Here is a 922746-nt window from a genome sequence, read left to right as displayed (position 1 = left end):
GGCGGTGGCGGCGTGGGGTTCGGGGGTCTTTGCGGTGAGGAGGGGGACAGCAGTGAGGGTGGGGTCGGTTTCGGTGGCGAGGGCGGTGAGGGTGCCGTTGGGGCCGAGTTCGAGGAGGGTGTGGTGGGTGAGGGTGGTGATGCCGTGGTGGAAGCGGACGGGTTGGCGGATGTGCTGGACCCAGTAGGTGGGGGTCTGGGCTTCCTCGTGGGTGAGGCGGGTGCCGGTGAGGTTGGAGATGATCGGCAGGTTGGTGGGGTGGTAGGTGATGGCTTCCGCGACGGTTTTGAAGTCGTCGAGGATGGGGTCCATGTGGTGGGAGTGGAAGGCGTGGCTGACGGGGAGGCGCTTGGTCTTGCGTCCCCAGGCGGCGACGGTGGTGGCCACTGCCTCCACGGCTTCGGCGTCGCCGGATATGACGATCGATGACGGGCCGTTGATGGCTGCCAGGCCGACGCGTTCGTTGAGGAGGGGGGTGATTTCGTCTTCGGTGGCCTGGAGGGCGGTCATCGCACCTCCGCCCGGCAGGCTTTGCATGAGGCGTCCGCGTGCGGCGACGAGTGTGGCGGCGTCCTTCAGGGTCCAGAGTCCTGCCACGTGTGCTGCGCTGAGTTCGCCGATGGAGTGGCCGATGAGTGCGTCGGGGCGCAGGCCCCAGCTCTCGGCGAGCCGGTAGAGAGCGACCTCAAGGGCGAAGAGTGCGGTCTGGGTGTAGGCGGTCTGGTCGAGGAGCCCGGTGCCGTCCTCGTGCCACATCACCTGCTTCAGCGGCCGCTCCAAGTGGGCGTCCAGCTCCGCGCACACCGCGTCGAAGGCGTCCGCGAATGCCGGGTAGGCGGCGTGCAGTTCACGCCCCATCCCCACACGCTGCGCACCCTGCCCCGTGAACAGGAACGCCAGCCTGCTGGTGTGCTGCCTGCCGCGGATCACCGAGACCGTGGCCGGGTCCAGGGCGTCGAGGAGTTCCTCCCGGGTGCCGCCCACCACTGCGGCCCGGTGCTCGAAGTGGCTGCGGGTGGTGGCGAGTGCGTACGCCACGTCGGCCGGCCGGAGCCCGGGATCGTCCTCGGCCAGGCGCCGTAGCCGCTCCAGCTGCTCGTCCAGTGCCCCCGGCGACTTGGCCGAGACGATCCAGGGCACGACGACGTCCTTGTCGTGCACGGGCGTCGGCGGAGCCTGGGGGTCGTCCGGCGATTCCTCCAGAACGAGGTGGGCGTTGGTGCCGCTGATTCCGAAGGAGGAGACGGCGGCGCGCCGGGGCCGGTCCTCGGTACGGGGCCAGGCGCGGGCCTCGGTGAGCAGTTCCACGGCGCCCGCCGACCAGTCGACCTCGGGTGTGGGCTCGTCGACGTGGAGGGTGCGGGGGAGGATGCCGTGGCGCATGGCCTCGACCATCTTGATGACACCGCCCACACCCGCGGCGGCCAGGGAGTGGCCGATGTTGGATTTGAACGAGCCCAGCAGCAGCGGCTGCTCGGCGGGCCTGTTCCTGCCGTACGTGGCCAGGAGGGCCTGGGCCTCGATCGGGTCGCCGAGCCTGGTGCCGGTGCCGTGCGCCTCGACGGCGTCGACGTCCGCGGGGGACAGGCGGGCGTTGGCCAGTGCCGCGTGGATCACGCGTTGCTGGGAGGGGCCGTTGGGGGCGGTGAGGCCGTTGCTGGCCCCGTCCTGGTTGACGGCGGAGCCCCGTACGACCGCGAGGACGCGGTGGCCGTTGCGGCGGGCGTCGGAGAGGCGCTCCAGGAGGACCATGCCCGCGCCCTCGGCCCAGTTGGTGCCGTCGGCGGCCGCGGCGAAGGACTTGCAGCGACCGTCGGAGGCGAGGCCGCGCTGGGCGCTGAAGTCGACGAAGGCGCCCGGGGTGGCCATCACCGTCACCCCGCCCGCGAGCGCGAGCCGGCATTCCCCGCTGCGCAGGGACTGCGCCGCGAGGTGCATGGCCACGAGCGAGGACGAGCACGCCGTGTCCACGGTGACCGCGGGCCCCTCCAGACCCAGGGTGTATGCGATCCGGCCGGAGGCCACGCTGCCCGCGCTGCCGTTGGCCAGGTAGGGGGCGACGTCCTCGGGGACGGAGGGCAGGTGGACGGCGTAGTCGTGGCCCACCAGCCCGGCGTAGACGCCGACGGACTCGCCGCGCACGGAGGTGGGGTCGATCCCGGCGCGCTCGAACGCCTCCCAGGAGGTCTCCAGCAGCAGGCGGTGCTGGGGGTCCATGGCCAGGGCCTCGCGCGGGCTGATGCCGAAGAAGGCCGCGTCGAAGCCTGCCGGGTCACGCAGGAAGCCGCCTTCGCGGACGTACGTCCTGCCGGGGGCGTCCGGGTCGGTGTCGAAGAGGGCGTCGAGGTCCCAGCCGCGGTCGGCGGGGAAGCCGGAGACCGCGTCCACGCCGTCGGCCACCAGCCGCCACAGCTCTTCCGGCGACTCGACGCCGCCCGGGAAGCGGCAGCTCATGCCGACGATCGCGATCGGCTCGTCGGCCGCGGCGACGGTCGGGCCCGCCGTCCCGGTGGGGTGGACACCGGAGTCGCCGAGCAGTTCCGCACGCAGGTGGGCGGCCAGAGCCGCGGGGCTCGGGTGGTCGAAGACGAGTGACGCGGGCAGGGGCAGCTCGGTCGCCTGCTGGAGGACGCGGCGCAGCTCGACCGCCGTGAGGGAGTCGAAGCCGAGGTCGCGGAACGAGCGGTCCGCATCGAGGACGTAGTCCGGGGAGTGGCCCAGCACGGCGACGGCGTGGGAGCCGACCAGGTCCACCAGGAACCGGTCCCACTCGCGCTCGGGCAGCTCGGTGAGCCGGCGGACGATGCTGGAGACCGGACGGGGGGCTTCGCCCTGCGGGCCCGGCTCGGTCCCCCGGCCTTCGGCGCCGATCCAGTAATGGCGGCGCTGGAAGGGGTAGGTGGGGAGGTCGAGGACGGCCGGGGCGGGAGAGAGGACCGAGGGCCAGTCGAGGGCGGTGCCCGTGGTGTGGAGGCGGGCCAGGGCCGTGACCGCCGCGCCGGGCTCGGGTTGCCCGTCCCGGAGCAGGGAGACGGCGGTTGCGGTGCCGTGGACCTGGCTCGCGAGGGCGGTGAGGGTGGCGTCGGGGCCGAGTTCGAGGAAGGTGTGGCCCGTGAGGGTGGTGATGCCGTGGTGGAAGCGGACGGGTTGGCGGATGTGCTGGACCCAGTAGTCGGGGGTCTGGATCTCTGCGTCGGTGTGGGGGCGGCCGGTGACGTTGGAGATCACCGGCAGGTCGGGGGCTTGGTAAGCGATGGACTCCGCGACGGTTTTGAAGTCGTCGAGGATGGGGTCCATGTGGTGGGAGTGGAAGGCGTGGCTGACGGGGAGGCGCTTGGTCTTGCGTCCCCAGCCGGTGACGATGGCGGCCACTGCCTCCACGGCTTCGGCGTCGCCGGATATGACGATCGATGACGGGCCGTTGATGGCTGCCAGGCCGACGAGTTCGTTGAGGAGGGGGGTGATTTCGTCCTCGGTGGCCTGGAGTGCGGTCATCGCACCCCCGCCCGGCAGGCTTTGCATGAGGCGTCCGCGTGCGGCGACGAGTGTGGCGGCGTCCTTGAGCGTCCAGAGTCCTGCCACGTGTGCTGCGCTGAGTTCGCCGATGGAGTGGCCGATGAGTGCGTCGGGGCGCAGGCCCCAGCTCTCGGCGAGCCGGTAGAGAGCGACCTCAAGGGCGAAGAGTGCGGTCTGGGTGTAGGCGGTCTGGTCGAGGAGCCCGGTGCCGTCCTCGTGCCACATCACCTGCTTCAGGGGCTGGTCCAGGTGCGCATCCAGCTCCGCGCACACCGCATCGAAGGCGTCCGCGAACACCGGGAACGCGGCGTGCAGTTCACGCCCCATCCCCAGCCGCTGCGCACCCTGCCCCGTGAAGAGCACAGCCAGGCTGCCGCCCTGCCGCTCGCCGCGGATGACCGAGGCCGGGGCGCCGAGCGACTCCAGCAGCTCGTCGCGCGTACCGCCGACGACGGCCGCCCGGTGCTCGAAGTGCGTACGCGTCGTGGCCAAGGCATGCGCGACGTCCGCCGGTCGCAGGCCGGGCCGCTCCTCGGCCCAGCTCCGCAGCCGCTCCAGCTGCTCGTCCAGCGCTGCCGCCGTACGGCCCGAGACCACCCACGGCACGGTGCCGTCCGGACGGTCCCCGGACTCGGGCGTCTCCGGCTCCGGTGCCTCCTCCAGGATCACATGGGCGTTGGTCCCGCTGATCCCGAACGAGGACACGCCCGCCCGGCGCGTGCGGCCGGTCCCGGCGGGCCAGTCCTGCTGTTCGGTGAGCAGCTCCACGGCGCCCGCCGACCAGTCGATCTCCGTGCTCGGCTCGTCCACGTGCAGGGTGCGCGGCAGGATGCCGTGCTGCATGGCCTGCACCATCTTGATGATGCCGCCGACACCTGCCGCCGCCTGTGCGTGACCGATGTTGGACTTCAACGAGCCCAGCCACAGGGGACGTTCATCGGGGCGGCTCTTGCCGTAGGTGGCGAGCAGGGCCTGTGCCTCGATGGGGTCGCCGAGCTTCGTGCCCGTTCCATGAGCCTCCACCGTGTCCACGTCGGCGGGCGCCAGCCGCGCGTTGGCCAGAGCGGCGCGTATGACGCGTTCCTGCGAGGGGCCGTTGGGGGCGGTCAGCCCGTTCGAGGCACCGTCCTGATTGACGGCCGATCCCCGTACCACCGCCAGGATCCTGCGGCCCTTGCGCTGCGCGTCCGAGAGCCGCTCCAGCAGCAGCACTCCCACGCCCTCGGCCACCCCGAAGCCGTCCGCCGCCTCCGAGAACGCCTTGCACCGGCCGTCGGACGCCAGTCCGCCCTGGCGGGCGAAGGACACCAGGCCCTCGCCGGTGCACAGGACGGTGGCGCCGCCTGCCAGGGCCAGCTCGCACTCGCCGTTGCGCAGCGCCTGCACCGCGAGGTGGATGGCGACCAGCGACGACGAGCATGCCGTGTCCACCGTGACCGCGGGGCCCTCCAGCCCCAGGGTGTAGGAGATCCGGCCCGACAGGACGCTCGCCGAGTTGCCCGTGACCACATAGCCCGGGTCGCCCTGCGCCGCGAGCAGCGTGTGGTCCTGGCCGCTGGTGCCGGTGTAGACGCCCACGGGCCTGCCGCGCATCGCGGCCGGGTCGATCCCGGCCCGCTCGAACGCCTCCCAGGTGGTCTCCAGCAGCAGCCGCTGCTGGGGGTCCATGGACAGCGCCTCGCGCGGGTTGATGCCGAAGAACTCCGCGTCGAAGCCGCCGACGTCCGCCAGGAAGCCGCCCTCACCGATCGGCCCCTGTGCGTCCTCGGCCTCCGGCTCGTCCAGGGCCCGGAGGTCCCAGCCCCGGTCCGCCGGGAACGCCGCCACCGCGTCGATCCCGTCGGCCACCAGCCGCCACAGCTCCTCCGGGGACTGCACGCCGCCCGGGAAGCGGCAGCTCATCCCGGTGATCGCGATCGGCTCGCTGCGCCGGCCCTCGACCTCGTGCAGCCGCTGATTGGCCTTCTGTGCATCGGCGATGGCGCGCTTGAGGTAGCTCCGGAGCTTCTCCTCGTTTGCCACGTGGTCCTCGTTCTCCTCGGTTCTTCCGTGATCTCGCTGCCGTACGTGCCCGTACGTGCCCGTACGTGCCCGTGGGTCAGCCGAACTGCTTGTCGACCATCTCGAAGAGTTCGTCGTCGGTGGCGGAGTCGAGTTCGTCCTCGGTGGCGACCCCCGTCCCGTCCGCCGTCGCGTTCCACTTCGCGGTGAGGGACTCCAGGCGGCCGGTGATGGCGCCGCGGGCGTCGTCGTCCTCGGCGAAGGCGTCCAGCTCCGCGGCCAGCCGGTCGAGTTCCGCCAGCATCTGCTCGACGCCCGACGGCTCCTCCGGCGCGAGCCGGTCCCGCAGATAGGCCGCGAGCGCGGTCGGGGACGGGTGGTCGAAGACCAGCGTCGCGGGCATCCGCACGCCGGCCGCGGCCGCGAGGCGGTTGCGCAGCTCGACCGCGGTGAGCGAGTCGAAGCCCTGCTCCTTGAACGACCGGTCCGCGGGCACCGTGTCCGGCGAGCCGTGGCCCAGTACGGCCGCCACGTGCCGGAGCACCAGCTGGAGCAGCAGCGCGTGCTGTTTGGCCGGGGGCAGGCCGGTCAGGCTGTCGGCGAGCGTGCCGCCCGTGTCCGTTGCCACCGTGGCCGCCGCCGTCCGCATCCGGCCCCGCACCAGGCCGCGCAGCACCGGCGGCACCGACTCCAGGGGCTGCTCCCGCAGCGGCGCCAGCTCGAGCCGGGCCGCCAGCAGCACCGCGTCGGCGCGGTCGACGCCCGCGTCGAACAGGGCCAGGCCCTCGTCGGTCGGCAGCGGCGCCATGCCGCCCCGGCCGATCCGGGTGAGGTCCGTGTCGTCCAGCGCCGCCGTGCCCGCGCTGCGTTCCGCCCACAGGCCCCAGGCCAGCGAGGCCGCCGGCAGTCCCTCGGCCCGGCGCTGCTGGGCCAGTGCGTCCACGTAGGCGTTGGCCGCCGCGTAGTTGCCCTGGCCCGGTCCGCCGAAGGTGCCCGCGGCGGACGAGAAGAGGACGAAGGCCGAGAGGTCGCTGTCGCGGGTCAGCTCGTGGAGGTGGGCCGCCGCGGCCGCCTTCGGCCGCCACACGCGGTCGAGGCGCTCGGGGGTCAGCGTGCCGATCACCCCGTCGTCGAGGGCCGCGGCCGCGTGGACGACCGCGGTCAGCGGCTCCCCGGCCGGGATGTCCGCCAGCAGCTTCGCCAGCTCGGCGCGGTCGCTCACGTCACAGGCGGCGACGGTGAGCCGGGCGCCGTGCCCGGCCAGTTCGGCCGTCAGCTCGGCCATGCCCGGGGCGTCCGGCCCCCGCCTGCCCGCGAGCACCAGGTGCCGGGCGCCGTGCTCCGTCACCAGGTGCCGGGCGACGAGCCCGCCCAGGGTGCCCGTGCCACCGGTGATCAGCACCGTGCCGCTCGGGTCGAAGCGCTTCGGCACGGTGAACACCATCTTGCCGATGTGCCGCGCCTGGCTGAGGAAGCGGAACGCGTCCCTGGAGTGCCGGATGTCCCAGGCCCGTACCGGAAGGTGGCTGAGCACGCCGCGCTCCAGCAGGTCCACGACGTCCGTCAGCATCTCCTGGATGCGGTCCATGCCCGCTTCGCTCAGGTCGTAGGCCTGGTAGCGGACGCCGTCGTGGGCGGCGGACACGGCCTCGGCGTCCCGGAGGTCGGCCCGGCCCATCTCCAGGAACCGGCCGCCCGGACCGAGCAGCCGCAGCGACGCGTCGATCAGCTCGCCCGTCAGGGAGTTGAGGACCACGTCGACACCGCGGCCCCCGGTGGCCGTGCGCACCCGTGCCTCGAAGCCGGTGTCGCGCGACGAGCCGAGGTGGTCGTCGTCGAAGCCCAGGCCGCGCAGCGCGTCCCACTTGCCCGCGCTCGCCGTGCCGTACACCTCGGCGCCCAGGTGCCGGGCCAGCTGAGTGGCGGCCATGCCGACGCCGCCGGCCGCGGCGTGCACGAGCACGGACTCGCCCGCGCGCAGCCCGGCCAGGTCCACCAGGCCGTAGTAGGCCGTCAGGAACACCAGTGGCACCGAGGCGGCCGTCGTGTACGACCAGCCGTCGGGGATGCGGACGAGCGTCCGCCGGTCGGCGATCGCGGAGGAGGCGAACGAGCCGGGGAGCAGACCCATGACCCGGTCGCCGGGCCGCAGGTCCGTCACCCCGGGGCCGGTCTCCAGCACGACGCCCGCGCCCTCGCTGCCGAGCCGGGCGTCGCCGCCCGGGTACATGCCGAGCGCGATGAGCGCGTCGCGGAAGTTCAGCCCGGCCGCCCGGACCGCGAGGCGCACCTCGCCCTCGCCGAGGGCCCGGCCGATGCCCGGGTCGTCCCCGAACGCCAGGTTCTCCAGGGTGCCGTCGGTGGACGGCGCCAGCCGCCAGGAGCCCTCCGCGGGCAGCGGCAGGGCCGGGTCCGAGGCGGCGCGGGCCAGCCGGAAGACCGCCGGTCCGCCGTCGCGCAGCGCCAGCTGCGGCTCCCCGGACGCCACCGCGGCCGGCAGCGCACGCCGGGAGGACTCGAGGCCGTCCAGGTCGGCCAGGACGATCCGGCCGGGGTTCTCCGACTGGGCGGACCGCACCAGACCCCACACCGCGGCGAGGGCCGGTACGGGGGCCGGTGCGCCCGGACCCGTGGCGACCGCGCCCTCGGTGGCGATCACCAGCCGCGCGGCGGCGAACCGCTCGTCGGCCAGCCACTCCTGGACGACGGCCAGGGCCTGCCCGGCCGGTTCGGCGCCGAGGCCGTCGGCACCGGCCGCGAACGGCACCAGCACCACGTCCGGCACGGCCTCGCCCCGCGACACCGCGTCGCCGAGCGCCCGCCCGTCCGCGTACGTGTCAACTGCCGTGCCCGTGGCCCGCAGCGCCTCCGCGAGGCCCGCGGGGTCCGGCCCCGCCACGGCCCAGCGGGCCGCACCCGCGTCCGCGGGCAGGGCGACGGGCGTCCAGTCCGTGCGGAACAGCGAGTCGTGCATGCTCCCGCCCTCGGGGCGGAGCAGTTCGGCGGAGGCCGGGCGCAGCACCAGCGACTCCACGGACAGCACCGCGCCGCCCGCCTCGTCGGCCGCGTGCACCGAGACGCCGCCCTCGCCGTCCGGGGCGATCCGCACCCGCAGCCCGGCCGCGCCTGCGGCGTGCAGGGCGATGCCGCGCCAGGCGAACGGCAGCATCGTGCGGCCCTCGCCCGCCCCCGGCACCGGCGCGCCCACCCCCAGCGTGTGCAGGGCGGCGTCGAACAGCGCCGGGTGCAGCCCGTACGCGGCGGCCGAGTCGCGCTCCTCCTGCTCCAGCCGGACCTCGGCGAACATCTCGTCCCCGCGCCGCCACAGCGCCCGCAGCCCGCGGAACGACGGCCCGTACACGATGCCGCCTTCGGCGAACCGCTCGTACAGCCCCTCGATGTCGACCGGCCGGGCGCCCGCCGGGGGCCAGGCCGTCAGGTCGGCGGTGTCGTGCGCGTCCTCGTCGGGGCCGAGGACGCCCTCGGCGTGCCTCGTCCACGGCAGGTCCTCCGGGGCGCCCTCGACGCGCGAGTACACGCCCAGGGAGCGCCGGCCCGCGTCGTCCGGGCCGCCGACCACCAGCTGGAGCCGCACCGCGTCCTGCTCGGGCAGCAACAGCGGCTGATGCAGCGTCAGTTCGGGGACGCCCGCGCAGCCCGTCCGCTCCGCGGCGCGCAGCGCCAGCTCGGCGAATGCGGTGCCCGCCAGCAGCGCCACCTCCGGGCTGCCGTGGTCGGCCAGCCACGGGTGGCTGCGCAGCGACAGGCGGCCGCTGAAGAGGAAGCCGCCGTTGTCGGGCAGCTCGGTCCCCGCGCCCAGCAGCGGGTGCCCGGCCGGGTCCAGGCCCGCCGAGGTCACGTCACCGGACGCCGTGCCGTCGTGCAGCCACAGGTGCTGCCGCTCGAACGCATACGTCGGCAGGTCCGCCCGCCGGGCGTCCCGGCCCTCGAACACCGCTGCCCAGTCCACCCGGACGCCGTGCGCGTGCGCCTCCGCGACCGAGCCCAGGAACCGGCCCAGGCTCCCCTCGTTCCGCTTCAGCGAGCCCACCACGGTGAGGTCGGCGTCCTCGGCCGACTCCTGGAGCGGCGTGCTGAGCAGCGGGTGCGGGCTCGCCTCCACGAACGTGCGGAACCCGTCGGCGACCAGGGCGCGCGCGGTCCGCTCGAACTCCACGGGGCAGCGGGCGTTGCGGAACCAGTACTCCGCGTCCAGCTCCGTGGTGTCCAGCAGCCCGCCCTCCACGGTCGAGTAGAAGGGGACGGCCGAGGGCCGGGGCGAGACGGGCGCGAGGACCTCCAGCAGGTGTTCGCGGAGCGCGTCCACCTGGGCGGAGTGGCCCGCGCCGTCCGCGCCGGGGATCCGGCGGGCCCGGATGTCCTCGGCGGCCAGCTCGGCCAGCAGCTCCTCCAGCGCGTCCGAGTCCCCGGTGACCGTCGCCGAGCGGGGCGAGTTGACCGCCGCAATGGTCACCTTGCCGCCCCACCGCTCCAGCCGGGCCTCCAGGTCCTCGCGCAGCTCCGACACCGCGGCCATCCCGCCGTGTCCCACCAGGCTCAGCTGTGCCTGGCTGCGCAGGGCCACCACCCGGGCGGCGTCCTCCAGCGACAGGGCACCGGCGACGTACGCCGCCGCGGCCTCGCCCTGGGAGTGGCCCACCACGGCGGACGGCTCCACGCCGTACGACCGCCACAGGGCGGCGAGCGACACGGTGACCGCGAACAGCAGTGGCTGGATCATGTCGGGCCGGTCCGTCGGCGCGGCCTCCGCGGCGCCGGACAGGACGTCGAGCACGGACCAGTCCAGGTGCGGCTCCAGCGCGGCGGCGCACTCCCGGGCCTTCTCGGCGAACACCGGGGAGGACACGAGCAGTTCGGCCGCCATCTCGGCCCAGTAGGCGCCCTGGCCGGGGAACACGAAGACGGGCCTGCCGTCCTTGCCGCCGTCCGCCTTCGCGCGCAGCAGACCCGGGAACTCGCCGTCCGTCGCCAGCGCCTCCAGCGCCTGGGCGGCCGTCTCGCGGCCGTCGGCCGGGAGCACGGCCCGGTGCTCGAAGTGGGTGCGCGTGGTGGCCAGGGAGAGGGCCAGGTCGGCGAGGCGGGCGCCGGGGTGCTCGTCGAGGTGGGTGTGCAGGCGCGCGGCCTGGTCCCGCAGGCCCGTCGCGGTGCGGGAGGAGAGGACGAGCGGCGTGGCCGTGCCGTCGGGGTCGTCCTGGTGGTCCTGGGGCTCCGCCTCGGGTTCCGGGGTGTGTTCGAGGACGATGTGGGCGTTGGTGCCGCTGACGCCGAAGGAGGAGACGGCGGCGCGCCGGGGCCGGTCGCCCGTGGCGGGCCACGGCCGGGACTCCGTGAGCACTTCCACGGCTCCCGCGGACCAGTCCACCTGCGTCGTCGGCTCGTCGACATGGAGCGTCTCGGGCAGGGTGCCGTGGCGCATGGCCTCGACCATCTTGATGACGCCGCCGATGCCCGCGGCCGCCTGGGTGTGGCCGAGGTTGGACTTCAGCGAGCCGAGCCACAGGGGCTGTTCGGCGGGGCGGCCCTGTCCGTAGGTGGCCAGGAGTGCCTGGGCCTCGATGGGGTCGCCGAGTTTCGTGCCGGTGCCGTGTGCCTCGACGGCGTCGATGTCGGCTGTCGTGAGGCGGGCGTTGGCGAGGGCGGCGTGGATGACGCGTTCCTGCGAGGGGCCGTTGGGGGCGGTGAGGCCATTGCTGGCGCCGTCCTGGTTGACGGCCGATCCTCGTACGACCGCCAGGACGCGGTGGCCGTTGCGGCGGGCGTCCGACAGGCGCTCCAGCAGCACCATGCCCACGCCCTCGCCGAACGCCGCGCCGTCCGCCGCATCGGCGAAGGCCTTGCAGCGGCTCGACGGGGACAGCGCCTGCTGCCGCCGGTACTCGGCGAACAGGTCCACCGTCGCCATGACCGCGACGCCTCCGGCCAGGGCCAGTTCGCAGTCGCCGTTGCGCAGCGCCTGCGCGGCCAGGTGCATGGCCACCAGCGACGAGGAGCACGCCGTGTCCACCGTGACCGCCGGGCCCTCCAGGCCCAGCGTGTAGGAGATCCGCCCGGAGATCACACTGCCCGAGCCGCCCGTGCCCAGATAGCCCTCGGCCTCCTCGGGCACGTTCCGCAGCCGCAGCAGGTAGTCCTGGTACATGGCGCCGACGAACACACCGGTGCGGCTGCCCCGCAGCGCGGCCGGCAGGATGCCCGCCCGCTCCACCGCCTCCCAGGACGTCTCCAGCAGCAGCCGCTGCTGCGGGTCCATCGACAGGGCCTCGCGCGGGCTGATGCCGAAGAAGCCCGGGTCGAACTCGGCGGCGTCGAGCAGGAAGCCGCCCTCGACGGCCCGGCCGTCCTCGTCCGGGCCGCCCAGCAGGGACAGGTCCCAGCCCCGGTCCTCCGGGAAGGCGGACATCGCGTCGCCGCCCGAGGCGACCAGCTGCCACAGGTCCTCCGGGGAGCGCACCCCGCCCGGGAAGCGGCAGGACATCGCCACGATCGCGATCGGCTCCCCGTCCGCCGCGGCCGGGGCGGCCACGGGCGCGGCCGCGCGGGGCGACGAGCCCAGCACCCGCTCGGCCAGGAAGCCCGCCAGGACGGTGGGGCTGGGGTAGTCGAACACCAGGGTCGCGGGGAGCCGGATGCCGGTCGCGGTGTGCAGCCGGTTGCGCAGCTCGACGGCGGTGAGCGAATCGAAGCCCAGGTCCTTGAAGGCCCGTTCCGCCGGTACGGAGTCCGGCTCGGCGTGGCCGAGGACGGTGGCCGCGTGCGCCCGCACCAGCTCCACCAGGTGCGCCTCCCGCTCGGCGGCGGGCAGCGCGCGCAGCCGCTCCACCAGCTCGGAACCCCCGGCCTCCGCGGTGCCGGAGGCGGCGGAGCGGCGGGCGGGCGCGGGCAGCAGCGCGCGCAGCAGCGGGTGCGCGGTGGCGGGGGAGCGGCGCAGGGCACGCAGGTCGATGCGGGCGGGCACCAGCAGCGTCTCGTCCAGGGACAGCGCGGCGTCGAAGAGCGCCAGGCCGTCCTCCGTGCCGAGGAGCAGCGCCCCCGAGCGGCCCATGCGCGCCAGGTCGGCCCCGGCCACGTGGGAGGACATCTCGCTGCGTTGCTCCCACAGGCCCCAGGCCAGGGACTGCGCGGGCAGCCCGGCCGCCCGGCGGTGCTGGGCGAGGGCGTCCAGGAAGGCGTTGGCCGCCGCGTAGTTGGCCTGCCCCTGGCCGCCGAAGGTGGAGGCCGCGGAGGAGAACAGGACGAAGGCGGAGAGGTCCGCCTCGCGTGTCAGCTCGTGCAGGGCGAGGGCCGCGTCCACCTTGGGGCGCAGCACCGGGTCGAGGCGCTCGGGGGTGAGCGAGGTGAGGACGCCGTCGTCGAGGACGCCGGCCGCGTGCACCACGGCGGTGAGCGGGCGGTCGGCGGGAATCCGCGCCAGCAGCTCGCCGAGCGCGGCCCGGTCGGTCACGTCGCAGGCGGCGGCGGTCACCTGCGCGCCCAGCTCCCGCAGTTCGGAGACCAGCTCTGCCGCGCCGGGCGCGTCCTCGCCGCGCCGGCCGACGAGCAGCAGGTGGCGGATGCCGTGGACGGACGCCAGGTGCCGGGCGACGAGCCCGCCGAGCAGGCCGGTACCGCCGGTGATCAGCACCGTGCCGTCCGGGTTCAGGACGCCGGGCCGTCCGGCGGGAGCGGGCGCGGGGGCCCGGCGCAGCCGCGCCGCGTGCACCGTGCCCGCACGGATCGCCGTCTGCGGTTCGCCGGACAGGGCCGCACCCACCAGGGCACGCGCGGAGTCCGGGTCGTCGTCGAGGTCCACGAGCGCGAAACGGCCGGGGTGTTCGGCCTGGGCCGAGCGGACGAGCCCGTGCACGGGCGCCGCGGCCAGGCCGGTCACGCCCTCGCCGTCGCGCACCCCGGTCGCGTGCCGGGTGACGACCGCGAGCCGGGTCGCGGCGAACCGCTCGTCGGCCAGCCAGGACCGCAGCAGGTCCAGCGCCCGCGCGGTGAGCGTGCGCGCCGCCTCGGCGAGGTCCCCGTCGTCGGCGGCGACCGGGACGAGCACCAGGTCCGGTGCCGCACCGTCCGCTTCGACCGCGGCGGCGAGCGCCGCCAGGTCGCCGTGGACCGGCAGGCCCAGCACCCCGGCCAGCCTGAGCCGGTCCTCGCCCAGGACCACCGCAGTGTGCTCGCCCGGGCCGGGCATGCCGACCGGCTCCGTCCAGTCGGGCCGGAACAGCGCGTCGCGCGGCCCGTCGTGCGCCCGCAGCTGCTCGTGCGGCACGGGCCGCAGGACGAGCGAGTCCACCGAGGCGACCGGCAGCCCCGTGCCGTCGGCCACCGTCAGCCGGACCGCGTCCGTGCCCGCCGGGGCCAGCCGGACGCGCAGCACCGCGGCCCCGGCCGCGTGCAGGGACACCCCGCTCCACAGGAAGGGCAGCAGCCCGTCCCCGGCGTCGCGCACGGCGCCGAGCCCGACCGCGTGCAGCGCGGCGTCCAGCAGCGCGGGGTGCAGCCCGAACCGGGCCGCCGCCGGCCGCTCCGCGTCCGGCAGGCGTACCTCGGCGAACACCTCGTCACCGCGCCGCCAGGCCGCTTGCAGACCGCGGAACACCGGGCCGTACTCGATGCCCGTCGCCGCGATCCGCTCGTACAGCCCGTCGAGGGCGACCGGCTCCGCACCGGCCGGGGGCCATGCGGACGGATCGGACAGGCCGGACGGGTCGTCGGACCGCTCCTCCGCGGCCGGGGCGAGCACGCCGGTCGCGTGCCGGGTCCACTCCTGCTCGTCCCCGGCCGCCTCGCTCCGCGCGTACACCGCGAGCGAGCGGCGGCCGGTGTCGTCCGGACCGCCGACCACCAGCTGGAGGCGGGCCGCGCCGTCCTCGTCCAGCACGAGCGGGGTGGCGAGGGTCAGTTCCTCGAGCCGCCCGCAGCCGGCCTCGTCGCCGGCCCGCACCGCGAGTTCCACGAAGGCCGTGCCGGGCAGCAGCACCTGCCCGGCCACCACGTGGTCGGCCAGCCACGGCTGGGTGCGGACCGAGAGCCTGCCGGTGAGCAGCACCCCGCCGCTCTCCGGCAGCGGCACGGCCGCGCCCAGCAGCGGGTGCCCGGCGGACTCCAGCCCCGCCGCCGACACGTCGCCCGCCGTCTCCCCGGCCTCGGCCCAGAAGCGCCGCCGCTCGAAGGGGTACGTGGGCAGGTCCGCGCGGCGCCCGCCGGAACCGGCGAACGCCTTGGCCCGGTCCAGCTCCACGCCCTGCACGTGCGCCTCCGCGACGGAGGTCAGGAACCGGTCCAGGCCCCCCTCGTCCCGCCGCAGCGAGCCCACCACGGCGAGCGCCGCACCGGGCGTCTCGTCGGAAGCCTCCTGCACGGCCTGCTGGAGCACCGGGTGCGGGCTCGCCTCGACGAAGACGTCCTGGCCCCGGTCGGCCAGCGCCAGCACCGCGTCGCCGAAGCGCACGGTCTCCCGCAGGTTGCGGTACCAGTAGTCGGCGTCCAGCCCCGCCGTGTCGACGACCTCCCCGGTCACCGTGGAGAAGAACGACACCGAGCCCGAGCGCGGCGCGACCGGCGCCAGCAGCTCCAGCAGCTCGTCGCGGATCAGCTCGACCTGGGCCGAGTGCGAGGCGTAGTCGACCGGGATCCGGCGCGAACGCACCTCCGCCGCCCGGCACTCGGCCTGCAGCTCGTCCAGCGCGTCCGGAGTGCCCGCGACCACGGTCGCGCGCGGCCCGTTGACCGCCGCCACCGACAGCCGGTCGCCCCACGGCCCGATCCGCCGCCGCACCTCCTCCTCGCCGAGGGCCACCGACAGCATGCCGCCCTCGCCGGACAGCGCCCGCAGCGCCTTGCTGCGCAGCGCCACCACCAGCGCCCCGTCCTCCAGGGACAGACCGCCCGCCACACAGGCCGCGGCGATCTCGCCCTGCGAGTGGCCCACCACCGCGGCCGGTTCGACGCCGTACGAGCGCCAGAGCGCGGCCAGGGACACCATCACCGCCCACAGCGCGGGCTGGACCACGTCGACGCGCTCCAGGGCGGCCGCGTCGCCGAGCACCTCGGTCAGCGACCAGTCCACGAACGGCGCCAGGGCCCGCTCGCACTCCGCCATGCGCTCCGCGAACACGGGCGCGGACTCCAGGAGTCCGGTGGCCATGCCCACCCACTGGGAGCCCTGGCCGGGGAAGACGAACACCGGGCGCCGGTCGCTGTCGGCCGAGCCCCGGACGACGTTCGGCAGCGGCCGGTCCTCCGCCAGCGCCGCCAGCCCCGCCAGCAGCTCCTCGCGGCCGCCGGCCAGCACCACCGCGCGCTGCTCGAAGACCGTGCGGCCGCCGGCCAGCGAGCGGGCCACGGCCGGGGCGTCCAGGCCCGGCTCCGCCAGCAGCGCCTCCCGCAGCCGGCGCGCCTGCTCCCGCAGGGCCGTGTCGGTACGGGCGGACAGGGGGCTCAGGACGGGGGAGTCCGACGGCTCCTCCGCCGCGGCGTCCTCTTCCGCGGGCGCTTCCTCGATGATGACGTGGGCGTTGGTGCCGCTGATGCCGAAGGACGACACGCCCGCCCTGCGCGGCCGTTCCCCCGCCTCCCACGGCACGGCCCCGGTCAGCAGCCTGACCGACCCGGCGGACCAGTCCACGTGCGGGGTCGGCTCGTCGACGTGCAGGGTGCGCGGCAACTGCCCGTTCCGCAGCGCCAGGACCATCTTGATGATGCCCGCGACGCCCGCGGCGGCCTGCGAGTGCCCGATGTTGGACTTGACGGAGCCGAGCCACAGCGGCCGGTCCTCCGGCCGCCCCTGTCCGTAGGTGGCGAGCAGCGCCTGGGCCTCGATCGGGTCGCCGAGCCTGGTGCCGGTGCCGTGCGCCTCCACCGCGTCCACGTCCTGCGCGGACAGCCCGGCGCTCGCCAGGGCCTGCCGGATCACGCGCTGCTGGGCGGGGCCGTTGGGCGCGGTCAGGCCGCTGCTGGCGCCGTCCTGGTTCACCGCCGAGCCCCGCACGACCGCGAGCACCCGGTGGCCCAGCCTGCGCGCGTCGGAGAGCCGCTCCACCAGCAGCATGCCGGCGCCCTCGGCCCACCCGGTGCCGTCCGCGGCGGCCGCGAACGCCCTGCACCGGCCGTCGGGCGACAGCGCGCCCTGCTTGCTCATCTCGACGAACGGAGCCGGGGTGGCGAGCACCCGCACCCCGCCGGCCAGGGCCAGGTCGCACTCGCCGCCGCGCAGCGCCTGCACCGCCAGGTGGAGCGCCACGAGCGACGACGAGCACGCCGTGTCGACCGTGATCGCGGGCCCCTCCAGGCCGAAGCTGTAGGCGATCCGGCCGGAGGCCACGCTGGCCGCGCTGCCGGTGCCCACGTGCCCCTCGAGCCCGTCGCCGGACGCGCTCTCGGCGAGCTGCCCGTACTCCTGGCCGTTGCTGCCGACGAACACGCCCGTGCGGCTGCCGCGCAGCGCGGCCGGGTCGATGCCGGCCCGCTCGAACGCCTCCCAGGAGGTCTCCAGCAGCAGCCGCTGCTGGGGGTCCATCGCCGTCGCCTCGCGCGGGCTGATCCCGAAGAAGCCCGCGTCGAACCCGGCGACGTCGTCCAGGAAGGCACCGTGCCGCACAGGGCTCGTGCCGGGCCGCTCCGGGTCGTCGTCGAACAGGGCGTCCAGGTCCCAGCCGCGGTCGGCGGGAAGGCCCGACACCGCGTCCTCGCCCGCGGCGAGCATCCGCCACAGCTCCTCGGGGGTGCCCGCACCGCCGGGGAAGCGGCAGCTCATCGCGACGATCGCGATCGGCTCCCGCGCCGCGGCCAGCTGCTCGTTCTGCTTGCGCAGCCGGGCTATCTCCTTGAGGGAGTCCCGCAGCGCCTCGACGACCGCCTCACCGGATGTGCCGGTCATGCTCTTCCCACCCTTGTCCGCCGCCATCACGACTCCACCTGCTCCCGTGCCATGCGGACGAGCGCCTCGGCGTCCAGCTCGTCGATCCGCTCCATGTCCTCCGCCGTGGCGTCCGGGCCTGCGGCGTCGCTCTCGCTCGTGCGCAATTCGTTCTCCAGGTGCCCGGCCAGCTTGGCGGGCGACGGGTAGTCGAAGATCACTGTCGTCGGGAGGCGGAGCCCCGTCGCGGCGTTGAGCCCGTTGCGCAGGCGCACCGCCATCAGCGAGTCCAGCCCCAGTTCCAGGAAGCCCCGCGTCGGCCGGACGGCCGCCGGGGAGTCGTGCCCCAGCACGTCGGCCGTGCCCGCGCGGACCAGGTGCAGCAGCAGCTGCTCGCGCTCCGCCCGGGAGGACCGGGCCAGCCGCTCGCGCAGCAGCGCCGGTTCGTCCCGCTCCTCGGCCTCCTCCGCGGCGGAGTCCACGCCCGCGGGCGCCAGCTCCTCCAGCAGCGAACTGCGGCGCCCCAGCGTGAACTCCCGCGCGAACCGGTCCCAGGCGATGTCGGCCACCACCGGGCAGGGGTCCTCCCCGCCGACCGCGCCGAGCAGCGCGGCCAGCGCCGGCTCGGGGGCCATCGGGGCCACGCCGCCGCGGGCCAGCCGGCGGCGCACGGCCTCGCTGGTGGCCATGCCGCCGCTGCCCCAGGCGCCCCAGGCGACCGACACCGCGGGCAGCCCGAGCGAGCGCCGGTGTGCGGCGAGCGCGTCCAAGTAGGCGTTGGCCGCCGCGTAGTTGCCCTGTCCCGCCGAGCCCAGCGCACCGGACACGGAGGAGAACAGCACGAACGACTCCAGCTCCAGGCCCGCCGTCAGCTCGTGCAGGTGCCACGCCGACCCGGCCTTGGCCCGCAGCACCCCGGCGAACCGCTCGGGGGTCAGCGTGCCGAGGACACCGTCGTCGAGCGTGCCCGCCGTGTGCACCACCGAGGTCAGCGGGTACTCGGCGGGCACGCCCGCCAGCAGCCGCTGCAGCGCCTCGCGGTCCGCGACGTCGCAGGCCTCGACGGACACCCGGGCGCCCAGCCCGGTCAGCTCCGCCACCAGTCCGTCCGCGCCCGGCGCCTGTGCGCCCCGCCTGCTCACCAGCAGCAGGTGTCCGGCGCCCGCCCGGGCCGCCGCGCGGGCGACGTGCGCACCGAGCGCACCCGTGCCGCCCGTGATCAGGACCGTGCCCCTGGGCTTCCAGTCCCCGCCCGCGGGGGCCGGGGCCCGCACCAGGCGCCGCGCCAGCGTGCCGGTCTCCCGGACCGCCAGCTGGTCCTCCTCGTGACGGCCCGTCAGCACGTCGGTCAGCCGGTCCATGGCCGCCTCGTCGACGGCCTCCGGCAGGTCCACGAGCCCGCCCCAGCGCTCCGGGTGCTCGGCGGCCACCGTCTGGGCCAGACCCCAGGTCTGCCCCTGCGCGGGCGAGCCCACCGCGTCGGAGTCCGCCGCCGGGACGGCACCGCGGGTGACGCACCACAGCGGTGCCCCGATCCCGGCGTCGCCCAGGGCCTGGGCCAGGGCCAGCGTCGCGGCCGTACCGCGCGGCAGGCTCCCGTGCCGCTCGTGCGGCCGCTCGTCCAGGGCCAGCAGGGACAGCACCCCGGCGACCGCCGGCCCGTCCCCGCAGGCCGCGCGCAGCCGCTCGGCGAGGACCTCCCGGTCCCCGGCGGCCTCGACGCGCACGGTCCGCAGACCCCGCCCGTCCAGGCCGCGCAGGCACGCCTGCACCGTCTCTCCGGCCGCCGGGTCGTCCGGCACCGCGACCAGCCAGGTGCCCTCGGGCGCCGCGGCCCGCTTCACCTCGACCGGCCGCCACGTGAACCGGTAGCGCCAGGCGTCCACTCCGCGCGCCCCCGTAGTCCCGGTGCCGACGGCCGGCTCGGGCCAGAACCGCCGGTGCCGGAACGGATACGTGGGCAGCTGGACCCGGCGCGCACCCGTGCCCGCGAAGAACGCGGCCCAGTCCACGAGCACCCCGCGGGCGTGCACCCGGCCCAGCGCGCCCAGCAGGGCCGCCGGCTCCCGCTCGCCGTCCAGGGCGGCCACACAGCCCGCCCCGTCGTGGTCGGCGCACTCGGCCGCCATCGCGGTGAGCACCGCCGCCGGGCCCAGCTCCAGGAAGGTGCCGACGCCGCGCTCCAGCAGGCCGGTCACCCCGTCCGCGAAGCGCACGGCCTCGCGCACCTGGTCCACCCAGTAGCCGGGCGCCGTCAGCTCCGTCCCGGCCAGGGCACCGGTCGTACCCGACACCACGGGAATCCGCGGGGCGGCGAACGAGACGCCCTCCAGCACCCGCCGGAAGTCCGCCAGCATGGGCTCCATCAGGGGCGAGTGGAAGGCGTGCGACACCGCCAGCCGCTTGGTGCGCACCCCGCGCGAGGCGAACTCCGCCCGCAGCGCCTCCACCGCCGCGCCCTCACCGGAAATCACGGTCGACGACGGGCCGTTCACCGCCGCGACGCCCACCCGGTCCTCGTATCCGGCCAGCTCCGCCGCCACTGCCGCGTACGGCGCACCGACCGCCAGCATCGCCCCGCCCTTCGGCAGGGCCTGCATCAGCCTGCCGCGCGCGGCCACCACGGCACACGCGTCCGCGAGCGACCACACCCCGGCCACATGGGCCGCGGCGAGTTCGCCGATCGAGTGGCCCGCGAGGTAGTCCGCCCGCACGCCCCACGACTCCAGCAGCCGGAACAGCGCCACCTCGACCGCGAACAGGCCCGGCTGCGCGAACTCCGTGCGCTCCAGCGCGGCGGCATCGGCACCGAACACCACGTCCCGCAGCGGCCGGCTGAGCAGCCCGTCGAACTCCGCGCAGACCGCGTCGAACGCCTCGGCGAACACCGGGAACGCGGCGTGCAGTTCACGCCCCATCCCCGGCCGCTGCGAGCCCTGGCCCGAGAACAGCAGCGCCAGGCCGCCCTCGCAGCGGCTGTCGGTGACGAACCCGGGGGCGGAACCGCCCTCGCGCACCGCGTCCAGGACCCGCACCAGCTCCTCCCGGTCCGCCGCCACGACAACGCCGCCGAACTCGTGCGCGGAGCGGCCCGTGACCAGGGAGTGGGCGACGTCCGGCAGCGCCGCCTCCGGACGCTCCGCGAGGTACGCACCCAGCCGCGCGGCCTGCTCGCGCAGCGCCTGCGGGGTCGCCGCCGACAGCAGCACCGGGACGGCGGGCAGCACACGGTCCGCAGCGGCCGGGGCGTCCGCGGCGGCGGGAGCCTCCTCCAGGATCACGTGGGCGTTGGTGCCGCTGATCCCGAAGGACGACACCCCGGCCCGGCGGGGACGGCCGGCTCCGGGCCAGCTCCGGTTGTCCGTGATCAGCTCCACCGCACCCGCCGACCAGTCCACCTGCGGGGTCGGCTCGTCGACGTGCAGGGTGCGCGGCAGCATGCCGTGCCGCATCGCCTCCACCATCTTGATGACGCCTGCGACGCCTGCGGCGGCCTGGGTGTGCCCGAAGTTGGACTTGACCGAGCCGAGCCACAGGGGCTGTCCGGCGGCGCGTCCCTGTCCGTAGGTGGCGAGGAGCGCCTGGGCCTCGATGGGGTCGCCGAGCTTCGTGCCCGTGCCGTGCGCCTCCACCGCGTCCACGTCCTGCGCGGACAGGCCCGCGTTGGCCAGGGCCTGCCGGATCACGCGTTCCTGGGAGGGGCCGTTGGGCGCGGTCAGCCCGTTCGACGCACCGTCCTGGTTCACGGCGGAGCCCCGGACGACGGCCAGCACCTCGTGCCCGTTGCGCAGGGCGTCCGAGAGCCGCTCCACCAGGAGCACGCCCACGCCCTCGCCCCAGGCCGTGCCGTCCGCGGCGGCCGCGAACGCCTTGCACCGGCCGTCCTCGGCCAGCCCGCGCTGCCGGCTGAACTCCACGAACGCGTCGGGAGCGGACATCACCGTGACACCGCCCGCCAGGGCCAGCTCGCAGTCCCCGCCGCGCAGCGCCTGCGCGGCCAGGTGCAGGGCCACCAGCGAGGACGAACACGCCGTGTCCACGGTCACCGCCGGACCCTCCAGGCCCAGCGCGTAGGAGATCCGGCCGGAGGCCACGCTCGCCGCGTTGCCCGTGCCGAGGTGCCCCTCCAGCCCGTCCACGGCGGGTGCCGCGCGCAGCAGACCGCCGTAGTCGTTGCCGTTGGTGCCCACGAACACGCCGACCGGCCTGCCGCGCACCGCGGACGGGGCGATCCCGGCCCGCTCGAAGACCTCCCAGGAGGTCTCCAGCAGCAGCCGCTGCTGCGGGTCCATCGCCAGGGCCTCGCGCGGGCTGATCCCGAAGAAGTCCGCGTCGAACCCGGCCACGTCCTCGACGAACGAGCCCTCGCGCACATACGTCCTGCCGGGCCGGTCCGGGTCCGGGTCGTAGAGCGCCTCGACGTCCCAACCGCGGTCGGCGGGGAAGCCCGAGACCGCGTCCACGCCGTCGGCCACCAGCCGCCACAGCTCCTCGGGCGACCGCACACCGCCGGGGAAGCGGCAGCTCATGCCGATCACGGCGATCGGGTCGTCGTCCGGCCTCGCCGCCACGACGGCGGCAGCGGACTCCGGATCCGCCGCATCCGCCGCATCCGCCGCCTCCGTCAGCTCCGCCAGCAAGTGGTCGGCGAGGGCCGCGGAGGTGGGGTAGTTGAACGTCAGCGTCGCGGGCAGCCCCAGACCCGTGGCGGCCCCGAGCCGGTTGCGCAGCTCGACGGCGGTCAGCGAGTCGAAGCCCAGCGCACTGAACGCCCGGTCCGGCCCGATCGCGTCCGGCGCCGAGTGCCCCAGCACGGCCGCCACTTCGGCCCGCACCGCATCCAGCAGGATCCGGCGGCGCTCCGGCGCCGGGGCGCCGGCCAGCCTGCCCAGCAGCGGCGTCGTCCCCGTGCCCGCGCCCGCCGCCTCCGCGGCCGGTGCGGCCAGCTCGGCGAGGACCGGGTTCGGCCGGGACGCCGGCCAGGAGCCGGGGAACACCTCCCAGTCGAGCGCGGCCACGGCCAGACACGGCTCCGCGCCGCCGACCGCACGCTCCAGGACCGTGACCGCGACCTCCGGGTCCATGGGCAGCAGGCCCGTGCGCCGCAGCCGCTCCGCGACCCCCTCGCCCGTCGCCATGCCGCCCTCGGCCCAGGCGCCCCAGGCGAGGGACAGCGCAGGGAACCCGAGCGAGCGGCGATGGCGGGCGAGCGCGTCCAAGGAGGCGTTCGCGGCCGCGTAGTTGCCCTGACCGGGGGCGCCCAGCACACCGGCCAGCGACGAGAAGAGCACGAAGGCGTCCAGCGGCAGATCCGCGGTCAGCTCGTGCAGATTCCACGCGCCGGTCACCTTGGAGCGGAACGCGTTCGCGAACCGCTCCGCGTCCAGCGAGTCGACGACCCCGTCGTCCAGCGCCCCGGCCACGTGCACCACCGCCGACAGCGGCCGCTCGGCGGGCACACCGGCAAGCAACTGCTCCAGCGCCGCACGGTCCGCGACGTCGCACGCCGCGACCGTCACCCCGGCACCGGTCTCGCGCAGCCGCGCAGCCAGTTCATCCGCCCCGGCGGCCTCCGGGCCGCTGCGGCTGACGAGCAGCAGGTGCTCGGCCCCGCGCTCCGCCAGCCACCGGGCGACCCGCCCGCCGGCGGCACCCGTGCCGCCCGTGACCAGGACCGTGCCCCGCGGCCGCCACCCGGCGCCGTCCGCCGCCCCGAGCGGGGCGCGCACGAGGCGCCGTACGTACGCACCGGACGACCGGAGCGCGACCTCGGGCTCGGTGCCGGGGGACACGAGGGCGGCGGCGAACCGGGCCCGCGAACCGGCGTCCAGGGCGGCGGGCAGATCGAGCAAGCCGCCCCAGCGGTCCGGGTGTTCGATCTGTACGACCCTGCCGAGCCCCCAGACCTGCGCTGCGGAGAGCGGGCCGGAGCCGTCGCTCCCCTCCACGGATACGGCACCCGTGGTCACGAGGTGGAGCGGCGCCCCGATGCCGCAGTCGCCCAGCGCCTGGACGAGGGCGGCCGTGGCGGCCGGTGCGGCCGGGACGGACGGCTGGTCCGGATGCGGCCGCTCGTCCAGGGCCAGCAGGGACAGCACGCCCGCGACGTTCCCGTGCCCGGCGACGGCCGACCGGACGAGTCCGGCGAACTCGGGGCGCCCGGGAGCCGCCGAGGCCGGTGCGATGCGCACGACGTCGGCGTGGTGGTCGGCGAGGGCCGCGATGCAGTCGGCGACCAGGCCGTGCTCCTGCTGCTCGTCGTGCCGGTACGGGGTCACCACCAGCCAAGTGCCGGACAGGACGGGCACGGCGGGAGCGGTGGCCGACAGGCGGCGCCACGTCTCGCGGTACCGCCAGGAGTCCAGGGTGGACCGGTCGCGGTTGCCGCGACGCCAGGCGGAGAGGGCGGGGACAACGGCGGTCAACGGCGCGTCGGGAGCCAGCTCCAGGACCTTGCTCAGCGACTCGAGGTCCTCGCGCTCGACGACGTCCCAGAACGACTCCGTTGCGGGGTCCGGGGCGGTGGCGGGGGAGGAGGCGCTGGGCGTGAGCCAGTAGGGCTGGTGCTGGAAGGGGTAGGTGGGGAGGTCGGTGACGGCACGGGGGGCGGGGAGCAGGGCGGCCCAGTCGGGGCTCGTGCCGGCGGTGTGGAGGCGGGCGAGCGCGGTGACCGCGGACCGGTCCTCGGGGTGGTTCTTGCGGAGGAGGGAGACGGCGGCCGGGGTGTCGTGGGCCTCGGCGGCGAGGGCGGTGAGGGTGGCGTCGGGGCCGAGTTCGAGGAAGGTGTGGCCCGTGAGGGTGGAGATGCCGTGGTGGAAGCGGACGGGCCGGCGGATGTGCTGGGCCCAGTAGTCGGGGGTCTGGATCTCTTCAGGAGTGGCTGGTTGGCCGGTGAGGTTGGAGATGATCGGCAGGTTGGTGGGGTGGTAGGTGATGGCTTCCGCGACGGTTTTGAAGTCGTCGAGGATGGGGTCCATGTGGTGGGAGTGGAAGGCGTGGCTGACGGGGAGGCGCTTGGTCTTGCGTCCCCAGGCGGCGACGGTGGTGGCCACTGCCTCCACGGCTTCGGCGTCGCCGGATATGACGATCGATGACGGGCCGTTGATTGCCGCCAGGCCGACATGTTCGTTGAGGAGGGGGGTGATCTCGTCCTCGGTGGCCTGGAGGGCGGTCATCGCACCTCCGCCCGGCAGGCTTTGCATGAGCCGACCGCGTGCGGCGACGAGCGTGGCGGCGTCCTTGAGCGTCCAGAGTCCTGCCACGTGTGCTGCGCTGAGTTCGCCGATGGAGTGGCCGATGAGTGCGTCGGGGCGCAGGCCCCAGCTCTCGGCGAGCCGGTAGAGACCGACTTCGAGGGCGAAGAGCGCGGTCTGGGTGTAGACGGTCTGGTCAAGCAGGCCGGTGCTGTCGTCCCACATCACCTGCTTCAGCGGCCGCTCCAAATGGGCGTCCAGCTCCGCGCACACCGCATCGAGGGCATCCGCGAACACCGGGAACGCGGCGTGCAGTTCACGCCCCATCCCCACACGCTGCGCACCCTGCCCCGTGAACAGAAACGCCAGCCCGCCGCCCTGCCGCCGGCCCCGTACGACCGAGGCCGGGGCGCCGAGCGCCTCCAGCAGCTCGTCACGGGTACGGCCGACCACGGCCGCCCGGTGCTCGAAGTGCGTACGCGTCGTGGCCAAGGCATGCGCGACATCCATCGGCCGAAGCCCGGGCCTGGCCTGTGCCCAGTCCCGCAGCCGCTCCAGCTGCTGCTCCAGCGCCTGCTCCGTCCTGGCCGACACGACCCACGGCAGCACGCCGCCATCGCCATCGCCACCGTCGCCGTCGTCGCCCGGCGAGGCGCCCGTCTCCGGAGCCTGCTCGAGGATCACGTGGGCGTTGGTGCCGCTGATCCCGAAGGACGACACCCCGGCCCGGCGCGGGCGCGTGACCTCCGGCCACGGCCGGGCGGCAGTCAGCAGTTCCACCCCGCCGGCCGACCAGTCCACCTCGCTGTTCGGCTCGTCGACGTGCAGTGTGGGCGGCAGGATGCCGTGCTGCATGGCCTGCACCATTTTGATGATGCCGCCGACGCCTGCTGCCGCCTGTGCGTGGCCGATGTTGGACTTCAACGAGCCCAGCCACAGCGGCCGGTCCGCGTCCCGACCGTCGCCATAGGTGGCGAGCAGCGCCTGCGCCTCGATCGGGTCGCCGAGCCGCGTACCCGTGCCGTGAGCCTCCACTGTGTCCACGTCGACGGGAGCCAGCCGTGCATTGGCCAGAGCCGCGCGTATGACGCGTTCTTGCGAGGGGCCGTTGGGCGCGGTCAGGCCATTGCTGGCACCGTCCTGGTTGATGGCCGAGCCACGCACCACCGCCAGGATCCTGCGGCCCTTGCGCTGTGCGTCCGAGAGCCGCTCCAGCAGCAGCACCCCCACGCCCTCCGCGAAGCCGAAGCCGTCCGCCGCCTCCGAGAACGCCTTGCAGCGGCCGTCCGTGGCGAGCCCGCGCCGGCGGCTGAAGGCGATCAGGCCGTCCAGCGTGGACACCACCGCGACGCCGCCCGCCAGGGCCAGCTCGCACTCGCCGTTGCGCAGCGCCTGTGCAGCCAGGTGAAGGGCGACCAGCGACGACGAGCATGCCGTGTCCACCGTGACCGCGGGGCCCTCCAGCCCCAGCGTGTAGGAGATCCGGCCCGACACCACGCTGGCCGCGTTCCCGGTGTCCCGGTAGCCCTCAAGGGTCTCGTCGGCGTGGGCCAGCAGGCCCGCGTAGTCCTGCCCGTGGGTGCCCGCGTACACGCCGACGGGCTTACCCCGCATCGCGGCCGGGTCGATGCCCGCCCGCTCGAACGCCTCCCAGGAGCTCTCCAGCAGCAGCCGCTGCTGGGGGTCCATGGCCAGGGCCTCGCGCGGGCTGACGCCGAAGAACTCCGCGTCGAAGCCCTGCACGTTCCGCAGGAAGCCGCCCTCGCGGACGTACGTCCGGCCCGGGACGTCGGGGTCCGGGTCGTAGGCCGCGGCCACGTCCCAGCCCCGGTCCGCCGGGAACTCCGTGACGGCGTCGACCCCGTCGGCCACCAGCCGCCACAGGTCCTCGGGCGACTCGACGCCGCCCGGGAAGCGGCAGCTCATGCCGACGATCGCGATCGGCTCGTCCGGCGCCGCCGACGACCGTGCGGCCGCCGCCCCGCCGGAGGGGGCCGCGGCGCCGCCGTCCACCTCGGTCCGCAGGTACGCCGCCAGCGCGGCGGGCGTGGGGTGGTTGAAGACCAGCGTGGCGGGCAGGCGCAGCCCGGTCGCGACGCCGAGCCTGTTGCGGAACTCGACGGCCGTCAGCGAGTCGAAGCCGAGTTCGCGGAACGTGCGGTCCTCCGCGATCTCCTCGGCCGACGCGTGCCCCAGCACGGCCGCGGCGTTGCCGCGCACCACGTCGAGGAGGGCGTCCAGCCGCTGCCCCTCCGTCATACCGGCCAGGCGTCGGGCGAACGAGGACGAGCCGTCGGCCGCCCGCGCGGCCGCCGCCCGGCGGCGGTTGCCCGTCAGCAGGCCCCGGAACAGCTCCGGCACCGCCTCGGAGTCCTGTGTGCGCAGCGCGCGCAGGTCGACGCGCATCGGTACGAGGCCCGGCATCCCGGCGCCGCAGGCGCGGTCGAACAGGGCCAGGCCCTGCTCCGCCGTCATGGCCGCCGCCCCGGCGCGGGCGAGCCGGCGCAGGTCGGCGTCGGCCAGCCGGCCCGCCATGCCGCTCTCCTCGGCCCACACGCCCCAGGCGAGCGAGGTGAGGACCGCCGTGGGCCGCGTGGCCCGCACCCGGTGGGCGAGCGCGTCCAGGAAGGCGTTGGCCGCCGCGTAGTTGCCCTGGCCCGGGCTGCCGGCGATCGCCGCGGCCGAGGAGAACACCACGAAGGCCGCGAGATCGTGATCCTGCGTCAGCTCCAGCAGGTTGAGGGCACCGTCGACCTTCGGGCGGAAGACGGCGTCGACCTGCTCGTCGGTGAGCGAGGCGATGGTTCCGTCGTCGACGACTCCGGCGGTGTGGACGACGGCGGTGAGCGGGTGCTCCGCCGGTACGAGGGCGAGCGCGGCGGCGAGGCCGTCGTGGTCGGCGACGTCGCACGCGGCCATGTCCACCGTGGCGCCCAGCCCGGCGAGTTCGGCCGTCAGGGCGGCCGCGCCCGGTGCGTCGCCGCCCCGGCGGCCGACCAGCAGCAGCCTGCGGACGCCGTGCGCGGTCACCAGGTGCCGGGCGATCAGCGCGCCCAGGCCGCCGGTCCCGCCGGTGACGAGCACCGTGCCCTCGGACGCCCGGCCGCCGAAGGTGTCGGCCGTGTCCGCGGCAGCGCCTGCGCGGGCCAGCCGCGGGACGAACAACTCCCCGTCCCGCACGGCGAGCTGCGAGGCCCCGGACGCCACGGCCGCCGTCAGCGCCGCGCCGTCCGCCGGAGTGGAGGCGTCGATGTCCACGAGCACGAACCGGTCCGGGTGCTCCGACTGGGCCGAGCGCACCAGGCCCCAGACCGGGGCGTGCGCCAGGTCGGCGACGGACCCGGTGGCACCGGCCGCCACCGCCTGCCGGGTGACCAGCACCAGCCGGGAGGAGCCGGGCAGGTCCGCGTCGAGCCAGGCGCGCAGCAGGGCCAGGGTGCGGCGGGCCGCGTCGCGCGCCGCCGAGCCGAGCCCGGGAGCGACGGGTTCGCCGTCGGCCGGGGGCTCCCCGGCGGCCAGCGGGGCGAGCACGGCCGCGGGCGCCGGCTTCCCGGATGTCAGGGCCTCCAGCAGCCCGTCCAGGCCGTCGAAGCCCACGGCCTCCCGGCCCGCGGCGCGCGCCGCGGCCGCCAGCCCCGGCGTGTCGGGCCCGATCACGGCCCACCAGCCGTCGGCGGCCACGCCCTCCGGGGCCGACCGGGTCCAGTCGACGTGGAACAGGTCCGTGCCGCCGCCGGTCCGTGCGGCGGGAAGGCGGTCCTCCTCCGCGGCGCGAAGCACCAGGGAGGCGACCGAGGCCACCGGGGCACCCGTGGCGTCGGCGACGGTCACCGACAGCTCGTCCGGCCCCGCGGGGACCAGCCGGACCCGGACCGCCGCTGCACCCACCGCGTGCAGGGCCGTGCCGCTCCACGAGAAGGCCAGCCGCCCCCCGGCGGCTCCGCCCGTGCCCCCGCCCGCCTCCATGGCGTGCAGGGCCGAGTCCAGGAGCGCCGGGTGCAGGCCGTACGCGCCCGCCTCCTCGGTGAGTTCCCCGCCCAGCTCCGCCTCCGCGAACACCTCCTCGCCGCGCCGCCACACGGCCCGCAGGCCCTGGAAGGCCGGGCCGTAGGCGAAGCCGCGCTCCGCGAGGCGCGCGTAGGCGCCCTCCACGTCCACGGGGTCGGCACCCGGCGGCGGCCACTCGGTCAGCGGCTCGGCGGCGGGGACGTCGCCCTCCGCGGCGAGGAAGCCGGTGGCGTGGCGCGTCCACGGCGCGTCCGGGTCCTCGGGCTCGTCGTCACGGGAGTGCACGCTCACCGGGCGCCGGCCCGTGGGATCCGCGGGGCCGACCTCCACCCGGACCGCGAGCCCGCCATGCTCGGGGAGCAGCATCGGTGCCGCGAGGGCCAGTTCGGCCACGCCCGGGCAGCCGGTCCGGTCGGCAGCGTGCAGGGCCAGTTCCATGAAGGCCGAGCCCGGCAGCAGCGCCGTGCCCTGCACCGCGTGGTCGGCCAGCCACGGGTGGCTGTGCCGGGACAGGCGGCCGGTCAGCACCAGTCCGTCCGACTCCGGCAGGGCCACGCTCGCCCCGAGCAGCGGGTGGCCGGTGTCCTCCAGGCCGGCGGACCGCACGTCGCCGCGGGACCCGGCGGCCGGGGCCGACCAGTAGTGCCGGTGCTCGAACGGGTAGGTCGGCAGCTCGGCGGGGGCGCCCACGGCGCCCTCGGTCAGGGTCTGCCACGGCACGCGGACCCCCGCGGCCCAGGCCTGCCCGAGGGCGGCGTGGAAGCGGCTCGGACCGCCCTGTTCGCGCTGGAGCGTGCCGAAGGTCGTCGCGGGGATCCCCACGGCGTCGACCGTCTCGTGAATGCCCTGGCCGAGCACCGGGTGCGCGCTCACCTCGACGAACACCGAGTGGCCCGAGCGCAGCAGCTCCGCGGTCGCGGTCTCGAAGCGCACGGTCTCGCGCAGGTTGCGGAACCAGTACGCGCCGTCGAGTTCGGGCCCCTCGGCCCAGCGGCAGTCCACCGTGGAGAAGAACGGCAGCCGCACGGGCTTCGGCCCGACGGGCGCGAGCACCTCGCGCAGCCCGTCGGCGATGTCGTCGATCTGCGGCGAGTGCGCGGCGAAGTCCACGCCCGGCACCCGCCAGCGCCACACCTTGGCCCGGGCCAGCTTGCGCTCGAACTCGTCCAGCGCCGCCGCCTCGCCGGAAACCACCACCGACGAGGGCCCGTTGACCGCCGCGACCGAGAGCCGGCCCTCCCACGGGGCCAGCATCGCAGTGGCCTCCTCCAGCGGCGCGGACAGCCACAGCATGCCGCCCCGGCCGGCGAGCGTCAGCAGTTCCCGGCTGCGCAGGGCGACCACGCGGCAGGCGTCGGCGAGGTCCAGCGCACCGGCCACGCAGGCGGCGGCGATCTCGCCCTGGGAGTGGCCGATCACCGCGTCCGGCTCGACCCCGCAGGACCGCCACAGCTCCGCCAGGGACACCATGACGGCGAACGACACGGGCTGGACGACGTCCACCCGCTCCAGGGGCGGGGCGCCGGGCGCGTCGCGCAGGACGTCCAGCAGGTCCCAGTCGACGTACTCCGCCAGCGCCTCACCGCAGGCGCGCACCGACTCGGCGAACACCGGCGAGGACTCCAGCAGTTCCTTGGCCATGCCCCGCCACTGGGTGCCCTGGCCCGGGAAGACGAACACCACGCGGGGCTCCGCCGTCGCGCTGCCCGTGACGACGCCCTGGGCCGGCTCGCCGCTCGCGAGCGCCGCCAGGCCCGCCAGGAGCTGCTCCCGGTCGCTGCCCGTGACCACGGCACGGTGGGTGAACTCGGTGCGCAGGGCCAGCGACCGCCCGACCCCGTCGGGTGCGAGCAGCGGGCGCTCGTCGAGGTGGGCGTGCAGGCGCCCGGCCTGGGCTCGCAGGGCGCTCTCCGTACGGGCCGACAGCACCCACGGCGTGCTTGCCGCCGACGGCGCCGGGTCGTCCTGGGGCTCCGCCTCGGGTTCCGGGGTGTGTTCGAGGACGATGTGGGCGTTGGTGCCGCTGACGCCGAAGGAGGAGACGGCGGCGCGCCGCGGGCGGTCGCCCGTGGCGGGCCAGGGCCGGGCCTCCGTGAGCAGTTCCACTGCGCCCGCCGACCAGTCGACTTCCGGGGTGGGCTCGTCGACGTGGAGGGTGCGGGGGAGCGTGCCGTGGCGCATGGCCTCGACCATCTTGATGACGCCGCCGATGCCTGCGGCGGACTGCGCATGACCGAGGTTGGACTTCAGCGAGCCAAGCCACAGGGGCTGTTCGGCGGGGCGGCCCTGTCCGTAGGTGGCCAGGAGTGCCTGGGCCTCGATGGGGTCGCCGAGTTTCGTGCCGGTGCCGTGTGCCTCGACGGCGTCGATGTCGGCTGTCGTGAGGCGGGCGTTGGCGAGGGCGGCGTGGATGACGCGTTCCTGCGAGGGCCCGTTGGGGGCGGTGAGGCCATTGCTGGCGCCGTCCTGGTTGACGGCCGATCCCCGTACGACCGCCAGGACGCGGTGGCCGTTGCGGCGGGCGTCCGAGAGCCGCTCCAGCAGCACCATGCCCACGCCCTCGGACCAGCTCGTGCCGTCCGCGGCCGCCGCGAAGGACTTGGCGCGGGCGTCGGGGGCCAGGCCCCGCTGCTTGCTGAAGTCGACGAAGACGCCCGGCGTCGCCATGACCGCGACGCCGCCGGCCAGGGCCAGCCGGCACTCGCCGCCGCGCAGCGCCTGCGCCGCGAAGTGCATGGCCACCAGCGACGAGGAGCACGCCGTGTCCACCGTGACCGCCGGGCCCTCCAGGCCCAGCGCGTAGGACACGCGGCCCGAGATGACGCTGCCCGCGCTGCCGGTGCCGATATAGCCCTCCAGGCCCTCGGCGCCCTGCTCGCCGTGCGTCGCCGCGTAGTCGTGGAACATTGCGCCCGCGTAGACGCCGACGGACTCGCCGCGCACGGAGGCGGGGTCGATCCCGGCCCGCTCGAACGCCTCCCAGGAGGTCTCCAGCAGCAGCCGCTGCTGGGGGTCCATGGCCAGGGCCTCGCGCGGGCTGATGCCGAAGAAGGCCGCATCGAAGCCCGCCGCGTCGTGCAGGAAGCCGCCCTCGCGGACGTACGTCCGGCCCGGGGCGTCCGGATCGGGGTCGTAGAGCGCGTCCACGTCCCAGCCCCGGTCGGCGGGGAACTCCCCGATCGCGTCGACCCCGTCGGCCACTAGCCGCCACAGGTCCTCCGGCGACTCGACGCCGCCCGGGAAACGGCAGCTCATGCCGACGATCGCGATGGGCTCGCCCGGCGCGGCCGGCCGGGAGTGCGGGCGGGCGGACGCCGCGCGCGGGGCGCCGTACAGCGCCGCGTGGAGGTGGTCCGCGACCGCGGCCGGGGTCGGCCGGTCGAAGACGAGCGTCGACGGCAGCCGCAGCCCCGTGGCCTCGGCCAGCCGGCCGCGCAGCCGCACCGCCCGCGCCGAGTCGAAGCCGAACTCCTTGAACGCCCGCTCCGGGTGGATCTCCCCGGGGGCGAGGCCGCCCAGCACGGCCGCGGCCTCGTCGCGCACCAGGTCCAGCAGGGCCCGGCGGCGGTCGTCCTCCGGCAGGCCGGACAGGCGCGCCCGGAATGCCTCGGCTGCCTCGGCGTCGTGGTCCTGCCGTGCGTCAGGAGCCTCGGCGGGCGTCTCCCGCACGGCCAGCAGCGTGCCCGGCCGGTCGCGCAGCGCATGGCGGGTGATCTTGCCGGAGGCGGTGCGCGGAATCAGGTCGGTGACGTACAGCTCCTCGGGGATCTTGAACCAGGCCAGGTGCTCGGCGCACACCGCGAAGACGTGCGCGGGGTCGACCTCCGCTCCGTCGGCGGGCACCAGGCAGGCCACGGGCACCTCGCCCAGCACCTCGTGCGGCCGGCCCACCACGGCGGCGTCCGCGACGCCGTCGATGCCCAGCAGCACGTCCTCGATCTCGGCCGGGTGGATGTTCTCGCCGCCCCGGATGACGAGTTCCTTGAGGCGGCCGGTGATCCGGAGGTAGCCGAGTCCGTCCCGCCGGCCCAGGTCGCCCGTGTGGTACCAGCCGTCCGTGACGGCGGCGGCCGTCTCCTCCGGCCGCCCGTGGTAGCCCGACATCAGGCTGGGGCCGCTGACCCAGATCTCGCCCTCCTCGCCCGGGGCGACGTCCCGGCCGCTGTCGGGGTCGACCAGGCGGAGGGAGAGCCCGGGCACCGGGAGGCCGCACGAGCCCGCGGGCTGGGAGCCGGTCGGCCAGTTCACGGTGATCGCACCACAGGTCTCGGTGCTGCCGTAGCTGTCGACGAGCGGGACGCCGAACCGCGCCTCGAAGTCGGCGCGCAGCGACTCGCTCGCGCCCGAACCGGTGGTGAGGCAGATCCGCAGGGCGGGCAGCGGCAGCCCGTCGGCCCCGGCCTCGTCGAGCAGATAGCGGTACATCGTCGGCACCCCGACGAGGAACGTGTGGTCGCCGCCGCGGACCTCGTCGAGGACGTCCTCCGCCGAGACGCCCGGCAGGATGTGCGCGGTCGCGCCCGTGGCGGTGACGCCCAGCACGCAGAGGATGTGCGCCAGGCTGTGGAAGAGCGGCAGCGGCCAGAGCACCCGGTCGTCGGGGGAGAGGCCGAGGATCGGCGCGTAGCAGGAGGCCACCGACCACAGGCAGCTGCGCTGGGTGGAGACCACGCCCTTCGGCTCGCCCGTGGTGCCCGAGGTGTACAGGATCCACGCCGGGTCGTCGAGCCCCAGGGCGTCGTGGGCCGCCGCCGTCGGCTCGGTGGCCGCCAACTCCTCGAAGAACGGGCCTGTATGAGGGTCCGCCAGGCCGTCGTCCCCGGGCTCGTCCTCGACGACCACGACCACCGCGTCGGCGCCGTCGCCGGGCAGGCACCTGTGCACCTGCTCCAGCCGGAACCGGTCGGTGAACACCACCCGCGCGCCGCTGTCGGCGAGCAGGTAGCGCAACTCGGCTTCGGAGGACTGGGGGTGCAGCGGCACGCCGACCGCGCCCGCGCGGGCGGCGGCCAGGTAGGACTCGATCGTCTCGACGCGGTTGCCGAGGAGGATGGCGGCCCGCTCGCCCGGCGCCAGCCCGAGGGCCGCCAGATGCCCGGCGATCCGCCGGGTGCGCTCCTCGAGCCCGGCGTAGCTCACCGCACGCCGCGCGTCACGGAAAGCGGTCTTGTCCCCGAAGCGAGCGGCCTGCGCCACCAGCAATTGGGGCAGCGGCCGCGTCAGCTCGGTACGCAACATGCAAGCTCCTGATACATCCGCGAGCACGGGCTCGGGCAATTATGTTTACGACGGGCGCAGCTGACTTATCAATATCGTGCCGGGGCGCGGGGACCAAGCCCCTACCGTTCCCCTGGCAACCCCTAGTGGACTTTGCCGGGGCTTTTCGAACCCTTAGCCGGGGCAGGGGCGGTGGGTTTACTGCGGTACGGTCGGCGTCGGCTACCAGAGGATGGGGCGCGCTACCGGAGCAGACAGCGCCATTTCTATCAAGACGAAGGTGACTTATGGCACCGCCCGTTGGGCCGGCGGACGTAGCGCCGCCGGTCGGCCGTTTGCCGGAGTATATGAGCGAGGAATCGATCCTGCGGCCGCGGATCGTCGGCGTGGGTACCGCGGTTCCGCCGTTCTCGTACTCCCAGTCCGAAATCCTCGAATTCTTCAAGGTCACGGACCCCAGGATTCGTTCGGTCTTTCTGAACAGCGCGATCGAGCGCCGGCATTTGACGCTCCCGCCGGTGGACGCCAACGGCGACCGCCGGGACGAGGCACAGGGCGAGCTGCTGCGCAAGCACCGCACCACGGGCATCGACATGGGCATGCGGGCGCTCCAGGCCTGCCTCAAGCGCGCCGACGCCGAACTCGACGACGTGCGCTACCTGTGCTGCGTCTCGACCACCGGGTTCATGACCCCGGGCTTCAGCGCGCTGCTCATCAAGGAGTTGGGCCTGCGGCACGACTGCGGACGCCTGGACGTCGTCGGCATGGGCTGCAATGCGGGCCTCAACGGCCTCGGCGCGGTATCGGGCTGGTCCAGCACGCACCCCGGCGAGCTGGCGGTCCTGCTGTGCGTGGAGGCGTGCTCGGCGGCCTACGTCTTCGACGGCACCATGCGCAGCTCGGTGGTCAACAGCCTCTTCGGCGACGGCTCCGGGGCGCTGGCCCTGGTCTCCGGGCCCGACGGCGAAACGGGCGACGGCGCCGGGGAACCGGGCGCGTACGGGCTCACCGGCCGCGGCCCGACCGTGCTCAAGTTCGCCAGCTGCATCATTCCCGAGGCCGTGGACGCGATGCGCTACGACTGGGACGACGACGCCGGGAAATTCAATTTCTTCCTGGACCGCGACGTGCCCTATGTGGTGGGCGCGCACGCCGAGGGCGTCGTCGGCAGGCTGCTGGAGGGCACCGGGGTGCGCCGGAGCGACATCGCGCACTGGATCATTCACTCCGGCGGCAAGAAAGTCGTCGACTCCGTCACCGTCAACCTCGGTCTCACCCGTCACGACGTGCGCCACACGACCGGAGTGCTGCGCGACTACGGGAATCTGTCGAGCGGTTCCTTCCTGTTCTCCTTTGCGCGGCTCCTCGACGAAGGGGTGGTGGCCGAGGGCGACTACGGAGTCTTCATGACCATGGGGCCGGGGTCACAGATAGAAACGGCGCTCGTGCGCTATTGAGACGGGCGCCGTTCGGAATTGCCCGCGCCATTCGGGTCGTACGCACTGGGAATCGCTGACGGAGGGCTGGTCGGACCATGCAGAAGAATTCATCGGAAACACGGGCCGGGACCGGTGAGGTGCACCGGCTCGGCCTCGACATCGACACCGCGCAGCCGCTGTGCGCGGAACTGATCGGCGCCCTCGACGCCCTGTGCGACGAGATCGAGGACGCCGACGGCAGTGCGGTGGCCGTGCTGCACCTGGCCGACGCCACGGCCGCCGGGCCGGACGCCGCCTGGCCCGGCGAGGTCGGCATCCACCTGGTCAACAAGTGGGAGCGGGCGCTGCGCAGGCTGGAGCGGGCCCAGGCCGTCACCATCGCCGTCGTCACCGGACAGGCGGGCGGACCCGCGCTCGAGACCCTGCTCGCCTGCGACTACCGCATCGGCGGCAGCGACCTGCGGCTCGCCCTGCCGGGCCGGTCCGGCGAGCCGTGGCCGGGCATGCTCGTGCACCGGCTGGCCAACCAGCTGGGCCCCACCCGCGCCCGCCACCTGGTGCTGTTCGGCGGCGAGATCTCCGCGACCCAGGCGCTCCAACTCGGCGTGCTGGACGACGCCGTCGACGACCCCGCGGCCGCGGTGGCCGCCCGGACCGCCTCGCTCTCCCACCTCACCGGCACCGAACTCGCCGTCCGGCGCAGGCTGCTGCTCGACGCCACCACCACCAGCTTCGAGGAGGCGCTGGGCGCCCACCTGGCGGCCTGCGACCGGGCGCTGCGGCGCGCCCGCGCCGCCGCCCCCGCCGAGCCCACCGCCCCCTGAGAGAGCGAGGAACAGCGCAATGACCAGCAGCGACGAAGCGGCGCAGGGAGCGGTCGCCGCATTCTGCGAGGCCGACTGGGCGCCTGCCGGCGACCTGACGGCCGACGCGGCCGCCCTCGACGACCGGGCCCGGCAGGGCCGTGACCTGCTCGCCGGACTCCCGGCGAAGGCCGACCGCGACCCCGCACAGCTGCACACCGCCGAGCGGATCCAGGACGCCACCCGGCTGGTGCGCACCCGCTTCCTGGAGGCGCACACCGAGGCCGTCCACGCGAGACTGACCGACGGCGGCTCGGCCCACCCCCGCCTCGGCGAACTCGCCTACGCCGCCGCCGAGGCGTTCCCCGGCCTGGTGCCCTCCCGCAAGGAGGTGGAGGCCGAGGACGGACTCGTCCAGGCCCACAAGGAGGGCCACGAGATCGACCAGGGCATGTTCTTCCGCGCCCTGCTGCAGACGCCCTCGACCGGCCGGCACCTCGTCGACAGCATGCTGCGGCCCACGCCCCGGGCCGAGGAGCTGCTGTCCGAGTTCCGGTCCACCGGCGACCTCGACCTCGGCACTGTCCACGTGGAACGCCGCGGCCCCGCCGCCCACCTGACGATCCACAACCAGCTCTTCCTCAACGCCGAGGACAACGAACTCATCGCGGACATGGAGACCGCCGTCGACCTCGCCCTGCTCGACGACCAGGTGACGGTCGGAGTGCTGCGCGGCGCGCCCATGACCCACCCGCGCTACCTGGGCAGGCGCGTCTTCAGCGCCGGCATCAACCTGACCTACCTGCACGAGGGCCGCATCTCCTACACCGACTTCCTGCTCGGCCGCGAGATGGGCTACATCAGCAAGTTCGTCCGCGGCCTCCGGGTCCCGGACGGCCACCGCCCGGCGCGGACCATCGAGAAGCCGTGGCTCGCCGCGGTCGACACCTTCGCCATCGGCGGCGGCATGCAGCTGATGCTGGCCATGGACCGGGTCGTCGCCGGCGCGGACGCCTACTTCAGCCTCCCCGCCGCCCAGGAAGGCATCGTCCCGGGCGTGGCGAACCTCCGGCTCTCCCGGCTGATGGGCGGCAGGGCGGCCCGCAAGGTCATCCTCGGCGGCCGGAAGGTCTGGGCGCACGAGCCCGAGGCGCGGCTGCTGTGCGACGAGATCGTGGACCCGCGCGAGCTGGACGCCGCCGTCGACAACGGCGTGGACAAGCTCGACAGCCCGGCCGTGATCGCCAACCGCCGCATGCTCAACCTCGCCGAGGAGCCCGTCGACGTCTTCCGCGCGTACATGGCGGAGTTCGCCATGGCCCAGGCGCTCCGGCTGTACAGCAAGGACGTCCTGAGCAAGGTCGACCGGTTCCGCAGCCGGCAGTCGGACCGGACCGCCGAGCGATGAGCGGCACGGTGGGCGCGTCGCGGGCGACGCCGATCGAGGCCATGCTGGGCATCCTCCGCGAGGAGGGCGTCGACCGGGTCTTCGGCAACCCGGGCACCACCGAACTCCCCTTCCTGGACGCGCTCACCGGCGCCGAGGACATCCAGTACGTCCTCGGCGTGCAGGAGGCATCCGTCGTGGCCATGGCCGACGGCTACGCCCGCGCCACCGGCCGGCCCGCGTTCGTCAGCCTGCACGTGGCCGCGGGCCTGGCCAACGGGCTCGTCGGGCTGCTCAACGCCCGCCGCTCGCGCACCCCGCTGGTGGTCACCGCGGGCCAGCAGGACCGGCGTCACCTGGTGCAGGACCCGATGCTCTCCGGCGACCTCGTCGGCCTCGCCCGCCCCGCGGTCAAGGAGGTCTTCGACGTCCAGCACGCCCACGACCTGCCGGTGCTGCTGCGGCGGGCGTTCGCGCTGGCCGTCCGGCCCCCGGCGGGCCCGGTGTTCCTCTCCATCCCCATGGACCTGCTCGACGAGGACACCCCCGTCGACGTACCGGCCCGCTCGGTCCTCGCGCCGCAGGGCCCCGCGACCGAACGGGCCGCGGCCGCCCGCCTGCTGGCCGCCGCCGAGCGGCCCGCGATCGTCGCGGGCGACGGCGTCGGGCGCGAGGGCGCCGTGGCCGAGCTGGTCGCGCTCGCCGAGGCCCTCGGCGCCGCCGTGTACCACCAGCCGATGCACGACGGGATCGACTTCCCGCTCACCCACCCGCTGTACAGCGGTGCGCTCACCCCGGTCAACGCCCGCATCCGCGAGACCCTCGAACCGCACGACGTGGTCTTCGTGATCGGCGCCCACGCCTTCACCCCGCACCACTACTCGCCCGGATCGCCGGTGCCGGACTCCGCCACCGTCCTCCAGCTGGACTCCGACCCGGCCGAGCCCGGCCGCAACTTCCCCGTCGCGCTCGGTATGACCGGCGCGATCCGGCCGACGCTGGCCGCACTGGCCGAAGAGCTGGCCGGGCGGGTCCCCGACGCGGCGCGCCGCGCCGACGCCACGGGCCGGGCCAACGAGCGCCGCCGCGCGAGCGTGGAGGCCGAGGCCCTGACCGGGTACGGACCGGCGCCCCTGAACCCGCTGAGCGCGGCCCACGCAGTGGCCTCGGCCCTGCCCGCCGACGCGGTCGTCCTGGAGGAGGCCATCACCACCGGAGTGTTGCTGCGCGAGGTGCTCCGGCTGGAGCGGCCCGGCTCCCTCGTGCACACGGTGGGCGGCGGGCTCGGCTGGGGCATCGGGGGCGCGGTCGGCCACCGGCTCGGCGACCCCGGGCGCCCGGTGGTCGCCGTCCTGGGCGACGGCTGCGCGATGTTCGGCCTCCAGGGGCTGTGGAGCGCGGCCCGGTACGGCGTCCCGGTGACGCTCGTGGTGATGAACAACGGCGAGTACCGCACGCTCAAGCACACGCTGGACGACCGGGGCAGCCGTGCGACCCGCGCCGGGTACTACCCCGGCCTCGACCTCGGGCCGCCGCAGCTCGACTTCACCGAGGCCGCCCGCTTCTTCGGGATCGACACGGTCCGGGTGACCGGCGCCCGGGAGCTGTCCGAGACCGTCGCGAAGGCAGTGCGGGGCGACAGGCCGTTCCTGATCGACGTGCCGGTCACCGCCCACGGCGGCGCGTGAGCCGCAGCGTCCGGGACCCGTTGCGTCCCGTTGCGTCCGAGACCGTTCCCGAGAGGAAGCGCATGACACGACTGGTGGACCCCACCGCCCTGCACGGCAAGGTGTTCCGCGACGGCTGGCGGACGGCCGGCCACGGCACCGCCGCCACCGTGGAGCCGGCCACCGGCACCGCCCTGGCCACCGTCGGCCTCGCCGGGGCCGGGGACGTCCGCACGGCCGCCGCCTCGGCGAAGCGCGCGCAGCCCGCCTGGGCGGCGGCCCCGCCCGCCGAGCGGGGCGCGCTGCTGCGCCGGGCGGCACTGCTGCTCGAGGAGCACCGCGCCGAGGTGGTGGAGTGGCTGGTGCGCGAGGGCGGCGCCGTCGTCGCCAAGGCCGAGGCCGAAGTGCACGCGACGCTCGACGAGTTGTGGACTGCTGCCGGGCTGTACACCCACCCGCACGGCCACCTGCTGCCGTCCGTACCGGGACGGCAGAGCGTCGCACGGCGGGTCCCGCTGGGCGTGGTGGGCGTGATCAGCCCCTGGAACTTCCCCCTCCTGCTGGGCATGCGCGCGGTCGCGCCCGCCCTGGCGCTGGGCAACTCCGTCGTCCTCAAGCCCGATCTGCGCACCGCGGTCTCCGGCGGCCTGCTTGTTGCCCGCCTCTTCGAGGAGGCGGGGCTGCCCGCCGGGGTGCTCCATGTGCTGCCGGGCGGCGTCGAAGCGGGCAGTGCGCTGACGGAGAGCCCGGACACGGCGATGATCGCGTTCACCGGGTCCACGGCCGTCGGCCGGAGCATCGGCGAGACGGCGGGCCGGGCGCTCAAGCGCGTCTCCCTGGAGCTGGGCGGGAACAACGCCCTGATCGTGCTGGACGACGCCGACCTGGACGCGGCCGCCTCCGCCGGAGCCTTCGGGGCCTTCTTCCACCAGGGCCAGGTCTGCATGACCGCCGGCCGGCACATCGTGCTGGAATCGGTTGCCGACGCCTACCTGGAGCGGCTCACCGAGCGTGCCGAGCGGCTCAAGGTGGGCGACCCCTGGACCAGTGGGGCCGAACTGGGCCCGCTCGTCGACGCCGCACAGCGCGACCGGGTGGACCGCATCGTCCGCGAGTCGGCCGCCGCAGGTGCCCGGATCTGCACGGGCGGCACCGCCGACGGGCTGTTCTACCGCCCCACGGTGCTCGCCGGGGTGACGCCGGGGATGCCCGCGTTCACGGAGGAGATCTTCGGGCCGGTCGCCCCGGTCGTCGTGGTGTCCGACGCGGACGAGGCCGTCGCGGTGGCCAACGACACCGAGTACGGGCTGGTCGCCGCGGTCCTCACCGGCTCGGCGGAGCGCGGCCTGGCGGTCGCGGACCGGCTTGCCACCGGGATCGTGCACGTCAACGACCAGACCATCGGCGACGACGCCATCGTGCCGTTCGGCGGCCGGGGCGCCTCCGGCAACGGCAGCCGGCACGGAGTGCTGCACAGCTGGGACGAGTTCACGCAGTGGCAGTGGGTGACGGTCGGGGCCGAGGCGCCGGCCTATCCCTTCTGACGACTTTTGAAGCAACAGCGCGGCGCCGCTCGGCGAACCCCAGGATTCCCCGGGGCCCACCGAGCGGCGCCGCTCGGTCGTTCCTGCTTGAGCTTTCCTACTTGCGCTTTTCCGAAACGACACCGTGGATGAGCGGAAGCCAGCCCCACAGCTTGTACAGCAGCTTCCAGCCCTGCACCGAGAAACCCGCGTCGCGCAGCATGCGGTTGAGTTCCCGGGGGGTGTGGCAGCGGTCGCGGCAGCGCGCGGCGACGAACAGCGTGCGCAGCCAGCCGATCGCGAAGTGGTCGGCGATGTAGAAGCGCCCGCCGGGCTTCAGGACACGGTGCACCTCGGCAATTCCCTCGACCCGGCTCCGCCAGTGGTGGAAGCAGATCGTGGTGACCACGAGGTCGAAGCTGTTGTCCTCGAAGGGGATTTTCTCGGCGGGCCCCTCGATGAAGTGGACGTTCAGCCCGGCCGGCAGCCTGCGGCGCGCCTCCTCGACCATGTTCGGCGAAATGTCCACGCCGTTCAGCTCGGCCTCCGGGAAGGCCGTTCCGACCCGCCGCATCAGGGCACCCGTGCCGCAGCCGACGTCCAGGACGCGCTTCGGCTGAATGCCCGAGGACTTGGCCCAGTCGACCAGGCTCTGGTGGATGTCGTTGCGGATCCGCTGAACCTTGTGGTCCTCGTATGTGGGCGCCCAGTCGTTGTAATGGACCACATCCCGCTCTTGTTTGAACGAGCTGTCGATCACGGAGCCTCCAGCGGATATCCGGCGTGCGTGCGAGGGACATTGAGATTGCGCCGCCGAGCCTACTGAGCGGTTCGGTCCGGTGTCAGCCCCTACCACTCCCTACCCAACGCGCGCAATCGAATAGGGGGTTGCACTGGCGGCGGCCGTGCGGAAAGGCTGGTTCCCCATCGTGCGCACTGACGAGAACAGGTGGGGTCATGGAAACCGCAACCCAGCGTAATGATCACGGCTGGCCGGACATCGATCTGATACCGCATCCGCCGTACCGCATCCCTTTTCTCGGGGACATGCTGGGTGCCCATCCGTCCACGCCCGTCCAGGACACCATGGAGATCGCCCGGAAACTCGGCCCGATCTTCCGGCGCAAGGTCTTCGACTACGAATTCGTCTTCGTCTCGGACTCCGGCATGGCCGCCGAACTCGTCGACGAGTCCCGCTTCCGGAAGTACGTCGCCGAGTCGATGACGGACCTGCGGTCCATCTCCGGCGACGGGCTGGCCACGGCCTATCCGCACGAGCCCAACTGGCAGCTCGCGCACGACATCCTGGTGCCCGCCTTCACCCGTGAGGCGCTGAAGAGCTACCACCCGACGATGCTGGCCGCGACCCGCCGCCTGCTCACCGCCTGGGACCGCCGTGTCGGCGGCGCACCGGTCGACGTCAGCGGCGACATGACCAAGGTGACGCTGGAGACCATCGCCCGGGCCGGGTTCGGCTACGACTTCGGCTCGTTCGAGCGCGCCGAGCCGCACCCCTTCGTCCGCGCCATGGTCCGCGCGCTCCAGTTCTCGCAGCAGAACGCCGTCGAGGTGCCCTACGTCGGCAAGATGCTGACCAAGCGGGCCCGGGAGCGCAACGACCGCGACACCCGCTTCATGGCCGAGATCGTCGACGAGGTCGTCGAGAAGCGCATCGCGAACAACGACGGCGGCATGCACGACATGCTCGGCCTCATGCTGAACACCGTGCACCCGGAGACGGGGGAGCGGCTGTCGCCGGCCAATATCCGCAACCAGGTCATCACCTTCCTCGTCGCGGGCCACGAGACCACCGCGGGCGCGCTCTCCTTCGCGCTCTACTACCTCGTCAAGAACCCCGAGGCGCTGGAGAAGGCGTGCGCCGAGGTGGCCCGGGTCTGGGGCGACGTCGCCGACCCCGACCCCTCGTACGAGGAGGTCGTCAAGCTCCGCTATGTGCGGCGCTGCATCGAGGAGGCGCTGCGGCTGTGGCCGACGGCCCCCGGCTTCGCCCGGGAGGCGCTGGAGGACACCGAGATCGGCGGCCGCTACCGCATGCGGAAGGGGGCCTGGGCCGTGGTCTTCACGCCGATGCTGCACCGTGACCCGGTCTGGGGCGAGGACGCGCACGCGTTCAACCCCGACCGCTTCGCCCCCGAGCACGTGCGGTCGCGGCCCGCGCACGTCTACAAGCCCTTCGGCACGGGGGCCCGGGTCTGCCTGGGCCGCCAGTTCGCGCTGCACGAGGCGACCCTGGTGCTGGCCATGCTGGTGCACCGGTACCACCTGGGCGACCACGCCGGGTACCAGCTCAAGGTGCACGAGCGGCTGACCCTCATGCCCAGCGGCTTCACGCTCGCCCTGAGCCGCCGCTCCCACCGCCCCGTCGCCCTGCCGGACCGGGCCGCGGCGGCGGAGGCCGCGCCGGAGGCCGGTGCGGACGCGGCGACGGAACCGGCACCGGAGCCGGAAGCGGGCCCGGCACCCGAAGCAGGCCCGGCCGGGTGCCCGGTGCACGGCCAGGCCGCGGAGTCCGCGGGCGCCTGAGCCCCGGCCCCGCTCCCGGCACCCTTGGCCGAAGGTACGGACGCGGGCAGCGGCACCTGGGCAAAAGGCACAGAATCCGTCTTCGGTTCGCCGTAAAGCGGAGACATCATGGATGATGGGTCCAGGAGCCGCAGCCCGATCCGGTGCGGTTCGGCGCTGACTCCCACCCGCTTTTGTTGTTTAAAACCGCAGGTGAGAGAGCCAGGATGCGTTTCCTCAACGATCAGAAGCCGTCGTACGACCTGACGTACGACGATGTGTTCATGGTGCCGAATCGCTCGGCCGTCGGTTCCCGCCAGGGCGTGGATCTCAGCACGCCGGACGGGACCGGAACCACCATTCCCCTCGTCGTTGCCAACATGACCGCGATCGCCGGCCGCCGCATGGCGGAGACGGTCGCCCGTCGCGGTGGCCTCGTCGTCATCCCGCAGGACATCCCGATCGAGGTCGTCACCGACGTCATCTCCTGGGTCAAGAGCCGCCACCACGTGCTCGACACCCCGATCGTCCTCGCCCCGACCCAGACCGTCGCCGACGCGCTGTCCCTGCTGCACAAGCGGGCGCACGGCGCGGGCGTCGTCGTCGACGCGGACCACCGCCCCGTCGGCGTCGTCACCGAGCACGACCTGACCGGTGTGGACCGCTTCACCCAGCTGTCCGAGGTCATGTCCAAGGAGCTGCTGCTCCTCGACGCCGACATCGACCCGCGCGAGGCGTTCAACCAGCTCGACGCCGCCCACCGCAAGCTGGCGCCCGCCGTCGACAAGGACGGCAAGCTGGCCGGCATCCTCACGCGCAAGGGCGCCCTGCGCGCGACCCTCTACACCCCCGCCACCGACGCCGACGGCAAGCTGCGCATCGCCGCCGCCGTGGGCATCAACGGCGACGTGGCCGGCCGGGCGAAGGCCCTGCTGGAGGCCGGTGCCGACACCATCGTCGTGGACACCGCCCACGGCCACCAGGAAGGCATGATCGCCGCGATCAAGGCCGTCCGCGGCCTCGACCCGCAGGTCCCGATCGTCGCGGGCAACATCGTCGCCGCCGAGGGCGTCCGCGACCTCATCGAGGCCGGCGCCGACATCATCAAGGTCGGCGTGGGCCCGGGCGCCATGTGCACCACCCGCATGATGACCGGCGTGGGCCGCCCGCAGTTCTCCGCGGTGCTCGAGTGCGCCGCCGAGGCCAAGAAGTACGGCAAGCACGTCTGGGCCGACGGTGGCGTCCGTCACCCGCGCGACGTCGCCATGGCCCTGGCCGCCGGTGCGTCCAACGTCATGATCGGCTCCTGGTTCGCCGGCACGTACGAGTCCCCGGGCGACCTCCAGCAGACCGCCGACGGGCGTCTGTACAAGGAGAGCTTCGGCATGGCCTCGGCCCGCGCCGTGCGCAACCGCACCAGCGAGGAGTCGGCCTACGACCGCGCCCGCAAGGGTCTCTTCGAGGAGGGCATCTCCACCTCCCGCATGTTCCTCGACCCGGCCCGCCCGGGCGTCGAGGACCTGATCGACTCGATCATCGCGGGTGTCCGCTCCTCCTGCACCTACGCCGGTGCGGGCTCGCTGGAGGAGTTCGCCGAGCGCGCCGTCGTGGGCGTGCAGAGCGCCGCGGGCTACGCCGAGGGCAAGCCGCTGCACGCCAGCTGGCAGTAATCCCGAGGGTCCCCTGAGGGGCGTGATCCGGTTCGCCGGGTCGCGCCCCTTTTTTGCTCCCCCTGTACCGATTCATAACACCATGCGCAATGATCAGCTGCTAAGGGCCCCCCGACGCAATGATCGAACGGGCATACGCAAGAATGGTGCATTACGAGCGCAGGCCCTCACCTCGTAAGGTCTGCGCAGAACGTGGAGTGGCGGGTACCGCTAGCTCGGCGGTACCCCCTCGCTACGGGATTGCTCTGTCATGCCTGCGCGCCCCGGGAACCGCCGTCGGCCGTCGCTCCCGACCGGCACCCCCCGACCGGGAATCATGAACGGAGCGACCCCTGTGGGATCGACCCCAGTGTTGGACAAAGGCGTAAAGCCGGCCGTCACCGCGGCCGGCAAGCGTCCCCCGCTGCCGACCACCGGCTTCGGCGCGCGTCTGATGCGCCGCAAGCCCGTCGAGCGCCTTGTCGCCGAGGGCGGCCAGGGCGAGGGCGGCACCCTGCGCCGCTCGCTCGGCATGTGGCAGCTGACCATGATCAGCATCGGCGCCACGCTGGGCACCGGCATCTTCGTGGTGCTGGGCGAGGCCGTGCCCAAGGCCGGCCCCGCCGTGGTGATCTCCTTTGTCATCGCCGGCATCACCGCCCTGTTCTCGGCCCTGTCCTACGCCGAGCTGGCGGGCACCATCCCGGTCTCCGGCTCCTCGTACTCCTACGCCTACGCCACCATGGGCGAGGTCGTCGCCTGGGTCTGCGGCTGGTGCCTGATCCTGGAGTACGGCGTCTCCGTCGCGGCCGTCGCCGTCGGCTGGGGCCAGTACCTCAACGAGCTGCTCGACGGCACGATCGGCGTCAAGATCCCGGACTGGCTGGCCAACCCGCCCGGTGACAACGGCGGCGTCTTCAACCTGCCCGCCCTGCTCGTCGTGCTCCTGTGCATGGCCTTCCTGCTGGGCGGCGCCAAGGAGAGCGCCCGCGCCAACACCATCATGGTCGGCGTGAAGATCGCGGCCCTGCTGCTCTTCTGCGCCGTCGCCTTCACCGGCATCCGCGCCGGCAACTACGGCCCCTTCATGCCGCTCGGCCTCGGTGGCGTCAGCGCCGCGGGCGCCAGCCTGTTCTTCTCGTACATCGGCTTCGACGCCGCGTCGACGGCCGGTGAAGAGGCCAAGGACCCCAAGAAGGACCTGCCCAAGGCGATCATGCTCTCGCTGCTGATCGTCACCGCCCTGTACGTCCTGGTCGCGGCCATCGCCGTGGGCGCCCTGCCCTGGCAGAAGTTCGAGGGCTCCGAGGCCGCGCTGGCCGGGATCATGAAGGACGTCACGGGCCAGAGCTTCTGGTCGGTGCTCCTCGCCGCCGGTGCCGTCATCGCGATCGCGAGCGTCGTCCTGACCGTGCTCTACGGCCAGACCCGCATCCTCTTCGCGATGTCCCGCGACGGCCTGGTCCCCAAGACCTTCGCCAAGGTCAGCCCGCGCAGCGGCGTCCCGATCGCCAACACCGTGATCGTCTCGCTCTTCTGCGGCATCCTCGCCGCCGCGATCCCGCTCGGCCAGCTCGCCGACGCGACGAGCATCGGCACCCTCTTCGCCTTCGCCCTCGTCAACATCGCCGTCATCGTGCTGCGGTTCACCCGCCCCACCATGAGCCGCACCTTCCGGGTCCCTCTTTCGGGTGTCCGTGTGCCCTTCGGTGACACCACGGTGCCGCTGGCCCCGATCTTCCCCGCCATCGGCTTCGCGCTGTGCGTCTACATGATGACCAGCCTGGACGTCGTGACCTGGGAGGTCTTCGGCGGCTGGATGGTCGTCGGCCTGGTGATCTACTTCGCCTACGGCATGCGCAGCTCGCGTCTCGCCACGGAGGCGAGCGGTGAGCTGGTGACCGATGTGACGGAGGTGGCTCAGGAGGCGCCCGAGGCGGCTCCGAAGGCTGCGGCGCAGACCGCCAAGACCTCCGCCAAGGCCCCCGCGAAGGCCGCAAAGCCGGCCACGAGGCCCTCGGCCAAGTCCCGCAAGCCGCGCGCAAAGAAGTGATCTTCTCCCGCACCGCCCTATGATCCCTGGCTGCCGGGTCCGCTCCGCGCGGGCCCGGCAGTCGTGTTCGTGTTCGGGCATTCGACGGCCCCGGCCCGGCCGTCCGGGGCGCGGAAGGGATCACATCCGAATGAGCAGCCCCCACCTCCTGCTGACCGGCGACCGCCTCGCCCTGGGCATGCCCCGCGACGAGATGCTCACCGAGTACCACCGATGGGAGACGGACCCCGGCACCGTCCTCGGCCTCGGCAGCCGCTTCCCCCAGATGTGGGAGGCCCGGGCCGAGGAGTGGGACCGGCAGCTCGACGACCGCGACCACCCGCGCTTCGAGATCCTCCGCCTCAAGGACAAACAGCCCGTCGGCCTGACCTCGCTGCGCCTCGACCCCCGCGAACGCCGCGCCGAGTACGCGATCGTCATGGCCCCGCACCAGCGCGGCAAGCGCTTCTCCGAGGAGGCCACCCGCCTCACCCTCGACTGGGCGTTCCACCTGGGCGGGCTGTACACGGTGTGGCTCCGGGTCCTGGCGCCCAACCGGGCCGCCTGCACCGCCTTCGAAAAGGCCGGCTTCCGCCCCGCGGGCCGCTTCCGCAAGTCGGGCCACTGGCTCGGGCAGCCCGTCGACGAGGTCCTGATGGACGCCCTGATCGAGGACTTCCCGGGCCCGTCGGTCATGTGCACGGCACTGGGGAGCTGATCGTGTCGGGGGCGGCGCTTGTCACGTGATCTACTGGTAGCAGCATCGGATACCCCGGGTATCCGTCGTTTCCCGTAGAAAAGTGATCCACCCGCCGTGCGATTGAACGAGCTCGACGAACGCATCGTGCATGCCCTGGCCGAGGACGCCAGGCGCTCCTACGCCGACATCGGCGCAGAAATCGGCCTGTCGGCCCCTGCCGTCAAGCGCCGCGTCGACAGACTGCGCGCCGAGGGAGCCATCACCGGCTTCACCGTCCGCGTCGACCCCGCGGCGCTCGGCTGGGAGACAGAGGGCTTCATCGAGCTGTACTGCCGCCGCAACACCTCCCCGGAGTCGATCCACCGCGGCCTGTCCCGCTACCCCGAGGTGGCCTCCGCCTCCACGGTCACGGGCGAGGCCGACGCGATCGTCCAGATCTTCGCCTCCGACATGCGCCACTTCGAGCGCGTCCTCGAGCGCATCGCGGGCGAGCCGTTCGTCGAGCGCACGAAGTCGGTGCTGGTGCTGTCGCCACTGCTGCGGAGGTTCAGCTCGGGGGCGCCGTCCTGATCCGACGGGTGGCTCAGGCGGCAGCCGCATAGGCGGGGTGCCCGCTGCGCAGCTCGGCGAGCCGACCGAAGCGGGCGGCATGCAGCGCGGTGCGCACGGTACGGGCCTGGTACGGGCTGCAGCGCTCGTCAAGCTCGTCGGCGCCGAGCCACTTGTAGGAGGCGAGGGCGGGCCCACGACCGGTGGCGGGGTGGGGGAGATGGACCTCGGCGTCGTCGGGGAGGGTCCCGACGCGGTAGACGAAGTCGATGCGCCCTGCCTCGCCGTGCGGCATGAAGTCGGTCAGCACCAGGTGCAGGGGCGTCGGGCTCAGCCCGGTCTCGCGCTCGACCTCGCGGATCATGGCTTCCCAGGCGGGCTCGTGGATGCGCGCGAACCCGCCGGGGAGGCGGAAGTTACGGGCGGCGGGTGTGCGGGTGGCGGTGCCGTGATGGTGGGCGACGGGGGAGACCATCAGGGCTTTGCAGTCCTCGTTGAGGACGAGGGCGAACGCGCCGATGCGGGGGGTGAGGGGGTGGGGGTAGTCGTGCACGGGGGTCCTTCCGATGGGGTGAGGGGTTCCAGCGCCTCGACGGGCACCTGCCAGCCGGGTCCGCTGAGTGAGCCGGGGGTGCTGCCCGGCCGGCGTACGTAGGCGTTCTTGCCGTAGGTGCCGGGTGGGGTGACGACGACCGCTACGCGGTTGCGTCGGCGGTCGCGGACGAGGTCTCCCTCGCGCAGCACACGGGTCTCCTAATGCATGTTCGGGTCGTCACCAGGAGTAGTGATGTGGTGGCTGAATCAGCTTGGCGGGTGGGAGAGTTGGCGTGCAAGCCACAGAGACACTGTCGTGGAAAGTGGCATATTCGACGCACAGGGCACGGGTTTTTGCGCGGTGGGCACGGGGTACTGGCCAGCGGGCACGGGTACCTCCGAGCCAGACACGAGCGTTGCCGAGCCCGTCACAGGAGGGTTCGCGGATGGCAGTCAAAACTGGGCCAACGCTTCGAAGGGTCCAGCTGGGCAAGGAGCTGAGGCGGCTCCGGGATCGGGCCAGGATGACACCGGCTCAGGCAGTCGAGGGGCTCGGCTTCAGCGAGACGAAGCTGTGGCGCGTGGAGCGGGGGCTGACGAGCCTCGACAAGGTCGCGGACCTCCGCAACCTGTGCGAGCGGTACGGCCTCACCGACGATGAGGACATTGAATTTCTGGTCGAGATCCAGCGAGATTCGCTGAGCCGTGACTGGTGGATCCCGTACCGGAACGTCATGCCGTCGGGGATGGCCACGTTCGTCGGCCTGGAGCGAGATGTCCGGCGTATGAGGGGTTGGCAACCGAACGTGGTCTATGGCTTGTTGCAGTCGGAAGGGTACGCGCGAGCGATGTTCGAGAGCGCGAAGCCCGTTGAGGAAACCACGACCGAGTTCGTGGAACACCACGTCAGGCTCCGCATGGAGCGCAAGGAGATCATCACCAGGTCGGAGAGCCCTGCGGAGCTATGGGTCATCATGGGCGAAGGAGCACTCAGGCAGGTCTTCGGCAGTGCCGAGGTGATGCGTGAGCAGTACGCACTCATCACCGAGTTGACCAAGCTCGACAACGTAACGGTGCAGATCATTCCCTGGGCTTCGGCCACCTACCGTGCAACCAGAAACTTCACGCTGATGGAATTCGATTCCCCACTCCCAACGGTCGTGCACACCGACGACACCAAGTCGGTGAACATGGTCGACAAGGAGTCGGAAGTGTGGAAGCACACTCGCAGGTTCGACGCGATGAGCGCGGGCGCGCTGGGGCCGGGCGAGACACCCAGGTTCCTGGAACGGCTGGCAAGAGAACAGGTATAGCCATGAACGAAGCGACTTGGTTTAAATCCTCCTACAGCACATCTGAGGGGCAGGCCTGCGTCGAGGTCGCGGCGCTGCCCGGACGCATAGGGATACGCGACTCCAAAGACAAGGCAGGACCAGCCCTTCTGGTCTCGGCAACGGCCTGGGCCTCGTTCACCACCATGATCCGCAAGTAGTTGTCGGCGTGGCGCGCAGGCGCCGTATGTCAGACCGCCGCGTCGGCAACAAGCTTGAGAGCCAGCCGCTTCGTGGCCTCGTCCGCCTTCTCGGGGCTGCCGGTGTCGTACGGCGGCTTGGGGTCGTACTCGATGGCGAGCTGCATGGCCTGGCCGACCTTGTCGTCGGAGAGGCGGGCGGCCAGGTGCAGGCCCATGTCGATGCCTGCCGAGACCCCGGCCGCGGTGATGATTTTGCCCGATTCGACGAAGCGGCCCGGCGTGATGACAGCGCCGAACGTCTCCGCGAGGTAGGGCCGCGCGGCCCAGTACGTGGTGGCCGGGACGCCGCGCAGGAGGCCGGCGGCGCCGAGGACGACGGCACCGGTGCAGACGGACGTGGTCCATGTCGAGTGCTGGTGGATGCGGCGCACCCAGTTCAGCACGGCGGAGTCGTTCATCGTCGCGATCGTGCCGTGGTTGCCGCCGCCGGGTATGAGGAGGACGTCCGCGCGGGGCACGTCCGCCAAGGCCCGCTCGGCACTGAGAGTCAACTGCCCGGTGTCCGTGTGTACGGGACCGGCCTTGCGGCCGACCGTCACCACGCGGACACCCGGCACTCTGCACAGCGCTTCGTACGGGCCGACGGCGTCCAGCGCGGTGAAGCCGTCGTAGAGCAGGATGGCCACGCGGACCCGTTCGCACTGCCGGTTCATGGCGGCGGCCGGGACGCCGGCCAGTCCCACGCCGAGGGCTCCTGCTGCCGCAGTGCCGAGCACCTTGCGGCGGGTGGGGCCTGAGTTCGAAGTCATCGTCAAACCAACTCCCTTGGTGAAGGATCACCGAGGTAGTCGGACCGGCAACCGGGCCAGTTCCCGGAAGGCGTGGTTCAGCGGCACAGGCCCGCTTCTACGACTACGGCGACGAAAACCGCTTCCGAGAGCTCTTCCCCGCCCTGCACCGCGCTGGCCTGCGCTCCCGCTACCTGGTCGGGGTGCCCCTGCCGCCGGCCCTGCTATGGGCCTACTGGGCCGTCCATATCGACGACATTCGCTTCTCCACCGCCCCCAACCCCCTCTACCAGCGCCTGCACGCACTGGTCGGCGACAAGGACCACTGGGTGATGACGTCCAACGTGGATGGTCTCTTCGCCCGGGCCGGCTTCGCCTCCGACCGGATCTTCACCCCGCAGGGCGACTACGGCCGCTACCAGTGCAGCACCCCCTGCACCCCCACCACCTGGGACAGCCGCCCTCTCGTCAGACAGCTCCTCGCCGCCTACGACCGGGCCACCGGCGCCGTCACCGACCCCGACGCCCTGCCCCGATGCCCGAACTGCGGAGGCGAGGTCGAGATCAACGTCCGCATCGGCCCCCAGTTCGTCGACGCCCCCTACCTCCCCGCGGGCCGCCGCCTCCAGGACTGGCTGGGCACGGCCCCCGCCGACACCCGCCTGCTGATCCTGGAGTTCGGCGCCGGGTTCAACACCCCCGGCGTGATCCGATGGCCTGGCGAACACCTCACCCGCCACTTCCCCGCCGCACGCCTCGTCCGCATCAACCCCGACCGTCCCGAAACCCCCACCGACCTCGCCGGCCGGGCCCTCCCCGTCCCCGCCGGCGCCGACCACCTGCTCGACGTACTCACCGCGCCGCACCCGGCGCTCGACCCTACGGTGGCACCATGAGCGACCCGGAGAAGAACAAGGCCACCGCTAAAGCGTTCTACCACCTGATGTTCAACCAGTGCCGCCCGGCCGAGGCCATCGACCAGTTCGTCGGTGACACCTACATCCAGCACAACCCGCACGTCGCCGACGGCAAGCAGGCGTTCATCGACTACTTCGAACGCATGGCCGCCGAGTATCCCGGCAAGCGCGTCGAATTCAAGCGCGCCTTTGCCGAAGGCGACCACGTCATCCTGCACTGCCACCAGATCTGGCCCGACGAGGAGTACGCGGGCATCGACATCTTTCGCTTCGATGCGGGCGGCAAGATCGTCGAACACTGGGACGTTCTCCAGGTCATCCCGTCCACCTCCAAGAACGACAACACGATGTTCTAAGCGGTGCCTTGGACTCACCGACTCGTGACGGCACGGCGCGGCCCGCTCGATCGCGAGCACGTTCGCCGGCTGCCGTCAGAGGGCTGCGGGGCAGCCGGTGACCTGTCTCCAAGGCCTGATCCTCGATGCAGTGATCACCCGTGCCGGCGTGCGCAATGATGCGGGGATGGCTTTGACATCGATGTGCTTGTGCCTCGTGACCCGCACAGTCGCCGACGGCTGCCGGGAAGTCCTGCTCGGGCGGAAGAAGCGGGGCTTCGGTTCCGGCAACGTCGTGGGCCTCGGCGGGCACGTGGAAGCGGGGGAGAGCCCGGCGCAGGCCGCGATCCGTGAACTGGAGGAGGAATCCTCGCTGGTGGTGACGGAAGCGAATCTGCGGCACGCCGCACGACTCGTCTTCCGGTTCCCGGCCCGGCCGGACTACGACCAGGAGGTCGCGGTGTTCGTCACCGGCAAGGCCGAAGGCACTCCCAGGGAGTGCGACGAGATCGCTCCGGCCTGGTATCCGGTGGGCGAACTGCCGCTCCAGGCGATGTGGGACGACGCGAAGCACTGGATGCCGGACGTGCTCGACGGTCGGTTCGTGGAGGCGGAGTTCACCTTTGCCGGCGACAATGTGACGGTAGCTCAGGCAATCGTCCGTGCCGTGTAGGGGACGGCGCCGCTCACCCCTCGCCCGCGAGGTCCGTGTGCGACGCTCGCGACCCCCTTTGCTGGTCGGCCAGTTGCGCGGCGAACACCGGCTCGTCGGACGGCTTGTAGCCGCCGTGCTCGCCCGTGGGGGCCGCCGGGATCAGGCCCGTGATCGCGCCGATGCCGGTGGCGGGCATGTCTCCGTAGAGGCACTGGTAGGAGCTGGCGCGCACGGAATACATCTCGTGCCAGATGCCCACCGCGCCGTTTCCGGTGAAGAAGTGGCGCCAGAAGTCCTCCTGGGCCGGCCGGTGCCCGCGATCCGGGTCGTGCGCGAAGGCGCGTATGTCGCCTGCTCGGCGCCAGTACTGGACGACCATGACCTCGCCCCAGCGCGGCCCCAGGAGCATCCGGTAGCCGAGCAGGCCGCTGTCGGGGTCGTCGGCGAGTTCCTTGAGCATGCCCGGCATCCCCATCAGCACGGGGAGCCAGCGCCGCACCGAGTGCCAGCGGTTGATCCGCGCTCCGATCAGGAGGACCGCGATGGGCTCGGTGTTGTCGGCGAGGAACCGGCCGCGCAGCGCCCGGCGGCGCTCGGCGCGGCTCTTCGGAGCGCTGCGGGTCCAGTCGGGAGCGGTCAGCAGCCGCGCCCCGTGCTTGAAGTCGAATCGTGCTGCCATGCGGAAATCGCCCTTCGCGTCCGGGAGTCGGGGTGGGTCGGGGTAGGGAGACGCATGGATAGCGGGACTATCCTTAACGGGAGGGTAGGACCGCTCGCGTTGATTCGTCGAGATGTCGGAACGGAGAGAGTCGCGTGCGACTTGCCGAGTTGAGCCGCCGCAGCGGGGTGTCCGTGGCGAGCATCAAGTACTACCTGCGCGAAGGGCTTCTGGAGCCGGGCGCCCCGGTCGCCGCACGGCAGGCCGAGTACGAGGAGTCGCACCTGCGCCGACTGCGGCTGATCCGGGCGATGCTCAGGGTCGGCGGAATGTCGGTGAGCCAGGCCCGTGACGTTCTCGCCGTGGCGGACGACCCGGCCTTCGGGCGGCACGAGCGGCTGGGCATCGCCCAGTACATGCTTGCGCCGCAGGTCGCCCCGCCCGGGGAGGGCGACCCGCAGCGCGATCAGTGGGACGAGGTCCATGCCGAACTCCGCGAACTGCTGGGCGGCCTGGGATGGAGTTTCATGGAGTGTTCGCCCGCGCTGAACACCCTCACCCGCGCGGTCATCACCCTGCGCTCGCTGGGATACCGCTGCACGCCGGAGGTGCTCGCGCAGTACGCCTCCGCCATGCACCCGATCGCCGAGGCGGAGTACGCGACGATCGAGGAGGAGCTGGTGCTCGAAGAGGCCATCGAGTCTGTCGTGGCCTACACGATGCTCTACGAACCGGTTCTCCTGTCCCTCCGCCGGCTGGCCCACGAAGACGTGTCCCAGCGCCTGCATCCGCCGACGGCTTGACGGGCGCCGGAGGGGGGGACCGGATCGCCCGGGTCATCCATTCGGGTGGTGACCGGTCAGGACTCTTCCCCCGTCGCCCGGGAAAGGTGGACTCTCTCGATCCAGGAACTCTTGTCCGAGGGGACGGGGACATGGCCGCCAACGAGCCCGCCGACGCTTTCTCCGGCACCGACAACGACAACGGTGCCGACCAGGACGAGTTCGACATCGACATCCGCCTGGGCGGGCAGGGGGGCCATGCGGCCCCGGAGATTCCGCCGACATCAGGCGGCGGCGCCACCTGCAACTGCCCCACCGAGGGGCCCACATGCAGTGACACCTGCGGCTTCACCTGCATCGACACCTGTGGCGAGACCTGCGGGGACAGCTGTGGCCCGACGTGCGGCGGGGCCACCTGCGTCGCCACCTGTGAGCAGGACACCTGCGGTACCGCCACATGCAGCCAGACCTGCGGCAGCGCCCGCACCTGTGACACCTGCGGCGGCACGTGCGCCGAGGCCACCTGCGGCGGCACCTGCAACACCTGCCCGGCCACGTGCGCGGCGACGTGCAGCACCTGCCAGACCGACTGCGGTCAGGCGACCTGCCACACGTGCCAGACGGACTGCGGTGGCGCGACTTGCCGCACCTGCGACACGTGCAACCCGCACGCGTGCACGGACTGAAACCATGACAGAGCCACGGGTGGACGGCGCAGAGGCCACCGGCAGTCGAGGGTGGACGGCGGCGCTGTCCGGACCTGTGGCCGCCTCGGCGGCCGCGGTGGCCGGGGAAGTGGCGGGCCGGCTGCGCGACCCGGAGCTGGTCGGGAAGTGCGCCGAGGCGGCAGTGCGCCAGACCGCCTATCCGGCGTCGGTGCGCTGGCGACCGTACGACATCGCCCAGGGCGATGCCGGACTGGCGCTGCTGTGCGGCCATCTGGACGCCTGCTCGCCGGGGCGGGGCTGGGACCGCGAAGCGCACACGTACCTGTCGTCCGCCGCTCGCGACGCCGAGCGGGTCGGACACCTTCGGGCCGGCCTGTTCGGCGGGCTCGGCGGGCTGGCCTTCGTGGCCCGGGCGCTGTCCGGGGACGGCACCCGGTACCGGCGGCTGCTCGCCGAACTGGACCGCCGGGTGACGGCCGACGCGGCGCACAGCGCTCGCGCACTGGCCCGCGCCGAGCCCGGCTGCCCGGTGGGGGCCTTCGACGTGATCTCCGGACTGGCCGGTACCGGCGCCTATCTGCTGTGCCGCCGCCGGGAGAACCCGGCGGCGGCCGAGGCGCTGCACGCCGTGCTCGCCGGGCTGGTGGCGCTGTGCGGCGAGCACGACGGGCTGCCCCCCTGGCACACGCCGGTGCGCGCGATGGCCGCCGATCAGGTGATGGCGCGTCAGTTCCCGTACGGGAACCTCAACTGCGGGCTGGCCCACGGAATCCCCGGGCCGCTCGCCCTGATGGCGCTTGCGCTCCGCGAGGGTGCGGCCGTCGACGGCCAGCGGGACGCGGTGGAGCGCACCGCCCACTGGCTCGCCCGGAACCGCTGCGACGACGCGTGGGGTGTGAACTGGCCGACCGCCTTCCCCCTCCCCGACGGTTCGGGTGCGGCACCGGAACCGTCCCCAGGCCGCAGCGCCTGGTGCTACGGCAGCCCCGGGGTGGCGCGTGCACTGTGGCTGGCCGGCTCGGCGCTGGCCGATGACCGGCTGTGCGCGCTGGCGGTGGACGCCATGGCCGCCACCTACCGGCGCCCGGTCCCGCGAAGGGGCATCGACTCGCCCGCTTTCTGCCACGGCGTCGCGGGCCTGCTGCAGATCACGCTGCGTTTCGCCCACGACACCCGGGATCCCGTGTTCGCCCGAGCCGCAGGTCAACTCACCGGACAGCTCCTGGAGTTGTACGCGCCGGAGCGCCCGCTGGGCTACTACAGCCTCGAACCGGGAGGCAACCGCGTGGATCAGCCGGGACTGCTCGACGGCGCCCCGGGAGTCGCGCTGACGCTGCTCGCCGCCGCCACCGACGTCCCCCCGGTGTGGGACCGGCTGTTCCTCCTGTCATGAGCAAACGGGGCAGAAGACCGCTCTACCGCCCGCTGGACTGGCTGATGGTGCGTACCCCGCTGCTGCCGGTCGAGGCATACCTGGCCCTCGCGGCGCGCGATGAGGGAGCCGCCGCGGTACCGGCAGACACCGTGCCCGGCACCCTGCTGCCGGCCGATCCCCGGGTACGCCGTGCGCTGGCGGTCGGCGGCGGTGACCTGGCGCGCGCCCTGGGGCAGCCGCCCGCCGACGACCGCGCACGGCGGCGCCTCGCCGGAAAGCTGCTGCGCTACCTGATCCGGATGACGACGCGGCCGACTCCCTACGGATTGTTCGCCGGGGCCGGACTCGGCACCTGGGGTGAGCGAACCGACCTCGCGCTCGCCGCCGGGGAGCCGCGCACGCGCACCCGGCCGGACATGGGCTGGCTGCTGGCCATGGTCGCCGCCCTGGAAGCCCGGCCGGACGTACACACGGGTCTGCACTGGTATGCCAACCCGGCCGTGCTCGTCCGTTCCGGCCGTGTCTTCCTGGCCGAACCCGCGCCGGGCGGAACGGTCTCCGCGGCCACCCCGGTCTCGCTCCGCGCCACCGGGGCCGTCCGCCGGGCCCTGACGATCGCCCGCACGCCGGTGCCGTACGAGCGGCTGCTCGAGGAGCTGACGACCAGGCCCGGCGCGAGCAGGGCCAAGGCCGAGCGGCTGCTGGAGCAGCTCCGAGAGCACACGGTGCTGCTGACCGACCTGCGGCCACCGCTGACCGGCGGCAACCCGGCCCTGCACGTGACACGACGGCTGGCCGGCATTCCCGCGGCCCGCGCCGAGGCTGCGAAGCTCGACGGCCTGCTGGCGGCGATGAGCGCGTGGGACCGGCTGGACGCCGGGGCGGGGGCCGCCGGATACCCGGAGCTGATCAGCGACGCCCGGTCCGTGCACCCCGACGGCACCGCATGCCCGGTACAGGTCGACATGGCCGTACCCCTCGCGGGCCGGCAGGTCAGCCGGGCCGTGGCGCTCGAGGCGGCCCGGGCCGGGGAACTGCTCCTGCGCCTGTCCCCGGCGCCCACCGGCCCCGGCACGCTGGACGCCTACCGGCGTGCCTTCCGCGCCCGCTATGGGGACGACCGTGAGGTGCCCCTGCTGGAACTGCTCGATCCGGAGACCGGCCTCGGCCCTCCGGCCCATGCCCACGGCGGTGGATACGGCGGCGGTCATGGCGGGAGCCCGCGGCAGATCCGGCAGCGGACCCTGCGCGACCTCGCGCTGGGGGCCATCAGGGACCGCCGGCTGGCCGTCGAGCTGGACGAGGCCACCCTGGCTCTGCTGGAGACCTGGCCGCTGGACCCGGGGACGGCACCCACCTCGCTGGACATCTCCGTGTTCGTGGCGGCCGCCTCCGCCGAGGCGCTGGACTCCGGCGCCTTTCACGTGGTGGTCGGGCCCAACCTCGGCGGCTCGGCCGCCGGGCGCAACCTGGGCCGCTTCGCCGACCTGCTCGGCCCGGATGCCGAGGCGGCCCTGCGCGCCGCTGCCGCGGCCGAGTCGGAGGCGTGCCCCGGGCGGCTGTGGGCCGAGATCGTCTACCAGCCGCGACGGACACGGTCGGCCAACGTGACCATCCGGCCGCCGGTCCGCGACCGCCAGGTGGTCCTCGACACGGTGCCGGGTGCCGCGGCCGATCGGAACATCCCGGCCGACGAGCTGGTCGTGGGCCTCCGCGACGACAGGTTCGTCGTGCGCTGGCCCGCACTCGACATCGAGGTGATGCCCTGCGCCGGGCACATGCTCAACCCGCGGCAGGCACCCGCGATCGCCCGGTTCCTGGACGACGTCGGCCGCGACGGCCGGGTCCAGCTCGGTTCCTTCGACTGGGGTCCGGCCACCGGATTCCCCTTCCTGCCCCGGGTGCAGTCCGGCCGGGTCGTGCTCGCCCCGGCGGCCTGGCGCGTCGACGCCCGCACCCTGCCCGCCGACCCCGCCGAGGCCTTCGCCGAGTCGCTCCGCACCTGGCGGGAGCAGTGGCAGGCACCCCGGTACGTCTACCTGGCCGCCGGTGACAACCGGCTGCTCCTGGACCTCGACGCCCCGGCCCAGGCCGATCAGCTCCGGGACGAGATCCGCCGGCTGCCCACCGGCGCACAACTGCTGCTCCAGGAAGCCCTGCCCGGACCGGAACACGCCTGGCTGCCGGGGCCGGAAGGCCGCTACATCAGCGAGTTCATCGTGCCCATGGTCCTCACCGACGCGCAGCCTGCCCCCGTGCGGCCCGCGCCGGCACGCACGCCGGAAACCACCCGGCCGGCCCCAGCGGTGCCCCGGCGCCTCCGGGCACCGGGCAGCGACTGGCTGTTCGCGAAGCTGTACTGCCCGCCGGCCGTCGAGGAGGAACTGATCGCCGGCCCCGTACGGACCTTCTGCACCGAGGCCGTCGCCACCGGTCTCGCCTCGGACTGGTTCTTCCTGCGCTACACCGACCCGGAGCCGCATCTGCGGGTCCGTCTGCACGGAGACCCGCGAACCCTCACCGCCGCGCTCATGCCGGAGCTGTTCCGCCTGACGTCCGCGCTGATCGAGGACGGACGCTGCCACCGGCTGTGCGTCGACACCTACGAACGAGAGGTGGAGCGCTACGGCGGCCCGGCGGCCATGGCGATCTCGGAGGCCCTGTTCGGCGTCGACAGCGAAGCCGTGGCCGACCTGCTCCGCCTCGCCCGGAGCGGAGGCCCGCGCGAGCCCGGCCCGGACCGCATGCTGATCGCCGCCCGCACCGTGGACGACCTGCTGGCCGCCCTCGGACTCGACGCGGCGGAGCGCCTCGGCTGGTACCGCGAGCAGGTTCCCGACCGCCATTCCTCCGGCAAGGAATACCGACGCAGACAGGCCGACCTGCGATCCCTCCTCGGCGATCCGGACTGGCCGGCGAGGCGGCCGGGCGGCGACGAGACAGCACGCATCCTGGCCCGTCGGCGTGCCGGCATCGAACCCCTCGCCGGCCGCCTCGAAGAGCTCCGGGGGCTCGGTCAGCTGTGGCGCCCCCGGCACCTGATCGCGCGCAGCCATGTGCACCTGCACTGCAATCGGCTGTTCGGGGCCGGCCACCCGGCCGAGCGGCAGATTCTGGGACTGCTGCTGCGGACCCGCGAAAGCCTGCTCCGGGCGCCTCTGGAGCCCGGGACGTAAGGCCCGCGGGACGGGAATCCGGCCCCGTACGCCACGGCCCACCGGCCTCCGCGCAACGAATCGCCGGGATCCCCGGTAAAGGCGCAACGAATCCGCCGTCCTCGCGCAACATCGATGCCTTGTCCGGGTGAGAGCCCGGACCGTACCGTCATGGCGTTTACCGATTGTGTGTTTGCTCCACCCCGCCCGGACCCGTTCCACCAGCTGAATGAGGCACGCATGACGCCGCTGAGTATCGCGCTGTACCAAGGCCCCAGCGGCGTTCCCTCGTCCACGGCCGTCACCCTCGACGCCCTGGACCGTGCCGCCCGCCGGGCCGCCGACGCGGGTGCCCGGCTGCTGCTGGCCAATGAGCTGTACCTCACCGGCTACGCCCTCGGGCCCGCCGTCCGTGATCTCGCCGAGCCCGCGGACGGGCCCGGCGCGGAGGCCGTCGCGCGGATCGCCGCCGAGCACGGGCTGGCCATCGGCTACGGCTACCCGGAGCGCGACAGCGGAGAGAGCGGCGCGGACGGCGAGTTCGCCGTCTACAACTCGCTCCAGGTCATCGGACCGGACGGCAACCGCCTCGCCAACTACCGCAAGACCCACCTCTTCGGTGCGTACGAGACCAGCTGCTTCACCCCGGGCCGGGACCTCGTCGTCCAGGCCGACTTCGACGGCCTCCGCCTCGGCCTGCTGATCTGCTACGACGTCGAGTTCCCCGAGGCCGTGCGGGCCCATGCGCTGGCGGGCACCGATGTGCTGCTCGCGCCGACCGCGCTGATGCGCCCGTACGAGATCGTCCCGCAGACGATCGTCCCCGCCCGCGCCTGGGAGAGCCAGCTCTACATCGCCTACGCCAACCGCTGCGGCCTCGAAGGGGACTTCACCTTCGCAGGGCTCTCCTGCCTCGCCGCCCCCGACGGCACCGTACGGGCCCGGGCGGGCGCGGGTGAGGACCTGATCATCGCCGACGCCGACCCGGCGCTGCTCAAGGCGTCCCGCGCGGAGAACACCTATCTGAGCGACCGCCGCCCCGGGCTCTACAGCTCGCTCATCTGACCACGGGCCACCCCCGCCCGCACACCGACACCCCCTGCCAGTAGGAGAGTCCAGCCGATGACGTCCACGGTGCCCACCGCCGTCCACGAGGACGAGCAGGTCCAGCAGACCCAGCCGCCGATCACCATGTTCGGGCCGGACTTCCCCTTCGCCTACGACGACTTCCTCGCCCACCCGGCGGGCCTCGGTCAGATACCGGCCACGGAGCACGGCACCGAGGTCGCCGTCATCGGCGGCGGTCTGTCCGGCATCGTGGCCGCCTACGAGCTGATGAAGATGGGCCTCAAGCCCGTCGTCTACGAGGCCGACCAGATCGGCGGGCGGCTGCGGACCGTGGGCTTCGAGGGTTGCGATGACGAGCTGACGGCCGAGATGGGCGCCATGCGCTTCCCGCCGTCCTCCACCGCCTTCCAGCACTACATCGACCTGGTGGGCCTGGAGACCAAGCCGTTCCCCAACCCGCTGGCGCCCGACACCCCCTCGACGGTCGTCGACCTCAAGGGCGAGTCGCACTACGCCGAGTCGATCGAGGACCTGCCGCAGGTCTACCGCGACGTCGCGCACGCGTGGAACGCCTGCCTGGAGGAGGGCGCCGACTTCTCCGACATGAACCGCGCCATGCGCGAGCGCGATGTGCCGCGCATCCGCGAGATCTGGGCGAAGCTGGTCGAGAAGCTCGACAACCAGACCTTCTACGGCTTCCTGTGCGAGTCGGAGGCCTTCAAGTCCTTCCGGCACCGCGAGATCTTCGGCCAGGTCGGCTTCGGCACCGGCGGCTGGGACACCGACTTCCCCAACTCCATCCTGGAGATCCTCCGCGTCGTCTACACCGAGGCCGACGACCACCACCGGGGCATCGTCGGCGGCAGCCAGCAGCTCCCGCTGCGGCTCTGGGAGCGCGAGCCGGCGAAGATCGTCCACTGGCCGATGGGCACCTCGCTGTCCTCGCTGCACGGCGGCGCCCCCCGTCCGGCGGTGACCCGGCTGAACCGCACGGCGGGCAACCGCATCACGGTCACCGACGCGACCGGCGACATCCGCACCTACCGGGCGGCGATCTTCACGGCGCAGTCCTGGATGCTGCTCTCCAAGATCGAGTGCGATGACGCGCTCTTCCCCATCGACCACTGGACGGCGATGGAGCGCACCCACTACATGGAGTCGTCCAAGCTCTTCGTGCCGGTGGACCGGCCGTTCTGGCTCGACAAGGACGAGGAGACCGGGCGGGACGTCATGTCGATGACGCTCACCGACCGGATGACGCGCGGCACCTACCTCCTGGACAACGGGCCGGACAAGCCCGCGGTCATCTGCCTCTCCTACACCTGGTGCGACGACAGCCTCAAGTGGCTCCCGCTCTCGGCGAACGAGCGGCTGGAGGTCATGCTCAAGTCGCTCGGCGAGATCTACCCCAAGGTCGACATCCGCAAGCACATCATCGGCAACCCGGTGACGATCTCCTGGGAGAACGAGCCCTACTTCATGGGCGCGTTCAAGGCCAACCTGCCCGGGCACTACCGCTACCAGCGGCGCCTCTTCACCCACTTCATGCAGGACCGGCTGCCCGAGGACAAGCGGGGCATCTTCCTCGCGGGTGACGACATCTCCTGGACCGCGGGCTGGGCCGAGGGTGCCGTCCAGACCGCGCTCAACGCGGTGTGGGGCGTCATGAGCCAGTTCGGCGGTGCGACGGACCCGACCAACCCCGGTCCGGGCGACGTCTACGACGAGATCGCCCCCGTCGAGCTGCCCGAGGACTGACCGCTCGGACGGTTCCGGCGGCCGCAGGCCCCGTAACCGCGGCAGTCGCAGCAATTGCAGTAACCGCCGCCGTGCCCGCCCGAGGGTGCGGCGGCGGTGCCCGTTCACCCCAGGGGCGTCAGCAGGCATCGGCTCACCATCCCCACGCTCGCGTCGATGCGGTCCGTGAACTCCTCCGCCAGCTCGGGCAGGTCCTGCATCGCCCAGAGCGTGCGGAACGACGCCCAGGCGGTGCTCCGCGCGGCCTCCAGCGTCCAGGAGCCCACCAGGTGGGTCAGCGGATCGGCCACGTCGAGCAGATCCGGCCCCGGCATCAGCTCCTCGCGGATCCGCTCCTCCACGGCCACCAGCAGCTCGCCGACCCGGTCGAAGTCGCCCTCCAGGGTCCGGGGTCCGGCGTCGATGGCCAGGCACGTCTCCAGGAGGGCCAGGGGCAGGTCGTGGCCGATGTGGGCGTTGATGCCCGCCAGGGCGAACTGCAGCGGCCGCACGGCCGGGTGGCCCCGCAACTGGAACAGCGGACGCCAGCAGGACGGCGGTCTGCGCCCGGCGCACGCCTCGTCGACGGCGTGCAGGAACCGCTTGGCGAACCGCACGTCCAGCTCCGCGGCGGCCTGCCGGTCCGGGAAGCCGCCCGCCGCCATCCGGCGCGCGACCTCCTCGGTGACCGACAGATACACCTTGTTGAAGACGGCCACGCCGTCCCTCGGCGGCAGCGCGGCCTCCAGCCCCCGCATCCGCGCCAGTACCCCGTCGATGCCGACGGCTGCCGTCGGCTGCGCTCGCGTCATCGTCATACACGCAGAGTGACAGATGGATACGGAGCGTGGTCGAGTCCGTAGGGTATTTACTCCGAACGGGTGAACGGTTCGGGTGTCACGCCTCGCGCGGTGCCGGGTCGGCCCCGCCCGCAGCGCCCGCCGCCGTGTCGTCGTAGCCGCTCGTGCCCGAGTCCAGCAGCGGCTCCTGAGCCTTGAGATGGGCCGGGGCCAGGGCGCGCAGCGTGTGATAGCCGGTGATCACCACGATCGTGCCGAGGGCGATGCCGCTCAGCTCGAAGTTCTCGCTGATCTTCAGGCTGACGCCGCCGATGCCGATGATGATGCCCGCCGCGACCGGCACCAGGTTCAGCGGATTGCGCAGGTCGACCTTGTTGTGCACCCAGATCTGCGCGCCGAGCAGGCCGATCATGCCGTACAGGATGACCGTGATGCCGCCCAGCACCCCGCCCGGGATGGCCGCCACGATCGCGCCGAACTTCGGGCAGAGGCCGAAGAGCAGCGCGAAGCCGGCCGCGGCCCAGTAGGCGGCGGTGGAGTAGACGCGCGTGGCCGCCATGACGCCGATGTTCTCGGAGTACGTGGTGTTGGCCGGGCCGCCGACCGCCGTGGAGAGGATCGTGGCCGCGCCGTCCGCCGCGATCGCGGTGCCCAGCTGGTCGTCCAGCGGGTCGCCGGTCATCTCGCCGACGGCCTTGACGTGCCCGGCGTTCTCCGCGATCAGCGCGATGACCACCGGCAGCGCCACCAGCGCCGCCGACCAGCCGAAGCTCGGCGCGTGCAGCGAGGGCAGGCCGATCCAGTCCGCCTTGCCCACCCCGGACAGGTCCAGGCGCCAGTGGTCGACCGCCTGCGTGCCGCCGTGCACCGAGTGGATCTTGCCGAAGAGACGGTCGAAGACCCAGGAGATCGCATAGCCGAAGACAAGGCCGAGGAAGATCGCGACGCGGGACCAGAAACCCCGCAGGCACACCACCGCGAGCCCGGTGAAGAGCATGGTCAGCAGCGCCGTCCACTGGTCCTGCGGCCAGTACGTGCTCGCCGTGACCGGGGCCAGGTTGAAGCCGATCAGCATGACCACGGCGCCCGTCACCACCGGCGGCATCGCCGCGTGGATGATCCGCGCACCGAACTTCCGTACCGCGAGGCCGCTCAGCAGCAGCGCCGCGCCGACCACGAGGATCGCGCCGGTGACGGCCGCGCTGTCGCCGCCCTGGGCCCGGATGATCGCGGCGACCCCGACGAAGGACAGGCTGCAGCCGAGGTAGCTGGGCACCCGGCCGCGCGTCGCGAGCAGGAAGAGGATCGTGGCGACGCCCGACATCATGATCGCGAGGTTCGGGTCGAGGCCCATCAGAACGGGCGCGACAAATGCGGCTCCGAGATTACATCACTAGCTGCGAGAGGCAACCATTCCCCAGTGGAGACATCGCCAAGGCGCTCTTCCGAGTCGTTCGCGAGGGCGTCGAGCAGGCGCATCGCGGCGGGGCTGGCATCCTCAGCCAGGAGCCGGAGGACCAGCTCAAGCTCCTTCGGGGTGTAGCGCACGGCAACCTCGCCGGAGGCGCCCTCGGAGGGCTTGGAGGCCCCTTCTGCTGCCCGCCAGGCCGCGATGTTGGCCAGCGTGTTGGCGAGGAACTTCGTGGCGCTGTCGGTCTCAGGCACAGGGCGTACGGGGCTGCGGTCGCCGACGGTCTTGTACTCACCAAGTTCCATGATCGGGATGTTAACGATCATGTTCGCAAATGGGAACCAGTGTGCGAATCGCTCTGTTGGGTGGAGCCTCAATTCATTCATTCGAGACGTGTCGCCAAGAGCCGGACCACGAGCGCCACCGGAACGCCGCTCGGTCGGTTTGTCCTCCACTGAAGCAATCGACTATGAATCCCCTTGGCCTCTGCGACGTGCGGGGCAGTGCGAGGGAGAGTGAACATGGCGGGCTTCGGGTGGAAGCTGCATGGAGATGGCAAGCACCTGAAGCCCGGGGAGGTGGTCAAGCCTGACGAGCGGCTGTCGTGGGGACGCACAGCCGGTCTCGGTGCGCAGCATGTTGTCTCGATGATCGGGGCGTGTTTTGTCGCCCCGGTGCTTATGGGTCTGGACCCCAACCTGGCGCTGATGGCGTCCGGCGTCGCGACGATTCTTTTCCTGCTCATGACGCGGGGGCGCATTCCCAGCTACCTGGGGTCTTCGCTCTCGTTTGTTGGGGTTGCGGCCGTTATCGCGAGCCAGGGTGGGGACGCCGGCACTTTGACCGGGGCCCTGCTAATCGTCGGTGCCGTCCTGGCGGCCTGCGGCGTCGTTATCCAGGTACTCGGTGCCCGAGTGATCCACGCTGTGCTGCCGCCTGCCGTTACGGGCGCCGTCGTCATGCTGATCGGCTTCAACCTCGCTCCGGTCACAGCGAAGACGTACTGGCCGCAGGATCAGTGGACGGCGCTGCTGACGATGCTGTTCACGGGGCTTGCCCTGGTCGTCCTGCGCGGGTTCTGGTCGCGTATCGCGATCTTCCTCGGTCTCCTCTTCGGCTACGTGCTGTCCTGGGTCCTCGACCTGACCACCGGCAAGATCCACTCGGCCGACGGGTCCGGCAAGCTCACGGACCACTGGCGGCTCGACCTCTCTGGCGTCGCCAAGGCCGACTGGATCGGGTTGCCGACTTTTCACGCGCCGAACTTCTCTGCTTCGGCGATCCTCGTCGCACTGCCAGTGCTGGTGGCTCTGATCGCGGAGAACGCGGGGCACGTCAAAGCGGTCGGCGAGATGACCGGTGACCCGCTGGATGACGAGATGGGCATGGCCATCGTCGCGGACGGCACGGCGACCATGCTGTCGACGGCAGTGGGCGGTCCTGCGACCACGACCTACGCCGAGAACATCGGCGTCATGGCGGCCACCCGGGTCTACTCCACGGCCGCCTACTGGGCTGCGGCCGGCTTCGCGCTGCTCTTCGGGTTCTGCCCGAAGATCGGAGCAGTGGTCGCAGCCATCCCTGGCGGTGTGCTGGGCGGCATCACCGTCATCCTCTACGGCATGATCGGCCTGCTCGGCGCGCAGATCTGGGTGCGGAACAAGGTGGACTTCGGGCAGCCGCTCAACCTTGTACCGGTCGCGGCGGGCGTCATCGTCGGTATCGGTGGCGTCAGCCTGAAGATCAGCAGCAACTTCGAGCTGAGTGGCATCGCGCTGGGGACTCTCATCGTGCTCACCGGCTACCACTGCCTGCGCTGGCTCTCACAGGCCGCAAGCCGACGGGAGGCCCCCCTTCTGGACGGCGGCACCACGGGGTACGACGAAGGCACGGGCGGTTCTGCGTGAGGGATGCCATGGAAGGTCGCGCGGAGCCGACGTTCGCACAGCTTCTGGATCATTTGTTCAAGACCGCCCACCCGGCCGGGCGTGGCCCCTACACCAATGCCGAGGTCGCCGAGGGCATCACGAAGGCGGCTGGTGTCGGCGGTAAGGGCATCTCGGCCAGTGCGCTTGCGCAACTGCGGTCGGGACAGAAGAAGAACCCGTCACGCTCCACGATCCAAGCCCTTGCAAACTTCTTCGGCGTGGAGCCCAGCTACTTTTTCGATCAGGCCCCCGCAGCGCAGCCCCGGGCCGACATCGCCGTAGCGGCTGTGAGGAGAGACCCCGCGATCATGTACATCGCGCTGGGTGCACGTGGGCTGTCTCCGGCCAGTCTCCAGATGTTGACGGCGGTGATCGAGCAGACCCGAGCCCTGGAGGGGCTTCCCGCGGTCGCACACGATCCGCAATAGATTCGTTCAACCGTCTGCTGGTGGCCCCCGGGTTTGCTTGCCCCGGGGGCTTCATTGCTACTGGATGTCGTCTGGGCAGTCGAGCCAGATGCTGTGGCCGCTGGGGGACACAGTCAGGCCGAAGCGTTCCGGGCCGGGATTGCCATTTGCGGTGTACCAGTGCCAAGCGGACTCGATCTCGTCCCACAGGCGCCGTTGGCCGTGCTGCCACACCGTGAACTCTTCTTCGGTGTTGCCGTCGTAGTCGATGGCGGCCCACGACGCCTTGTCGGCGGTCGCTACCCACAGGCGGGTTTCCACGCCCTCGACTTCCGGGTCGTGGTGCCAGATGTGCCACAGGTCCGGCAGGCGTAGCCCGATGGCGAACTGGGCGCTGTAGTCGTCGCCGGCGACATCCCAGGGTGCGAGGCGAGTCCTGGACTCCGTGGGCTGATGCTCGTCAGCCACGATGTCGCGGTAAAGGCGGAGGCCGAGGCGGTGGCCCCGGGCCCGCATGAACGCTGCGTAGGGGGCGAAGTGACCTCGGCCGCCACCGTGGTCGTCAACGGTGAGGTGCAAGAGTCCGAAGTCGCACCACGGGCGTGACCATGGGGTGAGGATGGTGCCGCCCGGCTTCGTCTGTGCCAGCAGCGCCGTGGGGATGCCGTTGAGCGAGCAGGTCGCCTCGACATGGTCGTAGGGGGCACCGTCGGGGTGGCCGAGGGTGCCGTCACCGCACACGACCCGTACTCCCGGTGCGGTCATGTCCAGGACGGTGGCGGCTTGCGCTGCCAGTGCCGGGTCCACCTCGACTGTGGTCACGTTCTCGGCCCCGACGACGTGGGCGAGGAGGGCGGCGTTCCAGCCGGTTCCGGTGCCGACTTCGAGGACGCGCTGACCGGGCTTGGGGTCAAGCATGGTGAGCATGCGGGCCACGATGGACGGAGCCGACGCGGACGACGACGGAAACACGGAGTCGTCTTCGTTCGCTGGTTCGCCGTCGTTGACCTGGGTCACGATCGAGTCGTCGGCGTAAGCGGCAGCGAACCACCGGTCCGGCTCCGCGTCAGCATCGACCGTGGCGTACCCGCCTTGCTCGTCGTGCTGCCAGATCACCCGGGGCAGGAAAAGATGCCGGGGTACGGATGTGATTGCGGATGCCCAAGGCTTGGGCAGCGGGCCGCCGTTGTCTTCCTCGATGGCGTCGAGCAGGCCGCCTACGGCGGCCTGCTCTCGGGAGGTGACGCTGTGGGACATCTACTTGTCCTTCTTGTCTTCCTTCTTATGCTTCCCACCTGAACGCGGATCTTTGGTGTCGTCCGTGGTTTTGCTGTCGTTAAAGTCTTTTTTGCCTGAGTGCCTGCCGTCGCCGCCGGAACCGCCCTTGCCGGTGCCCCACCCCATGGTGTTCGTCCCTTCTCTCGACGATGACGGGACACGCTAGAGCCTGGGCGGGGTGGCCGGAAGGCGGCGTGCAGCATTCAGGACATGCGGCGGTCGAACTCCGTGTGGAGACGCTGCGCAGGTGATGCCAGCGGCCTATGCCGATGGCTGCACGATGCTGGGAACCGGCGGTCCACGCCCCTAGACTGGCCCGGTCCGGACAACTCCATGGGCCATCCATGGCGATGTCCCTCCTCCTCACCTGACTTGAGGAGGAGGGACACCAGCCCGAGGTCAGCCCGTGATGTTGTCGAGGTGCCTCGTACGGACTTCGTCAATGAAGGCGCTCCACGCCGGCACCGACAGCACCAAGGCGGCGCCGGACTTGTTCTTGGAATCACGAACGCCGACCTCCAGGGGGAGGCGTGCGATCTCGACACAACTGTTACCGGTGCCCTCGCTGTGCGAGGACTTGACCCATGCGTCTTCCGGGGCCACGTCAGAGGCCCTGATGTGAGTGTTAATGGCTCTGCAACTCTCGTTCTAGTCGGTGCATGAAATCGGTTGTTTCCTCGGGCGGAAGCGCGGATGCCGCCATGGCCTCGAACTTCCGACCGAAGCGCTCGACCACCTCCGGTGTGTCTGACGTCGAGACGGCACCCCCGGCGGTGTCGGTCTGCACCATCGACGGCAACCCTTCCCCCAGGTCGAGGATGGCGAAGTCATTGCTGGACCGATACCCCCGGTGCGCGGTAGGGAGCACCTGGACGCGGATGTGCTCCCGCTCGGACAACGCAGCGATGTGCCGGTACTGCCCGATCATCACCTCGTCGCCGCCGATGACGTACTGGAGCGAGACCTCGCAGAGGATCACCCACAGCTTGAGGGGGTCATCCTCCCGGTGCAGAGGCTCCTGGCGCTGCATGCGGATTGCAACGCTGTCACGGATGAACTGCGTCGTGGTTTCTTCTATGGGCTTCGACCGCTCGAAGATCGCCTGCGCGTAGTCCCGTGTCTGGAGCAGTCCATGAACCACCGTCGGGTGGAAGGCCCGCATGCCGCGGGCCTCTGACTCGGCCCCGACGAACTTGGTCATGCCGGGCGGCATCTTCTGCCGGACCTGAGTCACCCAGTGCCGACTGTGCGCGTCCTTGTTCAGCTCGACCAACGACTCGATGAGCTCGCGGTCCTCGATACCGTACCGATCCAGCAGATCTCTCAGGTACCCAACTTTCCGGAAGGCCAACTCGCCGGTCTCCACCCGCTGTAGAAGCGCCTCGCTGAACGGCAGCCCTTCGGCGGCCTGCCTCATCGTCAGGCCGGCGTTCTCGCGCAACTGGCGCAGTCGGATGCCCAACTCGATCTTGTGACCGGTCGGTCCGCGTCGTGCCGCCACCTGTGTCCTCTCGTCGTGCCCGTCCGCATGATCCAAAGAGTCCTGTGCGCGCCGTGAGGCATCCTGTGGCCCGAGTCTGGCAGCCAGTGCAGCCATCACAGCTTCCTGTGCTGAAAAGTCATATACCAATGTGCCTGACGGTGAGTATTTATTTCAGATTCTCTTGCAGATGAACCTTGCGCTGAGCGACGGTAGTTGAGCCGCTGATGGACCGGACAGCCGACTCGGCGGCACCTCCCCGGCTGGCCGCTCGTGGCCCTGATCCGGCGGCCAGCCACCCCACCTCAGCTTCGGAGTCGTCCTCATGATGTTCCCGATGCCCCTTCCGCACTTCTCGCCGGCCATCGACACCGACTGGCGAGACGACGCGCACCACGCCCGCACCCTGGCGGCGACGGACGGCGAGGTGCGGACGGACGAGGAGCCCGCCCCGGAGGTGCACCCGCTCTCCCACCCCTAGATCTGCCGTGTCCGCCGGAGAGGACGCCGACCTCTTCGACCGCGTGACGCGGCTCGGCCGGCCTGACCAGTGCGCTCGGCCAGGCTGCCGTCGCTGTACGGGGGTACGCGACGACATCCTGCTGGGACTGGAACCCCCTGGCAGCCCGGGTCGGCGAAAGCGCCGACCAGCCCCCGGGATGCCCGCCGGTCGACTGGGGCCGCCCCGCTTCCCCCGTGAAGGCGGCCCCCACCAGCTGGTCATGCGCGGAGGGAAGGACCCGCGCATGACCTGACACGTCCTGGTCCTCTGGAGGAGAAGGGCCAGGACGGAGCGCCCGCAGTGCGACGCGGACGCATCCCCCAATGTCGTGGGCGCGGCCGGCCTGTGCCGCGCCCACGACACCCCTTTCCGGAAGGACCACCTCTCGTGGAAGGCAACGCGCTGCTCACCGACACCCTCACGGACGAGTGCGACAGCTGGATGCACCCGCTGTCCGCCACCCGCACGGTCGCGCCGAAGACCAACTGGCTGGCCGCTCGACGCCGGACCATCTTCGAGAGCGCGATAAAGACGTGCGGCACCAGAGGCGTGAAGGTCGTGGCCTACGAGCTGACGACGATCTACGAGAGCCCGGAGCCCGCCCTCGACGCCATCCGTGCCTACGTCCACGAGCAGGAGTGGACGCTGGTCGACACGTGCACGGATCGCGAAGGGATGACGGCCCCAGCCGTACGCCGCGGCTGGCTCGAGGCCCGAAGGCTGGTGGCCGGCGGATTCGTGACCGGCATCGTCACCGTCTCGCGCAGCGCGATCAGCACGGCCGACAAGGAGTACGAGAACGAGCTGGCGTGGTTGGAGACGCACCATGCGTTCCTCGCCCACCTGCCACAGCTCCGTACTCCCTCCCGGTGAGCCCAGATCAGCGCTGGACGGCAGCCGCGCTCGTGCTGCTCGTCCTGTCTGTCGTCGCGCTCGCCGCGGCCACGTTCGTCAGCACTTACTGACCCCGACAGGAGGTCCCCGTGACGGAGGACCAAACGCACACGCGTGACCACCCCATCGACGCCTTGACGTTGGAGGGGCTGAGGTACGTGGAGGTGGAGACCTCGCGATTCTGCAACCGGCGCTGCCCGTGGTGCCCCAACGGCCACACACGAGCCCGGCGCGAGCAGCAGCTAATGGACTGGGAGGTCTTCACGAAGATCACAGCTGAACTCGGCGCCTTCGGGTACGACGGCTTCTTCGCCTTCCACAACTACAACGAGCCGTTGGCGAACGCCAGGCTATTCGACGAGATCGCCAGGTTGCGCAAAGACGCCCTCGGCGCGAAACCGGCGATCTACACGAACGGCGATCTGCTCACCCGGGATCTCCTGGACCGGATGGTCGACGCAGGCGTGGCGTACCTGCGGATCACCCGCTACCCCCGCCGCGCGGACGAACAGCCCACCTTCGAGGATCTGCATACCTGGCTGAGCAAGAGGAAACTGCTCAGCGGCGGCATCGATTGGCAGTACACCCCCGTCCGGCAGGGGCTCGCCGCGACCTGGCAAGACGCAGTGAGCGGAATGAAGGTCGAAGTCATCCGCCCGCAGATCTCCAGCTATAACGACCGGGGCGGAACAGCCACCGTGCCCAGGCTCCTGCCGATGCGTACGGAGCCGTGCCGGATGACCGAGACGTCGATCAGCGTGGACTACCGCGGCCAGATGAAAATGTGCTGCAACGTGGCGCCCGAGCCTGGCCAGCACCAGCAGTACATCGTCGGGTACGTCGCTGACTTCACGCTCGCCGAGCTGTGGAACAGCCCCAGCATGGTCGACTGGCGCAACCGTCACGCCAAGGCCGACTGGACCCGGTCGCCAGCGTGCCGGACGTGCGTGCAGGCCCTGCCGGAGACCCGCCGATGAGGGCCGCAGCGACGGCCACCGCGCCCGGTCGGCTCTGCCTCGCGGGGGAGAGCCTGGACTGGATGACCGGAGGCTCCTCCGTCGTTGCGACCATCCCCCTGCGCACAAAGGTGACCGCTTGGCGCACCACAGGCAACGACGGACTGACCTTGATCTCTGGCAGCCCGCTGTTCCTCAACCGCCTCGTCTCCGCCGAACACGTGGCCGAAGGGAAGTACAGCGGCGACCAGCTGGACTACATGCAGGCCGCCGCCCGCGTCACCCTGAAGACCGCCGAACAGATCGCAGGCACCGTGCTGACCGCCACGACGGACCTCCCAGTCGCCGCGGGCCTCTCGTCCAGTGCCGCTGTCACCGTCGCTGCCGTCACCGCACTCTCCACCATGAACGGCACCTCCCCGGACCTGGCGACAATCTGCCGCCTCTCCCGAGCAGCCGAAACCGGGGAACTGAGCTCCGGAGCGGGCTGGATGGACTACGTAGCCGTTGCCTTCGGCGGCGTCAGCCACGTGAGCGCCGGCGACCGCCCCGGAGCGCACGGGCTCGCGCGCACCCTGGGCGTCCCCGTCGTCATCGTCGACACCCTCCAGCCCCGCACCACCCTGCGGGCCCTGAGTTCGAAACGGCAGCGGTACGCCTCTGGTGACACGAGCATGCACACGTACGCCCGGCAGGCCGCCGACCTGGTCGAATCAGTCACCGCAGCCTTGGTCCAGCAGGACGTGGACTACCGGCTGATCGGCAGACTGCTCACCACCGGCCACGGTCTACTTCGTGACCTGGTGCGCTGCTCGACCCCGCTGATCGACGAGTGCGTGGACCGGATGAACAACGCGGGCGCGCTCGGGGCGAAGCTCTCCGGCTCCGGGTACGGCGGATGCCTCTTCGCGCTGGTGCCGGACGAAGCGATCAACTCCGTCCTCCGCGCCCTCTCCGGCCTGCCCGTGCACACGCACGTCCTCCCCGCTTCCGAACCTGAAGGCGTGACCGTCACCCCTGTGGCCGCCCCCGTCCCGCAGGGCGCAGACTCGGCCTGACCAACCGTGCCCGCGTGCCGACCCTCGGTAATCTCAGACAAGCCCATCAACCTCTGGAAGAAGGCACAGCATATGGACTACTCCCGGCTGGTGAAGGCGTACGACATCCGGGGCGAAGTCCCCGAACAGCTGAACACGGACATCACCCGACGCATCGGTGCCCTGTTCGTCCGGCTGACCGACGCACCGAAGATCGTCGTCGCACGCGACATGCGCTCGACCAGCCCCGAGCTCGCCGACGCCTTCGCGGACGGAGCCGCCAGCGCCGGGGCCGACGTCGTCATGGCCGGCCTGGGGTCCACCGACTACCTCTACTACGCCAGCGGCACGCTGAACGTCCCTGGCGCGATGATCACCGCCAGTCACAACCCCGCCAAGGACAACGGCATCAAGCTCTGCCGGGCAGGCGCTGCACCCATCGGTGAGGACTCCGGCCTCGCGCAGATCCGGCACTGGCTGGAGGTCGGCGACATCCCCGTGCCCGCCAGCACCCGCGGCCTCGTCACCAGCCGTGCCCTGCTTGGCGACTACGCGGACCACCTGAAGAACCTGGTGGACCTCACCGGCATCCGCCAGCTCAAGGTCGTCGCCGACGCAGGCAACGGCATGGCCGGCCACACCGTCCCCGCAGTCCTCGCGGGCCTGCCGGTCGAACTCGACGCGATGTACTTCGAGCTGGACGGCACCTTCCCCAACCATGAGGCCAATCCCCTGGAGCCCAAGAATCTCGTAGACCTCCAGGAGCGGGTACGTGCCACCGGAGCCGACATCGGCCTGGCCTTCGACGGCGACGCCGACCGGTGCTTCGTCGTGGACGAGCGCGGCCAAGCTGTGCCCCCCTCGGCGATCGTCGGGCTGGTCGCCACCCGCGAGCTGGCCAAGCATCCCGGCTCGGTGATCGTCCACAACGCGATCACCTCCTCCGCGGCGGTCGAGATCATCCGCGAGCACGGCGGCACCCCCGTTCGCTCCCGCGTCGGCCACTCCTTCATGAAGGCCCTCATGGCCGCGCACGGCGCGGTCTTCGGCGGCGAACACTCCGGCCACTACTACTTCCGCGACTTCTGGAACGCCGACACGGGCATGCTCGCAGCCCTCCACGTCCTCGCCGCCCTCGGCGAACAAGATCTCCCGCTGTCCGAACTCGTCGCTGGATACACCCGGTACGCCGCCTCCGGAGAGGTCAACTCCGAAGTCGCCGACGTGCCCGCCAAGCTCAACGAAATCGAGAACATCTACCAGCAGCTCGACGGCGTCACCACAGACCGCCTGGACGGACTGACCGTCACCCTGGGCGCCGGCCGCTGGTTCAACCTCCGCCCCTCCAACACCGAACCGCTGCTCCGCCTCAACGTCGAGGCCCCCACCGACGACGCCGTGGAAGCCCTGCGGGACGAAGTCCTGGCCCTGGTGCGCGCCTGAACCCGCTCGGACAACTCCCCCTCCCAAGGAGGGGGAGTAAGCCTTTGCCGGAAATGTCAATTGAGGCCGCCCAGATGGCCCTATAATCCCCGCATGGCACAGAAGATCATCACGATTACCACCGACGACCTCACCGGTGAGGAGAACTCGGAAGCATCGACGCACAGTCTCTCTCTGGACGGGGTTTCCTACGAAATCGACCTGGGTCCGGACAGCTACGAAAGTCTGCTTGAAGCCCTCGCCCCATTCATGAAGGCGGGACGCAAGCAAGGGAAGGGCCGAAAGTCGCTGCGCAGGCCGGCGAGTCGACCCAGCGAAGACACGGCCACTATTCGGCAGTGGGCCAAGGATAATGGATACGACGTAAATGACCGTGGCCGTGTGCCCGCCGAAATTCGAGAGGCTTATGCTAAGGCGCATTAGTGGCTAACGCTCGGAGGAAGTGAGCTACGAAGCCACAGTGAGATCAATCGGGGCCCCCTTCGTTGAGGAGGGGGCCCTCTGGTTCATATAGAACCCCCTGCACAGTAGATGTCGGTGTCCTTCCGGGCGCTCCAGGACGCTGAACGCAGTAAGAGTGGGGCGGATCACTCGCATCAGCGCCATTAATTCATTCATCCGCCCCCTCGGGCAGCCCCAAGGCCCTCTGGAGGAGGCAGCGCAGGGGCCTGGGGTCGCCTTCTCGGGTCCGGGGCCGGCGCTGAGGGTCGCGCGGGAGCGCAGTTGGGCCGGCTGCACTGATGTTTCATACCCGTACACGCCCAGAGGACGGGCCCCGCGGCGGGTCCTGAACGAAAGAATGTGGGTATTACCCCCGGGCTTGCGCGTTGAATGAATTAATAAAGGAGTGAGCGGGGTCGCGCTTTCTGTGTGAATTGGGAATTGATTCATTCATTCGTCGTTAATTCCTGAGGTGAGATGTGGATCACTCGGTTTGATCTTGACTCGACGCGTCTTTCAGGTCTATTTCGCGGGTGCAGGCGCACTTCCTCTTGAGAGTCAATGCGATATGTTGATTGTGACCCAGGTCACGGCTTTCAAAGTTGACCGGTAACCTCAATCTGCGTAATGTTCTGGGTGTCGGAAAGAGCGAGACGCCGACAGGGCCAGGAACCACGGCCCAGATAGACCGCAGTGGTTCAGCCGCACAGACCGCGTAGGACTAGCTCCTAAAGGGTCACGCCGCTAGGTGGGCTACCTTCCGGGCCATTTCATCGGAGGTGAAGAGTCAGGGAATCTGGTCTCTTTAGTGGTCACCACGGGATAGCAACCGTGGGGGCCGCTATGGAGGACAGAGACAATGGCCAAGGGCTATCGAGTGAGCGGCAAGCCGAAAGGGCTGACGCCGACCATGCACCGCACCACACGGCGAGCCACCCCTAAGGGGTCGGGCTACGCGATGAGTGACGCCAGGGCAGAGAAGCTGCTAGCCAAGCGGGCAGCCTGGGAGCTCAAAAACCAGGACCGGGTGCTAGTGGCTGCCTGAGAAAGGCGCCATTTTTTATACCTCAAACTTGACCGGTAACCTACCCTAGGGGGGTAATCATGGGAACCGTAACCACAACCCTTGTCGCAGAGATCAGGAAGAACGGCGGAGCGACCTACGCACCGGGCCGCTCGCTTCCTTCCTCAGGGTTCATGGTGTCGCTGAACGGGAGTGAGCGAACCTTTCCACTCTCCGAGTTCGGAAATGCCGAACTGGCCAACTACATGCGGGAGTACGCCTACCGCATCGAGTCTGACCCGCGCCTCTACTACGGAGCGTGGGTTGACGGCGGCACGGTCTACCTCGACATCTCTATGAACGTCGCGGACCGCGTTGAAGCCCTGCTAGTGGGCGAGTTCGAGTCCCAGAAGGCCATTTACGACGTCGCTACCGGCGACGTGATCAACCTGTAAGGACGCAGCACATGAGGAAGCACCTATTGGCCCTGCTCTCCGCGTGGTCGCTCGGAATCGGTGGAGGAATGCTCCTAGATTCCACGATCCGTCACATCGGGGAAGAGCAAAGCTCAGTTGCCACGTTCAATGACGGCTTTGAAGATGGGGCACGCGACATCCGGGAACAGCTCGCGCCGGTAATCGCGAACAACCCTGACGAATGCTGGATACGGGAAAAAATCCCCAACATCCCCAACTCCCCTAAGTGGTGTGACGACTGAGTGACCCGCTTTGGTGACGCACGCTGCGGCGTGCGTTCGCCATGGCTAGTCACCCGGCTACGCCAGAACGACAAGCGAGGAATACCTATGACGCTCCTAAATCACGCCCTGAGCATCCTTCTGCTAGCAGTCGCCATGCGTGCACTGTTCCGCGCTTGGGATCAAACTGCCCGCGACTGACGCGCTTTGCTCAAGGCCCGGTCTTGATGGTCGGGCCTTTTGCATGGCCTGTCAGCCCTGGCAGTCCGGCAGTAGGGGATTTGAAAGGTAGCGAGATGAGCATTTACGACGACGGCGCCGCAGGGGCCAATGAAGAGCGCGCACGCTGGGCATTGGTGGCTATGGAGGCCATGGGGCATGAGACCGGGCAGAAGGGAGAGGCGTACTTCCCCGGGACGCTTGAGGTAGGGGAAGAGGTGATCCGAGAGGTGGCCGGGGATCTTATGGCCAACCTCTTTCACCTCGCCCGACTCAACGGAGTCGACCCCGCAAAGATAGTCGCCGCTGGCGCGCTGCACTACTTCGAGGAAGTCGAGGAAGAGTGGCAGGAGTTGGAACAGAACGCCATCGAGGCTGCGGCTGACGAACTTACCGAGGACTTCCGTAATCGCGGCCTCCGCGAGCTTGAGACCTTCCTGAAGAACCAGGAGGAGAAGTGATCTTCAACGGCAACGCGAATTGCGGCTCGTGCGGAATGGACCTCGGATACCTGCCTGAGGACGACGAAGCCACCTTCTGTGGCCACTGCCAGTGGGACGAGCACGAGTGCCCAGATGACGAGTTCGAGCGCATCGTACTGGACGTACTCACACGAATCCGGGATCACGAGGCGGAATGGCTGTCCACGCTCCGAGAGGTGGTGCCCTCGTACGACCCCGTCGCCAACGAGGCCAGCGACGGCGAGACAAGCCGGATGGACGAGGTCCAGACGGATCAGGCATTCGCCGCTCAGCAGCTATTGCGTGAGCTCATGAAGGAATTTGAGGTAGCGACGGCATGACGACGAATTACATCCTTGAGGACTACCCGGAGGACGGATCAGTTCGTGAGTTCTGGGTGACCGAGGACAGCGGAATGCGGCACACCCTGGAACTCGGCTCGGACTCAGTCGGAAATCCGATAGCGGTGTGGTCCTCTGACGTCGTCACCGGCTCCAACGAATGGGAAACGCAAGGGTTCATGGGCCTGAGTCGAACCAACGCGCGCCAGATGATCGCCACTCTCGAACGAATCCTTGCAGAGACCGAATAGCTCTGACGAGCTTTGTCTAAGGCCGCTCGGCACAGTCGAGCGGCCTTTTACATGGCCTGTCAGCTACGGCAGTGCCCAACCGGACTTCGATAGAGGCGTCATGAAGTACAAGTGCCACAGATTCGCCAAGGCGGAAGCCGAATACTTGCAGGAAATCGAGCGGGCACAGACAAAGGCGACGAGCCATGAGATCGACTACATCGCTCGCGGTGCTGTAACCCGCGTTGCTGGAATTCGGCAGAGTATGGCGCGCCAGCTTCAGAATCACGTTCAGCGGTGCGGGGTGTGCGCGTGACTGTCCCCTTGCCCCATCTGCGCTGCGAATTCGACCCGAGTCATGGGGCCTCGCGACACGTCATCTCGGCCCGTTCGGGTGGCGTCGCCATCACCGCCCACGTCTGCGCAGACGACCTTGACCCCTGGATAGCCCAGCTGGAGCGGTGGGACGGCCACCAGCTCGAAATCGACCGCCCTATTGACGGCTGGTGCAGGCCCTACGGGCTGTGCGCCATTCACTGAGGAATAACACATGGCAGAGATCATAATCCGCGCCGGGGAGTGGGAAGAAGACCGCAGCCGCACCCGAGTCCGTATCTGGCGCGGCGATGAACAACAACCCTTCGTAGACATCGTGTTGGGGGCCTGGCGTCAGCGTCTCTACCGCGAGATGCCCGCCCTGACCCTCAATCACATCGCAGAGGAGAGCGGCGTCACCAACCCGCCGAAGATTTACCGCAAGGACTACCACGACGACTACAACCCGTTCCTTTACGACTGGGTCGGGGTGTCCGAGGAATGAGCCCCTGGATCTACGTCGCCAGCCTCTCCGACTATGTGTCCGGACGGCTGCACGGCGAGTGGATCGCCGCCGACCAGAGCCCTGAGGACATCGGCGCGGAAGTCACCGCGATGCTGGCTGCATCGCCCGAACCCCACGCCGAGGAGTGGGCGATCCACGATCACGAAGGCTTCGACGGCATTGAGATCCACGAGTACGACTCGTTGGAGACGGTGGCCGCGCTCGCGCAGCTGGTGACCCAGCATCCAGCCGAGGTCGTGGGCTACTTGCGCGGCGAGGGCCTGGAGCCCGAGGACATCGCCGAGGCGATCGACGACAGGTTCCGTGGCGTGCACGACTCCCTCGCCGACTACGCCTGCGAGTGGATCGATGACCTCGGCGACCTGCCCGAGCCGTACCGCAATTACCGCTGGTCGATTGCCCAGGCCATGGCACACGACTGGGAGGCGGGCGGGGAGTACGTCACCGTCCGTACTTCCGAGGGACTGGCCGTTCTCGCCAACGCCTGACCGCCCGTCGTCGCTCTTGGCCCCGAGTCGGCCGAGGGCGGCCACGGCCGGTCAGACGACCGCCCGAGACCCAGCAATCAAGGAACCAAAGAAGTGTCGGTTACACCTGACCCTCGAATGTGCGGCGTGTGCTTCACCCCGCTCAACGCCTACTACGCCGACCAGTTGAGGCTCAGCCCTCCAGAGTTCATCCACCCTGACCGGGACGAGGAGGCGTGGGACCACGAGCCCCAGCCCATCCCCGTCGACTCTCGCGTGATCTACATGTGCGACTTCTGCTCACAGCCCGGAGGCACAGCCCACTTCCGCACACGGAAGACCGTGTTCGAGGACCAACCCGACGGCACTCGCCTGGACATGGGAGACGACTGGTCCGCCTGTGAGACATGCGCGAAGCACATCCGGTCCCGATCCCCGCATCTGCTGATCGACCGGGCGGTCGCCGTCACACCCGGCCCTCTTCCCGGGATTCCCCTCAACCGCCCCATGCGGCGGCTCTTGCGCCGGGAGTACAAGGCCCGGCACATGAAGTTCTTCGAAGCCGACCCGATCGAGATCAGCGAGGGCGAGGAATGACCGCCCCCACCGTTTGGATGATGGCCCTCGGCGACAAGACGAGACCCGACGTCCCCGACTACGCGGAGGACACCCACCCCCGGCAGGCCCGCGCCTGCGTCGAGGCGGACGACTTCGCCGACCTCTTCCCGATCTTCGACGCGTGGCGCGAGCACTTCGCCGAGGAGATCACCGCCTACGCCATGCCCGTCCCCCTAACCCCGCAGGGGCGGCCGGCCTCGGGCTGGGAGGAGGAGTGGGCCGAGACCGGCCCACCGATCCGGCTCGACGCCATGCCCGGCGGCTTCATCAAGATCCGCCCGGACGGCGACTTCCCCGCACGCGGACGCCCCCCGTTCGACCTCACCTTGGCCCGCCCTGCCGCTGCCGAACTTCCCCTGGAGACCCAATGCTGATCATTGATGCCCTCGCCCGACTGTTGATCGCGGCTGCCGATGCCGTCGCCGTCCGGTCCCGCGTCCCCAACCCCATGCACCTGACCCGTGTCGTCCTGGAGGAGCTGGCCGACAACGGCGGCGGCGACTTCTACGAGGCCGTCCAGTGGCGAGCCCGCGGGGCTGGCTTCTCCTGGCCCGTCCGGGACTGAACAGCGCCTCCCACCCACCAACAGACGCACGAGCACAAGGACACCAGTGACGAACCCCTACTGGCGCTGGCCGAGCAGCTTCCTCGGAACCAAATACGCATGCCAGCCGTGCGGCAACGACCACGAGTGGGACGAGTGGGCCAAGGACCTCTACGGACCGTCCCTCTGCATCCCCTGGTCCAACCCGGAAGAGCGCGGGATGGCGTTGCTCTGCCAGTTCTGCGCAACGGTGGTCGACCACGCATGAGAACACGACGCGTCTTCAAGCCCACCCGCCTGCCGAACGGCGACGTCAAGTGCCAGATGTGCGACGAGCCCGCCACCTGGTGGGAGGACTGGGAGCACCACGGCGACAAGCGGTTCTGCTCCTGGCCGCGCTGCGACGACCACGCGGCCCCCGAGGAAACCTGTCCGGGCACAACCTGGCGCCCCGTGCGGCGCCGCAATCGCTGAGGGAGAGCAGCAGTGATACCGAAGCAGTACCGGCACGGCCAATACGTCAAGGGCAAGTGCTGGCAGGGCCGCAAGGTCGACGGCCACATCGTCGGAGGCGTCCACAGCGGGGCACCCATGAACCGGACCACGCTCATAGGCGTGACGGTGAAGACCAAGGAACTCATCAGCGTCATCGATGGCCGCGTGATCGCGCCTGCTGAATACCGGGCGTGCCGCCTCGCCGACGTCGAGCCTGCGAAGGAGCGGCAGTGGGCCTGATGAAGCGCTTCCTCGAAGACCGTGACACCATCCGCGAACTTGCCCGCCATGCAGCTCAACACGTGAGCGCGCGGGACCGGATGAAGGAGCTCGACCAGGTCTTCGCGACCTGCGGCGACGCAGCGAAGAAGTACGCCCAGCCCGAAGCAGTGACAAGACGCCTCGTCGGCGAGGCCGTGGACGAGTACCGGGTCACGCGACGCCAACTGCGCGGAACCGCGTGGGACGTGCAGCTCACGACCGCCGCATAGCGGCGCGCAACAACCACTGACACCACACCAAACATCAGCAGGCACCGAGAAGGGGCCAGGGTCACGAACCCTGGCCCCTTTCGCATGGCCGCCTGCGGAAAGCAGAGACATGAATGCCTTCAAGGGCATGAGCTACGGACCGATCGGCGAGGCCGTGCAGGCCGCCATGCCGTACACCGAGGCCGACCCGATCGGCGTCTACGCCGCCGTCCTCAGCCAGTTCTCCTCGGCTATCAGCCGTACCACCACCACCGACAAGGGCAGGCCGGTCGTGGTGTGGACCGTGCTGGCCGGCCTGTCCGCCTACGGACGCAAGGGCTACGCGCTCGGGACGTCCCAGCAGATCCTCGCCAGCGGCGTCGGCAAGTACCTGAAGGCCCGGACGAAGTCCGGCATCGCGAGCGGGCCCGCCCTGGTCGACCACCTCTTCGCCCTGGAGCTGGAGACGATGGGCACGGAGACCGGCGTCGACGGCCGGGCGATGATCATCGAGGAGGAATGGGCCACGGTCCTCAAGCGCGCCAAGAAGTGCGCCACCTTCTCCCCGCTCCTGCGCACCGCCTGGGACGGCAAGGCGGTCAGCAACCACACCAAGGAAGGCGTCCAGGAGGTCACCCGCCCGCTGGTCGGGTTCCACGCGCACATCACGCCGGGGGAGTGGGCGAAGTACGTCTCCGCCTCCGAGGCCCTGGGCGGCAGCTTCAACCGCATCCTGCCGGTGAAGACCGAGAAGTCCCAGCGGCTGCCGTACACGGCCAACACCACCGCGCCCATCGCGTGGCGGCTCGGCGAGGCGTACCGGTGGGCGTGCGCCGAGCAGCGGGTGATGGAGCTGACCAAGGGCGCTGCGGACCGCTTCGACGAACTCCGGGACGAGATCGAGGGGCGCCTGCTCCGGCTCCCCGAGTCCATCTCCTGCTTCATGGAGCGCTCCGAGGAACAGGTGATCCGCGTCGCCTCCGTGCTCACCGCTGCGGAGATGAAGACCAAGGTGAGCAAACGCGCCTTGGAAGCCGCATGGGCCTTCGTGCAGTACAGCATGGCTTCCACCGAGCAACTGGTGCGCGAGGCCGCCACGGCCACCGGAGCCCGCGTCGTCAAGACGCTGGAGGAGTCGATCATCGACGTGCTCACCCGCCTCGGTGGCACGGCCACGTCCACGCAGATCCTGCGGGCGCTGGGGAGCCGCGCCAACGCGGCCGGCCTCAAGACGGCCGTCGAACGAATGGACCGTGTGGAGTCCTGGACCGAGAAGACCGGCGGCCGGGGAGCCCCGACGACCCACTACCTCCTCCTGGACGAGGAGCAGGCCGAGAAGAAGGCCGCCGCGCAGCAGAGGGCCGGGGAAGAGAAGGCGGACCTGCACGTCGTCGCGGCGAAGCCGAAGCGGCGGACTTCCGCACGCAAGAAGCCCGTGGCTGAGCGCGAGCAGCCTCAGCTGGAGCTGGAGGTGGTGGCGTGAGCAGCCCCACCGTACGCAGCCGCGCAGGGAACGACGACGGAAACAAGGACATGACGAAGAAGAGCACCCTCGACAAGCTGACTGTCGGCGACTACGTGACCGCCTGCGGAGCCGACTCACGGGGCCACACGGTGACCCGCACGGGAACCCTGCTGGCACCGCCGAAGGCCGTCACCGCGCAGCGCAGCGGAACGCGGGTGAAGGGCGTACGGCTGTGCGTGGGGCTCGAAGGCACGAACCCGAAGGAGCGATCCACCTGGACCACCCTCTTCCCGGACTCCGGGTCGGTAGAGCTTGCCCGGAGGCCCACACCGGACGACTGGACCAACGGCCCGGTCGGATTCGTTCCCGGTGTCCGCATCACCGGCGCCAGTGTCCTCGTGCGGTTCGGTGGGAAGGGCGGGAAGCGGTCCGCCGAGCCGTCGAATCCCGTGGTCGCCAGGATCTCCTACGGCGTTGGGTGCTACGAGATCCGCGACGCAGCCTCGGGCGAGTTGCTGCTGTCGACCGCCCACCAGTCCGCGATCTGGTGGGCCCCGGCCCCTGACGACGCCGGCACCCCGGAACCGGCAGCAGCCGAGCAGGACGTGCCCCCGCAAGAGGCGGAGCCGGCCACCCCCGCCCGGCCCCAGCGCGGAGTGCTCTACGAAGGCTGGCTGTCGACCGACGACGGGCCAGGGTTCGGCCGGGCCGTCCTGCACCTGACCTCGGGGCGGGTGATCGGGTGGCTGACTCCGGAGCAGCAGTTCCGCCCCGCCGCGTGAGCGTTGACAGACCGACCCCGGCTACCCCGCTCGCGATGCCCAGACGGCGGCCCGCGCAGCTGGTGCGGGGCCGCTTCACTGTGCTCGTGAGCAAGTGGAGGGACGGAGTGTGGAAGGCGGAGTAGGACCCGCCGCCACCTTGGCCGCAGGCAACGCAAAAAAAGCGCTCTCCCCACCCCCACCGGGGGACAGGGAGGGCGCTCGTCGTGTTGCCTGCGACCATGGAGGCGGTAGACCGCCTCCTGCCAATATTTGATCTTGGAGTACGTATGAGTGAGCTGGAGCGCAACGCCATCGAATGGGCGCGCAACTGGGCTGACCAGGTGGACGTGGAACTTTCCACGGTCATGGTGGTCGTCGGCGAAAAGCACTCTCTGATCACCAGCCGGTTCGGTCGGGAAGACCGGTTCGAGGCGATCAAGGTCGCCATGCGCTATGTGGATCACGGCTACGAGGCGAGTCTGGTTCGAAACGACGAGCGCGGGCTGGACGTGCGAGTCAAGCTGGACAACCGGCTGTTCACGCACCCGGACAGTCGGATCGACGACGAGGGGGAAATCCTCGTGCCGACGACGACCGTGGTCACGCCGGACCATTGGGACCGCATGGTCGCGGGTCTTGAAGCGACGGAGCGGCAGGCGAAGGCCCGACGCCGCAAGGCTCAGGAAGGGTAACTGGCGGCCCCCAGCCGTGAGGCTGGGGGCCGTGTTTCCTCTGGGTCTTCATTCACGGGTGCAGGCAAATAATCTTTCACCCAAGGCGCCAAGAATTGAACACAAGATTGATGAATTCTTGTGCAATCGGCCTTCCCGCCCGAACCAGTGGTGGCGCGATGCATCATCGCCCGCACCTCGAACATCCCGTACTGTGCACTGTGTTGAGATTCGGTATAGACGAGCCGGGGTAGGTGGAGCGGCCTGCCGGTCCGCTCTACACTCGACGAGTGGGGGTCATCTGGGGGGACGAAGAGTCGGAGTTAATGTCTGCCCTCGGCGAAATCCTTTTTGGCGGATTCCTGGAGAGGGGTCAGGATCGGCAGGTGGTGTTCGATCTAGAAATTCCGGCGCGAGATCGCGAGTTGCTTGGAAAACGCCGAGATTGTCTGACTCCGGCGAGTCTCGCACCGCCTAAAGCGCCCAAGGTCCCCTTGCCTCCTGCGTCAACTTTTGGTAACTCTCTGCTTGTCACACTGGCTTTGGGGGTGGTTCTTTCCGGAATTGTTGTGCCGAAGATTGTGGAGCACGCGACCTTCGAAGAGGGGTGGCATCCCGATGCTGGTACGTATCTCCTTATCGCTGTCCCTGGTTTTGTCATGGGGGTGGCACTGGGGGTATTCGGGACTGCTTGCGCGACGATCGTTTTTGTCTGGAATACTCGTAAAGCCAATCGGGTTGCCCGACTTCACCATGGGCGCTATGTGCTACCCAAGGAAGACCTTGATTTGGCGACTGCTGCATTGTTCGACCGCGCAGAACGAGATCTGGAGAAGATTCGAGAAGCTTCGGTTCTTAAATCGGGCGCCTTTAAGGAGATCCTTTCCCGTGGTGACATCGATCGGTGGGAATGGGAAATCGCTCACCGGCTGTACAAGCTGACTCAGCAGCAATCGGAGCCGCAGGGCGCGTCGAGTGAGATTCCCCAGAGCGCGATGGATCTTCTTGCCGCATTGACACATCTGGCCGCAGCCGTAATCACTGCCGATTCCGCCGGAAAAGGTAAATCGGCAGTGCCGCCCCAGCTATTGCGTACTCAACTTCGAAATGTCAGCAGAGCTGCTCAAAGGCTCCATAAACTGATGTGATTGGCCTAGGGTGCACTCCCCGACACATGACTCATCGCTGTCATCCGGGCAACATTTAAGCGCTGGCACCTGAGGCGTCTACCGCTTCCTTCGCGGTGAGCCTGCGCTGACGGTCCGCAGCCTCATCCCACGGAGACGACGCCAGCTGCGCTGCGGAGGTCTTCGCGTCTTCGAGCCTCTGCGCGCCCTCGCCGGCGACCACGATCCCCAGGACCAGGCCCGCGAGGGTGTACCAGTCCACGCCCGGCCACCTGGCGACGAGCAATGGGACGGCAGCGCCTACGTACGACGTGAGCCGTACGGGATGGTTACGCAGCACTCTTTACCTCCGGGGTGGGGATGACCTGCTGGGGGACGACGGGAATGTCGGTCGGCCTCGACACATCGGGCGAGACCGGCACCGGAGGCTCGGGCTTCGTCGGCTTGACCGGCACCGGGGGCTCGACGGGCTTGGTCGGCTCCGGCTTCGGCGGCTGCGGCTTGTCCTTCATCTGCTCCTTGATGCGGCCCAGCTCGTCCTTGACCTCCCGCAGCTCCCGGTCGATCCGGTCGAAGCGATCAGTCCAGTCCGGGCGCTTCGAAGGCTCCGGCGTAGGCCGGGGCTTCGGCGCAGGCGTCTTCGAACCCTCGTTGCCTCCCGTCGACGGGGCAGGGCGGGGCGAGCCCGTGACCTTCAGCACCTGCCCGGCCGCGATCACGTCGGGGTCGGTGACGACGGGGTTCAGGGCCAGGAGCCGGGAGAGCGACATGCCGTGCGCGCGGGCGATAGCGCTGAGCGAGTCGCCGGAGCGCACGGTGTACGTCCCCGTGGCGGAGCCGGTGTCCGGGACCGTCGGCGTGGGCTTGTCGTTGTCGTCCGTCGACGGCTTCGGCTTCTCAGCGGGCTTCGCCGGGACGCTGATCTCCTGGTCCTCGTGGACGTCGTCGGGGTCGGAGATCTGGGGGTTCGCGGCGAGCAGCGAGGCCAGGGTGACGCCGAGCACCGCGGCGATGCCGCTGAGGGTCTGCCCGGCCTTGATCTTGTACTTCCCCGACGATCCGCCCCGGTCGTTGATGACGCCGGCTCCCGAGTAGGCGGGGTGGCCGAAGCCGTGGATGCGGGTCGTCGAGGCCCAGTTGTTGTACCGCTTGCGGTAGACGCCGTCGCCGTTCGGCGCCGGGTAGTCCTTGGTGTTGCCGCCCACCACCTCGATGTCGGCGCCGCCGTTGTAGACGGCGATGACCAGCTCGACGTGCGTGCCGCCGTCGGAGCCGAACATCGCGAGCGAGCCGACGCGCGGGGTGCGGCTGAAGGCGCCGCGCTCCTTGTAGTAGTCGGTGCACACCGAGCAGCTCGCGGTGGTCGGGATGACGTCGCGGTTGCCGGTCTTCCACGCGAGCCAGCTGATGAAGGACTGGCACCAGGGGCCGTAAATCGCCCAGTCGACCTGAAGACCCGGGGTCTGCTCGGCGTACTTGTTGTAGTTGTTGGCGCCTTCCTTGTAGCCGACCTGGGTCAGGGCCAGGTTGGCCATGGAGGCTGCTGTGCCTGCCAAGGGCTCTCCTTCAGTCTCGGTTGAATGAAAAAAGCCCGCCGAAGCGGGCTGTCCATCGGGATTAATTCGTTCATCGGGGGATGCGGAGGGCTGCGACGCGGGCCGGATCGAGTGCGGTCAGCAGCTCGACGAGCCGCTGGTTCTCCGTCTCGATGCGGGTCAGCCGTAGCTTGATCTCCGACAGGTCGTCCTGGAGCCGGTCAGCGCGCGCTTTCTGCGCTGCCGCTTCCTCGCGCCAGACGTCCGCCGTGCGGACCTCCTTGGAGGCGCGGACGACGACGTAGCCGCCGATGATGATGCTGGTGATCCCGAGGAGATTGAGGATCACGGATGTGCTTATGGAATGTCACCTATCCAGCGAAGTTCCTGGAAGCAGGCTGTGGTGTGGAAGCGAGCGTCCGCCCAGCCGATGCCGTTGAGGTCAGGGGTGCGGGCCACGCAGCTGATGAAGTTCCCGGTACGCATGGGCACTTCGACGGTGAACGTGCCGCAGTTGCTGTACGTCGTCCACGACGACAAGGTCCCTGTAGTGAAGGCAGTGGTGCCCACAGAGGTGGTGTTGAAGTCGACGGTCGGCAGCACCGCGACGTCGAGCCACAGCATGTGGACCGCGTCGGCGCCCCCGGACTGCCCACTCGGGGAGATGTTCCCGCCGACGGTGTACCGATAGCGTCCGTCGACCGGCGCCACGAGCCCGACCACGTTGCCCGCCGAATTCGTCGGTGCCATGCCCGCCCGGGTCTCGTACGCGATCCCCGCGGGCTGCTTGCCCACGGGGTAGCAGGGCAGGTGGGTGTAGCTGCCCTTGCGGGCCGTCCACTCCACCCCGATGACCCGCACGGCCGGCGGGCGCAACAGGTGAGCGTGGACGTCCCGCACGCGCCGGTTCATCATGGCCGGGTCCACGAGATCCCGCTCAACCCAGTCTTCGATCACGGGTGTGTTCATCAGTACCTCCCCACCCATCGCATCGAGAAGAAGGACCTGCCCGGCAGCTCCTTGTTGCCGAGGAGGAACGACTGGTCGCAAATACCGCCCGCGCTCACGGACTCGCCCTTCTTAAGGCGGACCGTCGCGGCGAGGGAGCCGAAGCCCCGGGTGATGTTGGAACGGCCGGGCGAGGACGACGCGAACACGCGGGCGTCGTCGGACCACATGGACTCGTTCGCCATGTTCTTGCCGAGCTTGACGTGCATGTTCAGCGGCTTCGTGCCCGGGGCGTCGATGACGCCGCCGAACGCCACGTCGTACCGGCCGTCCTCCGGCGCGTACAGGCGCAGTGCGTACGGCACGCCCGTAGCGGTCGCATCGGGCCGTGCCAGCGCCGCGGTGTCGAACTCGTTTGGGGGCTGGATGCCCTGGCCCGGCAGGTACCAGGCGAACGTGAACCACCGGCCCGAGAGCTTTCCTCCGGGATCGAGGGCATCAGCTGGTACCCAGTTCACCGAGCTGTCCCTGTACGTGCCGCGCTGCCGGGCGGTGACCCGGCAGGAAGGCGACTGGTACAGGAACCGGTGCGGGTCTCGGACGCGAGTGTTCATCGTGCGCGCGGTGACGATCTCGCGCTGTGTCCACGTGGGGTTCTCAGGTGTCGGCATTACGGGTACTCACCCACCCACTGCATCGCGAGATAGGTGGCGGCTCCGGCGTTCTCCTTGTCGTCGGAGAACATCCAGGCGGCGCCTTCGGCGAAGCCCGCGAGCGCGATCCACTCGCCAGCCCGTAGGGGGATCGTCGCCGTGCCGGTGCCGGAACGGTGCGAGTCCCAGATTCGGTGACAGCCGAACTTCAAGAACGCGTTGGGCTCGAACTGTGCGCCTTCGGTGATGCCCTTGGCGATGGCGACGCGTGCGTAGCCGATCTTGCCACCCGTCTGGTAGGAGCCGATGACCGCGCCCGCGGTGACCTCGTAGAGGCCGTCACGGGGGGCAGTGATGCGGATGAGCGAGTTGGACATGGCCGTGCCGGTCGAGTCGTAGGAATGCTCCCGGCCGGTACCTTGTCCGGGGGGTTCGAATGTCAACACAGCCCAGCTGCCCGCGTCCTTGCCGAGGGACGTCTTCCCGGCCCGGCGGCAGCCGGGCGGGTCCATCAGCAGGTTGAGCACATCCCGAACCTGCGTGTTCATGTCCTGTACGGACACCGGGCCCTGGGCCCAGGTCTTGATCTCGATTGCACATCACCCCAGGTAGGTACTGACGCCGAGCACCGACGCAACGTCGTCGCCCAAAATCCAGGTCGGTCGACCGTCACTGCGGCCGGGAATCGTCACGAGGTAGAGGCTGGCGGCGTCCACGGCGGTGTTCAGGCCGAGGGTGCCGGCGGATGCTCCGGCGCCAGGCGTGTCCGCGGTCAAGACGCTGATCTCGTAGGAGCCGAACCGCCCCAGGGCCGACTCTCGGGGCACCAGCCCCTCCGGCCACCGGTAGCTCGTGACTTGGCGCGAGACCGTCAGAGCGACGAAGACGCCCGTGAAGTCCTTGCTGGCCATGAGCGGGATCTGGTCCACGAACTTGTACACCTGCATGTCGCTGACCGGCGTGAGGGACTGCTGGGCGACGTCGCCGTTGCGGTACACCAGGTTCACGAGTTTGGCCTGCGGTGAGGCGCCGAGGTCCCACAGGACCTGGTGTTCGGCACCGGTGTACGGCCAGCAGGCGACGGCCAGGGAGATCTCGTCCTGATTGCTGCCGAGGACCTGCGGCATCTGCCCGGCAGGGGACAGCAGCCGCGGCAGGCCGCTCATGCTCGCACAGATGCTGACGACGAAGTCGTTGACCCGCGTGCCCGGAGGAACCGGCAGCGCGGCGTACCGCTTGTTCGAGGACGAGCCGGAATTGCTTCCGACATACGTGGCGAACTCCTGGGGCGCCGGGGGCCGGGGTGTCCACTCCTGGCCGTCCCAGTACCGCACTGAGGGACGGCTCACCCAGGCTGACCCGTTCCAGACCTTCTTCTCCGTCTCCACCCAGCCCTTGTCCGTCCAGACCAGCACGGGGTGGTAATCAAGCGCCATACTTCACCCACACGTCACCCGGCTGCGGATTCGCGGGCGGGTTCGGCCCGCTGAAGACCCGCGCTGCACCGATGTTCGGCGCGGTCACGGGCCCGCCGGCCTCGATCGGACCGGCGGCCTTGACCAGTCCGTTCTTGTAGACGCGGAATGCGGCGTCGGGGCCGTCCGTGGTGACGGAGATGGCGGGTCGACTGTCCGTCAAGGGCTTCGTGTTGATGACCAGGGGCGTACTGTCGCCGAAGGGGTTCAGGTACCAGCAGCCGTTCGCCTTCAAGTTGGTGCCCAGCGTGCCGGAGCGCGTCATGCGCACCACGTCGCCGGAGCCGTCAGGCGCCTCGACGGTGACCCACGGGTCCGTCGTCCCGGCGGCGGCCTGGTTCGGACCGGTCAGCTTCACGGTCTGGGCGAACCGGCCGTCCGCGTACTCGCGCGCCCTGTGCGGGTCGGGGTCCAGCTCGGTGTGCCGCTTGAGGCGGACACCGAGATTGACGGGGATCAGCTCGACCCGGCGGACGCCGGAGTCGGCCCACAGGCGTTCGACGCCGGGCGGGCCGTAGAACGGGGGCAGGTAGCCGTGCTGATCGGCAACGACGGTGCCGCTGTCGAGCATGGCGCCGTCGGTGTCTTGGACGTCCATCACACGGTTCGCGGTCTCGGACGGGCCGTCCCAGATCGTCACCGGGGCTCCGGATACCCGTCGACCGTCGACGTCCTCGGCGACGTCGGAGGCGGAGCCGCCGAACATGTTGCGCTCCATGCGCCTCCTTATTCGTTGAACTGGTTGGCTTCGTAGACGCCGGAGAAGACGATCGACGCGCGGGGCGGGAACACCAGGAGGTAGTCCAAGCCGTCGCGGAGCGAGGTCGCGGACTGGTTGGTGATCTTCACTGTCTGGCCGCGATGCCCGGCCCACGCCATGCCCGTCAAGGCGGCCATGTTGGGCAGGCCGCTCCGCTCGTCGAAGTTGAGCAGGTAGCCGGTGAACGCCTGGCCGGTGCTGCCGTTGAGCGGGACGGGGAGCTGGAAGGACAAGGCGTCCTGCTTGGTGCGGATCTCCGCGTCGGAGTCGTTGCGGTAGTCCACGGAGAACCAGCAGGTGTTCGGCGCGATCCAGCGCCAGCGGCCCCGGCAGACCAGGCCCTTCGGGTCGCTGGCCGCGTTGATGAGCTGCGGCGTGTACGTCGACGACTTGCCGAGCGTCATCGACGGCACGAGACCATCACGGCCCCGGAAGAGCTCCTGCTGCACGTGGCGAGCATCCGAATCGAGGTCGTACACGAAGGTGCCCACGGGCATGAACGCGGCAGAGTCCCCGGCGTTCCACGGGAAGGCCACCGGGTTCGGCATGTCGAAGGGCGCCCGGTTGAAGGGCTCGACGCGACCGTTGGCCCGGGGCACCTTGAGCTCGTGGATCACCAGCTCCCACTCCTGGCCGGCCTTCCGCCTGGGCTGTACCGCGATGGGATTCGCTGAGGGCTGGCCCTGGACGACGGTCATGTTGACCGAGCCGCGGGGGATGTCGGCCCGCAGCACAACGGTGTCCCGCCGGTCTTTCGCGGGGTCGAAGTTGGCGCCGATGTCGAAGGCGATCGGGGCGTCCAGCCGGTAGTAGAACCCGCCGACCCACGCCTCGCCCGGCGAGATCTCCACGGTGCGGTCGCCGACGACCTTGATGGCGAAGGGGAGCGCGGCGCCGGTGTAGGAGCTGCTGGTGAGCCTGGTCGCAACGCGATCCCCGCCCCACATCTGCGCCATGGACTGCCAGTCGGTCTGGCCAACGGCCTGTCGGCCACCCCCGGCATTGTCCTTCGTGAAAGGAAAGCTGATCTCTGCCAATTACATCCTTGCTTCGAGCTTGCGCAGTTTTTCCCGCATTTCGAATACGGTCTTGTAGAGATTCAAGGGGTCGCCCATGCCCTGCTGACCGACCTTCGGGGCGACCGACACGGTCCGGCCCCCGTCATCGACGGTGATGGTCACCTCGCGCACGATGTCGCTGTATTCCTCGCCATCGATAGCGATCGTGACTTTGTCGCCCACGAAGTAATCGACCCCGAAACGTGTTTGCGGGGTATCGATGGGATAGACCTGGAAATTGCCAGCCTTCTCGCCCTCCTTGAGAGCGGCGGCAGCAGCATCCTGGACGGCCTTCACGTAGTGGGCGAGCATGGCCTTCTTGGCCCCTTCGACGGCAAGCGCGAGACCCGCCTTGGCCCTTGTGGCTGCTGCTGTAGTTGCGGCCAGCTGCGCCGAGGCTTTCGACTTCTCCGCTTCGGTCTTTGCCTCTCGCGCTGCGGTCTCCGCGTCGGCCACGCGTTTCTGCGCCTCGGCGTCGGCCTTCTTCGCATCGGCCAGGGCCGGCGTCCACTCGGCGCCGTCCGGGCCGGTGCCCAGCTCCTCGGTGCCGTCGCTGTTCTTGCGCAGAACCAACTCCGGTTCGCCGCGGGCGTCTGTCCTCAGCGGGATGTCACGTCGGTCGACGAACTGCTCGGCGACCAGGCCCCACTGCTGCTCGCCCTCGGTGTCGACCTGCTGGTGGAGGTAGCGATCCGCACCCTGTCCCTGGCAGGCGACGATGGCGCGGGTGACACGTGGGGCGGTCAGGGTCCAGACGGCCTCACGGAGGTTGCCGAGCTCCTTGGAGAAGCGGACGTGCCGCGAGAGGTCCCGGGGCTCGAAGATGTCCAGCTCGATCTTCTTGCGCGCCGGGTTCCACAGGAGGCGATAGCCGATGCCCTTGTCCTGGCACCACTTCTCGGCGGCGGTGCCGAGGTTGTCGTACCGGAGGGTGCCGCTGACGTCGCCGCCGATCTTCGGGTTCGTGCCGACATCGACGCCTTCGATCCTCCGGTCCGGCAAAGCCCGGTTACCGAAGGCCAGGTCGCATTCGACCCACAGGGCCTGCCCGGCCGGGCCACCCACAGGCCGGGAGTCCTGGCCCTTCCACTGCTCTGCCACCGGCAGCGGGCCCATCTGATCGGTACCAGCCCGCGTGACACCGGGGAACGCGAGGTAGCCGTACACGATTTTGTTGTCGCACTTGCCACCGACGTACAGGCTGCCCGGACCGGTGTGCTGGGCGTTGGTCCAGTACCGCTGGAACATGTCGATCTGGCCCGTGAAAACGGGAGTGGAGACGCCATCTTGATAGATGGCAATTCCGCCGCCGCGTTGCAGCAGTTCGGCCTGCTCGGTGCCGGCCTTTACGAGAAGCTGCCAGGAGCCTTGCTGGCAGAAGCGGACAGTAAATCCAGCTTGATCCAGGTGTCCAGCTCTCCGACGAGATTCAGGTTCCGGTCACGGACAAATATTCGGTACGCCAAATAATTAGTAGCTTTCGTAACGGGGCTTGATGGTCATGGTCAGCGAGGCGGAACCACTGCCGGGCACCAGCTGCACGCCGATACGCGAAGAGCCAGAGGGCAGCGCCCACAGGCCCGGGTTCGGGTCGAGTGCCGGCCAGAAATTGCGGCCGAGGTCGTCACGGACCGTCTTGGCGCCCGGCCGGGTGTCGATGCGCAGCGTCCGGCCCCCGGGGACGACTTCCCCGGAGCCGGGGCCGGGCCCGGTGATGCCGAACGACTGGTCGCCGTGCGACAGGGTGAAGGAGCGCACGGGGCCCTTGATCTCCCACACCGGCCACGCCTGGGTGTCTCCCGGGTTCAGCACCGGGAGGGCCGTGTCGGAGACCACGCCCGCGTTGAGCTTGAGCGGGAAGAGCGGTCCGGTGTCGCTGAGGAGCGGCTGGCCGCCCCCGAAGGTCCACTGGACCACATGGAAGTTGTCACCGTAGAAATAAGGGTCGGGGGCCGTGAGCTGGATGCCGTAGCGCGCCCAGCGAAACCCTGCGCTGTCCTCGCCTTCGTTGCCCTCCATGCCGCCCTTGTAGAAGCAGGTCAGGTAGCGGGGCGGTTGGCCGGACTCCTGGATGCGCAGGGTGCACGGACCATGGTCGGGATTGAGGGTGCGGACCAGCTTCCGCTTCAGCTGCCGGACGGTGTACCGGTCGATGCCGTAGAGGAAGACCGGGATCATGATCTCCCGGGCCGCGACCCGGGAGGACCTGACCGTCGACCCGGCCAAATTGGGGCTGACGTCGAAGTACGTCTCGACCGGGGGCATGTCGAGGCCAGTGGCGCCGGCCTGCATGAAGATCCCCGGCCAATGACGGCCGGAGAAACCGGTGAGAGGGATCTCCCCCTCACCGGCCCCACCAGTGATCGACACGTAGGTGTGCCCCCAGGACATCGGCTGGGGAGGACTTGGCGGAAGCAGCGGGGGCTGCTCCGTCTTGAAGTCCCAACTTGCCGGAATTGGCAGGGGATCACCTTCTTTCGATCAGTGTGCGGACATTGCCTCCGCGTAGCGCATCGCGCGCAGCACGGCCTGCGTGGTGTCCTCGGCCTTGGCCTCATGGATGTGGATCTCGTAGCGAGGCCCAAGTAGGTCCCGCGTCTCCCCGTGGGGGTAGACACGCTCGCCCCCGCGGAAATTGACCAGCTCCGGCCCGCGCTCGCCCACCAGGGCAAGACCCGAGGCGGCCGAACGAGTCCCCGTCCAGTAGCCCTTGGGCGGGAGGTCGGGATTCGCCTGCTGCACGTTGGAGATGTCGCCGTAGCGGTCGCGGATGTAGTTGATCGCCGCAGCCACGTTCGCGATCGGATCGAGGATGTCCCAGCTCGTACCGGGCTGGTGGTAGGCCCGGAAAGTGGAGCCGATCACCTGGGCGAGGCCCTTGGACGGATCACCGGAGGCAGCGTTGCTGTCCCAGTTGTTCACAGCCCTCGGGTTACCACCCGACTCCCGCATGACGAGCGTCACCAGGCCCCGCAGCCACGCACCACCAGAGACTCCGGTGGCACGCATCGCGGCCTGAATCCACTCGGTGAGCTGCCCGGACCCGACGCCCCCGCCCCCGTCGAAGAGGGACTGCGGGATGCTGCCCGGCCATGGGTTGAACGAGGGCCCGGAGTCGGCAACCCCGCCCTTCGGCCGCAGTGCCGCTGTCGCGGACCGGTTGTACCCGCGGCTGTGCTTGAGCTGGTTGGACTCGTTGCCGCCGATCGTTTCGTCCGGCCCCACCAGGACGTTGATGTGGGCGTCACCGCCGTAGGTGAGCAGGTCACCCGGGCGAGCAGACGCGACGGGCACATGCTGCATGGCCGCGTTCCACTGCGCCACCGCCGGCCACCGGTTCCCCGGAGCGCCATGCGGCGAATTGCCATAGGCGGCATTGGCGCCCGCCCGGTCCACCACGTACGACACGAAGTCCGCGCACCACGCCTCGACCGTGCCGTTCGTGTACTTCGCGCCGCCGGTCGCAGGGGCCTCGGTGGCGAACTCCCGCCGGGCGACCTCGGCGACCTTTCCCCCGCCGCCCTGGTGGTCGTCGAGGTACTTGCCCCACGCCTTGGCCCAGGGCTGAGCCTTACGGAGGTCGTCGGCCGACAAGCGGCCGACCGTCGCGAACGAGGAAGCGATGTGCTTCAACTCCGGCTCAACGACCTCGGACCAGCCACGTCCGACGGCCTCTTCGTAGCCCGCGTACGGCTCGTCCTTGTGCTTGTCGACCCACGCGCCGCCGTTGACGACGCCGCCATTGGCAAAGACGTTTCTGCCCTTGCGAGCAGCGGCGTTCCACTCGTAGATCGTCTCCACGCCCAGAGCGCGCACGACCTCCGGACGGAGAACGCCCTCACCGGGGCTCAGCACAGCCGGCACCCGGTCGATGCCCGGGGCGTACCCCGGAACGACACCACCGGTTGAGTAGTGCAACGCCCTCAACGGCGCGTCGGCCCCGGCGAGCTTGGCCATGGCGCCGAGCATCGGCACCGCACCGGAGTTGTACGGACCCTGGATCGTGGAGCGGGTGGACGCGTCCACCGCGGCCATGGACGACGACCAGGAGGTGCGGATCGCCGACGAGGAGGAGTCGAAGGTGCTCCGCAGGGTCCCCAGCCCCGACTGGAGCCGGGCGAACTGTCCCAGGCTGCTCGAGGTCGCCGTCGATACGCGACCCTGCACGGTGGACCAGACGCCGTCATGGGTTGTCTGGAAGGCGCGCTCTGCGGAGCTGAGCGGGCCAGCGAGGTGCTGTGCCCACCGCTGCTGCGCCGGTCGGATCTCTCCATCGACGGCGGAGCGGATGCTGGAGGAGATGGCGCTCCACGACGCGTCGGCCGCGGCCTGGTGCTCGCCGACGGCCTTGGTCATGCCCTCCAAGGCAGCGCGGATGCGCTGGGCGGCGGACTCGACGGCTTCGGCATCCGGAACCGGCGTGATGGCCGCAGTCGTGTCTTCGCCGGACCTCGTATCAGGAGTGTTGGACCTGGCGAGGGTGCCGTACTTTGCGCCACGGTTGAGACCGAGCACGGCCCGGTGACCGAGTGCCCGTACGGCCTCCGGCCGCAGCACCGCTTCCCCCGGGCTCAGACGAGCGTGGACGACGTCGCGCCCAGGGCTGTAGCCGGGGACGATGCCGCCGTCCGCGAAATCGAACAAGCCCTTCGTGTTGGGCATGGCCTCGCGGGCCCTCTCCCAGAAGGACTGGAAGACCTCCTCGGCGAACTCGGAGGGGTTGTTCACGATGTCCTGGACGGCCTGGATGCTGTCTTCGACACCGTCGATCATTTCGGTGAACATCACCTTGAGGGCATCGATGCCCTCGCTGAGTACCTTGGCGGGCCCATCCGTGGCGATCTTCTTGGCCAGGGAGCCGATTTCTTTCGCGGTCTCCCAGAGGCCGCCGAAGAGGTCCTGGATCATCTTCCAGATCGACGCGGGATTGAGCATGTGGCCCATGAACCGCTGGCCGCGCTGGGCGATGTTTCCCTCGCCCTTCCAGATGTCGTCCCACGCGTACTGCGAGGCGGTCGGCGCCACAGCACCGGCCACCAGGCCGATGATGTTGCCGATGCCGGTGGGCGCGGCCCTGAGGAGGTTCGGCACGCGGTCGACGACGAAGGTCCGCATGTTGTCGAACCTGTTGAGCGCGGATCTGCCTGCTGCGTCGCCACCCTGCCGGGCGCCCCACGCGCGCAGGTTCTGCCCCGTGTCACCGCCGACCCCCGCACCGGCCCGAGCCATCAACAGGCCGCCGTCGAAGGCTCCGAGGGCAGGGCCCATGTTGATCGACGACCACAGCTCATCCAGGATGCTCAGCGGCCACGGCCCGCCCTTGCGGGTGCCCTTGCCCGCCGTGCCCTTGGCATGCCGGGAAAGGTGTCCCCTGGCCGCGGCGGCGTTCCACGCGTTGATCGTGGTCGCACCGAGATGGTGCGCGACCTCCGGTCTGAGGATCGCTTCACCTGGGCTGAGGATCGCGGGGATGCTGTCCACCCCGGGGGCGTAGCCGGGGAGCACGCCGCCCATGGCGTGGCCCTTCGGCTTGCGCCTCTTGCCCTCCCCGCCACCGCCGCCACCGGTTCCGCCGTTGGCGACGTTGACCGCGATGATCTTGGTCTCGAGTCCGCCGGCCTTCTTCTCCGCGTTCTCCAGAGCGTCGCGCAGAGTGCGCACCCTGTTCGTGACCTGTCCCAGGCCGCGCCCGTTGACGTCCTTGATCTTGGAGTTGAGGTCCTTCGCCTGGCTGGACGAGCCCTCGATGGCCGGGGTCAGGGAGCCCGCGAACTTCTTGCGGAGGGAGGCGAGGCTGCGGTCGTTGAGGTCGTTGACCTCGGACTTGACGGCAGCGACGCGGCTCCTGGCCGTGTCGGCCTTGTCCTTGAGGTATTCGACCTGCTGACGGACCATTCCGAGCTTGCCGTCGTTGAGGTCACGCACAGCGGCGTGTACCTGCTTCACCTGCCGCTCGGACTCGTCCGCACGCCCGGACAGCGCCTGGAACTTCGCGGCGATCTCGCCGAGCCCGGCCTGGTTGAGCTGCTGGACGCTGCGCTGCGCGGATTCGATCTTCTGGTTGGCGTCGCGGGCGCCGGCCTTGACCGACGTGCCGACCTCGCCGCCCAGCTCGGTCGACAGGCGCGTCAGCGGCAGGTCGTTCAGCGCGCGGACGGCCGCCTTGACCGTCTCGATCTTCCGGTCCACCTCGCGCAGAGCGGCTTCGGCCTGCTCGGTGTTCAGCCGCAGGGCCTCGGCACGGCTGTCCTGGCCGCGGGCCCGGTCCAGGCCCCGGCGGGCCAGGGAGCGGTTGTCGCCGTCGTGGTAGTCGGCTCGGCGCTCGCGGTAGGTGGACAGGTAGTTGCCCCGGCCGGCGCGTACGCCTGCGAGGGCCTGATTCGCTGTACGGGCGACGCCACGCGTGCCCTTCGCCAGGCCACCGACCATCCTGAACAGCGGCGAGAACGCCTTCCCGACCTTGCCGAAGGTCTTCGTCGCCATACCGATGGCGATCGACAGCGGCCCCAGCACGGCGGCCACCTTCGCCGCCTTGACGACGACGGACTTGATCTCCGGGTTGTCGTTCAGGAATTCAGCGGTCCACTCGACCCCGGTCAGGAGGATGTGGAGCGCCCGGACGAAGTTGCGGATCAGGCCGCCGGACAGCTCCTGGAAGCCTTCGTCGGCGAGCAGACCGTCGAAGCGGTCGATGAGCTTGTGGACGCTCTCGCCCAGCTCGGTCCACTCGAACCGGCCGGTCTCCGGGTTGAAGTCGCCGAACATCTTGCCGAAGTTCAGCTGCGCCTGTTCCTTGACGGACTGGAGATGTCCGCCGATGGAACCGGTGCCCAGCGTCTCGGCGGTGCCCTGAACGCCTTCCCGGGTGTCGTAAGCCTTCAGGAAGTTGTTGAAGAAGCTCTTCGACGAGATGCCGGCGCCGCGCTCCTGGACCTTGGCCAGGAACTCCTTCGCTTCGGTGTCCTCGTCGTCATCGGCCTCTACTTTGAAGCCCGCCATCTTGGCGAGTTCGTTGATGGGAATGCCGGTGCCGCGCGAAAACTGCTTCAGGCTTCGCGTGTTCAGCTTCGACATGTCCATCATCATGTCCGCCGAATACATGGCGCTCTTGACGCGCTCCGGGTCCATGACGCCGTACGAGGCAGCGAAGTCCGCGATGGCCCGGATCAGCTTCTCGGACTTCTTCAGAGAATCCGAGGTCGTGTTGCCGTAAGACTGGAAATTCCGCGTCAGCTGCTGGAATTTATCCGTCATGTCCTCAAGCGAGAACGGCGTCTTAACAGCGAAGTCCTGGATGGACTTGATGGATTCGGCGACATCCTTGTTGTCGAACCCCGCACGTTCCAGTCCCCGGGAGGCGAGGAACTGCATATCGGCGCTTTGGCTACCGATCTTCGTCATGTAGCCCGCCGCCGCAGCGAGCGGCATGACCAAGTTCTGGGTGAGCGTCCGGCCGATCTGCTCGACGTTGGTGCCGAATGTCTCGGTGTTCTGGCTCAGCGTCTTCCAGTGCTGGCTGGCCGTCTTCGTGCTCGTACCGGACTCCCGGACGAATGCCCGGAGCTGCGCCTGGTTGCTGGTGATCGTGTTGGCGTACTCGCGACGCTGAAGGGCCAGCTGGCGCAGCTCATCTTGGAGCGCGGCTTTGCGGCTCTGGATCGCCGAGCGCTCCTCGGCAACACGCTGCCGTGCAGCAGCGGCCAGGTCCCGCTCCGCCTGCCGCTGCTCGGCGGCGGATTGTCGCGCGGCCTGCGCGACCTCCCGTTTGACCTGGCGAACTTCGGCGGCCAGGGCGCGTTCCTCGGCCTTCTCGGCCGCGATACGTCGCTGCGTTTCGAGTGTCGCCTGGCGCTCTGCGGCAGCCTGCTCACGGGCCCGGTTCTGCTCAGCGCGTATCCGCTCCTTGACCGCCTGCTGGTCGAAGCGCACCACGTCGGCGACGGCCTGCTTGGTGGCCCGGCTGGTGCCCTCCAGCATCTGCTCGCGGAGCAGGTGAAGGTTGCGGAACATCCGCAGCTGCTTGCCGGCCTCCTCGCCGTGCACCTTGGTCAGGTGCCGCTCCATTTGCCGGAGCTTCGCGCGGGAGTCCACCGCCTCTTTCTCGACGGCCTGTCGGGCCTGCTTGGCATTGCGGGAGACGGTGGCAGCGGCCTGCTGACCGAGCTGTGACAGCTGCCGGGTCAGGTCGGTGCGCATCTTCGTGACAGCCTCACGGCTGATCAGCGGAAGAATCTCGATGTAGCCGGAGCCCACCCGAATTGGGGCCCTATTCATAGCCACAGGGCCTCCTACAGGTTGCTCATGTCCGCCAGGAACGCGGACAGTTCCTCACCCGATGCGAAGCGGGGGGCGGGTTTTTCAGGCTCGGCTTGGCCGGGACGCCGAATCGGCTCCGGCGGGGTGAGGCCATCACTCTCTGAGGAGTTGGCCTTGAGGAAGTAGAAGTTGGCCAGCTCCAGCGCATCGGAAACACGGGCCGTCAGGTGCTCTTGCGCGGACCATGTGGCCGATTCGTCGAATGCGGTCAGCAGGGCGGAACGTCCGGGCCTGCCCATTAGCGCCTTGATCAAGACGCTGACGCGGCGGAGGGAAAGCCCTCCGCGCCACACGTCGAGGAGATCGATGCCGAAGTGCTCCAGCAAATCGGATTCAAGCTCGTCGGGGTACTGCTGTATGACGCGGAGGGTCTGAATTAGTTTCCCGAGTCAGCCTGGCCGGCCGCCACGGCCACCTTGTCAGCGAAGACGGCGAAGTCCTCGAAGGTGCTGTCCTTGTGGGTCTTGTACATCTCCCACTGGACCGCGCCGAGGATCAGGCGAACGGCCTCGATCTCGTCCTGGGCCTCCAGGAGCGCGATGGGCATGCGACGCGGCGCCGGGACGGTGAACTTGAGGCCGTTGTGCTTGAAGGTGGTGGGCTTGTCCAGCGCCTCCTTCTTGGCGGTCGGCTCGGCGGTGGCGGGGGTCTTGCTGGTGGTGATGGTGGTGCTCCAGGAGTACGTGCTGAGGGGGAGGGGGCCGGGGACAGGGCCCTCCCCGGCGGGGGCGTTGAGGGCTTTAGGCCGTCTTCGGCTTGGCGTCGACGACGAGGGCACCGGCGGCGGCCTCGGTCGTGCCGTCGCTGGCCTTGATCTCGTAGCGGCCTGCCGGGCAATCGCTCGCTACGGCGAGCGGGATGCGTGCGTCGCCGCGCTGATCGGTCTGGCTACCGGTGGCCGTGATCTTGTCCGTGCCCGTGGTCACGGTGATCGAGGAGCCGGGCTTGAATCCGGTCACGCTGACGTGCGTGGTGTCGCCCGGGGCTGCGGTGTCCGACTCGAGGTCGGCCGAGGCCACCCGCGACGGCGGAGTGCTGGTCTCCCTGAGGTCGTCCGTGGTGAGGACGTAGCCGAGACGGCCGGAGGAGTCCAGGGCCTCGATCGTGAGCTCGTACTTGCCGCTTTCCTGGCGCTGGAGCTGGATGGCGCCGCGGTCGGCCACCATTGCGCGTTCGATGACGGCTCGGTTCTGCACGCCGGCCTGGCCCCAGTCGACCACCAGCGAGATTTCCTCAAGCTGAGGTGTCGAGGACAGGTTCAGGCGCCAGGTGCCGGGGATTTCCTTCCAGCCTCCGTTGCCGTCCTTTTCGGTGGCCTTCTCCCACTTTGCGCCGTAGAAAAGTTCGGTCGTGGCGAGGTTCGTTTCGACGAAATTCGCCTTGATTTTGAAGCTGGCTTCCTTAATGTTGTAAAGGACTGGCACGGCTGCCTGCCATACCTTGACGGGATCGCTGGAAATTTCGGGCGTGATGGTCACCCCGCCCTCGTCTACATACCCGAGAGGGGTATATCCATCAGGGGTTACGCCCTTGACGCCGCACGAGGTAGGCGGGTTCGGCTTTGGGCCGGTCTTTGGGATCGCCGCGAAATAGACCGCACCCTCGGGAGCGAATCGGATGCGTCCAGCGTCGTTGCCATGCTTGTCGGCGGCTATGGGAACTCCAGGTTCTAGAGAAATAAAAAAGCCCCCGGGAAGGGGGCTGTGAGAGAGGTCGTCAGACCTCTATGAAGAAGAGGGCGATCTCGCCGCCGTAGACGTGCTCCCGGGACACCGCGTCGGGCAGATAGCGGGGTGAGCTGATCTCGGCCACGTCGAGGAACTGGGCATCGGCGACGACGACGCCGGGGGCGCGTTCGAGCAGTTGCTCACGCAGCGCGTAGGCCAGCGCGACAGCTTCGCTGCGGTCTGGGTGGATGACGCTGTACTCGATGTCGGCCCTGTCAGCCCGGTCGCGGACGCGCCGGAACCCTCCACTGTGCTCCAGATAGATCGCGATCTCGCCAGGTTCGCGGCCGACCAGGTCCCCGGTCACGTACTTGCCGATGCCCGGGGCCCCGCGAAGGTGGGTGGCCAGAAGGCCAACCGGGTCTTGATTCACTCGTCCCTCGCTCGTTCCAGGGCGCGCTTCAAGAACCGGTTGCCGCGGTGTCGACCGCCCTTGCGGTCCTTCCAGCCGCCGTCCAGGTCCTGCCACAGAGCGTGGAAGACCCGCCGGTCCTCTTCGACCACGACGTTGCCGCGCCATCCGGTGGCATCCATCGCGACGGCCGCCGAGATGTTGTTCTTGATCGCGGTCCAGTCGTTCTTCGTCATGCTGGCGCGCGGTGTCAGTCCCACGGCCACGGTCCTGATCGTCTCCGTGTGCACGGTGACCAGGCTCCGTACGCCGTGGGAACGGAGCACGTCCCGCTCCCAGGTCTTGTTCAGCTCAAGACGCACGCGGGCAGCAGCCATCAGTGCTCCACCTCCCACGCGTTGACGCGGACGTGCCGAAGGCCGCCCGAGCCCCACACCATGGGGAACCCATCCACCTCGTACCAGCGGTCGCCAATCAAGAGCCGGTCCGCGGAGTCCACCACCACACCGTGGGACAGGTAGACGCGAAGACGACGTTGCGCGGTCTCCCGGGCTGGACTACGGACTTCGAAGCTGCGGTCCGGCTGGACCGAGGCCGGTCCGGACCAGACGCGTGTCCGATCCGGTGGCAGGGACCAGTCCCGTTTGCGCGTGTAGCCGGAGGCAACCAGAGGGGCCCGGTGCACCTCGACGTGGTCGGGGAGTATTACGGGCCCCACCTCGCCAGCGAGATCGAGCCGAGCTTCGGCCGGTACCGCTTCAGCGCGGCCCGGGACGCCGGAGACAGAGACTGGGCGGACGCCGCCGCGCCATACGTCACCTCAACGTCGCCGGTCCGCTCACTCAGGACACCGGGCTGCATGGCCAGCCACCGGATCACCTCCGAGCAGATCACCGCCTGGATCGCCGGCGCGTCGTCCCGGTATCCCGAACCGCAGTAGTCCTGCACCAGCGCAGTGGCATCGCGGATGAACGCCTCGACGCGAGGCTGCTCGCCGGGGTCGAGGTCCCGGCCGAGCCGCACCACGATGTCGGGGGGAGTGACGGCCAATGGCTACGCGGCCAGAGTGAAGTCGGCCTGCGTGAGGCGCCGCTTCTGGTCGGCCTTCACGTTGTGGTCGGCCACGGCCTTCTCGACACCCGTGGCGACGAGCAGCTGCTCGGGCCGCACAACCTTGGCGTCGTAGATGACGCGCGACTTGATCGCGTCGGTGAAGGACTTCTCCGGCTTGTATGCAGCCATCTCCGCGAACGGAATGACGAGGCTCGTCGCCGCGGTGCTGCCCATGAACATGTCCACGCCGCCGAACGCGTCGTGACGGCGCCCCTTGACCAACTTGGTGTCGGCCGGCCGGGCCTTGCCCAGGGTGTTGGAGACACGCACGGGGATGCCGAGGATGGTGCCGATGACGCCGGACGGCATGACGGCGCTGCCGAAGTGCGAGGCGTCGATGAACTTGGGGTCACGCAGCAGCAGCGAGCGCAGGCGCGGAGAGATGAAGAGATACCTCGAGTCGGGCGCGTTCTTCAGATCCAGGTTCTCCAGCATCGCCACGACGTAGTCGTACGGGCCGATGTACTCGGACTCGCGGGCGCCGAGGTCGCCGTAGCCGATGGTGTCGATCTTGCCGTGGAGCTGGCCCGGGGCCTGGCCCTCGACGGGCGTGCCGTCCACCTTGAGCTCGACGCCGTTGAGGTCCTTGCCGTCCACGGCTGCGGTAATGGTCTGCGCGAGAACGCGGTCGATGACCACGGCGGCCTGTCGGCCGCGCTGGCGCACCAGCTCGGACATCAGGTCCACACCGGTCTTGGTCTGGAGCTGGTGGATCTTGTCGATTTCGATGTGGAAGCTGGAGCCCTTGGCGACGGTCATCTTGATGTACTCAAGCGCGGCATGATCCTTGCTGCCGATCTCGCCGTACGCCTTGACCATGCCCTTGTCTTCGACGCTGTCCACGAAGTGTGGGATACGGACGACGTCGCCCTCGCGCCGGAACTCACCCTCGAAGTTGCGATTCGTGATCTCGGCGGACCCAAGGACCAGGGAGTCTTCGAGGTCCTGGAGCAGCTGTGCTGTCCAGATTTCCGGGATGAAGTGCCCGCTCGTGCTCTGAAGCTTGCCCGCTCCGGGGTTGTTCCCAGCCTGTGTCTCAAAAGCCATAAATCTCCATGAAAAAGGCCGCCCACGGGCGGCTGGTCAGGGGTAAAGGGGGAGGGAGGGCTACGCGTTGTAGAGGAGGGCGTTCAACTTGCCCGCCTGGCGTGCCTCGGTGATCTCGCGAGGCGACATCCGCGAGAGGTCGTCCCGGCTGAGCTGGTCGGCAGCGGGTCCTCCCTGACGGCCGAGCCCCAGTCCCTGGGCGAAGGCCGGCGTGCGCGCGGCGGCCGGGAGCGAGGAGACGAAGTCAGAAATCCGACCGGAGTCCGGGGCGCCCCCCTCGCCCACGAAGGCGTCCAGGCGGAGGAAGTCCTGGGCGGGCAGCTCGACGCCGGCCACCGCGGCGTGCGCCCGGAGCTCGGCGTGCACGAGCTGGTGGGAGATCTCCACCATCGCCGAGGTCCGCCCCTCCTGGCGGGCCGCCTCGACAGCAGCCTCCGCCTCTGCCGTGCCGGTCTTCCGAACGGCCTCCAGCTCCTCGGACAGCGCCTGGTACCGCGACCGCAGAGTGCCGATCTCCGCCTCCATCGAGGCGGCGTCAGCGGCCCCGGTCGGCTGGGCCGCAGCGGAATCGGCGGGGTCGTGGGTATCGGTCATCGGATCGTTCCTCCGGAGTGGTCGAACATGCTAGGCCGCCTTCGCGTAGGCGGACTGGCTCTTACGGGCGGAGTTTCCAGAATTCCCCTGCGGCGCCTTTCGAGCGGCCTTCTCGACCTCTCCAGGCTTACCTGCGGGGGCTTGGAGCGCGGCCTTCTCCGCCTGCGTCTGGTACTTGTCCGCGCGCTCCATATCGGCCTTGGCCTCCTCCTCCAGCATCGCATCGAAACGCTCAATCTGCTGGGGCGTGTATCCGGCATCTGCCCAGAGCTGCCGCTTCGGCACATCGAGCATCTTGAGCTTCAACAGCGCATCAATATGCTGCGCCTCCGTGCGGTTCTCCGGGTCACGCCACATGACTTCGGCGTCCCAGGCTTCGGCCCTCTCCTTGTCGTGCTTGACGAGGAATGCCAGCCGCATGACCTTTTCCCACGACTCGCCGAAGTGGAGCATTCGCTCTCTGGTTTTGGAGATGAGGCCGGCCTCCGCCGAGGTGATGGCCTCGCCGCTTGGCGCCTGGCCTCCGTTGAGGAGGAAGTAGTGGAAGGGGATTCGGCTGATGCTCGCCATGTGCTGGACGAGCATGTTGATCAGGTCGACATAGTTCGAGAGGTCGGCAGCATCGAATTGACCCCACTTCGTGTTCGGGTCCTCGGCTTGCAGCAACTTGTCAACTGCGACCCGGAAGGGCTCTATCGGGACGCCGTTGGAGTCCTCGATGATCTCAAGGCCACTGACCCAACGCTGAGGCCATGCTGCATACTCGGACGCCACGAGCGCGTCGCTGGTGACCTTATTGATTGCGTCAGCTATAGGGATGATGGTGGCCAGGTCCGATACAGGCTCGCCAACCAACCGACTCCGGTTGGCGATCGGCACCACCGGCACGACGCCCAAAGGATTGGGCTGCGACTCAGTGAGAGTGAAAGTCAGCCCGTCCGGACTTCCCGTGTGGACTCCGTCAGCCAGCCACAGTGTGCAGTGGGACCTGCCCCAGTCATCGAAGAAGAACTTGGCCGCAGCCTCAAGATCCCGGCGGCTGCCGGGCTTGTACTGCACGACGGTGGTCTCGGCCGACTCGATACTGATGACTGGCTCGCCGTCCTCGTCGGCCCACACCACCGCGTATGCCGTGCCCTGGATCATCGCGTCCAGGTGTGCCGAGTTCGACTCGGCATCGAGGAAGTTCCGCTGCCAGATCTCGCGGGCTGCCTTATCAGCGACCGGTTCGTCTGTCAGGCGAAAACCATCGATAGCCAAGCGCTCGTTGACGGAATCCGCGATCAGACCGCAAAAGTTGTCGTTCCACTGCTCGAAGACGCCAGCGAACTCGTTCTTGTACTTCGCCTGCGCGAAAAGCATCCGCTGGTGGTCGCCGTCGTAATAGGCGCCGTACTTCTTGTAGAGGCCGATACGAGAACTGAGCTTGGAATAGAGGAAGTCCATCCACTGCTGCGGCGTTTCTGGACGACCGCCGACATTGGCGGTGCCACCGTCCGTAACAGCAGTCATGAGGCCCCTTTCTGCGCAAGGGGCCTTACTCAGAACCCGACAACTCGCCTGCGCTGGCTGTGTAGTCGACCGTCGGCAATGGCATCCGCCCGTCCCTCAAAAGCCAGGATGGCGCACACCGCGAGGTCGATCTTACGTTTTGATCTTGGACTGTCTTTTTGAATGAGAGTCCCCTGGGGCACCTCTCTGGTCACTGCGTTCAGAACATGCCGGGTGAGACGCGGATCTCCGTCATGCTTCAAATCGCCGACGGCCGCTGCCGAGTGGAATCGCTCGATGGCCTCGCACATACGGGTTGGCCGGTTGGTCCAATATTCGAAGACGCGATCGTCGCCGAACTTCAGGGCCCACCTTCCGACGGCTTCTTGAAAGAACGGGGGGTCGCAGTACGCCCACGCCACGTCGTAGGTGTCGAAGGCCCGGTTGATGGCAGCCTCGACGGCGAGGACGTCGACCTCCCACTCTGGAGGGGCCTTCTCGGGCTTTTCCCACACGTCGATGACGAACAGCCGACCGTCACGCAGCCTGCAACCGACCACCCCTGTCGCATCGTTGAAGAGGCTCCCGTCGAAACCGATGCTGATCTTGTCGCCGGGCTTGATGGGGTCGGAATGGTCGACGCACGCGTCCCAGACGACCTTGTCCATCCACGAGCCATCGGAGGAGAAGATCTCGTCCAGGTAGAACCTCCTGGCGTTCGCCTCAGAGGTTCGGGGGTCCTGGATGGCCTCCACCAGGCCGTCGATGTCGACCCACGATGAGTCGCCGTACGCCTCGACCAGACCGGCCCGCAGGGCCTCGGCATCCTTGAGGTCGATGCCGGGCGGCGCTTCGAGACAGTCGTACAACAGCCCCTTCGACCCGGCGAGATGCGCTTCATGGGTCCGCTGGGCGACGCTGCCCTCGCTCGGCGAGTACGCGTTCGTCGACTCCAACAACCTGCTGCCAGCGCCGGAGGTCTTGCGGACGTTGCGGTCCAGGACGTCGTATACGTGAATGCCCTGATTTGACTCGACGAGGTGGTGGGATTCGTCCAGACATACGAACGTCTGACGGGCGCCTTCCAACCCTCGGGAGGAAGCGGTCACCGGCCGGATCGAACCGGGCCGGCCGCTCTTGAACTGCACGAGCGTCTTGCCGATGTCCAGCCGGAACTCCCGCTCCGCCGGACTCTCGGCCAGCATGCCGCGGATCGCGTCGTAGACATTGGCTGTCTGGTCGATCGACGTCGCCGCCAGGTTCACCAACGGCAGCGGCACGGGCTTCCCGATGGGGTGCAGCTCCTGGCCGACGTGCGGCACGCCGCCGCAGGAAGCACAGATTTCACCCTCGGCCGCCCAGTGCGAGAAACGGCACGGGCCGATGAACTCAATGATGCACAAAGCCGCCAGGAGCGGACTTTTGCCCCATTAACCACCCCTTGGAGCGCCGCAGGCACCCCGAGGAGTAGGCCCACCTCCCCCGCTCATCGACTGCGAACCAGTGGGCGAGAAAACGTATCTGCTCGTTGCTGAACCGCCAGGGAGCGCCCGCGTTCGCACCGTCGGGCTGGACGATGAAGCGCTCGGCCCACGCCAGGATTTCCCAGGCCAGGGTCCGCTCGGGCAGCCACCGGGGGATGTTGCCGGTCTGCGGCACACAGCCCCCTCACTGACCTACGGGGCGGTGAATGCCTGCCTGTACCGGTCGATGCTCGTGACCCCGCGCGGGGGTTCGCTGGTCTCTTCGCGCTCTTCGCGCGCCTGCTGGTCGAAGCTCATGCGCAGCCGTGCCCTGTCCTCGGTCGTTGCGCCCCACCGGCCAACCCGCTGCCGGATCTCGCCGGCCAGCTTCGCGTCGCCGAGGTAGAAGGCGTCCACGAGCTTCACGGTGATCTCCAGCTCCGCCCAGTCCGTCTCGGCCCAGCGCTGGGTCTGCGGGGCCGTCGCCCAGGTCTTCCAGAAGCGACGGGCGCCAGTGGTCTGGATGCCGAGTGACTTCGGCAACGCCCGGCCTTCGACGGGTTCTTCGGACAAGGTGTGCGTGCCGAGCGCATGCGTGGTGTTCCTACGGACAGCATTCGGCTTCGGGGCCGGTCCGCGGCGTGCAACCACTACAGCCTCACCTCCGCGTCGATCCCGTAGACGTCGGCCAGGTCCTCAAGATCGAGCCGTGCGTCCCGGTGCCACTGCCGGGCCTGCGCTGCTCGCGGCGTCCGCTGCGGGATCGCCGGGGGGAAGGGACAGGTGCAGCGGCGGCAGAGGCCGTCGCAGTCGGCGGACATGGTGGGCCTCCTCCGGCTGAATGAATTAATGAATGCGTCGGCTCAGTGGCCGGTGCGGTCTTCGTGGGTCTTGAGGCGATGGCACGACCGGCACAGGGTGCGGAGGTTCCGGAGGTCCCACGTGCCGCCGCGGGCGACAGGGACGATGTGGTCGACCTCAAGCTGCTGGCGACTCCCGCACTGCTGGCAGGTGAACCGGTCGCGGGCCAGGGCACGGGATCGCCGCGTGGCCGCGTCACCGGGGCGGTTCCGGTTCCGGGCGGAGACGTTGCTCCAGTTGTGGGGGCGCCGGTGGCTCACGCAGCGGCCCGCGCGCTGGGTCACGGAGGTGCAGCCGGCCACCAGACAGATCTGCTTGGCTCTGGGTATGGGGTGCACCTCCGCGACACGTATTCGAGGATCACCGTGCCGGTGATCTCTGGAGCCCCGGAGGTTGCGTATCTGGCTCCGGGGCTCCCTTTCTCTCTGGATCTCTGACTGGAGAGACTGGCTCGATCAAACAGGAGATCAACAGAGAGAAGACTTGAAGTCTTCTAGCTCATTCTTAAAAGTCATGCCTTTGTGTTCGACCTCGTTTCACTCGGTCTCACTATTAATGTCGGTGTCCGAGCATGCGGCGCCGGACACCAAAAGTTGAAAGTGAGAGGCAGGTCACAGGTAGGGGTCGGGGTAAGGGTGCAAAGTTGACCGGTACCCCACAGCGCGAGTAGCGTGGTTGGAGATCACGTAGCAACCGGGGCACCCGGCAACCGACCACCGGAGGACCCGTGCCTTTCGACATCCTGCCCTCAGTAGAGGTGCTGCTAGAGCTCTACTACAGGGAAAACCTGGATCAGGTGCAGATCGCCGAGAAGTTCGGCGTCAGCAAGCAGGCGGTGTCGGCGGCCATGTCCGGCTACATGACGAAGACCCCGGCAGAGAAGGTCGCGTCCCTGATCCCCTGGGAGATGGCGGACGGCGCGCACCACCGCAAGTATGAGTCCAAGAGGGTCAAGGCACTCATGCGCCGCCGCATGATGGATACCACGCTCTCCGTGCAGCAGAGGAAGTGGGCCGCTGGCATCGCCCAGAAGCTCCAGGACCATGTCCTCCTCTACGACGGGAAGTCGCCCGACGGCTTCAAGTGGGACGACCGAGCGGCCAGCGATGGCCAGTTCTTCTTCCGGTGGCCACAGGGCGTGGAATTGCCGACCGCCGAGAATGATCTCAGTTTGATCATGATCAAGCTTCCGGCGGAGGAGAAGAAGGAACGGCTGGTACTGGAATTGGCCATCACCAAGGTTGACGAGGGGATGGACGAGGAGGCTGCGGTGAAAGCGGCCATCGCCGAGGTCGCAGAGCAAAGCTGATTCATTCAGAACGAGCCGCTACCCAAAATGGGTAGCGGCTCGTTGCTGTATGCCTGGTCAGGTTGCGGTCACAGCCCGCCCCAGCCGATCGAGACCGACGGAGCGGCCGGACGGGTCTCGTAGGCGACGCCGGGGCTGCTCGGGTCGGGCCTGGTGGGGTCAAGCATGATCTTGCCTGTGGCCTGACAGACGCGGCCTTCATTCACGGCCACGTGGGCCCAGATCGCAGTCGACAGGTCGTGCACAGCCCCAACGAGGGGCTTGAGCTGACCCGACTGCACCAGCTCGCAGAGCGCTTCCATGGAATCCATGAGGTGGACGGGGTAGTCGGGGTCCGCAAAGAGGGTGCGGAGCCAGAAGCCCCTGATCGTCTTCGACTCGGCGACCAGCGGGTCCAGGAGCATGGGGTCGTACTTGCCGGAGGCGCAGCCGAACACGGCCATCCTGCCGCGGGGGGTGAGCGCCTTCAGGCTCGGCGCGAGGGCGGGGCTGCCTGCCACGGCCAGGGCGGCATCGAGACGCCCGCCAGCGGCTTCCATGATGCGCTCGTCCAGCTCGTCGGCAGTCGAGGAGTCCACCACGGCGTCCGCGCCGAGGTCACGGGCAAGCTGCTGCCGGGACTCGCCGGCCTCCATGGCGATGACGCGGATGCCTTCGGTCTTGGCGAGCTGGACCGCCAGCGAACCGAGTCCGCCGGCTGCTGCCGGGACGAGGACGGTCTCTCCCCGCTGGAGGTCGAGCGTCGTAAAGAGGAGGTGGTACGCAGACTGGCCCTGGAGCGTCAGCACGCACGCCTGCTCGTCGCTGACGTCATCAGGGATGCCCCAGGTCAAGTCCTTCGGTGCGAGCACCTTTTCCGCGTACGCGCCGTGGGGCACCAGGGCGGCCACTCTCCGGCCGTCCGACGCGACGCCTACCACCTCGCAGCCGGGAATGAGCGGGTACCCCACGGGGTCGAGGTAGCCGTTCTCGCGCATGTGGAGGTCCCGGAAATTGACGCCGGCTCGCGTGACGCGCACCAGCTCGAAGCCGGGCGTTGGCTGAGGATCGGGTACCTCGGCCAGCTTTAGGGCCCCAGGGTCACCCGGCTTCTCCACCAAGATCGCACGCACTCAAACTCCAGCTGTAGTTGTTCTCAGCCGAGAATCCTATCTGGGATTCTTTCAGGACGTAAACGGATCTTCATGAAAGCGTAAAAAGATCTTCAAGTCAAGATCCATTGCGTCATGCATGCAAGATCAATATGAGGCCGCCTCAGATCGCTTTTTGTGATCTTCCTCGGGAAATCTGGTACGGCGTCACGTCAGGGGGCCTGGTGATCGGTTCATCGGTGGCGTGTGTAAGATCGTGCTTGACCGGTAACCCCAAATCGGGGGGTTGATCATTTCTTCCTCCCTCTGCCCGGAGAGGCACTTCATGCTGAAAGGCGCCGTGATGGAGCGCCGTCGTGTGGTCCTGGATGACAGCCTCATTTCGATGGCTGACATGCCGTTCGGGAACTACACCCTTGCCCTGCTGACGACGGGCATCATGATCACCAAAGCACGGTCGGGCGACATCACCTGTTACCGGGTTTTCACCTCGGACCTCACCGATGAGGACGACATGGCAGAACTGGCTGAGTTCGAGCACCGGCATAACGTCTCGCTCGCCCGGAATGCCATCACCTTTGAGTATGTCGCCTGCCCTCATCCTCACCTGCCAGGAAGCACCTGGCACACCCACCGCCTGATAGTCCGCACCACGGATGGAGCCGCTTGAGCATCGAAACTCAGCCCCGAAGCGTCTCGCAGACGCAGCAGTGGGAGCAGTGCGGCCACAGGTTCTATCTGCAACGGATTGAGCGCGTCCCCACCCTGAAGGCGTCGTGGAGCCACCACGGAACCGCCTTCCATGCCGCGGTCGAAGCTTATGAACTCTCGCAGCGCACCATGAGCGCCGACGAGGCCGTGGACCTCTTCAGCGACCGCTACAGCACGCTGGTGAACACAGACCTGGAACAAGAGCCCGACACGGACAAGTGGCTGGCCGCCGGCCTGCCTGGCGGTGACGACATCGAACGCCGCTACCGCCTGGGGCAGGAACAGGTGCGCAGCTACGTCGAGTGGGCCGAAGCGCACCCGACGAAGACCTGGAAGGCCCCCGGCGAGGACAAGCCGGCCGTCGAGCTGTACTTCCATGTCAACTTCGGCGGCGTGAATGTCAGGGGCTTCATCGACCAAGTCATCGAAGAGCCAGACGGCACACTGCGCGCCCGTGACTGGAAGACAGGCACGACCAAGAGTCGTTTCCAGTTGGAGACTTACTCCGTGGCCCTTCGCAAGGCGTATGGCGTCGAAGTGAACCGGGCCGACTGGTATCTGGCGAAGAGCGGGGGCCTGAGCCGCCCGCTGAAGATGGACTCCGTGACGGAAGAGCAGGTTGCCGCACGCTTTGTCGCGATGGATGAAGGCGTCAAGGCTGGCAACTTCCCTGCCAAGCCCGGCTTCCAGTGCCGATTCTGTGACGTATCACACGCGTGTTTTTTTAAGCCAAAGTTGACCGGTAACCTAAGATAGGTAGTCGTGAGAGAGTCCGCTCAGGCGGGCTATTTTTCGGCCCTAAACTTGACCGGTAACCGAGTGGGAGATAGAAATGTACTCGCTTTCGCAGGCCGTGAGGGAGAAGGGTGCTGCTGGCGAGCCGCTTCCGAGCCCCTTCAAGGGCTTGACCCGCCTGGAGGCTGAATTCCGCCGTGGCGAGCTGTCGGTCGTGGCCGCAGCCGGCGGCACCGGCAAGTCTGTCCTGGCCATCAACCTGGCCGTGCAGTCCAATGTGCCCTGCCTGTACTTCAGTGCGGACAGTACGGCCGCCACGCAGCTCAGCCGAGCTACCGCCATCATCACGGGTGACGACAGCAAGGTCATCAAGCGCAAGCTGCACGACGGCGATTTCGCCGAGTACGCGCCAGCACTCGCCCAGCGCTGGTGGATTCGCTTCAACTTCGAAGCGCGCCCCACTCCGGCCACCTTGGAGCTGATGCTCGAATGCTTCCGGGAGGTATTCGGCATCTACCCGCACCTCGTGGTGCTCGACAATCTGAGCAACGTCGATGCCGGCGCGGTGGACTCCGCGGAGTCATACACCTTTGGTCTTGAGGGGTTGTGTGACTACCTGGCGGAAATGGCGCGCGAGACGCACGCCCACGTGATGGGCATGCACCACGTCGTCGGCGAATACTCGGACGGTCTCAAGCCCATCCCGCAGAGCGGACTTAGGGGAAAAATCAGCCGCGTCCCCTCTCTCATCCTGACCATGCACAAGGAGGGTGACGGAATGTCCGGCAGGACCCTGAATGTCAGCGTGGTCAAAAACCGGGAGGGCCGGGAGGACAGTTCGGGGGAGACGTATACCGCCCTCGAGTTCAACCAGTCGAACATCCGCATCCGCGATGTCGAGCACGCCTTTTAATTTTCCCTCAAACTTGACCGGTAACCTAGATGGTGGTTAGTATGGGAAGCGTAGGATCAAGGAACAAGGCAAAGGGTTACCGCTTCGAGCGGGAATTCGTCGATAATCTCCTCGTCGAGTTCGCCGAATACCCGGAAGTCGCTGCACACATCGAACGGCATGGCGCTGTCTACGGCGTCAACGACCGAGGCGACATCCGCATGGGCCCGATTGCCTGGGTGTGGGAGCTGAAAAACGTTCAGCGGTTCGACCTCGCAGGCTTCATGAAAGAGCTCGAACGCGAGATCCAGAACCACCCCAACGCCGAAAACGGCGCAGTCGTCATCAAAGCCCGCATGAAACAGGCGAAGTACGCCTACTCAGTCCTCCCCGCTTGGCGGCTCGTCAAGCTCCTGAAAGAGAACTACGACCTGAAACGCCAACTTCAGGTCGAACGAGACATACGGAAGAACCGTCAGTGATCGAGAGTAATGGCCACGTCAAGGCGACAGTCCTCCGGTCCCGCGAGTGGCGCGGGAACCACGAAAGCTGGGTCTCCTCGCACCGCCGCTACGAGTTCCCCGTCGCTGTCCGCAAGGCCGACGAGGGTGCACGCGAAGCCCCCAATAGCTGACGTCTTCCGGCACTACTACCCACATATCCCACTCCGAGCCGCCGAAGGCTGGCAGAAGATCCTCTGCCCCCTCCACTCGGAGACCAACCCCAGCGCTGCCGTCAACACGAGCAAGAACAAATGGCATTGCTTCGCCTGCGCCCTCACCGAGGACTCGTGGGACGTCGTGCAGCGAGAAGAAGGACTGAGCTTTCGTGAGTCAGCTGACCTCGCGGCAGAACGATTTGGTCGAAGCAGCGAAGCGGTACGCGGAAGCGTTCCCCGGGAGCCCCGCCCAGGCGTACATCGACCACCGCGGTTTGGGGGAGGTAGCCGAACGCTTCAAACTGGGATACGTCGCTTCGGCAGTCACTGGTCATGAGCGCTACACCGGCCGCCTGGCAATCCCATACCTCCGCCCAGCCGGCGGACTCCACGCTGTGGCCACCATCCGATTCCGGTGCATCGCTGACGCGTGCACCAAGGACCCCGACGGCCAGTGGCGAGAGAAAGAAGAACACGAAGGCCACGGCAAGTATTTGGGCCTTCCCGGAGACCCGCCACGACTTTTCAACACCCTCGCACTCATCAACCCCAGCCCCCATGTGGGCTTGACCGAAGGCGAACTCGACGCCATGTCGAGCGAGCTGGCCGGAGTCCCGGCAGTCGGAGTCCCAGGCGTAAGCGCTTGGAAAGAGCACTTCACCCCAGCATTCAAGGGCTTCGATAAAACCCTCGTCCTCGGCGACGGGGACGACGCAGGCCGCAACTTCGCCGACAAGATGTCCGCGGTCCTGGAAAGCGGAATCCCATGCGCGATGCCTGACGGCCTCGATGTCAACAAGTTCGTCACCAAGCACGGAGCAGCAGCATTTCGAGAGAGAGTCGGCGTTTGACGTTCAAGGTAGGCGACTGGGTTCGAGTCCTGCCCCCCGAAGCCACCCATCCGCCCAACCCGATAGCCGAATTGAGCAAGAACCGAATCGGGCAGGTCATCGCGACCCACACCCCCGAAAGCCAGCCCTACCCGTACGACGTCCAGCTCGAAGACGCAGGCGCGCAGCTCTGCTTCGCCGAAGGCGAGCTGGAGCTGATCGACCGCACCCCAGCCAGCACAGCACCGCCCCCGCACCAGACCGAGTACCCCAACAGCGCGTCGGCCACCGAACTCCCCCCAGACGAACGCCTGCTGCACCGGATATCCGGATCGCCCCACGCCGTCGACTCCACGAAGGACCAGGCCCCCATGCAGGCAGCCACCAGCCCGACCCCCACGGCTGTGTCGACCGACGACGTCAACCACCCCGGCCACTACACCTCGCACCCCTCGGGCATCGAGTGCATCGACGTGACACAGCACCTGGACTTCCTGCTGGGCAACGTCTTCAAGTACCTCTGGCGCAACGGCCTCAAGCCCGACACCCCCAGCCTCCAGGACCTCAAGAAGGCCCGCTGGTACCTGGACCGAAAGATCGACCTGGAGGAGCGCCGTGGATAAGACCGTCGTCGTGGTGCCGGACATACAGGCGCCCAAACACGACCAGGAAGCCCTCGACGCCATCATCGCCTTCATCGGGGACATCCAGCCCGACGAGGTCATCCAGATCGGCGACGCCAACGACTTCGAAGCCCCCGGCCGCTGGTCCACCGGCACCCGGGCCGAATACGAAGGCAACGTCGAGAAGGAAGCCGACGACCTCCGGCGCTCCTTCATCGTCCCCGTCCGCGAGGTCTTCGACGGCCCCTTCGGTTTCCACGAGGGCAACCACGACCTCCGGCCCCGAAAGTACCTGGAGAGCCGCGCCCCCGGGCTCGGACCCTCCGACCACTTCCGGATGGAGAACCTGCTCCGCTTCGCCGACCACGGCGTGACGCGCCTCCCCGACTTCTACGAAGTCGGCCCCGGCGTCATCACCACGCACGGACACCTCGGACGCATCGGCCTCCGCCAGGACGCCGGCGCCACCGCCCTCGGTGCCGCGAAGCGGTGGGGCAAGTCGGTCGTGATGGGCCACACCCACCGCGCCGCGGCCATCCCCTGGACCACCGGCATCGGAACCCCTCAGACCGTGTGGGGCGTGGAAGTCGGCACCGTCATGCGCGAAGACTGCGCCGACTACCTGAAGGGCGCTCCGGGCAACTGGCAGCGGGCCTTCGCGGTGCTGCACTTCTCCGGTGACCACTTCAAGCCCGAGGTGGTCTACCTGGACGCCGGCAACGAGTTCACCTACGGCGGCTACCGCTACCTGCCGGAGGTCGCGGATGCAGCCTGACGGAGAACTCGACTGGGGCTACCTGGCGGACCTGGCGGGGCAGATAGCCCACCGGATCGCCGAGAAGTGGTGCGTCGTCGAAGCCGACGACGTCAAGCAGGAAATCCTCGCCCACGCCCTCGACGAACGCAGACACATCGAAGCGGCCTACGGCGACGAAGCCCTCCTCCGCAAGATCTTCTGGACAGCAGGAGTGAGATATGCGGCGAAGGAACGCGCCCACTACGACCTGATGGACGACACCTACTTCTACACCCCGGACGAGGCCCGCGCCGCGCTCCGCAGCTTCCTGTACACCGACGAGGAACTGGGAGCGCTGCTGGGCAAGCGGGACGACCTCCTCCGGTGCACGGTCTCCGACAACCTCGTCAGCGCCCGCATCGATGCCGCAGCCGGCCTCAAGAAGCTCACCCTCCGATACCAGGACCTCGCCATGCGGGTCTACGTCTACGGACTGCCGCCCAAGGACGAAGCCGAACGCAAGGCCGCCAACCGGGCCGTCGACGCCCTCACCCAGGCCATGAACCGCCACATCCGCACACGAAAGCAGGACATCGCATGACCGACCCGTTCGCCGACGTCAGCCCCTGGGACAAGCCCGCGGAGTCCGCCCCCGAGACCCCGGTCGTCAACACCACCATGGCCCCACGAGTACCGGGAGCCACGCACATGAACCCCTTCAAGATCGGCCTCACCTTCAAGGCCAGCGCCAGCTTCGACGGAGAGTGGATCACGCCCACGATCTACGGCAGCACCGCCGACGAGACAGCCCGGCGCGCGGTCGAGCTGATGCACGCGCTCCGGCAGCACGGCGTCATCGATCTGGCGACCAACGCGGCCGAGTACACCCGACAGCAGTTCAAGGGCTCGACCACGAAGCCCGGCGCAGCAGCCCCGAAGCGGTTCGCGGGCGGCAAGGTGCAGACCACGACCGACACGGAGCACCAGGGCGAGACCGACTGTCCGCACGGGCGCACCCACGTGGCCAAGGGCACCTGGGAAGCGTACTTCTGCAACGCGGACGAGCGCGCTGGCGAGAAGAAGTGCCCGGCTGCCTTCCTCAACAAGAAGAGCGGTCGCTTCGAGATCAAGGGTTAATTTTTTTACCCCAAACTTGACCGGTAACTCGGAGGGGGTGGCCTCGCCCACCCCCTCCCGCCCCGCAGGGCCGAGCAAGAACCGAAGGAAGGCCAAGCCTTGCGGCTCATCGAGCACAAGATCAAAAACGAACCCGTCCGCATACACATAGCGGAGACCCAAGACGACCTTCCGGCCTTCCATGAGTTCATCGAAGCCCACCACGAACTCCTCGCCTGGGACACCGAGACCACCGGCCTCGACTGGTGGAACGCCAATGGCCGCGGTTTCGACCTCCGACTTGCCCAGTTCGGCACCACGCACGAGGCGTACGTCCTGCCCGTCGAGAAGGACACCTGCTTCGCCGACGCAGCCCGATGGGCACTTCGCGCAGCCGACCGCCTCATCGCCCACAACGGAAGCTACGACCTCCACGTGGCCGAACAGTGCCTCGCCATCCCCATGGAAGAGTTGGCCCCCCGAAGCTGGGACACCAAGCTGATCGCCCACCTGGTCGATCCGCGACCCGTCGCGGACGGCGGCCCCGGCCACAAGCTCGAAGAACTGACCAGGCACTACATCTGCCCGACCGTGGCCGACGAGGTCAAGGCGTCGATGACTGCCATCGCCCGCGAGCTGAAGGTCAAGAAGGACGAGGTCTGGCGGACAGTCCCACTTGACCACCACGGCTACAACCTCTACGCAGGCGCGGACCCCCTGCTCGCGGCCCGGCTTTTCAAGATCCTCATGCCGAAGGTGCCGGAGCGGTCCCGGCGCAGGGGGCTGATCTCGTGGGAGCACCGCACGGCGCATGTCGCCGCGAAGTACGAACGCAACGGCCTACCGGTCAACGTCGCCTACGCCGAAAACCGGGCTGCCGAGCTGACCGAGACCCAGCGTCAATGCGAGGCAGCGGCGCGAGGCTTCGGGGTCGAGAACGTGAACTCCACCAGGCAGCTCGTGGAGGCGTTCACTGCCCTCGGAGTGAAGCTGACCAAGAAGACCGCCAAGGGCAACGTGGCCATGGACGACGCCGTCCTCACCGCCATCGATCACCCTCTGGCCGACGCGGTCAAGGAGGCCAAGAAAGCCGCGAAGTGGCGGGCGACCTGGTTCGACCGAGCGTTGGCCGGCATCGGCCCCGACGGCAAGGTGCGCGCCAGCGTCAACACCGTCGGAGCCAGAACCGCCCGCATGTCGGTCTCCGGCAGCATTCCCGCCCAGACCTTCCCCAAGGGGTCAGGGTACGTGCGGGGAGCCTTCGAGGCGGAAGAGGGCTACGTGATCGTTTCGACGGATTACAGCAACATGGAGTTGAGGTTCCTCGCCGCCGACAGCGGTGACGAGACCATGCTCAAGGCGTTCCACGACGATCTCGACTTGCACCAGATGACCGCTGACGCGTCCGGGGTCTCTCGTAGTGTCGGCAAGACGGTCAACTTCGCCTATATCTACGGATCCGGCCCCAGGAACATCGCTGAGACCTGCGGAATCACCATCGCTCAAGCCAAGGAAGTCATCCGGGGCTTCGAGGAGACCTACCCCGCGGTAAAGCGGTTCTCCGAGCAACTGCAACGCCACGCCCGCCGCCACGGCTACATCTGGACAGCAACCGGCCGACGGCTTCCAGTCGACCGCACGAGGCCGTACTCGGCCCTCAACTACCGCATCCAGTCGAGCTGTCGGGACATCACGGCGCGAGCCATGATCGAACTCGACCGGCACGGCTACTCAAAGTGGGTCAAGCTCCCCATCCACGACGAAATCCTCTTCGCCTTCCCCGAAGACCGAGCCGACGAACTGGCCCACGAGACCGCTCGGCTCATGGAGTTCACCTACCGAGGACTCCGCATCCCCGCAGAACCCGAGATCGCCGGAAGGTCCTGGGGCGACCTCTACAACGGCGACACCAAGCACTAAGGAACCACGTGTACGCGACCTACCTGGGCGACGACCTTGTCCAGATCACCCTCGAATCCGACGACCTCGAAGCCGTCATTGCCGCCGTCAAGGCCGGCCTGTGCCACGAGCCCTGCGGCCCCATCCACCGCACCGTGCTCGCAGAGTTCCTGGACACGGTCGAGCCCGTACGTCCCGGAAGCGAGGGCTGACCATGGCCGAGCAGGACCCTTTCCAGCAAATCGTCGACGGCCTCACCTACGACCTCCAGCGCGACCACCTCGAACAGCGCGGCGCGCTCGCCGTCATGACGGCACGCCTGACCGGCGTCGTCTACCAGGAGGCCATCGGCCACGGAGTGCCGCACGACCTCGCGCAGGAGATGGCCAGTGACTTCTGGGCAGTCGAGATGACCCTGGCTCCCGACGGGCTCGGCGTCGCCGACGAAGGCACCGCCCCTCTCGAATGAATTAATCCGCCGCCCCGTACGTGAAAGGGCCCCCTCCGATGGAGGGGGCCCGTCACAGCCCAAGGAAGCACCACATGGACCGTGACATGCTCGTCCGCACACAGGAAGACTGCCTGGACGACTTCTGGCAGACCATCGCCGAACTGACGATCAAGTACGCAGACCAGCTCGGCGACGACTAAGCAGCCACCTCAAGATCCTTCGCCGCCAGCCCCGGCTTCAGCGGAGGCGCCACCCACAGTGGCCAGACGTTGCACTTCGTCTCAGGGTTACGACCCCGGTTGACCCGGACCTCACGGATCAGAGCCCGCAGGATCAACCGCTGGTCACCCGGCTCGGCCACTTCGTACACCTCCATCGCCGAGGCAACCGCAGCAGCCTCCGGCATGGCGATGATCTTCGGCCTCTCCTTGAACTTCTTCTCCAGCTCAGCGCTCTCCTCGCGGAGAGCGCTTTTCTGCGTCTCGTACTCCGCACGCTTCCGCCGAGCGGACTCCTTGCTGATCAGCTCCTCCAGTACGGCGTCAGTGAGCCTGTCCTCCTTCTGACGGATCGCAGCGAGCTCAACCTTGATCTCGTCCAGCCGCTTCAGCTCCACCACGACCTCGGTACTCCCCTTGGCCTGTACCTCCGCTGTCCGCACGGGCAGGCTTTCAGCCCCTGCCTGGTCGCCAGCGATCACCCGGTCAAGGAACGCCAAGACCGTCTGCTGCGCGGTCTCGAGGGTTACGTACACCCCTCCGCCAGGGCAGTCCTTGAACTTCATGTGCCTCGTGCACCGAAACAGCACATCGCTGGGGTGCGGCTTCCCGTCCACCCACGGCTTCTGCACCTTCTTCGCGCGCAGCATCGAGTGCATCGAGAACCCGCACCCCGAGCACGTGAGCAGCCCGGACACCTCGTACTTAGCCGCGTGGCTGTGGCCCTTGTCGTCGCTGCTCTTGCCCTTGAGGCGCCGCTCGACATACGCGTCCCAGATCCGCTCGCACTCGACCTCGTCCTCGAAGACGGCCTGGTGCTTGCCCCGGTAGTACAGGTACGCGGTGATGTCCCGGTGCGCGCTCTTCCGCTTGATCCTGGTGGTCCCGTCTTCCCGGGTGATGACCGTGTACAGCTCCTCTGGCAGCGTGTACCGGACGAAGCCGAGCCCAAAGCCGCTGTCCAAGATCGAATAGAGGTCCCCGGCGTCGATCTCGCGGCCCGTCCAGTTGACGATCTTCTTCCTCCGGAGCCACAGGACCATGCTCCGAACGGAGACGCCGGCCACATAGTCCAAGTAGAGCTTGGCCAGGATCGGACCCGTCAGAGGATCGATCTTGAGAATGCCCTCCTTGCACTTCGGGCACTTGTCCATCGGCTTGCCCGCCTCGGGCGGAGGGCAGCTGTCGCAGCGGTAATACCCGAACTTTCCGCGCGTCGCCGCGCCGTGCGGAAGGCCCCGGTTCTTCCGGCGCTCGATGGTCGCCTTCCACATGTCCGACTTCTGGTTGGATTCCAGTTCGGCGATGTTGAGCATCTGGGCGATGGCGAAGCGGCCAATGGTCGTCTTGCCGTCGAAGTCCTCGTGGGCGGCCCGCACCTCGATGCCATAGGCAAGGAGGTCGTCCAGGTGCTGAAGGGACTCCTTGAGATTCCGGCCGAATCGGCTCCAGATCCACAGGATCAGCACGTCGAACTCTTTGTTCCGGGCCATCTCCTTGATGCGCCCGATTTCTCGATCTTCGAAGCCGCGGCCGGATTCACCGAGGTCCATGATCGGGTCCATGGCGAGCTCGATGTCGTTTGCGTCCGCAAGCTTGCGTCCGCTGTCGACCTGGAGCTCGGGGCTGATCATGTCGGGCCTCGCGGTGGAGACGCGGACGTAGATGACGCCGCGCTTCTTACGCTTGAACGTCTCCGGGATGCCCTCGTCCTGCGTGGGGCGCAGGCGTATGGGGGTCGGGGCAGGGGCCATGATGTGCACATCCTCGAACGTAGGTGCTGTATGCACCCGTCACGTCGGGACGAAAGTCCTCTGCGGCAGTGCCAGAAGTCAGTGATGTACTCCCGGAGCGACGAAACTCGCGCCGAACATGGCGACCACGTGCTGTGCGCCCAGCCCCGCGGTCCGCGGCCAGGTGAGCCGTTCGTCCGGTCTGACGACGGCCCCGGGGGCGGGAGTGCGCCCGTCACCGTGCAAGGTCCAGCGCACGCCGAGGCCCATGGCTGCTCCTGAATGTTCTCGTTGTGATGATCCGGACAATGCTAAGCGGCCCCGGCCCGTGCTCTGCCGGTCCCGAGCAGGTACCCCGCCGGGCCGGGCGGGTGCCCGTCACTGCCAGGAGACCGGCCCCTCCGCCTCCCCGCATTGCTGCGATCGGCCCAATAAACAGCTCGTAGGGCTGTATGGCTACGGATCTCAGCTGTTTATCAGCTCATGCGAGGTATGCGTTTGGTGTCCGATTTCCTGCAATTCAGGAGACACACATGGGTAAGCTCGTCGGCCGCACCGCGGCCGCCGCGATCATCGCCGGCGTGACGATTGTGCCGCTCGCCGGGGTGGCTCAGGCCGCGCCGCAGGTCGCGTCCGTGAACCAGGCGTGGAGTGGGGACGACGACCATGGCCGCGGCGGCAAGGGCCGCGACCACGACAAGGGCGACAAGGGCGAGAAGGGCCGTGACCGGGACCGCGACTGCGACCGGGGCCGTGACCGCGACCGAGGCCGCGACCACGACCGAGGCCGCGACTGCGACCGGTGGCGCCACGAGAGCTGGACCTGGAGCCGCAGCGGTTGGAACAACAACTGGGGCAACAACTGGGGCAACAACTGGGGCGGCTGGAACTGGGGTGGCATCTCCATCGGAAAGCATCACCGCCACCACAACTTCTGGGGCCACGGCGGTGACTGCGACCGCTGGGGCGGTGGCAGCTGGGGCAAGTGGGGCCGCGGCGGCGACTGTGACCGCTGGGGCGGAGGCGGTGGCGGTTGGTGGGGCGGCGGCCACGGCCGGGGCCACGACCGGGACGAGGACTGCGACCGCGGCCACGGCCGGGGCCACGACCGGGACGACGACTGCGACCGCGGTCGCGGACGTGACCACGACCGAGGCCACGACCGGGACCGCGACTGCGACCACCACCGGCACGGCGGCGGCCACAACTGGAACAACTGGGGCGGCCTGCTGAACATCGTCCTCTGACGTTCCGCGCGCTGCGATTCCCCTCCACCGCGGGCCGTGACCCAACCCTTCGGGGCCGGGTACACGGCCCGCGGCGGCGCGTCCGGCCCGCTCAGCGCCGGGCCGGGGCGGAGGCGGCGCGGGCCGCACCCGCCTCCCGGGCCGAGGTCCCCAGCGCGCCCGCCCCCGCCACCAGGCCCGCCGCCACCACCGTCACCAGCCCGAACGAGACGGTCAGGGAAGTGGCATGCGCCAGCTGCCCGATCACGGCCGGCGCCACCAGCCACGAGGTGTACATGATCGTCGCCACACCGGCGATCGCCTGGCTGGGCTCCCGACCGCTGCGCCCCGCCGCCGCGAACGCGAGCGGCACGACGACGGCGATCCCCAGCCCCAGCAGCCCGAACCCCGCGATGACCGGCACGGGCGCGCCCGCCGTGACCACCAGCACACCGCCCGCCGTCGCCAGCATGCCCCCGGCCCGTACCGTCCGTACGGGCCCGAAGCGCCGGACGACGAGGTCGCCGGCCAGCCGGGCGGCGGCCATCGTGCAGGACAGGGCCGTGGTGCACACCGCGGCCACACCCGGGTCGGCGCCGACGACGTCCCGGAGGTAGACCGCCGACCAGTCCAGGCCCGCGCCCTCGGCGAAGACCGCGCAGAAGCCGACCGCCCCGATGACCAGGGCCGCACGCGGCGGAACGGCGAAGCGCGGCGGCGCCTCCCGCTCGCCGTCGGTGCGGACGTCCAGGACCCGGCGGCAGACGAGTGCGCCCGACAGCGCGAGCGCCGCGGCCGCCGACGCCAGGTGGACCCGGGCGTCGGCACCCGTGTGCGCGGCCACCGCACCCGCCCCCGAGCCGACGAGCCCGCCCACGCTCCACATCCCGTGCAGCCCCGACATGAGCGGGCGGCCGAGCCGCTCCTCGGTCTGCACGCCGAGCGCGTTCATGGCGACGTCCGTCATCCCGGACAGCGATCCGTACAGGGCCATCGCCCCGCAGAGGGCCACGATCCCGGGGGAGAGCGCGGGCAGTGCGAGTGACGCGCAGAGCAGGACGAGGAGCATCCGCAGCCCGGAGCGGGAGCCGCGGCGGTGGGTGACCCTGCCCGCGAGCGGCATGGTGAGCGCCGCGCCGATCGCGGGACAGGCCAGCGCGAGGCCGAGGCCGCCGGGGCCGGTGCCCGTGTGCTCCTGGATCCAGGGGATCCGGGTGGCGAGGCTGCCGCTTACCGCGCCGTGCACGGCGAAGACCGCCGCGATCGCGATCCGTGCCCGGCGCACCGGGGAGTCCGCCCTGCTGCCCATGCCGCTCCTCCCCGGTGTGCCGTCGCCATCCGGTCGGGAAAACCGTCGGCGGTCAGTCCATCAGCAGGCGCCCAGGTCCTGCCAGACCCCCCAGTCGCCGGTGGTGCCGGGCTCCTCGCCCTGGGTCCACCACTTGGCCTTCCAGGAGTGCGCCTTCCAGGAGACGGTGGCGCCGCCGTTGTACACCGCCGCCTTGTCCCAGGACGGCGCGGTGCAGGTGCCGCCAGTGGGAGTGCTTGTGGGAGTGCTCGTGGGCGTGCCCGTCGGGGTTCCGGTCGGAGTCGTGGTCGGCGTGGGCGTGGAGCCGCCGGGGTCGACCACGGTGGTGCCCCGGGCGAGGTCGCCCGCGAGGGCGTAGGTCCTGCTGCCGAAGCTCACGGTCCAGTTGGAGGGCGTGGCGGTCGGCAGGTAGTAGACGTAGTCGAGATCCGCCGAGGCCCCCGGTGCTAGCGGTTGGCTGCTCGGCAGCTTCACCGACACCCGGTTGTAGTCGCCCTTGAGACCGCCGATGTTGTTCGGCGCGGTGTGGTCGCTGCGGATGACCCGCAGCCCCCAGCCCGACTGGTCCTTGGCGTTTCCGGGCGCGGAATTGCCGTAGTCGAACTGGAATTCCGCGCCGCCCGGGATGGTGGTGCGGGTCCGGTTGGTGATGCGGAGCCTGGGGTTGATCGGGTAGTTGGAATCGCCGAGCGGGAAGTTCGTGAGGCTCACGTCGAGGTCGAGGGCCTCGCTCGGCAGGTCGGTGGTCGCGCGCCGGGCGCCGTAGGCGGGGGCGGACTTGAAGGCGTCGTACATCGTGCCGGTCAGGGTGGAGCCGGGCCCGTACTGGCCCTTGGCCGCGTTCCAGGCGTAGTCGCCCGCCAGTTCCCAGACCATGGTGCCCCCGAGGCCCTTGTCGACGACGTACTGGGCCTTCGCCTGCACCGACTGCTCGTCCTCGGTGGAGAGGAAGACCTTCTTGTCGGCGTTCCAGAGCCAGGGGGCGGTCAGCGTGGCGTCGTAATTGCGGACGTACGAGCCGGTGGGCCTGGTGCCCGCGGGGAATCCGTACGCGCCCAGGTAGTCGCCGGCGATTCCCTTCTCCAGGTTCTTCGCGTGCCACATCGGATTCGAGCCGGCCGGCGACTCCTTGCCGTTGTCGTCGTTGTCGTGCCAGAGATTGTCGATGCCGACCGCGCCGTCACCGCAGGTGGTCAGGCCCGAACCGGCCGGACAGGAAGTGGTCTTGGCCGTGCCCCACAGGCCGTTGTCGCCGCCGGTGACGTTCTTCCAGCCGCGCGTGTAGTACGGCAGGCCGAGGTTGATGCGTCCGGCGGGAAGCGCGCCGCGGAAGTAGTGGTAGGCCCAGTCGCCGTTGAGGTAGCCGATGCCGCCGTACTGGGGGGTGGTGTAGACGCCCCACTTGGCGAGTTCGGCGTCCTTTCCGTCGTCGTACAGTGCGGCGTTGGGGCCGACGAATTCGTTCCAGGCGCCGTGGAGGTCGTAGGACATGACGTTGACGTAATCCAGGTACTTGGTGCTCTGGTACGTCTCCATGCCGCGCAGCAGATAGCCGGAGGAGGGGGCCGCGACGGAGAGCAGGTAGTGCCTGCCGTCGGCGGCGCCGGCCCGGTCGAGCTTTTCGCGGAGCGTCTTCAGCAGCGCCGCGTAGCCCTGGTTGAGGCCGCCCCGCCGGGCGTTGGCGAGCGTCCAGTCCTTGGGGTTCCCGGCGTCCTTCATCGAGGTCGGGTACTCGTAGTCGATGTCGACGCCGTTGAACCCGTATTTCTTGACGAACGCGACGGCGGAATCGGCGAAGGTGTCGATTCCGGGCTGATTGACCGAGCCGTCGGCGTTGGTCGCCATGGTGTAGAAGCCGCCGGAGTCGACGCGCTTGCCGTTCTCGTCGATGTAGCCGCCGGTCTCGGCCCAGCCGCCGACGGAGATGAGGGTCTTGACGTCCGGGTGCTGCTTCTTGAACTTCGTGAGCAGGTTGAAGTGGCCCTGATAGGGCAGCGCCGGGTCCATTTCGTCGCCCGGGACGCCGGGCCAGGTCATTCCGGTCGCGGGATTGCCCGGGCCGTCCGCACCGACGGAGATCTTGTTGTCGGGACCGACGTGCGCGAAGGCGTAGTTGAGGTGGGTGACCTTGTCCCAGGGGATGTCGGAGGCCAGATAGGCGGGCGTGCCGTCCTTTCCGGTGCGCCAGCCGGTGAAGTAGCCGATGACGCGGCGCTGGTGGTCGGCGCCCATCTTCTCCCGGCCGGCCGAGTCGTAGACGGAACAGTAGGGGACGTCGACGCCGGGGGTGGTGTAGAGGCCGTCGGGGCGGCAGGCGGACTGGTCCTCGGCGTGCGAGGCGGTGGCGGAGAGGGTGCCGACGAGCAGTCCGGCGAGCGCGGTCCCGGCCGCTGCGAGGACGGTGCTCCTGCGGGTGGTGCGGGGGCCGGGGGATCTCCTGCCGGTGGGGTTCTTGCGGAACAACACGATCGGGTACCTCCAGTGGGGGGCTCGGAAGAGCAAGTGCTCAGGGGAGCGATGTGGGGGGTGCGACGTGCTGTGGCCCGTGGTGTGCGCCCACCGGCGGGCCGTACTCCGCGGAGGTGTGGCAGAGGTTAAGAGGACTAGACCAGTGCGTCAATAGGTCCGGACCAACTGAAGGCGGCCGGTCCGCGAGCAGGGCGTGCGGCCGATGTGAGGCGGCGCACTTTGTCAAGCCCCCGTGGACACCGTGCCGCCGCCCGGCGTACGCTCGACCCGTCGGATCCGCAACTCTTCCCTGTCGGAAGAAGAGGCAGGTCAGGCACTCATTACTCGTAATTGATCCACATTACGCAGCGCACTCCGGGGTCGGTGAAAGTCCGAACCGGCGGTTACAGTCCGCGACCCGTCCGCAGCCAGCGGCCGGTTGACCAGGTGAAATTCCTGGACCGACGGTTAAAGTCCGGATGGGAGGCAGTGCGCGGCGGGCAGGCATCGGCACACCGCCGCAGGCGATGCGCGAGGCACCCTTCGAGGTCCCTCCGCACCCCTCTCGGTGCAACCCCCGTTGTCGTGTATCCGCTCATCGTCGTCCCGTACGACAGCCCCGGAGTCCGTGCCCGAAGAGGCAGGAGGACCCCGGTGGCCACCGCGACCGAAGCCGACGCGATGCGACGCGCCATCGCGCTCGCCGCCCGTGCCCTCGGTTCCACCAGTCCCAACCCCGTCGTCGGCTGCGTCGTCCTCGACGCCCGGGGCCGCACGGCCGGTGAGGGCCGGCACCACTACGCCGGGGGCCCGCACGCCGAGGTGAACGCCCTGCGCGCCGCGGCCGACGCCGGCCACGACGTCCGCGGCGGTACCGCGGTCGTCACCCTGGAGCCCTGCAACCACACCGGCCGCACGGGCCCCTGCGCCCAGGCCCTCATCGAGGCCGGCATCGCCCGCGTCGTCTACGCCGTCGCCGACCCGAACCCCACCGCCACCGGAGGCGCCGCCACCCTGGTCGCCGCCGGAGTGGACACCGAGGGCGGGCTGCTCGCCGACGAGGCCGCCGCGGGCAACGCCGCCTGGCTCACCTCGGTGCTGCGCGGCCGGCCGTTCGTGATCTGGAAGTACGCCGCCACCCTCGACGGCCGCAGCGCCGCCGCCGACGGCAGCAGCCGCTGGATCTCCTCCCCGGAGTCCCGCGCCGACGTGCACCGGCTGCGCGCCGAGGCCGACGCCGTCGTGGTCGGCTCCGGCACCCTGCGCGCCGACGACCCCCACCTGGCCGTGCGCGGGATCGCGGACGTCACCCAGCCGCTGCGCGTCGTCGTCGACACCCACGCCACGATCACCCCCGACGCCCGGGTCCTGGACGACGCCGCGCCGACCCTCGTCGCCGTCGGCAGGGACGCCGACACCGGCCACCTGCCCGGCGTCGACACCGTCCGGCTGCCGCACGACAGGACCGGCCTCGACGTCCACACCCTGCTCGCCGAACTCCACGACCGCGGCGTCCGGTCCGTCCTGCTCGAAGGCGGCGCCACGCTCGCCGGGGCCTTCCTGGCCGCCGGAGCCGTCGACCGCGTCGTCGGCTACCTGGCCCCCGCGCTGCTCGGCGCCGGCCCGGCCGCCCTCGGCGACGCCGGAATCGGCACCATCGCCCAGGCGTTGCGGCTGGACGTCACCGACGTCGCCCGGCTGGGCCCCGATCTGCGGATCACCGCCACCCCCACCACTCCCGCCACCGCTCCCGTCACCGAGGAGAACTGAAGTGTTCACCGGAATCGTCGAAGAACTGGGTGAAGTCGTCGCCGTCGAGAACCTCGGCGACGCCTCCCGGTTCCGGCTGCGCGGCCCCGTCGTCACCGAGGACGCCAAGCACGGCGACTCGATCGCCGTCAACGGCGTCTGCCTGACCGTCGTCGAGACCGCCGACGGCACCTTCACGGCCGACGTCATGGCCGAGACCCTGAACCGCTCCAGCCTCGGTGCCCTCGCCCCCGGCTCCCGCGTCAACCTCGAGCGCCCCATGGCCCTCGGCGGGCGCCTCGGCGGCCACCTCGTGCAGGGCCACGTGGACGGCACCGGCACCATCGTCGAGCGCGTGCCCGGCGAGCACTGGGAGATCGTGAAGATCGCCCTCCCGGCGTCCCTGAGCCGCTACGTCGTGGAGAAGGGCTCCATCACCGTCGACGGAGTGAGCCTGACCGTCGTCGACGCGGGCGACGACCACTTCACCGTCAGCCTCATCCCCACCACTCTCGCCCTCACCACCCTCGGCCTCAAGCAGGCCGGCGACCCGGTCAACCTGGAGGTCGACGTCCTCGCCAAGTACGTCGAGCGCCTCCTGGGACAGCGCGGCACCGAGGAGGAACGCGTCGCATGAGCGCCCTCGACTGGCTCAACGGCGAGGCCTTCGCGGCCTTCGGCCAGCACGTCATCTGGTCCGACATGATCGGCAACTCCATCGGCCTCGCCGCCCTCGCCCTCGGCTGGCGGCGCTCCCTGTGGACGTGGCCCGCCCAGTTCCTCTCCGGCGTCATCCTCGTCGCCGCCTACGCCTCGGCCCACCTCAGCGGCGGCATCGGCAAGCAGCTCCTGGTCATCGCCGTCGCCCTGTGGGGCTGGAGGCAGTGGGCCACGGGCAAGCAGACCGCCCAGGACGGCTCCATAGCCGTCCGCTTCGCCACCTGGCGCGAGCGCGCCCTGCTGCTGGGCGGCACCGCCGCCGGCACCCTCGCCGTCGGCTCCCTGTTCACCGCCGTCCCGGAACTGTCCTGGAACCCCTGGCCGGACGCGTACATCTTCGTCGGCACGCTCGCCGCGATGGTCGCCCAGGCCCGGGGGCTCGTGGAGTTCTGGTTCGCCTGGCTGCTCGTCGACGTGGTCGGCGTCCCGCTCGCCTTCGACAGCGGGCTCGCCTTCTCCGGCCTCGTCTACGTCGTCTACCTCGTCCTCGTCCTGTGGGGCATGCGCGACTGGTGGCTCCGCTCCCGTACGAGCCTGGAGCGCGCCACCGTTACGGAAGGAGCAGCGGCATGACCGCCGTGCAGAGCTGGTACACCGACAGCGGTGAGGCCGACGTCCTGGCCCTCGACTCCGTCGAGCGCGCCATCGCCGACATCGCGGCCGGCCGGCCCGTCGTCGTGGTCGACGACGCGGACCGGGAGAACGAGGGCGATCTGATCGTCGCCGCCGAGAAGGTCACCACCGAGATCGTGGCCTTCATGATGAGCGAGTGCCGCGGGCTGATCTGCGTGCCCATGGAGGAGCCCGACATCGAGCGGCTCGACCTGCCGCAGATGGTGGACCGCAACACCGAGTCGATGCGCACCGCCTTCACCGTCTCCGTCGACGCCACCCGCGCCCACGGCACCGACACCGGCATCTCCGCCGCCGACCGGGCCACCACCATCCGGCTGCTCGCCGACCCGGCCGCCGTGCCCGGTGACTTCGTCCGCCCCGGCCACGTCTTCCCGCTGCGCGCCAAGCCCGGCGGCGTCCTCGTCCGCAACGGCCACACCGAGGCCGGCGTCGACCTCGCCCGGCTCGCCGGGCTGCGCCCCGCCGCCGCCATCGTGGAGATCGCGGGCGAGGACGGCGCGATGCTGCGCCTGCCCGAGCTGGTCCCCTTCGCCCGCAAGCACGGCCTGTCGATCATCTCCATCGAGGACCTGATCGCCTACCGCGAGTCCTCCGAGCCCACGGTCCGGCGCGAGGCCGAGACCCGGCTGCCCACCGCCTTCGGCGAGTTCCGCGCGTACGGCTACCGTTCCACCGTGGACGGCGTCGAGCACATCGCGCTCGTCGCCGGTGACCTCGGCGACGGCGAGGACGTGCTGGTGCGCGTCCACTCCGAGTGCCTGACCGGCGACGTCTTCGGCTCGCTGCGCTGCGACTGCGGCCCCCAGCTGCACGCCTCCCTCGAACGAGTGAGTGACGAGGGTCGCGGCGTCGTCCTCTACCTCCGGGGCCACGAAGGACGCGGCATCGGCCTGCTCCCCAAGCTGCGCGCGTACGAACTCCAGGAGGAGGGGCGCGACACGCTCGACGCCAACCTCGAGCTGGGCCTGCCCGCCGACGCCCGCGACTACGCCGCCGGCGCGCAGATCCTCACCGACCTCGGGGTGCGCTCGCTGCGGCTGATGACCAACAACCCCGACAAGACCGCCGCCCTCGTCCGGCACGGCCTGCGGGTCACGGGCCGCGAGCCCATGCCCGTACAGGCCGGCGAGCACAATCTGCGCTACCTGCGGACGAAGCGCGACCGCATGGGCCACGATCTGCCCTGGCTGGACACCGATCGCGTGTCCCCGTGCGGCAACCAGTGATCAGAACACCGACAGAGGAGACAGTCACGTGAGCGGCAAGGGCGCGCCCCAGCTGAGTGTGAAGAACTGCCAGGACCTGCGGGTGGCCGTGATCGCGGCGCAGTGGCACGAGAAGGTGATGGACGGCCTCGTCGACGGCGCCCTGCGCGCCCTGCACGAGCTGGGCATCGACGAGCCGACGCTGCTGCGCGTCCCCGGCAGCTGGGAGCTGCCCGTCGTCGCCAAGGTCCTGGCCGGCCGCGGCTACGACGCCATCGTCGCCCTCGGCGTCGTCATCCGCGGCGGCACCCCGCACTTCGACTATGTGTGCCAGGGAGTGACCCAGGGACTCGCCCAGGTCTCCGTCGACACCGGCGTCCCGGTCGGCTTCGGCCTCCTCACCTGCGACACCGAGGAGCAGGCGCTGGACCGCGCCGGGCTCGACGGCTCGACGGAGGACAAGGGCCACGAGGCGGTCACCGCGGCCGTCTCCACGGCGGTCACCCTGCGCTCGGTGTCCGAGCCCTGGCACTGAGCGGGCGGGGGAGCGGCGTAGGGTAGGACCACCATGTCCAAGAAGACGTTCGAGGAGCTCTTCGCCGAGCTCCAGCAGAAGGCCTCCGGCGACCCCGCCACCTCCCGCACCGCCGAGCTGGTGGGCAAGGGCGTCCATGCCATCGGCAAGAAGGTCGTCGAGGAGGCCGCCGAGGTGTGGATGGCCGCCGAGTACGAGGGCGCCGAGGCCACCGCCGAGGAGATCTCCCAGCTGCTGTACCACCTTCAGGTGATGATGGTGGCCCGTGGGATCTCCCTCGACGACGTATACGCTCATCTCTGACCGGCAGTAGCTCTTCAACGCCTCCTTCCGGTTCATCCGACTCGTTCGACATCTCCGAACACAACAAACCCACGCACGAAGGAAAACGACCTCATGCTGCGCATCGCCGTTCCCAACAAGGGTTCTCTCTCCGAGCCTGCGTCGGCGATGCTCCATGAGGCCGGCTACCGCCAGCGCAAGGACCGCAGGGAACTCGTCCTCGTCGACGCCGCCAACGAGGTCGAGTTCTTCTTCCTGCGCCCGCGCGACATCGCGGTCTACGTGGGCTCCGGCAAGCTCGACATCGGCATCACCGGCCGCGACCTGCTGCTCGACTCCGGCTCCACGGCCGAGGAGATCATGCAGCTCGGCTTCGCGGGCTCGACCTTCCGCTACGCCACCCGCCCGGGCACGGCCAAGGACGTCAGCGAGTTCGGCGGCATGACGATCGCCACCTCCTTTGCCGGACTGGTCACCAAGCACCTTGCCGACAACGGCGTCGACGCCTCCGTCGTCCACCTGGACGGCGCCGTCGAGACGGCCATCCAGCTCGGCGTCGCCGAGATCATCGCCGATGTCGTCGAGACCGGCACCACCCTGCGCAACGCCGGGCTGGAGATCATCGGCGAGCCGATCCTGAAGTCCGAGGCCGTGGTCATCCGCCGCGTGGGCGCCCCGGCCGACGACCCCAAGGTCCAGCAGTTCCTCCGCCGGATGCAGGGCGTCCTCGTCGCCCGGCGCTACGTGATGATGGACTACGACATCCGCGTCGAGCACGTGGAGCGCGCGGTCGCCCTCACCCCCGGCCTGGAGTCGCCGACCGTCTCCCCGCTGCACCACGAGGGCTGGGTCGCGGTCCGCTCCATGGTTCCGGCCCAGGACGCCCAGCGCATCATGGACGAGCTGTACGACCTGGGCGCCCGCGCCATCCTCACCACGGGCATCCACGCCTGCCGCCTCTGACCGAACAGCGCCGTCCGCCCAGGCCGTCCGCCCAGGAAGAAACGTACGAGTGTCCACCCCCGCGTCCCCGAACGCCCTGCCCGAGCTGCCCGTCACCTTCCGCCCGACCCGCACCCGGGTCGTGCTGCTGACCATCGGCGTCGCCCTGCTCGTCGTGCTCACGGCGGTCTCGCTCCTGCTGAAGACGTTCACCGCGGGGGACCGGGCCTCGTTCATCGGGACCGGGGCGCTGGTCCTCGCCGTCCTCACGCTGCTCAGCCGCCCCAAGGTGGTCGCCACCGAGAGCGGCGTCACCGTGGTCAACCTGACCACGACCCGGCGGCTGGCCTGGGCCCAGATCGTGCGCGTCAACCTGCGCCGCGGCGACCCGTGGGTGCACCTCGACCTCGCCGACGGCACCAGCATGCCCGCCATGGGCATCCAGCCGGGCATGGCCCGCGAGCAGGCCGTCGCCGACGCCCGCGCGCTGCGCGCCCTGGTCGAGGCGCACGGCAGCGGAGCGTCCGATACCTGACGGCACCCGAACCTCACAGGGCGCCTGCCCGCCCCGCAGACCGGTTCCTTGATTACTCTGGTGCCACGGGCACACACGTGCCCCGCCCCGCACCGGGGCACCTGCGAACCGAGGAGTGACTGACTCCGGCAATGGACGGACCGTCCTGTAGTACCTGCGCCGCCCCCCACAGCGAGGCGGCGTCATGAGTATCACCGTGTCTCTGCTGCTGCTCGCGGCAGCCCTTCTCCTCATCCTGGCGAACGGCTTCTTCGTCGCCGCCGAGTTCGGCCTGGTGACCGTCGAGAAGCCGGAGGCCGAACGTGCCGCCGCCGACGGCGACCACCGGGCCCGCACCGTGGTCGAGTCCCTGCGCGAACTCTCCTTCCAGCTCTCGGGCACCCAACTGGGCATCACCATCACCTCCTTGGTGGTCGGCATGCTCGCCGAGCCCGCGCTCGGCCGGCTGCTCACCGGGCCCTTCACCGCCGCCGGCCTGCCGGACGGCGCCGCGCCGGGCGCCGCGGTGGTCACCGGCATGCTGCTGGCCTCCGCCGTGCAGATGGTCGTCGGCGAGCTGGTCCCCAAGAACTGGGCGGTCTCCCGGCCGCTTCAGGTCGCGCGCTTCGTGGCCGGCCCGCAGAGCGTCTTCGCGCACTTCTTCCGGCCCGTGATCACCCTGCTCAACGCGGTCGCCAACCGGCTCGTACGGGCCCTGGGCGTGGAGCCCGCCGAGGAGCTGGCCTCCGCCCGCACGCCCGGCGAACTCGTCTCGCTCGCCCGGCACTCGGCCCGGGCCGGCGCCCTGGAACAGGACACCGCGGACCTCTTCGTCCGGACCCTCTCGCTCGGCGGCCTGACCGCCCAGCATGTGATGACCCCCCGGGTGAAGGTCAGCGCCCTGCAGTCCACCGCGACCGCAGAGGACGTCCTCAACCTCACCCGTGCCACCGGCCTCTCGCGCTTTCCGGTCTACCGGGAGCGGCTGGACGAGGTCGTCGGCATGGTCCATCTCAAGGACGCGCTCGCCGTGGCGGGCCACGACCGGCTGCGCACGCCCGTCGGGCGGATCGCCATCGCGCCCATGCTCGTCCCCGGCACGCTGCCCGTGCAGCCGCTCCTGGAGCGGCTGCGCAGCGAGCAGCCGATAGCCGTGGTCGTCGACGAGTACGGCGGCACGGCCGGCGTGGTCACGCTGGAGGACATCGTCGAGGAACTCGTCGGCGAGGTCCGCGACGAGCACGACGACGCGGACGCGGCCCGGCCCGAGCTGGCCCCCGCCCCCGGCGAGGACGGCCGCCCCGCCTGGGAGGCCGACGGCGGCTGCCGGGTCGACGCCCTGCGGCGCATCGGCCTGGAGGCGCCCGACGGCCCGTACGAGACCGTCGCCGGACTCGTCGCCGACCTGCTGGGGCGCATTCCGGCCCCCGGGGACACCGCGGAGCTGCCCGGCTGGCGGCTGTCGGTCCGCCGGGTCGGCCACCACCGGGCCGAACGGGTCCGGATCGTCCGTACGAGCAGCACGGCCGCCGCGGCCGCTGCCGGCGGTTCGGCGGGGGAGCGCCGATGAGCGTGCTGCAACTCCTCTTCGCCGCGCTGCTGGTGCTGGCCAACGGGTTCTTCGTGGGCGCCGAGTTCGCCCTGGTCTCCGTGCGCCGCAGCCAGATCGAGCCCAAGGCCGCGGAGGGCTCGGCACGGGCCCGCACCGTTCTGACCGGGCTCGAGAACCTGCCGCAGATGATGGCGGCGGCCCAGTTCGGCATCACCGTCTGCTCGCTGACGCTCGGCGCGGTCGCCGAGCCGACCGTGGCGGAGCTGCTGGAGCCCGCCTTCCACGCGGTGGGGCTGCCCGCGGGGCTGATCCACCCGCTGGGCTATGTGATCGCCCTGGCCCTCGTGGTCTTCCTGCACCTGGTCATCGGCGAGATGGTGCCGAAGAACCTGGCCATGTCCGCCCCCGACCGGGCCGCGCTGTGGCTCGGCCCGGGCCTGGTGACCTTCGCCCGGCTGTGCCGGCCCGTCACCCGGCTGCTCGGCGCCTGCGCGCACGGCGTGCTGCGGCTGTTCCGGGTCGAGCCCAAGGACGAGGTGGAGGCCGTGTTCACCAGCGAGCAGCTGAACCGCCTGGTCGAGGACTCCCGCCAGGCCGGGCTGCTGGAGCCGGAGCAGCAGGAGCGCCTCGAGGACGCCCTGGGGCTGGGCAGCCGGCCGGTGACGGACGTGCTGCTGGACCCGGCGACGCTCGTGACCGTCGACCCGTCGGTCACGCCCCGGCAGGTCGAGGAGCTGACGGTACGGACCGGCTACTCCCGCTTCCCGATATGCGCCTCTCCGGGCGGGACCTTCATGGGGTACCTCCACGTCAAGGACGTCCTCGACCTGGAGGACCGGGAGCGCGCGGTGCCGCAGCGCGTCTGGCGGCGCGTCGAGAGGCTGCGGGCCGAGCTGCCGCTCGACGATGCGCTGACGGTCATGCGGCGGGCGGCCGCGCACCTCGCCGCCGTCGTGGACGCGTCCGGGCGGGTGCTGGGGCTGGTGGCCCTGGAGGACGTGCTGGAGATGCTGGTGGGTGAGGTGCGGGATCCTGCGCACCGGGAGGTGCCGGAGGCACGAATGCCGCAGGGGGAGGGGGCACTGGCGGGCTGAGGCGGTTCCGGCACCGCCGGGTGCGTTCGCGGGGGCTGAGCGCCGCTGCGGCGGAGGGATTTTTCCCCAATCCCGCCCCTTCCCGAAACCGGGGCTCCGCCCCGGACCCCGGGGGTCTGGGGGCCTGCCCCCGGTTTCGGGAAGGGGCGGGATCGGGGAACGCAACTCCGCCGCAACGGCGAGCAACCCCCGCCAACGCACCCGGCGGTGCCGAACCCACCCGAGGCGTCGGCGCGTCACGGCGCCGGATCCTGCGGATCGCGCGCATCCCCCTGGCGGCGCCGGGGTGAGCCCCACCCCGGCCCCGACAGCACCTCCCCGTACGCCTGCATGAGATCCGGCAGCCGCAGCGTCGCCAGATCGTCCCGCGTCGGCGTCCCCGCATACGCCGACAGCCGGAGGTCCCGGTACGCGCAGCTCTTCTCGTACAGGGTGCGGAGGAACCGCCCGTTGCCCAGCTCGTCGATCCAGCCCTGCTCGACCACATGGCCGCTGATGCTGCGCAGCTCCTCCAGGGACTCCTCGTCCCAGCAGTCGCCGTTCTCCGCGGCCAGCACCTCGCCGATGCTGGTGAGTTCGGCGGGACGGTAGCTGGGGAAGTCCACTCGTGTGGTGAAGCGGGAGTGCAGCCCGGGGTTGGCGGCCAGGAGGCGGTCCATGCCCTCGGGGTAGCCGGCCAGGATGACCACGAGGCGGTCGCGGTTGTCCTCCGCGCGCTTGAGCAGCACCTGGAGGGCCTCGTCGCCGTAGGCGTCGCCCTTGCTGTAGCCGGAGTTGGAGAGGCTGTACGCCTCGTCGACGAACAGGACCCCGCCCAGCGCGGAATCGATCAGCTCGTTCGCCTTGACGGCCGTCTGCCCCAGGAACTCGCCGACCAGATCGGCCCGCTGGGCCTCGACCAGATGGTCGCCGCCGAGCAGCCCCAGCGCGTAGAAGACCCGGCCGAGGATCCGGGCGACGGTGGTCTTCCCGGTGCCGGAGGGACCGGAGAAGACGAAGTGGCGCTTGGGAGGCTGGACGGGCAGCCCCTGGCCGGCCCGCAGCCGGGCCATGTGCAGCTGTGCGGACAGCGCCCGCACCTGCCGCTTGACGGGCTCCAGGCCGACCATGCGCTCCAGCTCGGCCAGCGCCTTGGCGAGCAGGACGGGGTCGGAGCGGCCCGGCAGCGGCGCCGCGCCCGGCTGCGCCGGCAGCCGGAACTTCTCGCGCACGCCGTCCGCCTCGACCGGGGCGCTTCCGGCCGTCTCCGGGTCGGTGCCGGTGAGCACGTCGAGGGGGTCGGGGGAGGACAGAGGGGCCGGGTCGGTGGCCGGATCGGGAGGCTCCGGGACGGCGCCGCCCACGGGCACCGTGGTCAGGTCCACGGGGTCGTCCAGGCCGTCGCCGTCCCCGTCGGCGATGGCGGTCAGCCGGGCCGAGGTGTCCATGAAGGTGGGGTCCACGCGGTGCACCGCGCGGTAGAGGGGGAGCGCGGCGGCGCTGCGGCCGGTGCCCTCGTGGGCGCGCGCCAGCCAGTAGCGCAGCTCCTTGCGCTGCGGCTGCTCGCTGCGGCAGCGCATCAGCGCGGCGGCGAGCAGCGGTTCCGCCTGCCCGTACATCTCCAGGCGGACCCGGGCCATGCCGCCGAAGAGCCCGGCCTCGATGCCCAGCAGCGGATCGTTCAGCAGCGGCTCGGTGTGGCGCACGAGCTGCTCCCAGTCCTTGACGAGATAGGCGCGGCAGGCGTGGAGGAAACGGACGTGCGGGTCCGTCTCCACCGGCGGGCAGCCGGCGAGCGCCCGGTCCAGCTCGGGGACGTGCCGCCCGTCCAGCCAGTGGGACGCGTGTGCGAGCAGCAGGTCACGGCCGGTCTCCAGGACCGGCTGGACCCACCAGCCCAGCCAGTACCACGAGTTGAGCGGGCGCCGGTGGCGGGCGCGCTGCTCGCCGAAGCGGTCCCGGTGCCGGTACATGCGCAGCAGCGCGGTGGTGGTCTCGGCGCGCAGCGCGTGCAGGCCGAGCCAGGCGTCCGCCATTCCCGGGTCGACGCGCACGGCTGCCCGGAACTCCTCCTCGGCCTGGGTGTACGCGCCCATGGTGTAGGCGTCGACGGCGCGCAGCCAGGCGAGATCGGCCGGGGCGGGTGGGCCCTGCATGCCGAGATCCATCACGTCCCCCACAAACCTGCCCCCGTAGCGTGCCTGCCGCCGGGCGAGTGCCTTGGCCGTGCCGTTCCGAACCGCTGTGCTGTGGACGGGAGTTGACCAGTGTGTGCCGGTGCACCCTGCCGCGGCGGCCCGCGACGGTGGTGCCGTTCGCATCGTACCTGCGCGATCGGCGTCGCTCGAAGGGTGCGGGGGCGCAGTTCATGGGCACGAACGTGATCCGGGGGCGCACGATGGAGCGATCCGGAGAGCGGTCACCGAGGGTTACCCGGTACGGCCGCGCGAGGGGGCAAAGGGGGCGGATCGTTGTGCCGGGGGCAGTACGAAGCCCCCGATCACGGGGGAACAACCGGGGGCTTCGCGTCTGTAAGCGGCCTCGACGGACCGCACATTGAGAACGTAAGTCCTGTACGCCCCCCGGGTCAAGCCGAGTTGGCGCACCGGTCGGGGATCGTCCGACGGCGGGGTGTGCAGGGGCGGCACTCCTTCACGGAACGTGAGGGAGGCGGCCGTTCAGTCGGTTTTCTGAGGTCCCTTCTGCAACATGTATCCCTCTGGCCTCTGGAGTACCAGGAGTTGCGCGTAGGGACGGGTGGGGTCGGTAGTGAAATGCGCTCGCTCCGCCTGCTTCCAGCCGTCCCAGAATTCGGTCAGTTCGGGACCGTCGCGGAGTTGACCCCTTTCCCAGGAGCCCTCGTGCGTCAACTCCATCCACAACAGGCACGCCAGATAAGGCCGTAGGGCGCGGCGGCCCGCGCCGACGCCCTCCACCAGGACCACCGGTTCGGGCTGCAGTTCGTGCTCGGCCCCGAAGCGGCGGGCCACCCAGTCGTAGGCCCGGTACCGGGCCGTCTCGCCGCGCGCGAGCGGCTCCAGGACCCACTCGCGCAGGCGCCCGGTCCACTCGAACAGCTCCTCGTGCGTCGCCAGGTCGTCCAGATGGAGGACGGGGGCACCCCCCAGGGCGGCGGACAGCCGTCCCGCGAAGGTGGTCTTCCCGGAACCGGCGTGGCCGTCGACGGCGACGAGACGGACCGGCCCGAGGGAGGGGGGCAGGGTGCGCAGGTGACGGGCGAGAGCGGTGAGGTTCACCGGTCCACGGTAGGCGGTCACGGGGAAAGAACCGCCGTGGGCTCCGCGTCACTGGCCCCGGCCCGTCCCGAGCCGCAATAGTGGTCCGGCCGGGCGGGCGGACCGCGCCCGCCGCCCCATCCACCCACGACTGGGGGAGCACGCGTCATGTCCAGCAGACCCACGCCCCGCCGCACCGTCCTCAGCGCCGCCCTCGCCCTCACCGCGACCGCCACACCGCTCGCCTCGGCCGCCGCCGCGTCCGCCGCGACACCCGGCCGGGGCCCGGGCCGACCGGGGGGCTCCGTCGACTACCGGGCCTGGACGACCTTCCCCCAGTGGTCCGGCGGCAGGGGAGCCGGCACCCGGGTGCTGGGCGGCTCCCGCCCCGGCCTGGTGATCGACCGGCCCATCGGCACCCGGGAGTACACCGACCCGCACACCCGCACCACGGCCGACTGGGAGTACGCCACGTGGCTCGCGCCCGTGGCCGAGCCGCCCGTGCCCGCGAGCGAGATCGTCGTCTCCTGGAACGCCCACACCCCGGCCGGCACCTGGATCCAGGCCGAGCTGCGCGCCGCCTACACCGACGGCACCGCCAGCCCCTGGTACGTGATGGGCCGCTGGGCGTCCGGCGACGGGCACGACGACATCCGGCGCACCTCCGTCGACGGCCAGGGCGACAAGAAGAGCAGCGTCTCCACCGACACCCTCGCCGTCGCCGACACCGCGAGCGGCCTGCGCCTGGCCTCGTACGAACTGCGGCTCACCCTCCACCGCAAGCCCGGCAGCGGGCGCACGCCCATCGTGTGGCGCCTCGGCGCGATGGCCTCGGACATCCCGGACCGCTTCGAGGTGCCCGCCTCCCGGCCGGGGGAGGGGGCCGGCCGCAAGCTGGCCGTGCCGCGCTACTCGCAGGAGATCCACAAGGGCCAGTACCCCGAGTACGACAACGGCGGCGAGGCCTGGTGCAGCCCCACCTCCTCGCAGATGGTCGTCGAGTACTGGGGACGCAGGCCCACCGCCGCGGACCTCGCCTGGGTCGACGCCTCGTACGACGACCCCCAGGTGTGCCACGCGGCCCGGTTCACCTACGACTACCAGTACCAGGGCTGCGGCAACTGGCCCTTCAACGCCGCCTACGCGGCCACGTACCACGACATGCAGGGCGTGATCACGAGACTGCGCTCCCTCAACGAGGCGGAGCGGCTGATCCGGGCGGGGATCCCGGTCATCACCTCGCAGTCCTTCCTCGCCTCCGAGCTGGACGGCGCGGGCTACGGCACGGCCGGCCACCTGATGTGCGTCGTGGGCTTCACCGAGGACGGCGACGTCATCGCGCACGATCCGGCCAGCCGCTCGGACGCGGTCGTCGAACGGGTCTACAAGCGGCGACAGTTCGAGAACATCTGGCTGCGCACCAAGCGCCACAACGCACAAGGGGAGATCAGAAGCGGCTCCGGAGGTGTGTGTTACCTCTACTTCCCGGTGCGCCCAACGGTCGGTCAGGCGCGGGCGCTGGCCTCCGTCGGCGTGCGCTGAGGACGCCGCGCCCCTGCCTGCACCCGGCCGCCGGCACCGTGGCACCGGGCGGCTCGACGGTGCGGCGGAGCTTCCCGGCCGCCGCACCGTACCGCCGCACCGTCTGAAAGAGAGCCATATCACTCCTGCGGGTGGTTTCAGGTGCGCTGGAATGGATGCCGTAGAAGCGCGGAGATGAACACTGGCCGAATGCGGATGGCCCGTGTCCGCTTGGCGCTTCCCATCGAACGAACGATCAGTAGCCTCTGGACAGCTGGTCAGCATTCCCGAGCCGAGCTGGAGACAGAGGTCTGATGGAGCGTCCCGTCCGGTCCCCCCAAGGCGTCGACTTGTCTGCACCCCGGCGCCTCCCCGTCCGGCCCGGCGGCGCATCCGGAACCGTCCCCGGAATCACCTCCGACGCCGCGCACGGCACCGCGGGGCGCACCGGGCACAGCACCGCTTCCGCAGCTCGGCGACGTGAGGATCCGGCTCCCAGCCACCATCCCGGGGTGGGGCGGAAACCGTGACCGGAATTCCGAGTGGCAGAATGCTGCCCGTGAATCAAACCGCCGCCCCGGTTTCGTACGCGACTGTGGAAGTCCTCGGCTCCGGTTCCAGGGACGACCGGTTGCGTCGGTTCGCCGCGATCTGGAGCCGGGCCGTCTACCCGGGCACGGCGGCCGCCATGCCGCGCGTCGAGTTCGAGCGCCACCTCGTGCCCCTGGCGGCCGTCCTCCGGGACGCCCTCTACGCCCGCCCCTTCGACCCCAGGCCCGCCGCCGACGTCGGCGCCGCACTCGTCCGGGCGCAGTGCACCGACCCCGAGGTCCTGCCGCTGATCCTCAGCGTCGTCGACGCCTACCTCGTGCTGTACTGCCCGCCCGACGTGCCCATGCCCGCTGAGGAGAGCCGCGCCCGCTGCTCCCGGCTCCAGCACGCGATCGCCGCGGGCTTCGCCCGCGCCCTGCGCGACCGGACCGTCGCCGAGCAGGAGGCCGTCTCCGCGGCCGCGCTCGCCTCCCAGGCCGAGACCGAACAGGCCCTGCAGCACAGCGAGGCGCGCTTCCGGGCCGTCTTCGAAGGGGCCGCGATAGGCATCGGCATCGCGGACGTCGACGGCCGCATCACCGACGTCAACGACGCGCTCATGCGGATGTTCGGCAGCACCGGCCGCAAGGTGACCGGCCGCAACGTGGGCGAGATGGTCCACCCCGACGACTCCCCCGAGTTCTGGGGCCTCTACCGCGAACTCGTCCGCGGCGACCGCGACCGCTACCGCGTCGAGAAGCCCTACTACCGCAGCGACGGCACCGTCCTGTGGACCGACCTCTCGGTCTCCTTGCTGCGCGACGCCTCCGGCGAGCCCCGCTACCAGCTCGCCATCATGGAGGACATCACCGAGCGCCGGCTGCTGCACGAGCGGCTGCGCTACGAGGCCACCCACGACGCCCTCACCAGCCTGCCCAACCGGACCCTGTTCTTCGAGCGCCTCGACCGCGCGCTCGCGGCCGACGGGGCCGACGGGGCGGGCGAGACCGGTGACGGAGACGGGAAAGGCGCCCGCTTCGGCCTCTGCTACCTCGACATCGACGGCTTCAAGGCCGTCAACGACAGCCTCGGCCACGCCGTCGGCGACCAGCTGCTCGTCGCCGTCGCCGAGCGGCTGCGCTCCTGCGTCAACGCACCCCACGAACTCGTGGCGCGCCTGGGCGGCGACGAGTTCGTCGCCCTGATCACCGGACCCTCCGCACCCGGGGACGCCACCGCCCTCGCCCGCCGCATGCTCGCCGCCCTCGCCGAGCCCGTCCACCTCGACGGCCGCGACCTGTCCGTACGGGCCAGCATCGGCATCGTCGACGGCGCCGCCGGCGAGCTGGGCGCCGCCGAGGTGCTGCGCAGCGCCGACATCACCATGTACCGCGCCAAGGCCGCCGGGGGAAACCGGTACGTGCACGCCGACGCCGACTCCGACGCGCGCGCCATCGCCCGGCACAGCCTCACCAACTGCCTGCCCGCCGCCTTCGACCACGGCGAGTTCTTCATCGAGTACCAGCCGCTCGTACGGCTCTCCGACGGCAGCGTGCGGGGCGCGGAGGCGCTCGTCCGGTGGCTGCACCCGGTGCACGGCGTCCTGGGACCGGACCAGTTCATCCCGCTCGCCGAGAGCACCGGACTGATCGTGCCGCTGGGCCGCTGGGTCCTGGAGGAGGCCGCCCGCCAGGCCCGTTCCTGGCGTGCCGACGGCGACCGCAGCGCCCCGATGCGGGTCAACGTCAACCTCTCGCCCTCCCAGCTCCGCTACCCCGGCCTGGTCGCCGACACCGTCGCCGTCCTCGGCAACGCCGGACTCGACCCCTCCGCCCTGTGCCTGGAGGTCACCGAGAACGCCCTGATCGGCGCGGACGAGGAGGAGCTGCGGCCGCTGCGCCAGCTCGCCGACCTGGGCGTGGAGATCGCCCTCGACGACTTCGGCACCGGCTACTCCAACCTGTCGTACCTGCGCCGGCTGCCGGTCGGCACGCTGAAGCTCGACCGCTCCTTCACCCGCGGCATGCAGCACGCCCCGGCCGACCCGGTCGACGTCAAGATCGTCGAGGGCATCGTCTCCCTCGCCCACACCCTCGACCTGTCGGTCACGGTCGAGGGCGTGGAGACGGGTAATCAGGCCGATCACCTGCGGCTGCTGGGCTGCGACACGGCCCAGGGCTGGTACTACGCGCGCCCGGGCCCGCCCGAGCGCCTGCACGCGCTCTCGCTGGCGGACGCCTCGTAGCCCTGACGGGCGGACGGCCGGCCCTTTCGGCCCTCCCGGCCGTCCAGGAGGCCGGCCTCCCGGTCCGTCAGCAGCCGGGAACGGATCAGGAAGCGCACCCCTTCGGGGGCCTCGAGCGAGAAGCCGCTGCCGCGGCCCGGCACCACATCCACCGTCAGGTGGGTGTGGCGCCACCGCTCGAACTGGTCGGCCGCCATCCAGAACCCGACCGGTTCCGCCACTCCGTCGACGGTGAGGTCGGCGAGCAGAACATCGGAACCACCCGTACGAAACTCGCCGCGCGGGTAGCACATCGGCGAACTGCCGTCACAGCAGCCGCCGGACTGGTGGAACATCAACGGCCCGTGCTTCTCGCGCAGCCGGCGGATGAGGTCGGCCGCGCCCGGGGTGAGCGCGATGCGGGACACTTCTGCGGGCCGTCTCATCGGCGGTGCCCTGGCTTCCGGCGTAAGTGCGGATTCATGGGATTTCCTCCTCACTGTCCTGAGAGGTGACAGCCTGCCCCGAAGGGCGAACTGATCGCCAGGGTGGTGAGGTGGGGAAATTCGCCGGTGGGGTCAGCGGCGGGCCGGCACGGCTGCCTTGCCGTCGTCGCCCGAGGTGTTCGCTTCGCCCGAACCGCTCGAGTCGCCGGAATCACCGGAGTCGCTGGAATTATCGCTGCCGCTGGAGTTGCCCGGCTCGGTCCTGCCCGGAGCCGGAGCCTGGTCCGGGGACTTGGACGGCTTCGCCAGGATGCCGGGGTCGGAGGGCAGCCCGCTGGCCGCCGTCAGATAGGCGGTGACGACGAGGTTGGCCTTGTACTCGTGATGGGCGCGGTCGTAGTCGCCGCCGCAGGTGATCAGGCGCAGCTCGGGGCGCCTGGTGTCGGCGGCGCCGTAGACCTTGTCGACGTCGAAGTGGTTGTTGTCGACGACGGCGATGTTCTCGACGGTGAACTCCGCGGTGGAGCCGTCCGCCCGGGTGACGTCGACCTTCGTCCCGCGCTTGATGTTGCTCAGTTCGTAGAAGACGGCGGGCGAGGTCTTGGTGTCCACATGGCCCACGAGCACGGCTGCACCCGCAGTGCCGGGTGCGGGGCCGTCGCGGTACCAGGAGACCGAGTTGGGCCGCTCGTACGGGGGCGGCTCGACACCGCCCAGGGCGTCCAGTCCGTGGCCCTCGATGGGGGCCCGCAGGCCCATGGCCTTGATGACCAGCCCTTGGGGGCCTGCCCCCGGCAACGATTCGTGTACCGGGGGCAGGTCGCGCGCATGGGGGAAGCCCGTGGCGGCGACGTCACCGGTCTTCGGAGCCGTGGTTATCGGCTCGTCGACGGTGATGTCGTGGCCCCACAGCCAGAGGGCCAGCAGCAGTGCCACCCAGGTGACCCCTGTCAGCAGACGGCGCGAGCCGCCCGTGCGCGCTTCTGACATGACGCCGGTTCGCTTCCCGTCACCGCTTGGCGGCGCTGGCGCGGCGGCGGTACCAGATCAGCCCACCGGCCATGCCCAGCGTGGCGCCCGCGAGAGCGAGTGCCGGAGCGTCCGGAGTCGAGGACTCCGAAGCGGCGACGGACGCGGTGGCGCCGCCGCCCGCGTGGGCGTGGTGGTGCGGCCGCTCGTGCTCTCGGCCGTGGTCGTCGCCCTTGTCGTGGTCGCGGCCGTGTTCGCCTCGGCCTTCGTGGTCGCGGCCGTGTTCGCCGCGGCCCTCGTGGTCGCGGCCGTGGTCACCCCGGCCGTGTTCGCCCCGGCCCTCGTGGTCGCGGCCGTGGTCGTCGCCCTTGTCGTGGTCGCGGCCGTGTTCGCCTCGGCCTTCGTGGTCGCGGCCGTGTTCGCCGCGGCCCTCGTGGTCCCGGCCGTGTTCGCCCCGGCCCTCGTGGTCGCGGCCGTGGTCGTCGTCGCAGTCGTCACGGTCGTGGTCGCGGCCGTGTTCGCCTCGGCCTTCGTGGTCGCGGCCGTGTTCGCCCCGGCCCTCGTGGTCGCGGCCATGCTCCCGGCCGTGCTCGTGTTCGTCGCAGTCGTCGCAGTTGTCGCGGTTGTCGTACTTGACGACCTGACGGCTTTCGACGGTCTTGACGGGGGCTGCGGAGGAGCTCAGGGCGTAGGCGGCGGGCGCCGCCGAGACGGCGACTGCCGTCAGTGTGCCGCACAGAGCGGTACGGATTGACTTCATTGGGTGTACCTCCTTCGTTTCCGAGGTTCACCCGGCAACCCGGCCGGAGCATCCGCAGGGTAGTCCTATTGCTCCATCCGGTAACCGAATGGGGCCAGACGGACGAGATGGGCCCTGGATTTCGGCTGAAAACGGTGCAAAACGGCGTGTGGGGAAGCTTGATCGGCAGGGTGTCTGCTCCGGCCCGGTACGCCTCGGGCGCAAGCGGGGCGCCGGTCGTACGCGCGCTTGTCCCGCTGCACCAGGGGGCACGACACTGGAAGACATCCGGGTCGCAGCGGGAACCCACGGGTTGATCGCCTGGGCTCACCCCGGAGGAGAAGCTCGGCTGAGGAGAGGCTCGGCGGATGTCCGGAGCAGGCGACATGCGTGTGGTGCCGATGGACCGGCGCGACAGACGCGGAGCGGTCCTGTGCATTCTCGATGCGCGTTCCCACGCTCCGGTGGAGATCCAACCGGGATTCCGGCACCCCCTGCGCGTCATCGCCCAGGGCCCGGGAGATGCTGCAGCAACCGAACCGGCCGGCCTGAGGGTACGTCTGGTGGCCGACGTCCTCGTACGCACCGTGGAGCTGCACGGCGGGCAGGCCCTCCTCGGGATCACCCGGCCCGACCGGCCCGGTGGCGCGCAAGGGGCGTTCGAGGTGAGGGCCGCCGCGCTCGGCATCCGCCCACCGGCGGCCTCCGGCACTCCGGAGGAGGTCACCGAGGCGCTGGGCGGTCCGCCCGACGTGCACGTCACCGCCCAGCGGGAAGACCAGCGGGAAGCCGCGGCCCAAGGGATCGTCATCGGGGTCGGTGCGGTGCACCCGTACGACCAGCCGGGTCCCGCAGGCCTCGAAGCGCTCGCCCTGCGGCTGGCCCTGCTGAACCACCGCCACCACGAAACCGTGCACCTCACATCCGACGCACTCGCATGGGCACAGCGAACCCTGGCGAGGTGGCGGCGCTCGGTGGCGAACTGGGCGCAGGCGCCGTCGAAGCCGATGTGCGCCGAGGTTCTGGGCCAGGCCCTGGCCGGTCTCGAGGACAGCCTCGACACCCGGGCCGTCCTCGACGCCCTCGGCCGGCTGGAAGGGGACGGCGAGGTGCCCGACGGCGCCAAGTTCGAGACCTTCACCTACCTGGACCGGGTACTCGCCCTGGAACTCACCCGCGAAATCGGCCACGCGGCCGTCCGTGCGCACAGGCCGGCGACATGACGGAGCCGCCCTTCCGCCGACTGGTCGTGCTGCGGCACGCCAAGTCCGCCTGGCCGCCGGACACCGACGACCACGAGCGCCCCCTCGCACCACGCGGTCGCCGGGACGCCCCGGCTGCCGGGCGCTGGCTGCGCGAGGCGCACTGCGTGCCGGATCTCGTCCTGTGCTCCACTGCGCGCCGGGCCCGCGAAACATGGACCCTGGCGGCAGAGCAGCTGGGTGCCCCGCCACCGCCCGTACGCCACGAACCCCGCCTCTATCGGGCATCTTTCCCGGGACTGCTGGAAATCATTCACGAAATCCCGCCCGCCGTCGGCACGTTGCTGCTCGTGGGACACAATCCGGATCTCCAGGAGCTGATCCTGACACTCCCCGGCGAAGCGCTCGGGGATACCGCGCAGCGGGCCGAGGCCAAGTTTCCGACTGCTGCCATTGCCGTGCTGGCCTGGCCCGGAAACTGGGTGGACCTCGGGCCCGGCGCGGCATTGCTGAGCGATCTGGCCGTGCCGCGGGGGAAGAAGGCCTGAAGCCGGAAGCCGGGAAATCGGCAACATACCTGTCTCCTCATGAACGTGACATCTCACCATCGGAGAAGGCCCGCGCCCTGAAAGATCAGGACCGATTGGCAACTTCCTGTCAACGATATTGCGTCACTGCATGAGTTTCCCGTCAATATGCATGACGCATCGACTGACCAGGGGGATCGGGGATGGCAGGAACCGTCACGAGTGCGCTGCCCACGAGGCGGTTACGGCACGACAGCGGCGTTCTCGCGACGCCTACGGCGCCACGGGTGCGCGTCCCGGCGCTCGGAGACATTCTCCGGCTGCGGTCGAACCTGCTGAACGCCATTCAATACGCCGCTTCGGACGGCGGCGAAGTGTCGTATTTCCACGTCGGCCCCAAGACCATGATCTTCGTCAATCGAAGTGCTGTGGCGGATGTTGTCCTCTCCGATATCCACACCTTCGGCAAGCCGGACGCCGACAATCCCCTGAGAATGGTGCTCGGGGACGGGCTGATCAGCAATCCTTATCACGACAACTGGATGCAGCGGCGCAGGGCCCTCCAGCCCATGTACGGTCGCTCCGCCCTGGCCGGCATGCAGCAGAAGATGGCCGATGTGATCGCCGAGCACACGGGGCGGTGGGAACAGCACGGCCGGACAGATCTGAAGGTTCACGAGGAAATGCTGGCGTTCGCCCTCGACATCGTGTCGAGGTGCATGTTCAGCCGATCCGGCGACACGGTCTCCGGCACCATCACGCCGCGGACGGTCTCGTTCCTCCTCGACTTCGTCGAGCGCCGACTCCGGATGCCGCTCGCCTTGCCGGTCGGCGTGCCGACCCGGCGGAACCGCAATTTCACCTCGACCATGCAGGGCCTCGACGATCTCGTCTACCGGATCGTCAAAGAGCGGCGCAGGACCGACGAACAGCACGGCGACCTTCTGGATCTCCTGCTGGCGGCCAGAGTCGGCGACACCGCAGATCCACTGACCGATCGCGAGGTCCGGGACGAAGTTCTGACCGCATTCGTGGCCGCATACGAGACCACGGCCAGTGCGCTGACGTGGATCCTCTACCTCCTCGCGTGCTATCCGGACGTTCAGCAGCGCGCTCGGCAGGAGGCGCGTTCGTCCGTGTCGCCTGCCCAGAAGGAGCCGAAGGGCAGCAAGTTCCTGGAATGCGTCATCAATGAGGGCATGCGGCTCTTTCCGCCGTCCCCGACCATTCCGCGGCAAGTCAAGAAGGATGCGCTCATCGGCTCGGCCAAGGCCCCCAAGGGGTCGTTCGTGATGCTCAACGTCGCGGCCATCCACAGGGATCCGGACGTCTGGGAGCGGCCCGACGAGTTCGTTCCGGAGCGCTTCATGGACGGAACTCCCGGAAGGGGAAAGTACCTGCCCTTCGGTGCCGGTGCCCATATGTGCATCGGCAAGGGGTTCGCCATGATGGAGATGAGCATGCTGCTGGCGAGCGTTCTCGACAAGTTCGAGATATCGCTGCGGGACTCCGCGGGTCCCGACCCCAGGGCTCTCCTCACCCTGCGTCCTCGTGACGACTTCGGGCTGATTCTCACCAGGATCTGACACCCGCTCCGGACGCGTATCCGCCGGCAGCTCACGACACCACGAGAGAGGTTGACCTATGCGCCACCTGGCGCGTTTCAACGCGGTAGTCAAAAACGTGCGTCCGCGCACGCTTCTCGTCAGCCCCCTCTCCTACTGCGTGGGTGTGGCCGTGGCCGATCACCGCTTCGACCTTGCGGTGGTGCTCGGCATCCTCTTCCACGTTCTCGCCCCTCTGGCGGCCAATGCCCGTAATGCCGTGACCGATCTCGTGGAGGACGGAAAGAACGTACCGGGCCGCTTGAAGCTGGTCGAAGCGGCAGGCGAGGGACTCCTCCAGAAGGTGGTGTCCGCGAGCTTGGGCATCATGCTTCTGCTGTCGCTGCTGATATCGCTCGCCCAGACTCTCCTCTGGGTGTTCAGCATCTTCCTGGTGCTCGGCTACTCCTCGCCGAGGTTCCGTCTGAAGGGCCGCCCGATCATCGGTATGGCGGTGTTCTCGATGGCGGTCACGGAACCGTACATCGCGGGTGCGCTGCTCGCGGACTCGTGGTGGGAGATCCCTCACTACGACTCCTACCAGCCGGTCCTCCTCGGGGCGTTCCTGTTCTGCTGGTATTTCGCGAAGGGAATCATGAAGAATGTTCCCGACTACGCGGGGGACAAGGCGGCCGGACTCAGAACGATCCCGGCACTCCTGCCGTCGCAGCAAGCGGGCGCCTGGGTCGCCGCGATAGCGACAACGCTGGTCTACGCCGCGTTCCCGGTGCTCGTCCTCGTCACCGACCTGCCCGATCGTCTGGCTTATGCGGGCGTCATGGTGCTGCCGGCTGTGGCTAACATGATCACCATGGTCCGGGCCCGAACGCCGGTCGAGTACAACCTGGTTGGCCAGCGTGACATGTATGTGTCCGTGGTGTTCCTCGGCCTTCTGCTCTTCGGGGTGCATCCGTCGGTGGGATCCGCACTGACTGGGCTCCTCGCTGTTGCGGTCATGGCCGGGTCGGATGTGTCCGGAATGGACTCCAGGGTGAGTCACCATGTCGCCCGGGCCGAGCCGACAGTGAGCATTCCAGGTGGAGGAGGTCGGAGAGGTGACGAGTGACTGCACGCCTCGTGACAAAGGCTCCGAAGTGCACGGGATCTTCCAGAAGATCGCCGGGTACTACGACCGGATGAACTTCGTCATGACGCTCGGCCGTCATGAGAAATGGTGCCGCGAAGTGGCCGCACGTGTGGCACCGGCTGTACCGGCCGAGGGCGGGCACCTGCTGGACTTGGCCACGGGGACAGGGGTGATCGCCCTGGCGGCGGCACGAAGGTACCCTGCCGCCACCGTGACGGGCGCCGACTTCTCGGAGGAGATGCTGCGTCGCGCAAAGACCAAGCCCGGGGCGGACGCGATTCGCTGGCAGCATGCCGACGCAGCCCGTCTGCCGTTCGAGAACGAGTCCTTCGACGGGATCACCGAAGGCTATCTCCTCAGGAACGTCCAGGACCTGGACGGAGTGCTTCGCGAGCAGCGCCGGGTCCTCAAGCCCGGCGGCCGTGTGGTGATTCTCGAAACGTGCCCCCCGAGCGGCCCGGTGAAGCTGGTCGTGAAGTGGGGCATGCGCATCGTCGTTCCGCTGCTGGGGCAGATCGTGGCCCGCGACCGGTCGTCCTACACCTATCTTGAATCCAGCACACGCGCCTTCGAGTCCCCGCGGCAGATCGCCGAAGCTCTGAGGGGACTCGGCTTCAAGGACATCGGGTGGCACAAGAAGTTCTTCGGCACGAACTTCATTCTGTGGGCCACCAAGTCGAGCTGATGGCCGACGCCATCGGTATCTCGACGCGCCAAGAACTTTCTTGGTGAACCGAGGGGGAGATCCTGTGAGTAAACCTGTTCTGGCCGACGCTCCGGCCGTTCCTTGCACATCACGCGCCGAGAAGGCGCTGGAACGCTGGGCCCGCGAGTACCCCGACCGGGTCGGGTCGATCGGAATCGACGGCAGCGGGCTGGCCTGGAGAGAGATCGCCACGTCAACGCGGGCCCTGGCCGACCGACTTGAGCGGGCCGGGGTCGGGGCGGGTGATCGCGTCGCCGTCATGGCCGGCCGCTCACGGTACGCACTCAGCAGCCTGCTTGCGATCTGGGCAAACGGTTCTTCGGCGGTGCTGCTCGACGAGCGGCACCCGATCGAGCGTCTGCGCTGGATAACGCAGGATGCCGGATGCTCGGTGCTCGTGTCGCCGGAACCGGATGCCGCGGATCTGGGCCTGACGGTGATCGAGCCGCACAACTCCGAGATCGAGTCCACCGGTCTCCCCCTCACCGAGCTTTTCTGCGACGAATGGACCCGCCGTGAGGGCGGGGCGGAGGCGTACGTCGTCTACACGTCGGGCACCACCGGCCGTCCGAAGGGCGTTCGCGTCGCCTCTGCGAGCCTGGAGAATTTCCTGGCCAATGCCGAATCGCTGGGATACCGGCCCGGCAGCCGAGCCGTCTCGGTGGTCTCTCCGGGTTTCGACGGCTGGCTGTGGTCGATACTCACTCCCTTCGTCAATGGCGTCACGTGCGTCGCGGTCGACACCACCCTCGGGGGCGTGGAACAGGCCCTGGTCGCGCAGAAAATCGACAACCTTTGCATGACCCCGTCGCTCTACGCCGCGATCGAGAAGCTGCCCGATGTCGAGGTTGCCGTGGTGGCGGGGGAGCGCTGCCCGGACTCGCTCGTCGCCCGACTCCAGAAGATCGCCGACCGAGTGATCAATGTGTACGGGCCGACCGAAACCACCATCGCCGCAACCATGGCCGATACCGCCCGCCAGGAAGACCCCCGCACGATCGGCCGTCCGCTGTCCGGCTACACGGTCACCGTCGTCGATGCCGATCTGAACGAAGTTCCTCCTGGCGTTACCGGCGAGGTTCTGATCGGTGGCAGCGGAGTCGCTCTCGGGTACGTCAGCACGAGCGGGCCGGGCGCCGACCGGTTCATCGACCGGGACGGCACCAGATACTTCCGGACCGGGGACCTGGGGACGCTCCGTGTCGACGGACAGCTGAGCATCCTCGGCCGAGCCGACAACCAGGTCAAAATAGGCGGCTTCCGCATAGAACTCGAGGAGATCGAGAACATCGCCTGCGAGGTGCAGGGCGTCGAGGGTGCGGTGGCGTACACGCGCGGTGATCCGCCCACGCTCGCCATCGGTCTGCAAACAGCATCCGGCACCCTCCTGGACGACGACCTGCGCAAGCGGATCACCTCCGAATTCGCCGCACGACTGCCGCGGCAGCTGTGCCCGGCCTTCATGCATCGAATCGTCGACGTTCCGCTCGATCCGACCGGAAAGGTCTCGCGACGCGAGGTCGCTGCCCTCGGCGATACCGAATTCTCCGGCAACCGCGACGACGCGGTGGGAGACAGCGCCCGGTCCATGAGCGATGACCGGCTCCTCGACGGCATCCTTGCGGCCTGGAGCGACGTGTTCGGGCACAGCGTCGCCGAAGACGCCGACTTCTTCGCTGTCGGCGGGCACTCACTGCTTGCGGCCCAACTGACCTCTCGAATAGAGACGCAGCTCGAGGTCACAGTGTCGATCACCGACGTCCTCACGACCCGGACTCCTCGAGCGCTGGCACAACGGATCGAAGAAACGAGGTCGGCATGACCTATCTGCGATCCTTCACGGCGACCGCTCCCGGCGAGAGCGCCTCCACAACAGTGGTGGCTTTCCCGCAGGCGGGCGCAGGCTGCCTGCGCCTGCACTCGATCGCAGCGGCGCTGCCCTCCGGGCTGAATCTGCTGGGGGTGCAGTTGCCGGGGCGGGAGGACCGGTTGCAGGACTCCCCGGCGAACAGCCTGGCCGAGGTGGTCGACTGCATCAGCACCGAATTGCGCGACCAGGCACTTCGCCGACCGCTGGTCCTCCTCGGCGTCAGCCTCGGTGCGCTCATCGCCTATGAGGTTGCCAGGAAGCTCGAATCCGAGGGCGCGGCGCCTCGTTCGCTGGTGGTGGCCGCAGCCCGATCGCCGGAGCACTGGGAGACCTTTCCGGCGGCGAACCCGCCATTGGCGGAGTTGACGGCTCTCCTGCATCCATCGATCCGCGAATCCGACTTCGCCCGCTACGCCATCGCGGCACTGCGCTCGGACCTGCGGCTCATGGCCGGCTATCAGGTCCCGTCCACGCCGCTGACGAGCACATCGCTCTGCACGGTATCGGGGAGCCGCGACAGCGTCGTCACCACCGTGCAGATGGCCGGGTGGCGTGACAGGTCGGCCGATTTCCGAGGACATCAGGTGATCGAGGCAGATCATCACGAGTTCATGGACCAGGACGTCCTCGTCGGGATTCTCTCCGGCGTCGCGTTCGAGACCGCCCCTCGTCAGGTGGTGCACGGGTGAAGCAGCAGACGGCGCCGGACCTGTTCGAGCCGGGTCTCTTCGACGGAACCGGGTTCTACGATGTCTTCGCGTGGTACCGGGCCAATGATCCGGTGTCCTGGCAGCAATCCCCCGGGGAGCCGGAGGGGTTCTGGAGCGTCACCAAGTACCACGACGTGGTGTCCGTTCACCGGGACAGCACGAGGCTGAGTTCGACGAAAGGCATGCGGCTCGGCTCGACAGAGCGCGCCGTCGAGGCCGTCGCGAACAAGATGCTGATCGTTTCCGACCCGCCGGATCACACGCGCATGAAGCGCGTACTCATCCAGCCGTTCTCGAACGAGGTCCTCGCCAGGGCCGAAGAATACGTGGAGAAGGTTGTCGCCGACGTCGTCACCGACGCCATCCGGAACCCGGAACCGGATCTGATCAAGCATCTCGAGCGCATCCCGACCGATGTCATCTGCGCGATCATGGGGTTGCCTCGCTCGGACTGGGAATGGATCGGCAAGAAGACCACCGAGGCGTTTGAATCGCCCTCGGAGATTCGCCGCATCACGGCGAACAGTGAGATTTTCAAGTACTTCAGCGACATGGTGAGCGAGAACCGCCGAACTGCTGCGAACGACTTCATCAGCGGGCTCACCGATCTCGACGACGGCAGTTCGCAGTTGACCGACGAGGAACTGGTCTTCAACTTCAGCGGGATCCTCGCCGGTGGCAACGAAACGACCCGGTACACGCTGGCTTCGCTCACGCAGCAACTGGTGGAGCACCCGGATCAATGGCGTCGAATCGTCCAGGGGGAGGTCGACCCGGCCGTCGCAACCGAGGAAGGGCTGCGCTGGTCAGTGCCCGGGATGCACGTGCTGCGGACCACGACCGAGCCGGTCGAGGTCGGCGGGGTCGAGATCGGGCCCGGACAACGCGTCGTGACCTGGATCGGCTCGGCCAACCGGGACGAAGAGATATTCGACGACCCGGACACGTTCGATGCCGGACGGACCGGCAACCGGCATCTCAGCTTCGGCGCGGGCCGCCACATGTGCCTGGGGAGCCGGCTCGCGCGCCTGGAAATCACGGCGTATCTCCGGACGCTGCGCAGCATGGTGGGATCGATGACGCTCGAGGGCGAGCCGCGCTACAACGGGTCGAATTTCACCTGGGGTCTGAACGAGCTTCCGGTGGTGCTCCACGCATGACAGAGACGATCCCCGCATCTCAGGTGCGTGCCGTCACGCTCTGCCTTCCTGACGACGTGTTCCAGGGCGGACGAGCCAGTGGCATCGGCATCGGCATCGGCATCAGCGAATACGGCGAGAAGGCGCTGGAGACCGCCGAAAAGATCACGCGCGCCGGGTTCGAAGTACAGACGGTCCGCCTTTCCAGCCCGGCACTCGACGGACCGCTGAACCACGACCAGCTCCGCACGCGAGCCGCTGATCTGGTGGAAGGCTGCCGGCAGGCGGGCGTGGGCAGCGCCTCTCTGGGTGCGCTGCGGCCTGCCGCGCTCGCGGGTCTCACGCCTTCCGAAGTCGCGGAAGTGCTGGTCGAAAACCCGTCGCTGTTCCTGGCTGTTGTCGTCGCCGATGGTGCCGACGTGGACCACTCCGCTGTCGATTTCAGCGGGGCCGTGATCCGCGAGCTGGCGAGCCGTGACATCGACGCCAACTTCCGTTTCGCGGCCGTAGCCAACCTGGGCGCCAATGCTCCGCTGTTTCCGGGCTCCTACAGCGACGGCGGCAGCGCAGGGGTGAGCGTGGGACTGCAATCGGCCGGCGCGCTGCTCGCCGGCGTACGGGCGAACCGCCCCCGTGACCTCACGGAGGCGACACAGCTGACCAGGGCGTGTCTGCAGGAACAGCTGGACTTGTTCGAAGACTTGCTGAGACCGTCATGCGAGCGACACGGCCTGCGGTTCCACGGTTTCGATCCGTCGCCGGCCTGTGCGCCCGATGTCAGCATCGGAGAGTTCCTGGAGAACGTCGGCGGAATCCGGTTCGGTTCCTCCGGCACGATCGCAACCTGCGCCGCAGTCACTGCCGGCATTCGGTCGGTGAGCCAGCCCATTGTCGGATATGCGGGTCTGATGCTCCCGGTACTCGAGGACAGGGTGCTCGCCCTCGCCTGGCAGGAGGGCCGCATCAATACCGACTCGGTGCTCGCGTATTCGTCGGTCTGCGGTGCCGGACTGGACACGATCCCGTTGCCCGGATCGACGCCGGAGCATGAGGTTGTCGCCATGATCAGGGACATGGCGGCACTGTCGGCACGGTGGGCGAAGCCGCTGTCCGCCCGTCTCATGCTCGCGCCGGTGGACTCGGATCCGCATCGGACGGAGTTCCGGGCAGAGCAGGTTGTCAACATCGACTATCCCACCGCTTAGGGACATTGCGAAGGGGGGGGCGGTCAATGCCGCTCGCACCGTCCATCACCGATTTCTCGTTTCACCACGGCGAACACTGGATCGGCGGTCTATGGGTTCCCTCAAGGGGTCCGGAGACCGATCGGGTGACGAATCCGGCCGACGGCAGCCTCATCGGGAGCGTCCCCCGGGGCGCAGCCGCGGACGCGGAGGCCGCGCTCACGGCCGCGGCCGCGGCGCTGCCCGGCTGGAGCGAGACACCACGCGATGACCGACTCAAGTCGGTGCAGAGCTGGCTGCGACTGATCGAGGCCGATGCCGAATTCCTCAGCACGCTGATCTCCCGCGAGGTGGGCACGCCGATCACCCTGAGCCGCAATGTCCAGGTGGGTCTTGCGATCGACATCGCCCGGGCGTGCATGGACGCGGTGTCTGTATTGGACGAGGAACGGCGTGGCAACTCCGTCATCCGCAGGGTGCCGGCCGGGGTGGTGGCGGCGATCACCCCGTGGAATGTGCCGCTGATCCTCACCCTGCAAAAGGTCGTACCGGCTCTGCTCGCCGGGTGCACGGTCGTGCTCAAGCCCAGCGAACTGACGCCACTGCATGCGGCATACCTTGCACGCTTGGCCGAGCGCAGCGAATTGCCGCCCGGCGTGCTCAACATCGTGTTCGGCGACGGCCCGGGGGTCGGATCAGCGCTGGCATCTTCCCCCACCACCGACCTGATCTCGTTCACCGGCTCGGTGCGCGCGGGCCGCTCGGTGGCCGCGGCAGCCGCAACGAACCTCAGCCGCGTGCATCTGGAACTGGGAGGCAAGAGCGCGTCACTGATCCTCGATGACGCGGATATGGCTGAGGCAGTCGCAGCCTCCATCGACCAGGCCATGTTCAACAGCGGCCAGGCGTGTCTGCAATGGAGCCGGCTGATAGTGCCGCGACGGCTGGCTGGCGAGGTGGAGGAACTCGCCCGGACGATCACAGCCACGTACGTCGTCGGCGATCCCGCCGACCCCGACACCAACCTGGGCCCGCTGATCAGCGCAGACGCCAAGGCGCGGGTCACTCGCGCATGTGAACTCGGACTGGCCCGAGGCGCTCGCGCGGTGGTTCCCCCGCGGGATATGGACGGTCTGTACTTCGCGCCGACAGTATTCAGCGACGTGACCGAGGACATGGATCTGGCGCAGGAGGAGATCTTCGGCCCGGTCATTTCCATCATGACCCATGACGGGGACGACGACGCCGTCCGCCTGGCGAACTCCACGCGCTACGGCCTCCACGGTTCGGTGTGGTCCGGCAGCGACGAGCGGGCCATTGCGGTCGCGCGACGGGTCCGGGCAGGCCAACTCGAGGTCAACGGTGCCCCGTTCAACCCGGCGGCGCCCTTCGGCGGGTTCAAGCACTCCGGCATCGGGCGGGAGTGCGGAGCAGAAGGGATCGCCTCCTTCTGCGAGCTGCAGGCGCTGCACTACCCGGTGGCGGGCGGACGGGCTGTGCGGGCCAAGGCGTAGCTCAATGCAGGGGAGCCCCTCTCCCGGCGGCAGGAGAGGGGCGCGAGATCACTTCTTCCGGCGCTTGCGGGGCGCGGGTACGGTCGGTGCCTCGGATTCACGGGCGGCCGCGTAGAAGGGCGCCATTACTTCCTCGTACTGCTTCAGGGATTCGGGCCCCAGGTCGATTTCGAGCCACTTGGGCACCTGGATTTCCTTGATTTCGGTCATAGGCGAACCGTCCTCGTCCACCTCCCCCGTCAGGTCTTCCATCTCCTCGGTCACCGTGACGGCGAACTTGACCGTGGTCAGATCATCGGTGACCTCGGGGGCGAGGTCGTCGAAATCGATCCGCTGGACGAAAATCGTCGTCGAGATCGTCTGGCCGCCGACCTCGATCGTCTTTACCCCTTCTTCCACGTTGGGCTGACCCTTGTGGGATTCGTCTACCTCAATGAATTTGGTGCCCATGGACGGCGCCTCTCCTCTTTCGGCTGGTGCGTTACCCAAAGTCTAGTGGAGCAGGGGCAGTTGACGCCAATTCAGGGGAAGCTATTCCTGGGTGGAAACTCAATAGGGCTCGGGGTGGCTGAACCCCGATGTTCAGTGACCGGCCGGATCGGCCGGATCGGCCGGATCGGCCGGATGGTGGGTGCCCGGGTGGGGCAACGGGCTGTCGAGCAGGCCGAGATCGCGGGCCATGTATCCGATCTGGACCCGGTTTCTGGCTCCGATGCGTTTCATGAGGTCGGCGATGTGCCGTTGTGCCGTGCGTACGGACATGCCCATCCGCCGGGCGATCACCTTGTCGTCGTCGCCCTCGACGAGGAGCTGAAGGATGTCCTTCTTCAGCTCCTCCGATACGGCGAGGGCCTGCTTCCGCCCGCGTTCGGCCGGGAAACGGGTCGCGCGCACCCAGGCCCACTCGAAGGCGGTGACGGCGAAGTCCACGGCGCTCCGGTCCCGTACGATCACGGAGCCCCGGGGTTCCCCGTGCAGCGCCAGCACGGCGACGGCGCGGTCGAACACGATCAGCTGCGGGAATGCGTCGCCCAGCGATCGGACTTCCGCGCCCAGCTCCCCGATCCGCTCGACGTACGCGGCGGTCGGCTGGGAGAACTGGGCGGTGTGCTGGTACAGCGTCCGTATGCGCACTCCTCGCTCCAGCAACTCCTGGGTGCGGTCCATATCTTCGCCGAGGACGTCCTCCGGCCGGCCTCCGCCGGGTTGGGAGGTGAGCACTTCCCTCCGCGCCTCCGCCGCCAGCTCGGTCAGCCGCTGTCGCACCAGTGCAAGGTCCGTCACGACCTCGACCGACTCCGGGCGCCGCGGGTGCGCTAAACCGCCCTCGTAAATGGCGAAGAGATCCGCCATTTCCCCGCGGGCCCGCTCCGCGGCCCGCTCCAGCTCCGCCATCTCCCGCCTCAGCGACCTGGTGAGGTGGCCGAAGGCGGTTTCAGGGGACACGGAACTCAGGCCCTCGGCCGTTCCCTCCGTGCGCCGGAGCAGCCCCAGTTGGAGCAGGAGGCGGACGGCGGTCTCGATCTCCTGCCCGGTGCGCCCCATCGCATCGGCGAGTTCTTCCGGCCGGATGGATATCCGGCCGACGGAGAGCTCGTACGCCTCCCGCGCCACGTTGTCGAGCCGGGAGAGCTTGGCCAGCGTCTGATCTGCGGTCTCTGACATGGGTGACCTCGTTGAACCGAACCGTGCTTATACAGAAATACCGCATGGTACATAGCCGTTCACTTTGCGTCGCGAGACCGGGAGTGATCCCTTGGTCAAGCTTTGGATCAGGCTTGAGGTGGTTTTGGGTTGCCCGTGAGCCACCCGGATCCCCGAGGTGGCCTGACATGTCCGTAACAAGCAATTCGGGCGTTCTGTCCATCCATCCGAAACCGTCAGCGACCGATCCGTCACCCGTCGATCGTTGTCGCGCCGGGGAATTCGGAGAGACTGATGAAGATCGTTTTTGTGGATACGGGGGGTACAACGGCACATGAACGTGCTCGATTCTGTCGGCGGAACGCCTGTCATACGGTTAAACCGACTGACGCCGCCGGGCTCAGCGGCCGTCTTCGCGAAGTGGGAAGGCGTCAACCCGGGAGGCAGCGTCAAGGACCGGCCCGCACGGTTCCTGGTCCGGGAAGCGGAACGCCGTGGGCTGCTGAAGCCCGGCGGTGTCATCGTCGAGTCCACCAGCGGCAACTTCGGCATCGCCCTGGCGATGATCGGAGCGGTCAAGGGCTACCGGGTCATCATCGTCATCGACCCCAAGTTGCCGCCGGCTCACCGGCGCGCCCTCACGGCCTACGGGGCCGAACTCGTCGAGGTCACCGAGCCGGACGAGTCGGGCGGATTCTTCAAGCCCCGTCTGGAGACCGCCAACCGGCTGGCCCGTGAGATCGAGGGCGCCTTCCGGCCCGACCAGCACTTCAGCCTGATGAACGCCGCGGCGCACTACCGGGAGACCGGTCCCGAGATCTTTTCCCAGATGCAGGACCGCGTCGACTACCTGGTCGTCGCGGTGAGTACCGCGGGTCAGCTGCGGGGCCTGTCGGAATACGTCCGCCGGCACTCGCCCGGCACCCAGGTCGTCGGCGTGGACGCCGAGGGCTCCGGCGCCTTCGGCGGGGCGCGCCACGCCTATCTGCAGTCGGGGATCGGCCTGGCGTGGCCGCCTTCGAACCTGGACCTTTCCCTGGTGGACGTGCTCTACAAGGTCTCCGACAGCGACGCCTTCGCCACCTGCCGGCGACTGGCGACCGACGAAGGGCTGCTGACCGGCTCCTCCAGCGGCTCGGTCGCCTTCGTGGGGCTCCACCTGGCCCAGCACGTCAAGGCGGACGCGCGCATCGTCTGCATCCTCAGCGACACCGGGCTCCGGTACCTGGAGACCGTCTACGACGACGCGTGGGTCGCCGACCACGGCCTGGACGTGCGGCGTTCGCTCCCCGAACTGCAGGACCGGGCCCACCGCCTGGAGCCGCTGCCGGTCGAGTCCGTCCGTGGCGCGCTCCGCGACACCGATCCGTTCGTCCCGCCCTACAGCCCGGACACCACCGCACTCCTGAACTCGGCAGCCGAGCAGGAAATGGCCGGCGACATGCAGCCCTTGGCCGCGCTCTGATCCGGTACCCGGACCCCGCCGACCACGTCCCGCCCCGTCCCGGGCCCGTTCCCGCCCCGTTCCTGCCGTATCCCGGCCCGTCCACGTCCCGGCCTGACTTCGTGCCGGCCCGGCTTCACTCCGGCATCTCCGCCGGCCCGATCCAGCCCTCGGAGACCCCATGTACACCTATCAGTGGCTCGACAGCGCACACGACGTGCCGGAGGACGTTCCCCGGCTCATCGCGGACGTGTCCGTCACCGACCCGTTCATCGGCCTGCCGCCCGACGCCGGCGAGTCCGACACCGCGAAGCTCACGGCCCGTCTGGCCGCGGGTCTGCGCTCCGGGCTGACGGACGTACTGACCGTCCGGGACGCGTCGGGAACCGCGGTCGGCTGCGTGGCGATGACACGCGCCTCCACGGCCAACCAGCGGCACATCGCCGAACTCACCACCGGGGCCGTCAGCCCTGCCCACCGAGGCCAGGGCATCGTCCCGCACTCGTTCGCGGCCGTCGTCCGGCGCTGCGAGGAGAAGGGCATCGAGCTGCTGCGCCTGGATGTCCGCGAGGGTATCGCCGCGGAGAAGATCTGGCGGAAGTTCGGCTTCGCCGAATACGGGCGTCTGGAGGACTACGGGCGCGTCAACGGCGAGCGTTACGCCGGTGTGTACCTGGCCCAGCCGGTCTCAGGACTGAAATCACTGCTTATCTCGGAAAGGTAGAAGAGACATGCTCAACAGGACCGAATTCAAGGACAAGCTCTACCAGATCCTGGAGGAGAACACCTCCGTCGACCACCCGCTCGTCGCGGAACTGGTGAAGCCCCAGGCGAACTGGGACCTCCTGCACGCCCTGACCCTCCAGGGCTACCAGCTCACCAAGAACTTCCTCACGTACATCGAGCACCTCTTCTTCTACTGCCCGCTTCCCAAGCACAAGAAGCCGCTCCTGGTCAACATGTACGAGGAGGAGACCGGCAGGATCTCCGGCACCAAGAACCACGTGCGGCTGATGGAGGACTTCATCCGCGCCATCAAGATCGACGACGCGAAGCGGGACGCCGCCGTGGCCTACCCGCAGACCCAGGAACTCATCGACTACCGGATGGAGCTGGTGAAGGACCCGTCCCGCTACCACCTGGGTGCCGCTGCCGTCATGGTGGCCAGCGAGGGCCAGAACCTGGAGGACAAGGCGGGCCAGAACCGTCACTCGCTGCTGGGCAAGGTGTACGGCGTCTCGGAGCAGGACACCCTGTTCTTCTCCGTGCACGCCAAGGAGGACGTCGGCCACGTCCGCGAGGGCGTCTCCCTCGTCGTCGACCTCTGCACCACCGCACAGATGCAGCAGGACGCCCTCGACGTGGTCGAGCACACCTGCAAGCTGTTCCAGGGCATGTACGAAGGCGTCGCCGAGCGTCACCTGGCGGCCGGGGCATGACCCCGCCACCACACGGCACGCGGAACCAGATCCCCCGGGGTCTGGTTCTCGCCGTAGTACTCGGCTTCGTGGTGTGTCTCCTCGGCTCCGCCATGAAGAACACCGTTCAGGTCTTCTTCGAGCCCATGGCCGACTCCTTCGGACAGCCACGCGGGACGTTCACCATCTCCACCACGGTGTTCGCGGTGACATACGCGTTCGCCGCCCCGCTGACCGGCATGCTCGCCGACCGCTTCGGTCCCACCCGCGTGCTGACCACGGGAACGGCGCTGGGGGGCGTGGCCCTGCTGCTGTGCGCCGAGTCGTCGTCCTTCCCGCTGCTGGTCGCGGTGTACGGGATCGTGGCGGCGTTCGCCTACGCCATGCTCTCCTACGTCCCGATCGGCGTGCTGGTCGACCGTCTCTTCGGTGACGGCCGGAAGGGCTTCTTCTACGCACTCCTCACCAACGGGACAGCAGCCGGTTTCATGCTCCTGGTCCCCTTGTGGACCTGGCTCGGCCACCACACCAGCTGGCAGCGGGTCTTCGACGGCGTGGGACTCTTCATGCTCGTCGTCATCACGCCGCTCACCCTCCTGCTGCCGCGCAAGTCCGCCGCCGGCGGCAATGCCGCGGCAGCGTCGGCGGCCGTGTGGTCCACCGGGGACCGCTGGCGGATGGTGCTGCGCTCCGGCACCCTGTGGCGGCTCGCCGGGGCCTTCTCCGCCTGCGGAGCGACGATGGCCTTCATCGACGTCCACCTGATCCCCTACCTGGACGACATGGACATCGGCTCGGGCATCTCGTCGGCGAGCCTTGTCGTCCTCGGGGCCTTCGAGATCGTCGGCTCGCTGGCCGCGGGACGGCTGTGCGACCGCGGGGCCGTCAAGCGCGTCCTGCTCGGCGGGTACCTCCTGCGCGCGGGGTCGATGCTCCTCATCGCCGTGCACCCGAACCCGGGGCTCGTCATGGCGTTCGGTGTCCTCTTCGGCCTCAGCTACCTGGTGACCGTCGTCGCCACCTCCATGTGGGTGCTGCGCGTCTTCCCGGTCGAGGTCAAGGGCGTGGCGATGGGCCTGATCTGGACGGCGCACCAGATCGGCGCGGCGCTCACCAGCCAGGTCGGCGGTGCCGTCTTCGATCAGCAGCACTCGTACGTACCGGTGATCCTCAGCGCGGCCGCCGTCGCCGTCATCGCGGTGTTCGTCATCACCACGATCCCGGACCCCGACGGGCCCACCGCGGTTGCCGCACCCAAGGAAACGACGGAGGCCTCCGCGTGAGTCGCGACACGAGCGGTGACGTGAGCAGCGAGACGAACAGCGAGACGAACAGCGGCCTCGAGGACTACGTCGTCCGGGTGCGCCGGGACCTGCACGCCATTCCGGAGACCGGACTGCGCAACCCTCTCACCCAGCAGTACATCCTCTCCGAACTGGCCGGTCTGGAAGGGCTCGAGGTCCGCAGCGGCGTCCGCAGCACGGCCGTCGTCGCCAGGCTCGGCACAGGGCGCCCGGGCGGCACGGCCCTGCTCCGGGCCGACACCGACGCCCTTCCGGTCGCCGAGGGCACCGGGGAACCGTTCGCCAGCCGGCACGAGGGGATTTCGCACAGCTGCGGCCACGACGCCCACATCGCCATGCTGCTGGGCGCGGCCCGGCTGCTCACGGCCCGGCGGGACGAACTGAGCGGCGCGGTGCTCTTCGTCTTCCAGCCGGGCGAGGAAGGGCACGACGGTGCCCGCGCGGTGCTCGCCGACGAGGCATTCGAGGACCTCCTCGGGCCCGGCGACGTCGACCAGGCCTTCGCCCTCCACGTCACGCCCAACCTCCCCGCCGGTGCGGTCGCCTCCCGGCCCGGCACCCTGATGGCGTCCACCGACGGACTGGCGGTGACGGTGCACGGCCGCGGAGGCCACGCCGCCCTCCCGCAGCTCAGCGCGAACCCCATCCCGCCCCTCCTGGACATCGCGAGACGCCTGTCGGCGCACCTGGCCGGACGCGAGGACGCGCTGCTCACCCTCACGTCACTCCGAGCAGGCACCACGCACAACGTCATTCCGGATACGGCGAAGCTGCTGCTGACCCTGCGGTGCCTGGACGAGCAGGCCCGCCTGGACGCCCTGGAATGGGTGGGCAAGGAGGGCGTCGCCGCGGGGGACGGGTTCACGACGGACATCGCCTCACTCGTCAGCTACCCGTGCACCGTCAACGCCCCGGAGGCCCACGACAGCGTGCGCACGGCCGTAGCCGACCTCCCGGGAGCAGCCTGGCTCGATCTCCCGGAGCCCGTGATGGCCTCCGAGGACTTCTCCTTCATGCTGCAACGCTGGTCCGGCTCCATGGCGCTGCTCGGCGCCTGCCCGCCCGGCATCACCGACCCCGCCACGGCGCCGCCCTGCCACGCTCCGCAGATGCGGATCGACGAGTCCGTCCTCGCCCTGGGCGCGCGGCTGCACACCACCGTGGCGGAAAGGATCTGTCACCGCCCGCGCCGGTGACACAGACCGCGTCAGCGGTACGTTCGGCCCTGTTGATACCGGGACACCCGGGCGCGGGAGCGTGGCCACGTACCGCTGACGAGCTGTCCCGTAATCCAGGTGCCCCTTCCGACCGCCCGGGGTAGCCTGCGCCGACATGGCATCGGAACTGGAACGCCCCCCGCTCCAAGCGGACGAACGCACCGCGCTCATCGGCTGGCTGGACCTGCAGCGGCAGATCCTGCGCTGGAAATGCCAGGGGCTGAACGACGAGGACGCGCACCGCTCGGTCGTCCCGACCTCACCGGCCATGACGATGGCCGGCCTCATCTCCCATATGCGCTGGACCGAACACATGTGGCTGGAGGTGCTGTTCCTCGGCGGCGACGAGAAGCAGAACCCGTCCTTCGACGAGTCGAGCGAGAATGCCGACTGGCACACCGACGGCCGCCCCCTCACCGAACTCCTCGCGGAGTACGAGGCCCAGTGCGCCCGCAGCAATGAGATCGTCGCCGCAGCTTCCCTGGACGACGTCGGCCGCCACCCCGGCTTCCGCTCCGGCGGTGCCAACCTCCGCTGGATGCTGATCCACCTCGTTGAGGAGACGGGGCGGCACGCGGGGCACGCGGACATCGTCCGGGAGCTTCTCGACGGAACGAAGGGCTATTACTGAAGGTTGCCCCGTACAGGGCGGGAGTTACTCAGTGAGGGCCATCTTGTGCAGGCTTCTCTGAACTACGAGGTGAGGGCGACAGCCGAGATTCGGTCGTCGGCCGGCTTTGAGCACGGGTGGCGACAGCGGATGCGCACCGGTTCGGGAGGGACTCGCCCCGGGGCTGAGGTCGATGTGTGCGAGAACGGGAGGTACCCCACGTCGGCCTCGGGGTGGTGCACCGGGCTCGCGGCAACGCGTTCGCGTGGCATTTACCCGGCCGCGTACGGTCTGCGCATGACGAGGACCACGCCGGCCAGACCGGTGTCCGTGGAGGCCGTGTTCCCGGAGCTGGCCCCCTACCGGGCCCGGACGACCCGGTTACACCCCAGACCGGGGCGGCCCGGCATGCACGACAGTCACGTCGGCGGGCCGATGCTGTGGCCGGACGGCGAACCATGGCCGCTCTGCCACGAGCCGCACCAGCGCGAGACCGAGGGGTACGCTCCGGAGGAGATCCGCAGCGCCCGGGCCGCAGGCGTCCGGCCGCCGAGCCGGCCATGGCCCCGCGCAGAAACTCCCGGAAAGGACGGTCCGGTGCCCTTCGTGGGGCTGGCCCAGTTCTTCCGCCGTGACATCCCGGGCCTTGCCTGCGGGCCCGGCGACGCGGACCTGCTGCAGCTCTTCCGCTGCCCCTTCACCCACGGCCCGTACCTGGAGCGCCGCTACCGCCTGCGGTGGCGACAGGCCGGGCAGACCGAGCATGCGGAATGCTTCCTCGCCGATCCGCCCCACGTGCCCCTGCTTCGATGGGAGGACGAACTCCCCGAGCCATGTGTCCTGCACCCGGAAGAGGTGGACACCTATCCCTGGGCCGAGGACGACACGCTGCCCGCCTCGCTGATCGCGCGCATCGACGCGTGGGACGACGCCCAGGTAGCGGAACACGGCCCCGACGCCCCCAGCTACCAGTACGATCTGTCGATCCCTCCCGGCTGGCGCGTCGGAGGCTTTCCCAGCTGGGCGTCGACGGGCCCTATGGCCATCGACTGCGCGTCCTGCGCAACCCCCATGCGGCTGCTGCTGACGGCCGAGGGCTGCGAGACGGACGCCGGCTCGCACAGCTGGGTGCCACTGGAGGACCGTGACCCGACCCTGAGGGGAAAGGCATCGATCCGGGGTGGCCAATCCGTTGCCCAGCCCACTCGGCTCCGCTTCGGCCGGGACCGGGACCTGCACGTTTTCACCTGCCCGACCGATCCCGGACACCCGCCCCAATGGGTGCTCGCCTAAAGATCTTCTCGTAACCCGGTAACTGTGCTGTGGCGACAAGGCTGTTGCGACAAGGCTGTTGCGATTTCTGGTGCAGATCAGTCGGCGAGGGCGAGGTTGTGCATGTGGGCAACGCCGCTGGTGGCCCAGTGGACGCCGTCGCCCTTGAGCCTGCAGTCGCGGAGGATCTTCCAGTTCTTCATGCGGGCGAAGACGTGCTCGACGCGGGCCCGCACCCGGCGGTGGGATGCGTTGTGCTCTTCTTTCCACTGCTCCAGCCGTTCCTGTCCCGCCTTGCGGCGGTGCGGGATGAGTAGTCCGGTCCCCTGGTAGCCGCCGTCGGCGATGACGGTTGCGTCCCCGCAGGCGGCGTCGATGCCAGAGCCGGAAAAGGCAGTGCAGTCGTTGTGGTTGCCGGGCATCGGTCGGCCGACTGCGAGCACGAGCTTGGTCTCCGCCTTGATGAGGACCTGCATGTTCGCTGTCGCGCTCGACGCGGGACCCGGGTGGGGGCAAATGCTGAGGGGCAGCCCGGGCCACCCATCGATCGGCGATTCTCCCCTGATCCCGGCTTGGTCGCCCAAGGGCGTGCGTCGGCGCACGGCGTGCAGAGCGATAGCGGAGCCGGGTGCCTTGATGAAGCAGGGAAAACCTCAACTTGTCCCGCAGCCCTCGGTCCGTGGCTGGTCCGGAAGTGCTGGTCAGCGCTGGGATCTGAGCGAGACAGAACGAGATATATGCCGCGAAGCCAGCCTGCGGTAGCGGGCCGCTTGCGCGTACAGCGAAGGGCCTCCGGCCTGTGTAACTGCAGGTCGGAGGCCCCTCTTTGGGATCTAGAAGAACCCCAGCTTCTTCGCCGAGTACGACACCAGCAGGTTCTTCGTCTGCTGGTAATGCGCCAGCATCATCTTGTGCCCCTCCCTCCCGATCCCCGACTGCTTGTAGCCGCCGAAGGCCGCGTGGGCGGGGTTTGACGGAACTCCGTAACCATGGAGGGAGGCTGACCTGGCGTGACGACGGAAACAGAGTGGCTTGATCACTGGCTGCGACGGGCTCCGGCGCTCTCCCAGGCGGTCCTGGAGCACCGACAGGGGTGTGGTGTCGAGTCAGTCGGACAAGAGCTGCCCGGCCTCCGTTCCGGCGGAGAGGCCGGGGGGAAGCAGGATTTCCTCAGACTACGGAGAGCAGGTCCACCACGAAGACGAGCGTGGAACCCGCCGGGATCAACGACGAGGGGGACTGCTTGCCGTAGCCGAGGCGCGGAGGGACGGTGATCTCCCGCCGACCGCCGACCTTCATCCCCCTGAGTCCTCGGTCCAGGCCCTTGATGGCCCTGCCGCCACCCACGGCGAACTTGAACGGCTCGCCCCGGTCCCAGGAGGCGTCGAACTCCTTTCCGGACTCGAAGGTGACCCCGACGTAGTGAATCCGGACGACCCTGCCCGGCTTCGCCTCAGGCCCGTCCCCGACGACGAGGTCCCGGATCGTCAGCTCCTGGGGAGCATCACCCCCCGGAAGTCCGATCTCGGGCTTCGTCAGTTCACTCATCGCAGCCTCACTACTCTCCGCCGTAATCCTTCGTACAGACCAGCCGGGCGCAGGTCACTCCATGCAGTAGATGATCACGCTACCGAGAACGCTGATCGGCTTGGGTACATCAAACCCCACGGAGCACGGCGCGGCGTGACTGGGCGCGCTTCGTTCACGAGCCAGAGCACCCGTGCCGCTTGCGAATCGGGCGGTGTCCTCGCCGATCACCCGCGCCACGCTGTCTTGGCCCGGGCGGGACAACCACACCGTCCTTCCGTTGATGCGGACTCCCCGCACCACCACACCACCTCACCTGCCCCGTTGACGACAGCGTGGCGGGTCTCCGACACGCGGAGCGAATGGGCTTGGCGATCGGAGCGAAGGGTAAAGGAAGTTGATGTGGCTTCCGCAGACGCTCAGAAGAAGCCGAGCTTCTTCGGGGAGTACGAGACGAGGAGGTTCTTCGTCTGCTGGTAATGCCCCAGCATCATCTTGTGCCCCTCCCGCCCGATCCCCGACTGCTTGTAGCCGCCGAAGGCCGCGTGCGCCGGGTAGGCGTGGTAGCAGTTGGTCCAGACGCGGCCTGCCTGGATGGCGCGGCCGGCGCGGTAGGCGGTGGTGCCGTTGCGGGTCCAGACGCCGGCGCCCAGGCCGTAGAGGGTGTCGTTCGCCAGGGAGATCGCGTCGTCGAAGTCCGTGAACGACGTCACGGCGACCACCGGGCCGAAGATCTCCTCCTGGAAGATCCGCATGCGGTTGTCGCCCTCGAAGATGGTGGGCTGGACGTAGTAGCCGCCCGCGAGTTCGCCGCCCAGGTCGGCTCGGGTGCCGCCCGTCAGGATGCGGGCGCCTTCCTGCTTGCCGATGTCGAAGTAGGAGAGGATCTTCTCCAGCTGGTCGTTGGAGGCCTGGGCGCCGATCATCGTGTCGGTGTCCAGGGGGTGGCCGGGGACGATCGCCTCGGTGCGGGACCTGGCCGCTTCCAGGAAGGCGGCGTAGTGGCCGCGCTGGATCAGGGCCCGGGACGGGCAGGTGCAGACCTCGCCCTGGTTCAGGGCGAACATGGTGAAGCCCTCGAGGGCCTTGTCGAGGAAGTCGTCGGCGGCGGCCGAGACGTCGTCGAAGAAGATGTTGGGGCTCTTGCCGCCGAGTTCGAGGGTGACCGGCTTCAGGTTCTCCGAGGCGTACTGCATGATCAGGCGGCCCGTCGTCGTCTCGCCGGTGAAGGCGATCTTGGCGACGCGGGGGCTGGACGCCAGTGGCTTTCCCGCTTCGGCGCCGAAGCCGTTGACGATGTTGACCACCCCGGGCGGGAGCAGGTCCGCGACCAGGTCCAGCCATACGTGGACGGAGGCCGGGGTCTGCTCGGCGGGCTTGAGGACCACCGCGTTGCCCGCCGCGAGCGCCGGGGCCAGCTTCCAGGCCGCCATCAGGATGGGGAAGTTCCAGGGGATGATCTGGGCGACCACGCCCAGCGGCTCGTGGAAGTGGTAGGCGACGGTGTCCTCGTCGAGTTCGGAGAGGCTGCCCTCCTGGGCGCGTACGGCGCCCGCGAAGTAGCGGAAGTGGTCGATGGCGAGCGGGATGTCCGCGGCCAGGGTCTCGCGGACGGGCTTGCCGTTCTCCCAGGACTCCGCGACGGCCAGGATCTCGAGATTCTGCTCCATCCGGTCGGCGATGCGGTTCAGGACCAGGGCGCGCTCCGCGGGGGAGGTGCGGCCCCATGCCGGGGCCGCGGCGTGGGCCGCGTCCAGGGCGCGCTCGACGTCCTCGGCCGTGCCGCGCGCGATCTCGGTGAAGGCGCGGCCGTTCACCGGGGTCGGGTTCTCGAAGTACCCGCCCTGCTTGGGCGGCACGTACTCGCCGCCTATCCAGTGGTCGTACCGCGAGCGGTAGTTGACGATCGCCTCGGGGGAGCCCGGGTCGGCGTAGCGGGTCATGGGGAGCCTCCAGACGGCAGGAACGGGGGTGGCGCACGGCGCCGTCGGGCCGTGCCGCAGCACGCTAGCCGTGGGCCCGTTGCGCGAACGTTGCCCGCAGCCGCCGGGCCCGCGCCGCCACCGTGCCGCGGTGGGCCGCGCTCTCGGGCAGTGCGGCCAGCAGCCGCTCCCACGCCTCCAGATCGCCCTCGCCCCACGGGCTGTCCGCCCACAGCTGCAGGGCCGTCGCATCGCCGCCGCCCAGCACCGCGCGCCGCAGCCGGTCCTCCAGCAGGCGCCGCAGCCGGCACACGCCCGGCGCCTCCGAGAGGGGGAGGAGGGGACCCTCGTACGAGCGGAGGGCCGATCGTAAGTCGCCGTCCGCCAGCTTCCGTTCCACCGCCGCCGCATCCGTCTCGACATGCGTGCGCAGGCGGTACGGGCGGGAGTCCAGCAGCCCGCCCACCAGCCGCCGCAGCCGTGACAGCTCCGCGCGCAGCGTCACGGGCGGCACCGGCCGCTCCCCGTACAGGGCCGTGACAAGCTGATCACCCGTCAGGCCGTCGGGGTGGGCCGCCAGCAGGACGAGGATCTCGCTGTGCCGGCGCCCCAGCCGTAATCGGCGGCCGTCCGCCACCAGCAGCGCCTCGTCGCGGCCCAGCGCCGAGAGCGACCGGGCCGGCCCCGGGACGCCGGCCGCCAGCTGTGCCTCCGCCGCCCGTGCGGTCGCCCGCACCAGGGCCAGGCTGTGCGGGCCCGCCAGGTGGTCGCCGCCCGTGATGTCCACCGCGCCCAGCAGCCGGCCGGTGTGCGGGTCGTGCACGGGCGCGGCGGCGCAGGTCCACGGCTGCACCAGGCGGTTGTAGTGCTCGGTGGCGAAGATCTGCACGGCCTCGCCCAGGGCGAGGGCCGTGCCCGGCGCGTTGGTGCCGGCGTGCCGCTCGTCCCAGCGGGCCCCGGCGACGAAGTTCATCCGCTCGGCACGGGCCCGTACGCCAGTGTGCCCCTCCACCCACAGCATCCGGCCCGCCGCGTCGCACACGGCCAGCAGATGGGCCCCGTCCTCGGCGATCGACCCCAGCAGCTCGCGGAAGAGCGGCATCGCGCAGGCCAGCGGGTGTGTGCGGCGGTAGTCCTCCAGCTCGGCGCCGGTCAGCTCGACCGGTGCCACGAACTCGGGCGCGGGCAGCGCCGCCGCGGAGCGCTGCCACGAGTCGGCCACCACCCGCCGCACGCGCGGACCCACCGCGCCCCCGGACACGAACGCCGCGTGCGCCCTGCGGACCGCGCGGCAGCGCTCGGCGGGATCGCCGCCGGACGCCATCGCCAGCCATGGGTTGACCATCTGGACCCCTCCCCGGAGGTCGGCCGTCCACGACGATACCGCCGGGGGCGGCGGCGAGGTCAGGGGTGGCGCGGCGGACCGCACCGGGTACACCCGGGACAGGCGGAGGGTTGCGGTGCACACGTCACAGCGGCGAATCTGCCACTCATGCACCACCCGTAACCCATGACCGTGACCCGCAGCTCCAGCTCCCGGAACGGAATCAGACAACCATGCGCCAGGTGCTCCTCGACATAGCCGAACGTACCCTCGCCGCCTATGTGACGACCTTCCTCGGCATCCTCATCGCCGACGGGTTCGACCTCACCAGCATTTCCGCGATCAAGGCGGCCGCCATCGCCGCCCTGCCCGCCGCGCTCTCCGTGATCAAGGGCGCGATCGGCAGCCGCTTCGGCGACAAGGACAGCGCGGCCTGGCTGCCGCGCCGCAGCCGACGCGCATAGCCCGGCCCGGCCCGACCCGGCCCGGTGGAAGCCGGGCTTCCACACGGGGTGTGCCCCGTGCACCCGCACCCGGCCCCGCACACACTCTGCCGCCCGGCCCCGGCACGCGGTTGACTCGGTTCCGCGAGTCCCACTGGCACGACGGGACCGGGTTGCCGGTCATTCCCCCCGAGCCGGCGGCCCGCCGCCCCGTACCGCCGGGCGGACGGTACGGGGCGGAACCGTGCGCCCGAGCGGGCGGTCGTCCGGACGTCTTCGCGCCCCCCGGCGTCGAGCCGCGCGGGGCGGGTGCAACGATGTCCACGTCATGAGAGCAGGGCAGCAGACCGGACAGGTCCCGCGCGCGCTGCGAGCCGGAGTGTTCGCAGCGGTCTGCGTGCTGCTCGCCGCCCTCGGCCACGCCGTCATGTCCGGGACCACGGTCCCGTGGTGGGCCATCGCCGCCGCGCTCTCCGGCACGGGCGGCTGCGCCTGGTTCCTGGCCGGGCGCGAGCGCGGCCCGCTGCTGATCACACTCGCGACGGTCGGCGCCCAGACGGCGCTGCACTTCTTCTTCACCCTGGCCCAGAACGTGGGCCGGGGTGCCGCCGAGGCCCTCTCCCCGAACGGCTTCGGGACCGCCCTCACCTGCGGCGGGGGCCATGCCATGGCCATGGATCCCACCGCCATGGACCACACCCTGGGCGGCATGGGCATGTCCGGAGCGGGCATGTCCATGGGCGACATGGGATCCATGGGACCCATGGGGACGATGGACTCCATGGGTGGCATGCCGATGCACGCCGGCCACGGCGCCCTCGGCATGTGGTCCGCCCACGTCCTCGTCGCCGTCGTCTGCGGCATCTGGCTCTCCGGCGGCGAGCAGGCGGCCTTCCGGCTCGGCCGGGCCATCGGCGCCCGGCTCTTCGCCCCGCTCGTCCTCCTCTTCTGCGACGTACCCGCGCCCGCCGGCCCGCCACGCGTCCGCGCCGGGCTCGACCGCGCCGCCCAGCGGCTGCGGCGGCTGCTGTACGCCCACGTCCTCGCCACGCGTGGTCCGCCCGCCCGCGTCGCCGCCTGCTGACTCCTTCCGAGTCCGCCGCGGCGACCTTCCGGGCCGCATCACGTCACCGGGCCCGCCCGCCTCCGCGCCGGGCGCCCGGATTCCAGGAAGGACCCAGGGCGATGACCCCTGCCCTCAAACCTTCGGCTCCGCCCTGCTGTCGTGCAGCCGCGCAGCCGAAGGCCGAACAGCACCGTTCAGCCGAGATCCAGACCCGCCGCGAGCGCCTTGAGCCGACGCACCCGCTCACCCCAGCCGCGGCACTCGGCACACCCCAGAAGATGCGCGTCGAGCGCCGCCCCGGACACACCCGGGGGCGGCTCCTCGCCGTCGATGCGGGCGGATATAGCGGTACGAACCTCACTGCAGCGCACCCCGCCATCGTCCCCGGTGCCGCCGCCTCCTCCCGCACCGGGGGGCGCCGTGCGTGACGACGAGACGGTGACCGCCTGGGCGCTGGCGGCCCGCGGCGGCGACGCCGACGCAGTGGAACGATTCATCCGCGCCCTGCAGAGCGACGTGCGGCGGTACGTGGCCCGGCTGAGCAACGACCCGCAGGGTGCCGACGACCTCGTGCAGGAGACGTTCCTGCGGGCCCTGCGCTCGCTGCCGCGCTTCGAGGGCCGGTCGTCGGCCCGCACCTGGCTGCTGTCCATCGCCCGCCGCACGGTCGTGGACCGGCTGCGCTTCCAGGCGGCGCGACCGCGGCTGTCGGACACCGACGACTGGCAGTCGGCGGCCGAGCGGACGCAGTCCGCGGAGCTGCCCGGCTTCGACGAGGGAGTGGCGCTCTCCCAGCTGCTCGACCGGCTGCCGTACGAGCGCCGTGAGGCGTTCGTCCTCACCCAGATGCTGGGCCTGCCGTACGCGGAGGCCGCGGTCGTCGCGGGCTGTCCCGTCGGCACGGTGCGGTCCCGCGTGGCACGGGCCCGCGAGACGCTGATCGTGCAGCTGGACGCGGCCGAGCGCGAGGCGTCCGCGCGAGTGGTGGCCGCCTGCGTCTCCGCCCGGGCGGAGCGGGTGCCGGCGCTGGCCGGCTAGCCGGTACGGGCCCGCCTGCTGCGCGGACGCCGAGGGGCCGTGGTGTGTACGCACACCACGGCCCCTCTTCTTGTCCGGCGGGTGGCTCAGCCCGGCGGCCGGGTTCCGGCCGGTACGACCACGGCCTCCGCCCGCACCACACCGCTCTTGCGGAAGCGCAGCACGAACGGCAGCCGGTCGCCGACGCGCACCTTGGGCGGCCGGTAGACCATCACGTCCAGGCCGTGCGGGGACATCTCCAGCGTGCCGTGCGCGGGGACGGTCGCCGAGGCGACCATCTGCATGCGGCCCGCGCCGTTCCGCACGACCGTACGGCTGAGCATCGCGCCGCCCGCCGACGGCACGTCGACGCCGATCAGCTCGTCGTCCGCGTCGCCGTCGTTGCGCAGTTGGAACGTCGCCGCGGTGTCGTCCAGGCCGAACGGGAGCAGGACGCGGCCGTCCTCGACCCGTACGGAGGCGGGCCGGCCCGCCGCGCCGGACGCCGTCCAGGCCGTCAGGCCGCCGAGAGCCACCGCGCACGCGGCGACCGGGACGAGGGCCGCGCGGAGGGCTTGGACCAGGGGAGTGGGGGAGTCCGTCATCAGAGTCCACCCCGGGAGTTCCTGTTGCCGTTCCCGGCCGGACGCGCCGGACGTGCCGACCGTGCGGGCCGCGGCTGCCAGCCGCGCAGCCGCAGGCTGTTGCCCACGACCAGCAGGGAGCTGACGGACATCGCCGCGGCCGCGACCATCGGGCTCAGCAGCCCGACGGCCGCCAGCGGCACGGTGACCAGGTTGTAGCCGAACGCCCAGGCGAGGTTGGACCGCACGGTCACCGAGGTGCGCCGGGCCAGCCGGACGGCGTCGGCCAGTGCGCCCATGTCCTCGCGGACGAGCGTCACGTCGGCCGCGCCGATGGCCGCGTCCGTGCCGCTGCCCATCGCGATGCCCAGGTCCGCGCCCGCGAGGGCGGCGGTGTCGTTGACGCCGTCGCCGATGACCGCGACCCGGTGGCCGCGCTCGCGGAGCGTGCGGACGAGCGCCGCCTTGTCCTCGGGCGTCGCCCGGGAGTGCACCTCGGTGATGCCCAGTTCCGCTGCGACGGACCGGGCGGCGGCCTCGCCGTCGCCGGTGGCGAGCACGGGGCGCAGGCCGAGCCGCTTCAGGTGGTCGACCGCGCGGTAGCTGCCGGCGCGGACGGTGTCGCCGAGGGCGACGACGGCTTCCGGGGTGCCGTCGATGTGGACGAGGACGGCGGTGTGGCCGTGTTCCTCGGCGCGGTGGAGGGCGGCGGAGAGGGGTTCGGGGAGATCGGGCGCCGCGTCCGGTCTCGTCACCTCCACCCGGTGGCCGTCGACGACCGCCCGTACGCCCACGCCCGCCGTCGCCGTGAAGTCCGTCGCCGGGGGGAGGGGTCCGGCCTCGCGGCCGCGGGCGTGGATCGCCCGGCCCACCGGGTGCTCCGAGCCCGCTTCCGCCGCCGCGGCCAGGCACAGGGCCCGGTCGGTGCCCGTCACTTCCGTGACCGTCATCGAACCCGTCGTCAGCGTGCCCGTCTTGTCCAGCACCACCGTGTCCACCCGGCGCAGGCCCTCCAGCGCCTGGGGGCCGCTCACCAGGATGCCGAGGCCCGCGCCGCGGCCCGTGGCAGCCAGCAGGGCGGTCGGTGTGGCCAGGCCCAGGGCGCACGGGCAGGCGACCACGAGCACGGCGACGGCCGCCGTGATCGCCGCCTGCGGGGCGGCCCCGGCGCCGAGCCAGAAGCCCAGGACGCTGACGGCGACCGCGAGGACGGCCGGGACGAAGACGCCCGCGACCGCGTCCGCGAGGCGCTGCACCCGGGCCTTGCCCGTCTGGGCCTCCTCCACCAGCCGGGCGATCCGCGCCAGCTGGGTGTCCGCGCCGACGGCCGTGGCCCGCACCTCCAGCAGCCCGCCGGAGTTGACGGCGCCGCCGACCACGGCCGAGCCGGGCCCGGCCTCGACCGGGGCGCTCTCGCCCGTCACCAGGGACAGGTCCAGGGCCGAGCTGCCCCCGACCACCTCGCCGTCGGTGGCGACCCGCTCGCCGGGGCGGACCACGAAGACGTCGCCCACCGACAGTCCGGTGATCGGAATCCGGCGTTCGGTGCCGTCCTCGGCGCGTACCAGCACGTCCTTCGCGGCGAGCGAGGCCAGCGCCCGCAGCGCCGAGCCCGTGCCCCGCCGGGCCCGGGCCTCCAGCAGACGGCCGGTCAGGACGAACAGCGGTACGCCGACCACTGCTTCCAGGTAGACGTCCGCCGTACCGCCCATGGCCGACGGCACCAGCGTGAAGGGCATCCGCATCCCCGGCTCCCCGGCGCCGCCGAGGAAGAGGGCGTACGCCGACCAGGTGTAGGAGGCGAGCACGCCCAGTGAGACCAGGGTGTCCATGGTGGCGGCGGAGTGCCGCAGCCCCCGCAGGGCCCGCTCGTGGAACGGCCACGATCCCCAGGCCGCGACCGGGGTGGCCAGGACGAAGCACAGCCACTGCCAGTTGCGGAACTGCAGGGCGGGGACCATGGAGAGGACCAGCACCGGCACCGACAGCAGGGCGATGATCAGCAGCCGGGTAAGAGCCGGCGCGTCCGGCCGCTCGCCGGACTCCTCCGCCGGATCCGGACGCTCCGGCTCCGGCAGCGCGGCCGTGAAGCCGGCGCCCTCCACCACGGCGATCAGCTCGGCGGCGGTCACATCGGCGGGGTGGGTGACCCGCGCCCGGCCCGTGGCCAGGTTGACGGTCGCGCTCACCCCCTCCAGGCGGCCGAGCTTCTTCTCGATGCGGGCCACGCACGCCGCGCAGGTCATCCCGCCGACGATCAGTTCGGTGACGAGCGGGGAGTCCGTCGTGGTCGTGCTCATCAGTGGCCCATCCCGGGCATGCCGCCCATCTTCCCGCCCATGCCCCCGCCGGAGCCCTGTCCGGAGCCCGGCTCCCCGCCGCCGGTCCGGTGCATCCCGGGCGCGACGGGACCGACGGCCAGACCGGCCGTGTAGGAGAGGCCGAAGAGAACGGCCAGCAGCAGGACGAAGTCGGCCAGGGCGATGTACGGACTGAGCGGGGGGCGTGCTCGACGTGCGGTCATCGCCGCATCGTGACACGGCACGGAGCGGCGCCCGGGCGCTTCACCCGCTTTCCGGCGCGTGAGGATTGTCCCTTTCCCGGCCGGGAACCAGCGGGCCCCCGCGGCCGACTACCCGGAGATCGGGGGACGTTCTCCGGGGCCGGCCCCCCGTCCCCGTACGACCCGTACGCCTCGTACACCTCGTATGAAAAGCCGGGAACTCGCTTCCCCGGCCGTACGACTCCTCAAGGGTCCATTGAACTCGCGAGGAGAACCCCATCGTGTCGCTGCCCGAGCCCGTGCCCCTCTACGGCACCGAGTACAAGCGCGATCCCTATCCGCTGTACGCCCGGATGCGGGAGGCCGGCCCCGTTCACCGGGTGCTCTTCCCCAGCGGGGTCACCGCCTGGCTGGTCACCGGTCATGCCGCCGCGCAGCGGACCCTCGCCGACCCGCGGCTGGGCAAGAACCACGCGCTCGGCAACGACCGCTGGCGCGAACGGGCCTCGATCATGCCCGAGCCGCAGCACTCCCAGCTCCAGGTCCACCTCCTGCACCAGGACCCGCCGAAGCACACCGCCATGCGCCGCATGGTCACCGACGCCTTCGCGCCCCGCCGCGTCGAGGAACTGCTGCCACGCTTCCAGGAGATGGCGGACGCGCTCGTCGACGCCATGCCCGCCGACGCCGGGACCGCCGACCTCGTGCGCTGCTTCGCCGCCCGCTTCCCCTTCCAGGTCCTCGCCGAGGTCATCGGCCTGCCGCCGCACCTGGCCGCCCGCTTCCGGCGCGAGTGGGGCAGGGTCGTGGCGCCCGTGGGCCCCGGGGATCCGGGACGCCCGGCGTACGAGGCGCTGCTGCGCGAACTCCAGGAGTACATCGCCGAGGTCGTCGCCGACCGGCGCGGGCACCCGGACGACGGGCTGCTGTCCCGCCTGGTCACCGCCCGCGACCGGGGCGAACTGACGCAGGAGGAGCTGGACTCCATGGTCTTCCAGCTGCTGGTGGCCGGCCAGGAGCCGGTCACCAACCAGATCACCACCGCGCTGGTGGCCCTGATGCGGCAACCCCGTCGAGAAGCTGTGATGGAGCGGCTGCGCGCCGAGCCCGGCCTGCTGCCGAACGCGGTCGAGGAACTGCTGCGGCTCGACAGCGCCTTTGAGCTGACCACCTGGCGCTTCCTCGCCGAGGACGCCGAACTGCACGGCACCCGCATCCCGGCCGGCGACTCCGTGATCGTCTCGCTCTGCGCCGCCAACCGCGACCCCGAGCGCTTCCCCGACCCCGACACCCTGGACCTCGACCGGAACCAGGGCACCCACCTGGCCTTCGGCCACGGCATCCACTTCTGCCCCGGCGCCGCGCTGGCCCGCGCCGAACTCCGGATCGCGCTGGGCACCCTGCTCACCCGGCTGCCCGGGCTGCGGCTCGCCGTCCCCGACGAGGACCTCGCCTGGATCCCGGCCGTCCTCGGCCGCGGCGTCGGCGAGCTGCCCGTCGCCTTCGACACGCCCGTCTGCCCCCGCTCCCGTGGATGACCGCCTCATGACGCACGACACCCTCACCCGCCCCGCACCCCGGACGTCCGTCGAGGCCCGCGTCCTGGGCCTGCTCCTGCCCTATCACCGCACCGCCGGACCGGGCTCGCCGGACCCCGCCGACCACCCGGAACAGCTGCGCCAGATACGGCGGTTCACGGACGCGGGGGAGCCGGTCCTGTTCACCCTCCCCGGCTTCCCCTGCAAGTCCCCCAACCCCGCCAAGGTCCTCGGCCACCTCCCCGACGAGGGCGAGCGGCTCTCGCTCGCCTTCCTCGACCGGCTGTGCGCCCGCATCGGCGGGATATACGAGCCCGGGGCCCGCATCGTCATCTGCTCGGACGGCCACATCTTCGGCGACGTCATCCGCGTCCCCGACGAGCACATCGACGCCTACGGGGACGAGCTGCGAGCCCTGATCGAGCGCGCGGGCCTGCACCACCTCGACACCTTCGACCTGCGCCACGTCCACGGGGACGCCGGCTACGACACCAAGCGCGCCCTGGTCACCGCGGCCCACGCGCCCTCCCTGGAGGCCCTGCGTGCCCAGGTGCGCGGCGACGAGGAGACCGCCGCCCTCTACCGCGGCATCACCCGCTTCCTGGTCGAGGACACCGCGGACTTCACCGGCACCCGCTCCGCCCTCCAGCGCGAGTGCCGCGCCCGCGCCTACGACGTCATCGCCCGCAGCCGGGCCTGGGGCGACCTCGTCGCCGCCCACCACCCCGCGTCCGTACGGCTGTCCATCCACCCCCAGCGGCCCGGCGCCGGGAAGTTCGGCATCCGCCTCCTCGACTCGGCCGACGCCTGGGCCACGCCCTGGCACACGGCCGTGCTCCGCCGGCCCGACGGCACGGCGCGCCTGCTGCCCCGCGCACACGCAGAAAGGCTGGGGCGCCTCGTCCTGAAGGACGGGCGCCCCAGCCACTACGAAGCGGTCAGCTGACCGGCACCGGATCCGCATCCGACCCGGCCGGCGACCGGTGGTCGAAGGCGATCAGCGGGTCGCCGGTCAGCGGGTGCTCGACCACGGCGGCCCGCACCCCGAACACCTCCGCCAGCAGCCCGGGCGTCAGCACCTCGCGCGGCGCCCCCGACGCCACGACCGCCCCGCCGTGCAGCACGTGCAGCCGGTCGCACACGGACGCCGCGGCGTTGAGGTCGTGCAGCGCGAGCAGCGTCGTGCGGCGCTGCTCGCGCAACAGCGCCAGCAGCTCCACCTGATGGCGCACGTCCAGGTGGTTGGTCGGCTCGTCCAGCACCAGCACCTTCGGGTCCTGGGCCAGCGCCCGGGCCAGCAGCACCCGCTGCCGTTCGCCGCCGGACAGCGCGGAGAACCGGCGCCGCGCCGCGTGGGCCATGCCCACCCGGTCCAGCGCGTCGGCCACCGTGTCCCGGTCGGCCGCGTCCTCGCCCGCGAAGGCCCGCTTGTAGGGCGTGCGGCCCATGGCGACGACCTCGCGGACCGACAGCTCGAAGTCGGCGCCCCGCTCCTGCGGGAGCGCCGCGACCCGCCGCGCGGACTGCACGGCCGTCAGCTCCCGGAGATCCGTGCCGCCGACGAGCACCCGGCCCGCGTGCGGCGCCAGATGACGGTAGACGGTCCGCAGCACGGTGGACTTGCCGCTTCCGTTGGGCCCCACGAGCCCGGCGATCTCGCCGTCCTCCGCGAGCAGGTCGACCCCGGAGACCACTGCCCGCCCGGACAGCCGCACCTCCAGGGCCTCGATGGTGATCCTCACAGCCGCTCCAGGCGTCGGTCCAGCAGATACAGCAGCGCGGGCGCGCCGATCAGCGCGGTGACCACGCCCACCGGCAGCTCCTGGTCCGGCAGGGCCGTACGGGCCACCAGGTCGACGACGACCAGCAGCAGGGCGCCGAACAGCGCGGCCACCGGCAGCAGCCGGCGGTGGTCGCCGCCCACCACCATCCGGCATGCGTGCGGCACCATCAGCCCCACGAAGCCGATCGCCCCGGACACCGCCACCAGCACCCCGGTGAGCATGCTGGTGACCACGAACAGCTCACGCCGCAGCCGGCCCACGTCCACCCCGAGCCCGGCAGCCGTCTCGTCGCCCATCAGCATCGCGTTGAGCGCCCGGGACCGGGCCAGCAGCGCCACCGTGCCCAGCAGCACCGCGCCCGCGGGCAGGGCGAGGGTGTCCCACTGGGCTCCGCCGAGCGAGCCCATCATCCAGAACAGCGCCCCGTGCGTCTGCTGTTCGTCCCCCGCCTGGAGCACCAGGTAGTGGGTGAAGCCCGACAGGAACTGCCCGATGCCCACCCCCGCCAGCACCAGCCGCAGCGGCCGGAAGCCGCCCGCCCGCCGGGCGAACGCCCACACCAGCGTGAAGGACAGCAGCGCACCGGCGAACGCCGCCGCCGACAGCCCCAGCCCGAGCGCCCCGCCCGCGCTCGCGCCGAGCACGATCGCGGCCACCGCGCCCAGCGAGGCCCCGCTGGAGATGCCCAGCAGATAGGGGTCCGCGAGCGGATTGCGGACCAGGGCCTGGGCGGCCGTGCCGACCAGGCCCAGCCCCGCGCCCACCACGGCCGCCAGCAGGGCGCGCGGCACCCGCAGCTGCCAGACGATCAGATCCGGGGTCCCCGGCACCGGCCCCCGGCCGCCGAGGCCGTGCAGCACCGCCGACCACACCCGGCCCGGCGGCACCGAGGTCGAGCCAAGGCACACGGAGGCGACCAGCGCGGCCAGCAGGGCGGCGCCCAGCACGGCGCAGGCCAGGCCGGCCCGCACCGTGCGGACGCCCGGCTCCCGGCCCTCCGCCGTCCGGCCCCCGGTGAGCGTCGCCATCTACTTGACCCGGTCCGGGTACAGCGCGTGCGCGATCTCCCGCACGGTGTCCGCGCTGCGCACCCCGCCGATGGTGGTGCGCTCGGAGCCGATGCGCAGGAAGTGCCCCTTCTGCACGGCCTTCAGCTCGGCGGTCGCGGGGAAGGTGCGCAGGAACTCGGCCGCCTCGTCGAATGCCTTGGCGTTGGCCTCCTCGCTGCCCCGGTTGCGCACGGCGAGCTGGATCCAGTCCGGGTTCCTGGCGACGACGTCCTCCCAGCCCACGGGCTTGAAGTCGCCGTCGCAGCCGGCGAAGACGTTCCGCCCGCCGCCCTGGGTGATCACCGCGTTGGCCACCTGACGGTTGCAGACGGCCATCGGCTGCTTGGTGCCGGCGTCGTAGTCGAAGAGGAAGTACGTGGGCCGCTGGTCCTCCGGCACGTCCTTCAGCGCCTCCTGCACCTCGCCGGTCTTCCTGCGCATGTCCCCGGTCAGCTCGGCCGCGCGCTGCGCGGTGCCGGTGACCTTGCCCAGCTCCTCGATGTCGGCCTCGATGCCGGAGAGGTCCGTGCGCGGGCCCTTGGCCATCGCCGCACAGGCCGTCGACTTGAGGAAGACGTGCTTGATGCCCGCCGCCTTGAACTCCTCGGCGGTCGGGGCGTCGCCCATCTTGCCCATGTTCTTCATGGAGGAGAACGAGTCGACGTACAGGTCGGCGCCCGAGGCGAGCAGCTTCTCCTTGGGGATGACGGTCTTCCCCAGCACCGGCACCTTCGCGCCCTGCTCGGCGTACTGCTGCGGCAGCGCGCCGTTGCCGGGCGGGAAGCCCGTGCCGGCGGCCTTGTCGCCCGCGCCCAGCCACATCAGCAGCTCCAGGCCGGCGGCGTTGCTGGTGACGATCCGCCGGGGCGCGGACTCGAAGGTGGTCTTCGCGCCCATGCAGTCGGCGACGGTCACCGGGAAACCGGCCCGGGCGCCGGACGCCGCCCCCGCGTCGTCGGCCTTCCCGGCCTCACCGCCACCGCCGCCGACACCGCAGGCCGTCGCCGACAGGGCCACCGCGGCCAGCACACCGCACCACGCACGAGGGCGCATCACTCACTCCAGAAAAGCTCGACGTCCACACGGGCCCGCCGCGTCCTCGGCAGGGGGCCCGGACCAGATAGTCGGACCGCGCGTCCACCGAGTTCCCGCGTGTCGCGAAGAAGAGTGAAGAAGCAGAGCGCCGCCTCCGCGCATACGCTGCCCGGGAGGCACCCGGTGCGAAGGAGGCAGCGGCCATGACGGACCAGCTCGCGGAGATGCCCACCGACTGGCGGCGCGCCCTCGCGATCGTCGCCCACCCCGACGACCTCGAGTACGGCGCATCCGCGGCCGTCGCCACCTGGACCGACGCCGGCCACGAGTGCGCCTATCTGCTGGCCACGTTCGGGGAGGCGGGCATCGGCTCCCTCACCCCCGAGGAGGCCGCGCCGCTGCGCGAGGCGGAGCAGCGGGCGAGCGCCGCCGAGGTGGGGGTGCGGACCGTGGAGTTCCTCGGCCACACCGACGGGATCGTGGAGTACGGGCTCGCGCTGCGCCGCGAGTTCGCCGCGGCCGTCCGCCGCCACCGGCCCGAGCTGGTGCTCACCCTCAACCACCACGACACCTGGCCCGGCGGCACGCAGTGGAACACCCCCGACCACCGGGCCGTCGGCCGCGCCGCCCTCGACGCCGTCGCGGACGCGGGCAACCGCTGGATCTTCCCCGAGCTGGCCGAGGACGGCCTCATGCCCTGGAACGGGGTCCGGTACACGGCCGTCTCCGGCTCCCCGCGCCCCACCCACGCGGTCGACGTGAGCGCGGGCCTGGAGCGGGCCGTGCGGTCCCTGCTCTGCCACCGCACCTACCTGGAGGCGCTCACCGAGGAGGACCCGGAGACCTACTGCCGGACCTTCCTGGAGGGGAACATGCGGGCCGTGGCCGAGCGGTTCGGCGGGCGGCCGGGCGTCGCCTTCGAACTCATCCGCTGCTGACCGGACTTTTCAGCCGCCGACCGGACTCATCCGCCGCCGATGCCGTCGCCCGCCCGGGGGGCCGGCGCGCGCTCTATCACCAGCACCGCCACGTCGTCCTGGAGCCGGCCGCCGGTGTGCGCGGCGAGGTCCTCGCGCAGCCGCCCCAGCAGCTCGGGCGTGGGCAGGCGGGCCCAGGCGTCCAGCCGCTCGGCGAGCGGATAGAAGCCGCCGTCCGGCGCCCGTGCCTCGGTCACCCCGTCCGTGCAGGCCAGCACCCGGCAGTCCGGGGGCAGCGCGAAGCGGCGCGCGGACCGCGGCACGGGGGCCAGGTCGCCCAGCCCCAGCGGCAGGCCCGGCTCCGGCGCCCGCAGCTCGCGCACGCCGCCGTCCGCGCCGATCAGGAACGGCGCCGGGTGGCCGCAGTCGACGAACACGACGGGCACCTGGCCGGGTACCGTCGCCGCCGGGTCGTCCTCGGTCCCGAAGACCAGCGCCGTCACGAACTCCTCGGCGGCGTGCGCGCTCCGCGTGCACTCCTGGTACTCCGCGGACCGGTGGTAGCGGTACAGGCCCTGCTCCATCGCCACCACCCCGCTGTCCAGGTCCCGCCGGTGGTAGGCCGCCTCCCGGAATGCCGTCAGCACCGCCGCCCCCGCCCCCAGCGTGCCCAGCCCCTTGCCCCGTACGTCGCCGATCAGCACGCGGGTGCCGTACGGGGTGTCGACCACCTCGTAGATGTCGCCCCCGATCAGCGCCTCCCGCTGCGAGGACACGTAGAAGCCGTCCACGACCACGCTGTGGGTGCGCAGCGGGAGCGGCCTCAGCAGCGCCCGCTGCGCGGCCTCGCCGGTGGCCCGCACCCGCTCCAGCAGCACGTCGCCGTTCCGCCGCAGCCGGGCGACCGCGATGCTGGCGCCCACGATGAGGATGTTGCCCAGCACCGAGCCGATGCGGTTGACGGACGACATCTCGCCGGTCAGCACCCCGTGGTGGGCCACCATCAGGCAGAAGTCGAGGAGCCCCACGAACACCGTCTGCCGGTAGGTGCAGACCGCCGCGGCGGTCACGGGTGCGAGGGCCGCGTACACGTCGAGCCGCAGATAGGCCGGGGTCATCAGGTCGATGGTCACGACGGCCACGAGATAGGCCAGGACGAGCGCAAAGGGCAGCAGTCTGCGCGACACCGCGGCTGTACCTCCGCGCGGGGAAGGGGAGATGGACACGTAGACATTTCCAGACTTTCCCTGCAAATGCGCGGCGTCCGCCTCCGTGTCGGCCACGTCTGCCCGGTCGTGGGTCCGGTCGTGCCGCCGTGTTCACACGCCCCGGGTCACACCTTGCGGTACGTCCGCGCGTCGTCCGTCGCGGCGAGGACGGCCGCCAGGTCGCCGCCCGCCGAGGCGGTCACCAGCGCGGCCACCGCGCCCTCGACGAAGGGCGCGTCCGCGATGTGCACCTGTGCGAACTCCTTCTCGGGCAGCAGGGCCTTGACGGTGAGGACCGCGCTGCCCATGTCGCAGAGCACGACCACGCCCGCGCCCCCGTCCGCCTCCCCGACGGCCCGGCGGACCAGCTCGGCGCTGGTGCCGACCGCCCCGTCGGGCAGCCCGCCGGCGGGCGCGACCGGCGCCGGGTCGCCCGAGCCGACCAGGGCGCGGGCGAGGGCCGCGGTGGACTCGGCCACCTCGCGGCTGTGCGAGACCAGCACGACGCCGACCCGGCCCGCCGGGCGCTCCGGCGCGGCCTCCCGCTGCCCGGCGCCCGCGGTGCCCGTGCCGGTCCCCGTCTCCGGGGCGGCAGCGCACAGTTCCGGGTCCGTGGCCTCGTACAGCGCGGTGATCAGCAGGGCGCTGGAGGTCGCCCCGGGGTCCTGGTGGCCGATGCTGCGCTCGCCCAGGTAGCTGGCGCGCCCGCGCCGCGCGAGCATCGGGACCGTCGCCTCTGCCCCTTCGCGGGCCGCCCGTGCCGCGGCGGCCAGCGCGGCCGTCACCTCGCCCTGTGCCAGGGCCTCGGCGTAGGCCTCGGCGGCCGGCTGGAGGGCGTCGACCATGGTCTTGTCGCCGGGCGCCGAGTCGCCGAGCCGCCGCACGCTCGCCACGGCCGCGCCCAGCGCCCGGCCCAGCGTCTCCGGTTCGACGACCGGGTCCTCGCCGAGCAGCTTGCCCATGCGGCGCAGGACGGTTCCGTACAGCGGGCCGGAGGCGCCGCCGACGGTGTTGGTCAAGTGCGCGCCGACGGCCGTCAGCAGGGCGCCCGGGGTCGCGGGCGGCTCGGCGGCCACAGCCTGTGCGGCCGAGGTGAAGCCGCGCTTGAGGTTGGCCCCGTGGTCGGCGTCGCCGATGGCGGCGTCCAGCTCGGTCAGGTACGCGGCCTCCGCGCTGATCACGCGCGTGGCGCGGTCGAGGAAGCGGCGGAAGAAGGGCAGATCGAGCGTGACGGTCATGTGCGGTGCTCCTCGTCGCGGGGTGCGCGCGGTGTCGCTGGTACGCGTGTACGGGCTCGGCGCGGCCCAGCGTAATGGGCCAGGACACCGGGCCCGATCCCGGCCGTGCGCACCGCCGTTCCGGCCGGATCCGTGGACCGGCCGGTCAGTTGACGGCTCCCGGTCAGTTGATGGCCTTGATCAGCTCACCGTTCGCGGTGTCGCCGCTCAGCTCCCAGAAGAACGTGCCGCCCAGCCCCTGGCGGTTCTTGTAGGCCATCTTCCCGGCGATGGTCGACGGGGTGTCGTAGCTCCACCAGTCGCTGCCGCACGTGGCGTACGCCGTTCCCGCCACCGTGCCGTTGGCGGGGCACTTGGCCTTGAGGATCCGGTAGTCCTCGAAGCCGTCCTCGTACGTGCCCTTCGCCGGGCCGGTGGCGGTGCCGCCGGGGGCGGACTGGGTGACGCCCGTCCAGCCGCGGCCGTAGAAGCCGATGCCCAGCAGGAGTTTGGCGGGCGGGATGCCCAGGGACGTGAGCTTCCGGATGGTGGCGTCGGTGTTGAAGCCGTCTCTGGGGATGCCGTTGTACGAGGTGAGCGGGGAGTGCGGGGCGGTGGGGCCCTTGGCGTCCCAGGCGCCGAAGAAGTCGTAGGTCATGGGGTTGTACCAGTCGACGTAGCGGGCGGCGCCCGCGTAGTCGGCCGCGTCGATCTTGCCGCCGCCCGAGGCGTCGGCCGTGATGGCCGCGGTGACCAGGCTCTTGCCCCCGAACTTCGCCCGCAGCGCCGCCATCACCTCGCGGAAGGCGTCGCGGCCGCTGGTGTCGCAGGTGAGGCCGCAGGCGTTGGGGTACTCCCAGTCGATGTCGATGCCGTCGAAGACGTCGGCCCAGCGGGGGTCCTTGACCAGGCCGTAACAGGACTCGGCGAAGGCGGCGGGGTCCTTGGCGGCCTCGCCGAATCCGCCGGACCAGGTCCAGCCGCCGAAGGACCAGACCACTTTGAGACCCGGGTGGAGCTTCTTGAGCTTGCGCAGCTGGTTGAAGTTGCCGCGCAGGGCGCCGTCGTCCCAGGAGTCGGCCCGGCCGTCGACGCTGCCGGCGGCGTCGTAGAACCTGTCGTAGTCGGCGTAGGCGTCGCCGATCGCGCACTTGCCGCCGGAGACGTTGCCGAAGGCGTAGTTGACGTGGGTGAGCCGGTCGGCGGAGCCGGAGGTCTCGATGTTCTTGACCTGGTAATTGCGGTCGTACACGCCCCAGTTGGTGAAATATCCGACCACGCGGTGGCCGGCGGCCGTATTGGAGTCGGCAGGGGTGCCGTCCGCGGTCGCCGGGCCTGCGGCCAGGCCGGCTGCCAGGAGTGCGGAGCAGGCCGCGGCGGCCGTGAGCAGGGTGCGGGGGCGTCGTCCGTGAGTTCCGGGCATGGTGCTTCTCCTCGGTGGGTGGGGAGAGTTGGGGGGTGGCCGGGGCGCCCATGGCTTGGCATGGACGCGCTCAAAGGAAACGGTGGGGAAACCGTAGAAGGACTAGACCAATACGGTCAATGGTTCGGACCAAACGAGCGAGAGCGGATTTCCAAGATCCGTCAAGTGGTGACGCGCGCCCGCCGATCGGGCATACTCCAACCGCCACAGCCGCAGGTCACCGCGGACCGAGACCCGGCACCGGACCATCGGCTGGGCCACCCACCGGTGGCGGCGCCGACACCCTTGCGCGCCTGTCGCCGTAGCGCCCGACAGGGAGGAGAGCGCCGCCATGACCGAACACGGCCCGCAGCCGGTGGAGCGTCAGCTGCCCACCGAGGAAGCCCGCGATCTCATCGCGCTCGTGCGCGACCTGGTCCAGCGGGAGATCGCGCCCCGTGCGGCCGAGGAGGAGGACGCCGGCCACTTCCCCCGTGAGGTCTTCCGGCTGCTCTCCGCCTCCGGCCTGCTGGCCCTGCCGTACGCCGAGGAGTACGGCGGCGGCGACCAGCCCTACGAGGTCTACCTCCAGGTGCTGGAGGAGCTGGCCGCCGCCCGGCTCACCGTGGGCCTGGGCGTCAGCGTGCACACGCTCGCCTGCCACGCACTCGCCGGGTACGGCACCGGGAAGCAGAAGAAGGAGCACCTCTCCGCCATGCTCGGCGGCGGGCTCCTGGGCGCCTACTGCCTCTCCGAGCCCGCCGCGGGCTCCGACGCCGCCTCGCTGCGCACCCGGGCCACCCGCAGCGGGGACACCTGGACCATCGAGGGCACCAAGGCGTGGATCACCCATGGCGGCATCGCCGACTTCTACACCGTGCTCGCCCGGACCGGCGGCGAGGGCGCCCGCGGGATCACCGCCTTCCTGGTGCCCGGCGACGCCCCCGGCCTCTCCGCCGCGCCGCCCGAGCGCAAGATGGGCATGAAGGGTTCGCCCACGGCACAGCTGCACTTCGACGGGGTGCAGGTGCCCGACGCGCGCCGCATCGGGGAGGAGGGCCAGGGCTTCGCCATCGCCCTCTCCGCCCTCGACTCCGGCCGGCTCGGCATCGCCGCCTGCGCCATCGGCATCGCCCAGGCCGCACTGGACGAGGCCCTGGCCTTCGTCACCGAGCGGCGGCAGTTCGGGCACCCGCTCGCCGACTTCCAGGGCCTGCGCTTCATGCTCGCGGACATGGCCACCCAGATCGAGGCCGGCCGCGCGCTCTACCTTGCCGCGGCCCGGCTGCGGGACCAGGGCGAGCCGTTCGGCAAGCAGGCCGCCATGGCCAAGCTCTTCTGCACCGACACCGCGATGCGGGTGACCACGGACGCCGTGCAGCTGATGGGCGGCTACGGCTACACGGCCGACTTCCCCGCCGAGCGCTACATGCGGGAGGCCAAGGTGCTGCAGATCGTCGAGGGCACCAACCAGATCCAGCGGATCGTGGTCGCCCGGCACGTAGCGGGACCCGAGTCCCACTGACCCGCGACTCCCCTGGCCGGGATCCGTACGGCGCCGCCGCTTCTGCCCGGCGGCGCCGGAACATCCCCGTACGGGACCTAGGGCCGGCGGGTGGCGGGCTCCGGCACGCGCAGCGGCCGCGAGCCCGGACCGCCGATGTGCGAGAACGGCTGGCGCCGCCAGTCGAGGCTCTCCGGGAGCGTCAGCAGCAGCGCCGCGTCCAGCCCGGCGCCCGGGGGCTCGTCCGCCGGGGTCGCCTCCTCCACGCCGCGCCCCGAGCCGGCGCAGACCGTGAGCCCGAACGGGTTCCACGGCGACGGGCACAGCGCGTGCTCCGGCAGGACGTCCTCGCCGTCGAGCAGCGCGATCGGGCGGGCGCAGTCCGGGCACGTCACGCGGAACATGTCGTACGCCTCGGGCTCGTACGGACCGTCGCCGTCGCCCTCGTGCTCCAGGCGCTCGCTGTCCGGGCGTTCCAGGCGTTCGAGACTGGGCATCGTGATTCTTCCCCCTTGAATGGACCGGCCGAGGCACCTCGGGCCCGGCCACAGCAAGCACTTCCCTCGGGGGGAGCCGGATAATCGCAGCTCGCGGGAGGACACGGGTGCACACCTGTGGCGTTTGTCACACAGGTTGTGCGCCTGTGGTGACGCCGACTGTGCCGGGCCCGCCGCGACCCAGTAGGTTGATGCGCGTGGAGGAGCTGGACAAAGAGATCGTGGAACTGCTCGTCAAGGACGGGCGGATGAGCTACACCGACCTGGGCAAGGCCACCGGCCTGTCCACCTCGGCGGTGCACCAGCGGGTGCGCCGGCTCGAACAGCGCGGGGTCATCCGCGGCTACGCGGCGGTGGTGGACCCCGAGGCGGTCGGGCTGCCGCTGACCGCGTTCATTTCGGTGAAGCCCTTCGATCCCAGCGCTCCCGACGACATCGCGGACCGGCTCGCGGAGATTCCCGAGATCGAGGCGTGCCACAGCGTGGCCGGGGACGAGAACTACATCCTCAAGGTGCGGGTGGCGACGCCGCTGGAGCTGGAGCATCTGCTGGCGCGGATCCGCTCGCTGGCGGGTGTGTCGACGCGCACGACGATCGTCCTCTCCACGCCGTACGAGGCGCGACCGCCGCGGGTGGGGTGACCGGGGGTTTCTTTCCCCTGTCCCGCCCCTTCCCGGCTGTATCTATTCGCGGCTCCGCCGCGTGGGGGGCTGCGCCCCAGTCCCCGGGACCGCGCTGCGCGCGGTGTCCTCAATCGCCGGACGGGCTGAATCGGCCCCCGCCGCCCGCCCCCGCCTCCGCAGGGGACAGACTTGGCTCATGACCGAGCGTCCCGATGCAGAGCCCCGAACCACCCGCACCGTCCTGCTGCGCGGCGGCACCGTGCACAGCCCCGCCGATCCCTTTGCCACCGCAATGGTCGTCGAGGGCGGGAGCATCGCCTGGGTCGGGTCCGAAGGGGCCGCGGACTCCTTCGCCGACGGGGTCGACGAGGTCGTGCACCTCGACGGCGCGCTCGTCACCCCCGCGTTCACCGACGCACACGTGCACACCACCGCCACCGGCCTCGCGCTCACCGGCCTCGACCTCACCGGCGTCCCCACGCTCGCCGAGGCGCTGGACCGCGTGCGCGCGTACGCCGCCGCCCGCCCCGCGGACCGCGTGCTGCTCGGGCACGGCTGGGACGCCAGCGCCTGGCCGGAGCGGCGGCCCCCGTCCCGCCGGGAGCTGGACGAGGCCACCGGCGGCCGGGCGCTCTACCTCACCCGCGCCGACGTCCACTCCGCCGTCGTCGGCACGGCGCTCCTCGACCTCGTCCCGCACGTCCGCGAGCTGCCCGGCTTCGCCCCGGACGCGCCCCTGACGGGCGCCGCCCACCACGCCGTGCGCGCCGCCGCGTACGACAGCGTCACCCCGGCGCAGCGCGTGGAGGCCCAGCGCGCGGCGCTCGCGCGCGCCGCCGCGCTCGGCATCGGCTCCGTGCACGAGTGCGCGGGACCCGAGATCTCGAGCGAGGACGACCTCACCGGGCTGCTGCGGCTCGCCGCCGAGGAGCCCGGCCCTCGGGTGACGGGCTACTGGGCCGAGGCGCTCACCTCCGCCGAAGGGGCCGGCCGCATCCGCGAACTGGGCGCGATCGGCGCGGCCGGCGACCTCTTCGTGGACGGCTCCCTCGGCTCCCACACGGCCTGCCTGCACGAGCCGTACGCCGACGAGCCCGGCGGCACGGGCACCGCCCACCTCGACGCCGCCGCCGTCGCCGCCCATGTGGCCGCCTGCACCGAGGCCGGCATCCAGGCCGGGTTCCACGCCATCGGCGACGCCGCGCTCACCACCGTCGTCGAGGGCGTCCGAACCGCCGCCGACAAGCTGGGCCTGGCCCGCATCCGCGCCGCCCGGCACCGGGTCGAGCACGCCGAGATGCTCACCCCCGAACTGATCGCGGGCTTCGCCGAACTCGCCCTCACCGCCTCCGTCCAGCCCGCCTTCGACGCCGCCTGGGGCGGGGACGAGGCCATGTACGCCCGGCGCCTGGGCCGCGAGCGGGCCCGCACGCTCAACCCGTACGCGGCCATGATGCGCGCCGGGGTCCCGCTCGCCCTCGGCTCCGACAGCCCCGTCACCCCCCTCGACCCGTGGGGCACGGTCCGCGCGGCGGCCTTCCACCGCACGCCCGGGCACCGCGTGTCCGTGCGGGCCGCCTTCACCGCCCACACGCGCGGCGGCTGGCGGGCCGTCGGCCGGGACGACGCGGGCGTCCTGGTGCCGGGCGCGCCCGCCGACTACGCGGTCTGGGCCACCGGCGACCTCGTGGTGCAGGTGCCCGACAACCGGGTGGCCAACTGGTCCACCGACCCCCGCTCGGGCACGCCCGGCCTGCCCGACCTCACGCCGGGCACCCCACTGCCGGTCTGCCTGCGGACGGTCGTGGCCGGACGCACGGTGTACCGCAGGGAGGCGTGAGCGCGTCCGAACGGGTGACGGTTCATGATCCGCGTACCGCCGAACGACGTGCCGTCCGGCTGCCGCGGCACGCCGTCGGCTGCCGTACTGACCTGCTGATTCGGCCGAGGCACGCAGGTCGTGCGGGTGTTGACACGGTGCGGGCGGCGGCCGGTAGGTTCTCGCTGTCCACCACAGGACGTCCGGCCGGTGCATCTCCACACAGTCGTCGAACGCAGCTGGGCCATGGGGCGGGGTGCCGGAGCGGCGCGCCGCCACTGGGAGCCAGGTCCAGCGCACGGGGGCGAGGGAGGGTTCCGCCAGGCCGGCAGGTGCGACCCGGGTGGGGCCCGGACGTTCAGTAGACAACGGCCCTAGGGAGACCGCAGCCAGCGGATCCCAGGCCGGCCCGAAGGACGCCGGGCCCTCATTCCGACCGCTTCCGGGCGGTCTCCGCGCACCCGACGGACCGGGCTGCCCGCCGGTCGGGGTACGGTCGACTGATACTCCCGAAAGCTCCAGGAAGAAGCGACCGTGCCCTCGGGTCCCGAAACCACACCGGAGGCCGTCGCGGCCCCGCCGCCGACCGCCGATGCTCCCGCCGACACGGCGCCTCGCCCCGGCCGGGCGGCGCGCCTGGTCCGGCTCGTCCGCCGCGAGGCCGCCCGCACCGGCCTCGCCGCCGCCGCGGGCCTCGCGCTCGCCGCGGCCTTCCCGCCGTACGGGGTGTGGCCGCTGTCGGTGGCCGCCGTCGCCGCGCTGGCCCTGCTGACCCGGGGCCGCAGCGCCCGGCAGGGCGCCTGGACTGGCTTCGCGTTCGGGCTGCCGTTCTTCTTCGTCCTGCTGCGCTGGCTGCATGTGGTCGGCTACGACGCGGTGTTCGGGCTCTCCGTGGTCGAGGCGCTGTTCGTGGCCCTGCTCGGCGCCGGGCTCGCGGTGACCTCGCGGCTGCCCTGGTGGCCGCTGTGGGGGGCGTGCCTGTGGATCGCCCAGGAGTGGGCGCGCGACCGGGTGCCCTTCGGCGGCTTCCCGTGGGGGCGGCTCGCGTTCGCCAACACCTCCTCGCCCTTCACCCCGCTGGCCGCGCTCGGCGGCGCCCCGCTGGTCACCTTCGCCGTGGCCCTGACGGGCGGGCTGCTGGCGTACGCGGCGGTGGGCGCGGCCCGGCTGCGGACCGTCGGCCCCCGCACGGCACGGGCCGCGCTGCCCGCCGTGGAGGCCGTGGCGCTGGCGGCGGCCGTCGCCCTCGCCGGGTACGCCGTGCCGGTGCCCACCAAGGCGGACGACACCGTGGACATCGCGATCGTCCAGGGCAACGTCGAGAAGCCCGGCATGGACTTCCTCGGCCGGCCGCTGATGGTCCTCGACAACCACGTCGACGCGACGCTTCAGCTGGCCCGGGACATCGAGGCGGGCAAGGTCCGCAGGCCCGACCTGGTGATCTGGCCGGAGAACTCCTCCGACCTCGACCCCTTCCAGTACCCGCAGGCCTACGACCGGATCGAGAAGGCCGTGCAGGCCGTGGGCGTCCCGGTCCTGGTCGGCGTCCTGGTGGACCACCCGGGCAAGCAGGGCTACATCGACAACAAGGGCATCGTCTGGGACCCGAAGACCGGGCCCGGCGCCTCCTACGCCAAGCAGCACCCGGTGCCCTTCGGCGAGTACGTGCCCTTCCGGGAGCAGCTGAGCAAGGTCATCTCCCGCCTCCAGCGCGTGCCCCGGGACTTCTACCCCGGCGACCGGACCGGGGTGCTCCAGGTCGGCCCCGCCCGGCTGGGCGACGTCATCTGCTTCGAGGTGGCCTACGACGAGATCGTCCGCGACACCGTGCGGGCGGGCGCCCGCGCCCTCGTCGTCCAGACCAACAACGCCACCTACGGCCGCACCGGCCAGCCCGAGCAGCAGCTGGCCATGTCCTCCCTGCGGGCCGTCGAGCACGGCCGGGCCGTGGTGACCGCCGCGACGAGCGGCATCAGCGCAGTGGTCGCCCCCGACGGCAGGGTGCTCCAGCGGAGCGAGGAATTCACCCGTGATGTGATCTCCGCGCGCATCCCGCTCCGCGACGGGACGACGGTGGCGGACCGCGTCGGTGCGGCGCCCGAATGGGCGCTCGCTATGGTGGGCCTTCTGTCCTGCGCGGCCGCAGTCCTGATCGGCCGTCGGGTACGGCCGGAGAGTACCGAAGAGAACATGGACAAGAAGGGCCAGCAGTGAACGACGGTGGTCAGCGGAGATACGGTCCGCTCGGCACGACTTTGGTGATCATCCCGACCTACAACGAGGCGGAGAACATCAAGTCCATCGTCGCCCGGGTGCGGCAGTCCGTGCCCGAGGCGCACGTCCTCGTGGCCGACGACAACAGCCCCGACGGCACCGGCAAGCTCGCCGACGAGCTGGCGGCCGAGGACGACCACGTCAAGGTGCTGCACCGCAAGGGCAAGGAGGGGCTCGGCGCGGCCTACCTGGCCGGCTTCCGCTGGGGCTTGGACAACGGCTACGGCGTGCTGGTGGAGATGGACGCCGACGGCTCCCACCAGCCGGAGGAGCTGCCCCGGCTGCTCACCGCGCTCAAGGGCGCCGACCTCGTGCTCGGCTCCCGCTGGGTGCCCGGCGGCCGGGTGGTGAACTGGCCCAAGTACCGCGAGTTCCTCTCCCGGGGCGGCTCCACCTACTCCCGGCTCATGCTCGACGTGCCGGTCCGCGACGTCACCGGCGGCTACCGGGCCTTCCGCAGGGAGACCCTGGAGGGACTGGGCATGGAGGAGGTGGCCTCGCAGGGCTACTGCTTCCAGGTCGACCTGGCCTGGCGCGCGGTGAAGGCGGGCTTCCATGTCGTCGAGGTCCCCATCACCTTCGTCGAGCGCGAGCTGGGCGACAGCAAGATGAGCCGCGACATCGTGGCGGAGGCCCTGTGGCGCGTGACGTCCTGGGGGCTCGGCTCCCGGGTCGGCAAGGTGACCAAGGCCCTCGGCAAGGAGCAGTGAGCACCCGCAGTACCCGCAGGGTCCGGTAAAGGCCCGATAAGCCCGCTCCGGTCGTCCGCCCGCCGTCCAGGCACACTTGAGGCATGACGTTCGGAGCGCAGCAGCAGACGGTGAACAACAGGCCGCCGAAGCGCGGCCGGGCCCGCAGGCTCGTCCCGCTCGGCGTGGCGGTGTGGGCGGTCCTGGAGATCTGGCTGCTGACGCTGGTGGCGGACGCCGCGGGCGGGCTCACGGTCCTGGCGCTGCTGGCCGGGGGAGTGGTCGCCGGCTCGTACGTGATCAAGCGGGCGGGCCGGCGGGCCTGGCAGCGGCTGGCGGGGTCCCTCCAGACCGTGCCGGGCGCGGCGCCCGCGGCGGCGCCCGAGGAGGGCGGCGGCAACGCACTGACGATGCTGGGCGGGCTGCTGCTGATCCTGCCGGGTCTGCTCTCCGACGCGGCCGGGCTGCTCTGCCTCTTCCCGCCGAGCCGGGCGCTGCTGCGCAGGTCCGCGGAGCGGTGGCTGAACCGGCCGGGCACGCTCGGCGGGGCCTACCAGCAGGCACGGATGCACCAGCCCGACGGGAAGGTGGTCCAGGGCGAGGTGATCCGCGAGGACGAGCCGCCCGCCCCGCGTACGGGCGGGTCGCAGCTGCCGCGATAGAGCCCACGGGCTCACGGGAAATGTACGGAAAAGGGCCAGGGCCACTGCTGAAGCGCAGTGGCCCTGGCCCTTGGCGTATCCGGTCCGCCCGCCGTCCGCGGGTCAGGCGGACTTGCGGGTGTCCCGCGGATGCACGGCGATGTTCATGGCGCCGGAGCGCAGGACCGCCAGCCGCTCGGCCAGCACCTCCTCCAGCTCCTCGCGGGTGCGCCGCTCCATGAGCATGTCCCAGTGCGTACGCGCGGGCTTGCCCTTCTTCTCCTCGGGACCATCGCCGTCCACCAGGAGTGCCACGGCGCCGCACGCCTTGCACTCCCACTCCGGCGGAATCTCCGCCTCTACCGAGAACGGCATCTCAAATCGATGGCCGTTCGGGCATGCGTACTCCACCGCCTGGCGCGGTGCCAGATCGATGCCGCGGTCGGTCTCGTAGCTGGTAACCACAAGTCGCGTGCCGCGGAGAGCTCGCTCACTCATGAATCGTGCCTCCCGGGCTTGTCGCCCACAGGACAGGTGTCGCTGTCGTCGTCATCCGGTCAACGTCCGGTCGGCGGTGAAGATTCCCCGTTGAGGGACATGCGTCGCCCGTCGTGCCGCCCCTTGTTGTACCCACCGGCGCCCGTTTTGTCACATCTGGCAATAGATGTCACCCTGTGTTTGCGCTACTTCAGCGCGCAGTAACGGTTCGTTCGGTGGGTCGAAGGCGTACACTACCGGGCCGCACGTTTATGGCCTAAACCGGGTCCGGAACATCGTGCGCGGGCAAGGCCGGAGAAAAAGGTTCCGGTTCAGTGGGCCGCTGCTTTCCGGGCAGATTTCCGGCCGGATTTCCGGGGCGCTCGCCGGGCAGCGCGAAGATCCGCAGGAAGAATTGCGCCAGCGGTCCGATGCTCACCGCGAAGAGCGCCGTGCCCACTCCCACCGAGCCGCCCAGTGCGAATCCCGTCGTCAGCACGGCCAGCTCGATGCACGTCCGCACCAGCCGCACCGAGCGCCCGGTCCGCCGGTGCAGCCCCGTCATCAGCCCGTCGCGCGGGCCCGGCCCGAAGTGCGGCGCGATATAGAGACCGGTCGCCGCCCCGCACAGCACGATCGCGAACAGCAGCAGCGGAATCCGCACCCACAGTGAATCCGGCGCCGGCGCCAGGTCCAGGGTCGCGTTCATCGCCAGGCCGATCACCAGCACATTGGAGATCGTGCCCAGGCCCGGTCGCTGCCGCAGCGGTATCCACAGCAGCAGTATCACCGCGCCGATGCCGATCGCCGCCGTGCCGATCGACAGGCCCAGGTGCCGGGCGACGCCCTGGTTCAGCACGTCCCACGGCGCCAGCCCGAGCCCGGCCCGCAGCTGCAGCCCCGCACTCACCCCGTACAGCACCAGCCCGCCGTACAGCTGGACAAGACGGCGGGCGAGGTGCGACCCCCCTGATCCGGACAAAGGACTCTCCCCTGGCAGTGGTGGAACAGCAGAACAGTGGAACAGCAGAACAGCAGTGAAAACAGCGCGAACACGGCGACGAAGCCGGTGCTGCGCACGGCCACAGTGGTGCAAGTGGCCTGTGGCATGACAGTCTGTGGACTGAATGGACACTGATTCCATGGCCAATCCCGGAAAGGTGGACTGGAAGAGATGACTCGGTGGACCTCTTCGGTGGGGGCTCCGCAGCTTGCGCGGCTCCTCGGCTCCCAGGACGCACGCGACAACGTCACCGCGCTCGGCGCCCGCCGGGCCCCCGCCTACCGCAGCCTCGCGGACGGCATCCGGCTGCTCGTCCTCGAGGGCCGCGTGCCCGTGGCCGCCCGGCTGCCCGCCGAGCGGGAGCTGGCCGCAGCCCTGTCCGTGAGCCGCACCACCGTGGCCGCCTCCTACGAGGCGCTGCGCAGCGAGGGATTCCTGGAGTCCCGCCGCGGCTCGGGCAGCTGGACCGCCGTGCCCGCCGGGAGCCCGCTGCCCAGCCGGGGCCTCGACCCGCTGCCGCCGGAGGCCGCCGGCTCGGTGATCGACCTGGGCTGCGCCGCCCTGACCGCCCCCGAGCCCTGGCTGGGCCGGGCCTTCCAGGGCGCCCTCGAGGAGCTGCCGCCCTACGCCCACACCCACGGCGACTACCCCGCCGGCCTGCCCGTCCTGCGCCAGGCCCTGGCCGACCGCTACACCGCCCGCGGCATCCCCACCATGCCCGAGCAGATCATGGTCACCACCGGGGCCATGGGCGCCGTCGCCGCCATCTGCCGGATGATGGCCGGGCGCGGCGAGCGGGTCGCCGTGGAGTCGCCCTCGTACGCCAACGTCCTGCAGCTGATGCGCGAGGCCGGCGCCAGGCTGGTGCCGGTCGCGATGGCCGACCGGCTGGCCGGCTGGGACCTGCCCGCCTGGCGCCAGGTGCTGCGCGACGCCGCCCCGCGGATGGCCTACGTCATCGCCGACTTCCACAACCCCACCGGCGCCCTCGCCCCCGACGAGCAGCGGCGGGAGCTGGTCGAGGCGGCCCGGGCCGCCGGCACCCTGCTGGTCGCCGACGAGACCATGTCCGACCTCCTGCTCGACCCGGACGTCGAACTCCCGCGCCCCGTCTGCGCCTTCGACCCCGCAGGCAGCGCCGTCATCACGGTCGGCTCGGCCAGCAAGTCCTTCTGGGCGGGCCTGCGCATCGGCTGGGTCCGCGCCGCGCCCGACGTGATCCGCGGCCTCGTCGCCGCCCGCGCCTACGCCGACCTCGCCACGCCCGTCCTCGAACAGCTCGCCGTCACCTGGCTGCTGAACACCGAGGGCTGGGACGCCTCCATCGGCATACGGCGCACCACGACCCGGGAGAACCGCGACGCCCTCGTCGCGGCGCTCGGACGGCACCTGCCCGACTGGGAGTTCACCGTGCCGCACGGCGGGCTCACCCTCTGGGTGCGCACCGGCGGCCTGTCCGGCTCGCGCATCGCCGAGGCGGGGGAGCGGCTGGGGGTGCGGGTGCCCTCCGGTCCGCGCTTCGGCGTCGACGGCGCCTTCGAGGGGTATGTGCGACTGCCGTTCACCGTGACGGGCGCGGTGGCCGAGGAGGCCGCGAGCCGGCTCGCCGAGGCCGCGCGGCTGGTGGCCAGCGGGGCGACCGCGGCCCTGGAGACGCCCCGGACCTATGTGGCCTGAGACGGCGGCGAGTTCGGACACCCCTTGGAGGGACTGCACCCCCTACAGGGGCTGGAGCGGAATCGGGCCGTCGTCCTCCGTCGGGGGCGGGGTGACCCCCGGCGGCCGGTCCGGCCACTCCGGCAGCAGCCGGAGCACCGCCTGGCGCTGCGCCTCGCCCGACTCCGCGTCGTACGGGTCCGGGGTGGCCGGCACCTGCAACCGGTGCACCGGCCCGGTGCCCAGCCGGGCGTAGCCCCGGCCCGGGGGCACGTCCTCGGTGGGCGTGGTGGGCGGCGGAGCGCCCAGCACGGCCGCCACCTGGTCGGTGGTGACCGGGCCCAGCACCACCCGGGCCTCGGTCTGGGCCAGCAGGTCCCGGGCGAGCAGCCCGGCGGCGGACAGCTGCTCGCCCACCGCGACGGTGACATGGGCCGTCCGCCCGTGCCGCAACGGCACCTGGAGCAGCTCCTGGGGGTCGGTGCGGCCCCGGGCCGCGGCCAGGTGGCTCAGCGCGGTGGGCCGGTCGAGCACGATCCACAGCGGGCGCCGGACGTCCTCGGGGGCCGGGTGGCCCAGCCGCCGCGCCCGGCCGGCAGCCGTCAGCCGCCGCTCCGTCTCGTGACCGGCCCACTCCAGCACCGCCAGGGCCCCGGTCAGCGAGGACTCGACGGCCAGCACCCCCTCCCGGCCCGCCAGGCAGGCGTACTCGTCCGTGCTGCCACCGTCCACGATCACCAGGTCGCCCTGCCGGAGGGCCTGCAGGGCGAGTGAACGCAGCAGCGTGGTGGTGCCCGCGGCGGGGCGGCCCAGCACCAGCAGGTGCGGCTCGGCGGAGCGCCGGCCCGTGCGCCAGACCACGGGGGAGGCGTCCCGGACCTCCTCGCCGTCGGTGACCGGCAGGGTCCGCAGCACCGCGGACGGGTCGGTGAAGCCCAGCACGGTCTCGCCGGGCGCGGTCACGAACGGCTGGGCCCAGATGTCGGTGGGCAGCGCGGGGAGCGCGCTCAGCGCGAGGTGGTTGGTGGCCTCGTCCCAGTCGAAGCGGTACTCGCGGCCCCGGCCCGCCTTGACGTGCAGCAACTGCTCGATCCTGGCCCGGGAGTCGGCCTCGCCGTCGGTGAAGTAGCCCGGGTAGCGCAGCCGGAGGGCCGTGAGCCGCCCCAGCTCGTCGAACTCGTGGTCCTCGAAGGCGCGCTGCCAGCCGCCGCCGTGCTCGTACAGCGGCCGGGGATCGTTCGGGTCGGAGAAGTACGGCACCAGGGCCTCGTACAGCGCCTGGAGGCGGGCGTTCTGCTCGTCGGTGCGGTCCGGGTCCCCGGCCACGGCCCCGCGCTCGCGCCCCGCCCAGGCGCCGGCCGCCAGCAGGGCCGCGGTGGCCAGCGGCGGCCCGTAGGGGACGAGCGCCACGATGACCGTGCACGAGCACACCAGGAGCACCGTGGGCCCGCGGCGGTCCCCGGGCATCCGCTCCCAGCCGCGCCGCGCGGAGGCGGCCAGGGAGCGCAGCCCCCGGGCCACGACGAGCAGCGGGTGGAGCATGTCCCGGGCGTGGTCCGCGGCCGTCTGCGCGAGTTCCCTGCTCTGGACGAGCGGAGCGCTGCCGGTCGGGGGGCGGGGGAGTCCTCGCTTGCCCACATCGGCCTCCTGGTGTCGCCGCGGCGCCGGGCGGTGTGGCCGGCGGCGTGGCTAGAACTTGATGCCGCCCAGCAGGCTGGCCAGGCTCGCGCCGCCCGCCTTGATGCTGGGGGCGATCCCCGTGCCCGCGAGGTAGAAGCCGAACAGGGCGCAGACCAGCCCGTGCGAGGGCTTCAGGTTGTCCTTGCGGAAGAACAGGAACACGACGACACCGAGCAGTACGACGCCCGACATGGAGAGGATCATGGGAATCTCCTGGGAACTGGGGTCGGTCACCACGAGCCCCTCCAGCTTCACAGAAAGTACTGAACCGGCAACTGGGGATACACCCGTACGGAGGACCGCAGACCATGCCCGAGCCGACTCCCGAGAGCGCCGAGCCCGCACACGACCCCGAGGTGCTCCAGCTCGCGGCCAAGGTCTTCGACCTGGCCCGACACGGCGACACCGACACCCTGGCGGCCTACGTGGACGCCGGGGTACCGGCGAACCTCACCAACGACAGGGGGGATTCGCTCGTCATGCTGGCCGCCTACCACGGCCATCCCGCGACCGTCACCGCGCTGCTCGAGCGCGGGGCCGACCCGGACCGCCCCAACGACCGCGGGCAGACGCCGCTGGCGGGCGCCGTCTTCAAGGGGGAGAGCGAGGTCGTCCGCATCCTGGTCGCGCACGGCGCCGACCCGGCCGCCGGAGTGCCGTCGGCGCTGGACACCGCCGCCATGTTCGCCCGCCAGGACCTGCTGGACCTGCTCCGCGGCCAGTGACCGGAAGACCGGCCGGGACCGTCCCTGGGCACACGCCAGGAGGGCGTCCCCTCGGGCTCCCGGCCGGTCCTGCAAGCGAGTTGACCAGGCGTTACCGGGCTTGCACCGGGCCCGCTCCGGACCTTCCTCGGAAGCTTTCCTTAGAAGCTTCTTAAGCCTGCCCGCTATCAACTCCCCATGCACTTCATCAACTCCAGTCGCACCGCCCGCGCCGCTGCCGTCGCCCTCGCCGCGACCCTCCCGTGCGTCACCCTCGCCACCGGCTCCGCCGACGCGGCCGCGCGGCCCGCCCTGGCCGTCCGCGTGCACGACAAGCTCGTCGAGATCCCCGTCCGGGGCGGCACCGCCACCGTCGACACCGCCACCCTGCGCGTCACCGCCCGCACGGCCACCGGCACCGTGGAGCTGTCCGCGCCCGCCGCCACCGCGCCCGGCAGCGCCGGCCGCGTGACCGCCACCGCGGACGGCGCGCGCTGGACCTACGCGGACACCGGGCTGACCGTCACCGCCCGCGCCGACCACGGGCGGCTCCTCGTCTCCGTGCGCTCCACCGGCACCGCCGACCGCACCCTGAACTGGCCCGTCACCGGCACCGACGCCGCGTCCGCCGCCCTCCAGCTGCCGCGCGGCGAGGGCCTGTCGATACCCGTGGCCGACACCTTCTGGAACTCCTCCGCGGCGGGGCTCGCGGGCAGCGAGACCGGCCTGGACTCCGGCCTGTCCCTGCCCCTGTGGGGCTACACCCTCGGCCGCACCGGCACGAGTTACCTCGTCCCCACCGACATCGGCACCACCCTCAAGACCGCCTCGCAGCAGGGGAAGCTGCGCGCCACCGCGGCCCACACCTTCTCGCGCGCCGACGGCACCACCGAGTACACGGTGGCGATGAGCCTCACCGACGGCTCGCCCGTCGCCCCCGCCGCCGACTACCGCGCCTGGCTCAAGGAGAACGGCCGGCTCGGCAGCCTCCGGAGCAAGATGGCCGCCGTCCCCGCGAACAAGAAGCTGCTCGGCGCCTTCCACGCCTACACCTGGGGCCAGGCCCGTACCCCCGAGGCCGTCCGCAAACTGCGGGCGCTCGGCGTGGACCGCATGTGGCTCGGCTACGACGCCGACGACAGCCCCATGAGCGCCGCGGCCGTCGACGCTGCCAAGAAGGCGGGCTACCTCGTCGGTCCGTACGACTCCTTCGCCAACGGCCAGGACTCCGCGTCCTCCGACGCCCCCACCTCCGTCTGGCCCGACAGGATCTACCCCGACTTCTGCGTCCAGCGCGCCGACGGCACGCCCGAGCCCGGCTTCCACGACCGCGGCTGCTACCTCAGCTCCGAGGCCTTCGAGAAGGCCGAGCCCACCCGCCACTACCTCGCCGACCGCACCCGCAGGATGACGGCCAACGGCGCCGACAGCTACTTCCTGGACGTCGACGCGGCCGGCGAGCTGTTCCGCGACCACAGCGCCGCCCACCCCATGACCAAGGCGGGCGACCGGGCGAACCGCCTCGCCCGCATGAAGCGCATTTCCGAGGGCAGCCGCCTCGTGCTCGGCTCCGAGTCCGCCGGCTCCTGGGCCAACGAGGTCCTGGCGTTCGACCACGGCTCCGGCACCCCCGTGCACGACGGCCTCTGGAAGGCCGAGCGGGACAAGGACAAGTGGGGCGGCTACGCCCCCGCCAAGGCGCCGGGCGTCTTCTTCAAGCCCGCCGAACTCCCGGCCGACGTCGCCAAGGCGATGTACGACCCGACGTACCGGATCCCGCTCTACGAGACCGCGCTGCACGACTCCGTCGTCAACACCGAGCGCTGGGAACTGCCGTACGACAAGCTGCCGGCCCAGAAGACGGACCGGGCGCTGCTGGCGATGCTCTACAACACGCCGCTCAACTTCGTCCTCGACGGCGATGCGATCGACAAGCGGGGCAGCGAACTCGCGGCGCTGCAGAAGTACTTCTCGCCGCTGCACCAGGCGGCCGGGACGGAGGCGATGACCGGCTTCCGCACGCTCACGGGGGACCGGACGGTCCAGCGGACGGTCTTCGGTGACGGGGTGCTCACCGTCACGGCGAACTTCGGCAGCGGGGCGTACGAGGGCCTGCCGGGCGGCTGCGTCGACGCGAAGCTGAAGGGCGACAAGGAGACGCGCCGACTCTGCCCGGCGGACGTCAACCGGTAGGTGGGTGGGCGGGTGCGGGTGCCTGCGGCGCTGTTCCCCACCCCGCCCCTTCCCGAAACTGGGGGCTGCGCCCCCAGACCCCGCTCCTCAAACGCCGGAGGGGCTGATTTCAGGGGCGGGGTGGGGAAGAAAACCCCAGCACCGTCTCCACCGTGTCCGCCTCCCCCGCCCCCTTGTCCTCCCGGTACCGCACCACCCGCGCAAACCGCAACGTCACCCCCACCGGATAGCGGGACGACCGCTGCAAGCCGTCGAAGGCCACCTCCACCACCAGCTCCGGCCGCACCCGCACCACAAACCCGTCGTCGCTCACCGCCAGTTCCCGCAGCCGCCCCGTCTGCCACGCCAGCATCTCGTCCGTCAGCCCCTTGAACGTCTTGCCGAGCATCGCGAAGGAGCCGTCGGGGCGCCGCGCCCCCAGGTGCAGGTTCGACAGCTTGCCGCGCCGCCGCCCGTGCCCCCACTCCGCGGCCAGCACCACCAGGTCCAGCGTGTGCACCGGCTTCACCTTCAGCCACGACGCGCCCCGCCTGCCCGCGCCGTACCCGGCGTCCAGGGCCTTGAGCATCACGCCCTCGTGCCCCCGGCGCAGGACCTCGGCCGAGAACTCCCGGGCCGCCGCCCGCGCGTCCTCGTCCGCCGGGTCCGCCACCACCAGGCGCCGCACGCGCAGGGGCGCGGGCACCACCCGGGCCAGCACCGCGTGCCGCTCGGCCGTCGGCAGGGCCAGCAACTCGCGGCCGTCCACGGTCAGGACGTCGAAGAAGATTGGGGAGAGCGGCAGCGCGGCCCCCGCGGCCGCCACGTCGAGCCGGGAGCCGACCCGGCCGGCGGTCTCCTGGAAGGGGCGCGGCCGGCCGTCCGCGTCCAGGGCGATGATCTCGCCGTCCAGCACGGCCGAGGCCACCGGCAGTTCCAGCGCCACCGCCGTCAGCTCCGGCAGCCGCTCGGTGATCTCGTCCAGCGTCCGCGTGAAGATGCGCACCGCACCGCCGTCGCGGTGCACCTGCACCCGGATGCCGTCCAGCTTCTCCTCCACCGCGCACGGGCCCAGCCGGTCCAGCGCCTCGTCGAGGTCCTTGGCGCTCTGCGCCAGCATCGGCAGTACCGGTCGCCCCACCTCCAGCCGGAACTCCGCCAGCGCCGCGGGCCCTCCCGCGAGCAGTGCCCGGGCCACCGCACCCAGCGAGCCCCCGAGCATCACCGCCCGCCGCACCTCCTCCGGCACCGCCCCCGCGGCGGCCGCCAGGCCCTCGACGGCCAGTGCGTCCAGGGCGCCCTGCCGCAGTTCGCCGCCGATCAGCCGGAGCAGGAAGCGCTGCTCCCCGGCGGTGGCGGCGCCCAGCAACGCGCCGACCAGCCGCCTGCGTTCGGCCTGCGCGCCCGGACCCGAGACGGCCGCGATCGCGTCGAGCGCCCGGTCCACCTCCGTCACCGTCAGCGTGGCCTCCGCCGCCGGGGCGGGGGCGTCCCGCAGGGTGCTCCAGCCCACCCCGGTCCGCCGCTGCGGCAGGCGGCCCGCCAGATAGGGGATCACGACCGGCGCCTCCTCGGGCGCGGCCTCCCGGAACAGCCCGGCCAGCAGGGCGACCTTCTCCGTCCGGGCCCTCGTCGCCGCGACTGCCTCGGACACCCGCGCGAGCCGGTCGAGCAGCATGCCCTCATCGTGCCCCGCGGCCCCGCGCCGCGCAGCCCGGCTCAGCCGCCGACGCCGTGTTCCGCCTCCCGCCCCGCACCGTCGCTGATCCTGATCAGCACCGCCACCATCAGCCAGTTGGCCACCAGCGACGAACCGCCCTTGGCGAGGAACGGCAGCGCCTTGCCCGTCAGCGGGATCAGCCCCAGCACGCCGCCCGCCACCACGAACACCTGGAGCGCCAGCGCCGCGGACAGCCCGACCGCCAGCAGCTTGCCGAACGCGTCGGCCGAGCGCAGCGCCGTGCTGAGACCGCGCTGGACCAGCAGGGCGTACAGGAGCAGGACGGCCATCGTCCCGGCGAGCCCGAGATCCTCCCCGACCGTGGTGAGGATGAAGTCGCTCCGGCCCGCGAAGCGGATCAGCTCGGGGTGGCCGAGGCCCAGCCCGCTGCCCGTGACCCCGCCGCTGCCGAAGCTGAACATCGCCTGCGCGGCCTGGTCGGAGCCCGTGGCGCCCTCCTTGAAGGCGTCGAAGGGATGCAGCCAGGCGGTGATGCGTCCCTTGACGTGCGGTTCCATCGAGCCCACCGCGCCCGCCCCGGCCGCGGCCATCAGCAGGCCGCACACCACCCAGCCGGTGCGCTCGGTGGCCGCGTACAGCATCACCACGAACAGCCCGAAGAAGATCAGCGAGGTGCCCAGGTCGCGCTCGACGATCAGCACCAGCAGGCTCAGCGCCCACACCGTCAGGATCGGGCCGAGCTGCCGGCCCGGCGGCAGCCGCACGCCCAGCACCTTGCGGCCGGAGTTCGCGAGGGAGTCCCGGTGGAGCACCAGATAGCCCGCGAAGAACACCGCGATCATGGTCTTGACGAACTCGCCCGGCTGGAGCGACAGCGGGCCGAGGAGGATCCACCGCTTGGCGCCGTAGAGGTCACCGGGGAAGAACGCCGGCGCCATCAGCAGCACCAGCGCCACGGCCATCGTCAGATAGATGTAGCGCTGCAAGCGGCGGTGGTCCCGCAGCACCACCAGCACGCCGATGCAGACGGCCACCCCGATGACCGTCCACATCAGCTGGCCGGCGGCGGTCGGCTCGGCGTCGTACCGCCTGCTGTAGGCGGGGTCCAGTCGGTGCAGCAGCACCAGGCCGAACGCGGACAGCAGGACCGCGAGCGGGAGGATCAGCGGGTCGGCGCACGGGGCCCAGCGCCGCACCACCAGGTGCGGGACCAGCGCCAGGCAGGCCGTGCAGGCCGCGAAGCCGGGCAGGCCGCCCGGCAGCCGCCCGGTGGTCGCCAGACCCGTGTACGCATAGCCGGAACAGCTGATCAGCACGGCGAGGACGAGCAGCAGCGCCTCGCCGCGGCGCCGCCGGACGGCAGGGCGGGACGCCCGGCGCACACCGCTCTCGCCGCCGCCTTGGCGTCGTACGGTTTCCACGGTCATCCGGCCACCGTCCTGTGTCACATACCCGGACCTATACGCGTCTCGTATGAAGACTCGCCTCATCGCCCGCGCGTCACCGTGCGTGATGTCGCGCACACTTATTGGAATTGTCGTAACCGGCCGGTGCGGTGCCGAGTTGACGCACCGACACCGCAGGATCGACGACGCAGGACGGAGCAGTGGTTCAGCCATGAGCAAGCGCCAGAAGGGCCGCCGACACCGCAGGGTCAACCGCACCCCGCGCCCGGTGGGGGCATCCCGCCCCCAGACCCATCGCCCCGAGCCCGGACCGGAGGCCCGGACGGAGACCCGGACCGAGGTCCGGGCCGTGGCCCGGACCGAGCCGCGGCCGGTGCCCGGCCTCGGCCGCCACGAGGCCCGCACCTGGGACGGGCTGCTGGCGGCGGGCGACGGCGGGGCGTCCGTGGACGACCTGTGCGCGACGGTGGGCTATCAGGCGCGGACGATCGTCAAACACGTCACCGGGCTGGCCGGTCACGGCCTGGCGGAGCTGCGCGGCGGCCGCTGGTACGCGACGGCCGCCCCCGTCCGCGAGGAAATGCCCGCCGGACACTGACCGCACCGGGCCGGGGGATCATCCCGCACGCCCCGGCCCGGTGCCGCGCCGCCGCCCTGCGTCACTCCTCCTCCGGCCTCCGGTAGGCGCGGTAGCCGATCCGCAGCCGCGCCGGGTCGAAGCCGCGCGGCAGCGGCCGCCCCGGCCTCAGCCGCACTCCCGCCACCGCCAGCTCCCCGCCGCGCAGGAACTCCGCCACGAAGCCCGTGGCCAGCTGGAGTCCCAGCTCCGCGCCGCTGCACCGGGCCTCGCCCCGGCCGAACGGGTTGACGGCCCAGTCCGCCTCGGCCGTGCCGTCCAGCCACTTCTCCGGCGCGAACCGGTGCGCCCAGTCGATGCGCTCCTCGTCCCGGGCGTGGAACCCGGCCGGGACCAGCACGTTGACCCCGCCCGGCGCCACGCCCGACCGCCACCGCGTCTCGGCCGTGGTACGCCGCGTCAGCCCCGGCACCGGCGGCCACAGCCGGGCCGCGTCCAGCACACAGGCCCGCAGGTACGGCATGGCCTCGAAGCCCGCCGCCGTGCGGGCGCCGTGCCGCCGGTCGGCGGCCTCGACCTCCGCGGCGGCGCGCGCGTGGTGCTCCCGGTGCGTGGCGAGCAGGGACAGCGTCTGGAGCACGGTGGTGTGCACCGCGTCCAGCGCCATGAACCAGTGGGCGAGCTGTCCCTCGGGTGCGGTCTCCGGGCCCCGGGGCGCGGTGCGGAACAGACCGGTCAGGCTGCGCGGGTCGGCGTTGCACAGATAGCGCGCCTGCCGCTGCATCATCCGGCGCCGCAGCTGCCGGGACCGGGTGGCCCGCCAGCGCCGGGCGCCCACCCAGTTGGCCTCGGCCAGCAGCGCGTCCAGCAGCCGGGAGAACTCCTCGTCGCCGGCCGCCGCCTCGCCCAGGATGCAGCGCCGCCCGATGCGCTCCAGGCGCTGCCGGATCTGCGGGGCCGTCAGCCCGGCCTCCGCCTCGGGCCCCAGCAGCGCCCGCGCCTCCTCGCCCGCCACCCGCTGGAAGTGCCCGGCCAGCCGGTGCACGGGGCTGCCGGCGTCCAGCACCGCGTCGTTGAACGCCCGGCGCGCCGAGCGCTGCCGGCCGTGCGAGGCGGCCAGCGCCTCGGGCTGGACCGTGGCGAAGCCGCTCACCTTCTCCCAGGTGTCGACCGCGTACACCTCCACCGGGCCGTCCAGCACCTGCCGGGCGTCCTCGGCGTCGAGCACCAGCAGCGTGGGGCCGAAGGTGCCGCGCACCAGGACCGGGCCGCGGCCGTGCCGGCGGCGCAGGCCGCGCATCACCTCGGCGCCGAGCCGGTCGGGGTCCAGCCGGGCCACGAGCCGGGCGGCCCGGGGGCGGGCCCGGAAGGCGCCCTTGACGTACTGGGGCAGGAAATAGAGGAGGGCCAGCCGGAGGTTCTCGCCCCGGGAGGCGGCCGGCAGGGCGGACTGCGGGCCGGTGTCCGTGCACACGCCGCTGCCGCGGTCCTCGCTCGTCCAGGTCATGCCCGCACCTCCCCCGGGTCGAGCGGGCCTTCGGGAGCCGAGTCGCGGCGGTGCAGGGTGAGTTCGGCGCCCCCGGTGAGCCGTGCCTCGTGCGGCAGGGCCGCGCCGGGCGCGGTGGGCAGCTCACGCGTGGCTGCGCATACGGTCGTCATGCCTGGCACCTCTTGGGTCGTGTGGGCCGGACGGGGGAGGGGAGCATTGCCACTTCCCGTCCGGCGAAGCCATGACGCGGGAAGATCACCTGAGTATTCATCCGCGCGGGTGAATGCCCCCTGGCCTGCGAGGCGTTGCCGTCCGACGGGTTCTACCGTCGCCCGCATGCCTGACATGGATAAGATCATCCGACGTATTCGCCGGGAGATGGACTCGGAGCTGCGCAAACGGGCGCAGCGGGCGCTCGGTGGCCGGGACGGCTGGGCCGTTTCCGGGGACGTCGACGGCGGCGACGGTTCCGTCGCCGTGGACGGCCGGCTCACCGCCGCCGGCAGCGCGCACCAGCCGCCCGGCACGGATTGCTCCCGGCCCTCCGGCGCCGGCAACGCGGCGGCCCTGCCCGGCGAGTAGCGACCGCCCGCGGGCCGGCGCGGCCCGCGAAGGCCCCGCTGCCGGAGCAGCGGGGCGCGTCGGCCGCCGTCGGTCGGGTTCCTCGGGGCGCACCGGGTGCGGCGGCCGGAGCCCGGTGCTCCGAGTGCTCGGTCAGGTCACCGTCGTGCCCGCGCGCGGCCCAATCCCGCCACGGACAGGGCGACCAGGCACGACACGATGCCGACGACGACGTTGCTGACGTTGGCGGCCGTGGTGAAGGCGTGGCCCGCCACGATCCAGGGCGCCATGATCGTCCAAGCGGCGAGGCAGAGGGCCGACCAGCTCATGGCGTGTGTGCGCTCGTACGCCGAGCCGAAGCCGCCTACCAGGCAAGCGAAGGCGATACCGGTGATCAGGTTGTTGACTGCCAGGGTGGTCGAGCCGTTGAATCCCACAATCCATGGTGAGGCGGCCAAGTAGATGCCACAGAGGACTGCGAGTGCCTCAAGGCCCTGGGCGACGGGGGTCGCCGTCGTCTCCTCGGAGTGCGCACGAAGCGCCATGATGTCCGGGTGGTGTTCGATCCGCGGCGACGTAGGGGCGGTCACGTCAGCCACCTTCTTTCAGTGTGCAGGTCGGACCTGCTTGCATTTTAACTCAATTGGCTTGAAATTCACCCGAATGGCGGTGGAAAGTGACGCCTGGTTCGGAGACGGGGTATACGGCAGCCACACCCCGGGAAGGATCCCCGACCCAGCCCACGGCACCAGGGGGAGGAAGACCGTCATGGACGAACCCGAGGAATCCCACGGGCCGGAGGACCCCCTCCGAGCCCCCCGCCCCGACACCGCGGACGGCCCCGCGGCCGCCGTCCGCCCCACGGCCCCCGGCGACCGCCGGGCGGGGCCCGTCGCCGCCTTCGACGACGAGGACGACCTCGAGCCGCACATCGTCCGCGGCATCGACTGAGGGCGGCGTGGGCTGACGCTCACGGGACGTTCCCCGGGCGGACAGATCCACGTGGCCCGGTCCACGCGCTGGGGGCCGACAACACCCCTATGCGTGTCGTCATCGTCACCGAATCGTTTCCGCCCGACGTCAACGGCGTGGCCCACTGCGCCTGGCAGACCGCCCGACACCTCGTCCTGCGCGGCCACGAGCCGCTCGTGGTGGCCCCCGCCGGACCGCGCGGAGGCGGCGGCGGCGACGGCGACCGCGCCGAGGCGGACCCGTGCCCGGTCGTGCGCGTGCAGTCGGTGCCGCTGCCCGGCTACCCGCAGTTCCGCGTCGCCCTGCCCGGCAGGCGCCCGGGCGCCGTGCTCGCCGCGCACCGGCCCGACGTCGTCCACCTCGCGAGCCCGTTCGTCCTCGGGGCACGCGGCATGGCGGCCGCCGCCCGGCTGGGCGTGCCCGCCGTCGCCGTCTACCAGACCGACGTCGGCGGCTACGCCCGTACGTACCTGGGCACGGGCGAGGGCATCGCCTGGCGCCGGATCCGGGCCGTCCACTGCGCCGCCGACCGCACGCTCGCCCCTTCCGCCGCGGCCGCGCGGGACCTCGCCGGGCACGGGGTGCCCCGGGTGTGGCTGTGGCCGCGCGGCGTCGACTCCGAGCGCTTCCACCCCGCCCGCCGCGACCTGGAACTGCGCCGGGCGCTCGCCCCGGGCGGGGAGCTGATCGTCGGCTACGTGGGCCGCCTGGCGGCGGAGAAGCGCGTGGAGTTGCTGGCCCCGCTCTGCGCGCTGCCGGGCGTGCGCGTCGTCGTCGCGGGCGACGGCCCGTACGCGGCCCGGCTGCGCGCCGCCCTGCCCGGGGCGCGCTTCCTCGGCACCCGCACCGGCGACGAACTGGCCAGGATCTTCGCCTCGCTGGACGTCTTCGTCCACCCCGGCCCGCAGGAGACGTTCTGCCAGGCGCTCCAGGAGGCGCAGGCGAGCGGCTTGCCGGTGATCGCGCCGGCCGCGGGCGGTCCCCTGGACCTCGTCGAGCACGCCCGCACCGGCCTGCTCGTCCGCCCCGGCGATGCAGGAGCCCTGCGCGACGCGGTGCTGGCGCTCGAGACGGCCCGGCGGCTGCGCGCCGAGTACGGGCGGGCGGGCCGGACGTCCGTCCTGGGCCGCAGCTGGACGGTGGTCGGCGACCGGCTGCTGGACCACTACGAGGAAGTGCTGGACGAGCGCGCGCGGCGCGGGGAGCCCCGGGGGCGTGTCCGGCTCACGCCCGCACCGGAATGAACCGCACCGGCAGCCCCGGCACCGCCTGGGCCGCGGCGGCCAGGGCGGATTCGGGCACCACGCCGACGACGGGATAGCCGCCCGTCGTGGGGTGGTCGGCGAGGAAGACGACCGGGCGGCCGTCCGGGGGCACCTGGACCGCCCCGAGGACCAGGCCCTCGCTGGGGAGTTCACCCTCCGCGGCGCGGTCCAGCGGAGGCCCCTCGGTGCGCAGGCCGATGCGGTTGCTCGCGGGCGAGACCCGGTGACCCCCGCCCGCCAGGGTGCGCAGCGCCCGGTCCGTGAACCAGTCGTCGCGCGGGCCCAGGACCAGCGGCAGGACCAGCCCGGCCGTGGGCGGCGCGGCCCACGGCACGACGTCGGCGGCGGCCGGCGGCCCGCAGGGCGTACCGAGCGGCAGGGACGCGCCGTCGGCGAGAGGTTCGGGGCCCAGCCCCGACAGCAGGTCCCGGGAGCGGCTGCCCAGCACGGGCGGCACGGCCATGCCGCCCGCGAAGGCCAGATAGCTGCGCAGCCCGGCACCGGCCGGGCCCGCCTCGACGACGGCCCCCGCCGGTGCCCGCACCGCGGCGCCCCAGGCCGCCGGGCGGCCGTCGACCCTCACCGGGCAGGGCGCGCCGGTCACGGCGAACGTCACGGCCGAACCGGTGCGCACCGCACAGCCGTTGACCGTGGTCTCCAGCGTCGCGCACGTGCCGGGATTGCCGACGAGGCGGTTGGCGAGCCGGTGCGCGGGCTGGTCCAGCGCGCCGGACCGCGGCACGCCCAGGTGCGCGTGGCCGGGGCGGCCCAGGTCCTGCACGGTGGTCAGCGCCCCGGCCCGGACGACCGTCAGGGCGTTCACGCGCTCACCTCGAAGCGCACGCGCGTACCCGGCGCCAGCAGCGCGGCCGGTTCCCGCGCGGGGTCCCACAGGACCGCTTCGGTACGGCCGATGAGCTGCCAGCCGCCCGGGCTGGAGCGCGGGTAGATCCCGGTGTACGGCCCGGCCAGGCCCAGCGACCCGGCGGGCACGGCCGTGCGCGGCGTGGCGCGGCGCGGCACGTGCAGGTGCCCGGGCAGTCCCGTGAGATAGCCGAAGCCGGGCGCGAACCCGCAGAAGGCGACGCGGAATTCGAGGCCGCTGTGGATGCGGGCGACCTCGTCGACGGCGACGCCCCAGCGGGCCGCGACCCCGGCCAGGTCGGCGCCGTCGTAGCGGACGGGCAGGACGACCGGTGCCGGTTCGGCGGCCGGTCGCGGGGGCGCGGGGCGGCGGGTGAGGTCGGCGGCGAGGGAGCGCGGATCGTCCACTCCGTCCAGGAGTACGGTCCGGGCGGCGGGCACGATGTCCCGTATCCGCGGCAGCTCCCCGGCGGCGCGGCGGCGCAGCAGCTCGGCGTGCAGGGCCTGGGCCTGCTCGGGGCCGTCGACCTCCAGGAGCAGCGCATGGCGGCCCATCGGCAGGGCGCGCGGCGCGGGGTGCGCGGGCCCGGTCATGCGAACGCCGCCACGCGGACGCCCGCGGCCTCCAGGCCCTCGCGCACCCGGCGGGCCAGCTGCGCGGCACCGGAGGTGTCGCCGTGCAGGCACAGCGAGCGGGCGCGGACGGGCACCTCCTCGCCGGTGAGCGCGGTCACCGTGGCGGCGCGGGCCAGGCGCACGGAGCGGGCGACGACGGTGTCCGGGTCGTGGACCACGGCGTCGGGCTGCCGGCGCGGTACGAGCGTGCCCGCGGCGGTGTAGGCGCGGTCCGCGAACGCCTCGGCGACCACGGGCAGTCCGGCCCGCCCCGCCGCCTCGTGCAGCCGCGAGCCCGGCAGGCCGAGGACGGGCAGCCGACCGCCCGCGTGCAGGACGCCGGAGACCACGGCGGCCGCCTGTCCGGCGTCGGTCACCGCGCGGTTGTAGAGCGCGCCGTGCGGCTTGACGTAGGCGACGTCCGCGCCCGCCGCCCGCGCGAAGGCCCGCAGGGCGCCTATCTGATAGGTGATCTCGTCGGCCAGCTCGTCCGGGGGCACGTCCATGGCGCGCCGTCCGAAGCCCGCGAGGTCGCGGTAGGAGACCTGGGCGCCGATGCGCACACCGCGCTCGGCGGCGCGCTCGCACACCCGGCGCATGGTGGACGGGTCGCCCGCGTGGAAGCCGCAGGCCACATTGGCGCTGGTGACGACCGACAGCAGGGCGTCGTCGTCGGTGAGCTGCCAGCGGCCGAAGCCCTCGCCGAGGTCGGCGTTGAGGTCGAGCACGGGGCCCGGGGGGCGGCCGCCCGTGGTGCCGGTCATCGCCCTGCCTCCTGCATCGCGTCGAGCACGAGCCGCCGGGCCTCGTCCAGATAGGCGGTCAACTCCGCCTCGGCGCGGGTGCGGTCGCCGCTCTCCAGGAGCTTGGCGAGGGTGCGGTTGCGGGCCACGAACGGTTCGTGGAAGCGGCGTGGCGAGGGCATCGCGTGGAAGACCAGGCGCAGTTCGGCCAGCAGCCGGTCCATGGCGGCGTCGATGCGCGCGCTGCCGGCCAGGGCGGCCAGGGCCCGGTGGAAGCGCAGGTCCGCCGAGCCCACCTCCCGCCAGTCGCCCGCCGCGGCGGCGCGCTCGGCCTCCGCGACCGCGGCCGCGACCGCCTCCCGCAGCGGGGCGGGGGCGTCCCCCGCGGCCCGTACGCCCGCGGACTCGAGGGCGGCGCGCATGCGGTAGACGTCCGTGACGTCGGCGGGCTCCGGGACGCGGACGAAGACCCCGCGGTTGAGCCGGTGCACCACCAGGCCCTCGTGGACGAGCAGCCGGAACGCCTCACGCAGGGTGTTGCGCGACACCCCCAGCTCCCGGCCCAGGGCCTCCTCCGACAGCTGGGTGCCGGGCGGCAGTTCGCCGCCCTCGATGCGCTCGCGCAGGGCCGCGGCGGCACGCTGCGCGCTGGATCGGGCCATGGCGTCTCCGATGCAGGGACGGACGGTACGGCGGTGATTGCTGTTGACAGGGGTGAATTGCCGTTTCAGCATTGTCTATTGAGGATTGTTCAACAATATCTTAGCCTCCTCGCCAGTCGCCTCACCTGATCGAGTGAGGTCCGAGAATGCGGAAGGCTGACGCATGCTCGTACTCCTGGGCGTCCTCGTGGTGGTGGCCGGCTTCGCCACCCGACGCAACCCCCTCCTGGTGGTCGGCGCCGCGGGCATCGCCACCGGACTGCTCGGCGGGCTCTCGCCGCGACAGGTCCTGGCGGCCTTCGGCAACGGCTTCGCCGGCAGCCGCGCGGTGACCGTCTTCGCCGTCACGCTCCCGGTCATCGGCCTCCTGGAGCGCCACGGACTCCAGGAGCAGGCCCGGCGGATCGTCACCCGCTTCGCCGGCCTCACCGCGGGCCGCTTCCTCGCCCTCTACCTCCTGCTGCGCCAACTCACCGCCGCCCTGGGGCTGAACGGCGTCCTCGGGCAGGCCCAGACCGTGCGCCCGCTCGCCGCCCCGATGGCCGAGGGCGCCGCCGAGCGCCGGCACGGGCCGCTGACGGACCGGGCCCGCGAGAAGGTGCGCTCGTTCGCCGCCAGCGCCGACAACGTCGGGCTGTTCTTCGGCGAGGACCTCTTCCTCGCCGTCGGCTCGATCCTCCTGATCACCGGCTTCGTCAACACCACCTACCACACCCACCTGGAACCCCTGCGGCTCGCGCTGTGGGCCGTGCCGACCGCCCTGTGCGCACTCGCCGTGCACGGCTGGCGGCTGCTGCGCCTGGACCGGACGCTGGAACGCGCGGCGGCCGGCGGGGCGGTCGGCGAGACAGTCCGCGGGGCGGCCAAGTGATCAGGGCGGAATGGTTCTTCTGGCTCGTCGGCGGCCTCTTCCTGGTCATGGCCGCCCAGATGCTCACCGACCGCACCAACCCCAGGCGCCTCGGCACGGCCGCGTTCTGGGGCCTGCTGGGCCTGGGCTTCGGCTACAGCACCTGGGTCGTCGACGGGACCGCGCCGGCCGAACCGCTGGGCGCGGCCGTCCTCGTCATGGTCTGCCTCGCCGGCTTCGGCCGCACCGGGCGCGGCACGGCCCGCACCGCGACCGCCGCGCAGCGGGCCGCGAGCGCCGAGCGGCACGGCAGCAGGCTCTTCGTGCCCGCGCTCACCGTTCCCGCCGTCGCCCTGGTGTGCGCCGTCGGCGTCAAGCGGCTCTCCCTCGACGGCCGGCCGGTCCTGGAGAAGGGCAGCGAGACCGTCCTGGGGCTCGGCATCGGCTCGCTCGTCGCCCTGGCCGTGGGCATGGCGATGCTGCGGGAGAAGCGCCTGTCGGCCCCGCTGCACGCCGGGCGGTCGATGCTGGAGTCCATGGGCTGGGTCATGCTCCTGCCCCAGCTGCTCGCCACGCTCGGCGCGATCTTCTCCGTGGCCGGGGTCGGCGACCAGGTCCGCCGGATCACCACCGCGCTGCTGCCGGAGGGCGGGCCGGGGGCGGTCTTCCTCGCCGTCGTCGTCTACTGCACCGGCATGTTCGCGCTCGCCGCCGTCATGGGCAACGGCTTCGCCGCCTTCCCCGTGATGACCGCCGCCGTCGGCTGGCCGGTGCTGGTGGAACAGGCGCACGGGAACGCCCCGGCCGTGCTCGCCGTCGGCATGCTCGCGGGCTTCTGTGGGACGCTCGTGACGCCCATGGCCGCCAACTACAACGTCCTGCCCGCTGCGCTGCTGGAGCTGAAGGACCAGTACGGGCCCATCAAGGCCCAACTGCCGACGGCGTTCGTCCTGCTCGGCTGCAATATAGCCATCATGTCCGTTTTCGCCGTTTGATGGTGCGCGGCCGCGGGGGTCCGGTGGCACCGCCGCCGGGGCCACGCCGTAAACTGGGCCGCTCACGCGCGCGCCTGCGGACGGTGCGGACGGACGGAGCCCGCGCCGTTTCGTCCGATGTCAGCGCGACCGCCTAATCTGTGCGACGTGACTTCTCCAGCCCCGGCGGCCGTTCCGCCCCAGCTCAACGGGCCCGTGCGCCCTGCCCCGGGCCCGGCCGCCGACGAGGGCCTGGCCCGCCGTCTGCGCGCGCTCGCCTGCACCGCGCCGCTGCACGACCTGGACGCGCGCAAGGCCAACCTCGCGGGGGAGTACGGCGTCTACGCCATGGCGGAGGTGGCCCTCGCCGCCATCGACCTCGTCACGCTCACCATGGACTTCGATACCGGGGCCGACCACGAGCAGATAGTGACCAGGCTCCAGCCGCGCGTCGCCGCCCAGGCACCGGAGCGCCCCCAGGCCGAGCACGAGCGCGTGGCCCGCTGGGTCCTGGAGAACCTCATCAACGTCGGCAGCGTCGACCGCGGCTTCCGCGCCGTCTACGGCACGTTCGGCGCCGACGGCGTCTACGTCCGGCGCGACTACGACTTCAAGCTCGTCGAGGAAGTCCCCGGCCCCGGCGGCACCGTCTTCCTGCGCACCACCGACGAGGCCGTCAACGTCCTGGTCGGCGCCCTCGACACGGACGTCACCAGCGCCCAGATCGCCGCCGAGGTGAAGCTGGAGGTCCTCATCAGCCGGGGCCGGCTCGCCGACGCCCAGCTCGCCGCCGAGCAGGCCCGCTACCGCACCGTGCAGTACGCGGAGACCCTCCGCAAGACCCTCGACGCCACCCGGCGCAACGTCCGCGCCGTCGACTGGCTGAAGGCCGTCCCCGACATGATCGCCGAGGCCCTCGACCACGTCGCCGACCGCTACCGCCACGAGAACGCGATCCTCACCAACATCCGCAAGGCGCGCGACGAGGCGGAGGCTGTAGTCGATTCGAAGACGGCCGAGAACAAGCGCCGCGCCGCCGAGCTGGTCGACATCGTCAAGGACTGCATCCGCCGCCACACCCAGCTCCAGTCCCGCCTCCTGGAGGCCGGCCCCCTCTTCCGCGCGGAGCAGGACCGCCAGGCCTTCGCGACCCCGGCCGCCACCTCCGGCCTCGACCTGTACGGGCAGCTCCTGGCCCCCGTGCTGCCGCTCCCCGTCGAGCAGGCCGGCCGGGTCACCGACGCCTTCTTCACCCGGGGCACGGGGCTGCGCACGCCCGCCTCGGTGCGCGTCGGCGACCTCGTCGAGATGCTGCTGACGCCACCGGCCGAGCGCGAGCACCTCGGGGCGGAGATGCCCGAGCCGGACCTGGTGGAGACCCCCGACGACAGCCGCTTCAGCGAGGAGCAGCTGGCGAGCGCGATGGAGCTGCTGACCCTGCCGCCGGACGCGCCGCGCCGCCTCTCCGGCCTGCTGGCCGACGCCCGCCGCCGCGACCCCGAACTGCCCTACCTGGTCGCCCTGCTGGCCGTCCACGCCGCGAGCCCCGCGGTCGGCACGGCCTACCGCCAGGGCGAGCGGTCCCTGCTCTTCGCCGTCGACGACGGCACGCAGCTCGACGACCCGGAGTTCGGCGGCGCGGACCTCGTCGTGGGCACGGCCCTGCTGGACGCGGCCGGCATGGCGGCGGACCGCGCGGAGGCGACGTGAGCGCCGCTGCCCGGGGCCGGTTCGGCACCGCCGGGTTCCCCGGTGGGGGTGGCCCGCCGTTGCGGCGGAGGATTTTCCCCGATCCCGCCCCTTCCCGAAACTGGGGGCAAGCCCCCAGACCCCCGGGGTCCGGGGCGGAGCCCCGCCCTGCGGCGGAGCCGCAAATCGGATACAGCGGGAAGGGGCGGGACTGGGGAATCCCACACCGCCGCGACGGCGCGCAACCCCCACCGGGGAAGCCCGGCGGTGCCGGACCGACCACACCCCCCACACCCCATGGACTCCCAGCAGGAGCAAGAGAACGTGACTGAGTACGAGGCCTACGACCCGGCGCAGCCGGACCCCGCGTCCGCCGGCGAGGCGGAGGCCCCCGCGGCGAGCGGCACCGTACAGGTGACCCCCGCCGACGCGGCCGACGCCGCCCGCCTCGTCGCCTTCGGGCTGCAGCCCAAGCTGCAGCCCGCCCGCGACGCCGAGTACGCCGAGCTGCTGCGCCGCCACCGCGACGACCCCGCGTTCGCACGGCTCGCGGACGCCGTCGCCGCCGGGCTCGGCCTCGTCGTCCTGGAGGTCTCCACGCGCGCCGGCATGGCCGTGACCGCCGCCGAGGACTCCGTCTTCGCGGTCCGCATGGGCGACTACGCCCGCCGGGCCACCGTCGACTCCGGCGACCGCTTCCTGCACGGCCTCGCCCACCTGGCTGTCGCCGCCATGGCCTTCCCCCGCCCCGAGGACCTCACCGACGACGGCTACATCGGCCGCGTCACCGTCAACGGCGTCGACGCCTTCGTGCGCCAGGCCTGCCGCCGCCTGGAGGAGAGCGCCGCCGAGCAGGGCGAGAACACCGACCCCACCACCGACGCCCCCGGCCTGGAGGCCGCCTGGCGGGTCTACGCGCGCCGCAGCGCGACCGGTGCCACCAAGGACGCCCGCCGCCTCGCCGGCTCCACCACCGGCATCATCGCCAAGGCCGTCACCTTCCTCGTCGACTCCGGCTTCCTCCAGCGCACGGGCGACGAGGCCGGAGGCACCTACCGCACCACGGCCCGCTACCAGCTCCAGGTCCGCGACATGGCGGGCAGCGCCGCCATGGCCGAGCTGCTGGAGCTGGGCGTCGTGCCCGTCGGCGACGGCACCGCCACCCTGCTGCCGCCGGACCACACCGACGACCTCGAACTGGTCGCCGACGCCGGCCTGCCCTTCCACGCGTAAACCGTCAACCCCAGCGACAAACGAGAGTCCGCCGCCATGTACGAGCTGTCCCGGGTCCGCCTCTACTCCATCGGACCCGCCGGTGCGCGCTACGCCGACACCGTGCTGGACCTGCGCGGAGTGGGCGCCCCGGTGCCCACCCCCGCGCCCGCGCAGGCGGACTTCTTCGAGGAGGAGCCGGTCGGCCCGCCGCGCCGCCCCGCGCCCGCCGGCGTGCTCTTCCTGGAGAACGGCGGCGGCAAGTCCGTGCTGCTCAAGCTGATCTTCTCGGTCATGCTGCCGGGCCACCGCAACACCCTGGGCGGCGCCAGCTCGGGCGTGCTCCGCAAGTTCCTCCTCGCCGACGACTGCGGGCACGTCGCCCTGGAGTGGCAGCACGTCCTGACCGGCGAGAGCATCGTCGTCGGCAAGGTCAGCGAGTGGCGGGGCCGCCAGGTCTCCAACGACCCGCGCAAGTTCGCCGAGGCCTGGTACTCCTTCCGCCCCGGCCCGGGCCTCAGCCTGGACTCGCTGCCGGTCGCCGAGTCCACCGCCATGCGCCCGAAGGCGGACGGCGCCTCCGGCGCCCGCGGCCGCCGCCGCACCATGAAGGGCTTCCGCGACGCCGTCACCGAGGCCGGCAAGGCGTACCCCAACCTCGACGTGGTCTGGGAGGAGATCCACGAGCGCTGGAACGAGCACCTCGGCGAGCTGGGCCTCGACCCCGAACTCTTCCGCTACCAGCGCGAGATGAACGCCGACGAGGGCGAGGCCGCCGGCCTCTTCGCCGTCAAGAACGACTCCGACTTCACCGACCTGCTGCTGCGCGCGGTCACCGACACCCGCGACACCGACGGCCTCGCCGACCTCGTGCACGGCTTCGCCCACAAGCTCGGCCGCAGGGCCGAGCTGACCGCCGAGCGGGACTTCACCGCCGGCTCGCTCGACCTGCTGTCCCGCATCGCCGAGTCGGCCGTCCAGCGCGACCGGGCCCGCGGGGTGCACGCCGGGGCCGAGCGCCGCACCCGGGTCCTCGCCCGCCGGCTCTCCGCGCGCGGCGCCGAGGAGCGCGGCCGCGCCGCCGAGCTGGCCGGCCGCGTCGCCGCCGCCGCGCACGCCGTCACCGACGCCGAGACCGAGCGCGGCCGCAGCTCGCTGGTCGCCGCCGAACTCGCCTTCCGGCACGCCTCCCTGGCGCTCGCCGCCGCGGAGAAGGCCGCGGCCGCCCAGCGCCGCGAGCTGAACGACGCCCGGACCCTGCACTCCGCCTGGCAGGCCGCCGAGACGGTGCTGCGGCACCGGGCCGCCGCCGACCGCTCCGCCCGGGTGGCCGCCGCCATCCACGAGGCCGAGCGGGACGCCGCCCCCGCCCTGGCGGCGCGCTCCCTCGCCGCCGTCGAACTCGTCCGTGCCCTCAACGCCGCCGCCGAGAAGGGCGAGCGCCTCGCCAACGAGCAGGAGGAACGATCCGCCGTCCTCCAGGAGACGGGCGAGGCCGCCCACCGGGACGCCACCGCCGCCGCCACCGAGGCGCAGCGCGCCCGCAGCGAGGCCGGCCACCTGCGCCAGCGCCTCGCCGAGGTCGAGCAGGAGACGGCCGAGGCGGTCCGGGCCGGCTGGATCGACGACAGCGGTCCGGACGCCGACCCCGCCCGCGCCGCGCTCGCCGCCAGCGATGCCGAGAAGCCCGCCGTCGCGGCGTACGAGGCCGCGCGGGACACCGCCCGCCAGGCTGCCGACCGGGCCAAGGAGGCGGCCGCCGCCGAGTCCCGCGCCGAGCTGACCGCCGCCCGCGCCGCCGACGCCGCGAGCGCGGCGGAGGCCGCGTACGAGGCGGAGCGCCGCGCGGCGGAGTCCATCGGCGCGGAGCAGCGCTTGGTCGAGCTGCTCGGCCTGCCCCAGCCCGCCGCCTCCGGCCAGGTCCCGGGCCAGCGCGCGGCCGAGGACGGCACCCCGGGCACGGCGGGCCGTCCCGGGCATGCCCCCCTCACCGCCGAGGAGCTGGACCGCAACGCCGACGCCCTCCGCGAGCTGCTCGACGAGAACGTCTCCGCGGCCGAGCGGCACCTGTTCGACCTGCGCACGGCCGCCGCCGACGACTCCCGCATCCTCGGCGCGCTCGGCGACGGCGGCCTGCTGCCGCCCAGCCCCGACGTGCTGGCCGCGGTCGAGTACCTCGGAGAGCACGGCATCCCCGCGCTCCCCGGCTGGCGCTACCTCGCACAGTCCGTCGACCCGGCCGACCACGCCGCCGTGCTCGCCGCCCGGCCCGAGCTGGTCGACGGCGTCGTCGTCACCGACCCCGACTCGCACGCCCGCGCCCGCGAGGTGCTCGGCGCGGCCTCCTTGCTGCCGCGCTCCGCCGTGGCCGTCGGCACGGCCGCCGCCCTGCTCGCCCCCACCCCCGACGGCGAGGACACCGGGGTGTTCCTGGTGCCGCCGAACCCCGCCATGCACGACGAGCGCGCCGCCGACGAGGAGCGGCACGCCCTGCGCGAGCGCGCCATGGCCCGGGACGAGGAGATCCGCGCCGTAGCGGCACGGCTGGCCGGCGACCGCACGCTCGCCGCCCGCCTCGCCTCCTGGCGCGCCGGCTGCCCCCAGGGGCGGCTCGCCGAGCTGTCCGCCGAGGCCGAGCGCACCGGCGCCGCCGCCGGGGCCGCACAGGAGGCGCTCGCCGAGGCCCGTACCGCCCGTGCCGAGGCCGACGAGGCGGCGGCCGAGACGGCGCACGTCCGCGACGAGCGCCAGGAGGCCGCCCAGCGCGCCCGCCGCGTCGCCGACGCCCTCGCGGGCCTCGCCTACCGGCTGCGCGAGCGCGCCAACTGGCAGAGCAGGCTGCGCGAACTCGCCGAGGAGGCCACCGAGTCCGAGGAGCGCGCGGCCGTCTGCGTGGACCGGGCCCGCGCCGCCGACGAGGACCGCCGCGCCGCCCAGCGCGCCGCCGACGACGCGCGCCGCACGGCCCGCGCCCTGCGCGCCGAGCGCGCCGAGATCGCCGGCGCCCCCGACGACGTCCCCGAGGGCACCGAGCCGCCCTCCGCCTCCCTCCCCGCGCTGCGCGAGGCCTACCGCGCCGCCTCGCAGGTCTACGAGAAGGTCGGCGTCGGCGCCGACCTGCGCGCCGAGCAGGCCCGCGCGGAGAGCGACGAGAGCGCGGCCCGCGCCGAACTCGACCGCCTCACCAACAAGGTCCGCACCCGGGCCGCCCAGCTCCTGGAGGGCACCGACGGCGCCGACGGCCCGTCCCGGCAGGCCGCCGCGGCCCGCGCCGAGGCGCTCGTGCAGATGCTGGAGACCCGCGCCTCCACCGCCAGCGAGCAGCTCGGCCGGCTGCGCGGCGAGGCCGAGCGCCTCGCCCCGGCCGACGGCGACGCCCACACCGAGCTGCCCGAGGAGCTGGTGCCCTCCGACGCCGACCGGGCGAAGGAGCTGCTGCGCACCGCCACCGCCGGACTCGCCGCCCGCACCGAGGCCCTGGAGGCCGCCCGCACCGCCCACGGCGACCTGCTGCGCGCCCACCGGGCCGCCGAGGACGCGGCCACCGGCTTCGACGACACCGCGGCGCTCCTGCGCGACCAGCTGCGCGACAACTCCCCGGAGGAGGACGCCGAGCAGCCCGAGCCGTACGCCGGGACGCTGGAGGAGGCCCGCCAGGCCGCCGCCGAGGCCCGGCGCTCCCTGCGCGGCTGCGCCGGCGACCTGTCGGCCGCCGAGTCGGCGGTCCGCGAGGCCGGCGACGTCCTCGTACGGCACGCCAACTCCGGCCGCTACGAGCAGGTGCGCACCCCGGCCCGCCAGCAGATCCGCGAACTGCCCGCCGCCGCGCTGCCGGAGCACGCTGCGGCCTGGGCGGAGGCGTTCGCGCCCCGGCTGCGGGTGCTGACAGACGAGCTGGAGCAGCTCGAGCGCAACCGCGGCAGCATCGTGGACCGGCTGCGCGGCCTGGTGGAGTCCTCACTGGCCACGCTGCGCTCCGCGCAGCGCCTGTCCCGGCTGCCCGAGGGGCTGGGGGAGTGGTCGGGCCAGGAGTTCCTGCGCATCCGCTTCGACGACCCGGACCAGAGCACGCTCACCGAGCGGCTCGGCGAGGTCATCGACGAGGCCACCCGCTCCGCCGTCAAGAAGAACTCCGACCTGCGCCGCGACGGCATGTCGCTGCTGCTGCGCGGCGTCCGGGCGGCCCTCCAGCCGCGCGGCGTGGCCGTCGAGATCCTCAAGCCCGACGCGGTGCTGCGCGCCGAGCGCGTGCCCGTCGGCCAGATGGGCGACGTGTTCTCGGGCGGCCAGCTGCTGACCGCGGCCATCGCCCTGTACTGCACCATGGCGGCGCTGCGCAGCAACGACCGGGGCCGCGACAAGCAGCGGCACGCGGGCACGCTGTTCCTGGACAACCCGATCGGCCGGGCCAACGCCACCTACCTGCTGGAGCTCCAGCGGGCCGTGGCCGATGCGCTGGGCGTCCAGCTGCTCTACACCACGGGCCTGTTCGACACCACGGCGCTGGCCGAGTTCCCGCTGGTCATCCGGCTGCGCAACGACGCCGACCTCCGGGCGGGGCTGAAGTACATCAGCGTCGAGGAGCACCTGCGGCCCGGTCTTCCGCAGGAGCGGGCCGACGAGAACGGGGCGGCGGAGAAGGTGCACGGCGAGATCACGGCCACGCGGATGTTCCGGAGGCCCGCGGAGGAGGAGCCGGTACCGGCGGCGCGCTAGCGCGCCACCGGGTGACGACCCGTCAGGGGTAGCCCGGGCGCCGCGCCCTGCGCACGCGCCGGGCGGTGCTGCTGGGCACGGACACCACGCCGTGCCGCTGCCGCCACACCTGACGGGTCACCCAGACGTCGAGCACGCCCCAGGTGGCCAGCACCGTGCCGGCCACCGCGCACAGCACCGCAGGGAAGGCGAACCAGGAGCCGGCGAGGGCGAACAGTATCGTCACCATCGTCTGCACCAGCGTCAGCGCGACGAAGAGCCCCGCGCGCACCGCTGCGGTGCGCACGGGATCGGGCATCCGCGGCCTCCTGGCCGGCCCCTCGACCCACAACGGCCTGCGGATGGACGCCGGAATGTCGTGATCCCGGTCCATGGCGGCTCACCTCCCCCAGCGCAGCCCTGCACGGGCTCTCCCCAGAAGCGCCTCGAATCGGTCCGGACAGCGGGACATCGGGCACCTTGCCGCCCGCCCCCACGCCCGCTTCCGTCATGGAAAAGAGCGAACGACCGGGTCCGAAGGTTCCCATGGGAGGGGAAAACAGGCCAGACCCCCCGTCCGTCGGCCGTACTGGCCTTCGAGTCGTGTACTCCGCAGTAGTAGGCTCACGCCGCATTACTGTCGGAACACCACCCCCGCATGCCGGGGTTGACGTAGGGGAGGCCATGCGCTTTCGCGGGAAGTCCATCCGCCGGAAGATCGTGGCGCTGCTGCTGGTGCCCCTGGTGTCCCTGACGGCGCTGTGGGCCTTCGCCACCGCCATCACCGGCAGCGAGGCAGCCCGGCTGTTCACGGTCGCCGACGTCATGCGCAAAGTCGGCTTTCCCGCCAAGGACATGGCCCGCGCCCTGCAGAAGGAGCGCCGCCAGTCGCTCGTCTACCTCGCCGACACCTCCCGCACCGACGCCCTGGCCGCACTGCGGGCCCAGCAGCGCGCCACGGACAAGACGGTCGCCACCTTCCGCTCGAGTGCCGAGAACGCGCGCGGCGACATGAGCGGCGGCGTGGCGGATCGTTTCCGCGCCATCGAGAAGAGCCTCGGCAGCATCGAGGGCCTGCGCCGCAAGGTCGAGGACAACTCCCTCACCCGCTACAGCGCCTTCCAGGCGTACAACGACCTCGCCGAGCCGTACTACGACTTCGTCGGCAGCCTCGGCGTCCTCCAGGACGCCGACATGGACAAGCAGAGCCGCGCCCTGGTCGGCCTCGACCGCGCCCGCGAGGCGGTCTCCCGCGAGGACGCCCTGCTCGCCGCCGCGTTCGCGGCCGGCAGCATGAGCAAGCAGGACCTGCGGGCCTTCTCCGACCGCGTCGCCGAGCGCAGGATCCTCTACAGCACCAACCTGGCCGTCCTGCCGGCCGAGGACCGGAAGATCTTCGACGACTACTGGCGCGGCAGCCGCGCCGAGGCGCTGGACGCCGCCGAGGACGCCGTGATCCTGGCCGGCTCCCCGCGCGCCACGCACGCCGTCGACCCCGAGCGCTGGCAGTCCGTCGCCGGCCCCGTCCTCGACGACCTGGGCCGGATGGGCACAGAGGCCGACCACCGCTTCAGCCGGCGGGTCAAGCCCGTCGCCCTCGGGGTGCTCACCAAGGCCGCCGTCGCCGGCATCCTCGGCCTGGCCGCCCTCGTCGCCTCGGTCGTCATCTCCTTCCGCATCGGCCGCGGCCTGGTGCGGGACCTGGGCCGGCTGCGCAAGGAGGCCCACGAGGTCTCGGGCGTCCGGCTGCCCAGCGTCATGCGCCGCCTGGCCGCGGGCGAACCGGTCGACGTCGAGACCGAGGCCCCCCGCCTCGAGTACGGCCCGGACGAACTGGGCCAGGTCGGCCAGGCCCTCAACACCCTCCAGCGCGCCGCGGTCGAAGCCGCCGTCAAACAGGCCGAGATGCGCCGCGGCGTCTCCGACGTCTTCGTCAACCTCGCCCGCCGCGCCCAGGTCCTGCTGCACCGTCAGCTGAACCTGCTGGACACCATGGAGCGCCGCACCGAGGACACCGGGGAACTCGCCGACCTCTTCCGCCTCGACCACCTCACCACCCGCATGCGCCGCCATGCCGAGGGCCTGGTCATCCTCTCCGGCGCCGCCCCCTCCCGGCAGTGGCGCAAGCCGGTCCCGCTGATGGACGTCGTCCGCGCCGCCGTGGCCGAGGTCGAGGCGTACGAGCGCATCGAGGTGCGGCGGCTGCCGCGGCTGGCCCTCAACGGGCCCGCCGTCTCCGACCTCACCCACCTCGTCGCCGAACTCCTGGAGAACGCCACCGTCTTCTCCCCGCCGCACACCGCCGTCCACGTCCACGGCGAGCGGGTCTCCAACGGCTTCACCCTCGAGATCCACGACCGCGGCCTGGGCATGACCCCCGAGGCGCTCCTGGAGGCCAACCTCCGGCTCGCCGAGACCCCCGAGTTCGAGCTGTCCGACACCGACCGCCTGGGCCTCTTCGTGGTCAGCCGGCTCGCCCAGCGCCAGGGCGTGCGCGTCTCGCTCCAGCCCTCCCCGTACGGCGGCACCACGGCCGTCGTGCTCATCCCCTCCGCGCTGCTCACCGAACTCCCGGTCAGGACCGGCGAGGACACCGGCGGCACGCTCCGCAAGGCCCCGGCGCGCCCCCAGCGGCCCGAGGCCCGGCCCGGCCGCACCGAGCGGACCCGGACGGCCCCGCCCGGCGACCCGGCCGAGGCAGATCCCCCCTACTCCCCGTACGAGTCGGGCCCCGGCGACGGCATGGACGGCACCCTGGACGGCGGCCTCCTGCGGCGCCTGTCCGCCCGCTCCGTGCCCTCCGGCGAACAGCACCACCAGGCCCCCGACGCGGTCGCCCCGCTGCCGCGCCGCAGACCCCCCGTGCTGGTCTCCGACCACGGCCGCACCGTCGCCGGGAAATCCGGCCGGCCCGTCCCCGCACAGGAGGACCGCGGCGGCCCCGACGAGGAGCGCACCCCCACCGGCGGACTGCCCCGGCGCGTACGCCAGGCCAGCCTCGCCCCCCAGCTCAAGGAGTCTCCCGCCGCGCGCCCGCGGCCCGGCCGGGATCCCGCCGACCCGGCGGCCGAGCGTGACGCCGACGAGGTCCGGGCCCGTATGACCGCCCTCCAGCGAGGGTGGCAGCGCGGGCGGGAGGACAATGAGACGACGAACCCACCGAGCACGACAGCACCAGGAACAACAACTGAGGGGGACGGTCGATGACCGCACCGAAGGCCGTGACACGCAACGCCCCGGCACAGCCGGGCCAGGTCCGGACGGCCGCCGCAACCGGCGAGCTGAACTGGCTCCTCGACGAACTCGTCGAGCGCGTCACCACCATCCGCAAGGCGCTCGTCCTGTCCGGCGACGGCCTGGCCACAGGCCGCTCCAAGGACCTCACCCGGGAGGACGGCGAGCACCTCGCCGCGGTGGCCTCCGGCTTCCACAGCCTCGCCAAGGGCGTGGGCCGGCACTTCGACGCCGGCGAGGTCCGCCAGACCGTGGTCGAGCTGGACGAGGCGTTCCTCTTCGTCACCGCCGCGGGAGACGGGAGCTGTCTGGCCGTCCTCGCCGACGCCGACTCCGACATCGGGCTGGTGGCCTACGAGATGACGCTGCTCGTGAAGCGGGTCGGCGCACACCTGGGAACCGCTCCGCGCACCGGCGCCGCCGACGAGTGACGGCCCGCATGACCGGAGACCGAGGGCAGCCGGCCCACTGGTACGACGACGCGGCGGGCCCCGTGGTCCGCCCGTACGCCATGACCCGGGGCCGTACCGCCGGCCCCGCCGAGGACCGGCTCGACCTCATCGCACTCGTCGTCGCCGAGGAGTTACTGGTCGCGCACCCCGGAGGTGCGCACGCCATCGCGGACCAGACCCTCTCCCCGGAGCACCTCGACATCGCCGACCTCGCCCGGCAGGCCCCCCTGTCCGTCGCCGACCTGGCCACCGGACTCGACCTGCCGGTCGGGGTCGTCCGCGTGCTCGTCGGCGACCTCATCGACGGCGGATACGTCCGGGCCTGCCGCCCGGTCCCGCCGGCGGAACTGCCCGACGAGGACATCCTGCGCGAGGTGATCGAGGCCCTGCGTGCACTGTGACCCCGCGGCCCCGGCCATGCTCCGTCCGGCCCGGCGGCGGGGCCGGACGGGCCTTGCCGGGGCCGCCGTCCGTGCGGAACGATCAATCCCACGGGGGAGCGCGACACCGCGCCGACCCTGAACCCGGAGGAAAACCCATGCCGTTCCGGCGCTCTGACCGCCGTACCCGGCCCGCCGCCGCCCCGGTGGCCCTCAAGCTGCTGGTGGCAGGGGGCTTCGGCGTGGGCAAGACCACCCTGGTCGGCGCCATCAGCGAGATCAAGCCGCTGCGCACCGAGGAACTGCTCACCGAGGCGAGCCGCCCGGTGGACGACACCTCGGGGGTGGAGGGCAAGCACACCACCACCGTCGCCATGGACTTCGGCCGGCTCACCCTCCGCGAGGACCTGGTCCTCTACCTCTTCGGCACCCCGGGCCAGGACCGCTTCTGGTTCCTGTGGGACGAGCTGGCGCAGGGCGCGCTCGGGGCCGTGGTCCTCGCCGACACCCGGCGGCTCCGGGACTGCTTCGCCGCCGTCGACTACTTCGAGCGGCGCGGCATCCCCTTCACCCTCGCCGTCAACTGCTTCGACGGCGCGGCCCGCTACCCCGAGGACACGGTGCGCGACGCGCTCGACCTCGACCCCGAGGTGCCCGTGCTGATGTGCGACGCCCGCGATCGGGAGTCCGTGAAGGACGTCCTCGTCTCCGTCGTCGAGCACGCGATGGCCAGGGGGACCACGGCGGCCCGCGCAGCGGCGGTGTGACACCGGGACCCCGGGCCGGGGCGCGCCGGCGGACGGATCAGCGGACGGGGAAGTCGAAATAGGTCTGCGGGTACGGCTCGTCCCGGAGCGTGTAGTGCCACCACTCCTCGGCGAGATTGACGAAACCCGCCTTCTCCATCGCGGACTTCAGCAGCAGCCGGTTGGCCCGCTGCCGCCCCTGGACCCGTGGGTCGAGCGTGTGCGACAGGGTGTCGAAGCAGTCGAACCCCGTACCCATGTCGAGCGAGTTGTCCGGGAACCGCACGGCCTTCGGCGCGTAGCAGGGCACCAGCGGCTCACCGGGCAGATACGGGCGCGTGGGCAGGGCGGGCCGCCGCACCACCGTCAGGTCCAGCGTGCTGCCCCTGCTGTGACCGGACTTCGCCGCGATGTAGCCGTCCTCGAACAGCCGCGACTTCTCGACCTGGGGATAGAACTCGCCCTTCATCCGCACGTCCCCGAGGTCCTTGGCCCACGCCACGAAGTCGTCCACCGCCCGCTGCGGCCGGTAGCAGTCGTACACCTTGAGCGTGTACCCCCGGCGCCACAGCTCCCGCTGCACCCGGTGCACGGCCTCGGCGGCCGGGCGCGTGAGCAGACACCGCGGCCGCTCGTAGCCGGTCACCCGGTGGCCGGTGAAGTTGTGCACGGTGAAGTAGCGCATCTCCTGGCGGACGGTCGGATCCACATCGGCCAGTGCCACGAACCCCGGCGGCGTCCCCGGCCCCCGCACCGCCAGCGCGGGCGGTGCGGACACCAGGGCGGCCAGCGCGGCGACGGGCACCACCAGGGCACGCCATACGGCGGACAGTCTCGACATGCCCTACCCCATACCAGCGGCACCGCCCGGCACGGAAGACCCCTGCACGCCCTTCCCGCCTCAGGGCCGCACCCGCACCCGGTACCCCACCTCCGCCGCCCCCTCCTGCTCGACCGTCACCACCCCGCCCCGCACCCGGGTCGTGAACCGCACCGCCTCCGGGCACTCCCAGCCCGGGCCCGCGTCCGCGATCAGCACCCCGCCCCCGGTGCGCCCCGGAGCCGGCGCCCACACCTCCAGCTCCACCTCGCCCCGCGCGCCCGCCACCGGAATCACCGAACCCGCCCGCGCCAGCACCGGCACCCGCGACAGCGGAGCGTCCAGCAGCACCTGCCCCGGCCCCTCGTACGCCCGCCCCGTCGCCGTGTCGTACCAGCGCCCGCGCGGCAGCCGCACCGCCCGCCGGTCCGCCCCGCGCTCCAGCACCGGCGCCACCAGCAGCGAATCCCCCAGCAGGAACGCGTCCTCGCAGTCCCGCAGTACCCGGTCCTCCGGCGACCGCCACCACACCGGCCGGACGTACGGCGCCCCCGTCCGCCGGGCCAGGTGCGCCAGCGTCACGAAGTACGGCAGCAGCCGCATCCGCTCCCGCAGCGCCGCCCCCGCGTGCTCCAGCACCTCCGCCCCGAACTCCCACGGCTCCCGCCGCCCCGCCGAGATCGCCGCGTGCGTACGGAACAGCGGCAGGTACGCCCCCAGCTGGAACCAGCGCAAGTACAGCTCGGGCGACGGAAAGCCCGTGAACCCCCCGATGTCCGGCCCCGAGTACGGCACCCCGCACAGCCCCAGTCCCAGCACCAGCGCCAGCGACGCCCGGAGCCCCGGCCAGCCCGTCGCCACGTCGCCCGACCACGTGCCGCCGTAGCGCTGCATGCCCGCCCAGCCCGACCGCGAGAAGAGGAACGGCCGCTCGTCCGGCCGCAGTGCGCACAGCCCCTCGTACCCGGCCCGCGCCATCGCCAGCCCGTACACGTTGTGCGCCTCGCGGTGGTCGCCGCCCCGCCCCTCCAGCACGTGCCGGGCCGACCGCGGCAGCGTCGGATCGCCGAACGCCGCGAACGACACCGGCTCGTTCATGTCGTGCCACACCCCGGAGAAGCCCTGCACCAGCCGCTCCGCGTACAGACCGCCCCACCACTCGCGCACCCTCGGATCCGTGAAGTCCGGGAACACCGACTCGCCCGGCCACACCTCGCCCCGCACCCGCCGGCCCCGCGCGTCCCGCACGAACGCGTCCAGCTCCATGCCGCCGTCGTACACCGCCAGCCCCGGCTCGGCCTTGACCGCCGGGTCCACGATGGACACCAGCCGCACCCCGTCCCGGCGCAGGTCCGCCGCCAGCCCCGGCAGGTCCGGAAACCGCTCCCGGTCCACCGTGAACACCCGGTGCCCCCGGTAGTGGTCGATGTCCAGGTGCACCGCAGAGAGCGGAAGACCCCGCTCCAGGTACCCGGCCACCACCCGCCGCACCTCGCCCTCGCTGCCGAACCCCCAGCGCGCATGGTGGTGGCCCAGCGCCCACGCCGGCGGCAGCGCGGCCCCGCCCGTCAGCGCCGCCCAGCCGTGCAGCACCCGCGCCGGAGTGCCCGCCAGCACCCAGTAGCGCAGCGGACCCCCCTCCATCCGCACCTCGCACCGCCCCGGCCGGTCGTGCCCCGAGCCCGCGCCCTCCTCGCCCTCCCACAACGTCACCCGCCCGTCCCAGGAGTTGTCGTGGAACACCAGGTGCGTCCCCGCGTCCGCCACCACCAGCTGCACCGGCATCGTGATGTACAGCGGATCGTCACCCGGCTCGAACGCCCCGCCCGGATCGGTGTTCCACAGCCGGTACACCCCGTCCCGCAGCCGCGGCCCCGCCGTCCGGCCGCCCAGACCGAAGAACCGCGCGTCCGCGGGCACCTCCGAGCGCTGCACCCAGCGCGCCGTGCCCTCCCCCCGCTCCACCGGCTCCCACCAGCGCGGCGGCAGGTCCCGCCGCAGCATCACCCCGCCCGGGGTCCGCACCTCCACCGTGCCGTGCCGCGAGACCACCACCAGCACCCGCTCCGACACCACCCGCCAGCCACCGTCCGTGTCCGGCTCCAGCACCGCCCGCTCGTCCGCCTCCGGACCCGCCCCCGCCAGCGCGTACGACGGCTCCGGCAGCGCTCCGTCCCAGCCGCAGAACACCGCACCGCCCGCCGCCACCCGCACCCGCAGCGACGACCGGGCGAACCGCACCACCCCGCCCCCGGGCTCGGGCACGGCCCCCCGCGCCGGCCCCGGCACCCGGGCCCGCTCCGCACCCGGCCGCGGCAGCCCCGCCGCGTCCGCGCGCCGCCGCCGCCAGGCCGACCGCACGGACCGAAGTCCCCGCGCGCTCCCCACCGTCCGCAACGAAGTCATCCACTGCACCGATCGCACAAGGTCACCCGCGTCCATGCCGCTCACCCTGCCACCGCCGCCCGCCGGTGCGTGCACCGTTCAACCGCCGTTCACCCCGCAGGGCCCGCCCGGATCCAGCCGGTGTGGCCCCGCCCCTGGTGCACGAGTCGATCACATGGCATCGTCCTGGTCAGCCGCGTCACGTGCCACCCCGCCGTGCCCGCGGCGTCGCCCACGACGCGTACAGCCCGGGAGCAGCCAGATGACCACCGCACCGCAGCACGCCGACCGGCCGGAGCCCATCCGCCGCCCCGGACCGGACCGCATCGCCCGCGCCCAGGTCACCCGCTTCCACACCTGGGCCGCCGCCGAGCACGGCGCCCCCGCCCCCCTCCCGGACGACCCCGAGGCGAGCTACGCGGCCCTGCACCGCTGGTCGGTCGAGGAGTTGGAGACCTTCTGGCAGGCCTTCGCCGAGTGGTGCGACGTGCGCTTCACCACCCCGTACGAGCGCGTGCTCGCCGACCGCTCGATGCCCGGCGCCCGCTGGTTCCCCGGCGCCACCCTCAACTACGCCGAACACGCCCTGCGCACCGCCGAGGACCCCGCCGCGGCCGACCGGCCCGCCCTCCTGCACCTCGACGAGACCCACGAGCCCCGGCCCGTCACCTGGGCCGAACTCCGCAGACAGGTCGGCTCCCTGGCCGCCGCCCTGCGCGGACTCGGCGTACGCCCCGGCGACCGCGTCAGCGGCTACCTGCCCAACATCCCGCAGGCCGCCGTCGCCTTCCTCGCCACCGCCGCCGTCGGCGCCGTGTGGACCTCCTGCGCCCCCGACTTCGGCGCCCGCAGCGTCCTCGACCGCTTCCAGCAGGTCGAGCCCGTCGTGCTCTTCACCGTCGACGGCTACCAGTACGGCGGCAAGCGGCACGAGCGCGCCGACGTCGTCACCGAACTGCGCGCCGAACTTCCCACCCTGCGCGCGGTCGTCCACATCCCGCTGCTCGGCACCCCGGCCCCCGAGGGGACCCTGGAGTGGGCGGCCCTGACCGCGGCCGACACCGAGCCCGTCTTCGAGCAGGTCCCCTTCGACCACCCCCTGTGGGTGCTCTACTCCTCGGGCACCACGGGCCTGCCCAAGGCCATCGTCCAGTCCCAGGGCGGCATCGTCCTCGAACACCTCAAGCAGCTCACCCTGCACTGCGACCTCGGCCCCGAGGACCGCTTCTTCTGGTACACCTCCACCGGCTGGATGATGTGGAACTTCCTCGTCTCCGGCCTCCTCGTCGGCTCCACCGTCGTCCTCTACGACGGCAGCCCCGGCCACCCCGACACCGCCGCCCAGTGGCGCGTCGCGGAGTGCACCGGCGCCACGCTCTTCGGCACCTCCGCCGCCTATGTGATGGCCTGCCGCAAGGCGGGCGTCCACCCCGCGCGCGACTTCGACCTCTCCGCCGTCCACTGCGTCGCCACCACCGGCTCCCCGCTGCCCCCCGACGGCTTCCGCTGGCTCCACGACGAATTCCACACCGCGGGCGCGGAGGACCTCTGGATCGCCTCGGTGAGCGGCGGCACGGACGTCTGCAGCTGCTTCGCGGGAGCCGTGGCGACCCTGCCCGTGTACATCGGCGAACTCCAGGCCGCCTGCCTGGGCACCGACCTCCAGTCCTGGGACGCGCAGGGCAAGCCCGTCGTCGACGAGGTCGGCGAGCTGATCGTCACCAACCCCATGCCGTCCATGCCCATCCGCTTCTGGAACGACCCCGACGGCAGCCGCTACCGCGAGAGCTACTTCGAGATGTTCCCCGGCGTCTGGCGCCACGGCGACTGGATCACCATCAGCTCGCGCGGCACCGTCGTCGTCCACGGCCGCTCCGACTCCACCCTCAACCGGCAGGGCGTGCGGATGGGCTCGGCCGACATCTACGAGGTCGTCGAACGGCTCCCCGAGATCCGCGAATCCCTCGTCATCGGCGTCGAGAAGCCCGACGGCGGCTACTGGATGCCCCTCTTCGTCCACCTCGCCCCGGACGCCACCCTGGACGACGACCTGCTCGACCGCATCAAGCGCAGCATCCGCGAGCAGCTCTCCCCGCGCCACGTCCCCGACGAGGTCATTGAGGTCCCCGGCATCCCCCACACCCTGACCGGCAAGCGCATCGAGGTCCCGGTCAAGCGGCTGCTCCAGGGCACACCGCTGGAGAAGGCCGTCAACCCCGGGTCCGTGGACAACGCCGAACTGCTGCACTTCTACGAGCAGCTGGCGCGTGAGCGCGACTGAGGGATCCGAGGGAGCCGAGGAAACGGGCCCTGGAGGCCGCGGCGGCCGTTGTCAGTGGGTCCCCTTACTCTGAGTGAGCATCGATCACTCGCGATGAGGGGGGAACTCATGGCACACACCGACAACGGCCGGCCCGACAACGGCCGACGCCGGCTCACCGCACGGCGCAGGCTCCGCAGCGAGGCACCGAACACCGTGGCCGTCCTGGCCGACGAGACGGACTTCGCCGCCATGCGGCGATACCGCAGCTTCGGCTTCGACGACCACGCCACCTACCTGCGGCACGTGGACGGCCTGCTGCGATCACTGGCCGCCCAGGGCACCTACACCAGCATCACGCTCTTCGACCCCGTCGACTACGAGGACTACTGCACCGACCTCCGCCTCGACCCCGACACCCCGGCCAGCCGCACCCGTTACACGGCCGAGGTCGCGGCACTGGGCGCCAAGGTCCCCTACGACGGCAGGCCCGTCGCCCGCCTGCTGCCCCGCCTCGTCGACGAGGCCGAGCAGCACGCCACATGGGAGTACGCCTCCGCCCTGCTGGCCCGCAGCGGCGACTGCGCCTCCTGCGGGGAGGACATCGGCCGGGCGGCCTTCGCCGAGGCGTCGAGGTCCCTCCGGCGCATCGTCGAGGTCGTGGGGACGGGCGCCCACCACCTCGTGTGCAGCGTCCCCGCGGAGGGGGAGGCCCCGCTCGTCGCCGTGCTCCACGCCGAGTGCGACGCCGGGGGCCGGCTGCGCCTGGGAGAGGCGGCGGCGCTGGTGTTCTGCACGGTGCTGGCCGCGGGCCTCGCCACCGAACGCCCGGGCGGCGTCGTCATGCGCACCCAGCTGCCCGGCGAACCGGACACAGTCCGGGGCTGGGGCATCAACAACAGCGGCTTGCGGCCCCTGACCGAAGCGGAGGTGTTCGCCGCCTACTGCACGGACCCCGTGACGGGCGAGCCGGTACCGCCGGAGCCGGGCGTCGAGTACCGCGAGGGCCTTCCGCTCGACGAGCCGGACGAGGGAGGGGATCCGGCGATGGCCCGATGAACGCCCGAACCAGGCAAAAGGAAAGTACCGGGAAAAAGAAAGTGGTGCTCCCGCCCACAGGCGGGAGCACCACTCACCGATCACTTCACCGGAACCGGCTCACTCGCCGGACAGCACGGCCTGCGCGGCCAGCCTGGCCTCCTCGGCCGAGTCCGTGGCACGAGCGGCGGCGGCGGCGCGCTCGCACTGCGCGAGCGTGTGCTTGGCCAGCGTGGCGCGGACGTAGGGGATCGACGCGGCGCCCATGGACAGGCTCGTCACGCCCAGACCCGTCAGCACACAGGCCAGCAGCGGGTCCGACGCGGCCTCACCGCACACGCCGCAGCTCTTGCCCTCGGCCTTGGCGGCCTCGGCGGACAAGGCGATCAGGTCGAGCAGCGCCGGTTGCCACGGGTCCTGCAGCCGCGACACCGCACCGACCTGGCGGTCGGCGGCGAAGGTGTACTGCGCCAGGTCGTTCGTGCCCAGCGACAGGAACTCGACCTCCTGGAGGATCGAGCGCGCACGGAGCGCGGCGGAGGGGATCTCCACCATCGCGCCGAACTTCGCCTGCAGCCCGGCCGCACGGCACGCGTCCGCGAACGCCTTGGCGTCGGTGCGGTCCGCCACCATCGGCGCCATGACCTCGAGGTAGACCGGCAGGCCCTCGGCCGCCTTGGCCAGCGCGGTGAGCTGCGTGCGCAGCACCTCCGGATGGTCCAGCAGCGTCCGCAGACCGCGCACGCCCAGCGCCGGGTTCGGCTCGTCGGCCGGGGTCAGGAAGTCCAGCGGCTTGTCCGCGCCCGCGTCCAGCACCCGCACGACCACACGGCCCTCGGGGAACGCCTCCAGCACCTTGCGGTACGCCTCGACCTGCTTCTCCTCCGACGGCGCCTTCGCGCTGTCGTCCAGGAAGAGGAACTCGGTGCGGAACAGGCCCACGCCCTCCGCGCCCGCTTCCACCGCGGCCGGCACGTCCGCCGGACCGCCGATGTTCGCGAGCAGCGGCACCTTGTGCCCGTCCGACGTCGCGCCCGGACCCGACGAGGCGGCCAGCGCGGCCTTGCGCTCCTCGGCGGCCTTCGTCAGCTCGGCCCGCTTCTCCTCGCTCGGGTCGACGAAGATGTCACCCGTGCTGCCGTCCACGGCCACCACCGTGCCCTCGGCAAGCTCACCCGCGCCCGGCAGCGCCACCACGGCCGGCACCCCGAGGGCACGCGCCAGGATCGCGCTGTGGCTGGTCGGCCCGCCCTCCTCGGTCACGAAGCCGAGCACCAGCGTCGGGTCGAGCAGCGCGGTGTCGGCGGGCGCGAGGTCCCGCGCGATCAGCACATAGGGCTCGTCGCTGTCCGGCACACCCGGCATCGGCACACCCAGCAGGCGCGCGACGATGCGGTTGCGCACGTCGTCCAGGTCGGCCACGCGGCCGGCCAGGTACTCGCCCGCACCCGCGAGCAGCGCGCGGTAGGCGGCGAACGCGTCGTACACGGCGCGCTCGGCGGTGCTGCCCACGGCGATGCGCCGTTCCACGTCGGCCATCAGCTCCGGGTCCTGCGCCATCATGGCCTGGGCCTCGAGCACGTGCTGGGCCTCGCCGCCGGCCAGGTTGCCGCGCGCGATGAGGTCGGCGGCGACAGCCTCGACGGCCTGACGCGCGCGCCCCTGTTCGCGCGGCGCCTCGTCCGTCGGGATCTGCTTGGCCGGCGGTTCCAGAACCGCCGTGCCCATGTGCCGGACCTCGCCGATCGCCACACCGTGGCTCACGCCGACGCCTCGCAGCGTTGTCTCCATTTCACCTGTCTCCGGTTGGATGCGGCGGACACGGCCGCCGCCGTGGATGTCGTACGTGCCGTCCGTCGGACGGCTGGGTCACCGCAGGTGAAACGTCACTGCCAGGTGAAAAGGGTGTCGCCGGCCTTGAGGTCGCCGTCCTCGCGGACGTCGGCCAGCTGGTCGGGCGTGGCCTCGAGCGCCACGATCGGGCAGACCGGCGACTTGCCGGCCTCTTCGACGGCGGCCGGGTTCCAGCGCACGATTTCCTGGCCGCGGGAGACGGTGTCGCCCTTGTTGACGAGCAGCTCGAAGCCCTCGCCGTTGAGCTGGACGGTGTCGATGCCGAGGTGGGTCAGCACTCCGTGGCCCTCGGCGTCGACGACGACGAAGGCGTGGGGGTGGAGCGAGACGATGACGCCGTCGACGGGGGAGACCGCGGCGTGGGGCTCACGCACCGGGTCGACAGCGGTACCGGGACCCACCATCGCGCCGGAGAACACCGGGTCGGGCACTGCCGCGAGTCCGATGGCGCGTCCGGCGATCGGGGACGTCACGGTGGTCATGGGAAGCCTCCCAGGTGGAGAATCATCACGCGCCGTCACTACCTGTCCTGGACGGCGCACACTGCCCAGAGCCTAAGTCATAGGAACTGAGGATTCCGCACGAGCGCGCGAGGGCGGAGCGGGCCAGGAGCGTGTGCGGTGCGTAATCGATTTGCCTCGCCTGCACGGGACATGTACTGTCAGATTCCTGCCCACGACCGAGGCCCGCAGTCAGCTGCTGGCAAGGCGGGGGCGGCCTCCATCGGATGAGATCCACTTCCCGGATCCGCTTCTGTGTGTCTGCATGCCTTTGTGAATGCAGAGATAAGCGAGCGGTAAGGGAGCGGGAAAAGTCCTGATAGAGTGTGAAACACCGAAGGGAAGCGCCCGGAGGAAAGCCCCAGTGAATGTCACTGCGGGTGAGTACAAAGGAAGCGTCCGTTCCTTGAGAACTCAACAGCGTGCCAAAAGTCAACGCCAGATATGTTGACACCCCGTCCATCTCGATGGATGAGGTTCCTTTAAAAGTCCTGCCGGGTCCGTATCGGATCGGGTAGGCAATACACAGCGAGGACGCTGTGAACGGCCGGGCTTATTCCGCCTGGCTGTTCCGCTCAACGCGAGTGTGACCGGCAGTTTTTAATTAAACGCAGCCCGGTAAACATTCACGGAGAGTTTGATCCTGGCTCAGGACGAACGCTGGCGGCGTGCTTAACACATGCAAGTCGAACGATGAAGCCCTTCGGGGTGGATTAGTGGCGAACGGGTGAGTAACACGTGGGCAATCTGCCCTGCACTCTGGGACAAGCCCTGGAAACGGGGTCTAATACCGGATACGACCTGCCGAGGCATCTTGGCGGGTGGAAAGCTCCGGCGGTGCAGGATGAGCCCGCGGCCTATCAGCTTGTTGGTGGGGTGATGGCCTACCAAGGCGACGACGGGTAGCCGGCCTGAGAGGGCGACCGGCCACACTGGGACTGAGACACGGCCCAGACTCCTACGGGAGGCAGCAGTGGGGAATATTGCACAATGGGCGAAAGCCTGATGCAGCGACGCCGCGTGAGGGATGACGGCCTTCGGGTTGTAAACCTCTTTCAGCAGGGAAGAAGCGAAAGTGACGGTACCTGCAGAAGAAGCGCCGGCTAACTACGTGCCAGCAGCCGCGGTAATACGTAGGGCGCAAGCGTTGTCCGGAATTATTGGGCGTAAAGAGCTCGTAGGCGGCTTGTCGCGTCGGATGTGAAAGCCCGGGGCTTAACCCCGGGTCTGCATTCGATACGGGCAGGCTAGAGTTCGGTAGGGGAGATCGGAATTCCTGGTGTAGCGGTGAAATGCGCAGATATCAGGAGGAACACCGGTGGCGAAGGCGGATCTCTGGGCCGATACTGACGCTGAGGAGCGAAAGCGTGGGGAGCGAACAGGATTAGATACCCTGGTAGTCCACGCCGTAAACGTTGGGCACTAGGTGTGGGCGACATTCCACGTCGTCCGTGCCGCAGCTAACGCATTAAGTGCCCCGCCTGGGGAGTACGGCCGCAAGGCTAAAACTCAAAGGAATTGACGGGGGCCCGCACAAGCAGCGGAGCATGTGGCTTAATTCGACGCAACGCGAAGAACCTTACCAAGGCTTGACATACACCGGAAAGCGCTAGAGATAGTGCCCCCCTTGTGGTCGGTGTACAGGTGGTGCATGGCTGTCGTCAGCTCGTGTCGTGAGATGTTGGGTTAAGTCCCGCAACGAGCGCAACCCTTGTTCTGTGTTGCCAGCATGCCTTTCGGGGTGATGGGGACTCACAGGAGACTGCCGGGGTCAACTCGGAGGAAGGTGGGGACGACGTCAAGTCATCATGCCCCTTATGTCTTGGGCTGCACACGTGCTACAATGGCCGGTACAATGAGCTGCGATACCGCGAGGTGGAGCGAATCTCAAAAAGCCGGTCTCAGTTCGGATTGGGGTCTGCAACTCGACCCCATGAAGTTGGAGTTGCTAGTAATCGCAGATCAGCATTGCTGCGGTGAATACGTTCCCGGGCCTTGTACACACCGCCCGTCACGTCACGAAAGTCGGTAACACCCGAAGCCGGTGGCCCAACCCTTGTGGAGGGAGCCGTCGAAGGTGGGACTGGCGATTGGGACGAAGTCGTAACAAGGTAGCCGTACCGGAAGGTGCGGCTGGATCACCTCCTTTCTAAGGAGCACATAGCCGGCTGCAAGCGAATGTCTTGCACGGTTGCTCATGGGTGGAACGTTGACTATTCGGCACAGTTCAGGATCTCCCTGTTAGTACTGCTTCGGCGTGGAACACAGTGGGGTGAGTGGCTGGGCCGGGCACGCTGTTGGGTATCTGAGGGTGCGAGCGTTGCTCGAACCTTCGCGATGCCGGCCCCAGTGAACTCCGGTCTGCTGATCGGGGGTGATGGGTGGCTGGTCGTTGCTTGAGAACTGCACAGTGGACGCGAGCATCTGTGGCCAAGTTTTTAAGGGCGCACGGTGGATGCCTTGGCACCAGGAACCGATGAAGGACGTGGGAGGCCGCGATAGGCCCCGGGGAGCTGTCAACCGAGCTGTGATCCGGGGGTGTCCGAATGGGGAAACCCGGCAGTCGTCATGGGCTGTCACCCGCTGCTGAACACATAGGCAGTGTGGAGGGAACGCGGGGAAGTGAAACATCTCAGTACCCGCAGGAAGAGAAAACAACCGTGATTCCGGGAGTAGTGGCGAGCGAAACCGGATGAGGCCAAACCGTATGTGTGTGATACCCGGCAGGGGTTGCGCATGCGGGGTTGTGGGATCTCTCTTTCATGGTCTGCCGGCCATGAGACGAGTCAGAAACCGTTGATGTAGGCGAAGGACATGCGAAAGGTCCGGCGTAGAGGGTAAGACCCCCGTAGCTGAAACATTAGCGGCTCGTTTGAGAGACACCCAAGTAGCACGGGGCCCGAGAAATCCCGTGTGAATCTGGCGGGACCACCCGCTAAGCCTAAATATTCCCTGGTGACCGATAGCGGATAGTACCGTGAGGGAATGGTGAAAAGTACCGCGGGAGCGGAGTGAAATAGTACCTGAAACCGTGTGCCTACAAGCCGTGGGAGCGTCGCGTTGAGTGCTTGCACTCAACGTCGTGACTGCGTGCCTTTTGAAGAATGAGCCTGCGAGTTTGCGGTATGTTGCGAGGTTAACCCGTGTGGGGAAGCCGTAGCGAAAGCGAGTCCGAATAGGGCGTTTGAGTAGCGTGCCCAAGACCCGAAGCGGAGTGATCTAGCCATGGGCAGGTTGAAGCGGAGGTAAGACTTCGTGGAGGACCGAACCCACCAGGGTTGAAAACCTGGGGGATGACCTGTGGTTAGGGGTGAAAGGCCAATCAAACTCCGTGATAGCTGGTTCTCCCCGAAATGCATTTAGGTGCAGCGTCGTGTGTTTCTTGCCGGAGGTAGAGCACTGGATAGGCGATGGGCCCTACCGGGTTACTGACCTTAGCCAAACTCCGAATGCCGGTAAGTGAGAGCGCGGCAGTGAGACTGTGGGGGATAAGCTCCATGGTCGAGAGGGAAACAGCCCAGAGCATCGACTAAGGCCCCTAAGCGTACGCTAAGTGGGAAAGGATGTGGAGTCGCAGAGACAACCAGGAGGTTGGCTTAGAAGCAGCCACCCTTGAAAGAGTGCGTAATAGCTCACTGGTCAAGTGATTCCGCGCCGACAATGTAGCGGGGCTCAAGCGTACCGCCGAAGTCGTGTCATTCACACAACAGCCTCAACGGGTGTGTGGATGGGTAGGGGAGCGTCGTGTGCCGGGTGAAGCAGCCGTGGAAACGAGTTGTGGACGGTTCACGAGTGAGAATGCAGGCATGAGTAGCGATACACACGTGGGAAACGTGTGCGCCGATTGACTAAGGGTTCCTGGGTCAAGCTGATCTGCCCAGGGTAAGTCGGGACCTAAGGCGAGGCCGACAGGCGTAGTCGATGGACAACCGGTTGATATTCCGGTACCCGCTTTGAAACGCCCAATATCGAATCAGGCGATGCTAAGTCCGTGAAGCCGCCCTGGATCCTTCGGGTGAAGGGGAGTGGTGGAGCCGACGGACCAGACTTGTAGTAGGTAAGCGATGGGGTGACGCAGGAAGGTAGTCCAGCCCGGGCGGTGGTTGTCCCGGGGTAAGGGTGTAGGGCGTTGTGTAGGCAAATCCGCACAACATGCAGCCTGAGACCTGATGCCGAGCCGATTGTGGTGAAGTGGATGATCCTATGCTGTCGAGAAAAGCCTCTAGCGAGTTTCATGGCGGCCCGTACCCTAAACCGACTCAGGTGGTCAGGTAGAGAATACCGAGGCGTTCGGGTGAACTATGGTTAAGGAACTCGGCAAAATGCCCCCGTAACTTCGGGAGAAGGGGGGCCATTCCTGGTGATAGCACTTGCTGCTTGAGCTGGGGGTGGCCGCAGAGACCAGCGAGAAGCGACTGTTTACTAAAAACACAGGTCCGTGCGAAGCCGTAAGGCGATGTATACGGACTGACGCCTGCCCGGTGCTGGAACGTTAAGGGGACCGGTTAGCTCTGTTTCGACGGGGCGAAGCTGAGAACTTAAGCGCCAGTAAACGGCGGTGGTAACTATAACCATCCTAAGGTAGCGAAATTCCTTGTCGGGTAAGTTCCGACCTGCACGAATGGCGTAACGACTTCTCGACTGTCTCAACCATAGGCCCGGTGAAATTGCACTACGAGTAAAGATGCTCGTTTCGCGCAGCAGGACGGAAAGACCCCGGGACCTTTACTACAGCTTGATATTGGTGTTCGGTTCGGCTTGTGTAGGATAGGTGGGAGACTGTGAAGCATGCACGCCAGTGTGTGTGGAGTCGTCGTTGAAATACCACTCTGGTCGTGCTGGATGTCTAACCTGGGTCCGTGATCCGGATCAGGGACAGTGTCTGGTGGGTAGTTTAACTGGGGCGGTTGCCTCCTAAAGGGTAACGGAGGCGCCCAAAGGTTCCCTCAGCCTGGTTGGCAATCAGGTGTTGAGTGTAAGTGCACAAGGGAGCTTGACTGTGAGACCGACGGGTCGAGCAGGGACGAAAGTCGGGACTAGTGATCCGGCGGTGGCTTGTGGAAGCGCCGTCGCTCAACGGATAAAAGGTACCCCGGGGATAACAGGCTGATCTTCCCCAAGAGTCCATATCGACGGGATGGTTTGGCACCTCGATGTCGGCTCGTCGCATCCTGGGGCTGGAGTCGGTCCCAAGGGTTGGGCTGTTCGCCCATTAAAGCGGTACGCGAGCTGGGTTTAGAACGTCGTGAGACAGTTCGGTCCCTATCCGCTGTGCGCGTAGGAGTCTTGAGAAGGGCTGTCCCTAGTACGAGAGGACCGGGACGGACGAACCTCTGGTGTGCCAGTTGTCCTGCCAAGGGCATGGCTGGTTGGCTACGTTCGGGAGGGATAACCGCTGAAAGCATCTAAGCGGGAAGCCTGCTTCGAGATGAGGACTCCCACCCACTTGATGGGGTAAGGCTCCCAGTAGACGACTGGGTTGATAGGCCAGGTGTGGAAGACCGGTAACGGTTGGAGCTGACTGGTACTAATAGGCCGAGGGCTTGTCCTCAGTTGCTCGCGTCCACTGTGTAGGTTCTGAAGTAACGACTGTTGAGTCATGCTCCGGTTGGTTAACTTCATAGTGTTTCGGTGGTCATAGCGTTAGGGAAACGCCCGGTTACATTCCGAACCCGGAAGCTAAGCCTTTCAGCGCCGATGGTACTGCAGGGGGGACCCTGTGGGAGAGTAGGACGCCGCCGAACAAATTGTGAAAGAAAGCCCTGGTGGGAACCATGTTCCCACCAGGGCTTTCTTGCGTTGCAGGCCCCTCCGCACGCCCCCGTGACCGCTAAGGGTAAGGTCGTGGGGCATCGTTGGCACATATCCCCACAGGAGGCCCCCGGGTGGAGGTCCAGGAGACGCGAGTCCAGACCGACCGTGTCCTCACCATCCCGAACATCCTCAGCATGGCGCGCCTGGTCGGTGTGCCACTCTTCCTGTGGCTGATTCTCCAGAAGCACGACGGCTGGGCGTTGCTCGTACTGGCCTTCAGCGGTGTCACCGACTACCTGGACGGAAAGCTCGCCCGGCGCTGGAATCAGATCAGCAGTCTCGGCCGGCTCCTCGACCCTGCTGCCGACCGGCTCTACATCCTTTCCACCCTCTTCGGCCTGACATGGCGTGAGATCCTTCCGCTCTGGCTGACCGTCGCGCTGCTCGCCCGCGAGGCGATGCTGCTGGTCATGGTGTGGATTCTGAGGCGCCACGGCTATCCGCCCCCGCAGGTGAACTTCCTTGGGAAGGCGGCGACGTTCAACCTGATGTATGCCTTCCCCTTGCTGCTTCTCAGTGACGGATCCGGCTGGTTGGCCTCGCTCGCCGCGATTTTCGGATGGGCGTTCGCCGGATGGGGTACAACCCTCTATTGGTGGGCAGGGATCCTCTATGTGGTCCAGGTCCGCCGACTGGTCAGGGCGGACGCCACGGCCGACTGATCTCGCCGTAGTCTCGAGCCTCACCGGGCGTGAAGTCGGCATGACCGTCGTCTCTCAAGGAGGACGCTTCCGACATGAAGGCCGTCGTGATGGCCGGTGGCGAAGGGACCCGCCTTCGCCCCATGACCTCGAGCATGCCCAAGCCACTCCTGCCGGTCGCCAACCGGCCGATCATGGAGCATGTGCTGCGCCTGCTCAAGCGGCACGGGCTCACCGAGACCGTGGTGACCGTCCAGTTCCTCGCCTCTCTCGTCAGGAACTACTTCGGTGACGGCGAGGAACTGGGCATGGAACTCACCTATGCCAACGAGGAAAAGCCACTCGGCACGGCGGGCAGCGTCAAGAATGCGGAAGAGGCGCTCAAGGACGACGCCTTCCTGGTCATCTCGGGCGACGCCCTCACCGATTTCGACCTGACCGACCTGATCCGCTTCCACAAGGAAAAGGGCGCGCTCGTCACCGTCTGCCTGACCCGGGTACCCAATCCACTGGAATTCGGCATCACCATCGTCGACGAGAACGGCCGGGTCGAGCGCTTCCTGGAGAAGCCCACGTGGGGCCAGGTCTTCTCCGACACCGTGAACACGGGCATCTACGTCATGGAGCCCGAAGTCTTCGACTACGTCCGGCCGGACGAGCCCGTCGACTGGTCCGGTGACGTCTTCCCGCAGCTGATGAAGGAAGGCAAGCCGATCTTCGGCTACATCGCCGAGGGCTACTGGGAGGACGTCGGCACCCACGAGAGCTACGTCAAGGCCCAGGCCGACGTCCTGGAGGGCAAGGTCGACGTCGACATAGACGGTTTCGAGATCTCGCCCGGCGTATGGGTCGCCGAGGGCGCCGAAGTGCACCCGGACGCCGTGCTGCGGGGACCGCTCTATATCGGCGACTACGCGAAGGTCGAAGCCGGCGCCGAGATCCGTGAGCACACCGTGGTGGGCTCCAACGTGGTCGTCAAGACCGGTGCCTTCCTCCACAAGGCCGTCGTCCACGACAACGTCTACGTCGGCCAGCAGAGCAACCTGCGCGGCTGCGTCGTCGGCAAGAACACCGACATCATGCGCGCCGCCCGCATCGAGGACGGCGCCGTCATCGGGGACGAGTGCCTCGTCGGTGAGGAATCGATTATCCAGGGGAACGTCCGGGTCTACCCCTTCAAGACCATCGAGGCGGGTGCGTTCGTCAACACCTCGGTCATCTGGGAGTCCCGGGGACAGGCCCACCTCTTCGGCGCCCGGGGGGTCTCCGGCATCCTCAACGTGGAGATCACGCCCGAACTGGCCGTGCGCCTCGCCGGTGCCTATGCCACGACCCTCAAGAAGGGCGCGACCGTCACCACGGCGCGTGACCACTCGCGCGGCGCGCGAGCCCTCAAGCGGGCCGTGATCTCCGCCCTCCAGGCCAGCGCCATCGACGTCCGGGACCTGGAGAACGTACCGCTGCCCGTGGCCCGTCAGCAGACCGCTCGCGGCAGCGCCGGCGGGATCATGATCCGGACGTCGCCGGGCGTGCCCGACTCGGTGGACATCCTGTTCCTCGACGAGCGCGGCGCCGACCTCTCCCAGGCCGGGCAGCGGAAGCTCGACCGCGTCTACGCCCGGCAGGAGTACCGGCGTGCCTTCCCCGGGGAGATCGGCGACCTGTCCTTCCCCTCCAGCGTCTATGACTCCTACACGGGCTCGCTGCTGCGGTCCGTGGACACCAGCGGTGTCGCGGAGGCGGGTCTGAAGGTCGTGGTCGACGCCTCGAACGGCAGCGCCGGCCTGGTCCTGCCGAGCCTTCTCGGCCGGTTGGGCGTGGACGCGCTCACCATCAACCCGGGCCTGGACGAGGCACGCCCGACGGAGACCGCCGACGCCCGCCGGTCGGGGCTGGTGCGCCTGGGGGAGATCGTGGCCTCCGCGCGGGCCGCGTTCGGCGTGCGGTTCGACCCGGTGGGGGAGCGGATCTCGCTGGTCGACGAGCGCGGGCGCATCGTGGAGGACGACCGGGCCCTGCTCGTCCTGCTCGACCTGGTCGCCGCCGAGCGCCGCAGCGGCCGGGTGGCGCTGCCGGTGACCACGACGCGCATCGCCGAGCAGGTGGCCGCCTACCACGGCACCCAGGTGGCGTGGACGACCACCTCGCCCGACGATCTGACGCGCGTCGGCCGGGAGGAGGGGACCATCTTCGGCGGCGACGGGCGCGGCGGCTTCATCGTGCCGGAGTTCAGCAGCGTCTTCGACGGGACGGCCGCGTTCGTACGTCTGATCGGCCTGGTGGCCCGTACGCAGCTCACGCTGAGCCAGATCGACGCGCGCATCCCCAGGGCGCATGTGCTGCGCCGGGACCTGGCGACGCCGTGGGCGGTGAAGGGCCTGGTGATGCGGCACGTCGTGGAGGCGGCCGGGGAGCGTTCGGTCGACACGACCGACGGCGTGCGGGTGGTGGAGGCGGACGGGCGCTGGATCATGGTGCTGCCCGACCCGGCGGAGGCCGTGACCCACCTGTGGGCGGAGGGCCCTGACGACGCCTCGGCCCAGGCGCTGCTGGACGAGTGGACGGCCATCGTGGACGGCGCCGGCCGCTGAGCACTCCCGGGCGCGCGCCGGGCCCTTCGACGGACGCCCGGCGGGGGTGTCCTCACCCTGCCACCGAATCGTCCCGGATCCGTACCGGATCCGGCACGCCGGTGGGGCCATTCGGTGACGACGCCCCCGACGTGCGACGATGTGCGGCATGCCGCAGCAGCCCCCCGTTCGGAGCACCTCATCTCCGCCTCCGCGCCCCGACGCGTCGATGTCGCTGCTGACCAATGTGATGGATCACAGCCTGGACGACGGCTACGCGGAGGCGGCGGCCAGACGTGCTACGGAGGGCAAGGGGTTGCCCAGCACGCTGCGGGCGAGGCTGGGGCTCGCGGCGGCCTTGCTGCTCGCCGCGGTGGTGGTGACCCTCGGGGCGGCGCAGGCGCGGATATCGGCACCGACGCTGGCCAAGGAGCGCCAGCAGCTGATCGACCGGATCGAGGCGGAGACCTCGGCCGCGGACACGCTCCAGAAGAACGTCGACACGCTGCGGGACTCGGTCGGCTCCAAGCAGCGCGACGTGCTGCCGAAACACGGCGGGGACAAGGCCGAGTTGGTGTCCCTGCTGGCCGGGGCCACACCGGTGAGCGGGCCGGGGGTCAAACTGGTCGTCGACGATGCGAAGCAGAGCAAAACGGCCGGCGGAAACCCGCGGGAGAGCAGTGGGTTCTCCGACACCGGCCGGGTGCGCGACCGCGACATGCAGCGCGTGGTCAACGGACTGTGGCAGTCCGGCGCGGAGGCGATCGCGGTGAACGGCCAGCGGCTGACGGCGCTGTCGGCGATCAGGGCCGCGGGTGACGCCATACTGGTGGACAACAGGCCGCTGGTCCCGCCGTACACGGTGCTGGCGATCGGGAACGGGCAGCGGCTCGCCACCGCGTTCCAGGACAGCGCCGACGGCCAGTACCTGCATGTGCTTCAGCAGAACTACGGGGTCCGCGCCAGTATTTCCGCCCAGGACGAGGTCCGGTTGCCGGCCGCGCCGAGTCTGATCGTACGTACCGCAAAGCCAGGGAAGGGCACATCGTGATCGCCGTATTGGGCCTCATCGTGGGAGTCGTGGTCGGACTGGTCGTCCGCCCCGTGGTACCGACGGCGGTCGAGCCCTACCTGCCCATCGCCGTCGTGGCGGCGCTGGACGCGGTCTTCGGCGGTCTGCGGGCGATGCTGGACGGGATCTTCGACGACAAGGTCTTCGTCGTCTCCTTCCTGTCCAACGTGGTCGTGGCCGCACTGATCGTGTTCCTCGGCGACAAACTCGGGGTCGGGGCGCAGCTGTCGACTGGTGTGGTCGTCGTCCTGGGCATCCGAATCTTCTCCAACGCGGCTGCCATCCGGCGCCACATCTTCCGGGCGTGAGACACCGATGAGCACAGACGACCACACCCCGGACGAGTCCGGACGTACCGGGCGGCCAGAAGAGCCGGAGCAGCGACCCGAGCCGAAGCCCGAGCCGAAGCCCGAGCCGAAGCCTGAGCCGAAGCCCGAGCGCGAACCCGAGCCGGAGCCCGCACCCGAGCCCGGAGCCACGTTGTCAACGGAGGAATCCCCCGCGGCCGAACCGTTGACGGGACGTCAACGCCTGGTGAACGGACTGTGGCCCCCCAGGCTGACGCGGGCCCAGCTGATCGTGGCGCTGCTGCTGTGCGTCCTGGGTCTGGGCCTCGCCATTCAGGTCCGGTCGACGAGCGACAACAGCGCCCTGCGCGGTGCCCGCCAGGAGGACCTGGTCCGGATCCTGGACGAGCTGGACAACCGCACCAAGCGGCTCGAGGACGAGAAGCGGCGGCTGGAGAATCAGCGCACGGAGCTGGAGAGCAGCTCCAACCAGGCCGCCGAGGCCCGCAAGCAGACCGAGCAGAAGGAGGAGCAGCTCGGGGTGCTCGCGGGCACCGTGGCCGCCCAGGGGCCCGGCATCGAGCTCACGGTGAGCGACGCCAAGGGTGCGGTCGACCCGGACAAGTTGCTGGACACCATCCAGGAGCTGCGCGCCGCGGGTGCGGAGGCGATCCAGATCAACGACGTGCGCGTGGTCGCCGACACGTATTTCTCGGGATCCGCGGGCAAGGTGGAGATCGATGGCAAGAAGGTCTCCCAGCCCTATAAGTTCAAGGTCATCGGCAAACCCCAGGATCTGGAGCCGGCACTGAACATCCCCGGTGGTGTGGTGCAGACTCTGGAGAAGGAGCAGGCCGGTGTCAGCGTCTCCCGGTCTGAGAAGATCATTGTTGACGCCTTGCGCCCGGCGAAGCGGCCTGACTACGCTCGGTCGTCATCGCAGTGAGACGGGCGCGTACGCGGGGCCCGTGGGGAGGGCGGGAGGATGCGGGGGGTCGGCGCACCAAGTTCGTGGTGCGTGATGGAAACTGTCTGTTGACCACGGACGTTGTAGGGATGTCCAGGTCGGACGGTGTGTGCAGCAAGGGTTTGTCCTGCCCCACGGGCGGGTCTGTTTCGGTCAAGGGGAATCGCCCGTGAAGTTGTTTGCGAAGTTGTTCGGCAAGAGCGCACGCCAGGACGGCGGCACCGCACGGCACCGCGCGTCGCGCCCGGTGGACGGCGGCGAGGGCGGCCAGGAGAGCCGCCCCCTGTTCCGCGACCAGGCGGGCGTGCCCGGCGGGGATATTCCGGGCGCTCCGGGCGCGTCCTCTGTTGACCCTGCCCAGGCGGGGCGCATAGGTTTCGGGGCACCGACCTCAAGCGCGGGTGGAGGGTTTGCCTTGCCGGTATGTACGAGGTGTGGCCACCGGAACGCCGAGGCCAGCCGGTTCTGTTCCAACTGCGGTGCGCCGCTGCGGCCCGGTGCCGTGGCCGAGCGCGCATCGGAGACGACCTCGACCATCTCCATCTCCGGTCTCGAGGCGTACGACTCCGAGACCACCGGTCAGACGCCCATCCCGGCGCTGTCCCCCGAGGCACAGGCCGCCGTCGACGCGCTGCCGCAGGGCTCGGCGCTGCTGGTGGTCCGCCGGGGCCCGAACTCCGGCAGCCGCTTCCTGCTGGACGCCGACGTGACCACGGCCGGCCGTCACCCGCAGAGCGACATCTTCCTCGACGACGTCACGGTCTCGCGCCGGCACGTGGAGTTCCGCCGCGAGCAGGACGGCACCTTCACCGTCACCGACGTCGGCAGCCTCAACGGCACCTACGTCAACCGGGAGCAGATCGAGACGGTCCCGCTGTCGAACGGCGACGAGGTGCAGATCGGCAAGTACCGTCTGGTCTTCTTCGGCAGCCAGCGGGGCATCTGACCCTCCCCCGGACTCGTCCGGGAGGACTTCCAGGGAAGGGCCATGCGTCGAACACCGTCGGGCGGTGCCGGTGCTCCCGGTGCCGCCGGTGCGGAAGGCCGGCTGGTGAGCATCGGGACGGTGCTCAACCTGCTGCACGAGGAGTTCCCCGAGGTCACCATCTCCAAGATCCGTTTTCTGGAGGCGGAGGGCCTGGTCGAGCCCCGGCGCACACCGTCCGGCTACCGCAAGTTCAGCACCGAGGACGTGGAGCGGCTCGGTCATGTGCTGCGGATGCAGCGTGACCACTACCTTCCGCTCAAGGTGATCAGAGAGCAGCTGGACGCCCTGGCCCGGGGCGAGCGGGTCCAGCTGCCCGCCCCGGCACAGCCCCGCGACGCGCTGGACCTCGCTGAGGAGGCCATCGGGCCCGGGGCGCCGACCGCCGTCCCGGACGGCCGGGAGGCCCCCGCAGCCGTCCGGATCGGCCGGGCGGAGCTGCTGGCCACGGCGGGTGCGACCGAGGACGAGCTGGCGGAATGGGAGTCCTACGGCCTCCTCAGCGCCCACTCGGACGGCGGATTCGATGGGGATTCCGTGACGATCGCCAGGCTCGTCGCGGACCTTGGCCGTTTTGGCCTGGAACCCCGGCACCTTCGCGCCATGAAGGCCGCAGCCGACCGCGAGGCGGGCCTGATCGAACAAGTGGTCGCACCGCTGCGCAGGCATCGCAATCCGCAGACCAGGGCCCATGCCGAGGCCACCGCGCGGGAGCTGGCCGCCCTCTCCGTACGCCTGCACGCGGCGCTGGTGCGCGCCGCCCTGCAGCCGCGTGCACAGTGACCGGAACCGGCCCGACTACCCAAACCTGCCAGGCACGGCCTAGGGTTGCTGTGTGAACGAGCTCGATGTCGTGGGTGTCCGGGTGGAAATGCCCTCCAACCAGCCGATCGTGCTCCTGCGGGAAGTGGGGGGCGACCGCTACCTCCCCATCTGGATCGGACCGGGGGAGGCGACGGCGATCGCCTTCGCCCAGCAGGGCATGGCACCCGCGCGCCCGCTGACCCACGACCTCTTCAAGGATGTGCTGGACGCGGTCGGACAGCAGCTCGCGGAGGTCCGCATCACGGACCTGCGGGAGGGCGTGTTCTACGCGGAGCTGGTCTTCGCCAGCGGGGTGGAGGTCAGCGCGAGGCCGTCCGACGCCATAGCGCTTGCGCTGCGCACCGGCACGCCCATCTACGGCAGCGACGGTGTGCTGGACGACGCGGGCATCGCCATCCCGGACGAGCAGGAGGACGAGGTGGAGAAGTTCCGCGAGTTCCTCGACCAGATCTCGCCCGAGGACTTCGGCACCAGCAACCAGTGAGCTCCGGGGGCGTCGACGCGGCCGATTGCGGCCGATCGTGATCGAACAGCCGGTGAGACTCGAACAGACTGTGAGGCCGATCGCGGGGCGCGCGCCGGGTCGCCACGGCGCATTCGAGTAGCCTTTCCCGCTACCGGGACACGTAAAACCACTCTCAGGGTGATTATCACTCGGCGTGCCGAGTGTGGCGATCGTTGACGCACCCCGAGCGACTGCCTACCGTCGAGAAGGCAGGTCAAGGACGGAGGTCGGCGTGAGAAGCACGGGCGACGGTACGGCGGTCGGCGGTCCGTATCCGCTGCATGGGGGAACGGTCGAACCAGTGCCCCGCTATTCCGCCGCGGCAGCGGTCACCACTCAGCGGGGGCGGGACGCCGGGATCTCCACGGGTTCCGAAGGCTCCCGCAGCTCGGACGACATCGGCTACCGCGGTCCCACGGCGTGTGCCGCTGCGGGCATCACCTACCGGCAGCTGGACTACTGGGCGCGCACGGCTCTCGTGGAGCCCAGCGTGCGGCCCGCGTACGGCTCCGGCAGCCAGCGGCTCTACAGCTTCCGGGACGTGGTCGTCCTCAAGATCGTGAAGCGGCTGCTGGACACCGGCGTCTCGCTCCAGAACATCCGCACCGCCGTGCAGCACCTGCGCACGCGCGGCATGGCGGACCTGGCGCAGATGACTTTGATGAGCGACGGCGCCACGGTCTACGAGTGCACCTCGCCGGACGAGGTCGTCGACCTCCTCCAGGGCGGGCAGGGCGTCTTCGGCATCGCCGTGGGCGTGGTCTGGCGCGACGTGGAGAGCGCGCTGGCGCAGCTGCACGGAGAGCGCGTGGACACCGGCGAGACGCTCATCGGGCACAATCCGGCGGACGAGCTGGCCAGGCGCCGCAACCGCGCAGTCTGACGCAGCGGCCCGCCCGGCGCCCCGGCCGTCGCCGGCCGCCGGGCGGGCCGCTGCGCCGCAGGTCGGCGCCATTGTCAGTGGTATGCGGCAGCATCTGTCATGTGAGAGGTGCGCCGACCATCCTGCATCTGGACATGGACGCTTTCTACGCTTCGGCGGAGCAGGCGGCCAAGCCCAGCCTGCGCGGAAAACCCGTGGTGGTCGGGGGGATCGGCCTGCGCGGCGTGGTCGCCACGGCGTCGTACGAGGCGCGCGTCTTCGGCGTCCACTCGGCGATGGCGACGGCCCAGGCGCGCAGGCTCTGCCCCAACGCCGCCTATCTCACCCCGAGGTTCGGGCTCTACCAGCAGATCAGCCAGGTGGTCATGGGGCTGCTCCGCGAGCTGTCTCCGCTGGTCGAGCCGCTCAGCCTCGACGAGGCGTTCGTCGACCTGGAGGCCGGCGGCGTGGAGCCCTCGTCGGCGGCCGCCCGGGCGGTGGGGGAGCAGCTGCGCCGCGACATCCGGGCGGCCACGGGGCTCACCGGGTCGGTGGGCCTGGCCGGTTCCAAGATGCTCGCCAAGATCGCCTCCGAGCAGGCCAAGCCCGACGGCCTGGTGCTGATAGAGCCGGGCACCGAGCTGGAGGTCCTGGGACCGATGCCCGCCCGGGCCATCCCCGGCGTCGGCCCCGCCACTGCCGAAACGTTGCGGCGGGCCGGCATCGTCACCGTCGCCGAGACCGCCGAGGCGGGCGAGGACGAGCTGGTGCGCCTGCTGGGCAAGGCCCACGGCGCCGGGCTCTACGCCCTGGCCACCGGCCAGGACGACCGGCCCGTCGTCGCGGAGCGGGACGCCAAGTCCGTATCGGTCGAGGACACCTTCGAGGAGGACCTGACCGACCGCACCCGGGTGCAGCTGGAGCTGGCCCGCCTCGCCGACCGCTGTGTGCGGCGGCTGCGTGCCGCCGGACGCTCGGGGCGCACCGTGGTCATCAAGGTGCGCAGCTACGACTTCTCGACGCTCACCCGCTCCGAGACGCTGCGCGGCCCGACGGACGACCCCACGGTGGTCCGGGAGGCCGCGGCCCGGCTGCTCGACGGCGTGGACACCACGGCCGGGGTGCGGCTGCTGGGCGTGGGCGTCTCCGGACTGGCCGACTACACCCAGGAGGACCTGTTCGCCCAGGCGGCCGAGGCGGCCGGCGAGGCGTCGGCATCGGCATCGGCCGAGACCGCGGAGGCGCAGGACGCCGAGGAGGCGGCGGAACGCCCGGGCGCGGGGGCCGGGCCACGGCGCTGGCTGCCCGGCCTGGACGTGCGGCACGCCGAGTACGGCGCGGGATGGATCCAGGGCAGCGGCGTCGGCCGGGTCACCGTGCGCTTCGAGGAGCCCTGGTCCGCGCCGGGGCGGGTGCGGACCTTCGCCGTCGACGACCCCGCCCTGGAGCCGAGCGATCCGCTGCCCCTCGTACGGCCTCAGGCCGGGGAGTCCGGAGATGCCGGGGAGGCTGAAGAAGCACGGGCGGAAGGGCAGGGACAGGCCGCTCCGGACCGGGGCGCGGCCTGAGACGAGGGGCGTGCCCGAGCCGCTCCGGACCCGGCGGACAGCGTGCGGGGCGGGCTCGTCCGGCTCTCCGGGGCAGGGGCCTGGCCTGCGGCCCCTCAGGAGGAGTTTCCGGGCGTTGGCCCCGGGGCCTTGCCGGAGTCCCCGCTGTGCGTGTCCGGACCGGCCGGGGAATCCGGAGCCGGCAGGGCCAGACCGTAGTGGCGGTAGAGCTGCAGCTCCTGCTCGGGGGAGAGGTGGCTGCCGACCCCGAAGCCGGGGGCGCCCTTGATCAGCGCCCGTTCGTAGGGGATGCGCAGGCCGTCGTCCTCGACCCGGCTCGGCCCCAGCGGCACGAAGGCGTCCCTGCCGAAGAAGCCGGTGCGCACGGCCGCCCACTCGGGCCGCCCGGTCGCGTCGTCGAGGTACACCTCGTCGACGGTGCCGATCCTCGCGCCGTCCCGGTCGAAGACCTTGCGGCCGATCAGGCTCCGGGGGTCGATGTCGGTCTGCACACTGCCTCCCTCGCGTCGCGGGTCGCACCCGCCGCGTCCGGACTCCGGGACACCCCGGTAACCACGAAAAGGCACAAAGCGGGAACGGGCCACTTGGGGAGATCCGCCCGGAAAGCTGCGCTGGTAGGCTGGCGATTGGCCGCAGACACCGCGCGGGAGAGTCCTCCATTCGGGACCCGGACGAGCACCGGGAACCGGCGGAGGCGCCGAAGGAGCAAATCCTCCCCGGAATCTCTCAGGCACCCGGTACCGCACGGACGAGGTCACTCTGGAAAGCAGGGCGGGCCCCCGGTCAGGCACCACGCCGAGCGCCCCTCCTCACCGACGGTGAAAGCCGGGTCGAGGCATCTGTCCCGGTGAAGCTCTCAGGTTGAGATGACAGAGGGGGAGGCCGTCCGGGTACCCGCGCCGTGGTACCCCTCGCAGGTCGTACAGACCAGGAGGCCTCCGCAGATGACAGCCCACCGCAGCTCCCTCTCCGACCTGGAGCGTGGCATCCCCTTCGAGGACCGGCACATAGGCCCCGACGCCGGGGCCCGGGCCAAGATGCTCGCCCAGGTCGGCTTCGGCTCCCTCGACGAACTCACCGCGGCCGCAGTGCCGGACGTGATCAAGAGCGCCGAGGCCCTCCGGCTGCCCGACGCCCGCACCGAGGCCGAGGTCCTCGCCGAGCTGCGCGCCCTCGCACAGCGCAACGAGGTCCTCGCCCCCATGATCGGCCTGGGCTACCACGGCACCTTCACCCCGCCGGTGATCCTGCGGAACGTCATGGAGAACCCCGCCTGGTACACGGCCTACACGCCCTACCAGCCCGAGATCTCCCAGGGCCGCCTCGAAGCCCTCCTGAACTTCCAGACGGTCGTCGCCGACCTCACCGGACTGCCCACCTCCGGCGCCTCCCTGCTCGACGAGGGCACCGCCGCCGCCGAGGCCGTGGCGCTCTCGCGGCGCGTGGGCCGGGTCAAGGAGGGCGTCTTCCTCGTGGACGCCGACGCGCTGCCGCAGACCGTCGCGGTCATCCGGACGCGCGCCGAGCCCACCGGCGTCGAGGTCGTCGTCGCCGACCTGTCCGGGGGCATCCCCGACGAGATCGCCGAGCGCGGTGTCTTCGGCGTGCTCCTCCAGTACCCCGGCGCGTCCGGCGCCGTGCGCGACCTCCGCCCCGTCATCGAGCGGGCGCACGAGCTGGGCGCGGTCGTCACCGTCGCCGCCGACCTCCTCGCGCTGACGCTCCTCACCTCGCCCGGCGAGCTGGGCGCCGACATCGCGGTCGGCACCACCCAGCGCTTCGGCGTGCCCATGGGCTTCGGCGGCCCGCACGCCGGATACATGGCCGTGCGCGAGAAGTTCGCCCGCAGCCTCCCCGGCCGCCTGGTCGGCGTCTCCGTCGACGCCGACGGCAACAAGGCCTACCGCCTGGCCCTCCAGACCCGCGAGCAGCACATCCGCCGCGAGAAGGCCACCAGCAACATCTGCACCGCCCAGGTGCTGCTCGCCGTCATGGCCGGGATGTACGCGGTCTACCACGGCCCCCAGGGCCTGGCCGGCATCGCCCGCCGCACCCACCGCTACGCCGCGATCCTCGCCGCGGGTCTGCGCAAGGGCGGCGTGGAGATCGTGCACGGCGCCTACTTCGACACCCTGACCGCGTACGTCCCCGGCCGTGCGGCGGAGGTCGTCGAGGCGGCCCGCAAGGAAGGCGTCAACCTCCGGCTGACGGACGCCGACCACGTCGGCATCGCCTGCGACGAGACCACCACCCGCGCCCACCTGGCGTCCGTGTGGGCCGCGTTCGGCGTGGCGGCGGAGAGCGGCGACATCGAGGCGCTCGACGAGCAGACCGCCGACACCCTCCCCGAGGGCCTGCTGCGCTCGGACGACTACCTCACCCACCCGGTCTTCCACCAGCACCGCTCCGAGACCGCGATGCTGCGCTACCTGCGCCGCCTGGCCGACCGCGACTACGCCCTCGACCGGGGCATGATCCCGCTCGGCTCCTGCACGATGAAGCTCAACGCCACCACCGAGATGGAGCCGGTCACCTGGCCCGAGTTCGGCGCGCTGCACCCCTTCGTCCCGGTCGAGCAGGCCCAGGGCTACCTCACGCTCATCACCGAGCTGGAGGAGCGCCTCGCCGAGGTCACCGGCTACGACAAGGTGTCCATCCAGCCCAACGCCGGCTCGCAGGGCGAGCTGGCCGGCCTGCTGGCCGTACGGGCGTACCACCGCGCCAACGGCGACGAGCAGCGCACCATCTGCCTCATCCCGTCCTCCGCGCACGGCACCAACGCCGCCAGCGCCGTGATGGCCGGCATGAAGGTCGTCGTGGTGAAGACCGCCGAGGACGGCGAGGTCGACGTCCAGGACCTGCGCGACAAGATCGAGCAGTACCGCGACGAGCTGGCCGTGCTGATGATCACCTACCCGTCCACGCACGGCGTCTTCGAGGAGCACGTCGCGGACATCTGCGCGGCCGTGCACGAGGCGGGCGGCCAGGTGTACGTGGACGGCGCCAACCTCAACGCGCTGGTGGGCGTGGCCAAGCCGGGCGAGTTCGGCGGCGACGTCTCGCACCTGAACCTGCACAAGACCTTCTGCATCCCGCACGGCGGCGGCGGCCCCGGCGTCGGCCCGGTCGCCGTGCGCGCCCACCTCGCCCCGTACCTGCCCAACCACCCGCTGCAGCCCTCCGCGGGCCCGGCGACGGGCGTCGGCCCGATCTCGGCCGCCCCCTGGGGCTCGGCCGGCATCCTGCCGATCTCCTGGGCGTACGTCCGGCTGATGGGCGGCGAGGGCCTCAAGCGGGCCACCCAGGTCGCGGTGCTCGGCGCCAACTACGTTGCCAAGCGCCTGGAGCCGCACTACCCGGTGCTGTACACCGGCCCGGGCGGGCTGGTCGCGCACGAGTGCATCATCGATCTGCGCCCGCTGACCAAGGCGACCGGCGTCAGCGTGGACGACGTCGCCAAGCGGCTGATCGACTACGGCTTCCACGCGCCCACCATGTCCTTCCCGGTGGCCGGCACGCTGATGATCGAGCCGACCGAGAGCGAGGACCTCGCCGAGCTGGATCGTTTCTGCGAGGCGATGATCGCGATCCGCGCCGAAATCGAGAAGGTCGCCTCGGGCGAGTGGGACAAGGACGACAACCCGCTGCGGAACGCCCCGCACACCGCGGCCTCCGTGGCCGGTGCGTGGGAGCACCCCTACGACCGTGACGAGGCCGTCTTCCCGGCCGGGGTGACGCCCGCCGACAAGTACTGGCCGCCGGTGCGCCGGATCGACGGTGCCTTCGGCGACCGCAACCTGGTCTGCTCCTGCCCGCCGCTGGAGGAGTACGAGGGCTGAGGCCCGGACACGGGTCGGGGCCGGTTCGGCGTTCGCGCCGGGCCGGCCCCTTCAATTTCTGCGGTGTGTCATGTGCTGTTGTGCCGGGTGGTGCTCGTTGTGCCGCCTAGGCTGCCGTCGCCACGTGGTCGGTGCCGAGCGCCCGGTGCGGGGCGATGATCTGCCCGTCCGGCAGGAGCTCACCGGTGTCCTCGAAGCAGAGGACGCCGTTGCACAGCAGGCTCCACCCCTGCTCCGGGAAGGCGGCCACGAGGTGGGCGGCCTCCCGGTCGGCGGAGTCGGCTGACGGGCACGTGGGCTGGTGCTGGCACATGGAAGGGATCTTTCGCTCTGATGTGGTGGCTGTCCTGCGGCTCGATGCGGTGGTCATGCCGCCCCCCGTTGTGATTCGTCGGTCGGTCCCAGTGTTGCCCCACGGACGTGATTCCGCAGGGATTTCCAGGTGACGCTCCTCACAGGAGGATGACGCATCACCCATGCGGGCGGTTGCCTCCAACTGGCCGGTCTCTTCGGGTGGTTCGGCATGGCCGTGGTGGGCTAGTCCGGCGGGGTGAGCGTGAACGGCGAAGCGCCCCGCGGCTCCCGGGACTCCGGGGGCGCGGGGCGCGAGGGCGTGCGGAAGGGGTCGGGCGGAAAGGGTCAGGCGGACGCCTTGAGGTGCGGGGCCGCGGGCGCCAGCCTGAGCGTCAGCACCGGCAGCAGGTCCGTCACCCGGTGGGGGCGGTGCGCGGCGATCCCGGGCGGTGCGGGGGCGAGCGGCACCAGCAGGTCCCCGGGGGCGAACAGCTCCGACGAGGCGTCGGCCGCGATGTCGGCGTGCAGCCAGAGAGTGAGCATGTACAGCTCGGGCACGGACAGCAGCCGGGGCTGGCACGGCACGGTGAGCGCCTCGGCCTGGTGCAGGGCCAGTTCGGTGGAGGCCAGGTACGGCCCCTCGGAGAAGTGGGAGAACACCCAGCCGTCCGGCGTGGGCACGGCCTCACCGGCGGCCACCGCGCGGTCGCCTCCCTTGATCAGGAAGCGCCAGCCGGCGAGCCGGGTGCGGGGCGCCCCGCTGCGCGGCGTCACACGCTCCAGGACGTGGACGGGCAGCGGCAGTTGAGGGGTGAGCGGACCCTGGGCGGACCTCAGCGACGGGGTACGGGCCTCACGGACCGCGGTGGGGGAACCGAGGGCCGTGCGGATGCAGCGGAGGGCAGGCGCGGGGGCAGGGGGGACATGCAGGGGCATGGTGGGTCGCCTCTCGCTTCGGAGACACGGTGGAGCTGGCAGGTGCGGACGACGCTGTCGGCGTGCGGGGTCAGAGGGGGGCCGGACCGACTCCAGGGCGCCTACTCTCCGCCTCATTCCGGAGTTTATACGACACGTGTTCACACGGCGTTTCGGCTAGCTCTCGCCAGCATTTCCGGCAAGGTGAAATCAGGGCCCGTTCCGCGGGTGCTTTCGGCGTTTTTGTCACCCTCTTGTGTACCCAGCCTCGGCCTCTTTTTCACCTGCGGTAGGCCGGATCTCGTCGGTGTTTATCACCAGCGCATTGCGCCAAGGCGCCCGCGTCCCCGTATGCCGACGGAATGTGCCGGAGTGCGCTCGGGGAGAGACTACCGGGTGCGCGGCCCGCGCGAAGCGTTATGGATCGCATCGCCTGGGCATCATCGACCGTGACGAGGCGGGCGGCGCCGCGGGCGGACCGGCACGAGGAGGGGCGCTTGAATGGGTGAGAAGGTCGTGTCCCAGCGGTTCGACCTCGCCGACCGGCAGCACCACCGGGACAAGCTCCGGCAGTGCCTGGAAGGGCTGGCGATACTGCTGGAGGAGAAGCGGTTCGACCGTCCCCGGAATCTCATGGGGCTCGAGATCGAGCTGAATCTCGCGGGCTCCGACGGCATGCCGAGCATGGTGAATGAAGAGGTGCTCAAACGCATTGCCAGCGGGGATTTCCAGACCGAACTCGGGCAGTTCAACCTGGAAGTGAACATCGTCCCGCACCGCCTGTCGGGGCGCGTACTCGACCAGCTTGCGGAAGAGCTGCGCACCGGCCTGTCCTACGCCGACCGCAAGGCCATGGAAGTGGATTCCGGGATCGTGATGATCGGCATTCTGCCGACCCTCACCCCCGACGACCTGGTCTCCGCGAACCTCTCCTCCGCCGACCGCTACTTCCTGCTCAACGACCAGGTCGTGGCCGCGCGGGGCGAGGAATTCAGCATCGACATCTCCGGCGTGGAGCGCCTCACCTGCACTGCCACCTCCATCGCCCCCGAGTCGGCCTGCACCTCTGTCCAGCTGCACCTCCAGGTCACGCCCGGCCGGTTCGCCGCCGTGTGGAACGCCGCCCAGGCGATAGCCGCCGCGCAGATCGCCGTGGGCGCCAATTCCCCCTTCCTCTTCGGCCGGGAGCTGTGGCGCGAGTCCCGGCCGCCGCTGTTCGTCCAGTCCACCGACACCCGCCCGCCCGAACTGCAGCACCAGGGCGTACGGCCGCGCACCTGGTTCGGGGAGCGCTGGATCGGCTCGGCCTACGAGCTGTTCGAGGAGAACCTCCGCTACTTCCCGCCGCTGCTGCCCATATCGAGCGACGAGGACCCCCTGCGCGTCCTGGCGGCGGGCGGCGTACCGCAGCTGTCCGAGCTGACCCTGCACAACGGCACGGTCTACCGCTGGAACCGCCCCGTCTACGGGCTGGCGGACGGCGTGCCGCACCTCAGGGTGGAGAACCGGGTGCTGCCGGCCGGGCCGACCGTCACCGACGTCATCGCCAACACCGCCTTCTACTACGGGCTGGTGCGCGCCCTGGCGGAGGAGCCGCGGCCGGTATGGACCCGGCTGCCGTTCGCCGTCGCCGCCGACAACTTCGACGCCGCCTGCCGGGACGGCATCGACGCCCAGCTGCGCTGGCCCCGCCCGGGGCGCAACGGCGCCCCCGTACGGGTCCCCGCGGTCCGGCTCGTGCGCGAGGAACTGCTGCCGCTGGCCGCTGCCGGGCTCGACGCCTGGGGCGTCGAGCCCGCCGACCGCGACCACTACCTCGGGGTGATCGACGAGCGCTGCCGGCGGCGGGTGAACGGCGCGTCCTGGCAGGCCGCGGCCTATCGCCGGGGCCGGGAGCGGGGTCTGGACCGGGGGGCGGCGCTGGCCGCCACGACGCGGCGCTACTGCGAGCTGATGCGCACCGGGCAGCCGGTGCACGCCTGGCCCGCGGACCTGGGGGACTGACACGGTCGCACCCCTGCTCGTGCCGGTGCGAGGTCGTCGGGCAAGCTGTGACGGCATCGCCGGTCGCGCTCCGCCTGCTCGACCGCACGGGACGGGCACACGGGAGACGACAGTGCGGCAGGACGCTCAGAACGGTGGCGCGGGCACCCGGCCGGAGGCCGCCGCAGGGCCGCCGGCCGGAGAAGCGCCGGCGCTGCGCATGCTGCGGTCCGAGACGCTGCTGGTCCTGGCGCTGTCGCTGGGCGCCAGCGCGGTGTCGGCGCTGATCAGCTTCGTCGGCTCGGCCACCCGGCCAGGCGGGCTCAAGGACCAGGCCGCCACCCTCAACGCCTCCCACGCCCCGGGCCGGCCCTGGCTCGACCTGGCCTGGCAGGTCTTCGGCATCGCGATGGCGCTGGTGCCCGTCCTCCTGGTGGCCCATCTGCTGCTGCGCGAGGGCACCGGGCTGCGGGCGATCGGCTTCGACCGGTCGCGGCCGGGCGCCGACCTCGCCCGGGGCACGGCGCTGGCCGCCGCGATCGGCGGCAGCGGGCTGCTGTTCTACCTCGCCGCCCGGGCGGCGGGCTTCAACCTCACCGTGGTGCCGGAGAACCTGCCCGACGTGTGGTGGAGGATCCCGGTGCTGATCGGCTCCGCCGTGCAGAACGCGGTGCTGGAGGAGGTCGTGGTCGTCGGCTATCTGCTGCGCAGGCTCGGACAACTGGGCTGGACCCCGGCGGCCGCGCTGGCCGCGAGCGCGGTGCTGCGCGGTTCGTACCACCTCTACCAGGGGATCGGCGGCCTGGTCGGCAACATGGTGATGGGCGTGGTCTTCGTGCTGCTCTACCGCCGGTGGGGGCGGGTCGGCCCGCTCGTCGCCGCGCACGCGCTGATCGACACCGTGGCGTTCGTCGGCTACGCGCTGCTCGCCGGCCGGGTGGGCTGGCTGCCCACCGCCTGACCCGCCCCCACCGCCCGCCGGGCTAGGCCAGCAGCTTGCCGTCGACGACGGTGACGGCCGATCCGGTCAGCAGTGTGCGGTCGCCGCGCAGTGCCGTGCGTACGAAGCCGGTGCGGGCGCTCGCCTGAAGGCCCGTCAGCTCGGTGCGTCCCAGGCGCGCGGACCAGAAGGGTGCCAGCGCGGTGTGCGCGCTGCCGGTGACGGGGTCCTCGTCGACGCCGACGTTCGGGAAGAAGCAGCGCGAGACGAAGTCGTAGCCGCGCGCCGGGTCCTCGGCCGGGGCGGTGGCGATGATGCCGCGGCTCGAGTGCCGCCCGAGCGCCGCGATGTCGGGGGCCAGCGCCCGTACGGTCTGCTCGTCGGCCAGCTCGACCAGCAGGTCGCCGATGTGCTCGCCCGTGTCGTGGGCGCTCAGCGGCGCGGCCCCCAGGGCCTCCGCCACCCCGTCGGGCACGGCGACGGGCGTGAGCGGCGAGGTCGGGAAGTCCAGCGTGATCGAGCCGTCCTCGTGCGCGGTCGCGACGAGCACGCCGCACCGGGCGGCGAAGCGGACGGTGCCGCTGCTCAGACCGGTGGTGTGCAGCACGTGCGCGGTCGCCAGCGTGGCGTGGCCGCACATGTCCACCTCGGTGGTGGGGGTGAACCACCGCAGCGCCCAGTCGGCGTCCTGCGACCCGTCGGGCAGGGGGTGGGCGAAGGCGGTCTCGGAGAGGTTGACCTCGGCGGCGATCCGCTGGAGCCGCTCGTCCCCGGGGAAGCTGCCGGACTCGAAGAGCAGAACCCCGGCCGGGTTGCCGGCGAAGGGGCGGTCGGTGAAGGCGTCGACGATTCGGATGCGCATGAGGGGACGTTAGGGGGCGGGCAAAGCCGCAGGCCACGGCCAATTCCTGAAATGTGGCCCGGGGGCCGGGGCGAGGGGTGTTGCCATCCGATCGGTTCCGATATATCGTCGAAGCATCGCGACCGATCAAACGATGGGAGTCATGCAATGCGTTTCCATGGACACGGTCATGAGCACTACGGCAGCGGACCGCAGGGTCCCGGCGGCCGGGGCGGACGGCGGGCCTTCGGGCCGTTCGGGCCGCCCTTCGGGGGGCCGCCGTTCGGCGGCCGCGGGCGTGGCGGGCCGGGCGGCCGGGCGCGGCGCGGCAATGTGCGCGCCTCGATCCTGGCGCTGCTGAAGGACCGCCCCATGCACGGCTACGAGATGATCCAGGAGATCGCCGAGCGCAGTGGCGGCACCTGGAAGCCGAGCCCGGGATCCGTCTACCCGACGCTCCAGCTGCTGGAGGACGAGGGGCTGATCCGCAGTGAGAGCGAGGGCGGCAAGAAGCTGTTCACGCTCACCGAGTCCGGCCGGGCCGAGGCCGAGGCCGGGCCGCAGAGCCCGTGGGAGGAAGTCGGGCGCGGCGTCGACTGGGAGGCCATGCAGGAGGTCCGGCAGGCCGGCTTCGGGCTGATGGAGGCCTTCTCCCAGGTCTGGCGGACCGGCAGCGCGGACCAGCGCGAGAAGGCCGTGGCCGTCATCAACGAGGCACGCAAGAAGATGTACCTCATCCTCGCCGACGAGAGCTGAGCGAGGAGCGAGGGCGCCCCGGGCGAAACACCGGGGCGCCCTCGTCACGTTTCTTGACGGACCATCAGATCGCCGCGAGACTCCGGCCATGGCCTTGCGCACGCGCCGGAGGTACCCCGCCGTCGCCCTCGCGGCCGTCGCCGTCTGCGCGGCGCTGCCCAGCGGCGCCCCCGCCGGCGCCGCGGACACCGCCCCGCGCTACCTCGACGCCCGCGCCGCGCCGCAGGAGCGGGTACGCGACCTGCTGCACCGCATGACCCTCGACGAGAAAATCGGGCAGATGGTCCAGATCGCCGTCGTCCGGCTCCAGGGCGACTGCCGGGACAGCGGCGGCGAGCTGAACGAGACCTGCATGAAGACCGTGCTGCACGACAACGCCGTCGGCTCGGTCCTCTCCGGCGGCGGCATGGGCCCGCCCCGCAACACCCCGCGCGACTGGGCCCGCATGGTCGGCGCCGTGCAGAAGTACGCCGTCGAGCACAGCAGACTGCACATCCCCGTGCTCTACGGAGCCGACGCCGTCCACGGCCACAACAACGTGCTCGGCGCCACCGTCTTCCCGCACCAGATCGGCCTCGCCGCGGCCTGGGACCCCTCGTTCGTCCGCGCCACCGCGGAGGCGACCGCCCGCGCCGTCGCCGCCACCGGCATCGACTGGAACTTCGCCCCCGTCGCCGACCTCGCCCGCGACCCCCGGTGGGGACGCTACTACGAGACCTACGGCGAGGACCCGCTGCTCGCGGGCACCCTCGCCGCCGCCGGCGTGCGGGGCACCGAAGGCGCCCACGGCGCCAAGGACGTCGCCGCCACGGTCAAGCACTTCGGCGGCTACTCCCAGCCCCTCAACGGCCACGACCGGGTGCCCGCCGACGTCTCCACGCGCTACCTCCAGGACACCCTGCTCCCGCCCTACCGCGCGGCCGTCGGGGCGGGGGCGAAGACCGTCATGGTCAACTCCGGCGCCGTCAACGGCGTACCGGCGACCGCCTCCCGGCACCTGCTGACGACGGTGCTGCGCGAGCAGTGGGGATTCACCGGCGTCACGGTCTCCGACTGGCAGGACGTCCGCGCCCTGTGGACCACGTACAAGATCGCGCCGGACTACCCGCACGCCGTCGCCCTGGCCGTCGACGCGGGCGTCGACATGGCGATGGAACCCTACGAGGCGGGCGAGTTCACCGACGCGCTGCGCACGGCCGTCCGGACCGGGCTCGTGCCCCGGAAGCGGATCGACGAGGCTGCCGGACGCGTCCTGCGGCTGAAGTTCGGGCTCGGGCTCTTCGAGCGACCGTTCGTCGACGCCGAGCGCGCAAACATGGAAATCCTCGGCGCCGGACGGGAGCTGGCCCGGCAGGCCGCCGCGGCCTCGCAGGTGCTGCTGCGCAACGAGAAGGGCACGCTGCCCGTCCGCCCCTCGGCGAAGAAGATCGTCGTCGCCGGTCCCTACGCCGACGACATCGACGACCAGGCGGGCGGCTGGACCGTCGGCTGGCAGCGGGTCCCCGACGGAGTGCGCCTGCCCGGCACGACCGCGCTCCGGGGCATCGAGGAGGCCGCGCCTGCCGGCACCCGGGTCGTCCCCGTACACAGCGCCGAGGAGGCCGTGGACCAGGCCCGCACCGCCGACGTGACGATCGCGGTCGTCGGCGAGAAGGCGGCGGCCGAAGGCGAGGCCGACAGCCCCCGCCCCGAACTCTCCGCGGACCAGCAGGCCCTGGTGAAGGCACTGCGGGCGACCGGACGGCCCGTGGTCGTCGTGCTGATCGCCGGCCGCCCCCTCGCACTGGGCGACGCAGCCGGTGCCGACGGCCTGCTGATGTCCTGGCTGCCCGGCACCGAAGGCGGCCACGCGGTCGCCGACGTGCTGTTCGGCAAGGTGAACCCGAGCGGGCGGCTGCCGGTGTCCTGGCCCCGGAGAACGGGGAACGAGCCCTTCCACTACCAGCAGCTGCCCGGCACCAATGCGGGCGCCGAGTCCGCGCACGACGTGGCGTACGACGTCGGCGACGGGCTCTCCTACACCGACTACCGCTTCGAGGCGATCGCGCTCGACGCACCCTCGGTTCCGGCGGGCAAGGACGTCCATGTCACGGTGCGGGTAGCCAACAGCGGATCCCGTGACGGCGACATGGTCGTACCGGTCTACGTGTCCCGGCCGGTGAGCGAGGTGCTCGCCCCGCCCCGCAGACTCGTGGCCTTCACCAGGCAGCACCTCGCGGCGGGGGAGTCGGTCACGGTGCGCCTCGCGGTGCCCGCCCGCGTCCTGGCGGTGACCCCCGGCGACCTCGACGGAACCGCCGCACCGCGCGTCGAGCGCGGGACGTACACCTTCACCGCCGGGGCGCGCGCGGCCGCGCTGACGGTCACCTAGGGCGCGCCGCACAGGAGTGCGCCCCTGAGACGCACGGGGCCCGTCTCCTCCTCAAGGATGAGGAACCGACCGGCAGTCCCCAACTGCCGTCGGATGACCGAATGGAACCCTCCGGGGATGCTCTCACCACATGGGACTGATGGGGTGGGAGGGTGCAAAGCCGTACACCTGACACCGGACGGGCCGGGGCCGAGGGCGACGGCCGGCTGAGCATGGAGCTGGCCGTGGCGGTCGCGGGTGCCCGCCGCCGGGCCGCCCGCGACGGCGACCGGCAGATCGACACGGCCCACCTGCTCCACGCGCTGCTGGAGGCCGACCCGGTGGCCAGGGACGCCTTCGACGGCGGACCGGCCCAGGTCGCACGGCTCCTCGGCTACCTCGTCCAGCGCACCATCGGCTACGGGCTGCGGTGGAGCGGCACGGTGGAGGACGCCGGCGCTCTGCCCGTGCCGGCCCGTGCGGGCGTGCCCGGCTGGTCGCCGGCCGCGGCCGAGGCCATGCGGACGGCCCGTGCGCGCGCCGGCGCCCGCGGGCACGACGAGGTGCGGGGCACCGACCTGCTTGCCGCCCTGCTGCGCGACCCGCGCTGCCGCGCCGTCGACGTGCTGCACCGGGCGGGCGTCGACACGGAAACGCTTGCCGCGCGCCTGGCGGACCCCGTCTGCCCGAAGTGCCCTTGACCGGGAGGTGTCCGGTGACCGGGAGTTGTCCGGCGGCCCCTGCTCCGCCTAGGCTGGCGATCATGCCGATGACTGTTCTGCCGCCTCCCGCCGCCTAGCGCGGGCGGCCGCACCCCGGAGGACCGGGCCCCGGACGGGGTTCCCGGGCCGATCGCCGCTGCCCGCAGACGGGACCACGCGATCACTCACGTCTTCCGCGGGAGAACAGTCAATGCACAACTCCACTTCGTCGGCCTGCCCTCTTCCGGGCGCTCCGGCTGCGCACGAGCCCGTCGGCGGCACCGGCCTCTCCGTCGGCCGGGGGCTCCTCTTCGTCACCTTCGCGGCCGTCGCCTGGGGCACGGCCGGTGCGACCGCCGCCCTGGTCTTCGACAGCAGCGGGCTCGGCCCGCTCGCGCTCACCTTCTGGCGCACGGCAGGCGGCCTCGCACTGCTGCTGGGCGTGCGGGCCGTGCGGCCGCGCCGGGCGGGACAGGCGCGCCCGGCCGGGCCCTGCAGGCGCCGGGCGGTCGAAGCACTCGTGACGGGCCTGGGCTTCACCGTCTTCCAGGCGGCCTACTTCGCGGCGGTCGCCGGTACCGGCATAGCGGTCGGCACCGCCGTGACGCTGGGTGCAGCGCCCGTGCTGGTGGCGCTCGCCGGACGGCTGCTGATGGGCGAACGGCTCGGAGCGGGCGGCCGGGTGGCGGTCGCCGGGGCGCTCGCCGGGCTGGCCGTCCTGATGCTCGGCGGCGACGGCACGGGGGCCGTGCGTCCGGTGGGTGTGGCCATGGGGCTGCTGTCCGCCGCCGGTTACGCGGTGCTCACCGTCAACACCCGGTATTTCGGCCGCGAGGGCCGGCATGCCGATCCCTTCACCACGACCCTGACGTCCTTCGCCGTGGGCACGGTCTGCCTGCTGCCGCCGGCCGCCGCCGAGGGACTGTGGCCGAGCGCCCATCACCTGGGGCGCACCCTGTGGCTGCTGGCCTACCTGGTGACCGTCCCCACGGCGCTGGCCTACGGGCTCTTCTTCGCCGGGCTCGCCGTCGTGCGTGCGACGACGGCCACCGTGATCACGCTCCTGGAGCCCGTCACGGCGGCTGCTCTGGCCGTGGGGCTGCTCGGCGAGCGCCTCACCGCCGCGACCGCGGCGGGCACCGCCGTGCTGCTGGCCGCGGTGGCCGCGCTGGCCTGGGCGGAGGCGCGCGGCGCGGCGGCCTCCGGGCCGGCGGTTCCGGCGGCCGCCGCGCCCGTGCCGGCGGCCGGAGCAGGTGAGGTGAAGTCGCTCAGCTGCCGCTGAGGTAGTCCGGCAGGAGGATGCCCGGGGCGAGGTCGTCGGCCGGGACCGGGGCGCCGTGCACGGCGGCCACCGGGACGACCCCGCTCCAGTGGGGCAGGCCGAGGTCCTCGGCGTCGTCGTTCGGGCCGCCCGTGCGGACCTTGGCCGACACCTCCGTGAGATCGAGGCGGAGTACGGCCGTGGCGGCCAGCTCCTTCGGGGACGCCGGCCGGCAGTCCGCCGCCCGGCCCGGCACGACCTGCTCCACCAGGGCGTCCAGGGCGGCGGTCAGCTCCGCCTCGTCGGTGACCCGCCGGGCGGTGCCGTGCACCACCACGGAGCGGTAGTTCAGGGAGTGGTGGAAGGCGGAGCGGGCCAGGACCAGGCCGTCGACGTGCGTGACAGTCAGGCAGACGGGCAGCCCCGGCTCCTCCGCCTGCCCGGCGGCGCGCAGCGGCCGGGAGCCCGTCGAGCCGTGCACATAGAGGCGCTCGCCGAGCCGGCCGTAGAGCGTCGGCAGGACGACCGGGGCGCCGTCGCGGACGAAGCCGAGGTGGCAGACGTAGCCCGCGTCAAGTATCGAGTGGACCAGCTCGCGGTCGTAGGAGGCGCGTTCGCGGGCGCGGGTGGGGGTGGTCCGCTCGGTCCGCTCGTACTGGCCCGCCGGGGCAGCGGCCCGGGGAGAAGGAGAGGGGACGGCCGGGGAGGAGCCCGGGGGCGTCAGGGAAGAAGGCGCTGCGGGCATTGCGTTCTCCATTGCACTAGTGCATAGTGTTGTTTGTGCTAGGAGAGTATCGGATCCAAGGGCGTCGCGCAGCGGACATTTCCGCGAGCGTCGAGCGAGCTGTGGGGGAGGGGCGCCTCGCCCCCGGTGAACTCCTTCCTCCGCTGCGGGAGTTGGCGGTCGAGCTGGGTGTCAATCCGAACACCGTCGCGGCCGCCTACCGCACCCTGCGCGATCGCGGGGTGATCGAGACGGCGGGGCGGCGGGGGAGCCGGGTGCGGCAGCGGCCGTCCAGCACGCCCCGCGAGCTGATGCGGGTGGAGGCCCCGGAAGGGGCGCTCGACCTCTCGACCGGCAACCCCGATCCGGCGCTGCTGCCCCCGCTCGGCGAGGCCCTCGCCGCGGCCTCCCGGCGCGCCGACCGGGATCCGGTGCTGTACGGGGCGCCGGCCGTCGACAGCGAGCTGGAGCGCATGGCCCGCGCGGCCTTCACCGCGGACGGCGTGCCGGCGGGGCCGGTCGCGGTCACGTCGGGTTCGCTGGACGGCATCGAGCGCGTACTGGCCGCCCATCTGCGGCCCGGCGACGCGGTCGCGGTCGAGGACCCGGGCTGGGGAAGCCTCCTCGACCTCGTGCCCGCGCTCGGGCTGAGGATTCTCCCCGTCGCGGTCGACGACGACGGCCCGCTCCCCGAGGAGACCGACCGGGCACTGCGCCAGGGCGCGCGGGCGCTCGTCGTCACCGACCGCGCGCAGAATCCCACCGGAGCGGCTGTCAGCGCGGAGCGCGCCCGCGAGCTGCGCACGGTCCTGGCCGCCCACCCCCATGTCCTGCTCATCGAGGACGACCACGGCCACGGCATCGTCGACGTGCCGTTCCACTGCCTCGCGGGCGCCACCACCCACTGGGCGGTCCTGCGCTCCGTCGCCAAGGCATACGGGCCCGACCTGCGCCTCGCGGTGCTCACCGGCGACGACGTCACCGTGGACCGGCTGCGCGGCAGGCAGCGGTTGGGGCACGGATGGGTGAGCCACGTCCTGCAGGACGCCGTGCTGCATCTGTGGAAGAGCGGCTCGGTGGACACACCGGCCGTCGCCGCCTCGTACGGGCGTCGCCGCGACGCGCTGATACGGGCGCTGGGGGAGCGCGGGATCACGGCGCACGGGCGCAGCGGGATGAATGTGTGGCTGCCGGTGCCGGACGAGACCGGCGCGGTGGCCCGGCTGCTGCAGGCGGGCTGGGCGGTACGGCCCGGTGCGCCCTTCCGGGTCGGCTCCCCGCCGGGGCTGCGGCTGACGGTGTCGCCGCTGGCGGTGGACGACATGGGGACGGTCGCGGACGCACTGGTGTCCGCGACCGGCCGGGCCCCGGCGGGGCGTTACGACTGAGCGGGCTCCACGGCCCTGGCGCCCTCGACGTCGGTCGCCTCCGTGCTCTTCCTGTCCGCGCTTCCGGCGACCGGCTCGGCAGGGGCGGACTTCTGCCCGCGCTTGCTCTGGGTGAGCGCCGCTCCGGCCAGGACGATCACGGCGCCGACGGGAGTGTTCCAGGTGATCCCCTCGCCGAGGATCGCAACCCCGGCGACCGTCGAGACGACCGGGATGAAGTACGTCGTCAGCGTCGCGGTCGTCGGACCGACCTCGGCCACCAGCGCGTACTGCAGCAGGAACGCAAGGCCGGTGCCCAGCGCGCCCAGGGCGAAGACGGCCAGCAGGGAGACGGCCGGGAAGGAGGTCGGCAGCGGGCTGAGGAACGGCGCGACCACGGCGAGCTGGACGCTGCCGAGCAGCAGCTGGGTGCTGGACATCGCCAGGTGGGAGTCCCCGGTGCCGGACAGGGTGCGCCGGACGTAGATCCAGCCGACGGCATAGCTGGCGGAGGCGACCAGCGCCAGCGCGGTGCCCTTCGGGTCCTGGCCGGAGAAGCCCTGCCAGACGCCGAGCACGATGAGGACGCCGACGAAGCCCAGGCCCAGCCCGGCGAACCGGCGGCGCGTCGGCCGGTCCTCGGAGAGCGCCACGAGGGAGAGCACCATGCCCCACAGCGGGGTGGTGGCATTGCAGATGCCGGCCAGCGTCGTGGAGATGCTCTTCTCGGCATAGGCGAACAGCGTGAACGGCAGGGCGTTGCACAGGAATGCGGCGACCGTCAGATGCGCCCAGGTGCGGGCGGCCCGCGGTGGCCGCTGCCGCGTGACCGCCAGCGCCACGGCCAGTACCGCGGTGCCGAAGAACATGCGGCCGAAGGACACGTACGGCGGTGCGAAGCCGTCGGTGCCGAGCTTGATGAACAGGAAGCTGAAGCCCCAGATGAGGGAGAGGACACCGAAGCGGATGCGCCAGTCGATGGTGCGGCGCCCCCGGTCCGCGGGGGCGGTGGAGGCGGAAGAACCCGAGGGGGCGGTGGAATCGGCTGGTGATTCAGGGGTTGCGACGGTGCTCATGGCGACTACCATGCAGGTTCCGCACGTATTAGAACAAGCAAATAAATTTATGCACTATCGCGTAGCATCGCTTATATGTTGAACCTGGAGCGCCTGCGGACCCTCAATGCCGTCGCCCGCCATGGCTCCGTCAGCTGTGCCGCCGACGGCCTGCACGTGACCACCTCCGCGGTGTCGCAGCAGCTGGCCAAGCTGGAGCGGGAGACCGGCCAGCAGCTGCTGGAGAAGAACGGCCGCGGAGTGCGCCTCACCGACGCCGGCCGGCTGCTCGCCGAGCACGCCTCGCGCATCCTCTCCCAGGTGGAGCTGGCCCAGGCCGACCTGGAGGCGCAGCGCGGCCGGGCCGTCGGCGAGCTGCTCCTGGGCGCCTTCCCCACCGCGGCCCGCGGCCTGTTCCCCGCAGCGCTGGCCGGGCTGCACGAGGAGCACCCGCAGCTGCGCGCCCGGCTGGAGGAGATGGAGCCGGACGAGGCGGTGCCGCGCGTGGTGCGCGGCGACATCGACGTCGCGGTCGTCCTCGACTGGTACAACAAGCCGCTGCCCGTGCCGGCGGGCCTGGCCAAGGCGCCGATCCTCGACGACCCGGCCGATGTGGCGGTGCCGGCCGGTCACCCGCTCGCGGACCGGGACGAGGTCGACCTGGAGGACTTCGCCGAGGACGAGTGGATCTCCTGGCCGCGGGGCGAGTTCTGCCACGACTGGCTGCTGTTCACCCTGCGCGGCAAGGGCATCGAGCCCCGCATCTCGCACATGGCCGAGGAGCACCACACTCAGCTGGCGCTGGTCGCCGCGGGGCTGGGCATCGCGGTGGCGCCGCGGCTGGGGCGGGGGCCGGTGCCGGAGGGGGTGCGGGTGGTGCCGGTGCGGCACACGATGTGCCGGCATGTGTTTGCGATCTGGCGCGCGGACGCGGACCGGAGGCCGTCGATCCGGGCGGCGGTGGACGCACTGCGGAGGTCCGGCGAGGCGCTCGGGGGGTGAGCCGCTGAGGGGTGCCGCCCCGCGCTGCGGCGGGGCGGTGCGGGTCACCCCGCTCGCACTCCCTTCCGGAAGTCCCAGGAGACGACCGCCTCCGGAGCCAGCCGCAGCCAGGCGTGCCGGCCGTCGTGCGGAAACGGCCCCGGGATCGGCCCCGGGACCGATCCGGGAATCGATCCCGCCCCGAAGTACTTCGCCGCGAAGAGCCGTTCCGCGGCGGTCAGCTCCGCGCAGGGCCGTCCGACCCGGGGTGCCTCGCCCACGAAGTCGGCCGTGCCCGACAGCTCCGCGCCGCGCAGCTCCCCGTACTCCCGCCCGTCGTCGACCAGCACCGCGAGCCGGGGGTCGCGCCGCAGGTCGGCCCAGCGCCTGCTGCGGGTGAGGGAGTACAGCCACAGGGCCCGGCCGTCCCACACGAACCACAGCGCGCTGACGTGCGGGCGGCCGTCCCGCCCGGCCGTGGCCACCCGGCAGGTGCGCTGCTCGGTGAGGAAGGCGTCCAGCTCGTCCGGCGTCATCATCACGCGGCGGCCGCGCCGCTGAATGCTGTCCGCTCCGTCCATCCCGCCGCCCCCTGCCGCCCCCAGGTTCTGACCAAGTGTCGGAAATGATGGGCCCTCTTCCCCGGCCCGCGCAATGCCAGCTACCCTCGCGCCCCGGCCCTGCACGGGGCGCACCGTTCGCACGGCCCGACGGGGGAGCAGCATGGCGCCGCAGGATCAGCTCGCCGAAGGTCTCGACCCGGCGACCACCGTGTTGCTGACCGTCGAGTGCCAGCGCGGCGTCGTCGGCCCGGACGGCGCCATGCCCGAGCTGGCCGCGGTGGCCCGCGCCTCCGGCGCCCTGGTCAACGTCGCGCGCCTGGTCGCCGGGGCGCACACGGTCGGCGTCCAGGTGCTCCACGCCATCGCCGAGCGCCGCCCCGACGGCCGCGGTACGGGCCGCAACGCCCCGCTCCTCCGCCTCGTCGAACGGCTGCCCGTGCAGCAGCTGACCGGAACGCTGGCCGTCCGGGTCGCCGACCCCATCCCGGTCGGCGACGGCGACCTCGTCGTACGGCGGCTGCACGGGCTCTCGCCGCTGTCGGGCACGGGGGTGGACGCCCTGCTGCGCAACATCGGCTGCCGCACCCTGGTCGTCACCGGAGTGTCGGCCAACGTCGCCATCCCGAACACGGTCTTCGACGCCGTCAACCTCGGCTACACCGCCGTCGTGCCCTCGGACGCCATTGCCGGCGTGCCCTCCGACTACACCGCGGCCATGGTCCGCCACACCCTCTCGCTGGTGGCCACCGTCACCACCACCGAGTCCGTCCTGTACGGCTGGCGGCACCGGCGGCGCTGAGCCGCCCCGGGCCGCTCAGCCCAGGGTGAGGGAGTCGCCGTGCACCGAGATCCGCTGTGACGGCAGTGGCCGCTGTGCCGGTCCATTGCGCACGCTGCCGTCGGTGACGGAGAACTTGCTGCCGTGGCAGGGGCAGTTGATGGTCCCGTTCGACACGTCGTTCACCACACACCCCTGGTGGGTGCAGACCGCCGAGAACGCCTTGAACTCTCCCTTCACGGGCTGGGTCACCACCACCTTCCGGTCCGCGAGGACTTTCCCGCCGCCCACCGGGATGTCCGAGGTCTTGGCCACGGCCCCGCCGCCCGGCTTCCCCGGCGTGTCGTCCGGCGTCTTCCCCGGCGTCTGCTGTGCGGCGCCCGGCGTCTGCTCCGTGGCGCCGCTCTTCTGCTTGTCGTCCGAACTTCCGCACGCGGCGAGCAGGGTCGCCAGCCCGGCGGCCCCGGCCGCCGCGACGACGGTACGGCGGGTTGCCACGACCGGGGCGGATGACGAATGCGACATGATCGCTCCTTCGGTTCTCGAGCCGGGTCGGCTGGATCGTGGAGGCATACGGTTCGCGGGCCCCGTCTGTTCAACGGCCGAAAGACCGCCGAGTAACTTGGGGCGATGCTCCCCGAAGCGCGCGTCGGCCTCCGCCGGGCGGCCACGCGTGATCGCCAGGTAGCCAAACAGGAGCGTCGCGTCGGCCGACACCGTCGCGGCGACCTGGTGTGCCAGCTGCCAACCGCGGTCCTTGATGGTCATTGCGGCGCGGCGGTTTGGCTCCGCTTGTGGGGTGAGCCGATCCAGATGAGGACGTCCGCGCGGATCAGGGGACGGGGAGTAATAGCAGTATCAGGCCAGGGCGGTGGTGGCGGTCAGGGCCCGGCCGCGCAGACCTCGTCCACCGTGGAAGTGCATCGGCGATGCCTCTATCCGCTCGGCGACATCCGGTGCCCTGTTGACCGGATCGCACGGAGGCTTCTGTCGGCCCAGTGGGTGTCGTGCGGGGACAACTCATCTATCGCCGGGGGAACAACCCCAGCGGATGCGGGGACGACTCGGTCATCCGCGTTGAGGTAGGCGCTGTGAGAACTACCCCGCGGGTGCGGGGACGACGTTCGCGAGGACGTCGAAGTAGGCGTACATGGCGAACTACCCTTGCGGGTCCGGGGGCGACTGCCTGAGCCTGCTGGTCTACGAGCTGCACGGAGAACTACCCCAGCGGGTGCGGGGACGACGAGCGCCAACGCACCTGCATCTCCCTCCACTACGAACTACCCCCGCAGGTGCGGGGACGACACGCAGGGGCGTGACATAGCGGGTCGCCGTGACGAACTACCCCCGCAGGTGCGGGGACGACCGATGGGCGCACGAGCCCGCGATCGTCGTGGACGAACTACCCCCGCAGGTGCGGGGACGACGGGCACCCTGCGCGGCATGCGGGCGCTGGACGGGAACTACCCCCGCAGGTGCGGGGACGACGCCTTGCCTCGGTCCGGGGTGTCATCGGGCCGAGAACTACCCCCGCAGGTGCGGGGACGACGCGGTAGCGGGCACGCCTGGCGGCGTGGCGGTGGAACTACCCCCGCAGGTGCGGGGACGACCGAGCCACCTCGTCCCCTCCAGCTTCCGGAGGCGAACTACCCCCGCAGGTGCGGGGACGACCCGTGGGGTGCCTCGGGGTCGCGTATGTCGCTCGAACTACCCCCGCAGGTGCGGGGACGACGGACTGTACGACTGCGCAGACGGCCAGCATGGGGAACTACCCCCGCAGGTGCGGGGACGACACTTCTTGACCTGTGCTGATGCTAGCAATGGGGCCGGTTCTCATTTAGCAGGGCCGGCGGTCGGGGCATGAGGTCCAGGGCCAATGTCAGTGGGCGGGTCTATGGTGCGGATCCACTGTACGGAGGGGGCTGCGCTGGTGGTGCACACGCGGTCGATTGTCGACCTGATGCGGGTGATGGGACTCTCGGAGGAGGTCGTTGCCAGGGTGTCGCGGTTGTGGGGGAAGTCCGCGGCGCGGAACGGGGGACGGACCCACCTGCTGCTCGGGCACTTGCTGGACACTGCCGCAGTGGCGGAGGTGATGTGGGACCGTTACCTGTCGGCTGCGTTACGGCATCGGTTGGAGGAGATCAGCGGCGGACGCGGGCGGCTGTGGTTCATGTGGATCTGCGGGATTCATGACTGCGGGAAGGCGTGCCCTGCCTTCCAGGCGCTGGACGACGCGGAGGCTGTCCCAGTCAGGGCAGCAGGGCTGTCGTGGGGGCGGTTGCCGGCGGACCGGCGGCAGCGGTGGCGGCATGACGTTGCGGGCGCGGCGTTGCTGCGGCCGAGACTGGTCGCGGAGTGGGGCAGCGCGGAGAGCGCCGCATGGGTGTGGCCGTTGGTGGCTGGCCATCACGGAACCTTTCCATCCCTTCAAGAGCTGAGTCCGAAGCATCGGGAAGTTCAGGGGCGTGGAGCTGGCTGGGAGGAGGCGCAGAGGGCGGTCGTGGACGTGTTCACCCGGGCCGTCGGTTTTGAGGACTTGGCTGACGCGCGGCCGGTGGGCGCTCTGAACAGAGCTGAGCAACTAGGCTTATCCGGGCTGATCGTCATGGCGGACTGGATCGCCAGTGACAGCGAGCAGTTCGAGGGGCTCGCGGATGCGCGGAAGATCTCTCTCGCCAGGGCCCGCCAGCGGGCCGAGGCGGCGTGGCAGCGGCTCGGTCTACGGGGCGGGTGGGGTGAACTCGCGGTTCCCAAGGGTCGATTTACTCCGCTGACGGGGCGGCTGAAGGTGACTCCGAGGGCATCGCAGCGAGAGCTGCTTGAGCGGGCGTGGTGGATGCCTGCGCCGGGGCTGATGGTGGCCGAGGCTCCGATGGGGGAGGGCAAGACGAAGGCTGCGCTGGCGGCGGCTGAGGTACTGGCGGCCCGGTTCGGGCTGGACGGTGTCTTCGTGGCCATGCCGACGCAGGCGACAAGCGACCCGATGTATGAGCAGGTGCTGGAGTGGGTGCGGTCGTTCGACCCGGAATTGGAAGCGCAGGTTGCACTGCTGCACGGCAAGCGCCGCTTCAACCCGACATGGCGGGAGATCTGGGAAGGCAAGCGGACGGGTCCGGTTGGAGAATCCGGCGGAGGCGATGAGTCGGCGGTCTTGGATCCGTTCGACGTCTACGGGGCGACCGAGGAGGACGCCGAGTACGGCATGGCCTCCTGGTCGTCAGGCAGCAGCAGTCCGCAGGAAGAGTGCGATGGCCCGGCCCGATGGTTTCTCGGCAACAAGCGGGGTCTCCTCACCGCGTTTGCCGTCGGCACCGTTGATCACCTCCTGTACGCGGCGACCCGCACGCGGCATGTGATGCTGCGCTTCGCCGGGCTGGTCGGCAAGATCGTGGTTGTGGACGAGGTGCATGCCGCGGACGTCTACATGCGGCAGTTTCTTCTTGAGGCGCTGCGCTGGCTCGGGCAGGCCAAGGTCCCGGTGATTCTGCTGTCGGCGACCCTTCCGCCGACGCAGCGGCAGGCATTCGTCGATGCGTATCTATCAGGCGCTCTGACCAGGGCGGATACGGTCTGTCCGGTGCCGGTGCCAGCCGGTTATCCGTGTGTCACCGTTGCCTATGCCTTCAATGGGTCTCCGGTAGCGGCGAGTTCGCGTGAAGTGGTGCTCTCCTGGCGGGCGTCGATGCCGATGCGGATCGACTGGTTGCCGGACATCTCCCAGGATGGGGCGCTGATCGCCTCGATGCTGAGGGAAGAGACAGCCGACGGCGGTGTGGTGCTGGTGGTGGTAAACGAGGTCGGCCGGGCCCAGGCTGTTCATCGTGCCCTGACGGAGGCCGGTTTTGAGGGACAGGTGCGGCTGCTGCACGGGCGGCTGTGTTCGGCCCACCGGGCGGAACGGACCGAGGAGTGCCTGCGGCTGCTGGGGCCAGGGGCCGGTGAGGAGCGGCCTGACCGGATGGTGGTGATCGCCACGCAGCTTGCCGAGCAGTCGTTCGATGTGGACGCGGATCTGCTGATCACAGACCTTGCCCCTGTCGACCTGCTCCTGCAACGCATCGGGCGGCTTCACCGGCACAGCGGGACCCGTAGACCGACTGCGTTCGCCGAACCACGAGTTCTGGTGACGGGTGTGACGGTCGGCGAGAGGGGGCGTCCGCGCTTCCTTCCCGCGTCGAAGGAGATCTATGGGGAGTGGGCGCTTCTCAGGGCGGCCGCCCTGGTCGCCGAAGCTGCTGCCCCGCTGGGTGGAGGAACGCCGCAGAAGGGCCGGTGGAGCATCCCCGCCGATGTGCCGGGCCTAGTTGCCAGAGCCTACGGAGAGGCCGAGCTCTGCCCACCGGAATGGGAAGAGGGTGCAGAGCGGGAGTTGTGGCGCGCGCAGGAGGAGAAGCGGGAGAAGGGGGCGGAGGGCTTCCTGCTGACGTGCGCCCGAGCATGGGGAGCACGGACCTTGGAGGGACTCCATTACGCGGGCTCTCGGGCGGCATCCGAAGAGGATCTCGACGTCGTCGTGCGGGATGGAAAGCGGTCGGTGGAGGCCGTGCTCGTCCGGTGCTCGGCCGATGGGTACCGGGCGCTCGACGGGACATGGATCGGCGTGCATGGCGAGGTGGATGACGAGACGGTGGTCGGCCGGCTTCTGGGCGGCACTGTGCGGCTTCCTGCCCGGCTGACGGAGGCTGCGGAGGCGGATCTTGTTCCGTTGCCGGGGTGGGGCGGTCATCCATGGCTCCGATATGCGCCGGCGCTTGTCCTGGACGAAGACGGGACGGCCGTACTGGGCAAGGACCGGGTCTCGTACGACGACGTCCTGGGGTTGATCGTCGAACGAGGTTGAACGGCGCGTGGAGCCGAGCCCGGATTCCCGGCACCCCGCGCTGCGGGGACGACCTGAAGCGTTAGGCGGGAACACCCCCGAACTCGGGGAGGGGCAGCTCCCCGCGCCGTCGGGCAGGGTACAGGGTCACAGCTCGCACAGGCTGAGGATCGATACAACTCGTTTAGATCACCCCGATTCAGTTGCAAGCGCTAGGCGTTGCGTGCAAGCCTTGCGGCGACCGGTTGACACGCCAATTTGCTTGATTAAAGGGCGAGTTGCCGTTTGTCGTCCTACACGTGTCCGGGGAGGCACGCACATGATTCATGTAGGGGGCCACCATGGACGCTGACGGAGATCTCGTCCACGGCGACTGGCTGACCACAGTCGACGCCGATGGCGTGGTCTGTACGACCGGCCTGTTAGGCGTGTTGAGCGGTGCGCACACGGTTCGGCGGCTGCAACTGCCGGTGCCGACGATGTTGCCTGCGTTGCTGCGGCAGATGCTCCTGCCGGTGATGCTTGATGCCATCGGCATGCCGCGCACGCGACAGGAGTGGGCGGAGCGGTTCAATCGCGGCCGATTCTCGGAAGCCGAAGTGGCCCAGCTGGCTGGCTATCTCGGGACCCGCTACGGCGACCGTTTCCGACTCTTCGACGACAAGCGTCCGTTCGCGCAGGTCGCCGACCTGGAAGCGCTCAACGGAGAGACGAAGTCGGCCGCGCAACTCGTGCCGTCGATCGCCTCTGGCAACAACGTGCCGCTGTTCAGCTCGCTCACCGAGGGCGACGAACTGCTGTTGACGCCCGGACAGGCGCTGCTATGGCTGCTCCACGCGCACTGCTGGGACACAGCTTCCATCAAGACCGGAGCCATCGGCGATACGCAGGCGAAGAACGGCAAGACTACCGGCAACCCAACGGGCCCGCTCGGCCAGCTCGGGGTAATCGTCCCGATAGGCCGGAGTCTATTCGAGACACTGATGCTGAACACGCCGGTCTGGCCCGACGGCCTGGACCCGGCGGACCGGCCCCAGTGGGCATGGGACGAGCGCCCGGACTCGCTCGGATGGAAGTCGCCCACCAGTCCCGAGTGGTCGCTGCGCCCAGCCGGTGGACTGCTGGACCTGCTCACCTTCCAGGCCCGCCGCATTCGCCTGATCCCGCGCGAGACGGAGCAGGGGCCACGTGTGCATCGCGTGATCGTCTCCGCCGGCGACCGCCTCGTCCAGACTCCGGAGTGGGAACCGCACACAGCCTGGTCCCACACGGCCAAGCCGAAGGCGGGGCAACCCCAGCGGCGACCCCGTCGGCATGTCTCCGGGCGTTCGACCTGGCAGGGGCTCAGCGCGCTGCTCGCGCTGGACCTGCCCGTCGGGGGCGACGGACCGTACACCTCCGTCCTCCTCCGGCAGGCCGGTGACTTGAGCGCCGACGACGCGTTGCCTGCCGACTACCCGCTCGGCCTGGAGATCTGCGGTCTCGAGTACGGCACCCAGTCCGCCATCGTCGAGAATGCCATCAGCGACAGCCTGCCGCTCCCGGTGGCCTCTCTGCTCGCCGAGGACGACTGGCTGCGCGCCGCGATCCTGGAATGCGCCAGCCAGGCGGACCAGGTCGGCCGCGCTCTGGACAACCTCAACAATGATCTGCGACGGGCTTCAGGCGGCGATCCGCTGCCGCGGGACAAGGGCCAGCGCCCCTCCTCCCGCTTCCTGCACCGCCTTGACGGAACGATGCGTCGCCTGCTTGTCGGGCTGCGCACCGTCGGTGAGGACGACGACCTGCTGGAGCGGGCCCAGTTCGCCTGGGAGATGTCTGTGCGCGCGACGGCGGTCCGAGAGGCCGAAGCGCTCCTTGCTGCCGCACCGCCGCGCGCAGTCGTGGGACGGGTCGAGAAGAACAACGGCAAGGAAGTCGTGTACCGGAGTGGCAAGGCCGCTGGCGTCTGCCGCAAGAAGCTCGCCGAGATCCTGCCCCGGCTCGCAGAGTACGGCTCGGACAGCGGGGAGGCGGCGGTATGAGCACCGCAATCAGCAGGACCCGGAGCGGCCTGCGCGCCTACTTCTGGGAAGAGGCCGCCGCCGACTGGCGCACTCGCGCCCAGGGAGGGCGCCCCGGCTTCTCTGAGCACATCACGCGGAAGCTGCGGGGCTTGCGCGACGGCATCAGCAGCGAGCCGGGCGCCTCTCCCGCCATGCGGGACGCCCACCGGGTGTTGCTGACCGACGCCGCCCGGGAATCGGATCGCCTGCCCGACCTCTACGTCGCCGAGCACGCTGCACTCACCCTCTTCGGCCGGCACCAGCAGGCAGCCCCCGCACCCGTCCACCGTCTGCGGGCGGGCCTGGGCACGGCATTCCGGGATCTGCGCCGCGCTGAAGCGTTATCGGAGAACGCCGTGGAGCAGCGGCTGATTGCGGCCGCCACTGCACAGGACTTGCATGAACTCGTTCAGCATCTGTACCGGCTGGTCCCGCTGCTGGGGCAGGCGGGCGTCGGCCTGGACTACACCCGGCTGATGTACGACCTCGCTGCCTGGGAGAGCCCGGGCCGAGACCGGGTCTTGCGTTGCTGGGGGCTGCAGTACACCGAACCGTGTGCTGCCGATGACGAAGCCGATGTCACCCCGTACTGGGCCCGCTTCACGCCGGGCCGGGTGGAGAACGGCGTACAGCTCTCGGCCCTGAGGTCCGGCACAGGCCGTGAGGCAGGCACTGTTCCCGCGATGTGGCCGTACTACCGGTCCCGCATGCCCTCCGAGCTGCGTGACAAGGGTGCCCACAAAGACCTGACCGCAGAGCACGCCGCACTGACCCTCTTCGGGAGGCACCAGCAGGGCAGCAGCCGGACTATGTACGTTCCCGGCAATAGCCCCGGCACCGCCGCGCGACTGTTGCTCGCGAAGAACGGCAGCGGGGAGGAAGCACTGGAACGCCGGTTCGGCGCCCTCCTCACTGCGATCGACACCGACGAGCTGGCGATGCACCTGCGAGGCTTCGTCACCATGCTCTCCCGCGCCGAGATCGGACTCGACTACGACCTGCTGCGCACCGCACTGCGGATTTGGGACGATCCCAAGTGGCCGAACGCCCAGGGCCGTTTTCGCGACCGCTGGGACCGCGACTTCCGCGTCGATCCCAAGTCCAAGAAGTCCTGATACCGGCGCCGGACGGCCGCTTCCCGCCCGGCGCCGCCTCACCTTCCCTTCTTTACCTCCGTGTCGCTGTTTGGCGATGTCTCATGCCACCGAGGAGCCCGCTCGTGACTCAGCCCACTCTGTTCGTCGAAGTCCACATCCTGCAGAGCCTGCCCCCGTCCAACGTCAACCGGGACGACTCCGGGACTCCGAAACAGGCGTTGTACGGTGGCGCCCGCCGTGCCCGGGTCTCCTCCCAGGCGTGGAAGCGGGCCACCCGCACCGAATTCGCCAAGGCTGTCGAGCCGGCCGACCGCGCGACCCGTACCAAGCGGATCGCCGCCCTGCTCGCCGAGCGGCTCACCAGGTCGGTCACCGAGGGCGGCACAGGACTCGAAACCGCCCAGGCCGACCGTCTGACCTCTGCCCTGCTGGAACCCCTTGGGATCTCCAAATCTTCCAAGAAGGAGGAGCAGTCCGCCTACCTCCTCTTCTTCGGCAAGCGCCAGCTCGACGAGATCGTCAAGCTGCTGAACGGCCGTGCCTCGGAACTGGTCGCCCTGCCCGACGCGGATCTCAAGGCCGAAGTCGGCAAGCTTCCGGTGGTCGCCACCCTCTCGACCGGCCACCCGGCGGAGGTCGCACTCTTCGGTCGCATGGTCGCTGACCTGCCCACCCTCAATGTGGACGCCGCCGTCCAGGTCGCACACGCCCTGTCGACCCATGCTGTGCGCACCGAGTTCGACTACTTCACTGCGGTGGACGACGAGAACACCGAGGACCATGGTGCGGGCATGATCGGCACCGTCGAGTTCAACTCGTCCACCCTCTACCGCTACGCGGTTCTCGGCGTGCACCAGCTGCGCGACAACCTCAGCTCCGCTGAAGACACGCGCGACACGGCCGTCCGGTTCGTGGACGCCTTCGCCCGTTCCATGCCCACCGGCCACCAGAACTCCTTCGCCCACCGCACCCTGCCCCACCTGGTGCTCCTCACCCTCCGCACCGATCAGCCGGTGAACCTGGTCTCCGCGTACGAGGAGCCGGTCGTGGGTGTTACCGGCCTGGCAACCGAGTCAGTCCTTCGCCTGGCGGGCGAGCTGAAGTCCGTCGCCGCCACCTGGGGCGCTGAACCGGTCCGCACCCTGGCCGCCTACAACGTCGAGGCCGGCAAGCTCACGGAGGTGTTCGGCCCGTCGGTCGACTTCCCGAAGCTGCTCGATTCGCTCGGTGAGCTGGTCGGGCAGTGGCTGGCCGACGGCCGGCTCACGGAGGCCGGGGCGTGATGACCGACTACGCCGTCCTCGTCCTCAGGCTGGCCGCACCTCTGCAGTCCTGGGGTGGTCCCTCTCGCTACAACCGGCGCGAGACCCAGCCTCAGCCCACCAAGTCCGGCGTCCTCGGCCTGCTCGCGGCCGCCGAGGGCCGCTCCCGCGAAGCCTCGATCAGCGACCTCCTCGACCTTCGGCTCGGCGTGCGCGTCGACCAGCCAGGCTCGCTGCTGCGTGACTACCACACATTCAGCGACCACCGGGGCGTGCCGTTGCCCTCCGCCAAAGTGAACGCCAAGGGTGTGCAGGCGAAGACCAGCCCGGCCAAGTACACCGGCGTCACCCAGCGCTTCTACCTCCAGGACGCCGTCTTCATCGCCGCGCTGCGCGGTCCGGTACCCCTCCTGGAGCGCCTGGAGCACGCGGTTCGTCACCCCGTCTACCCGCTTTCCCTCGGTCGCCGCTCCTGCCCGCCCACCGGACAGGTCAGTCTCGGGCTGCGGACTGACGCCGAACTCTCGGATGTGCTGGCGGCCGTACCCTGGCAAGCGTCCACCCACCGCCTCAGCCAAGTCCGAGCAACGGAAGTGACACTGGAGGTCACAGTCGAGGACCCCACCGGCGACCAGCTCGCCGTCGACGTCCCCGACACCTACGACCTCAAGACCGGCACCCTCTTCGGCCGCCGGGCCGTCCGACACCTATGGGTCACCGTCCCCACCGGTCGGCAAGCAGCGGAACCCGCCGACGGAGAAGCCCCTCCGGCCAACCCCGACCACGATCCGTTCGCTCTCCTGGGCTGGTGACCTTGATGCCCTACCTCTCGAAAATCGCCCTGAACCCGCGCCGCCGCAAAGCCGTCTCCCTGCTGTCCAGCCCCCACCGCCTGCACGCGGCAGTTCTCGCCGGTCTCGCCGTGCAGCCTGTAACCGAGCGCGTCCTGTGGCGCATGGAGAACAGCACCCCCCAGCGCGCCGAGATCCTCGTTCTCACCCACAGTCGCCCATCCTGGCAGCACCTCGTCGACGAAGCCGGCTGGCCCGGCGCCGACGGCGGCGAACCCCTCATTGCCGACTACACGCCGCTCCTCGAACGCATCGCGATCGGAGTGGAGTTCGGCTTCCGCCTGACTGCCAACCCCGTTCAAACCGTGCCGCGCCCCACCAAGCCGAGCGAGCAGCAGATCGCCCGCCTCAAGGCCCACGGAGAACGGCCCCACACTGCCGACCACAGCCCGCGTGGCTTCCGTGTGGCCCACCGAACCGCAGCACAGCAACTCCGCTGGCTCCTCGCCCGAGCCGAACGACACGGCTTCACCATCCCTCAGGCCTCATCCGACGCGTCGGCCCCGGGACTCACGGCGGACAGCTCACTCAGCCCGGGACCTGCTGTATCTGTCGTCAGCCGCGACATCCTGCGCTTCCACAAGCACCGTAACGGCCCGCGGGTCACTCTCTCCACAGCCACCTTCGAAGGACGACTGAAGGTCACCAGCCCCGACGCGCTGCGCGCGGCACTGCTGGACGGCATTGGGCCGGCCAAGGGATACGGGCAGGGACTGCTCACCCTGGCCCCCGTAAGAACGCAAGCGACGGTGGCCAGTGCCTGAGCCCTGGTGGCGGGCCGGTCCGCAGGAATTGCACCGGCTGGAGGACCGCGTCTCCAGCCTGTACATCGAGCGCTGCCACATCGACCGCGACGACAATGCCGTCGTCCTGATCAACAAAGCACGAGTGGTGCACGTCCCGGCGGCCTGGCTTGCTGTCCTCCTCATCGGCCCCGGAAGCCGTATCACTCACGGAGCCGTCACGCTGCTCGCCGACTCTGGCACAGCCCTGTGCTGGGTCGGCGAGCACGGCGTCCGCCTCTATGCCTCAGGTCATGGTGTCGCACGTGGCTCCCAGCTCCAGCTGCGGCAAGCATGGCTGGTCACCCGTCCCAAGGAACGCGTCGCGGTCGCCCGCCGTATGTACGACATGCGTTTCCCTGGTGAAGACACCTCAGGCCTCAGCCTCCAGCAGCTACGAGGACGGGAGGGCACACGCGTCCGTCGGCTCTACACTCAGCACTCCCAACGCACCGGAGTGCCCTGGGCCAAGCGGGACTACAAGCCTGGAGACGCCTTCGCAGCAGGTGATGACGTCAACCGACTGCTCTCTGCGGCGAACGCCGCCCTCTACGGCATTTGCCACGCCGTCATCACCGGCATCGGTGCCAGCCCGGCCCTCGGCTTCGTTCACACGGGATCCGCACTGTCCTTCGTCCTGGACGTTGCCGATCTCTACAAGGCCGAGTTCACCATCCCACTAGCCTTCGACCTTGCAGCCAAGGGACTTACCTCGGAGCGCGATGCGCGCACAGCTCTTCGCGACGCCGTGGTCCAGGGCAAGCTGCTGCCTCGCATTGTCACGGATGTCAAGGACCTACTGATCCCGGAAGGCACTACCCTGCTCGAGGAAGACCTGGGAGGACTGTGGAACGACGGAGACAGCGTCGTCAGCAGCGGCCGCAACTGGGGCTCGGGCTCCTTCGGCCCTGACAGCCACCTGGACATCATCCCGGACCCGGCTGGGAACACGGTCTCATGAGTGCCGCAACAACGGTCGTGGTCCTCACCGCTGCCCCTCCCGGGCTCCGGGGTCACCTGACCCGCGGGTTCATCGAAGTGGCCCCAGGCGTTTTCGTCGGCAGCCCCAATGCGCGTATCCGCGACTTGCTTTGGAAAGTCTTGGCCGACCGCATCGGCGACGGCCAGGCAGTCATGATCGATCCCGCCCAGACCGAACAGGGCTGGACCGTCCGAACGGCCGGCCAGGACCGTTGGACTCCCACCGATTTCGACGGACTTACTCTCATGTCCAGGCCGAGGGGGAGTGTGGGGCAGCCGTGGAAGACTGCGAATCAAGTAAAGGGAAATGGCGTGATCACCTGACAACAGTCCAGGTCGGCGAGGGTCGTCCCCGCACCTGCGGGGGTAGTCCGACCCCGTGCCCTCGAACGTGCACCAGACCCAAGTCGTCCCCGCACCTGCGGGGGTAGTCCGTCGACCTGCGCCAGTTCAGCGATCAGCGACTCGTCGTCCCCGCACCTGCGGGGGTAGTCCCAGCGGCCCCTCACCGGCAGCTGGTGCCCCGTCGTCGTCCCCGCACCTGCGGGGGTAGTCCGTGGAAGCACAAGCCGCTCAACGATGAGGACTGGTCGTCCCCGCACCTGCGGGGGTAGTCCATTCAAGGCCGACCGCTCCGCCCTGAACCTCGTGTCGTCCCCGCACCTGCGGGGGTAGTCCGGCTTGGCAGGCGGAGTCCAGGCTGTGGCCCCGGTCGTCCCCGCACCCGCGGGGGTAGTCCTGCCGGAGTCGTCGTCTACTGCCAGGCGCGGTCCTTCGTCGGCGCCCGGATCCACCTGGACGAGGGCCGGCTGCTGGCCCTCGACCCCACGGCGGACGTGGCGGGCGTGCGCGCCGCGCTGCACGCGGTGGAGGGGGTCTGCGCCGGCGGCGAGCAAGCGGGCCAGGCGGCCTGCGACGCCCCCGGGCGGCGGTTCCGGTGGCTGATCGCCCCCCGCAGCACCGTGGTCCAGCCCGGACCGGTGCACACCGGCCTGACCGCGGATCCGGAGGGCGAGCCGGAGCGCCTTCTCGATCTGCTGGTGAGGTGAGGCACGGCGGCGGAACATGGCCGGGGCCGTGCGTCGCGGGGCGTTGACAGCGAGTGGCGGTGCTTCTAGCGTCGTGATCGACCGAAGCTACTAAGCGGTTGCTCACCTGCTGCTCAGGGCGGCGGAGGAGCCGCCTTCGAGGTGAGGAGAACCCGCATGTCCACCACCGAGCAGCGCGTAGCCGTCGTCACGGGCGCGGCCCGCGGCATCGGCGCCGCGACCGCCGTCCGGCTGGCCGCCGAGGGCCATGCGGTCGCCGTGCTCGACCTCGACGCGACCGCCTGCAAGGACACCGTGGACAAGATCGCCGCGGCGGGCGGCAAGGCCCTCGCCATCGGCTGCGACGTCTCCGACTCCGCGCAGGTGGAGGCCGCCGTCGCCCGCATCGCCGCCGAACTCGGCGCGCCGGTCGTCCTGGTCAACAACGCCGGAGTGCTCCGCGACAACCTGCTCTTCAAGATGAGCGAGAGCGACTGGGACACCGTCATGAACGTGCACCTGCGCGGCGCGTTCCTGATGTCGCGCGCCTGCCAGAAGCACATGGTGGACGCGGGCTACGGCCGGATCGTCAACCTCTCCAGCAGCTCGGCGCTCGGCAACCGGGGCCAGGCCAACTACGCGGCCGCCAAGGCCGGCCTCCAGGGCTTCACCAAGACGCTCGCCAAGGAGCTGGGCAAGTTCGGCATCACGGCCAACTCCGTCGCCCCCGGCTTCATCGCCACCGACATGACCGCCGCCACGGCCGCCCGGGTCGGCATGAATTTCGAGGACTTCCAGGCCGCCGCGGCGTCCCAGATCCCAGTGCAGCGCGTCGGCCGGCCCGAGGACATCGCCAACGCCATCGCCTTCTTCACGGGCGAGCAGGCGGGCTTCGTCTCCGGCCAGGTGCTGTACGTGGCCGGCGGACCGCTGGACTGACCGAACCGACCGACCCAGGAACAGCGAGGAGTACGGACGCATGACCGCGCAGGGAATCGAGCCGACCGGAAGAGTGGCGCTCGTCACCGGTGCCAGCCGGGGCATCGGATACGGCATCGCCGAGGCCCTCGTGGCCCGCGGTGACCGGGTTGTCATCACCGGCCGCAACGAGGACGCCCTCAAGGAGGCCGTCGAGAGGCTCGGCGCCGAGCGGGTGATCGGCGTGCCGGGCAAGGCCCACGACGAGACCCATCAGGCCATGGCCGTCGAGCGGGCCATGGAGGCCTTCGGCCGCGTCGACTACCTCGTCAACAACGCCGGTACGAACCCCGTCTTCGGGCCCATGGCCGAACTCGACCTGGCCGTCGCCCGCAAGGTCTTCGAGACCAACGTCGTCTCGGCGCTCGGCTTCGCCCAGCAGACCTGGAAGGCCTGGCAGAAGGAGAACGGCGGCGCGATCGTCAACATCGCCTCCGTCGCCGGCATCGCCGCGTCCCCCTTCGTCGGTGCGTACGGCATGAGCAAGGCCGCCATGGTCAACCTCACGCTCCAGCTCGCCCACGAGTTCGCCCCCGGCGTACGGGTCAACGCGATCGCCCCGGCCGTGGTGAAGACCAAGTTCGCCGCGGCCCTCTACGAAGGCCGGGAGAACGAGGTCGTCGCCTCCTACCCGCTGGGCCGGCTGGGCGTCCCGGAGGACATCGGGGGCGCGGCCGCCTTCCTGCTGTCCGACGCGGCCGCGTGGGTCACCGGACAGACGCTCGTCATGGACGGCGGACTGTTCCTCAACGCCGGGGTCTGAAACATCCAGGTCTGAAACATCCGGGTCTGAAACATTTGGCCCCGGTGCGACCGCCGGGGCAGCGTGCCCCGGCGGGCTCCGGCCCGGCTCCGCGTCGGGCGTTGTCAGTGGTCGCCGGTAAGTTCTCCGTCGAGAACGGAACGAACCCCGGAGGTTGTCGACGTGACCGTCACCGACGTGCTGCCCGAGTCCTGGCGCGAGGTCCTCGGCGAGGAGCTGGAGAAGCCCTACTTCAAGGAGCTGACCGACTTCGTCGAGGAGGAGCGGACCAAGGCGCCGGTGTACCCGCCGCGCGGCGAGGTCTTCGCCGCCCTGGAGGCGACCCCGTACGAGCGCGTCAAGGTGCTCATCCTCGGTCAGGATCCGTACCACGGCGCGGGCCAGGGCCACGGCCTGTGCTTCTCGGTGCGCCCGGGCGTCAGGACGCCGCCCTCCCTGCGGAACATCTACAAGGAGATGCGGGAGGAGCTGGGCTACGACGTCCCGGACAACGGCTTCCTCATGCCCTGGGCCGAGCAGGGCGTCCTGCTGCTCAACGCCGTCCTGACGGTCCGGGGCGGGGAGCCCAACTCCCACAAGGGCAAGGGCTGGGAGAAGTTCACCGACGCCGTCATCCGCGCGGTGGCGTCCCGGCCCGACCCGGCCGTCTTCGTGCTCTGGGGCAACTACGCGCAGAAGAAGCTCCCGCTGATCGACGAGCAGCACCACGTCGTCGTCAAGGGCGCCCACCCCTCGCCGCTGTCGGCGAAGAAGTTCTTCGGCAGCCGTCCGTTCACCCAGATCAACGAGGCGGTCGCCACCCAGGGCCACGAGCCCATCGACTGGCGCATCCCTGACCTCGGCGCCTGAGCGCCCGGCCTTTCCGCGGCCTCGCCTCCGGGGCGTGACGGGTCAGTTGCCGTACACCTGGTGGCAGATCCGCGACGCATCGCCGCCCTGCTGCCACTTGCCGTAGGTGTCGCCCATGGCGCAGACGCCCCTGCCCGGCCGGCTGTGCGGCGCAGGGGCGGGCGCCGGTGCCGGTGCCGCCCGGTGCGACTCGGGCTCGGGCTGTGGCTCCGAGCGCCGGGACTCCGGCGGGGGAGGCGCCTCGTGCCGGGGGGCGGGCGCGGCCGGTGCCTCCCGGTCTGCGCTGGGGGCGGATGCCGGGGGAGCAGCGGGCCGGGGGGAGTCCGCCGGGCGGTCGCCGGGGCGCGACGGCTCCCTGGATTCGGGGAAGTCGCGGTCCGGAACGGCGCGTGGATCCGCGGGGTCGAGGGCTCCGCGCGCCGGATCCCGGGCTGCATCCCGGGCCGGATCCCATGAGGGGTCGTCCACCGGCCCGCGCGCCGGATCCCCGGTCAGGGCCGGGGCGGGGCCCGACGACGGGTCCGCGGACCGGCCGGCCTGCCCCGGGCCGCCCCCGACCTCGGTCAGGGACTCGCGAGCGGGATTCTGCCGGGCCTGCGGCCCTGCCGCGCCGGGCACGCGGGGCGGCCCCGATCGGTCGGCGGGCGGGGAGACGGAGACACAGCCGACCGCGGCGGACATCGCCACGACCACCAGGGCCGCCGTTGCGGGGAATCGATGCATCCGTCCAACGCTGGCGGCTGGTCAGGGGAGTTGGGAACTCCCCGCAGGAGTGATACAGGATCATGCCCGTCGGCATGCGCGTCCAGTCCGGCGACTGCGCCGCCAACTCCCCTGCGCGCCCAGCCCGGCCAGGTGCGCTGCAGCGCGAAGCCCTCCTGCTGCCCCTATTGCGGGAGCATCCCGCGCAGCAGCTCCATGAAGCCCGTATGCAGCTGCGCACGGTCCGGTACCTCGGAGTGGTACTGCCCGGCGGCGCACGAGAACATCAGCCCCTCGCACCATGCGAGCACCGACAGTGCGTGCCGCTCCGGATCGGGTGATCCCCCGGCGGTCATGAGCGCGATCAGCGGCTCGCGAAAGGCCCGGCCCTCCTCGTCGTAGATCTTCCGCAGCTCCGGCCGGCGGGTCGCTTCCAGCGCCAACTCGTAGCGGGCGAGTAGCAGTTCCCGGTGGTCGGTGAGGGTGCGGTGCAGCGCCAGTGCCAGCGCGTCGGCCAGTCTGGGGAGCCCGTCCGCGGGGTCCGGCATCTCGTCCGGGCTCAGTGTCTGCGCCTCGCGCGCCGCGTGCCGCCGCACCGCCAGCTCCAGGAGCGCCGCGCGCGTACGGGCGTGGTTCGAGGTGGAGCCCGGGGGAAGCCCCGCGGCTTCGTCCACCGCGCGGTGGGTGAGCCCGCGCATGCCGCGCTCGGCGAGCAGGGTGAGGGCGGTGTCGGCGATCAGCTCCGGGCGGGAGGTGGCTTCCGAGGCCGGGGCGGCGGGGCGTTGCTCCTTCATGGGTTCAACCTAGCCGGTCCACTACGGACGTAGTAATCTTCACTACATCTGTAGTCCACTACGGCTGTAGTGGCGCACTGGGTCAAGCGCTGTGCAATGCGCTGCGCACGTCGCCCGCGACGCCGCGCGCAGCGCCGAGGAGGAGCAATGGAACGACGACCTCATGCCGTGATCGCCGGAGCCGGGATCGGCGGACTCACCGCGGGGGTGGCCCTGCACCGCCGCGGCTGGCGCGTCACCGTCCTCGAGCGCGCGGCCTCCCTGGAGCCGGTCGGCGCGGGCATCTCCCTCGCCCCCAACGCCCAGCGCGCGCTCGACGTGATCGGCCTGGGCGACGAGGTCCGCTCGCTCGCCGCCTGGCAAGGCGAGGCGGGCCTGCGGCTGCCGAACGGGCGCTGGCTCTCCCGCACCAGCGGCCGGGCTGCGGCGCTGCGCTTCGGCGGCTCCTTCGTCCTCCTGCACCGGGCCGCGCTGGCCGGTCTGCTCTCCGCACACCTGCCCGAGGGAGCCGTCCGTACCGGCACCGCCGCGGCCCTGGCGGATCCCGGGGCCGTGGACCGCGCCGCCAAGCTCACCACCCCCGACGGCGACATCGAGGCGGACCTCGTCGTCGCGGCCGACGGCATCAACTCGGCCGCGCGCCGTGCCCTCTTCCCCACCCACCCCGGCCCCGCGTACAGCGGTTTCACCACCTGGCGGGTCGTCGTCCCCGCCCCCGAACGGCCCTTCGCGCCGCACGAGACCTGGGGCCGCGGTCGGCTGTGGGGCACCCAGCTCCTCGACGACGGGCGGGTCTACGCCTATGGGATGGCCGCCGCCCCGGAAGGGGCCCGCGCCCACGACGAGAAGGCGGAACTCCTGCGCCTGTTCGGGTCGTGGCACCACCCCGTCCCCGCGGTCCTCGACGCGGTCGCCCCCGAGGACGTCCTGCGCCACGACGTCCGCCACACGGGCCGGCCGCTGCCCGCCTACCACCGCGGACGCACCGTCCTCATCGGCGACGCCGCCCACGCCATGACCCCCAACCTCGGCCAGGGCGGCAACATGGCCATCGAGGACGCGGTCGTCCTCGCCCACCACCTGGACCCCGGACTGCACCCGGACCCCGCGCCCGCACTGGCCGCCTACACCCGCGACCGGCTGCCCCGCACGACCGACATTGTGCGCCGCTCGGCCAGGACCACCCGCATGGCCTTGCTCACCGGTGCCTCTGCCATTGCCCTGCGTAACACCGCGATTGCCGGCGTCAGCCGTCTCGCCCCCGGCCTCCTGCCGCGCAGCTACGACGGCATCGCCGACTGGCGTCCGCCCGTACGCACGTATGCTGCGTAGACGAAACGGGTGAAACGCGGACCACAGGAGGCCCAGTGAAGGTCGGCTGCATCGGACTCGGTGACATCGCGCTGAAGGCCTATCTTCCGGTACTCGCCGCCCTGCCCGGCGTGGAACTGCACCTGCAGACCCGTACGGCCGCCACCCTGCAGCGCGTCGCCGACACCCACCGCGTGCCCGAGGCGCATCGCCACCAGGACCTGGACTCCCTCCTCGCGGCCGGCATCGACGCCGCGTTCGTGCACGCGCCGACGGCCGTCCACCCGGAGATCGTCACCTGTCTCCTCGAAGAGGGCGTACCGGTCTACGTCGACAAGCCGCTCGCCTACGAACTCGCCGAGAGCGAGCGGCTCGTCCGGCTGGCGAGGGAGCGTCAGGTCTCCCTGGTAGTCGGCTTCAACCGCCGCTACGCCCCGGCGTACGCCCAGTGCGCGGACCACCCGCGCGACCTGATCCTGATGCAGAAGAACCGCGTCGGCCTCCCCGAGGACCCGCGCTCGCTGGTCCTGGACGACTTCATCCACGTCGTCGACACCCTGCGCTTCCTCGCGCCGGGCGACATCGACCACGTGGACGTCCGGGCTAGGGTCCGCGACGGACTCGCCCACCACGTCGTGCTCCAGCTGTCGGGCGACGGCTTCACGGCGATCGGGACCATGAACCGGATGAGCGGCTCCACGGAGGAGATCCTGGAGGTCTCGGGCCAGGAGACCAAGCGGCAGGTGCTCAACCTCGCGGAGGTCGTGGACCACAAGGGCCAGCCCACCGTCCGCCGCCGCGGCGACTGGGTCCCCGTCGCGCGCCAGCGGGGCATCGAGCAGATCGTGCTGGCCTTCCTGGACGCGGTGCGGGCGGGGCGGGTGCTGGATGCGGAGGATGCGCTGCGGACGCACGAGCTGTGTGAGCGGGTCGTCAACTGCGTTGAGGAACAGGCGTCCTGAATCGAGATTGAACGGGATGGGCACACATCCATCCCGATTTCACGGGACATCGACTCATGGCCGTTGCATGGTGGTTTATCCAACTCTGTTGGCGCACATATGGGTAGAGGTGTGCATCGTCCTCGGCGGTCACCGCCCCTCCGAGAAGAGGCATTCATGACGTCGGCCCGGGTGAGCCGTGCCGATGCCGTCGATCCGGCCGGGATCAGGCTGGCAGTCGACGCCGTCCTCCAGGATTTCCTGGAGGAGAAGACGCATGGATCACAAGATCCTCTCCTGGCTCCGCTGACCGACCAGCTGCGGGCCTTCGTCGCCGCCGGTGGCAAACGGCTGCGGCCGCTGCTGTGCTGCAGCGGCTGGTACGGGGCGGGCGGCGACCCGGGCGCGTTCATGCAAGTGATCAGGGTCGCGGCGGCCCTGGAACTCTTCCATGCGTTCGCCCTGATTCACGACGACATCATGGACGGATCGGACACCCGGCGCAGCCGGCCCACCGCCCATCGGGCCTTCACCATGTGGTGCCGGGCGCAGCGGGGAGCGCAGTCGGCTGAGCAACTCGGAGTCCACTTGGCGATCCTGCTGGGCGACCTGGCCCTGGTCTGGTCGGACGAACTGCTGCACACCAGTGGCCTCACCCACGAACAGAACAGCAACATCCTTCCCCTGCTGGACAGGATGCGCGTCGAGGCCATGCTCGGTCAGTACCTGGATCTGAGCAGTACCGGCCGCATCACGGACGACGTCGAGCGGGCTTTGACGATCGCCCATTACAAGACCGCCAAGTACAGCGTCGAGCGGCCGCTGCAGATCGGAATGGCCCTCGCCTGCGCGAACCCGCGGCTCCAGCAGGCGTGCACCGCCTACGCGCAGCCGCTCGGGGAAGCCTTCCAGCTGCGGGACGACGTACTGGGCGTCTTCGGGGATCCCGCGCACACCGGCAAGTCGGCCATGGAGGACCTGCGCAGCGGAAAGCACACCGTGCTGGCCGCCCTGGCCCTGCGCAGGGCCGATCCCGGACAACGGAAGCGACTGCTGTCCCTGATCGGCGATCACGCCCTCGACCAGGAGGGCGCAGCGGAGGCGAGGGGGCTGTTGGTGGCCACCGGTGCACTGGAGACCGTGGAAGCGATGATCGCCGATCGCCGCCGCCAGGCAGTTGCGGCCCTGGACGCGGCCGGACTCCGGCCGGCCGGGACCAGGGCTCTGCGGGATCTGGCGGAAGCCGTCACCGTGAGGAGTTTCTGATCGCAGGACGCAGCCCGTCCAGCCGGAACCCTCAGGAGGGTGCTGCCGGGTTGCGTCCACGGAAGTGGTGTACGGGTTTCCGCCCGTTCCGGGATGTGATCCGGTATCGGAGTGAGGGCTCACATAGGCAGACGGTCACCGATGTCTGCCGAGGCCGACGTGCTCTGCGGAGCCGAATACGGGCAGGTTGGCGATGAGCGTGTCAACCATCGCAACAGCTATCGCCCGCGCGAGGAGGGCACCCGGGCCGGCACGGCCGAGCTGGCCGTTCCCAAGCTCTGCAAGGGGAGCTACTTCCCTGCCCGGCTCCTCGAGCGGCGCCGCCGGGCCCAGCAAGCCCTGACCAGTGTGGTCGCCACCGCCTACCTGCTGGGGGCAGCACGCGCCGGGTGGAGAAGCTCGCCGAGTCCCTCGGCCTCGGAGGATGGAGCCGGGTGGCTGGCCTTCCTGCGGTCCCTCGTTGCCCGCGGCCTGACAGGCGTCCAGCTCGTCATCTCCGACGCCCACGCGGGCCTGGTCGAGGCCGTGGGGGCCGCACTTCCAGGTGCCTCGTGGCAGAGGTGCAGAACGTATTTTCCCTGGAGGACGCGTCGAGGCAGGTGGTGTCCTCTTCGATCAGGTAGCGAGGGCGGTGTCACGGAGGCCGGATCGGGTTGGTGATGCGCTGAGGATCTGCGTGGCGCGGGTCGGGAAGGTGTACAGGTAGTCGCGCCATCGGTTGCGGCACGCCTCGCACAGTTCCACACCGCCGAACTTTCCGGCCGCCTCGGCGCCGTAGGAGTCCCGGCGGCGGCAGTCGGGGCACTTGCCGTGCTCGGGGCGGTTGAGCATCTGCGCCATGCCGGGGAACAGGACGCGGTCGGCCTGTTCCATGATGGCTGAGTATCGTTCCTTACTGGAGGGTGTGGCAGTGCCCGCGTCGATGCGGTACCAGAGTTTGGCGTTCTGCCGTGCCTGGGTCACGACATCGGCGGTCTCCGGTTTGCCGACCATGAGGCCATCTTCCACGAACCGGTACCGGTGCATCATCTGGTGAATCGGGCCTCCGACGAACCGGGTGAAGTTGACGGCGCAGCGCCCGGCCGTGGTGCGGGACCAGCGGGTGTCCAGGTCCCACAGGGCCTGGCGGTAGGAGCGGTAGGCGTTCTCGCGCAGCTCGGCGCCGGCGTAGGCGTAGGTGTTGTGGATTTCACCTTCGGCCCGGTGTTTGTGGAAGGCGACAGCATCGTAGAGGACTTCGCCGATCTCGGTGACCAGGCGATTCTCATCCTCGGTGAGCCAGGCGCCGTCGTCATTGCAGGCGATGGCGGCGGCGACGTAGAAACGGAACATGCCGTCGCAGTCCCGCAGCCGGAACCAGTCCTGGGGTGAGTGGGCCAGCGCGTCGACGTAGCGGCGCATGAGTTCGGAGTCGCGGCGCCCGGTCGATTTCTCCGTCATCATCAGCAGCGAGGCCCGGTATTCACGCGCCATGGGCTCGCGCATCAGGCTGTCGCCGAAGAGAGTGTCGAGAAGGTCGTCGACGTCGTAGCCCAAGATCGATTCGTGGGACAGCACGTCCACCAGGCCGCCGAATACCTCGGCGACGATCGCGACGCCGCCGAGCCTGGCCAGAGCGATGTAGCGGTCCCAGTTGGTGAACTCCGGTACCACGCACCGGTTGTACTCCCAGGTGTGTGCTAGCACCTCGGCCCGGCGCTCGGGCGGCAGAGCGGACGACTGAAGATCGTCCTTAAGATCATCGGGGTAGGACCAGCTCTGCTTCACCGTGACGACACCTGCCTTTCACTCGATCGCGGTCTGCAGACTGATTGGGTAGCTCCGCTGTTCGACAGGCACTACTGCGGTGCCTGCGGGTTGGGCGGCCCCGGGACCAGCGGCCGCCATTGCGGGTTCAGGCGGACAAAGGCGGCTGGGGGCTGGCTGCGTGGTGCTGCCGTTCGGTCGACTCCAGCAGCAATCGACGCGGATGCAGGATCGTCGTCAACCGGGCCGGGCCCGGGTCGGAGCCGGGGGCAGGGCGCAGTCGCCAGCGGCTGACGATGGTGGCCAGAGCGAGTGTCCCCTCGGCTTGGGCAAATGCGTCGCCAATGCACTTGCGTGGGCCGCTGCCGAAGGCAAGGTAGGCGCCACGGGGAACTATGGAGGCTCGTTCCGGCAGCCAGCGGTCGGGGTCGAAGACCTCCGGATACTCGTAGACGCCCGGGTCGCGATGCACACAGCCAGGGCTGATGACGACGTTGGTACCTGCAGGCAGTGTGCGTCCGGCCAGCTCGACGTCTGTGGTGACGACCCGGGTGAAGAGCCACGCGGGCGGATACAGGCGCATGGCCTCGGTCAGGACCCGACCGGTGAACGGTAGGCTCTCAAGGTCGGCCCAGCGGGCGGAGCGGCCGCCGAGTGCGGCGTCGACCTCGGCGTGGAGCCGCTGCTCGATCTTCGGGTAGCGGGTGAGCAGGTGCAGGGTCCAGGCGAGGGTGGCACCGAGGCTCTCGGAGCCGGCCACCATCATGGAGATGACGTTGTCTCGGATCTCCCGGTCGTTCAGACTCCCCGCACCCTTGCTGCTGTCGTCACTTCTGGCGGCGAGCATCATGGACAGCAGATCGCCGTGGTCTCCCTTCCCGAGCGACGCATCCGCCCGGTAGTCGGCGATGATACGGTCGACGGTCGAGAAGAGGAACCGAAGGCACCGGTCGTACTCGCGATTACCGCGTGTGGGGATGCGGTGCAGCGCCGATGGGGTGAGGACCCTTGGCATGATCTTGCCGAGGACTGTTTCGAACGAGCACTGGATCCGCTCGGCGGTCTCCTCCTCTAGGTGCGCGGCGAACAGAGTACGTACGACGACCCTTAGCGTGAAGTCGTACATGGTCCGATAGACGTCGAGTACCTGGCCCTCCCGCCATCCTCCGACCAGGCGGGCGATCTCCTCCTCGAACACCGCTCCGTAACGCTCCAGTTGGGCGGGACGAAAGGCGGGCTGGAGCAGCCTGCGCTGGCGCGTTCGGTGCTCGTCGTGCGGGCAGGTTGCAAGTCCGTTGCCGATCAGATCGCGGAGTCTGTCGAAGAGCGGGCCGCCCTTGTCATACGTACGACCGTCCCTGAGTACCTGGAAGGCCAGCTCGGGGTGGCATACCACGTAGGCCCGTTGCGGCCCGAGGCGGATTTCGACCAGATCGCCATGACTGCTGAGGGATTTGAGGAAATCCAGCGGCCGTAGAAAAAGCTGCCAGCCGTGGCCGATGACTGGCAGTGGTGACGGCGCTTTTCCTGTGGTGAATGCGAAGGGGGTGGCGGCTATGGTCATAGACGCTCCTTGAGTCATGCGAACCGGGCTGCGCGCTGGCATACCCCGACGTGTAGTGCCCCACTCGCCGGTAGATCAGGATCGACTGGACGATATCGGTGCAGGGAGAAAAAGTGGCGACATCCCCTCACCAGAAGCCCGGAAGCGGCCCAGACTTGCCAGTGGGGAACCGTATGGCCACCGACAGCCCAGACCGTGAGGATCGGGCGGACGTCCGATCCTCGGCAGCTGTTTTCCTAGGGCGGCCGGGGCCACGGGGCGAACGCTGCATGATTCTCATGAATGCCCCAGATGCGATGGTTCTGCGAGAGCCCCGGGCGAGGGGGGCGTCAATGTTGCCGGTCGACGCTCCGGTGGCCAGCAAGCCGAGACACTGGCCGTACACCACCTCGAGCACCATCGCGGCGCTGATACCGCTTCGAGCGGCGGTGTGCCGGCCATCTGGATGGCTGGCGGCGAGGGCACGTTGCACGGTGGGGTGTCCGCAGCGGGTAGCGGAGTTACTCATGATGGCATCGTGGATAAGGCAGAACTCGTGGAATATTTCCAGCGAAGCCGCCACGCACAGCACCGGGGAGCTATCGTCGTTGCGCTGTGCCGCGTGCCACCCAGTCACACACGGCGCGGGCCGCAGGCGTTTGCCCCCGGCGAGCAGGAAGTGGCGCAGGACCTCGGTAAGCTCAGTCGACATATATGCACCGGCGATAGCGTTGGCCTTGGCCCTGAGGAATTCACCGAGAATCACGTCGACTTGATTGGTTGCCTTGCCCAGAGCGACCGACTCACAGATCAATGGCTGAACCGTCATGTACAGGCCCTCTCTGGGATGGCCCGGGACTTCTGTCTCCGCCCACAGGGGACAGACAGATGCCCAGTCAGGCTCAGGCCGACAGTTGACGGGCCGCCGTCCGGCAGCGCCGGAGGAGGTCGCTTCTGAAAGACGTTCCCTTGCCAGAGCCAGATCATTCAACGATCACGGATTCCTCACTGTGGATCTCACGGAGCCGCATGGAGGGCTTCTCTGCTGCGGACAGGCGTATGGTCAGTACGGCCAGGACGTGCCCGGGCGGCGTGGGTGCTCCGGCTGGCGGCCAGGGCCGGGCGATGGCCGACCATCAGTCGCGCAGTGCGCAGCCAGGGCCCGTGAGTCCAAGCTCAGACACCAGGGGGGCAGATAACCCTTCAGTTGCTTGTGGGCGCTGGCGCGAAGCACCGGCTGGTGTTCGTCGACCGGCTCCTGGCCACGCTGGTCCATCTCCGTCACGGGGCCACTCGCGACGTGCTGGCCTGCTGGTTCGGTGTGGACCGCTCCACCATCACCCGGGTCATCGGCGAGGTGCGGCCGCTGCTCGCGGAGCGAGGGTGCACCGTCAGTCCGGGTGTGCGTCTGCGGACCCTGGCGGAGGTCGTCGACCTAAGTTCAAGAAGAACGCCTCAGAGGCAGCCCGGAAGGGGCTGCCTCCATCAGCGCCGATCGCTCGTGCTCGCGGTCATGCACTGCTCTTGCCTGTGACACGTCGCCGACGCAGCGACCGTGCTGCAGGTCGGCCACCTACGAGAATGCCGTAGACGGCGAGAACGGTGAGTGCCACGTACACCGTCCAGTCCCCGGCCCGGACATAAGGGCTGACCCCCCGCGCCAGCGGCACGTCATAGACCGCGGCCGCACTGTGGTCCGTGCCCAGCCACGTCCCGACGGTGCGGCCGCGAGCGTCCGCTACTGCGCTCACGCCCGTCAGCGTGGCGTGGATGACCGGACGCCAGGTCTCCGCCGCCCGCAGCGCTGCCAGCGAGGCGTGCTGGCTCGGTGCCCAGCTCTCCTGGAAGGTGGACGTCGCCGACTGGGCGGTGATCAGCTGGGCACCGTCCTTCACCAGGCTGCGGCTCATGTCGGGGAACGCGGACTCGAAGCACACCAGCGGGCCCACCCGCAGCCCACCGTCACCGACCGGCAGCCGCATCACCACCTGGCCGGCCCCGCGCCTGCGGTCCTCCTGGGCCGCCTTGCCCACGGACGTGGCCCAGCCCAGCAGTGAGCGGGCCGGGATGTACTCGCCGAACGGCACCAGTCGCATCTTGTCGTAGCGGTCGCCCGTGGGTCCCTGCGGCCCGATCAGGACCGAACTCTTGAAGATGCCGGGGCGGTCCGAGCGCCTCGCGTCCACGTTCACCAGGAGGTCCGCTCCGACCATGCGGGACAGTGCGGCCAGCCGGTCCCGCAGGTCCGGGCGGCTCCCCAGGTCCTGGCCGACGCTGCTCTCGCCCCAGATCACCAGAGCCGGCCGCTGCCCGGCCAGCCCACGGGTCAGCTCCTCCTCGCGGTCGAAGCGCCGCTGCGCGCTGCCCTGTCCGTCGATCACTCCCGGCTGGACGATTGCCACCCGCACCGATCCCGCGGATTCCGGGACGGGAGCCCACATCCATACACCGGCAACCGCCGCAGCACAGGCGAGCACACCCGTCAGAGCGGCCATGCGGGCGCGCGGCGCCGAAATCAGCGCCGTCGCTCCGACATTGACAGCGACCAGCAGGAAGCCGACCAGCCACACTCCGCCCACCGACGCCACCCGCAGCGCCGGAGCCTCCTGCCACTGGCTCGCCCCCAGCAGTCCCCAGGGGCCGCCCAAGTACTCCCAGGATCGTACGAGTTCGGCCAAGAGCCACCCGGACGGCAGCACGAGCATCGCCGCCGCCACCCGCCCCGGGCCCGGTGAGCCGCCGAGCAGCCGGTACGTCAGGAGTCCCCACGGCACCCACAACAACCCCAGCAGCGCAGCCAGTACGAGGATGAAGACGTGCAGGCTCGGCAGCAGCCAGTGGTGCACCGCCAGCAGGAAACCGGCCCCGCCCAGCCACCCGCCGGTGGCCGCACCCCGCGCGGTCTTGGCCGAACGGAGAAGCAGCAGCCAGGGCACGAGCCCCACCCAGGCCAGCCACCACAGGGAGGGCTCCGGGAAGGCCAGTGCAGGTAGTGCGCCTGCGAGGACCGCGCCGGTGCTGCGCGCCCAGGGGGAAGTGAGGAGTCGCCGCTCCGCCCACGTTGCCATCCGCGCCTCCTCCATCCGGACCGGTCACCAGTGTGCGGCAGTGGGGCAGGCGGGCGCAGGAGGCGACTCCCGTGGTCCGCTCCGCCCCTTCCGCGGGGGCGCGAATGACATATGCCTGGCGCTCCCGGCGATCACCCGTACACCACGCTTATGGGCGCTATCCGGCCATCTGCCGCACGGCTGGATATTGGCCAGTTGAGAGGCCAAAACCCCGACAGCGGCGCGCAATTTTCAGTCTTTCTGGTCATCGAGCAAGGCAAAAACGACTCGTTTTGATCTAAAGTAAACGGAAACGATCCTGGTCGCGAGCGTCAGAAAGGCCCGCGTCGGCCCGTGACGTGGGTTATCGCCGATTCGGCCTGGGCAGGCACCGGGCAAATCTGGACAGGAACGCTGGTCGTTGTTCGCTGGGGGGCGACGTGACGCGCATGCGTGATCCAATGGCCGTGCCGGCCTGGGGGACCGGCCCTCGCCATGCCCGGCCCTCCTGTCCGTCCATCCACCGACAGCCGATGTCTCGGAGGGATCCCATGGACAACCTTGTTGCTGGTGTGGTCGCTGCTCCTGATGCGACCTGTGACAAGTCCCAGGTGCCTTCGTACTACTCCCGCAAGACCGTCGACATCCTGCATAAGTACGGCCCCGGCCCCCGAGTCCACTTCCACGTCGGGATGTTCGACCCCGGCGCCACTCCCAACACCACGGTCTCCCAGCAGATGCTCCGGCGGCGCCTCCACCAGTCGCAGGAAGCCGTCCTCGACCACGCGGCCCGCATCTGGGGAGTAGCGGACGACCCACCCGCCCAGCTCTTCGACATCGGCTGCGGTCTGGGCGGCGGATCCATCTACTGGGCCCAGCAGTACGGCTGCTCCGTCACCGCGATGACGGTGACCGCCAAGCACGTCCCCGTGATGGCCGACCTCGTCCGCCAGGCGGGGGTCGAGGACATGGTCACCCCGGTCCTCGGCGACATCCACGACCTGTGCGAGGAACAGACCTACGACGCGGCCGTCGCGATCGAGAGTTCCGGCTACATGGACCGCGAGCGGCTCTTCAGTGTGGTGGCCAAGGCCCTCAAGCCGGGGGGCTGGTTCGGCCTCCAGGAACACTTCCTCTGCCGGCCCGAGTGGACCTCGTTCATCGACGGCTACTACAAGACCCAACTGGGCACCCTGCGCGAGTACATCGCGGCGGCGAACGCGGTCGGCTTCACGCTGGAGCAGGACGAGGACATCACCGACCGGGTGGCGGAGTTCTGGGTGCAGTCCATGGCCTGGACCACGGCCGAGCTGGACCGCGTGCAGCGCCAGGGCGCAGAGTCGCCGATCTCCGCCGAGCGGCTGCTGGAATCGGCCCTCACCCACAGCAAGCTCTTCCGTGTCTGGCGCGACCACGCGGTCGAGACCCGCCTCCTGCTTTTCCGCCTCGAAGGGAAGTGACATGACCGAGACCGCGGTCCGCGCCCCGGCCATCGGCTGGCGTCTGCCGCCCTTCTACTGCCCCGTCGAATCCGCGGTACACCCGCGCGTCGCCGAGCTGGAACGGCGCGCGATCTCCTGGCTCGACGCGACCGGCATCTTCCACGACGAGACCGAGCGGGCCTGGAGCATCGCCACCCACAGCGCCGATTTCAGCTGCCGCATGATCCCGTACGGGGACGACGAGCCGCTGCTCCTGTTCATCGAGTGGAACCACTGGGCCTTCGCCCTCGACGACCTCTGGCACGACACCGGTTCCGCGGACATCCGCACCGCCCGCATCGTCGACCTCAATGCCCGGATCTCCCGCAGCCTCGAGGCGCCGGGGTCGGGCATGCTCGGTACCACGGCCTTCGACACCGCGCTGGAGGACCTTGCGGACCGCACCCGGGCCATGGCCACCCCCACCCAGCTCCGCCGTGTGGCCGAGGGGTTGCGGGACTGGCTGTTCGGCGCCGCCTGGCAGGTCAGCAATGTCGAGCGGGGCATCATGCCCACCCTGTCCGACTACGTCGCCGTGCGCCCGTCCATCAACGGCACCCGCTTCTCCCTCTCGTGGAGCGAGATCGCCAATGGCATCGAGGTGCCGGGACACGAGCTGTACTCCGCCCCCGTCCAGGCGCTCACCGAGGCCGCGGGCTTCGTCGTGAGCTGCGACAACGACCTGTTCTCCTACGCCAAGGAGGACAGTCAGGAGACCACCGACCAGAACATCGTCAACATCCTCCTCCACCACGACGGCAGTTCCCCCGGGCAGGCGCTGAGCGACGCACTGGCCATAAGGGACCGGGCCATGACGCTCTTCCTGGCGCTCCGTGACCAGATCGCGCGGGACGCCGGTTCCGATCTCCGGCGCTACGTGCAAGCCCTGGGCCACTACATCTCCGGCTGCATCCGGTGGATGAACGATGCACCGCGCTACGCAAGCCCCCGGAACCGTTACGACCTTCCGGTACCGGGGGCCACGTACGGCATAACCTGGCGGGACACGCCCAGCGACCCGGATACGGAGCCGCTGCCCATCGCGTCCACGGTCTGGTGGTGGGATCAGCTCGACACCTTGTCCCGCCGCCCGCGCAGCCGCCGCGTCAGGGATTTCCACCACGATGTCCGGGTGCCGGAACCTCGGACGGGGGATGCCGACGTGACCTCCGGTTGGTCGGCCCCTGCGGGCTGATCGGCTCCGGCGTCCTGTGACGACTCCGTCGGTACGGTCGGTACGGTCAACACGGGCTCCGTGATGACCTTCGGCTCTTGTGATGTGAATTTCACGGGAAGTGCCACGAGATGACGTCCCATCATCGAGGCGACCCAGGACAGTTCGTCCTCGGGTACGGCCAGCCGGATGTCCGGCAGTCGGTTCATCAGCGCCTCGATACCGGTGTCCGCGATGGCCCGGCCGATGTCCTGGCCGGGGCACTCGTGCGGGCCCCCGCTGAACGCGAGGTGTGAACGGTTGCCGTGGACCGGCGCGGTGGGGTCGGGCCGGATCGCTGTGTCCACGTTGGCTGCCGCGAGCCCGAGCACGAGCGCGTCTCCGGCTTTGATCTGCTGGCCGGCCAGCTCTGTGTCCTGCGTTGCCCAGCGACCCAGAATGGTGGTGAAGGGAGGCTCGTCCCACAGGACCTGCTCGACGGCGTCGGGCAGCGTCATGTGGCCGCCGGCCAGGTTGGCGCGACAGCGCGGGTCGGTCAGCAGCATCCGCACCGTGTTCGCGATCAGATTGGCCGTGGTCTCGTACGCGGCGATGAGCACCAGGCGCAGATGCTGCTGGACCTCGTCGTCATTCAGCTTGCAGGGGTGTTCCAGCAGCCAGGTGGTGAAGTCGGGGCCCGGGTCGGCGTGCTTGCGCATGACCAGCCTCTGCAGGGTCTCCTGCACGTAGGCGTTGCTGGCGACTGCGGTCTCCGTGCCCTTGATCATGTCGCGGGCGGCCTTGACCAACTTGGGCCCGTATTCCTCCGGCATGCCGAGCAGCTGCGTCATCACCAGCATGGGCAGGTGCTCGGCAAACTCGTGCACCAGCTCGGCACTGCCCTTGAGGCAGAAGTTGTTGACCAGTAGATCGGCGAAGCGCGTGATGTGGCGCCGGACTCCTCGGCGGTCGAAGCGCCCGAGGGAGTCGTTGATGGCCGAACGCCAGCGCTCGTGCACCTGGCCCTCGACAAAGGCGCAGATCGGCTGCCAGGTGGCGATCGGTGCCAGGGGGTGATCCATGGGGATCTTCCCCTCGCGCTGGGCGTGCCACTTCCGCGAGTCACGCGAGAAGCGCGACGGTGTCCGGGCGACATCCAGGTTCTCCCGGTACCCGAGAACCAGCCATGCCGGTAGGTCGCCCTGCAGCAGCACGGGGGCCACGGCGCCGTGCCGGTCGCGCAACTGCTCGTACAGCCCCATGGGATCGGCCTCCGCCGCCGGTCCGAACAGCCTGGCGAGGCCCCCCGGCCCGTAGGCGTCGACGGGGCATTTCGAGGGCGCAGCGGTCGCGGAGTCGGCGCTGCGGTGCTCGTCTGGTGGGGTCACTGTGGCTCCGAGGTTTCGTTCGTGAGGAAGTACAGATAACGCATGAGCGTCATCAGCGCGTCGCGACAGGAGATGCGGTCCCGGGCGTCGCACATGAACAAGGGGACGGAATCGGGCAGGTCCATCGCCGCCCGCAGCTCCTCCACGGGGTGGACCGGAGAGCCCGGGAAGGTGTTGACGGCGACGACGAACGGCACCCCTCGCTCCTCCAGGAGGCCGATCACGTCGTAACTCACCTCCAGGCGACGGGTGTCGAGGAGGACCACCGCGCCGAGGGCGCCCTCGAAGAGGCCGTCCCACAGGAACCAGAAGCGCTCCTGGCCCGGCGTGCCGAACAGGTACAGCACCAGTTGCTCGTTGATGCTGATCCGCCCGAAGTCCATCGCGACGGTGGTCTCGATCTTGTGCTCGATGCCGGCGAGGTCGTCCACCCCGACACCGGCCTGAGTCATGGTCTCCTCGGTGGTCAGCGGCCTGATCTCGCTGACCGCGCCCACCAAGGTGGTCTTGCCGACTCCGAATCCACCCACGATCACCACCTTGACGGCGGCTGCCGTCGAGGACGGAAGGATGTCCTCCCTCCTGGGGCCGGCGTATGACTCAGAGGTTTTGTAGTCCATGCATCACCGCCTCCAGGAGCTGGATGTTGGGCAGCGTGGCGACCGGTACGGGGGGTCTGGCTTCCACCTGGTCTTCCTTGAGCAGGTCGGTGACCAGAACGGTCACGGTGCTGACGGGTAACGTGAGATATGCCGATATCTCAGCGATGGAGAGCGGATAGTCACACATCTGCACGATGGCGGCATGCTCGGGCTGGAGCCCGGGGTCGGAGGCCGACCGGGCGACGACCAGTGTCACCAGGTCGAGCCTGACCTGTATTCCCGACTGGCTGCGTCCGCTGGTGACGATATAGAGCCGGTCCGGATTGCCGGGGTCCCACGCTTTTCCGGCTTGGCTCATGCCACCGGCCCGGTGACACGCGGCGGACTGGTCAGGTGCTCGCCGATGCGGGCCACCAGATCTCGCATCCGCTGCCCCATGAGTCCGGCGTCCACGTCGTCGTCGGCCAGCACGGCCAGGTACGCGCCCGCTCCGGCGGCCATCAGATAGAAGAAGCCGCCGTCGACCTCGATCACCACCAGGCGCATCTTTCCGTCGCCGTGCGGGAATTCGGCGGCGATCGCCGTGGACAGGCTCTGCAGTCCGGCACAGGCGGCGGCCAGGCGATCGGCGGCGTCGGTGTCCGAGCCGTGCTGAGCCATGCGCAGGCCGTCCGAGGACAGCACGATCACGTGGCGCGTCTGAGGGACGCTGGATGCCAGGTCCTTGAGCATCCAGTCCATGTTGAACCGCGGCTGCGTCACTTGGCTACTCTTCCTTGTCTGACGAGTCATCACTGTTCGTGCGCCCGGGGCCGGTCGGCCGCGCCTCGCCGTTGACGGCGTCCGTGAAGGCGGCCAGCCACATGCCGGGCTGCGGGGGCGGGTCGGTCTGCGACGGACGGCGGGCACCGCCGGCCGGTGCCGCCGCCGTGGCCGGCTGCGCTCCCCGGGCGATCAGGCCCGGTGCGCGCCGCCGACGCTGCGGCAGGCCGCCCGAGCCGGCCGCCGCGGACGGCGGGTCGAACGGGAGGTCCGGCAGCGGCCGTCCCGGCTTCTTCCTGATCTTGGGAGGCGGCAGGGTGGCGGCGCGGGCGATCTCTCCGCCCGGAGTGGCGCTCGCCGTGACCAGGTTGTCCGGCACGATCAGGACGGCGCGCACGCCTCCGTACGCCGACGGCCGCAGGGAGACGCGGAACGCGTACGTCTTGCAGAGCCGGCTGACGACGGCCAGGCCGAGCCGCGGGGTCTCGCCCAGGTCGTTGAGGTCGAGGCCGCGGTCGGCGACGTCCAGCACCGCCTCCGTGCGGCGCCGGGCCTCGTCGGTGAGGCCCACGCCGGCGTCCTCGATCTCCACCGCCACGCCCGACTGGACCTCCACGGCGGTCAGATGGACCCGGGTCTGCGGGGGCGAGTAGCGAGTGGCGTTGTCCAGCAGCTCGGCCAGCGCGTGGATCAGGGGCTCCACACCCGGGCCGACCACCGCGACGTCCGCCACCGAGTGCAGGTCCACGCGGCGGTAGTCCATGATCCGGGACATCGCGCCGCGCAGGACGTTGTACAGGGGCACCGGGTTCTTCCACTGGCGGCCGGGACGGGAGCCGCCCAGCACGGCGATGCTGTCGGCCAGGCGGCCGATCAGCGCGGTCTCGTGGTCCAGGTGGAGCAAGTCGCCGAAGACGTCGGGGCTGTTGCCGTGCCGGTCCTCCATATCGCGGAGGTCGGTGGCCTGCTGGTGCACGATCGCCTGAACACGCCGGGCGATGTTGACGAATGCGCGGTGCGCGGACTCGCGCAGTCCCTCCTCGGCCTGCACCGCCTCCACCACCGAGCGGAGGACCGCCCGGTGGGCGGCGGCGAACGCCGGATCGAGCACGGACGGGGGCACGACCTCGCGGAGCACCTCTTCGGTCGTCGCGCCGTGCTGGAGGAGCTTCACGGCGGCAGGGAGGAGTTCGCGGGCCAGCCGCTGCGTTTCGGTCTCCTGCTGGGCCAGCCGCCGGTGGAGGGCGGCCTCCCGCTCGCCGTGCTGGCGGCGCAGCAGGTCGATGACGCGTCCCCGGCGCACGGCTTCCGAGGAAGTGAGGGCCACCGCCAGGCTGGCGACCGCCCCGACCCAGATCGTGGGGGTGCGCACCTCGTCGCGTACGAGGAAGGCGGCGGTGGCTGTACAGAGCGCCAGCACAACAGGAGGTACCAGCCATATGAGAGAGGAGGCGGGCCGCCTGCCTCGGGGTGACGATCCAGTACCAGCCATCGAGATCCTCGTGCTCTTGGGAAATGACGTGCGAGCGACAGGGGGAATGAATGGGGCGGCCGTGCCGTGAATAGCGCAGTACACCCTTCTCCGGCTGCGGCAGCCCTGGTTGGCGGCAGCAGCGTGTATGCGGTCGCCCTGCCCCGCTGCGCGACATGGAGCGTAGCCTGTCGCGCGGTGCGACGAAGTGAAGTTGTCATATTCGCGGAACGGGCTGACAGGCGAATTCGAATGGGTCCACAATGACCCCGCACCTCAATTACCGAATAAAGCTTTGATCGGGAGCGTGCGCGTTCGAGTCGGTCGGCCGGTCACGCTCCCGGGTGGTTCCGCCGCCGGAACCCTGTCCCCGACCCCCGCCTACGGGTCTAGGCTCGCCTCACCACACTCATACGGGAGACACTGTTATGACAGGGCAGCAGCGTGAACGGCGCCCGTACGGAGCCCTGTTCGAGCGCGAGCAGGAGATAGCGGCAGCCGAGCGGGCCGTGGAAGGTCTGTGCGGACGCGTGGCCGAGGGCGATGCGGAGCCCGGCCGGTTGCTGGTGTACAGCGGCGACGCCGGCACGGGCAAGACGGCGCTGCTGGGCGAGCTGCGAAGGCTCGCCGAGCGCGCCGGCTGCACCGTCTACCAGGCGCGGGGCATCGAGTCCGCGGACACCGTGCCCTTCCGGATCGTCCGTCAGCTGCTCCAGCCCGTCCTGGCGGCCATGTCGCAGGAGAAGCGCAAGGCGATGCTCGGCGACTGGTACGACATCGCGGGTCCGGCCCTCGGTATCGCACCGCCCGTCGGTCCCCAGGCGGACCCGCAGGGCGTGCGGGACGGAATCGACTGGCTGGTCACCCAGTTGACGGTGAGCGGGGCGCCGCTGGTGCTGATCGTCGACGACACCCACTGGGCCGACGCCGAGTCGCTGACGTGGCTCGCCTCGTTCGCCTCACGGGTGGACGAGCTGCCGATGCTCGTGGCGGTCGCCTACCGCACCGACGAACTCCCCGACCACGCCCCGGCGTTCCTCGATCTGCTGACGGGCCACGGCCACCGCCCGGTGGTCCTGCACCCGTTCACGCCCAATGCGGTGGCCGGGCTGGTGCGCGCCGCCATGCCGGGCGCCGACGACCCGTTCTGCCGCGAGGTGTGGGCCGTCACCGGGGGCAACCCCTACGAGACGATCGAGCTGATCTTCAAGGCGAAGGACCGGGGCCTCAAGCCTGCCGAGGAGTCGGCGCCCCTGCTGCGCGAGCTGGGTGCGGCCTCCCACGGCAGCGGCCTCGTCACCAGGCTGGAGCGGCTGGGCACGGCCACTACCCGGTTCGCCTGGGCGGCTTCCGTCCTGGGGACCGAGATCTCGTCCCGCCGCGCCGCCATGCTCGCGGGCATGGGGCCGACGGAGGGCGCCGAGTGCGCGGACCGGCTGCGGGAGGCCCGCATCCTCACCGGCACCGACAAGCTGGAGTTCGCCCACCCCCTGATCGCCACCGCCGTCTACAAGGCCGTGCCGCCCGCCACGCGCACCGCGATGCACGGACTCGCGGCATGGGCGATCACCAATGCCGGCCTCGGTGCCGCCGCCGCGTCCCGGCACCTGCTGGAGGTCCACCCCGACGACGACCAGGAGCTGGTGGAGCAGCTGCGGCAGGCCGCCCGCGAACACCTCGCCGTCGGCGCGCCCGAGGCTGCCACCCGGTGTCTGGAACGGGCGCTGGCCGAGCCGCCGAGTCAGGACGACCGCGCGTCCGTTCTCTACGAGCTGGGCTGCTCGGCGCTGCTGACCTCGCCGCCCACCACCATCAACCACCTGCGCACGGCGCTCGCGCTGCCGGGGCTGCCGAAGGAGCTGCGCGTCGACGCGACGTACCGGCTCTCGCAGGCGTATGCCCACAACAGCCAGCTCGAGGAGGCAGCCCGGGTGGTGGAGGAGCCGGCCCGCACCACGCCGGACGGTTCCGGCCGCATGCGCCTCCAGGCCGCCCACTACCTCTGGAGGGGTATCCAGCACGAGGAGGAAGGCGCCCACGAGCGCTCGCGCCGTCTCGCGGAGCTGGCCGACCGGCTGGAGGGCCGGGACAATGCCGAGCGGGCCATGCTCGCCCTGCGCGCCTTCGACGCCATGGTCCGCGGCGAGGACGCCCTGCTGGTCACCGAGCTGAACGACCGTGTCCTGCTGGACGGGTGCCTCGCCCCGGGCCTGGGCTGGACCAATACCGAGTGGGGCTTCGAGATCCCCAGCGTCGTCGGCATCACCTATGCCTACACCGACCGGCTGGACGAGGCCGAGCAACTCTTCGACGAGGCCATAAGGTCCTTCGAGATCTCCGGCTGGCGCGGTGCCCACCTGGCGTTCGCTCATGAGTTCCTCGGCATGGTGCACATCCGGCGCGGCCGACTGGACGCCGCGGAGAGCTTCCTGCGGGAGGGGCTGCGGCTGGCGGACCGGCTCGGGCCCGGGCTGCCCATCCAGTGGGACGGCACGTGCATGCTCATCGAGGCGCTGCTGGCCCGGGGCAGGACGGACGAGGCCCGGGCCGTGGCGGAGAAGTACTCCTTCGGGCCGCCCTATCCCCAGGCGATGGTCATGCCGGACGCGCCCTCCGTCGCGGGCAGGCTCCTGCTCGCACTCGGCCGCAGGAAGGAAGCCATCGCCGAACTGGAGGCGGCGGGGCGGCGGATGACCGACCGCGGCCGCAACAACCCCCTGTGGGCTCCCTGGGCCCTCGAGCTGGCCACCGCCCTCGCCCCCGAGGAGCCCGAGCGCGCCCGTGACCTCGCCGCCCAGGCCGTCAAGCACGCGGCCCGCTTCGGCACCGACACGGCCATGGGCGTGGCACTGCGGCGAACGGCCCACCTGGCCGACGAAGAAGCCGAGGCCCTCACCAAACTGGCCAGTGCCGTCGAGTACCTCCGCAAGTCCCCCTGCCGCTACGAGTACGCCGTGGCGCTGGTCGACCACGGCGCAGCGTTGCGCCGGGCCGCCCGGTTCGGTGAGGCGCTCGGGCAGTTGAGGGACGGGCTGGCCTTGGCCGAGGAATGCGGGGCGGACGGGCTCGCAGCCACCGCCCGGAAGGAGATCGCCGCCGTGGACGGCTGAGGCCGGCCGGGGGCCGGGTGTCTTCGGGCCGTCGTGCGGGGCTGGTCAGCCCGCACGGCGGCTCGATTTCTTCGCCGTGGTCTTCTTGGCGGCGGCCGTGGACTTCGACGCCGTGCTCCCGCCGGTTGCCGTGCGCTTTTTCGCGGTCGAGGCGGTCGAGGCGGTCGATTTCCGTGTCGCCGTCGTGCAGGTTTTCGACGGTGTGGTTTTTTGTGCGGTCGTTTTTCGTGCGGTTTTCTTTGCGGTGGCCGAATCTGCGCGCGCGGCGGCCTTTTTGGGCTCGCCCTTCTTGCCTGCCGTGTCGATGGACGCCTGGAGGGCTGCCATCAGGTCGATGACGTTGTCGGGTGCGGCAGCGGTCTTCTTCCGGGGGGCCGGCCTGTGTTCGAGGTGGGCGCTGATGAGTTCGCCCAGGGCCACCTCGTACTCGTCCTCCAGCTCGTCGAGGTCGAACTCCTCCGAGAGCGTGTCCATCAGGCTCGTGGCCATCTTCAGTTCCTGCGGCCGCACGGTGACCGAGGCGGGCGGGGCGAGGTCGGAGCTGTCGCGGATCTCGTCCGGCCAGTACATGGTGTGGAGGGTCAGCAGGTCCTCGTGGACCCGCAGCAGTGCGAGCGACTCCCGGGTCCGCAGCGCGATCTTGGTGACGGCGACCCGGTCGGTCTGCTTCAGGGTCTCGCGCAGCAGGACGTACGGCTTGTTCGCGGCGGTGCTCTCCGGGGCCAGGTAGTAGGCGGCGGACAGCTGGAGGGGGTCGATGCGGTCGGCGTCGACGAAGGCCAGCACGTCGATGAGCTTCTTGCTCGGCAGGGGCAGCCCGGCCAGGTCGTTCGTGGTGAGGACCGCGGTGTGGCCCTCGTCGTCCTCGAAGCCCTTGGCGACGTGCTCGTAGTCGATCTCCTTGTCGCACGCGTCGCAGACCCGTTTGAGGTGGATCCTGCCGCCGTCCTCGTCGTGGACCTGGTGGAGCCTGGTGCCGTGCTCCTGGACGGCGGAGTAGAGGCGTACGGGCACGGACACCAGACCGAAGCCGATCGCGCCCTTCCACATGGACCGCATAGTTTTATCCCTCCGCGGGGAATTTCTACCTTATGCCCGCTTCTATGGACCGGCATGACCGGAAGGACCGGCAGCTGGTGGAGGTCGAGGGCCGCCGGCTGTCCCTGTCCCATCTCGACCGGGTGCTCTTCCCCGCGACCGGCTACACCAAGGCGCAGGTCCTGCAGTACTACGCCCGGATCGCCCCGGTGATGGTGCCGCACGTCGACGGGCGCCCGGCCTCCTTCGTCCGGGCCCCCGAGGGGCCCGGGGGCGAGAGCTGGATCGCCAAGAACCCGCCCCCCGGGGCGCCCGGCTGGGTGCCGGTGGTGCCCGTGGAGCACCGCGAGGGCATCACCGAACAGATCGTGATCGACTCCACCCCCGCGCTGGTCGCGATGGCCAACCTCGGCGCGTACGAGGTGCACGTCCCGCAGTGGAAGGCGGCCGCCGGCCCCGACCGGCACGACCGGCTCGTCCTCGACCTGGACCCCGGTCCCGGCACCGACCTGGTCGTCTGCTGCCGCGTCGCCCAGCGGCTGCGGCAGCTGCTGGACGAGGACGGGCTCACCGCCCACGCCGTGGTCTCCGGGGCCAAGGGGCTCCACCTCTACGCACCCGTCCACCCCGCCTCGGGGCGGGCCGTCAGCGGCTACGCCAAGGAGCTGGCCACCCGCATGATGGGGGAGCACCCGGGGCTGGTGGTCGTCTCCATGGCGCGCGTCGAGCGCCGGGGCAAGGTCCTCATCGACTGGTCGCAGAACGCCAGTGCAAAGACCACCGCGGCCCCCTACACCCTGCGCCTCAGCGAACGGCCCGCGGTCGCCGCCCCCGTCACCTGGGACGAGGTCGCCGCCTGCCGCGAGCCCGGCGAGCTGGCGTTCGACCCGGAACGGACCCTGGAGCACGTGGCCGCGTACGGGGACCTGCTCGCGCCCCTCACCGCCGACGCCACCCGGGGGCGGCTCCCGTGACGGGCCGGAGGCTTCACCCGGACGGGGGAACTGCCGTGGTCACTTCGACCGGGTCCACTCCAGCAGCCGCCGCGCGGTCCAGGTGGTGACGACCCGCTCGGCGGGCACCCCGCACTCCTCGGCGCGGGCACAGCCGTAGATCTGCCAGTCGAGCTGGCCCGGCGCATGGGCGTCGCTGTCGATGGCGAACAGCACCTCCGCGTCGAGCGCCCGGCGCAGCAGCCGGCGCGGCGGATCGAGCCGCTCGGGGCGGCAGTTGATCTCCACGGCGGTGCCGAAGCGGGCGCATGCGGCGAAGACCAGGGCCGCGTCGAATTCCGACTCGGGCCGCGTCTTCCCGCCGTTCAGCCGCCCGGTGCAGTGCCCCAGGACGTCCACGAGCGGATTGACGACGGCCGAGACCAGGCGCCGGGTCATGCTCTCCGCGTCCATGCGCAGCTTCGAGTGCACCGAGGCGACCACCACGTCGAGCCGTTCCAGCAGCTCGGGCTCCTGGTCCAGCGAGCCGTCGGCGAGGATGTCGCACTCGATGCCCGTCAGCAGCCGGAATCCGTCGCCCAGCCGCTCGTTCACCTCGGCGACCACGTCGAGCTGCTCCCGGAGCCGCTCCGCCGACAGCCCGCGGGCCACGGTCAGCCGGGGGGAGTGGTCGGTGAGCACCGCCCACTCGTGTCCCAGGGCACGGGCCGTGCGGGCCATCTCCTCGATCGGGCTGCCGCCGTCCGACCAGTCCGAGTGCAGATGGCAGTCGCCGCGTAGGGCGGCGCGCAGCCGCTGCCCGCCCTCGGTCAGCGGACCGCCGGCGTCCGCCTCCAGCCGCCGGAGATAGTCCGGCACCTCGCCGGCCGCCGCCTCGGCCACCACGGCGGCGGTCTTGGGGCCGATGCCCTTCTTCGCCGTCAGGGAGCCGTCGGCCGCCCGGCGCCGGACCTCCTCGTCCGGCAGGGCGGAGATCACCGCGGCGGCGGTGCGGAACGCCTTCACCCGATAGGTGGGCGCCTGCGACCGTTCCAGCAGGAACGCGATGCGCTCCAGCGCCTCCACCGGCTCCATCGCACCACCTCCACACACACCACCGTGCGCCCCGGGATCCGTGCCCGCACGTGTTCAGGCCGTGTCCGATACGGGCAGATCATCCATCACCCCGAGTGACCGTCGTAGCCGTCGCAGTCGTCGCAGCCGTCGTCGAGGAGAGAGAGCCGGAGATGAGCGAGCCGAACCACAGCAGGCCCGTCCCGAAGCCCCGCCGGGCGGTGGTGCTCGGCGGTGGGATGGCCGGGATGCTGGCCGCGGCGGTCCTGGCGGACCACGCCGACGAGGTGGTGGTCGTCGAGCGGGACCGGCTGCCCGTGCAGGCCCTGCCCCGCAAAGGGCTGCCGCAGGCCCGGCACGCCCATCTGATGCTCTCCGGCGGGGTGCGGGCCGTCGAGTCGCTGCTGCCCGGCATCACCGGCCGGTGGATCGCCGCGGGTGCCCGGCGGGTGGCGCTGCCCACCGCCATCGTCTCGCTCTCGGCGCAGGGCTGGATCCCGCGGGCGCCCGAGCGGCAGTTCCTCGTCTCGTGCAGCCGCGACCTGCTCGACCTGGTAGTCCGGCGGCAGGTCCTGGCCCTGCCGGGGGTCACGCTGCGGGAGGGGACGGAGGTGCGGGGCCTGACCGGTGACGCCCGGCGGGTGACCGGCGTCCGGCTCGGCGACGGGGAGGCGGGCGGCGCGCACACGCTCCCGGCGGACTTCGTCGTGGACGCCACCGGGCGCGGCTCGCGGGCCCCGGGCTGGCTGGCGGAGCTGGGGCTGCCCGCCGTCCGGGAGGAGACGGTCGACTCGGGCCTGGTCTATGCCAGCAGGGTCTTCCGGGCGCCGCCGGGTGCCGAGGACTTCCCCGTGGTGAGCGTCGCCTCCCTGCCCGGTTCGGCCCTGCCGGGCCAGGGCATGACGATGCATCCCGTCGAGGGCGGGCGGTGGCTGGCGACCGTCTCCGGCACCCGGGGCGGCGAACCCTCCCGGCACACGGCCGAGTTCGAACCGTTCGTCCGCAGCCTGCGCCATCCGCTCGCCGCCGACCTCATCGCCCGCGCGGAGCCGCTCACCGAGGTGCACCTGACCCGCTCCACCGTCAACCGGCGCCGCTTCTTCGAGCGCGTGGACCCGTGGCCCGCGGGCTTCGTCGTCACGGGCGACGCCGTCGCCGCGTACAACCCGATCTACGGGCACGGCATGTCCGTCGCCGCCCTCGCCGCGGTCGCACTGCGCGACGCCCTGGCCGGGCAGGTGCCGGGGGATCCCCGGGTGGCCCGGCGCGCGCAGCGCGCGATCACCCGTACGGCCGACGGGGCCTGGGCCATGGCCGCCGGTGAGGACATCCACTACCCCGGTGCCGTCGGCGAGCGGCCCCCCGCCGCCGCGCTGCTGCTGCGCGGCTACATCCAGCGGATGATGCGGACCGGGACCGTGGACCACGCCGTGACCCGGGCGCTGATGGACGTCATGACGCTCTCGGCGCCGCTGTCGCGGCTGTTCACGCCCGCCGTGGCGCTGCGCGTGGCGCGCGGTCCCCGCCGTCCGACCCCGCAGGAGCCGCCGATCACCGCCGACGAACGGGCCCGCGCCGGGCTGACGCGGCATTGACCGTCAGGGGCGGCGCACCAGGTAGGCGGGCGGCAGGAACTCCCGTTCGAAGACGCGGTGCCACCAGGCGCCCGTCTCCCGCAGCTCGCGCCACGTGGTGAAGCGGTAGAGGTAGAGGCGGGCGCGCACATGCGTGGGCGGGGCGGTGGGGAAGGGGTTGTGGCGCAGCAGCCGCAGCGTGGCGGGGTCGTTGGTGAGCAGCCGTTCCACGAAGGGGCCGAACCATTCCTGCGCATAGCCCGGTGAGATCCCGGCGAACCACATCAGCCAGTCGAGCCGCAGGTGGTACGGGGCGAACTGGCGCGGCAGCCGGCGCGGGTCGCCCGGCTTGCCCTTGAACCCGTACTCCTTCCACACCGTCCCCGGGCCCACCGTCTCCTCGTCGGTGCCCTCGACGATCACCTCGTGCCGGCTGCGGTTGATGCTGCCGAAGGCGCCGTAGGTGTTGACCAGGTGGAACGCGTTGAAGGACATGTTCATCCGCTGCTGCGACGAGAGCAGGTTGCAGGCCGGCCACCAGCTGAGCGCCACCACCAGGGCCGTGGCGGCGGAGACCAGGCCCACGAACCAGTACGGGGCGGCCGGCTCCGGCACCCGGCCGGGCAGCGACAGCAGCTCCGCGGCGGCCGCCCCGTCGACGGCGGAGCAGGTCAGCACGATCGTCACCCAGTTCAGCCAGGAGAAGTTGCCGGAGGCGACGAGCCAGAGCTGGGTGCAGATGATCAGCCCGGCGGCCACGCTCGCCACCGGCTGCGGGAAGAAGAGCCCGACCGGCACCACGAGCTGCGCGACGTGGTTGGCGGCGACCTCGACGCGGTGCAGCGGCTTGGGCAGCCGGTGGAAGAACCAGCTCAGCGGGCCCGGCATGGGCTGGGTCTCGTGGTGGTAGTAGAGGCAGGTCAGATCCCGCCAGCAGCTGTCCCCGCGCAGTTTGATCAGCCCCGCGCCGAATTCGACGCGGAAGAGCAGCCAGCGCAGGAGCCACAGCACGAGAACGGGCGGGTCCGTCCCCGCGTTGCCCAGGAAGACGGCCAGGAACCCGGTCTCCAGCAGCAGGGACTCCCAGCCGAAGCTGTACCAGGTCTGGCCCACGTTGACGATCGACAGGTACAGCACCCACAGCACCGCCCACATCGCCATCGCCGCGCCCAGCGGGACCGCGTCGGCGGCACCCCCCAGCACCGCTGCCGACAGCAGCGCCCCGGACCACGCCCAGGCGGCGAAGAAGCGGTCCGAGTAGTGGAAGTGGAAGACGCTGGGGGCCCGCCGCAGCGGTACGTACGCCACGTACCGGGGGACCGGCAGCATGCCCCGTTCCCCGATGAGCGCACGGAACTGCAGCGCCGCCGAGAGGAAGGCGACCAGGTAGATCGTCGCCAGCGCCCGCTGGAAGATCAGCCGGCTCAGCCAGTAGCCGGATGCCGTGAACCACTCCATGCCGGTATCCGTACCACCCGGTCCCCCGGACCCCACCGTCACATCGAAGAAACGGGCAAAAGATGGCAGAGTGGCCCTATGGTCGATCGGGGAGCGACGCCCGCCGCCGGACCGGCACCGGACGACTGGCCCGCCCGCCCGGAGCAGATCCTCGCCCTCAACCGCACGGGAAGCTTCGACTGGGACCTCGAGAGCGGCCGGCTGCACCTGGACGCGCCGGCCCTGGAGGTCCTGGAGGTGCCGCCGGAGCAGTTCCACGGCAGCATCGGCGACCTGGCCGGCCGGCTGCCCCGCACCGACGCCGCCGACCTGGACTCCCTGATCGCCCAGGCGCTGAAGAACGGCAGCGAGACCTACGGGGCCTACTACCGCATCCGCACCGACGACGGCGGCTTCCGCTGGACGTACGCCCAGGGCCGCATCCGGCGCGACGAGGACGGCCGCCCCCGCCGCATCATCGGCCTCGTCCGCGATGCCACCGAGGAGCTGGGCCACGCCGGGCCGCGCGAGCCCGACGAGGAGCGGCGCCACCAGACCAGCGTGGTCGAGACGACGACCGCCGCCCTCGCCCACGCCAGGACCGTCCAGGACGTCGTCGACTTCTTCAAGGACCCCCGGGCCGTCGAGCACCTCGGCTCCGACCTCCTGGTCCTCGGCCTGATCGAGACGGGCCGCATCCACCTCGTCGCCGAGGGCCCCTCCGAGCACTTCATCCCCGGCACCCGCTTCACCCGGGTCGACGACAACTTCCCCATGAGCGAGGTCATCCGCACCCTCCGGCCCCGCTTCATCGAGTCCCGCGAGGAGTTCGCGGCCTGCTACCCCTGGCTGTGGGAGGGCATCAAGGACATCGGCATCTGCTCCGCCGCCTACCTCCCGCTGATCGCACAGGCCCGGCCCATCGGCGCCCTCGGCCTGCTCTACCGCGAGACCCGCGGCTTCACCCGGCAGGAGCGCAACATCTTCATCGCCCTCGGCAGCAGCGTCGCCCAGAGCATCGCCCGCGCGATGCTCTTCGACCAGGAGCACGACCTCGCCGAGGGGCTCCAGCAGTCCATGCTGCCGCGCCGCATCCCCGACGTCCCCGGCGCCCAGATCGCGGTCCGCTACCGCTCCGCCCGCATGGGCCGGGACATCGGCGGCGACTGGTACGACGCGATCCCGCTCCCCGGCGGCCGGGTCGGGGCCGTCATCGGGGACGTCCAGGGCCACGACACCCACGCCGCCGCGGTCATGGGCCAACTGCGCATCGTCCTGCGGGCGTACGCCACCGAGGGGCACTCCCCGGCCACGGTCATGGCCCGCGCCTCCTCGTTCCTCCACGAACTCGACACCGACCGCTTCGCCACCTGCACCTACGCCGAGGCCGACCTCACCACCGGCGTGGTGCAGCTGGTGCGCGCCGGCCACATAGACCCCATGCTGCGCCACACCGACGGCACCTGCCGCCGCCTGCCCGTCTCGGGCGGGCTGCCGCTGGGCCTCTCCGCCGAGTTCGGCCGGATCGACTACCCGGTGACGACCGTGGAGCTGGACCCGGGGGAGACCCTGATGCTGTTCACCGACGGCCTCGTCGAACAGCCCGGCTTCGACCTCGACGAGGGCATGCGGCTGCTCTCCGGCGTGATCCGCAACGGCCCGTACGACCTCCAGCGGCTGGCCGACAAGCTGTGCGAGGTCGTGGGGGAGCGGCTCGGCGAGGACGACATGGCCGTCCTGCTGCTGCGCCGCCAGGGCCCCGCGGCCCGGGGCGGCGGTCGGCTCCAGCAGCACATCGCCCCCGCCGACCCCGAGGGCCTCTCGGCGGGCCGGCACATGATCCGTGCGGCGGTACGGGCCTGGGGCGCCCGGGAGCGCTCGGACGAAATCGAGCTGGTGGCCGACGAGTTGGTCACCAACGCCCTGCTGCACACCGACGGCGCGGCCGTGGTGACGATCCGCATGCTCACCGGCCCCGAGCGCCGGGTGCGCGTCGAGGTCGAGGACAAGTCCAGCGTGCTGCCGCGCCGCCGGGAGCCGGGGGAGTCCGGGGTCTCCGGCCGGGGGCTGCTGCTGGTGGACCGGCTGGCCGACGTCTGGGGCGTGGAGCCGCGCGGCACCGGCAAGTCCGTCTGGTGCGAGTTCGTCGTGCCGGACCGTCACCACATCGCGGACTGAGCGGCCGGCCCCCCCCTTCCCGTCATCTCCTGTTGGCCCGGAGTTCGACGCAAAGGAATTGCAAAATCCACATGTTTCGGTGTCCACTGTCCCTTCGCCCTGACGGACCGTCGGAAAGACCGAAAACCATGTGGACTTCCGCAATCAGACCGCTGCGCAGCCGTGCCACCCTGCTCGTCGGCGCCGCTGCCCTGGCCCCGACCGTGCTGCTCACCGCCCAGGCACAGCCGGCCCTGGCCTTCGGCACGGTCAATAAATTCGGCCAGAGCGCGGAGCACGAGCGCATCACCCGCGCCGCCCTCGCCTGCGCCCCCGGCACCCCCTCCGACGGCACCTGCTTCGAACCCCGCTCCCTCGACCAGCTCGCCGGCCACAAGGGCACCTTCGGAGCCGTCGGGTCCCCCGACAGCGACGAGTTCGCCGTCCCCGAGGCCCACTGCGACAACGCCGACTTCCTCGCCACCCCCGGCTACCCGCGCAGCCGCGAGGCGGCCACCGCCCAGCTGCAGGCGTGCATAGCCAAGCTGCAGACCCGCTTCCGCGAGGGCGTCGACGCGGCGGGCGGAACCCTGAAGGCCGACGGCACCGTCGCGCCCGCGGAGAGCGACCTCACCAAGGACTGCACCTTCACCCTCGGCCTGCCCGGCCGCAACAAGTGCGAGGCCATCGAGGGCCTCGGCCGCGCCCTGCACGGCGTGCAGGACTTCTACTCGCACAGCAACTGGACCGACAAGCCCGCCGACCGCCCGCTCGGCAAGGACAACCCGCCCGGCCTGAACCTGCCCGCTCCCTCCCCGCTGCTCGCCCTCGCCACCGGCCGCCCGCCCGCGCCCGCCGCCGTCCCCCGCGACCTGACCACCGGCTGCTTCTCCCTGATCCCCTTCGGCTGCTCCCGCCGCGTCCAGCACACCGACCTCAACAAGGACACCGGCACCATCGACCCCGCCACCGGAGCCACCGGAGCCACCGGCAACCCCACCACCGCACGCGGCGCGACGGCGGGCAACTTCGACCGCGCCGTCCACGGCGCCATCGCGGACACCCGCCGCCAGTGGGCCGACTTCCGCGCCGCCCTGACCGCCACGTACGGCAAGGAGCGCGCCGCGGCCATCGGCTGCGTCCTCACCCACGACGCGCCCGCCCGCGACTGCGCACCGCGGCACTGACCCGCCCCGCCACCGGGGGAGCGCCCAAGGACGGGAAGACAGGAAGAGGTCAAGGTCACAGCCGTTGCCCCTGCTGCCGGACGCGCCTGCTCCCCTAACCTTCCCCGCATGACGGTCCTGCCCGAGAACGGCTTCTCCTTGGCGGCCGAGTTCCCCGACGCGACCCGCGAGCAGTGGCAGCGCCTTGTCCAAGGCGTGCTGAGCAAGGCGGGCACCGCGGCCGAGGGCCCGGCGGCCGAGGAGGCGCTGGCCACCGCGCTCCAGGACGGGCTCGCAACCCGCCCGCTGTACACGGCCGAGGACGGCGCCGCCGTCCCCGGCCACCCCGGCTTCCCGCCGTTCGTCCGCGGCGGCCGCGCCGAGGGCACCGCGGTGTCCGGCTGGGACGTACGCCAGCACCACCGCGACCCCGACCCGCGCCGGGCCAACGAAGCCGTCCTCGCCGACCTCGAGAACGGCGTCACCTCCCTCTGGCTGACCGTCGGCCCCGCGGGCCTGCCCGTCGACGCCCTCCCCGCCGCGCTCGAGGGCGTCTACCTCGACCTGGCGCCCGTGGTCCTCGACGCAGGCGAGGACTTCGAGGCCGCGGCGCGGCAGTTGCTCCGGCTCCACGACGAGCGCGCCGTGCCCCGCACCGCCGCCCGCGCGGTCCTCGGCGCCGACCCGCTCGGCACCCTGGCCCGCACCGGCACGGACGCCGACCCCACCGGGCCACTGGCCGCGGCCGCAGGCCTCGCCGGGCTGTGCACCCGCGACCACCCGGGCATCCGGGCGCTGACCGTCGACGCCCTGCCGTACCACGAGGCGGGCGGCTCGGCCGCCCAGGAACTGGGCTGCTCGCTCGCCACCGGAGTCGCCTACCTCCGCGCGCTCACCGCCGCGGGCCTGCCCGTCGACGCGGCCTGCGCACAGCTGGAGTTCCGCTACGCCGCCACCGCCGACCAGTTCCTCACCATCGCCAAGCTGCGCGCCGCACGCCGGGTGTGGGCCCGGGTCGCCGAGGTCAGCGGCGCGGCCCCGGCCGCGCGGGCCCAGCGGCAACACGCCGTCACCTCCTCGGTGATGACGACCCGTCGCGACCCCTGGGTCAACATGCTGCGCACCACCATCGCCTGCCTCGGCGCGGGCGTGGGCGGCGCGGACGCCGTCACCGTGCTGCCCTTCGACGAGGCCCTCGGACTGCCGGACGCCTTCGCCCGGCGCATCGCCCGCAACACCTCCTCGGTCCTGCTGGAGGAGTCCCACCTGGCCCGGGTCATCGACCCGGCGGGCGGCTCCTGGTACGTGGAACGGCTCACCGACGAACTCGCGCACGCCGCCTGGGCCTGGTTCCAGGAGATCGAGCGCGCCGGGGGACAGGCCGCCGCCCTGCGCTCCGGCCTGATCGCCGAGCGGCTCGCGGAGACCTGGCGGACCCGCTCGGCCGACCTGGCCACCCGGCGCGAACCCGTCACCGGCGTCAGCGAGTTCCCCCACCTCGGCGAGCAGCCCGTGCACCGCGACCCGGCCCCGGCGCCGCTCTCGGGCGGACTGCCCCGGGTCCGCCGCGACGAGGCGTACGAGGCACTGCGCGCCCGCTCCGACGCCCACCTCGCCGCCACCGGCGCCCGGCCCCGCGTCTTCCTCGCCGCGCTCGGCCCCGCGGCCGCCCACACCGGCCGCGCAGCCTTCGCCGCCAACCTCTTCCAGGCGGGCGGCATCGAGCCCGTCCACGACCCCGTCACCGTCGACGCCGCCACGGCGGCCGGGGCGTTCGCCCGCAGCGGTGCCACCGTGGCCTGCCTGTGCTCCAGCGACAAGCTCTACGCCGAGCAGGCCGAGGCCGTGGCCGCCGCCCTCAAACAGGCGGGCGCCGCCCGGGTGTTCCTCGCCGGGAAGCCGGACGGCGAGCAGCGGGAAGCATGCCGACGAGCCGGAGTCGACGAGTTCGTCTTCGCCGGCGGCGACGCGGTCGCCGTCCTCTCCTCCGTCCTCGACCGCATGGGAGTGGCGTGATGCGGATCCCCGACTTCTCCGACGTCGACCTGGGACCGGCGGACCCCGCCCCCGCCGACACCGCCCAGTGGCGCGCGGCCCTGAAGGAGAACACCGGCCGCAGCGCCGAGGACCTGCTCTGGGAGACCCCTGAGGGCATCGGGGTCAAGCCGCTCTACACGGCCGGGGACCTGGACGGCCTCGACTTCCTCGCGACGTACCCGGGCATCGCGCCCTATCTGCGCGGCCCCTACCCGACGATGTACGTCAACCAGCCCTGGACGATCCGGCAGTACGCCGGGTTCTCCACCGCCGAGGAGTCCAACGCCTTCTACCGCCGCAATCTGGCGGCTGGTCAGAAGGGCCTGTCCGTGGCCTTCGACCTGCCGACCCACCGCGGCTACGACAGCGACCACCCGCGCGTCACGGGCGACGTCGGCATGGCGGGCGTCGCCATCGACTCCCTCTACGACATGCGGCAGCTCTTCGACGGCATCCCGCTGGACCGCATGACCGTGTCGATGACGATGAACGGCGCCGTCCTGCCCGTCCTCGCCCTCTACATCGTCGCCGCCGAGGAGCAGGGCGTACCGCCCGAGAAGCTGGCCGGGACCATCCAGAACGACATCCTCAAGGAGTTCATGGTCCGCAACACCTACATCTATCCGCCCGGCCCCTCGATGCGGATCATCTCGGACATCTTCTCCTACACCTCGCAGAAGATGCCGCGGTACAACTCCATCTCCATCTCCGGCTACCACATCCAGGAGGCCGGGGCCACCGCCGACCTGGAGCTGGCCTACACCCTGGCCGACGGAGTGGAGTACCTGCGCGCCGGACTGGCCGCCGGACTGGACGTGGACGCCTTCGCGCCGCGCCTGTCCTTCTTCTGGGCGATCGGCATGAACTTCTTCATGGAGATCGCCAAACTGCGCGCGGCCCGTCTGCTGTGGGCCCGCCTCGTCAAGCAGTTCGACCCCAAGAACACCAAGTCGCTGTCCCTGCGCACCCATTCGCAGACCTCCGGCTGGTCGCTGACCGCCCAGGACGTCTTCAACAACGTGGCGCGCACCTGCGTCGAGGCCATGGCCGCGACCCAGGGGCACACCCAGTCGCTGCACACCAACGCCCTCGACGAGGCGCTGGCCCTGCCCACCGACTTCTCCGCCCGCATCGCCCGCAACACCCAGCTGCTGCTCCAGCAGGAGTCCGGGACCTGCCGGGTGATCGACCCCTGGGGCGGCAGCGCCTACGTCGAGCGGCTCACCCACGACCTCGCCCGCCGCGCCTGGCAGCACATCGAGGAGGTCGAGGCGGCCGGCGGCATGGCCCGGGCGATCGACGCGGGCATCCCCAAGCTGCGCGTCGAGGAGGCCGCGGCCCGCACGCAGGCCCGCATCGACTCCGGGCGGCAGCCGGTGATCGGCGTAAACAAGTATCGCCCTGAAAATTCCGCCAGCGACGAGCAGATCGAGGTCCTCAAGGTCGACAACTCGGCCGTGCGCGCCCAGCAGATCGACAAGCTCCGGCGGCTGCGCGCCGAGCGCGACGAGGCGGCCTGCCAGGACGCTCTGCACGCGCTCACGCGCGCCGCCGAGTCCGGCCCCGGCCGGGGGCTCGACGGCAATCTGCTCGCCCTCGCGGTGAACGCGGCCCGCGCCAAGGCCACCGTGGGCGAGATCTCCGACGCCCTGGAGAAGGTCTACGGCCGGCACGCCGGGCAGATCCGTACGATCTCCGGTGTGTACCGAGAGGAAGCCGGGCAGTCGTCCGGAGTGGAGCGCACCCGGGCGCTGGTGGAGGCCTTCGAGCGGGAGGACGGCCGGCGGCCGCGCATCCTGGTCGCCAAGATGGGCCAGGACGGCCACGACCGGGGCCAGAAGGTGATCGCCACGGCCTTCGCCGACCTCGGCTTCGACGTCGACGTCGGCCCGCTGTTCCAGACCCCGGCCGAGGTCGCGCGGCAGGCGGTGGAGGCGGACGTGCACATCGTCGGCGTCTCCTCGCTGGCGGCCGGTCACCTCACGCTCGTCCCCGCGCTGCGCGAGGAACTGGCGGAGCAGGGCCGGGAGGACATCATGATCGTCGTCGGCGGGGTCATCCCCCCGCAGGACGTGCCCACGCTGCTGGAGATGGGCGCCGCCGCGGTCTTCCCGCCCGGCACGGTCATCCCGGACGCCGCCCACGACCTGCTGAAGACCCTCGCCGGTGTCCTCGGCCACGAGTTGTGAGCCCATGGCGTCCCCAGCGCGCAGGACGATCGACGTCGACGCGTATGTCAAGGGCGTGCTCGACGGCAAGCGGGCCGCCGTCGCCCGGGCCATCACGCTCGTCGAGTCGACGCGGGCCGACCACAAGGCGCTCGCCCAGCGGATGCTGACCGAGCTGCTCCCGCACGCGGGGGCGGCCCGGCGCATCGGCATCAGCGGCGTGCCCGGCGTCGGCAAGTCCACCTTCATCGACGCCTTCGGCACCCTGCTCACCGGCAGTGGCCACAAGGTCGCCGTGCTGGCCGTCGACCCCTCCTCCAGCCGCACCGGGGGCAGCATCCTCGGCGACAAGACCCGCATGGAGCGGCTCGCCGTAGACCCGGCGGCCTTCGTGCGCCCCTCGCCCACCGCCGGCACGCTCGGCGGGGTCGCCAAGGCCACCCGCGAGACCATGGTGGTGATGGAGGCCGCCGGATACGACGTGGTGCTGGTGGAGACCGTGGGCGTGGGCCAGTCCGAGACGGCCGTCGCCGACATGGTCGACACCTTCCTGCTGCTCACCCTCGCCCGCACCGGCGACCAGCTCCAGGGCATCAAGAAGGGCGTCCTGGAACTCGCGGACGTCGTCGCCGTCAACAAGGCGGACGGCCCCCACGAGCGCGACGCCAGGGCCGCAGCCCGCGAACTGGCCGGGGCGCTGCGCCTCATGCAGTCCCCGGACGCCGCCTGGAACCCGCCCGTCCTGACGTGCAGCGCACGCGAGGGCACCGGCCTGGAGGCCCTGTGGCAGCGGGTGGAGGCGCACCGGACGGTGCTCGACGCCACCGGCGGGCTGGCGGCGCGGCGCCGCGAGCAGCAGGTCGACTGGGCCTGGAGCATGGTCCGCGAGCAGCTCCTCGCCGAGCTGCGCGACCACCCCGGGGTGCGCCGCCTGGGCCCGGAACTCGAACAGCAGGTGCGGGAGGGCACGCTGACGGCGAGCCTGGCGGCCGAGCGGCTGCTGGCGGCGTTCCGCTCGCCCCCGCAGGAGTGACCGGCGCCGCGTACGTACCCCGCTGCCGCCCATGACATCCTGGGCCGTCACAGTTCTGCCGGGCGGGTTCGGCGGACGTCCGGGATTTCGAGGATGATGCAGCACATGAGACTCTGCTTCCTGGTGGAGGAGCAGTACCGGTACGACGGCATGCCGGTGGACGTGATCCGCCAACTGACCGCCTGGGGGCACCAGGTGGACGTGCTGCGTCCGGGCAGCTCCCTGATCCGGCTCTCGGAAACGGTGCGTGCCGGACACCACGATGCATGGGTGCTCAAAACGGTCTCCGGCGGGCCCGGGCTGACGCTGCTGGAGGCGGCCGCGACCGTGGGGCTGACCACGGTGAACGACGCCCGCTCCATCCGCGGGGTACGGGACAAGGCGCTGGCCGCCGTCATCGCCGGGGCCCACGGCCTGCCGGTGCCGGAGACCTACGCCGCCGCCCGCGCCGAGGAGTTCGCCGGGCTGCCCGCGAGCGCGTACCCGCTGGTCGTCAAGCCGGCCGACGGCAGCTCGGGACGGGCGGTACGGCTCGTCGCCGACCCGGGACAGCTGGCGGCCGCCGCGGCCGAAGGCGCCGACGACGGCCGCGAGGTGCCGGGCGGAATGCTGATAGCCCAGCCCTATGTGCCCAATTCGGGTGTCGACCTCAAGGTCTACTGCATCGACGGGGAGCTGTACGCGACCGAGCGCCGCAGCCCCATCCACCCCGACCGGCCCGCCCTCGAGCGCCAGGTGCCGCTCACCGCCGAGGTGGCCGCCATCGCCACCGAGGTCGGCGTCGCCTACGGCCTCGACCTCTACGGCGTGGACATCGTGTTCGGCCCCGACGGCCCGGTCGTCGTCGACGTCAACGACTTCCCCAGCTTCCGCCAGGTGCCCGACGCCGTCGCCAAGGTCGCCTGGGCCGTCCTGCGCCTCGCGCGGTCCGGCGCCCGCGGGCCGGAGGCGGTCCCGGCCCCCTCGCCCGCGCTGCTGGCCGCGCCCGCCGCTGCCGCAGGGGGCCGCGCATGAGGATCTGCCTGCTCACCCCCGCCCCCGACCACCCGCTGCTCGCCGACACCAGCGCCCTGCTGAAGCGGCATCACCAGGTCGAGTCGCTGGACCCGGCCACGGTCACCGACGCAGGCTCCCGCTTCCCCGGACCGGAGTCGCTCGCCGACGTCTATCTGCTGAAGACCCGCACCCCGCACGCCCTGGCTCTGGCCCGCCACCTGGAGGCGCACGGCGCCCCGGTGCTCAACTCGGCCGCGGCGACCGAGCTGTGCCAGGACCGCACCGCCATGGCGGACCTTGCGCTGCGCGCCGGACTGCCCTTCGTCGCCACCCGCACCGAGCCCTCCATGACCCGGCTCGCGCTCGACGGCGCGCCCTCCTGGCCCGTCGTCGTCAAGAGCAGGCACAGCCGCCGCCACGACCTGGTGGCCCGCATCGACGACGCGGAAACCCTCCGATCGCTGTCCCGCCGGTGGCCCGACGAGCCGGTCGTCGTCCAGCGCTTCACGCCCAACGACGGCTGGGACCACAAGCTGTGGGTCGTCGCCGGCCAGGTCTTCGCCGGACTGCGCCGCTCGGAGCTGGCGACGCCCGTGCCCGACAAGCGCACCCGCTCGATCCCGCTCCACCAGCTGCCCTCGGGCTGGCTCGACGTGGTCCGCCGGGTCGGCGAGGTCTTCGCCCTGGACGTCTACGGAGTCGACCTCCTCGACGTCGGGGGAGCACCCCTGATCGTCGACATCAACGCCTTTCCCGGCATCCGTGGCCAGGCGGGAGCCCCCGAGGCGCTGGCCGAACTGGCCCTGCGTGCGGCGGCGGGACAGAAGATCTGAGGCCACGCCTCTCGCTGCCGCGCCGCCGCGGACCGATACTGCGGACGCCCCGTCGTCCGCGGTACCGGAGGAGACCGGCATGCTTCACGGGATCGACGTCAGCAGTCACAACAGCGCCGACTACAGCCTCGAAGGCCAGGACTTCGTCTTCGTCAAGGTCACGGAGGGGACCTCCTACACCAACCCCAAGTGGGTGACGCAGCGCGACCGGGCCCGCCGGGCCGGGCTCGCCGTCGGCTACTACCACTACGTCACCCCCGGCTCGATGTCCGCCCAGGTCGGCTGCTTCCTGGACAAAATAGCCTTACGCAAGGGCGACATCCTCGCCCTCGACTGGGAGCACCCGGACGTCTGGTGCCGTGACAAGGACCGCTGGCTCACCTGTGCCCGCTCCGCCACGCCGGGCCACCGGGTGGTCCTCTATTGCAACCGGGACTACTGGTTCAACCGGGACACGACGAGCAACGTCGGCGACGGCCTGTGGATCGCCGACCCCGAACACGTCCCCGGCCGCCCGGCCGTACGCCACCCGTGGACGTTCCACCAGTACAGCTGGTCCGGGGGAACGGACCGCAACGTGGCCCGCTTCACGGACCGGGCGGCGCTGCGGGCCTGGGCGACCGGCTGACCTCAGCTGAAGTCGAGGGCGCCGGTGCGCGTCCGCTTCAGCTCGAAGAACTTCGGGTAGCCGGCCAGCAGCCGTACCCCGTCGAAGATCCGTACCGCATCGTCGCCCCGCGGGATCTCCGACAGCACCGGACCGAAGAAGGCGACACCGTCGATGTGGATCGTGGGCGTGCCGACCTCTTCGCCGACCGGGTCCATGCCCTCGTGATGGGTCTTGCGCAGCTCCTCGTCGTATTCCGTGGTGTGCGCCGCCCCGGCCAGGGACGCCGGGAGACCGGCCGCCACCAGCGCCTCCTCGAGAAGCTCGTCCGAGACCTCACGGTCCTGGACGTGGATCCGGGTCCCGAGCGCGGTGTAGAGGTCGCGCAGCACGTGCTCGCCGTGTGCCCGCGCCGCCGCCGTGCACACACGGACCGGCCCCCACCCCACGTCGAACAGCCGCTGGTACCGCTCGGGCAGGTCTTCACGGCCTTCGTTGAGCACGGACAGGCTCATCGTCCGGAAGCGGAGGTCGAGTTCACGCTCGCGCTCGACCTCGAGGATCCAGCGCGAAGTGATCCAGGCGAAGGGGCAGATGGGGTCGAAGTAGAAGTCCACTCGGTAGGTCATGGACATGATGCTAGAAGCCCGGCGGCCCGGGAATCAGGGCCATTCGGGGTCGGTGATCTTGGGCCACTTCGGCGGCCGGAGCGTGGCCGGCCCCGATCAGTCGGGGCGCTTCCCTGCGGTGACGTAGGTGAACGGCGCGGAGACTCCGGCGCTGTGGTGGCCGGCGGCCGTGAGGGCCAGGGTCAGTCGCTTGCGCGGCTGGAGCCCCAGGCCGGCCGTTGCGTGCAGCGCGCCGAGCGCGAATTCGTCCCCGCACCCGACGGCCGCGTATCCGTCGGCGGGCTCGGCTATCTGGTAGTCCTCGTAGACGGCGAACAGGCGGCCGTACACGCCGACGAGGAACGTGCCCGCCTTCTCCTGCTCGGATTCCTTGCTCGCCCAGCCGCCGTTCTTGAGGCACGTGCGCAGCTTGTCGACGAAAACGGTGGCCATGAACCGGTCCAAGTCGCCCTTGGGCTTGGGTGCCTTGAACGCGTGGTGCAGCAGCTGTCCCATGCGGAAGCTGGTGGTGAACCCCATGGCGTACGGGCCGTTGCGGAAGATCTTCGGATCCCGGCGGACGGTGAGCCGGTAGCCGGAGACGCCCGCCGAGTCCCCGCCCAGGTGCACCCGCCCGTTGTGTACAAGCCCGACGATCACGGTCATGGTCTCCCCCTCTGCTGTGCCGCCCTCTCCGATACTGCGCCGGAGGAAACGGGCGGAAACCGGCGAGGGGAGCAAGGTGCCCCGCTGCCGCCCGGCCGGGATCGGAAGACCGGGTCAGCGCGCCCTTCCGCGGGGTTTGAGCGGCACGGGCGGGAGCGCGGGGGCCGTCAGCGCCGGACCGTCGTACCCCCTCACCTCGCCGAAGCGGCTGCCCGTCGCCCAGTCCTCACGCGCCTCCGCGATATCCTCGTGGGAACGACCGATGAAGTTCCACCACATGACGATCCGCTCCTCGAACGGCTCCCCGCCGAGCAGCATGAACGCGCTGTCCACGTCGGCGCACAGCGGCAGTTCGGAGCGTCCGCAGCCCAGGTAGAGCATCGAACCCGGGGCCAGCCGCACCCCGTCCACCTCGGCCTCCCCGGACATCGTCAGGGCCGCGTACTCGAAGTCCGGTTGCACGGGGAGCCGGGTGGAGGTGCCGGCGGCGAGGGAGACGTCCGCGCCCACGATCGGCGTGAACGCGGTGGCGGGGGAGACCGCGCCGTCCAGCTCGCCCATGATGACGGTGGCGGCGAGCCCGCCGCCGCCCGTCACCCGTGGCAGCTCCGCGTGGTGCTCCCACGCCGGTGCCGTGTGCCGGTGGGCGTCGGGCAGTGCCACCCACAGCTGTGCGCCGTGCAGCAGGCGTGCGTGCTGCCGCGGGGACTCCTCGGAGTGGGAGATGCCGCGTCCGGACGTCATCAGCCCCAGCCGGCCCGGTCGCACCGTCTGCAGGCTGCCGAGGCTGTCCCGGTGCAGCACTTCGCCGTCGTGGAGCCAGCTGACGGTCTGCAGGCCCATGTGCGGGTGCGGCGGCACCTGCATGCCGGGCTCGTCCGCGATGTCGTCGGGGCCGTAGTGGTCGACGAAGGCCCATGCGCCGACCATGCGCCGCCCGATGCCGGGCAGCAGCCGCCGCACGACGGTGCTCTCGCCGAGCGGGACGTTCCTGGCGGGGAGCAGGTCGCGCACGGGGCGCGCGGTGATGTCCTGCCGGCCGCCGCAGAGGGCCGGCGCGGGGTGGAGATCGAGGTCGCTCATGGGAGCACTCTGCCACCCGGGCGGGTGCGGTGCTCAGGTCTGCCGGGCGGCCAGGCAGAACTGGATGAGCCCGGCGTCGACGTCCTTGATGATCTTCTCCATCTCGGCCCAGGGCGGGTGGAAGCTGGCCGCCTCCGAGCGGGGGTCCTTCTTGCCCCACTCGATGGTGAAGGCGAGGACCTTGCCCAGGCCGCCGTCGACGAAGTGCCGGGAGTAGGCGTAGTCGTCGCTGGTTCCGCTGGTCGGGTAGAGGTGGAAGCCGGACATCGGCTTGTAGGCGATGCCGCGCACGCCGTGCACCCCGTCGCAGAACTGCTGGGCCAGCATGGCCGCCGTGGCCGCGTCGTCCTGCGGAATGTACTCCGCGTAGGCGGTGTCGTGGGGGAGGCCCCGCTTCCCGTCGAAGGCCGCGTTCTGGAAGTTCTCGGCGGGGTTGACCGACTGGTTCTCGTCGTCGCCCCAGCTGAAGAGCATGTCCTGCGAGTAGCTGTGCACGTCCACGAACCACCTGGTGCGCGGATTGGCGTCCAGCAGCCAGCGGACGTTGCGGGTCTCGGGCTCGGAGAACGCGTGCGGGCCCTCGTACGTCTGGAAGTCGCACGGGTCGGCGGAGACCTGGGGCCCGGCGGTCGGGGCGAAGGCGGTGCCGAAGTCGAAGAGGAAGTCGAAGTTGCGGTTGATGTCGACGCCCGTGCAGGCGGGGTTGCCGTTCGCGTTGGCGGGGTTGCGGTTCTTGCGCCACATCGCGTTGACGGTCTGGCTGTAGTGCCGTCCGTCCGGGTTGACGAGGGGGAAGACGACGAGGGACAGGCTGTCCAGCACCTCGCGGACTTGCGCCGAGCCGAAGGTGGCGGACCCGTAGGCGAGGCCCGTACCGGTGGTGTAGGCCTCCAGCAGGTCGGCGGCGAGGTCGACGAGGATCTCGCAGCTGCCCCATTCGCGGGCGTGGACGCCCCCGGTCAGCACGGCGCAGTCCTTGGTCCCGTCAGGAGCGGAACCGAGCCGCAGGGCATGGCACTTCACGCCTTCGACCGACGGCTCGGGAAGCTCGATGAGCCGGCTCAGCGCCGGGTACGCGCCCGCCAGGCTGACCACGGCGGAGTCGACTTCGGTGGTGTTGAGGTATCCCGTCATCGCGGCCTCCTCCGGTCAGTCCTGCACCTTGCGGCCCAGCCCGTGCGGAACCGCGTCGGGGGCGGCGAAGCGGTCGCCCTTCCCGACCTCGGCCTGGCGGGCCTTCCCGGTGGCGGTGGCGTCGCCGACCACCAGCACGGTCACCCCTTCGCGCTCCAGCGACTCTGCTCTGTACGCGGGTACGTAGGCGTCGATGGCGAAGCTGCCGTCGTCGTAGCCGTGGGGGCGCCCGCCCGTGTCGGGGCGCTCCTCGCGGAGCAGGGCACGCAGGGTGTCCGCATCCTTCGCCGTGACGCGAACACGAAGAATCCTGTCATGAGCTGACATCACCATCACGGCCTTGTGTATGCGTACGTATGCCCGATATGTCCACCCTTGTCTTCAGGCTGCGCTTCTGTCGTGGAACGAGTCAAGGGGAACGGGGCAAGGGGGAGCGCGTCGGGCACGCGGCCGGGGCGCCGCCGTCAGCCGCGCAGCGCGCTCAGGCCCGGTACGAACGTCACCAGTACCGGCACGAACGGCACCAGCGCCGCGACCGCCGTCAGCCGCAGCCGCCGGGCCGCCGTCAGCCGGGGAGCGGGGGACAGCAGGCGGTCGACGCGGTCCGGGAGGCCGGAGAGGCCGGAGGAGCACGGGCCGAACACGCCCCGGTCCTCGTTGAGTTCGACCAGGGCCAGTGCCGTGGTCAGCCGGCCGAAGCGGCGCGAGGCCGCGTCGTCGGCCGCCAACTCCACCAGGTGGTGCACCCGGTCGCGGAAGGCCGCGAAGACCGGCACCTGCGGAAAGCCCTTCGCCAGCGCCGCCGAGCAGTGCAGCAGCCAGTCGTGCCGGGCCCGCACATGGCCCTGTTCGTGGGCCAGCACCGCGTCCAGCTGCGGGCCGTCGAGGCGGCGCAGGGCGCCCGTGGTGATCACCAGTTGAGGGGTCGCGCCGCCGCGCAGCAGCCGGGCCTCGGGGCGGTCACCCTCCAGCAGCACGAGCCGGTCCGAGCCGCGCCCCTCGCCGGGCAACCGGGGCGAGCGGACGCGCAGTTCGGCGCGGGCCCGGCGGCGGTGGGCCCGCGCGTCGCGGATCTCGCGCGTCAGCATGGCCGCCGTCCATACGGCACCGGCCGCGAGCGTGAGGGCCATGGGCGCGGCCCAGGCGCCGTACGCGGAGAGGGCGTAGGCGTCGACCACCCCCTGCGGAGCCGGGGCGAAGACGTTGCCGCGGACGGCCTTCCAAGCGGCGGCGGCGCTCAGCGACATCGCGAGCGCGCAGCACAGCAGCACGGCGGCGACCACGCACTGCCACACCCACAGGGCGAGGACGGGTTCGCAGTCGGGCCAGTCGGCACGGGTCAGCACGCGCGGCGCCAGCGCCGCGACCAGTCCGCCGAGGGCCAGCAGCGCGAGCGGGACCATCATGACGATCACCCTATGAGCGCGCCGCCGTGCCCGGATACGGTCCCGCGCGCGAAGTGACGCACGACACGCGAGCCGTGTGCCGCTCACATGGTGAGCAGCATCGCCAGCATCGCTATGCCCATCGACAGCCGGCAGGCGTGCGTCAGCTCCGGACGGCCCGGCCCGTGCCCCCGCAACGGAGCCCCCGCCGGCACCGGTATCAGCCCGGGCGCCGCGCGGACGACGTACACCGTGAAGTAGACGAGCAACAGCCCCGTGAGCAACGGGGCCCCCGCGGGTTCGTGGCCGCCCGCGCCCCCGCCGTGCCCGGCGTGTCCGCCCGCCGGGGCGCCGGCCATCGCGAGGGCCATGTAGACCATCGCGAACGCTCCCACCGCATGGTGCAGCCGGTGTGGTTCCGCCCGGCTCCTCAGGGACAGCACCAGCGCATGCACCGCTGCCGCCCCGAACACCACGGCGAACACCGCCTGCCCCCAGGGCCGGGCGGCCGGCCCGGCGGTGGGCACCGCCATGACGGCCATGCCCAGCCCCATCAGCGCGTCCCCGCCCGCGGCCCGGCGCTCCCCCGCCGCGCCGGCCCGCGTGCCGAAGAGGCAGTAGACGCCCGCGGCGGTGCAGAGCGCCACGAGCAACCAGCCGACCAGCGGCGGTCCGTGCACGGCGCACCTCCCCGGACGCACACCCACCCCCGGAGAATGCCCACCGCAACCGCCGCATACGGGAGCGCACAGGCGCACGGGGGGTGCACGGCCGGGCGCGGTCCGCGCACTCGCGCAGCACCGGCGCACCGCACGCTCCCGTGTGCGGCGCCGGACAGGCCTCAGATGCCCGGCCGGTACCGCATCGGGTGCCCCTCCGGCACCTCCACCACTGCGATGCGCACCCCGTCCGGATCGGCGATCCACATCTCGATCAGCCCCCACGGTATCCGCTCCGGCTGCGCCAGCACCGTCACTCCGCGCCCCAGCAGCTCCTCGTGCGCCCGCGCCACGTCCTCGACCTGGAGCCACAGCTCCAGCCCCGGCCCCGGCGGCTCCTCCGACCGCCCGGAGACCTCCAGGAAGCCGCCGCCCAGGAAGTAGACGACCCCGCGCTCGGGGCCCGTGCCGAACTCGCGGTAGACCGCCAGCCCCAGCGCCCCGCCGTAGAAGGCCCGGGAGCGCTCCGGGTCCGTCGGCCGCAGCAGGATCCTGCTGCTCAGTACGTGCGTCATGAGCGCGACTGTACGCAAACCCCCTCCGTTAGGGTCGTACGTACGCCCGAAAATCACTCGGTGCCCGAACCTTTCGGAGAGGACCACGGAACCCATGGAAGCCACCAGTAGCCGTACCGCGGAGACCGTCTTCCGCGCCGCGACCGCCGCCGACGTACCCGCGCTGGTCGCGCTGGTCGAGTCGGCCTACCGCGGCGACGACAGCCGGGCCGGCTGGACGACCGAGGCCGATCTGCTGGAGGGCCAGCGCACCGACCCCGAGGGTGTGCTGGCCGTGGTGGCCGACGCGAACAGCCGGCTCCTGGTGGCCGAGCGCGGCGGTGAGCCGATCGCCTGCTGCCATGTCGAACACCGCGGTGACCACGCCTACTTCGGCATGTTCGCGGTCCGCCCGACGGCGCAGGGCGGCGGCCTCGGCAAGCTCGTCATGGCCGAGGCCGAGCAGCTCGTCCGCGCGGAGTGGGGCGTCTCCGCGATGCACATGACCGTGATCAGGCAGCGGGACGAGCTGATCGCCTGGTACGAGCGCCGCGGCTACCGGCGCACCGGGGAGATGAGCCCGTTCCCCTACGGCGACGAGCGGTTCGGGATCCCCCAGCGCGACGACCTCGAGTTCGAGCTGCTGATCAAGGGCCTGGTCTGACAGGACGGTGCGGACCGGAACCGGTCGGCCCGGACCTGGCCGGAACGCGCCTAGGACGGCGCCGGGGGCGGTAGGGGAGGAAGTGGCAGTGGTCCACTTCTGATCCCCCGGACGGGGGATACCGGCAGGAAAATTGCCGGTCCGGCGGGGGGTCGGCAGGATAATTTGTGGCCGGACCCCTTGAGCCGGAGAACCGCGCATGGATACGGTGTCTTAACGCGAGGTTCTCCCGAGGAGGGTTAGTCATGGCGGAAATTTTTTCGTCGACAGCGATAGAAGGCGACATTCTGTCGGTGGAGCGTGTCGTGGGGCACCCGGCCTGGGACGAACTCAAGGCCGCGGTGGAGAGGATCCGGCCCTGGCAGTCGGCCGACGGCTCCATCGACCTCCAGGCGGAGGGGGCGCCACCGGGCGAGGAGGTCCGCGCCGAGGTGGAGCGGGTGGCCGCCGCCGTGGAGCGGCTCTCGCCGCTCGTCCCGCACGACGCCGCCTACCACACGGCGCTCGTCGCCGACCTGCGCCGCTGGGCCGACGGCGGCTTCGGCGTCCCGGACTTCCTGGACTCCCTGCTGGCCTTCCAGCCCGCCGCCCAGCGTGCCGACGGCCTCCAGCACCTGGTCGTCTTCCCGATGTACACCCAGAACGGCAACCCCGACCGCAACCTCGAGGCCGTCGTGCTGCGCGTGGTGTGGCCGGAGTGGCTCGCCGAGCTGGAGCGCACCCGCTACGACAACCCGCTCTTCCTCGGCATCACCTTCGAGGACTTCACGGCCGGCTACGACACCAACTCGGCCGTGCTCTTCCCGGAGACCATCGCCGTCCGCGAGGCCCCCGAGCGCTTCACCTGGGGCGGCATCTTCTGCGACCGCGAGGCGGCCCGCTTCCGCCGCGTCACCGAGGCCGCCGTGGACATCCTGCGCCTGGACCTCCCGGCCGACATCGCCGACATGCTCCACGACCAGCAGCGCTGCCAGCAGGCGTTCGTCCTGTGGGACATGGTCCACGACCGCACCCACAGCCACGGCGACCTGCCCTTCGACCCGTTCATGATCAAGCAGCGGCAGCCGTTCTGGATGTACGGGCTGGAGGAGCTGCGCTGCGACCTCACCGCCTTCAAGGAGGCCGTGAAGCTCGAGGCCGACGGCTACGCCCAGGCCCGCGACGTGCAGTTCGCCGTGCTCTTCGACCGTATGTTCCGCTTCCCGGTCACGGGCGAGCGCGTGCGCAACTACGACGGCCTCGGCGGCCAGCTGCTCTTCGCCTACCTGCACAAGCACGACGTCGTACGCTGGACGGACAACACACTCCACATCGACTGGGAGCGCGCGCCCAAGGTCACCAACCAGCTCTGCGGCGAGATCGAGAAGCTCTACCGCGACGGCATCGACCGCCCCAAGCTCGTGCACTGGCTCGCCGCCTACGAGCTGGTCTCCGCCTACCTCGCCCCGCACCCCGGCTCCGTATGGGCCAAGGGCCCCGAGGCCCTCGACCTCACCCAGCCGCCGCGCAAGCTCGTGGACGACGTGCTTCCGGACGAGTTCCCGCTCAGCATGTTCTACGAGGCCCTTGCCAAAAAGCTGCGTGGCGTGATCGCCTCGACCAAGGGGATCACCGCTGCGGACATGGTGCAGGTGGCCGCGTGAGCAAGCACGAGAGTGAGGCGACGACCATGACCACTCCGACCAACGGCAACGGGCCGCTGGATGGCGCCGTAGTGGCGGTGGCGGGAGCGGCCGGCCCGGCGGGCCGCGCGACCCTGCTGCGCCTGGCGGAAGCCGGGGCGACCGTCGTCGCCTCCGACGCGGACGCCGCACGCCTCGCCGAGGCCGTGGACGCCGCCCGCTACGCCCACGGCGGTGCCACCGTCGTCGGCGACACCGTGGACCTGCTCGACCCGGCCGCCACCCGCGCCTGGGCGGACCGCACCGAGAAGGAATTCGGCCGGGTGGACGGGCTGGTCCACCTCGTCGGCGGCTGGCGCGGCTCGGCGACCTTCGCCGAGACCGACCTCGCGGACTGGGAGCTGCTGGAGAAGCTGCTCGTCAAGACCGTCCAGCACACCTCGCTGGCCTTCGAGGGCCCGCTGGCCCGCAGCGGCCACGGCCGCTACGTCCTGGTCAGCGCCGCCGGTGCGAGCAAGCCCACCGCGGGCAACGCCGCCTACGCCGCGTCCAAGGCCGCCGCCGAGGCGTGGACCCTGGCCCTCGCCGACTCCTTCCGCAAGGCGGGGGGCGAGCAGGAGCCGCCGGCCGCCGCCACCATTCTGATCGTGAAGGCCCTGGTGCACGACGCCATGCGGGCCGAACGACCCAACGCGAAGTTCGCGGGCTTCACGGACGTCAAGGACCTGGCCCAGGCCATCGTCGACGTCTGGGACAAGCCCGCCCAGGAAGTGAACGGAAACCGTCTGTGGCTGACCCCGCAACCGTGACCCCCTCGGCAACCGACGCGATACGCAGGCACGACCCCGAGGTGCGCGGCTTCGCCAGCGACAACTACGCGGGCGTGCACCCGGAGGTGCTCGCGGCCCTCGCCCTCGCCAACGGCGGCCACCAGGTCGCCTACGGGGAGGACGACTACACCGCCCACCTCCAGGACGTGATGCGCGCCCACTTCGGCCCCACCGCCGAGGCCTTCCCGGTCTTCAACGGCACGGGCGCCAACGTCGTCGCCCTCCAGGCCGCGAGCGAGCGGTGGGGCGCGGTCATCTGCGCCGCCACCGCGCACATCAACGTCGACGAGTGCGGGGCGCCGGAGCGCGTGGGCGGGCTGAAGCTGCTGACCGTGCCCACCGAGCACGGCAAGCTCACCCCCGAGCTGATCGACCGCGAGGCGTGGGGCTGGGACGACGAGCACCGCGCCCAGCCGCAGGTCGTCTCGATCACCCAGACGACCGAGCTGGGCACCTGCTACACGCCCGAGGAGATCCGCGAGATCTGCGACCACGCCCACGAGCGGGGCATGAAGGTCCACCTCGACGGCTCCCGCATCGCCAACGCGGCCGCCACGCTCGGCGTCCCGCTGCGGGCCTTCACCACCGACGCCGGGGTCGACCTGCTGTCCTTCGGCGGCACCAAGAACGGCCTGCTCTTCGGCGAGTGCGTCGTCGTCCTCAACCCGGACGCGGTGCGGGCGATGAAGCACCTGCGCAAGCTGTCGATGCAGCTCGCCTCCAAGATGCGCTTCGTCTCGGTGCAGTTCGAGGCCCTGCTGGCCGGCGACCTGTGGCTGCGCAGCGCCGCGCACGCCAACGCCATGGCCGCGCGACTGGCCGAGGGCGTCCGGTCCGTGGAGGGCGTCGAGGTGCTGCACCCCGTGCAGTCCAACGCGGTCTTCGCCCGGCTGCCGCACGACGTGAGCGAACGCCTCCAGAAGCGCTACCGCTTCTACTTCTGGGACGAGGCGGCGGGCGACGTCCGCTGGATGTGCTCGTTCGACACGACGGAGGCCGACGTGGACGCGTTCACGTCGGCGGTGGCGGAAGAAATGGCAAAGCGCTAGAAATTGCACAAAACCGGGCGGGCTGGAAAATCCAGCCCGCCCGGCGTTTGCGGTGTTCCTACCGCTGGACCTCGTTCGCCGCGGCCTCCGTCGGCGTCGGCGCCGTCCCGCCGAGGTGTGCCGGCACCCACCACGTGTCCTCGGGCCCCTTGGGCCGCACGGGATACGCCCGCTGCGCCGCCTCCAGCAGCTCCTGCACCCGCCCGCGCAGCCGGTCCGTGACGCCCTCCGCAGTCTCCGCCGCGTCCGCGTGCATCGGCTCGCCCACCCGGATCGCCACGGGAATGTGGTTCCGTCCCAGATCCCGCTTGCGACCCTTCGTCCACAGCCGCTGCGTGCCCCACAGGGCCATCGGCACCAGCGGCACCCCGGCCTCCTGCGCCAGCCGTGCCGCGCCGGACTTGAAGCCCTTCAGCGTGAACGAGGTGGAGATCGTCGCCTCCGGGAAGACGCCCACGACCTCCCCCGACCGCAGGGCGGACAGCGCGTGCTTGTACGCGTCCAGGCCGGCCGAGCGGTCGACGGGGATGTGCTTCATCGCCCGCATCAGCGGCCCCGACACCTTGTGCCGGAAGACCGACTCCTTGGCCATGAACCGCACCAGCCGCTTCGCGGGGCGGGCGGCCAGCCCGCAGAAGACGAAGTCGAGGTATCCGATGTGGTTGCTCACCAGCACCGCCCCGCCGCGCTGCGGAATGTGCTCGGCGCCCTGGATGTCGAAGCGCAGGTCGAGCGCCTTGAACATGCCCTGGGCCACACCGATCACAGGGGGGTACACGAGCTCTGCCATGTGGGAAAGATCCTTCGGGGCCTGGGGAGGATTCTCCCGGCTGATGTGTTCGGGTTAAGTTACGCGGCCGTAGGGTCGGGCTTTCGCCAGATCGTGCCCGAATGCCCGGCCCGTGGGCCAGCCGGGAGACGCCACATGCCGGGAGATCCTCGTCACGTCGGAAATTTCCCCGACCAATGGGACGCTTCGGCAGGCGAGTGGTAGGCGGCGGGCAGGCGACCGGCGAATGACGGCACTCGACTGATCAACAGCGACACGGCAGAGGAAGGAAGGGCGGGCGTGCCCGTACGGGACGAGCGGCTGAGCGCCGCGGAGATCGGCGCCGAGCTGGGGGAGCGGGCCACGCTCGTGCAGTTCTCCAGTGCCTTCTGCCAACCGTGCCGGGCCACCCGGCGCGTGCTCTCCGGCGTCGCGGCCATGGTCGACGGCGTCGTCCACGTCGAGCTCGACGCCGAGGCCCGGCTGGACCTCGTCCGCGCCCTGGACGTGGCCGGCACGCCCACCACGCTCGTGCTCGACGCGGACGGCCGGGTGGTGCGCCGCGCCGCCGGACAGCCGCGAAAGGCGGACGTCATCGCCGCCCTGGGTGCCGCGCTCTGACGGGCCGTGAGCCCGCCCGGCGGACCGTCGGCAGAGCGCGAACAACTGCTCAGTGATCCGTCTCCCACCTGCCCGACCGCACTTGACGTTGCACGCCCCGAATCGTCAGGGTGACGCTATGTGGCCTGGTCTTCTTCTCCACGGGCGCGCGTACGTGGATCTGCTGCGCACAGCCAGTGCGCGTTGTCCGAGCCCGTGAGTACCCGACCCCAAGGCTCCACGGCTCCCGGCTCGACCCTCCGGCAGAAGGACAGGACCTCTCATGACCGCTTCGCCTGAACTCGGCACGCCGCTCGTCCCCGCCGCCGAACTGCTGCGCTCGGTGTTCCGCCGGCACGCCGCGGGCGTCGCCGTCATCACCGCCTCCGGTGCGCGCCCGGTCGGCTTCACCGCCACCTCGCTCACCTCGGTGGCCGCCGAGCCACCGCTGATCTCCTTCGGCGTCGGTACGGGCTCCTCCAGCTGGCCGGTGCTGTCCGAGGCCGAGTACGTCGGCGTGCACATACTCGGCGAGCACCAGCAGGAGCTGGCCGCCACCTTCGCCCGCAGCGGGGCCGACCGCTTCGCCCCGCCCACCCACTGGCGCGACGGACCCCACGGGGTGCCGCTGCTGGAGGGCGTCCTGGCCTGGCTGGTGTGCCGCGTCGTGGCGCGGGTGCCCGCCGGGGACCACCGGCTGGTGCTCGCCGAGGTGGCCGCCGGAGACCCCACGGGGGCCGGCCGGCCCCTGCTGTACCACCAGGGTCGATTCAACGGTCTGCGGGACTGAGGAGTCCCCGTTCCCCGCGTTGGGCAGATCACAGTCGACCGGCCTTGCGTTCGGTGAACACCCTCGATGTACTGACGAGTAACATTCCGGTCGAGGGCGAGACCCGTACCGATCGGAGTCCGCCCCATCAGGCGCCTATGCTGCCTGCGAAGGCAGCTTTGATAGAGACGATGCAGTAGGAGAGCCGGCGTGAGCTTGAGGATCGTTGTCTGTGTGAAGTACGTGCCCGACGCCACCGGCGACCGGCACTTCGCCGAAGACCTGACCGTCGACCGCGACGACGTGGACGGTCTGCTCTCGGAGCTCGACGAGTACGCGGTCGAGCAGGCGCTGCAGATCAAGGAGGCGGCTGATGACGACGCGGAGATCACCGTCCTGACGGTCGGCCCCGAGGACGCCAAGGACGCCCTGCGCAAGGCGCTGTCCATGGGCGCCGACAAGGCCGTCCACGTCGAGGACGACGACCTGCACGGCACCGACGCGCTGGGCACCTCGCTGGTGCTGGCCAAGGCCGTCGAGCACGTCGGCTACGACCTGGTCATCTCCGGCATGGCCTCCACCGACGGCGGCATGGGCGTGCTCCCGGCGATGCTCGCCGAGCGCCTGGGCGTCCCGCAGGTGACCCTGCTCTCCCAGGTCGCCGTCGAGGACGGCAAGGTGACCGGCCGCCGCGACGGCGACGCGGCCAGCGAGCAGCTGGAGGCCGCCCTCCCGGCCGTCGTGTCCGTCACGGACCAGTCCGGCGAGGCCCGCTACCCGTCCTTCAAGGGCATCATGGCCGCCAAGAAGAAGCCGGTGGAGTCCCTGGACCTCTCCGACCTCGGCATCGAGGCGGACGAGGTCGGCCTGGAGGGCGCCTGGACCAAGGTCGACGAGGCCACGGAGCGTCCGGCCCGTACGGCCGGCACGGTCGTCAAGGACGAGGGCGAGGGCGGCAAGCAGCTCGCCGAGTTCCTCGCGGGCCAGAAGTTCATCTGACCCGCCGTACGGACAGTCCCTCCCCACCATTCTTTTCCGCAGGAGAGCAACGCCATGGCTGAAGTCCTCGTCTACGTCGACCACGTGGACGGCGCCGTCCGCAAGCCCACCCTCGAGCTGCTGACCCTCGCCCGCCGCCTCGGCGAGCCCGTCGCCCTGCACCTCGGTGCCGGTGCGGACGCCGCCGCCGCGACGCTCGCCGAGTACGGCGCGGTGAAGGTGCTGACCGCCGACGCCCCCGAGTTCGCCGACTACCTCGTCGCGCCGAAGGTCGACGCGCTCGAGGCCGCGTACAACGCCGTCTCCCCGGCCGCCGTGCTCGTCCCCTCCTCCGTGGAGGGCAAGGAGATCGCGGCCCGCCTCGCGGTCCGCATCGGCTCCGGCATCATCACCGACGCCGTCGACCTGGAGGCCGGCGCCGAGGGCCCGGTGGCCACGCAGTCCGTCTTCGCGGCCTCGTACTCCACCAAGTCCCGTGTCACCAAGGGCACCCCGGTCATCACCGTCAAGCCCAACTCCGCCGCTCTCGAGGCCGCCCCGGCCGCGGGCACGGTCGAGCAGCTGGCCGTGACGATCGGCGAGAAGTCCAAGGGCACCAAGGTCGTCTCCCGCACCCCGCGCGAGTCGAGCGGCCGCCCCGAGCTGACCGAGGCCGCGATCGTGGTCTCCGGCGGCCGCGGCGTCAACGGTGCCGAGAACTTCCCGGTCATCGAGGCCCTCGCCGACTCCCTCGGCGCGGCCGTCGGCGCCTCCCGCGCCGCCGTCGACGCCGGCTGGTACCCGCACTCCAGCCAGGTCGGCCAGACCGGCAAGTCCGTCTCGCCGCAGCTGTACATCGCGGCGGGCATCTCCGGCGCGATCCAGCACCGCGCCGGTATGCAGACGTCCAAGACGATCGTCGCGATCAACAAGGACGCCGAGGCCCCGATCTTCGAGCTGGTCGACTACGGCGTCGTGGGCGACCTCTTCGCGGTCGTGCCGCAGCTGACGGAGGAGATCAAGGCCCGCAAGGGCTGATCGGCTCCCGCCGCCTCGCGAAAAGGCTCCCCGTTCCGGCCGACCGGCCGGAACGGGGAGCCTTTCGCCGTTTGCTCTCTACAGGGCCGGGAGGGCCGGGACCATGGCGCGGACCAGCTCGAAGGTCCGGATCCGCAGGTCGAGGTCGGGGCAGACCGTGGTGACGGCCAGCTCGTCGGGGGCGTAGGCGGCGGTCAGGGCAGCGAGCTGCCCGGCCACCTCCGCGGGGACTCCGGAGAGCAGGGACGCACCACCCGTGTCCGGGTCCGGCGAGGGCGCGGTGGGCTCCATGGCGTGCAGTTCGTCCCAGGAGGGAAGGGTCCGGCGGTTCGTCGCGCCGGACGCCCAGGACAGGAGGCCGCGCAGGAGCCGGACGTCCCGCGGGTCGTCCGCGCAAGCCACCCGGACGGCGATGCCCACGCGGGGGGAGCCCGCGAGCGGGCCCGGCCGGAAGTTCTCCCGGTACAGCTCGACGACCTCCGGCCGCAGGGTGCCGTGCGCGAACTGCGCGAGGCAGAACGGCAGCCCGTACCGGGCGGCGAGCTGCGCCCCGCCGGGTCCGGCGCCGGTGAGCCACACCTGGGGCGGGGAGGAGTCGGGCAGCAGGTCCGTCCCGGCGGTGAGATGGGCCAGGAGGCGCTCGATCTTCTCCGGGTAGGGTGCCTCGTCGGGGCGCGCGAGCTGCCGGACGACCGCCTCGCCCGCGCCGGGGCCGCGGCCGATGCCGAGGTCGATCCGCCCGGGGAAGAGCCGCTCCAGCAGGTTGAAGGTGGTCGCCACCTTCAACGGCGCGTAGTGGGGCAGCAGGACCGAGGCCGTGCCCACCCGGATGGTGCCGGTCTCCGCCGCCGCGGCGGCCACCAGCACCTCGGGCGAGCCGCAGCCGCTGGTCGCGCCGTGGTGCTCGGCGACCCAGAACCGGTCGTACCCCAGGCGCTCGGCCGCCACGGCGAGCCGGGCCGACTCCCGGGCGGCGCCGGCCGGGCCGGTGGCGCCGTAGACCAGCACCTGGTCGAACGCGGTGAGTTTCATCATCGGGCTCCCGTTCCGGCCGTCCCGGCTCCGGCTCCGGCCGCGGGTTCGCGGCCGGCGGTCTGCGCCTCGTACATCCGCGCGTACAGGCCGCCGAGGGTCATCAGTTCCTCGTGGTTGCCGTCCTCGACGAGCCGGCCGCGGTCGAAGACCAGCACCCGGTCCGCGCGCAGCACGGACGAGAAGCGGTGGGCGATCAGCAGCGAGACGCGGCCGGCCGTGGCGGTGGTCAGGGTGTCGAGCAGCTCGGCCTCGGTGATGGTGTCGAGCGCGGCGGTCGGCTCGTCCATGACCCGTACGCCGGCCGAGCGCACCATGCCCCGGGCGATGGCCAGCCGCTGCCACTGGCCGCCGGAGAACTCCACGCCGCCCGTGAACAGCTTTCCGGCCTGGGTGCCGTAGCCCTGGGGGAGGGAGACGATGTGCTCGTGCATCCCCACGTCGCGGGCCGCGGCCTCCACCCGCTCGGCTTCCCGCTCGGCTTCCCGGCCGGTCTCGTGCACCAGGCCGAGCGAGATGTTCTCGCCGACCGAGAGCTGGTACTCGACGTAGTTCTGGAAGACGTAGGAGACACGGTCGCGCAGGCTGTCCAGCCGGTGGTCGGCGAGCGGGACGCCGTCGACGAGGATCGAGCCCCCGGTCGGCTCGTAGAGACGGCCGAGGAGCTTGCCGAGGGTGGACTTCCCCGCGCCGTTCAGACCGACGACCGCGGTCACCTGGCCCGGTCTGAGCGTGAACGAGACGTTCTCCAGGGCGCGCCGTGCACTGCCGGGGTAGCTGAACGACACGTCGCGGAACTCGATGCCCTCACGGATCTTCCGCGGGAACGCCAGCTCGCCCTGGGGGAGCGGTGTGTGCTCGACGGCGAGGAACTCGTTCACGTTGCGGAGGTAGAGCTGGTTGACGTACATCCCGGACACGGCGCCGTAGAGGAGCTGCGCGCTGCTCTGGAGCATGCCGATCGCCTGGATCACCGCCAGCAGCCCCGCCACGTGCCGGGCGTCGGTGCCGCTCAGGATCGCCGTGGCCTGCGCGGAGATCGTCAGCGCCGCGGTGACGATCACCATGGGTATGGAGAGGAGGAGGTTCCGGTTCGCCAGCTTCAGGTCCGCCTCGACGATCCCCGCCATCAGCCGCCGGTGGTTGCCGAGGACCACCGGCGCAAGCCGGAAGGCCAGCACCTCCTTCATCGAGTTCGGCTGCGAGGCCAGGTGCTGCCAGTAGTTGAGCCGGCGCCGTTCCTCGGAGCGCCCGTGCTCCAGCGCATGGGCGCGCTTGCCCTGGAGGATCTGCGCGACCACCGTCGGGACCGGGGCGAGCATGGCCAGCAGCGCCACCCGGAAGTCCAGGGTCCACAGGATCGCTCCGACCGAGCCGAAGGCGACCACCTGGGTGGTCGTCTGCACCAGCTGGGAGAGCATCATGCCCGGACGGAAACCCACTTCCCGGACGGCCCGTTGCAGCGAGTCCTGGATCTTCGGGTCCTCCACCTGGGAGAGCGTGAACCGGCTCGCCCGGCTGATGATCTCCTCGGACAGATGGGCCGACAGCCTGCTCTGGCAGCGCTGCATGGCCCGGCTCTGCAGCAGGATCAGCAGCTGCGAGCCGAGGCCCAGCAGGGCCAGCAGCACCAGGTAGAACAGCACGCTCCGGACCTGGGGGTGCGAGCTGCCCGCCGCGCGCAGCAGAGCCGTCGCGAAGGCCGCCGTGAGGGTGACCTGACCGGCCGGCAGGATGCCGACGAGCAGCGAGGCCACGACCACCTGCGCGGTTCCGGCACGGTCGCTGCGCCAGGACTGGCCGAGCACGATCAGGCCCGGCCGCGGCGCGGCCGCCAGTCGCCGGAGCCAGGACCAGGGCCAGGAGGGCCGGCTCACCGGGACCTCCCCGCCGCCGACGCCTCCCCGGTCGCGGCGGCCCGGTCGAGCAGCCGCCGCCACATGCCGTACGCGGTGTCCTCGTGCTCGCGCCGCAGGCCCATCCGGTTGCTGTGCATGTGGAACAGGCTGCGCAGCACGTCCTTTTGGTCCGACCAGAGCGCACCGGCCTGCGCGAGTCCGGCGACGCGGGCCGCGTACTCGGTTCCCCGGGGCCGCCAGAGGGCGTCCACCTGCCGGAGCACCGCGGCCTCGCCGCCGGGCGCGGTGTACCCCTGCCACAGCCGGCGCGCGGCGGCCCGGTAGTCCGCGCCACCGGCCTGCGGACCGGCCATCGACCGCACCAGGTCGTGCCGTTCGGCGAAGTCGGGCACCAGCACCCGGCCGACGGCTTCGAGGCTGAGGACGGTGAGCGCGGCCCGGTCGAGCGGGGCCTCGCCCGCCGGCACGGGTGCGGCGAGGTGCTGCAGCAGGGCCAGGGTCGCGGCGCTGTCCCGGCAGAACAGTTCCTCGGCGGCATCGATCAGGTCGGGCCCGCCGTAGCGTTCGATCTCGCGACGGTACGTCTCGAAGGAGACGTCGATGATCCGGCCCTCGACGACCAGACCGTGGGCCCACGTCGCCACCTCGCCCAGCAGCTCGGCGGCACGGGCCGGATCGGTGGCCCGGAAGCGCAGCCGCAGATGCGGGGCGGGATCGCCGTACCGGAGGTAGAAGGGGTGCCCCGCCAGGCCGCGGTCGGCCAGCGAGCGCGCCAGCGCCGTGACTTCCTCGGCCAGGAGGGCGTCCTGCGCGTCGTGCTCCACGTACAGCTTGGCGTAGACCCACGGTCCGCCGACCGGCCGCAGCCGCTCGGCGTCGGTGACCGGCCGCCGGGCGACGGCCGCCGCCCGGGGTGCCGGAGCCTGCCGCCCGCGCAGCACGGGCACCACGACCTCCGCGGCGAAGGGGGCGCCGTCCTCGTCCCGCAGGAAGCCCTCCTCGGGACCCGGCAGCGCCTCCTCGATCCGCAGCACGAACTCCGCGTCGCGGGCGGCGGCCAGCCGCAGCTCCTCCAGCGACGGAGTGCTCTCCAGATCGAGCAGGATCGTGTTGTCGCCCTGCGTGAGAACAACGAGGCGCGGTACGTTCCACTGCTCGCGCCAGGCCGCGACGGCCGCGGTGAAGACCGCCGGCGAGTCCGTGCAGCCGGCCGGCAGTCCGGCGGCGCTCAGCAGCCAGCGCGCGCGTCTCAGCACCAGGTTGTGCCGGACGACCCGGGGCAGGAACGGCATACTGCCCGTCAGGGAGCCCCAGTCGAAGGACGAGACGTCACGGAAGGCCGCCGAGGAGACCTCGAGCAGGAAGCGGCCGACGTTGGGCGCCATCAGCGGGTTGAGCATGGTGTGCTGGGTGACGTGCAGGTCGCATCCGAGGACCGGGCTGTGCAGGTACAGCCGTCCTTCGCGCACGCCCACGACCACGTCCTCGAGCGCGATCACCTGGTCGGCGGGCAGCCCCGGCCCCACGTTGAGCGGCAGCTCCAGCGCGCGGACCGCCGGACGGACCGCGACGTTCGTGGCCCGCGCCTTCTCCGGCAGGTAGGTCAGCTCCACCACCGCCACCCCGGGCAGCAGCGCGGCCTCCGCCTCGGCCAGCTCCGCCAGGCCCCGGCGCCCCTCCGCGCCCAGCAGGTCGTGAAAGCGGGCGAACGTCCGGCCGCCGTACGCAACCGCCGTGACCACCCCGCGCCACCCGGACTCCGGCGCCGTCGGCGGCGCCAGCTGGAGGTGCACGTCGATCGCGGGCCGCAGCGGCCGGTCGTCGTACTGCCGGAGTTCGGCGGCCCACCGCTCGTCCAGGACCACCTCCAGACTGCCGCGGCTGATCGCGTCGGAGGCGAGCCGGTGCAGGACCGCGTCCCGGTCGTCCCTGCTCGGGTCGCGCGTGGTCGCCGGGAGGAACTCGAAGGAACGCGGCGGATTCACGTAACCGGCCGGTGCGCCCAGGCCGGTCTCCTCGGAGAGCACCTCCAGGACCGGGACCTCGGCCTGTGCGCCGTAGCGCTCCGTGAACGCCGTCGCGTAGTCGCGCAGCCGCAACGGGTACCGGTAGACGTCTCCCACGGCGGTCAGGATCTCGGCGGCCTCCTCGGCCAGCGCCTGGACTTCGGCCGGCAGGACGGGCCGGGCGGGGACGTTCAGCCGGGCGTCGACCCGCAGCAGGGGCCCGGCGTAGTCCTCGCTCACCTTCCGCGCGGACGGGGCGATCTCCTCCTGGAGCGCCTCCAGGGCGGCCACGTCGCCGACGGTGTTGAACGCGGCCACCGCGGCCTCGACGGACGCCAGCGCGGCGATCGCATCGTCGTCGCAGGCAGTCGCCAACCGGGCCGACAGCGGCGGCTGTTCCGCCCCTTCCAGCAGGACCGGCCGGTGCACGGTGATCAGGAAGGCCAGTTCGACCAGCTGGTCCAGGAGCGCGGTGACCTTCTCCGGCGGGACCGCCGGATACCGCTGCGTCAGCTCGTGGTGCAACGCGCCGAAGGTCTTCGGCGTACGGGCCGACTCCAGCACCAGCTGAACCGCCGGGGACCAGCGGACGGAGGCCGAGCGCCGCGACCCCGCGCCGTAGGCGTCGGCCGTGGACAGCCAGGCCCGGCCGCGGCTCCGGTGGATCAGGTCGTTGGTGCGCAGCTCCAGTCCGTGCCGGACCCGCGGGGCGTCGGCGACCGACTTGAACAGGTGCAGCACCCAGCCCATGTCCGGCCTGGCCACGGCGTCGACGATTGCCGGCACGCCGAGCCGGGTGCCGGGAGGGGCCGAGTCCGGGTCTGGACCCGGGAATGCACCCACCGCCACGCCCGCCACCGTGCTCAGCGGGGTGGGCCGCAGGCTCATCCGGTTCAGGTACCGGCCGAGGCTCATCATGGCGCGGCGCCGGTCCCGGGCCGAGAGCGTGTCGATGCCCTCCACGGCGCGGGCCAGATCGGGTGCAGCCAGCGCGATCGCCGAGCGGACCCCGGGCTTCGCCCACAGGTCCAGCAGGCCGCGCAGATAGCGGGCCTCCCACTCCGCCGGGTCCGCGCCGGCCGGCTCCGCCCCGGCGGCCAGCAGGTTCGTCATCTCCCGGGTCGGCAGGCCCGGCGCGCGGAGCAGGAAGAAGTCCCGTGCGACGTAGGTGCGGTCTCTTCCGGACTTCCGGCCGTCACTGTTCTCGGCGTTCTCGGCGTTCCGACGGGTCACGCTCATTCCTTAGCTGTGCTGGGGCCTTGGCTGTGCTTGGGCAACGCGCTGACGAAGCAGGGCGGTTCAGGCCGGGGTGAGGAAGAAGACTTCGTCCCACCCGGTCGGCTTCGTTGCGAGCGCCCCGCAGAGCGCGAGCAGCACACCGGCCGCGCCGTTGAGAAAACCCGGGTCGTCGGCGAACTCGCCGCGCCTGGGCTCGTCCGTCAGCACATAGGGGTGGGCCTCGTCCGCCAGTGACAGGACGGTGGAGAGCGAGTCCTCGGCCATGGCCCGGAAGGAGGCCGAACCCGTGACGGCGTATGCCCGCTGATAGACCGCCAGCAGTCCGGAGTGGCCGTGGCAGAGGTTGGGCGCGAAGATGGTCCGCTCCTCCGGAGCCCAGTCCACCACCCGCTGGAGGGCTCCGACCGCAGTCGCCTCGAGGGCGAAGTCGCCGAGCACCTTGGAAGCGCTCAGCAGGGCGATGCCGATGCCCGGGGCGCCGTAGCACCAGGCGGCGCGCGCGGGGTGCTGGCCGAGCGGGGCGAGGGGCCGTCCGGTTCCCTCCTCGGCCCGGAGGAGGTTCGGCCAGGCGGCGCCGGGCACCTCGTCCTTGAGCTGGTTCTCGACCAGCCAGGCCGTGGTCTGCGCGAGGCGTTCGACCGGGCCCGGGCCGCCGATCCCGGCGGCGGCCGCGGCGCACAGGGCCGAGACGATGCCCGGCAGGCCGTGCGCGAAGCCCAGGTTGTACATCCCGTGCGGGGCCTGCTCCTCGTACCCCGGATAGGCCGGGTAGTAGTCCGGCCCCGTGAACCAGCCGAACCGCTGCCGGTCGTCCTGCTCGGTCACCCGCAGGAGATACGCCGTCAGCTGTTCGGCCGCGGTGCGGATCGGGTCGCCGGGCGAGGAGTCCAGGGCCGTGCAGAGCCGGACCGCCGTGGCCAGCTGACCGGCCGCGCCCGAGATGACGTCGAAGTCGGAGACCGGCAGGCCTGCCCCGGGCTCCTTGCGCGGCGCGGCCGCGATCTGTTCGCCGAGCCGGTCGGCGATGCGGCGCACGGAGGGCAGGTAGCGGCTGTCGTGCGCCGAGAAGTCGAGGAGGACGGAGGCGAAACCCGCGGTTCCGGCGTAGAGACCGGCCCCGGACAGCGGCTCTTCGGCGGTGGCCTGAGCGGAACGGCGGAGCAGGGCCTGTGCCGCGTCGATGAGCTTCGGCTCGTCCAGCGTCTTTCCGGCGTGCAGCAGGGCAAGGGCGATCCCCGGGTAGCCGTCGGCCAGGCTCGACCCGTGCGCGGCGGACTCGTTTCCCGGCGTGCGCTCCGGATTCTCCACTGCCGCACGGGCGAACGCCGCCAGCCGGTCGGCCACGGCCCGGGCCACTTCGGCGGTCCTTGTATCGAATTCCAGCACCGCCACCGCGGACTCCCCCCGATTCACCACTGCATTGACATCAACTGCATTGACATTCCCGAGAAGGCTCCCGGTGCCGGATGGCACCGGGAGCCTTCCCCGCTACGGGCGGATGCCCGTCAGGCGATCAGCAGACCGTCGGGTAGCCGATCGTGATCGGGCAACCGCAGGAAGCGTTGTTGCAGGACCAGCAGGTGCTGCCGATGCTCGCGAAGCCCTGCGTGGTGTCCTGCGTCGGGGCAACGGCCACGCGGACGTCGAGGTCGAAATCCTTCTCCATTTTTGCCTCCACTGTGTATTCGTGAATTCCCGCTCCCTGGACGGACGCAGCTGAATTCCGGGCAGGGGAGCGGCGGTAGGAGAGTTCTAGCAGGCGGTTCGAATGTGATGGCTGGTTCCGACGGTCAGTTGCAGCCGGTGGGAATGTGGTGTACTTCACAAGATCACGGAAAGCGCTGATCAAGTCGTGGTGGAATGACTCAATCCGGACGTCGAGATGACTGCTCTCTGCATCGAGCAGTTGTCAGCGGGTGTTGAAGGGCGTCTATATGTCGCCTATATGAGGCGATGTGACTGCTTTGATAGCTTTGGGGTGATCGCTGACGAATGGGCTGGCTTGATCGGTGTGCTGCGGGGCGCCTTGTTCGGCGGCGACGGACCCGGATTCGGCCATGCTAGGAGCCGCGCAATCGGGTCCGTGACCCGCGGCGAAAGAAATTCCCCCGGCTATGGAGTCTCATATTCTCCTCAACCCGGCAACCATCTCGGCCGTCCTGTGGTGATGTGCGGATATGAGCAGCGGATTGCGGATGTCGTGGCACGGCCGGGCTCTGGCCCTGGCCGCCGCGTCGGGTGCGGGCCTGATCGTGTGGTGGTGGGGCGCGGAGACCTGGCGGGCGCTCATACCGATGGCGCGTCCCGGCTGGTCGAAGCTGGACACCGCCGCGAGGGCGCAGGCGGAGGGGCAGTTCCGGTTGGCCGTCATTCAGGCGGTCGCGGCGCTGGGGGCCGGCGTCGCGCTGGTCTACACCGCCCGCAACTACCGGCTCACGCGCCGGGGCCAGGTCACCGACCGCTTCACCAAGGCGCTGGAGAGACTCGGATCGGCCGAGATGTACGTACGCATCGGCGGCGTCCTCGCGCTGGAACAGATCGTCCAGGACTCCCCGGACCAGGCCACGCACGCGGCCCAGGTCCTCAACGCCTTCATCCGCCACCGGGCACCCAGGGCAAGCCTTGACGAGAACGGTGGTCTGGAACCGGAATGTTCGCATATCGAGGTCGACGCCGACGTCCAGGCCGCGCTCACCGCCCTGACCCGCCCGGCCTCCCGGCGCCACCTCGACCGCAGCCAGGCGATCGACCTCTCCGAGTTGAGCCTCCTACTGGCTCAGCTGGGTGGGGCTGACCTCAGTGGCGTCTGGCTGGACGGCACTGATCTGGCCGGTGCCAACCTCGTTGGCGCGGATCTTCGCCGTGCCCTGCTCCACGCGGCCGACCTCAGCCGGGCCGACCTCAGCCGGGTCGATCTCACCGGCGCGAGGCTCATCAAGGCCAGGCTCTGCGACTCCAGGCTCAACGGCGCCACCCTCACCGGCACGGACTTCACCAACGCAGACCTCACCAGAGCGGACCTCACGAAGGCGAACCTCTCCAAGCTGGACACCCGTTACCGCCTCCCCTGGTCGCGATGGTCCTACGGAACGTACCTACCGCCGGCGAATCTCACCCGGGCGAAACTGAGCGGAACGAATCTCACCGACGCCAAGGGCCTGTCGGCTGCGCAGCTCCTGAAAGCACGATGGGAAGAACCGGTAGTCGGGCTCGCCCCCTATCTGAACGACGACCCGAAGATCGCGGCACACCTGGAGAGACAGGTGTGGTGGTAGCGGCAGCAGACACCGGACTCAATCCGCGGGCTCTTCCGCACGGCCCGCAAGCCGCCGGATTTCGGCCCGGGCGAGGCCGGTGAGCGCGCCGACCTCTTCCGCGTCCACCGCACCGCAGTCCACGCCCCGCAGCAAATACCCGCTCAGCGCCCGCGCGGTGGCGGGCTCGTCCATCACATCGCCCCCGGCCCGCGCGTCGGCATAGGCCGCGATCCGCTCGGCGGCCCGCTCCAGGCCCTCCCGGTAGAAGCCGTAGACCGCGGCGTACCGGCTCGGCAGATGCGCCGGGTGCATGTCCCAGCCCTGGTAGTACGCGCGGGCCAACGACCGCCGCACGAGCCGGTGATGGAGCCGCCACGCGCCGTGGACCTGCTCGGTGGCCCCCACGGGCAGCACATTGGTCGAGCCGTCCGACAGCCGCACCCCGGTCCCGGCCGCGGCCGCCTGCATGACGGCCTTGGCATGGTCGGCCGCCGGGTGGTCGAGCGACTGGTGGGCAGCGCTCACGCCGCACGCGGCGCTGTAGTCGAACGTGCCGTAGTGGAGCGCGGTGACGCGGCCCTCGCCCGCCTCGATCAGACGGGCGACGGTGGCGCGCCCGTCGGCCCCGACGATCGCCTGCGTGGTCTCGATCTGGACCTCGAACCGGATCCGCCCCGCGGCGAGCCCCCGCGCTCTCTCGAACTCCTCCGCCAGCCGCACCAGCGCGGTGACCTGCTCGGGGTAGGCGACCTTGGGCAGGGTGAACACGAGTCCCTCAGGCAGCCCGCCCGCCGCCATCAGGCCGGTGAGGAAGATGTCGAGGGTCCGGATGCCCCGGTCCCGTACGGCGGCCTCCATGCACTTCATGCGGATGCCCGTGTACGGGGCCGCCGAGCCCTGCTCGTACGCCTCCGCCACCAGCCGTGCCGCACGGGCGGCCGCCGCGTCCTCCTCGGAGTCGGGGCGCGCCCCGTATCCGTCCTCGAAGTCGATCCGCAGATCCTCGACGGGCTCGCGCTGCAACTTGGCGCGTACGCGCGGGTGCACGGCCTTCGCCAGCGGCTCGGGTATCCCGAAGATCGTCGCGAAGGACTTCGGGTCCGGGGCGTGCCGGTCCAGGGCGGCGAGCGCCTGGTCGCCCCAGGAGCGGACGGTACCGGCGGCGAAGGCGTCGGCGGGGACGTAGACGGTGTGCACGGGCTGCCGGGTACCGGGGTCACCGGGATAGCGCCGGGCGAGCGCGGCGTCGACGCCAGCGAGGGCCGCGCCGATGCGCTCGGCCACCGCGGGGGCGAAGGTCGTCTCGACAGCCTGCTGCTTCCCCATCGCACCCTCCGTCTGTCTGCTGTCTGCTGTCTGCTGTCTGCTGTCTGCTGTCTGGTGTCCGCTGTCCATCGTCTTCCGCTGCACGGAATCCACCATCCGTGCGGCGAAGCTAGCCAGGGCGGGGGGACGGGGTCAACACCGCTGAGGGGTGGGCGGGGTGCCCCGGTTGAGGTGACTCGTCCGGTGTGTGTCTATGCTCGCGCCGATCCACGACCGGGCGCCGTGCCCGGTCTTGCCGGGAGAGGAAATGCGCGATGCGTCGCAAGTCATGGGTGGCCGCCGGGGCCGGAGCAGTGGTGCTGGTGGGCGGGGTGATCGCGGCTGTCGTGCTGAGCGGCGACGACGAGGAGAGCGCGCCGCCGAGGGCCCGCCAGTACACCTCCCACAGCGCTTGCTTGCTGACCGACGATCACGGGGTGACGGGAAGCGAGGCCGCCCCGGTCTGGGCCGGGATGGAGGACGCCTCCATCGCCACCCGCGCCAAGGTGATGAACCTGCCGGTGTTCGGCCCCGACACCGTGGCGAACGCTGTTCCGTACGTGAACACGCTCGTCCAGCGGAACTGCGATGTCGTGGTCGCGGTCGGCAAGACGCCGACAGCTGCGACGGAAGAGGTTGCGGGGCGGACGCCCAAGGCCCGGTTCGTGGTCGTCGGAGACGGTGAAGCCGGTGGCAATGTGACGGTGATTCCGAAGTCGTCGGGGACTCGTTCGGCAGTGGCGCGGGTGGTGAAGGATGCGGTGAGTGAGTGAACAGTTTGTGTGGATTACTGTGTTGTCGCCGCATTTCCGCAGGTCGGCTTTAGTCTAGTCCAGATAAAGATTTCTTAAGGTCATGATCATGGCTCTGGTGTGAAACGACCCCTATGGGTGAAGGTCAGCTGTTTTGCAGTTGATCTTCAATGGAGTCGTTTTCATGCGTCCCCGTCCCCTCTGCCGCCCCGGCCGGTGGAGACATCGGTACCAACGTCTGCCACGCGCCGTGGCCATGCTCCTCCTGACAACCCTCGCCATGGCCCTGACCTGCGGTCAGGCCGCCGCGATGGGGGCGACGCTGGAGCCCCTGCCCACGCCCGGTCTCTCCGGGCTGACTTCCTGGTTCACCGGCCACAAGCCCCCGGACTGGGGGCACCTGCCGCGCCAGGCATCGGGCACCGCAGCAGGTCGGAGCCACAACGCCTCGGCGGGCTCGACCCGCGCCGGGCGCGGCGCCGGGCAGAAGTCGAAGCCGGGCAAGGGGGAGCTGCCGTCCTACGAGCCGTACGCCCGGAAGACGGCCAAGGGGCCGAGCGCGGGCGGGCTGGGCTTCAATGCCAAGACCAGCAAGCGCGACGCCTCGAAGTCGACGGCCACGTCGGACTACTTTCAGAACGCCGACGGCTCCTACACGCGGAAACTGGCTCCTGCGCCTGTCAATTTCCGCGACGGCGACGGCGACTGGCAGCACATCGACACAACGATGCGCACCGGCTCTGACGGACGCCTGCACCAAGGCGCGAACTCCACTGCCGTGGACTTCGCGCCGCAGGCCACGGACGCGGCACTCGCGAGGGTGGCCCCGGACAGCTCGCACGCGCTGTCGTACGGCCTGGAAGGCGCGGCCGCAGTCAAGCCGGAGGTGTCCGGCTCCACCGCGCGCTACCCCAACGTGCTTCCCGAGACCGACCTGACCTTGCACTCGGGGGCCATCGGGCTGAAGGAATCACTGATCCTCCACTCGGCCCGAGCAGGCAACGAGTGGACGTTCCCCCTGGACACTCAAGGGCTGCGACCCATTCTCGCGGAGGACGGATCCGTCAAGCTGCTGGACGCCTCGGGGAAGCCCTCGGTGGTGATTCCGGCAGCGTACGCCTTCGATGCGAAGACCGATCCCGTGTCGGGCGAGCACGGCACCACGCACGCGGTCAAATACCGGCTGGTGGAGTCGGGAGGGCGCACGTCGCTGAAAGTGACGCTGGACGCCTCGTGGCTGCACGCGCGCGAGCGGGTGTTTCCCGTGATCGTTGACCCGTCGGTGACCAACACACAAGCCATCACCACCTACGCGGAGTCCGGCGAGCCCGGCGACCACTCGATGGAGCAGACCATGAAGGTCGGCTCCTGGGACTCAGGCCCCCACTCCGCGGTCTCCTACCTCCAGTTCCCCAACCTGGGCCTGGACAACTCCCGGGTCACGGTCTCGGCGGCCGAGCTGACGCTCTACGCCATCTGGTCGTCCACCTGCACACCGGAGCGCTTCGACGTCGCGCCGGTCACCAAGGCGTGGACGCCCCAGCAGGTGGTCGGCTGGCCCGGACCTTCCTACGGCTCCTCGATCGGCAACCTGACGCCGAACGTGCCCTACAGCTGCACCAACCAGGGAGGCGATCCGGCCAGGAACGACCGTCTGACAGTGCCGCTGTCCACCGGGGTTTTCAACAACTGGGCCTCGGCCAGCGGACCTGCCAATGACTACGGTCTGGCGGTCTACGCCTCCACCTCCGACAACCTGCACTGGAAGCAGTTCGGGTCTGCCAACAACGCGGACACAGCGGTGTCCCTGATGCTCACCTACACCGGGGCCATGCTCCCTCAGGTGGTCTCCACGTCTCCGGCGAACAACGCCCCGGTCAACACCCTGACTCCGCAGCTCACTGCAGTCGGATCCTACGACACTCAGCTCAACACGACCCTGAAGTACAACTTCCAGGTCTACGACACCAACGGCAACAAACTCGCCGACTCCGGGCTCATCGGCAGCAACTACTACAACGTGCCGGTCGGCAAGCTGAAGTGGGGCCAGGCCTACTACTGGGAAGTGCAGTCGTTCGACGGCACGAACTATTCGGCCGGTCCGAACTGGCAGCTGATATCCACCCAGGTACCACAGCCCGCCGTGACTTCTGGGCTCTCCCAGAACACGGACGGCCATGGGTACAGCCCCGCGATCGGCAACTACACCACCTCGGCCACCGACGCGAACGTCTCGACCCCTGGACCGTCCCTGACGGTGACCCGCGACTACAACTCCCGTGACCCCCGGGTCACAGGAGCCTTCGGCGCCGGCTGGTCCAGCATCTTCGATTCCCGGGCCGCCGAGCAGTACGACGCCTCCGGCGCCGTGGCCGGCGTGCAGGTGACCTACCCCGACGGATCGGCCGTCGGCTACGGCAAGAACCCGGACGGCTCGTTCTCACCGCCGCAGGGACGTTTCGCCACCTTCAAGCCCATGAGCGGGGGTGGCTACTCCCTCACGGACAAGAGCGCCACCGTCTATGCCTTCACCCAGTCCCTGGGATCCGGCGCGTACGGCATCACCTCCATCACCGACGCCAACGGCCGTGCCGAGAACTTCACCTGGTCCTCCGGCCACATCACGGCCATGACCTCAGCAGTCTCCGGACGCGCCCTGTATCTCACCTGGTCCACCCCATCGGGGGCGAGCACCGCTCACGTCGCGACCGTCGCCACCGACCCCGCCACCGCGGGCCAGCCAGCGACCGCGGCGACCTGGACGTACTCCTACAACGGCGATCAGCTGACCCAGGTGTGCTCGCCGGTCGACACCACGGGCTGCGCCCGTTACGGCTACGCCTCGGGGTCCCAGCACCACAACCAGGTGCTCGACCAGGGCCCGAGTTCCTACTGGCCGCTCGCCGAGAGCTCCGGAAGCACGGCCGCCAGCGCCGTGCTCGCCCGCGCCGGAGCGGACAATGCCACCTACAGCAACGTGACCCTCGGCCAGCCCGGACCGCTGGCGGGCAGCAGCGCGACAGCCGCCGACTTCAATGGTTCCTCCTCGTACGTGAAGCTGCCGAACCTGGGACTGGGGTCCAGCTCGGCACAGTCGATCTCTCTGTGGTTCAAGACATCGACCACTGCGGCCGGTGTGCTCTTCTCGGCGTCCGACCGGCCGGTAAAGGCCACCACGACCAAGGACGACGCGCTGCCCGCGCTCTACATAGGCAGCGACGGCAAGCTCAACGGCTTGTACTGGTACGGCACGGAGAATCCTGCTCCGATCAGCACCACAGGCTCGGTAGCCGACGGCAAATGGCACCACGTCGTGCTCGCAGGGTCGTGGACGGCGCAGAAGATGTGGGTGGACGGGAACCAGGTCGGTACCGCCCCCGGTTCGGGAGCGGTCGGCCTGGGCGGCACCATTCCCTGGCTGTACAGCCAGGTGTATCTCGGAACCGGCTATCTCGGTAACAACTGGCCCGACCAGCCCCACCCCAATTCGCAGACGCTCTACGCCAGCTACTTCAAGGGGGCGATCTCCAACGTCGCCTTCTACGACAAGCCGCTCGCGCAGGGCAATGTGTCGGACCTCTACCAGGCCGGCGCCAAACCCGCCAGCCTCCTCAGCTCCGTCACCCGTCCCTCCGGCAAGTCCTACGCATCGGTCGGCTACGACCCCATCACCACTGCGGTCACCCGCCTGACCGATTCCAACGGCGGCAACTGGAACATGGCCGCCCCCGCCGTGTCGGGCTCCAGCCAGGTCTACCGCTCCGCCGTGCTCGGCTCCGGACCGGCCGCCTACTACCGCCTCGGCGACTCGGCGGGCGTGGCCCAGGCAGTCAACGAGGTGAACTCCGGGACGGCGACGTACGCCAACGTCACGCTCGGCACCGAGGGCCCCTTCACCGACACGACCGGGGCGGCATTCAACGGGTCTTCCTCGCTCGTCCAGCTGCCGGCGAGCCAGCAGGTGCAGACCGGTCCGAACTCGGTGGAGATGTGGTTCAAGACCTCACCCGGCGACGCATCGGGTGGCGTGCTCTTCGGTCAGGCGGGCTCGGCCGTGAACGGGCCGACTCCGACCGCCACGGACTGGACGCCCTCCCTGTACGTCGGCACCGACGGCAAGCTGCACGGCAAGTTCTGGGACACCAATGGCGCCTCGGGTGGCATGGTCTCCCCGGCGCCGGTGAACGACGGCAAGTGGCACCACACCCTGCTCACCGGTTCCGGCAGCGGTCAGCACCTGTACGTGGACGGTGTGCAGGCCGGCTCCACCACGGCAGCGCTGCGGGGTTCGGCCGCGGGCTACAACTACATCGGTGCCGGTGAGTCCACTGGCTGGCCCGCCCGTCCTGCCAATGCCCTCGGCTACTTCTCCGGCTCCATCGCTGAAGTCGCCTTCCACCGGACCGAGCTGTCCGGCCAGGACGCCGCCGCACACTGGTCGGCCGGCCGGAACTCCAACGGGCTGTCCCCGCTGAAGACCGTCAAGGTCACCGACCCCGGCGGCAAGGCCATCAGCTACCAGTACGACATCTGGAACGGCAACCGCGAGGTCGCCCAGATCGACGGCCGCGGCTACCAGACCACCTACGGCTACGACACGGGTGGCTTCCTGCACACGGTCACCGATCCGAACGGCAACGTCGTCACCACAGGACACGACGTACGCGGCAACGAGGTCAGCAAGACCACTTGCCAGAACCAGGCGGCCCAGGCCTGCTCGACCACGTACACCAGCTACCTTCCCGACGACACCAGTGCCCAGCTGACCCCCAACCCGCAGAACGACCTGCCGGCCGCTGTGCGCGACGGCCGTTCGTCCTCGGCGACCGACAACACCTACCTGACCTCTTTCTCCTACGACGCGGCGGGGAACCGCACCGGCGTGACCACCCCGGCCGTCCCGGGCTTCTCCAACGGGCGCACCACCGCGATCGCCTACACCGACGGAACCTCGATCGCGGCCGCCGACGGCGGCTACGCGCCCAAGGGATTGCCGTACAGAACAGTCTCTCCGGGAGGAGCGACCACGACGATCACCTATTTCAAGAACGGTGACGTCGCCTCCACCACTGACCCCAACGGGCTGGTCACCAGCTTCACCTACGACAACCTCGGCCGGACGCTGGCCAAGAAGGTCGTCTCCGACACCTTCCCCAACGGCCTCGTCACCCAGTACCGCTACGACGCCGAGTCGCAGGTCGTCCAGCAGACCGATCCCGCCGTGACCAACCGGGTCACCGGTGCCGTCCACCAGGCGCAGACCAGCACGGTCTACGACGCCGACGGCCTCGTCACCTCGCAGACGGTCGCAGACCTCTCCGGCGGCGACGCCCCCCGGACCGTCACCTCCACGTACAACCAGTACAACCAACTGGAGACGAACACCGACGCCACGAAGGCCACCACGGCCCTCACCTACGACGCCTACGGGAACAAGGCCACCGAGCGCGACGCGCTCGGCAACACCACCGCCTACACCTACGATGCCAACGGCCACCTGCTGACACAGACCCTCAAGGGATACACAGGCGATCCGGCAAGCCCCTCCGCCGCAAAGGATCTCGTGCAGTCCTCACGGGCCTACGACCCGGCCGGGCGGCTGCAGTCCATCACCGACGCGATGGGCAACACCACCTCGTACACCTACACCGACAACGGCCTCACCGCGTCGATCACCCGCGCCGACCCGACGGGCAAGAACACGTTCGTCCAGCAGGCCAACACCTACGACGCGGCCGGGAACCTGATCCAGCAGGCCACCAACAACGGTGCGACGGTGACCAAGTCCACCGTGGACGCCGCTGACCGCGTGACCGCCACCACCATCGACCCCACGGGCGTCAACCGCACCACCACGGTGTCGTACACCCCCGACGACCGGGTCGCCACCAGCACCCTCAGCGACGGCAGCGGCACGACGCACGCCACCAGCTCGACCTACGACGCCATGGGCAACCTCACCAGCCGTTCCGTACGGCAGGACGGCGTCGGGCACCCGACCGGGTGGTGGCCGCTGAACCAGACGTCCGGCAGCACGGTCACCGATGCCTCCGGCACCGGGAACACCGCTTCCGCGACGGCCGTGACCTGGAACGACGGGGCAGCCTCGCTCAACGGCACGAGCAGCGTGATCGCCACCAACGGTCCCGTGCTCAACACGGCGTCGTCGTACACCGTCTCCGCCTGGGCCAAGCTCAACAGCCAGGCCGCCTCCGACCAGACCTTCGTCGGCCAGGGCGGCGCCAACCACCAGGCGCTCTACCTCGGCTACAGCGCAGCCACCAAGGCATGGGCCTTCGCCACGAGCACGAACGACGGATCCGGCACCGCCTATCCGGCGGTGTTCTCACCCGCGGGCAGCGCTGCCGCAGGCACCTGGACGCACCTGGCCGCGACCTTCGACTCGAGCACGGGCGCGATGAAGCTCTACGTCAACGGCCAGCCCGTCGGCACGGCGACGAACTCCACTCCCTGGAACGCCCCCGGCCAGACGACCTTCGGTGCGGTGCGCACCATCGGCGGTGCCCTCTACAACCAGGTCAACGGCGCCATCGACAACGTCCAGACCTACCCCCGCCCCCTGTCGGCGGACGAGGTCTCCCGCCTCTACGGTGCCGACCGCAGCGGTGGCACCACGGCCTCCAGCGACCAGGCGACGACCACCTGGAAGCTCGACAAGCGCGGCCTGCCGCTGAGCATGACCGACCCGGACAACAACGTCACCAACTACGCCCACGACGAGGCCGGGCACCCGACGGTCACCAGCGCTCCGGCGGTCAACGCCGAGACGAACGGTGGTGCCCCCACTCTGGTGCACCCCACGACCACCGTCGGCTACAACACCTTCGGTGAGGAGACCGAGGCACAGGACCCGAACGGCAACACCGTCACCACGACGTTCGACGCGGCGGGCCGCAAGACGGGGCAGGTCCTGCCCGACTACACCCCGCCCGGGACGTCCACTCCCATCACGGGAGCCACTACCAGCTGGACCTACGACGCGATGGGCAACGTCACCCAGGTCACGGATCCGCTGAAGCACACCACTCTGTACGCGTACGACCAGCTTGGCGATACCACTCAGGTGACCGATGCCAACCGGGGCGTCACGCAATCGGTCTACGACGCCAACGGTGAGGCAATCTCTGCCACTTCGCCGTCCGGAGTCCGGACCCAGGCCACGTACGACTTCATGGGCCGCAAGCTGACCTCGACCGTGCTCGACCGCTTCCCGAGCCCCACGACGTCCACGACCACCTACGCGTACGCGGCATCCGCGGCCAACCCCGGCGGCGCGTTCCTCGCCTCCGCCACCACCCAGAACGGAGTGACCACCAGCTACGGCTACAACCGCGTTGGCGAGACCATCCAGGTCACCGACGGCGCGGGCAACACCACCCAGACCACATACGACCTGGAGGGTCGCAAGACCGCGGTCGGGCTGCCCGACGGCACGTGGAACACCGTCTCCTACGACCACCTCGGCAACCCCGTCCAGGCCCAGTCCCTGGACACCGACCGGAAGACCGTGCTGTCGACGCGATCGGCGACATACAGCGCGGCGGGTCACCTGATGTCGTCCACGGACGCCAATCAGCACACCACCACGTACACGCGTGACGCGCTCGGTCAGGTGACCGGTGAGGTGCAGCCGGTCGATGCCGGCCACTCGATCACGACCAGCTTCGGGTACGACCCGGCCGGACACCGGACGCGCTTCACGGACGGCCGCGGCAACGCCAGGTACTACACCTTCAACACCTGGAACCTGCCCGAGTCGGCCACCGAGCCCTCGGTGACCACGTCGACATACAGCTACACCACTGCCGCCGACTCCACCTTCACCACGTCCTACGACGCGGCGGGACGTGCGGTGACCCAGACCGCCCCGGGCGGAGTCAAGGTCACGTCCGACTACGACGCCCTCGGCAACCTGACGTCCCAGTCGGGCACCGGAGCCGACGTCGCCACGGCGACCCGCAGCTTCAGCTACGACGCGGACAACCGCATGCTGACGGCGGCCACGAGCGCCGTGGGGAGCACGGTCCCGGCGACGTCCAACACGTTCACCTACAACGACCGGGGGATGCTTCTCACCACCGCGGGTTCGGCCGGCACCAGCTCGTGCGGTTACAACGGCGACGGGCTGATGACCAGCCGCACGGACGCGGCGGGCACGGCGACGTACGGCTATGACAATGCGGGCCGTCTCTCGTCCCTCAACGACCCGGCTACCGGCGCACAACTCACCTACACCTACAACGCGCTCTCCCAGCGGGCCGGCATCCAGTACGGCAAGGACGGGAACACCCGTACCTTCACCTACGACCACCTGCACCGCCTGACCGGCGACACCCTCAAGACCGCCGCGGGCGCCACCGTCGCCTCCATCGGCTACGGCTACGACGCCAACGGCAACCAGACCAGCAAGACGACCACGGGCCTCGCGGGCCCCGCCAACAACACCTACACCTACGACTGGGCCAACCGCCTCACCTCCTGGAACAACGGCAGCACGTCGACGGCGTACGCTTACGACGACTCCGGCAACCGGATCCGGGTCGGCTCCAACGTCTACACGTACGACGCCAGGGACCAGCTCACCGGCGACGGCATCAACACCTACCGGTACAGCGCGCGCGGCACGCTGATGACGCAGTCATCAGCCTCGGCGACTGTCTCCTTCGCCTCCGACGCCTTCGACCAGCAGGTCGGCCAGGACAAGCAGACGTACGTCATGGATGCCCTGGGCCGAGTCGTCACGGCCACGGGTGCCGGTGGCACCGGCACCCAGGTGTCCTTCTCGTACAGCGGTACGGGCAACACCGTGGCCTCGGACGGCGGCAACACATACACCCGGGATCCCGACGGCGGCTTGATCGGCATCGGCACGCCGGGTGCAGCAATGGGCGCGGGGACGCTCGCGCTGACCGATCAGCACGACGACGTGATCGGCAACTTCTCCGCCACGGGCTCGGCGATGGCCGCCTCCACGGCCTACGACCCGCTGGGCAATGTCATCGGAACCGGCGGCGCCTCCGCGGGCAGGCTCGGCTACCAGTCCGGCTGGACGGACAACACCACGGGCAAGGTCAACATGGCCGCCCGCTGGTACAACCCGGCCACGGGCCAGTTCATGAACCGGGACACCATGTCCTTCGACCCGGTGCCGAACTCGGTCACGGCCAACCCGTTCGCGTATGTCGACGACAACCCGCTGAAGGGAACGGACCCGTCCGGCCACGGCTGGTGGGGCAACTTGAAGCGGTCGGTCTCGCACGCCTGGCACAGCGCGACCTCGTGGGTCTCGAACACCTGGGACAGGGCTACGTCGTGGGTGTCGCACACCTGGGACTCCGTCTCCAACTGGGCCTCCGACACCTACCACCGCGCCGCCTCGTACCTCTCGCACGAGTTCGACGCCGCCATGGATCGTCTGGACCGGGAGATAGCCCGCCTGGACCGGGAGATCGCGCGGCTCAACCGACAGATCCATGACAGCTACCGAAGAGCCAGACATGTAGTCAGTCACGCCTACCACGCGACCAAGCATGTGGTCAGCCACGCCTATCACCAGACGGTCCAGGTGGTAACCACCGCCTATCACGCGACGGCCAAGGCCGTCCGCACCACCACGACCTTCTTCAAGAACCACGCTGCTGCCATCGCCTCCTTCGCCGTCTCGGTCGCCGTCTTCGCCGGATGCGAGGTCGCGGTCGGCGCTCCCACCGGTGGTGTGGGCGCCGTGGCCGGCGCGGCAGGCTGCGGAGCACTCGCCGGAGCGGTCGGCGGCGCCATGAACCAGGGCGCCAAGTGCATGTCCGGCCAGCACGGCGGCTGCTCGGTGAGCGCCTTCGCGGGCTCCACCGTCATGGGGGCCGTCGGCGGAGCCATCGGTGGCGCACTGGGCGGTGCGCTCGGCGGCAAGCTCGCCGAGTCCGCGCTGGGCAGTGCCCTGCCGAAGGTGGTCACCAACGTACTGGAGGGCGCGACGATCGGAGGGATGTCCGGCGGGGCGACCGGTGCCGCCGACTACGGGATCAACTGCTCCCGGAGTGGGGCGGGGTGCTCGTGGTCCGGGGCTGCCGATGCGACAGCCAGTGGTGCCGCGGAAGGCGCGGTCGGTGGAGTGGTCGGTGGTGTGCTCGGCGGAGCTGTGTCCGCGGTGGCCGCGCGTGTGAAGGGGCGCATCGGCGGGGGCCGAAGTGCCGAAGAAGCGCCGGGCACCGGGTGTGAAAAGGGGCCACACAGCTTCACCGGCTCGACCCGAGTGGCCATGGCGGATGGCTCTACCCGGCCGATCGACCAGATCAAGGCCGGGGACGAGATCAAGAACGCGGTACCCGGCAAGCCCGGCGTCACCGAGACCCACAAGGTCGACAAGGTCATCGTCACCACCACTGACCACGACTTCGTGGACGTGACGGTCGCTCCCACGACCAAGACCGGCGGCCTCAAGAACCGCGTCCTGAAGAAGGCCGCTGTCGGCCTGGCCGCTACGGCTGCGGCGCTCACGGCCCTGAGCCCGACGCCCGCATCCGCATCCGCATCCGCGACGACGATCACGACCACCTACCACCACCCGTTCTACGACCGGACCCAGTCCGCCTTCGTCGAGGCGAAGGACCTCCATGAGGGCGACCTCTTGGAAACCGACACCGGCAGTGTGGAGGTCGCGGGGGTTCGCCTGTACCACGGGGACGGGGTTACGTATGACCTCACGGTTGATGGGCTGCATACGTACTACGTGCTGGCGGGCGGGACGCCGGTCCTGGTTCACAACACTGGCGGCAAAGGCCATCTGTGCGATATCACCGTGACAGCCCCTGACGGAAGCACGCGTGTAGACGTCAAGCTTGAGAGCGGTGATATGACTCCGGAGGAGGCTACTCTCGGCTATCCCAATGATGTCGCTTTCACACACACAGAGCATCGGTTCTCACGCATGGCAGGTGCCTCCACTGGGCCGAAGGTTTCACTTCCGAATGATCCGTTCGCTGGCAAGTACCCGTTGAGTCCTGATGATGTGGTTACGATGCGAGGCCAGCTCCCACCTTGCTCAAGGTGCAAGGGCGCGATGAACCGTATGGTCAGGGAGTTGGGAGTGTCGGTTACGTATGAATGGGATGGAGCGAAGGGCGCCGGAACATGGAATGCGAGGGGCTAACGATGAGGCTGACTGCCACAGAGGTCGGATTCTTTGAGGATTATGAGGATGAGGAGGCGCTTGAGGTAGGCATCATCGGGATCGATGATGCCGGCGTTCAGAGATCATTCTCAATCCAGCGATCCACCTATGAGCCAGACGAACAGGAAGTTCAGTCTGGGATGGATTCCTATAACATCTCGACTGAGCAAGGTTTCACGGCTTACGGCTGTCTGCGGCGGGTGCAGCTTATCGGCTCGCTACTGACTTTGGAGTTCGCGGCTGAGGATGCCGAGATTCTTGAAATCTCGACTCCCGTGGAGGTGGACCTGTGTGAATCGGGAGTAGATAATGTGAATCTATCCGGGAAGCTTAGTGAGATCTTGGATTGGGGATCTCGCGAGAGGCGGCCAGAATTGATTGGATTGAACATCTCCGATCTACCCTCTGGCGAGTGAGTCCCTTACTAGTGACTCACGCTGGTCGTTCGACTCAGTGAATCTGGAGCCCCTGCCGAAGGTTATTCGGAAGGGGCTCCAGATGTTTTGACGGCAACGTCAGCAGACGGCGGCCCAGGGTGTGGTACTTCGTCGCGGGTCGGGTCGCTCGGTCTGTCCTTAGCAATGGCGCCCACGTGCCGTTGTGCCGCCCCGTGAGGTCCATGACCCAGAGGTTCCGACGCCGTGGCGCTCCGCCTGCCATTCACCTGTGGGTCATACCCATGTGTAGTTATCGTCCGTGACGGCAGGTAGGGCTGCGTTGGGCACGATGGCCTGGCGAAGGACCTTTGGGATCTGAGGGAGATCGGCGCACAGGCCCATGGGGATCCTGCGTACTTCAACCCCCAGATCGCGGGCATCGTGCAATATTGCAGAACTAATTACCCAAACCTTCTTTAGAACTCGTAACACGATCTTGTTGAGTGCGGCTGGTCAGCCGTGACGCATGCGGTGTTTCGGCTGTTCGTGAGGGTGTGAGCAAGCGGCCGTGGATCGTGGACGACGAACTGTGGGAACTTATCGAGCCGTTGCTGCCGCCGTGGCCCGAGCGGGCACCGGGGCCGCGGCCGGTGCCTGACAGGCTGTGCCTGCAAAGCATCCTGTTCGTGCTGTACCAGGACATCAGCTGGCAACTGCTGCCACTGGAACTCGGGTTCGGCTCCGGCCAGACCTGCTGGCGGCGGCTCGGCCGGTGGCACGAGGTCGGCGTCTTCGACCGGCTGCACCGTCTCCTCCTCGCGAGACTGCACGCGGCGGACGAGATCGACTGGTCCCGGGCCTGCGTGGACGCCTCTCACATCCGGGCGAAAAAGGGGGAGCCGGGACCGGCCCGTCGCCGGTCGACCGGGGGAAGACGGGCAGTAAACACCACCTGATCTGTGACGGAAAGGGAACCCCGTTCAAGGTCATCACCACCGGGGCCAACGTCAACGACGTCACCCAGACCCTCGCACTCGTCGACGGCATCCCTCCCGTCGCGGGACGGCCCGGACGTCCGCGCAGGCGCCCCGACGCGCTGCTCGGTGACAAGGGCTACGACAGCAACCCCAACCGCCGGGAACTGCGCAAGCGCCGCATCCTCCCGGTCATCTCCCGCAAGGGTGCACCAAACATCGAGGGCCTGGGCAAGCTCCGCTACGTCGTCGAGCAGACCTTCTCGCTCCTGCACCAGTTCAAGCGCCTGGCCGTCCGCTGGGAACGACGCCTCGAACTCCACGACGCACTCGTCTCCCTGGCCTGCGGCCTCATCTGCTGGAGACGTCTCAACAACCTCAAACCATGATCGTGTTACGAGGTCTAAGGGGGATTGGGCAGCAGCAATACGGCGATCCCGCCTACTTCAATTCTGGGATTCAAGACCTCCTTGCCTTCTATCGAAGGACTGGCCAGCTCTAGCGGAAGGGCGAAAAAGATGATTCGTCAAGCAGTTGTAGACTTTGTGGAGAGTGGGCCGCTCCCTGCGGAGGGTGATGCCACCAAGGAGGGCATGGAAAAGCTTGAGAACCTGCTCAAGGCTATCGTTGAGCCGGTGTCAGACGAGGAAGCACAGGCGCTCCTGGGCACCTTCGGGCCAGACGGATGTTTTGGGCTGGCATGGTTCGTGCTGCATCTGATTGAAAGCGCCCCAAGCGCGCTGAGCGCCGAGTACTCCCAGAAATCTGAGAACCAGTGGGTCAGGCTACTGGAAGAGCGTCGGGGGAGCGATTGATTCCAGTCGATCTATTCGCGCCTGGCATCAATTTGCCGGGGCTGGACTGATCGGGCTGGTTTCGTGGAAAAGTTTACTGATCCGAAACTATCAACCCGCCGCTTCGCTGGGTTGATTGCGTGAAACAGGGAGCCTCGACAGAAGTGATTCTGTCGGGGCTCCCTGCTGCCTGACGGCAGTAGTTGACGGCAACGTCAACGGACGGGGGCTGCACAAAGCGGCGGATCCTCGTCGCTGTCGGGTCCGGTCGACGTCTCGGGCCGGGTTTGGAGCGTGTGGCCGAGGAGGCATGTACCGGGCCGCGCTCACGTAGCTGCTCGGCAGGCATGTTGAGACCGGGGGGGGGGGGGGGGGGCGGGAGTGGCTTGCAGGTTGTCTCAGTTGGTGACGCACCGGTAGCAAATCAGAGTGGCGAGGCTCTCACGAGCTGATGTTCAACTTCGCCGAGCAGGCCGCCACCTCCGCCCCATGGGGAAGCCTGCTCCCTGCGCTACGTCTGGACGCCATATTCGAGCAGCAGATTGCCGACAACAGCTTCGAGGTATATAGGCAGCCGTATGTTACGGCTTCCGTGGACGCCACTCTGTACGCGGTGACCCAAGTGCCTGCCGGACACCACCATCTTCCTTTGGTCCGGCATCTGCTGGCCATGCTTTGTTCAGGACGGATCGATACGCGGAAGCGGTCGAGCAGTTCTACGCGATTGGCGGGTATGTCGGCAGCGTGCCGTGGAGCTACTCAGCCGATCCCGTCAAGGCATTCGTTAACGCGGACTCACAGCTTCATCAGGTGGGACAAAGCGGGGCGGCCTACGGCGCGGCCGATCTAGGAACGGCAGGACGCTCCTCGACCGGCGAGCACCCGTCTTTCGCTGCGCGGAATTGGCCATTCGTGCGGCGAAGCTAGCCAGGGTGGGGAGGGGGCAACACCCCTTCGTGGCCGGGGTCGTCGTCAGCAGGGCGTCGGTTTCTGAGAGGGCCTTCTGCGGCGCTACGCCCGAGTGAGGCTTTGAGAGACGACCGTCTTCTCCGCGGTATCAGGGCGGTTGCGTTCGGCCCACCGTACCGCCGGGCCCATTGCGTAACCGGCGCCGAGGAACAGCCCCCCGAGCAGCAGCCATCCCGGTACGCCCCAGGTCACCAGCAACGCGGTGACCAGCATCGGTCCGAGCGTGCGTGCCACGGCGACGCCGGTTCCGAAGAAGCCCTGGTACTGGCCTATTTGGTGGGGCGGAGCCAGGTCGAAGCCGATTTGCCAGGAGCCTGCCGACTGCTTCATCTCGCCGATGACCTGGAGTGTCGCGGCGATGACCAGGATCGCCGCGCCCGCCCATACGGGGAGGCAGGCGGCCGATACGGCGAAGACGGCGCACGAGGCGAGCAGGAGAATGCCCGCGTGGCGGACGGCGCGTGAGGCAGAAGGCAGATCCGTGACCGCGCGTGCGGAACGTACCTGGAAGAGCATCACCGCAAGGGTGTTGAGGACGAACAGCGCCGATGCCAGCCAGGTCAGTGCGGGAAGCCGGGCGGCGATCCACAGCGGGATGGCGAGGCTGAGCAGCGGCAGCCGCAGCAGCAGGACCGTATTGACGAGCGTGACGACGGCGTACGGCCGGTCGCGCAGCACGCCGAGCCGGGGCTCGTCGTCCGTACGTCGGTGCGTTGCCGGTACGGCGGGTAGCCGCAGCAGGATCAGGGCGCCGGCCAGGAAGCTGAGCGCGTCGAGGGCGAAGACGGTGAGGAACGCTGTGCGGCTCCCGTCGCTCAGGGCCAGCCCTCCCAGCGCCGCGCCCACGGCCAGACCCGCGTTGAGGGTCGACTGCATGTGGGCGAGGACGTTGGTGCGCTCGCCCGGAGCGACCAGCCTCGCGAGCAGTGCCTGGCGGACCGCTGCGAGTCCTGACTGGGCGGTTGCGTACAGGCAGGCCACGGCCACAAACGGCACGAACGAGCCGATGGCGAGGAAGAGCGCGACGATCATCGCGGTGGCCAGGGCGAGCAGTACCGCCATGGTGCGCGGTCCGCGCCGGTCGGCGAGATGTCCCAGGGGGACTCCGGCCAGGGAGCCGACGGCCCAGGCGATGGTCAGACCGAGACCGAGCCGAGCAGGCGACAGGCCGACGACCTGGGTGAAGTACAGCGCCGAGCAGGTGTAGTACATGCCGTCGCCGATGGAGTTGCTCAACTGGGCAGCGGCGAGAGTGCGGGGCGCCCCTGCGGGCGGCATGAACCGGTTCGACACAGAACTCCCTGGAATCGAGCCGCCCGGGAGCCGCTCACCGTCACTGACCGGGAAACGTTAAGCGCCGGATGTCCCAGCAGTCCGGGCCAATCACGGGGCATGTCAGTGGGCCATTTCGGCGTGCTCGATCCTGTCACCGGGCAGGGTCAGCCTGTCAGTCCTCGGTAGGCGGCTTGGAGGAGCTTCTGCCCGCGTGGGTCGGCGAGGCCGAGGTAGGTCGGTCGCGTCGTTCTCGCGGACTGTCTGGATTGGTCACTTGGTGTCCAGGGTGACCCAGCGCGCGACGGGTGGCGGGCGGATCCGTCTGGGGGAATGAGCGGCGGGGTCCCCCTGGTACGCGGTACGGTGCGCCGATGCCAGCGATCAAGAAGTTCCAAGTCACCTTTGACTGCGCAGAACCTGAGCGCCTCGCTCGCTTCTGGTGCGAAGTGTTGGGGTACGTCATACCGCCGCCACCGGAGGGGTACGCCACCTGGGACGATTTCAACCGCACCCTGCCTCCTGAGAAGCAGGGATCCTGGTTCGCCTGCAGTGATCCCTCAGGCGTGGGCCCGCGCCTGTACTTCCAGCGCGTCCCTGAAGGCAAGGTTGCCAAGAATCGGGTGCATCTCGACGTCCGGGTCGGCACCGGGCTCGTGGGGGACGAGCGCCTCGCCACGCTCGAAGCCGAGTGCGCACGACTGGTCGCGCTCGGCGCCACCCATGTGCAAACGCTGTATGCCGATGAGGAAAACGAGTCGTGCATCCCCATGCTGGACATCGAGGGCAACGAATTCTGTATCGACTGAGCATTCTCCGAGCCGGGGAGGCGGGGATCCGCCTCCCCTGGGCCTCTCTGGTCTCGTATGGGGCGGGAGTCACCCCGTGAGGGCGAGGTTGTGCAGCTGGGCGATGCCGAGCATGGCGGTGTGAACGTCGTCGCCTTTCAGACGGCAGTCACGAAGGATCTCCCATTGCCCGTGGCCGATCGGCCGACGGCGACGACGAGTCGGGTATCGGCGTCGATGACGACCTGGTGGTTGGTCGAGTTCCGGTAGCTCTTCGAGTGCTCGGCAACCGTATGATCCCGCGTGGGCACTGGTGAACGGGCGCGAAGGCCGGACCCGAACCGCTGGTAGGCACCGGAATGACGCACAGTGACGAGCCCACCACCTCCGTGCTGCGCGCGTACGGCCCGCGCGAATAATCGAGAATCACGACGGACAGAACCTCCTCGGCAGCCCCATCCTGGTCGGGATCTGTCCGGCGAGAGGGGAACGACGATGGCTCGGCGACTTCGCTTCATCGGCACCAACTCCGGCAATGACGGCTGCCCGACGTTGTATGAAGACCTGGACACGGGGGAGGTCTTGGTGCAGGGCAATGCGGTGACCGACCCAGACGACATCGCTCAACTCCGTAACGTGGAGAACGGGGAGGGGTTCGTCGTGGTGCCGCGTGTGCTGCTGGCGGACTTTGCTCCGAGGGAGGTCGACCGGATGCCCGTGATGATCGGCTTCGAAGAGTTCGGAGGGATGTTCCGGACATTCGAGCACACCGCCTGGCGCCTGGAGACACGTCGCCGGTACCAGTCGGACGAGGAGACGGAGACGTACCACCGGTTCGCCCGGGGCGAGGACCCGGGGTGGGACCTGGACGACCCGTGGTGTGTCTCCCGTCGCGAACAGTCCGCACTGGGCAAGCGGTTCGAGCGCGTCCGTGTCGTGGATAACCCGCCGACCCTGGGGCAGCGGTACCTGCTCGACAATGCCCGGCGGAACAGTGCCGTGGGCGAGGACATCCGGAACCTGTGGAGGACCGACGCGGAGCGGCTGAAGCTCCCGGACGAGGACTTCTGGATCTTCGATTCGCGCGTCATCGCGCGGCTTCACTTCGACGACGCCGACCGGATGACCGGCGTCGAACTCGTCACGGACCCCGTGGAGGTCGCGCGCGCCTGCCAGGTCCGCGATGCGGCATGGCACCACGCCGTTCCCTACGACGAGTTCAGGGACCAGGTGCCTTCCCCCGAGTGACCACAGACTTTCAGCAAGCCAGAGCCGCACTCGGTGCGCGGCTCCGCGAGTTGCGCACCGAGCGGGGACTTACGGGCAGGGAGCTGGCGGACAAGCTGGGGTGGACTCAGTCCAAGGTCAGCAAGCTGGAAACCGGACGCCAGACCGCGACGGCTGACGACCTCGTGGCGTGGGCGCGGGGCACCGGGCGCCCCGAAGTGGCCGAGGAGCTGACCGTCCGACTCCGGAGCCTGGAATCCCGGTCCCGCTCCTGGCGGCGACAGCTCGCCGCCGGACACAAGCCCGTCCAGGACGCGCTTACAGCCGAATACGAACGCTCCACGTCCTTCCGCGTCTGGCAGAGCGCCATGGTCGCCGGCATGTTCCAGACAGCGGAGTACGCCCGCCACGTGATCTCGCGGTACCGGGACCTGCACCAGTCGGCCCGGGATACGGAGGAAGCCGTCCGGGCCCGCGTGAAGCGCCAGGAGATGCTGTACGAGCCGGGTAGGACGTTCCACATCGTGATGTGGGAGGCCGCGTTGCACTCCCTGGTCTGCCCGCCCCCAGTACTGGCCGCGCAACTCGATCGTTTGAGTGGCGTACTCGGACTCGACACCGTGTCTCTGGGCATCATCCCGTTCGGCGCCCCGCTCAAGCTCCCACCGGCCAACGGGTTCTGGATCTATGACGAACGCCTGGTCATCGCGGAGGACTGGCACGCGGAACTGTGGCTCGACGACGCGGAGAGCGTCGGCCTGTATCTCAAGGTGTGGCAAAAATTCGCCGACTCGGCCGTCTACGGTGCCGACGCTCATCGCGTGATCACCCGGGCCAGGCGGGCGCTGGACACCGTTTGAGAATCACGCAGAAGTCCTTTCTGCACCGGGCGAATATTCGCGAATCAGGGATTCCGAGCGGGCTTCCCGTCCCTAGCGTGTCGGCATGGCAAGCAGCAGAGAGCCAAAGCCGGACGGAGCCCCGCTGATGACTCTGCAGGTCAGCCGCGACAGCGGGCGGACCTACGGGCCGACACGAGCAGTTCGAGCGGATGGCCCCGTCCTCGTCCGGGCGAACCCCGTGAGCTACCCGCCGTGCGAGTGCCCCCGCTGCGCGCCTGAGCGGCAGGCTTCGCGGGTGATATCGGCCCGTTCGCCGCGCCCTGCCTAGCCCCCCGCTCCGGTCGGCGTCCTCGCCCATTCCCAGGTCGAGTGACCGGAGCGGGCTAACGCCCGACCACCACCCTTCCGAGGAGGCAAGACGTGACCATCGTTGAGGAACGGCCCGCTATCGACGCGGGAACCCTGGTCAGCGCGGAACTGCGGGAGACCATCGCTGCCGACGTGCGGGCCAAGTACGACCACATCACCGCCGACATGGCACACCGGGGTGTGGGACAGATGCTGGCGTTCGTGGCCGCCAGCGCGGGCAGTAGGAAGCCGCTGAGCCCGTCCCCGCTGGTAGACGACTTCTGGCACGCGTTCGTCCTGCGGACCAAGGCGTACGCCGACTTCTGCGAGGAGACGTTCGGCACGTTCGTCCATCACCAACCCGGGTTCCTGGACCGGGAGGAACACGGCGGCGGCAAGGGCCTGAGGGCGAGGACCGTGGACGCCATCCAGGCGGCGGGCTACGCGGTCGACCTGGAGTTCTGGCCGGAGCTGGACATCGCCGACTGCTCGCAGTGCCACGCCAACTGCCACAACAGCCCGAAGCACGCCACCACCCCCGCCGGTTGAGTCCGGCACACATCCCCTTGGCCAGCCGTACCTTCTGGTGCGGCTGGCCGCCCCTTCTGAGCGCACGAGGAGAAGCGCGTGACCGACACGACGGCGTGGGACGCCTACGCCCGCAGGAAGCCCGGCGGCCGACGGGAGAGGAACGCCAAGGGTGAGACCACCTGGTTCAACTGGACCCAGTACCCCGACCATGGACCGGGCATCGAAGTCCTGGGCACGCACGAGAAGGCCGCGTTCCTGGAGCTGGGGTGCGGCGCCGGGGGCAACCTCGCCCATGTCGCGACCCTTGGACACCGCGCCGTCGGTGTCGACGTTTCGCCCGTCCAGCTGGACGCCGCCCGTGAGCGCTGGGGCGAACTGCCGGGCCTGGAACTGCACCAGCGCGGCGCCCTCGACTTCATGAGCAAGACCGCCGAGCGCTTCGACGCCGTGTACTCCGTCTTCGGCGCCATCTGGTTCACCGACCCGGACCAGATGCTCCCCGCCATCCGCCAGGTCCTCAAACCCGGCGGAGTCCTGGCCTTCTCGCAGCGTCCGCCGGTCGAAGGCTGCTACGGCTGCCAGGCGTCCTACATCAACCAGGCCGACGACCCGAACCCCCTCGTCGTCAAGCGCTGGGACTACACCCCCGACATGTGGGCCGACCGCCTCAAGCAGCACGGATTCCGCTACGCCTTGGCGAACGAGATCACCCCGCCCGACGGCTGGAAGACCGGCACGCTACTGGTGCGCGCCCTGGCGCCCGGCGTCTGAGCTTCATCTCGGAGGCCCCGCTCACGGCCCCGGCCAGCGCCCTGTCCAGGTGCGGCCGGGGCCGCCTTGTTTCAGTGTGCGGCGGTGTGACCTTTGCACTACAGCCTTGATCTCAACTGCAGTTGAGGTGGAAACCTGTGCTCCATGAGTCAAGACAGCAAGCCGGCTGAAGACGCGGCGGTCACGTTCATCAACGTCATCGAGGTGCCTGCCGAGCAGGTCGACAGGTTCATTGCTCAGTGAGTTGTGTTCATCCTGAACGTGCAGGTCGCGGGGGTGGCGTGAGTGAGTGTTGTCGTGCTCGCGCTGGTCGTCGGGGCCTGTCTGGCGTGAAGATCGTCGGTCAGCGGGCGATTTCGTGCTGGGTGAGGATCATCAGGGCCCGGACGAGTCGGGTGGCCCACTTCACGTCGAGGCGGAGCCTGGTCAGCACGCGCCAGTTCTTCAAATGCGCGAACGCGTGCTCGCATACTGCTCGTTCCGCCGCGATCAGCTGGTTTACCAGCTTCTTCGCGGGCGGGAGCTTCTTGCCCTTCGGCTTCTTGTAGCCGGTGATGACCGCCGGGTCACCGGCCTCGTCGTCGAGGCCGACGAAGCCGAGGTCGGCGATCGCGGCCAGGCCCGCCTCGCGGAGCCGGCCGACCAGGCCGTCGTGCCGGCAGGCGGTGATCTCCGAGCCGCGGGCCGGGCGGGCGGTGGAGGTCCACAACAGCCGCCCGCGCACGTCGGTCAGGGCGATGACCAGCAGCCCGTGCCGTTTGTGCTTGGCCGACCAGCGGCGCCTTGTGGGCAGGCCGGTGCGGCGCTCGGTGGGTATCAGCGATCCGTCGAGCAGGACGACGCTGCCACCCTCGCGGGCGATTTTCGCCAGCACCCGCTGAAGCCGCGGCGCCTTCGCGGCCAGCAGTTGGGTCATCTCCTTCAGCCACCGGTCCACCGTCGTGCGCGAGATGCCGTTGCCGCCGGCGAGGTCGGCCAGGCGCTGGTCATGCCGCAGCGCGGCCAGCACGATCACCGCGATCCGCCCGGCCGGCAGCTTGCGCCAGCGGGAGCGGATCTTCTTCAGACGGGCGGCCAGCAGCGACGTCAGGTAGCGCAGGGTCTGCGTGGACAGCGGCAGCCTGCACTGGTAGACAAGCTCGGTGTGGTCCCCGGCCGGGGACGTCTTGGTAGGCATACCTGACCAACCCGGGCCGGGGGCCGCCTGGTTACGGCCCAGGAGACGGGTGTGTCACAGCCTGGTGGTGAAGGTGCCGTTCGGCAGCTTGTGCAGCCAGCCCCTCCCGGCGAGTTTTGACAGCTTCCCGCGCAACGGCTCCAGCCGGCCGGGCACCGAGGCGTCGATCCCGAGCTCGGCGCCGACCTCCTTGACCATCACCGGCCCGCCCGCGGCCTTCACGATTCTCAGCATCCGCTGGTAGTCGCCCGGCAGCACGGACGCATCCGGCACCTCACTGCGGTGCGGCACCTTCAACACCGACCGGCCCGCGACCTGCACTCGCTGCGGTGCCCCGGTGTCCTGCCCGGCGCCATCCCCGGCTTCCTGCCCGTACAGCCGCCGCAACACCCGCTCCGCGACCACGAGTTCCTCACGCTCGGCTTCGGCCTCGGCCAGCTGCTTGGCCAGGGTCTCCGCGAGCTCATCCAGCTCGGCACGGCGAGCTGCGATCTTCTCCAGCGACGACACGATTCCCCTCCCAAACGACCAGGCACCGCCCGCGATCGTAGGAACCACTCCGCCCGCGGCGCGGGCAAAGCCGGAAACGCCCATCCCCGACGCGTCAGATGATCTACGCTCCAGACTCCCGCCTCCGACCAGCGTGAGTACACCACCGATCTCCCACGCCAGCACCGCTGACCAGCACGGATTCAGGTTGTGCAGCTCTCAGTGGCGTGAACGCGCAAGAATCATGAGTACTGCGCCTGGATTCCGTGATTCACGGCTGCACCGGGCCGTGTCCTCGCAGACACGCTTCCAGTTGGTCAACGTCGCTCACTGGGACAGCCGAGAGGCGTGGCAAGCGGCCATGTCCAACCCGGAGTTCCAAGCCCGGATGCGAGCCCTCGAAGATGACCCGGATGTGAAGGTATCGGCAAACCCGGCCCTCTATCAGGTTGCCGTCAGTTACGACGAAGGGACGCGCGTCTAGCACTGTAACTGCAACCGCAGATCTACGGGACGTCGCTCGTGCGTCGGCGGTAGTAGGCGTACGTCACCGATCCCAGAAGCGGCCCCCAGGCGAGCAGCGGCAGGTAACAAACCGTCAAGATGACCTCTTCAGTGGTCGTGTGTCCGGGGGGAAATCCCGTAAAGAGGATGGAGAGGAAGAAGTAGTACACGACCCCCATGGAGGCGAGCGCGCCCAGCACGGCCGGGACCACCGCGGCGAGCAGGGGGATGCGGCGTCCGCCCAGCAGTGGTATCCAGCGCGGCACCGCCTCGCCCCATGGCTGGACCAGCCCCAGCGTGAGCAGCCCGAGCGCCTCGGAGACCGCGAAGAGCAGGATCAGATACAGATCGAGCCCGGCGCCGTGGTCGCGGGCCTCGGCTGTGCCGAAGCCGGGGATGGCCAGCATCACTCCCATGCGCCACAGCCCCGAGGGCAGGATCGTGAAGGGCACTGCATGCGCGGCGAGCCGCGCCCAGCGGGGCACCGGGGAGGCGGGGATACGGCCGGCGTCCCGAGTGGTGCGCAGGTACCCGATCGCCGGGGGAGCTTCGGGGCGGAGGTTGGACATCGCTGCTCCTTCGATTCGTCAGGCATCGTTCGCGTGACGCATCTCGAAGATCGCAGCCCTCCCGTCCGCCGGCGTCCCCCGCACAGTGGGGGCTGGTCCGCCGTGCGGGCGGCGCCTTGGTCGACTCAAGGATGACCGCGGGGTGCTCTCGTGGCGGAGGAGAGCGGACGCGTACCGGGCACCCCGGCCCGCCTCGGTCGCCTCGGTTCCGGCTCCGCTCGTAACTCCTTGACGGGTCCTGGCGGCTCGATGCTCTCCAAAACCGCCGTTCCGCTTTCCGGAAAGCCGACAGGAGGGGTCGATTCATCTTTTCATAAAAGGGCCGACGCTATGGGATAGCGTCTTGACGGGCGCTACCGTGAAAACCAGAGGCACCGAATTGGTGCAGTGCGGGTTCGACGCGGAGGGAGCGTCGTCTCATGGCCGGTGAATCATCAAACGTCGAAGTGGATCCCACCTCGGATGTGGATCCACAGCAACTGGTAGCCGCCGCGGCACATGTGGGGCCGGTGGCTCAGGAGGGGGAGCAGACCGGGGTGAGCGAGGAGCGGCCCGGCGTGCTTGGGCTTCCCACGGATCTGGTGCCGGAACGGGAAGGCGCCGGGCCTGCGGTCCGGCGGCTGCCCCGGGGTACGGGCTGAAGGGGGCGGCACAGTGCTGCGTTTCGAAAATGCGTATTCCAGCACCGTCAACGTCATGATCGAGTTCCTGGACCGGAACTGCCAGCCGACCCCTTGGCGCAGGAAGGGCTGGTGGGTCATCGACCCGGGTGGGTCCAAGGTGGCCTACGGCGGGAGCCTCGCCGGGGTCAATCGGTACTGGTACTGGTACGCCTTCGCGGTGGACGGTGCCCAGTGGGCAGGGCCGTTCCCCGAGAACGTGCCCTTCTCGGTCTTCGACTGGTGTCCGGACGTCGCCAGCGATCCGTCAATGAACATCGGTATGCGGGAGCTGGACGTCAACGGAGCGGCGAACTGGACCATCCGTCTCATCCCCTGAGTCGACCAGGTGGTCGGCCTTGCCGGCTTTGATATCGCGGATGAAGGCGCGTAACGCGTCGCGGGTGTCGGTGAGGTAGTGGTCTTCGGTGCCCGCGACGGCGATGTAGGCGTTGCCGTCATTGTCAGTGCCTATGCGGAAGCAATTCGCTCCTTCACCGCAGAAGGCGTTTTCCCAGATGATCTGCGACATGCTCGACTCCTCTAGAGCTGGTGGATGATCTCGTGGATAAAGTCCCGTGATGCCTCGGCGTCGAGCGTCACGGTCTCCAACTGCTCTAGTTGAGTACGGTACTTCTTGATCTGAGTGTCGGAGTCGATGAACTCCGGCCCGTGAGTGCTGTCGAGTTCGACGACATCGAGCTGCGGGACTACCGCTCCGGCGTAGATGACCGACTGTCCAGCCCCTGGGAAGCCACCCTTCTTGAAGGGGATGGCCCGTACTGTCACGTTGTCACGTTCGCTCATGTCCAGGATGTGGGCCAGCTGTCTGCGCGACACCTCGGGGCCGCCGAACTCCATGCGCAGTGCTGCTTCGTGGACGATCACCTGGACATCGGGAGGGCTCGGCTTGTCGAAGACACGTCTTCTGTCCATGCGCTGGGCCACGCGGGCTTCGATCTCCGGCGTCGGCAGTCGCGGGAAGACCTGATCGAAGACGGCCCGCGCACGTTCCTCTGTCTGGAGCAGCCCGGGGAGGTGCACCGTCAACGCGATGCACAGGCGGGAGGCGTGCCACTCCATCTCCGCGATGTCCAGAAAACCGGCGGGGAGTGTCCCTCTGTATGCCTCCCACCATCCCTTCCCTCGCTCGCTGGCCATGTCGGCCAGGGCGTCGATCAATTGGGTGTCGCTGCAACCGTAGTTGCCAGCCAGGACCCGCACTCGATCAGCGCTGATTCCCGACCGCCCGGACTCCATGTTCGGGACGTTCGTACGGGGCACCCGTAGCAAACCGGCGGCGAACTCGGTGGTCATGCCCGCAGCGAGGCGCATTTTCCGCAGCTCCGCACCAAGGCGCTTCTGGCGCGCCGTTGGCGTACTCCTCGGGGGCATGTGCTCTCCCAGATCCCATCGGGCGTGATGTCGGAGCAAGTCTGCCTGCGGAGTGATCGGCTGGTCCACCGAAGGCCGCAGTCTTGGGCGTTCGGTAGTACACGTACTCCCGATGCTCTACAGTCGGTGACGCACCGCTTACGAGCCGGAAGCGCATCCGCGAGCATGCCCGCACTCTCCTGCCCTGGGAGGGGTGTGCCCGCGTCAGGGAGACAAGCCACCGGCATGAGCGGAAGCCGTGCGAGCCCACACACATCCCACTCACCCCCACAACGGGAGCTGCGCATGTCATCCGTCAGCCTCTGCCCCCTGGCCACCCCCGCCGCCCACAACGTGGCCGATCACCTCTCGTCCGCCCCCGCCCTGCGCGACCCCACGACCCTCGCCTACAGCTACGCCATCCCGGGTGCACCCCACGCCGTGTCCATCGCCCGTACCAGCGTCCACAACGCCCTCTCCCTGCACGGCCTGGCCGACCTCGTACCCCCGGCCCTCCAGGCTGCAGGCGAACTCGTCGCATGCGCAGCCCTCTTCGAGCCCGGCAAGGCCCTGTACCTGTCCATCGGCTGGCAGCAGGAGGGCATCCGCATGGTGGCCTGGGACCCGCACACCAATCACGCCGATCCCGACAGCTCCGCCCAGTGCGCGGCCCGCCGCAACAAGATGCTCTACCTGCTCGCCTGCGTCGTCCACGAGTGCAAGGGCAGCTGGGGCGTCATCCGGCCCGCCCCCGCCCGCGAGGGCACCAAGGTATGGGTGAACCTTCCGCGCGAGGGCGCTGCCTCCTACGCGGAGGCATTCTGCTGAACGGGCGCGGCCCCGGCTGCCGCGGGGCCTACCCCATGCCGTGCACCAACAGGACGACCCCCTCGGTCGCCGCCACGCGGTCCTTCGAAATCTCCCGGTACTCGGGCGAGGTCGACCACCGGGTGAATGCGTCACCGTCGGGGAAAGCCATGACGATGGCCTTGTCGTGGTTCCACCGGCCCTCCACGATCTCCGGCTGCTCGTCCGCTGCCAGCAACCGGCCTCCGTACTGGGCGAGTACGGGCATGAAGCGGGCCGCATAGCGCTCGTAGCGAGCACGGTCGTGAATCGAAATCTGGGCGATCGCGTAGACGGTCACTTTGCTTACTCTAGCGATGCAGTGCGGGCCGATCGACCGGAAACAGCGGTCGGTGGGGCTGGGCGGCGGCATCGGCGCCGATATACGGTGCGCTTGCCCCGATCCCGTGGGTGTTCGATTCCTTCAACCGGAAGGGACAGTCGCGTGGGAAAGCGTTACAGACGCATCGTTCAACTGCTCGGCGCCCTGGTGCTGTTGGTCAGCGCACCGGGAGTCGCCGCAGCGGCCGGTGCGCAGCACGCCGCGGCCGGTACGCGGGCCGCCGCGTTCGACACCGTCTTCGGCTCCTCCATCGCCGCGGCCCGCAACGCCGACGGGCGGCTCGAACTCTTCGGCACCAACAGCGGTGACGCGATCTTCCACCGCTACCAGAACAGCGCCGCTGCCAGCGAAAACTGGTCGCCCTGGGGGCAGCTCGACGGGGGGCTGCGCGCCGTAGCCGCCGAGACCAACGCCGACGGCCGCATGGAGCTGTTCGGGGTCAACGGCGCCGGGTACATCTACCACCGGTGGCAGACCGCGCCGGCAAGCGGCTCATGGTCCGGCTGGGCCCAGTTCGACGGTGCTCTGACGTCGATCGCCGCGGCCCGCAATGCCGACGGCCGGCTGGAGATCTTCGGCACCAACAGCGCCGGGAACATCTTCCACCGCTGGCAGACGTCCATCGGCGGCCCGTGGTCCGGCTGGGCCCAGTTCGACGGTGCCCTGACCCAGGTGGCGGCCGAGACGAACGCCGACGGCCGCATCGAACTCTTCGGCGTGAACAGCGGCGGCGCCATCTTCCACCGCTACCAGACGTCCATCGGCGGCTCATGGTCCGGCTGGGAGCAGTTCGACGGTGCCCTGACCTCGATCGCGGCGGCCCGGAACGTGGACGGCCGGCTGGAGATCTTCGGTACCAACTCGGGTGACGCGATCTTCCACCGCTGGCAGACCGTACCGGGCGGCGGCTGGACGGGCTGGCAGCAGTTCGACGGTGCCCTGACCCAGGTGGCGGCCGAGACCAATGCCGACGGCCGCATCGAACTCTTCGGCGTGAACAGGGGCGGAGCCATCTTCCACCGCTGGCAGGTCCCCACGAATGCCGTCTGGTCGGGCTGGGCTCAGTTCGACGGCGCGCTGCGGCCGTAGCCCAACCGGAACACGACTACCCTCCTTACCCCCTCTGAACGGAGCCCGAGCCTTGCCTTCTGTCGAGCCCCTGGTCCGCCGGTCCCGCGACGGTGCCGTCATCACACTGACCCTCAACCGTCCGGCCAAGCTCAACGCCCTGGACTACCCGACCATCGATGCGCTCATGGCCGCCCTGGACGAGATCGAGGCCGACGACTACGTTCGCGCGGTCATCCTGACCGGGTCCGGCGAACGCGCCTTCAGCGCGGGCGCCGACATCCCCTCCCTGGCCGGTTCCATCGCCGGGGGCGTGGAGCAGGCGCTGCGGGAGATCGTCCGGCGCGGCCAGGGGCTCACCCGGCGCATCGAGAACTTCCCCAAGCCGATCGTCGTCGCAGTCAACGGGCTTGCCTACGGCGGAGGTTGCGAGATCACCGAGGCCGCTCCGCTCGCGCTGGCGGCCGAACACGCCACCTTCGCCAAACCCGAGATCACCCTCGGGTTCCCGCCGCCGTTCGGCGGCTCCCAGCGCCTGCCCCGGCACGTCGGACGCAAGCGCGGCCTGGAGATGATCCTGACCGGCGACCCCATCGACGCCGCCCGTGCGGCGGAACTCGGCATCGTCAATCGCGTCGTCCCGGCCGGCAAGCTGCTGGACGAGGCGAGGGAGCTGACCGAGCGCATCATCCGCCACCCCGCCTCCGCGGTGACCGCCTGTCTGGCCGCCGTCACCCGCGGCATCAACCTGCCCATCGACGAGGGCCTCGCCGTCGAGGCCGCCTGGTTCGCCACCACCGTCCCCACCCAGGGCGTCGCCGACGGCCTCGCCCGGTTCCTCGACCGTCGTTGACTCCTGGGAGGGGGAGGAGGGACGTTCCCGGTCACGCGGCCTTGGGGAGCAAGGCCGGTGCCGGGGCTGGTCCCTGGGTGGCGAGTTCGGGTGTGTACGCGGGCGCGCGGCCCCTGCGGTAGGCGTCGGCGCGCTCCCACGCCTGCTCCCACAGCAGGGCCCTGTGCGTCCCCGGTTCGATGCCTGCCGTCAGCCGTACGAATGCCAGCAGCATTTCCTTCGACGGCATGCGCCTGCCGCTGAGCACCGCACCCAGCGTGCTGCGCGGTAACCGGCCCGGCCCCGCGGCCAGTTCGAGATCGCGCAGCGTGCGGTACCCGGGCCCGCCGCGCGTGCCGCGCAGCGCGCGCATGGCGTCCAGCAGGTGCAGCGGCTCCCGGATGAACTCCGGCTTCAGCGCCGGGCCCGGGCGGCGGCCCCCGGCGACCGCCGCCGGTGCCTTCGCGGCCGCCTGCCGCCACAGGCGGTGGGCCTGCTGCTCGTCGCCGCCGCACACACGGGCGTAGATGCGGACGGTGTCCCACGCCGGGAGGCGCTTGCCCCGCCCGGCGTGGAAGAACCGCAGGTACGGCACCTGCGTACGGAATCGTTCGCTCGCGTCCTGCGCCATCCGGCGGTAGCTCAGACCCGAACGCTCGCGGAGTGACTCGAGCCACTCCGCGAGCGTGCTCACCGGGTCCGGCGTCGCCGGGGCGCTGATCTCGCACCCCATGGACGCCCTCCTCTACTCGCGGTCGGCGGAGAAGAGCCCGGCCGTGTGCCGGATGAGCGAGACGGCCGCGGCGCTCGCGGCGGCGAGTACCACGCCCGTCACCTGCGGGGGCAGACCGAGCCACGTCATCGTCACGGCCGCGGTGAACACGACCGCGACGATGGCCACGACGGCCGTGCCGGACAGCACCGGGCCGCTGGACGCGGCGGGCGTGGTGGGGTTCGCCGCGCACTGTGCACAGGGCGCGGCGTGGTCAGCGGCGGTCGCCGACTGGTGGTGTATGCGGTGGGTCTCGGTGGGGTTGAGTAGGACCAATGCCATCTCCTCGGATCCGTTGCCACTCGACACGAGGCACTTGTGTCGTTCCGCCGGCCTTGCAGAGCCGGATGGAACAGTGCCTCAGCGCACACATTCCTCCCCACGCCCGTCCGGCGTAAAGACAGCGCGGGCGGGAGTGTTTCGCCTTGTCCCGGTTTTCGGGAACGGAGGAGGACGGAGAACCCGCTGGTCAACGGTCGTTCGCCCGGCGCTTGTTTCGCGTCGGCGGTGGTCGCGTCCCTGTTTCTCCGTCGGCTCGGCCCTTGTGGGCAGCGCTCGGTAGGACAACTCTTTGGTCAGTCGGCCTCACACGGTCGGCGGGGAACGACAGCCGAGCCAGGCAAGGGGGGACTGACATGGCGTCAGTACGAGCCACGACAGTCATGGTCCTCCGGTGTCCTCGGGCCCGGTCGGCGGTTGCCCCGGTCATGGGCCGTGTCGGCCCGCAGGCCGTTCCCATCCGCCCGGGGGCCGTACCGGGCTTTCCCCGGGCGGCGCGGTTCCTTGCTTCCTGCACTCCGCGCGGCACCCCTTGGCGTGCGTGCCGTAGCTCTGGCCCAGGCTTCGCCATGTGAGCACAGCCGCGCCTACTGTCCGCCGTGCTTCCGTCTCACGGCCTCTCCATCGCGGTCTCCCCGGCCGTTGCCACTCGACACAACAGGGGAACAGGTCGGCCTTTGTTGCAGCGAAGGCTGTCCGTATCAGTGCCGCCGGTCCCTCCGCCTTCGATTTCGGTGAGGGGGCCGGTGGCACTGATGTATCGGGGCGGGCCGCCTACGCGTCCTCCGGCCCGATCTCGCCCGACCCCCGCACCACCAGCCGCGTCGGCAGCTCCACCCGCCGTGGGGCGTCCTCCGCTCCCTCCAGGCGGCGGAAGAGGAGTTCCGCCGCCGTGCGGCCCAGGCGTGCCGGGTCCTGGGCGACGACCGTGACGCCGGGGGAGAGAAGATCCGCCAGTTCGAAGTCGTCGAAGCCGACGAGCGCGACCCTGCGGGGGAGTTGCGCGATGACCCGGAGCGCGGTGACGGTCACCCGGTTGTTCCCGGTGAACAGGGCCGTCACCGGATTCGCCCCACCGCCCAGCATGCGCTTTGCTTCCGCTCGTACGTGCTGCGGGTCCGTGGGGCCCAGCGAGATCCACGCCTCGTCCACGGGCAGTCCGGCCGCCGCCATCGCGGCACGGTAGCCGCGCAGCCGCTCCGCGGCCGTGTGGATGCGGGGGTGGTCGCCGATGAAGCCGATGCGGCGGTGGCCGTGTGCGATGAGGTGGGCCACGCCCTCCCGGGCGCCGCCGCAGTTGTCCGTGAGCACCGCGTCGGCCTCCAGCCGGCCGGCCGGGCGGTCGACAAAGACGGTCGCGATGCCCGCCGCCGTCTCCGGCTCCAGATAACGGTGGTCATGTCCCGCCGGGATGATGATCAGGCCGTCGACGCGGCGGGCGCAGAACGCGAGGGCCAACTCCTGTTCCCGCTCCGCGTTCTCGGCGCTCGAGCCGTTGAACAGCAGGGCGCCATGGGCGCGGGCGACCTCTTCGACCGCCCGGCTGAGCGGGGCGTAGAAGGGGTCGGCCAGGTCCTCCAGGACCAGGCCGATGGACGCCGTCCGGCCCTTGCGCAGGATGCGCGCGCTGTCGTTCCGGCGGAAGCCGAGCGCCGCGATCGCCTCCTGGACGCGCCGCTCGGTGTCCGCGGTGACCCCGGGCTCGCCGTTCACCACCCGGGAGACGGTCTTCAGGCCGACCCCAGCGCGGGCGGCGACGTCCTTCATGGTCGGCCGGGTTCCGTAGCGGGGCTGCGGGGCGCCGGGGGCTCCGGCCCTGACGGCGTTGACGGCATGGGACATGCGGGCTTCGTCCTTTGCGCGGGGTGCGGCTCGTGCACGTGCGGTGACGTCGAGCATAGAACCTGGACAACGTTGTCACGTCTGGGGAGACTGACGTCCGATGGCCCCTTGGCCATCCGGGATCCCCGCCCCAGGACCAGGAGAGAACGTCACCGTGCACAACGACCCCGGCGGCCTCGTCGCCGCTCTCGACATCGGCGGCACCAAGATCGCCGGGGCGCTGGTGGACGGCAGCGGGCGGCTGCTCGTGCGCGCCCGGCGGTCGACCCCGGCGGGGGAGGACGGGGCGACCGTGATGGCCGCCGTTGCCGCCGTCCTCCGCGAGCTGACCGGGTCGGCCGACTGGTCCCGGGTCCGGGCCGTGGGCATCGGGAGCGCGGGGCCCGTCGACGCCGGCCGAGGGACCGTCAGCCCCGTCAACGTGCCCGGATGGCGGGGGTTTCCGCTGGTCGCCGAGGTGGCCGGGCTCACGGGCGGGCTTCCGGTCGTGCTGGTCGGCGACGGCGTGGCGATGGCTGCTGCCGAGCACTGGCAGGGTGCTGCGCGGGGGCGCGACAACGCGTTGTGCATGGTCGTCTCCACCGGGGTGGGCGGCGGGCTCGTTCTGGGCGGGCGTCTGCATACCGGGCCTACCGGCAATGCCGGGCATATCGGTCACGTGAGTGTCGATCTCGACGGTGACCTGTGTGCGTGCGGTGGTCGCGGTTGCGTCGAGCGCATCGCCAGCGGGCCGAACATCGCCCGCCGTGCCGTCGAGGGCGGCTGGCGTCCCGGGCCGGACGGCGACGCGAGCGCGGCGGGTGTGGCGGCGGCCGCGCGAGCCGGGGACCCCGTTGCGCTTGCTTCTTTTGCGCGGGCTGCGCAGGCTCTCGCGGCGGGTATTGCTGCCACGGCGACGCTCGTCGAGATCGACGTCGCGGTCATAGGCGGGGGTGTTGCCGGTGCCGGTGACGTCCTCTTCGGTCCGCTTCGGGAGTGGCTTCGTCATTACGCGACGCTTTCTTTTGTCTCCGGCGTCGAGGTGCTGCCCGCCCGGCTCGGCTCCGACGCGGGGCTGGTGGGTGCCGCGGCTGCCGCCGCGGAGGAGCTGGGGTTGTGGGGGGCTGCCGCGGGCGGGTGACCGGGCGGGGGGCACCGGGCACCATGCCGCTCGTACACGTTTCCGTGGCAAGGTGTTGCGGATGCTGTGCCCGGGGTCGGTTTCCGGGGTTGGTTTCCGGCTTTCCGGGCAGGGTGCCGCAGCGGGGGCTACCTAGGAGGGGGAACCGTGATCGTCTGGCTGAACGGTGCGTTCAGTGTCGGGAAGACCAGCACGGCCAAGGAGCTGACCGAACTCATCCCGGGCAGTGCTCTCTACGATCCCGAAGTGACCGGCGGTGCGCTGCGGTATCTGCTGCCGTCCGGGAGAATGAACGGCGTTGGCGATTACCAGGAGCTGCCCATCTGGCGGCGGATGGTCGTCGACACCGCCGCCGCGATGCTCGCCGAGCTGGGTGGGGTGCTCGTGGTGCCCATGACGCTCTTGCGGCAGGAGTACCGCGACGAGATCTTCGGGGGGCTCGCGTCGCGCCGGATCCGTGTGCGGCATGTGCTGCTGACCGCCGATGAAACGATCCTGCGGGCGCGGATCGACGGGCGGGTGGAGTTTCCGGGCGACCCTGCGCGGAGTGAGTCGGTTCGGCGGTGGGCTCGGGAGCACATCGCGCCGTATCGGGAGGCCTTGTCGTGGCTCGAGGGTGATGCCTTTGTTGTTGACAGTGGGCCGCTGACGCCCCGTGAGGCCGCCGAGTGCGTCGCCGAGGCTGTGCGTACCGGTTCGGCCGGGGTCTGTTCGATCGTGCAGACTCCCGAGCCCAAGGCTGAGACTCTCGCCTCCGGGGTTCTGCTCTTTGATGAGCATGATCGGGTGCTTCTTGTCGACCCTACGTACAAGCCCGGTTGGGAATTTCCTGGTGGTGTGGTGGAGCCGGGCGAGGCGCCTGCGCGGGCCGGCATGCGGGAGGTGGCCGAGGAGATCGGCATCGAACTGACCTCCGTGCCAAGGCTGTTGGTCGTCGACTGGGAGCCGCCCAAGCCGCCCGGTTTCGGCGGGCTGCGCTTTCTTTTTGATGGTGGGCGGCTGACCGGGGCGGACGCGCAGCGGCTGCTGCTTCCGGGGGCGGAACTGCGGGGGTGGCGGTTCGTCACGGAGGAGGAAGCCTCGGCCATGTTGCCGCCGGTGCGGCTGAGCCGGTTGCGGTGGGCGTTGCGGGCGCGGGAGCGGGGGCGGGCGTTGAACCTTGAGGCTGGGGTTCCTGTGGGCTGATCTGACGTAGGCGTCCCGCCGTGGGGGTGCGCCTCCCGCCGTGGGGGGCGCGCACCCGCCGGTGGGCGGGGGCGGGGGCGGGGCGGGAGGGCCCTTCTGGGGCTGCAATTTCGTGGGCTTGCCCGTGTTGCATTGGGTTCTCGGCACTGCCCACGAAACCGCTTGACGCCCCTGCCAGGGCCCTCCCGCCCCGCCCCCGCCCTGCCGGACGGCGGCTGCGGGCCGGTTCCTTCTTAGCGCTTGCTGTTCGCGTAGTTCACCAGGAACAGGGCCTCCGCCAGGGACAGGCGCTCCAGTTCCTGCGGCGAGACACTCTCGTTCACGGCGTGGATCTGGGCCTCCGGCTCGCTCAGGCCGATCAGGAGGATCTCCGTCTCCGGGTAGAGCGCAGCCAGAGTGTTGCACAGCGGGATCGAACCGCCCATGCCCGCGGCCTGCATCTCCTCGCCCGGGTACGCGATGCGCATCGCCTCGGCCATCGACGCGTACGCCGGGCTGGAGGTGTCCGCCTGGAACGGCTGGCCCTGACCCACCTGGTCCGCGGTGACCCGGGCGTTCCAGGGGGTCTTCTGCTCGAGGTGGGCGATGAGGTGCTTCGTCGCCTCCGCTGCGTCCATGCCCGGCGGGACGCGCAGGCTGATCAGTGCGCGGGCGCTCGCGTGGACGGAGGGCGTCGCGCCGACGACCGGCGGGCAGTCGATGCCCAGGACGGTCACGGCCGGGCGGGACCAGAGGCGGTCGGCGACGGTGCCCGAGCCGATGAGGGAGACGCCGTCGAGGACCTTTGCGTCCTGGCGGAAGTTCTCCTCCGGGTACTGAAGGCCCTCCCAGGTGCCGCTCGCCTCGAGGCCGGCGACGGTCGTCGAGCCGTCCTCGGCGCGGAGCGAGTCCAGGACGCGGATCAGCGCGGCCAGGGCGTCCGGGGCGGCGCCGCCGAACATGCCGGAGTGGAGGTTTCCTTCGAGGGTGTCCACCTGCACGCGGACCAAGGTCATGCCGCGCAGCGTCGCCGTCACGGTCGGCAGGCCCAGGCGGAAGTTGCCGGCATCGCCGATGACGATGGTGTCGGCCGTCAGGAGTTCCGGGTGCGCCTCGGCGTAGCGCTCCAGGCCGCCCGTCCCCTGCTCTTCGGAGCCCTCGACGATCATCTTGATGCCGACGGGGATGCCGCCGTGCTGCTTGAGCGCGCGGAGCGCGGTCAGGTGCATGATGAAGCCGCCCTTGCAGTCGGCGGCTCCGCGGCCGTACCAGCGGCCGTCGCGCTCGGTCAGCTCGAAGGGCGGGGAGATCCAGGCGGCCTCGTCCAGCGGGGGCTGCACGTCGTAGTGCGCGTACAGGAGGACCGTCGGGGCGCCGGCCGGGCCGGGGAGGTAGCCGTAGACCGACTGCGTGCCGTCGGGGGTGTCGAGCAGGGCCACGTCCTCGAAGCCCTCGGCGCGGAGCGCACCGGCCACCCAGTTCGCGGCCGCCTCGCACTCGCTCTTGGGGAACTGCGCCTCGTCCGCGACCGATTTGTAGGCCACCAGCTCGGCCAGTTCGGCCTTGGCACGGGATTGCAGCGAGGCGACGGTCGTCGCGAGCGCGGCCGGGTCGGGCTGCGGGATCGAGGACGTGTTCATGGAACGCTCCTTGTGGGCGCGGCGTTGTGTTCGTGTGTACGGACGGTTGTGACTCCGATCCTCCCATGGACCCCATGGGCGCCTTCCCGCAGCCGGGGTGTCCGGCCGTGGGTCGTAGGATGCGGACCGTAGCCGGTGATCAATGGGGAGTAGAAGCACAGGTGAGCAGCGACAACGCGGCCCGGGAGACGGGCGGGGACGTGTGGGACGTCGTGGTGGTGGGCGCCGGGCCCGCCGGAGCCTCCGCCGCACACGCTGCTGCGGCGACCGGCCGCAGGGTGCTGCTGCTGGAGAAGGCCGAGCTGCCCCGGTACAAGACCTGCGGCGGCGGCATCATCGGCCCTTCGCGCGACGCGCTGCCGCCCGGTTTCGAGCTGCCCCTGCGGGACCGGGTGCACGCCGTCACCTTCTCGCTGAACGGAAAGCTCACGCGCACCCGGCGGTCCAAGCGGATGCTCTTCGGGCTCATCAACCGGCCCGAGTTCGACGCCGGGCTGGTGGAGGTGGCCCGGGCCGCCGGTGCCGAGGTGCGGACGGGTGTCACCGTCTCCCGGGTCGAGCAGCACGGTCCGGCCGTGCCCGACCGGCGCACGGTGGCCGTGGTGCTCGGTGACGGGAGCGTCCTGCACGCTCGCGCCGTCGTCGGCGCCGACGGCAGCGCGGGCCGGATAGGAGCCCACGTCGGTGTGAAGCTGGAGCAGGTGGACCTCGGCCTGGAGGCGGAGATTCCGGTGCCTGCGAGCGTTGCGGAGGACTGGGCCGGGCGCGTTCAGATCGACTGGGGGCCGATTCCGGGCAGTTATGGGTGGGTGTTCCCCAAGGGTGACACTTTGACTGTCGGGGTGATCTCGGCGCGCGGGGACGGCGCGGGCACGAAGCGCTACCTGGAGGACTTCATCGCCCGGCTGGGGCTGTCCGGTTTCGAGCCGAGTATCTCCTCCGGGCACCTGACTCGGTGCCGGGCTGATGACTCCCCTCTGTCGCGGGGGCGCGTGATCGTGGCCGGTGACGCGGCGGGGCTGCTGGAGCCGTGGACCCGGGAGGGCATTTCCTTCGCCCTGCGCTCGGGGCGCCTGGCGGGGGAGTGGGCGGTGCGGATCGCCGAGGCGCAGGACGCCGTCGACGCCCGGCGCCAGGCCCTCAACTACGCCTTCGCCATCAAGGCGGGGCTGGGCGTCGAGATGGGCGTGGGGCGCCGGATGCTCACGGTCTTCGAGCGCCGGCCCGGGCTCATCCACGCCGCGGTCACCGGGTTCCGGCCCGCGTGGCACGCGTTCGCGCGCATCACCCGTGGCTCGACCACCCTTGCGGAGATCGTGCGGACGCACCCCGTGGCACGGCGCGCCTTGTCTGCCGTGGACGGACGGCGCGGCTGACTCAGAACAGCGGCTCGGGTTCCTCGGTGGGGGGTTGTATCTCTGCTGTGGTTCGGGAGTCCGGGGCTGCCGGCTTGAGGGACCAGCCGGTCAGTTTTCGGGCGTCCAGGAGCAGGAGGCGGTCGTCGGGCGTGGCCATGTAGATGTCCGGGCCCGTTACGGCGACTACCCTGCCCGCCACCGTGCATTGGGCTGCCGGGACGACCACGCCGTGGTGCTGTTGCAGTCGGTCCAGGTGGAACGCTGCGTCGTGGTGTATTGGGGCGAAGGGGAGCACTGTCAGGGACTCCGGGAGGCCGGGGATGTTTATGGCCTGGTTGTGGAGTGCGGCCAGTTCGTTCTCCCGGAGCTGTTGAGGCGGCGTCGGGTGGCGGGCCGAGCGCTTCGCCGCGTACGGGAAGCGGTCCGGCACCGCCAGCGCCGCGCCCAGCACCGCCTCCGACCGGCGCGCCGCCATCAGCGGGCCGCGGCCCAGCAGGGCGTAGGACAGCGCGGCCTGTTCCAGGAGCCGTGCCCCCTGCCGCTCGGTGGCGGTGATGCCGACCTTGATCAGGCCGGGAGCGAACCACGCGAGGTAGACGTCGTACGGGCGCGGGTCGTCGGCCGCCGTGTCGGCGGCCACCGAGTGGGATCTGTCGAGCCGCGCGCATTCCGCGCACTGTGCCGAGACGGCTGTCGCCGGCACTTCCGCGCTGGTCTGGCAGGGTGTGTGGCGGCCGCCTCTCCGCACTCCCACGCAGCGCCGGTCGCCCGTTGTGAAGGCCAGCGGTTTGCCGGGCGGCAGGGGCGACAGCCGCTCCCCGCGCCCGGGATGCCGCCACAGCAGCGCCGGGCCCGAGGCGCTCCAGCGCAGCCCGGCGCACCGCCACTCGTCCGGTTCCGGACTCACCTTGCCGACCATTCCTCCATCGTGTCAGTCGCCACTGACAGCGCCCCGCGTCACCCCGCGCGTCGCGTATGCGATCAGTGCGGCCATGGCTGCGAGTCCGGCCACCGTGGTCAGCGCCACCGGCAGGGAGAACCAGTCCGCCAGGAAGCCGATCGCGGGCGGACCCAGCAGCATGCCGCCGTAGCCGAACGTGGAGGCGGCCGCCACTCCGCCGGGCCCCGTCAGCTCGCCGGCCCGGCCCACCGCGACCGGGAAGATGTTCGCCAGGCCCAGGCCGGTGAGCGCGAAGCCGGCGAACGCCGCCCACACTGTGGGCGCCAGCGACCCGATCAGCATCCCCAGCGCTGCCGCGACGCCGCCGTACACCAGTACCCGCGTCTGGCCCAGCCGTTCGAGGAGGGCCGTGCCGGAGAGCCGTCCGACGGTCATGGCGAGCGCGAAGGCCGAGTAGCCGACGGCCGCGACACCGGCGCGTGCGGAGAGGTCTTGTTGCAAATGGAGCGCGCCCCAGTCCGCGAGCGCCCCCTCACCGTAGGCGGTGCACAGGGCGATCAGGCCGAAGACGGCGACCAGCTTGCGCTCGCGGCCGGAGGCCCGGCCGCCTTTCGCGGGCGTGGAAGGGGCCGGGCGGGCGGGCGCCTGCGGCGCCGGATGCGAGAGCAGCACCCGGCCCGCGGCCGTTGCCACGACGAGGCCCAGCACGGTCAGCAGCAGCAGGTGGCGCGTGGCGGACAGCTGTCCGGCGACCAGCCCGCCGAGCCCCGCCCCCAGCATCCCGCCGACGCTGAACGCAGCGTGGAATCCGGGCATCACCGGTCTGCGCAGGGCGGCGACCAGATCGACGGCGGCGCTGTTCATGGCCACGTTGAGGCCGCCGTAGGCCGCGCCGAAGAGGAGCAGGACCAGCCCTAGGGCCAGGGCGGAGCCGGTGAGCGGCGGCAGGGCGATGGACAGGGACATCAGCACGGCGGCGGCCACCGTCACCGGGTGGGTACCGAAGCGGCGGCACAGGCGCCCGGTCATCATCATGGTTGCGACCGCGCCGCCCGACACGCCGAGCAGCGCGAGGCCGAGTGCGCCCGCGGAGGCGCCTGTTTGCTCCTTGATCGCGGGAATGCGGACGACCCAGCCGGCGAAGAGGAAGCCGTCGAGGGCGAAGAACATGGTCAGCGCGGTACGGAGGCGGCGCAGGGCGGGGGCGTCCGGAACCGGATGCTGACCCCGCCGAATGGCCGTCCGTATTTTGTTTAGCGTCGGCACAAAGTCAGAATAGAGGCGTGACCCAGACTCGGACAACACGTTTGGAGCGGGGCCGCGGCGCCCTCGGCCCGGCCTTGGAGCTCGTGCACACGGGCCGCGCCCCCACACGCGCCGTGCTGACCGCGGAACTCGGCGTGACCCGGGCGACCGCCGGGGCGGTGGCCGCCGAGCTCGAGGCGCTCGGCCTGATCAAGGTCGATGCGCGCCCCACGGCCGCCGCGGGCTCCCAGGGGCGTCCCTCGCACCGGCTCTCGATCGCGCCGGAGGGGCCCGTCGTCCTCGCCGCGCAGATCCACGCCGACGGCTACCGGGCCGCCCTCGTCGGGCTCGGCGGACGGATGGTCGCCACCGCGCCGGGCTGCATGGCCGTGCCCGCCGACCCCTCGCACATCATCGACGCCGTCGTCGAGGCCGGTGCGGGGCTGCTGCGCGAGAGCGGGCGGACCTGCCTGGGGGCGGGGCTCGCGGTGCCGTCGGCGGTCGCCGAGCCGGAGGGCACCGCCCTCAACCCCCTGCACCTGTCCTGGCCCGTGGGTGCCCCGGTGCGCGAGCTGTTCACCGAGGCCCTCGCCAAGTTCTCGGTGACCGGCCCCTCCGGCGCGCTCCTGACCGGCACTGCAGGCAATGACGTCAACCTCGCCGCCCTCGCCGAGCACCGGCACGGGGCGGGCCGGGGCGCGCGGCATCTGCTGTGCGTGGCCACCGGGCACCGGGGGGTCGGTGGTGCGCTCGTGCTCGACGGGCGGCTGCACACCGGGAGTTCCGGGCTCGCCCTGGAGGTCGGCCACCTCACCGTCAACCCCGCGGGCCTGCCCTGCCACTGCGGCAGCCGCGGCTGCCTCGACGTCGAGACCGACCCGCTCGCCTTCCTCACCGCCGCGGGCCGCACGCCCGGTCCCGCGGTCTCGCTCCTCCAGCAGTCCCGGGACCTGCTCCGCACGGAGTACGCGGATCCGTCCGTACGGGCCGCGGCCGAGCTGATCGTCGACCGGCTGGGGCTCGGGCTGGCGGGACTGGTGAACATCCTCAACCCCGACCGCATCGTCCTGGGCGGCCTGCACCGCGAACTCCTGGAGGCCGACCCGGAACGGCTGCGGGCGGTGGTGGCGGACCGCAGCCTGTGGGGGCGCAGCGGGAGCGTGCCGATCCTGTCGAGTTCGCTCGACTACAACAGCTTGATCGGGGCGGCGGAGGCGGCGTGGCAGCCGGTGCTGGATGATCCGTTGGCGATGCTGGGGTGACGGTTGGGGGCGGGATTTTCTTTCCCCGATCCCGCCCCTTCCCGAAGCCGGGGGCTCCGCCCCCGGACCCCCGGTCCTCAAACGCCGGACGGGCTGGCTTTTTCAGCCCGGCACCACCGACCGCACCGCCCGGCGCTCGAACACCACCGCTGGCTCCGCTGAACGCACCAGTACCGGTGCCGTCGTCGGCGCCGTCGACGGGACGGGGAGCGTGAACCAGACGACCTTTCCGCCGTCCGGGCGCTCCTTCACGCCCCAGCCGGAACTCACCGCCGCGACCAGCGCCAGCCCCCGGCCATGCGTGCTGGCCACATCCGCGTCGCCGATGGCCGGCAGCCGCGGGTCGTGGTCCCGTACCGAGACCGTGAGCTGATCCAGCAACAGGTCGATGTCGACCGTGCATCGTTTGTCCGGCTGCGCATGCTGGTGGACGTTGGTGAGCAGCTCGGTGACGCAGAGCGCCGCGGAGTCGATGAGCGAATCCAGATGCCAGTAGCGCAGCTGTGCAGATACGATTCTGCGGACCTGCCGGATCCGTGGCGGCAGGGCCTGGAGCTCTACGGTGCAGTGCTTGTTCACTCGGCTGATCACGGCTGCGACTCCCTGAAGAAGTAGGGCTAGCCTGATTCAGATACGCGTTGCGCTCGGCGGCAACCGGTCCCGTGCGTGACCGCCGATGGACCGTCAGTGAAGCCGGTACGAGTCAAGGGTCGACTCTCCCGGCCGCCTTCGCAACTCCTGCACCCTTCAGCCCTTGGCGCTGCCGGTGTGCGCCGAGCGCACGGCCTCCAGGAAGCGGCTGACCGTAGCCGCCCCGGCGCCCTCGGCGGCGGAGTCGCGCCCGCCGAGCGTGAGGACGTACCGGGTGCCGTTCACCGTGGCCCTGGCCCGGTCCCGGTTGGCGAACCACGGCTTGCCCGCCCGCACCGAGTCCACGGGGGCGCTGTCGATCTCCCGGCCGTAGCTGGTCAGCAGCTCCAGCCGGCCGTCCTGGATCTTCACCTGGCCGGCCCGGGTGAGGGAGCGGCGGGCTCGTTCGATCCGCACTCCTGTCGCGTTGAACTCCGGTTCCGTCACGGCGCACCGCCTCTCCGGCCGAATCGTCCTTCCGGTGCGCAGTCTGCCCGCGAGGGGGCCGACACACCAGTGCCCACTTATGATCGAAACGTCCGGCTGATCCCCATCGGCCCGGACGGACGGCACGAGGAGCGGCCTGTGAACGGCACGGCGGAACCCCCTGCGGGCCCGGCCCGCACCATCGACGTGGACCGCAGCGACCCGGCCTACCGCGCCTGGCTCAAGGAGGCGGTGCGCAAGGTGCAGGCCGACGCCAACCGCTCCGCCGACACCCATCTGCTGCGCTTCCCGCTGCCCGAGGAGTGGGGCGTCGACCTCTATCTCAAGGACGAGTCGACGCACCCGACCGGCAGCCTCAAGCACCGGCTGGCCCGTTCGCTGTTCCTCTACGGGCTGTGCAATGGCTGGATCCGCCCCGAGGCCGCCGTCATCGAGGCGTCCAGCGGCTCGACGGCCGTCTCCGAGGCCTACTTCGCCCAGCTGATCGGCGTCCCCTTCATCGCCGTCATGCCGCGCACGACCAGCACCGAGAAGTGCCGTCTGATCGAGTTCCACGGTGGGCGGTGCCACTTCGTGGACGACCCCAGGGCGATGTACGCGGAGGCGGCGGCCCTCGCCGAGCGGTCCGGCGGCCACTACATCGACCAGTTCACCTACGCGGAACGGGCCACCGACTGGCGGGGCAACAACAACATCGCGGAGTCGATCTACAGCCAGCTGTGCCGGGAGCGGTACCCCGAACCGGCCTGGATCGTCGCCACCGCAGGCACCGGGGGCACCTCCGCGACCATCGCCCGCTACACCCGCTACATGCAGTACGACACCCGAGTGTGCGTGGCGGACCCGGAGAACTCCTGCTTCTTCGACGGCTGGCGCAACCGCGACCCGGCCGCGACCAGCGACCGGGGCTCCCGCATCGAGGGCATCGGCCGGCCGCGCATGGAGCCCAGCTTCCTGGCGGCCGCGATCGACCGGATGATGAAGGTCCCGGACGCCGCGAGCGTCGCGGCCGTACGGGCCCTGGAGCGGGCCATCGGCCGCAAGGCGGGCGGCTCCACCGGCACCGGCCTGTGGGGCTCGCTGAAGATCGTCGCGGAGATGGTCGGCGAGGGGCACGCGGGCAGCGTGGTCACCCTCATCTGCGACCCCGGCGAGCGCTACCTGGACAAGTACTACTCCGACGCGTGGCTCGCCCGACAGGGCCTGGACATCCAGCCCTACGCCATGGCCATCGACGCCTTCCTGGCGACCGGCCGCTGGCCCGCCTGACCCGGCGCCGGCCGGTCACACGCCCGACAGCCGCCGGTCGAGGGCCCGTACCGCGTTCCGGAACGCCCGGCCGATACCGGGCTTGGCCAGCCCCAGCGCCAGCCGGCCCGGAGGCGGGGCGTCCGCCGCGAACCGCCACTCGACGACCGTGCCGCCCCCGGCCGGGCTCAGCCGCCAGTCCTCCAGCAGCGCGCGGATCCCCGGCACGTTCGCCTCGTCGACCCGGTAGGCGTAGCGCTCGCCGGGCTCCGCCGCCATCACCGTCTCGGTGAAGCCGACCAGGCCCACCAGCTTGATCTCCCGGCCCCGGTTCCCCCGGGTCTCGACGGGCCGCGCCAGCGTGACCGCGTGGAACCAGCGCGGCCACGCCTCGACCTCCTCGGCCAGGGCGCGGTAGACGTCCGCGGGCGGGGCGGCCATCCGGGCCGTGAAGGCGAACCGCAGGGGTGCGGTGTCGGAGAACTCCAGCCCCACCGGGCGGAAACCGTGCCGTCCACGTGTCATCGAAGGAACCCCCATGGGCTCGGCGGAGCGACCGGGCTCCGCCTACGGTAGCCCGCCGTACGTCAGATGTCTGCGCCGTCCGCGCCCCCGCCGGCCACCACCAGCTCCGGCAGCCGCTCGGCGATCTCCGCACGCGCCCGGGCGGGCAGGCCCGCGTCCGTCACCAGCGTGTCGACCTCGTCCAGTGTGGCGAACGAACTGAGCCCCACCGTCCCCCACTTGGTGTGGTCCGCGAGCACCACGACCCGCCGCGCGGAACGCACGAAGTGACGGTCCGTCTCCGCCTCCGCCAGGTTGGGCGTCGACAGCCCGGCCTCCACGGAGATCCCGTGCACCCCGATGAACAGCACGTCGAAGTGGAGCGAGCGGATGGCGGCGTCCGCGACGGGGCCGACCAGGGTGTCCGACGGCGTGCGCACCCCGCCCGTGAGCACCACCGTCGCGGCACCGGGCCGGGCCGCCGGGCCCGAGGCCGTCATCGAACGCTGGGAGCTGTGGAACACGTCGGCGACCCGGACGGAGTTGGTCACTACCGTCAGGTCCGGGACGTCCACCAGCTGCTGGGCCAGGGCGTAGACCGTCGTCCCGCCGGCCAGCGCTATGGCACTGCCCTGCACGGCCATCCGCGCCGCCGCCCGTGCGATGTCCTCCTTGGCGCTGAGTTCGAGGGCGGACTTGGCCTCGAAGCCGGGCTCGTGCGTGGTCGCCTCCATGACCGGCACGGCGCCCCCGTGCACCTTCTCCACGACGCCCTGCCGGGCCAGCGCGTCCAGGTCGCGCCGGACGGTCATGTCCGAGACGTTCAGCCGCCGCGTCAGTTCGTTGACCCGCACCCCGCCGCGGCGCCTGACCTCGTCGAGGATCAGGGCGCGCCGCTGCTCCGCCAGGAGATTCTGGTTGTCGCCCACCCGGCCCGTCCCCTCCGACCGTCCGTCACCCACCGTCCGCCGCCCACCGCGCGGCGCAATCCTCCCACGCGCCACCGACACCGGGGACGGCCCGGCTCCCCCGGGCCCGGGCCGTCGATTGGATCTTTGCCCAGCCGCTGGTGTAGAACACACCGTCGATCAAGCATGACCACGACAAAGTTCTTTGGCAACAACGGGGGATTCGACATGCGCTCCATTCGACGATCGGTGAGCACGCTGGCGCTCGTGGCCGCGCTCGGCGGCGGGCTCGCGGCCTGCGGGCCGGACGACAAGTCCGGCGGCACCTCGGGAGGCTCGGGCTCCTCGGCGAAGCCGTCCGCCCAGGCGAGCAAGGGCGGCGACGCGGACCCCGACAAGTACGACTGCGGTGGCAAGAAGCCGGTCCTGCCCGCCGGGCACAGCATCATCCAGATCAAGCTGATGCGCGACGCGGACAGCGGCTTCGAGGCCCAGACGGCCCAGCCGCACTGCACGCCCAACGACTGGATCTACGGCGGCGAGGGCGACTCCAAGCACTACAAGCTCGCCCCCGACGCCAAGCCCGAACTCGCCCTGAGCGACGGCCCCGGCAAGACCAAGCCCGTCAGCAAGCACGACTTCGACATGCACGTCGACGGCTGCCTCAGCGAGGACCACAGCAACGTCAAGAAGCCCTTTGCCTGCTTCAACAACGTCTACGACATCACGCTGAACTCCAAGGGCGAGATCCAGACGATCAAGGAGAAGTGGTCCGTCTGACGCCTCCGGGCCGTCAGGATTCCGGAAGGTCCTCGGCGTAGAGCAGCGTCAGGTCGTCGTGGCTGGGCGCGGCAAGCTGGGCCACCCGGCCCGCGTGCCGCTCGACCATCGCCTCGAAGGTCTGCCGCGCCGTCCGGCCGTTGCCGAACGCCGGGCCTTTCGGAATGGCCCCGAAGTACACCAGCAGCGCCTCGGCCGCACCCTCGCCGATCCGGTACTCGTGCTCCTGCGCCTGCTGCCGCACGATGCGCAGCAGCTCGTCCGGCGCGTAGTCGGCGAAGGTGATGGTGCGTGAGAAGCGCGAGGCCACCCCCGGGTTCACCGTCAGGAAGCGCTGCATCTCGGCGGTGTACCCGGCGACGATCACCACCACCTCGTCCCGGTGGTCCTCCATCAGCTTCACCAGCGTGTCGATGGCCTCACGGCCGAAGTCCCGCCCCGAGTCCTCGGGGCACAGCGCGTACGCCTCGTCGATGAAGAGCACCCCGCCGCGCGCCCGGTCGAAGGCCTCCTGGGTCCGGATGGCGGTCGAGCCGATGTGCTCGCCCACCAGGTCCACCCGCGACACCTCCACCAGATGGCCGCGCTCCAGCACGCCCAGGGCGGCCAGGATCTCGCCGTAGAGCCGGGCCACGGTGGTCTTGCCGGTGCCGGGGGAGCCGGTGAAGACCAGATGACGGCGGACGGACGCGGCCTTCAGCCCGGCCTCCTGGCGCCGCCGCCCCACCTCGATCATGTCGGTCAGCGCCCTGACCTCGCGCTTGACGCTCTCCAGGCCCACCAGCGCGTCGAGTTCGCCCAGGACCGCCGCGCTCGTCCGGGAGGACCGGCCGTCGTCCACCGGCCCGCCCGTGCCGGGGGAGCGCGGCACCGGCACTGCGGCCGGCGGGGCCGCGGGCCGTCCGGCCGTCGCCACGGCGGGCACGGCGGCCGTGCCCGGCGCCCGGCCCCCGGGCGCGCCCTCGTCGCTCGTACAGCCCCGGCCGACCGGGCCCTCCTCGGCGAACTCGTAACCGCCGCGCGCACACCGCTCCGTACGGCACCCGGTCAGGGTGGCCCGGCAGCCGTCGATCACATGGAAGCCGTAGCCGCCGCTGCCCGTCACCCGGCAGCCGTCGAAGGTGCCGCGGCCCTCCGCGGACACGTAGAAGCCCGCCTCCTTGGGCGAGGTCACCGCACAGCGCTCGAAGACCGGGTCGGCGCCCTTGGTGACGATGACGCCCGTCGACGTCGCGTCGATGGCACAGCCCGCCAGCGTGCCGCCGCTGCCGTGGCCGCGGAACCACACCCCGGTCGTGGCCTCCCGGATGCGGCAGTCGGCGAGCTGCACCGTCGCACCGCCGCTCACCGACACGGCGGTGCCCCGCACCTGGGACAGATCGCTGTCGGTGACGTCCACCTGCGAGCCCCGGTCGAGGACGAACAGCGCGTCCGGCACGTCGTGCACCCGGCACGAGTTCAGCACGGCGCTCGCTCCGTCGCTCACCCACACCGCCGGATAGTCGCCCGTGCTCTCGTGGATCTCGCAGCGCTCGGCCTCCACGCGCGTGCCCGGGTCCCACACCGACAGGCCGTTGCGCCCGAAGCGCCGCACCGCCGAGCGCGTCATCGTCAGCACCGACCGCGAGCGCAGGTCGACCGCGTTCTCCGGGACGTCGTGGATGTCGCAGTCGGTCAGGGTCAGCACCGCGTCGGTGTCCAGGGTCACGCCGTCCGCGGACGTGCGGTGCACCCGGCAGTCGGACAGCCGCCCCGCCGCCCGCGACGCCACCTGCACACCGGTGCCCCTGATCTCGTACACCTCGCAGCCCACCGCCTCCAGGGCACTGCCCTCCCCGGTCAGCGACAGACCCGCGCCCCGGGCGTGGTGCACCCGGCAGCGCTCCAGGCGCGGCTCGGCCCCGCCCTGCACCGCGACCCCGGACTGGCCGGCGGCCACCACCTCGCACTCCTCGAAGACGCCGCTCGCGCCGTCCAGCACGCTGATGCCGACCCCGCCCGGATTCTCGACGGTGCAGCGGCGCACCGTCGGCCGCACCCCGGCGCCCCGCACCTCGATCCCCGCCGACGAGCGGGTCGCGATCCGCAGGCCGTCCAGCTCCGGCGAGCCGCCCTCGACCAGCAGCGCCGGCGCGGCCGCGTCGTGCCCCTCGATGCGCAGGCCCAGCAGCGTGGCCGTACCGCGCACGGTCACGGCGACGCCCTCGGTCGGGGCGATCCGCACCGAGCCGGGCGTGCCGTCCGCGCCCCGCAGGGTGACGGCCCGGGTGACGACCAGGTTCTCCCGGTAGGTGCCCGGCGCCACGGCCAGCACGTCCCCGTCCTGCGCCGCCGCGAGGGCCGCCGCGAGGGAGTCGTACTCTCCCGTGCGCCGCCTCCAGCGCGACGTCCCGGTGTGCGTCACCTCGACCGAGCCCTGTGCCATGGTGCTGCTGTGCCCCCACCTCGTGTGTGCGTCCGTACGGGACGGACGAGTACCGGCCGCACCACCGTAGCGTGCACGGGACACAGGAGTCGGCCGCTCGGGTCCGTAGCTCAACTTCCCGCGCCCGCCCGGCCCCAGGTGTGCCCGGCCCGCTCCCAGGCCCGGTCCCACTCGGCGTACCGGCTCCGGCGCAGCCGCCAGACGACCAGTCGGCGCACCCCTTCCAGCAGCCCGGCCACCGCCGCCGCCGTGCCGACGCCGGCGAGCACCGCGTGGACGTGCGCGGTGGCGGAGTCCATCGGACGGGCCGCCACCTCGCCCCGGTCGTCGGTCCACAGCGGGAACCGCTCCCCGGGCACGGTGTACTGACGGGCGGCCACCAGGCCCGTGTGCTCCCTGCCGTCCGGCCCCCGCCAGCGGGCCACGACCCCGTGGTACGCCTCCCGGCCGACGGACGGCTCGCGCTCGGCGCCGGACCCGCCGTCCGGCTCGGCCCCCACGGTGACGGCCTCCACCTCGTGCCGGTGGAGCTGCTGTTCGCGGACGACCTCCCGCAGCGCCCCGTGGGCCAGCGAGCCCGCCGCCCAGCCGAGGGTCGGGCCGGCGAGCAGCATCAGCACCACGGCGACCACTCCCGCCCAGGTCTCGAGGACATCGCTCCGGCGCCGCAGCGGATTGCGCCGCCACCGCCATACGAAGCCCGTCGCGCGCACGGTGCCCACGGCTCACCCCCTTACGCGTCCGTAAATACCTCACACAGGGCATCGCATGCGGAGGAAGACGGCGGAGAGAGGAAAATCACCCCCGGTGGATGTCGGCCACGGCGGCACGTTGACGCGGGAGGCGACGGTAACGGACACGGCCGCGCCCGGGAGGGCTCAGCCGAGGACCTCGACGGCGTCCCCCACCCGCACCACACCGGTGTGCTCGGGTATGAGGTTCTGCCCGAACACCAGCTGCTTGCCCACCCGGTGGTGCTTGGCCAGGGTGCGCAGCGGCTCCTTGCCGCGCTCGGCCGTGTGCTGGTCGGTCGTGGTGACGACGCAGCGCCCGCACGGCTTGACGACCCGGAAGGTCACCTCGCCGATGCGCAGCCGCCGCCAGCCGTCCTCGGCCCAGGGCGCGGTGCCGTCGATCACCACATTGGGCCGGAAGCGGTTCATGGGCAGCGGCCCCTCCGCCGGGTGGTCGCCCTCGGCGATGAGCGCGTTGAGCGCGTCCAGCGAGGCGGTCGTGGTGGCCAGCAGGGGGAATCCGTCCGCGAAGCTCACGGTTTCGCCGGGGAGGGAGAAGAGCGGGTCGACGGGGCGGCGCTGCGCCGGGTCGTCCATGTGCACCAGCCGGGCCTCCACCCCCAGGTAGGCACTCAGCCAGGCGCCGGCCTCCGCCCCCGCGGGCACCGCCTCGACCTTGTCGTTGAACAGCTCCACCGTCAGCGTGCCGCCCTGGTCCTCCAGGGCGGGCACGGTGACGTCGAGCGCCTCGGCCCCCGGGGCGGCGAGCCGGACGCCGCCGCCCGGCAGCGGGCTCGCCGAGGCCAGGGCGAGCCGCGGCTGCTGCCGTTGGGTGATGAACCGGCCGCCGGCCTCGGTGACCATCCACCTCCGGTCCCCGGCGAGCCCCCACGGCTCCACGTGCGCTTGGTCGGGCGCACACCCCGCCAGGGATTTGACCGGATAGAAGTGGATGGATTCGACGACGGGACCGGACGGCACGGCAGGATTGGACATGCAGCCATCTTGCCAGCCGGATATGACAGTTGGCCGGGAAAATCCGACCGGATCCGCCGGGGTTGCGGTTCCCCGCCGGAAAGGCGGTCAGTAGCCCCCTTGGTCCGGATAGGGGCGGCTGCCGTACGGGTCCTCGTACTGCGCCGGATTCGGGCGGGGCGTGGCCGGGCGCATCGCGTCGAAGCCCGCCGGGTTCATGGACGCCGACGACGGACGCTGCTGCGCCTGCTGCGGGCCCGGGTAGCCGCCGCGCGGCGCCGCGGCTTGCTGCGGGATGTACGGGGCGGGCGCCTGCTGGAGCCCCGCGGGCTGGGCGGGGGAGGGCTGGCCGCCGTACTGCGGGGCCTGCGCGGCGTAGCCCTGCTGGGGGGCGGCCTGCGGCGCCGGGTGGGAGGACGGGCCGGACGGCAGGGCGGGCAGCGCGGGCAGATTGCTGCCGCCCCCTCCGAAGCCGCCCGGCCCGCCGAAGTTGCTGCTGCCGAAGTCGTACGGGGAGGACACCCGGATCGGCGCGATCTGGGGGGTGCCGCGCTCGGCGACGAGGCTGTCGTAGATGGGGGTGTCCGGAAAGGACGACGAGGCGTAGTAGCCACCGCCGTAGGTGCTGCGGGGGGAGGTCATAGCCCATAAGTTAAGCCCATGGTGTGTCGGTTGGGGAGCCCGGTATCCGGGTTGTTTGCGGTGCTCCCAGGGGCTGCCGATTACCAATCAGAGCGAACCCGGGAAAAACGGTCGCCAGGTACGTTGGAATCGTGTAAAGACCGGTTCATTTCGGAGGGGTGGAGCATGGGGATGGCCAAAGGCGGCAATCTTCGGATCGCCGAACAGGTCGTGCGAATCGAACTGGGCTGGCGCACGGGCCCCGGTGTGCCGGACGTCGACGCCTCGGCGCTCCTGCTGACCGCGGGCCGGGTCCGCTCCGACGCCGACTTCGTCTTCTACAACCAGCCGGTGCACGCCTCCGGCGCCGTCCGGCACGAGGGCAGGAGCCCCGCCGACGGCGCGGTCACCGAGACCCTCACCGTCGACCTCGCCGCGGTCGAGCCCGACGTCGGGACCGTGGTCCTGGCGGCCTCCGCGGACGGCGGCAGCTTCGGGCAGGTGCCCGGGCTCCACATCCGCGTCGTCGGCGCGGCCAGCGGCACGGAACTGGCCCGCTTCGACAGCAGCGACGCGACCGTCGAGACCGCCTTCGTCCTCGGTGAGCTGTACCGGCGGCAGGGCGAGTGGAAGTTCCGGGCCGTGGGCCAGGGCTACGGCAGCGGACTCGCCGGGCTGGCCACCGACTACGGCATCACCGTGGACGACCCCGGACCGGCCCCGGTTCCGGCTCCTGCCGCCGCGCCGGCTCCCGTCCCTGCTGCGGCTCCCGCTCCCGCTGCGGCTCCTGCTCCTGCCCCTGCGCCGCCCGCCGCCCCTCCCGCGCCTGCGCCCGTACCCGCGGCCGCGCCGCCCGCCCCCCGGCCCGTACGCCTCACCAAGGTCACGCTCACCAAGGAGGCCCCGGCCGTCTCCCTGGCCAAGCAGGGCGGCACCTCCGGGACTCTGCGCGTCAACCTCAACTGGCAGGTCCAGAAGCAGTTCACGGGCTGGGGGCAGCGGCTGGGGAAGGCCATGGCCCTCCACACCGACCTGGACCTCGACCTCGGCGCCCTCTTCGAGCTGAGCGACGGCACCAAGGGCGTCGTGCAGGCGCTGGGCAACTCCTTCGGCTCGGTCCACCGGCCGCCCTACATCCACCTCGACGGCGACGACCGGACCGGCGCCGTGGAATCCGGCGAGAACCTCACCGTCAACCTCGACCACATCGCCGACTTCCGCCGCATCCTCGTCTTCGTCACCATCTACGAGGGCGCCCGCAGCTTCGCCGGGCTGCACGCCACCGTCACCCTCCACCCCCAGCACGGCGCGCCCGTGGAGTTCTCGCTCGACGAGTGCACCGTGCCCTCCAACGTCTGCGCCCTCGCCCTCATCACCAACAACGGCGGCGACCTCGTCGTCCAGCGCGAGGCCCGCTATCTGGTGCCGGACCGCGGGATCAGCCCGCAGCGCACGCTCGACCGCGCCTACGGCTGGGGCCTGAACTGGACGCCCGGCCGCAAGTGACCCGGCGGCCGCGCCCCGGCCGCCGCCCCGGCCGGTTCAGGACGTGGCCTCCGGCCGTGTGTACGTGCGCCCCTTCCAGGCGGCCCCCCGGCCCCGGTGGTGCTGCACCGCGGAATCCACCGTCATCAGCAGGTACAGCAGCGCGGTGAACGGCAGCAGCAGGGCGAGCCACGGCTGCTGCCGGTAGTAGCGCAGCATCGGCAGATACGTCCCCGTCATTACCGCCCACGCCCCGGCGCCCGCCGCGAGCACCGCGGTGTTCCCCGCCGCCGCACCCGCCATCACGGCCACCGGAGGCACGAGGTAGACCACCGCCAGCCCGGCCACCGTCCCCGCCAGCAGCAGCGGGCTGTGCAGCAGCTGCGCATAGGCGCTGCGCGAGACCATCCGCCAGAGCGGGCCCAGCCCCGGGTACGGCCGTACGCTCTCCACCTTCTCCGCCAGCCCCAGCCAGATGCGGCCCCCGGAGCGCTGCACCGCACGGGCCAGCGCCACGTCGTCGATCACCGCCTGCCGGATGCGGTCCGGGACCCCGGCCCGCTCCGCCGCCTCCCGGCGCAGCAGCACGCACCCGCCCGCGGCCGCCGCTGTCCGCGCCCCCGGGCGGTTGACCCGGCGGAAGGGGTAGAGCTGGGCGAAGAAGTACACGAAGGCCGGGACGATCAGCCGCTCCCAGAAGGCGGCCACCCGCAGCCGCGCCATCTGCGACACCAGGTCCAGCCCGTTCGCGCGGGCCGCCGCGACCAGTTCCCGCAGGCCGTCCGGTGCGTGCGCGATGTCGGCGTCCGTCAGCAGCAGGTACTCGGCGGCCGTCCCGGCGCGCGCCAGCTCCATGCCGTGCCGCACCGCCCAGAGCTTGCCGGTCCAGCCGGGCGGCGGCTCGCCGGGCGAGGACACCGTCAGGGGCAGGCCTCCGTGCCGGTCCGCCAGCGCGCGGGCCAGCTCCCCGGTGCCGTCCGTGCTCCCGTCGTCGACGAGGAAGACCTCCGCCCGCCCCGGATAGTCCTGGGCCAGCAGCGACGGCAGGCTCGACGGCAGCACCCCGGCCTCGTCCCGGGCGGGCACCACGATCGCCACCGGGGGCCAGTCCGCCGGGGGCGTGCGGCCGGGCAGCCGGACGTCCGTCCGCCAGAAGAAGCCCTGCCCCAGCAGCAGCCAGACCCATGCGGCCAGGGAACCGACGGTGATCCACGTCAGCACGCTCACCCGCCGCAGTCTGCCGCACCGGAGCCCTGCACGGGGGCGGAAACGGCCACGGGCGCGCAGCGGTGTCCCGGGCGGCGGGGCCGTGCGCCGGGTCGGTGGACGACCGGATCGATTAAAGTAACGGGGTGAAGATCGCGCTCATGGACTCCGGCAATGGACTACTGGCGGCTGCCGCCGTCGCGCACAGGCTGCGGCCCGACGCCGATCTCGTCCTCTCCTCCGACCCCGCGAGCATGCCCTGGGGCCCCCGGACCCCCGAGGACGTCACCGAGCACGCACTGGGCTGCGCCCGCGCCGCCGCCGCGCACCGCCCCGACGCGCTGATCGTCGCCTGCAACACCGCCTCCGTCCACGCGCTGGCCGCGATACGCGCCGAGCTGGAGCCGGAGATTCCGGTCATCGGCACGGTTCCCGCGATCAAGCCCGCCGCGGCCGACGGCGGCCCCATCGCCATCTGGGCCACTCCGGCCACCACCGGCAGCCCCTACCAGCACGGCCTGATCCGCGACTTCGCCTCCGGCGTCGAGGTTACCGAGGTGGCCTGCCCCGGGCTCGCCGACGCGGTGGAGCGGGCCGACGAGGCGGCCGTCGAGGCCGCGATCAAGGCGGCCGCGGCGCGGACGCCGGGCGATGTACGGGGCGTGGTCCTGGGCTGCACCCATTACGAGCTGGTCGCCGAGCGCATTCGCGAGGCCGTCGAGGCCGGCCGGAACGCGTCGCTGCCGCCGCTGCGGCTGTACGGCTCCGCCCCGGCCGTCGTCGCCCAGGCGCTCCGCCGCATCGGCGCCGCGCCCGCCCCCGATGCCGCGCCGACGGGCGGCCTGACCGTGCTCTTCCGCGGCCGGGAGGCCGAGCTGGGGCCGGCCGCGCTGTCCTACCCCGAGGGCCGCTCGCTGCCGCCCGTGGGCGCGCTGCGTACCTGACGCACTCCGTTCGGGTTGCTCCGCGCAGCACGCCTGCCACGGTGGCGGAACGTGAGTAGGCTGCCCGGTATGAGGGACCACTCCCAGGGCCCGCAGGGCCACGAGGACGCGCAGGGCGGCCGGGACGGCGACGAGGCGCCGGGCGCGGCGCCCACCGTCTGGACCGGGCGCGCCACCAATCGCGTCCAGTGGCTCATGGCCGCGGCCGGGGCCGCCTGCCTGGCCCTCGGGATCGAGCTGGCCGTCGACAGCGCGTGGACGTCCGGGCTGGCCCCTCTGGTGATGGCGGTCGTGGGCTGCGTCGCGGCCGGGCTGCTGATGCTCTACGGCACGATCGCCTTCGTCCATGTGGCCGTACGGGTCGACAAGGACGCCCTCGAGGTGCGCTGCGGCCACATCGGTGTGCCGCGCACGCGGATCCCGCTCTCCCATGTCGTCGACGCCGACTTCGATCCACGCGTCACCCCCCGCCAGTGGGGCGGCTGGGGCTACCGCTGGCGTCCGGAGAAGGGTACGGCGGTGGTCGTGCGGCGCGGCGAGGGCTTCGTGGTCCGGCTCGGCGACGGCCGTACGTTCACGGTGACCGTGGACGACGCGGAGGCGGCCGTCCGCGTCATCCGTGACCGCATGCGGCGCCTCGGCGGGCGCCCGGCATCGGCCTGACCTGGCGGTTCTCCCTCTCGGTGGTTTTTCCTCCCCTGCGCCGGGCCCACTAGGCTCGGCGCATGCCCATTCCCGACTTCATTCGAGAGATCCGCGACGTCGCGGGCCAACGGCTGCTGTGGATGCCCGGCGTGAGCGCGATCGTCCATGACGACCGGGGCCGTGTGCTGCTCGGCAAGCGCGCCGACACCGGCCAGTGGTCGATCATCGGCGGCATTCCCGAGCCGGGCGAGCAGCCCGCCTCGGCGATCGTGCGCGAGGTCTTCGAGGAGACGGCGATCCGGTGCGTGCCGGAGCGCGTCCTGCTGGTCGAGGCGCTGAAACCCATCACCTACCCCAATGGTGATGTGTGTCAATTCATGGATATTTGCTTTCTTTGCCGCGCGGTCGACGGCGAGGCCCGGGTGAACGACGACGAGTCGCTGGAAGTCGGCTGGTTTTCCGTGGACGCCCTTCCGGAGATGGAGGAGTTCGCCGTGAAGCGGATCAAGCAGGCGGGCGGGGACGGGCCGACGTGGTTCGCCGACGCCGACGGCCCGGGCGGCACCTGGGACCCGCTGACGTAGGCCCGAAGTGTCGACAAAGCTCTACGTAGGCCAATCGGTAAATCCTATTGATACGGCCGAGTGAAGCTTGCCCCATAGGTCGATAAATAGCCCGGAATGCCGGTCACCTTCCTTTCGGTCGCGGTCCGCCCGAGTCCGCGACCGGAAGGAGTGTCGGTATGCGAACCCGCCGGGTTCTCCGGAGATTCCTCAAAGCCGTGGCGGTGATGGTGGCCGCCGTGACCGGTGCGCTCATGCCCGCGCCGAGCGTCGCCGCGGAGCCGTTCGCCACCGCCCGTCTCATGACGCCCGAGCCGAACGGCACGGTCGTGATCAGACCGGCCGGTACCAACTACGACAACAGCAAGTGCCTGCGCATCGCGGGGGACAGCGTCGCGGACGGCGGCAAGCTGGAGATCGAACCGTGTACGACCGGTGGTCTGCTGCAGACCGAGCGCTTCACGATCGATCCGAAGAGCCCTGATGTGGTACTCAGGACACCGACGCCGCAGAAGTGTCTTGATATCGCGTACGGGATGCAGGACTCGGATCGTTCCGTGGTCCAGAACAGCTGCATCATCGACCAGCCCAGCCAGCGCTTCCGCCTCCAGCAGGTCAACGGAGACGTGTACACGATCAGGACATTCGCCGACAAATGTCTTGAGGTCTACCAGGGAAACAATCTCGACGGCACTGAGGTGCGCCAGATGCCCTGCAACAACCCCAGTCAATGGCCCAATGGCGGGCAGCAGTTCAAAATCACGCCGGTCGCCGGGTCCGCCAACCCGAACACCGGGCCTTGAGCCTGGCACAGGGATCTTCCGCACCCGCAGGCTCCCCTTTCGGCGGCGCCTGCGGGTGTGCCGCTTCCGGATCAAGTACCGGAAAAATCCACTGCTTTGACCACAGCACAAGGAGACTCCCATGCGCCGTTTGATGCGCACCTTCGGCGCGCTCGCCGCGGCCGGCGTGCTCACCTGCTCCCTTCCGCCGGCCTCGCAGGCGGCCACCGGGGTGTTCGGCTACAACCGCTACGACGGCACGAACGACGTACGGAAAACCATCGAGAACCCCAGGGAGGGCACCTGCAAAACGCTCTTCCGCTCCCGGGGAATCGTCGAGAACAACACCACTGCGGAAGCGCAGTTGTGGAGCAAGGACGCCTGCCAGGGCGACCAGGTGCAGAGCGTGCCGCCCGGCGGCAAGTTCACCCAGACCGGGCCGGAGTACGAGTTCAGAAGCGTGTACTTCAGGTACCCCCAGTAATGCGCCGGGACCGGCGCATGCTGCTTTCTCCTCGGATGGCGCATCCCTCGTTCTGACAACTCGCGGGGATTTGCTGCCCAGTTGACGATGGAAAGGTCCATCAGTTCAGTTCCGGAAGGAGACGGCGTGCAGAGAAAACTCGCGCGAATGTGGGTCATGGCGACCCTCGGGGCCGTATTGGCCCTCGCACTGCCCTGGTCGGTCCAGTCGGCCCGGGCCGGTCAGCCCGTGCAGGCCGAAGTGCCGGTCAGCCGGAGCACGGATCCCCCCGGCGCGGACCCGTGCAAAGGCGACAACCCCGGCACGGCTTGTGGGCCGGCCAAGGACAAGGACCCCTGCGCGGCCTCCAGCCCCTCACCGCTTCCGGCGTGCGGCGGCGGCACGGCGAACAAGGCCGAAATGACGCGCTGCCAGCCGAACAACAACGTCGACGCCACGGGCAACGCCTGCCTGACGCAGGTGGCGACCGACGGACAGGAGTCCAAGAAGGGCATCAGCGACGAGAAGACGACGATCGGCACGTTCAAGGAGAGACAGCGGGAGACCACCCCGGGGGCGGCGACGTCGATCACCTGCAACCTCCCGAACGCCGGGGCCCCGGTGTTCAAGAAGGAGGACTACTTCTACGTCTACGAGCCGGACGGTTGCGTGCGTCGGCCCGGCCCCTGACCGCGCCCGGACCGGCGGCGCGACACCCCGAAAGCGTCCTGGTGCACGTCGTCCCCGGCGTGCACCAGGACGTACGAAAGGAGACCGAATGGACGCAAGACGCGGCAGGACCCGGGTCGCGGCCGCCGTGGGCGGTGCGCTGGCTCTGCTCCTGCCCTTCACTGCCGCGCAGTCCGCCTATGCGGAGCGCGAAGTGGTGGTGCCCGTGGTCAATCAGGACTTCGCCAAGCCGAGCACCAGGGAGGCCGGGGAGAACGCCTGGACGTGGGCAACCCCGTGGGGCTGGGACGGGGGTGAGGGCAACGCGAAGGGAGGGGGGACGGTTCCGGCGCCCTATGCCCTTCGGGACGACAAGCTTCAGGCCGCCAACCTGCACGGCCCGGACAACGCCAGAGTCCTCTCGACGCGCCTGTGGGACGTGCGGGCGGGCGCGGAGGTCGAGCTGACCTGGGAGGACAGCTCCAGTACGAACAGCGCCTGCCCGACCGAGCAGAACGGCAAGCCGCAGTCCTACACGCTCGGCTGGGGGAGCGGCACCGACCAGAAGAAGACTTTCCAGACCGGTAACCAGCAGCCCAGAACGCCGACGTGGACGCCGAAGTCCGTCACCTTCACGGCGCCCGACAACGAGCCGCGGATCACCTTCACGTCCCCCGCCCCCGTCAGCTGGGGCAACTGCGGCCCCATGATCGCCAAGGTGCGGGCCTCGCAGGACCCCGCGGAGTACGACACCAATTCCGACAAGACCGCCCTGCCCGCGGCCCGGGCATACCAGGGGAACAACAAGACAGCGCTGGCCAACGCCGTGAGCACCTGTGCCGGCGGCAAGGTGGCGTGCACGTTCGACGTCTATCCCTGGGCCACCCACTCCTACTTCGACCGCGCCCAGGTCGTCGACGAGGCCGCCGTCAACTGCACCCGCAACAGCATCGTGGACAAGCGGTCCATGAAGTTCACCCTGCCCGGCTACAGCGATCTCCCCGGCGTCCCCATCCCCGGAAAGGCGGGAGACAACTACGACGGCCTCAGGAACCTCGTCGCCGAACGTTTCGAGGACAGCGCCAAATACCCCTGGTCCTGGGACGCCACCCGGCCCAGGGACGTCACCCTGACCCTCCAGCCGGGCGAGCTGAGCTGGATCGAGCTGCAGGCCGCGCGCGAGCGGCTCGAAGGCAAGTTCACCCAGATCGTCGACGAGACCCAGACCACCAACTACGAGACCGGCCGGTACCGCCTCTTCGCCATCTTCGACGCCCCCTCCAAGGGCCGCTCCGACCGCCTCTACCAGCGGAGCGGGCCGCTCACCCAGGACGAGCTGAACAAGTGCGCCAAGACCCGGCCCACTGCGATCACCCCCGACAACCGCGCGGCCGGGCACCACACTGCCCACGGCCTCCTTCATATGGCTCCGCCCCCGGCCGGCACCCCGGCCCGGCGGACCGTACTGCTGAGCCCCGTCGGCTCCCGGCGGAGCTGAAAGCCCGCTGTCCCGGCCGCACTTGCTTGCGGCCGGGACAGCTGCTGGTCCGGGTGGTCGCTCAGCTCGTCAGCCGTCTGTGGTGTTCGGGGACCAGAACCTTCGTGGATGCGGGCCGGACCCAGGGTGCAGGCGGGGCGATCTGGAGCAGGCCGTCGGGGTCCGCCTTCCTGACGCCCGTGACGGCACGGCCCTTCGGGCGGAGGGTCAGGCACTTGTTGGGCATGGTGAACGACTGGGCGGAGATCACGCTGGAGTTCACGGTGGAGGGGCTGTCGACCGTGACGTCGTCGGCGTACATGGTCTTGCGGTCGTCGCTGAGCTTGCCCACGACCCTGGCCATCGCGTTGGCGGCGCTGAAGACCACGATGTCGTTCGGCTTGACCGTGATGGTGTAGTCGGTGGCCTCGATGTTCCTGACGAACCACTGGTGGCTGAAGGTGGACTTGAAAGCCGTCTGAAAGGCCGCCTTGGCGCCGAGGACCACATTGTTCATGGTGCCGATGTGGCCGGTGTCCTTGGTGCCGATCTTGTTGCTGTCCTTTGTGCCTTGCTTGCTGCTGTTCTCCACCTTGGCGTCATTCCTTTTCTCGCCACCCCAGGTGGTGGTGGTGTCGTCCTTTGTCTGATCCTTGGTGGACTCCAGGGTCACCTCCTTCGTCGCGTCGGTGTTCACCTGCGCAGTGGTGTTGATGCTGCCCTCGAAGGTGGCGGACCCCGAGATCTCCCCGCCCACGTTGTCCGTGCTGCTGGTCTCCAGCGTGACCGTCCGCTTGGTGACGATGTCGGCGTTGGTGCAGTTGATGATCGCGTTTCCGATCGACGTGACCGCGCTGGTGTACTCGCGGTTGTCGTCCGGGTTGATCTGGAACGAACAGCCCGCCCTGGCGCACTGTTCCAGGACGGGCTCGTAGGAGGGGAGCGGCTTGCCGTGGTCGTACGCCTGCACCTTCGGCATGGGCGGGGCGTCGGCCTGAGCCGGCGGGGCGGTGGTCGCGAAGGTCGCGAGCGAGACCACGGGGACCAGGAGGGTGCGTCGCGTCAGCACCCTCCTGGCTCTCGGGGACGAGGATCTGAGGCGCTTTCTCCGGGACAAGGCGGTCTCCTGTCGGTTGATGGCTACATCGACTTGTCGCCCACTTTTCAGGCCCTCTCATCATCTTTCGGGGCAGATCGGCGGGCGAACGGACAGGGGGAGTGCATCCGCCATTTGATGACAAGTCGACAGATCAGCCCGGCAGGACCGTCGCCACCAGCGGCACCGGAGCGAGGCTGCCCACCTCGGCCGAGCCGTCCTCGTACTGCCCGGGAGCGGCGTGCGGCAGGGCCCGCAGCGGCAGGGTGCACACCAGGGCACCGCTGTCGGCGCCGACGGTGTTGGCGTGGGGGTTGGCCTGGACGACGAGGGTCCTGCTGCCGTCCTCCAGCCGGTACACGACCCGCTTGCCCACCGTGCCGTCCAGCGCGTGCGGATAGCGGAACAGCGGGCGCCCGTCGAAGGTGAAGCCGGTCGGGGCGGTGAAGCGCTGGGCGATCCGCCCGGGGTTCACCGGCCGCCCGGCGGGGGCGACGTACGCGACGTTCACGACCGCCGCCTCACCCGGTGCCGCCTGTGGCACGTTCTCCTGCACGACGGTGAAGGCGTGCTCGTCGGAGACCGGCGCGGGCGCGGCCACCACCACGCTCAGCGTGTGCGCGGTCGTCCGTCCCGCCCCTCGCCGGAGGGTGAGCGTGGCCTCGTACCGGCCGGGCGGGGAAGTCTCGGGCGCCCGTACGGCGAAGAGCCCGTCCAGCGCGCCGCCGGACGCGAGGGAGCCGCCCGGGAACGTACGCCGCACGGGCCCGCGCGTCCCTTCCTCCGCCGTGACGAGACCTTCCGGAAGGGCGAGTTCGACGACCAGCCCGGCGCCGTCGTCCCCGGGCGCGCTCGACGGGCCGACCCTGGCGCCGAGGAGGAACTCGCGGCCGTGCCGCACGGTGGCTGGAGCGACGAGCGTCACCGCGAGCGCGCCGATGTCCGGGTCCGGTGCGGCGGCCCCGGGGGCGCCGACCAGCGTGCCGATGCGGCGGACGCGGTGACTGTCGCACTCGGCGACGAGCAGGTCGCCCGCGCCCGCCACGGCGACGGCGCGGGGGAAGTACAGCTCCGCGCCCAGGGCGGGGCCGCCGTCCTCGTCGTGGTCCGGTGCGCTGCCCCCGGCCACCGTGGTGATGCGCCCGTCCGGGGCGACCGCACGGATGCGCTGGTTGAGGGAGTCGGCGAGGTACAGATTGCCGTCGGCGTCGAGGTCGACGCCGCGGGGCTGGTCGAGGCGGGTCCGCTCGGCGGGGCCGCCGTCGCCGTCGTAGCCGGGGCGGCCCGTGCCGGCGGCGGTGGTGATGACGCCGTCGGGGGAGACCTTGCGGACCCGGTGGGTCCAGCAGTCGGCGATGTAGAGGTTGCCCCGGCTGTCGGTCGCGACGTCGATGGGGTTGCGCAGGGCGCTCTGCGGGCCGGGAACGCCGTCGTCGCCGAAGCCGGGCTCGCCCGTGCCCGCGACGGTGGTGATGGTGCCGTCCGGTGCGATGCGGCGTACGCGGTGTCCCTTCCACTCCGCCACGTAGAGGTTTTCGGCGGCGTCCAGGGCGAGGCCGCGCGGCTCGTTGAAGAGGGCCAGGAGGGCGGGTCCGCCGTCGCCGCCGTGGCCGGGCCTGCCGGTGCCGGCGACCGTGGTGATGATTCCGTCGGGGGAGACCCGGCGTATGCGGTGGTTCCAGTAGTCGGCGATGTAGAGGTTGCCCTCGGCGTCGAGCACCAGGCCGCCGGGCTCGTTGAGCAGGGCCTCGGTGGCGGGGCCGCCGTCGCCGCCGTAGCCGGGCTTGCCGGTTCCCGCGACGGTGGTGATGGTGCCGTCCGGTGCGATGCGGCGTACGCGGTGTCCCTTCCACTCCGCCACGTAGACATGGCCGCTGCCGTCGGCCGCCACGGCCCGCGGCTGGTCGAGTGCGGCACGGAGGGCGGGGCCGCCGTCACCTCCGGAGCCCGCCTCGCCCGTGCCCGCGATGGTGGTGATGACGCGCTCCGCGATGGGCGCGGCGTCGGTGCCCGTACCGTCGATGGCCGTCATGGTCGGCTCTCCTCCCTGGGGCGGGTGGTGCTGTCGCGGTGTGCTCCTCGGGTGTTCGCGGTGCCGGGGCCGGTGCCGGGGCGCAGTCGGATTCCGGCCGGAACTCCTCACGTTAGGGCGCAGTCGCCGTCTTCCGACAGCCGGTTCTCCGACGTTGATGGACCGTCATCCCTGCCCGCCACATGACGGGTTCGCATCCGTTTACGTGGAACTGACGCACTGTCACCATATGGCGGGCAGGCAGCCGGACCCGGTACGCGAACCGGTCCCGAGGACGAGGAGCCGACCATGGCCGCACCCCGCGAGCACGACCCGGCGACGCAGCGGAAGCCCTGGCAGTGGGAGGAGCACGAGTGGCGGAGTCATGTCGAAAAGGTCCGCGCCGGGCGGAGCTTGAAGCCGGCGCAGTGGCCGCAGGGCGCCCGGGCCGCCGTCGCCCTCTCCTTCGACACCGACCACGAGACGATCCCCCTGCGCGACGGACAGACCGGGCCCGGCAAGCTGTCCCAGGGCGAGTACGGCGCCCGGGTCGGCTCCCGCCGGGTGCTGGAGCTGCTGGAACGGCGCTCCATACCCGCCACGTTCTTCGTGCCGGCCGTCTGCGCCCTGATGCGCCCTCAGGAGGCGCGCGGCTACACGGACCGCGGGCACGAAATCGGTATTCACGGCTGGATCCACGAGCGCAACATGGAACTCGAGCCCAAGGACGAACGCGAGCTGGCCTTCCGGTGCGCCGACACACTGGAACGGGTCGGCGGACAGCGGCCGGTCGGAATCCGCACCCCCTCCTGGGACTTCAGCGACCACACCCTGGAGACCATCCGGGAACTGGGCCTGCTCTACGACTCGTCGCTGATGGCCGACGACGAGCCGTACGAGATTCTCGCCCACGGCGAGCCCACGGGCATCGTGGAACTGCCCCCGGAATGGATCCGCGACGACGACATCTACTTCGAGATGGACCGGTATGCGCCGCTGCGTCCGCACGGCATGCCACGCCAAGTCGTGGGCGGCATCTGGCGGGACGAATTCGACGTCGCCTACGCGGAGGGCGGGCTCTTCCAATTGACCATGCATCCCCATGTGATCGGCCATCGCTCGCGCATCGTCGTGCTGGACGAACTGCTCGATCACATCGCGGGCCATCAGGGGATCTGGTACGCCACGCACGCCGAAGTCGCCCGGTACGTGAAAGAACATTCGTAAGCGCGGACGTTCCAGCGCTCGAAGAAAGAACCGGTAGCAATGCGCCGGAGTTCTTTCGATCCGAAGTGCGATACCGCTCCCGTCCCCGCACTGTTGGGAAGGGGGTGGCTTTGCTAAAGTGTCCTCTGCTCATCTTCCGAGAGTAGTTCGGAGGGTACTGGGGATGAACCGCAAAAACATATGATCGACCGCCGACTCAACGTCAGCGAGTGCGGCCGTTCCTGTGAACGGAAAAGCGAACCGACGCGCTGGAAGCCGGGGCGCTCTGACCCTTGATCAGGCTTCTGATCAGGAAGAAGCCTGTGGTCGCCCCGGTCGCCGTCCCTACCGCTTCGCGCACCGTCAAACCCTCCGAGTGTATGGCGCCCCCTTCGTTCAGGGCGGTTCTCGCCTGCTCGGGCTGGATTCAGGAACGCGCATGAGAAACATTCGGGCGACGCGCGATTTCCCGCTCGCGTTGCGATTGCTATTGCTCAATCAGTTTGGCATCGACATCGGGTTCTACCTCCTCATGCCGTTCCTCGCGGCATATCTGGAGCAGGGCCTGGGAATGTCGGCCGCGCTCGTCGGCCTGGTCCTCGGCGCGCGGAACCTCAGCCAGCAGGGGCTGTTCATCCTGGGCGGCTCCGCGGCCGACCGGCTCGGCCCGCGGGTGGTGATCATCACCGGCTGCGCGCTGCGGACCGTGGGCTTCGCGCTCTTCGCCTTCGGGAGCACGCTGCCGCTGCTGCTCTGCGCCTCCGCGCTCACCGGGCTCGCCGCGGCGCTGTTCTACCCGGCCGTACGGACCTACGTCGCCCTGGAGTCGGGCGACCGCAAGGCCGAGGCGTTCGCGCTCCTCAACGTCTATGCCACCAGCGGCTCGCTCCTCGGACTCCTGCTGGGCAGCGTGCTGTTCCTGGCCGACTTCCGGCTCTGCGCCCTGGTGGCCGCGGCCGTCTTCGGAGCGCTGACCATCGCCCAGTCCTTGGTCCTGCCGACGCGCGGCGTCGCCCCCCGCGGGCCCTCCGCGACCGTCCTCGCGGACTGGCGCGAAGCCTTCTGCAACCGCAGGTTCCTGCTGTTCTCCTTTGCCACCACCGGCATGTTCACCATGGAGAACCAGCTCTACCTGCTTCTGCCCGAGGGAGCGCTGCAGGCCTCGGGCTGGAAGGGCTCGGCCGGCGTCCTGCTGGCCGCGGGCGCGCTCGCCAACATGATGTTCCAGCTGCGCATCACCAGAGCGCTGGAGCGCAACGGCGGCGGCACCCGGTGGGTGCCCTCGGGGCTCGTCGTGATGGGCGTCAGCTTCCTGCCCCCGCTGCTGGTCTGCAGCACCGAGGCACCGGCGAGCACGGGCGCGGTGGTCATGCGGATGCTCGTCATGGTCGCCGGATCGGTGATGCTCTTCTTCGGCATCATGGTCGCCCACCCGACCGTGATGGAGATGATCCCGCAGTTCGGCCGCGAGAGCCTGACCGGCACCTACTTCGGGCTGTTCTACGTCTTCTCGGGGCTCGCGGCCACCGGCGGCAACGCCGTCGTCGGCCGGGCCATGGACATCGGCAAGCAGACCGGCATGGGGTGGCTGCCCTGGGTGTGCTGCCTGTCCTTCGGGCTGGCCTCCGCGGGGGCGGTGACCCTCCTCTACCGGGTGGGGCTGCTCCAGCACCACCGGGGGCCCGTGCTCAGCGGAGTGCCCGTGGCCGAGGGCCCGAAGGTCAACGGGACCGGCATGTCCGTCGTGAAGCGCGCGGCCGCCCCGGTGGTGCCCGTGGCCCCCTCGGCCGCGAAGGCACCCAAGGGCCCGGCCCCGGCCCCGGCCCCGGCACTGGACGCGGCGGTCGGCGACGGCATCCTGCCGCAGGACCCGGCCCGGCTCCCCGCCCCGGCCCGCCCCACCGAGGACGCCAACTCCCAGGATCAGCCTCCCCGCTGACACGGCCGACCGGTCCGGCGATTCCGGACCCCGGACGACGGACGGTCCCTTCCGCCGGGTGCCCCACGGGCACCCGGCGTTCCCGTGCCCGGGAATTCCGGCCACGCCGGGAAATGCCCTGCGCCCGCCCGCCGGACCGCCGGAACGCTCTGACTACCCTTCCCGGACAGGGAATTATGCGGCTGTCATGAACTCGGTCCGCATGAAGCTGGCGTGTTCACCACCTTGAGGTTCGCTCGATCCGCCCATAAATTCGAAGATCCGGGGACAGGTTTCCGGATCGGCGAAGGGGCCGGTGCACGGGCAGTCTCGGGGAGGCGTCTTGGCGGGCCTTGCGGACGGTCGCGCGAATCCGTCGAGGGAAGGCAGTTCTCCGGTGCCGTTCACTCCGGTTGTCGCTCTTCAGCTTTCCGTCGAGGGCCGTCCCGGAACCCTCTGGCTCAAATTGGAGTCGCACAGTCCGCACGGCTCCGTGAAAGGCCGCACCGCGCTCGCGCTCTGGCACGACGTGGCCGACCGCGTCGACCCGGAATTCGGCATCATCGAATCGACCTCGGGCAACCTCGGGCTGGCCCTGGCCGGGGTCGCCGCGGCCCACGAGGTCCCGTTCACCGCCGTCGTCGACCCCAGGAGCAGCGCCTCCCTCGTCGACGCCGTGCGCTCGCTCGGCGGGCACGTGGTCAGGATCGACGAGCCGGACGGCGCCGGCGGCTACCTGCTCTCCCGGCTCGCCTACATCCGCGACCGCCTGGCCGCCCAGCCCCGGCTGATCTGGCCCAACCAGTACGCCAACCCGGCCAGCCCCGCGGTGCACGCCCGCGAGACCGCACCCGAGCTACGCGCGCAGACCCGCGGCCGGACGACCAGCGTCCTGATAGCGGTCTCCACCGGAGGCACCCTCGCCGGCTTCCGCGACTACCTCGCCGCGGCCCGGCCCGACTGGGAGCTGTTCGGCGTCGACGTCGTCGGCTCGGCCGCGCTCGGTGGCCCCTCCGGCCGGCGGGTGCTGTCCGGCATCGGCGCCAGCCGCCCCTCGGCGTTCCTGCCCCGGGGCCACCGGCCCGCCGTCCGCGTCACCCCCGAGGACGCCGTGAGCGCCTGCCTGTGGCTGGCCGAGTCCACCGGCGTGGGCGTCGGCGGCAGCTCGGGCGCGCTGATCGCCACCGGGCTGCGCCTGCTCCGCGACGGGCCCCACCGCACGGACGTGGCCTGCCTCTGCCCGGACGGCGCCGACCGGTACCTCGACACCGTGTACTCCGCGACCTGGCGCGAACGCCGGGGCCTGGCACCGGTGGACGTCGCCCGCGGAGTGGAGATCCTCAGCATCACCCACCCGCCGCGCGCCCCCGCCTCGGGCGGCGCGGCCTGGTCCGTGGCCCGGGGCGCCGTGGTTCCGGACGAACTTCCGGACGAGTTTCCGAAGGGACGCCTCCCATGACCGCCGACGAGCCGAGACGCGAGTGGTACGACCGGGCCGGGGTGCGCACCGACCCGCGCCGCCGGCTGCGCGGCGAACTGGACGAAGGCCTGCTGTTCTTCCCGCCCGCCCTCGTCCCCTACCTCCGCCACCCCCACGTGGCGCGGCTGCCCGAATCCTGCCGGACGGAACTCCTCGCCCGGAACCTCTTCCAGTACCTCATGTTCACCACCCAGTTCGAGACCCGCGTGGTCAACCGTGCCACCGAGCGCATCGCGGGCGGGCGCTGCGGCCTCGACCTGCGCGCCGAGGACCGGCTCGACGCCTACCGCATCTATGTCGACGAGGGATACCACTCCCTCTACAGCCTCGACGTCGTCGAGCAGGTTTCCACCGCCGCCCGCATCGCCCCGGACCCGTACGACTTCGACCCCTTCCTCGACCGCCTCGACGCGGTCGGCGAGGAGGCCCTGCCGGACGAGCCCGTGCTGGCGCAGCTGCTCCAGGTCGTCGTCTTCGAAACGCTGATCACCGCACTCCTCAGCGACGTGCCCAAGGACCCCCGCGTGCTGACCGTCGTCCGCGACATCGTCCGCGACCACGCCCGGGACGAGGGCTGGCACCACGCCTTCTTCACCAGGTTCTTCCGCGAGCTGTGGGCCGGGCAGCAGGCCGGCTGCCGCGGGCGGATCGCCCGCTGCCTGCCGGGCCTGATCCGCTCCAGCCTGCTGCCGGACCTCCGGCCGGTGCGGACCGGGCTCGCCGCCGTCGGGCTGTCCCCGCCGGAGGTGGAGGACGTCGTGCGCGACTGCTACCCGGACGACCGGATGAACGCCGGCATCCGGGCGGCCGCCCGGCATGCGCTCCGGCTCTTCGAGGAGACCGGGGTGCTGGACGTGCCGGGCGGCCGGGCGGCCTTCGAGGAGGCCGGGCTGGTGCCCCTGCCCTGACCGCCCGGGGAGCCGTCCGCGGCCCGCCCCGGGAACCTGCCGCACTCACGAGACGAGGTTTCATGGCCGACACCTCCCTTCCGACGGAGCCCGGGCGGAAGCGGCCGGAGAACAGCCTGTTCTCGCTGGCCGAGCTGCCGCCCCCGCTGATCACGGGCCTGGCCGCACGGTCGGTGGAGCTGTTCCACGACGCCCGGGCCCACGACCGTCCGCTGGCCGGCCGGGTCGTGGGGATCCTCTTCACCAGGACCTCGACCCGGACCCGTACCGCCTTCACCGTCGGCGCCGTCCGGCTGGGCGCCGCCCCGGTCGCCTACGGCCCCGGCGACCTCCAGCTCAACACGGGCGAGACGGTGAGCGACACCGGCCGCGTACTGGGCTCCATGCTCGACGCCCTGGTCGCCCGCACCGCCGGGCCCCTCGACGAGCTGCGGCTGCTCGCCCGCCGGGGCGGGCTGCCGGTCGTCAACGCCATGGCCGCCGAGGAGCACCCCAGCCAGGGCATATGCGACCTCGCCACGCTCGCCCTCACCTTCGGCGACCTCACCGGCATCCGCGTCCTCTACGTGGGCGAGGGCAACAACACCGCGGTCGCCCTGGCCCACGGCCTCGCCGCGATCCCCGGCGCCCGGGTCACCTTCGCCACCCCGGCGGGGTACGGGCTGCCGGAGGACGAGCTGCGGACGGCGCGGCGGCGGGCGGCGGCGGCCGGCGCCCGCGTCGAGCAGATCCACGGGCTCGGCCCGGCCCCGGCGGAGGTGGACGTCGTCTACACCACCCGCTGGCAGACCACGGGCACCGTCAAGCCCGATCCCGACTGGCGCGAGGTGTTCCGCCCGTTCCACGTCGGCGAGGCGCTGCTGGACCGCTGGCCCCGGGCGTCCTTCATGCACGACCTGCCCGCCCACCGGGGCGACGAGGTCGCGGGGAGCGTCCTCGACGGCCCCCGCTCGCTGGCCTGGACCCAGGCCGCCATGAAGCTGTCCAGCGCAATGGCGATCCTCGAATGGGCGGCCGGAGGCCCGGACACGTCCTGACGGCCGGGGCCCGTCCCCGCGACCTCCCGCCAACCGCCCGTACCGCCCACCGACAGGGGTCCCCATGCCGCCAGTCTCCCGCGTCCCGACCTACGAGCACCTGACCGGCGAGGACTTCGTCCCGCCCGGCTCGCCCCAGGTGTTCTTCGAGCCCGCCGACACCGAGATCGGCGTCTGGGTCGTGCAGGACCTCGTCACCGACGGCTGTTCCGTGCTGGACCTCGGATCGGGCAGCGGCGCCGCGGCCGCCGCGATGGCCCGGGCCGGCGCCGCCCGCGTGCACGGCGTCGACTCGGGCGCCGAGACCGTCGCCTGGGCCGACGGGCACTACGCCTCCCGGCAGGTCACCTTCGCCCGCGGCGACTTCGCCGAGATGTCCACCGAACAACTGCTGGCCACCGCGCCCACCCCGCTGCCCCGGCCGCTGATCGTCACCAGCAACCCGCCCTACGTCCCGCTCACCCTGCGCGCCGCCGCCCAGCGGCGGTCCATCAGCGGTGGCACGGACGGACTGATGTGGGCGCCCGCGATCATCGGGCACGGCCGTGCGCTCCGCTGCGACCTGGGCCTGACCATCGGCAGCTACTCCTCGCCGCGCAAGGCGGTGCGGCTCCTGGAGGAGGCCGGGTACCGGGTGCACGCCGTGACCCTGTGTCCGCTGCCGCTGGGCGAGTTCACACGGCAGAACTTCGAGCAGGTGCTCGCCCTGGAGGAGGCGGAGGAGGCCGTCCTCTGGCGGACCGGGCAGGGCACGCCCGCGTACTTCATCGTCGGCCTCGCCTGCCGGTGGATAGGGGGTGCGGACGCGGACGGCAAGCCCGACCGGCTCAGCGGCGACGGGCTGCTGGAGTTGCTGCGGATCGCCGCCCGCTCGCGCACGTCCCGGCTGGAGGCGCTGGACGGGCCGCGCCCCGACGACTGGTCCGGCCCGCTGCGTGTGCTGGACCTGCCGATGGCCGTGGTCCGCCACCACTGGTGAAGGGTGAAGGGGAAGAAGGGGAAGACGCCGTGGCCACCCACCGTCCCGTGCTCGTCTCGCCCGTCAGCGTCACCGTCGGCGCCGTTCGCCACAGCGCCGACTTCATCAGACCCCGGCTGCAGGCGTCCGGCCACGACCGCGTGGTGCTGCACGCGGGCGTGCAGATCAACGGCGCCCCGCACCTGGGCACCAGCGTCATGCAGACCGCCGCCTTCCTGCTGGCCCAGGCCGCGAGGGAACGATTCGGCACATCCGTCCTCATCCGCTTCGGCGCCCTGGACAACGCCCCGTACGAGACCCGCGAGTGCCCCCGGACCGGCACGCTCTACGAGCGCTCCTTCCGGGACGCGCTGGGCGGGAAGCACGTCGAGCAGCTGGCCAGGGACTACTACGGCGCTCACTTCGACGCGCTGTCCGCCGCCACCGGGGTGCCCTACGAACTGGAGACCTACACGAGCCAGCAGTCCGGGCCCGCGTTCCGGGAGGAGTTCCTGGCGTCCCTGGCCCGGATGGACGAGCTGCGCTGGTACCTCGCCCCGTCCGTCGGCACCGTGCCGGTGAGCTTCCCCTGCCCCCGCTGCGGCTGGTCGCAGAAGCACGGCGAGCAGACCGAGCTGCTCGGGGCGAGCACGCACGCGGCGCAGTTCGCGGCCGTCTGCCTCGACCACGGCGCGTACCGCGTGGAAGTCACCGCCGGCACGGACACGTTCATCGGCCTGACGACCCTTCACCGCAACCTGATCAAGGAGCGCGCGGCCGCCCGCGAGGACTCCCTCCCGGTGATCGTCAAAGGTGCCGACTGGGCGCCGGGCTGCCGGCTGCTGGACGAGGCGTTCCTGTGCTGCGCCGGGGCGGCGTCCCTGCCGGCGCGCGTGTTCACGCCCGTGATCCTCTCCGACTCGGGTGCCAAGCTGTCCAAGACGCTGATACGGGAAGGGACGGCCGACCTGTCCGCGGAGACCGAGCCCTGGATGCTCGACGCGTCGCTGTGGGAGGGACCGGCCGAGGAGTACGCGCGCATGCTGCTGGACCTCGTCGGCCGGATGCTGTCCGATCCGCGCCACTTCGAACGCGGCTACACCACGCGGGAGGTCGCCCGCCTCATCGGCCGGACGCCGGGCCGGAGTCCGGGCTGCGCCGGGGGACCGGGACGATGACGCGGTTGGCCAGGTACCGGGGGCGGGGCCTGGGCGCCGCGTAGGGAGTGCCGAGGGCGTTGCGCACGCTGTTGTAGACGACGAAGAGATTGGTGCGCGCGAAGGGCGAGGCGTTTCCGCTGGAGGCGTGCAGGCAGTTGCAGTCGAAGAGCACGGCCGAGCCCGGCGCCCCGGTGAACTGCCGGATCCCGTGCCGCTCGGCCAGGGCCGTCACACCCGCCCGGTCCGCCGAGCCCGCCGGGAGGTTCTTCCCCAGCAGCGACAGCTTGTGGTAGTCGTCCGGCGTCTCGCCGACCGACGGGACGAAGGTCCGGTGCGAACCGGGGATGATCATCAGGGGGCCGTTGAACGGCATGTTCTCGGTGAGGGCGATGGACAGGCTCAGCGCCCGGGGCGCGGGCATGCCGTCCTCGGAGTGCCAGGTCTCGAAGTCCGAGTGCCAGCCGAACTTCGAACCGCCGAACGCCGCCTTGTAGTTCACCCTGCTCTGGTGGACGTACACGTCCGAGCCGAGGAGCTGCCGGGCCGGACCGGCCAGTGCCTCGGAGTGGATGACCTCGGCGAACACCGGGGACAGCTCGTGCACCTCGAAGACGGACCGGATGCCCTCCGAGTCCGGCTCCATGACCATCCGCTCGTCCCCGCGCAGCGCCTCGTCCTCGGCGAACCGCGCGATCTCCTCGCGGCATGCCGCCGCTTGACGGTACGTCAGCAGTGCCTCGAAGGTGAGGAAGCCGTCGCGGTCGTACGCCGCCAGCCGTTCCGCGTCCAGCGGGCCGTCCTCGGGAGCGCCCCAGACGACCGGGTGACTGCGGTCCACCGGGACGGACTCGGTCACATAGCGGGTGGGATACGGGTCGTGCAGGGCATCGGGAGCCGGGGACGAGGCCATCGCCGCTACTCCTGGGCATCGGGGACACCGGAAGGGTGGTGTTTCCACATTTCTACAGCCTTGGTCCCGCGGCAAATCCGTTGCGGGGGTTTTCGGTCATGGTCTCCGGCAACGGTCGGTTCCGGAGCACGGGCCGCCACTGCCCGCGGTGCCGGGCCAGCCGTCTGGCGAAGGAGGACAGGGCGAGGCACATGCCGATGTACATCGGGCCGACCACGAGGAGCACGGGTATGTAGGGATAGCCGGAGGGGGTCGCGGTGTTCTGCGCCAGGAGCTTCCCCGCGTAGAGGAGTTCCTCGTACGTGATGATGAAGCCGAGCGAGGTGTCCTTCAGGGTGACCACGATCTGGCTGACGATGCTGGGCAGCATGGACCGCACGGCCTGGGGCAGCACCACGGTCGTCGTCACCTGGGTCTTGCGCATGCCCAGCGCGTACGCCGCCTCCAGCTGCCCCCGGGGCACGGCATTGGCCCCCGCGCGCAGGATCTCCGCTTGCACCGAGCCGTTGTAGAGGGCGATCCCGATGACCAGCGCCCAGAGCGTGGGGCCGGCGAAGTTGTCCGCGAGCCAGCTGCCCGTATGCCCCAGCTCCGTGCGGAGGAGACGGGCGACGGAGGCGACGCACGAGCGCAGCCAGCCGGTGTTGTAGAGCGCGAAAATCATGATGAGCAGCGGCATGGCGCGGAAGAACTCCACCAGCGCGGCGGCCGGCCAGCGCAGCAGCCGGTGGTCGGAGAGCCGCCCCGCGGCGAGCAGCAGACCGAGCAGCAGCGAGAGGACGACGCCGAGCGCGAAGGCCTTGAGCGTGTCCACGGCCCCGATCAGGATGCGGCGCTGCACGCCCCTGTAGGTGAACGCCTCCCACATCTCGGAGGTGAACTGCCCGGCGTCGTAGAGCCGGATGAACACATAGCAGGCCAGCGCGGCCGCGCCGAGCGTCGCCAGCACGCCGAGCAGCAGGTTGCGGCGCCGGGCGCGCGGGCCCGGGACGTCGAACAGGACGGAACTCATCGTGCCACCGTCAGCCGGTGCTCGAGCAGCCGGAAGACAGCGCTGATCGTCAGGATGAGCAGCAGGTAGGCCACGGAGACCCACAGGAAGACGGTCAGGATGGCGTAGCCCTTCTCGGCCAGTGTCTTCTCCACGCTGAACAGCTCGTAGACGCTGAAGCCGCCGGCCAGGGCCGAGTTCTTGGTCAGGGTGATCAGCAGGCTGCCGACGGGCGGCACGGCCACCCGGCCGGCCTGCGGCAGCACGACCAGGAAGGCCGTCTGCGCGAAGGACATGCCCAGGCTGCGGGCCGCCTCCGCCTGGCCGATGTCGACGGTGTTGACGCCCGAGCGGAGCGCCTCGCAGACGAACGCCGCGGTGTAGCCGCCCAGGGTCAGCACGGCGAGCGTGAAGTAGCTCAGCCCGGACAGCCCGACCATCGGCAGCCCCAGGGTGACCCCGAAGAACAGCAGGGTGAGCGGGGTGTTGCACAGGACGGTCACGCCTGCGGCGCCGAACGCGCGCAGCGGCGGGACCGGGCAGACGCGGAACAGGGTGAGCAGGGTGCCCAGGCCGAGGGCGAGCAGCGTGCTGAGGCCGGTCAGGGCCACGGTACCGAGGAACCCTCTGCGGAAGAGGTCGAAGTTGTCCAGCAGTACGTGCACGTCGCCTCCGTGGACTGGCGGGCCCCGCGTGCCGGGCCGGACGGGTGGGCTCTGCGGTCGGGTGGGCACGCGTGTGTGCGTGGTCGTGCCGTGGCCCGCCGGGTCAGTACCGGATCACCTCCGGAGGGGCGGGGGCGGGCCGGCCGGAGCGGCCGAGCGTGGCGTTGTAGGCGCGCAGCCAGTCGCCGTTGCGGCGGTGGTGGTCGAGGGCGTCGTCGATCGCGTTCCGCAGGACCTTGTCGCCGCGGACGAGCCCGATGCCGTAGGGCTCCTTCGAGAAGGGCCGGCCGACGACCCGGAGCCTGCCGCCGTTCTGCGCCGCGTACCCCTTGAGGATGGTGTCGTCGGCGGTGACCGCGTCCGTCTCGCCGCTGATCAGGTCCTGGACGCACTGCGCGTAGCTGTCGTGCGAGCTGACCTTGGCGCCGTACCGCGGACTGCTGATGCGCTCGAAGGGAGTGGAGCCGGTCACCGAGCAGACCCGCCTGCCCTTGAGGTCGGCCGGGCCGCGGATGGCGCGGTTGCCCTGCGCGACCAGCAGGTCCTGTCCCGCGATGTAGTACGGACCGGCGAACGAGACCTGCTTCTTGCGCTCGTCGTTGATGGTGTAGGCGGCGACGTAGAAGTCGACGTCCCCCTTGGATATGGCCGTCTCCCGGCCCAGCGGCGACACCGTCTTCCAGGTGATCCGGCCGGGGCCGTAGCCGAGGTCCGCGGCGACCATCCGGGCGATCTCCACGTCGAAGCCGAAGCGGCGGCCGGTGACGGGGTCCTCGAAGCCCAGGAAGGGGTGGTCGGACTTCACCCCGATGACGATCCGGTGGGCGGCCTTCGCGCGCTTGAGCACCGGGGACCCGGCGACGGGCGCGTTCTGCTCGACCGGATAGTCCGGACGGTGGTCGCCGGCGCCGATGAGCGCGGCCACGCTGCCCGGGGGCACGCCCTCGCGGCCGAAGAGGACGAGCGAGGCCGAGGCCAGGGCGAGCAGCGCGACAACCGGTATCAGGGGACTCGTCGGCCTCATTCTGCTCCAGGTGAGAGAGAGGGGGATCATCAGGGCCATCCGAGACGAAAATCAGCATACCGACGGACGGAGGCTCCGCCACCCGTGGTGTGCTCCTGAACGCCTCTTCGGGTCGATGCGGTGTCCGGCGTGCAGGGTTGTGGCCGACGTGCGTACGCCTTGCGCGGCCGGGCCCGGCACCGCAGAGTCGAGACATGCCCATCGCTACGGTGAATCCCGCGAACGGCGAGACCCTCAAGACCTTCGACGAACTGGGCCCCGAGGAGATCGAGCGCCGGCTGGCCGGTGCCGAGGCCGCCTTCCGGCGGTACCGCACCACGGGCTTCGCCGAACGGTCCCGGCTGCTGGTCCGCGCCGCGGAGCTGCTGGACGAGGACCGGGAGGACATCGCCCGGACCATGACCACCGAGATGGGCAAGCCGCTGGCGGCCGCCCGCGCCGAGGCGGCGAAGTGCGCCAAGGCCATGCGCTGGTACGCCGCGCGGGCCGAGGAGCTGCTGGCGGACGAGCGCCCCCCGGAGACGGAGGTCAAGGACGCCGGGGCCGTGCGCGCCCGGGTCCACTACCGGCCGCTGGGCGTGATCCTGGCCGTCATGCCGTGGAACTTCCCCCTCTGGCAGGTCGTCCGGTTCGCGGCCCCCGCCCTCATGGCGGGCAACGTGGGCCTGCTCAAGCACGCCTCGAACGTGCCGCAGACCGCGCTGTACCTGGAGGACCTCTTCCGCCGCGCCGGCTACCCCGAGGGCTGCTTCCAGACCCTGCTGATCGGCGCGCGCGCCGTCGAGGGAGTCCTGCGCGACCCCCGGGTGGCCGCCGCCACGCTCACCGGCAGCGAGCCCGCGGGCCGCTCGGTCGCGGCGGTCGCCGGGGACGAGGTCAAGAAGACGGTGCTGGAGCTGGGCGGCAGCGACCCGTACGTCGTGATGCCGTCCGCGGACGTCGAGCGCGCCGCGCGGACCGCGGTGACGGCCCGGGTCCAGAACAACGGCCAGTCCTGCATCGCCGCCAAGCGCTTCATCGTGCACACCGACGTCTACGACGCGTTCACCGCGCGCTTCACGGAGCTGATGGCCGCGCTGACCGTCGGCGACCCGATGGCCGAGTCCACGGACGTGGGCCCCCTCGCCACCCGGCAGGGCAGGGAGGACCTGGAGGAACTGGTCGGCGACGCCCTGGGCCGGGGCGCCACGGCCCTGTGCGGCGGGCAGCGGCCCGCCGCGCCCCCGGAGCTGACCAAGGGCTGGTACTACGAGCCCACGGTCCTGGCCGGCATCACCCCCGCGATGCGCATCCACCGCGAGGAGGCGTTCGGCCCGGTCGCCACGCTCTACCGGGTGCAGGACATCGACGAGGCGGTGGCCGTGGCCAACGACTCGCCGTTCGGTCTCAGCTCCAACGTGTGGACGCGTGACGAGGACGAACAGCAGCGCTTCGTACGGGACATGGAGGCCGGAGGCGTCTTCTTCAATGGGATGACGGCCTCCCACCCGGCGTTCCCCTTCGGTGGAGTGAAACGCTCCGGGTACGGCCGGGAGCTGTCGGGGCACGGCATCCGCGAGTTCTGCAATGTGACGACGGTGTGGCACGGGGCGGAGCCGGGGGAGGGGGCGTAGCCCCTCCCCTTGGCGGACCGTGCGGGCCGCTCAGCGGCCCCAGCGCAGCCCCGCGGTCTGCACGGGTGCGTCCCACAGGCGCAGCAGCTCGTCGTCCACCTGGCACAGCGTCACCGTGGCGCCCGCCATGTCGAGAGAGGTGACGTAGTTGCCCACGAGCGTCCGCGCCACCGGCACCCCGCGCTCGCGCAGCACGCGGTGCACCTCGGCCGTGAACCCGTACAGCTCCAGCAGCGGAGTGCCGCCCGCGCCGTTGACCAGCACCAGGACGGGGGCGTTCGGCTGCAGGTCCTCCAGCACCGCGTGCACCGCGAAGTCCGCGATCTCGCCCGAGGTCATCATCGCCCGCCGCTCCCGGCCGGGCTCCCCGTGAATGCCGACGCCCAGCTCCAGCTCCCCGGCCGGAAGATCGAAGGTGGGGCTGCCCTTGGCCGGCGTCGTACAGGCCGCGAGCGCCACGCCGAAGCTCCGCGAGGCCTCGTTCACCCGCCGCGCGATCGCCTCCACGCGCTCCAGGGGCGCACCCTCCTCGGCCGCGGCCCCGGCGATCTTCTCCACGAACAGCGTGGCCCCGGTGCCGCGCCGCCCGGCGGTGTAGAGGCTGTCGGTCACGGCGACGTCGTCGTTGACGAGCACGCTGGCGACCTGGATGCCCTCGTCCTCGGCAAGCTCGGCGGCCATGTTGAAGTTGAGCACGTCGCCCGTGTAGTTCTTCACGATGAACAGCACGCCCTTGCCGCTGTCGACGGCGGCCGCGGCCCGCACCATCTGATCGGGCACGGGCGAGGTGAACACCTCCCCGGGGCAGGCGGCGTCGAGCATGCCGGGCCCGACGAACCCGCCGTGCAGGGGCTCGTGCCCGGACCCGCCGCCGGAGATCAGCCCGACCTTCCCCGTGACGGGGGCGTCACGGCGGACGATCACACGTCGCTCGACGTCGACGTTCAGCTCGGGGTGGGCGGCGGCCATGCCGCGGAGGGCGTCGGGGACCACGGATTCGGGGACGTTGATGAGCATTTTCATGCGGGCTCCTCCAGTTGTCTGACGGTATGTCAGTCCGGCCGGGTGCTGCTCAGCGTGGTGACCTCAGGGTACGGGAACAGCAGAGGCGTCCTGTCGTCTTCCCGATTGAGTGCAATTCCCCAGCAGCGGCTACGCTTTGGTCCTTCTTGGGAAGGGGCGCTGATGGGCACCAGATTTATTGAGGTAGACGAATCGCGGCAAGGTGAGCCGGGTGTGCGGAAGGGAGGCAGAACGTTGACGGTGGGAGACCAGTCCATCACCCAGGAGGCATGGGTGAAGGTGGAAGCTTACGACGACCTCGATCCGACCGTGACCGGGGACGTCCATCTGCACACGTTCGCAGTCCCGGGTATGGAAGTGCGGGTAGGGGCCGCGAAGAATGATGAGGGCGGAGGCGGCGAATTCGAAACCCGGTTGGTGCCCTCCGTCCAGTATTACGAGATCGAGCTTGGGCCCGATTCGCTGAACAAGCTCCATGATGCGCTCAAGCCCTTCATTGAAGCCGCGAAGGAATGCGAGCCGCCAAAGGGACGTAAGGTACGCGCCAAGTAGCGCACAATGCCCCCTCGATGAGGGGGCATTGCCATGGTTCCCTGTTCTGCCGGGTCAGGCGCCCCGCAGAGCACGAGCGGTTTCTCGAGCGAACGCATCCGCGTTGTCCAGCATGATGTTGTGCCCGCAGTCCGGGATGGACACGAGGGAGACCCCTGCTTCGACGAGCTGCTTCGCGGCGGCGAGCGGGCCGTCGTTCTCGGGGCGCAGGTAGGTCCGTGGAATCGTCAGGCCCAGCAGCAGCTGACGGACGGTGGGCTCGGTGCCGCGGGCGAGGTGTACCGCGCTGCGGTGGAGTGCCTCGAGGCCGGCCAGTCGCATCGTGGACCACCAGTGCGGTCCGACGGCTTCGCGGGTTTCCTGCCATTCACCGTCGAGGAACTCTTCTTCGGTGCAGGCGGCGATGCCGCGTGTGCCCGGCCGGCCGCGCGTAGGGGGCACGGGGTCGAGGTTGGCGTCGACCAGGACCAGGCGGGCGACCAGGTGCGGGTGGCGATGGGCAAGCACGACGGCGACCGCGCCGCCCATGCTGTGCGCGACGACGTCGGCCGCCCGGACGCCGGCTGTCTCAAGGGCCGTCGCGAGGGCGTCGGCGTGGTCTTCGAGGGTGTAGTCGACGTTCGTCGGGCGGTCGCTGATGCCGAAGCCGAGCATGTCGATCAGGAGCGAGCGCGGGCCGGCGAGGACGGGGTGGACGGCGACGGCCGCGAAGTACGGACTGGAGGAGGCGCCCAGTCCGTGCAGGTAGACCCGGGGGTGCCGCGGGTCTCCCGGTATCTCCACCCAGCGGATCCGTGCCCCATCGGGTGTCACCTGGGCGTCGCGCATGTCTCCTCCTCGGCCGGTTCAAAGCATCGCCGGGACTATACATCGTCATCGATGTATAGCGGGGTGAGGGATAATGCTGCTGTGCTGGAGTTGGCAATCCTGGGTTTCCTGTACGAGCAGCCGCTGCACGGCTACGAGCTGAAGCGGCGTGTTGCGCACCTGACCGGTCATGTCCGGCCCATCGCGGACGGCACGCTGTATCCGGCGATCAAGCGGCTGGAGAAAGCGGGTTGGCTGAGCCGCCGGACCGAGCCCGGAAGCAGAGCGGCTCCCCGGCATGTGCTCACCTTGACCGACGGGGGGCGGGACGAGCTGCGGCGTCGTCTGCGGGAAGCCCGCGGTGTGGAGATCAGTGACGAGAACCACTGGTTCACCGTCCTGGCCTTCCTGCGTCAGCTCGACGACCCGGAGCAGCAGGCGGCTGTGCTGCGGCGCCGTCTGGACTTCCTCCAGGAGCCGAGCAGCTTCTTCTACGAGGGCGAACGACCGCTCGGAGCCGAGGAGTTCGACGACCCGTTCCGGCAGGGAATCCTGAAGATCGCGCGTGCGACGAGCCAGGCAGAGGTGCACTGGTTGAACGCGACCTTGAAGGCGCTCGCGCATCAGGCCTCGGGCTGACGGACGTCGTCAGGGGGCCGTCTTGCGCGTGTCCGGCCGCCGGCTGCTGCTCTCGGCACCCTCGCCGCCCGGTTCTACGACCGACAGGTGCGCACCCACCTCACACCCGAGATGCGGGACTTCATCGGCCGCCAGGCCATGGTCTTCCTGGCAACGGCCGACTCCCGCCCGTCCCAAGGACTCGGACTATTTCAACCAGGTCCCGTACACCACACTGGCCGAACCTTCCGTGAGGAACGCGGTGGCGGCGCGGGGACGGCCCAGCCGACCGGCCCTGCCCGGGCGCGGACCGTTCGGCCGGGGCGCGGGCCTTCCGGGGGCCGGGCGGGGACGTAAGGCCCCACGACGGGCGCCCCCGGCGCGACCAGGATCAAAGGCGTTCTGTTCGGCCTCAGCACGCACAGGAGCCCCGTGATGCACAAGCACCCAACGCCGTCCGTGGATCCGGCACCGGACGCGGCGGCGCCGTCCTCCTTCGGCCTGCCCACCGCGACCGCTCTGATCGTGGGAAGCATCATCGGCACGGGCGTGTTCGCGCTCCCGTCCGCCCTGGCCCCCTACGGACCCATCTCGCTCGTCGCCTTCGTCGTGGTCACCCTGGGCGCCCTGGCCCTGGCGGTCACCTTCGGGCGGCTGGCCGAGCGGGTGCCGGGCAGCGGCGGCCCGTACATCTACGCCCGGGAGGCGTTCGGGGAGTTCGCCGGGTTCCTCAACGCCTGGTCGTACTGGATCACTGCCTGGGCCGGGAACGCGGCCATCGCGGTGGCCTGGGTCGGCTATGTGGAGGTGTACGTCAACACCGGGCACCACAAGTGGCTTTCGATGACCATCGCGCTGACCGGGCTGTGGATACCGGCCGCGGTCAACCTGGCCGGGCTGCGCTCCTTGGGTGCCTTCCAGGTCGTCACCGCGGTGCTGAAGTTCGTCCCGCTGATCCTGATGGCCACGGTGGGCCTGTTCTTCATGCACACCCGCAACTTCGGCGCGTTCAACGCCCATGGCGGCTCACCGCTCGGCGCCGTCTCGGCCGCGGCGGCGATCGCGCTGTTCAGCTACATCGGGCTGGAGACCGCCTCGGTCGCCGCGGGCCGGGTCCGCGACCCCGGGCGCAACGTCCCCCGCGCCACCGTCTACGGCACCCTGGCCTGTGCCGTGGTCTACCTGCTGGGCACGCTCGCCGTCTTCGGTGCCGTCCCGCACCGGCAACTCCTCGACTCCACGGCGCCGTTCAGCGACGCGGCCAACCAGATGGCGGGCGGCGGCACCTGGGCGGGCGACCTGGTCGCCCTCGCGGCGATCGTCTCCGGCATCGGCGCGCTCGGCGGCTGGACCATGATCTGCGCGGAGATGCCGGACGCGGCCGCGCGGGACGGGCTGTTCCCGGAGGTCTTCTCCCGCAGGCGGGGTGACGTCCCGGTCTTCGGCATCCTCGCCTCCACCGTGCTGGCCTCGCTGATCACCATCGCCGCCTACAGCAGCTTCGACCAGGTCTTCACCACCATCGTGCTGCTCAGCGTGCTGACCTCCGTCATCCCCTACCTCTTCTCCGCCGCCGCCCAGCTGTTCTGGCTGCTGACCCACCGGCGCTCCCTCGCCCCTGGGCGCTTTGCCCGTGACACGGCGATCTCGGTGTCGGCACTGGCCTTCTCCTACTGGTCGCTCCAGGGCAGCGGATACCGGACCGTCTACTACGGCCTGTTCACCGTCCTGCTGGGTGTCCCCGTCTACATCTGGCTCAAGTACCGTCGGGGCGAGTACGCATGACCCGCCGGACGATCGCCACCGGACAGCGCGCACGCCGCAGCACAGCGTCGCCGGACGCACCCAGGGACGTGCCAGGCAGCCCGTACGGCGGCGCCCCGAGGACCACCAGGTCGGCCCTCGTGGTGGTGCACAGCAGCGCGATGTGTACCGGTCGCCGCACCGGATGGGTGACCAGCGGCACCTCGGGGTGGGCGGCGGTCGCCGTGCGCAGCGCCGCATCCATGGCCAGGGCCCAGGGCCGCTCCCGTTCCCCGTCGGGCCAGGCGTAGACCGCCTCCACCTCGCAGCCCCGCGCCGCCGCCTCGGCGAAGGCGAACACCAGCGGGGCACCTGCCGGGCGGCGGCGGTCGATGTCGGCGACGACCCGTGACATCCGGCCCGCCACATTGAAGGGGCGGCCGCGGACCACGACCACCGGGCAGTGAGCGTGCGCGGCGACGGCCGTGCTCACCTGCCCCGGCGGCGCGGCCGCCTGACCGGCCGGGCCGGGTGCGCCCACCACCAGGACCGATGCGGCGTACGAGGCCGCCAGCAGTGCCACCACCGGGTCGTTGAAGGACAGCTCGGCGGAGACCTTCAGCCGGCAGCAGCGCCGCTCGGCACGTTCGGCGGCCAGGGCGCAGACCTCTGCGGGGCAGGGACCGGCCGGACGCCGGTGCGACGGGCCGCTCGGGACGGCATGGAGGATCCGCAGCGGCAGACGGTGCCGGACGGCGGCGTCCACCGCCCAGTCCACCGCCCGCAGTCCTCCGGGGGAGCCGTCGGTGCCCACCACGACGGGGAGTTCCATCTCCGCTCGCCTGCCTTTCGTCCCGCCCTCTCAATCGGCCTGTTCGCCCTCGGAGTTCTCGACGGCGAGGTGGCTGACCACGCCGGTCACGCCGTCCAGCCGCCAGACGCCCCGGATCAGCGGGGGGACGGCCGCGGCCGGTACCGTGCCCTGAAGGTGGACGACCCCCTCGTGCACCCGCACGGTCACGGCGCCGGGCAGGGAGCGGCCGGCGGCCGGCAGCACGGTGTCCCGTACCCGCTGCTCGATGCCGCTGTCCGGCCGTATGAAGAGCCGCAGCAGGTCCTGGCGGGTGACGATGCCGATGAGCCGGTCGGCCTCGTCCACCACCGGCAGCCGGTTGACACCGTGCCGGTCCATGACCCGTGCCGCGTCGGCGGCCGGCTGCTCGGGGTGAACGGTGATCGCGGGGGTGGTCATGAGTTCCGCTGCCGTGGCGTCCATGGGCGGCCCGGTGGGCCGGCCGTGTTCGGCGGTGCGCCGACGCGACAGATCGGTCTCGGAAACCACGCCGACGACCTTGTCGTCATGGTCGATCACCGGTATCCCGCTGACGCCCCGGGTCCGCATCAGCGCCGCCATGACCGGCAGCGCGGTGGAGCGCCGGGCGTGGACGACCTGGCGGGTCATCACGGAAGCCACGATGGGTTGCCACATGACGGCCTTTCCTTTCCTGTCCGCTGTCCTCCGGCCGGGCACCTCGGGCGAAGCCCCGCGCCTCTACCAGACTCCCCGGCCCGGCGGAGCACGGCGCGGGCCGACCGTCCTGACGGGCGTCCCGTTCCGGTGGGCCGGACGGCCCTGACGGGCGTGCGTCCAACGGCCCTGGTGCGCGGAGCCGGTCCCGGCCCGGAGACGGTGCGGGACTGAAGGTCCCTGCGGGGTGGCCGGTGCATGGGGGTCGTACGTGCCGGAGCCGGGGCCTTGTGGCGGCCCTGGAACCACGGGTGCGGGTGACAGGTTGGAACCGTTCCACCCGGGGCCGCTGCGGCGGCCGCCGGGTTCCGGGAGGGAGACCTGATGAACTTCCATGTGGATTCCGAGGCGGGCCGGCTGCGGCGGGTCATCCTGCACCGCCCCGACCTGGAGCTGAAGCGGCTGACCCCGTCCAACAAGGACGAGCTGCTCTTCGACGACGTGCTGTGGGTGAAACGGGCGCGCGAGGAGCACGACGCCTTCGCCGACACCCTGCGTGACAGGGGAGTCGTGGTCCACTACCTGACCGACCTGCTGACCGAGGCGCTGGCCCGGCCGGCCGCCCGCACCCTGGTGTGCGACCGGGTCTTCGACGAGCGGGACTTCGGCCCGCTGGCCACCGACCGGATGCGCGACGCCTTCGACGCCATGGGACCGGCCGAGCTGACCGGGTACCTGATCGGCGGCATGACCAAGCGGGAGCTCGGACAGCGGCTGGGCAACGTGCCCAGCGTACGGCTGCACGCCATGGCGCCCGACGACTTCGTGCTCGCCCCGCTGCCCAACCACTTGTTCACCCGTGACACCTCCTGCTGGATCTACGACGGAGTGAGCGTCAACGCGATGCGCAAGCAGGCGCGGCGCCGGGAGACCATCCACTTCGAGGCGATCTACACGCTTCACCCGCTGTTCGAGAAGCAGGAGTTCCAGCGGTGGTCCGACGGGCAGGCCGGCCACCCGGCCACCCTGGAGGGCGGCGACGTCCTGGTCATCGGCAACGGCGCGGTGCTGGTGGGCATGAGTGAACGCACCACGCCGCAGGCCGTGGAGGCGCTCGCCCTGCGTCTCTTCGCGGCCGGCTCCGCCCGGCGGGTGGTGGCCCTGGAGATGCCCAAGAAACGCAGCTTCATGCACCTGGACACGGTGATGACCATGGTCGGCCCCGACACCTTCACCACATACGCGGGCCTGGGCGCGCTTCCCTCCTGCACCATCGAACCCGGCGGCGACGGCGAGAAGCTGAAGATCACCGATCACGCTCCGGCGGAGATGCACCAGGCCATCGCCGACGCCCTCGGGCTGCCGTCGGTCACCGTGCTCACCGCGACCCAGGACGTGCACTCCGCCGAGCGCGAGCAGTGGGACGACGGCTGCAACGTCCTCGCCGTCGAGCCGGGCGTGGTCGTCGCCTATGAGCGCAACGTCACCACCAACACCCACCTGCGCCGCAACGGCATCGAGGTCATCACCATCCGGGGCAGCGAACTCGGCCGCGGCCGCGGCGGTCCGCGCTGCATGAGCTGCCCCGTCGAGCGTGACGCCGTCTGACCGGCACCCCCGAGGACAAGGAGAGCCCCACCATGGCCACCAACCTGCGCCACCGCAGCTTCCTGAAGGAACTCGACTTCACCCCGGCCGAGTTCCGTCATCTGATGGACCTCGCCGAGCAGCTGAAGGCGGCCCGCAACGCCGGTACCGAACGGCAGCGGCTGCGCGGCAAGAACATCGCCCTGCTGTTCGAAAAGACCTCCACCCGTACGCGCTGTGCCTTCGAGACCGCCGCCTACGAACAGGGCGCCCACGTCACCTACCTGGACCCGGCGGGCTCGCAGATGGGCCACAAGGAGTCCGTCCGGGACACCGCCCGGGTGCTGGGCCGGATGTACGACGGCATCGAGTACCGGGGCAGTGCCCAGCGCGTCGTGGAGGAACTGGCCGACTTCTCGGGTGTGCCGGTGTTCAACGGGCTGACCGACGAGTGGCACCCCACCCAGTCGCTGGCCGACGCGCTGACCATGTGGGAGCACACCGACAAGCCCCTGCACGAGATCGTCTTCGCCTACCTCGGTGACGCCCGCAACAACGTCGCCAACTCCCTTCTGGTCATGGGCGCGATGCTGGGCATGGACGTGCGCCTGGTCGGGCCCGCGGCCCTGGAACCCGAGGCGGACGTGGTGAAGGAGGCGCGGCGCATCGCCGAGGGGACCGGCGCCCGCATCACCCTCACCACGGAGGTCGGCGAGGGCGTGGCGGGAGCCGACTTCCTCTGCACCGACGTCTGGGTCTCCATGGGCGAGCCCAAGGGGATCTGGGACGAGCGCATCGCCCTCCTCAGGCCGTACCAGGTGACCATGGACGTCCTGAAGGCCACCGGCAACCCGCGGGTGAAGTTCATGCACTGCCTGCCCGCCTTCCACGACGACCGGACCACCGTCGGCGCCGAGGTCCTCGCCCGTACCGGGCTGACCGCCCTCGAAGTCACCGACGAGGTCTTCGAGTCGTCGCACTCCATCGTCTTCGACCAGGCGGAGAACCGCCTGCACACCATCAAGGCCGTCCTCGTCGCCACCCTCGGCGACTGACCGATACCGCAAGGAAGTCGTCATGCGCGTCGTCGTAGCGCTCGGCGGAAACGCCCTGTTGCGCAGGGGCGAGCGGCCCGATGCCGCCGTCCAGCAGGCCAACGTCCGGGCGGCCGTGGCCGCCCTGGCTCCCCTCGCCCGCCACCACGAGCTGGTCATCACCCACGGCAACGGGCCGCAGGTCGGCCTGCTCGCCCTGCAGAGCGCGGCCGATCACAGCCTCACCTCGCCCTATCCCTTCGATGTGCTGGGAGCCGAGACCCAGGGCATGATCGGCTACTGGCTGCTCCAGGCGCTGCAGAACGCCCTCCCCGGCCGGCAGGTGTGCGCCCTGCTCAATCAGACACTGGTGTCCGCCGCCGACCCGGCTTTCGGCAACCCCACCAAGTTCGTGGGGTCCGTCTACGGGAAGGCGGAGGCCGAACGGCTGGCCGCCGAGCGGGGCTGGACGGTACGGCAGGACGGTGACCACTGGCGGCGGGTGGTCCCCTCGCCCGAGCCCCGCCGGGTGGTGGAGACCCGCCTGATCCGCCTGCTGCTCTCCTCCGGCGCCATCGCGGTGTGCGCCGGGGGCGGCGGGGTTCCGGTCGTCCGTGACGAGGGCGGGCACCTCACCGGGGTGGAGGCCGTGGTCGACAAGGACCTCACCGCCGCCCTGCTCGCCGAGGCCCTGGACGCCGACGCCCTGCTGCTGCTCACCGACGTACCGGCGGCGATCCGGGGCTATGGAACCCCCGGGGCCGAGCCGATCCGGCACACCACCCCCGGGCGGCTGCGCGCCGAGGAGTTCCCCGCCGGGTCGATGGGCCCCAAGGCGGAGGCGGTGTGCCGGTTCGCCGAGCACACCGGCGGCATGGCCGCCATCGGCGCCCTCGCCGACGCCGAGGCCATCCTCGCGGGCGCCGCCGGCACCGTCGTCACCCCCGGCGGCCGGCCCTTCCCCGCCGGCGCCGCGGTCCGGGCCCCGGGTACCGTCCCCGTCTGACCGGGCGCCGCGCGGCGGGATGGGGCCGTTCAGCCCTAGCTGCTCCTGCCGCCGGTATGTCTAATGGGGGCCATGGCTCGTATCCCTCGCCCAAGCGTTCCGCAATCGACCGGATCATCCCTTTTTGTCCATTCGAGTGGTGCGGAGTGCCGGCTGTGACGGTGTCCAGCCGGCAGACCGCCTCCCGTACCGAGAAGCTGTCCCGCCAGGAGGCGCTCAGCCTGCTGAAGAGCGCGCCGATCGGGCGGCTGGTATTCAGCCATCAGGCCCTGCCCGCGGTGCGTCCGGTCAACCATGTCCTCGTCGACGACCTGATCGTCATCCGCGCCCACAGCGGTGCCGCGCTGCTCGGCCCGGCCCGCGACGGTGCCGTGGTGGCGTACGAGGCCGACGAGTTCGACACCGAGCGGCGCACCGGCTGGAGCGTGGTGGTGACGGGCGAGGCGCACCTGGTGAATGATCCGGTCCTTCGGCGGCGGTATCAGGACGCCGTCGAACCGTGGGTCGGCGGCGAGATGGCTCACACCGTGAGCATCAGTCTCGACATGGTGACGGGGTATCGCATCAAGGAGGTGCCGGAGTGACCACTGACAGCAGCGAGGTGCCGCCCGTCGGCGGCGGACCGGTGAGTGTGTTCCTGCTCGACGACCACGAGGTGGTGCGGCGCGGCATCCGGGACGTCCTGGAGGCCGAGGGCGACCTGACCGTGGTGGGCGAGGCGGGCACCGTCGAGCAGGCCCTGGTGCGCATCCCGGCCCTGCGCCCCCGGGTCGCCGTGCTGGACGTGCGGCTGCCGGACGGCGACGGAGTGAGCGTCTGCCGCGAGCTGCGCTCCCGGGTGCCGGGCCTGGCCTGTCTGATGCTCACCTCCTTCGACGACGAGGAGGCGCTGCTCGACGCCGTCATGGCCGGTGCCTCGGGATACGTCCTCAAGCAGATCAGCGGCACCGACCTGATCACCGCCGTCCGCACCGTGGCCGGCGGCCAGTCCATGCTCGACCCGGGCGCCACCACCCGGCTCATGGCCAGGCTGCGCGGACAGCCGGAGGAGGAGGCGCCACCGCCGGCCCTGGCCTCGCTGACCGAGCGCGAACGCCAGATCCTCGACCTCATCGGTGACGGGCTCACCAACCGCGAGATCGGCCTGCAGCTGTACCTCGCCGAGAAGACGGTCAAGAACCACATCTCGCGGATGCTGGCCAAGCTCGGTGTCGAGCGCAGGGTACAGGCGGCGGTGATCGCCGCCGAAGCACGCAACCAGCAGTAGCCCGCCTTCTCCGGCCCCGCGGCCGGGCGGTGGATCCCCGTTTCCACGTAAGGGGGTCCGCCGCCCGGCGCTTTCGGCACCTCCGGCACGTTGTCCGGCGAGGTCAGCGGACGGGGACGAGGACGACCGGGCAGTGGGCGTGGTGCAGCAGCGCATGGGTGACCGTGCCGAGCTGGAGACCGAGCGGGTGAGGGCGCCGGTGGGCGGCGAGCACCACCACGTCCGCCTGCCGGCTCGCCTCGATCAGCGCCCGTGAGGCACCGTCGCGCACGGCCTCCTCGACGACCTTGACGTCCGGGTACTCCCCGCTGAGGGCGGACGCGGCGTACCGGGGGACGGCCTGCTCGGCTTCCCGCAGCTGACGCAGATCGTCGCCGGACATCGGCGTCGGCACCCCCATGTTGGGCGGAGCCGGGTACTGCCAGGCGTGCAGCAGCCGCACGGCCACGCCCCGGCGCCGCGCCTCTTCGAAGCCGAAGCGGACCGCCTCGGTGTCCGCGTCCGAGGCCACGCCGACCACCACATCGCCGCCGGGCGGCCTTTGCCCACCGCGCACGACGAGCAGGGGAGTGGTGCAGTGGGCGGCGAGGCGGAGGCTGACCGAGCCGAGCAGCAGGCCGGCGAAGCCGCCGTGGCCCCGGGTGCCCACCACGGTCAGGGCTGCGGTGCGGCCCGCCCGCACCAGGGCGGCGGCAGCGGGCTCCGCCGTCGGCCGCGAGGTCACCCGCAGCCCCGGGGCACGGACCCGGGCCCGTTCCACGGCCTGGTCCGTCACGGCGCGGCACGCCTCATGGAGCCGCTGCGCCTCGTCGCGCGTCCCCTCCGCGGCGGAGGAGTGCTTGCCCCAGGGCCAGCCGCAGACGATGTCGAGCGGAACGCCGCGCCGTACGGCCGCGTCCACGGCCTGGTCGAGGGCGCGTACGGCGTGAGCGGAAGCGTCGAAGCCCACCACCACGTGGCCGGTGAGCGGGCTGTTGATCTCGGTCATGTGATGTCCTCCAGGGGTGAGTCGGTCGGGTCGGCTGCCGGTGGGCCGGAGGCCGTCAGGCCGCCGCGGGCACGCCGCCCGCACCGGTCAGTTCGCTGAGGTCGTGCACCACGCAGTCGGCGCCCCGGCGGAACATCTCGGTGAGACCGGGCAGGTATGCGGGCGGAGCCAGGCCGACGACCCTGCCGAACGCCCCGGTGCGGGCGGCCGCGACGCCGCTCGGCGAGGCCTCCACGCTCGCCGACTCCCGCGGGGGGACGCCCAGCTCACGCACGGCCCTGGACAGCAGAGCCGGGTCCGGCTTGGGCGGCAGTCGCAGACGGGCGCGGTCGTCTCCGTCGAGCACCACATCGAACAGGCGGCGCACACCGCGTACGGTCAGCAGGCGCCCGGCACGCGGGGTGTGGGAGACGGCGGCCAGGGCGATGCCCCGGTCGCGCAGTTCGCGCAGCACCTCCGGGACGCCACGGCGGACGCCTACGCCATGGTGGCGCAAGTACCGCACCAGCAGGCTCTGCTGGCGTACGGTGAGGGCGCGCGCGGTGTCCTGTGCGGTGCGGAAGTCCGGGAAGGACAGGCCCCGTTCCTCCAGGAAGGTGCTGACCGCGTGCACGGCCGGGGCTCCGTCAACGAACCAGTGCAGTTCGGTCTCCGGGTCGAACGCCTTGACCGCCGAGTCGGCGGGGTGGTCGGCGAGGAAGCGGTCGAGGAAGCCGTCGAGGGTATACGCCCAGGTGGCCGCCTGGACGTAGGACAGGTCGGTCAGGACGGTGTCGATGTCGAATGCCACCGCACGAATGCCGTCCGGCAGCACGGGGCAGGGGGCGGTGGTGCCGGTTCGGTCCATGAGCAACTGGTGCATCGGGTACCTCCGTGGCTGTGGGGTCGCGGCCATCACACCGCCCGCGGGCCGACCGGAGCCATGGGCCCAACGGCCCGCAGCCCGCCGATCGGCCCGGCTGCCGGAGCACCGGCGAGAAGCGAAAGCGCCTCAGAACTGCGGCCCCACCACTGGTGGCCGTGGCATCCGATGCGCCGAGGGGACGGCCTGAAGCCGGAGGTCGACACCGACGACTCCGTCCACCGTGCGGACCATCCGTTCCAGCAGGGGCACCAGCGCGGTGTCGGGGAGCGGACCCGAGAGCGTGACGACGCCCTCCTCCACCCGCACCTCCAGGGTGGGCCGCCGGCCGCGGCACAGCGGCGCGACGATCTCCTCGCGCACCTCGTGGGCGATGTCCTCGTCCTCCCGGAGGTACACCTTGAGCAGGTCGCTCCGGCTGACAATCCCCGTGAGCCTGCCCATCTCGTCGACGACGGGAAGGCGTTTGACGGCCTTGCGGGCCATGGTCCGGGCCGCCTCGGCGACGGTCGCCGAGGCGCGGACGGTGACCGCGGGCACGGTCATCAGTTCCTCGGCGCTCGTGGCGGCGCCCTTGACCACGTCGTCGAAGTGGCACAGCTGGTCCAGGCGGGAGGGGTCGCGGTCCTTGAACTCCTCCTTCGCCAGCAGGTCGGCCTCCGAGACGACGCCGATGACGCGGTCCTCGCCCGCCAGCACCGGAACCGCGCTCACCCGCCACTCGGCGAGCGTCCTGGCGATCTCCTTGTACGCGGCGTCGCGGCTGACCGCCACAACCGTTCGGGTCATCACGTCACTGACCGTACGAGGGGTGGTTTCACGCATCTTCGACTCCTGGCGTGTAGCGCGAGGGGATCCGAACCGGGCACCGCACCGCACCGCCCGTACCGGCGTGGCCGGCGGTTACCGACGGGGCCCGACTCCCAACGTGGCGCGTCCGGTGCCGTCCGGGCATGGGTCGGTCGGCCTCAGGCGGGGGCCGCTCGTCCCCGCTCAAGCAGCAGAGCAGCGCCGGAGGACTCGGCCAGGGGGGCGGGAGTTCGCATCGAGCGGGCGGCTGGCCGGGCGTGCCGACCCGGCCGCCGGGGGGACGGAATCCGGCGGCCGGGTGGCTGTGAGCGGTCGGGGTGCGGCGAACGGTCCGCCCGAGTGAGGGAGGCCGGGGACAGCCGGGCGAACCGGCGCCGCCGCTGACAGGGGCGTCCGACCGGTCACCAGCAGCATGCCGTCTCGCGCCCGGCCGGGACATCCGCCGAGCGGACCCCGAGAGGGGACCAATGGCCCCTGGAGCCGGATCTGCACCGGATCACGGTCAAGCCGGTGACGGGCGAGGGTGCCCCCGAGCGCGCGCCGGCGGCGGTCGTCCTGCTGGAGGAACTCGCGCAGCGGTCCGTGTGACGGCTTGTTCGCCGTCAGTCCACGAATCGTCCCAGAAAGAGGCTTGTCCTCACTGCCACCCGCACACGTCCGCCGTGTTCGTCCACGATGCGGGCCAGCTCGCCGAAGAGCCGTTCACGTGTCTCCGGTGGAAAGACCCGGTATCCCGAGTAGGAGGCGAGCAGTTCGATCAGCTCGGGCGTCGAGCGATCGTGGGCGGAGTCGTACAGGCTGTGGCGCAGGTCGACGAAGCCGGCGGCCTCCATCTCGCGCCACTGGCGCGCCTCCGGGCCGTGATGCGCGGGGCGCGGGCAGGGGTCGAAAAGCGTGTACTCCGGTACGGCGACGTCATGACGGGCGTGGGCGGCGGTAAGGGCGTCGACGAGTTCGCCGCCCTCCAGAAACCAGTGGTTCCAGAAGAGGGCCGTCGCCCCGCCCGGAAGCAGTGCTTCCTGCGCCCTGGCCCAGCGCACCTCCGGGTCGACCCAGTGCCAGGCCTGGGCGCTGTACAGCAGCCCGTGACGCGCGTTCGGGAGCCAGGTCTCGAAGTCCGTGACAAAGACCGCGACGTCGTCCGACCCGCCGCAGCGCGCCCACAGCACCCGGGCCATCCGCTCGTCCGGTTCGACGCAGGTCAACGGGATGCCCCGGCCCGCGAAGGCGACCGTCGCCTTGCCCGTCCCCGCGCCGACCTCCAGGGCCCGGACGCCGTCGGCCAGGCGGGCGTACTCCAGGACGTCGTCCACCAGTTGGTCCGGGTAGCCGGGCCGGCCCGCGTCGTACTGTTCGGCGTCGTCGCCGAAGATGTGCCGGCGCTCCCGCACCGGTGAGTCCAGCGCCGCGACGCGTTCCACGACCGCTGCCCGCACCATGGGGTCGAGTTCGGGGGCGTAGTCGAGGCAGGACCCGGCCAGCCGGTGCAACCATGTGCGATGCTCGCGCTCCGCGTCCCCGCGCCGTACGAGTTCGCGGAGGAGACTGGCGCGCTCGGAGGCCCGTGCGTGACCGGTGGCCATGCGGATCACGTTCTTCCACTGTTCGTCGTGGGCCTTGCTCACCAGCGCCCCGAAGTCGGCCACCTCCACCGCGGCACGGGCGGCCAGGTAGTCCTGGAAGGTGCGGTGGATGAACTCCACACTGCCGGGTGAGGATTCCCGGAGCACGCCGCTGCGGGCGAGGAGATGACGCAGGATCTGTTCGGGAGCGGCACCGTGCCCGGCGAGGGCCGGCAGTGTGGGGAGGACGCGTTCGAGGATCAAGACGGCAGTATCCTGATCTACCGAGTATTGGCTGTTGCGGATCAGCCAGTGGGCCAGGTCCTGGAGCAGCCGCAAGCTCTCCTCGCGGCCGATCTGGATGCCCTCCACGCCCGCGATTCCGCGTTCGACGTCCCGCCGTACGAGCAGCATGGAGAGGGCGGCGTCGTAGAGGTCCATGTGCCGATGCGGCAGAAGACCGCGACGGTCGCGGTGCACGGCACAGATGAGGGCACAGAGGAGTGGGGTGGCGGCGAGATCCGAGAGGCTCGGCCGGAGCAGCACTTCGCTCTGAAGGGTCTTCTCCAGTTCGTCGAGCGTCCGGCGCTCTTCGTCGTTCGCGCCGGCTCGGACGGCCGCGTGCCAGGCGGCGATGAAGGCACGTACGTCGCGCTGGCTCATCGGCCGCAGCCTGAGGTGCCGGAATCCCACGCCGTCCAGCCAGTTCTCGGAGACGGCGGTAACGCGGGTGGTGACCACGTAGCAGCCGCGCGGGTGGGCCGCCAGCATGCCCTGGAGCCATTCCCGGATCCGGGAGCGCCGTTCCGGAGGGACTTCGTCGACACCGTCGACGAGGACCAGCGCACGTCCTTGTTCGAGAACTCGGCTCGCCCATCCCTGGGGCTGGAGCCCGGCGAGCGGGTTTCCGGCCGCCTCCAGCAACTCCTCAGCGAGGGGGAGGGAATCGCCAGAGGCCAGTGAACGCACGGAGAGGAGGAACGGAACGCATCCATTGAGGTATCCCAGCCGGCCGGGCAGGTTCCGGCGTGCGGCGCTGACGGCCAGCCACTGCAACAGCGTGGTCTTGCCGGAGCCCGCCGGTCCCGCCACCACCGTCCGCTGCCGCCCGGCCAGGGCATCCTCCGCTTTCTCCACTGCGGACGACCACGGACCGGCGAGTTCCAGGCTCAGATAGGCGAGGTCCAGGGGCCAGCGCTCATGGGGACCAGGGCCCAGCGTTACTCCGAAGATCTCCAGGTGCGCGTACCGCTCGACCATGTACTCGCGATAGCGCTCCTCGAAGGCAGCGTCGTCCGTGGTCACGGCGTTGTCCGGGGTTGTACGGGACAACCCCGTGCCCGGTCCGGTGGCCTCCGCGTCCTCCGCGTCCTGCGGCAGGGCGGCCGAGGCCTGCGCGATCTCCTCCTCGGCGGCCTGGAGGGTGTCGCTTCCGGTGTCCAGGACGGCGCGGGCCTTGCGCAGGGCCTCGGCGTAGTCGAGGAGGAACAAGTCGTCCGGACCGGGGGGCGTCGGGACGGCAGTGCTGGCGGTCCCGTCCGGACTGCCGTGGCCGGGCTCCGCGCCGATCGCGACGTCGGTCAGGCCGGCGTACCGCGTCCGCAGGCCGCAGACCTCCTCCTGGAGCTGCCGGACCAGGCGCAGCGCGTCGTCCGCCACCCGCAGGGCTTCGTCGCGCTCCTGCTCGGCGCGCCGCACGATCTGCTCGTAGGCGGCGATGATCCGGTCCTTGGCCGCCATGAGTTCGCCGTTCGCCGACTCCGAACCCGGCTCCGGCAGGGGCGTGGGCCTGTCGCGGGAGGCCGTCCACAACTTCCTGACGTGGTCCAGTTTCTGCCGCTGGGCGCCGGCATCGCCCGGGGTGCAGAAGTCGGCGACCGCTTCGATGAAGGGCCAGGTCAGGTCCTTGCCCGCACAGAGGTCGTACAACTTGCGCCTGGTGGGGACCTCTTGGTCGGGGAAGTGGTCGGGGGTCAGGCGGGCATGGAGGTCCCCCACGCTGATCGTGGCCTCGTCCAGCCACCTGCGCAGGATCCCGGCGATCTCGTTCGACTCTCTGCTGGCCCCCCGCAACGGCCCCCACGGTCGCCCGGCGCGGCGCGTCTCCGGTGCATCGGCCATGCCCGCCCACCCCCTGGTTGTCGCGGGACAACCCGGTGTTGTCCGCCCGACAACATCCAACCCGTTCCCTGCGGGGCGGCGCAGGGAGATGGTTCGAGTCGTGCCCCGGTCCCGGGGCGTCCCATCACCTCCTCGGGAGAGCCGCCATGACCGGCCGCCGCAACCGTCGCCTTGCTGTGCTCCGCGCCGCCGTCACGGGCTTCTGCGCGGGCGTCGCCCGTGCTGTCGCCGTCTGGGTGATCGCGCATGTGATCGAGTAATCCACTCGATCTCCGGGCACAGCCGACAATCGGCTCAACCGGCGATCAACTCCTCTTGACTGCCTCTACCATTCCTCGACGCCAGCCTCAACATCGGCTTTTCGAATTGGCTGGTTATGATCGGCACCCGCTCAGGAATGTCCGACTGCTCTGACGAGGACTGATGACCCCCACGGAATCCGAAGGCCCGGGCGAGCCGGTACGAAGAAGCCGGCGACGGACGGTGCGCCTGCGTACCCTGCTCGTCTGGCTCGCAGTGGTGCCCACCGTGGCGATGGGCGCCCAGGTTCTCATCAGCTCCGATCGGTCGGTGCAGGAGTCCCGGCACCTGCGCAAGGACGTGGTGGCCGGTCGGCAGACCGGCGTACCCCTGTACCAGCTCATGACCAAACTGCAGTCCGAGCGCGCGATCACCGCCGCGTGGTGGTCGGGCACGCCCGTATCCGGGGCCGATCTGCGCAGCCGCCGGGACGACACCGACCGGGCCGTGGCCACCTTCCTGAAGTCGTCGAACCCCGATCAGCTCCATTCCGACCGGGCGAAGGACCGGCTCCGCGAAGTCGGGCAGCGACTGGCCGACCTGGGTGTCCAACGCGAACGCGCCGACGCACGCCACGGCAGCCCGGACGACACCGTCGACTACTACACCGACGTGATCAGCGAGACGATCCGCTGCTACGGAGACTTCAGCCACGTCGACGACGGTGGGCTCACCCAGGAGACGACGTCGCTCGTGGAGCTGCTCTCGGCAGCGGAAGTGGTGGCTCGCGAGGATTCCATCCTCGCGCTGTCGGGCCCCTCCGGGAAGCTGACGTCCGCCAGGTTCGGCGAATTCGTCGAAGCCGTCGGAGCGAGCGACTACTTGTACGACACGGTCGCCCTCGATCTGCCCCTCGACGACCAGGACGCCCTCCAGCGGATCCTCACCTCGAACGCCTGGCAGATCAAGTCCCGCATCGAGAAGGCGGTCGTCTCCGAGCACCGGGACGTCCCTTCCGGCATCGCGCTGCCGCCGGACGTCGGCGACTGGCGGGCCGCCTACAGCACCTTTTCCGCCCAGTTGAACACCCTCGACGAGAGCGAGCTGCAGGAGGTGCTCGCCCACGCCGACGACCGGGCGGCACAGCTGGAGAACCAGGTCGTCCTGCTGGTGGCGGCAAGTGGTGCCGCCCTCCTGCTGGTCGTCGCCGTCGTGGTCTTCACCACGCGCTCGGTCCTGCGCCGCCTGCGCTCTCTCCACGACCGCACGGTGGCGGTCGCCGAGGAAACCCTGCCGGACATCGTGGCCCGCCTCCAGCGCGGAGAGACCGTCGGCACCGACGCACTGCCGCAGCCGAGGGGCGAGCAGGACGAGGTCGGACGGGTCGGCGACGCCTTCGCCCGCGCCGTCGCCGTGTCCGTCGACGGACACCGGAAGCTCGCCGACGAACGACAGGGCTTCAGCGTCTTCGCCTCCGGAATCGCCTCACGCACCGGAAACCTGGTCAGCCGGCAGCTCGCGCTGACCGAGCACATCCAGGACGCCTTCGGCCAGGACGAGGCGCTCCTCGCCGACCTCATGAGGTCCGATCAGCTCACGGTGGGCATGCGCAGGCAGATCGAGAACCTGCTCATCCTGGCGGGCGGCGAGGTCCCCGACCCGCACACGGAGCCCATGCGCATTGCCGACCTGCTGCGGGAGGCGGCCGCCGAGGTCGAGGACTTCCGGCGCATCGACCGTCACGCCATGGACGAGACCAGTCTGGAGCCCGGCGTGATCAGCCAGCTCAGCCACCTCCTGGCAGAGCTGCTGGACAACGCCACCCGCTTCTCCCCGCCGACGACGAGGGTCGGCATCCGGTCCGAACTCGTGGCCGACGGGCTCTGCATCGAGATCGAGGACCGTGGGCCGCGGGTGACCGCCGAGAGGTACGAGGAGATGAACGGGCGGCTGCACTCCGCTCCGCCGTACTCCGTGCTGGCCCAGAACGCGCACCGGCTCGGCCTCTTCGTGGTCGGCCACCTCGCCGACCAGCTCGGGGCGACGGTCACGCTGCGCCGGTCGGCGTTCGGCGGGACGTCCGCCGTGGTGATCGTCCCGGGTGAGCACCTCGTGGAGACCCCGGAGACCCCGGAGACCCCGGAGACCCCGGAGCGCACTGTGGAGCCCGAGCCGGCGAAGGGGTTCGCACCCGTGCCGCAGCCCGCCGGGGAACGCCGGCCCGAACTCGTCTCGCGGAAACGATCCGGCGATCAGGCGGACGCCCCTGCGGACGACCCCGCGGACAAGCCCGTGGACGACTCCGCGGACGAGCCCGTGGACGCCCCCGCTCCCACCGCGTCGGGACTGCCGCGCCGTCGGCCGAAGCAGCAGGTGCGGCAGCCCGCCCGGGCCACGGCGCCGGAGACGTCGCCCCGGCCCGGCTCCGGGGACGCCCCCGGCCGGCCGGCCCTCCCGGAGCGCGTCCCGCAGAGCCACATGGCCCGGCAGCTCCGCGAGCCGCGTACGGTCGAAGCGGTCCACCAGGACGCGGCCACGCCCGAAGAGGTGGCCGACGCCTGGGCGGATTATGAAGACAGCACCAGGCAAGTAGAACTCGAGCTCCGACAGGACCAGCCATGACGACGACACAGAACGACGTGATCTACAGCATCCTGGACAACAACCTGAGCAGGATCGCCGGGATCGAGGGAGCCGTACTCCTCTCCAACGACGGGATCAAGCTCAGCGCCTACCTGCTGGAGCGGGACCAGGCCGAGCGGGTGGCCGCGGCGGCCTCCGGCATCGCGTCCACCATGAAGGCCATCTCGCGGGAGATCGACGGCGGCGGAGTCGTCCGCCAACTCGTCGAGATGGACAACCGGTACCTGTGCCTCGTCGGGTGCGGATCGGGCAGCACGCTGATCGTGGTGACCTCCCGCAAGGCACGGCTCGGGGAACTGGGCGGCGAGACGGTCCGCGCCGCGCAGGCGCTCGGTGAGTGGCTGGGCACCCCCGAACGCTCACAGACGCCCACGTCGTAATGGCGGCCGACCCCCAGCCCGGACGGCGCCGCCGGACGCGGCTGTACGCCCTCACCGACGGGCGTACGGCTGCATCCGACCACGGCCTGACGATGGATACGGTGATCTCGGCCGTGGCCGACGCCGACGGCCACGGAAGCCTGCCCACGGAGTGGCAGCAGATCCTCGCCATGTGCCCGTCGTCGAACGGACGGGCGGTCGCCGAGATCGCCGCCCGGATGCAGATGCGGCTGACCCCTGTACTGGTCCTGCTCGGCGAGCTGCTGGACCGCGGTCTGATCCGCCACCGTCCGCCGCTGGACGCCTCCGAAACCTCCAATGTCCACCTGCTCATGAAAATCAGGGACAACCTTGCCCGACTTTGACACCGCCGCACCGGAAGCGTCCCCGGTCAAGATCCTCGTCGCCGGGGGCTTCGGCGTCGGCAAGACGACGCTGGTCGGAGCGGTCTCCGAGATCGAGCCGCTGCGCACCGAGGAGCGGCTGACGACCGCGGGCGTGGGCGTCGACGACCTCGACGGCATCGAGAGCAAGACGGCGACGACGGTCGCGATGGACTTCGGCCGCATCACCCTCACCGACGCCGGAGTGGTCCTGTACCTCTTCGGTACGCCGGGCCAGGAGCGCTTCTGGTTCATGTGGGACGACTTGCTGAACGGGGCGCTCGGGGCGCTCGTCCTGGTCGACACCCGGCGGCTGGACCGCAGCTTCGCCGCCATCGACTTCTTCGAGAACCGCGGACTGCCGTTCGTCATCGGCGCGAACTGCTTCGACGGCAGGCAGCCGTACACCGCCGAGGAGATCAGAGCGGCCCTGCACCTGCAGGACCCGGACACGCCCGTCCTCCTGCTCGACGCCCGCTCCCGGGAGGACGTCCGCGGCGCCCTGCTCTCGCTACTGGATCTGCTCATAGCGCAGGCGAAGGTCGCTGTGCCGGCCTGACGGTGGACGACCGGCGGGCGCCGCGCGGCGCGTAGGGCGTAGGGCGGTTGCCGGGGCCCTACGCGCCGCGGTGGTGTGCCGTTGGGGCGCTGGGTTCCGTTACCGCCGCGTGCCGTGGACGGCTTCGGGGTCGGTGGGGGATGGGCCGGGCTTGGCCTCGGCCTTCAGGGAGACGGCCGGCGGGGTCACATAGACCGGGGTGGGATCGGCTTCGGGGGCGCAGGTCTTGGCGATGAAGCCCTTGCCGGCGGGGAGGCTGCCGTCCCGCAGGTAGGCGGTGAAGGTGTCGTCCAGGCAGGAGTTGCCGTGGAAGAGGATCTCGTGGAAGCTGCCGCCGTTCTGGACGACCAGCTTGGATCCGGGCAGCGCCTTGTGCATGGCGACGGCGCCCGGGTACGGGGTGGCGGCGTCCTCGGTGGCCTGGAAGAGCAGGACGGGCGGGAGCCCCTTGCCGGTGATCTTCAGCCGCCCGGCCTGATCACCCTGGTAGGGCCAGAACATGCAAGCGGCGTTGTACCACATGTTGTTATAGGTGTAGAAGGGCGCGACGGCGTTGACCTTGGCCTGGTCCTTCTTCCAGAACTCCCAGTCGCGGGGCCAGTTGTTCTCGGTGCACTGGACGGCGTTGTACGCCGGGAACGTGCCGTCGTCGGCGCCCGGGGCCGCGTACTTGTTGTAGGCGATGCTCAGCGGGAGGGTGTCGTTCTTGGTGAGGTAGGCCGACAGCACGGTCGCCATCCGCGGCCAGCGCAGGAAGTTGTAGCCGCCGCCGTAGAAGGTGTCCTCGAACTCGGCGGGTCCGATCCTGCCGGGGGCCGGGGCGGCGTCCACCGGGTTCGTCCGTAGCGCGTCCTCGACCTGGTAGTACTTCTGTTTCACGGTGGCGGCGTCGGTGCCCAGGTGGTAGACCGAGTCGGCCTTGGCGGTCCAGGCGGCGAAGGCGTCGAACCGGCGCTGGTGCTCCTTGTCCTGCAGGATGTTGTGGTCGTACCAGCTGATGGTGGGGCCGACGATGCTGTCCAGCACCATCCGGCGCACGTGCGAGGGGAAGAGCTGGCCGTACGTCGAGCCCAGCGAGGTGCCCCATGAGCCACCGTAGAAATTGATCTTCTCGGCGCCGAGCGCCCGCCGGATGCTGTCCATGTCGCGTGCGTTGTCGACGGTGGTCATGTGCGGCAGGAACCAGCTCCAGTTGGCGGCGCAGTCGGCGGCGTACTTGGCCGACTTCTCCAGCCATGCCTGGGAAGTGCCCTTGCCGACCTGGTAGTCGGGCCGCGCGCCGTCGAAGTAGTGGGCGTCGCAGGTGACGTGCGGTTCGCTGGCGTTGGTGCCGCGCGGGTCGAAGCCGATCCAGTCATAGGTCGAGGCGACGTCCTGGGGGATCTTCCCGGAGATGTAGGCGGGCATCCACAGCCCGGAGTCGCCGGGACCGCCGGGGTTCAGGAGGATCGGCCCTTGTTGCCTGCTCTTGGGCGCGGTGGCCGGGAGCCGGTTCAGCTTGAGCTTGATCTTGGTGCCGGTGGGGTGTGCGTAGTCGAGGGGGACTTCGAGCATGGCGCACTGGAGGGTGGGGGTGGTGGCGTCGTTGCAGGGGGTCCAAGTGAGGGTTCCCTGGCCGGAGTCCTGTGGTGTGGGCGAGGAAGCGGAGGCGGGAGCGATGCCGGCGAGGACTGCGCCGAGGGCGGCGATGGCCGATATCAGGGCTCTTGGTCTTCTCATGGAGAGCATGGTGTGACATGTGCAATGTCACATACATGCTCGACTGGATGTATGTTACTCAACTGTGACCCTGAGTCAGGGGCCTGTTCGAGGTCGTCCCCCTTTGGCGCGCTGAACCGTTGGCCGAGGGAAATCAGGGCCCCCGCAGGCGGTGCGCCATGCCGTCCCAGAAACCATGCAGTTCGGGGACACGCATGCCGACCCAGTTGGGCGTTTTCCTGCGGCGGCCCCTCGGGAGGCGACGCCAGAAGCGGTTCGGCAGCAGGGCTTGCTGCTGGCGACAGAAGGGTTCGCGGAGTTCCGCACGGAGTTCGGTGCCCCGGGGCGGGTAGGGGCAGAACTGGAAGATGCAGTGGGGCAGACAGGAGGAGCCCGGCCGAGGTGGGCCTGACACATCGGTCTTCAGGTCCGGGTGCAGCGCTTTGCGGTCGCTGGTGATGCAGGGGGGAAGCTGCATGTCTGCCTGCTGGGAGCGGAGCAGCCGTTCCTCGACCTCGTCCGGCTGCGCGTCGCGCTCGATGAGGTTCATCATGAGGAGCACGTCGGCGAGGAGGCGCTGGGCGCGTCCGTCGAGGCTGCTCCAGCCGATCGAGGGCGGAATCCACAGGTTGTGCTTGCGGTAGAGCTGTGGGCCGCTGTTGCGCGAGCCGATGTTGTCGGCAACGCCCTTTTCGTCGATCCAGATGAAGCGTTCCGGTCTCTTGGTTTCCAGGGCGAGTGCCACCAGATCGCCCGCTTCGGCGACGAACGGATGCAGTGGCTGGCGTGCCGTAGCGGCGCCGTCTGCCGTGGGATGTACCTCCGGTGCGTGCGCCGTACCGGCCATTGAGAGCCAGCGCTCCACAGTCTGCACTGCGGTCGTCGGCCGTGTGCGTGTGCTGTGCCCCCGCCGAGGACCCTTGCCGTCATCCCTCGTGTGGACAGTGGTTGGGTCAGGGAGTTCCCACAGGCAAAGCGCCTGGAGCAGAGTGAGCTGCGCATACCAGCACCGGCTCTGCTGCAGCATGGTCTCCGCTTGGCGGATCAGGTCCTTCCTGCCCTCTGGATAGGTGAAGGGGTGGCGTCCGCGGCGGTTGGCCGCGTACTTGAACCCCTGGGCCAGCGCGTTCTCCAGGGACAGCATCAGGTCGGGAGCGCCGGGGTAATGCGGGTCGAGGTGGCGAAGCCATTTCTTCATTCGACTGCGGGCCTCCTCGCGGATGTCGTCGCTTACGGAGCCGAGGAGCATGGGAAGCATCCAGGCTCGCATGACGAATTCCCGCCACAGTTCCGTGCGCTCGTTCCGGTAATTCTGGATGATTTCGGTTCGTTTCTCACTCAGCCGGTCCTCCGCCGAGGTGCGCTCGGGCGACTTCGGCTCAATTGAGACCTTCTGCAGATCGACCGTCCACTTGTCAAGCTTCCTTCGCTTCTCTTCCTTGAAGCGGTTGACGCTGTCCTCATATTCTCTAACCGGGTCGAGATTGATGTCGATGATTCTCTGACGGATCACAGCGAACGCTGCGTCGCCACCATCGCCGACTTCCTGTGCCACCGCGAGGCGGATGGCGTAAGAGGGGTCGCTTATGCCCAGCTCGAAGAGTTTCTTGTACAGCTGCGTGGTGTGGATCCTGCGGTTACGCGTGCCGTTCATCTTGCCGTCTGCCGCGCGCAGGGCCGCACCCAGTTGCCTGACGACGCGGAGTTTGGCGTCCTCGAGGGTTCGCCTGTCGCCCTTGATATTGCCCCAGCGCTGTTCAAGCGCGGAGACGATGTGTCCGAGTTGCTCGGGTGGATTCTGCACACTCTCGATTTCCAGGGCCGCCGCATAGAGGTCGAAGGCCTTGGGATCCTCGCGCCGCGCCGCGGCGCGCCAGAGCCGCTGGGGCAGCGGTCGGCTGCGCAGATCCTTCTTCAGCACGGTCACCGCCCTGGGCTCCTCCGCGGGCGCTGCCTTGGCGGCATATGAACGGGAGAGAAGTACCAGCGCGATGAGCAACTCGCGGCTGGGCCCCGGTGGTTGCAATGCCTTGTGGATGAGCTGACGAGTATGGTCCTCCCCGAGCCGGCGGAGCATGCGGAAGCCGAAGTACGCCTGGAGGATGCTGTGCGGGAAGCGGATGTTCTTCTCCGACCCCTCGACCAAATCGAGTGCATGTGCATTGAGGACACACCGGGAAAGCTCGGCTTGACACTGTCCGATGGTCCCCTCATGCAGGCGACGCTTCGCTTCGTCGCCGAGTTCATCGCAGAGTTTGTTCCAGATCTGCCCGCGTAGCCACTCGGTCAAGGTGTTGCCGCGTTTGCCATACCGGTCGAAGCGGCGTCGCATGGTCCACAGGTGCTCGGCTTCGATGCCCACCCACTTCGTCGGCGTAGGGTGGAGGTGCTCGCCCTGGAGCTCCGCGACGCCGACCTCCAGCTTGTCCTGGAGTAGCCCCACACATGCCAGCGCGGAGACCACCTCGATGGCATCGCGGCGTTCCTGCTCGGATTTGTCGACGGTGCTTCGCAGTCGGCCCTGCGCCAGTGCTCTTTCCCAGGTTTCCAGCAGCCACAGCCGCAGGGTGGAGCGGTCGCGACTGCGGGTATCGAGAGGCCGGACACCGGGGTGCTGCCCTTCGTGCCTGAGGAAGCCGCTCTTGCTGAGTTCCCTGGCGATCTGAAGGTAGATGGGCGATTCGGTCACCTCCGCCGTCTCGACGATCCAGTCGAGACGGCGAAGGTCTTCCTCCGGGGTGCGCGTTTCCACGAAGTACAGTGCCGCTTCCTCACTCAGGGGCTCCAGTTCGATGATTGCGGCACAGGTCGTCTCGAGGGCGCTGTGCGGCCGTGAGGCAATGACCAGGGGCAGTTTGTCGTCGTTGGCGCGCTTGATTGCCTGGCCGATGATGTTGTCCCGTTGTGCCTGGAGGTTCTCGTCCAGGACGGCCTCCTCCAGCCCGTCGGCGATGACGACGGGCTTGTCGTCCGCCAGCAGCTGCTGCCAGACCCGCTCGGTCTTGGTGCGCGCCAGGATGCCGTGAGGGGCCTCGTCGTAGAAGCGCCGTCTGGCCATCTGTTCGAAGTTCAGTTCTGACGCACCGGCGGCATCCCGCAGCCGTACGGGTACGGGAACGGCGCCTTGCCGGGCCAGCAGTTTGGTGAGCTGCACCAGCACCGCGGTCTTCCCGGTGCCCACTCCGCCGACCAGCAGGTAGGGCCTGCGGGTGCTGCGATCCCGGAGCCGCTGGGCGATCACTTGAGCGATCTCCTGCCGTCCCACGACCTCGTCGGTGTTCGGGCCTGCCGTGAGGACCAATTCGTGTGGCTTCCTGCGGGCCTTCCTGAGGTAACGCCGCTTCGTCCAGCCGTACCACAAGAGCAAGGTCGTGGTAGCGAGACCGGCGACGAGGAGCGGACCGCCAAAACGAATGAGAGCAGTGAAGCCTGCATCGTTTTTCTGCCAGTTGTCGAAGCCGGTCGATCTCCCCCGGGCCAGGCCGAAGAGCGCTTCACCACACCAGACGAGGACCAAGACCGCGGCAATCGTGCTCAGCACGCGGATGAGGCTTGTATAAGAAATCCAGCGGCGCCATTTCCTGGGCCGTGTCGCGTCCTCGCGCGCCTCCCAGCGAATCGTCAGCCAGTGCCAGAAGGACAGCATGCACCCCCTGGCCCAAGCCGCCATCCGTCGCAGATGGAGGCTTGCCATGGGGGCATTGCTCGGCCGGCTCTTGCCGGGCGGGTGCCGGATCAACTTCGTCATCGCCCTTCCTCCCTCCGAGAACACGTGCTCGGTACAGGAACGGGGGCGTATTAGACCCACTGATCTGCTGACCACCTCCTTCCATCGAACCACGCCGTCGGCTTCCTGCAATCCGGCTGCTGCCCCGCCGGGGCCTGGTCGATCCGGATCAACGCACCACGGGATCAACGCACCATGTGGGACACGACCGCAAGATGCGGTCGCGACGCTCCTGCGTTTGAGGTCGTCCTGCAGAGGTGCGACTCTCGAAGGAGAAGGGGTAGCGGGAGAGGGCCATGACGCGCGAGTCGTGCGGCACGCCTGAGGACGCTGAAGCGTCGGGTCAGACCTTCTCGACCACGCCCGACTGGAGCTTTCTGCGGGTGCGAACGAGCGCCGACAGCATGACCGCGCCTGCCGTCACGCCGACGGTGTGCAGAACGGCCGCAAGGGCAAGGTCTTCCGGCAGCGACACGCCGGCAGGGTGTGCCATCGCCACGTACAACGTGTACGGCAGCTTCCAGCCGCTCCATGCGAAGAGCGAGCCCGTCCCCAGCCAGCCGAGCGTCAGGGGGACCCAGCAAGGCAGCCGGGCGGGCCGGCCTCGGCTGACCGTCCATGTGGCAGCGGAGGCTGTGAGTGCCCAGAGCCCCCATGTCCCGGTCAGCAGCCGACCGTCGGCGCCCTGGTCCTCGGGATGCGCGACACCGACCGTGCCACCGAGCGCCCAGTATGCCCAGACCGCGCCGATCACCGCCCCGGCACCGACTGACCACAGCACATGACGCGGACTGCTCTTGCCACCATCGCCGACCCGGCCGGCGAACACATCCGGCCAACGCCGCCGAAGGTATGCGGGCAAGGCGACCGCCAGGCCCAGCCCCATCCCCACAAAGCTGACCTGGATCAGCGCGCCTTCCCAGCCCGGCATGGCCGGACCGTCGTCTTCGTGGTGTTGGGGCTCGCCGCTCGACAGCCCCAGCAGCGAGTCCAGCGCGGCGTACGGCAGAAGCGGGACGAGGAACCCCGTGCCCACCCAGGCGACAAACGCCATCAGCGGTCCCGGTATCCGCATGCCCCAGGGTCGCACCAGAGCGAGGGCCATGGCGATCCCGGTGCCTGCCATGCCGATGGTCACGGTATTGAGTACCACCCACCCGGTCAGGTCGAACCCGTCACCGATCGGCAGCAGCCCCGCCACCGCGCCGACCACCCATGAGACCTTGATCAACGCGTAGGGCGTCATCACCAGAGCCGCCCCGTACGCCGCCAGTCGCCCCGCCCGGTCCAACCGGTCCACTGAAACCCCTCTTCCCTCTTACTGGAACCTCCACCCTTATCGACAGCCCCACCCGCCACATCGCGCGCAGGTCGTACCCCTTCCCCCTTGCGGCGGAGACGGGGGCGATGCGCTGCCGTTCCCGGAGGAGTTCGGCTCGGTCGGAACCACGGTGGCTCGGGCACCGTCGTGGAGATCGTGATCAATACGACCGACCTCACCGTTGACCAGCTCGCCGATGCCTGGCAGCGCATCGACAAGTCCTCCCCAGAGGAGGAAGCGGACCCCTTTGTCATGGAGTGCGCGCGGCGGCTCGCCGCCGACCCGGGCGGGGAACAGGCGCATGTGTGGGTGTCCGGGCTGGTGGCGATGTCGGGTTATCTCTCCTGGCGCCCTGGGCAGGCGGCCGAGCAGGCAGCTCTTGACGCACTGCGCACTGTGGTGAAGGAAATGGGCGGACGCTCTTGCTCGCACGACGGGCATCCGTACGAGGCCGAGATGGACTCGCTCGAGGACGACGTCTGGAAGGGCGACACCGGGCTGCTGACCGGCGAGCCCGCGGGGCGAGAAGGCGACAGTGACCCCGAGTTGGTGCTGTGCCCGGGCAATGTGGCCGGGTGGGCACGTCTGGCCGCGGACGTGATCGCTCCGTTCACGGTGCGGCGCATCCCTGTGGGAGCGCCGGAGAGCCATCACGATTGCATGAGCACTCTCTCAGGGATCGTGAACGACTATCCATACTGCGACCCGCACGAGGTGCTTGTCGACGAGGCCGCCTTCTACCCATCCCGCCCGACCCGGGGTGAGCTGGCCGGCTATCTCGTCACCATGAACGCCACGTGCTGGTACGCGACGTCGGAGAGGGTCACGGACCGTGCCGTACTGGACGCGATGGTCGAGGGGATCGAGGCGACTGTTCCCCTGTTGGACGACCGACCCTGCACCCACGCTCCGGGCGAGCACCCCGACACCAGGGATCCGGACTACGTGAACCAGGTCGGCTACCTCCTGCGCAGCCCGGGTGGCAGGGCAGAGATTTCCGAGTGCTACGGGTGGGACGAGGAGGATGAAGCGGATGAGGAGGACGAGCCGCTGGATGCATGGGTGTGCCCGGAATTCCTGCGCGACCTGGCCGATGAAACGCTCGCTCAGCTGAAGAGCGGTCTTGTCGCCTTCGAAGTGGAAGCGGGCACGCCGGCCGGTACGTAGCCGTCGGCCGATTACTGCGGTCGGCGCGACATCTTCGAGATCGTCTCCGACCGGGGATTGCAGAAGGCAGGTTCCAGGGTATTCATCAACCCCCGCGTCACCGCCCCATTGTTGGACGCATTGGCAAAGGCCACGACCGTCCGCCCGCCGTCACGCGTCGCGTACGACTGGGTCTGGTAGCCCTGGACGATGCCGTCGTGGCCGTAGACCTTTCCGCAGGACAGCGAGACCTCGCGGAGACCCAGCCCGTAGTTCATGTTCGTCGTGGGGGTCGGCAGCGCGCTCGTCATCTGCTGGAGCGACTCGTCGGAGACCAGTCCGCCGGAGCTGCCCGCGACGAGAGCCGTGAGGAAGTGGTCCATGTCCGTGGCCGAGGAGATGACGGCGCCCGCGCTCCAGATCCATGAGCCGTTCTGCTCGGTGGAGTCCAGCAGTGGCTTGGCGCGGTCGTCGTTCGTCAGGTAGCCGGTCACATGAGGGCCGGCGATGGTTTTGGCGGGGACTACGAAGGAGGTTTGGGTCAGGCCCAGTGGCTCGATGATCTGCTCGCGCAGGACGTCCGCGTACCGGCTGCCGGTGATGTGCTCGATCGCCATGCCCATGAGCACGAAATCGGTGTTCGAGTACGCGTACTGCGTGCCCGGTGTGTATTGCAGGCCGTGCTCCAGCGACAACGCCACGAGGTCGGCGGGCTCGTAGACCGTATTGCGAATGCGCTTCTCGAACGCAGCCGTCGTTTCTTCGCCCGGCTGCCCCAGCAAGTCGTCGGTGTAGTCGTAGAGTCCGGCACGGTGCTGCATCACTTGCCGGGCGGTCATGTTCCAGTCGTCCGGCAAGGTTCCGGGCGGGAGGAAGTTGCGCAGTGGGGCGTCCAGGTCGATGCTGCCCTGTTCCGCCAGGCGCATCACCAGGACAGCGGTGAACATCTTCGAATTGCTGCCCACCCGGAAGCGCCAGTCAGCGTTCATCGGGGTTCCGTCCAGGTCGGCCATGCCGACGGCGACCGTACGTCCGTGATCGGAATCGCCGTGATCCCGGATGACTGCGAACGCCCCCGGCGCCCCCGCAGCAACTGTGCGCTCCAGCGCGTCGCGGACCCCGTCCGCATCTGCTGCCGCGAGGGCCGGACCCGGCGGATCGGCCACCGCATGGGTCGTCCCCATGGTTGCCGCCAACACCACACTGGCCGCGGCCACGGCCGCTGACCGCACGAACCACCCAGTTCTCATCGTGAGAAGTTCCCACAACACTCAGTCAATGGGAACAACCACGTCCCTGCGCGTGCCCCGCCACCGCCCGCCGTCCCGGTGCCGGACTGGGTGACACGGTCTGCGCGATGGACAGTCGTCGCGCTTGAGGGAGTCCGGGAAGCTATGGCGGCGCTGTTCGCCGGGGGCCTATGCGCTTCACTTCCCAGACGTCAGCGGATGGCGTCCCTGGCCCGGTGGGCTATTGCGTGCTGGGGTCCGTTCGCAGCGCGTGAACGGGCCCAGCGCAATTCAAGCCGGATGCGCCTCGCGCAGGTGAATCCCCATGGCGGTGGTCAGGCGGGTCGCCTCTTGCCGATCGCCGGCTTCGAGGGCCCGGTATCTGCGGTGCCTGATCTCCCAGCACGTTTCGCACCGGGGACGCGGTGGCACGGCTTCGGTGTAGCCGCGCCCTTGCCTGCTGCGCTCGTTGGCGTCGGCAACCTTCGCGTGGAGCGCGTCAGCGGCGGTTGCGGGACCGATGTCGCAGGGTAGGGCCTCCCACTCCCGGCCGCCGCCGGGAGCGCGCAGGAGGATGCGTCCATCCGCTTTGGCCAAGACCTCGCCTACGCGGTCACGGCGGACGTCGAGGACGAGGGCGCCGACGGCCGGAAGTTCCGTCATCGGACAACCTCCCGCCAGGGACGGATGTCGATGCCAAGCAAGGACAGTTGAGCCGTTCAGACGCTACCGTCGAAGAACGCCCAAACGTCCCTGGGGGAGCCTTGAACCTGGCGCTACGATCAGCTATGGAGTCCGCCGGTCTGTCCCCCAGACAGCTCGCGGTCCGCGTTGGCGTCTCCGGCAAGACCGTAGAACGGTGGGTTGCCGATGAAGAGTTGATCCCGCACGCCAGAAACCGAGAAGACGCCTCGATGGCGTTGGGAGTGGAGTCGGCGATGTTGTGGCCGAAGGCGGTCAGGGACCGGTTGAAGACCGGAAACGACCAGGAGATCGTTCACAGCTACCCGTATCGGTCCGCGTGCCCGTCGACGGCGTGGGGCGACCTCATTGCCGATGCGACCAGCGACTTGTTCTTCGGCGGGTACACGTCCTACTTCCTGTGGACCCATGTGCCCGCTCTGCCCGAGGTACTGCGCAGCAAGGCGGCTGAGGGCTGTCGAGTCCGCTTCCTGATCGGCGATCCCGCGGGTGCCGTGACCCGTCAGCGGGAAGAGATCGAGGACGTGGCCATGGCCGTATCCACGCGCATCAGGACAACCCTCGAACAGTTGGCCAGGATGGGCGAGACGGAAGGTCTGGAAGCAAGGATTTCCGCCCCCGCCGACGCGACCAACCACATCTCGCTCTCCGTTTTCCGTTTCGACGACGAAGCACTCGTCACACCGCACCTCGCCAGGCTCGTCGGCCATGACTCACCGCTACTGCATCTGCGCCGACGGGGCGACCAGGGGATGTTCTCGCGCTTTGCGGAACATGCCGAGGAGCTGTGGTCCCGAGGCATGCCCATCAGGTCTGCTGCGGCCACGTAATGGTCACAAGCCGGCATCGTCGTCCCGTCAGTGGCGCTGCTGCTCGATGACGGATACGGCCCTAAGAGCCCCTAAAGCGCGAGTTTGAACCCTTCGTGGCTGCGTGCGAAGCCCAGTGCAGCATAGAAGCGGTGTGCGCCCTCACGCTGCTTGTTGCTGGTCAGCTGCACCAGCACGCAGCCACGCGAGCGTGCCCTCGTGATCGTGTGCGCCATCAAGGTCCGGCCGAGCCCGTCCCCACGCCGGTCCGCGCGGATCCGCACCGCTTCGACCAGGGCGCGCTCGGCGCCGCCCTTGCCAAGTCCCGGGACGTACGTCGCCTGCAGGCACCCCACCACCGTGCCGCCGTCGTCCACCAGGACCAGCATTTCGTTGCGCGGGTCCGCATCGATCGCCACGAAGGCACGCTCATACGCCTCCGTCACCACAACCGTCGCCGGGTCCACCACCTGCTCCTCATCGGCGAGCAGGGCCAGTACCGCAGGCAGATCGGCACGGGTCGCGGGGCGCAAGATATGAGCAGGCGTGGGCTCAGTGACAGCAGACATGGCACAGACCCTAACTGGCCCCTCGCCGGGGGACTTCAGTCCCCATCCCGTGATCACGACTCCGCACAGGCCCTAGAGCCGAGTGACCGTTCTGCGACGTGCGCGAGTCTGTTTTCGAAAACCTTCGCGGCGTCCGGAGTGATCGTCCGGAGGGCGACCATACTCGTGAGGATCACGTCGCAGAGTTCCGTCTGCACGTCTTCCCAGGTGTGGCTGTTGCCCTTGCGCGGGTTGGAACCTGCGACGCCGTGGATCGCCTCGGCGACTTCACCGGCCTCTTCGCTGATCTTCAGTACACGCAGCAAACGCGCCATGTCCGGTGAGACGGTGCTTTCTGTGTCGAGCCAATCAACGAGCTGCTCGACGGTGTCCCAGGTCTCTTGCACGGCGGCGCTCCGGTTTCTTGTTCTGCGGTCATACGGTCTCAATGCGGGACGTTACCGGGGGAGACCGGTATGGCGGCAGCGATCCGTGCAGCTACATCTGACAGGGGTGGTGTCAGTGTGCGGCGGCCGCGCGGTGGACGCCTTCGGTGTGCCGAGTGCGCTGCGGGTAGGCGGGGTCCTGGCCCTGCTGGCCACGGCGCTGTTGGCCGGTATCAGGGTCGGGGGCCCCGGGCCCCGGCCGCGGGTAAGCCGCAGGTACCGTACCTGCGCGATCTTGAGGTCGTCAGCAGGACGACCGAGCAGTACGGAAGGAATCCAGAGCCCCATGCAGACGGCTGCCGAAGACGAGGACCACGACGAAGTCTTCCCCTCCGTCCCGGTCCCCGAAGACGGCAGCCGCTGGCAGGCGCCCACCGACGTGGAGCAGCACCTGTACAAGCTGGCCCGGTCCGGCAACGCACTGGCCTACCTGCGCACCCTCGCCATCGAGGGCGTCTACTACCCGGTGCTGCTCGAAGCCGCACAGGCCGCGGGCGAGGAGGACTACCCCTTCCTGACCACCCCGCTGCCCGACGGGCGCATCGCGGCCCAGGTCTACACCGCGGGGCTGCTGCCGCGGCCGCACCCGCACCTGGTCTACGAGTACGCGACCCTCGGCGGGCTCGCCCGGATCCTCCCCGACGACGTGGCCGTCCTCGCGGTCAACTCGGACACGCCCTGCGAGGAGATCTTCACCGTCGACGAGGGCGAACGGGAGGTCTGGATCGACCTGCACGACGAGCTGTTCGAGCCCGACGGCCTGGGCGACCGTGTGGTGACCCGCCGTACGGGCGCCCAGGCGACCGGCCCGCTGCTGCACGGCCTCGCCTGCGGCGCCCACCTGTGCTTCCAGAACGGTGACGCCTGGAACACCCCGCACTGGCACGGCATGGGCTACCGGGGCGAGGCCGAGCGGATCAGCGGCGGCTGGGGTGTCAACGGGCGCAGCGACTGGTTCGAGATGCAGGAGCGGCTGCTCACCCTCGATGTGAGCCCCTGGTACTGGGACTTCGTTCTCGGAGCCCGGGTCGCGCTCGTTCGGGGCCGGGCCGGCGGCGTCGATCCGCAGCAGTGGCGCGCCCTCGTCGAGGCCGAGCTGCGGGCCCGTGCCCGGGAGAACGGCAGCGCCACCGGCGACCCCGACTTCGCCGAGTTCGTCGGGCACCTGCGCAGCCTGGTGGGGGAGATCCTGCGGTACGAGGCGCGGTTCCGCGCCGACGGGCTCCTGCCGCCGGACGGCTTCGTGTGCTCGGTCGCCGCCTGGGACATCGGCCGCGGCTCCAAGATGGCCCGCTGGGGCCGGGGCGCCCGGTATGCCACGGAGGCCGAGATGCACGCCGCCCTCGAGCGCGCCTCCGAGGCCGCGCGGGGCGTGTACGGCTCGTGGGAGGAGTTCTCCGCGGGCTATGTGCTCGGGCGCTGCCTGCACTTCGACGAGGAGCACTTCGGCACCTGGTACACGGACGTCCTCCACGCGCACCACGCCTTGCTGCGTGACCCGGAGAGCCCGTGGCGCACCGTGCCGTTCGGCGGCGTCTAATTCGGGTCGGCCCCGGCGTCGGCTCCGGCGCCGTACGGGTGCGGGCCGACCGACCGCATCCGTCGTTCGGCGAGAACTGAATCGAATGCCGCGTTGACCCGAACTCTCGGGCGCGCGTGCCGCTTTGCGCGTGAGCTGTGTGCCAGAGGGGCGGGGGAGCCAATGTGTTCCCCCGCCCCTCCGCGCGTATCCCCCTCACCATAAGCCGTCCTTAGGGGCACCTTAAAGAATTCCTCGGTGACGTGATCATGGGTGACCTCCCCACCACACAGTGCATTTGCACACAACCGGACCCCCTCGTTCCGTGATAACGATCTTATTAAGGGGCGGTGCGAAAATTGCCCTCCACTTGGAATAGACCTTTTGTTTCCGGCCGGTAAGTGCCGGGTGTTGCCTGCTCAGTTGATGGAACGTCAAATCGTTTCCTGTGCCACCTATCTGGTGATGCATCCGTCCTGTCGCCGTGACTTCGGCACTGTCTGACGCGGCGTCTGTTCTGGCACACTTCCGGCCACCCACCATTCCCCCCACAGGAAATGAGGTACGGTCTTGTCCGGACGCAGAAGACAGGTTCGTCAACGGCGGCGAAAACCCGCCATGTTGGCCGCCGCGGTCGCCGTCACAGCAGGAGCGCTCGCCGGTGCGGCGGTATTCGGCGGCGTCTTCGACCACGGGACGTCCCAGCCGTCGGCCGTCACCGCCCAGGCGGTGGCAGACAGCCCGGCATCGGCCCCCGCACACGACAAGACGCCCGAGCCGGTGACCCGAATACCCGGCGACGACCGTGCACACGGGCTCGTCTACAAGGGCCTCGATCCCGCCCCGAAGGGCGACCGCTGCGCGGGCGTCCTGCGGACCGCGGACGGACGGTGTACGCACGGGCCCGACAAGCCGCCCAAGGGCGTGGACATCACCAAGGACACCGCGCCCGTCGCGAAGACGCAGGACATCGCCGATACCCCGGACAAGTCCGGAACGGCCGACGACGGCAAGTCGGACGGCAAGTCGGACGGCAAGCCCGACGACAAGTCCTCGGACAAGCCCTCCGACAAGGGTTCCGAGACGCCCTCCGCCGGCACCACGGCCTCCGTCGACGCCCGCCAGGCGGGCACCGCCGCCGCCAAGACCCCGCCCGCCGCTCCCAAACAGGGCGTCGCGAGCGGCAAGAGCGCGCCCGCCGGGCAGGCCGTCCAGTGCGATGGCGACGGCACCACCGGCAATCGTGTGCAGGTCGTCTACGCGCATGGACCCGGCAACGACCGGTACGCCGAGTACCTGGCCTCCTTCCGCAAGTGGGCCGCCGACGCCGACACCATCTACTTCGCCAGCGCGCAGGAGACCGGCGGCATCCGGCACATTCGGTTTGTGACCGGCGCCGACTGCACCCCGTCCGTGCTCAACGTCGAGGTGTCCGACTCGGCCATGTCGGAGTTCGGCGCGCTGAACTCCGCGCTCGCGCAGAAAGGTTTCGACCGGCGCGACCGCAAGTACATGATCTTCGCGGACGCCAAGGTCTACTGCGGCATCGGCACCTTCAACGGCGACGAGCGCGCGGATTCCAGCAACCTCAGCAACTTCGGCCCCTCCTACGGCCGTACGGACTCCGGGTGCTGGAGCGGCTCGACCGCCGCGCACGAGTTGGGGCACAACCTCGGGGCGGTCAACAACAGCGCGCCCAACAGCAGCCGCGCCGCGCACTGCACCGACGAGTGGGACGTCATGTGCTACTCGGACGCGCCGTACTACCCGGCGATGCGCACCGTCTGCCCGGACCGCGGCCACGACGAGCGCCTGGACTGCAACCACGACGACTACTTCCACACCAACCCGCAGCCGGGCAGCTACCTCGCCACCCACTGGAACGTGGCGAACAACCAGTTCCTGATGACCGGCAACGGCACCAAGCCCGACCCCGGTCCGTCCCCCACGCCCACGCCCACGCCCACCCCGACGCCGAAGCCGACCGGCAGCACCGGACCGTCGACCGGGCCCGTACCGGTCGTCGGACAGCTGACGTCCGACTCGGCCGTCGTCAGCTGGCCTGCGGCGCCCTCCGCCGCCTGGTACCAGCTGCTGCTCAACGGCAGCCACCTGGCCTGGGTCCAGCCGAACTCGGCGCGGATCTACAACCTGCACCCCGACACCGACTACACGGTCGCCGTCGCCGTGCGCGACACGGCCGGGCACGACACCAAGCCCGGACGCACGGTGAAGTTCCACACCCCGGCCGTGGGCAGCACGGCCAAGCCCGGTGCGCGGTACACGCTGACCAACGGGTACAGCGGGCTGGCGGCCGAGGTCTGGGGCGGCAAGACCGCGGACGGCACGGTGCTCGTCGGCTCCCAGCCCAACGGCTTCACGCCGCAGCAGTGGTACGTCGACGACACCGGCAGCGGCCATGTGCGCCTGCGCTCGGCCGTGTCCGGCAAGTGCCTCCAGCTCGGCGGCGAGGCACGGGCCGGCCAGTGGGTCGCCCAGCAGCCCTGCTCCGGCGCAGCCACCCAGCAGTGGCGGCTGGCCGGGTCCGGCGGCGGCCTGCGGGTGACGGCCGGGGACGGCTCGCTCGCCCTGGCCGTGAGCAAGCGGCCGTACTACGGGGCCTGGCTGCTCGAACTCCAGAACCCGGACGGCTCCGGCTACCAGGCCTGGACCCTCCAGAAGGCTGCCTGATCCGCACTCACCGGTGGCAGGGGCCCGTGCGGCGGACCCCTGCCACCTCTTCCCCCACCGGAGTCACACCCCCATGCCCGATCGCCGCTTCACGGCAGCAGCGGCCGTGCTCACCTGCCTGCTCGTCCTCGGGCCCGCGGCAGCGGCGCACGCCCACGGCGACAGCATCCGTCTCACCGTCACCGGCGTGTCCGACGGCCACCCGATCACCACGGCGAGCTGGGAGAACGACGGCGACCCCGTGGACGAGAAGGTCGCCGGCACCCTCACCGCCACCGCGGACGACGGCACCACCCTCGGCCCCTGGCGGTTCGTACCGGTCCCCGGCAAGACCGGTACCTTCACCACCGCCGAGGCGCTGCCCGCCGGCCGCTGGACCATCACGGCGCAGACGGCCTTCCCGGCGCTCGGCCGCGCCGAAACGCGTACCGAGGTGAGCCCGGCACCGGCGGGCGGCCCCACCGGCACACCGGCCGGACCGCCCGCCCCGTCGCGAACGTCCTCCGCCGCGCCGGCGGACGCGGCAGCCGACGCCCACTCCGCTTCAGGCTCCGACGACGGATCCGTGCCCGGTCCGGTGACTCTCGGCGTCACCGCCCTGGCCATCGCCGCCGTCGGCGTACCGACCGCGTTCTGGCTGCGCCGCCGCGGCGCCCGCCGGAACGTCTGACCGACCGAAGGAACCCCCCATGCGCAGACTCCGTTTGCCCGCTCGTACACCGGGTCGTATACCAGGTCGTACACCGGGCCGCAGAAAGACGCTTCTGTCCTCCGTGGCCGCCGTCCTGTCCGGCGGACTCCTGCTGAGCGCCGCCCCCCAGGCCCAGGCTGCCGCCACCGGCACGGTGGTCGGAGGACAGGGCAACTTCAGCACCGTCAACCAGCGTTCCCAGCCGTCCCTGTCCGCGAGCATCACCGGCACCTCACGAGTCGGCGACCGCATCTCGATGTCCTGCCGCACCACCGGCGACGTCGTGGAGAACAACTCCCGCTGGATCTGGTCCGGCACCTACTACCTCGCCGACGCCTTCATCCGGGAGGACACCGGCGGACTGCCGGTCTGCGGCTCCAGCCAGCCCGCCGGACAGAAGATCCTGAACATCAGCATGCAGAAGCAGGTCCGCGACCAGTGGTGCTGGGACGCCTCCGGCCTGACCATCGCCAACTACTGGGGCCATACCGGCTACAACCAGTACGACTTCTGCCGCCTCGCCGCCCAGGGCAACAGCGGGCTGGACTGCAACAACCGCCCCGCCACCCTCGACGACATGGCCAACGCCCTCTACAACATGGGCTTCAGCAACAGCGGCACCGACCTGTACCGCAACGCCTCCTTCAACGAGACCCGGAACGAGATCGCAGGCGGCCGCCCCTTCGCCGTCCGCATCGGCTGGACCTCCGGCGGCGGCCACATGAACGTCGTCTACGGCTACGACAGCAACAGCAACATGATCGCGGTCGGCGACCCCTGGCCCAGCACGCAGACCTACACCTGGTGGAACTACTCCGCCTACGCCGGAAACAACTCCTTCCGGTGGACCCACTCGCGCATCGGCATCCACGGCTAGGAGACCCCCACCATGCACCGCACGAACAGACGCGCCGCCACCACCCTGCTTGCGGCGGCCGCCGCCGCGGTCCTCTGCGGAACCGTTCCCGCGCACGCCGCCGACGGACCCGCCACCCCCACCTCGACCGACTACGCCACCGCTCAGCAGGTGCTGCGCTCCGGCCAGGTCCACGACACCGTCTCCCGCTTCCTGACGGCCGCCGAGAGCCGTACCCCGGCCCAGGCCTCCGGGGCGGACGGCGGCGCGGCGGGTGCCCCGCGCGGTCTTGTGCAGGCCCCCGCCGCCGCGCCCGGCTTCGACCTCAAGAAGCCGGTCCCGCTCTACGAGCTGGCGCCCGAATTCGTCACCGGCAAGACCCGGCCCACCGCCGGGTCGGCCCTGCGGATGTCCTACCTCGCCTCCCGCGTCTCGGCCGCCAACGGCCACCAGGCCGCCGTCCTGCTCGCTCCCGGACAGGGCGACAAGGCATGGCAACTGGCCGGCATCCGCGACGGGGACACGGACATCAGCGCCGCCGAGCGCGGCACGGACCAGGCCCAGACCTTCATGGAGCCGCAGCTCCACGCCTGGTACCGGCTGACCGGCGCCGGGTCCGTGGAACCCCTCAACAAGGAGGCGTCCGTGGCCCTCCGGGGCAAGCAGAGCGTGACCCTCGCCGCGTACCAGCAGCTCGTCACCAAGCGCTACGGCGACAAGCTCCCCGGCTCGGCCTACGACCGCAAGGGCCTGGCCGGCGGCTACGCCCAGGCCGAGGACGCGCCCGGGGCCCTTGCCGAGAGCCGCTCCGGCACGTCCACCGTCTCGGGCCCGTGGCTCGCCGCGGGCTCCGGCGGTGCCGCGCTGGCGGCCTCGGGTGCGGCGGTGGTGGTTCTGCGCCGGCGCCGCCGGACGGTCTGACGTCGGGCATCTGGCGGTCCGGTTCTCCCCTCTCCGTGGGGGGAGGGCCGGGCCGCCGGGCCAGGGCGCATCCTGAACCGTCGCCTTGTCTCCCGAAAAACACCGCGCCCCCTGCCAGTTTGCAGGCAGGGGGCGCGGTCGTTCAGGTGGTCAGGTCACTTGTTCCGGCACAATATGACACCCTCGCCGATGCCCTTGAACGCGCCCCTGAGCATGCCGATGGCAGCTCCTTCGGGGCCGCCGGTCAGAGTGCCCCAGAGACCTCCGGTGACGATGCTCTTGCCGATCTTCTCGGCCATGCACTTGTCGTGCTCGTCGCTGTTCTTGGAGGCGGGAGCGGCCATGAAGGAATTCGCCGCCGTCATCACCTTGGCGGCCTTCGCGGCGTCGGGGGTGGCGGAGGTGCCGCTGCCCAGGGAGAAGGTCGGGGGCGTGATCGTGCCGGTGACGGTGTCACCGGCGACGCCTTCGATGGTCTGGGTGACGGTGTTGCCGTTCACCGCGAGAACGACCTTGTGGGTCGTGCCGTTGGTGTCCGTGACGGTGCCGGGCTGCACCGTCGCGATCGTGCCGCCGTTGGCGTCGGTGACCTGGACACCGCCCTTGTAGGCGGTCAGCTTGGCGCCTTCGGGTACGTCCATGGTGCTCGACGCGGTCCTCGCGAGAGCGGCGGGCTTGTCGTCGGTGCTGCCGGTGCTGCTGCCGGGGGCCGTCGGGCTGGTATGGGCGACGTACATCGTGGACCCGGCCGTCGAGTTGATGACGGGGACGGTCACGGTCGCGTCAGTGGTCCACGGCTGGTTGTCGGTGTCGAAGGTCCACGTGCCGGTGACCTTCTTGCCGACTGCGGCGAAGTCGACCCATCCGTAGTTCTTGGACGGGACGTCGACCGCGATGCCGTTCACGGTGGTCTCGTCCGAGGTGTAGGTCTGTGTCGCGGTGAGCTGGCTGCTGATCATCGCCTGGACCGGGGTGGAGACACCGACGGAGGACGACAGGCCCGTGGAGAACGACTGTGCCCAGCCGGAGTGGTAGATCGTGGTGAAGACCTGCTTCATCGTGGCGCCGGTGTCGTTGTACCAGACCGACGAGGCGGGCTGACGGGGCAGGACTTCGGGCTGCCCTTCGGACTTTTGCGTCCACGAACAGGTGGCGGTCTTCTTGGAGCACAGGTCGGCGTAGTAGTCGAGGGCGAGCTGCCTGGCCTCGGCCGCCTTCGATGCGGGCACCGTCCATTCCTGGGACGCGCTGCCGTTGCAGACGTTGGGCTGGGCGAGGATCCCCCACAGGTGCAGGCCACCCCGGTTGTCCATGCACCATTCGGTGCCACTGCTGTCGTCGCGGCGGACGATGCCGAACGAGTTGGGCTTCCCGTCGACAGGGCGGAAGTGCCACTGCTCGCCGTCCTTGCCGCAGGACTGCTGTACGGCGGGCTGGGTGGCGTAGATGCACTTCCCGGAGGAGGTGCTGGCGATGTTGAACGTGCCGGGGGCGCTGAGCTTGATCAGCCGCCAGTTCGTGTAGTTGGTGCCGTCGGGGGTGACGGAGATCTGGTTTCCGTCGTTGTTGCCGGTCGCGTTGAGGGTGCCGTCGGTGTTGGTGAAGGTGTAGGCGTCGGTCGCGGCGGCTGCGGGGGTCGCGGTCGCGGCGAGGACGGGGGCGAGGAGGGTCAGGGCCAAGGCCGGCGCGGTGAGGAGTTTCGCGGCTCTTTTTATAGGTCTGTTCATGATCACTCTCGCAGTGGTGGTGGAGGACAGGACCGCATGGAACCGAGCGATGGAACCTAACCCCGGCCGATGAAATGACGATGAACTCGCCGGCGGGCCGTAGGAGCCGACGGGGCGAACGGGCACGGTGCTGCCGGTCCAGGGGGTTGAGGAACATCGCGCCGTGGGCGGGCGCGCGGGCCGCCATCCCATTTCCATAAACTATGAATATAAAAATGCTATGCTTCGAGCATGAGTCGTCAAGACACCGCTCCTGGCGCGTCCGCCGCCATCGGGGCAGCCCTCTACGGCCTGGCCACCAGGGCCGCGAGGCGCCTGCCCCGGGACATGAGCCTGACGTCCGCCGCCACCCTGGCCACCCTGGACCGGACCGGCCCGCGGCGCATCACCGATCTGGCCGCGGTCGAGGGCGTCACCCAGCCCGCGATGACCGCCCTGGTCCGGGTGATGGAGGAGTCCGGCCTGGTCGAGCGGCGGGGCGACGCGTCCGACAAGCGGGTCACGCTGGTGTGCCTGACCGAGGCCGGCGCCTCCTATGTCCGGACGCGGCGCCAGGCGGGCGTCCACGCGTTCGAGCGGTTGATCGGCGAGCTCACCGGCGACGAGGTCGAGGCGCTGGTGGCGGCCCTTCCGGCGCTGAAGCATCTGGCAGAGCTCGAAAGCCAGGACCGCGAAGGGCCGAAGCGGTGACCGGGCAGCCGGTCGGCGGGGTCCCGGTGAAGGCGTTCCCGGTGGCGCGTTCCGAGGCGCGGCTGCTGGTCCCCGCCCTGATGTTCATCGCTCTGGTCGTGGCGGCGGTCGGCAGCCTCGGGACGCCGCTCATCACCAGCGTGGCGACCTCGTTCCACGTGACGCTCGGCAGCGCGCAGTGGACGCTGACCGTCGCGCTGCTCAGCGGTGCCGTCGCCACGCCGGTCCTGGGCCGGCTCGGAGCCGGCCCGCACCGGCGGGCCACGATCCTCGCCACGCTGGCGGTTGTCGTCGCCGGCAGCGCGCTCACCGTGCTGCCGCTGCCGTTCGCGTGGCTGCTGGCCGGCAGGGCGGCCCAGGGCGTCGGGCTCGGGCTGACGGCGCTGATGATGGGCGTGGCCCGGGACCACCTCCCCGAGGAGCGCAGCGCGGCCGTGATCGCCCTGATCTCGGTGGTCTCGATCATCGGGGCCGGCGTCGGCTACCCGCTGGCCGCACTGCTCGCCGAGCTCGGCGGGGTACGGGCCGCCTACGGCCTCGGCCTGGTCGTCACCGCCGCCGCCCTCCTGACCGCGTGGCGCTCCATACCCGAAGCCCCCGAAGGCCGCTCCGCCCACGTGGACGTGGCAGGCGCGGTCGTCCTGGCCGCTGCGCTGCTCCTGGTGCTGATCCTCGCCGGCGAACGGAATCTGTGGAGCCGGCACCTCGCCGTGGCGGCGGGCCTCGCCGTCGTCGCGGTGGTGCTGCTCTGCGTCTGGGCCGTCATCGAGCTGCGCAGCACGACGCCCCTGGTCGATGTGCGGGCGGTGCGGCACCCGGCGGTCGCCGGGGCGAACCTCGCCATGTTCGTCGGCGGGATCGGCATGTACCTCCTGCTCACGCTCATCACCCGGTACGCGCAGACGCCGCACGGCGCCGGCTACGGCTTCGGGCTGACGACCTTCGTCGCCGGGCTGGTCCTCATCCCGTTCTCGGTGCTGGGGTTCGTCGCCGGCAAGCTCACGCCGCGGGTCCGGACGCGGATCGCCGACCCCCTGCTCCTGGCCGGCAGCGCCGTCGTGGTCGGCGGCGGGTTCGCCCTGTTCGCGGCGGCCCGGTCGGACCTGGCCGAACTGTTCGCGGCGATGGGCGTGCTCGGCTTCGGCGTCGGCGGCTTCTCGGCCGCGATGCCCGGCGTCATCCTGGCCGTCACCCACAAGAGCGAGACGTCGAGCGCCATGAGCTTCAACTACGTCGTCCGCAGCGTCGGGTACTCCCTGGGCAGTGCCATCGGCGGCCTGATCCTCGCCGCGGGCACCGGCCCCGGCCACCTCTTCCCCGACGACAGCGCCTTCACTACCGCGGCGCTGGTCGGCATCGGCGCCATGGCGATCACGACGCTGACAAGCCTTGCTCTCGCCCGCCGACGCTCGTCCGAGACCAACTCGTAAGTCAGATGCACTCATCCCAACACTGGAGGTTCCATGCCCAAGGGCTACTGGGTCAGCGTCTACCGCACGATTTCAGACCCTGAGAAGCTGGCTGCCTACAACAAGCTGGCCGGTCCGGCCGTCCGGGCCGGGGGCGGGCGGCTCCTCGCCCGTGACGGTCGGGTCGTCGCACACGACGCCGGAATCGCCGAGCGCACCATCCTGATCGAGTTCGACAGCTTCGAGCAGGCCGTCGCGGCGCGCGAGAGTGCGGCCTACCAGGAGGCGCTGGTCGCCCTCTCCGACGGCGTCGAGCGCGACTTCCGCATCGTCGAAGGCATCGACTGACCGAGGTCCAGTCGGATCTTCACTGAAGCGCCGTGGTGCCGGCTGCGGTCATCGGACTGTGTGCGGGAGTCTGACCCCAACCGCAGCTCCGCCGACCAGCCCGCAGCAGGGGTTGGCCGGCGTCTCCCGATGAGCGGCGGTCACTCGCCGTCTACGGCATCCGGATCACGCAGTGGTCGTACGTCTCCGGGCAGGTCGGGGAACTGGAAGGAGTACCGGCCGAGCATGTTGATGCGGTGCCGCACGAATGGCGAGAGGCGGGCCACGTCCTCGTCGCGGACGTCGAAGCCGTCCGCGCGCAGCTGGTTTACTGCGGCGTCCGTGTACCGCGTCGTGAACAGCACGAGGGCGTTGAGGACCAGGCCGAGCGCGCCGAGCTGGTCTTCCATGCCGTCCTGGTAGCGCTGGTAGGGCTGCCTCGAGCGGCCGTGGAAGATCTTCCGGCCAGCAGCGTGGCCAGGCGCCGAGAGTCGCCGTGCCGGCGCAGCATCGACGCCTTGCCGTCCACCCCGTACCGCGACAGCTCCGCCAACCGCCGCGGCGGTATCGCGGACACATCCACCTCGGCCATTCGGAAATCGGCGATCTCCGCCGCCCGCGCGAGCGCCCACTTCATCTGGGGCCCGGAGCTGCGGCGGGGCCTGGAGTTTCGATGTTCCTCGACCCCCGTCCACGTCTTCTGTATGAGGCGTGTCGACGGGCCTGTACGGGTCCGTCACCTCTCTGACGCTTGATCACCGAGGCCCGGGAGCGGACTCGTGCGTATCTTTCCTGTTTTTCTGCGGAAATCCCGATGATTTCACACTGTTGATCACCCCTCCTCCAGTGACCGCGTTCCACACCGCCTGGAGAGAGGGAACGATGGACAAACGACTCGTGATCACTGGCCTGACCCGCGGCGTCGTTCTCGGAGCCGTCACCGTCGTGACCGATTGGTCACTGCCCGAAGGGATGGTGCAGGACCTCGCCGTGCTCGGCGCCGGTGTGCTCGTCAACGACTTCCTGTTCCGGCTGGGTCGACAGGACCTTCGTGTGGTGGCCGGGCTCATCCACGTCCGCCGCAGGCGGGCCACCATCGTGTCCATGGGTGTGGCACGTTCGGGCGGGAAGTCCGCACCACGCGTCGACGAGGTGACGCCGTGACCACAGCGCAGAACCCTCACCGGTTCAGGGATGACGACAGGGATCTGGCCCGCCGCCTGCGCGCAGCGACGGGACCGGAAGAGCGCAACATCGTGATCGACGAGATCCTCCGGCACTACAAGGCCCCCTTGCAGGCGTACTGCCGCCGGCGCTTTGCCCCCGACTGGATGGCAGGTGACGACGTGGCGGCGGAGACGCTGACGGCGGCGTGGCAGCTACTGCGCGGGGGCGAGGAAACACCGCAGCACTTGAGGAGCTGGATCTTCACGGTCGCGCAGCGGCGTTGTCTCGACCAGGGCCGCAAGATCGGGCAGGAGCGGGCCCGGATCGCTCACGGAGCCGATGCCGAGCCCTCTTCGCTGCAAATCCAGCACGAGCTGAGCCTGCAGGAGGCCAAGGCGGAGGGCTGCATGCGTGAGCGCCGGGCCCTCGGCCTCATCGAGGCCATCGTGCGGAACATGCCGGACGATCAGCAGCGCTTGTACCGACTGCACCGTCTGCACCGCCTCAGCGGAGCGCAGCTGGCCGCCGAGCTGGGCTGCACCTCCGTTCAGGCCGACAGCCGCGCCCAGCGGCACCGCGAGGCCCTGGAGTCCGCTTTCGAGGTGAACCTGCTGGCCCGGGACCCCGGCAGCCGGAACCCGTGCAGGCGGCTGAGCAGGCCGGTAGAAGGCGAACCCCGTCGGGCGGCCCCCTGCACCGCGCTTACCGGGATACTCTCGGACGCCGTGGGCAAGTGGCCGGAGCTCCGGGCGGTCCTCGACAATCCCGAGAGCACCGTGGCCCTGCCGTACGAGGTCTGCCGGGACCTGGAGCGCCATGAGCGGGACTGTGGCACGTGCCGAGACAGCGTCGACCGCCTTATGCTGCGCTGGGCCATCGTCGTCGCTGCTCTCCTGGGCACCGGTGCCCTGGCTGGTGGCGAGCGGCATGGCATGCAACCGGTTGCCTCCGTCTCCCCGGCCGCTCCACCAACACCGGGCCGTCGGACGGAAAGGCCCCCGGCGGGTGGCTGGGGCCGACGCCCCACCGCCGGGCGCAACCTTGTCCTGTCGGCCCTGGGAGTCACAGCCCTGTGGGGTGCACTGTCCACCGGCGTGCTGTCACCCGACGCGGATGCCGATCACCTGGCTCTCTTGCCCCCGTCGGTGAGCGTCCCGCGTGATGCGACACCCCACGCACGGGAGGTACGAGCGAACGGCGAGAGGGAGACGGCACCGGCCGGGCACCCCAGCGACCGCCCGTCGGTCGCCTGGATGCCGTCACCTGTGAAGCCGTCGCCCGCGCAGTCCTCTCAGCAATCCACGGCCGACTCCCCGGCGAGCAAGCGGAACGACATGCCGGAAACGCCCCCGGTGAAGGCTCCGGCGGAGACCCGGGCGCCGCAGGCGCCCGCCACGCCGTCCCCATCAGCGGCCGAAAAGGCCGAGAACGGGAAGGCACTGCCACACGCTGTGCCGCCGCGCGAAGATCCGAGGCCACCGGCCGGACCACAAGAGCCACCGCACGAGTCGCCGACGAAGGTCGCCACGGCCCGGGTGCGGCAGACGACAAAATCCCAGCCCCCCACCGGAAAGGAGCACCCCGCACCCCCTACCACCCCGCCCGCACAACAGAGCGGCCCTCACTCGGACGTTGCCCGCCGTGACCCGAGCGTGCTCACCCCGAAGACCGGCGCTCCCCTCGGCGAACCGGGCTGACCCGGCCTCAAAGGTCGACTGGTGGACGCAGCAGGGCCCTTGATCGATGCACTGCGTGACTACCTGACGCTGGAGTCCGACTCGGGTCTGGTTCGGGTGTACGAACCGACGCTCGTGCCGGGAATGCTGCAAACCGAGGCGTACATGCGTCAGTTGTTCGCTGCTGACCCCGGTGCGGGGACGTCACCCGTCCCCGCACCGCCGCATCATCAGACCGTCTGGTAGCGCCCCGCAGGCCGCGGCAGCCCCAGCCGGTCGCGCAGAGTGCCCCCGGCGGCAGCGGCCTCCGTCTCGCCGTCGCCCTCGCGCACCTCGGCCGCGAGGGCCAGGACGGCCTCGTGCGCCGCGCCCGCGGGGCCGGCGGGGGCGAGCAGGGTGAAGCCGTCCACGGCGCCCGCCTCGAACAGGTCCCGCAGCCGGTCGGCCGCGCCCGCGCTGCCGTCGACCGGCCAGTCGAGCAGGACGGCGACGTCATCGGCGTCGCGCCCGGCGGCCCGGGCCCGCTCGCGCACGGCCTCCCGTACCCCGGCGGGGTCCTGGCCGTCCCGCGCCGGGACGAGGACGACATCGGCGATGCCTGCGGCGAACGCGATGTCGTCGGCGTCCGCCGCGCGGTGGACCAGGAGGGGGTGGCCCTGCGGCGGGCGGGCGATGTTCAGCGGCCCGGCCACGTCGAAGTGCTCGCCCTTGTGGTCGAGCGTGTGCAGCTTCTCGGGGGTGAAGTACACGGCCGCCTCCCGGTCCCTGAGGAAGGCGTCGTCGTCGAAGCTGTCCCACAGGCCGGCCAGCACGGTGGCGAACTCCGCGGCGCGCGAGCGCCGTACCTCCGCCGATGTGCTGCCGGTCCGGCCGTAGTTGGCCGCCGCGTCCGGGTCGGCGCCGGTCATCGGCTGCCAGCCGGCGCGCCCGGGGGTGAGGTGGTCGACCGTGGCCAGGACCCGGGCCACGTGGTAGGGGAGCGCGTAGTCCGTGCAGACGGCGGGCACGATGCCCACGCTGCGCGTGCTGACCGCGAGGGCGCTGGCGAGGGTGCCGGCCTCGAAGTACGGGTCGTCGCCCGGGTCCTGTGCCGCCGACTGCCGGTCGTGGAGCAGCAGCGCGTCGATCCCGGCGGCCTCGGCCTCCCGGGCCCGGTTGCGGACCTGTGAGAACGGGCTGCTGCCCGCGTCGGCCGTGAGCAGCCGGGTGAACAGGGTGATGCGGCCATTGCGCTGGGTCATGCGGCACCTGCCTGGAGCGTCGTCCCGCCGGTCGCGGCGGACGTGGTGTCGGGGGACGGAGCGGGCAGCCCCAGCTTCTCGCGCAGGGTGCCCTCCGCGTACTCCTCGTCCACCAGCCCGCGCCGGCGCAGCTCCGGCACGACGTGGTCGACGAAGGCGTCGAGGGAGGCGGGCAGGTGGGCGAAGTCCACGATGTAGCCGTCGGCCGCGCGCTCGGTGAACCCGCGCTCCATGTGGTCCGCCACCTGCTCGGGGGTGCCGGCGAAGAAGTCGGCGACCTGGCGCAGGGCGAGTTGACGAAGCGTCAGGTTCTCGCGCTGTGCCAGCGCCATCCACATCTTCCGGGTGCTCGACGAGCGGTTGGACGCCGGGATGTCGGGGACCGGGCCGTCGAGGGGGTAGCGCGTCAGGTCGAGATCGCCCAGCTGCTCCTGGAGCGCCCGGACGGCGACGATGTCGGGCACCAGGTCGTGCAGCTCGCCGATGAGCCGGCGCGCCTCCTCCTCGGTGCTTGCCACGAGGGGCTGGACGCCGGGCCAGATCTGGACCAGTTCCGGGTCCCTGCCGTGCGCGGCGACCCGGCGCTTCACGTCGGCGTAGGTCTCCTGGCCGTCGGAGAGCTGCGTGTGCCGGGTGAAGATCACCTCGGCGTGCCGGGCGGCGAACTCCCGGCCCACGGGCGAGGCCCCGGCCTGGAAGATCACGGGCCTGCCCTGGGGGGAGGCCGGCAGGTTCAGTGGGCCCCTGACGCCGAAGAACTCACCGCGCTCCGCGCCCTGCGGCGCCTCCTGCCCCGCCCACAGCCGCTTGGTCACGCCGATGAACTCCTCGGCACGGACGTAGCGTTGGTCGTGCTCCATGTGCTCGGGGAAGCCGAAGTTGCGCGACTCCCAGGGCGCGGCGGAGGTGACGACGTTCCACCCGGCCCGGCCACTGCTGATGTGGTCGAGGGAGGCGAACTTGCGGGCGATGTCGTACGGCTCGTTGTAGGTGGTGGTCGCCGTCGCGGCGAGGCCGATGTGCTCGGTCCCGGCGGCGTAGGCGGCCAGCAGGCTCAGCGGCTCGAAGTGCTCGTTGCGCGCGGTCTGGCTGATGTGCTGGACGTCGGTGCCCCAGACGGCCACGACGTCGGGCACGAAGACGCAGTCGAACCTGCCCCGTTCGAGGGTGCGGGCGCACTCGAGGTGGAAGGCGAAGTCGAGCTGGGCGTCGATCGGCGTGGACGGGTGCCGCCATGCGGCGACGTGCGAGCCGGGGCCGTCGATGATGGCCCCGAGTCTCATCGTGCGTTTCCGATGAAGCATGCGTTCTTCCCTCGGCTGATGTTTCGGATGACGGGCTTCTCGCCGGAACGCGCGCGCTCCGCGGCCGTTCCGAGCGGTCACTGCCGATCGACGGTGCTGCGAGGCCATGCCTCGGAGTAATGCCGCGTCAAGGTGCCGACCATCCTCGGTGATAAGCGGTGGATTTCGCGGGGCAGCTGTTCAAGTGCTCGGGCCGGGGCCCGGTCGGGGGAAAACCGGGCGCCCGGGCCAAAGCGGGCCGAACGGGAATCCGGTGCGTGCAGACCGCACGGTATGGCGCCGGTGCCGAGTGCTGCCGGCGACCGGTCGGCGGGCCTGCCGGGTCAACTGTCCGGGGAGTGCAGGCGTGCTGAAACCATGCTGAAACCCGGCCTGACCATACTGGCTGGTAACCGCCTGGGGATTGCCCGGAGTTCCGTGTACTCGCACGGTCGGCCGGACAGTTCTTTGCGGCGAATTTGAGTGCTTTTTAAACGGGGGAACCAGGTGACGTGTTGTGATGCGGAGACCGATGCCGCGCCCCTAGCGGCCGGGTGATCCAGGGCATTTCGCCCCAAAGCGTGTGCAGGGTGCCGCCGACAACGGCGTGCGACGGCACCCGCGCTCGGGCGTGCCCGGGAAATTCAATGCAACGCCTTGCCCTGTCGGCAAAGGCGGTCTTCAGACGCTCGCGCAACAGGCGACTCGTGACGAGCGGTAAACGTCCTCATTGCGCGGAATTCCACTCGGTGCATATTCCTGTGTGACCTGTGTGAATCGGCCGCGCGCGTGTACGTAGTTCTGGCATTCCTGGAGGGGTATCACCGATGGGCAGTGAAGTTATGGCCGGGCCTGGCGACCAGAACTCCAGGGGTGAACGGAACTCCAGCGCAAAGATCGCCGTCGTCGGATTCTCGTGCCGGGTCGCCGGAGCGGCCACTCCCGGCGAGTTCTGGCAGCTCCTGAAAGACGGGCGCTCGGCGGTCGGGGAATTCCCGGCCGCCCGGCGGGCCGGCCGGGAGCCGGGCGGCCCCGACCTGCCGGGCGGCTACCTGGACGCCGTGGACGGCTTCGACGCGGGCTTCTTCGAGGTGTCGCCCGCCGAGGCGGCCGCGATGGACCCCCAGCAGCGCCTGGCACTGGAGCTGAGCTGGGAGGCGGTGGAGAACAGCGGAGCCTCGCCCGACGCCCTGCACGGCACCCGGACCGGCGTCTTCGTCGCCGCCATCAACGACGACTACGCCGCACTGCTCCACCGCCAGGGCCCCGACGCGGTCACCCGGCACAGCCTGACGGGCACTCAGCGCAGCTTCATCGCCAACAGGATCTCCTACCGCCTCGGCCTGCGCGGCCCCAGCGTCCTCGTCGACAGCGGCCAGTCCTCCTCGCTCGTCGCCGTGCACCTCGGCGTGCAGAGCCTGCTGCGCGGCGAGTCCGACACGGTGCTCGCGGGCGGCGTGAACCTCATCCTCTCCGAGCACAGTTCGAGCAGCCTCAAGCGCTTCGAGGCCCTCTCGCCCGACGGCCGCTGCTACACCTTCGACGAGCGGGCCAACGGGTACGCGCGCGGCGAGGGCGGCGGATTCGTCCTGCTGAAGACCCTGGACCGGGCCGTCGCCGACGGCGACCGGATCCTGGCCGTCATCGAGGGCACCGCCGTCAACAACGACGGCGGCGGCGACGGCCTGACCGTCCCCAGCGCCGAGGCCCAGCGCGAACTCCTCCTCGACGCCTGCACGGCGGCCGGGATCGCGCCCGCGGACGTCCAGTGCGTCGAGCTGCACGGCACCGGCACCAAGGTCGGCGACCCGCTGGAGGCCTCCGCCATCGGCCGGGCGTACGGATCCGCGCGCCCCGCCGGCAAGCCCGTGCTCGTCGGCTCGGTCAAGACGAACATCGGCCACCTGGAGGCCGCGGCCGGGATCGCCGGACTGCTGAAGGTCGTCTCCTGCATCAGCCACCGCGAGTTCGTGCCGAGCCTCAACCACGAGAAGGAGAACCCCCGCATCCCGCTCGCCGACTGGAACCTCCGGGTGCAGACGGCGCACGAGGCGTGGCAGGGCGAGAACGACCGGCTCGTCGCGGGCGTCTCCGCGTTCGGCCTGGGCGGCACCAACTGCCACGTGGTCGTCACCGACGCACCCCCCGAGCTGCGCGGCGGCCACCACGGTGGCCAGGACGCGGTGCCCGCGGGCCGCGCGGTCCCGTGGCCGGTGTCGGCCCGCGACGAGGCGGCGCTGCGCGCCCAGGCGGAGCGGCTGGACGCCCATGCGCAGCAGCACCCGGAAGCCGACGTCCACGCGATCGGCCGCACGCTGACGGCGGGGCGCGCGCAGTTCGAGCACCGGGCCGTCGTCGTGGGCGAGGACGGCCCGGCCCTGCGGGCCGGGCTCCAGGCGGTGGCGTCCGGTGCCGGAGGTGCGCGGGTGGTCCGCGGCGTGGCCGGTGACGTGCGCACCCGCCCGGGTTCCGCAGCGGAGTCCGGGGTGGTGTTCGTCTTCCCCGGCCAGGGCTCGCAGTGGGCGGGCATGGCGGCCGGCCTCCTCGACGCGTCCCCGGTCTTCGCCGGGCGGATGGCGGAGTGCGAGGCGGCGCTGTCGCCGTACGTCGACTGGTCGCTGACCGAGGTCGTCCGCGACGTGGCCGACCCGGGCCGGCTGGAGCGCGTCGACGTGGTGCAGCCGGCGCTGTGGGCGGTGATGGTCTCCCTGGCCGAGGTGTGGCGGTCGGTCGGCGTGCACCCGGCCGCGGTCGTCGGGCACTCCCAGGGCGAGATGGCGGCGGCCGTGGTGGCCGGTGCCCTGTCGCTGCCGGACGGCGCGAAGGCGGTGGCCCTGCGCAGCCAGACCATCCGGCGGAGCCTTTCGGAGCACGGCGGCATGATCGCCGTCTCGCTGTCCGCCGCGGCCGCCGAGGAGCTGATCGCCGGGTACGGCGGGCGGCTGTCGGTCGGGGCGGTCAACGGCCCGTCGTCGACGGTGGTTTCGGGCGAGCCGCAGGCGCTGGAGGAGCTGCTGGCCCACTGCAGGTCCGCGGGGATCCGGGCCCGCAGGGTGCCGATCGACTACGCGTCGCACTGCGCCGAGGTCGAGGTCGTCCGCGACGAGGTACTGGACGCACTGACCGGGATCGCCCCCGGGCAGGCGGCGGTGCCGTTCTACTCGGCCGTGACCGGCACCGCGGTCGAGGGCCCGGAGCTGGGCGCGGAGTACTGGTACCGCAACCTGCGCGAGACGGTGCGCTTCGAGGAGAGCGTACGGGCCGCAGCCGCGGCCGGGTTCACCCGCTTCGTCGAGGTGAGCGCCCATCCCGTCCTGGTGGCCGGGGTCGAGGAGACCCTCGAGGCAGCCGGTGCCGGCGAGCACGGCCTGGTGGTGGGCACGCTCCGCCGCGACGAGGGCGGCTGGGACCGCTTCCTGCTGTCCGCCGCCGAGGCCTGGACGCGCGGCGTCGACGTGGACTGGACCGCCGTGCTGGGCCCGGGGCCGCGGGCCGACGACCTGCCCACGTACCCCTTCCAGCGCCGCAGCCACTGGCTGGACACGTCCGCCGGAGCCGCGAGCACCACGCCGGTCGCAGCCGAGGCGGCTCCCGTCCCGGCGCAGGACGCGCAGCCGGAGCCGGGCGCGGGCGAGGTGAACCCCGAGCGGCTGGCCGACCTCGTGCGCCAGGAGGTCGCCGTCGTCCTCGGGCACGCGTCGCCCCACGACATCGACATGGACCGCACGTTCAAGGCGCTCGGCTTCGACTCCCTGGCCATGGTCGACCTCCGCAACCGCCTCAAGGCGGCGACCGGCGTCAACCTGACCACGAGCGCCCTCTTCGACCACCCCGCCCCGTCCGCGATCGTCGCCCACCTCGGGAACCGGCTGCGCGGCGCCGACGAGACGGCGGACCTGCGGCCCGCCGCCCGCGCCGCCGGAGCCGACGACGAGCCGATCGCCATCGTGGCGATGGCCTGCCGCTTCCCCGGCGGCGTGGAGTCGCCCGAGGACCTGTGGGACCTGGTGCTCGCCGAGCGCGACGTGATCGGCGACTTCCCGGCCAACCGCGGCTGGGACCTGGAGAACCTCTACGACCCGCAGCTGGAGCGGCCCGGCACGAGCTACGTGCGGCACGGCGGCTTCCTGCACGACGCGCCCGGCTTCGACCCGGAGTTCTTCGGCATCTCCCCGCGCGAGGCGCTGGCCATGGAGCCGCAGCAGCGGCTGCTGCTGGAGACGTCCTGGGAGGCGCTGGAGCGCGCCGGCCTCGACCCGACGTCGCTTCGCGGCAGCCGGACGGGCGTGTTCTTCGGCGCGATGTTCCAGGAGTACGGACCCCAGCTCCAGGACGGCGCGGAGGGCGTCGACGGGCACCGGCTGACCGGCGGCACGATCAGCGTCGCCTCGGGCCGCGTGGCCTACACCCTCGGCCTGGAGGGGCCCGCGGTCACGGTGGACACGGCGTGCTCGTCCTCGCTGGTCGCCCTGCACTGGGCGGTGCGCTCGCTGCGCTCGGGGGAGTGCTCGATGGCGCTGGCGGGCGGCGTGACGATTATGCCGACGCCGGGGATGTTCGTGGAGCTGAGCCGCCAGGGCGCACTGTCGCCCGACGGGCGCTGCAAGGCGTTCTCGGCCGCGGCCGACGGCACCGGATGGGCCGAGGGCGTGGGCGTGCTGCTCGTCGAGCGCCTGTCGGACGCGCGCCGCAACGGCCACCGGGTACTGGCCGTGATCCGCGGCAGCGCCACCAACCAGGACGGCGCCAGCAACGGCCTGACGGCCCCTCACGGACCGTCGCAGCAGCGCGTCATCCGCGACGCGCTGGCCGACGCGGGCCTCGCGCCCGGCGACGTGGACGCGGTCGAGGCGCACGGCACGGGCACCAGCCTGGGCGACCCGATCGAGGCACAGGCCCTGCTGGCCACCTACGGGCAGGAGCGGCCGGCGGACCGGCCGCTGCGCCTGGGCTCGGTGAAGTCGAACATCGGGCACACGCAGGCGGCCGCGGGCGCGGCCGGCGTGATCAAGATGGTGATGGCGATGCGGCACGAGGTGCTGCCGCGCACGCTGCACGTGAACGAGCCCTCCCCGCACGTCGACTGGTCGGCGGGCGCGGTGGAGCTGCTGACCGGACCGGTGGAGTGGGCGGCCGACGGGCGCCCGCGCCGCGCGGGCGTGTCCTCCTTCGGTATCAGCGGCACCAACGCCCACGTCATCATCGAAGAGGCCCCCGCCCACGACCGGCCGGAGCCTGCCGGTCCGGCCGCGGCCGACGGCAGCCGCGACACGGGCCTCGCGGCCGCGGGCGGCCCGGTGCCGTGGGTGGTCTCGGGCAAGTCCGAGCCCGCGCTGCGGGCCCAGGCCGGGCGGCTGGCGGCCTTCACGGAAGCCCGTACGGAGCTGTCCCCGGTGGACGTGGGCTGGTCGCTGGCGGCGACGCGGGCGGTGCTGGAGCACCGGGCCGTGGTCCCGGCCGCCGACCGGCAGGCGGGCCTGTCGGGCCTGGCGGCCCTCGCCGAGGGCCTGCCCGCCGCGGGCGTGGTCTCCGGCGCGGCGGACGTCCGGGGCCGGGTGGTGTTCGTCTTCCCCGGCCAGGGCTCGCAGTGGCAGGGCATGGCGGCCGAACTCCTCGACTACTCACCCGTGTTCGCCGCCCGGCTGGCGGAGGCCGACGCGGCCATCGGCCGCTACGTCGACTGGTCCGTGGCCGACGTGCTGCGGCAGGCGCCGAACGCCCCCTCGGCCGAGCGGATCGAGATCCTCCAGCCGGTGCTGTTCGCGGTGAACGTGTCGCTGGCCGCACTGTGGCAGGCGGCCGGCGTGCAGCCCGCCGCGGTCGTGGGACACAGCCAGGGCGAAGTCGCTGCCGCATGCGTGGCCGGGGCGCTGTCCCTGGACGACGCGGCGAAGCTGATCGTCCTGCGCAGCGCCCTGTTCGCCCGGGAACTGGTCGGCAAGGGCGCGGTCGCCTCCGTGGCGCTGCCCGCCGAGGCGGTGCAGGAGCGGCTGGCCCGCTGGGACGGACGCCTGGTGATCGCCGGGCGCAACGGCCCGAACGCGGTGACGGTGGCCGGTGACATCCCGGCACTGGAGGAGTTCGTCGAGGAGTGCCGGGCACAGGAGATCCGGGCGCGCGTCGTCGGCTCGACGGTCGCCTCGCACTGCGCCCAGGTCGACCCGCTGCGCGAGGAGATCCTCGAACTGTTCGCCGATATCGCCCCGGCCGGGGGCGGCGTGCCGTTCTACTCCACCGTCACCGGCACCGTCCGCGACACGGCGGAGCTGACCGCGCAGTACTGGTTCGACAACGCCCGGCAGCCCGTGAACTTCGAGGGCACCGTGCGGACCCTGCTGGCGGACGGCTTCCGGTTCTTCATCGAGGCCAGCGCCCACCCCGTGCTGACCACGGGCATGCAGGCGACGTTCGAGGACGACGGGACCGAAGCGGTCGCCATCGGCTCGCTGCGCCGCGACGAGGGCGGCCCCGCCCGCTTCCTGACCTCCCTGGCCGAGGGCTACGTACGCGGCCTGCCCGGCGTGGACTGGAAGGCCCTCTACGCAGGGACCGGCGCGCAGCCCGTCGAGCTGCCGACGTACGCCTTCCAGCGCGAGCGCTACTGGCTGGAGACCACGCCCGCCGGCTCCGGCGACCCGGGCGGCCTCGGCCTGGGCGCCGCCCACCACCCGCTGCTGGGCGCAGCGGTGCAGCTCGCCGACCGCGGCGACGTGCTGCTGACCGGCCGTCTGTCGCTGCAGACGCACCCCTGGCTCGCCGACCACGCCGCCCTCGGCAGCGTGCTGCTGCCCGGCGCCGCCTTCGTCGAACTCGCCCTGCGGGCGGGCGACGCGGTCGGCTGCGACCGGCTCGAAGAACTCACCCTCGAAGCCCCGCTGCTCCTCCCCGAGCGCGGCGGCGTCCAGCTCCAGGTGGCCGTGGAGGCGCCCGGCGCCGACGGCCGCGCCCAGGTCACGGTGTATGCGCGGCCCGAAACCACGGACACCGCGGACACCGACGAACCGTGGACCCGGCACGCCACCGGCCTGCTCGGCACGGCACCCGCGGCCCCGGCCGCGGACCCGGCCGCCTGGCCCCCGGCCGGCGCGCAGCGGATCGACCTGGACGCCTTCTACGAGCGCGTCGCGGACGTCGGCTACGGCTACGGACCCGCCTTCCAGGGCCTGCACACCGCCTGGCGCACCGGCGAGGAGATCTTCGCGGAAGTGACCCTGGACGGCGAACAGGGCGCGGAGGCCGACCGGTTCGGCATCCACCCGGCCCTCCTCGACGCCACGCTCCACCCCGCCCTGCTCAGTGCCCTCGACGCACAGGACGCGGCCCCCGTGCGGCTGCCGTTCGCCTGGAGCGGCATCACCCTGCACGCCGTGGGCGCCACCTCCGTACGGGTGCGGGTCGCCCCGGCCGGCCCGAACGCGGTGTCGGTGACGATCGCCGACACCACGGGCGCCCCGGTCGCCTCGATCGAGTCGCTGACCCTGCTCCCGGTGGCGGCACAGCAGCTCACCGGAGCCGACACCGGCACCCACAACTCCCTGTTCCGCACGGAGTGGACCGCGCTGCCCATGGCCGTCGGCGCCGTGGACACCGGCGGCTGGGCGCTGCTCGGCACCGCCCCGGAGCCCGGCCTGCTCGACACCCTGCGGCAGGCCCCCGACCCGGCGGCGCTGTTCGCCGACGGCACCGCACCCGAGGTCGTGGTCGCCACGAGCCTCGGGACGCCGGAGGGCGACGGCCTCGCCGCGGCCGCCCGCACGGCCACGACCGAGGCGCTGGCCCTGGTGCGCGCCTGGCTGGCCGACGAGCGCACGGCGGACTCCCGGCTCGTGGTCCTGACCCGCGGAGCGGTCTCCACCCGGACCGGCGAGGACGTCACCGACCTGGCACACGCACCCGTATGGGGCCTGCTGCGGTCGGCGCAGTCGGAGAACCCCGGCCGGTTCGTCCTCGTGGACCTCGACGCATCGGCCGCCTCCCGGCAGGCCGTGACCGCGGCTGTCACGGCGGCCGCCGCGGCCGGGGAGCCGCAGGTCGCCCTGCGCGACGGCACCGCCCTGGTGCCCCGCCTGGCCCGCACCGCCGCGCCCGCGCCCGCCGAGGGCGCCGGTCCGCTGGACACGGCGGGCACGGTGCTCGTCACCGGCGGCACCGGGGCGCTCGGCGGCCTGCTGGCCCGCCACCTGGTCACCGGGCACGGCGTGCGGCACCTGCTGCTCACCAGCCGCCGCGGCCGTGCCGCGGCCGGCGCGGCGGAGCTGGAGGCCGAACTGCTCGGGCTGGGCGCCGCCGACGTGACGATCGCGGCGTGCGACGCCGCCGACCGCGACGCCCTGGCCGCCCTGCTCGCCGGCATCCCCGCCGACCGGCCGCTGACCGGCGTGGTGCACGCCGCCGGTGTGCTCGACGACGGCATGGTGGCCTCCCTGACCCCCGAACAGGTCGAGCGCGTGCTCCGGCCCAAGGTCGACGCGGCGGTCAACCTGCACGAACTGACCCGCGGCCTGGACCTGTCGGCCTTCGTCCTCTTCTCCTCCATCGCCGGCACCTTCGGCAACCCCGGCCAGGGCAACTACGCCGCCGCCAACGCCTTCCTGGACGCCCTGGCCCGGCACCGCCGCGCCCACGGCCTGCCCGCCCACTCCCTCGCCTGGGGCCTGTGGGACCGCTCCAGCGAGATGCTCGGCCACCTCGAGCAGAACGACCTGTCCTGGATGAAGCGCGCAGGCATCCAGCCCCTGCCCGCCGACCTCGGACTCGCCCTGCTGGACGCGGCGACCGCACTGGACGACGCGCACCTCGTGCCCGTACGCCTGGAGCAGGCCACCCTCCGGCAGGAGGCGGCCTCCGGCATGCTGCGGCCGCTCTTCCGCGGCCTGGTGCGCACAGTGGCCCGCAGGACCGCCGCCACCGCCGACGCCTCCGCCGCCGGCGGACTGGCCCAGCGCCTGTCCGGCCTCGGCCAGGAGGAGCAGAGCCGCGCCCTGCTGGACCTCGTCCGCGCCCAGGTGGCCACCGTCCTCGGACACGCCACCCCGGAGACCATCGCCGCCGGCCGCCCGTTCAAGGAGCTGGGCTTCGACTCCCTCACCGCCGTCGAGCTGCGCAACCGCCTCAACGCCGCGACCGGGGAGCGGCTGCCGGCCACGCTCGTCTTCGACTACCCGACCCCCGGCCTGCTCGCCGACTACCTGCGCACGGAGGTCCTGGGCGGCCGGGCGGCACCCGCCGCCGTGCCGGCCGCGTCCGCCGCGCCGGGCGGTGCGGCGGACGAGCCCATCGCGATCGTCGGCATGGCCTGCCGCTACCCGGGAGGCGTGGCCTCGCCGGAGGACCTGTGGCAGCTGGTGGCATCGGGCGGGGACGCGGTGTCGTTCTTCCCGACCGACCGCGGCTGGGACGAGGGGCTGTACGACCCGGACCCGGAGGCGACCGGCAAGACCTATGCCCGCGAGGGCGGATTCCTGTACGACGCGGGGGAGTTCGACCCGGCGTTCTTCGGGATCTCCCCGCGCGAGGCACTGTCCATGGACCCGCAGCAGCGGCTGCTCCTGGAGACCTCCTGGGAGGTGTTCGAGCGGGCGGGGATCGACCCGAGGTCGCTGAAGGGCAGCCCGACCGGCGTGTTCGCCGGAGTGATGCACCACGACTACGGCAGCGCCTCCGACATCCCCGAGGACCTCGAGGGCTACGCGGTCACCAGCACCCAGGGCAGCGTCGCCTCCGGCCGCATCGCCTACACCTTCGGCCTGGAGGGACCCGCGGTCACCGTCGACACGGCCTGCTCCTCCTCACTGGTCGCCCTGCACCTGGCCGTGCAGGCGCTGCGCTCGGGCGAGTGCTCGCTGGCGCTGGCGGGCGGCGTGACGGTCATAGCCACCCCGTGGATATTCGTGGAGTTCAGCCGGCAGCGGGGCATGGCCCCCGACGGCAGGTGCAAGGCGTTCTCGGCGTCGGCCGACGGCGCCGGCTGGGCCGAGGGCGTGGGCGTCCTGCTGGTGGAGCGGCTTTCGGACGCCCGCCGCAACGGGCACCAGGTGCTCGCGGTCGTCCGCGGCAGCGCCGTCAACCAGGACGGCGCGAGCAACGGTCTCACCGCGCCCAACGGCCCGTCCCAGCAGCGGGTGATCCGCGCCGCCCTGGCCGGTGCCGGACTGACCGCGGCCGACGTGGACGCGGTCGAGGCGCACGGCACGGGCACCACCCTGGGTGACCCGATCGAGGCGCAGGCGCTGCTGGCCACCTACGGCCAGGACCGGCCCGCCGACCGGCCCCTGCGGCTCGGATCCGTCAAGTCCAACATCGGGCACGCACAGGCCGCCGCGGGCGTGGCGGGCATCATCAAGATGGTCCAGGCGATGCGGCACGGACTGCTGCCGCAGACCCTGCACGCGGACGAGCCGTCCCCGCACGTGGACTGGTCGGCGGGCGCGGTGGAGCTGCTGACCGAGCCGGTGGAGTGGGCGACCGACGGGCGCCCGCGTCGCGCGGGCGTGTCCTCCTTCGGTATCAGCGGCACCAACGCCCACATCATCATCGAAGAGGCACAGATCGAAGGAGTGCGGATCGAAGAGGCACAGTCCGAGCCCGCCTCCGCCCCGGCCAGTGTCACCCCGCCGTCCACGGCCCCGGTGCTCTGGCCCGTGTCCGGACGTTCGGAGGCCGCCCTGCAGGCCCAGGCCGCGCGTCTCGCCGCCTTCGCGGAGGCGGACACCGAACTGTCCCTGCCCGACGTGGGCCACTCCCTGGCCACCACGCGGGCTGCCCTCGAACACCGCGGCGTGGTACTGGCGTCGGACCGCGCGACCGCGCTGGCGGGCCTGACCGCCCTGGCCGGCGGCCTGCCCGCCGTCGGCACGGTCACCGGCACGGCACCCGCCGACCCCGGCCAGGTCGCGTTCGTCTTCCCCGGCCAGGGCTCGCAGTGGCGCGGCATGGCCGCCGGACTCCTCGACTCCGCACCGGAGTTCGCCGCGCGGCTCGCGGAGTGCGACGCGGCGCTGCGGCCGCACGTGGACTGGTCGGTCACGGACGTGGTCCGCGGCGGGGACGACGCTCCCTCGCTGGACGACGTGGTCGTCGTGCAGTGCGCCCTCTGGGCCGTCATGGTCTCGCTGGCGGCCGTCTGGCAGTCGGCCGGAGTGCGGCCCGCCGCCGTCATCGGCCACAGCCAGGGCGAGATCGCCGCAGCCGCCGTGTCCGGCGCCCTGTCCCTCGAGGACGCGGCGAAGGTCGTGGCCCTGCGGGCCCGGGCGATCGCCGAGGGCCTGTCCGGCCGGGGCGGCATGGTGTCCGTGCCCCTGCCCGCCGACCACGTGCGCGAGCGCCTGGCCCCGTGGGACGAGCGCATCTCGGTCGCCTCCGTCAACGGCCCGTCCTCCACGGTCGTCTCCGGCGAGCCGCAGGCCCTGGACGAACTGCTGGCCGCCTGCGAGGCCGACGGGGTGCGCGCCAAGCGCATCCCCGTCGACTACGCCTCGCACTCCGCCCAGGTGGAGGCCATCCGCGAGCAGGTCGTCGGCGCGCTGGAGGGCATCCGGCCGCGCCGCGCCGAGATCCCGTTCTACTCGACGGTGACCGGCGGGGTGCTCGGCACCGAGGGCCTGGACGCGGAGTACTGGTACACGAACCTGCGGCAGGAGGTGCGGTTCGACGAGACCGTACGGGCCCTGCTGGCGGACGGATTCGGGTACTTCGTCGAGTCCAGCGCCCACCCCGTGCTGACCGTGGGCCTCCAGGAGACCTTCGAGGACACCGGCGCCCACGCCGTCGCCCTCGGCACCCTGCGCCGCGAGGAAGGCGGCCGGGAGCGGTTCCTGACCTCGCTCGCCGAGGGATGGGCGCACGGCATGGCCGTCGACTGGGACGCGGTCTTCACCGGAACCGGAATCGGAACCGGCGCCAACCGCATCGACCTGCCGACGTACGCCTTCCAGCACGAGCGCTTCTGGCTGGAGCCCGCACCCGCCGGCTCCGGCGACCCGGGCGGCCTCGGCCTGGGCGCCGCCGACCACCCGCTGCTGGGTGCTGCAGTGCAGGTCGCCGACGGCGGGGACGTGCTGCTGACGGGCCGCCTGTCGCTGCGGACGCACGCCTGGCTCGCCGACCACGCCGCCCTGGGCAGCGTGCTGCTTCCGGGAGCCGCCTTCGTCGAACTCGCCCTGCGGGCAGGCGAGTCGGTCGGCTGCGACCGGCTGGAGGACCTCACCCTGGAGGCTCCGCTGATCCTCGCGGAGCACGGCGCGGTGCAGCTTCAGGTGGCGGTGGAGTCGCCCGACGCCGATGGGCGGAGCCGGGTGACGGTGTACTCGCGGCCCGAGGCCGCGGAGGCCGCCGGGACCGCAAGCTCTTGGACCCGGCACGCCACGGGCGTCCTGGGTACGGCCGCCGCAGCCCCCGCGGCGGACCTGACGGCCTGGCCGCCGAAGGGCGCCGAGCCCATCGGCCTGGACACCTTCTACGAGCGCGTCGCGGACGCCGGCTACGGCTACGGACCGGCCTTCCAGGGCCTGCACACGGCCTGGCGGGCGGGCGAAGAGGTCTACGCCGAGGTGGCCCTGGACGGGGAGCAGCGCGCGGAGGCCGGCCGGTTCGGCATCCACCCGGCCCTGCTGGACGCCGCGTTGCACCCGGTGCTGCTGAGCGTGCTGGACTACGAGCAGGGCACGCAGCCGGTGCGGCTGCCGTTCGCGTGGAGCGGTGTCGCCCTGCACGCGGTTGGCGCCACGTCCCTGCGGGTGCGGGTCGTCCCCTCCGGCGCGGACGCGGTGTCGGTGACGATCGCCGACGCCACGGGCGCCCCGGTCGCCTCGGTCGAGACGCTGACGCTGCGCCCGGTGGCGGCGGAGCAACTGCGGGCTGCCGGTGGTGCGTTGCGGGATGCGCTGTTCGGTGTGGAGTGGACTCCGGCTCCGGCTTCGGGCTCGGCTTCGGCTTCGGGTTGGGACGTATGGGGTTCGGCAGAGGGGGCCGGGCTGATGGTCTGGGCCTCCGAGGGCGGCTCGGCGGAAGGCGTGTCGGCGGTGACGGCGCGTGCGCTGGGGGTCGTGCAGGAGTTCTTGTCGGACGAGCGCTTTGCAGACTCGCGGTTGGTGGTGCTGACGCGCGGGGCCGTGGGCGCGGGTCCGGACGAGGGCGTCGCCGATCTGGTGGCGGCGCCGATCTGGGGCCTGGTGCGGTCTGCCCAGCGGGAACACCCGGACCGGCTGCTGCTGGTGGATGTGGAGCAGGGGCTTTCCTTCGCTGAGGAGGAGGCGGCGCTGCGGACGGCGCTGGGCTCGGGGGAGTCGCAGGTCGCGGTGCGTGGCGGGCGGGCGTTCGTGCCGCGTCTGGCGCGGGTTGCCGGGCCTGCGGGCGGGGACGGGCAGATGCCGTTCGGCTCCGAAGGCACGGTGTTGGTGACCGGTGGTACCGGTGGTCTGGGTGCTTTGGTGGCGCGGCATTTGGTGTCGTCGTACGGGGTGCGGGATCTGCTGCTGGTGTCGAGGCGTGGTGGTGCGGCCGAGGGTGTGGACGTGCTGGTCGCGGAGCTGTCGGATGCCGGGGCGCGGGTGCGGGTCGAGGCGTGCGACGTCGCCGACCGTGACGCGCTCGCCGGTCTGCTGGCCTCGATCCCGGACGACCGCCCCCTCAGCGGAGTCGTCCACTCCGCCGCCGTGCTCGACGACTGCGTGATCGAGTCGCTGGACGCGGAACGGCTGGCGGGAGTGTTCCGCCCCAAGGCGGAAGCCGCACTGAACCTGCACGAGCTGACGGCCGGCCTGGATCTCTCGGCGTTCGTGATGTTCTCGTCGGTCGCGGGTGTGGTGGGCAACGCTGGGCAGGCCGGCTATGCGGCGGCCAACGTCTTCCTCGACGGATTGGCCTCGCAGCGCCGTGCCCTGGGTCTTCCGGGTGTGTCGCTGGCGTGGGGCTGGTGGGGCACCAGCGGCGGCCTGACGGGCGGTCTGTCGGCAGTGGACCACGGCCGTCTGTCGGGCCTGGGCTTGTCGGCGATGAGCGCGGAGGAGGGCCTGGCGCTCTTCGACGCCGCCGTGGCATCCGACGCGGCACTGATGGTCCCCGCCTCCCTGGACGTACCGGGGCTCCAGCGGCGGGGCGCGGACGGTGTGCCGTCGATCCTCCGCTCGCTGGTGCGGGCCGGCGTACGGCGTACGCGCGCCGAGGAGTCCACCGGCGAGACCGGGCTCGCCGCACGGCTCGCCGGTCTGGGCGAGGCCGAGCGGCAGCGGGCGCTGCTGGACGTCGTACGGGGCTACGTGGGCGAGGTGCTCGGATACGGTCCCGGTCAGTCGGTGGGGGTGGACACGCCCTTCAAGGGGCTGGGCTTCGACTCGCTGATGGCGGTCGAGCTGCGCAACCGCCTCAACCGGGCCACGGGCCTGCACCTCCCCGCGTCCCTGGTCTTCGACCACCCCACCGTCCAGGACCTCGCGCAGTACCTGGATTCCAAGCTGGGCCCGGCGGACGGCCCCGCAGTCGAGCCGATCCTCGCCGACCTCGGGAAGATCGAGCAGGCGCTGACCGGTCCGGCGCTCGGCGACGAGGCGCGGCAGCGCATTGCGGCCCGCCTGACGAGCCTGCTGGCCCTCTCGGGCGCCGCCGGATCCCTTGAGCAGAACGCTCCGGCGGACGGTTCCGGATCAGACTCCGGCTCCGATTCCGGCTTCGTCGATCAACTGGAATCCGCGACGGCGGACGACATCCTGGCCGTCATCGAGCAAGAGTTCGGGAACTCCTGAACCAGTCCCCAGCCTCCAGTTCCAGCCCCCAGCCCATCCTGAACGCCCTCTCTGCGGGAGTGACCTCTCATGTCTGACGAGAATCTGCTGAGCAAGTTGAAGTGGGTCGCGCGGGAGCTGCACCAGACCCGCCAGCAGCTCCAGAGCGTGGAGCTGCGCCACCGCGAGCCGATCGCGATCGTCGGCATGGCCTGCCGGTTCCCGGGCGGCGTGAACTCGCCGGAGGACCTCTGGCGGCTGGTGGACGGCGGCGGGGACGCCATCACGGACTTCCCCGAGGACCGGGGCTGGGACACCGACGCCCTCTTCGACCCGGACCCCGACCGGTCCGGCAAGAGCGCGACCCGCAAGGGCGGATTCCTCTACGACGCCGCGGATTTCGACGCGCAGTTCTTCGGGATCTCGCCGCGCGAGGCGCTGGCGATGGACCCGCAGCAGCGCCTGCTGCTCGAAGCCTCCTGGGAAGCGGTCGAGCGGGCCGGGATCGACATCACCACCCTGAGGGGCAGCCGGACGGGCGTCTACGCGGGCGTGATGTACCACGACTACGCCGCGGGCCTGCCGGCCGTGCCGGACGAGATCGAGGGGTACTACGGCACCGGCACGGCCGCCAGCGTCGTCTCCGGCCGGGTGCCGTACACCTTCGGCCTCACGGGCCCGGCCATCACGGTCGACACCGCCTGCTCCTCCTCGCTCGTTGCGCTCCACCTCGCCGTGCAGGCGCTGCGGAGGGACGAGTGCTCCCTCGCGCTGGCCGGTGGCGTGGCGGTGATGTCCAGTCCGGTCATGTTCGCCGAGTTCAGCCGCCAGGGCGGGCTGTCGGTCGACGGCCGGTGCAAGGCGTTCGGGGCTGGTGCGGACGGTACAGGCTGGTCCGAGGGCGTCGGCGTGCTCGTGCTGGAGCGGCTGTCGGACGCCCGTCGTAACGGGCACCAGGTGCTGGCCGTGGTGAAGGGTTCGGCGGTCAACCAGGACGGCGCGAGCAACGGCCTGACGGCGCCGAGCGGCCCGGCACAGGAGCGGGTCATCCGCCAGGCCCTCGCGGACGCCGGGGTCGCGACGGGCGACGTGGACGCGGTGGAGGCGCACGGCACGGGTACGAAGCTGGGTGACCCGATCGAGGCGCAGGCGCTGCTGGCCACCTACGGCCAGGACCGGCCCGCGGACCGGCCGCTGTGGCTCGGCTCGCTGAAGTCCAACCTCGGGCATGCGCAGGCCGCGGCCGGCGTGGGCGGGGTGATCAAGATGGTGATGGCCATGCGTCAGGGGGTCCTGCCCCGGACGCTGCACGCTGAGGAGCCGACACCGCTGGTCGACTGGTCGGCGGGTGCGGTCGAGCTGCTCCGCGAGGCGCAGCCCTGGGACGAGGCCAGCCACCCGCGCCGGGCAGGCGTGTCGTCGTTCGGCATCAGCGGCACGAATGCGCACGTGATTCTGGAGGAGGCCCCGCAGGAGGAGCCGTCAGCCGAGCAGGAGGTGGCGGCTCCGGCTCCGGCTGGTCCGGTGCCGTGGCTGCTGTCGGCCCGTACGGAGGCTGCGCTGCGGGCGCAGGCACAGCGGCTGCGCGAGCACGCCGCCGGGCAGGAGCCGCTGGACGTGCGGGCGGTGGGCCGCGCGCTGGCGACGACCCGGGCGCAGCTGGAGCAGCGGGCCGTGGTGGTGGGCGAGGACCAGAAGGCCCTGCTCGCCGGTCTCGATGCTCTTGTGGGTGGCGAGGGTGCCCCGGGGGTGGTGCGTGGGGTGGCTGATGGGCCTGTGCGTACTGCCGTGATGTTTACGGGTCAGGGCAGTCAGCGGGTCGGTATGGGCCGGGAGTTGTATGGGGCTTTCCCGGTGTTTGCCGAGGCGCTGGATGAGATCGCAGGGCTCTTTGACGCGGAGCTTGGCGGGTCGTTGCGGGATGTGGTCTTCGGCGAGGGGGAGTCTTCTGCCGAGGGGGAGCTGGACCGGACGGTTCATGCGCAGGCGGGTTTGTTTGCGCTTGAGGTGGCGTTGTTCCGGCTGGTGTCGTCGTGGGGTGTGCGGCCTGATTTCCTGATCGGTCATTCGGTTGGCGAGATCGCGGCGGCGTACGTGGCAGGTGTGTTGTCGCTGGCTGATGCTGTGCGGTTGGTGGCGGCGCGTGGCCGTTTGATGCAGGCGCTGCGTGCGGATGGCGGCATGGCTGCGATCGAGGGCGCGGAGGACGAGGTCCGGGCTGCGCTTGCTGCGGGTGGTTACGGTGACCGGCTGGCGATCGCGGCGATCAACAGCACCTCGTCCGTCGTGGTCTCCGGCGATGACGATGCCGTGACGGCATTCGTGGACGGGTGGAAGAAGCAGGGCCACCGCCGAGCAAAGAAGTTGACGGTCAGTCATGCGTTCCACTCGCCGCACATGGACGGGATGCTGGACGAATTCCGGTCCGTGGCGGAGAAGCTCGAGTACCACGCTCCGCGCATTCCGCTGATCTCCAATGTGACCGGTGCGGTGGCCGAGGCGGGAGAGGTCTGCTCGGCGGAGTACTGGGTGCGGCACGTGCGGCAGCCGGTCCGCTTCCTGGACGGCGTGCGCAGCCTGGACGCCGAGGGTGTGTCGGTGTTCCTGGAGCTGGGCCCGGACGGTGTGCTCTCCGCGCTGGTCCCGGACTGCCTGACGGGCGACGGGGAACGCAGGCTTGTGTTCGCCGCCGGACTGCGCGGCGGTGCCGTGCCCGAGCCGCGTGCGCTTCTGGAAGCCGTGGCCAAGGCGTACGCCCGCGGCGCCGAGGTCGACTGGCACGCCGTGCTGGGCACCGGCCCGGTCGCCCCCGACCTGCCGACGTACGCCTTCCAGCGCGAGCGCTACTGGCTCGACGTTCCGGCGCGGCGCGGTGACGTGGCCGGCCTGGGCCTGGTGGCGGCCGGACACCCGCTGCTGGGCGCGGTGGTGTCCCTGCCCGATGACCGGGGTGTCCTGTGGACCGGGCGGCTGTCCCTGGCCGAGCAGCCGTGGCTGGGCGACCACGCGGTGTCCGGTTCGGTGGTGCTGCCGGGCGCGGTGTTCGTGGAACTGGCGCTTCAGGCGGGTGAGCTGCTGGGGCACGGCCGCTTGGAGGAGCTGACGCTCCAGCAGCCCTTGGTGCTGAACGGGACCGCCGGAGTGCGCTTGCAGGTGGCCGTGGCAGGCGCGGACGAGACCGGCCGGTGCGCGGTGACGGTCCACTCCTGCCCGGACGGTGGCGTGGACGCGGACGCGGTGGGCGACGAGGCCTGGACACTGCACGCCATCGGATCCCTGACGGGCAGCGGCGCCGGGTCCGGGGCCCGGGGCACGGATGCCGATCTCGTCGTTTGGCCGCCGCGGGGTGCCGCTCCGGTCGGTGTGAGTGACCTCTACGACCGGCTGGCCGGACAGGGCTACGAGTACGGCCCGGTGTTCCAGGGAGTGCGGTCTGCCTGGCAGCAGGGCGAGGAGGTCTTCGCCGAGGTCGCGCTGCCGGATGCGGTGACCGGGGGGACGGAGGGCTTCGGCGTTCACCCGGCGCTCCTGGACGCCGCCCTGCACATGGCCATCGATCCCTCTGCCGAAGAGGTCCGGCTGCCGTTCGTGTGGTCCGGGGTCGAGCTGTCCGGTGTGAGCGGCCCGGTGGTCCGGGTCCGTCTGGCGCCGTCGGGTGACGACGGTGTGTCGCTCCAGGTGGCCGACGCATCGGGCGTGCCGGTGCTGTCGGTCGAGCGGCTGGTGACGCGTCCTGTGTCGCGGGAGCAACTGCTGGCTGCGGATGGCGGTGCGCTGCGGGATGCGCTGTTCGGTGTGGAGTGGACTGCGGCTTCGGCTCAGTCGCCGTCGGACTGGGGCGTGTGGGGTTCGGCAGAGGCGTCCGCGCTGATGGTCTGGGCTCCCGAGGGCGGCTCCGCGGACGGCCTGTCGGCGGTGACGGCGCGTGGGCTGGAAGCCGTGCAGGAGTTCTTGTCGGACGAGCGCTTCGCAGACTCGCGGTTGGTGGTGCTGACCCGCGAGGCCGTGGGCGCGGGTCCGGAAGAGGGCGTTGCCGACTTGGCAGTGGCTCCCGTGTGGGGTCTGGTGCGATCGGCACAGGTGGAGCATCCGGACCGGTTGCTGCTGGTGGATGTGGAGCAGGGGCTTTCCTTCGCTGAGGAGGAGGCGGCGCTGCGGACGGCGCTGGGCTCGGGGGAGTCGCAGGTCGCGGTGCGTGGCGGGCGGGCGTTCGTGCCGCGTCTGGCGCGGGTTGCCGGGCCTGCGGGCGGGGACGGGCAGATGCCGTTCGGCTCCGAAGGCACGGTGCTGGTGACCGGTGGCACCAGTGGTCTGGGTGCTTTGGTGGCGCGGCATTTGGTGTCGTCGTACGGGGTGCGGGATCTGCTGCTGGTGTCGAGGCGTGGCCTCGCTGCTCCCGGTGCGGACGCTCTGGTCGCGGAGCTGTCGGATGCCGGGGCGCGGGTGCGGGTCGAGGCGTGCGACGTCGCCGATCGTGAGGCGCTCGCCGGTCTGCTGGCCTCGATCCCGGAGGACCGGCCCCTCACCGGAGTCGTCCACTGCGCTGGTGTCATCGACGACGGAATCCTCGAATTGCTGACTCCTGCCCGACTGGCTGCCGTACTGCGTCCCAAGGCCGAGGCAGCACTGCATTTGCACGAGCTGACGGCCGATCTCGACCTCTCGGCATTTGTGCTGTTCTCGTCGTTCGCGGGTGTGGTGGGCAGTGCGGGGCAGGCGGGCTATGCGGCGGCCAACGTCTTCCTGGACGGTTTGGCCTCGCAGCGCCGTGCCCTGGGTCTTGCGGGTGTGTCGCTGGCGTGGGGCTGGTGGGGTTCCGACGGCGGTCTGACGGGTGATCTGTCGGAGGTCGACCGGGAGCGTCTGTCGGGTCTGGGCCTGTCGGCGATGAGCGCGGAGGAGGGGCTGGCGCTCTTCGACGCCGCCGTGGCATCCGACGCCGCATTGCTGGTTCCGGCGCCGCTCGACATGGCGAGGCTCCAGCGGCGGGGCGCGGAGGGCGTCCCCCCGGTTCTGCGGTCGCTGGTGCGGGGCCGGGCGCGGCGCGCCCGGACCGGGGACCCGGCTGCCGAGGCGGGACTCGCCGCACGACTTGCCGGTCTGACCGAGGGCGAGCAGCGGCGGACGGTCCTGGACCTGGTCCAGGACCACGTGGGGCAGGTGCTGGGTTACGGGCCCGGTCAGTCGGTAGGGGTGGACACGCCCTTCAAGGGGCTGGGCTTCGACTCGCTGATGGCGGTCGAGCTGCGCAACCGCCTCAACCAGGCAGCGGGCCTCCGCCTCCCGGCATCCCTGGTCTTCGACTACCCCACCCCCAAGCGAGTCGCCGAGTACCTGCTGCGGGAACTCGCCGAGAAGGCCGAGGAACAGCCCGTCCTCGCAGCCGCATCGACCGTCGCGTCGGACGACCCGATCGTGATCGTGGGCATGGCCTGCCGGTACCCGGGCGGCGTGCGCACGCCGGACGACCTGTGGCAGCTGGTCCTCGACGGCAGGGATGCCGTCGGACCCTTCCCCGACGACCGGGGCTGGAACGTTCGCGAACTCTTCGACCCGGACAAGAGCGCCGCGGGGAAGTCGTACGTGGCCGAAGGCGGCTTCCTGTACGACGCCGCGGATTTCGACGCGCAGTTCTTCGGGATCTCGCCGCGCGAGGCGCTGGCGATGGACCCGCAGCAGCGCCTGCTGCTCGAAGCCTCCTGGGAGGCGGTCGAGCATGCCGGGATAGATCCGAAGTCCCTCCTCGGCACCGAGACCGGCGTGTTCACGGGCGTCATGTACCACGACTACGGCTCGCGGCTGCCGGACATCCCCGAGGGCCTGGAAGGCTTCCTCGGATTCGGTTCCGCCGGCAGCGTCGCGTCGGGCCGCCTGTCGTACTCCCTCGGCCTTTCGGGGCCTGCGGTGACGCTGGACACGGCGTGTTCGTCGTCGCTGGTGGCGGTGCACCTGGCCGCGGATTCGCTGCGGCGCGGCGAGAGTTCCCTCGCACTGGCCGGTGGCGTGACCGTGATGTCGTCGCCTGGAGCGTTCGTCGAGTTCAGCCGTCAGGGTGGGTTGTCTTCGGACGGTCGGTGCAAGGCGTTCGGGGCTGGTGCGGACGGTACGGGTTGGTCCGAGGGTGCCGGTGTGCTGGTGCTGGAGCGGTTGTCGGATGCACGTCGCAACGGACACCGGGTGCTCGCGGTCGTGCGCGGCAGCGCGGTCAATCAGGACGGTGCGAGCAATGGGTTGACGGCGCCGAGTGGTCCGGCGCAGGAGCGGGTGATCCGGCAGGCGCTGGCGAATGCCGGGATCACGGCGGGCGACGTGGACGCGGTGGAGGCGCACGGCACGGGTACGAAGCTGGGTGATCCGATCGAGGCGCAAGCGCTGCTGGCCACCTATGGCAAGGACCGGCCTGCGGATCGTCCGTTGTGGCTGGGTTCGCTGAAGTCGAACTTGGGGCATACGCAGACGGCTGCGGGTGTCGGTGGTCTGATCAAGATGGTCATGGCCATGCGCCACGGGGTTTTGCCCAGGACCTTGCATGCCGAGGAGCCGACTCCGCTGGTGGACTGGTCGGCGGGTGCGGTGAAGTTGCTGGATGCAGCGCAGCCGTGGCCTGAGGCCGATCGTCCGCGCCGGGCGGGTGTGTCGTCGTTCGGTATCAGTGGCACGAATGCGCACGTCATTCTTGAGCAGGCTCCGCAAGAGGAGCCGACCGCTCAGCCTGAGCCGGGTGCCCCGGCGGGCTTGGTGCCGTGGCTGGTGTCGGCTCGTACAGAAGCTGCCCTGCGGGCGCAGGCGCAGCGGCTGCGCGAGCACGTCACCCGCCAACAGCCGCTGGATGCCCAGTCGGTAGGCCGTGCCTTGGCCACCACCCGGTCGGCTTTCGAGCACCGGGCCGTGGTCCTGGCCGACAACACCGGCGACCTCCTCACCGGCCTCGATGCTCTTGTGGGTGGTGAGGGTGCCCCGGGGGTGGTGCGTGGGGTGGCTGATGGGCCTGTGCGTACTGCCGTGATGTTTACGGGTCAGGGCAGTCAGCGGGTTGGCATGGGCCAGGAGCTGTATGGGGCTTTCCCGGTGTTTGCCGAGGCGCTGGACGAGATCCTCGGGCTTTTCGACGCGGAGCTTGGCGGGTCGTTGCGGGATGTGGTCTTCGGCAACGGCGATTCTGCTGAGGAGCAGCTGAACCAGACCGTTCATGCGCAGGCGGGTTTGTTTGCGCTTGAGGTGGCGTTGTTCCGGCTGGTGTCGTCGTGGGGTGTGCGGCCCGATTTCCTGATCGGTCACTCCGTGGGGGAGATCGCAGCCGCGCACGTCGCAGGTGTGCTGTCGCTGTCTGACGCTGTGCGGTTGGTGGCGGCGCGTGGCCGTTTGATGCAGGCGCTGCCTGCGGATGGCGGCATGGCCGCGATCGAGGGCGCGGAGGACGAGGTCCACACCGCACTCGCCGACGCCGGTTACGGCGACCGACTGGCGATCGCAGCGATCAACAGCACCTCCGCCGTCGTGGTCTCCGGCGACCGCGACGCAGTGGAGGAGTTCGCCGGTGCCTGGAAGAAGCAGGGCCGCCGCGCCAAGCAGCTGACGGTCAGCCATGCGTTCCACTCGCCGCACATGGACGGAATGCTCGAAGACTTCCGGTCCGTGGCGGAGAAGCTCGAGTACCGCACGCCCGACGTGCCCGTGGTGTCGAACCTGACCGGCGCGATAGCCGACCCGGAAGAGATGCGCTCGGCCGAGTACTGGGTGCGGCACGTGCGGCGGCCGGTCCGCTTCCTGGACGGGGTGCGCAGCCTGGACGCCGAGGGCGTGTCGGTGTTCCTGGAGCTGGGCCCCGACGGCGTGCTCTCCGCGCTGGGCCCGGACTGCCTGACGGCAGCAGACGACGACAACACCTCGTCCCTGTTCGCGCCCGGACTGCGCGGCGGCGACGCACCGGAACCGCGCGCCCTCCTGCAAGCCGTCGCCCAGGTCCACACCCGTGGTGCCGAGGTCGACTGGCATGCTGTGCTGGGCACCGGCCCGGTCACCCGTGACCTGCCGACGTACGCTTTCCAACGCGAGCGCTACTGGCTCGACGTTCCGGCAAACCCCGGCGACGCGGCCGGCCTGGGCCTGGTGGCCGCCGGTCACCCCCTGCTGGGTGCGACGGTCTCCCTGCCCGAGGGCCGTGGCGTGCTGTGGACCGGTCGGCTGTCCCTGGCCGAGCAGCCGTGGCTGGCCGACCACACGATGTTCGGCCGGGTCGTCCTGCCCGGTTCCGTACTCGTCGAACTCGCCCTCCAGGCGGGCGATCACGTCAAGTGCCCCCACCTCGAAGAGCTGACCTACCACCAGCCCCTCGTGATTCCCGACGACGAGGCCGGTACCGCCTCCGCCCCCACCTCCGCCGTGTCCGTCCAGGTGCTGGTGTCGGAGACCGACGAGGACGGCCGGTCCGCCGTGGAGGTGTTCGCGCGGCCCGGCGATGCGACGGACGACGCGGTCTGGACGCTGTACGCGTCCGGCATCCTGACGCGAAACGGCGCCGAGGGGACCGCCCCGGACTTCCGCGGTGACGAGACTTTCGTCGCCGTCGAGCTGCCGGATTCGGTGAACGACGAGGCGGGCGCGTACGGCATCCACCCGGCGCTGCTGGACGCCGCCCTTCGCCTCTCGGTGGATCCGTCTGCCGAAGAGGTCCGGCTGCCGTCCGAGTGGTCCGGCGTCGAGCTGTTCGCCGTGGGTGCCTCGGCGGTGCGGGTGAGCGTGGCGCCGTCGGGCGATGGCGGCGTGTCCGTCCGGGTGGTCGACGGGGACGGCGCTCCGGTGCTGTCGGTGCGGCGGTTGGCGACGCGTCCGGTGGCGAGGGACGAACTGGACAACGCCGCCGACTCCTTGCGCGATGCGCTGTTCGACATGGAGTGGACTCCGGCCGCGGTCTCCGCGCAGCCGCCGTCCGGCTGGGGCGTCTGGGGCTCGGCAGAGGCGTCCGGGGCGGCGGCGCCCGCGCTGGTGGTCTGGGCGCACGAGAGCGACCCGGCGGAAGACCTCGCGACGGCCACGGCGCACGCACTGCGCACCGTACGGGAGTTCGTGTCGGACGAGCGCTTTGTGGACTCGCGGCTGGTGGTGCTGACCCGCGGGGCCGTGGGCGTGGGCCCGGACGAGGGCGTTGCCGATCTGGCGGCGGCCCCGGTCTGGGGCCTGATGCGCTCCGCCCAGCGGGAGCACCCGGACCGGCTGCTGCTCGTCGATGTGGGGCACGGCCGGACCCCGGCCGAGGAGGACGCGGCGCTGCGCATCGCCCTGGCGGCCGCCCTGGACTCCGGGGAGTCGCAGATTGCCGTGCGTGGCGGGCGGGCGTTCGTACCGCGTCTGACGCGAGTGGCTGCGCTGCCCGAGGGCAGGTCGGAGGCATCCTTCGATCCTCGGGGCACGGTCTTGGTGACCGGTGGCACCGGCGGTCTGGGTGCTTTGATTGCTCGCCACTTGGTGTCGGCCTACGGGGCGCGGGATCTGCTCCTGGTATCGCGGCGCGGCCTCGCGGCTCCCGGTGTGGATGCGCTGGTCGCGGAGCTGTCGGATGCCGGGGCGCGGGTGCGGGTCGAGGCGTGCGACGTCGGCGATCGCGAAGCGCTCGCCGGTCTGCTGGCCTCGATCCCGGACGACCGGCCCCTGACCGGAGTCGTCCACTGCGCGGGCGTCGTCGACGACGGCGTGCTCGAGTCGCTGGACGCGGACCGGCTGGCCGGAGTGTTCCGCCCCAAGGCCGACGCCGCACTGCACCTGCACGAGCTGACGGCCGGCCTCGACCTCTCCGCATTCGTCCTGTTCTCTTCCATGGCCGGGGTGTTCGGAGCGGCGGGCCGGGCCAGCTATGGCGCCGCGAACGCCTTCCTGGACGCCCTCGCGTACGAGCGCCGTGCGCGCGGCCTGCACGCCGTCTCCGCGGCCTGGGGCCTGTGGGAGGAGGACCGGGGCATGGGCGGCCAGGTCACCGAGGCCGACATGGCCCGGATGCGGCGCGAGGGCGCCGTTGCGATGTCCGCCGAGGAGGGCCTCGCCCTGTTCGACGCGGTCCTGCTCCGCGACCGGGCCCTGTGCGTCCCGGCCCGCCTGGACCTGGCGGGGCCGGGCGGCGCCGACACTCCGCCGCCGCCCGTGCTGCGCGGGCTCGTACGGCCCGTACGCAGGCGGGCGGCCGCGACCGCCCGCCGGGAGGACTCCCCGGCGAACGCGGCCGAACAGCTGGCGCAGAGCCTGGCCGGGCTGCCGGAGGCCGAACAGGTGCGGACCCTGCTCGGCCTGGTGCGCGACCAAGTCGCCACCGTGCTCGGCCACTCCGACCCGGAGGCGGTCTCCCCGGACCGGGGCTTCCTCCAGTCCGGCTTCAGCTCGGTGGCCGTCGTCGAACTGCGCAACCGCCTCAGCCAGGCGACCGGCCTGCGCTTCTCCGCGGCCATGCTGTTCGACCACCCCACCCCCCGGGCCGTGGCACGCCACCTTCAGGCCAGGCTCGCCGAGGCGATCGACTCCGGCGCCGGTTCCGACGCCGCGACCGCTGCCGCCGCCGGCCTGGGCGGCGCCGACGCCACCGCGGAGTTCCGCGCCGCGCTCTCCGCCCTGCCGCTCTCCCGCCTCAAGGAGGTCGGCGTCCTGGACGCCCTGCTGCGGCTCACCGGCTTCGACGGCGCACTCAGCGGCGGGGGCGCGGCCACGGAGACGGCCGGTGACCGGAGCGGCCAGGCCACCGCCGGCGGCACCGATTCACCTGCTTCATCTGCTTCATCTGCTGTGACACCAGAGTCCATCGACGCCATGGATCTGGACAGCCTCGTTCACATGGCTATCAACACCGACGCCTGAAAAACCCTCGGGAGTTTGCTGATGGACACCACCGACGATCGAGTTGTGCAAGCACTGCGCGCGTCGCTCAAGGAAACCGAGCGGCTCAAGCAGCAGCACCAGCAGCTCGTGGAATCGCTCAACGAACCCATCGCCGTCATCGGCATGGCCTGCCGCTTCCCCGGAAACGTCGCCACACCCGAGGAGCTGTGGCAGCTCGTCCTCGACGACGGCGACGCGATCGGCCCGTTCCCCGACGACCGCGGCTGGGACCTGGACGCGCTGTACGACCCCGAGCAGCGGCGCCAGGGCACGCTGTACGTGCAGGAGGGCGGCTTCGTCGAGCGCGCGGCCGAGTTCGACGCGGCGTTCTTCGGGATCTCGCCGCGCGAGGCGCTGGCCATGGACCCGCAGCAGCGGCTGCTGCTGGAGACCGGCTGGGAGTCCCTGGAGCGGGCCGGCATCGACCCGACCGGCCTGCGGGGCACGGACGTCGGCGTCTTCTCCGGCACCAACCTTCAGGACTACTCCTCGCTGCTCATGGACGCCCACGGCTCCCTGGGACACGTCGGGACGGGCAACGCGGCCGCGGTGCTCTCCGGCCGCCTCTCCTACACCTTCGGCTTCGAGGGGCCCGCGGTGACCGTCGACACGGCCTGCTCGTCGTCGCTGGTCACCCTGCACCTGGCCGCGCAGTCCCTGCGGCAGCGCGAGTGCTCCCTGGCGCTGGCGGGCGGCGTGACGGTGATGTCCACGCCGATGGGCTTCGTCGAGTACACCAGCCAGCGGGTGCTCGCCAAGGACGGCCGCTGCAAGTCGTTCGCGGAGGCCGCGGACGGCACCGGCTTCTCGGAGGGCGCCGGCATGCTCCTGCTGGAGCGGCTGTCGGACGCCCGCCGCAACGGCCACCCCGTCCACGGCCTGATCCGCGGTTCCGCCGTCAACCAGGACGGTGCCAGCAGCAGCCTGACCGCGCCCAACGGCCGCGCCCAGCAGCGCGTGATCTGGCAGGCGCTGGCCAACGCCCAGGTCCCCTCGGACCAGGTCGACGTGCTGGAGGCGCACGGCACCGGAACCGAACTCGGCGACCCCATCGAGGCGGAGGCGCTGCTGGCCACCTACGGCAAGGACCGCACGCCCGAGCGGCCGCTGTGGCTGGGCTCGGTGAAGTCCAACATCGGCCACACCCAGGCGGCGGCCGGCCTCGCCGGAGTGATCAAGATGGTTCTGGCGATGCAGCACGGCCTTGTCCCCAGGACCCTGCACGTGGACAGCCCCACGCCGCACGTCGACTGGGCCGACGGCACCGTGCGGCTGGCCACCGAGCCCACCGCCTGGCCGGAGCACGGCCACCCGCGCCGCGCGGGCGTCTCGTCCTTCGGCATCAGCGGGACCAACGCGCACGTCATCCTCGAACAGGCCCCGGCCCCCGCGGCCGACGCCGACGCGCCCGCACCGGAGCCGGGGGCGGCGAAGCAGGCCGGCACCTTCCTGTGGACCGTCTCCGCGCGCAGCGAGCAGGCCCTGCGCGCCCAGGCGGCCCGCCTTGCGGACCACGTGCGCAGCCACCCGGAGCTGCCCGCCGCCGACCTGGCCGTGTCCCTCGCCTCCCGCACGGCCTTCGAGCACCGTGCCGTCGTGGTGGGCGCCGACCGCGCCGACCTGGAGGCCGGGCTCGACGCGCTGACGGCCGGGCAGGAGGACGCCCGCCTGGTCCGGGCCGCGGGCACCACGTCCGGCAAGACCGTCTTCGTCTTCCCCGGACAGGGCTCGCACTGGCCGGAGATGGCCGCGCGGCTGCTGGAGACGTCGGCCGTGTTCCGCGAGCGGATCGAGGAGTGCGGCGAGGCCCTGGCCGCGTACGTGGACTGGTCGCTGACGGACGTCCTGCGCCAGGAGCCGGGGGCGCCGTCCCTGGACCGCCTGGACGTGGTGCAGTCCGTGCTGTTCTCCGTCATGGTGTCGCTCGCCGAGCTGTGGCGGGCGCACGGCGTCGAGCCCGATGCCGTCATCGGCCACTCCCAGGGCGAGGTCGCCGCCGCGTACGTCGCGGGCGCGCTGTCCCTGAACGACGCGGCACGCATCGTCACCCTGCGCAGCACGCTGCTGAACCGGCTGACGGGCAAGGGCGCCATGGCCTCCTTCCTGCTGTCCGCCGAGGACGTCGCCCGGCGCATCGAGCCGTACGGCGACAGGCTGTCGATCGCCGCGGTGAACGGCCCCACGTCCGTCGTGGTGTGCGGCGAACCGGAGGCCGTGGACGAGCTGGTGGCGCTGTGCATAGCGGACCGGATCCGGGCGCGGAAGGTGCCCGCCGCGACCGCTGCCGGCCACTCCGTGCAGGTCGAGGCGGTGCGCGAGGAGTTCGTCGACGGCCTGGCCTCGGTCGCGCCGCGCCGGGCGCGCGTGCCCTTCTACTCGACGGTCGCCGGCGAGGTCGTCGACACGGCCGCGCTGGACGCCGGGTACTGGTACCGGAACCTGCGCGAGCCGGTGCTCCTCGAAGGGGCCGTGCGCAGGCTGCTGGAGGACGAGCACCGCTTCTTCGTCGAGATCAGCCCGCACCCCGTGCTGACCGTGAGCCTTCAGGAGATCTTCGAGCACGCGGGCGCGCCGGCCACGGCGGTGGGCACGCTGCGCCGTGACGAGGGCGGCGAGGAGCGGTTCCTCACCTCGGTCGCCGAGGCCTACGCCCGCGGGCTCCCGCTGGAGCTGGCCCGCATGCCGCACCTGTCCGGCGCCCGCCGCGCCGACCTGCCGACGTACGCGTTCCAGCGCAAGCGGTTCTGGCCGGACGAGCAGATCGCGGCGGCGCCCTCCCCGGCCGCGCCCCGGCCCGCCACCGCGGTGGCCGCGGGCGCCCCGGACGCCGTGCTCGACCCGGCCGCCGACGACACCGCGGCCGATGCCACCGGATACGTGCTGCGGCGCCTGGCCGAGCTGCCCCGCGAGGAGCACGACGCGGTCCTGGCGGAGCTGGTGCGCGAGCAGGCCGCCGCGGTGCTCGGCCACGGCTCGACCGACGAACTGGAGACGGACCGGCCGTTCCAGGACCTCGGCTTCGACTCGCTCACGGCCGTCGAACTGCGCAACCGGCTCAACGCCGCGCTCGACCTCACGCTCCCCGTCAGCCTGGTCTTCGACCACCCCACCCCCCGGGACCTGGTCGACCACCTGGCCTCGACGGTGGGGGACGCCCTGCCCGACCCGTCCTCCGCCACCCGCGCCGAGGCGCTGACCCACCTCGAGAAGCTGGAGGCCGCCCTGGCCGAGCTGACCGCGGTCCCCGACGAGAACGAGGAGATCGGCCGGCGGCTCCAGCGCATGCTCGCGGAGTGGACGAGCATCCGCGGCCCCGTGGAGGGCGTGGCGAGCGGTGCGGATTCCGCGGGCTCCGCGGGCTCTGCGGGCTCCGTGAGCGACGAATTGAGTGCGGCCTCGGACGACGAGATGTTCGACATCATCGGCAAGAAATTCGGCATTTCGTAGATCGGTCACCGAATCACCGTCCGTGAGTCAAGTGTGAAGGGGCCGATATGGCTGACGAAGAAAAACTCCGCTATTACCTGAAGCGGCTGTCCGCAGAACTCGAGACGGCTCAGGAGCGGCTGCGCGAGGCGGAGGCGTGGCGCAGGGAACCCATTGCCATCGTGGGAATGGCGTGCCGGTTCCCGGGCGGTGCCGACACTCCTGAGCGGCTGTGGGAGCTGCTGGCGGCCGGCGAGGACGCGATCGGTGACTTCCCGCGGGACCGCGGGTGGGACCTCGGGCCCTCGGACGGCGCCGACGGCCCGGATGGCCCGGACGGTTCGGATCCGGAGCAGGCGGGCGACTCGTACGCGCGGGCGGGCGGTTTCCTGTACGACGCCGCCGAGTTCGACCCGGACTTCTTCGGGATCTCGCCGCGCGAGGCACTGGGGATGGACCCGCAGCAGCGCCTGCTGCTCGAAACCTCCTGGGAGGCCATCGAGCGGGCGGGCATCGACCCGCACGGCCTCAAGGGCACCGACACGGGCGTGTTCCTGAGCACCAGCTACCAGGAATACCTGGCCCGGGTGCAGCAGACCGGAGCGGTCGTCGACGGATTCATGCTGTCCGGCAGCAGCGTGAGCGTGGCCTCCGGCCGGGTCTCCTATGTGCTGGGTCTCTCGGGTGCTGCGGTGACGCTGGACACGGCGTGTTCGTCGTCGCTGGTGGCGGTGCACCTGGCCGCGGATTCGCTGCGGCGCGGCGAGAGTTCCCTCGCACTGGCCGGAGCCGCGACGGTCATGTCGACCGACGTCATGTTCGAGCAGTTCAGCCGTCAGGGTGGGTTGTCTTCGGATGGCCGGTGCAAGGCGTTCGGGGCTGGTGCGGACGGTACGGGTTGGTCCGAGGGTGCCGGTGTGCTGGTGCTGGAGCGGTTGTCGGATGCGCGCCGTAACGGGCACCGGGTGTGGGCTGTGGTGCGGGGTTCGGCGGTCAATCAGGACGGTGCGAGCAATGGGTTGACGGCGCCGAGTGGTCCGGCGCAGGAGCGGGTGATCCGGCAGGCGCTGGCGAATGCCGGGATCACGGCGGGCGACGTGGACGCGGTGGAGGCGCACGGCACGGGTACGAAGCTGGGTGATCCGATCGAGGCGCAGGCGCTGCTGGCTACTTACGGCCAGGGCCGGTTGGCGGATCGTCCGTTGTGGTTGGGTTCGCTGAAGTCGAACTTGGGGCATACGCAGACGGCTGCGGGTGTCGGTGGTCTGATCAAGATGGTCATGGCCATGCGCCACGGGGTTTTGCCCAGGACCTTGCATGCCGAGGAGCCGACTCCGCTGGTGGACTGGTCGGCGGGTGCGGTGAAGCTGCTGGATGCAGCGCAGCCCTGGCCCGAGGCCGATCGTCCGCGCCGGGCGGGTGTGTCGTCGTTCGGCATCAGCGGCACGAATGCGCACGTCATCCTTGAACAGGCTCCGCAGGAGGAGCAGGCCGCTCAGCCTGAGCCGGGTGCCCCGGCGGGCTTGGTGCCGTGGCTGGTGTCGGCTCGTACGGAGCAGGGTCTGCGGGCGCAGGCGCAGCGGCTGCGCGAGCACGTCACCCGCCAACAACCCCTGGACGCCCAGGCAGTAGGCCGTGCCCTGGCGACGACCCGGTCGGCTTTCGAGCACCGGGCCGTGGTCCTGGCCGACAACACCGGCGACCTCCTCACCGGCCTCGATGCCCTGGCCGAAGGAGAGCAGCCCGCCCACGTCGTGAGCGGCGTGGCCCCCGTGAAGGGCAAGACCGCCTTCCTGTTCACCGGCCAGGGCAGCCAGCGCGCGGGCATGGGGCGCGACCTGCACGCCGCGTTCCCCGTCTTCGCCCGGGCCCTGGAGGAGGTGGCGGCGCACCTGGACGAGCACCTGGAAGAGCCGCTGCTGCGGGTGATGTTCGCACCTGGCGGCGACCCGCTCGCCAAGCTTCTCGACCGCACCGACTACGCCCAACCGGCCATCTTCGCCTACGAGGTGGCGCTGTTCCGGCTGCTGGAGAGCTGGGGCGTGCGCCCCGACATCCTGGCCGGCCACTCGCTCGGCGAGCTGTCCGCAGCCTGTGTGGCAGGCGTGCTGGGCGTGCCGCAGGCGGCCGCCCTCGTCGCCGCGCGCGGGCGGCTCATGCACGCGCTGCCCGCGGGCGGCGCGATGATCGCCGTGCAGGCGACCGAGGAGGAGGCCCGGGCGGCCCTCGGCGCCCATGAGGGCACCGTGGACATCGCCGCGCTCAACGGCCCGACCTCGGTCGTCCTGTCGGGCGACGCGGACGCCGTGACCGAACTCGCCGACCACTGGGCGGCACGCGGCCGCAAGACCAACCGGCTCAACGTGAGCCATGCCTTCCACTCCCCGCACATGGACGCCATGACGGAGGAGTTCGCCCGCATCGCCGGGGGCCTGTCGTACGGGGCTCCCCGGATCCCGATCGTCTCGGACGTCACCGGTGAACTCCTCGGTGCGCAAGAGGCCCGGGACCCCGCGTACTGGGTGCGGCACATCCGCCGGACGGTGCGCTTCCACGACCAGATGCGGCGGCTCCAGCGGTTCGGGGTCGGCGCGTACGTGGAGATCGGGCCCGACACGGTGCTCGGCTCGGCGGGCCAGGGCTGCCTGGCGGACGGGCCCGGCAGGACCGCGCCCGTGTTCGTTTCCGTCGCGCACGCCGACCGCGCCGAGGCGCCCGCGCTCCTCACCGCGCTGGCCACGCTGCATACCCGGGGCGTGGCCGTCGACTGGCGGGCGTGGTTCGGCACCGGGCCGTGCCCGGCCGACCTGCCCACCTACGCGTTCCAGAAGCAGCACTACTGGCCGGCGGGCCCCACCGGTTGGCACGCCGCCCCCACCGGCTCCGGCGCGGAGGCGGCCCGTCCCGAGGACTCCGTGCCGGAGGACGGGCCGGACCCGGCCGTGGCGCGCGTCGCGGCGCTGCGAGCGCTGCCTCCCGCCGAGCGGTACGACGCCCTGCTGCGGCTGGTGCGCACCGAGGCCGCCGCCGTCATGGGGCACGCCACGGCGGAGGCGGTGGAGCCGGAGCGCGGCTTCCTGGACCACGGCTTCGACTCGATGATGGCCGTGAAGCTGCGCAACCGCCTGGCGGGCGAGACGGGGCAGGAGCTGCCGACGACCCTGCTGTTCGACCACCCCACGCCCGCCGCCGTCGCCACCTGCCTGCTGTCCGGGCTCGGCGAGGCCGAGGCCGGGACGACGAGCCTGTCCCTGCCGGAGCAGCTCGACCGCCTCGAGGCCGGCCTCGCTCGGCTGCCCGCCGACGACCCGCAGCGTGCCCGGATCACCGAGCGGCTCAAGGGCCTGCTCGCGGTCCACGCGCCGGCCGCGGACGGCGGGAGCGGGACCGGCGAGGACGACGACCTCGCGCTGGACACGGCCACCGACGACGAGATGTTCGAGCTGATCGAGAAGGAACTCCGCCTTGGCTGAGAACAACGAGACCAAACTCCGCGAGTACCTGCGGCTGGTCACGGCCGATCTCCGGCGGGCCCGCCGGCAGCTGGAGGAGGCCGAGGAAGCGGCCCACGAGCCGGTGGCGATCGTGGGCATGGCGTGCCGGTTCCCCGGCGGTACCGCCGACGTCCTCTCGCCGGACGACCTGTGGGAGCTGGTCGCCGAGGGCCGGGACGCCATCGCCGAGTTCCCCGCGGACCGGGGCTGGGACGTGGACGCCGTCTACGACCCCGAGCCCGGGACGCCGGGGAAGACGTACTCGCGCCACGGCGGCTTCCTGAAGGACGCGGCCGGGTTCGACGCGGCCTTCTTCGGGATCTCGCCGCGCGAGGCGCTGGCCATGGACCCCCAGCAGCGCAAGCTCATGGAGGTCTCCTGGGAGGCGTTCGAGCACGCGGGCCTCGACGCGACCGCCCTGCGGGGCGAGGAGGTCGGCGTCTTCGTCGGCTCCAACAGCAACGACTACCTGATCAACGTGCTCGAGTCGCGGGACGTCGCCGAGGGGTTCATCGGGACGGGCAACTCCGCCAGCATCCTCTCCGGCCGGATCGCCTACACCTTCGGCTTCGAGGGGCCGGCCGTCTCGGTCGACACCGCGTGCTCCTCCTCGCTGGTCGCCGTGCACCTGGCCGCGCAGTCCCTGCGGCAGCGCGAGTGCTCCCTGGCGCTGGCGGGCGGCGCGACGGTGATGGCCACGCCGACCGCGTTCACCGAGTTCAGCCGGCAGCAGGGCCTGGCGCCCGACGGCCGCTGCAAGTCCTTCTCGGCGGACGCCGACGGCACCACCTGGTCCGAGGGCGCGGCGGTGCTGCTGCTGGCCAGGCTCTCCGACGCCCGGCGCCTGGGCTACCCGGTGCACGCGGTCGTCCGCGGCAGCGCGGTCAACCAGGACGGCGCGAGCGCGGGGCTGACGGCGCCCAACGGGCCCGCGCAGCGCCGGGTGATCCGGCAGGCGCTGGCCAACGCCCGGCTGACCGCGGACCGCATCGACGCGGTGGAGGCGCACGGCACCGGCACCCCGCTGGGCGACCCGATCGAGGCCCAGGCCCTGCTGGCCACCTACGGGCAGGCCCGCGGGACGGGCAGGCCGCTGTGGCTGGGGTCGCTGAAGTCGAACCTGGGCCACGCCCAGTCCGCGGCCGGTGCGGGCGGCATCATCAAGATGGTGATGGCCATGCGGCACGGGGTGCTGCCCCGCACGCTGCACCTGACGGAGCCCACCCCGCGCGTCGACTGGTCCTCGGCCGACGTGCGGCTGCTGACCGAGGCACGGCCGTGGCCGGAGACCGGGGAGCCGCGCCGCGCGGCGGTCTCGTCCTTCGGCGTCAGCGGCACCAACGCCCACGTGATCCTCGAAGGCCCGCCCGTCGAGGAGATGCCGGAGACATCCGCCGAGGAGACGCCGGAGACGCCCCGGGCAGTCAGCGCGGCGCCGCAGCCGGGCCCGGTGCCATGGGTGTTCTCCGGCCGCAGCGAGGAGGCCGTGCGCGCGCAGGCCGAGCGCCTGGCCGCCCACTTGACGGACCGTCCCCACCTGGCGCCGACCGACGTCGCCGCGTCCCTGGCCACCACGCGGGCCGCCTTCGAGCACCGCGCCGCCGTCGTCGGCCGGGACCGCGAGGAACTGCTGAACGGACTGTCGGCCCTGGCGCGCGGCACCCGCGCGCCGGGCCTGGTGACCGGCCGGGCCCGGCCATCGGGCGGCAAGACGGCGTTCCTGTTCACCGGCCAGGGCAGCCAGCAGCCCGGAATGGGCCGCGAACTGGCCTCGTACAGCCCGGTGTTCGCCAAGGCGCTGGAGGAGGTGTGCGGTCACCTCGACCGGCACCTGGACCGGCCGCTGCGCGAGGTTATGTTCGCCTCCGAGAGCTCGCCCGAGGCCGCCCTGCTCGACACGACGGCGTACACGCAGCCCGCGCTGTTCGCCGTCGAGGTCGCGCTGCTGCGGCTGCTGGAGGAGTGGGGGCTGCGGCCCGACCTGGTGACGGGCCACTCGGTCGGCGAGCTGACTGCCGCGTACGCCGCCGGGGTCTGGTCGCTCGCCGACGCCTGCGCCCTGGTGGCGGCCCGCGGCCGGCTGATCCAGGCACTGCCCGCGGGCGGCGCCATGCTCTCCGTCCAGGCCACCGAGGACGAGATGCGCGCCCTGCTGGCCGACGGCCGGCCGGGGCTGGACGTCGCGGCCGTCAACGGGCCGGACGCGGTGGTGGTGTCCGGGGACGAGGCAGCCGTCGCCGACCTCGCGCGCGAGTGGTCCGCGCGCGGCCGCGAGACCAAACGGCTGCGGGTCAGCCACGCCTTCCACTCCGCCCACATGGACGCGATGACCGGGGAATTCGCCGAAATCGCGCGGGCGGTGTCCTACCGGGCGCCCTCCGTCGCCGTGGTCTCCGCGCTCACCGGGGCACCCGTCGGCGACGAGCTGTGCCGCCCGGAGTACTGGGTGCGCCACGTCCGGGAGACGGTGCGCTTCCACGACGCCGTCCGCGCGCTGCACGACCGCGGGGCCGCCGTGTTCCTGGAGGTGGGGCCCGGCGGCGTGCTGACGGCCGCCGGGCGGCGGTGCCTGCCCGACGCCGACCCCGGGACGTTCGTCTCCGTGCTGCGGCGGCGCATGCCCGAGCCGGAGGCCGTCGTGACGGCCGTCGCCCAGGCCCACACCGCCGGCGCGTCCCCGCAGTGGGACCGCCTGCTGCCCACGGCCGGCCCGCGCGTGCAGCTGCCCACGTACGCCTTCCAGCGGCGGCGCTACTGGCTCGCGGGCATGGCGGGCGCGGGCACCGTGCCGGAGGCGCGGCCCGCCGCCGGGCAGGCCGGTTCCGCGGAATCCGCCCCCGGGACGCCGCCGGTGGCGCAGCGGCTGGCCGAGGCGTCCGCGGAGGAGCGCGACGGCCTGCTGCTGACGCTCGTGCGCGAGCAGGCGGCCACCGTGATGGGCGGCGTCGACATCGCGGAGATCGAGCCCGGACGGCCCTTCCTGGAACTCGGCTTCGACTCCCTGATGGGCGCCGAGCTGCGCGCCGCGCTCGCCGCCGACTGCGCGCTGAGCCTGCCGCCCGGCCTGGTCTTCGACCACCCGACGCCCGCCGTGCTGGCCGCGTTCCTCGGCAAGCAGCTCGCCGCGGGCGGCTCCGGCACCCCCTCGGCCGCGGCGCCCTCGCCGTACTCCCTGGAGGCGCTGTACCGCAACGCGAACACCCTTGACCGGCCCGAGGACGCGCTGGAGCTGACCAAGGTCGCCTCGCGCTTGCGGCCGGTCTTCCGCAGCGCGGCCGAGGCCGGGCAGGGCGCGGCCACCGTGGAGCTGGCGGCGGCCACCGGCCGGGCGGGGCTGATCTGCTGCCCGGCGCCCGTGCCGCTGTACGGGGCGCAGCAGTACGCCCGGCTCGCCGCGGCCTTCCGCGGCACACGGGGCGTCTCGGCGCTGCTCGCCCCCGGCTTCTCGGCGGGCGAGCTGCTGCCGGCCGACTTCGAGGTGATGAAGGACTTCCTCGCCGAGGGGATCCGCCGGCAGACCGACGGCGCGCCGTACGTCCTGCTGGGCCACTCCTCCGGGGGCTGGTTCGCCTACAGCCTGGCGGCCCACCTCGCGCGCACCGGCCCGCGCCCGGAGGCCGTGGTGCTGCTGGACACCTACCTGCTGCACGACCCGGCGCTGCACCGCATGGAGCGCGAGCTGGCCCAGGGCGTCCTGGACCGCGAGGAGGACTTCGGGGCGATGACCGACGTGCGGCTGACCGCCATGGGCAAGTACTTCGGGTTCTTCACGGACTGGGTGGCCGAGGAGCCCGGCGTGCCGACCCTGCTGCTGCGGGCGTCCGAGCCCCTGGGGCGGGTCGCGGAGGGCCAGGAGTGGCGCCCCGACTGGAAGTTCGACAGCACCGTTCTCGACACGGAAGGCGACCACTTCACGATGATGGACGAGCACGCGCCGCAGACGGCGGAAGCCGTGAACGCCTGGCTGTCGGGCCTCGCCGGCGGCAGGGGCTGACCGGCGATGACGACGCATACTGCGGAGGACAGGCCGGGCGGGCCCTCGGGCCGTCCGTGGATACGCCGATTCCACCCGGCGCCCGAGGCGCCGGTGCGGCTGCTGTGCCTGCCGCACGCCGGGGGCTCCGCCAGCGCCTACTTCGCGCTGTCCAGGGTGCTGGCGCCGAGGGTGGAGGTGCTGGCCGTCCAGTACCCCGGGCGGCAGGACCGGCGCGACGAGCCGCTGCTGGACTCCATCGAGGCGCTGCGCGACGGCGTCGCGGGGGAGCTGGCGCCGTGGCTGGACCGGCCGCTGGCCCTGTTCGGCCACAGCATGGGGGCGGTGCTCGCCTACGAGGTGGCGCGGCTGCTGTGCCGGGACGGCGGCGGCTACGCCGCGCCGCCCGTCCACCTCTTCGTCTCCGGGCGCGGGGATCCGGCGCGGGAGGTGGAGCTGCCGCTGGACCGGCTGGACGACCGGGCGCTGGTCGCGGCCCTGGGCGATCTCGGCGGTACGGACACCCGGGTCCTGGACGACGAGGACGTGCTGCGGATGGTCGCGCCGGCCATCCGCAGCGACTACCGGGCGATCCGCACCTACCGCCATGTGCCGGGGCCGCTCCTGCCGTGCCCCGTGACCGCCCTGGTGGGCGACGCGGACGCCATGGCCCCGGTCGAGGAGGTCGAGGGATGGCGTGCGCACACCTCCGGGGAATTCCGGCTGAAGGTTTTCCGGGGCGGGCATTTTTATCTGGCGGAGCAGTTCCGGGAAGTGGGTGATCTTGTGTACGATGGGATGAGCAATTCGCTTTCCGCGCAGGCCGGTTGACGGATCCGAGTCTTCTCCGTCCCGGCCGCCGCATTCCGCATTCCCTGGCGACGCCGCAATGACGGCACTGCCGCGCGGCCTGCATTCCGAACTCTCTCCAGATTCAGCACTCTTTCCAGATTCGGCACGAGAACGTATCCAGACGGGGGTCCGCGTGCGAAGTACTCTTTACGAACCGGGTGACATACCCCCGATCGGCACCGTGCCCGAGCAGATGTACGCCTCGGTGATCCGGCAGGAGCGCTACGGCGAGCCCCACCAGGCGTTCCGCACCGAGGTCGTGGACGTGCCCGAGGTGGGGCGCGGCCAGGTGCTGGTGTTCGTCATGGCCGCGGGCATCAACTACAACAACGTCTGGGCCTCGCTCGGGCGGCCGGTCGACGTGATCGCCGCGCGGCAGAAGCGCGGGCACCGCGAGGACTTCCACATCGGCGGGTCCGAGGGATCCGGCGTGGTGTGGGCGGTGGGCGAGGGCGTCACCCAGGTCGCGGTGGGCGACGAGGTGATCCTGTCCGGTGCCCAATGGACGGAGACCTCCTCCGACATCCGCCTCGGCGCCGACCCCATGACCTCCGGCTCGCAGTCGATCTGGGGCTACGAGGGCAACTACGGCTCCTTCGCACAGTTCTGCCTCGTCGACGACTACCAGTGCCACCCCAAGCCGCCGAACATGACCTGGGAGGAAGCCGCCTGCTTCCTGCTCACCGGGGCCACCGCCTACCGCCAGCTGTGCGGCTGGCCGCCGCACGACGTGCGGCCGGGCGACCCGGTCCTCATCTGGGGCGGGGCGGGCGGGCTGGGTTCCATGGCCATCCAGATCGCCCGGGCGCGGGGCGGCATCCCCGTCGCCGTGGTCTCCGACGAGGACCGGGCCCGGTTCTGCCGCGAACTCGGCGCCCAAGGCACCATCAACCGCCGCGACTTCGACCACTGGGGGCGGCTGCCCGACATCGGCGACGCGGAGGCGATGGCCCGCTGGACCGAGGGCGTACGGGCCTTCGGCCGGCGCTTCTGGGAGGTGCTGGGCGAGCGCAGGGCCCCGCGCATCGTCCTGGAGCACAGCGGCCAGGACACCATCCCCACCTCGATGTACCTGTGTGACAACGCCGGAATGGTCGTCATCTGCGGCGGCACCACCGGCTACAACGCCGACGTGGACCTGCGCTTCCTGTGGATGCGGCAGAAGCGCCTCCAGGGCTCGCACTACGCCAACCTCAAGCAGTGCCGCGAGGTCATCCACATGGTCGCCGCCGGACAGCTCGACCCGTGCCTTTCCTGGACCGGCCAGTTCGAGGACGTCGGCAAGGCACACCAGCTGATGCACGACAACCAGCACCCGCAGGGCAACCAGGCCGTCCTGGTCAACGCGCCGCGGACCGGCCTGACCACGCTCCTCTGACCAGAGAACCAAGGAGAACCACCATGAACCAGCTCGACATCCTGTGGATCGAGCGCGAGATCCGGGCCGTCCTCCAGCGCTACTGCCGCGGCCTCGACCGCCTCGACGAGGACCTGCTCAAGTCCGCCTACCACGAGGACGCGTACGACGACCGCGGCGTCATCCGCGGCAACGCCCACGACTTCGCCAAGCAGATCATCCCGCTCCTCCGCGAGGCGTACACCGGCACCTTCCACACCCTCCACGGCACCACGATCGAGATCGACGGCGACACCGCGGGCGTGGAGACCTACTGCACCGCGTACCACTACCGTGACAGCGACGGCGTCCGGCGCGTGGAGCAGTACCCCGGGCGCTACGTCGACCGGTTCGAGCGCCGCGACGGCGTCTGGAAGATCGCCCGCCGGATCGTGCTGAACGAGCCGAGCCTCGTCCAGGAGGTGCCGATCAACCCGGCCGAGGCCCAGGCCGGCTTCAACCCCACCCGGCGCGACCCCTCCGACGCCAGCTACCAGGTGCTGCCGCTCAGCGGCCCGGACGCCCCCACGCTCTGAGCCATCCGGCGGCCGCGCCTGCGCGGCCCGCCCGTACCGTCCCCCGACCCGTCCCGTTCCGCCCCGCATTCCGAGGAGTCACCACCGTGTCCGACACCGAGCGGCGTCCGCCCACGCTCCCGCGGGAGCGCACCTGCCCCTTCTCCCCGCCTCCCGAGCTGGAGGAGCTGCGGGGCACCGATCCCATCAGCCCGATGCGGTTCGCCGACGACTCCGAGGGCTGGCTGCTGACCCGGCACGCCGACGTCCGTGCCGCGCTGGCCGACCCGCGCGTCAGCTCCCACCCGGGCAACGCGCCCCAGCCGTGGCGGAACCTGGCGCCGGAGATGCGCGCCGAGGAGTACCTGCCGGGCTTCCTGATCTTCATGGACCCGCCGAACCACACCCGCTACCGGCGCCTGCTGACCAAGTGGTTCACCATGCGGGCCATCCGCAAGCTCGAGCCCAGGATCGAGCAGATCGTCACCGACGCGCTCGACGCCATGGAGGCCCAGGGCGGCCCCGTCGACCTGGTCCAGACGTTCGCGCTGCCCATCCCGCTGCTGGTCATCTGCGAGCTGATGGGCATCCGCTACGAGGAGCGGGCCGAGTTCATGGACATGGTCCTGCGGCTCCAGGCCCTGGACGCCACCCCCGAGGAACTGGGGGCCCTGGGCGCCAGGATGAACCAGTTCATGATGGACCTGGCCGCCGCCAAGCGGGAGAACCCCGGCGACGACCTGCTCAGCCACCTGGCCAACGACCCCGACGCCAACCCGGCGCTGACCGACCTGGAGATCGCCGGCATCGGCGTGCTCATGCTGATCGCGGGGCACGAGACCTCCGCCAACATGCTGGGCATCGGCACGTACACGCTGCTCCAGAACCGGGACCAGTGGGACCTGCTGTGCAAGGACACCGGCCTGATCGACCGGGCCGTCGAGGAGCTGCTGCGGCACCAGACCATCGTCCAGCAGGGCCTGCCGCGCGGCGTCACCCAGGACATGGAGATCGCGGGCCACCCGATACAGGCCGGCGGCGCCCTGCTGGCCTCGCTGCCGGCGGCCAACCGCGACCCCGAGGTCTTCCCCGACCCGGACCGCCTCGACATCACGCGCGAGCACAACCCGCACGTCGCCTTCGGCCACGGCATCCACCTGTGCCTGGGCATGGAACTGGCCCGGGTGGAGATGCGCTGCGCCTGGCGCGGCCTCGTCCAGCGCTTCCCCGGCCTGCGCATGGCCGCGGAGCAGGAGGAGATCCGCTGGCGTGACGACCAGATCGTGTACGGGGTGTACAACCTCCCGGTGACCTGGGACGCCGCCCAGTGACCGGCCCGGAGGCCGGGGTGCGCGCGTGCCCCTTCGCCGACGGCGAGGCCCCCGCGTACCCCTTCCACGCCCCCGACCGGCTGGAGCCGGACCCGCACTGGGAGCCCCTGCGCCGGGAGCGGCCGCTCCAGCGCGTCACCCTGCCGTACGGCGGCGAGGCGTGGCTGGCCACCCGGTACGAGGACGTGCGCAAGGTGTTCGCGGACCGCAGGTTCTCCCGGGCGCTCGCCGTCGCGCCCGGGGCTCCCCGGTTCCTGCCGCACCAGCCGCCGCCGGACGCGGTGCTGAGCGTCGAGGGCCCCGACCACGCGCGGCTGCGCCGTCTGGTGGGGAAGGTGTTCACGCCCCGCCGGGTGGAGGAGATGCGGCCGCTCATCCAGCGCACCGCCGACCGGCTGCTGGACGCGATGGAGGAGATCGGGCCGCCCGCGGACCTGGTGGAGGACTTCTCCCTGCCGTTCGCCGTGACGATGATCTGCGAGCTGCTGGGCGTGCCGCCCGAGGACCGGAAGCGGTTCTGCACCTGGTCGGACGCGCTGCTGACGACCACCGCGCACACCCCTGCCCAGGTGCGCGACTACATGATGCAGATGCACGACTACCTGGGCGGTCTCGTCGCCCAGCGGCGGGTGAAGCCCACCGAGGACCTGATCGGCTCCCTGGTGACCGCGCGGGACGAGGAGGACAAGCTCACCGAGGGCGAGCTGGTCCGGCTGGCCGAGGCCATCCTCATCGCCGGGTACGAGACCTCCGCCAGCCAGATCCCCAACTTCCTCTACGTCCTCTTCCGCAACCCGCAGCTGCTGGAGCGGATCAGGAACGACCACGAGCTGATCCCGGACGCCGTCGAGGAGCTGCTGCGCTTCGTGCCCATCGGCACCGTCGACGGCTTCCCGCGGACGGCCACCGAGGACGTCGAACTCGGGGATGTCCTGGTCAAGGCCGGGGAGACGGTCGTGCCGTCGATGGGCGCGGCCAACCGCGACCCGGCCCTGTTCGCCGACCCGGACGAGCTGGACCTGACGCGGCGGCCGAACCCGCACCTGGGCTTCGGCGCCGGCCCGCACCACTGCCTGGGCGCCCAACTGGCCCGGGTGGAGCTGCAGATCACACTGACGACGCTGTTCCGCAGGTATCCGGGGCTGCGGCTCGCCGTCCCGGAGGAGAGCCTCTCGTGGAAGGCGGGCCTGATGGTCCGCGGCATGCACACCATGCCGGTCATGTGGTGAGGACGCCGCAGTCCTCGTGAAGTCCCCTGGCAGTCTTGCCGACACCAGCATGAAGAGGGTGAAGCGACCGCAATGAACGCTATCGACGAACGGGAACAGAGTCCGGAGGAGGCGGGGATGGACCCCGCGATCCTCAAACGGCTGACCGATGTGGTGCAGGCGAGGGGCGGCGCGGCGCAGCTGTGCGTCCTGCGGCGGGGATCCGTGGTCCTGAACCGCTCGTTCGGCTGCTCGCCCGACTCCCTCTTCCTCGCCTACGCGGCCACCAAGCCCTTCGCCGCCCTGGCCGTGCACGCGCTCGCCGAGCAGGGCCGGGTCGGGCTGGACAAGCCGGTGGCCGAGTACTGGCCGGAGTTCGGCCGGCAGGGCAAGGGCGGGGTGACGGTGCGTCATGTCCTGCAGCACCGGGCCGGGGTGCCGGTGGGCCGGGGCCTGGTGCGGACGATGCGCACCGCCACCGACTGGGAGCGCTCGGTGCGCGACCTCGAGCAGGCCAAGCCCCGGTGGCCGGGCGGCAAGGTCGCGGCCTACCACTTCATGAGCTTCGGCTTCATTCTCGGCGAAATCGTGCAGCGGGTGACGGGACAGTCGTTCCGCTCCTTTGTGACCTCCGAGTTCTTCACCCCGCTGGGGCTCAACGATTTGCACATGGGACTGCCCGACAGTGCCTGGCGCCGGCATGTGCCGTCGCGCGCCGACCATCCGTCGGAATGGCCCAACCAATGGATGAGCAACCGTCGCGGATACCGCCAGGCCGTCATTCCGTCGGCCGGGCTCTCCGGCACCGCCGCACAACTGGCCCGTTTTTACCAGATGCTTTTGGAGGGCGGTTCACTCGACGGAGTCCGCATCCTTCGGCCCGAAAGCGTGGCAGAGGCCAGAAAACCGTCCAATGACGGCGGAACCGATGCGTCCCTCAAGCGTCCGGTCCGCTGGTCCCACGGTTTCATGCTGGGCGGGCCGAGCCCGGATCCGCAGGACCTGTCCAATGTGCTGGGCGGGACGAGCGACGCGAGCGCCTTCGGACACGCGGGCACCACGTCCAGCGTCGTCTGGGCGGACCCCACCCGCGAGCTGGTGTTCGCCTATCTGTCCAGCGTCCAGCCCCAGTTCGGGGCGGGCATCGGACGGCTCCGCGAGGTCAGCGATCTCGTGCTCCACGCCTGCAAGTGATCTCCCGCACACCGGGCGACGGGATTCCGGCAGCCGCTTGATCATGACGGATGCCGGTGGAAGCATGGTTTTCCGCCGTGGATTTCGGCCGCGTCGGACGCGGATGACCCAGGGGGAGGGCCGGTGCTGAAATCACCCGGAGGGGCGGAATGCGTAAAGCTGCACTCTCCGCCTCAGGTGGGAATACTCGGCCCCTTGGAGGTCCGGTCCACCAGAAGCGCCGGAACGGGCGTGTCGGTCAACGGCATTCGCGTTCGCACTTTGCTTGCCGCGTTGACTGTGCAGGTGGGGCAGGCCATGTCGACCGAGCGCATCCTCAAGGAGGTCTGGGCCGACAACCCGCCCGCCACCGACCGCAAGGCGGTGGCCGTGGCCGTCCTGCGGCTCCGGCGGGCACTGGGCGACCCGGAGGGCCGGTGGCTGCTCACCCGTCCCTCCGGATACGTCCTGGACATCCCCCCGGACCACCTCGACGCCGTCCGCGCCGAGCGCCTGGTCCGGGAGGGAAAGGCGGCCCTGGCCGCGGGTGAGCCGCGCGTCGCCTCCCGGTACCTCACGCGCGCGCTCGCCCAGTGGCGCGGAGAGCCCTACGCGGACGCCAACGCCACCCCGGCCGTCGCCCACCGCATCACCGAACTGGAGGGCCTCAAGTCCGAGGCCGTCCAGGCCCGCATCGACGCCGACCTCGAACTGGGCCGTCACCAGGAGCTGATCGGGGAGCTGCGCTCGCTGACGGCGGCGAACCCCCTGCGCGAGCCGCACTGGCTCCAGCTGATGCTCGCCCTCTACCGGTCCGGCAAGCAGGCCGAGGCGCTGGCCGCCTACATGGAGCTGCGCCGGACGCTCGCGGAGACCCTGGGCATCGACCCGAGCCGGCAGCTCCAGGAACTGCACCTGCGGATCCTGCGGGCCGACAGCGGGCTGCTGACCCGGTCCGTGACCGCGGAGCCGGGACAGCTCCTGCTGGCCCGGCAGCCCTGAGCGCTCCGCTGGAAGTGCCGCGACGGGTCGTCGATCGGCTGCGGCGCCGCCGTGGCTGGTCGCGCAGTTCCCCGCGCCCCTTCGGGGCGCTGCCCGACTCAGCCCGTCAGGGACGCGATGTGTTCCCGGATGGCCCCCGTCACCTCCGCGGCCCGGGAGTTGAGGTAGAAGTGCCCGCCCGGGAACGTCTTCAGCTCGAAGGCCGCGGAGGTGCGCTCCGCCCAGTCGCGGGTCTCCTCGAGGGTGGCCATGGGGTCGCCGTCCCCCAGCAGCGCCAGCACCGGGCAGGGGAGCGGCGGGCCGGGCCGGTAGCGGTAGGTCTCGACGGCCTCGTAGTCGGCGCGGATCACCGGCAGGAACAGGTCCCGCAGCTCCGGGTCGTCCAGCAGCCGGAAGTCCGTGCCGCCCAGCCGCTGCATCTCGGCCATGATCCCCGCGTCGTCGCGCTGGTGCACGTTCTCCTGCCGGACCCTCGTCGGCGCGCGCCGGCCGGAGACGACCAGCGACAGCGGGGCATGCCCCTCGGACACCAGCCGCCTGGCCACCTCGAACGCCACCATGGCGCCCATGCTGTGCCCGAACAGCACCAGCGGCCGGTCGGCCCACGGCAGCAGCGCGTCGGCCGCGTGCCGCGCCACCTCCTCGATGCTGCGCAGCACGGGCTCGTGCCGGCGCGCCTGGCGGCCGGGGTACTGGACCGCCAGCACCTCGATGCCGGGCGTCAGGGCCGTGGAGACGCCGTGGAAGTAGCTCGCCGCGCCGCCCGCGTGCGGAAAACAGACGAGCCGGGTCTTGGCGTCGGGAGCGGGGTGGAAGCGCTGTATCCATTCGCCGCTCTGCTGAAGGCTGCTGCTCAACTCGGTGACCCCTTGCGCCGTGTGCCGTCTGCCGGTGCAGCGTCTCACCGGTGCCGCGGGTGTTCCAACCCCTATGCGCCCCGGTCCACGGGGGTTTAGGGGTTCGGGACAAAGGAAGGGCCTCACCGTCGGGGGACGGTGAGGCCCTTCCAGCCGGCCAGTCCTACGGGGGATGAACTTCCGGCTCCTCGGGGTGGTCCAGGGATGGTCCAGGGGTGGTGCGGTCGGCCCGGTCAGGGCGCCGCGGTCGCGGCCTCCACGGGCCGGAACCGCGTGGCCCGCCAGGTCGGCAGCAGCGTCGCCGCGAAGGTGACGGCCGCCGCTCCGGCCACGATCACCAGATAGATCCACAGCGGCACATCGGGCACCAGCCGGTCCAGCTTGGCCACGCTGTAGGGGAAGAACGTGACGGCGGAGGCCACCGTGCCCAGGAGGATCCCGACCACCGAAGTGAGCACGCTCTCCAGGCACATCATCGTCATCACCTGCCGCCGGGTGAACCCCGTGAGCTGCTGGAGCCCGAACTCCCTGCGCCGCCGCCCGGTTGCCGCGATCAGGCTGTTCACCACGGAGATCGCGGTGTAGCCGACGATCATGCCCACCACCAGGTAGTTGATCGTTGCCAGGTTCTGCTGCCCGGCGGTGCGCTCGGCGGTCAGCGCGCTGCTGTCGGAGACCCGCACGCCGGGCCGGTCCCCGACCGCCTCGGTCAGGGCCGCCGTGACCGCGGCGGCGTCGGCACCGTCGGCCCGGCGCACCAGGATCTGGCTCGCCGCCCCGTCGGTGGTGTGCGCCGCCAGCAGCCGGGCGGGCAGCAGCAGCGCGGTGGACTCGCCGTCCGTGCTGTACGTGGCCACCACCTTCACCGCGACCCGTGTGCCGTCGCCCAGCCGCAGGGTGACGGTGTCCCCGACGCCCCGCCCCAGGGCCCGGGCGCGCTCGGTGGGCAGGGCGACGCTGTTGCCGCCGAGGTCCGCCAGGCTGCCGGAGGCCACCTTCACCGAGAGGTTCTTGTCGCTGCCGACGCCCTGCAGCGGCCAGCCGTCGCCGCTCTGGTCGGGGTCCTTCGGGCTGTCGACGAAGCCGGTGCTGGCGACGTACGCGGAGGCCGCGGCGACGCCGGGCACCTGCCGCACCCGCTCCGGCAGCCCGTCGTCCAGGCCGCCGACGGAGGAGGTCAGCACGTTGTCGGCGCGCAGGATGCCGGTGTGCGCCTTGCGGTTGGAGGCGTCCTCGATCTGCTGCATGTAGAGGGTTCCGGTGGCGATGCCGGTCAGCAGGACGACGGGCGTGATCGTGGCGGCCATCCGGACCCGGTGCGCCTTGGCGTTGAGCACCGCCAGCCTGCCCGGCAGCCCGGAGACCGCGTGCAGCGGGCCCTGGAGCAGCAGCACGACGGCCCTGGTGAAGCCGGGCGCGAGCAGGGCCAGGCCGATGGCCCACATGATGCAGGCCGGTCCGGCGGTGCTCGCCGTCAGGTCGCCGGACATCATGGTCATGGTCATCACGGCCATGCCCGCACCGCCCACCAGGAAGACCGCGGAGAGGATCACCCGGCCCCGGGTCAGCCAGCGGCCCTCCACGGCGCTGGCGGCCATGGCGTCGGTGGCGCTGGTCCGGGCGACCTTGCGGGCGGTGAGGTACGCGGCGCCGACGGCGGCCAGCAGCGAGGCGCCCACCGCGACCAGGGCCGGGACGAGGCCGAGCCGGAACTCCACGGCCCCGGAGATCATTCCGGCGTCCACGAGTTTGTCGTACAGCAGCTCGCCGAGCGCCGCGCCGGGCAGTGTGCCGAGCACGGCGGCGAGCACCGCGACCACCAGCGTCTCGCCCAGGATCATCCGGCGCAGCTGCCCCGGGGTGGTGCCGATCGCCTTCATCAGGGCCATTTCACGGTGGCGTTGGGCGACGGTGAGGCCGAGCGTGGACGCGGCCCCGAACATCGCCACCATGACCGCCCAGCCGCCGAAGATCGCAGACAGTGTGATCAGGCTCTTCTTGGTGCCCGCGGCCTGCGGGAACTCCGCCAGCCCCCGGTCGTCCCCGGTCAGCGTGACGGCGGCCGTGCCGTCCAGCGCCTGCCGGACCCGGCCGGCGAGTTCGCCGGCGTCGACGCCCTTCCGGGGCAGCACGCCCACGGCGTCCACCGTGCCGGGGTGCCCGGCCAGCTGCCGCGCCTGCTCGTCGGTGAAGAACACCGCGGGCCGGTCGGCCTCCCGGCCCCCCGCCTGGCGGACGATCCCGGACAGCCGGAACTGCTGCGGCTCGCCGCCGACCACCACCTGCACCCGGTCCCCGACCTTCGCACCGGCCTCGGCGGCCAGCCCGGAGTCCAGGACCACCTGCCCGGCAGCGCCCGGCCGGCTGCCGGAGACGAGCCGGTACGGGGCGAGTTGCGCGGACTGCCAGCCGTGGCCGTAGGAGCGGTGCTCGGACTTGGTGCCCGCGTCACCCGGGTCGGTCACCGGGCGCCCGTCGCGCACGACGGTGGCGGGGAAGGACACATCGGGAACGGCCTCGGCGACGCCGGGGACCGCGGCGACGGAGCGCACCTGCGCCCCGTCCAGCCGGACCCGCTCGGCGAGTTCGGAGGAGCCGTGCTTCTGGCTGCCAGCCACCACGACGGGCGCGGCGGCCAGCCGCTGCGGCGGCACGGCGTTGCTCACACCGGTCTCCATCAGCCCGCCGCAGGCCATGATCAGGGCCGCGCCGAAGAACATGGCGACGAACGTGGCCACGAATCCGCCCTTGCGGAACCGCAGCGTGCGCAGAGCGAGGGACAGCATCAGAACGTGCCCCCAGCCGTGCGCTGAACCTGCGGGGTGCGGGCCGGGCGCGCCTCGTCCGCCCAGGCGCCCAGGTGCGTCATCCGCTCGGCGACGACCTCGGGCGTGGGGTTGTAGAGGTCGCCCACGAACCGGCCGTCGGCCAGGAAGACCACCCGGTCCGCGTACGAGGCCGCCACCGGGTCGTGGGTGACCATCACGATCGTCTGCCCCAGCTCCCGCACCGACTCCCGCATCAGCTGCAGCACTTCGCGGGCGGTGCGGGTGTCCAGCGCGCCCGTGGGCTCGTCGGCGAAGACCACCGCGGGCTGGGTGACCAGGGCACGGGCGATGGCCACCCGCTGCTGCTGGCCGCCGGACAGCTCGGCCGGGCGGTGGCGCGTGCGCTCGCCGAGCCCGACCCGGTCGACGACCTCCGTCACCCGGGCCCGGTTGGGGCGGCGCCCGGCCAGCTTCAGCGGCAGCGTGATGTTCTGCATCACGGTGAGCGCCGGCAGCAGGTTGAACGCCTGGAAGATGAAGCCGATGCGCTCGCGCCGCAGCTTGGTCAGCGCGGTCTCGTCGTAGCCGCCGAGGTCCTCGCCGTCCAGCAGGACCGTGCCCGAGGTCGGCCGGTCGAGCCCCGCCGCGCACTGCAGGAGGGTGCTCTTCCCCGAGCCCGACGGGCCCATCACGGCGGTGAAGCTGCCCCGCCGGAAGCCCAGCGTGACGCCGTCGAGCGCGGTCACGCAGTTGCCGTCCCTGCCGTAGACCTTGCGAACCGCGTTGAGCCGTACCGTGTCGTCGACTGCGGTGGTGTCCATGTCCAAGCTCCCTGTACCCGTCGCGTTGAGGGGACGCGATCACGTCATCCACGCTAGGGAGCGGAGGGTGCACCGGCACAGGGAGATACGACCCCGAAGGGGGTGGGCAAAACTCCACCTTCGGCTCTGGGGCATTCCCCACTGCTTCGCCCGCAGTTCACGCGCGATCCTTGAGGAACCGCGACGCTGCGCCCGGCGGCCCGTCCTGCATGATGGGTCCGTCCGGAGGAACGCGCTTCCGGATGACGCAGGAGGTCGGAGCAAGGTGGGCAACGCAGGGGCGGGACGCTTACGGGGGTCACCCGGGCATGCGGAGCGGCTGCGCGCGTGCGGCCGCGGCCTGCTGATCGCCGTGCTCGCCCAGCTCGGCAGCCTCGTCCTGTTCATCACTGCCGTCCTCGCCGTCGCCGCCGTGCCGTTGGGCGTGGGCCTGTTCGCCTTGCCGGTCGTGATGATCGCGGTCCGCGGACTGGCCGACTACCAGCGGCGGGTGGCCGGTTCCTGGTCCGGCGTGACCATCGACGGGCCCTACCGCACCGGCAAGGACACCGAGGCGCACGAGGCCGTCGGCTCCTGGGCGCACTGCCGCCGACTGCTCGCCGACCCCGCCACCTGGCGCGACCTGCTGTGGATGCTGCTGGACGCGCCGACCGGACTGGTCCTGGGCCTGCTGCCCGCCTCCCTGGTCGCCTACGGGCTCAACGGCATCCTCGTCACCCCCCTGCTGTGGGAACGCATGGGCCCCCACTGGGGATTCGGCGTGATCTGGCCCATCGGGAACCAGACCGAAGCGTGCCTCGCCATCCCCCAGGGCGCCCTGCTCGTGGCGCTGGGCCTGCTCGCCGGACCGCTGCTGCTCCGCCTGCATGCCCGCTTCGCCCGCCTGCTGCTCGCCCCCACCCGCAACGCCCGGCTCGCCCTGCGCGTGGAGCGGCTGACCGAGACCCGCTCGGAGACCGTGGACGCCCAGGCCGCCGAACTCCGGCGCATCGAGCGCGACCTGCACGACGGGGCACAGGCCCGCCTGGTGTCCCTGGGCATGAGCCTGGGCCTGGCCGACACCCTCGTCGAGAGCAACCCCGCCATGGTCCGCAAACTCCTCGCCCAGGCCATGGAGTCCAGCAGCGCGGCCCTCGCCGAACTCCGCGACCTGGTGCGCGGCATCCACCCGCCCGTCCTCGCCGAACGCGGACTGGAGGGCGCGGTACGGGCCCTGGTCGTGTCCCTGGCCCTCCCGGTCGAGGTGGACATCGCCCTGCCCTCCCGGCCCCATCCGCCCGTCGAGTCCGCCGCCTACTTCGCCATCGCCGAAGCACTGGCCAACGTCACCAAGCACAGCGGCGCCGACCGCGCCTGGGTGCGGCTGTCCCACTCCGAGGGCCGTCTGCACATGCAGGTCGGCGACAACGGGCGCGGCGGCGCCGATCCCGAGGGCGGCAGCGGCCTGCGCGGCCTGCAACGCAGGCTCGCCGCATTCGACGGAGCGCTGGACATCAGCAGCCCGGTGGGCGGACCCACCCTCTTGACCATGGAGTTGCCGTGCGTGTTGTGATCGCCGAGGACCTGGCCCTGCTGCGGGAGGGCATGGTGCAGCTGCTCACGGCCCACGACTTCGAAGTGGTCGAGGCGGTGGACAACGGCCCCTCGATGCTGCGCGCCCTGGTCACCCACCGCCCCGACGTCGCCGTGGTCGACGTGCGGCTGCCGCCCACCTTCACCGACGAGGGCCTCCAGGCCGCCATCAAGGCCCGCGAACAGGTGCCGGGGCTGCCCGTGCTCGTCCTCTCCCAGCACGTCGAACAGCTCTACGCCCGCGAGTTGCTCTCCGACCACAGCGGGGGAGTGGGCTATCTGCTCAAGGACCGGGTCTTCGACGTCCGCCAGTTCGTCGACATGGTCCGGCAAGTGGCGGCGGGCGGCACGGTCATGGACCCCAAAGTCGTCTCCGAACTGCTGACCAAGCACAACACCGCGACCAGCCCGGTGCACACCCTGACCGAGCGCGAGCGCGAAGTCCTGGCGCTGATGGCCGAAGGACGCTCCAACGCCGCCATCGCCGCCAAGCTCTTCGTCACCGAGAAAGCGGTCAGCAAACACACCAACAACATCTTCAACAAGCTGGGGCTGGCCGCCTCGGGCGACGACAACCGACGGGTCCTCGCGGTGCTCGCCTATCTGAACGCCTGAGGCGACAGGGCCCGAGCGCACCCACCGACAGGAGCCCCCAGACAGTGAGCGACACCGGTACAGCGCAGGGCGGTACAGCGCAGGGCGGGACAGGGGAGCGGGCCGGGCGACGGCAGTGGACCGGCCTCGCCGTCCTCGTCCTCCCCGTCCTGCTGGTCTCCCTGGACATGCAGGTACTGTCCTACGCACTGCCCTTCATCAGCGGACGGCTGGAACCCAGCAGCGCCCAGCTCCTGTGGATCGTCGACATCTACCCCTTCGTCCTCAGCGGGCTCCTGCTGACCATGGGAACCCTGGGCGACCGCATCGGCCGCCGCCGGCTGCTGATGACCGGCGCCCTGCTCTTCGGCCTGGCCTCCGCAGCGGCCTCCTACGCCTCCGACCCGGCCGTGCTGATCGGCACCCGCGCCCTGCTCGGCGTCGGCGGCGCCACCCTGATGCCCTCCACGCTCTCCCTGATCCGCAACATGTTCACCCACGACGGGCAGCGCAGGATCGCCATCGCCGTGTGGACCGCCGCCTTCGCCGCCGGAGCCGTCCTCGGCCCGCTGCTGGGCGGGGTGCTGCTGGAGCACTTCTGGTGGGGCTCGGTCTTCCTGGTCAACCTGCCCGTCATGGCGCTGCTGCTGATCCTCGCACCGCTGGTGCTCCCGGAGTCCAGGGGCGCCGCACCCGAGCGGTTCGACTGGACCGGCTCGGTCCTCTCACTGGCCGCCGTACTGCCCGCCATCTACGGCATCCAGAAGATCGCCGAGGACGGGGCGGGAACGGCCCCCGTCGCCGCCATCGCAGCCGGGCTGGCCATCGGCTGGTACTTCCTCCGGCGCCAGCGCAGGCTGGACGAGCCCATGCTGGACGTCCGGCTGTTCCGCGGCCGCGCCTTCAGCGCCGCCGTGGCCACCAGCGTGCTGGCCGTCTTCTCGCTGGTCGGCTCGGGCCTGTTCACCACCCAGTACCTCCAGATGGTGCTCGGCATGGGCCCGCTGGAGGCCGGGCTGTGGGCACTGCCCGCGGCGGGCGCCGCCCTGGTGAGTTCCGCCCTCGCACCGGTGCTCGTCCGGGCGGTGCACCCGGCGGCCGTGGTGACCTGCGGGCTCGCGGTCGCGGCCGCCGGCTACGGCGTGCTCGCCACCCTCGACGCCGGCTCGGGCGTCGCACTCCTGGTCACCGGGACGGTCGTGATGTCCGCCGGCATCACCCTGACCATGACCACCACCTCGGACCTGGTCATCGCGACCGCCCCGGCCGACCGCGCGGGCGCGGTCTCCGGACTGTCCCAGACCGCCACGGAGTTCGGCGGCGCCCTGGGCATCGCCGTACTGGGCAGCATCGGCACCGCCGTGTACCGCCACGACATCGCCCGCAGCGCTCCCTCCGGCCTGCCCCAGCACGCGCTGGACACCGCCCGGGACACGCTCGGCGGCGCCGTGGAGGCCACCGGTCAACTGCCGCCGCACCAGGGGGACGCACTCCTCTCCGCCGCCCGGGACGCCTTCGCCCACGGGCTGCGCACCGCCTCCTGGACCACGGCCGGGCTCCTGGCGGTCATGGCGGTCACCGCGGCCGCCCTGCTGCGGAAGGTGCCGGTGACGAGCACGGCCCCGGAGGGGCAGCCCTCCGACGAGCGCGAACCGGAGCCGGAGAGCCGGGCCATCGCAGTGCCCGCGAACGAACCTCCGGAGGCGCTGACGTGACTGACACCCCGTACGTCACGACTCCGCCGTTACTGATCGCTACCTCGCCCGCGCCCTCGGCCTGCCCCTGAAAGAGCTGAAGGACCACCTTCGGCTCAGGGCGTGTCCACGACTTCTCTTGCAGAGGCGGTGCACGACTCCTAGTGCAGCGCCGCGTTGATCCTTCGGGGGTTGCCGGTCAGCTGGCGGGGGCGCCGAGGTAGAGGCCGACGGCGCAGTCGAGGGCGTCTTCGGGGCTTCCGAAGGACAGGCCCGTGGGCAGGATGTTGTCCTCGTAGCGTTCGTTGCTGTAGGTGAAGTGGCTGGTCAGCGTGCTGGTGTGGCAGGGTTCGTGGGTACTCGTGCTGGTCGTGGACGGGTGTCTGTGGGGTAGATCGTTCGCCGGGGTGGTTCCGCCGCCGGAGGCCCGGGTGGGCGGCCGGTCGGTGCTGCTGATCCCGGCCCGTGTCGGCGGTGCCGGCCCCGACGCGCTCCGGCCGGGCTACGAGCGCATCGGCCGGTCCACGCCAGTGAAGCAGCGATGAAGCACGTACAAGGCGCTGACGTTGCCAAAGGTTTTTCCTTGGTCCGATCCTCCTCGACCGCGGAAGCGGGCTACGACGCTCTCGGTCTTCTGCCCGAGGTGACCTCCGGCAGAGGCCCGGGTGCAGGTGGGTGAGCTGGCGCATCTGGCGAACGCGGCGAACTCGTGGTCGGCGATCGTTCTTCTCGTCCTGCCCTACCGTCTACGCGGCACGAGTCCGGTGTCGAAGGCGATGATCGCCAGGTGGACGCGGTCTCGCGCCTCGAGCTTGGCGAACAGACGCGCGACATGGGTCTTCGCCGTCGCCGCGCTGATCACCAACCGCTCGGCTATCTCACCGTTCGACAGTCCCTGTCCGACCAGTGCCAGTACCTCGCGCTCCCGGTCGGTGATCCGCGCGATGAGAGGTGAGTCCGCGGCGGGCTCGGCGTCCGGTTCGGGGGCCGCGGGGCCGGACGTTCCGGCGAAGTCCGCGATCAGCCGTCGGGTCACGCTCGGCGCGATCAGCGCGTCGCCGGCCGCTACCACGCGGATCGCGTCCAGGATCGCGTCCAGGGCCATGCTCTTGAGCAGGAATCCGCTGGCCCCGGCGCGGAGTGCGCCGTAGACGTACTCGTCGTCGTCGAAGGTCGTCAGCACCAGCACCTTGGGCGGGTCCGGCTCGGCGGTCGCCTGCCGGGTCGCCTCGATCCCGTCCATGCCCGGCATCCGGATGTCCATCACCACGACGTCCGGCCGCAGCTCACGCACCAGGCGTACCGCCTCGCGGCCGTCGCCGGCCTCGCCGACCACCTCCAGGTCGTCGGTGTTGCCGATCAGGATGGCGAGCCCGACCAGCATCAGGGGTTGGTCGTCGGCCAGCAGCACTCGCACGCTCATGCCGGGAGGCTCGCCGTCACCCGGAATCCGCCCTCCGGACGCCGGCCCGCGCTGAACTGGCCGGACAGCAACGTCACTCGCTCGCACATGCCGAGCAGGCCGAAGCCGCTCCCGCCGGCCGCGGAGTGCCTCGGACGGCCCGGCCCGCCGGAACCGTCGTCCCCGTCGTCCACCACCTCGATCCTCACTCCTTCCGGCTCGTAACCGACCGCGACCCGGCACGTCCGCGCCCCGGAATGCCGCACCACGTTGGTCACCGACTCCTGGATGATCCGGAATGCCGACAGCTCGATCTCCGGCGGTAGTGGACGCCGCTCGCCCTGCCAGGTCACGTGGACCCGCACCCCGGCGTCGGCCGTGCGTTCAGCGAGCTGCGGGACGTCGGCCAGGCTGCCGGCCGGCGCCAGCGGAGCGGCCCCCGGCATGGCGTCGTCCGGCTCGGCGCGGCGGAGCGCCCCGAGCATGCGCTGCAGCTCGAGCAGCGTCTGGCGGCTGGTGGACTCGATGCCGGTCAGCGCCTGCCGCGTCTGCTCGGGCTTGGTCTCCACGACCCGCGCCGCCGCTCCCGACAGCACCGTGATGATCCCGATGCTGTGCGCGACGCTGTCGTGCAGTTCGCGGGCGATCCGCAGCCGCTCGGCCATGACGGCGCGGGCCGCCCTCTGTTCGTGCAGGGCTTCGAGGTATTCACGGCGTTTGCGATACACCCCGCCGAAGACCCACGCGACCGCGAACCACAACGCGAGCCCCCCGGTCCACTGGGCCGCGTCGCCGACGGTCTCCCCGGGGTAGCCGTGGATGTCGTTGACGAACGCGGCCGCGACGGCCGCGACGGAGCCGACGGCGGCAGCCTTCGGCCGCCGGGCGGCGAGGTACCCGCCCAAGGCGACGAGCAGGACGAACACGATCAAGGGCCGCGCGCCGAAGGCCTCGCCGAGGACTGATTCGCCCAGGATCACCGCGAAGACGGTCGCCGGCAAACGGCGCACCAGCAGAACCGGAAGGGCGAGCACGACGTACAGACCCAGCATCTGGACGGGCTCGAGGTCGGGGAACCGGAACAGGCCGTCCTCAGGGGTCGGCATCGTCCAGGGGAGCAGCATCGCGTAGAAGCAGGCGGTGGCCGGCACCACGGCCTGTGACATCAGCCAGGTCACGCGCTTCGATGTCGAGAGACGCTGGAGAAGCTCTTCCATACGGAGATCGTATTCAGTGGCGTCGGCTCTGCGCGTCGCCCCGGGGATGTACGCGGGGTACACCGCCGGGCCGACGGCCTGGGGGGAGAGGTGACACCCGCCGGCCGACGCGACGGATCGTGCTCTGTTCGTAGGTTCGTGGACATGATGAATGCGCCGATGATCGACGTCCGCGAGGCGACGAAGAAATACGATGACGGCCCGCCCGCGCTGGCCGGTGTGACCTTGTCCGTGGCGTCCGGTGATTGTGTGGCGATCCTCGGCCATTCCGGCAGTGGGAAGTCCACGCTGCTGAACCTGATTGCCGGTTTGGACAAGCCCTCCAGCGGCAGTGTCACCGTCGACGGCACGCGCGTCGATCAGCTTGGTGAGGCCGGATCGGCGAAGTACCGCCGGGCCTCGATCGGCATGATCTTCCAGTTCTTCAATCTGCTCGACGATCTGACCGTGTTGGACAACGTCATGGTTCCGGCGCAGCTGGCTGGGATGGGCAAGGGTGAGGCGAAGCGCCGGGCCGTCGAGCTGCTCGGCTCGCTGGGTATCGAGCGGCATGTCAGGGCCTATCCGCAGCGGCTGTCTGGTGGCCAGCGGCAACGGGTGGCGGTGGCCAGGGCCCTGATGAACAAGCCGGCGTTGTTGCTGGCTGACGAGCCCACCGGCGCGCTGGACTCGAGCTCGGTCGAGGACGTGCGCCAGCTGCTGCTGGATCTGAACGCCCAGGGCCAGACCATCTTGCTGGTGACCCACGACGTGCAGCTGGCCGCCACCACCGCGCACCGCACCATCGAGTTGGTGGACGGTGCGGTCGCGCGGGACGTCGTCAACAGTGGCAGCGGTGCCGGCCTGGCCGCCCACGCGCGGCTGACCCGTCCGACGGGAGCGGTCGGATGACGCTGCGCAAGCCGCCGATGCCCCGGCGCCTCTTCGAGGCCGGATTCCACGCCATGGCCCGCATGCTGCTGGTGGTGAGCCGGTGAGCGTCCTTGGCAAGGTCGTACGCTCCGGCGTGGGCCGGCGTCGGGTCCAGTCCCTCGTCATGGCTTTGACGACGTTCACCGCGGTGATGTCCTCAGTACTCTCCCTCGGCCTGCTGACCGCCGTGCAGGCCCCGTTCGAGCACGCTTTCAACACCCGGAATGGAGCGCACCTGGCGGTCCAGTTCGACGGTTCGAAGGTCACGGCCGCGCAGGCCACCGCCACCGCGCACGCCGCCGGTGTCACCGAGGCGGCCGGGCCGTACCCGATCGCCGCCGCGTTGGACACGACCGTCGGCACCGACTGCCCCAAGACCAATTGGGCCGGTCACGACAACCATCCGATCACCGTCACCACCCGGCCCGACCTGGGTAGCACCTCCGGGATGGACCAGCTGGTGCTGACCCAGGGGCGCTGGCCGACCAGCCCGGGCGAGATCGCCCTCCCGGCGAACAACTATGCTGACGCCTGCTTCGGCTCTTCGGTGGTGTTTTCTTCCCTGCCGGGCAAGCCGTCGTTCAAGGTTGTCGGCTTCGGCGGCTCGGTGACCAACAGCGCGACCGGCTTCGCCACCGCCGACGGTTTCGCGCGGCTGACCGCTGCCGGGGCCAAAACCGACGAGCAGATGCTTTACCGGTTCGCCAAGGCCGGGACCAACGCCGACATCGCCACCGACAAGCAGGCGGTGGCCGCCGCCGTGCCGGCCGGCGCGGTCGAGGTCGGACAGTCGTATCTGACCGCGGAACAGCAAGCGACCGGCAACGCCAAGGCCTACGTGCCGTTCCTGATCGCCTTCGGGATCCTCGGGCTGGTCCTGTCAGTGCTGATCATCTCGATCGTGGTCAGCGGCGCGGTGGCCTCGGGAATCCGGCGCATCGGGATTCTGAAGTCGTTGGGCTTCGCCCCTTCGCAGGTGGCCCGCGCCTACACCGCGCAGGCCATGATCCCGGCGACACTCGGTGTGGTGCTCGGCACGATATCCGGGAATCTCCTGGCTGCGCCGATCCTGGGCCAGGCCAGCAAGCAGCTCGGCGCGGCCAGTGCCACGATTCCGTTGTGGGTCAGCGCCGTGGTGTCGCTGGGCACCCTGCTCGTCGTCGGCGTCACGGCTTCGATCCCGGCGTTGCGGGCCGGCCGGATGCCGGCGGTGCAGGCTCTGGTGGTCGGCCGCGCCCCGAAGGCCAAGCACGGTCGGACTGCGCAGCGTCTGGCCTCGCGGCTGCCGCTGCCACGGGCCATGTCGCTGGGGTTGGCCCAGCCCTTCGCCCGGCCGGCCCGGGCCGTACTGCTCGGCGCGGCGGTGCTGCTCGGCACGGTCAGCGTCACCTTCGCGGTGGGGTTGGGGACCGCGTTCAGCAAGTACCAGGAAACTACGATCAGCTCGGGCTTCAACGTCGCGTCGAAGCTCGTGATACCCACAGCCGACGTGGGCGTGCCCTGGGGTCGCTACGGCCCCAACGACCCGCGCCACGCGTACCTGGATGTCGCCAAGGTGGCCGCCGCGCTCGCCAAGGTCCCGGGCACGGAGGCCGCGTTCGGCTGGGGCGATAGCGGCGCGACCATGGTCGGCGCGCCGATCGGCGGCGAACCGCCGGTCGTGTACACGGTCAGCGGCGACTTCTCCTGGACGAACATGGAGCTGGTGTCCGGCCGCTGGTACTCGGCGCCCGGCGAGGCCGTGGTCGGCGACAAGCTGGCCTCGGCGGTGGGGATCCACGTCGGTGACAACCTCACCGTGGCGCAGCAGAACAAGCAACTGTCGCTGAAGGTCGTCGGCATCAACTTCGACACCAACGTGGGCGACTATACGGCCATGACGGATGCGGCCACCTTCACCGCCGCAGGACTGACCCCGCACATCGACCAGTTCAACGTCAAGCTGGCCGGCAACGTCAACGGAACGGACTGGTCCACCTCAGCCGCCGCCGCGCTGACCCCGCTGAACGCCTCAGTCCAGCCGCACTCGGACGGGGGCAAGAACATCGTGATGATCATCATGGGCACCCTGGTGGCGATATTCACGCTGATGTTGACCGCGGTCGCCGCGCTCGGGGTGCTGAGCATGGTTGTGCAGGACACCCGGGAGCGGGTCCACGACATGGGGATCTTCAAGGCCCTCGGGATGACACCCAAACAGACCATCGCGATGGTCCTGACCTCGGTGACACTGACCGGCCTGATCGCCGGACTCATCGGGGTACCGCTCGGGGTCGCGGTGGAGAAGGCGACGCTGACCCCGATGGGGAACGCGATCGGCCGGCACCTGCCGCCGAGCGTGTCCCACGTCTACACCGCCGGGCTGCTCATCCCCCTGCTGGCCGGCGGGATCGTGATCGCCCTGCTCGGCGCACTGCTGCCGGCCAGCTGGGCGGCACGGACCCGGACCGCCACCGCGCTGCGGACCGAGTAGGACCGAGCAGAGCCGCCGGTCGCCGCAGCAAAAGCGTGCTGGGCACTGCACGGCGCGGCAAGAACGCCAATGCCGACCTCCCCCGGTTGACAGCCTCGGGAGGTCGGCATTCCGGCGTTCTTTCCTCAACACAAAGGCGTGAGAGGTACCCAAGCACGGCGGTCGGCGTTTTCGACCTGTTCTCGATCGGCATCGGCCCGTAGAGTTCACACACCGTCGGCCCGATACGCGCGGCCCGGATGTTCGTCAAGCGCCTGGACAACGAGGGCCCGCTGCCCTGCGGCTGTTGGGCACCGAGAAGGGCGCCGAGGCCGAGATCGCCTTCACCGAGGACCACGACCTAGGGGGTGTGTGGTGTTGTGATCACGTGAGTGCTTTCTGCAGGTCGCGGATCCAGATCATCGAGGCGCGCAAGTGCAGGCCAGCGAGGTAGCTCTCGGGCGTCTTGTCGAAGCGGGTGGCGATGCCTCGCCAGTCCTTCAGCTTGTTGATCAGGCGCTCAACGGTGTTGCGTTCCTTGTAGAGGCCGGCGTCGTGACTGACGGGGCGACCGCCTCGGCGGCCCTTCTTCTTCCGGTGGGCAGCCTGGTCCTTCTCTTCCGGGATGACTGTCTTGATGTGCCGTCTTCGCAGGTAGGCGCGGTTGTGGCGGGACGAGTAGGCCTTGTCTGCCGCGACCGCGCCGGGCCGGGTGCGGGGACGGCCGACGGGCCCGCGGACGCGGATCTTGCGCAACACGGGGATGAACTGGGGGCTGTCCGCGGCCTGCCCCACGGTCAGCACGAACGACAGCGGGCGGCACTTGCGGTCCGCAGCGAGGTGGATCTTGCTGGTCAGCCCGCCCCGGGAGCGGCCGAGGAGGGCTTGTTGCAGCCGGACCTTGCGTCGGCGCCGCTGGCGTCGTCGCTCGTCCCGCCCGGCGTCGTCCTGTCCGTCCGGCCCGCTTCGTCCCTCCTGGCTGCCCCTTTTTGCCGGGCCTTCTCCTGCTCCCGCGCGGCTTTCTCCAGGGCCTCCATCACCTCGTCGTCGATCTGCATCCCGGCGGCGTCGTGGTGGGCCCGGGCGGTGGTGGAGTCCACGCTGACCAGCGTCAGGTCCGTGTTGCCCTCGCGGGTGGCCTGCGCGATCAGCGCCTCCAGCAACGCGGTGAAGACGCCGACGTCCCGCCAGGCACGGAAACGGGAGTAGACCGTGGGCCAGGGACCGAATTCCCCGGGCATCTCCCGCCACTGGGCACCGGCTCGGAAGCGCCAGATCACGCCCTCGAACTGGTCACGCAGCCGCTCGGGGTACGGGCCGAACCGGCCGATCGGCAGGTGGTGCTCGATGAATGCCCACTCGTCGTCGCTGAGTTGCCTACGCGTCACGCCCGAGGTTCTACCGGGTTCCGCTCTCGGACGGGGGCAGAACCCGATGATTGATCACAACCCCACACAGCCCCTAGGTCTAATCTGACGCACCGTCAGCATTCAGGCTTTTGTTGATCGGCGATCACAAAGGGAAGCCCATGGTCACCAGCGACGGCCGTCCGATGAGCGTTGCTCTTCTTGCAGGGGAGACTCCCAGGTGGCGGTGATGTCGCGGGCGACATCGCGTAGGAGGTCGATCAGCATGTCTGCGAGTGGTGTGAGGCTGGCGTCGGCTTTGGTCAGGGCGTAGAGCTGGCGGTAGGGCCTGGGGTGGGCCAGTTCGCGATGGGTGGTGCCGGGCGCATGGGTCAGGGCCAGGCGCGATACCAGAGCCACAGCGCTGCCTGTGCCGACGAGGGCCTGGACAACGTCGTAGGACTCGGTCTCGAACCGCACGGTGGGAGTGAAGCCGGCCTCGCGGGCAGCGTCGTGGAACTGTTCGCGGGCGGCGTGGCCGGCCAGGATGGAAACCCACGATTCGTCGCGCAGTTGTTCCAGGTGAAGTTCGCTGTCCGCAGGCTCCCCCGTGGCCAGTGGGTGGTCGTCGGGGAGAACCACGACCATCGGGTCCAGCAGGAGCGGGTGGGCGCGTAGGTGCGGGGGTGGCGCGAGCGGTGTGCCCCAGGACGCGACGATGGCGAGGTCCAGGCGCCCTGCGCTGATCTCGTCCGCTCCGCGTCCGGACACCACGTCTACGACGGAGACGTCGGCGTCCGGATTGCGGTGCCGCAGGGCCGTCAGGGCGGGGGGCAGCAGGTGCAGGGCAGCCGCCTGGAACGTTCCGATCCGCAGCCGTAGGGAGAGGTGACCGAGCAGCGCGGCCAGTTGCGCCTCGGCCTTGTCCGACGCCTCCTTCACGGTTCGACCGTGGGAGGCGAGCAGCGCGCCGGCCGCGGTGAGCGTTGCTCCGCGAGGACCACGGATGACCAGGGGCACCTGCCAGTCGCGCTCGGCCTTGACCACCTGCTGTGTGACCGCCGCGGGCGTGAGCTGGAGGGCGTGAGCCGCCGCCGTCAAGGAGCCGTGCCGCTCGATCAATGCGAGAAGCCGGAGCTGTCCCGGGTCCACCACCATTCACTAATCCTAACGCTGCACCCTTCTTTTTTAACTTCTCTTACAGGTCTGGGAGAGGAAGCCTGGTGGTGCACCCATCGACCGCGATCCCTGGAAGGGTTCTCTCCCCATGCCTACGCATGTGCCCGTTTTCATCGCCACCACCTTGCTGCTGGCGATGCTGCCAGGCGCGAGTCAAGCCCTGTTGATCCGGCAGGTTCTGGAAGGCGGCCAACGCACAGTCCGAGGCACGCTCGCGGGCAACGCCACCGGCTTCCTGCTGTGGTCCACGGCCGCTGCGGCCGGGCTGTCCGCCGTCCTGCTGGCCAGCCCCACCGCGTACGCGGCGCTCCGGATCGCAGGCGGCATCGTGCTGATGATCCTCGGGGTGAAGACGTTACGGACCGCGCTCACCACCGTCTCCACCCGTCCGCCCCGCGAGGGCGGCCGCCGCACCGGCTTCGCGGGCGGATACCTCACCGGCCTGAGCACCAACCTCGGCAACCCGAAGGCCGGCGTGTTCGCCGTCTCGGTGCTGCCCCAGTTCGTGACGGCGAAGGGCCCGGTGTTCCTGTCGACTGTCGCCCTGGGAGCTTTGTGGGCGCTCGTCAGCGCCTCCTGGTACCTGCTGCTCACCTGGGCCGTCGGCCGAGGGCGCGCCTTGGTATCGCGGCCGACCGTCCTGCGGGGGCTCAGTGTGACGACCGGCGTCGTCCTGCTGGGGCTGGGCGCCGCGGTGGCAGCGGGTGTCTGAGGGCCGGGCCGGTAGTTCTTCCGGCAACCGACTACGCGGGCCATCTGCCGGCCTTGTGCACCGGCAGCCATGACGTTGCCCTGCACGGCCGGTGGCGACGAAGCGCACCAAGACGGTCGCCCCGGCTTCACCGCCCACTCAGGCCCGGATAGATCCCACGCGGGAGCGAGGAAGCCGATGACGTACGCGATGACACCGGACGGAACTCTCATCGCCTACCAGCTCCAGGGCCAGGGGACGCCGCTGGTCCTGCTGGCGGGCCAGGCCAACAACCACCACTGGTGGGACGCGATTCGCGCGGACTTCCATCCCGCTCGCAGCACCCTCACGCTCGACTACCGCGGCACCGGCGACAGCGACAAGCCCGACACCCCCTACAGCACCGAACTGTTCGCCCAGGACGTCATTGCCGTCCTCGACGAACTCGGCATCGACCGGGCCGACGTCTACGGCACGTCCATGGGCGGACGGGTGGCCCAGCAGCTCGCGGCCCGCCACCCCCACCGGGTGGGCGCCCTGGTCCTCGGCTGCACCTCACCCGGCGGCCCGCACAGCGTCGAACGCGGGAACGACGTCCGCCAAGCCCTGACGCAACCTCAGCCCGGAGCCGCGCGACAGGCCCTATTGGGGCTGATGTACACCCCCCAATGGCTCGACTCCCATCCCGGCCCGCACTACACCCTCGGCGACCCCGGCATGCCTGCCCACGCCCGGCGCCACCACCTCGCGGCCAGCAACCGGCACAACGCCTGGGACCTCCTGCCGGACATCAACGCCCCCACTCTGGTCCTCCACGGAAGCGACGACCTGCTCAACCCCACCGCCAACGCACACCTGCTCACCGACCGTATCCCCAACGCCCGACTCCATCTGATCCCCGAAGCCCGGCACGCCTACTTCGAGGAGTTCCGCACCCACGCCAGCCCCCTCGTCCTGGACTTCCTCACCACCGCGTACAAGCTGTAGAACAGCGCGGCCGATGGCGACGATGCGCATGATGCCCAAGAACGGCACTGACGGCCGTCACGAAAGCATGGTGAAGCGGTCCCGGGAACAGTTCCCGGGACCGCTTCACCATGGGATTGCGACCGGTGGCCGCTACCCGGCGTCCAGCTCGTTGTCGAGGATGTCGAACAGCGCGTCGGCCGAGGCCGCCTCCAGCGACTCCTGCTGCTCCCCGGCGCCGTCCGGCCGGTATGCGTCCCCCCGCCGCGCGGCCAGCGCCCGCAGCCGCGCCGTGACCCTGGCGTGCTCGGCCTCGTCCCGCGTCCGCGGGGAGCACGGGCGAAGTGCCATGATATTGCCCTTAGTTCACGAACCACCCCCGCGTCCGTGGGGGTGTTCCCATCGGCGTCGAGGCGGCCGTGGTTCAAGGCGGCGTACAGAGAACCGTAGCCGCGCTGGTGCTCGGCAAGCAGCGAGAGCTCCACCGGCGTCCGCGTCGGCCCGTCCGCACACAACAGCGCGTCGGCCAGTTCGAAGAACGCGTCCGCCCGCCTGGACAGGCACCCGTAGAAGGCTGTCCGAAAGCGTGACAGCTCCGCGAACGCATCCCGTCCGCCAGCCGACACCAGCACACTCATCCCACGGCCCTCCCTGTGAACTCCTGCATCTCGTTGCAGAGTTCAGGATCACGAGGAAGACCTCCCCCATACCCTGCAATCACTCCAAAGAGTGACCACATGGCCGGGCCCGACGGTAAGGAACAAGGTCAGTCGGCCAGTTGAGCAGCACCAGTTCGGTGGTGAGTCCCGGGCCGAGGGCGAGCAGCAGGCCGTGCGATCCGGGAGCGGGCGGGCCGCCGGCATCGGCCAAGGTCCGGTGCAGCACGTCCAGTACAGAGGCGGACGAGATGTTGCCGCACTGGGCCAGCGAGGTCCGGCTGTGGGCGAGCGCACCGGGCGGCGGGCGGAGGGAACGGTCCAGGGCCTCGAGGACCTTCGGGCCGCCGGGGTGGCAGATCCAGGAGGTGATGTCCGCCGTGGTCAGCCGGTGTTGGGCCAGAAAGCCGTGCACCTCGCCGGGCAGGTGCTTCTCGGCGGCGTCCGGGACGTCCGGGGCCAGGAACACTGCGAACCCGTCGGTCCCCAGGTGCATGCCCATCAGGTGTTCGGTGCCCGGGTGCAGGCAGCTGCGGGCCGCGATCAGCTCCGGACCGACAGCCCGCCGCGCCCGGTGGGCTCCGAGAACCACGACGGCCGCCCCGGCATCGCCGAACAGGCCGGTGGCCACCAGATTTTCCACCGAGGTGTCGGCGCACTGGAAATTCAGCGAGCACAGCTCGACGGAGACCAGGACGGCCACCTGGTCCGGATGGCCGCGCAGATAGTCATGCACCCGCGCCAGTCCGGCGGCGCCCCCCGCACAGCCGAGGCCGAACAGTGGCATCCGGACCACATGCCGATCCAGGCCCACCTGCTGGACGAGGCCGGCGTCGAAGGACGCGACCGAGGCCCCGGTGGTGGTGGTCGTGACGATGGCCCCGACCTCGTCGGGTGAGATCTCCGCCGCCTGAAGGGCGCGGGTCAGGGCCTGCTGGCCGACTTGACGGGCCATCGCCGCCCACGTCCGGTTGTACTCGGTGAAGTCACGGGGCTTACGGTATTCGGCCAATGGCAGGGAGAGGTTGCGGTACTCGATGCCGGAACGGGCCGCGAGTCCGGTGAACTTCCGGCGCGCGGCGGCGTCGGCGCCGAGGAACGCCTCGGCGAACACGGCTGCGATCTCCTGCTGCCGGTGCCGGTGCGGAGGTGCGGCCATCGCCACGGAGGCCACCCTGGGTGCTGCCGGACGCGCGTCACTCATCGGTAACTCCTTTTGCGCGTAGGTCCCGTGATGGTTCACGGTGACGCCGCCGCAATGCCCCGGGCAGGGCGTGCGGTGAGGCGCAGGGCGCACACCGGGGTGTGGGGACGCCATGATGCTCCTGACCGTCCAGGAAGGCGGTGCGATCCGAGATGTCAGTGGGTAGCCAAGTGGCGCTGTCCACACCGTGTTCGGGCTACGAAAGGACTCATCGTGATCGGCAAGCGCGGCGCAGGAGTCACCTTGTCCTCCCTCGTCCTGCTCGCGGCCACCGTCGCCGGGGTACCCGCGGCGCAGGCGCACGACCATACCGCCATGGACTGCACGGGCCAGGAGAACATCACCTACGGGCCGGGGCTCGGCCTGTCCTCCGCCGGATCCGCCAAGGTCACCGTCAATGGGACGTACCACTGCACGGACGCCTCAGGTCACGGCATCACGGCCGCTTACCACACCGAGGGGGAGACCGGAGGAAGCTGCCTGCTCCTCTCCTGGAACCGGTCCCAGGAGATCCTGCACTACGCGGACGGTGCCACTACGGTCATCGCCTACCAGGCCGGGCCCTCTGTCCGCGTGGCGGGTATCAACACCGCCCTGCTCAAGGGAACAGTCGTCGGCGGCCGCGGCAAAGGGGCGGCTGCCGAGAAGACCATCCAGACAGTGCCGGGCAGCCTTCCGACCGACTGCGTAATCGGTGAGGGCATCCGACACACCACGGCACTGACCCGGCTGAGCATCCACCCGTAGGGACGCGCCCCACGTCACCAGCGGACAGGTGCTGTTCGGCTTGACCTTGTTCCTTAACCTCCTCATCACACAGCGTGATGAGGAGGTTAAGGAACAAGTTTAAAGCCTGTCTCGTACTCCAGATCGGGTGCGGCGTTGAACTGGTCGTGCAGATCGTGACCGCTCAACGCCGCGAGCTCATAGAGGTGTTCACCGGGCTCCGGCCGCGCCAGTTTCAGCGTCTGGTGCGGGCTGTCCACCGGCAGGGCGGCAGAGCCCTTGAGCCTGGCCGACCGGGCCGTCCATGGGTACTGATGCTGGAGGACCGGGTGCTGCTGGTCGCGATGTACGTTCTGTCCGGCTGGATGCCGGTTCAGGTGGCCTGCACAGCAGCGTCGTTAGCCGTGGCAGAGGGCAGCTGCCCTGGCGGGACATACTGCTGCTGGGCAAGACCCGAGCCGTAGCACACGGCGGCGACGAGATCCGCCGATTCAGGACCCGTGCCGTCGGGATGGTGTCCCCTGGAGTGGTGTAGCAGCGATCACTTCTCGCGACTTGCTGTTACCGCATCGCGCTGCTACACCGCTCTGGGGGACACGGTCCGCACACCGGACCGGCGGTCGACGGCAGTCACCCCCCCAGCCCTGGCAGCCAGCCGACCCTGTTTATGCTCACGCTCATGGCACTGGAATGGGAACAGATCATCGTCGACTCCTCCGACCCCATCGCCCTCGGGCGCTGGTGGGCCGAGGCTCTCGGCTGGGTTGTGGTCGATGAATCCGAGGAGATCATCGAGATCCGGCCTGAGCCGGACCGGTTGCCGGGGCTGCTCTTCGTGCCTGTCCCCGAGGGCAAGACGTCGAAGAACCGGCTCCACCCCGACTTCCGCCCCGACGACCAGGAGGCCGAGGTCGCCCGGCTGCTCTCCCTCGGTGCCCGGCGCGCCGATACCGTGCAGGACGAGCAGCACTGGGTGACCCTTCTCGACCCGGAGGGCAACGAATTCTGTGTCCTGGGTGAGCGGAAGAGCTGAGCGGGGCCGGGCAGCCGTTCGGGCGGAGGTGCCGGACGGTTTCGCCCACCCGCAGCTGCGCCAGCCGCTGCTCGCCGGCCCGGCTGGCCGGGTGCTCTTACCGTGGTCCGTGCATGGCTCCGGCTGGTGCGTTGATGACGCGCGGCTCGGCCCGGACGACCTGCGAACTACCAGATGGTGTCGCGTTGAGTGGCGACCCCGACACCGAACTGACGGTGTTCCGCACCCTGCCACTGGATCACATCCGCCCTCCCTACATCTATCTGGACGCGACCTACTGCAAGGCCCGCGTCCAGCACCAGATCGTCTCCCAGACCGTGGTCATTGCGACCGGCATCACGAGGACGGCGGTCGCGAAGTCCTCGGCCTGATGGTCGGCGACAGCGAGACCGAGGTGTTCTGGACCGAATTCTTGCGCTCGCTGCGCGGGCGGGGCTTGAGCGGGGTTCGCCTGGTCATCGCCGACCATCACTCGGGCCTGGTCAAAGCCGTCCGCAAGGTCATGCTCGGCGCCGGCTACCAACGATGTCGCGTTCACTTCCTGCGCAACACCTTCGCGGACTTCCCTGAACGCCACTGGAAGAAGATCCAGTCGACCAATCCGCTGGAACGGCTCAACCGCGAGATCAAGCGCCGCACCGACGTCGTCCAGATATTCCCCAACCCCGACGCCCTTGAACGGCTCACCACCGCAGTCCTCGTCGAGATGCACGACGAATGGATCGCCTTCCCTCGCCGCTACCTCCCCGAAGGCAGCATGGACAAGATCTACCCCCGGGACATCGACCAACTCGACCCGGCTACACCACTACGCGGGACATGACCGCCGTCGGACGCGGCCTCGCCTTCCTCAGGCCGTCGAGGCCCTGCGCCGCCGTACCATCGCCACCAGCAAGGTCACCCTGGAACGCGTCTACGCAGCCCAGATCTGACGACCGGTCATGCCGATGCTCCCGAGAGCGCGCACCGCGTCCGCGTACACCGGGGCTCCTTGCAGACCGGGTCAGTTGCCCGGATGGGAGGCCGCCCAGCCGTGTTCGAGCAGGGCGAAGGCCTCGTCGGCAGCGCGGTGCGGTTCGGGGTGCCGCAGGATGAGGCTGCGGGCCTCAAGGGCGAAACGGGCCAGGGCGGCGCAGCTGATGTCGTCCTCGGGCGCACTTACAGCCTCGGCGATGGCCCTGGTCAGTGCCGCTTCGTGGCGCGTCCACATGCGGTGGGCGTAATCGCGCAGCGCGGGGGTCTCCTGCACCAGGCGCGTGAAGTCGGCGAACCGCGGGTCTGCGGCGTGGACGGCGAACTGGGTCTGCGTCAGCAGGAGGTGCTCGCGCAAGGCCTGCGGGATCGACTGGCCCGGGGGGCGCTCGCGTACGGCGGCGACGAGCGCCGCTTCCAGGTCGTCGTCCTGATCGAAGACCAGGGCTTCCTTGCCGGAGAAGTGCTTGAACAGGGTGGTCACCGAGACGTCGGCGGCGTCGGCGACGTCTTTGACACCGACCTGGTCGTAGCCGCGCTCGAGGAAGAGCTCAAGGGCGGCGTCGGCCAGGGACTGGCGGGTCTGGGCCTTCTTGCGCTCGCGGCGCCCGGTCGGTGCGGTCACTCGCACACCATACCTCGAAGTGCATCGAGTCTGAAAGTTTAGTCATTGCACTTATTTAGCGAGTGTGCTTTCTTGGTGATGTCGGACCTCCCGGCGGCTCACCCACCTCTTGAGGGGCACTTCCATGACCTCTGCTCGTGATCCCCGCATCGCGATTGTCGGCGCCGGCCTCGGCGGCCTCACCTGCGCCCGAGTCCTGCAGCGACACGGCCGCTCCGTCACCGTCTTCGAACGCGAGGCATCCGCAGACGCCCGCCCGCAGGGCGGCACCCTCGACATGCATGCCGACACCGGCCAGGCCGCCCTGCGTTCGGCGGGGCTCCTCGACCGATTCCACGCCCTCGCCCGCCCCGAAGGAGATGAGTGGCGGGTGCTCGACTTCGCCACCGCCGCCTTCCTGGCGCAGCAGGGACCTTCCGCTGACGGCGGTCGGCCGGAGATCGACCGGGGCCAGCTGCGCGGTCTGCTCCTGGACTCGGTCACCGAGGGCACGGTGCGGTGGGGCCGCGCAGTCAGCGGGGTCACCCCATTGGCCGACGGCCCCTGCCGGCTGCTCTTCGGTGACGGCACCGCCGAGGACTTCGACCTGGTGGTCGGCGCCGACGGCGCCTGGTCACGCGTCCGCCCGGCCCTGTCGCACGCCGCCCCCGGCTACACCGGTGTCACCTTCGTCGAGACCGGATTCGACCACTGCGACACCCGCCACCCCGACCTCGCGCGGCTGGTCGGCAACGGATCGATACTGGCGAAGGGCGTCGGCAGGTCCCTGGTCGCCCAGCGCAACAGCAACGGCCACATCCGCGCCTACATCGCGCTCCGCGCGCCGGAGGACTGGCACGTGGCCGCCGGTATCGACCTCGGTGACCAGCGGGCCGTGCGGACGCACCTGCTGAGGATGTTCGACGGCTGGGACGAGAGCCTGCGCTACATCCTGCGGAACGGCGACAACGGGTTCACCAACCGTCCTCTGTTCGTCCTGCCCGCCCCGCACACCTGGGAGCACGTTCCCGGCGTCACGCTGCTCGGCGATGCCGCGCACCTGATGCCCCCGGTCGGGCTGGGCGCCAACCTCGCCATGCTCGACGGCTCCGACCTCGCCCACGCCCTCGTTACCCAATCCAGCGTCGGCGACGCCGTCCGCGCCTACGAGAGCATCATGCTGCCGCGCTCGATCGAGGCCGCGACGGGCAGTGCGCAGGGACTCGACCACCTCGTTCCCGCGACGGCCTCCTGAGCCGACTCCACCGCCCCCGGCCCGCGGCCCGTTGTGCTCGATGAGGACTCAACTCGTCTGCAGCCCAACGCCATCGAGCCCCAGACGTGGCGGGAGACATCGCCCGAAAGGGTGGTGACGCCCACTTGCCGCTGTGGACTGATGCCCGCCGAGGCTTGGCGATTTGGCCTGCTCGTGGGGAGTTCTCTGCGGAGCGGGGCCGCACAGCCTCGTCGGGCCCGTTGTCGGATTCGTCGACAACAGTGGCCCGGCTCCTGGGGCGAGACGGTCAACGGGAAGAGGCGGTATTGCAGCGCCTTGACCAGACTGCCGCCGATCTCGCACGGGCATCAGCCGAAGACGTGCAACGAGCGCTGGAACAGGTACGCGTCGACCAGTCCCGGTCCTGGCAGACGCGTTTCACGGACCTGCTCCAGGATCTGCCGGAGTTCGAAAGAGACAAGGCCGTCCGGGAGCTGCGGTCCTTGGTCGAGCATGTCCGGCAACACGGCTCCGGTGCCTCGGCCGGCCCTGGTGGGCTTGCGGTCGCCGGCGGCATGACGGTCACGGCCACGCACGGAGCGGTGGCCGCCGGTGTGGTAAACGGAGACGTGCGCATGGACCCTCCAAAGCCGGGGGCGGCCCAGGACTGACCGCCCCCGGCTCATCAGCGCCGTCGCTCTCCGCGTCGCCGTCGCCTTCTGGATCGCTCTCCGCGTCGCCGTCGCCTTCCGTGTCGCCGTCCGCCATCAGGTCCGCGTCGGACCCAGCCGCGCGCGCATCCGGCTCCACGGAGGCTGTGGCTCCGCCGGTACAGACCGCGAGTAGGGGCACCTCTACGGCCGGACCGCCGCCTTCCGCGGAGTCCGGGGCCACCACACTCTCCCCGGGGTCCGTATCGCGCCTCCGAAATGTCTCCACCGACCAGTGCGTCGGTGACGGTTCCGTCTACCCCAGCTTCGGGACCTGCAGTTCCAGCGATGCCTACGCGTGGACGTTGCGTTCCTCTGGCGGCGGCACCTTCGAGCTGGTGAACCGCGCGAGCGGAAACTGCCTGTCGGCGCCCTTCAACAACGACTCCGGGGCCGGACTGGGACTGTGCAGCGGTCTCGGAGGGACTGGCTATGTGCGCTGGCGCGTAGGGAGCGCCACCACGGCGGGCCAGACGCTGAAGAACACTGAGACTGGGCGATGTCTGGAGATCGCTTCCCCGCCTTATGGCGGCGGCAAGGGGTGATGGTGACCACCTGCAACAGCGACCAGCCCGAGCAGCTGTGGACAGGCGGCGGGACCGCCCATAGCCGCTGACAGCGCTTCGCGCCTGGGGCATCGAGGGGTTTTCAACCTGCAACTTCGGGTTGAGAAACCCTCAGTGAGGCCGTTCTGTCTTGAGAAGTTCCTAGTCAAGGTGGGTGGTGTGACGGCTCGTTGAGGAACTCGGGCTGGTCCAGAACGTGATCGCCTCGCGGTGATCGTCCCCCGTACCGGTTCAGCGGCTATCCCGCCCCCGACACCGATCCCGGCGACCGTACGTAGCCGCTGCACGCCCAGGCGTCGAGCAGCCCGGCGAGCACCGCGGAGGACGTCCTCGCGTATGTGGTGCCCAACCTCGTGGCGACGATGCGCATGATGCCCAAGAACGGCACTGACGGCCGTCACATAGGCACGGCAAAGCGGTCCCGGGAACAGCTCCCGGGACCGCTTCACCATGGGATTGCGACCGGTGGCCGCTACCCGGCGTCCAGCTCGTTGTCGAGGATGTCGAACAGCTCGTCGGCCGAGGCCGCCTCCAGGGACTCCTGCCGCTCCCCGGCGCCGTCCGGCCGGTATGCGTCCCCCCACCGCGCGGCCAGCGCCCGCAGCCGCGCCGTGACCCTGGCGTGCTCGGCCTCGTCCGGTGCCGCGGTGCTCATGACCGCCTCCAGCCGGGCGAGTTCGGCCTCCAGGGACGGCCCGGACGGAGACAGCTCGTCGACCAGCTCGTCGCGCAGATGGCGCGCCGCGGCCAGCGGAGTGGGATGGTCGTAGATCAGCGTGGACGGCAGCCGCAGCCCGGAGACCGCCCCCAGACGGTTGCGCAGCTCCAGGGCGGTCAGCGAGTCGAAGCCCAGCTCGACGAAGCCCCGCAGCGGTTCGACGGCGTGGCCGCCGCCGTGCCCGAGGACCTCGGCCGTGTGCGCCCGGACCAGGTCGAGCAGCGTCCGCTCCTGCTCCTCGGCCGACTGCCCGGCCAACCGCTCGGCCAACGATGGCCCTTGGGCACCTGAGGCACCGGCCGCACCGTCGTCCAGCGCCCGGCGCACCGGCACCCGGACGAGGCCGCGCAGCAGCGCCGGAACCCCGTCCGTGGCACTGCGCGCCCTGATGGCCGAGGTGTCCAGCGAGACCGGCAGCAGGACAGCAGCTTCGGCGGCCGACCGGGCGGCCGCATCGAAGAGGGCGAGGCCCTGTTCCGGGGAGAGCGCCCGCATGCCGGAGCGCGACATCCGCCGCAGATCCGCCTCCGCGAGCCGGTCTCCCATCCCCGCCCCGGCCGACCACAGCCCCCAGGCCAGCGAGAGGCCGGGCAGGCCGTGGGCCCTGCGGTGCTGGGCCAGGGCGTCCAGGAAGGCGTTGCCCGCGGCGTAGTTGGCTTGCCCGGCTCCGCCCAGGGTGCCCGCGGTCGAGGAGAACAGAACAAACGCCGCGAGGTCTGCCCCGGCGGTGAGCCGGTGGAGGTTGAGCGCCGCATCCGCCTTGGGCCGCAGCACCGTGGCGAGACGCTCCGGCGTCAAGGAGGCCAGAGTTGCGTCGTCCAGCACCCCGGCGGTGTGGACGACACCGGTCAGGGGATGTTCGGCGGGAATGCGGGCCAGCGCCGCGGCCAGCTCGTCCGGATCCGCCGCGTCCCCGGCCACGACGTCGACATTTGCGCCGAGTTCGGTGAGCCCGGCCACGAGCTTGTCGGCGCCCTCGGCCGCCGGACCGCGCCTGCTGAGCAGCAGCAGATGCCGTACGCCGTGCTCCGCCACCAGATGACGGGCCACCAGGCCGCCGAGCCCGCCCGTACCCCCGGTGATCAGCACCGTGCCGTTCGGGGAGAGTCGGAGAGCCTCCTCCGGCGCGCCCTCGCCGGCGCGTACGAGCCGGGGCACGGACGCCGCACCGCCGCGCAGCGCGATCTCCGGCTCCCCACTCGCCACCGCGGCGGACAGCGCCGCTTCGGAGGCCGCCGTGCCGTCCGTGTCCACCAGCACGAGGCGCCCCGGATACTCCTCCCGCGCCGCGCGCACCAGCCCCCACACCGCCGAGCCCGCCAGATCGAGAACATCCTCGGCGGGCGACACGGCGACGGCACGGCGGGTGACGACGACGAGCCGGGAGGAGGCGGGCCCCTCATCGGACAGCCACTCTTGGAGGTACGCCAGCAGCCGCCCGGTGGCCGCCCGTACATCGGCCGGATCAGCGGGGGTGTCGCAGACGACCGTCGTGACGTCCTGCGTACGGGACTTCGCCGGTCCCTGCAAGCCGATCGGCGTCCAATCCACGCGGTACAGCTGCTGCGGTTCCCCGCCCGCGGCGGTACGCAGCTGCTCCTCGTCGACCGCACGCAGGGCAAGAGACCGCACGGAGGCGACCGGCACGCCCTGGGCATCGGCGGCCAGGACGGACAGCGCGTTCGGGCCGACGGGGGCGATGCGCACCCGCAGGGCGGTTGCGCCGGTCGCGTACAGGGTCACGCCCTGAAAGGCGAAGGGGAGCAGGACTCCCGGCTGCTCGTCGGTGCCGACGGGAGCGAGATCGGCCGCGTGCAGGGCGGCGTCGAGGAGGGCGGGGTGAAGAGCGAATGCGGTGGCTTCGGTGTGGGCGTCCTCGGGGAGGGCGACTTCGGCGAAGACCTCGTCGCCGCGCCGCCAGGCCGCGCGCAGGCCCTGGAAGACCGGACCGTATCCGTAACCCTGCGCGGCCAGTTGCTCGTACATGCCCTCCAGCGGCACGGCTTCGGCGTCCGCCGGGGGCCATAGTCGGAGGTCGTCGGCATCGGGGCCCGGGTCCGCGGGCGAAACGGTGAGCAGTCCTTCGGCGTGCCGGGTCCACGGCGTCTGCGGGTCCCCGTCATCCGGCCGCGAGTGGACCGACAGGGAACGGTGCCCGTTCGCGTCCGCTGCACCGACGGTCACCTGAAGCTGCACCGCACCGCGCTGTGGCAGCGGCAGCGGTGCCTCCAGGGTCAGCTCGGACAACTCGCCGCAGCCGACCTGATCGCCCGCGTGCACGGCGATCTCGACGAAGGCAGTGCCGGGGAGCAGCACGGTGTCGCCTACGGCGTGATCGGCGAGCCACGGGTGCGACTGGAGGGACAGCCGACCGGTGAGGACTGTCTGGTCGCCGCCGCCCGCGAGGTGCAGGACTGAGCCCAGCAGGGGGTGCTTGGCGGGGGTCTGGCCGAGGGTGGTCACGTCGCCGGTTGGGGTGGCGGATTCCAGCCAGTAGCGCTGGTGTTGGAAGGGGTAGGTGGGGAGGTCGGTGGGGTGGGGGTGGTGGGGGGCGTAGAAGGTTTGCCAGGTGATGGGGTGGCCGCGGGTCCAGAGGTGGGCGAGGGCTGTGATGGTTGTTTCTTCTTCATTGGGGTGGTTGCGGCGGAGGGTGGGGATGAAGGCCCTGTCTGTGCCGGTGGTGGTGTCGGGGAGGCAGTCCTGGGCCATGGCGGTCAGGACGGCGTCGGGGCCCAGCTCCAGGAAGGTGGTGACGCCCTCGGTGGCCAGTGTTTGTATGCCGTCGGCGAAGCGGACGGCTTGACGGGCGTGCTGGACCCAGTACTCGGGTGAGGTGAGGTCTTCGGCTGTTGCGAGCTGCCCGGTGACGTTGGAGACGACGGGGATCTGCGGGGCCTGGAAGGCCAGGCTGTCCAGGACGGTGCGGAAGTCGTCCAGCATCGGATCCATCAACGCCGAGTGGAAGGCGTGGGAGACCTTCAGCTGCGCGGTCTTGCGGCCCTGGGCGCGAAGCTGGTCCGCGATGACCAGTACGGGTGCCTCGGGACCCGAGATCACTACCGAGCGTGGTCCGTTGATCGCGGCAATCCCGGCGCCGTCCTTGAGCAGGGGCTGGACTTCGTCCTCGGTGGCCTGGACGGCCACCATCACCCCGCCCGCGGGCAGGGCCTGCATCAGCCGCCCGCGCGCCGCCACCAGAGCGCACGCATCCGCCAAGGACAGCACTCCAGAGACGTGGGCAGCCGCGATCTCGCCAACCGAGTGCCCGGCCAGGAAGTCCGGACGTACGCCCCAGGACTCCACCAGCCGATACAACGCCACCTCGATCGCGAACAACGCAGGCTGCGCGAACTCCGTCCGGTCCAGGACCCCCTGCTCGTCCCCGAACATCACATCCTTCAGCGGCAGTTCCAGGTGCTCACAGACCTCGTCCAGCGCCGCCGCGAAGACGGGGAAGGTCTCGTACAGCTCCCGGCCCATCCCTACCCGCTGCGCGCCCTGCCCCGTGAACAGGAACGCCAGCCGTCCCTCGCTCACCGTCCCCTGCACCAGCGGCCCGTCGGTCAGCTGCGCCCGTGCCTGCGCACGGTCCACCGCCAGCACCACCGCACGATGCTCCAGACCAGCCCGGGTCACGGCCAGCGAGTACGCCACGTCAGCCAGGCCGGGCCCGTCCTCGACCTCAAGCAAGGTCAGCAAGCCCGCAGTCTGCGCCTGCAGCGCTCCCGCAGTACGGGCGCTGATCACCAGCGGCAGCACACCCCCACCCACAGCCGCCCCACCAGGCACCTCCTCAACGGGCGGCGCTTCTTCAAGGATCGCGTGGGCGTTGGTGCCGCTGATCCCGAAGGACGAGACGCCTGCGCGGCGCGGTCCCTCGCTCTCCCACGGCATCGGCTCGGTGAGCAACCGTACGTGGCCTGCCGACCAGTCCACATGCTGTGTCGGCTGGTTCACGTGCAGGGTCCTGGGCAGCACCCCGTGCCGCATGGCCAGCACCATCTTCATCACGCCGGCCACACCCGCCGCGGCCTGCGTGTGCCCGAGATTGGACTTCACCGAGCCCAGCCACAGCGGACGCCCGGCTTCCCGCTCCTGCCCGTACGTCGCCAGCAGCGCCTGCGCCTCGATCGGATCGCCCAGCACCGTGCCCGTGCCGTGCGCCTCCACCGCATCCACGTCCCGCGCGGTCAGCCCCGCACTCGCCAGCGCCGCCCGGATCACCCGCTGCTGCGACGGACCATTCGGCGCCGTCAGGCCATTGCTCGCACCGTCCTGATTCACCGCCGACCCACGCACCACCGCCAGCACCCGGTGCCCATTGCGCCGCGCATCCGACAACCGTTCCACCAGCAGCATCCCCACGCCCTCGGAGAGGCTGGTGCCGTTGGCCGAGTCGGCGAAGGCCCTGGCGCGGCCGTCGGGTGCCAGGTTGTGCTGCCTGCTGAAGTCGATGAACGTCTCGGGAGTGAACATCACCGAGACGCCGCCTGCCAGGGCGAGCGTGCACTCGCCGCTGCGGAGTGCCTGAACCGCCAGGTGCAGGGCGACCAGTGAGGACGAGCATGCGGTGTCCACGGTCACCGCCGGGCCCTCCAGGCCGAGGACGTAGGACACCCGGCCCGAGGCGACGCTGCCCAGGCTGCCGTTGCCCAGGTAGCTCTCGACGCCGTCGGGCACCGGGGTCTGTCCGAGTCGTGCGGCGTAGTCGTGGTACATGACGCCCGCGAAGACGCCGGTGCGGCTGCCGCGCAGGGAGTGCGGGTCGATGCCCGCCCGCTCCAGGGCTTCCCAGGAGGTTTCCAGGAGCAGTCGTTGCTGGGGGTCGGTGGCCAGGGCCTCGCGTGGTGAGATGCCGAAGAACTCGGCGTCGAAGTCGGCCGCGTCGTGCAGGAAGCCGCCCTCGTCGGTGTGGCTGGTGTTCGCCCGTACCCCGCTGGTGTCGCAGATGTTCGCGATGTCCCAGCCGCGGTCCCGGGGGAACGGCGTGATGCCGTCGCCGTCCGCGGCCAGCAGCGCCCACAGTTCCTCGGGGGTGCTCACTCCGCCGGGGAACCGGCAGCTCATGCCGACGATGGCGATGGGTTCGTCGGCGGCGGGGGCAGCTGTCGCCGCCACGGCGGCGGAGGCGTCCGCCTCGCCCGCACCGAGCAGTTCCGTTCTGAGATATTCGGCGAGCGCAGTGGGCGTGGGGTGGTCGAAGACCAGGGTCACCGGCAGCCGGACGCCCGTCGCCGCGCCGAGCCGGTTGCGCAGGGCCACCGCGGCGAGCGAGTCGAACCCGAGGTCCTTGAAGGCGCGGTCCGGTTCGACGGCGTCGCGGCTCTCGTGGCCGAGGATGTCGGCCACCTGGGTACGTACCAGGTCCAGCAGCAGCCTGATCCGCTCCGGCACCGGCATCCTGGCTAGCCTCTGCGCGAGGGTGTCCGGGCCGTCGGCCGGCCCGGAATCCGCTGTGCGCCGGCTCACCGTACGGACCAGGGCGCGCAGCAGCGGGGGCGGCCCGCCCGGGATGCTGCGCAGCACGGACAGGTCGAGCCCGATCGGCAGCAGTACGGGTTCGGCAGCCGATACCGCGGCGTCGAAGAGGGCCAGGCCCTCGTCCGCGGACAGGGCGCGGGTGCCCGACTTGGCCATGAGCGCGAGATCCGCCGGGGTGAGATGGGCGGTCATGCCGCTGCTGCCGGCCCACAAGCCCCAGGCCAGAGACACAGCCGGCAGGCCCTGCGCCCTGAGGCGGCGGGCGAACGCGTCCAGGAAAGTGTTGGCCGCCGCGTAGTTACCCTGTCCCGCTCCGGCGAAGGTGCCGGCGGCGGAGGAGAAGAGGACGAACGCGGCCAGGTCGAGACCGCTCGTCGCCTCGTGCAAGTGGCAGGCGGCATCGGCCTTCGGGCGCAGCACCGTGTCCAGCTGCTCCGCAGTCAGCGAGGCGATGGTGGCGTCGTCCAGCACTCCGGCCGTGTGCACCACGGCCTTGAGCCGCTCGATTCCGCCGACCAGGTGGAACACGGCGTCCCGGTCGCCGACGTCGCAGCGCACCACGGACACCTCGGCGCCGAGGGCGGTCAGCTCCGCCGTCAGCTCCGCAGCACCGGGGGCGTCCGGGCCCCGGCGGCTGGTCAGCACCAGGCGCCGCACCCCGTGCCGGGTGACCAGGTGACGGGCCACCAGGGCACCGAGCCCGCCGGTGCCCCCGGTGACGAGGATCACGTTTGCCGCGTCCCAGTCGGCAAACGGTGAGGCCGTCCGCTCGCCGCCCGCGCGCACCATACGGGGCACGTACAGATCGCCGCCCCGCAGCGCCAGTTCGGGCTCGCCCGACAGCGCGGCCCGGGCCAGCCCCCGGGCCGATTCCTGCTCTCCGTCCCAGTCCACCAGGACGAAGGCCCCGGGGTTCTCGGACTGCGCGGAGCGCACCAGGCCCCACACCGCCGCGCCGACCGCATCCACCGGAAGCCCGTCCGGCCCCGCGGCCCCGCGGGTGACCACGGCCAGGCGCACCGACTCGGGCGGATCCAGCTCGGACCACTGCTGCACTGCTGCCAGGACCCGGTCGGTCGCCTCGCGTATCCGCTGGGGGGCGGGCACGGCGCCGGAGTCGTCCGTGGCGAGGCAGGGGAGGACCACGACAGCTGGCGCCGGAGCGCCCGCGTCCAGGACGGAGCGCAGGGAGGAGATGTCGGGCAGCACTTGAGTGCCGTCAGGGAGCAGGCCGAGGGGCTCGTCCCCGTACCCGTCCAGGAGCGCGAAGGCCGGCTCGTGTGCCGCCTCGGCCGCCGCGGGCAGCGCGCTCCACTCGATCCGGAACAGGGACCGGAACAGGGAGTCGCCGGCCGGTGCGGCCGCGGCCGACAGCCGGTCCGCGGACACCGGGCGCAGCACCAGGGCATCGACGGATGCGACCGGCGCGCCCGTCGCATCCGCGAGCAGCAGCCGGACCGAGTCGTCCCCGGCCGGTGTGACGCGTACCCGCAGCGCCGCCGCGCCCACGGCCCGCAGGCTCACCCCGCTCCAGGTGAACGGCAGCCGGATCCCGGCCCCGTCCGCCCCCGACCCGGCAGGAGAAGTGTCGAACGGGCCGAGGCCCGCCGCGTGCAGGGCGGCGTCCAGCAGCGCCGGATGCAGCCCGTACCGCCCCGCCTCGGCCCGCACCTCCTCGGGCAGGGCGACCTCGGCGAACACTTCCTCGCCGCGCTGCCAGGCGGCCCGCAGCCCCCGGAAGGCCGGGCCGTAGCCGTACCCCTGGTCGTCCAGCTGCTCGTAGAGGCCGGACGCGTCCAGTGGCGTGGCGTCCTCGGGCGGCCAGACGGCCTGCGAGCCGTCGTCGTCCGGGTCCGTACTCTCGGGCATGAGGAACCCGTCGGCGTGCCCCGTCCACGGCTCCTCGGAAGCGTCGGCACCGCTCGTGCCGCTTGTGCCGCTCGTGCCGCTCGGCCGGGAGTGCACGCTCACCGGGCGCCGTCCGGCGGCGTCGGCCACGCCCACGTGCACCTGCAGCTGCACACCACCGCGCTCGGGCAGCAACAGGGGTGCAGTGAGGGTGAGTTCGTCGATCCGTCCGCAGCCGACCCGGTCCCCGGCCCGGCCGGCGAGTTCGACGAGCGCGGTGCCCGGCAGGAGCACGGCGCCGCCGGCCGCGTGATCGGCCAGCCAGGGGTGGGTGTCCAGACCGATCCGCCCGGTGAGCAGCACGCCGTCCGCGGCGGCCAGCTGCACGGCGGCACCCAGCAGCGGATGGTCGGCGGAGTCCAGCCCGGCCGAGGCCGGATCGTAGGCGGCCGGGTCGGGGCGCGGCCAGTGGCGCTGCCGCTGGAAGGGGTAGGTGGGCAGGTCCACCCAGTCCGGTTCGTACGGGGCGAACAGCGCCGCCCAGTCGACGGTCGCGCCGTGTGCCCAGGCCTCGCCCAGGGACAGCAGGAAGCGGTCCGGCCCGCCGTCGTCGCGGCGCAGCGAGCCCACGGCAACGGCGGCCCGCCCGGCGGCCTCCCCGGTCTCCTGGATGCCCATCGACAGCACCGGATGCGGGCTGGCCTCGACGAAGAGGCCGTGGCCGTCGGCCAGCAGAGCCCTGGTGGTCTCCTCGAAGCGCACGGTCTGCCGCAGATTCCGGTACCAGTACGCGGCGTCCAGCTCGCGGGTGTCGATCAGCGTGGCGGTGACGGTGGAGTAGAAGGGGATCTTCGCCGGGCGGGGGGTGATGTCCGCCAGGACGTCCAGCAACTCCTCCTCGATGGCCTCCACGTGCGCGGAGTGCGAGGCATAGTCGACCGGGATCCTGCGGGCCCACACGCCCTCGGCCTGGAGTTCGGCGAGGAGTTCGTCCAGGGCGTCGCCGTCGCCGGAGACGGCCACCGACCCCGCGCCGTTGACGGCCGCCACCGACAGCCGTCCGTCCCAGTGCTGCAGCCGGTCGGCGATCTGCCCGGCGGGCAGCGAGACGGACATCATGCCGCCCGGCCCGGCCAGGTGACGGGCGATCGACCGGCTGCGCAGGGTCACCACCCGGGCCGCGTCCTCCAGGGACAGCGCGCCCGCGACGCACGCCGCGGCGATCTCACCCTGCGAATGCCCCACCACGGCCGAGGGTTTGACGCCGTGCGAACGCCACAGCTCCGCCAGCGACACCAGCACGGCGAACAGCGCGGGCTGCACCACATCCACCCGCTCCAGCGACGGCGCGCCCGGCTCGCCGCGCAGGACCGCGAACAGGTCCCAGTCGACGTGCGCGCCGATGGCCTCCGCACATTCCCGCAGGCGCGCGGCGAACGCCGGGGCGGCGCCGGAGTCCAGGAGTTCCAGCGCCATCCCGGCCCACTGCGAGCCCTGCCCCGGAAAGACGAAGGCGACCTTGGCGCGGCCCCCGGCGGTGCCGCTCACCAGGGCGTCGGGGGTCCGGCCCGCGGCCGTCGCCCGCAGCCCGGCCAGGAGCGCGTCCCGGTCGGCGGCGACCAGCACGGACCGGTGCGTCATGGCGGCCCGCGTCGCCACCAGGGAGTGGCCGAGGCCGAGCGGGCTCAGGGCGGGGTCGGCAGCCAGGCGCTCGGCCAGCCGCCCGGCCTGGGCGCGCACGGCCGCCTCGCTCCTGGCGGAGAGCAGGAACGGCAGCGGGGCGCCGGGCTCGGCCCGGTCCCCGGCGGCGGCCTCCTCGGCCGCGGGCGCCTGCTCGATGATGACGTGTGCATTGGTGCCGCTGATCCCGAAGGACGAGATTCCCGCGCGGCGCGGCCCCTCGCTCTCCCACGGGACCGTCTCGGTGAGCAGCGCGACCGCCCCGTCCGACCAGTCGACCTGACCGGACGGACGGTCCACGTGCAGCGTGCGCGGCAGCTCGCCGTGGCGCATCGCCATCACCATCTTGATGACCCCGGCCACTCCGGCCGCGGCCTGGGTGTGGCCGAAGTTGGACTTCACCGAGCCCAGCCACAGCGGACGGTCCTTGTCGCGTTCCTGCCCGTACGTCGCCAGCAGCGCCTGCGCCTCGATCGGGTCGCCCAGCACGGTGCCCGTGCCGTGTGCCTCCACCGCGTCCACGTCCCGCGCGGTCAGCCCGGCGTTCGCCAGCGCCGCCCGGATGACCCGCTGCTGGGACGGGCCGTTGGGCGCGGTGAGGCCGTTGCTGGCCCCGTCCTGGTTGAGGGCGGAGCCCCGGACCACGGCGAGGACGTGCCGCCCGTTGCGGCGCGCGTCGGACAGCCGCTCCAGTACGAGCATCCCGGCGCCCTCGCCCCAGCCCGTGCCCGCGGCCGCGTCGGCGAACGACCGGCAGCGGCCGTCCGGCGCCAGCCCGTGCTGCCGGCTGAACTCCACGAACGTCCGGGCGGTGGACATCACCGTGACCCCGCCCGCCAGCGCGAGCGAGCACTCGCCGTTGCGCAGCGCCTGCGCGGCCAGGTGCAGCGCCACCAGCGACGACGAGCAGGCGGTGTCGATGGAGACGGCAGGGCCCTCCAGGCCCAGCACATAGGCGATGCGGCCCGAGACCACGCTGCCGTCGGTGCCGGTGACCATGAACCCCTCGGCGCCCTCGGGCACCGTCCCGGCCCGAACGGGATAGTCCGTGGCCATCACACCCGCGTACACGCCCGTGGCGCTGCCCTTGAGCGCGGCCGGATCGATCCCGGCGCGCTCGAACGCCTCCCAGGAGACCTCCAGGAGCAGCCGCTGCTGGGGGTCGGTGGCGGTCGCCTCGTGCGGGCTCATGCCGAAGAACGACGGGTCGAACTCCGGGGCCCCGTACAGGAATCCGCCCTGCCGGGTGTAGCTGGTGTGCGGCCGGGTCCCCTCGGGATCGTACAGCCCCTCGAGATCCCAGCCGCGGTCGCCGGGGAAGTCGGTGATCGCATCGGTGCCCGAGCGCACCAGCGACCACAGGTCCTCCGGGGACCCGACGTCGCCGGGATAGCGGCAGCTCATGCCCACGATCGCCACTGGTTCCGCGGCGGCGGCCGTCGCCTCGTCGTAACGGCGGCGCAGCCGCTCGTTCTCCAGCAGCGACGCGCGCAGCGCTTCCGCGATCTTCTGGACAGGTGTTTCCACGGTCGTCACTCCTCGGTCTCGCTGCGTTCGAAGGCCTCGCGCACGAGATCGTCGATGTCCATCGCCAAGATCGCGTCGCTCTGGTCGTTCCCGCCGTGCTGCTCGACTGCTTCCGGCCCGGACCCGGTATCCCCGATGCCCCCGATGTTCACGATGTCCGGCGACAGCTCGTCGAGCAGGAACTTGGCCAGCACGGTCGGCGTCGGGTAGTCGAAGATCAGCGTGGCGGGCAGCCGCTGACCGGTGGCCTTCTTGAGCCGGTTGCGCAGCTCCACCGCCGTGAGCGAGTCGAAGCCGACGTCCTGGAAGGAACGGGACGGATCCAGCGACGCGGCTCCGGAGTGCCCGAGGACCGTGGCCACCTCCGTGCAGATCAACTCCTCCAGGAGCTGGTGCCGCTCGTCCTCGGCCAGCGGCGCCAGCCGCTCCTCCAGGGACGACTCCTCCGCCGCGGTACCCGCGGCTGCCGCCGCCCGCACGGCCCGCCGGGCGACGGGCGGCACCAGGGCCCGCAGCAGCGGGGGCACCTCACCGGAACGGGCCCGCAGCGCGCCCAGGTTGACGCGGATCGGCAGTACGGCCGCATCGGCGGTGACCAGCGCCGCGTCGAACAGGGCCAGGTTCTCCCGGACGGTCAGCGCGGTCAGCGCGCCGTCCCTCATCCGCCGCAGGTCCGCGTCGGTGAGCCGGGCGCCCATGCCGCGGTCCCCGGCCCACAGGCCCCAGGCGAGGGCGAGCGCGGGCAGACCCGCGGCCTTGCGGTGCCGGGCGAGCGCGTCGAGGAAAGCGTTGGCCGCCGCGTAGTTGCCCTGTCCGGCGCCCTGGAGGGTGCCGGCGGCGGAGGAGAAGAGCACGAAGGCGGTGAGACCGAGGTGGCGGGTGGCCTCGTGGAGGTACCAGGCGGCGTCCGCCTTCGGGCGCAGCGCGGTGTCCAGGTGCTCGGGCGTCAGGGAGCCGATAGTGGCGTCGTCCAGCACGCCTGCCGTGTGGACGACGGCCTTGAGGTCCTGGATGCCGTCGACGAGGCGGGAGACAGCTTCGCGGTCGCTGATGTCGCAGGCGAGGAGCGTGACGTCGGTGGCGCCTGCTTCGCTCAGCTGTGCTGCCAGTTGCCGGGCTCCGGGTGCGTCCGGGCCGCGGCGGCTGGTGAGCACGAGCCGTCGTACGCCGTACTGGCGGACCAAGTGCTCGGCCAGAATGCCACCGAGGCCGCCCGTGCCTCCGGTGATCAGCACGACACCAGACGGATCCCAGTCGGCGAACCCGGACCGCCCCGGGGCACCGTCCGCAGCGGCCGCCGCAGGCACCCGCATCAGACGGGCCGCGCGCAGCCCGTCGACCCGCACGGACACCTGCGGTTCGCCGGAGGCCACCGCCTGCGGGAAGTGCCGGGCGGACGCCTCCTCGCCATCCCAGTCGGCCAGTACGAAGGCGCCCGGGTTCTCCTCCTGCGCCGAGCGCACCAGGCCCCACACCGCGGAGCCGACGACGTCACCGGTGCCGACCGCGTCGTCGGTGCCCACGGCATTGCGTGTGACGACGAGCAGCCGGGACGAGGCCGGCCTCTCCTCCGCCAGCCACTGCCGGAGCGTGCGCAGCACTTCGCCGAGCACCTCGCGCACCCGCTGCGGCACGGCATCGCGGGGATCCACTGCCGGGCACGGCAGCACGACCACCGACGGCACGGACGCGTCGAGCGACCCCAGATCCGGGCACGGCCGCGCGCCCGTCCAGGCCCAGTCACCCGCCTCCGGGCCGAGCACCACCCAGTCGTCGCCGACGGGTGCGGCTTCGGCCGGGGCCACCTCGGCCCACTCCACGCGGTACAGCGATTCCCCGGCTCCGGCGCGCGCCGCCTCGATCTGCTCGGCGGACACCGGCCGGGACGCCATCGAGCGCACGGTGGCCACCGGCATGCCGGTGGTGTCGGCGAGCGTCAGCGAGACCGCGTCCGTACCGCCCGCGACCGGCACCACCCGGACCCGCAGAGCGGTAGCCCCTGCTGCGTGCAGGGCCACATCGCTCCAGGCGAACGGCAGTGACGCGCCCCTGCCGGGCTGCCGTTCGCCGCTGCCGGCCAGCTCGGTGGCGTGCAGGGCGGCGTCGAGGAGGGCGGGGTGAAGAGCGAATGCGGTGGCGTCGGTGTGTGCTTCTTCGGGGAGGGCGACCTCGGCGAAGACCTCGTCGCCGCGTCGCCAGGCAGCGCGCAGACCGCGGAAGACCGGGCCGTACTCGAGGCCGTCCGCGGCCAGCACCTCGTACAAGGCACCTGTATCGACGGGGGCGGCGTTCTGCGGCGGCCATATGCGCAGGCTGTCGTCGTTGCCGCTGGGGCTCGCCGCGTCCGCGAGAGTGCCGGTGGCGTGCCGGGTCCAGGGCGCGCTGGGCGCCGCGTCCTGCTCGCGCGAGTACACGGTCACCGGGCGCCGCGCCGACTCGTCCGGCTCGCCCACGGACACCCGCAGGTCGCAGCTGCCGTGGGCGGGCAGCACGAGCGGGGCCTCCAGGGTGAGTTCCTCCAGCAGCCCGCACCCCACCTCGTCCCCGGCCCGCAGGGCCAGCTCGACACAGGCCGTACCGGGCAGGACCACCGATCCCATCACGGAGTGGTCGGCCAGCCACGGGTGGCTGCGCAGCCCGATCCGCCCCGTCAGCACAATCGCATCCGACTCCGGCAGAGAGACGGCTGCGCCGAGGAGGGGGTGCTGCGCGGGGTCCAGCCCGGCTGCGGCGACATCGGCGGGGCCGGCTACCGCGTCGATCCAGTAGCGCTGGCGTTGGAAGGGGTAGGTGGGGAGGTCGGTGGGGTGGGGGTGGTGGGGGGCGTAGAAGGTTTGCCAGGTGATGGGGTGGCCGCGGGTCCAGAGGTGGGCGAGGGCTTTGGTGGTCTCGGGTGTTTCGGGGTGGTTGCGGCGGAGGGCGGGGATGAAGGCCCTGTCGGTGCTGGTGTCGGTGTCGGGGAGGCAGTCCTGGGCCATGGCGGTCAGGACGGCGTCGGGGCCCAGCTCCAGGAAGGTGGTGACGCCCTCGGTGGCCAGTGCCCGGATGCCGTCGGCGAAGCGGACGGCTTGACGGGCGTGCTGGACCCAGTACTCGGGTGAGGTGAGGTCTTCGGCTGTTGCGAGCTGCCCGGTGACGTTGGAGACGACGGGGATCTGCGGGGCCTGGAAGGCCAGGCTGTCCAGGACGGTGCGGAAGTCGTCCAGCATCGGGTCCATCAGCGCGGAGTGGAAGGCGTGGGAGACCTTCAGCTGTGAGGTCTTGCGGCCCTGCGCGCGAAGCTGGTCCGCGATGACCAGTACGGGTGCCTCGGGCCCGGAAATCACCACGGAGCGCGGCCCATTGATCGCGGCGATCCCGGCGCCGTCCTTGAGCAGGGGCTGGACTTCGTCCTCGGTGGCCTGGACGGCCACCATCACCCCGCCCTCGGGCAGGGCCTGCATCAGCCGCCCGCGCGCCGCCACGAGCGTGCAGGCATCTGCGAGCGAGAAGACCCCGGCCACATGCGCGGCTGCGATCTCGCCGATCGAGTGCCCGGCCAGGAAGTCCGGACGTACGCCCCAGGACTCCACCAGCCGGTACAGCGCCACCTCGATCGCGAACAGAGCGGGCTGCGCGTACTCGGTCCGGTCCAGAACTGCCTGATCGTCCCCGAACACCACATCCTTCAGGGGAAGTTCAAGGTGCCCGCAGACCTCGTCAAACGCCGCCGCAAACACAGGGAAAGCCTCATACAGCTCCCGGCCCATCCCTATCCGCTGCGCACCCTGCCCCGTGAACAGGAACGCCAGGCGCCCCTCGCTCACCGTCCCCTGCACCAGCGGTCCGTCGGTCAGCTGCGCCCGCGCCTGCGCGCGGTCCACCGCCAGCACCACCGCACGATGCTCCAGACCAGCCCGTGTCACGGCCAGCGAGTACGCCACGTCGGCCAGACCGGGCCCGTCCTCGTCCTCAAGCCACGCCGCCAGGCTCGCGGCCTGTGCCCGGAGGGCTGCCCCATTGCGGGCGCTGATCACCAGCGGCAGCACACCGCCACCCGCTACCGCCTCACCAGGCGTCTCCTCGACCGGTGGCGCTTCCTCAAGGATCACGTGTGCATTCGTGCCGCTGATCCCGAAGGACGAGACGCCCGCACGACGCGGTCCCTCGCTCTCCCACGGCACCGCCTCGGCCAGCAACCGCACATCCCCCGACGACCAATCCACTTGGGACGTCGGCTGGTTCACGTGCAGGGTGCTGGGCAGGGTCCTGTGTCGCATGGCCAGCACCATCTTCATCACGCCGGCCACACCCGCCGCGGCCTGTGTGTGCCCGAGGTTGGACTTCACCGAGCCCAGCCACAGCGGACGCCCGGCTTCCCGCTCCTGTCCGTACGTCGCCAGCAGCGCCTGCGCCTCGATCGGGTCACCCAGCACCGTGCCCGTGCCGTGCGCCTCCACCGCATCAACCTGCCCGGCCGTCAGCCCCGCACTCGCCAGCGCAGCCCGGATCACACGCTGCTGCGACGGACCATTCGGCGCCGTCAGGCCATTGCTCGCACCGTCCTGATTCACCGCCGACCCACGCACCACCGCCAGCACTGGATGCCCATTACGCCGCGCATCCGACAGCCGTTCCACCGCCAGCATCCCTGCGCCCTCGCCCCAGCCCGTACCGTCCGCCGACTCGGCGAAGGACTTGCAGCGGCCGTCCCGGGCCAGCCCCCGCTGGCGGCTGAAGTCGATGAAGGTTTCGGGTGTCGACATCACGGTCACACCGCCCGCAAGGGCCAGCGTGCACTCACCGTTCCGCAGCGCCTGGATCGCCCAGTGCAAGGCCACCAGTGAGGACGAGCAGGCGGTGTCCACCGTCACCGCCGGGCCCTCCAGGCCGAGGACGTAGGACACCCGGCCCGAGGCCACGCTGCCCAGGCTGCCGTTGCCCAAGTAGGTCTCCACGCCTTCCGGGAGGGGCGCCTGGCCCAGTCGTGAGGCGTAGTCGTGATACATGATCCCCGCGAAGACACCGGTGCGGCTGCCACGCAGGGAGTGCGGGTCGATGCCCGCCCGCTCCAGGGCCTCCCAGGAGGCTTCCAGGAGCAGTCGCTGCTGAGGGTCGGTCGCCAGGGCCTCGCGTGGTGAGATGCCGAAGAACTCGGCGTCGAAGTCGGCCGCGTCGTGCAGGAAACCGCCCTCGCGGGCGTACGTCGTGCCCGGTTTTCCGGACTCCGGGTCGTAGATGTCCGCGACGTTCCAGCCGCGGTCCTCCGGGAACAGCGAAATGCCGTCACGGCCCTCGGCGAGCAGCGCCCACAGTTCCTCGGGGGTGCTCACCTCGCCCGGGAAGCGGCAGCTCATGCCGACGATGGCGATCGGCTCGTCGTCGACGGGCGGGGTCACCGGCTCGGTCGCGGGCGTCGCGGGGGCCGCGCCGAACAGCTTTTCCGCGAGGTGTTCGGCCAGGGCCTGCGGTGTCGGGTAGTCGAAGACCAGGGTGGCCGGCAGGCGGAGAGCGGTCGCCTTGTTCAGGCGGTTGCGCAGGTCCACCGCGGAGAGGGAATCGAAGCCGATCTCGGTGAAGGCACGCCGGGCGTCGATGGCGCCTGCGCCCCCGTGGTGCAGCACCTCGGCGACGTGGGTGCGCACCAGGTCCAGCAGAGCACGGTCGCGTTCGGCCGGATCCAGAGCGCCGAGCCGTGCGGTCAGTTCGGGTTCGCCGACCGGGGCAGCGGATGCCTGTGCGGCACGCCGTGTGGCTGCGGGCACGAGGGCGCGCAGCAGCGCGTGCACGCCGTCGCCACGGCCGCGCAGCGCGGCCGGGTCGAGGCGGACCGGCAGTACGGCCGGCTCGGCGGAGTCCAGTGCCGCGTCGAAGAGGGCCAGGTTCTCCGGGACGGACAGGCCGATCAGCCCGCCGTCGCGCATGCGTCGCAGGTCTGCGCCGGTGAGCCGGGCGCCCATGCCGCGGTCCCCGGTCCACAGCCCCCAGGCCAGCGAGAGCGCAGGCAGGCCCTGTGCCCTGCGGTGGTGGGCGAGGGCGTCCAGGAAGGCGTTGGCCGCCGCGTAGTTGCCCTGTCCCGCGCCGTCGAAGGTACCGGCGACGGAGGAGAAGAGGACGAAGGCGGCCAGGTCCAGACCGCTCGTCGCCTCGTGCAGATGCCAGGCGGCATCGGCCTTCGGGCGCAGTACAGTGTCCAGCTGCCCCGCAGTCAGGGAGCCGATAGTGGCGTCGTCCAGCACGCCTGCCGTGTGGACGACGGCCTTGAGGTCCTGGATGCCGTCGACGAGGCGGGAGACGGCTTCGCGGTCGCTGATGTCGCAGGCGAGGAGCGTGACGTCGGTGGCGCCTGCTTCGGTCAGTTGCGCCGCAAGCTGCTGGGCCCCGGGTGCGTCCGGGCCGCGGCGGCTGGTGAGCACGAGCCGCCGTACGCCGTACTCGCGCACCAGGTGCTCGGCCAGAATGCCGCCGAGACCACCAGTCCCACCAGTGATCAGCACCGCGCCCGCCGGATCCCATTCGGCGAACCCGCCGCCTGGTCCCCGATCCGTCGCACCCGGCACCTTGACCAGCCTGCGTCCGTACAACTCACCGCCCCGCGCGGCAACTTCCGACTCTCCGCTCCGCAGCGCCGCTTGGAGCTGTCCTGCCGGAACAGGCTCGCCGTCCCACTCCAGCAAGACCAGGCGCCCGGGATTCTCGGCCTGCGCCGCGCGCACCAGGCCCCACGCCGCCGCATTCGCCAGACCCGCCGAACCCCCATCGCCGTCGGATCCGGCCTTTGCGGCGACCACCAGGGGCACCGACGTCAAAGTCTCGTCAGCCAACCACTGCTGAATAACACTCAGTACAGACCCCGTGGCTTCACGCACACCCTGCGGCACGGCAGCGTCCCCACCGGTCCCAGCACCCGGGCAGGCCAGAATGGCCAGCTCCGGCAGGGGCTCGCCCAGCGCATCCGGGCCGTCGGTCACCCGGGCCCCGGTCCACGCCCACTGCTCCGCCTGCTCGCCGAACACCGCCCACTTCGCGGCATCGGCCCGCTCTCCGACCGCGTTCGGCAGCGGGGTCCACTCAAGCCGGTACAGCGGCAGACCGGCCCCGCCGCGCGCCGCCGCGAGTTGCTCGGCCGAGACTGGGCGCATCGCCAGCGACTCCACCTCCGCCACCGGGCTGCCCGCGGGATCGGCCAGGTGGAGCCTGACACCCTCCTGGCCCGCCCTGCTGATGCGAGCCCGCAGCGCCGTTGCTCCGGTGGCATACAGCGAAACGCCGCTCCACGCGAACGGCAGCACAGTCTGCCCGTCGCCCAGCCCGTCGCCCTGCCCGTCCCGTGCGAGATCGGTGGCATGCAGGACGGCGTCCAGCAGGGCCGGGTGCAGCCCGAACGCCGCGGCCTCGCCGCGTGCCTCCTCCGGCAGCGCGACCTCCGCGAAGACCTCGTCGCCGCGCCGCCAGGCTGCCCGCAGACCGCGGAAGACCGGTCCGTATCCGTAACCCTGGGCGGCCAGCTGCTCGTACGTTCCGTCCACCGCGACCGGCGTGGCGCCCTGCGGCGGCCATGCGGTCGGATCGGCGTCCGGCTCCCGGCCGGGAGCCGGGGCGGCGGTCAGCACGCCGTCCGCGTGCCGGATCCACGCCGCATCGGCGTCCGCGTCCTCCCGGCGCGAGTACACCGCGACGTTCCAGCGACCCGCCTCGTCCGCCGCCCTGGCGGCCTCCACGCGCAGCACCACCGCGCCGTCGGTGGGTATGACCAGCGGGGCCGCCAGGGTGAGTTCCTCCAGCCGTCCGCAGCCGACCCGGTCCCCGGCGTGCACGGCCAGCTCCACGAACGCGGTCCCCGGCAGCAGGACCGACCCCATGACCGAGTGATCGACCAGCCAGGCGTGCGAGTCCAGGCCGATCCGGCCGGTCAGCACCACCCTGTCCGATCCCTCCGCGCCGGGCAGGGCCACCAGGGCACCCAGCAGCGGATGCCCGGCCGTCACCTGCCCCAGCGCCTCCGGGTCCCCCGTGTCGGGCACGGGCTCCAGCCAGAAGCGGGTCCGCTGGAAGGCATAGGTGGGCAGGCCCACGCGCCGCGCTCCGCGCCCGGCGAAGAAGCCGGACCAGTCCACGTGCCGGCCGCGCACCCAGAGCCGGGCGAGTGCCGTCACCGCCTCCCGCTCCTCCGGGCGGTTGCGGCGCAGCAGGGAGACGAACTCCCGGTCGGCATCCGTGCCGTCCTCCGCCAGGCACTCCTGGCCCATCGCGGTCAGGACGGCGTCCGGGCCCAGCTCCAGAAAGGCGGTGACGCCCTCCGCGGCCAGCGTCCGCATCCCGTCGGCGAACCGGACCGTCCGGCGGACGTGCTCCACCCAGTACTCCGGCGACGTCAGCTCCTCCGCCCGCGCCTGCTCCCCGGTGACGGTGGAGACCACGGGGATGTGCGGGGCGGCGTAGTCCAGCACCCGGGCGATGCGCCGGAACTCCTCCAGCATCGGTTCCATCAAGCCCGAGTGGAAGGCGTGCGAGACCTTGAGCTGCGAGGTCTTGCGGCCCTGCGCCCGCAGCCGGTCCGCGACGGCCAGGACGGGTGTCTCGGGTCCGGAAACCACCACCGAGCGCGGTCCGTTGACGGCGGCGATGCCGGCGCCGTCCGCCAGCAGGGGCAGGACCTCGTCCTCGGACGCCTGGACGGCGACCATCACCCCGCCCACCGGAAGCTCCTGCATCAGCCGCCCGCGGGCCGCCACCAGCGCCGCGGCGTCCTCCAGCGACAGCACCCCGGCCACGTGCGCGGCCGCGATCTCGCCGACCGAGTGCCCGGCCACGTAGTCGGGACGTACGCCCCAGGACTCCACCAGCCGGTACAGCGCCACCTCGACGGCGAACAGCGCGGGCTGCGCGTACTCCGTCCGGTCCAGCAGCGCGGCCTCGGCGGAGCCCTCGGCCGCGAACAGCACGTCCGTCAGCGGGCGTTCGAGCTGAAGGTCCAGATAGCCGCAGGCATCCTCCAGCGCCCGGGCGAACACCGGGAAGGCCCCAGCCAGCTCGCGGCCCGCCCCCACCCGCTGCGCGCCCTGCCCCGTGAACAGGAACGCGGTGCGCCCGCCGGCAATCTCGCCCGTCACGGCACTGGAGGCACCGAAGGGACTGGATGCCCCGGAGGCATCCGAAGCGTCCGAAGCGCCGGAGCCGCCGGCCAGTGCGGCGAGCCCGGCCGCGTACTCGTCCCGGTCCCCGGCCAGTATGACTGCGCGGTGCTCCAGCGCGGCCCGGGTGGTCGCCAGCGAGTACGCGGTGTCCAGCAGGGCGGGCGCATCCTCGCCCCCCGCCCGCGCCAGCAGGCCGGCCGCCTGCGCGGGAAGCGCCGCCGCGGTACGGGCGCTGAGCGGCAGGGGGAGCACGGATCCGGAAGACGCCGCCCCGGCAGTGCCCGGCTCGCCGGCAGTCGGCTCCTCGGCCGTCTCCCCGACGGGCGGCTCCTCGATGATCACGTGGGCGTTGGTGCCGCTGATGCCGAACGCCGAGATGCCCGCGCGGCGCGGCCGTCCCTCCGGCGCCTGCCACGGCCGGGCCTCGGTGAGCAGTTCCACCCGGCCCGCCGACCAGTCCACATGCGGGGTCGGCGCGTCGACGTGCAGGGTCCTGGGCAGCGTCCCGTGGTGCATGGCCAGCACCATCTTGATGACGCTCGCGGCGCCGCCCGCGGCCTGGGTGTGGCCCAGGTTGGACTTGGCCGAGCCCAGCCACAGCGGCCGGTCCTCGTCCCGCTCCTGCCCGTAGGTGGCCAGGATCGCCTGGGCCTCGATGGGGTCGCCCAGCTTCGTGCCGGTGCCGTGGGCGTCGACGGCGTCCACGTCGGCCGCCGCCAGACCCGCGTTGGCCAGGGCCTGGCGGATCAGCCGTTGCTGGGCTGGGCCGTTGGGGGCGGTGAGGCCGTTGCTGGCGCCGTCCTGGTTGACGGCGGAGCCGCGCACGACCGCGAGCACCGGATGCCCGTTGCGCCGGGCGTCCGACAGCCGTTCCACGACGAAGACGCCGATGCCCTCGGCGAAGCCGGTGCCGTCCGCGGCGGCCGCGAAGGCCTTGCAGCGGCCGTCGGCGGCCAGCCCGCGCTGCCTGCTGAACGCGGTGAACATGCCGGGGCTGCCCATCACGGCCACCCCGCCGACCAGGGCGAGCGAGCACTCGCCGGTCCGCAGCGCCTGCGCGGCCAGGTGCAGGGAGACCAGCGAGCCCGAGCAGGCGGTGTCGACGGTGACCGCGGGGCCCTCCAGGCCCAGGGTGTAGGAGACCCGGCCGGAGGCCACGCTCGGCGCGTTGCCCGTCATCAGATAGCCGTCCAGGCCGAGCGGCGCCTGGTGCACCCGGACGCCGTACTCGTGCACCTCGGCGCCGAAGAACACGCCGGTGCGGCTGCCGCGCAGCGAGGTGGGGTCGATCCCGGCGCGCTCCAGCGCCTCCCAGGACGTCTCCAGGACCAGCCGCTGCTGCGGGTCCATCGCCAGCGCCTCACGCGGGCTGATCTTGAAGAAGCCGGCGTCGAAGTCGGTGGCGCCGTGGAGGAAGCCGCCCTTGTCGACGTAGGACTTGCCGGGCCGGTCGGGGTCCGGGTCGAACATGCCCGGTACGTCCCAGCCGCGGTCGGTGGGGAAGTCGCCGAGCACCTCGCGCTCCTCGGCCAGCAGTGCCCAGAAGTCCTCGGGGGAGTCGATGCCGCCGGGGAAGTGGCAGCCGATGCCGACGATCGCGACGGGGTCGTCCGCGTCCCCGGCCGCCTCCCGGACGGCCGGGGCGAGCGGCTCGGGGGCCAGGCCGAGCGCCCGGGTGCGCAGGAAGCGGGCCAGTTCGAGGGGGGTGGGGTGGTCGTAGGCCAGGGTGACGGGCAGGTCGAGGCCGGTGGCCGCGGTCAGCCGCGCGTGCAGGTCCACCGCGGCCATGGAGTCGAAGCCCAGCTCCAGGAAGGGCCGCGCGGTGTCCACCGCGTCCGGCGTGTCCGGGCGGGCCCGGCGCAGTGCGGCGACGGTCTGCGCATGGACGACGTCCAGCACGGCGCGCGTCTGGTCGGCCGGGGTCAGCCCGGCGAGCCGCCGCGCCAGAGCCGACCGGTGTGCACCCCGCTCACCCGCCGCCCCGGCCGACTCCTCGCCGGACTCGGAAGCAAAGTTCTCGGACTCTGTCATGTCGGTGCACTCCAAAGGAAATCCACGGGCGGAACGGGTTGGGCTGGCGGGTGGTGTGACGGACGGACGGATGAGCGGTCGGACGGATGGGCGGACGGACGGATGGGCAGGCGGTCAGGGCACGGGCCGGCCCCTCTCCGGCAGGGCGGGCCCGGCGCCGTCCCCGAGGGCCGGCTCGTCGTAGCTGCGCTGTACGTACGACAGGGCCTCCAGCAGGTCGGCGGAGGTGACCGGGCGCGCCGCGCGCTTCTCCACCAGCCCGCCGATCGGCAGCGATCCGGTCTCGGCCCAGCGCAGCCAGCCGCGGTCGTCGATGTAGCTGCGGCTGCGGCCCGCGTTGTCCGGGTGCACGCAGTACGGGACGTCCAGGTAGCCGCGCTTGAAGGCCAGCAGCAGGGCCCGGCCCAGGTCCGAGTGGCTGTTGAGCACCGCGCCGACCAGGGCCAGGGCCTCCTCGTACGTCTGGGAGTCCTGCCCCGCCGCAGGGGGCGGGCCCGCGGCTGCGGCGGCCCGGGCGGCCCGGTCGGCGTGCTCCAGCGCGGCGACGTTCTCCTCGACGGTGGGGATGCGGCGGGACTCGGCGACGGTCTTGACGATCAGCCGCTCCGAGCCGGTGGCGACGGCGAGTTCGGCGGCCCGGCCCAGCAGCCGGTAGCAGCCCTGGGGAGTGTGCGGGTAGACGCCCATGTAGGCGTAGATCACCACGTGCCAGTCGGCGTCCGGCAGCAGCTCCGCGCACAGCCTGCGCAGTGCGAGTACCGCCTCGCGGTCCTGGGCTCCGTTGGTCTGCTGGGCGTAGCTGACCGACACGTCGTCGATGCCCAGCCGGTGGAAGAACAGCGCCTCCAGCACGCTGACCGCCACCAGCAGGCTCGGCGGGCACAGCTGTCCGAGCAGACAGCCGCCAAAGGTCTCCAGGTGCGGGTGGGCGCCCCACTCGCGCAGTTGCGCGAACAGGGCGCAGCTGCGCTCCCAGTTGCGCACCGACTCGTCCAGCGGCGTCCGCCCGTACGGCAGGCAGTACGAGACGGGGCCGCCCTCGGTGGCACTGAGCCCGGCCCGCATCAGGGCGCCGAAGATGTCGAACGGGGCCGCCGAGCCGTGCCGGACCTGCACGGGGAAGTCGTCGCCGTGCAGCCCTTGCAGCACCGAGCGGGTGGTCTTCAGGTCGTAGGTGACGATGGGGTAGCCGTTGAGGCCGACGCCCTCCAGCAGCGCGGTGTCGATGGCGGCGAGGTCGCCCACGCGGGTGTAGCTGTCCAGGGTGAGCGTGCCGACCGTGGTGGCCCGCGCGTCCTTGGTGGCGCGCAGGCCCGCGCGCATGGCGGCCGGGGCGCCGAAGCCCATGCGCGGCTGCACCACCAGACGCCGGTCGCGGTGGGCCCGCCGGACGAACGCGCCGAAGTCGCCCGCCACCGGTCCGGGGCGCGGGCCCGCAGCCACGGGTGCGCCCCGGCCGTCCGCGGCGTGCGGCTCCACGGGGGAGCGGTCGCTCACGACAGCACTCTCTGGGGGACGTCGGTGATGAAGCGCCGGAAGGCGGAGACCTCCTGCGCACCGTCCTCGAAGACGGCGTCGAAGCCGGCGGCGATCAGCTCCTCGATCCGCCCGGCCGCCTCGCCGCCCGAGATGCCGAGCTTGCCGCCGATCACCGCGGGCAGTCCGGCCAGCTCGGTGCGCTCGCGCAGCTTCCGTACGGCCCGCAGGCCGTCCTGGGCGCCGTGCCCGTTGACGCTGCTCAGGACGAGCAGGTCCGGGGCCCGTTCCAGGCACTCGCGGACCAGCAGCTCGTCGGGGACGCAGGGGCCCAGGTTGACGACGTCGCAGCCGAGTTCCTCGATGAGCAGCTGAAGGAACACCAGGTTCCAGGTGTGCGAGTCGGAGGCCACACCGCTGACCAGGACCGTCCGCCGGCGGGGGGCCGGGGCTCCGCCCGACGCCGTCGCGTCCGCCGGACCCGCCCCGGACGCCGCGGGCGCCCGCTCGCTCATGCCCGTTCCCCGTCGCCCGCGGCACCGCCCGGCACGGGCGGGTTGCCGAGCGGCGGCAGCGGCACCCGGCTGTGCTCCAGCCGCGACGCGGACACCACTTCGCCGCCGCGGATCAGCACCTCGGCGGGGGCCGGGCGGCCGAGGAACATCAGCAGGCTCGCGGTCGGGCCGTACGCGCCCGCGTTGGGCACGGTCAGCACGTCGCCGACGGCCGGGCGCGGCAGCCGGACCTGCCGGCCCAGCACGTCGCCCGGCGTGCACAGCGGCCCGACCAGGCTGGCGACCGGCGCGCCGCCGGAGGCGATCAGCTCGGCCTCTTCCGGACCGTCCGGCTGCACCGCCACCGGCAGCAGCCGGCCCAGCCCGGACATCCCGCCGAAGGTGTTGATCCCGGCGTCCAGGATGACGAACGTACGGCCCCGGCTCTCCTTGACGTTGACCACCCGCGTCAGCAGCGCACCGCCGTCGCCCACCAGATAGCGGCCCGACTCGCACGCGAAGTGCGGTGTGCCCGTGCGCCAGCGCGGGAACAGGTCGTCCAGCGCGACCTCCAGCTGCCCGCGCAGCTTCTCGTACACGGGGCGCTCGCCGGGCACCGCGTACGGGGCCGCGAAGCCGCCGCCGATGTCCACGAAGCGCAGCGGCAGCCCGTGTTCGCGTTCCAGCTCCGCCGCGACGGACAGCGTGTGCCGGAACTCGCCGATCAGGCTGTCCTCGTCCTGGGCGTTGCTCAGCGGGAAGAAGTGCGCGCCCACCACCTCCGTGCCCGGCACCGCGAGCAGCCGGGGCATCAGCTCGCCGAGGGCTTCGGCGTCGATGCCGAACTGCGAGGGGGTGCCGGTCATCCGGATGCTGGTGGTGGCGCTGGCCGAGGCGCTGTTGATACGCAGCAGGCACCGGGCGACCACACCCTGCGCCAGGGCCGCGGCGCCCACGTGCTCCAGGTCGGTCGGCGACTCCACGGAGAACATCCGCACCCCGGCGGACAGCGCCGCGGCCAGCTCGCCGCCGGTCTTGCCCGGGCCCGTGTACAGGCACTGCGCGGGGTCGAATCCGGCCGCCAGGGCGGCGGCCAGCTCGCCCTGCGAGCTGATCTCGGCCCGGCAGGCCCGGCCCTCGCCCTCGCGCAGGGCCCGCAGCACCCCGGGATGCGGATTGGCCTTGACGGCGCAGAACAGCGAGAACTGCTCGGGCAGCGCGTCGAACAGGTCCTGCCGGGCCCGGGCGACCCGGTCCAGGTCGTAGACGTACAGCGGCGTGCCGTAGCGCTCGGCCAGCTCGGTGCTGCGGGTCACTTCTCGCTCCCGTCGAGCAGCCGGGCCAGCTGCTTCTTCTCGTTCTTGCCGTGCAGGGTCAGGGGGAAGTCGGCCAGCACCCGGCAGACCGCCGGGACCTTCTGCTGCTCCAGGCGGCCCGCCAGCTCGCGCAGCACCGCGTGCGGGGCGAGGTCGGACTCCACGAACAGCGCCAGGTCGTGCCGGTCGGAGGGCGGCAGGACGGCCGCGGCGCGCACCCCGGGGATGTCCATGGCCGCCGCCTCGATCTCGATGGTGCTCATCCGGATGCCCTTGCGCTTGAACATGTCGTCCCGGCGGCCCTGGAAGTACAGGTAGCCGTCCGCGTCCAGGCATCCGAAGTCGCCCGTGTGCAGCCGCAGTTCCCCGGTGGGCGCGTGACGGCGGAAGGCCCGCGCCGTCAGCTCCGGATTGCGCCAGTAGCCGGGCATCACATGCGGGCCCACGGCGACGATCTCACCGGTCTCCCCGGTGGGTACCGGCTCGCCGTCCTCGTCCAGGATCAGCACGCGGGTGCCCGGCAGCGGCAGCCCGACCGAGTCGGGCCGCTCCCGGTCCTCCTCCGGCGGCATGACCGACACCCGCTTGCACTCGGTCTGCCCGAACTGCCGCACCACCCGCACCCCGGGGAAGGCCGCGCGCAGCGCGTCCGTGGTGGCCTGGGACAGGGCGGCACCCGTGTTGGTGAACATCCGCACCCGGGGCGCCCCGGCGTCGCCGCCGCGCTGCGCCAGCGTGGCGATCATGGTGGCGAGCGAGGGCACGATCGGCACCACCGTCGCCCCGGAGGCACGGATCGCCTCCAGCAGCACCAGGTCCGACTCGCCGTCGGCCAGCACGATCCGGCTGCGCCCCACGGCACACATCAGCACCTTGTACAGCCCGTAGTCCCAGGACATCGGGAACCGGCAGAACACCACGTCGTCGCCGCGGTAGTCGAGCACCTCGACCATCGCGCGGGTGGCGAACGTCATCTGCGCGTGCGGGCAGACCACCGCCTTCGGCGCGGCCGTGCTCCCGGAGGTGTAGACGAGCACGGCGACCTGATCCGGGTCCACGTCCACCGCCGCCTGCGGGGACGGGCCGCGGTCGGCGATCTTCTCCACCTCGCTCCAGACCCCGCCGAACTCGTGCACCGGCACCGCGGTGACCCCGGCGAGCGTCTCCCGCTCGCCCTCCTCGCAGATCACCAGCGCGGGCTCCGCGTTCTCCAGCACCGAACGCAGGTGATAGGCCTTCATGTTGGGGTTCAGCGGAACGAAAACGGCGCCGCGCCGGGACGCCCCGTAGAACAGGGCGACCAGCTCGCGGTCGGTGGGCAGCCGCACCACCAGCCGGTCGCCGGGGCCGACCCCGCGCTCCTCCAGCCAGTGGGCGAACGCCCGGCTGTACTCGTCGACCTCGGCGTAGCTCCAGTGCCCGTCCGCGTCGCTGACCGCGGCGGCCGACGGCGCGGCGGACACCGCCTCGTCGAGCAAGGTGTGGACGAGGCTGCCACGACCGCGGCCGGACACGGGAGTCCCGTGTGCCGCAGCAGAGATGGTGTCCAACGCTCTTTCTCCTGTCAGATCTTCGGCAAGCCGGTCGTGCGTACCGGCCGTGCGACGGCCGTCCGGCTCGGTGGGGGGTAGGGCTGGTCAGCGGGGGCCGGCGCGCAGCTGCTCCTGGGCGCGGGCGCGCAGCGCAGCGCGGTCGATCTTGCGGTTGGCGTTCAGCGGGAACTCCTCGACGCGCCAGTAGCGCCTGGGCGTCATGCCCTGCGGCAGCACCTGCCGCAGCTGCTTGGCGAACACCGCGGGGGCGACCTCCTCGCCGGTGTAGAAGACCGCCAGTTCGGTGCCCGCGGCGGTTTCCACGCCGACCGTGACGGCCTCCAGGACGCCCGCACAGCCGCGCAGCGCGTGATCGATCTCGGCCGGCTCCACGCGCCAGCCGGCAATCTGCACCTGGGAGTCCAGCCGCCCCAGATAGGCCAGTTCACCGTCCGAACCGACCCGCCGGACACGGTCCCCGGTGCGGTACCAGGTCCGTCCGCCGTGCTCCAGGAACCGCCCCGCGCCGTCCTCCGGATCCAGATAGCCGCCCGCCATCTGCGGACCGGCGACACACAGCTCCCCCTCGGCGTCGGCCGGACGGCCGTCCTCGCCGAGCAGCAGGTGCTCGTGCCCCGCGTTGATCCGCCCGATGGGCACCACGCCGTTGACGGCCAGCTCCGCCGAGCGCCGCGGGTGCCAGCGGTGAGCGGCGACGGTGACGGTCAGCTCCGTCGGCCCGTAGAGGTTCTCCACCACCGACCCCGGCGCCGCCTCCTGCCAGTCGGCCGCGTCCCGGCAGGTCAGCGCCTCCCCGGCGAAGAAGCTCCAGCGCAGCCCCGGCAGCGCCCCGGGCCGCAGCCCGCCCAGCCTGCGGACCAGCGCGATCGCACTCGGCGTGGAGAACCACACCGTCATGCGGTTGTCGGCCAGGAACGCGGGCAGCTCGCGGTACGCCCCGGGCGGCACCCACAGCGCCGTCGCCCCCGCACCCCAGGCACAGAACAGATCGAACAGCGCACAGTCGAAGTTGAGGTCGAAGGACTGCGAGAAGACGTCCTCGGACGTGAAGTCGTAGCGCTCGTCCTGGAGACCGAAGTAGTGCGCCGCGCTGCCGTGGGAGATGGGCACGCCCTTGGGACGGCCCGTCGAGCCGGACGTGAACAGCACGTACGCCGCGTCGTCCGGCGCCACCGCGCGCGGCTCGGCCAGGGCCCCGGACGCGCCGGGGACGATCCGCCGCAGGCCCGGGGGCGTGCCGCCCCCGACGCCGGGCGCGAGCACCGGCAGGCCGTCGTCCGGCCCGGGCAGCGGCTGCCCGTCCGGACCCGGCGCCAGCAGCTCCGGCAGCCGGGCCCAGCCCGCCTCGTCGGCGACGACCGCCGAGAGCGGGGCGGCGGCCATCATGCGGCGCGTGCGGGCGACGGGGAAGTCGGGTCGCAGCGGCACGACGGTCGCCCCGGCGTAGAGCGCGGCGAGGACGCCGACGTAGGCGGTCAGGCCCTTGTCCGCCAGCACCCCCACCCTGGACGGCGGTTCGGGCGCCGACCGCAGCAGCGCACCCGCCCAGGCGAGGGCCCGCTCGTGCGCCTGCTCGTAGCTGACCGACCCGTCGCCGGCCCGTACCGCGTCATTGCGCGGCGCCAGGGCGACCCCACGCAGGAATCGACCGTGAAGCGCCCCTCCCACGGCTGTGTCCACTGCTCCTCCTTCGCTGCTCACCCGGTGCCCGGCGGCCTGCGCCCGGTCAGGCGGCCTGTTCCCGGACGAGCCCCGACAGCACCTGCCACAGCACTCCCGGCGTCCGGAAGGTCTCCTTGGTCAGCGCCTCGTCCTGGAAGCGGACGTCGTAGGCGCCCTCCAGGGCGGCGAGCAGCTCGACGATGCCGAGCGAGTCGAGGCCCAGATCGCGCAGCGTGGCGTCCTCGGCGAGCGGCTCGTCCGCACCGAGGAACGGCAGGAACCCGCGCAGCAGATCCTCGAACTTCTGGTCCCACATGGTGGTGGCCTTTCAAAAGCGGCTGAACAATGAGTGATGGGTGAAGAAAGGGAAGGATGCGGAAAGGGAGGTCAGGCGGACACAGGCCGCCGCCGGGGCTGGAGGGCCAGCCGCGGAGTCACCGCCAGCACCTCGAAGTTGTCCCTGGTGCGGCGCACCCGGCCGAAGAGGCTGTCCTGCCCGGCCACGCACACCCTGCCGACGCCCGCCGCCACCAGCCCGTCCACGACCGCCGGCCAGCGCATCGGGAGCACACAGCTGTCCAGCAGCATCGAGCGCACCCCGGCGCCGGTGGTGATCAGCGACCCGTCCTGGTCGGCGACGACCGGGACCACCGGATCGGCGAAGGCAAGCGGGCCGATCACCTCCTCCTCGGCCCGGCGGCGCAGCCCCGCGAACGCCCCGCAGTGCATCGGCGGCCGCATCGAGTACAGCGACATCCCGCCCAGCGACCGCAACCGCGGCTGAAGCCACTCGAGGTTCTGCTCGCGCAGCGTGAGCATGAAGAAGTCGTCGTCGACGTAGCAGGAGATCTCGTACGGTTCCCCGCGCCGGTCCAGCTCCGTCAGCACCTCGCGCAGCTTCTTCTCGGGCACCCGCACGAACGAGTGGGTGATCAGGTCCTGGAACTCCTTGCTGAAGTAGTCCTCCAGCAGCCGCGCGAAGCCGGCCGTCAGCCGGACCGCGTCGGCGAAGCCGAGCGCACCGGAGAACGCCGCGGCCGGCTTCTCGCCGAAGCTCGGCCCCGTGCACAGCGCCGCCTCGACGCCGAGTTCGTGCTGCGCCCACTCCGCGAGCGCAAGCGAGTTGATCAGGAAGGCGACCTGCGCGTATTCGCTGTAGTCGCCCTCCGTCTCGCGGTAGCGGTCGACGAGCGAGTACCCCAGGACGTCGTCGGCCTGCGCGACCAGTCTGCGCGCGAAGGGGTTGATCACCATGAACCTGCCGACGTCCCCGAAGGGCGTGGGGCCCATGCCGGGGAAGACGACGGCGGTGCCGGTCCGGGAGCCGGTGGCCATGTGCACAGTCCTTCTTTCCCTCTGTCTCGTACGTCCGGGAGTCGGTCGTCCGGGGGAGTTGATACGTCCGGGAGTTGGTACGCCCGGGGCCCGCGCGGCCCTAGGGGGTGTCCGGTGGGTCAGCACAGGCCCCGCGACGCCTGGCACGGCACCTCGCCGCGTTGTCGCATCACCCGAGTACGCCCAGTACGCGGGTAATGCTCCGCCTTGCGATGCACCGCGCCAGACGCCGCGGGGCCCGCACTGACCCACCGGACACCCCCTAGTCCTCGGGCGCGAGCAGCGCCCCCGTGCCCGCCTCGCGCACGCTGATCGCGGCGACCGGGCAGGTCTCGGCGGCGTCCAGCACCGCCTCGTCCGGTGCGATCGACGCGTGCAGCGGATGCGACTTGCCGGACCGCAGCTCGAAGTGGCCCGGGGCGTAGTTGGCGCACACCGACGCCCCGATGCAGATGCCCCGGTCGACGCCGACGTCCCAGGTGGCGGGCTCGGTCACCAGGTCACCCGCAGCAGCTTGGGGCCGCGCACGAGCATGCCCTGCTTCCACACCACGCCGTCCTGCCCGTCCGCGAAGTCCAGCGCCGGGAACCGCCGGACGAGCGTGGACAGCACCGTCTGCAGCTCCATGCGGGCCAGCTGGGCGCCCAGGCAGTGGTGCGGGCCGTGCCCGAAGCCGATGTGCGGATTGTGCTCGCGGGTCAGATCCAGCCGGTCGGGGTCCTCGAAGACCTCCGGGTCGCGGTTGGCGGAGGCCACCGACCCGAGCACGGGCTCCCCGGCCTTGACGGTGACGTCGCCGAACTGCACGTCCTCCAGGGCGTAGCGGGCGAACATCGCCGAGTAGTTCAGCGGGATCCAGCGCACCAGCTCCTCGACCGCGCGCGGCACCAGCTCGGGCTCGGCACAGAGCAGCTCCCACTGGTCGCGGTGGCTGAGCAGCGTGTAGAGGAAGTTGGGGATCTGCGAGGCGGTGGTCTCGGTGCCGGTGATCAGCAGACCGCCGGTCACGTGCATGACCAGCTCCTCCTCGCTGAGCCGGTCGCCGTCCTCGTCCCGCGTCCTGACCAGCGCGCCGAGCAGGTCCTCGGTGGGGTTCCGGCGGCGCTCGGCGACCAGCTCGCGGATGTACGCGAACAGCTCCTGCGCGTTGCGCTCCATCTCCTCCCACGGCAGCGCCGTGGTGGAGACCATCGCCTCGGACCACCCCCGCAACCTGGGCCGGTCCGCCGCCGGGACGCCGAGCATCTCGCTGATCACCGTGACCGGCACCGGAATGGCGAAGTTCTCCACCATGTCGAAAGGCGCACCCTGCTCGACCATGGTGTCGGCGAGACCGTCCACGATCCTCTGGGTGTCCGCGCGCATCATCTCCACGCGCCGCCCGGTGAAGGCCTTGGCGACCAGCTTGCGCAGCCGGGCGTGGTCCGGCGCGTCCATGCCGACGAGCCCGTCGTCGAGGTGCTCGTCCGGGTGCGTGCGCGGCTGGTCCCGGGTCTTGGCCATCGCCCGGCTGAACCGCGGGTCGGCCAGCACGGTCCGTACGTCGTGATAGCGGGTGGCCAGCCAGGCGGGCTCGCCGTGCGGGAACTGCACCCGGCTCAGCGGCTCCTCCGTACGGAGCCTGGCGTACATGGGGTCGAGTGCGAGCCGGTCCGGTTCGCTGAACGGATACTTGCGAACCTCCTGAGCGGTGGTCACCCGCGCGCTCCTTCCTTGAGTTCATTGAGGAATCCGACCAGGACCGAGGAGAAGCGCTCCGGCTCCTCGAGGTGCGGCATATGGCTCGACTCCTCGAAAATCTCCCAGCGGACATCCGGTATGCGGTCGAAAAAGGGCTGGACGGTGGCCGGAGTGGCCTCGTCGTACCGCCCGCTGAGTAAGAGCGTCGGCACGTCGATCCGGTTCAGGCGTTCCTCGACCGACCAGTTCCGAAGGGTGCCGATGACATGGAATTCATTCGGCCCGTTCATGGAGTGGTAGACCGTCGGGTCGTCGTTGATCTCCATGAAAGTGGCCAGGTAATCCCGCGGCCACGGCTGAATGCGGCACACATGCCGGTCGTAGAAGACCCGCATGGCGGCGAAATACTCTTCGGTGTCCGTGGTGCCCGCGGCCTCGTGCCGCAGCAGCGTCTCCTGCACATCGGCCGGCAGCTGCTTCCTGAGGACGTCCATCTCCCGGAGCCACAGCGGCATCGAGGCCGGCGAATTGGCGATCACCAGCCCGCGCAGCCCGGCCGGCCGGTCCGCGGCGTGATCGGCGGCCAGCATGCCGCCCCAGGACTGCCCGAACAGCACATAGCCGCCGTCGATGCCGAGGTGGCGCAGCAGATTGTCCAGCTCGTCCCGGAACAGCCCCACGGTCCAGAAGTCGGCGCCGCGGTCCGGGAGACGGGTCGAGCCGCCGTTGCCGAGCTGGTCGTAGTGCACCACCGGCCAGCCGGCCGCCGTCAGCGACGACAGGTTCAGAAGATAGTCGTGGGTGCTGCCCGGGCCGCCGTGCAGCACGACGACGGGCGGCACACCGCAGTGCAGATCACCGGTGATCCGGTACCAGGTCCGGAACCGGCCGTGCTCACCGAAGGGGGCGGTTCCTTTGGCAATCGGTGCCGCCGACTTCGCGGGTGTCCCTGTCAACTTCCCACCCCCGGTCGATGTTTCGAAGCTTTCATCGCCGAGCACGCTATAGCAGCAGACCTGGCCGGGCGGACCCCTAGCCACCCCTGTCGCCCCTTAATCCCGCGCATGATCGGTGACCCTTAAAACAGTTCGCGATCGCGCCGTGTTTTACGTTTGAACAATGATCGACAAGGGCTCGAACGGCGAAAATAGGGGTGCTCATTTCCGCTCTTGTCCGATGCCATTTAGGGGGCACTTAGGGGTGCGGAGGGATGGCCTTCCGGAAGGGCGGTCCGTAGCGTACGGACGGAAATCGCCGTCGCGGCATGCGTGATGAACAACCCGACCGGGGTGCAGGGGGTTCTTGGGTGCAGAACGAGGAAAAGCTTCTCGAATACCTCAGGCGGGCGACTGCCGACCTCAGGGAAGCACGCCGCCGGCTGCGGGACGCCGAGCGCAGGGACAACGAGCCGATAGCCATTGTCGGCATGAGCTGCCGGTACCCCGGCGGCGTCACCTCGCCCGAGGAACTGTGGCAGCTGCTCGACGAGGGACGGGACGGCATCGCCGGGTTCCCCGCCGACCGCGGCTGGGACACCGAGCACCTCTACGACCCGGATCCCGACAAGCCTGGCAGGACGTACGCCCGCGAGGGCGGATTCCTCTACGACGCCGCCGAGTTCGACGCCGGGTTCTTCGGCATAGGCCCGCGCGAGGCCCTGGCGATGGACCCCCAGCAGCGACTGCTCCTGGAAGCCTCCTGGGAGGCATTCGAGCGGGCGGGCATCGACCCGCACTCGCTGCGCGGCAGCCGCACCGGCGTCTTCGCGGGCGTCATGTACCACGACTACGCCGCACGCCTGTCCAGCGTTCCGGACGGCGTGGACGGCTACATCGGCAACGGCACCGCGGGCAGCGTGGTCTCGGGCCGGGTGTCGTACGTCCTCGGGCTGGAGGGCCCGGCGGTGACCGTGGACACCGCATGCTCGTCTTCGCTGGTCGCCCTCCACTGGGCGATCCAGGCGCTGCGGAACGGCGAGTGCACGCTGGCCCTGGCCGGCGGGGTGACGGTGATGTTCACGCCCGAGACCTTCACGGAGTTCAGCCGCCAGCGGGGGCTTGCGCGGGACGGCCGCTGCAAGCCGTTCGCGGCGGCGGCGGACGGTACCGGCTGGGGCGAGGGCGTCGGCGTACTGCTGGTGGAGCGGTTGTCGGATGCGCAGCGCAACGGGCATCCGGTGCTGGCGGTGGTGCGCGGGTCGGCCGTGAACCAGGACGGTGCCAGCAGCAGCTTGACGGCGCCGAATGGTCCGTCGCAGCAGCGGGTGATCCGGGCTGCGCTGGCGAGTGCGGGGCTGACCGCGTGGGACGTGGATGCGGTGGAGGCGCACGGCACGGGCACGGTGCTGGGCGATCCGATCGAGGCGCAGGCGCTGCTGGCGACGTACGGGCAGGAGCGGGAAGCCGGGCGTCCGCTGTGGCTGGGCTCGGTGAAGTCGAACTTCGGGCACACGCAGGCTGCTGCGGGTGTGGCCGGGGTGATGAAGATGGTGCTGGCGATGCGCCATGGCGTTCTGCCGCGCACGCTGCACGTCGATGAACCTTCGACGCATGTGGATTGGTCGTCGGGGGATGTGCGGCTGCTGACTGAGGCGGTGCCGTGGGAGGGCGAGGGGCCGCGTCGTGCGGGCGTCTCGTCCTTCGGGATCAGCGGCACGAATGCCCACGTGATTCTCGAGGAAGCGCCACCGGTCGAGGAGGTGCCTGGTGGGGCGGCTGTGGGTGGGGGTGTGCTGCCGCTCGTGCTCAGTGCCCGTACTGCGGGAGCGCTGCGGGCGCAGGCGACGAGGCTGGCGGCGTGGCTTGAGGACGAGGACGGGCCCGGTCTGGCCGACGTGGCGTACTCGCTGGCCGTGACCCGGGCCGGCTTGGAGCATCGTGTGGTGGTGCTGGCGGTGGACCGTGCGCAGGCGCGGGCGCAGCTGGCTGACGGGCCGCTGGTGCAGGGGACGGTGAGCGAGGGACGGCTGGCGTTCCTGTTCACGGGGCAGGGCGCGCAGCGGGTAGGGATGGGCCGGGAGCTGTACGAGACCTTCCCCGTCTTCGCGGCGGCGCTGGACGAGGTCTGTGAGCACCTGGAACTGCCGCTGAAGGATGTGATGTTCGGGGACGAGCAGGGGGTCCTGGACCGGACGGAGTTCGCGCAGCCCGCTCTGTTCGCGATCGAGGTGGCGTTGTACCGGCTGGTGGAGTCCTGGGGGGTACGCCCGGACTTCCTGGCCGGGCACTCAATTGGCGAGATCGCAGCCGCCTACGTCGCTGGAGTGCTGTCCTTGGCGGATGCGTGCGCTCTGGTGGCGGCGCGCGGGCGGTTGATGCAGGCCCTGCCCGCGGGCGGGGTGATGGTGGCCGTCCAGGCCACCGAGGACGAAGTCCAGCCCCTGCTGGCGGACGGCGCCGGAATCGCCGCCGTCAACGGACCACGCTCCGTGGTGATCTCCGGCCCCGAGGCACCCGTACTGGTCATCGCGGACCAGCTCCGCACCCAGGGCCGTAAGACCTCGCAGCTGAAGGTCTCCCACGCTTTCCACTCGGCGTTGATGGATCCGATGCTGGACGACTTCCGCACCGTCCTGGACAGCCTGGCCTTCCAGGCCCCGCAGATCCCGGTCGTCTCCAACGTCACCGGGCAGCTCGCAACAGCCGAAGACCTCACCTCACCCGAGTACTGGGTCCAGCACGCCCGTCAAGCTGTCCGCTTCGCCGACGGCATACAAACACTGGCCACCGAGGGCGTCACCACCTTCCTGGAGCTGGGCCCCGACGCCGTCCTGACCGCCATGGCCCAGGACTGCCTCCCCGACACCGACACCAGCACCGCCACCGACAGGGCCTTCATCCCCGCCCTCCGCCGCAACCACCCCGAAGCACCCGAGACCACCAAAGCCCTCGCCCGCCTCTGGACCCGCGGTCACCCCATCGATTGGCAAGCCTTCTACGCCCCCCACCACCCCCACCCCACCGACCTCCCCACCTACCCCTTCCAACACCAGCGCTACTGGCTGGAATCCGCCACCCCAACCGGCGACGTGACCACCCTCGGCCAGACCCCCGCCAAGCACCCCCTGCTGGGCGCCCTGGTGGCGCTTCCCGGCACCGAAGGGGTGGTGCTGACGGGGCGGATCGGACTGGACACCCACCCTTGGCTGGCCGATCACTCGATCATGGGATCGGTGGTCCTGCCCGGGACCGCGTTCGTGGAACTGGCCGTACACGCCGGAGACCAGCTCTCCTGCGGACAGTTGGAGGAACTCACCCTGGAGGCACCCCTCGTCCTGCCCGCCAAGGGTTCGGTCGACCTGAACGTGCTGGCCGAGACCGATGACGGCGACCCCCGTCGGCGGATCGTCACGGTGTACTCGCGAGCCCACGGCGCGGCAACGGACGTGCCGTGGACCCGGCACGCCAGCGGTGTGCTGGCCGAGGGCATGACGGCGGAGCCGGACGGCGAACTGCGCGTGTGGCCGCCGGAGGGGGCGACTCCGATCGCCGTGGACGGTGCTTATGACGGACTCGCCGCCCAGGGCTACGAGTACGGCCCGGTCTTCCAGGGCCTGCGCGCGGCCTGGCGGCGCGGCGACGAGGTCTTCGCCGAAGTCGCCCTCCCCGAGGACGCCCACACCGACGCCACTGCATTCGCTCTTCACCCCGCCCTCCTCGACGCCGCCCTGCACGCCAACCTCTTTGACGAGCAACAAGAGGAACAACAAGAGGAACAACAAGAGGCAAAACAAGACGCCGCCCCCGCCCCCCGGCTGCCCTTCTCCTGGAGCGGAGTGTCGCTGCACGCGACCGGTGCCACGGCGCTGCGCGTGCGGGTGTCCTCCAGCAGCCCGGACGAGGCATCGGTGCTGGTCACCGACCCGGTCGGCACACCGGTGATGTCGATCCGCTCGCTGGTCGCGCGGCCCGTCAGTGCCGAGCAGCTGAGCGCGGCCCGGAGCGGTGACGACGACTCGCTGTTCCGCCCGGAATGGGCCGAGCGAACGGCACCGTCGACTGGAGAGACGGACACCACGGCCCGGTGGGCCGTCCTCACAAACGATGCCGCCCCAGCGGACGTCGACTGGCCGGCCGTCCTCGGGGCGGACGTGCTGCTGGTGCCGGATCTCTCCGCGCTCTCCGGCCCGGTACCGGAGGTCGTCGTGCTCGTCTGCCCGTCGGCGGAGGAGCCGGCGCCCCGATCCGCAGACTCCGAAGACTCCACAGACTCCGCAGACACGGAACTTCCGGACCGGGTCCGTGCAGTGACCGGCCGGGTGCTGGAGTGCGTACAGACCTGGCTGGCCGACGCGCGCTGTGCCGCTTCCCGCCTCGTCCTGCTCACCAACGGGGCCTCTGGCCCCGGCACCGACAGCACGGACCTGGCGGCCGCGCCGCTGTGGGGGCTGGTGCGTTCCGCCCAGGCCGAGCACCCGGGGCGGCTGATGCTGCTGGACTGGGACGGAGACCCCGCCTCCGGTCCCCGGCTCAAGGCCGCCGTGGCAACCGGCGCCGACGAACTCGCCCTGCGCGAAGGCACACTGTGGGAGCCCAAGCTCGTACAGCAGAACACCGGACAGCAAGCACCGGCCGCGGACTGGGATCCCACCGGCACCGTACTGATCACCGGAGGCACCGGCGGACTGGGTGCCGCCGTCGCCCGGCACCTGGCCGCCCGGCACGGCGCCCGCCGTCTGCTGCTGGTCAGCCGGCGCGGGCCGCAGGCGCCGGGTGCGGACCGGTTGCGCGCGGAACTGGCCGAGGCGGGGGCCGAAGCCGAGATCGTCGCCTGTGACGTCGCCGACCGTACGGCCCTGGAGAGGCTGCTCGCCGGGATCCCCGCAGGACATCCGCTGACCGCGGTGATCCACACCGCCGGGGTCACCGACAACGGAGTCATCGAGACGCAGACCGCGCAGCGCCTGGACACGGTGCTGCGGCCGAAGGCCGATGCCGCCTGGCACCTCCACGAACTGACGAAGCACAAGGACATCGGCGCCTTTGTGCTCTTCTCCTCCACCGCCGGACTGTTCGTCGGCGCCGGGCAGGCCAACTACGCGGCCGCCAACGTCTTCCTGGACGCCCTCGCCCGGCACCGCAAGGCCACAGGCCTGCCCGCGCTCTCCCTCGCCTGGGGCCTGTGGGACGAGGCCGACGGCATGGCGGGGGAGCTGGGCGAGGCCGATCTCCAGCGGATGCGGCGGCTGGGCATGCGTCCGCTGCCCACCGGCCGGGCGCTGGAGCTGCTGGACGCGGCCATGCGCGCCGACGCCCCCGTACTGGTGCCGGTCGCGCTGGACCGGGCCGCCCTGCGCTCCGGGTCCCGGTCGGTCCCCGCCCTGCTGCGCGGTCTCGTCCGCACTCCGGTGCGCCGGACCGTCCCCGCGACCGTCCCGGCGAGCGGGACCGGGGCCGAGGCGCTCGCCCGCCGGCTGGCCGGGCTGCCGGATGCCGACCGCGACCGCATCCTGCTGGACCTGGTCCGGGGCAACGCGGCCGCGGTGCTCGGGCACGGCAGCAGCGAACTGGTCGATCCCGGGCGCGCCTTCACGGACGTCGGCTTCGACTCGCTGGCCGCCGTCGAACTGCGCAACCTGCTGAACGCCGCCACCGGCCTGCGCCTGCCCGCCACCCTCGTCTTCGACTTCCCGACACCTGTGGTGCTGGCCGGGCACCTGGCCGCGGAACTCGTCCCGGCCGCCGCGCCCGCCGCGTCGCTGCTGGCGGAGATCGACCGTCTGGAGTCGGCGCTGCTGGCCTCGGCTTCGTCTTCGGCCTCGGACCCGGACGGCGACGAGCACGGCACGGTCGCCGTGCGCCTGGAGTCGCTGCTGCGCAAGTGGCGCGGCCGGCACGGCCCCGCGCAGGACGACGGTGCCCGCACGGACCTGGCGTCGGCCACCGACGACGAGCTGTTCGAGGTCCTGGACCAGGAGCTGGGACTCCCGTAGCCGACCGTCAGCCGACGGCCCCCGTGCTCTCCCGCCGGTTGCGCGCCGCCCGCCGGGGGCGCGCAGGCGGACCACCTCCCACCTCACACCAACTGCCCGAGATTGGCTCATACTTCGATGGCGAACGACGAGAAACTGCGCGATTACCTGCGGCGTGCCACGACCGACCTCCAGGAGACCCGGCGCCGGCTGCGCGAGGCGGAGGACGGCCGGCACGAGCCGATCGCGATCGTGGGCATGGGCTGCCGCTACCCCGGGGGCGTTTCGTCCCCCGAGGACCTGTGGCGCGTGGTGGACGAGGGCGTCGACGTCGTCGGGCAGTTCCCCACCGACCGGGGCTGGGACCTGGACGCGCTCTACGACCCCACCCCCGGCCGTCCCGGCCGCAGCTATGTGCGCGAAGGCGGGTTCCTCTACGACGCCGCCGACTTCGACCCGGTGTTCTTCGGCCTGAGCCCCCGCGAGGCGCCGGAGACCGATCCCCAGCAGCGGCTGCTGCTCGAGATCAGCTGGGAGGCGTTCGAGCGGGCGGGCATCGACCCCGCCACCGTCAGGGGCAGCCGGACCGGGGTGTTCGCGGGCCTGATGTACCACGACTACGCGGGCGGCAGCACGGCGGGCAGCCTGGTGTCGGGCCGGGTCGCCTACACCTTCGGCTTCGAGGGCCCGGCCGTGACCGTGGACACCGCCTGCTCGTCCTCGCTGGTGGCCCTGCACCTGGCCGCGCAGGCGCTGCGCAACGGCGAGTGCACGCTCGCCCTCGCCGGCGGGGTGACCGTGATGGCGGGCCCGGAGATGTTCGTGGAGTTCAGCAGGCAGCGCGGGCTGGCCGCGGACGGGCGCTGCAAGTCCTTCGCCGGGGCGGCGGACGGTGCGGGCTGGTCCGAGGGCGCCGGAGTACTGCTGGTGGAGCGGCTGTCGGACGCCCGGCGCAACGGCCATCCGGTACTCGCGGTCGTACGCGGCTCCGCCGTCAACCAGGACGGCGCCAGCAACGGCCTCACCGCCCCCAACGGCCCCGCCCAGCAGCGGGTGATCCGGGCGGCGCTGGCCGACGCCGGGCTGTCCGCGGCCGAGGTCGACACGGTGGAGGCGCACGGCACCGGCACCCGGCTCGGCGACCCCATCGAAGCGCAGGCCCTGCTGGCCACGTACGGCCGGGACCGCCCGGCCGACCGGCCGCTGCGGCTGGGATCGATCAAGTCCAACATGGGCCACGCACAGGCCGCGGCCGGCGTCGGCGGCATCATCAAGATGGTCATGGCCATGCGGCACCGCACGCTGCCCGGGACCCTGCACGTCGACGAGCCGACCCCGCAGGTGGACTGGTCGGCGGGGCACGTGGAGCTGCTCACCGCACCGCTCCCGTGGCACGCCGACGGGCCGCGGCGCGCGGGAGTCTCCTCGTTCGGGCTCAGTGGCACCAACGCGCACGTCATCGTCGAGGAGGCGGCCGAGGAGACGGGGGAGCAGGCTCCCGGAGCCGCCCGCGTGGCGCCGGGATCGGTGCCGTGGGTGCTGTCCGCGCGCGACGACAGGGCGCTGCGCGACATGGCCGGGCGGCTGCGCACCCACATCGAGTCCGGGACCGGCGGCCGGAGCCACACGGCCGATGCGGTTGACGTCGCTCATTCGCTCGCCACCACCAGGGCCACGTTCGACCACCGTGCAGTCGTGGTCGGCGCCGACGAGGAGACGCTGCTGCGCCGTCTGGCCGCCCTGGCCGCGGGGGAGGAGACCACCGGCCTCGTACAGGGCACTGCCGAGGACCACCGAGGCCGCACGGCCTTCCTCTTCGCCGGACAGGGCGCCCAGCGCCTCGGCATGGGCCGGGAGCTGTACGAGTCCCAGCCCGCCTTCGCGACAGCCCTGGACGCGGTGTGCACGGAACTTGACCAGCACCTGGACCGTCCGCTGCGCGAGATCATGTGGCACGGGCCGGACGCGACGGAACTGGACCGCACCTGCTACGCCCAGCCCGCGCTGTTCGCCGTGGAAGTCGCCCTGTTCCGGCTCCTGGAGTCCTGGGGCGTCCACCCCGACCTGCTGATCGGCCACTCGATCGGCGAGCTGGCGGCGGCTCACGTCGCCGGGGTGTTCACCCTGCCGGACGCCTGTGCGCTGGTGGCCGCGCGCGGCCGGCTGATGCAGGCGCTCCCGGACGGCGGTGCGATGGTCGCCGTCGAGGCGTCCGAGGACGAGGTCCTGCCCCTGCTCAAGGACGGCGTCGGCGTCGGCATCGGCGCCGTCAACGGCCCGTCCGCCGTGGTGCTCTCGGGCGACGAGGACGCGGTGCTGGAACTTGCCGAACGGCTGCGGGGCCAGGGCCGCAAGACATCCCGGCTCAGGGTCTCGCACGCCTTCCACTCCGCACGCATGGAGCCGATGCTGGAGGAGTTCCGCAAGGTGGTGGCGGGACTCCCGGCAGCCGCGCCCCGCCTGCCGATCGTCTCCAACCTCACCGGACGGCCGTGCACGGACGACGAGGTGACCTCGCCCGAGTACTGGGTGCGGCACGTCCGTGAGACGGTGCGCTTCCGGGACGGCATGGCCACCCTGGACGCGCAGGGGGTCACCGCCTTCGTCGAAGTGGGGCCCGGCGCCACGCTCACCGCCATGGCCCGCCAGTGCGTTGCCGACGACTCCCCGTCCGGCCCGGCCTTCCTGCCGCTCCTGCGGACCGACCGCCCCGAGACAGAGGCACTGATCACCGCCGTGGCCGGACTCCACGTACGCGGCGTCACCGTCCGCTGGCCCGAGGCCGTGGCCGCGTGGGGCGGCCGCCGGATCCCGCTGCCCACCTACCCCTTCCAGCGGCAGCGCTACTGGTGGGAGGAGCAGGCCGCCGGAGCCCCGGCCCCCGGCCGTGACGGGGGTGCCGCAGCCGCGGGCGAGTCCGCGTTCTGGGACGCCGTACGCCGGTCGGACACGGATGCGCTGACGGCCGCCCTGCACGTCGAGGACGACGCCCAGCGCTCCTCCCTCGGCACCGTGCTGCCCCTGCTGGCCTCCTGGCGCACCCGGCGGGTCGAGCAGGCCACTGCCGACGCCTGGAGCTACCGGATCGACTGGCAACCGCTCCCCGAGCACACCGTGGACACCCTTCCGCCATCGGGCAGTTGGCTGCTCGTCACCCCCTCGGGACCCACGGGGGAGGGCGCCCGTCACTGGGCCGACCGGCTGGCCGGCGCACTGCGGTCACTGGGCGCGGACGTACGGACCGCCGAGGCAGCGGCGGCCGGGCTCGCGTCCGCGGAGGGCCCGGCCCGGGCCGCGCTGACGGAACAGCTCCGCACCGCGGCCGGGACGGACGGGCGGGTACGGGCCGTGGTCTCCTTCCTCGCCCTCGACGGCGGACGCGAGGACACGGCAGACGTAGCTGCGGCAGACGAAGACTCGGCAGAAGGGGTGCCGCACGGCCTGTCGGCCACCGTCGCGCTGGCCCAGCTGCTCGGCGAAGTGGCGATCGACGCACCGCTGTGGTGCCTGACCCGCGGCGCCGTCGCGGTCGGCGGCGCCGAGGAACTGCCGCACCCCGAGCAGGCGTCGGTGTGGGGGCTCGGCAGGGTCGTCGCCCTGGAGCACCCGCAGCGCTGGGGCGGCTTGATCGACCTCCCCGCGGCCGCCGACGGCCGCGCACTCACCCGTCTGCTCGCCGCCCTGGCCGGCGAGCAGACCGGGGACCGGATCGGGGACCGGATCGAGGACCAGATCGCGGTCCGCGACTCCGGGGTCTTCGCCCGCCGCCTCGTCCACGTCACCCCCGACACCACCCTCGCCGGGCCCGGCAGCGACGGCGCGGGCTGGACGCCGAGCGGCACCGTACTGGTGACCGGCGGCACGGGCGCGCTCGGTGCCCACGTCGCCCGCTGGCTGGTCCGGCGCGGCGCCGGGCACCTCGTACTGACCAGCCGCCGGGGCAGCAGCGCGCCGGGCGCCGCCGAGCTGGCGGCCGAACTGACCGCCCTGGGCGCCCGCGTCACCCTCGCCTCCTGCGACGTCGCCGACCGGGAAGCGCTCGCCGCCCTGCTGGACGGCCTGCCCGAGGACCAGCCGCTGACGGCCGTGATGCACACCGCTGGCGTCCTCGACGACGGTGTACTGGAGTCCATCACCCCCGAGCGGCTGTCCGGCGTGCTCCGGCCCAAGGCCGAGGCGGCCCGGCACCTGCACGAACTCACCCGCGACCGCGGCCTGTCGGCGTTCGTCACCTTCTCCTCGATCGCCGGACTGCTCGGCAGCGCGGGACAGGGCGGCTACGCCGCCGCCAACGCCTACCTGGACGCCCTCGCCCAGCACCGCCGGGCCCTGGGCCTGGCCGCCACCTCGGTGGCCTGGGGCCCGTGGGACGGCGGCGGCATGGCCGGGGAGGAGGCGTCCCAGGACCGATCCTGGTGGCGCGGCCTGTCCCCGATGGACCCCGAACGCTGCCTGGCCGCGCTCCAGCGCGCCCTGGACCGCTCCGCCACCTGCGTCGGCGTGCTCGACGCCGACTGGCAGGAGCTGGCCCCCTCCTTCACCGCGACCCGCCCCAGCCCGCTGATCGCCGGCCTCCCCGAAGTACGGGCCGCCGCGACCGCCACGGGCACCCGGCCCGCCACGGCCACCGAGGCCCCCTCGGACCTGGCGGCCCGGCTGGCCGCCCTGTCCGAGCCCGAGCAGCGGCGCGAAGTCCTGGACCTGGTGCGCGGCCAGGTGGCGCTCGTCCTCGCCTACGACGACGCCGGAACGGTCCAGCCGGGCCGGGCCTTCAGCGAGCTGGGATTCGACTCGCTGACGGCAGTCGAGTTCCGCAACCGGCTCGCCGCGGTCACCGGCCGGCGGCTCCCCGCCACCCTGCTCTTCGACTACGCCACCCCCGCCGCCCTGGCCGGACACCTGCACGGCGAGCTGTGCAACCCGGACGCGGCCCGGGCCGTGCCCGTACTGACCGACCTGGAACGGCTGGAGACGGCCGTCGCCGCCCTGCCCCCCGAAGAGATCGAACGCAGCCGCATCACCCACCGGCTCCAGGATCTCCTCGCCCGCCTCGACGAACGGCTCGGCGCAGCCGAAGCCGACGCCGACGGTGGCACGGACGGCACCGGACCGGGCACCGCACCGACCGTTGCCGAGCGCCTGGAAACCGCCTCGGCGGAGGACGTCTTCGACTTCCTCGACAAAGAACTCGGGATCTCCTGACCCGCTTCCCGCACCACCACCCTTCTGCCCTTCTGCCCTTCTGCACCACCGACACCACCTCAACTCCCGCTCCCTCCACCGCAGGTCCCGGGAAACGACACACGGCGAGGCCCTGATGGCGAACGTGAATGAAGCAAAGCTGCTCGACTACCTCAAGCGGACGACCGCGGACCTGCACGCCACCAAGCAGCGGCTGCGGGACGTCGAGAACGCCGACCGCGAGCCCATTGCGATCGTCGCAATGAGCTGCCGCTTCCCCGGCGGGGTGAACAGCCCCGAGGACCTGTGGCGGCTGGTCGCCGAAGGAACCGACGCCATCGGGGACTTCCCCCAGGACCGCGGCTGGGACCTCGGCCCGGCACCGGAGCCCGCGGACCGGCCGGCGGACGGCACCGGCTCGGACTACACCCGCAAGGGCGGCTTCCTCCACGACGCCGCCGGGTTCGACCCCGCCTTCTTCGGCATCTCGCCGCGCGAGGCCCTGGCCATGGACCCCCAGCAGCGGCTGCTCCTGGAAACCACCTGGGAGGCCTTCGAACGCGGCGGCATCGCCCCCGACTCGCTGCACGGCGAGCGCGTCGGCGTGTTCGTCGGCACCAACGGCCAGACCTACTTCGACCTGCCCCTGCCCGAGGAGTCCGCGGCCTACATGGCCACCGGCAGCAACGCCGCCGTCCTCTCCGGCCGCCTCTCCTACGTCCTGGGCCTGGAAGGCCCGGCCGTCACCGTGGACACCGCCTGCTCGTCCTCGCTGGTCGCCCTGCACCTGGCCGTGCAGGCGCTGCGCAACGGCGAGTGCACGCTCGCCCTCGCCGGGGGCGCGACCGTGATGGCCACCCCCGGACCGTTCGTCGCCTTCAGCAGGCAGCGCGGGCTGGCCGCAGACGGCCGGTGCAAGGCGTTCTCCGAGTCGGCCGACGGCACGGGCTGGTCCGAGGGCGCAGGCGTGCTGCTGGTGGAGCGGTTGTCGGATGCGCAGCGCAACGGGCATCCGGTGCTGGCGGTGGTGCGCGGGTCGGCCGTGAATCAGGACGGTGCGAGCAATGGCCTGACGGCTCCCAACGGCCCGTCGCAGCAGCGCGTCATCTGGGACGCGCTGGCGAACGCGCGGCTGTCCTCGGACCAGGTCGACGTGGTGGAGGCGCACGGCACGGGCACGGTGCTGGGCGATCCGATCGAGGCGCAGGCGCTGCTGGCGACGTACGGTCGGGACCGGGATGCGGGGCGTCCGTTGTGGCTGGGTTCGGTGAAGTCGAATCTGGGTCACACGCAGGCCGCGGCGGGTGTTGCCGGCGTCATCAAGATGGTGATGGCGATGCGGCAGGGGGTGCTGCCCAGGACGCTGCATGTGGATGAGCCGTCCACGAAGGTGGACTGGGATGCGGGTGCGGTGCGGCTGCTGACCGAGGGACGGCCGTGGGAGGGCGGCGACCGGGGTCCGCGCCGGGCTGCGGTCTCCGCCTTCGGGATCAGCGGCACGAACGCCCACACCATCCTGGAGGAAGCCCCCGCGGAAGCCGACGGGGAATCGCCGGAGCAGCGGGCCTGGCCGCAGGGCACGCCGCTGCCCTGGCCGGTCTCCGGCGCCACTCCCGACGCCCTGCGCGAGCAGGCCGCCCGGCTGCTGGCCCGCATCGACGGCGAGGACGCGCCCGCACCGCTCGACGTGGCCTACTCGCTGAGCACGGGCCGTGCCGCGCTGGAGCAGCGCGCAGTGGTGCTGGGCACCGACAGGGCCGAACTGACCGACGGACTGCGCGTGGTGGCCGAGGGCCGCGCCGGTGCGGTGCGCGGCGTGAGCACCGAGGGGCAGCTGGCATTCCTGTTCACGGGGCAGGGTGCGCAGCGTGTGGGGATGGGCCGGGAGCTGTACGAGGCGTTTCCGGTTTACGCCCAGGCGTTTGACGAGGTTGGCGAGCACCTGGAACTGCCACTGAGGGACGTGGTGTTCGGGGACGATCAGGGGGTGCTGGGCCGGACCGAGTTCGCGCAGCCTGCGTTGTTCGCTGTCGAGGTGGCGCTGTACCGGCTGGTGGAGTCCTGGGGGATACGCCCGGACTACGTGGCCGGGCACTCGGTCGGCGAGATCGCGGCCGCGCACGCGGCCGGGGTGCTGTCGCTGGCGGATGCCTGCACCTTGGTCGCGGCGCGCGGGCGGCTGATGCAAGGGCTCCCGGACGGCGGCGCGATGGTCGCCGTCCAGGCCACCGAGGACGAGATCCTGCCCTTGCTGGCGGACGGCGCCGGGATCGCCGCCGTCAACGGGCCGGAGGCGGTGGTGATTTCGGGCCCCGAGGCGCCCGTACTGGCGATCAGCGAGCAGCTTCGTGCTCAGGGCCGCAAGACCTCGCAGCTGAAGGTCTCCCACGCCTTCCACTCCTCGCTGATGGACCCGATGCTGGAGGACTTCCGGCAGGTCGTGGAGAAGCTCTCCTTCCACGAGCCGAAGATCCCCGTCGTCTCCAACGTCACCGGGTACCTGGCAGCGGCGCGGGAACTGACGTCCCCCGACTACTGGGTCCGGCACGTCCGCCAACCGGTCCGCTTCGCCGACGGCATAAGGGCCCTGGCCGCGGAAGGCGTCACCACTTTCCTGGAGCTGGGCCCCGATGCCGTTCTGACCGCCATGGCCCAGCAGTGCGTCCCCGACGACGGCACCGATCGCGCCTTCGTCTCCGTACTGCGCCGCAACCGCCCCGAGAGCCCGGAGGCAGTCACCGCACTGGCCCGGCTGTGGACACGCGGCCGGCACGTCGACTGGAACGGCCTCTTCGCCGGATACGGCGCACACCGTGCGGACCTGCCCACGTACGCCTTCCAGCGCGAGCACTACTGGATCCAGGACACGGCCGCCAGTGGCGGCGACCTGGCCTCCATGTACCGCGTGGACTGGGTGCCGGTGGCGGTGGCGGTGCCGGTGCCGGTGCCGGTGCCGGTGGCGGTCGCCGAGCCGGTGGGGGCGCTGACCGTAGGTGCGTATGACGGGCTCACTGACTCTGTCCCGGTGCCTGACGTCGTCACGCTTTCCGCGGTTGGTGTGACGGGTGGTGCTGATGGTGTTCATGCCGTGGTGGCGGGGGTTTTGGAGGCGCTGCAGCGGTGGTTGGTGGAGGAGCGGTTTGCGGATTCGCGTCTGGTGGTGCTGACGCAGGGTGCGGTGTCGGTGGACGGCGAAGGTGTCACCGATCTTGCCGGTGCCGCGGTGTGGGGTCTGGTGCGCTCGACGCAGGCCGAGCATCCGGGCCGGGTGACGCTGGTGGATCTCTCCCCGGGCGATGAACCGGACGACTCCGTCAGCCTGTTGGCTGGTGTTGTGGGTTCGGGTGAGTCGCAGGTTGTGGTGCGGGGTGGGGTGGTGTGTGGTGCTCGGCTGGCGCGGGCTGCCGCTCCGGTCCGGTCCGCGGCGTGGTCGGGTGAGGGTGCGGTTTTGATCACTGGTGGGACGGGTGGTCTGGGTGCGTTGCTGGCTCGGCATGTGGTGGGGGTGTGGGGGGTGCGGCGGCTGGTGTTGACCAGTCGGCGTGGTCTGGCTGCTCCTGGTGCGGAGGAGCTGGTGGCGGAGCTGTCTGCGCTGGGTGCGGATGTGTCGGTGGTGGCGTGTGATGTGGCTGATCGTGTGGCTGCGGAAGAGCTGCTGGCTGGGATTGACGGGCTGCGTGTGGTGGTGCATGCGGCGGGTGTGCTGGATGACGGTGTTGTGGGGTCGTTGTCTGCTGAGCGTTTGGCGGCGGTGTTGCGGCCGAAGGTGGATGGTGCGTGGAATCTGCATGAGCTGACCCGCGATACCACGCTGGATGGCTTTGTCGTGTTTTCTTCTGCTGCGGGTGTGCTGGGTGTTCCGGGGCAGGGGAGTTATGCGGCCGCGAATGCGTTTTTGGATGCGCTGGTGGAGCAGCGTGTGGTGCAGGGTTTGCCGGGTGCTGCGCTGGCGTGGGGTCTGTGGTCTGGTGATGGTGTCGTCGGTGGGATGGGCGGCGGCCTGTCGGCAGGTGATCGTGCGCGGATGGCGCGTGGTGGAGTGCTGCCGCTGACGGCTGCCGAAGGGCTGGGGCTGTTCGATGCGGGGTGGCGCGCGGATGCGGCGCTGGTCCCGGTGAAGCTGGACGCGGGGGCATTGCGTGCGCAGGGCAGGACCCTGCCCACCCTCTTCCACAACCTGGTGGGCCACCCCCTGCACCACCATGCCGCCCCCCGCACCGAGACCGCCGCCGAAACCACCCTCGGCGAGCAGCTCGCCGCGCTCCCCGAGGACGAGCGCCGCGCGGCCGTCCTCGATGTCGTACGGGGTCAGGTCGCCGCCGTACTCGGCCATGCCACCCCGGACTCCATCGCACCCGACCGGGCCTTCAGTGATCTCGGCTTCGACTCGCTCACCGCCGTGGAGCTGCGCAACAGCCTCAACGCCGCCACCGGCCTGCGCCTGCCCTCCACCCTGGTCTTCGACTACCCCACCGCAGCCGACCTCGCCGGCCACCTCCTGGCCGAGGTCTCCGGGGCGGTGGCCCTGGCGAGCGCTGTGCCCACGGCCGTCGCGGCCGCCGACGACCCGATCGCCGTCGTGGGCATGGCCTGCCGCTTCCCTGGCGGCGTCGCGTCGCCCGAGGACCTGTGGCAGCTGGTCGCCGACGGCACCGACGCCCTCACCGACTTCCCCGACGACCGCGGCTGGAACGTGGACCGCCTCTACGACCCGACCGGGTCCCGTGAGGACACCACATACGTCCGCGAAGGCGGCTTCCTGCACGACGCCGCCGACTTCGACGCGGACTTCTTCGGCATCAGCCCGAACGAGGCCCTGATCACCGACCCCCAGCAGCGCCTTCTCCTTGAGACCTCCTGGGAGGCCCTGGAGCGCGCCGGCATCGATCCGACCGCACTCAAGGGCTCTTCCACCGGCGTCTTCGCGGGCGTCGTCTACCACGACTACACCGGCAGCAGCAGCTCCGGCAGCATCGTCTCCGGACGCGTCGCCTACACGCTCGGGCTGGAGGGTCCGGCGGTGACCGTGGACACCGCCTGCTCGTCCTCGCTGGTGGCCCTGCACCTGGCCGGTCAGGCGCTGCGCAACGGCGAGTGCACCCTCGCTCTGGCCGGCGGCGTGACGATCATGGCGTCCCCTGCTGCCTTCGTGGAGTTCAGCCGCCAGCGCGGACTGTCCCGCGACGGCCGCTGCAAGGCGTTCGCCGCGGCCGCCGACGGCACGGGCTGGGCCGAGGGCGTGGGCGTGCTGGTGGTGGAGCGGCTGTCGGATGCGCGGCGCAACGGCCACCGGGTGCTGGCGGTCGTCCGCGGGTCCGCCGTCAACCAGGACGGCGCCAGCAACGGCCTGACGGCGCCGAACGGCCCGTCCCAGCAGCGCGTCATCCGGCAGGCGCTGGCGAACGCAGGCCTGACGACGGGCGACGTGGACGCGGTCGAGGCGCACGGTACGGGCACGGCCCTGGGCGACCCCATCGAAGCCCAGGCCCTGCTGGCGACCTACGGCCAGGACCGTCCGCAGGAGCGCCCGCTGTGGCTCGGCTCGGTCAAGTCGAACATCGGGCACACCCAGGGCGCGGCCGGCGTCGCCGGAATCATCAAGATGGTCATGGCCATGCGCCACGGCACGCTGCCCAGGACGCTGCACGTGGACGAGCCGTCCACGCACGTGGACTGGTCGGCGGGCGAGGTGCGGCTGCTGACGGAGGACGTGCAGTGGAGCGCCGGACGCCCGCGCCGCGCGGGCATCTCCTCCTTCGGCATCAGCGGCACCAACGCCCACGTCATCATCGAACAGCCTGTCCCCGACGACGAGGAGACGCCCGAAGAGCCTGTGTCCGGCGCCCCGGTCGTGCCGTGGGTCGTCTCGGCACGCGGCGAGGAGGCACTGCGCGCACAGGCGGCACGACTGGCGGCGTTCGCGGAAGAACACCCCGCGCTGCGCCCGGCGGACGTGGGCCACTCACTGGCCACCACACGGGCCGCGCTGGAGCAGCGCGCGGTGGTGCTGGGCGCGGACCGCGAAGAGCTGGTCGCCGCGCTGCGGGAGGTGGCCGAGGGCGGCGCCGGGGCGGCGAGCGGTGCCGCACGAGCGGGCGGCAAGACGGCCTTCCTGTTCACAGGGCAGGGCGCGCAGCGCGCCGGGATGGGACAGGAGCTGTACGCGGCCTTCCCGGCCTTCGCCACCGCCCTGGACGAGGTCTGCGAACTGCTCGAACTCCCGCTGAAGGACGTGCTGTTCGACCCGGCCGGCCAGGAAACACTGAACCGTACCGAGTACGCCCAGCCTGCGTTGTTCGCTGTTGAGGTGGCGCTGTACCGGCTGGTGGAGTCTTGGGGCATCCGCCCGGACTTCCTGGTCGGGCACTCGATCGGCGAGATCGCGGCCGCTCATGTCGCCGGGATCCTGTCACTCGCCGACGCCTGTGCTCTGGTGGCCGCGCGCGGGCGGCTGATGCAGGAGCTTCCGGCGGGCGGGGTGATGGTCGCCGTCGAGGCGTCCGAGGACGAGGTCCTGCCGCTGCTGAAGGACGGCGCGGGCATCGGGTCGATCAACGGGCCCCGGTCCGTGGTGCTCTCCGGCCCGGAGGCGGCGGTCACGGGGATCGTGACGCAGCTGCGTGCCCAGGGCCGCAAGACCTCGCAGCTCAAAGTCTCGCACGCCTTCCACTCAGGATTGATGGAACCGATGCTGGAGGACTTCCGGGCCGTGCTGGACGGCCTGGCCTTCCACGAGTCCCGGCTGACGATCATCTCCACCCTGACCGGGGAACCGGCCGCGGAGCAGGACCTGGCATCGCCGGAGTACTGGGTGCGGCACGCCCGTCAAGCGGTGCGCTTCGCGGACGGAGTGCGGAGCGCGGTCGCCCGCGGGGCCACCCGCTTCGTGGAGCTGGGCCCGGACGGCGTGCTGACCGGTCTGGCGCAGGGCTGCCTCACGGAGGACGAGTCCGGGCGCATCCTGTGCGCAACGCTGCTGCGGAAGGGCCGGGACGAGGTACGGACGGCACTGACGGGCCTGGCCGCCCTGCACACCACCGGAACGCCGGTGGACTGGGCCGCAGTCTTCGCGAACACCGGAGCACGCCAGGTCGACCTGCCCACCTACGCCTTCCGGCGCCGCCGCTTCTGGTCCCAGACGCCGACCGACCACGGCGACCCGAGCGCCATCGGCCTCGGTGCGACCGACCACCCGCTGCTGGGCGCTGCGATCGTCCCGGCCGACTCGGAGGAAGTGCTGTTCAGCGGCCGTCTGTCGACGCAGACCCAGCCCTGGCTGGCCGACCACGTCGTGGGCGACTCGATCTTCTTCCCCGGCACCGGTTTCGTCGAGCTGGCGGTTCGGGCGGGGGACCAGGTGGGGTGCGGGGTATTGGACGAGCTGACGCTGGAGGCGCCGCTGGTGCTTCCGGAGCGTGGCGGGGTCCAGGTGCAGGTGGTGGTGGGCGCTCCGGATGGTTCGGGGGCGCGGTCGGTGCGGGTGTTCTCGCGGGGCGAGGACGCGATGGCCGACGTTCCGTGGACGCGGCATGCGTCGGGTGTGCTTGCGGCGCGCTCGTCGGGCGGCGGAGCGATTGATCTGAGCGAGTGGCCGCCGGCCGGTGCCGAGCTGTTGTCGCTGGACGGGGTGTACGAGCGGTATGCGGAGGGCGGCCTCTCGTACGGGCCGGTTTTCCGTGGGCTGCGGGCGGCCTGGCGGGTCGATGGTGGCGTGTGTGCCGAGGTGGGGCTTCCGGAGTCGGCGGATGTTGCGGGGTTCGGGCTGCATCCGGCGGTGTTCGATGCGGCGTTGCATGCGGTGGGGCTGACGTCGGCGGGGGAGCGGGCCGGTCTTCCGTTCGCGTGGTCGGGCGTGGAGATTTTTGCGACGGGCGCGTCAGTGCTCCGGGTCCGGGTGCGCCCCCTTAACGGCAGCGGTGCGGTATCGCTTGAACTGGCGGATGCGGCGGGCCGGCCGGTGGCGCTGGTCGAGCGCCTCGACGTACGGCCGCTCGCCGCCGAGCAACTGACCCAGGCCGCCAGTACGGCCTTTCACGACTCCCTCTACCGTGTGGACTGGGTGCCGGTGGCGGTCGCCGAGCCGGTGGGGGCGCTGACCGTAGGTGCGTATGACGGGCTCACTGACTCTGTCCCGGTGCCTGACGTCGTCACGCTTTCCGCGGTTGGTGTGACGGGTGGTGCTGATGGCGTTCATGCCGTGGTGGCGGGGGTTTTGGAGGCGCTGCAGCGGTGGTTGGTGGAGGAGCGGTTTGCGGATTCGCGTCTGGTGGTGCTGACGCAGGGTGCGGTGTCGGTGGACGGCGAAGGTGTCACCGATCTTGCCGGTGCCGCGGTGTGGGGTCTGGTGCGCTCGGCGCAGGCGGAGCATCCGGGTCGGATCGTCTTGGTGGACACCGAGGACGGAGCACCTGAACCGACCGGCCTTCTGGCTGGTGTTGTGGGTTCGGGTGAGTCGCAGGTTGTGGTGCGGGGTGGGGTGGTGTGTGGTGCTCGGCTGGCGCGGGCTGCCGCTCCGGTCCGGTCCGCGGCGTGGTCGGGTGAGGGTGCGGTTTTGATCACTGGTGGGACGGGTGGTCTGGGTGCGTTGCTGGCTCGGCATGTGGTGGGGGTGTGGGGGGTGCGGCGGCTGGTGTTGACCAGTCGGCGTGGTCTGGCTGCTCCTGGTGCGGAGGAGCTGGTGGCGGAGCTGTCTGCGCTGGGTGCGGATGTGTCGGTGGTGGCGTGTGATGTGGCTGATCGTGTGGCTGCGGAAGAGCTGCTGGCTGGGATTGACGGGCTGCGTGTGGTGGTGCATGCGGCGGGTGTGCTGGATGACGGTGTTGTGGGGTCGTTGTCTGCTGAGCGTTTGGCGGCGGTGTTGCGGCCGAAGGTGGATGGTGCGTGGAATCTGCATGAGCTGACCCGCGATACCACGCTGGATGGCTTTGTCGTGTTTTCTTCTGCTGCGGGTGTGCTGGGTGTTCCGGGGCAGGGGAGTTATGCGGCCGCGAATGCGTTTTTGGATGCGCTGGTGGAGCAGCGTGTGGTGCAGGGTTTGCCGGGTGCTGCGCTGGCGTGGGGTCTGTGGTCTGGTGATGGTGTCGTCGGTGGGATGGGCGGCGGCCTGTCGGCAGGTGATCGTGCGCGGATGGCGCGTGGTGGAGTGCTGCCGCTGACGGCCGCCGAAGGGCTGGGGCTGTTCGATGCGGGGTGGCGCGCGGATGCGGCGCTGGTCCCGGTGAAGCTGGACGCGGGGGCATTGCGTGCGCAGGGCAGGACCCTGCCCACCCTCTTCCACAGCCTCGTCCCCGTCGTGCGCCGTACCGCAGCCGCCATTGACAGCCCCACCGCCGACTCGCTGTTCAACCGCCTGTCGGCACTCTCCGAGGCCGAGCGTAAGCGGGCCCTGCTGGACGTCGTACGGGGCCAGGTCGCCGCCGTACTCGGCCACTCCTCACCCGGGGCCATCGCCCCCGACCGGGCCTTCAAGGAACTCGGCTTCGACTCGCTGTCCTCGGTCGAACTGCGCAACGGCCTCAACACCGCCACCGGCCTGCGCCTGCCGGCCACCCTGGTCTTCGACTATCCCAACTCCGAGATCCTTGCGGCCTTCCTGCACGACGAAATCCTGGGCGCGCTGGACACCTCCACGGCCCTCACGGGCGCCGCCCTGGCCCGTAGGGGAGTACCCACCGACGACGACCCGATCGTCATCGTCGGGATGTCCTGCCGCTACCCGGGCGGCATCCGGTCGCCCGAGGACCTGTGGCGGCTGATAGCCGAAGGGGCGGACACCGTCTCCGACTTCCCCCACGACCGGGGCTGGGACGTCGACGCCCTGTACGACCCCACTGGCGAGCGCCCCGACACGACGTACGTCCGCGAGGGCGGCTTCCTGCACGACGCGGCCGATTTCGACGCCGCCTTCTTCCGGATCGCGCCGAACGAAGCGCTCAGCACGGACCCGCAGCAGCGCCTGCTGCTGGAGGCGTCCTGGGAGGCGTTCGAGCGGGCCGGCATCGACCCGGGCACGCTCAAGGGCAGCGACACCGGCGTCTTCGCCGGCGTGATGTACCACGACTACCCGACCAGCCACAGCGCGGGCAGCATCGTCTCCGGTCGCATCGCCTACACCTTCGGGCTGGAGGGTCCGGCGGTGACCGTGGACACCGCATGCTCGTCCTCGCTCGTGGCCCTGCACCTGGCGGGCCAGGCGCTGCGCAACGGCGAGTGCTCGCTGGCACTGGTGGGTGGCGTCACGGTGATGTCCACCCCGGCCACTTTCGTCGAGTTCAGCAGGCAGCGTGGGCTTGCGCGGGACGGCCGCTGCAAGTCCTTCGCCGAGGCGGCGGACGGCACGGGCTGGTCCGAGGGCGTCGGCGTGCTGGTGGTGGAGCGGCTGTCGGACGCGCGGCGGAAGGGGCACCGGGTGCTGGCGGTGGTGCGTGGGTCGGCAGTGAATCAGGATGGTGCGAGCAATGGCCTGACGGCTCCCAATGGCCCGTCGCAGCAGCGCGTCATCCGGGCCGCGCTGGCGAACGCCGGACTGACGGCGCGGGACGTGGACGTGGTGGAGGCGCATGGCACGGGCACGGTGCTCGGCGATCCGATCGAGGCGCAGGCGTTGTTGGCGACATACGGCCGGGAGCGGGATGCAGAGCGGCCATTGTGGCTGGGGTCGGTGAAGTCCAACCTCGGCCACACCCAGGCCGCGGCCGGAGTGGCCGGGATCATCAAGATGGTGATGGCGATGCGGCAGGGTGTGCTGCCCAGGACGCTGCATGTGGATGAGCCGTCCAGGAAGGTGGACTGGGACGCGGGTGCGGTGCGGCTGCTGACCGAGGAACGCCCGTGGGAGGGCGACCAGGGTCTGCGCCGGGCCGCGGTCTCCTCCTTCGGCATCAGCGGCACCAACGCCCACACCATCCTGGAGGAAGCCCCCGCGGAGAAAGCCGAGTCGCCCTCGGGGGCGCCGGAGCGGCCGCAGGGAACTCCGCTGCTTCTGCCGATCTCCGGAGGCACGACCCAGGCGCTGCGTGATCAGGCTGCGGGCTTGCTGGCCTTGCTTGAGGGCGAGGACGGGCCTGGTCTGGCGGATGTGGCGTATTCGCTGGCTGTGACCCGGGCCGGCTTGGAGCATCGTGCGGTGGTGCTGGCGGTGGACCGCGCGCAGGCGCGGGCACAGCTGACCGACGGATCGCTGGTGCAGGGGACGGTGAGCGAGGGACGGCTGGCGTTCCTGTTCACGGGGCAGGGTGCGCAGCGTGTGGGAATGGGCGGGGAGCTGTATGAGGCTTTCCCCGTTTTCGCGGCGGCGCTGGACGAGGTTTGCGGGCACCTGGAACTTCCCCTGAAGGATGTGATGTTCGGGGACGAGCAGGGGGTCCTGGACCGGACGGAGTTCGCGCAGCCCGCTCTGTTCGCGATCGAGGTGGCGTTGTACCGGCTGGTGGAGTCCTGGGGGGTACGCCCGGACTTCCTGGCCGGGCACTCGGTTGGCGAGATCGCGGCTGCCTACGTCTCTGGAGTGCTGTCCTTGGCGGATGCGTGCGCTCTGGTGGCGGCGCGCGGGCGGTTGATGCAGGCCCTGCCCGCGGGCGGGGTGATGGTGGCCGTCCAGGCCACCGAGGACGAAGTCCAGCCCCTGCTGAGGGACGGCGCCGGGATTGCCGCGATCAACGGGCCGCGCTCGGTAGTGATCTCGGGTCCCGAGGTGCCCGTACTGGTCATCGCGGACCAGCTGCGCGCGCAGGGCCGTAAGACCTCGCAGCTGAAGGTCTCCCACGCTTTCCACTCGGCGTTGATGGATCCGATGCTGGACGACTTCCGCACGGTCCTGGACGGCCTGGCCTTCCAGGCCCCGCAGATCCCCGTCGTCTCCAACGTCACCGGGCAGCTCGCAACAGCCGAAGACCTCACCTCACCCGAGTACTGGGTCCAGCACGCCCGTCAAGCTGTCCGCTTCGCCGACGGCATACAAACACTGGCCACCGAGGGCGTCACCACCTTCCTGGAGCTGGGCCCCGACGCCGTCCTGACCGCCATGGCCCAGGACTGCCTCCCCGACACCACCACCGGCACAGACAGGGCCTTCATCCCCACCCTCCGCCGCAACCACCCCGAAACACCCGAGACCACCAAAGCCCTCGCCCGCCTCTGGACCCGCGGCCACCCCATCACCTGGCAAACCTTCTACGCCCCCCACCACCCCCACCCCACCGACCTCCCCACCTACCCCTTCCAACGCCAGCGCTACTGGATCGACGGCTACTCCCCGTTCGGCGCGACATCGAACGTTGCCGAGCATCCGCTTCTCGGCGCTGCGGTCACCTTGGCCGACTCCGAAGCGGTGCTGTTCAACGGTCGTCTGTCGACGCAGGCCCAGCCCTGGCTGGCCGATCACGCCATTGGTGACAGCGTGCTCTTCCCGGGCACCGGCTTCGTCGAAATGGCGATCGCGGCTGCCGACCACGTCGAGTGCGCAACGCTGACCGAAATGACACTGGAAACACCGTTGGTGCTCCCCGACCGCGGGGCGGTGCACACCCAGCTCGTGGTCAACGCCGCCGACGACTCGGGCAGCCGCACCTTCAGCATCCACTCCCGTTCCACCGACGCCCCCACTGACCTTCCCTGGACGCGGCACGCATCGGGCGTGCTTGCCGTTCGCTCGCGTACGGCGGATGAGGCGGCCGGCCTTGCGGAGTGGCCCCTGGCGGGAGCCGAGCCGGTCTCGTTGGACGGGCTGTATGAGCGCTACGCGGAAGGCGGGCTGCTGTACGGGCCGGTCTTCCGTGGTCTGCGGGCGGCCTGGCGGGTCGATGGTGGTGGTGTGTGTGCCGAGGTGGCGCTTCCGGAGTCGGTGGATGTTGCGGGATTCGGGCTTCATCCGGCGCTGTTCGACGCGGCGTTGCACACGATCGGGCTGACGTCCGCGGGAGAAGAGGCGGGTCTTCCCTTCGCCTGGTCGGGCGTCGAGCTGTACGCGACAGGCGCATCGGTCCTCCGGGTGCACATACGCCCTCTCGACGGCAGCGGTGCGGTATCGCTGGAGCTGGCGGACGCAGCCGGTCATCCGGTGGCCCGGGTCGAGCGCCTGGACGTACGGCCGCTCGCCACCGAGCAGCTGGCCCAGACCGCCCGTACGGCCTTCCACGACTCCCTCTACCGCGTGGACTGGGTGCCTGTGGTGCCGGCCGGCGCGACGGGTTCGCTGACCGTAGGCGCGTACGAAGACCTCACCGAGTCGACCCCGGTCCCTGACATCGTCACCCTTTCCGCAGTCGGTGCGGCTGGCGGTGCCGAGGACGTTCACACCGTGCTGGCGAGGGTTCTGGAGACATTGCAGCAGTGGCTGGCCGACGAGCGGTTCGCCGACACCACCCTTGCAGTGGTCACCCGCGGAGCCGTGACGACCGGCACCGAGGACGTGACCGACCTGGCCGGTGCAGCGGTCGGCGGGCTGGTCCGCGCCGCGCAGATGGAGAACCCGGACCGTATCGTCCTGATCGACGTGGACGGGTCCGACGCCTCGCTCGCGGCCCTGCCCCGGGCGATACGCCCGGACGATCCCCAGCTCGCCCTGCGCAAGGGCGAGTTGTACGTACCTCGGCTGGCCAGGGCCTCGACCCACAGCGCCGGCACCGCACCCGAGGCAGTGTGGGACGCGGACGGGACCGTACTGATCACGGGCGCGACCGGCGCACTCGGCACCCTGGTCGCCCGCCACCTCGTCGCCGAGCGCGGGGTGCGCCGACTGCTGCTGACCAGCCGCCGCGGCCCGGACGCCCCGGGAGCCGCCGGACTCCACGCGGAACTCACCGCCCTGGGAGCCACGGTGACCCTGGCCGCCTGCGATGCGGCCGACCGGGACCGGCTGGCGGAACTCCTGGCGGGCATCCCCGCCGAACACCCGCTGACCGGGGTCGTCCACGTCGCAGGAGTCCTGGACGACGGGGTCGTCGCCTCGCTGACGCCGGAGCGCATGGACACGGTCCTGCGGCCCAAGGCCGACGCCGCCTGGAACCTGCACGAGCTGACCCGCGACCTGGACCTGTCCGCCTTCGTGCTCTTCTCCTCCATCGCCGGAGCCCTCGGCGTCCCGGGGCAGGGCAACTACGCCGCGGCCAACGCCTACCTGGACGCACTCGCCCAGCACCGCCGGGCCCAGGGCCTGGTGGCGACCTCGCTCGCCTGGGGCATGTGGGCAGACGGCGGCAACGACAGCGACAGTGACAGCGCGAGCGGCGGCGGCATGGCGGGCGGGCTGAGCGCCACCGACAAGCGGCGCATGGCACGATCCGGAGCCGGAGCGCTCTCCGCCGAACAGGGGCTCGCCCTCTTCGACCTGGCAGTCACCGGGCGGCCGCAGACCGGTACTCCGGGCGACGCCGTCCTGGTCCCCGCGGCTCTCGACCCCCGGGCCATGGCCGCGAGCGGTGCCGCGGCGGACCTGCCGGCGCTTTTCCGCGGCCTGGTGCGCGGCACCGTGCGGCGAGCTGCGCAGTCCGGACCGGCGGCGGCGCCCGCCGACAGCCGGAGCCTGCGCGACCGGCTGACCGGAACGCCCGCGCACGAGCGGCGGGATCTGGTGGTCGACCTGGTCCGCGGTCAGGTGGCAGCCGTGCTCGGACACGCCGGGGCCGAAGAGGTGGACGTCGACCGGGCGTTCGGCGACCTCGGCTTCGACTCGCTCTCGGCAGTGGAGTTCCGCAACGGACTCAACGCCGCCACGGGGCTGCGCCTTCCCGCCGCGCTGATCTTCGACTACCCGACCTCCCGCGCCGTCGCCGGATACCTGTGGGACGAACTCGGCCTGGAGACGGACGAAGCCGCGGCCGGTACCGCCGACTCCGACCGCCCGGGATCGGGACCGGGCACGGGCTCGGCCGAGGACCGTCTCCGCGCCGCGCTGGCCTCGATCCCGCTGTCGCGGCTGCGGGAGGCAGGCCTGATGGACAGCCTGCTGGAACTCGCGGGAATCGACGACGACCCGGTGACGGGGGAGGAGCAGGCGGACGGGGCATCGGAAGACATCGACGCCATGGACACCGAGAGCCTGATCAGCATGGCGCTCGCGGAATTCAGCGCGGACGGGCCGGACAGCATCGACGACGGGCCGGACAGCAGCACCGACGTGATACGGGAGATGTGACACCGACATGGCTCAGTCCACCCGACCCACCCCGCCCGGCAGCGGGCCCGCGCAGCCTTCCCCGTCGGCCCCGTCGGCCCCGTCGGCTCCGTCCTCCTCTCCCGAACCGAAGCTGGTCGAGGCGCTGCGCGCCTCCCTCAAGGAGACCGAGCGGCTGCGCGAGCAGAACCGCAAGCTGGCCGGCGCCGCCCGGGAGCCGATCGCCATCGTCGGCATGGCCTGCCGCTACCCGGGTGGCGTGCGCTCACCCGAGGACCTGTGGAAGCTGGTCTCCGAGGGCGCCGACGCCATAGGGGAGTTCCCCGATGACCGCGGCTGGGATCTCGGCAAGCTCTACGACCCTGACCCCGAGCACGACGGCACCACGTACTCCCGCCACGGCGGGTTCCTCGACGGCGCCGCCGACTTCGACCCCGGGTTCTTCGGCATCTCACCGCGCGAGGCACGGGCGATCGACCCCCAGCAGCGGCTGCTGCTGGAGACGTCCTGGGAGGCCCTGGAGAACGCCCGGCTGGACCCGTCCGCCCTGCGCGGCAGCCCGACCGGCGTCTTCGCGGGCGTGATGTACCACGACTACATCAACAGCTACGGCAGCGGCAGCGTCGTCCCGGGCCGGGTCGCCTACGCCCTGGGGCTGGAGGGCCCGGCGGTGACCGTGGACACCGCCTGCTCGTCCTCCCTCGTCGCCCTGCACCTGGCCGCGCAGGCACTGCGCAACGGCGAGTGCACGCTCGCCCTCGCCGGAGGGGTCACGGTCATGGCCACCCCGGGCACGTTCGTCGACTTCAGCCGCCAGCGCGGGCTGGCGCCGGACGGCCGCTGCAAGTCCTTCGCCGAGGCGGCGGACGGCACCGGCTTCTCGGAGGGCGTCGGCGTGCTCGTACTGGAGCGGCTGTCGGACGCGCGGCGCAACGGCCACCGGGTGCTGGCCCTCGTACGCGGCTCCGCCGTCAACCAGGACGGGGCCAGCAACGGCCTGACGGCTCCCAACGGCCCGGCCCAGCAACGCGTCATCCGGCAGGCGCTCGCCGCCGCCCGGCTGTCCGCGGACCAGATCGACGCGGTGGAGGCACACGGCACGGGGACGGTCCTGGGCGATCCGATCGAGGCGGATGCGCTCCTGGCGACGTACGGCCGGGACCGGGATGCGGAGCGTCCGCTGTGGCTGGGCTCGGTGAAGTCCAACCTCGGCCACACCCAGGCCGCGGCCGGAGTGGCCGGGGTCATCAAGATGGTGCTGGCGATGCGCCACGGGGTGCTGCCCAGGACCCTGCACGTGGACCGGCCGTCCGCCAAGGTGGACTGGTCCTCCGGCCGGGTCCGGCTGCTGACCGAGGAGAAGGCGTGGGAGAGCCGCCAAGGTCCGCGCCGGGCCGCGGTCTCGTCCTTCGGGATCAGCGGCACGAACGCCCACACCATCCTGGAACAGGCACCGGAGCCACCGGAGCACGAGCCGCCGTCCGCCCTGGCGCAGCACGCCACGCGGGACCTGCTTCTCTGGCCGGTGTCCGGCGGTACCGCCGACGCCCTGCGCGCACAGGCGGCACGGCTGCTGGCATGGATCGAGGACGGGCGCGCGCCCGCCCCCGTGGACGTGGCCTGTTCGCTGGCGACCACGCGGGCAGGGCTGGGGCACCGCGCGGTGGTGGCGGGCGCCGATCAGGACGAACTGGTGGCCGGGCTGAAGGAGCTGGCCGAGGGCGGCAGCACGGGCGCGGTGAGCGGTGTGGCGCGGCCGGGCGGCAAGACGGCCTTCCTGTTCACCGGGCAGGGCGCGCAGCGGGTGGGGATGGGCCGGCAACTGTATGCGGCCTTCCCGGTGTTCGCTGCAGCTCTGGACGAGGTGGCCGGACAGCTCGCGCTCCCGTTGCAGGACGTGCTGTTCGGGGAGGCGGCGCAGCAGGAGGTCCTGGACCGGACCGAGTACGCGCAGCCCGCCTTGTTCGCGATCGAGGTGGCGCTGTACCGGCTGCTGGAGTCCTGGGGCATCCGCCCGGACCTGCTGGTCGGGCACTCGATCGGCGAGATCGCCGCCGCGCACGTGGCCGGGGTGCTGTCGCCGGCCGATGCCTGCGCCCTGATCACGGCGCGCGGTCGGCTGATGCAGGCACTCCCGGTCGGCGGGGCGATGGTCGCCGTCCAGGCCACCGAGGACGAAGTCCTGCCCCTGCTGGCCGACGGAGCCGGGATCGCCGCCGTCAACGGATCGCACTCCGTGGTGATTTCCGGCCCCGAGGCACCCGTCCTGGCCGTCGCACACCGGCTCCGCGATCAGGGTCGCAAGACCTCGCGGCTCACGGTCTCGCACGCCTTCCACTCCTCCCTCATGGACCCCGTGCTGGACGACTTCCGGGCCGTCCTGGACGGCCTGGCCTTCCATGCCCCCCGGATCGGCATCGTCTCCACCGTCACGGGCGACCTCGCGCGCGCCGGCGACCTGAGTTCCCCCGACTACTGGGTACGGCACGCCCGCCAGGCCGTCCGGTTCGCCGACGGGATCCGGACCGCGGCCTCCCGCGGGGTGACCCGGTTCGTGGAGCTTGGCCCGGACGGTGTACTGACCGGGATGGCGCGGGGGTGCCTGGCGGAGGACGAGACGGACCGGACGGTGTGCGTGCCCGTCCTGCGCAAGGGGCGCCACGAGGTGCGCACCGCCCTGGCGGGGCTGAGCCGGCTGTACGTCTCCGGGACGGGCGTGGACTGGACGGCGCTGTACGAGGGGAGCGGCGCCCGCCTCGTCGACCTGCCCACCTACGCCTTCCGGCACCGCCGTTACTGGATCGACTCGCCCGCCCTCTTCGGGGGGTCCGTCACCGACGGCCTCGCGGAGGCCGCCGATCCGGCAGCCTCCGGCGGCGGTTCCGACGGCGGCTCCGACGCCATGGCACCGGACCGTCTGCGCGCCCGGCTGGCCGGGCTCGGCGAGGCCGACCAGGAGAAGCTGCTCTGCGAACTGGTGAGGGAGCAGGCCGCCGCCGTGCTGGGCCACGGCAGCTCCGCGGAGATCGATCCCGAACGGAATTTCCTGGAGGCGGGAGTCGATTCCCTCGCCGCACTGGAACTGCGGCAGAGCCTCAACGCCGCCACCGGGCTCAAGATCCCCGCCTCGGCCGTGTTCGACCAAGGGAATCCAGTGCGGCTCGCGGCCCATCTGCGCAGCGAGCTGGCCCACGCGCCGACGGCGGAAGCCTCCGGCACCGCGGACCGACGGCGGGCCCCGGAAACCCTGAACGAGCTGTTCCGGGCCGCGGTCCGGGACGGCAAGAGGGAGCAGGGTACGGCCCTGCTCCATGCCGTCGCCGATCTGCGCCCCTCGTTCCGTGCGGCCGCCGAAGTGGACGCAAAGGCGGTGACGGCTCCGGTGACGCTCGCCCGGGGGCCGCAGCGTCCCGCGCTCGTCTGCTTCCCCTCGCCGATGGCGCTGGCCGGAGCGCAGCAGTACGCCCGCCTCTCGGCCGAATTCCGGGGGATCCGCGACGTCCACGTGGTGGCCCCGCCCGGCTTTGCCGACGGCGAGCCGCTGCCCGGCTCGGTGGAGGCGGCCGTCGACTTCTTTGCCCGGGAAGTGCGGCAGCTCGCCGACGGCGGAGCATTCGTCCTGGTCGGCTACTCCTCGGGCGGCCAGTTCGCGCACGCCACCGCCACCCGCCTGGAGGCCGAGGGGATCGCGCCCGAGGGAATCGTGCTGCTGGACACCTACCTGCCGGCTGATCCGGCCAATCCGGCCGAGGACCCCGGCGCCGTCGGCGGCTCCGGCGGCACCGGGGGCTCGGACGGCTCCGACGATCTGTGGGGGCAGATGCTGGACGGGATGCTGGCACGCGAGGACGTCTTCGGAACCTTCACCGCAGCCCGGTTGTCCGCCATGGGCCGCTACAGCGCCCTCGTCACCCGGTGCCGGCCCGGGCCGACCGCCTCACCCGTGCTCTTCCTGCGCCCCGCCGAATCCTTCCTCGCGGAAGCAGGGGGAAGCGCGGCGGAGGCCGCCGGGACCGGCTGGCGCTCTTCCTGGCCGGCGCCCCACACCCTGCGCGAAATCCCCGGAAACCACTTCACGCTGCTGGAGCACTCCGCCGCCACGACGGCCGAGGCGATCGAGCAGTGGGTGGGCTCGGCCGCCCGGCGATCGGCCGGGTGACGGACGATGCGGCGGAACAACCCGCACGGCGGTTCGTTTCGTGCGGAACGTCACAGCCTCCGTTGTCCTGCCGCGCCGTCCTCAGGCCGATTCGACCGCGTCCATGCCGAGTTTGGCGGCCAGATCTGTGCGACGGCTGACCGAGAGTTTGCGGTAGACCCGGGTGAGATGCTGCTCGACGGTGCTGACCGTGATGAAGAGCTTCCGTCCGATCGCGCGGTTGGTCACTCCCGCGGCGGCGAGTTCGGCGACCCGCCGCTCCGCCTCGCTCAGCGCGGCCACGCCCACCGGCCCGTCGCCCTGCGCCGCGTCGCCCGCCGCGCCGGTACCGGAGGCGGCGCCGGTACCGGGGATTCCGCCCGGCTTCGCCGGCTCGACCGCTCCGTCGCCACCGCCGCCGACGGGCGGCCTGCCCGGTCGCGGCAGCGGCAGCGCCTGCGGCCACTCCGTCCCCAGGTGGCAGGACTCCATGAGCGCGGCCGCCCGTTCGGCGTGCTCGCGCGCCCGGTCCGTCTCACCCAGCTTCTCGTACGCGGTGCCGAGGTCGGTCAGCGCACGGGCGAGTTCGAAGCGGGCGATGCCGGGCTGGAGCAGCGACACCGCCTTGGTCAGCAGCGCCGGGCGCTCCTCGAGCGGACTGGCCGCGGCCAGCAGGCGCAGGGAGGTCCCCTGCGTGCGGGGCCGGTGCGTCCCGGGGCGCTCGAGCTGCGCCTCGACGAGTTCCCTGGCCCGGTCGGGGCGGCCGAGGCGCAGCTGGGCCTCGGCGGCGCCGCCGCGCCAGGGGATGAAGGTGGGCAGGTCGATGCCCCAGGCCGTCATCAGACGGCCGCAGCTCTCGAAGTCGGCGAGGGCCGCGGCCGGGCGGTCCGTCGCCAGGTGGAAGTGTCCACGCGCGTTGAGGTAGTGCAGCCCGTAACGGCTCTCGAAGATCGTGGCGGGCACGGGGAGCTTCAGGTACGTCACGGCCTCGTCGTGCCGGCCCATCAGCGTGGAGGCGAGCACCAGATTGGCGAGCGGGCCCCCGATCGCCACGCCCCACTCCGTGCCGGAGAGCTGGGAGATCGCGGCCTTTCCGTGCTGCACGGCGGTCGCCATGTCGCCCTGCCGGCAGGCCACGTCCGCCCGTACCGAGGCGAACACCGCCTGCCAGGTCGGGGCGCGCCGCTCCGTCGCCTCCCGCAGCAGCTCGTCGCACCAGGGGGCCGCCTTGTCCGGGCGGTCCGCGAAGATCAGGGTCAGCAGCGCGGCGTGCAGCGACTCCAGGGTGGTGACGTCGAGGCCGACGCTCTGCAGGATGCCCTCGGCGCTGGCCGCCGCCTCGTCGCCGGCGCCCTCGGCCAGCACCTGGGAGAGGATGGCGACGGCCTGCCGTCCGAAGGGGCTGACGGCGGTCGGGGCGAGCGGGGGCCGCTCGCCGCCCGCACGGTCGTCGGCAGCCTTGAGCAGCGTGGGGTGCGAGTAGGTCAGCCAGCCGTTCAGCGCGGCGAGTTCCTCCGAGGCCGCCCGGTCGCTGTCGGTGCCGCTCGCCTCCCAGTGGGTCAGCGCATCGCGCGCCTCGCGGGTCCGGCCGTGCCACAGCAGGTTGCGTACGAGCATGCCCGCGTCCCGGCCGCTCAAGTATCCCTTGTGCAGGGCGTGTTTCAGCCGGTCGGCGTAGCGCATGGCCTTGAGCGGGGTGTTCTGCCACTCGATGCGCATGCGGTGTGCCGTGAGAGCGGCCAGCTGCCGGGAGTCGGTGCACTCGCGCAGCGCGAGTTCGAGGTGGTCGCAGGCGATGTCCGGCCGCCCCAGGGCGAGTTCGTGGTCGGCGGCGTCCCGCAGCACGTGGATCATCCACTCCTCGGGCGCGCACTCCGCGGCGATGAGCTGCTCGGCGACCTTGACCGTCGGGCCGCCCTCGTCGTGCAGCACGGTCGCGGCCTGGAGGTGGAGGCCGCGCCGCTCCTCGGGCGCCATCTCCTCCAGGACGACCGAGCGGGCCGCCGGGTGCCTGAAGCGTCCCGCGTCGTCGAGCAGCCCGGCGGCGCTGAGCGAGGCCACGGCCTGGTCCACCGCGCTCGTCTCGACCCCCAGGACCTGGCCCAGCGAGACCGGAGAGATCACCTCGCCCAATGCGGCCACCGCCTGCGCCACTTCGCAGACGGGGTACTCCGAGCGGTACAGGCAGCCGGTGAGCGCATGGCGGAACGCCTCGCGCGAGGCGAACTCGACATCGTCGTCGTCCGGCCCCGGATCGTGGCCGTCCCGGCGGCCGGGGCCGGACGGGCCGGTCCCGCGGCGGTGGACGTCGAGCCGGCTGACCGCCTGGTGGTCGTCCAGGAGCGCGGTCAGCAGCAGCGGGCTGCCGCCCGACACGTCCTGGAAGCGGTCGGTGAGCTGCTCGGCCTTGGCCAGCCCCAGCCGGGCCCCGATCATGGCCCGCACGCCGGAGCGGGACAGCATCTCCAGCCGGATCCTGGTGCAGTTCGGCTGCCGGATCAGCTCGGCGTGGAAGAGTGGGTGGGGCGAGCGGACCGTCGACTGCTCGGCGAGCAGGAGCAGCGTGCGCGATGCCTTCATCCGCCGTTGCAGGAACAGCAGCACCTGGAGCGAGGGCCCGTCCGCGTACTGGAGGTCGTCGACGCTGAGCACGACCGGATGCTGCTCGCCCAGCTCCAGCAGGAGCGAGCGCAGGCCGTGGGCCACGGTGGCGCCCGGCTGCTGCATCGTGACGGGGTCGGCGTCCGCTTCCCGGTCGGCGGCCAGCTCCTCGGCCAGCAACTCGTCGACGGAGGAGTGGAACTCCGGGGGAAGCGCCGCACTGCGGAACAGCTGGCCGATCACACCCAGCGGGAGCCGGCGCTCGGCCCGGGACGCGGTGGCCGCCAGTAACACGGCCCGGGAATTGGTTATTTGCTCATGGAAATCCTGCAGAAGTTGGGTTTTTCCGCTGCCCACCGGGCCGCTCACCAGCGCTACGCTGCCGCGTCCCGCATCGGCCCGCGCCAGCAGGTCTTCCAGTGTGGCCAACTCGCGTTCGCGGTCGACAAGTCGCATCGAGTGTTGCACTTCCACCCTGCCCCCCGTGCACGGTCACGCTCAACTCAAGACGCAAACATAGCAAGTCGATTCGAACGAATACGTAGCCCGCACGTCAACGCTACTTTCAGGCCAGCCTGTCCGAACATGTGCGATCCGCTCTCGTAATGCCCTATGCATTCTACGTTTTCTTAACGTTGACCCTTGTACAGGGAAAACGGTCCTCCCGGCCGAATGGGTTCCCGGCGCCGCGCCCGCGCCGGTGCCGACCCCGGCCGCCCCGTCGATCATTCACAGTATTGGCAGAACCCGTGCCGAAGATTCGCAACAGTTGGCACCGGGCCACGCTTGATGGCACTCGGTGCCACTGACAGAGTCGTGGTGTGACCCGCCCGAACGCGCCCTTCGCGCAAGGGTGATGGCACGCAGGGCCGCACACCCGAGGAAGAACCGCCTCCCTTCGCAGGATTCACCTCGGCGGTCGGCCCGGCCGGGGACGACCGGGGCTGAGGGGCCCGGGTCGGCGCCGGGCCTGAGGGGGCCCGGGGCTGCTGAGGAGCGGGGCGCGGACCGGCGGCGAGCCGGCCGCGCCCCGCACGGCGTCGCGGTATCGCACGCACCGGCCGGTCGGCGTTACGGTGAAGAAGAGGCACGAAGGCGGGGCGGACGGTGACGATCACCCTGGGCCTGGCCGGCGACACCATGCTGGGGCGCAGTGTCGCCGAGCGGCTGGAGGAGGCGCCCGAGGCGGGCACGATTCTGTCCCGGGAGCTGAGGGACGTCCTCGCCGGAGCCGACCTGCTCGTGCTCAATCTGGAGTGCTGCGTCTCGGACCGTGGCGAGCGCTGGCAGGCGCCGGGCAAGCCGTTCTTCTTCCGCGCCCCGCCGGCCACGGCGACCGTCCTCGCCGAGCTGGGCGTGGACTGCGTGACCCTGGCCAACAACCACGCCCTCGACTACGGATTCGACGCCTTGGCGGACACCCGCACCCTGCTCACCCGGGCCGGTGTCCGCACGGTCGGAGCGGGGCCCGATCCGGCCGCGGCCCGCGATGTCGCCGTGCTGTCGGCGCGCGGCGTGCGGCTGGCGGTCGTCGGCGCCACCGATCACCCGGAGGACTATGCGGCCGGCGAAGGCCGCCCCGGCGTCGCCTTCGCGGACCTCCACCACGGTGTACCGGGCTGGCTCACGGACCTGGTGGCCGGGGCGGCCCAGGAGGCCGACGCCGTGCTGGTCACCCCGCACTGGGGACCCAACATGACCTCGGCCCCGCCGGTTTATGTGCGGCGGGCCGCATCCGAGCTGCTGGCCGCGGGCGCCACCCTGGTCGCGGGGCACTCCGCCCACGTCTTCCACGGCGTGGCCGACCGCTGCCTCTACGACATGGGCGACTTCGTCGACGACTACGCCGTCGACCCCGTGCTCCGCAACGACCTCGGGCTGTTCTTCCTGGTGACCCTGGACGGCCCCGACCCGGCCCGGCACCGGCCGGTACGGCTGGAGGCCGTCCCGCTGTACCTCGACTTCTGCCACACGGTCGTGGCGCGCGGTGACGAACGGGAATGGATCCGCAGCCGCTTCACGCGCGCCTGTGCCGAGTTCGGGACGGACGTGACGGAGCGGGGGGACCGGTTCGTCGTGGAGTGGGGCTGACCCGGCGGCGACTTCGCCGAATTCAGGGGCCATTTACGGCCATGCATTCTGGCCAAGATCAACGCTTGCACGGGCCAGTTGACGCAGTGCAGGATAGCGACTGCATGCCAGGCCCCTCCGGATTCCGATGGACGGGCCCATTCGGAGTGCCCTCGGGCGGGACTCGATACGCATGCCCATATTCGGTTCGAGGAGCGACAACGTACATGGTCGAGGCGCGGAGATTCAGGCCGTTCACCGTATTGGCCGCTGGTTACTCGATCTCGTTGTTCGGCACGTTCCTCAATACGGCCGCGCAGAGCATTCCCGCCATGGTGGGGGTGGCCACGTGGTGACGGGTACCGGACGGCTGCACACGCCCCACCCCCGGCCGGAGGCGCCGCTCCAGCTGATCTGCCTGCCGTACGCCGGGGCGATCGCCCCGCCCTATGTGCACTGGGGCCCGCGGTTCGGGCCCGGCATCGAGGTCTCCTCGGTCGAACTGCCCGGCCGCGGCACCCGCTGGTCCGAACCGGTGCTGCGCTCGGTCGACCGGATCGTCGACGACCTGATCGACCCGCTGCTGGAGGCGGTGCGCGGCCCGTACGCGTTCTTCGGGCACAGCCTGGGTGCGCTGGTCGCCTACGAACTCAGCCATGCGATGACGGAGTCGGGCATGCCGCCGGTGCACCTGTTCGCCTCCAGCGCCGTGCCGCCCGGCGTGCCACGCCCCCGGGGCCCGGTCTTCGACCTGCCGGACGAGCAGCTCGTGGCCTACGCCGTGGAGCTGGGCGGCGAGGCGGCCGCGTCGTACCGGGAGTTCCTGGCCCCCGTGCTGCCGACCCTCCGTGCGGATATGGAGGCCTTCGACACGTACGCGCCCGTGGCACGGCCCGCGCTGCCGGTGCCGGTCACGGCGGTAGGCGGGGACGCGGACCGCTATGTCCCCGTGGAGAGCCTGGCCCTGTGGGAGAAGCTGACCTCCGGCCCGTTCCGGTGCGGGACCCTGCCGGGCGGCCACATGTACCTGAGGGAGCGGACCGGGCAGCTGATGTCGGTGATCCGCAGGGATCTGGGCATGCCGGAGGAGCGGTTGGAGGAGGCCGGGTAGATCTCAGGCCGTCAGCGCCCGGTCGGTCACCGGCTCCTCCGCACAGGCGGCGGCGATGTCGTCCAGCGAGATGCCGAGCGCCGAGGCCAGCGCGGCGATGGTGAAGAAGGCCGGGGTCGGCGCCCGCCCGGTCTCGATCTTCCGCAGGGTCTCGGGCGAGAGCCCGGCCTCCGCGGCCACCTGGACCATGCTCCGCTTGCCACGGGCCTCCCGCAGGAGGGCGCCCAGCCGCTCGCCGCGCTGCCACTCGAGCGGCGTCAGAGGTGTACGAACCATGGCGTGATACTAATACCGGACGGTGGTCCGGGGCAGCCGTGGGCCTGCCGGCAGCCCGGGCGGGTGTGTCCCGGGAACCATGAGAAGCCGTCAGAGGGCCGTGAGGATGACGGGCCCGTCCTCGGTGATGGCCACCGTGTGCTCGGCGTGCGCCGCGCGGCTGCCGTCGATGGTGCACAGGGTCCAGCCGTCGGACGCCGTGCGGTAGGCATCCTTGCCGCCCGCGATGAACATGGGCTCCAGCGCCAGCACCAGCCCGGGGCGCAGCCGCAGCCCCCGGCCGGGACGGCCCTCGTTGGGGACGAAGGGGTCCTGGTGCATGGCCCGGCCCACGCCGTGGCCGCCGTGGTTCGCCAGCAGGCCGTAGCCGGCCTTGCGGCCGATCGTGCCGATGGCGTGCGAGACGTCGCCCATCTTGGCGCCGGCCTGGAGGGCGTCGATCCCGGCCTGGAGGGCGCGCTCGGTGGTCCCGATCAGCTCGAGGTCCTCGGGGCGGGCCTCGCCGACGACGAAGCTTATGGCGGAGTCGCCGTGCAGGCCGTCGATAGAGGCGCCGCAGTCGATGCTGACCAGGTCACCGTCCTCGAGCCGGTAGTCGGTCGGGATGCCGTGGACCACCGCGTCGTTGACCGAGGAGCAGATCACGCCCGGGTAGGGCGTGGGGGCGAATCCGGGGTGGTAGTGGAGGAACGACGGCTTCGCCCCGGCGTCGCCGATCACGGAGGCGGCAAGCGCGTCGAGTTCGAGCAGGGAGACGCCGACGGCGGCCTTCTTGCGCACCGCGTCGAGGGCCGTGGCGACGACACGGCCCGCCTCGCGCATGGTCTCCAGTTCCTTCTTGGACATCAGTGTGATCATTTGGATCCTCTCTGCCGCACGGACCGACCGTGCGGTTCTTGACGCACGGCGTTCCTGCGCCCTTCGCTGACAGCGGTATTAGTATCACGGTCCACCGCTTCCGTGGCGAGCGGAACTCGTCTTGCAGGGGCGGCATTTGGCCACGCCATCGATATCCGGCCGTGTCTGGCCCCCTCTAGTGCCGGCCGGCCCCTCTCGCCTGGCGGGCCACCTCCACGCTGCGGGTGGTCCAGGACCGGCTGGCGCGCACCCTTCTCTCTGGCGGACAGGAATCGAGTGCGTACGGTGAGTGAGGGCGGCAGCGGGGCGACCCCCCGGTGAACTGGTGACCCCTGTCACACGGTGGTCTCGCGGCGTGCGCGCCGCGGCCCCCGCCGACCCCGTCGGTGCGGGGCCGTGGCCCGTTCCCGGCCCTGCTGCCGCCCCGGTGCCCCGCAGGTGAATGTCGCATCGCGTGTAGTTTTTGCTGTACGGCCGCGTCGAAGATTGGTGCGGCATGTACTTGCCATTTACACGTACGTTTCCGTGCCAGTGCCCCTGAGCCGCAGCACCGATACGAAGGACACCCCGCCGATGCCCTACGTGCGCCACTGGTTGCGCAACTCCATCCTGCTGTTCGCGGTCGCGATCGTGCTCGGGTTGGTCGCCGCGCACACCACGCTGATCCAGCCGCACGACCTGGACCTGGACCGTACGATCCAGACCAACACCCGCACCGACTGGCTGAACACGGTGATGAAGGGCGTCAGCTACTGCGCCTCGCCGGTCGCCGGAGTGATCATCCTCGCGGTCTGGTGCGGCTGGCTGCTGTTCCTGCGGCACCGGCCGGTGCGTGCGATCTCCACGTTCCTCGTGGTGGCCATCGGCTGGAACAGCACCCAGGTCGCCAAGGCCATCGTCGCCCGGAACCGGCCGCCGCGGCAGTTCTCGCTGGACCCGGAGATCGGCTCCAACAGCTTCCCCAGCGGCCACACCGCCTTCACGGTCGCCGCCGCCGTCGCCGCGTACTTCCTCTTCCGCAACTCCCGGCACCGCCGCACCGTCGCCGTCCTCGGTGTCCTCGCGGTGCTGCTCGTCGCCTTCTCCCGGATGTACATCGGCGCCCACTACCCGACCGACACCTTCGGCTCGGTGCTGATCGCCGGTTCTGCCATCTTCTTCGTCACCGGCGTCTGGCACGCGTGGGTGCTGCCGCGGCTGTACCGCGTGCCGCTGCTGGAGCGTTTCGGCCTGGACCAGGAGCTGGCCGAGCTGGAGGCGGAGGAGCAGCAGCGCGGCTACGGGGCCGTGCCCGCCCCCGCGCAGGGCGGCGGCCGGCACCGCAGGCACGCCGGACGCTGAGGCGGCCGGCCGCCCTCCCCGCACGACGAAGCGGACCGCAAGCCCGACGGGGCTCGCGGTCCGCTTCGCTGTGTGCGGCCGCGCGCCACCCCTTCCTCATTCCTGTAACGCGTTCTACCGTGGCGCCCGGACGGCAGGCACCGGCCGGCGACCGCAGGGAGGGCCCGTGGATCTCCAGTACACCCCGCAGCAGCAGCGCTTACGGGCGGAACTGCGCGAGTACTTCGCGGACCTGGTGCCCGACGACGCCCACACCCGGCACGCCGACCCCGTCGAGCGCAAACGGTTCTACCGCCGCACCATCCGCCGCCTCGGCGCGGACGGCCGCCTCGGGGTGGGCTGGCCCGTGGAGTACGGGGGCAGCGGCATGACCCCCATGGAACAGTTCATCTTCTTCGACGAGGCCGCACAGGCGGGCGTGCCGCTGCCGCTCATGGCGCTCAACACCGTGGGCCCCACGCTCATGGAGTACGGCACCGACGAGCAGAAGGCGTCCTTCCTTCCGGGGATCCTCTCCGGAGAGCTGGACTTCGCCATCGGCTACAGCGAGCCGGGCGCGGGCACCGACCTCGCCTCCCTCACCACCCGCGCGGTGCGCGAGGGCGACCACTACGTCGTCAACGGGCAGAAGATCTGGACGACCAACGGCGACACCGCCGACTGGGTGTGGCTCGCCGTGCGCACCGCCCCCGTCGAGGAGGGCGTCCCGCCGCACAAGGGCATCAGCATCCTCCTCGTCCCCACGACCGACCCCGGCTACTCCTGCACCCTGATCAACACCCTCGCCTCCCACGACACCACGGCGAGCTACTACGAGAACGTCAGGGTCCCCCTCCGGCACCGCGTCGGCGAGGAGAACCGGGGCTGGCGCCTCATCACCACCCAGCTCAATCACGAGCGGGTCACCCTCGCGGCCCACGGCACCACCGCGATCAGGGCCCTGCGCGACGTCCGGAACTGGGCCGCCGCCACCGAGCTCGCCGACGGCCGCCGCGTCATCGACCTCACCTGGGTGCGCGGCCTGCTCGCCCGTACGCACATCCGGCTCGACGCCATGAAGCTCCTCAACTGGCGGATGGTCGACGCCCTGCAGCGCGGCACCCTCACCCCCCAGGACGCCTCGGCCGCAAAGGTCTACGGCTCCGAGGCGCGCCGCGACGCCTGCGCCTGGCTGATGGAGGTCCTCGGCGCCGCGGGCCCCCTCAAGGAGGGCTCCGCGGGCGCCGTCCTGCACGGCGAACTGGAGCGCGGCTACCGCAGCGCCGTCATCTTCACCTTCGGGGGCGGCAACAACGAGATCCAGCGGGAGATCATCTCCTGGATCGGGCTGGGGATGCCGAGGGTGCGGCGCTGACGGTGGCCCTGCCGGGCGAGATCAGCCGTTCCCGTCGCGGCGGGCTCCGGGGGCCCCTGCCCGCAGTCCGTCCGTGACGAGGTCGAAGAGGCGCTGGACGCGCTCGTGCGCGTCGTCGTGCGTGCCGATGTGCCACAGTCCGGCAATGGCGAGCAGGAGGTCGTCGGGGGTCACCCCGGGGCGGATGGTGCCGGCCTTCTCGTTGGCCTCCAGGAGGAGGGCGACGGCGGCCGTGACCGGTGCGTGGCCCCAGCGCGCCGGAGTGGCGGGGGCGCACGTGGCCTCGCGCATCGCGTCGGCCAGTCCCGCCTTGGCGGACGCGTAGCGGGCGAGGCGGTCCAGCCACTCCCGCAGGGCCTGCTCGGGCGGCCGGGTTGCGAGCAGATGGCGGGCGGCCTCGAAGACCTGCTGGACCTCGAAGCGGTAGACCTCGAGGATGAGCGACTCCCGGTCGGGGAAGTTCCGGTAGAAGGTTCCCTGTCCGACGCCCGCCTTCTTCGCGATCGCGCTGAGCGCGACGGTGGGCGAGCGGGTCAGCTCCGCCAGGGCCACTTCCAGGATGCGCGCGCGGTTGCGCCGGGCGTCCGAGCGCCGGTGCGGGGGCTCGTCGTCCTGCTGCGGCACCCTCGTCTGCACGTGCGTCCCCTCGCCCTCTGGCCGTTCCCGGTCCGGCACCCTTGCTAAGCGGACAACTGTCCACTAAATTCGGGGTATTCAGCCAACCATCCACTACCGTTTCCGGACGACTGTCCGTTTGCAGCTCACTCTAGTGGCAGTCGAGGCCGTGGGAAACGGCCGCCGGTGGACCGGGCGCCATCCCTCCGCAGTGCTCACCCGTCATGCCGAAGAGGGCCATCATGACCGCATCGACGTCCAGCGTCGTCACCTTGCACGTCAATGGAAAACCCCACACCTTTACTGTCGACCACCGCACCACCCTGCTCGACGCGCTGCGCGAGCGGCTCGATCTGACAGGCCCCAAGAAGGGCTGCGACCAGGGCCAGTGCGGCGCCTGCACCGTGCTGCTCGACGGCCGCCGCGCCCTGGCCTGCCTGCAACTCGCCGTCGCGGCCGAAGGGCGGGCGATCACCACCATCGAGGGCGTCGCCGACGGCGACCGGCTGCATCCGGTGCAGCAGGCGTTCCTCGAACTCGACGGCTACCAGTGCGGCTTCTGCACCCCGGGGCAGATCTGCTCGGCCCTCGCGGTCCTCGAGGAGCACGCGGCGGGCTGGCCCAGTGCCGTCACCGCCGACATGCGCCCCGAGGCCGGCCCGCCCGCCCTCACCGACGAGGAGATCCGGGAGCGGATGAGCGGCAACCTGTGCCGCTGCGGCGCGTACACCTCGATCGTCCGCGCCGTCGCGCGGGCCGCGCAGGAGCAGGACGCCGAGGCCAAGGCGGTGGTGGCGTGAGGGAGTTCCGCTACCGGCGCGCCGCCGGCGTGGCCGACGCGCTCGCCCTGCTCGGGGACGAACCCGGAGCCCGCCCGCTCGGCGGCGGCACCAACCTCGTCGACCTGATGAAGACCGGGGTCGAGCGCCCCGCGCTCCTCGTCGACCTGCGCGACCTTCCCCTCGACCGGATCGAGTCCACCCCCGACGGTGGCCTGCGCATCGGCGCGACGGTCACCAACAGCGACCTGGCCGCACATCCCCAAGTGCGCCGCCGGTTCCCGGCATTGGCACAGGCCGTCCTCGCCGGTGCCTCGGGACAGCTGCGCAACATGGCCACGGTCGGCGGGAATCTGCTGCAGCGCACCCGCTGCGGCTACTTCACCGATGCGGTCGCGCCGTGCAACAAGCGCGTACCGGGCAGTGGCTGCGCCGCGCTCACGGGCGAGCACCGCAACCACGCCGTCCTCGGCTCCTCCCCGCACTGCGTGGCCGTACACCCCTCCGACATGGCGGTGGCCCTGGCCGCCTTCGACGCGGTCGTCACGTACGAAACCCTCGACGGACCGGGGGAGTTGCCGCTCGCCGAGTTCTACCGGCCGGTGGGAAGCACCCCGCATCTGGAGACCGCGCTGCCGCCCGGCGCGCTGGTCACCGGCGTCGTCCTGCCGCCGGCGCCGGTCGCCGCCGCCTCCCGCTACCGCAAAGTGCGCGAGCGCGCCTCGTACGCCTTCGCGATCGGCTCGCTCGCAGCCGCCCTCGGCGTCCGGGACGGCACCGTGCGCGAGGTGCGCCTCGCCTTCGGCGCGGTCGCCTCCCGTCCGTGGCGGGCCCGGCAGGCCGAGCGCGTCCTGACCGGGGGCCCGGCCGGGGCCGCGGCGTTCGCGGCCGCCGCCGACGCCGAACTGGCCGCCGCCAGGCCCCTGCCGCACAACGGCTACAAGCTGCCGCTGATGCGGAACCTGGTCGTCGGCGTCCTGACCGAACTCGCCGAGGAGGCCGCCCGATGACCACCGCAGCGACCACCGGAACCACGACCAGGGCCGTCGGCACGTCGCACGTCCGCCTGGAGGGCCGCGACAAGGTCACCGGAGCGGCCCGCTACGCGGCGGACTTCCCCGCCGCCGACCTCGCCCACGGCTGGATCGTGGTGTCCACCGTGGCCCGCGGCCGCATCCGCTCCGTGGCCGACGCTCCCGTCCTGACGATGCCCGGCGTGCTCGCGGTCCTGCACCACGGCAACGCGCCCCGCCTGAACGAGGACTTCGCCGGCACCTTCGGGCCCGACGCCACCGCACAGGTCCTCCAGCACGACCGCGTGCCGCACACGGGCTGGCCGGTCGCCTTCGTCGTGGCCGAGACCCCCGAACAGGCCAGGGAAGCCGCGGAGGCGCTCACCGTCACGTACGACACGGAACCGCACGACGTGGACTTCCGCCCCGGGCACCCCGGCTCCTACATGCCGGAGGCCACCGCCGTGGGCCCGGCGCGCACCGACAAGGGCGACGTGGAGGCCGAACTCGCCGCCTCCGACGTGGTGGTGGACGCCCGGTACAGCACCGCGGAGGAGCACCACAACCCGATGGAGCCGCACGCGGCCATGGCACGCTGGGACGGCGGGCGCCTCGAAGTCGTCGACGCCACCCAGGGCGCCTACGCGACCGCGCAGGACCTCGCCCAGCTCTTCGGCCTCGACCCCGCCACCGTGCACCTGCGCTCCGAGCACGTCGGCGGCGGCTTCGGCTGCAAGGCCCAGGTCCGCCCGCACCTCATCCTCGCCGTCATGGCGACCACCCTGCTCGGGCGGCCCGTCCGCGTCGCGCTCACCCGGCCCCAGATGTTCTCGCTCATCGGCCACCGCAGCCCCACCGCCCAGCGCGTCCGCCTGGGCGCCGGCACCGACGGCCGGCTGCGTGCCCTGGAGCACACGGCGCTCGCCGCCACCTCCACGGTCCGCGAGTTCGTCGAACCGAGTGCCGCGTACGGGCGTTCCATGTACGACGCGAGCGGCCACCGCACCGTCAACAGCGTGGTCCGTCTCGACGTGCCCACTCCGACCTACATGCGCGCACCGGGCGAGGCCCCCGGATCGTTCGCGCTGGAGTGCGCGCTCGACGAACTGGCCGAGCGGTGCGGTCTGGACCCGATCGTCCTGCGCGCCCGCAACGAACCCGCCGCCGGTCCCGTCTCCGGGCTTCCCTTCGCCGGGCGCCGCCTGCTCGACTGCTTCGCCGAAGGGGCCCGCCGGTTCGGCTGGTCCGAGCGCGATCCGCGGCCCGGTGTGCGCCGCGACGGCCGCTGGCTCGTCGGCACCGGCACGGCGGCGGCCACCTTCTTCACGGGCGCCTTCCCGGCGACCGCCGCCGTGACGGCCCGCGCGGACGGCACCTTCACCGTGCGCATCACCGCGGCGGACATCGGGACGGGAGCGCGTACCGCCCTGACCCAACTGGCGGCGGACGCACTGGACGTGGCGCCGGACCGGGTGCAGGTGCTCATCGGCGACAGCGACTTCGGCAACGCATGGCTGGCCGGCGGCTCCATGGGCACCCGGTCCTGGGGCTGGGCGGTCACGCTCGCGGCACGCGAGCTGCGGGAGCGCCTCGCTCTCGGCGCCGCCGTCCCGCCGGACGGCCTCACCGTGCGTTCCGACACGGAGCAGGCGCTGCGCACCCTCGCCGCGTACGAACGGCACGCGTACGGGGCGCAGTTCGCCGAGGTCGCCGTCGACCCGGGCACCGGCGAGATCCGCGTACGGCGCATGCTCGGCGTCTTCGCCGCGGGCCGGATCATCAACCCGCTGACCGCCCGCAGCCAGCTGACCGGCGGCATGATCTGGGGCCTGTCCATGGCCCTGCACGAGGAGGCCGTCCGCGACACCGCCTCGGGCGGCCTGGTCAACGCCGACTTCGCCGGCTATCACATCGCGGCCCACGCGGACGTACCCGCCATCGAGGCGGACTGGCTGGACGACCCGGACCCGGACGACCCGGTCGGGATCAAGGGCATCGGCGAGATCGGCGGAGTGGGTTCCGCGGCGGCGGTCGCCAACGCCGTCTGGCATGCGACCGGTGTCCGCCACCGGGACCTGCCGATCCGGCCCGACCGCGTCCTGATGTCCGCGGCCGCACAGAGGGAACGGGACCGTGCTGGACATAGCTGAGGAACTGGCCCGATGGGCCGCCGAGGGGCGGGACTTCGCCGTCGCCACCGTGGTGGCCGTGACCGGCAGCGCCCCGCGCGGCCCCGGTGCCGCCCTGGCCGTGGACGGCCGCGGCCGGGCCGTCGGCTCGGTCTCCGGGGGCTGTGTGGAAGCGGCGGTGTACGACCTGTGCGTCCAGGCGCTCCAGGACGGGACGGTGCTCCGGGAACGGTTCGGATACAGCGACGACGACGCCTTCGCGGTGGGCCTGACCTGCGGCGGCACCATCGAGGTGGTGGCCGCCGCGTTCCCCGCGGCCGCACCGGGCCGGGCCGTGCTCGCCCGGGCGCTGGCGGCGGCCGCCCGCGGCGAGGCGGTGGCCCTGGCCCGGGTCGTCCGCGGCCCGGCCGGACTCCAGGACGGGATGCTGCTCGTCCGGCCCGACGGATCGTCCGAGGGCGGCCTCGGCGGACGGCCGGAGCTGGACCGCACGGCCGCGGCCGAGGCGCATGCGCTGCTCGGCGCGAGCCGCACCGGCACCGTCGAGCTGTCGCAGGACGGAGCGCACTGCCCCGGCGGGGTGACGCTCCTGGTCGAGCCGAGCCTCGAGCCACCGCGCCTGATCGTCTTCGGGGCGGTCGACTTCACGGCGGCGCTGGTCCGGGTCGGCAAGTTCCTCGGCTACCACGTCACCGTGTGCGACGCGCGCCCCGTGTTCGCCACGGCGGACCGCTTCCCCGAGGCGGACGCCGTCGTGGTCGACTGGCCGCACCGCTACCTGCGCCGCACCGCCACCGACGCGCGGACCGTGCTGTGCGTCCTCACCCACGACGCCAAGTTCGACGTGCCGCTGCTGCGGGTCGCCCTGCGCCTTCCGGTCGCCTTCGTCGGCGCGATGGGCTCGCGCCGGACCCATGCCGACCGGGTCCGGCGGTTGCGCGAAGCCGGCGTCGGCGACATCGAGCTGGCCCGGTTGCGCGCACCCATCGGCCTGGACCTGGGCGGACGCACGGCGCAGGAGACGGCGCTGTCCATCGCCGCGGAGATCGTCGCCGCACGGCACGGCGGCACGGGCCTCCCGCTCACCGCGACCCGCACGGCGATCCACCACGCCCCGGACACACCGGCACGCGCCGGTCAGTGCGCGCCGACGTAAGCCGCGAGGTGCTCGCCGGTGAGGGTGGTACGGGCGGCGACGAGGTCGGCGGGCGTGCCCTCGAAGACGATCCGGCCGCCGTCATGGCCGGCGCCGGGCCCGAGGTCGATGATCCAGTCGGCGTGCGCCATCACCGCCTGGTGGTGCTCCACGACGATGACCGACTTACCGGAGTCGACGAGCCGGTCGAGCAGGCCGAGCAGCTGCTCGACGTCGGCGAGGTGCAGGCCGGCCGTCGGTTCGTCGAGCACGTAGATGCCGCCCTTGTCCGCCATGTGCGTGGCCAGCTTGAGCCGCTGCCGCTCGCCGCCGGACAGCGTGGTGAGCGGCTGGCCGATGCCGAGGTAGCCGAGCCCGACGTCGGCGAGCCGCTCCAGGATCCTGTGCGCGGCCGGGGTGCGCGCCTCCCCGGCGCCGAAGAACTCCTCGGCCTCGGTCACCGGCATCGCGAGCACCTCGCTGATGTCGCGGCCGCCGAGGCGGTAGTCGAGGACCGATGCCTCGAACCGCTTCCCCTCGCACTCCTCGCAGGTGGTGGCCACGTCGGCCATCATCGCCAGGTCGGTGTAGACGACTCCGGCGCCGTTGCAGGTGGGGCAGGCGCCCTCGGAGTTGGCGCTGAACAGCGCCGGCTTCACGCCGTTGGCCTTCGCGAACGCCTTGCGGATCGGGTCGAGCAGTCCGGTGTACGTCGCCGGGTTGCTCCGCCTGGAGCCGCGGATGGGCGCCTGGTCGACCGACACCACGCCCTCCGAGGCGGGGACGGAACCGTGGATCAGCGAACTCTTGCCGGAGCCGGCGACTCCGGTGATCACGCAGAGCACCCCGAGCGGGACGTCGACGTCGACGCCGCGCAGGTTGTGCGTCGTCGCGCCGCGGATCGGCAGCTTGCCGGTGGACGTCCGCACCGTCTCCTTGAGGGAGGCCCGGTCGTCGAAGTGGCGGCCGGTGACGGTGCCGCCGGCCCGCAGCCCCTCGACGGTGCCCTCGAAGCAGACGGTGCCGCCCTCCGCGCCGGCGCCGGGGCCGAGGTCGACGACATGGTCGGCGATCGCGATCACCTCCGGCTTGTGCTCCACGACGAGCACCGTGTTGCCCTTGTCCCGCAGCCGCAGCAGCAGGTCGTTCATCCGCTGGATGTCGTGGGGGTGCAGGCCCGTGGTGGGCTCGTCGAAGATGTAGGTGGTGTCGGTGAGCGGGGAGCCGAGGTGGCGGACCATCTTGACGCGCTGCGCCTCGCCGCCCGACAGCGTGCCCGACGGCCGGTCGAGCGGAGAGGTAGCCGAGGCCGATCTCCGTGAACGAATCGAGGCTGTGCCGGAGCTTGGCGAGCAGCGGCGCCACCGAGGGCTCGTCGAGGCCGCGGACCCATGCGGCCAGGTCGCTGATCTGCATCGCACAGGCGTCGGCGATGCCGATCCCCTTGATCTTCGACGACCGGGCCCCCTCGCCGAGCCGGGTGCCCTCGCACTCGGGGCAGGTGGTGAAGGTGACCGCCCGGTCCACGAACTCCCGGATGTGCGGCTGCATCGCCTCCCGGTCCTTGGAGAGCATCGACTTCCGGATCCGCGGGATCAGCCCCTCGTAGGTCATGTTGATGCCCGCGATCTTCATCCTGGTCGGCTCGCGGTGGAGAAAGTCGTGCAGCTCCCTCTTCGTGAACTTGCGGATCGGCTTGTCCGGGTCGTAGAAGCCCGACTCGCTGTAGAGCCGGTAGTTCCAGCCGCCCGCCTTGTAGCCGGGGACGGTGAGCGCACCCTCGGCGAGCGACTTGGAGTCGTCGTAGAGCCGGGTGAGATCGAGATCGGTGACCGTGCCCCGGCCCTCGCAGCGCGGGCACATGCCGCCGGTGCGCGTGAAGGTCACCTTCTCGGCCTTGCTCGCACCGCGCTCGACGGTGATCGCGCCGCTCGCCCGGACCGAGGGGACGTTGAAGGCGAACGCGCTGGGCGGGCCGATGTGCGGCTCACCGAGCCGGCTGAAGAGGATGCGCAGCATCGCGTTGGCGTCGGTGACGGTGCCCACCGTGGAGCGCGGGTCGGCGCCCATCCGCTGCTGGTCGACGACGATCGCGGTCGTCAGCCCTTCGAGGACGTCGACCTCGGGCCGCGCGAGCGTCGGCATGAAGCCCTGCACGAAGGCGCTGTAGGTCTCGTTGATCAGCCGCTGCGACTCCGCCGCGATCGTGTCGAACACCAGTGAGCTCTTGCCCGAGCCGGAGACGCCCGTGAACACCGTCAGGCGGCGCTTGGGGATCTCGATGCCGACGTCCTTGAGGTTGTTCTCGCGCGCGCCGTGCACGCGGATCAGATCGTGGCTGTCGGCGATGTGCGGGGCAGGCGGCCGCGTGTCCGTCCTCTTGGCCTTGCTCATCGTGTCTCCGTCCGTCGGGCGCCGCCTTCGTGGTCTCCGCAAGGCTAGGCGTGCCCGGCGACCGGCGCTTCTCCATTCCTGATCGGTCTGCTCACCCGTGGGAAACTGAACAGGTGAGAAGCCAGGACCTCGACGACCTCGTCCGGCTGCGGCGCGCCCGCGACCGGATGGACCGCGACTACGCCCAGCCGCTCGACGTCCCGGCCCTGGCGCGCGGCGCCCTGATGTCGCCGGGCCACTTCTCCCGCAGCTTCCGCGCCGCGTTCGGCGAGACGCCGTACAGCTACCTGATGACCCGCCGCATCGAGCGGGCCAAGGCGCTGCTGCGGCGCGGCGACCTCACGGTGACCGAGGTCTGCTTCGAGGTCGGCTGTACGTCGCTGGGGTCGTTCAGCTCGCGCTTCACCCAGCTGGTCGGCGAGAGCCCGAGCGCCTACCGGGCCCGGAGCCATGATCACAGCGCCGCCGTCCCGCCGTGCATCGCCAAGATGTACACGCGACCGGTCAGGAACGGAGAAGCGAAACCCGCCGCCCGGCCCTAGCGTGAACGGCATGGACATCAAGCTTTCCCAATGTTTCATCGCCGTCGACGACCACGACAAGGCGCTGGCCTTCTACCGCGACGTGCTCGGCTTCGAGGTGCGCAACGACGTCGCGTTCGAGGGGATGCGCTGGGTGACCGTCGGGTCCCCCTCGCAGCCGGACGTCAACATCGTCCTGGAGCCGCCCCTCGCCGACCCGAACGCCTCCCCGGCCGACCGGCAGACCATGGCGGAGCTGATGGCCAAGGGCCTGCTGCGCGGCGTCATCTTCGCGACGGACGACTGCGACGCCGCCTTCGAGCGCATCAGCACCGCGGGCGGCGAGGTGCTCCAGGAGCCGATGGACCAGCCCTACGGCGTCCGCGATTGCGCGTTCCGCGACCCCGCCGGCAACATGCTGCGCTTCACCCAGCCCCTCGCCAAGTGAGCTTTCGCGGGCCCCCGACCTGTCCGTCGGCACCGTCCGTCAGCGGACGGACGCCGGCAGTGAAGACAGGCCCGGGGGCCCGCGTGCGATCACGGACGGGAGGGGCTGACGATGGAAGGGAGCGGCCCGGTACGCCCGAGCCACGAAAGGCGCGTCCGGCGCCTCGGGCCACACGCAGGCAAAGGAGAGCGATCATGGTGTCCGCTCCCGATCTCGACACCCGAAAGTGCAAGGCCGCCACCGGCCTCACGGTATTCGCGGCCGTGATGATCCTCATCGCGGGATTCCTGAACCTCTTCCGCGGCATCATGGCCATACTCCACAACGCGGTGTACGTGAAGACCCCCGACTACGTCTTCAAGTTCAGCCTGGCGGGCTGGGGCTGGGTGCACCTGCTCCTCGGCATCGCGGCAATCATGATCGGCGTCGGCCTGTTCAGGATCTGCCTGTGGGCCAGAATCCTGGGCGTGGCCATCGCGGCGCTGATCCTGATCGCCAACTTCCTTTCCATTCCCTACTACCCGCTGTGGTCGATCGTGCTCATGGCCCTGTGCGCCTTCGTCATCTGGGGCCTGTGCACGGTGCACGAGGAAGAGCCCTGACCGTCCCGGAGCCGGGGGTCCGACAGCCCCGGCATCTCGGTGACGAACCGGAGGACCGGTCGGTCGGGGTCTTCCACCACGCCTTCGAGCAGGGTCAGGAAACGCGCGGTGATCCGCTCCGCTGAGCGCCGACGAGCCGGCCACCAGCGTCAGTGTCATAAACGCGGACATGGATTGCGGGCGGAGTCCCGGGGGCGTGCGTTTGGTCTGAAGGGCGGTGGTGGGGCCTTCGACGAATCCCATGAACAGCCCGCCCAGGAACAGCACGGACCCGAATGTCACCACATGCAGGTCGATGACGGCGACCCAGAGCACCAGGGATTCGGCCACGGCGCCCACGATCATCTGCCTGGTCGGTTTGACGGACTTCATCAAGGGGATTGTCAGCCCGTTTCCCGCGACGGCTCCCACGCCGAATACGGCGAGCAATGCACCCATGATGCGCGGGTCGTCGTCATAACGGGAGAACGCCAGGATGGGGATGGCCGCGAAAACGCATTGCCATGCCATCTCGAAGGCGATATTGGCCACCGTCCACAATCGCAGGACCGGTTCCCGCCACAGGAATCGGATGCCGGCCAGTAATTCGCCCCGGCCGGAGGTCGCGGGGGCGGCCTCGCCGGTCCGTACGAAGAGGGAGATCAGGAGGAACGAGACCAGGAAGCTGCCCGCGTCGATCCAGAGCACCTTCTGCGCGCCGAAGGCCGCGACCAGGACGCCGCCGAGCGGGGCGCCCACCAGCAGGGTCACCCGGTTCGCCGCCACCAGCAGGGTGTTGCTGCGGGCCAGCAGACGCTCGTCGTCGCCGACGAGTTCGGGGAGCAGCACCCGCTGGGAGGCGTAGTACGGCGTGAAGAAGCCGCCGATCAGGAAGACGAGCACCAGCAGCACCGGGAAGGTGAGCCGGTCCAGCCAGTGCAGCAGCGGCACCAGCCCGATGAGCACGGCCCGCGACCCGTCGGCCAGGCGCATGAAGGTGCGCGTCTCCAGCCGGGCCGCGAGCGCCCCTCCCGGTATGCCCCACAGGGCCATGGACAGCATCTGGATCGCCAGCACCAGACTCATGCGCGCCACGGATCCCGTGGTGGCCAGAACGAACCACGGCAGGGCGACCCGGGTCACCAGCGACCCCGATACCGAGACCATCTCGGCACCGAGCAGGGCTAAGAGCGGTCCCGTATTCTTGGGCATCATCAATTCACAGATCGCGGGTATAGCCCCGGTCAAGTTCGATCGCCGGGAGTCGGCCTGTGATCCAACTCACCTGCGCCGCAAGCGGGTTGAGCGGTCGCTCCGGCTTTACAGCGAGTACTTCCTGAGCGGCCATGAGACGTCGGCGTCATCGCACCTATCGCTGTCATGTCCCGACGGTTCGGGGGCGAGGATTCGGCGAAATTGTCGAACTCGGAGAGTGCAACCGACGTTCCGGGCCTCGTCGCGCTGTTCGCGGAGGGCGCCGGGTCTACCGCCGACGGGACACGTACTTCTTTTGCCCCCCCTGGTCTGATCACGGGCCTGCCCGGCGTGCGATCCGGCCATGGAGCGCGCAATGGATTTCATGCGCGCCCCACTGCCTCCCTGCGCCCTTCGTCGGCCCGAACGGATCGCACCGCCCCGGCAGGCGTCACCCGTCGCCCGCGCATCACCGGCACGACGCCTCGCGCCCTTCCCGGGACCGTACGCAGGCAACTCCCGCCCGGCGGCGTGCCGCGGGCGGCGGTCCGGTGCGGGGGCGGCGGGCCTTCGTCGGCCTACAAGCCGCACAGGCAGGCCGTCATACTTGAGGGGCCGGGGGAGGCACGGCCAATCGACGGGGGCGGCGGCACAGCATGGCGGACACCAGGCTGATCCAGGGCCGGTACCAGCTGCTCGACCTGATCGGGCGGGGTGGGATGGGCGAGGTGTGGCGGGCCCGCGACGAGTCGCTCGGCCGGCATGTGGCGGTCAAGTGCCTCAAGCCCATAGGGCGTCAGCACGAGCAGTCGTACCTGCGCGTGCTGCGCGAGCGGTTCCGGCGCGAGGCGCGCGTCGCGGCCTCGCTCCAGCACCGCGGCATCACCGTCGTGCACGACTTCGGGGAGTCCGAGGGCGTGCTCTACCTCGTCATGGAGCTGCTCGACGGACGCAACCTCAGCCAGCTGCTGGAGGACAACAAGCAGCACCCGCTGTCCGTGCCCGAGGTCGTCGAGATCGCCGAACAGGTCGGCGCCGCCCTCGCCTACACCCACCGGCAGGGCATCGTGCACCGTGACCTCAAGCCCGCCAACATCGTCCGCCTCGCCGACGGCACCGTGAAGATATGCGACTTCGGCATCGCGCGCCTCGGTCACGACATCGGCTTCTCCGCCCGGCTCACCGGCACCGGAATCGCCATGGGCACCCCCCACTACATGTCACCCGAGCAGATCGGCGCCGGGAGCGTCGACCACCGCAGCGACCTGTACTCGCTGGGCTGCGTGCTGTACGAGATCGCCACCGGCGCCCCGCCCTTCGACATGGACGACGCCTGGGCCGTGCTCGTCGGTCACCGGGACACCCCGCCCCGGCCGCCCCGGGAGCTGCGGCGCGAACTCCCCGCCCCCTTCGAGCGCATCGTCCTGGACCTGCTCGCCAAGGACCCCGAGGACCGGCCGGAGGACGCCGCCGAGCTGGTCCGGCGGCTCGGCGAGCTGAGCCCGCCGCGGGCGCTCACCGTGCCCCGGATGCCGCCCCGCACGCTGCCCGAGGGCCGCCCCCGGCCGGTACGGGCGTACGTCCGGCTGCCCGATCCGCCCCGGCTGCCGGGCTGGGCCCGGGACATGACCACCGGCTCCAAGGCGGCCGGCGCGGGCCCGGTCCCGCCGCCCGACCCCGCCGCCGCCCTCACCGGCACCTGGACCGGGCCCTGGCAGGAGGGCCGGGCGGGGCCGGGCGGCCCGCCGGAGCCCCGCACCACCGGGAGCGAGCGGCCGCCGCCCCCGGAACTGCTCGCCGAACTCACCGGGCGGCACAGCGAAGGGCTGCGCCTGGCCCGGCTCGACCGCTGGGCCGAGGCCGGCGAGGCGCTCCAGGCCGTCGTCGCCGGGCGCGAGCGGCTGCTGGGCGCGGACCACCCGGACACCCTCGCCAGCCGGTACGAGGCGGGCTTCGCCCTGAGCCGGCTGGGCCGGCCGCGCGACGCGCTGCGCGAGTTCTCGCTGACCGCGGCCGGCCGGGAGCGGGCGCTGGGCCCCGAGCACCCCGACACGCTCGCCGCACGCCAGGAGACCGCCTACGTCCTCGGCCAGCTCGGCCTGCACTTCGAGGCCCACCAGGTGTACGTGGCCGTGCTGGCCGCCCGCGAGCGCGTCATGGGCCCCGACCACCCCGACACCCTGCGCTGCCGCCACAACCTGGCGTTCAACCTGAGCAGACTCGGACGGCTCGAGGAGTCGTACGGCATGGCGCGCGACGTCGCGGCCGCCCGCGCCCGGGTGCTGGGGCCCGAGCACCCGGACACGCTCGTCACCCGCTACGAGGTCGGCTACGCCCTCGGCCAGCTGGGCCGCTGGACGGAGGCGCTGCACACCTACCAGGAGGTGGCCGCCGTCCGCGCCCGGGTGCTCGGCCCCGACGACCCGGACACCCTGGCCGCCCGGTACGAGGCGGGCATCTGCCTCGGCCGGCTGGGCCGCAGCGCGGAGGCCCTGGAGCTGTACCGCGAGCTGGTCGAGGACCGGGCCCGCGCCCAGGGCCCGGCGCACCCCGACACGCTGCGCGCCCGGCACGGGCTCGGGGTCAACCTGGGCCGCCTGGGCCGCTGGGAGGAGGCCCTGGCCGAGGCGCGCGACGTGTGCGCGATCCGCGCCCGCGTGCTGGGCGCCGACCACCCGGACACCCTGGTCAGCCGCCGGGAGGTGGCGGTCGGGCTCGGCTGGCTCGGCCGCTGGAGCGACGCCCTGGCCGTCTACCGGGACGTGGCCCAGGCCCGGCAGCGGGTGCTGGGCGCGGACCACCCCGACGCCCTGGCCAGCCGGCACGACGAGGCCCACTGCCTGGAGCAGCTGGGCCGCTCCACCGAGGCCGTCGAGCTGTACCGGCAGGTCGCGGCGCTGCGCCGGACCCGCGCCGTCCGGGGCCGGCAGCACCGGAGCTGACGACTCCGCAGCCGATGACCCCCTGTAGCTGACGGTTCGTCAGAAATTCGGGTGCGCATCCCTTCCCTCGTCCGGCCCCGTCCGGCATCCTGCCGCCCATGCGGACCGAGCTGAGCAGGCGGCTGGGCATCGAGCACGCGCTCTTCGGCTTCACCCCCTTCCCGGCGGTCGCCGCCGCCATCACCCGCGCCGGAGGTCTCGGCGTGCTCGGCGCCGTCCGCTACGGCACCCCCGGCGACCTCGCACGCGACCTCGACTGGCTGGCGGAGCACACCGACGGCAGGCCCTACGGGCTCGACGTCGTGATGCCCGCGCACCGGGCCGAGGGCGTCACCGAGGCCGACGTCGAGGCGATGATCCCGGCGGAGCACCGCCGGTTCGTCCAGGACACGCTCGCCGCCCACGGCGTGCCCGAACTCCCCGACGGGGAGCGGTCCGGATGGCGCATCACCGGCTGGCTGGACCAGGTGGCCCGCGCCCAGCTGGACGTCGCCTTCGACCACCCCCTCGCCCTGCTCGCCAACGCCCTCGGCCCGCCGCCCGCCGACGTCGTCGACCGCGCCCACCGCCACGGCACCCTGGTGGCCGCCCTCGCCGGCAGCGCCCGCCACGCCGTCCGGCACGCCGAGGCCGGCGTCGACATCGTCGTCGCCCAGGGCTACGAGGCCGGCGGCCACACCGGGGAGATCGCCACCATGGTGCTCACCCCCGAGGTCGTACGGGCGGTCGACCCGCTGCCCGTCCTGGCCGCGGGCGGCATCGGCAGCGGCGAGCAGATCGCCGCCGGCCTCGCCCTCGGCGCACAGGGCGTCTGGCTCGGCTCCGTCTGGCTCACCACCGAGGAAGCGGGCCCGCCACCGGCCCTCACCGGCAAGCTCCTGGCCGCCGGTTCGGGGGACACCGTGCGCTCGCGCGCCCTCACCGGCAAGCCCGCCCGCCAGCTGCGCACCGCCTGGACGGATGCCTGGGACGACCCGGCCGGCCCCGGCCCCCTGCCCATGCCGCTCCAGGGGCTGCTGGTCGCCGAGGCGCTGTCCCGCATCCAGAAGTACGAGGCCGTCCCGCTGCTGGGCACGCCCGTCGGGCAGATCGTCGGCCGGATGGAGACGGTGCGCGGCGTGCAGGCGGTCGTCGACGAGCTGACGGCCGGCTTCGAACGGGCGGTGGCGCGCCTCGACCGCATCGCCGGACGCGACCCCGACACCCCCCGGCCCACCGGACACCCGCCGCGCACGTCCGAGGAGGACGCCACGTCATGACCGAGCCACACCACGGCTTCTGGGCCCAGGCCACCGCCGAGCCCGGGCGCACCGTCCTGGTCACCCCGAACGGCGAGGGGTGGAGCGCCGGGCGGCTGCACACCGCCGCCAACCGGCTCGTCCACGGGCTCCGCGCCGCCGGGCTCCGGGAGGGCGACGCGTTCGCCGTCGTCCTGCCCAACGGGGTCGAGTTCCTGACCGCCCATCTCGCCGCCACCCAGGCCGGGTTGTACCTGGTGCCCGTCAACCACCACCTCCTCGCCGAGGAGATCGCCTGGATCGTCGCCGACTCCGGTGCCAAGGTGCTCGTCGCCCACGAGCGCTGGGCGGCCACGGCGACGGCCGCCGCCGACGGCGCCGGGCTGCCCGCCGACCGCCGCTACGCCGTCGGCGACATCCCCGGCTTCCGCCCGTACGCCGGCCTCCTCGACGGCCGGCCCGGCACCCCGCCCGAGGGGCGCACGCTCGGCTGGGTCATGAACTACACCTCCGGCACCACCGGGCGCCCGCGCGGCATCCGCCGCCCCCTGACCGGCAGGCCGCCCGAGGAGGCCCATCTGGGCGGATTCCTCGGCATCTTCGGCATCAAGCCGTTCGACGGCAACGTCCACCTCGTCTGCTCGCCGCTCTACCACACCGCCGTCCTCCAGTTCGCGGCCGCCTCGCTGCACATCGGGCACCGGCTGGTGGTGATGGACAAGTGGACGCCCGAGGAGATGCTGCGGCTCATCGACACCCACGGCTGCACCCACACCCACATGGTCCCCACCCAGTTCCGGCGGCTGCTGGCCCTGCCGCAGGACGTCCGGGACGGCTACGACGTCTCCTCCCTGCGGCACGCCCTGCACGGCGCCGCCCCCTGCCCGGACCACGTCAAACGCGCGATGATCGCCTGGTGGGGCGACTGCGTCGAGGAGTACTACGCGGCCAGCGAGGGCGGCGGCGCCTTCGCCACCGCCGGGGAGTGGCTGCGCAGGCCCGGCACGGTCGGCAGGGCCTGGCCCATCAGCGAGCTGGCCGTCCTCGACGACGACGGAAACCGGCTCCCCGCCGGGGAGATCGGCACCGTCTACCTGCGGATGACCACCGGCGGCTTCGCCTACCACCAGGACGCCGGGAAGACGGAACGGAGCCGGGCGGGCGACTTCTTCACCGTCGGCGACCTCGGCTTCCTGGACGAGGACGGCTACCTCTATCTGCGCGACCGCAAGATCGACATGATCATCTCGGGCGGGGTCAACATCTACCCCGCCGAGATCGAGTCCGTGCTGCTGGCCCATCCCGGCGTCGCCGACGCCGCGGTCTTCGGCGTTCCGCACGACGACTGGGGCGAGGAGGTCAAGGCCGTCGTCGAGCCCGCCGAGGGCCAGGTGCCGGGCCCGGACCTCGCCGCCGCCGTCCTCGCCCACTGCGCCCGCCACCTGGCCGGCTTCAAACGCCCCAAGTCCCTGGAGTTCGTGGCCGCCATGCCACGCGACCCCAACGGCAAGCTCTACAAGCGCCGCCTGCGCGAACCGTACTGGCGCGGCCGGGAGCGTGCGGTCTGACAGGCCCCGGTCACTTCGCTCGCTCGTCGACGACCCGCCGGAGCTTGCCCGTCGACCGCTCGAGCGTCCCGGCGTCGACGATCTCGACCGCCGCCGACACGCCGATCCCGTCCTTCACCCGCCGCGCGATCTCCCCGGCCGCCGCCGACCGCTGCTGCGCCGTGGCCTCCGGCCGCGCCTCGGCCCGCACCGTGAGCCGGTCCAGCCGCCCCTCGCGGGTCAGCCGCAGCCGGAAGTGCGGTGCGACACCGGCCGTGCGCAGGACGATCTCCTCGATCTGGGAGGGGAAGAGGTTGACCCCGCGCAGGATGATCATGTCGTCGCAGCGCCCCGTGACCTTCTCCATGCGCCGGAAGGCCCGCCCGGCGCCGGGCAGCAGCCGGGTGAGGTCGCGGGTGCGGTAGCGGACGACGGGCAGGGCCTCCTTGGTCAGCGAGGTGAGCACCAGCTCCCCGAACTCGCCGTCGGGCAGCGGCTCGCCCGTCACCGGGTCGACGACCTCCGGGTAGAAGTGGTCCTCCCAGATGTGCAGGGCGCCCTTGCTGTCCAGGCACTCCTGTGCGACGCCGGGGCCGATGACCTCGGAGAGCCCGTATATGTCCACCGCGTCGATGCCGCAGCGTTCCTCGATCTCCCGGCGCATCTCCTCCGTCCACGGCTCGGCGCCGAAGATGCCCACGCGCAGGGAGGTGGAGCGGGGGTCGACGCCCTGGCGCTCGAACTCGTCGAGCAGGGTGAGCATGTAGGAGGGTGTCACCATGATGATGCCGGGCTGCAGATCGCGGACGATCTGCACCTGCCGCGCGGTCATGCCCCCGGAGGCGGGGATCACCGTGCACCCCAGCCGCTCGGCCCCGTAGTGCGCGCCGAGACCGCCGGTGAACAGCCCGTACCCGTAGGCGATGTGCACGGTGTCACCGGCCCGCCCGCCCGCGGCCCGGATGGAGCGGGCGACGACCTCGGCCCAGGTCTCCAGGTCGCGCGCGGTGTACCCGACGACGGTCGGCGTGCCCGTGGTGCCGCTGGAGGCGTGGAGCCGCCGCAGCCGCGAGCGGTCCACCGCGAACATGCCGAAGGGGTAGTGGGCCCGCAGGTCCGCCTTGGTGGTGAAGGGGAACCGTGCGAGGTCGGCGGGCGACCGGCAGTCCTCCGGCCGCAGCCCGGCGGCGTCGAAGGACTGCCGGTAGAAGGGCACGTTGTCGTACGCGTGCCGCAACGTGGCGCTGAGCCGCGCCTGCTGCAACGCCGTCAGCTCTGCCCGTGACATCAACTCAGCCGGGTCCGCCATACTGGTCCACTTCCCCCGTACGAACATTCGGTAGGTACGTTGGGCACCAGTATTCAGCCAAGGCGCCGGCCGTCAAGGGGCAAACCCCCCTCCACCACCGCCCGCGCCCACCGATAGTCCGCCTTCCCGCTGGGCGACCGCACAATCCGCTCCGCCAGCACCACCCTCCGCGGCACCTTGTACCCCGCCAACCATCCCCGGCAGTGCTCCTGCAGCACCCCCAGCGTCGGCGGCTCAACCCCCTCCCGCGGCTGCACGACCGCCGCCACAGACTGCCCCCACCGCTCGTCCGGCACCCCCGCCACGAGCACGTCGTACACGGCGGGATGCGCCTTCAGTACCTGTTCCACCTCCTCCGGGTACACCTTCTCGCCGCCCGTGTTGATGCACTGCGACCCCCGCCCCAGGACGGTGACCATGCCCTCCGCGTCCACCGTCGCCATGTCGCCGAGCAGCACCCAGCGCTCGCCCCCCGCGGTGAAGAAGGTCTCGGCCGTCTTCGCGGGGTCGTTGTAGTAGCCGAGCGGCACATGGCCGCGCTGGGCGACCCTGCCGGTCTCGCCGGGCGCCACGGGGCGGTGGGTCAGCGGGTCCACCACGGTCGTACGGGAGTTGACGCGCAGCCGGAAGCCCCGCTCCGGGCCGGAGTCCTCGGTGGCGGTGCCGTTGAACCCCGACTCGGAGGAGCCGAAGTTGTTCACCAGCAGCACCCCCGGCAGCAGGGCCTCGAACTGGGCGCGGACGGTCTCGGAGAGGATCGCCCCGGAGCTGCTGACGCTGTACAGCGACGAGCAGTCGGCGCCGCGCAGCGGGCCGGCCAGCGCGTCCAGCAGCGGGCGCAGCATGGCGTCGCCGACCAGGGAGAGCGCGGTGACCCGCTCCCGGGCGACCGCGCGCAGCACGTCCTCGGGCGCGAACCTGCGGTGCAGGACCGCCTTCTGCCCCGCGTTGGCGGCGACGAGCGCGGTGAGTGTGGAGGTCCCGTGCATCAGCGGTGCCGTGGGGAAGAAGACCAGGCCCTCGCCGCCCGCCGCGACGCGCCGGGCCAGCTCCTCCGGGCGCCGGACCGGCTCGCCGCGGGGCGCGCCGCCGCCCAGCCCGGCGAAGAACAGGTCCTCCTGCCGCCACACCACGCCCTTGGGCATGCCCGTGGTGCCGCCGGTGTAGATGAGGAAGCGGTCGTCGCCCGAGCGCGCGGCGAAGCCCCGCCCGGCCGCGCCGGATGCCTCGGCCTCGGCGAAGGGCACGGGCCTGATGCCCGGTTCCGGGGCGTCCCCGGGCGGGGCGCCGACGCGGACGAGGTGGCGCAGCCTGCCCCCGGCGTGGGGCAGCGCGGCCGCGACCCGGCCGGTGAACTCCCCGTCGAAGACCAGTGCCACCAGGTCGGCGTCCCGGTAGAGGTACGCCAGCTCGCCCTCCACATAGCGGTAGTTGACGTTGACCGGCACGGCCCGGATCTTCAGGCAGGCCCAGAGCGTCTGGAGGTACTCGATCCCGTTGCAGAGGTGGAGCCCGACGTGCTCGCCGGGGCCCACTCCGGCGTCGAGGAGGTGGTGGGCGAGCCGGTTCGCCGCCGCGTCGAGTTCCGCGTACGTCAGCCGGCGCTCGGCGCCGCCGCCCGGACGGCCGGCGTGGACGAGGGCCTCCCGGGCGGGCACCGTGTCGACGACCGACTCGAAGAGATCCGCGAGGTTGAAGTCCACGGCGGTCATTAGAGCGCCGTGGCGCACGGGTGGGAAGGGGCGCCGTCAAAAAACTGACGGATAGTCAGTTGTGTCCCGGACGGCTATTGAACCGTTCACCCGCCTCCTGCACCCTGTTCTGGTCTCACGACGGGAGGACTGCCATGAGCGGCACCGAACACCTCACCGTGGAGCGCGTCGGCGCGACCCTCGTGCTCACCCTCGACCGGCCGGCGGCGAAGAACGCTCTCTCCCTGCCCATGCTCGCCGGGCTCTACGACGGCTGGCTGCTGGCCGACTCCGACGACGGCATCCGCTCGGTCGTCCTCACCGGCGCGGGCGGCGCCTTCTGCTCCGGCATGGACCTCAAGGCGCTCGCCGGCCGGAGCCCGGACGCCGACCCCGTACGGGACCGGTTCCGCGCCGACCCCGACCTCCACTGGAAGGCCATGCTCCGCCACTACCGGCTGCGCAAGCCCGTCATCGCCGCCGTCGAGGGCCCCTGCGTCGCGGGCGGCACCGAGATCCTCCAGGGCACCGACATCCGCATCGCCGGCCGCGGCGCCGTCTTCGGCCTCTTCGAGGTACGGCACGGCCTGTTCCCCATCGGCGGCTCCACCGTCCGCCTGCCCCGGCAGATCCCCCGCACCCACGCCCTGGAGATGCTCCTCACCGGACGCCCCTACACCGCCGAAGAAGCCGAGCGCATCGGCCTCATCGGCCGCGTCGTCCCCGACGGCACCGCCCTGGACGCGGCCCTGGAGACCGCCGAACTCGTCAACGCCAACGGGCCCCTGGCCGTCGAGGCGGTCAAGGCCTGTGCGTACGACACCGCCGGGCTCGGCGAGGCAGAAGCCCTCGCCCTCGAACTCGAACGCGGCCGGGCCGTCCTCGACACCGCCGACGCGAAGGAGGGCACCCGCGCCTTCGCCGAAAAGCGCCCCGCCGTCTTCCGGCGCGTCTGAGCCGCACCCGTCCCAACCCAGGAGGACCCCCGCCGATGCCGGACATCCTCACCGCCCCGACGGTCGTCGCATTCCCCTTCACCCGCTCCCTCGGCCCCGTCCAGAGCGCCTTCCTCACCGGCCTCCGCGAACGCACCGTCCTCGGCGTGCGCACCCGCGACGGGCGGGTGCTCGTGCCGCCCGCCGAATACGACCCCGTCACCGCCGAGGAGATCCGCGACCTCGTCCGGGTCGGGGACACCGGTACCGTCACCACATGGGCCTGGAACCCCGCCCCCCGCCGCGGCCAGCCCCTCCCGCATGCCTTCGCCTGGGTGCTCGTCCGCCTCGACGGGGCCGACACCGCCCTGCTCCACGCCCTCGACGCCCCCGGCCCCGAAGCCGTGCGCACCGGAATGCGGGTCCGTGTGCGGTGGGCCGGCCGGCGCACGGGCGCCATCACGGACATCGCCTGCTTCGCACCGCACGACGACCCCGGCACCGCCCGCGCCACCGCCACCCCGCACGACGGACAATTCGCCGACCCCGTCACCGGCATCACCACACCCGCTCGCCTCGACTACACCTACACCCCCGGCCGCGCCCAGACCCGCTACCTCGACGCCCTCGCCCGGCACCGCACGATCGGCGAGCGCTGCCCCTCCTGCCGCAAGGTCTGCGTGCCACCCCGCGGAGCCTGCCCCACCTGCGGCGTCGCCACCACCGAACAGGTCGAGGTCGGCCCGCGCGGCACCGTCACCACCTTCTGCATCGTCAACATCAAAGCCGCGAACCTGGACATCGAAATCCCGTACGTCTACGCGCACATCGCCCTCGACGGCGCCGACCTCGCCCTCCACGGACGCATCGCGGGCATCCCCTGCGACCGGGTGCGCATGGGCCTGCGCGTGGAGCCCGTGTGGACGGCGGACGGCCGGTACCCCGACCACTACCGGCCCAGCGGCGAGCCCGACGCCGACTACGACACCTACAAGGGACTCCTCTGATGCGCACCACCAGGGACACCGCCGGGGACACCGTCAGGGACGTCGCGATCGTCGCCTACGCCCGCAGCGACCACCGGCGCTGCACCGCCGGGCTCTCCGAGGCCGAGCTGCTGCTGCCCGTCCTCCACGAGGCCCTCGACCGGGCCGGACTCGCGCCCGGCGAGGCCGGCTTCACCTGCTCCGGATCGAGCGACTACCTCGCCGGCCGCCCCTTCTCCTTCACCTTGGCGCTCGACAGCGTCGGGGCCTGGCCGCCCGTCGCCGAGTCCCACGTGGAGACGGACGGCGCCTGGGCGCTGTACGAGGCCTGGGTGAAGATCCTCACCGGCGAGGCGGACACCGCCCTCGTCTACGCCCACGGCAAGGCCTCGGCCGGCGACGTCCACGAGGTCCTCAGCCGCCAGCTCGACCCCTACTTCACCGCGCCGCTGTGGCCCGACGCGATCTCCCTCGCCGCCCTCCAGGCCCAGGCCCTCATCGACGCGGGCGAGACCGACGAACGCGCCCTCGCCGGGATCGCCGCCCGCAACCGCGCGGCCGGGGGGCGCCCCCGGCCGCATGGCGACTACGTCGTACGGCCGCTGCGCGAGGGCGACTGCCCGGCCGTCGGCGACGGCGCCGCCGCCGTGGTCCTCGCCGCCGGGGACACGGCCCGGCGGATGTGCCCGCGGCCCGCCTGGATCCGCGGCATCGACCACCGCATCGAACCCCACGGCCTCGGCGTACGGGACCTCACGGACTCGCCCTCCACCCGGCTCGCCGCCGAGCGCGCCGGGGCCTTCGACGCCCCCGTCGACACGGCCGAACTCCACGCGCCCTACACCTCCCAGGAGGTGATCCTGCGCAAGGCGCTGCGGCTGTCCGACGACGTCGCCGTCAACCCCTCCGGCGGCCCCCTCGCCGCCGACCCGGTCATGGCCACCGGTCTCGTCCGCCTCGGCGAGGCCGCCGCCCGCATCCACCGCGGCGCCTCCGACCGGGCCCTGGCCCACGCCACCTCGGGGCCGTGCCTCCAGCAGAACCTGGTCGCCGTCCTGGAGGGGGAGCCGGCATGAGCGCCGCCCGCGGCGCGGCCGACACCCCTAGCCGCCCGGCACCCGAGGAGACGCCGTGAGCAAGGAACCCGTGGCCGTCGTCGGCATCGGCCAGACCCACCACGCCGCCGCCCGCCGGGACGTGTCCCTCGCCGGACTCGTCCGCGAGGCCGCCCGCCGCGCCCTCGACGACGCCCGGCTGTCCTGGGGCGACGTCGAAGCCGTCGTCATCGGCAAGGCCCCCGACTTCTTCGAGGGCGTCATGATGCCGGAGCTGTACCTCGCCGACGCGCTCGGCGCGGTCGGCAAGCCCGTGCTGCGCGTGCACACCGCGGGCTCCGTCGGCGGCTCCACCGCCCTCGTCGCCGCGAACCTCGTCGCGGCCCGCCGCCACCGCACCGTGCTCGCCCTCGCCTTCGAGAAGCAGTCCGAGTCCAACGCCATGTGGGGCCTCTCGCTGCCCGTCCCCTTCCAGCAGCCCCTGCTGGCCGGTGCCGGAGGCTTCTTCGCCCCCCACATCCGCGCCTACATCCGCCGCAGCGGCGCACCCGGCGGCATCGGCACGCTCGTCGCCTACAAGGACCGCCGCAACGCCCTCAAGAACCCCTACGCCCACCTCCACGAGCACGGCCTCACCCTGGAGAAGGTGCGTTCCTCGCCCATGCTCTGGGACCCGGTCCGCTACTCCGAGACCTGCCCCTCCTCCGACGGGGCCTGCGCCATGGTCCTCACCGACCGCGCCGGCGCCGCCCGCTCCCCGCAGCCGCCCGCCTGGCTGCACGGCGGCGCCATGCGCAGCGAGCCGACCCTCTTCGCCGGGAAGGACTTCGTCTCCCCGCGCGCGGGCCGCGACTGCGCCGCCGACGTCTACCGGCAGGCCGGCATCACCGACCCGCGCCGCGAGATCGACGCCGTCGAGATGTACGTGCCCTTCAGCTGGTACGAGCCCATGTGGCTGGAAAACCTGGGCTTCGCCGCCGAGGGCGAGGGCTGGAAGCTGACCGAGTCCGGGGCCACCGGACCCGACGGCGACCTGCCCGTCAACCCCTCCGGCGGCGTACTCTCCACCAACCCCATCGGCGCCTCCGGCATGCTCCGCTTCGCCGAAGCCGCACTTCAGGTCAGGGGTGCGGCCGGAGAACACCAAGTCCCGGACGTACGCCGGGCGTTGGGGCACGCCTACGGGGGCGGTGCACAGTTCTTCTCCATGTGGCTCGTCGGCTCCGAACCGCCCACGGAATAAAGGGACTTGGCGAAAGGGCCGGGCCCTTGCCGGGGTGTGGCCAATTCTTTCCGTCGCGCGGCCTGTGCTGGTCCGGCGGCGCTCGCTAGTGTGGGCGGGGACCGACGAGCCGGGAGGAGAGCGGACGTGGCGAACAGCACGACTGAACAACTGGCAGGCGACACGAGGCCGGACCTCGACCTCGCCAACGCCACCTGGCAGTCGAGCGGCCAGGGACGGCGGGGCAACGTCCAGATCGCCTTCGTCGAGGGCTATATCGCCATGCGGGACCGCAGGGACCCGGGCGTCCCCGCGGTGATCTTCTCACCGGGGGAGTGGCGCGCGTTCATGCTCAGCGCGCGGGAGGGCGCGTTCGACCTGACGTAGCTTCGACCCGGCGTGGGCGGGTGCGGCGGCGCCTCCCCACCCCTTCGCCGCCCCGCCCCTTCCCGCGGCGGCCGGCCCGCTGCTCCGCCGCGCCGGTGGCGGGCACGGTGCCGGGAGGGCGCCGGAGGGCACGCCCCGCCCACAAGGGTTCCCCGGCGGCATCACGCGGGGGCGGGCACGTACGATGAGGGCATGTCCTTCCTCCGCCGCCGCAGCGCCACCCCCACCGGGCCGGACTTCGACGTCCTCGCCATGGATCCCGGGGACTGGCCCGGCGACCTCGGGGCCGGGCTGCTGCCCGCGCCCGACGGCAGCTGCCAGGGGGTTTTCCTCCGCTACGACCTGTTCGGCGGGCGCGGCCCCGCGATGATCATCGGCAATCTGCCGGAGGGCTCCCCGGCCCGGGAGCTGGGCGAGGGGCAGGTGCCCTTCGAGGTGGCGCAGCTGCTCGCGGCGCTCGGCAACGACGAGCCGGTCGAGGTGCTGGAGACCGAGGACGTCCCGGTCATGCACGAGGACAACCTGCTCATCGTGCGGCGGCTGAAGTGCTCCGAGACGCGGATCTCCTGCACCCAGTTCGACCGCAGCGACGGCGTCCTCGTCACCATCGCCAGCTGGGACCGGCCCATCACCGACGATCTCTACCAGCTGCTCAAGCCGCTGCCCGCGGAGATGTTCCGGGCGGGCTGACCCGCCCGCACCGGGGGCCCGGCCGACCGGGCCCCCGTGGCTTGCCCGCGGCTACCAGTTCGAGGAGTGGACGGTCGCATCGGACGCCTTCACGAAGGCCACCCGGTGCCCGAACTGGATCTCGTAGTAGATCTCCTTGCCCCGGACCACCCTGTGGCCCGCGGGCTCGAACGTGGTCGCCCACAGATACTCGCCCGGCGTGGCACCACCCAGCACATACGCCTGCCCGGCCGGCAGCTTGTACGGCAGCGGGACCAGGCCCTGCACCGGCACGCCCTCCGGGTACGCCTCCTGTTCCGGGTACGCGCGCCCGTACACCGGGATCTCGGGCAGCCCCTCCCTGGGTGTGACCAGCCGCCCGTGCGCGCCCACGGCCGTGGGGTCCCACCAGGAGTTGCGGAACCATGCCTTCTGGCCCAGGTACCAGATCGCCGTCCAGCCACCCTGACGGCCGGCCAGGGCGAACTGCTGACCGGTGGAGGCGCGGGCCCCCGTGTCGTTGACACCGGTGGTCGAAGGGCTGCCGTCCGGGTGCAGGCCGACGTCCTGGACCAGCGGCGCGTCGTCGCGCGGAGCGACATGCAGCCGGACCGCTTCCGAGCCGTGCGCCGGGCACTTCTCGCCCGGCTTGGTGCAACCGGTGTACTCGGGACTGTTGTCCTCGTAGTCCGGTGCGATGGTCACCATGCCGCTGAACGGGCTCCCCGTGGCGTGGAACGGGCTGCCCATCAGCTCGAAGTAGTGCGCCCAGTCCCAGTACGGGCCCGGGTCGGTATGCATCCCCTTGACCGTCGCCGGGGTGGTGCCCGGCACATTGTCGTGCCCGAGGATGTGCTGCCGGTCCAGCGGGATGTCCAGCTTCTGCGCCAGGTACCGCACCAGGCGCGCGGACGTGCGGTACATCTCCTCCGTGTACCAGGCGTCGGGCTGGGCCAGGAAGCCCTCGTGCTCGATGCCGACCGACTTGGAGTTCACGTACCAGTTGCCCGCGTGCCAGGCGACGTCCTTGGTGGGCACGTGCTGGGCGATGTGCCCGTCCCCGGACCGCACGGTGTAGTTCCACGAGACGTACGTCGGATCCTTTATCAGCTTGATCGTCGTCTCCCACGTCCCCTCGGTGTCGTGGACGACGATGAAGTCGACCTTCTGGGACGTGGGCCGGTCCGCGATGTCGTGATTGCCGTAGTCCTTGCCCTCCAGCTGCTGGTACGGGGCGGGGATGGACTCGCAGGCCACCGAGGGCGGGCACTCCACGCCCGCGGCCGCGGCCGTGTCCAGCCCCAGCCGCCGCACCTGCCCGGTGCGCGGGGTCAGGCCGGGGCTGCCGGGCAGGGTGATCCGCTGGCCCGAGTCGGTGGTGCGCCGCTGCCCGGAGCGGATCAGCTCGTAGACGTCGTTGGCGAAGGTCGTCGCGGTGGCGGTGTCCGTGGCGCCCGCATAGCCGGCCACGGCCCCGTACCAGTCGGCGGCGTTCCCGCTCAGCGGCAGGCCCAGCCGCTTCTGCTCGGCGGCGAGCAGGGAGGCGCCGCCCTGGAGGTTGGCGGCGGTGTCCTTGCGCAGCCGCTCGGGCGACAGCCCGGTGAGGGCGGCGGCCCGGTCCAGGGTGCGCAGCCGGGCCGGCAGGGCGGTGGGGGCCGGAAGGGCGGCGCGGGCGGAGGGGCGCGGGCGCAGGGTGTCGCCCCGGGGGTCCTCGCCCGGCTCGCTGTGGTGCTGGGTGGCGGCCAGGGCGGTCACGGCGTCGGTGAGGTGCATCGGGCCGTAGCCGCCGGTGACGCTGGGGGCCCCGCCGTGGCTGTCCCAGCGGGACTCGAGGTAGGAGACGGCGAGCAGCACGCTGCGCGGCACGTGGAACGTGGCCGCGGCGTCGGCGAACTCGCGCTGGAGGGCGTCGGCGGCCTGCCCCTGGGCGGTGGCGGCCGGGGCGGGGGAGAGTGCCGGCAGCAGCAGGGCGGCCGACGCGACGGCGCCGGCCGCCCGCAGCACTCGGCGGCTTCTTCGGACACCTCTCGGGGGTGTCTTCCGTGGGGACTCCGGTGCGGATCCTCGCAATGCGGCCTCCTCAGGACGGGCCGTGCCGGGGCGTCGACGGCAAGGGGGGTGCGCGATCGGCCTGCCGGCCGAACTTATCAAGAGCCCTCGATCCAGCGGACGATCCGTCAATAGGACCGTGGGCGGCGCTCCTCAGACTGGAGTCGCGGCCTTGCGCACGTCAACGCCCGCGCCGGGGAGATTCCCCGGCGCGGGCGCGATGGCGCGGTGCGGCGCACTGGCCATGATGATCGCTCGAATGGATGAGCACCGACACGCCGTGGCCCGCCACCCGCCGAGTATCTGTCGACACGTCACAAGTCGGCGGCGCGACGTGTCGACAGACCCGGACTTCGGGGCACGCATCGGCGTATTCGGCTCGGCATGGGCGGTTCAGCGCGTTCCGACGGCGGCGCGGACGGCGCGCCGGGCCATGGCGCAGTCGTCGTGGAGCCTCCGCAGCAGCAGCCGCTGCTCCTCTCCGGATTCACCGGCGGCGGGCGCCCCCGGCTCGTGCATGGCCCGCTGCACCGCCGTCTCATAGGTCCTGATCTCCCGGGTGAGCACCAGCATCAGATTCACCAGGAAGGCGTCACGGGACGTGGGCCCCGCGGCCTGGGCGTGCTGGCTGATCTGACGGCGGGCCACCGGGGCATCGCCGAGGACGGCCCAGAGGGTCGCCAGGTCGTACCCCGGGAGGTACCAGCCGGCATGGTCCCAGTCGACCAGCACCGGGCCCGCGGGCGAGAGCAGGACATTGGAGAGGAGGGCATCGCCATGGCAGAACTGCCCCTGGACATGCGCCAGACCGTGCAGCAGCTTCTGCAGATCGCCCATGTCACGGTCGGTGAGCAGGCCCAACTCGTGATAGCGGGCGATCCGCTTGCCGTAGTCCAGCGGCATGTCGAACATGCCGGCCGGAGGCCGCCAGAGGTTGACCCGGCAGATGGCGCCGAGTGCCGCCCGGACGTCCGCACGCGGCAGGGTGTCCACCGGATGCCGCTGGACGGCGGCCGGCCGGCCCGGCATCCGCTCGATCACCAGGGTGCAGTTGTCCGGATCGGCGGCGATCAGCCGGGGCACCCGCACCGGGGGACGGTGCCGCACGAACGCGCGATATGTGGCTATTTCATGACGGAACCGCTCGGCCCAGGCAGGGGAGTGGTCCAGTAAACACTTCGCCACGGCCGTGCTGCGCCCGGTGGTGCCCACCAGCAGGACCGAGCGGCCGCCGCGGCGGAGCACCTGAACGGGGTTGAACTCCGGGCAGATCCGATGGACCGAAGAGATGACCGTGCGCAGCTGCGCCCCCTGGGGCCCGGACAAGTCGATTCTCCCGCTGAGCGGTTGGGCGCCGATCCCCGGGGCCCTCCGCGCCCGCCCGCCCCCGAAAGCGGCCCCCACGGCATGGGAGGGATCGAGGTACGGCCCGCTGCCGCTCTGCTGGGTGCGGAGCGGCCGGGGCGGAGCGGACACGGAGGTCGATGCTGCATACATGGGCGGAACAGATCCCTTCGTGTCGGCGAATTGCGACGCTCCCCGGTCCCCGGGCCGTCGGGCACCCTGGGGAATGCGGGTCGGCTGCCGGGTGGCCGGGGGTGCGCGTTCCTACATCACACCCACCGGCGGGTGGCACACCATGTGGCGCACCCTGGCGAACCCTGGCGAATACTCGCTTGGTCCATGACGGCCCGAGTACCTTCAAGTCAGCCGAGGAACCTGGGGGCTTGACGTGACGAGGGAACCCAACACCCGCCTTGCGGACCTGTTCGGCCTGGCCGGCTGGTCCAAGGGCGAGCTCGCGAGACTCGTGAACCGGCAGGCGGCGGCCATGGGCCATCCGCAGCTGGCGACCGACACCTCGCGGGTGCGGCGCTGGATCGACACGGGGGAGTCCCCGCGCGATCCCGTGCCCAAGGTGCTTGCCGCCCTCTTCACCGAGCGCCTCGGCCGTGTCGTGACCATCGAGGACCTCGGGTTCGGTCGGCGCGGGCGCACTGCCAAGGGACAGTCCCCGGACGGGCTGCCGTGGCCCCCCGAGCGCACCGCCGCGGTCCTCACCGAATTCACGGGAATGGACCTCATGCTCAACCGACGCGGCTTGGTGGGCGCGGGCGCCGCGCTCGCCGCAGGCTCAGCAATCACCGGAGCCATGCACGACTGGCTCCACTCCGATCCGGTTCTCGCCTCCGACGCCCCACGGCTGGAGGACCCGCTGCGGGCGCAGGCGGTGCTCGCCGACCCCGTGGCCGCCGACCGCTACGAGGCGGCGCCCGTGGGCTCCCAGGAGATCGACGCGCTGGAGCGCTCCGTCGAGGTCTTCCGCCTCTGGGACGCCTCCCGCGGCGGCGGGCTCCAGCGCAAGGCGGTGGTCGGCCAGCTCAACGAGGTGGGCGGCATGCTCTCGTACCACCACCCCGAGCACCTCCAGCGCAGGCTCTGGGGCGTCGCCGCGAACCTCGCGGTGCTCGCGGGCTGGATGTCCCACGACGTGGGCCTGGAGCCCACGGCGCAGAAGTACTTCATCATCGCGGCGCACGCCGCCCGCGAGGGCGGCGACCGGCCGCGGGCCAGCGAGGCGCTCTCCCGCTGCGCCCGGCAGATGGTGCACCTGGGCCGGCCCCAGGACGCCCTCGACCTGATGAAGCTCGCCACGTCCGGCGCCGGGGAGCAGACCCTGCCCCGTACGCGCGCCATGTTCGCCACCATCGAGGCGTGGGCCCAGGCGTCCATGGGGCGCAGCCAGGCCGTGCGGCGCACGCTGGGCGAGGCGGAGGAGCTGTTCGTCTCGGACAAGGGCGACGTGCCGCCGCCCAGCTGGATGCAGCTGTTCAACGAGGCCGATCTGCACGGCATGCAGGGGCTGGTCTACCGCACGCTGGCGGAGCACGACCCGTCCGCGGCGCCCATCGCCCAGAGCCATGCCAAGGCCGCGCTGGAGATGCGGGAGGGCGGCCGCCAGCGGTCGACGATCTTCGACCACATCTCGATCGCCTCGGCGTGCTTCATCGGCGACGACCCGGAGCAGGCGGACCGCTACGCCCGGATGGCGCTGCTCACCATCGGGGACACCTCCTCGCACCGCACCTGGGACCGCCTGCGCGAGATGTACCGGCTCACCGCGAAGTACTCGCGCTACCCGAAGATCGACGAGCTGAGGGAGGACATCCAGCGGGCGCTGCCGAAAGGGCCGGGCAGCAAGGGGAAGACCACCGCCGTGTGACGGGGCGGGGAGGGACGGAGCCGGGCGGCCGCCGGCCGGGCGCGGGCTGCGACTCGGAGGATGTGCTACTCGGGGGCTTACGGCTCGGGGCTTTTACGACTCGATACGTGCGATCAGCACGCACGCGTCGTCCTCGCGCTCCTTGCCGCCGAACTCCTCCAGCACGGCCCGCAGGCACTCCTGGGCGGTCTCCGCCTCCGTGAGGCGCGGCGCCAGATCGAGCAGCCGCTCGTCACCGGGCGTTCCGGTCAGCCCCTCGGTGTGCAGCAGCAGCACGTCGCCGGGGTACAGCCGCTCGGCCGCCTGGGCGTACACCGCCTCGGCGACCGCTCCGAGGAGCACGCCCTCCGGGGGCTCGAGGGCGCGCCCCGTCCCGTCGCGGAAGAGCAGGGGGGCGGCGTGGCCCGCCTGCGACCAGAGGAGGGAGTGGGTTCCGGTGTCGTAGCGGCAGCAGACCGCGCTGCCCAGGGCGGGCTGGGCCGAGGCGTCGAGCAGGTGGTTGAGCCTGCTCATCAGGGCCGCCGGCGCGGTCCCGGAGAGGGCCATGCCGCGCACCGCCCCGAGCAGCATGGCCATGGTGGAGGCGGCGGTCACCCCGTGGCCGGTGAGGCCGCCGACGGTCAGCAGTGTCTGCCCGCCGGGCAGCTCCATCGCGTCGAACCAGTCGCCTCCGACGAGGCCGCTGGTGGCGGACGGGAGGTAGTGCCCGGCCAGATCGAGGGCCCCGCCGGTGCCCGGCGCACCGGCGGCGGCCCTCTCCTGGTGCGGGAACCGCAGGGTGCCGCGCCACGGCGGCAGCACGGCCTCCTGCAGTTCGACCGCAAGCCGGTGCTCCGTCTGCGCGATCTGCCGCTGGTGGTGCAGCGAGTCACGGGTCTCGTGCACCTCCTCCCGGAATCGCCGCAGCTCGGTGACGTCCCGGAGCACGGCCCACATGGCGGCCGTGGAGCCGTCGGCGTCGAGCACCGGCTCGCCTGTCATGTGCAGGGTGCGCAGCGCGCCGTCGCCGCGCACGATGCGGAATTCGCCGTCGATCGGCTTGCCGTCCACCAGGCAGTCGGTGACCATCGCGGTCAGCACCCCGGTGTCCTCCTCCAGCAGGCAGGAGGGCAGCTCGTCGAGGGTCAGCGCGCCGTCCCCGGGGTCGCGGCCGAAGAGCTGGAACAGCTCGTCGGACCAGGTGGCCTCGTCGGTGAGCAGGTTCCACTCGGCGCTGCCCACCCGGGCGGGCGGGCAGGGACGGGCCTCGTCCGGCGGCGCGGGCCGCTCGGCGGTCAGGGTGGCGGTCGCGGTGTCCGCGGCCTGCCGGTCCGCCGTGTCGGCGGGCAGCCCGGCGCGGAGCTGGCCGAGGTGTTCGCCCAGGTTGTCGGCGTGGTGCGCGGCCAGCTCGCACAGGGCGCGCTGCCAGCGCAGCCGGGGGTCGTCCGACCGCTCGGCGTCCGCGGCGGTCTCCCGGCGGACGGCGTCGATGCCGCCTCTGAGCTGCCGCGCCTGGGAGATCAGGGCGTCGACCTGGCCGGTCTCGGGCGGCTCGGCGGTGGAACGGTCCGCGGGCAGTGGGGACGGCATCAGTACTCCGATACAGGCGCGGCACGGCCGGTTCCGGGTCCGCCGGGACGGCCGGGTAGGACTGCTGTGACGACTCTTGCACAGGGAGCGAGGGCCTGTATGCGCTTTGGCAATACCCGATACGGCGGTGCTGGTGGCATATGCCTGGGGCAATAGTGAGACAAATGTGACAGCGCTCGGCGGAATGCTCCGGTCCGGGTAGGCTGCGGGCGCTCGGCCGCGCACCGGCGGCCCGAGTATCCGCAGTTCGCCAGGCATAGCGCAGCCGGACACCGGCAAGAATGCCGTCCGTAAGGAAATCCCGTTGCCAGCCGACTCCCCGCACCGGATGCTGACCCCATGTTCGATCCAGACATAGCGCCCAGCGGCACCCTGCTCGGCCTCCTCCAGCGAGGCCGCGGCGACGGGACCCTGCATGCCCTCGCGGCGCCGCGCGCCGAGGCGCTCGCGGCGCTGAACCACTGCGTGCTCCGCGACCCCCGGTGCGACTGGCAGGTCGAGAACCGCTCCCTCTACTACGCGCGCCTGTATCTGGAGCTGGACGGCGGTCTCGACGAGATCGGAGGGCACCTCTTCCACCCGGACGACCTGTTCGACGCCGCGGAGGAGCGCACCGGCCTGGCCCTCGCCGTCCTCGGCCACCTCGCCTCGTACGGCCGCGCGGACGCCCTTGCGATGCTGCGCCGTTACGCCGCCACCGGCGCCAACTGGACCTGGGCCCTCGACGAGCTGGCCCTGCGCGACGACGACGCCGGCCTGCTGGCCCTCGGCGCCCCGGTCCTCGCCCGCTTCCCGCAGGGCCCCGAGGGCGACGCCGCGCTCGCGGCCGCCGTCCGCGACGCCTTCGAGCCCCGCCCCTGGCGGCTCTGGGCGGACGACCGGCTGTCCCCCGCGACCGCCGCCAGGGTCCGCGCCGCACAGGAGCAGGGCTCCTTCGACCGCTGGCAGCGCCAGCTGCGGCCCGCCGGCCCCCGGCCCGGCTGGAGCGTGCGCGAGGTCCTCGACTGGGCCCAGGAGGGCCTCGCCCTGCACCCCGCCCAGCAGCGCCACGTGCCCGCCACCCGCTGCCTCACCGCCGTCGCCGGCCCCGAGGACCGGGGGGAGATCATCGAGACGGCCGCCTCCGGCCCCGACGCCGCCCGCGCCACCGCCCTGCGCTACCTCGCCGAGCACCACGACCCGCAGGCGCTCGACCTCATCGAGGCCGCCGCCGCGGATCCCGCCGGGCTCGTGGCGGAGGCCGCCGTCACCGCCTTCGAGCGGATGCGCAGCACGGCGGCGCTCGACCGCGCCCGCGCGTGGATCCACCGCACGGACGCCCTCGGCGGCGCCGCGGCCGGGATGCTCGCCTGCCGGGGCGGGCTCTACGACTCCGCGCTCGTCCTGGCCGCCCTGCGCCGGACCGTGCGGACCGAGGGCTGTGACGCGCCCGTCCTGTGGGACCTCGTCGACGGAGCCGGCCGGCTGGCGATCGGCTGCGCGGCCCCCGTGCTGCGGCACGTCTACCGCGAGACGTCCTCTTCCCACCTGCGGGGCCGCGCCGCCCGCGCCCTCGCGGCGACCGACCCCTCCTTCGCCGCCGGGTTCGCGGTCGAATGCCTGTGGGACTGCGAGGAGACCACCCGCGAACTCGCCGCGCACCATGCCACCACGGCCGACGCCCGGGTGGTGGAGCAGCTGCGCAGGCTCGCCGCCGACCCGGCCGAGGAGGCCGAGGTGCAGACGGCCGTGCGCAGCCGCTTCGGACCGGAGTCGCCGACGGCGTGAGCCGGGGAGCCGCTCCCTAGGATGTCGGGGCCCGTACCCGACCGTCCCAAGGAGTGCCGTGCCCGCCCGACGCCGATCCATAGCCGTGTCCCCTCTCGGGGCACTGCTCCTCGCCCCCGCCGCCCTCGCCCTCCAGCTGGGGCCCGCAGCCCCGGCGCAGGCCCACGGCCCGGCCGCCGCCTCCACCGCCCCGCGGCCCGCGGCCACGGTGCGCATCACCGAGGGCCGCGTCGACGAGGTCCGCCCCGGCGGCACCATCGTCTACCCCGCAGTGACCAGCTGTCTGACCGTCACCGTCCGCCTGCACGACGGCAGCAAGGTCGGCGCCCACGCCAGCCTCTTCCAAGTGCCCGGCGCCCTCCGGTCGGACGAGATCCTGGCCGCCACCGCACGCCGGGTGGGCACCCGCCGCGTCGACACCGTCGAGGTCCGGGGCGCCGTCGGCGCCTGGTACCCCGGCTACTTCACCAAGGCCATCGAGAGCTACGCCGACGGCGAGGCCGTCCCCTACCCGACCGCACCCGACCCCGACGGCCTGGCCCGGGCGGTGGCCGCCGGGCTCGGGGTGACGGGCAAGGCGAAGGTGACCGTCGAGGACGTGCCCGACGGCGACCAGACCGTCCGCTGAGACCGGGCGGTCCACCGGGGGAAAAACTCCCGTACACCATCGGCCCCGTCTGTGCGAAGCTGTGGCGAAAACCCCTATGACCAGGAGGTTCTGATGGCGGATGCCACGGCGGGCCAGGGCGCCGGAAGCCGCGAGGACGAGGCCAAGCGCAGATTCCGGGAGGCCCTGGACCGCAAGCGCAGCCAGGCGACCGAGGGCGACCGGGGCGGCCCGAACCGCTCCAAGGTCCAGGGCGCCCACGGCAAGGAAGGCGGTCGGCGCTCGTTCCGCCGCAAGAGCGGCTGACCCCGCACCCCGGTCGCCCGTGCCCCGCGGGCACCCGTACGCGCCCTGCTGGGCGCGGACCGGGTGTGTCGATAATGGATGCGCCTCGCGTCGTGCGGGGCGCATTTTCGAACCACCAGAGCACCGATACAGGGGGCGCGGATGAAGAGTGAGCAGCGGCACGACGGACGGTTCCGAGGACGACTGGCCCGCAGGGTGTCCGCACTCGCGGCCCTGGCACTGGGCGTCGCCCTGCTGGCCACGCCCGCCTCGGCCGCGGGCGCGGACCCGCAGGCCGTGACCGGGCAGTACGCGGCCGCGGCTCAGCCGGCGGGTGCGGCGGCCGGGGACGCCGCGGCGCAGCAGACCTCCGGCACCGCACAGCAGGCGTCCGACGCCACCGGCCACACCATCCTGGCCAAGGATTCGAAGAAGAAGACGCTCGCCAAGGACAAGGACAAGAAGAAGAAAAAGAAGGGCTTCTTCAAGAAGCTGGGCACCGCCGTGCTGGTGATCCTGATCCTCGCGGTCCTCGTGGTGGTCGTGGTGATCGTCATGGTGATCTTCATGATCCGCCGGGCCTTCAAGCGCCGCCGCTCCTGACCGGCGCGGCCGCCGCCGACCCTAGGCCCTGTCGTCAAAATCCCGCCTGCCCCGCGGCGTCTGGCACGCACTCCCCCAGCTACCGCTGGGAGGTGCCCCCACGCCGGGTTGTCGGTCGTCGGCGCAGCCCGCTGCGCTCTCCTCCCTCCGCCTTGCGATCGCACGCACCAGACGCCGCGGGGCCCGCTCTCCGGGCGGACGGCGCTATTTTGACGACAGGGCCTAGCTCGTCCTGGCCACCCAGGCCAGGGCGAGCCACGGCGTGGCGGCGCCCGCCACCGCCAGGGCCCAGCCCGTGCCCGTGTCCGGGAAGCCGAGCAGCAGCGGCATGACGAACCCGGCCCCGCACGCCAGCAGCAACGCGGCGGGCAGGTGCACCCATGGCTCGAAGCGGCGGGCGCAGCGGACCCCGGCCTCCCGGCGGTGGAGGATCAGACCGGTGACGAACCCCGCCGCCAGGCCCAGGATCCAGATGGCGGGCAGCACCAGCACGCGCCCGGTGAAGGAGCTGATGTCCGTGCCGGGTGCCTGACGCACCCCCAGTTCGGGACGGTCCGGCACATAGCGCAGCTGTACCGTGCGGCCCTTCTCGAGCGGGCCGCTGGTGCGCACCTCGTCGACGGTGACCTGCCGGGGGCCGGAGGTGAAGGGCACGGTGACCACGATCGTCGACGCGTACTCGTCGGTGTCGTTGACCACGGTCTCCGTCGGCCGGGGCGTACCGACGATCTTGTCGACGCGCACGTCGAACGTGCCGCCGTCGGCCCGTGCGACCTTCGCCAGCCACTCGCCCTCCTCGCCGTCGGGCCCCACGCCCTGGCAGAGCGCCGCCGCACTGGCAAGTGCCACAGCGAAGCCCAGCACCCAGGACAGGATCCGGGACGACCGGGGCTCGGGCCAGGGCTCGTACCTCCTGCGCCACACCTTCCTGCGCAGGGCCGCGTTCCGGCGCACCCGCACCGCACAGGACGCGAGGAGCCAGCACAGGGCACTCGCGGCGGTCGCGCCGAGCAGCGACAGCAGCTCGTGCTTGGGCGGCAGTTCCCGCTGCGGAATCTGGCCGATCAGCACGGTCGCGTACGCCAAGAGCAGCGTCGTCCACCCCGTGAGTCGCGTCAGTGTCCGCATGGCCCCTAAGTCCCCCGCCAATCGAGTTGATCTTGACGTGGACAGCGTATGCGGTGCAATCGCCCGGGAAGGCGGCAGGTGGCGGAGGGCGGGCCGGGGCCGTCGGCCGGGCCGTCAGTCGAGGGGGACGAGGAACCGCTCCGGCTCGCAGGCGTCGCACGGGCGGACGTCGTGCGTGGCGACCTTCACCCGGGCCTCCGCGGTGGTCAGGGTGTCCTCCCCGCCCCTCGGCACCCAGCAGCCCGCATGATGCAGCTCCCGGAGGGTGCCGCCGGACCGGCGGTGCACCGTGATCGGCCAGAGGGCGTCCTCCAGATCGTGCCGCCAGGCGCCATTCAGGCGCTGGAGTACGACTTCGCGCACCCAATCCCGGGCGGAATGGCCCGCTTCTTCCGCAGCGGCCTCAATACGGACGAGTTCGTCAGGGGTGAAGAGCTGCTCCATGACGCGGGACAGTAGCAGTGGGGAGCCTTCCGCGGCCGGGGTTCTTGACATTGAGTCACTTTGCTGACCTGCGAGTTGACTGTTGAGGAAGGGACAAGTCCGCGTACCGTGGGGGAGTGGCCGGTAAACGACGCGCAGCTCCGGCGGCGTTTATCGTGATTGGCATAGGACAAGGGCCTATTCGAGCTGCCTTCCCTTCGATACCGCGAATACCCGGCCCTTGGCCATTCCGTTATCACCCCTCCTCGTGAATGCCGTCGCATTCCTTGCGCCCGGGTCACCCGGCCTGCTCGCCGGATCGCCGTAACCAGGCAGGGGGGTCCGGCCGTTTACTACTCACGCCGTGCCGAAGCGGCCGGCCGGAGAGTGCCCGGAGGGACCGGGAGCGGTGGAGGGAGCCTCGATGAGCCTGCTGCGCAAGATCCGCGAGACCGGACGGGTGGCCGAAGCGGCCCCGCCGAGACCGGCCGGTGACGCGCCGCGCGCCGCACGGGAGTTGTCCGGCTCGGTCCAGGTGCGCTGCGTGGACGCCGGGTCGTGCAACGGCTGCGAGATCGAGATCGCCGCCGCCTTCGGACCCGTGTACGACGCCGAGCGGTACGGTGCGCGGCTGGTGGCCTCGCCCCGGCACGCCGACGTCGCCCTGGTCACCGGACCGGTCACCCGCAACATGGCCGAGCCCCTGCGCCGCACGGTCGCCGCCATGTCCCGCCCCCGGCTGGTGGTGGCCGTCGGCGACTGCGCGATGAACTGCGGTGAGTTCGCGGGCGGTTACGGGGTCGAGGGCGCCGTCTCCGACGTCGTGCCCACCGACCTCCAGATCCCCGGCTGCCCCCCGGAGCCCGAACGCATCGTGGCGGCGCTGCGCGCCGTCACCCGGAGGTGAGCATGAGCAGCACACCGGACGGCAGGCCTCCCGATACCGGCGGACACCCGTCGAGGACCGTCCTGTGAACGCCGTCGCGGCCGCCACAGCCACCGCCACCGGCCTCGCGGCCACCGGGGCGCTCGCGGGCGCCGCCCTCCCCGGCCGGGCCCGGATCGTCGCCTCGGGAGTGTGTACCGCCGGACTCGGGGCCGCCGGGCTGGCCGCGGGGACGGCGGCGCTGCGCGGCACCCGCTGGTCGGCGGACCTTCCCGGGCTCCTCCCGCCGGCCGGTCTCCACCTCGCCGTGGACGCGCTGTCCGGGCTGTTCATGGCCGTGGCCGGCGCCGTGGTCCTCGCGGTCTCCGTCTACGGCATCGGATACGCCGCCGGGCACGGCCCGCACGGCCCCGCCTCGCGCGGGGCGCAGGCCGCGCTGCCGGTGTTCGCGCTCACCCTGCTGCTGGTGCCCGCGGCGGCCGCCGTCTCCTCCCTCCTGCTGCTGTGGGAGCTGATGGCGCTCACCTCGCTCCTGCTCGTCCTGGCCGAGCACCGCCGCGGCACCCCCGGCGAGCACTCCGCGGTCCGCTCGGCCGGCATCTGGTACGCGGTCATGACCCACCTCGGCTTCGTCCTCCTGCTCGCGGGCCTGGCCCTGTTCGCCGCCCGGGCCGGGGGCGAGACCTTCGCCGCGCTCCGGGCGGGCGCCGCCGGGCTGTCACCCGCCGCCCGGACCGCGGTGTTCCTGCCGGTGGCGGCCGCCTGCGCGTCGAAGGCCGGCGCGGTGCCGCTGCACCCCTGGCTGCCCCGCGCCCACCCCGAGGCACCCGGCAACGCATCGGCGCTGATGAGCGCCGCCATGGTGAACCTGGGCTGCTACGGGCTCGTCCGCACCGGACTCGACCTGCTCGGCGGCGGCCCCCGCTGGTGGTGGCTGCTCGTTCTGGGCGCGGGCGCGCTCTCCGCCGGCTACGGGATCCTCCAGGCCGCCATGGCCTCGGACCTCAAGCGCCTGCTCGCCTACTCCACCTCCGAGAACCTCGGCCTGGTGCTCATCGGCGTCGGCGCGGCGGGCCTGTTCGCCGCGGCCGGGCACCCGGCACCGGCCGCCCTCGCCCTCGCGGCGGCCCTGCTGCACCTCGTCAACCACGCCGCGTTCAAGGCCCTGCTGTTCTGCGCGGCGGGCTCGGTGGCGCGGGCGACCGGGCTGCGCGACCTGGACCGGATGGGCGGGCTGCGGGCCCGGATGCCCGCGACCGCCGCCTTCTTCGCGCTGGGTGCGCTCGGCGCCGTCGCCCTGCCGCCCGGCAACGGCTTCCTCGGCGAGTGGCTCCTCCTCCAGGCCCTGATCCACGGCCTGGCCGTGCCCGGCGTGATCACTGCGATCGTCCTGCCGCTGGCCGTGGCCGTGATCGCGCTGTCCGCCGGGCTGGCCGCCGCCGTGTTCGTCAAGGCGCTCGGCGTGGGCTTCTTCGCCCGCCCGCGCAGCCCCCGCGCCGCCGAGGCCCGGGAGAGCCCGCCGACGATGCTGGCCGGCATGGGGCTGCTCGCGGCCGGCTGCGCGGGCCTCGCGCTGGTCCCCGGCGTCCTGGCCGGCGGGCTGACCCGGGCGGTCGGCGCGGCGGGGCTCGCGGCCGAAGGACCGCTCACCGGCGGCGCCCTCGGAGTACGGCTGCACGGGCTGGCCGCCACGCTGTCCCCGCTGTGGGCGGCCTGCGCCCTCACCGCCGCCCTGGCCGTGGCCGCCGCGCTCACCCGCGCCACGGCACGCCGTCGCCGCCGCGGCAACGCACGGCTGTGGGACTGCGGCGGCGGCTCGCCGACACCCCGGATGTCCTACACGGCGACCTCGTTCGCCGAGCCCCTGCAACGGGTCTTCGACGACGTGCTGGCCCCCGAACAGAACGTCAACGTGACGCCCGTCAGCGAATCCGCCTATCTCGTCCGGCGCGTGCGCTTCCAGCGCCGCGTCCCCGACCGCATCGAACACCGCCTCTACCGGCCGCTGCTGGACGCCGTCTCCGGCCTCGGCCGGGCCGCCCGGCGGCTCGCCGACGGCAGCCTCCACCACTACCTCGGCTACGGCTTCTGCGGCCTCGTCGCCCTCCTCCTCGCACTGGCGGTGGGCTGGTGAACGGGCACGGAGCGAGCGGACCCGCGGCGGTGGCCGCCCAGGTGGCGGCCGTCGTCGCCGGGGCGCCGCTGCTCACCGGACTGATGCGCCAGGTGCGGGCGAAGCTGGAGGGGCGGGCCGGGGCGGGCATCGCCCAGCCGTGGCGCGACCTGCGCAAGCTGCTGCGCAAACAGCCCGTCACGCCCGTCGGCACCGGGCCCGCCTTCCGCACCGGCCCCCTGCTGCTCGTCGCGACCACCGCCGTGGTGGCGGCCCTGCTGCCCCTGGCCTCCACCACGACCCCGGCCCGCGCGGGCTCGGACCTCATCCTCGTCGTGGCGCTCCTCGCCCTCGGCACCGTGGCCCTCGCCCTCGCGGGCCTGGACACCGGGACCGCCTTCGGCGGCATGGGCGCCTCCCGCGAGATGACCGTGGCCGCCCTCGTCGAACCCACGATCCTGCTCGCGGTCTTCGCCCTGTCCCTGCCGACCGGCTCGACCAACCTGGCCGCCATCGTCTCCGGCGGCCTCCACGACCCCGACCGGCTCGCCTCCCCGGCCGGGCTGCTGGCCACCGCCGCCCTCGCCGTGGCCGTGCTCGCCGAGACCGGCCGGCTGCCCGTCGACAACCCCGCCACCCACCTGGAGCTGACGATGGTCCACGAGGCCATGGTGCTCGAGTACGCGGGCCCCGACCTCGCGCTCGTCGAACTCGGCGCCCAGATGCGGCTGACCGTCCTGTTGGGCCTGCTCGCCTCGCTCGCCGCGCCGTGGGGCATCGCCACCACCACCTCCCCCTGGGCCGTCGCCGCGGCCCTGCTGCTGTGCGCCGTCAAGGTGGCGCTGCTCGGCGGCATCCTGGCCGCCGCCGAGGTGTTCTGGGCCAAGCTGCGGCTCTTCCGTGTCCCCGAGCTGCTGGCCGGCTCCTTCCTGCTGGCGCTGCTCGCCGTGACCGCCTCGTACTTCCTGACGGGGGAGTGAGGGGGGAATGAGCGGAATGGCCCCGACCGTCGGCGACATCGTCTACACCCAGCTGCTCGACCTCGCGTGCGGGGCGTTCCTGCTGGCGGCCGTGGTGATCCTGTGGCTGCGCCAGCTCGCCTCGATCGTCCGGGTGTTCGCCCTCCAGGGCGTGGCCCTGGCCGCCCTGGCGGCCCTGCTCGGGGTGCACGAGGCCCGCTGGGATCTCCTCTCCGTCGCGGTCGGCATCGGCCTGCTCCGGGCCGGGCTGCTGCCGCACCTGATGCGCCGCGCCCTGGCCGCCCTCGCGGCGGAGCCGCGGCCCCGGCCGCCCGGCCACCACTACGCGGAGGACGTCAGCGAGGCGCGCGAGACCCAGCCGCTGGTGAACGTCGCGGCCTCGCTGCTCAGCGCGGCGCTGCTGACCCTGCTCGCCTACGCCGTCGCCCGGCCGCTGGTGGAGCTGAACCCGACCCCTGCCACCCGGGCCCTGCCGGTGGGCCTCGCCGTCGTCCTGATCGGCTTCTTCGTGCTGGTCACCCGGCGGCGGGCGCTGGCTCAGGTGGTCGGCTTCCTGCTGCTGGACAACGGCATCACCGCGACCGCCTTCCTGGCGGCCTCGGGGGTGCCGCTCATCGTCGAACTCGGCGTCTCCTTCGACATCCTGCTCGCCGTGCTCGTCCTGCGGATCCTCACCACGCGGATGCGGGCCGCGTTCGGCGGCACCGGCATCGACGACCTCCGGGAGCTGCGCGACCGATGACGCACGCCGTCTCCTCCGTACTGTTGCTGACCGCACCGATCGCGGTACCGCTCGCGGCCTCGGCCGCGTATGCGGTGCCGGGGCTGGTGCCCGGTGTGCCGTGGGTGCCGCGGCAGCGGGTGGCGGGGCGCGAACGCGTGGGGGTTGCTGCGGGGGCTCATTCCCCGATCCCGCCCCTTCCCGAAACCGAGGGCTCCGCCCCCGGACCCCCGGGGGGTGGAGCACGGGGGCTGCGCCCCCGGCCCCGGTACCCCTCGCGCTTCGCGCGAGGGCGAAACCCGGGGGCTTCGCCCCCCGGCCCGGACCGCGCTGCGCGCACCGGACGGGTTGAATGCGCCCCCGGAACCGGGGGCCTGAGGGGCACAGCCCCCCAGGTTCTTCCATCGGAGTCCGGGGCGGAGCCCCCGAGTCCTGCCCCCGCGCGCAGCGCGAGGGGTCCGGGGTCCGGGGGCGCAGCCCCCGTTCCCCACCCCTCGGGGGTCCGGGGGCGGAGGCCCCCACGCGGCGGAGCCGCAAATCGGTACAGCCGGGAAGGGGCGGGATCGGGGAAAATCCACCCCCTCACCGCCTGGCTCGGCCTCCTCTCCCCCCTCACCGTCCTCGCCTGCAGCGCCGGCCTCGCCGCAGCCGTCACCCGGCACGGCCCCGCCACCGTCTACGGCCGGCTGCTGCGTGCCGACGCGCTGAGCGTGTGGATGCTGCTCGCCGTGGGCGCGGTCGCCACCCTCGCGTGCGCGGCGAGCCCGGGCCAGCCGGCCCGCGACGCCCGCGCCGCACGGCGCTACCACGCCCTCGTCCACGCCTTCCTCGCCGCCATGAGCACCGCGGTGCTGGCCGCGAACCTCGGCGTGGTGTGGATCGCCATCGAGGCCACCACGATCCTCACCGCGTTCCTCGTCGGCCACCACCGCACCCGCGCCTCCGTGGAGGCCGCCTGGAAATACATGGTGATCTGCTCGGCCGGGATCGCGCTGGCCCTCCTGGGCACCGTGCTCCTCTACTACGCCGCCCGGCAGGCCGGCATCTCCGAGGCGTACGCGCTGGACTGGGCGGCCCTGGAGCGGCGGGCCGGGTCCCTCGACCCGGCCGTCACCCGGCTGGGCACCGGCCTGGTCGTCCTGGGCTTCGGCGCCAAGGCCGGGCTGGCACCCCTGCACGCCTGGCTGCCCGACGCGTACGGCCAGGCCCCCGCCCCGGTGGCCGCGCTGATGTCGGGGGTGCTCTCCTCGGTCGCCTTCGCCGCGCTGCTGCGCTACAAGGTGATCGCGGACGCCGCCCTGGGCACGGGCTACACCCGTGCCCTGCTCGCCGGAACGGCCCTGCTCACCCTGGCCGTCGCCGCGGCCCTGCTGCTGGGCCAGCGCGACTACGAGCGGATGCTCGCCTACTCCGGCATGGAGCACATGAGCCTGATCGCCCTCGGCGCCGCCGTGGGCACGCCCCTCGCGGCTTCCGCCGTGCTCCTGCACATCCTGTGCCACGGGCTGGCCAAGGCGGTGGCCTTCTGCGCCGCGGGACACATCCTGCGGCTGCAGGGTACCTCGCGCATCGGGCGGGTACGCGGGCTGCTGGCCGGGGCACCCGCCCTGGGTACCGTCTTCGGGCTGGCCGTGCTGGCCCTGCTCGGCCTGCCGCCCTTCGGCCTGTTCGCCGCCGAAGTGGGTCTGGTCCGCGCGGCCTTCGCCGCGGGCATGGGCCTGCCCGTGGCCTGCGCGCTGGTGCTGGTGCTGACCGCCTTCGCCGCGCTGGGCATCCGTACGGCTCGCATGCTGCTCGGCCCGCCGCCCACGGGCGCCCCGCCGGAACGGCTCGGCTTCGCCGCGGGGCTGCCGCTCGTCGCCGGGCTGCTGCTGTGCGCCGGGCTCGGGCTCGCCACCGGGCCGCTCACCGGTCTGCTGGCCGCCGCGGCCGGGATCGTCGGAGGGCGCTGACCGTGACCGTGCATCCGCCCGTACCCCGCACGGTGATCGAGGCGACCCCTGCCGAACTGCCCACGCAATGCGCCGAACTGCTGGGTGCGGGGCACCGCCTCGCGCTGGTCGCCGCCCACCACGACCCGGCCGGGGAGCGCGGCGGCGGCTCCTTCCGCGTGGTCCACCTCTTCGTCTCCGGCCCGCCCGACACCCGTACGGAAGTGCACGTACGCCTCGGCCCGGACGCGCCCGGACTGCCCACGGTGGCCCATGTCTCCTTCCCGGGCGGCCGGTTCGAGCGCGAGATGCGGGACCTGTACGGGATCGTCCCGCTGGGCCATCCGCTGCCGCACCGCCTGGTGCGGCACTTCCACTGGCCCCGCGGCTGGTATCCGATGCTCCCCGACGCCGGGCCCCCGCCGCCCTTCGCCGAGCCCGAGGGGCCCTACCCCTTCCTGGAGGTGGAGGGCGACGGCGTCTACGAGATCCCCGTCGGCCCGGTGCACGCCGGACTCATCGAACCGGGCCACTTCCGGTTCTCCGTCGTCGGCGAGACGATCATCAAGCTCAAGGCCCGGCTGTGGTTCGTCCACAAGGGCGTCGAGAAGCTCTTCGAGGGGCGTACGCCCGAGCGCGGCCTGCCGCTGGCGGAGCGCGTCAGCGGTGACACGGCCGTCGGGCACGCCCTCGCCTACTGCCTGGCCGTGGAGGAGGCGCTCGGCGCCGGGGTGCCCGACGACGCCCGGCGCGCCCGCGCGCTGCTGCTGGAACTCGAACGCCTCCACAACCACGTGGCCGACCTCGGCGCGCTGTGCAACGACGTCGGCCACGGCATCCTCAACGCCCAGGCCCAGCGGGTGCGGGAGCAGCTGCTGCGGCTCAACCGCGAGGTCACCGGCCACCGGCTGCTGCGCGGCGGCGTCGTCCTGGGCGGCACGGCCCTGAGGGCGGTGCCCCCGGCGGCCCGGCTGCGGGCCCTCGGCGACGACATCCGCTCCATCGTGACGCTCGCCCTCGGTCACACCACCGTCCGGGACCGCTTCACGGGCACGGCCCGCCTGGCCCCGGCGGCGGCCCGGGACCTGGGCTGCCTCGGATACGTGGCCCGGGCCAGCGGGCTGGCCGCCGACGCCCGGGTCGCGCACCCGTTCTGCGACTACGGGTCCGCCCTCGCCGTCCCGGTGCACACCAGGGGCGACGTCCTGGCCCGGTTCCTGGTGCGGGCGGAGGAGATCGACGCCTCTCTGGCCCTCGTGGAGCACTTCGCGGACGGCCTTGAACCCGGCTTCGTGGCGGCCCGGCTGCCGCTGCCCGGCCCGGAGCGGCCGGGAGCCCGCTCCGGCGTGGGCATCGTCGAGGGCTGGCGCGGCACGATCACCACGCGCGTCGAGCTGGGGCCCGGGGCGGAGCTGGGCCGGGTGAAGATCGCCGATCCGTCGTTCTTCAACTGGCCCGCGCTGCCGGTGGCGTTGGCGGACACGATCGTTCCCGACTTCCCGCTCGCCAACAAGAGCTTCAACCTGTCCTACGCCGGAAACGACCTGTAGCCCGTCCCGGCCCGGTCGCGGTCAGCCGTCCGCGATCACTCGCTCTCGGTCTCGACGCCGTGGGCCCGCGCCAGCCGGAGCGCGTCTTCCAGCTCGTCCTCCGCCACGGCCGCCGCAAAGACGTCCCCGGCGGCCTGCGCCTCCGCCAGAGCGGCCCGCGCGGCGCGCACCCGCTCCCGCATCGCTTCGGCGAACGCACTCACGGCGGCCCCCTGTGCGGATCGTTGCACTGCCCGCGCATCCGGTGAATTGAGGAGTTCCGCAATTCTAGGGGGTGCCCGGCGGGTGGGCACAGGCCCTGCGGCGCCCGGCACGGCACCTCGCTGCGTTGTCGCATCACCCACGGACGCCCAGTCCGAGGGCGATGCTCCCCCAGCTACCGCTGGGAGGTGCCCCCAGCACCGGACACCGCAGGGCCCGCACCCACCCGCCAGGCACCCCCTAGGGCACCCCGCCGCGCCGGGACCCCGCCCGCCGAGCGGGTGATGAGGGGACGGGGTGCGGTGCGGTTGTCACATGATCAGAGATCCGGGTTGTTAGGTTTTTTCCACTGTTTTCGGTGTGTGTACAGCAGTGCCCGGATGGGCGCCTTGTCCCGTGTCCTCGTGCGGCTGGGGGTGTGTGATGACGATTCCGGCAAGCGCGGCCCGGCTCGCGGCGGCCCGCGGCTGCCCTGCCCCGAGCGTGTCCGGAGCCGGCGTCCCCGGCATTCCGGCCCCCGACGGCGGCACCCCGGGCAGCGGCGCAGGAGGCAGCGGTCCGCGCGGACCGGGATCGTCCGGAACGGCAGGGCCGGGCAGCGGCGGCCCGCAGGGCTACGACTACGCCGGATTCAGCAGGCTCGCCGGGGAGTTGACCGAGCCGCCGCCCGGCGGCGACTACCGGGTGCGCTACCGGCGCCTGCTGAGCCGGAAGAAGAGCGGCGGGGCGGGCGTGATGCTCCTGGTGGCCGCGGCGCCCCTGGTCTCCGTGACGCTCCTGCTCTGGCTGATGTCCCCCGAGCACTGGCTCCACCGGCCCTACGTGAGCGACTGGGAGCGTGGCGCCGACACCGCCATGCTCGTCTCGATCGGCCTGATCGAGCTGTTCCGGGTGGTCAACGTCGCCTCCAACGCCCACGCCACCTGGGTGGCCAGGGACCCGGTGCCGGTACGGGCCCGGCCGGGCACCCGCGTGGCGTTCCTGACCAGCTTCGTACCGGGCAAGGAGCCGCTGTCCACGGTCCGGGCGACGCTCGAGGGCGCGGTGCGCGTCGAGCACGACGGGCCGCTGGACGTCTGGCTGCTGGACGAGGGCGACGACCCCGAGGTCAGGCGGCTCTGCGAGAGGATGGGCGTACGGCACTTCTCCCGCAAGGGGATCGCCCGCTGGAACCGGCCCTCCGGCTGCTTCCGTGCCCGCACCAAGCACGGCAACTACAACGCCTGGCTGGACGCGCACGGCGACGCGTACGAGTTCATGGCCGTCGTGGACACCGACCACGTGCCGCTGCCCAACTTCCTCGAACGCATGCTGGGTTACTTCCGCGACCCGGACGTGGCGTTCGTGGTCGGCCCCCAGGTGTACGGCAACTACACGACGGCCGTCACCAAGGCCGCAGAGAGCCAGCAGTTCCTCTTCCACGCGCTGATCCAGCGGGCCGGAAACGCCTACGGCTGCCCCATGTTCGTGGGCACCAGCAACTGCGTACGCATCAGCGTGCTCCGCCAGATCGGCGGCCTCTACGACTCGATCACGGAGGACATGGCGACGGGCCTGGAGATCCACCGGCGCCGCAACCCCGCCACCGGCCGGCGCTGGAAGTCCGTCTACACCCCCGACGTGCTCGCCGTCGGGGAGGGGCCCTCGACGTGGACGGACTACTTCTCCCAGCAGCTGCGCTGGTCGCGCGGCACCTACGAGACGCTGCTGTGCCAGTTCTGGCGGGCGGCGCGGCACCTCTCGCCCGGCCGGCTGCTCAACTACTCGTTCATGGTCGCCTACTACCCGATGACGGCGCTCAACTGGCTGCTGGGTGCCCTGACCTGCGTGCTGTTCCTGGGGCTCGGGGCGTCGGGGATCGCGGTCGAGTCACAGCTGTGGCTGATGCTCTACTGCGACGCGGCGGCCCTCCAGATCGGGCTGTACCTCTGGAACCGCCGCCACAACGTCAGCCCGCACGAACCGGCCGGCTCCTCCGGGGCGGCGGGAATGGTGATGTCCGCCCTCTCCGCGCCGCTGTACGCCCGGTCGCTCGGCCAGGCACTGCTCAGGCGTCGCTCACGGTTCGTGGTGACCCCCAAGGGCGACTCCGCCAGCCCCGACTGCGTGAGGACCTTCCGCACCCACCTGGTGTGGGCGGGGGTGTTCGCCCTGGCGCTGGCCGCCTCGTGGCTGCTGGGCCACGCCCACACCGCCATGCGGACCTGGGCCCTGCTGGCGTTGGTCACCGCGCTCGGCCCGCCGGTCGTGTGGCGGAGCGGGCTGTGGCAGGGGCGGCGGACGGCGGGCCGCGTACCCGCCCCGGCGCCCGCACCGGGCGTCTCACGGCCCGTGGGGCAGCGCCGGCCGACGTGAGGGAAGTGCATGCGGTGAAGTTCCCCCCGAGTGCGAAGATGCGCAGGACGGCCCTGGGCACCGCGGCCGTCCTGGGCCTGGTCGCGGCCAACGCCCCCGTTGCCACCGGGTTCGCGGAGCGGGCCTGGCACCAGTACACGATCAATCAGAAGTCGTACAAGGTCCGTTACGGGCACTGGGACGTGGTGGACGTCCCCGAGCGGTTCCGCATCAACGCCATCCACGCCGCGCTGCTGCACACCGGAAAGGTGCTGCTGATCGCGGGATCCGGCAACGACGAGAAGAACTTCAGGGCGGGCACCTTCCAGAGCGTGCTGTGGGATCCGGAGCGCAACACCTTCAAGGAGGTGCCCACCCCCAAGGACATGTTCTGCGCCGGTCACGCCCAGCTCCCCGACGGGCACCTGCTGGTGGCGGGCGGCACCGCCCGCTACGAGAAGCTCACCGGTGACGTCAAGCGGGCCGGCGGCGCGATGCTGGTGAAGAACGAGAACCCGGACGCCCCCAGGTTCCTCCCCGCGGGCACCGTCTTCGTGGGCTCGTCGGGCAAGGAGTACCGCTCGCAGCAGCCGGTCCTGGTGCCGCGTGCGGGGAAGGCCGTCGGCGTCGGCAAGAAGGTCACGGTGACCGCCTCCCAGGCCAGGGTGTACGTGGAGGCGGCCACCGAGGGTGAGCGCGGCATCGCCAACACCGCCGGTCAGTACCGCATCGCGGGACTGACCGGCAAGGACGCCCGCGACGTGTACGGCCTCGCGGCCAAACTGGGCCTGGACAAGAAGGACTTCCAGGGGCTCCGGGACGCCTACGAGTTCGACCCCGTCGCCGAGCGCTACATCCCCGTCGACCCCATGGCGGAAGCCCGCTGGTACCCGACCCTCGTCACACTGCGGGACGGGCGCGTCCTGACCGTGTCCGGGCTGGACGACATGGGCGAGATCATCCCCGGCAAGAACGAGATCTACGATCCCAGGACCCGCACCTGGTCCCGCGGCCCGGAGCGGTACTTCCCCACCTACCCGGCCCTGTTCCTCACCGGCAGCGGGCGCCTCTTCTACTCCGGTTCCAACGCGGGCTACGGGCCCGCCGACAAGGGCCGCACGCCGGGCCTCTGGGACGTCGAGCACAACACCTTCGTCCCCGTGCCCGGCCTCCCCGAGCAGGACATGACGGAGACCTCCGCCTCGGTGCTGCTGCCCCCGGCCCAGGACCAGAAGGTGATGATCCTGGGCGGCGGCGGAGTGGGCGAGTCGCACGGGTCCAGCAGCCGCACGGCCATCGCCGACCTGAGCGGCATCGCCCCCCGCTACGCCCCCGGCCCCGACCTCCCGCGCGCCACGCGCTACCTCAACGCCGTCCTCACCCCGGACGACCGGGTCTTCACCACGGGCGGCTCGGGCGACTACCGGGGCAAGCGCGGCTCGGACATCCTGCGGGCCCAGTTCTACGACCCGGGACGGCGTGCGTTCAGCACCGCCGCGGCGCCCGCGGTGGGCCGCGACTACCACACGGAGGCGCTGCTGCTGCCGGACGGGCGGATCGCGGTCTTCGGCTCGAACCCGCTGTTCGCGGACAAGGACGACACCCGCGTGGGCGGCTTCGAGAAGCGCATCGAGGTCTACACCCCGCCGTATCTGTTCCGCGCACACCGGCCCACGGGGGCCGCGGGGCCCGTGGAGACGGAGCGCGGTGCGACGGTTCCCCTGGTGGGGGTGGATGCGGTGGAGGCGTCGACGATTCGGCTGATGCGGCCGAGTGCGGTGACGCATGCGACGGATGTGGAGCAGCGGTCGATTGCGCTGGCGGGGACTGTGCGGGGGGACCGGCTGTTCGCGACGATCCCGGCGGATCCGGCGCTGGTGCCGGGGGGTTGGTACATGCTGTTCGTGACGGACCGGGAGGGGACGCCGTCGGGGGCGGCGTGGGTGCATGTGCGGTAGGGGGTGCCGGTTGTTTTTCCCCTACCCGCCCCTTCCCGTAACCGGGGGCTCTGCCCCCGGTTACGGGAAGGGGCGGGTAGGGGAAAAGCCCCCTCAACGCCCAGCCGCCGCCTCCGGCCCCGCCCCCTGCGACAACCCCAGCGCATACTCCGGCCACCACCGCCCCGCCTGCGGAGCCCCCCGGCACGTGCCGTCCGACTCACCCGGCCGCTTCACCCACACGAACGCGTCGATCCGCCCGTCACCGGTCGCCGTCGTCGGCGGCGTCCCCAGCGTCCGGCCGGGCGGATTGCACCACGACTCATCAGCCGGGGACGCCCCCGCCGGCAGCGGCCCGTTGCCGTTGCGGCTGGTGTCGACGATGTAGTGCGCACCGCCCAGCAGGTCCGAGAGCCGGTTGCCGTACTCGCGCGTGACCTCCGTGGTGTGGAAGTTGGAGATGTTCAGCGCGAACCCGTCGGCCTGCTCCACCCCCGCCCTCTTCAACGCGCCGGCCAGCAGCGCCAGATCGGAGATCCAGCCCGCGTTGCCCGCGTCGACGTAGACCGACACCCCCGGCCGTTCCTTGAACGCCCGCACCCCGTCCGCCAGCAGCGCGAGCCGTTCCTCCGCCGTGTCCTTGGGCACGCAGCCCGAGGCCCACTGGGCGACGGCGTCGGGTTCCAGCACCACCCACGCCCGGTGATCGCCGATGCCGGCCGCCGCCCGGGCCACCCAGCGGCGGTAGGCATCGGCGTCCCGTGCCCCGCCGGAGGAGTACTGGCCGCAGTCGCGGTGCGGGATGTTGTAGGCCACCAGCAAGGGGATCCGGCCTTCGCGCTCGGCCTCTTCGGCGACCTGTTCGACCCGCTGCCGGGGGTCGTCGCCGCTCATCCACACGGCCGTCGGCTGCTCGGCGATGCGCCGCACGGCCTCCGCGTCCGACTCGCGCCCCCGCTCCTCCCACGCCTCCACCTGCCGGTCCGCCCGGCCCGCGGGCTGCACCCAGAACGGGGACTCGGGGCCGTCGCCGGTGTCCGTCGCCGCGGCCTGGCCCGCGATCCGCGGCAGGCAGACGACGCTCGCGCACGCCAGCACGACGGCTCCGCGCCGTGCGCCGCTGACGAAGCGGGTCGCAAGGGTCCCGGTCATGAGCGCCACCTCTTCCCGTCTTCCCGACGAAGGTGCAGACGAAGATGCAGGAGATCCAGCGTTCATAACAGCTTGAAATATGCCGACACGTGAGGCCGTGATTTCGGGTGCTGCGCGGGGAGTCGTTGCTCCGGACGACTCATCCGGTGCCCAGGACCTGCCCCAGGTCGTAGCCGACCGGCTCCTCCAGCTGGGCGTACGTGCACTGCTCCGGCTCCCGGTCCGGGCGCCAGCGGCGGAACTGGGCGGTGTGCCGGAAGCGGTCGCCCTGCATGTGGTCGTAGGCGACCTCGACCACCCGCTCCGGGCGCAGCGCGATCCAGGACAGGTCCTTCTTGCCCGTCCAGCGGCTGGGCCCGCCCGGCAGCCGGCCCGCGGCCTGGGCCTCGGCGCTCGCCCATGCCTCCCAGGGGTGCCCGGCGGCCGAGGGCATCCGCAGCGGCTCCAGCTCGGTCATCAGCTCCTGGCGGCGGCGCATGGGGAAGGCGGAGCAGACGCCCACGTGCTGCAGCTGGCCCGTGGCGTCGTACAGGCCGAGCAGCAGCGAGCCGACGACCGGCCCGCTCTTGTGCAGGCGCAGCCCGGCCACCACGCAGTCGGCGGTCCGCTCGTGCTTGACCTTGACCATGACCCGTTCCCCCGGCCGGTACGGCAGCCCGGGCGGCTTGGCGATCACGCCGTCCAGCCCGGCGCCCTCGAACTGCTCGAACCACCCGCGCGCCACGTCGAGGTCGTAGGTGACGGGCGCGGTGAACACGGGGTCGTGGACGCCGCGCAGCGCCTCCGTCAGCGCCTCGCGGCGCTCGCGCTGGGGCGTCTCCAGCAGCGTCGCGTCCCCCAGGGCCAGCAAGTCGAAGGCGATCAGCGAGGCCGGGGTCGCCTCGGCCAGATGACGTACGCGCGAGGCGGCGGGGTGGATGCGCTCCAGCAGCGCGTCGAAGTCGAGGCGGCCGCCGCGGACGACGACGATCTCCCCGTCGAGGACGCAGCGTTCGGGCAGCTCCCGCAGCAGGGCGTCGACCAGCTCCGGGAAGTAGCGGGTGAGGGGCTTGCCCGTGCGGCTGCCCAGCTCGATCTCGGCACCGTCCCGGAAGACGACCGACCGGAAGCCGTCCCACTTGGCCTCGTACTGCATGCCCGGCGGGATGACCGACGCCGGCTTCGCCAGCATCGGCGCCAGCGGGGGCATCACCGGAAGGTCCATGATCTTGATTGTGGGGTCGGCCGCGGGCCTGCGCCCGCCGACGGGCGCCCCCTGCACGATCGGCCTAGCGTGAACGCATGGCAGAGACGCTGGAGCTGACGGTCGGCGAGCGGACCGTTCGGCTGTCCAACCCGGACAAGGTCTACTTCCCCGAGCGGGGGTTCACCAAGTACGACCTCGCCCGCTACTACCTGAGCGTCGGCGACGGCATCCTGCGCGCCCTCAGGGACCGGCCCACCACACTGGAGCGCTACCCGGACGGAGTGGCAGGGGAGTCCTTCTTCCAGAAGCGGGCCCCCAAGAACCTCCCCGAGTGGATCCCCACCGGCCGGATCTCCTTCCCCAGCGGCCGGCACGCCGACGAGATCTGCCCCACCGAGACCGCGGCCGTCCTGTGGGCCGCGAACCTGGGCTGCATCACCTTCCACCCCTGGCCCGTGCGGCGCACCGACACCGACCACCCCGACGAGCTGCGCATCGACCTCGACCCGCAGCCCGGCACGGACTACGCCGACGCGGTACGGGCCGCGCTCCAGCTGCGGGACGTGCTGGCCGGGCTCGGGCTGACCGGCTGGCCCAAGACCTCCGGCGGCCGCGGTCTGCACGTCTTCGTGCCCATCACGCCCCGCTGGACCTTCGTCCAGGTGCGCCGCGCGGCCATCGCCGTGGCCCGGGAGCTGGAGCGGCGCGATCCGGAGCGGATCACCACCGCCTGGTGGAAGGAGGAGCGCGGAAAAAGGATCTTTGTCGACTACAACCAGACTGCCCGCGACCGCACCATCGCCAGCGCCTACTCCGTACGGCCGCGCCCGAACGCCCCCGTCTCGGCGCCGCTGCGCTGGGAGGAGCTGCCCGGCGCCGTCCCGGAGGACTTCGACCTGGCGACCATGCCGGCCCGCTTCGCCGAGCTGGGCGATGTGCACGCGGGCATGGACGAACACCCCTGTGACCTGCGGGCCGCGCTCGACCTGGCCGACCGCGACGAGCGCGAGCACGGGCTGGGGGACCTGCCCTATCCGCCCGAGCACCCGAAGATGCAGGGCGAGCCGAAACGGGTCCAGCCCAGCAGGGCCCGAAAGGACGACGGCTGACGGAGCATGGGGCAACCGGGGTCTTCGTCTGGATTTGTGTTTATGGCGACATTTCGTGTGGAACCTGGGCAATGCGTGATCCACTTCGCATCGAGGGAGTTCCCATGTTCAGGACATTCGCGCTCAGCAGCAGAAAGGTCTCGGCCGGCGTCCTCGCAGCCGGCGTCCTCGGCAGCTCGCTGCTGATGGCGGCCCCGGCCCACGCCGTCCCGCCCGCCCGTCCCTACGGCACGGCCACCGCGGCCGGCGGCCTCAACGAGCGCTCGTACCCGAGCACCGACTCCGCCGTGAGAGGAGTACTCAAGTTCCGCAGCCAGGTCGCCGTGCGCTGCAAGGTCCGTGCACAGGAGGTCAACGGCAACAACGTCTGGTACCAGCTGAAGGACCGCGGTACCTGGGTGGCGGCGAAATTCCTGGAGAACACCGGCGACGTGCCGCTGTGCAAGGCCATGAACCGCAGCGTCGCCGAGGACAGCACCGAGCCCGTCCACGCCGAGGGCGGCCTCCACCCCGAGGGCTGAGCCGGGCCCCGGTGCGTCTCCGAGCGGTCCGGACGGGGCCGGACCGCTCGGCGCCGGCCCGGCCACGCGCCCGCCCGTGCCGGGCACATCCGGCGGCCGTGGCCGGAAGTGGTACGGAAACCCGACCGCGACCTCGGGACCGGCGCCTAGAGTTGCGCCACGGACTCTCGTCGTGACGGGCTCCCGCACCGGCCGGAAGGAAGAACGCGTTGGACCACCGGACCCATGGCTGTGTTCTGCTGCTGGACGGCACTCCCGACCGGCGGCGGGGCGCGCTGCCGAATCCGACCGCGCACGCCATCGCCGGGGCCGGCCCGCGTGGATTTCTCGCCGCCGACTCGGCCGACGTGGTGCAACTTCCGGCCATGGCGGGCCCGCAGAGCGTGCTCGCCTACCTCCAGGACGCGGCCCGGGCACCCGGCCCGCTGCTGGTCTGGGTCACCGGCCATCTGATGGTGCCCACCCGCCGCAGCACCGAGCTGCACCTGGCGCTGCGCGAGAGCACCGCCGCGACCGTCCGCTACACCGGCCTGCCCTGGGAGTGGCTCACCCGCACCCTGCGCGGCCACGCGGGCCCCACGCTCCTCCTCATGGACGCCGAGGCGGACGCCCACGCCTGGCCCCACCTGACCGCCGCGGCCCACGACGGGCGCCTCGACGGCGGCCTGACGGTGTGCGGAGTGGTCACCCCCACTCCCGACAAGCCGTCCCTGGAAGCGGGGCCGTACACCCGGGCCTTCCTCACCGCCCTGTCCGTCGGCCACCCCTCGGCCGGCCCCACCCTGGACCCCGTGCTGCCGCACCGGCTGGCGCTCACTCAGGCCCAGCTGCCGGAGGGCTTCCTGGCCCTCCAGTACGGCGCCACCGGACCGGTCCTCGCCAACCGCGCCGCCCCGGCCCCCGCATCGCTCGCCCCGGCTGCCCCCGCCGCACCTCCCGTGGCCGTGCCTCCCGCCGCCGCGCCGGTGCCGCCGCAGGCGGAGGAGGACCCGCTGCCGGGTATCCTCGCCGCGGCGCAGGCCGGCCGGCACAATGAGGCGGCCGCCATGGCGGCAGCCTGGGAGCAGCAGACACTGCGCCGGCACGGCCCGCACAGCCCCGAGGCGGGGCTGTGGATCGAGGTGCGCGCCGACCTGGCCCGGCTGGCGGGCGACCACCCGCGCGCCGCCGAACTGTGGATGTCCGCGGCCTCCAACCGCCTGGCCCGGGGCGGCGCGACGGACGCCGAGGCCCTCGCGGCGCTGAAGCGGGCCCACTACTGCTGGCAGCACAGCGGCGACCGGGCGGAGCGGCTGGCCCCCACCCTGCTCGCGCTGTGGGAGCGGGTGCCCGACGGGCGGGAGGCCGCCGCCGACGTCCGCGCCCGCCTCCAGGAGGCGCCGCCCACGGTCGCCCGTTGAGGGGGTGTCCGGTGGGTGGGCACGGGCCCTGCGGCGCCCGGCACGGCACCTCGCCGCGTTGTCGCATCACCCGAGTACGCCCGGTACGCGGATGATGCTCCGCCTTGCGATCCACCGCACCGGACACCGCAGGACCCGCACCCACCCACCGGACACCCCCTGCGCGCGCCTCAGCCGCGGGCGGTGGTCCACCAGCGGGCCTTGTACACCCCGCCGTGCAGCAGCGTCCGCGTTCCGTCCGGCTGGTACAGGATCAGCGTGCTGGTGCACCAGGTGCAGTCGTGGCCCGGCTCGGGCCGGGCGACCAGCACCTGCCCCGTGTTCGGGTCGTCCCCGACGCTCTTGACGCCCGGGCCGCTGAGGCGGGACTGCAGGGCGTACGGCACGAAGGCCCGCTGTGCGGTCGAGTACTGGTACACCGCCGAGCCCGTGGTCACCCAGAACCGGCCCGGCCGGCTCAGCACGGGCGCGAGGTCGTGGCCGTTCCGGCTCGGCAGGGCGACGCGCTCGACGACGGTCAGCTCCGGATCGTCCGCCTCGCCGCCCGTCTTGAGCGCGATCAGCTGGCGGCTGCCCAGCGCCCACAGCAGCCCGGTGGCGGGGTCCCAGTGCACGCCGTGCGCCCCGGGGAGCGCCACCTCGGCATGCCGGGTGGCCCGCGGGCCCGCCGAGGCCGCGTACAGCCGCACATAGCCGCCGGTGCTGGCCGCCACCGCCACATTGCCGTCGGGCAGCAGGTCGATGCTGTGGGCGTTGCCCCGGCCGGTGTCGGTCGCCCAGTACACGTCGGCGTCCGGGTAGCCGACCACGGCGGCCAGCCCGCCGGAGGCCGTGGCCAGCAGATAGCGCCTGCCCGCCAGCTTCCGGAACTTGACCTCGCTCGGGTTGGCCCACGTGCTGCCGGGATCCAGGTCCGCCAGCTCCTCCCGCCCGTCGGCGCTCCACGACCACAGCACGCCCGGGTCGTCGCCCCCGGCGTCCCAGCGCGTCCGCCCGGCGTCCAGCACGTACACCGACCGCGTCGCCTGGTCGGCCGCCACGATCGGCGAGGACGGCGTCCCGCGCACGGCATCGCGCTCGCGGCCCTGTGCCGGGCCGGGGGCCGCCAGCGTCACCAGCGCCGCGAGCAGGGCCGCCCACAGCCGGCTCACCCCGGCCCCCTAGGGGGTGTCCGGTGGGTCGGCACAGGCCCCGCGACGCCTGGCACGGCACCTCGCCGCGTTGTCGCATCACCCGAGTACGCCCAGTACGCGGGTGATGCTCCGCCTTGCGATGCTCCCCCAGCTACCGCTGGGAGGTGCCCCCAGCACCAGACGCCGCGGGGCCCGCACTGACCCACCGGACACCCCCTAGCGCGCCTGCCGGATCCGTACTCCACTCCGACTCCCTCACCGTGGTGCGCTCCCGCACCCGTCGGGGCCGGTTGCCGCGCGCGGACAGCTTCGGCCGTCGCCGCGCGGCCGTGCCGGTGCCACGCCCGTCACTCAGGCAAACGGCCGTACCGCGAAGCCGGATGCGGACGCCGCTGGTCCGGACGGGTGATTTCCCGGGGCCGGTCCACTGCGCCCGTGTGTTTGCGGGGAGCCTGACCAATGGACAGATGTGCTCGACAAGAGCGGCACAGCGTGGCGATATCAGGGCGGTGGAGCCGAGATGACCACGACCGGATCAACGTCGGACCAGTACCCCGTGCGTTTCTGGGACGTGCAGGACCTCAGGGGGCTGGACTTCGATCCCTTCATGGCCGAACGGCTGCGGGACCAGCCGGTGTCCCGGATCAAGCTGCCCAACGGGGAGGGGCACGCCTGGTTCGTGACCCGCTACGAAGACGTCAAGTTCGTCACCTCCGACCCCCGCTTCAGCCGGCAGGCGGTGCTCGGCCGCCCGATCACCAGGCTGGCCCCGCACTTCATCCCGCTGGACGAGGCCGTGGGCTTCGCCGATCCGCCCGAGCACACCCGCCTGCGCAAGGCCGTGGCGAAGGCGTTCACCGCAGGCAGCCTCGAGCGGCTGCGCCCGGGCGCCCAGCGGGCCGCCGACCAGCTGCTCGACGAGATGGAGCGGCAGGGCCCGCCCGCCGATCTGATGCAGCATCTGAACGGGCCGCTGCCGCTGGCCGTGATCAGCGACCTGATGGGTGTGCCCGAGGCCGACCGCCCGCAGATGGCCGAGTGGACGAACGTCCAGCTGTCGGCGGGCTACGGCCGGGAGGCCAGCGAGCGGGCCAAGAACGGGATGGCGGGCTACTTCACCGAACTGCTCCGCCGCCGCTGCGCGGAGCCGCGCGACGACCTCGCCGGCTACCTCGCCGAGGCCACCGTCCAGGGCGAGCTGAGCCTGGAGGAAGCCGTCGCCATCGCCCTGCTCATCCAGGCCAGCGCCGCCCATGCCGTGCGCAACAACAGCGCCAACATGGTCTACGCGCTGCTCACCCACCCCCGGCACCTGGCGCGGCTGCGCTCCGACCCCGGGCTGCTGCGGCAGGCCATCGAGGAGCTGCTGCGCTTCATCCCGCACCGCAACGCCGTCGGGCTCGCCCGGATCGCCATGGAGGACGTCGAGGTCGGCGGAGTGCTGATCCGGGAGGGCGAGGTGGTGCACTCGTCCTACCTGACCGCCAACCGCGACCCCGAGATCTTCGACCACCCGGACGAGCTGGACTTCGACCGGGACCACATCCCCCATCTGTCCTTCGGCCACGGGCCCCACTTCTGCCTGGGCTCCATGCTCGCCCGGCTGGAATCCGAGATCATCCTCTCCAGCCTGCTGCGGCGCTTCCCGGAACTGCACCTGGCGGAGCCCGTGGAGAACGTCCGGTGGCAGCGCAACGCGCTCATCCGGGGCCCGGAGAACCTGCCCGTCGCCTGGTGAACGCCGCTCCGGGCGTTCCGGCCGCTCCGAAAGGCATCGCACGATGACGCTCATCACCGCGCCCGACGGCCTGGTCGTGCCCCCCGGCGAGGGCCGGACCCTGGTCACGGCGGCCCAGCAGGTCACCTTCAAGGTCACCGGGGAGCACTCGCGGGCGGCCTCCAGCTTCGAGGTGGTCGTCCCGCCGGGCTTCGACGTCGGCGCCCATCTGCACGCCCGCAGCGAGGAACTCTTCTACGTCCTCGAGGGCGAGCTGGACGTCCTCGCCTTCGAACCGCGCGTCCGCACGCGCAAGAACTGGCGCGCGTGGGAGTCCGCGAGCGGTCAGCGGTGCGTGCGGGCCACGGCCGGCACCGTGATCGTCGTGCCGCCCGGGTGCCCGCACGCCTTCGCCAACCCGACGGGCGAACCCGCCCGGATGTTCTTCCAGGCCTCGCCGCCGCCGGACCACGAGCGCTACTTCGAGGAACTCTTCGAGATCCTCAGCTCGGGGCCGCACGTCGACCAGGAGGCCATCGCCGAGCTGCGCCGCCGCTACGACATCGAGCAGCTCACACCGCTGGGGATGCATCCTCCCGCCACGTCCTGACGCATCGCTCGTCCGCGGTGATGGGCAGGTCGTTGATACTGGCGAAGCGGCGGCGCATGAGGCCGTCGGCGTCGAACTCCCAGTTCTCGTTGCCGTAGCTGCGGTACCACCGGCCCGCCGCGTCGTGCCACTCGTACGCGAAGCGCACGGCGATGCGGTCGTCGGTGAAGGCCCACAGCTCCTTCCGCAGCCGGTAGTCCAGCTCGCGCCGCCACTTCTCGCGCAGGAAGGCCACGATCGCCTCGCGGCCGGTCAGGAACACGTCGCGGTTGCGCCACTCGGAGTCCTCGGTGTAGCCGAGGGCGACCCGCTCGGGGTCCCGGCTGTTCCAGGCGTCCTCGGCCGCCCGGACCTTCTCGAGGGCGGTCTCTGCGGTGAACGGGGGGTACGGGGGCCTGCGTCGGGACAGGGGCACGGCGCTCTCCTTCCGGAGCCGGGCGAAGTGGAGAACGTGCGTTCTCCTCGGTGTGCGGTAGCGTAGGAGAACGATGGTTCTCATGCAAGGAGAGGTGGCGGCGGCATGACGTCGGCAGCGCTGGACGCGGCCGGGGCCCGGGTCCTCGACGCGGCCGGGGAGCTGTTCTACGCCCGGGGGCTGCAGGCCGTGGGCATGGACGCGATCCGGACGGCCTCGGGGGTGTCCCTCAAGCGGCTCTACCAGCTCTTCCCCTCCAAGGAGGCGCTCGTCGAGGCGTACCTGCGGCACCGGGACGAGACGTGGCGGCAGTCGCTGGAGGCGTACGCCGACGCCCGGCCCGCCGGGCCGGAGCGGGTGCTCGCGGTCTTCGACTGGCTGGGCTCGTGGTTCGCGGAGCCCGGCTTCCGCGGGTGCGCCTTCGTGAACTCCTTCGGGGAGCTGGGGGCCGCCTCCCCGGCGGTGGCGGAGGCGGCGCGGGTGCACAAGCAGGCGTTCCGGCGCTATCTCGGGCGGATCGCGGCCGAGGCGGGGGCTCCCGCGGCACTGGCCGACCAGCTCCTGCTGCTGGCGGAGGGGGCGATCGCGACGGCGGCCGTATCGGGGGACCCGGGCACGGCGGAGCAGGCGCGGGAGGCGGCGGAGATTCTGCTGGGGGCGGCCTGAGGGTGCGTCACGCCCGCGCGTATCGTCACACGGGGGGACTTTTCCGACGCCCCGCACCGACCATCGACCGACTCTCCCGAGGAGCCGCCGCCGTGCACCGCCTCACCTACGACGACGTCAAGCGGGCCGCCGAGCGCGTGGCCGGGCACACGCGGCCCGTCACCGTCACCCCGGCGCGGCCCGGCCTGTGGCTGGCGCTGGAGCACATGCAGTACACCGGTTCCTTCAAGGCCCGCGGCGCCCACAACTTCCTCGCCGCACACCGCGAGGCCGGCACGCTGCCGCAGGCCGGGGTCACCATCGCCTCGGGCGGCAACGCGGGGCTGGCCTGCGCCTGGGCCGCGCAGCGGCTGGGGGTGCGGGCCACCGTGTTCCTGCCCGAGAACGCCCCCCACGTCAAGGTCGCCAAGCTCCGCGGCTACGGCGCCGACGTCCGGCTGGTCGGCACCGAGTACGCCCAGGCGCTGGCCGCCTGCGAGGAGTTCGCCCGCACCACGGGCGCCCTGGCCAGTCACGCCTACGACCACCCGCTGATCGCGGCCGGGGCGGGCACCCTCGTCGACGAGATCCGCGAGCGGATCCCCGGCCTGGACACCGTCGTCGTGGCGGTCGGCGGCGGCGGGCTCCTCTCGGGCGTGGCCACCGCGGCCCGCCCGCACGGGATCCGCACCGTGGGCGTCGAACCCGGGAACTGCCGTGCGCTGAACGCCGCCCTGCAGGCCGGGCGCGTGGTCGATGTGGCCGTGGACTCCGTGGCGGCCGATGCGCTCGGCGCCCGCCGGGTCTCCGAAACGGCCCTGGCCGTCGCGCAGGACGAGAGCGTGCGCTCCGTGCTTGTCCCGGACAGCGCGATCGTACGGGCCCGGCAGATGCTCTGGGACGATCGCCGGCTCGCCGTCGAGCACGCGGCGGCCACCGCCCTCGCGGCGCTGCCGGGCCGCCCGGGCGACGCACCGGGCGCCTACACTCCCGCCGCAGGCGAAACGGTGGCCGTGGTGGTGTGCGGGGCCAACACCGACCCCAGCGACCTCGTGCAGCGTTAGGCGCCACTCGCGTCGATATCCTCATCTCGCCTCAACCCCCCAAGAGGTGAAGGGGTGTTCACGCCTCTTCACCTCATAGTGGACTCTCCGCTAGAAATGCGGTGCAGTCACATAGATGGGGTGGTAACGGGGATGGATATCAACAAGTCAGCGCCTCCGCCCGAACCGGTCGAAGTCCCTCCGGAATGCGCCGGGTTCGTCGACGTGTCCGTGCGCCTCACCGGTTTCGACGAGTTCGACCTGCGGTCCACCGGAATGGTCCGGCTCTACCACGACACCACCATCGACCAGGTCGGCCGCGAGGCCGTGGGCCGCTTCCTCAACGACCTGGCCGCCGCCGGGGGAGACCCCGAGGCGATCGACGACGAGATCTCGCGCGACATCGCCCGGGCCATCACCCACCTCTGGTACCTGGGCGTATGGCCCCAGCTCTCCCGGGCCGTCCACTCCGCGCTCGGCCGGGAGAAACCCAACGCCGCCTTCACCGTCTCGCCCGAGGCCTACACCGAGGGCCTCGTCTGGCGGACCTTCCACGGCCACCCCCAAGGCGCCAAGGCACCCGGCTTCGGCACCTGGGCCGACCCGCCGCCGGACGCCCCCGCCTCGCAGGGGGAGGACCGGTGACCGCCGGGCCGCCGTCCCGGGACCGGCGGTACGACGTGATCGTGGTGGGCGCCGGACTCGCCGGCTCCCTGGTCGCCAAGCAGCTGGGGGACCGCGGCTGGCACGTCCTCGTCCTGGAGGCCGGCACCCGCACCCTCGACACCTGGCCCGGCCACCTCGACGCCCTGAACACCGCCTACTCCGCCCCCGCCAAGGTCCCCAACGCCCCGTACCGGCCCAACGAGGCCGCCCCTTCCCCGAGCGTGCTGGACCTGGAGGGCCAGCCGGGCGGCGGCTACCGCGCCCACGGCTACTTCGTCCAGAACGGACCCCTGCCCTACGGCAGCGACTACCTGCGCGCGACCGGCGGCACCGCCCTGCACTGGATGGGCCTGACACCGCGCATGCACCCGGACGACTTCGCAACCCACCGGACCTACGGCTACGGCCGCGACTGGCCGCTCGGCTACGACGACCTGGAGGCCCACTACCGCGCCGCCGAGCACGAACTGGGCGTCGCGGGCGACGCCGCCGAGCAGAGCGACGCCATCGGCCTGCCCTTTCCACCCGGCTACCGCTACCCCATGCGCAAGATCCCCCGCAGCTACCTCGACTCGGTGCTCGCCGCACGCCTCGACGGCATCGCGCTCCGGGAGACCCCCGACGCACCCCAGGCCACCACCCTGCGCGTGGTCACCACCCCGCACGCCCGCAACAGCACCCCCGAGCAGGCCCACGACGGCGGCCACGGCTACCGGCCCGCGGGCGCCGTCGGGCTGCCCGACTACGGCGAGCGCTGCGCCGGCAACGCCTTCTGCGTGCCGATCTGCCCCGTACAGGCCAAGTACCACCCGCTCAAGACCCAGGCCCGCTGGAGCCACCGGGTCACGCTCCTCGCCCGCGCCGTGGTGAGCCGGGTCCTCGCCGACGGCAACGGCCGCGCCCTCGGCGTCGAGTACCGGCGGTACGACGACCCCGCCCACCCCGTGCCCACCACCCACACCGCGGAGGCGGACGTCGTCGTCCTCGCCGCCCACGCCATCGAGAACGCCAAACTCCTCCTCGTCTCCCGCCTTGCCGACCACAGCGGACAGGTCGGGCGCAACCTCATGGACCACCCCACCCTGCTCACCTGGGGGCTCCTCGACCACCCCGTGGGCCCCTTCCGCGGCCCCGGATCCACCTCCGGTCTGGAGGGCTTCCGCACCGGCCCCGCCCGGCGCACCCGCGCACCCTTCCGGATCGAGATCGCCAACTGGGGCTGGAGCTGGCCCGCCGGCTCCCCGGCCGCCGACGTGGCCCGGCTGCTCGGCATCACCGGGGACACCGGCCGGCCGCGTGGCCAGGGCCTGTTCGGCACCCGGCTGCGCCAGGCGCTGGGCGCGGGCATCGGCCGCCAGTTCAGCCTCCAGTTCGCCATGGAACAGGACGCCGAGAGCCGCAACCGGGTGACCGTCGACCCGCGCCTGCGCGACCGGCTCGGCAACCCGCGGCCCGTCATCACCTACGACCTCTCCGACCGCGTGAAGCGCGGAATCGCCGCCGCAAAGGCCGTCTCCGACCAGATCTTCCGGCTGCTCGGCGCCGAGGACCACACCGCCTACGCCCCCGGGCCCTTCTCACCCGGCTGGTTCCGCTTCGACGGCAGCGACTTCGTCGTCAACGGGGCCGGGCACGCCGCCGGCACCCACATCATGGGCGACTCGCGCGACGACTCCGTGGTCGACCGGTGGCAGCGCTGCTGGGACCACCCCAACCTCTACGCCGTGGGCTGCGGCAGCATGCCCTCCGTCGGCACCTCCAACCCCTCCCTCACCATGGCCGCCCTCGCCCTGCGCAGCTGCGAGCGGATCGACCGCGACCTGAGGGAGCTGCACCGGCCGGCGGACCTCGCCGCCGCCACCGCCGTCGTGCGCCCGGCCGCGGGAGAACGGCCGTGACCCGACTCGCCCGCCTCCACGAACCCCCCTTCCACGTGCCGCGCGACCGGGCCGAACTGCAGCTCTTCCTCCAGGCCGCGCTGACCCTCGAACACCTCACCGTCCCGCCCTACCTGACGGCGATGTACACGCTGCGCCCCGGCACCAACCGGCCCGCCTTCTACGTCATCCGGGGCGTCGTGCTCGAGGAGATGCTGCACATGACGCTCGTCGCCAACCTCCTCAACGCCGTCGACGGAACGCCCCGCGTGGCCGACTCGCAGTTCGTCACCGGCTACCCTGCCCGGCTGCCTTACAGCCGGGACGACGTGCCCGTCGCCCTGCGCCACTTCGGCGTCAAGGCACTGAAGACCTTCCTCCGCATCGAGCGGCCCGCCTACGCGGCCGAGGCCCCCGGGCATCCCTCGGTGGCGGACCACGATGGCTGGACCTCCGTCGGGCAGTTCTACAACACCATCCGCGAGGGAGTGCTCCGCCTGGCGGACGGGCTGGGCGAGCGCGAGCTGTTCCGCGGCGACCCTGCACGGCAGGTGGGCCCGGAGGACTTCTACAACTCCGGCGGCGAGGTCTTTCCCGTCACCGGCCTGGCCTCCGCGCTCAAGGCCCTGCGCACCATCACCGAACAGGGCGAGGGCGCCGACCGCAGCGTCTTCGACTCCGACGACCGGCTCTTCGGCGAGACCCGGCAGCCCGCGCACTACTTCCGCTTCGACGAGATCCTGCGGGAGCGGACGTACGGGCCGCACGACACGCCCGCGGGCGGACCGACCGGGCCCGCCCTCGACGTCACCTGGCAGGACGTCTACCCCATCGACCCCGCGGCGAAGGCCGCCGACTACCCGGCCGGCAGTGCGGTGCGGGAGGCCGCGGAACGCTTCAACGAGGTGTACGCACGGCTGCTGTGCGTGCTGGAGGCGGGGTTCGGCGGGCGGCCGGGGATGCTGGGGGCATCGGTGCCGGTGATGGCGGAGCTGCGGGACCTTGCCGAGCGGCTGTGCCGTCAGCCGCATCCGGATGCAGGGAAGAGGGCGCGGGGGCTGTATGCGAGTCCTACGTACGAGGTGACGGAGGGGCACTTCGAGCGGGGGTGGGGGTTTCTTTCCCCACCCCGCCCCTTCCCGTAAGCCTGCCGGCCCTAGCCGGAAGCCTGTCCACCGGCCGGAGAGGCCGGTTTCGCAGCCGAGGGCTTCTCGGCCGAGGGGATACCCGCCGGTGGCTTCTCCGATGCGGGCCTTTCGGATTCAGGCTTCCGTGCCGGTGGCTTCTCCGCGGATGGAGGGGCCACCTCGGCGGCCGACGGTACGGACGACTTGGGCGGCGCGCTCGTCCTCGTCGTGTCCGAGGAGCCCCTGGAACTCCTCGGAGAGGGCTCCCTGGTGGATGTGCCGCCGCCTGTTCCTCCCGCGGTCGACGAGCCGCCGCCCGGGGACTTCGAGCCCGGGGACTTCGAGCCCGGGGACTTCGAGCCCGGAGACTTCGTGCCGGGGGACTTCGTGCCCGGCGACCGGGAGCCCGAGGAACCGCTGCTCGACGCACCGCTGCTCGACGATCCGGTGCTCGGCGATCCCGTGGATCCGCCCGTCCGCGACGCACTGTCCTCGGGCCCGGGTGTCGATGCCGACCCCGACGCCGTGCCCGAACCCGACGGTGTCGGCCTCGGCACCGTGAACGTCCCCGAGTCGTCCTTTCCGCTGCTGCCCACCCCGCGGTCGAAGCCCTTGTCCTGCTGATACGGGTCCACCAGCGTGATGCTCTTGAGCGGGCCCTTCTTTTCGGGCCTCGGCACGACGATCGTGATCTGCGTGCGCTGGAAGCCCTGCCACTGCTGCCCCTGGTAGGTCGAGGCCTTGCGGTCGATGTCGTCGGGCTCCCGCAGCGGGTTGCCGCAGTTGCACTTGACAGCCGGCTCGCCGTACGCGTCGACCAGCACCGCCATGCCCGCCTGCAGCACCGACAGGTACTCGACCGTCTTTCCGTTGCCCTGGTAGTTGTGGTTCTTGACGAGCGTGTCGTTCAGCAGCACCACCGAGGTCAGGCTCTCGATGTGCACGGATATCTTGTCGAAGGCGATGCCGCGCGCCTCGGCCCAGGCCTTCGCCTTGACGGCGTCGCTCGTGAGGTTCTTGATCAGCTTCGCCTTGTCGCACTGGGTCTTGCTCCGCGTGCCGCCGAACGCGCCACGGGAGTCGCCCGCCGTGGTCCCGCCGCCCTGGGGCGCGGCGGAGACCCCCCGTACGTCGACGCCGGGGTTCTCGAAGAAGGCGTTCGCGGCGATCGCACCGACGGCTTCCAGGGCGACTTCGGCGGCGACCTTCTTCGCGGCCGTCGAGCAGCCGACCGTGCCCGCGCCGAAGAGCAGCGCGGGAACGGTGAGGAATGAGACAAGACGTAGCCGTTTCACAGCACTTACCCCCGATTGCCGATCCGCCACTTCCGAGTTTTCCGGGCCTTCTGCCTTCGTTCTGCTTCGTTCTCTTCGGTCGCCTGCGTCAGCAGGACGTCACCCAGCCCCCTCCGCAGGTGCCCGTGGCGGGACCCAGGGGCGGCTCGGCGGGCGCCGTGGTGGAGCCCGGGTCCGATGCGCCGCCCGTCTGCGGAGGAGCCGTCGGCGAGGTGCCCGCCGGGACGCTCGTGCTCGTACCGGTGCCCGTGCCCGTACCGCCGTCGCCGCCGCGCAGCGCGATCAGGCCCGCCGCGCCCGCGGCGATCAGCACCAGCGCCACCACGGCGGCCAGGGCCCACCACATGTTCCGCCGCCACGGTGGCACCGGCGGCGGCTCCGGGAGCGTCGGCCGGACGACGGGGGGATACGGCGTGGCGGCCGGAGGCGGCGGCGTAGGCGGAGCGGCCGCCATCGCGGCCACGGCCACCGCGGGCGACGGCCCGCGCAGCAGCCCCGGCCCGGCAGGCTCCGTCGGCACGTACGCCCGGTCCGGCCGGACGTCCGGCGCCTCGGTCAGCTGGCCGCTCGCCACCGCGGCCAGCAGCCGTTCCGCCTCGGCCGAGCCCATGCGGGCGTCCGGGTCCTTGCGCATCAGCCCCTCCAGCAGGGGCGCCAGCGGCCCGGCGTGCCGCGGCGGGGGCGGTTCCTCGTCGACCACCGCCCGGAGGGTGTTGATGGGCAGCGGGCGCCGGAAGGGCGACACGCCCTCGACCGCGGTGTACAGCAGGGTGCCCAGGGACCACAGGTCGGACGGGATCCCGGGCCGCCGCCCCGTCGCCCGTTCCGGCGCCAGGTACTCGGCCGAGCCGACCAGCTCGCCGGTGCGGGTGAGCGTGTGCGCGCCCTCCACCAGCGCGATGCCGAAGTCGGTCAGCACCACCCGGCCGCCGGGCTCCAGCAGCACGTTCCCGGGCTTGACGTCGCGGTGCAGCACGCCCACCGCGTGGGCGGCGCGCAGGGCCTGCAGGATCTGCCCGCCGATCCGGGCCGCCTCCTTGGGCTGGAGCCGCCCCTCGGCCCGCAGCACGGTGTCCAGCGCCTGGCCGCGCACCAGCTCCATGACGATCCAGGGGCGGCCGTCCTGCTCCAGCACGTCGTGCACGGTGATGACGTTGGGGTGGCTGATCCGGGCGGCCGCCCGGGCCTCCTGCTTCAAGCGGGCGTACAGCACCCGCACTTCGTCGTCGGCCAAGTGCTCCGGGGCGCGGACCTCCTTCGCCGCGACGTCCCGGTCGAGCACCTCGTCGAAGGCGAGCCAGACGGCGCCCATGCCGCCGCGCCCGAGCTGCTCCACGAGCCGGTACCGTCCGGCCAGCAGTGGCATCCGCCGTTCCGCGTCCATGCCGTGCGCCCCCTCCCCGGTGCGTACGGCGTACCGAGCCGTGCGCGTTCGGGCCACACTGGCTCAGACGTGGCGGTGTCCCGGAGCGTTCCCGGCCGGTTGGGGAGGTGTGTGCCGGGGAGGTGCGCGGGTCTCACTGGCTGCGGGCCGTCGTCTCCCTGGAGAGCCAGCGCAGCACCACGGGGTACTCCTCGCGCCAGGTCACGAAGTTGTGGCCGCCCTCCTCGCGGATGAGCTTCTCCACCTTCGTGGGGGCCTTGGCCTTCTCCGCGAACTTCAGGGCGGGGCCGTAGTAGGTCTCCTCGCCCTTCTTGCTGGCGGCCAGGAGCAGGGACACGGGCGGCGGGGGCATGTGCTCCAGGCGCCAGGTCAGGTCCGACTCGTTCTTGATCTGCTTGTTGCCGGCGTAGAGGTCGCCGGTGGTGCTGTCCTGACGCGCGTAGAGATCGGCGGACAGGCCGGCTGCGGCGCCGTACCGGGACGGGTTGGTCATGGCCATCTTCAACGCGCAGTAGCCGCCCGTGGAGTTGCCCACCGCGCCCCAGGAGCTGCGGGTGTTGTCCGCGCGGTAGACGTCGTTGACGGCGATGGGGACGTCCTGGTTGAAGAAGGTCAGCGCCTGCGGGCCGCCGGGCACGTCCGTGCAGTTGGTGTCGCGGTCCGCCACCACCGAGGGCCGCAGCATGAGCACGATCGTCGGCTTCATCTCCTTGGCCATGATGGCGGCCGAGGCGGCCTGGGGGACCTTGGCCTTGGTGATGAGGTTGATGGACTGGCCGGGCTGCCCGGTGATCGACACGATCACGGGGAAGGTGTCCTTCTCGTGCTCCTTCTGGAAGTACTGCGGGGGGAGGTAGGCGTAGCCCTCCATGCTCAGCCCGGACACCGGGCCGCTGATCTCGATCCGGTCGACCTGCCCGGCCTTCTCCTTGGGGCCCAGGCCGACGGGCTCCTGCCCCTTGACCACCATGGCCGGCGGCCGCTTGCCGCCCTCCCGGCCGGTCTCCAGCGTCTGCTTCCGCGAGTTCTCGCCGAAGAGTTCCTTCCACGAGGAGTAGAAGCCGTTCTCGTTGTTCGCCGCGACGAGCAGCACGGCCAGGATGCTCACCTGCGCGACGACCAGCAGGCCGAGTCTGGATATGAGCGACAGGAGGCTCTTCCGCGCGGCTTTCGGCCACAGCCACAGCACCAGAGCGGTCACCGCGACTGCGATGACCACCAGCAGCAGGAAGAAGCTCTGTGACGTAAGGCCCACGGTTGTACTCCTCTTTGGAGGGGGGTTCTCCAGGAGAGAGAGTGCTTACGACCGGGAAAGGTTTCCTCATTTGGGCGCCATTTCATCTTATTGTGGCAGTGTGGCGCCCGTCCGGCCATCCGGGGCCGTCCCCCCACGGATACCCGGCGCCCGGCCTCCGGCTACGGGGCCGTCCCGCCGTGCACCGCGAGCATCGAGGCCACCGTCCTCGTCCAGGGGAACTCCTCGGCCCGGGCGCGGGCCGCCGCGCGGCGCCGCGCCTCCGGCCAGGCCAGCACGCGGGCCACCGCGTCCGCCGTCGCCCGCGCGCAGGCGGGCGATGCCAGCCCGGCGCCGGGGGTCAGCAGTTCGGGTGCGGCGCCGCGGTCGGCGGTGACCACCGGGGTGCCGCAGGCCAGCGCCTCCAGGACGGACAGCCCGAACGACTCCGCCGGGCACGGCGCCAGCGCCACGTCCGCCCGCGCGAGCACGGCGGCCAGGGCGCGGCGGTCGGCCACGTGCCCGTGGAACCGCACCGGCAGCCCGGCCGCCCGCCGTTGCAGCCGCGCGCGGTGCGGCCCGTCGCCCAGTACGTCCAGCCGGGCGGGCACCCCGCGCTCCCTCAGCACCCGCAAGGTGTCCACCGGCAGCCCGGGGAGCTTCTCCGCGGACAGTCGCCCCGCGTACACGAGCCGCACCTCCCGGCCCCGTACCGCCGTGCCGCCCGCGCCGGGGGCGAACACCTCCAGATCGACGCCCAGCGGCACCCGGTGCAGCGCCGGGGCCGCCACCCGGCCGAACTCGGCGCAGGAGAACGCCGACGCCGCGACCACGGCGTCGAACCCCCTGCCCAGCCGGCGGTTCCACAGGTCCGCCGGCCGCCGCAGCGGCACCCACTCCGGCAGCCTCGGGGCCAGGATCGCGTCCAGCCGCTCGTGCGAGAGCAGCACCGAGCGCACGCCCCGGGCCCGGGCCCAGTGCGCGGCGTGGACCAGCGTGAGCTTGTCCGACACCTCCACCGAGTCCGGTGCCAGCCGTTCCAGCAGCCGCTGCACTGAACTCCGGGAGAGCACCATCCGGTAGCCGCCGCCCACGGGCGGCCCCGGCAGCGTCAGCCGCAGCCCGGCGGCGTCGCGCGTGCGCGAGTGGCGGGGGCCCGGCACGACCAGGACGCGCTCGTGCCCCGCGGCCGCATAGCCGCGGCCCAGCGCGTCCAGCGTTGTGCGCAGGCCCCCCGAGGAGGCCCCGTAGAAGTTGGCGAGCTGGACGATCCTCACCCGTCCGTTCCCCCGGCGAACGGCCGCCGTGCCCGCACCAGTTCGGCGTACGTGCACGGGCGCGCCCCCGCAGCCAGCGCGGAGTCCACGGCCTCCAGGGCGCACTCGCGCAGCCCCGGCCGGGCGAGGTCGGCGGGGTGCAGGGCGATGCGGAACGGCCTGCCGCGGCGGGCCCAGTGGCGGGCGGCGGCCCGCATCAGCCTGGCCCCCGTCCGCTCCCCGGCCCCGCCCGGCCGGTGGGAGAGCGCCACCATGCGGTGCCGGACGTCCGTCCGCAGGTCGTGCACGGCCAGGTGGCTGGTGGTGTACTCCAGCCCCAGCGAGCGCAGGGCCGCGACGGCTCCCGGGGAGGCGAGCCAGCCCGGCGGGGTGAAGCCCCGCGGGGCGATGCCCACCGCGGCCAGCGCGGCCAGCCCGCGCTCCAGCCGGTCGCGCGCCGCCTGCTCGTCGAGCGCGCAGAACTCGGCGCAACCGCGCGCCACCACGGCGTTCAGCCGGCGACGGGCCCACGGGCCGCCGGGCACGCCCCGGTGGTCCCAGCCGTGCAGGGCCAGTTCGTAGCCGCGCTCCTGCGCCCCGAGCAGCCACCGCACCAGGCCCGGGTCGTCGGGCAGCCGGGTGCCGGACCGGCCGCCCGGCACCAGCAGCAGCGTCGCCGGCACCCCGCGGCCGTCCAGCTCGCCCAGCCACCGGCGGCACCGCGCGAAGCTCCACGGCGCGACGTCGTGCACCGAAACCACGAAGACCCCTGTCACCCGTCAAGCGTCCTCCCGGCGGGGCAACCACGGCCCAGGCAGGGGCGATCGGCAGAGGCACGGGCGGTGTACGGCGGATGAACCCGGACCCGGCGCGACGCCGTCCACCCGTACGCGACCGGCCCGTTGACCCGCAACCCTCGGTGGAGGGTACGGAACCGGCCGGTACCGTGGTGGCAGGAAGCGCAGTTGACACGGGGGGATGCGGCATGGTGCACCGGCTTGCTCCGGCATCGGGTGACGGGACGGCGACGGACGGGACGAACGGCCCCGGCGGCTTCGTGCACTTCACACCCGCCCTGCTCACGACGGCACTCGGGGGGATATCCGAGGACCCGGTGCGGGAGTTCACCGAGTCCTGGAACGACTTGCCCGCCGACGCGCACACGCCCCACAGGTTCCGCCGCTACGGCCGGTTCCGCATGCTGGGCGACCGTCTGGAGCGGCTGCCGCACGCCCCCTTCTTCCAGGACCGGACGGTGAACAAGGTGCACGGCGGAGTGGACCGCCTGTTCGCGCCGCTGGCCGACGCCGTGGCGGCCGGGCCCGCGCTGCGCACGGTCGTGCGGACGCTCCGGGAGCATCTGCCCGGGCCGCACGCGGGCATCGACACCTGTGGCGTCCACCAGATCAGGGTCACGGCCACCGCGGACGCCGAGGGCCACCCCGCGCCGGAGGGCATCCACCAGGACGGGCACTGCTTCGTCGCCCAGGTGCTGATCAGGCGCGAGAACGTGCAGGGCGCGGAGTCCTGTCTGTACGACCTCGGGCGGCGCCCGGTCCACCGGGCGTCGCTGGCGGCCCCGTGGGAGACGATCGTCCTCGACGACCGGCGGCTCCTGCACGGCGTCTCGCCCGTCCGGCCCGCGCCCGGCGCCCGTACGGGCGTGCGCGACATGTTGCTGGTCGACTTCTTCCCCGGCGGCGCCGAGGGCTGAGCCGATCGAGCAGCAGCACGGCACCGGAGCGGTGCCGCGAGAATCCGGTCGACGACGAGACCGACGACGATACCGACGACGAGCAGGAGATCCCATGCGTTATGCGGACGGCCCCAGTACCCACGACGAGATCCACGTTGACGCGGCCCCGGCCGAGGTCTGGAGGCTGGTGACCGACATCGGGCTGCCCGCCCGGCTCAGCCCCGAGCTGCAGCGCACCGAGTGGCTGGACGGTGCCGACGGCCCGGCGCCGGGCGCGCGCTTCGAGGGGCACAACCACCACGGGATGCTGGGCGACTGGCGGACCGTCTCCCATGTCGTCGAGCTGGAGCGGGAGAGACGGTTCGGCTGGGCGGTCACCGATCCGGACGACCGGTTCGGGGGCGGTGCGGCGGACCCCTCGCGCCCGTTGGCCGTCTGGGTGTTCGAACTCCGGCCCGAGGGCGATGGCACCTTGCTGCGGCACTCCGTCCGCATCGGTCCCGCGCGGTCCGGGGTCAGTCTGGCGATCGACCGCATGCCGGAGAAGGAGGAGGCGATCGTCGAGACGCGGCTGGGCCAACTCCGCTCCGGGATCAGGGCCACGCTGGAGGGCGTGAAGCGCCTCGCCGAAGCGGGGGAGTGACCCGGCGGCCAGCCTGGCGCGCGAACACAGGTCCTTCGATCATGGTGAGGGCATGACCAAGATCAAGGCCATTGTCTTCCGCACCTACGGGCCCGCCGACGTGCTCCGGCCCGCCGAGATCGACATGCCCAGGCCGGGCCCCGGTCAGGTCCGCATCGCGGTGCGCGCGGCGGGCGTCAACCCGATCGACCACAAGCTCCGCAGCGGCGGCATGGCCGAGGTCTTCCCGCTCGACCTGCCGCACGTCCCCGGGGTGGAGGCGTCCGGGATCGTGGAGGCGGTCGGCGAGGGGGTCTCCGGGGTGTCGGCGGGGGACGCGGTCCTGGGCAAGACCGTCACCGGCGCCTATGCCGAGCAGGCCCTGGCCCGCGCCGACCAGTTGACGACCAAGCCCCTCTCGCTGTCCTGGGAGCGGGCCGCGGCGCTGCCCGTGGCCGCCGAGACGGCCTGGCGCACCCTCGCCGAGCTGGACCTGCGGGAGGAGGAGACGCTGCTGGTGCACGGCGCGGCCGGGGGAGTGGGCACCATGGCGGTGCAGTTCGCCCGCGCCCGGGGGGTGCGGGTGATCGGCACCGCGAGCGAGGCCAATCACGAGTACCTGCGCGGCCTCGGGGCCATTCCGGTCTCCTACGGGGAGGGGCTGGCCGACCGGGTGCGGGAGGCGGCGCCGGAGGGGGTGGACGCGGCGCTGGACGCGGCGGGCAAGGGCGACGCGGTCGGGGTGTCGGTCGGGCTGGCCCGCGGCCCCGGCCGCGTGGTGACGATCGTCGACGCCGAAGGCGCCCGGCGCCACGGGGCGCGCTTCAGCTCGGGCGGCCGCGGGGGCGAGCAGACCGTCCCGGCCCTGACCGCCGCGCTGGGTCTGCACGAGGCGGGCATCCTCCAACTGCCGATCCACCGGGTGTACCCGCTGTCCGAGGCCGCCGAGGCGCACCGCGCCAGCGAGCACGGGCATCTGAAGGGGAAGATCGTGCTGACCGTGGTGTGAGGCCGGGGGTGCCGGGACGCACTGCACGGTGCCCAGGACGGGGTCAACCGCTGGCGTACGGTACCGCTGATGTGGGCCGAAGTGCCGGGAGAGGCACGATGGCAGGGAAGTTGACGGGCAAGGCAACAGGAAAGTGGCGGGAAAGTGACGGGGAAAATAACGGGGAAGCGGACGAGTGCGGCGCTGTGTGCCGCACTGCTGCTCGTGCTCGCGGGCTGCTCCTCCTCTTCCGAGGACGACGGGCCGGACCCGGACGGGGACCGTACGACGGCCCGGCCCGGCGCCTCCGGCAAGCCCGGGTCCACGGGATCGCCTGAGGCATCCGGCTCGTCGCCGTCGTCGGCGTCCGCCCGCTGGCAGCCGAAGCCGGGCACCCTCTGGCAGTGGCAGCTCGGCGGCTCGGCCGACATCTCCGTGGACGTCCCCGTCTACGACATCGACGGCTTCGAGAATTCCGCGAAGACCGTGGCCGAACTCCACGCCCGCGGGCGGAAGGTGATCTGCTATATCAACGCCGGTGCCTGGGAGGACTTCCGGCCGGACCAGAAGAAATTCCCCAAGGAGCTGCTGGGCAAGAAGAACAAGGGCTGGGAAGGAGAGAAATGGCTGGACATCCGCCGTCTCGACATTCTCCGGCCGCTCTTGGCGGACCGCTTCGACATGTGCCGGCAGAAGGGCTTCGACGCGGTGGAGCCGGATCTGACCGAGGGCTTCAGGAACGACACCGGCTTTCTGCTGAGGGCGGATGATCAGCTGGCCTTCAACCGGATGCTGGTGAAACTGGCCCATGACCGCGGTCTCGCCATCGGTCTGAAGAACGATCTGGAGCAGATCCCGGAGCTGGTGGGGGACTTCGACTTCGCGGTCAACGAACAGTGCGCCCAGTACGGCGAGTGCGACCGGCTGACGCCGTTTGTGAAGCAGGACAAAGCGGTCTTCCACGTCGAATACGACCTGGAGCCGGGCGACTTCTGTGCCACGGCGAAGCGGCTCGGGCTCAGTTCCATGCAGAAGAAGCTCGATCTCGACGCCTGGCGCCGCCCCTGCTGAAACGGTGCCGCCGGATGGTTCCGGCGGCCCCTCAAATCCCCGCCGCCACCAGGGAACAGGGCCTTTCGAGCGGATTCCGGAAAGGCCCGGTTCCGGCAATCGGGCCGAAGTGAAGAAGTTCACAGATTCCGCTCTCGGCGCCGAATCCGGTTGCCCGATGGTGCAGGATCTCTCCTCGAACACAAGATCCCGTCACAGAGGCGGGCGACCCGGGCGGACGCCGAGTCCTGCCGCCGCACCGGGTGCGGAACCCAATTGATGGATCGGCAGGAGCGGGAGACCCAAGCAGTACGGACCACGAAGGCAGTGGTCCTTGGGGTGAAGCCACCACGGTGGCCGGGCAACTTCGCAGCCCGAACCCGACAGGTCATCTTTCGCAGGCGGATGTCGAAGGGCTTTGGCATGTCTGCGTTGCCTCGAATACCCGCGCTCGTTTCCCGCGCCGGTACCGCTTCCGCCCTCACCGCGGCCACCCTGGCGGCCTCGGTCCTCGTCTCCGGCCTGGCCGCCGGAGCATCGGCGGCGACCCCGGGCGAGCAGGCCCTGAAGGTCGCCGCGGCCAAGCAGGGCTCGCCCTACCAGTACGGTGCCGCGGGCCCCAACCGGTTCGACTGCTCGGGCCTGACCCAGTACTCGTTCAAGCGCGTGGGCAAGTCCCTCCCGCGCACCGCACAGAGCCAGTACAACTCCACCCGCCACCTCTCCAGCGGCTCGCGCCAGCCCGGTGACCTGGTCTTCTTCCACTCGGGCAGCAACGTCTACCACGTGGGGATCTACGCGGGTAGCAACAAGATCTGGCATGCACCGAAGCCCGGCGCGTCGGTGCGGCTGGAGAAGATGTGGACGAACAGCGTGTGGTACGGCCGCGTCAACTGACGAACGGTGCAGCCGTGATCCCGCCCGGAGCGCGAACACCGGGCGGGCCCGCACAGCGCCATGTCGCGCTGGACGGCCCTACCGCAGGCGCGGCAGCGCATCCCGTGCCGCATGGCTGAGGGTCTTGAGATCCTCGGCGAACCGCTCCCGGTGCGCCTTGGGCAGCGGCTCCAGGAAGAAGTGCCGGATGTTCTCCCGGTGGACGCGCGCCGCCTGCACCACCGTGCGCTCGCCCTCGGCGGTCAGCCGCACGATCCGGCCCCGCCGGTCCTCCGGATCGGCGTCCCGGACGACCAGGCCGACCGCCTCCATCCGGTCCACCAGCCGGGTGACGCCCCCGGTGCTGAGCACCCGCTCCTGGGCGATGGACCGCATGGACAGCCCCGCCTCTCCCGCGCGGCCCAGGATCAGCAGCACCTCGAACATCGCATGGCTGATCCCGCACTCCTCCTCGATCGCCCGCCCCAGGATGTACTCCAGCCGGTTCGCCGCCCCCTGCAACCGGCCGAAGGCCAGCACCAGGCCGTCATCGGCGGCCTGCCGTGCCGTCGCGATCTCCGTCTTGTCCGCCACCTGGTCCCTCTCGCGCTCCGTTACGGTGGGCCCATGCTTTGACGCCTGCCCGGCAACCGGGCACCCCCGCGGCCTCCTTCGTCCGTCGTATCCGGCTCTGGACCCCACGAAGGAGACCTTCTCATGAACACGTCGACTCCCCTCGACGTCCCCGACGAGTTTGCCGTGTCCTACGGCGCGAACGGCGCCGAGGCCCGCGCCTGGCTCGCCCGGCTGCCCCGCCTGGGCGCCGACTTCCTCGACCGCTGGGACCTGCGCCCCGACGGCCCGTCAGCCTTCGGCATGGCCTCGCTCGTCCTGCCCGTTCTCCGTGCCGACGGCACACCTGCCGTCCTCAAGCTCCAGCAGCCCCGCGAGGAGACAGCAGGCTGCGCCCGAGGCCTCAGGACCTGGGACGGCAACGGCATGGTGCTCCTCCTCGACCACGACGAGGCGACCGCCACCCAGCTACTGGAACGCCTGGACGCGACCCGCCCCCTCTCCTCGGTCCCCGACGACCACACGGCCCTGCAGATCCTGGCAGAGCTGCTGGCCCGCCTGTCCTCGGTACCGGCCCCGGAGGGCTTGCGCCGCCTGTCGGACGTAGCGGCGGCGATGCTCGCCGAAGTCGCGCAGTCCGTCCCCGCCCTCAACGACCCGGCCGAACGGCAACTGGTACGCACCTGCGCATCGGCCATGGCCGAACTGACCGACGAGAGCGGCGACCGCCTCCTCCACTGGGACCTTCACTACGACAACGTCCTCGCCGGGGAGCGCGAACCCTGGCTGGCCATCGACCCCGAACCCCTGTCCGGCGACCCGGGCTTCGAGCTGCTGCCGGCACTGGTCAACCGCTGGGAGGAGGTGATGGCGTCGGGCTGCATCACCCGCGCGGTGCTCCGTCGCTTCGACCTCCTCACCGAGGTCCTGGGCCTGGACCGGCAGCGGGCGATCGGCTGGACACTGGGACGCGTGCTCCAGAACGCGCTGTGGGACATCGAGGACGGTAGGAGTGTGCTGGAACCGGCGCAGGTGGCCATTGCTGTGGCTTTGCTGGGGCGTTCGGAATAGCGGGGGACGGGCCTCGACCAAGCGGCCGTCCTGCTCGGCCGGCTGTCGCCTCGGCGGCCTCGGTGATCTCCCAACCGTTCTGTACGAGCTGCGTCGCAATGGTGAGCGTCTTGGCAGCACGGGCCCGGTCCGTAGGGCGCAGGCCGCACGCCTCACCGCGACGCAGCCCCCCGGAAAAGCTCATGTGGCTCATTGCCCTTGCCTAACTCCGGTCAGGGGTCTAGGGCCCCATCAGGAGTAACTCAGGTAGCCGCCCGTGGCAGCCAATCAGGATGCTGGTACCGAGAAGCGTCGGCGATCGATAGTGCAGGGGCGTATCCGGTCTTCCTGAAAGGGATTTAGTGTGACGCACCATCCGAAATCCATGCAGCTCGAAGGTGATGAACTTGAGCTGATGGGGACGCTGGTAAGCAATATCGATGGAATGCTGCGGCAGGTCCATAGAATCGTGACCAGGAATGTGATCGCAGTAGACCCTAAAGGCGGGCCGAAAATCGCGCGTTTCTATTTCGACAACATTCGCATCGTTGTCGAGGACGAATTCGGATGCGGGGTCTACGAGGATCCCCCCGGGGTCTGCAGACCGTGCAACCCAGGCGAGTAAGCTCTGGCCGGCGTAAATGAACGAGGGCACTGCCGTGCTCTGGGGCCGTAACCGTTGCGTCCCGGAAAACGGGTTCCGGCGCGTCGTGAATGCGTCGCCGGAACCCTGTCGCCACAGGTTGTGGTTCGAGCCCCGCCCGCCCCCCCCGCACGACTCCTCCCGCCAGCGGTGCGCCGCGCCCTCCGAAGGTGGGGCGTCGGGTGCCGGGTCGGCGCGGTGGCCCGTCCTCCTTCGCTCCATCCGTTACGGATGTCCTGAACACACTCGGCATTCCCTTCCGGAAGGACGGTCGGATGAGCATGGCTCGGCGTTTGCGGCAGTGCGTCCTGGTGACGGTCGCCGTATCGACCACGGCGTTCGTGCTGGCCGGTTGCGGGGGCAACGGCGGGTCCAGCCGGCCGCCGTCCTCCGCCGCTTCGGCGACCGGCTCGGGCGCCGCAGCTGTCCCGTCGGCCGTTCCGGGCGGGCAGCACAATCAGGCCGACGTGGCCTTCGCCCAGGGGATGATCCCGCATCACCGGCAGGCGGTCGTGATGGCGGAGATGGCCGAGAAACGCGCCTCCTCCGGCGACGTGAAAGCCCTCGCCACGAAGATCAAGAAGGCGCAGGCTCCTGAGATCGACACCATGACGGCCTGGCTGAAGGCCTGGGGCGAACCGGTTCCCCCTGACATGAGCGGCATGAGTCACAGCAGCCCCTCGGGCATGCCCGGTATGCCCGGCATGATGACGGACCGGCAGATGGACGATCTCCGCGGAACCACCGGCACGGCCTTCGACCGGATGTTCCTGACCATGATGATCGCTCACCACGAGGGCGCGCTCACCATGGCGGACATGGAGAAGAAGCAGGGCCGGTACGGTCCGGCCAAGCAACTGGCCGACAGCATCACCACCTCCCAGAGCGCCGAGATCGCGCAGATGCGCACGATGCTCGGTCCCAGCAGTTGATGGCAGATGGCAGATGGCAGATGACAGATGACAGATGACAACGGTCAGGCACGGGAGAGCCGCTTGCGCAGGCCGTAGCCGGCGGCGCCGACGGCGATGACCGTTGCGCCCCAGATCACGGAGGCGAGCGGCAGGGCGAACGCCAGAGCCAGGCATCCGGACATGCCGACGACGGGTACGGCCGGGGCCGGGCGGCCTTCGTCGGGGGTGAGGGTGAAGGCGCTCGCGTTGGCGATGGCGTAGTAGACCAGCACCCCGAACGAGGAGAAGCCGATCGCCCCGCGCACGTCGGCGGTACCCGCCAGCAGCGCGACGACCGCGCCCACGGCGAGTTCGGCGCGGTGCGGCACCTTGAAACGCGGGTGCACCGCGGCCAGCCTGCGCGGCAGGTGACCGTCACGGGCCATCGCCAGCACGGTGCGCGAAACGCCCAGGACCAGGGCCAGGAGCGAACCGAGCGCCGCGATCGCCGCCCCGGCCCGGACGACCGGGGCCAGCCCCGGCGCTCCGGCCGCGCGCACGGCGTCGGCCAGCGGGGCGGCCGCGTGGGCGAGGCCGCCGGTCCCGAGCACGGCCAGGACGGCCAGCGCCACAGCTGTGTAGACGAGCAGGGTGATGCCCAGCGCCAGCGGGATCGCGCGGGGGATGGTGCGCCGGGGGTCGCGGACCTCCTCGCCGAGCGTGGCGATGCGCGCGTAACCGGCGAAGGCGAAGAACAGCAGACCCGCGGCCTGCAGGACGCCTCCGGCGGTGACGTCCGCGCCGACGTCCCAGTGGGCGGCCCGGGCCGTGCCGCCCGTCAGGCAAGCGGTGACCACGGCGGCCAGCACCGCCAGGACCACGGCGACGACGGCGCGGGTGAGCCAGGCGGACTTCTGCACGCCGACGTAGTTCACCGCCGTCAGAGCCACCACGGCCGCCACCGCCACCGCGTGGGCCCGCTCCGGCCAGATGTAGGAGCCGACCGTGAGAGCCATCGCGGCGCAGGAAGCGGTCTTGCCCACCACGAACGCCCACCCGGCCAGGTACCCCCAGAACGCGCCGAGCCGTTCACGGCCGTAGACGTACGTGCCCCCGGAGGCCGGGTAGCAGGCGGCCAGCCGGGCGGACGAGGTGGCGTTGCAGTACGCCACCACTGCGGCCAGGCCCAGTCCCGGCAGCAGCCCGGATCCCGCCGCCGAGGCCGCCGGAGCGAACGCGGCGAAGATCCCCGCGCCGATCATCGACCCCAGCCCGATCACCACGGCGTCGAACAGCCCCAGCCGCCGCTCCAGCCCGTCCGCATGGGAAGGCGACACCTTCGCGCCCATGACGTGCACCTCCGCAGCAGACACCGCTGGTCCCGGTGACCGTACAGTGTCCGGATCCGGACGGCAGCTTGTTCTACGACGAGAACTGCCGTACCAGCCGCACCCCCTGCGCCGCCGTCATGTGCGGCAGATACGCCTTGGTGAGCGCACGCGTGATGACGGGCAGGGCGGCCGGGTCCGGGTAGGCCATGTACATCGGGCGGTACCGGGGCTGGAACTTCGCCTTGAACGCGAGCAGCGAGCGGAAGCCGTAGACCGGCTCCAGGACCTTTCCCCCGTAGTCCAGCACCCGTTGGAGCGCGACCGGGGGCTCCTCCGTGGCCTTGCGGGCCAGGGGCGCGCCCGACAGGCTGAGGAAGCGCGCGCCCTCCTCCTGGAAGCCCAGGGCCGCCGAGGCGATGAGGAACTCCATCGAGCCGCGGAATCCGCCCGCCCTGCGCCGCATGAAGTCCAGTGTCCAGCCCACCGGTTCCCCGTCCTCGTACACCGGCATCCAGCTGGTGATGCCGTGCACCGTGCGGTCCCCGTCCACGGCCAGCAGGCAGCGCACGGCCGGGTCGTCCAGCTCGTCCAGGCCGCCCAGGGTGAAGCCCATCTCCGGCAGGCCCTTGTCGGCCACCCACTCCTCGGAGATCGAGCGCACCTGGTCGGTGAGGGCGACGGGGGCGTCGGGGAACGACCACCACTCGGCGGTGATGCCCTCCTTCTTGGCCTTGTTCAGGGCCGTGCGGACGTCCTGCCACTTCTTGCCGGTGAAAGCCAGGTCCGGCAGCGGCACCACGGTGTCCTCGGCGACCTGGACCGAGCGCCAGCCCAGCCGCTCGGCGGCCTCGCGGGACTCGGCGCCGACGCTGTAGAAGCAGGGGGTCCAGCCGCGCTCGTCGCAGAAGCGGGAGAACCCGGCGACGGCGTCCGCCCGGGCCTCCGGCACGCCGAAGGGGTCGCCCGTCGTCAGGGCGACCGTGGAGATGACGCGGTAGGCGACGGCGGCGCGCCCGTGCTCGTCGAACCAGTAGGAGTTGCCGTCCCAGGTCGTCAGGTAGGAGAGCGTGGAGCCGCCGTGCGCGACGAGCAGCTCCCGGGCCCGTACGGCCGCGTCCGCGTCGGTGTGCAGCCGGGGGCGGCGGAAGGTGATCAGCAGGGCGACGAGGGTGACCAGCCAGAAGAGCAGGCCGCAGTACTGGTGCAGGGCCTGGGCGGTGCCGCCCACCGGGACCGGCCAGTCCGTGAAGGTGGCGATCAGGGTCGGCGGGAGGAACTCCGACACCAGCCCGGACGCCAGCAGTCCGGGCGTCGCCTCGGGGTCGTACTGGCCGCGTACGGCGTAGCCGATGCCGACGTACACCGCGCAGGCGAGCAGCAGCGCGCCACCGGTCACCGCAGCGAGCCCGCGTGTCGCCGAGCGCGGCAGGCGCAGGTCGAAGCGGGCGCGGGTGACGAGGAGCAGGGCCACGATCAGGACGGGCAGCAGCATCTGCTCCGCGAACGCCTGGGCGTACGTCGACCGTTCGGTGGGCTCGGCCCAGGCGGCCGGATGGCTGAGGAAGTCGTGCAGCCACCAGGAGAACAGGGCGATCCAGGCGAGGTGGACGAGCACCGCCAGCGACCAGGCGAGCCGCAGCCCGCGCCGCAGCCCCTCGGCGAGGACGAGCATCAGCGCGGGGACGAGCACGGCCATGACCGCGGCCGGCGAGTCGTAGAAGTTCCGCAGCGCGTACACGAAGTGGCAGTCCTCCGCCGAGGACGCGCAGGCGTCGGCGACCTCCTGGGCGGTGGGCCGGACGGCGACGTAGAGCTGGAAGGAGTTGAGGGGGCCGTACGCGTCGCGGTAGAGGATGGCCACCATCGGCCCGATGGCGGCCGCGGCCACCACGAACGCGACCAGCACCCGGGCCTCGGTGTGGGAGGAGTGCCGCAGCCGGAAGGGGCCGGTGCGGTGGTACAGGAGGGCGCCGGCGACGAGGCCGACGACCGCGCCGCCGAACCGCAGCACGCCTTGCAGATGGCCGACGTAGAGGGCCATCACCAGCGCGAAGGCGACGATGCCGAGGCGGGTGCGGCGCCGCCACAGGGCGGTGAGCCGGTAGCTGAGGATCCCGCCGACGGTGAGCGCGCCCACGCTGGGGGACACGGCGAGGTCGCCCGCCAGCTCCTCCAGCCACCATTCGCCCGCGACCTGGCCGAGCTTGACGGCGCCGATGCCGAGCAGGGTGCCCAGGACCTGGCCGCCCAGCAGGGCGCCCGCGGTGCGGGCCACGCCCAGGCGGCGCTCGGAGGGGGTCACCAGGAGCAGCACGATCAGCGTGGAGCCGATGTAGCCGCCGATCCCGGAGCACCACAGCAGGGAGCTGGCCGGGGTCCACCAGCGGCCCTCGGCGAGTGCCGGGACGCCGACGCCGATGCGCTCCATGCGGTGCCTGCTGGGGCCCGACCCCAGGCTCCCGGTGACCGCTCCGACGATCCACAGCACCGCGAGGAAGCCCAGGGTGAAGGGCGCGTGGCGGACGGGGACGAGGAGCCGGTCGAGGGTGACGCGCCAGGGATGGGCGCTGTCGCCGACGGTCGGCGCGGGCGGCGGCAGTGGGGCGGCGCCGGTGCTCATGGGATCAGCCCCGTCTGCCGGGCCAGCCAGGGCAGTTGGCGCTCCAGGCCGGGGCGCCAGACCTGCCAGCTGTGGCCGCCGGGCAGCAGCACCCACTCGGCGCGCATACCGGCCCGTACGGCGGCCTCGTAGACCTTCCGCTGCTGAGGCCGGTAGGTGCCGTCGCTGCTGCCGGCGACGAAGGCGGCCGCGGTGTCGGGGAACCGCTGCCGGGCCATCACATCGAGCGGGTTGGCCTTCTCGAAGGCCGCGGCGTCGCCGCCGAAGGCCTTGTCGATCGTCTTCTTCCGGCTGCCGAGGGTGGGGGCCTCCTGGCCGGAGACGTCGTTGACGACGCCGTAGACCTGGGGTGCGTTGACGCCCAGCTGGAGGGAGCAGGTGCCGCCGAAGGAGATGCCGGAGACGGCCCATGCGGTGCGGGCCGTGGCGACCTGGAGGTGGGCGCGGATCCAGCCGGGGACGTCGACGGCGAGATAGGTCTGCACGCGGCCGAGCCGGGAGTCCATGCAGAGGGTGTTGGCGAACTGCGAGCCGAGCGGGTCGACGACGACCACGACGGGGGCGAGCCCTTGGTGGTCACGGGCGAAGGCGTTCATCGTCTCGACCAGCCCGCCGGAGTTGATCCAGTCGTCGGGCGAGCCCGGCTGGCCGGCCATGAGCACGAGGACGGGCAGCAGCGGCCGGGGGGCGGCCTTGTAGGCGGGTGGCAGGTAGACGTACGCGTCGCGGGCCTTGAAGCCCGAGGTGGTGCCCGGGATGCCGGTCCGGGAGAGCGTGCCGTCGGCGGGCAGCCCGGCCGGGCGCCGCCACGCCTCGGAGATCGCCTTGCCCTCCGGCACGTGCAGGACGGGCTCGTCGGTGCCGGTGGCCTCGCTGAGGCGGGTCGTCTTCTCCAGCCAGGCGTTGAGGGCGCTGCGGGCCGTCGGGTACTGGTCGAAGTGGCGGTTGACCTGTGAGGCGCCCAGCAGCACGACGAGGAGGGCGGCGAGCACGGCACCGGCCCAGTACCGGGGCCGCAGCAGCGGGATCCGGAAGGCGGCGAGACACACGCCCAGGACGGCGACGCCCACCCAGACGACGACGCCCGTGGGCAGGGGGTCGGGGAAGGGCTGGAGCCAGTCATCGACGGCCGTCCGCAGCAGCCAGGTGAGCAGTGCGGCGAGCAGCACGGCGGCCGGGGCCCAGCGGACCCACCACCTGCGCTGCCGCGAGAAGAACAGCGCGACGAGCGCGCACAGGCCGACGGCCATGACGGTCACCGGAATCCAACCGCTCACCAGGGACCAGTCCAGCGGGCCCGCCGCGGACTGCGGCGGGCCGACGGATATCGGTAGGCGTCGCACCACGACAAAATGCTACGTAGATGAATATTTCCGGCAACTTGGAGGCGGTCTTGCCGGAACGCTTTCCGCCCGCCGGATTCCCTGCAGAATCGCCGGCTTGCGCGACAGCCGTCACACAGCGGTGGGGGACAGGGACCGGCGAAGGAAAACCACCTGAACCCCGGGCGTACCTCCGCGCCCCTCGGCAGGCAGAATCGAGGCGTGTCCAGACGAAACGCACGCCGGGAGCCGGCGATCACCACCACCTCGCCCTGCCCGTGCGGGCTCGGCGAGAGCTACGGCAACTGCTGCGGGGCCTTCCACCGCGGGGATGCCACCGCCCCCACGGCCGAGCGGCTGATGCGCTCCCGCTACAGCGCCTTCGCCGTCCGGGACACCGCCTATCTGCTGCGCACCTGGCACTCCACGACCCGCCCGCCCGCGCTGGACCTCGACGACGACATCCGGTGGACCGGGCTCGACATCCTCGCCACGACGGGCGGCAGCCCGTTCCACAACGAGGGCACGGTGGAGTTCCGCGCCCACTACAGCGTCCAGGGGCAGGCGGACTCCCAGCACGAACTCAGCCGCTTCGTGCGCGAGGACGGCAACTGGGTGTATCTCGACGCCGTCGAGTGAACCCGTCGGGCAGGCCCTGGTCCAGCGCGCCCAGGAGTGCCAGCTCCCGGCTCGACGCCTCGACCATCTCGCGCACCCTCTCGTCCGGCGGCCGGGCGGCTCCGGGCGCGAGGGCGTTGAGGCTGTAGCCGTCGGGGGCCAGCCCCAGCAGGGTTTTCGCGACCAGGCGGCGCACCTCGGGGAACGGGTGCCTGCGGCGGGCGGCCGTGAGGCCGGCGAGTTCGTCCCAGGCGCCCAGCCCGGCCAGGACGGCGCGCACGGCCGCGAACTCGCTCCTCAGCAGGGAGGCCAGCGGCGCGGCCAGGTCGTCGGCGAGGGGGCTCAGCTCGACCCGGCGGGCCTCGCGCACATAGCGGTGCAGCAGCAGGTGCAGGACGGAGCCGGGCGGGGGCGGCGCGGGGTCCAGTGCGTCCAGGACCCGGCCCAGCCACGCCACCAGCTGCCGCCCGGCCGGTGAGAGGTCCGGGCCGCAGCCGGTGCGGAGGCCGGTGCGCAGGTAGTGGGCCCGCTCGAGCGCCCGGCGGGCGTCCGGCAGCCGCCCGGCCAGTGTGCGGAACAGGGCGAGGTGGACGTACCCGTGGAACGCGGTCAGCGTCCGGTGGGCGCACCAGGAGTTGGCCGCGCCGAGCCCGGGGGAGTTCCACGGGGCCACGACGGCGCGGGGTTCCGCAGCCGGCTCGCAGCTGCGCCCGGTGTCCGGGTCCAGCAGAGGGCGGGCGAGCCGTATGTCGTCCAGCTTCCGGCACAGCGACTCGAGCAGCAGATGCTCGGCCGCCCGCCGGGGATCGCCGAGGACCTCCCGGTCGAGGAACACGGCCCCCTCCGGCCGGAGTCGCGGGCGGGGCGGTCTCCCGGCCCGGACCGTCGCTCCGGGCAGGAGGACGAGCAGGTGCACATGGCTCAGCGCGCTGCGCGAGACGAGCGGGAGCACGTCCCCGAGCAGCCGCACGGCCTTCCGCAGCGCGGCCGCGTCCGCGGCATCGGGGTGACACGGCAGCTCGCCGTACGCGTCGTGGACCACCTGCCGGAGGGCCCGTCCGTAGGCGCCGTCGGCACGGCCCTCGCTCCGGATCCGGGGCGTGTGCTCCGCTGCCCCCGGCCGGGTGGCAGCCTCCCGCAGGACCTCCTCGCACAGGGCGGGGGAGAGCGTCGTGTCATGTCCGTTGACGACGCGCGCGAACGTCTGCCGGACGACGGTACGGAGCACGGGATCACCGAGTGTGCGGCGGCGGCTCTCCGGGTCCGTCGTCGCCAGTGCGTCGTGTAATCGGCGTGCGGTCGGCACGGCCGCTGCGCACTTTTCCAGGAGGTGCAGGAATTCCCGGTGCATTCGTTCCTGTGCCCAGTCGCTGTCGCCGAAAGGGCGGCCCTGTGACAGAGCGGCGTCGAAGGCGGATGCGTCCAAGGGAATCGTCCCCCACATCGTGACCGCCTCCGCACCGGGAGGCCGCGGACTTCACTTCCACTCATTCGCTCGCATGCGCATTTCCTCAGGAAACGTATGCAGAGCTCTTCTTGACGGTCAACCGGCCCGGTGTTCCGGAACCGGCCAAACCTGCGGCCGGGTCGCGGCTCCCCGGGGGCCCGCCTAGGCTGGGGAAACGCCATGATCCGCTCCCGCACCCCGACCGGGCAGCCACCGGGGACGAGCCCTTCGGAGCACCTCCCGCGCCGGCGGACCGAGGGGCTGCGGGCCGCGCGGCGCGCCCTCTGGGTGACCGTCGCCGGGTGCGCAGGGTTCTACGGCTGCATCTATGGGCTCGGCGACCCGGTCATGGGGCTCTACGCCATCTTCGGCACGCTGCCGCTGGTGCTGTTCTGCGACATCCCCGGCACGGCCCGGCAGCGGACGCACGTCCTGCTGGGCGCGCTGCCCGTCGGCTGTCTCCTGGTCACCGCGGGGACGCTGCTGGCCGTTCGCGACTGGGCCGCGGCCGCCGGGATGTTCGTGGTGGGCTTCGCCGTCTCCTACAGCAGCGTGGCCGGGCCCCGGCCCATCGGCCTGAACGTCGCGTTCCAGCTCTACTACGTCCTGCCGTGCTTCCCGCCTTACGCGCCGCAGACGCTGGGCTCCCGGCTGGCGGGCCTCACCCTCGGCTTCCTGCTCACGGCCCTGGTGGAGCGCGTGCTGTGGCCCGAGCCGACGCCCGTGCCCTTCCGGGTCCGGCTCGCCGCCGCGACCGCCGCCGTGGCCGACGGCTGTGCGGCGGCCGCCGTGGGGGCGGGGGACGCCGGGCCCGCGGCCGACCGGGCCATCGAGGCGACCAGGCTCTCCCGGCTGCCGGGCACCGAGCGCCCCACCTCGCCGTCGGCGCGCGACCGGGCCCTCAACCACACCCGCGCGGCCGTCCGGCACATCCGCGACCAGCTCGACCGGCTGCACGCGGCCCGCGGCGGGCCGGCCCCGGGCACCCCGGCCGCGGCCGAGCTGCTGGGACGGATCGCGACCGCCCTGCGGCCCGTTGCCGCGGGGCTCCACGACGGCACCCCGCCCCCTGAGGACGGCGGCCGCATGGCGGAGGCCGTCGCTGCCTTCGACGCCGCCCGCGCGGACGGGCTGCCGGGCGCCTCGCCCGCGCGGCTGCAGGAGGAAGCGATCGTCAGGGCGGCCGCCGAAGGCGCCCGGCTGGCCACCGCCGCGTCCCGCATCGCCCTGGGCGCCCGTCCCGCTGCCGGGGCGGAGCCCGTGGGGCCGCTCCGGTACGCCGCCGTGCCGACCCGTGTGCTGTGGTGGCGGCGGCTGCGAGTGCATCTGACGCACCGTTCGGTCCTGTTCCAGAACGCGCTGCGGGTGGCCCTGGCCCTGGCCGGTGCCCGGCTCCTGGCCGGAGAGCTGGGGCTGGAGCACGGGTTCTGGGTCCTGCTGGGCACCATCAGCCTGATGCGCACCTCGGCGGCCGACACCCGTGCGGCCCTGCGCCCGGCGTTCGTCGGCACGTTCGCCGGTGCCGCGGCGGCCGCCGTCCTGCTCTCCGCGGTCGGGGACTGCCCGCTCTGCTACGCGGCCGTGCTGCCCGTCGTCCTGCTCGTCGGATTCACCGTGGGACCGCTGATCGGACCGGCCGGTGCACAGGCCGCGTTCACCCTCGCCATCGTCCTGATGTTCGCGCAGCTGTCGAACCCGGACTGGCGGCTCCCGGCGGTGCGGCTCGTCGACGTGCTGATCGGCGGCGCTGTCAGCGCGGTCGCGAGCCTGGTCGCCTGGCCCCGCGGCGGCCACGGCGAACTGCGGTCCGCCCTCGCCGCCTTCCTCGCCGAGGGGGCCGCGGCCTGCCGGGCCGTCACCGACGTGCTGTGCGGCCGGCCGGGCCCCGCGGACCCGCTGTGGTCCGCGCGCCGCGCGATGCTCCTCGCCGAGGCCTCGTACTGCCAGTACCAGACCGAGTGCCTTCCCCGGCGCCTGCCGCACCCGCCCTGGGAGGCTGCGCTGCAGGCCGGGTACCACACGGTGCGCGGCGGGGAGCTGCTGCTGATACGACATCAGGCCATCGGGACGGCTGCGCCGCTGCCCGAGGACGTGGCCGCGGAGCTGACGGTCCTGGCGGAGCGGGTGGCGGCCGAGAGCCTCCGGTCCGCGGAGGCCCTGCGCACGCCCGCCGCTCCGGCCCCGCGCTTCGACACTCCCGAGGCGTCGGGAGTGCTGCGGTGCGCCGTGCACCGGGCGGGTGCGGCGGACCCCGCCCGGGTGCTGCTCACCGTCGACGCGGCGGCCTGGCTCACCGGCGTGGCGCAGGACGCCGCCCGGATCCACCGGCGGCAGGGCCCCACGGCGGACTGACCGACGGGCCCGGGCCAGGCCTGCCGTTCCGGTTGCGCGGGGCTCCGCTGATGGTGCCGCGCGGGTTCAAGGTGACGGGAGGCCACTGACGGGCCGTCCGCCCCCGGCGGTTGCCCGGTGCGGACGGCCGGTGCGACGTCAGGCCTTGCCGCTGCCGGGGGCGTGGATGATCAGGTTCACCCCTCCCGTGGCGTGCCGGATCCCGTCCCCCGTCAGGCAGTCGGCCGGCAGGCCGCCGGGCAGCAGCTGGATGTCCCGGGTCGCCTCCCCGCCCTTGCCGACCCCTTCGGTGACGATGCCCTGGAGCCGCACGGTGTTGACGCCCAGGACGCGGACCGCGGAGGAGGCGGTGTAGTCGATGACGGAGGTCCGGCCGTCCCCGTAGCGCACGAACTCCCGCCCGTGGGGCGAGTGCAGCCCCAGGCAGGTGGAATCCGGCGAGACGCCCGCGATGTGGCCGACGGCCGCCAGCTCGTGCCTCGGGGACTCCGTGCAGGAGTAGGCGGCGTCCGCCCGGACCCCGACGTCCCTGGGGGTGAGGGACAGCCCCGGACTGTAGGTGGTGCTCTCGTGTCCCGTGCAGCCGATCGTCACCGCCGTCCCGTGGGCCTGGCCGGCCGGAGCCCACGCCAGGGACGCGCCGATCAGTGCGAGGGTGCCGAACGCGACACCGAACCCACGAAGTCCACGCCTGCCGAACATGCACAACTCCCTTTGCGAGAAGCCTCGAAGCCATGGCGCGCACCTGTGCCGACGCGCTCACCGGCCCCTGACTACCCCCGGAGATCACAGGAGCCACCCCGCTTCGCGGGCCTCCGGCAGCACACCCCCACCGCCTGCGCCGCAGCGCGCGCACCCCGGCGCGCGCGGCCGTCACCCGGGGCGCAGGAAGGGAAGCGAACCCGCCGATTCCGGCCGCACTGCCGAGTGCACCGCCAGCAGCACCCCTGCCGTCCCGGTCGCCAGATCCATCGACAGCCGCAGCAGCCCCTCCATCGGGAACGCCAACTCGCCCTGGTAGCGCACCGCGTGGCGGCCCAGCCCGCGCAGCTGGATCCGGACCAGGTCCGCGGGCCCGCCGAGGTGCGCCAGCGCGTACAGCAGCCCGGCGTGCCCGCCGAGCAGGCCGGACGACAGCAGCAGCTCCGTCCCCAGGCCGTCGCGGATGCGGTCGCGCAGCCGGGCGAAGTGCGGGTCCTCGCGGTGCCGGAGGTACTCGTGGAGGACGATGCCGATCCCGGCGCTGCCCCGGCCCAGGCCCGTCGGCCGCCGCTGCCCGTCGCGCACGTGGACGTACCGGCCGCCGCCCACCCCGCAGCGGGCGATGTCCCGGGCCAGCGCGGCCTCGGCGCGGCGCAGGAAGCGCTCGTCGCCGGTCGCGCCGAAGAGCCGGACGAACAGCAGCGCGGGACCCGACCAGCCGCGCATCAGCCCCGCCTCCCCGCCGTCCGCCGGACCGTCGCCGTCGCCGTCGAGCGCGGCGGCGAGCCGGCCGGCCAGCCGGGCCGCCGTGTCGCGGTCGCCGAAGCGGAGGAAGGTCAGGGCGATTCCGGCGAGCCCGCCGAACAGCCCGGTCCCGCAGCCCTTCAGGTCGAAGGCGGTCAGCCGGCCGAGGACCTCGCGCGCCTGCTGCGGTCGGCCCAGCTCGTCGAGCACGTACGCCATGCCCGCGAGCCCGTCGTAGAGCCCGGGCCGGGGCCAGCGGGCGCGCTCCGCGGCCCGGGCCAGCCAGTCCGCGTACGCGCCGAGGTGCGCGCCGTCGCCGGGCCCGGTGGCCCGCAGGGCGTGCAGCACCCCGGCCGCGCCGAACGCCAGGCCCGCCTCCTGGCCGTCGAACTGCTGGACGTCGCCGGGGAAGAGCCGGTCCGCCCGGTCCGGCGTGGCGCTGCGCAGGACCGCCTCGCGCATCGAGGCCAGCACCGGCTCCCAGCGGTCGGCGGCCTCCCCGTCCCAGCCGTCGGCGGCGTCCGGCCAGCCCACGGCCGGTACCGGGCTCCCGTCCGGCGGCGGGGCGAGCCCCCGGCGCAGCCGGTCTCCGTAGTCCGGGGGAACCGGGAAGCGCTCCTCGACCGTACGGATCAGCTGCTCGTGCTTGTGCGCGTCGAAGCGCATCAGCTGCGTCAGCGGGCAGAAGACCGCAAGCCGCAGGCAGTTCAGGGCGTACTCGTCGACCGCACGCCCCGACCGGGCCCACGGGGCCACGAAGCCCGCCGTCCCCAGGACGGGCGTGAAGGCCTCCGTCATGTCGAAGGCCGTCTCGAAGTCGACGAGGCAGACGCTGCCGTCCGGCCGCACCAGCACATTGCCGGGCTGGAGGTCGCCGAAGACCACGCCCCGCTCGTGCAGCGCCGCGACCGCGGCCTCGATCCGGTCCAGGACCGCGCACGCCCAGCGGGCGTACCCGGCCCTCTCTTCCGCCCCCGAGCCGGGGTGGAAGAGGGGATGGCGGCGGGCGACGGCCTCGTGGAGGCGTTCCCCCTCGACGAACTCCTCGACGAGGAAGTGGTGTTCCCAGTGCCGGGTCAGCGCCAGCACCTCCGGCACGCAGCCCAGGCCCGCGAGCCGCTGGAGCACGGCGTGCTCACGGGCCAGCCGGGCCACCGCGTCCATGCCGTTGTCGTCGACCGCGGCGTACGGGCGCGCCTCCCGGAGCACCACCCGGCGCCCGGTGCGCGGATCGACGGCCCGGTAGACGCCGCCGCCGTTGGAGAAGTGCAGGGCCCGCTCCACACGGTAGGGCAGCCCGCCGGAGGCGTCCTCCCGGACGGCACGGATCCGGGTGCCGATGAAGGGCGGCACCCCCGCCCACGGCGGGACCCTGAAGACGGCGCCGCGCACGTCCGGCACCGGCTCGCCGTCCGGGCGCACGATCGCGGGCACGTACTCGCCGTCGCGCGAGAAGCAGTACCGCGGCGCGAAGCCCCCGTAGCGCAGGTACAGCGGGCCCTCGCCCCAGCGCAGGTCGCTGAGGATGTACGGGCCCTTGACCCCGCGCAGCAGCGCCGACAGCTCCTCGAGCGCCCGTTCCAGCAGCTCCTCGCAGCGCGGGTAGATGGTGACGAGCTTCCCGCCCGCCGACCGGGGTGCCCGCTTGCTGTTGACCAGCGCCAGCATGGTGCGGCTGCGCAGGAACTTGAAGCTGATGCCCCGCTCGACGCAGTACTCCCACACCGCGTCGACCACCCGCGGCGCCTCCTCGGCCGTCGCGGACGCATGGATCTTCCAGCCCTGCTCCGGCAGCCGGGCGCCTGCCCGCCGCAGCACCACCCAGCCGCCGCGCTCCGCCCGCCGCCAGCCCGGGGGCGTCGGCCGGTCGGCCCGCGCGAACCTGCTGGCGGTGTCCTCGACCCGGTCGAGCGCATCCACGAAGAGCGGGTCCGCGACGAGGTGGCCTTGAGCGAGCATGTCCTCTCCTCCGCCTGCTGCCGGTGACCTGACGGCGCGCCGGCCGCAACCGTCCGGGGCGAACGGCCGGCGCGCCTCCCTCGGCCGCTCAGACCTGCCCGAGGGTGCTGTGGTAGCTGTTGCTACACGGCCACTGGGCGGGGGGCTCCTCCTCCAGCTCCTGCAGCTCCAGGATCTCCGACACGTCGTTCACCTCCCCTCGGGGGCGGGGCCGGCTGCGCATCGAGGAAGGGCAGGACGGGACCGCTCCGTTCGAACGCCGAGTCCAGCGCGAGCAGGACGCCCGCGGCGCCCGTCGCCAGGTCGGCCGACAGCCGGAGCATGCGGAAGCCGGGGAACGCCAGGTGCCCCCGGTACGACTGCGCGTACCAGGCCAGCCGCCGGACCTGGCGCAGCAGGGCGGGGCCGTCGGCCGGCTCGCCGAGCGCGGCGAGGACGGCGATCGAGCCCGCCCGGCCCCGCAGCAGCCCGGCGTTGCACACGTACAGGGGGTCGCAGGTGTTCCGGAGCGCGGTCAGCAGCGCCGCCCGGTCCGGGTCCGGGCGGTGGGCGTGCAGGTCGCGCAGGACGAAGGCGAGGCCGGTGCTCCCGCCGTGCAGGTAGGGCAGCCGGGCGGTGCCGTCGAAGAGGGCGACGGTGCCGTCGGGGAGCGGCCGCAGCCGGGCGAGGTCCAGGGCCAGCGCGCGCTCGGCCAGGCCGAGCCAGGACGCGTCCGCCGTCTGCTCGTACACGCGCAGGAAGAGCAGGGCGATCCCGGTGGCGCCGTGCAGCAGCCCGTACGGGGCGGGGCCGCGCCGCGGGGCGGGCAGCGGGCCGTCCCGGACGAGGCGGGCCAGGCCCTCGCACAGCCGCAGGGCACGGTCGTGCAGTGCGGAGTCCCGGGTCAGGGAGGCGAAGTGCAGCAGGTTCAGGGCCATGCCCGCGGTGCCTCCGGCGAGGTCCGGGCGGCTCTCCGCGGCTTCCGCGGCGCGGCAGCGGTCGAGGAGTCCGAGGGCGTCCTCGCGCCGCCCGAGCAGATCGAGGGTGAGGGCGACGCCGTGCAGGCCGTCGTACAGCCCGGGCCGGGGCCGCCCGTCCCGCGCGGCCGCCGCGACCAGCCAGTCGGCGTACGGACCGGGGACGCGGGCGCCCGCCCGGTGCAGCGCGTAGAGGACGCCGGCCGCGCCGTAGCCGAACGCGTGGCCGCCGATGGTGTGCGGCCCGGTGGGCGTGCCGGGGAACAGCCGGTCCGGGCGGCAGGGGGTGGCGGTGCTGTGGATGCCGTGGACGAGCGAGGCGCGGATCGCCGGCCAGTCGGGCCGCTCCGCCGTGAACAGCGCCCCCGCCCGGTCCGTTTCCTGCGGCCGGCCGGTCGGCCACAGGCCCGCCAGCAGCGCCGTGCCGTAGCCGGGCGGCACGGGCCAGTGCCGCTCGACGGCGGCGGTGAGGGTGTGCAGCTTCGCCGGTTCCCGGTACGGCACGGGCAGGAACAGCCACAGCCGCAGCCGGTCGAGCAGGTACCGGTTGGCGGCCGCGCCCCGCAGCCCCTCGGGTGCGGTGAACCCGGGGTCGCCGACCGGGGACGGCCGGCCGTCGGCCAGGTCGGTGAGCGAGGCGAGCCCGACGAGGACGACGCGGCCGTCCGGCCGCAGCACGACGTGCTCCGGGCCCAGCTCCCCGAAGCGCAGCCCGCGCGCCTGGATGTGGAGCAGCGCCCGCTCGATCCGGTCCAGGACGGCCAGCGCCCAGTCGGTGTACGGGCCCGTCTCCCGCGCGGCCCGCTCGGCGGTCGTCAGCGGGAAGGCGCGCGCGGCGGCGGCCTCCAGCGTCGTTCCCTCGACGTACTCGCGGGCGAGGAAGCGGTGTTCGGCGTAGGCCCGGTGCTCGGTGAGCCGCGGCACGCACGCGAGGCCGGCCAGCTGCTCCAGCGCGGCCCGCTCCCGGGCGAGCCGGGCGACGGCGTCCTCGTCCCACCGGTCGAGACCGGCGTGCGGACGGGCCTCCCGCAGCACCACCCGCTCCCCGGAGCGCCGGTCGACCGCGAGGTACGTCCCGCCCCCGGCGCGCAGCCGCAGTGCCCGCTCGACCCGGTACGGGAAGCCGCCGGGCGGCCCGACGCGCAGCGCCCGCAGGTCGGCGCGCAGCACGTCCGGGAGCGGCTGCCCGTCCGGCAGGGCGAAGGCGGCGGCCGGGCGGGTCCCGGGGGTGCTGTACTGGGTGTACAGCGGACCGGCGCCGTGCCGCAGCGTGCCCAGCACGTACGGGCCGGTGAGGCCGTCGAGGAGGACGCCCAGTTCGATGAGGACGGTGGCGAGTTCGTCCTCGTCCGCGGTGTGGACGGTGACGAGCCGGCCCGCGGTGAGCCGGTCGCCGCGCTCGTCGTTGAGCGCGCGGGCGGTGGTGGTGCTGCGAATGAAGTCGAACGCCAGCTTTCGTTCCACGCAGTGGCCCCACACGATCTCCACGGCCCTGGCCACGTCCGGCATGCCGACCGAGACGTGGACCCGCCAGCCCTGTGCGGGCGGGGTGGTGCCGAGGGGCCGCATGGTGATCCGCCAGCCGGACTCGCGGCGTTCCCAGCCGGGCGGCGGGACCCGTCGTGCCGCGGCGAGCCGGTCCCCCTCGTCGGGGCAGCGCTCGGGGAGGTCGTAGAAGTCGGGGTCGGCGAGGCAGAAGCGGTCGTAGTCCTTGAGCGTCAGCACGGCGCGTCCCTTTCGGGGCGAGGACTGTCGGCGTGAGGGTTTCCTAGAGCGCGAGGGCGCTGAATTCCGGTGGATTCGTGCGCACCGCGCGGCGGTCGATGCGCGACCGGTCCTCCGGGGAGGCGAAGTGATAATCCATGCGCCGGACCGCTTCCGCCCAGTCCTGCATGGTGCGCACCGCCGAAAGGGTCTCCACCACGAAGGGGTCCTTCAGCCGGGAGACGCCCCGGTACCAGAGGTCGAGCGGGGATTCCCGGAGAATGTTTCCCACTGTCCCTTCGTAGACGGGCAGCGCACGCACGGCACCATCCGGTTCGATCTGCATCACGAGCGTGTCGACGCCACTGGCGAACCGCTCCGGCCGCATCACCAGGTTCTGATTGTCCGTGGTGAACACCCGCACCCCGGCGGGCGCGAGCCGCTGGAGCCGCTCGCGCTGCCGCTCGCTCGTCAACTGCGCCACCTGGTCGTCGTCGAGAAGTTCGAAGTGGCCGAATTCCGGGCGGCTGGCCAGGCCTTCGGGAACGGCGGCGTTGAACGTCAGGCTGCGCAATTCCGGGAACCTGGGGGCAATGGCCGTGCAGAATTCCTCGAGCTGGGGGAAATTGCTGCGGATGACGACGCAGTCGATGCCGAACCACAGCGGCGCCCGCTTCCGGCGCCTGCGCTCCCGGGCCACCCCGTCGAGCAGGGTGAGGGCGCTCAGCGCCCGGTCGAAGGAGCCGCGGCGGCCCCGGATCCGGTCGTGGACCTGTGCCGTCGCCCCGTCGAGGCTGACGACGACCTCGTCGAAGACCCGGGCCAGTTCGGCCGCCATCCAGGGTTCCATGATCCAGCCGCTGGTGTAGACGGCCGTCTTGACGCCCGCCCGGGAAAGCCGCTCGGCGACCTCGAAGATCCCCTTGACGACCAGGGGTTCACCGCCGGAGAGCGCGACCACGCGCGGATTCAGCGAGATCAGCGCGTCGGCGACCCGGAGCATGTCCGCATGGCTCAATTGCCGCGGTGCCCGCCTGCCGGATTCCGAATAGCAGTGCGAGCAGCGCAGCGGACAGGCATAGGTGGTGTCCCAGACGACCACCTCGGGACCGGAAGACACACTCATGGTTACCTTTCGGCTTTCCTTGAATCGCACAATCGATCGTCGTACCGGGGGAGTCGGGGGCGGCAGGAGGAGCGGTGAACACCGGGCAAATGGCGGGCAATCAGAGCCTGCTGGGCCGGGCCCCGCCGGGAACACCCCGGAATCCTCCGATCGCGTTGGCGGTTTTCCGCTATGCCGTCTGCGGGACATCATCTGGACTCCCGCCGGGGCGGCCCCGATAATGTCGCGCGTGAGGGCTTCGCGTTGAGGACACCCCCCAGGGTCCTGCCGATACGGATCGCCGCGGTCTTCGGCGGGCTGTGCCTGCTGTGGGCCGTCACCACCGGAGCGTTTCTGCTGCGGAACAACACCGTCACCCTGCCGTGGATCCTGGGCTCCGTGCTGCCCTGTTACTGCGCCGGGCTGTTCGCGTGGTGGCACGCCCCGGCGAGCCCGGTCGCCCGCCGGCTGCTGCTGGTCGGCACCGCGCTGTCCGTCAGCATCGGCATCCGCTACACCTCGGCGCTGCTGACCACCTGGTACGGCTGGGACCTCACCGCCCCGGAGAACGGCCTGCCCTCCCCTGAGGCGTGCCTGTTCGTCCTGCCCGCCGAGTGGGACAACCTGGCGGTCAGCATCCTCGTCGTCCACCTGCTGGCCCTGCTGCCCGACGGCCGCCACCGCTACGGCCACGAACGCCCGGTCCTGCGCTCGCTGTGGATCCTGCAGGCCCTGCCGCTCGCGCTGCCGCTGGCGGGCGTGCCCACCCGGATCGTGGAATACGTGGTGTTCTACTACCCGGAGGCATGGCTGCCCGGGGTGGGCGCCACGCTGCTGGTCGCCCGCTGCCTGCGGGCCCGGTCGGCCGGGCAGCGGGACGTCGCCGCCCTGCTGCCCGTCGCCGTCACCGCGGCGGTGCTCTTCCTGGGCCGGGCCGCGTCCCGGCTGTTCCGCACCTGGCACGGCGAGTCGGGGATCCTCTACCTCGTCGGCTCGGTGCTCGGCGCCCTGCCGTACGTCCTCATCTCCCTCTCGGTCGTCTACGCCGCGTTCCGGTACCGGCTCCTGGGCGTCGACATCGTCATCCGCCGCTCGGTCGTCTACGGAACGCTGTGGCTGATCATCAGCGGCTGGTACCTGGGCATGGCGATGACGCTCGGGCTGACGGCCGGTCAGTACTTCCCGATCGGCCTGTCGGTCCTGGTCGCCGTCACCGCCACGGCCCTGTTCCAGCCGCTGCGCGCCCGGCTCAACCGGCTGGCCGAGCGGCACGTCTTCGGCAACCGGCTCAGCAGCTTCGAGCTGATCGTCCAGTTCGGCAGCGCCCTGGAGCACGCCTACGACCTGCACCGGCTGGCCCCCCAGCTGGCCGCCGGCCTCCAGGAGGGCCTCAACCTCCGCTGGGCCCGGGTGCGGCTGGGCGGTGGGGACCTGCCCGCCCACCTCGGCACCGCCGGCGAACCGCCCTGCGGCGAGCGGCGCAGCAGCACCGCCGGCGGCTTCCCGCTCTGGTACGGCAACGACATCCTCGGCCTCATCGAGTACGGCCCCAAGGCGGAGGGCCGGTTCACGCCCGAGGACCACGACGTGGTGGAGACCCTCGCCCGGCAGGCCGCGCTCGCCGTGCACAACGCCCGGCTCGCCGCCGAACTGTCCACCCGCGTCGACGAGGTGCAGCGCCAGGCCGGGCAGCTGGACGCCTCCCGAGCCCGCATCGTGCACGCCCAGGACAGCGAGCGGCGCCGCATCGAGCGCCGCCTCCACGACGGCATCCAGCAGGACCTCGTCGCCCTCGTCGCCAAGCTCAGGCTCGCCCGCAACCGGCTCGCCCGCGGCGGCGACATCGACACGGTGCTCACCGAGGTCCAGGACGACGCCTACCGCGTCATCGACGAGCTGCGCGAGGTCGCCCACGGCATCCACCCGCCGGTCCTCACCGACCAGGGCCTGGTGGCCGCCGTCACCTCCCGCGCCCGCCGGATGCCGATCCCGGTCACCGTGCGCATCGAGGAGTCCCTGGACCGGGTGCGCTTCGCCCTCGACATCGAGGAATCCGCCTTCTACGTGGTCTCGGAGGCGCTGACCAACATCCTCAAGCACGCGAACGCCTCGCACGTGACGATCCGCATATCGCGCACGGAAGGCTGGCTGCTGGTGGAGGTCCACGACGACGGCGTCGGCTTTGCCACCGGTACCACCGGGGGGTCGGGGCTGACCGGCATGCGGGACAGGATCGAGGCGGTCGGCGGAGACCTGCTGATCACCAGCGGGACGGACGGCGGCACCCTGATCCGCTCCCGGCTGGCCGAGCGTGTGCGGGAGGAGATCAGTGACTGAGGAACCGATGCGCGTGGTCATCGCCGAGGACCACTACCTGGTGCGCGAGGGCACCAGACGGCTGCTGGAGGACACCGGGCACGTCGTGGTCGTCTCGGCGGTGGGCGACGCGGCGGAACTCCTCGACGCCGTCGAGGAGCTGCGCCCCGAGGCCGTCATCGCGGACATCCGCATGCCGCCCAGCCACCACACCGAGGGCATCGCCGCCGCCCACGCCATCCGGGCCCGCCACCCCGGCATCGGCGTCGTCATGCTCTCCCAGCACGCGGACGAGAACTACGCCTTCGACCTCTTCCAGCGCGGCACCGACGGCCTCGCCTACCTGCTCAAGGAGCGCATCGGCGAGCTCGACGAGCTGCTGCGGGCGCTGCGCGAGGTGGCCGCCGGGCGCTCCGTCGTCGACCCGCGCATCGTCGAGGTGCTCATGGGCAGCCACACCCGCGCCGCGGACGCCCCGCTGGCGGGGCTCACCCGGCGGGAGCTGGACGTGCTGCGGCACATGGCGGAGGGCAAGACGAACCGCGCGATCGCACAGGCGCTGGTGCTGTCCGAGTCGACGATCGAGAAGCACGTCAACTCGACGTTCGCCAAGCTCGGCCTGGCGGAGGAGCCCCAGCTCCACCGCCGCGTCAGCGCCGTGCTGGCCTATCTGCGGCACGCCCCGCGGGGGGTGGGGTGAGCCCCGGCGCCGTGCGCCACCCTCCCTAAAGGGCGTCCTGCAGCACCTTCGCCTCCTTCTCCGGGTCCAGTCCCACCACCGGCCGGTCGGGGCGCTGCGGCGCCACCCCGCCCAGGCCCTCCAGCCAGGCCCAGGTGTCCGCCACCGTCTCGGCCACGGGGCGGCACCGCAGCCCCGCCGCCACGGCCTTGGACACGTCACCGCAGTGGAACCGCTCGTACAGCTCTCCCGGCGGCATCCAGACCGGCAGCTCCGACCACGGCTCGATCCCGGCCGCCAGGATCCGCTCCGGTTCCGTCCAGCGCAGCTCGGCGTCCGACCCCGTGGCCCGCACGCACGCCTCCAGCAGGTCGCCCATGGTGCTGTGACCCGAGGGGCTGACGAGGTTGTAGGGGCCGCCCAGCCCGCGCTCCACCGCGTCCAGCGTCCAGGCCGCCAGATCACGCACGTCGATGTACTGCAGCGCCAGGTCGCGCGGGCCCGGCGCGAGCACCGCACCGCCGCGCGCGATGCGCCCCAGCCACCACGGCAGCCGCCCGATGTTCTCGTACGGCCCCAGGATCAGCCCCGCACGCACCAGCAGCGCCCGCTCGCCGAACGCCTCGACGGCCGCCAGCTCACCGCCCCGCTTGTCCGCGGCGTAGTCCGTCTGCCCCGCGTCGGGCGACCCGTCCACCAGAGGGCATTCCTCGGAGAGCCGGCCCGGCGGGGGGAAGGCGTACACCGAGGCACTGGAGACGTACGCGTAGCGGCCGACGCGTCCGGCCAGCAGCCGGGCGGTGTCCCGCACCGCGGACGGGGCGGCGGACCAGGTGTCGACCACGACGTCCCACTCGCCCTGCGCCAGCGCGTCCAGCCCGCCCGCGGCCGTGCGGTCGCCGTGCAGCGCGGCGACGCCGGGCGGCGGCTCGTGACGGCCCCGGTGAAAGACCGTCACCTCCCAGCCGCGCGCCAGGGCGTCGTCCGTGACGGCGCGCCCTACGAACTCCGTACCTCCGAGCATCAGCAGTCTCATGGCTGCGACCCTGCCTCCTGGCAGCCGTTTTGGGGAGCCCCGCACGCTCTCAGCGGAATCGCCCAGGGCGAACCGGTGCCCACGCATTCCGCCATGAGAGCGGGGGCAGGGTGAGGTTCGGAAGGGAGGTGGCCCATGGAACGCATGGCGTCCCGGGGGCGGGATGTGGCGATCGTGGGTACGGGTGTCGCCGGGACCAGCGTCTTTCTGCATCTGGTGCGCGCGCTCGCGCAGGGCGGGGGCGCGCCGGTCCGGTCGGTGCTGCTGGTGGACCCGAACCCCGTCGGGTGGGGGCTGGCGTTCGGTGACCACGACGAGCTGCTGCTGTGCAACAGCGCCGCGGAGGTCAACTCCCTCCTTGCCGACCGGCCGGGCGACTTCACCGACCACCTGCGGCAGCAGGGCCTGCGCGGTGACCCCCTCGACTGCGTGCCCCGGGCCCGGATGGCCGAGTACTGCCACGCCCGTTGCACCGAGGCCCGGGCGGAGGCCGAGACGCTCGGCGTCGACGTGCGGCACGTGCGGGCCGCGGCCGAGCGGATCGACACGCGGCCGGGTGCGCCGGGCGGGCCGCTGCGGCTGCGGCTGAGCACCGGCCAGGACGTCACCGCCGACCAGGTCGTTCTGTGCCAGGGCGTCCACCGCCCGCGCATCCCGGCCGGCTTCGAGCCCTTCACCGGCCACCCCCGGTACCTGGACAGCCCGTACCCCGCCGAGCGCACCCGCAAGGCGGTACGGCCCGGCAGCCGCGTGCTCGTCCTCGGCACCCACCAGTCGGCCGTCGACGCGGCGCTGCTGTTGTGCCGCGACGGTCACCGGACCACCATGACCTCCCCGTCCGGCCTGCTGCCCTCGGTGCGGGTGTCGCTGGCCGCGCCCGTGCGCGAGCTGCCGCCGCTCGACCGCATCGCCTCCCTGGACCCCGCCGATCCGCTGCTGGAGGACAAGGTCCGGCGGCATGTCGTCGAGGCCGTCCGGCTGCTCGGCGACCGGCCGCTGCGCCGCCAGGTCTCCGTCGCCCCCGACGCCGTGCAGCGGCTGCGGGAGGAGACGGCGCTCGTGGACGCGGGCGCCTGCCCGTGGACGGGCCTGGGCGTGGCCGTCATGGAGGCGGTCATCGCGCTCGGCGCGCAGCTGCCGGCCGAGCGGCTCAGGGCGCTGATGGCGCGCTTCTCCTGGTTCACCAGCCGCTATGTGACGGCGCTGACGGTCGTCAACGCCAGGCGGCTGCTGGCGCACGTCGCCTCGGGTGTGCTCGACGTGGCGCCCCACTACCCGCGGGCGGTCGCCCCGGAAACCGGCGGATGGCGGGTGACCTGGCCCGATCCGGGCGCTCCGGTCCACTTCGACCACGTCGTCAACGCCACCGGCTTCCACCTGCCGGAACTCCACTGGGCGCCCGGCGGCGGGGCGCTGCACCTCGCCTGGCCGCCACCGGCCGGGGGCACCGCCGTGGACCGGCTGGCGGCCGACCTGCGGGTGCGCCGCACCCCGGAGGCGCCGCCCGAGCGCATCTGGGTGGTGGGTGTGGGCACGCACCTGCGCATCCCCTTCTCCAACCACCTGCGCAACGTGGTCCGGCAGGCCCGCCAGGTCGCGGACGAGGTGGCGAGCGGGGCGCCGCCCGGGGCCGCCGCCGTGTGAGCCGCCGCCACCGGCGGGCGCGCCTTCCCGCGGCGGCTGCCCGCCCGGCGGACAATACGGACGCCCTTTCGCGACCGGCCGCCAAGGAGTCACGTGCACGACAGCTGGACCCCCGAGGACATGCCGGGTCAGGAGGGCCGGCTCGCCGTGGTGACCGGTGCGAACGGCGGCATCGGCTACGCCACCGCGCGGGCCCTGGCCCGGGCCGGTGCCGAGACCGTGCTGACCGGCCGGGACGCGGGCAAGGCCCGGCACGCGGCCGAGCGGCTGGCCGGCGAGGTGCCCGGCGCCCGGGTGCGCCCCGACATGCTGGACCTCGCCGACCTGGCGTCCGTCACCGGGTTCGCCCACCGGATGGAGAGCGCCGGGCGCCCGGTCGACGTGCTCGTCAACAACGCGGGGGTGATGGCCGTTCCGGAGCGCCGCACCACCAAGGACGGCTTCGAGCTGACCTTCGGCACCAACCACCTGGGCCACTTCGCCCTCACCGGCCGGCTGCTCCCGCTGCTCCTCGCGGCGCCCGCCCCGCGCGTGGTCACCGTCAGCGCCGCCATCTCGCGCAGCCCCATCGCCGAGCTGTCGGACCCGCAGAGCACGCACAAGTACCGGCCCATGGCCGCGTACGCCAAGTCCAAGCTGGCCAACGTGCTGTTCGCCGTGGAGCTGCAGCGCCGGGCCGGGGCGGCCGGCACCACGCTGACCAGCCTGGCCGTCCACCCGGGCACCAGCCTGACGGGCCTGCAGCGGTACGCCTCCCGGCCGGTGCGGGCCCTTGAACGGCTGTTGCTGGAGCGCTTCGTCGGCCAGCCCGTGGAGCAGGCGGCGTGGCCCTCGCTCTACGCTGCCACCGCCCCCGGCATCACGCCCGGTGGCTTCTACGGGCCCACCGGCCACTTCGAGGAGCGCGGCGCCCCCGGCCCGGTGGAGCTGCCGGTGCTGGCCGAGGACGCCGCTCTCGCGCGCCGGCTGTGGGAGACCTCCGAGTCCCTCACCCGGGTGCGCTACCCCTGGCCCGGCCCGGCGTGCACCCTCTGAGCACCTGCGGAGGGCCCTGCGGCGGCGGGATGCCGTCGATCGTGGCGGGAACCCGTCCCTTGCCGGGCGCGGGGCCGGGCGCTGCAATCGCCTCATGGCGACGACCCGAGAGAGACCCCGCGGCGGCTCCCGCACAAGCAGCCTCCTCAACCACCCGAAGATGGCCACCGGGTTCGATCAGTTCCTCCACGCGCTGCGCGGCAGAAAGCCGCGGCGTGTCCCCGGGCTGCCCGGGGAGCCCCGCTGGCGCGGCGACTTAGTGGCCCCGGACGTCAAGGGCCCGCGCGTGGGGCTCCAGGAGTTCGGCTACGCCTCCCACGAGCTGAACACCGGCTACGGCACGGTGGACGACACCGCTCTCGTCGGGCCCGTGCAGATCCTCACCCCGGAGGGCCTGGACTGCCTGACCGAGGTGTGCGACAGGCTGGAGGGTGCGGCCGGCACCGCCCGGTTCATCACCACCCGGCGGGTCCGCAGCGCCGATCTGATGTCGGCGTTCATCAACAACATGATCCGCGACCGGGGCTTCCTGCTGACCTGCTCCCGCCTGGCCGGGGTGCCCCTGATCCCGCATCCGCTGCGGATCCCCACGGTGCAGATCAACTACTTCGAGGCCGACGGCCGTTCGGACGTCGTGAAGTGGCACCACGACGGCATGGACTACGTCCTGACCATCCAGCTCAACGGCTACGAGGACTACGACGGCGGCCGCTTCAGCTACTTCCGGGGCCGCACGGACGAGTTCCCGGGCGCCCGGGAGGGCGATCCGCGGATCAAGGAGGCGCCGTGCGGGGAGCGCGGGGCGACGCTCTTCCTGCACGGCAGCCGGATCTTCCATGCCGTCTCCCCGGTGACCCGGGGGCGGCGGGTGACGGTCGTCGTCTCCTTCTTCTGCCCCTACTTCGCCCGCCAGGACTCCAACACCTTCTGGCACCTGGCGGCCGACGACGGCATCCCGGCCACCGTCCCCGGCTGGCTCCGGCTGAAGTGGCCGGTGCGGGACCCGGCCATCGACTTCAGCCTCCGGTCCGGGAGCCCGGTGATCACCTGGGACGACCTACGGGGCTGACCCGTGCTCACGGCGTGCGCCAGGGGCCCCTCGTCCACCCCGACGTGTCGTAGTCCGCCATGCACTCGGCCACGAACGCCTCGTACTCCGCCATGGCCCCCCGCGCCGTCGCCCACTTCAGGGCGTCGAGCCGGACCTGCTCGCCGTTGCCGGAGTAGTGGCGCTCGTACAGCTCGTGCCGGCCGCCGAACTCCGTGCCGATCGTGTCCCAGATCAGCTTGAACAGCTTGATCCGGTCCTGCGCGGTCGTGCCCGAGCCGCGGTAGAAGCGCTCCACGAGCGGGCGCAGTTCGGGGTGGTCGAGGTCGTGGACGCTGGAGGGGACCACCAGCGGGGAGCCGCCGAGGCTGGTCTCGAACAGCTCGTGGACGCGGTCCCAGACCTGCGCGTTGTACATGCGCATCGCGGACGCGTACTCCAGCTTGGGCAGGGCGATGCCGTCGGTGCCCGGCTCCGGGTCCATGGCCATGGCCGTGGTGAGCCCCCAGACCATGTTGCGCATGGTCACCAGCTCGCCCACGGCCGCCTGGATGCCCCGGAAGGCGTCCGTGCCGTTGGCGCGGGTGCCCAGCGACAGCAGGCCGGCCATCAGCTCCAGCTTGACGCTCAGCCGGGTGCCGGACTGGAAGTTGTAGAGGTTGGCGAAGCCGGACTTGGCGTAGAAGCCGGTGGACCGCCGGATGTCCCGGTGGACCAGCACGTCCTCCCAGGGGATGAGGGCTTGGTCCAGCACCAGCACCGCGTCGTTCTCGTCGAAGCGGCTCGACAGCGGGGCGTCGAAGGGGGCGCGGTCCGGCCGGGCGTAGGGGGTGCGGCAGATCAGCTTCACGCCCGGGTTGTCCATGCGGGCGAAGAACACCACCGCGAAGTCCTCGCCCTGGCCCGGGGTGAGCGCGGCGGAGGCGACCGGGGCGACGAAGCTCGCGTTGGTGATCGCCGAGCCGGTCGCGAGCATCTTGGCGCCGGAGACCACGATGCCCGCGTCCGTCTCCCGCTCGACGTGCACGAAGACGTCGCGCATGTCGTGGATGGCCTGCTTGCGGTCGGTCGGCGGGTTGATGATCACGTGGTTGAGGTAGAGACCCCTGCCCGCGAACTCCTGGTACCAGCGGACCGCGTTGGGCGCGAACTCGCCGTAGTAGCCGGCGTTGGCCGCCAGCCCCGACATGAAGGCGGCCTTGTAGTCGGGGGTGCGGCCCAGGAAGCCGTAGCCCATCCGCGACCAGAGGGCGATCGCCTCGCGCGCGGCCAGCAGCTCCTCCGCCGACCGGCTGGGCTTGAAGAAGCGGTGGGTGCGCAGGCCGAAGTCGTCGGTGGCCGTGAGGACGTCGCGGGTCTCCGGCGCGTGCAGCGCGTCGTAGAGCCGCGCCACCGACAGCGCCGAGTTGGCGAAGGCCGGGTGCTCGGTGACGTCCTTGACGCGCTCCCCGTCCACGTACACCGCGCGCCCGTCGCGCAGGCTGTCCAGGTACTCCTCGCCGGTCATCAGGGAGTGGGCCGGGGCGGCCGCCGGGGGAGTCTGCGGGGCCGTCATCGGACCAGCGCCGGGTTGTTCAGCGGCGGCGTGCCGAGCACGTGGACGCGGCGCAGGTGGCGCGGCGAGCGGCTGGCGAAGGCCTCCCGGCCGTGCAGCAGCGTGTAGTTGTCGGCGACCACCACGTCGCCGGTCCGCCAGGCGTGCGCGTACAGGTGGCGCGGGTCGTGCAGCGCCTCCTGGAGGGTGCGGTGGAACTCCGGAAGCTGCTCCTCCGCTACGCCGGTGAACGTCAGGTCGGGGTGGTTGATGAACTCCTCGCCCGGCGGCACCGGCTCGTTGTACCGGATCACCGGGAAGCCGTCGGGGTGCGTCGTGACGACGGGGGAGACGCACTCGCCGGAGTAGTCCGTGACCGCCCGCCGGTAGCGGCCGGTGACCTTCTCCCACAGCTCGCGGTGGGCCGGGTCCGCCTCGCGCAGCACCGCCTCGGTCTGCGAGAAGGTCGTCCGGCCGCCGTTCCCCTCGCCGGGTGCACTGACGCAGTGGAAGATCTGGAACTCGGCGATCTGCTCCCGGTACATGCTGTCCCAGTGCAGCGGCACGTAGCGGTGGTCGAAGATGTGGTCCTCGGGGTCGTCGTGCTCGACCAGTTCCAGCACGGCTCCGTACGGCCACATGCCCAGCTCGCCCCAGCCGGCGCTGTACTCGGCCAGTTCCTCGGCATTGCCGAAGCCGGCGAAGCCGCGCAGCAGGAGCAGGTGGTGCTCCCGGGCCAGCTCGCGGAGCCGGGCCACGGGCAGGTCGGTGACGGGGGCGCCCGGCGCGGCGGCCTCGATGCGGAGGCCGAAGGGCTCCAGCGGGGTGCAGGGATGGCCGGCTATGCGGGCACTGTCCTGGGTCGTGCTCATGACGGTCCTTCGGTGAGGTGGAATCCGGGTCTCGTGCGCGTCCGTGTGCATATCCGTGTGCGCGGTGCGGCGGCTCGGGCGGTTCAGGCGGCGAGGGCGGTGCGCAGCACGTAGTGGCTGGGGCGCCCGGCCACCAGCACCGGCTCGGCGCCCTGCGCCTCGGCCTCCTCGCGCTTGACGAGCACGTAGCCGCCGTCGCCCGTGTCCAGCGCCACGCTGTGCCACGGGGTGAGCCAGTTGTCGGAGGTCTCCACCAGGTGGATGCCGAGCTTCTCCGCACCGCAGGGCTGCGGGTGGATGGACAGTCGTACGGCGCCGGGGAACCGGTCGGCGAGCAGGTCGCCCCACGCCTTGCTGCGCTGGATGACGGTGTAGGCGCGGGCCCGGGCGTCGCGCTGCAGGGCGGCGCGGCTGCCGGTGTAGTCGGGGGTGTTGCCGTCCTCGAACAGGAAGCGGGTGATGGCCCGGTAGAGGGCGGTCTCCTCGCCCGCGCGGACCCGCTCGCGCAGTTGCTCCAGCGGCTCGGCGTACTGCTCGGTGAGGATCTCCCGCATCCGGTCGTGGCCGATTCCGGCCAGTTCCGGGACGTCCTCCAGGTTGAACAGCCCGAGACCGGCGGGCTGCGGCAGCGCGTCGATCAGCGACTGCATCTCACGCTGGTAGGCGGTGATGTGCTCGTCGGGGATGCCGACGGCGTCGCTGAAGACGCGCCCGTCGGAGCAGATGAGGATCTCCGCGCCCGGCGCGTACACCTCTGCGATCCGGCGGGTCAGCCCGCTGAGGAACTCCAGTGCCAACTGCTCGGCCATGTCGGGCAGCACGCCCAGTACCTTGGCCGTGTTGGGGGACTTGCCGGGGAAGGCGGGCAGGACGAAGCGTACGGGCTCGCCGGCGGCCACGTACCGTTCCACTCGCGGGACTTGTGCGTCCAGGCAGGCCGGGCACGGTGTGTCGGCGCAGCTTCCCGTGCGCTGGTGGCGCAGGACCAGGTCCATGACTCGACGTGCGGTGCGGCTGACGCCTGCGTCCGCCATTGGTGCCCTCCCGGGAAGTGCCGTTCGCTGTGTGCTCCCGGCCCACCTTGGCAGGTACTGGAATTTTCAAGTAATCCCATTTGATCATAGTATCGGTCTATGGATCTGGAAGTTCGCCATCTCAGGGTGGTCTGCTCGATAGCCGACGCGGGCAGCATCACCAGGGCGGCAGCCGCGCTGGGCCTTTCCCAGCCCACCCTCACTACGCAACTCAGGCGTATCGAGAGGATGCTGGGCGGGCCGCTCTTCGTGAGGTCCCGGCGGGGGGCGTCCCCCACCGCGCTGGGGGAGTTCGTGCTCGCCAGGGCGCGCTCGGTGCTGCCGTCGATCGACGCGATCCAGCGCGAGTCCGCGCTGCACACCGGGTCGGCCGAGGGGCGCCGCCCGCTGCGCTACGTCGCCACGCCCGGCCCCTTGGCGGTGGGCCTGGTGCGCGAGTTGAAGGAGCTGTTCCCCGGTGCGCTGCCCACCCTGCGCACGGAGACCAGCATGGCCGCCGCGGCCGATCTCGTGATCAGTGGTCAGCAGGATCTGGCGGCCGTGGTCGAGTACATCCGGCCCGGCTCCGAGCTGTCGCCCGACCTCCGCTCGGCGACCGTCGCCACCGAACCGGCCTTCGTGCTGCTGCCCATCACCCACCCGCTGGCCACGCGGCAGGAGGTCGCGCTGGCGGAACTGGCGCAGGCGGAGTGGACGCTTCCGGCGAACACGGGCAACGGCCTGTTCGAGTCGTTCACCGCCGCCTGCGCCGAGGCGGGCTTCGTGGCGACGGTCCGGCACGAGGCCGAGGCGGCCCTTGCCCGTGAACTCATCGCGGACGGCCAGGCGGTGAGCCTGGGACAGGCCACCTTCCGCAGCACCCCGGGCATCGTGCCGCGCCCGCTGACGGACAGCCCGCTGCTCATCAGGCACCTCCTGCTGTGGCACCGGCTGGGCCCGGTCGCCGCGCACACCGAGGACCTCCTCGCCCGCGCCGAACAGGTGTACGCGACCGCCGTGCGGCGCAGCCCGCACTATCTGGACTGGCTCGCCGACCATCCGGCGCCGCGGTCCTGACACCCCCTCCGGTCGGGCGCGGTCGCGCTACTCCTCCTCGGCCAGCCGGGACAGCAGGCCGAGTGCCTCGACGACCACGGCCTGCTCGCGCGCGTCCAGACGATCGCGCAGCGCCTGCGCGATCCAGCCCTCGCGGGTGCGGCGGACCTCGGCGAGCTGGCGGCGTCCCTGGTCCGTGAGGGACATGATGCTCTGCCGCCGGTCGCTGGGGTGCGGCGCGCGCTCGACCAGTCCGGCGTCCTCCAGGGCGCCCAGTGTCGCGCCCATCGACTGCGGCCGCACCCGCTCGGCCCGCGCGAGGGCGACGGTCGTGGCGGGGCCGTGGCGGTCGAGGCGGCTGAGGACCGCGGCCTGGGACAGCGTCACGTCCGCGCCCTCGGAGGCCGCCCGCAGGCGCCGCATCAGCTGTCCCGTCAGGACGCGCAGTCTTGCCGCCGCTTCGGTCAGCTCTGCGGGGTCCGGGGCTGCCGGGACGGGAGGCTGCTGCTGTTGGTCCGTCTGGTCCGTCTGGTCCTTCACGAAGCAAAGGGTACCTTTCGAACGGGCGGGTCCGTGCCGGACTTCCACCGGGTTCATCGGGTCTCCGCGGCGCCGTCCCGCGGCAGCCGGCGGTCCGCGAGGGTGGCCAGCAGCAGGAGGGCGGCGAGTACGGCCAGCGCCGCCGCGACGATGTGCAGGCCGTGCGTGGTGGCACCCTGCCCGTAGACCGGCCCGATCAGGCCGGCGGAGGCGATGGCCCCGAGGTACTGCGCGGTGCGGAAGAGCCCCGCCGCCGTTCCGGCCTGCCCGGCGGGGGACTGGGCGTACAGGGCCGTCTGGTTGGCCACCGAGTTGAGCCCGTTCGGCAGCCCGAAGACCACGCCGATGCCGAGCAGGAGCAGTACGGGCGTGCCGGACCCTACCGGCAGCAGGGCCGCCGCGCCCACCGTCATGGCCGCCGTGCCGAGCAGCAGCGGCCCGCGCACCCGCCTGCGGCGCGAACCCGCCCAGGAGCACACGGCGGCCGTGACCGACATCGGCAGCATGATCAGCCCGGTGACGGCCGCCGAGCAGCCGCGGACCTCCTCGAGCCACTGCGTGTACCCGTAGAGGACGCAGTAGACGACCAGGTAGGCGGCGCCGTTGCGGGCATAGGTGCGCACCAGCGGCCGGTTCCCGGCCAGCATGCGTAGGTCGAGGAACGGCCTGCGGGCCCTCAGCTCCCATACCACCAGCGCGGCCCCGGCCGCGGCGGCCGGCACGAGCAGCAGCCACTCGGGGCGGTCGAGGCGCATCAGGAAGAACATCAGGGGCAGGAGGGCGGCCGTGAACAGGAGGACGCCCAGCGGGTCCAGAGCCGTCCGCAGGGGTTCGCGGCGGACCTCGGAGCGTGGCTCGTCCGGAGGCAGCCACAGCAGGGCGAGGGCGAGTCCCACCGCGGCCAGCGGGACGTTCACCGCGAAGACGGACCGCCAGCCGACCAGTGCGACCAGCAGCCCGCCCAGCGCCGGGCCGATCGCCGCGCTGCCCAGGGCCGCGATGGTGAGCGCGCCGAGCACGCTGCCCGGGGCCTCCCTGCCCAGCCGCGCCGACTGGGCGCGGATCATGGCCATGGCGGCCGGATAGGCGGCGGAGGTGCCGATGCCCAGCAGGGCGCGGACCGCGACCAGCGCGCCGAGCGAGGAGGCCGCGAGCCCGGCCAGCCCCGCGATGCCCACCAGGGCCAGGCCCGCCAGATAGACCCGCCGGGCGCCGAGCCGGTCGGCGGCCCGGCCCATGGCGGGCTGCGCCACCGCGCTCGCCGCGTAGAGCCCCGAGACCAGCCAGGCCGTGTCCGTGGCTCCGGCGCCGAAAGCGTGCCCGATGGGGACGAGCGCCGTGGAGATCATGGTCGAGTTGACCGGGTTGAGCATGGAGCCGATCACGACGGGCGCCACGAAGCGGGGGCCGAAGCCGGCCTGCGGACTGCGAACGGGTGGGGGTGCGGTGTGTGCGGCCATATTGGAAGGCTAGCTTTTAAGTAGGAAACCTTGCAAGGCTTCCTTTCTTTTTTGGGGTGCGGCTGGGTCTGAGGTCGTACCTGAGCTTGAGGCCGCGTCCGGGCTGGAGGCCGTGCCCGCTGCCGGGTGCCCGCTCACCGGTCCCGGCGGACCACCAGTAGCGCCGCGTCGTCGGACAGCTCCCCGCCGGTCCAGGCGCGCAGGTCCGCGACGATCCGGTTCGCCAGCGCGTCGGGGGTCTGCTCGGACATCCCGGCCAGCCGCTCTGTCAGCGGGTAGAAGCGGCCGGAGGCGTCCCGGGCCTCGGTCACCCCGTCCGTGTAGAGCACCAGCAGGTCGCCGGGGGTGAAGGTGAAGAGCCGCCGCCCGTACTCGCCCGGGACCAGCTCCCGCAGTGCCAGCGGCGGGTCGGGGGCCGGTGACTCCAGCTCCGTGACCGTGCCCGCCCGCCACAGCAGCGGCGGCAGGTGGCCGCAGTCGACCAGCTCCGCCGGGGCGCCAGATTCCGGCACTCCGAGCAGGGCGGCGGTCACGAACTCCTCGCCGGCCCGGCGCCGGGCCACGGTGGCGTCGAGCCGCAGGGCCACCGTGGTCAGCTCGGGCTCCACCTGGGCGGCCTCCCGGAAGGTGCCGAGCACGTCGGACGCCGTCTCGATGGCGGACAGGCCCTTGCCCCGCACATCGCCGATGATCACCCGCACCCCGAACGGCGTCGACAGCACCTCGTACAGGTCCCCGCCCACCCGGGCCTCGGCGGCGGCCGCCTGGTAGCGCACCGCCACCCGCAGGCCGTCGACCCGGTCGGCGAGCGGGCGCAGCAGGGTGCGCTGTGCGGCCTCGGCGACGGAGCGCGACTGGAGCAGTTCGCGCTCGCGGGTCGAGACGAGGATGACGTTCGCGGTGCTCACGCAGGTGATGGCGAGCACGGTGGCCGCCGCGGTCAGGTGGACGGGCAGGGCCACCTCGGGGTCGGCCACGGCCAGCGGGGCCACGACCGCGAGGGCGATGAGCCCGGCCAGCAGGGGGCCGCGGGCGCGCCGGGTGCCGATGCTGGCGAGGACCGGGGCCGTGGCGAGCACAGGGGAGAAGGTCAGGGTGGGGTTCGAGGCCAGATCCATGGCCACGGCCACGGCGAGCAGCATGTAGGCGGCCAGGACCAGGGGGCGCGCCGCGCGGGGGAGCGGGGGCGTCCCGGGCGGTTCGACGGGACCTGGGTCTCGCTTCATGATTGTTTCCACCCTAGGGGCCGGGTTCCCGGCCGCAAGCGGACCGGCGCGGGGTGGTCGCGGGGCCGCCGGGGTGGGTGCGTGGCATAAGCTGTCTTATGCCCAGAAAAAAGGACATTACTCCATAAAGGTGATCGCCTCTGCCTTCGGGGGTTCCGCCAGGGTGCGCCACCCGATGATGGCCAGTGTGAGCGGCAAGGTGGACACGCGCGACGTGCTGATCGTCGTGTACGACGGAGTGCAACTGCTGGATGTCGCGGGCCCGTTGGACGTCTTCGACTGCGCCGTGCGCGAGGCGGACGCCGGATACCGGGTCCGGCTCGCCTCGGTGGGCGGCTGGGACGTGTCGGCCTCCGCCGGCACGCACCTGGGCGTCGCCGCCGACCTGGCCAGAATCCGCAAGCCGCCGGACACCCTCGTGGTGGCCGGTGGCCACGGCTACGCCGCCGCGGTCGGCGACCGCGACCTGGTCCGGCACGTGCGGCGGCTCTCGAACGGGGCCAGGCGCACGAGTTCGGTGTGCACCGGCGCCTTCGTCCTGGCGGAGGCGGGCCTGCTCGACGGGCGCCGCGCCACCACGCACTGGGCGTACTGCTCCGAGCTGGCCGCGAACTACCCCGACGTGTCGGTGGAGCCCGACGCCATCTTCGTCCGCGACGGGGCGGTCGTGACCTCGGCCGGGGTGACCGCGGGCATCGACCTGACGCTGTCCCTGCTGGAGGACGACTTCGGGCCGGAACTGGCCCGGACGGTGGCCAAGTTCCTGGTCGTCTTCATGCAGCGGCCCGGAGGGCAGTCCCAGTTCAGCACCTGGACCCGCGCCGAGCCGCTGCGCGGCGGAGCCCTGCGGGACCTGGTCGACGCCATCGACGCCGACCCGTCGGGCGACTTGTCGGTCCCGGCGCTGGCGGCACGGCTGGGCATGAGCCGGCGGCACTTCAGCCGGCTGTTCACCCAGGAGGTGGGGGTCAGCCCGGGCGCGTACGTCGAGCGGGCCCGGGTCGCCGTGGCCCGCTCGCTGCTGGAGGGCTCCGCCGACGGCGTCGACGCGATCGCCGGGCAGTGCGGGTTCAACACCGTCGAGACGATGCGGCGCGCCTTTGTGCGCGAGACGGGAGTGTCACCGGCCGCCTACCGCGACCGGTTCCGCAGGGGGTGACGCGCGGCACCCCCTGCGAGCCGCGGGGCTTCAGGGGTCGGCCTGGCTAGTCCATGCCGGGGATCTTCCGTGTGGTGACGGCGATCCGGTTCCAGGCGTTCATGGTGAAGATCAGCGCTATCAGGTGCGCCAGCTCCTCCTCGTCGAAGTGCCGGGCGGCCCGTGCGTACACCTCGTCGGGGACGAAACCGTCGGTGAGGACGGTCACGGCCTCCGTCAGCGCGAGCGCGGCCTGCTCCTTCTCGGTGTACAGGCCCGCCTCCCGCCAGGCGGGGAGCAGGTGGATCCGCTCCTCGCGCTCACCGTCCTTGCGGGCCTGCCGGGTGTGCATGTCCAGGCAGTAGGCACACTGGTTGAGCTGCGAGGCACGGATCCGGACCAGCTCGACGAGGACCGGGTCGAGGCCCTCCGTGGCGGCCGCGTCGAGCGCGATCATGGCCTTGAAGGCCTTCGGGGCGGCGTGGGCGAAGTTCATGCGCGGAGCGCGTTCAGTCGTGGTCATGGCTATGACCCTAGGCCGGGAACCGGCCCGCCCCATGGTGCAATTCATGCGTGAAACCGATGGTCAATCAGGCGGGCGGGCCGGTCCGCGGACAAGCGGGCGACGCCCCCGGCAGCGATCTCCATCTGGAGCTGGACGACGGCCCGGGCGGCCGCCGCGGCGCCCTGCTGCGGGCGCTGCGCGACGCCGTCCGCACCGGCCGTCTCGCCCCCGGCACCCGGCTGCCCGCCTACCGCACGCTCGCCGCCGACCTGGGCCTCGCCCGCAACACCGTCGCCGAGGCCTACGCCGAACTCGTCGCCGAAGGCTGGCTGACCGCCCGTCAGGGCTCGGGCACCCGCGTCGCGTCCCGCGCCGAGCCCCCACGCCCGGACCGCCCGCACACCCCAGCCGCCCCGCGCCGGGCGCCGCGCCACAACCTGGTGCAGGGCACCCCGGACGCCTCCGCCTTCCCCCGCACCGCCTGGCTCGCCTCCGCCCGGCGCGCGCTGACCGCCGCACCCAACGACGCGTTCGGCCCCGGCGACCCGCACGGCCGTCCCGAACTCCGCGCCGCCCTGGCCGAGTACCTCCCCCGGGCGCGGGGCGTCCGGGCCGACCCCGGCCGCATCGTCGTCTGCTCGGGCTTCGCGGGCGCGCTGCGCCTGCTGGGCCGGGTGCTGAGCGGGACGATCGCCGTGGAGTCCTACGGGCTGGGCTTCCACCGCTCCCTGCTCACCGGCGCCGGGCTGCGCACGGTGACGCTGCCCCTCGACGCACACGGTGCCCGGGTGGAGGGGCTGGCGGAGACCGGTGCGGGGGCGGTGCTGCTGACGCCCGCCCACCAGTTCCCGACCGGCGGCCCGCTGCACCCCGAGCGGCGTGCGGCGGTCGTCGACTGGGCGCGGGCGACCGGCGGGCTGGTCCTCGAGGACGACTACGACGGCGAGTTCCGCTACGACCGGAAGCCGGTCGGCGCCCTGCAGGGCCTCGACCCGGAGCGGGTCGTCCACATCGGCTCGGTCAGCAAGAGCCTCTCCCCGGCGCTGCGCCTCGGCTGGATGGTGCTGCCCGGCCACCTCGTGGACGCCGTCCTCGAGGTGAAGGGCGAGCGGGAGCCCACGGCCAGCGCCCTGGAGCAGCTGACGCTCGCCGACTTCATCGCCTCGGGCTCGTACGACCGCCATGTGCGCCGCATGCGGCGGCACTACCAACGGCGGCGCGACCGGCTCCTCGCGGCCCTCGCCGAGCGCGCCCCGCACGTCCGGGTCACCGGCATCGCCGCCGGCCTGCATGCGGTGCTCGAACTCCCGCCCGGCACCGAGCGCGCCGTGGTGCAGGGCGCCGCCTGGCAGGGGCTGGCCGTGGAGGGCCTGGGCCTCTACCGGCACGGGGAGGCCGCCGGGGTGCCCGGCGACGGGCTGGTCGTGGGGTACGGCACGCCGCCCGAGCATGCCTTCACGGGGGCGCTGGATGCACTGTGCAGGGCGCTGCCGCCTCAGGAATGAGGTTTCCGGCCTTCGCTTGGTACAGTCGAAGAGACTTCTTAGTTCACTGAACTGATCTAAGTCGTACTGTATCGATCCGTACCGATCCGAGGAGAAGGCGTGGCAGCCGACACCGCCGACATCAAGGCCTGGCTCGACACCGTGTCCGTCGACCCCGCCGTGCGCGACCTGCGACCCGACTACCGCGCCCTCGTCGTCGTCGCGGAGGGGCTGCGCCCCGGGCCGAGCGACGAGATCAGCGAGAAGCTGCTGGTATCGGCCGAGGAGAGCGCCAGGCGGTGGCTCGCGGACACGGCCGTGGAGGACCACCCGCACCTGGCCGCGTGGCGCGAGGCGTTCCGGGCCTTCGGCGCCAAGCCCCAGCGCACCCGCCCCAGCGCGGAGGCCCTGCTGCGCCGCGCGGAGTCCGGGCTGCCCCGGGTGGACCGGCTCACCGACATCTACAACGCGATCTCCGTGGCCCACGTCCTGCCGCTCGGCGGCGAGGACCTCGACCACTACGCCGGACCGGCGCGGCTGGTCCGGGCCACGGGCGACGAGCCCTTCGAGACCACGGCCGGCGGGGAGGCCGCCGTGGAGCACTGCCCGCCCGGCGAGGTGGTCTGGCGCGACAACGCGGGCGTCACCTGCCGCCGCTGGAACTGGCGTCAGTGCACCCGCACCCGGCTCACCCTCACCACCACGCGTGCGGTCTTCATCCTCGACGCCCTCGGCCCGCTGGACGACGCCGCGCTGACCGCCGCCGGGGATGCGCTCACCGAGGCGCTCGCCGAGAGCAGCCCCGGTGCGACGACGGCGGCACGCCTGGTGCGCTGACCCGCAAGGGGGCCGTGGGCCGTCAGCTCTCGCGCGGCGTCAGCTCGGCCATCGCCGACCAGCCCCGGCCCGGCACCTCGACGTTGACGATCTCCGGAGTGCTCGCGATGTAGTCCGGCATCCAGGCCATGGCCGTCTTGAAGTGCTCCGAGTTCACGTGCACCGCGCCGGCGTCGCCGTCCTCGAAGGCCTCGACCAGGACGAACTGGTGGGGGTTGTCCACGCTCCGCGACCACTCGTAGAAGATGTTGCCGGGCTCCTCCCGGGTGGCCCGGGTGAAGTCCTGCACGAGGTCGAGCCACTTGTCGCTGTGCTCCGGGCGGACGGTGAACTTGACGACGATAAAGATCATGACGTGCTCCTGGGCATTCTGGGCGGTCCGGAATGGTGAACGCGCACCATCCTCACCGGCCCGGCACGGGACCGCGAGCGAAAGCGCGCCGATTCCGGCCCTGCCGGAAAACGGGCCGCTCGTGGACGCCCGGCCGCGGGCGCACGTAAGACTTTCGTCATAGGTTTCCCGGATCCCTGCCGCCCGCGCACCGCGTTTGTACAGGTGACAGCTGTACAGGTGACTGGGCAAGGGCTTGCCTCGGGAGGCGGAGATGGGACGCATGCGGCGGATGCTGAGCAGGCCGGTGGTGATCGGGGTGCTGGCCGCCGGGATCGTGGCGGTGGGCGTGGGGCTGTACTGGTTCCAGCCGTGGAAACTGTGGGTGAACACCACGGTCCGGGAGGCCCCGCCCGCGGCCATGGGCGCGAGCGCCCCGAGGACGCTGGCCACCGGACGGCTGATCAGCCACGAGCACGAGACCAGCGGCAGCGTGCGGATCCTCGAGCTGCCGGACGGGAGCCGCACGCTGCGCCTGGAGAACCTCGACACCAGCAACGGCCCGGACCTGCGGGTGCTCATCACCGACGCCCCCGTGAAGGAGGGCCGGGCCGGCTGGTACGTCTTCGACCGCGGCGCCCACGTCAGTCTCGGCAAGCTCAAGGGCAACAAGGGAAGCCAGAACTACACCCTCCCCGCCGGCCTCGACCTCAACCGGTACACCAGCGTCAGCATCTGGTGCGACCGCTTCGACGTGTCCTTCGGCGCCGCCGCCCTCACCCGTACGTGAACGAACAGGCCCTAGGAGGCCGTGACCTCGGTCGACGCGGCCACCGGCGCGGTGCCGTCGATCACGCAGTTGACCGTGATGCCGAAGAGGTGCACTGCCGCGTTGCCGGGTGTGAAGGTCGCCGTACCGGCGTTGTCGAGCTGAGCGGAGGCGGTGCCGCCGGTGAGGCCGACGTTCGATCCGCTGGGCACCGGGTCGGGGTTGGTGAATCCGGTGGCCGTCACGCTGCCGGAGCCCGCGCCGCCGATGTCGATGGTCATGTCCCCGGTCACGGTGTTCGCGGGGAGGTTGACGGGGGTCGTGAGCTTGGTGGAGACGTCGATCCTGAGATCCGCGGTGCCGCCCTGCGCAACGCTGGCCGGGGCCGTCATGGTGACGTCCAGCGACTGGACGCCGCTGGGTGCGCCGGGGCCGGTGCAGGTGTAGCCCACGGACACGGTGTCGGCCACGGCCGCGGGCGCGCCCAGGCCGATGCCCGCGCTCGCCAGCGCAGCGACCAGGGCCGCTCCGGCCATGGTCCGTCTGCGTGTCCTCGGGGTTGTGGGGGTGTTCATCGCCGCGCTCCCTTCCGTCCCGGGCCAGGCCAGGGGAGGGTCTGATGTGAACACGTCATCAGTTGCACGGGGTGCCGAAGAAGTCAACGGCCGTCCGGCGCGTGGCCGGAAGACATCGCCCGTAATCGGCCAGACGCCACCGTGCGGCTCTGGCCTAGAGTGCGGGTATGGACACAGACGAGGGGACGACGGTCCGGCTCGACAGCTGGATCTGGTCCGTACGCCTCACGAAGACCCGCTCCCTGGCCGCCACCGCCTGCCGCGGCGGCCACGTCCGCCTCAACGGCGAACGCGCCAAGCCGGCCCAGCCCGTGCACCCGGGCGACGAGATCCGCCTGCGCCATGCCGGGCGCGAACGCATCGTGGTCGTCAAGCGCCTGGTGCGCAAGCGGGTCGGGGCGCCCGTAGCGGCGGAGTGCTACATCGACAACAGCCCGCCACCTCCGCCCCGCGAGGCCGTCGCGGCAGCCGGGGTGCGCGACCGCGGCACGGGCCGGCCGACGAAGCGGGACCGGCGGGAGACGGAGCGGCTGCGGGGGGACGGGAAGTCCTACAGCGTCTGACTGTCGGGCTTGTGGGGACCTTGCCGGGAGCATGTGATCATCGCGCTGACGCGCGGCCAGCGACGACTTGCTTCGGTGGCTGCTGGAGATCGGGCGGCGCTCAGTCCGTGTCGGATCCGGTGCTCCAGGTGAGGCGGAGCTGCTCTGCGGCATCGGCGGCTTGGCGAAGACCCGCCTGGTAGGCCGGTTCCCAGGCCGTCCGGTCATTCAGGTCCGAGCCGAATGCGCGTATTGATGCCGGATCGGGCTCGATGGTCACCACCGTGTGGGCCGCGGCGACCGCAAGTTCCTGGTGGAGCAACTCGCGGGGAAACAGGTGCGCCTGCGGGTCGATCACGACGAGCGTGCGGGCTCCGGCCGCGAGTCCGGCGTTGGTCGCAGACCGCAGGGAGCCGTCCATGTATCGGCGGCCGTTGATGGTGATCGGTGGGTAGATGCCCGGGAAGGCCGTGCTTGCCGCCACGGCGGAGGGCAGCGGTGCCCCACTCGCGCGGTCGAAGACCTCCTGCTCGCCGGTCTCGGCGTCCGTCACGGGGATGAGCAGCTGCCGGTCCGGCCATTGGTCTGCGCCGACCATGGCGCGCATCCGGGCGACATGTGCCTGCTCGGGTCCGGTCTCGGCAGCGAGCGCGATCCGGCCCACTCGGCGCCGTGCCTCGGCCGGGTCCGAGGCGGCATTACCAAGCACGGCGAACGCCTCGCCCAGTCGGCGCCCGTCCACCTGGGGAGGGGTGCTGCCGGAGTCGGCGGGGCGCACTGGGGTGGCGAGCCGGTCGGGGTCCTGACCGGTGGCCAGCAGTGCGGCGGTGATCGCGCCGGCCGAGGTGCCGACGATCAGATCGGCCCCGCCGAGATCCACCCCGCTGCGGCGCAGTCCGCGGGCAAGCCCAGCCGTCCAGGCCGTGCCGACGAGACCTCCGGCGCCCAGTACGAGTGCCCGGTCGAGTGCGTGCATGACTGCCTCCCTCCCATTATTGAAACAGTCGTACCATATACTGACGCAGGCTCAGATCCGCAGGACCGAGGGGTGATCCACCGTGGGGCGACCCCCAGATCCCGCCCGACGGGAGGCCACGCTGGCGCGGGCGACCGATTACGTCCTGGCGCACGGACTGGCCGGATTGAGTCTGCGGCCGCTGGCCGCCGCTCTCGACACCAGCCCGCGGATGCTGCTCTACGACTTCGGCAGCAAGCAGGAGTTGGTGTCAGCCGTCCTTGCCGAGGCCCGCCGCCGCGGTGCGACACGGCTGGCGGAGAACCTCCCTGTGCAGGCAGCCTCTCCGGAGGAACACCTGCGCGGTATCTGGGCCTGGCTCAGCGCACCCGAGCGCGCCCCGTTCGTCCGGCTGTTCTTCGAGGTGCACGCCGACGGCCTCGCTCACCCCGAGAACTACCCGGACCGGGCCGAGGCGATCACGGACTGGTTCCACACCCTCGGCGCCACGTTCCGCGACATCACCACCGGCCCTGACGACACTGTTACTCCCACGCTGGTCATGGCCGTTATCCGGGGCCTCCTGTTCGATCTCACGACCACCGGGGACCGCCGCCGCACCGACCGTGCCCTGGACTGCTTCTGCGAACTCCTCCGGCATTGAGCGAAGACCAACGATCACGCGGCGACCGCAGGACACAGCGCAGACTCTGCCCGCTGACAGGAGGCATTCGAGGTCCTGATGGACCGGATCGCGGGCCGGGCGACGACCTGCGCGACTACGTGACCGAGCACCTGCACGACGGCCAGGCGGTACTCGTCTCGCAACTCGTCGGGTGTGACCGTCCGGGCGATTCCGGACTGCGGGCACAACATCATGTTCGACAACCCCGAGGCATTCGCGCACCTGGTCGCCGACGCGCTGAGCGGCGGCCGTTGCGTGCCCCGGACGCCGGCACAGTTCGCTTGAGGCGAGCCTCTGCACTCCTCGTTCACCCTAATGAGGGCTATGACCCGTCAGTTGCCAGGAGGAAACTTGTCCATGCACACCATCATTGAAGTGGGTTGACCTGGTTTCCTTCGTGCGGCCATTCAGCGCAGCGACAGAATCTGCGCCAGCTGAAATGATCAGCGATCAGAATCGTGCCGAGCCTGACCGCCCAGGTTGAGTTCGGCACCTCCTCGTGGAGGAGACGTCAATGACTGCTTTCCCGGAGACAACTCTTTCCGGTCCTGCGCTGAGCGGTGAGCACGGCGCGGCCGGCCCCATTATTTCCTGGGTGGGCGGAGACCGGGTATTGCGCACGGCGTGGGCCGAGGCATTCGATGAGACGAAGGCTCAGGTTGCGGTTCCGCAGCCCGAGCACGCCATCGCGCGGCCGTCGTGGGCGCCGTTCCCTCAGGTGCAGTCGCCCATTTACCTTGCGTGGACGGGCGTCGACCGCCAACTGAACATTGCCCGGACACGGCCGCCTGTTCAGTTTGACCCCATCTCCTTCGACAGCAAGGTAACCCTGCCGGCAGCCTGGCAGAGTGACTGGGGCCCGAGCCTGGCGCGGGCGCAGGACCGCTGGTACCTGGCCTGGACGGATCGCAGCGGAGTGATCAACCTGGCATGGAGCACGAGCGCGGAACCTCTCGACAGCGCCGGGTTCCACGTCATCCAGCTTCCCGAGACCGCCATCGACGCTCCGTGTATTTCGCCAAACGGGACCTCGCCTCCGAACGTCCCGGATGCCGTCTGGATCGCTTGGACCGACACCTCCCGGACTGTGAATGTCGCCCACGGTTTCCTCCCTGGCCAGGAGAGCCAGTACACAAAGGTCACCCTCGACGGCAACGAGGGAAACTTCCTGGGGGACTCCACTCCCACAGCCTTTCTCGGGGCAGACACCAGCCCGTCCGGCCCTCAACTGGAAGTCGACGACCTCTCGTTCTGCCTGACGTATGCGGGCATGAACACCAACATGTATCTGCTCATGTCGTTTGCCGGCGAATTCAACCGCTACAAGTGCACGGCCACGAGCGACGTCGCCCCTGCCGTCGCCGGACGCGTCCGCGGTGACGGTTTCGCCTATCGAGGACTCGATGCCTCCCACACGCTTCATTGGGACACCAACCCGTTCGGCTCCGACATGGGGGCAGTCGAAGACAATCAGGGAGGGTGACCAGGCGGAGAACAGGGCGAGAACAGGGGGCAGCACCGGCCGGGTATCGCAAGGACGGAAAGGGTGGGGCGATGGGTCAGGTCACGGATCGTGTGAATTTCCTCATCGAGAATTCGAGCTTCTTCAGTCAGGTCACCCTGGCGTCACTGCAGGACGATGGAGTGACCCGGTACTCGACCGGTACCCTCGCGACGAATCAGCAGGGCGGTGTTCAGGCCAACCTGACGGAGTACTTCAGCGACCGGACCTTCAACCGCAGGCCCTTCGTGTTCAATCCGTTCGACGTGGATCACACGGATTCCTCGACGCTGACGATCAGTCTCGCCGGCGGGCCCAGGGCGACGATGGTGCTTCATTCCTGGGGGGACAGCACCTTCAGCTTTCCCGTCCAGGATCAGGGCGACGTGTTCTTCGGCGTGGGTGCTCCTGTGGGGACGACGTCCGGCCGCGCCTACTACCTCATCACCGTCGGGACGCCTTCGCGTGTGGGCGTGAAAGCCGCCGAATCGCCGGGAGTCGGCTCATAGCCCGTTGATCGACCCATTGACGGCTCCGCTCACCGGTGCAAGTGGTCCAAGCCTCCGTTGGGCACCGGGTAGGAACGTTCTGCGGGCAGAAGGCGCCGTGCCGCATCCAGGTCCCCGTCCCGTACGTGGTCGTGAATCGTGTGCGCAAGCGTGGTGATGTCGGTGACGGAGACCGTCCACTCGTCTGCGTAGCGGTGTGCGGCTTCTCCTGTGAGGCCGAGTTGCAGCGAGCGGTGAGCAAGCGGCTGCAGGCACAGGTCACGTTCCGGGTCCCATTGGACTCGAGCCGGCGACCGCTTCAACTGGCGCTTCCAGGTTGCGCGGTCAGGATGCAGCCCGTGCTCGTAGTGGCTCAGACAGGCGTGCTCCAGTGCCCACTCGAAGCCTTCACGGGTGATCTCGACGGCGAGAACGGTTTCCTGGCCTTCCTTGGTGCCCCACCCGCAGCGGTACATCATCCAGAGGAAGGAGGGCTTGATCCACGTCATCCGGTCCCGCTGCCAGGCTGCCGGGAAGCGGCCGTCCCGGGCCGCGGGAAGGCCGATCTCGGGTGTGTATGCCTGGTAGACGGTGATCGTGGAGGCGGTGTAGAGGGCGCGGATCTGGTGCTTGGGTTCTGACACGGTGACCAGAGTGGGGGGCAGCGTTCGATGCGCGCCATTGAATTAGCTGTTCGCAGCGCACCCTCGGTGGCGGATGCCGCCGACGCCCGGCGGGGCCGCGGCGGCCGCCGGAAGCTCCCGCAGCGTACGGACAGGGGAGCAGAAGACCGGAAGGAAGGAGCCGGCCAGGCAGATCGCGCCGGTCCAGACTGCCGTGCGTACGCCTGCCATCTGGCCGACGAGGCCGCCCAGGGCGGAGCCGATGGCCAGGGCGCCGGTGAGCAGGAATCGGAACGTGGCGTTCATGCGGCCGAGCAGCGGACCCGGGGTCAAGTGCTGGCGCAGGGCGACGCCGAGGACGTTGTCGATGCCCGTCTTGGTCATGGTCGCGAGCCACCCGGCGCCGGCCACCCACAGCCACGGCCCGTCGCCGACCAGCGCGACGGCGAGTGCCGCGGGCGCGAACCAGAGCCCGGTCAGCCCCAGGGTGCGTCCGTGGCCGAGGCGGGTGGCGAGGCGGCGGGCGAAGGAGGCGCCGAGCAGGAGGCCCAGGCCGCCGGCCGCCCAGTAGATACCGAGCGTCCCGGCGGACAGGTGCAGTTCGCGGGTGAACAGCACCGGCAGTACGGCATTGATCATCTGTGCACCGAGGTTGCCGAGGGCCGCGGTGAGCGCCAGCGCGCGCAGCTCGCGGCTGCCGAGGACGTGGCGCAGCCCTTCCGCCATCTCGGCCCGCAGCCGTCGCCGGTCGGCGGACGCCACGGCAGGAGTGTCCCGGCGGCCGATGCCCCGGAGGCCGAGGGCGGAGGCCAGGTAGGCGACGGCTCCGCCGAGGATCGCCAGGGGGGCCGTGAAGAGCTGGACCAGGAAGCCGCCTGCGCCGCGGCCGGCGATGTTCGCACCGGCCATCAGGCTCACGAGGGCGGCGTTCGCGGGCACCAGGCGTTCGCGGCCGACCAGTTCGGGCAGGACGCTCTGCGAGCCGACGTCGAAGAAAACCGTGGCGCAGCCGTTCAACAGCACCACCGCGTACAACTGCGGCAGCGACAGCACGCCCAGCTGCCAGGCGACGGGTATCGAGGCGAACAGCAAGGCGCGGGCGGCGTCGGCGACCACCAGCACCCGGCGGCCGGGCAGGCGGTCCACCCAGACGCCCGCGGGCAGGCCGATGAGGAGGAAGGCGGCGGTGGACAGCGCGGCCAGTGCACCGGCCTGGCCGGGACCCGCGCCGAGAGTGGTGACGGCGAGCAGCGGTACGGCCACGTAGCCGACATTGCTGCCGAGATGGCTGAGGGCGCCGGCGGCGAAGAGCACGCGGAAGTCGCGCAGCCGCCACGGGGAACGGTGTGCTTCGATCATGCGCGGTACCGTGCGCGACCACCGGCCCCTCCGCCTATTGATTTACCCTCAGCTAAATGATCGAGATAGAACTCGGCTTGGAGGACGTGGCCCGTACCCGCTTCGCGATCTCCCCGCTGTGGGAGCTGGTGGCCAGCGTCCGAGTGCTCAAGGGCGCGGACGAACACGGTCTGCACCGCACCTGGGCCGAGCGGGTGCGCCCGCGGCTGGCGGCGGCGGACCTCGACCTGAGCCCGCTGTTCGACCTCGTTCCGGTGCCGACGCGCTCGCCCTGGGCCGGCCGCATCCCTGGATTCATCTGCCCGCCGCCCGCGACGCCGCTGCCGTCACTGGAGGTGGAGCTGGCCACGGTCCGGGCCACCCCGCCCGCGCTGCTGCACACGACCGCCGAGGTGCCGCCCGCACGGATGGCGGCGCTGAGCGCCGACCCGGCAGCCGAACTCGGGCGATTGGCCCATGTGATGGAGACGTACTGGGAGCTGGCCCTGGCGCCGTACTGGTCGCGGATCCTCACTCTCCTGGAGGGCGACATCCGCTACCGTGCCGCCCGCCTGGTCGAAGGCGGAGCCCAGCACCTGTTCGCAGACCTCGACCCGCAGGTCACCTGGGCCGCAGGCACCCTGCAGCTGGAGCACCGCACCGTGCGCGGAGCGCGCAGACTGGACGGCCGGGGCCTGCTGCTCGTGCCGTCCGCCTTCGTGTGGCCGCGCGTGTTCTCCATGCTCAACGAGCCCTGGCAGCCCTCGCTGTACTACCCGCCACGCGCCGTCGGCACCCTCTGGCACACGCGGCCCGTCACCGTGTCCGACGCGCTGACGGGCGTGCTGGGCCGCTCCCGCGCAACCCTCCTGACCGAGCTGACCGCACCCGCCTCGACCACCGACCTCGCCCGCCGCACCGGGCTGACTCCCGGCGGCGTCTCCCAGCACCTGACGGCCCTGCGCACCGCCGGCCTGGTCAGCGCCCACCGCGCAGGCAGAGAGGTTCTGTACGCACGTACCCGGGCCGGAGAGATCGTCGTGGAAGCCGCAGGACAGGGCTCGAGCCGGGACCGGTGAGGGCAGGGGCGGCTGTGAGCGGGGCCTCAAATGCCGCCGAAGTGCTTGCCGGAAGTGAACCCTTGTACGACGCTATCCCGGCCACGGTGGCCGACCGCTCCGTCGGCGCCGACGGCCGACGCCGGCCATGCCGTCGTCACCGGCACGTGCGCACATGGCTCACGCAAAGGGGCTCTGTATGGGCATTTACGGCCAGGACTGGGCTTCGTACCAGTCCTCCACCCCCGACACGTCCGGGCTGTCCTTCGCCTTCGTCAAGATCACCGAAGGGCTGTCCTACATCAATCCCCGATGGGTCGCCCAGCGCGACCACGCAAAGGCCAACGGCCTGGTGTGGGGTGCCTACCACTACCCTCACATGGCCAATTCACCCGAGCAGGAGGCCGACTTCTTCCTCTCCCAGGTCAACTGGCGGCCCGGCGACGTCCTGATCCTGGACTGGGAGGGCTACGACGACGCCAACTCCACGGTCCCCAGGTCACGCCAACGCGCCTACCGCGACGCCTGGCTCTCCTACGTCAAGAGCCGGATGCCCGACCACGCCGTCGGCATGTACTGCAACCTCGAGTACTGGCTCCACGTGGACCAGACCAGCAACTGCGGCGACTTCCTGTGGATCGCCACGGCCAACAGACCCGCGGGACGGCCGGGCATCCAATACCCCTGGCTGTTCCACCAGTACAGCGACAGCGGCGGCGTCGACCGCGACTACTGCCACCTCGGCAGCACCGACGAACTCCGATCCTGGTCCCTGTCCTTCCGGACCCAGCCCCCCACGCCACCGGAGGCCGACGTGCCCTACACCCTCGGCGAGTACGACGGCACCAGCATCTCCCTGCAGCCGGACACCTGGACCACCCTGACCATCAACAGGACGGACCTCATAGCCGGCGCCCGGAACTACACCGCCACCGTCTACCTGACCGTCACGGCGCCCCCGGGCGCCACGCTCCAGGGCCGCTTCTACCACCGCCGCCCCGACGGAAGCCGGTGGGACGGGTCCCTCGTCGAGCGCATCACCACCGTCGGGAAGTCCTTCGTCGACTTCCCTCACAGCGGCAGCATCTCCGCCGGCGAGACCGTGCGCTTCGAAGTCACCTACGGCCCCGCCGCCACCGACACCACTCCCGCCACCATCACCAGCGCCGTCGTCCGCGGGCTCTATTGGGCGTAGGCGATCGGTCCGCCGTCGGCACTTTCGGTCAGCTGCCCCCGTCCTCCCGGTGAGCGGTGAGGAGTGCATCGGTGAGGCGGTCCGCCGTCTTGTTGTCGAGAGGGGCGTGGCCGAGGAGGAAGCGGTACCAGAACAGGCCGTAGACCTGATCGGTGATCAGGTCGAGGTCGGCGTGTTCCGGGAGTTCGCCGCGCTGCCGGCCCCGGGTGAGGACTTCGCGCAGGGCAGCGCGGCGGGTGGCGGTGAACGTGCGCATCAGGTCGGCGAGGTGGGGGTCGCGGGCGGATTCGCGGACCAGGGTCCGCAGGGCGGGGGCGGTGGGAGTGTTCCGGGCTGCGGCGAAGGTGGCGGCGATCATGGTGCGCAGGTCCTCGTGCAGTGACCCGGTGTCCGGTGCGGGTGCTTCCTGCCCGGCCCGGTCGACGAGGGCGTCCAGCAGAACGGCGCCCTTGGAGGGCCACCACCGGTAGACGGTCTGCTTGCCGACGCCCGCCGCGCGCGCGATGGCGTCGACGGTGACGGGCGCGCCGTCGCTCTCGGCCAGCAGGCGCAGGGCGGCGTCCAGGATGGCGCGGTGCGCGGCCTCGTTGCGGCGGCGCCCGGTGTGCGGGCGTTCCGCCGGCGGCTGGGGCTCGGTCACGTCCATGCGGTGCTCCTCTTTGCTCCTCGTCCTGCGGTTGAACATCCTTGACGAGACTAGCGGTTCCGATAAAAACTCTTGCCGAAACCGACAGTCTCGTCAAGGGGTGGCCGCGGGCCTCCCGCACGGAAGGAAGCAACACCATGACTGCTTCGAGCACCTCGAACCCCGCCTTCACCGGGCAGCGGGTCGTCGTGATGGGCGGCAGCTCCGGGATCGGCGAGGCCGCCGCCGCGGCCTTCGCCACCGACGGCGCCGAGGTCGTCGTCACCGGCCGCAGCCGGGACCGGCTGGACGCGGCCGTCGCCCGGATCGGCGGCAAGACCACCGGTCACCAGCTGGACGCCGCCGACCAGTCCGCCCTCGACGCCTTCTTCACCGAGTCGGGCACGGTGGACCACCTGGTGATCGCGGTCAGCGGCGCCGCCGGCAGCGGCCCGTTCGCCGAACTCGATCTCGACCAGCTGGCGGCGGGGTTCGACGGCAAGTTCTGGCCGCAGGTACGCGTCCTCAAGGCCGCCCTGCCGCACCTGCGCCGGGACGGCTCGGTCACGCTGATCACCGCCGCCTCCGCCCGCGCAGCCTTCCCCGGCACCGCCGGGCTGGCCGCCGTCAACGGCGCGCTGGAGGCGATGGTCCGGCCGCTGGCCGTCGAGCTGGCACCGCTGCGCATCAACGCGGTGTCGCCCGGCGTCATTGACACGCCCTGGTGGGACCGCGTCCCGGGCGCGCAGCGCGAGGCGCTCTTCGAGGGCCTCGCCGCCACCACTCCGGTGGGCCGCGTCGGCCGCCCCGAGGACGTGGCCCGGGCCATCCACATGCTCGCCGCCAACACATTCGTCACCGGCATCGTGCTCGACTGCACCGGCGGCGCCAATCTGCCCACCGGTCGCTGACCCGGCGTCAATCCCGCCTCACGCCCCGTCGGGTGACGGAGCACCGGCGTTCTGTGCCTGGGAGTACCACTCCGTGGTGCTCCAATGGGGGGACTGGACGTGCCGGGCGGGCGCACGCCGCCGCGCCCGGGGCAGTCATCTGCTCTGTGGGGACGCCAACTGGTGCGTCCCCGTGGGCCATCGGCCCGGCGAACGGTACGGGCGCCGCGGGCCGGAGAACGGAGCAGCGAAGATGCACATGCGACACCGGGCCACGACAGCGGTCACGGCCTTCGTCCTGGCCGGGGCATCGGCCACCGGCACCGCCCTCGCCGCCACCGGCGGCGGGCTCACCATGTCCGAGGCGGACCACGCCGTGCTCACCCAGCTCCACAAGGGCAACCTGGCCCAGGTCGATGTGGGCCGGGACGCCCGGCGGAACGCCGTCGCCCGGTGCGTGCAGGACGCCGGCCGCGTCCTCGTACGCGATCACGGCCGGCTGGAGGACCAGGTCAAGCGGCTGGCCGGCCGGCTGGACGTCGGGCTGCCGGAGGTGTCCAAGACGGATCGGCGGAAGCAGCTGAGGGACCTCAGGACGAAGGCGCACACCACCGAGTACGACCGCCAGTGGCTGAAGTCCGAGGAGAACGCGCACGTCGGGGCGTTGAAGATGCTGGACGAGGAGATCGCCGACGGGCGGGACACGGACGTCCGGAAGCTGGCCCGGAAGGCGCGGCCGATGGTGGCGAAGCACCTCAAGATGATTCAGGACTGCCGTGCGGACCGGGACGACGAGCACGGCCGGGACCGCGACCGCGATCGGGACCGGGACCGGGATCACGGGCGGGACAAGCGCGACGACTACGGCCGGGACCGCGATCGAGACCGGGACAGAGACAGAGATAGGGACAGAGACAGAGACAGAGACAAGGACCGGGACCATGGTCGGGACCACGGGGACGACCACGGCCGGGATCGCAAGGACGACCACGGCCGCGACCGCAAGGACGACCACGGTCGTGACCGCGACCGCGAAGGCGACCACAGCCGGGACCACGGCCGTCAGCACGGCCACGGGCACAAGTGCCACCACCAGCACTGCCGGACCTCGCACGGACACCGTCACTAGCGGCTGACCTCTCCGACTCCCGTCTCCCGCCCTGCCGCGCCCCCCCGCGCGGCAGGGCGGGAACTCCCGTACGTCAACCCCTCGCGCCTCGCTGACGAAAACCATGGGATTTCCGTTCCCGGGTGGGAACCATCAGCTGTGGAAGGCCCTCTCTGAGGCCAGAGGCGTACGGACGTACGGGACAACCCACATGTGGGGGGCGGTAAATGACGCGGAAAGTCGTACAGCAGCGGTCGTCAGGGGCACGGAAAGCCACCGTGAGAGCCTCTGCGGCCCTGGCGGCAGGGCTCGCCCTGGTCGTCGGCACGGCCGGGACCGGGCAGGCGGCCGGGCGGGGAACCCCCGCAGCCGGCTGCGGGGAAGCCGCTGCACCGGCAAAGGCGGCCGCGGCCACCGACGCGGCACCCGTGGCGCCCGCCGTCGGCAGCGCCGCGCAGAAGATCTCCTATGGCGTCGACTCCCAGCTGCCGATCGGCCTGTGGTCGTCCTCCAGCGTCACGCTGCGCACCCCGGTGTCCAAGGGCACCGTCCGGCTGGACGTCAGCAGCCGCGGCTTCAGCACCGACTCCCTCGTCGTGCAGCGCTACGAACCCCGTACCCACCGCTGGGTCGACCTCGAATCGACCCCGGGCGGCGGCAGCCTGCCCGACCACGGCGTCCTCGCCTTCCCGCTCACCGCGACGGACGCGAGCCCCAAGCACCCCCGGACCGTGGCCCTGCGCCTGCAGGACCTCGACCGGCCGGGCACCCTCACGGTCGCCGCCTCGGTCGCCGACGGCAAGGGCCACACCTACCGCGCCCCGGCCCGCACCACCAAGGCCACCCGCCCCGAGGTCACCGTCGACGGCTGGCGGCGCGGGATCGCGCTGGAGCGGGGCGGCGCCGCGCGAGCGGTCACCGTCACCGTGAAGAACACCACCAACCGGGCCTATCCGGCGCTCAACGCCTCCTACTACGCCTTCGGCGCGGGGCAGAGCCACGCCCTGACCCCCAAGGACCTGACCTTGCGTCAGTACGAGTCCGGGCGCGGCTGGGTGCGGATCCCGCTGGTTGCCAACGGCTGCGACCCCGGCATGAGTGCCGCCCTGCGGCCCGCCGCCAAGGCTCCGCTCGCCCCCGGTGCCACCGCCGTCTACCGGCTCGACGTGGCGGTCGGCCGCTCCGCCCCGCGCGATGTGACCAGCGCCGAAGCGGGCGTCGTGGTGGCCAACGGCGACCAGTCCTTCTTCTCCGAGCAGCTGCCGTTCGCGATCCGCGCGGCGAAGAAGCATTCGTGAAGAAGCGTTCGTGAAGAAGCGTTCGTGAAGAAGCAGCCGTGACGTAGTCGCGGTCGCGGTACCCACGACGGCGGTGCGGGACCGCCCCCGGCCGGTTCGTCTGCCACGGTGGTGGCGGACAAGCCCCGAGCCGGAGGGAGCACCCCGTGACCGCCGTCCTGGCCGCGGCGCTCGCCGTGCTGGCCGCCCTCGGCAACGCCTCCGGCACGGTGCTCCAGCGCAAGGCCGCGCGCACCGTGCCCCTGGAACACGCGTTCAGCGTGCGGCTGGTGGGTGACCTGGTGCGCCGCCCGGCGTGGCTGGGCGGCATCGTGGCGGAAATCTGCGCCGCGGTCCTCCAGGGGCTGGCGCTGACCCTGGGGTCGCTGTCCCTGGTCCAGCCGGTCTTCGTGAGCGAGCTGCCGTTCGCGCTGCTGATCGGTTGTGCGGTCTTCGGGCGCCGGCTGCCGGGCGCGGGCTGGGCGGCGGTGGGCATGGTCGCCGCCGGTCTGGCGCTGGGACTGGCGGCCGCAGCGCCGTCCGGCGGGCACACCCGGGTGGCGCCGGAGCTGTGGGCGTCGGCCCTGGCCGTCGGCGGGGGCGTGATCGTCTCGTGCGTCCTCGGCGCGCTGCGCCATCCCCGGGGGAAGGCCCGCGCGTTCCTCTTCGGCGCGGCCGCCGCGATCGGGTACGCGCTGACCGCGACCCTGATGAAGTCGGCTGCCGTCGTCTTCGGTGAGCGCGGCGCCGGGGCGTTCTTCTCCGCCTGGCAGACCTATGCCTTCGCCGCGATGGGTGCTGCCTCGCTGTTCCTGGTGTCCAACGCCATGGAGTCCGGCCCGCTCGTCGCCTCGCAGCCCGCGCTCACGCTGGGGGATGCGCTGGTCAGCCTCTGTCTGGGGGTGCTGCTGTACGAGGAGCGGGTACGGACGGGCTGGTGGCTGCTGCCCGAGGCTGTCGGGGCGCTGCTCGTGGTGGGCGGGACGCTGATTTTGCCCCGGGTCGGCTCGGAGGCCGCCGGGGAGCCGCGGTCCGTGTGAGCGCCCGGGCCCCGGCAGCCGGGTCAGAATCCCCGGCAGGTGGCCGTGACGAACGCGCCGCCGGCGCTCGCGACCACAGGCTTGCCGTTGTCGACCGTGACGGAGCAGGAGACCGAGCCGCCCTCGGCGCCGGTGCTCACGGCCAGGGTGCCGCCCTTGGCGAAGCCCTTCGTCCTGATCTCCTTGCGCCAGGGCAGCGAGGCGACCGTGCCCGCGCTGACGTCGGTGATGCTGCCGTTCTGCCAGGTGCTGTAGGAGATCCGCACGTCCTTGGCGTCGCCCGTGACCTCGTAGCGCACGGTGACCGTCTTGTCGTACTCGTGGGAGACGACCACGAACAGGGTGGCGCACCCGCCGACGATGATCAGCGCGAGGACCAGCAGCACCCAGGGCCACTTCCGGTGTTTCCTGGCGGTCGGCGTCGGGTGGGACATGAGGGCACCTCGTTCTCCGGTCAGCGGCCGCCCCGGCGGGAGCGGCCGCTTTGTCCCAGAGAATCCCATGAACGGCATGGCGGGCGCGGTGTCCGACACGGACGGACGCGCCGCCCCGCGCACGGGCGGGCGGGTGTCCCCCGGAGCCGATGACCGGGGGACACCCGGAGCGTCAGTGCTTGACGCTCGGCTTGTTGGCCTCGGTGACGTTGACCGCGGCCCAGGCCTGGTCCACGGTCTTGTACTCGGTGCTGCTCGCGCCGTAGATGTCCGCGGCGGCCTGCAGCGTGGCGGTGCGGGCCTCGTGGAAGTCGGTGGTGGAGACCATGTACCGGGTGAGCGCCCGGTAGAAGATCTGCTCCGCCTTGTCCCGGCCGATGCCGGTCACGGTCGAGCCGTCGTAGGTGGGGGAGTCGTACGCGAAGCCGCCGACGGTCTTCTGGCCGCTTCCCTCGGCCAGCAGGTAGAAGGCGTGGGAGGAGACGCCGGAGCCGGCGTGGACCTCGCGGTCGTACGAGCCCTCGTCCCAGTAGTCGACGGTGCCCTCGAGCTTGTCCAGGGACGGCTTGTCCATGCGGCGCAGGAAGGTCTGCTCCAGGCCGAGCTTCTCGCCCATCAGGTAGTTCGGCGGGTTGGCCGGGTTGTTGGTCTTGAACTCCATGGCCGTGCCGAAGATGTCGGCGAGGGACTCGTTGAGCGAGCCCGCCTCGCCGTACTGGTTGCCCTGGTCGTCGACGCGGGTGGGCTGGAAGTTGGCCGTCGCCTCGACGACGCCGTGGGTCAGCTCGTGACCGGTGACATCGAGGGCGACCAGCGGCTGCTTGAACGTTTCGCCGTCGCCGTCGCCGTAGAGCATGCAGCCGCACTCGGGGGACCAGAAGGCGTTGGCGACCTTGGAGCCGAAGTGGACGAGCGCGTGCGGGCCGACCCCGTCGTTCTTGATGCCGTTGCGGCCGAAGGTCTTCTTGTAGTAGTCGAGCGTGCTCGTGATGCCGTACTGGGCGTCCACGGCCGCCGTGGCGGAGTCCGTGGCGGTGCCGTTGCCCCACTTGTTGTCGGCGTCGGTGAACTGCTTGCCGCTGGTGAAGGTCTCCAGCTCGCGGCCGCCCGCGTTGCGGGTCTCGGCGTTGCCCCGGGTGGGGTCCTTGAGCACGAAGGTGGACTTCGCGGTCTGGGTGGTGATCAGCGGCACGCTGCCGGCGAAGAAGGAGCTGCCGGTGCCGTTGGCCGGTGCGGGGAAGGAGCCCGCGGTGGGCTTGGCCGGGGCCGGCTTGGCGGGCTTCGTAGCGGTGCGCGGGGCCGCGGTCTGGCCGAGGTCGCGCAGCGTGGCCTTGAGCTTGGGCGAGATGAAGGCGTCGCTGAGCGGGGTGCTGCTGATGACCTTGCCCGAGGTGGCGTCGACGACCACGGAGTGCGCGGCGTCGGTCTTCTCGGCACCGGGCTTGGCGGTGACGGTCACCTGGTAGGCCAGGACGGAGTCGCCGGCGCGGGCGTCGACGACCAGTTCCGTCTTGGCGGCGGTGCCCTCGACCGATGCGGTCGCCTTGGCGGCGGCCTGGCCGGCGGTCAGCTTGGGGGTCACGGTGGGCACGGAGACCTGGTGGCTGATCGCGCGGGTCACGCCCAGGTACTTGTTCTTGGCGTCGAGGTGGACGATCAGGTCGCCGCCGATGACGGCGACGCCCTGGTGGGCCCGCTCGAAACGGACGTGACGCTTGCCCTCGGGGTCGACGAGGGTGTCCCTGACGTTCAGGGTGTCCGCCTTGCCGACGCCTGCGTCCTTGGCGTGGGCGGCGACGGCGGCCCGTGCCGCCTTGACGACGTCGGCGCCCGCCGTGGTGGAGGCGGTGGTCGTGCGGGTCGCCTTGTTCGCGGACTGAGACGGCGTGGCCGAGGCCGAGGCCGTTCCCACCATGGTCGCCGCCGCGGCAACTGCGACGGCGACGGTGACTATGCGTCTCCGGGAAGAGGCCGATATGGAGGATGTGGGGGATGTACGCATCTTTCAGCGCCCTTTGTCATGAGGGCGGTTCGGGCACGCCCGAACCGCCGCGCGCACGTGCTGCGGCCCTGCCGCACCACGGGGACCTGTGGTCCCGTGGAAGACAATGCACGCATTGGCATGCCCATGAAAAGAGGTAAATCCCCACCGGTCGAACAGTTGATCAGGAGTTAACAAAGCCTCAACAGAGCGTGACCAGGAGGGGACTTCCCGTCCAACTGTTCCAACTGGCATGAATGACGGGGCAACGCCCGCTCAGGTTGCCCCAGTCGGTGAATCGTTCAGTATGTGAGACAGCGTCAGGTCGTCGGCCAGTCGCCGCCGGGAACCGGAGTCCCCTCCTCCAGGAGCCGCCGCGCCACCCGCTCCGCCGCCAGGTATACCCATGCACGGACCGCGCCTCCGCCCTCGACCAGGACCTCGCACACGACGCGTTCGTAGAGGTTCCGGGGATCGCCCGGGCGGTGCCCCTCCAGCTCGTCGAGGGCGGACAGCACCGCCGCGTAATGCTCCGGAACGAGCACGACCAGCTCGCCGCGGACCTCGCCGCCCCTTCCGGCCACCGCGTACGGATACCCCGGCCCCTCGTACAGCTCCGCGCCCCGCAGCCGCGCGGGCACCTCGGCGACCGTCCGGCCGCGCAGGAAGCGGTCGTGGTTGTGCCGCCCCGGGCGCAGCGTCCCGTACACGAAGACGGGCAGCCGCCCGCCGTCCTCCCCCGTCACCCGGGGCTCCCTTCGCCACCGCCGCCGAAAGGCGCGCCATGCCGGTCCGCCGTAAAATTACCTGTATGGGAGAGCGGTCGGTCGTGCCCTCCGCCCCCTCCGCCCCCGAACTCGTCGTCGAGGCCGCTGGCGGCTCGCAGGTGATGAGTCCGAGCCGGGTCTACCACGTGGGGCGCGACCCGTCGAGCGACATCGTGCTGCGCGACGATCGAGTCTCGTGGCACCATGCGGTGCTGCGCCCGGTCGAGGACCACTGGACGCTCGAGGACATCCACAGCACCAACGGCACCTATGCCGGCGGCCGCCGCGTGCACTCCGTGGACGTGGGCCCCGGCAGCGTCGTCCGCTTCGGTAACCCGGCCGACGGCCCGGCCGCCGTGGTGACCGGCGCCCGGCAGCGCCCCGCCGACCGGCCGTCCGCCGTCTCCCACCCCTCGGGCACCTCGACCTTCCGCCGACCCACGTCCGTGCGCCCGCTGCCGGTGCGCACCGTGCGGATCGGCCGCAGCCACGACAACGACGTGATCGTCGACGACCTCGTCGTCTCCCGGCACCACGCCGAGCTGCGCGCCCTGCCGGACGGCGGCTACGAGATCGTCGACCTCGGCAGCCACAACGGCACCTACCTCAACGGCAGCCCCGTGCATACCGCCCTGGTCCGCTCCGGCGACATCATCGGCGTGGGCCACTCCGCGTTCTGCCTGGTCGGCGACGAACTCCAGGAGTTCGTCGACACCGGAGAGATCTCACTCGACGTCCAGGACCTGACCGTGCAGGTCGACAACGGCCGCAAGACGCTCCTGGACGGCGTCTCCTTCCCGGTGGGCGCGAAGAACCTGCTCGCCGTGGTGGGGCCCAGCGGCGCCGGCAAGTCCACGCTGCTCAACGCGCTCACCGGACAGCGCCCGGCCGACCGTGGCGCGGTCCTCTACGACGGACGCGACCTCTACCGGGACTACGCGGAGCTGCGGGCCCGCATCGGGCTCGTACCGCAGGACGACATCCTGCACACCCAGCTGACCGTGCGCCGCGCCCTGCGCTACGCCGCCGAGCTGCGCTTCCCCGAGGACACCGCCAAGACCGAGCGTGAGGCGCGGGTCGAGGAGGTCATCCGCGAACTGGGCCTGGAACAGCGCGCCGACCAGCCCATCCACAGCCTCTCCGGCGGCCAGCGCAAGCGGGTCAGCGTGGCACTGGAACTGCTGACGAAGCCCTCGCTGCTCTTCCTCGACGAGCCGACGTCCGGCCTCGACCCGGGCATGGACCGCTCGGTGATGAACATGCTGCGCGGGCTCGCCGACGACGGCCGCACCGTCATCGTCGTCACCCACAGCGTGCTCAGCCTGGACGTGTGCGACCGGCTGCTGGTCCTCGCGCCCGGCGGCCGCACGGCCTTCTACGGGCCGCCGGGGGAGTCGCTGCCGTTCTTCGGCTTCCCCCAGTGGCCAGAGGCCTTCGAGGCGTTCGAGAACGACAAGGCGCGCGACTGGGCGGGCGAGTACCGCTCCTCCGGCGAGCACGGCCGGTACGTCGCCGCCGCGACGGAGCAGCCGCACCTCGGCGGGGAGGCCGCTCCGGCGCCCGCGCCCGAGCCGGTCAAGGGCCAGAGCTGGGGCGGGCAGCTGTGGACGCTGATGCGGCGGTACGCGGCCGCACTGACGTCGGACCGGACCTTCCTGGTCGTGATGGTCGCGCTGCCGTTCGTGATGGGCGGGATGACGCGGGCACTGGCACAGGGCAAGTTCACGGACAGTACCGCGACGCCCGCACTCTTGGTGCTGTGTGTCGGCGCGGTGTTGACGGGGGCGGCCAACGCGGTGCGTGAACTCGTCAAAGAACGGGTGATCTACCAGCGGGAACGGGCCGTCGGCCTGTCCAGATCGGCGTATGTGACATCGAAGATCCTGGTTCTGGGCTTGATCACTATTGCCCAGGCGATCGTCCTGACGCTGGTTGCGCTCTTCAAGGTGGAAGTCAACGCGCCGGATGGCAAGGGAGTGCTGCTGCCGCCGCTGATCGAGATCATCCTGGCTGCGGCACTGCTGTCGTTCACGGCCATGATGCTGGGCCTCCTCGTGTCCGCGCTTGTGCGCAAAGAAGAAGTCACCATGCCGCTGCTGGTGTTCATCGCTATCGTCCAAGTCGTCTTCTGCGGCGCCCAGCTCCAGCTCTACGGCAATGCGGGACTGGACCAACTGTCGTGGCTGGTGCCCTCGCGCTGGGCCTTCGCCGCTATGGCCGACACGATCGATCTGCACCGTCTCGTGCCGGGAAAGCAATATGCCGACCCGCTTTTCCACCACACCGTCGGCATGTGGCTGCTCAACATGAGCATGATGGTGCTGCTGTCTGTCGTCCTCGGCCTCCTCGTTGCGCGCCTGCTGCGCCGCCACGAGCCCGCCATCATGCGGAAATGAACGGAGCCGGGAAGTGAACCAGGCAGGCGCGGACTTCTCGCCCACCCACGTGGTGCCCGGAAACGGTCTGCACACCTGGACCGGGCCCGACGCCTCCGTTCCCTCCGACCCCCTGGATCCGCTGCTGCCCGTACAGCTGCTGAGCCGGCGCGGCGACTGGGGGCAGGTGCTCTGCTCCAACGGCTGGTCGGCGTGGGTGGACGCCCGGCTGCTCGTCGCGCTCCCGCAGAGCCCGCCGCTCGCGGGCGGGCCGCTCGTGCGCACGGCCGACGCGCGGAAGCTGCTGGCCGGGGCCGAGGAGGCGCTGGGGCGCTACCGGCGGGCCGTGGAGGACCTGGCGGCGGGGCGGACGGACGGCGAGACGTTCGCCCGTGCCACGCACGGGCTGCGGATCGGCGTGGTCGTCGAGGGGGACAAGGTCTGGCTCTACGACGCCGAGCGCGATCACTGGTGCTACTGCGACGGCACCGCGATGTCGGCCTTCGCGACGCCCGGCCCGCCCGAGCCCGCCCCGCCCGAGCCCACCCGGATCGACCGGCCCGGTGACCGGTGATGGCGGCCGACGACGGCCTCACCCGCCCGGACGACACCCTGGGCGGCGGGCCCGCCGGGCTGATCGGCCACCGCATCGCCCACTTCCGCGTGGAGAGCGAACTCGGCCGGGGCGGCATGGCCGTCGTCTACCGCGCCACGGACCTGAACCTCGGCCGCATCGTCGCGCTCAAGCTGCTCGCGCCCGAACTCGCCCGCAACGACAGCTTCCGGCAGCGCTTCGTGCACGAGTCCTGGGCGGCCGCCGCCATCGACCACCCGCACATCATCCCGGTGTACGACGCCGGCGAGGTCGAGGGCGTCCTCTTCATCGCCATGCGCTACGTGCCGGGCCCGGACCTCGGGGCCCTGCTCCGCCGGAGCGGGCCGCTGGCGCTGCCGGACGCCTGCCGGATCGCCGGCCAGGTCGCCTCGGCCCTGGACGCCGCCCACGCCCACGACCTCGTGCACCGGGACGTGAAGCCGGGCAACATCCTGGTGGACAAGGGCACCGACACCGACCACCCCGAGCACGTCTACCTGACCGACTTCGGGCTCACCAAGAAGGCGCTGTCCCTCACCGGCCTCACCCATGTGGGCCAGGTCGTCGGCACGGTCGACTACATGGCGCCGGAGCAGGGTTCCGGCAAGCCGGTCGACGGGCGCTGCGACGTCTACAGCCTGGCCTGTGTGGTGTTCGAGCTGCTCGTGGGCACGCCGCCGTTCCCGCGCGAGAACGAGATGGCGGTGCTCTATGCCCATCAGTACCATTCGCCGCCCCGGATCTCCGAGCGCCTGCCCGGGCTGCCTCCGGCCGTCGACGACGTGCTGGCGAAGGGGCTCGCCAAGGCGCCGGACGAACGGTACGGCAGCTGCCTGGAGTTCATCGGCGCGCTGCGGCGGGCCGGCCGGGGACGGACCGACGGGCCGCCGCCTCCGCCGCCGGACTGGGCGGCTCCGGTCTTTCCCTAGGACCCGCCCGGACCGCCCGTCGGGCCGGATGCGCCGTCCACCTCGCCCCGCCGCCGCACCCGCGATGCCAGCAGCCCGCCCGCAAAGCCCGCCACCAGCCCCCACAGCAGCCCGAACCCCGCCAGCCGCGGCAGTTGTGCCCGCAGCGAGACCTCGCCGCCGAAGTCGCCGCCCAGGTCGCCGATCCCGAGCAGCGACAGGCCGTAGCGGGCCGAGACGCGGGTGAGGATCCCCACCACGAGCAGGGTCACCGCCAGGGCCAGGGCCAGCTGGACCGCGTGGTGCCAGGGGCGGGTGCCGGCGGGCGAGCGCACGGCGGTGACGAAGCCGGCGGCCAGCAGGGCCAGCGCGGCCAGGACCACCAGCAGCCAGGCCCGCCCGTCGTGTGCCGCGAGCGAGGAGACCGTCACCGTGGCCGGACCGCCTCCGTCCTTCTCCCGCAGCACCGCCGCCAGGGCCTGGGGCACGGGCAGCCCGATGGGGTGCGGGACGTGCCCCTCCCACGCGCCGCCCAGCCCCACGCCGAAGCCGATCCAGGCGAGGTTGGGCAGGCCCAGCAGCAGGACCGCGAACGTCTCCGGCGTGTGGCCGCGGGTGAACGCGACGACCACGCCGGCCACCAGCCCCAGCACCACATAGGCCAGCAGCACCACCAGCATCGCGAAGGCCGCCGGGCGGACCGGGTCCTGGAAGCGCAGCAGCCGTGACGGCAGCGGCGTCTTGCGGGAGACGGCCGTGGCCACGGCCAGCAGCACCAGTAGCCACAGCAGTCCGAGGCCCAGCGTGCGGCCCACGGCGACCCGGAAGCCCACCGTCGGCGTCGCGCCCAGCACCCCGCCGAGTTCGTCGAGGAACTCGTCGCCCACGCTGATGGTGAACGTGTGCCGCGCCGCGAGCGCGATCAGCAGCAGCGCGATCAGCCAGACGACCGCCGTGCGGGCGGCCCTCGCCAGCAGCCCGGTGCCGCTCGCCACCGCGTGGTGGCGCAGGGGCCGCAGGAAGACCACGGCCAGGGCCAGGGCCCCGGCCAGGGTCACCGACAGGGGGACCACGGCCAGGCCCGCACCCGTACGGCCCAGGAAGCCCGCACCGCCCGACAGTTCCACCGTGCCGCCCACGGCCGTCACCACGGTGGCCGCCAGCACGGAGGGGAAGGCCCCGCCGGGCAGCCCGCCCGCGCCCGCGGCCCACAGGCCCAGCGCGGCCGTGGCGAACATGGCGGCCAGCCCGGCGGCCACGGCGGCGAGCGCCTCCCCCCAGGCCCGCAGCTCGCGCGGCACGGCGCCCGGTCCGGACGGTCCGGGAGGGGACGTCGGTGGCTGGCTCACGCTGTCTCCGGAACTCGTCGGCGGCGCCGCTCGGCTGCGGTTCAGCCCAACGTAAGCCAGCCACCGGTGCACCACCCGTCGGCGCGGGCGGCCGGGGGACGCGGGGCGCACGTGACCCGTACGCCCGCTTGCGGGCGGCGCGGGTCTGGTACACACAATGAGCGCAGGGGCGGTGAAAACCGAAGAAAGTCGGATAAAGCTGAAAAAAGCTGAAGAAGGCCGAAAAGGCTGAGAAACAGCAAGAAAATCCGTAAGCGCCCCAGCGTAGGAGAAGGGCCGTGTCGTCCGAACCGCCGTCAGGAAACCGTCCCACCGGTCCGCCGCCCGGCCCGCTGCCCGGGCGCGGCGCCGGGCCGTCCGGCCCGTCCCGCCCTTCCGAACCCTCGGAGGCGACCCGACCGGACCTGACCGCTCGGCCCAGTGGGCCCTCCGGACCGAAACAGCCCCCCGGGCCGCCCGCCCCGCCCTCGAAAGACCGCGGCGGCCCCGAGAAGGGCCCCGGCGGCGGGCGTCCGCCCTGGTGGCGGTCCAGGAGCGCGATCGTCGCAGGGGCCGTGGTCGTCGCCGCCGGAATCGCCGTGTTCCTGCTGCGCCAGGGCGGCGGCTCCAACCAGGTCCTCCTCCAGGCCGCCTCGGCCCACGGCAAGGACCCCTTCACCTCCTCGACGGCCCAGGGCACGGCCTACACCAGCCGGGCCGGCGGCGGCCGCAACGTGCAGGGCGGCACGAACGGCCTCTACGGCGGCACCCGCAACAGTTCGAGCTGCGACGTCGAGCGCCAGATCGGCTACCTCAAGGAGAGCCCGGAGAAGAGCCGCGCCTTCGCGGGCGTGGTCGGCGCCCAGGAGGACGTGACCCAGTACCTCAGGAAGCTGACGCCCCTCCAGCTCGGCTACGACACGCTCGTCACCAACCACGGCTGGAAGGACGGTTCCGTCACCAGCTACCAGGCCGTGCTCCAGGCGGGCACGGCCGTGCTGGCCGACGAGCGCGGCGTGCCCAAGGTGCGCTGCTCGTGCGGCAACCCCCTCTCGGGACCCGTCGCCGTCAACGGCACCCCGAAGGCCAAGGGGGATTCCTGGCACGGGTACCGGGCCTCCGACTTCGTGGTGATCACGGAAGCCGGCTCGGACCTCGAGTACTTCACGGTCTACGACCCCGAGACCCAGGAGTGGTTCGAGCGGCCGGTGGGCACCACGGGCGACCAGGACCGGTCCGTGACCACAACCCCCAAGCCCGGCCTGCCCACGAGCCCGGCCAAGCCGAGCACCACGCCCCCGCCCGCGAGCACCCGGCCGGTCAAGTCGCCGTCCCCGTCCCCGTCGACGTCTCCGCCGACGTCGATGGTGTCCACCCCACCGCCGCCCGCACCCGGCTACGGCATGCCCCTCCGCGGCCGGAACTGAGACCGGGACCATGCCCGAACCGACCGCCGCCGTGCGCCGGTCCGCCGCCGACCCCGGCGCCCGGCGGCGGACCGCCCCGCGGGACGCCTGGGCCCCGCTGCTGCTGACCACGGCCGCGGTGGTCTACAACGACTGGGTGCTGGAGTTCTTCCTGCCCACGGGCCTGGACCCCCGGCACTCCTACGTCAGCGAGCTGTACGCCGCCGACCAGCCGTTCCACGTGCTGTTCGGCAGCATCGAGGTCGCCGCCGCCGTCCTGGTGGTGGCCGGGGCGCTGCTGGCCCGCAGCCCGGCGGACCGCGGGCCCGCGGCGGCCGGCTGGTGGTCGCTGGTCGCCTTCGGCGTCTCCTCCGTGGCCGATGTGGTCGTGCCGATGCACTGCGCACCCTCGGTGGAGCACCCCTGCGAGGCCGTCAACCCGTGGCACACGACCACCAGCGCCCTGGTGCACGCCGCGCTGTTCGCCTCGATGGCGCTGCTCATCCTCGCAGCGCGCCCGGGCCGCCCGCTGTGGCCCGCGGTCGGCCGGCTGGGGCCCTGGGTGCTCGCCACCGCCATGACGACGGCCTTGGCCACGGTCGGGCCGCTGTTCGGGCGGCCCGGCTGGCACGGGGTGCCACAGCGGGCCCATCTGGTGCTGGTGGGCGTGTGGTTCGTGCTGCTGGCGGCGGCTTTGCGGGCGGATGCCCGGCGGCGGGCGACGGGGGCCCCGGGCTCGGAAGCGGCCGGAGAGGCGGCCGACGGGGTCGCCCGGCCGACGGCGAGGTGACGGACCGGCAGCGCGTCCCCCTCGTCCGGCCCGGACCACTCAGTCCAGCAGCCCGTACACCTGGAGCGCCCCGGAGAAGGTGGGCACGTACACCTTGCCGTTGGCGACGGTCGGCGGTGCGAACTTCGCGAACTTGCCGACGTCGTCCCGGGCGGCGTTCATCTTGCTGTTCCACACCTCCTGCGTCAGGTCCGCCGCCCGGTAGGCCCGCAGGATGCCGTCCACCACCGCCTGGTTGGCGTTCTCCCGGTAGGGGTGGCAGGCCCACACCAGGCCCGAGTCGGGGTCGCCGCCGTCGGCCGAGACCGAGAGCATGCCGCCGGGCATGCCGGATGACCCGCCCGGCACCCCGCCGGGGTCCGTGGTCGTGCTCGTCGAGGCCGGGGCGGTCGTCAGCAGGCCGCCGGAGAAGCGGTAGGCGCGCAGGAAGGCGTTCTCGGGCCAGACGTACGTCCAGGGGCCGCCGGGGAAGTCCCAGTAGACGGCGCCGCCGTGGATGTGGTGGCTGACCCCGTCCGGCTGCACGACGAAGAAGCTCTGCGGGATCTGGCTGTCCGAACCGGCGTGGAAGCGGCCCATGTCCGCGGTGTCCAGCAGGTAGAACTTGCCCTCCTTGCCGCCACCGAGGAGCAGGCGGGTGCCCGGGATCAGCAGCGGGCCCGCCGAGCCCAGGTCGGCGTCCGCGGCGTCCAGCGCGGCGTTGTTGAACGGGGAGAACCAGTCCGCGAGCGTGAGGTCGGGGCGGAGCTTGACGACGCTGTCGCCGAGGTTGGAGCCGTCGGTGCGGAAGCCGCCGTTCCCGGTCATGAAGTACAGGCAGCCGGCCTCGTCCACGGCGAGCCCCTGGCCGGCCTGCCAGATGCCGCCCAGGCCGGTGTCGGGCGTGGTGATGTACACGCCGGCGGGCTGGAGGCTCGCGGCGTCGAAGGCGATCACCCAGCCGTGGTAGGGCCGCTTGTCCCCGTATGCGGCGAAGGCCGCGTGCACGCGGCCGTTGGCCAGGGTGAGCGCGGAGCGCTGGATCTGCCGGTTGCTGGTGAAGGCGATCCGGCCGTTGACACTGCCCTCGCCGCTGCCCGGTACGGACGCGGTGATCCGGACCGGCCCGCCGAGCCGCTCGCTGCCGGTGCGCGTGTCGAGGGCGTGGAGGCTGTGGTGGTAGCCGTCCTGGTCCTTGGTGAAGGCGACGGCGTAGAGGACCTGTTGCGCGGTGTCGATGACCGGGGTGCTGACGATGCCCACCTCGACGGAGATGTCCTTGTAGCCCGCCGGACCGACGTTGGGGTCGGGCAGGGGGACCGAGGGGCCGAGCGAGGCGTGCCACAGCGGGGCCGAGGCGGCGGGGTCGTCGGCGTCGAAGGCGTAGACGCTGTTGTGCATCGTGGCGACGTAGACGACGTTGCGCCTGCCCTTGCCCGGCAGGTCGGCGCCGCCGAGGTAGAGCGGCTGGGCGTAGACGTGCCCGTCGACCGCCCGGCTGAAGAGCCTGCCGAAGCCGTCCGGACGGACGTTCGCGGGGCGCAGCGTCACTTCCCGGAGGTTGGCTCCGGTGCGGCGGTTGTCGTTGTGCTGTGTGGTGACCGTGAGGGGGACGGACGCGGGTGGGCCGGCGGGGGCCGGTGGCGGCAGGGTCATCGGCGGTCCTCCTTCGCGTCGTCGTTCCGGTCTGCTGCGTCCCGGACGATCGCGGTGACCAGGGCGTGGTGCGGGGAGAGCCGGCACGCCGGATCCGTCGCGGCGGCGTCCCCGGTGAGCTGGAACGCCTGGCAGCGGCAGCCCCCGTGGTCGATCTCCTTGCGCGGGCAGCTGCGGCAGGGCTCGGCCATCCAGTCCGTGCCGCGGAACCGGTTGAACGCGGCGGAGCGGAACCAGATGTCGGCCAACGCGGCCGTGCGGGTACTCGGTACGTCGAGGTCCGGGATCTGTGCTGCTGCCGGGCAGGGCAGCACGTCGCCATTGGGCGCGACGGTGAGCTGGCGGCTGCCCCAGCCGTGCATGCAGGGCTTCGGCACGCCGTCGTGGTAGTCGGCCGTCACGTATACGATCTCCAGCCGGCCGGCCAGGCGCTGCCGGGCCGCCTGCACCAGCGGTTCGACCCGGTCGAGCTGCTCGCGGGTGGGCAGCAGCGCCCGGCGGTTGCGCAGCGCCCAGCCGTAGTACTGCGTGTTGGCCAGCTCGAGGCGGTCCGCGCCGACGCTCAGGGCGAGGTCGACGAGGGCCGGGGCGCGCTCGATGTTGGCGCGGTGCAGGACCGCGTTGACGGTGAGCGGCAGGCCGGCCTCCTTCACCCGCACTGCCGCCGCGAGCTTGCGCCGGTGTGCCCGGCCGCCCGCGATGGCGTCCGCTCCCGCGGCCTCGGCGTCCTGCACGCTGATCTGCACATGGTCGAGCCCGGCCGCCACCAGGCCGGCCAGCCGCGCGGGGGAGAGGGCCTGGCCGCCTGTGATGAGGCCGGTGTAGAGGCCGAGGCGATGGGCGTGCCGGACGATCGCGGCCAGGTCGCGGCGCAGCAGGGGTTCCCCGCCCGACAGGTGGACCTGGAGCACGCCCAGCTCCCGGGCCTCGTCCAGCACCCGGCACCACTGGGGGAGCGTCAGCTCCTGGGCGTAGGCGTCGAGGGCCACCGGGTTGGAGCAGTACGCGCAGTGCAGCGGACAGCGGTAGGTCAGCTCGGCCAGCAGTCCCAGCGGCCTATCCATCGGAGGGCTCCGGCCCGGAGCGGTCCGGTGGACCGGGGTGCGGCGGCGCGGGAATGGGCTCGATCAGGCGCCGCTCGGCCAGCTGGGCGAGGAAGGACCTGACGTCCTGGGCCACCACCAGCTCATACGTCCTGGACAGGCGCTTGACGATGCCGCCGACGTCGGTGTCGCCGTCGCAGAGCGCCACGACGGCCGCGCCCGTGGCATTGAGGAGCAGCACGCCTTCCGGGTGGAGGAGCACGCTCACGTCCCGCACGGGGTCGTGGCCGAGGCGGACGCCGCCGCGCAGCTGCCAGCGGACCCCGTCCCCGCTCATGGCAGGTCACCCCGCCCGGCCCGCGTGCTCGATGGCGTCGAGCATGCTGTGGAGCACGTCGCACTTGAAGGCCAGCGCCGCCAGGGCGGCGTCCTGCTCCCGGCGCGTGGTGCAGGAGGCGGTGACCAGGCCGAGGGCGTGCTCCGCGTCGGAGGAGGCCGTATCGGGCCGGGCCCTGTGGTAGCCGTGCCCCGAGGGAAGGACCCAGGGGTAGTAGGTGCGCAGGGCGACGAGGCGCTCGCGCATCAGGGCGGGGGAGAACAGCTCGGTGAGCGAGGAGGCGACGGCCTCGGTCCACGGGCGGGTGCGGGCGAAGTGCACATAGGCGTCGGTGGCGAAGCGCACTCCGGGCACGACATGGCGCTCGTCCAGCACCTCGGCGCGGCTGAGACCCGCGGCCTCCGCCAGGGCCAGCCACTCGGCGTGGCCGCCCTGGCCCTCGGCGGTGCCGTCCTGGTAGACGATCCGCTGCAGCCAGCGGCGGCGCACCTCGGGCACCGGGCAGTTGGCGACGATCGCCGCGTCCTTCTGCGGCAGGCACTTCTGGTAGTACCAGCGGTTGGCGATCCACCGGCGCAGCTCCTCGCGGGTGAGGTCGCCCCGGTGCAGGCGCAGGTGCATCGGGTGCCGGTGCCAGTAGCGCTCGGAGTGGGCGTACAGCGCGGCCGTGAAGTCCGGGACCGTGAACGGCTCGGCGCTCTGCGTCGGCGCCGGGCCGGTCATTCTCACCACCGGCCGGCGTAGGCCGTGACCTCGGCCGGGAGCGCGATGTCCGTGAAGCCGGGCGGGAGCCAGGCGAGGCGGGGGGCGCTCTCCGGGGCCGGGGCGGGAGCGTGGTCGGCGGCGGGCTCGGGCGCCCGGTCGGTGGCGGCAGCGGTCGTCATGGGAATCCCCCTTCTCCGAGTACGGCCGGACGTGGCCGGTTCACTCGTCCCGGTTACCAGGGTCCGCAATGCCCGGGCCCGGCCACAATCGCCGGAACGGGTGAACCCCGTCGCCGGGGCGCCCCGCCCCTGCCGACTCCCGCCCACCCGCCCTGTTTACCGCCGGCCGGCCCGGGTACTCGGCGGCGGTGACGAAGAGGAACGTACGGTGCTGAAGAAAAACAAGCCGTCGGTCGTGGTGGTGACCGGCGCCAGCGGCGGCGTGGGCCGGGCCACCGCCCGGGCCTTCGCCGAGCGCGGCGCGAGCGTCGCACTGCTGGCCCGGGGCCGCGCCGGGCTGGAGGCCGCGGCCGAGGAGGTCCGGGCGCGCGGCGGCATGGCGCTGCCGCTGACCGTGGACATGGCCGACCACCGGGCCGTCACCGCCGCGGCCGACCGCATCGAAGAGGTGTTCGGCCCGGTGGACGTGTGGGTCAACAACGCCTTCACCGGGCTGTTCGCGCCCTTCGTCGAGATCGAGCCCGACGAGTTCCGGCGCGTCACCGAGGTCACCTACCTGGGCTATGTGTACGGCACCCACGCCGCCCTGTCCCGCATGCTCCCGCGCGACCACGGCACCATCGTCCAGGTCGGCTCGGCGCTCGCCTACCGCGGCGTCCCCCTGCAGTCCGCGTACTGCGGCGCCAAGCACGCCATCCAGGGCTGGAACGAGTCCCTGCGCTGCGAACTCCTCCACCAGCGCAGCAAGGTCCGCACCACCATGGTGCAGCTGCCCGCCGTGAACACCCCGCAGTTCGGCTGGGTGCTCTCCCGCATGCCGGGCCGTCCCCGGCCCATTCCGCCGGTCTACGAGCCCGAGCTGGCGGCCCGGGCCATCCTCCACGCCGCGGCCCACCCGCGCCGCCGCGAGTACTGGGTGGGCACCAGCACCGTGGCCACCCTCCTGGTCAACGCCGTCGCCCCCGGCCTGCTGGACCGCTACCTCGTCCGCACCGCCTACGCGGCCCAGCAGCGCCCCGAGCCGGTCTCCGAGATGTCCCCGGTGAACCTCTGGCACCCGGTCGACGGCAACGGCGGCCACGACTACGGCGCGCACGGCGACTTCGGCGCCGGCGCCCGGCTGCACGGCCCCCAGCTGTGGCTCTCCGAGCACCGCAACGTCCTCGCCGCCGGCGCGGCGTTCGCGGCCGCCGCCATCACCGCCGCCCGCTCCCGCACGGACCACGGCCGCCATGACCACTGACCGGCTCTCCGACTCCCGGCGGCGCACCCTCCTCGCCCGGCACGGTGAGGCGCTCGACCTGTTCACCGACCGGGTGCACGCCATCCGCCCCGCCCAGTGGCACGCGCCCACGCCCTGCACCGAGTGGACCGTGCGCGACCTGGTCAACCACCTCGCCGTCGAGCAGATGTGGGTGCCGTACATGCTGGACGGCTCGACCGTCGACGACGTGGGCGACGCCCTGGACGGCGACCGGCTGGGTCAGCACCCCACCGCCGCCTGGGACCGCGCCGCCGAGACCGCCCGCGAGGCGTTCCGCGCCCGCGGTGCCCTCGGCCGGACCGTGCACCTCTCCTACGGCAACAGCGCCGCCCACGCCTACTGCGCGCAGATGATCGCCGACCTGGTCGTGCACGCCTGGGACCTCTCCCGCGCGATCGGGGCCGACGAGCGGCCCGCCAAGGCCCTGGTCGACTTCACCCGGCACGAGGTCGAGCCGTACGCGGGGGCCCTCTCCGGCTCGGGCCTGTTCGCCGCTCCGGTGGAGCCGCCGCCGGGGGCCGACGCCTGGCAGCGACTGCTCGCCCAGCTCGGCCGCGAGCCCTAACCGCGCGGCTCAGGCGCCCTTGCCCAGCTCGGCGACGAGCGCATCGCAGAACGCGTCGAGATCGCCCGGCCTGCGGCTGGTGATCAGGGTGTTCGGCCCGGCCGTGCACACCTCGACCTGCTCGTCGACCCACGAGCCGCCCGCGTTCTGGATGTCCGTGCGCAGGCTGGGCCACGACGTGAGCCTCCGGCCGCGCAGCACATCGGCCTCCACGAGCGTCCAGGGAGCGTGACAGATCGCCGCCACCGGCTTTCCCGCGCCGAAGAAGTCCCGGACGAACGCCACGGCCCGCGCGTCCATGCGCAGGAAGTCCGGATTGGCCACCCCGCCGGGCAGCACCAGGGCGTCGTACTCCGCGGCCCCCGTCTCGCCCACCACCTCGTCCACCGGAAACGTGCCGGCCTTGTCGAGGTGGTGGAACGCCTGCACCGTGCCGGGCTTCGTCGAGACGAGCTGCGGGGTGCCGCCCGCGTCCTGCACGGCCTTCCAGGGGCGGGTCAGCTCGATCTGCTCGACGCCCTGCGGCGCCACGAGGAACGCGACCTTCATGAACCGTCCTTCCCGTCTTTCCCGTGCCCGCCCGGCAGGAACTCCTGGATCTTCGCCTTGAAGCCCTGCCGGATCATCGCCTTGCGATCCGTGTCGCCCTTGAGGATGGCCGCGGCCGTGGACTCGATCTGGTCCCAGTCCGCGTGCGGCGGAATCGGCGGCACCGCCGGGTCCGTCACGAACTCCACCACCGCCGGCCCCTTCGCGGCGAGCGCTTCCCGCCAGGCACCGGCCACCTCGTCCGGCTTCTCCACCCGGATGCCGGTCAGCCCGATCGAGCGCGCGAACTCCGCGTACGAGACGTCCGGCAGCTCCTGCGAGGGCAGGAACTGCGGGGAGCCGCCCATCGCCCGCAGCTCCCAGGTCACCTGGTTGAGGTCGCGGTTGTTCCACACACCCACGACCAGGCGCGGGTCCTCCCACTGGTGCCGGTACTTGGCCGCCGTGATCAGCTCCGCCATGCCGTTCATCTGCATCGCCCCGTCACCGACCAGCGCCACCACCGGCCTATTGGGATGCGCGAACTTCGCCCCGATCGCATACGGCACGCCGCACCCCATCGTCGCCAGCGTCCCCGACAGCGAGCCGCGCATCGTCCCGCGCATCTGGATGTGCCGGGCGTACCAGTTGGCGACCGAACCGGAGTCCGAGGTGAGGATCGTGTCGTCCGGCAGCAGAGGCGACAGCTCCCGCGCCACGTGCTCGGGGTTGACGGGGTGGGCGCTCACCGCAGCCCGACGCTCCAGCATCCCGTGCCAGCGCTCGACCCCGGCGATGACCTGGCTCTGCCAGCCACGCTTGTCCTTGCGCTCCAGCAGCGGGATCAGCCGCAGCAGCGTGGTGCGCGCGTCACCGATCAGATTGACCTCGTACGGGTAGCGCAGCCCGGCCCGGTGCGGGTCCAGCTCGATCTGCACGGCCCTGGCCTTGCCGTACTCCGGCAGGAACTGCGAGTAGGGGAAGTTGGAGCCGACCGTCAGCAGCGTGTCGCAGTCCCGCATCAGCTCGTACGAGGGACGGGTGCCCAGCAGCCCGATCGAGCCGGTGACGTAGGGCAGTTCGTCGCTCAGCACGTCCAGGCCCAGCAGCGCCTTAGCCACCCCCGCGCCCAGGATCTCGGCGACCTGCTCGACCTCGTGCCGGGCCCCGGCCGCGCCCTGCCCGGCCAGGATCGCCACCCTCTCACCGGCGTTGAGGATCGCCGCGGCCCGGCCCAGCGCCTCGTCCGAGGGCACCGCCTGCCAGCCGCTGCGGTCCAGGCTCGAGGGCACCATCTTGAACGCGTGGGTGGGCGGCGTGTAGTCCAGCTCCTGCACGTCGGCGTGGACGATGACGGCCGTGGGCGCGCGGCGCGCATAGGCGGTGCGCACCGCCCGGTCGACCACGTTCGGCAGCTGCTCGGGCACGGTCACCGTCTCGACGAAGTCGGAGGCCACGTCCTTGAACAGGGTGTGCAGGTCGACCTCCTGCTGGTACGAGCCGCCCATCGCGGACCGGGCCGTCTGGCCGACGACCGCCAGCACCGGCACGTGGTCGAGCTTGGCGTCGTAGAGGCCGTTGAGCAGGTGGATCGCGCCCGGGCCCGAGGTGGCGGCGCACACCCCCAGCCGTCCGCTGAACTTGGCGTAGCCCACCGCCGCCAGCGCCGCCGTCTCCTCGTGCCGCGCCTGGATGAACCGCGGCTGGTCCCCGGCCCGCGCCCAGGCCGCCAGCAGTCCGTTGATCCCGTCACCCGGATAGCCGAAGACCCGTTCCACGCCCCACTCGCGCAGCCGCGCCAGGATGTAGTCGGAAACCTGGTCAGTCATGCCGCACCTCTCCACGTCTCGCCCGGCCGCGCGCGGCGCCTGGACGCGGGAGGGGTAACCCCTGGGCGGTGAGTCGAAACCTCACGGCGGTCCGTCGAATGGCTCTTTTCCGGCCAGGGAATGCATAGGCCGGGAAGGAGTCGGAGATGGTGCTGCTCGTTCTTGTCCTGCTGCTCGCCCTGATATTGGGGGGAGCTGGCTTTGCACTCCATGTGATCTGGTGGATCGCGATGGCCGTGCTGGTGGTGTGGGTGCTGGGGTTCGTCTTCCGGGGAAAGGGATCCGACGGAAGGAAAGGCCGCTGGTATCGCTGGTGAAAAAGTGAGTCCGTGAAGCCGGGGCGCCGGATGTCACCTCGGATAGCATGCGATATCCGAGGTGATAAACGGACGTGACGAGCCGTCACTACCACCGGCGCCCCGCGACGGAGGAACAAAGGCGATCCGATGAGCACCGACGCGCACCAGCACTGGCAGGACCTCCAGGTCTGCCGCCCCGGCGACGTCCCGCCGGCCACGCCGCTGACGTGGCTGGCCGAGAAGCACCAGCAGCACGCCGACCGGCTGACCAGCCGTCTGCTCCCCGCCGGCGTCCCGCACGAGGCCGAACGGGGCACGGCCGCCGACGCCCTCGCCGTGCTCGCGCTGCGCGAGGCCGTCCGCCGCGAGATGGAGTACGGCCGCGGTGCCCACATCCGCGACGCCCTGCAGCTCGGCGCCACCTGGAACGAGGTGGCGGCCGCGCTCGACATCGCCCCCGACGAGGCCCGCGAGGCGCTGCGCACCTGGGCGGAGTGCCAGCTTCACCTGTACACCGCCTCCGAGGAACGGGGCGAGCAGCCACTCGGCCTCAGCGCCGAGCAGCACGCCGCCGTCCTGTCCCTCACCCGGCTCGCCGACGACGAGCCGCCCGCCGGGCCGCCGGATGCGGGCCGGTGACCGTCAGCCGGCCGAGCGCCCCCGCCCCTCCCCGAGGAGCACTGCGGCGAGCACGGCCGTCAGGAGCAGCAGGCCCGCGACCCAGCCCAGGGCGCTGGTGAAGCCGTGCACCGCCGCCCGGTCGGCGGAGCCGGGGTGGGCGGCGAGGTAGTTCGAGGCGGTGCTCGCCGCGAAGGTGTTGAGGACCGAGGTGCCGATGGCGCCGCCCATCTGCTGGGCCGTGCTGACCGTGGCCGAGGTGACCCCGGCGTCCCGGGGGTCGACGCCCGCCGTGGCGGTGGCCATGGCCGTCATCATCGTCGCGCCCATGCCCATGCCCGTCAGCACCAGGCCCGGCAGCACGTGCGTGGCGTAGGGCGAGCCGACGCCGACCCGGGTGAGCACGAGCAGCCCGGTGGCGGCCAGCAGGAGTCCCGGTACGACGACCAGGCGCGGTGCGACCAGGGGCAGGAGCCGGGCGGCTATCTGGGTCGAGCTGATGATCATCGCGGCCGTCAGCGGCAGGAAGGCCAGCCCCGTCCGCACCGCGGACCACCCCTGCACGACCTGGAGGTAGTAGGTCATGAACAGGGACATCCCGAACATGGCGACCGGTGCCAGACCCGCCGTCAGGAACGCCCCCGCGCGCCGCCGGTTCCGCAGCACGCGCAGCGGCAGCAGCGGGTGCGGGGCGCGGGCCTGCCGCAGGACGAACAGCAGCAGGAGCAGCGCGCCGCCGCCCAGCATGCCCAGCACCAGCGCGTCGCCCCAGCCCCGCGACTCGGCCTCGCTGCACCCGTAGACGACCGCGACGAGCCCGCCCGTGCCCAGCACCGCGCCCACCAGGTCCAGCCGGCCGCCGGTGCGCCCGGCGGGGTCCCTCAGGAGGAACGTTCCGCCGATGAGGACGGCCACCTCGAAGGGCACGGCGATGTACATGGACCAGCGCCAGTTCAGATACTCCGTCAGCACGCCGCCCACGAGCAGCCCGACCGCGGAACCCGCCCCGGCGATGGAGCCGAAGATGCCGAACGCCCTGCCGCGCTCCTTCGGATCGGTGAAGGTCGTCGTCAGCAGCGACATGGCGGACGGGGTCAGCAGCGCCCCGAACGCGCCCTGGAGCGCGCGCCCGGCGAAGAGCATGCCCGCCGATCCCGCGGCGCCGGCCAGCATGGAGGCGGCTCCGAAACCGGCCACGCCGAGGAGGAAGGTGCGCTTGCGGCCCATGAGGTCCGCGATCCGGCCGCCCAGGAGCAACAGGCCGCCGAACGCCAGGGCGTAGGAGGTGATGACCCACTGCCGGGCGCCGTCGCCGATGCCCAGGTCGGCCTGGGCGGACGGCAGGGCGATGTTCACGACCGTGCCGTCCAGCAGGACGATCAGCTGGGAGAGGCCGAGCACGGCCAGGCCCCACCAGCGCCGTGGGTCGGGGCCGGGCTCGGTGCGCGCGGCCGCGGCCGGGCGTGCTGCGGTTCTGATGGCGGTGAGCTGAGCCATGGCGGAGGTTCCCCCTGTGGTGCCGTGCCGTGTCGATTCTTCGTCACCGTAAAACCTCAAGTCGACTTGAGGTCAAATGGTGCACAGGGGTTTCATCCGTGGCCGGATCGAAGGGGTGTGCGGCAGCTCGTGGGCAACCAAAGTCAGGCGTCAACGGTCCTGCAGTTCATGACAAGTTCACCCAGAAAGTCGATGGCGCGCCGCCTGGGCGTGCTCCTGGGGGCGGCCGGGCTCGCCCTGCCGCTGACGGTGGCACTGGACGGCACCGCCCAGGCGGCGCCCGCCTCCTGCACCGCCGCCACCGGCCCCTACCAGAAGGAAGCGGAACGGTTCCTCGGCAGGCCGGTGGACGGCAGGCAGTCGGCCGCCGACTGCCGGGCCGTCCGCGCCTTCCAGCTCGACCACGGCATCAGCCCGGCCATCGGCTACGCCGGGCCCGTCACCTGGGGCGTGATGGACCTCGTCACCCAGCAGAAGGCAGCCGGCAGCAACCCCAACAAGGCCGGCAAGTGCCCCACGAACAAGGGCCGCATCGCCTGCGTCGACCTGACCCGCCAGCTGAGCTGGATACAGGACGGCCCGCGGCTGAAGTTCGGCCCGGTGCCCATACGTTCGGGCCGGGACGGCTACGAGACGCGCACCGGGCTGAAGAAGGTCTACTGGCGGGACGTCGACCACTGGTCGACGCTCTACAAGGTCCGTATGCCGTACAGCCAGTTCTTCGACCGCGGGCAGGCCTTCCATGCCATCGAGGGCAACGTCTGGTCCCCGCCCGGCTCCCACGGCTGCGTGAACATGCGCAGCGGCGACGCCAAGACGTACTGGTCGCTGCTCAAGTACGGCGACGCCGTCTACGTCTACGGGAACAAGCCCGGCACCTGACCGGTCAGCCCGGCACCAGCACCGCCGCCCCGGTGACCCGGTCGGCCGCCAGGTCCGCGAGCGCGTCGTCGGCCCGGCCCAGCGGATAGGGCTGGACGTGCACCCGAGGCGGGTGCCGGGCGACCTCGGCGAGGTAGGCGCGGCCGTCGGCCCGGGTGTTCGCGGTGACGCTGCGCAGGGTGCGCTCCTGGAAGAGGTGGCGCTCGTAGGCCAGCGCCGGGATGTCGGTGAGGTGGATGCCCGCCACCGCCAGTGTGCCCCCGCGGTCCAGCGCCTCCAGGGCCACCGGGACGAGGCCGCCGACCGGGGCGAACAGGATCGCCGCGTCGAGCGGCTCGGGCGGCGCGTCCCGGGCGTCGCCCGCCGAGGCCGCGCCCAGCTCCAGCGCCAGCCGCCGGGCGCCCTCGGCCCGGGTGAGCACGTGCACGGTGGCGCCCCGGGCGATCGCCAGCTGCGCGGTCAAGTGGGCGGAGGCGCCGAAGCCGTAGACGCCGAGCCGGCCGCCCGGCGGCAGCTCGGCCCGCTCCAGCGCGCGGTAGCCGATGATGCCCGCGCACAGCAGCGGGGCCAGCTCCTCGTCGGACGGACCCTCCGGCAGGCCGTAGGCGTAGCGGGCGTCGACCACGGCGTGCTCCGCGTAGCCGCCGTGGACGTCCCACCCGGTGTAGCGGGAGGCCGGGCAGAGGTTCTCCCGCCCGGCCCGGCAGTACCGGCACGTCCCGCAGGTGCCCGCCAGCCAGGCCGCCCCGACACGGTCGCCCGGTACGAAGCCCCGCACCTCCGGCCCGGCGGCCAGCACCCGGCCGACGATCTCGTGGCCGGGCGTGCGGTGCGGGGCCCGCGGCGGCAGGTCCCCCTCGGCCAGGTGCAGGTCCGTCCGGCACACGCCGCAGGCCCGCACCTCCACCAGCAGCCCGTACGGCCCGAGCGGCTCCAGCGGGCGCTCCACGCGGCGCAGGGGCCGCTCCGCGGCCGGGGCGGTGCGCTCCACCACCCAGGCCGTGGTCGTCGGGGGCGCGGTCATCTGGCTCACCTCCGCTCGCTGCCTCCACCCTGCGCCCGGGCCGCGAGCGCGGCAAGGACCGACACTGGAAGGGGGAGCGTCGGCCCACAGCCCCGCGGACCGGACGGAGGCGGTCGCCATGGAACGCGCACCCATCACCGCAGGACTCGACGGATCGCCCGAGAGCCTTGCCGCGGCCCACTGGGCGGCCGCCGAGGCCGACCGCCGCGGCCTGGCCCTGCGCCTGCTGCACGCGTGGATCCTGCTGGCCGCGGAGTCGGCGGGCGCCCCGGCCGGGGACGACCAGGACTACTGGGCCAAGCGCATCACGTACGCCGCCCGGACGGAGGTCCACGACCGCTTCCCCGGCCTGACGGTCGTCGAGGAGCTGGTCGCCGAGGAGCCCTCGACCGCGCTGCTGAACGTCGCCGAGCGGTCGACCATGATCGTCCTCGGCTCCCGTGGTCTGGACCGCCTCCAAAGCTTCTTCATGGGCGACGTGGCCCTGCACGTCGCCGGGCGGGCCGAGCGGCCCGTGGTCCTGGTGCGCGCCGGGATGGAGCCGCACCGCGAGGCCGGTGTGGTGCTGGGCATCGGCCTCGAGAAGCCCTGCCCGGACCTGTTCGAGTTCGCCTTCGCCGAGGCCGCCGCCCGGGCCGTGCCCCTGCGCGTCCTGTACGCACGCCCGCTGCCGGTCCAGGCGTACGCACCCTGGGGCGTGGACCCGGACGTCGCCAAGGAGATCGGCCAGGAGGCCGAACGGGAGCTGACCGCGGCGCTGCGGCCCTGGTGCGAGGCGTACCCGGAGGTGGCGGTGCTCGACACGATCCGGCTGGAGAGCCCGGCCCGGGCCGTCGTGCGGGCCGCGAAGGGCGCGGACCTGCTGGTCGTGGGCCGCCGCCGGCATCGTCCCGCGCTGGCCCCGCGGCTCGGCGCGGTGGCCCAGGCGTGTGCCCACCACGCGCCCTGCCCGGTCGCGGTGGTACCGCACGACTAGCCGGGCGCGCCATGGGCGCCAACTGCGCCCGGGCGCAGGGCTTTTCCTGCCGGAGAGCTTCCGTCACCATGGCGGTATGGCGTACAGCGAGGGAACCACCGGAAGCCTGCGGTCGGACCTCATCGATCTGTCGGGCGTGTCCTTGGACGAACTGCGAGAGGTGAGCGGCCTGCCGGGGGCGCTCACCGCCCTGCGGGGACGGCTGGCCGACACGGCCGCCCCCCTGAACCAGAGCGAGGCGGCCGCCCGCTGCGGGGGCGTGCCGTGGCCGCGGGCCGGGGCCAGCCCTGACAGTTGATCAGCGTCGAACCCTTCCGGCCGGCGCTGCGGACCCTTTCGGCCGTTGCCACCGGTGAGGTGGACGACGCGGACCTCGCCCTGCTCGCGGCGGCGCAGCGGAGCCGTCTGCTGCTGGCGCTCACCGCCCTCGTCGAACTCGCCGGACACCCGGAGGAGGGGCGGCCCCGCCACCTCGCGCCGCCCACCCGCCCCGCGGCGGCCTGGGCGCTGCTGTGCGCCGCGCAGCGCGCCCGCCCGGAGGCCGTGGAGGACGTCCTGCGCGATCCGACGGTGGGAGCCTGGGCATACCAGCTGCTGCGGCGGCTGGTGCACGGCACGGTGGCCGCCCCGGCGGACGCCCCGCCGTGGGCAGGGACCACCCTCCTCGGCTCGCTCGCGGCGGCCGCCGCGATCCGCGCGGGTACCCGCTGCTCCCTGCTGGTCCCCGCCCGGCGGGGGCGGCTGTGGCTGCCCTCCTTGGGGCTGACCGGGCAGGTCGGCCGGGGCGACTGGGCGGTCGCGGGCGTGGAGTGCGGTCCCCGCGGGGCGGTGGTCTTCGGTGACGGCGGTTCGGTCCGGTTGCCGGACGACCTGTCGTGCCCCGCCGAGGGCTGGTCCCCGCTGCCGCGGATCGGCACCGGGGACGGAGCTGCGGACGGGGTGGCGGACGTGGTGCTGGACCACCTGTCCCCCTACCGGGACTACCGCTCCCCGGGCGACCCCATGGAGCTGCCGCCGGAGACGCTCCGGCGCTGGCGCCTGCTGGCCGGGGCCTCCTGCGAGCAGCTGCGCCGCGGATATCCCGCCGCCCATCGCATGGTGTCCGGCACGGTCCGGTCGCTGGTGCCCGTCGAGGCGCCCAGCGCGCTGCAGCCCGTCAGTGTGTCCGTACCGGACGCCTACGGCATGGTGGTGATGTCCCTGCCGGAGGACGCCCCGGCGCTGGCCGCCACCCTGGTTCACGAGGCGCGCCACCAACTGCTCTGCGCCGTCGACCATCTGACTCCGCTGTTCGCCCCGCCGCGCGACGGCCCCGAGCCGCTGTACTTCGCCCCGTGGCGCTCGGACCCCCGTCCCCTGCGCGGACTGCTCTACGGGGCCCACGCCTTCGCCGGGGTGACGGAATTCTGGCACGGCCGCCGCCCCCTGGACGGGGCGCGCGCCGACTTCGAATTCGCCCTCCACCGCTGGCAGTTGCGCACTGCGCTGGCCGCTCTGTGCAATGCCACCGGTTTGACGGAGGCCGCCGGGCACATCGTCGCGGCGCTGGCGGCGTCGTCGCAGTGCTGGTGGTCCGAGCCGGTGACCGGCGCGCCGGGACGGCTCGCGGAGCTGTGCTGCCGGGACCGGTGGGCGGCCTGGCGGGCGGCGCACCTCACGGTGGCGGAGGACGACGTCGGCGAGCTGGTCCGGCGCTGGTCGGCGGGGGGCCCGCCGCCCGTGCTCCTGCCCGCCGCGCACCCGGTGGCGAACAGGCCCGGCCCGCGCTGGGGCGCCAGGACCTGGCTCGCCCGCCTGTGGTGCACCGACCGGCGGGTGTTCGACAGCGTGCGGACCGGCCTGGGGGCGGGGACGCTCGACCCCTGGGCGGCGGAGGGAGCCACTGCCGCCGACGCGGCCCTCGTGGCCGGGGACGTCCGGGAGGCGGCGGAATGCTTCCGGCAGGTGGCGGCGACACCCGCCGCCTGGATCGGCATCGGGCTGGCGGAGGCAGGGACGCCCTCGCTGCTCGTGGAGCGCCCCGAGCTGGTCCTGGCGCTCCACACGGCCCTGGTGACGGGCGGTGCGCGGCCGGCCGGGCCCGAGGAACTGGCCCGGTGGCTCGGCTCCCGCCCCGCCGCCGGGCAGGCCGGGTCAGAGGCTCAGCATGTCGACGTCGCAGTTGCCCCGCAGGGAGCGGACCGCGTTCAGGGTGGCCCGGTGCTCGGGACCCAGCACCTCGCGGAATGAGACCAGCACCTTGTCGTACATCTCCTTCGCCCCGGCCGTGTCGCCCAGGGCCTTGCGGTCGTAGGAGAGGTTGAGCCTGATGGCCAGCGTCTCGGGGTGGGACTCGCCGCGGGCCGCGGTGCTCCGCTCCAGCAGTTCTGTGCCCATGTCGTGGGCCTGCCGGGTCTCGCCGAGGGCGGCCAGGTCGCTGGCGAGGTTGGTCCTGGCCAGGAGTGTGCGGGGGTGGTCCGGACCGAGCCCTCTGGTCAGTCCGCGCACGGCCAGCTCGTCGAGTTCGCGGGCCTCGGCGATCCGGCCGAGCAGCCGGAGGGTCACCGCGAGATTGGTGGCCGTGGCATAGGTGTGCGGGTGCTCCTCGCCCATGAGCTCGCGGCACCGGTCCATGGTCTGCCGGCCGAGTTCCGCCGCCTTCTCCAGGTCGCCGGACTGGCGGAGGTCGGTGGCGTGGTTGAGGGAGGCCCAGGCGATGCCCTGCATGTCGTCCGTGCGCTGGGTGCGGTACAGCTCCACCACCTGGGAGGAGAGCACCAGCGCGCCGTCGTGGTCGCCGAGCTTGCGGCGGACGACCGACAGCTCGCGGGTCACCCAGGTGGTCAGCGGGTGCTCCTCGCCGAGCATGGAGACGGCCTTCTCCCGCAGTTTCTCCTGCCCCTCCAATGCGGTGCGGTAGCGGCCCAGCTCCTGGAGGTCGATGTAGACGCAGTGCAGGCTCAGCAGGGTCTGCATGTGGTCGTCGCCCAGCACCTCGACCCTGCGCTGGTAGGTGTCCTCGTCCAGCCGGTACGCCTCCTCGAGGTCGCCCGAGAGGCGGAGGCTGACGGCGTAGTTGTGAGCGGCTGCAAGGGTGCTCGGATCGTCGGCGCCGAACTCCCGCAGCGTCGTCCGGTAGGCCTGCTGGTCCATTTCGCGGGCGCGGTAGAAGTCGCCGCGGGCCCGGAGCAGGATGGCCAGGAAGCTCAGCGCGCGCTGGGTGGCCTCGTGGCGCTCGCCCAGGACCCTGCGGCAGCGCTCGACCAGCTCGGACTGGAGTTCGTACGCCTCCTGGTACCGGTCCCGCCAGCGCAGGGTCTGGGCCCGGGCCTGGTCCGCCGCGATGACGTGCTCGTGGTCGGTGCCGAGCGCGCGCCGCCAGATGGCCGCCGCTTCCTCGGAGACCTCCAGCGCCTCGGCGTAGTCGCTGCGGGCGATGAGGAAACGGGCCTCGTTGAGCACCAGTTCGCGGGCCCAGGGGTCCTCGCACTCCACCATTCCGGAGGCCCGCACATGGGGCAGAAGGGAGGAGTAGCGGGGCCAGTCGAGGGAGCGCTGGGGGTTCCTGGGGTCGGCGTTGGCCAGGATCTCGTGCGCGCAGTGGCGCATCTCGGCGCGTTCCGCGCTGTTCATCTGCTCGATGAGGACGCGCTGCACCAGCCGGTGGACCTGGATGGTCGACTTGCGGTGGTCGATCCGGGCGAGGGCGTAGCGCCCGATCTCGCGGACCGCGCGGCCGAGCCTGATCGGATCGTCCAGGGTGGCGCGCAGCGCGGGGGGCGCCGCCACTCCGCGCACCGCGGAGAAGAGGTCCCAGTCGATCGGCTCGGGCGCGAAGAACGCGCAGACCTGGAGGAGCTGGAGGGCCGCGGGGTGGTCCTCGCGGAGGCGGTCCAGGGAGACGTTCCACGCGGCCGCGACCGGCAGGTCGTAGTCGGCGGGCGGATCGACGCGGAGCAGCTCGGCGTACTTGGTCTCGAACAGGTCGAGGTACTGGTGGACGGGCATGCCCGTCTCGGCGAGCCAGACGGCGGCCTGTTCCACGGCCAGTGGCAGGTCGCCGAGCGAGTCGGCCAGCCGGTCGGCGGCCTCGTCGGCGATCTGCGGGCTGCGCCGCCTGATCAGCGAGACGCTCTCCTCGCGGGCGAAGACGTCGACCTCGAGTGAGCTGGCCAGGTTTGCCCACTGCGCATTGCGGGATGTGACCATCACCCGTCCCGGTCCGTGGTTGGGGAAGAACTGCCGGACGTCGTTCGGATTCTCCGCGTTGTCGAAGACGAGCAGCCAATTCGCGTAGGGCTTTCCGACCCGCAGTGCTTCCAGGACTGCGGGTACCGCGCCTCGGTCGGCGCCTGCCCGCAGACCCATTTGTTCCCCGAGTTCGACGAGAGATTAGGGTGTCGGAGCCCGGCTCGGGGCCGAGCAGGGGGCGGAGGCGGATGATGAGGTAGTCCGGCGGGCTCCAGACGTCGGCGCGCTCGCGGCCCGGGGCGCTGCCGGACGGTGCGGGCAGCGGGGCGTCGGACGGGGGCTGCGGGTCGTGGTCCCGGGCCCATTCGACGATCCTGAACTGCCGGTCGCCCTCCGCGCCCAGGGCCAATAAGCGCTGCAGGACCTGGAAGCAGGGCAGCGACTGGCCGGGGCGGGCGTTGAGCGTCGCGGCGTGCAGGAACACCGCCCAGGGCTCGGTGCAGTGGCCGGGGGCCGCGGGGTGGCCCAGCGCGTGCAGGAACTCCGAGTACCGCCGGTGCAGGTCGGGGATGCGCACGTCGGCCAGCAGCCGGAACAGCTCCTCCCACTCCTCGTCGTCGAGGAGTTCCACCTCCCACAGCGCGGTGGCCACCTTGAGCCTGCGGATCGCGGGGGAGTTGCCCTCGCGGACCTCGAGGCTCTTCACCAGCGGCGCGATGCCCGCCGGCCGGTCGCACAGCTCCTCCATCAGCCGGAGCACCAGGCCGCGCCGGGAGGTTCCGGCGGTGCCGTCCAGGGCCGCCTGCGAGCCGTGGCCGTGTCTGCGGACGAGCTGTCGCAGCGTCTCGTCGTCCTTGAGGCACTCGACCTCAGTCACCGCGTCGACCAGGTACCTCGGCAGTTCCCGGCGGGTGCGGTCCGCCAGGGCTCCCGTGCCGGTCATCCGCAACCCCCCGTCCATCCCCCGCCGTACAGCAGATACGGTCAAGGATGTCCATCGCGTTCCGCGCTGACACCGATGCCCCGCCGAGGTTCCGCAGGGCCGTGCGCAGGGCCGGGCAGCCGTCCTCGTGGTCCGTGCAGGCCTGGACGACGGCCTGGAGCTGCTGGCGCGGGAAGGGGTGGTCGCGGATGCCGCGGCGCACGGCGGCCGGGAGTTCCGCGCGGAGGGTGCGGCCCGAGTCGTAGCCGATCTGCGGGACGTCCAGCAGGGCGTCGGCCAGTTCGTACTGGGCGTCCAGCGGCGGGGGAGTGCACGGCCGCGGGGCCGGCGGACGGAGCGCGCCGGCGAGGGGCGGCCAGATGCGGACGGCGGCCTCCACGGGCAGCATCCAGGCGGCCTTGACCGACCTGTCGGTGTGCGCGGCCGTCACCAGGCCGATGACCCGGCCGCGGTCGGGATCCCACACGGCCGCACCGCTGAAGCCGTGCTCCACCGCGGCGCCGGTCGTGCTCAGGGCGTCGAGCTGCACCCACTCCGGGCAGGCCCCGCCGCCTCCGGTCAGCCGGGCCGTGGCGATCAGACCGGCGGGTGCGCCGCGCGGGTAGCCGATGACGGCGACCTGCCGTCCGTCCGGGGTGCCGGAGGGCGCCAGCGGCAGGGGGCCGCAGTCGCGCGGTAAGCGGGGGTGGTCCGCGTCGAGGGCGAGCACCGCGAGGTCGGCGCTGCCGGTGAGTACCGCTCCGGGGGCGGGCTCGCCGAACGGGGGCGTGGGCGACCAGGCTTCGGGGAGCGGGCGCGCCATGGCCGACCAGTGCCGGCCGGGCAAGTCGACGACCAGTGTCCCGGAGGGCCCGCCTGCGCCGCTGGTGACGACGTGGGCGCAGGTCAGCACGTGCGGCCGGGCGCCTCTCGGGGCCACCAGGACGCCCGCGCCGCATGGCGCGCCCTGCGGCGAGAGCACGCGTACCTGTCCTCGTTCCGGCCGCACCTCGATCGTCTCCCCCGGCGCCGCCACACGTCCGCCGCCCGCTGCTGCGCCAGGCCGCGAGCGCGGTCCGTCCTCAGGACCCGGCCGTACCGCCCGTCGCGTCGGGCGCTGCATCGCCACGGCGCCACAGCATGGAGACCTTGAGGTGTCCTTCCGCCTCCGTCTTCGCGATGACCGCGCCCGCCTCCGCGTTGAACCGCACCCCGAACTCGACGTGCACCTCCTCCGGCGGCCGGGGCAGGGCGATCAGCCGCTCGAGGGTCGTGCGGGCGACGCCCCGGATCCTGTCGAGACCGGCCTCCAGCGACCCGGTAGCATCGGCGATGGCGTTCCCCAACCGCGAGACGGCGACGACCCCGGGCTCGTCCTCCGCCACCTCGACGACGGCCTCGCCGCCGTCCTCCGTGCGGAACCTGATCAACTGGGTCACCGCGTCCGCCCTCCGCCCCGGGGGTCAGGAATTCGCCACGAGTTCCGAATGTACCGCGTGCCAGGGTGAGTTGGGCGGCCGTACATGTGCCTGCGGAAGACCGGACGGCACGGATACCCTTGGATGCCGTGGGACGACATGACGCAGCACGGTCCCAGGTGGGCCGCCCGGAAGGCGCTCGGCTGGGCTGGGGCTTCACCCACACCCAGTACAGCGCGGAGCACGGTGCACCGGACGCCACCCGCAGGGCAGGCGCTCTGCTCTCCGCGTGGCCCCTGGCGCAGAACCAGCACATCATGGGATGGGGTGCGGAGAATCCCGAACCGAAGCCCGGACGCTACGACTTCCAGGCCCTCGACGAGCGCGTCGCCCTGATGCGCGCCACCGGGGCCACCCCCGTCCTCACCCTGTGCGCGGCCCCCGACTGGATGAAGGGCGGACGGGCCGGGCGCACCGACTGGTCGCGGCTCGAGGCCGCCCCCCACCCCCGGCACTACGCGGACTTCGCCCTCCTCGCGGGCACGATCGCCCGCCGCTACCCGGACATCCGGCACTTCCTGGTGTGGAACGAGCTGAAGGGCTTCTACGACGAGGACAGGCGCCGCTGGGACTACGAGGGATACACGGAGCTGTACAACCTCGTCCACGCGGAGCTGAAGAAGCGGAACCCGGACAACCTGGTGGGCGGTCCCTACGTGGTGGTCGACCACGACCCGCCGGCCCGTGACGAGGAGGACCGCTCGCGCGAACTGCGCGGCCCCTGGGGCGAACTCGACCAGCGCTCGGCCGACGTCATCCGCTACTGGAACGCGCACAAGGCGGGCGCGGACTTCGTCGTCGTCGACGGATCCAGCTACACCCGCGAGGGCCATCGGACGATCCCCGACGAATTCGCCGCCACCGAGAAGTTCGCCGACGTCACCCGCTGGGTGAGGAGCGCTACCGGACTTCCGGTGTGGTGGGCCGAGTGGTACGTCGAGCCGCCCGTCGGGGACGACCGGCCGGGCGGGCGGGACGGCTGGAGCGAACAGCACCGCACCGCCGTGCACGCCACCGCGATGATGCAGCTGGCGGCCGGCGGCGCGTCGGCCGCCTTCTACTGGAACCCGCAGCGGACCGAGGACGACTGCCCCGGCTGCCTGTGGCGCAGCACTCACCTGCGGGACGGGGGAGGGGAGCTGCCCATGGCACGGTTGCTGAGCCGGTTCGCGCGCGAGTTCCCGCCGGGCACGGCCTTCCGGCCGGTCGACGCCATGGCCGGGGCGGGTGACAGGATCCGGGTCCTGGCCGATGACGCGGCCGTGCTCGTCGTCAACACCGAGCGCAGGCCGGTCGCGGCCAGGGTGGACGGGCAGGCGCTGTCCCTCGCCCCGTACGAGGTGCACTGGCTGACCCGCCGCTGACGCCGTGACGAGGCCGGGCCGGCATCAGTGATGGAAGGCCGTGGCCACCCGCTCCGGCCGGCCCAGCGGGCCGCCCTGCCGCCGCAGTTCGGGCAGCAGCGCCTCCAGGTCGGCCATGAGCAGTTCCGCGAGGTCGAGCGAGAAGCCGTTGCGGCAGACGATCCGCAGCACCGAGAGGTCCTGCCGGTTGGGCGGGAACGTGTACGCCGGGACCAGCCAGCCCTTCTCCCGCAGCCGCCGCGAGACATCGAACACGTCGAACTCCTTGACGTCGTCGGCGGTGGTGAAGGCGAAGACCGGCAGCTGGTCGCCCCGCGTCAGCAGCCGGAAGTCGCCGAGTTCCGCCAGCCGCGCGGAGAGCGTGCAGGCCACGTCCCGGGCGTTCTGCTGAACGGCCCGGTAGCCTTCGCGGCCCAGCCGCAGGAAGGTGTAGTACTGCGCGGCCACCTGTGCCCCGGGGCGGGAGAAGTTCAGGGCGAACGTCGGCATGTCGCCGCCGAGGTAGTTGACGCGGAAGACCAGCTCCTCGGGGAGCGCCGCCTTGTCCCGCCACAGCGCCCAGCCCACGCCCGGGTAGACCAGCCCGTACTTGTGCCCCGAGGTGTTGATCGACGCCACCCGCGGCAGCCGGAAGTCCCACACCAGGTCCTCGTCCAGGAACGGCGCGACCATCGCGCCGGAGGCGCCGTCCACGTGCACCGGCACGTCTAGGCCCGTGCGCTCCTGGAGCGCGTCCAGGGCCGCGCAGACCTCGGCCACGGGCTCGTACGACCCGTCGAAGGTCGAGCCCAGGACGGCCACGACGCCGATGGTGTTCGCGTCGCACAGCTCGGCGGCGGCCGCCGGGTCGAGGTGGAAGCGGTCGCCCTCCAGGGGCACCTGGCGGGCCTCCACCTCCCAGAAGTTGCAGAACTTGTCCCAGCACACCTGGACGTTGGCGCCCATCACCAGGTTGGGGCGGGCGTCGGCGGACGGGTAGCGGTCGGCGTTGGCGCGGGCCCAGCGGCGCTTGAGGGCCAGGCCGGCGAGCATGCACGCCTCGCTGGAGCCGGTGGTCGAGCAGCCGATGACCGTGGCCGGGTCGGGGGCGTGCCAGAGGTCGGCGAGCATCGCCACGCACCGCTGCTCCAGCTCGGCGGTGCGCGGGTACTCGTCCTTGTCGATCATGTTCTTGTCATGGCACTCGGACAGCAGCGTCGCCGCCTGCGGCTCCATCCAGGTGGTGACGAACGTCGCCAGGTTGAGCCGGGCGTTGCCGTCCAGCATCAGCTCGTCGTGGACGAACTGGTAGGCCGCGTGGGGAGGTATCGGCCCGTCGGGAAGGCTGTGGCGCGGCGGCTCGATCGCCATGTCGGCGACCGGGTCGGCCTCGCCGTAGAACGGGTTGACCGAGTAGCCGCGCTTGCCGGCCCGGTCGTCCATGCCCTTGTGCAGTGCCATCGTCCGTGCCTCCTCCACTCGCGTCGGGTGCGGCTCGCTCCCTCGCGACGATACGGACTCCCGGCCCGCGCGGCACCGGGGCTCGCCCGGGTGTCCTCCGTCGAGAGGTGGTGCGGCCCCCACCCCCGCCGACCTCGCCCGGGCGATGCGCCACCGCGACGAGACGATGGCCGCCAACGTCGCGTGGTGGCAGGCGCGGACGGGCGGCAAGGTCCTCTCATCCACCTGCACCACGTCACGGCGGCCCGGCTCATGGGCTGAGCCGGGCCGGGGGAGGGGCGCGAGGTCAGCCCCCGGTGCTCTCCTCGGCCGGGGCGGGGGCCTCCGCTCCCTCCCCCTCCGCTGCCGCGGCCTCGGCCTCGGCGGCCTCTTCTTCCTCTTCCTCGGGCAGCGGCTCGGTCTGGGCCGCGACCACCTGGAGGACGCCCGTCTCCTCGTCGACGGCCAGGGCGCAGCCGCGCGGCAGCGGGATGTCCTTGGCGTGGATGGTGTGCCCGGCCTCCAGGCCCTCGACGGACACGGTGAACGACTCGGGGATGTGCGTGGCCTCGGCCTCGACGGGCAGGGCGTTGAGGAGGTGCTCCAGGAGGTTGCCGCCCGGGGCGAGTTCGCCCTCGGTGAGGACCGGCACTTCGACCGTGACCTTCTCGCCCTTCCGCACGGCGAGGAAGTCGACGTGCACGAGGAATCCCTTGAGCGGATCGCGCTCCACGGCCTTGGGAATGACCAGTTCGCCCTTTCCCCCGATGTCCAGTCTGATGAGGACGTTGGGCGTCTTCAGGGCCATCCACAGCGCATGGCCGTCCAGCGTCACGTGCTTGGGATCGGCGCCGTGGCCGTAGACGACGCCGGGGACCTTGTCCGCGCGGCGGATGCGGCGGGCGGCACCCTTGCCGAATTCGGTTCGCTTCTCGGCGCTCAGCTTCACCTCGGCCATGACGGCACTCCTCGCATCCGGACTGGCAGCGCAACTCCGGCAGTCTTAACCGGGAGTGGAAGCCGTAATTCCTGCCCTTGAGCCATTCAGCGGAACCCGGAATCCGGGGGCCGCCCGGAAGGCGGCCGGAATTCCCGCGCCCGGCCGGGGCGCCGCCGCGCTCTGCGCGCCGCGGATGCGCGCCGGGAGCGCGGGCGGGACGTCCGCACCCCAGCCCGGCAGTTGCTGTGGGTGACGATCCGTATACCGGGTGAAACGATGGGGTGCGCAGGACTCGGCCGGAGCGTCGGTGCTCCGCGAGGAGAGGGGGCCCCTTGCCGGAATTCCGCCTCGAACCACCGCCGGAGCGCTCCGGACTCGGCGAGTTCCCCGCCGTCGTGGAGCCGCCGATCAGCGACATCCCCGCACCCGCCACTCCGCCCGCCCCCGTCGAGCCCGTCGCCTGGGAGCCGCTCGCCGTCCCGTCGAGCGAGGAGCTGCTGAGCCGGGCCGCGCCCGCCCTGCTCGCGGACGGCCGGGCCCGCGCCGCCCTGGACGGGCACCGGTACGTCTTCCTCGGCGCGAGCCGCCTCGCCGACGACAAGGACCGGACGGAGTCCGCGCTCCTCGTCCTCGTCTACGACTACACCGACGAGCGGACCCTGGAGTTCACCCTCCACGAGGGCGAGCCCCCCGCCGTCGCCGCGATGGTGGAGAGCACCGCCCAGCCGGGCCTCTCCGACGCCGAGATCGAGCGCGCCGTGGCCATCGCCCGCACCCACTCCGAGGCCGTGCGCCGGGCCCCGGACGGCTCCGTGCCCATGGTGCTGCTCACCAGCGACGTGCGCGAGGGCGACGAGCACCACGGCCGCCGCCGCGCCTACGTGGGCTTCGGCCCGCCCGACCGGCGGATGCCCCGGGTGCGGGTCGTCGTGGACCTCGGCGAGGAGCGGGTCCTGGGGCCGGGAGGGGACGGGCATGAGTGAGGCCGGCCGCATCTCCTGGCCCTCGGACCAGCCCGTGTGGACGTTCGACTGGCGGCTCGCGGACTCCCCCGACGAGGAGGGCATCGTCATCCTCGGCGCCGCCTACCGCGGCCACCAGGTCTTCGCCAAGGCCAGCCTGCCCTCGCTGCGGGTGCAGTACGACGGCATCTGCGGCCCGTTCAAGGACCCGCTCAACTACAACAACGCCCGCCCCACGACCCGCTGCCCGCACACGCGCGTGTGCATCTACGCGTACACCACCGGCGGGCAGCGCGCCCTCAGCCTGGAGTCCTACCACACCATCAGCGCCTACCGGCTGACGCACCGATGGGTCTTCTTCGAGAACGGCACGATCCTGCCCCGACTGTTCAGCGCGGGCATCCAGTGCCCGTTCGACCACCGCCACCACACCTACTGGCGGTTCGACTTCGACATCGACGGCGCCGGGCGCGACCTGCTCCTGGAGTACAACACCTACACGGCGGACGAGGGCTGGGGAGCGGGCTGGCACCCCTTCCGCACGGAGACCCGCCGCGTCAAGCACTCCGCTTCCCGGCGCAGCTGGGCCGTGCTCGACCTGGACGGCCGCCGCGGCTACCACCTGCTGCCGGGGCCGAACGACGGCACCGCGGACGCCTTCTCCTCCGCCGACCTGTGGCTCCTGCGCTACCACGGCGGCGAGGACCGCTACGGCAGGCAGGGCAGCGCCGCCGACGACGGGCTGGGCGCCTACCTGAGCGGCGAGAACACCGACGGGCAGGACCTGGTCGTCTGGTACTGCGGGCACCTCTTCCACCGCATCAGGGAGGGCGGCGACGACTGGCACTCCGTCGGCCCCGACCTCGTTCCCTTCGGGTCCTGGTGACCGGTGGCCGGTGACCGGCCGCCGGGTCCGTGCGCCGCCACGGGCCCGGCGGACCGGCCGCCCGGTCGCTCAGCCGCCGCCCAGGAGCGCCCTGACCAGCCCGCTCACCAGCTCGTTCAGGCCGCCGACCGCAGTGCCGAGGGAGCCCACCAGCCCGCCCAACAGCCCCGTCACCACGCCGAGCAGCCCGCCGCCGCCATCCGCGTCGTGGCGCCCGTGCGCCGTCGCCGGGGCCCGGTCCCGCACCAGCCGGGTGGTCGCCCCCACGGCGTCCATGGTCACCGAGGTGACCGCGGAGAGGTCGGGCTGCTCGGCCGTCGACTGCCGCTCCAGCCCGCTGCGCGCCTTGACGAGCATGTCGAGATGGTTCTCGGTGGCGGAGCACATGCCGCGCTGCGCCTCGTCCGGTCGCGCCATCGCCCGGCATGCCGCGACCGTCTCGGCGGCCTGGCGGCCGACGCCATTGCTGTCGATGGCCTTCACCGCATCGGCGGCGGCCTTGCGCAGCGCCTCGGGGGAGGGGGCCTGCGCCGGGACGCTGCCGCCCGCCGGGCGGGCCGCCGGGGCGGGTGACAACGTGTCAGCGATGGCGGTGGGGCCCGCCGTGGCCAGGACCAGGGCGCCGCACACGGCGCCGGAGAGGAGGAGCCTGGTTCTTCGGGAGGTACTCATGGAGGTACTCCTTTGAGCGAGGGATCTTCACGATCACCCTGCGCCCGGGGTACCACCCCCGCAATCGCAAGGGCCCCGCCCCCACCGCCCCGGCCCTCCGGCGCCCGGCGGAGCCCGGCCTGACAGGACGCCAGATCCGGCGGTTCCGCCCGGCCGTCCGGCGCCGTCGGCCCGACTCACCGTCAGGTCGGCGACGAGCGGCGTATTACACCCGAATCGACGTCATCCATTTGCGGCCCGGCAGGCCCCGGCAGGCCCGGGGGGCCCGGGGGGCAGGCTCAGACCTCCAGCTCCCCCTCGATCCGCTTGAGCTGGTGACGGGCCATCGCCAGATTGGCCCGCTTGGAGTCGAGCACCAGATAGAGGAAGAGCCCGTGCCCGCCGCGGCCGGTGAGCAGCCTGATCAGGTGGTACTGGGTGCCGAGGGTGATGAGGATGTCCTCGATCGTGTCCTGGAGGTTGAGCATCTCCATGGCGCGCAACTTGGCCCGGACGACGTCAGTGTTGCCGGCGGCCGCCACATTGAGGTCGAACGCGGGGGTGCCGCCCAGCGTGCCCAGCGCCATGCCGCTGCCGTAGTCGACGAGCGCGGCGCCCACGGCCCCCTCGATCGAGCCCATCGCGTCCTTGAGTGCCATTTCGGTGTTCGCCATGAGATTCCGGCTTTCCTTGTCGGTGATGGTGATGGTGATGCAGTGATGTACGGGGAAGAAGAGAGGGGGAACGAGTACGGGCGTCAGGTCTGGCGCCGGCACTCCAGGGACCCCTCGACCGCAGCGGCGATGCGTGCGCCCGCCCGGCGGGCCTCGAGGTTCAGCCGGCCGACGTTGGCGTCGGACGAGGCCAGCAGGGTCAGCACGCAGGAGGACCCGGCCGCATACGTGGCGACGTAGCCCAGTTCGCCACGGACGAGCAGCTCGCGGAAGCCGCCGAGGCCCACCGCGTCCGTCAGGCGTGCGCCCACGCCCAGCGCGGCGGCGGTCAGGGCGGCCACGCCGTCCGGCTCCGCGTCCGCGACGAGATGGGCGATCACCAGCCCGTCCGTGCTCGCCACCAGCGCACCGGTCAGGTGCGGGACGCGGACCCGCAACCCCTGGAGTTCGGCCAGCACCTCGGGTGCGGGGGTCATGGACTGCCTCCTTCCGGCGAGCTGCCTCAGGGCACGCCTCATCATGGGATCGGTTGGGCCCGGCACGTGCTCGGCACGGTGTCGAAGCGGGTCACAGGGCCTCCAGGGCATCGCGGATCCGATACAGCAGGGAGATCTCCGGTGGGGCGGAGACACCGGGCAGCGGATCGCCCGGCGGCGGTTCGTCCGCCTGCGGCGACCGCACCAGCCCCGCGGCGGCCAGCCGCCGGACGTCGAGGAGGGTGGCGAAGACCGGGCGGCCGAGCAGCCGGGCGATCTGCACCGGCGTGCGCACGCCGTCGGCCGCGTCCAGCACGGCTCTGCGGCCGCAGGTGGGGGCGGGACCGTCCGGCCCGTCCGGCCCGTGCGGCAGGGCATCGGGGACGGGGACGACCGGGGCGGCGTCCACCTCCGGCCATGGCCAGGCCTGTTCGAGCAGCGACTGCCGTCGGCGCACTTCCTGCCGGAGGACGGGGACGGGCACCGGGCGCACCGGCCCCAGCCAGTGCCGGGCCTCCTTGAGGAAGCGCTCCGGCGCGCGGCGGCGGGCGTCGGTCCGGCCCAGCGGGCAGAGCACCATGTACGCCGCGTCGAACAGGGCGCTGAGATGGCAGAGTTCCAGCTCGCCCCGGCTCAGCCGGCCCCGCTCGACCAGCAGGCTGCCCGCCCGGTAGCCGGGCCCGCCCTCGGCGACGGCCTCCTCCCAGACCGCCGGGGACAGCCGCCCGCCGGCCGTCAGCCGCCACCCCACGTCCGGCACGACGGGGCTCTCCGCGTGCACCACGGCGCCGTCGGCCAGGTACAGCGCCCCGGACGCTCCGTGCAGCGCCCCCGTGGCACCTTCCGCGGCGAGCCGGTCCAGGGCCGTGTCCTGTCCCGGGGTCACGGCAGGACCAGCCGGGCGGTGAGGTTCTTGAGCCGGAAGAGGGCGACGGCGAGGTTGGCCTCGGTGCGGTCCAGCCAGAGATAGAGGAAGACGCTGCTGTCGAAGGAGGTCTCGACGAAGCGGATGAGGTGGTAACTGCCCCGCGCGGTGACGATGAGGTCCTCGACGGGCCCGGTGTCCGGGGTGGCACGGATGAAGGCGCCGTTCTCGAAGGCACGCCGGGCCAGTTCGGACGCCTCCGCGGCCGCGGTCTCGTGATCACTGTCCGGCCCGTCGCCCGCCGCTCCCAGGGTGAGCCCGCTGCTCCAGTCCACGAGGCTGGCTCCCCGCGCCCCGGGTACGGTCATGGCCTCGGCTAAGCACCCGTCAATACTGGTCACACGATCCACTCCAGCCCTACGAGCGACGATCACCTCTGGCGTGTCTGCTGCAACGGAAGCTAACGGATCTCGGTGGCGGCAGGTGTGAGTTTTGGCATTTTCATGCGGCACATGTTCGGGTGTGCTTGAAGGCGGGGGCCGGCCCGGCGGACGTCAGCCGGAACCACCGCTTCGGCGGACCACGGCCGAGGGGGCGGCGGCCGCCCACGGCATGACCGTCGACGTCGAACTCCCCGAGGGCTACCCCACGGTGCAGAACGACCCCGCGTTCACCGCTCTGGTGCGCCGTGCAGCGGCCGCCGCCCTCGGTCCCTCCCGCGTGCACGAGCTTCCTCACCCCACCATGGGCGGCGAGGACTTCTCGTACGTCCTGCAGCGCGTGCCCGGCGCGATGGTGTTCCTGGGCGCCTGCCCGCCCGGCAGCGTGCCCGGGACGGTTCCGGACAACCACTCCGACCGCGTGCTCTACGACGAGGAGGCGCTGGCCGCCGGAGTCGCCCTGCGCTGCGCGGTCGCCGAGGACTACACCCTCACCGCCACCTCCCCCACCCCCTCCGCCGCCCGCGCGCTCAGGCTCCGCCCGTAGCGCCGCAGCAGCAGAACTGCCGTTGCCGCGAGGCCCGTTGCCAGGGCGATCCAGACGCCCAGTGTCTTCAGGTCCAGGGCGTAGCCGAACAGCCACGCCGCCGGCAGGCCGATCAGCCAGTAGCCGACGAGCGTGATGCGGAAGCCGCCCTTGGTGTCGTCCAGGCCCCGCAGCAGCCCCACCCCGATGTTCTGCGCGCAGTCGAAGAACTGCAGCACCGACACCACCACGAGCAGCTGCGTGGCGATCGGCACGGCCTGGTCGTCCCCGGCCGCGCCCGTGTCGAGGAAGGGACGCAGGACCAGCGTGGGGAAGGCGGTGTAGACGACGGCGACGGCGGCCATGACCGCGGCGGCGCAGGCGAGGGCCGTGTTCTTGATGCGCCGGGCGGCGTCGACGCGGCCCAGTGCCAGCTCGCGGCTGACGTTGATGGACGCCGCGTGGGAGAGGCCCACGGCGACCTGGAAGACGATGTAGACGAGCTGGTTGACGGCGGTGTGCGCGGCGAGCGCGGCGGGGCCGAAGGAGCCGGCCATCAGGGCCGTGACGGAGAAGAAGCCGGCCTCGGAGCCGTAGGTGGCGGCGATGGGCACGCCGAGCCCGACGAGCCTGCGCACCGTGGCCCGGTCGGCCCGCAGGGGGTTGAGGGCGAGCAGCGGGGCGAGGACGGGGTCTCTGCGCGCCGAGGCGTACAGGGCCAGGAAGGACAGGGCGTAGACCGCGCTGGTGGCCACGCCGATGCCGGGCAGCCCCAGCCGGGGCAGTCCCCAGGTACCGTGCACGAGCGCCCAGTTGAGGCCGGCGTTGACCGCGACCGAGGCGAGGGTGATGCGCAGCAGCGCCTGGGGGCGCTGCATGCCCACGGTGAACTGCCGGACGGCCTGGAACCACAGGCAGGGCAGGATCCCGGGGGCGAGGGCGAGGAGCATCGTCTGTGCGCGGGCGACGACCTCGGGGTCCTGCCCGGCGAGGCCGAGCAGCCGGCCGATGCCGGTCATCAGGATCGCGCCGGCCAGCCCGGCGAGGGTGGCCACGGCCATGCCGGCCCGGACGATGCGCCGTACTTCCGCCTCGCCCTGCCCGTCGCCGTCGCCCTCGCCGTCACCTCCCTCCGCCCGCGCATGCGCCGCGGCGATGCGGTTGCCGACCGAGGTCACCAGGCCCACCCCCATGGTGCGGAGCTGGTTGAAGATGACGATCGCCAGGCCGCCCGCGGCCAGGTCGGTGGCGCTGAGCAGGCCCATCATCACCGTGTCCGTGGTGGTCAGGGCCACCTGGGCGAGCTGGGTGAGGACGAGCGGCACGGCGAGGGCGGCCAGGGCGCGGCTGTCGCGCAGGAGGTGCGGGGGGAGCAGGGGGAGGGGCGTCTTCATGGTGGGTGTCAGTTCCCGTGTCGGTTCCCGCGGAGCTTGGCGAGGGTTTCCCGGATCTCGTGTTCCGCCGCGGGATCGAGCAGGTCGCGTTCCTTCAGCCACTCGTCGTGGAAGACGGTGTCCAGGTACTTCTCGCCCCCGTCGTTGACGAGGGCGACCACGGTGGTGCCGGGCGGCAGCTCCGGCAGCCGGTTCAGGGCCTCGTGGACGACGCCGCCGGCGGAGCCGCCGATGAGCAGGCCCGTGCGGGCGACGGCGCGCGCGGTGGCGAAGGCCTCGACGTCGCCGACCTTGACGCCCTCGTCGATGAGGTCGAAGTCGACGAGGGCGCCGATCTCCGCACCCTCGGGGGTTCCGGTGCCCGACTGGTAGTAGGCGTGGGCCGGGCCGCCGAAGGCGATGGAGCCCCTGGGCTCGACGCCGACGGTCCACACACCGGGGACGAGCCTGCGGAGTTCGCGGGCGGTGCCGCACAGTCCGCCGCCCGTCCCGACGGCGCCGACGAGGACGTCGATGCGGTCGCCGAGGGCCTGGTGCAGCTCGTGGGCCACGGGATGGTAACCCACCGCGTTGGCAGGGTTGTTGTGCTGTTCGGTGAAGATGGTGTTGTCCCGGCCGCGGGCCATCTCCTCGGCGAGTTCCTCGCGGGCCGCGGTGGCCAGCTCCTCCGTGCCGTCCTCGGTGACATGGACGAGGTGCGCGCCGAGGGCCTTCATGTGGCGGAGCTTGTCGGCGCAGGCGTGGTTGTCCACCACCGCCGTGAAGGTGTAGCCGCGTTCGGCGGCGACGACGGCGAGGCCGAGCCCGGTGTTGCCCGAGGTGGACTCGACGATGTGGCCGCCGGTCCGCAGGGTGCCGCGCTCCTCGGCGTCCAGCACCATCTGGCGGGCCATGCGGATCTTCGCGGTGCCGGTCGGGTTGAACATCTCCAGCTTGAGGAGCAGGCGGCTGCCGGTGTCGGTGCGGCAGAGTTCGAAGAGAGGGGTGTGTCCGATGAGTTCGGAGACTCGGGAGACCACGGCGGGGCGTATGAGTGCCTCGTTCACGGCAGGGTTCTCCAGCGGTTCGTGGTGGGAGGGTCAGTACGGTCGGCGGCGGTCGAGGCGCCAGCGCATCCGCTCGCCCGGGACGGCCGGTTCGAGGACGGCCTTGGGCGGCAGCGGGAGGTCGTGGAAGGGGGATTCGTTGGAGTCCATCTGGTACCCGGCGGTGTTGGGGTAGACGACGAGGTCGCCGGCGGCGGGCTCCACCGGGAAGGGGATCTTGCGCCAGCTGAGCATGTCGGACTCCAGGCAGGTCGCCGCCGCCACGCTCGCCGGGTGGACCCGGCCGGGTGCCTCGTCCCCGCCGCCCGTCGTCCCCGGGGCCCGGACCAGCCGGGGTTCGGGCAGGTACTCGCTGGCGAACCACTGCTCGGACAGGCTCAGGCTGGTGCCGTCCACCGTGACGATCGCGTAGCCGTCACGGTGCTTGACGCCCTGGACGCGGAAGACGGAGTGGCCGGCGCCGTCGAGCAGGGCCCGCCCGGGCTCCATGAGCAGCTCGGTGCCCGTCTCCTTGAGCCGTTCGGCCAGGGTGGTCCGGCTGCCCTCGGGCCGGGTGGCCAGGACGGCGCGCAGCGCGTCGGCGCCGGCCACGGGGGAGTGGTACGGGTAGAAGTCGCCCGCCGTGAAGGTCCTGCCCGCGTGGTAGTGGCCGGGTCGCTGCGCGGCGAGGAAGGCGTGCCAGTCGTCGGCGGCCGCGTAGTCGACGGCGAAACCGCCGCCGATGCTGACGCGGTCCGCCCGCAGGCCGCGCAGCCGGGCCTTGAGGCACCGGTCGACGAGCTGTGTGGCGAGTTCGGCGCGCGGCTGCACGGCATAGCCCGACAGGTGGAAGCTGTACCCCTCCATCCGTACGAGGCCGCCCGCTTCGGCGCAGCGGGCCTCGGCGGTGCCGAGCGCGTCCTCGTCCAGGCCGAAGCGGCTGTGCGGCTGGACGGAGGGCAGCAGGCGCAGCAGCACGCGGGCCGGGCGGGCCGGTCCCGAGCGCGCCAGGGAGACGATGCGGTCGAGTTCGTCGAGGGCGTCGACGGCGACGAGCGCGCCCTGGAGGATGGCGATGCGCAGCAGCTCGGTGTCCTTGGCGGGGCCGGTCACCACGAGGTTCTCGCCCCGTACGCCGTGGCCGAGGGCCTCGCGGAGTTCGCCGAGGGAGGCGACGTCGACGCCGGTGCCGCCGGCCGCGCACCGCTCGATGAACGCGGCCGCCTTGTTGGCCTTCTTGGCGTAGTACACCCGGCCCGTCACGCCCGCTTCGTCCAGCGCGGCGCGGAAGGCCGCGACGTTGGCGTCGAAGCGGTCGGGCAGCAGGAGGTGGAAGGGGCCGCCGAAGACGTGGGACAGCTCGTGGAGCAGGCCGCTGCCGGCGGCCTCGGCGAGCCGGGGGTCGGCGTGGGCGGGCAGGGACGGCGGCGGGCCGACGGGGGTGTGCGCTACTGCCACAGCGGCACCTGCGTTCCGCGGCCCTCGGCGATGGCCAGCTGGGCGAGCCGGTGGCCGAGCGCGATGTCGGTGACGACCAGGCCGCTGTTGTAGGCGAAGACGCGCTCGTCGGGGGAGCGGCGGCCGCGGGCCTCCCCGGCCAGGACGGCCGGGAACTCCGCGTCCACGTCGGGCAGGCGGCCCTCGGCGTCGGCCATGTCGGTGCCGGTGACGAGCATCTGGGCCCGGCTCGTGGCCACGACGCGGTCGGCCTCGTGCAGCGTCGAGGGGGCGAGGCCGTGGCCGACGAGGACGGCCAGGGAGCCGCGGGCGAGCCAGGAGGCGTCGACGGCCGCGGGGGTGTGGCCGCCCGCGGTGGCCACGACGACGTCGGCGCGGCCGGCCGCGGCGCGCAGGTCGGTGACGACCTCCAGGGTGCGGTCGGGGAAGTGCCGCCGCAGTTCGGCGCGTACGGCCTCGATGCCGTCCGGGTGGGTGCCGAAGAGCATCAGCCGGTCCAGCTCCGGCAGGGTGGTCAGCAGGAACGGCAGGGCCAGGCGGCCCTGGGTGCCGGTGCCGATGACCAGGGCGCTGCGCGCGCCGGGGCGGGCGCACTCGCGGGCGATGAGGGCGGAGACGGCCGGGGTGCGCAGGGCGCCGACGCGGCCGCAGTCCATCATGGCCACGGGCAGGCCGGTGGTGTCGTCGTAGAGGGTCAGCGCGGTGTAGTAGTGCTGCCGGTCGCGGCTCTTGTCCAGGCCGTGCTTGTACGAGGTCTTGACGGCGACGACGTCGCGGGAGCCGTCGCGCCCGAGCATCGCGTAGGACACGGAGTGGCCGTCGGCGGGCTTGACTGTGAGCTTGCGCGGGTTGTCGGAGCGGCCGGCGGCCAGGGTGCGGTAGGCGCCCTCGACGGTGGCCACGACGTCGTCGAGGGATATGTCGATCTCCGCGAGGTCGCTGGTGGACAGGGCGCGCAGGCTCCTGCCGTCGGTGCCGGTGGGGGTGCCGGGGGCTGCTGCGGCGGGGCTGCTGCCGGTCATCGGGTTCCTCGTCTCGTGATGGGGTCGCGCCCCCTAGGAGGGCGGGCCGGGCGCGCGGCGTTCGGGGGCGGCTGGCGCCGGGCGGGGTCAGGCCGCGGGGTGGGCCTCGATGGCGTTCTGTCCGTAGCCGTGCTCCAGGGCCTCGGCCTGCGGCCGGGTGCGCCTGCCGGGTACGCGCACGGAGGCGCGCTTGAGCCAGCGGTCGGTGCCGTCGTAGCGGGCCGTGAAGGGCACCCGGCCGTGGACGACGAGGTCGTTGTCGACGACCAGGACCTCGCCCGGGCCGAGGCTCACCGCCCGGGAGACACGGGCGAGTTGGTCCTCCAGGCGCCCGTAGGCGGCGCGGTATTCGGGGCTCGCCTCGTCGAGCGGGGTGTAGGCGGGGTCGAAGCGCAGGGTGGGGCCGTCCTCGGACTGCCAGAGGGCGGGCACGTTCGGCGGGCGGCCCGCGAAGCCCTGCGCCTCGACGTAGGCGTCGTCGGGGAGGATGGGCAGCTCGGCCCGGGAGAGGGCGCGCACGTCCGCGTCGGCCAGCTCGACCTCGCGTATGGACGCGGCGGTGGTCGCGATGGCGTCGTGGTTGCGCATGCAGCAGAGCATCAGCAGGTGGGCCCGGCCGGGGTGGAAGGCGTCCTCGGTGTGCGGGCTGAGCAGCACGCCGCTGCTGGCGCCGGTCTGCTCCTGCTCCCGGCCCGCGGTGGGGACGATGTTGTGGACGAACCGGCCCTCCTGCTGGCCCTCCCAGGCGATGGGGTTGCCCATCGCGGTGGCGAGGAGCAGCAGGACGATGTCCCACTCGGCGGCGCGGTCGCCCGCGACGGCCCAACTGGCCGGTGTGGGGCCGATGTCCGTGTCGTCGACCTCCAGGCCGCGCAGGACGAACAGGCCGTGCGCGGTGTCGACGGGGCGGCATTGGTGGAGGGTGGCCGGGCTCAGGGCGGCGGTCGCCTCGGCGACGCGGGCCAGCAGTCCGGGGTGGGTGGCCGAGCTGCCGAATTCCTTGCGGATCCGGGCCGCTGACCGGCGGAGTTCGGTGACGGAGGCGGGGTCCAGCTGGCGTACGGGCGCGGCCGTGCTCATGGCGAAATCATCCGTTTCCGTGGAGGAGGTGGAGACAGGTGAGGTCGGTGGGGAGGGGTGGCGAAGTGGCTGGAATGGGGCTGAGTGCCGGGCGGGACGGGGCAGCCCTGGGGAAGGGCCGTCCCCTGCCGCGGCGGGTGCCGTCATCAGCGGATAGCCAGAAACATACTCAGCTGAGTTAGGTAAGGCAAACCTTACTCAATGGTCGTCCCTTTTGTTCCCCGAGGTTCGCCTCATGGGCATTGACGTGCATTGATTGCCGTCTCGCCCGCCCTTTTGGCCGGAAGGCTTGCGACCGGCGGGCGGGTTAGGGTAGGCAAACCTTATGAGCAGTTGGGTGCAAGGAACGAGGACCGACGTGAACCTGAAGAGGCGTCAACTTCTCTGGGCGGGCGGCGGCATGGGTGCCGCAGCCCTGCTCGCAGCCTGCGGGAGCGATAAGAAATCGGCCACCTCTTCCGCCGGAGCGGAGGGCAAACCGCGGGACGGCGGCACCCTCCGGGTGGGCGCGCTGGGGCGGGCTTCGGCCATCACCCGCGACCCGCACGGCACCCAGGGCAACGAGAGCGACTACCTCGTCATCGCCCTGGTCCACGACACGCTCGCCGCCCCGGGCCGGGGGAGCAACACCGTGCCCCGGCTCGCCTCCGGCTGGACGCCCTCCCCGGACCTCAGGACCTGGCGCTTCACCATCGCCAAGGGCGCCGCCTTCCACGACGGCACCCCCGTCACCGCCGCCGACGTCGTCTGGTCGCTGCGCCGGCTGCGCAACACCCCGGCCGGCTCCGCCCGGCTCCCCGGCATCGACGCACAGCACATCACCGCCGACGGCACCGGCACCGTCGTCCTCGTCTCCGACTACCCCAACGCCGAACTCCCGCTGCTCACCAGGCTGACCACCTTCGTGATGAAGAAGGACACCCCCGACAAGGACGTGGCCAAGGCCCCCGGCACCGGCCCCTTCAAGCTCGACTGGTACCGCAGCGGCAACGCCCGCCTCGTCCGCAACGAGCACTGGCACGGCGGCCCGGTGCACCTCGACGCCATCGAGGTCACCATGTTCGAGAGCCCCCAGGCCATGGCCAACGCACTGCTGTCCGGGCAGATCGACCTCGCCTCCAACGCCGGTTCCATTGCGGCCCGGACCGCCGCCGCCCGGAAGGACGTCCAGGTCGTCCGCCGCCCGAACGACATGGCCATGCCCGTCGTCATGCGCACCTCCGACGGGCCGTTCGCCGACCCCAGGGTCCGCGAGGCCATGAAGCTCGTCGTGGACCGCGAGGCCATGGTCATGCAGGTCCTCTCCGGCTACGGCACCGTCGCCAACGACATCCTCGGCACCGGCGACCCCCACTACGCCAAGGACGTCCCCCAGCGCACCCGGGACCTCGACAAGGCCAAACAGCTACTGAAAGAGGCGGACTTCGACCTCGACCGGACCTACGAGCTGGTCACCACCGAGGACATCGCCGGCCTCGCCGACTCCGCCACGCTCTTCGCCAACCAGGCCCGCGAGGCGGGCGTCAAGGTGAAGGTCGTCAAGCAGGAGTCCGGAGCCTTCTACGACAAGACCTGGCTCAAGGGCGACTTCTACACCAACTACTGGGGCACCAACGACTCCGTGGTCTTCTTCGCCTCCAAGACCATGGTCACCGGCGCCGGGCAGAACGAGGCCCAGTGGTCCGACAAGGACTTCGACGCCGCCTACCGCAAGGTCACCGGCACCGCCGACGAGGCCGAGCGCGCCACCGCCCTCCAGGAGCTGCAGAAGATCGAGTACGACCGCTCCGGCTATCTGCTCTGGGGCATGGCCGACGGCATCGACCTGGCCGCCGCCAAGGTCCACGGTCTGCCCAGGCTGCCCGGCTACGGACGGGTCCAGCTCGAGAACGTGTGGCTCTCGCGTTGAGCGGCCCGACCGAGCAGCCCGGCGCAGCGACCGCACACCCCTCGGCCGCTTCGCCGGGCCCTGGGCCCGTACTCGCCGCCGCGGCCCGCGCCGGCGGGCTGCTCGCCAGGCGGGCGGCCCTGCTCGTCTTGCTCCTGGCCGTGGTCTTCGCCGCCGTCCAGCTCCTGCCCGGCGACGCCGCCTCGGCCACCTCCGAACGCGGCGAGGGCGCCGCGGGGGTCGCCGCCCGCCGCCGGCTCCTCGGGCTGGACCGGCCGGTGTGGGAGCGCTTCTGGGACTGGATGACCGCCCTGCCCACCGGCGACCTGGGCACCTCGGCCCGCGGCGAGCGCGTCACCGACCTGCTCGCCGCCCCCCTCCCCAACACCCTGCTGCTGGGCGGCACCGCCTTCGCCCTGACCGTCGTCGCCTCGCTCGCGCTGGGCTGCCGGGCGGCACTGCGCCCCGGCCGGGCCGCGGACCGCGTCATCGGACTGGCCTCCACCGCCGCCTTCGCCCTGCCCGAATTCGTGGTGTCCGTCGGCCTGTTGCTCGTCCTGTCCCTGTGGACGGGCTGGCTGCCCGCCGCCACCCTCGCCGGAGCCGACGGCACCCCCGCCTCCTGGACCATGCTGATCATGCCCGTACTCGCCCTGACCGTCCCGCAGACCGGCTGGAACACCCGTGTGGTCCGCGCCGCCCTCGCCGACCAGGCCACGGCCCCCCACGTGGAGGCCGCCGTCCTCGACGGGCTGTCCCCACGCCGCGTCCTGCTGCGCCACGCCCTGCCCGGCGCCCTGCCCGCCATGGCCACCGGCTTCGCCACCTCCACCGGGATGCTCCTCGGCGGCGCCGTCGTTGTGGAGACCCTATTCAACTACCCGGGCATCGGCACCGTCCTGGCCGGAGCCGTCGGCGACCGCGACACCCCCGTCATCGCGGGCGTCGTCGCCTGCGCCGGGGCCGCCGTCAGCCTCGTCCTGCTCCTCGCCGACCTGGTGCGCGCCCGGACCACGGGGGCCCGCCCATGACCTCCGCCACCGCCCCCGCCCCGCGCGCCCTCCGCCTCCCGCGGGGCGCCGCCCTGCGCCTGCTGCCGGGCCTGCTGCTCACCCTCCTCGCCCTGACGGGCCCGCTGCTGGCGCCGCACCCGGCCGACGCCCCCGTCACCGCCCCGTACGCCGCGCCCAGCGGGGCGGCACCGCTCGGCGGCGACCAGCTCGGCCGCGACGTCCTCAGCAGACTGCTGCACGGCGGCAGCGCGCTGGCCGGCAGCGCCCTGCTCGTCGCCCTGGCCGTCACCGCCCTGGCCGCCGTGATCGGCTGCTGCGCCGTCCTCGGCCCCCGGCTCGGCCGCCTCGTCGAACGCACCGCGGACGTTGCCATCCTGCTGCCGCCGGTCCTCGGCGTCATGCTGCTGGCCATGGCCTGGCCCGGCGGCGGTCGCCTGACCGTCGCCCTGGCCGCCATCGCCCTGGGCACGCCCTTCGCGGTCCGCGTGCTGGCCGGTGCCGCGGCGCCGCTGGCGACGGCCGGGTTCGTCGAGGCAGCCGCCGCCAACGGCGAGTGCACGCTCCACCTGGCGCTGCGCGAGATCCTGCCCAACCTGCGCGGCACCGTGGCGGCCCTGTTCGGACTGCGGTTCGTCGAGGCGGTCTACGTCGTCTCCATGGCCGGCTTCCTCCAGCTGGGCCCCCAGCCCCCGGCCGCGGACTGGGCGCTGATGGTCCGTGAGAACTCCGTCGGCATCCTGCTCAACCCCTGGGCGGTCGTCGCGCCCGGCATCGCCATCGGCCTGCTCGCCATCAGCGTCAACCTCGCCACCGCCGCCCCCGCACGCCCCGACCGCACCGCATCGGCCCCATGACCACCGAGGAAGCCCGCACCCCCATGAGCGAGCACCCCGCCCCCCTCGTCCACGCCCGGGACCTGTCGATCCGGCTCCCCGACGGGCCGGTCCTGCTGCCGCCCACCGACCTCACCCTCGCCCCCGGTCGCATCACCGCCCTCACCGGCCCCTCCGGCTCGGGGAAGACGACGCTGCTGAGGGCCCTCGTCGGCGCCCTGCCCCCGCACGCCCGCGTCGCATCGGGCAGCTTCAGCGTGCTCGGCCGGGACGTCCTCCGCCTCCCCGCCGCCGAACTGCGCGCACTGCGCCGCCACCACGTCGCCTACGTGGGACAGGACCCCGCCTCCGCCCTCAACCCCCGCATGCGCGTCCGCCACCTCGTCACCGAACTGGCCGACGACCCCGGCCCCGACACCGCCGCGCGTCTGCTCGCCGAATGCCGCCTGCCGGCCGACGGCGACCTGCCCGGACGCCGCCCGGCCGCCCTGTCCGGCGGACAGCAGCGCCGCGTCGCCCTGGCCCGCGCGCTGGCCCGCGGCCCCGAACTGCTCCTCCTGGACGAGCCCACGGCCGGCCTCGACCACCGGCTGCGCGACGAGATAGCGGACCTGCTGGGCGAGCTGGCCGGCAAGCGCGGCATGGGAATCCTCCTCACCTGCCACGACCCCGAACTCGTCGAGCGCTGCGCCGACGAGTCCGTCGCCCTGGCGGCACCCGGCGGCCCGCCCCGGCCCGGCATACGCACGCACACACCTGAGATACGCACGACCACCGGCCCGCCCGCGGCTGCCGCCCTCGCCGCGCACTCCCTCCGCGTCACCTTCGCCGGCCGCCGCGGCGCAGAGCCCCAAGCCGCCCTCTCAAGCGTGGACTTCACGGCCCTGGCCGGAGCCACCACGGCCGTCATCGGCCCCTCCGGCTCCGGCAAGACCACCCTCCTGCGCGTCCTGGCCGGCCTCCACCACCCCGACGGCGGCACCCTCACCCTGGCCGGAACCCCGCTGCCGGCGCGGCCCCGCAGGCGGACCAAGGACCAGCGGCGCGCCATCCAGCTCGTCCCGCAGAACCCCCTGGGCTCCCTGAACCCCACCCGCACCATAGGGGCCATCCTCGCCCGCCCCCTGAAACTGCACGGCGTCGTACCCCGGCCCGCCGTCGCCGACCATGTGATCCAGTTGCTGGAAGACGTCGGCCTCTCCGCCGACCACGCCCGCCGCCATCCCGGCGAACTCTCCGGCGGCCAGCGCCAGCGCGTCGCCATCGCCCGAGCCCTGGCGCCCCGACCGGACGTCCTCCTGTGCGACGAGATCACCTCCGCCCTGGACCCGGACACCGCCCACGCGATCATGCGCCTGCTCGCCCGGATCCAGGCCGGACGCGGGCTCACGATCGTCCTGGTCAGCCACGAACTGCCCCTGGTCGCGGCGTACGCCGACACTGCCCACCTCATGGACGGCGGCCGCATCACCGACCACGGACCGGCCGACCGTATCCTCGCCGCCACGGCCCTGCCCTGAGGCCTGTCACGCCGACCGCAACAGCGCCGCGATCCGCAGCCCCGAAGTACCCAGGCCCGTCGGAACGCCCGGCGAAGGCAGCACCGCCGGGGCGGACGCCGGGGGCGTCGCGTAATGGCGCAGCAGGTCCTCCTCCGCGTACCGGTGGCAGTCCCGGTGCCAGGTGAGGATGCCTGCCATCCAGTTCCGCAGCTCCTCGACGTGGCCGTCCAGATTGGCGCGGGCCTCGGCGTCCAGGTCGAGTTCCTCACAGAGTGCCGGGAGTTGAGTGGCGACGATGTGCTGGAACTCGCGCATCCGCGAGTGCATCAGGTCGGCGACGATGCCCAGTGCCTCGGTGCGCCCGCAGTCGAAGAAGTTCTGGACGACCAGGACGGAGTTGTGGACCTCGCCCTGGAACTGGATCTCCTTCTGGTAGGAGAAGACGTCGTTCATGAGCGTGGCGTAGTCCGAGGCCGCGTTCTCCAGGGCCTGGACGGGCCGTGAGGCGTAGACCTCGGGCGGCAGGGCCTTTCCGTGGCGGAGCCGGGAGAGGGTCATGGTGAGGGGCGAGCCGAAGGTGTTGCGGCGCATCTCGATGTAGTCGACGGGCTCGGGGATCCGGTTCTGCAGCTGGTTCGCCAGCTCCCACAGCCAGCTCTCCAGCATGCCCGCGACCGCCTGCCGGATCGCGGGGCGACTCTCCGGGGGCATGGGAGCCACCGTGCGGACCCAGATGTCGGCGAGGCCCCGCTCCAGGCAGTTCTGCGGGGGCGTGGTGACGACCGTGTCCAGCGGCATGAACAGCATGAGGCGTTCGTTGCACGCCTTCGCCGCGGCCAGGTCGGCGGTGCGGCCGAAGAGGGCGGGGTAGACGTCGTCGGCGTACGTGCCCCAGGTGAGCCAGTCGGTGCCCAGGTCCAGTTCGTCCGCGTCCGCATCGGGGTTGAGGCCGGCGGCGCACAGGCCCAGGTCGTAGTCCCCGAGCTTCCCCTCGTCCCAGAACCCGGCGAGGGGGTCGCCGGGGGTGGGGGTGAGGATGCCCATGCGCTGCGCCCAGTCGGCGTTGTGCCGGCGGGTGGCGTCCAGGTGGCGGTTGAGCCGGGTCTCGAAGGGCATGCCGAAATCGGGGTGGGGGAGCGGCCCGACCTGCTCGAAGGGGACGTGGGTGAAGCTGCGTGCCCGCGCGGGCAGCGAGGCCAGGATCGAGGGCACCAGGCGGGCCGCCGAGGTGCCCAGCCCGAGCGGGCCGCCGAGGAGGGCGTCGGCCAGGGGCGAGGAGTGGTCGTCGGCGCCCTTCATGTACCGGCTGGAGCGCAGGTGCCACTCGTGACCGCCGGCCTGCCAGTCCTGCAGACCCTTGACGTAGGCGAAGACGTCGGCGTGGGCCCGGGCGTCCAGACCGTGCTCGGCCAGCAGCGGGCCGACCTCGGTCAGCGCGGTGTGCTCGAACTGCTGGAGGCGGGAGGTGAGCAGGTCGTTGACGGAGTCCGCGGCCTGCTGGGTGTCACAGCCCAGGAACCGCTCCAGGACGAGGACGGCGTTGGCCAGCTCGCCCTCGGTCTCGGTCTCGCGCTGGTACGAGAAGAGGTCGTTGCGCAGGTGCACCCCGTCGGCGAAGGTGTCCCTGAGGACCCGCATCGGTCGGCTCGCCGCGACGGCGTCGGGCACCTCCGCCCCCGCCGCGAACTCCACCAGGCTGGCGGACCAGGGGGCCCCGCCGACCTTGCGGCGCATCTCGATGTACTCGACCGGGTTGGCGATCCGGCCGTCGTTGATGTTGGACAGCTCCCACATCGACTCCTCGAGCAGGTGCCAGGTGCGCTCCCGGAAGCGCCGCCGCCACTCCGGCGACATCGAGGGGACCGTACGGGCCCAGAGGTCGGCCAGGCCCGCCTCCACCTGGTTGGCCGGCTCGGGGACGGGATCCGCCGGGTCCAGCGGCATGAAGGCGGGCAGCCGGTCGAGGTACTGCCGGGCGCCGCGCATGTCCCCGGTGCGCTTGAACCTGGCCAGGAAGTCGTCGTCGAAGAAGAACACCCACACGTACCAGTCCGTGACCAGGTCCAGCCGGGGGCCGGAGGCGTCGGGGTGGGTGTACGAGCACAGGAGCGCGTAGTCGTGGGAGTCGAGGTCCGACGCGTCCCAGATGCCCGAGCCCTCGAGCATTCCCATGTCCCGGGCCCAGGCCTTCGAGTGTGCCCGGGCGCGCTCCAGACGGGGATTGAGGCGAGCCGGGTACGGCATGTAGAAGCGGGGCAACTGGAAAGGGTTCGGCATCGCGTGCGCGGCCTTTCGGGGCGGGGCCGGGGTCCTGATCGCCGAGAACTCGGCGATCAGGAGGCACGCTAGAGGCCGTACGTCCGGCGCAGGGTCGGAAAGTACTCTTTCCGCTCAATATGGTGAATACCGGGGCGGTTCAGCTTAAGGATCTTGGAGGCGGGCGGTGCGCCCGTCACCCCGTTCTGTCGCTCCATGCCAGCTGTATCGATTCGAGGATGCGCGCGTTGCAGCGCGTGGGGTCGTCGGTGAAGCCGCTCAGCCCCGCCACCCGGTCGCGGATGTCCGGGAGCTTGATCTTGAGCGGGTCGGCGCCGGGGTGCTGCTGCGCCAGCTCTGCCGCAATCTGCTCGATGTCAGTCCATCGCATGGGCCCGAGTGTGTCCGACGCAGCCTGTGAGGTCCAGAGCGCCGGGGCGTCCGGCCGCTCCGCTCCCCTTCTCCCGGCCCCCTGTTCTGCCTAATCCGCATGGGCCCGGCGATTAGCCGGCCAGCGCTCCGGTTACCCATCAGCCGCGGCGAAGCGGCGAAGCGGTGCGGCGGCAAGGGGCCGAGGGGCTCGGCCCGGCAGGGAGTGTGGTGGATGCTGTTCCGGAAGCGGGCGGAGCCGGCCGGGGAGAGGCTCCGCGCGGCGGCCGAGGCCGGATTCACGGCGCTGGACCGGCGCTTCCCCGCAGCCGAGACCGGCAGGCAGCTCCTGCGCAAGGTGTTCCCCGACCACTGGTCGTACCTGCTCGGCGAACTCGCCCTGTACAGCCTCGTGGTGCTCGTCGTCACCGGCTGCTACCTCGTCCTCTTCTTCGACCCGAGCATGGCGGAGACCGTCTACCACGGGGCGTACGCGCCGCTGCGCGGACTGCGGATGACGCAGGCGTACGCGTCGACGCTGAGCATCAGCTTCGACGTGCGCGGCGGGCTGCTCGTCCGTCAGGTGCACCACTGGGCGGCGCTGGTGTTCGTGGCCGCCGTCGGCGCCCATATGCTGCGGATCTTCTTCACCGGCGCCTTCCGCAGACCGCGGGAGCTGAACTGGGCCGTCGGGGTGACGCTCTTCCTCCTCGCCCTGCTGGAAGGCTTCTGCGGCTACTCCCTGCCGGACGACCTGCTGTCGGGGACCGGGCTGCGCACCGCGAACACCATCGTGATGTCCCTGCCCGTGGTCGGCACCTACCTGAGCTTCTTCATCTGGCGCGGGTCGTTCCCCGGCCAGGCGGTCATTCCCCGCCTGTACGTCGTGCACGTGATGTTCGTGCCCGGCGTGCTGCTCGCGCTCGTCGCCCTGCACCTCTTCCTCGTCGTCTACCTCAAGCACACCCAGTGGAGCGCGCAGGGGAGGACGAACCGCAACGTCGTCGGACTGCCGATGTTCCCGCAGTTCACCGCGAAGTCCACCGGGCTGATGATGACGGTGTCCGGGGCACTGACCGCCCTCGGCGCCGTCGCGCAGGTCAACCCGGTCTGGAACTACGGCCCTTACCGCCCCGACCAGGTCGCCACCGATGCACAGCCGGACTGGTACGTCGGCTTCCTGGAAGGAGCGCTGCGCCTGATGCCGCCCTGGGAGACCGTGGTGGCCGGGCACACGCTGATGTGGAACGTGCTGCTGCCCGCGGTGGTGCTCCCGGGTCTGCTCTTCATGGTCCTCTACACGTACCCGCTGTTCGAGAAGTGGGTGACGGGCGACCGGACGGAGCACCACCTGTGCGACCGCCCCCGCGACCGCCCCACCCGTACGGCCTTCGGCGCGGCCGCCGTGGCCGGTTACGGTCTCCTGCTGCTGGCCGGCGGGAACGACGTGATCGCCTACACGTTCAGGATCTCCCTCGACGGCCTGACCTGGGTCCTGCGGGTGCTCTGCGTCCTCGGGCCGGTGCTGGTCTTCCTGATCGCCAAGCGGCTGTGCCTGGCCCTCCAGGCACGGGACCGGCGGCTGCTGACGGAGGGCGCGGAGGACGGCTGGATCGAGCAGGACGGCCAGGGCGGGCTCGACGAGGGCCACCGGGTGCTCTCCCCGCAGCACGGCTACCGGCTGATGGTGCGGGAGATGCCCGCGCCGCTGCCGGCCCGGGAGGGACCCGTATCGCGGCGGCAGCGGCTGCGGGAGGCGATCAGCTCCTGGTACTACCGCGACCGCGTGGAGATCCCGGCGACGGACCGGCAGCGCGCGGAGATCGCCCGCCGACTGGCCGAGCCGGCCGCGGAGAAGGCCGCCGAGACCGCCGCGGAGAAGGCCGCCGAGACCTCTGCCGAGACCTCTGCCGAGACCTCTGCCGAGACCTCTGCCGAGCCCAAGGAGTGAGCCCGCCCGGGAGCAGGAAGGCGCCGTCCGCCGTCATTCCTCCCGCTGCACGTACTGGAAGGCCATCCCCAGGACGCCCGCGACGAGGACTCCCACGGCGCCGATGAACAGCCACAGCCCGTACACCACGCCGACGGCCGTCAGGGCGGCGCCCGCGGCGGTCAGCACCGGGTAGAGGCTGTTCGGGGGGAAGAAGTCGAGCCGCCCCGCGCGCTCGGCGACCTCGGAGTCCTCGCGGTCCTCCGGGCGGAGGCCCCGGCGGCGGTAGTTCACGGCGCAGAAGAAGGACACCAGCGAGGCCATCAGGAAGGACACCGTCAGCGCGGCCGTACCGGCCGGCTCCCGGCCGGAGGACCACAGGTAGCCGATGTCCGTGCCCAGGAAGAACGCGGCGACCCCGGCGAACAGCCACGCCTCGGCCTTCACGGCGCCTGCTCCCCGCGCCCGCCGGGGCCCGGCCCGGCCTCCTCCCGCGCGGTCAGCGGGCGCGGTGCCGCCTCGGGGTGGTGGAGGTCGAAGGCGGGGGAGTCGGACCGCACCCGGGGCAGGGCGAGGAAGTTGTGGCGGGGCGGCGGGCACGAGGTCGCCCACTCCAGCGACCGGCCGAAGCCCCACGGGTCGTCGACGGTCACCTTGGGCGCGTAGCGCGCCGTGCGCCAGACGTTGTAGAGGAACGGCAGCGTGGACAGCCCGAGCAGGAACGCCCCGATCGAGGAGACGGTATTGAGCACCGTGAAGCCGTCGGCGGCCAGATAGTCGGCGTAGCGCCGGGGCATGCCCATCTCCCCGAGCCAGTGCTGCACCAGGAAGGTGATCTGGAAGCCGGCGAACAGCGTCGCGAAGTGCACCTTGCCCAGGCGTTCGTCGAGCATCCGCCCCGTCCACTTGGGCCACCAGAAGTAGAAGCCGCCGAACATGGCGAAGACGACGGTGCCGAAGAGCACGTAGTGCAGGTGCGCCACGATGAAGTACGAGTCGGTGACGTGGAAGTCCAGCGGCGGCGAGGCGATCAGCACGCCGCTGAGGCCGCCCAGCAGGAACGTGACGAGGAAGCCGACGGCCCAGAGCATCGGGGTCTCGAACGAGAGGCTGCCCTGCCACATCGTGCCGATCCAGTTGAAGAACTTCACCCCCGTGGGCACGGCGATCAGAAAGGACAGCAGGGAGAAGAACGGCAGCAGCACCGCACCGGTGGCGAACATGTGGTGGGCCCACACACTGGCCGACAGCATGGTGATGGCGATCGTCGCGCCCACCATCCCCGCGTACCCGAAGAGGGGCTTGCGGCTGAAGACCGGGATGATCTCCGTGACGACGCCGAAGAAGGGCAGCGCGACGATATAGACCTCGGGATGGCCGAAGAACCAGAACAGGTGCTGCCACAGCACCGCCCCGCCGTTGGCCGCGTCGAAGACGTGGGCGCCGAACTTCCGGTCCGCCTCCAGCGCGAGCAGGTCGGCGGTCAGGACGGGGAAGGCCAGCAGAGCGAGGATCGAGGTGAAGAGGATGTTCCAGGTGAAGACGGGCATCCGGAACATGGTCATGCCCGGGGCGCGCAGCGTGATGATGGTGGCGATGAAGTTCACCGAACCGAGCACGGTGCTCAGCCCGGCGACCACCAGCCCCATCGCCCACAGGTCGCCGCCCGCACCGGGCGAACGGACGGCACTGTTCAGCGGGGCGTAGGCGAACCAGCCGAAGGCAGCGGCCCCCTCGGGCGTCAGGAAGCCGGAGACCACGATCAGGCCGCCGAAGAGGAACAGCCAGTACGACATGGCGTTCAGACGCGGGAAGGCCACGTCCGGGGCCCCGATCTGCAACGGCATGACGGCATTCGCGAAGCCCGCGAACATGGGCGTGGCGAACAGCAGCATCATCACGGTGCCGTGGATGGTGACCAGCTCGTTGTACTGCGCGGCGGTGACGATCTGAAGGCCCGGCCGGGCCAGTTCGGCCCGCATCACCATCGCCAGGAGGCCACCGAACAGGAAGAAGACGAAGGCCGTCACCAGGTACAGATTCCCGATCACCTTGTGGTCGGTGGTCGTCAGATACGTCAGGAGCCTGGTGCCCAGCGCGGTCGGACGGCTCTCCGTGCTCTCGGCGGGCCGGACCCGTTGCGGGTTCTCCAGCTGCGGCATCGCCTCTCCAAGTGCCGGACGCGGTCCGCGACGAGAACCTGCCTAGCCGTGATCGGAGCAGGCCAAACTCCGCCTGCGCCATTCGGCCCCAGGGGCGTCCTGGCACCGGTCAGACGATCGCCGCCCAGATGATCACGGTGACGACGAAGAGGACGACGAACAGGCCGATCACGATGACCGGGCCCTTCGCCCAGCCACGCGTGGGGTTGTACGTCTCCTGGGGACCCGCACCGGACATGCTGCTCTCGCCGGGCGGCGTCTCGCCCGGCGGCACGCCTCCGCCGGGCTCCAGGCCCGGTGTGTGCTCCGGGTCCGGATCGGGGTTCGCGCTGGTCATGGTGGCCCCTTCCCTGCCGGCCGGACGACTCGGCAGCAGGCTCGCACGCGGCGGCCGATCGCTCCACTCGGGCCGGGCCGACCGGGGCCCGTCGGCCCGTTCGGCCGTACGGAGCATGCGCCCCCGGCGGCGGCAGACGAGACTCGTGCACGGACCGGGCGACACGGACGGCTGTCCGCCCGCCCGTCCGACGGCCCGCAGGCCAAGGGGTCCGGACACAGGAGTCCGGACGCACCCGGGCCCGGATGCACGAAGGAGTGCCGTGGCATGAGCGCCAAGAACAAGGCCAAAGCAAGGACCGAGCAGATGAAGGGCAGGCTCAAGGAGGCCGTCGGCCACGTGACGGGCGACAAACGGACGCATGCCGAGGGCCGCCTGGAGCGGGCCAAGGGCGAGATCCGCGAGGCGGTGGAGAAGGTCCGGCACACCAAGGGCAAGCACGGCCGGTAGACCCGGCGGCCGACCGGCCGCGGGGCTAGGGGGTGTCCGACAAGCCGTGGACGACGCGCTCGGCCGCCTCGCGGTCCCCCGCCGCGGGGGACAGCTCGTCGAGCGCGTCCAGGTCCGTGTCGTCGCGGCATTCGGTGCGCCACGCCGCCGCGAGTTCTTCCTGCCGCTCGCGCGGCAGCTGCTCGACCTTCTCGCGGCTCGCGGGGCTGAGCGCGGCGAGGAACCGCGTCAGATCGTCGTTCGGCATGGTTCCTCCTCCTGGTGGGGCACTCGTACCTGTTCCAGCGCCGGGACCGGAACGATCGGGCGATCCGCCGACCTCACCTGAAAGACGGACGGCCATGGATCTGGAGAGCGTCACCGGTGAACTCTTCCGGCTGCGGCCGGAGGAGTTCACCGCGGCCCGCGACAGCAGGGCCGCGGAGGCGCTTCGGGCCGGGGACCGGGAACTCGCCCGCCGGATCAGGGCGCTGCGCAAGCCCCTGCTGTCGGCGTGGGTGTGCAACCTGCTGGCGCGGGAGCGGCCGGACGAGGCGGAGGCCCTGGTGCGGCTCGGCCAGGGGCTGCGCGAGGCCCACCGGGAGCTGGACGGCCGGCGGCTGCGCGAGCTGAACCGCCGGCAGCGGGTCCTGGTGACCGCCCTGTCGGAGCAGGCCCGGCGCCTCGCCGCCGAGGCCGGGCACCCGGTGGGCGACGGCGTGCAGCGCGAGGTCGAGGAGACCCTGCACGCCGTGCTGGCGGACGCCGGAGCGGCGCAGGAGTGGTCCGCCGGCCGGCTGACCAGGCCGCTGAGCGCGGTGGTCGGCTTCCCGGGCGTGGCCCCCGACGCGGCGGCCCGCCTCGCGGCCCCGCCCGCCCCCGCCCCGCCCGGGGGCGGACCCGGCCGGGACACCGGCGCGAGCGTCACCGACCTGGCCGCGGCCCGCGAACGGCACCGGCTCCGGGAGGAGCGGCGCATCGCACTCGCCCACGCCCGCCGGCAGGCGGCGGATGCGGACGGCGAGCTGCGCGTCCGGGAGGAGGAGCTGGCCCGGGTGCGGGCGGAGGCGGACGAGACGGAGGCGGCCGCGCAGGAGGCCCGGGAGCGGGTGGAGGAGGCGGCCGAGCGCCTCGCCGTGGCCCGCCGGCTGCTGCGCACCGCCCGGGAGACGGCGCGTCAGGTCCGGGGCCGGCTGCGGGAGGCGGACCGGGCCCGGCAGGCGGCGCGGCGCGCGCTGGAGGCGGCGGAGGCGGAGGTCGACCGGCTGAGCTGACCCGGACGCCCCCCGGCGCCCGCGCTCAGGCCCGCCCGGCCGCGGCCGCCTGCCGCAGGGCCGTCATGGCGGCGGTCAGCGCCTCGACGGTCTCCTGGTCGGTGACCCGTCCGGCCGTGCGGTCGATCTTGGGGCCGATGATGCCGATGCACACGCAGGCATCGTCGATCACATCGCCCGTCATCATCCGCAGCGTCCCGCACAGCTGGGCGTTGGCGTGGTCGCCCCCGCTCGGCATGGGCGAGGCCGTGACCACGGCGACCGGCTTGTCCACGAACTCCCCGCTGCTGACCAGCCAGTCGAGCGCGTTCTTGAGCACGCCGGGCACGCCGCGCGCGTACTCGGGGCTGACGATCAGCACCGCGTCGGCCCCGGCGACGGCGGCGCGCAGCTCCGCGACGGGCCCGGGCGGGACGGCGCCCTCGCCGTCGAGGTCCGGGTTGAAGTGGGGGAGGGTGCCGATGCCGGCGGTGGCGGTCTCCACGTCCGGGCCGAGGAGTCCGAGGGCGGTGTGCAGCACCGCGGTGTTGACCGATTGGGCCCGCAGGCTGCCCGAGATGGCGACGATCTTCATGGCAGGACGGTACGGGGCGGGGGCCCGGGGCGCCTCGCCGGGGTCGGCGGAAGCGCGTGCGGGGCCGGACGGGCCGGGAACGGCCGTCACGAGGTGCGGTACGGCGGCCCCGGGTCGCCGGAGGCGGCCGGCACCAGGAGCATGGGTACGGGCTTGTTGTGCGGCCAGCCGTCGGAGGCGTCGTCGAAGCTCAGCTCGCCGCTGGCGGCGGGGACCGGGCTGGCGTCGTGCAGATTGGTGATCTGGTTGTACACGTCCCGGACGTCCGGGTTGTCCTTGCCGGTCTGGGCCGTGACGATGCGCGTGGCCCAGACCGCGGTCAGCACGGCGTCGTGGTGCATGACGGCGTAGCCGTCGGCCAGTTCCGCGTCCGGGAACCTGAGGTCGTGGAAGCTCTGGTACAAGGGCTTGAAGCCGGTCGGGGCCTGCACTCCCTTGATCCATTGCTCGGTACCGGTCGCGGAGGCCTCCAGGATGGAGATCCCGTTGTCCTTGAGCAGCCCCATCACCTCGTGGGCCTGCTGCACGGCCCCCGTCGAGCCCGTCACGATGGTGATCGGCTTGTCGTGCCCGCACTGTCCGCGCGTGGACAGTGCGCGCACGAAGTCGGCGAGGTCACGGCCCCGGCCGGCCCAGAAGACCAGCTCGCTCCTGGTCAGGCAGATGTTGTTGACGGCGTTGACGAAGAGCTTCGTCATGCCCTCCGGTTTGAGGCCCGTGCTTCCGACGAACGACACGCGCCGCTTGCCGATGTAGTCGGCGAACACGTCGTCGTAGGCCTGCCGCATGGTCCGCACGAAGTTGTCGTCCCTGCTGTCGAACACCAGGTAGCCGTGCTGCTTGTCCGGGGGCAGCAGCCGGTCGAGGCGCACGCGGAGGGCCCTGGCGTATTCGGCATTGGACGGCGACACCTTGAACAGCGTCTTCGAGTTGATGTTGGTGGCGGTCAGCACGGCCCCGATCGCCGGTATGCCGTGTCTGCCGAGTTCGTCGGCGGCGGCCTGGGTCTCGGGGATGCTCACGCCCATCCCGGCCACGGCCACCAGCGGGTGCCTGCCGCCGGTCAGCCCGGCCAGCTGGTCCACCACCGGCTGCCAGTGGGTCTGGTTCCGTCCCTCACTGGCCAGGAGCAGCTGGATCTGGGGCGTCCGTCCGTGGAGGCCGGTGGCGCTCTCCTCCGGCAGGGCCGGGCAGGCGTTGGCCCGGCACTGCGCGGTGTAGGCGCCCTCCAGGCTGGACCTGATCTCCTCGATGGGCAGGGCGCTGCTGTCGCTCGAGGTCAGGGGCGTCAGCAGGGCGATCCTGACGTAGGGGACGGGGCTCTTCCCGGCGCCCGGCTTCTCCCACTGGTCGCGGACCCGCCGGTTCTCCGCGGCGATCCTTTCGACGACGTCCTTGAGGCCGGGGTCGAAGGCGTAGGCGTCCTCGGTCATGACGCCCACGCACTCCCGGGCGTCGCCGGACCCGGCCCAGCGCAGGCCGGCCACGCCGGAGGCACAGCTGTCGTCCTCCTCCGACGGCCGGGTCAGCCAGAAGACGCCACCGGCCAGGAGCGCGGCGACGACCACGAGCACGACGATGCCCTGCCAGCCTCTCCACCACGGGGCGATCGGATCGGGACCGGTGTTCAGGCGCATGGTGTCGGCTCCTTGCCTGGCTCGGTGTACCGGGTGCTCAGATGTACTTGGCGGCCTCGTGCCTGAGCCCGACCCGGCGGGGGTTGGAGCGCAGGGCCAGGTCCTGGAACATCGAGCTGATGGTGAGGTTGAGTTCGGGGCGCGCACCGGGCAGCCGGTTGCGGGGGTCCGTCGCCAGCCACAGCGCGGTCACCAGCATGGTCAGCGCCGTGCGCTCGCCGCCGAAGGTGCGCGGGGCCAGCTCGGCCGCGAGCCGGTCCACCCGCAGGGTCGCGGAGCTTTCGGGCACCACCGGTTCGCGCAGCGGTGCGGCGGTGACGGCGTACAGCCCGTACAACCAAGCGTCGGTGTCGACCGGTTCCGTCAGCCCGTGGGCGAGGTGGTCGACGACGTCGTCCAGGCGGTGCAGGGCGAGGGCGTGGTAGAGGACGTCGAGCGGGTGCCCGTGCAGCAGGTGCCAGGTGCGCAGCTGCTCGTGCACCGCGTCCCAGCGCTCGGGGGAGCGGGCCAGCTCCTGGGAGAGCAGCAGGCGCAGCCAGGGGTGCAGGACCGGCCGTGCGGGCAGCGGGTTCGGATGGGCGTGCTCCAGATAGCCGGAGCCCCGGCCGCCGCGTGCGCCCGCGTCCTGGGGAAGGGGGTCGACCAGCCAGAGCCGGGTGCCTATTTCGCTGGCCAGTGTGTTGCGCGTCTGGAGCGAGAAGGCGTCGAGCAGGCCCGCGTCGCTCGCGGCGTCGAACTCCCGGGCGGCGGAGCAGAGGACGAGCGCGGCCCGCTGGTCGTCGGTCAGGGCCTCGAGGAGATGCAGCAGCATCGCGCGGTCGAGCGGCGGCGGTCCGGGCGCGCCCTCGGACGGCTCCGAAGGCTGGGCGGCGGGAGCGGGGGCGGAGAGGATCGCACGCAGGAGCGTTCCGCAGTCCTCGCGCCCCGCCCAGTGCGCCGCGACGTCCAGCAACTGCCGGGCGCTCCACGGGTGTCCGCTCGTCAGCCGGTGCACCAGCGGCGGAGCCTCCGGCAGGCGCGCGGCGACCGGGGCGCCGAGCTGTGAGACCTCGCCCGCGGTCAGATCGCGCAGCTGGACGCAGTACCAGCGCCACGACGCATCCGGCGGCGGGTCCGGGACGGCCTGCTCCCAGTCGGCGTACGAGGCCTGTTCGGGCGAGCGGATCCACACCCCGGCCGGTCCGGGGGCGAAGGGACCGGGGATCTTCCCCGCGTCGGAGGCGGTGGCCACCACGAGCAGCGGGTCCGGTTCGGCGGCGGCGTCGCGGAGCTGCATCAGCAGGTCGAGGAAGTCCCGCCCGCCGTCGGCGTCGACGTTGTCCAGCAGCACCACGCAGTTGCGGTCGCGGCGGCGGCGCTCGTACTCGCCCCGCAGGTCGGCCAGGAAGGCGGCGCACAGCCGCCGGTCGACGGCCGTCCGGTCGGCGGGGGCCTCGCTCTTGCTGAGCTGGTTGAGGTGGACCAGCTCGGCCAGCGGGGTGTGCGGCCCCGCGTACCAGGCGAAGCCGGTGCGGCGCGCCACGCTCAGGGGCAGCCGCGGCGGATGGCGGATCAGGCCGGCCAGCAGGCCGACGCCGGGTATCTGCACCAGGTTCAGGTCCTGGAGCAGCCCGGCCACCTCGGCGGCGCGGTCGGCGGCCACGGTGTGGTCGCGGGAGTCCTGCAGCGCACGGCGCAGCTGGGCACCGGCCCTGCGGGAGTCGTTGGCGTCGAGCGAGAGGTTCGGGTCGACCACCACCAGGCCCAGGGTGAGCCGGGGGAAGAGGAGCGCGGGCAGGCGGGCGAAGCGGTGCGAGAGCCCGTAGGCCAGCCGGCCGGCGACCTCGTGCGGCCGTCGCGGGGCCGCGGAGCCGAAGTCGTAGAGGGCGTGGGGGCGGTTCGAGCCCAGGTAGCCGAGCCACTCCAGGGCCGTGGTCTTGCCGCTGCCGTGCCGGCCGACCAGGACGAGCACCGGCAGCCCGTGCGGGCCCCCGTCCCCGCGGCCGTCCTGCACCCGGGCGCGGCAGTCCTGGTAGAGCCCTTCGACGCCCTGGATGCCCAGCGGTCTCGTCAGAGGTTCCCGCATCGCTCAGCCCCCTCCCTCCGGCTGCTCCCGCGGCCGGCAGGTCACAGAATGCTGCCACGCGGGTAGGAGCACGTGCGACTGGTTCGTCCGTGATCCTTCGGTTTGCCGCGGGCGGGCGAGGAGGAAGCGGAAGCGGATGCGGAGAAGCGAGGAGCGAGGAGCGCCCCATGCAGAAGATCACGCCCTGCCTGTGGTTCGACGGCCGGGCCGAGGAAGCCGCCGAGTTCTACACGTCCGTCTTCGGCGGATCCCGGATCGTGGACGTGCAGCGGTACGGCCAGGAGGGCCCCGGCGAGCCGGGCACGGTCATGACCGTCACCTTCGAGCTGGCGGGGCAGCGCTTCATCGCCCTCAATGGCGGGCCGCAGTTCACGTTCACCGAGGCCCTCTCGCTCAGCATCGACTGCGCGGACCAGGACGAGGTCGACGCGCTGTGGGCCCGGCTCGGCGAGGGCGGCGAGGAGGGCCCCTGCGGGTGGCTGAAGGACAGGTTCGGCCTGTCCTGGCAGGTCGTGCCGAGGAAGCTTCCCGAGCTGCTGAGCGACCCCGACCCGGTGCGGTCGGGGCGGGTGATGAAGGCCATGCTCGGTATGAAGAAGATCGACGTCCAGGGGCTGGTGGACGCCTACGAGGGGTGAGCGGGCCCGGCCGGGCGGCGGGGCCCGCGTCCCGGCCGGGCGCCGCCGGGGTCAGTTCCAGGGGTTGGCCGGCTGGTCGTTGATGGCCGTCCAGAAGCGGGTGCCCAGCGGCACGTCCCCGTACGCCCAGTAGCTCCAGCCGCCCGAGTTCTCGAGGTTCGGCCCGTATCTGCCGTCGTGGAACTCCGCCATCCGCCAGCCCGTGCCGAAGGTGTTGACGCACACGCTGTCCGCGACGGCCCGGCTGGTGAGGCGGGTGCCGCGCACCGGATTGCTCGCCGCGACGGAGCCCCGGGCCCAGCCCGCGTAGAAGCCCGGGTTGATGCCGGGCGGCGCGGGGCTGCCGTCGACCTTGAGGCAGAGCACCGGCAGCGCGGTGGTCGTCGGGGTGTCGCCCTGGTACGGATTGCTCAGCGGGCCGCCGCCCACCTGGATCGTGCCGCTGGGGCCGTCGGCCAGCAAAGTCCAGGTCATGGCCTTGCCGTTGGCGTCGGCGCCCGCCGGGGCGGCCGTCGCCGGAAGCGTGGCGGCGGCGGTGGCGGCGAGGGCCGCGGCGGTGAGGGCGAGGGCCCTCGGGATCGAGCGCATGGCATTCTCCTCACGGTTGTGACACGAGATGCTGGGTGCGTCGACCGAGGATTCTTCACGTTCTTCACACGTCCCCCAAGGGGGATAACCGGACACGGTGCGCCCGGCATCTGGTACGCACGGTGACGCCCGGGACCGTAGGCTGTGCCCGGTTGGCACTGTGAAGGGGGAGTGAAGGGGGAGCCAGTGTGAGCAAGACATACGCCGGGGCACGGCTGCGACGGCTGCGCGAGGAACGCGGGTTGAGCCAGGCGGAACTGGCGCGGCTGCTCGCCATCTCCCCCAGCTACCTCAACCAGATGGAGCACGACTCCCGGCCGCTGACGGTGCCCGTCCTGCTCCGGCTGACCGAGGCGTTCGGCGTGGACCCCGGGTTCTTCTCCGAACGGGACACCAGCCGGGTCCTCGCCGACCTGCGCGAGGCGCTCGCCGACGAGGTGACCGCCGCCCGGGTCTCGCCCTCCGACCTGTCCGAACTCGCCTGCAGGTTACCCGCCGTCGCCACGGTCCTGCTCGATCTCGGCCGCCGCAACCAGGCGTTGACCGAGCAGCTCGCCGAGGCGGACGAGGGCCGCGCGGGCCCGGCCTGCCGGCCCGCGCCCCGCACCCCGCACGAGGAGATCCGCGAGTTCTTCTACCGCCGCCGGAACTACCTGCACGAAGCCGACACCGCGGCCGAGGAGCTGGCCCGCGAACTGGGCATCCGGCCCGGCGAAGCGCTGCGCGCCCTCGCCGCCCGGCTCACTGGGCGGCACGGGGTGCGCATCGCCACCGACTCCGACCGGCTGCACCACTACGACCCCGCCGACCGGACCCTGCACCTGTCGCCCCGGCTGCGCCCCGGCCAGCAGGCCTTCCGGATGGCCACCCAGCTCGCCCTCCTGGAACACGGCGCCCTGCTCTCCGCCCTGGCCTCCGAGGACCACGAACAGGGCTCCACCACCTGGTCGCTGACCAGGATCGGCGTCGCCAACTACTTCGCCGCCGCCCTCGTCCTGCCGTACACCGGCTTCCACGCCGCCGCGGAGGAGCTGCGCTACGACATCGAGCGGCTCACCGACCGGTACGGGCTCGGCTACGAGACGGTGTGCCACCGGCTGAGCACCCTCCAGCGCCCGCGCCGCCGCGGGGTCCCCTTCTCCTTCGTACGCGTGGACCGCGCGGGCAACATGTCCAAGCGGCAGTCCGCGACGGGCTTCCACTTCTCCCGCGCGGGCGGCACCTGCCCCCTGTGGAACGTCTACGAGGCGTTCGCCGCCCCCGGCCGCATCCACGTCCAGATCGCCGCCATGCCCGACGGCGGCCGCTACCTGTGGACGGCCCGCACCGTCACCCGGCACCGGGGCGGCTGGGGCGAGCCCGGCAAGACCTTCGCCATCGGCCTGGGCTGCGAGATCCGGCACGCCTCCCGCCTCGTCTACTCCGACGGCCTCGACCTCGACAACGCCTCGGCCGCGACCCCGATAGGCATGGGCTGCCGCATCTGCGAGCGCCTGGACTGCCCCCAGCGGGCGGTGCCCCCGCTGGGACAGCCCCTCGCCATCGACGAGAACAGCAGCACGTTCGTGCCGTACCCGGTGCGCCGCGACGGGGCGGACTGACGGGCGTCAGGACGTCCAGCGGGCCGCCTCGGCCGCCCACTAGGTGAGGATGATCTGCGCTCCGGGACGGCGAACAGCATCAGCCCGCCCACCCCGGCGGCCACCGCCTCCCGCGCCGCCTTGCGCAGAGACGCAGGGTGTGCTGCACCACGCCCGGCATCGAGGGGATCGGGACGGGCTCGTCGATCCCCTCCTTGACGAACAGCGGAAGCAGCAACTGGCCGGGGTGCCAACGGGTTTCGGCGACCAGCCTCCGCAGCGCCGGGGTGCGGCGCAGCCGCCGGGGCCGCTGGGTGAGGTGGAGTGCGCCGTCGGCCGTCGCCGGTCGCTGCGTCATCGGTCTTCGCCCTCTCGTCGTACGTGATCCGTTCCGTCCGTGTCCGCCGTCGCCTGCGCGTCCTCGGCGTCGTGCTCCTTGCGCAGCACCCGGGCCAGGTCGCGGGCCGTCGCGGCCGCCTCGCCGGGATCGAGGGACGCCGTGGCACGGCGGAAGGTACGCCGACGGCCGTCCGGGGACGTGATGACGGCGCACAGGCCGAGCACCGGCCGCCTGGCGGGCCCGGCGAGCCGGGCGTGGGCGCCGACCGGTGCGCTGCACCCGGCCTCCAGCTCGGCGAGCACCGCCCGTTCGGCCTCCACCGCCGCCCGGGTCGGCGGATCGTCCAACACGGCCAGCAGCAGGGCGAGTTCGGTGCCGTCCGAACGGCACTCCACGGCGAGCGCGCCCTGCGCGGGTGCCGGCACCAGCCGGTCGGGGGCGAACAGCTCGGCCGCCTCGCCGAGCCGGCCCAGCCGGGCCAGGCCGGCGGCGGCGAGCACCACGGCGTCCAGCTCGCCGTCGCGTACCCGGCCCAGCCGGGTGTCCACGTTGCCGCGCAGCGGCACCACGGCGATCCCGGGGCGCAGCGCCGCCAGCTGCCCGGCCCGGCGCGGGGAGCCCGTGCCGACGCGGGCGCCTGCGGGCAGCCGGTCCAGGGGGCGCCCGTCGGCGGTGACCAGGGCGTCGCGCGGGTCCTCGCGGGCCGGCACGGCGGCGACCGCGATCCCTTCCGGTGCGGCGGTGGGCAGGTCCTTGTACGAGTGGACGGCGAAGTCGATCTGCCCGGCGAGCAGCGCGGCCCGCACCGCCTGGACGAAGACGCCGGTGCTGCCCATGGCCGTGACGGCGGCGGTGCTGGTGTCGCCCTCGGTGGTGATGCCGACCGTCTCCACGCGGGCGCCGGTCGCCCGGGCCAGGTCGTGGGCGAAGGCGGCGGACTGGGCGAGGGCGAGGGCGCTGCGCCGGGTGCCCATGCGCAGCGTGCGCGCGGCGGTGCCGGGCACCGCCGTCCAGCGGGCCGTGGCCGGGGTCCGGAGTGTCATGGCGTCTCCCTTCCGGCCGCGGACTCCGGCGGCGCCGGGTGTTCCGCCCCGCCGAACAGGTCGTTCAAGATGGCGACATAGGCGTGGCCACCGGGCTGTGCGGCCATCTCCCGGACCCGGACCGTGGGCCGGTGGACGATCTTCTCGGCGATGCGGCGTGCGGTCTGCTCCACCTCGCCGCGCACGTGGTCGGCCAGTGCCGGTGCCCGGCCGAGCAGCCGGGTGACCTCGGTCTGCGCGATGGTCAGCGCGTTCTGGCGCATGGCGACGATGAGCGGGACCACCGTCGCCTGGTGCCGACCGGCCAGGAAGGCGGCCGTCTCCTCGGCGACGATGCGCTGTGCCTCCTGCACCGGCACCTGCGCCGAGGCCTCCTTCAGCCGGGGCTCCAGCCCGGCCAGGTCGACCAGCCGGACGCCGGGCTGCCGGGCCACGGCCGGGTCGACGTTGCGCGGCAGCGACAAGTCCACGAAGACGACGGTGTGTTCGCTCCCGCCCGTGCGGGCCGCCGCGACCAGATCGGCGGTGACGACCGGTTCCCTCGCCCCGGTGGCCGCGACGACGAGGCCCGCGCGGGCGAGCAGCCCCGGCAGGTCGTCCAGTCCGGCGGCCCGTACGGCGTGCCGTTCGGCCAGCTGCCGGGCCGCCTCGCGGCCGCGGTTGACCACGACGAGGTCCTGTGCCCCGGCGCGGCGCAGCGCGGCCACGGCCAGCGCGCCGAGCGCACCGGCGCCGACGACCACGGCCGGCCGGCCGGAGAGAGTGCCCAGAAGGTCGGTCGCCGCGTCCAGCGCGACCCCGACCAGGTCGGCGGCGGCCCGGCCGACGCCGGTGGTGCTCTCCACCCGTTTCCCGGTGCGCAGGGCGTGCTGGAACAGCTCGTGCAGCACCGGGCCGGTGGTGCCGTGCTCGGCGGCGCGACCGTAGGCGGCGCGCACCTGGCCGCGGATCTGGGGCTCGCCCAGCGCCATCGAGTCCAGGCCGCACACGACCCCGAACAGGTGCCCCACCGCGTCGGCGCCCCGGTGGGTGTACAGGAGGGTGCGGACGTCGTCGGCGGCGACGCCGGTGACCTCGCTCAGGGCACGGACGGTCTCGTCGACGGCGCGGGCGGGCCGCTCGGACTCCAGGTAGACCTCGACGCGGTTGCAGGTGGCCAGCACGACGGTCTCGGCGTGGGCGGGGGAGCGGGCCAGCCGGTCGAGCAGCGCGGCGGCCTCGGGCGCGGTCAGCGCGAACCGTTCGAGCACCGACGGCCCGGCGGTGTGGTGGCTCACCCCGGTGACGACGGTCATCGCACGACTCCGCCCGTCTCGGTGGCGAGCCAGTCCCGTGGCCGCAGGAACCCGGAGAGACGTTCCTCCTCGCTGCCCGGCTCCGGGGTGACGTCGAAGCTCCAGGACGCCAGCGGCGGCAGCGCCATCAGGATCGCCTCGGTGTTGCCGCGGCTCTGCAACCCGAACTGGGTGCCGCGGTCGTGGATGAGGTTGAACTCCACGTACCGCCCGCGGCGCAGCAGCTGCCAGCGGCGCTCGCGGTCGCCGTACGGGGTGCGCATCCGCCGCCGGACGATCGGTAAGTAGGCGGGGATCAGGCTGTTCAGACCCCGCCGGATCAACCGGAAGGCGCGCTCCCAGCCGTCGGGGCCGTCCGGGTGCAGCCGGTCGAAGAAGATGCCGCCCACGCCCCGGGTCTCCTGCCGGTGGGGCAGGTAGAAGTACTCGTCGCAGGTCTTCTTCGCCTGCGGGTAGAAGTCCGGGGCGAAGGTGTCGCAGCAGTCCTTGAGGGTCCGGTGCAGATGCCGGGCGTCCTCCTCGAAGCCGTACGAGGGCGTCATGTCGGCGCCGCCGCCGAACCACCACACCTGCCGGCCCTCGTCGACCTCGAAGTAGCGGAAGTTGGCGTGGAAGGCGGGCACCCAGGGGTTGCGCGGGTGCAGCACGGTGGACAGGCCGGTGGCGAAGAACCCGGCGCAGGGGTCGACGTCCTGCCGGTCGCTGATCGCGGCGGGCACCCGGTCCCCGTGCACGGCCGAGACGTTGACCCCGGCGCGCTCGAACACCGCGCCGCCCTCCAGCATGCGGGCCCAGCCGCCTCCGCCGCCGGGCCGCTCCCAGTCGTGCGCGGTGAAGCGGGAGGTGCCGTCGCACTCCTCGAAGGCCTCGATGAGCGCGGTCTGGACGCCGAGCATCGACGCCAGCACCTGGTCGCGACGGTTCGTCATGCGGACACCTTCTTGTCGGCTTCGGAATGCCGGTCGAATGCGTGCACCGTCTCGACGAGGCGCTCCACGTGGCCGACGGGCGTGTCCGGGCGTATGCCGTGGCCGAGGTTGAAGATGTGCGCTCCGCCGAGGCCCTCGCGCAGCACGGCGCGGGCCCGGTCGGCGAGGGCCTCGGGGCGGGAGACGAGGGCGGCCGGGTCGAGGTTGCCCTGGAGCGTCCGGCCGGGCAGCGCCCGGCGGGCCGCGGAGAGCGGGGTGCGCCAGTCCACGCCGACGACCTCGGCGGGCAGGCCGGCGATGCGGTCGAGCAGGTGGTGGGCGCCCACCGCGAAGTAGATGCGCGGCACCCCGAGGTCGTCGAGGGCGGCCAGCACGCGCCGGGCGTGCGGCAGCCCGAACTCGGCGTAGACGGCCGGGTCGTGGGAGCCGGCCCAGCTGTCGAAGAGCTGCACGGTCTGCGCACCGGCGGCGATCTGCATGCGCAGGTAGTCGATGGTGACGTCGGTGAGCCGGTCCAGCAGCAGACGGGCGGCGGCCGGCTCGGCGTGCAGCCAGACCCGGAAGCCGGCGTGGCCGTCGGCGGCGCCGCCCGCGTCGACCAGGTAGGTGGCCAGGGTCAGCGGTGCCCCGGCGAAGCCGATGAGCGGCACCGGGCACTGCTCGCGTACGGCGCGCATGGCGGCGGCGACGAAGGGCGCCGTGCCCTCGGGCCCCGGCACCCGCAGACGCTGCACGTCGGCGAGGGTGCGCACCGGCCGGGCGACGACCGGACCGGGCGCGAATTCGATCTCCGCGCCCATATCGGCGAGCGGCGTCATGATGTCGCTGAAAAGGATCGCCGCGTCGAGCGGGAACCGCCGCACGGGCAGCAGGGTGATCTCGGCCGCGACCTCGGGATTCCGGCACATCTCCCAGAAGCCGTAGCGCTCTTTGAAGGCGTTGTATTCGTGCAGGTATCGGCCGGCTTGACGCATGATCCAGATGGGTGCCCGCTGGGTGTCCTTACCCGAAGCGGCGTCGAGGAAAATACTCATCCCGGATGCTCCGCCCCCGTTATTCGGATGTTCTCGAATTAAGACCCAGACAGTCTGTAAGGGGTCTTGTTTGAGTGTCAAGGGCGTGTCTAGGATCGCTCGGGATTGGGGGTGGACCGTATATGGAGCATGAGAATCCGAGTCCCACCGGGGTCGTCCTGATGAACCTCGGAGGTCCCCGTACACTGCCCGAGGTCGGGCCATTTCTGGAGCGGCTGTTCACCGACCGGGAGATCATCCAGCTGCCCGCGCAGTCCGCTCTGGGCCCGCTGATCGCCCGCCTGCGCACCCCGCGGCTGCAGCGGACGTACGCCCGGATCGGCGGCGGCTCCCCGCTGCACGACCTGACGGTCCGGCAGGGCGAGGGGCTGGTCAAACGGCTTGACGCGCTCAGCCCCGGGACCACGCCGCACCGCTTCTACCTGGCTTTTCGCTATACCGAGCCGAGCAGCGAGCAGGCGCTGCGGCAGATGGCGCAGGACGGGGTGCGGCGGGCCGTGGCCTTCTCGCAGTACCCGCAGTACTCCTGCTCCACCACCGGCTCCAGCCTCCACGACCTGTGGGCGTCCGCCCGGCGCCTGGGGATGGCGCGGGCGTTCCGCTGGAGCGTCGTCGACCGCTGGTCGACGCACCCGGCGTATGTGCAGGCCATGGCCGCGAAGGTGCGCGAGGGGCTCGCCGATTTCCCGGAATCGGAGCGGGGCGACGTGGTGGTGCTGTTCAGCGCTCATTCCCTTCCGCAGCGGGTGATCAACAAAGGGGATCCTTATCTGCAGGAAGTGGCGGGGACGGTCCGGGATGTCATGCGCGAGGTGGGAGATGGCTATGAGTACGCGCTGTGCTTTCAGGCGGACGTGGGTCCCGTGGCATGGCAGGGGCCGAATACGGAATCGGTGATTCAGGCCCTCGGAAAACAAGGCCGGCGCAAAGTCCTGATAGTGGGAATCATTTTCACGACAGATCATCTGGACACGCTGTCGGAGATAGACATCGAATTCGCCGAGGCCGCCGAGAAGGCGGGAGTCACCACGTTCCGGCGGGCGCCCGCCCCCAATGACGACCCGTTTTTCCTGGACGCCATGGCCCAGGTGGTGGCCGACCACCTCGGCTCCGGAGCGGTGTGCGGCCCGCAGTTCGCGCTGCGCTGCGCCGGCTGCACCGACTCCGCGTGCCGCGAGATCCTCAACCCGGCCCAGGACGGGCGGCCTTCGCCGGACGCGCCGCGGTGAGCGGCGCACGGCAGCACGTCGCCGTCGTCGGCGGCGGCATCACCGGGCTGACCGTCGCCTTCGAACTCCTCACCGGGCGGCCGGGCACGGACGTGACGGTCTTCGAGGCGGAGCCCGCCGCAGGCGGCAAGATCGCCTCCCACCGCGCCGACGGCTACACCGTCGACCTGGGGCCCAACGGCTTCCTGGACAACGGCACCGACACCCGCACCCTCGCCGAGGCCCTGGGCTTCGGCCACCGGCTGCGGCCGGCCGCGGACACTGCTCGGGAACGGTTCCTGCTGCGCGGCGGACGGCTGCTGCCCCTGCCGCTGGGAGTGGCCGCCTTCGTCACGTCCCCGCTGCTGTCGCCCGTCGCCAAGGCCCGGATCCTGGCCGAGCCGCTGATCGGACCGGCGGCAGGCGAGGAGACCGTGCACGGCTTCCTGGCCCGCCGGTTCGGGCAGCAGGCCGCCGACCTGCTGGCGGCGCCCCTGGCGCACGGCGTCACCGCCGGCGACCCACGGGCCACCAGCCTCGACGCGGCCTTCCCCCGCATCCGGGCCCTCGAACACGACCGGCGCAGCCTGCTGCTCGCCGCCCTGCGCGCCCGCCTGCGCCGGGCTGCCGGCCGCCTCGGGCCGCCACCGAGGCTGACCGGCTTCGCCGACGGCGGCATGCAAGTGCTGGTGGACGGCCTGGTGCACCGGCTCGGCGACCGGCTGCTGGCCGGGCGGTCCGTGACGGGCCTTCAGCGCGACCCGGGGCGCGCAGGCGGATGGCTCGTCGGCACGGCGACCGACGGGCCGGTCCGTGCCGACCACGTCGTGCTCGCCGTACCCGCACCGGCCGCCGCGCGGCTGCTGGCGCCGCTCCTGCCGGACGCCGCCGGGACACTCGCCGCCGTGCGGTACGCGCCGGTACGGGTGGTGTCCGTCGGCTACCGGCGCCGCGAACTGGCGGCCGTACCCCGCGGCTTCGGGTATCTGACCGTGCCCTCGGAGCCCACCCGGATCCTCGGCACCGTGCACAGCTCGGCCGTCTTCCCCGACAGCGCACCCCCGGACGGCGTCCTGCTGCGGGCCTTCGCCGGCGGCGCCGAGGACCCCGGGTTCACCGCGCTCGGCAGCGACGAGGCGGTGGCCGCGGTGCACCACGACGTCACCGCCCTGTTCGGCGCCGCGGCCGGCCCGGTGTTCCGCCACGACCACGTGTGGCCCGAGGCCATCCCGCAGTACGCGCCCGGCCACGGCGACCGCGTGCGCACGGTGCTGACCGCGGCTGCCGGGCTGCCCGGTCTGCACCTGTGCGGCAGCGCCTACCACGGGGTCGCGGTCAACGACTGCGTCCGCGACGCCCGTCGCGCCGCGGGCGAGGTGCTCGCCGCCCTCCGCGCGGCGCCCGGCCCATCCGTATCCGCAGGACGAGGAGACGCACCATGACCGACACCACCCAGGCCCCCGCCACGCCGAGCGGCCCGGCCACCGAGGACGGCACCGGCAAGCGGGAGCAGACCCGGCGGATGCTCCGCGACCGGATGCGCCGCTATCTGGAGCTGGAGGCCGAGCGCGGCCCGCAAGAGGCGACGGAGATCCTCCTGGAGGGCTACCCGGAGCGCCAGGCCGCCCGGATGGGGCCGCTGATCACCGGATGCTCGCTCGCCGAGGGCTTCGGCAAGGCCCTGCCCAAGTTCGCGGCCATGGGCTTCCTGGAGGAGGCGATCGACGTCTCCACCGACGACGAGGACGTGGTCATGGAGGTGTGCCGCACCTGCATGTGCCTGAGCGCCGCCGAGGACCTCGGGCTGAGCGAGCCACGTCCGATCCTGTGCGAACTCGACTTCGAGGCGACCCGGCGGGCCTTCCCGCACCTGTCCGTCGCGAGCCTGCGCCGCCGGACCGACGGGCACCACATGTGCGTCTTCCGCTACGCGCGCCCGCGCACGTCCGAGGTCGCGGGCCCGGCCGGCACCGGTCAGGCCGACGGCTCCGGGCGCGGCTGACACAGCCCCGACCCGACCAGCAGCCGCAGGTCGGCGGCGAGGGTGTCCACCGGCACGTCACCTCTGAGCAGCTGCTGCCGGGTGGCCGACAGCAGGTGCATGAGGAGTTCGGCGTGCCGGTCGGGGCTGACCTGCTCGCTGAAGACGCCCTCGCGGCGGCCGCTGTCCAGCACGTCCGACAGCAGGGCGCGCAGCCGGTCGGTGTGCGCGGTCATCCGCTCCCGGATCGCGGGGCTGATGCCGAGCGCCTGGAGTTGCAGGGCCGCCGAGCGCCGGTCCGGCCGGGCGAAGTACTCCAGGTGCGCCGTCAGGAACGCCTCCAGCCCGGCCCGGGCGCCGGTCACTCCGTCCAGCCGCTCGCGCAACTGCCCGTAGAACCGGTCGACTTCGTCGCTCACCACGGACAGCAGGGCGTGCTCGACGTCCTTGAAGTAGTTGTAGGCCGTGGCCCTGGACACGCCGGCCCGTTCCGCGATCTTCGACATGGTGGTGCCGGACAGCCCCTTCTCGACCGCGATCTCCACCGCGGCCTCCCCGATGGCCGCGCGCAGCCGCTCCTTGTGCAGGGCCACCACCCGGTTCCATTCGGACCCGGACCGGTCGGAAGCCGCTCCGCGTCGGTCGGTCTCCATGTCGACTCCTTGGTCAATGTGTCTAAGGCTTGACGCCTGGTCTACTATCTGGCACGTCTGTTGAAGCCACAGAGTAGACCCCGAATGCGGTGATGCCGTGCGCAGCGAAGAGGACGCCGGACAGGCCCCGGGCCGGAAGGCCACAATCCGGTCGGCGTTACCCGCCCTCGGCGCCCGGCCACGGCTGCTGCTGTGGCTCGTGGTGGCCGCCTGGCTGCTGCTGGCCGGCCTGCTGAGCCCCTTCCAGGGCAAGTTGCAGAACGTCACGAGCAACGACGGCGCCGCCTTCCTGCCCGCCTCGGCACCCTCCGCCGAGGTCTCCCGGCTGCTCGCCGACCGCTTCCCGGACGGCGACACCCTGCCCGCCCTGGTGGTCCAGCGGCGCGCCGGCGGACTGACCGCGGCGGACCGCGCCGCGCTGAACGCCCAGGCCGCGCGGCTCGGCGCCGTCCCCGGCACCCGGACGCCCACCGCACCCTTCACCGCCGACGGCCGGCCCGCCCCAGGGCTGGTCTCGGCGGACGGCTCGGTGGCCGTCACCGTCGTCCCCGTCACCGCGACCGGCGGGCACAAGGTCCGCGACACCGTCGACGCGATGCGCGCCGCCGTGCATCCGCCGTCCGGCGTGACGACGGACGTCTCGGGCCCGGCCGGGATCAGCGCGGACGCCATCGCCATCTTCAGCGACGTGGACCTGCGGCTGCTGGGGGCGACCGCCGCCCTGGTCCTGCTGCTGCTCCTGGTCGTCTACCGCTCCCCGCTGCTGGCGGTCGTCCCGCTCGTCGTGGTGGGCTTCGCCTACGTGCTGGCCGCCGGGATCGTCTACGCGCTGGCCGCGCACGCCGGGCTGCTGATCAACAGTCAGGCGACCTCGCTGATGCTGATCCTGATGTTCGGCGCGGGCACCGACTACTGCCTGCTGATGACCGCCCGCTACCAGGAGGAACTCGCCGCGGACCCGGCCGCCTGGCCCGCACTGCGCCGCGCCGTGCGCCGCGTGGGACCCACGATCTTCTTCAGCGGACTGACGGTCATGGCCTCGCTGTCCGCGCTGTTCGCCGCCCGGCTCGGCTCCACCCGGGTGCTGGGCCCGGCCGGACTCGTCGGCACCGCCTGCGTCCTGCTGTCCACCTTCACCCTGATGCCCGCGCTGCTGGCGCTCCTCGGACACCGCGCCCTGCTGCGCCGCCGGACCGCCGGCACGCCCCGGCCCGCGACCGGCCCGGTGCGCCGCGCCTGGGAGCGCACGGCCCGGGCGCTGCTGCGCCGGCCGTGGCGGGCGACGGCCGCGACCCTGCTGTTCTTCGCCGTGGGCGCCACCGGGGTGAGCCGGGCCGTGGACGACATGAGCCTGCTGCACGCCTTCCGCGAGCCGACCTCGTCCGCCGCCGGATACCGGGTCCTCGCCGACGCCTTCCCGGCCGGCACCGCCGCACCCCTGACGGTCGTCGTGGAACGCGCCGACGGCCCGCTGCGCACCGACGACCTCACCGCGGCCGCCGCCCGGGCGCGCACCGTGCCCGACGTCGCCTCGGCCGCACCGCAGCCGGTCCGCTCCACCGACGGACGGGCCGGCCGGCTTCAGGTCGTCCTCGGCACCGACCCGTACGACGCCACCGGCCTGGACCGGGTCGCCGGCATCCGCCACGCCCTGAACTCCGGGCTGCCGAGCGGGGTACGGGCCGTGGTGGGCGGCAACCCGGCCGTGCAACTGGACACCCGGCACGCCGCCGACCACGACCTGCGCGTCCTGGTGCCGCTGATCCTGGCGATCATCATGGTCGTGCTGGTGGCGCTTCTGCGCGCCGTGGTGGCGCCGCTGTACCTCATCGCCACGGTCATCGTGTCCTTCTTCGGCGCCTTCGGGATCTCGCTGTACGTCTTCCGCGACCTGCTCGGGCAGCACGGGACCAACCCGGTGGAGCCCACCTTCGCGTTCCTGTTCCTCGTCGCCCTCGGCGTCGACTACAACATCTTTCTCATGGCGCGGGTCCGCGAGGACGCCCGCACCAGTGACACGCGCACGGCCGTGCGCACCGCCCTCCTCAGCACCGGTTCGGTCATCACCAGCGCGGGCCTGGTCCTGGCGGGCACCTTCTCGATCCTGATGATCCTGCCCCTGGTCATGCTCTTCCAGCTCGGATTCACCGTGGCGCTGGGCGTATTGCTCGACACCGTGCTGGTGCGGGTGGTCCTCGTGCCGGCGATCACACACCTGCTGGGCGAGAAGGCATGGTGGCCCGCGCGGCGAACGGGGCCGCCGACGCGGCCGAGTGACGAAGGAAGCGACGAAGGAGCTGACCCACGCCCATGACCGCAACCGAAGAATCCGAGGAATCCGCCACCCGGCGCCCCGCCGTCCCGCGCAGCGCCTGGACCCGGCTGGCGGTGTGCACGGCGATCGCAGCCCTGCTCCAGGTCGACGGCACCATCGTCACCGTGGCGCTCCCGTCCGTCGGCTCGGCCCTCGACGTCTCCGCGCACACCGCGTCCTGGCTGCTCACCGTCTACTTCGCCGTGTACGCCGTCGGGCTCTTCCCCGGCGGGCGGCTGGTGGACCGCTTCGGCCCCGGCAGGGTCGCCCTGGCCGGCCTCGGCCTGTTCTGCGCGGGCACCCTGGTGGGCGCGCTCGCCGGCTCCTTCGAGGTGCTCGCCGTCTCCAGGGTGCTGCAGGGCGCGGGCGCGGGCCTCGCCAGCCCGGCCGCGCTGGCCGGAGCCGTATCGGGTTTCCCTGCCGAACGGCGCGGTACCGCGCTGGGCATCTGGGGGGCGGCCTCGGGCCTGTCCAACCTGGTGGGCCCGCTGCTCGGCGGGGTCCTCACCGAGGCGTGGGGGTGGCGCGCCAACTGGTGGGCGCTGCTGCCGCTGGGCCTGGTGACGGCCCTCTACGTGCTGCGGTGGGTACGGCCCGGCACGGCGCCCGAGCCACGGGAGCGCACGGCGGACGTGCCGGGCGCGCGCCCCTCGATGGCCGCCGTGCAGGGGGCCTCCGTGGTCGCCGCCCTCACCTTCGCGACGATGATCGGCACCTTCTTCCTCGTCGAGCAGTACCTCCAGGACACCGCCGACTACGGCGTGCTGCGGGCCGCGCTCGCCCCCATGGTGCTGGCCCTGTGCATCGGCGCGGCGGGCCCCGTGGCGGGGCGGCTCACCGACCGCTTCGGCGAGCGGGTCCCCGCGGTCGCCGGGTTCCTGGCCTGCGCGGTGGCCTTCGCCGGGTACGCCCTGCCGGGCTCGCCGCTGCACGGCCTCTGGCTGCTGCCCGGGGGCCTGCTGCTCGGCTGCGGGCTGGGGCTCCTGTTCCCCGCCACGTCCCGGCTGGCGCTGAACTCCGTACCCCAGTGGCTGCACGGCCGCGCGTCCTCCTACCTCTCCTTCGGCCGCCTGGCGGGCGCGGCCTGCGGCACGGCCCTGGCGGGGCTCGCGTTCCGCACGGGCGTGACAGCAGGCCACCTCCGTGCGGCCCTCACGGGCGGCGCACTGCTGGCAGCCCTGGGCGCGGCCCTGGTGCTGCTGTGGTTCCGCCGCCCAACCCGGGCCGGGGGTGCTGCGATGCCTGCTATCGACGAGGCCGCTGGGAGATGAGGAACCGCGGCGGTACCTCGTCCGTCAGCCACACCCCGTTCGCGCTCAGCCGGAACGTGTGCCCGGCCCGGTGCATCGCCCCGGCGTCCACCGACAGCACCACCGGCCTGCCGCGCCGCGCTCCCACGCGCGTCGCGGTCTCCCGGTCGGCCGAGAGGTGGACGTGGTGGCGGTCCATGGGCCGCAGCCCCTCCGTGCGGATCGCGGCGAGGTTCCGGGCGACGGTGCCGTGGTAGAGGTACGGCGGGGGAACGGCCTCCGGCAGGCCGAGGTCCACCTCGACCGTGTGGCCCTGGCTGGCCCGTATCCGCTCCCCCTCGATGGCGAACCGCTGCTTGTCGTTCGCGGCCACGACGTGCTCCAGCTCGTCGCGGCCGATGGGAAACCCGTGCGCGGCGGCCGCGGCCAGCAGCTCGTCGATGCCGACCCATCCCTGCGGGTCGAGGCTGATGCCGATGCGCCCGGGCTGATGCCGTAGGTGCTTCGACAGGTACTTCGACACCCGCACGGTCCGTCTGTCGTCCATGTGCCCAGCATGCCTCCGGCCCCGCCGGAAGGCAGCCGGTTTTTCACCGGGTGCCGTAGGTGCCGTTCTTCCGGCGCAGGTAGGAGCGCGTGGCCCGCTGGGCCATGGGCCCGAGCGACTCCAGCGCCTCGACGAGACCGGCCAGCTGCTCGAGTGCCGTGAGCGCACGCTCCGCCCCGTCGGGGTCCACGCCCTCGTACAGCTCGAGGCCGACGAACGCGGCTCCGGCGGCCCGGGACAGCCCGGACACGTCCACGAACTCGGCCAGCGGAGTGCCGGCCAGGACGCGCTCGAGGACCCTTTCGATCTCGCTCGTCCACAGGGAGAGGCCCGTGGCCGTCGCGGGGGCGAGGCGGTCGTGGGTCTGGGCGCCGGCCAGCAGCTGGGCGAGCACGGCCAGCCCGCCGTTGCCGCGTTCCTCGGCGTGCAACTCGCGGCCGACGTCGAGCAGTTCGCCGAGCGTGGCGACCCGGGCGAGCCGGTCGCGGTACTGGGCGACGCGCTGTTCGGCTCCGTGACGGCACGCCTCGGCGAGGAGTTCGTCGACGCTGCCGAAGTGGTAGAAGACCAGCGCCTGGTTGACGCCCGCGGCGGCGGCCACCGACCGTGCGGACGTCTTGGCGATGCCCTGCTCGGCGAGGGTCCGCAGGGCCCCGTCCAGCAGCTTGGTGCGGGTGTCCTCGCTCAAACCCGGACCTCTTCGCGGACGGGCCGCAGCCCCGGGCGCACTCCGTGCTCGGCCACGTCGACGTACTCGGCGGTGAAGGAGCCGCGGTAGCCGAAGAGGAAGCCGAAGCGGCGATTGGTGACGCGCACGTCGATGCGGAAGCGGTCGGAGTCCTCGTCGTACGACTCCCGCACGAGGGCGTCGCCGCCGACGAGGTGCGGCACCCGCGCGTCGACCGGCCCCTCGCGGAAGCGGTGCTCGCCGGAGCGGATCACCAGCGCGCCCGTCGGGTCGGCGGAGAAGTGCAGGTCCGTGGCGAGGTGTTGGTGCGTGCCCAGGTAGTCGACGATGCAGCCGCGCTCCGGACTGAAGATCATCGTGGCGTCGAAGCGGCGCGGCCCGCCCGGGAAGCGGAAGGTCCTGACGAAGGTGACCGTCTCCCGGCCGTAGGAGTCGCGGTACGGGACGTTCTCGATGGTGAAGGGGACGTTCCGGCCCGCGCGGGGGAGCAGGATGTTCCGGCTGCCGCCCAGGGTGAGGAAGGGGCGGACGAAACCGCGGCCGTGCCGTATCTCCTCCATGACGCCGCGTCCGATGCAGGCTTCGCCGCTGTCGAGCCCGACGGAGAAGCGCCGCCGGACGCACGGGTGAAGGCGCTCGAAGTCGGCGCCCATTGCTCTTTGGAACATGGAGGTCGTCATGACCGAGCTCCCCTCGGGCGAGTGTTTGAGCAGTCGCTCAAACAGAGCGTATGTGTGTTTGAACGATCGCTCAAGAGGGGGTTCCCGTGTGGGAAGTCTTCAATGAAGTGGCCGCCCCAAGGGGGGGCGGAGCAGACGCCCATCGTCAGAAACGTCACGATCACCCGATTTGCCCACTCGTATGCCTTGACATAACGTCGTCGTTAAGGAGTGCCCGCCAGGGGCCGAGCGGGGGGTGCAGCCGGTCGGGATGGCGCGACGCACCGAAAGAACATGCTTGGGCGATGTGATGTTTGGTCAGTTTCAAGACTGGCCAAACAGTGGCGGCCTTTCCGATCGTGCGCGGCGGAAGGGTGGCCCATAGCCGACGTGGATTTACGGCCCGGGTGATATGTGTGAACTTTACCGCCGCCCGTCGCACTGAGTGGCGGCGGTTCGCCCGCTCTCCTGGTGCTGGCAGGGCGAGTTCTGAGGAACACGGCAGGCAATCAAAGCATGGTGAACGCAACGAGGGCCTGTGCTGTGGGCCGACATGTTGGTGAAGGAGGCTCAGTATGACGGTGACAACGCAGAAGGTACTGCGGATTCCCATCACTAACAGCAACGCGGAGGGTGATTACACCGCCCAAATCGAGATCGGCAGCGAGAAGACGAAAGCCAACGTCATCCTGGACACCGGTAGCAGCACGCTGGCTGTGGTTCCGACCGTCTACGCTCCCGGAAACGACAAGGAAATGCAGACGACGCAGCTGGCGCAAGACGTCGTCTATGGCACGGGCGCGTGGACCGGCCCGGTCCTTGAGACCAAAGTGCAGATGGGGGAAGGAGCCGACCCGGCAGCTGCCAGGGTGTACCTCGCTGTGACAACGGATGACCAGCCCGGGGCCTTCGGCAAGGCCGACGGGATCATGGGGCTCGCCTTCAACGTCCTCAACAGCGCCTTCAACGTCAGCTCGTATCTCAAGGAAGAGGGCGTTCAGCAAGACGTGACGTACCCGTGGCCGTTCCGTATCGGAAGCTCGCGCGCCGCGATCGTGCAGTTCGGGACGTTGCTCGGGCGCATCATGCCACAGGTGGATCTACCCCCGTACTTCACTGCGCTCGAGACGGACAACGTGACGAGAAACATCTTCGCCTTCTACACGCTGCGCTCCGTACCGAGCGCGGCCAAACCCGAATTGAACAACGGATTCTTCATCCTCGGCGGTGGGCCAGAGCAGAAGGACCTGTACACGGGAGAGTTCGTCAACGTGAAGGTGGTGGATGACCAGTGGTACAACACCAACCTCCAGTCCGTGCAGGTCGGCAATAGCCAGCCGGTAAAGGTGCCGCCACTGAGCCCGAAGTATGCGAAGACGATGATTTCCAACTCGATCGTGGACAGCGGGACCAACATCCTCGCGCTCTCGCAGACGGTCCTGGAAGCGATCATGGCAGGCTTCCAGGCGCTCGACGGGAAGTTTGTGCAGGCCATCGAGCAGGCGATGCGGCAGGGTGCGGTGTCCAACGACACGCTCGACCTTGCGAGCTGGCCCGATATCACCTTCACTCTCGAAGGTGAGACCGGAGAGGGTGTGCAGCTGATCTGCAGTCCGTCCACCTACTGGCAGCAGGATGCGCTGGAGGCCGGAGTCGCGATGTTCATGCTCGCCCTCTCGCCGGTCCCGCAGTCCATCCTGGGTCTTCCGCTCCTGAACAACTACTACACCGTGTTCGATCGCACGGAGCACCCGTACGGCGTCATCCAGTTCGCATCGATAAACGGAGGCCGGTGATGCCTGATCCCGAACTGCTACGGGCCAGAATCAACTTTGATCCCGGGGCGATGACCGAACAACTGACGGAAATTCCCTGGCCGGATGGCCAGGCTCCCACTGCGGCCCCCCTCGGCGGAGCCGGGGAGACAAGTCAGTTGCCTCATGCCGACGTCCTCATAGTCACCTACACCGTGGCTGAAGCTCGCGCCCTCGCCGACGTTCTCACTCCGGGAGTCCAGTCGACCTCGTGGACGCATTACAAGAAGAACTGGTCCGAATTCGAGCCGTTGCTCGACGAGCGGGCGCCTGCCCGCTCGTCGGGACGCCTCGGGTCGTGGCACATCAGCTCGATCGGCGGCCGTCGCGCCGTATGCTTCAAATCGGAGCTGCACCCGGCGACCGATGGCCCCTCACTGCCGATCGTGAAGCTGTGGCACCAGGTGATCGCGGAGGTGACCCCATCCATGGTCATCACCACGGGAACTGCCGGTGGGGTAGGGCTGCAGACCGAGCTCGGCGACATCGCGATCCCGAAGGTGGTGCGTTGGCTGTGCGAGAAGCAGTTCAAAAACGAGCCCTGGGCGAACACGGCATATAAGACCACGCCGCTGACGCCGGCGATGCACGACGCATTGGCCGGTATCGATCCCTTGCTGGCCGCCAACCAGGACAAGATCCCGCCGCAGTATCTGACGCGGGGATCGGTCAAGGTTTGGGAGTCCGGGACCACCGAGACGACCGATTTCTTCGCCTTCGGTGACAAGGACGACCACTACAGACTTCTGAAGATCGCACCAGATGCCCTGGTCGTAGAAATGGACGATGCCGCACTCGGGCTCGCACTCAGCTCGATGTCGAAGCCGCCGGCGTTCTTTTCCGTCCGCAACGCCTCCGACCCGGTCATGGATGGCAACCTGACGCTCGAGGAACAGAAGCGTAAGGCAAGCGAGATCTACAAGCGGTACGGTTACTTCACGACAATCGGTTCAGCAATTGCGTGCTGGGCGTTCGTCACCGCAGCCTAACCAAGAGGCTCCCTCTCCTCACCTCTGTGATCCGTCGCGATGGTACGGCGCGGGTCGCGGGCCACCTCGCGGACCCACCGGCGGCGGATCGTGGGAGGCCAGTCGGGAGATCAGTGCCCTGCGGACCCTGATGCACTCGGGCCCCCGAGCCCTGGCCGACGACCCGGCCACCATCGAGCCGTGGATCGAGTACGGCTTCGGCCACGCCGAGTACGCGGCACCGGAGGAACCGCCGACCCGCATCGCGGAGCGGGTGGATAAACGAACCCCGTCAATCGGTTGTTGAACGGGGTGCCTCAGAGTTCCGGCAACGCGGGAAAGACCCGCGGCACCGCAAGGAATGAGGTTCCCCATGCGTCGCAGCACTCCCCGCCTGATGACCGCGGCCACCGTGGCCGCGATCGGGCTCGGCGCCCTCGCCGCCGGCACCGCCTCGGCCGCCCCGGCCGTCGCCAACGCGGCCCGGAGCACCCAGGTCCAGTTCCACAACGGGACGGGCTGCCAGCTGAACCGGCAGAGCTACGGCCTCGACCACGGCATCTGGAGCCAGGGGCAGGAGCCGTCGGCCACCGTGTACAACACCCAGGACGTCTCCTGGCAGTCGGAGAGCAACGGGTTCATGACCGGCACCGAGGGTTCCGTCACCTACACGACGTCCAACTGCGAGGAGGGCTGGCGGAACGGCCGGACCATCCGCTTCCACTGGGACAACCCCTACGCCGGCAGCAACAGCTACGACACGAACGGCACGGACAACACCTTCCGCAACACCCTCCAGGGCGGCGGCGGCAACAACGCCGTGGTCTGGTGGGGCGAGTACAAGAACTGACGCTCACGCGATGCCTGCCAGCAGCGTCCGGGTCTGTTCGGCATCGGCCATGGCCTCGCGCCGGGTGAAGAGGTCGAGGGCGGCCTCCAGGCAGGCCCTCGCCCTCGCCTCCTGTTCCAGATGACACAGGCTGCGCCCGAGCGCCCTGAGCAGAGCGCCCTCGAGCATGCCACTGGTCCGCCGGGCCAGCGGCATGAACTCCTCGGCGGTTTCCGCCGCGAGGGCGTAGTGCCCCGCTTCTGCGTGGACCTCGGCCATCAGGGTGCCCGTCGCCGCCTCGAAGGCGGTCACGCCCAGGGTGCGGAACAGGGCCAGGGCGTCCCGGGCCCGGCTCAGTGCGGCGTTCCCGTCCCCGCACAGGCGCAGGACCCGGGCCAGGTAGTACAGCCCGATGGCCTTCGACACCGATTCCCGGCCGCCGACCAGCTCCGCACCCCGCTCGGCCGCGGCCCGGGCCTCGGAGAGCCTGCCCCGGCGGGCGTAGTTGAAGGCCAGCTCACCCAGTGCGGTGCCTTCCGCGATCTCCGCACCGAGTTCGCGGAAGAGCCGCACCGAGGACTCGCCGTGGCCGACCGCCTCGTCGAAGTGGCCGTGGACGCGGGCGTTCGCGCACAACGTGAGGTGTGCCGACGCCCGCAGCCGCGCCGATCCGCCGGCACACAGCTCCAGGGCACGGGTGAGTTCGGACTCGGCCTCGGCGTAGGAGTTCGCGTGCCACAGGGCGTTGCCCCGTACGTACCGGGCCAGGGCCTCGACGTCCCGGCTGCCGCGGCGCGTGGCGGCACCGGCGACCCGCTCGGCCCGCTCCGCCACGGCGGACAGGTGCGTGATCCCCGACAGCACGGTGTTCAGCTTGTCCATGAGGTCGGCCGCCTGTACCAGCGACAGGCCGTCGTCCTCGCAGGCGCGGTCGACCAGCGCGCGCTGCAGGGGAGTTTCCTCCCGCATCCAGTCGGTGGCGTCCTGGGCGGTGCTGAACGCGAGGCCCGCCGAGGCCGTCGGCACGTCGATGAGGGAACGCTCCGCGGGTTCCACCGAGTGCGCAACCGCATCGGCGTTGCGCGCAGTGGCCACACAGAAGTCCAGAAGCCCCGCGAAGGCCCGGGTCGTCTCCCCGGGGGTCTCCTCGCGGGCGCTCCTGGCTCGCGCGAACGCACGGACCAGGTCGTGGAAGTGGTACCGGCCCGGCCTGCGGGACTCCAGGAGGCTCAGGTCGACGAGCGACTCGAGCAGCTCCTCGGTGTCCTCCGGGTCGCACGCGTCCCGGCCCAGCAGCGCCGCCGCGCACGGCAGCCCGAAGTCCGGCACCTCCAGGACCGCCAACAGCCGGAAGGCCCGCGCCTGTTCGCCGGTGAGCTTGACGTACGACAGGTCGAACGCGGCCTCCACCGCTGCGTCCCCGCTGCGCAGCTCGTCCAGGCGGATCCGTTCGTCCGTGAGCAGGCGGACCATGTCTGCCAGGGGCCGGCCGGGCTCCGCGGCCAGGCGGGACGCGGCGATCCGCAGTGCCAGGGGCAGTGCCCCGCAGGCGTCCGCCAGTTCCGCCGCCGCCTGCGGCTCGGCGTCGACGCGGCGGTCGCCGACGATCCGCCGCAGCAGCTCCAGCGCCTCCTCGGGCGGCATCACGTCGAGCCGCAGGTGCTGCGCGCCCTCCAGCCCGGTGAGCCATGCGCGGCTGGTCACCAGCACGGCGCAGCCCGCCGCGCCCGGGATCAGCGGGCGCACCTGGTCGCCCGACGCCGCGTTGTCGAGCAGCAGGAGCACCCGCCGCTCCGACAGCGACGAGCGGTAGAGCGCGATGCGTTCGGCCATGCCGTCCGGGACGTCGCTCGCGTCGGTCCCCAGCTCCCGCAGGAACGTGCCGAGGACGGACTGCGGGTCGGCCGGGTCGCGGTCGGCGCCGCACAGGTCCACGTACAGGTGCCCGTCCGGGTACCTGTCCCCGAGCCCGCGGGCGGTGTGCACCGCGAGCGTGGTCTTGCCGACGCCGGCCATGCCGTTGATCGCGGAGACCACGACGGCCGCCGCGTCACCGGTCAGCATTCCGGCGAGCGTCTCCACCTGCTGCCGGCGTCCGGTGAAGTCGTCGATGTCGCGCGGCAGGGCGGCCGGGCGCGGCCCCGTGGCCCGGACGCCGTGTGCAGGTCCGGGAAGCCTGAGGGACGGGTCCGAGCGCAGGATCCGCTGGTGCAGCTCCCGTAACGCCTTGCAGGGTCGTGCCGTTCCGAGGAACTGCCGGGTGTCCTCGAAGACCCCCAGCGCCTCGGCCTGGCGGCCCGACCGGTACAGCGCCAGCATCTGCACCCCGCGCAGCCGCTGGCTCGCGGGGTACTCCACCACCAGGGCGCCGGCCTCCGCGGCCAGCCCGGGCCGGTCCCCGAGTTCGGCGTCGAGTTCCAGCCGGGCCTCCAGTACCGCCTGCCGGGCTCCGCACAGCCGGGTGCGCAACGCCCTGGCGGCCGGCCCGTTCAGGCCCGCCAGCGGCTCGGCGGTCCACAGCCCGAGGGCCGCGTCGAGGACCTCGCGGGCACGGTCCGCCCCGTCGGCGGACCGCACCTCCTCGGCCGTGGCCACGGCACCCTCGAACGACCAGGTGTCCACGTCGTGTTCGGCGACCCGCAGCGCATAGCCGTCGCCGACCGTCTCCAGCACCGGCGCGCCGTGCCCGGCGAGGGCCCGGCGCAGCCGCCAGATGTGGGTACGAATCGCATGCTCCGGTCTGGCGGGACGGTCGCCCTCGTCCCACACGCCGTCGACGAGCAGTGGCATCGCCACGGTCCGTCCGGCGGCGGCGATCAGGACCGCGAGCACTTCCCGCTGCTGCGGTCTGCCCAGGTCCAGCTCGGCGCCCCCGCTCCAGCCCCGCACCGGGCCGAGGAGGGAGAACCGGAGCCCGTGCGTCACCGGCTCGACCAGACCTGAATGATGTACGGGGCCTCGCTGAAGACCCTCAGCGTGCCGTCGGAGAACAGGCCGAGCTTCATCACCGGGTAGTTCGTGCCGATGTCGTTCTGCGCGGTATTGCTGGCCCAGCACACGCGGTTGTTCTGGCCGTACACAACGAAGTTGCCGTCGGACTGCATCATGGCGCGGTCCCCGCACCCCACCGTGTCGGTGTGCCAGATCGGTGTCCGGTGTGCCCAGTTGTCGCCGGTGGTGTAGATGACGAGGTTGCCGTCGTCCTGCAGTGCGAGCTGGGCGTTGCCGTTCCTGAGGCCCGAACCCTTGGTGAGGACCTCGTTGTTCCAGATGACGCCCTGGGCGTCGTTCCGGTCGGCCGATGCCGTTCCGCCGGTCGCCACCACTCCGGCGGCGGCGACCACCGTGGTCGCGGCGACGGCGGCGAGACGACGGGAGGATCTCTTGCGCATGACTGGCCCTTCGGTCGTGGGGTGAGCAATCACCCCACGACTCTCGCGGCGGCCGATGCACGATCGATTGATGAGCGCTAAACGTCCTCTTACGCCTCTTCGCAGGAACTCGGAGGGTTCATCCTGCTTCATGGACCGTGCGTTTGCCCTGCTGGCGCTGCGGCGGCAGGACCCATCCCTTCTTCACCAGCTGGTCGCAGTGCCACTTCGCGTAGGCCGGGCTCTCGCCCTTCTGCTTGGCAGCGCCGAGGCACGAGGCGTACGAGTACGGCGGCTTGTCCCGGTGGCCCGAGGTGGGGGTGGCCTGGGCGGTTGTCACCGTGACGCTGCTCGCGGCAACTGCGGCCGCTGCCATGGCCAGAGTGGTGGCGAGTTGTCGCACCTGATCTCCTTAATCCCGAATTCCGCAGTGCTGGTACGTCTTGCCAACGATTCCCACGGATTCTGGTGACGTCGGCATGCCACCGTCTGGCGCCGCCGGCTCGCTCGGTGACTTGTCGGACCATCAGCCTTGCCGGCCCGCACGACATCACCCGTGTACCGCCTTTCGGCCGCACCGGAGCCGGGAAGCCATCGAGGATGCCCCCTTGTCCGGACGGGGCTCCCCTCACGCCCGGAGGTTTCGCTCCATGACCGCACCCGCCGTTCCGCTCCGTCCCGTGCCGGGTCCGCGCGGGCTGCCGCTGCTCGGCAACCTGCCTGCCTTCGGCCGGGACCCGTTGGCCTTCCTCGCGCGTCTGCGGGACGACTACGGGGACGCGGTGACGTGGTCGCTGGGGCCGCGGCGGAGTCTGTTCGTCTTCCGGCCCGAGCACATCGCGGAGCTGCTCGCCTCCGTGGAACAGAGCTACGACATCCTCGAGATCGGCTGGGCGTTCAAACAGGTGACCGGCGACAGCGTCATCCTCAGCAAGGGAGCCGACTGGCGCCGCAAACGGGCCCTGGTCCAGCCGACCGTCCGGCCGCGCCAGGTGCGCCGGTACGCCGAGACGATGGTCGACTGCGCCGGGGCGGTCGCGGACCGGTGGCACGACGGCGACCGGATCGACGTGCTCAGGGAGATGGCACTGCTCACCCAGCGCGTCGTCGTCCGTACGCTGTTCGGCAACGATCTGGGCGACCGTCGGCACGTGCTCGGCGACGCGATGGCCGTGGCTCAGAAGGTGGTCGGCGACGAGCTGCAGGGCGTCAATCTGCTGCTGCCGTCCTGGGTGCGCACCCCTTCGCGGCGGCGCCTGCTCGCCGCGGTGCGGACCATCGACGCCGAGATCGCCCGGCTGGTCGACGAGCGGCTGGCCGCCGGGGGAGGCGCCGAGGACCGGGACGACCTGCTGAGCCGGCTCCTCGCGGCCCGTGACGAGCAGGGCGCCCCGCTCTCCCCGAGGGAGGTGCGCAACGAGGCCGTGACCTTGTGGGCGGCCGGGCACGAGACCACGTCCACCACGCTGACCTGGGTCTGGTACCTCCTCTCCACGGCCCCCGCCGCCCGCGCGCGGCTCGACCGGGAGCTGGCCGACGTGCTCACCGGCCGGCCACCGGCCGTCGACGACTACGAGCGCCTCACCTGGACCCAGCAGATCGTCAAGGAGGCCCTGCGGGTCTTCCCGCCCGTCTGGCTGACCCCCGCCGTGGCCCGGAAGGGCGCCACCCTGGGCGGCTGCCCGCTGCCGCAGGGGACCATCGTGTGGAGCAGCCAGTGGGCCACCCACCGGGACCCGCGCTGGTTCCCGGACCCCGCCTCCTTCCGCCCTGAGCGCTGGGACGCCGACGCGCCGGACCCCGTGCCCGACCACGCGTGGTTCCCCTTCGGCGGCGGCCCGCGCACCTGTCTCGGCGCCCGCTTCGCCCTGGTCGAGGCGGTCCTGGTGCTCGCGACGCTTGCCCAGCGCTTCGAGGTGCACGTCGACCCGGGTGAGGCCGTCCCGGCCACCAGCCTGCTGCTCCAGCCCTCGAAGCCGCTGCGCGCCACACTGCGCGTGGCCGGGGCCGGAACAGTCTGATTCCCCAACGCTTCCCCCTCACGGCCGCGTCCGGCCGGCCGTGGTGTGCGGGCGGCGTGCCCCCTTCCGCCCGGCGTTGCGTATCACTATAAATGCCGTAAATACGGCTTACGCTCGCGCTGTGCTCAATGTGACGGGGATTCTGAAGCGGCTGGCGATCGGCCGGGCCATGCGCAGCGAGGAGCTGCACGAGACGCTGCTGCCCAAGCGCCTGGCGCTGCCGATCTTCGCCTCCGACCCCTTGTCGTCGGTGGCCTATGCCACCCAGGAGATCCTCCTGGTCCTGACCCTCGGCGGGCTGGCCTATCTGCACTTCACGCCGTGGATCGCGGGGGCGGTCGTGGCGCTGATGGCCGTGGTGGTGCTCTCCTACCGCCAGGTGGTGCACGCCTATCCGAGCGGCGGCGGCTCGTACGAGGTCGTCTCGACGAACCTGGGCGACGCGGCCGGCCTCGTGGTCGCCGCCTCGCTGCTCGTCGACTATGTGATGACCGTAGCGGTGTCGGTCGCCTCGGGCGTGGACAACATCATCTCCGCGGTGCCCGACCTGGCCGGGTACCGCGTGCTGATGGCGGTCGGCTTCGTGGCCGTGCTCACCGGGGCGAACCTGAGGGGCGTGCGCGAGTCCGGGCAGGCCTTTGCGACGCCGACCTACCTCTTCATCGCCGGTGTGCTGATCATGGTCGGCACGGGGCTGGTCCGCTATCTGCTCGGTCACCCGCCGACGTCGGAGAGCGCGCCCTTCGGCATCACGGCCGAGCCCGCGAACGTCGGTCTCGCGGGCTTCGCCCTGATCATGCTGTGCCTGCGCGCGTTCTCCAGCGGCTGTACGGCGCTGACGGGCGTGGAGGCGATCTCCAACGGCGTCCCCGCCTTCCGCAAGCCCAAGTCGAAGAACGCGGCGAGCACCATGAGCATCATGGGCATCATCGCGGTGGCGATGTTCGTGGGCGTCACCATGCTCGCCCTGATCGCGAAGGTGCACATCACCGACGACTCGTGCCGGCTCACGGGCCTCCCCGGCAGCTGCGGCTCGTACACCCAGCGCACGGTCATCGCGCAGCTCGCCGCGGCCGTCTTCGGCGGCGAGCAGAGCTTCGGCTTCTACTTCGTCCAGGCGGCCACCGCCCTGGTGCTGATCCTGGCCGCGAACACCGCCTTCAACGGCTTCCCGCTGCTCGCCTCGATCCTCGCCCAGCACCGCTACCTGCCGCGGCAGCTGCACAACCGCGGCGACCGGCTGGCCTTCTCCAACGGCATCATCGCCCTGGCCCTGGCCGCGGGACTGCTGCTGTGGTTCTACAAGTCGGACGTCACCAGCCTCATCCACCTCTACATCCTGGGCGTCTTCACGTCCTTCACGCTCTCCCAGACCGGCATGGTCCGGCACTGGAACCGCGAACTGCGCAGCACGACCGACACGGCCGTACGGCGGCGCGGGATGACGGCCCGGGTCATCAATGCGACCGGAGCCGTCGTCACCGGGCTCGTCCTGGTGATCGTGCTGGCCACCAAGTTCGTCCAGGGCGCATGGCTGGCCGTCGTCGCGGCGATCGTGCTGTGGACGATGATGCGCGGCATCCGCCGCCACTACGACGGCGTCGCCGCCGAACTGGCCGTCAGCGATCCGCGCGCGGAACTCATCCGCCCTTCGCGCGTGGTGGCCATCCTGCTGGTCTCCACCATCCACAAGCCCACCCTGCGTGCCCTCGCCTACGCCCGGGCCTCTCACCCCGACCACCTGGAGGGGCTGACCGTCGCGGTGGACCGGGACGTGACGAAGGCGCTCGAGCGCCAGTGGGCGGAGCTGGACGTCGACGTGCCGCTGAAGGTGCTCGACTCCCCGTACCGGGAGATCACCAAGCCCGTCGTGGAGTACGTGCGCTCCATCCGGCGCACCAGCCCGCGGGACGTGGTGGGGGTGTACATCCCCGAGTACGTGGTGGGCCACTGGTGGGAGCACCTGCTGCACAACCAGTCCGCGCTGTGGCTGAAGAGCCGCCTGCTGTTCACCCCCGGCGTCATGGTCACCAGCGTGCCCTGGCAGCTCAGTTCCTCCCGCCGCGCCGACCACCCGGCCCGCCGCGCCCCCGGCTCCATCCGCCGCGGCGAGCCCGCGCCGATGCCCCAGCGGACGGTCGACCAGGATGCCACCGGGCGGCCGCAGCGCCCGTGACGGGTGGGGCCGGTTGCGGCAAGAACGCCGAACGCGACAGGTGAGGTGGGGATCCGGACAGTTGGCGTCCGTTTGCATCAAGGAGGCGCATCGTTTCTCCACAGGCGGACGCATGTTCGCCCGGTGTTTACCTATCGTCTGTGCTCCCTCCGACACGCACAGGGAGCACAACCATGGACTCGCTACGGCATCTCGCCGCCCACCTGGGTCTCGACCTCGCCGCCGTGTGCCTGCTGACCTTCGTGATCTACCTGCCCCGGCACCGGCGCCGTGACCTCGTACCGGCCTATCTGGCCCTGAACACGGGCCTGTTCACCGTCGTCGCCGCCCTCGCCGAGGTGGGCGGCAGCGGGGGTACCGCGCTCGGCTTCGGCCTCTTCGGGGTGCTGTCGATCATCAGGCTCCGCTCCGACTCGGTCCAGCACGAGGAGGTCGCCTACTACTTCACCACGCTCGTCCTGGGCCTCCTCTGCGGCCTGCCGGACCTGGCCTTCGGCCTCACCGCGGCGCTGAGCGCCGTCCTGCTCCTGGTCGTCTACGCGGCCGACCACCCCCGGCTGTGCGCCCGCGCCCGCCGCACCGTCGTCACCCTCGACACCGTCCACAACGACCCCGCCGCGCTCCGTGCCGACCTCGCCCGGCGGCTGGGCGAGCCCCTTCACTGGACGGTCATGGAAGTCGACTTCGTCCGCGACCTGACGGTCGTCGACGTGCGCTACCGCGAGCCCGTCCCCGGGACGGCCGCCGACCGCCGCGCCGCCGGGCCGCAGCCCGTGCAGCGGACCGCGCCCGCCTGGGAGTCGGTGTGACGACCGCCCCCGCCCCGCTCGTCGTCCCGGCGGTACGAGCCATCGAGGACGCGGCCCACGCCACCGCCCCCATCTCGCTGGCCGAGGTCAACGAACGGGCCGAACTCCTGGCCCGTTTCGACCGGAGCTACCTCGTGCCGGTGGCGATATTCCGCCGGGTCGCCGAGCGGCTCACCGATCCCGCACGGCCCGGCGGTCCGTTCCGGGCCCTGACCATCGACGGCCGGCGCGCCTTCCGGTACCACTCGGTCTACTACGACACCCCCGGCCTGCGCTCCTTCCACGACCACCGGCAGGGCCGCCGGCTCCGCTTCAAGATCCGCGAGCGGGTCTACGAGGACTCGGGGGAGCGGCAGTTCGAGATCAAGCTCAAGGGGTGCCGCGGCAACACCGTCAAGCACCGCAGGCCCCTGGCCGGTGCGGAGACCCCGCTGGACGCCCGCTGCCGGGACTTCCTCGCGGACACCCTCGACGGCGCGTACGGCATGGCCTCGCCCACCGCCCTGCACCCGTCCCTGAGCACCGACTACCTCCGCGCGACCCTGGTGGCCGACGGTGAACGCATCACCTGTGACGCGGGTCTGACCTGTGACGACCTGCGTGCGCAGCGGACCGTGCGGTGCTCCGGCGGCCTCGTGCTCGTCGAGACGAAGACGGCGGGGCACCTCACCGAGGCGGACCGGCTGCTGCACGCCCACGGAGTGCGGCCCGCCGTCTTCACCAAGTACTGCGGCGCCCTTGCGGCGCTGCATCCGGCCCTGCCCGCCAATCGCTGGCGGCGGGCTGCCGCCCGGGCCTTCGGCGTCCGGGAAGGCTGAGCCGACCGCCACGGCCGCCCGGCCGACCGGACCGTGCACGCAACGGCCGGTCACCGGGCGGCCGTTGCGTGCACGGCGGGGCGTACCCGATCGGCAAGGGGAAACGGGCATTCCGAAACCGGCGTGAAAGCATCGCGATGAAGTCTGTTTTGCCTTGCGCATGTTGCTTCATGACCAAAGCTTGACTAATCTCGCGTCGCAGCCGACCGGCACCGTGATCATGTGTAGTCGGCTCCCGGCCGGGCATAGTTGAGTGCCAGGGCCCGGGCAGGAAAGCCCCGGAGGCGTACCGCGCCTGACGGCACGGCAGCCCCGGGGCTCCCCGATTTCCGGTCCGTGACGCCGGCGAGTGACCGCGAGCTGTAGCGGGCAGCGGCCACTACCACGCGTCGGCGTAACCCATTCCTCGGAGGGTAGCGTGAACCACCCGAATCGGCTACGTGCCGCGATCGCAGCAGGCGGCACCACCCCTCTCATCGGCGTCTTCGACATGTTCTCCGCATCCGTCGCGGCCCAGCACTACGACGGCATGTTCATCTCCGGTTTCGGCTTCGCCGCCTCGCACTACGGCCTGCCCGACATAGGGTTCATCGCCTGGCCGGACATCGTCGCCTTCGTGCAGCGGCTGCGCCTGGCCTTCCCGGACCAGCACCTGCTCGTCGACATCGACGACGGCTACGTCGACCCGGAGACCGCCTGCCACACCGTGCAGCACCTGGAGGCCATCGGCGCCTCCGGGGTGATCCTGGAGGACCAGAAGCGCCCCCGCCGCTGCGGGCACGTCAACGGCAAGCAGATCCTCCCGCTGGAGGAGTACCTGGAGAAGCTCGACCTCGTTCTCGCCGCGCGCCGCGACCTCGTGGTCGTGGCCCGCACCGACGCCACCGAGGAGCCGGAAATCCTGCGCCGCGCCAAGGCGTTGGCGGCGACCGAGGCCGATGTGGTGCTCGTCGACGGCGTGCGCAGCGTGGAGTGGATCCGCAAGGTGCGCGACGTCATCGGCGACAAGCCGCTGCTGTTCAACCAGATCGCGGGCGGCAAGTCGCCGCGCCTGAGCCGCACCGAGCTGAGCGAGCTGGGTGTGGACGTCGCCATCTACAGCACGCCGTGCCTTTTCGCCGCCCAGGCGGCGATGGACTCGGCCCTGCGGCAGCTGAAGCAGGACGACGGCCGGCTGCCCGAGGTCACGCCCGGCAGCGTGGGCGTCGCCGAGTGCCTGGCACTGCTGGAGAAGAACATCAGCCGCAACCACCGCCGCACCGCGGAGCCCGCGGCCGTGCGCTGACCCACGGGCCGGGCCGGGCGGGGCGGAGCCGCGGCTCTGTCCTGCCCGGGCCTCGGCGTGCTCAGCGCACGTCGATGCTGTACGCGAAGGCCGTCACGCCCAGGTCGCCGTTGGTGACCGTCGTCAGGAACGGAACGGTCAGGTGATCGCGTGACGCCGGGGGCGTGATCTGCAGGTAGCCCGCCTCGGCGACGTACGGGGCGTCCGCGTGCGCCCAGGCAAGATCGGCCTCGGCCGACCGGCCCGCGCCGAGCACCAGGGTCCGCTTGCCCGGATCGGGGACGAAGTACGTGGTGCCCCAGGTGGTGTGCGTCGGCAGCGGCTGGTGCCGGGCGTTCTCCAACTGGAGCCCGGGGTAGCCGCGCAGTGCACAGGTGTGGCCGGAGGTGTTGGTGAGGGTGAGGATCGTGCCCTCGTGGGACATCCCGTGCTGGCTGCCCGGGTTCTTGTCGACCAGCGAGGCGCGCAGGCCGGATATATGGCAGGTGGCGATGCGGCCGGCGGCCGGTGCCGCCGACGCGGCCGCGGTGCCCGTGGCGAGGGTGCCGGCGGCCAGTGCGAGGGCCGCGGAGGCGGTGGCGGCCTTCCGAAGCGTGGTCCGCATGATCGGACGCTCCTTCCCTGGTGCGGTCCCCGGCTCCTCCGGGGCCGCACACGTCGCCTTACCACCAGCAAATCACCCAAACGGGGGAACGGCTCCTTGATCGTGCCGTTCCCCTTTGTTCAGGCCACTCTGTTTGTTCACGCACCCTGCGCGGCCGCCCGGGAGGCGGCCGCTAGCCGACGAATTCCTCGGCGCCGTAGCGCACCTTCGCCCGCTTCCAGTCGACACCCAGCCGGGCCACGAACTTCTTCGCCAGCGGCAGGTCCGTGAGCGGTGCGACGAGGACGAGCCGCCCGTCGGTGGTGACCGAGCCGCCGCCCAGCTTCTCCCGGGCCACCGGGTCGGCCGCCAGCGCGTCGCGGAGGCGGCGGGCGTCCACGCCGGGCGCCTCGATGTCGACGGCGTTCGTGGCGGGCGCGGTGCGCGGCAGGTAGCGGAAGGTGAGCACGGACTCCTGGTGGTACTGCTTGCGGACGACGTCGGCGACGTGGTGGAGCCCGGCCGCGCCGACGTGGTTGACGTCGAACTCCCGCGAGCGCTCGTAGGTCGTCTTCTTCAGGCTCGACGACCAGAACACGCCGTCCAGGAGCGTGGACCTCCCGGCCCGTGCGCCGTTCGCGCGGATGATCTCGCGCACCTCGCGGTCGAAGCGCCCGAGGCGGGTCTTCAGCCGGGGGTCGGCGGGGTCGGTGATCACTGCCGTGTTGCTGGTGGCGAAGATCTCCGCCTCCGCGCCGGCTCTCGCGGGCTCGGCGGCCTGTGCCGTGCCCGTGCCCACCGCACCGGACGCCAGGATGCCGAGCGTCATCAGGATGCCCAACCGTCGCTTCATGCCCTACCTGCCCCTCGGCCGTGATCCGGCCGTGATCTCGTGGTCTGGTCGTTCCGGGCCGTGCGCGCCCGCCGTGCCCATCGGGGCACCCCCCAGGGCGCCGGGATCACGGTAGGAAGCCGGAGCGGGGGGCGTCTGTCGTATACACGGATGTGGCTGGTTCCTTGCGGCAGCGTGGGCTATGTCACCGACTGGCTTGATCGGCCGCCCTCGCCGGGGCGGCTGTTGCCCGGGAATGACCGGGAGAACCGCCGTGACCGGCGAAGATGCACCGGGAGTGGCAGCCGGTGTCAATTTTCCGTTAACTCTTGACGTCATCCCGGCGCGCCTCACACCATCAGCGCATGGACTTGTCAGACCGCGGAGGCGCGGCGCCCGTTCCGGGCGTCCGACCCCACCGCCTCCACGGCCTTGGTCGGCGCTTAGCCTGACCGCCCCGGTAGCCGGTTTTCGGCCACCGGGCGTCATTGCCGGCCTTCCCCGAGATCATCGGCGTCCCTGAGGGCGTCGAGCGGAGCGGGGACGTTGCCGGTACGGCCAGTCCACACCTTTTGAACCCACCCGAGGTCCGGCGTCGCCAGCCTGGCCCCGGGCATCAGGCCGGGTACCCGTACGTCGTCGTGCGGTCCCGCCCTGTCTCCCCCCTCAAAAGAAGGCGAAGACATACATGAGTGACCGCACCCTCACTGCGGCCGACACCCCGACCCCGGCAGCGACGTCCTCGCACGTCGACGCCGGTGACGCGGGCTACAGCAAGGACCTCAAGTCCCGCCACGTCAACATGATCGCGATCGGTGGAGCGATCGGCACCGGTCTCTTCCTCGGCGCCGGTGGTCGTCTCCACAGCGCCGGTCCGTCCCTCTTCATCGCGTACGCGGTCTGCGGCCTCTTCGCCTTCTTCGTCGTCCGGGCGCTGGGCGAGCTCGTCCTCTACCGCCCGTCCTCCGGTGCGTTCGTCTCGTACGCCCGTGAGTTCATGGGGGAGAAGGGCGCCTTCACCGCCGGCTGGCTCTACTTCCTGAACTGGGCCACCACCGGTATCGCGGACATCACCGCGGTGGCGACCTATACCCACTACTGGCACATGTTCAGCGACATCCCGCAGTGGGTGCTCGCGCTGATCGCCCTTGCGGTCGTCCTCACGGTGAACCTGATCTCCGTGAAGTACTTCGGCGAGATGGAGTTCTGGTTCGCGATCGTCAAGGTCGCCGCGATCAGCATCTTCATGGTCGTCGGTGTCTACCTGCTGGCCAGCAGCCACAAGATCGGCGACAGCACCCCGGGCGTCTCGAACATCCTCGACCACGGCGGGATCTTCCCGACCGGTGTGATGCCGATGCTGCTCGTCATCCAGGGTGTCGTCTTCGCCTACGCCTCCGTCGAGCTGTGCGGTGTCGCCGCGGGTGAGACCAAGAACCCCGAGAAGATCATGCCGAAGGCGATCAACTCGATCATGTGGCGTGTCGGCCTCTTCTACGTCGGCTCGGTCATCCTGCTCGCGGTCCTGCTGCCGTACACCGCCTACCACGCCGGTGAGAGCCCGTTCGTCACCGTCCTGTCGAAGATCGGCATCCCGGGTGCGGCCGGTGTGATGAACCTCGTCGTCCTCACCGCGGCGCTGTCCAGCCTGAACTCCGGCCTGTACTCCACCGGCCGCATCCTCCGCTCGATGGCGATGTCCGGCTCCGCGCCGAAGTTCACCGGCCTGATGAACAAGGGCCAGGTGCCCTACGGCGGCATCCTGCTCACCGCGTTCTTCTGCGTGCTGGGTGTCGGCCTCAACTTCGTCGTCCCGGCGGACGCCTTCGAGATCGTGCTGAACTTCGCCGCCATCGGCATCATCGGCACCTGGGGCATGATCATGGTCTGCTCCCTGCTCTTCTGGCGCCGCTCCGAGAACGGCCAGGTCACCCGCCCCGGCTACAAGCTCCCCTGGGCCCCCTACACCCAGATCATCACCCTGGTCTTCCTGGCCGGTGTGCTCGGTCTGATGGCGGCCGAGCCCGGCGCCGGCCGCGACACGGTGTACTGCCTGCCGCTCATCGTGGCGGCCCTGGTTGGCGGCTGGTACCTGGTGCGCGGCAAGGTCGCCCGCGCCCAGCAGGAGGCCGCGCTCCAGCAGGCCGGGACCGAGCAGCCGTAACCCCCATACCGGCTGACCCGAACCGGTCGTAACGACGGAGGCGTTCTCCCACGGCAGTGGCCGTGGGAGAACGCCTCCGTCGTTGTGCCGCCGGGGATCCCGCGCGGCTCGGGGATCATGGAGCCCGGAAGATCGTCCCTGATGGGGGATCCACGGGATCCCGGAAGGAGCGAACGCGATCATGCGCCACACAACGGCCTGCGGGCCGACCGGACCGGGAGCCATGCGATGACCGGCGACTCCGTGCTGATACGCACCCGGGGGCGGGCCGGCATCATCACGCTCAACCGCCCCCGGGCCCTCAACGCCCTCGACCACGCCATGGTGCGCCGCATCGACGCGGCGCTCACCGCCTGGGAGCACGACCCCGCCGTCGAGACCGTGGTGATCACCGGCGCGGGCGAGCGCGGGCTGTGCGCGGGCGGCGACATCCGTGCGATCCGTGACGACGTCCTCGCGAGCGGGGGAGCGGCCTCGGCGGCGTTCTGGCGCGACGAGTACCGCCTCAACGCCCGCATCGCCCGCTACCCCAAGCCGTACGTCGCGCTCATGGACGGCATCGTGATGGGCGGCGGCGTCGGCGTCTCGGCCCACGGCAGTGTGCGCGTGGTCACCGAACGCTCCCACGTGGCCATGCCCGAGACCGGCATCGGCTTCGTGCCCGACGTCGGCGGCACCTACCTGCTCTCCCGGGCACCCGGCCGGCTCGGCACCCACCTCGCGCTCACGGGCGCTGCGGTGGGCGCCGCGGACGCCCTGCAGTGCGGGCTCGCCGACCACTTCGTGCCCTCCGACGCACTGCCCGGCCTCCTCGCGGACCTCGCCGGCGACGCCGTCGCCGACGTGCTGCCCCGCCACGTCGGCCCGGCGCCGGAGGGCGAACTCGCCGGCCACCGCGAGTGGATCGACACCTGCTACGCGGCCGGGACCGTCGAGGAGATCGTGGACCGCCTCCTTTGCCACGGCACCACCGCCGCGAAGGAGGCCGGCACGACGATCCTCGCGAAGTCCCCCACCGCGCTCAAGGTCACGCTCGCCGCCCTGCGCCGGGCCCGGGGAGCGGCCTCGCTGGAGCGGGTGCTGGAACAGGAGTACCGCGTCTCGTGCGCGGCCCTCTCCGTCCCGGACCTGGTCGAGGGGATCCGCGCCCAGGTCGTCGACAAGGACCGCGCCCCGCGCTGGTCGCCCGCCACCCTCGCCGAGGTCACGGACGAAGACGTGGCCCGCTTCTTCACACCACTGGGCGAGCGGGAACTGTCGCTCTGAGAACTCCCGGCAGAATGACGCGGCCCAGGGCCACCGCGGGGTCTTCCCTGCGCCCTGGGCCGCTGCGTGTTCAGTCGACGGGCGCGCCGAACCACGTGGGCATCCGGCCGAGCAGGTCCTGCTGGTCTTCGCCGACCCACGCCACGTGGCCGTCGGGCCGCAGCAGCACCGCGGGGGCGTCCAGTTCCTCGCTGACGTCGACGACGTGGTCGACGCGGTCTTCCCATCCGGTGATCGAGAGCCGACCGGCCTGGTCGAGCAGGAGTCCGCGCCCGCCGTGCATCAGCTCGTAGAGGCGGCCTTGCTTCAGCGTCAGGTCCCGCATGCGTCGGCCGAGCAGTTCGTGGCCTTCGCCGAAGTCGTAGCGGACGCCGACCGCGGTGATCTTCTCGATCAAGTACCGGTTCACTTCCTCGAAGTCCATCAGTTCCGACACGAGTCGTCGTACGGCCTGGGGGCCCGGTTCGGTGGACATCAGCAGCGTCTGCGCGCGGGTGTTGTTCAGCACGTCGGCGGCCACCGGGTGCCGTTCGGTGTGGTAAGTGTCCAGCAGCCCCTCGGGTGCCCAGCCGTTGATCGTGGCGGCCAGCTTCCAGCCGAGGTTGAACGCGTCCTGGATGCCGAGGTTGAGGCCCTGCCCGCCGTTCGGGGGGTGGATGTGGGCCGCGTCGCCGGCCAGCAGCACCCGGCCGGTCCGGTAGCGCTCGGCCTGCCGGGTGGCGTCGCCGAAGCGGGAGAGCCAGCGCGGTGAGTGGACCCCGAAGTCGGTGCCTGCGACGACCTGAAGCTGCTTCTTGAAATCCTCGAGGGTCGGCGGGACCGTACGGTCCTCGGCCACTCCCGCGGCGGGCACGACGACGCGGTACACCCCGTCCCCGAAGGGCATGACGCCGAACCACTTCCGGGTCTTGCGGACTTCGGCCACCACGGCGGTCAGTTCCGCCGGCGGCGTGGTCAGCTCCATCTCGCCCAGCAGCGTCTCGACCCGGCTGGGCTCGCCCGGGAAGGCAACGCCGGCAAGTTTGCGGACGGTACTGCGGCCGCCGTCGCACCCGACAAGGTAACGCGAGCGCAGCTGCGTGCCTCCCCCGCCGGCTACGCCCTCATTGGCGGGGGTGCCCCCATTGGCCAGTTCGACGGTCACCCCGTCCTCGTCCTGGCTCAGCCCGACCAGCTCGCAGCCGCGCCGGATCTCGGTGCCGACCGTGGCGGCATGCTCCTCGAGCAGGCGATCGGTGACGGTCTGCGGAATGCCGAGGACGTAGGAATGTGCGGTGTCCATCCGCTCGGGCCACGGCTTGCCGATGGCGGCGAAGAAGCCGCCGACCCCTTCGTACTTCGTGCCGTTCGCGAGGAACCTCTCCAGCAGCCCGCGCTGGTCCATCACCTCGATGCTGCGCACGTGCAGGCCCAGCGCACGGACCATCTTGGCAGGCTGCGTCTCCTTCTCGAGTACGAGCACGTGCACGCCGTGCAGCCGCAGCTCGCTCGCCAGCATCAGGCCGGTCGGTCCGCCGCCGACCACGATGACGTCAATCATGAAGTTCCCCCATCAGTTTCCGCAGGTCCTGGCCTCGGCCGGAGATTCTGCAGCACGACCGGGGCCTTGCCGCAAGCCCCCCGGTGCGCTATAAATTGAGAGTGGCAAGGAGTGGGTTCACCTCCTTGCCTTTTCCTTTGGACGGCACGCAGCCGCGCTCGCGTCACCTCGTCAGCCGAGCGCGTGGCCACGTCGCTTCGCGTCTTTGGTCTCCCACGTCCCGGGAGAAAACAAATACCCCGGTCCGCATTGCGGCCGGGGTAATTCATTGCCTATATTGGGGGTTTCCATGCCTTGTTGAATTCAGGGCGCGGAGAAGCTTTATAGGGACATGATATCGGGGCGGGAGCTAAATTGTCAAACGAGGAAATGCGAATCGAGCAGGAATTCACCGACCTGCTGCACGAACGCCTGGCCGAGCTGCGCGCCGGAGCCGAGGCTGCGTTGCAGTCCGCCCTCGCCCCGGCCGGGCGGGGCTTCCAGGCGCGGCTCGAGCGGGACGTCATGGTGGCCGAGCAGTCGGGGCTGCTCGCCGCCTTCGACGCGGGGGAGCACGGGCTCTGCTTCGGCCGGCTGCTGTTCCGCGACGGCCGCGACCACCACATCGGCCGGATCGGCATGCGGCGCGACGACGCCGACCGCACCCCGCTGATCGTCGACTGGCGGGCGGAAGTGGCGCGTCCCTTCTATCTCGCCACCGGGCACACCCCCATGGGACTGCGCCGCAGGCGCCACATCAGTACCGAGGGCCGCCGGATCACCGCGCTGCACGACGAGATCCTGGACCTCACCGACATCGAGCGCACCGGTCACGAGGGCTCGGACGCGGACGCGGTGCTGCTCGCCGCGCTGGATGCGGCGCGCACCGGGCGGATGCACGACATCGTGCAGACCATCCAGGCCGAGCAGGACCGCATCATCCGCGCACCGCAGCACGGTGTCCTCGTCGTCGAGGGCGGCCCCGGCACCGGGAAGACCGTCGTCGCGCTCCACCGCGCCGCGTACCTGCTCTACGCGCACCGGGAGCAGCTCGCCCGCCGCGCCGTCCTGATCGTCGGGCCCAACCCCGCGTTCCTCGGCTACATCGGCGAGGTGCTGCCCTCGCTCGGCGAGACGGGCGTCCTGCTCGCCACGCCCGGCGAGCTGTTCCCGGGCGTGACCCCCACCGCGACCGACACCCCGCGGGCCGCCGAGGTCAAGGGCGGCGAGGCGATGGCCGGCGCCCTGGCGCGCTACGTGTGCGACCGGCAGACCCTGCCCGACCCGGTGACCGTCATCGACTGCGAGGACGGCGAATTGCTGCTGGACGCGGACACGGCGGCCGAGGCGCGCCGGCACGCCCGCGAGACCGGGCTGCCGCACAACCTCGCCCGCCCCGCCTTCGCGTTCCGCGTCATCGACGCGCTGACCGCACAGCTGGCGGACCGGATCGGCGCGGACCCCTACGGCGGGCCCAACTTCCTCGGCGCCGACGACATCGCCCAGCTCGCCAAGGGCATCGCCGCCGACCCGGCCGTCCACGCGGCCATCGACGAGCTGTGGCCTGTGCTCACGCCCCAGCAGCTGGTCGCCGACTACCTCGCCGACCCCGTGCACCTGCCGGAGGCCGACGCGGAGGCCATCCGCCGCACCGGGGGCGGCTGGACCGCGGCGGACGTCCCGCTGCTGGACGAGGCCGCCGAACTCCTCGGCGAGGACGACTCGGCGGCCCGCGCCGCCGCCGAGGGCAGGCGCCAGGAGCGGATCACCTATGCCCAGGGCGTGCTCGAACTCTCCTACGGCTCCCGCACCCAGGAGTTCGAGGACCGCACCGACGAGGACTCGGAGGTGCTGGCCGCCCACGACCTGATCGACGCGGAGCGGCTGGCCGACCGGCACGAGGAGGCCGACCACCGCAGCGCCGCCGAGCGCGCCGCCGCCGACCGCACCTGGGCCTTCGGGCACGTCATCGTGGACGAGGCCCAGGAGCTGTCCGCGATGGCCTGGCGGCTGCTGATGCGGCGCTGCCCGACCCGCTCGATGACCCTCGTCGGCGACCCCGCCCAGACCGCCGAGCCCGGCGGCTGCGGCTCGTGGCGCACCATCCTCGCGCCGTACGTCGGCGACCGCTGGGAGCACGTCAGGCTCGGCGTGAACTACCGCACCCCGTCCGAGATCATGGAGCTGGCGGCCGGGACGATCCGGGCCGTGGACCCCTCCTTCGAGCCGCCGCGCTCGATCCGCTCCACGGGCGTACGCCCCTGGGCGCGGCACACCGGCGACCTGGCCGGTGCCGTCGCCGAGGCCGTGGCGCAGGAGCCCCTCGACGAGGGCCTGCTGGCCGTCATCGCCGCGCGCGAGCACCACGCCGCCCTGTCCGCCGCCCTTCCGGACGCCTCCTCGGGCCCCGCTCCCGACTTGACCAGCCCGGTGGTGCTGCTCGACCCCCGGCAGGCCAAGGGCCTGGAGTTCGACTCGGTGATCGTGGCGGAGCCCGGCGAGTTGGGGGCGAGTGATCTGTACGTCGCGCTCACCCGGGCGACCAAGCGCCTGGGCATGGTGCACACGGGCGCGCTCCCGAGGGGCCTGGAGGTGCTGTCGGCGCCCTGATTGACGCCCTGATTAAGGTGGGCTGCCGAGGAATTGACACACTGACGGACCGAGTCGGGAGGCATCATGACCAGTGCGGTCGAGCACCGCCGCGTCGAGGTGAACGGCGTGGGGCTGCACATCGCCGAGCAGGGGGAGGGGCCGCTGGTCGTGCTGCTGCACGGCTTTCCGGAGTGCTGGTACTCCTGGCGGCACCAGTTCGGGCCACTGGCCGGGGCGGGCTACCGGGTCGTGGCGCCCGACCAGCGCGGCTACGCCCGCAGCGAGCAGCCCCGGGACATCGCCGCCTACAGCCTGCTGCACCTGACCGGCGACGTGATCGCACTGATCCACGCACTGGGCGAGGAGCGTGCCGTCGTCGTCGGCCACGACTGGGGCGCTCCGGTCGCCTGGACCACCGCCATGCTGCGCCCGGACGTCGTGCGCGGCGTCGCCGGACTCAGCGTGCCGCCCGTGCCGCGCGGTCCGGCGGCGCCCCTGGCGACCCTGCGAGGGCTGTTGGGCGACGGCTTCTACCAGAACTACTTCCAGGAACCGGGCGTCGCCGACGCGGAGTTGGCGCAGGACCCCGCGCTGACCTTCCGCAGCCTGCTGGCCGGCGGCTCGGGCGACGGCCCGCACAACGACCCGCCCCGGCCGTGGATCGTCCCCGAGGGCGGCACGCTCCTGGACACGATGCGGGATCCGGCCAAGCTCCCGGACTGGCTCACCCAGGCGGACATCGACGTCTTCGTCGACGAGTTCACCCGGCACGGGGACCGCGCCTTCACCGGGGGCCTCAACTGGTACCGCAACATCGACCGCAACTGGGAGCTGCTCGCGCCCTTCCAGGGCCGCCGGGTGGAGGTGCCCGCGCTGTACCTGGCGGGCGACCGCGACCTGGTGCGGGGCTTCCCCGGCATGGACCGGCTGCTGCCCTCCCTGGATCAGATCGTGCCGGACCTGCGGGGCAATGTGACGCTGCCCGGCTGCGGTCACTGGACCCAGCAGGAGCGGCCCGAGGAGGTCAACTCCGCACTTCTCGACTTCCTGGGCGGGCTGCCGGCGCACACCTGAACAAGCCAGTCCACGTACGGGTGAACTCCCCTGGTTCCGGATCAAGTTGAGGAGAAAGATCGGCAGTCTGTCGGGTGACACATCCGCCCAGCACGGGGGAGCGGTCACCCGGGGGCTGTAGCACAGCGTTAATCGTTCAGACGCTCGACCCTTCAAGCCCGGGTTGCTAGGTTCCCCTCACATCCGCCTCATCGGAGGGAGCCTCTCCCGTGAAGCGCACCGTCATCGGCATCACCCCCTTCGGAACACCGGACGCCCGGCTCGCCGCGGCCGTCGGCAGAGCAGGCGGGCTCGGCGTCCTCGACCTCGGTGCGGGCGGGCGGGCCGCACGGGACGCCCTGGACCTCGTCCGCGCATGGGCCCCCGGCCGCTTCGGCGTCCGGGTGCCCGCGGGCTGTGCCCTCCGCCCCGACGAGCTGCGCGGCCCCGGCGGCACCGGGCCGCACACCGTGCTCCTCGCCCCCGACGCCCCCTGGCGCGTCGGGGACGCACCCGAAGGCACCGTCCTCGCCGAGGTCCGCGACCTCGGCGAGGCCCTCGCGGCCGTACGCGACGGAGCGGCCGGAATCGTCGCCCGCGGCAGCGAGTGCGGCGGCCCGGCCGGCCGGCTCTCCACCTACGTCCTGCTCCAACGCCTCCTGGCCGACGGCCGGGTGACCGTGCCCGTCTGGGCCTGCGGGGGCATCGGGCCGTACACGGCCGCGGCCGCAGTGCTCGCGGGCGCGGCCGGCGTCGTCCTCGACGTCCAGCTCGCCCTCCTGGCCGAGGCCGCCACCCCGCCCGTGCTCGCCGGCCTCCTGCGCACCCTGGACGGCTCCGAGACCGTGCTCGCCGACGGCCGACGGATCCTCGACCCCGCGCGGCCCGGCCTCCACCCGGCCCTGCGCGACCTGCCGCTGGGTCAGGACGCCTTCCTCGCCGAGCGGTTCGCCCGCCGCCACGGCACCGTCCCCGCCGCCCTGCGAGCCGTCCACGACGGCATCCGCCGGGCCGTGCACTCCGATCGCGCCCCGCGCGCACTGCGCCCCGGCTCCCCGATGAGCCGCGCCCTCGGCACCGCGCTGCCGGTCGCCCAGGGGCCGATGACCCGGGTCAGCGACCGCGCCGGGTTCGCGACGGCCGTCGCCGAGGCCGGCGGGCTGCCGTTCGTCGCCCTCGCACTGGCCGGGCCCGCGGAGGCCCGGGCCGTGCTCGAGCAGACCCGTGCCGCGCTGGGCGAACGGCCCTGGGGCGTCGGCGTGCTGGGCTTCGTGCCCGAGGACGTGCGCACCGCCCAGCTGGCGGCCGTGCGCGAACTGCACCCCAGCCACGTCATCATCGCCGGGGGGCGGCCTGCGCAGGCGGCCGCCCTGGAGGCCGACGGCATCCGCACCTTCCTGCACGTGCCCTCGCCGGGCCTGCTCGGGCAGTTCCTCGCGGCGGGCGCCCGGCGCTTCGTCCTCGAGGGCGCCGAGTGCGGCGGCCATATCGGGCCGCGCAACAGCTTCCCGCTGTGGGAGGCCCAGCTCGCCGTCCTCGAGGACTTCCTCGACGCGGAGCGCGACCGCCCCGACCCGGGCCCGGTGGAAGTCCTCTTCGCGGGCGGCATCCACGACGAGCGCTCCGCCGCCATGGTCGCCGCGCTCTCCGCAGGGATCGCCGAACGGGGCGTCGCCACCGGCATCCTCATGGGCACCGCCTACCTCTTCACCGAGGAGGCCGTGGCCTGCGGCGCCGTCCAGCCCGGCTACCAGCGGCAAGTCCTCGCGGCCGAGCACACCGACGTCCTGCACAACGGCCCCGGGCACGCCATCCGCTGCGTACCCAGCCCCTTCGGCGACGCCTACCGGGCCTGCCAGGCGGAGCTGAGCGAGCGCAAGGTGCCCGACGCCGAAGCGCGGGCGGAACTCGAACAGCTCGGCCTCGGCCGGCTGCGCCTGGCGGCCAAGGGCATCGAGCGGGTCGGAGACGCACTGGTCGCCGCCGACGAGCAACGGCAGTACGACGAGGGCATGTTCATGGCCGGGGAAGTGGCCGTGCTGCGGACGGCGACCACCACCGTCGCCGCGCTGCACTGCCAGGTCGGCGAGGACGCGGCGGAGTTCTACGGGCGCCGGGCGGTCGAACTGGCCGACACGGACCGGGACACCCGGCAAACCCCTGCCCCCCGGCCGCTCGACATCGCTGTCATCGGCATGGCCTGCATGTTCCCGCAGGCGCCCGACCTGCCCGCGTTCTGGGCCAATGTGCTCGCCGGGGCCGACGCCGTCACCGAGGTCCCGGCCGGCCGCTGGGACGCCTCCCTCCACTACGGGGAGCAGGCCACCGCCCACGACGTCACCACCTCGAAGTGGGGCGGATTCCTGCCCCGGATCCCCTTCGACCCCCTGCGGTACGGAATCCCGCCGGCCGCCCTGGCCGCCGTCGAGCCCGTACAGCTGCTCGCGCTGGAGGCGGCGAGCCGGGCCCTGGCCGACGCGGGCTACGACCGCCGGGCCTTCCCGCGCGAGCGCACCTGCGTGGTCTTCGGCGCCGAGGCCGGCAGCGACACCGCCAACGCCACCACCCTGCGCACCGTGCTCCCCTCCTACCTGGGCCGCCTCCCGGAGGAACTCGCCGCGCAGCTGCCCGTCCTCACCGAGGACTCCTTCCCCGGCCTGCTCGCCAACGTCATCGCGGGCAGGATCGCCAACCGCCTCGACCTCGGCGGCGCCAACTACACCGTCGACGCGGCCTGCGCCTCCTCCCTGGCCGCCGTCGACGCCGCCTGCAAGGAACTGGTCACCGGCGGCGCCGACCTCGCCCTGTGCGGCGGCGCCGACCTGCACAACGGCATCAACGACTACCTTCTCTTCTCCTCCGTGCATGCGCTCTCGCCCACCGGCCGCTGCCGTCCCTTCGACAGCGAGGCGGACGGCATCGCCCTCGGCGAGGGCGTCGCCTGCCTGGTGCTGAAGCGGCTCGCCGACGCCGAGCGGGACGGCGACCGCGTCTACGCCGTCGTCCAGGGCGTCGGCAGCTCCGGCGACGGACGCTCCCTCGGCCTCACCGCGCCCCGCCCCGAGGGCCAGCGCGCCGCCCTCGAACGGGCCTACGCCCAGGCCCGGATCTCGCCCGCCGACGTCGGGCTCGTCGAGGCCCACGGCACGGGCACGGTGGTCGGCGACCGCACCGAACTCACCACGCTCACCGCGGTCTTCGAGGAGGCGGGCGCGGCCCCCGGCGGCTGCGTCGTGGGCTCCGTCAAGTCCCAGATCGGGCACACCAAGTGCGCCGCCGGCCTGGCCGGAATGATCAAAACGGCCCTCTCCCTCTACACCGGCGTCCGCCCGCCGACCCTGCACGTCCGCGAGCCCAACCCCGCATGGCGCGGGGAGGACGGCCCCTTCGTCTTCCACGACCGGGCGCTGCCCTGGCCCGAACCGGCCGAGCGGCGCATTGCGGGTGTGAGCGCCTTCGGCTTCGGCGGCACCAACTTCCACGTCGTGCTGCGCGCCCACGCGCCGGAGCTGCCGCCCCCGCACGGCCACGACGCCTGGCCCGCCGAACTCCTCGTCCTGTCCTCGCCGGACGACGCCCGGGAGATCCTGCGGCTCACCGAGGTCAACGACCGCGCCGGACGGCCCTGGCGGCTGCGCGACCTCGCCCTGACCGCCGCGCGGCGCACCGGCTCCCGGCCGGTCGCCGCGGCCGTGGTCGCCGAGAGCCTGGACGAGCTGCCCGAGCTGCTGCACGCGGTCCTCGCAGCCGAGCCGCGCGCCGGGGTCTTCCCGGCCGAACCCAGGCCACCGGCAGGGAAGACGGCATTCCTCTTCCCCGGGCAGGGCAGCCAGCGGCCCGGCATGCTCGCCGAGCTGTTCACCGCCTTCCCCGAGACCCGGAACAGGCTGCGCCGGGCCCCCGTCGACGCCCTCTTCCCGCCCGCCGCCTTCACCCCCGGGGCCCTGGAGGCCCAGCGCGCCCGGCTGACCGACACCCGCCGCGCCCAGCCCGCCCTCGGCGCCGTGTCCCTGGCCGTCCACGACGTGCTCGGCACCCTCGGCGTCCGCCCCGACATGGCCGCCGGGCACTCCTACGGCGAACTGGTCGCCCTCTGCGCCGCGGGCGCCCTCTCCGTCGACGGCCTGATGACGCTCAGCACCGAGCGGGCCGAGGCGATCGTCGCGGCGGCGGGCGACGACCCGGGAGCCATGGCCGCCGTCACGGCCGCGCCCGACAAGGCCGACGCCGTGCTCGCGGAGACGGGGCTGACCGGGCGCGTCGTGGTGGCCAACCGCAACGCCCCCGCCCAGAGCGTCATCTCCGGCCCCACGGCCGAGGTGGAGCGCGCGGTCGCCGCGCTGGCGGAAGTGGGGATGACGGCCCGTCGCCTGCCCGTCGCCTGCGCCTTCCACAGCCCCGTCGTCGCCGATGCGTCCGCCCGCTTCGCCGAGGCCCTGGCCGGGCACCGGATCCGCACCCCGGAGTACCCCGTGTGGTCCAACCTGACCGCGGCCCCCTACCCGGCGGACCCCGAGGGCATCCGCGGCGCCCTCGCCGCCCAGATCGCCGCGCCCGTGTGCTTCGCCGAGCAGGTCGAGGCGATGTACGAGGCCGGTGCGCGGGTCTTCGTCGAGGCGGGCCCCGGCACCGTGCTCACCGGGCTGGTCCGGCAGGTCCTCGACGGCCGCCCGCACCTCGCGGTGCCCTTCGAGCCCCGGACCGACGCCGGACTGCGGGGGCACCTGGAGGCGCTGGCCCGACTGGCCGCGGCCGGCGTGCCGGTGACGGCGGAGCGGCTCTTCGCCGGGCGGGGCGCGGTCCTCGCCGACCCGGAGGCGGTCCCCGCCCGGCCGGGCTGGACCGTGGACGGCCACCTCGTCCGCACCGCGGACGGCGAGCCGCTTCCGGGCGCCCTGCAACCGGCCCGGCGGGTACGGCAGCCGCTGCCGACAGGCCGTGCGGACACGGAGACGTCGCCGGTACCGGTCGACAGGGCGGCCCTGGTCGGCGAATTCCTGCGCAGCAGCCGCGAAATGGTGGCGGCCCAGCGGGACGTCCTCCTGGCCTGCTTCGGCACGGGGACCGCCGCCCCGAGCGCACCCGAAGGACCGACCGCCCGGCCCGTGGCCCCCGCGCTGCCCGTCACCGCGACGCCCCCGGAACCGCCCGCCCCGGAGCCCGCTGCCCCAACGGACGTCCTGGGCACGGTGCTGACCGTCATCAGCGAGCGCACCGGCTACCCGGTGGAGATCGTCGAGCCCGACCTGGACCTGGAGGCCGACCTCGGCGTGGACTCCATCAAACGCACCGAAATCGTGGGGGAGCTGGGCCGCCGGCTGACCGGGACGAGCGGCACGGGCCCCGACCTGCGGTCCCTGCCGGACGCCGAGCTGGAGGAACTGCTGCGCGCCCGCACCGCCACGGCCCTCGCCGACCAGCTGGCCTCCCGCCTGGACACCGCACAGAAGGAGACGGCGGCGGACGACGGCGGCCCGGCAGCGGCGGCCGGTGCCACCCCGCTGGAGCGCCGCCTGCTGCGCCGCGTACCGCTCGATCCGCCACCCCCGGCCGACGAGGCCCTGCACGGCCGCACCCTCGCCGTCCTGGGCCGCGACACCCCCCTGGCCCGCACCCTCGTGGACCGGCTCAGAGCGCTCGGAGCCCACGCCACCCGCTCCGACGGAGACCTCGACGACCACGCCGGGCCCCTCGACGGCGTCGTCCACCTCGCAGCCCTCGACCCCGACCCCGAGCCCGTGCTTCCCGGCTGCTTCCCGCTGTTCAAGTCCGCGCTCGGCAAGGGGATCCGGTGGCTGCTGTGCGCCCGCCCCGCCGGGGAGCCCGCGCACACCGCGGGCCTGAGCGGCTTCTTCCGCACGGTCGCGCGCGAATACCCCGACACCCTCGCCCGGGTCGTCTCCCTCGGCCCCGACCGGCCCGCCGCCGCGCTCGCCGACGACCTCGCCGGCGAACTCCTCGCCACCGACCGCACCCCCGTCGCCCTGCACACGGCCGAGGGCACGCGGCAGGGCATCGAGCCGTACGAGGCCCCGCTCGCGCTCCCCGCCGACGAGGCCACGCCGGCCGCTGCCGGGCTGGGGCCCGGGTCCGTCGTCCTCGTGGCGGGCGGCGCCCGCGGCATCGCGGCCCACCTGACGACCGCCCTCGCCGCCGCAGGCTGCCGCCTCGAACTCCTCGGGCGCACCGACCCGTCCGCCACCCCCGAGGACCCCGGCCTCGCCGGTGCCGCCGACGAGGCCGCGCTGCGCGCCGCCCTCGCCGCGCGCGGCGGCCTGCGCCCCGCCGGGATCGCGCGCGAGGCGCGCCGGATCCTTGCGCAGCGCGAAGTGGCCGCCACCCTCGCCGAGACCGCGGCCCTGGGCGCCCGCACCCACTACCACGCCCTCGACCTGCGGGACGCGGAAGCCGTGCACCAGGCGGTGAAGGACGTCCACGCCCGGCACGGCCGCATCGACGCCGTGGTGCACGCGGCGGGCGTCATCGAGGACCGGCTGCTCGCCGGCAAGGAGCCCGGTTCCTTCGAGCGGGTCTACGGCACGAAGACCGACGGGGCCCGCGCCCTGCTGTCCGCGCTGCGGCGGCTGCCCGAAGTCCCGCGGTGCGTCGTCCTGTTCGGGTCGGTCTCCGCCGTCGAGGGCAACCGCGGCCAGAGTGACTACGCCGCCGCCAACGACGCCCTCGCCACCCTCGGCCGCGAGTGGCGGCAGGCCACCGGAGGGCGCGCCCTGACCGTCCACTGGGGGCCGTGGGAGCCCGGCGGCGCCCACCCCGGCATGGTCACCCCGGAACTCGGCAGGGAGTACGCACGGCGCGGCATCGGCCTGATCGACCCCCGCGAGGGCGTCCTGGCGCTCCTGCGCGAACTGGCCGCGGGCGAGGACGGTGCCGACGAAGTCGTCCTCACCGCCCCGGGCCGCTGACATGGCGGGGCGCGGCGAACCCGTCGCCATCGTCGGCATGGCGGTCACCCTGCCCGGCGCCGACGACCTCGACGCCTACTGGCACAACCTCACCGGAGGCGTCGATGCCATCTCCGACGTCCCGCCGGACCGCTGGGACCCAGGCGACCGCGAGGCCGCCGCGATCTACTGCCGGCGCGGCGGGTTCGTCGACGACGTCACCGGCTTCGACCCGGCGGCGTTCGGGATCATGCCGGATGCGGTGGCGACGACCGAGCCCGATCAGCTGATCGCACTGCGCACCGCGGCCGCGGCGCTCGCGGACGCGGGCGGTGAGCTGCCCGGCGACCGCTCCCGGGCCGGCGTGGTGCTGGGCCGCGGGGGTTACCTCACCGCGGGCCTCGCCCGCCTCGACCAGCGGGTGCGCACCTGCGGCCAGCTCGTGCGCACCCTGCGGGAGCTGATACCCGAACTCGACGGCGAACGGCTCGACGGTGTGCGTACGGCCTTCCTCGACGCGCTGGGCCCGCACGGCGCCGAGCCCGGCATCGGCCTCGTCCCGAACTTCGCCGCGTCGCGCATCGCCAACCGCCTCGACCTGCGCGGCCCCGCGTACACGGTCGACGCGGCCTGCGCGTCCTCGCTGGTCGCCGTCGACCACGCGGTCGCCGAACTCCTGGCCGGGCGGTGCGACGTCATGCTCGCGGGCGGGGTGCACCACTGCCACGACATCACCCTGTGGAGCGTGTTCGCGCAGCTGCGGGCCCTGTCGCCGACCCAGCGCAGCCGCCCCTTCCACAAGGACGCGGACGGCGTGCTGATGGGGGAGGGCACGGGCGTCGTGGTGCTCAAGCGGCTCGCCGACGCCCGGCGCGACGGGGACCGCGTCTATGCGGTCGTACGGGGCGTGGGCATCGCGAGCGACGGACGTGCCGCCTCGCTCGTCAACCCGGATCCGGGCGGGCAGGTACGCGCGGTGCGGCTCGCCTGGGCGGCAGCGGGGCTGGACCCCGCGCGCCCCGGATCGCTCGGGCTCCTGGAGGCCCACGGCACGGGCACCCCCAACGGCGACCGGGCCGAAATGGCCATGATGGCCGAGGTGTTCGGGGGATCCGGGCGTGGGCCGGATGCCGTGGTCGGGTCGGTGAAGTCGATGATCGGGCACACGATGCCCGCGGCGGGCGCGGCCGGGCTGATCAAGGCGGCGCTGGCGGTTCACCACGGCGTGCTGCCCCCGACGCTGCACTGCGAGGATCCGCACCCGGCGCTGCTGGACACCCGGTTCCGCCCGCTGGCCGCGGCCCGGCCGTGGGAGGCGGAGGTGCGGAGGGCGGGCGTCGACGCGTTCGGCTTCGGCGGCATCAACGCCCATGTGGTGCTGGAGGAGGCGCCGGTGGCGGCGGCTCGCCGCACCGGCGGGCGACCGGCTCTGGCCGTCACGGAGCCGGAGCCGCTGCTGCGCCTCGCCGCCGGCAGCCCGGGGACCCTCGCCGAGTTGCTGGACGCCGACGACTCGGCGCTGCGCGGGCGCGGGACGGCGGGCGACGGCCCGGCCCGGCTGGCCGTGGCCGGGCCGACCGCGAAACGGCTGGCCCTCGCCCGCAAGGTCGTGGGGCGGGGGAGCGGCTGGGGCGGGCGCGGCGACGTGTGGTTCGCACCGGCCCCGCTGCTCGGGCCCGCGGGCGGGAAGATTGCATTCCTCTTCCCCGGTCTGGAGGCCGAGTTCCACCCCCGCGTCGACGATGTCGCCCGGCGCTTCGGGCTGCCCCGCCCGGCCTGGCAGGACGCCCGCGTGGGGCACGTCGCCGAGCACGGCGCCGCCGTCGTCGGCATCGGCAGGCTCCTGACGGCCGCGCTGCACCGCATCCGCGTCACCCCGGACGCCGTCGCGGGCCACAGCGTGGGCGAGTGGACCGCGATGGTCGTCGGCGGCATGTTCGCGGACGACGAAGTCGACGCCTTCCTGCGCGACTTCGACCCCGGGGCGCTCAAGGTCCCCGGGCTCGCCTTCGCCGCGTTCGGGGCGCCCGCGGCCCAGGTCGAGGCCGCGCTGCCCGGCTTCCCCGGAGTCGTGCTCTCGCACGACAACGCTCCCAACCAGTCCGTCGTCTGCGGACCTGACGCACACGTGGCGGCGCTCACGGCACACCTGCGCGCCGACGGCGTGCTCGGGCAGGTGCTGCCCTTCGCGTCGGGCTTCCACACCCCGATGCTGGCCCCCTACCTGGCGCCCATCCGCGAGGAGACCCTCCGCTTCACCCTGCGTCCGGCGCAGGTCCCGGTGTGGTCGAGCACGGTGGCCGCGCCCTTCCCGGCAGAGACGGCCGCCGTCCGCGAGCTGTTCCTGCGCCACCTCCTCGAACCCGTCCGCTTCCGGCAGCTCACCGAGGCGATGTATGCGGCGGGCTGCCGGGCCTTCGTCCAGCTCGGCACGGGCCAGCTGCCGGCCCTCGTCGGCGACACCCTCGCGGGCCGCACCCACCTGGCCGTCTCGGCCGGCTCCCCCCGCCGCACCGGCCTCGCCCAGCTCGGCCGGGCCGCGGCAGCGCTGTGGACGGCCGGTGCGGAACCGGACTTCGCGGCACTCCTGGACCCCCGGCCGGGAACGCGGATCGAGCTGGGTGCAGGCCCGGTCTCCCTCGCCCCGGCGGCCCGCGACCGGCTGCGCCGGAGCCTGCGCGGCCCCGGCCCGGTGACCGCCGCCCCGCTCGCCGCCCTGAGCCCGAACAACCCCGCCGCGGCCGAACTGGACGCCCTGCTCACCGAGACGGCCGCCACGGCAGCCGCCCTGTTCGCGGCCGCGGACACCCCCACCGCGCACCGGCTCCCTGCTGCACCATCCGTCACCCGCATCCCCGTACGGATCGGGGTGGACAGCATGCCGTACCTCCTCGACCACTGCTTCTTCCCCCAGCGCCCCAACTGGCCCGACCTCACCGACCGGTGGCCCGTCGTCCCCGCCACGACGATCGTCCAGCACATGATGGACGCCGTCACCACCGCCGGGACGCCCGTCGTCCTGCGCGGCGCCCGCTTCCTCGAGTGGGCCGTCGCCGCGCCCCCCGTCGACACGCACATCGCGGTCACGGCCGGGCAGGACGGCTGGTACGGCGTGGAGTTCGGCGCCTGCGCCCGCGCCGAGGTGCGCGTCGCCGGGGCCTACCCCCCGCCCCCCGCGCCCTGGCCCCGCCCCGCGCAGGAAACCCCGCCCCCGGTCGCCGCGCGGGAGATGTACGACGAGCGGTGGATGTTCCACGGCCCCCTCTTCCGCGGCGTCGAGGAGATCACCGCGCTCGGCGACCGCCATGTGCGCGGCGTGCTCACCACGCCGCCCGCCCCCGGCGCGCTCCTCGACAACGTGGGCCAGCTGCTGGGCTACTGGCTGATGGCCACCCACCGCGAGCGCACCGTGGTCTTCCCCGTCGCAGTCCGGGAGGCCGCCTTCCACGGCCCGCACCCCGGGCCCGGCACCCGCCTCGACTGCCACATCCGCATCACGGCGCTCGGCGACACCGAGCTGGAGGCGGACGTCCAGCTCACCCTCGGCGGCACGGTCTGGGCGGAGATCCGCGGCTGGCGCGACCGCCGCTTCGACTCGACGCCCGCGACCGACGCGGTCCAGCGCCGGCCGGACCGCCGCACGCTCTCCGCCGAACAGCCAGGCGGCTGGCACCTGGTCTTCGAGCGCTGGCCCGACCCCGCCTCCCGCGAGCTGATGATGCGCAACCAGCTCGCGGGAGAGGAACGGGACCGCTACGCGGCCCACCCGCCACGCGGCAGACGGCAGTGGCTCCTGGGCCGCATCGCCGCCAAGGACGCCGTGCGCCGCCACCTCTGGCAGCACGGCGAGGGCCCGGTCTTCCCCGGCGAGATCCGGGTGCGCAACGAGCCCGGCGGGCGGCCCCGCCCCGAGGGCGTGCACGGCCGTGCGCTGCCGCCGCTGGCGCTCTCGCTCGCCCACCGCAAGGAGGCGGCCGTCGCCCTCGTACGCCCCGCGGGCACCCCCGTGGGCATCGACATCGAGGAGATCGCCCACCGCCCGGAGACGGCGTACGACGCCGCGCTGGCCCCCGCCGAACGCGCACTGTTCCACCGCCTCGGCGGCGGGCCGGAGCAGTTCGCCCGGTTCTGGGCGGCGAAGGAGGCCGCGGCCAAGGCCGAGGGCACGGGGCTCGGCGGCCGCCCCCACGACTTCGTCGTCAGCGAAGCCGGCCCCGGCCGGCTGCACGTGCGGGCACCCTCCCGCCGGACGTACCCCGTCCGCCTCACCCGGGTCGGCAATCCCCCCGATCTGCCGCCCAGGACCTACATCGTCGCCTGGACCCAGGACCACGAGGAGCATCACCCATGACCAGCCCGACCGTCGACGAGACCACCGTACTGACCCAGGTCACCGACGTCCTGCGCGCCGTGCTCGACGAGTTCGAGCTGGAGGCCGCGGACGTCGGCATGGGCACCCGCTTCGTGGAGGACCTGGACCTCGAGTCCATTGACCTGGTCACCCTCACCGGCGAGCTGCGCGCCCGCTACGGCGAACGCGTCGACTTCCCCGCCTTCTTCGCCTCCCTCGAACTCCCCGACATCATCGGCCTCACCGTCGGGCGGCTGGTCCACTACATCGTGGACAGCCTGCGGTGACCGCGCTCCGGGCGGGAGGCGTCCGCCTGAACGTCGAGCGGCTGGGCGGGCCGGGCCGCCGCGGAACCGTCGTCCTCGTCCACGGCATCGCCACCGACAACCTCACCAGCTATTACTTCACCGTCGGCCCCCGGCTGGCGGCCGCCGGGTTCACCGCGGTGATGTACGACCAGCGCGGCCACGGCCGCAGCGAACGGCCCCCAACCGGCTACCGGCTGGAGGACTTCACCGCCGACCTCGCCAAGCTCGTGGACACGCTCGGCGAGGACGGGCCCGTCCATCTCGTGGGCAACTCCTTCGGCGGCACCGTGGCCCTCGACTACGCCCTCGCCCACCCGCACCGCGTCGCCGGGCTCGTGCTCGTCGAGTCCGAACCGCCCACCGCCGCCTGGGCGAAGAAGATGCGAGTGCTGCTCGGCGGCTCCGCCCTGCGGCTGCGCGACGCGCGCACGCTCCCGTGGATCGAGGCCACGTACGGCAGTCACGCGGCCCGTCTCGTCCGCCGGTCCTGCCGCCTGCTGCACGACACCACCCTGCCCGAGGACATCGCGGCCAGCCGCATCCCGGCCGAGGACCGCTGGCGCTCGCTGGACGTACCCGTGCTCGCGGTCTACGGGGCGAACTCCGATCTCGCCGCGACGGCACCCGCGCTGCAGACCCTGCTGCCGCTCTGCCGCACGGTCACGGTCCCGGACCACGGGCACTCCGTCCTCGTCGGCACCCCCGGGACCGTCACCCCGCTGCTGCTCGACTGGGTGCGGGCGGGCCACCGGGAACTGCGGGCGGAGCCGGTGCGATGAGCCGATTCCTCTTCGTCGTCCCGCCGCTGACCGGACACCTCAACCCGGCGGCCGCGGTCGGCGCCGAACTGACCGCCCGGGGCCACCGCGTGGCCTGGGCCGGACTGCCGGAGCTGATCGCCGAAGCGGCCGGTCCCGGGGCCCGGACGTACGCCTGCGACGTGCCCGAAGGTGTGCGGCGGCTGCCCGGGCTGCGCGGCGTGGCCGCCTTGCGGTTCCTGTGGGAGGACTTCCTGGTGCCGCTGGCCGAGGCGATGGCCCCGGGCACGGAGCGGGCCGTCGCCGACTTCCGCCCGGACGTCCTGGTCGCCGACCAGCAGGCCCTCGCCGGTGCCCTGGCCGCCGAGCGGCTCGGCATCCGCTGGGCGACCTCCGCCACCACCTCCGCCGAGTTCACCGGGGCCGTCGCGGCGCTGCCCAAGGTCGAGGAGTGGATCCGCAGGCTCCTCGCCGGACTGCGGCAGCGGCTGGGCGACCCCGCGGCCACCCACGACCCGCGCTTCTCCCCGGAGCTGGTCCTGGTCTTCTCGGTCCCCGAACTGGCCGGCGAGTGCGCCGCCGTGCCCGGGGCGCGGTGCGTCGGGCCCGCGGTGCCCGCGCGGCCGGCCCCGGCCCCGGACTTCCCCTGGTCGTGGCTCGATGCCGGCCGGGCGACGGTCCTGGTCTCGCTGGGAACCGTCAACGCCGACGCCGGGGACCGGTTCCTCACGGAGTGCGCCGCGGCCGTACGGGAACGGGCGCTCCGCGTCCAGGCCGTGATAGCCGACCCGGGCGGGGTGCTGGGCCGCACCGTGGACGGCGATGTCCTCGCCCTGCGGCGCATTCCCCAACTCGCCCTGCTGCCCAGGGCGTCGGCGGTGGTCTGCCACGCCGGTCACAACACCGTCGCCGAGTCGCTGTGGCACGGCGTCCCGCTGGTCGTCGCCCCGATCCGCGACGACCAGCCCGTGGTGGCCGGCCAGGTCACGGCGGCCGGTGCCGGGGTGCGGGTGCGCTTCGGCCGCGCGGACCGCACCCGGCTGGGGGCGGCGCTGGACGCCGTACTGGGGGAGGAGCCGTACCGGGCCGCGGCCCTGCGCCTGCGGGACGCCCTGCGCTCCGCGGGCGGGGCCGCGGCGGCCGCGGACCACCTCGAGCGGCTCGCCGCCCGGGGGTGATCCGCGGCCCCCTGGTTCAGTCTTTTCGTGCGATCAGCCGGTAGGCGTTGGACATGTTGGTGCGCCGGACGAGCGGGGCGAGGAGCTGGTCGAGGCCGTACGTGGCCACGAAGGCGGCCAGGACGCCCGGCAGCGCCACCTGCCGGACCGCCCTGGCCACGGCGTTCGGCGGCTTCGGGTGCCAGGGGGCGTCGCCCCGCGGCAGCAGGTCGAAGGCGAGGAGCCCCAGCGCGATGGACAGGTCGACCGGCCGGTGGGCGGCCGCGCGCTCGGTCGTGATCACGGTGAAGCCCAGCTCGGCGACGGCCACCCGGAGGTTGCGCGATGTGATGAAGTGCAGGTGCTGGGGCTGGAACCACGGGATCCACCAGCGGCCCAGCAACGAGGCGTACGGGGACTCGGGGTTGGGCACCTCGATGAAGAGCAGCCCCCCGGAGCGCAGCGCGGTGCGGGCGGCGAGGAGCTGCTCGCGTGGGTCCGGGGTGTGTTCGAGGTAGTGGCTCATGCTCACCACGTCGTACTGGTCGGCCATCTTGGGGGCCAGGTCGGTGAAGAAGCCGCGGTGGGCCTGCTCGATGCGCCCCTCACGCTCGGCGATCTCCACTCCCTCGCCCTGGTCCAGGCCGTCGAAGGCGGTCCGCGGGAACACGTCCTGCGCCGCTTCGGGGAAGTGGCCGTGGCCGGTGCCCACGTCCAGCCAGCGGCGCGGGTCGGTGAAGGGCCGCAGCCACTCGGCGAGGGCGCGGTTGCGCTTGAGCGCGGAGGAGCGGCTGAAGATGCGGTCGGCGGCCTCCTTGCCGAGCCCGTCGTAGAAGTCGCGGTAGTAGAAGTCCAGGCCCTCCGGGGTCAGCCGGGGGTTCTGGAAGCGGTGGCCGCAGGCCCGGCACTCGTCGATGACGAAGGTGCCGGGCTTGTGCTGCATCAGGTCGGTGGTGCGCAGCCGCTCGTGCAGGCGGTCGGACGAGCACCAGGGGCAGGTCGTCCGCCTGGCCTCGAAGAACCGTTCCACGCCGGGTGCCAGGTCGTGCTGGTAGCGGGGTCTGAGGGCGGCGACCTCCTCGGCTCGAGTGGTCATGCGGAACCCCGCAGTGCGGTGAGTGTCTCCCGTGCCATGGCTTGCTCCCCCAGGAGGTTGGGATGGAAGGGCGCGGCGGCCCCGGTCATGACCAGGGGCTCGCTCCAGTGGACGCCGTCCGGGGCACAGATGTCGTGCCCCGCACTGGCCGGGTGCATGTCGACGAAGACGGTGCGGTGGGCGTGCGCGGTGCGGGCCAGCATGGCCTCCAGCCGGTTCTCGACGCCGTCGAGGTAGGCGAGGTCCCCGTCGGCGAAGGTCTCCTGCGGGCGGCAGCCGCCGTGCCGGGGGTCGGGGATCACGTCGAGGTAGCCGACCAGCAGGACGCGGGCGCGGGGCGCCCGTTGGTGGACGGCGTCGAGTGCGGACGCGACCTTGGGGCCGGCCGCCTCGATGCGCTCCTCGATCTCGTCCCCGCCGCCCCGCCGGTAGTGGTCCCGGCAGGGCTGCCCGTGCGGGACGGTCACGCCGAGCAGGGAGCACTGCAGGAGGAGGGGGACGGTGCCGATGTCGTTGGCACCGATGGTGAGCGTGACCAGGGTGGTGTCGGCGGAGAGGGCGGCCAGCTGTGAGCCGAGGGCGCCGGCCTTCGCGCCACTGCAGGTGACGTCGGTGAAGGAGACCGGATGGAGCTGACGAGCCATCAGGTTGGGGTAGTTGTTGCTGGAGCGCAGGCAGCGCAGGCTGGTCTGGACGGGCACGCCCGCCGCCGACGCGGCCGAGTCGCCGAGCGCCACGTACCGTACCGCCGGTTTCGGACCGCCGCCGTTGGCGTGCGCGGGGCCCGCGGCGCACGCGAACAGCAGCAGGGCCGCCGCCAGTCCGGAACGCCGGTGACGACCGGTCATGGAACGGACTGCGCAACGGGCTCGGCCGAGACGGCGGTACACGGCGGACATGGCGGCTCCCACGGGCTGAGGCCGGACAGGGCGTATGGCTCTTGTCGTACCGCACCCCCGGCGACGCAGGGGCATCTCCGTCCCGTGCAACCTTAATGGGCGACACCTGTGCGAAAACACAACAGGCACAAGAACATTCTTGCGTCGGCGCGATCGGGGTCTGCGGTCACGGCCCGGTCGGGCGGACCTCGAAGCCGGTCAGCCCCTCCGGGGCCTCCTCCTTGACCTCGACGTCCCGCACCTCGGCACGGGCCGGCCCGCGGTGCGCCCAGCGGACCATCGCCTCCACCGCGTCGGCGGGGCCCTCGAACACCGCCTCCACGGTCCCGTCGGGCATGTTGCGCACCCACCCGGCCACACCGTGCCGCAGCGCTTCGGTGCGGCAGGTGTCCCGGTAGAACACCCCCTGGACGAGGCCGGAGACGACGACGTGCTGACGGATCACAGGAGGCTTCTCCTCGGATTCAGGCATGGACATGGACATGCGTGGAGTCTCCTAACGTACGGTGTCCACCGGCTGCTCCCGCCCCCCGGCGCGGGAGCCCTTCACCCGGACCCTGCCCAGCGGCGCCGGGGCGAGGACCCGGTGCTGTCTGACGAAGGCGATGAAGCTCTCGTGGTCGCGGGTGTGCCGGACCGGCTCGCGGAAGCCCGCGAACGCGGTGGTGCCGTCGTGGCCCAGCAGGGTGTACGCGGGGGCCGCCAGCCGGTAAGTGCGTGAGAGGGCCAGCGGGCGGCCGTCGATGAGTACGTCCGCGGGGTCGACGCGCGCTCCGGCCCGGCCCGTGGGGTCGAAGGCGTAGCGCACGTTGCGCGACACCGCCAGGGGTGCGAAGCGCCGCTCGCCCTCGGGGCCGGACCACTGGTCCTCCAGGGCCCGGTGGATCTGCCGGCCCGTGACGGTGACGGTGAGGATCGGGTCCCCGTAGCCGATGGCGCGCCACGCCCGGCCGAAGTCGACGGTACCCGCCGTCCCGGCGTCGTAGGCCAGGTCGTCGCCGAGGATGCAGGGGCCGGTGCGCGGGGCGGTGGCGACCATGCCCAGCTCGGCGGGGCGGTTGGGGTGGATGTTGCCGTCGTCCATCGGGCCGAGGGGACGGCTGCCCGCCCAGTGGGCCCAGTCGGCGGCCAGGTTGCCCAGGGTGCTCTCCCCGGCCGGGGTGCGCAGCCGGTTGAAGGAGCCGCTCTGGCGGCCGACGGGCGCCGCGGCGCGGGCGGCGGCCTGCCGGGCCCAGTAGTCGGTGACCGCCTTCAGCTCGGGGTCGGGCGGGACGTCGCGGGTGTTGGGGTGGTTGACGGAGGTGGTCAGCTCCCTGACGACCTTGCCCGTGCGCGGATCGAGGTGCAGGTTGATCTCGTTGACGAGCTGGCCGTGGCAGCCGGCCTCGACGAAGGGCCGGGGGACGCCGTTCGGGTCCGGCACCATCATGGTGAAGCGGTGGTGCCAGTGGCCGGTGACGATGGCGTCGATGTCCGGGGAGACGGTGCGTGCCACGTCGAGGGCGGGCCCGGACGGGTTGCTGCCGGTGGTGAAGTCGGTCCCGGCGAAGGCCCCGTCGTGCAGGCTCAGGACGATGGCGTTGACCCCGCGGGCCCTGAGCCGGGCGGCGCAGCGGTCGGCCGTGGCGACCTCGTCCAGGGTGGTGAGCGCGGGCTGGTAGGAGGCGGGGAAGTGCTCGGTGCCGGTGACGGTCAGGTGGACGAACCCCACCGGCAGCCGTCGCCCGCCGCCCGCGTCGGCCCACTCGATGGTGTACGGGGGCAGCACGGTGCGCCCGGTCTTCGCCCAGACCACGTTGGCGCTGTAGTAGCGGAAGTCCGCGCCGTGGAAGCGGTGGCCGCGGGAGTCGGTGAAGGAGCCGTCGCGGCCCTCCGCCGGGTAGGGGACGCCGCGTTCCATGTGGGCGGTCAGGAAGGCGGGGGAGCGGTCGAACTCGTGGTTGCCCGCGGTGGAGAAGCGCAGCCCCAGGCGGTTGAGCACTTCGATGGTGGGCTCGTCGGCGAAGGCCGTCGCGTCGAACTCCCAGCCCGAGAAGAGGTCGCCCGTGGCGAAGAAGACCGAGTTCCGCCGACCGCCGCGCAGCCGTTTCAGGTGCGTGGCCAGATGGGCGGCCCCGCCGACGTGGTGGTGTGTGCCCCCGGCGCCGGTGATGACGTCGTCGCCGTCGGGGGCCGCCTGGAGACAGCCGTGCAGGTCGGTGATGTTGAGCAGCTGGACGTTGACGTACGAGTCCGCCGTGCCCCCGCTCCGCGCGCGGGGACGGGCGTAGGCCCGTCGGCCGGCCGCCGAGGCGGTGATGCCGCCGGCCGCCACGAGGAATCCGCGCCGTGCCAAGTCACCTGCCACGGTTCCCCCTTGCGGGGACCGGGTGCCGGGTGCCGTGCCGGTCGGCTGGTGGGTCGGCTCGCTCACCGCCACAGCTTGCCGGACGCCCGCCGGGGATCGTGGGCAACGCGCCGCCGCCCCGTGCCGCCACGGCCGGGCTTCGGTGTGCCTCGTTCGGCCGCGACGGCGTGCGGAGCACGGCCCGGGGCGGAAGGATCGTGTCCGTGGCATGAGTCCTCGCCGCAGGAGAGGCGCACCAGGGCCCCGCGAGAGGGAGAAGGTGGTGATGAGCGGACCGCTGAAGCTCTTCGGCGAGAGTCCCGAGGACCCGTTCTCGCTGGGCCGTGCGGTCTCGGTGGTGCTGGACGACGAGGGGACGGTCACCGGCTGGGGGGAGCGGGCCGAGCAGCTGCTCGGGCACCGGTCCGAGGAGGCCGTCGGGCGGCCCGCGGCCGGCCTCCTGGTCGCGCCGGAGGACAGGGAGCAGGTGGCGGAGGCGGTGGGGGAGTGCCTGCGGGGCCGGGGATGGTTCGGCGTGGTGCCCGTCCTGTGCCGGGACGGCAGCCGCATGTGCATGGGGATCCGGGCCCACATGGTCACGCGGGGCGACTCCCGCCGTGAGTGGTTCCTGGTCGGCGCGCCAGCGGAGGAGGTCGTCCAGTGGGAGACCGACCGGTCCGTGCTGGACGGGCTGTTCCGGCGCTCCCCGATCGGCCTGGCCGTGCACGCACCCGACCTGACCGTCCTGCGGGTCAACCGGGCCATCGCCCGGATCGGCGGCGCCACCCCCGAGCAGATCCGGGGCCTGCGCACCGGTGACTTCGTGGTGCCGGAGGACACCGCGACGGTGGAGGGCCGGCTGCGGAAGGTGCTGGAGACCGGACGGCCGATGATCTTCACCGAGCAGCGCTGCCGGCTGCTCATGGATCCCACCCAGGACCGGTTCGTGGCCGTCTCGGCGTTCCGCATGGAGTCCAAGTCCGGCCGGGTCCTGGGCGTCACCCAGTTGGTCGAGGACGTCACCGAACGCCATCGCGCCCAGCGGCGGCTGGCGCTGCTCGACGAGGCCGGCGCCCGCATCGGCACCACCCTCGACGTGACCACGACCGCCCGGGAACTGGCCGAGGTGATCGTCCCCGAACTCGCCGACTGCGCCGCGGTCGACCTGCTGGAGCCGGTGAGCCGGGGCGAGGAACCCGCCCGGGACTCCCACTGGCCGGTGTGCCGGGTGGCGATCGCGGCGGACGTGCAGGGCGCGGCCGAGGTCCTCCACCCGGTGGGCAGCCTGATCGACTTCCCCGCGGACACCCCGCAGGGCAGGTGCCTGGCCGAGCGGGAGCCCATCCTCGTCGCCCGCGTCGAGGAGCCCGAGGGCCTGGCGTTCGTGGCCCAGGAGCGGGCCGAGCAGGCCAGGGCCCTGGGCCTGCACTCGGTGATGATGGTGCCCCTGGCCGCCCGCGGCCTCGTCCTGGGCTTCGTCACCCTCCTGCGGGCCCGCCGCCCCGAGCCGTTCGAGGAGGACGACCTCACCCTCGCCGGGGAGTTCGCCGCCCGCGCCGCCCTGTGCATCGACAACGCCCGCCGCTACACCCGCGAGCACCAGGCCGCACTGAACCTCCAGACCCGGCTGCTCCCGAGCGACATGCCCGAGCACCCGGCCGTCGAGGTCGCCCACCAGTACATCCCCGCGGGCGCGGCGGAGGGCGTCGGCGGCGACTGGTTCGACGTCATCCCGCTGTCCGGGGCCCGCGTCGCCCTCGTCGTCGGCGACGTGATCGGCCGGGGCATCGACGCGGCGGCCACCATGGGCCGGCTGCGCACCGCCGTCCACACCCTCGCCGACCTCGACCTCGAACCCGAGGAGATCCTCTCCCACCTGGACGACCTCGTCCACCGGCTGGCCGTGGAGCAGGAGGCCAGCAACCTGCCCTACGTCAACGACCAGGTGACCGGCGCGAGTTGCCTGTACGCCGTCTACGACCCGGTGTCCCGCATCTGCTCCCTGGCCCGGGCCGGGCACCCGCCGCCCATCGTGGTGACCGCGGGCGGGCAGGCGAGTTTCCCGCAGGTCCCCACCGGGCCGCCGCTGGGACTGGGCGGCCTGCCCTTCGAGGCCGCGGAGCTGGAGCTGCCCGAGGGAAGCCTGGTGGCCCTCTACACCAACGGGCTCATCCAGACGGCCGGTGGCGACATCGACGAGGCGCTTGCGCGGCTGGCCGCGGAGCTGTCCGACCCGGGACGCCCGCTGGGGGAGATGTCGAAGGCGGTGGTGCAGGCGCTGCAACCGGCCCGCCCCAGCGACGACGTCGCGCTGCTGCTGGCGCGGACCCGCACGCTGACGGCGGACCGGGTGGCCACCTGGATCCTGCCCGCGGAGGCCAGCACCGCCGGCCGGGCCCGTGAGCTGACGGCCGAGCAGCTCAGCGGCTGGGGGCTGGACGAGATGGTCTTCACCACCGAACTGATCGTCAGCGAACTGGTCACCAACGCCTATCGCTATGCGGGCGGGCCGGTGACCGTCCGGCTCATCCGCGGCCCCCGGCTCATCTGCGAGGTCTCGGACACCAGCAGCACCTCCCCGCACCTGCGCCGCGCCCGCAGCACGGACGAGGGCGGCCGCGGGCTGTTTCTGGTCGCCCAGCTCACCGAGCGCTGGGGCACGCGCTACGGGCGCGAGGGCAAGACGGTCTGGACCGAGCAGCACCTGTCGCCCGATCCGTCGGCGGCCATCGGGGAGCTGGGGGCGGAGCTGTGGGGGCTCTCGGAGGACTGAAAGGGGGGTGAGGCGAGCCGCCTTGCGGAAGCAGACGCGGTGGTGGGTGTCATGACGGGGTTCCTTCCAGTCGGTTGTCTGCGGCGACGGTGGCCAGCGTGGCCAGGCCGACGCAGCCGCCCAGTTGACGGGAGCTGTTGAGGAGACCGGCGGCCATGCCGGCCTCGCCCGGGGCGGCGCCGGTGGTCGCGGCAGCGGTGACCGGGACGAGCTTCCCGGCCTGGCCCAAGTCGCGGACCGCTGGGCGGGGCTGACCGCAGAGGACACCTACCTGGAAGGTCTCCGAGCCTTGGTGGACGGCCTCCTCGCCGCCGGCTGAGGCTCGCTCTCGTACTCGTCGGCGGGCCCGGTGCCGAGCCGTCGGATGCGGCTCGAAGCCGTTGCGGGCGGAGTTGTGGTGTGGCGGCCGTAGCGGGGGCGGGGTTCGTTCGTTGGTCCGGGAGGAACCCGGGCCCCTGCCGCCGGGCGGCCCATGGAGCCGACAGGCTCGGTGCGGGGTCTGCCCGTAGCATATGCCCGCCGTCGGCGGACGACTTCGGAGAAATTCGGTGAGTTGATCCCGGATTTTTATGATGGAACTCTGACGGTCCTGCAGTGTTCCGCGAAATGTGCTGGATGCGTGATTCGTGCGATTCGTTTTTCGCACTCTGTAAAGCTAGGGTCACGCTTAGGCGCGTGCAGGGTGCCAGACGGTCGCCAAACCTTCATCCGGGCCCCTGCACGCGCTCTTCCTGCAATTCGAACATTCGGAGGTCTCTATGGCCCGATCCCCCCGACGCCGGTCGGCCAAACGGATTCGGCACCGCTTGTCCAACGCCTCAGACACTAGCAGGCGCTACGAAACCTTCCGTCGTCTGAACCAATCCGACAACCCCGCACTTGCGTGGTTCCTGGCCATCCCTGCCACCGGCTTTCTGCTGATCTCCGGCGTCCGCATCGAGCTGACCCTGTCGCCGGAGTCGCTCTCCGCAGCCATCACCGCAGCCGGAGCCGCTGGTGGCGGCTTCCTGCTTCGCCGCACCTGTCGGCCATAGCCGAGCCGGGTGCCGGCCCGACCCGCAAGGGCCGGCACCCGGACTGCTCACGACGAAATCCGGGAGAACGACGAATTCTTCCCTAACCCCGTGACGTAAATGATGGTCCACACCAGCCAAACCAGCGACGGAACTTCCCCGGCTGAACCCTTTTCGTAGCACGAGGACGGCACGGATGAATTTTTGCCAGTTCTGCAATACGGCCCTGCGAAGCGGAAGCGAGCCCAAGGTGGGCAGGCCCCAGAAGTACTGCAGCACTCAGTGCCGTCAGGCCGCCTACCGCATCAGGAAGAACGTGACCGCGACGGCTTCCGTTCCCCGGCAGAACACCACAGCGCAGGCAGACCGGCCCCCACTCCCGCGCCGCCGGCCACCCGCCCCTTACGACCGGACGGCATATGCCGCGGCCCGGAACTCGGACGCCGACGAGATCCTCGCCGAGATCGTCAAGGACATCCTCGAAGAGGTGCGCCAGATCCAGCGCAGCCTGAACTCCTACGACGCAGAAGAGCCCCTGCGCAGGACGGAGCAGGTACGCGCCCAGCTGGAGAGCCTCACCGCCGGCCTGGTCGGCCGCGCCCGGCACCGCCGGGTCACCTGGAGCAGGCTCGGCCGGCTGCTCAACGTCAGCGAGGACACCGCCCGCCACCGCTACACCGACGCCTACATCGTGCGCCGCCTCAGCCAGCACATCCACCTGCCCGCCGCGCCCGCATCGCTCAGCGCCCTCTACGGCCGGCCGCCCTCCCCGGGCTGCCCGGCTCCTCCGCCGGATTCGGTGGACACCCCCTTGTCCGCCCGCACCCCCGACACCCCGGCGTTCAACCGGCTCGCCCCCGTCCTCTCCATGCTCGCCAGGGCCTCCAAGCTCCAGCTCCAGGTGCTCGCCGCCCGCGCCGGCTGCTCGGCGTCCTACCTCTCACGCATCCTCAGCGGCGAGCGCGTCCCCGCCTGGCCCCTCACCGAACGCTTCGCGCTCGCATGCGGCGCCGATCCCGCCATCCTGCGCAAGGTCTGGGAAAGCGAGCGGCTCCGCGACAAGGAGAAGGTCCCCGCCCCCGTTGTGACGAAGCCCGGCGAGATCATCACCGAACCCGAACGCCTCTTCGGCCCGGCGCGCCTGATGTCGGCGCTGCGCACCCTCCACATCCGGGCGGGGCAGCCCGCTGCCTACGACATCGCGGTCGCCGCCCGGTGGCGCATCCCGTCCGACCGCGTCACCAGCATCCTGGAGGGCACCCAGCCTCCCACCTGGGACGAACTCGTCGCCCTTCTGCATGTACTGGGCGGCCCGCTCGAGCACTTCCGGCCCTTGTGGGAAGCGGCCACCCAGGACCCCGACCACGGGGACGAACAGGCCGGCCCGCCCGGTACGCAGCCCGACGACGCGGGAAACGAACTGCACAACGTGCTCACTCAGTTCAACGACGTCCTCAGCAACCCGGCCCTCATAGGCCACCAGCGGCGCGAACGCTTACATGAGCTCCTCGCGCAGCGCCGCAACACTTCTTCGGGCTAGGGCCTCAGACCAGTTCGGGTTGCAGTTCCGGTTGCCGCGCTGGTACAGCCTTCGGCTCCCACAGTTTGGTGGCTCGTACGTAGCCGTAGACCACTGAGGCCATCGCCAGAATGAGAAGCGGTCCGAACACCCACGGATGTTCGGCCATCTCCATCGGCAGATAGCGATATGCCGCCAAGAGCGCAGTGAAGACCGTTGCGCCGTAAGCGACCAGCTGGATTCCCGACCGGTCCCAGCCACGGTCGAGCGAGCGCACGGCTGTCTCGATCGTGAGCGCGAACACCACACCGGCAACGAGATCCACGCCGTAGTGGTAGCCGAATCCCAGCGTTGCGCTGAGCGTGGCAATCAGCCAGAACGCCCCTGCGAATCGGAGAAGCCGGGGGCCCTTGCGGGAGTGAATGAAGATCGCGGTGGCCCATGCTGTGTGGAGGCTGGGCATGCAGTTGCGAGGGGTGAGCCCGTCGTACGGCACCGGGTGCGGGGTAGTGATCGCCGGCGGTGTGTGCGGCCACAGGTTGGCCACCGCCCAGTGCACGCCGCCGGTGCCGGAAGCGCCCGGGCCGAAGGCGAAGACCGGTCCGACCACCGGGAAGATCATGTAGATGCCCGGCCCGAGGAGGCCGATCACCAGAAACGTGCGCACCAGGTGGTGGCGCGGGAAGCGGCGCTCGGCCGCCACGTTGCGCAGCTGGTACAGCGCGACGACGACCGCGGCCACCGCGAGCTGCGCGTAGATCACGCCGAGAAGATGGTCGCCGATCGGACCGGTGGCCTTCAGAATCCGGCCTGCCAGCCACGACGGATTGCCCAGCGCGTGATCGGCGGTCGCCACGTACTCGTCGAGCACCATCGGGTGGGCCTTCGCCGTGATGAGCAGCCAGGCATCACCGGTCTTGCGCCCGGCCACCAGCAGCAGGCCCAGCCCGACACCCTTCAGCAGCAGGGTGCGTTCCCGGCCGGTGCGGCGCGTGACAGCGATGACTGCACAGCCCAACATCACCCACAATGCGCCGTTGCCGAAGAAATGGTCGTCGTCCACCTTGGCGCCGACCGCCCACCGCACCAGCACGAAGACGACGTCGATACCGATCGCGGCACCGGCCGCGATGAACCGTTGCCGCCAGGTGAGCACCACCATCGTCAACGCCAGACCGCCGTACAGCGGCCCCGGTTTGGGGGCGAATATCACCTCTCGTACCTGGTCGCTCATCGGTCCCCGTACGCCGTAGCGACGCGCGGTGATCTCCAGCGCGATGAGGAATCCGAGGCCCACCACACCCACCGTGGCCCACAGGACCGCCCGTGGCTGACGCCACGTGGCGAACCTATTGCTGCAATTTATTCGCGAAAACACACGCGATACTATAGGCATCAATTGTTTGACCGATTTGTTGGACGTCGATTGAAGAGGTCGCTCTTCGTGCGGATGGCGTGTTCCGGTGAAGGGCGGGCGATGAGGGTGCTCGTCGAGAGTCTGATCATGCCAGGTGAGCACCTGGCCGTAGTGCCCGTGCCGGCCACACCCGAGCCGATGCGGTCGACGACCTGCGGGATCAGGTTCCGGGCGGCGCGGCACACGCCGGGCCGGCCCGAGCGAGTGCACGACCGGACACCGGGCTCCTCCGTCTCCACCCCTCTATCCCCAGCCGCAAAGTAGCGGTCAGAGCTTCGTGACGTGCGGCAACCCTGCCTGCTCACGCCGCGTGAGGTTCAGGCCCGCCCGCGCGGGACGTCCTCGGGATCCCGCTCCCGCACGCCGGGACACCGGGCTTCCGGCGGCTGCCGTTCCGCGCCCACCATCAGGACAGGTGCCAAAGAGAGAGGGAACCTCATGAAATCGAGGGCCTTCCGCCTCGCGCCGGCGGTGGCGGCGGTCACGGCGGGGCTGATGCTGGCCGGAACGGCGGGGGCGGCTGTTGCGGCTCCGTCGGACGAGTCCCCGAGCGCGTCCAGCAGCGCCACGGGCCAGCAGGGGGACGAGCTGGAGAGGGGCCACTGGGACAAGCGCGGCCATTACCCCGACGAGAGTTCCTGCCGGAAGGCGGGCCAGGAGGGGAAGAGCCACGGCGAGTGGCACGAATACAAGTGCAAGCGTGAATACGACCACGACGATTACCGCTATTACTGGTGGCTGTACACCCATTGACGAGCAGGCGGTTCCGCCTCGTGCCCTCCGGGCGGACACCCGGAGGGCACGGCCTTTGGGGGACGCGTTCGTACCCTGGTGACGGGCGGCCCGGCGCACCGGCTCCTCGGAGCGGCTCATGCCCGGCGAGGCATGAGCACATGGCGAAAACGGTCGTGGAATGCATGATCGGGCGGCGCTAGCGTCAAGGGTGACCACCGGGTTCCGACCAGGGAGAACAGCGATGAGTCGGCGACAAGCCGCCACGGAAACGCAAGACGGTTTCAGCAGCTATGTGGAGGCCGTCCTCGACGTGCTGTCCGCCGAGCCGCGCCAGGCGGCCGTCACCACCGCCGAGGGACGGGTGATCAGCCGGGCGGAACTCCGGGACGAGGTGTACCGGCTCGCCGCGGAGCTGGCGGAGCACGGGGTGGAGCGCGGCACCACGGTCACCCTGCTCACCGGCAACACCGCCGAGGCCCTCGTCGCCCGCTATGCCGCCAATCTGGCCGGTGCCCGGGTGGTCAGCCTCTACGAGGGCATGAGCCCGCCGACCATGGCCCGCATCATGGAGAGCGTGGACTGCTCCCTCCTGCTGGTGGACGCCCGACGGCACGCCACCGCCGAGGAGCTGCTGCGGCTCCCCGGCATTCCCCCGGTGCTCTCCCTGGGGCCGAGCGGTTTCGCCGAGGACGTACTGGCCATGGCCGCCCGGCGCCCGGCACGGCCGATGGGCGGCCTGGCCGGCCCGGACGACGACTGGTGCATCCGGCACACCGGCGGAACCACCGGCATCCCCAAGGGCATCCGGATGACCCATGGCTCCTACCGGCGAAGCATGGACCACCGGCTCGCCGACGCCGGCGACCCGCCCCGCTATCTGGCCTGCACCGCGCTCGCCCACCTCGCCGGACTCTTCGCGGACATGGCGCTTTACCAGGGCGGCTCGGTGGTCCTGCAGCACGGCTTCGAGCCCGGGGACATGCTGGCCGCGATCGGACGAGAGCGCATCACCCACACCTGGCTGCTGCCACCGCTGCTCTACCAGCTGCTGGACCACCCGGATCTGGCCAAGGCGGATCTGTCCAGCCTGCGCCGCATCTCCTACGGCGGCACCGCCGCCTCCCCGGTCAGGCTGCGGCAGGCGGCCGAGGCCCTGGGGCCCGTGCTCTACGGCCTGTACGGACAGGCCGAGGCGCAGTACATCACCGAAGCGGGCCCCGGGGAGCAGGAACGGACCGGCCACGGCGGGCAGCTGACGGTCGGCCGGGCCATGCCGGGCGTGGAGATCGCCATCCGGGACGCCGACGGCACCACTCTGCCGCCCGGGGAACGGGGCGAAGTACAGGTGCGCACACCGCACATGATGCACGGCTACTGGAAGCAGCCGGAACTGACCGCCGAGGTACTGCGGGACGGCTGGGTGCACACCGGTGACGTCGGCTATCTCGACGAGGACGGCTACCTCTACATCGTGGACCGGATCAAGGACATGATTGTGGTCGTCGGGGGCCATGTCTATCCGGCGGAGCTGGAGGACCTGCTGCTGAGCCATCCCGCCGTCGACCGGTGCGCGGTCTTCGGCATCCGGGACGAGGAGTCGGTGGAGCATGTCCACGCCGCCGTGGTGCCCGCTGCCGGACAGCGGCCCTCACTGGAGGAGATCCGGGATTTCGTCACCGCCCGCAAGGGGCGCCTCTACGCTCCCGGCACCCTGCACCTGGTGCCCGCCATTCCGCTGACGGCGGCGGGCAAGCCGGACAAGGCGCTGCTGCGGTCCCGGCTGTCCGGCTGAGGCGCGGAGACCGGCAGCCTTCCGCAGTGAACGCCACTCCTACCAATAGTGACGCCGACCGCCGACGGCATGACCGACAGACCCGAGCACCCACAGAACGAGGCCTATGACGAGCAGAATGACGCCGAGCGTCCACAGAATATTGACGCCCAGGAGGAAACCGATGATGAGAAGTATGAGACCTAGGGCGATCACGACGATCTCCTGAGATTCCGTAAACCTCTTCAAATAAAGACAGTCTTCTTGCCGCCCGATACCTTCGGTCGGCACAACTCTCAAATTTCAGAATATGCCCGATGAGGGGCTGAGGAAAGTCAGGGCAGACCGACCCCGGTCGGCGTACCGCCCGTACTTACCGTCCGTACCTACGTGCCGATGGACAGGCAGGGGACAGCCACGCGCGCAGGGCGCCGTCCCGCCGCCTCGCGGCTCGGGGAACAGGGTCACTTCCGGCCGTCGCGCCTCAGCCTGGCTGCTCGCTCGGCGGCCTCGAGCGCACGGTTCAGAGAGGCGGCCGTGCCTCGCTCCGTTTCGCGCATTGCCAGCTCTTCCAGCTCTTTGACGTCTTCGGAGCCCGAGGCGCCGTCGGGTGAATCCGGCGCCGGTCCTGCCTTTTCACGCTTGTGATCCGGGGCGTCGCTCATGCTGATCGTTCCCTCTCCGAGCCGCAGCCCGCCGCGTGGTGCCACCGACCACCGGGGGTTGTCCCGGTCTCCTTGGGCATTCGGCTCGGCCCACTTTCACACGGTGCGGTCCGGGGCGCGCGTTACGGGGTGCAGGTGTGTGACAGACGACCCCGACACGCACGACCACGGCCGGGGCGGGTACCGGAAGCCCAGCGGCCTGGCAGCTCGTGCGGTGCAGGGGCCGAGAGGCACCCGTGACCCTGCAGGGAGACACTGGAACCGGGAGGCGAGGCCATCGTGTCCGTGTCAGGTCCGGGAGGGGGGCGGGGCAGCCGTGAGTGACAAGGAGACCGTGCGGGCACTGCTGCGCATCCACGGGCAGACGTTCGCCGAGGAGGCGGGCATCCGGCTCAAGGACACCCCGCAGCCGCTGTACCGGCTCCTGGTCCTGGCCATGCTGCTGAGCGCCCGGATCCGTGCGTCCGTCGCCGTCGAGACGGCGCGTGCCCTGGCCGGGGCGGGAATGAAGGACGCCCGCCGGATGGCCGACGCGACCTGGCAGGAGCGGGTGGACGCCCTCGGGGAGGGCGGCTACCGGCGCTACGACGAGCGCACCGCGACCCAACTGGGCGATGGCGCCGACCTGTTGCTGGAGCGCTACGGCGGCGACGTGCGGCGTATGCGGAAGAAGGCCGACGGTGACGTCGACCGGCTGCGCGAAGTGCTCACGGAGATTCCGGGCATCGGCCCGACGGGTGCCGACATCTTCCTGCGCGAGGTCCAGGGCATCTGGCCGGAGGTCCACCCCTATCTGGACGCCAAGACGCTCCAGGGCGCCGAGCGCCTCGGCCTGCCTGCCGATTCCCGTTCGCTGGCGCGCCTGGTGAAGCGCGAGGAGGCCCCTGCCCTGGCTGCCGGCCTGGTCAGGGCGGCGCTGGACGAAGCGGTGGCCGACGACGTACGGGCGGCGGCATGACACCGCAGGGCACCGCCGCTCACACGGCCCCGGCACCCCGTCCCGCGCCCTCGTCGGCGTGCGTGGCAGCGCGGCTTGTGGAACGGTGGTTTCCGGAGAGCCGCTGCTCGCCGTGGTGCCGGTCGCTTGCGAGGAGTCGAAGAGTATGGCGGTCACGCCATTGACGTGCCTGGACGAGTTCGAGAACGCCATCGCGCGGGACAAGGCCGTGGTGGTGGGCTTCTGCGCGACGTGGGCCAATCTCTGCCGGGCCATCGGCCCGGTCTTCGAGAGGTTCTCGGAACTCCCCGAATTCGCCGGCAGCGTCGACTTCTACGCGGTGGATCTGGACGAGGCGTTCGACGTCGCCCAGAAGGCCGGCGTCGGGCCCGTGCCCGTCTTCATGGCCTTTCGCAACGGCGTCAAGACCGGTGAACTCGTCGCGCCCGATCCGGATGCGCTGCACGAGCTGATCGGCAGGGCCGGCGCATCAGGGGCAGGCCCGGGCGACTGAATCGATGAGCCCGAAAGCCAAGGACACGCTCCGCATCGGCGGTCGCAGCGTAGCTCTGTCGAACCCGGACAAGGAACTCTTCCCCGAGGACGGGATCACCAAGGCCGAACTCGTCGACTACTACCGGACCGTCGGCCGTGTCATGCTCCCGCATCTCAGGGGCCGGCCCCTGGTCATGGAACGCTACCCCGACGGATACCGCGGGAAATCCTTCATCCAGAAGGACGTGCCCGACTACTTCCCCGACTGGATCCACCGCCGCGAGGTCCCCAAGGAAGGCGGGACCGTGACCATGGCGGTCTGCGACGATGCCGCCGGCCTCGCCTACCTCGCCAACCAGGCGTGCATCACCCCGCACCCCTGGCTCAGCCGCGTGGACCACCTCGACTGCCCCGACCGGATCGTCTTCGACCTCGACCCGCCCGCCGACGACTTCCGGATCGTGCGGTGGACCGCGCGCCGCCTCGGCGATCTCCTCACCGAACTCGGGCTCCGCCCCGCCGTCATGACCACCGGCTCCCGCGGACTGCACCTGCTGGTCCTGCTCGACCGGCGCACCGACTTCGACACCGCCCGGGCCTTCGCCCGGGACGTCGCCGAGCTGCTGGCCGCCCGCCACCCGGACAGGCTGACCACCGCCGTGCGCAAGGACCAACGCCGCGGCCGCCTCTACCTCGACGTCCAGCGCAACGCCTACGCCCAGACGTCGGTCGCTCCCTACGCAGTGCGCGCCCGCCTGCACGCGCCCGTCGCGGCCCCCGTCGACTGGGACGAACTCGACGACCCGGACCTTGGGCCTGAGCGCTGGACCGTGCGCACCCTGCCCGACCGCCTGGCCGACCGTGGCGACGTCTGGAAGGGCCTCAGCCGCTGCCGCCGCTCTCTGACCGCTGCCAGACGACGGCTCACGGCCCTGACCGACGAACAAGCCGCCTGACTCCACGCGCCCGGTCGGATCAGTCCGGCCCCGCCCTCTCTTCGGCGACCTGCCGGAGCGTACGGCCACTGCGCACCGAGCGGGCCCTGACGGGATCGGGCGCTCCGTGTGCCGCGGCGTGCTTGTCCTTCTTCTTGACCAGCAGCCAGGCCTCGTCGCGTCTTTCCCGCATTCTGGTGAGCGAGTAGCCCCCGTGCAGTTTGCGTCCGTCCAGCCAGAACGAGACGTGGCCGCGCCGCAGGGCCTCCGCCATCGGGACTTCTCCGCCGTCCTGGCCGGTGGTCATGCTGCGGTAGGTGCCTTCGTCCCAGACGATGACCGCTCCGGCGCCGTACTGGCCTTCCGCGATCACCCCCTCGAAGTCGCGGTACTCCAGAGGGTGATCCTCGGTGGGCATGGCCAGCCGCTTGTCGTGCGGGTCACTGGAGGGCCCCTTGGGGATGGCCCAGGACTTCAGGACGCCGTCCACCTCGAGCCGGAAGTCGAAGTGCACGGTGGTGGCATCGTGGATCTGGACGACGAAGCCGGGTCCCCCGACGTGGTCCGCACTGCGAGTGCCGCGCGGTTCCGCAGTTCGGGAGAAGTCGCGTTTGCGGTGGTACTCGGTGAGCCCTTTGCGCGAGGTCACGGCCCGTCCTCTCCGACGGTGAGCGGTTTCCGCCTGCGGGCCCGTGGACAGCGCAGCAGCTCCTCGGGGGCTGTCCCATGCGCTCGGTCCGGCAGGCGGCGGTCATCGGACGCGGTAGGGCTCGGCGCGCTCCGCACACAGCGTCAGGCCGTGCCCCGGTGATCCGTCCGCGCCCGGACGCACGCTGCCGCCGGCCGCGTCCAGCGTTCCGTCGAAGAGCAGGGCCTCGGCCCGGGTGTGGTCGTGGAACCACTCCACGTGCCGCAGGTTGGGCACGGCCGCCGCCGCGTGGGCGTGGGCGTGCGGGGCGCAGTGCGCGGAGAGCTGCAGGCCTGCCGCTTCTGCGAGGGCCGCGGCCCGCAGCCAGACGGTGATGCCGCCGCAGCGGGTGACGTCGGCCTGGAGGCAGTCCACGCCGCCCGCGGCCAGCATGTGCGCGAAGTACGGCAGGGTGTAGCCGTATTCCCCGGCCGTGACGTCCATGGACACCGCGGAGCGCACCTGTGCGAGCCCGGCGAGGTCGTCGGAGGAGACGGGCTCCTCGAACCAGGTGACGCCCTCGGCGTCGAGGTGCCGGGCGACGCGGATGGCCTGTTTGCGGGTGTAGGCGCCGTTGGCGTCGACATAGAGTTCCGTGGCCTCGCCGATGGTGCGGCGTGCGCGGGTGACGCGGCGGCGGTCCCGTTCCTCGGCCTGCCCCCACCCCTCACCGATCTTGATCTTTACGCGGGGGATGCCCAGCGTCTCGGTCCAGTTGCGCAGCTGCCGCTCCTGCTGCTCGTCGTCGTAGGTGGTGAAGCCCCCGCTTCCGTAGACGGGCACGTCCTGGCGGCATGCGCCGAGCAGCTGCACCAGGGGGCGGCCCAGCAGCCGGGCCTTGAGGTCCCACAGGGCGATGTCGACGGCCGAGACGGCTCCCGCGACCAGACCCGGGCGGCCCGCGTTGCGCACGGTCCGGCTCATGGCCTCCTGGGCCGCGGGGACGTCCCAGGTGCTGCGGCCGGCGACGACGGGGGCGAGCTGGCCGGCGACGACGTCGGCCGTGGCCGGGGCGCCGTAGGTCCAGCCGAGGCCGGTGGTGTCGCCGGAGCGCACCGAGGCGAGGACGAGCGTCGTCGAGTTCCACGCGAGGGTCCCGTCGGCCTCGGGGGCGTCCGTGGGCACGGTGTAGACGGCGGTCGTCACCCCTTCGACCAGGGGGTCGTCCGGGGCCGCGGTCATCGCCGGCTCCTGGCGGGGGAGCGGAGTCCGCTGCGCGCCCCGGCGGCCAGCCGCGTGGAGGCGCGGTCGACGAGCGCCATGATGGTCAGCGCGGGGTTCGCGCTGCCCTGGGTGGGCAGCACGCTGCCGTCCGTGACGAGCAGGTTGGGGACGGCGAAGCTGCGCAAGTCGGCGTCGACGACGCCGTGTTCGGCATCGCGCGCCATCCGGCAGCCGCCGACGAGGTGGGCGTACCGGTTGATCGTCATCAGCTCGCTCGCCCCGGCTGCGCGCAGGATGTCCTCCATCACGGCCTCGGCGGCCCGGATCACCTGCCGGTCGTTGTCGCACTGGCTGTAGGCGAAGTGGGCCACCGGCAGTCCGTAGCGGTCCTTCTCGTCGGCGAGGGTGACGCGGTTGCCGGGCAGGGGCAGCAGTTCGCACAGGGCGCCCAGGGTCGCCCAGTGGACGTAGTCCTGCATGTACGTGCGCAGGTCCTCGCCCCAGTGGCCCTGGGCCGCCACGTGTTCGGCCCAGACGACCGGCAGCGGGGAGACGGTCTGGAGGGAGAAGCCGCGCCGGTAGGGCCGGGCGGGGTCGGTCTCGTAGAACTGCTCGCTCGACACCTCCGGCGGCGGGGCCTTGTAGGCGCGCACCTCCTCGGTGAACCGGCCCGAGGTCTGGGGCGCGCCCTGCACCATGACGTAGCGGCCGACGAGGTCGAAGTCGTTGCACAGGCCGTGCGGGAAGCGGCGGCTGGTGGAGTTCAGCAGCAGTCGCGGTGTCTCCAGGGAGTATCCGGCGACGGCGACGTTGCGGGCCCGCTGCAGTCTCTCCCGGCCGTGGCGGACGTAGCGGACGCCGGTGGCCAGCCGCCCCTCGGCGTCGAGTTCGATGCCCGTGGCCATGGACTGCGCCCGGATCTCCGCGCCGTGTGCGAGGGCGTCGGGGACGTGGGTGATCAGGGTGGACGCCTTGGCGTCGACCTTGCAGCCCTGGAGGCAGAAGCCCCGGTAGATGCAGTGCGGGCGGTTGCCGAAGCGGCCGTTGGTGATGGCGACCGGTCCCACGCGGGCCTCGATGCCCAGGGCGGCGGCGCCGCGCAGGAACGCCTCCCCGTTGCCGCCGACGGGGTGCGGCGGGTGCGGGTAGGGGTGGGGGTCGCCCCACGGCCAGTACTGTCCGGCGACCGGCAGCTCCTGCTCGATGCGCTCGTAGGATGCGCGCAGGTCCTCGTACGTCAGGGGCCAGTCCGCTCCCACGCCGTCCTCGGTGTGCGTGCGGAAGTCGGACGGGTGGAAGCGGGGGGTGTACCCGGCGAAGTGCACGGTCGAACCTCCCACGCCCCGGCCGGAGTTGTTGGCGCCCAGGGGCACCGGGTCGTCGCCGGAGATCACCCGGGGGTCGGTCCAGTACAGGTGGTGGGAGGCGGCCTCGTCGCTGACCCAGTCGGTGTCGGGGTTCCAGAACGGGCCCGCCTCCAGGCAGACGACCGACCAGCCGTGCCGGCTCATGCGCTGGGCCAGGGTCGCGCCCCCGGCGCCGCAGCCGACGATGACGAGGTCGACTTCGTCGCCGTCGGCGAAGCGGCGCATGCCGTCGAGGAGGGCGTGGTCGAAGCGGGCGTCGCCGCGGGGGAGCAGCCAGGCGGAGGCGTTGCGCTCGCGCACCCGGCGCTGCGGGGAGGCACTGAGCCGAAGGGTGCCGGCCGCGGCCCGGGCGAGGGAGGTGAGGCCCGGACGCCGGGAGGAGGTGCGTGGCGGGGCGGCGGCACCAGGACCCGCGCCGTTCCCAGCCGGGTTGCCGCCGCCCACCGGGTCGTGGTCGCGTACCTCCCAGGGTTCGCGCCGGTCCGGCCCCAGGCGAAGGTAGCCGCGCGGGTAGGCCGGGCCGCCGAAGCCGATCTCGTTCCAGGCCCAGGGGTGGGAGTAGAAGGCCGTGGCCGTGTAGCGGGTCCACAGCCCCCACACGTGGGCGGCGCGCATGCCGTGCCAGCGGCCGCCGGTGCCCGCGTCGCGCACCTCCTCGATCAGCTGCGCCTGCTCCTCGCGCGGCAGGTCCGCGAACAGGGCGCCGTGCCGCGAACGTGCTTCGTCGTCGAGGGCCTTGAGGGAGCGCCGCCAGGCCGTGTCGTCCCCGGGCATGTCGGCGTAGCGCCAGCCGTCGGTCTGCATCTCGGCGAGCCGCGCGTCGATCATCTCCAGCACCGGCACCCTGGGGTCGTCCCACTGCGCCAGCAGGTGGTCGAACAGGGCGGTGGCCACGGCCTCTTCGGACAGGGTGAAGAACCGCAGCTCGGGCTGGCGGGCCGTGCGGGCGTGCACGACCGCCGCGGTGGTGGCGTCCCAGGCGCCGGTCTGCGCGAGGACGTCGTATCCGGGGAACCGGGAAGGGCGCCGGCCCGGCGTCGTCGCGGGCCGTCCGGCGGCCCCGCCCCGGTGCACCACGGGTCATCGCTCCCTGCGCAGCAGCGCGGCCAGCAGACCCATTCCGCCGACCGTCGTCACCAGCAGCGGGGCGAAGAGCGGCGGGCCCATCTCGATGTTGTAGCGGGCCAGGGACCAGCCGCCCGGCTTCTGGGCGATGCCGCGCACGTGCAGGTATGTGCCCTGGAGGCCGTTGGCGGCGATGGCAGCCGAGGCGATCGGCAGTGCGGTCTTCGCCATCCGTTCGCTGGCGAACCCGGCGATGCCGGCGGCCGCCCCGACCGGGCCGAGCAGGACCGGCCACCACATGGTCCGGTTGCCAAAGCCGGCGCGGTCGTGTTCGAGGAAGATCTCGGCCGCGGTGACGAGCGAGCCCGCCGCCGTCAGCAGGGACAGGGACCGCTCGAACCGGCCGTGGCGGACGTTGCGCACCATCCGGTCGAGGGCGTACGGAGCCGCAACCGGAGCGGCCCGCAGCCTCACCGGCCTTCCTCCGCTCCGGCTTTGCGGTGCCTGGTGCCGCCGGGCAGCATCTCCTGGATCTTCGCCTTGAACCCCTGGCGGAGCATGCCGCCGCGGTCGCTGTCGCCCCTGACGACCGAGGCGGCCGCGGCTTCGATCTGGTCGAGCGTGGCGTGCGGGGGGACGGGCGGCACGGCCGGGTCGGTGCGGAAGTCGATGACGAAGGGCCGGTCGGCGGCGAGCGCCTGCTGCCAGGCGGCGACGACTCCGTCCGGCTGCTCCACGCGCACGCCGTCGAGCCCGATCGCGCGGGCCACCTCCGCGTACGGCACGTCCGGGATGGACTGGGAGGGCACGAACTGCGGGGCGCCGGACATGGCCCGCATCTCCCAGGTGACCTGGTTGAGGTCCTGGTTGTTGAGGACCGCGACCACCAGCCGCGGGTCCTGCCACTCCGCGTAGTACTTGGCCGCGGTGATCAGCTCGGCGAGGCCGTTCATCTGCATCGCGCCGTCGCCGACGAGCGCGACGGCCGGCCGGTCGGGGTGGGCGAACTTGGCACCGATCGCATAGGGGACCCCGGGCCCCATGGTGGCCAGCGTGCCGGACAGCGATCCGCGTATGGTTCCGCGCATGCGCAGGTGCCGGGCGTACCAGTTGGCCGCCGAGCCCGAGTCGGCCGTCAGCACGGCGTTGGCGGGCAGCAGGGAGTCCAGGGCGTGGATGACGTACTCCGGGTTGACGGGGTCCGCCTCGACCGCGGCGCGCCGCTCCATGACCTCCCACCAGCGGGCGGTGTTCTTCTCGACGGTCGATCGCCAGGCGCCGTGCTCCTTGGGCTTCAACTGTGGCAGCAGCCGCATGAGCGTCTCGCGCGCGTCGCCCACCAGGTTGACCTCGAACGGGTAGCGCAGCCCCACCATGAACGGGTCGATGTCGATCTGCACCGCCCGCGCCTGCCCGAACTCCGGCAGGAACTGGGTGTAGGGAAAGCTCGACCCGACGACGATCAGGGTGTCGCAGTCGCGCATCAGCTCGTACGAGGGCCGGGTGCCCAGCAGTCCGATGGCTCCGGTCACGTAGGGCAGGTCGTCCGGCAGCGCGTCCTTGCCCAGCAGCGCCTTGGCCAACCCGGCGCCCAGCGTGTCGGCGAGCTGCTCCACTTCTTCGCGCGCCCCTCGGGCGCCCTGGCCGATGAGGATCGCGACCTTGTCGCCCTCATTGATCAGGTCTGCCGCCCGTGCGATCTCGTCGTCCGAGGGCACCGGCGCGTAGGCGGGCGTGCCGAGGCTGGACGGCACCATCTTGAAGGCGTGCTGCGGCGGCGCGTAGTCCAGCTCCTGCACATCGGCAGGGAGGATCACGGCCGTCACCGTGCGCCGGGCCTGTGCCGTGCGCATCGCCCGGTCCAGGACGTTGGGCAGCTGCTCGGGGACCGTCACCATCTCGCAGTAGTCGGAGGCGACGTCCTTGAACAGGCTGGGCAGGTCGACCTCCTGCTGGTACGAGCCGCCCAGCGCGCTGCGACTGGTCTGCCCCACGATCGCCACCACCGGCACGTGGTCGAGTTTGGCGTCGTACAGCCCGTTGAGCAGGTGGATGGCGCCGGGGCCCGAGGTCGCGGCGCACACCCCCACCTTGCCCGAGAACTTCGCGTACCCGACGGCCTGGAACGCCGCCATCTCCTCGTGCCGCGCCTGGATGAACCGCGGGTCGTCGTCGGCGCGGCCCCACGCGGAGAGCAGCCCGTTGATGCCGTCACCCGGATAGGCGAACACGTGCTGGACGCCCCACTCGCGCAGACGGTGCAGGAGGTAGTCGGACACCTTGGCGGACATGATTCTCCCTTCGCGCGAGCGGGCACGGCCGTGGCGCGCACTGCCACAGAGCTACGGGTGACCTGTAGCGGGCCGGGGAAACGCGGTCTCCGGGTTTTCCGCTCGTATGGACAACAGACGGGATGGTCCTGGTGCTCGGCCGGTGACCGTGGCGAGCGCCTCGCTCAGCAGGGCGGGGTCCGCTGCCCCTCGGGAGCGCCAGGCGATGGACCCGTCCGGCCGCACCAGAAGGACGCCGTCGTCCTCCAGCCCCAGTACGGAGGCCGCTTGCCGGTCGAGCGAGGCCGTGCGCAGTTCCGGTCCCGGCGCGGCGGCGAGCTTGCGCGCCGCCGCGCACCAGCCTCCGCCGACCGGGCCTGCCACCACGGCGAACCGGGATCCGTTGAGGTCCACGGTGGACACGCGCTCTCCCTCCAGCCACCGGTGCGGGATCCGCGAGCCCGGTGCGCCGTCGAGACTTGCCGCCGGATCCTCGGTCGACGGGGGCTGCCCGACCGGGCCGATCACCGCGGAGGAGGCGTACCGGTACCCCATGGTGACCATCGGGGCGTTCCACGCGCCGACGTCCCGGCGCTCCGCCACCGCTGACGGGTCCCAGTGCAGCCGCGGATTGTCCCAGCGCAGCATCGCCTGACGCAGTACCAGTTCGGCGACCGCGTGACGCTCCTCGTGGTAGCTGTCCAGCAGTCGGTCCCCGGCCTGTCCGGCCAGCACCATGGCCAGCTTCCAGGCCAGGTTGTGCGCGTCCGCCAGCCCGGTGTTCAGGCCGAAGGCACCGAGTGGCGGAATGGCCCGGGCGGCGTCGCCGGCCAGGAACGCCCGCCCGGAGCGGAAGGTGTCCGCCAGCCGCGCGGTCGCCCGCCAGGGCAGCGCGCTGACGACGTCCACCGGCACATCCGCCCCGATCGCCGTGCGGACCATGCGTGCGCAGTCGGTCGGGGAGACCTGCCCGCCCGGTGGCATGGACACGTGCAGCACCCAGCGCCCGTCGCCCACGGCCAGCAGCATGCCCGCGGCGTCGGGGTGGCTGATCTCCGTCATGAACGGCATCGCGCCGAAACGGCCGACGAGGTCGGCATGGAACAGGATGTTCTGCAGGGTGTTGCCGATCTCGCCCGGCCCCGTCGTGCCGATCCCGAGCGCGGTGCGCACGGCGCTGTTGGCCCCGTCGGCGGCCACGAGATAGCCGGCGCGGATCACGCGCCCGTCGGACAGGGACACCGATACGTGGTCGGCGTTCTGGCCGACCCCGGTCACCGCCACGCCGAATTCGACCGCACGGCAGCTGCGGCCATCGCCTCGTACAACCCCACCTCGCGCCAGAACTCCAGCGTGCGCGGGCTGATACCCAGCGCACGGGGGTGGTTGGACGGCGCGGGGCGACGCTCGACGACGAGCGACCGCACCCCGTGGTGGCCGAGGAACACGGCCGTGGCCAGACCGACGGTGCCGCCTCCGGCGATGACGACGGGAATCTCGGACACGGAAAGCCCCCTCCTGCTTTCTGGGAACATTCTGGGAACACTGTTCCTGATGCGGGCACACTGTACCCCAGGCGTACGCTGTTCCCATGTCTTCCCGGCCACAGCCTGCGACTTTGATCTGGATGCGCGACCGCGAGCGGGGCAGCCGTCCCGTGCTCAGCGAGGAGAAGATCGTGCAGTGCGCGATCCGCCTCGCCGACGCCGAAGGCATCGACGCGCTGTCGATGCGGCGTATCGCGGCGGAGCTGGGCACCGGCACCACGTCGCTGTACCGCCACATCACCGGCAAGGACGACCTGATCGAGCTGATGGTCGACGCGGTCGCCGGTGAGCGGCCGCTGCGGGACGGCCCCGGCGACGACTGGCGCGCCGAACTCGCCGACGTCGCCCGCGACGTCCGCGCCGCGCTGCTGCGCCACCCCTGGCTGGCACGCCAGGCGTCCCGCCGTCCGGCCATCGGCCCGAACGCCATCGCGCGCTCCGACTACGCACTCGGCGTGGCGGCCGGGGCGACCGATGACGCGACCCTCGCCCTGATGGTGGTCAACGCGCTCGACACCTATGTGCTGGGCTCGGTCGCCGCGGAGCTGGCCGAGCTGGAGGCCTGGCGCAGCGCGGGAATGACCAAAGAGGAATGGCGGGCCTCGGTCGGGACCTATGTCCGGCAGGTGGTCGACTCCGGACGGCACCCCCACTTCAACCGCCGGATCATCGAAGCGGACGACCCCGACGCCGACGCCCGCTTCGAGTTCGGCCTCGACTGCCTGCTCGCAGGCATCGCCGCTGCCGTCGGCCGGGCGTGAGCCACCGGGCCGCATCCGCGGTGAGAAGGGCATCCACCGGGGCGGACGCCCCCTCGTCGTCGCAGCATGACCCCGGTACGGAGCGACCGCGACGTCTGCCGAGCTATCCCTTTGCCGGCCAACTCGGGCAGCGGCCGAGAAGGAGGAGTATCCGGTCGAGCAGACCGGCTGCAGCCGCTGTGTCCAGCACAGGCCGGAACTGGGCGTCCTCCCGCTCGCGAGCGGCCCCGGCGGGGACCTGTTCCGCGATCGGCAGCACGGCCGTCAACAAGTCGGCGTCGAAGTCCGCCTGGACCCCGATCGAGGCGGCGACGTCCCAGCCGTGGACCACATAGTCCAGGAAGTGGAAGCCGATCGCCTGCGGCGCGGGGAACATCTGGCCGCCACGGACCTCCGGGAGCCAGAACGAGCGCGACAGCACGTCCTCTTCGGCAAAAGCGGCGGCAACCTCTGCGGCCGACGCGGCGAACACCCCCGCCGGATCGTCGCCGACCGGGCGGTCGGCCCAGACACTGCGATCGCGGGTCTCGCCCCGAGCTGCCGCCGCGAAGCCGTAGTTCTGCCCCGTCATGTGCGCCAGCAGCTGCCGCAGCGTCCACTGCCCACAGGGCGTCGGCCGGTCAAGCATGTCGACGTCCACCTGGTTGACGATGGACTCGGTGATCTTCAGTGCGCGCGCGTCCAGCTCATGAATGTCTGTCATGTCGCGGACCGTACCAGCCGGGTACGACAACACCGTGACCGAGCGAACCCGGTGAACCTTCGCGGTCACATCTCGCGGAGAGGTTGCTACCGTCACGCGAGCGCGAGGTGGGGCCGACGGCAAGCCGTCGGCCCCGCACTGCCACGGAGTCGGGCCGTCAACGCGATGAGGTCTTTGCCGTACTGGGCGATGCCGGCTCCGATCCCGCCGGGGCGCGGCGCCGTGTCGGCGGGCTCGCGCTGGCCGCGAGACCGGACCGGAGCAGGCGCATGTCGCCCGGATGCGCGCCCTGGTCGGCACGGATCGGTGGCCGGATCGAGCCCTGCTCATCACCGCCGTGGACACGGGGACAGGTGAGCCGGAAGTCTTCGACCGCACCAGCGGCGCCGCACTGTCGTCCGCCGTAGCGGCAAGCACCGCCTTCCCGGGGATCTACCCGCCTGTCACGGTCAACGGTCGGAGGTACATGGACGGCGGTCTGCGGTCGAACACCAGTACCGATCTCACCGTGGGTGCCGATGTGCTGGTCGTCATCGAACCGCTGGCACACCTCTTCCCCCGCGAGCCGCTCACCAGGGAACTCGCCGAAGCCGGAGTGGACGCGGTGGTGACGATCAGTCCCGATCAGGCGTCAGTGCAGGCATTCGGCGGCGATCTGCACGACCGGGCGGCCTGGGAACCGGCCTACCGGGCCGGAGTGCGGCAAGGCGCCACCGCGGCCGACCGGGTCCGCGCTGCATCAAGTTGACGGCTCAACAGCCGCTGTACAGCTCATGGAGTGCGAAGTATCGTCGTTTATATCTGGATGTGCGACCCGCATCCTCGCGGGACGTCGCATAGACCCGCACCAAAGAGTGAGGTGAAACGCGGCAGTCGGCCCCTGCGGGCACGGCTCTTCGGCCGCCGGGGCGACGCTGCTGCGCATGCGCTATGTGGCTGCTGCGACTGGTGACCATGGCCGGGCTCATTGTCGATGCCTACGTCCATGCTGAACTCGCCGGTGCCTACGATCCGGTACGTGGCGGGGTAAGCCAGGGGACGCTTTTCCGCGCCGAGGCGGCGGCTGCCGCGCTCGCAGCGCTGCTCGTACTGGTGGCCGGAAGGAACCGCGCAGTGTGGGCGTTCGCCTTTCTCGTGGCTGCATCGGCACTCGGTGCGGTGCTTCTGTACCGGTACGTGGATGTGGGTTCCTTGGGCCCGCTCCCCAATATGCACGAGCCGGTGTGGTACCCGAAGAAGACCGTGTCCGCCGTGGCCGAGGCAGTAGCGGCAGTGGCTGCGGCCGTCGGCCTTGCCACCACCGTCACCCGTTACGGTGCGCCGGGTCGGCGAGGGTGATGGCTCTGCCCGCAAGCGTGGCGGTCCCGGACGGCGGCCCGGTCGGAAGATAGTCTCGGCCTGTTTTCCGCATGCGTACTTCGCATAGGGATTGGGTCGACATCATGATTCGGGCAGCCACCACGACCTGGACGCGTAGACGTCCTATCGCAGAAGTGCTGGTGGCCGTCGCCACCGCGGCCGGGATAATCGCTCTGGGTGGATGTTCCGGGGGCGGTGGCGGCGGCCACAGACCTTCCGGGAAGCCTTCCGCAACGGCTTCGTCAACAGTCCCCTCGAGCCCGACGCCCTCGAAAACTGCCCCCTCCGCCTCGAAGACGCCGGCGGCGGCCACAAAGGTGACCATCGTCAACTTCGCCTATTCCCCTTCACCGTTGACCATCAGCCGTGGCACCACGGTGACCTGGACCAACGAGGATTCGGCTCCGCACACGGTGACCAGCGACGGTTCGGGCCCGCTGCATTCCCCGACGCTCGAACGTGGCGGTTCGTTCAGTTTCACGTTCGACTCGGCCGGGACGTTCAGCTACTACTGCACCATCCACCCGTCCATGCACGGAAAGGTCGTGGTGCAGTGAGGTGAGGTGCCTGCGCGGGAACCGGCCCAGGTGGCCAGTGCCTCTGCCCGTTCGGTGAGCAGGGCGTCGGGATCGGTGGTGCGGGTGGCCCAGGCGATGTGGCCGTCGGGGCGGACGAGGATTTCCCGTACGCCGTCGAGGCCGGGGTGGGGCTCGTGGTCGTGGGCGGCGACCGTGCGGACGCGGGCGTTCGCGGTCGGCGGTGCACAGGGGCCGCCGTCGAGGCGCAGCAGGATGAGGCGCCCGTCGTGCAGGAGCTGGTACACCCGGGCCGTCCCCGACGCCGTGGTGAGCGCAACATCGGGCATCCGCCGTCCGGCCAGCGGGTCGGCGTCCGGTGCGGCCGGAGGGTAGACGGTGTCGAGGGCGGAGATCCGGCCGGCCAGGTAGTGGTTGACCTCCGTCATGCCCAGGAGCGCGTCGAGCAGTTCGCACAGGAGGGCGGCGGGCTGCCCGTACTGCTCGGTGAGGGGCAGTTCCACGAGCAGGGTCTGGGCCCGTGTGCCGGTGGTGACGGCGTGGCCCACGGGGTGGCGTTCGGCGTGGTAGGTGTCCAGCAGGCCGGGCGGCGCCCAGCCGTGGACGGCGGCGGCGAGTTTCCAGCCGAGGTTCATGGAGTCCTGCAGCCCGGTGTTCAGCCCCTGGGCGCCGACGGGGAAGTGGACGTGCGCGGCGTCACCGGCCAGCAGGACCCGGCCGTGCCGGTACCTCTCGGCCAGGCGGGTGGTGTTGCCGAACCGGGACAGCCACCGGGGTTCGCCGATGCCGCAGTCCGTGCCGCACACGCGGATCAGGGAGGTCCGGAACTCCTCCATGGTCACCGGCTCGGTGGAGGGCACCCGCAGCCGTCGCGGGTCCATGACCACGAACCGTGTCAGCCCGGCCTCCAGCCGGGCCACGAGGACGCCGTGCCGCCGGGCCCGGTCGTTGCACGTATGGTCGGCGACGGCGAAGTCGCCCACCACCGCCGTCATCGACTCCTGCGTCCCCGGGAAGCCGATCCCCGCCGCCTGCCGGACCAGGCTGCGCCCGCCGTCACAGCCGACCGCATACGCGCAGCGTACGGTGACCGTCCTGTCCGGGCCCGCGACGGTGACGCCGACCCCGTCGGTGTCCTGCCCGAGGGCCACCGCCTCGTACCCGCGCCGGATCCGCACTCCCAGCTCCCGTGCCCGCTCGGCCAGCAGCGCCTCGGTCCGCGACTGGGCAAGCAGCAGGGCGTAGGGGTGCCGGGTGTCGAGCACGCCGAAGTCGAGCCGCCGCTTGAGGCTGACGGCGAACTGCCAGCCGGGCACCGTCCGGCCCACGGCCAGGAACCGCTCGGCCAGGCCCCGCATGTCCATCAGCTCGATGCTCCGCGGGTGGAGGTTCAGAGCCCGCGACTCCCGGTGAGGCTCCACCCGCTTGTCGATCACCTCGACCCGTACTCCCGCCAGCGCCAGTTCGCTCGCCAGCAGCAGCCCGGTCGGCCCGGCACCCACGACGAGTACCTCGGTGTCCGTACCGGTGTCCACGCCTGCGTCCGGGGACGTCACCCCTCCACCCTTCGGCCCATGAGCCGGGCGGTCAAGGTGCCGTACGGACATTGGCCGGGCCAAGGACTCGACGACGCCGCGGGCCTGTACTGGAATGAGCCCGGACGGGAACGAGGCGGAGGGCCGCACGACGCCGTGGGAGGAGTCCGCTCGTGATCCACATGACCGAGACCCTGGCCGTACAGACCGTCGAGGGCTTCCTCACGGCCGAGGAGACCACCGGCCTCACCAAAATCCTGGACGACCACCTCGCGGCCACCGGCTGGGTACCCGCCCGGCCCAGCGAGGGGACGACCCCGCCCCCTGCCGCGCAGGCGATCCTGGACGGCGCCCTGCGGCGCGCCCTGCCCGCCCTGCGCCGGGCCTTCCCCTCCGCGACGGGCACGGACCCGTGGCTCTACCACGACCTCAGGACCGGTGACAGGATCCGCCCCCACGTTCACGGCGTGGGCGACCCCGGGACCCGCCCGCAGCGGATCGCCCGGGTCGCCTTCAACCTCCAGGACGCGGACGAAGGCGGCGAGTTCTACCTCGACACCTGTTCGGCCGACGCCTTGTGGAGCGACGCCACCGCGGACGGCAGCGACTACGCACCCGGCACCCGTTTCGTCCACGAGATCACCGCACGCACGGGACCGGTGAAACTCGACGACATCTCCCACACCCGCTGGACCTGCGCGGCGCCACCGGGAACCACCGTCGTCTACGGCACGCAGCTCGTCCACGGCGTTCTGCCGGTCCGCTCGGGACGGGTCCGTAAGCTCATCACCAACCTCCTGGCTTGAGGACGGAGGCCGGCGCCGTCAGACAAGAGCCGGGCCGCCCTCCCTCAGCGCGCGCAGACCGAGGGCGAGCTGGGCGGCCGCCTGGTCAACGCCGTTCAGAAGCAGCGCCGTCGGCAGGGAGTCCAGCCATGAGCGCACCGCATCCGCACCGTTTTGCGCGACGCTGAGCACCGGCCGGCGGTACCCGCCGATGCCGGGCCCCGGATTGGCGGGACTTCCCGGGAAGTCCATCAGGATGCTCCCGGCCGGTGCCGGCGGCAGCACCACCCCGTTGCGCACCGGGAGTTCGAGCGCGACCCGGACGGCCCGGGGGCCGCGCGGGAACCGCCCCCGTACAGCGTGCGCGTACGCCACATGCGGGTCGTGGCCCGTACTCGCCCAGCTCATGTTGGACACGCCGCCCAACCGGCCGTTCAGCTCGATCACCTGCAGCCTGCCGTCGTCGGTCACGGCGAGGTCCATCTGCCACGGCCCCCAGGGCCGGAACGACTCCACCACGTCCGCGACTGTGCCGGCCAGCTCCGCCGCCGCCCGCGCGGGCAGCGGCGCGGGCGCGACCCTCACCCGTCGGCCCGGGGCACAGCCGCCGTCGAGCCTGCCCAGGGACGCCACCGGCCAGGCGACCGTGGCGGACGGGCCGGACAGGAACTCGACCGCGAACTCCTCCCCGCGCACGGCCTCCTGGACCAGGACCGGAAACGCCACCTCGCCGCACACCCCGTCGAGACGTTCCCTGTCCGGCACATAGTGGCGGCCGACATGGAACTCGCTGCGGGCTTCCTTGACGAGCACGGGATACCCGAACCGGGCGGCCGCAGCGCCCACCGCCCCCGCTTCCTCGCACACCACGGCCCGCGGGACGGGCCAGCCCCGTTCCACCGCCATCCGGTGCAAGACGATTTTGTCGCTGGCCAGGCAGGCGAACGCCTCCGAGTGCACGGGCATGTGCCCGCCCGCCGTGCGCAGCCGGGACGCGGCACGCGCGTACACGGGCAGGAACTGCTCCTGACCAGGGCACCCCATGTTGGGAACGGCGACGTCGGCCCGACACTCCCGGAGCAGACGCAGCAGCATCCGCTCGTCCACAGCGGCGGGCAGCGCGCCGCACCCCACATCTGGCCCCATGAACGATGTGAGGTCCGCGAACCCCAGGACGGTGACCTCCGCACGACCCTGCCTGAGCGGCGGCACCAGCCTGTCCGCCCGGAACTCGCCCAGGACCACCACATGCACAGGGCTGCCCCCATCGGATCGCGGCCTCCACCGGCTCCTGCCCCCTCAACGGCACCCACCGTCAAATCGGCTGTACCGCATCGACCCATCTTGGCTGCTGGGTGATCAGGAGTCTGTAGTACAGGGGGCCGGAGTCGGTCATACCGCCACCCTAACGACACGGCAAGTGCCGTATTGACAGAACTCGGCCACCTTGATCAACTATCGCGCGCGGCACGGTCCGTGCCGTGCTGATCTGCTTGTCAGCACTGAAAGACTGCGGGGGAATGGCCAGTGATGGACGCCGATGTGATCGTTGTGGGTGCCGGTCCGACAGGCCTGATGCTGGCTGCCGAGCTGCGTTTGGCCGGTGTGCGACCGCTGGTGCTGGAGCGGCAGTCGCAGCGCCGGGACACTCCGAAGGCCGGTGGTCTCGGCGGGCAGATCCTGGATCTGCTGGCCTACCGGGGCTTGCTGGAACGCTTCGAAGCGGCCTGTACGGACCCCGCCCCGGCTCCCCGGTTCCCGTTCGGCGGTGTGCATCTGGACTTCACCCAGCTGGCAGATCCGCCGATGCACGCCCTGCCGCTTCCGCAACAGCGGCTTGAGCGGCTGCTCGAAGAACGCGCCGGTGAACTCGGTGTCCGCATCGCCCGCGGACACGAGGTGGTCGGGGTGAGCCAGGACGATGCCGCGGTGATCGTGGACGTGCGTGGCCCGGACGGGCCGTACCGGGTGACCGCCCGCTGCCTGGTGGGGTGCGACGGTGCCCGCAGCCGGGTCCGTGACCGGGCCGGTATCCCGTTCCCCGGCACCACCTATCCGGAGGTCAACCGACTGGCCCAGGTCACCTTGCCCGATACGGTGGCCGTGCTCGGCAACGGCGATCTCGACGTCCCCGGCTTCGGCACGATCAGCGCGGGTTTCACCCGGACCGACCGCGGCCTCCTCGGAGTCGGCGCGTCCCCGGCCTCCAAGATCGTCTCCCTCTACACCGTCGAAGACGAGACCACCGAATACGACGACGACACACCCATGACCGTGACCGAACTCCAGGACAGCCTCCGCCGCGTGGTCGGTGTGAACCTGCCCTTGGGAGAGCCGATTCGGCTGTCCCGGTTCACCTTCAAGGCCCGGCAGGCCGAGTGCTACCGCGACGGACGGGTCCTGCTGGCCGGCGATGCGGCGCATCTGTTCCCCGCCACCGGTGTGGCACTCAACGCCGGCATGCTCGACGCGGTCAACCTGGCCTGGAAGCTCGCCGCCGACATCCACGGCTGGGCGCCGGCCGGCCTGCTGGACACCTACCACGACGAACGCCACCTCGCCGGCGCCCGCACCATGCTGCACACCCGGGCTCAGGTGGCACTGCGGCGCGGGCACGACCCGGCTGCCGAAGCGCTGCGCCAGGTCTTCCAGGAACTGCTCGTCGACGAGCAGCCGTTGCGCCGTATGGGAGCGCTTGTCGCCGGCACCGACATCCGCTACCCGATGCCCGGCTCCAACCACCACGCGTTGACCGGCACCTTCGCACCCGACCTCACCCTGCACACCGACCAGGGCACCATCAGCGTCGCCGAACTCATGCGCACAGCCCGGCCCGTCTTCTTGGACCTCGCCGACCGTCCGGACCTCCGCGAGACCGCTCAGGACTGGGGACACCGCGTCGAGGTCCGCACCGCCAAAACCGGTGATCGACCGGCCGACGCCCTCCTGATCCGTCCGGACGCCCATATCGCCTGGGCCGCGACCATCGACGAACCGGCTGCCGACGCCGCCCCCGCGCTGCGGGAAGCGCTCTCCGCTTGGTTCGGCACCCCCTGAGAACGCCCAACTCGCCGTCGGCAGGACGACCGTGACCATCCGAAGATCAATCCGTTAGGCACCGGGTGCCTTCAATCGGGCGCTCTTATCCGACCTGTTCAAGGGGAGGGAGATCGGAAGGTGGAAGCCTCATCAGACAGTAAACCGTCCCGCACACTGGAGCAGCCTCCGATGCCGGAGCCGGTTGAGCCGAAGCAGAAGCGGGCCGAGCTGAGGTCGGCGTTCGAGAACACCTCGTTCTGGACGCTGTGCCGGAAGATCCCGGCGCTGCTGGCGGAGATCGCGAGGATGGCGTGGGCGATCGACCGGCGGGATGTGCTGCTGCTGGTCGGCTGCCAGGTCGCCTCCGGTGTTGCGGCCGGTGTGGTCCTGGCGGCCACCGCGCGGGCGATGGTGCCGATCCTCGGCGGTGGACTGGTCCCGGACCGTGTGCGCGAGGCTCTCCCAGCCCTTGCTGTCGTCGCCGTGGCGGCGGGTGTCGGCCGGGTCGCGTACGGGCTGGCGGCGTGGGCAGTGGCCCGGCTCAAACCGCGGGTGATGACGGCCGCAGACACCGCGCTGGTGCAGGCGATGCTGTCGGTGGAGCTGGAGGCGTTCGACCGGGCCGACTTCGCCGAGGAGCACGAGCACGCCGAGACCGGCGTGATGCGGTGCGAGCGGATGCTGTACGACGCGCAGTCCTTCATGGCCGCGCTCATCCGGCTCATCGCCGCGTTCGGCGTGGTGACGGTGCTGCACCCGCTGATGCTCCCGGTGCTCTTCCTCGCGGTACTGCCCTCAGGCGTGGGTGCGGTGGCAGAGGCCCGGATCGAGCACCGCACGCATTACGAGAACGCCGCGAACCGCAACCTCAAAGGGATGATGCGCTGGCACATCACCACCTCCAGACTCGCCAACGAGGTACGGGCGAACAGCATGCGCCGGTATCTGACGTTCTGGTATCAGACGCTCAGCCGCAGGATCGACGAACGCACCGTGGCGGCAGCCGGACAGCAGGTCCGCATGAACCTGATCGCGGCGGCGGCCGGCGGGGTGTGCCTGACCGGCGCGTGGGCCACGCTGGTGTGGCTGACCGTCTCCGGGCAGGTCTCCCTCGCGGTCTCGGCGACCGCCGTCGTCGCGGTGCGCACCGCGCTGGGGAACCTGGCGAACGTGATCCACTACCTGGCCTCGCTCTTCCACTCGTCCCTGTTCCTCGGGGACTGGAAACGGTTCGTGGACACCACCACGGCCGAGATGGCCCTGGCGCGCGGGCGTGAGCGGGCGCCGGTGTGCCCGGAGACGATCCGGCTCGAGAACGTCACCTACGGCTATCCGAACAAGTCCCAGGCGGCTGTCGACGGCCTCTCCCTCACCCTGCGCCGAGGCGAAGTCGTGGCCGTGGTCGGAGAGAACGGCTCCGGCAAGTCCAGCCTCATCAAGCTGATCACCGGCCTGTACCTCGCCGAGAAGGGCACGGTCTCCTGGGACGGCGTCGACATCGCGACCGTCGACCCGGACAGCTTGTGGGAGCAGACCGGGCTGGTGCCGCAGTTCTTCGCCTTCTGGCCGCTGCCGTGCCGGGAGAACATCACCCTCGGCCAGCCCACCAGCTGGGGCGACGAGGCGGTTTGGGACGTGGTCGGGACGGTCGGCATGCGAGAGGCCGTCGAGGAAATGCCCGAGGGCCTGGACATGCTGCTCGCCCGCGAAGTATGGGGTGGCGTCACGCTCTCCGGCGGACAGTGGCAGCGCCTCGCCTGCGGCCGGGCGATCTACCGCAAGCCCGCCGTGCTCGTGCTGGACGAGCCCACCAGCGAGATGGACGCCCGCGGCGAGCACCTGATCTTCCAGGTCATCAAGGCCATGGCCGCCGACCGGATCTCCATCGTGGTCACGCACCGGTTGGAGAACACGAAGATCGCGGACCGTATCATCGTGATGGAACACGGCCGGATCACCGAGCACGGCACCTTCGGTCAACTCGTCCGGTCCGGTGGTCTGTTCCAGGAGCTTTACGAGCTGTCTCAGGACCGATGAGACCGATAATGGGGACTCGCGTCGACGACGACACCAACTCAATGTGAGCGGGGCCTGAGCAGGTCCTCGACAAGCGTGTCCACCAGATCGCGGGGGACACTCGACCCCGTCAGGGCGCAATAGACGATCGGGCCGACAAGTGCGTCAAGCGTGGCGTCGGGGCTGAGCCTGGGCGAGACCTCGCCGGCGTCGGTTCCGCGCGCGAGCATGTCGCGTTCTTGGTCACGGCGTGGACCGAGATACCGCTCGTGGAAGCGCTCGGCCGTATCGGGATCGTGCTGCGCCTCGGCGATGAGCGCGAGCAGGACCTTCCCGGCAGCGTCGCTGGTGAGGAATCGCGCGAAGCCGCGTACGTAGCCACGGATGCTCTCCGCCGTGGGCTCCTCTGTCGGGACGGGAAGGTGCTTGTCGGTGTCCTCGATGAGCGTGTCGAGGAGGATCTCGACCTTCGAGGGCCACCAGCGGTAGATCGTCTGCTTGGCGACGCCGGCACGACGCGCGATTGCCTCGACGGTGAGGGCGCCGAAGCCGTGCTCGACAAGCAGATCGTCTGCGGCATGAAGCACAGCGAGACGTGCGGCCTCGTCGCGCCGGGGGCCGGAGTGCGGCCTGCGGGGCTGAGAGCTGGCGGCGGGCATGCGAGACACCATACCTGTCAGTAGTCCCCGCGGCATTGCCTAGACGCAACGCCGCGTCTAGGCTAACTTCCCCAGCGCGAAGGAGTGAACGTGTCTTCCACGTCCAACCGCCAAGCTCTCGTCATCGGAGCCTCCCGAGGGTTAGGGCTCGTCCTCGCCGACGAACTCGCTCGACGCGGCTGGCGAGTCATCGCCACGACGCGCCAGGACGGCGGCGAGCTGAAAGCAAAGGCCGATGCCTGGAACGGGCAACTGAAGGTCGAATCACTGGAGATGACAAGCTCCGAGCAGCTGGCCGCTCTGCGCGAGCGCCTGGCAGGCTGTCGACTCGATCTGCTCTTCGTCAACGCTGCAATCGACCGAGGAAATCTGCCCATTGCCGAGGTCTCGACCGACATGTTCACCGAGGTGATGACCACCAACGCATTGAGCCCGCTGCGCGCCCTCGAGGCCCTCCGCGGACTCGTCGCGCCCGGCGGAACCGTTGCGGTCATGTCCTCCGAGCAGGGCAGCATCTCGCGAAACACCGAGGACGGCTATGAGCTCTACAAGGCCAGCAAGGCCGCGCTCAACCAGCTGATGCGCAGTTACGCCACGCGTTATGCCGACGACGGACACACCAAGCTGCTCATCGACCCCGGACACAATCGGACCCAACTGGGCGGTCCTGACGCGCCACTTACTCCCCAGGAGAGCGTCCCGGCCGTCGTCGACGTCCTCGAAGCGCAGGCCGGTGCCCCGGGCCTGCAGTTCCTGGATCGCCTTGGCGAGACCGTCCCGTGGTAGGGCCATTTTCCGAGAGATCACCACAGGTGAACGTGCATCATTCGGCTTCGTCCTGGAGGCAGCCCTCTCCTCCGGCGGCCTCCGTCGAGCGCAGCATGCTGGTCGAAGAGATCGCCAAGCGCATCCTGGCTCTCGGTCAGGGCCGCCTGCTCGTGGGGGTCGACGGCTGCACCGCTGCTGGGAAGACGAGCTTCGGGCATGAACTGGCCGAGTGGATCAGTGCTGCGGGGCGACCAGTGCTTCGGACGACTCTCGACGACTTCAAGAAGCCGTGGAGGGACCGGCACCTCTATGACCGGGAGTCCGGTGAGGGGTACTACCGCAACGCGTATGACTATGAGGCGGTCACGCGCCTGCTGCTGGATCCCTGCCGGTCATCGGGAGCGACAGCCTGTGCGCTGTGCAGCATCGACCCACTGACCCAACGAGATCACTCATCCGAAGTGACGCCGCTTGGGGCGGATACGGTGCTGATCGTGGATGGTGTCTTCGCCTTCCGCCCCGAGATCAACGAGTACTGGGACTTCCGCATCTGGTTGCAGGTGGATGCAGAGCTGTCCGTTCAGCGGGGTGTCGAGCGTGACGAGGACTGGGCCGGAACCGAAGCGGAGTCGATCCACCGCAACAGGTATCTGGTGGCCGAGCGTATCTATCTTCAGGAAGTCGACCCGTTGCCGATGATGGATGTTGTCATCGACAACTCGGTGTTCGCGCGTCCGCAGGTCGTGACACCGTGACGTCGGAAAAACCGTCGGCCGGGATCCCGGCCGACGGTCTGAGGGGGCCATGGGCGCAGGTGGTATGGACCCCGGCCCGAGGCTGTCCGCTACCTGAACAGGCGGTCACCGCTGGTGGCCATGCGATGGGTGGCGCCGTGGCGGTTCACCCAGTCACGGACAAGCTTGACGGCGTTGGCGCACTGCCAGCTGTCGTCGTACTCGCGCACGCCGGTGAAGGCACCGTAGCCGGCGATGATGCCGTCCACGCGCGCGTCGCCCAGCAGTTTGTCGACGTACCACGGATCGTTGTAGGTGGTCGTCCAGGACAGCGTGGCCGCGAGCTGTCCGGCGGCACGGTCAGCGGCGCCCTTCTTCAGTTCCGCGCACGTGTTGCGGGTGGCCTCCGTGCAGTTGCCGAACCCCTTGGCGATATCACTGTCGCCGTAGTCCATCGCCCGGTGACCGGCCGGGAATCCGGAACCGGACCGGTTGTAGGCGCCTCGGACCTGATCGCGGGTCCCGGTCGTCGTGATGCCCTCCAGCCCGCCGAGCTTGCCTTCCAGGCTCTTCCAGCCCCTGCCGCCGACGTCCGGGTTGCTGCCGCCGTGATACTCGTAGAAACCGTAGAGCACCTGGATCCCGGCAGCCGTCAGCCTCTGCGCCTTGTCACGCAGCCCGGCGACGCTGCACCCGCGGTTCTGCGCCTCTCCGCAGTAGTTCGGGTCCTTGATGTCCAGCCAGACCAGCGCCAGCCGGTGCCCTGCTTTGGCGTTGGAGACAATGCGGTCGATCATGCTGTCGAAGCTGGGGCCCCGCCGGTTGTCACCGGCCGAGGAACAGTCGTGATAAGCACGCCATTCGTTCGGATTCCACCAGGCACAGACGTCGATCTCGATGCCGTTGGCGCCGTGCTTGAGCGCGGCGTCCACGCCGTCCAGGGTGTCGACTCGGTGCGCGATGGCGTAGATCGCGTGACGCTGATCGGCTGCTGCCGCCGGGGTCGTACCGAGCGCGGTGGCACCGAGGATTCCGCACAGTGCCGCCATCAGCGCCAGTACCGTCCGCGGGCCGGAGCCACGTCGAAGGTGAGTGGTCAAGACAGGTACCCCTTCATGTCGGTGTCCTGAAGCGGAATGCCGATCTCATCAACTGCGCGTTGACATGTGATAAGTGGGTGATGAATGAAATCCGGGCAACCGGACGCCGAACCCCCACGACACCCCACCTGACCTGGGACCCTGAGCCCAGGGCATAAGATCGTTCCCACGCTCCGGCTCCCGCCGGGCGGTGGGCCCCTGGTGCGCCCACCCAGATGTGGACGCACGGGGCCCGGAACGACTGTGTCCACGGGGGTGGCGCGTGAAATCCGGCCTGTACGACTTCTTCATCGAGCTGCGGGACAGCAGCACTCCCGAACGCGAACGCCCCTCCGCACTGTGGCGCTGCGCCCGTGGCGGCAGGGCCTGGGAGTACTGGTCGACGGCCGAGTGGGCCTGGCGGCCGGCCGGGGAGCGGCGCAGGGTGACCTCGGCCCCGGAAAAGGACGTGCTGCACCCCGTTTCCCCGGGCAGGGCCGCCGCGTTGCAGGCCGACCGGCAGGGCTGGGCCGAGTACTGGGTGCGGTACGAGGCCGGGCCGGACGGGGAGCGGATACCCGTGAGCGTGATCCGGCGGCGGCGGAGCCCGGAGGAGACGCGGTGCGAGTTCTCCAGCCGGGACCGTCAGTGGATATCGACGACCATCCTCTCCCGGCCGGGCGCCGACGACGAGGACCACGACTGGCAGCGGGTGCCGGCAGCCGAGGCCGACGCCGTGCTGGAGCGGCTCACGGGCCGGCCCGGCATGACGGAGCTGGGCCGGTGCGGACTGGACGACGCGCGGCCCGGCAGCCCGTTCCGCTACTTCATCGCCGGAGACGATGACCGCCCCACGGATCTGTGGCGGCGTGAGGGTGACCGGTGGGAGTACTTCTCCGCCCTTGAGTGGGGCTGGTTTCCCGAGTCCGTCTCGCGCCCGCGGGTCGTCTTCATCGGCACCACCCGGTGGGAAGGCGAACCCGCGCCGCACCCCGAGCAGCTGGAGCTCCGCGAGATCGACGCCACGCGGGCCCGGGAGCTGGAGGCCGACCGGGAGACCTGGGTCCGCGGGTACTGGAGGTACTGGAGCAGCTACAAGAAGCAGGAGTCCGGGCAGCCGCCCCGCGGCGTCGTCCGCAGGGTGACCGGCACCCGGGGGTGGCGTGACCAGTGCTTCCCGGGCGCCGGGGGCCGCTGGATCGACACCGATGACGTCCTCCGCTTCCCCGACTACCGGGCGAGCGACTACCCCTGGCTGGAGGAGACCGACCGCGCCGGTGCCGCGCAGGTCCTCGAAGAGGCGCACGGCATCACCGGCGCCCTGGACCACTGACCCGGTCGGCAGCCGACGGCTCGGTGGCATCTTGGCGGCGATGGAGGCCGTAGTTGTTCTGCGGTGAGCGCGTCAGCCCGTTCGCCTCATCTCATGTGCTCTCGCGCAGCAACTGCTCGATCGCCGCCTCAATCCGGGCGAGAGCCCGCTCGCGCCCCAGGACCTCCACCGACTCGAACAGAGGCAGGCCCACCGTGCGACCGGTCACCGCGACACGCACGGGGGCCTGCGCCTTGCCCAGTTTCAGCCCGTGCTCTGTCGCCGCAGCCTCCAGCCCGGCCTTGAGCCCGTCCGCTGTCCAGTCGCACGCACCCCACTGCGCCCGAACCGACACGAGCACCTCGCGGGCCCCCGCCTTCATGGCCTTGGCCCACGAGGCCTCGTCCTGCGGCGGGGTCTCCAGGAACAGCCAGTCCACGTACTCCGTGATCTCCGACAGCACGGTCAGCCGCGTCTGCGCCAGGCCGGCCACGGCCTCGAACACCGACTCGTCGAACCTCTCGGGGGCCCACGGTGCGTACGGGGCCTGAAGCCACCGACGGCACTCGGCGATGAACCGCTCCAGCGGCAGGGCACGGATGTACTCGCCGTTGAAGGCCGAGAGCTTCTTCACGTCGAAGAACGCCGAGCCCTTGTTCACGTCCTCCAGGCGGAACAGCTTCTCCAGCTCCTTGCAGGGCCGGATCTCCACGTCGTCGCCCGGGCCCCAGCCAAGGAGCATCAGGTAGTTGACCATCGCGTCCGGCAGGTAACCGTCGGCGAGGTAGTCCTCCAGCGCCACCTTGTCCCGGCGCTTGGACAGCTTCTGCCGCTTCTCGTTGACGATCACCGGAAGGTGCGCCCACACCGGCGGCTCGGCGTCGAGCGCGTGCCACAGGAGCTGCTGCTTGGGGGTGTTCGACAGGTGTTCCTCGCCGCGGACGACGTGCGTAATGCGCTCGCGGATGTCGTCCACGGCGTTGGCCAGTACGAAGACCGGCGAGCCGTTCCCCCGGGCGATCACGAAGTCCTCGAGGGATGCATTCGGGAACTCCGTCCGCCCGCGGACGACATCGTCGACGACCGTCGCCCCGTCGTCCGGAGTACGGAACCGCAACGCACGCCCCTCCACGTACTCCAGGCCCCGCTCGCGGCAGAAGCCGTCGTACCCGAGGTGCTGCGACCCGGTCCGCTCGACCAGATCCTCCCGCCGGCAGTCGCAGTAGTACGCCTTGCCCTCGGCGTACAGCCGCAAGGCGGCCTCGCGCTGCGCTTCGGTGTTGTGCGACTGGAAGTTCGGCCCCTCGAACGCGGAGTCGTCCTTGCCGATCCCGATCGCCGTCAAGGCGCTGATGATGCCGTCCACCCACTCAGGGCGGTTGCGTTCCGCATCAGTGTCCTCGATCCGCAGAACGAACTTGCCCTGCTGCTGTCGCGCGAGGGCCCAGTTGAACAGGGCGGACCGGGCTCCGCCGACGTGGAACATGCCCGTCGGCGACGGGGCGAATCGGACGCGGATGGTGTGGGACATGGGCCCTAGGCTAGTGGTGCGCTGCCCGTGCCCAGCACTGATTTGTCGTCATCCCTGTGTGGCCGACCTCTGGTCGTGGCTGAACGGCAAGCCGGTGGAGGATCAAAATTATGACGGTCTGCGGCCTGACCCCGTCCGAAGCCCTGCGCACCTACGTCACGGAGCCGCTCGGCGTCGCCGACGAGCTGTTCTTCGGACTGCCCGAGAGCGAGCCGGCGCGCACCGCACCGCTCGTGGAAGGCAACTGGGCCGCCTGGCTGGAGACCATTCCGCCGTCCGCCCCCTTCCGCCGCCTCGTCGTGCCGAACCACAGCGTGTGGACCACCGCCGAGCTGGCCAACCGCCGCGACTACCTGCTCGCGGACCTGCCCGCATGCGGCACCACGACCGCCCGCGCAGCCGCACGCATGTACGCCGCACTGCTGGGCGGGGTCGATGGCGTGCGGCTGGTCCCCCAGGAGCGCATGGAACTCGCCGCACGCATGGCCGTCGACGGCAAGGACCACGTGCTCCTCGACCAGTACGCCAAGGGGCTCGGCTACTTCCTGGGCCTGCCCGCGACGGGCGGTGCGCTCACGGCCTTCGGCCACCACGGCAGCGGTGGCGGTATCGCCTTCCCCGACCGCGAGCACGGCCTGGCCTTCGCCCTCACCCGCACGCGCCTGGTCGGCGGCCCGGCGGACACGGCCGACCGGCTTTAGGGTTGCCCCTCATGCGCATATTGATCCTGGAGGACGACCCCGAGCTGGGCCCCGTCCTCGCCACCGGGCTGCGGGACGCGGGCTTCGCCGCAGACCTCGCCCCCACGCTCGCCGACGCCGACCTCAAGCTCGCAGTCAACACCTACGACTGCGTGGTCGCCGACCGGATGGTGCCCGACGGCGATGCGCTGGAACTCCTCGGCGCCCTGCGCGCAGCGGGATCCGTGCTGCCCGTCCTGCTCCTGACGGCCCTGGACTCGGTCGGCGACAGGGTCACGGGCTTCGAGCACGGGGCCGACGACTACCTCGTCAAACCCTTCGCCTTCGCCGAGCTGGTCGCCCGCGTCCGGACCCTGTGCAGGCGCGGCCAGCCCAGCCGCCCGCCGCTGCTGCGGGCGGGGGATGTGGAACTCGACCTGCCGCGGCGCAGGGTGCGCCGGTCCGGCATGCTGCTGAGCCTCACCGCCAAGGAACTCGCGGTCCTGGAGGTGCTGATGCTGCGCGTCGGCGAGGTGGTGACCCGTACCGAGCTGATCGAGCGGTGCTGGGACGAGTGGAGCGAGCCGATGTCCAACGTCGTGGACGTCCTCATCGGCCAGCTGCGGCGCCGGCTCGGCGAGCCGCAGGTGATCGAGACGGTCCGGGGCGCCGGCTACCGGCTCACGGACCCGCAGGCGGACGGCTGATGCCGCGAATGCCGCTGATGACGCGGATGCTGCGGATGCCGCTGACGCCGCGCAAGGCGTCCCGCGCCGTGGCACGGCTGCACCGCAGCCGCTGGGTGACGACGCTGCTGTTCGCCGGGACGACGGCCCTGTGCCTGGTGGCCCTCGCGACGTTCGCCGCCGGGCTCGACCGCGATTCCCGCAAGGCCGCTCTGGATCACGAGGTCGGCGTCCGCGCCATCGGTCTGTCGCGAGCGGTCTGGTCCAGCAGCGGAACCGTGCATCTCGAGCCCCTGCGCGAAGACGAACTCGTCGAGGGCGTGGAAGCGGTCGCCATCCTCCGGCCGGCGTCGGCATCGGGCCGGGCGCCCGACGCCCGCGTGGTGGCAGGGAACGCGGCCGCACTCCCGGGCCGGTCCGAACTCGACGGGATCTGGCAGCAGTTGGTGACGGACGAGGAGACCGTCGTCCGGTTCACCGCCGCGGCCGGTGACGGCCGACGGCTCCGGTGGGCGGCCTCCCCCGTCTGGGACGAGCGGATCGACGCGGCCGTCCTCGTCGGCATGGACCCCGCCCAGGAGGAGCACGGCCACGACGCGCTGGTGCAACGGCTCGCGCTGGGCTGCGCGGCGCTGGTCGCCGTCGCGGCCACGGCCGGGCATCTGCTGTCCCGGCGCGCGATGCGGCCCGCCCTGCGCGGGCTGGAGCAGCAGGAGCAGTTCCTCGCCGAGGCCGCCCATGAACTGCGGACCCCACTGGCCACACTGCGTCTCGTGGTGGAACAGGGCAACGCGGCCCGGGAACGGGCACCCGCCGCCCTGGGCACGGCTCTCGGCCTCATCGACCGGCTGAGCCGGCTGGTGACCGGACTGCTGGCCCGCGCGCGGGTGGAGGCCGGCATCCAGGACGTCGAACTCACGCCGCTGCGGCTGGACCAGGTGGTCGAGCTGACCGTCGAGGAGCTGCCCGACCGTACGGGGGTGAGCGTCAGCACCGAACCGGCGATCGTCCGCGGCGACCCGGAACTGCTGGCCCAGGCCGTCCGCAACCTGGTGGAGAACGCGCTGCGGCACGGCAGCGCCGGGCCCTGCTCCCCGCATGGGCCCGTCGAGGTGACGGTCGCTGCCGGGGTGGTCGCCGTCCGGGACCACGGTCCGGGCGTGCCGGCCCGGGACCGCGACAAGGTCTTCCGCCGCGGCGTCGGCAGCGGCTCCGGTACCGGAACGGGCCTGGCCATCGTCCGCTGGGTCGCGGAGCTGCACGGCGGGAGCGCCCGGCTCTCGGACGCGCCCGGCGGCGGCCTGCTCGCCGAACTGCGGCTGCCGCCGTACGAGGAGGAACGGGCCGGGTGACCGGCACCGCGACGGCGGCATCACCTTCCTCATCGTCATCTCATGGTGCGTTCACCAAGGTGAGCGCATGACTGTTCCCTCCCGTCAACCCCGCCTCTTCCCCCGGCGCCGCCCCCGGCCCCGTACGGCCGTGCTCCTGGTGGCTGCCGTCGTCGGCGCGGGCGCTGTGACCTACGCCCTGCCCGCCCGGGGCTCGGCTCCCGACGCGGCCGGCCCGCGCGCGGTCGTCCGGGTCAATCAGGCCGGCTATGCCGTGGGCGAGGCCAAACAGGCCTTCGTCATGGGATCCGAGCAGGCCCTTGACGGGGCGGGCTTCACCATCGTCGACGCACAAGGCCGGACGATCCGCTCCGGACGACTCGGCGCCCGCACCGGGCATTGGAACGACACCTACACCTCAGTGCGCACCGTCGACCTGTCGGCGGTCGACACCCCCGGCACCTACCGCCTCGAACTGACCGGCATGGCCTCCGGAAGCTCGCCCGCCTTCACGATCGCCCCGGCCCGCGACCTGATGGCACCCTTGGTCCAGGACAACGTCCGGTTCTTCCGCACCCAGCGCGACGGCGCCGACGTGCCGTCCGACGTCCTGTCCCGCAAGCCCTCCCACCTCGCCGACCGGCAGGCCACGGTCTACGCCGCCCCGCACTACGACGACACCGGCAAGAAGCTGCTCGACGAGCGGCTCACCCCCGTCGGCGGTCCGGTCGACGTCGCCGGAGGTTTCTTCGACGCCGGGGACTTCCTCAAGTTCACCCACACCACCTCCTACGCCGTCGCCGAACTCCTCCTCGCCCAGCGCTCGATGCCCACTGCAGCAGGCCTGTCCGACGAAACCCGGCACGGGCTGGCCTGGCTGGACAAGATGTGGGACGGCAGGACGGGCACGCTCTACGCCCAGGTGGGCATCGGAGCCGGGAACGACAACGTCCGTACCGACCACGACGTCTGGCGGCTGCCCGAGGAGGACGACGCCCTCGACGTCCCGGCCGGTCACCCCGACCGCACGATCAAGCACCGCCCCGTCTTCCGCGCCGCCGACCCCGGCGCCCCGATCAGCCCCAACCTCGCAGGCAGGACGGCAGCCGTCTTCGCACTCGCCGCACAACAGCAGGCACACGACGTCCCCGACGCCGCCAGGGAGTGGCTGACGAAGGCAGCGGCCGTCTACGAGCGCGCCGACACCGCCCACCAGGGCAAGCTGGTGACCGCATTCCCGCACGACTTCTACCCCGAAGAACTCTGGCAGGACGACATGGAGTTCGGCGCCACCGAGCTGACGCTGGCGGCCCAGGCCCTCGGTGACGGCCGTGCGGACACCTGGCGCCGGCAGGCCGCGCACTGGGCCAGGGGGTATCTGGCCTCCGACGACAAGGGCACTCTGGGTGTTGCAGACGTCAGCGCCCTGGCCCACACGGATCTCCTGACCGCCCTCAACGGGGCCGACGCGCAAGGCATTTCCCCCAACGAGCTGCGCGCAGACCTGCGCCGCCAGCTCGACGAGGGCACGGCCCGGGCGGCCAAGGACCCCTTCGCGGCAGGCGCGGTCTACAACGAGGCCGACGCCGTGCCCCACACCTTCGGCCTCGTCGTCACGGCCAGGCTCTACGCGAAGGCCACCGGCGACCACCACTACGACGCCTTCGCGGCCCGGCAGCGCGGCTGGGCGCTGGGGGCCAACCCCTGGGGAACGTCGTTCATGGTCGGCGCGGGCCAGACCTTCCCGCACTGCCCCTCGCACCAGGTCGCGAACCTCGCGGGCAGCCTGGACGGCAAGGGCGAGATCCTGCGCGGCGCGGTGGTCAACGGCCCCAACGCCGCGAAGGAACTGGAGGACCCGGACAACCTGAACACCTTCCCCACCATGAAGAAGTGCGCGGCCGGCCCGCCGGGAGGCGCGTCCTGGAAGGATTTCGACGGCAAGGGCGCCGGCTACCTCGACAAAATGGACGCCTGGCAGACGGCGGAAGCGGCACTGGACTTCACCTCGGTGGCGCTGCTGGCCTTCGCCCTCACCGCAAGCTGACCGGGGGAGCGTGTTGCCGTCGCGGCAACGTTGGTGACCGTCCGGCGACGCCGGGCGGTCCGCTTGATGAAAGCGCGCGGTCAAACAACAAGCTCGGAAATTGACAAGGGGTATCCGGCGCGCGATCGAGGAGGCAGCCGCTCGGTGTCGCCCTGGGGAAAAGGGATTGCCTCGGGGGGAGAGCTCGCGTTGGCTGAGCAGCATGGCTGAACTGCACACCGAACGCCTCACCCTCCGCCGATGGCGTGACTCCGACCGTGAACCATGGGCGGCGATGAACGCCGATCCCGAGGTTCGAGAGCACTTGGGTGACCTGCTCACCCGTGAACAGAGCGATGCCTCCATGGCGCGGTTCCAGGCCGAGTTCGACCGGCGAGGCTACGGGTGGTGGGCCGTTGAGGTACAGGCCACGGGCGAGTTCATCGGCTTCGCGGGCCTGGATCAGGTGGATGACGGCATGCCGTTCGCCGGTGTGGAGATCGGCTGGCGGCTCGCCCGATCGGCCTGGGGTCACGGCTTCGCCACCGAGGCCGCGCTGGCAGTCCTGGCCTACGGCTTCGACATGCTTGAGCTTCCCGAGATCCTCGCTGTGACAACGGCTACCAACCTCCGTTCTCAGGCGGTGATGCGCCGAATCGGCATGACCCGTGACCCGGCCGATGACTTCGACGACCCCGCCGCGCCCGAAGGGCCACTGCGCCCGAATGTGCTGTACCGGATCGTCCGCGGGGCTTGAGGCCGACAGCCTCCCCGGGACGAACGGGGGCACCAGTTGGCGACCCGGAGGGTAGCCGGGGCGGCAGTAGCCCGACTGGCGCGGGCTCCGGTGTTTCCGGTGGCAGTGGAGGAGGCTGACCGGTTGGGAAAGCTCGTCTGATCAGGCCCTGCCCCGCTCGACGGCGGCGCCCGGTGAGCCTCGACAAAAGATCGTCTCCTGTGGGAATCCCCCGCCGTCGAGGACGGTTGAAGCCGATGGCCCAAGAACGGCTGTTCGGTTCGGTGTGGGCTCATGACGGCTGCGGGAGGGCATACATGAAGATCGGCGACATCGAGGTTCTGGCGATCACGGACGGGGTGGGCACCGAGATTGCCGCGGAGATCCTCACCCGCCCCGGCGTGGACGACCCGTGGGCCTGCCACGAGCACCACCGGGAGGCGGACGGGAGCCTCGGCCTGCCCCTGGGCGGCTTTCTCGTGCGCAGCGGGGAGCGGACCGTCCTGGTCGACGCCGGGGTCGGGCCGTTCGACGACGGCAAGTACCGCGGGGGCCGGTTGCTCAATTCGCTCGCCGCCCACGGTGTCACTCCCGACGACGTGACCGATGTGGTCTTCACCCACCTGCACTTCGATCACATCGGCTGGGCCGCCGTCGACGGCCGGCCCATCTTCCCCCGCGCCACTTACCGCGCCCACCGCGCCGATTGGCAGTACTTTGTGACAGGTGACGCCGCCCAGCCCGAAGCCGTCGACAAGCTCACCCCGCTCCGGGACCAACTGGAGCTGTTCGACGCCGACTTCACCCTCGCTCCCGGTGTCGACGCCCTCCACATGCCCGGCCATACCCCCGGCACGACCGTGTACGTGGTCTCCTCCGGCGGGCGCCGCGCGCTGCTGCTGGGGGACGTGGTCCACTCGGTGGTCCAGTTCAGCGAGCGCGACTGGCAGGTGATCTGGGACGTCGACCCCGCCGCCGCCTCCGCCGTGCGCAACCGTATCGCCGACGAAGCCGCCGATGCCGACGACCTGCTGGTCGCTGCCCACTTCCCCGGTATGCGCTTCGGCCGCATCATCGCTGCGGACGGCAACCGACGTTTCGTCGCCGTCTAGTACCGCGCCAGAACTTCTGTATTCATCCTGGTCAATGGCCTGCTGGTGCCCGTTTCCGCCGTGCCGCCGACGGACGTGTGCACGTCGAGCAAGGCGCGGGCCTGCCCCTACGACAGCCGGACCGGCCCGGTCGGCGGACACATCCCCGCGCGTGGGGCGGCGTTGGGATGAGACAGGAGGTGCCGGAGCGAGACATCCCTCTGCTGTTGCAGCATGGTCAGCCACCCCACTTGCCCGTCCTGCCTCGGACTGCCGAGGTGGGAAAACCTCGGCACAATGCCTGCAAACAGGACCAAACGCTCAGTTAGAGGTTGCCGTCAAACCTCGGCCAACGATCACCCAGGACCAAGGCTGGTCGAGAGCAGTTACATGGTGTGCCAGAGTCTGCGCATGCTTGAGATCGTGGTGAAGACGGAGAACTGGGAGCGGCACGTCCGTGTGTCCTCCGAGGAGCTGGCCGGGTTGGTCCGGCGAATCGGCGGTGACGGTGACCGGTTCCTGGTGGTCCAGCGGATACCCGACCTGCCTGACGTCTTCGCCCAGGTCTGGCACCAGGCCGGTGGTGACTACACACTGGAGCACCGCGACGGTGCCGCCGACCGGCACTTCCAGGCGACGGCCGACAGGCCCGAGGCCGTGATCGCAGCGATCACCGGCTGGGCCCGCCAGGAGGCCGGATGGGACGATGGTCTGGCCTGGTCGCTGCTGGACATGGGCCCCACCCACGAGGTGCCACCGCTCGACCTCAACGACGACGAGCGCGACGAGTTGGAGAAGCGCGTCTGCGAGGTGCTGGTCGGCGGCTACGCCTCCCGCGCCGAACTGGCCGAGCTTGCCGAGGAGTACCTGGTCACCAAGGACCGCCGGCCCGTCTCGCGCGAGCAGGCACAGGCACTGGCCGACCGGCTGTGGCTGGAGCGCGTCGCGGAGCAAGCCGCGTGGCAGGGCGAGACCGACCCTGAGCGGCTCACCCGCGCGTTCACCGCCTTGCAGGAGGCCGGTATCACCGCCCGCGAGAACTTCACCTGTTGCCGTAGCTGCGGCGAGGCCGAGATCGGCGGCGAAGGCGGGCCCGACGCCCGCGGCTATGTCTACTTCCACACCCAGTGCACGGACTCCGCCGCAGCCGGCCACGGACTGATGCTCCTCTACGGCGGCTTCGACGGCTCGTCCGAGACCACCGCAGCCATCGGCCACGAGGTCGTGGCTTCCCTCGAAGCAGCCGGCCTTCACACCGAGTGGGACCGTGACCCCGGCCGGGCCATCACCATCACCCCTCTGGACTGGCGCCGCCGCCTGGTCGGCTAGGGATCGACGTCAAAGATCACACCCACATGAGGAGTGAGGCGAGGGTGACGGGCTGCCGGGTACGCTCGGCAGTCTTGTCGTATCGCGTCGAGCAGGGTGGCCTACGACCCGTATCGCTCGGGCAGGTCCTGCCGGAGCCACCCCGGTGCGGAACTTCCGCACGATGCCGTTCAAGACCATGCGGTCGTCCAACCGGGGACGGCCCGTCGAGGACGTCGGCAGCAAAGGCCGCAGCTGGTCCCACCCGGCAATCGCGTAGCGCGTCGCCCTTCAGCACGCGGCCGACGATCGGCTCTCGGGATTGCCTACGTACACTGACGGGCTATGGCATGCCGCATCAGTGAGCTGGTCATCGACTGCGCCGACCCCGAACGGCTCGCCGCATTCTGGAGCGAGGTCCTCGGCTACGTCGAACTCGGCCGGGAGGACGACGGAAGCATCGAGATCGGGCCGCCCGACACCGGCTTCGGCGGCCCGCAGCCCACCCTCGTCTTGAGCCCCAGCAGCGACCCGCGGACCGGGAAGCTCCGACTGCATATCGACGTCAACGCCACCGACCGCGACCAGGACGCCGAGCTGGAGCGGCTGCTCGCCCTCGGCGCCAGGCCCGTCGACGTCGGTCAGACCGGCACTGAGAGCTGGCACGTCCTGGCCGACCCGGAAGACAACGAATTCTGCCTCCTGCACACCCGGCTTCAGCCCCTGTGACCACGTGCGTCCCGTGCCAAGCCGCTCGCCGTTCGAGTGGGTCCCGGGGTTCGCTCGTCGGTGTCAGCGTCCGAGCTTGCGAGTGAGTTCCGTCTTGTGCATCGACGAGCGGCCGCGGATGTTGCGGCGGCGGGTCTCCGCGTAGAGCTGGTCGTAGGTGGGGCCGCCGGCACCGGATTGGGAGCTACGCAGGTGGAGGCGCGACCCACGGATAGGCCTCAGCGGGGGCATCGTCGTGGATCGTGCCGGATGAGCTGTGGGAGCGGATCGAGCCGTTGCAGCCACGCAAGGAGTGGAGGTTCCGACTCCCGCCCGACGTTCCCGAACGTACCGCGTATCTGGCTGCTTCAAGCCGAACGCCGGGCCCGAAGTTCGTCGTATGGAGGTGAGCCCCGTGAACACAGTTACCCGTGGGTGCTCCCTCAACCCGTCACGGTCCGGCGGCTGACGTTCGGTGTCGCCGGGAGCGCCTGAGATCGAGGCACTCCTGGAGGGAGACTCCGATGAACACGAAGCCTTTCATATCCGGCCTGGGCGAGAACGCGGTGATGATCACGCGTGTGGCGGACAGGCAGTGGCATGCACTGGATGACGACCTGGTGGTCGGCCGCGGGCATGCGGAGCACCGGCCCGACGGACGCTTGTTCGTCAGCATCGACGCCTGGCACGACGCCGTCTTCGACCGGCTCGCCGAGGCGATGCTGGCGGAACTGCCGGCGCCGCTGTACACGGTGGTCGACGAAGCCGACGTCGAGCTGACGGCTGGCTGGCGGCGGGCCGGTTTCACGATCCGGCGCCGCGAGTGGGAGTACGCCGTGCCGACCGACCCGCGGGTCACAGGGCTCGACGAAGTCCTGCCGCCTGCGGGCGTGACGATCGTGCCCGCCGGCCAGGCGGACGAGAGTCTGCTGCGGGCGGTGGACCGCGCGATCCGTGACCAAGTCGGGGCGACCGCCGGGTGGCAGTCGATGCCCGCGGAGGTGATCGCCCTCCCCGAAGGCGACACCATCGCCGACCCGTCGAAATACGCCGTGGCCGCGGCACCGGACCGCTACCTGGGTCTGATCCGGGTGGTGACGGTGAACCGCCCGCGCATCGGGCTGGTCGCGGTCCGGGCCGGCGACCAGCGCCGCGGTATCGCGCGGGCACTGCTGGCCCACGCGCTGGGGACGCTGCACCGCTCCGGGTTCACCGCGGCCTGGACCGAAGTCCAAGAGTCCAGCCAAGCAGCCTCGGCACTGTTCGAGGGCATCGGCGCCCGGCCGATGAGCAGCAACCTGGAGCTGGTGCGATGACGAAGCACAAGAACGTCATCGAAGCCGAGGGCAAGGTCGTCGAGTGCCTGCGCAGCGCCATGTTCACCGTGGAGCTCGGCAACGGCCACCAGGTGCTCGCGCACATCAGCGGGAAGATCCGCAAGAACTACATCAAGATCATGCTGGAAGACCGGGTGCTGGTGGAGCTCCCGCCGTACGACCTGACGCGCGGCCGGATCGTGTTCCGGTACAGGAACTAGCGGCGGTCGGCACCTTCCGCGGTAACTGATCCCGGGGCCCCGGTCACGGCGTTTCCGTGACCGGGGCCCCGATGACGGCTCACACGCCCGCGGCGGCCACCGCTCCAGCCGCCGCCGGCAGGCCCGGCCCGAGCCGAACCCCGGCTCCACGGCCGGGTAGTCACACCATCCCGAACGGTCGAATCGTCACACCAGACACGGCCGAACAGGGCCGAACAGGGCCGTTCGACAAGACCGTGATACGAGTTCCGCACCACGAAGTCCAACGACCAGGTGATTGCCGACGGGTTGCCGTCGGAGTGCAAAGCGGTGCCTTCGCCGGTGATGAAGAGTTGCGGGTCAGGTCCACCACCCGGGACCAGGGCTACCTCAGGGCGGGTCCAGTCCCTGGTGTCGGTGGGCGGCTGATTTCCCGCGCTGACACTCACAATGCCGACTCGGGTGTCAGGCGCCAACTGAGCTGCACGAGCCGCGCCACCCTGTGAACACCATGGCCGGCCGGGCTCCCCGGGCCGGTCGTCACACCATGCGGGGGGACGGGATCGCCTGGAACCCCAGCTCCTCGTAGAGGGTGATTCCGCCGGATGTGGCGGTGAGGGCGGCAGAGGAGCAACCCTGGTCGGCGAGCCAGTCCCAGGCGGCGCGGGTGACGCGGCGGGCGTAGCCCCTGTGACGGTACGCAGGGTCGGTGGCGACCTGATGGATCTCGCCGTGCCACAGGGCGGGGGAAGTGCGGCCGGGCAGGCGAGGAGACAGGCCGACGCCTGCGCAGGAGGCCAGTCTGCCCACGGTGTCGGGAGCATCGATGACGAACATGGCGAAGTGTGGATCAGCTTCCAGGAGGTTCCGCAATGCCTTCTCGCACTCTTTGATCCAGACTCCGTCCGGTGTCGGTTCGTCCCTGTCGGCGTCGAGCATGATGCGGCGCAGGCGTGCGAGTTCAGGAGCATCGCCGGGAGTGGCGCGGCGGACAAGCGGCACAGGTTCCTCCCCGGAGCACGGTTGATCCTGGGGAGAGTAGCGAGGTTGGTGTCGTCGCGTGGGGGATTCGCTGAGGAGAGGAAGGCCATTCAGGACGGCCTGTCCGACGGGGCGCAGCTGGGCGCGGAACAAGTCCGCGCCCGGGGCGGTGCCTTCAGTATTCGTCGCCGTCGTAGTGCTCGTACCGGCCGTGATGGATCACGATGCGCTCGGACATTACGGCACCTCCTCTCCGCACGTGCGGGTGAGTCATGCCCATGGTGCGCCGCTGCACCCGCAGGCGCATCCGGTTCCTGCCGCTGCCATGCGTGTTCCGGCCATTCCGGCGGGTAGCGCGTGACCTTTTGGCTGGTGGCCCGGTTGGCAACCGAGCGCCTTAAATCCGGCGCCGCGTCCCCAGAAATCTACAGGGGGGAACCATCATGGCGACGCAGTGGGTGCCGCCGGAGCAGTACGTGAAGTCGCTGCCGATGCACGCCCAGTTCGCATGCTTCTTCTTCACCGACACCGACAACCGTCCTCTCCAGCTGCGCTGCTCGGTCCCGGCCGCTCTGGGCGTCTGGCAGTGGCCCGGTGGCAACACCGATACCGAAGGGGAATCACCGTTCGAGACCGCCGTGCGAGAGTGCTGGGAGGAGACGGGCATCCGCTTCACCGGCGAACCACGGCTGCTGGCGGCGTTCTGGAAGAGGCCGGGCGAGTGGCCGGTGGCAAAGGTCGGGTTCTGCTTCGACGGAGGCCGGCTCACCGACGACGACATCAGCAAGATCCGTCTCGACCCCGACGAGCACGACCAGTACGCCGTACGGTCGATGAGCGAGTGGGCCGAGACCATGAACGCGACGGAGTGGGAACGCCTGGCTGCCGTCATGCGCGCTCGCGAGACCGGCGTGCCCGCCTACCTCGAGTTGAAGACGGTCAGGAAAGGGAAGGCGCCGTGACCTGGTGAGTACGCACCTGCAGAGCACGATCGAGGAGCAGACGCCGCTGCTCCCGTCGTACCGGGCATGCGCCCTGACGTTCGCTGTCTACATCTGCGCAATGGCGCGTGCACCTCTATCTCAGGGAGGGCGAACACTCGGCTGAGGACCTCTGGGAGACCGTCCACCGCATCAAGCGGTTCACCGACGAGCGCCGGAACCTCCCGCAGGACATGACGCTGCTGCTGCGCCTGGCCAAAACGCAGGAGGAGCTGGGCGAGCTGGCGCAGGCCATCATCGGCGCCAAGGGCTGGAACCCACGCAAGGGGACCTCCCACACCGAGGAGGACGTGGTGCAGGAGGCGTGCGACGTGGTCCTGACCGCGATGGTGACGCTCGCGACGCTGACCGACGACCCGGGTAGGGCGTTCAACGAACACCTTGAGCGCATCGAACGGCGGTGGGAGCAGCACGTGCGAGCGGAGAGCGGCTGGTGAGCGGAGCTTCCGCCCGGCACCTGACACCTCTGCCGACGCCGTCGACGAGGGCGCGTCAGCGGTGGCAGTGCCGGCCGAGGGTTTCCACGGGGGTCACGCCGGGGCGGGTCCACTGCGGCACGGGGCGGCTGGTCGGGCCCCAGGTGGCGTTCCCGTCCGCGTCCGAGCGCCAGTACCAGCACGGGCTGTGCCCCTCGGGCCAGCCCTCGGGGTTGTCCTCCCACGCCTCGCCGCGGCCGTAGGGCATCATGTCGAGCAGTCCGAGGGACCCGTTGACCCGCTCGTTGCCGCGCCCCGTCGTGGAGTAGGTGAGGAACACGCGGTCGCCGTCGCGCAGGAAGCAGGTGATGTAACCCATGTCGCCGCCGACCGGCGCGTCCACGTCGCGCACCGAGTACCAGGGCTGGGTGTAGCCCATGAACTCGACGTAGGAGGCCACCTCGTCCCAACGGCCCGTGGTCAGGACGGCGAACGAGACGCCGCGGGCGTTGAGGTAGACCGCGTCCTTCACGTGCCAGGCCGTGGTGGTGCAGCCCTCGCACTGCCCCTGGTGCGGAGCGCCGTCGTACCACATGTGCTTGTAGACCACGAGTTCGTCACGGCCCTGGAACAGGTCCAGGAACGGGACCGGGCCGTCGGGTCCGACGACCTCGGCCATCCCGTCGAACTCCACCATCGGCAGCCGGCGTCGGGCCGCGGCGATGGCGTCGCCCTCATGGGTGTGGGCCTTCTCGCGGACCAGCAGCTCGTCACGGGCGGTCTGCCAGCTGGCCAGGTCGACCGCGGGCGGTCGGCCGGGCAGCGTGCTGGTCGGGTCGTCCGGCGTGGTCGTCATGGTGTCCTCCGTGGTGTCTCGTGCCGGGCAGCGTCCTACGACGGTCACCAAAACAGCCCCGTGACCCGGCCGGAACTCATGGCGGGCGACCCGCCGGGGTCATCAGGGTGACCATGGGGCGGGCGGGCCGACCGCGGGGGCCGCCCGCCCCGTGCCCGCGTCAGCCCTGCGGCTCCGGCTTGATCACCGCGAAGGCCGCGTCGAACGGGTCGGCGAGCCAGGCGATCCGGCCGACCTGCGGGATGTCCTCGGGCGGCATGAGCACCGAACCGCCGCACTCGGCCACCTTGGCGGCCACCGCGTCGGTGTCCTCCACCAGCAGATACGGCACCCAGCGCGCTTCCTCGGCCTCCTGCCGGAGCGGGGCGATGCCGCCGAAGGACGCGTCCTCCTGCCTGCCCTCGGCCGTGGACAGGATCGTGTACGTCATGCCCGGGATCTCCGTCTCCAGGGCACGCCAGCCGAACAGGCCGCGGTAGAAGGCGTGGGCCGCGGCGGGGTCGGCCGTGTGCAGCTCGGTCCAGAACAGTGCGCCGGGCTCGGACGTCAGCTCCAGGCCCTTGACGGCGGCCGGCTGCCAGACTGCGAAGTCGGCCCCGCCCGGGTCGGTGAACAAGCCCATCCGCCCGGCGTTCATGACGTCGAACGGAGCCTGCCGCACGCTGCCGCCACCCTCCTCGACCGCCTTGGCGGTGGCGTCGGCGTCGGGCGACTGGAAGTAGACCGTCCAGGACGGGCTCGCGTTCTCCTCCGTCAGCGGGCCGATGCCCGCGACGGTCTTGCCGTCCTTCTGGAAGAAGCCGTAGCCCCCGGCGTCCTGGCCTCCGGACCGCACGGCCCAACCGAGGACGTCGGCGTAGAAGGCGGCGGACGCCGCCGTGTCGGGACTCCCGAGGTCGATCCAGTTGGGGGAGCCGGTCAAGAAGCCGGTGCTGAGCATGTTCGATTGCCCCTTCGACGAATCCTTGTCGGGACCGGCCACCGCACGATGCGGTACCCTCCTCCGACCCGGCCCCAAGTCTGGCACCGGGCACTGACAACGGCGTGGCACTCCGGGGCATGGCCCCTTCCGTGTGCGCGCCGCCCCCTGATCGGCGCATCGGCCGGGCGCGGGAGGTGCTGAAGGTGTCCCTCCGGCCGTAGGTTCTATTCCCCGCCTCCGGCCGCCTCGACGTCCGCCCAGCGGGCCCGCAGCTCCGCCACTGCCGCCGTGACCGCGGGACGGCCTGCGGTGCCGGCCCGCCACAGCGCGTACAACCTGCGGGCCGGCACGGGGTCGAGCCGCACCGCGACCACACCGGCCGGGAGCGGACCCCGGCCCAGCCGCGGGATGAGGGCGACGCCGAGGCCCTCGGCCACCAGGGCGAGCTGGGTGTGGACCTCGGCGGCCCGGTGGCGCACATCGGGCTCACAGCCGGCCGCGCGCAGCGTGCGCACCAGCCAGTCGTAGCAGACCGATCCCGGCGGCTGGCAGACCCACGGCTCGCGGGCCAGCTCGGAGCGGCGCACCGCGGCGCGCCCGGCGAGCCGGTGGTCCGCCGGGACCAGCAGGTCGCAGTGGTCCTCGCCGATGACGGCATGCTCGACGCCGTCGGGGGCGGGCAGCGGGGCGATGTCCCAGTCGTGGGCGACGGCCAGGTCGATGACGCCCTTGGCGACGAGGTCGACGGACAGGTGCGGGTCGATCTCGCTGAGCCGGACGTCGAGGTCCGGATGGGCCCGGGCCAGCGCGCCGAGGACGGCGGGCAGCAGTCCGCGCGCCGCGGTGGGGAACGCCCCGATGTCCAGCCGTCCGCTGGGCCGCCCTCTGCGCTCCTCCAGCTGTGTCTGCGCCCGTTCCATGATCGTCAGCAATTCCCGTGCGGTCCCTGCGAGTTGGCGGGCGTCCTCGGTGAGGGTGACGCCGCGGCCGCGTCGCTCCAGCAGGGTGGTGCGGGTCTCCCGCTCCAGCTTGGTGATCTGCTGCGAGACGGCAGACGGCGTGTAGCCGAGCGCGGCCGCGGCGCCCGCGATCGAGCCGTGGACGGCGACGGCGTGCAGCGCGCGCAGCCGGGCCAGATCGAACATGTCGGTATCCCTCCCTGGTCCCCGCCCGTACCGACGGATGAATGAGCAGATCTTAATCCGTCGATGAAGAAATCCGCGCTGGTGCTAATGCTTCCCTCCGATGATCATCGACGCATGCGTCCCACACACATCGCACTCGCCGTGCTCGTCGCCGCCGTCTGGGGGGTCAACTTCGTCGTCATCGACGTCGGGCTCGGCCACTTCCCGCCGCTCCTCTTTTCCGCCCTGCGCTTCCTGGTGGCCGCGGTGCCCGCGGTGTTCCTGGTCGGCCGCCCCAAGGTGGCCTGGAAGTGGGTGGTGGGTGTCGGACTCGTCCTCGGCGTGGCCAAGTTCGGGCTGCTGTTCATCGGGATGAGCGAAGGCATGCCCGCGGGCCTGTCGTCGCTGGTGCTCCAGGCCCAGGCGGTGTTCACCGCGGTCGCCGCACTGCTGTTCCTCGGTGAATGGCCCACCCGCACCAAGATGTTCGGGATGGCGGTCGCGCTGTCCGGCGTCGTACTGGCGGCGGTCGACCAGGGCGCCGGCGGCCCGCTGCTCGGCTTCTCGCTGACGGTCGCCGCGGCCGCCTGCTGGGGGGTGTCCAACGTGCTGACCCGCCGGGCCGCCCCGCCCGACCCGCTCAACTTCATGGTGTGGGTGTCGACCGTCCCCGTGCTGCCGCTGCTCGCCCTCTCCTTCCTCTTCGAGGGCCCGGACCGCGACCTGGCCGCCCTGCGCTCGCTGGACTGGAGCGGGGCGGGCGCGATCGTCTACGTGGCCTGGGTCAGCACGGTCTTCGGCTTCGGCGCGTGGGGGCATCTGCTCCGCCACCACCCGGCCTCCACCGTGGCGCCGTTCAGCCTGCTCGTGCCCGTCTTCGGCATGTCCTCGGCGGCACTGCTCCTCAACGAGCCGGTCGGGCCCCTCCGTTGGTGCGCTGCGGCGCTCCTGGTCGGGGGAGTGGCGCTCACATCCCGCCCGGCCGCACCGGCCCGGGTGCGGCCCTCGAATGCCGGCATTGCTCGCGTCCCCAGTACGGCCGATCAGCCGTAGGAAGCTGTGTCGCCGGGTCGGGATCGAGCGTTCCTGCCTGCCAGGCGTACGGGATCCCGGGGACGGTGTACGTCCCCGGGATGCGGTCGTACGTCTCGCCAGGCGGGCTGGCAAGGGGCCGCCGCCGGGTGCCCCCCGCACCCGTGGCGGCGGCTCGGTCCGGATCAGCTCAGCATGGCCGTTGCGTACGCCTCGATGGCGTCCCGCTGATAGGCGGCCAGGCCCGGCGCGATTGCATCGTAGGCCGCGTGCCACGGCTCGTTGT

The 922746-nt window shown here is 71.7% G+C and carries 729 protein-coding genes, 3 rRNA genes, 24 pseudogenes, 2 CRISPR repeat arrays and 3 riboswitches (2 of these 761 cut by a window edge); of the genes and pseudogenes, 433 read left to right on the top strand and 323 right to left on the bottom strand.

Annotation, left to right across the window (positions count from 1 at the left end):
* The 3 genes from AC1Z4A_RS04295 to AC1Z4A_RS04285 form a co-directional block, all read right to left on the bottom strand.
* Positions 1–5538: the 5' portion of a type I polyketide synthase gene (locus AC1Z4A_RS04295; RefSeq protein WP_483676480.1), read on the bottom strand. It extends 1398 nt beyond the left edge of the window; the window shows 5538 of its 6936 coding nt (coding positions 1–5538); its start codon is at positions 5536–5538; its stop codon lies off the left edge, out of view.
* Positions 5539–5614: 76 nt separating this feature from the next.
* Entirely contained in the window at positions 5615–17401 is an 11787-nt protein-coding gene (locus AC1Z4A_RS04290) for an SDR family NAD(P)-dependent oxidoreductase (RefSeq protein WP_483676479.1), read from the bottom strand.
* Between the two features lie 26 nt (positions 17402–17427).
* Entirely contained in the window at positions 17428–33819 is a 16392-nt protein-coding gene (locus tag AC1Z4A_RS04285) for a type I polyketide synthase (RefSeq protein WP_483676478.1), read from the bottom strand.
* Between the two features lie 326 nt (positions 33820–34145).
* Here AC1Z4A_RS04285 and dpgA point away from each other — a divergent pair, with 326 nt between their 5' ends.
* The 5 genes from dpgA (at position 34146) to AC1Z4A_RS04260 (ending at position 40638) form a co-directional block, all read left to right on the top strand.
* Positions 34146–35255, top strand: coding sequence for a 3,5-dihydroxyphenylacetyl-CoA synthase DpgA (gene dpgA / locus AC1Z4A_RS04280; protein WP_483676477.1), 1110 nt, complete (start codon positions 34146–34148; stop codon positions 35253–35255).
* Between the two features lie 77 nt (positions 35256–35332).
* The gene (gene dpgB, locus AC1Z4A_RS04275; RefSeq protein WP_483676476.1) at positions 35333–36061 is read left to right on the top strand and encodes an enoyl-CoA-hydratase DpgB; all 729 of its coding nucleotides are present in this window, start codon (positions 35333–35335) and stop codon (positions 36059–36061) included.
* Between the two features lie 19 nt (positions 36062–36080).
* Positions 36081–37448: a (3,5-dihydroxyphenyl)acetyl-CoA 1,2-dioxygenase DpgC gene (gene dpgC / locus AC1Z4A_RS04270; RefSeq protein WP_483676475.1), complete on the top strand. Its 1368-nt coding sequence runs from the start codon at positions 36081–36083 to the stop codon at positions 37446–37448.
* On the top strand, positions 37445–39115 hold the full coding sequence (locus AC1Z4A_RS04265; RefSeq protein WP_483676474.1) for a thiamine pyrophosphate-binding protein: 1671 nt from the start codon (positions 37445–37447) through the stop codon (positions 39113–39115). The genes dpgC and AC1Z4A_RS04265 overlap by 4 nt, the downstream gene beginning before the upstream one ends.
* A gap of 62 nt (positions 39116–39177) precedes the next feature.
* A complete protein-coding gene (locus AC1Z4A_RS04260) occupies positions 39178–40638 on the top strand; it encodes an aldehyde dehydrogenase family protein (RefSeq protein WP_483676473.1) in 1461 nt (486 codons plus the stop codon).
* Between the two features lie 97 nt (positions 40639–40735).
* Here the strand turns inward: AC1Z4A_RS04260 and AC1Z4A_RS04255 are convergent, their stop codons facing one another.
* Entirely contained in the window at positions 40736–41377 is a 642-nt protein-coding gene (locus AC1Z4A_RS04255; RefSeq protein WP_483676472.1) for a class I SAM-dependent methyltransferase, read from the bottom strand.
* 197 nt (positions 41378–41574) lie between these two features.
* Between AC1Z4A_RS04255 and AC1Z4A_RS04250 the strand changes: the two genes are divergently transcribed.
* The 5 genes from AC1Z4A_RS04250 (at position 41575) to AC1Z4A_RS04230 (ending at position 48091) form a co-directional block, all read left to right on the top strand.
* On the top strand, positions 41575–43161 hold the full coding sequence (locus AC1Z4A_RS04250; protein WP_483676471.1) for a cytochrome P450: 1587 nt from the start codon (positions 41575–41577) through the stop codon (positions 43159–43161).
* 206 nt (positions 43162–43367) lie between these two features.
* On the top strand, positions 43368–44810 hold the full coding sequence (locus AC1Z4A_RS04245; protein ID WP_483676470.1) for a GuaB1 family IMP dehydrogenase-related protein: 1443 nt from the start codon (positions 43368–43370) through the stop codon (positions 44808–44810).
* A 433-nt stretch (positions 44811–45243) separates the two neighbouring features.
* A complete protein-coding gene (locus AC1Z4A_RS04240; protein WP_483683500.1) occupies positions 45244–46842 on the top strand; it encodes an amino acid permease in 1599 nt (532 codons plus the stop codon).
* 130 nt (positions 46843–46972) lie between these two features.
* Entirely contained in the window at positions 46973–47539 is a 567-nt protein-coding gene (locus AC1Z4A_RS04235) for a GNAT family N-acetyltransferase (protein WP_483676469.1), read from the top strand.
* Between the two features lie 96 nt (positions 47540–47635).
* The gene (locus tag AC1Z4A_RS04230; protein ID WP_483676468.1) at positions 47636–48091 is read left to right on the top strand and encodes an Lrp/AsnC family transcriptional regulator; all 456 of its coding nucleotides are present in this window, start codon (positions 47636–47638) and stop codon (positions 48089–48091) included.
* 13 nt (positions 48092–48104) lie between these two features.
* Here AC1Z4A_RS04230 and AC1Z4A_RS04225 read toward each other — a convergent pair whose 3' ends face one another.
* The gene (locus tag AC1Z4A_RS04225) at positions 48105–48623 is read right to left on the bottom strand and encodes an NUDIX domain-containing protein (RefSeq protein ID WP_483676467.1); all 519 of its coding nucleotides are present in this window, start codon (positions 48621–48623) and stop codon (positions 48105–48107) included.
* Between the two features lie 427 nt (positions 48624–49050).
* Between AC1Z4A_RS04225 and AC1Z4A_RS04220 the strand changes: the two genes are divergently transcribed.
* Together AC1Z4A_RS04220 and AC1Z4A_RS04215 are read left to right on the top strand one after the other, a co-directional pair.
* A complete protein-coding gene (locus AC1Z4A_RS04220) occupies positions 49051–49917 on the top strand; it encodes a helix-turn-helix domain-containing protein (protein WP_483676466.1) in 867 nt (288 codons plus the stop codon).
* A gap of 2 nt (positions 49918–49919) precedes the next feature.
* Complete coding sequence (locus AC1Z4A_RS04215) at positions 49920–50096, top strand: DUF397 domain-containing protein (protein ID WP_483676465.1); 177 nt, start codon at positions 49920–49922, stop codon at positions 50094–50096.
* A gap of 29 nt (positions 50097–50125) precedes the next feature.
* On the opposite strand, the gene AC1Z4A_RS04210 is transcribed toward AC1Z4A_RS04215, so the two are convergent.
* The gene (locus tag AC1Z4A_RS04210) at positions 50126–50887 is read right to left on the bottom strand and encodes a DJ-1/PfpI family protein (RefSeq protein WP_483676464.1); all 762 of its coding nucleotides are present in this window, start codon (positions 50885–50887) and stop codon (positions 50126–50128) included.
* Positions 50888–51069: 182 nt separating this feature from the next.
* On the opposite strand from AC1Z4A_RS04210, the gene AC1Z4A_RS04205 reads away from it, so the two are divergent.
* The 3 genes from AC1Z4A_RS04205 to AC1Z4A_RS04195 all read left to right on the top strand — a co-directional run bounded on the left by AC1Z4A_RS04205 (position 51070) and on the right by AC1Z4A_RS04195 (position 52791).
* Positions 51070–51762: an SIR2 family NAD-dependent protein deacylase gene (locus AC1Z4A_RS04205; RefSeq protein ID WP_483676463.1), complete on the top strand. Its 693-nt coding sequence runs from the start codon at positions 51070–51072 to the stop codon at positions 51760–51762.
* On the top strand, positions 51759–52139 hold the full coding sequence (locus AC1Z4A_RS04200) for a nuclear transport factor 2 family protein (protein ID WP_483676462.1): 381 nt from the start codon (positions 51759–51761) through the stop codon (positions 52137–52139). Before AC1Z4A_RS04205 ends, AC1Z4A_RS04200 begins: the two co-directional genes overlap by 4 nt.
* Before the next feature lie 130 nt (positions 52140–52269).
* Positions 52270–52791, top strand: coding sequence for an 8-oxo-dGTP diphosphatase (locus tag AC1Z4A_RS04195; RefSeq protein WP_483676461.1), 522 nt, complete (start codon positions 52270–52272; stop codon positions 52789–52791).
* 13 nt (positions 52792–52804) lie between these two features.
* Here AC1Z4A_RS04195 and AC1Z4A_RS04190 read toward each other — a convergent pair whose 3' ends face one another.
* Positions 52805–53452 carry a DUF4188 domain-containing protein gene (locus AC1Z4A_RS04190; protein WP_483676460.1) on the bottom strand — a complete coding sequence of 216 codons (648 nt, stop codon included), beginning with the start codon at positions 53450–53452 and terminating at the stop codon, positions 52805–52807.
* 134 nt (positions 53453–53586) lie between these two features.
* On the opposite strand from AC1Z4A_RS04190, the gene AC1Z4A_RS04185 reads away from it, so the two are divergent.
* From AC1Z4A_RS04185 to AC1Z4A_RS04160, 6 genes are all read left to right on the top strand, one after another.
* Positions 53587–54234 (top strand): MerR family transcriptional regulator, encoded by a 648-nt coding sequence (locus tag AC1Z4A_RS04185; protein WP_483676459.1) that lies wholly within the window; start codon positions 53587–53589, stop codon positions 54232–54234.
* A gap of 131 nt (positions 54235–54365) precedes the next feature.
* Positions 54366–54899 (top strand): hypothetical protein, encoded by a 534-nt coding sequence (locus AC1Z4A_RS04180; protein WP_483676458.1) that lies wholly within the window; start codon positions 54366–54368, stop codon positions 54897–54899.
* 4 nt (positions 54900–54903) lie between these two features.
* Positions 54904–56274, top strand: coding sequence for a lanthionine synthetase C family protein (locus tag AC1Z4A_RS04175; protein ID WP_483676457.1), 1371 nt, complete (start codon positions 54904–54906; stop codon positions 56272–56274).
* Positions 56271–59432 carry a lantibiotic dehydratase gene (locus AC1Z4A_RS04170; protein WP_483676456.1) on the top strand — a complete coding sequence of 1054 codons (3162 nt, stop codon included), beginning with the start codon at positions 56271–56273 and terminating at the stop codon, positions 59430–59432. Before AC1Z4A_RS04175 ends, AC1Z4A_RS04170 begins: the two co-directional genes overlap by 4 nt.
* Positions 59433–59651: 219 nt before the next feature.
* Complete coding sequence (locus AC1Z4A_RS04165) at positions 59652–60476, top strand: carbon-nitrogen hydrolase family protein (protein WP_483676455.1); 825 nt, start codon at positions 59652–59654, stop codon at positions 60474–60476.
* Between the two features lie 57 nt (positions 60477–60533).
* Positions 60534–62237, top strand: a complete 1704-nt coding sequence (locus AC1Z4A_RS04160) for a flavin monoamine oxidase family protein (RefSeq protein WP_483676454.1) — start codon at positions 60534–60536, stop codon at positions 62235–62237.
* 104 nt (positions 62238–62341) lie between these two features.
* Here AC1Z4A_RS04160 and AC1Z4A_RS04155 read toward each other — a convergent pair whose 3' ends face one another.
* The 3 genes and pseudogenes from AC1Z4A_RS04155 to AC1Z4A_RS04145 all read right to left on the bottom strand — a co-directional run bounded on the left by AC1Z4A_RS04155 (position 62342) and on the right by AC1Z4A_RS04145 (position 64753).
* Positions 62342–63034, bottom strand: coding sequence for a DUF5995 family protein (locus AC1Z4A_RS04155; RefSeq protein WP_483676453.1), 693 nt, complete (start codon positions 63032–63034; stop codon positions 62342–62344).
* A 79-nt stretch (positions 63035–63113) separates the two neighbouring features.
* Positions 63114–64397: pseudogene (locus tag AC1Z4A_RS04150) on the bottom strand (uracil-xanthine permease family protein); the annotation flags it as partial.
* Positions 64370–64753 carry a hypothetical protein gene (locus AC1Z4A_RS04145; protein WP_483676452.1) on the bottom strand — a complete coding sequence of 128 codons (384 nt, stop codon included), beginning with the start codon at positions 64751–64753 and terminating at the stop codon, positions 64370–64372. The gene AC1Z4A_RS04145 and the pseudogene AC1Z4A_RS04150, both read right to left, overlap by 28 nt.
* A gap of 195 nt (positions 64754–64948) precedes the next feature.
* On the opposite strand from AC1Z4A_RS04145, the gene AC1Z4A_RS04140 reads away from it, so the two are divergent.
* Both AC1Z4A_RS04140 and AC1Z4A_RS04135 read left to right on the top strand, forming a co-directional pair.
* Positions 64949–66334 (top strand): uracil-xanthine permease family protein, encoded by a 1386-nt coding sequence (locus tag AC1Z4A_RS04140; protein WP_483676451.1) that lies wholly within the window; start codon positions 64949–64951, stop codon positions 66332–66334.
* Between the two features lie 8 nt (positions 66335–66342).
* Entirely contained in the window at positions 66343–66783 is a 441-nt protein-coding gene (locus AC1Z4A_RS04135; protein WP_483676450.1) for a helix-turn-helix domain-containing protein, read from the top strand.
* Between the two features lie 57 nt (positions 66784–66840).
* Here AC1Z4A_RS04135 and AC1Z4A_RS04130 read toward each other — a convergent pair whose 3' ends face one another.
* The 4 genes from AC1Z4A_RS04130 to AC1Z4A_RS04115 all read right to left on the bottom strand — a co-directional run bounded on the left by AC1Z4A_RS04130 (position 66841) and on the right by AC1Z4A_RS04115 (position 69637).
* Positions 66841–68019 (bottom strand): methyltransferase domain-containing protein, encoded by a 1179-nt coding sequence (locus AC1Z4A_RS04130; RefSeq protein ID WP_483676449.1) that lies wholly within the window; start codon positions 68017–68019, stop codon positions 66841–66843.
* The gene (locus AC1Z4A_RS04125; RefSeq protein WP_235482064.1) at positions 68020–68166 is read right to left on the bottom strand and encodes a hypothetical protein; all 147 of its coding nucleotides are present in this window, start codon (positions 68164–68166) and stop codon (positions 68020–68022) included.
* A 273-nt stretch (positions 68167–68439) separates the two neighbouring features.
* Positions 68440–68643 (bottom strand): DUF397 domain-containing protein, encoded by a 204-nt coding sequence (locus tag AC1Z4A_RS04120; protein ID WP_483676448.1) that lies wholly within the window; start codon positions 68641–68643, stop codon positions 68440–68442.
* Between the two features lie 22 nt (positions 68644–68665).
* Positions 68666–69637 carry a helix-turn-helix domain-containing protein gene (locus AC1Z4A_RS04115; protein ID WP_483676447.1) on the bottom strand — a complete coding sequence of 324 codons (972 nt, stop codon included), beginning with the start codon at positions 69635–69637 and terminating at the stop codon, positions 68666–68668.
* A 220-nt stretch (positions 69638–69857) separates the two neighbouring features.
* Here AC1Z4A_RS04115 and AC1Z4A_RS04110 point away from each other — a divergent pair, with 220 nt between their 5' ends.
* The 25 genes from AC1Z4A_RS04110 to AC1Z4A_RS03990 all read left to right on the top strand — a co-directional run bounded on the left by AC1Z4A_RS04110 (position 69858) and on the right by AC1Z4A_RS03990 (position 85227).
* Positions 69858–70001, top strand: coding sequence for a hypothetical protein (locus tag AC1Z4A_RS04110; RefSeq protein ID WP_483676446.1), 144 nt, complete (start codon positions 69858–69860; stop codon positions 69999–70001).
* A gap of 408 nt (positions 70002–70409) precedes the next feature.
* Entirely contained in the window at positions 70410–70895 is a 486-nt protein-coding gene (locus AC1Z4A_RS04105) for a hypothetical protein (protein ID WP_483676445.1), read from the top strand.
* A gap of 110 nt (positions 70896–71005) precedes the next feature.
* Positions 71006–71893, top strand: a complete 888-nt coding sequence (locus tag AC1Z4A_RS04100; protein ID WP_483676444.1) for a radical SAM/SPASM domain-containing protein — start codon at positions 71006–71008, stop codon at positions 71891–71893.
* The gene (locus AC1Z4A_RS04095) at positions 71890–72930 is read left to right on the top strand and encodes a mevalonate kinase family protein (RefSeq protein WP_483676443.1); all 1041 of its coding nucleotides are present in this window, start codon (positions 71890–71892) and stop codon (positions 72928–72930) included. The genes AC1Z4A_RS04100 and AC1Z4A_RS04095 overlap by 4 nt, the downstream gene beginning before the upstream one ends.
* 72 nt (positions 72931–73002) lie before the next feature.
* Positions 73003–74352, top strand: a complete 1350-nt coding sequence (locus AC1Z4A_RS04090; protein ID WP_483676442.1) for a phosphomannomutase/phosphoglucomutase — start codon at positions 73003–73005, stop codon at positions 74350–74352.
* Positions 74353–74445: 93 nt separating this feature from the next.
* Positions 74446–74775: a histone-like nucleoid-structuring protein Lsr2 gene (locus AC1Z4A_RS04085; RefSeq protein ID WP_483676441.1), complete on the top strand. Its 330-nt coding sequence runs from the start codon at positions 74446–74448 to the stop codon at positions 74773–74775.
* A gap of 1122 nt (positions 74776–75897) precedes the next feature.
* Positions 75898–76251 (top strand): hypothetical protein, encoded by a 354-nt coding sequence (locus AC1Z4A_RS04080; RefSeq protein WP_483676440.1) that lies wholly within the window; start codon positions 75898–75900, stop codon positions 76249–76251.
* A gap of 11 nt (positions 76252–76262) precedes the next feature.
* Positions 76263–76514, top strand: coding sequence for a hypothetical protein (locus AC1Z4A_RS04075; protein ID WP_483676439.1), 252 nt, complete (start codon positions 76263–76265; stop codon positions 76512–76514).
* A 275-nt stretch (positions 76515–76789) separates the two neighbouring features.
* Positions 76790–77173 carry a hypothetical protein gene (locus tag AC1Z4A_RS04070; protein ID WP_483676438.1) on the top strand — a complete coding sequence of 128 codons (384 nt, stop codon included), beginning with the start codon at positions 76790–76792 and terminating at the stop codon, positions 77171–77173.
* Complete coding sequence (locus tag AC1Z4A_RS04065; protein WP_483676437.1) at positions 77170–77514, top strand: hypothetical protein; 345 nt, start codon at positions 77170–77172, stop codon at positions 77512–77514. The genes AC1Z4A_RS04070 and AC1Z4A_RS04065 overlap by 4 nt, the downstream gene beginning before the upstream one ends.
* A complete protein-coding gene (locus tag AC1Z4A_RS04060) occupies positions 77511–77765 on the top strand; it encodes a hypothetical protein (protein WP_483676436.1) in 255 nt (84 codons plus the stop codon). The genes AC1Z4A_RS04065 and AC1Z4A_RS04060 overlap by 4 nt, the downstream gene beginning before the upstream one ends.
* Positions 77766–78056: 291 nt before the next feature.
* Positions 78057–78284 (top strand): hypothetical protein, encoded by a 228-nt coding sequence (locus tag AC1Z4A_RS04055; protein WP_483676435.1) that lies wholly within the window; start codon positions 78057–78059, stop codon positions 78282–78284.
* A 10-nt stretch (positions 78285–78294) separates the two neighbouring features.
* Positions 78295–78564 carry a hypothetical protein gene (locus tag AC1Z4A_RS04050; protein ID WP_483676434.1) on the top strand — a complete coding sequence of 90 codons (270 nt, stop codon included), beginning with the start codon at positions 78295–78297 and terminating at the stop codon, positions 78562–78564.
* Complete coding sequence (locus tag AC1Z4A_RS04045) at positions 78561–79073, top strand: antirestriction protein ArdA (RefSeq protein ID WP_483676433.1); 513 nt, start codon at positions 78561–78563, stop codon at positions 79071–79073. Before AC1Z4A_RS04050 ends, AC1Z4A_RS04045 begins: the two co-directional genes overlap by 4 nt.
* Positions 79074–79199: 126 nt before the next feature.
* Positions 79200–79649, top strand: a complete 450-nt coding sequence (locus AC1Z4A_RS04040; protein ID WP_483676432.1) for a hypothetical protein — start codon at positions 79200–79202, stop codon at positions 79647–79649.
* On the top strand, positions 79646–80044 hold the full coding sequence (locus tag AC1Z4A_RS04035; RefSeq protein ID WP_483676431.1) for a hypothetical protein: 399 nt from the start codon (positions 79646–79648) through the stop codon (positions 80042–80044). Before AC1Z4A_RS04040 ends, AC1Z4A_RS04035 begins: the two co-directional genes overlap by 4 nt.
* Entirely contained in the window at positions 80038–80235 is a 198-nt protein-coding gene (locus tag AC1Z4A_RS04030; RefSeq protein ID WP_483676430.1) for a hypothetical protein, read from the top strand. The genes AC1Z4A_RS04035 and AC1Z4A_RS04030 overlap by 7 nt, the downstream gene beginning before the upstream one ends.
* Positions 80236–80281: 46 nt before the next feature.
* Positions 80282–80482 carry a hypothetical protein gene (locus AC1Z4A_RS04025; protein ID WP_483676429.1) on the top strand — a complete coding sequence of 67 codons (201 nt, stop codon included), beginning with the start codon at positions 80282–80284 and terminating at the stop codon, positions 80480–80482.
* The gene (locus AC1Z4A_RS04020; RefSeq protein WP_483676428.1) at positions 80479–80688 is read left to right on the top strand and encodes a hypothetical protein; all 210 of its coding nucleotides are present in this window, start codon (positions 80479–80481) and stop codon (positions 80686–80688) included. The genes AC1Z4A_RS04025 and AC1Z4A_RS04020 overlap by 4 nt, the downstream gene beginning before the upstream one ends.
* 12 nt (positions 80689–80700) lie before the next feature.
* Positions 80701–80949, top strand: a complete 249-nt coding sequence (locus AC1Z4A_RS04015) for a hypothetical protein (protein ID WP_235482042.1) — start codon at positions 80701–80703, stop codon at positions 80947–80949.
* Positions 80940–81200 carry a hypothetical protein gene (locus AC1Z4A_RS04010; protein ID WP_483676427.1) on the top strand — a complete coding sequence of 87 codons (261 nt, stop codon included), beginning with the start codon at positions 80940–80942 and terminating at the stop codon, positions 81198–81200. Before AC1Z4A_RS04015 ends, AC1Z4A_RS04010 begins: the two co-directional genes overlap by 10 nt.
* A gap of 109 nt (positions 81201–81309) precedes the next feature.
* Positions 81310–82662 carry a YfjI family protein gene (locus AC1Z4A_RS04005; protein WP_483676426.1) on the top strand — a complete coding sequence of 451 codons (1353 nt, stop codon included), beginning with the start codon at positions 81310–81312 and terminating at the stop codon, positions 82660–82662.
* Positions 82659–83426, top strand: coding sequence for a hypothetical protein (locus AC1Z4A_RS04000; protein WP_483676425.1), 768 nt, complete (start codon positions 82659–82661; stop codon positions 83424–83426). The genes AC1Z4A_RS04005 and AC1Z4A_RS04000 overlap by 4 nt, the downstream gene beginning before the upstream one ends.
* 269 nt (positions 83427–83695) lie before the next feature.
* Positions 83696–84100 carry a hypothetical protein gene (locus AC1Z4A_RS03995; protein ID WP_483676424.1) on the top strand — a complete coding sequence of 135 codons (405 nt, stop codon included), beginning with the start codon at positions 83696–83698 and terminating at the stop codon, positions 84098–84100.
* 269 nt (positions 84101–84369) lie between these two features.
* On the top strand, positions 84370–85227 hold the full coding sequence (locus tag AC1Z4A_RS03990; protein WP_483676423.1) for a hypothetical protein: 858 nt from the start codon (positions 84370–84372) through the stop codon (positions 85225–85227).
* A 55-nt stretch (positions 85228–85282) separates the two neighbouring features.
* Here AC1Z4A_RS03990 and AC1Z4A_RS03985 read toward each other — a convergent pair whose 3' ends face one another.
* The 26 genes from AC1Z4A_RS03985 to AC1Z4A_RS03860 all read right to left on the bottom strand — a co-directional run bounded on the left by AC1Z4A_RS03985 (position 85283) and on the right by AC1Z4A_RS03860 (position 108859).
* On the bottom strand, positions 85283–85468 hold the full coding sequence (locus tag AC1Z4A_RS03985; protein WP_483676422.1) for a hypothetical protein: 186 nt from the start codon (positions 85466–85468) through the stop codon (positions 85283–85285).
* A 67-nt stretch (positions 85469–85535) separates the two neighbouring features.
* Positions 85536–86762, bottom strand: a complete 1227-nt coding sequence (locus AC1Z4A_RS03980; RefSeq protein WP_483676421.1) for a LysM peptidoglycan-binding domain-containing protein — start codon at positions 86760–86762, stop codon at positions 85536–85538.
* A 70-nt stretch (positions 86763–86832) separates the two neighbouring features.
* A complete protein-coding gene (locus AC1Z4A_RS03975) occupies positions 86833–87090 on the bottom strand; it encodes a hypothetical protein (RefSeq protein WP_235482035.1) in 258 nt (85 codons plus the stop codon).
* 8 nt (positions 87091–87098) lie between these two features.
* Entirely contained in the window at positions 87099–87710 is a 612-nt protein-coding gene (locus AC1Z4A_RS03970; protein WP_235482034.1) for a hypothetical protein, read from the bottom strand.
* Positions 87710–88360 (bottom strand): hypothetical protein, encoded by a 651-nt coding sequence (locus AC1Z4A_RS03965; protein WP_483676420.1) that lies wholly within the window; start codon positions 88358–88360, stop codon positions 87710–87712. Before AC1Z4A_RS03965 ends, AC1Z4A_RS03970 begins: the two co-directional genes overlap by 1 nt.
* Entirely contained in the window at positions 88360–88890 is a 531-nt protein-coding gene (locus tag AC1Z4A_RS03960) for a hypothetical protein (RefSeq protein WP_483676419.1), read from the bottom strand. Before AC1Z4A_RS03960 ends, AC1Z4A_RS03965 begins: the two co-directional genes overlap by 1 nt.
* Before the next feature lie 51 nt (positions 88891–88941).
* A complete protein-coding gene (locus AC1Z4A_RS03955; RefSeq protein WP_483676418.1) occupies positions 88942–89778 on the bottom strand; it encodes a hypothetical protein in 837 nt (278 codons plus the stop codon).
* Positions 89768–90535: a hypothetical protein gene (locus AC1Z4A_RS03950; protein WP_483676417.1), complete on the bottom strand. Its 768-nt coding sequence runs from the start codon at positions 90533–90535 to the stop codon at positions 89768–89770. The genes AC1Z4A_RS03955 and AC1Z4A_RS03950 overlap by 11 nt, the downstream gene beginning before the upstream one ends.
* An 8-nt stretch (positions 90536–90543) precedes the next feature.
* On the bottom strand, positions 90544–91533 hold the full coding sequence (locus tag AC1Z4A_RS03945) for a hypothetical protein (protein WP_483676416.1): 990 nt from the start codon (positions 91531–91533) through the stop codon (positions 90544–90546).
* Positions 91534–91614: 81 nt separating this feature from the next.
* Positions 91615–93042: a siphovirus ReqiPepy6 Gp37-like family protein gene (locus AC1Z4A_RS03940; RefSeq protein WP_483683499.1), complete on the bottom strand. Its 1428-nt coding sequence runs from the start codon at positions 93040–93042 to the stop codon at positions 91615–91617.
* A 63-nt stretch (positions 93043–93105) separates the two neighbouring features.
* Complete coding sequence (locus AC1Z4A_RS03935; protein ID WP_483676415.1) at positions 93106–93927, bottom strand: phage tail domain-containing protein; 822 nt, start codon at positions 93925–93927, stop codon at positions 93106–93108.
* A gap of 189 nt (positions 93928–94116) precedes the next feature.
* Complete coding sequence (locus AC1Z4A_RS03930) at positions 94117–99909, bottom strand: transglycosylase SLT domain-containing protein (RefSeq protein WP_483683498.1); 5793 nt, start codon at positions 99907–99909, stop codon at positions 94117–94119.
* Between the two features lie 14 nt (positions 99910–99923).
* Positions 99924–100277, bottom strand: coding sequence for a hypothetical protein (locus tag AC1Z4A_RS03925; RefSeq protein WP_483676414.1), 354 nt, complete (start codon positions 100275–100277; stop codon positions 99924–99926).
* Between the two features lie 50 nt (positions 100278–100327).
* Positions 100328–100729 (bottom strand): hypothetical protein, encoded by a 402-nt coding sequence (locus tag AC1Z4A_RS03920; RefSeq protein ID WP_483676413.1) that lies wholly within the window; start codon positions 100727–100729, stop codon positions 100328–100330.
* Positions 100692–101606 carry a phage tail tube protein gene (locus AC1Z4A_RS03915; RefSeq protein WP_483683497.1) on the bottom strand — a complete coding sequence of 305 codons (915 nt, stop codon included), beginning with the start codon at positions 101604–101606 and terminating at the stop codon, positions 100692–100694. Before AC1Z4A_RS03915 ends, AC1Z4A_RS03920 begins: the two co-directional genes overlap by 38 nt.
* Before the next feature lie 61 nt (positions 101607–101667).
* Complete coding sequence (locus tag AC1Z4A_RS03910; protein WP_483676412.1) at positions 101668–101985, bottom strand: hypothetical protein; 318 nt, start codon at positions 101983–101985, stop codon at positions 101668–101670.
* Between the two features lie 62 nt (positions 101986–102047).
* Positions 102048–102407 carry a hypothetical protein gene (locus tag AC1Z4A_RS03905; RefSeq protein ID WP_483676411.1) on the bottom strand — a complete coding sequence of 120 codons (360 nt, stop codon included), beginning with the start codon at positions 102405–102407 and terminating at the stop codon, positions 102048–102050.
* A gap of 328 nt (positions 102408–102735) precedes the next feature.
* On the bottom strand, positions 102736–103080 hold the full coding sequence (locus tag AC1Z4A_RS03900) for a hypothetical protein (protein ID WP_483676410.1): 345 nt from the start codon (positions 103078–103080) through the stop codon (positions 102736–102738).
* A gap of 3 nt (positions 103081–103083) precedes the next feature.
* Complete coding sequence (locus AC1Z4A_RS03895) at positions 103084–104190, bottom strand: hypothetical protein (RefSeq protein ID WP_483676409.1); 1107 nt, start codon at positions 104188–104190, stop codon at positions 103084–103086.
* Positions 104191–104250: 60 nt separating this feature from the next.
* Positions 104251–104784: a hypothetical protein gene (locus AC1Z4A_RS03890; protein WP_483676408.1), complete on the bottom strand. Its 534-nt coding sequence runs from the start codon at positions 104782–104784 to the stop codon at positions 104251–104253.
* Between the two features lie 30 nt (positions 104785–104814).
* A complete protein-coding gene (locus AC1Z4A_RS03885; RefSeq protein WP_483676407.1) occupies positions 104815–106296 on the bottom strand; it encodes a phage portal protein in 1482 nt (493 codons plus the stop codon).
* Between the two features lie 29 nt (positions 106297–106325).
* Positions 106326–107678, bottom strand: a complete 1353-nt coding sequence (locus tag AC1Z4A_RS03880; RefSeq protein ID WP_483676406.1) for a hypothetical protein — start codon at positions 107676–107678, stop codon at positions 106326–106328.
* Complete coding sequence (locus AC1Z4A_RS03875; RefSeq protein ID WP_483676405.1) at positions 107665–107934, bottom strand: hypothetical protein; 270 nt, start codon at positions 107932–107934, stop codon at positions 107665–107667. Before AC1Z4A_RS03875 ends, AC1Z4A_RS03880 begins: the two co-directional genes overlap by 14 nt.
* Before the next feature lie 17 nt (positions 107935–107951).
* Positions 107952–108389: a phage terminase small subunit gene (locus AC1Z4A_RS03870; protein WP_483676404.1), complete on the bottom strand. Its 438-nt coding sequence runs from the start codon at positions 108387–108389 to the stop codon at positions 107952–107954.
* Positions 108389–108559, bottom strand: coding sequence for a hypothetical protein (locus AC1Z4A_RS03865; protein WP_235482016.1), 171 nt, complete (start codon positions 108557–108559; stop codon positions 108389–108391). The genes AC1Z4A_RS03870 and AC1Z4A_RS03865 overlap by 1 nt, the downstream gene beginning before the upstream one ends.
* A 42-nt stretch (positions 108560–108601) precedes the next feature.
* Positions 108602–108859 carry an HNH endonuclease gene (locus AC1Z4A_RS03860; RefSeq protein ID WP_235482188.1) on the bottom strand — a complete coding sequence of 86 codons (258 nt, stop codon included), beginning with the start codon at positions 108857–108859 and terminating at the stop codon, positions 108602–108604.
* Positions 108860–109326: 467 nt separating this feature from the next.
* On the opposite strand from AC1Z4A_RS03860, the gene AC1Z4A_RS03855 reads away from it, so the two are divergent.
* On the top strand, positions 109327–109908 hold the full coding sequence (locus tag AC1Z4A_RS03855; protein ID WP_483676403.1) for a MarR family transcriptional regulator: 582 nt from the start codon (positions 109327–109329) through the stop codon (positions 109906–109908).
* 68 nt (positions 109909–109976) lie between these two features.
* Here the strand turns inward: AC1Z4A_RS03855 and AC1Z4A_RS03850 are convergent, their stop codons facing one another.
* Positions 109977–111005: a quinone oxidoreductase family protein gene (locus AC1Z4A_RS03850; RefSeq protein ID WP_483683496.1), complete on the bottom strand. Its 1029-nt coding sequence runs from the start codon at positions 111003–111005 to the stop codon at positions 109977–109979.
* Positions 111006–111324: 319 nt separating this feature from the next.
* On the opposite strand from AC1Z4A_RS03850, the gene AC1Z4A_RS03845 reads away from it, so the two are divergent.
* The 13 genes from AC1Z4A_RS03845 to AC1Z4A_RS03785 all read left to right on the top strand — a co-directional run bounded on the left by AC1Z4A_RS03845 (position 111325) and on the right by AC1Z4A_RS03785 (position 119668).
* Entirely contained in the window at positions 111325–111669 is a 345-nt protein-coding gene (locus tag AC1Z4A_RS03845) for a hypothetical protein (RefSeq protein ID WP_483676402.1), read from the top strand.
* Complete coding sequence (locus tag AC1Z4A_RS03840; RefSeq protein WP_483676401.1) at positions 111666–112466, top strand: RecB family exonuclease; 801 nt, start codon at positions 111666–111668, stop codon at positions 112464–112466. Before AC1Z4A_RS03845 ends, AC1Z4A_RS03840 begins: the two co-directional genes overlap by 4 nt.
* Positions 112467–112542: 76 nt before the next feature.
* Positions 112543–113358, top strand: coding sequence for an AAA family ATPase (locus tag AC1Z4A_RS03835; RefSeq protein ID WP_483676400.1), 816 nt, complete (start codon positions 112543–112545; stop codon positions 113356–113358).
* Positions 113359–113399: 41 nt separating this feature from the next.
* Positions 113400–113819 (top strand): hypothetical protein, encoded by a 420-nt coding sequence (locus AC1Z4A_RS03830; RefSeq protein WP_483676399.1) that lies wholly within the window; start codon positions 113400–113402, stop codon positions 113817–113819.
* 9 nt (positions 113820–113828) lie between these two features.
* Positions 113829–114332: a CHC2 zinc finger domain-containing protein gene (locus AC1Z4A_RS03825; RefSeq protein ID WP_483676398.1), complete on the top strand. Its 504-nt coding sequence runs from the start codon at positions 113829–113831 to the stop codon at positions 114330–114332.
* A complete protein-coding gene (locus tag AC1Z4A_RS03820) occupies positions 114256–114846 on the top strand; it encodes a toprim domain-containing protein (RefSeq protein ID WP_374206057.1) in 591 nt (196 codons plus the stop codon). Before AC1Z4A_RS03825 ends, AC1Z4A_RS03820 begins: the two co-directional genes overlap by 77 nt.
* 71 nt (positions 114847–114917) lie before the next feature.
* Complete coding sequence (locus AC1Z4A_RS03815) at positions 114918–115448, top strand: DUF3310 domain-containing protein (RefSeq protein WP_483676397.1); 531 nt, start codon at positions 114918–114920, stop codon at positions 115446–115448.
* Positions 115441–116223: a hypothetical protein gene (locus tag AC1Z4A_RS03810; protein ID WP_483676396.1), complete on the top strand. Its 783-nt coding sequence runs from the start codon at positions 115441–115443 to the stop codon at positions 116221–116223. The genes AC1Z4A_RS03815 and AC1Z4A_RS03810 overlap by 8 nt, the downstream gene beginning before the upstream one ends.
* Positions 116213–116785: a hypothetical protein gene (locus AC1Z4A_RS03805; protein WP_235482005.1), complete on the top strand. Its 573-nt coding sequence runs from the start codon at positions 116213–116215 to the stop codon at positions 116783–116785. The genes AC1Z4A_RS03810 and AC1Z4A_RS03805 overlap by 11 nt, the downstream gene beginning before the upstream one ends.
* The gene (locus AC1Z4A_RS03800) at positions 116782–117321 is read left to right on the top strand and encodes a hypothetical protein (protein ID WP_483676395.1); all 540 of its coding nucleotides are present in this window, start codon (positions 116782–116784) and stop codon (positions 117319–117321) included. Before AC1Z4A_RS03805 ends, AC1Z4A_RS03800 begins: the two co-directional genes overlap by 4 nt.
* Before the next feature lie 99 nt (positions 117322–117420).
* Positions 117421–119220 carry a DNA polymerase gene (locus AC1Z4A_RS03795; protein ID WP_483676394.1) on the top strand — a complete coding sequence of 600 codons (1800 nt, stop codon included), beginning with the start codon at positions 117421–117423 and terminating at the stop codon, positions 119218–119220.
* Positions 119221–119228: 8 nt separating this feature from the next.
* Positions 119229–119411: a hypothetical protein gene (locus AC1Z4A_RS03790; protein WP_483676393.1), complete on the top strand. Its 183-nt coding sequence runs from the start codon at positions 119229–119231 to the stop codon at positions 119409–119411.
* Between the two features lie 2 nt (positions 119412–119413).
* Positions 119414–119668, top strand: coding sequence for a hypothetical protein (locus AC1Z4A_RS03785; protein ID WP_235482001.1), 255 nt, complete (start codon positions 119414–119416; stop codon positions 119666–119668).
* 178 nt (positions 119669–119846) lie between these two features.
* On the opposite strand, the gene AC1Z4A_RS03780 is transcribed toward AC1Z4A_RS03785, so the two are convergent.
* Complete coding sequence (locus tag AC1Z4A_RS03780) at positions 119847–121622, bottom strand: recombinase family protein (RefSeq protein ID WP_483676392.1); 1776 nt, start codon at positions 121620–121622, stop codon at positions 119847–119849.
* Between the two features lie 93 nt (positions 121623–121715).
* Positions 121716–121871: pseudogene (locus AC1Z4A_RS03775) on the bottom strand (nitrate reductase); the annotation flags it as partial.
* Positions 121872–122134: 263 nt separating this feature from the next.
* Here AC1Z4A_RS03775 and AC1Z4A_RS03770 point away from each other — a divergent pair.
* The gene (locus AC1Z4A_RS03770) at positions 122135–122848 is read left to right on the top strand and encodes a hypothetical protein (protein WP_483676391.1); all 714 of its coding nucleotides are present in this window, start codon (positions 122135–122137) and stop codon (positions 122846–122848) included.
* A gap of 91 nt (positions 122849–122939) precedes the next feature.
* Here the strand turns inward: AC1Z4A_RS03770 and AC1Z4A_RS03765 are convergent, their stop codons facing one another.
* Positions 122940–124136, bottom strand: coding sequence for an MFS transporter (locus tag AC1Z4A_RS03765; protein ID WP_483676390.1), 1197 nt, complete (start codon positions 124134–124136; stop codon positions 122940–122942).
* A 60-nt stretch (positions 124137–124196) separates the two neighbouring features.
* Positions 124197–126503 carry a chitinase C-terminal domain-containing protein gene (locus tag AC1Z4A_RS03760; protein ID WP_483683495.1) on the bottom strand — a complete coding sequence of 769 codons (2307 nt, stop codon included), beginning with the start codon at positions 126501–126503 and terminating at the stop codon, positions 124197–124199.
* A gap of 447 nt (positions 126504–126950) precedes the next feature.
* Positions 126951–127081, top strand: a riboswitch (FMN riboswitch).
* A 157-nt stretch (positions 127082–127238) separates the two neighbouring features.
* Here AC1Z4A_RS03760 and ribD point away from each other — a divergent pair.
* The 10 genes from ribD (at position 127239) to AC1Z4A_RS03710 (ending at position 135813) form a co-directional block, all read left to right on the top strand.
* A complete protein-coding gene (ribD, locus tag AC1Z4A_RS03755; protein WP_483676389.1) occupies positions 127239–128354 on the top strand; it encodes a bifunctional diaminohydroxyphosphoribosylaminopyrimidine deaminase/5-amino-6-(5-phosphoribosylamino)uracil reductase RibD in 1116 nt (371 codons plus the stop codon).
* Between the two features lies 1 nt (position 128355).
* Positions 128356–128970 carry a riboflavin synthase gene (locus AC1Z4A_RS03750; RefSeq protein ID WP_483676388.1) on the top strand — a complete coding sequence of 205 codons (615 nt, stop codon included), beginning with the start codon at positions 128356–128358 and terminating at the stop codon, positions 128968–128970.
* Positions 128967–129626 carry a nicotinamide mononucleotide transporter family protein gene (locus AC1Z4A_RS03745; RefSeq protein WP_483676387.1) on the top strand — a complete coding sequence of 220 codons (660 nt, stop codon included), beginning with the start codon at positions 128967–128969 and terminating at the stop codon, positions 129624–129626. Before AC1Z4A_RS03750 ends, AC1Z4A_RS03745 begins: the two co-directional genes overlap by 4 nt.
* Positions 129623–130915 (top strand): bifunctional 3,4-dihydroxy-2-butanone-4-phosphate synthase/GTP cyclohydrolase II, encoded by a 1293-nt coding sequence (locus AC1Z4A_RS03740; RefSeq protein ID WP_483676386.1) that lies wholly within the window; start codon positions 129623–129625, stop codon positions 130913–130915. Before AC1Z4A_RS03745 ends, AC1Z4A_RS03740 begins: the two co-directional genes overlap by 4 nt.
* Positions 130916–130943: 28 nt before the next feature.
* Positions 130944–131429 carry a 6,7-dimethyl-8-ribityllumazine synthase gene (ribH, locus tag AC1Z4A_RS03735; RefSeq protein WP_483676385.1) on the top strand — a complete coding sequence of 162 codons (486 nt, stop codon included), beginning with the start codon at positions 130944–130946 and terminating at the stop codon, positions 131427–131429.
* Between the two features lie 33 nt (positions 131430–131462).
* Positions 131463–131732 carry a phosphoribosyl-ATP diphosphatase gene (locus AC1Z4A_RS03730; protein WP_071963644.1) on the top strand — a complete coding sequence of 90 codons (270 nt, stop codon included), beginning with the start codon at positions 131463–131465 and terminating at the stop codon, positions 131730–131732.
* Between the two features lie 93 nt (positions 131733–131825).
* The gene (gene hisG, locus AC1Z4A_RS03725) at positions 131826–132674 is read left to right on the top strand and encodes an ATP phosphoribosyltransferase (RefSeq protein WP_483676384.1); all 849 of its coding nucleotides are present in this window, start codon (positions 131826–131828) and stop codon (positions 132672–132674) included.
* Between the two features lie 49 nt (positions 132675–132723).
* Positions 132724–133188, top strand: coding sequence for a PH domain-containing protein (locus AC1Z4A_RS03720; RefSeq protein ID WP_483676383.1), 465 nt, complete (start codon positions 132724–132726; stop codon positions 133186–133188).
* A 190-nt stretch (positions 133189–133378) separates the two neighbouring features.
* On the top strand, positions 133379–134737 hold the full coding sequence (locus AC1Z4A_RS03715) for a hemolysin family protein (RefSeq protein WP_483683494.1): 1359 nt from the start codon (positions 133379–133381) through the stop codon (positions 134735–134737).
* Entirely contained in the window at positions 134734–135813 is a 1080-nt protein-coding gene (locus AC1Z4A_RS03710) for a hemolysin family protein (RefSeq protein ID WP_483676382.1), read from the top strand. The genes AC1Z4A_RS03715 and AC1Z4A_RS03710 overlap by 4 nt, the downstream gene beginning before the upstream one ends.
* A 236-nt stretch (positions 135814–136049) precedes the next feature.
* Here the strand turns inward: AC1Z4A_RS03710 and AC1Z4A_RS03705 are convergent, their stop codons facing one another.
* Complete coding sequence (locus AC1Z4A_RS03705; protein WP_483676381.1) at positions 136050–137960, bottom strand: AAA family ATPase; 1911 nt, start codon at positions 137958–137960, stop codon at positions 136050–136052.
* A gap of 510 nt (positions 137961–138470) precedes the next feature.
* A complete protein-coding gene (locus tag AC1Z4A_RS03700; RefSeq protein ID WP_483676380.1) occupies positions 138471–139049 on the bottom strand; it encodes a uridine kinase family protein in 579 nt (192 codons plus the stop codon).
* A gap of 147 nt (positions 139050–139196) precedes the next feature.
* Between AC1Z4A_RS03700 and AC1Z4A_RS03695 the strand changes: the two genes are divergently transcribed.
* Together AC1Z4A_RS03695 and AC1Z4A_RS03690 are read left to right on the top strand one after the other, a co-directional pair.
* Positions 139197–140570: a peptidase C39 family protein gene (locus tag AC1Z4A_RS03695; protein ID WP_483676379.1), complete on the top strand. Its 1374-nt coding sequence runs from the start codon at positions 139197–139199 to the stop codon at positions 140568–140570.
* 529 nt (positions 140571–141099) lie between these two features.
* A complete protein-coding gene (locus AC1Z4A_RS03690) occupies positions 141100–143325 on the top strand; it encodes a putative bifunctional diguanylate cyclase/phosphodiesterase (RefSeq protein WP_483676378.1) in 2226 nt (741 codons plus the stop codon).
* Here AC1Z4A_RS03690 and AC1Z4A_RS03685 read toward each other — a convergent pair.
* The 3 genes from AC1Z4A_RS03685 to AC1Z4A_RS03675 all read right to left on the bottom strand — a co-directional run bounded on the left by AC1Z4A_RS03685 (position 143265) and on the right by AC1Z4A_RS03675 (position 145479).
* The gene (locus AC1Z4A_RS03685) at positions 143265–143750 is read right to left on the bottom strand and encodes a DUF779 domain-containing protein (RefSeq protein WP_483676377.1); all 486 of its coding nucleotides are present in this window, start codon (positions 143748–143750) and stop codon (positions 143265–143267) included. The two genes, AC1Z4A_RS03690 and AC1Z4A_RS03685, sit on opposite strands and share 61 nt — an antisense overlap.
* A gap of 132 nt (positions 143751–143882) precedes the next feature.
* A complete protein-coding gene (locus tag AC1Z4A_RS03680) occupies positions 143883–144740 on the bottom strand; it encodes a class F sortase (protein WP_483676376.1) in 858 nt (285 codons plus the stop codon).
* A gap of 19 nt (positions 144741–144759) precedes the next feature.
* Entirely contained in the window at positions 144760–145479 is a 720-nt protein-coding gene (locus AC1Z4A_RS03675; protein WP_483676375.1) for a hypothetical protein, read from the bottom strand.
* A gap of 347 nt (positions 145480–145826) precedes the next feature.
* On the opposite strand from AC1Z4A_RS03675, the gene AC1Z4A_RS03670 reads away from it, so the two are divergent.
* The 10 genes from AC1Z4A_RS03670 (at position 145827) to AC1Z4A_RS03625 (ending at position 157001) form a co-directional block, all read left to right on the top strand.
* Entirely contained in the window at positions 145827–146681 is an 855-nt protein-coding gene (locus tag AC1Z4A_RS03670) for a hypothetical protein (RefSeq protein ID WP_483676374.1), read from the top strand.
* Entirely contained in the window at positions 146678–147208 is a 531-nt protein-coding gene (locus tag AC1Z4A_RS03665; protein ID WP_483676373.1) for a SixA phosphatase family protein, read from the top strand. The genes AC1Z4A_RS03670 and AC1Z4A_RS03665 overlap by 4 nt, the downstream gene beginning before the upstream one ends.
* 182 nt (positions 147209–147390) lie before the next feature.
* The gene (locus AC1Z4A_RS03660; protein ID WP_483676372.1) at positions 147391–148773 is read left to right on the top strand and encodes a cytochrome P450; all 1383 of its coding nucleotides are present in this window, start codon (positions 147391–147393) and stop codon (positions 148771–148773) included.
* Between the two features lie 58 nt (positions 148774–148831).
* A complete protein-coding gene (locus AC1Z4A_RS03655) occupies positions 148832–149857 on the top strand; it encodes a UbiA family prenyltransferase (protein WP_483676371.1) in 1026 nt (341 codons plus the stop codon).
* A gap of 28 nt (positions 149858–149885) precedes the next feature.
* Entirely contained in the window at positions 149886–150563 is a 678-nt protein-coding gene (locus AC1Z4A_RS03650) for a ubiquinone/menaquinone biosynthesis methyltransferase (protein WP_483676370.1), read from the top strand.
* Between the two features lie 64 nt (positions 150564–150627).
* Positions 150628–152406, top strand: coding sequence for a non-ribosomal peptide synthetase (locus AC1Z4A_RS03645; RefSeq protein ID WP_483676369.1), 1779 nt, complete (start codon positions 150628–150630; stop codon positions 152404–152406).
* Entirely contained in the window at positions 152403–153143 is a 741-nt protein-coding gene (locus AC1Z4A_RS03640; protein ID WP_483676368.1) for a thioesterase II family protein, read from the top strand. Before AC1Z4A_RS03645 ends, AC1Z4A_RS03640 begins: the two co-directional genes overlap by 4 nt.
* A complete protein-coding gene (locus AC1Z4A_RS03635) occupies positions 153140–154324 on the top strand; it encodes a cytochrome P450 (RefSeq protein ID WP_483676367.1) in 1185 nt (394 codons plus the stop codon). Before AC1Z4A_RS03640 ends, AC1Z4A_RS03635 begins: the two co-directional genes overlap by 4 nt.
* On the top strand, positions 154321–155508 hold the full coding sequence (locus AC1Z4A_RS03630; RefSeq protein WP_483676366.1) for a DUF711 family protein: 1188 nt from the start codon (positions 154321–154323) through the stop codon (positions 155506–155508). Before AC1Z4A_RS03635 ends, AC1Z4A_RS03630 begins: the two co-directional genes overlap by 4 nt.
* Before the next feature lie 26 nt (positions 155509–155534).
* The gene (locus AC1Z4A_RS03625) at positions 155535–157001 is read left to right on the top strand and encodes an aldehyde dehydrogenase family protein (protein WP_483676365.1); all 1467 of its coding nucleotides are present in this window, start codon (positions 155535–155537) and stop codon (positions 156999–157001) included.
* A 48-nt stretch (positions 157002–157049) separates the two neighbouring features.
* On the opposite strand, the gene AC1Z4A_RS03620 is transcribed toward AC1Z4A_RS03625, so the two are convergent.
* Complete coding sequence (locus tag AC1Z4A_RS03620; RefSeq protein ID WP_483676364.1) at positions 157050–157451, bottom strand: hypothetical protein; 402 nt, start codon at positions 157449–157451, stop codon at positions 157050–157052.
* A 132-nt stretch (positions 157452–157583) separates the two neighbouring features.
* Positions 157584–158666, bottom strand: coding sequence for a helix-turn-helix transcriptional regulator (locus tag AC1Z4A_RS03615; RefSeq protein WP_483676363.1), 1083 nt, complete (start codon positions 158664–158666; stop codon positions 157584–157586).
* Between the two features lie 313 nt (positions 158667–158979).
* Between AC1Z4A_RS03615 and AC1Z4A_RS03610 the strand changes: the two genes are divergently transcribed.
* From AC1Z4A_RS03610 to AC1Z4A_RS03580, 7 genes are all read left to right on the top strand, one after another.
* Positions 158980–160110, top strand: coding sequence for a PLP-dependent cysteine synthase family protein (locus AC1Z4A_RS03610; RefSeq protein ID WP_483676362.1), 1131 nt, complete (start codon positions 158980–158982; stop codon positions 160108–160110).
* A 160-nt stretch (positions 160111–160270) separates the two neighbouring features.
* Positions 160271–160813, top strand: a complete 543-nt coding sequence (locus AC1Z4A_RS03605) for an N-acetyltransferase family protein (protein WP_483676361.1) — start codon at positions 160271–160273, stop codon at positions 160811–160813.
* A gap of 7 nt (positions 160814–160820) precedes the next feature.
* On the top strand, positions 160821–161528 hold the full coding sequence (locus AC1Z4A_RS03600) for an iron-containing redox enzyme family protein (protein ID WP_483676360.1): 708 nt from the start codon (positions 160821–160823) through the stop codon (positions 161526–161528).
* Positions 161525–162790, top strand: a complete 1266-nt coding sequence (locus tag AC1Z4A_RS03595) for an MFS transporter (protein ID WP_483676359.1) — start codon at positions 161525–161527, stop codon at positions 162788–162790. The genes AC1Z4A_RS03600 and AC1Z4A_RS03595 overlap by 4 nt, the downstream gene beginning before the upstream one ends.
* Positions 162787–164007, top strand: a complete 1221-nt coding sequence (locus AC1Z4A_RS03590) for a M20 metallopeptidase family protein (RefSeq protein ID WP_483676358.1) — start codon at positions 162787–162789, stop codon at positions 164005–164007. The genes AC1Z4A_RS03595 and AC1Z4A_RS03590 overlap by 4 nt, the downstream gene beginning before the upstream one ends.
* Before the next feature lie 136 nt (positions 164008–164143).
* A complete protein-coding gene (locus AC1Z4A_RS03585) occupies positions 164144–164659 on the top strand; it encodes a DinB family protein (protein WP_483676357.1) in 516 nt (171 codons plus the stop codon).
* Between the two features lie 303 nt (positions 164660–164962).
* Positions 164963–165931, top strand: a complete 969-nt coding sequence (locus AC1Z4A_RS03580; RefSeq protein ID WP_483683493.1) for a hypothetical protein — start codon at positions 164963–164965, stop codon at positions 165929–165931.
* Between the two features lie 77 nt (positions 165932–166008).
* Here AC1Z4A_RS03580 and AC1Z4A_RS03575 read toward each other — a convergent pair whose 3' ends face one another.
* The 5 genes and pseudogenes from AC1Z4A_RS03575 to AC1Z4A_RS03555 form a co-directional block, all read right to left on the bottom strand.
* Positions 166009–166440 (bottom strand): transposase, encoded by a 432-nt coding sequence (locus AC1Z4A_RS03575; RefSeq protein ID WP_483683492.1) that lies wholly within the window; start codon positions 166438–166440, stop codon positions 166009–166011.
* A 303-nt stretch (positions 166441–166743) separates the two neighbouring features.
* Positions 166744–166878, bottom strand: a pseudogene (locus AC1Z4A_RS03570) (aldehyde dehydrogenase family protein); the annotation flags it as partial.
* A gap of 202 nt (positions 166879–167080) precedes the next feature.
* Positions 167081–167458, bottom strand: a complete 378-nt coding sequence (locus AC1Z4A_RS03565) for an FKBP-type peptidyl-prolyl cis-trans isomerase (protein WP_483676356.1) — start codon at positions 167456–167458, stop codon at positions 167081–167083.
* 398 nt (positions 167459–167856) lie between these two features.
* Positions 167857–169380, bottom strand: a complete 1524-nt coding sequence (gene adh, locus AC1Z4A_RS03560; RefSeq protein ID WP_483676355.1) for an aldehyde dehydrogenase — start codon at positions 169378–169380, stop codon at positions 167857–167859.
* Between the two features lie 64 nt (positions 169381–169444).
* The gene (locus AC1Z4A_RS03555; protein WP_483676354.1) at positions 169445–170704 is read right to left on the bottom strand and encodes a helix-turn-helix domain-containing protein; all 1260 of its coding nucleotides are present in this window, start codon (positions 170702–170704) and stop codon (positions 169445–169447) included.
* Between the two features lie 212 nt (positions 170705–170916).
* On the opposite strand from AC1Z4A_RS03555, the gene AC1Z4A_RS03550 reads away from it, so the two are divergent.
* Positions 170917–171147: a holin gene (locus AC1Z4A_RS03550; protein ID WP_483676353.1), complete on the top strand. Its 231-nt coding sequence runs from the start codon at positions 170917–170919 to the stop codon at positions 171145–171147.
* Positions 171148–171454: 307 nt separating this feature from the next.
* Complete coding sequence (locus AC1Z4A_RS03545) at positions 171455–172210, top strand: hypothetical protein (RefSeq protein ID WP_483676352.1); 756 nt, start codon at positions 171455–171457, stop codon at positions 172208–172210.
* 176 nt (positions 172211–172386) lie between these two features.
* Here AC1Z4A_RS03545 and AC1Z4A_RS03540 read toward each other — a convergent pair whose 3' ends face one another.
* Entirely contained in the window at positions 172387–172563 is a 177-nt protein-coding gene (locus tag AC1Z4A_RS03540; protein WP_483676351.1) for a zf-HC2 domain-containing protein, read from the bottom strand.
* A gap of 49 nt (positions 172564–172612) precedes the next feature.
* Between AC1Z4A_RS03540 and AC1Z4A_RS03535 the strand changes: the two genes are divergently transcribed.
* Positions 172613–173230, top strand: a complete 618-nt coding sequence (locus AC1Z4A_RS03535; RefSeq protein WP_483676350.1) for a sigma-70 family RNA polymerase sigma factor — start codon at positions 172613–172615, stop codon at positions 173228–173230.
* An 86-nt stretch (positions 173231–173316) separates the two neighbouring features.
* On the opposite strand, the gene AC1Z4A_RS03530 is transcribed toward AC1Z4A_RS03535, so the two are convergent.
* From AC1Z4A_RS03530 to AC1Z4A_RS03520, 3 genes are read right to left on the bottom strand one after another with little or no spacing between them, the layout of a single operon-like run.
* Positions 173317–173814 carry a copper chaperone PCu(A)C gene (locus AC1Z4A_RS03530; RefSeq protein ID WP_483676349.1) on the bottom strand — a complete coding sequence of 166 codons (498 nt, stop codon included), beginning with the start codon at positions 173812–173814 and terminating at the stop codon, positions 173317–173319.
* Positions 173814–176093, bottom strand: coding sequence for a heavy metal translocating P-type ATPase (locus tag AC1Z4A_RS03525; protein ID WP_483676348.1), 2280 nt, complete (start codon positions 176091–176093; stop codon positions 173814–173816). The genes AC1Z4A_RS03530 and AC1Z4A_RS03525 overlap by 1 nt, the downstream gene beginning before the upstream one ends.
* A complete protein-coding gene (locus AC1Z4A_RS03520) occupies positions 176093–176317 on the bottom strand; it encodes a hypothetical protein (protein ID WP_483676347.1) in 225 nt (74 codons plus the stop codon). Before AC1Z4A_RS03520 ends, AC1Z4A_RS03525 begins: the two co-directional genes overlap by 1 nt.
* 260 nt (positions 176318–176577) lie before the next feature.
* Between AC1Z4A_RS03520 and AC1Z4A_RS03515 the strand changes: the two genes are divergently transcribed.
* Positions 176578–177834 (top strand): cytochrome P450 family protein, encoded by a 1257-nt coding sequence (locus AC1Z4A_RS03515; RefSeq protein WP_483676346.1) that lies wholly within the window; start codon positions 176578–176580, stop codon positions 177832–177834.
* Between the two features lie 7 nt (positions 177835–177841).
* The gene (locus AC1Z4A_RS03510) at positions 177842–178780 is read left to right on the top strand and encodes an L-tyrosine/L-tryptophan isonitrile synthase family protein (protein ID WP_483676345.1); all 939 of its coding nucleotides are present in this window, start codon (positions 177842–177844) and stop codon (positions 178778–178780) included.
* On the opposite strand, the gene AC1Z4A_RS03505 is transcribed toward AC1Z4A_RS03510, so the two are convergent.
* The 3 genes from AC1Z4A_RS03505 to AC1Z4A_RS03495 are packed head-to-tail and all read right to left on the bottom strand — an operon-like array spanning position 178773 to position 181720.
* Complete coding sequence (locus AC1Z4A_RS03505) at positions 178773–179576, bottom strand: ABC transporter ATP-binding protein (RefSeq protein WP_483676344.1); 804 nt, start codon at positions 179574–179576, stop codon at positions 178773–178775. The genes AC1Z4A_RS03510 and AC1Z4A_RS03505 overlap by 8 nt on opposite strands.
* The gene (locus tag AC1Z4A_RS03500) at positions 179573–180646 is read right to left on the bottom strand and encodes a FecCD family ABC transporter permease (RefSeq protein ID WP_483676343.1); all 1074 of its coding nucleotides are present in this window, start codon (positions 180644–180646) and stop codon (positions 179573–179575) included. The genes AC1Z4A_RS03505 and AC1Z4A_RS03500 overlap by 4 nt, the downstream gene beginning before the upstream one ends.
* A complete protein-coding gene (locus AC1Z4A_RS03495; protein WP_483676342.1) occupies positions 180647–181720 on the bottom strand; it encodes an ABC transporter substrate-binding protein in 1074 nt (357 codons plus the stop codon).
* Between the two features lie 185 nt (positions 181721–181905).
* On the opposite strand from AC1Z4A_RS03495, the gene AC1Z4A_RS03490 reads away from it, so the two are divergent.
* Positions 181906–182640, top strand: coding sequence for a PIG-L deacetylase family protein (locus tag AC1Z4A_RS03490; protein WP_483676341.1), 735 nt, complete (start codon positions 181906–181908; stop codon positions 182638–182640).
* Between the two features lie 26 nt (positions 182641–182666).
* Here the strand turns inward: AC1Z4A_RS03490 and AC1Z4A_RS03485 are convergent, their stop codons facing one another.
* From AC1Z4A_RS03485 to AC1Z4A_RS03470, 4 genes and pseudogenes are all read right to left on the bottom strand, one after another.
* Positions 182667–183806 (bottom strand): PP2C family protein-serine/threonine phosphatase, encoded by a 1140-nt coding sequence (locus AC1Z4A_RS03485; protein ID WP_483676340.1) that lies wholly within the window; start codon positions 183804–183806, stop codon positions 182667–182669.
* A 146-nt stretch (positions 183807–183952) separates the two neighbouring features.
* Positions 183953–184330, bottom strand: coding sequence for a PTS-dependent dihydroxyacetone kinase phosphotransferase subunit DhaM (locus AC1Z4A_RS03480; protein WP_483683491.1), 378 nt, complete (start codon positions 184328–184330; stop codon positions 183953–183955).
* Positions 184331–184441: 111 nt separating this feature from the next.
* A pseudogene (dhaL, locus tag AC1Z4A_RS03475) lies at positions 184442–185065 on the bottom strand (dihydroxyacetone kinase subunit DhaL); the annotation flags it as partial.
* Between the two features lie 163 nt (positions 185066–185228).
* The gene (locus AC1Z4A_RS03470) at positions 185229–186467 is read right to left on the bottom strand and encodes a glycoside hydrolase family 18 protein (protein ID WP_483676339.1); all 1239 of its coding nucleotides are present in this window, start codon (positions 186465–186467) and stop codon (positions 185229–185231) included.
* 331 nt (positions 186468–186798) lie between these two features.
* Here AC1Z4A_RS03470 and AC1Z4A_RS03465 point away from each other — a divergent pair, with 331 nt between their 5' ends.
* Complete coding sequence (locus AC1Z4A_RS03465; RefSeq protein ID WP_483676338.1) at positions 186799–187971, top strand: acyl-CoA dehydrogenase family protein; 1173 nt, start codon at positions 186799–186801, stop codon at positions 187969–187971.
* Positions 187972–188048: 77 nt separating this feature from the next.
* Here AC1Z4A_RS03465 and AC1Z4A_RS03460 read toward each other — a convergent pair whose 3' ends face one another.
* Positions 188049–188447, bottom strand: a complete 399-nt coding sequence (locus AC1Z4A_RS03460; RefSeq protein WP_483676337.1) for a hypothetical protein — start codon at positions 188445–188447, stop codon at positions 188049–188051.
* Positions 188448–188644: 197 nt separating this feature from the next.
* On the opposite strand from AC1Z4A_RS03460, the gene AC1Z4A_RS03455 reads away from it, so the two are divergent.
* The 5 genes from AC1Z4A_RS03455 to fxsA all read left to right on the top strand — a co-directional run bounded on the left by AC1Z4A_RS03455 (position 188645) and on the right by fxsA (position 194514).
* A complete protein-coding gene (locus AC1Z4A_RS03455) occupies positions 188645–189088 on the top strand; it encodes an Lrp/AsnC family transcriptional regulator (RefSeq protein ID WP_004948875.1) in 444 nt (147 codons plus the stop codon).
* A 178-nt stretch (positions 189089–189266) separates the two neighbouring features.
* Positions 189267–190910 carry an amidohydrolase gene (locus tag AC1Z4A_RS03450; RefSeq protein ID WP_483676336.1) on the top strand — a complete coding sequence of 548 codons (1644 nt, stop codon included), beginning with the start codon at positions 189267–189269 and terminating at the stop codon, positions 190908–190910.
* Between the two features lie 513 nt (positions 190911–191423).
* Positions 191424–193103, top strand: a complete 1680-nt coding sequence (gene lnt, locus AC1Z4A_RS03445) for an apolipoprotein N-acyltransferase (protein WP_483676335.1) — start codon at positions 191424–191426, stop codon at positions 193101–193103.
* The gene (locus AC1Z4A_RS03440; protein WP_483676334.1) at positions 193100–193873 is read left to right on the top strand and encodes a polyprenol monophosphomannose synthase; all 774 of its coding nucleotides are present in this window, start codon (positions 193100–193102) and stop codon (positions 193871–193873) included. Before lnt (AC1Z4A_RS03445) ends, AC1Z4A_RS03440 begins: the two co-directional genes overlap by 4 nt.
* 83 nt (positions 193874–193956) lie before the next feature.
* On the top strand, positions 193957–194514 hold the full coding sequence (gene fxsA / locus AC1Z4A_RS03435) for an FxsA family membrane protein (protein WP_483676333.1): 558 nt from the start codon (positions 193957–193959) through the stop codon (positions 194512–194514).
* A 102-nt stretch (positions 194515–194616) separates the two neighbouring features.
* Here fxsA and AC1Z4A_RS03430 read toward each other — a convergent pair whose 3' ends face one another.
* Positions 194617–194991, bottom strand: coding sequence for an RNA polymerase-binding protein RbpA (locus AC1Z4A_RS03430; protein ID WP_004948858.1), 375 nt, complete (start codon positions 194989–194991; stop codon positions 194617–194619).
* A 256-nt stretch (positions 194992–195247) separates the two neighbouring features.
* Entirely contained in the window at positions 195248–195952 is a 705-nt protein-coding gene (gene yczE / locus AC1Z4A_RS03425) for a membrane protein YczE (RefSeq protein WP_483676332.1), read from the bottom strand.
* Between the two features lie 192 nt (positions 195953–196144).
* On the opposite strand from yczE, the gene AC1Z4A_RS03420 reads away from it, so the two are divergent.
* Entirely contained in the window at positions 196145–197650 is a 1506-nt protein-coding gene (locus AC1Z4A_RS03420; protein ID WP_483676331.1) for an SCO1417 family PLP biosynthesis transcription factor, read from the top strand.
* 42 nt (positions 197651–197692) lie between these two features.
* Here the strand turns inward: AC1Z4A_RS03420 and AC1Z4A_RS03415 are convergent, their stop codons facing one another.
* Positions 197693–199267: a hypothetical protein gene (locus AC1Z4A_RS03415; protein WP_483676330.1), complete on the bottom strand. Its 1575-nt coding sequence runs from the start codon at positions 199265–199267 to the stop codon at positions 197693–197695.
* A 51-nt stretch (positions 199268–199318) separates the two neighbouring features.
* Positions 199319–199513, bottom strand: a complete 195-nt coding sequence (locus AC1Z4A_RS03410) for a hypothetical protein (protein WP_483683490.1) — start codon at positions 199511–199513, stop codon at positions 199319–199321.
* A gap of 104 nt (positions 199514–199617) precedes the next feature.
* Between AC1Z4A_RS03410 and AC1Z4A_RS03405 the strand changes: the two genes are divergently transcribed.
* Both AC1Z4A_RS03405 and AC1Z4A_RS03400 read left to right on the top strand, forming a co-directional pair.
* On the top strand, positions 199618–200034 hold the full coding sequence (locus AC1Z4A_RS03405; protein ID WP_483676329.1) for an ankyrin repeat domain-containing protein: 417 nt from the start codon (positions 199618–199620) through the stop codon (positions 200032–200034).
* A 177-nt stretch (positions 200035–200211) separates the two neighbouring features.
* The gene (locus AC1Z4A_RS03400) at positions 200212–202206 is read left to right on the top strand and encodes a glycoside hydrolase (protein WP_483676328.1); all 1995 of its coding nucleotides are present in this window, start codon (positions 200212–200214) and stop codon (positions 202204–202206) included.
* A gap of 109 nt (positions 202207–202315) precedes the next feature.
* Here AC1Z4A_RS03400 and AC1Z4A_RS03395 read toward each other — a convergent pair whose 3' ends face one another.
* Both AC1Z4A_RS03395 and AC1Z4A_RS03390 read right to left on the bottom strand, forming a co-directional pair.
* Positions 202316–203863, bottom strand: coding sequence for an ATP-dependent DNA ligase (locus AC1Z4A_RS03395; protein ID WP_483676327.1), 1548 nt, complete (start codon positions 203861–203863; stop codon positions 202316–202318).
* 41 nt (positions 203864–203904) lie between these two features.
* Positions 203905–205293: an FtsW/RodA/SpoVE family cell cycle protein gene (locus tag AC1Z4A_RS03390; RefSeq protein ID WP_483676326.1), complete on the bottom strand. Its 1389-nt coding sequence runs from the start codon at positions 205291–205293 to the stop codon at positions 203905–203907.
* A 190-nt stretch (positions 205294–205483) separates the two neighbouring features.
* Between AC1Z4A_RS03390 and AC1Z4A_RS03385 the strand changes: the two genes are divergently transcribed.
* Complete coding sequence (locus tag AC1Z4A_RS03385) at positions 205484–205870, top strand: hypothetical protein (RefSeq protein ID WP_483676325.1); 387 nt, start codon at positions 205484–205486, stop codon at positions 205868–205870.
* A 61-nt stretch (positions 205871–205931) separates the two neighbouring features.
* Here the strand turns inward: AC1Z4A_RS03385 and AC1Z4A_RS03380 are convergent, their stop codons facing one another.
* Together AC1Z4A_RS03380 and AC1Z4A_RS03375 are read right to left on the bottom strand one after the other, a co-directional pair.
* A complete protein-coding gene (locus tag AC1Z4A_RS03380) occupies positions 205932–207356 on the bottom strand; it encodes a cytochrome P450 (protein WP_483676324.1) in 1425 nt (474 codons plus the stop codon).
* Positions 207353–207508, bottom strand: a complete 156-nt coding sequence (locus tag AC1Z4A_RS03375; RefSeq protein ID WP_483676323.1) for a hypothetical protein — start codon at positions 207506–207508, stop codon at positions 207353–207355. Before AC1Z4A_RS03375 ends, AC1Z4A_RS03380 begins: the two co-directional genes overlap by 4 nt.
* Positions 207509–207674: 166 nt before the next feature.
* Between AC1Z4A_RS03375 and AC1Z4A_RS03370 the strand changes: the two genes are divergently transcribed.
* Positions 207675–207920 (top strand): hypothetical protein, encoded by a 246-nt coding sequence (locus AC1Z4A_RS03370; protein WP_483676322.1) that lies wholly within the window; start codon positions 207675–207677, stop codon positions 207918–207920.
* 137 nt (positions 207921–208057) lie between these two features.
* Here the strand turns inward: AC1Z4A_RS03370 and AC1Z4A_RS03365 are convergent, their stop codons facing one another.
* Positions 208058–208489, bottom strand: a complete 432-nt coding sequence (locus AC1Z4A_RS03365; RefSeq protein ID WP_483676321.1) for an SPW repeat protein — start codon at positions 208487–208489, stop codon at positions 208058–208060.
* Between the two features lie 178 nt (positions 208490–208667).
* Between AC1Z4A_RS03365 and AC1Z4A_RS03360 the strand changes: the two genes are divergently transcribed.
* Positions 208668–208850, top strand: coding sequence for a hypothetical protein (locus tag AC1Z4A_RS03360; RefSeq protein WP_483676320.1), 183 nt, complete (start codon positions 208668–208670; stop codon positions 208848–208850).
* A gap of 89 nt (positions 208851–208939) precedes the next feature.
* Complete coding sequence (locus AC1Z4A_RS03355; RefSeq protein WP_483676319.1) at positions 208940–210115, top strand: glycosyltransferase family 4 protein; 1176 nt, start codon at positions 208940–208942, stop codon at positions 210113–210115.
* Here the strand turns inward: AC1Z4A_RS03355 and AC1Z4A_RS03350 are convergent.
* From AC1Z4A_RS03350 to AC1Z4A_RS03335, 4 genes are read right to left on the bottom strand one after another with little or no spacing between them, the layout of a single operon-like run.
* Positions 210096–210959 (bottom strand): 5-oxoprolinase subunit C family protein, encoded by an 864-nt coding sequence (locus tag AC1Z4A_RS03350; protein WP_483676317.1) that lies wholly within the window; start codon positions 210957–210959, stop codon positions 210096–210098. The two genes, AC1Z4A_RS03355 and AC1Z4A_RS03350, sit on opposite strands and share 20 nt — an antisense overlap.
* Positions 210956–211594 (bottom strand): 5-oxoprolinase subunit B family protein, encoded by a 639-nt coding sequence (locus tag AC1Z4A_RS03345; RefSeq protein ID WP_483676316.1) that lies wholly within the window; start codon positions 211592–211594, stop codon positions 210956–210958. The genes AC1Z4A_RS03350 and AC1Z4A_RS03345 overlap by 4 nt, the downstream gene beginning before the upstream one ends.
* Positions 211591–212379 (bottom strand): LamB/YcsF family protein, encoded by a 789-nt coding sequence (locus AC1Z4A_RS03340; protein WP_483676315.1) that lies wholly within the window; start codon positions 212377–212379, stop codon positions 211591–211593. The genes AC1Z4A_RS03345 and AC1Z4A_RS03340 overlap by 4 nt, the downstream gene beginning before the upstream one ends.
* On the bottom strand, positions 212376–213020 hold the full coding sequence (locus AC1Z4A_RS03335) for a GntR family transcriptional regulator (protein ID WP_483676314.1): 645 nt from the start codon (positions 213018–213020) through the stop codon (positions 212376–212378). Before AC1Z4A_RS03335 ends, AC1Z4A_RS03340 begins: the two co-directional genes overlap by 4 nt.
* Positions 213021–213183: 163 nt before the next feature.
* On the opposite strand from AC1Z4A_RS03335, the gene AC1Z4A_RS03330 reads away from it, so the two are divergent.
* From AC1Z4A_RS03330 to AC1Z4A_RS03310, 5 genes are all read left to right on the top strand, one after another.
* Positions 213184–213891, top strand: a complete 708-nt coding sequence (locus AC1Z4A_RS03330; RefSeq protein ID WP_483676313.1) for a DUF969 domain-containing protein — start codon at positions 213184–213186, stop codon at positions 213889–213891.
* A complete protein-coding gene (locus tag AC1Z4A_RS03325) occupies positions 213888–214865 on the top strand; it encodes a DUF979 domain-containing protein (protein ID WP_483676312.1) in 978 nt (325 codons plus the stop codon). The genes AC1Z4A_RS03330 and AC1Z4A_RS03325 overlap by 4 nt, the downstream gene beginning before the upstream one ends.
* Before the next feature lie 147 nt (positions 214866–215012).
* On the top strand, positions 215013–216554 hold the full coding sequence (locus AC1Z4A_RS03320; protein WP_483676311.1) for a hypothetical protein: 1542 nt from the start codon (positions 215013–215015) through the stop codon (positions 216552–216554).
* A gap of 393 nt (positions 216555–216947) precedes the next feature.
* On the top strand, positions 216948–217766 hold the full coding sequence (locus AC1Z4A_RS03315; RefSeq protein ID WP_483683489.1) for a hypothetical protein: 819 nt from the start codon (positions 216948–216950) through the stop codon (positions 217764–217766).
* 36 nt (positions 217767–217802) lie between these two features.
* Positions 217803–222461, top strand: a complete 4659-nt coding sequence (locus AC1Z4A_RS03310; RefSeq protein ID WP_483676310.1) for a coiled-coil domain-containing protein — start codon at positions 217803–217805, stop codon at positions 222459–222461.
* Between the two features lie 37 nt (positions 222462–222498).
* On the opposite strand, the pseudogene AC1Z4A_RS03305 reads toward AC1Z4A_RS03310, so the two are convergent.
* A pseudogene (locus tag AC1Z4A_RS03305) lies at positions 222499–222834 on the bottom strand (hypothetical protein); the annotation flags it as partial.
* A gap of 290 nt (positions 222835–223124) precedes the next feature.
* On the opposite strand from AC1Z4A_RS03305, the gene AC1Z4A_RS03300 reads away from it, so the two are divergent.
* From AC1Z4A_RS03300 to AC1Z4A_RS03285, 4 genes are all read left to right on the top strand, one after another.
* A complete protein-coding gene (locus AC1Z4A_RS03300; RefSeq protein ID WP_483676309.1) occupies positions 223125–225647 on the top strand; it encodes a sensor histidine kinase in 2523 nt (840 codons plus the stop codon).
* On the top strand, positions 225644–226105 hold the full coding sequence (locus tag AC1Z4A_RS03295; protein ID WP_483676308.1) for a roadblock/LC7 domain-containing protein: 462 nt from the start codon (positions 225644–225646) through the stop codon (positions 226103–226105). Before AC1Z4A_RS03300 ends, AC1Z4A_RS03295 begins: the two co-directional genes overlap by 4 nt.
* Positions 226106–226113: 8 nt before the next feature.
* Positions 226114–226527: a DUF742 domain-containing protein gene (locus AC1Z4A_RS03290; RefSeq protein ID WP_483676307.1), complete on the top strand. Its 414-nt coding sequence runs from the start codon at positions 226114–226116 to the stop codon at positions 226525–226527.
* A gap of 137 nt (positions 226528–226664) precedes the next feature.
* Complete coding sequence (locus AC1Z4A_RS03285; RefSeq protein ID WP_483676306.1) at positions 226665–227273, top strand: GTP-binding protein; 609 nt, start codon at positions 226665–226667, stop codon at positions 227271–227273.
* A gap of 37 nt (positions 227274–227310) precedes the next feature.
* Here the strand turns inward: AC1Z4A_RS03285 and AC1Z4A_RS03280 are convergent, their stop codons facing one another.
* Positions 227311–228093 carry a M15 family metallopeptidase gene (locus tag AC1Z4A_RS03280; protein ID WP_483676305.1) on the bottom strand — a complete coding sequence of 261 codons (783 nt, stop codon included), beginning with the start codon at positions 228091–228093 and terminating at the stop codon, positions 227311–227313.
* Between the two features lie 60 nt (positions 228094–228153).
* On the bottom strand, positions 228154–230514 hold the full coding sequence (locus AC1Z4A_RS03275) for a glycoside hydrolase family 31 protein (RefSeq protein WP_483676304.1): 2361 nt from the start codon (positions 230512–230514) through the stop codon (positions 228154–228156).
* Positions 230515–230719: 205 nt separating this feature from the next.
* Here AC1Z4A_RS03275 and AC1Z4A_RS03270 point away from each other — a divergent pair, with 205 nt between their 5' ends.
* The gene (locus AC1Z4A_RS03270) at positions 230720–232738 is read left to right on the top strand and encodes an acetoacetate--CoA ligase (RefSeq protein WP_483676303.1); all 2019 of its coding nucleotides are present in this window, start codon (positions 230720–230722) and stop codon (positions 232736–232738) included.
* A gap of 108 nt (positions 232739–232846) precedes the next feature.
* Positions 232847–233776 (top strand): hypothetical protein, encoded by a 930-nt coding sequence (locus AC1Z4A_RS03265; protein ID WP_483676302.1) that lies wholly within the window; start codon positions 232847–232849, stop codon positions 233774–233776.
* Between the two features lie 99 nt (positions 233777–233875).
* Here AC1Z4A_RS03265 and ptsP read toward each other — a convergent pair whose 3' ends face one another.
* Entirely contained in the window at positions 233876–235546 is a 1671-nt protein-coding gene (gene ptsP / locus AC1Z4A_RS03260) for a phosphoenolpyruvate--protein phosphotransferase (protein WP_483676301.1), read from the bottom strand.
* A gap of 95 nt (positions 235547–235641) precedes the next feature.
* Positions 235642–236091, bottom strand: a complete 450-nt coding sequence (locus tag AC1Z4A_RS03255; protein ID WP_483676300.1) for a PTS sugar transporter subunit IIA — start codon at positions 236089–236091, stop codon at positions 235642–235644.
* A gap of 643 nt (positions 236092–236734) precedes the next feature.
* Between AC1Z4A_RS03255 and AC1Z4A_RS03250 the strand changes: the two genes are divergently transcribed.
* The 13 genes from AC1Z4A_RS03250 to AC1Z4A_RS03190 all read left to right on the top strand — a co-directional run bounded on the left by AC1Z4A_RS03250 (position 236735) and on the right by AC1Z4A_RS03190 (position 252205).
* A 16S ribosomal RNA gene (locus AC1Z4A_RS03250) occupies positions 236735–238258 on the top strand.
* 279 nt (positions 238259–238537) lie between these two features.
* A 23S ribosomal RNA gene (locus AC1Z4A_RS03245) occupies positions 238538–241660 on the top strand.
* A 76-nt stretch (positions 241661–241736) separates the two neighbouring features.
* A 5S ribosomal RNA gene (rrf, locus tag AC1Z4A_RS03240) occupies positions 241737–241853 on the top strand.
* The 16S, 23S and 5S rRNA genes sit together here, the layout of an rRNA operon.
* A 141-nt stretch (positions 241854–241994) precedes the next feature.
* On the top strand, positions 241995–242585 hold the full coding sequence (gene clsA / locus AC1Z4A_RS03235; RefSeq protein WP_483676299.1) for a cardiolipin synthase ClsA: 591 nt from the start codon (positions 241995–241997) through the stop codon (positions 242583–242585).
* 74 nt (positions 242586–242659) lie between these two features.
* Positions 242660–245155: a sugar phosphate nucleotidyltransferase gene (locus tag AC1Z4A_RS03230; RefSeq protein ID WP_483676298.1), complete on the top strand. Its 2496-nt coding sequence runs from the start codon at positions 242660–242662 to the stop codon at positions 245153–245155.
* Between the two features lie 148 nt (positions 245156–245303).
* Entirely contained in the window at positions 245304–246185 is an 882-nt protein-coding gene (locus tag AC1Z4A_RS03225; RefSeq protein ID WP_483676297.1) for a DUF881 domain-containing protein, read from the top strand.
* On the top strand, positions 246182–246514 hold the full coding sequence (locus AC1Z4A_RS03220; RefSeq protein WP_071964751.1) for a small basic family protein: 333 nt from the start codon (positions 246182–246184) through the stop codon (positions 246512–246514). The genes AC1Z4A_RS03225 and AC1Z4A_RS03220 overlap by 4 nt, the downstream gene beginning before the upstream one ends.
* A gap of 7 nt (positions 246515–246521) precedes the next feature.
* A complete protein-coding gene (locus tag AC1Z4A_RS03215) occupies positions 246522–247439 on the top strand; it encodes a DUF881 domain-containing protein (RefSeq protein WP_483676296.1) in 918 nt (305 codons plus the stop codon).
* A gap of 130 nt (positions 247440–247569) precedes the next feature.
* A complete protein-coding gene (locus tag AC1Z4A_RS03210) occupies positions 247570–248406 on the top strand; it encodes an FHA domain-containing protein (RefSeq protein WP_483676295.1) in 837 nt (278 codons plus the stop codon).
* 42 nt (positions 248407–248448) lie between these two features.
* Entirely contained in the window at positions 248449–249228 is a 780-nt protein-coding gene (gene ftsR / locus AC1Z4A_RS03205) for a transcriptional regulator FtsR (protein WP_483676294.1), read from the top strand.
* Positions 249229–249280: 52 nt separating this feature from the next.
* A complete protein-coding gene (locus AC1Z4A_RS03200) occupies positions 249281–249754 on the top strand; it encodes a bifunctional nuclease family protein (RefSeq protein WP_049715992.1) in 474 nt (157 codons plus the stop codon).
* A 253-nt stretch (positions 249755–250007) separates the two neighbouring features.
* Positions 250008–250658, top strand: coding sequence for a MerR family transcriptional regulator (locus AC1Z4A_RS03195; protein WP_483676293.1), 651 nt, complete (start codon positions 250008–250010; stop codon positions 250656–250658).
* Positions 250659–250759: 101 nt separating this feature from the next.
* The gene (locus tag AC1Z4A_RS03190; protein WP_483676292.1) at positions 250760–252205 is read left to right on the top strand and encodes a DNA polymerase IV; all 1446 of its coding nucleotides are present in this window, start codon (positions 250760–250762) and stop codon (positions 252203–252205) included.
* A 95-nt stretch (positions 252206–252300) separates the two neighbouring features.
* Here AC1Z4A_RS03190 and AC1Z4A_RS03185 read toward each other — a convergent pair whose 3' ends face one another.
* Positions 252301–252696: a PRC-barrel domain-containing protein gene (locus AC1Z4A_RS03185; protein ID WP_483676291.1), complete on the bottom strand. Its 396-nt coding sequence runs from the start codon at positions 252694–252696 to the stop codon at positions 252301–252303.
* 143 nt (positions 252697–252839) lie between these two features.
* Positions 252840–252958, top strand: a riboswitch (glycine riboswitch).
* 191 nt (positions 252959–253149) lie between these two features.
* Between AC1Z4A_RS03185 and gcvP the strand changes: the two genes are divergently transcribed.
* The gene (gcvP, locus tag AC1Z4A_RS03180; protein ID WP_483676290.1) at positions 253150–256044 is read left to right on the top strand and encodes an aminomethyl-transferring glycine dehydrogenase; all 2895 of its coding nucleotides are present in this window, start codon (positions 253150–253152) and stop codon (positions 256042–256044) included.
* A gap of 106 nt (positions 256045–256150) precedes the next feature.
* On the opposite strand, the gene AC1Z4A_RS03175 is transcribed toward gcvP, so the two are convergent.
* Both AC1Z4A_RS03175 and AC1Z4A_RS03170 read right to left on the bottom strand, forming a co-directional pair.
* Positions 256151–256357, bottom strand: coding sequence for a DUF5999 family protein (locus AC1Z4A_RS03175; RefSeq protein WP_483676289.1), 207 nt, complete (start codon positions 256355–256357; stop codon positions 256151–256153).
* A 326-nt stretch (positions 256358–256683) separates the two neighbouring features.
* Positions 256684–257274: a hypothetical protein gene (locus AC1Z4A_RS03170; protein WP_483676288.1), complete on the bottom strand. Its 591-nt coding sequence runs from the start codon at positions 257272–257274 to the stop codon at positions 256684–256686.
* 480 nt (positions 257275–257754) lie between these two features.
* Between AC1Z4A_RS03170 and AC1Z4A_RS03165 the strand changes: the two genes are divergently transcribed.
* Together AC1Z4A_RS03165 and AC1Z4A_RS03160 are read left to right on the top strand one after the other, a co-directional pair.
* Positions 257755–259257 (top strand): glutamate-cysteine ligase family protein, encoded by a 1503-nt coding sequence (locus tag AC1Z4A_RS03165; RefSeq protein WP_483676287.1) that lies wholly within the window; start codon positions 257755–257757, stop codon positions 259255–259257.
* A 199-nt stretch (positions 259258–259456) separates the two neighbouring features.
* Positions 259457–260197: a CPBP family intramembrane glutamic endopeptidase gene (locus AC1Z4A_RS03160; RefSeq protein ID WP_483683488.1), complete on the top strand. Its 741-nt coding sequence runs from the start codon at positions 259457–259459 to the stop codon at positions 260195–260197.
* 22 nt (positions 260198–260219) lie between these two features.
* On the opposite strand, the gene AC1Z4A_RS03155 is transcribed toward AC1Z4A_RS03160, so the two are convergent.
* Positions 260220–261038 (bottom strand): PhzF family phenazine biosynthesis protein, encoded by an 819-nt coding sequence (locus AC1Z4A_RS03155; RefSeq protein WP_483676286.1) that lies wholly within the window; start codon positions 261036–261038, stop codon positions 260220–260222.
* 147 nt (positions 261039–261185) lie between these two features.
* Between AC1Z4A_RS03155 and AC1Z4A_RS03150 the strand changes: the two genes are divergently transcribed.
* The 4 genes from AC1Z4A_RS03150 to AC1Z4A_RS03135 all read left to right on the top strand — a co-directional run bounded on the left by AC1Z4A_RS03150 (position 261186) and on the right by AC1Z4A_RS03135 (position 266106).
* On the top strand, positions 261186–261773 hold the full coding sequence (locus AC1Z4A_RS03150; protein WP_483676285.1) for a PadR family transcriptional regulator: 588 nt from the start codon (positions 261186–261188) through the stop codon (positions 261771–261773).
* 88 nt (positions 261774–261861) lie between these two features.
* Positions 261862–264144 (top strand): glycoside hydrolase family 3 N-terminal domain-containing protein, encoded by a 2283-nt coding sequence (locus tag AC1Z4A_RS03145; RefSeq protein WP_483676284.1) that lies wholly within the window; start codon positions 261862–261864, stop codon positions 264142–264144.
* A gap of 152 nt (positions 264145–264296) precedes the next feature.
* On the top strand, positions 264297–264824 hold the full coding sequence (locus AC1Z4A_RS03140) for a Clp protease N-terminal domain-containing protein (RefSeq protein ID WP_483676283.1): 528 nt from the start codon (positions 264297–264299) through the stop codon (positions 264822–264824).
* 211 nt (positions 264825–265035) lie between these two features.
* Complete coding sequence (locus tag AC1Z4A_RS03135; protein WP_483676282.1) at positions 265036–266106, top strand: DMT family transporter; 1071 nt, start codon at positions 265036–265038, stop codon at positions 266104–266106.
* Here the strand turns inward: AC1Z4A_RS03135 and AC1Z4A_RS03130 are convergent.
* Entirely contained in the window at positions 266093–266830 is a 738-nt protein-coding gene (locus AC1Z4A_RS03130; RefSeq protein ID WP_483676281.1) for a pyridoxamine 5'-phosphate oxidase family protein, read from the bottom strand. The two genes, AC1Z4A_RS03135 and AC1Z4A_RS03130, sit on opposite strands and share 14 nt — an antisense overlap.
* 35 nt (positions 266831–266865) lie before the next feature.
* On the opposite strand from AC1Z4A_RS03130, the gene AC1Z4A_RS03125 reads away from it, so the two are divergent.
* Positions 266866–268197, top strand: a complete 1332-nt coding sequence (locus tag AC1Z4A_RS03125) for an aminotransferase class I/II-fold pyridoxal phosphate-dependent enzyme (protein WP_483676280.1) — start codon at positions 266866–266868, stop codon at positions 268195–268197.
* Here the strand turns inward: AC1Z4A_RS03125 and AC1Z4A_RS03120 are convergent.
* Positions 268188–269252, bottom strand: coding sequence for a DMT family transporter (locus tag AC1Z4A_RS03120; protein ID WP_483676279.1), 1065 nt, complete (start codon positions 269250–269252; stop codon positions 268188–268190). The two genes, AC1Z4A_RS03125 and AC1Z4A_RS03120, sit on opposite strands and share 10 nt — an antisense overlap.
* Before the next feature lie 75 nt (positions 269253–269327).
* Here AC1Z4A_RS03120 and AC1Z4A_RS03115 point away from each other — a divergent pair, with 75 nt between their 5' ends.
* Positions 269328–270233, top strand: a complete 906-nt coding sequence (locus AC1Z4A_RS03115) for a LysR family transcriptional regulator (RefSeq protein ID WP_483676278.1) — start codon at positions 269328–269330, stop codon at positions 270231–270233.
* Between the two features lie 44 nt (positions 270234–270277).
* Here the strand turns inward: AC1Z4A_RS03115 and AC1Z4A_RS03110 are convergent, their stop codons facing one another.
* Complete coding sequence (locus tag AC1Z4A_RS03110) at positions 270278–270793, bottom strand: pyridoxamine 5'-phosphate oxidase family protein (RefSeq protein ID WP_483676277.1); 516 nt, start codon at positions 270791–270793, stop codon at positions 270278–270280.
* Positions 270794–270935: 142 nt separating this feature from the next.
* On the opposite strand from AC1Z4A_RS03110, the gene AC1Z4A_RS03105 reads away from it, so the two are divergent.
* A complete protein-coding gene (locus tag AC1Z4A_RS03105; RefSeq protein WP_483676276.1) occupies positions 270936–271574 on the top strand; it encodes a cysteine hydrolase family protein in 639 nt (212 codons plus the stop codon).
* A gap of 15 nt (positions 271575–271589) precedes the next feature.
* Here the strand turns inward: AC1Z4A_RS03105 and AC1Z4A_RS03100 are convergent, their stop codons facing one another.
* The gene (locus AC1Z4A_RS03100) at positions 271590–272078 is read right to left on the bottom strand and encodes a Rieske (2Fe-2S) protein (protein ID WP_483676275.1); all 489 of its coding nucleotides are present in this window, start codon (positions 272076–272078) and stop codon (positions 271590–271592) included.
* A 630-nt stretch (positions 272079–272708) separates the two neighbouring features.
* Positions 272709–273346: direct repeats of the CRISPR family, unit length 28 nt; unit sequence GAACTACCCCCGCAGGTGCGGGGACGAC.
* Positions 273347–273483: 137 nt separating this feature from the next.
* On the opposite strand from AC1Z4A_RS03100, the gene cas3 reads away from it, so the two are divergent.
* From cas3 to AC1Z4A_RS03040, 12 genes and pseudogenes are all read left to right on the top strand, one after another.
* Entirely contained in the window at positions 273484–276396 is a 2913-nt protein-coding gene (cas3, locus tag AC1Z4A_RS03095; RefSeq protein ID WP_483676274.1) for a CRISPR-associated helicase Cas3', read from the top strand.
* Positions 276397–276716: 320 nt separating this feature from the next.
* Positions 276717–278399 (top strand): type I-E CRISPR-associated protein Cse1/CasA, encoded by a 1683-nt coding sequence (casA, locus tag AC1Z4A_RS03090; protein WP_483676273.1) that lies wholly within the window; start codon positions 276717–276719, stop codon positions 278397–278399.
* Positions 278396–279535: a type I-E CRISPR-associated protein Cse2/CasB gene (gene casB, locus AC1Z4A_RS03085; protein WP_483676272.1), complete on the top strand. Its 1140-nt coding sequence runs from the start codon at positions 278396–278398 to the stop codon at positions 279533–279535. Before casA ends, casB begins: the two co-directional genes overlap by 4 nt.
* Positions 279536–279639: 104 nt before the next feature.
* A complete protein-coding gene (gene cas7e / locus AC1Z4A_RS03080; protein WP_483676271.1) occupies positions 279640–280800 on the top strand; it encodes a type I-E CRISPR-associated protein Cas7/Cse4/CasC in 1161 nt (386 codons plus the stop codon).
* Complete coding sequence (gene cas5e / locus AC1Z4A_RS03075; protein WP_483676270.1) at positions 280800–281591, top strand: type I-E CRISPR-associated protein Cas5/CasD; 792 nt, start codon at positions 280800–280802, stop codon at positions 281589–281591. The genes cas7e and cas5e overlap by 1 nt, the downstream gene beginning before the upstream one ends.
* Positions 281592–281596: 5 nt before the next feature.
* Entirely contained in the window at positions 281597–282394 is a 798-nt protein-coding gene (gene cas6e / locus AC1Z4A_RS03070; RefSeq protein ID WP_483683487.1) for a type I-E CRISPR-associated protein Cas6/Cse3/CasE, read from the top strand.
* Positions 282387–283373 (top strand): type I-E CRISPR-associated endonuclease Cas1e, encoded by a 987-nt coding sequence (gene cas1e / locus AC1Z4A_RS03065; protein ID WP_483676269.1) that lies wholly within the window; start codon positions 282387–282389, stop codon positions 283371–283373. The genes cas6e and cas1e overlap by 8 nt, the downstream gene beginning before the upstream one ends.
* Positions 283370–283717 (top strand): type I-E CRISPR-associated endoribonuclease Cas2e, encoded by a 348-nt coding sequence (cas2e, locus tag AC1Z4A_RS03060; protein WP_483676268.1) that lies wholly within the window; start codon positions 283370–283372, stop codon positions 283715–283717. Before cas1e ends, cas2e begins: the two co-directional genes overlap by 4 nt.
* Before the next feature lie 21 nt (positions 283718–283738).
* Positions 283739–284132: direct repeats of the CRISPR family, unit length 28 nt; unit sequence GTCGTCCCCGCACCTGCGGGGGTAGTCC.
* Between the two features lie 13 nt (positions 284133–284145).
* Positions 284146–284442 (top strand): annotated as a pseudogene (locus tag AC1Z4A_RS03055) (DUF3037 domain-containing protein); the annotation flags it as partial.
* Positions 284443–284598: 156 nt separating this feature from the next.
* On the top strand, positions 284599–285360 hold the full coding sequence (fabG, locus tag AC1Z4A_RS03050; protein ID WP_483676267.1) for a 3-oxoacyl-ACP reductase FabG: 762 nt from the start codon (positions 284599–284601) through the stop codon (positions 285358–285360).
* Positions 285361–285400: 40 nt separating this feature from the next.
* The gene (locus tag AC1Z4A_RS03045; RefSeq protein ID WP_483676266.1) at positions 285401–286162 is read left to right on the top strand and encodes an SDR family oxidoreductase; all 762 of its coding nucleotides are present in this window, start codon (positions 285401–285403) and stop codon (positions 286160–286162) included.
* A gap of 162 nt (positions 286163–286324) precedes the next feature.
* Positions 286325–287011, top strand: a complete 687-nt coding sequence (locus AC1Z4A_RS03040) for a uracil-DNA glycosylase (RefSeq protein ID WP_483676265.1) — start codon at positions 286325–286327, stop codon at positions 287009–287011.
* Between the two features lie 42 nt (positions 287012–287053).
* Here AC1Z4A_RS03040 and AC1Z4A_RS03035 read toward each other — a convergent pair whose 3' ends face one another.
* Positions 287054–287734 (bottom strand): hypothetical protein, encoded by a 681-nt coding sequence (locus AC1Z4A_RS03035; protein WP_483676264.1) that lies wholly within the window; start codon positions 287732–287734, stop codon positions 287054–287056.
* A 164-nt stretch (positions 287735–287898) separates the two neighbouring features.
* Positions 287899–288507 (bottom strand): TetR/AcrR family transcriptional regulator, encoded by a 609-nt coding sequence (locus AC1Z4A_RS03030; RefSeq protein WP_483676263.1) that lies wholly within the window; start codon positions 288505–288507, stop codon positions 287899–287901.
* A gap of 147 nt (positions 288508–288654) precedes the next feature.
* On the opposite strand from AC1Z4A_RS03030, the gene AC1Z4A_RS03025 reads away from it, so the two are divergent.
* From AC1Z4A_RS03025 to AC1Z4A_RS03010, 4 genes and pseudogenes are all read left to right on the top strand, one after another.
* The gene (locus tag AC1Z4A_RS03025) at positions 288655–289839 is read left to right on the top strand and encodes an FAD-dependent monooxygenase (protein ID WP_483676262.1); all 1185 of its coding nucleotides are present in this window, start codon (positions 288655–288657) and stop codon (positions 289837–289839) included.
* Between the two features lie 35 nt (positions 289840–289874).
* Positions 289875–290780 (top strand): Gfo/Idh/MocA family protein, encoded by a 906-nt coding sequence (locus AC1Z4A_RS03020; protein ID WP_483676261.1) that lies wholly within the window; start codon positions 289875–289877, stop codon positions 290778–290780.
* Between the two features lie 156 nt (positions 290781–290936).
* The gene (locus AC1Z4A_RS03015) at positions 290937–292025 is read left to right on the top strand and encodes a polyprenyl synthetase family protein (protein WP_483676260.1); all 1089 of its coding nucleotides are present in this window, start codon (positions 290937–290939) and stop codon (positions 292023–292025) included.
* Between the two features lie 141 nt (positions 292026–292166).
* Positions 292167–292601, top strand: a pseudogene (locus AC1Z4A_RS03010) (transposase); the annotation flags it as partial.
* Positions 292602–292640: 39 nt separating this feature from the next.
* On the opposite strand, the gene AC1Z4A_RS03005 reads toward AC1Z4A_RS03010, so the two are convergent.
* From AC1Z4A_RS03005 to AC1Z4A_RS02995, 3 genes are all read right to left on the bottom strand, one after another.
* Positions 292641–293792 (bottom strand): hypothetical protein, encoded by a 1152-nt coding sequence (locus tag AC1Z4A_RS03005; RefSeq protein WP_483676259.1) that lies wholly within the window; start codon positions 293790–293792, stop codon positions 292641–292643.
* A 127-nt stretch (positions 293793–293919) separates the two neighbouring features.
* Positions 293920–295335: a cytochrome P450 gene (locus tag AC1Z4A_RS03000; RefSeq protein WP_483676258.1), complete on the bottom strand. Its 1416-nt coding sequence runs from the start codon at positions 295333–295335 to the stop codon at positions 293920–293922.
* A 127-nt stretch (positions 295336–295462) separates the two neighbouring features.
* On the bottom strand, positions 295463–296143 hold the full coding sequence (locus tag AC1Z4A_RS02995; RefSeq protein WP_483676257.1) for a polyprenyl synthetase family protein: 681 nt from the start codon (positions 296141–296143) through the stop codon (positions 295463–295465).
* A 387-nt stretch (positions 296144–296530) separates the two neighbouring features.
* On the opposite strand from AC1Z4A_RS02995, the pseudogene AC1Z4A_RS02990 reads away from it, so the two are divergent.
* Positions 296531–296743, top strand: a pseudogene (locus AC1Z4A_RS02990) (helix-turn-helix domain-containing protein); the annotation flags it as partial.
* Positions 296744–296825: 82 nt separating this feature from the next.
* On the opposite strand, the gene lnt (AC1Z4A_RS02985) reads toward AC1Z4A_RS02990, so the two are convergent.
* Positions 296826–298382, bottom strand: coding sequence for an apolipoprotein N-acyltransferase (lnt, locus tag AC1Z4A_RS02985; protein ID WP_483676256.1), 1557 nt, complete (start codon positions 298380–298382; stop codon positions 296826–296828).
* Between the two features lie 530 nt (positions 298383–298912).
* On the opposite strand from lnt (AC1Z4A_RS02985), the gene AC1Z4A_RS02980 reads away from it, so the two are divergent.
* The gene (locus tag AC1Z4A_RS02980; RefSeq protein ID WP_483676255.1) at positions 298913–299821 is read left to right on the top strand and encodes an SAM-dependent methyltransferase; all 909 of its coding nucleotides are present in this window, start codon (positions 298913–298915) and stop codon (positions 299819–299821) included.
* Between the two features lies 1 nt (position 299822).
* Positions 299823–300641, top strand: a pseudogene (locus AC1Z4A_RS02975) (terpene synthase family protein); the annotation flags it as partial.
* Positions 300642–300907: 266 nt separating this feature from the next.
* Here AC1Z4A_RS02975 and AC1Z4A_RS02970 read toward each other — a convergent pair.
* From AC1Z4A_RS02970 to AC1Z4A_RS02950, 5 genes are read right to left on the bottom strand one after another with little or no spacing between them, the layout of a single operon-like run.
* A complete protein-coding gene (locus AC1Z4A_RS02970) occupies positions 300908–302383 on the bottom strand; it encodes a cytochrome P450 (protein WP_483676254.1) in 1476 nt (491 codons plus the stop codon).
* Positions 302380–303003, bottom strand: a complete 624-nt coding sequence (locus AC1Z4A_RS02965; RefSeq protein WP_483676253.1) for a GTP-binding protein — start codon at positions 303001–303003, stop codon at positions 302380–302382. The genes AC1Z4A_RS02970 and AC1Z4A_RS02965 overlap by 4 nt, the downstream gene beginning before the upstream one ends.
* Positions 302984–303343 carry a DUF742 domain-containing protein gene (locus AC1Z4A_RS02960; protein ID WP_483676252.1) on the bottom strand — a complete coding sequence of 120 codons (360 nt, stop codon included), beginning with the start codon at positions 303341–303343 and terminating at the stop codon, positions 302984–302986. Before AC1Z4A_RS02960 ends, AC1Z4A_RS02965 begins: the two co-directional genes overlap by 20 nt.
* On the bottom strand, positions 303340–303726 hold the full coding sequence (locus tag AC1Z4A_RS02955) for a roadblock/LC7 domain-containing protein (RefSeq protein WP_483683486.1): 387 nt from the start codon (positions 303724–303726) through the stop codon (positions 303340–303342). The genes AC1Z4A_RS02960 and AC1Z4A_RS02955 overlap by 4 nt, the downstream gene beginning before the upstream one ends.
* 25 nt (positions 303727–303751) lie before the next feature.
* Positions 303752–305239, bottom strand: coding sequence for an ATP-binding protein (locus AC1Z4A_RS02950; protein ID WP_483676251.1), 1488 nt, complete (start codon positions 305237–305239; stop codon positions 303752–303754).
* 407 nt (positions 305240–305646) lie between these two features.
* Here AC1Z4A_RS02950 and AC1Z4A_RS02945 point away from each other — a divergent pair, with 407 nt between their 5' ends.
* Complete coding sequence (locus AC1Z4A_RS02945; protein WP_483676250.1) at positions 305647–308328, top strand: ATP-binding protein; 2682 nt, start codon at positions 305647–305649, stop codon at positions 308326–308328.
* A gap of 45 nt (positions 308329–308373) precedes the next feature.
* Here the strand turns inward: AC1Z4A_RS02945 and ku are convergent, their stop codons facing one another.
* A complete protein-coding gene (ku, locus tag AC1Z4A_RS02940; protein WP_483676249.1) occupies positions 308374–309387 on the bottom strand; it encodes a non-homologous end joining protein Ku in 1014 nt (337 codons plus the stop codon).
* Between the two features lie 44 nt (positions 309388–309431).
* On the opposite strand from ku, the gene ligD (AC1Z4A_RS02935) reads away from it, so the two are divergent.
* Complete coding sequence (ligD, locus tag AC1Z4A_RS02935; protein WP_483676248.1) at positions 309432–310340, top strand: non-homologous end-joining DNA ligase; 909 nt, start codon at positions 309432–309434, stop codon at positions 310338–310340.
* A gap of 39 nt (positions 310341–310379) precedes the next feature.
* Here ligD (AC1Z4A_RS02935) and AC1Z4A_RS02930 read toward each other — a convergent pair whose 3' ends face one another.
* Positions 310380–311393 carry a PHP domain-containing protein gene (locus tag AC1Z4A_RS02930; protein WP_483676247.1) on the bottom strand — a complete coding sequence of 338 codons (1014 nt, stop codon included), beginning with the start codon at positions 311391–311393 and terminating at the stop codon, positions 310380–310382.
* A gap of 95 nt (positions 311394–311488) precedes the next feature.
* On the opposite strand from AC1Z4A_RS02930, the gene AC1Z4A_RS02925 reads away from it, so the two are divergent.
* Positions 311489–312967 carry an NAD(P)/FAD-dependent oxidoreductase gene (locus AC1Z4A_RS02925; RefSeq protein WP_483676246.1) on the top strand — a complete coding sequence of 493 codons (1479 nt, stop codon included), beginning with the start codon at positions 311489–311491 and terminating at the stop codon, positions 312965–312967.
* A 3-nt stretch (positions 312968–312970) separates the two neighbouring features.
* On the opposite strand, the gene AC1Z4A_RS02920 is transcribed toward AC1Z4A_RS02925, so the two are convergent.
* Positions 312971–314404 (bottom strand): lipase maturation factor family protein, encoded by a 1434-nt coding sequence (locus tag AC1Z4A_RS02920; RefSeq protein ID WP_483676245.1) that lies wholly within the window; start codon positions 314402–314404, stop codon positions 312971–312973.
* A gap of 78 nt (positions 314405–314482) precedes the next feature.
* Here AC1Z4A_RS02920 and AC1Z4A_RS02915 point away from each other — a divergent pair, with 78 nt between their 5' ends.
* From AC1Z4A_RS02915 to AC1Z4A_RS02880, 8 genes are all read left to right on the top strand, one after another.
* Positions 314483–316561 (top strand): SpoIIE family protein phosphatase, encoded by a 2079-nt coding sequence (locus tag AC1Z4A_RS02915; protein WP_483676244.1) that lies wholly within the window; start codon positions 314483–314485, stop codon positions 316559–316561.
* A 128-nt stretch (positions 316562–316689) separates the two neighbouring features.
* Positions 316690–317727, top strand: a complete 1038-nt coding sequence (locus tag AC1Z4A_RS02910) for a CinY protein (RefSeq protein WP_483676243.1) — start codon at positions 316690–316692, stop codon at positions 317725–317727.
* Between the two features lie 108 nt (positions 317728–317835).
* Positions 317836–319722 (top strand): methylmalonyl-CoA mutase family protein, encoded by a 1887-nt coding sequence (locus AC1Z4A_RS02905; protein WP_483676242.1) that lies wholly within the window; start codon positions 317836–317838, stop codon positions 319720–319722.
* Positions 319722–321932 (top strand): methylmalonyl-CoA mutase, encoded by a 2211-nt coding sequence (gene scpA, locus AC1Z4A_RS02900; RefSeq protein WP_483676241.1) that lies wholly within the window; start codon positions 319722–319724, stop codon positions 321930–321932. Before AC1Z4A_RS02905 ends, scpA begins: the two co-directional genes overlap by 1 nt.
* Positions 321933–321936: 4 nt before the next feature.
* Complete coding sequence (meaB, locus tag AC1Z4A_RS02895; RefSeq protein WP_483676240.1) at positions 321937–322944, top strand: methylmalonyl Co-A mutase-associated GTPase MeaB; 1008 nt, start codon at positions 321937–321939, stop codon at positions 322942–322944.
* Positions 322945–323049: 105 nt separating this feature from the next.
* The gene (locus tag AC1Z4A_RS02890; RefSeq protein WP_483676239.1) at positions 323050–323958 is read left to right on the top strand and encodes an ATP-grasp domain-containing protein; all 909 of its coding nucleotides are present in this window, start codon (positions 323050–323052) and stop codon (positions 323956–323958) included.
* Positions 323955–324773 carry an ATP-grasp domain-containing protein gene (locus AC1Z4A_RS02885; RefSeq protein ID WP_483676237.1) on the top strand — a complete coding sequence of 273 codons (819 nt, stop codon included), beginning with the start codon at positions 323955–323957 and terminating at the stop codon, positions 324771–324773. The genes AC1Z4A_RS02890 and AC1Z4A_RS02885 overlap by 4 nt, the downstream gene beginning before the upstream one ends.
* Positions 324774–324852: 79 nt before the next feature.
* Positions 324853–325401, top strand: a complete 549-nt coding sequence (locus tag AC1Z4A_RS02880) for a glycoside hydrolase family 25 protein (RefSeq protein WP_483676236.1) — start codon at positions 324853–324855, stop codon at positions 325399–325401.
* 2 nt (positions 325402–325403) lie between these two features.
* Here the strand turns inward: AC1Z4A_RS02880 and AC1Z4A_RS02875 are convergent, their stop codons facing one another.
* From AC1Z4A_RS02875 to AC1Z4A_RS02840, 8 genes are all read right to left on the bottom strand, one after another.
* Complete coding sequence (locus AC1Z4A_RS02875) at positions 325404–326009, bottom strand: mycothiol-dependent nitroreductase Rv2466c family protein (protein ID WP_483676235.1); 606 nt, start codon at positions 326007–326009, stop codon at positions 325404–325406.
* Between the two features lie 96 nt (positions 326010–326105).
* Positions 326106–326654 carry a hypothetical protein gene (locus AC1Z4A_RS02870; protein ID WP_483676234.1) on the bottom strand — a complete coding sequence of 183 codons (549 nt, stop codon included), beginning with the start codon at positions 326652–326654 and terminating at the stop codon, positions 326106–326108.
* A 114-nt stretch (positions 326655–326768) separates the two neighbouring features.
* Positions 326769–327737 carry a pirin family protein gene (locus tag AC1Z4A_RS02865; protein WP_483676233.1) on the bottom strand — a complete coding sequence of 323 codons (969 nt, stop codon included), beginning with the start codon at positions 327735–327737 and terminating at the stop codon, positions 326769–326771.
* 33 nt (positions 327738–327770) lie between these two features.
* Positions 327771–328871 (bottom strand): M14 family metallopeptidase, encoded by a 1101-nt coding sequence (locus tag AC1Z4A_RS02860; RefSeq protein WP_483676232.1) that lies wholly within the window; start codon positions 328869–328871, stop codon positions 327771–327773.
* 15 nt (positions 328872–328886) lie between these two features.
* Positions 328887–329198, bottom strand: a complete 312-nt coding sequence (locus tag AC1Z4A_RS02855) for a hypothetical protein (protein WP_483676231.1) — start codon at positions 329196–329198, stop codon at positions 328887–328889.
* Positions 329199–329335: 137 nt separating this feature from the next.
* The gene (locus AC1Z4A_RS02850) at positions 329336–330277 is read right to left on the bottom strand and encodes a M56 family metallopeptidase (protein WP_483676230.1); all 942 of its coding nucleotides are present in this window, start codon (positions 330275–330277) and stop codon (positions 329336–329338) included.
* An 83-nt stretch (positions 330278–330360) separates the two neighbouring features.
* Positions 330361–330936: a DUF5134 domain-containing protein gene (locus AC1Z4A_RS02845; RefSeq protein ID WP_483676229.1), complete on the bottom strand. Its 576-nt coding sequence runs from the start codon at positions 330934–330936 to the stop codon at positions 330361–330363.
* Positions 330937–331097: 161 nt separating this feature from the next.
* On the bottom strand, positions 331098–331490 hold the full coding sequence (locus tag AC1Z4A_RS02840) for a VOC family protein (protein ID WP_483676228.1): 393 nt from the start codon (positions 331488–331490) through the stop codon (positions 331098–331100).
* Positions 331491–331584: 94 nt separating this feature from the next.
* Between AC1Z4A_RS02840 and AC1Z4A_RS02835 the strand changes: the two genes are divergently transcribed.
* The 4 genes from AC1Z4A_RS02835 (at position 331585) to AC1Z4A_RS02820 (ending at position 335634) form a co-directional block, all read left to right on the top strand.
* Positions 331585–332133: a GNAT family N-acetyltransferase gene (locus AC1Z4A_RS02835; protein WP_483676227.1), complete on the top strand. Its 549-nt coding sequence runs from the start codon at positions 331585–331587 to the stop codon at positions 332131–332133.
* 245 nt (positions 332134–332378) lie between these two features.
* Positions 332379–333776, top strand: a complete 1398-nt coding sequence (locus AC1Z4A_RS02830) for a DUF6421 family protein (protein ID WP_483676226.1) — start codon at positions 332379–332381, stop codon at positions 333774–333776.
* A 26-nt stretch (positions 333777–333802) separates the two neighbouring features.
* Positions 333803–334564 carry an SDR family NAD(P)-dependent oxidoreductase gene (locus AC1Z4A_RS02825; protein ID WP_483683485.1) on the top strand — a complete coding sequence of 254 codons (762 nt, stop codon included), beginning with the start codon at positions 333803–333805 and terminating at the stop codon, positions 334562–334564.
* Entirely contained in the window at positions 334543–335634 is a 1092-nt protein-coding gene (locus tag AC1Z4A_RS02820; RefSeq protein ID WP_483676225.1) for a threonine aldolase family protein, read from the top strand. The genes AC1Z4A_RS02825 and AC1Z4A_RS02820 overlap by 22 nt, the downstream gene beginning before the upstream one ends.
* Before the next feature lie 58 nt (positions 335635–335692).
* On the opposite strand, the gene AC1Z4A_RS02815 is transcribed toward AC1Z4A_RS02820, so the two are convergent.
* Positions 335693–336424 carry a lysophospholipid acyltransferase family protein gene (locus AC1Z4A_RS02815; protein ID WP_483676224.1) on the bottom strand — a complete coding sequence of 244 codons (732 nt, stop codon included), beginning with the start codon at positions 336422–336424 and terminating at the stop codon, positions 335693–335695.
* 279 nt (positions 336425–336703) lie between these two features.
* On the opposite strand from AC1Z4A_RS02815, the gene AC1Z4A_RS02810 reads away from it, so the two are divergent.
* From AC1Z4A_RS02810 to AC1Z4A_RS02795, 4 genes are all read left to right on the top strand, one after another.
* On the top strand, positions 336704–337024 hold the full coding sequence (locus tag AC1Z4A_RS02810) for a TlpA family protein disulfide reductase (protein WP_483676223.1): 321 nt from the start codon (positions 336704–336706) through the stop codon (positions 337022–337024).
* Positions 337025–337286: 262 nt separating this feature from the next.
* On the top strand, positions 337287–337793 hold the full coding sequence (locus AC1Z4A_RS02805; protein ID WP_483676222.1) for a flavin reductase family protein: 507 nt from the start codon (positions 337287–337289) through the stop codon (positions 337791–337793).
* 189 nt (positions 337794–337982) lie between these two features.
* On the top strand, positions 337983–338771 hold the full coding sequence (locus tag AC1Z4A_RS02800; RefSeq protein WP_483676221.1) for an electron transfer flavoprotein subunit beta/FixA family protein: 789 nt from the start codon (positions 337983–337985) through the stop codon (positions 338769–338771).
* Between the two features lie 54 nt (positions 338772–338825).
* A complete protein-coding gene (locus AC1Z4A_RS02795) occupies positions 338826–339788 on the top strand; it encodes an electron transfer flavoprotein subunit alpha/FixB family protein (protein WP_483676220.1) in 963 nt (320 codons plus the stop codon).
* 78 nt (positions 339789–339866) lie between these two features.
* Here AC1Z4A_RS02795 and AC1Z4A_RS02790 read toward each other — a convergent pair whose 3' ends face one another.
* The 5 genes from AC1Z4A_RS02790 to AC1Z4A_RS02770 form a co-directional block, all read right to left on the bottom strand.
* On the bottom strand, positions 339867–340823 hold the full coding sequence (locus AC1Z4A_RS02790; protein ID WP_483676219.1) for an MsnO8 family LLM class oxidoreductase: 957 nt from the start codon (positions 340821–340823) through the stop codon (positions 339867–339869).
* Complete coding sequence (locus tag AC1Z4A_RS02785; RefSeq protein WP_483676218.1) at positions 340820–342697, bottom strand: ABC transporter ATP-binding protein; 1878 nt, start codon at positions 342695–342697, stop codon at positions 340820–340822. Before AC1Z4A_RS02785 ends, AC1Z4A_RS02790 begins: the two co-directional genes overlap by 4 nt.
* The gene (locus AC1Z4A_RS02780) at positions 342694–345918 is read right to left on the bottom strand and encodes a lantibiotic dehydratase (protein ID WP_483676217.1); all 3225 of its coding nucleotides are present in this window, start codon (positions 345916–345918) and stop codon (positions 342694–342696) included. Before AC1Z4A_RS02780 ends, AC1Z4A_RS02785 begins: the two co-directional genes overlap by 4 nt.
* 66 nt (positions 345919–345984) lie before the next feature.
* Entirely contained in the window at positions 345985–347316 is a 1332-nt protein-coding gene (locus tag AC1Z4A_RS02775; protein WP_483676216.1) for a lanthionine synthetase C family protein, read from the bottom strand.
* Between the two features lie 121 nt (positions 347317–347437).
* Positions 347438–347590, bottom strand: coding sequence for an FDLD family class I lanthipeptide (locus tag AC1Z4A_RS02770; RefSeq protein WP_483676215.1), 153 nt, complete (start codon positions 347588–347590; stop codon positions 347438–347440).
* 511 nt (positions 347591–348101) lie between these two features.
* On the opposite strand from AC1Z4A_RS02770, the gene AC1Z4A_RS02765 reads away from it, so the two are divergent.
* Complete coding sequence (locus tag AC1Z4A_RS02765; protein ID WP_483676214.1) at positions 348102–349199, top strand: pentapeptide repeat-containing protein; 1098 nt, start codon at positions 348102–348104, stop codon at positions 349197–349199.
* Between the two features lie 18 nt (positions 349200–349217).
* Here AC1Z4A_RS02765 and AC1Z4A_RS02760 read toward each other — a convergent pair whose 3' ends face one another.
* Entirely contained in the window at positions 349218–350507 is a 1290-nt protein-coding gene (locus AC1Z4A_RS02760) for a DUF6986 family protein (protein ID WP_483676213.1), read from the bottom strand.
* Between the two features lie 254 nt (positions 350508–350761).
* On the opposite strand from AC1Z4A_RS02760, the gene AC1Z4A_RS02755 reads away from it, so the two are divergent.
* The 5 genes from AC1Z4A_RS02755 to AC1Z4A_RS02735 all read left to right on the top strand — a co-directional run bounded on the left by AC1Z4A_RS02755 (position 350762) and on the right by AC1Z4A_RS02735 (position 364592).
* A complete protein-coding gene (locus AC1Z4A_RS02755; protein WP_483676212.1) occupies positions 350762–351259 on the top strand; it encodes a BMP family ABC transporter substrate-binding protein in 498 nt (165 codons plus the stop codon).
* A 235-nt stretch (positions 351260–351494) separates the two neighbouring features.
* Positions 351495–362405 (top strand): LamG-like jellyroll fold domain-containing protein, encoded by a 10911-nt coding sequence (locus AC1Z4A_RS02750; protein ID WP_483676211.1) that lies wholly within the window; start codon positions 351495–351497, stop codon positions 362403–362405.
* A 2-nt stretch (positions 362406–362407) separates the two neighbouring features.
* A complete protein-coding gene (locus tag AC1Z4A_RS02745) occupies positions 362408–362842 on the top strand; it encodes an Imm10 family immunity protein (protein ID WP_483676210.1) in 435 nt (144 codons plus the stop codon).
* 533 nt (positions 362843–363375) lie between these two features.
* A protein-coding gene (locus AC1Z4A_RS02740; protein WP_483683484.1) for an IS5 family transposase occupies positions 363376–364166 on the top strand; the annotation gives its coding sequence in 2 pieces (ribosomal slippage) (positions 363376–363706 and positions 363706–364166; 792 coding nt in all).
* A 24-nt stretch (positions 364167–364190) separates the two neighbouring features.
* Complete coding sequence (locus tag AC1Z4A_RS02735) at positions 364191–364592, top strand: hypothetical protein (protein WP_483676209.1); 402 nt, start codon at positions 364191–364193, stop codon at positions 364590–364592.
* A 990-nt stretch (positions 364593–365582) separates the two neighbouring features.
* Here AC1Z4A_RS02735 and AC1Z4A_RS02730 read toward each other — a convergent pair.
* A complete protein-coding gene (locus AC1Z4A_RS02730) occupies positions 365583–366833 on the bottom strand; it encodes an MFS transporter (RefSeq protein ID WP_483676208.1) in 1251 nt (416 codons plus the stop codon).
* Positions 366834–367186: 353 nt separating this feature from the next.
* Here AC1Z4A_RS02730 and AC1Z4A_RS02725 point away from each other — a divergent pair, with 353 nt between their 5' ends.
* Positions 367187–367621: a VOC family protein gene (locus AC1Z4A_RS02725; RefSeq protein ID WP_483676207.1), complete on the top strand. Its 435-nt coding sequence runs from the start codon at positions 367187–367189 to the stop codon at positions 367619–367621.
* Between the two features lie 69 nt (positions 367622–367690).
* Here AC1Z4A_RS02725 and AC1Z4A_RS02720 read toward each other — a convergent pair.
* A pseudogene (locus tag AC1Z4A_RS02720) lies at positions 367691–367911 on the bottom strand (IS5/IS1182 family transposase); the annotation flags it as partial.
* A 184-nt stretch (positions 367912–368095) separates the two neighbouring features.
* On the opposite strand from AC1Z4A_RS02720, the gene AC1Z4A_RS02715 reads away from it, so the two are divergent.
* From AC1Z4A_RS02715 to AC1Z4A_RS02700, 4 genes are all read left to right on the top strand, one after another.
* Positions 368096–368848 (top strand): DUF6879 family protein, encoded by a 753-nt coding sequence (locus AC1Z4A_RS02715; RefSeq protein WP_483676206.1) that lies wholly within the window; start codon positions 368096–368098, stop codon positions 368846–368848.
* Complete coding sequence (locus AC1Z4A_RS02710) at positions 368845–369687, top strand: helix-turn-helix domain-containing protein (protein WP_483676205.1); 843 nt, start codon at positions 368845–368847, stop codon at positions 369685–369687. The genes AC1Z4A_RS02715 and AC1Z4A_RS02710 overlap by 4 nt, the downstream gene beginning before the upstream one ends.
* Before the next feature lie 402 nt (positions 369688–370089).
* A complete protein-coding gene (locus tag AC1Z4A_RS02705) occupies positions 370090–370566 on the top strand; it encodes a glycine-rich domain-containing protein (protein ID WP_483676204.1) in 477 nt (158 codons plus the stop codon).
* Positions 370567–370644: 78 nt separating this feature from the next.
* Complete coding sequence (locus AC1Z4A_RS02700) at positions 370645–371319, top strand: class I SAM-dependent methyltransferase (protein WP_483676203.1); 675 nt, start codon at positions 370645–370647, stop codon at positions 371317–371319.
* Between the two features lie 343 nt (positions 371320–371662).
* On the opposite strand, the gene AC1Z4A_RS02695 is transcribed toward AC1Z4A_RS02700, so the two are convergent.
* Positions 371663–372496, bottom strand: a complete 834-nt coding sequence (locus AC1Z4A_RS02695; RefSeq protein WP_483676202.1) for a transposase family protein — start codon at positions 372494–372496, stop codon at positions 371663–371665.
* 54 nt (positions 372497–372550) lie between these two features.
* Positions 372551–373006, bottom strand: a complete 456-nt coding sequence (locus AC1Z4A_RS02690) for a hypothetical protein (RefSeq protein ID WP_483676201.1) — start codon at positions 373004–373006, stop codon at positions 372551–372553.
* A gap of 133 nt (positions 373007–373139) precedes the next feature.
* Between AC1Z4A_RS02690 and AC1Z4A_RS02685 the strand changes: the two genes are divergently transcribed.
* On the top strand, positions 373140–373469 hold the full coding sequence (locus AC1Z4A_RS02685) for an antibiotic biosynthesis monooxygenase family protein (RefSeq protein ID WP_483676200.1): 330 nt from the start codon (positions 373140–373142) through the stop codon (positions 373467–373469).
* 22 nt (positions 373470–373491) lie between these two features.
* On the opposite strand, the gene AC1Z4A_RS02680 is transcribed toward AC1Z4A_RS02685, so the two are convergent.
* Positions 373492–374058, bottom strand: a complete 567-nt coding sequence (locus AC1Z4A_RS02680; RefSeq protein WP_483676199.1) for a hypothetical protein — start codon at positions 374056–374058, stop codon at positions 373492–373494.
* 696 nt (positions 374059–374754) lie between these two features.
* On the opposite strand from AC1Z4A_RS02680, the gene AC1Z4A_RS02675 reads away from it, so the two are divergent.
* The gene (locus tag AC1Z4A_RS02675) at positions 374755–375057 is read left to right on the top strand and encodes a DUF1036 domain-containing protein (RefSeq protein WP_483676198.1); all 303 of its coding nucleotides are present in this window, start codon (positions 374755–374757) and stop codon (positions 375055–375057) included.
* Positions 375058–375060: 3 nt separating this feature from the next.
* Here the strand turns inward: AC1Z4A_RS02675 and AC1Z4A_RS02670 are convergent.
* Positions 375061–375249 (bottom strand): annotated as a pseudogene (locus AC1Z4A_RS02670) (hypothetical protein); the annotation flags it as partial.
* 11 nt (positions 375250–375260) lie between these two features.
* Positions 375261–376112: a helix-turn-helix domain-containing protein gene (locus tag AC1Z4A_RS02665; protein ID WP_483683483.1), complete on the bottom strand. Its 852-nt coding sequence runs from the start codon at positions 376110–376112 to the stop codon at positions 375261–375263.
* A 285-nt stretch (positions 376113–376397) separates the two neighbouring features.
* Here AC1Z4A_RS02665 and AC1Z4A_RS02660 point away from each other — a divergent pair, with 285 nt between their 5' ends.
* Positions 376398–376919 (top strand): ATP-binding protein, encoded by a 522-nt coding sequence (locus AC1Z4A_RS02660; RefSeq protein ID WP_483676197.1) that lies wholly within the window; start codon positions 376398–376400, stop codon positions 376917–376919.
* Between the two features lie 28 nt (positions 376920–376947).
* On the opposite strand, the gene AC1Z4A_RS02655 is transcribed toward AC1Z4A_RS02660, so the two are convergent.
* Positions 376948–377238: a DUF1330 domain-containing protein gene (locus tag AC1Z4A_RS02655; protein WP_483676196.1), complete on the bottom strand. Its 291-nt coding sequence runs from the start codon at positions 377236–377238 to the stop codon at positions 376948–376950.
* Positions 377239–377382: 144 nt separating this feature from the next.
* Between AC1Z4A_RS02655 and AC1Z4A_RS02650 the strand changes: the two genes are divergently transcribed.
* On the top strand, positions 377383–378369 hold the full coding sequence (locus AC1Z4A_RS02650) for a PLL family lectin (protein WP_483676195.1): 987 nt from the start codon (positions 377383–377385) through the stop codon (positions 378367–378369).
* A gap of 52 nt (positions 378370–378421) precedes the next feature.
* Entirely contained in the window at positions 378422–379201 is a 780-nt protein-coding gene (locus AC1Z4A_RS02645) for a crotonase/enoyl-CoA hydratase family protein (protein ID WP_483676194.1), read from the top strand.
* 31 nt (positions 379202–379232) lie between these two features.
* Here the strand turns inward: AC1Z4A_RS02645 and AC1Z4A_RS02640 are convergent, their stop codons facing one another.
* The 3 genes from AC1Z4A_RS02640 to AC1Z4A_RS02630 form a co-directional block, all read right to left on the bottom strand.
* Positions 379233–379913, bottom strand: coding sequence for a hypothetical protein (locus AC1Z4A_RS02640; RefSeq protein WP_483676193.1), 681 nt, complete (start codon positions 379911–379913; stop codon positions 379233–379235).
* Positions 379914–379925: 12 nt separating this feature from the next.
* Positions 379926–380234, bottom strand: a complete 309-nt coding sequence (locus AC1Z4A_RS02635) for a hypothetical protein (protein WP_483676192.1) — start codon at positions 380232–380234, stop codon at positions 379926–379928.
* 771 nt (positions 380235–381005) lie between these two features.
* Positions 381006–382073 (bottom strand): LacI family DNA-binding transcriptional regulator, encoded by a 1068-nt coding sequence (locus tag AC1Z4A_RS02630; RefSeq protein WP_483676191.1) that lies wholly within the window; start codon positions 382071–382073, stop codon positions 381006–381008.
* A 154-nt stretch (positions 382074–382227) separates the two neighbouring features.
* Here AC1Z4A_RS02630 and AC1Z4A_RS02625 point away from each other — a divergent pair, with 154 nt between their 5' ends.
* Positions 382228–383193: an ROK family protein gene (locus AC1Z4A_RS02625; RefSeq protein WP_483676190.1), complete on the top strand. Its 966-nt coding sequence runs from the start codon at positions 382228–382230 to the stop codon at positions 383191–383193.
* Positions 383194–383340: 147 nt separating this feature from the next.
* The gene (locus AC1Z4A_RS02620; RefSeq protein WP_483676189.1) at positions 383341–384378 is read left to right on the top strand and encodes an NUDIX hydrolase; all 1038 of its coding nucleotides are present in this window, start codon (positions 383341–383343) and stop codon (positions 384376–384378) included.
* A 233-nt stretch (positions 384379–384611) separates the two neighbouring features.
* On the opposite strand, the gene AC1Z4A_RS02615 is transcribed toward AC1Z4A_RS02620, so the two are convergent.
* A complete protein-coding gene (locus tag AC1Z4A_RS02615) occupies positions 384612–385997 on the bottom strand; it encodes a M20/M25/M40 family metallo-hydrolase (protein ID WP_483676188.1) in 1386 nt (461 codons plus the stop codon).
* Positions 385998–386158: 161 nt separating this feature from the next.
* Between AC1Z4A_RS02615 and AC1Z4A_RS02610 the strand changes: the two genes are divergently transcribed.
* Entirely contained in the window at positions 386159–387373 is a 1215-nt protein-coding gene (locus tag AC1Z4A_RS02610; protein WP_483676187.1) for a geranylgeranyl reductase family protein, read from the top strand.
* A 1-nt stretch (position 387374) separates the two neighbouring features.
* On the opposite strand, the gene AC1Z4A_RS02605 is transcribed toward AC1Z4A_RS02610, so the two are convergent.
* Both AC1Z4A_RS02605 and AC1Z4A_RS02600 read right to left on the bottom strand, forming a co-directional pair.
* Entirely contained in the window at positions 387375–388262 is an 888-nt protein-coding gene (locus AC1Z4A_RS02605) for a DUF2797 domain-containing protein (protein ID WP_483676186.1), read from the bottom strand.
* A gap of 24 nt (positions 388263–388286) precedes the next feature.
* Complete coding sequence (locus AC1Z4A_RS02600; RefSeq protein WP_483676185.1) at positions 388287–389522, bottom strand: MFS transporter; 1236 nt, start codon at positions 389520–389522, stop codon at positions 388287–388289.
* 17 nt (positions 389523–389539) lie between these two features.
* On the opposite strand from AC1Z4A_RS02600, the gene AC1Z4A_RS02595 reads away from it, so the two are divergent.
* Complete coding sequence (locus AC1Z4A_RS02595; RefSeq protein WP_483676184.1) at positions 389540–390763, top strand: ROK family protein; 1224 nt, start codon at positions 389540–389542, stop codon at positions 390761–390763.
* Positions 390764–390865: 102 nt separating this feature from the next.
* Here AC1Z4A_RS02595 and AC1Z4A_RS02590 read toward each other — a convergent pair whose 3' ends face one another.
* Together AC1Z4A_RS02590 and AC1Z4A_RS02585 are read right to left on the bottom strand one after the other, a co-directional pair.
* Positions 390866–391354, bottom strand: coding sequence for an ATP-binding protein (locus AC1Z4A_RS02590; protein ID WP_483676183.1), 489 nt, complete (start codon positions 391352–391354; stop codon positions 390866–390868).
* A gap of 156 nt (positions 391355–391510) precedes the next feature.
* Positions 391511–391840, bottom strand: coding sequence for a hypothetical protein (locus tag AC1Z4A_RS02585; RefSeq protein ID WP_483676182.1), 330 nt, complete (start codon positions 391838–391840; stop codon positions 391511–391513).
* A 138-nt stretch (positions 391841–391978) separates the two neighbouring features.
* Here AC1Z4A_RS02585 and cds1 point away from each other — a divergent pair, with 138 nt between their 5' ends.
* Positions 391979–393109, top strand: a complete 1131-nt coding sequence (gene cds1 / locus AC1Z4A_RS02580) for an L-cysteine desulfhydrase Cds1 (protein ID WP_483676181.1) — start codon at positions 391979–391981, stop codon at positions 393107–393109.
* 15 nt (positions 393110–393124) lie between these two features.
* Here cds1 and AC1Z4A_RS02575 read toward each other — a convergent pair whose 3' ends face one another.
* Entirely contained in the window at positions 393125–393613 is a 489-nt protein-coding gene (locus AC1Z4A_RS02575; protein WP_483676180.1) for an SRPBCC family protein, read from the bottom strand.
* 62 nt (positions 393614–393675) lie between these two features.
* Positions 393676–394521 carry a DeoR/GlpR family DNA-binding transcription regulator gene (locus tag AC1Z4A_RS02570; protein WP_483676179.1) on the bottom strand — a complete coding sequence of 282 codons (846 nt, stop codon included), beginning with the start codon at positions 394519–394521 and terminating at the stop codon, positions 393676–393678.
* A gap of 165 nt (positions 394522–394686) precedes the next feature.
* Here AC1Z4A_RS02570 and AC1Z4A_RS02565 point away from each other — a divergent pair, with 165 nt between their 5' ends.
* Positions 394687–395280, top strand: coding sequence for a hypothetical protein (locus AC1Z4A_RS02565; protein ID WP_483676178.1), 594 nt, complete (start codon positions 394687–394689; stop codon positions 395278–395280).
* Between the two features lie 13 nt (positions 395281–395293).
* Here the strand turns inward: AC1Z4A_RS02565 and AC1Z4A_RS02560 are convergent, their stop codons facing one another.
* From AC1Z4A_RS02560 to AC1Z4A_RS02545, 4 genes are all read right to left on the bottom strand, one after another.
* Complete coding sequence (locus tag AC1Z4A_RS02560) at positions 395294–397705, bottom strand: right-handed parallel beta-helix repeat-containing protein (RefSeq protein WP_483676177.1); 2412 nt, start codon at positions 397703–397705, stop codon at positions 395294–395296.
* Positions 397706–397815: 110 nt separating this feature from the next.
* Entirely contained in the window at positions 397816–398427 is a 612-nt protein-coding gene (locus tag AC1Z4A_RS02555; protein ID WP_483676176.1) for an Rv1733c family protein, read from the bottom strand.
* A gap of 156 nt (positions 398428–398583) precedes the next feature.
* Positions 398584–399435 (bottom strand): MOSC domain-containing protein, encoded by an 852-nt coding sequence (locus AC1Z4A_RS02550; protein WP_483676175.1) that lies wholly within the window; start codon positions 399433–399435, stop codon positions 398584–398586.
* Between the two features lie 87 nt (positions 399436–399522).
* Positions 399523–400056 carry a DUF6643 family protein gene (locus AC1Z4A_RS02545; protein ID WP_483676174.1) on the bottom strand — a complete coding sequence of 178 codons (534 nt, stop codon included), beginning with the start codon at positions 400054–400056 and terminating at the stop codon, positions 399523–399525.
* A 165-nt stretch (positions 400057–400221) separates the two neighbouring features.
* Between AC1Z4A_RS02545 and AC1Z4A_RS02540 the strand changes: the two genes are divergently transcribed.
* Positions 400222–401541, top strand: coding sequence for a TerD family protein (locus AC1Z4A_RS02540; RefSeq protein ID WP_483676173.1), 1320 nt, complete (start codon positions 400222–400224; stop codon positions 401539–401541).
* 36 nt (positions 401542–401577) lie between these two features.
* Here the strand turns inward: AC1Z4A_RS02540 and AC1Z4A_RS02535 are convergent, their stop codons facing one another.
* Positions 401578–402738, bottom strand: a complete 1161-nt coding sequence (locus AC1Z4A_RS02535; protein ID WP_483683482.1) for a glycosyltransferase — start codon at positions 402736–402738, stop codon at positions 401578–401580.
* A gap of 134 nt (positions 402739–402872) precedes the next feature.
* On the opposite strand from AC1Z4A_RS02535, the gene AC1Z4A_RS02530 reads away from it, so the two are divergent.
* The 7 genes from AC1Z4A_RS02530 to AC1Z4A_RS02500 all read left to right on the top strand — a co-directional run bounded on the left by AC1Z4A_RS02530 (position 402873) and on the right by AC1Z4A_RS02500 (position 408290).
* Entirely contained in the window at positions 402873–403670 is a 798-nt protein-coding gene (locus AC1Z4A_RS02530; RefSeq protein ID WP_483676172.1) for a glutamate racemase, read from the top strand.
* A 69-nt stretch (positions 403671–403739) separates the two neighbouring features.
* On the top strand, positions 403740–404333 hold the full coding sequence (locus AC1Z4A_RS02525) for a hypothetical protein (protein WP_483676171.1): 594 nt from the start codon (positions 403740–403742) through the stop codon (positions 404331–404333).
* 62 nt (positions 404334–404395) lie between these two features.
* Entirely contained in the window at positions 404396–404899 is a 504-nt protein-coding gene (locus AC1Z4A_RS02520) for an NUDIX hydrolase (protein ID WP_483676170.1), read from the top strand.
* 158 nt (positions 404900–405057) lie between these two features.
* Positions 405058–405681, top strand: coding sequence for an RICIN domain-containing protein (locus AC1Z4A_RS02515; RefSeq protein WP_483676169.1), 624 nt, complete (start codon positions 405058–405060; stop codon positions 405679–405681).
* Positions 405682–405802: 121 nt separating this feature from the next.
* Positions 405803–406144, top strand: a complete 342-nt coding sequence (locus AC1Z4A_RS02510; protein WP_483676168.1) for a hypothetical protein — start codon at positions 405803–405805, stop codon at positions 406142–406144.
* Positions 406145–406270: 126 nt separating this feature from the next.
* On the top strand, positions 406271–406813 hold the full coding sequence (locus tag AC1Z4A_RS02505; protein ID WP_483676167.1) for a hypothetical protein: 543 nt from the start codon (positions 406271–406273) through the stop codon (positions 406811–406813).
* Positions 406814–406901: 88 nt separating this feature from the next.
* Positions 406902–408290 (top strand): hypothetical protein, encoded by a 1389-nt coding sequence (locus tag AC1Z4A_RS02500; protein WP_483676166.1) that lies wholly within the window; start codon positions 406902–406904, stop codon positions 408288–408290.
* Between the two features lie 61 nt (positions 408291–408351).
* Here the strand turns inward: AC1Z4A_RS02500 and AC1Z4A_RS02495 are convergent, their stop codons facing one another.
* Positions 408352–409338, bottom strand: coding sequence for a hypothetical protein (locus tag AC1Z4A_RS02495; protein ID WP_483676165.1), 987 nt, complete (start codon positions 409336–409338; stop codon positions 408352–408354).
* A 181-nt stretch (positions 409339–409519) separates the two neighbouring features.
* Positions 409520–411397: an NHL repeat-containing protein gene (locus AC1Z4A_RS02490; RefSeq protein WP_483676164.1), complete on the bottom strand. Its 1878-nt coding sequence runs from the start codon at positions 411395–411397 to the stop codon at positions 409520–409522.
* A gap of 288 nt (positions 411398–411685) precedes the next feature.
* Between AC1Z4A_RS02490 and AC1Z4A_RS02485 the strand changes: the two genes are divergently transcribed.
* From AC1Z4A_RS02485 to AC1Z4A_RS02455, 7 genes are all read left to right on the top strand, one after another.
* Entirely contained in the window at positions 411686–412603 is a 918-nt protein-coding gene (locus AC1Z4A_RS02485) for a polysaccharide deacetylase family protein (RefSeq protein WP_483676163.1), read from the top strand.
* 469 nt (positions 412604–413072) lie between these two features.
* The gene (locus AC1Z4A_RS02480) at positions 413073–414521 is read left to right on the top strand and encodes an MFS transporter (RefSeq protein WP_483676162.1); all 1449 of its coding nucleotides are present in this window, start codon (positions 413073–413075) and stop codon (positions 414519–414521) included.
* A 295-nt stretch (positions 414522–414816) separates the two neighbouring features.
* Positions 414817–415959 (top strand): pyridoxal-phosphate dependent enzyme, encoded by a 1143-nt coding sequence (locus tag AC1Z4A_RS02475; protein ID WP_483676161.1) that lies wholly within the window; start codon positions 414817–414819, stop codon positions 415957–415959.
* Positions 415956–416888, top strand: a complete 933-nt coding sequence (locus AC1Z4A_RS02470) for a diiron oxygenase (RefSeq protein ID WP_483676160.1) — start codon at positions 415956–415958, stop codon at positions 416886–416888. The genes AC1Z4A_RS02475 and AC1Z4A_RS02470 overlap by 4 nt, the downstream gene beginning before the upstream one ends.
* A 62-nt stretch (positions 416889–416950) precedes the next feature.
* Positions 416951–417925 carry an ornithine carbamoyltransferase gene (locus AC1Z4A_RS02465; RefSeq protein WP_483676159.1) on the top strand — a complete coding sequence of 325 codons (975 nt, stop codon included), beginning with the start codon at positions 416951–416953 and terminating at the stop codon, positions 417923–417925.
* 64 nt (positions 417926–417989) lie between these two features.
* Positions 417990–418904, top strand: coding sequence for a methyltransferase domain-containing protein (locus AC1Z4A_RS02460; protein ID WP_483676158.1), 915 nt, complete (start codon positions 417990–417992; stop codon positions 418902–418904).
* Between the two features lie 29 nt (positions 418905–418933).
* On the top strand, positions 418934–420061 hold the full coding sequence (locus tag AC1Z4A_RS02455; RefSeq protein ID WP_483676157.1) for a hypothetical protein: 1128 nt from the start codon (positions 418934–418936) through the stop codon (positions 420059–420061).
* Here AC1Z4A_RS02455 and thpD read toward each other — a convergent pair.
* From thpD to AC1Z4A_RS02435, 4 genes are all read right to left on the bottom strand, one after another.
* Positions 420006–420953, bottom strand: a complete 948-nt coding sequence (gene thpD, locus AC1Z4A_RS02450) for an ectoine hydroxylase (protein WP_483676156.1) — start codon at positions 420951–420953, stop codon at positions 420006–420008. The genes AC1Z4A_RS02455 and thpD overlap by 56 nt on opposite strands.
* Before the next feature lie 52 nt (positions 420954–421005).
* Positions 421006–421965, bottom strand: a complete 960-nt coding sequence (locus AC1Z4A_RS02445; RefSeq protein WP_483676155.1) for an amino acid ABC transporter permease — start codon at positions 421963–421965, stop codon at positions 421006–421008.
* A complete protein-coding gene (locus tag AC1Z4A_RS02440; protein WP_483676154.1) occupies positions 421962–422609 on the bottom strand; it encodes an amino acid ABC transporter permease in 648 nt (215 codons plus the stop codon). Before AC1Z4A_RS02440 ends, AC1Z4A_RS02445 begins: the two co-directional genes overlap by 4 nt.
* 103 nt (positions 422610–422712) lie before the next feature.
* On the bottom strand, positions 422713–423633 hold the full coding sequence (locus AC1Z4A_RS02435; RefSeq protein WP_483676153.1) for a glutamate ABC transporter substrate-binding protein: 921 nt from the start codon (positions 423631–423633) through the stop codon (positions 422713–422715).
* Between the two features lie 194 nt (positions 423634–423827).
* Here AC1Z4A_RS02435 and AC1Z4A_RS02430 point away from each other — a divergent pair, with 194 nt between their 5' ends.
* Positions 423828–425246: an NADP-dependent succinic semialdehyde dehydrogenase gene (locus AC1Z4A_RS02430; RefSeq protein ID WP_483676152.1), complete on the top strand. Its 1419-nt coding sequence runs from the start codon at positions 423828–423830 to the stop codon at positions 425244–425246.
* 30 nt (positions 425247–425276) lie between these two features.
* On the opposite strand, the gene dhaK is transcribed toward AC1Z4A_RS02430, so the two are convergent.
* Entirely contained in the window at positions 425277–426269 is a 993-nt protein-coding gene (gene dhaK / locus AC1Z4A_RS02425; protein ID WP_483676151.1) for a dihydroxyacetone kinase subunit DhaK, read from the bottom strand.
* A 162-nt stretch (positions 426270–426431) separates the two neighbouring features.
* Between dhaK and AC1Z4A_RS02420 the strand changes: the two genes are divergently transcribed.
* Entirely contained in the window at positions 426432–426821 is a 390-nt protein-coding gene (locus tag AC1Z4A_RS02420) for a hypothetical protein (RefSeq protein WP_483676150.1), read from the top strand.
* A 54-nt stretch (positions 426822–426875) separates the two neighbouring features.
* Here AC1Z4A_RS02420 and AC1Z4A_RS02415 read toward each other — a convergent pair whose 3' ends face one another.
* A complete protein-coding gene (locus AC1Z4A_RS02415; protein WP_483676149.1) occupies positions 426876–427649 on the bottom strand; it encodes an alpha/beta fold hydrolase in 774 nt (257 codons plus the stop codon).
* A gap of 81 nt (positions 427650–427730) precedes the next feature.
* On the opposite strand from AC1Z4A_RS02415, the gene AC1Z4A_RS02410 reads away from it, so the two are divergent.
* A complete protein-coding gene (locus AC1Z4A_RS02410) occupies positions 427731–428267 on the top strand; it encodes a PadR family transcriptional regulator (RefSeq protein WP_483676148.1) in 537 nt (178 codons plus the stop codon).
* A gap of 414 nt (positions 428268–428681) precedes the next feature.
* A complete protein-coding gene (locus tag AC1Z4A_RS02405) occupies positions 428682–430031 on the top strand; it encodes an amino acid permease (RefSeq protein ID WP_483676147.1) in 1350 nt (449 codons plus the stop codon).
* On the opposite strand, the gene AC1Z4A_RS02400 is transcribed toward AC1Z4A_RS02405, so the two are convergent.
* Positions 430003–430821, bottom strand: a complete 819-nt coding sequence (locus tag AC1Z4A_RS02400; protein WP_483676146.1) for a universal stress protein — start codon at positions 430819–430821, stop codon at positions 430003–430005. The two genes, AC1Z4A_RS02405 and AC1Z4A_RS02400, sit on opposite strands and share 29 nt — an antisense overlap.
* 30 nt (positions 430822–430851) lie before the next feature.
* Positions 430852–431478 (bottom strand): CBS domain-containing protein, encoded by a 627-nt coding sequence (locus AC1Z4A_RS02395; protein ID WP_483676145.1) that lies wholly within the window; start codon positions 431476–431478, stop codon positions 430852–430854.
* A gap of 363 nt (positions 431479–431841) precedes the next feature.
* Here AC1Z4A_RS02395 and AC1Z4A_RS02390 point away from each other — a divergent pair, with 363 nt between their 5' ends.
* From AC1Z4A_RS02390 to AC1Z4A_RS02370, 5 genes are all read left to right on the top strand, one after another.
* Entirely contained in the window at positions 431842–433065 is a 1224-nt protein-coding gene (locus tag AC1Z4A_RS02390) for an arginine deiminase (RefSeq protein WP_483676144.1), read from the top strand.
* A 32-nt stretch (positions 433066–433097) separates the two neighbouring features.
* Positions 433098–434099, top strand: a complete 1002-nt coding sequence (gene argF / locus AC1Z4A_RS02385) for an ornithine carbamoyltransferase (RefSeq protein ID WP_483676143.1) — start codon at positions 433098–433100, stop codon at positions 434097–434099.
* A 22-nt stretch (positions 434100–434121) separates the two neighbouring features.
* Positions 434122–435084, top strand: coding sequence for a carbamate kinase (locus AC1Z4A_RS02380; RefSeq protein ID WP_483676142.1), 963 nt, complete (start codon positions 434122–434124; stop codon positions 435082–435084).
* Positions 435085–435239: 155 nt separating this feature from the next.
* Positions 435240–435668, top strand: a complete 429-nt coding sequence (locus AC1Z4A_RS02375; protein ID WP_483676141.1) for a pyridoxamine 5'-phosphate oxidase family protein — start codon at positions 435240–435242, stop codon at positions 435666–435668.
* Positions 435665–436351: a response regulator gene (locus AC1Z4A_RS02370; protein ID WP_483676140.1), complete on the top strand. Its 687-nt coding sequence runs from the start codon at positions 435665–435667 to the stop codon at positions 436349–436351. The genes AC1Z4A_RS02375 and AC1Z4A_RS02370 overlap by 4 nt, the downstream gene beginning before the upstream one ends.
* A 103-nt stretch (positions 436352–436454) precedes the next feature.
* Here the strand turns inward: AC1Z4A_RS02370 and AC1Z4A_RS02365 are convergent, their stop codons facing one another.
* The 4 genes from AC1Z4A_RS02365 to AC1Z4A_RS02350 form a co-directional block, all read right to left on the bottom strand.
* Complete coding sequence (locus AC1Z4A_RS02365) at positions 436455–437339, bottom strand: universal stress protein (RefSeq protein ID WP_483676139.1); 885 nt, start codon at positions 437337–437339, stop codon at positions 436455–436457.
* A 55-nt stretch (positions 437340–437394) separates the two neighbouring features.
* Positions 437395–438201 carry an HAD family hydrolase gene (locus AC1Z4A_RS02360; protein WP_483676138.1) on the bottom strand — a complete coding sequence of 269 codons (807 nt, stop codon included), beginning with the start codon at positions 438199–438201 and terminating at the stop codon, positions 437395–437397.
* 129 nt (positions 438202–438330) lie between these two features.
* Positions 438331–438990, bottom strand: coding sequence for a CBS domain-containing protein (locus tag AC1Z4A_RS02355; RefSeq protein WP_483676137.1), 660 nt, complete (start codon positions 438988–438990; stop codon positions 438331–438333).
* 623 nt (positions 438991–439613) lie between these two features.
* Positions 439614–442694 carry an NACHT domain-containing protein gene (locus AC1Z4A_RS02350; RefSeq protein ID WP_483676136.1) on the bottom strand — a complete coding sequence of 1027 codons (3081 nt, stop codon included), beginning with the start codon at positions 442692–442694 and terminating at the stop codon, positions 439614–439616.
* Positions 442695–443177: 483 nt separating this feature from the next.
* Here AC1Z4A_RS02350 and AC1Z4A_RS02345 point away from each other — a divergent pair, with 483 nt between their 5' ends.
* The 4 genes from AC1Z4A_RS02345 to AC1Z4A_RS02330 are packed head-to-tail and all read left to right on the top strand — an operon-like array spanning position 443178 to position 446899.
* The gene (locus AC1Z4A_RS02345) at positions 443178–445556 is read left to right on the top strand and encodes a sensor histidine kinase (RefSeq protein WP_483676135.1); all 2379 of its coding nucleotides are present in this window, start codon (positions 443178–443180) and stop codon (positions 445554–445556) included.
* Entirely contained in the window at positions 445553–445957 is a 405-nt protein-coding gene (locus tag AC1Z4A_RS02340; RefSeq protein WP_483676134.1) for a roadblock/LC7 domain-containing protein, read from the top strand. The genes AC1Z4A_RS02345 and AC1Z4A_RS02340 overlap by 4 nt, the downstream gene beginning before the upstream one ends.
* Positions 445957–446322, top strand: a complete 366-nt coding sequence (locus tag AC1Z4A_RS02335; RefSeq protein ID WP_483676133.1) for a DUF742 domain-containing protein — start codon at positions 445957–445959, stop codon at positions 446320–446322. Before AC1Z4A_RS02340 ends, AC1Z4A_RS02335 begins: the two co-directional genes overlap by 1 nt.
* Positions 446309–446899 carry a GTP-binding protein gene (locus tag AC1Z4A_RS02330; protein ID WP_483676132.1) on the top strand — a complete coding sequence of 197 codons (591 nt, stop codon included), beginning with the start codon at positions 446309–446311 and terminating at the stop codon, positions 446897–446899. The genes AC1Z4A_RS02335 and AC1Z4A_RS02330 overlap by 14 nt, the downstream gene beginning before the upstream one ends.
* 99 nt (positions 446900–446998) lie before the next feature.
* On the opposite strand, the gene AC1Z4A_RS02325 is transcribed toward AC1Z4A_RS02330, so the two are convergent.
* From AC1Z4A_RS02325 to AC1Z4A_RS02315, 3 genes are all read right to left on the bottom strand, one after another.
* A complete protein-coding gene (locus AC1Z4A_RS02325) occupies positions 446999–448618 on the bottom strand; it encodes an alpha/beta hydrolase (protein ID WP_483676131.1) in 1620 nt (539 codons plus the stop codon).
* Positions 448619–448751: 133 nt separating this feature from the next.
* On the bottom strand, positions 448752–452345 hold the full coding sequence (locus tag AC1Z4A_RS02320; protein WP_483676130.1) for an NACHT domain-containing protein: 3594 nt from the start codon (positions 452343–452345) through the stop codon (positions 448752–448754).
* 322 nt (positions 452346–452667) lie between these two features.
* A complete protein-coding gene (locus AC1Z4A_RS02315; protein ID WP_483676129.1) occupies positions 452668–453624 on the bottom strand; it encodes a hypothetical protein in 957 nt (318 codons plus the stop codon).
* Positions 453625–453792: 168 nt separating this feature from the next.
* On the opposite strand from AC1Z4A_RS02315, the gene AC1Z4A_RS02310 reads away from it, so the two are divergent.
* Positions 453793–454812, top strand: a complete 1020-nt coding sequence (locus AC1Z4A_RS02310; protein ID WP_483676128.1) for a hypothetical protein — start codon at positions 453793–453795, stop codon at positions 454810–454812.
* Between the two features lie 11 nt (positions 454813–454823).
* Here AC1Z4A_RS02310 and AC1Z4A_RS02305 read toward each other — a convergent pair whose 3' ends face one another.
* Together AC1Z4A_RS02305 and AC1Z4A_RS02300 are read right to left on the bottom strand one after the other, a co-directional pair.
* Entirely contained in the window at positions 454824–456008 is a 1185-nt protein-coding gene (locus AC1Z4A_RS02305; RefSeq protein ID WP_483676127.1) for a serine hydrolase domain-containing protein, read from the bottom strand.
* Between the two features lie 303 nt (positions 456009–456311).
* Positions 456312–456683, bottom strand: a complete 372-nt coding sequence (locus tag AC1Z4A_RS02300; RefSeq protein WP_483676126.1) for a hypothetical protein — start codon at positions 456681–456683, stop codon at positions 456312–456314.
* Between the two features lie 125 nt (positions 456684–456808).
* On the opposite strand from AC1Z4A_RS02300, the gene AC1Z4A_RS02295 reads away from it, so the two are divergent.
* On the top strand, positions 456809–457552 hold the full coding sequence (locus tag AC1Z4A_RS02295) for an XRE family transcriptional regulator (RefSeq protein WP_483676125.1): 744 nt from the start codon (positions 456809–456811) through the stop codon (positions 457550–457552).
* A gap of 71 nt (positions 457553–457623) precedes the next feature.
* Here the strand turns inward: AC1Z4A_RS02295 and AC1Z4A_RS02290 are convergent, their stop codons facing one another.
* Positions 457624–458100 carry an N-acetyltransferase family protein gene (locus AC1Z4A_RS02290; protein ID WP_483676124.1) on the bottom strand — a complete coding sequence of 159 codons (477 nt, stop codon included), beginning with the start codon at positions 458098–458100 and terminating at the stop codon, positions 457624–457626.
* 53 nt (positions 458101–458153) lie between these two features.
* Positions 458154–458486, bottom strand: a complete 333-nt coding sequence (locus AC1Z4A_RS02285; RefSeq protein ID WP_483676123.1) for a MazG-like family protein — start codon at positions 458484–458486, stop codon at positions 458154–458156.
* Between the two features lie 325 nt (positions 458487–458811).
* Between AC1Z4A_RS02285 and AC1Z4A_RS02280 the strand changes: the two genes are divergently transcribed.
* From AC1Z4A_RS02280 to AC1Z4A_RS02260, 5 genes are all read left to right on the top strand, one after another.
* Positions 458812–460065, top strand: coding sequence for a DUF1266 domain-containing protein (locus AC1Z4A_RS02280; protein WP_483676122.1), 1254 nt, complete (start codon positions 458812–458814; stop codon positions 460063–460065).
* A 597-nt stretch (positions 460066–460662) separates the two neighbouring features.
* Positions 460663–462735, top strand: coding sequence for an RICIN domain-containing protein (locus tag AC1Z4A_RS02275; RefSeq protein WP_483676121.1), 2073 nt, complete (start codon positions 460663–460665; stop codon positions 462733–462735).
* Between the two features lie 73 nt (positions 462736–462808).
* A complete protein-coding gene (locus tag AC1Z4A_RS02270; RefSeq protein WP_483676120.1) occupies positions 462809–463405 on the top strand; it encodes a hypothetical protein in 597 nt (198 codons plus the stop codon).
* A gap of 103 nt (positions 463406–463508) precedes the next feature.
* The gene (locus tag AC1Z4A_RS02265) at positions 463509–464303 is read left to right on the top strand and encodes a papain-like cysteine protease family protein (protein WP_483676119.1); all 795 of its coding nucleotides are present in this window, start codon (positions 463509–463511) and stop codon (positions 464301–464303) included.
* Between the two features lie 12 nt (positions 464304–464315).
* On the top strand, positions 464316–465203 hold the full coding sequence (locus AC1Z4A_RS02260; RefSeq protein WP_483676118.1) for a hypothetical protein: 888 nt from the start codon (positions 464316–464318) through the stop codon (positions 465201–465203).
* Positions 465204–465358: 155 nt separating this feature from the next.
* Here the strand turns inward: AC1Z4A_RS02260 and AC1Z4A_RS02255 are convergent, their stop codons facing one another.
* Entirely contained in the window at positions 465359–466936 is a 1578-nt protein-coding gene (locus tag AC1Z4A_RS02255; RefSeq protein ID WP_483676117.1) for a hypothetical protein, read from the bottom strand.
* A gap of 321 nt (positions 466937–467257) precedes the next feature.
* Here AC1Z4A_RS02255 and AC1Z4A_RS02250 point away from each other — a divergent pair, with 321 nt between their 5' ends.
* The 3 genes from AC1Z4A_RS02250 to AC1Z4A_RS02240 are packed head-to-tail and all read left to right on the top strand — an operon-like array spanning position 467258 to position 469377.
* Complete coding sequence (locus AC1Z4A_RS02250; protein WP_323187110.1) at positions 467258–467620, top strand: MarR family winged helix-turn-helix transcriptional regulator; 363 nt, start codon at positions 467258–467260, stop codon at positions 467618–467620.
* Positions 467617–469050: an MFS transporter gene (locus tag AC1Z4A_RS02245; RefSeq protein ID WP_483676115.1), complete on the top strand. Its 1434-nt coding sequence runs from the start codon at positions 467617–467619 to the stop codon at positions 469048–469050. Before AC1Z4A_RS02250 ends, AC1Z4A_RS02245 begins: the two co-directional genes overlap by 4 nt.
* A 33-nt stretch (positions 469051–469083) precedes the next feature.
* Positions 469084–469377 (top strand): DUF1330 domain-containing protein, encoded by a 294-nt coding sequence (locus tag AC1Z4A_RS02240; RefSeq protein WP_360333365.1) that lies wholly within the window; start codon positions 469084–469086, stop codon positions 469375–469377.
* A gap of 140 nt (positions 469378–469517) precedes the next feature.
* On the opposite strand, the pseudogene AC1Z4A_RS02235 reads toward AC1Z4A_RS02240, so the two are convergent.
* A pseudogene (locus AC1Z4A_RS02235) lies at positions 469518–469832 on the bottom strand (Tn3 family transposase); the annotation flags it as partial.
* Positions 469833–470238: 406 nt separating this feature from the next.
* On the opposite strand from AC1Z4A_RS02235, the gene AC1Z4A_RS02230 reads away from it, so the two are divergent.
* From AC1Z4A_RS02230 to AC1Z4A_RS02220, 3 genes are read left to right on the top strand one after another with little or no spacing between them, the layout of a single operon-like run.
* Positions 470239–470520, top strand: coding sequence for a hypothetical protein (locus AC1Z4A_RS02230; RefSeq protein WP_483676114.1), 282 nt, complete (start codon positions 470239–470241; stop codon positions 470518–470520).
* Complete coding sequence (locus AC1Z4A_RS02225; RefSeq protein WP_483676113.1) at positions 470517–472220, top strand: RNA polymerase sigma factor; 1704 nt, start codon at positions 470517–470519, stop codon at positions 472218–472220. Before AC1Z4A_RS02230 ends, AC1Z4A_RS02225 begins: the two co-directional genes overlap by 4 nt.
* A 39-nt stretch (positions 472221–472259) precedes the next feature.
* A complete protein-coding gene (locus tag AC1Z4A_RS02220) occupies positions 472260–472445 on the top strand; it encodes a Scr1 family TA system antitoxin-like transcriptional regulator (protein ID WP_483676112.1) in 186 nt (61 codons plus the stop codon).
* Here the strand turns inward: AC1Z4A_RS02220 and AC1Z4A_RS02215 are convergent.
* Positions 472430–473440, bottom strand: coding sequence for an LLM class flavin-dependent oxidoreductase (locus tag AC1Z4A_RS02215; protein ID WP_483676111.1), 1011 nt, complete (start codon positions 473438–473440; stop codon positions 472430–472432). The genes AC1Z4A_RS02220 and AC1Z4A_RS02215 overlap by 16 nt on opposite strands.
* Positions 473437–474723: an LLM class flavin-dependent oxidoreductase gene (locus tag AC1Z4A_RS02210; protein WP_483676110.1), complete on the bottom strand. Its 1287-nt coding sequence runs from the start codon at positions 474721–474723 to the stop codon at positions 473437–473439. The genes AC1Z4A_RS02215 and AC1Z4A_RS02210 overlap by 4 nt, the downstream gene beginning before the upstream one ends.
* 827 nt (positions 474724–475550) lie before the next feature.
* Between AC1Z4A_RS02210 and AC1Z4A_RS02205 the strand changes: the two genes are divergently transcribed.
* The 12 genes and pseudogenes from AC1Z4A_RS02205 to AC1Z4A_RS02150 all read left to right on the top strand — a co-directional run bounded on the left by AC1Z4A_RS02205 (position 475551) and on the right by AC1Z4A_RS02150 (position 518670).
* Positions 475551–489461 (top strand): type I polyketide synthase, encoded by a 13911-nt coding sequence (locus tag AC1Z4A_RS02205; RefSeq protein ID WP_483676109.1) that lies wholly within the window; start codon positions 475551–475553, stop codon positions 489459–489461.
* A 69-nt stretch (positions 489462–489530) separates the two neighbouring features.
* Entirely contained in the window at positions 489531–500279 is a 10749-nt protein-coding gene (locus tag AC1Z4A_RS02200) for a type I polyketide synthase (protein WP_483676108.1), read from the top strand.
* Positions 500280–500300: 21 nt separating this feature from the next.
* Entirely contained in the window at positions 500301–503747 is a 3447-nt protein-coding gene (locus tag AC1Z4A_RS02195; protein WP_483676107.1) for a type I polyketide synthase, read from the top strand.
* A gap of 77 nt (positions 503748–503824) precedes the next feature.
* Entirely contained in the window at positions 503825–507199 is a 3375-nt protein-coding gene (locus tag AC1Z4A_RS02190; RefSeq protein WP_483683481.1) for a type I polyketide synthase, read from the top strand.
* Positions 507200–507239: 40 nt separating this feature from the next.
* Positions 507240–511214 (top strand): annotated as a pseudogene (locus tag AC1Z4A_RS02185) (type I polyketide synthase); the annotation flags it as partial.
* Positions 511215–511220: 6 nt separating this feature from the next.
* Positions 511221–512024, top strand: coding sequence for a thioesterase II family protein (locus AC1Z4A_RS02180; RefSeq protein WP_483676106.1), 804 nt, complete (start codon positions 511221–511223; stop codon positions 512022–512024).
* A 154-nt stretch (positions 512025–512178) separates the two neighbouring features.
* Positions 512179–513423 carry a crotonyl-CoA carboxylase/reductase gene (gene ccrA, locus AC1Z4A_RS02175; protein ID WP_483676105.1) on the top strand — a complete coding sequence of 415 codons (1245 nt, stop codon included), beginning with the start codon at positions 512179–512181 and terminating at the stop codon, positions 513421–513423.
* A 23-nt stretch (positions 513424–513446) separates the two neighbouring features.
* Positions 513447–513977, top strand: a complete 531-nt coding sequence (locus AC1Z4A_RS02170) for a nuclear transport factor 2 family protein (protein ID WP_483676104.1) — start codon at positions 513447–513449, stop codon at positions 513975–513977.
* A gap of 86 nt (positions 513978–514063) precedes the next feature.
* Positions 514064–515287, top strand: coding sequence for a cytochrome P450 (locus AC1Z4A_RS02165; protein WP_483676103.1), 1224 nt, complete (start codon positions 514064–514066; stop codon positions 515285–515287).
* The gene (locus AC1Z4A_RS02160; RefSeq protein WP_483676102.1) at positions 515284–516516 is read left to right on the top strand and encodes a cytochrome P450; all 1233 of its coding nucleotides are present in this window, start codon (positions 515284–515286) and stop codon (positions 516514–516516) included. Before AC1Z4A_RS02165 ends, AC1Z4A_RS02160 begins: the two co-directional genes overlap by 4 nt.
* A gap of 117 nt (positions 516517–516633) precedes the next feature.
* A complete protein-coding gene (locus tag AC1Z4A_RS02155; RefSeq protein WP_483676101.1) occupies positions 516634–517689 on the top strand; it encodes a serine hydrolase domain-containing protein in 1056 nt (351 codons plus the stop codon).
* Between the two features lie 123 nt (positions 517690–517812).
* The gene (locus AC1Z4A_RS02150) at positions 517813–518670 is read left to right on the top strand and encodes an AfsR/SARP family transcriptional regulator (RefSeq protein WP_483676100.1); all 858 of its coding nucleotides are present in this window, start codon (positions 517813–517815) and stop codon (positions 518668–518670) included.
* Between the two features lie 98 nt (positions 518671–518768).
* Here AC1Z4A_RS02150 and AC1Z4A_RS02145 read toward each other — a convergent pair whose 3' ends face one another.
* The 3 genes from AC1Z4A_RS02145 to AC1Z4A_RS02135 all read right to left on the bottom strand — a co-directional run bounded on the left by AC1Z4A_RS02145 (position 518769) and on the right by AC1Z4A_RS02135 (position 523116).
* On the bottom strand, positions 518769–519527 hold the full coding sequence (locus tag AC1Z4A_RS02145) for a thioesterase II family protein (RefSeq protein WP_483676099.1): 759 nt from the start codon (positions 519525–519527) through the stop codon (positions 518769–518771).
* 233 nt (positions 519528–519760) lie between these two features.
* On the bottom strand, positions 519761–522313 hold the full coding sequence (locus AC1Z4A_RS02140; RefSeq protein ID WP_483676098.1) for an ABC transporter permease: 2553 nt from the start codon (positions 522311–522313) through the stop codon (positions 519761–519763).
* Positions 522313–523116, bottom strand: a complete 804-nt coding sequence (locus AC1Z4A_RS02135; RefSeq protein ID WP_483676097.1) for an ABC transporter ATP-binding protein — start codon at positions 523114–523116, stop codon at positions 522313–522315. Before AC1Z4A_RS02135 ends, AC1Z4A_RS02140 begins: the two co-directional genes overlap by 1 nt.
* Positions 523117–523381: 265 nt before the next feature.
* Here AC1Z4A_RS02135 and AC1Z4A_RS02130 point away from each other — a divergent pair, with 265 nt between their 5' ends.
* The 4 genes from AC1Z4A_RS02130 (at position 523382) to AC1Z4A_RS02115 (ending at position 527521) form a co-directional block, all read left to right on the top strand.
* The gene (locus AC1Z4A_RS02130; protein ID WP_483676096.1) at positions 523382–524668 is read left to right on the top strand and encodes a sensor histidine kinase; all 1287 of its coding nucleotides are present in this window, start codon (positions 523382–523384) and stop codon (positions 524666–524668) included.
* Positions 524656–525303 (top strand): LuxR C-terminal-related transcriptional regulator, encoded by a 648-nt coding sequence (locus tag AC1Z4A_RS02125; RefSeq protein ID WP_483676095.1) that lies wholly within the window; start codon positions 524656–524658, stop codon positions 525301–525303. The genes AC1Z4A_RS02130 and AC1Z4A_RS02125 overlap by 13 nt, the downstream gene beginning before the upstream one ends.
* 44 nt (positions 525304–525347) lie before the next feature.
* On the top strand, positions 525348–526997 hold the full coding sequence (locus AC1Z4A_RS02120) for an MFS transporter (RefSeq protein WP_483676094.1): 1650 nt from the start codon (positions 525348–525350) through the stop codon (positions 526995–526997).
* A gap of 293 nt (positions 526998–527290) precedes the next feature.
* Positions 527291–527521 (top strand): hypothetical protein, encoded by a 231-nt coding sequence (locus tag AC1Z4A_RS02115; protein ID WP_483676093.1) that lies wholly within the window; start codon positions 527291–527293, stop codon positions 527519–527521.
* Between the two features lie 194 nt (positions 527522–527715).
* Here AC1Z4A_RS02115 and AC1Z4A_RS02110 read toward each other — a convergent pair whose 3' ends face one another.
* Both AC1Z4A_RS02110 and AC1Z4A_RS02105 read right to left on the bottom strand, forming a co-directional pair.
* Positions 527716–528399 carry a response regulator gene (locus AC1Z4A_RS02110; protein ID WP_483676092.1) on the bottom strand — a complete coding sequence of 228 codons (684 nt, stop codon included), beginning with the start codon at positions 528397–528399 and terminating at the stop codon, positions 527716–527718.
* On the bottom strand, positions 528396–529595 hold the full coding sequence (locus tag AC1Z4A_RS02105; RefSeq protein WP_483676091.1) for a sensor histidine kinase: 1200 nt from the start codon (positions 529593–529595) through the stop codon (positions 528396–528398). Before AC1Z4A_RS02105 ends, AC1Z4A_RS02110 begins: the two co-directional genes overlap by 4 nt.
* 147 nt (positions 529596–529742) lie before the next feature.
* On the opposite strand from AC1Z4A_RS02105, the gene AC1Z4A_RS02100 reads away from it, so the two are divergent.
* From AC1Z4A_RS02100 to AC1Z4A_RS02090, 3 genes and pseudogenes are all read left to right on the top strand, one after another.
* Positions 529743–530486: an ABC transporter ATP-binding protein gene (locus AC1Z4A_RS02100; protein ID WP_483683480.1), complete on the top strand. Its 744-nt coding sequence runs from the start codon at positions 529743–529745 to the stop codon at positions 530484–530486.
* A gap of 145 nt (positions 530487–530631) precedes the next feature.
* Positions 530632–532980 carry an ABC transporter permease gene (locus AC1Z4A_RS02095; RefSeq protein WP_483676090.1) on the top strand — a complete coding sequence of 783 codons (2349 nt, stop codon included), beginning with the start codon at positions 530632–530634 and terminating at the stop codon, positions 532978–532980.
* A 176-nt stretch (positions 532981–533156) separates the two neighbouring features.
* Positions 533157–533255, top strand: a pseudogene (locus AC1Z4A_RS02090) (serine dehydratase beta chain); the annotation flags it as partial.
* 88 nt (positions 533256–533343) lie between these two features.
* On the opposite strand, the pseudogene AC1Z4A_RS02085 reads toward AC1Z4A_RS02090, so the two are convergent.
* Positions 533344–534347 (bottom strand): annotated as a pseudogene (locus AC1Z4A_RS02085) (IS5 family transposase).
* 144 nt (positions 534348–534491) lie between these two features.
* Positions 534492–535463 (bottom strand): LysR family transcriptional regulator, encoded by a 972-nt coding sequence (locus tag AC1Z4A_RS02080; protein WP_483676089.1) that lies wholly within the window; start codon positions 535461–535463, stop codon positions 534492–534494.
* A gap of 109 nt (positions 535464–535572) precedes the next feature.
* Here AC1Z4A_RS02080 and AC1Z4A_RS02075 point away from each other — a divergent pair, with 109 nt between their 5' ends.
* Both AC1Z4A_RS02075 and AC1Z4A_RS02070 read left to right on the top strand, forming a co-directional pair.
* Positions 535573–536196, top strand: coding sequence for a LysE family translocator (locus AC1Z4A_RS02075; protein WP_483676088.1), 624 nt, complete (start codon positions 535573–535575; stop codon positions 536194–536196).
* A gap of 177 nt (positions 536197–536373) precedes the next feature.
* Positions 536374–537162, top strand: a complete 789-nt coding sequence (locus tag AC1Z4A_RS02070; protein ID WP_483676087.1) for an alpha/beta fold hydrolase — start codon at positions 536374–536376, stop codon at positions 537160–537162.
* A 132-nt stretch (positions 537163–537294) separates the two neighbouring features.
* On the opposite strand, the gene AC1Z4A_RS02065 is transcribed toward AC1Z4A_RS02070, so the two are convergent.
* From AC1Z4A_RS02065 to AC1Z4A_RS02055, 3 genes and pseudogenes are all read right to left on the bottom strand, one after another.
* Complete coding sequence (locus AC1Z4A_RS02065; protein ID WP_483683794.1) at positions 537295–537492, bottom strand: hypothetical protein; 198 nt, start codon at positions 537490–537492, stop codon at positions 537295–537297.
* A 62-nt stretch (positions 537493–537554) separates the two neighbouring features.
* Positions 537555–537779: pseudogene (locus tag AC1Z4A_RS02060) on the bottom strand (transposase); the annotation flags it as partial.
* 79 nt (positions 537780–537858) lie between these two features.
* Positions 537859–539001, bottom strand: a complete 1143-nt coding sequence (locus AC1Z4A_RS02055) for a type III polyketide synthase (RefSeq protein ID WP_483676086.1) — start codon at positions 538999–539001, stop codon at positions 537859–537861.
* A 213-nt stretch (positions 539002–539214) separates the two neighbouring features.
* Here AC1Z4A_RS02055 and AC1Z4A_RS02050 point away from each other — a divergent pair, with 213 nt between their 5' ends.
* Positions 539215–539748 carry a hypothetical protein gene (locus tag AC1Z4A_RS02050; protein ID WP_483676085.1) on the top strand — a complete coding sequence of 178 codons (534 nt, stop codon included), beginning with the start codon at positions 539215–539217 and terminating at the stop codon, positions 539746–539748.
* A gap of 86 nt (positions 539749–539834) precedes the next feature.
* On the opposite strand, the gene AC1Z4A_RS02045 is transcribed toward AC1Z4A_RS02050, so the two are convergent.
* Positions 539835–539987 (bottom strand): hypothetical protein, encoded by a 153-nt coding sequence (locus AC1Z4A_RS02045; protein WP_483676084.1) that lies wholly within the window; start codon positions 539985–539987, stop codon positions 539835–539837.
* A 419-nt stretch (positions 539988–540406) separates the two neighbouring features.
* On the opposite strand from AC1Z4A_RS02045, the gene AC1Z4A_RS02040 reads away from it, so the two are divergent.
* Both AC1Z4A_RS02040 and AC1Z4A_RS02035 read left to right on the top strand, forming a co-directional pair.
* On the top strand, positions 540407–540760 hold the full coding sequence (locus AC1Z4A_RS02040) for a VOC family protein (RefSeq protein WP_483676083.1): 354 nt from the start codon (positions 540407–540409) through the stop codon (positions 540758–540760).
* A 185-nt stretch (positions 540761–540945) separates the two neighbouring features.
* A pseudogene (locus tag AC1Z4A_RS02035) lies at positions 540946–541583 on the top strand (transposase); the annotation flags it as partial.
* 180 nt (positions 541584–541763) lie between these two features.
* On the opposite strand, the gene AC1Z4A_RS02030 reads toward AC1Z4A_RS02035, so the two are convergent.
* Positions 541764–542357, bottom strand: coding sequence for a TetR/AcrR family transcriptional regulator (locus AC1Z4A_RS02030; RefSeq protein WP_483676082.1), 594 nt, complete (start codon positions 542355–542357; stop codon positions 541764–541766).
* A gap of 124 nt (positions 542358–542481) precedes the next feature.
* On the opposite strand from AC1Z4A_RS02030, the gene AC1Z4A_RS02025 reads away from it, so the two are divergent.
* From AC1Z4A_RS02025 to AC1Z4A_RS02015, 3 genes are all read left to right on the top strand, one after another.
* Positions 542482–543591, top strand: a complete 1110-nt coding sequence (locus AC1Z4A_RS02025) for an FAD-dependent oxidoreductase (RefSeq protein ID WP_483676081.1) — start codon at positions 542482–542484, stop codon at positions 543589–543591.
* A gap of 287 nt (positions 543592–543878) precedes the next feature.
* On the top strand, positions 543879–544223 hold the full coding sequence (locus AC1Z4A_RS02020; protein WP_483676080.1) for a hypothetical protein: 345 nt from the start codon (positions 543879–543881) through the stop codon (positions 544221–544223).
* An 80-nt stretch (positions 544224–544303) separates the two neighbouring features.
* On the top strand, positions 544304–544807 hold the full coding sequence (locus AC1Z4A_RS02015) for an RICIN domain-containing protein (RefSeq protein ID WP_483676079.1): 504 nt from the start codon (positions 544304–544306) through the stop codon (positions 544805–544807).
* Between the two features lie 259 nt (positions 544808–545066).
* On the opposite strand, the gene AC1Z4A_RS02010 is transcribed toward AC1Z4A_RS02015, so the two are convergent.
* The 13 genes from AC1Z4A_RS02010 to AC1Z4A_RS01950 form a co-directional block, all read right to left on the bottom strand.
* On the bottom strand, positions 545067–545207 hold the full coding sequence (locus AC1Z4A_RS02010; protein WP_483676078.1) for a hypothetical protein: 141 nt from the start codon (positions 545205–545207) through the stop codon (positions 545067–545069).
* 93 nt (positions 545208–545300) lie between these two features.
* A complete protein-coding gene (locus AC1Z4A_RS02005; protein ID WP_483676077.1) occupies positions 545301–556082 on the bottom strand; it encodes an SDR family NAD(P)-dependent oxidoreductase in 10782 nt (3593 codons plus the stop codon).
* Positions 556083–556087: 5 nt separating this feature from the next.
* Complete coding sequence (locus tag AC1Z4A_RS02000) at positions 556088–567229, bottom strand: type I polyketide synthase (RefSeq protein WP_483676076.1); 11142 nt, start codon at positions 567227–567229, stop codon at positions 556088–556090.
* A gap of 114 nt (positions 567230–567343) precedes the next feature.
* Complete coding sequence (locus AC1Z4A_RS01995; protein ID WP_483683479.1) at positions 567344–568672, bottom strand: methylaspartate mutase; 1329 nt, start codon at positions 568670–568672, stop codon at positions 567344–567346.
* A 50-nt stretch (positions 568673–568722) separates the two neighbouring features.
* The gene (locus tag AC1Z4A_RS01990; protein ID WP_483676075.1) at positions 568723–569220 is read right to left on the bottom strand and encodes a cobalamin B12-binding domain-containing protein; all 498 of its coding nucleotides are present in this window, start codon (positions 569218–569220) and stop codon (positions 568723–568725) included.
* Positions 569217–570515 carry a type III PLP-dependent enzyme domain-containing protein gene (locus tag AC1Z4A_RS01985; RefSeq protein ID WP_483676074.1) on the bottom strand — a complete coding sequence of 433 codons (1299 nt, stop codon included), beginning with the start codon at positions 570513–570515 and terminating at the stop codon, positions 569217–569219. The genes AC1Z4A_RS01990 and AC1Z4A_RS01985 overlap by 4 nt, the downstream gene beginning before the upstream one ends.
* Positions 570512–572056 (bottom strand): AMP-binding protein, encoded by a 1545-nt coding sequence (locus tag AC1Z4A_RS01980; RefSeq protein ID WP_483683478.1) that lies wholly within the window; start codon positions 572054–572056, stop codon positions 570512–570514. Before AC1Z4A_RS01980 ends, AC1Z4A_RS01985 begins: the two co-directional genes overlap by 4 nt.
* A gap of 96 nt (positions 572057–572152) precedes the next feature.
* Positions 572153–573748, bottom strand: coding sequence for an AMP-binding protein (locus tag AC1Z4A_RS01975; RefSeq protein ID WP_483676073.1), 1596 nt, complete (start codon positions 573746–573748; stop codon positions 572153–572155).
* A gap of 46 nt (positions 573749–573794) precedes the next feature.
* Positions 573795–574046: a phosphopantetheine-binding protein gene (locus tag AC1Z4A_RS01970; protein WP_483676072.1), complete on the bottom strand. Its 252-nt coding sequence runs from the start codon at positions 574044–574046 to the stop codon at positions 573795–573797.
* Between the two features lie 71 nt (positions 574047–574117).
* A complete protein-coding gene (locus AC1Z4A_RS01965; RefSeq protein ID WP_483676071.1) occupies positions 574118–575065 on the bottom strand; it encodes an ACP S-malonyltransferase in 948 nt (315 codons plus the stop codon).
* Between the two features lie 262 nt (positions 575066–575327).
* Positions 575328–575561 carry a ferredoxin gene (locus tag AC1Z4A_RS01960; protein WP_483676070.1) on the bottom strand — a complete coding sequence of 78 codons (234 nt, stop codon included), beginning with the start codon at positions 575559–575561 and terminating at the stop codon, positions 575328–575330.
* Entirely contained in the window at positions 575558–576763 is a 1206-nt protein-coding gene (locus AC1Z4A_RS01955) for a cytochrome P450 (protein ID WP_483676069.1), read from the bottom strand. Before AC1Z4A_RS01955 ends, AC1Z4A_RS01960 begins: the two co-directional genes overlap by 4 nt.
* A complete protein-coding gene (locus tag AC1Z4A_RS01950) occupies positions 576760–577701 on the bottom strand; it encodes a proline iminopeptidase-family hydrolase (RefSeq protein WP_483676068.1) in 942 nt (313 codons plus the stop codon). The genes AC1Z4A_RS01955 and AC1Z4A_RS01950 overlap by 4 nt, the downstream gene beginning before the upstream one ends.
* 350 nt (positions 577702–578051) lie before the next feature.
* On the opposite strand from AC1Z4A_RS01950, the gene AC1Z4A_RS01945 reads away from it, so the two are divergent.
* From AC1Z4A_RS01945 to AC1Z4A_RS01930, 4 genes are all read left to right on the top strand, one after another.
* The gene (locus AC1Z4A_RS01945; RefSeq protein WP_483676067.1) at positions 578052–583676 is read left to right on the top strand and encodes a type I polyketide synthase; all 5625 of its coding nucleotides are present in this window, start codon (positions 578052–578054) and stop codon (positions 583674–583676) included.
* Positions 583677–583793: 117 nt separating this feature from the next.
* Entirely contained in the window at positions 583794–588857 is a 5064-nt protein-coding gene (locus tag AC1Z4A_RS01940; RefSeq protein ID WP_483676066.1) for a type I polyketide synthase, read from the top strand.
* A gap of 124 nt (positions 588858–588981) precedes the next feature.
* Positions 588982–603969 carry an SDR family NAD(P)-dependent oxidoreductase gene (locus tag AC1Z4A_RS01935; protein ID WP_483676065.1) on the top strand — a complete coding sequence of 4996 codons (14988 nt, stop codon included), beginning with the start codon at positions 588982–588984 and terminating at the stop codon, positions 603967–603969.
* A 7-nt stretch (positions 603970–603976) separates the two neighbouring features.
* Positions 603977–608107, top strand: coding sequence for a type I polyketide synthase (locus AC1Z4A_RS01930; protein ID WP_483676064.1), 4131 nt, complete (start codon positions 603977–603979; stop codon positions 608105–608107).
* A gap of 81 nt (positions 608108–608188) precedes the next feature.
* Here AC1Z4A_RS01930 and AC1Z4A_RS01925 read toward each other — a convergent pair whose 3' ends face one another.
* Complete coding sequence (locus AC1Z4A_RS01925) at positions 608189–611143, bottom strand: helix-turn-helix transcriptional regulator (RefSeq protein ID WP_483676063.1); 2955 nt, start codon at positions 611141–611143, stop codon at positions 608189–608191.
* Positions 611144–611794: 651 nt separating this feature from the next.
* Here AC1Z4A_RS01925 and AC1Z4A_RS01920 point away from each other — a divergent pair.
* The 3 genes from AC1Z4A_RS01920 (at position 611795) to AC1Z4A_RS01910 (ending at position 613868) form a co-directional block, all read left to right on the top strand.
* Complete coding sequence (locus AC1Z4A_RS01920) at positions 611795–612778, top strand: CapA family protein (protein WP_483676062.1); 984 nt, start codon at positions 611795–611797, stop codon at positions 612776–612778.
* Between the two features lie 206 nt (positions 612779–612984).
* Positions 612985–613113, top strand: a complete 129-nt coding sequence (locus AC1Z4A_RS01915; RefSeq protein ID WP_483676061.1) for a hypothetical protein — start codon at positions 612985–612987, stop codon at positions 613111–613113.
* Positions 613107–613868, top strand: coding sequence for a thioesterase II family protein (locus AC1Z4A_RS01910; RefSeq protein ID WP_483676060.1), 762 nt, complete (start codon positions 613107–613109; stop codon positions 613866–613868). Before AC1Z4A_RS01915 ends, AC1Z4A_RS01910 begins: the two co-directional genes overlap by 7 nt.
* A 3-nt stretch (positions 613869–613871) precedes the next feature.
* Here AC1Z4A_RS01910 and AC1Z4A_RS01905 read toward each other — a convergent pair whose 3' ends face one another.
* Both AC1Z4A_RS01905 and map read right to left on the bottom strand, forming a co-directional pair.
* Positions 613872–614144, bottom strand: a complete 273-nt coding sequence (locus tag AC1Z4A_RS01905; protein WP_483676059.1) for a helix-turn-helix domain-containing protein — start codon at positions 614142–614144, stop codon at positions 613872–613874.
* Between the two features lie 90 nt (positions 614145–614234).
* Positions 614235–615002, bottom strand: coding sequence for a type I methionyl aminopeptidase (map, locus tag AC1Z4A_RS01900; protein WP_483676058.1), 768 nt, complete (start codon positions 615000–615002; stop codon positions 614235–614237).
* Positions 615003–615575: 573 nt separating this feature from the next.
* Between map and AC1Z4A_RS01895 the strand changes: the two genes are divergently transcribed.
* Together AC1Z4A_RS01895 and AC1Z4A_RS01890 are read left to right on the top strand one after the other, a co-directional pair.
* Entirely contained in the window at positions 615576–616343 is a 768-nt protein-coding gene (locus tag AC1Z4A_RS01895) for a phosphatase PAP2 family protein (protein WP_483676057.1), read from the top strand.
* 166 nt (positions 616344–616509) lie between these two features.
* Positions 616510–617697 carry an acyl-CoA dehydrogenase family protein gene (locus AC1Z4A_RS01890; protein ID WP_483676056.1) on the top strand — a complete coding sequence of 396 codons (1188 nt, stop codon included), beginning with the start codon at positions 616510–616512 and terminating at the stop codon, positions 617695–617697.
* 21 nt (positions 617698–617718) lie between these two features.
* On the opposite strand, the gene AC1Z4A_RS01885 is transcribed toward AC1Z4A_RS01890, so the two are convergent.
* Positions 617719–618333 carry a TetR/AcrR family transcriptional regulator gene (locus AC1Z4A_RS01885; RefSeq protein WP_483676055.1) on the bottom strand — a complete coding sequence of 205 codons (615 nt, stop codon included), beginning with the start codon at positions 618331–618333 and terminating at the stop codon, positions 617719–617721.
* Positions 618334–618554: 221 nt separating this feature from the next.
* Here AC1Z4A_RS01885 and AC1Z4A_RS01880 point away from each other — a divergent pair, with 221 nt between their 5' ends.
* The 4 genes from AC1Z4A_RS01880 to AC1Z4A_RS01865 are packed head-to-tail and all read left to right on the top strand — an operon-like array spanning position 618555 to position 623389.
* Complete coding sequence (locus AC1Z4A_RS01880) at positions 618555–619112, top strand: (2Fe-2S)-binding protein (protein ID WP_483676054.1); 558 nt, start codon at positions 618555–618557, stop codon at positions 619110–619112.
* Positions 619109–620101, top strand: coding sequence for an FAD binding domain-containing protein (locus AC1Z4A_RS01875; protein ID WP_483676053.1), 993 nt, complete (start codon positions 619109–619111; stop codon positions 620099–620101). The genes AC1Z4A_RS01880 and AC1Z4A_RS01875 overlap by 4 nt, the downstream gene beginning before the upstream one ends.
* Positions 620098–622254, top strand: coding sequence for a xanthine dehydrogenase family protein molybdopterin-binding subunit (locus AC1Z4A_RS01870; RefSeq protein ID WP_483676052.1), 2157 nt, complete (start codon positions 620098–620100; stop codon positions 622252–622254). The genes AC1Z4A_RS01875 and AC1Z4A_RS01870 overlap by 4 nt, the downstream gene beginning before the upstream one ends.
* Entirely contained in the window at positions 622238–623389 is a 1152-nt protein-coding gene (locus AC1Z4A_RS01865) for an XdhC family protein (protein WP_483676051.1), read from the top strand. Before AC1Z4A_RS01870 ends, AC1Z4A_RS01865 begins: the two co-directional genes overlap by 17 nt.
* Here AC1Z4A_RS01865 and AC1Z4A_RS01860 read toward each other — a convergent pair.
* A pseudogene (locus AC1Z4A_RS01860) lies at positions 623371–625762 on the bottom strand (ATP-binding cassette domain-containing protein). The gene AC1Z4A_RS01865 and the pseudogene AC1Z4A_RS01860 overlap by 19 nt on opposite strands.
* Before the next feature lie 167 nt (positions 625763–625929).
* On the opposite strand from AC1Z4A_RS01860, the gene AC1Z4A_RS01855 reads away from it, so the two are divergent.
* The 3 genes from AC1Z4A_RS01855 (at position 625930) to AC1Z4A_RS01845 (ending at position 627333) form a co-directional block, all read left to right on the top strand.
* Positions 625930–626304 (top strand): helix-turn-helix transcriptional regulator, encoded by a 375-nt coding sequence (locus AC1Z4A_RS01855; RefSeq protein WP_483683477.1) that lies wholly within the window; start codon positions 625930–625932, stop codon positions 626302–626304.
* Between the two features lie 10 nt (positions 626305–626314).
* A complete protein-coding gene (locus AC1Z4A_RS01850) occupies positions 626315–626731 on the top strand; it encodes a VOC family protein (RefSeq protein ID WP_483676050.1) in 417 nt (138 codons plus the stop codon).
* A 194-nt stretch (positions 626732–626925) separates the two neighbouring features.
* Positions 626926–627333 carry a DUF7144 family membrane protein gene (locus AC1Z4A_RS01845; RefSeq protein WP_483683476.1) on the top strand — a complete coding sequence of 136 codons (408 nt, stop codon included), beginning with the start codon at positions 626926–626928 and terminating at the stop codon, positions 627331–627333.
* A gap of 144 nt (positions 627334–627477) precedes the next feature.
* Here the strand turns inward: AC1Z4A_RS01845 and AC1Z4A_RS01840 are convergent.
* Positions 627478–628479, bottom strand: a pseudogene (locus tag AC1Z4A_RS01840) (MFS transporter); the annotation flags it as partial.
* 683 nt (positions 628480–629162) lie between these two features.
* Here AC1Z4A_RS01840 and AC1Z4A_RS01835 point away from each other — a divergent pair.
* From AC1Z4A_RS01835 to AC1Z4A_RS01825, 3 genes are all read left to right on the top strand, one after another.
* Complete coding sequence (locus tag AC1Z4A_RS01835; RefSeq protein WP_483676049.1) at positions 629163–631448, top strand: serine/threonine-protein kinase; 2286 nt, start codon at positions 629163–629165, stop codon at positions 631446–631448.
* 98 nt (positions 631449–631546) lie between these two features.
* Positions 631547–632707, top strand: a complete 1161-nt coding sequence (locus AC1Z4A_RS01830) for an NAD(P)H-dependent flavin oxidoreductase (RefSeq protein WP_483676048.1) — start codon at positions 631547–631549, stop codon at positions 632705–632707.
* Entirely contained in the window at positions 632704–634254 is a 1551-nt protein-coding gene (locus tag AC1Z4A_RS01825) for an acyl-CoA synthetase (RefSeq protein ID WP_483676047.1), read from the top strand. The genes AC1Z4A_RS01830 and AC1Z4A_RS01825 overlap by 4 nt, the downstream gene beginning before the upstream one ends.
* A 10-nt stretch (positions 634255–634264) precedes the next feature.
* Here the strand turns inward: AC1Z4A_RS01825 and paaK are convergent, their stop codons facing one another.
* Both paaK and AC1Z4A_RS01815 read right to left on the bottom strand, forming a co-directional pair.
* The gene (gene paaK, locus AC1Z4A_RS01820) at positions 634265–635542 is read right to left on the bottom strand and encodes a phenylacetate--CoA ligase PaaK (RefSeq protein WP_483676046.1); all 1278 of its coding nucleotides are present in this window, start codon (positions 635540–635542) and stop codon (positions 634265–634267) included.
* Positions 635543–635595: 53 nt separating this feature from the next.
* Complete coding sequence (locus AC1Z4A_RS01815; RefSeq protein ID WP_483683475.1) at positions 635596–637245, bottom strand: acyl-CoA synthetase; 1650 nt, start codon at positions 637243–637245, stop codon at positions 635596–635598.
* A gap of 143 nt (positions 637246–637388) precedes the next feature.
* On the opposite strand from AC1Z4A_RS01815, the gene AC1Z4A_RS01810 reads away from it, so the two are divergent.
* The 6 genes from AC1Z4A_RS01810 (at position 637389) to AC1Z4A_RS01785 (ending at position 642508) form a co-directional block, all read left to right on the top strand.
* Positions 637389–638189, top strand: coding sequence for a crotonase/enoyl-CoA hydratase family protein (locus AC1Z4A_RS01810; protein WP_483676045.1), 801 nt, complete (start codon positions 637389–637391; stop codon positions 638187–638189).
* Between the two features lie 35 nt (positions 638190–638224).
* Entirely contained in the window at positions 638225–639175 is a 951-nt protein-coding gene (locus tag AC1Z4A_RS01805; RefSeq protein ID WP_483676044.1) for a Zn-ribbon domain-containing OB-fold protein, read from the top strand.
* On the top strand, positions 639175–640230 hold the full coding sequence (locus AC1Z4A_RS01800; RefSeq protein ID WP_483676043.1) for a thiolase domain-containing protein: 1056 nt from the start codon (positions 639175–639177) through the stop codon (positions 640228–640230). Before AC1Z4A_RS01805 ends, AC1Z4A_RS01800 begins: the two co-directional genes overlap by 1 nt.
* 55 nt (positions 640231–640285) lie before the next feature.
* Complete coding sequence (locus AC1Z4A_RS01795) at positions 640286–641452, top strand: thiolase domain-containing protein (RefSeq protein ID WP_483676042.1); 1167 nt, start codon at positions 640286–640288, stop codon at positions 641450–641452.
* A 126-nt stretch (positions 641453–641578) separates the two neighbouring features.
* Positions 641579–641818: a DUF397 domain-containing protein gene (locus tag AC1Z4A_RS01790; RefSeq protein ID WP_483676041.1), complete on the top strand. Its 240-nt coding sequence runs from the start codon at positions 641579–641581 to the stop codon at positions 641816–641818.
* 192 nt (positions 641819–642010) lie between these two features.
* Positions 642011–642508, top strand: coding sequence for a hypothetical protein (locus tag AC1Z4A_RS01785; protein ID WP_483676040.1), 498 nt, complete (start codon positions 642011–642013; stop codon positions 642506–642508).
* 51 nt (positions 642509–642559) lie between these two features.
* On the opposite strand, the gene AC1Z4A_RS01780 is transcribed toward AC1Z4A_RS01785, so the two are convergent.
* Positions 642560–644557 (bottom strand): N-acetylmuramoyl-L-alanine amidase, encoded by a 1998-nt coding sequence (locus AC1Z4A_RS01780; protein ID WP_483676039.1) that lies wholly within the window; start codon positions 644555–644557, stop codon positions 642560–642562.
* A 372-nt stretch (positions 644558–644929) separates the two neighbouring features.
* The gene (locus AC1Z4A_RS01775; protein ID WP_483676038.1) at positions 644930–646033 is read right to left on the bottom strand and encodes an aminoglycoside phosphotransferase family protein; all 1104 of its coding nucleotides are present in this window, start codon (positions 646031–646033) and stop codon (positions 644930–644932) included.
* 235 nt (positions 646034–646268) lie between these two features.
* On the opposite strand from AC1Z4A_RS01775, the gene AC1Z4A_RS01770 reads away from it, so the two are divergent.
* Positions 646269–647759 (top strand): DNA-binding protein NsdB, encoded by a 1491-nt coding sequence (locus AC1Z4A_RS01770; protein WP_483676037.1) that lies wholly within the window; start codon positions 646269–646271, stop codon positions 647757–647759.
* Positions 647760–647852: 93 nt separating this feature from the next.
* Here AC1Z4A_RS01770 and AC1Z4A_RS01765 read toward each other — a convergent pair whose 3' ends face one another.
* Positions 647853–649328, bottom strand: coding sequence for a PP2C family protein-serine/threonine phosphatase (locus tag AC1Z4A_RS01765; RefSeq protein ID WP_483676036.1), 1476 nt, complete (start codon positions 649326–649328; stop codon positions 647853–647855).
* A gap of 339 nt (positions 649329–649667) precedes the next feature.
* Here AC1Z4A_RS01765 and AC1Z4A_RS01760 point away from each other — a divergent pair, with 339 nt between their 5' ends.
* The 4 genes from AC1Z4A_RS01760 (at position 649668) to AC1Z4A_RS01745 (ending at position 652590) form a co-directional block, all read left to right on the top strand.
* On the top strand, positions 649668–651095 hold the full coding sequence (locus tag AC1Z4A_RS01760; protein WP_483676035.1) for a HEAT repeat domain-containing protein: 1428 nt from the start codon (positions 649668–649670) through the stop codon (positions 651093–651095).
* 58 nt (positions 651096–651153) lie between these two features.
* Positions 651154–651723, top strand: a complete 570-nt coding sequence (locus tag AC1Z4A_RS01755; RefSeq protein ID WP_483676034.1) for a hypothetical protein — start codon at positions 651154–651156, stop codon at positions 651721–651723.
* 93 nt (positions 651724–651816) lie between these two features.
* Complete coding sequence (locus AC1Z4A_RS01750; RefSeq protein WP_483676033.1) at positions 651817–652008, top strand: DUF5302 domain-containing protein; 192 nt, start codon at positions 651817–651819, stop codon at positions 652006–652008.
* 141 nt (positions 652009–652149) lie between these two features.
* Positions 652150–652590 (top strand): hypothetical protein, encoded by a 441-nt coding sequence (locus AC1Z4A_RS01745; RefSeq protein ID WP_483676032.1) that lies wholly within the window; start codon positions 652150–652152, stop codon positions 652588–652590.
* A gap of 222 nt (positions 652591–652812) precedes the next feature.
* Here the strand turns inward: AC1Z4A_RS01745 and AC1Z4A_RS01740 are convergent, their stop codons facing one another.
* Both AC1Z4A_RS01740 and AC1Z4A_RS01735 read right to left on the bottom strand, forming a co-directional pair.
* Entirely contained in the window at positions 652813–653718 is a 906-nt protein-coding gene (locus AC1Z4A_RS01740; RefSeq protein WP_483676031.1) for a hypothetical protein, read from the bottom strand.
* A 114-nt stretch (positions 653719–653832) separates the two neighbouring features.
* On the bottom strand, positions 653833–654162 hold the full coding sequence (locus AC1Z4A_RS01735; RefSeq protein WP_483676030.1) for a DUF6233 domain-containing protein: 330 nt from the start codon (positions 654160–654162) through the stop codon (positions 653833–653835).
* Between the two features lie 403 nt (positions 654163–654565).
* Between AC1Z4A_RS01735 and AC1Z4A_RS01730 the strand changes: the two genes are divergently transcribed.
* From AC1Z4A_RS01730 to AC1Z4A_RS01705, 6 genes are all read left to right on the top strand, one after another.
* Entirely contained in the window at positions 654566–655048 is a 483-nt protein-coding gene (locus tag AC1Z4A_RS01730; protein ID WP_483676029.1) for an NADH-quinone oxidoreductase subunit B family protein, read from the top strand.
* A gap of 64 nt (positions 655049–655112) precedes the next feature.
* Positions 655113–657161 (top strand): proton-conducting transporter transmembrane domain-containing protein, encoded by a 2049-nt coding sequence (locus tag AC1Z4A_RS01725; protein ID WP_483676028.1) that lies wholly within the window; start codon positions 655113–655115, stop codon positions 657159–657161.
* Entirely contained in the window at positions 657158–658120 is a 963-nt protein-coding gene (locus AC1Z4A_RS01720; RefSeq protein ID WP_483676027.1) for a respiratory chain complex I subunit 1 family protein, read from the top strand. The genes AC1Z4A_RS01725 and AC1Z4A_RS01720 overlap by 4 nt, the downstream gene beginning before the upstream one ends.
* A 7-nt stretch (positions 658121–658127) precedes the next feature.
* Positions 658128–658862 (top strand): hypothetical protein, encoded by a 735-nt coding sequence (locus AC1Z4A_RS01715; RefSeq protein ID WP_483676026.1) that lies wholly within the window; start codon positions 658128–658130, stop codon positions 658860–658862.
* A gap of 695 nt (positions 658863–659557) precedes the next feature.
* Positions 659558–660793 carry a proton-conducting transporter transmembrane domain-containing protein gene (locus AC1Z4A_RS01710; RefSeq protein WP_483676025.1) on the top strand — a complete coding sequence of 412 codons (1236 nt, stop codon included), beginning with the start codon at positions 659558–659560 and terminating at the stop codon, positions 660791–660793.
* Between the two features lie 2 nt (positions 660794–660795).
* The gene (locus AC1Z4A_RS01705) at positions 660796–662322 is read left to right on the top strand and encodes a hydrogenase large subunit (protein WP_483676024.1); all 1527 of its coding nucleotides are present in this window, start codon (positions 660796–660798) and stop codon (positions 662320–662322) included.
* A 35-nt stretch (positions 662323–662357) separates the two neighbouring features.
* Here AC1Z4A_RS01705 and AC1Z4A_RS01700 read toward each other — a convergent pair whose 3' ends face one another.
* Complete coding sequence (locus AC1Z4A_RS01700; RefSeq protein WP_483676023.1) at positions 662358–662525, bottom strand: hypothetical protein; 168 nt, start codon at positions 662523–662525, stop codon at positions 662358–662360.
* Positions 662526–662946: 421 nt separating this feature from the next.
* On the opposite strand from AC1Z4A_RS01700, the gene AC1Z4A_RS01695 reads away from it, so the two are divergent.
* Together AC1Z4A_RS01695 and glxA are read left to right on the top strand one after the other, a co-directional pair.
* Positions 662947–664878: a glycosyltransferase family 2 protein gene (locus AC1Z4A_RS01695; RefSeq protein ID WP_483676022.1), complete on the top strand. Its 1932-nt coding sequence runs from the start codon at positions 662947–662949 to the stop codon at positions 664876–664878.
* Between the two features lie 14 nt (positions 664879–664892).
* Positions 664893–666815 (top strand): radical copper oxidase GlxA, encoded by a 1923-nt coding sequence (gene glxA / locus AC1Z4A_RS01690; protein ID WP_483676021.1) that lies wholly within the window; start codon positions 664893–664895, stop codon positions 666813–666815.
* A gap of 93 nt (positions 666816–666908) precedes the next feature.
* Here the strand turns inward: glxA and AC1Z4A_RS01685 are convergent, their stop codons facing one another.
* Together AC1Z4A_RS01685 and AC1Z4A_RS01680 are read right to left on the bottom strand one after the other, a co-directional pair.
* Complete coding sequence (locus AC1Z4A_RS01685) at positions 666909–667946, bottom strand: glycoside hydrolase family 6 protein (RefSeq protein WP_483676020.1); 1038 nt, start codon at positions 667944–667946, stop codon at positions 666909–666911.
* A gap of 139 nt (positions 667947–668085) precedes the next feature.
* Positions 668086–669150: an ATP-dependent DNA ligase gene (locus AC1Z4A_RS01680; protein WP_483676019.1), complete on the bottom strand. Its 1065-nt coding sequence runs from the start codon at positions 669148–669150 to the stop codon at positions 668086–668088.
* 77 nt (positions 669151–669227) lie between these two features.
* Here AC1Z4A_RS01680 and ligD (AC1Z4A_RS01675) point away from each other — a divergent pair, with 77 nt between their 5' ends.
* The 3 genes from ligD (AC1Z4A_RS01675) to AC1Z4A_RS01665 all read left to right on the top strand — a co-directional run bounded on the left by ligD (AC1Z4A_RS01675) (position 669228) and on the right by AC1Z4A_RS01665 (position 672162).
* Complete coding sequence (gene ligD, locus AC1Z4A_RS01675) at positions 669228–670241, top strand: non-homologous end-joining DNA ligase (RefSeq protein WP_483676018.1); 1014 nt, start codon at positions 669228–669230, stop codon at positions 670239–670241.
* Between the two features lie 104 nt (positions 670242–670345).
* Positions 670346–670762, top strand: a complete 417-nt coding sequence (locus tag AC1Z4A_RS01670; RefSeq protein WP_483676017.1) for an SH3 domain-containing protein — start codon at positions 670346–670348, stop codon at positions 670760–670762.
* A 209-nt stretch (positions 670763–670971) separates the two neighbouring features.
* Positions 670972–672162, top strand: a complete 1191-nt coding sequence (locus tag AC1Z4A_RS01665) for a hypothetical protein (protein WP_483676016.1) — start codon at positions 670972–670974, stop codon at positions 672160–672162.
* 170 nt (positions 672163–672332) lie between these two features.
* Here AC1Z4A_RS01665 and AC1Z4A_RS01660 read toward each other — a convergent pair whose 3' ends face one another.
* Positions 672333–673313 carry a DUF6528 family protein gene (locus AC1Z4A_RS01660; protein WP_483676015.1) on the bottom strand — a complete coding sequence of 327 codons (981 nt, stop codon included), beginning with the start codon at positions 673311–673313 and terminating at the stop codon, positions 672333–672335.
* 502 nt (positions 673314–673815) lie between these two features.
* On the opposite strand from AC1Z4A_RS01660, the gene AC1Z4A_RS01655 reads away from it, so the two are divergent.
* Entirely contained in the window at positions 673816–675033 is a 1218-nt protein-coding gene (locus AC1Z4A_RS01655; RefSeq protein WP_483676014.1) for a cytochrome P450, read from the top strand.
* Between the two features lie 43 nt (positions 675034–675076).
* On the top strand, positions 675077–675622 hold the full coding sequence (locus AC1Z4A_RS01650) for a cupin domain-containing protein (protein WP_483676013.1): 546 nt from the start codon (positions 675077–675079) through the stop codon (positions 675620–675622).
* Here the strand turns inward: AC1Z4A_RS01650 and AC1Z4A_RS01645 are convergent.
* Complete coding sequence (locus AC1Z4A_RS01645; RefSeq protein WP_483683474.1) at positions 675585–676031, bottom strand: nuclear transport factor 2 family protein; 447 nt, start codon at positions 676029–676031, stop codon at positions 675585–675587. The two genes, AC1Z4A_RS01650 and AC1Z4A_RS01645, sit on opposite strands and share 38 nt — an antisense overlap.
* Positions 676032–676142: 111 nt before the next feature.
* Here AC1Z4A_RS01645 and AC1Z4A_RS01640 point away from each other — a divergent pair, with 111 nt between their 5' ends.
* The 5 genes from AC1Z4A_RS01640 to AC1Z4A_RS01620 all read left to right on the top strand — a co-directional run bounded on the left by AC1Z4A_RS01640 (position 676143) and on the right by AC1Z4A_RS01620 (position 681413).
* Positions 676143–676703 (top strand): TetR/AcrR family transcriptional regulator, encoded by a 561-nt coding sequence (locus AC1Z4A_RS01640; protein WP_483676012.1) that lies wholly within the window; start codon positions 676143–676145, stop codon positions 676701–676703.
* A gap of 92 nt (positions 676704–676795) precedes the next feature.
* Positions 676796–677746 (top strand): serine/threonine dehydratase, encoded by a 951-nt coding sequence (locus AC1Z4A_RS01635; RefSeq protein WP_483676011.1) that lies wholly within the window; start codon positions 676796–676798, stop codon positions 677744–677746.
* Between the two features lie 204 nt (positions 677747–677950).
* Positions 677951–678370 (top strand): hypothetical protein, encoded by a 420-nt coding sequence (locus AC1Z4A_RS01630; RefSeq protein ID WP_483676010.1) that lies wholly within the window; start codon positions 677951–677953, stop codon positions 678368–678370.
* Positions 678367–680289, top strand: coding sequence for a GMC family oxidoreductase (locus AC1Z4A_RS01625; protein ID WP_483676009.1), 1923 nt, complete (start codon positions 678367–678369; stop codon positions 680287–680289). Before AC1Z4A_RS01630 ends, AC1Z4A_RS01625 begins: the two co-directional genes overlap by 4 nt.
* Entirely contained in the window at positions 680286–681413 is a 1128-nt protein-coding gene (locus AC1Z4A_RS01620) for a ferritin-like domain-containing protein (RefSeq protein ID WP_483676008.1), read from the top strand. The genes AC1Z4A_RS01625 and AC1Z4A_RS01620 overlap by 4 nt, the downstream gene beginning before the upstream one ends.
* 11 nt (positions 681414–681424) lie before the next feature.
* On the opposite strand, the gene AC1Z4A_RS01615 is transcribed toward AC1Z4A_RS01620, so the two are convergent.
* The 5 genes from AC1Z4A_RS01615 to AC1Z4A_RS01595 form a co-directional block, all read right to left on the bottom strand.
* On the bottom strand, positions 681425–682690 hold the full coding sequence (locus AC1Z4A_RS01615) for a DUF6777 domain-containing protein (protein ID WP_483676007.1): 1266 nt from the start codon (positions 682688–682690) through the stop codon (positions 681425–681427).
* 88 nt (positions 682691–682778) lie between these two features.
* A complete protein-coding gene (locus AC1Z4A_RS01610; RefSeq protein ID WP_483676006.1) occupies positions 682779–684074 on the bottom strand; it encodes a serine/threonine-protein kinase in 1296 nt (431 codons plus the stop codon).
* Positions 684075–684207: 133 nt separating this feature from the next.
* Positions 684208–685329 (bottom strand): alpha/beta hydrolase, encoded by a 1122-nt coding sequence (locus tag AC1Z4A_RS01605; RefSeq protein ID WP_483676005.1) that lies wholly within the window; start codon positions 685327–685329, stop codon positions 684208–684210.
* A gap of 161 nt (positions 685330–685490) precedes the next feature.
* On the bottom strand, positions 685491–686585 hold the full coding sequence (locus AC1Z4A_RS01600; RefSeq protein ID WP_483676004.1) for a glycosyltransferase: 1095 nt from the start codon (positions 686583–686585) through the stop codon (positions 685491–685493).
* Positions 686582–687340: a DUF2334 domain-containing protein gene (locus AC1Z4A_RS01595; RefSeq protein WP_483676003.1), complete on the bottom strand. Its 759-nt coding sequence runs from the start codon at positions 687338–687340 to the stop codon at positions 686582–686584. Before AC1Z4A_RS01595 ends, AC1Z4A_RS01600 begins: the two co-directional genes overlap by 4 nt.
* Before the next feature lie 209 nt (positions 687341–687549).
* Between AC1Z4A_RS01595 and AC1Z4A_RS01590 the strand changes: the two genes are divergently transcribed.
* The 5 genes from AC1Z4A_RS01590 to AC1Z4A_RS01570 all read left to right on the top strand — a co-directional run bounded on the left by AC1Z4A_RS01590 (position 687550) and on the right by AC1Z4A_RS01570 (position 691817).
* Positions 687550–688278, top strand: a complete 729-nt coding sequence (locus tag AC1Z4A_RS01590) for a 2OG-Fe dioxygenase family protein (protein WP_483676002.1) — start codon at positions 687550–687552, stop codon at positions 688276–688278.
* Between the two features lie 94 nt (positions 688279–688372).
* Entirely contained in the window at positions 688373–688903 is a 531-nt protein-coding gene (locus AC1Z4A_RS01585; RefSeq protein ID WP_483676001.1) for an SRPBCC family protein, read from the top strand.
* 52 nt (positions 688904–688955) lie between these two features.
* Positions 688956–689891, top strand: a complete 936-nt coding sequence (locus AC1Z4A_RS01580; RefSeq protein WP_483676000.1) for an NADP-dependent oxidoreductase — start codon at positions 688956–688958, stop codon at positions 689889–689891.
* Positions 689892–690035: 144 nt separating this feature from the next.
* Positions 690036–690941: an endo alpha-1,4 polygalactosaminidase gene (locus tag AC1Z4A_RS01575; protein ID WP_483675999.1), complete on the top strand. Its 906-nt coding sequence runs from the start codon at positions 690036–690038 to the stop codon at positions 690939–690941.
* 233 nt (positions 690942–691174) lie between these two features.
* A riboswitch (cyclic di-AMP (ydaO/yuaA leader) is annotated at positions 691175–691339 on the top strand.
* A gap of 4 nt (positions 691340–691343) precedes the next feature.
* Complete coding sequence (locus tag AC1Z4A_RS01570) at positions 691344–691817, top strand: C40 family peptidase (RefSeq protein WP_483675998.1); 474 nt, start codon at positions 691344–691346, stop codon at positions 691815–691817.
* A gap of 78 nt (positions 691818–691895) precedes the next feature.
* Here the strand turns inward: AC1Z4A_RS01570 and AC1Z4A_RS01565 are convergent, their stop codons facing one another.
* Complete coding sequence (locus AC1Z4A_RS01565; protein ID WP_483675997.1) at positions 691896–692390, bottom strand: MarR family winged helix-turn-helix transcriptional regulator; 495 nt, start codon at positions 692388–692390, stop codon at positions 691896–691898.
* 123 nt (positions 692391–692513) lie between these two features.
* Here AC1Z4A_RS01565 and AC1Z4A_RS01560 point away from each other — a divergent pair, with 123 nt between their 5' ends.
* From AC1Z4A_RS01560 to AC1Z4A_RS01550, 3 genes are all read left to right on the top strand, one after another.
* A complete protein-coding gene (locus AC1Z4A_RS01560; protein WP_483675996.1) occupies positions 692514–693440 on the top strand; it encodes an aminoglycoside phosphotransferase family protein in 927 nt (308 codons plus the stop codon).
* Between the two features lie 343 nt (positions 693441–693783).
* A complete protein-coding gene (locus AC1Z4A_RS01555; protein ID WP_483675995.1) occupies positions 693784–694044 on the top strand; it encodes a hypothetical protein in 261 nt (86 codons plus the stop codon).
* 200 nt (positions 694045–694244) lie between these two features.
* A complete protein-coding gene (locus AC1Z4A_RS01550; RefSeq protein WP_483675994.1) occupies positions 694245–694994 on the top strand; it encodes a DUF305 domain-containing protein in 750 nt (249 codons plus the stop codon).
* Between the two features lie 44 nt (positions 694995–695038).
* Here AC1Z4A_RS01550 and AC1Z4A_RS01545 read toward each other — a convergent pair whose 3' ends face one another.
* The 3 genes from AC1Z4A_RS01545 to AC1Z4A_RS01535 form a co-directional block, all read right to left on the bottom strand.
* The gene (locus tag AC1Z4A_RS01545; RefSeq protein WP_483675993.1) at positions 695039–696304 is read right to left on the bottom strand and encodes an APC family permease; all 1266 of its coding nucleotides are present in this window, start codon (positions 696302–696304) and stop codon (positions 695039–695041) included.
* A gap of 73 nt (positions 696305–696377) precedes the next feature.
* Positions 696378–698906 (bottom strand): bifunctional lysylphosphatidylglycerol flippase/synthetase MprF, encoded by a 2529-nt coding sequence (locus AC1Z4A_RS01540; RefSeq protein ID WP_483675992.1) that lies wholly within the window; start codon positions 698904–698906, stop codon positions 696378–696380.
* On the bottom strand, positions 698903–700252 hold the full coding sequence (locus AC1Z4A_RS01535; protein ID WP_483675991.1) for an alpha/beta hydrolase: 1350 nt from the start codon (positions 700250–700252) through the stop codon (positions 698903–698905). Before AC1Z4A_RS01535 ends, AC1Z4A_RS01540 begins: the two co-directional genes overlap by 4 nt.
* A 198-nt stretch (positions 700253–700450) precedes the next feature.
* Between AC1Z4A_RS01535 and AC1Z4A_RS01530 the strand changes: the two genes are divergently transcribed.
* Entirely contained in the window at positions 700451–700867 is a 417-nt protein-coding gene (locus AC1Z4A_RS01530; protein WP_483675990.1) for a YchJ family protein, read from the top strand.
* On the opposite strand, the gene AC1Z4A_RS01525 is transcribed toward AC1Z4A_RS01530, so the two are convergent.
* Positions 700812–702152: a hypothetical protein gene (locus AC1Z4A_RS01525; RefSeq protein ID WP_483675989.1), complete on the bottom strand. Its 1341-nt coding sequence runs from the start codon at positions 702150–702152 to the stop codon at positions 700812–700814. The two genes, AC1Z4A_RS01530 and AC1Z4A_RS01525, sit on opposite strands and share 56 nt — an antisense overlap.
* 321 nt (positions 702153–702473) lie before the next feature.
* Between AC1Z4A_RS01525 and AC1Z4A_RS01520 the strand changes: the two genes are divergently transcribed.
* Positions 702474–704645, top strand: a complete 2172-nt coding sequence (locus AC1Z4A_RS01520; RefSeq protein ID WP_483675988.1) for an FUSC family protein — start codon at positions 702474–702476, stop codon at positions 704643–704645.
* 138 nt (positions 704646–704783) lie between these two features.
* Here the strand turns inward: AC1Z4A_RS01520 and AC1Z4A_RS01515 are convergent, their stop codons facing one another.
* From AC1Z4A_RS01515 to AC1Z4A_RS01500, 4 genes are all read right to left on the bottom strand, one after another.
* Complete coding sequence (locus tag AC1Z4A_RS01515; protein WP_483675987.1) at positions 704784–705347, bottom strand: hypothetical protein; 564 nt, start codon at positions 705345–705347, stop codon at positions 704784–704786.
* Positions 705348–705518: 171 nt separating this feature from the next.
* A complete protein-coding gene (gene lanKC, locus AC1Z4A_RS01510; protein WP_483675986.1) occupies positions 705519–708050 on the bottom strand; it encodes a class III lanthionine synthetase LanKC in 2532 nt (843 codons plus the stop codon).
* A gap of 122 nt (positions 708051–708172) precedes the next feature.
* Positions 708173–710731: a class III lanthionine synthetase LanKC N-terminal domain-containing protein gene (locus AC1Z4A_RS01505; RefSeq protein WP_483675985.1), complete on the bottom strand. Its 2559-nt coding sequence runs from the start codon at positions 710729–710731 to the stop codon at positions 708173–708175.
* 43 nt (positions 710732–710774) lie between these two features.
* A complete protein-coding gene (locus tag AC1Z4A_RS01500) occupies positions 710775–711836 on the bottom strand; it encodes a radical SAM protein (protein WP_483675984.1) in 1062 nt (353 codons plus the stop codon).
* Between the two features lie 243 nt (positions 711837–712079).
* Between AC1Z4A_RS01500 and AC1Z4A_RS01495 the strand changes: the two genes are divergently transcribed.
* Both AC1Z4A_RS01495 and AC1Z4A_RS01490 read left to right on the top strand, forming a co-directional pair.
* Positions 712080–714152, top strand: coding sequence for a GAF domain-containing sensor histidine kinase (locus tag AC1Z4A_RS01495; protein WP_483675983.1), 2073 nt, complete (start codon positions 712080–712082; stop codon positions 714150–714152).
* 7 nt (positions 714153–714159) lie between these two features.
* Positions 714160–714831, top strand: a complete 672-nt coding sequence (locus tag AC1Z4A_RS01490) for a response regulator (RefSeq protein WP_483683473.1) — start codon at positions 714160–714162, stop codon at positions 714829–714831.
* 25 nt (positions 714832–714856) lie between these two features.
* Here the strand turns inward: AC1Z4A_RS01490 and AC1Z4A_RS01485 are convergent, their stop codons facing one another.
* Positions 714857–715846, bottom strand: coding sequence for an NAD-dependent epimerase/dehydratase family protein (locus AC1Z4A_RS01485; protein ID WP_483675982.1), 990 nt, complete (start codon positions 715844–715846; stop codon positions 714857–714859).
* A gap of 135 nt (positions 715847–715981) precedes the next feature.
* Here AC1Z4A_RS01485 and AC1Z4A_RS01480 point away from each other — a divergent pair, with 135 nt between their 5' ends.
* The 3 genes from AC1Z4A_RS01480 to AC1Z4A_RS01470 all read left to right on the top strand — a co-directional run bounded on the left by AC1Z4A_RS01480 (position 715982) and on the right by AC1Z4A_RS01470 (position 719594).
* Entirely contained in the window at positions 715982–717490 is a 1509-nt protein-coding gene (locus tag AC1Z4A_RS01480) for an FAD/NAD(P)-binding protein (protein ID WP_483675981.1), read from the top strand.
* A gap of 93 nt (positions 717491–717583) precedes the next feature.
* Positions 717584–718525 carry an oxidoreductase gene (locus AC1Z4A_RS01475; protein ID WP_483675980.1) on the top strand — a complete coding sequence of 314 codons (942 nt, stop codon included), beginning with the start codon at positions 717584–717586 and terminating at the stop codon, positions 718523–718525.
* A 94-nt stretch (positions 718526–718619) separates the two neighbouring features.
* Positions 718620–719594 (top strand): hypothetical protein, encoded by a 975-nt coding sequence (locus AC1Z4A_RS01470; RefSeq protein ID WP_483675979.1) that lies wholly within the window; start codon positions 718620–718622, stop codon positions 719592–719594.
* A gap of 7 nt (positions 719595–719601) precedes the next feature.
* Here AC1Z4A_RS01470 and AC1Z4A_RS01465 read toward each other — a convergent pair whose 3' ends face one another.
* From AC1Z4A_RS01465 to AC1Z4A_RS01455, 3 genes are all read right to left on the bottom strand, one after another.
* Positions 719602–721128 carry a 4-hydroxyphenylacetate 3-hydroxylase family protein gene (locus tag AC1Z4A_RS01465; protein WP_483675978.1) on the bottom strand — a complete coding sequence of 509 codons (1527 nt, stop codon included), beginning with the start codon at positions 721126–721128 and terminating at the stop codon, positions 719602–719604.
* The gene (locus tag AC1Z4A_RS01460; protein WP_483675977.1) at positions 721125–721979 is read right to left on the bottom strand and encodes a TauD/TfdA dioxygenase family protein; all 855 of its coding nucleotides are present in this window, start codon (positions 721977–721979) and stop codon (positions 721125–721127) included. Before AC1Z4A_RS01460 ends, AC1Z4A_RS01465 begins: the two co-directional genes overlap by 4 nt.
* 83 nt (positions 721980–722062) lie before the next feature.
* Complete coding sequence (locus AC1Z4A_RS01455; RefSeq protein ID WP_483675976.1) at positions 722063–723013, bottom strand: L-tyrosine/L-tryptophan isonitrile synthase family protein; 951 nt, start codon at positions 723011–723013, stop codon at positions 722063–722065.
* A gap of 99 nt (positions 723014–723112) precedes the next feature.
* Here AC1Z4A_RS01455 and AC1Z4A_RS01450 point away from each other — a divergent pair, with 99 nt between their 5' ends.
* Positions 723113–724069, top strand: coding sequence for a LysR family transcriptional regulator (locus AC1Z4A_RS01450; RefSeq protein ID WP_483675975.1), 957 nt, complete (start codon positions 723113–723115; stop codon positions 724067–724069).
* A 27-nt stretch (positions 724070–724096) separates the two neighbouring features.
* On the opposite strand, the gene AC1Z4A_RS01445 is transcribed toward AC1Z4A_RS01450, so the two are convergent.
* The 3 genes from AC1Z4A_RS01445 to AC1Z4A_RS01435 all read right to left on the bottom strand — a co-directional run bounded on the left by AC1Z4A_RS01445 (position 724097) and on the right by AC1Z4A_RS01435 (position 727274).
* Entirely contained in the window at positions 724097–724588 is a 492-nt protein-coding gene (locus tag AC1Z4A_RS01445) for a MarR family winged helix-turn-helix transcriptional regulator (protein ID WP_483675974.1), read from the bottom strand.
* 53 nt (positions 724589–724641) lie between these two features.
* Complete coding sequence (locus AC1Z4A_RS01440) at positions 724642–726048, bottom strand: MFS transporter (RefSeq protein ID WP_483675973.1); 1407 nt, start codon at positions 726046–726048, stop codon at positions 724642–724644.
* A 134-nt stretch (positions 726049–726182) separates the two neighbouring features.
* Complete coding sequence (locus tag AC1Z4A_RS01435; RefSeq protein WP_483675972.1) at positions 726183–727274, bottom strand: PP2C family protein-serine/threonine phosphatase; 1092 nt, start codon at positions 727272–727274, stop codon at positions 726183–726185.
* Between the two features lie 199 nt (positions 727275–727473).
* On the opposite strand from AC1Z4A_RS01435, the gene AC1Z4A_RS01430 reads away from it, so the two are divergent.
* A complete protein-coding gene (locus tag AC1Z4A_RS01430) occupies positions 727474–728433 on the top strand; it encodes a GlxA family transcriptional regulator (protein WP_483683472.1) in 960 nt (319 codons plus the stop codon).
* Positions 728434–728479: 46 nt separating this feature from the next.
* Here AC1Z4A_RS01430 and AC1Z4A_RS01425 read toward each other — a convergent pair whose 3' ends face one another.
* Positions 728480–728935 carry a carboxymuconolactone decarboxylase family protein gene (locus AC1Z4A_RS01425; protein ID WP_483675971.1) on the bottom strand — a complete coding sequence of 152 codons (456 nt, stop codon included), beginning with the start codon at positions 728933–728935 and terminating at the stop codon, positions 728480–728482.
* A 59-nt stretch (positions 728936–728994) separates the two neighbouring features.
* On the opposite strand from AC1Z4A_RS01425, the gene pdxR reads away from it, so the two are divergent.
* Both pdxR and AC1Z4A_RS01415 read left to right on the top strand, forming a co-directional pair.
* Positions 728995–730422 carry a MocR-like pyridoxine biosynthesis transcription factor PdxR gene (pdxR, locus tag AC1Z4A_RS01420; protein WP_483683471.1) on the top strand — a complete coding sequence of 476 codons (1428 nt, stop codon included), beginning with the start codon at positions 728995–728997 and terminating at the stop codon, positions 730420–730422.
* A gap of 99 nt (positions 730423–730521) precedes the next feature.
* Positions 730522–731238 carry a B3/B4 domain-containing protein gene (locus AC1Z4A_RS01415; RefSeq protein WP_483675970.1) on the top strand — a complete coding sequence of 239 codons (717 nt, stop codon included), beginning with the start codon at positions 730522–730524 and terminating at the stop codon, positions 731236–731238.
* A gap of 22 nt (positions 731239–731260) precedes the next feature.
* On the opposite strand, the gene AC1Z4A_RS01410 is transcribed toward AC1Z4A_RS01415, so the two are convergent.
* Positions 731261–731590 carry a putative quinol monooxygenase gene (locus AC1Z4A_RS01410; RefSeq protein WP_483675969.1) on the bottom strand — a complete coding sequence of 110 codons (330 nt, stop codon included), beginning with the start codon at positions 731588–731590 and terminating at the stop codon, positions 731261–731263.
* A 253-nt stretch (positions 731591–731843) separates the two neighbouring features.
* Here AC1Z4A_RS01410 and AC1Z4A_RS01405 point away from each other — a divergent pair, with 253 nt between their 5' ends.
* On the top strand, positions 731844–732359 hold the full coding sequence (locus AC1Z4A_RS01405) for a DM13 domain-containing protein (protein WP_483675968.1): 516 nt from the start codon (positions 731844–731846) through the stop codon (positions 732357–732359).
* 11 nt (positions 732360–732370) lie between these two features.
* On the opposite strand, the gene AC1Z4A_RS01400 is transcribed toward AC1Z4A_RS01405, so the two are convergent.
* Positions 732371–732913, bottom strand: a complete 543-nt coding sequence (locus tag AC1Z4A_RS01400) for a hypothetical protein (RefSeq protein WP_483675967.1) — start codon at positions 732911–732913, stop codon at positions 732371–732373.
* A 167-nt stretch (positions 732914–733080) separates the two neighbouring features.
* On the opposite strand from AC1Z4A_RS01400, the gene AC1Z4A_RS01395 reads away from it, so the two are divergent.
* Positions 733081–733476: an RNA-binding S4 domain-containing protein gene (locus AC1Z4A_RS01395; RefSeq protein ID WP_483675966.1), complete on the top strand. Its 396-nt coding sequence runs from the start codon at positions 733081–733083 to the stop codon at positions 733474–733476.
* A 100-nt stretch (positions 733477–733576) separates the two neighbouring features.
* Here AC1Z4A_RS01395 and AC1Z4A_RS01390 read toward each other — a convergent pair whose 3' ends face one another.
* The gene (locus AC1Z4A_RS01390; RefSeq protein ID WP_483675965.1) at positions 733577–734431 is read right to left on the bottom strand and encodes a patatin-like phospholipase family protein; all 855 of its coding nucleotides are present in this window, start codon (positions 734429–734431) and stop codon (positions 733577–733579) included.
* Between the two features lie 82 nt (positions 734432–734513).
* Between AC1Z4A_RS01390 and AC1Z4A_RS01385 the strand changes: the two genes are divergently transcribed.
* From AC1Z4A_RS01385 to AC1Z4A_RS01370, 4 genes and pseudogenes are all read left to right on the top strand, one after another.
* On the top strand, positions 734514–735074 hold the full coding sequence (locus AC1Z4A_RS01385; protein WP_483675964.1) for a TetR/AcrR family transcriptional regulator: 561 nt from the start codon (positions 734514–734516) through the stop codon (positions 735072–735074).
* Between the two features lie 165 nt (positions 735075–735239).
* A pseudogene (locus tag AC1Z4A_RS01380) lies at positions 735240–735380 on the top strand (alpha/beta fold hydrolase); the annotation flags it as partial.
* A gap of 229 nt (positions 735381–735609) precedes the next feature.
* Complete coding sequence (locus tag AC1Z4A_RS01375) at positions 735610–736578, top strand: hypothetical protein (protein WP_483675963.1); 969 nt, start codon at positions 735610–735612, stop codon at positions 736576–736578.
* Between the two features lie 71 nt (positions 736579–736649).
* Positions 736650–737105, top strand: coding sequence for a hypothetical protein (locus AC1Z4A_RS01370; protein WP_483675962.1), 456 nt, complete (start codon positions 736650–736652; stop codon positions 737103–737105).
* A 29-nt stretch (positions 737106–737134) separates the two neighbouring features.
* On the opposite strand, the gene AC1Z4A_RS01365 is transcribed toward AC1Z4A_RS01370, so the two are convergent.
* Positions 737135–737728 (bottom strand): DUF4291 domain-containing protein, encoded by a 594-nt coding sequence (locus AC1Z4A_RS01365; RefSeq protein ID WP_483675961.1) that lies wholly within the window; start codon positions 737726–737728, stop codon positions 737135–737137.
* 42 nt (positions 737729–737770) lie between these two features.
* Positions 737771–739066, bottom strand: a complete 1296-nt coding sequence (locus AC1Z4A_RS01360; RefSeq protein ID WP_483675960.1) for an MFS transporter — start codon at positions 739064–739066, stop codon at positions 737771–737773.
* Between the two features lie 56 nt (positions 739067–739122).
* Here AC1Z4A_RS01360 and AC1Z4A_RS01355 point away from each other — a divergent pair, with 56 nt between their 5' ends.
* Positions 739123–740124 (top strand): ArsR/SmtB family transcription factor, encoded by a 1002-nt coding sequence (locus tag AC1Z4A_RS01355; RefSeq protein WP_483675959.1) that lies wholly within the window; start codon positions 739123–739125, stop codon positions 740122–740124.
* Between the two features lie 178 nt (positions 740125–740302).
* Positions 740303–741298 carry a glycoside hydrolase family 25 protein gene (locus tag AC1Z4A_RS01350; RefSeq protein ID WP_483675958.1) on the top strand — a complete coding sequence of 332 codons (996 nt, stop codon included), beginning with the start codon at positions 740303–740305 and terminating at the stop codon, positions 741296–741298.
* Positions 741299–741326: 28 nt separating this feature from the next.
* On the opposite strand, the gene AC1Z4A_RS01345 is transcribed toward AC1Z4A_RS01350, so the two are convergent.
* Positions 741327–741944: a TetR/AcrR family transcriptional regulator gene (locus AC1Z4A_RS01345; protein ID WP_483675957.1), complete on the bottom strand. Its 618-nt coding sequence runs from the start codon at positions 741942–741944 to the stop codon at positions 741327–741329.
* A 137-nt stretch (positions 741945–742081) separates the two neighbouring features.
* On the opposite strand from AC1Z4A_RS01345, the gene AC1Z4A_RS01340 reads away from it, so the two are divergent.
* The 4 genes from AC1Z4A_RS01340 to AC1Z4A_RS01325 all read left to right on the top strand — a co-directional run bounded on the left by AC1Z4A_RS01340 (position 742082) and on the right by AC1Z4A_RS01325 (position 746238).
* Positions 742082–742834 (top strand): SDR family oxidoreductase, encoded by a 753-nt coding sequence (locus tag AC1Z4A_RS01340; RefSeq protein ID WP_483675956.1) that lies wholly within the window; start codon positions 742082–742084, stop codon positions 742832–742834.
* Positions 742835–743066: 232 nt separating this feature from the next.
* Entirely contained in the window at positions 743067–743942 is an 876-nt protein-coding gene (locus tag AC1Z4A_RS01335) for a DUF4142 domain-containing protein (RefSeq protein ID WP_483675955.1), read from the top strand.
* A 257-nt stretch (positions 743943–744199) separates the two neighbouring features.
* Positions 744200–745219, top strand: coding sequence for a hypothetical protein (locus tag AC1Z4A_RS01330; protein WP_483675954.1), 1020 nt, complete (start codon positions 744200–744202; stop codon positions 745217–745219).
* 146 nt (positions 745220–745365) lie between these two features.
* Positions 745366–746238, top strand: a complete 873-nt coding sequence (locus AC1Z4A_RS01325) for a DMT family transporter (RefSeq protein WP_483675953.1) — start codon at positions 745366–745368, stop codon at positions 746236–746238.
* A 23-nt stretch (positions 746239–746261) separates the two neighbouring features.
* Here AC1Z4A_RS01325 and AC1Z4A_RS01320 read toward each other — a convergent pair whose 3' ends face one another.
* The 3 genes from AC1Z4A_RS01320 to AC1Z4A_RS01310 form a co-directional block, all read right to left on the bottom strand.
* The gene (locus tag AC1Z4A_RS01320; RefSeq protein ID WP_483675952.1) at positions 746262–746672 is read right to left on the bottom strand and encodes a hypothetical protein; all 411 of its coding nucleotides are present in this window, start codon (positions 746670–746672) and stop codon (positions 746262–746264) included.
* A gap of 172 nt (positions 746673–746844) precedes the next feature.
* The gene (locus AC1Z4A_RS01315) at positions 746845–748587 is read right to left on the bottom strand and encodes a M4 family metallopeptidase (RefSeq protein ID WP_483675951.1); all 1743 of its coding nucleotides are present in this window, start codon (positions 748585–748587) and stop codon (positions 746845–746847) included.
* A gap of 386 nt (positions 748588–748973) precedes the next feature.
* Positions 748974–749399, bottom strand: a complete 426-nt coding sequence (locus tag AC1Z4A_RS01310; RefSeq protein WP_483675950.1) for a gamma-glutamylcyclotransferase family protein — start codon at positions 749397–749399, stop codon at positions 748974–748976.
* Between the two features lie 65 nt (positions 749400–749464).
* Here AC1Z4A_RS01310 and AC1Z4A_RS01305 point away from each other — a divergent pair, with 65 nt between their 5' ends.
* The 3 genes from AC1Z4A_RS01305 to AC1Z4A_RS01295 are packed head-to-tail and all read left to right on the top strand — an operon-like array spanning position 749465 to position 753319.
* Positions 749465–751816, top strand: a complete 2352-nt coding sequence (locus tag AC1Z4A_RS01305) for an FHA domain-containing protein (RefSeq protein ID WP_483675949.1) — start codon at positions 749465–749467, stop codon at positions 751814–751816.
* 13 nt (positions 751817–751829) lie between these two features.
* On the top strand, positions 751830–752369 hold the full coding sequence (locus AC1Z4A_RS01300) for an SH3 domain-containing protein (protein WP_483675948.1): 540 nt from the start codon (positions 751830–751832) through the stop codon (positions 752367–752369).
* Positions 752369–753319, top strand: a complete 951-nt coding sequence (locus AC1Z4A_RS01295; RefSeq protein ID WP_483675947.1) for a serine/threonine-protein kinase — start codon at positions 752369–752371, stop codon at positions 753317–753319. Before AC1Z4A_RS01300 ends, AC1Z4A_RS01295 begins: the two co-directional genes overlap by 1 nt.
* Here AC1Z4A_RS01295 and AC1Z4A_RS01290 read toward each other — a convergent pair.
* Positions 753316–754647 (bottom strand): streptophobe family protein, encoded by a 1332-nt coding sequence (locus AC1Z4A_RS01290; RefSeq protein ID WP_483675946.1) that lies wholly within the window; start codon positions 754645–754647, stop codon positions 753316–753318. The genes AC1Z4A_RS01295 and AC1Z4A_RS01290 overlap by 4 nt on opposite strands.
* A 554-nt stretch (positions 754648–755201) precedes the next feature.
* Between AC1Z4A_RS01290 and AC1Z4A_RS01285 the strand changes: the two genes are divergently transcribed.
* Positions 755202–756053 carry a DUF6777 domain-containing protein gene (locus AC1Z4A_RS01285; RefSeq protein ID WP_483675945.1) on the top strand — a complete coding sequence of 284 codons (852 nt, stop codon included), beginning with the start codon at positions 755202–755204 and terminating at the stop codon, positions 756051–756053.
* Between the two features lie 10 nt (positions 756054–756063).
* The gene (locus AC1Z4A_RS01280) at positions 756064–756822 is read left to right on the top strand and encodes a DUF998 domain-containing protein (RefSeq protein WP_483675944.1); all 759 of its coding nucleotides are present in this window, start codon (positions 756064–756066) and stop codon (positions 756820–756822) included.
* Between the two features lie 39 nt (positions 756823–756861).
* Here AC1Z4A_RS01280 and AC1Z4A_RS01275 read toward each other — a convergent pair whose 3' ends face one another.
* Genes AC1Z4A_RS01275 through pqqA form a run of 5 tightly spaced genes read right to left on the bottom strand, consistent with a single transcriptional unit; the run spans position 756862 to position 760721 of the window.
* Positions 756862–758457, bottom strand: a complete 1596-nt coding sequence (locus tag AC1Z4A_RS01275) for a hypothetical protein (RefSeq protein ID WP_483675943.1) — start codon at positions 758455–758457, stop codon at positions 756862–756864.
* Positions 758454–759521, bottom strand: coding sequence for a pyrroloquinoline quinone biosynthesis protein PqqE (gene pqqE, locus AC1Z4A_RS01270; protein ID WP_483675942.1), 1068 nt, complete (start codon positions 759519–759521; stop codon positions 758454–758456). Before pqqE ends, AC1Z4A_RS01275 begins: the two co-directional genes overlap by 4 nt.
* Positions 759514–759837 carry a pyrroloquinoline quinone biosynthesis peptide chaperone PqqD gene (gene pqqD, locus AC1Z4A_RS01265; RefSeq protein ID WP_483675941.1) on the bottom strand — a complete coding sequence of 108 codons (324 nt, stop codon included), beginning with the start codon at positions 759835–759837 and terminating at the stop codon, positions 759514–759516. Before pqqD ends, pqqE begins: the two co-directional genes overlap by 8 nt.
* A gap of 6 nt (positions 759838–759843) precedes the next feature.
* Positions 759844–760560 carry a pyrroloquinoline-quinone synthase PqqC gene (gene pqqC / locus AC1Z4A_RS01260; RefSeq protein WP_483675940.1) on the bottom strand — a complete coding sequence of 239 codons (717 nt, stop codon included), beginning with the start codon at positions 760558–760560 and terminating at the stop codon, positions 759844–759846.
* A gap of 2 nt (positions 760561–760562) precedes the next feature.
* Positions 760563–760721: a pyrroloquinoline quinone precursor peptide PqqA gene (pqqA, locus tag AC1Z4A_RS01255; protein ID WP_483675939.1), complete on the bottom strand. Its 159-nt coding sequence runs from the start codon at positions 760719–760721 to the stop codon at positions 760563–760565.
* A 211-nt stretch (positions 760722–760932) separates the two neighbouring features.
* On the opposite strand from pqqA, the gene AC1Z4A_RS01250 reads away from it, so the two are divergent.
* Together AC1Z4A_RS01250 and AC1Z4A_RS01245 are read left to right on the top strand one after the other, a co-directional pair.
* Positions 760933–761964, top strand: coding sequence for an SDR family oxidoreductase (locus AC1Z4A_RS01250; protein ID WP_483683470.1), 1032 nt, complete (start codon positions 760933–760935; stop codon positions 761962–761964).
* Entirely contained in the window at positions 761954–762550 is a 597-nt protein-coding gene (locus tag AC1Z4A_RS01245) for a TIGR03086 family metal-binding protein (RefSeq protein WP_483675938.1), read from the top strand. The genes AC1Z4A_RS01250 and AC1Z4A_RS01245 overlap by 11 nt, the downstream gene beginning before the upstream one ends.
* 9 nt (positions 762551–762559) lie before the next feature.
* On the opposite strand, the gene AC1Z4A_RS01240 is transcribed toward AC1Z4A_RS01245, so the two are convergent.
* On the bottom strand, positions 762560–763099 hold the full coding sequence (locus tag AC1Z4A_RS01240; protein ID WP_483675937.1) for a type 1 glutamine amidotransferase domain-containing protein: 540 nt from the start codon (positions 763097–763099) through the stop codon (positions 762560–762562).
* On the bottom strand, positions 763096–764907 hold the full coding sequence (locus AC1Z4A_RS01235; RefSeq protein ID WP_483675936.1) for a thiamine pyrophosphate-requiring protein: 1812 nt from the start codon (positions 764905–764907) through the stop codon (positions 763096–763098). Before AC1Z4A_RS01235 ends, AC1Z4A_RS01240 begins: the two co-directional genes overlap by 4 nt.
* Positions 764908–765053: 146 nt before the next feature.
* Here AC1Z4A_RS01235 and AC1Z4A_RS01230 point away from each other — a divergent pair, with 146 nt between their 5' ends.
* Positions 765054–765224, top strand: a complete 171-nt coding sequence (locus AC1Z4A_RS01230) for a hydrophobic protein (protein WP_483675935.1) — start codon at positions 765054–765056, stop codon at positions 765222–765224.
* A gap of 129 nt (positions 765225–765353) precedes the next feature.
* Complete coding sequence (locus AC1Z4A_RS01225) at positions 765354–765845, top strand: hypothetical protein (RefSeq protein ID WP_483675934.1); 492 nt, start codon at positions 765354–765356, stop codon at positions 765843–765845.
* A 3-nt stretch (positions 765846–765848) separates the two neighbouring features.
* On the opposite strand, the gene AC1Z4A_RS01220 is transcribed toward AC1Z4A_RS01225, so the two are convergent.
* Complete coding sequence (locus tag AC1Z4A_RS01220; protein ID WP_483675933.1) at positions 765849–767321, bottom strand: MFS transporter; 1473 nt, start codon at positions 767319–767321, stop codon at positions 765849–765851.
* A gap of 192 nt (positions 767322–767513) precedes the next feature.
* Here AC1Z4A_RS01220 and AC1Z4A_RS01215 point away from each other — a divergent pair, with 192 nt between their 5' ends.
* Positions 767514–768203, top strand: coding sequence for a L,D-transpeptidase family protein (locus tag AC1Z4A_RS01215; RefSeq protein ID WP_483683469.1), 690 nt, complete (start codon positions 767514–767516; stop codon positions 768201–768203).
* Positions 768204–768207: 4 nt separating this feature from the next.
* Here the strand turns inward: AC1Z4A_RS01215 and AC1Z4A_RS01210 are convergent, their stop codons facing one another.
* Entirely contained in the window at positions 768208–769227 is a 1020-nt protein-coding gene (locus tag AC1Z4A_RS01210) for a zinc-dependent alcohol dehydrogenase family protein (protein ID WP_483675932.1), read from the bottom strand.
* A 118-nt stretch (positions 769228–769345) separates the two neighbouring features.
* Between AC1Z4A_RS01210 and AC1Z4A_RS01205 the strand changes: the two genes are divergently transcribed.
* The 3 genes from AC1Z4A_RS01205 to AC1Z4A_RS01195 all read left to right on the top strand — a co-directional run bounded on the left by AC1Z4A_RS01205 (position 769346) and on the right by AC1Z4A_RS01195 (position 772432).
* On the top strand, positions 769346–770203 hold the full coding sequence (locus AC1Z4A_RS01205; protein ID WP_483675931.1) for a universal stress protein: 858 nt from the start codon (positions 769346–769348) through the stop codon (positions 770201–770203).
* 76 nt (positions 770204–770279) lie between these two features.
* The gene (locus tag AC1Z4A_RS01200; protein ID WP_483675930.1) at positions 770280–770501 is read left to right on the top strand and encodes a hypothetical protein; all 222 of its coding nucleotides are present in this window, start codon (positions 770280–770282) and stop codon (positions 770499–770501) included.
* A complete protein-coding gene (locus AC1Z4A_RS01195) occupies positions 770498–772432 on the top strand; it encodes an aKG-HExxH-type peptide beta-hydroxylase (protein WP_483675929.1) in 1935 nt (644 codons plus the stop codon). Before AC1Z4A_RS01200 ends, AC1Z4A_RS01195 begins: the two co-directional genes overlap by 4 nt.
* On the opposite strand, the gene fxsT is transcribed toward AC1Z4A_RS01195, so the two are convergent.
* The 4 genes and pseudogenes from fxsT to AC1Z4A_RS01175 form a co-directional block, all read right to left on the bottom strand.
* A complete protein-coding gene (fxsT, locus tag AC1Z4A_RS01190) occupies positions 772337–774550 on the bottom strand; it encodes an FxSxx-COOH system tetratricopeptide repeat protein (RefSeq protein ID WP_483675928.1) in 2214 nt (737 codons plus the stop codon). The two genes, AC1Z4A_RS01195 and fxsT, sit on opposite strands and share 96 nt — an antisense overlap.
* Positions 774551–774731: 181 nt before the next feature.
* Positions 774732–775316, bottom strand: a pseudogene (locus AC1Z4A_RS01185) (effector-associated domain 2-containing protein); the annotation flags it as partial.
* On the bottom strand, positions 775243–776277 hold the full coding sequence (locus AC1Z4A_RS01180; RefSeq protein WP_483675927.1) for a trypsin-like peptidase domain-containing protein: 1035 nt from the start codon (positions 776275–776277) through the stop codon (positions 775243–775245). The gene AC1Z4A_RS01180 and the pseudogene AC1Z4A_RS01185, both read right to left, overlap by 74 nt.
* Before the next feature lie 100 nt (positions 776278–776377).
* Positions 776378–776734 (bottom strand): CU044_2847 family protein, encoded by a 357-nt coding sequence (locus AC1Z4A_RS01175; RefSeq protein WP_483675926.1) that lies wholly within the window; start codon positions 776732–776734, stop codon positions 776378–776380.
* Positions 776735–776862: 128 nt separating this feature from the next.
* Here AC1Z4A_RS01175 and AC1Z4A_RS01170 point away from each other — a divergent pair, with 128 nt between their 5' ends.
* Positions 776863–778137 carry a xylan 1,4-beta-xylosidase gene (locus AC1Z4A_RS01170; protein ID WP_483675925.1) on the top strand — a complete coding sequence of 425 codons (1275 nt, stop codon included), beginning with the start codon at positions 776863–776865 and terminating at the stop codon, positions 778135–778137.
* Between the two features lie 24 nt (positions 778138–778161).
* Here the strand turns inward: AC1Z4A_RS01170 and gad are convergent, their stop codons facing one another.
* Both gad and AC1Z4A_RS01160 read right to left on the bottom strand, forming a co-directional pair.
* On the bottom strand, positions 778162–779577 hold the full coding sequence (gene gad, locus AC1Z4A_RS01165; RefSeq protein ID WP_483675924.1) for a glutamate decarboxylase: 1416 nt from the start codon (positions 779575–779577) through the stop codon (positions 778162–778164).
* 286 nt (positions 779578–779863) lie between these two features.
* Positions 779864–780514: a 50S ribosomal protein L25/general stress protein Ctc gene (locus tag AC1Z4A_RS01160; protein ID WP_483675923.1), complete on the bottom strand. Its 651-nt coding sequence runs from the start codon at positions 780512–780514 to the stop codon at positions 779864–779866.
* A gap of 314 nt (positions 780515–780828) precedes the next feature.
* Between AC1Z4A_RS01160 and AC1Z4A_RS01155 the strand changes: the two genes are divergently transcribed.
* Positions 780829–781479 (top strand): hypothetical protein, encoded by a 651-nt coding sequence (locus AC1Z4A_RS01155; protein WP_483675922.1) that lies wholly within the window; start codon positions 780829–780831, stop codon positions 781477–781479.
* On the top strand, positions 781472–782344 hold the full coding sequence (locus AC1Z4A_RS01150; protein ID WP_483675921.1) for a hypothetical protein: 873 nt from the start codon (positions 781472–781474) through the stop codon (positions 782342–782344). Before AC1Z4A_RS01155 ends, AC1Z4A_RS01150 begins: the two co-directional genes overlap by 8 nt.
* A gap of 69 nt (positions 782345–782413) precedes the next feature.
* On the opposite strand, the gene AC1Z4A_RS01145 is transcribed toward AC1Z4A_RS01150, so the two are convergent.
* The 5 genes from AC1Z4A_RS01145 to AC1Z4A_RS01125 all read right to left on the bottom strand — a co-directional run bounded on the left by AC1Z4A_RS01145 (position 782414) and on the right by AC1Z4A_RS01125 (position 785378).
* Complete coding sequence (locus AC1Z4A_RS01145) at positions 782414–783016, bottom strand: hypothetical protein (RefSeq protein ID WP_483675920.1); 603 nt, start codon at positions 783014–783016, stop codon at positions 782414–782416.
* A 278-nt stretch (positions 783017–783294) separates the two neighbouring features.
* Complete coding sequence (locus AC1Z4A_RS01140; RefSeq protein WP_483675919.1) at positions 783295–783669, bottom strand: hypothetical protein; 375 nt, start codon at positions 783667–783669, stop codon at positions 783295–783297.
* Positions 783670–783752: 83 nt separating this feature from the next.
* Complete coding sequence (locus tag AC1Z4A_RS01135; protein WP_483675918.1) at positions 783753–784145, bottom strand: roadblock/LC7 domain-containing protein; 393 nt, start codon at positions 784143–784145, stop codon at positions 783753–783755.
* 91 nt (positions 784146–784236) lie between these two features.
* The gene (locus AC1Z4A_RS01130) at positions 784237–785031 is read right to left on the bottom strand and encodes a transcriptional regulator (protein WP_483675917.1); all 795 of its coding nucleotides are present in this window, start codon (positions 785029–785031) and stop codon (positions 784237–784239) included.
* Positions 785028–785378, bottom strand: coding sequence for a roadblock/LC7 domain-containing protein (locus AC1Z4A_RS01125; protein ID WP_483675916.1), 351 nt, complete (start codon positions 785376–785378; stop codon positions 785028–785030). Before AC1Z4A_RS01125 ends, AC1Z4A_RS01130 begins: the two co-directional genes overlap by 4 nt.
* A 154-nt stretch (positions 785379–785532) precedes the next feature.
* Between AC1Z4A_RS01125 and AC1Z4A_RS01120 the strand changes: the two genes are divergently transcribed.
* On the top strand, positions 785533–785997 hold the full coding sequence (locus tag AC1Z4A_RS01120) for a M20/M25/M40 family metallo-hydrolase (protein ID WP_483675915.1): 465 nt from the start codon (positions 785533–785535) through the stop codon (positions 785995–785997).
* Here AC1Z4A_RS01120 and AC1Z4A_RS01115 read toward each other — a convergent pair.
* From AC1Z4A_RS01115 to AC1Z4A_RS01095, 5 genes are all read right to left on the bottom strand, one after another.
* On the bottom strand, positions 785934–787370 hold the full coding sequence (locus AC1Z4A_RS01115) for an MATE family efflux transporter (RefSeq protein WP_483675914.1): 1437 nt from the start codon (positions 787368–787370) through the stop codon (positions 785934–785936). The genes AC1Z4A_RS01120 and AC1Z4A_RS01115 overlap by 64 nt on opposite strands.
* 8 nt (positions 787371–787378) lie before the next feature.
* On the bottom strand, positions 787379–788416 hold the full coding sequence (locus tag AC1Z4A_RS01110) for a cysteine synthase family protein (RefSeq protein ID WP_483675913.1): 1038 nt from the start codon (positions 788414–788416) through the stop codon (positions 787379–787381).
* A 33-nt stretch (positions 788417–788449) separates the two neighbouring features.
* On the bottom strand, positions 788450–789853 hold the full coding sequence (locus AC1Z4A_RS01105) for a type III PLP-dependent enzyme domain-containing protein (protein WP_483675912.1): 1404 nt from the start codon (positions 789851–789853) through the stop codon (positions 788450–788452).
* On the bottom strand, positions 789844–790875 hold the full coding sequence (locus AC1Z4A_RS01100) for an ornithine cyclodeaminase family protein (RefSeq protein WP_483675911.1): 1032 nt from the start codon (positions 790873–790875) through the stop codon (positions 789844–789846). The genes AC1Z4A_RS01105 and AC1Z4A_RS01100 overlap by 10 nt, the downstream gene beginning before the upstream one ends.
* Before the next feature lie 87 nt (positions 790876–790962).
* Complete coding sequence (locus tag AC1Z4A_RS01095) at positions 790963–791955, bottom strand: TauD/TfdA family dioxygenase (protein WP_483675910.1); 993 nt, start codon at positions 791953–791955, stop codon at positions 790963–790965.
* A 358-nt stretch (positions 791956–792313) separates the two neighbouring features.
* Here AC1Z4A_RS01095 and AC1Z4A_RS01090 point away from each other — a divergent pair, with 358 nt between their 5' ends.
* From AC1Z4A_RS01090 to AC1Z4A_RS01075, 4 genes are all read left to right on the top strand, one after another.
* Positions 792314–793864, top strand: a complete 1551-nt coding sequence (locus tag AC1Z4A_RS01090; protein WP_483675909.1) for an ABC transporter substrate-binding protein — start codon at positions 792314–792316, stop codon at positions 793862–793864.
* Positions 793865–793962: 98 nt separating this feature from the next.
* A complete protein-coding gene (locus AC1Z4A_RS01085; RefSeq protein ID WP_483683468.1) occupies positions 793963–794874 on the top strand; it encodes an ABC transporter permease in 912 nt (303 codons plus the stop codon).
* Positions 794871–795710: an ABC transporter permease gene (locus tag AC1Z4A_RS01080; RefSeq protein WP_483675908.1), complete on the top strand. Its 840-nt coding sequence runs from the start codon at positions 794871–794873 to the stop codon at positions 795708–795710. The genes AC1Z4A_RS01085 and AC1Z4A_RS01080 overlap by 4 nt, the downstream gene beginning before the upstream one ends.
* Positions 795707–797209 carry an ABC transporter ATP-binding protein gene (locus tag AC1Z4A_RS01075; RefSeq protein WP_483675907.1) on the top strand — a complete coding sequence of 501 codons (1503 nt, stop codon included), beginning with the start codon at positions 795707–795709 and terminating at the stop codon, positions 797207–797209. The genes AC1Z4A_RS01080 and AC1Z4A_RS01075 overlap by 4 nt, the downstream gene beginning before the upstream one ends.
* 6 nt (positions 797210–797215) lie before the next feature.
* On the opposite strand, the gene AC1Z4A_RS01070 is transcribed toward AC1Z4A_RS01075, so the two are convergent.
* Positions 797216–799468: a terpene synthase family protein gene (locus tag AC1Z4A_RS01070; protein WP_483675906.1), complete on the bottom strand. Its 2253-nt coding sequence runs from the start codon at positions 799466–799468 to the stop codon at positions 797216–797218.
* Between the two features lie 175 nt (positions 799469–799643).
* Positions 799644–799838: a Fe-S cluster assembly protein IscX gene (gene iscX / locus AC1Z4A_RS01065; RefSeq protein ID WP_483675905.1), complete on the bottom strand. Its 195-nt coding sequence runs from the start codon at positions 799836–799838 to the stop codon at positions 799644–799646.
* Positions 799839–800051: 213 nt separating this feature from the next.
* Here iscX and qcrB point away from each other — a divergent pair, with 213 nt between their 5' ends.
* Entirely contained in the window at positions 800052–801767 is a 1716-nt protein-coding gene (gene qcrB, locus AC1Z4A_RS01060) for a cytochrome bc1 complex cytochrome b subunit (protein WP_483675904.1), read from the top strand.
* Between the two features lie 33 nt (positions 801768–801800).
* Here the strand turns inward: qcrB and ctaF are convergent, their stop codons facing one another.
* From ctaF to AC1Z4A_RS01045, 3 genes are all read right to left on the bottom strand, one after another.
* The gene (gene ctaF / locus AC1Z4A_RS01055) at positions 801801–802193 is read right to left on the bottom strand and encodes an aa3-type cytochrome oxidase subunit IV (RefSeq protein ID WP_483675903.1); all 393 of its coding nucleotides are present in this window, start codon (positions 802191–802193) and stop codon (positions 801801–801803) included.
* Entirely contained in the window at positions 802190–803908 is a 1719-nt protein-coding gene (ctaD, locus tag AC1Z4A_RS01050) for an aa3-type cytochrome oxidase subunit I (protein WP_483675902.1), read from the bottom strand. Before ctaD ends, ctaF begins: the two co-directional genes overlap by 4 nt.
* 109 nt (positions 803909–804017) lie before the next feature.
* Positions 804018–804245, bottom strand: coding sequence for a DUF6480 family protein (locus AC1Z4A_RS01045; protein WP_483675901.1), 228 nt, complete (start codon positions 804243–804245; stop codon positions 804018–804020).
* 267 nt (positions 804246–804512) lie between these two features.
* Between AC1Z4A_RS01045 and AC1Z4A_RS01040 the strand changes: the two genes are divergently transcribed.
* Positions 804513–804695 carry a CsbD family protein gene (locus AC1Z4A_RS01040; RefSeq protein WP_483675900.1) on the top strand — a complete coding sequence of 61 codons (183 nt, stop codon included), beginning with the start codon at positions 804513–804515 and terminating at the stop codon, positions 804693–804695.
* 25 nt (positions 804696–804720) lie between these two features.
* Here the strand turns inward: AC1Z4A_RS01040 and AC1Z4A_RS01035 are convergent, their stop codons facing one another.
* On the bottom strand, positions 804721–804942 hold the full coding sequence (locus tag AC1Z4A_RS01035) for a hypothetical protein (protein WP_483675899.1): 222 nt from the start codon (positions 804940–804942) through the stop codon (positions 804721–804723).
* A gap of 94 nt (positions 804943–805036) precedes the next feature.
* Here AC1Z4A_RS01035 and AC1Z4A_RS01030 point away from each other — a divergent pair, with 94 nt between their 5' ends.
* Complete coding sequence (locus AC1Z4A_RS01030; RefSeq protein ID WP_483675898.1) at positions 805037–805948, top strand: hypothetical protein; 912 nt, start codon at positions 805037–805039, stop codon at positions 805946–805948.
* A 25-nt stretch (positions 805949–805973) separates the two neighbouring features.
* Here AC1Z4A_RS01030 and AC1Z4A_RS01025 read toward each other — a convergent pair whose 3' ends face one another.
* The 3 genes from AC1Z4A_RS01025 to AC1Z4A_RS01015 all read right to left on the bottom strand — a co-directional run bounded on the left by AC1Z4A_RS01025 (position 805974) and on the right by AC1Z4A_RS01015 (position 810224).
* A complete protein-coding gene (locus AC1Z4A_RS01025; RefSeq protein ID WP_483675897.1) occupies positions 805974–806522 on the bottom strand; it encodes an NADPH-dependent FMN reductase in 549 nt (182 codons plus the stop codon).
* 86 nt (positions 806523–806608) lie between these two features.
* The gene (locus AC1Z4A_RS01020; RefSeq protein WP_483675896.1) at positions 806609–808159 is read right to left on the bottom strand and encodes an ABC transporter substrate-binding protein; all 1551 of its coding nucleotides are present in this window, start codon (positions 808157–808159) and stop codon (positions 806609–806611) included.
* 37 nt (positions 808160–808196) lie between these two features.
* On the bottom strand, positions 808197–810224 hold the full coding sequence (locus AC1Z4A_RS01015) for a hypothetical protein (protein WP_483675895.1): 2028 nt from the start codon (positions 810222–810224) through the stop codon (positions 808197–808199).
* 167 nt (positions 810225–810391) lie between these two features.
* Here AC1Z4A_RS01015 and AC1Z4A_RS01010 point away from each other — a divergent pair, with 167 nt between their 5' ends.
* Positions 810392–810862, top strand: coding sequence for a VOC family protein (locus AC1Z4A_RS01010; RefSeq protein ID WP_483675894.1), 471 nt, complete (start codon positions 810392–810394; stop codon positions 810860–810862).
* Between the two features lie 51 nt (positions 810863–810913).
* Here the strand turns inward: AC1Z4A_RS01010 and AC1Z4A_RS01005 are convergent, their stop codons facing one another.
* A complete protein-coding gene (locus tag AC1Z4A_RS01005; protein WP_483675893.1) occupies positions 810914–811450 on the bottom strand; it encodes a hypothetical protein in 537 nt (178 codons plus the stop codon).
* Between the two features lie 188 nt (positions 811451–811638).
* Between AC1Z4A_RS01005 and AC1Z4A_RS01000 the strand changes: the two genes are divergently transcribed.
* Complete coding sequence (locus tag AC1Z4A_RS01000) at positions 811639–813051, top strand: short-chain fatty acyl-CoA regulator family protein (RefSeq protein WP_483675892.1); 1413 nt, start codon at positions 811639–811641, stop codon at positions 813049–813051.
* Positions 813052–813098: 47 nt separating this feature from the next.
* On the opposite strand, the pseudogene AC1Z4A_RS00995 reads toward AC1Z4A_RS01000, so the two are convergent.
* From AC1Z4A_RS00995 to hemE, 5 genes and pseudogenes are all read right to left on the bottom strand, one after another.
* Positions 813099–813388 (bottom strand): annotated as a pseudogene (locus tag AC1Z4A_RS00995) (porphobilinogen synthase); the annotation flags it as partial.
* Complete coding sequence (gene hemC / locus AC1Z4A_RS00990; RefSeq protein ID WP_483675891.1) at positions 813385–814413, bottom strand: hydroxymethylbilane synthase; 1029 nt, start codon at positions 814411–814413, stop codon at positions 813385–813387. The gene hemC and the pseudogene AC1Z4A_RS00995, both read right to left, overlap by 4 nt.
* On the bottom strand, positions 814410–815708 hold the full coding sequence (hemA, locus tag AC1Z4A_RS00985; protein ID WP_483675890.1) for a glutamyl-tRNA reductase: 1299 nt from the start codon (positions 815706–815708) through the stop codon (positions 814410–814412). Before hemA ends, hemC begins: the two co-directional genes overlap by 4 nt.
* Positions 815705–816637, bottom strand: coding sequence for an oxygen-dependent coproporphyrinogen oxidase (gene hemF, locus AC1Z4A_RS00980; RefSeq protein ID WP_483675889.1), 933 nt, complete (start codon positions 816635–816637; stop codon positions 815705–815707). The genes hemA and hemF overlap by 4 nt, the downstream gene beginning before the upstream one ends.
* Positions 816634–817671, bottom strand: coding sequence for a uroporphyrinogen decarboxylase (gene hemE, locus AC1Z4A_RS00975; protein ID WP_483675888.1), 1038 nt, complete (start codon positions 817669–817671; stop codon positions 816634–816636). The genes hemF and hemE overlap by 4 nt, the downstream gene beginning before the upstream one ends.
* Positions 817672–817793: 122 nt before the next feature.
* Here hemE and hemH point away from each other — a divergent pair, with 122 nt between their 5' ends.
* The 3 genes from hemH to AC1Z4A_RS00960 are packed head-to-tail and all read left to right on the top strand — an operon-like array spanning position 817794 to position 820881.
* Positions 817794–818900: a ferrochelatase gene (gene hemH, locus AC1Z4A_RS00970; RefSeq protein ID WP_483675887.1), complete on the top strand. Its 1107-nt coding sequence runs from the start codon at positions 817794–817796 to the stop codon at positions 818898–818900.
* Positions 818897–820321, top strand: a complete 1425-nt coding sequence (gene hemG / locus AC1Z4A_RS00965) for a protoporphyrinogen oxidase (protein ID WP_483675886.1) — start codon at positions 818897–818899, stop codon at positions 820319–820321. The genes hemH and hemG overlap by 4 nt, the downstream gene beginning before the upstream one ends.
* Positions 820318–820881, top strand: a complete 564-nt coding sequence (locus AC1Z4A_RS00960; protein ID WP_483675885.1) for an L-2-amino-thiazoline-4-carboxylic acid hydrolase — start codon at positions 820318–820320, stop codon at positions 820879–820881. Before hemG ends, AC1Z4A_RS00960 begins: the two co-directional genes overlap by 4 nt.
* Here the strand turns inward: AC1Z4A_RS00960 and AC1Z4A_RS00955 are convergent.
* Complete coding sequence (locus AC1Z4A_RS00955) at positions 820854–821513, bottom strand: TetR/AcrR family transcriptional regulator (protein WP_483675884.1); 660 nt, start codon at positions 821511–821513, stop codon at positions 820854–820856. The two genes, AC1Z4A_RS00960 and AC1Z4A_RS00955, sit on opposite strands and share 28 nt — an antisense overlap.
* Positions 821514–821610: 97 nt before the next feature.
* Here AC1Z4A_RS00955 and AC1Z4A_RS00950 point away from each other — a divergent pair, with 97 nt between their 5' ends.
* Both AC1Z4A_RS00950 and AC1Z4A_RS00945 read left to right on the top strand, forming a co-directional pair.
* Positions 821611–823827 (top strand): MMPL family transporter, encoded by a 2217-nt coding sequence (locus AC1Z4A_RS00950; RefSeq protein ID WP_483675883.1) that lies wholly within the window; start codon positions 821611–821613, stop codon positions 823825–823827.
* The gene (locus AC1Z4A_RS00945; protein ID WP_483675882.1) at positions 823824–825098 is read left to right on the top strand and encodes an MFS transporter; all 1275 of its coding nucleotides are present in this window, start codon (positions 823824–823826) and stop codon (positions 825096–825098) included. The genes AC1Z4A_RS00950 and AC1Z4A_RS00945 overlap by 4 nt, the downstream gene beginning before the upstream one ends.
* On the opposite strand, the gene AC1Z4A_RS00940 is transcribed toward AC1Z4A_RS00945, so the two are convergent.
* From AC1Z4A_RS00940 to AC1Z4A_RS00930, 3 genes are read right to left on the bottom strand one after another with little or no spacing between them, the layout of a single operon-like run.
* Entirely contained in the window at positions 825073–825624 is a 552-nt protein-coding gene (locus AC1Z4A_RS00940) for an RNA 2'-phosphotransferase (protein ID WP_483675881.1), read from the bottom strand. The genes AC1Z4A_RS00945 and AC1Z4A_RS00940 overlap by 26 nt on opposite strands.
* A gap of 43 nt (positions 825625–825667) precedes the next feature.
* Positions 825668–826312, bottom strand: coding sequence for a TetR/AcrR family transcriptional regulator (locus tag AC1Z4A_RS00935; protein ID WP_483675880.1), 645 nt, complete (start codon positions 826310–826312; stop codon positions 825668–825670).
* Positions 826309–826992, bottom strand: coding sequence for a DUF4166 domain-containing protein (locus tag AC1Z4A_RS00930; protein WP_483675879.1), 684 nt, complete (start codon positions 826990–826992; stop codon positions 826309–826311). The genes AC1Z4A_RS00935 and AC1Z4A_RS00930 overlap by 4 nt, the downstream gene beginning before the upstream one ends.
* Positions 826993–827546: 554 nt before the next feature.
* On the opposite strand from AC1Z4A_RS00930, the gene AC1Z4A_RS00925 reads away from it, so the two are divergent.
* From AC1Z4A_RS00925 to AC1Z4A_RS00910, 4 genes are all read left to right on the top strand, one after another.
* A complete protein-coding gene (locus AC1Z4A_RS00925) occupies positions 827547–828767 on the top strand; it encodes a pepsin-like aspartic protease (protein WP_483675878.1) in 1221 nt (406 codons plus the stop codon).
* A complete protein-coding gene (locus tag AC1Z4A_RS00920; protein WP_483675877.1) occupies positions 828767–829774 on the top strand; it encodes a phosphorylase family protein in 1008 nt (335 codons plus the stop codon). Before AC1Z4A_RS00925 ends, AC1Z4A_RS00920 begins: the two co-directional genes overlap by 1 nt.
* A gap of 130 nt (positions 829775–829904) precedes the next feature.
* On the top strand, positions 829905–830060 hold the full coding sequence (locus tag AC1Z4A_RS00915; protein ID WP_483675876.1) for a hypothetical protein: 156 nt from the start codon (positions 829905–829907) through the stop codon (positions 830058–830060).
* 66 nt (positions 830061–830126) lie between these two features.
* Positions 830127–830603, top strand: a complete 477-nt coding sequence (locus AC1Z4A_RS00910) for an aegerolysin family protein (RefSeq protein WP_483675875.1) — start codon at positions 830127–830129, stop codon at positions 830601–830603.
* A 3-nt stretch (positions 830604–830606) separates the two neighbouring features.
* On the opposite strand, the gene AC1Z4A_RS00905 is transcribed toward AC1Z4A_RS00910, so the two are convergent.
* From AC1Z4A_RS00905 to AC1Z4A_RS00895, 3 genes are all read right to left on the bottom strand, one after another.
* A complete protein-coding gene (locus tag AC1Z4A_RS00905; protein WP_483675874.1) occupies positions 830607–833507 on the bottom strand; it encodes an AfsR/SARP family transcriptional regulator in 2901 nt (966 codons plus the stop codon).
* The gene (locus AC1Z4A_RS00900) at positions 833504–833974 is read right to left on the bottom strand and encodes a hypothetical protein (protein WP_483675873.1); all 471 of its coding nucleotides are present in this window, start codon (positions 833972–833974) and stop codon (positions 833504–833506) included. Before AC1Z4A_RS00900 ends, AC1Z4A_RS00905 begins: the two co-directional genes overlap by 4 nt.
* A gap of 118 nt (positions 833975–834092) precedes the next feature.
* Complete coding sequence (locus AC1Z4A_RS00895; RefSeq protein WP_483675872.1) at positions 834093–834356, bottom strand: hypothetical protein; 264 nt, start codon at positions 834354–834356, stop codon at positions 834093–834095.
* 247 nt (positions 834357–834603) lie between these two features.
* Between AC1Z4A_RS00895 and AC1Z4A_RS00890 the strand changes: the two genes are divergently transcribed.
* From AC1Z4A_RS00890 to AC1Z4A_RS00870, 5 genes are all read left to right on the top strand, one after another.
* Positions 834604–835974 carry a cytochrome P450 gene (locus tag AC1Z4A_RS00890; protein WP_483675871.1) on the top strand — a complete coding sequence of 457 codons (1371 nt, stop codon included), beginning with the start codon at positions 834604–834606 and terminating at the stop codon, positions 835972–835974.
* 169 nt (positions 835975–836143) lie between these two features.
* A complete protein-coding gene (locus AC1Z4A_RS00885) occupies positions 836144–838150 on the top strand; it encodes an APC family permease (protein ID WP_483683467.1) in 2007 nt (668 codons plus the stop codon).
* Between the two features lie 173 nt (positions 838151–838323).
* Positions 838324–838959, top strand: a complete 636-nt coding sequence (locus AC1Z4A_RS00880; protein ID WP_483675870.1) for a DUF4956 domain-containing protein — start codon at positions 838324–838326, stop codon at positions 838957–838959.
* The gene (locus AC1Z4A_RS00875; protein ID WP_483675869.1) at positions 838956–839777 is read left to right on the top strand and encodes a polyphosphate polymerase domain-containing protein; all 822 of its coding nucleotides are present in this window, start codon (positions 838956–838958) and stop codon (positions 839775–839777) included. The genes AC1Z4A_RS00880 and AC1Z4A_RS00875 overlap by 4 nt, the downstream gene beginning before the upstream one ends.
* Positions 839778–840195: 418 nt before the next feature.
* Positions 840196–841062, top strand: a complete 867-nt coding sequence (locus AC1Z4A_RS00870; RefSeq protein ID WP_483675868.1) for an isocitrate lyase/PEP mutase family protein — start codon at positions 840196–840198, stop codon at positions 841060–841062.
* Positions 841063–841123: 61 nt separating this feature from the next.
* On the opposite strand, the gene AC1Z4A_RS00865 is transcribed toward AC1Z4A_RS00870, so the two are convergent.
* Positions 841124–841666, bottom strand: a complete 543-nt coding sequence (locus AC1Z4A_RS00865) for a DUF4232 domain-containing protein (RefSeq protein WP_483675867.1) — start codon at positions 841664–841666, stop codon at positions 841124–841126.
* 172 nt (positions 841667–841838) lie between these two features.
* Entirely contained in the window at positions 841839–842498 is a 660-nt protein-coding gene (locus AC1Z4A_RS00860) for a hypothetical protein (RefSeq protein ID WP_483675866.1), read from the bottom strand.
* Positions 842499–843165: 667 nt separating this feature from the next.
* On the opposite strand from AC1Z4A_RS00860, the gene AC1Z4A_RS00855 reads away from it, so the two are divergent.
* The gene (locus AC1Z4A_RS00855) at positions 843166–844641 is read left to right on the top strand and encodes an amino acid permease (RefSeq protein ID WP_483675865.1); all 1476 of its coding nucleotides are present in this window, start codon (positions 843166–843168) and stop codon (positions 844639–844641) included.
* Between the two features lie 228 nt (positions 844642–844869).
* Entirely contained in the window at positions 844870–845907 is a 1038-nt protein-coding gene (locus AC1Z4A_RS00850; protein WP_483675864.1) for an enoyl-CoA hydratase/isomerase family protein, read from the top strand.
* Positions 845908–845977: 70 nt separating this feature from the next.
* On the opposite strand, the gene rox is transcribed toward AC1Z4A_RS00850, so the two are convergent.
* Positions 845978–847447, bottom strand: a complete 1470-nt coding sequence (rox, locus tag AC1Z4A_RS00845) for a rifampin monooxygenase (protein ID WP_483675863.1) — start codon at positions 847445–847447, stop codon at positions 845978–845980.
* A gap of 369 nt (positions 847448–847816) precedes the next feature.
* On the opposite strand from rox, the gene AC1Z4A_RS00840 reads away from it, so the two are divergent.
* The 7 genes from AC1Z4A_RS00840 (at position 847817) to AC1Z4A_RS00810 (ending at position 864568) form a co-directional block, all read left to right on the top strand.
* Positions 847817–850036 carry a HelD family protein gene (locus tag AC1Z4A_RS00840; protein WP_483675862.1) on the top strand — a complete coding sequence of 740 codons (2220 nt, stop codon included), beginning with the start codon at positions 847817–847819 and terminating at the stop codon, positions 850034–850036.
* A 66-nt stretch (positions 850037–850102) separates the two neighbouring features.
* Entirely contained in the window at positions 850103–851092 is a 990-nt protein-coding gene (locus tag AC1Z4A_RS00835; protein ID WP_483675861.1) for an alpha/beta fold hydrolase, read from the top strand.
* 209 nt (positions 851093–851301) lie between these two features.
* The gene (locus AC1Z4A_RS00830) at positions 851302–857994 is read left to right on the top strand and encodes an SDR family NAD(P)-dependent oxidoreductase (protein ID WP_483675860.1); all 6693 of its coding nucleotides are present in this window, start codon (positions 851302–851304) and stop codon (positions 857992–857994) included.
* Between the two features lies 1 nt (position 857995).
* Positions 857996–862324 (top strand): beta-ketoacyl synthase N-terminal-like domain-containing protein, encoded by a 4329-nt coding sequence (locus tag AC1Z4A_RS00825; RefSeq protein WP_483683466.1) that lies wholly within the window; start codon positions 857996–857998, stop codon positions 862322–862324.
* Positions 862321–862611: an acyl carrier protein gene (locus tag AC1Z4A_RS00820; protein WP_483675859.1), complete on the top strand. Its 291-nt coding sequence runs from the start codon at positions 862321–862323 to the stop codon at positions 862609–862611. The genes AC1Z4A_RS00825 and AC1Z4A_RS00820 overlap by 4 nt, the downstream gene beginning before the upstream one ends.
* Complete coding sequence (locus tag AC1Z4A_RS00815; RefSeq protein ID WP_483675858.1) at positions 862608–863411, top strand: alpha/beta fold hydrolase; 804 nt, start codon at positions 862608–862610, stop codon at positions 863409–863411. Before AC1Z4A_RS00820 ends, AC1Z4A_RS00815 begins: the two co-directional genes overlap by 4 nt.
* A complete protein-coding gene (locus AC1Z4A_RS00810; RefSeq protein ID WP_483675857.1) occupies positions 863408–864568 on the top strand; it encodes a glycosyltransferase in 1161 nt (386 codons plus the stop codon). The genes AC1Z4A_RS00815 and AC1Z4A_RS00810 overlap by 4 nt, the downstream gene beginning before the upstream one ends.
* A 16-nt stretch (positions 864569–864584) precedes the next feature.
* Here the strand turns inward: AC1Z4A_RS00810 and AC1Z4A_RS00805 are convergent, their stop codons facing one another.
* The 4 genes from AC1Z4A_RS00805 to AC1Z4A_RS00790 form a co-directional block, all read right to left on the bottom strand.
* The gene (locus tag AC1Z4A_RS00805; protein ID WP_483675856.1) at positions 864585–865643 is read right to left on the bottom strand and encodes a class I SAM-dependent methyltransferase; all 1059 of its coding nucleotides are present in this window, start codon (positions 865641–865643) and stop codon (positions 864585–864587) included.
* Positions 865640–866491, bottom strand: coding sequence for an SGNH/GDSL hydrolase family protein (locus AC1Z4A_RS00800; protein WP_483675855.1), 852 nt, complete (start codon positions 866489–866491; stop codon positions 865640–865642). The genes AC1Z4A_RS00805 and AC1Z4A_RS00800 overlap by 4 nt, the downstream gene beginning before the upstream one ends.
* Positions 866492–866708: 217 nt before the next feature.
* A complete protein-coding gene (locus AC1Z4A_RS00795) occupies positions 866709–867026 on the bottom strand; it encodes an acylphosphatase (protein WP_483675854.1) in 318 nt (105 codons plus the stop codon).
* A gap of 12 nt (positions 867027–867038) precedes the next feature.
* Entirely contained in the window at positions 867039–868889 is a 1851-nt protein-coding gene (locus AC1Z4A_RS00790; RefSeq protein ID WP_483675853.1) for a bifunctional metallophosphatase/5'-nucleotidase, read from the bottom strand.
* A gap of 265 nt (positions 868890–869154) precedes the next feature.
* On the opposite strand from AC1Z4A_RS00790, the gene AC1Z4A_RS00785 reads away from it, so the two are divergent.
* On the top strand, positions 869155–871641 hold the full coding sequence (locus tag AC1Z4A_RS00785) for a SpoIIE family protein phosphatase (RefSeq protein ID WP_483675852.1): 2487 nt from the start codon (positions 869155–869157) through the stop codon (positions 871639–871641).
* 49 nt (positions 871642–871690) lie between these two features.
* Here AC1Z4A_RS00785 and AC1Z4A_RS00780 read toward each other — a convergent pair whose 3' ends face one another.
* Positions 871691–871870 (bottom strand): hypothetical protein, encoded by a 180-nt coding sequence (locus AC1Z4A_RS00780; RefSeq protein WP_483683793.1) that lies wholly within the window; start codon positions 871868–871870, stop codon positions 871691–871693.
* Between AC1Z4A_RS00780 and AC1Z4A_RS00775 the strand changes: the two are divergent.
* From AC1Z4A_RS00775 to AC1Z4A_RS00765, 3 genes and pseudogenes are all read left to right on the top strand, one after another.
* Positions 871841–871960 (top strand): annotated as a pseudogene (locus AC1Z4A_RS00775) (TetR/AcrR family transcriptional regulator); the annotation flags it as partial. The gene AC1Z4A_RS00780 and the pseudogene AC1Z4A_RS00775 overlap by 30 nt on opposite strands.
* Before the next feature lie 487 nt (positions 871961–872447).
* Entirely contained in the window at positions 872448–872675 is a 228-nt protein-coding gene (locus AC1Z4A_RS00770; RefSeq protein WP_483675851.1) for a hypothetical protein, read from the top strand.
* Positions 872676–872970: 295 nt separating this feature from the next.
* Positions 872971–874194 (top strand): helix-turn-helix domain-containing protein, encoded by a 1224-nt coding sequence (locus AC1Z4A_RS00765; protein ID WP_483675850.1) that lies wholly within the window; start codon positions 872971–872973, stop codon positions 874192–874194.
* A 4-nt stretch (positions 874195–874198) separates the two neighbouring features.
* On the opposite strand, the gene AC1Z4A_RS00760 is transcribed toward AC1Z4A_RS00765, so the two are convergent.
* Positions 874199–875569 (bottom strand): phosphatase PAP2 family protein, encoded by a 1371-nt coding sequence (locus AC1Z4A_RS00760; protein WP_483683465.1) that lies wholly within the window; start codon positions 875567–875569, stop codon positions 874199–874201.
* A gap of 459 nt (positions 875570–876028) precedes the next feature.
* On the opposite strand from AC1Z4A_RS00760, the gene AC1Z4A_RS00755 reads away from it, so the two are divergent.
* Together AC1Z4A_RS00755 and AC1Z4A_RS00750 are read left to right on the top strand one after the other, a co-directional pair.
* Complete coding sequence (locus AC1Z4A_RS00755; protein ID WP_483675849.1) at positions 876029–876343, top strand: hypothetical protein; 315 nt, start codon at positions 876029–876031, stop codon at positions 876341–876343.
* A 223-nt stretch (positions 876344–876566) separates the two neighbouring features.
* Positions 876567–878117: an AMP-binding protein gene (locus AC1Z4A_RS00750; RefSeq protein WP_483675848.1), complete on the top strand. Its 1551-nt coding sequence runs from the start codon at positions 876567–876569 to the stop codon at positions 878115–878117.
* Positions 878118–878156: 39 nt separating this feature from the next.
* Here the strand turns inward: AC1Z4A_RS00750 and AC1Z4A_RS00745 are convergent, their stop codons facing one another.
* Both AC1Z4A_RS00745 and AC1Z4A_RS00740 read right to left on the bottom strand, forming a co-directional pair.
* A complete protein-coding gene (locus tag AC1Z4A_RS00745; RefSeq protein WP_483683464.1) occupies positions 878157–878312 on the bottom strand; it encodes a DUF6131 family protein in 156 nt (51 codons plus the stop codon).
* A gap of 248 nt (positions 878313–878560) precedes the next feature.
* Entirely contained in the window at positions 878561–878761 is a 201-nt protein-coding gene (locus AC1Z4A_RS00740) for a hypothetical protein (RefSeq protein ID WP_483675847.1), read from the bottom strand.
* Between the two features lie 316 nt (positions 878762–879077).
* On the opposite strand from AC1Z4A_RS00740, the gene AC1Z4A_RS00735 reads away from it, so the two are divergent.
* The 3 genes from AC1Z4A_RS00735 (at position 879078) to ligD (AC1Z4A_RS00725) (ending at position 881149) form a co-directional block, all read left to right on the top strand.
* The gene (locus tag AC1Z4A_RS00735; RefSeq protein ID WP_483675846.1) at positions 879078–879719 is read left to right on the top strand and encodes an HhH-GDP family DNA glycosylase; all 642 of its coding nucleotides are present in this window, start codon (positions 879078–879080) and stop codon (positions 879717–879719) included.
* Positions 879720–879864: 145 nt separating this feature from the next.
* Entirely contained in the window at positions 879865–880212 is a 348-nt protein-coding gene (locus AC1Z4A_RS00730; RefSeq protein ID WP_483675845.1) for a thioredoxin family protein, read from the top strand.
* A gap of 4 nt (positions 880213–880216) precedes the next feature.
* The gene (ligD, locus tag AC1Z4A_RS00725; protein ID WP_483675844.1) at positions 880217–881149 is read left to right on the top strand and encodes a non-homologous end-joining DNA ligase; all 933 of its coding nucleotides are present in this window, start codon (positions 880217–880219) and stop codon (positions 881147–881149) included.
* A gap of 19 nt (positions 881150–881168) precedes the next feature.
* On the opposite strand, the gene AC1Z4A_RS00720 is transcribed toward ligD (AC1Z4A_RS00725), so the two are convergent.
* The 7 genes and pseudogenes from AC1Z4A_RS00720 to AC1Z4A_RS00690 form a co-directional block, all read right to left on the bottom strand.
* Positions 881169–881777 (bottom strand): DNA polymerase ligase N-terminal domain-containing protein, encoded by a 609-nt coding sequence (locus AC1Z4A_RS00720; RefSeq protein WP_483675843.1) that lies wholly within the window; start codon positions 881775–881777, stop codon positions 881169–881171.
* Between the two features lie 102 nt (positions 881778–881879).
* Positions 881880–882998: an enolase C-terminal domain-like protein gene (locus AC1Z4A_RS00715; RefSeq protein ID WP_483675842.1), complete on the bottom strand. Its 1119-nt coding sequence runs from the start codon at positions 882996–882998 to the stop codon at positions 881880–881882.
* The gene (locus AC1Z4A_RS00710; protein ID WP_483675841.1) at positions 882995–885424 is read right to left on the bottom strand and encodes a GMC family oxidoreductase; all 2430 of its coding nucleotides are present in this window, start codon (positions 885422–885424) and stop codon (positions 882995–882997) included. Before AC1Z4A_RS00710 ends, AC1Z4A_RS00715 begins: the two co-directional genes overlap by 4 nt.
* Before the next feature lie 3 nt (positions 885425–885427).
* A complete protein-coding gene (locus AC1Z4A_RS00705; protein ID WP_483675840.1) occupies positions 885428–885886 on the bottom strand; it encodes a hypothetical protein in 459 nt (152 codons plus the stop codon).
* Positions 885883–887703, bottom strand: coding sequence for a thiamine pyrophosphate-requiring protein (locus AC1Z4A_RS00700; RefSeq protein ID WP_483675839.1), 1821 nt, complete (start codon positions 887701–887703; stop codon positions 885883–885885). The genes AC1Z4A_RS00705 and AC1Z4A_RS00700 overlap by 4 nt, the downstream gene beginning before the upstream one ends.
* Before the next feature lie 51 nt (positions 887704–887754).
* A complete protein-coding gene (locus AC1Z4A_RS00695; protein ID WP_483683463.1) occupies positions 887755–888237 on the bottom strand; it encodes an aromatic-ring hydroxylase C-terminal domain-containing protein in 483 nt (160 codons plus the stop codon).
* Positions 888238–888393: 156 nt separating this feature from the next.
* Positions 888394–889217 (bottom strand): annotated as a pseudogene (locus AC1Z4A_RS00690) (FAD-dependent monooxygenase); the annotation flags it as partial.
* Positions 889218–889273: 56 nt separating this feature from the next.
* Between AC1Z4A_RS00690 and AC1Z4A_RS00685 the strand changes: the two are divergent.
* On the top strand, positions 889274–889990 hold the full coding sequence (locus AC1Z4A_RS00685) for a TetR/AcrR family transcriptional regulator (RefSeq protein ID WP_483675838.1): 717 nt from the start codon (positions 889274–889276) through the stop codon (positions 889988–889990).
* 103 nt (positions 889991–890093) lie between these two features.
* On the opposite strand, the gene AC1Z4A_RS00680 is transcribed toward AC1Z4A_RS00685, so the two are convergent.
* Complete coding sequence (locus AC1Z4A_RS00680; RefSeq protein WP_483675837.1) at positions 890094–890693, bottom strand: TIGR03086 family metal-binding protein; 600 nt, start codon at positions 890691–890693, stop codon at positions 890094–890096.
* Positions 890694–890973: 280 nt separating this feature from the next.
* Between AC1Z4A_RS00680 and AC1Z4A_RS00675 the strand changes: the two genes are divergently transcribed.
* The 3 genes from AC1Z4A_RS00675 (at position 890974) to AC1Z4A_RS00665 (ending at position 892609) form a co-directional block, all read left to right on the top strand.
* Positions 890974–891441 carry a patatin-like phospholipase family protein gene (locus AC1Z4A_RS00675; protein ID WP_483675836.1) on the top strand — a complete coding sequence of 156 codons (468 nt, stop codon included), beginning with the start codon at positions 890974–890976 and terminating at the stop codon, positions 891439–891441.
* A 182-nt stretch (positions 891442–891623) separates the two neighbouring features.
* Positions 891624–892031, top strand: coding sequence for a hypothetical protein (locus AC1Z4A_RS00670; RefSeq protein WP_483675835.1), 408 nt, complete (start codon positions 891624–891626; stop codon positions 892029–892031).
* A 338-nt stretch (positions 892032–892369) separates the two neighbouring features.
* Positions 892370–892609 (top strand): cupredoxin domain-containing protein, encoded by a 240-nt coding sequence (locus AC1Z4A_RS00665; protein ID WP_483675834.1) that lies wholly within the window; start codon positions 892370–892372, stop codon positions 892607–892609.
* On the opposite strand, the gene AC1Z4A_RS00660 is transcribed toward AC1Z4A_RS00665, so the two are convergent.
* On the bottom strand, positions 892561–894144 hold the full coding sequence (locus AC1Z4A_RS00660; protein WP_483675833.1) for an FAD-dependent monooxygenase: 1584 nt from the start codon (positions 894142–894144) through the stop codon (positions 892561–892563). The genes AC1Z4A_RS00665 and AC1Z4A_RS00660 overlap by 49 nt on opposite strands.
* A 152-nt stretch (positions 894145–894296) precedes the next feature.
* On the opposite strand from AC1Z4A_RS00660, the gene AC1Z4A_RS00655 reads away from it, so the two are divergent.
* A complete protein-coding gene (locus AC1Z4A_RS00655) occupies positions 894297–894929 on the top strand; it encodes a hypothetical protein (RefSeq protein ID WP_483675832.1) in 633 nt (210 codons plus the stop codon).
* An 18-nt stretch (positions 894930–894947) separates the two neighbouring features.
* Here the strand turns inward: AC1Z4A_RS00655 and AC1Z4A_RS00650 are convergent, their stop codons facing one another.
* On the bottom strand, positions 894948–896162 hold the full coding sequence (locus tag AC1Z4A_RS00650; protein WP_483675831.1) for a hypothetical protein: 1215 nt from the start codon (positions 896160–896162) through the stop codon (positions 894948–894950).
* 276 nt (positions 896163–896438) lie between these two features.
* Between AC1Z4A_RS00650 and AC1Z4A_RS00645 the strand changes: the two genes are divergently transcribed.
* Positions 896439–897965, top strand: coding sequence for an FAD-dependent monooxygenase (locus AC1Z4A_RS00645; RefSeq protein WP_483675830.1), 1527 nt, complete (start codon positions 896439–896441; stop codon positions 897963–897965).
* A 171-nt stretch (positions 897966–898136) separates the two neighbouring features.
* Complete coding sequence (locus AC1Z4A_RS00640) at positions 898137–899984, top strand: ABC transporter ATP-binding protein (RefSeq protein ID WP_483675829.1); 1848 nt, start codon at positions 898137–898139, stop codon at positions 899982–899984.
* A gap of 38 nt (positions 899985–900022) precedes the next feature.
* Here AC1Z4A_RS00640 and AC1Z4A_RS00635 read toward each other — a convergent pair whose 3' ends face one another.
* Positions 900023–900622 (bottom strand): TetR/AcrR family transcriptional regulator, encoded by a 600-nt coding sequence (locus tag AC1Z4A_RS00635; protein ID WP_483675828.1) that lies wholly within the window; start codon positions 900620–900622, stop codon positions 900023–900025.
* 90 nt (positions 900623–900712) lie between these two features.
* On the opposite strand from AC1Z4A_RS00635, the gene AC1Z4A_RS00630 reads away from it, so the two are divergent.
* Both AC1Z4A_RS00630 and AC1Z4A_RS00625 read left to right on the top strand, forming a co-directional pair.
* Positions 900713–901408 carry an SDR family NAD(P)-dependent oxidoreductase gene (locus tag AC1Z4A_RS00630; protein ID WP_483675827.1) on the top strand — a complete coding sequence of 232 codons (696 nt, stop codon included), beginning with the start codon at positions 900713–900715 and terminating at the stop codon, positions 901406–901408.
* Positions 901409–901503: 95 nt separating this feature from the next.
* The gene (locus tag AC1Z4A_RS00625) at positions 901504–902145 is read left to right on the top strand and encodes a nucleoside/nucleotide kinase family protein (RefSeq protein ID WP_483675826.1); all 642 of its coding nucleotides are present in this window, start codon (positions 901504–901506) and stop codon (positions 902143–902145) included.
* An 89-nt stretch (positions 902146–902234) separates the two neighbouring features.
* Here AC1Z4A_RS00625 and AC1Z4A_RS00620 read toward each other — a convergent pair whose 3' ends face one another.
* Positions 902235–903173: a PI-PLC domain-containing protein gene (locus AC1Z4A_RS00620; protein WP_483675825.1), complete on the bottom strand. Its 939-nt coding sequence runs from the start codon at positions 903171–903173 to the stop codon at positions 902235–902237.
* A 313-nt stretch (positions 903174–903486) separates the two neighbouring features.
* On the opposite strand from AC1Z4A_RS00620, the gene AC1Z4A_RS00615 reads away from it, so the two are divergent.
* The gene (locus tag AC1Z4A_RS00615; RefSeq protein ID WP_483675824.1) at positions 903487–904536 is read left to right on the top strand and encodes a hypothetical protein; all 1050 of its coding nucleotides are present in this window, start codon (positions 903487–903489) and stop codon (positions 904534–904536) included.
* A 91-nt stretch (positions 904537–904627) separates the two neighbouring features.
* Here the strand turns inward: AC1Z4A_RS00615 and gltX are convergent, their stop codons facing one another.
* Entirely contained in the window at positions 904628–906001 is a 1374-nt protein-coding gene (gltX, locus tag AC1Z4A_RS00610; RefSeq protein ID WP_483683462.1) for a glutamate--tRNA ligase, read from the bottom strand.
* Positions 906002–906156: 155 nt separating this feature from the next.
* On the opposite strand from gltX, the gene AC1Z4A_RS00605 reads away from it, so the two are divergent.
* The 10 genes from AC1Z4A_RS00605 to infA all read left to right on the top strand — a co-directional run bounded on the left by AC1Z4A_RS00605 (position 906157) and on the right by infA (position 916149).
* Positions 906157–906747, top strand: coding sequence for a serine hydrolase (locus AC1Z4A_RS00605; protein ID WP_483675823.1), 591 nt, complete (start codon positions 906157–906159; stop codon positions 906745–906747).
* 11 nt (positions 906748–906758) lie between these two features.
* Complete coding sequence (locus AC1Z4A_RS00600) at positions 906759–907433, top strand: response regulator transcription factor (RefSeq protein ID WP_483675822.1); 675 nt, start codon at positions 906759–906761, stop codon at positions 907431–907433.
* On the top strand, positions 907433–908764 hold the full coding sequence (locus AC1Z4A_RS00595; RefSeq protein ID WP_483675821.1) for a sensor histidine kinase: 1332 nt from the start codon (positions 907433–907435) through the stop codon (positions 908762–908764). The genes AC1Z4A_RS00600 and AC1Z4A_RS00595 overlap by 1 nt, the downstream gene beginning before the upstream one ends.
* 67 nt (positions 908765–908831) lie before the next feature.
* The gene (locus AC1Z4A_RS00590; RefSeq protein ID WP_483675820.1) at positions 908832–910790 is read left to right on the top strand and encodes a glycoside hydrolase family 9 protein; all 1959 of its coding nucleotides are present in this window, start codon (positions 908832–908834) and stop codon (positions 910788–910790) included.
* 202 nt (positions 910791–910992) lie between these two features.
* On the top strand, positions 910993–911526 hold the full coding sequence (locus AC1Z4A_RS00585; RefSeq protein WP_483675819.1) for a GNAT family N-acetyltransferase: 534 nt from the start codon (positions 910993–910995) through the stop codon (positions 911524–911526).
* A gap of 296 nt (positions 911527–911822) precedes the next feature.
* On the top strand, positions 911823–912617 hold the full coding sequence (locus tag AC1Z4A_RS00580) for an MBL fold metallo-hydrolase (protein WP_483675818.1): 795 nt from the start codon (positions 911823–911825) through the stop codon (positions 912615–912617).
* Between the two features lie 390 nt (positions 912618–913007).
* Complete coding sequence (locus tag AC1Z4A_RS00575) at positions 913008–913925, top strand: DUF6891 domain-containing protein (RefSeq protein ID WP_483675817.1); 918 nt, start codon at positions 913008–913010, stop codon at positions 913923–913925.
* Positions 913926–914249: 324 nt separating this feature from the next.
* Positions 914250–914633, top strand: coding sequence for a VOC family protein (locus AC1Z4A_RS00570; RefSeq protein WP_483675816.1), 384 nt, complete (start codon positions 914250–914252; stop codon positions 914631–914633).
* A gap of 503 nt (positions 914634–915136) precedes the next feature.
* Positions 915137–915928 carry a GNAT family N-acetyltransferase gene (locus AC1Z4A_RS00565; protein WP_483675815.1) on the top strand — a complete coding sequence of 264 codons (792 nt, stop codon included), beginning with the start codon at positions 915137–915139 and terminating at the stop codon, positions 915926–915928.
* Positions 915925–916149: a translation initiation factor IF-1 gene (gene infA / locus AC1Z4A_RS00560; RefSeq protein ID WP_483675814.1), complete on the top strand. Its 225-nt coding sequence runs from the start codon at positions 915925–915927 to the stop codon at positions 916147–916149. The genes AC1Z4A_RS00565 and infA overlap by 4 nt, the downstream gene beginning before the upstream one ends.
* Before the next feature lie 519 nt (positions 916150–916668).
* Here the strand turns inward: infA and AC1Z4A_RS00555 are convergent.
* A complete protein-coding gene (locus AC1Z4A_RS00555; RefSeq protein WP_483675813.1) occupies positions 916669–917130 on the bottom strand; it encodes a GNAT family N-acetyltransferase in 462 nt (153 codons plus the stop codon).
* A gap of 422 nt (positions 917131–917552) precedes the next feature.
* On the opposite strand from AC1Z4A_RS00555, the gene AC1Z4A_RS00550 reads away from it, so the two are divergent.
* Both AC1Z4A_RS00550 and AC1Z4A_RS00545 read left to right on the top strand, forming a co-directional pair.
* Positions 917553–918071, top strand: coding sequence for an NUDIX domain-containing protein (locus AC1Z4A_RS00550; RefSeq protein ID WP_483675812.1), 519 nt, complete (start codon positions 917553–917555; stop codon positions 918069–918071).
* Between the two features lie 107 nt (positions 918072–918178).
* Positions 918179–918547 carry a MazG-like family protein gene (locus AC1Z4A_RS00545; RefSeq protein WP_483675811.1) on the top strand — a complete coding sequence of 123 codons (369 nt, stop codon included), beginning with the start codon at positions 918179–918181 and terminating at the stop codon, positions 918545–918547.
* A 55-nt stretch (positions 918548–918602) separates the two neighbouring features.
* Here AC1Z4A_RS00545 and AC1Z4A_RS00540 read toward each other — a convergent pair whose 3' ends face one another.
* From AC1Z4A_RS00540 to AC1Z4A_RS00530, 3 genes are all read right to left on the bottom strand, one after another.
* Positions 918603–919382, bottom strand: coding sequence for a DUF899 family protein (locus tag AC1Z4A_RS00540; protein ID WP_483675810.1), 780 nt, complete (start codon positions 919380–919382; stop codon positions 918603–918605).
* 160 nt (positions 919383–919542) lie between these two features.
* Entirely contained in the window at positions 919543–920322 is a 780-nt protein-coding gene (locus AC1Z4A_RS00535) for a VOC family protein (protein ID WP_483675809.1), read from the bottom strand.
* Between the two features lie 206 nt (positions 920323–920528).
* Positions 920529–921449 carry a LysR family transcriptional regulator gene (locus tag AC1Z4A_RS00530; protein ID WP_483675808.1) on the bottom strand — a complete coding sequence of 307 codons (921 nt, stop codon included), beginning with the start codon at positions 921447–921449 and terminating at the stop codon, positions 920529–920531.
* A 114-nt stretch (positions 921450–921563) separates the two neighbouring features.
* Between AC1Z4A_RS00530 and AC1Z4A_RS00525 the strand changes: the two genes are divergently transcribed.
* On the top strand, positions 921564–922481 hold the full coding sequence (locus AC1Z4A_RS00525; protein WP_483675807.1) for an EamA family transporter: 918 nt from the start codon (positions 921564–921566) through the stop codon (positions 922479–922481).
* 164 nt (positions 922482–922645) lie between these two features.
* Here AC1Z4A_RS00525 and AC1Z4A_RS00520 read toward each other — a convergent pair whose 3' ends face one another.
* Positions 922646–922746, bottom strand: the 3' end of a protein-coding gene (locus AC1Z4A_RS00520) for a MerR family transcriptional regulator (RefSeq protein WP_483675806.1). 661 nt of this gene lie beyond the right edge of the window; 101 of the gene's 762 nt are visible here — the last part of the coding sequence; the start codon falls outside the window, past its right edge — the gene reads right to left on this strand; its stop codon occupies positions 922646–922648.

The organism is Streptomyces sp. 17_S59 (assembly GCF_056930295.1).
The sequence above is the reverse complement of the archived record's forward strand: the minus strand, read 5'-3'. Positions and strand labels throughout refer to the sequence as shown.

Bases quoted from the DNA above. Each gene is read 5' to 3' on its own strand.
- AC1Z4A_RS04290 (WP_483676479.1), bottom strand. From the start codon at position 17,401: ATGACCGGCACATCCGGTGAGGCGGTCGTCGAGGCGCTGCGGGACTCC.
- AC1Z4A_RS04285 (WP_483676478.1), bottom strand. From the start codon at position 33,819: ATGTTGCGTACCGAGCTGACGCGGCCGCTGCCCCAATTGCTGGTGGCG.
- dpgA (WP_483676477.1), top strand. From the start codon at position 34,146: ATGAGCGAGGAATCGATCCTGCGGCCGCGGATCGTCGGCGTGGGTACC.
- dpgB (WP_483676476.1), top strand. From the start codon at position 35,333: ATGCAGAAGAATTCATCGGAAACACGGGCCGGGACCGGTGAGGTGCAC.
- dpgC (WP_483676475.1), top strand. From the start codon at position 36,081: ATGACCAGCAGCGACGAAGCGGCGCAGGGAGCGGTCGCCGCATTCTGC.
- AC1Z4A_RS04265 (WP_483676474.1), top strand. From the start codon at position 37,445: ATGAGCGGCACGGTGGGCGCGTCGCGGGCGACGCCGATCGAGGCCATG.
- AC1Z4A_RS04260 (WP_483676473.1), top strand. From the start codon at position 39,178: ATGACACGACTGGTGGACCCCACCGCCCTGCACGGCAAGGTGTTCCGC.
- AC1Z4A_RS04250 (WP_483676471.1), top strand. From the start codon at position 41,575: ATGGAAACCGCAACCCAGCGTAATGATCACGGCTGGCCGGACATCGAT.
- AC1Z4A_RS04245 (WP_483676470.1), top strand. From the start codon at position 43,368: ATGCGTTTCCTCAACGATCAGAAGCCGTCGTACGACCTGACGTACGAC.
- AC1Z4A_RS04240 (WP_483683500.1), top strand. From the start codon at position 45,244: ATGCGCCGCAAGCCCGTCGAGCGCCTTGTCGCCGAGGGCGGCCAGGGC.
- AC1Z4A_RS04235 (WP_483676469.1), top strand. From the start codon at position 46,973: ATGAGCAGCCCCCACCTCCTGCTGACCGGCGACCGCCTCGCCCTGGGC.
- AC1Z4A_RS04220 (WP_483676466.1), top strand. From the start codon at position 49,051: ATGGCAGTCAAAACTGGGCCAACGCTTCGAAGGGTCCAGCTGGGCAAG.
- AC1Z4A_RS04215 (WP_483676465.1), top strand. From the start codon at position 49,920: ATGAACGAAGCGACTTGGTTTAAATCCTCCTACAGCACATCTGAGGGG.
- AC1Z4A_RS04210 (WP_483676464.1), bottom strand. From the start codon at position 50,887: ATGACTTCGAACTCAGGCCCCACCCGCCGCAAGGTGCTCGGCACTGCG.
- AC1Z4A_RS04200 (WP_483676462.1), top strand. From the start codon at position 51,759: ATGAGCGACCCGGAGAAGAACAAGGCCACCGCTAAAGCGTTCTACCAC.
- AC1Z4A_RS04190 (WP_483676460.1), bottom strand. From the start codon at position 53,452: ATGGCAGCACGATTCGACTTCAAGCACGGGGCGCGGCTGCTGACCGCT.
- AC1Z4A_RS04180 (WP_483676458.1), top strand. From the start codon at position 54,366: ATGGCCGCCAACGAGCCCGCCGACGCTTTCTCCGGCACCGACAACGAC.
- AC1Z4A_RS04175 (WP_483676457.1), top strand. From the start codon at position 54,904: ATGACAGAGCCACGGGTGGACGGCGCAGAGGCCACCGGCAGTCGAGGG.
- AC1Z4A_RS04170 (WP_483676456.1), top strand. From the start codon at position 56,271: ATGAGCAAACGGGGCAGAAGACCGCTCTACCGCCCGCTGGACTGGCTG.
- AC1Z4A_RS04165 (WP_483676455.1), top strand. From the start codon at position 59,652: ATGACGCCGCTGAGTATCGCGCTGTACCAAGGCCCCAGCGGCGTTCCC.
- AC1Z4A_RS04160 (WP_483676454.1), top strand. From the start codon at position 60,534: ATGACGTCCACGGTGCCCACCGCCGTCCACGAGGACGAGCAGGTCCAG.
- AC1Z4A_RS04155 (WP_483676453.1), bottom strand. From the start codon at position 63,034: ATGACGATGACGCGAGCGCAGCCGACGGCAGCCGTCGGCATCGACGGG.
- AC1Z4A_RS04145 (WP_483676452.1), bottom strand. From the start codon at position 64,753: ATGATCGTTAACATCCCGATCATGGAACTTGGTGAGTACAAGACCGTC.
- AC1Z4A_RS04140 (WP_483676451.1), top strand. From the start codon at position 64,949: ATGGCGGGCTTCGGGTGGAAGCTGCATGGAGATGGCAAGCACCTGAAG.
- AC1Z4A_RS04135 (WP_483676450.1), top strand. From the start codon at position 66,343: ATGGAAGGTCGCGCGGAGCCGACGTTCGCACAGCTTCTGGATCATTTG.
- AC1Z4A_RS04130 (WP_483676449.1), bottom strand. From the start codon at position 68,019: ATGTCCCACAGCGTCACCTCCCGAGAGCAGGCCGCCGTAGGCGGCCTG.
- AC1Z4A_RS04125 (WP_235482064.1), bottom strand. From the start codon at position 68,166: ATGGGGTGGGGCACCGGCAAGGGCGGTTCCGGCGGCGACGGCAGGCAC.
- AC1Z4A_RS04115 (WP_483676447.1), bottom strand. From the start codon at position 69,637: ATGGCTGCACTGGCTGCCAGACTCGGGCCACAGGATGCCTCACGGCGC.
- AC1Z4A_RS04110 (WP_483676446.1), top strand. From the start codon at position 69,858: ATGCCCCTTCCGCACTTCTCGCCGGCCATCGACACCGACTGGCGAGAC.
- AC1Z4A_RS04095 (WP_483676443.1), top strand. From the start codon at position 71,890: ATGAGGGCCGCAGCGACGGCCACCGCGCCCGGTCGGCTCTGCCTCGCG.
- AC1Z4A_RS04090 (WP_483676442.1), top strand. From the start codon at position 73,003: ATGGACTACTCCCGGCTGGTGAAGGCGTACGACATCCGGGGCGAAGTC.
- AC1Z4A_RS04085 (WP_483676441.1), top strand. From the start codon at position 74,446: ATGGCACAGAAGATCATCACGATTACCACCGACGACCTCACCGGTGAG.
- AC1Z4A_RS04080 (WP_483676440.1), top strand. From the start codon at position 75,898: ATGGGAACCGTAACCACAACCCTTGTCGCAGAGATCAGGAAGAACGGC.
- AC1Z4A_RS04075 (WP_483676439.1), top strand. From the start codon at position 76,263: ATGAGGAAGCACCTATTGGCCCTGCTCTCCGCGTGGTCGCTCGGAATC.
- AC1Z4A_RS04070 (WP_483676438.1), top strand. From the start codon at position 76,790: ATGAGCATTTACGACGACGGCGCCGCAGGGGCCAATGAAGAGCGCGCA.
- AC1Z4A_RS04060 (WP_483676436.1), top strand. From the start codon at position 77,511: ATGACGACGAATTACATCCTTGAGGACTACCCGGAGGACGGATCAGTT.
- AC1Z4A_RS04050 (WP_483676434.1), top strand. From the start codon at position 78,295: ATGGCAGAGATCATAATCCGCGCCGGGGAGTGGGAAGAAGACCGCAGC.
- AC1Z4A_RS04045 (WP_483676433.1), top strand. From the start codon at position 78,561: ATGAGCCCCTGGATCTACGTCGCCAGCCTCTCCGACTATGTGTCCGGA.
- AC1Z4A_RS04035 (WP_483676431.1), top strand. From the start codon at position 79,646: ATGACCGCCCCCACCGTTTGGATGATGGCCCTCGGCGACAAGACGAGA.
- AC1Z4A_RS04030 (WP_483676430.1), top strand. From the start codon at position 80,038: ATGCTGATCATTGATGCCCTCGCCCGACTGTTGATCGCGGCTGCCGAT.
- AC1Z4A_RS04020 (WP_483676428.1), top strand. From the start codon at position 80,479: ATGAGAACACGACGCGTCTTCAAGCCCACCCGCCTGCCGAACGGCGAC.
- AC1Z4A_RS04005 (WP_483676426.1), top strand. From the start codon at position 81,310: ATGAATGCCTTCAAGGGCATGAGCTACGGACCGATCGGCGAGGCCGTG.
- AC1Z4A_RS03995 (WP_483676424.1), top strand. From the start codon at position 83,696: ATGAGTGAGCTGGAGCGCAACGCCATCGAATGGGCGCGCAACTGGGCT.
- AC1Z4A_RS03970 (WP_235482034.1), bottom strand. From the start codon at position 87,710: ATGAACACACCCGTGATCGAAGACTGGGTTGAGCGGGATCTCGTGGAC.
- AC1Z4A_RS03965 (WP_483676420.1), bottom strand. From the start codon at position 88,360: ATGCCGACACCTGAGAACCCCACGTGGACACAGCGCGAGATCGTCACC.
- AC1Z4A_RS03960 (WP_483676419.1), bottom strand. From the start codon at position 88,890: ATGAACACGCAGGTTCGGGATGTGCTCAACCTGCTGATGGACCCGCCC.
- AC1Z4A_RS03955 (WP_483676418.1), bottom strand. From the start codon at position 89,778: ATGGCGCTTGATTACCACCCCGTGCTGGTCTGGACGGACAAGGGCTGG.
- AC1Z4A_RS03950 (WP_483676417.1), bottom strand. From the start codon at position 90,535: ATGGAGCGCAACATGTTCGGCGGCTCCGCCTCCGACGTCGCCGAGGAC.
- AC1Z4A_RS03945 (WP_483676416.1), bottom strand. From the start codon at position 91,533: ATGGCGCAGATGTGGGGCGGGGATCGCGTTGCGACCAGGCTCACCAGC.
- AC1Z4A_RS03935 (WP_483676415.1), bottom strand. From the start codon at position 93,927: ATGCAGGCCGGCGCCACTGGCCTCGACATGCCCCCGGTCGAGACGTAC.
- AC1Z4A_RS03930 (WP_483683498.1), bottom strand. From the start codon at position 99,909: ATGAATAGGGCCCCAATTCGGGTGGGCTCCGGCTACATCGAGATTCTT.
- AC1Z4A_RS03905 (WP_483676411.1), bottom strand. From the start codon at position 102,407: ATGGCTGCTGCCCGCGTGCGTCTTGAGCTGAACAAGACCTGGGAGCGG.
- AC1Z4A_RS03895 (WP_483676409.1), bottom strand. From the start codon at position 104,190: ATGGCTTTTGAGACACAGGCTGGGAACAACCCCGGAGCGGGCAAGCTT.
- AC1Z4A_RS03890 (WP_483676408.1), bottom strand. From the start codon at position 104,784: ATGACCGATACCCACGACCCCGCCGATTCCGCTGCGGCCCAGCCGACC.
- AC1Z4A_RS03885 (WP_483676407.1), bottom strand. From the start codon at position 106,296: ATGACTGCTGTTACGGACGGTGGCACCGCCAATGTCGGCGGTCGTCCA.
- AC1Z4A_RS03865 (WP_235482016.1), bottom strand. From the start codon at position 108,559: ATGTCCGCCGACTGCGACGGCCTCTGCCGCCGCTGCACCTGTCCCTTC.
- AC1Z4A_RS03845 (WP_483676402.1), top strand. From the start codon at position 111,325: ATGCTGAAAGGCGCCGTGATGGAGCGCCGTCGTGTGGTCCTGGATGAC.
- AC1Z4A_RS03835 (WP_483676400.1), top strand. From the start codon at position 112,543: ATGTACTCGCTTTCGCAGGCCGTGAGGGAGAAGGGTGCTGCTGGCGAG.
- AC1Z4A_RS03830 (WP_483676399.1), top strand. From the start codon at position 113,400: ATGGGAAGCGTAGGATCAAGGAACAAGGCAAAGGGTTACCGCTTCGAG.
- AC1Z4A_RS03825 (WP_483676398.1), top strand. From the start codon at position 113,829: ATGGCCACGTCAAGGCGACAGTCCTCCGGTCCCGCGAGTGGCGCGGGA.
- AC1Z4A_RS03805 (WP_235482005.1), top strand. From the start codon at position 116,213: ATGCAGCCTGACGGAGAACTCGACTGGGGCTACCTGGCGGACCTGGCG.
- AC1Z4A_RS03800 (WP_483676395.1), top strand. From the start codon at position 116,782: ATGACCGACCCGTTCGCCGACGTCAGCCCCTGGGACAAGCCCGCGGAG.
- AC1Z4A_RS03785 (WP_235482001.1), top strand. From the start codon at position 119,414: ATGGCCGAGCAGGACCCTTTCCAGCAAATCGTCGACGGCCTCACCTAC.
- AC1Z4A_RS03780 (WP_483676392.1), bottom strand. From the start codon at position 121,622: ATGGCCCCTGCCCCGACCCCCATACGCCTGCGCCCCACGCAGGACGAG.
- AC1Z4A_RS03770 (WP_483676391.1), top strand. From the start codon at position 122,135: ATGGGTAAGCTCGTCGGCCGCACCGCGGCCGCCGCGATCATCGCCGGC.
- AC1Z4A_RS03765 (WP_483676390.1), bottom strand. From the start codon at position 124,136: ATGGGCAGCAGGGCGGACTCCCCGGTGCGCCGGGCACGGATCGCGATC.
- AC1Z4A_RS03745 (WP_483676387.1), top strand. From the start codon at position 128,967: ATGAGCGCCCTCGACTGGCTCAACGGCGAGGCCTTCGCGGCCTTCGGC.
- AC1Z4A_RS03740 (WP_483676386.1), top strand. From the start codon at position 129,623: ATGACCGCCGTGCAGAGCTGGTACACCGACAGCGGTGAGGCCGACGTC.
- AC1Z4A_RS03730 (WP_071963644.1), top strand. From the start codon at position 131,463: ATGTCCAAGAAGACGTTCGAGGAGCTCTTCGCCGAGCTCCAGCAGAAG.
- hisG (WP_483676384.1), top strand. From the start codon at position 131,826: ATGCTGCGCATCGCCGTTCCCAACAAGGGTTCTCTCTCCGAGCCTGCG.
- AC1Z4A_RS03710 (WP_483676382.1), top strand. From the start codon at position 134,734: ATGAGCGTGCTGCAACTCCTCTTCGCCGCGCTGCTGGTGCTGGCCAAC.
- AC1Z4A_RS03705 (WP_483676381.1), bottom strand. From the start codon at position 137,960: ATGGATCTCGGCATGCAGGGCCCACCCGCCCCGGCCGATCTCGCCTGG.
- AC1Z4A_RS03695 (WP_483676379.1), top strand. From the start codon at position 139,197: ATGTCCAGCAGACCCACGCCCCGCCGCACCGTCCTCAGCGCCGCCCTC.
- AC1Z4A_RS03690 (WP_483676378.1), top strand. From the start codon at position 141,100: ATGCTGCCCGTGAATCAAACCGCCGCCCCGGTTTCGTACGCGACTGTG.
- AC1Z4A_RS03685 (WP_483676377.1), bottom strand. From the start codon at position 143,750: ATGAGACGGCCCGCAGAAGTGTCCCGCATCGCGCTCACCCCGGGCGCG.
- AC1Z4A_RS03680 (WP_483676376.1), bottom strand. From the start codon at position 144,740: ATGTCAGAAGCGCGCACGGGCGGCTCGCGCCGTCTGCTGACAGGGGTC.
- AC1Z4A_RS03675 (WP_483676375.1), bottom strand. From the start codon at position 145,479: ATGAAGTCAATCCGTACCGCTCTGTGCGGCACACTGACGGCAGTCGCC.
- AC1Z4A_RS03670 (WP_483676374.1), top strand. From the start codon at position 145,827: ATGTCCGGAGCAGGCGACATGCGTGTGGTGCCGATGGACCGGCGCGAC.
- AC1Z4A_RS03665 (WP_483676373.1), top strand. From the start codon at position 146,678: ATGACGGAGCCGCCCTTCCGCCGACTGGTCGTGCTGCGGCACGCCAAG.
- AC1Z4A_RS03660 (WP_483676372.1), top strand. From the start codon at position 147,391: ATGGCAGGAACCGTCACGAGTGCGCTGCCCACGAGGCGGTTACGGCAC.
- AC1Z4A_RS03655 (WP_483676371.1), top strand. From the start codon at position 148,832: ATGCGCCACCTGGCGCGTTTCAACGCGGTAGTCAAAAACGTGCGTCCG.
- AC1Z4A_RS03640 (WP_483676368.1), top strand. From the start codon at position 152,403: ATGACCTATCTGCGATCCTTCACGGCGACCGCTCCCGGCGAGAGCGCC.
- AC1Z4A_RS03630 (WP_483676366.1), top strand. From the start codon at position 154,321: ATGACAGAGACGATCCCCGCATCTCAGGTGCGTGCCGTCACGCTCTGC.
- AC1Z4A_RS03625 (WP_483676365.1), top strand. From the start codon at position 155,535: ATGCCGCTCGCACCGTCCATCACCGATTTCTCGTTTCACCACGGCGAA.
- AC1Z4A_RS03620 (WP_483676364.1), bottom strand. From the start codon at position 157,451: ATGGGCACCAAATTCATTGAGGTAGACGAATCCCACAAGGGTCAGCCC.
- AC1Z4A_RS03615 (WP_483676363.1), bottom strand. From the start codon at position 158,666: ATGTCAGAGACCGCAGATCAGACGCTGGCCAAGCTCTCCCGGCTCGAC.
- AC1Z4A_RS03610 (WP_483676362.1), top strand. From the start codon at position 158,980: ATGAACGTGCTCGATTCTGTCGGCGGAACGCCTGTCATACGGTTAAAC.
- AC1Z4A_RS03605 (WP_483676361.1), top strand. From the start codon at position 160,271: ATGTACACCTATCAGTGGCTCGACAGCGCACACGACGTGCCGGAGGAC.
- AC1Z4A_RS03600 (WP_483676360.1), top strand. From the start codon at position 160,821: ATGCTCAACAGGACCGAATTCAAGGACAAGCTCTACCAGATCCTGGAG.
- AC1Z4A_RS03595 (WP_483676359.1), top strand. From the start codon at position 161,525: ATGACCCCGCCACCACACGGCACGCGGAACCAGATCCCCCGGGGTCTG.
- AC1Z4A_RS03585 (WP_483676357.1), top strand. From the start codon at position 164,144: ATGGCATCGGAACTGGAACGCCCCCCGCTCCAAGCGGACGAACGCACC.
- AC1Z4A_RS03565 (WP_483676356.1), bottom strand. From the start codon at position 167,458: ATGAGTGAACTGACGAAGCCCGAGATCGGACTTCCGGGGGGTGATGCT.
- adh (WP_483676355.1), bottom strand. From the start codon at position 169,380: ATGACCCGCTACGCCGACCCGGGCTCCCCCGAGGCGATCGTCAACTAC.
- AC1Z4A_RS03555 (WP_483676354.1), bottom strand. From the start codon at position 170,704: ATGGTCAACCCATGGCTGGCGATGGCGTCCGGCGGCGATCCCGCCGAG.
- AC1Z4A_RS03550 (WP_483676353.1), top strand. From the start codon at position 170,917: ATGCGCCAGGTGCTCCTCGACATAGCCGAACGTACCCTCGCCGCCTAT.
- AC1Z4A_RS03545 (WP_483676352.1), top strand. From the start codon at position 171,455: ATGAGAGCAGGGCAGCAGACCGGACAGGTCCCGCGCGCGCTGCGAGCC.
- AC1Z4A_RS03530 (WP_483676349.1), bottom strand. From the start codon at position 173,814: ATGACGGACTCCCCCACTCCCCTGGTCCAAGCCCTCCGCGCGGCCCTC.
- AC1Z4A_RS03525 (WP_483676348.1), bottom strand. From the start codon at position 176,093: ATGAGCACGACCACGACGGACTCCCCGCTCGTCACCGAACTGATCGTC.
- AC1Z4A_RS03520 (WP_483676347.1), bottom strand. From the start codon at position 176,317: ATGACCGCACGTCGAGCACGCCCCCCGCTCAGTCCGTACATCGCCCTG.
- AC1Z4A_RS03510 (WP_483676345.1), top strand. From the start codon at position 177,842: ATGACGCACGACACCCTCACCCGCCCCGCACCCCGGACGTCCGTCGAG.
- AC1Z4A_RS03500 (WP_483676343.1), bottom strand. From the start codon at position 180,646: ATGGCGACGCTCACCGGGGGCCGGACGGCGGAGGGCCGGGAGCCGGGC.
- AC1Z4A_RS03495 (WP_483676342.1), bottom strand. From the start codon at position 181,720: ATGCGCCCTCGTGCGTGGTGCGGTGTGCTGGCCGCGGTGGCCCTGTCG.
- AC1Z4A_RS03490 (WP_483676341.1), top strand. From the start codon at position 181,906: ATGACGGACCAGCTCGCGGAGATGCCCACCGACTGGCGGCGCGCCCTC.
- AC1Z4A_RS03470 (WP_483676339.1), bottom strand. From the start codon at position 186,467: ATGCCCGGAACTCACGGACGACGCCCCCGCACCCTGCTCACGGCCGCC.
- AC1Z4A_RS03465 (WP_483676338.1), top strand. From the start codon at position 186,799: ATGACCGAACACGGCCCGCAGCCGGTGGAGCGTCAGCTGCCCACCGAG.
- AC1Z4A_RS03460 (WP_483676337.1), bottom strand. From the start codon at position 188,447: ATGCCCAGTCTCGAACGCCTGGAACGCCCGGACAGCGAGCGCCTGGAG.
- AC1Z4A_RS03450 (WP_483676336.1), top strand. From the start codon at position 189,267: ATGACCGAGCGTCCCGATGCAGAGCCCCGAACCACCCGCACCGTCCTG.
- fxsA (WP_483676333.1), top strand. From the start codon at position 193,957: ATGACGTTCGGAGCGCAGCAGCAGACGGTGAACAACAGGCCGCCGAAG.
- AC1Z4A_RS03430 (WP_004948858.1), bottom strand. From the start codon at position 194,991: ATGAGTGAGCGAGCTCTCCGCGGCACGCGACTTGTGGTTACCAGCTAC.
- AC1Z4A_RS03420 (WP_483676331.1), top strand. From the start codon at position 196,145: ATGACTCGGTGGACCTCTTCGGTGGGGGCTCCGCAGCTTGCGCGGCTC.
- AC1Z4A_RS03410 (WP_483683490.1), bottom strand. From the start codon at position 199,513: ATGATCCTCTCCATGTCGGGCGTCGTACTGCTCGGTGTCGTCGTGTTC.
- AC1Z4A_RS03405 (WP_483676329.1), top strand. From the start codon at position 199,618: ATGCCCGAGCCGACTCCCGAGAGCGCCGAGCCCGCACACGACCCCGAG.
- AC1Z4A_RS03400 (WP_483676328.1), top strand. From the start codon at position 200,212: ATGCACTTCATCAACTCCAGTCGCACCGCCCGCGCCGCTGCCGTCGCC.
- AC1Z4A_RS03395 (WP_483676327.1), bottom strand. From the start codon at position 203,863: ATGCTGCTCGACCGGCTCGCGCGGGTGTCCGAGGCAGTCGCGGCGACG.
- AC1Z4A_RS03390 (WP_483676326.1), bottom strand. From the start codon at position 205,293: ATGACCGTGGAAACCGTACGACGCCAAGGCGGCGGCGAGAGCGGTGTG.
- AC1Z4A_RS03385 (WP_483676325.1), top strand. From the start codon at position 205,484: ATGAGCAAGCGCCAGAAGGGCCGCCGACACCGCAGGGTCAACCGCACC.
- AC1Z4A_RS03380 (WP_483676324.1), bottom strand. From the start codon at position 207,356: ATGACCTGGACGAGCGAGGACCGCGGCAGCGGCGTGTGCACGGACACC.
- AC1Z4A_RS03375 (WP_483676323.1), bottom strand. From the start codon at position 207,508: ATGACGACCGTATGCGCAGCCACGCGTGAGCTGCCCACCGCGCCCGGC.
- AC1Z4A_RS03370 (WP_483676322.1), top strand. From the start codon at position 207,675: ATGCCTGACATGGATAAGATCATCCGACGTATTCGCCGGGAGATGGAC.
- AC1Z4A_RS03360 (WP_483676320.1), top strand. From the start codon at position 208,668: ATGGACGAACCCGAGGAATCCCACGGGCCGGAGGACCCCCTCCGAGCC.
- AC1Z4A_RS03355 (WP_483676319.1), top strand. From the start codon at position 208,940: ATGCGTGTCGTCATCGTCACCGAATCGTTTCCGCCCGACGTCAACGGC.
- AC1Z4A_RS03345 (WP_483676316.1), bottom strand. From the start codon at position 211,594: ATGACCGGGCCCGCGCACCCCGCGCCGCGCGCCCTGCCGATGGGCCGC.
- AC1Z4A_RS03340 (WP_483676315.1), bottom strand. From the start codon at position 212,379: ATGACCGGCACCACGGGCGGCCGCCCCCCGGGCCCCGTGCTCGACCTC.
- AC1Z4A_RS03335 (WP_483676314.1), bottom strand. From the start codon at position 213,020: ATGGCCCGATCCAGCGCGCAGCGTGCCGCCGCGGCCCTGCGCGAGCGC.
- AC1Z4A_RS03330 (WP_483676313.1), top strand. From the start codon at position 213,184: ATGCTCGTACTCCTGGGCGTCCTCGTGGTGGTGGCCGGCTTCGCCACC.
- AC1Z4A_RS03310 (WP_483676310.1), top strand. From the start codon at position 217,803: ATGTACGAGCTGTCCCGGGTCCGCCTCTACTCCATCGGACCCGCCGGT.
- AC1Z4A_RS03300 (WP_483676309.1), top strand. From the start codon at position 223,125: ATGCGCTTTCGCGGGAAGTCCATCCGCCGGAAGATCGTGGCGCTGCTG.
- AC1Z4A_RS03295 (WP_483676308.1), top strand. From the start codon at position 225,644: ATGACCGCACCGAAGGCCGTGACACGCAACGCCCCGGCACAGCCGGGC.
- AC1Z4A_RS03290 (WP_483676307.1), top strand. From the start codon at position 226,114: ATGACCGGAGACCGAGGGCAGCCGGCCCACTGGTACGACGACGCGGCG.
- AC1Z4A_RS03285 (WP_483676306.1), top strand. From the start codon at position 226,665: ATGCCGTTCCGGCGCTCTGACCGCCGTACCCGGCCCGCCGCCGCCCCG.
- AC1Z4A_RS03280 (WP_483676305.1), bottom strand. From the start codon at position 228,093: ATGTCGAGACTGTCCGCCGTATGGCGTGCCCTGGTGGTGCCCGTCGCC.
- AC1Z4A_RS03275 (WP_483676304.1), bottom strand. From the start codon at position 230,514: ATGGACGCGGGTGACCTTGTGCGATCGGTGCAGTGGATGACTTCGTTG.
- AC1Z4A_RS03270 (WP_483676303.1), top strand. From the start codon at position 230,720: ATGACCACCGCACCGCAGCACGCCGACCGGCCGGAGCCCATCCGCCGC.
- AC1Z4A_RS03265 (WP_483676302.1), top strand. From the start codon at position 232,847: ATGGCACACACCGACAACGGCCGGCCCGACAACGGCCGACGCCGGCTC.
- ptsP (WP_483676301.1), bottom strand. From the start codon at position 235,546: ATGGAGACAACGCTGCGAGGCGTCGGCGTGAGCCACGGTGTGGCGATC.
- AC1Z4A_RS03255 (WP_483676300.1), bottom strand. From the start codon at position 236,091: ATGACCACCGTGACGTCCCCGATCGCCGGACGCGCCATCGGACTCGCG.
- AC1Z4A_RS03230 (WP_483676298.1), top strand. From the start codon at position 242,660: ATGAAGGCCGTCGTGATGGCCGGTGGCGAAGGGACCCGCCTTCGCCCC.
- AC1Z4A_RS03225 (WP_483676297.1), top strand. From the start codon at position 245,304: ATGCCGCAGCAGCCCCCCGTTCGGAGCACCTCATCTCCGCCTCCGCGC.
- AC1Z4A_RS03215 (WP_483676296.1), top strand. From the start codon at position 246,522: ATGAGCACAGACGACCACACCCCGGACGAGTCCGGACGTACCGGGCGG.
- ftsR (WP_483676294.1), top strand. From the start codon at position 248,449: ATGCGTCGAACACCGTCGGGCGGTGCCGGTGCTCCCGGTGCCGCCGGT.
- gcvP (WP_483676290.1), top strand. From the start codon at position 253,150: ATGACAGCCCACCGCAGCTCCCTCTCCGACCTGGAGCGTGGCATCCCC.
- AC1Z4A_RS03175 (WP_483676289.1), bottom strand. From the start codon at position 256,357: ATGTGCCAGCACCAGCCCACGTGCCCGTCAGCCGACTCCGCCGACCGG.
- AC1Z4A_RS03170 (WP_483676288.1), bottom strand. From the start codon at position 257,274: ATGCCCCTGCATGTCCCCCCTGCCCCCGCGCCTGCCCTCCGCTGCATC.
- AC1Z4A_RS03165 (WP_483676287.1), top strand. From the start codon at position 257,755: ATGGGTGAGAAGGTCGTGTCCCAGCGGTTCGACCTCGCCGACCGGCAG.
- AC1Z4A_RS03160 (WP_483683488.1), top strand. From the start codon at position 259,457: ATGCTGCGGTCCGAGACGCTGCTGGTCCTGGCGCTGTCGCTGGGCGCC.
- AC1Z4A_RS03155 (WP_483676286.1), bottom strand. From the start codon at position 261,038: ATGCGCATCCGAATCGTCGACGCCTTCACCGACCGCCCCTTCGCCGGC.
- AC1Z4A_RS03150 (WP_483676285.1), top strand. From the start codon at position 261,186: ATGCGTTTCCATGGACACGGTCATGAGCACTACGGCAGCGGACCGCAG.
- AC1Z4A_RS03145 (WP_483676284.1), top strand. From the start codon at position 261,862: ATGGCCTTGCGCACGCGCCGGAGGTACCCCGCCGTCGCCCTCGCGGCC.
- AC1Z4A_RS03135 (WP_483676282.1), top strand. From the start codon at position 265,036: ATGCACAACTCCACTTCGTCGGCCTGCCCTCTTCCGGGCGCTCCGGCT.
- AC1Z4A_RS03130 (WP_483676281.1), bottom strand. From the start codon at position 266,830: ATGCCCGCAGCGCCTTCTTCCCTGACGCCCCCGGGCTCCTCCCCGGCC.
- AC1Z4A_RS03120 (WP_483676279.1), bottom strand. From the start codon at position 269,252: ATGAGCACCGTCGCAACCCCTGAATCACCAGCCGATTCCACCGCCCCC.
- AC1Z4A_RS03115 (WP_483676278.1), top strand. From the start codon at position 269,328: ATGTTGAACCTGGAGCGCCTGCGGACCCTCAATGCCGTCGCCCGCCAT.
- AC1Z4A_RS03110 (WP_483676277.1), bottom strand. From the start codon at position 270,793: ATGGACGGAGCGGACAGCATTCAGCGGCGCGGCCGCCGCGTGATGATG.
- AC1Z4A_RS03105 (WP_483676276.1), top strand. From the start codon at position 270,936: ATGGCGCCGCAGGATCAGCTCGCCGAAGGTCTCGACCCGGCGACCACC.
- AC1Z4A_RS03100 (WP_483676275.1), bottom strand. From the start codon at position 272,078: ATGTCGCATTCGTCATCCGCCCCGGTCGTGGCAACCCGCCGTACCGTC.
- casA (WP_483676273.1), top strand. From the start codon at position 276,717: ATGGACGCTGACGGAGATCTCGTCCACGGCGACTGGCTGACCACAGTC.
- casB (WP_483676272.1), top strand. From the start codon at position 278,396: ATGAGCACCGCAATCAGCAGGACCCGGAGCGGCCTGCGCGCCTACTTC.
- cas5e (WP_483676270.1), top strand. From the start codon at position 280,800: ATGACCGACTACGCCGTCCTCGTCCTCAGGCTGGCCGCACCTCTGCAG.
- cas6e (WP_483683487.1), top strand. From the start codon at position 281,597: ATGCCCTACCTCTCGAAAATCGCCCTGAACCCGCGCCGCCGCAAAGCC.
- cas2e (WP_483676268.1), top strand. From the start codon at position 283,370: ATGAGTGCCGCAACAACGGTCGTGGTCCTCACCGCTGCCCCTCCCGGG.
- fabG (WP_483676267.1), top strand. From the start codon at position 284,599: ATGTCCACCACCGAGCAGCGCGTAGCCGTCGTCACGGGCGCGGCCCGC.
- AC1Z4A_RS03045 (WP_483676266.1), top strand. From the start codon at position 285,401: ATGACCGCGCAGGGAATCGAGCCGACCGGAAGAGTGGCGCTCGTCACC.
- AC1Z4A_RS03035 (WP_483676264.1), bottom strand. From the start codon at position 287,734: ATGCATCGATTCCCCGCAACGGCGGCCCTGGTGGTCGTGGCGATGTCC.
- AC1Z4A_RS03030 (WP_483676263.1), bottom strand. From the start codon at position 288,507: ATGAAGGAGCAACGCCCCGCCGCCCCGGCCTCGGAAGCCACCTCCCGC.
- AC1Z4A_RS03025 (WP_483676262.1), top strand. From the start codon at position 288,655: ATGGAACGACGACCTCATGCCGTGATCGCCGGAGCCGGGATCGGCGGA.
- AC1Z4A_RS03015 (WP_483676260.1), top strand. From the start codon at position 290,937: ATGACGTCGGCCCGGGTGAGCCGTGCCGATGCCGTCGATCCGGCCGGG.
- AC1Z4A_RS03000 (WP_483676258.1), bottom strand. From the start codon at position 295,335: ATGACCATAGCCGCCACCCCCTTCGCATTCACCACAGGAAAAGCGCCG.
- AC1Z4A_RS02995 (WP_483676257.1), bottom strand. From the start codon at position 296,143: ATGACGGTTCAGCCATTGATCTGTGAGTCGGTCGCTCTGGGCAAGGCA.
- lnt (WP_483676256.1), bottom strand. From the start codon at position 298,382: ATGGCAACGTGGGCGGAGCGGCGACTCCTCACTTCCCCCTGGGCGCGC.
- AC1Z4A_RS02980 (WP_483676255.1), top strand. From the start codon at position 298,913: ATGGACAACCTTGTTGCTGGTGTGGTCGCTGCTCCTGATGCGACCTGT.
- AC1Z4A_RS02965 (WP_483676253.1), bottom strand. From the start codon at position 303,003: ATGGACTACAAAACCTCTGAGTCATACGCCGGCCCCAGGAGGGAGGAC.
- AC1Z4A_RS02960 (WP_483676252.1), bottom strand. From the start codon at position 303,343: ATGAGCCAAGCCGGAAAAGCGTGGGACCCCGGCAATCCGGACCGGCTC.
- AC1Z4A_RS02955 (WP_483683486.1), bottom strand. From the start codon at position 303,726: ATGGACTGGATGCTCAAGGACCTGGCATCCAGCGTCCCTCAGACGCGC.
- AC1Z4A_RS02950 (WP_483676251.1), bottom strand. From the start codon at position 305,239: ATGGCTGGTACTGGATCGTCACCCCGAGGCAGGCGGCCCGCCTCCTCT.
- AC1Z4A_RS02945 (WP_483676250.1), top strand. From the start codon at position 305,647: ATGACAGGGCAGCAGCGTGAACGGCGCCCGTACGGAGCCCTGTTCGAG.
- ku (WP_483676249.1), bottom strand. From the start codon at position 309,387: ATGCGGTCCATGTGGAAGGGCGCGATCGGCTTCGGTCTGGTGTCCGTG.
- ligD (WP_483676248.1), top strand. From the start codon at position 309,432: ATGGACCGGCATGACCGGAAGGACCGGCAGCTGGTGGAGGTCGAGGGC.
- AC1Z4A_RS02930 (WP_483676247.1), bottom strand. From the start codon at position 311,393: ATGGAGCCGGTGGAGGCGCTGGAGCGCATCGCGTTCCTGCTGGAACGG.
- AC1Z4A_RS02920 (WP_483676245.1), bottom strand. From the start codon at position 314,404: ATGGAGTGGTTCACGGCATCCGGCTACTGGCTGAGCCGGCTGATCTTC.
- AC1Z4A_RS02915 (WP_483676244.1), top strand. From the start codon at position 314,483: ATGGTCGATCGGGGAGCGACGCCCGCCGCCGGACCGGCACCGGACGAC.
- AC1Z4A_RS02910 (WP_483676243.1), top strand. From the start codon at position 316,690: ATGTGGACTTCCGCAATCAGACCGCTGCGCAGCCGTGCCACCCTGCTC.
- AC1Z4A_RS02905 (WP_483676242.1), top strand. From the start codon at position 317,836: ATGACGGTCCTGCCCGAGAACGGCTTCTCCTTGGCGGCCGAGTTCCCC.
- scpA (WP_483676241.1), top strand. From the start codon at position 319,722: ATGCGGATCCCCGACTTCTCCGACGTCGACCTGGGACCGGCGGACCCC.
- meaB (WP_483676240.1), top strand. From the start codon at position 321,937: ATGGCGTCCCCAGCGCGCAGGACGATCGACGTCGACGCGTATGTCAAG.
- AC1Z4A_RS02890 (WP_483676239.1), top strand. From the start codon at position 323,050: ATGAGACTCTGCTTCCTGGTGGAGGAGCAGTACCGGTACGACGGCATG.
- AC1Z4A_RS02885 (WP_483676237.1), top strand. From the start codon at position 323,955: ATGAGGATCTGCCTGCTCACCCCCGCCCCCGACCACCCGCTGCTCGCC.
- AC1Z4A_RS02880 (WP_483676236.1), top strand. From the start codon at position 324,853: ATGCTTCACGGGATCGACGTCAGCAGTCACAACAGCGCCGACTACAGC.
- AC1Z4A_RS02875 (WP_483676235.1), bottom strand. From the start codon at position 326,009: ATGACCTACCGAGTGGACTTCTACTTCGACCCCATCTGCCCCTTCGCC.
- AC1Z4A_RS02870 (WP_483676234.1), bottom strand. From the start codon at position 326,654: ATGACCGTGATCGTCGGGCTTGTACACAACGGGCGGGTGCACCTGGGC.
- AC1Z4A_RS02865 (WP_483676233.1), bottom strand. From the start codon at position 327,737: ATGAGCGACCTCGATCTCCACCCCGCGCCGGCCCTCTGCGGCGGCCGG.
- AC1Z4A_RS02860 (WP_483676232.1), bottom strand. From the start codon at position 328,871: ATGACGGGATACCTCAACACCACCGAAGTCGACTCCGCCGTGGTCAGC.
- AC1Z4A_RS02855 (WP_483676231.1), bottom strand. From the start codon at position 329,198: ATGTCAGCTCATGACAGGATTCTTCGTGTTCGCGTCACGGCGAAGGAT.
- AC1Z4A_RS02850 (WP_483676230.1), bottom strand. From the start codon at position 330,277: ATGATGGTCCCGCTCGCGCTGCTGGCCCTCGGCGGACTGGTCGCGGCG.
- AC1Z4A_RS02840 (WP_483676228.1), bottom strand. From the start codon at position 331,490: ATGACGCACGTACTGAGCAGCAGGATCCTGCTGCGGCCGACGGACCCG.
- AC1Z4A_RS02835 (WP_483676227.1), top strand. From the start codon at position 331,585: ATGGAAGCCACCAGTAGCCGTACCGCGGAGACCGTCTTCCGCGCCGCG.
- AC1Z4A_RS02830 (WP_483676226.1), top strand. From the start codon at position 332,379: ATGGCGGAAATTTTTTCGTCGACAGCGATAGAAGGCGACATTCTGTCG.
- AC1Z4A_RS02825 (WP_483683485.1), top strand. From the start codon at position 333,803: ATGACCACTCCGACCAACGGCAACGGGCCGCTGGATGGCGCCGTAGTG.
- AC1Z4A_RS02815 (WP_483676224.1), bottom strand. From the start codon at position 336,424: ATGGCAGAGCTCGTGTACCCCCCTGTGATCGGTGTGGCCCAGGGCATG.
- AC1Z4A_RS02805 (WP_483676222.1), top strand. From the start codon at position 337,287: ATGACCGCTTCGCCTGAACTCGGCACGCCGCTCGTCCCCGCCGCCGAA.
- AC1Z4A_RS02795 (WP_483676220.1), top strand. From the start codon at position 338,826: ATGGCTGAAGTCCTCGTCTACGTCGACCACGTGGACGGCGCCGTCCGC.
- AC1Z4A_RS02790 (WP_483676219.1), bottom strand. From the start codon at position 340,823: ATGATGAAACTCACCGCGTTCGACCAGGTGCTGGTCTACGGCGCCACC.
- AC1Z4A_RS02770 (WP_483676215.1), bottom strand. From the start codon at position 347,590: ATGGAGAAGGATTTCGACCTCGACGTCCGCGTGGCCGTTGCCCCGACG.
- AC1Z4A_RS02765 (WP_483676214.1), top strand. From the start codon at position 348,102: ATGAGCAGCGGATTGCGGATGTCGTGGCACGGCCGGGCTCTGGCCCTG.
- AC1Z4A_RS02760 (WP_483676213.1), bottom strand. From the start codon at position 350,507: ATGGGGAAGCAGCAGGCTGTCGAGACGACCTTCGCCCCCGCGGTGGCC.
- AC1Z4A_RS02755 (WP_483676212.1), top strand. From the start codon at position 350,762: ATGCGTCGCAAGTCATGGGTGGCCGCCGGGGCCGGAGCAGTGGTGCTG.
- AC1Z4A_RS02750 (WP_483676211.1), top strand. From the start codon at position 351,495: ATGCTCCTCCTGACAACCCTCGCCATGGCCCTGACCTGCGGTCAGGCC.
- AC1Z4A_RS02745 (WP_483676210.1), top strand. From the start codon at position 362,408: ATGAGGCTGACTGCCACAGAGGTCGGATTCTTTGAGGATTATGAGGAT.
- AC1Z4A_RS02725 (WP_483676207.1), top strand. From the start codon at position 367,187: ATGCCAGCGATCAAGAAGTTCCAAGTCACCTTTGACTGCGCAGAACCT.
- AC1Z4A_RS02715 (WP_483676206.1), top strand. From the start codon at position 368,096: ATGGCTCGGCGACTTCGCTTCATCGGCACCAACTCCGGCAATGACGGC.
- AC1Z4A_RS02695 (WP_483676202.1), bottom strand. From the start codon at position 372,496: ATGCCTACCAAGACGTCCCCGGCCGGGGACCACACCGAGCTTGTCTAC.
- AC1Z4A_RS02680 (WP_483676199.1), bottom strand. From the start codon at position 374,058: ATGTCCAACCTCCGCCCCGAAGCTCCCCCGGCGATCGGGTACCTGCGC.
- AC1Z4A_RS02675 (WP_483676198.1), top strand. From the start codon at position 374,755: ATGATCGAGTTCCTGGACCGGAACTGCCAGCCGACCCCTTGGCGCAGG.
- AC1Z4A_RS02665 (WP_483683483.1), bottom strand. From the start codon at position 376,112: ATGCCCCCGAGGAGTACGCCAACGGCGCGCCAGAAGCGCCTTGGTGCG.
- AC1Z4A_RS02660 (WP_483676197.1), top strand. From the start codon at position 376,398: ATGTCATCCGTCAGCCTCTGCCCCCTGGCCACCCCCGCCGCCCACAAC.
- AC1Z4A_RS02640 (WP_483676193.1), bottom strand. From the start codon at position 379,913: ATGGGGTGCGAGATCAGCGCCCCGGCGACGCCGGACCCGGTGAGCACG.
- AC1Z4A_RS02635 (WP_483676192.1), bottom strand. From the start codon at position 380,234: ATGGCATTGGTCCTACTCAACCCCACCGAGACCCACCGCATACACCAC.
- AC1Z4A_RS02630 (WP_483676191.1), bottom strand. From the start codon at position 382,073: ATGTCCCATGCCGTCAACGCCGTCAGGGCCGGAGCCCCCGGCGCCCCG.
- AC1Z4A_RS02615 (WP_483676188.1), bottom strand. From the start codon at position 385,997: ATGAACACGTCCTCGATCCCGCAGCCCGACCCGGCCGCGCTCGCGACG.
- AC1Z4A_RS02575 (WP_483676180.1), bottom strand. From the start codon at position 393,613: ATGACACGTGGACGGCACGGTTTCCGCCCGGTGGGGCTGGAGTTCTCC.
- AC1Z4A_RS02565 (WP_483676178.1), top strand. From the start codon at position 394,687: ATGACCACGACAAAGTTCTTTGGCAACAACGGGGGATTCGACATGCGC.
- AC1Z4A_RS02560 (WP_483676177.1), bottom strand. From the start codon at position 397,705: ATGGCACAGGGCTCGGTCGAGGTGACGCACACCGGGACGTCGCGCTGG.
- AC1Z4A_RS02550 (WP_483676175.1), bottom strand. From the start codon at position 399,435: ATGTCCAATCCTGCCGTGCCGTCCGGTCCCGTCGTCGAATCCATCCAC.
- AC1Z4A_RS02545 (WP_483676174.1), bottom strand. From the start codon at position 400,056: ATGACCTCCCCCCGCAGCACCTACGGCGGTGGCTACTACGCCTCGTCG.
- AC1Z4A_RS02540 (WP_483676173.1), top strand. From the start codon at position 400,222: ATGGGGATGGCCAAAGGCGGCAATCTTCGGATCGCCGAACAGGTCGTG.
- AC1Z4A_RS02525 (WP_483676171.1), top strand. From the start codon at position 403,740: ATGAGGGACCACTCCCAGGGCCCGCAGGGCCACGAGGACGCGCAGGGC.
- AC1Z4A_RS02520 (WP_483676170.1), top strand. From the start codon at position 404,396: ATGCCCATTCCCGACTTCATTCGAGAGATCCGCGACGTCGCGGGCCAA.
- AC1Z4A_RS02515 (WP_483676169.1), top strand. From the start codon at position 405,058: ATGCGAACCCGCCGGGTTCTCCGGAGATTCCTCAAAGCCGTGGCGGTG.
- AC1Z4A_RS02510 (WP_483676168.1), top strand. From the start codon at position 405,803: ATGCGCCGTTTGATGCGCACCTTCGGCGCGCTCGCCGCGGCCGGCGTG.
- AC1Z4A_RS02500 (WP_483676166.1), top strand. From the start codon at position 406,902: ATGGACGCAAGACGCGGCAGGACCCGGGTCGCGGCCGCCGTGGGCGGT.
- AC1Z4A_RS02490 (WP_483676164.1), bottom strand. From the start codon at position 411,397: ATGACGGCCATCGACGGTACGGGCACCGACGCCGCGCCCATCGCGGAG.
- AC1Z4A_RS02485 (WP_483676163.1), top strand. From the start codon at position 411,686: ATGGCCGCACCCCGCGAGCACGACCCGGCGACGCAGCGGAAGCCCTGG.
- AC1Z4A_RS02470 (WP_483676160.1), top strand. From the start codon at position 415,956: ATGACCGCCGACGAGCCGAGACGCGAGTGGTACGACCGGGCCGGGGTG.
- AC1Z4A_RS02465 (WP_483676159.1), top strand. From the start codon at position 416,951: ATGGCCGACACCTCCCTTCCGACGGAGCCCGGGCGGAAGCGGCCGGAG.
- AC1Z4A_RS02460 (WP_483676158.1), top strand. From the start codon at position 417,990: ATGCCGCCAGTCTCCCGCGTCCCGACCTACGAGCACCTGACCGGCGAG.
- thpD (WP_483676156.1), bottom strand. From the start codon at position 420,953: ATGGCCTCGTCCCCGGCTCCCGATGCCCTGCACGACCCGTATCCCACC.
- AC1Z4A_RS02445 (WP_483676155.1), bottom strand. From the start codon at position 421,965: ATGAGTTCCGTCCTGTTCGACGTCCCGGGCCCGCGCGCCCGGCGCCGC.
- AC1Z4A_RS02435 (WP_483676153.1), bottom strand. From the start codon at position 423,633: ATGAGGCCGACGAGTCCCCTGATACCGGTTGTCGCGCTGCTCGCCCTG.
- AC1Z4A_RS02430 (WP_483676152.1), top strand. From the start codon at position 423,828: ATGCCCATCGCTACGGTGAATCCCGCGAACGGCGAGACCCTCAAGACC.
- dhaK (WP_483676151.1), bottom strand. From the start codon at position 426,269: ATGAAAATGCTCATCAACGTCCCCGAATCCGTGGTCCCCGACGCCCTC.
- AC1Z4A_RS02420 (WP_483676150.1), top strand. From the start codon at position 426,432: ATGGGCACCAGATTTATTGAGGTAGACGAATCGCGGCAAGGTGAGCCG.
- AC1Z4A_RS02415 (WP_483676149.1), bottom strand. From the start codon at position 427,649: ATGCGCGACGCCCAGGTGACACCCGATGGGGCACGGATCCGCTGGGTG.
- AC1Z4A_RS02405 (WP_483676147.1), top strand. From the start codon at position 428,682: ATGCACAAGCACCCAACGCCGTCCGTGGATCCGGCACCGGACGCGGCG.
- AC1Z4A_RS02400 (WP_483676146.1), bottom strand. From the start codon at position 430,821: ATGGAACTCCCCGTCGTGGTGGGCACCGACGGCTCCCCCGGAGGACTG.
- AC1Z4A_RS02395 (WP_483676145.1), bottom strand. From the start codon at position 431,478: ATGTGGCAACCCATCGTGGCTTCCGTGATGACCCGCCAGGTCGTCCAC.
- AC1Z4A_RS02390 (WP_483676144.1), top strand. From the start codon at position 431,842: ATGAACTTCCATGTGGATTCCGAGGCGGGCCGGCTGCGGCGGGTCATC.
- argF (WP_483676143.1), top strand. From the start codon at position 433,098: ATGGCCACCAACCTGCGCCACCGCAGCTTCCTGAAGGAACTCGACTTC.
- AC1Z4A_RS02380 (WP_483676142.1), top strand. From the start codon at position 434,122: ATGCGCGTCGTCGTAGCGCTCGGCGGAAACGCCCTGTTGCGCAGGGGC.
- AC1Z4A_RS02365 (WP_483676139.1), bottom strand. From the start codon at position 437,339: ATGACCGAGATCAACAGCCCGCTCACCGGCCACGTGGTGGTGGGCTTC.
- AC1Z4A_RS02360 (WP_483676138.1), bottom strand. From the start codon at position 438,201: ATGCACCAGTTGCTCATGGACCGAACCGGCACCACCGCCCCCTGCCCC.
- AC1Z4A_RS02355 (WP_483676137.1), bottom strand. From the start codon at position 438,990: ATGACCCGAACGGTTGTGGCGGTCAGCCGCGACGCCGCGTACAAGGAG.
- AC1Z4A_RS02350 (WP_483676136.1), bottom strand. From the start codon at position 442,694: ATGGCCGATGCACCGGAGACGCGCCGCGCCGGGCGACCGTGGGGGCCG.
- AC1Z4A_RS02340 (WP_483676134.1), top strand. From the start codon at position 445,553: ATGACGACGACACAGAACGACGTGATCTACAGCATCCTGGACAACAAC.
- AC1Z4A_RS02335 (WP_483676133.1), top strand. From the start codon at position 445,957: ATGGCGGCCGACCCCCAGCCCGGACGGCGCCGCCGGACGCGGCTGTAC.
- AC1Z4A_RS02325 (WP_483676131.1), bottom strand. From the start codon at position 448,618: ATGAGAAGACCAAGAGCCCTGATATCGGCCATCGCCGCCCTCGGCGCA.
- AC1Z4A_RS02320 (WP_483676130.1), bottom strand. From the start codon at position 452,345: ATGACGAAGTTGATCCGGCACCCGCCCGGCAAGAGCCGGCCGAGCAAT.
- AC1Z4A_RS02300 (WP_483676126.1), bottom strand. From the start codon at position 456,683: ATGACGGAACTTCCGGCCGTCGGCGCCCTCGTCCTCGACGTCCGCCGT.
- AC1Z4A_RS02295 (WP_483676125.1), top strand. From the start codon at position 456,809: ATGGAGTCCGCCGGTCTGTCCCCCAGACAGCTCGCGGTCCGCGTTGGC.
- AC1Z4A_RS02290 (WP_483676124.1), bottom strand. From the start codon at position 458,100: ATGTCTGCTGTCACTGAGCCCACGCCTGCTCATATCTTGCGCCCCGCG.
- AC1Z4A_RS02280 (WP_483676122.1), top strand. From the start codon at position 458,812: ATGCAGACGGCTGCCGAAGACGAGGACCACGACGAAGTCTTCCCCTCC.
- AC1Z4A_RS02275 (WP_483676121.1), top strand. From the start codon at position 460,663: ATGTTGGCCGCCGCGGTCGCCGTCACAGCAGGAGCGCTCGCCGGTGCG.
- AC1Z4A_RS02270 (WP_483676120.1), top strand. From the start codon at position 462,809: ATGCCCGATCGCCGCTTCACGGCAGCAGCGGCCGTGCTCACCTGCCTG.
- AC1Z4A_RS02260 (WP_483676118.1), top strand. From the start codon at position 464,316: ATGCACCGCACGAACAGACGCGCCGCCACCACCCTGCTTGCGGCGGCC.
- AC1Z4A_RS02250 (WP_323187110.1), top strand. From the start codon at position 467,258: ATGAGCCTGACGTCCGCCGCCACCCTGGCCACCCTGGACCGGACCGGC.
- AC1Z4A_RS02240 (WP_360333365.1), top strand. From the start codon at position 469,084: ATGCCCAAGGGCTACTGGGTCAGCGTCTACCGCACGATTTCAGACCCT.
- AC1Z4A_RS02230 (WP_483676114.1), top strand. From the start codon at position 470,239: ATGGACAAACGACTCGTGATCACTGGCCTGACCCGCGGCGTCGTTCTC.
- AC1Z4A_RS02215 (WP_483676111.1), bottom strand. From the start codon at position 473,440: ATGACCCAGCGCAATGGCCGCATCACCCTGTTCACCCGGCTGCTCACG.
- AC1Z4A_RS02210 (WP_483676110.1), bottom strand. From the start codon at position 474,723: ATGAGACTCGGGGCCATCATCGACGGCCCCGGCTCGCACGTCGCCGCA.
- AC1Z4A_RS02205 (WP_483676109.1), top strand. From the start codon at position 475,551: ATGGGCAGTGAAGTTATGGCCGGGCCTGGCGACCAGAACTCCAGGGGT.
- AC1Z4A_RS02200 (WP_483676108.1), top strand. From the start codon at position 489,531: ATGTCTGACGAGAATCTGCTGAGCAAGTTGAAGTGGGTCGCGCGGGAG.
- AC1Z4A_RS02195 (WP_483676107.1), top strand. From the start codon at position 500,301: ATGGACACCACCGACGATCGAGTTGTGCAAGCACTGCGCGCGTCGCTC.
- AC1Z4A_RS02180 (WP_483676106.1), top strand. From the start codon at position 511,221: ATGACGACGCATACTGCGGAGGACAGGCCGGGCGGGCCCTCGGGCCGT.
- AC1Z4A_RS02170 (WP_483676104.1), top strand. From the start codon at position 513,447: ATGAACCAGCTCGACATCCTGTGGATCGAGCGCGAGATCCGGGCCGTC.
- AC1Z4A_RS02155 (WP_483676101.1), top strand. From the start codon at position 516,634: ATGGACCCCGCGATCCTCAAACGGCTGACCGATGTGGTGCAGGCGAGG.
- AC1Z4A_RS02140 (WP_483676098.1), bottom strand. From the start codon at position 522,313: ATGCTGTCCCTCGCTCTGCGCACGCTGCGGTTCCGCAAGGGCGGATTC.
- AC1Z4A_RS02135 (WP_483676097.1), bottom strand. From the start codon at position 523,116: ATGGACACCACCGCAGTCGACGACACGGTACGGCTCAACGCGGTTCGC.
- AC1Z4A_RS02110 (WP_483676092.1), bottom strand. From the start codon at position 528,399: ATGAGCGTGCGAGTGCTGCTGGCCGACGACCAACCCCTGATGCTGGTC.
- AC1Z4A_RS02105 (WP_483676091.1), bottom strand. From the start codon at position 529,595: ATGGAAGAGCTTCTCCAGCGTCTCTCGACATCGAAGCGCGTGACCTGG.
- AC1Z4A_RS02100 (WP_483683480.1), top strand. From the start codon at position 529,743: ATGAATGCGCCGATGATCGACGTCCGCGAGGCGACGAAGAAATACGAT.
- AC1Z4A_RS02095 (WP_483676090.1), top strand. From the start codon at position 530,632: ATGGCTTTGACGACGTTCACCGCGGTGATGTCCTCAGTACTCTCCCTC.
- AC1Z4A_RS02080 (WP_483676089.1), bottom strand. From the start codon at position 535,463: ATGGTGGTGGACCCGGGACAGCTCCGGCTTCTCGCATTGATCGAGCGG.
- AC1Z4A_RS02075 (WP_483676088.1), top strand. From the start codon at position 535,573: ATGCCTACGCATGTGCCCGTTTTCATCGCCACCACCTTGCTGCTGGCG.
- AC1Z4A_RS02070 (WP_483676087.1), top strand. From the start codon at position 536,374: ATGACGTACGCGATGACACCGGACGGAACTCTCATCGCCTACCAGCTC.
- AC1Z4A_RS02065 (WP_483683794.1), bottom strand. From the start codon at position 537,492: ATGGCACTTCGCCCGTGCTCCCCGCGGACGCGGGACGAGGCCGAGCAC.
- AC1Z4A_RS02055 (WP_483676086.1), bottom strand. From the start codon at position 539,001: ATGAGTGACGCGCGTCCGGCAGCACCCAGGGTGGCCTCCGTGGCGATG.
- AC1Z4A_RS02040 (WP_483676083.1), top strand. From the start codon at position 540,407: ATGGCACTGGAATGGGAACAGATCATCGTCGACTCCTCCGACCCCATC.
- AC1Z4A_RS02025 (WP_483676081.1), top strand. From the start codon at position 542,482: ATGACCTCTGCTCGTGATCCCCGCATCGCGATTGTCGGCGCCGGCCTC.
- AC1Z4A_RS02000 (WP_483676076.1), bottom strand. From the start codon at position 567,229: ATGACAGAGTCCGAGAACTTTGCTTCCGAGTCCGGCGAGGAGTCGGCC.
- AC1Z4A_RS01990 (WP_483676075.1), bottom strand. From the start codon at position 569,220: ATGAGCGAGCGGGCGCCCGCGGCGTCCGGGGCGGGTCCGGCGGACGCG.
- AC1Z4A_RS01970 (WP_483676072.1), bottom strand. From the start codon at position 574,046: ATGTGGGACCAGAAGTTCGAGGATCTGCTGCGCGGGTTCCTGCCGTTC.
- AC1Z4A_RS01965 (WP_483676071.1), bottom strand. From the start codon at position 575,065: ATGGCCACCGGCTCCCGGACCGGCACCGCCGTCGTCTTCCCCGGCATG.
- AC1Z4A_RS01940 (WP_483676066.1), top strand. From the start codon at position 583,794: ATGGCGAACGACGAGAAACTGCGCGATTACCTGCGGCGTGCCACGACC.
- AC1Z4A_RS01930 (WP_483676064.1), top strand. From the start codon at position 603,977: ATGGCTCAGTCCACCCGACCCACCCCGCCCGGCAGCGGGCCCGCGCAG.
- AC1Z4A_RS01925 (WP_483676063.1), bottom strand. From the start codon at position 611,143: ATGCGACTTGTCGACCGCGAACGCGAGTTGGCCACACTGGAAGACCTG.
- AC1Z4A_RS01915 (WP_483676061.1), top strand. From the start codon at position 612,985: ATGGTCGAGGCGCGGAGATTCAGGCCGTTCACCGTATTGGCCGCTGGT.
- AC1Z4A_RS01905 (WP_483676059.1), bottom strand. From the start codon at position 614,144: ATGGTTCGTACACCTCTGACGCCGCTCGAGTGGCAGCGCGGCGAGCGG.
- map (WP_483676058.1), bottom strand. From the start codon at position 615,002: ATGATCACACTGATGTCCAAGAAGGAACTGGAGACCATGCGCGAGGCG.
- AC1Z4A_RS01895 (WP_483676057.1), top strand. From the start codon at position 615,576: ATGCCCTACGTGCGCCACTGGTTGCGCAACTCCATCCTGCTGTTCGCG.
- AC1Z4A_RS01880 (WP_483676054.1), top strand. From the start codon at position 618,555: ATGACCGCATCGACGTCCAGCGTCGTCACCTTGCACGTCAATGGAAAA.
- AC1Z4A_RS01870 (WP_483676052.1), top strand. From the start codon at position 620,098: ATGACCACCGCAGCGACCACCGGAACCACGACCAGGGCCGTCGGCACG.
- AC1Z4A_RS01855 (WP_483683477.1), top strand. From the start codon at position 625,930: ATGGACCGCGACTACGCCCAGCCGCTCGACGTCCCGGCCCTGGCGCGC.
- AC1Z4A_RS01850 (WP_483676050.1), top strand. From the start codon at position 626,315: ATGGACATCAAGCTTTCCCAATGTTTCATCGCCGTCGACGACCACGAC.
- AC1Z4A_RS01845 (WP_483683476.1), top strand. From the start codon at position 626,926: ATGGTGTCCGCTCCCGATCTCGACACCCGAAAGTGCAAGGCCGCCACC.
- AC1Z4A_RS01835 (WP_483676049.1), top strand. From the start codon at position 629,163: ATGGCGGACACCAGGCTGATCCAGGGCCGGTACCAGCTGCTCGACCTG.
- AC1Z4A_RS01830 (WP_483676048.1), top strand. From the start codon at position 631,547: ATGCGGACCGAGCTGAGCAGGCGGCTGGGCATCGAGCACGCGCTCTTC.
- AC1Z4A_RS01825 (WP_483676047.1), top strand. From the start codon at position 632,704: ATGACCGAGCCACACCACGGCTTCTGGGCCCAGGCCACCGCCGAGCCC.
- paaK (WP_483676046.1), bottom strand. From the start codon at position 635,542: ATGGCGGACCCGGCTGAGTTGATGTCACGGGCAGAGCTGACGGCGTTG.
- AC1Z4A_RS01810 (WP_483676045.1), top strand. From the start codon at position 637,389: ATGAGCGGCACCGAACACCTCACCGTGGAGCGCGTCGGCGCGACCCTC.
- AC1Z4A_RS01805 (WP_483676044.1), top strand. From the start codon at position 638,225: ATGCCGGACATCCTCACCGCCCCGACGGTCGTCGCATTCCCCTTCACC.
- AC1Z4A_RS01800 (WP_483676043.1), top strand. From the start codon at position 639,175: ATGCGCACCACCAGGGACACCGCCGGGGACACCGTCAGGGACGTCGCG.
- AC1Z4A_RS01785 (WP_483676040.1), top strand. From the start codon at position 642,011: ATGTCCTTCCTCCGCCGCCGCAGCGCCACCCCCACCGGGCCGGACTTC.
- AC1Z4A_RS01775 (WP_483676038.1), bottom strand. From the start codon at position 646,033: ATGTATGCAGCATCGACCTCCGTGTCCGCTCCGCCCCGGCCGCTCCGC.
- AC1Z4A_RS01765 (WP_483676036.1), bottom strand. From the start codon at position 649,328: ATGCCGTCCCCACTGCCCGCGGACCGTTCCACCGCCGAGCCGCCCGAG.
- AC1Z4A_RS01760 (WP_483676035.1), top strand. From the start codon at position 649,668: ATGTTCGATCCAGACATAGCGCCCAGCGGCACCCTGCTCGGCCTCCTC.
- AC1Z4A_RS01750 (WP_483676033.1), top strand. From the start codon at position 651,817: ATGGCGGATGCCACGGCGGGCCAGGGCGCCGGAAGCCGCGAGGACGAG.
- AC1Z4A_RS01745 (WP_483676032.1), top strand. From the start codon at position 652,150: ATGAAGAGTGAGCAGCGGCACGACGGACGGTTCCGAGGACGACTGGCC.
- AC1Z4A_RS01740 (WP_483676031.1), bottom strand. From the start codon at position 653,718: ATGCGGACACTGACGCGACTCACGGGGTGGACGACGCTGCTCTTGGCG.
- AC1Z4A_RS01735 (WP_483676030.1), bottom strand. From the start codon at position 654,162: ATGGAGCAGCTCTTCACCCCTGACGAACTCGTCCGTATTGAGGCCGCT.
- AC1Z4A_RS01730 (WP_483676029.1), top strand. From the start codon at position 654,566: ATGAGCCTGCTGCGCAAGATCCGCGAGACCGGACGGGTGGCCGAAGCG.
- AC1Z4A_RS01715 (WP_483676026.1), top strand. From the start codon at position 658,128: ATGAGCGGAATGGCCCCGACCGTCGGCGACATCGTCTACACCCAGCTG.
- AC1Z4A_RS01710 (WP_483676025.1), top strand. From the start codon at position 659,558: ATGCTGCTCGCCGTGGGCGCGGTCGCCACCCTCGCGTGCGCGGCGAGC.
- AC1Z4A_RS01695 (WP_483676022.1), top strand. From the start codon at position 662,947: ATGACGATTCCGGCAAGCGCGGCCCGGCTCGCGGCGGCCCGCGGCTGC.
- AC1Z4A_RS01685 (WP_483676020.1), bottom strand. From the start codon at position 667,946: ATGACCGGGACCCTTGCGACCCGCTTCGTCAGCGGCGCACGGCGCGGA.
- AC1Z4A_RS01680 (WP_483676019.1), bottom strand. From the start codon at position 669,150: ATGGACCTTCCGGTGATGCCCCCGCTGGCGCCGATGCTGGCGAAGCCG.
- ligD (WP_483676018.1), top strand. From the start codon at position 669,228: ATGGCAGAGACGCTGGAGCTGACGGTCGGCGAGCGGACCGTTCGGCTG.
- AC1Z4A_RS01670 (WP_483676017.1), top strand. From the start codon at position 670,346: ATGTTCAGGACATTCGCGCTCAGCAGCAGAAAGGTCTCGGCCGGCGTC.
- AC1Z4A_RS01655 (WP_483676014.1), top strand. From the start codon at position 673,816: ATGACCACGACCGGATCAACGTCGGACCAGTACCCCGTGCGTTTCTGG.
- AC1Z4A_RS01650 (WP_483676013.1), top strand. From the start codon at position 675,077: ATGACGCTCATCACCGCGCCCGACGGCCTGGTCGTGCCCCCCGGCGAG.
- AC1Z4A_RS01640 (WP_483676012.1), top strand. From the start codon at position 676,143: ATGACGTCGGCAGCGCTGGACGCGGCCGGGGCCCGGGTCCTCGACGCG.
- AC1Z4A_RS01610 (WP_483676006.1), bottom strand. From the start codon at position 684,074: ATGGACGCGGAACGGCGGATGCCACTGCTGGCCGGACGGTACCGGCTC.
- AC1Z4A_RS01590 (WP_483676002.1), top strand. From the start codon at position 687,550: ATGGTGCACCGGCTTGCTCCGGCATCGGGTGACGGGACGGCGACGGAC.
- AC1Z4A_RS01585 (WP_483676001.1), top strand. From the start codon at position 688,373: ATGCGTTATGCGGACGGCCCCAGTACCCACGACGAGATCCACGTTGAC.
- AC1Z4A_RS01580 (WP_483676000.1), top strand. From the start codon at position 688,956: ATGACCAAGATCAAGGCCATTGTCTTCCGCACCTACGGGCCCGCCGAC.
- AC1Z4A_RS01570 (WP_483675998.1), top strand. From the start codon at position 691,344: ATGTCTGCGTTGCCTCGAATACCCGCGCTCGTTTCCCGCGCCGGTACC.
- AC1Z4A_RS01560 (WP_483675996.1), top strand. From the start codon at position 692,514: ATGAACACGTCGACTCCCCTCGACGTCCCCGACGAGTTTGCCGTGTCC.
- AC1Z4A_RS01545 (WP_483675993.1), bottom strand. From the start codon at position 696,304: ATGGGCGCGAAGGTGTCGCCTTCCCATGCGGACGGGCTGGAGCGGCGG.
- AC1Z4A_RS01540 (WP_483675992.1), bottom strand. From the start codon at position 698,906: ATGAGCACCGGCGCCGCCCCACTGCCGCCGCCCGCGCCGACCGTCGGC.
- AC1Z4A_RS01520 (WP_483675988.1), top strand. From the start codon at position 702,474: ATGATCCGCTCCCGCACCCCGACCGGGCAGCCACCGGGGACGAGCCCT.
- AC1Z4A_RS01515 (WP_483675987.1), bottom strand. From the start codon at position 705,347: ATGTTCGGCAGGCGTGGACTTCGTGGGTTCGGTGTCGCGTTCGGCACC.
- lanKC (WP_483675986.1), bottom strand. From the start codon at position 708,050: ATGCTCGCTCAAGGCCACCTCGTCGCGGACCCGCTCTTCGTGGATGCG.
- AC1Z4A_RS01500 (WP_483675984.1), bottom strand. From the start codon at position 711,836: ATGAGTGTGTCTTCCGGTCCCGAGGTGGTCGTCTGGGACACCACCTAT.
- AC1Z4A_RS01490 (WP_483683473.1), top strand. From the start codon at position 714,160: ATGCGCGTGGTCATCGCCGAGGACCACTACCTGGTGCGCGAGGGCACC.
- AC1Z4A_RS01485 (WP_483675982.1), bottom strand. From the start codon at position 715,846: ATGAGACTGCTGATGCTCGGAGGTACGGAGTTCGTAGGGCGCGCCGTC.
- AC1Z4A_RS01480 (WP_483675981.1), top strand. From the start codon at position 715,982: ATGGAACGCATGGCGTCCCGGGGGCGGGATGTGGCGATCGTGGGTACG.
- AC1Z4A_RS01470 (WP_483675979.1), top strand. From the start codon at position 718,620: ATGGCGACGACCCGAGAGAGACCCCGCGGCGGCTCCCGCACAAGCAGC.
- AC1Z4A_RS01465 (WP_483675978.1), bottom strand. From the start codon at position 721,128: ATGACGGCCCCGCAGACTCCCCCGGCGGCCGCCCCGGCCCACTCCCTG.
- AC1Z4A_RS01460 (WP_483675977.1), bottom strand. From the start codon at position 721,979: ATGAGCACGACCCAGGACAGTGCCCGCATAGCCGGCCATCCCTGCACC.
- AC1Z4A_RS01455 (WP_483675976.1), bottom strand. From the start codon at position 723,013: ATGGCGGACGCAGGCGTCAGCCGCACCGCACGTCGAGTCATGGACCTG.
- AC1Z4A_RS01450 (WP_483675975.1), top strand. From the start codon at position 723,113: ATGGATCTGGAAGTTCGCCATCTCAGGGTGGTCTGCTCGATAGCCGAC.
- AC1Z4A_RS01440 (WP_483675973.1), bottom strand. From the start codon at position 726,048: ATGGCCGCACACACCGCACCCCCACCCGTTCGCAGTCCGCAGGCCGGC.
- AC1Z4A_RS01435 (WP_483675972.1), bottom strand. From the start codon at position 727,274: ATGAAGCGAGACCCAGGTCCCGTCGAACCGCCCGGGACGCCCCCGCTC.
- AC1Z4A_RS01425 (WP_483675971.1), bottom strand. From the start codon at position 728,935: ATGACCACGACTGAACGCGCTCCGCGCATGAACTTCGCCCACGCCGCC.
- pdxR (WP_483683471.1), top strand. From the start codon at position 728,995: ATGGTCAATCAGGCGGGCGGGCCGGTCCGCGGACAAGCGGGCGACGCC.
- AC1Z4A_RS01410 (WP_483675969.1), bottom strand. From the start codon at position 731,590: ATGATCTTTATCGTCGTCAAGTTCACCGTCCGCCCGGAGCACAGCGAC.
- AC1Z4A_RS01405 (WP_483675968.1), top strand. From the start codon at position 731,844: ATGGGACGCATGCGGCGGATGCTGAGCAGGCCGGTGGTGATCGGGGTG.
- AC1Z4A_RS01400 (WP_483675967.1), bottom strand. From the start codon at position 732,913: ATGAACACCCCCACAACCCCGAGGACACGCAGACGGACCATGGCCGGA.
- AC1Z4A_RS01395 (WP_483675966.1), top strand. From the start codon at position 733,081: ATGGACACAGACGAGGGGACGACGGTCCGGCTCGACAGCTGGATCTGG.
- AC1Z4A_RS01390 (WP_483675965.1), bottom strand. From the start codon at position 734,431: ATGCACGCACTCGACCGGGCACTCGTACTGGGCGCCGGAGGTCTCGTC.
- AC1Z4A_RS01375 (WP_483675963.1), top strand. From the start codon at position 735,610: ATGACTGCTTTCCCGGAGACAACTCTTTCCGGTCCTGCGCTGAGCGGT.
- AC1Z4A_RS01370 (WP_483675962.1), top strand. From the start codon at position 736,650: ATGGGTCAGGTCACGGATCGTGTGAATTTCCTCATCGAGAATTCGAGC.
- AC1Z4A_RS01360 (WP_483675960.1), bottom strand. From the start codon at position 739,066: ATGATCGAAGCACACCGTTCCCCGTGGCGGCTGCGCGACTTCCGCGTG.
- AC1Z4A_RS01355 (WP_483675959.1), top strand. From the start codon at position 739,123: ATGATCGAGATAGAACTCGGCTTGGAGGACGTGGCCCGTACCCGCTTC.
- AC1Z4A_RS01350 (WP_483675958.1), top strand. From the start codon at position 740,303: ATGGGCATTTACGGCCAGGACTGGGCTTCGTACCAGTCCTCCACCCCC.
- AC1Z4A_RS01345 (WP_483675957.1), bottom strand. From the start codon at position 741,944: ATGGACGTGACCGAGCCCCAGCCGCCGGCGGAACGCCCGCACACCGGG.
- AC1Z4A_RS01340 (WP_483675956.1), top strand. From the start codon at position 742,082: ATGACTGCTTCGAGCACCTCGAACCCCGCCTTCACCGGGCAGCGGGTC.
- AC1Z4A_RS01335 (WP_483675955.1), top strand. From the start codon at position 743,067: ATGCACATGCGACACCGGGCCACGACAGCGGTCACGGCCTTCGTCCTG.
- AC1Z4A_RS01320 (WP_483675952.1), bottom strand. From the start codon at position 746,672: ATGTCCCACCCGACGCCGACCGCCAGGAAACACCGGAAGTGGCCCTGG.
- AC1Z4A_RS01315 (WP_483675951.1), bottom strand. From the start codon at position 748,587: ATGGTGGGAACGGCCTCGGCCTCGGCCACGCCGTCTCAGTCCGCGAAC.
- AC1Z4A_RS01305 (WP_483675949.1), top strand. From the start codon at position 749,465: ATGGGAGAGCGGTCGGTCGTGCCCTCCGCCCCCTCCGCCCCCGAACTC.
- AC1Z4A_RS01295 (WP_483675947.1), top strand. From the start codon at position 752,369: ATGGCGGCCGACGACGGCCTCACCCGCCCGGACGACACCCTGGGCGGC.
- AC1Z4A_RS01280 (WP_483675944.1), top strand. From the start codon at position 756,064: ATGCCCGAACCGACCGCCGCCGTGCGCCGGTCCGCCGCCGACCCCGGC.
- AC1Z4A_RS01275 (WP_483675943.1), bottom strand. From the start codon at position 758,457: ATGACCCTGCCGCCACCGGCCCCCGCCGGCCCACCCGCGTCCGTCCCC.
- pqqE (WP_483675942.1), bottom strand. From the start codon at position 759,521: ATGGATAGGCCGCTGGGACTGCTGGCCGAGCTGACCTACCGCTGTCCG.
- pqqD (WP_483675941.1), bottom strand. From the start codon at position 759,837: ATGAGCGGGGACGGGGTCCGCTGGCAGCTGCGCGGCGGCGTCCGCCTC.
- pqqC (WP_483675940.1), bottom strand. From the start codon at position 760,560: ATGACCGGCCCGGCGCCGACGCAGAGCGCCGAGCCGTTCACGGTCCCG.
- pqqA (WP_483675939.1), bottom strand. From the start codon at position 760,721: ATGACGACCGCTGCCGCCACCGACCGGGCGCCCGAGCCCGCCGCCGAC.
- AC1Z4A_RS01245 (WP_483675938.1), top strand. From the start codon at position 761,954: ATGACCACTGACCGGCTCTCCGACTCCCGGCGGCGCACCCTCCTCGCC.
- AC1Z4A_RS01240 (WP_483675937.1), bottom strand. From the start codon at position 763,099: ATGAAGGTCGCGTTCCTCGTGGCGCCGCAGGGCGTCGAGCAGATCGAG.
- AC1Z4A_RS01235 (WP_483675936.1), bottom strand. From the start codon at position 764,907: ATGACTGACCAGGTTTCCGACTACATCCTGGCGCGGCTGCGCGAGTGG.
- AC1Z4A_RS01230 (WP_483675935.1), top strand. From the start codon at position 765,054: ATGGTGCTGCTCGTTCTTGTCCTGCTGCTCGCCCTGATATTGGGGGGA.
- AC1Z4A_RS01225 (WP_483675934.1), top strand. From the start codon at position 765,354: ATGAGCACCGACGCGCACCAGCACTGGCAGGACCTCCAGGTCTGCCGC.
- AC1Z4A_RS01220 (WP_483675933.1), bottom strand. From the start codon at position 767,321: ATGGCTCAGCTCACCGCCATCAGAACCGCAGCACGCCCGGCCGCGGCC.
- AC1Z4A_RS01215 (WP_483683469.1), top strand. From the start codon at position 767,514: ATGGCGCGCCGCCTGGGCGTGCTCCTGGGGGCGGCCGGGCTCGCCCTG.
- AC1Z4A_RS01210 (WP_483675932.1), bottom strand. From the start codon at position 769,227: ATGACCGCGCCCCCGACGACCACGGCCTGGGTGGTGGAGCGCACCGCC.
- AC1Z4A_RS01205 (WP_483675931.1), top strand. From the start codon at position 769,346: ATGGAACGCGCACCCATCACCGCAGGACTCGACGGATCGCCCGAGAGC.
- AC1Z4A_RS01200 (WP_483675930.1), top strand. From the start codon at position 770,280: ATGGCGTACAGCGAGGGAACCACCGGAAGCCTGCGGTCGGACCTCATC.
- fxsT (WP_483675928.1), bottom strand. From the start codon at position 774,550: ATGGGTCTGCGGGCAGGCGCCGACCGAGGCGCGGTACCCGCAGTCCTG.
- gad (WP_483675924.1), bottom strand. From the start codon at position 779,577: ATGGCACTGCACAAGGGCATGGACGACCGGGCCGGCAAGCGCGGCTAC.
- AC1Z4A_RS01160 (WP_483675923.1), bottom strand. From the start codon at position 780,514: ATGGCCGAGGTGAAGCTGAGCGCCGAGAAGCGAACCGAATTCGGCAAG.
- AC1Z4A_RS01150 (WP_483675921.1), top strand. From the start codon at position 781,472: ATGAGTGAGGCCGGCCGCATCTCCTGGCCCTCGGACCAGCCCGTGTGG.
- AC1Z4A_RS01145 (WP_483675920.1), bottom strand. From the start codon at position 783,016: ATGAGTACCTCCCGAAGAACCAGGCTCCTCCTCTCCGGCGCCGTGTGC.
- AC1Z4A_RS01140 (WP_483675919.1), bottom strand. From the start codon at position 783,669: ATGGCGAACACCGAAATGGCACTCAAGGACGCGATGGGCTCGATCGAG.
- AC1Z4A_RS01135 (WP_483675918.1), bottom strand. From the start codon at position 784,145: ATGACCCCCGCACCCGAGGTGCTGGCCGAACTCCAGGGGTTGCGGGTC.
- AC1Z4A_RS01125 (WP_483675916.1), bottom strand. From the start codon at position 785,378: ATGACCGTACCCGGGGCGCGGGGAGCCAGCCTCGTGGACTGGAGCAGC.
- AC1Z4A_RS01115 (WP_483675914.1), bottom strand. From the start codon at position 787,370: ATGAAGACGCCCCTCCCCCTGCTCCCCCCGCACCTCCTGCGCGACAGC.
- AC1Z4A_RS01100 (WP_483675911.1), bottom strand. From the start codon at position 790,875: ATGACCGGCAGCAGCCCCGCCGCAGCAGCCCCCGGCACCCCCACCGGC.
- AC1Z4A_RS01095 (WP_483675910.1), bottom strand. From the start codon at position 791,955: ATGAGCACGGCCGCGCCCGTACGCCAGCTGGACCCCGCCTCCGTCACC.
- AC1Z4A_RS01080 (WP_483675908.1), top strand. From the start codon at position 794,871: ATGACCTCCGCCACCGCCCCCGCCCCGCGCGCCCTCCGCCTCCCGCGG.
- AC1Z4A_RS01075 (WP_483675907.1), top strand. From the start codon at position 795,707: ATGACCACCGAGGAAGCCCGCACCCCCATGAGCGAGCACCCCGCCCCC.
- AC1Z4A_RS01070 (WP_483675906.1), bottom strand. From the start codon at position 799,468: ATGCCGAACCCTTTCCAGTTGCCCCGCTTCTACATGCCGTACCCGGCT.
- iscX (WP_483675905.1), bottom strand. From the start codon at position 799,838: ATGCGATGGACTGACATCGAGCAGATTGCGGCAGAGCTGGCGCAGCAG.
- qcrB (WP_483675904.1), top strand. From the start codon at position 800,052: ATGCTGTTCCGGAAGCGGGCGGAGCCGGCCGGGGAGAGGCTCCGCGCG.
- ctaD (WP_483675902.1), bottom strand. From the start codon at position 803,908: ATGCCGCAGCTGGAGAACCCGCAACGGGTCCGGCCCGCCGAGAGCACG.
- AC1Z4A_RS01045 (WP_483675901.1), bottom strand. From the start codon at position 804,245: ATGACCAGCGCGAACCCCGATCCGGACCCGGAGCACACACCGGGCCTG.
- AC1Z4A_RS01040 (WP_483675900.1), top strand. From the start codon at position 804,513: ATGAGCGCCAAGAACAAGGCCAAAGCAAGGACCGAGCAGATGAAGGGC.
- AC1Z4A_RS01035 (WP_483675899.1), bottom strand. From the start codon at position 804,942: ATGCCGAACGACGATCTGACGCGGTTCCTCGCCGCGCTCAGCCCCGCG.
- AC1Z4A_RS01030 (WP_483675898.1), top strand. From the start codon at position 805,037: ATGGATCTGGAGAGCGTCACCGGTGAACTCTTCCGGCTGCGGCCGGAG.
- AC1Z4A_RS01025 (WP_483675897.1), bottom strand. From the start codon at position 806,522: ATGAAGATCGTCGCCATCTCGGGCAGCCTGCGGGCCCAATCGGTCAAC.
- AC1Z4A_RS01020 (WP_483675896.1), bottom strand. From the start codon at position 808,159: ATGCGCCTGAACACCGGTCCCGATCCGATCGCCCCGTGGTGGAGAGGC.
- AC1Z4A_RS01015 (WP_483675895.1), bottom strand. From the start codon at position 810,224: ATGCGGGAACCTCTGACGAGACCGCTGGGCATCCAGGGCGTCGAAGGG.
- AC1Z4A_RS01010 (WP_483675894.1), top strand. From the start codon at position 810,392: ATGCAGAAGATCACGCCCTGCCTGTGGTTCGACGGCCGGGCCGAGGAA.
- AC1Z4A_RS01005 (WP_483675893.1), bottom strand. From the start codon at position 811,450: ATGCGCTCGATCCCGAGGGCCCTCGCCCTCACCGCCGCGGCCCTCGCC.
- hemC (WP_483675891.1), bottom strand. From the start codon at position 814,413: ATGACACTCCGGACCCCGGCCACGGCCCGCTGGACGGCGGTGCCCGGC.
- hemA (WP_483675890.1), bottom strand. From the start codon at position 815,708: ATGACCGTCGTCACCGGGGTGAGCCACCACACCGCCGGGCCGTCGGTG.
- hemF (WP_483675889.1), bottom strand. From the start codon at position 816,637: ATGACGAACCGTCGCGACCAGGTGCTGGCGTCGATGCTCGGCGTCCAG.
- hemE (WP_483675888.1), bottom strand. From the start codon at position 817,671: ATGAGTATTTTCCTCGACGCCGCTTCGGGTAAGGACACCCAGCGGGCA.
- hemH (WP_483675887.1), top strand. From the start codon at position 817,794: ATGGAGCATGAGAATCCGAGTCCCACCGGGGTCGTCCTGATGAACCTC.
- AC1Z4A_RS00960 (WP_483675885.1), top strand. From the start codon at position 820,318: ATGACCGACACCACCCAGGCCCCCGCCACGCCGAGCGGCCCGGCCACC.
- AC1Z4A_RS00955 (WP_483675884.1), bottom strand. From the start codon at position 821,513: ATGGAGACCGACCGACGCGGAGCGGCTTCCGACCGGTCCGGGTCCGAA.
- AC1Z4A_RS00945 (WP_483675882.1), top strand. From the start codon at position 823,824: ATGACCGCAACCGAAGAATCCGAGGAATCCGCCACCCGGCGCCCCGCC.
- AC1Z4A_RS00940 (WP_483675881.1), bottom strand. From the start codon at position 825,624: ATGGACGACAGACGGACCGTGCGGGTGTCGAAGTACCTGTCGAAGCAC.
- AC1Z4A_RS00930 (WP_483675879.1), bottom strand. From the start codon at position 826,992: ATGACGACCTCCATGTTCCAAAGAGCAATGGGCGCCGACTTCGAGCGC.
- AC1Z4A_RS00925 (WP_483675878.1), top strand. From the start codon at position 827,547: ATGACGGTGACAACGCAGAAGGTACTGCGGATTCCCATCACTAACAGC.
- AC1Z4A_RS00920 (WP_483675877.1), top strand. From the start codon at position 828,767: ATGCCTGATCCCGAACTGCTACGGGCCAGAATCAACTTTGATCCCGGG.
- AC1Z4A_RS00915 (WP_483675876.1), top strand. From the start codon at position 829,905: ATGCACTCGGGCCCCCGAGCCCTGGCCGACGACCCGGCCACCATCGAG.
- AC1Z4A_RS00910 (WP_483675875.1), top strand. From the start codon at position 830,127: ATGCGTCGCAGCACTCCCCGCCTGATGACCGCGGCCACCGTGGCCGCG.
- AC1Z4A_RS00900 (WP_483675873.1), bottom strand. From the start codon at position 833,974: ATGCGCAAGAGATCCTCCCGTCGTCTCGCCGCCGTCGCCGCGACCACG.
- AC1Z4A_RS00890 (WP_483675871.1), top strand. From the start codon at position 834,604: ATGACCGCACCCGCCGTTCCGCTCCGTCCCGTGCCGGGTCCGCGCGGG.
- AC1Z4A_RS00885 (WP_483683467.1), top strand. From the start codon at position 836,144: ATGCGCAGCGAGGAGCTGCACGAGACGCTGCTGCCCAAGCGCCTGGCG.
- AC1Z4A_RS00880 (WP_483675870.1), top strand. From the start codon at position 838,324: ATGGACTCGCTACGGCATCTCGCCGCCCACCTGGGTCTCGACCTCGCC.
- AC1Z4A_RS00865 (WP_483675867.1), bottom strand. From the start codon at position 841,666: ATGCGGACCACGCTTCGGAAGGCCGCCACCGCCTCCGCGGCCCTCGCA.
- AC1Z4A_RS00860 (WP_483675866.1), bottom strand. From the start codon at position 842,498: ATGAAGCGACGGTTGGGCATCCTGATGACGCTCGGCATCCTGGCGTCC.
- AC1Z4A_RS00855 (WP_483675865.1), top strand. From the start codon at position 843,166: ATGAGTGACCGCACCCTCACTGCGGCCGACACCCCGACCCCGGCAGCG.
- AC1Z4A_RS00850 (WP_483675864.1), top strand. From the start codon at position 844,870: ATGACCGGCGACTCCGTGCTGATACGCACCCGGGGGCGGGCCGGCATC.
- rox (WP_483675863.1), bottom strand. From the start codon at position 847,447: ATGATTGACGTCATCGTGGTCGGCGGCGGACCGACCGGCCTGATGCTG.
- AC1Z4A_RS00840 (WP_483675862.1), top strand. From the start codon at position 847,817: ATGCGAATCGAGCAGGAATTCACCGACCTGCTGCACGAACGCCTGGCC.
- AC1Z4A_RS00835 (WP_483675861.1), top strand. From the start codon at position 850,103: ATGACCAGTGCGGTCGAGCACCGCCGCGTCGAGGTGAACGGCGTGGGG.
- AC1Z4A_RS00825 (WP_483683466.1), top strand. From the start codon at position 857,996: ATGGCGGGGCGCGGCGAACCCGTCGCCATCGTCGGCATGGCGGTCACC.
- AC1Z4A_RS00820 (WP_483675859.1), top strand. From the start codon at position 862,321: ATGACCAGCCCGACCGTCGACGAGACCACCGTACTGACCCAGGTCACC.
- AC1Z4A_RS00810 (WP_483675857.1), top strand. From the start codon at position 863,408: ATGAGCCGATTCCTCTTCGTCGTCCCGCCGCTGACCGGACACCTCAAC.
- AC1Z4A_RS00805 (WP_483675856.1), bottom strand. From the start codon at position 865,643: ATGACCACTCGAGCCGAGGAGGTCGCCGCCCTCAGACCCCGCTACCAG.
- AC1Z4A_RS00800 (WP_483675855.1), bottom strand. From the start codon at position 866,491: ATGACCGGTCGTCACCGGCGTTCCGGACTGGCGGCGGCCCTGCTGCTG.
- AC1Z4A_RS00795 (WP_483675854.1), bottom strand. From the start codon at position 867,026: ATGTCCATGTCCATGCCTGAATCCGAGGAGAAGCCTCCTGTGATCCGT.
- AC1Z4A_RS00785 (WP_483675852.1), top strand. From the start codon at position 869,155: ATGAGCGGACCGCTGAAGCTCTTCGGCGAGAGTCCCGAGGACCCGTTC.
- AC1Z4A_RS00760 (WP_483683465.1), bottom strand. From the start codon at position 875,569: ATGCCTATAGTATCGCGTGTGTTTTCGCGAATAAATTGCAGCAATAGG.
- AC1Z4A_RS00755 (WP_483675849.1), top strand. From the start codon at position 876,029: ATGAAATCGAGGGCCTTCCGCCTCGCGCCGGCGGTGGCGGCGGTCACG.
- AC1Z4A_RS00750 (WP_483675848.1), top strand. From the start codon at position 876,567: ATGAGTCGGCGACAAGCCGCCACGGAAACGCAAGACGGTTTCAGCAGC.
- AC1Z4A_RS00740 (WP_483675847.1), bottom strand. From the start codon at position 878,761: ATGAGCGACGCCCCGGATCACAAGCGTGAAAAGGCAGGACCGGCGCCG.
- AC1Z4A_RS00730 (WP_483675845.1), top strand. From the start codon at position 879,865: ATGGCGGTCACGCCATTGACGTGCCTGGACGAGTTCGAGAACGCCATC.
- ligD (WP_483675844.1), top strand. From the start codon at position 880,217: ATGAGCCCGAAAGCCAAGGACACGCTCCGCATCGGCGGTCGCAGCGTA.
- AC1Z4A_RS00715 (WP_483675842.1), bottom strand. From the start codon at position 882,998: ATGACCGCGGCCCCGGACGACCCCCTGGTCGAAGGGGTGACGACCGCC.
- AC1Z4A_RS00700 (WP_483675839.1), bottom strand. From the start codon at position 887,703: ATGTCCGCCAAGGTGTCCGACTACCTCCTGCACCGTCTGCGCGAGTGG.
- AC1Z4A_RS00695 (WP_483683463.1), bottom strand. From the start codon at position 888,237: ATGGGGTACCGGTACGCCTCCTCCGCGGTGATCGGCCCGGTCGGGCAG.
- AC1Z4A_RS00685 (WP_483675838.1), top strand. From the start codon at position 889,274: ATGTCTTCCCGGCCACAGCCTGCGACTTTGATCTGGATGCGCGACCGC.
- AC1Z4A_RS00680 (WP_483675837.1), bottom strand. From the start codon at position 890,693: ATGACAGACATTCATGAGCTGGACGCGCGCGCACTGAAGATCACCGAG.
- AC1Z4A_RS00675 (WP_483675836.1), top strand. From the start codon at position 890,974: ATGCGCGCCCTGGTCGGCACGGATCGGTGGCCGGATCGAGCCCTGCTC.
- AC1Z4A_RS00670 (WP_483675835.1), top strand. From the start codon at position 891,624: ATGTGGCTGCTGCGACTGGTGACCATGGCCGGGCTCATTGTCGATGCC.
- AC1Z4A_RS00645 (WP_483675830.1), top strand. From the start codon at position 896,439: ATGGACGCCGATGTGATCGTTGTGGGTGCCGGTCCGACAGGCCTGATG.
- AC1Z4A_RS00640 (WP_483675829.1), top strand. From the start codon at position 898,137: ATGCCGGAGCCGGTTGAGCCGAAGCAGAAGCGGGCCGAGCTGAGGTCG.
- AC1Z4A_RS00635 (WP_483675828.1), bottom strand. From the start codon at position 900,622: ATGCCCGCCGCCAGCTCTCAGCCCCGCAGGCCGCACTCCGGCCCCCGG.
- AC1Z4A_RS00625 (WP_483675826.1), top strand. From the start codon at position 901,504: ATGCTGGTCGAAGAGATCGCCAAGCGCATCCTGGCTCTCGGTCAGGGC.
- AC1Z4A_RS00620 (WP_483675825.1), bottom strand. From the start codon at position 903,173: ATGGCGGCACTGTGCGGAATCCTCGGTGCCACCGCGCTCGGTACGACC.
- gltX (WP_483683462.1), bottom strand. From the start codon at position 906,001: ATGTTCCACGTCGGCGGAGCCCGGTCCGCCCTGTTCAACTGGGCCCTC.
- AC1Z4A_RS00605 (WP_483675823.1), top strand. From the start codon at position 906,157: ATGACGGTCTGCGGCCTGACCCCGTCCGAAGCCCTGCGCACCTACGTC.
- AC1Z4A_RS00600 (WP_483675822.1), top strand. From the start codon at position 906,759: ATGCGCATATTGATCCTGGAGGACGACCCCGAGCTGGGCCCCGTCCTC.
- AC1Z4A_RS00595 (WP_483675821.1), top strand. From the start codon at position 907,433: ATGCCGCGAATGCCGCTGATGACGCGGATGCTGCGGATGCCGCTGACG.
- AC1Z4A_RS00590 (WP_483675820.1), top strand. From the start codon at position 908,832: ATGACTGTTCCCTCCCGTCAACCCCGCCTCTTCCCCCGGCGCCGCCCC.
- AC1Z4A_RS00585 (WP_483675819.1), top strand. From the start codon at position 910,993: ATGGCTGAACTGCACACCGAACGCCTCACCCTCCGCCGATGGCGTGAC.
- AC1Z4A_RS00580 (WP_483675818.1), top strand. From the start codon at position 911,823: ATGAAGATCGGCGACATCGAGGTTCTGGCGATCACGGACGGGGTGGGC.
- AC1Z4A_RS00575 (WP_483675817.1), top strand. From the start codon at position 913,008: ATGCTTGAGATCGTGGTGAAGACGGAGAACTGGGAGCGGCACGTCCGT.
- AC1Z4A_RS00570 (WP_483675816.1), top strand. From the start codon at position 914,250: ATGGCATGCCGCATCAGTGAGCTGGTCATCGACTGCGCCGACCCCGAA.
- AC1Z4A_RS00565 (WP_483675815.1), top strand. From the start codon at position 915,137: ATGAACACGAAGCCTTTCATATCCGGCCTGGGCGAGAACGCGGTGATG.
- infA (WP_483675814.1), top strand. From the start codon at position 915,925: ATGACGAAGCACAAGAACGTCATCGAAGCCGAGGGCAAGGTCGTCGAG.
- AC1Z4A_RS00550 (WP_483675812.1), top strand. From the start codon at position 917,553: ATGGCGACGCAGTGGGTGCCGCCGGAGCAGTACGTGAAGTCGCTGCCG.
- AC1Z4A_RS00540 (WP_483675810.1), bottom strand. From the start codon at position 919,382: ATGACGACCACGCCGGACGACCCGACCAGCACGCTGCCCGGCCGACCG.
- AC1Z4A_RS00535 (WP_483675809.1), bottom strand. From the start codon at position 920,322: ATGCTCAGCACCGGCTTCTTGACCGGCTCCCCCAACTGGATCGACCTC.
- AC1Z4A_RS00530 (WP_483675808.1), bottom strand. From the start codon at position 921,449: ATGTTCGATCTGGCCCGGCTGCGCGCGCTGCACGCCGTCGCCGTCCAC.
- AC1Z4A_RS00525 (WP_483675807.1), top strand. From the start codon at position 921,564: ATGCGTCCCACACACATCGCACTCGCCGTGCTCGTCGCCGCCGTCTGG.